The organism is Streptomyces sp. NBC_01775 (assembly GCF_035917675.1).
Taxonomy (GTDB): Bacteria; Actinomycetota; Actinomycetes; order Streptomycetales; family Streptomycetaceae; genus Streptomyces.
Genome location: NZ_CP109104.1, coordinates 7,741,688 through 8,664,433 on the forward strand (window position 1 = coordinate 7,741,688; position 922,746 = coordinate 8,664,433).

Here is a 922,746-nt window from a genome sequence, read left to right on the forward strand (position 1 = left end):
GGCGGCGGCGATCTCTCCCTGCGAGTGTCCGACGACGGCGTCGGGCCGCAATCCGGCGGCCCGCCACACCTCGGCGAGGGAGACCATCACGGCGAACAGCGCGGGTTGCACCACGTCCACCCGCTCCAGCGAGGGCGCGTCCGCACCGGCGCGCAGTACGTCCAGCAGTGACCAGCCGGTGTGCGGCTCCAGCGCCTCGGCGCACGCGTCCAGCCGTTCGCGGAAGACCGCCGAGGCCGCGTACAGGTCCAGGCCCATTCCGGCCCACTGCGAGCCCTGTCCGGGGAATACGAAGACGGTGCCGCCCGGGTCGGCGGCTGCCGTGCCCTGGACGAGCGCGCTGTGCGGCTCGCCCGAGGAGAGCGCGCCGAGGCCGTCCAGCAGGTCCGGCAGGGTGCGGCCGACCACGGCCGCGCGGTGGGGGTGGTGCGTGCGCGCTGTGGCCAGCGTGTGGGCGACCCCTGCGAGGGACACGCCCTCGCTGCGGGCGGCGAACCCGGCCAGCTTCGCGGCCTGTTCGCGCAGTGCGGGCTCGGTCTTGGCGGACAGCAGCCACGGAACGGGCCACGCGGCCCCCTCGCCCTCCGGCGCGGCACCCGGGCCCGGGTCCGAGCCGGAGTCCGATTCCGTGGCGGCGGCTTCCGCCTCCGGCGCCGCCTCCGGCGCCGCCTCCAGGATGACGTGGGCGTTCGTCCCGCTGATGCCGAACGAGGAGATCCCCGCGCGCCGGGGCCGCCCCGGCACCTCGGGCCAGGGCGTGTGCTCGGTCAGCAGCGCGACGGCGCCCTCCGCCCACTCGACGTGCGGGGAGGGCGCGTCGATGTGCAAGGAGCGCGGCAGGCTCCCGTGCCGCAGCGACTCCACCATCTTGATCACCCCGGCCACCCCGGCGGCCTGCTGGGTGTGCCCGAGGTTGGACTTGACGGAGCCGAGCCACAGCGGCCGGTCCTCGGGCCGCTCCTGCCCGTACGTCGCCAGCAGCGCCCCCGCCTCGATGGGGTCGCCCAGGCTGGTGCCGGTGCCGTGGGCCTCCACGGCGTCGACGTCGGCCGGGCCCAGCTTCGCGCCGGCCAGCGCGGCACGGATCACCCGCTGCTGGGAGGGCCCGTTGGGAGCGGTGAGTCCGTTGCTGGCGCCGTCCTGGTTGACGGCGGAGCCGCGGACGACCGCGAGCACCTGATGCCCCTTCGCCCGCGCGTCCGAGAGGCGCTCGACGAGCAGCATGCCCACGCCCTCGGAGAAGCCCGTACCGTCGGCCGCAGCCGCGAACGGCTTGCACCGCCCGTCCGGCGAGAGCCCCCGTTGCCTGCTGAACCCGGTGAAGACCCCGGGCGCCGACATCACCGTCACCCCGCCCGTCAGCGCCAGGTCGCACTCGTCGTTGCGCAGCGACTGGCAGGCCAGATGGAGCGAGACCAGCGACGAGGAGCAGGCGGTGTCCAGCGTGATCGCCGGCCCCTCCAGGCCGAGCGCGTAGGCGATACGGCCCGAGGCGACGCTGCTGGTCGCCCCCGTGAGCAGATACCCCTCCAGCGCGTCGTGCGAGGGACCGGCGGCGCTGACCGCGTAGTGATGGTCGGCCATCCCCACGAACGTGCCCGTACGGCTGCCGCGCAGCGACTCCGGTACGACTCCCGCACGCTCCAGCGCCTCCCACGCCGTCTCCAGCAGCAACCGTTGCTGCGGGTCGGTGGCGAGGGCCTCGCGGGGGCTCATGGCGAAGAACTCGGCGTCGAAGCGGTCGGCTTCGATGAATCCGCCGCGCGTCACATACGTGGTGCCGGGGTGGTCCGGATCGGGGTGGTAGAGCCCCTCCAGGTCCCAGCCCCGGTCCTCGGGAAAGTCGTCGATGGCGTCCCGCGCACCGGCCACCAGCTCCCACAGGTCCTCGGGGGAGACCACCCCGCCCGGGTAGCGGCAGGCCATGCCGACGATGGCGATCGGCTCGTCCGCCGTACGCGCCCCGCTCCCCGCGACGGTCCGGACCGTCGCCCCCGCCGTGGCCGCGCCGCCGACCTGCTCCAGCAGGTGCGCGGCGAGTGCGGCCGTCGTCGGGTGGTCGAAGATGACGGTGGCGGGCAGCCGCAGGCCGGTCGCCGCGTTCAGCCGGTTGCGCAGCTCGACGGCGGTCAGCGAGTCGAATCCCAGCTCCTGGAAGGGCCGTTCGGGATCGACCGCCTCCACGGACGCGTGGCCCAGCACCGCGCCGATGTGCCCGCGCACCAGGTCCAGCAGCACCCGCTGCTGCTCGGCGGCCGAACGCCCCGCGAGCTGCCTGCCCAGCGCCGACGAGGCGCCCGCCGCGGCCCGGTTCCGGCGTACGGTACGCCGGGCCATGCCGCGCACCATGGGCGGCAGCCCCTCGGCGTCGGCCAGCGCCCGCAGCGTCTTGACGTGGAACCGCGCGGGCACCAGCGTCGGCTGGGCCGGCGTGACCGCGCCGCTCAGCAGCGCCAGCCCCTCCTCGTCGGACAGCGGCACCAGCATGCTGCGGCTCGTCCTCGCCCTGTCCTCCTCGAACAGCTTCGCCGTGATGCCGCTGGCCTGCTCCCAGAGTCCCCAGGCGAGGGAGGTGGCGGGGAGTCCTTGGGTGTGGCGGTGGTGGGCGAGGGTGTCGAGGAAGGTGTTGGCGGCTGCGTAGTTGGCTTGTCCGGGGTTGCCGAGGGTGCCGGCGACGGAGGAGTAGAGGACGAAGGCGGCGAGGTCGGTGTCGGCGGTCAGTTCGTGGAGGTTCCAGGCGGCGTCCACCTTCGGCCGCAGCACCGGCTCCAGCTGATCGGCTGTGAGCGTCGTGACGGCCGCGTCGTCCGTGATCCCGGCGGCGTGGAAGACGGCGGTGAGGGGGTGTGTGTCGGGGATGGTGGTCAGGAGTGCGGCGAGTGCGTCGCGGTCGGCGGCGTCGCAGGCGGCGACGGTGGTCTCGGCACCGAGTGCGGTGAGTTCGTCCCGCAGCGCGTCGGCTCCGTCGGCTGTCGCGCCCCGTCGGCTGGTCAGCAGCAGGTGCCGCACGCCGTGCTCGGCCACCAGGTGACGTGCCGTCAGGGCGCCGAGGGTGCCGGTGCCGCCGGTGATGAGGACGGTGCCGTCGGGGTCGAGGGGCTGGGGGAGGGTGAGGACGACCTTGCCGGTGTGCCGGGCCTGACTCAGGTGACGGAACGCCGTCGGCGCCTCACGTACGTCGAACGCCGTGACCGGCAACGGGCTCAGCACCCCGCTCTCACACAGCGCCACCAGCTCCCGCAGCATCTGTTGAATACGGTCGGCGCCCGGCTCGAACATCTCGAACGCCCGGTAGGTCACGCCGGGGTGGGTGGCGGCGATGTCTGCGGGTTGGCGGATGTCGGTCTTGCCCATTTCGAGGAAGTGGCCGCCGCGGGGGAGGAGGCGGAGGGAGGCGTCGACGAAGTCGCCGGCGAGGGAGTCGAGGACGATATCGACGCCCTGCCCTTCGGTGGCGGTCAGGATGTGGTGTTCGAAGTCGAGGGTGCGGGAGTTGGCGATGTGGGCGTCGTCGAACCCCATCGCCCGCAGGGTGTCCCACTTGGGCGGGCTGGCCGTGGCGTAGACCTCGGCGCCCCAGTGGCGGGCCAGCTGTGTGGCGGCCATACCGACCCCACCGGTCGCCGCGTGCACCAACAGGCGCTGTCCGGGCGCCAGTCGGGCCAGATCCGCCAGTCCGTAGTACGCCGTCAGGAAGACGATGGGCGCGGCGGCGGCCTGGGTGAACGACCATCCCTTCGGCATCCGTACGAGCAGCCGGTGATCGGTCACCGCGAGCGGGGCCATCGCCCCGTCGTCGAAGATGCCCATCACCCGGTCACCCGGCGCCAGACCGGGCACGCCCGGGCCCGTCTCCGTGACCACACCGGCGGCCTCACCGCCCACCACCGCCTGCCCCGGATAGACCCCGAGCGCGATGAGCACGTCCCGGAAGTTCATCCCCGCCGCCCGTACCGCCACCCGCACCTCGCCACGGCCCAGCGGGCGCAGCTTCTCCTCGTGCCGGGCGAACGTCAGCCGGTCCAGCGTGCCGGGCTCGGTGAGGTCCAGCCGCCACGCGGTGGTGTCCGAGGGCGGCACCAGCACGGACTCTCCGGCGGCGCGAACCAGCCGGGGCGCGTACGCGGCCCCGCCGCGCACCGCCAACTGCGGCTCGCCGCAGGCCAGCGCGCTCGGCAGACCGCGTACGGACTCGGCCGCGCCGTCGACGTCCACGACCTGTACGCGCCCCGGGTGCTCGCTCTGCGCCACCCGTACGAAGCCCCAGCCGGTGGCGGCGGCCGGGTCGGCGACGCGCTCGCCCGGCAGCACGGCGACGGCCTCGCGCGTCAGCACCGCCAGCCGGGCCCCGGCCACCCGCTCGTCCGCCAGCCATTCCCGCACCAGCGCGTGGGCGGCGCGCGTGGCACCGTGTGCGCGGGCCACCATGGAGGAGTCCGCGGCTGCCGCGTCCGAACTGTGCTCCTGCTGCTCCTGCCCCGGCGCCGTCGGCCCGCCTGCGCCGCAGTCGAGCGGTGCGAGCACCGTCCCCGGTACCGGGGCCCCGGCGTCCAGGGCGCGGAAGAGATGTGCCAGGTCCGGGTAGCTGCGTACCCCCACTCCCAGCTCCGCAGAGAACGAGGAGAGTGCGGAGAGTTCGGCGGGCACACGGCCGACCAGGGCCCACTCGCCGCTGTCCGCCGCCCCGTCCGCCTGGTGCGGCGCCGTCTCGATCTGCTGCGCCGTCTCGATCCGCTGCCAGTCGACCTGGTGGAGCGCGTCGGCGTGCTGTCCCGCCTGCGGGGAGGCGAGCCGTTCCCGGTCCACGGGACGCCCGGTCAGCGCTTCGACCGTCGCCACAGGCGCACCGTCGAGGCCGGTCAGCGCGAGCGAGACCGTGCCCTCTTCCGGCAGCGGCGTCAGCCGTACGCGCACGGCGGAGGCCCCGACGGCGTGGACGGTCACGCCCCGCCAGGCGAACGGCAGCCGCGCCGCGCGCTCGCTGCCGTCCTTGCCGGTGTCGGCGTCGGTGTCGCCGTCGAGGAGGGCCGTCGCGTGCAGCGCGGCGTCCAGCAGCGCGGGATGCAGCGCGAACCGCTCGGCCTGCCCGGCGTCCGGCAATTCCACCTCGGCGAAGACCTCCTCGCCGTACCGCCAGGCGGCCCGCAGCCCCTGGAACGTCGGCCCGTAGCGCACGCCCAGCGCGGCGAAGTGCGCGTAGATCTCGTCCGTTTCGAGCGGCGTCGCCCCCTCGGGGAGGCGGGAGTCGTCCGCGTCCGCAGGGACGTCGGGCTCCTCCTGGCCCGTCGCCGACGTCGGGGCGAGGACGCCGGTCGCGTGGCAGACCCACGGCTCGGCCTCGTCCTCGTCGTCCGCCGGCTCGGGGCGCGCGTGCAGGGAGACGGCCCGCTCCCCGTTCTCCTCCCCGGAGCCCACGACCACCTGGAGCTGTACGGCACCGTGCTCGGGCAGGACCAACGGGGCTTCGAGCGTCAGCTCGTCGATCCGGTCACAACCGGTGTGGTGGGCCGCGTGCAGCGCCAGCTCCACGAAGGCCGTACCCGGCAGCAACGCGCTGTCCATCACCTCGTGATCGGCGAGCCACGGGTGGCTGGCGAGCGAGAGCCGCCCGGAGAACAGATGGCCCTCGCCGTTCGCCAACTCCGTACCCGCCGCCAACAGCGGATGGTCCGCCGACAGCAGCCCCGCACTCCGCAGATCCCCCGCGAACCCGGCCGCCTCGGGCCAGAACCGCTGCCGGTCGAAGGGGTAGGTGGGGAGGTCGAGGTGGGGGTGGTTTGTGGTGTCTTGGGTGGTGGTCCAGGTGGTGGGGGTGTGTCCGTGGGTGTGGGCTTGGGTGAGGGTGGTGAGCAGGCGGGTGGGGGTGGCTTCGTTGCGTCGGAGTGTGCCGAGGACGGTGGTGTGGGGGTTGGTGTCTTGGATGGGGGTGGTGAGGACGGGGTGGGGGCTGGTTTCGATGTAGGTGTGGTGGCCGTCCTCGTTGAGGAGGCGGAGGGTTTGTTCGAGGAGGACGGGGTGGCGCAGGTTGCGGTACCAGTAGTCGGCTGTCAGTTGGGTGGTGTCGAGTTGGGTGCCGGTGAGGGTGGAGTAGAAGGGGATCTGGGCGGGGCGGGGTGTGAGGGTCTTGAGGGCCTTGTGCAAGGCCGGGCGGAGATCTTCGATGTGGGGGGAGTGGCTGGCGTAGTCGACGTCGATGGTGCGGGCGCGGATGCCCTCGTTTTTGCAGGCGGCGACCATTTCGGCGAGCGCGCTGGCGTCGCCTGAAATCACGGTGCTTTCGGGCCCGTTGTGCGCGGCGACGTGCAGCCCCGGGTACGGGGCGAGCCGTGCGGCGGTCTCCTCGGCGCTCAGGGGGATCGAGGCCATGCCGCCGCTTCCCGTGAGGGTGACCAGGGCTTGGCTGCGCAGGCACACGATCCGCGCGGCGTCATCCAGGCTGAGCGCTCCGGCAACATGCGCGGCGGCGATCTCGCCCTGTGAGTGTCCGATGACCGCGTCGGCCCGAATGCCGTGGGATTCCCACACCCGCGCCAGGGAGACCATGAGCGCGAACAACGCGGGCTGGACGACATCGACCCGCTCGAACCCCGGTGCCCCGGCCCGCTCATGCAGGACATCGAACAGGTCCCAGTCCACGTACGTGCTCAAGGCATCCGCGCACTCCCGCAAACTCGCGGCGAAGACCGGCGAGGAATCCAGCAGGCCGATGCCCATCCCGGCCCATTGCGAGCCCTGACCGGGAAAGACGAACACCGTCTTGCCCGGGTCGGGCGAGGCAGCCCCCTCCACCACCGACGCATGCGGCATCCCCTGCCCGAGGGACTCCAGCCCGGCCAGCAGTTCTTCCCGCTCCTGGCTGATGACCCCCGCCCGGTACAGGTGGTGCGTGCGCGAGGCGGCCAACGCCCGTGCGGCCTCGGCGAGGTCCAGTCCGGGCCGTTCCTTCACGTAGGCGGCCAGACGTGCCGCCTGTTCCCGCAGCGCGCTCTCCGTCTTGCCGGACAGCAGCCATGGGACGGCGGGGTGTCCGGCGCCCGCGTCGGGTCCTTCCTCCGGAGTGTCCGCCCGCTCGGGTGCGGCCTCCAGGATCACGTGGGCGTTCGTGCCGCTCACTCCGAACGAGGAGACGCCCGCGCGACGGGGCCGGTCCAACTCCGGCCAGGGGGTCGCCCTGTCGAGGAGGGCGACGCGGCCGGCGGACCAGTCCACATGGTCGCTGGGCTCGTCGATGTGCAGCGACTCGGGGAGGACGCCGTGCCGCATGGCCTCGATCATCTTGATGACGCCCGCGACCCCGGCCGCCGCCTGGGTGTGGCCGATGTTGGACTTGACGGAGCCGAGCCACAGGGGACGGTCCTCGGGCCGCTCCTGGCCGTAGGTCGCCAGCAGCGCCTGGGCCTCGATGGGGTCGCCGAGGGTGGTGCCGGTGCCGTGGGCCTCCACGGCGTCGACCTGGTCGGGGGTGAGCCGGGCGTCGGCGAGGGCCTGTTCGATGACGCGCTGCTGTGCGGGCCCGTTGGGCGCGGTGAGCCCGTTGCTGGCGCCGTCCTGGTTGACGGCCGAGCCGCGCAGGACGGCCAGGATGCGGTGCCCGTTGCGCTGGGCGTCCGAGAGGCGCTCCACCAGCAGCAGGCCGAGCCCTTCGCCCCATGCGGTGCCGTCGGCCGAGGCCGCGAAGGCGCGGCAGCGCCCGTCGGCGGACAGGCCGCGCTGGCGGCTGAACTCGACAAAGCCCGCCGGGGTCGACATCACCGTCACCCCGCCGGCGAACGCGAGCGAGCATTCGCGCTGGCGCAGGGCGCGCGCTGCCAGATGGAGCGCGACGAGCGAGGCGGAGCAGGCCGTGTCCACGGTGACGGCCGGGCCCTCGAAGCCGAAGGAGTACGCCAGCCTGCCCGAGACGGCGCTGGCGGAGGTGCCCGTGGCCAAATAGCCCTCGACGCTTTCCTGCGAGCCGAGGAAATTCCGCGCGTAGTCCTGGCCGTTGGTGCCGACGAAAACTCCCGTATCGCTGCCGCGCAGCGCCGACGGCAGGATTCCGGCGCGCTCCAGGGTCTCCCACGCGCTTTCCAGGAGCAGCCGCTGCTGGGGGTCCATGGCCAAGGCCTCGCGGGGGCTGACACCGAAGAAGTCGGCGTCGAACGAGGCCACATCGTCGAGGAAAGAGCCCTCGCGGGTGTAGGTCTTTCCGACGCTGTCGGGGTCGGGGTCGAAGAGGGCATCGGTGTCCCAGCCCCGGTCCTTCGGGAATTCCGACACCGCTTCGCGCCCCTCGGCCAACAGCTCCCACAGCTGCTCGGGGGAGTCGGAGCCGCCGGGGAAACGGCAGCTCATCCCCACGATGGCGAGCGGCTCGTGCTCCTTGTCCTCGGCCTCCCGCAGCCGACGGTGTGCCTGCCGCAGATCGGCGGTCGCCCGCCTCAGATAGTCGCGCAGCCTCTCGTCATTCACCGTGGTGCTGCCAGCGGAATCAGAATTCATCAGACTTCACCAATTTCAGACTTCACCAATGCGGAAATGCCGAGTTCAGGAAACGCTCAGGTATCGGTTCGAGGGATGGTTGAGGGAAGGGGTCAGGAAATGCCGAGTTCGTTGTCGAGCACGTCGAAGAGTTCGTCGTCGCTCACCGTGCGCAGGTCCTCCGCGTACCCCTCGGTGGGCCCCTCGGCGGAGGCGTGCGCGGGGTCCGAAGGGGTGCCGTCCAGCCGCCACAGCAGCGACCGGAGCCGTTTGGCGATCAGCAGCCGGGACTCCAGCGTGTCCGGCGCTTGTTGCAACGCCTCCTCCAGCGCACGCAGTTCGGCCGAGGCGGGTACCGCGGCCAAGGGGTCCTCGGGCAGGACGCGGGTCAGCAGGTACGTGGCCAGCGCCGCGGGTGTCGGGTGGTCGAAGATGACCGTCGAGGGGACCCGGAGCCCGGTTGCCGCCGTCAGCCGGTTGCGCAGCCGGATCGCCGCCAGTGAGTCGAAACCCAGCTCCTGGAAGGCGCGTTCGGGGTGGATGTCCTGCGCGGAGGAGTGCCCCAGCACCGAGGCGATCTGGCCGCGCGCGAAGTCCAGCAGCGCCGCCCGCCGCTCCCCTTCGGGCAACCGGGCGAGCCGCTGGGCGAGCGAGGGACCGCCGGAGCCGGTGCGCCGCGCGGGTACGTGGACGAGGCCGCGCAGGATCGCCGGCAACGCCTCGCCGTCCGCGCCGCCCGCCCCGCTTTCGGCGGTCTCGGCGGCGCGCGCCCGCAGCGCCGCCAGGTCCAGATCGGCCGGTACGAGCAGGGCGCGCCCGCTGCCGGGTGGCGCGTTCAGCGGTGCGCCCGGCGAGTCCGGCGAGGCCGGTGATCCTGGGGCGACCGGTGTCGCCTCCAGTGCGGCGTCGAAGAGTGCGAGGGCGCGTGCGGCGGGCAGTGGCCGGACGCCGTTGCGGGCCAGCCGCGCCGCTTCGGCGTCATCGAGCCGCTCGCCCATGCCCCCGCCCTCTTCCCACAGGCCCCAGGCCAGCGACAGCGCGGGCAGCCCCCGCGCGCGCCGGTGCTGGGCGAGCGCGTCGAGGAAGGTGTTGGCAGCGGCGTAGTTGGCCTGGCCCGGGTTGCCGAGCGTCCCGGCGACGGACGAGAACAGCATGAAGGCCGACAGGTCCGTCGCGGCGGTCAGCTCGTGCAGGTTCCAGGCGGCGTCGGCCTTCGGCCGCAGGACCCGCTCCAGCCGTGCCTCGTCCAGCGACGGCAGCGTGCCGTCGTCCAGAATGCCGGCGGCGTGTACGACGGCGGTGAGCGGATGCTCCGAGGGGATCGTGCCGAGCAGCGCCTCCAGCGCGGCACGGTCGGCCGCGTCACACGCGACGACCCGCACCTCGGCGCCCTGCCCGCGCAGTTCCTCGCACAGCCCGTCCGCGCCGTCCGCTGCGGGACCGCGCCGGCTGGTGAGCAGCAGATGACGTACGCCGTGCGCCGCCACCAGATGCCCGGCCAGCAGGCTGCCGACACCCCCGGTGCCGCCCGTGATCAGCACGGTGCCTTCGGGGTCGAACGAAGGGCTCAGCGAAGGGGGTGCCGACTGGTCCCCGGAGTCCTCCCGCGGGAGGCGCGCGAGCCGGGGGGCGGTGAAAGCTCCCTCGCGCAGGGCGAGTTGGGTCTCACCGGTGGCCACGGCAGCGGGTATGACGGAGGCCGGCGCGCCATCGCGGTCGATGTCGAGCAGCACGAACCGGCCCGGATTCTCGGTCTGCGCCGACCGCAGCAGGCCCCATGCGGCGGCTGCCGCCGGGTCGGGCGTCCCACCCGAGTCCGGGTCGGGCAGCACGGCGCCGCGCGTCACCACGACCAGGGTTGAGCTCGCGAACCGCTCGTCGCCCAGCCACTCCTGTGCCAGACCGAGCAGCTGCGAGAGGAGGGGACGCACACGCGTGGCGGGGTTGTCCCGCAGGTCGTCCGCGTCCGCGTCGTTGGCTTCGTTCCGGCTCGCGTCCGTGCGTCCGTACGGCGCGGTCACGACGATGGGGGGCGGCGAAGCGCCCGCGTCCACCGCGTCCCGCAGCGCGGCCAGGTCCGCGTACGCGGCGGCCCCAGCGGTCGTCCCCCGGGCCCATGCCCCCTCCTCACCCAGCAGCGCCCAGGACCCGGGCGAGGACGGGGACGAGGACGAAGGGGAGGGGAAGGGGACGGGGCGCCACTCCACGTGGAAGAGCGCCTGCGACGTGCCGTCCGCGTCGGCACGCAGCCGGGCAGTCGGGAACGCGCCCAGTGCCACCTCCTCGACGGTCGCCACCGGCGCGCCCTCGGTGTCCGTGAGGGTGACCGAGGCACTGCCCTCGCCCGTGCCGACGAGCCGTACGCGCAGCGCCGTCGCGCCCGAGGCGTGCAGCGCCACCCCGCGCAGGACGCGCGGCAGCGGTACGGCGGGCTCGCCGCCGGCAGCTGTCGTGGGATCCGTCGTGGGTTCCGTCGTGGGGCTCGTCGTCCCGAGGGTGTCGAGCGAGCCGAGGAGCAGCGGGTGCAGCGCGGCGTCGAACAGTGCGGGGTGCAGGCCGAACCCGGCGGCGGACCCGGCGGATCCGGTGGGACCGGCAGCCCCGGCCGCTGCCGAATCGGCCGTCTCCTGGGGAAGGTCGACCTCGGCGTACAGCTCCTCCCCCCGCCGCCAGGCCGCGCGTACGCCCTGGAACAGCGGTCCGTGCGCCAACCCGGCGGCGAGCAACTGGTGATAGAGCCCGGCCACCTCGACGGGCTGGGCGCCCACGGGCGGCCACGCGCCGCCGTTCCCCGCGTCTCCGTCTCCGTCCTTGTCCCGGCCCCCGTCCGACGTGGCGGCGGAGAGCGCGCCGGACGCGCAGCGCGTCCAGGGCTCGCCCGGCTCGTCACTCTCCGGCCGGGTGTGCAGCGTGAACGGGTGACGCCCCACGTCGTCCAAAGACTCGACTGCCAGCCGGAGTTGGACCGCACGTTCCTCGCTGATGGCCGGCGGCACGTGCACGGTCAGGGAGTCCACACGGTCGCAGCCCACATGGGCCGCCGCCCGCAACGCCATGTCCACACACGCGGATGCGGGCAGCACCGCCGTGTCCCCGACCAGGTGCTCACCGAGCCAGGGCTGACCCGCGAGCGACACCCGCCCGGAGAAGAGCGTGCCCTGCCCACCGGGGGCCTCGATCACGGTCGACAGCAACGGATGCCCCGTCGCCGCCAACCCGGCCGAGACGACGTCCGCCGTCCGAGCCTGCGCGTGCAGCCAGTACGGCTGATGCTCAAAGGCATACGTCGGCAGCTCGACCGGCGCGTCCGGGGGGTCGAGGAACAGGGTCTCCCAGTCGGGTGTGTGTCCGTGGGTGTGGAGGGTGGTGAGGGTGTGGGTGAGGGTGGTGGGTTCGGGTTGGTGGGGGTGGAGGGTTGGGAGGAGGGTGGGTGGGTTGGGTGTGGTGTCGAGGTTGTGGTGGTTGAGGGTGGTGAGGGTGGTGTCGGGTCCGAGTTCGAGGTGGGTGGTGACGTGGTGGGTGTGGAGGGTGGTGGTGGTGTCGGCCCAGCGGACGGGTTGGCGGATGTGCTGGGTCCAGTAGTCGGGGTCGCGTAGTTGGGTTGTGGTGGCGAGGTCTCCGGTGGTGTTGGAGATGATGGGGGTGTGGGGTTCGTGGTAGGTCAGTTGTGCTGCGGTGCGGTGGAATTCTTCGAGTGCGGGTTGCATGAGGTGGGAGTGGAAGGCGTGGCTGACGTGGAGTCGTTTGGTTTTGTGTCCGCGTTCGGTCCAGAGGGTGGCGAGCTCTTGGATGGCTTGTTCGTCTCCGGAGATGACGGTGGAGGTGGGGGCGTTGACGGCGGCGAGTGATACGCGTTGTGGGTCGAGGGTTTCGAGGACGTCTTTTTCGGTGGCGTGGAGGGTGAGCATGGCTCCGCCGGGTGGGAGGTTTTGGAGGAGTCGTGCGCGGGTGGCGACGAGGGTGGTGGCGTCGGTGAGGGTGAGGATGCTTAGCTGCGTGGGCTGCGGTGAGTTCGCCGATGGAGTGTCCGGCCAGGTAGTGGGGTTTGATGCCGTGGTGGAGGTAGAGGTGGTGGAGGGCGGTGCCGAGGGCGAAGAGTGCGGGTTGGGTGTACTGGGTCTGGTGCAGCAGTGGCGCCAGGGCGTCGTCTTCGGGGGCGAACATGATGTCGCGGAGGGGGTGTTGGAGGTGGGGGTCGAAGTGGGCGCACACCTCGTCCAGTGCGTGGGCGAATACGGGGTGGGTGTTGTAGAGTCCGGCGCCCATTCCGGCGCGTTGTGAGCCCTGCCCCGCGAACACGAACGCGATCTTCCCCGGCGTACGTGCCGTCCCCCGGGCGAGGACCTCCGGCTCGGGGTCGTGCCCATCGGCCAGGCTCCGCAGCGCGGCCACCGCTTCCTTCCCGTGGGACACCGCGATACCGACGCGCTCGGCGTGGTGCGTACGGGTCGTCGCCAGGGCGTGCCCGATGGCCGCCGCGTCCAGCTCGGGGTGCGTGGCGACGAAGTCGGCCAGGCGTCCGGCCTGTTGGCGTAGCGCTCCCTCGCTCTTTGCCGAGAGCACCCACGGCACGACGCGCTCCTCGCGCCCCGCAAGAGCCCCACGCGCCACTCGCTCCTCTGCCGCAGTGGCAGGCGCGGGTGGTGCCTCCAGGATGACGTGGGCGTTGGTGCCGCTGATCCCGAAGGACGACACGGCGGCCCGGCGTGCCCGTCCCGTTTCGGGCCAGGGCACCGGGTCGCTCAGCAGGGAGACGGCGCCGCTGTCCCAGTCCACGTGCGGTGAGGGCGTGTCGATGTGCAGCGTGCGGGGCAGGTGACCGTGCCGTATCGCCTGGACCATCTTGATGACGCCCGCGACACCGGCCGCCGCTTGGGTGTGCCCGAGGTTGGACTTGACGGAGCCCAGCCACAGCGGACGGTCCTCGGGCCGCTCCTGGCCGTAGGTCGCCAGCAGCGCCTGGGCCTCGATCGGGTCGCCCAGCGTGGTGCCGGTGCCGTGGGCCTCGACGGCGTCGATGTCGGACGCGGCCAGACCCGCACCACGCAACGCCGCCCGGATGACGCGCTGTTGGGAGGGCCCGTTGGGCGCCGTCAGCTGGCTGCTCGTACCGTCCTGGTTCACGGCCGAGCCACGGACCAGGGCCAGCACACGGTGCCCGTTGGCCTCCGCGTCCGAGAGCCGTTCGGCCAGCAGCAGGCCCACACCCTCGCCCCACCCGACCCCGTCGGCACCGGCGGCGAAGGCCCGGCAACGCCCGTCCGGGGACAGGCCGCGCTGTCGGCTGAACTCGATGAACGCCATCGGCGAGGACATCACCGTCACCCCGCCGGCCAGCGCCAGGTCGCACTCGCCGTCGCGCAGCGCCTGGACGGCCAGGTGGAGCGCCACCAGCGAGGACGAGCAGGCCGTGTCCACGCTGACGGCCGGGCCCTCGAAGCCGTAGGTGTAGGCGATGCGTCCCGAGGCCACGCTGCCGGAGCTTCCGGTGCTGATGTAGCCCTCGAAGCCGGGCGGCGCGGGCTGGAGCCGCGCGCCGTAGTCGTTGTACATGACCCCGGCGAACACTCCGGTCCGGCTGCCGCGCAGGGAGTGCGGGCGGATCCCCGCGCGCTCCAGCGCCTCCCACGTGGTCTCCAGCAAGAGCCGCTGCTGCGGGTCGATGGTCAGTGCCTCGCGAGGGCTGATGCCGAAGAAGCCGGGGTCGAACTCGTGGGCCTCGTGCAGGAAGCCGCCCTCGCGGGTGTAGCTCCTGCCCTCGCGGTCCGGGTCGGGGTCGTAGAGCGCCTCGGTGTCCCAGCCACGCTCGGAGGGGAAGGCGGACACCGCGTCGCGGCCCTCGGACACCAGCTCCCACAGGTCCTCGGGCGAGGCGACCCCGCCCGGGAAGCGGCAGGCCATGCCGACCAGGGCGATCGGCTCCGGGGCCCGGGCCCGCTCGGCGGCCTGCCTGGCGTCCTGCTTGAGCCGATCGGTCTCCTGCTTGAGCCGCTCGTTCTCCAGAAGCGATGCCCGCAGGGCCTCGACGACCTTATTGCCAGTATCCCCGGCGGCCGTCATGAGTTCACCGTTTCGAGATGCGCCATCCGCTGTTACCGCAGCCTTTCTCCGCATCGACAGATCCGTCGTCCGCCACGTCATCGTTGGCCACGGTGCTAAAGCTGCCCTAACCCTGTGCTTTTCGGATGTGCTTGAGCCGAGCCCCGTGCCGTGGTCGCCTCCGGTGACAGAACCGGGAGCGCGCGTGACTGAAGAAGGACGGGATTAGCGGGCCTTTAGGCGGGCGCGTGAAGGTGTTGCGCCGAGTGCGTGCTGCTGAGAACCGAACTCAACTGACGCGTACGGACTGCCACAGCCGACCTTCAGGAGCTGAGAATGACCGCAGTGGACCGGGAAACACAGAACGCGGAGGGCGGCTCCGGGGGAGCGGGCCCCGTCGCACAGGAGGCTCTGGACTCGGGAAAGCTGGCCTTCCAGGGCGAGATGCCGATGGCAAGCGCGTTGGAGCCCCGGCAATTGGCACTCGCCGCCGCGCTGGCTGCGGGCATCTTCACGCCCGGCGTCGACCCGGTCGACGAGGTGCTGGACAAGTGCGTCATCGTGGACGGGCTCACCGAAGTGATCGAGAAGCTCGCCATCAACGAGGGCAGCAAGAACGGCTCCACGGATTCCGGTGACTACGTGGACGGATTCTTCGACAGCGACGGAAAACGCGTGGGAACGGTCACGGGAACGGCTGTGATGCTGGCCAAGGAACCGCACATCTGGCAGCACCACAAGAGCGTCACGGAATTCGAGGACGGCACTTTCGAGACCACCGGAGTGATCGACGGTACGGCGATTCTGCACGGCCTCACCCAGGTATTCCGTGTGGTCGGCAAGACCGGCCGTTACGCGGGAAAGCAGGGCTTCATGACGCTCACCATCAAGGATCCCCAGCAGCGTCCCCCGCATTACCACACGGTCTTCGCGATGGCCTGAGATCCGGCGGGCCTCCGCAGCTCAGGGCCCCTCGTTGCGGCGCGCAACTCGGCGCTCCGGCAGGTCTTCCCCGCGGGGACCGACCGTGCGATCACGGCGGCTCTCCCGGCTGATGGTGGGGCGGCATCACCGGTCTGACCGGTGATGCCGCCTTGTCGGTGCCGGAGACGCCGCGTCTCCGGCGCCATCGCTTCCCGGTCCGGCGGTTGATCCCGCATGCCCATGCCCCCTCTGACGGGCAAGCCGCGCCTGGGGAACCCCGCCGGCTGCGGCCACGGCTGTTCGCCACCGCGGCCCAACTGTTCGCCATCGCGGTCCAACTGGGCGCCACCAGCCGTCGCAGCATCATCCGCCGCGCCACCCACGACCGGCCCCTGTCCTACCTGGAGGAACAGTTCCTCACGCGCGTCGAGAGGGGTGGGTGACCTCCCAGGCCGCCTCGATCATCCGGAAGATCTCGTCCACCGCGGCCTCCGGATCGGCCGCCTCGCGGGCCAGTGAATGGGCGTCGATCGCGAACCTCGCGATCGTCCGGCAGGCTGTTGTGGTCCGGGACAGGTCGGGATCGGCGGCGATGGCCGTCGCCAGTGACTCCGCGTGGCGCAGCCTCATCGACTCCTCGTACTCCCGCAGGTCAGGCGAGGCGTCGACCATGCGCCAGATCGGGGCGGCGCTGTCCGCCGAGCAGTGCCGCACCAGGGCCTGGATCTCGCGGCGTAGCGCGGGGATGAGCGGCTCGTGCGGCGCCCGGCCGGTGACCGCCTGGGTGAGGCGTTGCTCGAAGTTCTCGTCCTGCTCGAACACCAGGGCCTCTTTCGAGGCGAAGTGGGAGAAGAGCGTGGTGACGGCCACGTCGGCCTCAGCGGCCACGTCACGGATGCCCACCGCGTCGTACCCGCGTTCCAGGAAGAGCCGCAGGGCGGTGTCGGCGATCTTCTGGCGGGTCGCGGCCTTCTTGCGCTCACGGCGTCCGGACGGCACGGTCATGCCCTGATGCTACCAGGTGCAAAAGCGTAACCGTTTTTAAAAACTAACCGTTAGTGTTATGTTCGACGGCATGAAGAGAGTGAGCTTCGCCGAGTTCGGCGGTCCGGACGTTCTGCAACTCGTAGACGCCGAGGAGCCCCACGCGGGCCCCGGCCAGGTACGCATCACGGTGCGGGCGGCGGGCGTGAACCCCGTCGACTGGAGGATCCGTGAAGGCCAGTTCCAGAAAGAGCGCCGTACGGTGCACCAGCCGATCGAGTTGCCCGCCGGAATCGGGCAGGACGCCTCCGGGGTGGTGGACGAGGTCGGCGAGGGCGTCGAAGGGATCGAGGTCGGCGACCACGTGTTCGGCAGAGGATCGAACACCTATGCCGAGTTCGCCGTGCTGTGGGCCTGGGCCCGTATGCCGGAGGGGCTGACGTTCGAAGAGGCGGCCGGGTACCCCTCCGTGGTGGAGACCGCGCTGCGCATCATCCGCGAGGTCGGTGTGCAGCCCGGGCAGACGCTGCTCGTCAGCGGTGCGTCCGGGGGAGTCGGATCGGCGGTGCTACAGATCGCCCGCGAGCGCGGCATCACGGTGATCGGCACGGCCGGAGCCGCGAACCAGGACTATCTGCGCAGCCTGGGTGCCCTCGCCACGACGTACGGCGAGGGCTGGGTCGAGCGGGTGCGGCAGCTCGGCCAGGTCGACGCGGCCCTCGACCTGGCCGGCTCGGGTGTGATCCGCGAACTCGTCGAGCTGACCGGGGACCCGCAGAAGGTGATCACCATCGGCGATCTCGGTGCGTCGGAGTTCGGTGTCCGATTCTCCGGCGTGTCCGGGGACAAGGCGGCAGCGCTCGCCGAGGCCGCCGGCCTCATCTCGCGGGGGAAGCTCCACATCCCGGTCGAGAAGTCGTACACACTCGCCGAGGCCCCGGCCGCGCACGCCGACAGCCAAGCCGGGCACACGCGCGGGCGCCGGGTCTTGGTCGTCTGAGCCGTTTCCTGCCCAGGCCGGACCTGGTGTTCGTCGAGAACACAGAGTTCGTAGCCAGTGGTGCCCGGCGCGGTGGGGGTCGACGATGCGGTCGGCGGCCGACGTGCGACGACAGCAAGACCATCATGCCGGTCTGCTATCGCTGACCGGTCCTCGCCCGGCGAGGGTTCGTCCCGCTGACGTGGCGCCGAGAAAGTCCGCTCCTCCCGGTTGTCACAGGGCACTGTCACGAGAGCGACGCAAAGACGGGTTGCGGCAGTCCAGGGCAGAGACCAGCACTGTCCGCTGGATGCCTGGTACCTGCCGCAACCCCTCGCTCATGACTCGTCGTTGGTTCCGTTGTTGGTCCCGCTGCCCGAGAGCGCGATCGCGATCAGGTCGGCGACATCGGCCTCCCTGATGGTGTCGACCCGCTCCTGGCCGTCGCCCCCGCCGTCCGCGTCATCCGCGCCGTCCGCACCGGCTCCGCCGTCCTTGGCAGCCTGGCCGGGGTCGGCCAGTCGCAGCAGGGGTTCGATGAGTCCCGCCTCGCGCAGCCGCTCGACGGGGATGGAGCCGAGAGCGCGGCGGATCTCCTCCGCGTCCGTGTCACCGTCCCCCTTCCCCGCTCCGCCTGGGTGCGGCAGCTGGGGTTCCAGCTCCTCCCGCAGATAGCGGGCCAGCGCGGAGGGCGTCGGGTAGTCGAACACGAGAGTGGCGGGCAGGCGCAGCTCGGTCGCCGCCTTGAGCCGGTTGCGCAGTTCGACGGCGGTGAGCGAGTCGAAGCCCATGGCCATGAGCCCCTGGTCGGGGTCGACCGCGTCGGGCGAGCCGTGCCCCAGCACCGAGCCGATCTGGGAGCGCACGAACTCCAGCAGGACAACGTCCCGTTCTGCCTCGCCGTGGTCCTTGAGCCGGCCGAGCAGGGACTGCCGCAGCCCGCCGGCCCCGCCGCCCCGGAGAGTCCCGCCCATCGACGGCGCCGGAGTCCGTACGAGCCCGCGCAGCACCGGCGGCAACAGCCCTTCTCCCGCCAGCGCGCGCAGGGCGGGCAGCCGCAGCCGGACCGGAACCAGCGTCGCGCGGCCGGGCAGCCGGAGCGCGGCGTCCAGGAGGGACAGGCACTCCTCGGACGGCAGCGGAGCCAGCCCGTTACGCGCCATCCGCCGCTCATCGGCGCCGGTCAACGTCGCGGCCATCCCGTCCGCCGACTGCTCCCACGGGCCCCAGGCCAGCGAGAGCGCGGGCAGCCCTTGGGCCTGGCGGTGGTGGGCGAGGGCGTCGAGGAAGGTGTTGGCGGCGGCGTAGTTGGCCTGCCCCGGCCCGCCGAGCGTGCCCGCTGCGGAGGAGAACAGCACGAACGCCGCCAGGTCCGCCTTCGCCGTCAGCGCGTGCAGATTCCACGCGGCGTCGGCCTTCGGGCGCAGCACGCTCCGCAACTGTTCGGACGTCAGCGACCCCACCGTGGCATCGTCCAGGACGCCTGCGGTGTGGAAGACGCCGGTCAGCGGGTGCGCCGCGGGTACGTCGGCGAGCAGCGCGCCCAGCGCCTCCGCGTCCGCCACGTCACAGGCCGCCATCCGCACCTCGGCGCCCGCCGTGGCCAGTTCGGCGCGCAGCTCCTCCGCGCCTTCGGCCGCGGCCCCGCTGCGGCTGGCCAGCACCAGATGGCGCACGCCGTGCGCCGCCACGAGGTGCCGCGCCACGAGACGGCCCAGCGCACCCGTGCCGCCGGTGACCAGCACGGTTCCGGCCGGATCGAGGGGGTCGATGGAATCGCGGTAGGAGGAGCTGTGCCCATCGCCGTCCGTCGCTTCGGCTTCGGCTCCGCCACCGGCCCCGGCCCCGGCTCCGCCACTGGTCCCGCCATCGGTACCGGCGCCCGCTGCCGGGGCGAGCCGGGGCACGTGCACCACCCCGTCCCTGAGCGCCACCTGCGGTTCGCCGCAGTTCAGCGCGGTCGGGAGCGCGGCTCGGGAGGCGGGCAGCCCGTCGGTGTCGACCAGCGTGAAGCGCCCCGGGTTCTCGCTCTGCGCGGAGCGCAGCAGCCCCCAGACGGCAGCCGAGGCCAGCGACGGCACCTCCTCCCCGCGCTCGGCGGCGACGGCACCCTCGGTGACGATCGCGAGCCGTGCCTCCACGAACTGCTCGTCCGCGAGCCACTGTTGAAGGAGTGTCAGGTACGTGTGGACGACGCCGTAGGTGTCGGGCTCGGTGGGCAGCAGGTCGTGCGGGGCCCGTTCGGATTGCGGGGTCTGCGGCTGCTCGCCCGGCCGGTGCCCGACGACCACCGTGCCGGGGACGGGCTCGCCGTCCTCCTCCAGTGCACGGGCCAACGCCATGAGGTCGGCGTACGCCGCCGCTGCCCCGTCCACGGCGGGGCCCTCGCCCAGGAGGACGAGACGGCCCCCGTCCTCCTGGGCGGGCTCGGCGACGGGCACCCAGTTCAGCTCGTACAGCGTGTTACGGCGTCCGCCCAGGCCCGCGCGCAGCTGCTCGGGCCGCATCTCCCGCACCACCAGCGTGCCGCTCAGTACCGGCTCACCCTCGGGGTCCGTGAGGACCACCGAGGCCGCGCCGTCCGGCGTACGCCGCAGGTGCGCCCGCAACGCGGTGACCGCGCCGGCCCCGGCCCCGGCCGTGTGCGCGGTGACCTCCGTCCACTCGTACGGAACTCGCACCGCGCCATCCTCGCGCGCGGTCGGATGCTCGGGGGTGGGGTGGCTTGAGGTGAGGAGGGTGAGGGGGTGGAGGGCGGCGTCGAGGAGTGCGGGGTGGATGACGTGGGCGGGGGTGAGGGCGTCGGATGTGGCGGTGTTGGACGTGAGGGCTTCGGGGAGGGCGATGTCGGCGTAGATGTTGTCGCCGTCGCGCCAGGCGGCCGTGAGCCCTCGGAAGGCCGGACCGTAGTCGAGACCGTCCGCCGCGAACTGCTCGTAGAGCGCCTCGGGTTCCACCGGGTCCGCCCCGGTGGGGGGCCAGTTCGAGGGCGTGGCGACAGGCGTCGCCGCTCGGTCGGACGCCGTGACGAGGGTCCCCTGCGCGTGGCGGGTCCACGGCAGATCGTCCTCGTCCCCGGGTGCGGGGTCCGGGCGGGAGTGAACCGCGAGCGTCCGTGCACCGTCCTCCTCCACCGCCGCAGGCCCGAGGTGCACCTGCACCTGGACGGCGCCCTGCTCGGGAAGCGCGAGCGGCGCGTGCAGCGTCAGCTCCCGCACATGAGCGCTGCCGGTGTGCGCGGCGGCGTGGAGGGCGAGGTCGAGAAGGGCGGCACCGGGGAGCAGCGGCGTGCCGTACACGGCGTGGTCGGCCAGCCAGGGGTGTGCGGCCAGAGAGAGGCTGCCGGTGAACAGGTGGCTCCCGTCCGGGAGTTGGGTGCCCGCGCCGAGCAGCGGGTGCCCCGAGGCTTGGAGTCCGGCAGACGCCACCCCCGAAGTCGGCCGGGGGCTGTGGAGCCAGTAGGGCTGGTGTTGGAAGGGGTAGGTGGGGAGGTTGGGTGTGGTGGTTGGGGTTGGGTCTTGGGTGGTGGTCCAGGTTGTGGGTGTGTGTCCGTGGGTGTGGAGGGTGGTGAGGGTGTGGGTGAGGGTGGTGGGTTCGGGTTGGTGGGGGTGGAGGGTTGGGAGGAGGGTGGGTGGGTTGGGTGTGGTGTCGAGGTTGTGGTGGTTGAGGGTGGTGAGGGTGGTGTCGGGTCCGAGTTCGAGGTGGGTGGTGACGTGGTGGGTGTGGAGGGTGGTGGTGGTGTCGGCCCAGCGGACGGGTTGGCGGATGTGCTGGGTCCAGTAGTCGGGGTCGCGTAGTTGGGTTGTGGTGGCGAGGTCGCCGGTGGTGTTGGAGATGATGGGGGTGTGGGGTTCGTGGTAGGTCAGTTGTGCTGCGGTGCGGTGGAATTCTTCGAGTGCGGGTTGCATGAGGTGGGAGTGGAAGGCGTGGCTGACGTGGAGTCGTTTGGTTTTGTGTCCGCGTTCGGTCCAGAGGGTGGCGAGCTCTTGGATGGCTTGTTCGTCTCCGGAGATGACGGTGGAGGTGGGGGCGTTGACGGCGGCGAGTGATACGCGTTGTGGGTCGAGGGTTTCGAGGACGTCTTTTTCGGTGGCGTGGAGGGTGAGCATGGCTCCGCCGGGTGGGAGGTTTTGGAGGAGTCGTGCGCGGGTGGCGACGAGGGTGGTGGCGTCGGTGAGGGTGAGGATGCCGGCTGCGTGGGCTGCGGTGAGTTCGCCGATGGAGTGTCCGGCCAGGTAGTGGGGTTTGATGCCGTGGTGGAGGTAGAGGTGGTGGAGGGCGGTGCCGAGGGCGAAGAGTGCGGGTTGGGTGTACTGGGTCTGGTGCAGCAGTGGCGCCAGGGCGTCGTCTTCGGGGGCGAACATGATGTCGCGGAGGGGGTGTTGGAGGTGGGGGTCGAAGTGGGCGCACACCTCGTCCAGTGCGTGGGCGAAGGCGGGGTGGGTGTTGTAGAGCCCGGCGCCCATTCCGGCGCGTTGTGAGCCCTGCCCCGCGAACACGAACGCGATCTTCCCCGCTTCCGATGCGACACCCTGCACTACGGCAGGGGACTCCTCACCCCGCGCCAGGGAGTGAAGCGCGGCGAGTGCCTCGTCGTACCCGTCCGCCACGACGCCTGCACGGTGTGCGTGCTGCGTACGGGTGGTGGCAAGGGCCCGCCCGATCTCCGCGATCCGGGCCTCGGGCCGTTCGTTGAGGAACGTGGCGAGTTGGGCGGCCTGTCCCCTCAGCGCGTCCTGGTTCTTGGCGGACAGGAGCAGGGGGAGGTTGGGGGTTTCGGGGTGTTCCTCGACGGGTGTGTCCTGGGCGGCTTCCAGGATGACGTGGGCGTTGGTGCCGCTGATGCCGAAGGACGAGACAGCGGCGCGGCGGGGCTGTTCTTTCTCGGGCCAGGGTTGGTTCTGGGTCAGGAGGCTGACGGCGCCGCTGCTCCAGTCCACGTGTGGTGAGGGTTCGTCCGCGTGGAGCGTGCGCGGGAGTTCACCGTGGCGGAGGGCCTGGACCATTTTGATGACGCCCGCGACGCCGGCTGCTGCTTGGGTGTGGCCGAGGTTGGATTTGATGGAGCCGAGCCACAATGGACGCTCCTCGGGCCGTTCTTGGCCGTAGGTGGCGAGGAGTGCTTGGGCTTCGATGGGGTCGCCGAGGGTGGTGCCGGTGCCGTGCGCTTCCACGGCGTCGATGTCGGCGGGGGTGAGCTCGGCGGCGGCGAGTGCGGTGTGGATGACGCGTTGTTGTGAGGGTCCGTTGGGTGCGGTGAGTCCGTTGCTGGCGCCGTCCTGGTTGATGGCGGAGCCGCGGAGGACGGCGAGTACTGGGTGGCCCTTCGCCTGGGCGTCCGAGAGGCGTTCGACGAGTAGTAGGCCGACGCCTTCTGAGAATCCGGTGCCGTCAGCTGCTGCGGCGAAGGATTTGCAGCGGCCGTCCTCCGAGAGGCCCCGCTGTCGGCTGAATTCGATGAAGGTTGTTGGTGTGGCCATGACGGTGGCGCCGCCCGCGAGAGCCATGTCGCATTCGCCGCCGCGTAGTGCTTGGGCGGCCATGTGCAGGGCGACCAGTGACGACGAGCAGGCGGTGTCGACCGTGACTGCCGGTCCTTCGAAGCCGAATGTGTACGACACCCGTCCGGAGACGACGCCTCCGCTGCTGCCGTTGCCGATGTATCCCTCGAATTCCTGGGGGATGTGGTGGCTGAGTCGTCCGCCGTAGTCGTTGTACATGATTCCGGTGTAGACGCCGGTGCGGCTGCCGCGTAGTGAGGAGGGCAGGATCCCGGCGTTCTCGAGGGCTTCCCAGGTGGTCTCCAGCAGGAGTCGTTGTTGGGGGTCGGTGGCGAGGGCTTCGCGGGGGCTCATGCCGAAGAAGTCGGGGTCGAAGTGGTGGGCGTTATGGAGGAAGCCGCCGCGTCGGGTGTAGCTGGTTCCGGGGTGCTCGGGGTCGGGGTCGTACAGGGTGGCGAGGTCCCAGCCGCGTTCTTCGGGGAAGCCGCCGATGCCCTCGCGTCCTTCCGACACCAGTCGCCACAGGTCGTCCGGCGAGGTGATCCCGCCCGGATAGCGGCAGGCCATACCGACGATCGCGATCGGCTCATCGGTGCTCGTGGCCCTCGGGGTGAGGGCCACCTTCCGTGGGGCGATCGTGCCCGTGAGCTGGGTGAGGAGGTGCTGGGCCAGGGCGGTCGGGGTCGGGTGGTCGAAGACGAGGGTGGCGGTCAGTCGCAGCCCCGTTGCCGTGTTGAGGCGGTTGCGGAGTTCGACCGCCGTCAACGAGTCGAAACCCAAGTCCTGGAATGCCTGGTCAGCGGCAACATTTCGGGCCTCCGCGTGTCCGAGCACCGCAGCGGTGTGACTGCGCACCAGCTCCAGCACGGTGCTTTCCCGTTCCGCCTCGTCCATACCCGAGAGACGCTGTGCCCAGCCGCCCGCTCCTTGCCCCGCGCCGCCGCCCGCCGCCCGGCGGACCGGCACGCGCACCAGCTCGCGCAGCACAGGGGGCAGCGTCCCGGACTCCGCCTGCGCACGCAGCGACGGGGCATGGAAACCCGCTCCGACCGCCGTCGGAGCGGCGCACACCATCGCTTCGTCCAGGGCGCGCAGCGCGTCCCGTGTGGCGAGAGGCGTCAGCCCGCCACGGGTCATACGGGAGATCTCGCTGCCGTCGAGACTGCCGGTGAGGCCGCTGCCCTGCTCCCACAGCCCCCACGCGACGGAGGTAGCGGGGAGCCCCTGGGCCCGACGTTGGTGGGCGAGTGCGTCGAGGAACGCGTTGGCGGCGGCGTAGTTGGCCTGCCCCGGGCTGCCCAGCGTCCCGGCGGCGGAGGAGTAGAGGACGAACGCGTCCAGGTCGGCGTCTGCCGTCAGCTCGTGGAGGTTCCAGGCGGCGTCGACCTTGGGTTGGAGGACGGTGGTGAGTTGTTCGGGGGTGAGGGAGGTGAGTGTGGCGTCGTCCAGTACTCCGGCGGTGTGGATGACGGCGGTCAGCGGGTGCTGGTCCGGGATCGACGCGACGAGGGCGGCGAGGGCGTCCCGGTCGGCGGCGTCGCAGGCCGCGAGGGTTACGTGGGCCCCCAGGGCGGTGAGTTCGGTTTCGAGTTCGCGGGCGCCGGGTGCGTCGGGTCCGCGTCGGCTGGTCAGCAGCAGGTGACGCGCTCCGTGCTCCGTCACCAGGTGGCGGGCGGTGAGCCCGCCGAGGGTCCCGGTCCCGCCCGTCACGAGGACGGTTCCCGCGAGCGCGAGCGCGGGCGCGGGCGCGAATCCGGCCTCGTCCGCGGCCGGGCGGCCGGTCGCCCTGGTCACACGCGGCACGCAGGCGCGTCCCGCACGGACGGCCAGTTGCGGCTCGCCCGATGCGACGAGGGCGGGCAGCGCGGCGAACGAGGCCTCCGTGCCGTCGACATCGATCAGCTGGATACGCCCGGGGTGCTCCGACTGCGCGCTGCGGACCAGTCCCCACACGGCCGACGCGGGCAGATCGAGCGGCGACTCCTCGGGCGCGGCGGCGACAGCGCCCCGCGTCAGCAGGACGAGGCGCGCCGGCTCGGTCGCCATGCCGGGGTCTGTGGCGATGCCGGGGTCTGCCGCTTCCTCGGGGTCTGCCGCCAGGCCGGAAGCCGCCTCGCGGGTGGCTGCCTCGCCGGTGGCTGCCTCGCCGGTGGCCGCCTCGCTGGGGACGGGGATCTCGTCGTGCGCGAGCCAGTCCTGTACGAGGCGCAGCGCGTGCTCGGTCAGGGCATGTGTCGCGTCGGCGGCGTGGTCGCTCGGCGCCCGTTCCGCTTGGGTCGTCTGTTCCGCGCCTTCCACCTGTTCCGTCAGCGCCCGGAGTCCGTCCGTCGAGGTGTCGCCGGGGGCCTCGAGCAGCCGTGACACGCAGGGTGCGAGCACCGCTTCCGGCGCGGGGAGGGTGCCGTCGGCGAGCGCCTCATGGAGCGTGCCGACCTCGTCGTAAGCGGGCAGGACAGCGAGCCAGTCAGGCCCCGACACCGCGAGATCGTGCCCCAGGGCCGCCCATCGTGTGCCTCCGCTGTCGGACGACACCGGCTCGGGGCCGTCCGGCAGCGCGAACGGCCGCCAGGTGAGGTGGTGGAGCAGGCTGCGCGGGGCGGTGGCGTGCGCCAGCTGCTCGGGAGTCACCGGACGGGTGGTGAGGGAACCGACCGTGAGGACAGGGCTGCCCTCCGGGTCGCTGACCGCGAGAGCGAGAGTGCCCTCCTCTGTGACCGACAGCTGGGCGCGGAGCGTGGTGGCGCAGCCGCTGTGCAAGGTGACCTCGCCCCAGGAGAAGGGCAGCAGGACGCCGTCCGACAGGAGCCCGTCCGTACCGTTCGACAGGAGCCCGTCCGTGCCGTTCGCGAGGAACGCCGTGTGCAGCGCCGCGTCGAGGAGAGCGGGGTGGATGCCGTAGAGGGCGGTGTCGGTCCCGTCCGGCAGGCTGATCTCGGCGTACACCGTCCCGCCTTGCCGCCACGCCGCCCGCAGCCCCTGGAAGAGGGGACCGTAGACGAGGCCGTGGTCGGCCAGCTGGGCGTAGAGGTCGTCCGTGTCGAGCCGTTGTGCCTGCGGGGGCGGCCAGGCGGCCGGAGCGTGGGCGGGGACGGGAGCGGTGGTGCTGACGGTGGCCGGGGTGGCGGCCAGGGTCCCGGTCGCGTGCGCGGTCCATGGCAGCGCGTCGTCGCCGCCCGAGGTGTGGGGCCGGGAGCGCACGGTGAGCGCACGCCGCCCTTCCTCGTCGGCCGCACCGAGGACGACCTGGAGACGCAGAGCGCCATGCTCGGGCAGGACGAACGGCGCCTCCAACGTCAGCTCCTCCAGACGCCCGCACCCCGACTGCGCGCCCACATGCAGCGCGAGATCCGCGAAGGCGGCCCCGGGCAGCAACGCCGCCTCGTGCACGACGTGCTCACTCAGCCACGGGTGCGTGGCGAGGGAGAGGCTGCCCGTGAACAGGGCGCTCCCGTCCGGAAGTTCGGCGACCGCTGAGAGCAACGGATGCCCTGCGGGGTCCAGCCCGGCAGCGGCAACATCCTGGGCGCTGGGCGCCGTCAGCCAGTAGGGCTGGTGTTGGAAGGGGTAGGTGGGGAGGTCGGGTGTGAGGTCGAGCGTGAGGGGGGTGTCTTGGGTGGTGGTCCAGGTGGTGGGGGTGTGTCCGTGGGTGTGGGCTTGGGTGAGGGTGGTGAGCAGGCGGGTGGGGGTGGCGTCGTTGCGTCGGAGTGTGCCGAGGACGGTGGTGTGGGGGTTGGTGTCTTGGGTGGGGGTGGTGAGGACGGGGTGGGGGCTGGTTTCGATGTAGGTGTGGTGGCCGTCCTCGTGGAGGAGGCGGAGGGTTTGTTCGAGGAGGACGGGGTGGCGCAGGTTGCGGTACCAGTAGTCGGCTGTCAGTTGGGTGGTGTCGAGTTGGGTGCCGGTGAGGGTGGAGTAGAAGGGGATCTGGGCGGGGCGGGGTGTGATCCCTTCCAGGAGTTGGGTGATGTGGTTGAGGTTTTCGATGTGGGGGGAGTGGCTGGCGTAGTCGACGTCGATGGTGCGGGCGCGGATGCCCTCGCTCTGGCAGGCGGCGACCATTTCGGCGAGCGCGCTGGCGTCGCCTGAAATCACGGTGCTTTCGGGCCCGTTGTGCGCGGCGACATACAGCCCCGGGTACGGAGTGAGCCGTGCGGCGGTCTTCTCGGCGCTCAAGGGAATCGAGGCCATGCCACCTGTCCCCGCGAGGGTGACCAGGGCTTGGCTGCGCAGGCAGACAACCCGCGCCGCGTCATCAAGGCTGAGCGCTCCGGCGATGTGCGCGGCGGCGATCTCCCCCTGTGAGTGTCCGATGACCGCGTCGGCCCGAATGCCGTGGGATTCCCACACCCGCGCCAGCGACACCATCAGCGCGAACAACGCGGGCTGGACCACATCCACCCGCTCGAACCCCGGTGCCCCGGCCCGCTCATACAGGACATCGAACAGGTCCCAGTCCACGTACGTGCTCAAGGCATCCGCGCACTGCCGCAAACTCGCGGCGAAGACCGGCGAGGAATCCAGCAGGCCGATGCCCATCCCGGCCCATTGCGAGCCCTGACCGGGAAAGACGAACACCGTCTTGCCCGGGTCGGGCGAGGCAACCCCCTCCACCAGCGCCGCATGCGGCAACCCCTGCGCCAGAGCACTGAGCGCCTCCAGCAGCTCGCCGCGCTCTTCACTCACCACCCCCGCCCGGTACGTGTGATGCGTGCGCGAGGCCGCCAACGCGCGTCCGATCTCGGCGACCTCGACCTCGGGCCGTTCGTTGAGGAACGCGGCCAGTTGGGCGGCTTGCCCCCTCAGCGCGTCCTGGTTCTTGGCGGACAGCAGCACCGGGACGACATCGACGGGGGCTCCACCAGCATCGTTCTGCTCGGGCGCGGGTGCCGCCTCCAGGATCACGTGGGCGTTGGTGCCGCTGATGCCGAAGGAGGAGACGGCGGCGCGGCCGGGCCGTTCGTCCTGGGGCCAGGGTTGGTTACGGGTCAGGAGGGTGACGGCGCCGCTGTCCCAGTCCACGTGCGGCGACGGCTCGTCCACGTGCAGCGTGCGCGGGAGTTCACCGTGCCGGAGGGCCTGGACCATCTTGATGACGCCCGCGACCCCGGCCGCCGCCTGGGTGTGCCCGAGGTTGGACTTGATCGAGCCCAGCCACAAGGGCTTTTCCGGGTCCCGTTCCTGGCCGTAGGTCGCCAGCAATGCCTGGGCCTCGATGGGATCGCCCAGCGTGGTGCCCGTCCCATGCGCTTCCACGGCGTCGACATCAGCGGCGCTGAGCCCCGCTCCGGCCAGGGCGTCGCGGATGACGCGCTGTTGTGAGGGTCCGTTGGGTGCGGTGAGTCCGTTGCTGGCGCCGTCCTGGTTGACGGCGGAACCGCGTACGACCGCGAGTACCGGGTGGCCCTTCGCCCGTGCGTCCGAGAGCCGTTCGACCAGCAGTAGGCCCACGCCCTCCGAGAAGCCCGCGCCGTCGGCCGTGGCGGCGAAGGACTTGCACCGGCCGTCCTCCGACAGCCCGCGCTGACGGCTGAACTCGACGAACAGCCCCGGGGTGGCCATCACCGTCACCCCGCCGGCGACGGCCATGTCGCACTCGCCGCCGCGTAGTGCCTGGGCGGCCATGTGCAGGGCGACCAGCGACGACGAGCACGCCGTGTCCACGCTCACGGCCGGGCCCTCGAACCCATAGGTGTAGGCGATACGGCCGCTGGCGACGCTGAAGGCGCTGCCGTTGCCGAGATAGCCCTCCAACTCCTCGGGCGCCCGCTGAATGCGTCCGCCGTAGTCGTTGTACATGATTCCGGTGTAGACGCCGGTGCGGCTGCCGCGTAGTGAGGAGGGAAGGATCCTGGCGTTTTCCAGGGCTTCCCAGGTGGTCTCCAGCAGGAGTCGTTGTTGGGGGTCGGTGGCGAGGGCTTCGCGGGGGCTCATGCCGAAGAAGTCGGGGTCGAAGTGGTGGGCGTTATGGAGGAAGCCGCCGCGTCGGGTGTAACTCGTACCGGAGTGCTCGGGGTCGGGGTCATACAGTGACTCGAGGTCCCAGCCCCGCCCCTCGGGGAAGCCGCCGATGCCCTCGCGTCCTTCTGACACCAGTCGCCACAGGTCGTCCGGCGAGGTGATCCCGCCGGGGTAGCGGCAGGCCATGCCGACGATCGCGATCGGCTCATCCGCGTACCCGCCCCCCGTACGAGGCACCACGCCGCGCACGGCCTTCTCGCCGCCCGCCAGCTGCTCGCGCAGATGCCGGGCCAGGGCTGCCGGGGTCGGGTGGTCGAAGACGAGGGTGGCGGTCAGTCGCAGCCCTGTCGCCGTGTTGAGGCGGTTGCGGAGTTCGACCGCCGTCAACGAGTCGAAACCCAGCCCCTGGAATGCCTGGTCGGACGCGACGCCCTGGGGATCGGCGTGCCCCAGCACCGTTGCCACCTGGCCGCGCACCAACTCCAGCAGGAGCTTCTCCTGCTGAGCCTCCGGCAGGCCCGCGAGCCGCTCCGGCCAGGAGCTCGCGCCCCCGCCCGCCGTGACGCGCCGAACAGGGGTGCGCACCACCCCGCGCAGCACCGGCGGCAGCGAACCCGCCTCGGCCTCGGCACGCAGCGCCTTGTTGTCGAACTTCGCCAGCACGACAGCGCTGTCTCCAAGATCGCTGCCCCCGGAGCCGAGAGTGCCGAGGGCGCCGTCGAACAGCGCCATGCCTTCCTCCGACGACAGCGGCAGAACGCCACCTCGCGCGAGACGTGTCTGCTCGCCGCCCTCCAGATGTGCGGTCAGCCCGCTGCTGTGCGCCCAGAGTCCCCAGGCGAGGGAGGTGGCGGGGAGTCCTTGGGTGTGGCGGTGGTGGGCGAGTGCGTCGAGGAAGGTGTTGGCGGCTGCGTAGTTGGCTTGTCCGGGGTTGCCGAGGGTGCCGGCGGCGGAGGAGTAGAGGACGAACGCGTCCAGGTCGGTGTCTGCCGTCAGTTGGTGGAGGTTCCAGGCGGCGTCGACCTTGGGTTGGAGGACGGTGGTGAGTTGTTCGGGGGTGAGGGAGGTGAGTGTGGCGTCGTCCAGTACTCCGGCGGTGTGGATGACGGCGGTCAGCGGGTGCTGGTCCGGGATCGACGCGACGAGGGCGGCGAGGGCGTCGCGGTCGGCGGCGTCGCAGGCGGCGAGGGTGACGTGGGCGCCGTGGGCGAGCAGTTCGGCTTCCAGCTCGCGGGCGCCGGGTGCGTCCGGTCCGCGTCGACTGGTCAGCAACAGGTGACGAACACCGTGCTCCGTCACCAGGTGGCGGGCGGCGAGGCCGCCGAGGGTGCCGGTGCCGCCCGTGATCAGTACGGTGCCGTCCGGGCTCAGCGCGGCCGGGGTGGCAGCAGCATCAGAGGGCGTGTCGGACGTGGTGGACGCGTCGGACGTGGCAGAGGTCGCGGACGGCGCCGGCGTCGAGGCCGGGAGAGCGACGCGCACCAAACGTGGAACGTAGGCGCTTCCCGCGCGCAGCGCGAGCTGCGGCTCGCCCGTGGCGACGGCGTCCGCCAGGGCCTCGCGCGAGGCGTCCGTGCCGTCGGTGTCCACGAGTTGGATGCGCCCGGGGTTCTCGGCCTGCGCGCTGCGGACCAGCCCCCACAGCGCGGCGGCCGACGGGTCCACCATCGGCTGGTCCGGCGTGGTCGCGACCGCACGCCGGGTCAGCAACACCAGCCGGGCCTCGGAAGCGGACGAGGAAACAGGCTGGGCAACGGACTCGGACTCGGAAGCGGACTCGGAAGCCGACCCGGGCGCGGCCTCGTTCTCCAGCGCCAGCCAGTCCTGGAGCAGCGCGAGCGCGTGCCGCGTCAGGGTGTGCGCCGCGCGGGCGGCGTCGCCGTCACCGGGTGAGTCCGCAGTCGCCGCCCCCTCGTTCGGGAACGAGGAGCACGGCACGAGCACCGTTCCGTACACGGCACCGCGCTCCACCATTGCGGCGCGCAGCTCCGCGAGGTCGGCATAGACGGCCGTCCCGCCGCCGTCCTCCTCACCGACGGCCTGACGGGACGCGGAGGCCGGGTGGGAAGAGGCCGGGTGCGAAGCGGAGGCGGAAGCCGCGCGGGACGTGGACGTGGTGAGCCTGTCGCCGCCACCGATCAGGGCCCAGTCGCTACCGATCACCGCCCAGTCGTCACCGATCACGGCCCGGTCGTCACCGATCACCGCCCGGTAGTCACCTCCGGCCGTGGGAGAGACGCCGCCGTGGCCGGGGGCCGTCATCGGCGCCCATTCGAGCCGGTAGCCCGCGCTGCGACGTCCGCGCCCGGAGCCCACGAGCTGCTCGACGCTGACCGGCCGCGTCACCAGCGCCTCGACGGAGGCCACGGGCGCACCCGCAGCGCCGCCCTCCCCGCCGTCCTCCGTAACGCCGCCGCTCGCGAGGTCGAGCGTCAGAGTGCCGGCAGAGGGGCGGGTCATCCGCAGCCGCAACGTCTCGGCGCCCGAGGCATGCAGCGTCACGCCGCGCCACTCGTACGGAAGCCGCAGCGCGTCGGCCTCCGCGTCCGACGCGCGACCGCCACCGGAGGTGCCCTCCGGGTCTCCGTCCGAGGTGCCCTCCCGGCCGGCCCCGGCGAGCGCTCCGGGGTGGAGGGCCGCGTCGAAGAGCGCCGGATGCAGAAGGAACCCGTCGCGATCCGCTTCCGCGCCCTCCGGTAGGCGGACGTCGGCGTACACGGTTCCGTCCGCCGCCCGCCAGGCCGTGCTCAGGCCCTGGAAGAGAGGACCGTAGGCATAGCCCAGGTCGGTGAGATGCGCGTACAGCTCGTCGACGTCGTACTCCTCGGCCTGCGGCGGAGGCCACACCCGCGCCCAGGACGCCGTACCCTCCAGCGCGCTCGACTCCGCCGGAGTGAGACGGCCCGTGGCGTGGGAGGTCCAACCGTCCCCGTCGGGCGCGTCCTCGTCCGCGCGCTCAGCCCGCGAACGGAAGTGAACCGCCCGGCCGCCCGCCTCATCCGGCGCCCCCACAGTGAGCTGGAGTTGCGTGCTACCGAGCGGCGGCAGGACGAGTGGCGCGTCCAGGGTCAGTTCCTCGACGCGCGCGCACCCCAACTCGCCGCCCGCGTGCAGCGCCAGCTCCACGAAGGCCGTGCCGGGCAGCAGCACCGTGCCCCCGCGCTCGCCGCCGACGGCGTGCTCCGCCAGCCAGGGATGCGTACGGAGAGACAGCCCCCCGGTGAAGAGGTGACTCCCGTCCGGCAACTCCGTCACGGCCCCCAGCAGCGCGTGACCGGTCGCACCGAGCCCCAGCGCCGAGGTGTCACTCGCCGCCGACGGCTCCGCGATCCAGAACCGTTGCGGCTGGAAGGGGTAGGTGGGGAGGTCGAGGTGGGGGTGGTTTGTGGTGTCTTGGGTGGTGGTCCAGGTGGTGGGGGTGTGTCCGTGGGTGTGGGCTTGGGTGAGGGTGGTGAGCAGGCGGGTGGGTGTGGCGTCGTTGCGTCGGAGTGTGCCGAGGACGGTGGTGTGGGGGTTGGTGTCTTGGATGGGGGTGGTGAGGACGGGGTGGGGGCTGGTTTCGATGTAGGTGTGGTGGCCGTCCTCGTTGAGGAGGCGGAGGGTTTGTTCGAGGAGGACGGGGTGGCGGAGGTTGCGGTACCAGTAGTCGGCGGTCAGTTGGGTGGTGTCGAGTCGGGTGCCGGTGAGGGTGGAGTAGAAGGGGATCTCGGCAGGACTGGGTGTGATCCCTTCCAGGAGTTGGGTGATGTGGTTGAGGTTTTCGATGTGGGGGGAGTGGCTGGCGTAGTCGACGTCGATGGTGCGGGCGCGGATGCCCTCGTTTTTGCAGGCGGCGACCATCTCCGTCAGTGCACCGGCGTCGCCTGAAATCACGGTGCTTTCGGGCCCGTTGTGCGCGGCGACATGCAGCCCTGGGTAGTCCGCCACCCGGGCGCTGGTCTCTTCCGCGCTCAGGGGAATCGAGGCCATGCCGCCGCTTCCCGTGAGGGTGACCAGGGCCTGACTGCGCAGGCACACGATCCGCGCGGCGTCATCCAGGCTGAGCGCTCCGGCGATGTGCGCGGCGGCGATCTCGCCCTGTGAGTGTCCGATGACCGCGTCGGCCCGAATGCCGTGGGATTCCCACACCCGCGCCAGCGAGACCATGAGCGCGAACAACGCGGGCTGGACCACATCCACCCGCTCGAACCCCGGTGCCCCGGCCCGCTCGTGCAGGACGTCGAACAGGTCCCAGTCCACGTACGCGCTCAAGGCATCCGCGCACTGCCGCAAACTCGCGGCGAAGACCGGCGAGGAATCCAGCAGACCAACGCCCATCCCGGCCCATTGCGAGCCCTGACCGGGAAAGACGAACACCGTCTTGCCCGGGTCGGGCGAGGCAGCCCCTTCCACCAGTCCCGCGACCGACTCTCCTCGCGCCAACGCATCGAGCGCGGCGAGCAGTTCCTCTCGTCCCTGGCTCACCACCCCCGCTCGGTAGGCGTGGTGGGTACGCGTGCTCGCCAACGCCCGCGCGGCCCCGGCGAGGTCCAGTTCGGGCCGCTCCTTCACGAAGGCGCTCAGCCGTACTGCCTGCTCCCGCAGCGCGCTCTCGCTCTTGCCCGACAACAGCCAGGGAACACCGGACTCCGCACCGGCCGGGCCTTCCTCCGTACCGGCCGCGTCGTCCTCCGCTGACGCATCGTCGTCCGCTGTCGCAGCGGCATCGCCCGGATCGCCCGGCACCGCCTCCAGGATCACGTGTGCGTTCGTCCCGCTGATCCCGAAGGCGGAGACGGCGCCGCGCCGGGGGCGGTCGCTCTCGGGCCAGGGCCGGGACTCGGTCAGCAGGGCGAGGGCGCCGCTGGACCAGTCCACATGCTGTGACGGCTCGTCCACGTGCAGCGTGGACGGCAGAACGCCGTGGCGCAGCGCGAGGACCATCTTGATGACGCCCGCGACACCGGCCGCGACCTGGGTGTGGCCGATGTTCGACTTGAGCGAGCCCAGCCACAGCGGGCGCTCGGCGGGCCGGTTGCGGCCGTAGGTGGCGAGTAGCGCCTGGGCCTCGATGGGGTCGCCGAGGCTGGTGCCGGTGCCGTGGGCCTCGACGGCGTCGATGCCGCTCTCGGGCAGCTCCGCGTTGGCGAGGGCGGCCCGGATGACGCGCTGCTGTGAGGGCCCGTTGGGCGCGGTGAGTCCGTTGCTGGCGCCGTCCTGGTTGACGGCCGAGCCGCGGATGACGGCCAGGACGCGGTGGCCCAGGCGGCGTGCGTCGGACAGGCGTTCAAGGACGAGCATGCCGACGCCCTCGCCCCAGGCCGTGCCGTCGGCGGACGCGGCGAAGGGCTTGCAGCGGCCGTCCGGCGCGAGGCCGCGCTGCCGGCTGAACTCCACGAAGACACCCGCGTGCGGCATGACCGTCGCGCCGCCCGCCAGCGCGGTGGCGCACTCGCCGCTACGCAGCGCCTGCACGGCCATGTGCACGGTGACCAGCGACGACGAGCAGGCCGTGTCCACGGTGACGGCCGGGCCCTCGAAGCCGAAGGTGTAGGCGATACGGCCGGAGGCGACGCTGCTGAGGTTGCCGGTCAGCAGATAGCCGTCCGTGGACTCGGGGCCGCCGCGCCGCAGCGACGCGTACTCCACGGCCGCCGCGCCCGTGAAGACGCCGGTGCTGCTGCCGTGCAGGTCGCCGGGGACGATGCCCGCGTGCTCCAGCGCCTGCCAGGAAGTCTCCAGCAGCAGCCGCTGCTGCGGGTCCATGGCTCGCGCCTCGCGGGGGCTGATGCCGAAGAAGTCGGCGTCGAACTCGTCGGCGTCGTGGAGGAAGTGCCCGCGTACCGCGTAGGTCTTGCCGTGCGCGTCCGGATCCGGGTCGTAGAGCCCCTCAACGTCCCAGCCCCGGTTTCCGGGGAAGGGGGAGTCCGTCGTACGGGACTCGGAGAGCAGGCGCCACAGATCGTCGGGCGAGCGCACGTCACCGGGGAAGCGGCAGCCCATTCCGACAATGGCGATCGGCTCGTGGCTCTTGGCCTCGAACTCGCCGATGCGCTTTTGGGCTTGGTGCAGGTCGGAGGTGACCCTCTTCAGGTATCCGCGGAGCTTGTCCTCGTTCATCGTCTGCCGTCGACCTCGGAATCCGTCGTCAGTAAGTCGTGGAGTGTCGTGGAGTACGGAAGTGAAGGTGGAACGTCACCAGGTGACCGGCAGCCGGTCCACACCGTGGATGGTGAAGCCCTCGCGGGTGCCGAACTCCGCTTCCTTGCCCGCCAGTTGGAGCCTGGGGAAGGCGCGGAAGAGCGCGGGTATGGCGATCTTCATCTCGGATCGCGCGAGGTTGTGGCCGATGCACTGGTGCAGGCCGTGCCCGAAGGCGATGTGGCTGTTGACGGGGCCTTCGGTGCGGAACGTCTCGGGGTCGTCGAACTGTTCGGGGTCGCGGTTGGCGGCCGAGAGGGAGACCGTGACGGTCTCGCCCGCGCTGATGCGCACCCCGCCCAGCTCCAGGTCCTCGGTCGCGGCCCGGCTCACGAACTGGGTCACCGACAGATGGCGCAGCAGCTCGTTGACCATGTCGTCGGACAGCTCCGCCCCCCGGGTGTCGTACGGGTCCGACAGGCCCAGGACCGCCACGCGCAGCGCCTCGTCGCTCAGCAGCAGGTAGATGGCCATCGCGATCATGTTGGCGGTGGTCTCGTGCCCGGCGATCAGCATCATCATCGCCAGTCCCGCCAGCTCCTCGTCGTTGAGGTCACCGTCGGTGATCAGCACGCTCAGCAGGTCGTCGGAGGGGCTGGCCCGGCGCAGGCGCACCAGGTCCGTCATGCGCGCGTTGGTGGCGCCGACGGCGGCGGCAGCGTCGACGGAGGGGCTGCCCCGGTCGAGGGTGGTGGCGCGCAGCCGCTGGATCTCGTCGGTGATCTCGTCGGTGGAGCCGAGCAGTTCGGAGATGACCTGCACGGGAATCGGCATCGCGAACTCGGCCATCAGATCGGCGGGAGAGCCGGCGCCTTCCAGGGCCTCCAGGGCCGAGATTCTCTCGGCCGTCGCCTGTTCGATGGCCGGCTCCAGCTTGCGCACGCGGCGCACCGTGAAGTGGCGGTTGAGCGGACCCCGGTAGCGGGTGTGCTCGGGGGCGTCCATGCCGATGAAGACGCCGGGCGGCGCCGCCGCCGGGGTGAGCGGCATCGGGATGGGGGAGGCCCGCAGTTCGTGGCGGGCACTGAGGGCCGGGTGGGTGAGGGCGTCGCGGGAGAGCGCGTAGCCGGTCACGAGCCAGCCGTCGCTTCCGCCGGGGTAGGCCATGCGGACGATCGGACGTTCGGCGCGCAGCGCGGCGAAGGCGGACGGCGGGTCGAACGGGCAACGGCGCGCGGTCGGAAAGCCGTCCACGCTGTGCGGCGTGCTGGTCATGTGTGTTCCTGCCTTTGTGGAGAGGGCGGGTAGGGGCTTGGGGGCTTAGGAGTTTCGGGGCTCAGCGGCGTAGGGGGAGTGGGCGAGGGCGGGGCGCTGTCAGAGCGCGTTGTCGATGAAGTCGAAGAGGTCGTCGTCGGATGCCGTGTCGATCCGGTCCGCGATGTCGTCGGGGTCGTCCGCGCTGTGCGAGCCGTTCGCACCGTTGGCGCCCCCGGGGCCGCCGGTGGACGGGATGGCCGTCAGCTTGCCGAGGAACTCCTTGAGCTGAGCGGCGAGCAGCGCCCTGGCCTCCTCGTCGGGACCGGCCGTGAGGACGGCGGACTCCAGCCGCTCCAGATCCGCCAGCGCCGCCACCGTCACATCGGCTTCCTCGGGCGCCAGCTCGGTGCGCAGGTGCTCGGCGAGGGCGGCCGGGGTCGGGTGGTCGAACAGCAGGGAGGCGGGCAGCCGCAGGCCGGTCGCCGTATTCAGCCGGTTGCGCAGTTCGACGGCCGTCAGCGAGTCGAATCCGGCGTCCTTGAAGGCCCGTTCGCCGCCCAGAGCTGTCGTGTCCGGGTGGCCCAGCACGGCGGCGGCCTGCCCGCGCACCAGCTCCACCAGCGCACCGACCTGCTCGCCCCGCGTCACCCCCGCCAGCCGCTCCCGCCACATGTCGCCCGGCGAAGCGTGGCCCGAGGACGCGTCGCCCGGGGACGTGCTGCCCCGGGACGGCGCCCCACTCGCGGCCCGCCGCACCGTGCGACGGCGCAGCCCGCGCAGCACCGCGGGTGTCGCGGCCTCCGCGCCGTCCGGCAGCAGCGCCGAGTCGAGCACCGCGGGGTCGAACACCGCCGGGACCACGTGGGGAAGGCCCAGGTCCAGCGCCGCGTCGAAGAGCGCGAGCCCTTCCTCGTCGGACAGCGCCAGCAGCCCGCCGCGTGCGATACGCGCCCGGTCGGCCTCGCTGAGCCCTTCCGTCAGCCCGCTGGCTTGTTGCCAGAGTCCCCAGGCGAGGGAGGTGGCGGGGAGTCCTTGGGTGTGGCGGTGGTGGGCGAGGGTGTCGAGGAAGGTGTTGGCGGCTGCGTAGTTGGCTTGTCCGGGGTTGCCGAGGGTGCCGGCGATGGAGGAGTAGAGGACGAAGGCGGAGAGGTCGGTGTCGGCGGTCAGTTCGTGGAGGTTCCAGGCCGCGTCCACCTTCGGCCGCAGTACGCCGTCCATCCGCTCCGGCGACAGGGCCGTCAGGATCCCGTCGTCGCTCACCCCGGCGGCGTGGAAGACGGCGGTGAGGGGGTGTGTGTCGGGGATGGTGGTCAGGAGTGCGGCGAGTGCGTCGCGGTCGGCGGCGTCGCAGGCGGCGACGGTGGTCTCGGCGCCGAGTGCGGTGAGTTCGGCCTGGAGATCGGCGGCGCCGGGTGCTTCCGGCCCGTTCCTGCTGGTGAGGACGAGACGCCGGGCGCCGTACCGCGTGACGAGGTGGCGGGCGGTGAGGGCGCCGAGGGTGCCGGTGCCGCCGGTGATGAGGACGGTGCCGTCGGGGTCGAGGGGCTGGGGGAGGGTGAGGACGACCTTGCCGGTGTGCCGGGCCTGACTCAGGTGACGGAAGGCGGCGGGCGCCTGACGCACGTCGAACGCCGTGACCGGCAACGGGCTCAGCGCCCCGCTCTCGAAGAGCGCGAGCAGCTCGCGCAGCATCTCCTGGATTCGGTCGGGGCCCGCGTCCGCCATGTCGAACGCCCGGTAGGTCACGCCGGGGTGGGTGGCGGCGATGTCTGCGGGTTGGCGGATGTCGGTCTTGCCCATTTCGAGGAAGTGGCCGCCGTGGGGGAGGAGGCGGAGGGAGGCGTCGACGAAGTCGCCGGCGAGGGAGTCGAGGACGATATCGACGCCCTGCCCTTGGGTGGCGGTCAGGATGTGGTGTTCGAAGTCGAGGGTGCGGGAGTTGGCGATGTGGGTGTCGTCGAACCCCATTGCCCGCAGGGTGTCCCACTTGGGCGGGCTGGCCGTGGCGTAGACCTCGGCGCCCCAGTGGCGGGCCAGCTGTGTGGCGGCCATACCGACCCCACCGGTCGCCGCGTGCACCAACAACCGTTGTCCACGGGTCAGTTGACCGAGGTCGGCCAGCCCGTAGAACGCGGTCAGGAACACCACCGGCGCGGCGGCGGCCTGGGTGAACGACCAGCCCTTCGGCATCCGTACGAGCAGCCGGTGATCGGTCACCGCGACCGGGCCCATGGAGCCGTGGAACAGCCCCATGACACGGTCGCCCACGCGCAGCGCGGAGACCTCGGCACCGACCTCGGTGACCACCCCGGCACCCTCACCGCCGATCACCTCGGCGCCCGGATACATGCCCAGCGCGATCAGTACGTCCCGGAAGTTCAAGCCCGCCGCCCGCACGGCCACCCGCACCTCTCCGGGCGCCAGCTCGTCCGTGGCCTGGGACGAGGTGGTCAGGACGAGGCGGTCGAGGGAACCGGCCGAGGACACATCCAGCCGCCAGGCGTCCCCTCCGGACGGCACCGCCAGCGCACCCGCCGGTCCCTCCCTGCCGCCGGCCAACCGGGGGACCAGCAACTCGCCGTCTCGCACCGCGAGTTGCGCCTCGCCCGCTGCGGCCAGCGCGGGAACGGCCAGCAGCGGCAGCACCCAGCCCGCGCGCCCGTCGAGGTCGGCGACGGCGATCCGGCCCGGATTCTCCACCTGCGCGGAGCGCAGCAGCCCCCACAGCGAGGCCGCGGCCAGATCCTCCGGCCGCTCCCCGCCGCGTGCGGCGACGGCCCGCCGGGTGACGACGGTCAGCAGCGAGTCCGCGAACCGCGGGCCCGCCAGCCACTCCTGCACCAGCGCGAGCACCTCGTGAGCGGCGGCGTGCACGGCCACGGCCTGATCGTTACCCGTACCTGTACCCGTACCTGTACCCGTACCGGGAGCCGGAGCCGGAGCCGGAGCCGTACCCGTACCGGGAGCCGGAGCCGTCGTGGTGGTGGGACGCACCAGCACCATGTCGGGCACCGCGCACGCGCCGCTGTCGAGCGCGTCGGCGAGCGCCGCGAGATCGGCGTACGCGGTGACGGTCGCCTCGGGCGGAAGACCGTCGACCAGCTCGGCCCACTCTGCCGTCTCGCCCTTCCGGACCGTCTCTGCCGTCTCGCCTCCCTCGGTCGCCCGCACTGGATCGCTGATGAGCGCGATGTGGCGCGGTGCCCGGTCTGCGGCGTCCTCCGGAACGGCCACGGGTGCCCACGTCAGCTGGTGCAGCCCGCGCGGCCCGCCTCCCCTCCCGGCACTCTCCGCGCCACCCGCACGGGCCAGCGCGGCGGCGAAGCCCTCCTCGTCCAACGGCCGTACGTCCAGTGCGCCGATCTCGGCGACGGGAGCCCCGGCGGCATCGCTGAGGCTGAGCGCCACCCGGCTCTCGCCCTCCGGCCGGATCCGCACCCGCAGCACCGAGGCGCCGACGGCGTGCACCGACACATCCGTCCACGAGAACGGCAGCCGCAGCGCGCCCTTTTCGACAGGTGTGGGGCGGTCGTGGGCGGGGTGGTCGGGGGTGAGGAGGGTGAGGGGGTGGAGGGCGGCGTCGAGGAGTGCGGGGTGGATGAGATGGGCGGGGGCGTCGGGTGTGAGGGGTTCGGGGAGGGTGATGTCGGCGTAGAGATCGTCGCCGTGGCGCCAGGCGGCCGTGAGTCCACGGAAGGCCGGACCGTAGTCGAGACCGGTGGCGGCCAGTCCCTCGTAGAAACCGTCCAGCGCGACGGGCGTGGCCCCCTCGGGCGGCCACGACGCGTCAGCCGTTCCGGCCGACGGGACGGTGAGCGGCTCGGACGCCAGGGTCAGAGTGCCACTGGCGTGGCACGTCCACGGGGCTTCGTCGTCGGCAGCGGCAGCGGCGTCAGCGTCGGCGTCGGGGCCAGGGCGGGAGGGCCGGGAGTGGAGGGACAGGGCGCGGCTTCCCTCCTCATCGGGCGGTCCGACGAGGAGCTGGAGCTGTACGGCTCCCTCTTCCGGGAGCGGCAGCGGCGCTTGGAGGGTCAGCTCCGCCACCCGGTCGCAACCGCACCGCGCGGCGGCGTGGAGGGCGAGGTCGAGAAGCGCGGTGCCGGGGAGCAGCGGCGTGCCATACACGGCGTGGTCGGCCAGCCAGGAGTGCTCGGAGAGGTCGAGTCGCCCGGTGAACAGGTGGCTGCCGTCCGCCAGTTGAGCCTCAGCCCCCAGCAATGGATGTCCGGCAGTGCCCAGCCCGGCGGAGGCCACATCGGAGGAGGTCACCTTCGGATGGAGCCAGTAGGGCTGGTGTTGGAAGGGGTAGGTGGGGAGGTTGGGTGTGGTGGTTGGGGTTGGGTCTTGGGTGGTGGTCCAGGTTGTGGGTGTGTGTCCGTGGGTGTGGAGGGTGGTGAGGGTGTGGGTGAGGGTGGTGGGTTCGGGTTGGTGGGGGTGGAGGGTTGGGAGGAGGGTGGGTGGGTTGGGTGTGGTGTCGAGGTTGTGGTGGTTGAGGGTGGTGAGGGTGGTGTCGGGTCCGAGTTCGAGGTGGGTGGTGACGTGGTGGGTGTGGAGGGTGGTGGTGGTGTCGGCCCAGCGGACGGGTTGGCGGATGTGCTGGGTCCAGTAGTCGGGGTCGCGTAGTTGGGTTGTGGTGGCGAGGTCGCCGGTGGTGTTGGAGATGATGGGGGTGTGGGGTTCGTGGTAGGTCAGTTGTGCTGCGGTGCGGTGGAATTCTTCGAGTGCGGGTTGCATGAGGTGGGAGTGGAAGGCGTGGCTGACGTGGAGGCGTTTGGTTTTGTGTCCGCGTTCGGTCCAGAGGGTGGCGAGCTCTTGGATGGCTTGTTCGTCTCCGGAGATGACGGTGGAGGTGGGGGCGTTGACGGCGGCGAGTGATACGCGTTGTGGGTCGAGGGTTTCGAGGACGTCTTTTTCGGTGGCGTGGAGGGTGAGCATGGCTCCGCCGGGTGGGAGGTTTTGGAGGAGTCGTGCGCGGGTGGCGACGAGGGTGGTGGCGTCGGTGAGGGTGAGGATGCCTGCTGCGTGGGCTGCGGTGAGTTCGCCGATGGAGTGTCCGGCCAGGTAGTGGGGTTTGATGCCGTGGTGGAGGTAGAGGTGGTGGAGGGCTGTGCCGAGGGCGAAGAGTGCGGGTTGGGTGTACTGGGTCTGGTGCAGCAGTGGCGCCAGGGCGTCGTCTTCGGCCGCGAACATGATGTCGCGGAGGGGGTGTTGGAGGTGGGGGTCGAAGTGGGCGCACACCTCGTCCAGTGCGTGGGCGAATACGGGGTGGGTTTTGTAGAGCCCGGCGCCCATTCCGGCTCGTTGTGAGCCCTGCCCCGCGAACACGAACGCGATCTTCCCCGCTTCCGATGCGACACCCTGCACCACAGCAGGGGACTCCTCACCCCGCGCCAGGGAATGAAGCGCGGCGAGCAGCTCCGTGCGGTCCTCGCCGAGGCTGACGAGTCCCGCACGGTATGGGTGATGCGTACGCGTGGCCGCCAGGGCCCGGCCGATCTCCGCGACCCCCACCTCGGGCCGCTCGCTGACGAAGGCGGCCAGCTGCGCCGCCTGCCCCCGTAGCGCACCCTCGCTCTTGCCCGACACCAGCCACGGGAGGGCGGGGGACTCGGCCTCGCTGCTCTCCTCTGTCGCCGATGCAGGCGCGGGCGGTGCCTCCAGGATGACGTGGGCGTTGGTGCCGCTGATCCCGAAGGAGGACACGGCGGCCCGGCGTGCCCGTCCCGTTTCGGGCCAGGGCGCCGGGTCGCTCAGCAGGGAGACGGCGCCGCTGTCCCAGTCCACCTGCGGCGACGGCTCCTTCAGGTGCAGCGTGCGCGGCAGTTCGCCGTGCCGGAGGGCCTGGACCATCTTGATGACGCCCGCGACACCGGCCGCCGCTTGGGTGTGCCCGAGGTTGGACTTGACGGAGCCCAGCCACAGCGGACGGTCCTCGGGCCGCTCCTGGCCGTAGGTCGCCAGCAGCGCCTGGGCCTCGATCGGGTCGCCGAGGCTGGTGCCGGTGCCGTGGGCTTCGACCGCGTCGATGTCGGCGGCGGTGAGCCCCGCGTCGGCGAGTGCGGCCCGGATGACGCGCTGTTGGGAGGGCCCGTTGGGCGCCGTCAGCTGGCTGCTCGTACCGTCCTGGTTGATCGCGGAGCCGCGGAGGACCGCCAGCACCTGGTGCCCGTTGGCCTCGGCGTCCGAGAGCCGTTCGAGCAGGAGCAGGCCCACGCCCTCGCTGAGGCTGGTGCCGTCGGCGCCCGCGGCGAACGGCTTGCAGCGCGCGTCGGCCGCCAGCCCGCGCTGTCGGCTGAACTCGATGAACGCCATCGGCGTGGCCATCACCGTCACCCCGCCGGCCAGCGCCAGGTCGCACTCGCCGTTGCGCAGCGCCTGCGCGGCCAGGTGGAGCGCCACCAGCGAGGACGAGCAGGCCGTGTCCACGCTGACGGCCGGGCCCTCGAAGCCGTAGGTGTAGGCGACCCGGCCGGAGGCGACGCTGTAGGCGCTGCCGGTCCCGATGTACGCCTCGAAGTCGGCGGAGACCCGGCGCAGCATGCGTGTGCCGTACTCCCCGTACATGATCCCGGTGTAGACCCCGGTGCGGCTGCCGCGCAGGGAGGAGGGAACGATGCCCGCGTTCTCCAGAGTCTCCCAGGTGGTCTCCAGCAGGAGTCGCTGCTGCGGATCGATGGCCTGGGCCTCGCGGGGGCTGATGCCGAAGAAGTCGGGGTCGAAGCGGTCGGCCTCGTGGAGGAATCCGCCTTCGCGGACGGAGCTCTTCCCTTCGGCGTCCGGGGCGGGGTCGTACAGCGTCTCGACGTTCCAGCCGCGTTCGGTCGGGAACCCGGAAATCGCGTCCCGGCCCTCGGCAAGCAGCCGCCACAATTCCTCGGGCGAGCGCACACCTCCCGGATAGCGGCAGCCCATCGAGACGATGGCGAGTGGTTCGGCGGTGCCCGACTCGGCGTCCACGAGGCGCTGGCGCGTTTCGTGGAGTTCGGCGGTGACGCGCTTGAGGTAATCGCGGAGCCTGTGCTCGGTCTTCCCGGTCTTCTCGGCGTTCTCGGTGTTCTCGGTGTTCATGTGAGGAAATTCCTTCGACGGGGCGGGCATCAGGAGAGACCGAGTTCGTTGTCGATGAAGGCGAACATCTCGTCGTCGTCCGCAGCCTCGAACTTGCTGGTCACAGCGGACATCTCGGCGTCGGCGGTGCTCTCGGGCCCCGACAGCCGCAGCAGGATGCCGCGCAGCCGTGTGGAGACCGCGCCGCGGTCGTCCGAGGAGAGGGCGGAGAGCGAGGATTCGAGAGAGTCGATCCCCGCAAGTGCCGCGCGACGCCCGTCCGGGCCGGCCGGTCCGCCCGGATGGGCCGGGCCGGTCGCTGGGTCGACCGGGCCGCATTCCGACTGGAGGAATGTGGCGAGCGCGTTGGGCGTCGGATGGTCGAAGACGAGAGTCGCCGGGAAACGCATTCCGGTGGCCGTCGCGAGATGGTTGCGCAATTCCACGGCGGTCAGGGAGTCGAAACCCATGTCGAGGAAACCGCGTTCGGCCTCGATACGTTCAGGAGAGCCGTGCCCGAGCACCGCCGCGGCGGTCAGCCGCACCGACTCCAGCAGCACGTCACGCTGAGCCTCCGGGGCGAGCCCCGTCAGCCGCTGCCGCAGCGCGCCCGCTGTCTCCGCGCCGCCCCCGTCCGTACGGGAGCCCGTGCCGACGCCGGTTACACCGGTGCTTCGGCGCGCCGGAGCCCGGACGAGCCCGCGCAGCACCGGCGGCACGTCCCCACCCCGGAGGGCGGACGGGCTGAACCGTACGGCCGTGGTGGCGGGGAGCCCGGAGGTGAGCGCCTGTTCGCAGAGCGCCATCCCGTCGTCGTCGGACAGCGGCAGCAGCCCGTTGCGCGTGATCCGTGCCTGGTCGGTACCGGTGAGGTTCGAGGTCAGCGCGCTGGTCCGCTGCCACGGACCCCAGGCGAGAGAGGTCGCGCACAGACCATGTGTGTGGCGGTGGTGGGCGAGTGCGTCGAGGAAGGTGTTGGCGGCTGCGTAGTTGGCTTGTCCGGGGTTGCCGAGGGTGCCGGCGGCGGAGGAGTAGAGGACGAACGCGTCCAGGTCGGCGTCTGCCGTCAGCTCGTGGAGGTTCCAGGCGGCGTCCGCCTTGGGCCGCATGACGGTCGCCAGCTGCTTCGGAGTGAGAGAGGTGAGCGTGGCATCGTCCAGCACACCGGCCGTGTGGAAGACGGCGGTGAGGGGGTGTGCGTCGGGGATGGTGGTCAGGAGTGCGGTGAGCGCGTCGCGGTCGGCCGCGTCGCAGGCGGCGACGGTCACCTCCGCACCCGCCGCCGTGAGTTCGGCCGCCAGCTCCGTGGCTCCGGGCGCGTTCAGCCCACTGCGACTGGTCAGCAGCAGACGCCGCACCCCGTGCTCCGCCACCAGGTGCCGGGCGGTGAGCCCGCCGAGGGCGCCGGTGCCGCCGGTGATGAGGACGGTGCCGCCTGAGCCGGGGCCGGTTGTCCTGATGACGGTGCCGCCTGTCACGGGGGCGGTGCCGTGGCCGTCGGTAGCGCCGAGTGCTGGAGCCTTCGTCAGTCTCGGTACAGCCAACTCACCTTGCCGGAGGGCTAGTTGGGGTTCGCGTGAGGCGATCGCCGCAGCCAGCGCCGCGAAGGATTCCGGGGCGCCGTCGTGGTCGACGATCTGGAAGTGGTCGGGGTTCTCGGTCTGCGCACTGCGTACGAGTCCCCACAGGGCGGCGCCGGGCAGGTCGGCCAGGGGCTCGTCCTCGGAAACGGCCACGGCACCACGGGTCAGGAACACCAGCCGCGCGTCCCCCGCATGCCCCTCGGCCAGCCACTCCTGCATCAGTGCGAGCGCTTGTTGTGCGAGCGCACGCGCGGCCGTCGCCGGGTCGTCGTCCTCGGTACGCGTGGTGCCGAACGGGGCGAGGACGATCTCGGGGACGGCGACGGAAGAGGCTGTGTTTCGGAGGGCAGCCAGGTCGGGGTGGACGGGGACGTCGAGTGCGCCGCCGCCGAGCTGGGGCTCGGCGAACATGGCGTGGGTGTGGGCGTTGGCGTCGGTGTCGGCCTCCGTGCTGGCCTCGGTGTTGGCGAGCAGCGCCCAGCGGGTGGTGTCCGGCGCCGGGTCGGCGGCGTCCCCGGAGGCCGGGGTGAACGGCGAGGTGTGCGGCGGGGCGGACGCCGGGGTGAGCGGCGACCAGGCGAGCTGATGCAGGGCGAGCCGTCGCGCCCCCCGACGGGCGACCGCCGCCAGCTGGTCCGCGGTGATGGGGCGCGCGGTGAGCCCCCGAACGGTGAGCACGGGCTCTCCTGCCTCGTCGCTCATCGCCAGGGCCAGACCTTCCGGCCCGTCGGGTGTCAGCCGCACCCGCAGGGCCGAGGCACCCGTGGCATGCAGCGTGACCCCCGACCACGCGAACGGGAGCGCCACTTGCCCCCCATCCAGGTCCAGCGGCCCGGATGCGGCAAGGAACGCCGTGTGCAACGCCGCGTCGAGCAGTGCCGGATGGAGCGGGTGGCCGGCTGAGGCTGCGGCCGTGCTTCCGGTTGTGGCTGTGACCGCGGCTGCGGAGACCTCGTCCTCCGTGGCGGGCAGACCGACCTCGGCGTAGATGTCGTCGCCCAGCCGCCACGCCGCACCGAGCCCCTGGAAGAGGGGACCGTAGTCGAGTCCGTGCCCGGCGAGTGTCTGGTAGAAGTCAGCGGTTTCGAGAGGCGTGGCGTTGGCGGGCGGCCACGGGGCGTGGGGGAGGAGGGCGTCCGGGACGGGCTCCGTGCTGGGCGCCGGTGCCGGAGCGAGCACGCCTGTCGCGTGGCAGGTCCAGCCACGTGCCGCGGTGTCGTCGCCCTCGGCGACGCCCTCCGGACGGGAGTGCACGGTAACGGAGCGACGCCGCGTCACCTCGTCCGGAGCACCGAGAAGGAGGTGCAGACTGACGGCACCCTCCTCGGCCAGGACGAGCGGAGCCTGCAAGGTCAGCTCTTCCAGGTGTGGGCTGTCCGTGTATGTCGCGGCATACAGCGCCAGATCGGCGAACGCCGCCCCCGGAAGCAGGACCGTGCCATGCACGGCGTGGTCCGCGAGCCACGGATGCGCGGTGAGGGAGATGTTGCCGGTGAACAAATGACCGCCGTCCGGCAGATGCGACGCCGCCCCCAGCAGCGGATGCCCGACCTCCACCATCCCCAGCGCCCCCGCCCACCCGCTCGTGGTGGCGGCTTGCGGGGTGTGGAGCCAGTAGGGCTGGTGTTGGAAGGGGTAGGTGGGGAGGTTGGGTGTGAGGGTGTGGGTTGGTGTGGTGTCTTGGGTGGTGGTCCAGGTGGTGGGGGTGTGTCCGTGGGTGTGGGCTTGGGTGAGGGTGGTGGTGAGGCGGGTGGGTGTGGCGTCGTTGCGTCGGAGTGTGCCGAGGACGGTGGTGTGGGGGTTGGTGTCTTGGGTGGGGGTGGTGAGGACGGGGTGGGGGCTGGTTTCGATGTAGGTGTGGTGGCCGTCCTCGTTGAGGAGGCGGAGGGTCTGCTCGAGGAGGACGGGGTGGCGCAGGTTGCGGTACCAGTAGTCCGCTGTCAGTTGGGTGGTGTCGAGTCGGGTGCCGGTGAGGGTGGAGTAGAAGGGGATCTGGGCGGGGCGGGGTGTGATCCCCTCCAGCAGTTGGGTGATGTGGTTGAGGTTTTCGATGTGGGGGGAGTGGCTGGCGTAGTCGACGTCGATGGTGCGGGCGCGGATGCCCTCGTTTTTGCAGGCGGCGACCATTTCGGCGAGCGCGCTGGCGTCGCCTGAAATGACGGTGCTTTCGGGCCCGTTGTGCGCGGCGACATGCAGCCCTGGGTAGTCCGCCACCCGGGCGCTGGTCTCTTCCGCGCTCAAGGGGATCGAGGCCATGCCGCCGCTTCCCGCGAGGGTGACCAGTGCCTGACTGCGCAGGCACACGATCCGCGCGGCGTCATCAAGGCTGAGCGCTCCGGCGATGTGCGCGGCGGCGATCTCCCCCTGTGAGTGTCCGATGACCGCGTCGGCCCGAATGCCGTGGGATTCCCACACCCGCGCCAGCGACACCATCAGCGCGAACAGTGCGGGCTGGACCACATCCACCCGATCGAACCCCGGTGCCCCGGCCCGCTCATACAGGACATCGAACAGGTCCCAGTCCACGTACGTGCTCAAGGCATCCGCGCACTGCCGCAAACTCGCGGCGAAGACCGGCGAGGAATCCAGCAGACCAACGCCCATCCCGGCCCATTGCGAGCCCTGACCGGGAAAGACGAACACCGTCTTGCCGGTATCCGGCGAGGCAACCCCCTCCACCAGCGCCGCATGCGGCAACCCCTGAGCCAGCGCGTCCAGCGCCTCGAGCAGCTCGCCGCGCTCCTGGCTGACGACCCCCGCCCGGTACGCGTGATGCGTGCGCGAGGCCGCCAACGCGCGTCCGATCTCCGCGACCTCGACCTCGGGCCGTTCGTTGAGGAACGTGGCGAGTTGGGCGGCTTGTTGGCGTAGTGCGTCCTGGTTCTTGGCGGACAGGAGCAGGGGGAGGTTGGGAGGTTCGGGGTGTTCCTCGACGGGTGTGTCCTGGGCGGCTTCCAGGATCACATGGGCGTTCGTCCCGCTGATCCCGAACGAGGACACCGCCGCGCGGCGCGGTCGCTCATCCTCCAGGGCGGGCCACGGCCGGGCCTCGGTCAGGAGGGAGACGGCGCCATCCGTCCAGTCGACATGCGGCGACGGTTCGTCCACGTGCAGCGTGCGCGGGAGCTCGCCGTGCCGGAGGGCCTGGACCATCTTGATGACGCCCGCGACCCCGGCCGCCGCCTGGGTGTGGCCGAGGTTGGACTTGATCGAGCCCAGCCACAATGGACGCTCCTCGGGCCGTTCTTGGCCGTAGGTGGCGAGGAGTGCTTGGGCCTCGATGGGATCGCCCAGCGTGGTGCCCGTCCCATGCGCTTCCACGGCGTCGATGTCGGCGGCGGCGAGCCCCGCTCCGGTCAGGGCGGCGTTGATGACGCGTTGTTGTGAGGGTCCGTTGGGTGCGGTGAGTCCGTTGCTGGCGCCGTCCTGGTTGATGGCGGAGCCGCGGAGGACGGCGAGTACTGGGTGGCCCTTCGCCTGGGCGTCCGAGAGGCGTTCGACGAGTAGTAGGCCGACGCCTTCTGAGAATCCGGTGCCGTCAGCTGCTGCGGCGAAGGATTTGCAGCGGCCGTCCTCCGAGAGGCCCCGCTGTCGGCTGAATTCGATGAAGGTTGTTGGTGTGGCCATGACGGTGGCGCCGCCGGCGACGGCCATGTCGCACTCGTCGTTGCGTAGTGCCTGGGCGGCCATGTGCAGGGCGACCAGCGACGACGAGCATGCCGTGTCAATCGTCACCGCCGGCCCCTCAAGGCCGTAGGTGTAGGCGATACGGCCGGAGACGACGCCCCCGCTGCTGCCGTTGCCGATGTATCCCTCCAGCTCCTGGGGGATGTGGTGGCTGAGTCGTCCGCCGTAGTCGTTGTACATGATTCCGGTGTAGACGCCGGTGCGGCTGCCGCGCAGGGACGAGGGCAGGATCCCGGCGTTCTCGAGGGCTTCCCAGGTTGCCTCCAGCAGGAGCCGCTGCTGTGGGTCCGTCGCCAGGGCTTCGCGGGGGCTCATGCCGAAGAAGTCGGGGTCGAAGTGGTGGGCGTCGTGGAGGAAGCCGCCGCGTCGGGTGTAACTCGTACCGGGGTGCTCGGGGTCGGGGTCGTACAGGGTGGCGAGGTCCCAGCCCCGCCCCTCGGGGAAGCCGCCGATGCCTTCGCGTCCTTCCGACACCAGTCGCCACAGGTCGTCGGGCGAGGTGATCCCGCCGGGGTAGCGGCAGGCCATACCGACGATCGCGATCGGCTCACCCGCGCCGGTCGTCCTCGTCCTCGGGGTGAGAGCCGCCCTCTGCGGGCCGGTCGAACCATTGATCTGGGCGAGGAGATGGTCGGCCAGGGCTGCCGGGGTCGGGTGGTCGAAGACGAGGGTGGCGGTCAGTCGCAGCCCCGTTGCCGTGTTGAGGCGGTTGCGGAGTTCGACCGCCGTCAACGAGTCGAAACCCAGCTCCTTGAAGGGGCGTTCGTCCGTGCCACTCGCCGCCCGCGTGTGCCCGAGGACAGCCGCCACGTGCGTACGCACCACATCCAGCAGCAGTTGGCGCTGCTCGTTCGGCTCCAGTTCCGCCAAGCGCTCGGCCCACGAGGCGTTCGCACCACCCCGGGCAGCGGCGGTGCGGCGCAGCGGAGTGCGGACGAGGCCGCGTAGGACGGGGGAGAGGGTGCCTGCCTCCGCCTGGGCGCGCAGCGCGGGAAGGTGAAAGCGCGCGGCCGTGCAGGCCGGCGCGCCGGCGCGGACCGCCGTCTCCCAGGCTGCCATGCCGTCCGAAGCCGTGAGAGGACTCAGCCCGTTACGCGCGAGACGTGCCTGATCGGTGTGGTCCAGATGGTTGGTGAGTCCGCTGGTGTCTTCCCAGAGTCCCCAGGCGAGGGAGGTGGCGGGGAGTCCTTGGGTGTGGCGGTGGTGGGCGAGTGCGTCGAGGAAGGTGTTGGCGGCTGCGTAGTTGGCTTGTCCGGGGTTGCCGAGGGTGCCGGCGGCGGAGGAGTAGAGGACGAACGCGTCCAGGTCGGCGTCTGCCGTCAGTTGGTGGAGGTTCCAGGCGGCGTCGACCTTCGGCCGCAGGACGGTGGCGAGCTGTTCGGGGGTGAGGGAGGTGAGTGTGGCGTCGTCCAGTACTCCGGCGGTGTGGATGACGGCGGTCAGCGGGTGCTGGTCCGGGATCGACGCGACGAGGGCGGCGAGGGCGTCGCGGTCGGCGGCGTCGCAGGCGGCGAGGGTGACGTGGGCGCCGTGGGCGAGCAGTTCGGCTTCCAGCTCGCGGGCGCCGGGTGCGTCCGGTCCGCGTCGACTGGTCAGCAACAGGTGACGCACACCGTGCTCGGCGACCAGGTGGCGGGCGAGCAGCCCGCCCAGCGTGCCGGTCCCGCCCGTGATCAGCACCGTGCCGTCCGGACGCAGGGCGAACTCCCGTGCAGCTGCCCTCCCTTCCCCTTCCCGAGCCGCTGCGGACTCCTTCCACGCTGTCGCCTCGGACTTGCGCAACCGGGGTACGTGCAGGGCGCCGTCCCGCAGTGCGAGCTGGGGCTCGCCTGTCGCCACGGCCTGGGCGAGTGCGGCCCGGGACGCTTCCGTACCGTCGTGGTCGACAATCTGGAACCGCCCTGGGTGCTCCGTCTGCGCGCTGCGGACGAGTCCCCACAGCGCGGCCCCGGCGAGGTCGTGGACCGGCTCGCTGGACTCGGTGGCCACAGCACCCCGCGTCAGCACCGCCAGCCGTATGTCGGCGCAGCGGTCGTCGGACAGCCAGTCCTTCAGCAGCGCGAGCAGATAGGTCGTCGCGCGGCGGGTCTCGAAAGCGGGATCGACGGGATCGACGGGAGTGATGGGGCCGAAGGGGCCGACAGGGTCGACGGGGTCGGCTGGGGAGAACGGCAGCAGAACGACATCCGGGCGGGGCCCGTCACCGCCCCCGTCGTCCTCAAGGGATTCCCGCAAGGCGGCCAGGCTGGAGAACCCGGCGGTCAGGCTTGGGAAGCCGTACGTGTCGAAGTCGCCAACCCCCGTGCCCGATGCCTCGCGTTCGAGGACGACGGCCGACGTCAGCCGTCCCGCTGACGCCGCCTCCCCGGTCTCCCCGGCCTCCCCGGTCTCCCCGGCGCCCTCGTCCGACGGCGCGAGGAGCGGCCAGGTCAGGTCGAAGAGGGTGTCCTGGCGTCGGGCGGAGCGTACGAGCTGGTCGCGGGCGAGGGGACGCGTGGTCAGCGTCTCGACCGTCGCGACGGGGTGACCCGCGACATCGGTCAGCTCCAGAGACACCGTGCCCGTCCCCTCGCCGATGGGCGACAGCCGGACCCGCAGCGCGGAGGCGCCGGTCGCGCTCAGCGTCACTCCTGACCAGGAGAACGGCAGGGGCACCACTCCGGTCGCCCCGTCGTCCTCCCCTGCTGCGGACGAGCCCTGCGGACCGAGAAAGAGGGTGTGCAGCGCGGCGTCGAGAAGCGCGGGATGCAGCGCGTGCTCGCGGGCCTCGGTCCGGCTGGTCACCGCGCCGTGGGCCTTGGCGGTGGTCTGGGCGGTCCGGGCGCTCTCGGCGGTCTCGGCGTCCTGGGGGAGTGTGACCTCCGCGTAGATGGCGTCGCCGACGCGCCACGCGGCGCCGAGCCCCTGGAAGGCGGGACCGTAGTCGAGGCCACGCGCGGCCAACGTGTCGTACAGCGCGTCCGTGTCGAGGCGCACGGCTCCCGCCGGCGGCCACTGCTGGGTGAATGAGTGAGCGGACGGGCGGGCGTACGGGCCCGTGGCTCCGGCAGCGGTTGTCGGTGCGTTGGGTGCGAGCGTCCCGGTGGCGTGTTGCGTCCAGTCGCCTTCCTGGCTCCAGCCGCCCAGACCGCCGTCATCGACCCCGTTGGTACGGCCGATACGCGGCCGTGATCGGACGGTCAAGGCGCGCCGTCCGCCCTCCTCCCCCTCGGACGGGCCGACGAGGACCTGGAGCTGAACGGCGGCCTGCTCCGACAGGGGCAGCGGCGCGTGCAGCGTCAGCTCTTCGAGGTGACCGCACCCCGTGCGGTCACCCGCGTACAGCGCCAGGTCGGCGAACGCGGCACCCGGGAGCAGCGGCTGCTCGTACACCGCGTGGTCGCCGAGCCACGGGTGATCGACGAGAGAGATGCTCCCGGTGAACAGGGCGCTCCCGTCCGGAAGTTGGACAGCGGCGCCGAGGAGAGGATGGCTGGACGCGTCCAGCCCGGCGGACGCCACATCCGTGGCACCGACAACCTGCGGAGCGAGCCAGTAGGGCTGGTGTTGGAAGGGGTAGGTGGGGAGGTCGAGGTGGGGGTGGTTTGTGGTGGGTGGTGTGGTGGTCCAGGTGGTGGGGGTGTGTCCGTGGGTGTGGGCTTGGGTGAGGGTGGTGAGCAGGCGGGTGGGTGTGGCGTCGTTGCGTCGGAGTGTGCCGAGGACGTTGGCGGTTCCGGTGGTGTCTTGGGTGGGTGTGGTGAGGACGGGGTGGGGGCTGGTTTCGATGTAGGTGTGGTGGCCGTCCTCGTGGAGGAGGCGGAGGGTTTGTTCGAGGAGGACGGGGTGGCGCAGGTTGCGGTACCAGTAGTCGGCTGTCAGTTCTGTGGTGTCGAGTCGGGTGCCGGTGAGGGTGGAGTAGAAGGGGATCTGGGCGGGGCGGGGTGTGAGGGTCTTGAGGGCCTTGTGCAAGGCAGGGCGGAGATCTTCGATGTGGGGGGAGTGGCTGGCGTAGTCGACGTCGATGGTGCGGGCGCGGATGCCCTCGTTTTTGCAGGCGGCGACCATTTCGGCGAGCGCGCTGGCGTCGCCTGAAATCACGGTGCTTTCGGGCCCGTTGTGCGCGGCGACATACAGCCCCGGGTACGGGATCAGCCGTGCGGCGGTCTTCTCGGCGCTCAGGGGAATCGAGGCCATGCCGCCGCTTCCCGTGAGGGTGATCAGTGCTTGGCTGCGCAGGCACACGATCCGCGCGGCGTCGTCCAGGCTGAGCGCTCCGGCGATGTGCGCGGCGGCGATCTCGCCCTGTGAGTGTCCGATGACCGCGTCGGCCCGGATGCCGTGGGATTCCCACACCCGGGCGAGCGAGACCATGAGCGCGAACAGTGCGGGCTGGACCACATCCACCCGATCGAACCCCGGTGCCCCGGCCCGCTCGTGCAGGACGTCGAACAGGTCCCAGTCCACGTACGCGCTCAAAGCATCCGCGCACTCCCGCAAACTCGCGGCGAAGACCGGCGACGATTCCAGCAGACCAACGCCCATCCCGGCCCATTGCGAGCCCTGACCGGGAAAGACGAACACCGTCTTGCCCGGGTCGGGCGAGGCAACCCCCTCCACCAGCGCCGCATGCGGCAACCCCTGAGCCAGCGCGTCCAGCGCCTCCAGCAGCTCGCCGCGCTCCTGGCTGACGACCCCCGCCCGGTACGCGTGATGCGTACGCGAGGCCGCCAACGCACGCCCGATCTCCGCGACCTCGACCTCGGGCCGTTCGTTGAGGAACGCGGCCAGTTGGGCGGCTTGCCCCCGCAGCGCGTCCTGGTTCTTGGCGGACAGCAGCACCGGGACGACATCGACGGGGGCTTTGCCAGCATCGTCGTACTGTTCCGGGACGGGTGCCGCCTCCAGGATCACGTGGGCGTTCGTCCCGCTCACTCCGAACGAGGAGACGCCCGCGCGACGGGGCCGGTCCAACTCCGGCCACGGCCGGGTCTCGGTCAGGAGGGAGACGGCGCCGCTGGACCAGTCCACGTGGGGTGAGGGCTCATCGACGTGCAAGGTCTCCGGCAGGCTCCCGTGCCGCATGGCCTGCACCATCTTGATCACGCTGGCGACCCCGGCCGCCGCCTGGGTGTGGCCGAGGTTGGACTTGATCGAGCCCAGCCACAAGGGCTTTTCCGAGTCCCGCTCCTGCCCGTACGCCGCCAACAGCGCCTGGGCCTCGATGGGATCGCCCAGCGTGGTGCCCGTCCCATGCGCTTCCACGGCGTCGACATCAGCGGCGGCGAGCCCCGCTCCGGTCAGGGCGGCGTTGATAACGCGTTGCTGTGAGGGTCCGTTGGGTGCGGTGAGTCCGTTGCTGGCGCCGTCCTGGTTGACGGCCGAGCCGCGCAGGACGGCCAGCACTGGATGGCCCTTCGCCTGGGCGTCCGAGAGTCGCTCGACGAGCAGCAGGCCGACGCCTTCCGAGAATCCGGTGCCGTCAGCTGCTGCCGCGAAGGATTTGCAGCGGCCGTCCTCCGACAGGCCCCGCTGTCGGCTGAACTCGATAAAGGTGGCAGGCGTCGCCATGACGGTCGCGCCGCCCGCGAGAGCCATGTCGCATTCGCCGCCGCGTAGTGCCTGGGCGGCCATGTGCAGGGCGACCAGCGACGACGAGCACGCCGTGTCGACCGTGACCGCCGGCCCTTCGAAGCCGAATGTGTACGACACCCGTCCGGAGGCGACACTGCCGTGGCTGCCGTTGCGGAGGTACCCCTCCAACTCCTCGGGTGCCTGCTGGAGCCGGCCGCCGTAGTCGCCGTACATGATTCCGGTGTAGACGCCGGTGCGGCTGCCGCGCAGTGAGGAGGGCAGGATCCCGGCGTTCTCGAGGGCTTCCCAGGTGGTCTCCAGCAGGAGTCGTTGTTGGGGGTCGGTGGCGAGGGCTTCGCGGGGGCTCATGCCGAAGAAGTCGGGGTCGAAGTGGTGGGCGTTATGGAGGAAGCCGCCGCGTCGGGTGTAACTCGTACCGGGGTGCTCGGGGTCGGGGTCGTACAGGGCGTCGAGGTCCCAGCCCCGCCCCTCGGGGAAGCCGCCGATGCCTTCGCGTCCTTCCGACACCAGTCGCCACAGGTCGTCGGGCGAGGTGATCCCGCCGGGGTAGCGGCAGGCCATGCCGACGATCGCGATCGGCTCATCCGCGTACCCGCCCCCCGTACGAGGCACCACGCCGCGCACGGCCTTCTCGCCGCCCGCCAGCTGCTCGCGCAGATGCCGGGCCAGGGCTGCCGGGGTCGGGTGGTCGAAGACGAGGGTGGCGGTCAGTCGCAGCCCTGTCGCCGTGTTGAGGCGATTGCGGAGTTCGACCGCCGTAAGTGAGTCGAAACCCAGCTCCTTGAAGGGGCGTTCGTCGTCGCGGCCTGTCTGTGCGTGTCCGAGGACGGCGGACACGTGACCGCGTACGAGGTCGAGCAGGAGCTGATGCTGCTCGCCGTCGTCCAGCCCGGCGAGCCGATCCGCCCAGGACGAGGGCGAGGCCGAGGATTCTGCCGCGTCGTGCGCCACCACGCGCCGCAGCGGGGCGCGCACCAGGCCGCGCAGCACACACGGCAGCGAGCCCGCTTCGGCCTGCGCGCGCAGCGAGGCGGCGCTGAGGCGGGCGGGGACGACGACGGGAGGTGTCAGCGGCTTTCCCGTGGCTCCCGCCGGCAGCCCCTGTACGGCGTCGAACAGCGCGAGTCCCAGCGCGTTGCTGAGCGGTGCCACCCCGCCGCGGGTCATGCGTGCGAGGTCCGTACCGTCCAAATGCGTGGTCATGCCGGTGCCCTCGGCCCACAGCCCCCACGCGAGCGAGGTCGCGCGCAGACCGCGCGCGCGGCGGTGCTGGGCGAGCGCGTCGAGGAAGGTGTTGGCGGCGGCGTAGTTGGCCTGCCCCGCTCCACCGAGCGTGCCCATCACCGACGAGTAGAGGACGAACGCGTCCAGGTCCGCCCCGGCCGTCAGCTCGTGGAGGTTCCAGGCGGCGTCCGCCTTGGGCCGCATCACCGCGTCGATCCGCTCGGGAGACAGCGCGGTGAGCACCCCGTCGTCGAGCGCGCCGGCGGTGTGGATGACGGCGGTCAGCGGGTGCTGGTCCGGGATCGAGGTGAGGAGGGTGGTGAGGGCGTCGCGGTCGGCGGCGTCGCAGGCGGCGAGGGTGACGTGGGCGCCCAGGGCGGTGAGTTCGGTTTCGAGTTCGCGGGCGCCGGGTGCGTCGGGTCCGCGTCGGCTGGTCAGCAGCAGGTGACGCGCTCCGTGCTCGGCGACCAGGTGGCGGGCGAGCAGCCCGCCCAGCGTGCCGGTGCCGCCCGTGATCAGCACCGTGCCCTCGGGACGCGGCAGCAGCTCGGGTACGCCGCCTTCCGCGTCTGCCTCTGCGTCTGCCTCCGCGGGCGCCTCCGCCTCCGCGTCCCCGGAGGGAGGCGTGGGCACGAAGGGGATGAAGGGGACGAGGCGCGGGGCGTATGCCGCGCCCTCGCGCAAAGCGAGCTGAGTCTCGTCGCGGGGCGTCACCGCCACGGTCAGCAGCGCGTCGGCGGACGCCTCGCTCTCGTCGACGTCTACCAGCGTGAACCGTCCCGGATTCTCGCTCTGCGCCGTACGGATCAGCCCCCACACCGCAGCGCCGACCGGGTCGGGGCCCATCGGGTCGGCGTCGACCGGGTCGGTGCCCGCCGGGCCGGGGCCGACGACCTGGCCCACCGCGACGGCGCCGCGCGTGACGAGAACGAGTCGTGAGGCGGCCAGCGCCTCGTCGGCGAGCCATTCGCGAGCCAGCGCGAGCGCGGCGTGGACGGCGTGACGGGCGGCCTCGCCCATGGGCGGCGCCGACACATCCTGGTTGCCGCCGTCCGGGGGCGTATCAGCCGAGAGCGAGTTCGGGCTTCCCGCGAGCGCGATCGGCGCGACGACCACCTCGGGCACATCGGCGCCGGAGGCGAGCGCCCGCTGGAGCGCGGTCAGATCCGCGTACCGGACCGTCCCGGCAGCCGCCGTCCCGACCCCGTCCGCCGTCCCGAGCCCGCGCCCGGCCCCGTCCGTGGAGCCGAGCCCGGCCCCGTCCGCCGCCCCGAGCAGCGCCGCCGACGCGGGGGCCGGGGCAGGCGTCACGTCCGGCAGGCGCGACCAGTCGAGCTGAAAGAGCGCACCGTTTCCGGTGCTCCCGCCCGCGACGAGGCGACCCGGCTCCCCGAGGCCGTCGGGACGGATGCTGTCGAGGCGTACCGGCCGCAGCGCCAGCTGCGCGACGCTGACCAGCGGGGATCCCGAACCATCGGCGATGGTCAACGAGACCGCACCGTCCGCGAGCGGCGACCACCGGACGTAGGCGGACGTCATCCCCGTCGCGCGCAGCGACACCCCGCTCCACGAGAACGGGAGCCAGATGCCGCCCTCGCCGTCGGCCCGCAGCGGGCCGTCCCCCAGCGCGAGCGCGTGCAGCGCGGAGTCGAGCAGGGCGGGATGCACCCCGAACTCCCCTGCCGCCGCCCGCTGTTCCTCGTCCAGTCGGACTTCCGCGTAGACGTCGGAGCCGTGCTGCCACGCGGCTGCCAGCCCTTGGAAGGCCGGGCCGTAGGTGTACCCCTCGTCGGCGAGCCGCTCGTAAAGTCCCTCGACCGGGAGACGCGTCGCACCGGCCGGAGGCCAGGCCGCGGACGCCGACGCGGACGCCGATTCCGCTTCTTCGCCGGTGCTTGTGTCGAGGGGCGTCACCCAGCCCTGTGCGTGCCGGGTCCAGGGGACCTCGTCGAGCGTGTCCTCGACGGTCTCCGGCCGCGCGTGCACGCTGACGGAACGGCGCCCGGACGCGTCGTCCGCGCCCATCCTGACCTGGAGGACGACGCCGCCGCTCGCCGGCAGCGGCAAGGCGGCCTCCAGCGTCAGATCCTCCACGTGCCCGCAGCCCGCCTGAGCAGCGGCCCGCAGCACGAGTTCGAGGAACGCAGTCCCCGGCAGAACGGCCACCCTGCCGACCGCATGGTCCTTCAGCCACGGGTGCTCCTGCACGGACAACCTCCCCGTGAGCACCACCCCATCGCCCTCCGCCAACTCCACCGCAGCACCGAGCAGCGGATGCCCCGCCGCCGCGAGCCCGGATCCCCGGAGATCGGTGCGCGGGGCGGCGGTGAGCCAGTAGGACTGACGCTGGAAGGGGTAGGTGGGGAGGTCGGGTGTGAGGTCTAGCGTGAGGGGGGCGTCTTGGGTGGTGGTCCAGGTGGTGGGGGTGTGTCCGTGGGTGTGGGCTTGGGTGAGGGTGGTGAGCAGGCGGGTGGGTGTGGCGTCGTTGCGTCGGAGTGTGCCGAGGACGGTGGCGGTTCCGGTGGTGTCTTGGATGGGGGTGGTGAGGACGGGGTGGGGGCTGGTCTCGATGTAGGTGTGGTGGCCTTCCTCGTGGAGGAGGCGGAGGGTCTGCTCGAGGAGGACGGGGTGGCGCAGGTTGCGGTACCAGTAGTCCGCTGTCAGTTGGGTGGTGTCGAGTCGGGTGCCGGTGAGGGTGGAGTAGAAGGGGATCTGGGCGGGGCGGGGTGTGATCCCTTCCAGGAGTTGGGTGATGTGGTTGAGGTTTTCGATGTGGGGGGAGTGGCTGGCGTAGTCGACGTCGATGGTGCGGGCGCGGATGCCCTCGCTCTGGCAGGCGGCGACCATTTCGGCGAGCGCGCTGGCGTCGCCTGAAATCACGGTGCTTTCGGGCCCGTTGTGCGCGGCGACATACAGCCCTGGGTACGAGGCGAGCCGTGCGGCGGTCTTCTCGGCGCTCAAGGGAATCGAGGCCATGCCACCTGTCCCCGCGAGGGTGACCAGTGCCTGACTGCGCAGGCACACGATCCGCGCCGCGTCATCCAGGCTGAGTGCCCCGGCAACATGCGCGGCGGCGATCTCGCCCTGTGAGTGTCCGATGACGGCGTCGGCCCGGATGCCGTGGGATTCCCACACCCGGGCGAGCGAGACCATGAGCGCGAACAGTGCGGGCTGGACCACATCCACCCGATCGAACCCCGGTGCTCCGGCCCGCTCGTGGAGGACGTCGAACAGGTCCCAGTCCACGTACGTGCTCAAGGCATCCGCGCACTGCCGCAAACTCGCGGCGAAGACCGGCGAGGAATCCAGCAGACCAACGCCCATCCCGGCCCATTGCGAGCCCTGACCGGGAAAGACGAACACCGTCTTGCCGGTATCCGGCGAGGCAACCCCCTCCACCAGCGCCGCATGCGGCAACCCCTGAGCCAGCGCGTCCAGCGCCTCGAGCAGCTCGCCGCGCTCCTGGCTGACGACCCCCGCCCGGTACGCGTGATGCGTACGCGAGGCCGCCAACGCACGCCCGATCTCCGCGACCTCGACCTCGGGCCGCTCCGTCACGAAGGAGGCCAGGCGTGCCGCCTGGTCCCGCAGCGCACCCTCACTCTTGCCCGACAACAGCCAAGGGACAGCCGGGCTCTCGCCCGACTCGTCCGGTGCCGAAGCAGGCGGGGGTGCGGCTTCCAGGATCACATGGGCGTTCGTCCCGCTGATCCCGAACGAGGACACCGCCGCGCGGCGCGGTCGCTCATCCTCCAGGGCGGGCCACGGCCGGGCCTCGGTCAGGAGGGAGACGGCGCCATCCGCCCAGTCGACATGCGGCGACGGCTCGTCCACGTGCAGCGTGCGCGGGAGTTCACCGTGCCGGAGGGCCATCACCGATTTGATGACGCCGCCGACGCCGGCGGCTGCCTGCGCGTGCCCGATGTTCGACTTGAGCGAGCCCAGCCACAGGGGGCGTTCGGCCGAGTGGGCCCGGCCGTAGGTGGCGAGCAGTGCTTCCGCCTCGATGGGGTCGCCGAGGGCTGTCCCGGTGCCGTGGGCCTCGACCATGTCGACGTGGGCGGCGGCGAGCCCCGCGCTGTCCAGGGCCTGGTGGATGACCTGCTGCTGCGACAGCCCGTTGGGCGCTGTCAGTCCGTTGCTGGCGCCGTCCTGGTTGATGGCCGAGCCCTTGAGGAGGGCGAGGACGGGGTGCCCGTTGCGGCGTGCGTCGGAGAGCCGTTCGAGCAGCACCATGCCCGCGCCCTCGGCCCAGCCGGTGCCGTCGGCGCCGGCGGCGAAGGCTTTGCAGCGCCCGTCGGGGGCCAGCCCGCGCTGGCGGCTGAACTCCACGAACATGCCGGGCCCTGACATGACCATCGCGCCCCCGGCCAGCGCCAGTGAGCACTCGCCGTCGCGCAGCGCCTGACCGGCGAGGTGGAGCGCGACCAGGGAGGACGAGCACGCGGTGTCCACGGTGACGGCCGGTCCGCGCAGGCCCAGCGTGTAGGCGATGCGTCCGGAGGCGACGCTGGAGGTGCTGCCGGTCAGCAGATGACCGGCCAGCCCTTCGGGGGCCTCGTGCAGGCGGGGTCCGTACTCCTGCGCGGTGGCGCCGACGAACACCCCGGCCGGACGGTCCCGCAGCGTCTCGGGAGCGATGCCCGCGCGCTCCAGCGCCTCCCAGGAGACCTCCAGCAGCAGCCGCTGCTGCGGGTCCATCGCGGTCGCCTCGCGCGGGCTGATGCCGAAGAAGGCGGGGTCGAACAGGTCGGCGTCGTACAGGAAGCCGCCGTGCCGTACGTACGAGGTCCCGTGGGTCTCGGGGTCGGGATCGTAGAGCGCGTCCAGGTCCCAGCCCCGGTTCGTCGGGAACGGGCCGACGGCGTCCGTGCCCTGCGCGACGAGCTGCCACAGGTCTTCCGGTGAGCCGACCCCGCCCGGGTAACGGCAGGCCATGCCGACGATGGCGAGCGGCTCGTCGCCAGCGCCCTCGAAGCGCTCTCCCCTCGATGTGACGCGCCCGGTCCGCGGATCGGCACCGCCCTCGCCGTGGCCCCCTGCGGCGGCCGTCAGCTCGGCGCACAGGTGCTCAGCGAGGACGTCCGGTGTCGGGTAGCTGAAGGTGAGCGCGGCGGGCAGCCGCAGTCCGGTGGCGGTGGCCAGCCGGTCGCGCAGCTCCACGGCGGAGACCGAGTCGAAGCCCTGTTCCTTGAACGTCCGCCGGGCGTCGACGGACTCCGCCGTGACGTGTCCGAGGACGAGGGCCGCCGTGGTGCGCAGCAGATCCAGCACCGCGTGCTGCCGCTCGGGCCCCCCGAGGCTCGCCACCCGCCTGCGCCACGGAGTCGTCCCGGGGGCGTCCCCCGACTCGTCCGCGCCGTCCGCCATGGCCTCCGGGACAGCGGCGTCAGAACCGCCCACCGCACCCCCGTCCACGCCCACGTTCTCGTTCCCGTCCACCTCACCCTCGAGGCCGAGGCCCGTGGGCCAATGGCGGGTGCGCTGGAAGGCGTACGTGGGCAGCGCCACCCTGCGGCCCGCACCACCGAGCACCGCGCTCCAGTCGGCCTCGGCGCCCCACGCGTGTGCGCGGGCCAGCGCGGTGAGGACGGCCTCCGGGTCGGCGCGCCGCGTACTGAGGGTCGAGATCAGTACGGGGCCGGCATCGGCGCCACCGTCAACCGCGCCCCCTGTCCGCGAGGCCAGGACGCCCGCTGCCCGCGAGGCCAGGACGTCCCCGGCACCCGACGCCAGACAGTCCCCGGCCATCCCGGTCAGCACGCCGCCGGGGCCGAGTTCGAGGTAGCAGGCCGCGCCCAGCTCCCGCAGCGTCGCGATGCCGTCGGCGAACCGCACCGCCTGTCGCACATGGCGCACCCAGTAGTCCGGGTCGCACAGCTCGGCCGCCGTCGCGGCGCGTCCGGTCACGTTGGAGACGACGGGGATCGTGGGCGCGTGGTACGTCAGCTCGCGGGCGACGCGGCCGAACTCCTCCAGCGCGGGCTCCATCAGGTGCGAGTGGAAGGCGTGGCTGACGCGCAGCCGCTTGACCTTGCGCCCCCGCTCCCGCCACAGCGCCTCCAGCTCGGAGACGGCCTCCTCCGCACCCGAGACGACCACCGAGGCGGGGCCGTTGACGGCGGCGAGCGACACGCGTGCCGGGGCCAGGGTCTCCAGGACCTCCGCTTCGGTGGCCTCGACCGAGAGCATCGCGCCGCCCGGGGGCAGCGCCTCCATCAGCCGTCCGCGCGCGGCCACGAGCGTGGCCGCGTCCTCCAGCGAGAGGACGCCGGCGACGTGCGCGGCGGTCAGTTCGCCGACGGAGTGGCCGATCAAGTGGTCCGCGCGTAGCCCCCAGTGGGCGTAGAGGCGGAAGAGCGCGGTCTCCAGGGCGAAGAGCGCGGGCTGGGTGTAGGAGGTGCGGTGCAGCAGCTCCGCCTCGGGGGTGCCCTCCTCGGCGAAGACGACCTCGCGCAGGGACAGCTCCCGCCCGAGCCGCCGGTCCAGGGCCGCGCACACCTCGTCGAACTGTGCGGCGAAGTAAGGCAGTTGGGCGTACAGCTCGCGTCCCATGCCGGGGTACTGGCTGCCCTGACCGGTGAACAGGACGGCGATGCCGCCGCCTGCCTCGTCACAACGGCCCGTCACGAGGTTGCCGGAGGGCTCACCCGACAGGAGGGCGTCGAGGCCCGCCGTCAGCTCGGCGCGGTCACGGCCCAGCAGCACGGCACGGTGCTCGAAGGCGGTCCGGGTGGTCGCCAGGGACCAGCCCACCGCACGTATGTCCGTCCCGGCCCCATCCGGTGAACCCGTCCCGTCCGCGTTGGTGTCAGCGTCAGTGCGGGTGTCGGTGTCGGCATCGGCGTCGGGGGTGCCGGTCTCTCCGGCGAGGTGGTCGCGCAGCCGCTCGGCCTGCGCGCGCAGCGCGGCGGGGGACCGCGCGGACAGCAGCCACGGCACCACAGGGTCCGCGTCCCCGCTCCCCTCGGAGGCTCCGGCGGAGGCCTCCGAGACCTCCGCCGGAGCCTCCGACAGGATGACGTGACAGTTGGTGCCGCCCATGCCGAAGGAGCTGACGCCCGCCGTCAGCGGCTCGTCGGCACGCGGCCAGTCGCCCGTGGCGGTCTGCACGCGCAGCCCCAGCTCTTCCAGCGGGATGCCGGGAGGCGGCGCGTCGAAGTTGAGGCTCGCGGGAAGCTGCCGGTGGCGGATGCTGAGCGCGGCCTTGAGGAGCCCCGCGATGCCCGCGGCGCCCTCCAGGTGGCCGATATTGGTCTTCGCGGAGCCGACCCGCAGCGCCCCGACATCGCCCCCGCGGGCCCCGGCATCGCCCCCGCGGGCCCCGGCATCGCCCCCGCGGGCCCCGGCATCGCGCTCCGGCACCCCAGCATTGCCCTCGCCCTCGGCCCGCCCGTCGCCGTACGCGGCCCCGAGCGCCGCGGCCTCGACCGGGTCGCCCACCGGCGTTCCCGTGCCGTGGAGTTCGACGTACTGCACCTCGGCCGGTGCCGTACGCGCCCGCCGGAGTGCCCGGCGCAGCACGTCCTCCTGGCCGGCCGGGTGCGGCACGGTCAGGCCGTCGGTGGCGCCGTCGTTGTTGACGGCGCTGCCCCGGATGACGCAGTACACACGGTCGCCGTCGGCCACCGCCCGGTCGAGCGGTTTGAGGACGACGAGGCCGCCGCCCTCTCCGCGTACGTAGCCGTTGGCGCGTGCGTCGAAGGTGTAGCAGCGGCCGTCGGGGGACAGGCCGCCGAAGCGGTGGGTCCTGGCGGTGCTGTCCGGGCCGATGATGAGGTTCACGCCGCCCGCGAGCGCCAGCGTCGACTCGCCCGTGCGCAGGCTCTCGCAGGCCATGTGCACCGCGACCAGCGAAGAGGACTGCGCCGCGTCGACGGTCAGGCTGGGGCCGCGCAGCCCGAGGGCGTAGGAGACGCGGTTGGCCAGGATGCCGCGTGCGGTCCCGGCGAGCGCGTGGTGGCTGAGGGAGGAACGCCCGTGCCGCGCCAGCAGGTTCGCGTAGTCGTCGGTCATGACGCCGAGGAACACCCCGGTCCGGCTCTCCCGCAGCGCTCCGGGGACGAGCGCGGCGTCCTCCAGCGCCTCCCAGCCGAGTTCGAGCATCAGCCGCTGCTGCGGGTCCATTCCCTCGGCTTCGCGGGGTGAGATGCCGAAGAAGTCCGCGTCGAAGCCGTCCACGCTCTCCAGCAGCCCGCCGTGGCGGACGCGGGCACCCGGACCACCGGCCCGGGTGCCCAGCGTGTCCGAGATCGCGCTCTCGCCCCGCTGGAGGAGCCGCCAGTAGGCGGCCGGGCCGGGTGCCGACGGCAGCCGGCAGGACAGCCCGACGATCGCGACCTCGAAGGGCGGCTCTTCAGGCGTGGCCGGATCGCGTGGCGCGGCCGGATCGCGTGGCGTGGCCGGGTCGCGTAGTGCCGCCGGATCACGTGGTGCTGAGGCTTCAAGCGCGCGGTGACTACCCATCGTTGCGGGCTGACCTCCCCTACCCCACGGCCTCCCGGGACCGGACAGCGAGGTTCCCGGGAGGCCGTTCGAAGACATTCCTGTACCGAATTGCGAGCCTCGCCGGGGCAGCTAACGGGCTGCTTGCCAGGCTCTAAAGCACCGCGGGCTTTAGGGAAATGCATGCCGGGATTTATGTGCGGGCTAGCGGCGTGTGCTGGCATTGAATGGTTCGCTCTGTCGGCGTATTCCGTCGTTCCCCCGCGGAGCCGACGCGACCGCTTATCGACGGGCGACAGTGGAGTGGATGTGCGCGTACTCTTCGTTCCTTTGGCCGCCGCGGGCCATTTCTACGCGATGGTGCCCCTCGCCTGGGCGCTGCGAACGGCGGGCCACGAGGTGCGGGTCGTCGGGCCGCCGCAGCTGCGCGGCACGGTGGAGGCGTCCGGGCTGCCGGCCGTGGCCGTCGGCGGCTCCTACGACACCCTCGGCGGCATCCGCGAGTCCAGCGAGGCGGTGCGCCGCCGGACGGGCAGGTCCCTCGCCGACTTCGGCGACCTGGGCTCCGTGCCCGAGGAGGTGCGCCGCGAGCTGCGGGATTCGCGGCGGTCCGCGCTGGTCGCCAACGCCGCGCACATGGCCGACGATCTCGTGGCCTTCGCCCGCACCTGGCGGCCCCACCTGGTCGTCGGTGACCCGGTCGCGTTCGCGGCGGCGCTGGCCGCGGCGACGGCCGGGGCGCCCTTGCTGCGACACCTGTCGGGCCCGCTGCCGCCCGCCGCCGGGCACTCGCTGGGCAACGGGCTGCCGGTGGAGGAGTGGCCCGCCGAACTCCACGAGCTGTACGCCGCGTTCGGCGTCGAGCCCCGCGCCGACCCGGCCGCCGCGACCGTCGATCCCTGCCCGCCCAGTCTCCAGACCCAGCCGGTGCGCGGCAGGATCGGCATGCGCTACGTCCCGTACAACGGGCCGGGCGCGGTGCCGCCCTGGCTGCTGGAGCCGGCCGCGCTGCCCCGGGTCTGTGTCTCGTGGAGCATGTCCCACACCGCGACCTCGGGGGAGGCGGACTACCCGGCGGCTGCCACCGCCGAGGCCCTGCACGCCCTCGGCGGCGTCGAGGTCGTGGCCACGGTCAAGGCCACCGACCGGCAGCGCTTCGGGCCGGTGCCCGCGGGGGTGCGGGTGGTGGCCGAACTGCCGCTCCAGCTCCTCCTGCCGACCTGCGCCGCCGCCGTCAACCACGGCGGCGGCGGCACCTCGCTGACGGTGGCCGCGTACGGCGTGCCGCAGGTGATGATGCCGCACGACCCGGTACACGTCGTCAACGCCGAGCGGATCGCGGCCGTGGGCGCCGGAGTCGCGCACCGGGCCCGGCCCGTGGACGCTTCGGACATCGCGCGCAGCGTGGGCACCTTGCTGGCCGAGGACCGCTGGCGCAGCGCGGCGAACGCCCTGCGCGCGGAGAACGAGGCGCAGCCGGAACCGGCCGAGACGGTCCGGGCGCTGGAGGGCATCGCCGCCTCGGGCCGGCCGCGCTGAGAACAGCGCGGATCACCGGGGCCAACGGCGCCGGGATCGGGGCCAGTCGGGCTGAAGACCGGGCCGGCCGCGCCCAACACCGGGGCCGGTCCCGGAAAATGGTGTCACACACTGCGGAGAGGACGAGCATGGAGATCATCGGCCGTGGGTTCATCGCACAGAACCTGGAGGCGATAGCGGCACGCCACCCCGGCGTCGTCGCCCTGGCCTCGGGGGTCTCCCGGGTGGGCGGGGTGAGCGCGGACGAGTACCAGCGCGAGGCGGATCTGGTCTACGAGACGATCCGGCGCTGCGAGAAGGAGGGCCGGCTCCTGCTCTACTTCTCGACGGGCAGCGCGGGAATGTACGACGCGGCGCGCGGAAGCGAAGGCAAAGAGGACGACCCGGTCTTTCCCGGGAATTCACACGGCAGGAACAAGCTGCTGCTGGAGACGGTCATCCGTTCCACCGGCGTGCGGCACCTCATCGTCCGCCTCAGCCACGCCTTCGGCCCCCGCCAGGCCGACCACCAGCTGATCCCCTCACTCGTGCGGGCCGTGCGTTCGGGCAAGGTCCGTATCCACCGGGGCGCCTCTCGCGACATCATCCATGTGGCGGACGCGGTCACCGTCGTCGACGGCCTCCTGGCCGAGGGCATCAGCCAGGAGGTGGTCAATGTCGCCTCCGGTGCGACCGTGCCGTCCGAGGACCTCATCGAGCACATCGCGCTGCGCCTGGGCAAGACCATCACCGAGCGGCAGATCGTGGAGGGCGACGCGTCCATCTGCCTGCTCTCGACGCAGAAGCTGCGGCGGCTGCTGCCCATGGTCGAGGACCTCGGCTTCGGCCCGGACTACTACAAGACGGCCCTGGACCGTCACCTCGCCGAGTGTCCCTAGTCGCGCCGCGCGCTCTCGTAATCCGGCAGCAGGCCGCCCGCGAGTGCCTCCTGGAGTGTCGGCGCCTCCCGGTCCCGGTCGGAGACGAGGGGCTCGACCTCCGGCGGCAGGGGGAGGCCGAGTCCGGGGTCGAGCGGGCTGAGGGTGTGCTCGTGCTCGGGCGCGTAGTCGGCGGACACCAGATAGGTGACGACGGTCTCGTCCTCCAGCGCCAGGAACCCGTGCCCGACGCCCACGGGCACATGGACGGCGCGCGCGTTCTCCGCGTCTATGCGCACCAGATCCCACTCCCCGAAGGTGGGGGAGCCGACGCGGGTGTCGAGGACGATGTCGAGGGCCGCGCCGTGCGCGCAGTACACGTATTTCGCCGCGCCGGGCGGCACGGACGTGAAATGAATACCGCGCAGGGCGCCCCGGTGGGAGCGGCTCAGGTTCACCTGGGCGACGTCGAAGGGGGGCCGGCCGACGGCCTCCTGGAAGACGGGGCGCTGAAGCTGGGCCGCGAAATGCCCGCGGGAGTCGGCGAATTTCCGGGGCGAAAATTCCACCGCGCCCTCGACCTTGAGCTTTCGGTAGTCCATGTCCTGCCTCCGGAAGGGACGACTGCCTTCGTGGAAGGTCAACCTATCCGTCCCCCGGGACCCCGTGTGGCTTGCACCTCTCCCGGCAGTTCTGTAAGTATTTACCGCATGGCAGGCAGCAGGGAGTCGCTCTTGGCAGCGGCAGCGGAGGAGTTCGCACGCTACGGAGCGCGGGGTACGCGCATCCAGGCGATCGTCCAGCGCGCCGGGGTCAACGAGCGCATGATCTATCACCACTTCGGCAGCAAGAAGGGGCTCTACAAGGCGGTCCTTGTCGATCAGATGCAGGAGTGGCGGGACAGCTGGCACCCGGCGGTGGAGAAGGCGGTCACCCTGGAGCCCTACGAGGGGATGCGGACGGCCCTCGCGGCCTTCGCCGAGACGCTGCACAGCAAGCCCGTGCTGGTGGGGCTGTGGCTGCACGAGGCGCTCGACGGCTGGCAGACCCTGCCCGCACCGCCCCTGGACGCCCTGCCGTCGGGGCTGCGGGAGCTGTACGAGCGCGGACAGGCCGAGGGAGTCTTCCGCGCCGACTGTCCTTTCGAGGTCGCGCACGGCATGGCGATGAGCGCGCTGGTCGGAGCCCTGGTCATGTCGGGCAGGGGCTTCCAGGCCCGGCAGGAGGCCAACATCGGCTTCGACTCGGGGGCGGCGCGCGACAGGGCGCTCGGCCAGCTTCTGGACGGTATGACAGGACCCAAATAGCCCTCCGTCAGGCCGCGGGCCCAGGCCCGCGGCCTTGTTCACAGCACTGTAAGTAAATTTTTACCGCACAGACGTCGCAGCACCGCAGCGACAGAATCCGAGGTCCGGACGATGGCAGTGGCATCCGAATCCCAGCAGGAGCACGACCGGCGGATCCCGCCGGCCCTGCTCAAACTCATGATCGCCGTCGCCCTGGGCGCGATCATGATCCAGATGGACGCGACGATGACCAACATCGCGTTCAACACGTGGCTCAAGGAGTTCGACACCACCTTGGTCACCATCCAGTGGGTGGCCACCGGCTATCTGCTGGCCATGGCCGCTGTCATGGCACCCTCCGGCTGGGCCCTGGAGCGCTTCGGCGCCCGCACCACCTGGCTGGCCTGTCTGTCGATGTTCATCCTCGGCAGCGTGCTGTGCGGCATGGCCTGGTCCGTCGAGAGCCTGATCGTCTTCCGCGTCATCCAGGGCCTCGGCGGCGGCATGATCATGCCGCTGGGCATGGCGATCCTCGCCCAGGAGGCCGGGCCCTCGCGGCTGGGCCGCGTCATGAGCGTGATGGGCATCCCCACCGCGCTGGGGCCCGTCCTGGGCCCGGTGGTCGGCGGCTGGATCGTCAGCGACGCCGACTGGCGCTGGATCTTCTACATCAACGTCCCCATCTGCCTGGTCGCGATCGTGCTCGCCTGGCGCGTCATGCCCACCAGGAGGGCCGCCGCCTCCAGCCGGCTCGACATCGTCGGGCTGCTCCTGCTCTCGCCCGCCTGCGCCGTCGTGGTCTACGGGCTGGCCGAGGCCGGTAAGCGCGGCACGTTCGCCGACGCCCACTCGATCGTCCCGCTGGTCATCGGCGTCGCGCTGCTGGGCGTCTTCGCCTTCCACGCGCTGCGCGCCGAGAACCCCATCCTCGACCTGCGGATGATGAAGATCCGCAGCTTCACCTCCTCCACCTCCGTGCTGTTCTTCGCCTCCGTCGCACTGTTCGGCGCGATGGGCGTCCTGCCGCTCTACTACCAGCAGGTGCGCGGGCACACCCCCATGGAGACCGGGCTCCAGCTCATCCCGCTGGGCGCCGGCATGGCGCTGTCGATGACGGCGGCCGGCTGGCTGGCCGACCGGCTCTCGCCCCGGCTGCTGGTCATCGGCGGGCTGGCACTCACCGCCGTGGGCAGCGCCGTCTACACCCAGCTGAACGCCGACTCCAACGAGGCCATGCTCGGAGTGGCGCTCGTCTTCAGCGGCGCCGGCATGGGCGGCGTGATGGTGCCCGCCATGGCCAGCGCCGTCCGCGACGTGCCGCCGATGGCCATTCCGCGGGCCAGCGCGACGAACCGCATCATCATGCAGGTCGGCTCCTCCTTCGGCGCCGCCGTCCTGCTGATCGTGGCCCAGTCGCGTATCACCCAGCTCGCCGAGAGCGGCCGGGTCACTCCGGACGGGCTGGCGGGCGCCTACGGGCGCACCTTCTGGTGGGCACTGGGCTTCGCCGCCTTCGCCGCGCTCCTGGCGCTGCTGATGCCCAGCCAGGTCGCGGGCCGCAAGAAGCCGAAGGAAGGTGCGGCGGCGGCACCCACGGCCCCGGGAGCCGCAAGCGCCTGACGGCGGACGGCCCCCGGGCGCTGGGAGCGTACGGAAAGGGGCGGGGGAGGCGCCGGCCTCCCCCGCCCCTTTCGGCGTACGGCCTACGCGGTGACCGTCGCGCGGATGATCTCGCAGACCCCGGCGACCTCGGCCTCGCCCACGGCACTGCCGGTCGGCAGCGCCAGCGCCCGGGCGCTCAGCGCCTCGGTGTGCGGCAGCGGGACGGGAGCGTGGACGGCGGGGTCGCGCACGTAGGGCTCGCTCTGGTGGCAGCCGGGATAGAAGTAGCGGCGCGAGTAGACGTTGTGGGCGTAGAGCGTCTCGTGCACGGTGTCGCGGTGCACGCCCGAGAGCGCCGCGTCGATCTCCAGCACCAGATACTGATGGTTGGCCCGTTCCTTGGGGGCCTGCGCCCGGACGGTGACGCCCGGCAGCCCGGCCAGCCCCTCGCGGTACCACCGCTCGTTGCGCATGTTGACCTCGATCAGGTCGTCCATGATGTCCATCGACACCAGGCCCATCGCGGCGGAGATCTCGCTCATCCGCCCGTTGGTGCCCGCCGAGACGATGTCGCGGTCCGGGCTGAGCCCCAGGTTGCGCATGGCGCGCACCCGCTCGGCCACCTCGTCGTCGTTGGTGACCAGTGCCCCGCCCTCGAAGCTGTTGATGTATTTCGTCGCGTGGAAGCTGAAGATCTCGGCCGACCCGAACCCTCCCAGCGGCTGCTGCTGGTAGGTGCTCCCGAAAGCGTGCGCCGCGTCGAACAGCAGCGGCAGCCCGTGCCGTTCGGCCACCTTCGCCAGCTCCGTCACCCGGCAGGGCCGCCCGTAGACGTGCACGCCCAGGATGCCGCCGGTGCGCGGGCCGATCAGCTCCTCGACGCTCTGCGGATCGGCGGTCGCCGTCTCCTCGTCCACGTCGCAGAAGACCGGTACCAGCCCCGCCCACTCCAGCGCGTGCGGGCTGGCGATCCAGGTGAAGGCGGGCACGATCACTTCCTGGCCCTGTCTGATCCCGCACGCCCGCGCGGCCAGTTGGATGCCGGTGGTCGCGTTGGCGACGGCGACACAGTGACGGGCTCCGGTGATCGAGGCGACGCGCTCTTCCAACTCCTGGACCAATGGGCCGTTGTTGCTCAGCCACAGCCGGTCGAGCGCGCCGTTGATGCGCTCCAGCAGGCGGGCCCGGTCGCCCACATTGGGCCGGCCCACATGGAGGGGCTCGCTGAACATCGGTGTGCGGGGCATGGGTAAGCCCCTCCTCTCTGAGGTGTCTGCTTTCAGGCCTGGAATGCCTGGAGCCGGAATGCCTGGAGCCGGAATGCCTGGGTCCGGTATGCCTGGGTCCGGGCCGGGGGAGTGCGCCTTCGGGTTGGGGGAGTGCGCGTAGGGATCGGGGGAGCGCGCGGGGAAGTGCGCGGTGGGGCCGGTGCGGGTCACCGGGCGGCAGTCCGCTCGGCGCGGCCCTTGACCAGCGGCTCCCACCAGCCGCGGTGCTGCCGGTACCAGTCCACGACGTCCGAGAGGCCGTCCGGGAACGGGGTGCGGGGCTCCCAGCCCAGCTCCCCGGTGATCTTGCTGACGTCGACGGAGTAGCGCTCGTCGTGGGCCTTGCGGTCCGACACGTGCCGCACCCGGTCCTCGTCGGCCCCGCACAGCTTCAGCAGCCGCTCCGTCAGCTCGGCGTTGGTCAGCTCGGTGCCGCCGCCGATGTTGTAGATCTCTCCGGCGCGCCCGTCCACGGCCACCCGGTGGACCGCGCGGCAGTGGTCGTCCACGTGCAGCCACTCGCGCACGTGATGGCCGTCGCCGTACAGCGGTACGTCCTTGCCGTCCAGCAGGTTGGTGATGAACAGCGGGATCAGCTTTTCCACGAACTGGTACGGGCCGTAGTTGTTGGAGCAGCGCGTTACGGAGATCTCCAGGCCGTGCGTGCGCCAGTGGACGCGGGCCACCAGGTCGCTGGACGCCTTGGAGGCGGCGTAGGGCGAGTTGGGCTCCAGCAAGGAGCGCTCGGTCGAGGAGCCGTGCGGCACCGAGCCGTAGACCTCGTCGGTGGACACGTGCACCACGCGGCGCACCCCGGCGACGCGGCAGGCGTCCAGCAGCGTCTGAGTGCCCATCACATTGGTCGTCATGAACGCCGCCGCGCTGTCCAGCGACCGGTCCACGTGCGACTCGGCCGCGAAGTGGACCACGATGTCGTGGCCGGGCAGCAGCTCGCGCAGCAGCTCTCCGTCGCAGATGTCGCCGCGTACGAAGGTGAGCCCGGGGTGCCCGTCGGGCAGGTTGGCCAGGTTTCCCGCGTACGTCAGCTTGTCCAGCACGGTCACCTGGGCGCCGGTGGTGCCGGGCAGGCGGTCGGCGAGCAGCTCGCGCACATAGTGGGAGCCGATGAAGCCCGCTCCGCCCGTGACAAAGAACCTCATGCCGTTATCTCGATTCTGCTGTCGTCACCGATCAACAATCGGTGGGGCGCCGCTTCCCGGGTGCCCCTCCGCACCTCACCAGATTTGCCGATGATCGACCCGCGCAAGTCGCGAATGCCCTCCACGGAGGCGCCCGCCATGAGGATGGAATCGCCGACCCCCGCACCGCGCAGCCGGCACCCGGGCCCGAGGGCGGTGTACGGGGCCACGTGGCTGTCCTCGACCAGCGTGCCGGCGCCGATGACGGCCGGCCCCTCCACACGCGAGCGGCGCACCACGGCGCCCTCCTCGACGACCACGGGCCCGGACAGCCGCGAGTCCGCGTCGACGGTGCCGCTCAGCCGGGAGCCGAGGCCCGCCAGCAGGACCCGGTTGCAGTCCAGGAGGTCGGCCAGGGTCCCGGTGTCCTTCCAGTAGCCGGTGTACGGCTTGGCCCGCACGGTGTGGCCCTGGCCGACCAGCCACTGGACGGCGTCGGTGATCTCCAGCTCGCCGCGGGCGCTCGGCCCGATGGCGGCGACCGCCTCGTGGATGGCGGAGGTGAACACGTAGGCGCCCGTCACTGCCATGTCGCCGCGCGGGTCGGAGGGCTTCTCCCACAGGGCGGTGACCCGGCCGGTCTCGTCCAGCTCGGCGATGCCGTACTGGGAGGGGTCCTCGACCTTGCTCACCACCAGCTGGGCCGCGGGCGAGTCCGCGTGGAAGGCCGCCAGGTGCGGCGCGATGCCGTCGGCGAAAACGTTGTCGCCCAGGTACATCACGAAGTCGTCGTCGCCCAGGAAGGGGCGTGCGAGCAGCACGCAGTGCGCCAGCCCGCGCGGTGCGTCCTGGGACAGGAAGTCCACCGCCATCCCGAAGTCCGACCCGTCGCCCACCGCCTCCCGTATGGGGCCCCCGTGCCCGGCGACGATGAGGCAGGTGTGCGTCACGCCCGCCGCGCGCAGGGCATCCAGGGCGTGGAAGAGCACGGGCCTGTTGGCGACGGGGACGAGCTGCTTGGGAGTGCTGTGGCTGAAGGGGCGCAGCCGGGTGCCGTGGCCGCCCGCGAGCACGAGCGCCTTCACGACGACCTCCGGTTCCCGGCCAGCTTCTCCAGCGTCCGCACCACATCGGCGGGGCCGGGCTGAGCGGCGATCTCGTCGCGCACCGCGAGCGCGGCCCGCCGCCAGCTCCCGTCCGCGAGCATGTCCGCGACGGATGCCGCGATCCGCTCGGGCTCGACGGGCCGCGACGCGTGCCGGATTCCGGCGCCCGCCGCCGCGAGCCAGTCGGCGTTGACGTTGTGTACCGGGTCCAGCGGCAGCAGCACCTGCGGTACCCCGCAGGCGGCGATGGTCAGCACCGTGCCGGTGCCGCCGTGGTTGACAGCGGCGGCGCAGGAGGGGATCACCAGGTGTAATGGCAGCTCCTCCACCACCCGCACCCCCTCGGGCACCGGGCCGAAGCTGTCCCGGTCGCTGGCCTTGACGGTCGCCACCACCTCGGCTCCCGCCTCGCTCAGCGCCTGGGCCACGGCCGCCGCCGGGTAGGCGCGCTCGCCCGAGGTCGCCGTGTGGGACATGCTCCACGAGACGCACACCCGGGGCCGCTCGGCGGGCTCGCGCAGCCAGTCCGGCGTGCTGCCGGGCCCGTTGTAGGGGATGTGGCGCATGCCGAGCCGGTCGGGTACGGGCACCGTGCCCAGGCCCGGCGGGCACGGGTCGACGGTGGCCACCGCGTACGAGGCACGCGCCTCGACGCCGAACCTGTCGAACAGCGCGTGCAGCGCAGCGGGCCACTCCGCCACCGGCAGCCCACAGCCCGGCCAGTGTGTGGCCGTGGACGGCAGCGGGCCCCACATGTGGTGCACCAGCGGGACGTCCACCGCCCCGGCGACCAGCGCTCCGGCCAGCATCACCGGGTCGCTGACGACCAGGTCGGGCCGCCAGGTGCGCGCGAACCCGACCAGGTCATCGGCCACTTCGGCCGTGGTGTTCGCCAGCGCGGCCTGGCGCGTCTGAAGGAACCTGCGCTCCACCTCCGGGGGCATCGCCTCCAGGGTGCCGAAGTCGGTGAAGTTCTTGCCGGTCTCCCTGCGCAGCTCCTCGACCGACTCCCGGATGCCCGGCAGCGCCTCTTCGGAGCCGGAAACCGGGACCGCCGTCAGGCCGGAGGCGCCGATGGCCTCCAGCAGCGAGGGACGCCCCGCTATGCGTACCTCGTGCCCGGCCAGGCGCAGCGCCCAGGCGAGCGGAACCATCGCGTAGTAGTGGCTCGGCAGAGCCACCGGAAGGAAAAGGACGCGCACGACTACTCCGTTGCCGCCGTTGGTGGACGGCCCGCCCGTTGGCGGGCTCGCTCAGTTCGCCGAGCGGGCGGTCACGACCCGGGGACGTGGGATGGGCACGATGAACCGGCCGCCCGACTCCAGGTAGTCCCGCTCCTTGCGGAGGATCTCCTCCGAGTAATTCCAAGCCAGCAGCAAGTAGTAGTCCGGCGGGTGTTCCTCGCCGTACGCGGGGGAACGCACCGGCACATGGGTGCCGGGCAGTACCTTGCCCTGCTTGAGTTCGGTGGTGTCCGTGCAGAATTCCACCTGGTCGTTGCTCAAGCCGCAAGTGGTAAGCAGGGTGTTGCCCTTGGCCGGGGCGCCGTAGCCCGCGATGGTCCTGCCCTCGGCCCGCAGCTCGCCCACGAGCCGGGTCAGCGTGTGGCGGGTCTCTTCCACGGTCTGCGCGAAGCCGGTGTACATCGCGTCCTCGTGGAGCCCCGCGCGCTGCTCCTTCTCCCGCATCTGGTCGACCACCGGGCGCGTGGGCCAGGGGCCGTCCTGGTGGCCGACGAAGACCAGGATCGAGCCGCCGTGCACGCCCAGGTGTTCGACGTCCACCACGCGCAGGCCGTGCCGGGCGAAGAAGGTGGCCAGGGTGTCGACCATGAAGTACGACAGGTGCTCGTGGTAGATGGTGTCGAACTCGTTCCGCTCCAGCATGTCCAGCGCGTACGGCACCTCGATGGCGAAGACCCCGTCGGACCGCAGGAGGCGCCGCACGCCGGCCGCGACATCGGCGATGTCGTCGATGTGCGCGAAGACATGGCGGCCCAGCACCAGCCTGGCCGGGCCGTGCTCCTCCCTGATCCGCTCCCCGCTCGTGGCGGAGAAGAAGTCCGGGAGGGTGGGGACGCCCCGCTCGGTGGCGACGGCCGCCAAGGCGCGCGCCGGGTCCACACCCAGGACCCGCATACGGTCGTCCTGGAACGCGGCGAGCTGTTCGCCCGTGTTGCTTCCCATTTCGACCACGAGAGAGCCGGCCGGAATGCCGAAGCGCTCCTCGCACAGGTCGGCGACGCGGCGCATGTGCCGCCTCATCGTGTCCGAGGGGGAGGTGACGTACAGATACTCCCGGAAGAGCACGGCCGGATCGACGACATGGGTGAGGCTCAGCAGCCGGCAGTCGCGGCAGGAGACCACTGCGAGGGGGAAGCGGGGCTCGTCCTCGTAGGAAAGCCCCTGCTCCAGAAATCCGTTCGCCAAAGGCACTTGGCCGAGCGAGACGACGTTCTGCCAGTCCGTGGAACCGCACGCCCGGCACTCACGGATCTGCTGCGCCCAGGATTCCTTGTTGTTGTCCATCCGACGCCTTTCTGAACACCTGCGTGACGCAGTTGGTGGTGGGGGGAAAGAGGCCGGGCTCTCAGCGTCGGGCCCAGTCCGGAATGTCGTTGATCTTGAAGACGGCGGCGGAAATGGTGACGCCCGGCGCGACGCCGAACATCAGCACGTGATCGCCCGCCGACAGCTGCCCCGTGGACAGCAGATGCGCCAGGGAGAAGAACTGGTCCCCGGCGCCGGTGTGGCCGATGGTGCGCCCGTACTCCCAGGTGGAGCGGGACAGCGGGAGGCCGAGCGCGGTCAGGAAGCCCACCTCGGTCTGCTCCTTGGAGGCGTTGTTGGGCATCACCCAGGCGACCTCGTCCAGCGTCGTCCCGGCCTCCTCCAGCGCCTGGCCGACACAGTCGACCAGCGTCTTCTGGATCTTGAACAGGGCGAGTGAGCCCAGACCTTCCGTCACGACCTTCTGCTTGAACGCGTCGATCCGGGAGGCGAAGTTCAGCGGCCGGCCCGTGGTCACCGTCGGGGGGAAGAGCGGCTCGCCGCAGCGGTGCAGCTCCTCGGCCTCCGGGATGGTCGACATGGTCAGCGAGACCAGCTCGGCGAAGCCCGGCCCCTGGGTGAGCGTCAGCGCGCAGGCACCGTCACCCATGATGAACTCGGCGCTCTGGCGCCAGCGATCCAGCAGCGGCGTGCCGTAGTTGTCGCTGGTCACCAGCAGTGCCGCCGCGTCGTCCGCGCCGGCCGCGAGGTGGCTGACGGCCAGGCGCAGCGCGCTGAACATGCCCGTACATCCGTGCTTCAGCTCCACCGCCAGCGCGTCGTCCATCGCCAGCTGCCGCTGGAGGTGGTATTGCGGATGCCAGCCTTCCGGGCCCTGGTGCCAGCAGTCCGGGTAGAGCAGCAGGTCGATCGATCCGGGGGTCAGCGCCGAGCGGTCGAACGCCTGTCGGGCGGCGCGCAGCCCCATCTCCGGCGCCTCGATGTCCCCGGCGACCCCCGCTGAGAGCCAGCCTCCGGCCGCCGCCTCCTCGGCCGGGTACCAGCCCTGTGCGACGGCTTCGCCGACACTCACCGGCTCGGGCAGAAACGTGCCGAGGCTTTCTACATAAACGTCGCGGATCCGCACCGCCGCCTCCTCTTTCGGGCCATGGGTTCGCAGAACCCCTCGAAGTCTTCACGGCGATTCTTAAGGCTCACTTGTCTCAGCCTGTGCCGACGCCAGTACCGCGCAGCCGGGAGTGAAAACAGTGCTCGCGCTCGTGACCCCGGTCGCGAATCAGCGCTCCCGGCTGCGAAAGAGAAGCGTTAGCCGCTCTTAAGGCGCATGGCGAACAGTGATCCCGTCGCGGGCCCTTCGGCCCCTCATTCCGGACAGCCGTAGGAGCCTCATGGCAGACACCGCAACCGAAAGCGCCGTGGCCGGGAAACTGATCGCCTTCATGCGCGAGCGGTTCATTCCCGAGGAATTCCGCGAGAGTTTCGACGAGGACACCAAACTGCTCGAACTGGGCGTGCTCGACTCGCTCAACGCGGCGCGCCTGCTGAACTTCATCAGAAGCGAGCTGGGCGTCGGCCTGCCCTCCTCCGCCATCGACAGCGACACCTTCCAGGACGTACGGCACCTCGCCGCCGCCGTCTGCGCCGTCCCTCCGGCTCCGGCCGCGACGAAGGAGAGCCGGACGTGATCGAGGACATCGAGCTTCTCCACACCGTCATCCACGGGACGACCGCCTTCGAATTCCTGCGCACCGGGCTCGAACTCGACCTGTTCGGGCACCTGGAGAAGCCGGGAGGCCTCGATCTGGCCGGGGTGGCCGGAGCCCTGGGCACCGAGGAGCACGCCGCGCGGGTGCTGCTGCTCGGCCTGGCCTCGCTCCGGCTCGTCCACAAGGAGGGCGACACCTACCGCAACGCACCCCTCGCCCGCCGCTGTCTGCTGCGCGGCAGCCCCAACTACCTGGGCCCGCGCGTGGAGATGCAGCGCCACGTCACCAACCCCGGCATCGGCGACCTGCTGGAGTCCGTGCGCCAGGACACCAACGTCGGCCTGCGCCACCTGGCGGGCAGCGGCCCCACCCTCTACGACCGGCTCGCCGCCCATCCCGAGGTCCAGCGGGTCTACTACGAGAACATGGGCGACGCCTCCAGCAAGACGTTCCCGCTGGTGGCCGAGACCTACGACTTCTCATCCGTGCGGCACGTCATCGACGTGGGCGGCGGCGAGGCCACCAACGCCCTCACGCTCGCCCGCGCCCACCCGCACCTGAAGGTCACCGTCTTCGACCTCGACGAGGCCCTCGGCCTGGCCGCCCGCAACATCAAGGACGCCGGGCTGGAGGACCGCGTGCACACCCACGCGGGCGACCTGTTCGCCGACCCGCTGCCCGAGGGCGCCGACGCCGTCCTCTTCAGCCACCTGTTCGAGAGCTGGTCGCTGGAGCGCAACACCGAGCTGCTGCGCAAGTGCCACCGCGCGCTGCCGCCCGGCGGTGCCGTCCTCGTCTACAGCTTCGTCTCCGACGACGACAACACAGGGCCGCTCTCGGCCGCGTTCATGTCCGCGTACTTCCTCGCGATCGCCACCGGCGAAGGCATGGTCTACTCCGGCCAGGACGTGCGCCGCTGTCTCGCGGACGCCGGATTCTCCCGCACCGAGCGCCACGACGGCGTGGGCTTCCAGCACGCGCTGATCGCCGGAATCAAATAGCCACGCCCGCCCGCGAAGGACACCCCGCCATGCGCGTATCCGACCTTTTCATCAGCGGCCTGGGCACCTATCTGCCCGAGACGGTCAGCGTCGAACAAGCCGTGGCCCAGGGCCTGTATCCGGAGCTGGAGGCCGAACTCCACGAGCTGGAGGGCGCCGCCGTCGCCGGTGACACCCCGGCCCCCGAGATGGCGCTCTACGCCGCGCAGCACGCCTTCAAACGCTGCGGACGCCGCCCCAGCGACCTCGATCTGCTGCTGTACGTGGCCACCTGGCACCAGGGGCCCGAAGGCTGGCTGCCCCACTCCTACCTCCAGCGGCACCTGACCGGCGGCGACCTGACGGCCTCGGAGATCCACCTGGGCTGCAACGGCATGTTCAGCGCGCTCGAACTCGCCGTCGGCCACCTGCGGGCCGAGCCAGGGCGGCGGGCCGCGCTGCTGGTCGCCGCCGACAACTACGGCACCCCCATGACCGACCGCTGGCGCATGGGCCCCGGCTACATCTGCGGAGACGCCGCCAGCGCCCTCGTCCTCACCAAGGACGAGGGCTTCGCCCAGCTCCTGGCCGTCCGCTCCGCGACGGTGCCCGAGGCCGAGGAACTGCACCGGGGGGCCGAACCGCTCTTCCCGCCGGGCATCCTCGACGGCCGAGGACTCGACTTCGGCAGGCGCAACGAGGAATACCGGCAGCAGTCCAGGGCCGGCGGCGGCGGAACCCTCGCCCTCTTCACGATCCAGCAGCGGCTCACCGAGGTCATCGACGCCACGCTGGAGGACGCGGGCCTCACCGTCGCCGACCTCACCCGGGTCGCCTTCATGAACTACGCCCGCGACATCGTCGAACAGCGCTGCATGGTGCCCCTTGACCTGCCGCTGGAGAAGTCCACCTGGGAGTTCGGCCGCACCATCGGCCACTGCGGGGCCAGCGACCAGATCCTGTCGCTGGACCACCTGGTGACCACCGGCCGGCTCGGCGCCGGCGACCACATGCTGCTGCTCGGCACCGGCCCCGGGGTCACCCTCTCGTGTGCCGTCGTGAAGGTGCTCAGCGCACCGCCCTGGGCGGAATGACCCACGCCCGGCACCGGGCGTCCGAGAACCGAAAGGAATGACGTCGATGGTCGACGGACAGCAGGCGGCAGCGGCGCCCGGTGCGGGGGCCACGCCCCAGGCGGGAGCCGAGCCCGTGGCGGTGATCGGCATCGGCTGCCGCTTCCCGGGCGAGGCCGACACCCCCGAGGCGTTCTGGCAGCTCCTCCTCGACAACCGCAACACCGCGGGCGAGGTGCCCCCCGAACGCTGGCGCCCCTACGAGGAACTGGGCCCCGAATACAGCACGGTGCTGCGCCGCGCGCTGCGCAAGGGCAGCTTCCTGGAGGGCATCGACCAGTTCGACGCCGAGTTCTTCGGGATCTCGCCCCGCGAGGCGGAACTGATGGACCCGCAGCAGCGGATCCTCGTCGAGGTGGTCTGGGAGGCCCTCGAACACGCCGGGATCCCGCCCCGCGCCCTGGCCGGTACCGACGCCGGGGTCTTCGTGGGCGCCTGCACCGACGACTACCGGCGCTTCCTGCTGGAAGACCTGACGCACATGGACGCCTGGAGCGGCATCGGCGCCGCCCGCTGCGCCACGGCCAACCGCGTCTCCCATCTGCTCGACCTGCGCGGCCCCAGCCTCGCGGTGGACACCGCCTGTTCCGCCTCGCTGGTCGCTCTCCACCTGGCCTGCCAGAGCCTCCGGCTCGGGGAGAGCAGCATCGCGCTGGTCGGCGGGGTCAACCTCGTCATCTCGCCCGGCGAGACGCTGACCCTGGACCTGGCCGGGGCCCTCGCCCCCGACGGGCGCTCCAAGGCGTTCGACGCCTCCGGCGACGGCTACGGCAGGGGAGAGGGCTGTGGCGTCCTCGTCCTCAAGCCGCTGGAGCGGGCCCGCGCTGACGGCGACCGCGTCCTGGCCGTCGTCCGGGGCAGCGCCGTCAACCAGGACGGCTACACCAACGGCATCATGGCCCCCTGCGGCACCGCGCAGGAGTACGTGATGGCCCGGGCCTGCGACCAGGCCGGCCTGGCGCCCGGCACCGTCGACTACGTGGAGGCGCACGGCACCGGCACCCAACTCGGCGACCCCATGGAAGCCTCCGCCATCGGCGCCGTCTACGGCACCGGCCGGCCCGGCGAGGCGCCCTGCCTCATCGGCTCCGTCAAGGCGAACATCGGGCACCTGGAGGGCGCCGCCGGAGTCGCCGGACTCATCAAGGCCACCCTCGCACTCGCCCACGGCCACATCCCCGGCAACCCGCTGGTCACCGGCCTCAACACGGAGATCCCCTGGGAGAGCACCGGGCTGCGCGTCGTCACCAGGGCCGAGCCCTGGCCCGAGCGGGACCACCCGCGCCGCGCGGGCGTCTCCGGCTTCGGCTACGGCGGCACCATCGCCCACGTCGTCCTCGAAGAGCCGCCCGCCCCCGACCCTGTCCCGGCCGGGCAGCCGGACGCCGCGACCGCCGGGCGGACCCACGGCCTCTACCCGCTCTCGGCCGGCTCGGCGCCCGCGCTGCGCCGGCAGGCCGCCGCACTCGCCGACCGGCTGGAGCGCCCCGAGGCAACCGGCGGCGATGCCCCGGACGACGAAGCGGAACGGACGCTGCTGCGCTCGCTCGGCCACACCCTCGCCCACCGCCGCTCCCCGCTGGGCCACCGCGCCGCGCTGGCCGCCGAAGGGCGTCAGGAGCTGACCGCGGCCCTGCGCGCGCTGGCCGCCGACGAACAGGCCGACGGGCTGACCACCGGCGAGCCGCTCACCGAGCCCGGCAAGGGGCTTGTCTGGGTCTTCTCCGGGCACGGCTCCCAGTGGGAGGGCATGGGCCGCGAACTGCTCGCCACCGAGCCGCCGTTCGCCGAGGTCATCGACACGCTGGAGCCGATCTTCCGTCAGGAGATCGGCTTCTCGCCCCGCCAGGCCCTGACCGAGGGCGACTTCGGCACCGTCGACCGGATCCAGTGCATGATCTTCGCCACCCAGGTCGGCCTCGCCGCCGTGTGGCGCTCCTACGGTGTCCAGCCGGACGCGGTGATCGGGCACTCCGTCGGAGAGATCGCCGCCGCCGTGACCAGCGGCGCGCTCAGCCTCCAGGACGGCGGGCGGCTCATCTGCCGCCGCTCGCTGCTGCTGCGGCGGGTCGCCGGCAAGGGCGCCATGGCGATGGCCGGGCTCACCTTCGAGGAGGCCGCACGCCGGCTGGACGGGAACAGCCGGGTCGGGCCCGCCATCGCCTCCTCCCCGGTCTCCACGGTGATCGCGGGCGACCCCGACGCCGTCGCCGACGTCGTCTCCGCCTGGCAGGCCGAGGGCGTCGTCGTCCGCAAGGTCGCCTCCGACGTGGCCTTCCACAGCGCCCACATGGACCCGCTGCTGGACGAACTGGCCGCCGCCGCGACCGGCCTGGACACCGGCAGCGCCCAACTGCCCGCCTACACCACCGCGCTCGCCGACCCCCGCAGCCACCCCGTGCTCGACGGGGCCTACTGGGCGGCGAACCTGCGCAGTCCCGTACGCTTGGCCGCCGCGGTCACCGCCGCCGCCGAGGACGGCTACCGCGCCTTCCTGGAGATCTCCCCGCACCCGGTGGTGACCCACTCGGTCAGCGAGACGCTCTCCGAGCGCGGGATCGAGGACGCCTTCGTCGGCGGCACCCTGCGCCGCAACAGGCCCGAACGACAGGCGTTGCTGACGGCGATCGGCGCGGCGCACTGCCACGGCCGCACCGTCGACTGGTCCCGCCTCCAGCCCTCCGGCGGCCTCCTGGACGTGCCCACCATGGCCTGGCAGCACCGCAGCCACTGGCGCGACCCGCGCTACGGCGCCTCGGGTGCCGCCTTCCAGCACGACCCCGACACCCGCACCCTCCTGGGCGCGGCGACGACCGTCGCGGGCAGCGGGATCCAGCTGTGGCGCACCACCCTGGACGACGACAACCGGCCCTACCCGGGCAGCCACACCATCAACGGCGTCGAGATCGTCCCGGCAGCCGTCATGGTCGAGTCGTTCTTCCGCACCGTCAGCGACGACCCGGCCACCGCACCGGTCCTCACCGCTTTGACGATGCGTCAGCCCTTGATGACGGGCGCGCGCCGCGAGGTGCAGATCCTGCGCGAGGGGACGGCACTGCGGCTCGCCTCGCGCGCCTGCCCCGAGGACGAGGCACCCGGCACGGTGTGGCTCACCCACGCCGAGGCGGAGCTGGCACCGGAGGCGAGTACGGCCCCGGCGCCCCTCACGGAGGTCACCGAGGCCCCTGAGCGCCTTGAGTCCGCCGCCGAAGCCGCGAGCCTTCCGCTCGTGGACAACGGCCTGGTCCACCAGCGGCTCAGCGCCGTCGGCGTGCCCTCCACCGGGTTCACCTGGACCGTCGAGGAACTGCGGCGCGGCGAGGGGCGGTTGAGGGGGCGCGTGCGCTGTGCCCGGGACGAGGGCGCCACGCCCGGCTGGGCCCCGGTCCTGGACGCCGTGATGACGCTGGCGCCCGTCACGTATCCGGGAGACCCGGTGCTGCGCATGGTCGTCGAGGCGGGCGAGATATCCACCCTCGGGGCCCCTCCCGAGACGGTGGTCGTCGAGATCGCCGTCCGGGCCGGGAGCGAGGACGCCGTGGACGTACTCGTCCGCGACACCTCGGGCGCTCCTGTCGCGCATGTGAAGGGCCTCGTCTACGCCGTCATCGGGCAGGAGGAGTCCGCCGTCGCCGACCCGGCCCGGCTCGTGCACACCCTCGCCTGGCGACCCGTCGCCGAACAGCCCCAGCCCGCCGAGCCCGTCCGCGACCTCGTCCTCGCCGGGGCGCACGAGGCACGGCCCGCCCTCGCCGACGCCCTGCGCAAGCGCTGGAGCGCGGCCGGACGCGGCTGTGTGACGGCCGCTTCCGGTGCCGACGGCATCCCGTCGGAATCGCTGGCGGCCGGGGCGGATGTGCTGCTGATCGCCGAACCGGGGCCCGGCGGCGCCCCCGACGAGGCCGCACTGGGCGCCGCCGAGACCCTGCTGGCCACGGCCCGCCGGCTGAGCCGGGAGCCCGGTGCCGCCTCGCCCCGGCTGTGGCTGCTGACCTCGGGCCTGCTGGACGGAAGCGACGAGGCGAGCCTCGTCCACTCCGCGTCGGCCGGACTGGGCCGCGCCCTGGCGGCCGAGTACCCGGACGTGTGGGGCGGCGTCATCGACGCGGCCGACGGCTCGTCCGCCACCGCCGCCACATCCGAGGCCACGCCTGACGCCACCGCTGAGGCCACCGCCGCGACGGTGGCCGCGCTCCTCGTCTCCGGAGCCCCCGACAGCGTGACGGTGCTGGGCGAGGGCCAGGCCCTGACCGCCCGGCTCACGTGCGCCGAGGGGGAGTTGGGGGACAGCGCCCTGGAGTGCCGCGCCGACGGCACCTACCTGGTGACCGGGGGGCTCACCCCCGAGGGGCTGGAGGCGGCGCGGCGGCTGGCGGAACGGGGCGCTCGCAGGCTGGTGCTGGCCGGCCCGGAGCACCTGCCGCCCCGTCCGGCCTGGGAGAAGGCCGCCGACGCGGCAACGCGCCTGCGGATCGGCGCCGTCCGGGAGCTGGAAGCCTCGGGGGTCACGGTGCGCGCATTGCCGCTGAACGCCGGAGCTGACGGCCCCGAGGAGGTCGGACGGCGCCTCGACGCGCTCGAACTGCCCCCGGTGCGCGGCGTGGTGCACACCTTGCCGTCCGTGGCGGACATGGCTCCCGCCCTCGCGGGGGCCTGGCTGGTGCACCGGCTCTTCCCGCCCGGCTCGCTGGACTTCCTGCTGCTGTCCTCCTCGTGCGGCCCGCTGCTCGGGCTGCCCGGAGAGCCCGGCGAGGGAGCGGCGGCCGGCTTCCTGGAGGCGCTGGCCGCACACCGCGCGGCGCTGGACACGCGTGATGTGACCCTCTGCCTCAGCCGGTTGCGCCCCCGGGCCACCGAAGAGGCGCTCCGGGAGCGGGGTGTGGGGGCGGTACCGGCCGCGGAGGTGTGGGAGGTGTGGGACGCCGCGCGGCGCCTCGGCCCCGGCGCTTACACGGCCGTGCGCACGTTCCCGCCGAGGTCCGAGGACGGCCGTGCGCTGCCGCCCGTACTGGCGGACCTCACCTTCGAGGAGGAGGCGCAGCACGTGGAGGGGGACGCGGCCCCCGTGTGGTCCGAGCTGTCTCCCGAACAGCTGGCCGCGTGCCTGACCGAGGAGGTGGGAGCGCAGATCGCGCTGGAGATGAAGCTCCCGCCGGACGACCTCGACCCGCGCAGGTCACTGGTGGAGCAGGGGCTGGACTCCGTGCTGACGATCATGGTCAGGCGGCGGCTGGAGAAGCGGTTCGGGCACAAGCTGCCCGCGACCCTGCTGTGGCAGAAGCCGACCGTGCAGGCGATCGCGGGACACCTGGCCGACCTGCTCACCGAGCCGGAGGAGGCCCCGGAGACCGGGGGAGCGAGCACCGAAGCGGCTGTGGCCGCAGGGTTGTGAGCAGGGACATTCAGAACAAAGGGGCGTGGACTCTTCCCAACGGGTGAGGGTGCAGTATATGTTTACTGCGCACGCTGTCGGAAGCTGCCCGAGCTGGACGGCGCCGCATACACGGCGCCGTCCGAAGCCCCGCTCCCATCCCCCGTGGGGAGCGGGGCTTTCCGCTTCGCGGAAACGCGACTCGGCGAACCGACCGTGTGAAGGAGACTCGAAGTGGCCCGCTCCGGAAGGCCGTTCGGCCGCCGCTGGATCAACGGCCTGTGGGACGCGCTCGTGCTGTTCGGCGGCACCTGGGTGCATGTGGGCCCGCACCAGCCGCCCCGCGGCGCCCCGGATTCCCCGCACTCGCCCAGCCGCGCTCCCGGAGTGCCGCACCCCGAACGGCTGTGCCCCGAAGTCCCGTTGACCCCCACCGAGCGCGCCCTCGACGCCCAGTTGCGCGACCTGTGACGCACGGTCTGCGAGGCACGCGGTCTGTGAGGCACGAGGAGGCACGCGACGCGGGCAGGTGCCAGGTGGGGGGCCTCGCTCGGCCCGGCGTACAGCTCCTCACTGCGAGGCGCGTGCCCGCTCCGAGGTGCGTACTCGCTCCCAGGCCCGCGACACCGCCGCGTAGTCGGTCACCACGATGCCCTCCTCGTCCAGCAGTTCACGGGCCCGGGGTGAGGTCACATGGGCGAGGTCCGTGCTGCGGACGTGCCAGCCGTCCGGGTCGAGGGAGCGGGCCTCGGGGGTGTCCAGTCCGGGGTGCACGGCCCACTCGCTCAGGCCCGGAGGCAGCGTGCGCAGCAGCTCTTCGCACCGGGCCTCTTTCGTTGCCGGGTCGAGCGTGAAGCTGTCCACGAAGTCGTGCTCGACCGAGGTCAGTCCTCGGCGGCCCAGCCTCTCGTGGGAGGACGGCAGCCAGGCCCGCACGGCCAGTCCGTGCTCGTCGGCCAGGGCGAGGGTCAGGTCGAAGATGTCGGGCCGGCCGCCGTCGGCCAGGCAGTGCCAGTCGAGGTGGGTGGGTGTCAGCCCGGCGGCGGCCACCGCGTCGAGCTGCGCGCGGAACTCGGTCTCGGCCTCTTCCGGCCGAGCCTGTGCGAGCAGCTCGGGCAGCCGGTCGGGGGTGAAGAGCGCGCCCCGGCCGTCCAGGAGTGAGGGCACCCGCTCCCGGGCGGTCAGCGGGCCCCACGGCCGCGCCGGGGTGTCGCACAGGAGAGTCAGATGGATGCCGAACGGGAGGTGCGGCCGGGCGCGCAGCATCGCCATGGCCTCCTCGGCGGCAGGGCACGGCGGCATCAGCCCGCAGGAGCTGACGATGCCGTCTTCGAAGGCCCGTACGACCGCTTCGTTGACCTCCTCGTACATCCCGAAGTCGTCGGCGCTGACGATGAGCGTCCGTGCCTCGCGGGGGAGCCCGAGCGCCTCGTTCGCACTGTCCATCGGCACAGTGTGCCGGGAGGTGCGCGGCCCGTCACCGCCTTTTCGCGCCGCCGCCCGCCCCGCCCGTCACCCCGGGGGGAGCGGGCAGCGGCCGTCGCTCGTCACCTCGTCCGTTATGCCAGGATTCCCCAGAAATGTACCCTGAGTAGGGCGTGGACAACGGCTCGGTGCGGCGGGAAGGCGGACGGATGGCTTCGGTCGGTGGAGTGCCCTGCTGGGTGAGTTTGATGACTCCCGATCCACGGGCCGCCGAGGACTTCTACGGACCCGTGCTGAGCTGGAGCTTCGAGCCGTCGTCCGACGGGCCCGACTCCCGGGTCGCCACGGTCGACGGGCAGCCGGTCGCGGGCGTGAGCGAGCTGTCGGCCGGTGCCGACCAGGGGTCCGAGCGCTGGACCGTGTACTTCCATGTGCGGGACGCCGACCTCGTGGCCGAGCGCATCGCCGAGCGCGGCGCGACCGTCGCGGTCGGCCCGCTGCGCACCGGCGGCGGGCGCGCCGTCATCGCCGCCGACCAGGCGGGCGCACCGTTCGGGCTGTGGCAGGGCGAACGTCCCGCCTCCTGGGCGGTCGGCTCGGGCAGGGCCCCCGCCTGGCTCCAGCTGCACACCCGGGACGCCTTCGCCGCCGCGGTCTTCTACGGCGAGATCTTCGACTGGATGGGCGATCCCCGCCACGGGGTCACCTACGAGGAGGAGTACGAGGAGATCGTCATCCGGGTCGAGGGCCACCCTGTCGCGGGGGTGCGGGGCGGCTCGCTGGAAGCGCCGCCGGATCCCCGGATCCGGTCGCGATGGGAGCCGTACTTCCGGGTACCCGATCTTGACGCGGCGGTGAGCGCCGCGGAACGGGAGGGCGGCGAGACCGTCTCGCCGCCCCGGGCAGCACCTCTGGGCCGGACAGCGACGCTCCGGGACCCCAAGGGCGCCTCCTTCTGTCTCCTCAGCACCTAATAAGGAGAGCGACATGCAGGAGAACGACAAGAACGGCCCGATCCAGGACGACGAGGCCAAGAAGCGGCTTCAGGGCGATCTTCGTTCGAACCGCATGGAGGGACGCGAGATGGAGCCCTCCGGCGAGGATCAGCCCGAGCCCACCCGTGACCCCCAGGCCCTGCGCACGGGCGGCACCCCCGCCGGGATGACGCCCCGCGACGTGGAGCTGCGCTCCGAGATCGCGACATATCTCGGCAGGCACCTGTACCCGACGGACCGCGAGGCGGTCCTGGACGCCCTGCGGTCCGAACATGCACCCGAACGTCTCCTCGACCTGGCCGCCGGCCTCCCGGCGGACGCCCACTACACCAACGTGCAGGAACTGGTCCAGGCCCTCGGGCTGCACACCGAGGCGGGCCGGGGCTGACCGGGTGGGCTGCTCCTTCATGGAGCGGGCGGCGGGCCGGTCAGGGCAGGATCGAGTCCACATAGCCGCCGTCGACGCGCAGCGCGCCGCCCGTGGTGGCCGAGGCGAGTGGTGAGCTGAGGTAGACGACCATGTTGGCGATCTCCTCGGGCTCGATCAGCCGCTGGATGAGCGACTGCGGGCGGTGCTCCCGCATGAAGGCGCGCTGCGCCTCCTCCCACGGCAGCGCGCTGTCGACCAGTTCGTGGACGAAGTCCTCGACGCCGCCGGTGTGCGTGGGCCCCGCGATCACGGAGTTGACGGTCACTCCGGTGCCCGCCGCCTCCTTGGCGAAGCCGCGCGAGATCCCCAGCAGGGCGGTCTTGGACATGCCGTAGTGGATCATCTCGGCCGGGATGACGACGGCGGAGTCGCTGGCGATGTTCAGGATCCGGCCCCAGGCGTTGCCCTTCATGCCCGGCAGATAGGCCCGCGTCATCCGGACGGCGGTCAGCACATTGACCTCGAAGTAGCGGCGCCACTCCGCGTCCTCGATGTCCAGCGCCGGCCTGGCGCCGAAGACGCCCAGGTTGTTGACGAGGATGTCGGTGCCCGGCACGGCCTCCAGTACGGCAGCACAGCCCTCGTCCGTGGAGATGTCGCCCGGCGCCGCGAGGAAGACGGCGCCCTCGCACTCGGCGCCGAGCCGCTCCACCGCCTCACCCACGGACCGCTCACTGCGGCCGTTGACCGCGACCCGGGCCCCGGAGCGGGCCAGCCCCGTCGCGATGGCGGCCCCGATGCCCTGGGTCGACCCTGTGACCAGGGCCGTTTTTCCGGTGAGGTCGATGAGCAATGGTCTTCCCTTCCGCTCGGTGTCGCCGTGTCGCCCCCGGTTTCCCGCCCGTATCGCCGTCCAGTATGGACGGGGGCCACCCATTCGACCGGCCCGCAACGCCGCCGCGCGGCCGGTGCGCACCGGTGCCGGGGTGCCGAGAGTCCCGACAACCTGTGAACCCTCAACGCCCGCACGCTGCCGGGAAGTTCGGCCGTATCTCTTGACAGCATGTTCACATCAAAGAAGCATCCCTCACAAGAGAGCGCTCTCTGCACCTTCACCCGTTCATTTTCTGAACCAGGAGACCAGGAGAGTCGCCATGCCCGTACCCCCCACACCCGCTCCTGACAGCCCCGGCTCCAGACCCGCACGGCGCACGGTCCTCGGCGCGCTGGCCGCCGCCGGCGCGGCCCCCGCGCTGGCCGCGCTCCCCACCGGACAGGCGTCGGCGAGACCGTCCGCCGCGCCCCGCGCCGTCCCCGGCGGCGGCGACCTCGGCCCGAACGTCATCGTCTTCGACCCCTCCACGCCCGGCATCCAGGGCAAGCTGGACGAGATCTTCCGCAAGCAGGAGTCCGCGCAGTTCGGCACCGGCCGCTACGCCTTCTTCTTCCGCCCCGGCTCCTACAGCGGCCTCAACGCGCAGCTCGGCTTCTACACCTCCATCGCGGGCCTCGGGCTCTCGCCCGACGACACCTCGATCAACGGCGATGTGACCGTGGACGCCGGCTGGTTCGACGGCAACGCCACGCAGAACTTCTGGCGCTCCGCGGAGAACCTCGCCCTCACCCCCGTCAACGGCACCAACCGCTGGGCCGTCGCCCAGGCCGCGCCCTTCCGCCGGATGCACATCCGCGGCGGTCTCAACCTCTCGCCCGACGGCTACGGCTGGGCCAGCGGCGGCTACATCGCCGACAGCCGGATCGACGGCACCGTCGGCCCCTACTCCCAGCAGCAGTGGTACACCCGCGACAGCTCCGTGGGCGGCTGGCTCAACGCCGTGTGGAACATGGTCTTCTCCGGGGTCCAGGGCGCCCCCGGGCAGAGCTTCCCCGAGCCGCTCTACACCACCTTGAACACCACACCCGTCTCCCGCGAGAAGCCGTTCCTGTATCTCGGCGGCGGGGGCGCGGACGACTACCGCGTCTTCCTGCCCGAGCTGCGCCGCGACGCCTCGGGCGTGACGTGGGGCAACGGCACCCCGCGCGGCGAGTCGCTGCCGCTGAGCGAGTTCTACGTCGTCAAGGAGGGCGCGACGGCGACGACCATCAACCAGGCGCTCGACCAGGGCCTCAACCTGCTGCTGACACCCGGCGTCTACCACCTGGACAAGACGGTCGAGGTCAAGCGCGCCGGCACCGTCGTCCTCGGCCTCGGCTACGCCACGCTCATTCCCGACAACGGTGTCACAGCGCTGCGGGTCGCCGACGTGGACGGCGTACGGCTGGCCGGGTTCCTCATCGACGCCGGGCCCGCCAAGTCCGAAACGCTGCTGGAGGTCGGCCCCGAGGGCGCCTCCGCCGACCACGCGGGCAACCCGGTCACCGTGCAGGACGTCTTCATCCGGATCGGCGGCGCGGGTCCCGGCAAGGCCACCACCAGCATGGTCGTCAACAGCAACCACACGGTCGTCGACCACACCTGGGTCTGGCGGGCCGACCACGGCGACGGCGTCGGCTGGGAGACCAACCGCGCCGACTACGGCGTGGTCGTCAACGGCGACGACGTCCTGGCCACGGGCCTGTTCGTCGAGCACTTCAACAAGTACGACGTGCAGTGGAACGGCGAGCGCGGGCGCACGGTCTTCTTCCAGAACGAGAAGGCGTACGACGCGCCCAACCAGGGTGCCATCGACAACGGAGGCACCAAGGGCTTCGCCGCCTACAAGGTCGCCGACTCGGTGCGCACCCACGAGGGCTGGGGGATGGGCAGCTACTGCTACTACAACGTCGACCCGAGCATCCGCCAGGCGCGCGGCTTCGCCGCGCCGAACACGCCGGGGGTGAAGTTCCACGGTCTGCTCGTCGTCTCCCTGAGCGGGCACGGCCAGTACGACCACGTCATCAACGACACCGGCGCCGCCACCTCCGGCTCGGACACCGTGCCCTCCAAGGTCGTCTCCTACCCCTGAGTCCGTGAGCCCCCGAGCCTGGAAGCCCGGGACCGCGCTCCGGGGGCCGCCTCACTCCGCCCCTGCCCCACAACCTGCCCCGGCCCGGGGCAGGGGCGGCCCGGGTGCCGGGCCCGGGAGGCCGCTGTGGGGCCACGACCTGCGCAACTTGGTCGGCCACACCTACCCGCTCCAAGGCCCGGGTCCGCCCCAACGGCTGGGCGCCGCCCGGCTCCTGCCCCGGCACGCCGGTGCGGGCCCGGAGCCCGGCGGGAGAGCCGTCGGTGTGCGGAGATAGGGGCGACGGCAATCCACAGCGGCGGGTGAGCGCCGGTGAGCGGAGGAGCGGGCCCCATGGGCAGCGGCAGCAGCGGCAGCAGCAGTGGAGACGGCGGGGACGGCAGTGGGGGCGGGCTGCGGTGCCTGGTCACCGGGGGCACCGGCTACATCGGCGGGCGGCTGGTGCCCGAGCTGCTGGATGCCGGGCACCAGGTGCGCTGTCTGGCCCGCTCGCCCGAGAAGCTGCGGGACCATCCCTGGTCGGACCGGGTGGAGCGGGTGCGCGGCGACGTCACCGACGCGGACTCGCTCCACCCGGCGATGCGGGACATCGACGTCGCCTACTACCTGGTGCACGCGCTCGGCTCCGGACGCGGGTTCGAGAAGACCGACCGGGAAGCCGCCCGCACCTTCGGCGAGGCGGCCCGCGCGGCCGGCGTGCGGCGGATCGTCTACCTGGGCGGGCTCACCCCGCCCGGGGTCCCCGAGGAACGGCTCTCCCCGCACCTGCGCTCCCGCGCCGAGGTCGGCCGCATCCTGCTGGAGTCGGGCGTGCCCACCACGGTGCTGCGCGCGGCCGTCATCATCGGCTCCGGGTCCGCGTCCTTCGAGATGCTGCGCTACCTCACCGAGCGCCTGCCGGTGATGGTCGCCCCGAGCTGGGTGTCGACCCACACGCAGCCGATCGCCGTACGGGACGTGCTGCGCTATCTGGTGGGCAGCGCGCGGATGCCCCAGGAGGTGAGCAGGGCCTTCGACATCGGCGGACCCGAGGTGCTGACCTACGCCGCGATGATGCGCCGCTACGCGGAAGCCGCCGAGCTGCCCCGGCGGCTGATCCTGCGCGTGCCCCTGCTGACCCCCGGCCTCTCCAGCTACTGGATCGGACTGGTCACCCCCGTGCCCCCGTCGATCGCGCAGCCCCTGGCCGAGTCGCTGCGCCACGAGATGGTCTGCCAGGAGCACGACATCGCGCGGTACGTCCCCGACCCGGACGGGCTCCCGCTGCCGTTCGACGCCGGACTGAGGCTGGCCCTGCGCCGGATCGGGGAGGCGAGCGTGCCCACCCGGTGGTCGTCGGCCTCCGTACCCGGCGCGCCGAGCGACCCGCTGCCCACCGACCCGGACTGGGCCGGCGGCAGCCTGTACGAGGACTGCCGGGAGCGGACGGTGAACGCCTCACCGGAGGCGCTGTGGCGCGTCGTGGAGGGCATCGGCGGGCGCAACGGCTGGTACTCCTTCCCGCTGGCCTGGGCGGTGCGCGGCTGGCTGGACCGGCTGGTGGGCGGGGTCGGGCTGAGCCGGGGCCGGCGGGACGCGGCGCACCTGCGGGTGGGGGACTCGCTGGACTTCTGGCGGGTGGAGGAGGTCCGGCCCGGACGGCTGCTGCGGCTGCGCGCCGAGATGCGGCTGCCGGGGCTCGCCTGGCTGGAGATGTCCGTCGAGTGCGACGACGACGAGAGGGGTGAGGGAGGCAAGGGGGGCAAGGGAGGTGTGCGCTACCGGCAGCGCGCCCTGTTCCATCCGCACGGGCTGCTGGGGCACCTGTACTGGTGGGGCGTCTCGCCTTTCCACGCTCTCGTCTTCGGCGGCATGGCGCGCAACATCACCCGCGTGGCGGCCGGGGAGCAGCTCACGGACGAGAAGGTACGTACCGCCCATTGACACCCCGTCATCGCGCTCCATAATGTCGCAACGCCATTTCGAACGGGTTTCGAAATATCGAACAACAGGGAGCGGCTCTCGTGCGCATCACCGGCATCACCACCCATGTGGTCGGCACGCCTTGGCGGAACCTGACCTACGTCCAGGTGCACACCGACGAAGGGCTCACGGGGGTGGGGGAGACCCGGATGCTCGGGCACACCGACGCGCTGGTCGGCTACCTGCGCGAGGCGGAGGCCAACCACATCGCCGGCTCCGACCCCTTCGCCGTCGAGGACCTGGTGCGCCGCATGAAGTACGGCGACTACGGGCGGGCCGGGGAAATCGTGATGTCCGGCATCGCCTGCGTGGAGATGGCCTGCTGGGACATCAAGGGCAAGGCGCTGGGCGTGCCGGTCTGGCAGTTGCTCGGCGGCCGGGTCAACGACACCGTCAAGGCGTACGCCAACGGCTGGTACACCACCGAGCGCACCCCGGAGGCGTACCACCGGGCCGCCAAGGAGGTCGTGGCCCGCGGCTACCGCGCCTTGAAGATCGACCCGTTCGGCACCGGTCACCTCGAACTCTCCCAGGAGGACACGCTCTACGCCGTCTCGCTCATCGAGGCCGTGCGCGACGCCATCGGGCCCTCGGCGGAGCTGATGCTGGAGATGCACGGCCGCTTCGCCCCGGCCACCGCCGTGCGGCTCGCCCACGAGATGGCGCCCTTCCGCCCCGCCTGGCTGGAGGAGCCCGTGCCGCCGGAGAACCTCAAGGCCCTCGCCAAGGTCGCGGCCAAGGTGGACATACCCGTGGCCACCGGTGAGCGCATCCATGACCGGATCGAGTTCCGCGAGCTGTTCGAGAGCCAGGCGGCCGACATCATCCAGCCCGACGTCGGCCACATCGGCGGCATCCTGGAGACCCGCAAGCTCGCCGCCACCGCCGAGACCCACTACACGCTGGTGGCCCCGCACAACGTGGGCGGCCCGGTGCTCACCGCCGCCACGCTCCAAGTCGGCTTCACCACCACGAACTTCAAGGTCCTGGAGCACTTCAACGACTTCGCGGACGCCGAGATCAAGAAGGTCGTCAAGGGCGCGCCGCAGGTCGACCCCGCCACCGGCTGCTTCACCCTCTCCGACGCACCCGGGCTCGGCGTCGAGCTGGACGTCGAGGCCGCGGCCGAATTCCCCCAGCAGCGCGCCCACTTCGACCTGTGGGCCGAGGGCTGGGAGACCCGCAAGCCCGGGGCGACGGCATGACCACGGAGCAGGTCGGCACGGCCACCGGCCAGAACGGCGTGACCACCGGGCAGGCCGTCGTCCTCGACGGGCCCGGGGCCTTCCGGCTCGTGGACCACACCCCGCGCCCGCCGGGTCCCGGGGAGGTGCTCGTGCGGGTGCACGCCGCCGGGGTGTGCGGCAGCGACCGCGAGGTCTACCAGGGCAACCGCCCCGAGGGGTACGTCCGCTATCCCGTCACGCCGGGCCACGAGTGGTCGGGGACGGTGGCCGGGGCGGGCGAGGGCGTGCCCGCCGCGCTCGTCGGCCGTAAGGCAGTCGGCGCGGGCTTCCGCAACTGCCAGGTGTGCGAGCGCTGCCACGCGGGCGACACCACGCTGTGCGCCGCCGGGTACGAGGAGACCGGCTTCACCCAGCCCGGTGCCATGGCGCCCACCCTCACTCTCCCGGCCCGGCTGCTGCATCTGCTCGACGACGCGGCCGACCTGACCGCCGCCGCGCTGCTGGAGCCCGCCGCCTGTGTGGCCGCCGCCGTGCTGAAGGCGGACATACGCGCGGGGGACAAGGTGGCCGTCGTCGGCGCCGGGACCCTCGGCCTGCTCGCCGCCCAGCTGCTGCGGACCGCCTCGCCCGCCGCGCTGCTGATGGTCGGCCTGGACGCCGAACGCGCCACGCTGGCAGCGGAGTTCGGCGCCACCGACTACCGCACGCCCGAGGCGGCGGCCGGCCTCGGCGGCTACGACGTGGTGGTGGAGGCCGCCGGGTCCGCGACCGCCGCGCGCGCCGCCGCCGGGCTGCTGCGCCGGGGCGGGCGCCTGGTGCTGACCGGCTTGCCCGCGCCCGGCGCCGAGGGGCTCGACCCGGCCGAACTCGTCGTACGGCAGACCGAGGTGCGCACCGTCTTCGGCGCGCCGCCCGCCGCCTGGGCGCACGCCGTCCGCGCCTTCACCGCCGGGCTGCTCGCACCGCTCCCGCTGGTCACCCACCGTCTGCCGCTCACGGAATACGAACAGGCCCTCACCCTGACCGGCAGCGGCGATCCCGCCGTCGGCAAGGTCCTGCTGCACCCCTGACCACCGGCGCACCACACGTCCGCCGCGCACCGCGTGGCCGTCGTACGCGCCCCGTACCGGACCGCGTTCGGATACCGGACCGCCCGAGAACCGCAAGACCGCGCATCCACGCACCAAAGGAGCCCCATGCCGCCGCCCGACCCCGCACCGGCCCCGTCCACTGTCGCCGCCCCGTCCGCCCCCGCCGCCGTGCCCGCCTCCCGGCGTCCCGGCGAACCCGCGCTCGGCGCGCTCGGTCTCGCCGCGCCGGAGCCCGACCCCGCCGACTCCTCCCCGCACGCCTTTCCCGACGGCGGCCGGTGGCGCACCGAGGTCCCCTCCGTCGAGGGCCCCGAGGCGCTGGCCGCCGTCCTCAAGGAGTCGGCGCGGCTGGACGTACCGCTGCACCGCGTCAGCCAGGGCAGCGGCGTGTGGATGCTCACCGACGCCGAGATCACGGAGATGACCGAGGCGAGCGCCGAACGCGACATCGAGCTGTGCCTGTTCACCGGCCCGCGCGGCACCTGGGACACCGGCGCCTCCGCCCGTACCGACTCGCGCGGCGGCGGGCTGCGGGCCCGGGGCCACGACGCGCTCGCCGGCTGTGTCGAGGACGCGCTGCGCGCCACGGAACTGGGAGTGCGCTGCCTCCTCGTCGCCGACGAGGGCGTGCTGTGGACGCTGCACAGGGCGCGCGCCGCCGGCATCCTCCCCGCCGACACCACGCTCAAGGTCTCCGCGCTGGTCGGGCCCGTCAACCCCGCCTCGTACGCCGTCCACGAGCGGCTCGGCGCCGACTCGCTGAACGTGCCCAGCGACCTGACGCTCGCTCACCTCACCGAGATCCGCAAGGTCAGCGCCGCGCCCATGGACATGTACATCGAGGCGCCGGACGATCTCGGCGGCTATGTGCGGATGTACGAGGTCGCCGAGCTGATCCGGCGGGGCGCGCCGCTGTACCTCAAGTTCGGCCTGGCCAAGGCGCCCGGCCTCTACCCCTCGGGCCGCCACCTGCGCGACACCGTGCTGGACACCGCGCGCGAGCGCGTCCGGCGCGGGCGGCTCGCCCTGGACCTGCTGGCCCGGCACGGCGCCGACGGCGGCATGTCACCCCTCGGGGCGCGGCTTCCCGGCGCCCTGCACCGCTTCCCCGCAACCGAGTCCGAAGGAAACTGAGCCCATGCGCAATCCCCCGCGCACCCGCGGCGTACGGATCGCAGCCTGCGCCGCGCTGGCCGTCACGCTCACCGCGGCACTGGCCGGCTGCGGCCAGGAGGCCCGCGGCGGCAGCCGCTACCAGCCCGAGAAGGGCAAGGGCGGCACCATCGGCGTGGCCATGCCCACCAAGTCCTCCGAGCGCTGGATAGCCGACGGCAAGAACATGGTCAAGCAGTTCAAGAAGGCCGGGTACAAGACCGACCTCCAGTACGGCGACGACAAGGTGGAGAACCAGGTCGCCCAGATCGAGAACATGATCACCAAGGGGCACCGGCTCCTCGTCATCGCGGCAGTCGACGGATCGGCCCTCACCGACGTCCTCAAGCAGGCCCAGGACGCGGGCGTCCGGGTCATCTCCTACGACCGGCTCATCCTGGGCACCAAGAACGTCGACTACTACGCGTCCTTCGACAACGAGCGGGTCGGTGAGCTGCAAGGGCAGTACATCCTCGACCGGCTCAAGCTGAAGAAGCCCGACGACAAGGCCGACGAGAGCCACACCATCGAGCTGTTCGCCGGCTCGCCCGACGACAACAACACCAAGTACTTCTGGAACGGCGCGATGAAGAAACTCAAGCCGTACATGAAGTCGGGCCAGCTCGTCGTGCGCAGCAAGCAGACCAAGATGAACCAGGCCACCACCCTGCGCTGGGACGGAGGCACGGCCCAGAAGCGCATGGACGACCTGATCAGCAAGAGCTACGGCAACACTGATGTGGACGCCGTCCTCTCGCCCTACGACGGGATCTCCATCGGCATCATCTCCGCGCTCAAGAGCGCCGGATACGGCTCCAAGCGGCACCCGCTGCCCGTCGTCACGGGCCAGGACGCCGAGCTGGCCTCGGTCAAGTCGATCGTCTCGGGCGAGCAGACCCAGACCGTCTTCAAGGACACCCGCAAGCTCGCCAAGCAGGCCGTCCAGATGGGCGACGCCGTCCTCACCGGCAAGAAGCCCGAGGTCAACAACACCACCGACTACGACAACGGAAAGAAGGTCGTCCCCGCCTACCTGCTCAAGCCGGTCTCCGTCGACAAGAAGAACACCCAGCTCCTCGTCGACGAGGGCTACTTCACGGCGGGACAGCTCAAGTGAGTGCCGTGGAAGAGGCCCAGGAGCGGCCCGTCCTGGAGATGCGCGGCATCACCAAGACCTTCCCCGGGGTCAAGGCGCTGTCCGGGGTGAACCTCACCGTGCGCCCCGGGGAGATCCACGCGGTCTGCGGCGAGAACGGCGCGGGCAAGTCGACCCTGATGAAGGTGCTCAGCGGCGTGTACCCGCACGGCGACTACGAGGGCGAGATCGGCTTCCAGGGCGAGCCGGTGGCCTTCAAGGACATCCGTGCCAGCGAACGCCGGGGCATCGTGATCATCCACCAGGAGCTGGCCCTGGTCCCGTTCCTGTCCATCGCCGAGAACATCTTCCTCGGCAACGAGCGCACCGGCGGCGGCCGTGCCTTCGTGAACTGGAACGACACGATGGGCGAGGCGGCGAGCCTGCTGAAACGCGTCGGACTCCGGGAGAAGCCGCAGACCCCCGTGGCCGACATCGGCGTCGGCAAACAGCAGCTCGTGGAGATCGCCAAGGCGCTTTCGAAGGAGGTGAAGCTGCTGATCCTCGACGAGCCGACCGCGGCCCTCAACGACGAGGACAGCGCGCAGTTGCTGAGCTTGATCCTGGAGCTGCGCGCGCAGGGGATCGCCTGCATCCTCATCTCCCACAAGCTGGGCGAGATCCGGCGGGTCGCCGACCGCGTCACCATCTTGCGGGACGGCAGGACCGTCGAGACGCTCACGGTCCGCGAGACCCCGGAACAGGACGCCGAGCTGTCCGAGGAACGCCTCATCCGCGGCATGGTCGGCCGCGACCTGGACCACCGCTTCCCCGAGCGCACCCCCTTCGAGGGCGATCAGGGCGTCGCCCTGGAGGTGTCGGGCTGGACGGTGCGCCACCCCGTCGACCACCAGCGCAAGGTCGTGGACGACGCGTCCCTGACCGTGCGGCGCGGGGAGATCGTCGGCATCGCGGGGCTGATGGGCGCGGGCCGCACCGAGCTGGCCATGTCCCTGTTCGGCCGCTCCTACGGGCTGTACGAGGGCGGCAGCGTACGGGTCGACGGCCACGAGGTGCACACCAAGACGGTGCCGGCCGCCATCGAGGCGGGCATCGCCTACGTCACCGAGGACCGCAAGCGCTACGGGCTCAACCTGATCGACACCATCAACCGCAACGTCTCGCTGGCCTCCCTGGCCGGTATGACGCGGCGCGGTGTCGTCGACGAGCACCACGAGCGGTCCGTATCCGAGCGCTACCGCACCTCGATGAACATCAAGGCGCCCTCGGTCGAGGAGCAGGTCGGCAAGCTCTCCGGCGGCAACCAGCAGAAGGTCGTGCTCAGCAGATGGATACACGCCGACCCTGGAGTGCTGATCCTGGACGAGCCGACCCGCGGCATCGATGTGGGCGCGAAGTTCGAGATCTACGCCGTCATCGACCAGCTCGCCGCGCAGGGAAAGGCCGTGCTGTTCATCTCCTCGGAACTGCCGGAGCTGCTCGGCATGTGCGACCGGATCTACACGATGTCGGAGGGCCGGCTGACCGGTGAGGTCGCCCGTGCCGACGCCACCCAGGAAGTCCTGATGCGCCACATGACCATGAACAGAAGCTGAGGCCCGCCATGACCACCACCTCCACCCCACCCAAGGACACCGTACCCGTCGTGCCCGAGGCGGCCCGCTCGGCGTGGGCCGTGCTGCTGGGCAACATGCGCACCCACATGCGCCAGTACGGCATGCTCACGGCGCTCGTCTTCATCGTCGTGCTGTTCCAGATATGGACCGACGGCACGCTGCTGCTGCCCAACAACGTCTCCAACCTGATTCAGCAGAACGGCTACATCCTCATCCTGGCCATGGGCATGATGATCGTCATCATCGCCGGGCACATCGACCTGTCCGTCGGCTCCCTGGTCGCCTTCGTCGGCGCCATGTCCGCCGTCATGATGGTCAAACACGACATGCCCTGGGTGCTCGCGCTGGTGCTGGCGCTGCTGATCGGCGCGGTCGCCGGGGCCTGGCAGGGCTTCTTCATCGCCTACGTCGGCATCCCCTCGTTCATCGTGACCCTGGCGGGCATGCTGCTCTTCCGCGGCCTGACGCAGATCGTGCTGGAGGGCCAGTCACTCTCTCCCTTCCCCGGCGGCTTCCAGAACTTGGCCAAGGGCTTCATCCCCGAAATGGGCCCCTACACGCAGTACCACAACCCGACGCTGGTCATCGGCCTGGTGGCGCTGGTCCTTCTGCTGCTGCGCGAACGCCGCGACCGCAACCGGCAGTTGGCCTACGCACTGGACGTGCCGCCCCTCGGGCTGTGGATCGCCAAGTGTGTGGCCATCTCCGCGGCCGTCATCGCCTTCACCCTCACCCTGGCCAGCTTCCACGGCGTGCCCGTCGTCATGCTGGTGATGTGCGGGCTGCTGATCGGCCTCGGCTACGTCATGCGCAACGCGGTGGTCGGACGCCATGTGTACGCGCTCGGCGGGAACAAGGCGGCGGCCAAGCTGTCCGGCGTCCGGGACCGGCGCGTCACCTTCCTCGTCTTCGTCAACATGGGCGTACTTGCCGCGCTCGCGGGCTGCGTCTACGCGGCCCGGCTCAACTCGGGCACCCCGCAGGCGGGCCTCAACTTCGAGCTGGAGGCCATCGCCGCCTCGTTCATCGGCGGCGCCTCGATGAGCGGCGGCGTCGGCACGGTCATGGGAGCCGTCATCGGCGGACTGGTCCTCGGCGTGCTCAACAACGGCATGTCGCTGGTCGGCATCGGCACCGACTACCAGCAGGTCATCAAGGGCCTGGTGCTGCTGGCCGCCGTGGGCTTCGACGTGTGGAACAAGCGCAGGGCCGGTCGCTGACCGGAGGATGGGGGCAGGGACTGCCTCAGCCCGCGAAGGCGGGCTGCGGCAGTCCCTGCCCTGCGCCGGGCAGCACCAGCAGCGAACCGTCCTGCGGCGACGGCGCGGCCAGCCCGGCGCGGGCCGTGGTGACGTACAGGTCACCGAGCCCGGTGCCGCCGAAGGCGCAGGCCGTGGGCCGCCGTACGGGCAGCTCCACGATCCGGTCCAGCGCCCCGGACGGGGTGTAGCGGCGCACCGCCGCGCCGTCCCACAGCGCCACCCACACACAGCCGTACGCGTCCACGGTCAGCCCGTCGGGGAGGCCCGCGCCCTCCTCGATCTCGGCCAGCGGGCGCCTGTTGGCCACCAGCCCGTCCTCGCGGACGTCGAAGACATCGATCCTGCGGGTGGGGCTGTCGATGTAGTACAGCCGTCGCCCGTCGGGGCTCCAGCCCGTGCCGTTGCTGACGGCCACCGACTCCAGCACCGTGTGCGCCGTTCCGTCCGCGCTCAGCCGGGCCAGGGTGCCACCGCCCGGGGCCTCGTCGTAGCGCATCGTGCCCGCCCACAGCGTGCCGTCGGGAGCTATGGCGGCGTCGTTGCCCCGGCGGCCCGGCACCGGGTCGTGACGCAGCCAGCCGAAGCCGCCGCCGGGGCCGTAGAGCCCCACGCCGTCCCGGAGGTTGACGACCAGGCCGCCGCCCGCGCGCGGCTTGGCGGCACCCACGTGCTGCTCCGTCGTCATGACCGTGCGCCAGCCGGATGCCGGGGCGAAGGTGTGCACCCGGGAGCCGAGGATGTCGACCCATATCAGCCGCTCGCCCGCGGAGTCCCAGGTCGGGCCCTCGCCCAGCGTGGCATCCGCGCGTACCGCCGTCTCGGCCCTCGCGCGTCTCACCGGTTCCCCCTGTGCCCGAGCCGTTCGGACAGCCGTGCCGCGCCCTTCGCCGCCAGCTCCTCCAGCTCGGGGAGGCGCTCGTCGCTCCAGCGGATCAGCGGTACGGAGATCGACAGGGCTGCCACCACCTGCCCCGAGCGGTTCCGCACCGGCGCGGCCACACAGCTCACGTCCGGGTTCGACTCGCTCTCCTCCACGGCGACGCCGCGCTCCCGGATCCCGGACAGCACGCCGCGCAACCGGACCGGATCGGTGACGCTGTTGTCGGTCATCGCCCGCAGCGGGGCGCCGTCGGGGAGGCGTGCGGCCAGCTCCCCCTCGGGCAGGGAGGCCAGCAGCATCTTGCCGACGGCGGTGCAGTGCGCGGGCAGCCGCCGTCCGGCGGCCGAGACCATGCGCACCGCCTGGGTGGAGTCGACCTTGGCGACGTAGATGACGTCGGCCTCCTCCAGGATCGCCACGTGCACCGTCTCCTCGCAGGTCTCGGCCACCGTGCGGGCGACCTGCTGGCCCTCGGCCGCCAGGTCGAGCTGCTCGGCGTAGCGGCTGCCGAGCTGGTAGGGGCGCACGCCGAGCCGGTAGTAGCCGGGCCTGCCGGGCGCCGCCACCAGGTAGGAGCGGGCCGTGAGGGTGCTGACCAGCTCGTGCACGGTGGTGCGGGGGAGCTGGAGGCGGCGCACGATGTCGGGCGCCGAGAGCGTGCCGTCCCCCTCCAAAAACAGCTCCAGGATGTCCAGGGCCCGCGTCACCGCGGGCACGAGCCGTCCCATACCACCCTCCCTGTTCGATATTTCAACAACTGATCGAATCCCCGAACAGTCTAGCGAGGAGCGGCGGGATATGGGGCCCCGGTCCGGAGATGTGTAGGAGGGGACCGCGCGGTCCACCCGAGGGGCATGAATGAGCCGCATGCCGATCCGGACCCCGACACCACGCCCGGCCTGGAGCGAGGGGGCGGGGTCCCGCCCGGCGAGACCCCGCCCGCCGAAGGCAGCACCCCGGACGCGGGACCGCGCGACACTCACAACCCGACGAAGGGCTGGCGCACCGCGCCCCTGATCGTCATCGGCCTGGTGGTCGCGGTCTTCGTCGTCTACTTCCTCGGCTGGGTACTGGAGCTTTAGCCCGTCGCCGGGCGGGCACGGCGCTACGGCGTGCCCGGCGGGTCTTTTTGTTGCCTTTTCCTGGTGCTGAGCACGGGGTGCCCCTGCCTGTGCTTGGCAGAGTGCGGGAGCTCCCCCAAGCTCTTCGAGCAGGGAGGTACCCCCAGGCTGGTCGCGCAGTTCCTCGCGCCCCTTTGGGGCTCGCCCCTTCGGGGACGCCCCCTCACGCCTCGACGAGGGAGAACAGGGCCCCGTGAGGATCGCTCAGAGCGGCGCGGCGGCCGTCGGCCGTCTCGCGCGGGGGAGTCAGCACCGTGCCGCCGCGCCCGGTGGCGGCGGCCACGGCGTCGTCCAGGTCGGCGGTCCGGAACGTGACCTCCCAGCGGGGCCGCTTCGCCGGATCGGGGTCGCCCGCGACCGCGTCGTCGCGCAGCGTGGCGAACCGCCAGTCGAGGCCGTCCTCCGGCTCCGGCCAGCCGAAGACCGAGCCGTAGAAGAGGGCGGCCGAGCCGTCCTCGGGGGCGTGCAGTTCCAGCGCGGCGGGCGCCTGGCCGGTGCCGATGACCCAGTGCCGAGGGGTCACCCCCTGCCACAGGCCGAACGAGGCGCCCGAGGGGTCGGCGGCCAGCACGGCGCGCCCTCCGCCGAAGTCCAGCGGCCCCACCGCCACCGTCGCGCCCCGCTCCGCGATCCGCTCGGCGCTCTTGTCCGCGTCCTCGGCCAGGAAGAACACCGTCCAGCGCACCGGCAGTCTGCGTGCGGCCTCGGCCTCGCTGATCCCGGCCACCGGCTCGCCCTCCTCCGTGGCCACCCGGAATTCGGGGGCGAGGGTGCCGTCCTCGAAGGACCAGCCCAGCACCGCGCCGTAGAACTCCTCCGTGGCGCGCCGGTCGTGAGTCGTCAGACTGACCCAGCAGGGCGCACCGGGACGTGCGGCCATCTCTCTCCACCTCTGCTTTCGCTCACCGAAGCGGCAGGCGCCGCCGTACCCGCGAGCGGGTGCCCGCTTCGATCTTCGGCAAACGCCTTTCGGCTACCCGGCGTAGAGCGGGGGAATACAGCGGGACAACCACTGTGAGCTGCGAGGATGCCCTTCGTTGTGGAGTGTGTCACGGTGAAATCACGCCCCTGATCGGGGTGGCACGACAGTGTGAATCCTGCTGGAAGCGGCACCGGGAATCCGCTTCTTCCTGTCTTGCACAGCACCCGATGTGAGACGCGGGAGTGAGCAGACCATGAGCAGCACCGAGCTTCGTACGAACAAGAAGCAGGCCCCCCGCCGTACCCATCACGACGCGCCGGACACGGCTGCGGACTTCGAGGAACTGGTCAAGCTGCCCGAGGGCCCCGAGCGCCGGCACCTCCAGGAGTGTGTGGTGACCGCCTGGCTCCCGATGGCGCACCGGCTGGCGCGCAAGTTCCGCAACCGGGGCGAGTCGCTGGAGGACCTGGAGCAGGTCGCGGCCCTCGCGCTGGTGAAGTCGGTGGAGCGCTACGACCCCGCACGCGGCAACGCCTTCGAGACCTTCGCCATCCCCACCATCTACGGCGAGCTGAAGCGCCACTTCCGCGACAACATGTGGGAGATCCACGTCCCGCGCAGAGTGCAGGACCTGCGCAACCGGGTCCGGGCGAGCCTGCGCGAGCTGGAGCTGACCGCTTCCGGCCACTCACCCACCGTGGCCGAACTCGCCGCCCACGCCGGGCTGTCCGAGGAGGACACCCTCGCGGGCATGGAGGCCCTCCAGTGCTTCAACTCCCTCTCGCTCGACGCCCCCGTCTCCCCGGAGACGGGCAGCGGGGCCGAGGGTTCGGCCGACGGCACGATCTGTCTGATGGACACCCTGAGCGCGGACGAGAGCGGCTACGACCACGTCGTGGACCGCGAGGCGGTCAGGGCCGTGCTGTGCCGGATGCCCGAGCGCGAACAACTCCTGCTCTACCTGCGCTTCTTCCGGGAACAGACGCAGACGCAGATCGCCCGCAGACTGGGTGTCTCCCAGATGCACGTCTCCCGCCTGCTGGCCTCGGCCTGCCGCCGCGTACGCGAGGAGATCGAGGAGGAGGAGCGCACCCGCACTCCTCGCGCCGCGGCCTGAGCGCGTCGCCGGTCAGCGCGTGACCTTGAAGGACGCGGCCTTGGGCACGAAGACCGTGTCCCCGTCCTTGGCCTTCGCCAGGGCGGAGACGTGCCAGGTGCCCTTGGCCAGTTCGGCGGCGTCCTTGGAGGTGACCTTGAGGACGTAGGAGCACTTGTACGTCTCCTCCGAGGACTTCTTGCACGTGGCGTTCTCGGCGTCCGCCATTTCCTTCTCCTTGGGCTTGAGGTCCGAACTCTTGGGCCAGGCCAGGACCTTGAGGCCGCGCGCTCCCGAGTCGTCGGTCACCTCCGCTGTGAAGGTGAGCGAGCCCTCGGCCTCGGAGGTGGGGGCGGTGTAGCGGGCCGAGCTGTTGTCCACGGTCAGTTCGGCGGGGGAGGTGGCCACCGCGACGCCCCCGATGGCGATACCGCCGACAGCGACGGCACCGATGACTGACGAAACAACGACGCGCTTGGACATGAGAATCCTCCGTGGAAATGTCACCGTGAAGACCGGTGCCTGTATTTGTTCAATCGCCGTGCGGAACCATTCCGTTGCTTCGGCTGTTGGTTGCCGCCGCGTTCCTGATGTGATCGAGACTATGGCCGCGGCGGTGTGCGGTCCTCCGGCTCTGGGATGAACACCTCCTCCAACCAGAGATAGAGCGCGGCACGGCCTCGTCTCCTCCGGGCACGCAAGATCCCTGGTGGCAGGGCATGCCAAGGGAGTGGCCGGCGGGTCGGGGGTTTCCGTCACTCCAAGTCCTTCGACCGTGGAAAAGGCCGAGGAGGGTTTCCGCGGCTCGGGTCGACGGCGCCGGCGGGAACAATTCCCGCGACGCGGGGAGAGTCCGCCCCGATGGTCGACCGGCCCCAGTCAAAAGGAAAAGCCGAGGTCAAGACCCGAAGTCGAGGCCGCCTCTCGTCAATAAGTCTGGACCAAGAAAATCCCGGCTCGTCCGCCTCTTTCCGCCGCACGGTGGCGTGCGTGCTGCCACCCATCGGCGGGCTCTTCCCCGCCGCCCCGTTTCGCTCCGCGCGGCGAGGGTTATCCCTGCCGGGACCCCCACCCCCGCAGCCGGAGGAACCATGGCGCGCCCGCCGCACGAGTACGAGTCAGCCGACGGACCCCGCATCCCGGGACGCCCGGGACCGGAGGTCCCGCGGATGGACGAGCCGACCACTCCGTGCGAGCCGCTGCCGCCCAAGCAGGACCAGTCCGGCCCCGAGGTCTACTCACCCACCGGGTCCCCGGCCGACGCCGACCCCGGGGTACGGGCACAGGCGGGCGCGTATCTGACCACCGCTCAGGGGCTGCGGCTGCCGGACACCGACCACTCCCTCAAGGCCGGTGAGCGCGGGCCCGTCCTGCTCCAGGACCACCATCTGCGGGAGAAGATCACCCACTTCGACCACGAGCGGATTCCCGAGCGGGTGGTGCACGCGCGGGGTGCCGCGGCGCACGGGGTCTTCCGGGGCTACGGCACGGCCTCCGCCGTCACCAAGGCGGCCTTCCTCGGCAAGGACATCGAGACCCCGGTCTTCGTACGTTTCTCCACGGTGCTCGGCTCCCGCGGCTCCGCCGACACGGTGCGCGACACCCGCGGCTTCGCGACGAAGTTCTCCACCTCGCAGGGCACCTTCGACCTCGTCGGGAACAACATCCCCGTCTTCTTCATCCAGGACGCCATCAAGTTCCCCGACGTCATCCACGCGGGCAAGCCGCACCCCGACCGGGAGATCCCGCAGGCCCAAAGCGCCCACGACACCTTCTGGGACTTCGTCTCCCTGCACACCGAGGCCACCCACCACACCATCTGGAACATGTCCGACCGGGGCATCCCGCGCTCGTACCGGATGATGGAGGGATTCGGCATCCACACCTTCCGGCTGGTCAACGAGCAGGGCGCCACCACGCTCGTGAAGTTCCACTGGAAGCCCAGGGCCGGGGTGCACTCGCTGGTGTGGGAGGAGGCCCAGATCGCGAACGGGGTCGACCCCGACTTCCACCGGCGCGACCTGGCCGACGCCATCGAGGCCGGCGCCTACCCGGAGTGGGAGCTGGGCATCCAGACGTTCCCCGACACCCCGGACCAGACCTTCGAGGGGGTCGACCTGCTCGACCCCACCAAGATCGTCCCCGAGGAGTGGGCGCCGGTGCGGCCCATCGGGCTGATGACGCTGACCGCCAACCCGTCCAACTACTTCGCCGAGACGGAACAGGTCGCCTTCCACCCCGGCCACCTCGTGCCCGGCATCGACATCACCGACGACCCGCTGCTGACCGGACGGCTGTTCTCCTACCTGGACACCCAGATCAGCAGACTGGGCGGGCCCAACTTCGCCCAGCTCCCGATCAACAGGCCCCACACGCCCGTCAACGACATGCTGCGCGACGGCATGCACCAGACGGCCGTCCACTCCGGGGTCGCTCCTTACCACCCCAACTCCCTGGACGGCGGCTGCCCCTTCCAGGCCGGCGCCGCCGAGGGCGGTTACGTGGAGGTGCCATTGGCCGTGGGCCCGCAGGCGCCCAAGGTGCGCGAGGCCCCCGCCTCCTTCGACGACCACACCAGCCAGCCCCGCCGCTTCTGGCTCAGCCTCACCCCGGTCGAGCGCGAGCACGTGATCGCCGCGTACACCTTCGAGCTGAGCAAGTGCTACGAGAACACCGTCAAGGAGCGCAACCTGCGCGTGCTGGCCGACATCGACCCCGAGCTGTGCTCCCACGTCGCCGCCGGCCTCGGCATGCCCGCGCCGGAGCCCTCCGCACCGCTCGCCCAGGTCGAGCCCAGCCCCGCGCTCTCCCAGCTCGGCGACTCCTGGCCCGTCGACGGCCGGGTCGTCGGCATCATCGCCGACGAGAACAGCGGCCCGGCCCTCCTCGCCCAGCTGCGCGGCTCGATCCTGGAGAGCGGCATGGTCCCGCTGGTGGTCGCCCCGCACGGCGGAGAGCTGACGGGCGGCGGCGCCGAGCCCGTGGTCGTCCAGCGCACCTTCGCCAACGCCCGCTCCATCGAGTTCGACGCCCTCCTGGTCGCGGGCGTCCCCGCCGAGGGCGTCGACGCGTACGGGGCACGCGATGTGAAGGCGGGTCAGGGACTCGTCAGCGAGGCCACCGACCCGCGCGTGCTGCTCCTGTTGTCCGAGGCGTACCGGCATGCCAAGGCGCTGGGCGGCTGGGGCGGAGGCGGCGACGTGCTGAGCGCGGCGGGCTGCCCGGACGGCCTGCCCGGCATCGTCGTCGGCGACGACCCGGGCGCCGTCCTGGCGCGGGTGACCGGCCTGCTGGCCACGCACCGCGTGTGGGACCGCTTCCCCACGGCGTCCTTCGGACGCTGACGGGCCGAACGGGAGCCCCCGGGCGGCCCCTTGTCCGGCCCCGGCGACTCCGGGCGGCCGAATGGGCCATGATGGCCGTGCCACCAGGGCCGTCCGACGGAGACACGAGATGACCGCACTGCCGCAGCCTTTCGACGAGGCGTTCCGCGCCATGCCCCACGCGGTGTATGCCAAGCTCAGGGAAGAGGCGCCCGTACACAGGGTGGCCCTGCCGGACGGGTCGCCGGCGTGGCTCGTCACCCGCGACGAGGACGTACGCGCGGGGCTGGCCGACACCCGGCTGTCCGTCGACAAGGCCCACGCCCGGGAGGGCTACCAGGGCTTCTCCCTCCCGCCCGCGCTCGACGCCAACCTCCTCAACATGGACCAGGCCGACCACCTACGGCTGCGGCGCCTGGTCTCGCAGGGCTTCACGCCCCGCCGCACCGAGAGTCTGCGCGGCGGCGTCCAGGCCGTCGTCGACCGCCTCGCGGACGACCTCGCCGCGCGCTTCGAGGCGGGCCAGGAGGCCGACTTCGTCCACGACTTCGCGACCCCGCTGCCGCTGACCGTCATCTCCGACCTCTTCGACGTCCCCGAGGCCGACCGGCGCCCCTTCGCCTCGTGGGTGACCACGATGCTCGCCCTGGAGGACCCGCGCGCGGTCGCCGGGGCGATCACCTCGATGCACGGCTTCCTGCGCTCCCTGGTGGACCGGCGCAGAGCGGCACCGGGTGACGACCTGCTCTCCGGGCTCATCCAGGCCAGGGACGAGGGCGACCGGCTCTCCGAGGACGAGCTGTGTTCCCTCGCCTTCCTCGTCCTCGGCGCCGGTATCGAGAACGTCCAGCACACGCTCAGCGCCGGGATCCTCGCCCTGCTGCGCGACCCCGGCCAGCTCGCGGCGCTCAGGGAAGAGCCCGCGCTGCGCACCGGCGCCGTCGAGGAACTGCTGCGTCTCGCGCACCCGAACCTCACCGCCATCCGGCGCTTCCCGAGGGAAGAGGTCGAGTACGGGGGCTTCACCATCCCCGCGGGCGACACCGTCCTGCTGTGCCTGGCCTCCGCCAACCGCGACCCCGCCCGCTACGACCGGCCCGACGAGCTGGACATCCGCCGCACCGACAACGCCCACCTCGCCCTCGGCCAGGGCGTGCACTACTGTCTCGGCGCGCCCCTGGCCCGCATGGAGACCGACCTCGCGCTGGAGACCCTGCTCGGCCGCTTCCCCGGACTGCGCCCCGCCGTCGCGCCCGAGCGGCTGGTCTGGCGGACCTCCTTCCGCTCCCACGCCCTCACACGGCTTCCCCTCACCCTGCGCACGGACTGAAGCAGGCAGCGGGCACGCCGGACCGCTCCTTCTCGGCCGGATCATCGAGGCCGAGTGGACGCGGTCCGTCCGCCGCGCCCTGGCCGATCTCGCCGGCCACCTCGTCAGCGGCGCCCTGGCCGGCGTGGCCGAACCGGACGCCGAGACCTGCCGGATCGCCGCGCGGCACGCCCAAATGCCGCCGGAACACCGCCTGTTCACCGACGACGCGGCGGCCGACGTCACCGCGGCGACGGCTCCCGGCGTGACAGGTCTCCACCGCGCCGCGGCCACCGCGCCGGAGACGGCGCTCGCGCCCGTCCTCCGGCCGAAAAGCAGCGCATGATCCCATGGCAGGGAACGAAGCGGTACCTGACAGATGTCAGGGTCGATATAGGATGCCCGCGGCCGAGGGGGGAGGATCACCATGGACACGGTCATCGTGCAACTGCCCGAAAAGGAAGGGCAGTTCGAGGACGCTCCCGCCGACCGGCCCCGCCTGCTCCACCTGGGCCCGGGGGAGACGGCCGAGTTCGGGCGGGGCGAGCCCGGCAGCCCGGTGGAGGTCGCGCTCTCCGACCCCGGGGTCTCCCGCCACGCGGGCCAGATCACCGCAGCTGAGGACTACTGGCGGCTGTCCAACTACAGCGGGCACGTCACCTACGTGGTGGAGAACATGGAGGGCGCGGGGGAGCACATCAAGGTCCCGCCGGGACGGCTGGGCGCCCCCGTGCCGTTCGAGTTCTCCCGGGTGGTGCTGCCCTCCCGCGAAGGCGCCGCCTCGTTCAAGGTGTTCGCGCCCGAGCACGCGTACCTGGACGCCGGACTCGGCTTCCGCGCGGGCGAGCCGACCCAGAGCCCGTTCGCCCTGGACCAGACCTCGAAGTACTTCCTCGTCCTGCTCGCCCTGTGCGAGCCCCGGCTCAGGGACCCCTCCAGCGGCGCGATCCCCGGTGTCGGCGAAGTCCTCGACCGGCTGCGACCCCTGGAAGGCTGCGAGGACCTGACGCGCTCGGCGGTCAACTACCACATCGAGTATCTGGCCACGGTGAAGCTGCGGCTGCGCGAGGACACCGAGGAGCGCCCGGCCGGCACCAGCCGCAAGCGGGCCGAACTCGTCGCGCTCGCCCTGCGCTTCGACCTGGTGCGCGAGGAACACCTCGCTCTCCTGCGCACGGGGGAGGGGCGCGGCGATGGATGAGGCCACCGCACGGCTCGACCTGCCCGCCGGATACCGGGTGGGGGAGTGGACGCTGACCGACCGGCTCGGCGCCGGAAGCTGGGGCGTGGTGTACGCCGCCGAGGACGAGGCGGGCGGCCCTGCGGCCGTCAAGTTCCTGCCGACCCACCTGCTGCCGCCGGGCCAGCGCGAGGCGATGGAACAGCTCGTCCAGCGCGAGGTGCGCTTCAGCCTGGAAGCCGATCACCCGAACGTCGTACGCACCCGCGCGGCGCTGACGCTCCACGACCCCGACCGCCCGGAGCTGGAGGGCGTCACCGCGCTGGTCATGGACCGCGCCGAGAACAGCCTCCAGGAGCTGCTGACCGGCGGATCCACGGGATCGGGCGGCTCCGGCCCCACGGGATCGGGCAGCACCGGTCCCGTACCCGAAGCGGCCCGCGTCCTCGCCGGGGTCGCCGCGGGGCTGGCCCACATCCACGAGCGGGGCTGGGTGCACGGCGACCTCAAGCCAGGCAACGTCCTGCTCGCCCCCGAAGGGCGGGTCTGGCTGGCCGACTTCGGGCTGACCGCCGAGCTGGACGGCACCCACGCCTACGTCCCCCCGCTGGGCTCGCTCGACCATGTGCCGCCCGAATGGTGGTCGGACCGGGAGGGAGGCCGCAGCGTCGTCCGCCCCACGGCGGACATCTGGGCCTTCGGCGTGCTGGCACACCAGGTGCTCACCGGCGGAGCGCACCCCTTCCCCGGCGGCACGGCCCGCGCCCGCGCCCTGGCCGCGCAGGCGTACGCGCGCGGCAGCGCCGAACTCCGCCTCGACAACGGCGTCCCCGCGCCCTGGCACGAGCTGATCGCGGACTGTCTACGTCCCGACCACGGCTCCCGCGCAGCCCTCGGAGCGGCGGAACTGGCCGCCAGAGCCGGCGCGTTGCGGGACAGACCGCCGACAGGTGAGGAAGGACGGCCCGGGGAGGACGCCGGAGGGGACACGGCGGGCGAGGGTGCCGGACCCGAGGGCGCCGGACCGCAGCCGTCAGGGGCCCGCCGCCGTCGTCTCGCCGTGCTGGCGGCGGCCATCGGCGTGCCCGTGGTGGGCGCCGCCGCCGTGGCCGGTGCCCTTTTGGGGGACGGTACGGCAGCTCCCGAGAGCAAGCCCGAGTCCAAGGCCACCGCCTCGTCGAGCCCGGTGGCCGGCGCCCTCCCGGCCAAGTCCGACGTACCGCGCTCCTTGCGGCCGACGATCACCCGCGCCGCCCGGCTGTGCGCGGACGAGGAGGTCACCCCGGCGCTGCTCGCGGCGATGCTCAAGGCGGAGAGCGGCTTCGACGCCAAGGCGAAGCGCCCCGAGACCGACGAGTACGGCATCGCGATGTGGACGCCGTCCGTCTTCAAGGGGTGGGCAGCCGACGGTGACCACGACGGCGACAAGGACTACATGTCCCCGCCCGACGCGATCTCGGCCATGTCCAACTACGTGTGCTGGATGGACCAGCAGTTCAAGAAGAAGGGCCTGCGCGAGGACCTGCCCGGCTTCATGGCGGCCGGATACCGCACCAGTTCGCGCACGGTCATCGAGGAGAGGGGCGTCCCCGAACGCCTCCGCCCCCACGTGAACCGCGTCAAGCGCTACCTGAAGGAGTACTCGCGCTGACCGCGCGGAATGCCCCGCAGGGAGCGCCGCGACCGGTGCGGCCGGCTCCCACGGGGGGCGGGAGGACCCGCGCACGCGCCGGCTCCCCCGAGACCTGGCGCATGCTTGCGGTTCCCCCGTCCCCCATGTCCCCCGAACAGCCCGCCGAGCCCACACTCCGGACGTGTGGTGGCACATCCGGTGCGCGCGGGACTTTCGACCCGGCGAACCCCAGGCGAACTCCGTGCGCGGTGCGGAGCCCCACCGATGATGGTTCCGGGGCCCCGGCGCGCCTTTCCCTCGCCGTGATTCACACACTAGGAACAGCGGAGCCGAAGGGGTACCTGACGAATGTCAGGAGGGCGCCCCGCCTCTCGTCCCGCTTCCCGTCCCGCCTCCTGCCCCGCCCATGACCTGGTCCGACCCGGCGTCACCGCGCCGCGGGCCGTGGGAGAGCATGAGTGGCGGAGACGTGAAGGAGGACGCCATGACGACCGCCGGGGTCCGCGAGGCGCTGACCGCAGCACTTCCGGACAGCAACCTGATCACCGACCCCGACGTGCTGGCCGCGCTCAGCGCCGACGACGCCGAGTGGGCCGAGGCGGGCAGCCCCCTGGCAGCCCTGCGCGCCGCCTCCACCGAGGAGGTCCGGGCGGCGGTGCGGGCCTGCGCCGCGCTGCGCGTTCCGGTGGTCACCCGCGGTGCGGGTACCGGACTGTCGGGCGGGGCCAACGCCACCGACGGCTGCCTCGTGCTCGACCTGTCCCGGATGAACCGGATCCTGGAGATCGACGAGGACAACCTGCTCGCCGTCGTCCAGCCCGGCGTCGTCAACAACGACCTCAAGGCCGCCGTCGCTGAGCGCGGCCTGTGGTATCCGCCGGACCCCGCCAGCGCGCCCTGGTCCACCATCGGCGGCAACGTCGCCACCAACGCCGGCGGGCTGTGCTGCCTGAAGTACGGCGTCACCCGCGACTACGTCCTCGGCCTCGAAGCCGTCATGGGCGGCCCGGCGGGGGAGTACGGCACCGCCGTACGGGTCGGACGGCGCACCACCAAGGGCGTCAGCGGCTACGACCTGACCGGGCTGCTCGTCGGCTCCGAGGGGACGCTGGGCGTCCTCACCGAGATCACCGTGCGGCTGCGGCCCGCCCTGCGCGAGCCCCCGCACACCGTGGTCGGCGCCTTCGACAGCCTGGTGGCGGCGGGCGAGGCCGTCGCCCTGTGCACCCGGCGCGGGCTGCGCCCGGCCGCGCTGGAACTGCTGGACCGCGCCTGCATGGAGGCCGTAGAGGACTGGAAACACCTGGGCATCGAAGCGGGCGCCGCCGCCCTGCTGCTGGCCCGGGTGGACGACCCCGGCCAGGCGGGGACCGACGAAGCGGCGGCCGTGGCGCACGCGTTCAGCGAGGCCGGGGCGCTGTGGGCGGAGCGCTCCACCGACGAGATCGAGGCGGAGGCGCTCTTCGAGGTGCGCAGGCTCGCCTACCCCGCGCTGGAGCGGCTGGGGCCCGTACTGACCGAGGACGTGTGCGTGCCGCGCTCGGCGGTGCCCGCGATGCTGGCCCGCACCGAGGAGATCGGCAAGCGGCACGGCGTCCGCGTCGCCACCATCGCGCACGCGGGCGACGGCAACCTCCACCCCCTGCTGATCACCCCGCCCGGCGACGACGCGGCCCGGCGCGCCGCGCAGGCGGCCTTCGAGGAACTGCTCACCGAGGCCGTCGCGCTGGGCGGCACCGTCACCGGGGAACACGGCGTCGGCCTCCTCAAGCGCGGCGGGATGCGCAGCGAACTGGGGCCCGAGGTCTGCGCGGTGCAGCAGGCGCTCAAGGACACGCTCGACCCGCTCGGCCTCTTCAACCCCGGGAAGGTCGTCGGAGGGGCGGCGGAACCGGAGCCGGGAGCCAGCACGCGCTGACGAAGGCGCGAGCCCGGCAGGGCCCGGACGAGAAGCCCCAGATCCAAACGAGACGCCCTAGAAGTCCCGCAGCTCGGCCAGGTCCTGGGCGGCCTGGTGGAGCAGGGCGCGCATGGCCGCCTCCGCCGCGTCCGGGTCCTGGCCGCGTACGGCCTCCAGGACCGCGCGGTGGCTGGGAACCGGGTCCTCCGGGTGATGGCCGGGGCCGTGGACCAGCCGGTCCCGGGCCGCCAGACCGGTGGAGATGACCATCTCCATGCGCTCCAGCAGCTCGTTGTGGGAGGCGGCCAGCAGGGCGCGGTGGAAGGCGAGGTCCGCCTCGACCGCCTCCGGAGCGCCGTTGTCCGCCGCGCCCATCGCCGACAGCGCCCCGTCCAGCGCGGCCAGATCGGCGTCCGTCCGGCGCTCCGCCGCCAGCCGCACCGACGCGGGCTCGACGATGCCGCGCACCTCGTCCAGGTCGCGCAGCAGCGGCGGCCCGGCGTCGGAGGAGGCGGTGGCCGAGGACTGGAACTGCCAGCGCAGCACGTCGGCGTCCAGCAGGTTCCAGTCCGAGCGGGGGCGTATGAAGGTGCCGCGCTTCTGCCGGGCGTCGACCATGCCCTTGGCCGCCAGCACCTTCAACGACTCGCGCAGCGCGGTCAGGCTGACGCCCAGCTCCTCCTGGAGCGCGGCGAGATCGAGCGTGGCGCCCTCGGCGAGCCCACCGGCGAGCACCTGGTGCGCGATGGCCTCCACGGTCTGGCCGTGGATTCCCCGGCGCGCGTACCTGGCCACCGGCCACACCTTCCCTTCTGTACGACGGCAGCCTGACAGCTGCGTGACGGCCGCACGACCGACCCGGACACCCGCCCCGTCAGGCCGACGACTTTACGACGCTCCAGCCACCGTCCACGACCAGGCTCGTTCCGCTGACGTACGAGGCTTCCGGTGCGGCCAGGAAGGCGATGGCGGCGGCCACCTCGGACGGGTCGCCCAGCCGCCGGGCCGTCGTCTGCTCGGCGCTGGCCCTGCGCTCCTCCTCGGGGACCCTGTCCCACAGCCGGGTCAGCACGGGCCCCGGCAGCACGGCGTTGACCCGTACCCGAGGCCCGTACTCCACGGCGAGCTGGCTGCTGAGCGAGAGCAGGCCGCCCTTGGCCGCGGCGTAGGCGGGGTGTCCGGGGATGCCGTGGCGGGCGTGGACGGAGGAGACGAGGACGACCGCACCCGGGAGGTCGTGCGCGCGCAGGCCGGGCAGACAGGCGCGGACGCCGAGGAAGGCGGCGGTCAGCCCCACGTCGAGCTGCCGCTGCCAGGAGTCGGTGGCGGTCTCGTGCGCCGGTGCGACCTCGACCTTCACCGCGTTGGAGACGAGGACGGAGACCGGGCCGAAGCCGTCCGCCGCGCGAAGGACGCGGGCCCAGCCCTCCTCCGTCGCCACGTCGGCGGCCAGGGAAGCGGCCCTCCCGCCGTCGGCCCGCACCGCCTCGGCGACGGCGGCGGCGCCGGCCGCGTCGATGTCGGCGACCACGACGGCCGCGCCCTCGGCGGCCAGCCGGTGGGCCGTGGCGGCGCCGATGCCCGCCGCCGCGCCGGTCACGACGGCGCATTGACCGGCGAACCTCGGGATCTGTGCGTTCCTCGGGATCTGTGCGCTCATGGCAGGAGCCTGGGTCGTCAAAAGAAGCCCGTCAACAACTATTAATAAAAAAGGAGTTCTTGTACGGTGCGGCGTCATCAGCGAACTCGTCGTGAGGGGCGAAGCACCCATGACCGCAGACACCGGCCGCATCCACTTCGGCGGCGACTACAACCCCGACCACTGGCCCGAGGAGGTCTGGGCCGAGGACATCCGGCTGATGAAGGAGGCCGGGGTCTCCATGGTCACGGCCGGGATCTTCTCCTGGGCACGCGTCGAACCCCGGCCCGGTGCCTGGGACTTCGGCTGGTTCGACCGCGTCATGGACAACCTCGGCGACGCCGGGATCCGCGTCTGCCTCGCCACCATGACCGCTTCGCCGCCGCCCTGGCTGAGCGAGCTGCACCCCGAGATCCTCCCGCAGACCGCCGAGGGCGTCCGCAAGTGGCCGGGCTCGCGGCAGCACTACTGCCCCTCCAGCCCGGTCTACCGCGAGCACGCCGTCCGCCTCGTCGAGCAGCTCGCCATCCGCTACGCGGACCACCCCGCGCTGGACACCTGGCACATCGGCAACGAATACGGATGCAGCAATCCCGTCTGCCACTGCGACGTGTCGGCCGCCGACTTCCGCCGCTGGCTGCGCGAGCGCTACGGCACCGTCGGGGGCCTCAACACCGCCTGGGCCACCACCTTCTGGTCGCAGCGCTACGACACCTTCGAGCAGATCCTGCCGCCCCGTACAACCCCCACCCACCCCAACCCGGCCCAGGTGCTGGACTACGCGCGCTTCAGCGACGACGCGCTCCTCCAGTGCTACCTCGCCGAGAAGGAGGTGCTGCGCCGCGTCACCCCAGGGCTGCCCATCACCACCAACCACATGCCGCACCACAAGCCGGTGGACCCCTACGCCTGGGCCCCGCACGAGGACGTGCAGTCGCTGGACTTCTACCAGGAACCCTTCGACAGCGAGACCCACCTCGAGGCCGGTGCCGCCTTCGACGTCACCCGCTCAGCCGGTGCCGGGCGCCCGTGGATGCTGATGGAGCAGGCCCCCAGCGCCGTCAACTGGCGGGCCCGCAACAGCCCCAAACCGGCCGGGAAGATGCGGCTGTGGAGCTGGCAGGCCGTCGCGCAGGGCGCCGACGCGGTGCTCTACTTCCAGTGGCGGCAATCCCTGGGCGGTGCCGAGAAGTTCCACTCCGCGATGGTGCCGCACGGCGGCACCGGCACCCGCGTCTTCCGCGAGGTGTGCGAGCTGGGCCGGGAGCTGGGCTCCGTACCGCAGCTCGCCGGCACCCGGCCCGCGCCCCAGGTCGCGCTCGTCATCGACTGGAACAGCTGGTGGGCGCTGGAGCAGAGCTCTCACCCGTCCTCGGCGCTCAGCCAGAAGGAGACGCTGCTGCGCCACTACAAGCCGCTGTTCGAAGCGGGCGTCCCCTGCGACATCGTCCCGCCCGACCGGGATCTGACGGCGTACAAGCTGGTGGTCGTCCCCAACCTGTACCTGACGAGCGAGGCGACCGGCGCCGCGCTGACCGCGTATGTGCGCGGCGGCGGCCATCTGCTGGTCTCCTACTTCACCGGCATCTCCGACGAGTGCGACCGCGTCCACCCGGGCGGCTACCCCGCGCCGCTGCGGGAGGTGCTGGGCCTGCGTGTCGAGGAGTTCTGGCCGCTGGCGGAGGGGCAGCGCCTCGCGTTGCGCGGCGCACTTGACGAGGGGCCGGGCGACGAATTCGGCGGCGGCGACCTGTGGTCCGAGGCGATCGACCTCGAAGGGGCCGCCGCCGTGGCCGAGTTCGGCGACGGCGAGCTGGCCGGACGACCGGCCGTCACCCGGCACGCGTACGGCGACGGGGTGGCCTGGTACGCGGGGACGCGCCTGGACGCCATGACGACACGCGCGCTGATGGACCGGGTGCGCGAGGACGCCGGTGCCGCGCCCGTGGTCGACGGGCTGCCCGAAGGCGTTCAGGCCACCGTCCGCGAAGGCGCGGGCGGCCGTTTCCTGTTCCTGCTCAACCACGGCGAGGTCGCGGCCCGGATCGTGCTGCCGGCTCCGGGACGCGACCTGCTCGGCGACCCGGCCGAGGAGATCACCAGCCTCACCCTCCCCGCTCGCGGAGTGGCTGTGGTGCGGCACTGACGCTGTGCCCGGCCGGCCCGTACCGGCCGCGCGCCGCCGCGGACAGACCTTCCCCCGGGGCGGCACCCACGCGAGCCGCCGGCAGCGGCACCCGCGCACTGACAAGGAGGTCAGATGCCCACCCGAAGGAAAGTCCTGGCATGGGGCGCCGCGGCGGCCACCGCCACCCCCGCGCTCGCCGCCTGCGGCGAGTCGGCGGGCGCCGCCCGTATGACGACGGCCACCCGGCGCAGACCCGGTCAGAAGGTCCGGCTCGTCTTCTGGACCTGGGTCCCGCTCCAGAAGGCCGCCGCGCTGTGGAACAAACACCACCCCGACATCCAGGTCGACGTGCAGACCGTGCCCGCCAACACCTCGGGCGGCTACCAGAAGATGCACTCCAGCCTCAAGGCGGGCGATCCGCCCGACCTGGCGCAGATCGAGTACTGGGCGCTGCCGGAATTCATGCTCGCCAACGGCCTCACCGACCTCAGCGAATACGGGGCCGACAAGCTCAAGGACAGCTACGTCGACTGGCAGTGGAAGCAGGGCGTCTTCGCCGGCCGGACCCACGCCATGCCGCAGGCCTCCGGCCCCATGGGCTACTTCTACCGCAAGGACCTGTACGAGAAATGGGACGTGGAGGTCCCCAGGACCTGGGAGGCCTTCCGCGAGGCCGCCGTGAAGATCAAGAAGCGCGGCGGCGGCTCCCTCATCACCGCCTTCCCGCCCGCCAACGCCCAGTGGTTCTCCTCTTTCCCCTGGCAGCGCGGCGCGCACTGGGTCCGCGTCGAGGACGACACCTGGGTTGTCGACCTGACCGGCAAGGAGTCCATGGAGGTCGCCGCCTTCTGGGACGGCATGCTGCGCGACAAGCTCCTCGCCCCGATCCAGGACTCGCAGTCCGCCTTCTTCAAGGGCCTTCAGACCGGCCAGCTCGCCAGCTGGCTCGGCGCCCAGTGGCAGGACGCGCTGGTACGCGGCAACGCCCCCGGCACCAAGGGAAAATGGCGGGTGGCCGAGCTGCCGCAGTGGCAGGCGGGGGAGCACGCCTCCGCCAACTGGGGCGGCTCCTCCACCGCGATCCTCCAAGGCTCCCGCCACCCCGTGGAGGCGCTGAAGTTCGCGCACTGGCTCAACACCGACCCCGCGAGCATCGACCTGCTCGTCGCCGCCGGATACGGCTGGCCGGCGGCCAGGATCGACCTGAAGAAGTCGGCGCTGGGCAAGCCGGATCCCTTCTTCGGCGGCCAGCGCTACAACGAGGTCTTCCAGGTGTCCGACCGGAACGTGGACACCTCCTGGCGCTTCTCCCCGACCACCACACAGTCCTTCGCGCACATCCAGGACAACATCGGCCGGGTCGTCGCCGGGCACGGCAGCGTCCAGGACGCGCTCAGGGACGCGCAGGAGAAATTCGTGGACGACCTCAAGGCCAAAGGGCTGAAGGCGAGGAGCGCGTCATGACGATCCCGTCGCAGCCCGGCACCGCGAAGTCCGCCTCCTCCGCCACCGCCGCCCCGGCCGCTCCCACGGCCCCGGCCGCCCCGCGCCGTCGTCGCGCCCGTCCCGACCGCAAGGCGTGGCGCTTCCTCGGCCCGTTCCTCGCGGTCTATCTGTTCGCGATGATCCTGCCGATCCTCTACGCGGTCTACCAGAGCATGCTCAAGATCGAACGCACCGGACCGATGGGCTTCGGCAAGCCCACCGTCGGCTTCGCCGGGTTCGAGAACTACTCCCTCGCCCTCCAGCAGACCTCGTTCCTGGAGGGCTTCGGCCGGGTGCTGATCTTCGGCATCGTGCAGGTGCCGGTGATGCTGCTCCTCGCGCTCGTCCTGGCCCTCCTCCTCGACCAGGTCTCCAACCGGTGGGCGGGCCTGCTTCGGGCCACCTACTTCCTGCCGTACGGCATCCCCGGCGTCATCGCCACCATCTTGTGGGGCTTCCTGTACGTCCCCGGGGTCAGCCCGATCACCGACATGCTGGGCTCGCTCGGCTTCCAGCCCGACTTCCTCGGTTACGACAACATCCTGTGGTCCATCGCGAACATCGTCATCTGGGAGTTCGCGGGGTACAACATGCTGATCATCGTTGCCCAGCTCAAGTCGATCCCGCAGGAGCTGTACGAGGCCGCGAAGATCGACGGGGCCGGGCCCTGGCAGACCGCGCTGCGTATCAAGATCCCGCTGGTGCGCCCCGCGCTCGTCCTGACCTGCGTCTTCTCCATCATCGGCACCATGCAGCTGTTCGCCGAGCCGCTGGTGCTGAAGAAGATGGCGCCCGCCGTCACCAACGACTACACCCCGAACCTCAGCGCGTACTTCGACGCCTTCGCCAACGCCAACGTGTACATGGCCGCGGCGAAGTCGGTGATCCTCGCCGTCGTGGCGATGGCCTTGTCCTTCGGCTTCCTCAGCCTCGTCACCCGCAAGCAGAGGAGTGAGCGGTGAGCGTCACCACGACTCCCACGGGCACCACGCCCCCCGCCGACGAGGGTGAGCAGGCGCGCCCGGCCCCCGCCGTGCGCCGTCGTCGCGCACCGCGGCCCGGCCGTATCGTGCTCGTCGCGGTCCTCGCGATCGCCGCGCTGTACTTCCTCGTGCCCGTCTACTGGCTGGTCGTCGCCGCCACCAAGTCGAACGGCAGCCTCTACGGCAGCTTCGGCTTCTGGTTCGACGCCCCGCAGCTGTGGCACAACCTCGGCAACGTCTTCACCTACAACGACCACATCTATCTGCGCTGGGCGCTCAACTCCCTGCTGTACGCGGGTGTCGGCGCCGCCTTGGCCACCCTCCTGTCGGCCGCCGCCGGATTCGCCCTGGCCAAGTACCGCTTCCGCGGCCGGGAGGCCGTCTTCAAGTTCGTGCTGGCCGGGGTGCTGCTGCCGTCGAGCGCGCTGGCGCTGCCGCTGTACCTGATGTTCAGCAAGTTCGGCCTCACCAACACCTACTGGGGCGTCCTCATCCCCAGTGTCGTCAGCCCCTTCGGCGTGTACCTGTGCCGCATCTACGCCGAATCCGCGGTGCCCGACACCGTGCTGGAGGCGGCCAGGGTGGACGGCGCGGGGGAGGAGCGGATCTTCTTCACGCTGGTGCTGCGCATCATGACCCCGGCGCTGGTGACCGTCTTCCTGTTCCAGTTCGTACACATCTGGAACAACTACTTCCTGCCCCTGGTCATGCTCTCGGACGACAGCAAGTACCCCATCACGCTGGGCCTGGTCACCTGGAAAGAGGCCGCCGACCGGTTCCCCGAGCTGAACCAGTACACCATCGGAGGCGCCTTCGTCTCCGTCATCCCCCTCGCGGTCGCGATGCTCGTCCTCCAGCGCTACTGGCGGACAGGCCTGACCGAGGGCAGCGTCAAGGAGTAGCAACGTGCAGATCACCCGGGTCGAGACCTTCGCCGTGCCGCCGCGCTGGCTCTTCTGCCGGATCGAGACGGACGAGGGCCTGGTCGGCTGGGGCGAGCCCGTCGTGGAAGGCCGTGCGGACACCGTCCGCACGGCCGTGCGCGAGCTGGCGGAGCAGTTCCTCGTGGGCGCCGACCCGCTGCGGATCGAGGACCACTGGCAGCTGATGACCAAGGGCTCCTTCTACCGGGGCGGCCCCGTCCTCTCCTCCGCCGTCGCCGGGCTCGACCAGGCGCTGTGGGACATCGCGGGCAAGGCGTACGGCGCCCCGGTGCACCAGCTTCTCGGCGGGCCCGTACGGGAGCGGGCCCGCGCCTACTGCTGGGTCGGCGGTGACGAGCCGGGGGAGGTGCGGGACCAGATCGCCCAGCAGGTGGCGGCGGGCTTCACCGCGGTCAAGATGAACGGCTCAGGGCGCATGGACCGGCTGCCGAACCTCGCGGACCTGAACGAGGTCGCGGCCCGCGCCGAGGCCGCACGCGAAGAGCTGGGCCCCGGCGGCGACTTCGCCGTCGACCTCCACGGCCGCTTCTCGGTGGCCGGCGCGATCCGGGCCGTCAGGGCGCTGGAGCCGTACGGGCCCATGTTCGTGGAAGAGCCCGTGCTGCCCGAGTACACCCATCTCCTCGCCCGGGTGACGGCCGCCTCGGGGGTGCCCGTGGCCACCGGCGAGCGGCTGTTCTCCCGTACGGAGGTGCTGCCCGCGCTCCAGGCGGGCGTCGCCGTCCTCCAGCCCGACCTCTCGCACGCGGGCGGCATCTCCGAGTCGCGGCGCATCGCCTCGCTCGCCGAGACCTGGGACGTGGCCGTCGCGCCACACTGCCCCCTCGGCCCGCTCGCGCTCGCGGCCAGCCTCCAACTGGCCTTCTGCACCCCCAACTTCCTCATACAGGAGCAGTCGATCGGCATCCACTACAACACCGGCACCGAGCTGCTGGACTACGTCCTCGACCGCGAGGTCTTCCGCTTCCACGAGGGCCACCTGCTGCGCCCCACGGCACCTGGCCTGGGAGTGACGATCGACGAGCGCGCCGTACGGAAGGCCGACGGCAGGGCCGACAGCTGGCACAACCCGGTATGGCGCCACCCGGACGGCTCGTTCGCCGAGTGGTGAGCGCCAGCACCAGAGCGGTGAGAGCGAGCAGGTACAGGGCCTCTTGGTGTCGGCGGTTCACGAGTGCTTGGCCTTCTGGTGGAGAGCCAGAACGTGTTCGTGGATCTCTGCGAGGTCGGGTTCGTCGCGGTTCTTGGCGGAGCGGATCATCTGCTGGTAGTCGGTGCACAGGGCACAGGGGAGCACCTGGCCGTCCGCGCGCGGGGCGCTCGGGTCGGCGGTCACCGGTCGGCCCCCTGTGGGGCCGGGCAGGCGCAGTATCCGGTGAGGACGATCCACGCCAGCGCTTTGAGCTGCGGGTCCTCGCGTGCGGTGACACGCCGGGCCTGCCCGCAGCGCTCACACCGGTTGGCCGCCTTGCGGGCCGCGCGGACGAACACGCCCACGTCACGTGCCATTACGGTCACCCGCCTCGGGGCAGCGCGGGCCGAGGGGGCAGCGGCACGGGGGCCAGCGCATGCTCCAGGCCAGTGGCGGCGGCTTGGTCGTGCCAACGGTGCGCTCGTCCCAGGTGCGGCCGGTGTCGCGGGAGACGCGGATCGTCATGGTGCTCACCACCGCACCCCCGGGCTCGGGCGGCGCTCGGCGTCGTAAGCAGTGCGCTCGACGTCCGTGGCCGGGCGGAGGTCGGCGGTGCGGGCGGTCCACTCGGCACCCCGGGCCGTGACCATGCGGGCCCGGTCGCCGTCGAGCGGCATCTGCACGCGGCCCACCCACGCAGGCCGGGGCGGGCTTGTGCTGGCCGTCGACTCGTCCGCCAGATACGCGTCCTGAGCGGAGACGGTGCCCCCGCTCACTGTCCCGGTAACCGCACCGCAAGCGATGCGCGCTTCCCCATGCAGACGGGCGATACTCACCGTCTGCTGTGCCACCACGGGCACAGAAGGCACGACCTGACTCATGCCAGTCCCCTCTGCCTGTCGGATACGGACATGCAGATGCTGACGCCTGGAGACCGCCACAAGTGCTACAACGTGTAGCAGTCACGTCACCCTATGGTCAGGCCGCCTGGCACCAGCCCGCGAAATTGGACAGGTCCTCGCGGTCAGCCCGCTTGATTCGCCGCAAGGTGGCGACATCTTCCCGCACCCAGGGATGCTCGCGCGTGTGCTGCGGCGCGAAGCGACGCGCCACTTTCAGCGACTCGAACGCATCATCCCGCAGGCCGGCCCACAACTGGGCCCGCGCGACCTCGATGTAGAAACCGGAGCGTCGCTCTGCGGGAAGCTCAGGAGGCGGCGCCCACTCGTGAGCGATGTCCAGCGCCCGCTGGAGATGGGCATCGCCAAGCGAGACGGCGACCGATACCTCATGGATACGCACCGAGGAGGGGCCGAACGCCGTCCCCTCATACACGCCCTCGGGCACTTCGTCACCCAACCGATGCGCCTCATCCAGGTGCAGGGCGGCCGAGTCTGCCCGCCCGGCACGCCCCGCGATGACTGCCGCACGCATGTGCAAGGCACCCCGAGCCACTTTGCTCGGCCCCGTGTCGGGAGCGGGCGCTGCATCCAACGCATGCTCCAGTGCACGCAGCCCGGAATCGTGAGCGCGTGCTGCGAAGAAAGTCTCCGTCCGCACGTACGCCACAGCGGCATCCAGCAGAGGGTCCTCGGCGGCCGGGGCCGCCCACCGCATCAACTCCACCAGCCGGGCGGACAGATCCCGTTCGCCGAACTTGTACGCGACGGCATCCGCCGACCGGTACGCCGCGACCAGTAGCCGCGCCACTTCCACACGCTCCGTTCCTGAAGCGGCATGCAGAGCCCGTGACAGCTCACCCAGCAGTGTCGGGATCTGGCGGGAGATCCGCAGGTACTGCGCCCCCACCCGCCAGGAGACCGCTTCGGACACCGCCGAGTGCAACTCAGGCAGCGCCCGTACCGGGCCGTCCTCGGGCACGTCATACGTCGCAATCGCCCGCGACAGAACGGGCAGTTCCTCGTGTACCCGGGAGTCCGAGCGGGCCCGGTGCCCGAGGAGCCGGGACGGATCGACCGCCAAGGCAGCGGCCAGAGCGTCGAGCACGTGTTCACTCGGGGCGCGGGCGCCACGCTCGACCGACCGCACCATGTGGTACGAGACCCCGGACGTGTCCGCGAGTTCCTGCTGTGTCCTGTTACGCAGGCGACGGAGGGTGGCGATGTTCTGACCAACGTCGTGCCGAGGGTCTGCGGGCAAGATGGGGTCTCCGTTCCGTGCTGCCACATGGAACGGTAGCGCCATCGCCTCACCGGAGCGCGAGCTTCGGCGAGGCGGTCACGTGTGTCTACATCCGAGCAGGTCGCGTAGTTCGAGGATGCCGTCGATTTTCCAGTCAGGGGTGACGTTGGGATCGTCGCTCCAGAGGTGGCCCCACGGCCCTCGGCGGATCAGGCACGCGCGCAGCCCGGCCGCGCGCGCGGGGACGATGTCGTTCGCCGGATGGTCGCCCACGTACAGCGTCGCTGACGGGTCGGTACCAGTTGTCTGGAGGACGCGCTCGAAGAAACCGGGGTCGGGCTTGGCGATGCCCCACTCGGCGGATGTTGAGACGCTGTCGGCAGGAAGATCGAGGGCGCGCAGGAGTTCGCCGGCTCGGACGGTCTGGTTGCCCGCGATGTGGATCGCGTACCCGGCCTTACGGAGGGCGGTGAGACCGGAGCGTACGTCGCCGTACAGGTCGGAGTCGTCCAGATGCTCGGTGACCCCGGCTTGTTCCATTGCCGCGCGCTCTGCCCTCAGGTCGATCCCCGGGCGGAGGAGCCGGACTGCGTCGGCGTTGTCTCTTCCCTGGGCGACGACGGCCCCCACCAGCGCTGAGAGCGTGTGTCGAGGGACGCCGAGCCAGTCGGCCCAGCGTCCCCAGTGGCGGTCGTCGCGGGTGAGGGTCTCGCCGGCATCGAAGACGATGGTGGTAATCATCGAGAGCAGCCTACGGCGGTACCTTGAAGCGTTTGATCTTCAGCCGACCGCAGGCGAGCATGACAGCGACAGACGGAAGCAAGTCCGCCTGACCAGGATGCGGGGCGCGCTCGCCCGGCGCACGGTGGAGGTATGACACCGAAGATCGTGGTGTGCCCGCCCGACACCGAGGGCGGGCGGTGCGTCCGCGTAGACGGGAAGATCCTCGGCAGGGCGTTCAATGTGTACGACGTGCTGGAACTCGCCCAGGGGGTCGGCCTCGACCCCCGTAAGTGCGTCCCTCGACGGTGATCAGCTCTTCGCTTGGAGACCACACCCATTCCGAAGCGGCGCGGGAGGAGTTCAGCCGGGACTACGACGCCTGCACCCACACCGTGTGCGACGTGTCTGCCGAGGTCGCCCGTGGCGTCCGGGCACTCATGGATTCCTACGGATTCCGCTACGCCGCACTGGACTTCCTCGTTAGTCATGCCGGGGTGTGGCACCTGTGCGACGTGAACCCCAACTGGCAGTACGGGTCGATCGAAGAACTCCGCGCCCCGATCACTCGCGTCATCGCCACCTGCGGCCTACCCCGCATCCCGGCGGCATGGCTCGACCAGCTCGCTCCGGGCGGGGCCATCGTGGCCAACCTCGGCTACCGATACCGGCAGGGCGACGGTCCACGTCATCCATCACCCGGCATCCGGAGCATGGGCCCGCATGACCGTGTGCGACGAGGAGGCCCGCATCGACCACGACGGTCCGCACAACCGCAACCTGTGGGACGAGCGGCTTTCCCTCCTGCGTGACTGGGAACGAGCCGGGCAGCCGGGAGTTGAGCGTTACGGCCTCACTGTGCAGGGTCCGGAGCACACGCTGTGGCTCGACACCCCGGACGGGGTCTCCTGGCAACTGCCGTAGGGCTCGGTCCGGTCACCACCGCTTGCGGTCGGACACGCCGCGCCAGCCGGGCCCCGCTCACCCCCCCCGTCCCCTTCTCCCCATGCTCACCATGTGGCCCGGCCGGGCGTGAGCGGACGGGGCCCGTGCCCTGGCGTCTGGGCGTCTCTATGCCTGACGCGTGCCCCGGCCCAGCCCCGACCGGCAAGAGCCATCAGAATCGGCTCAGCCGGATCGTCAACACGCCCTCTCCCATTCGCAGTTGCCAGTCCCACGCATGCACCCCTACGTTGAGAGGCTTGCATCTGTGAGCTGTGTGTACACGGGAGGAACGGCAGATGGCCTGGGAAGAGTGGGAGCAACTGAAGTCCTCGGCGTCGGGACAGGGCTCGACGCACACGCAACTGAACGGCCCCACATCCGGCGGCGGCGGAGCGGACAGCGGCCCGCGCGGGGGGTACCCCTCCTCCGTCAAGGGCGGGCCCAACCTCGTCGTGAACAACGACTCCCTGGGCGCCCTCGGCAACATGGCGTACGACCTGCGCGAACGGATTCGCGTCGACGCCGACCACGCGCGCCCGGCGACGTTCGACGCCTCCATCGAGCTCTTCAACGACGGCCTGGACATGGGCTCCGCACTCACCGAGCTGCACGACGCGTGGACCACCAAGGTGACCACGCTCAAGGACGCGTGCGCCCGGATCTCCAACCACCTCGACTACACCAAGGCGCAGCACAACAAGGACGAGGCCCACGTCCAGGGCGAGGTGTCGTCCATCGCGAAGCTCGACAAGTGGATGCAGAAGGACTGAGGCACACCGGAAGGCGGGACACGGGGATGGGCGCGAAGGCCGACATGCTCACGGTGCGCGAACTGCGCGATCTGCGGCTGGGCAAGCTCAACACGGCGGTGACCGACTGGCGCGAGATGGTCCGCAGGCTCAGGACGATCGCCGACGGGGACGGCGGCGGGGGCGACAAGGGCAAGAGCAAGGGCGAGGTGTCGGCCGCCGGGCTGAGCGGCGCGGCGCGCGGCGCGGACTGGGCGGGCGAGAACGCGGCCGTCACCCAGCAATTCGTCTCCAGGACCGCGGTCGAGATGACCGAGATGGCGGCGGAGGCCGGGGACGTCCTGGGCATTCTCGAATCCGCGCACAAGAAGTTCACGAAGCACAAGGAAGACCTTGAGACCGTCATCGAGGACGTCAAGAAGCAGCACATCCACATCAACGCACAAGGCACGGCGGTCGAGTCCGACGGGACGGCCAAGGCCGAGAAGCCGACGCAGGAGCAGCTCGACGCCGCCGCGAAGCGGATCGAACGCGTGCTGTGGGACGCGGCGGAATCGGACCGCATCGCGGCCCGCGAGCTGCGAGCGATAGCGAAGCGGAAGCACGAGTTCAGCAGCCAGAACGCGGGCAGCCTGAAGGCCGCCGACGCGCGGCAGGGCGAGGAGGACGCCGCGTACTGGACGAAGAAGCTCCACGACCTCGGCAACCATCCCGAGAAGCTCACCGAGCCGCAGCTCAAGAAGTTCAACGAGGCGCTCCGCAACCAGCGCGACAACCCCGCGTTCACCACCACGTTCAGCCAGGTCATGGGGGGCGAGGGCACCCTCCAGTTCTGGCGCTCGCTCGCCGACCCCGGCAAGGGCGACACCCCAACGGGCGCCAGGGCCGAACTGCTGGGCCACGTCCAGGACAACCTGAGCATGACCCTGGCCAACGCCACCCGCCAGAACACGCCGGGCATGCAGGCCTGGGAGGACGAGGTCATCAAGGCCGGCACCAAGGAGTTCGGGCACCCCGGCATCATGTCCAAGGCGTACGGCTTCCAGGTCATGAGCAACCTCATGGGCAAGGGTCAGTTCGACAAGGGCTTCCTGGACCGGTACGGCGACGAGATGCTCAAGTTCGAGCGCGGCAAGGGCAAGGGCCCGGAGGCATGGGGCCTGATGGCGCCGGGCACCGACCTGGACCACTCCAACGACAATTCCCGGGGTAACGACCCCATGACGGGCTACCTCAAGGCCCTCAGCCACAACCCCGACGCCTCGACGGCGGTCTTCAACAACGGGGACAAGGCGGACTATCTCCTGAAGGAGCGCGCCTACTACGACGAGGACAAACTCGACTCCGACGGCGCCGACCCGGACAAGAAGCTCCTCTCCCGCGAGGCCCTGGGCGACGCCCTCTTCGCCGCTGGCAGTGGCATGAACCCGGACGACCCGGCGGCCGAGTACGTCGAGCACCGCCCGGAGCACAAGCAGGTGCTGGAGGGCGTGCTGTCCCGGCTGGCCGACAAGGGTGACGACATGCCGACCGCCATCCGCGACGACATGGCCAGGCTGCTGGGCAACCACGGCGAGGACGCGCACTTGACGATGGGCGGGACAAGCGAGGAGTGGCGGCTTGACCGGAATGACATGTTGGAGGTCACCAAACAGATCTCCCGCGATCCGGACAGCTACCAGGTGCTCAACCAGGCCATGGACAGGGCCATGATGCAGGACATCCACGAGACGACAGAGGACACGGAGGAGTCGAAGCCCCGAGATAGCCTGGACCGGTCGGGCCGCACGGTCGGGTTCCTGGAAGAGGCCCGGACCCGGGCCATCGGTGACAAGACAGCGCAGGAGCTCAAAGACCTGGGGTGGGGTGCGAAGGGCATGGGCGGCTATTTGGTGGTGGGCACGGCCGCCACCGCCGCCTCGCCCTGGCTGCCGCCGACGGTGGGCGGGCACATCGACCACGCCGCGTTCGCGATCAGCAAGGCGCTGGTCGAGGACGAGACCCTCCGCATCCAGGAGGACGGAAGCAAGGACAGCAGTGACGTCGCCGCGCTCCAGGACAAGCGCCTCGAAGCACTCAAGGACGAATGGTACGAGACCAACCGGGACTGGGCGAAGGAGAGGGACGACTACTCGAAGAATCACGGTGCGCTGGCAGAGATCAACGCCGCGGCACAGGACGGGATAGGCGATGCGAAGCGGTACAGAGGAACCCCGTAGGAAATGACCGGAACCAGGCACGTCGCGCGAGGGGCCTTCGTCCCGCTCGCCTCCGCACTCGTCCTCGTCCTCACGGCCTGCTCCGGGGGCGGTGGCAGGGAATACACGATCCCCAAGCAGTTCTGCGGGACGAAGATCCCGAAGGAGGCGATCGAACCGCTGCTTCCTGACGGAAAGGAGCTGAAGCAGTCGCCGCCCCGGGACCTGTCCGACGGCAACGACACGGTCATCACATGTGCGGTGTCCATCGACGGGAGCGCCATGCTCTCGCTTCGGAGGACGGAGCTCGACAAGCCGCTGACCGACGGCGACAAGCGCGTGTCCCGGAAGACGTTGCACGATTCCCGGTCCGTGCACCTGCCGGATGTGCACTGGGCAGTGCAGGGTGACGACGAGCTCCACCTGTCCACGCCCTGCAAGAGCAGCCGCGCGGATTCGCGCTCGTATCTTTTCGACTTCCGTGATGGGAAAGAGCAGTCGTCTTCTCCACGCCTCTCCCGTAAGGACATCCTGCGATTCGCGAAGGCGTTCGTGCCCCGGGACAAGAAGAAGGGTGGCTGCACCCGTTGAGCGTGGGAAGCGTCAGGCACGCCGCACGGCGTGTGCTCCTGCCGCTTGCCGCCGTGGCCCTTCTCCTCCCGGCCGTCTCGGGGTGTGCGGGCCGGGAGTACGACCTGCCGCGTGACATCTGCGGGGTGAAGGTCTCCAAGGGTGTGCTCGACCCGCTGCTGCCGGATGGCGAGAAGCTCGAACAGAAGCGGGAGCGGCGTGAGCACATCGACCGGCACTTCGTGCGCTGCGACGTGACCGTCGATGGCGGGGACGGGCTCTACATCACGCTCTATGAGATGCCGAGTGTGGACCGTAAGGGATCCACCGAGGACCACCCCCGGTACATCAAGAATCCCCCCTTCTCCGGCTGGGCCGAGGTGCGGGACGGCAAGAGCCTGGGAAGTACGGCGTGCCGGGAGGGCTCCAAGAACAGGTCCGACGCCCTCACGTTCACGTTCTCCCTCCACACCGTGAAGGGCGACGGGGAGGAGGAGCGCCGTGCGGCGACCGAGCGCTTCGTCAAGGCGTGGCTCCCCGGCGAGAAGAAGAAGGAGGGCTGCACCCGCTGAGCTGGGGTCCAGGGCCTGGGCGCGGTGGCGGCTCACGAGACGCTCCGCAGCCCGGGGGTCCGGGCCTGGCACGGGAGGCGTCGAGGGCGGTGAGGTCGGCATTCAGCGTGGGGCCTGCACGCCTTGACGATGACCGTCCGCAGGCGGCGCCTTTACGCGGGCAGCGCGCGTACCAGCGAGTCGCGCAGTCGGGTGCGTTCTGCGGACATGAAGCGGTGCAGGGTGCGTGACCCGAGGGCCACACGCTGGGCGCTGCGCCGCCGCTCGGCGTCGTAGGCCCGCAGGGCTGCGCCCAGCCCGGCTGCGCCCTGCCCGGTCCGCCCGGCGATCGCGCGGCTCAGGGCCTCGGCGTCCAGGAGTGCGGTGCACGCGCCCTGGCCCAGGTTGGGTGTCATGGCGTGCGCCGCGTCGCCGACCAGTGCGATCCGTCCCTCGGTGACGAAGGCCGGCAGCGCGGGGTACAGGTGCCGCATCTCGTAGCGGATCCAGGTGGCCGGGTCGGTCTCGCGGAGGATGCGCGGGATCGGGTCGTGCCAGCCGTCGAAGTAGGCGCGCACCTCGTCCGCGCTGTCCGGACCGTCCGCGCTGTCCGGACCGGCGGCGGGCACCGTGGCGTACCAGTTGGTGCGGCCGGGCTCGATGGGCGTCATGCCGAAGAAGCGGCCCTTACCCCACGTCTCGCCGTGGACGCCGCTCTCGAGGTCCGCGACGCCGATCCAGGCGACGGTGCCGACGTGGCGGGGCGTGCTGTGCTCCCCGAACCGGGCCGTGCGCACCGTGCTGCGCAGGCCGTCGGCGCCCACGACCAGATCGTGCCCCGCGAGCAGCTTGTCCACATCCTCGGCGGTCTCGGCCCGGTCCCCGAAGGCGAGAGGTACGTCGCCGAACCGCTCCAGCTCCGCCAGCAGCGCGTCGATCAAGTACGGCCGCGAGATGAGCACTTCGGGGCGGCCCGCCTTCCGCTCGATCCGCTCCAGCGGCAGGCTCGCCAGCACGGCGCCCGCCGGGGTGCGGATGCGCGCGCCCCGGTAGGGCACCGCGCGGGCATGGAAGGCCTCGCCCACGCCCAGCCGTTCGAGAGCGGACTGTGCGGTGGGGTGGATACCGAACGCCGTGCCGTACCGCTCGGGTCCCTCGCGCCGCTCCCGCACCGAGACCTGCCATCCGGCCCGCCGCAGCCCGATCGCCGTGGCCAGCCCGCCCACTCCCGCACCCACGACCACCGCTGTCCCGCCCATGCGGCTTCCCCCGCTCCGGTCGCCCGTATCCACCACGGCTGTGGTGGTGCTACGTCTGTGGTACCACGACTGGGGTGACAGGGCAAGGATCGGAGACCAGGGGGCGATGTCCATCACGCGGGGCGTTTACGGGCGTTGGGGCGGGCTACCCGACCGCCGCCGGGCCCCGGAGCCGGGGCTCAACGACCCATCAGATCGGCTCCCGCCACATGCGCGACGGACCGTGACGGACCGCGCGACGTGCCGGGAGCCGGAGAGGGCGGACATGTTCACCATCTTGCTCATCGTCGGTCTCGTCGTGATCCTGGCCGTCGCCCTCGGCCTGGCCCTCCGCTTCACGCAGGGTGCGGGCGTCGGGGGGCCGGGCGTGAAGCGGCGCTTCGGACCCGAGTACGACCGTGCCGTGGCTCGCCACAACGGCGACACCAAGGCCGCCAGGCGCGAGCTGAACGACCGGCTGCGGCGTTATGGCTCGCTGAAGGAGAAGCCGCTGGTACCCGGCGCGCAGGAGCGGTACGCCGAGCGCTGGACCGCGGTTCAGGAGCACTTCGTGGAGTCGCCGCCCGCGGCGCTGAACGAGGCGGACGTGCTGCTGGCCCAGCTGTCCACCGACCGCGGCTACCCGCCGAACGTCACGTTCGAGGAGCGCATCGACGCGCTGTCGGTGCACCACGCCCACCACGTGCACGGATACCTGCGCGTCCACGAGGCGCTGCGCGGTGAGAACACCGAGGAGATGCGCGCGGCCTTCCTGGAGGCGCGTGGCCTGTTCGAGGTGCTGGCCACCCCGCACCACGACGGCACGACGCACGGGCGCGGACTCGGACACACCCGTGGCATCGGCCGCACGCACGACAAGCACGAGCCGACGTCCGCTGCGGGACGCGGACGCGAGTCCGGCCGCGGCGGCCGAGCTCGCTGGACGCCGGGCTACCCGATGAAGGGGGGCGAAGCCCGATGACGGCCGACGCCGAACGCCCCAGGACCGCGCCCCTGCCTCCCACGCCTCCTCCCGTACCCCAGCCCCCGGCGGGAACTTCGGGAGCGAGCGGCCGGACAGGCCCCGCACCCGGGCGAGGCAAGGGGGCCCCGGCCGCGCCGCCCGCCCCCGCGGGGACGTCCCTCAAGACAGAGCGGCTGCTCCCGGAGGGACGGAGCGAGCAGCTGGACCTGCGCCTCCAGCACGCGGTCAGCACCTTCGTCGAAGACCCGCGCGCAGCCGTGCGGGAGGCCGACGAGGCGTTCGAGGAAGCGGCGAACCAACTGACCGAGACCCTCGCGGAGTTGCGGCGCTTCCTCAGGTCGGGCTGGCACGACCAGCAGGGCGAGTCCGGTACGGAGGAGCTGCGCCGTGCCCTCCAGCAGTACCGCGACAACACCCAGCGGCTGCTGCGGATGTGAGACACCGCTGCGGCACACGGGCTGCGGCACGCGAAGAGCTGCCCCCGTGCGGCGGACCGGCGAAAGCTGGTCCGCCGCACGGGGGCGGTGTACGACGGCCCGGCCGCCGCGCGCTGCCCGCTGCCCGGCCGCCGCACTGAGCCCCGAGCCCGCCTCCGAAGCGGGCTCAGGGCTCAGTGTCCGTGGGCGGGCTCAGTGCCTGTGGCTGCGCCCCTTGTGCGATCGGCTGCTTCGGGTCTTCCGGTAGCCGAAGGGCCCGGGCAGATCCATCGACGTGGTTCGGCGGCCTGTGGAGCTGTAGGTCCTGCGCGGGCCCCGGCCGCCCGTGGTGAAGGACACCGACTTGCGGTTGACGTTCATCCGGACCCCCGGCAGGATCCGGAAGCTCTTGCGGAAGGTGATCCCCATGGGATGTCCACTCCTTCTGCCGTTCCATTTCTTTCGTTCTCCGGAGCCCGGCCCGCACGTCGCGAGCTGGTCGCTCCCGCCCGCCGGGTACCCACCCACCCGCCCTCGACGCGGCGCGAGTTGAGGCGGTGCGGCACCGTTTCCGGCCCGTCTCAGACTGTGCCGTCTCCCGCGTCGCAGGCGTCCCAGTGCGTTCCGTAGCGCCGGGCGAGCTCGCGGGCCCGCGCGTCCTCCAGCGGGTTCGGCCGGGTCCCGGCGAGCAGGATCAGGAGGGCGGCTGCCTCCTCCAACTCCACGGCGGCGTCCACGGCCGCCTTCATCGAGGTGCCGGCGGCCACGGGGCCGTGGTTCTGGAGCAGTGCGGCGTGGAAGCCGAAGCCGAGCCGCTCCACCAGGAGGGCCTGGTCCGGGTCGCCCGGCTCCGCGTACGGGATCAGCGGCGTCTGGCCGACCCGCATGACGAAGTACGGCGTCAGCGGGGGCAGCGCGCTCCGTGCGGACCACGGCGGCAGACAGCTGACGGCCGTCGCGTGCCGGGAGTGCAGGTGGACGACGGCTCTCAGCGCGGGGTCCCGCCGGTAGAAGGCGGTGTGCAGCGGGAACTCCTTCGAGGGGCGCGGGCCCGCCACGTGCGTCCCGTCCGGCGTGAGTTCGCTGAGCGCGCCGGCGTCGAGCGCGGCGAGATCGGTGCCCGTCGGGGTGAGCAGGACGCGGTCGCCGTCGCGGACGCTGAGGTTGCCCGAGGAGCCGGGGCTCAGCCCGAGGCCCGCCAAGTGTGCGCCCGCCGCCGCGAGTTCGTCACGTATGCCGTTCATGCCAGCGCGTCCCAGGCCGAGGTGAACAGGTCGGTCGCCCCGAAGTTGCCGGATTTCAACGCGAGGTCGATCCTCCGCGCCGGGCCTTCCCCGGCCTGTGCCCCCGTGCCGACTCCCCCCGCGTCGGCTCGCGTCCCCGCTCCGGGCTGCGTCCCCTCCCGGGCCCGCGGCTCCGCCGTCGCCCAGGAGACGCCGGGCCCCAGCGGGGCGCCCATCCGCAGCGTATGGATGCCGAGTGCGGTGACCACGGCGCCCGAGGTCTCCCCGCCCGCCACGAGCAGCCGGGTCGCCCCCGCGCGCACCAGGCCGACCGCACAGCGGGCGAGCGCGCGCTCCACCAGCTCCGCCGGTGAGCCGCCGTCATCCGCGCCGGGTGCCGACCGTTCGACGTCGCTCTCCTCGCCGACGGCGTAGATCAGGGGCGGGTGCGACGGATCGTCTCGCCAGCAGTGGACGGCGAACCCGGTGAGCGCGGCCACGGCCGCCTCGAAGTCGTCGCGCAGCGCGCCGAGGTCGAGCTTGCGGTGCGGCAGGTGCGCGCGGCCGTGGGCGACCTGTGCGCGGGTGGCCGCCGAGGCGCTGCCGGACAGCACGGCGCCCCGGGCCGAGGGGCCCGCCTCGGCGGCGCGGGCCCGCGCCGACTCCGCGTCCGGGCGCGGGCCCGTCAGCCCGAGCGCGAGCCCGGCGGCGCCGGTGACCAGCGGCAGCTCGTCCGTGGCGGCGGCCAGGACGCGCAGGTCGTCGTCGGTGGTGGCGTCGGCGACGATCAGCCCGTTCTGGCACGCGGGCTCCGCCAGCACCGCGCGGACGGCGGCGGCACCGGCGCGCACCGTCTCGTGGGGGAGGGCGTGCACGGCCCGCCGGGTCTGCGGGGCCAGCAGGCGGCCGAGGTGGGCGTCGTGCATCGGTGTGAGGGGGTGGTCGCGCATCGGGCTCTCGTCCAGGAGGTCGTCGTGGACGAAGAGCCGCGAGCGGTAGACGGTGCGCCCCGTGGCGGGGAAGGAGGGGACGACCACCGTGTGCCGCTCGCCCAGCTCGTCGAGCAGCGCGTCGGTGACGGGGCCGATGTTGCCCTGCGGGGTGGAGTCGAAGGTGGAGCAGTACTTGAAGTAGAAGCGCGCGCAGCCGGCCGCGCGCAGGGCCCGCAAGGCGCTGACCGAGTCGCGCACCGCCGTCTCCACGGGTGCGGTGCGCGACTTGAGGGCGACGACGACCGCGTCCACGCCCGAGGGGCCCTCGCCTGCGGCGCGCAGGGCGGCCGGGTCCGGCGGGCCGACGGTCACCTCGGTACGGAAACCCCGGGCGACCAGCATCGTGGCGAGGTCTGTCGCGCCGGTGAAGTCGTCGGCGATGGCCCCAAGGATCGGCATCGGCCCTCCAGTTCGCGTACGGGCGGGGCCGTCGCGCCGGTGGCGATAACCCCTGTGAGCTGCACCTACGTACGGTGCATGTGAAGTTATGTTACCAGTATTGACTCTAATGTTAAGCGAGGCTTAGTTTCTGTTAATCGGTGTGGGCCCGGCGCGGAGAGCCGCCGTCACCGCCGCACCGAGCACCCGCCGAGGAGCCCCATGAACGTGCACCACCTCTTCGCCGACACCGGCGACCGACCCGTCCGCTACGCGCTCTCGGGTGCGGGCGGCGGCTTCGCCCGCACCCTGCTCGCCCAGACCCGGCACCTGGCCCGCCTCCACCCCGTCGCCCTGTGCGACGTGGACGTGGCACGGCTGCGCGAGGTGTGCCGCGAACTGGGCTACGCCGAGGACGAGTTGGCCGTATGCCCCGACGCGGCAGCCGTCACGGAGGCCACCCGCGCCGGACGGATCGCGCTCATCGCGGACGCCGGGCTCCTGGGTGCCGCGGAGTGGGACATCCTGGTCGAGGCCACCGGCAGCCCCGCGCACGGCTACGCGATGGCCAGGGAAGCGCTGCTGTCCGGGCGGCACGTCGCCATGGTCAGCAAGGAGGTCGACTCCGTCGCCGGGCTCCACCTTGCCGAACTGGCCCAGGAGCGGGGCCTCGTGTACACCACCGCCGACGGCGATCAGCCCGCCAACCTGATCGGCCTGGTCACCTGGGCCGAGACCCTCGGCCTGGAGATCGTCGCGATCGGCAAGTCCACCGAGTACGACCTCGTCCTCGACCCGGAGGCCGGGACGGTCACCCAGCTCGACACCACCGTGCCGGCCCCCGGCCTGGCCGGCCTCCTCCAGCTCGGGGAGGACATACGGGCCACCCTGGAAGCCCGCGCCGAGGCCGTCGCCGCGCTGCCCACCGGCGCCACGGCCGACTACTGCGAGATGGCCGTCGTCGCCAACGCCACCGGCTTCCGCCCCGACACCGAGGCGCTGCACTACCCCGTGGCCCGCGTCGCCGAACTGGCCGACGTCTACGCCCCGCGCGAGGACGGCGGAGTACTGCACCGTCCCGGCGCCGTCGACGTGTTCACCGCGCTACGGCTGCCCGGCGAGGCGTCCTTCGCGGGCGGCGTCTTCGTCGTCGTCCGCACCCACGACCCGGAGACCTGGCGCACGCTCGCGGCCAAGGGCCATGTCGTCAGCCGCGACGGGCGGCACGCGGCGGTCTATCTGCCCTACCACCTCATGGGTGTCGAGACGCCCCTCTCGCTGCTCTCCGCCGTCCTGCACCACCGCCCCTCCGGCGGCACCGATCCGCGTGGCGTCGCCGTCCTCGCGGGCCGCGCCGAGCGCGACCTGCCCGCAGGCAGCCCGCTGACCACCGTCGGCCACCACCACGACGTGACCGGCGTGCGCGCCGTACTGCTGGGTGACGAGGACGCACCCCCCGACGTGGCCCCGCTCTACCTCGCCGGGAACGCCCGGCTGCGGCGCGATGTCGCCCAGGGCGCGCTGCTCACCCTCGACGACATCGAGGACTACGACACCGGCCTGCGTGCCGCCTGGGAAGCGGGCCGCGCCGCACGCCCCGCCGAGCCCCGGCCGGCCGCACGCCTCTCGGAGCGCCGGTCATGAGCGCGGACATCCAGCATCTGCTGCTCGCCGCCGCGGCCATCGCCGTCCTCGTGCTGCTGATCACCAAGTGCAAGCTGCACCCGTTCCTGGCCCTCGCCATCAGCGCCCTCGGTCTCGGCTTCGCCAACGGCCTCTCGCCCACAAAGACCGTCGAGCACTTCGAGAGCGGCTTCGGCGACGCTCTCAGCGGCACCGGACCCGTCATCGGCCTCGGCACGATCCTCGGCGGGATCCTGCTGGGCTCCGGCGGCGCAGACAAGATCGCCACGGCCTTCATCGGCACCCGCCCGGTGAAGTGGATCCCGACCGCCATCGCCGCCGCGGCCCTGCTGATCGGGATGCCGCACCTCTTCGACGTCAGCTTCGTGATGCTCGTACCGCTGGTCTACGCGGTCGCCCAGCGCACCGGCTCCCACCTGCTGTTCGTCGGGCTCCCCATGGCCGCCGGACTCTACGTCTCGCACGGTCTGCTGCCCCCGCACCCCGCACCCACCCTGGCCGTGCAGGCGTATCACGCCAGCACGGGTCTCACCCTGCTCTACGGGCTGATCATCGCCGTCCCCCTGGCGATCGTCACCGGTCCGCTGCTGACGCGGGTGGCCGCACGCTGGTTCGGCCCGGCGCCCGACCTGGGCAAGGGCCCCGTACCCGACCCCGGACCCGCGCCCGAGGACGCCCGACGCCCCGTCTCGCTGACCCTGGCGCTGATCACGGTGCTGCTGCCCGCCGCGCTGATGCTCACCGGCACCCTGGGCACCGCCGTGGCCACCGAAGGAACATGGGCATACACCCTCTTCGAGGCGTGCGACACCCCCGTCCTGTCGCTGATCGCGGCGGTCGTCTTCGCCTTCTTCGCGCTGGGGGTCCGCTCGGGATTCGGGCTGGGCCAGCTCCAGAAGATGGCGGGAAAGGGCCTGGGCCCCGTCGGCGCCATCATCCTGATCCTCGGCGCGGGCGGCGCCCTGAAGGAGATGCTGTCGGCCACCGGCGTCGACGACGTCATCTCGCACTACGCGGTCGACTGGTCGATACCCCCGCTGATCCTCGCCTGGGGCGTCGCGGCGCTGCTGCGCATCTGCCTGGGCTCGGCGACGGTGGCGACAGCGGCGGCGACCGGCATCGTGGCCCCGCTCGTCGGCGCCTACCCCGGGCTCTCCCCGGAGCTGCTGGTGCTGGCCACGGCCTCGGGAGCGGTGATGCTCTCCCATGTGAACGACTCGGGGTTCTGGCTGTTCAAGGAGTACTTCCAGCTCAGCATCGCCCAGACGTTCCGCACCTGGACGCTGATGCTCTCGCTCCAGTCCGTGCTGAGCCTCGGGGGCATCCTGCTGCTGAGCACGGTGGTGGGCTGAGGAGCGGTGGGCTGAGATCCGGACGTGCGATTCGGGCAAGATGAGGGCTGCGGGCGGGCCCGCGAACGGCATCGCGGGCGGGCCGCGAACGACGGATCAGGACGGAGAAACGCAGCATGGCCTCCTCGGAAGAGCCACCGCTCATCCCAGACCAGCGACGCGAACTCCTGGTGAAGCACCTGCGCCGCGAGGGCGTGCTCAGCGTTCAGCAGATCACCCAGCTCTTCGGCGTCTCGCACATGACGGTTCGCCGGGACATCGCCGAACTGGAAAGCCAGGGCCTGGTCTTCTCCGTCCCCGGCGGGGTGCGGATCGCCAACCAGCTCCACTCCGAGCCCAGTTTCCAGGCCAAGTCCCAGGTCGAGCAGCCGGAGAAGCGCGCGATGGCCGGGGCGGCGGCGGAGCTGGTCCACGACGGGATGACCGTCTACCTGGACGCGGGCACCACGCTGCTGGCGATGGTGCCGCACCTGACGGAGCGCGAGGGGCTCACGGTCGTCACCAACGACTTCGGAGCCGTCGAACGCCTCTTCCCGGCCCGCCAGGTGACCGTCATCCACGTCGGCGGTCAGGTGGAGCCCGACAACCACTCCAGCGTCGGCCGGCTGGCGGCGGCCACCATCCGCCAACTGGCCTTCGACCTCGCCTTCATCAGCACCAGCTCCTGGGACCTGCTGCGCGGGGTGACCACTCCGTCCGAGGCGAAGGTGGAGGTCAAGCAGGCCGCCATGGCCGCCGCCTCCCAGTCGGTGCTGGTGGCGGGCTCCTCGAAATACGGCACCTTCGGCATGTACAAGGTCGCGGCGCTCAGCGCCTTCGACACCGTCCTCACCGACGCCGCGCTCACCGAGCCCGCGGCCCAGGGCATCCGCGCCGCGGGCGCCGACCTGCGGCTGATCACCCCGGAGCGGTAACCCGGCACCGGGCGGCCACCGGCCGGATCCCCGCCGCCCCCGCCGGCCCTCTTCGCCCCGCGCCGGGGCTTACCGTACGACGGCGTCCAGTGCCGGGGCGATGACGGCGAAGGCGCGGTCGGTCAGTTCGGCGGGGTCCAGGGCGCCGTCGCTGCCGCTCCACCGCTCCAGCACCGTGCCGAAGGCGGTCAGCGCCGTCCCGGCCGCCAGGCGCGGATACAGATCGGTGTCGCTCGCGAGCCCCAGACGGTGTGCCAACTCCTCCGCCAGATCGTCGCGCCATCGCACCTGACGCTCCAGGAAGTGCGCGTGCAAGGCGGGCGTCCGCAGGATCAGCCGCACCACCCGCAGCGCTCTGTCCCCGTGCTCGGCGCAGGTGGCGAGGGGGACGCGGACGGCATGCGGCAGCGCCACGGAGGGCGGCTCCCCGGCGGGGCGGGCCGCCAACTCGGCCCGCATACCGGCGCCCATGTCCGTCAGGAACCGGACGACCACGTCCTCCTTGGACGCGAAGTACCGGAAGAAGGTCCGCCGCGATACTCCGGCGGCGCTCACGATCTCGTCGACGGTGACCGCTTCGTAGCCTTTCGACGCGAGCAATTGCAGCGCTGCCTCGGTCAGTTCGTCCGAGACGAGCTGACGCTTGCGCTGGGCCAGGCTGACTTCAGGGCGGGTACTCACACGGCAATCCTACACGCCATGCCGCGTATGGCACTCAGGATCGTGTTGACACTGTGTGCCATCGTCAGCAATATGTGCCACATGAAGCCACAGCAGCGCTGGAGCGCGGAGCAGATACCGGACCAGAGGACGCGGGTGTTCGTCGTCACCGGGGCCGCCAGCGGTCTCGGCCTGGCCACCGCCCGGGCACTCGCCCGCCGTGGCGGGCACGTGATCCTCGCGGTACGCGACGAGGAGAAGGGCTGCCGGGCGGTCGCGGACCTCACCGCCGAACAGCCCGACGCCGATCTGGAGGTGCGCCACCTCGACCTGGCGGACCTCGCGTCGGTCCGGTCCTTCGCCGAGCGGTTGCGCGCGGACCGGACCCGCCTGGACGTACTCGTCAACAACGCCGGGGTGATGGCACCGCCCCGCTCGCTGAGTGCGCAGGGCCACGAGTTGCAGCTCGCCTGCAACCACCTCGGCCACTTCGCGCTCACCGGGCTGCTGCTGGACCTGCTGACCGCCGGGCGCGATCCTCGTGTGGTCACCGTCAGTTCGGTCAACCACCGGCAAGGGCGCCTCTTCTTCGACGACCTGCACGGCGAGCGCCGCTACCGGCCCATGACCTATTACAACCAGTCGAAGCTCGCCAACGCCGTCTTCGGCCACGAGCTCCACCGGCGGCTGACCGAGGCGGGCAGCCCCGTACGCAGTGTGCTCGCCCACCCCGGCTACACCGCCACCAACTTGCAGAAGAACGGTCCGACCGGCCTGTGGCGCGTGGTGCTCGGCCGCATCGGCAACCCGCTGTTCGCCCAGACCCCGGCCCGGGGCGCACTGCCACAGCTGTACGCGGCGACCGCTCAGGACGTGGCGGGCGGCCAGTTCATCGGGCCGGACGGTCCGGGCGAGTTGCGCGGCGGACCGACCCGGGTGGAGCTCTCCCCGGCGGCGGCCGATCCCGGGACCGGCCGCCGCCTGTGGGAGGTGTCGGAAGAGCTGACCAGCGTGCGCTTCGACTTTCCGGCCCAGGTCTGAGGGATCCGACCCCGGCCTGATCTGAGGGCGCTGACCCGGGCCCGAACGGGCGGGCGCGGGGCCTCGGTCGGTCAGGCGGTCAGTGCGGGGCCCGCACCGGCTCGGGCGCCGGCCCCGGAACCGGCTCGGCGGCCTTCGGCCGGCGGGTCAGCCAGAGCACGAGCGCCGCACCGGCCACCGACAGCGCGCCGGCGGTCAGGGCGAGCGTGTTGTGGCCGGTGGCGAAGACCGCGTGCAGGGTGTGCTCGAAGGAGGCCCGCTCTCCGGCGGGTACGGCGGCGAGCAGCGTGTCGGCCCCGCCGCCGGAGAGAGTCCGCGCCGTGGCCTCCGGGTCGGCGGCCTCGCCGTCCAGCGAACAGCTCATGGCGGAGACCGCGAGGGAGCCGAAGACGGCGACGCCGACGGCATAGCCGAGCTGTTCGCACGTGCTGTAGGCACCGGACGCCATCCCGGCGCGCCCGGCGGGCACCGAGCCGAGGGCGAGGGAGGCCGCCACCTGGAAGACCAGCCCCATGCCGACCCCGCTCAGCGCCAGCCCGCCCACCAGCACCGGCCAGCCGGACCCCGGGCCCAGAAAGCCCTCCAGCCCCGTCCCGAGCCCGGCCAGCAGCAGTCCCAGACCGGCGCCCAGCCGGGGCGAGGGCTTGGGCATCCACCGCCCGCACAGCACCGCCACCAGCCCGGCGGCCACGGCGTGCGGCAGCACGACCAGCCCGGCGCCGATGGGGGAGAGCTGCTGAACGGACTGCAACCACAGCGAGGTGTACGGCAGGATTCCGTACACCGTGCCCTCGCCGAGCGCGATCGTGATCATCGCGGCGGTGAACGCCGGACGGCGGAACAAGGACAGGTCCAGCAGCGGATGCGTGCTGCGGCGCTGCACGGCGACGAAGGCCGCGAACGCCACCAGCGCCATGCCCAGCGGCACCAGCGTCCCCGCCGAGATCCAGCCCCCGGCATGCGAGGCGGTCAGCGCGTACACGAGCCCGCCCGCACCGAGTGCGCACAGCGCGACCCCGGGAACATCCAGGCGCCGGGCGGCAGTCCGGTCCGGCGTGGAGCGCGGGACGAACCGGAAGGTCATCGCCAGGGCGAGGAGGGTGACGGGGATGTTGACGTAGAAGATCCACCGCCAGTCCAGAGCCTGGGTGAGCAGCCCGCCCAGGACCGGGCCCAGCGCGGAGGCGCTGGAGGCCACCGCCGCCCAGACGCCGAAGGCCAGCCCCAGCCGGCGCCCCGAGTACAGGGTACTGATCAGGGACAAGGTGGTGGTGAACATCGCCGCGGCGCCCACGCCCTGCACCAGGCGGGCGGCGATCAGCCACTCCATGCCCGGTGACAGCGCGCAGGCCACCGAGGCCACCGCGAACACGACCAGCCCCACCGTGTAGACCCGGCGCCGCCCGTGCCGGTCGGCCACCATGCCCGCGCCCAGCAGTGCCGCGGCCACCGCGAGCGCGTAGCCGTCGGCGACCCACTGGAGCTGTGACAGGGACGAGCCGAGGGAAGCGGACATGGACGGCAGCGCGACCAGCACGATCGTGACGTCGATGAGCAGCATGAACGTGCCCAGACAGAGGGCGGCCAACGGCCCCCAGATACGCATGACAAGAACCCCCACAGGGAGAGGAAGGGAAGGAAGCGCCCACCTTCCTGTCCGCGCCGCGCGGGTCCCAAGGCATATCCTGCGGCCTGGAAGATTCCGGCACAGAAGCGAGGCATCGCGGTGGATTCAGTCGACCTGGACGCTCTCGACCAGGACCTGCTGGAGGCCCTCCAGTTCGACGGCCGGGCCCCCTTCAGTCACCTCGCCCGCCGCCTGGGCGTCTCCGAGCGCACCGTCGCACGCCGCTACCAGCGCCTGCGCGGCCTGGGGCTGCGTATCGTCGGCCGGCCCAACCCCACCCGGCTGGGGCTCGTCCGCTGGCTGCTGCGGCTGCGCTGCACCCCCGACGCGGCCGGCACCATCGCCGACGCGCTGGCCCGCCGCCCCGACACCAGCTGGGTGACCCTCGCCTCCGGCGGCACCGAGCTCTACTGCGCCGTCAACACGCGCACTTCGGACGAGCGCAACGCCCTGCTGCTGCACAAACTGCCGCGCACGCCCCATGTGCTCTCGGTGAGCGCCCACTGCATGATGCGCACCTTCGTCGGCGCCACCAGCACCTGGCACGCCACCCGCTTCCGCCCCGCCACCCCCGCGGTGGATTCCGCCGTCACCCCGGCGGACGCGGTGGATTCCGGCACCCGCGTCAGCCCTCTGTCCCTGGACGCCACCGACCGCACCTTGTTCGCCGAGCTGGCCCGGGACGGGCGCGCCACCTTGCCCGAGCTCAGCAAGGCCACCGGCCGGTCACCCTCCAGTGTCCAGCGCCACCTCGAACGGCTGCGCGGCGAAGACGCTTTGGACCTCTCCGTCGACTTCGACCCCCAACTCCTCGGCTACCACATGAGCACCCAGATCTGGCTCAATGTGGCACCCGCCCACCTGCGCACCGTCGGTGAGACCCTCGCGGGACATCCAGCCATCGCCTTCGCCGCCGCCATCACGGGCACGTCCAACCTCGTGGCCAGCGGCGTCTTCCGCACGCCCGCCGACCTGTACGACTACATCGACCGGCGGATCGGCCCCCTGCCGGGCATCCAGAACCTGGAAACCACCCCCACCCTGCGCGAAGTCAAACGCCTCGCTCCGGCCCTCCCGTGACCGAGCGCTTCAGCCGTTCTGGCTCGACCTCTGTGGTGGCAGCGCAGTGCGTGATCGTGGCCCGAGGAAGGTGCCCCATCGCTGCTGGCCGCTGATTACTCCTGGAGTAATCGACCGCTCTCCCCTTCCCCGGCAGGATCAAGCACACCGCCGGGAACCCCCGCCGGGATCCGGCCGCAGCCGCGAGGAGAGCGCCATGTCCGTCAAGTCCAGTGACGCCAAGGCGAGCAAGTCCAGCGACACCACGGCGAGTTCATCCACCGCGGCGAATTCCCCCGCCGACGCCACCCGGACCGTCGTGCGGAAGTTCCTGGCCGCCCGGATGGCCGGGGACACCGGGCGGCTCGTGGAACTCTTCGCCGACGAGGTCGACTGGCTGCTCGCCGAGAACCCCGTCGTCCCCTGGATCCGGCCGCGCTCCACCGCCGCCGAATGCGCCGCCCAGGTCACGGAGTTGATGGAGTACACCGTTCCGGAGGACGCGCGCGCCTCCGTCGACACCTTCCTCGTCGACGGCACCGACGCCGTCTTGACGGGGCATGTGTCGGGGACGGTACGCGCGACGGGAAAGTCTTTCGCGGGCCCGTTCGCACTGCACCTCACCGTCGAGGAAGGCCGGGTCACCCGGCACCACCTCTACGAGAACAGCCTGTCGATCGCCGAGGCCTGCACCCCGTAAGGGCGGGAGTGGCCGGGCCCCGCAGAGCGGACGACGGCACTTGAACCGGAATCCCCTGAAAGATCTTTTGGTCGGGAACCACCAGCCCTGACACCACTTCGACCCACCGGAGGGTGCCGCTGCCGAGGAAAGCACCGGCGTGGACGGCGAAGCGCGGATCGCGCAGCTCACCGACCGTGCAGGGCACAGCATCACCTTCGAGTACGACGCGGAGACGGGCACGCCGACGCGGCTCGTCCACAGCGGCGGCTACGAGGTGAAACTGACGGTCGAGGACGAGCGCGTCACGGCGCTGCTTCTCGGACACACGGACGGGCCCGACAGCACGGTCAAGCGTTACGGCTACACCGAGGGTGACCTGACCGAAGTCACCAATTCATCAGGTCTTCCGCTGCGGTTCGAGTACGACGACGAGCGGTCAGATCGACCCACTGGGCAACCGCACCCGTATCGAGCGCGACGCACACAACAAGACCGCTGTCGCACACGGACGCGCTGGGCAGGACGGCTACCCTCAGCTACGACGAGGCGGGCCGCGTGGCGACAGTCACGCGCCCGGACGCCTCCACGGCCACCCTCATCCGCGACGAGCCGGGCCGGCCGACCGTCACCAGCGACCCGCTCGGCCTCGCCCCGGCGCCCAACCTATGTCCACAATCCGCACGCCGTCACCGACGTCCTCGGACTCGCGCCCAAGTGCGGGCCGAGCCTGAAGGACCGGCTCAAGGGACTGTTCGGCAAGGGCGGCGGGAACGACGCACCCGCTCCCGAGCCGCCCAGGGAGCCCCTGGCCCTGCCACCGGGCCGCCCGGACATCGGCGAGCTTGCCACCCTGCACGGCCCCTTCCACCGGAAGGGCTCCCCGACGCAGACTCCCGACGTGGCACAGCAGGTGGTGGACAGCAGTGAGTTGTGGGGACGGGTGCCGCGTAACGCCCAGGTGGAGGCGGCGCAGGCACATGTCGGTCCCATCCCGCCGGATGCGGGAGCCGGCAGTTTCGAGTTCTACACTTCATCCCAGCCAACAGGAATTTCCTACAGATCCGGTTACGCAACCTGGGATCTGGGGGGGCGAGGGCGTGGGCCACGTCTTCCACAATGGTGAGGACTTCGCCCGCATCCCGGTGTTCGTCACGGAGGTGAGATGACGATGGAGCGCGTCGACGCTGCTCTGCTGCTCCGCGTCGTACAGGCCGCCTATCTCGACCTGACGACGGAGGAAGCCGTCCAGCGCTGGGGGGATCCCGACATCACCTGGGACGACCTCGGCCCCTGGAACAGTTTCGTGTTCCGGCTCGCGGACGGCACCCTCGCCGGGCTGGTCCGCGAGGTCGAGAACGCGCCGAAACCCGGCTACTTCCTGGTCGCCGGCAACGAGCAGACGGGAAACCCCACCGGGGTGGACCCGGCGGATGCGCTGACCGCCTTCCTGGCGGAGGCCGGGCTGGAGGAGAGCCGGGTGCTGATCCATGGTTCCGGCTGACGGGCGCGGCACGCCTGCCCGGGGTCTGCACCGAGAGTACGACACCCGGCGAGCCCACCACGGCCCACGGCAGGTCCGTAACGGCAGCGGGGCTGAAGCGTGACAAGACGCGGGTACCTTCCGGACGTTGGTGCGTTACGGTTTCGGCAAGCTGTCAAAGACTGAACGGGGAGGCTTCTATGACGATGAACGGTGCCGATCTGGCACGGCTGCGCGAGCTGGCGACGAAGTTCGACGGGGACGCGACGCAGCTTCAGGGAGTGATTACCAGCCTTCAGACGGCCTGCACCGACAGTGGGGGCTACTGGACGGGTAACAAGGCGGACAGTTTCCGCACCGAGTGGGAGGGCCTCAAGCCGACGTTCGACCGGTTCGTGGAGACGTTGCAGGAGGCCGGCCGCGCGGCCAGGACCAACGCCGACAACATCGATCAGGTCACCAACTGACCGCAGCGTCACACCAACTGGCCACTGCGCCAGGACGCGGGAAGCGGGCCGCAGCCGACAGGGCTGCGGCCCGCCTCCCGTTTCCGCCTTCCGGCGGGGCCGCCCCGGTCCGGACGGGGCGGCCCGGCTACGCCTCGGTGACCGCCTGCACCGGCATCGTGTCGCCGCTGAGGACCAGCAGCCCGCGTCCCGGCGCCCCCGCGCTGTTGGTGCGGGGCAGCCGGATGGACAGCAGCTCGCCGTCCGAGTTGTTCTGCGGGGACAGCAGCATGCCGCTGCGCGAGCGCCGTGACTGCTTCACGAAGCCCCGGTACTGCGCGGTGAGGGTGTCGGTCGTCCCGGCGGCCAGCACCGCGTGGTCACCGTCCACGCCGGTGCGCACCACCGACTCCAGCACCGCGTCCAGCGGGGTGTCGTACACCAGCTCGGCGTCGTCGACGACCACCGCGTACCGCTCCCCGGCGGCGCGGGTGAGCACCTCCTGCAACTCGGCGGCGGCCGAGGTGTCCTGGAGCAGCCCCAGCACCCCGGGCGCCCCCGCCAGCTCGCGCAGCGGGGAGCGCTTGGGGGTGATCACGACCAGCGGCAGCCCCGCGCGCAGCAGCGAGCGCGCGGCGGACAGCAGCGCCGTGGAGCGGCCGGACTTGGGCGGTCCGGCGATGACGAAGCCGGGCCCGTGCTGGGTGAGGTCCACCCCTACCGGAGCCAGCTCGTCCCCGCCCACGCCCACGAGCGCCCACATCGACGAGGGCGGCACGAAGTCCGGGTCGAGCGCCAGCGCCTCGCGCTCCGTGGCCCGGGCCGGCAGCGCGTCCACACGGATGGGACGCAGCCCGCGCGGCGGGCGGCCGTACGTCTCGGCCGCCGTGGTGGCGATGTCGCGCAGGGCCTGGACCTGGGCCTGGCCCGAGGCGTCGGAGGCCAAAAGCGCGATCTGGCTCTCCAGCACCCCGTCGTCACCCGGCTTGAGGGCCCGCCCCGGCGGGAGGTGGGAGGGCACGTCCCGGGGCGCCATACCGGCCGTGTTGTAGTCGTTGGGATCGGCCAGCCGCAGGATCAGCCGGTCGCCGAACGACGAGGAGACGGTGCCCGCGAGCCCGCTCCGCCCCGCGGTCATCACCACCCGCAGGCCCACCGAAGGGCCTTCGCGGAACAGCTGTGTCATGGAGTCGATGAGCTTGCCGTAGTCGTACGCCTCGAAAGCGGCGGTGTAGCTCTCCCAGCCGTCCAGCAGAAGCACCATCCACGGCAGCCGCTCCTGCGGTGTGGCGGCCGTGGCCCGCTGCTCGGCGACGCCCGTCACGCCCGTGCGCGCCAGGAGTTGCTGGCGCCGGGAGACTTCGGCGTGCAGCCGGCCGAGCAGGCGGGTGAGCCGGTCGGTCTGGCTCCGGGTGACGATGCCGCCGCAGTGGGGCAACTCGGCCAGCGGCGCCAGCGCGTTGGAGCCGCAGTCGACGCCGTACAGGTGGACGTCGCCCGGCGACGACGAGGCCGCCAGGGACCCGGCGATCGTGCGCAGCGTGGTGGAGCGGCCCGAGCGCGGACCGCCCACCAGCAGCAGATGATCCCCGTCCACCAGGTCGAGGGCCAGCGGGACCCGGGACTGCCGGGCCGGTACGTCGGTCACCCCGAAGACGGCCGGCTGGACGTCCCCGTGCGGGCGGTGCTCGACACCGGGCAGGCCCGCCACCGTCACCAGGTCCTCCAGCGGTTCCAGCCAGGGGCGGTACGGCTCCTCGAAGCCCATGGCGGTGGCGGTCTCGTTGACCGACTCCACCAGCAGCGCCAGATCCGTCAGCGGATCGTCCTCGGACCGCCCCGGCGGCCGGGGGCGCGCGGGCGCCGGGCGGCCGAGGCCCTCCCACTCCACGAGCGCCGCCCATGGCTCGGCCGTGACCGCCGCCTCGGGCCTGCGGCCTCCGACGCGGCCCGACTGGAAGGGCAGCAGCGAGGAAGCGCCCAGCCGGACCAGGGCGCGGCCCGGGGTGTTCTTGGAGATGAGGGAGGAGTCGGGCGCGTCGATCACGTCCTGGCTCTCCGCGTTGTCGGTGACCCGCAGCGCGATCCGCAAGTTGGTGTTGGCGCGGATCTCCGGTGACACCACGCCGCTGGGCCGCTGCGTCGCCAGGATGAGATGGATGCCCAGCGACCGGCCTCGCTGGGCGATGTTGACCAGCCCGGTGACGAAGTCCGGCAGCTCCCTGGCCATCGAGGCGAACTCGTCCACCACGATGAGCAGCCGGGGGAGCGGCTTGAGCGACGGGTCGCGGCGCGTGGCCAGGATGTGGTTCTCCAGGTCGTTCACGCCCGCCGCCTCCAGCACCCGCTCCCGGCGCCGCAGTTCGGCGCTGAGCGAGAGCAGGGCGCGCTCCACCAGGTGGGAGTCCAGGTCGGTCACCATGCCGACGGTGTGCGGCAACTGCTCGCAGCCCTTGAACGCGGCGCCGCCCTTGTAGTCGACCAGGACGAAGTTCATCGCGTCGGGCCGGTTGGCCACCGCGAGCGAGGCCACCAGTGTCTGGAGCAGCTCCGACTTGCCCGAGCCGGTCGTCCCGGCGACCAGCCCGTGCGGCCCGTCCCGTACGAGGTCGATGCTGAACGGGCCGTCGAAGGACTCGCCGATGACGGCGGCGGTCGAACGGCCGCCCGCCGCCCACCGCGCACCCACCCCGGCCGCCGACGGCGGCTCCAGACCCAGCAGGTCGAGCAGTCGGCAGGAGTCGGGCAGCGCACCCGCCTCCTTCTCGCTCACGTCCCGCACCGGCGCCATGGCGCGGGCCAGCGTCTCGCACCACGCGGGGGAGACACAGTCGGGGCGCACCGACTCCACCGGCTCCGCACCCACCTGCGAGACCTGGAGCAGCCCGAAGTGGTCCTCCTCCACGAGCGCGTGGCACTCCTCGGGAAGCAGGCTGCGGTCCGCGTCCAGGCAGACGAGGTGGATCCCGAAGCGCGGCCCCTCGCGCAGCAGCTGGGTCAGCCCCGGCAGCGCCCGAAGCTTGCGCGAACCGTCCAGCACCACCAGCACCGACGGGCCACGCCACTTTCGCTCGCCGCCCGGACCCTGCTCGCGCCCGGCCTCCTGACGGGCGCCGAGGGTGGCCAGCAGCTCGCTGATGCGGCGGGCCACGCTCTCCACGTCGGTGCCCAGCAGCGCGACCGCGCCGTGCTCCTCCCGGCCCCGGGCGTGCGGCAGCCAGCGCACCCACTCCCAGCTCTCACGCCCCGAGGACTCCGTGAGCACACACACCGTCAGATCGGCCGGGCTGTGCAGTGCCGCGGCCTGCGCGACCAGCCAGCGCCCGATGGAGCGGGGCAGCTCACCGCGCCCGGCCACCCCGAGGACGCCGTGGGTGCGCAGCGGGACGGAGACCGGTACGTCCGTGAGGCCGAGCGGCTCGGAGCGCCGGTGCTCCTGCTGGTTGGGGTCGGTCAGCTCCACCTCGGAGGGCAGGGTGCCGGTGCCGACGCGGAGCATCCCATGATCCTCGTCCTCCAGCCGCCGCTCCCACAGGCGCTGGCCGGGGCCCGTGGCCGCGAGATACAGCTCGGCCGGGTCGGGGCAGGCCACGCGGCGGGCCGCCGTCTCCTCGGCCATGGCCCTGCGCACCTGGTACTCGATGGAGACCTTGTGCTGTCCGTACTCGACGCGCATCCGACGGTAGGACTTCTTGCCGTGTTTGCGGTCGTAGAAGTGGTGGGTCAGCAGCGAGACGGGCGTCAGCACCGCCATGATCAGGTAGATCATGCTGCCCAGCAGCATCACCATGGCGACGGCGGCGGCCAGCGGCGCCAGCGCGACGACCCAGGGCAGCGGCCTGGCCTCCGACTGCTTGGGCCGGGTGGGCAGCTGGAACTTCGTCTTGCGCGGCGCGGGCGTGATGCGCGGCGGGCGGTTGTAGTCGAGGCCCGTGCCGTCCTGGGAGGGCTTGAGCGCGGTGTCGGGGAAGGACGGGGCGCGCAGCTCCAGCAGCGTGTGGCCCGCGGCGACGACGCTCCCGCGCCGCCAGACCGTGGGCCCCTCGACCGGGCGGCCGTCCAGCGTCACGCTGCTGCCGAACGCCGGGTGCAGCGTCACCCCGCCGTCCACGGCGACGTCGACCTCGCAGGCGGACCGCGGCAGCGTCGTGTCCGCGGGCCGGATCCAGGCGTCGGGTCCGCTTCCGACGACGGCCACGCCCGGGCCCAGCCGGTGTACCCCGCCCGCGTCGGGCCCGCCGACGACCCGCACCTCGACAGTCCCCTGCGCCTCGGGCGGCGGGCACGCCTGTGGTGCGCCGACGGAGACCAGCACGCCGTCACGGACCGGTGACTCGGCCAACGGCAGCGCGGGATCGAGCCGGAAGCCGTTGATGTGCAGCGGCGGCGCCTGCCCGTCGGGGGCTTCGGCGCCGTTCGCCCCGGCCTTGCCGCCGTTCTTCGCAGCTCCGCCGCCGGGCGGCGGCACGCCCAGCCGGCGGGAGATCTCCCGTGCCACGGAACCGACCGGATCGTCGGGCTCCGCGTCCACGAGAAGGTCCGCGCGGCGCTCTCGCACGGGGTCGATGGCGGTGAGTCGCAGTTCCACTGAAGTCCCCCGGGGCCTCGGCTCTGTGAACCGTTGAACCGATGTGCTCTGCGGCAATCATGCAACAACATGCAACAAGCCGCACCTTGCTCACAGTTCGACCTACGATTTAGGCAGCGCCGTGTACTGCGGGGACAGGCAGCGGCGACGGGGATGAACAAAGCAAGGGGGAAGCGTGAGCCAGCCCGCGGACAACCTGGTACCGAGCCCGATCAGGGCCGACCTCGAACTCCTTCGGGACGATGTGGTGCTCCAGCAGGAGACCATCGCCGGCGCGCTGGACCGTGCCGCGCAGGACATGGGGGAGGGGGGAGTCTGGGAGGGCCCGACGGCCGAGATCTTCGGCGCCGAGGTCGAGGGCCGCAAGACCGACGTGCACCGGCTCGCGGACGAGGTGCTCGCAGCGGTGGACGCCCAACTGAGCGTCACACCCGAGGAGATCCCGCTGAGTGATGCCCGGGCCTACCGGAAGATGATCTGAGGACGAAGGGGGACATCTGGTGACTGAACCAGACGGCGGGTACGGGTCGAGCTGTTTCAGCGGTATCGACCCCGGCCGGCTCAACACGATGATCAGTTCGCTGGACGGGGCCGTGGAGTCGCTGGGCGGCGCCCAGGCATCCTGGGTCAACCGGTTCTCCGCACTCGGGGTCGACACCGGGGCGCTCACCAGCCTCGGCGGCATCAGCTCCTGGGTGGAGGGCCAGCTGCCCATGCTCAAGCGGCGCTTCGACCTCGCGGTGGCCATCGAGCAGAACGCCCCGGACCCGAACCGGACCATGGTCCAGATCCCGGACACGCTCATGTCGCTGGAGGAGGCCCAGCGCAAGGGCAGGGAGCTGGCAGCGCGGCTGAACAACATCGACACCGTCGACCAGGCCGGCGCCGAGGAGATCCACGACATCGCCGAGGACCTGGCCCCCTACATCAACGACCCGGAGGTGGCCGCCGCCTTCTTCGCCGGGCTCGGCGAGAACAAGCTGGGGATACTGCCCGATCTGATGGCCCAGTCGGGCAGCACCACGGGAGCCGAGGACCTGGAGACCTTCAGCCGCGCGCTGGGCACGGCGGTCAGCGCCGAGTACCTGGCGACGCCCGGGTTCGACCAGGTCGAGGAGATGCTGCTCGCCCCCTCGGAGTACCCGTCGGACGCGTGGAGCCGCCTCGCGCTGCTCCAGTACGGCCACTTTCCCACCGAATTCATCGAGACCGCCGCGGAGAACCTCGCCCTCGACGACTTCGCCAAGGATCCGGACAGCACCGACTGGCGTGGCGGCTTTGGCACGTTGGCGTCCTCGCTCGGCCTGTCCGAGGACAATGTCGCGCTCGCCCTCAACCTGCTGGGCAAGGACTCCATCGCCGCTCGCAACGTGCTGTGGGGCATGCACCCGGGCAGCTACACGGAGGCCTTCGGCCAGTTCACCGACTACGCGGCCGGCCACGGCACGGGCGACGACGTGGCCGACGCGCTGGGCCGCGCCATGGAGTCCGGCTCCGGCGTGGGCACCGAACAGCCTGGCCAGCACAGCCCCGGCGCGGCCCAGTTCGCGTTCGAGACCATGGTCTTCATGGGGGACAAGGGCAAGGACACCCCGTGGAGCATGAAGGACTCCATGGCCAACCTCGCCGCCTCCTACATCCACGAGATGGCCACCGGCGCCCGCACCGAGGACGCCACGTACCGCGAATCCAGCCAGCAGGAGCCGCCCAACTTCACGGAGCTGCCCGGCATCAACCCGTCGTTCTTCCTCAGCCCGGGGGACACCGAGCAGTTCCTGACGACGTTCGCCGACAGCGACGAGGCGACCGACACCTTCGACATCGCGGCCGGGGCCTTCAGCGAGGAGGCCATCAGGGGAGCGGCGCAGATCGACGCCGACGCGGTGCTGGCCGGAGAGTCCGACCCCGACCAGATGTCCCGGGTCGCCGGGGCCTTCGGTGCCCTCGCGGGCGCCGAATACCGCGCGGAGGTCGCCGCGGGCAAGGACATGGACGAGCAGGAGGAGGCCGTCCGCGGGGTCTTCAAGGACATCTTCATGCTGGGCCTCGACGAGGTGCCCTTCGCCTCCAAGGTCGGCGAGTACTCGTGGAAGGCGGCGAAGTTCATGATCGGCAAGGGCGCCGACTCCTGGGTCGAGGGGGACGAGGAGAACTCTCACGAGAAGCAGATGGCCGCGCCGTACGCGAACTACGACCGGATGCAGCGCTTCGACATGACGAAGTACCTCTACGAGGCCGGCTATCCGGTAGAGCCCCCGCCGCCCGCGGAGTGCCTCAACCAGGACGGCACGCTCAAGTCCTACGACCAGCTCCGCGAGGAGGCCGAGACGGAGGCTCAGGCGTCCAACGGCGACCCCAACGCCGTCTTCCAGGGCAAGCTCCAGGCCCTCACCGACTGGTCGGACTCGACGGCCGAGAACGACGGCGACACCTTCGACCACAAGGTCGATGTGGCAGCCGGCGCCGCCGGCGGAACCACGGGGGCGGCGAACCCGCCGGACGGGCCCCGGTAGGACCCCTCGGGTATCCCCGGGCCCGCACGGGCCCGGGGATACCCGAAGTGCCCCGGGGCCCCTCCGAAGGTCCGGGGACCTCCCGAAGTGAGGGCCCCCGAACGCTCAGCCGGACGGCGCCGGGGACTCAGGGGTGGGGCTCGACCCGCCGCCCTGCTCCTTCTTCCCACCGCACACCGTCTCCGCCGCCGCCAGCCCCACGCTGCCGTCGGCGGTCTGCACCAGCGACGTCACCACGTAACAGGTGTCGGGCCTCGCCGCCGACGCGCTGAAGACGACGCTCGGCTCGTCCGCGCCCGTGTTCTTCACCTTCAGCGGCTCGCCGTCGGGTGTCTGCGCCGCGACGGCGTACCCGTAGACCGGCTGCGCCTTCTTCGGGGGACTCCAGGCCACCTGGACCTGTTCGCCGACGCGGTTGACGCTGATCCGCTGCGCCTGGAACGCGGGCAACTGCCCCTTCGGCAGGGGATGGGCCGAGCGCTGATCGCCCTTGGGACGGTCGCGCGCTGCCTTGGCGTCCTCGGAGGTGTTCGCGGCGCGGACCAGGAACAGCGCCAGCACGGCGCCGCCGACCAGCAGCAGCGCGCTCGACGCCGCGACCAGCCGGTTGCGGTTGCGGCGGCGCCGCGCGACCGCCTCCTCCGAGTCGGGGTCCTCGTCGGTCTCCGGCGGCGGCTCGGTCAGCGCGTCGTCGGCCGGATCCCAGCCCGGCGGCGGGGTCTCCGGCTCCGGCTCCGGCTGGAGATCGGGAACCCGCGAGGCGCAGGAGACCGGCAGCAGGGTCCGCAGGATCCGGTGCACCTCGGTCAGCGGCGGGCGGCCCTCCGGGTGCGGTGCCATCATCCGGTGCAGCAGCACGAGCAGCGGCTCGGGCACATCGTGCCGCTCCGGGCGCGGCACCCCGCCCTTGAGGACCTGCTCGTACACGGCGGCCGGCCCCCGGCGCGCCGCCTCCGCGTGCGCGGGCTCCCCGGCGAGGAGGGCGTAGAGCGTGGCGCCCAGGGCGTAGACGTCGGCCGCGGGGCCCGGGGCCTCCCAGCCGAACAACTCCCGTGCCGTGTACGCCGGGTCGAAGACCGCGCCCGTGTCCGGCGCGGCGCGCTGGAGGACCCGGCCCACCGCGTGGTCGGCGAGCAGGGCACCGCCCCCGTCGTCGTAGAGAATGTTGGCGGGGCGCACATCCAGGTGCAGCACCCCGGCGAGGTGCGAGGAGTGCAGCGCGAGCGCCAGCCGTATGCCGGCCACCAGGACGTCCTCGACGGACATGGCTCCGGAGGCGGCCAGCCTGGCCGCCGCGCTGCCGCCGGGGCACAACCGCTCGATCAGGTAGAGCTGTCCGGCACCGGTGAAGCCCGCGTCCTCGACGGTGACGGCACACGGGTGCTTGGCGGCGGCACCGGCCGCCAGCAGCTCGGAGTGCGCCGCCAGCCGCCGCGCGCCGTCCTGGACGACGGGCAGGAGCACCTTGACGACGAGGTCACGCGCCGAGGACTCCTCCCGGCACAGCACGGCGGTGGAGTGCCGGCCGGTGCCCAGCACCCGTTGGGCGCGGTAGCCGTCCGGCAGCGCGGGAAGCGTGGGCGGGGGGAGGTCGGGGGCGCTCGCCGCGACTCCGTCGTCCGCCCGGGGGCCGCCCCAGCTCGGGTTCCCGTTCACGGACTCTCACCTCTGTGACGTAGCTGGCGGAGCAGGGTGCGCGGATGCAGCGCCCTGCGGACCCGGGCCCGGCGTGGCACCGAGCGCAACACGACTTCTTCGACGGCGTCGCAGTGTCGCCAGGCGGCGTCGGCCGCCGCGCTGTCGGGCACGCGCCCCCCGTAGTCGACCTCGTTCACCAGCCGGGCGAGCGCGGGAAGTTGGTCGCTGCCGACGCCGCCGACCCGCTCGGTGCCGAAGGCCGCCACCTCCGTCGCGGTGTGGGCCGCGGTGGCGGGCAGCCCGATCTCGGTGAGGCGGTCGACGATCTGCCGCCACGCGCCGAGCACGCGCTGCCCCGGATCGCGTGCCCCCCGGCGTCTGCTGCGCCTGCGGTAGGGCATCCAGGCCGCGAACAGGCAGTAGGCCGCTGCCAGGAGCAGCACCGCGAGCGGGGCGTAGACCCAGGCGGGCAGTCCGCCTCCGGTGCCGGAGGCCGCGTCCTGACTGTCGCTCTTCTTGTCGCTGTCCTTCTGCTTCGGCGGCACGGAGGGACGGGGCTGCTCGGCCGCGTCCCGGTCCGCCTTCTCCCGCTTCTTGGGCTGGCCCGCGGGCGGCACCGAGGAGCGGTCCTTCGACGCCTGTCCGGGGGTGGGGTAGAACGGCACCCAGCCGATGCCCTTGAACCTCACCTCGGGCCAGGCGAGCGCGTCCCGCCCGGTCACCTGCCGGGTCCCGGCCGCCTTGCCCTTCCCGCCGTCCTTCGCCTCTCCCGGACGGAAGCCGACCGTGACCCGAGTGGGCAGCCCCAGCGAACGGGCCATGACGGCGAAGGCGGCGGCGAACTGCTCGGAGGTGCCGTGCTTGCCGGTGGTGAGGAAGAACTCCAGGTTGCGGTAGGCGTGTCCGGGCACGGACTTGGGGTCGTAGCGGTAGCGCTCGCGCAGCCAGGCCGCCAGCCGGGTCGCCTGCTGATACGGGTAGCTGCTGCCGGCCGTCGCCGTGGCGGCCAGCTTCGTGAACGTCTTGAACGAGGCGATCGGCTTTCCCGCCGCGTCGGTGCGCGGCAGGCTGGTGTACCGGCCGCCGGGCGCCGCCGCGTACTGGAGGCGCTTGACGTCGTACACCGGCTCCTGGGACACGGCGGTGTACGACAGCCCGGAGTTGACCTCGGTGCCGGTGGCCCCGCCGGCGCCCGTCGCCACGACGCCGCCGGCCGGGTCGACGACGAGATTCTCGCTGTCCTTGGCGTCCTTGCCGTCCTTGGTCTGTCCGTTCTTGTCCTGCCCGGCTTTGCCGCCGCGCACCGAGGTGACCGACGCGGGCCGGTCGGCGGCGGGCAGCCACATGCCGGGCAGGCCCTGAAGGGTGAACTTCTGCTCGACGCGCCGCGTGCGCCCCGGATCGGCGCCCGGCTCGGGCGGCACGCGCCCTCCCGAGCGGGCCAGTTCGGCACCGGAGGTCCACTTGACGCCGTCGTACCTGTCCAGGACGGCGAGCCGCCAGTTGTGGCCGCCGGGGGCGCGGACGGTGAACAGCCGCGTCTCGGGGCGCTGGAGCCAGGCGGGGACCTGGTCGAGCGGGCTGGTGCTCTGCGGGTGCACGGTCGGCGGCTTCACCTGGTGGCGCAGATCGTACGGTTCGCGCGTGTCCAGCCCCGGCAGCCGGGGGCCCAGCAGGGCCGCGGCGAGCGCGAGGACGGCGATCACGGGCAGGCCACCGGCCAGCGTCCGCACGGCACTTCGCCGCGCCGAGGGGGAGCGCAGCAGCACGAGCAGCGCCGCACAGGCGACCAGGCCCACGGCGGCCGGCCGGTTGGTGCCGGGCCCGTCGGCGCCCAGCACCAGCGGGAAACCGAAGGCCAGCACCGGCGGCAGGGCGGGCAGCAGCGGCCCGCGGGTGCGCAGCGCCAGCTCGGTGGCGGTCAGCGACGCCAGCCACACCACCGCGTGCGGCAGGACGAGGAAGTCGGGCCCGGTGGGCGCCGGGAGGATCGTGGTGAGGATCGCGTGCGGCGAATCCAGCAGCGCCGACCAGGACTCGGCCACCGCGCCGCCCGTCGGCAGCCCCCCTCCCGTGCTCCGGAACAGCGTCGCGCACGCCACGACCAGCCAGGCCACGGCGCCGAGCACCAGCGAGGGCCACAGCGGTGCCGGGCGCCCCTTGCGGCTCTGGAGCAGCAGCAGCCCCGTGGACAGGGCCATCGGGACGAGCACGGCGACCGGCACCACGGGCACGAGGGCGCCGGTGCCGAAGACCCGGTGGAAGCCCAGACCGCAGCTCGCCACCAGCCCGGCGACCGGCAGCAGCGACCACAGCCGCCGGGCCCGCGAGAGGGGACGCCGTGCTGAGGCGGCCGAGGTGGCGGGACCGCCGCCCGCGCCGGGTCCGCCGTCGGAGCTGTCAGGAGGCCCGACGGGACGGGGGGAGGAGGCGGAGCCGGGTGCCGCCGGGCGGGGCGGTGCCCACGACGGGCCGTCGTAGGTGGCGGGACGCTGCCCGGGAAGCGCTGTGGCGCGCGGGCTGGTACTCATCGGACGGCCTCCCACCGCCAGCCCGCGAGCAGCGCGTCCAGCGCGGAGACATGCAGCTGGGGCACGTCGGTACCCAGGGCTCTGCGCTCGGGGCCTTCGGGTACGTGCGCGTCGGCGCCGGCGCGCACCAGCACGGTCCGGTCGAAGCGCCGCCGCACGCGGTCCAGCGCCGTCAGCCCCGTCGCGTCCTCGGTGCCGCTGATCACCACCAGCGTGCCGCTGGCGCGCGAGCGCTCCAGGTCGTCGAAGGCCGCAGCGGCCGATGTCCTGGCCGAGCGCCGCACCAGCGCGAGCCGGTCCAGCAGCGCGTCGGCGTCGTTGCCGCCGCCGCCGTCGGTGCGCAGGATCGGGCCCGCGTCACCGAGGAGAGTCACGGGGAAGTGCGAGCGCGCGGCGGCGAACGCGACGGAAGCGGCGCTGTCCACCGCCAGTTCGAAGTCGTCCTCGGTGCGGTACGCCACGGCCCGGGTGTCGAGCACGACCGTGGTGTGCGGCAGGGAGACGTCCACGAGCTGCTTGACCATCAGCGTTCCGGTGCGCGCGCTGGAGCGCCAGTGCACCCGGCGCAGATCGTCGCCCAGGACGTACTCGCGCAGCGCGTGGAAGGTCAGCGAACCCTCGTCCGCCGTGTCCGAGGTCGGCCCCTCCACATGGTGGGCCTTCCCCGAGGGCAGCACCGGCAGCAGACAGACCCGGGGCCGCACCAGCAGCGTGTCCGTGCCCCCCTCGGCCGGGGCGAACACCCTTACCCGACGGGCCAGTCCGAGCGGATCGGCGCGCTCCAGCCGCAGCGGCCCGAGCGGAATCCTGCCGCGCCGCTCGGTGGGCAGCGCGTACAGCGCGGTGTGCTCCTCACCGGCAGCCAGCGAGGGAATCTCCAGGACGAGCGGGGTGTCGCCGCACATGTCGGTGAAACGCAGCCCCCGAAGCGTGCGGCTGCCGGTGTTGGTGAGCGTGACCGAGCCGTCCGCCCGCTCGCCGCGTGCGACCTTGCGTGGCGTGACCCGCCGCCGGGCCGCCAGCCGGGGCCCGCGCGCGGTCCACACCAGGGCCACGACCACGCCGAGCAGACAGGCGAACCCGAGCATCGCCGCCTCCTCGTACCCGAAGCCGTACCCCGCGCCGGTGAGCGCGGCGCCGCCGACCAGTGCCCCCCAACCCGTCGGCGACAGCATCAGAGCTGGGCCCCCGCCTGCGGTACCGGGACGGTCGCCAGGGCCTCCGCGATGACGTCCGCGCCGCTGCTGCCGCTCAGCTCCGCCTCGGGAGTGAGGATGAGCCGGTGCGCGAGCACCGGACCCGCCAGCGCCTTCACGTCCTCCGGCAGCGCGTACGCCCGCCCCTGGGACGCGGCCCGCACCCGTACGGCGCGCAGCAGCGCCACCGAGCCCCGGGGGCTCGCGCCGAGCCGGACCTCGGGCAGCTCACGGGTGGCCGCCACGACTCGCACCAGGTAGTCGTAGAGCTGCGGGGCGACCTGGATCTGCCGCGCGACCTGGATGAACTCAGAGATGTGCCGGCCCGTCGCGATCGTCGGAAGCTGGCCGATGCTCGTCTCGGAGGCGGCGCCCGACAGCACCGCCACCTCCGAGGCGTGGTCGGGGTAGCCGATGGTGACCCGCATCAGGAACCGGTCGAGCTGCGCCTCGGGCAGCGGGTAGGTGCCGCCCATGTCCACCGAGTTCTGCGTGGCGATCACCATGAAGGGGCGGGGGACCGGGTGGGTGGTGCCGTCAGCGGTCACCTGCCGCTCCTCCATGACCTCCAGCATCGAGGACTGGGTCTTGGGGGAGGCACGGTTGACCTCGTCCCCGAGCACGATGTTCGCGAAGACCGGGCCAGGCAGGAACTCGAACGTGCCGGTGTTCTGCCGGTAGATGGTCACGCCGGTGATGTCGGAGGGCAGCAGGTCGGGCGTGAACTGCACGCGGTGCCAGCTGGCTTCCAGCGAGGCGGCGAGACAGCGCGCCAGCGTCGTCTTGCCGGTGCCCGGCACGTCCTCGATGAGCAGGTGCCCCTCGGAGAACAGGCAGACGAGCGCCAGCTCCACCGTCTCCCGCTTGCCCTTGACGACACGTTCGATGTTGTCGCCCAGCGCGTGGAAGCACTGGGACAGGAGCGCCACCGAGTCGGTCGAGGCGCCACCGTTGTTTTCTAGTCGCATCGCCAGACCTCCGGTGAGAATTCGCCTTGTTTATGATTCTTGGTGCTCACCCACAGATCGCTCACGTAGGCGGTCTGCCCCTTCCACTCGACGCGGTCCCAGATCTTGCTCTTCCAGCCGTAGGTGTCGTGCACCTCCGGCGTCCCTTCCAGCTGGCAGATCACCTTGATGGCCGGGAGCTCGCCGGGGGGAATCTTGTCCACGCGCTGGCCCGCGGAAGAGCTGGGCTGGCTGCGCACACCCACGGCCGTGTCGTCGGCCACGTTGTCCGCGATCTCCAGGTTCATCGGCTGGGACAGATCGACCGTGAGGGCGGTGGAGCCGCCGGAGCCCGCCGCGTTGGCGGCGGCCACGGAGAGGTTGTAGGTCTTGTTGTTCGCCAGGCCTCTGAGGTCGAGTGCCGTCTTGTCCGTCGGCTTCGGAGCCCCACCGGCCCCCGACACCGTGTAAGTCGTCCCGTTCGCCCCGGCGTTGGCGGGCTTGTCCCAGGTCAGGTTGATGCCCCGGCCGCCCTGCGGGAAGGAGCGCGCGAGGTTCTGCGGAGCGCCGGGTGCCACGCACGGACGGGTGGGCCCGGAGCGGCCGGACTCCTTCGTGTCTCCGTCGGAGAACTCGGCGACGACGGTGAAGGTGTACTCCTTGCCGCACTCCCCACCGTTCACCTGGAAGGTGAACGGGCCCTCGGGGCCGACCTTGCCGGGCTTCACCTCGGCGCCCGCCGGTGCGCCCTTGAGCCGGTAGCCCGTCGGCTTCACCCCGGACGACGGGGAGAAGGTGACCGTGATGAAACCCGCGCCCGACTGTGCCTGCGGGGTGCCGGGCGGCACGGGCTTCGCGGTGTCGTCGGGGTTCTCCGGTTCGGGCTCGGGTTTGGGCTTCGGCTTGGGCCCCGGATCCGGCTTGCCCGGCGCGGGGTTGCCCGGCTTCTCCCGCCCTCCGGGCTTGCCGCCCGGCTTCGACCCGGGCCCGTCGGGCCCGTCGTTGTCGCCTCCCGGGCCGTTGGGTCCCGAGGGGCCTTCGGGCGCCGGGTTGGGGGCGTTCGGGCCCGGTGCGGGGCTGCGGTTGCCGCTGTCGCCGGGGATGTTCTCGCGGGGCTTGCGGCCCGAGGGCGCGTCGTCGTGGTACTTGCGCACGCGGTTGACCTCGCCCTTGGAGTTGATCACCACCGCCGTCGCGTTGTTCTCGTCGTTGACCCAGAGCAGGCCGTCGCGGACGAAGAGGCTGAGTTCGCCGTGCTTGCCAGTGACTTTGACGGGCTTCTCGATCGCCGCCGCCTCGGTGTCGTAGACCCGGAGGGTGCCGTTGCTGTGGTCGGGCACGTACACCTTCGAGCCGAGCACCTGGGGGGTGCCGTACTCGTGCTTCGACGCACCCACCGAAGCCGTCAGCAGCGCGCCCGTACGGGTGTTGACCAGCGTCATACGGCCGGACTTGCGCGCCAGCACGGGCACGATGTCACCGGCCGTCGACGGCGGTACGAGCACCGATCCCGGGGGCGCGTTCCTGATGTCGCGCGGCAGCTTGAAGCGCAGCCCGCGCCCCTTGCGGTGCAGCAGCGTGACGGTTCCGCCCTCGGTGTCGGTCACCACCGGGCGGCCGTCGGCCAGCGTCATCGCCAGGGCCGAGGCGCGCTTGCTCTTGCCGGAGATCTTGATCCCGTCGGCCTTCTTGGTGCGCGGACCGCCCTTCTTGCCGGGAACGACGGGCACGACGCGGCCCTTGGCGGGCTGCGGCACCCACAGCGTCCCCTTGGAGTCGGCGACCGCCTTGCCCAGCGGGCCCGCACCCAGGTCGACGGGGCCGCCGACCGGTGTCGTACGGACCGGGTCGATGCGCTGCACCGTGCTCTTGACGGGGTCGACGAGATACGCGTACGAGCCGCCTGCCACCAACTGGAGGCGGCCGGAGGCGTAGCGGGAGGACTGCTCGGCGGTCAGCTGGGAGGGGTCGATGCGGACTACCTTCCCCGTCTTCTTGTCCAGCACCAGGATGGTTTTGCCGTCCTGGGAGATCGACACCGGATGGTCGCCCATGCCGGGCAGCTTGACCTTGCCGTCCACGTCGCCGGTCAGCCCGTTGGCGTGCGCGGCCTCGCCGGTGCGGGAGCTGGTCAGCCAGGCGCCGATGTCGGACAGGTCGGGCACGGCGCCCGCCTTGCCGGAGCCGACGGCGATCGAGGTGCCGAGGAGCGCGCCGACCGAGCAGATCGCGATGTACCCCGTCGCCCTGCGGCGGCTGGGGCGAATCGCTGCCCAGGTGCTGGTCAGCGCCCCGGTGCAGCGGGCCCGTACGCTGGCCGGCCCTCGGCGGCCGGGCTCCTCGGAAGAACCGGCCGCCTCCTCGACGAGCCGCCGGGGACGCAGACCTCGCGTCCCGTCCTCCTCGGAGCTGTTCCGAGCATCCGACATCGACAGTCCCTCCCCCCGTTGCGCCTGCCTCGACCGCTTCGCGCCGTCAATGAAGCCGCCCTTCGAAGGTTAGCTCCCCAACTGCCCCGGAAGTCACCGCTCCCTGGCCTGCTGTGACAGGAGTATGACGTCAGCCGCATGTGTGGCGGTGCCGTCACTTCCGGTCACAAGCCTGTCATGGACAGTCCAGGAAGCGATGCTTCCGTGCCGGAAGTGGCCACTCTGAGGACAGAGCCCGCACCGACCGAGGCGCGGGCCATCGGGGGAGGTCGCTATGAACGGTACGGGACGTCGAATAAGGGCGCGCGACACCAGGGTCACCGTTGCCGGGGCCGCTGTCCTGGCACTTCTGGGGGCCGCGGCACTGACGGGGTGCGGTGAGGCGGACCCGGGTGAGCGCATGTCAGGCCCTCGGGCGGCCAAGGCGAGCCCCCGGGAGGGGATCGGTGTCCGCAAGGACCCGGTGGCGGCTCCGTCCGGCAAGCAGCTCGACGTGCCCTGGTACCAGGAGGAGCACTCGTGGTGGTGCGGTCCGGCCTCGTCGCGCCAGGCGCTCGCGACCTGGGTCGACAAGCCGATGACCCAGGAGAACCTGGCCGACTTGATGGTGACGGGAGTCCTCGAGCCCGAGACTCGCGCCATCACGGCTGTCACCGAAGGGATGAACACGGCCCTCAGCGGCAGCGGCTTGGGCGAGCCCTACGTCAACCGGGCCTTCGACGAGGACACTTCCAAGGGGGAGAAGGCCAAGCAGCTCCTGACCGACGCCAAGTCGACGATCGGCAGCCGCGGCCACGCCATGGTGGTCAACGTCCTGTCCACCGAGAACAACAAACTGCACTCGGCCTACCCGGACCGGAACGTGGGCCACTATGTGACCGTCCACGGCTACGACGCGGCGGGCAACCTCACCGTCACCGACCCGGCGGCCGATATGAGCGGCGACTACACGAACGTGCCGTCCACCTACACCGTCAGCGCCAACCACCTCGCCGGTCTCCTCAACGCGGGCGACGGCTCCCACTATTACAACTTCCTCCCGGCCCGCTCCATGGGGAGGCCCGGCAGCCCCGGCAAGGCAGGCAAGCATGCCGAACCCGGCAAGGCCGGCAAGCCTGCGAAGCCCGCCAACCCCGGTAAGGCAGGCAAGCTTTCACGGGAAGCGGGCGGCAAGCGCTGAGCCCGGAAGGCGGGGCCCGGCCCGCACCGCCGGGTCCGGGCCCCGCGTGTTCACCGCGGCCTCAGTGGTGGGCCGCGGATCTGGCGTGCGCGGCTGGGGGGCCGCTCACACGTCGCGTACCGGCAGCAGACCGACCACGAGGCCCGCCAGGGTGCAGACCGTCCCGGTGGCCACCACCGTGGTCCAGCCGCCGTGCGCCCACGCCAGCGAACCGGCCAGCGAGCCGAGGGCGATCCCGAGGAAGCGGCAGGTGAAGTAGAGGGTGTTGAGGCGACTGTGCACAGTTGGGTCCAGCGTGAACAGCACGGTCTGGCACACCGCCTGACTGCCCCAGACGCCCACGTCCACCACGATCACGCCCGCGATCAGCCACCACAGCCCGGTGCCGCCCGGCAGCAGGAGCAGCCACCCCACGGCCACCAGCCCGATGAGCGCGGCCAGTGCGCCCCGGCGCCCGAGCCGGTCGGCCGCCCGCCCGGCCCACGGAGAGGCGAGCGCGCTGGCCGCGGCCACCAGGCCGAACAGCCCGGTCGCGGCGGAGCCGAAGTGGAAGCCGTGCTCCAGCAAGAACGTCAGCGCCGTCCAGAAAGCGCCGAACGCGATGCCCACCAGCGCTCCGGATGCGACGATCCGCGCCACCAGCGGGTGGGCGGCGAGCCGGGGCAGCGAGGCCAGCGAGGCGCGGTAGCCCGTGGCGCCGGCGGGCGGGGCAGCGGGCAGGGCCCGCCGCAGGGCGCACACGAGCGTGAGGGTCAAGGCGGCGGAGCAGACGTACACGCCCCGCCACCCGACCGCCTCGGCGAGCGCGCCCGAGTAGGCGCGGGAGGCCAGCACCCCGATCAGCAGCCCGCCTTGCACGGTGCCGACGACCCGGCCACGCGCGCCCTTGCCGCCGCCGGTCCCGCCGGTCCCGCTGTCTTCGCCTGTCGCGGCCAGCGCGACGGCGAGCGGCGCCACCAACTGCGGGACGGGGGAGAGCAGGCCGAGCGCGAAGCTCGCCATGATCAGCCACCGCACCGTGGGCGCCGACGCGCACGCGACCAGCGCGACGGTGGACGCCGCGCCCAGGCGGAGGATCAGCCGCCGCCGGTCACCGCTGTCCCCGGCCGGGACGAGCAGCAAGATGCCCGCCGCGTACCCCAGCTGCGTGGCCATGGGGACTGCCCCGAGGAGATCGGGCCCGGCCTCGAACGAGCGGGCGAGGGAGGCCAGGAGGGGCTGGCTCAGGTAGACGTTGGCGGCCGTGACGGCGGCGGCCGTCGCCAGCATGAGCGTCGGCGTGCGGAGCGGACGGGCGGGGCGGGGGCGAGTGCGCCGGTTTCCGGTGCGGGCGGGCGTTCTGTTCCCAGTGGGCGTCTTGTTCACATGGTCCGACGCTAGGCCGGACCGCCGGTGGCATACTTTCGCTGTCCCGCCATCATCTGTCGGAACCGCGCCAAACCGTCTCAGGCCGCTTGAGCCGCTGCACCGCTTGGGGCCCGCCGTCGGACCGTGACAGAGGCGGCGACAGCACGCCCCTCCGCACCGAGAGCCCCGGGAACACGCGCCATGTACGGCAAGAGCGAGAATCGCGACGACTACCAGGACGTGCCCAGGCCCGTCGCCGCCATGGCCCGGAACCTGCCCGACGGGCACCACATTCCCGCACACCGCCACCGGCGCGCCCAGCTGATCTACGGCACCTCCGGCGCGATCACCGTCGCCACCGACCACGGCGTCTGGGTCGTTCCCGCGACCCGGGGCGCCTGGCTCCCGGCGGGCCTCACCCACGCGATGACCTGCGCCGGAGCCGTCGCCATGCGCACCCTCTACATCGAGCCCGCCTCGGCGGGCCACCTGCCCGCACACCCGACCGTCGTCTCCGTCCCGCCCCTGCTGCGCGAACTCATGGACGAGGCGACCCGGCTGCCGGTCGAGTACGACACGGAGGGCCGCGACGGGAAGGTGATGGAGCTGCTCCTGCTCGAGCTGGCCCCGCACCCCGTACCGGCACTGCGTCTGCCCGCGCCCGAGGACCCTCAGCTCGCCGCCCTCTGCGCCGAGATCCGGCGGGAGCCGGCCGCCCCGTGGACGACGCCGCGCGCCGCGGCCCGTGCCCGTATGAGCCCGCGCAGTCTCCAGCGCAGGTTCCCCGACGCCACCGGGATGAGCCTGGCCCACTGGGTGCAGCAGTCCCGCCTCGTCCACGCGGTCACGCTGCTCGCTCGCGGCGAGCCGGTCACGGCCGTCGCGGGCGCGGTCGGGTACGCCACCCCCAGCGCCTTCACCGCGATGTTCCACCGCGCCCTCGGCACCACCCCGACCGCCTACTTCGGCGGCTCCCCGGAGCGGGCCGGCTCCACCGAGCGCTCCGGCGGCACCGGCTGGCGCGGCCCGCCCAGGGCTCCCCGAGATGTGACGGCTCGCCAGGCATGATTCCTCCGTACTCTCTTACGTCCCTTTTTGGTGCTCTCATCCGTGTTCGAGGCGGGTGTGCCGGGGGCGACCGCCCAGGATTTCCGCCGTACGGCAAGTCGTAGGTGCGATCGGCCCCGCATGTGGCACTCGTTCGCGCGGCGGACGAACCGGGGTTCGCGCGGAGAACGAACCGAGAGGAGTGAGGCCACGGTGAGCTGGAAGGACCAGTGGCGGAGCCGGGCTCCCCAGCGCATCCGGGACAGCCTGGGCAGGGCGAGGAGCGGCCCGGGGCCCGAGCGGGACACCGCGCTGCTGCTGCTCAAGAGCGGCGCCGCCGGAGTGCTGGCGTGGGGACTGGCCCAGTACGTGATCGCCTCCCCTCAGCCCACCTACGCACCGTTCACCGCCTTGCTGGTGGTGCAGTCGACCGCCTACCGCTCCTTGATGCAGTCCTTCCGCTACGTCCTCGCGGTGGTGCTGGGAGTCGTGGCGGCGGGCCTGGTCGGGCCGCTGCTGGGGGAGAACGCGGGTGCCTTCGCGGTGATGCTGGCCATCACGCTGGTCCTCGGCCGCTGGCAGCGGCTGGGCAGCCAGGGCCTTCAGGTCTCCGTCGCGGGTGTGTTCGCCTACAACGCGCTCCTGGGCACCCGCGAGTCCATGCTGTGGGAGATCATCATGATGGCGCTGCTGGGCGCCGGTGTCGGTATAGGGATCAGCATGTTCGTCCTGCCCCCGCTGCGCTACCGCACGGCGGCAAGCGGCGTCGAAGAGGTTTCCAACGCCACCCAGACGCTGCTCAAGGACATGGCCGACGGTCTGGACGACGGGCTGCCCGACAGTGAGACCGCGGAGGACTGGCTGCACCGCGCGCGCCAGCTGGACGACACCCTCGCCTCGGCGCGCGAGGCCGTCGAGCACGGCGCCGAGAGCGTCGTCCTCAACCCGCGCAGGCTGCTGCACCCGCGCTCGGTGCCGCGGAGCTTCGCCGGGTACCGCACCCTGATGGAGTCCCTGGGCAGGGCGGGCGAACAGATCCGCAGCATCGCCTACGGCCTGCTGCGCGTACGCGAGCAGGACCCGTCGGTGTGTCCGAGTGCGGACTTCCTGCGCGCCTACGGAGAGCTGCTGGCCACGCTCTCCCGTGCCGCCGGACTGATCGGCTCGCTCCAGGAATCCATGGAGGAGGCAGAGGAGGGAGCGAAGGGCGAGGACCCGCTCATCGACACCCTGGAGAGGGGCCGCGAGCAGCACCGCCGGCTCGCCGATGAGGCCGAGGGCGCGGCCTGGCCGAGCCACGGCGTTCTGCTCACCGACGCCGACCGGCTCCTGGTCGAGTTCGGCCACGCCCATGAGCAGGGCGCCACCCAGCCGCTGTGCGAGGAGTGAGCGCCGCGCCTACGGGGCCGGGGTGCGGCCGGGGCGCTGATGGGTCTCGCCGGTCATCTGCTCCAGCGAACGCTGTTTGGTCTCGGGAACCTTGCGCTGGACGAAGAAGAAGGACAGCAGCGCGAAGAACGCGAACGCCCCGTACAGCCAGGACAGCCCGACCTTGCGGGTCATCGGCTCGAAGGAGAAGGTGACGATGAAGTTGAAGATCCAGTTGGAGGCGGTCCCGATCGCCAGCGCCATGGCCCGCATCCGGTTGGGGAACATCTCCGCCAGCATGATCCACATGATCGGGCCCCAGGAGAGCGCGAAGAAGACGACGAAGGCGTTCGCCCCGATCAGCGCGACCGGCCCGTAGGGATGGGGCAGCGACACATCGGTGCCGCTGCCCTCCTGCTGGGAGAAGGCGACGGCGGTCATCAGCAGTGACAAGAACATGCCCGTCGAGCCGATGGACAGCAGCCGGCGCCGGCCGACCCGGTCGACGAAGAACATGGAGACCACCGTCATCACCACGTTGATCCCCGCGGTGATCACGGAGGTGGTGAACGAGTCGGACTCGCTGAAGCCGACCGACTTCCACAGCGTCGTGGAGTAGTAGAAGATCGCGTTGATGCCGACCAGCTGCTGGAACGCGGCCAGGATGATGCCCACCCACACCAGCGGATGCAGCCCGAACTGCTCGCCCCGGATGTCGGCGAAGCTGCTGCGGTGCTCCTTGTGCAGCGTCTCCCTGATCTCGCTGACCTTCGCCTGCGGATCGCCCTCTCCGGACACCCGGCCCAGCACCCCGGCCGCCTGGTCGTACTGCCCCGTGAGGACGAGATAGCGCGGGGACTCGGGAATGAGCAGGGCCAGCCCTCCGTAGACCAGGGCGGGGACGACGCCGACGAGGAACATCCAGCGCCATGCCTGCATCCCGAACCACAGCTCGTGCGAGGCGCCGCCGGCGGCGCCCGCCAGGCCCTTGTTGGAGCTGAGCACCACCAGCTGGCCCACGGTGATGGCCAGTTGCTGGAGCGAGCCGAGCGCGCCGCGGCCCGAGGCGGGGGCCACCTCGGAGATGTAGGCCGGGGCGATCACGGAGGCGATGCCGATGCCCAGCCCGCCGATCACCCGCCACACCAGCAGATCGGGCACGGAGAAGGCGAAGGCGGAGCCCGTGGAGCTGATGAGGAACATCACCGAGCCCAGCAGCATCACATTGCGCCGCCCCCAGCCGTCGGCCAGCCGCCCGGCGTACCAGGCGCCCACGGCGCAGCCCAGCAGGGCAATGGAGACGACGAACCCGGACAGGAACGAACCGAGGCGGAAATGCGCTCCCAGGGCATCGACAGCGCCGTTGATGACGGAGGAGTCGAAACCGAAGAGAAAGCCGCCGACGGCGGCTGCGATGGAAATACCGACGGCTTTGCCGTGGTGGCCGGAGGGCTGCTGGGAATGCGAAGCCGTCTCAACCATGAGCGTCACCTGGCCAATTCGTTCCGGGCTGTTCTGTTCGTGTTTCCGTGCACGGTGTTTCCGTTGCACGCGAGGCGCGGAACCAGTCCTCGTGCAGGCGCCCCGCCTTTTCGCGCCCGGAATGAGCCATTATGCCGAAAAAGTCCGTGCGATTTCGTATCGTTGCCTACAGCCGCTGCCGAGGCAACATCCTGCTGCCTGGAGTCGGATATCCGTTTGCGGGACCCGCGGCGGCCCGGTCACCATCCCTGGATGGTCAAAAGCCCCTACAGCGACGGCCGCGCGGGAATCGACGCGGAGCTGGTCGAGCGTCTGATCGCGGCACAGTTCCCGCGCTGGAGCGGGCTGCCGGTCCGGCCGGTCGAGGCCGACGGGTGGGACAACCGCACCTACCGGCTCGGCGAGGAGATGACGGTGCGGCTGCCCACCGCCGAGGGCTACGCCCCGGCAGTCGACAAGGAGGACCGATGGCTGCCCCTCCTCGCCCCGGCGCTGCCGGTGCCCGTCCCGCCCGTGCTGGCCAAGGGCGAGCCGGGGGAGGGGTACCCCTTCAGCTGGTCGGTGCGCGGGTGGCTCGACGGGGAGACCGCCCGCCCCGAGCGCGTTGACGACCTGCCGGGGTTCGCCGTCCGGGTGGCGGAGTTCGTCCTGGCCCTCCAGCGGGTGGACGCGACGGACGGGCCGCGTGCGGGGGCGCACAGCTTCTACCGGGGCGCGCCGCCGGGCCACTACGACGGTGAGACCCGGCGCGCGCTGGCCGCGCTGGAGGGACGGATCGACACCGCCCGGGCCGCCGCCGTGTGGGACGCCGCTCTCGCCTCCGCCTGGCAGGGACCCCCCACGTGGTTCCACGGCGACATCGCCCACGGCAACCTGCTGGTACGGGACGGCGAACTGGCCGCCGTCCTCGACTTCGGGACCTGCGGCGTCGGCGACCCCGCCTGCGACCTGGTGATCGCCTGGACGCTGTTCTCGGGCGAGAGCCGCGAGGCGTTCCGCGCGGCCGTCGGCCAGGACGGCGCCATGTGGGCGCGGGCTCGCGGGTGGGGCCTGTGGAAGGCCCTGATCTGCCTGGCCGAACACCTCGACACCGACGCCGAACGAGCCGCCGAGGACCGTCACGTCCTCGACGAAATCCTCACCGACCATGACCACTTCGGGTAGCCCCGGCCCCGTCCGTATGATCACTCCGGACAGCGATGTGAAGCGGAACCGGAGAACATGAAGTGAAGCGGAGCCGGAGAACATGACGCGAGCCCTCGACCGGGAGACGCTCGAAAGGCGGTTCCGTCCGGAGGAACTGGTCACCCTGCCGGAGCGGGCCCTGGCGGGTATCCGGCACGAGCCCAGCCGTGCCTTCCTCCGCAACATCGGGATACCCGTACGCCCCACCCCCTGGTTCGACCTCATCGAGCGCGACGAGCCCGAGTACAAGCGGCTGAGCGACAGCTACGAGGAGGACCTGCGCACGGTCTGGCCCGGGCTGCCCGACGGCGCGGAGAACTGGCTCCTGATCGGCATGATCCCGTACGAGGACTTCGCCCTCGACAGCGGCACCGGAGCCCTCGTCCTGTTCCCCCAGGACCACGACGAGCCCTACGTGCTCAACACGGATCTGGCGTCCTTCGTCCGCTTCCTCTGTCTGCTGGAGGAGGAACGTCCGCACTACGACGAGGACTTCGAGCCGGACGAGGGAGAGGAAGAGGGGGAGGGCGAAGCGGACTGCGTGGGCGCCGCCCGCCGCCTGGCCGCGCGGATGCGTGAGATCGACCCCGCCGCGCTGGAGGTCCCCCACTCCCGCTGGCACGACATCCTGGACTACATCGCCTATCCGGCCGCGCGATAGCCGAGGGCCGCCAGTCGGGCGGTTTCCGCCGCGCTCCGTTTTCCCGCCGGTGACCCGGGGTTACACAGCTGTTCTGACGCGCATCCACCGCGCTCTGTCACCCCGCTGCCCCGCACAGGAGAAAACCATGGCGACCTGCGATGTCTGTGGCAACGACTACGACCTGTCCTTCGAAGTGCGCACGGTCGGCGGCAGCCACACGTTCGACAGCCTCGAATGCGCCGCCCAGAAGCTTGCACCCATTTGCGACCACTGCCAGTGCCGGATCCTGGGGCACGGGCTCCAGGCCGACGGCCAGTTCTTCTGCTGCGCCCACTGCGCCAGGGAGAGCGGAAAGTCGAAGCTGGCCGACCGCGTCTGAGCGACTTGTCGCACTTCGGATTTGACGCCGCACAGCGGGGAACCCCAGGTGACCGAAATCGGAAGCCACAGCGCGAAGCGTCGCGGCGCGTCGGCGCGGAGGCGCGCGCGTCGCAACGAGTGAGGAAGAGACATGGCTGACAAGGACCTCAGCGGCCGTCGGGTGCTGGTGATCGTGACCAACTACGGCGTCGAGCAGGACGAGCTTCTCGTGCCCGTACGTCACCTGCGGGAGGGTGGCGCGGAGGTCGACATCGCCGCCGCCCACGCCGAGCCGGTCAAGACGCTCGTCGGCGACAAGGACCCGGGCGAGACAGCCGAGCCGACGCTCACCCTGTCCGACGCCGACCCCGGCGGCTACGACCTGCTGCTCATCCCCGGCGGCACCCTGAACGCGGACGCGCTGCGCCGGAACGAGTCGGCGATCGACGCCGTCCGCTCCTTCACCACCTCCCACCGGCCGGTCGCCGCCATCTGCCACGGGGCGTGGGCGCTGGTCGAGGCGGGCGTGGTCGGCGGCAAGACGCTGACCTCGTACCCGTCCCTCCAGACGGACATCCGCAACGCGGGAGGCAGTTGGGTGGACAAGTCGGTCGTCAGCGACGATGCCGAAGAGTGGGTGCTGGTGACCTCGCGGACCCCCGACGACCTGGACGACTTCCTCCAGGAGGTCGACGAGGCCCTCACCGGCCCTGGCAGCTGAACCCGGCTCCGGGAGCCCCGGGGGCTGCGGGAGCCACCGGCTACTGGTCGCGGCCAGGGGCGGCGACCGGTGCCACGGCCGCGACCAGTGCGTGGTCCTCCCGGGTGCCCGACGAGGGGGACGGCGGACTCTTTGGCCCTTCCAGCGTGGCGGGTCACCCGGCGCCCGGCATCCGGGCCTCCAGCGTGCCGTCCTCCCGCACCCGGGTCTCGAACACGGGCTGCGGGGAGGTGGCGGGCCCTCCCACGTTCCAGCCGTCCGAGAGACGGAAGACGCTGCCGTGCCACGGGCAGGTCACACAGCCGTCCGCCACCTCCCCCTGGGAGAGCGGCCCGGAGGAGTGGCTGCACCGGTCGGCGAGCACCGTCACCCGCCCCTCGGGCTCCCGGAACACCATGACCGGCACCTCGCCCAGCTCCCTGCGTACCGCCTCACCTGCCGGGAACTCCGCCACGGGCCCCAGCGCGTACCAGCCCGGTTCGAGCAGGTGCGGCACCGGCTCGGCCTTGTTGGCGCCGGACGCCTGCCGGAAGGCGAGGTGCCCGCCCAGGAGGGCGCCGCACCCCGCCGCGGACAGACCGGCGAAGCCCAACGCGCGTCCCCACCCCGTACGTCCACGGCCCCGCGCCGTCCAGGAGCCGGCGTACAGCCCCACCGCCAGCACGTTGGAGGCCGCGTGCACCAGGCCGCTGCGCAGCTGCTGCTCGTGCTGCTCGGCCCAGTCCACCCATCCGGCCAGCGCCGCCGGGACCGCACCCGCGAGGCCGACGCCCACCAGGGTGCGGGCGCCCCGCTGGTGGCCGGGGGCCAGATCCAGCACGGCAGCCGAGAGCCAGGCGCCCATGGGGAGCTGCACCAGCGCGGGGTGCAGCGGATGGCCCAGCCACCGGCCGTGGAGTACGTCCCGGGCCCGCCCCAGGGGCAGTGCCCGTGCCGCGCGCCGTACGGGTCCGATCACGCCGTCGAGGGCCGTGGCGTCCCCGAGAGAGTCCAGGACTTTGAGGGCTGTTTCAGTAGGTTTCTTGCGGTATGGCGGGAAAGATCGCATCCGGGACAGTTAGCCGTAGGCCGCAGAAGTCAAACTCCCGGGTTCACGCTCCCGGCCGCCTCCGGATGCGCCCGTGCCGGGCCTGCGGCAGCGTGGAGGGGACGGGCACCACACGTGCCGTCCCTCCCCGCACTTAAGGAGCCGTCATGGGTGAGCAGCGCGGCGCAGCCGACAAGCTCAAGGGCAAGGCCAAGGAGATGGTTGGCAAGATCACCGGTGATGACCGCAAGCGAAGCGAGGGCCGCACCGACCAGACCAAGGGCAAGGCCAAGGACACCATGGGGAGCGCCAAGGGCAAGGCGGCGGGCATGAAGGACTCCCTGACGGACGAGGACCGGAGCGGGGGCCGGGGCCGCCACAAGGACAAGCACATGGGCAGCCATCACAAGGACAGGCGCATGGGCAGGAGCAAAGGCCAGGACCAGGGCAAGGGCGAGGACTGAGCATTCAGTCGCCGGAGGTCTGAGCCTTCGTGCCGCCGGAGGGCTGAGCTTTCAGCCGGCGGCGTCGCGCTGGTCGTTGCTGTCCTGGCGCAGCCGCTCCGTGCGCCGCGTCAGGGTGTCGATGCGCGAGGCCAGCTCCGGGTGCGCGTCCCCCAGGTGGGTGCGGGTTTCCGCGAGGGGCGGGAGCAGGTGCGCGGCGTCGCTGTGACCGAGGGCGTGGGTCAGGCTGTCGAGGGGGGCCTGGGCCTCCGGCGGCAGATCGTCCAGCGCGGTGATCTGCCCCGCGAGGCGCCGCAGGTCGGCCGCGTGCTCGCGGGCCCAGGCGGTGACGGTGCGGTCGGCAGCGCGGTGGTCGCGGGCGGCCTTGACGCGCTCTTCTCCCGTGGTGCCCGCGGCTCCGGGGCGCAGCCGCAGATAGCGGCGCTCGGCGGCCTGACGGCTGGCGACGCCGAGGGGGCCCGCGAGGTCGGCCCAGCTGGCCCCTGCCTCACGCGCTGTTTCGATCAGCCCCGTCTCCCATCCGGCCAGCTGTTCGCGCACTTCGCGCAGCAGGAGGAGCGTGGCCAGGGCCTGTTCGACGTCCTGCCGGGGCTCGGCGGATTCGGCGGTTCCGGAGGGGCCGGTGGTCTGGCCGGGGGCCGGGGTCCGGGCGGCGCGCAGGGCCTGGTCGATGGTGCCCAGCGCGGTCGAGGCGGTGAGGAAAGAGGCGGGACTCGCGCTCTGTGAGCGCCTCTCACCGAGGGAGGGGCGCTCCTGCTGGGAGGGGGTGTGCTCGGCCACGGGTGTGCTCCTCCGGGCTGATGTCGTCCTTTCAACGACATACTACGTGTCACCTTCCCGACGACGAACAATTTGTCATCCATTCGATGACGTGCTAGAACCAGATAGAGCGCATTGGCAGGTACTGCCTGAACCCACGGAGGTGTCCGAGATGTTGATGCGCACCGATCCCTTCAGCGAACTCGACCGCCGCGCCCAGCAGTTGACCGGCTTGGACAAGGGCGCCATCGACGTCACCGTCGAGCGGAACACGCTGACCGTCAGGGCGGAGCGCCGACCGGTTCCCAAGGCCGGGAACGTGTGGACGGGGCTGTCCGAGCGGCCGTCGGGCGTCTGGTCCCGGCGCGTGCTGCTCGCCGACACCCGGACGCGGAGCACATGCGCGCCGGCCGCGAAGCGGGCTTCCTCACGCTGCGCATCCTCGTCACCGAGCGCGCCAAGCCCCGCAAGATCATGATCGGCGGCGCCACGGAGAGCGAGCAGGAGCCGCAGAACAAGCAGTTCTCCGGCTGAGTTTACTCCCCGCCTCCATCTCCCCCTCCTTCCTCTTCCGCCTCTCCCGCACCTTTCCCCTCACCCCTTGTTCCCGAGTCTGTCGAACGACGAGAAAGGCATCGCATTTTCATGATCCAAGAGAGTGGTACGGACAAGGTCCACGCGAGCGGTACGGGCCGGTCGCAGCCGTCCATGACGTGGACCCGGCTGTTGGAGACGGTGCGGTACGACGGCGCCTACCCCACCCGGGAGCGGGCCGAGCAGGTCACCGTCAACGTGCTGGCGGCGCTGGGCCGCCAGCTCACCGGGGACGAGCGCGTCGACCTGGCCGCCGTACTGCCCGAGGAGGCGGCGGAGGTGTTCACGGCCCAGGTGCCGGCCGTGGAGAAGCTGACCGGCTGGAGCTTCGTGAAGGACCTGGCCGTCCGCACCAATGCTTCTCCCGCCACCACCCGCTGGGACACCGGCACCGTCTTCGCCGTCCTCGCCCGCCTGGCAGGCCCCGGCCTGCTGGCCCGCGCCCTCGCCCAACTCCCCACCGGCTACGCGCTCCTGTTCGGCCAGGCCCAGCTCACCCCGCCCCGCGCCGCCTAGCGCCGCACCCGGCCTGGCTTGCGTCGCCGGAAGAGTGGCGATCGACCCGTGCGGGAGCAGGGCGACGACGCGGGGCCTCGCCGGGCCATCCGTGGATGCGGACGAGGTGGCTCAGTTGAGCATCAGCAAGGTGTCCCACCCACTGGCCGTGGGGCGGCCGTTGGCGTACGCGTGCAGGACGAGGGCGATCCCGGCCGCGCCGTCGAGGAGGCCCGGCATGTCCAGGTACAGGTCGGCCGCCGGCTGGAAGTAGCGGTATCCGAAGGGGGAGTCGGGCTCGAAGCCCCGCAGCAGACGGGCGGCGACCTCGTCGGCGGCGGCGCCGAGCCCCGCCTCGGGATGGTCCAGCTCACACAGCGTCAGCAGATGGAGCACGCTCGACCAGCCGTGGCACAGCGCGTGGTCGTTGATGCCCCACTGGTCAACCGGGCGCCGGACCATGGCCCGCACCGTCTCGACCCCGGCGCGTGTCCACGCGGGACGGCTGAGCGCGCGGCCCGCCATGCCGAGTGCGCGGGCCGTGCCCGGCGCGCCGTAGCACCAGGAGGGGCGGGCGGGAAGCGGTGTCTCATGGCCGTGCCGGTCGGCGTAGTAGCGCAGCGGTAGGTAGGGAGTCCAGTACGGTCCCGCCTCGTCCCATTCGCGCCAGGTCAGCAGCCACTCGGCCATCGACTCGATGGCCTCGGCCTGGCCCGGCACCCGTGCGCCCTCGTGCCAGGCCAGCGACAGGAGGGCGAGCGGGCCGGGGATGCCGTGCGCGAGCCCGAAGTTGGCCTGCCCGTCGTCGAATTCCTCGGCGACCCGCGTGCGCTTCGTCGGCCCGTACCACCAGCCCGGTACCTCGGTCCCTTTGACATGCAGGGGTTCGCGGAGCGCGGTGAGGGAGGTGAGGGCCGCCCGGAGCGCGTCGTCCTGGGTGCGCCGGTGCAGCAGATAGCGGGCGATGCCGCTGAGACCGCTGAGGACGTCGATGACCGCCGGGTACGTCGGCACCCCCGCGTCCCGCGTCGAGGTGTGCAGCGCCGCCAGCCGGTGGGCGTAGTCGGCCATGCGTGCGTCCGTACGGTGCAGCAGCGACGCGTACTCCCCGTCGTGCACGGCCGCCGCCCGCACCGCGCTCGCCAGCGCGCCGACCCCCGAGAACGCGCCCTGCACGGGCGAGCGTTTTGTCGCGGCGGCCGTGAGTTCGAGATAGCGGTGCGCGGTGGCCCGGTGCGCCGCCGGGTCGCCGGCCGGCGCGTCGCCTCGCCCGAGTTCGGCGTACAGCAGCGCCAATGCCGGGTAGCCCCGGTTCAGCGAGCCCGGCTCCCAGACGGGGGAGCGCGAGTCGTCGACCTCGGCGTGCGTACCGTTCGCCACGGTCGCCGCCACGACCGCTTCCGGGTCCCGCAACCGTGCGGTGACCTCGGCGACGACTCCGGCGGCGGCGCGGCGCAATTCCGCACGTGTGTCCGGGACGGGGCCCGTCCGTATTTCGCTCATGTGTGCTCCGCCCGGCCGGCCCGGGCGCGTACGACACTGCGCAACAGCCCGTACGAGTGGCGTTCGGCGCCGGGATCCATGCCGAGCAGCCGGTTGGCGTGCATGTGCAGGACGCCCGCCACGGCCGAGCCCCGCTCCGGCGAAGGCACCAGGCCCGAGCCGAGGCCGAGTGCCCGTCCGTACTCCCGCGCGGCTCGCGTCAACTCGGCGCGGTGCACGGCCAGTTCCCCGCCCGCGCTGCCCGTCCCGCCGCCCGCGCTCCCGGTCCCGCCGCCCGCGCTGCCCGTCCCGCTCCCGGTGTCGGCCACGCTTCCGTTGTCGAAGGAGAGGGCGAGCTTGGTGGCCGCCCGTCGCCGCACCGCCGGGATCTCGTTCTCCAGCTCGGCCGGATAGGCGGCGAGCACCCAGCTCCACCAGTCCCAGTCGCCGAGCGCGTCGAGCAGCGCCGCGTGGTTCAAGGCCGCGAGCGTCTCGGGCGGCACCGGCAGTTGCCCGCGAGCCCGCGCCGCCAACTGGGCGGTCACCAGGCGGCTGTCGGCATGGAAGAGCCGTTCGGCGGGGGTGAGGGCGGCGGGGCCGCCGTACCGGTCGGTCTCCGGCTCGTAGGTGTCGAGCACCAGCTTGCGGATGGCGCCCTCAGCGGCGGCCGACGCGGCCCACTCGTGCAGCGCCGGCAGCACCCGCTCCCGGATCGCGCCGGGCTCGCCGTGCAGCCGTAGCCGCAGATGGGCGCCCGGATCGGCGTACCGCAGGAAGAACCAGCGGTCCACGTCCCCCTCCACCCGCGCCAGCAGTGGCGGCAGCTCCCGGACGAGCAGCGTGTCCAGCCGGTCCCTGGCCGCGTACACCTTCGCGTACAGCCACTCACCGCCCGGTGCGTGCCGTACGCGCGAGGCGGCGGCGCGGGGCGCCCTCGGCGCGGCGGGGCGGGGACGCACGGGCACCAGCGGCACGACGACCTCCGTGGCGTATCCGCCCGACCAGCCCAGCTCGGCGGGATCCGCCAGCGGCGATTCCTGCACCAGCGGCACCGAGCGGCCCACCAACTGGGTACGCAGGAGCTGTTGGTGCGCCGGTGCCGTCAGGTCCAGGTCGAGATGGTGGTCCAGGACGCTCACCCGCAGCACGTCGGGCACCGCGTACCGCCCGCGCCACCGCTCCAGCGCCCGCAGCCAGTCCTTCTCGTCCAGCCGCCTGTCCCGCAGCTCGGGCGGGGGGCGCCAGCGCGCGGGCGACAGGACGGTGCGGCCGTGCCGTACCCGGGGCAGACAGGGCAGCGCGTCCAGCCTGCTCCACTGCCAGGGCGCCCACGGGCGCAGCCCGCTCATGCCGACCCCGGCCAGGAAGCGGGCCGTGTTGGGGGCCTCGGTCGTGATGTTGAGCATGCTGGGGCGCAGGACCGAGATCTCGCGCCCGGTGGAGGCGCGGACGAGGAACAGACGTTCCCCGGTCGCGCCCACGGCCACGTCGTCCAAGCCGATGCCGTGTTCGGGAGTGTCCTCGGGGTCGGGGAAGCAGCCGACGCAGACGGCGTGGGCCGCCAGGCGGGGGACGCGGGCGACGTTGTTGGAGCGTGCGCCGCGCGGCTGGAAGAAGAGCTGAACAGGAAGCGGAGCTTCCGGACCAGGACCGCCAGGACCGCCCGGCCCGTCGACCGGCCCACCCGGCCCGTCGACCGGCCCACCCGGCCCGCGGCCGGACCCACGGTCCGCCTCGCTGTGCAGCGCGGCAAGGTCCCGCTCAGCGTCGATCAGGTGCGCGAAGCGGCCCGCCATCGCACCGGCGCTGTACGACCCGTTGGCGACCACCAGCCGGAAGTCCCCCGCGGCCAGCGCCGCCGCGGAACGGGCCAGCGGCTGTACGCACAGGTCGAGCGAGCCGGGCGGCAGCGCCGCGCCGCTCTGCTCGGGCGCGAGCTGGGCGAGCAGCCGCTCATCCAGGACCAGTTCGGCCCCTGTTCCCGCCGTCAGCACCTCGTGCACAGCCTGCCCCAGCGCTTCGTCCCGCGCCGAGGAGTAGGGCATTGCCGACTCCGGATCCGACGGCCCGCGATCGCTCGACGGCACCCGGTATCCGGCCGGTGCCCCCAGCCCGAGATGCGGATCCAGCACCTCCCGTACGAGCACGGGCCGGTCGGTGCCGTACCTGTCGAGGAACGCCCGGTGGTACTCGGTCAGATGCGCGTACTGCCCCTCGGCAGGCGCCAGCCGCCACAGCACACCGGCGGCCCGGGTCACCTCGTCGGCGACCGCGTACGGCAGCCGGACGTCGCTGTCGACGCGCAGATCGACGTGGATGGGCGGATGCGCGCCGTCGTCCCCCGCCCCACCCGCCGCTTCCGTACCGGTGGCGCGGAAGGTGGCGGCACCGGTGGTGGCACTGGTGGCGGCGGAGGTGGCGCGGACCTCGCGCATCGCGGAGAGCGCGGCGCGCCAGGTGTCACGTCCCGCGCCCGGCGCGGCTTCCGCGTAGCTGCCGAGCAGCCCCGCGACCCGGCGCAGCCCGGCGGCCGTGGCGGAAGTCGTGCCGGAGAGACGGGAGTTGACGTAGGCGAGCTGATCGGGCCTGTCCTGACGGGCCCCGGCATCGGTGAGCAGTACCTCCCGGTCGAGGAGCCCCACGAGCAGCCGCTCGACGTCCTCCCGCCCCGCCTCGGGGAAGGAATCCTGGACGGCGCCGCGCAGCGCCGCGAACGACAGCGGACGGCGCGCGGCCTCGACGGCGGCCCGGACGACGGGGCTGTACCCGACCGTCATCTCGTGCGGCACAGGCTCCGAGGACGACGCACCCCGCGCCGCCCGGACATAGGGGAGGACGAGCCGGTCGCCGCGCACGGCGCACAGATTGTTGACGACGACGAGCAGCGCCTCCCGCGCTTCGCCGTCGTGGTGCAGCCCCCGCACGATCTCATCCAGCCAAGCGGCGTCAGGCCGCGCGTGCTTCCGGTGGAGGGATCCCGTGCGTACGGAGGTCTCCCCGCCCAGGCGCGCGGTGTGCACACCGGCCAGCAGTCCGAACGGGGTGGGGCGGCCGGTCATCCGCAGCACATAGCGGGTCACGGCGAGCGTGGCGCGCCGCAGCTTGGCATCGGGGACGGGGGCGCCGTCCTCGGCCTTGGCGAGCGTGGCGGCCAGCGACGCGCTCGACACCTCGATGGCCTCCCGGACCACCGGGTCCTCGACCAGCGCCAGCAGGTGGTCCCGGACCCGGGGGGTGCCCTGCGTCCGGCTGACGTCGTGCGGGCCGTCGTCGTAGCTGGTCAGCGTGCGGGCGGCGCTGGGATGGGTGACCGGCAGCGCGGCCATCCGTACGATCCCGAAGGCCGCGGCGCGGAAGACCGGTTCCCGCTCCGGCCCCGGTTCCCGTTCGGGTTCGGACTCCGGGTCCGCTCCCGGTTCCGGACCCGCTCCCAGGTCTGCTCCCGGTTCCGGTTGGAGGTCTGCTGTGATCTTCTGCGGCACTGACTCCCCGTTCCCCCACCTGCCGTGGCACCGCCCGCCCCGGAGCCACGGGCTGGGCCCATGGGACGGGGCGGGCGGCGACCGATCAGCGGCGCCTCAGTTCAGCGGCGCCTCAGCCCGGACCTCAGCAACACGGCACGCACATGGCGACGCCTATGCCGTAAGTGTTGATGGTGGTCGGGGTCAGGGCGGCGTTCTCGTCGAGTTCGCGGGCGGCATCAGGGTGCGCCACCTGGCCCTCGACCGATTCCACGAGCTCCACGTCGAGATCGAACAGCGTGCTGGGCATTTCGGACCTCCCGTTGTGAGTTGCGTGCGTGCTTCAGCGCCTCCGCATTGGTGAAGGCTTGATGAAGACACGTCACCTTAAGTGTGAGCCTGGCGGAGAGCAACGGTTGACAACGGCCCGGAAATGTCGATGGGGGCCGGCAGTTCGGGCCGAGGGTGCCGCCGGTCGTGAACCGGATGGCTGGCGGACGCGGGCACCCATGAGTGGCCGTGGGCGTCCGTAAGTGGCTGTGAGCAGCCGGGACGGAGAACCTCACCCTCGAACGCACTAAAATCTGTCATGGCGGGAGTAGACATGGCCCAGGTCTGGGTCTAGAGTTCTTCTCGTAGCCAACGGAGTCAAAGAGGCGCGACAGAGGACGAACTGTCGCGGGAAGCATGTGGCACGGCAGTGGAGTTGTGGGGCCGGGAAGTGCAGGAGGGCCCCATCGCTGACTGCCGGACCAGGCGGCCAGTGGGGCCGCCCCGCGCAACCGAAGCCAGATCAGCAGTGCCGTTCAGAAACGGTCAGAAATCAGAGAGGAGCAGACGCCATCAGGATCGCCCGGGCGCGGCGTATATCCGCTCGGGTACCGCAGGCCCCGGATTGGAAGGTGGTCCCCGGTCACGCATCAGCGATCCCCGCATGATGGGCTTTTTATGCCGATATGCGGTATTCAGAGGCTGGCGCTCGGCGCCGGCAGATGGTGTTGAAACCCCTCGGGGCCCCGGTGCCGTTCGGCACCGGGGCCCCTCGACGCGTCCCAGAAGAGGTGCAAATGCCGCCAGAAAATCCACAGAACACCGCCGACCGGCTCGACGATGACGACTATCCCGCCTACACCATGGGGCGCGCCGCCGAGATGATCGGCGCCACCCCCGCCTTCCTCCGCGCCATCGGCGAGGCCCGGCTGATCGTCCCCCTGCGCTCCGAGGGCGGCCACCGCCGCTACTCGCGCTACCAGCTCCGTATCGCGGCCCGCGCCCGTGAACTCGTCGACGACGGAACCCCGATCGACGCCGCCTGCCGCATCATCATTCTTGAGGACCAGCTCGAAGAGGCCCGGCGTATCAACGAGGAACTGCGCAGCGCGCGGACCGGCCACGACGAGCCCGCCGAGGCCTGACCCGTCCGGCCCTCTATTCGATTGCTGTCTCTCCCGCGACCGAGCAGGATGCGGACATGCGTTTTTCCGTCAACATTCCGAACTTCGGAGACTTCGCGGACGCCAGGGCCGTCGCAACGGTGGCCACGGCGGCCGAGCAGGCGGGCTGGGACGGGCTCTTCGTCTGGGACCACGTGGTGCACGACAAGCGCAAGCGCCGGGGCCAGCCCTTCGGGGACCCGTGGATGCTGTTGACGGCGGCGGCGCTGGCGACCTCCCGGATCAGGCTGGGCACGCTGGTCACCCCGGTCGCCCGGCGCCGCCCGCAGCAACTGGCCCGTCAGGTGGCCACCCTGGACACCCTCAGCGGCGGCAGGGTCGTCTTCGGTGCGGGCCTGGGCGGGCCGGTCGAGGACGAGTTCGGCAGCTTCGGCGAGCCGACCGACCCCGTAGTGCTCGCCGAACGCCTGGACGAGGGCCTGGACCTGCTGAACCGCTTCTGGACCGGCGAGCAGGTGAACCATCACGGCCGGCACTACGAGGTCCGGGACGTGACGTTGCTGCCCGCCACGGTCCAGCGGCCCCGCCCGCCCGTATGGGTGGCGGGCTTCTGGCCGCACCGCCCGCCGATGCGTCGGGCCGCCCGCTGGGACGGCGCGGTCCCGCTTTTCAACTCCGCCAAGCACGGGGACATCCCCCCGGTGGAGGAGGTGCGCGACCTCGTGTCCTACGTGCGCCGGCACCGCGACGGCCAGGGCGACAGCCCCTTCGAGCTCGTCCTCGGCGGCGCCACCCCCGCCGACCCCGCCAAGGCGCGCGACCTGATCGGCCCGCTGGCCGACGCGGGTGCCACGTGGTGGGACGAGCGACAGTTCCAGACGGGCGAGGACCTCTACCGGCTCGCCCCCGTGCTACGTCGGATCGAACAGGGCCCTCCCGCTTTCTGACGCAGGGGGGCGCGGAGACCTGCCTGCCCCCCGCTCGCAACGGGCCGCGCGACCACCCCTCAGCCGGCCGCCGCGCATCCGCTCAGCAGCCGCCCGCGTTCTGGCCTCCTTCCGCTTCGGCCTCGTCGTGGAGACCGGAGCCGCCGCAGCACGCATACGGCAGCGGTACGCCCGCCCGCGTAACGGGCGCGGACGGGCGGGCCGTTGGAGGCACGGCGTGGTAGCAGATCCGGTCGGCGAGCGCCTTGCCGTGGGCGTCTCACTCGTGAGCCGACTGGTCGTCGGCGAGGGCTGCCAGGTGGGTGGAGAGATCATCGGCGAAGCGCCCGAGCAGCCGGCCGAGGTCCTGCCGGTCCTGGTCGGGCCAGTCGGCGAGGGCCTCGGCGAACCACCCGAGCACGACGCGCAGGTAGCGGTCGGTCGCCGAAGACCCCTCGGAAGTGGCCTCGATCAGGCGGGCCCGCTGATCGAGGGGATCGGTGACGCGGCGGACCAGCCCGCGCCGCGTCAGCTCGTTCACCTGTCGGGTGACGTGTGGCCCTACGACCTGCATCCGCGTGGCGATCTCGCCGATCCGCAGCGGCTGCCCGGCGAGATGCAGCGTTACGAGCACGGACATCGCGGGCCGCTCCAGGGGGAGGCCGGCCGCCTTCATGGCGTGCTCGGTCAGGCGACTCCGGTTGAGTACGCCGCTGAGCTGCGTCAGCCGGGGGAGCAGCCCCGTGAGCAGATCGGATGGGGGGTCGGCGCCCTCATGGCCGTCCGCTTCCTCGCTGTCGACCGCTTCTTCCTGGGCAGCTGTCCCTCCCCGGCCGGCGGCCTCTTCCACGCTCTCTCCGGCAGTCGACTCCGGCGCCGGCTCTGGCTCCCGCTGCGGGGCGTCCATCGCCTCTCCTTTTTAGATAGCTAAGTTAGGTATATAGTTTGCCCTGGCGCGGCTTCGCCAGGGGCTTGCCGCGCCGCCAATAAAGGTACCTAAGGTACGCAGATAACGACTCTGCGGCCCGTCCGAGAGGAGAGCGCTCATGAGCAGGTCGCCGAACAGGTCGTCGAAGCGGAAGGTCCTCATCTCCGGTGCCAGCATCGCGGGGCCCGCGCTGGCCTACTGGCTCCAGCGGTACGGCTTCGAGGTCACCGTCGTGGAGAAGGCGAGCGCGGTGCGCGGCGGTGGGTACCCCATCGACGTCCGCGGCACGGCGCTGGACGTCATCGACCGGATGGGCGCGCTGCCCCAGCTCCGCGCCGCCCACATCGACAGCCGCAGGATCTCCTTCGTGGGGGCCGACGGCGCAGCCCTGGGTTCCATCAGGCCCGAGGTGCTCACCGGGGGAGTGGAAGGCCGTGACGTGGAAGTGGGCCGGGGGGACCTGGCCGACCTGCTTCACGAAGCCGTGCGCGACGAGGTCGAGTTCCTCTTCGGCGACTCCATCGCCACCCTCCATGACCACGAAGGCGGCGTGGACGTGGTCTTCCGCGGCGGGGCGCAGCGCACCTTCGACCTCGTCGTCGGCGCCGACGGACTCCACTCCCACACCAGGGGCCTCGTCCTCGGTCCCGAGGAGCAGTACCACCGCTACCTCGGCTACTGCTTCGCCGGCTTCACGATGCCGAACCACTTCGGGCTCTCGCACGAAGCCCTGCTCTGGAACGTCCCGGGCAAGGCCGCGGCCCTCTACGCCTCGGGGGACGCCGAGCAGGTGCACGCCTTCTTGGTCTTCACCCGTCCCGAGCCCCCCTTCGAGGCGTTCCGGAACCCCGGCGCGCAGCGGGATCTCGTCGCCTCGGTCTTCGCCGGGGAACAGTGGGAGATCCCGCGCATGGTCGCCGCCATGCACGCCGCCGACGACCTGTTCTTCGACGTCGCCAGCCAGATACATATGCCTCGGTGGTCCCAGGGCCGGGTCGCCCTCGTCGGCGACGCAGCCCACGCGCCCTCGTTCTTCTCCGGGCAGGGCTCCAGCATCGCGCTCGTCGGTGCCTATGTTCTCGCCGGTGAACTGGCCACCAACCCCGACCACCGCTCGGCCTTCGCGGCGTACGAGCACGGCGCGCGCGGGTTCGTGGAACTGAACCAGGCGCTCGCGGGCAAGGGAGGGGTCAGCGTCGCCCCGCGTACGGCCGAGGAGCTGGCGCGGCGCAACGCGGCGCTGCGCGCCTCCTCGTCGCTGCCCAGTGGTGACGAGGGGCGGGCGGTCAACTCGGCGCTCACGCTCCCCACGTACGCGCCCGCCCTGTAAGGGCGCCGGAGCGCCGTGTGGGCGCCCGGCCGGAGCCAGGCCTTGTGCCCCTTGCTCTCCGGAGCGGATCGGGACGCTCCGCTACTGAATTTCTCTTGCCACAACTACAGAATTTTCCGCCGGGCGGCAGGTTTATTGTTACCGTTTTACGCGTCGGCGCCATCTCTTGCGTAATACCGGTCCCACCGTGTTAGGCTCGACGGCAGTTGCAGTTGTGGTTCCCAAAGACTTCAAATGTTCACACGGCGAAATCGCCGTGGGGGCAATTTTGTACTCCGGCATTTTCTCCGGACGGGGCAATCATCGCGGCGACGCGCGGAGTCGGCACAGTGCAGATTCCGAGAAACACCCGAAGGGGATATGTCATGGCTACAGGCACCGTGAAGTGGTTCAACGCGGAAAAGGGCTTCGGCTTCATCGAGCAGGAGGGCGGCGGCGCCGACGTCTTCGCTCACTACTCGAACATCAACGCCACCGGCTTCCGTGAGCTTCAGGAAGGCCAGAAGGTGAGCTTCGACGTCACGCAGGGCCAGAAGGGCCCGCAGGCGGAGAACATCGTTCCCGCCTGACGCCGACGCGTAGGGCGTAGCTGGGGCCCGCACCCTGACTCGGGATGCGGGCCCCAGCTCGTTGCTTTTTGGTTGATGTCACCGCCGTTCGCGGGCCCACAGGGCCGGAGGCCGTGACGCACCACCCCCACGATGAGGGCGGGACCCGGACTCAACAGTGCCCATGGAATTGCGGCGCGTGAATTCTCCACGCCGCCTGTCCATGAACTGCCGGACCGTTTTCTCGTCTCATTTCTTGGCTCGTTCTTGCGATTACCCCAATTCGTGCTGTCAAAGCCGTGTGGGACTTCCTCGATACGTGCCGAATCGAGGAAGGTTCTATCTCAATGAACCGCACTACTCGCACCAATGGACGCGCCGGGCGGCCCCGTACGGGCGACTCCGCCGGATCGCGCCACGGCGCCCGCTCGCAGACCTCCGGCAGCCGTCCGTCCGGCGGCTCAGGACGCTCCAACGGCTGGGGCGGACGTCGGTCCACGCCTCTTCAGGGAGAGTTCGCGCCGCCGGTCACCCACACCCCCGCGCTGCCCGCCGTCGAGGCGTTCGACGAGTTGGAGCTGCCCGCGCCGCTGCTGAAGACACTCACGGGCCTCGGCATGGCAACGCCGTTCCCGATCCAGTCCGCCACCTTGCCGAACTCGCTCGCCGGCCGCGACGTGCTGGGCCGGGGACGTACCGGCTCCGGGAAGACCCTCGCCTTCGGACTGGCGCTGCTGGCCCGTACGGCCGGACAGCGCGCCGAGCCGCGCAGCCCGCTGGCCATGGTGCTGGTCCCCACCCGGGAGCTGGCCCAGCAGGTCACCGACGCGCTCACCCCCTACGCCCGCTCGGTCAGGCTGCGCATGGCCACCGTGGTCGGCGGCATGTCCATCGGCCGCCAGGCGTCGGCGCTGCGCGGCGGCGCCGAGGTCGTCGTCGCGACCCCGGGACGGCTCAAGGACCTGGTGGGACGCGGCGACTGCCGACTGGACGGGGTGGCCGTGACGGTGCTGGACGAGGCCGATCAGATGGCCGACATGGGCTTCATGCCCCAGGTCACCGAGCTGCTGGACATGGTGGACCCCGGAGGCCAGCGGATGCTGTTCTCCGCCACGCTGGACCGCAACGTCGACAGCCTGGTCCGCCGCTATCTCCACGACCCCGTGGTCCACTCCGTCGACCCCTCTGCGGGCGCGGTCACCACGATGGAGCACCACCTGCTGTACGTGCGCGGCGCCGACAAGCACGACACCGCGACCGAGATCGCGGCCCGCGACGGCCGGGTGCTCATGTTCCTGGACACCAAGCACGCCGTCGACCGGCTCACCCAAGGGCTGCTCAAGAGCGGTGTGCGGGCGGCGGCGCTGCACGGCGGCAAGTCCCAGCCCCAGCGCACGCGCACCCTCAACCAGTTCAAGAACGGGCACGCCACGGTGCTGGTCGCCACCAACGTCGCGGCCCGTGGCATCCACGTCGCCGACCTCGACCTCGTCGTCAACATCGACCCGCCGAGCGATCACAAGGACTACCTGCACCGGGGCGGCCGTACCGCCCGCGCCGGCAAGTCCGGCACCGTCGTCACCCTCGTCCTGCCCGAGCAGCGGCGCGGCATGACGCGGATGCTGGCCAGCGCGGGCATCACCCCGCAGACTACCCAGGTCCACTCCGGCAGCGCCGAGCTGAGCCGTATCACCGGTGCGCAGGCCCCCTCGGGTATCCCCGTCGTCGTCACCCCGCCCCCCGCCGAGAGCGGCCCGCGAGGCTCCTCGTCGGGGCAGAACCGGCGCCGCCGGGCACCCAACGGCCGCCGCCCCTTCAAGGGCGCGGCCTGATCCGCCCGCCGGGCCCGGGAGCCGGCCCTCGGGCCCCAGGCCCAGTACCGTGGCTCACCCAGCCTGAAAGGTGCCTTTTGACTCAGACATTGACGCAGCCCCGGCAGGCAGGCTGCCCCGGGCCCACCGCCGCCGACGCCATGACCACACCCGGACCGCAGGCCCACGGTGACATGAGCGTCGACGTGGCGCTCTCCGTTCTCAGCAGCGCGCGCGCCGCGCACCTTCTCATCCGTGACGAGGACGGCCGCTGCACCGGCCTGGTGACCGCCGCTCAGCTCGCCGCCCACCGCAGCGGCACCTGGTACACCGACCGCACCCGCCTGCATGACATCGCTCACGACCGGGGCCCGTTCATCGCGGCGGCCACCTCGGTCCACGAAGCGGAACGCGCGATGCGTGCCAGGGAACTCGGCACCTCACCCGTGATCGACCCGGACGGCTACGCCCTGGGCGTTCTCGCCCTCTCCCACTGATCAGTACTGACCCGCTCCCGGGCCGGTGATCCCTCCGGCCTTTCGCCAACCCGAGGAGACTCTGTGCGCTGTGTCATCGCCCACTTCCCCTTCGACCTGTTCGCCAGTGAAGTTCAGCAGAAGATGAAGGGGGTCAAACCGGAACCCGTCACCGGTGCTTCCGTGATCATCGGCCGCCGTACCTACCCCGTCATGCAGGTCGGGGAGTTGATCACCCGGCAGGACCGTCGCGACTTCAGTGCCGGTGAGGTGATGCGAGCGCTGACGCGCCTCGGCTTCACCGTCCGCGCGCTTCCCCCGCAGCCCCCCGTGGAGGCGGTCCCCGCCCCTGCGGTGACCCCGGCACCCGCTGCCGACCCGATCTCGGCCGAGAACATGCCCTCGCTGCTCCCGCCGCCCATGCACCACACGCCGACCGCGCCGACGGTGCCCGGAAGCGGTGTGGCGAACAATGACCCCTTCCGACCGATGGAGTCCTGAGCACCGGTGGAGTCCTGAGCACCCCGTGCTGAGCTTGGTGTGGCCGCGGCCTTGAGGCCGCGGCCACGCTGTTTTCCGCTGCGCGTGCCACGACGGCCCGGCGACGGTGCGGGGCCCGCAGGGGAGAGCGGTTCGTGGCCGGGCTCTTCCGGCTCCGTTCGAGCGGGGGATCGAGTAGGGGATCCCATCACCGCCCGGCCGGTGAGCTTGGCCCGCGGCGGCGCGAGGTCGTGTTCCTCGGTCCAGGTCCCCCGGCGACACGAGGGCTCGGGGCAGCGCCAGCTCCGCGCGACCACCCCGCGAACAGTCCATCGGCGCGAGGGGACCACGACGCGCCAGGACCACACGTGACGCACCAGGACCACACGTGACGCACCAGGACCACACGTGACGCGCCAGGACCACACGTACGGTGACACACGCGAGGCCTTCGCTTGACTCAGTTGCTCGGTAGCTGCTGATCTTGGAAGGCCTTGTTCCGTCTCGCCCTCGCGACGCCGTGGACCCGGACACTGCGAGACGGCTCACCCAGGCTCATCTACGAGAGCCGAAAAAAATCTGACGGCGATGTCGAGAACCGGCGATCGGCTCCGTCCCCGGGGTGAACGCGACCACAATGGGTCGCACGAGCATCGAGGAGAACCATCATGGCCAAGTACCTGCTGCTGAAGCACTACCGGGGCGCCCCGGCTTCGGTCAACGACGTGCCGATGGACCAGTGGAGCCCGGGGGAGATCTCGGCGCATGTGCAGTACATGAACGACTTCGCGGCCCGGCTGGAGGAGACAGGCGAGTTCGTCGACGGCCAGGCGCTCGCCCCCGAGGGAGCGTGGGTCCGCTACGACGGTGAGGGGCGCCCGCCGGTCACCGACGGACCGTTCGCGGAGACCAAGGACCTCATCGCCGGCTGGATGATCATCGACGTCGACAGCTACGAGCGCGCCGTCAAGCTGGCCGGGGAGCTGTCGGCCGCCCCTGGGGCGGGCGGCAAGCCGATCCACGAGTGGCTGGAGGTGCGCCCGTTCCTGGCCGAGGCGCCCACCATCACGGAGTGACGTCACCGATGGACGAGGTCCTGCTCAGGAGCCTCACGCCGAGCGTGCTCACCGTCCTCGTCCGCCGCGGAGCCAACTTCGCGGCGGCCGAGGACGCCGTGCAGGACGCTCTGGTCGAGGCGCTCCGGGTCTGGGCGGCCGGCCCTTCCCCGGACTCTCGGCTTCGCTCGAGCGGGGAAGACCCCATTCGGGATGCCAAGGGCTGGCTGGTCACCGTGGCCTGGCGCAAGTTCCTCGACGCGACGCGTGCCGACACTGCCCGCCGCCGGCGTGAGGACCGCGTCGAGGAGGAGCCGACGCCCGGGCCGGCGCCCGCGGTGGACGACACGCTCCAGCTCTACTTCCTGTGCGCCCACTCGTCGCTGACCCCGGCATCGGCGGTCGCGCTCACGCTGCGCGCCGTCGGCGGGCTGACCACCCGCCAGATCGCCGAGGCCTACCTGGTGCCCGAGGCGACCATGGCGCAGCGCATCAGCCGGGCCAAGCGCACGGTCTCCGGCGTGCGCTTCGACCGGCCCGGCGACGTCGCCACCGTGCTGCGCGTCCTCTACCTCGTCTTCAACGAGGGCTACTCCGGCGACGTCGACCTCGCCGCCGAGGCCATCCGGCTCACCCGGCAGCTCGCGGCCCGCATCGACCACCCCGAGGTGGCCGGGCTGCTCGCCCTCATGCTGCTCCACCACGCCCGGCGTGCCGCCCGGACCGCGTCCGACGGCAGCCTGGTGCCGCTCGCCGAGCAGGACCGCGGCCGGTGGGACACTGCGTTGATCGCCGAGGGCGTCGGGATCCTTCAGGCGGCCCTCGCCCGCGACCGGCTGGGCGAGTTCCAGGCTCAGGCCGCCATCGCGGCACTCCACGCTGACGCGCCCACCGCCGAGGAGACCGACTGGGTGCAGATCGTCGAGTGGTACGACGAGCTCACGCGCCTGACCGACAGCCCGGTCGTCCGGCTCAACCGCGCGGTCGCCGTCGGGGAGGCCGACGGACCGCGCGCCGGCCTGGCGGCGCTCGCGGCGCTGGACGCCTCCTCCCCGAGCTCTTCGAGCAGGGGACACCCCATTCCCCGCCACGCCGCGGTGGCGGCGTACCTCCACGAGCGCGACGGCGACCTGGCGACGGCGGCACGGCTGTACGCCGAGGCGGCCCACAAGGCACCCAACCTCGCCGAGCGTGACCACCTGACACGCCAGGCCGCCCGGCTCAACGCCCGCCGGCGCTGACGGGTCGTGCTGGTCGAGGCCCAGTGAATTGTGCGGCTGCCTCACTACCGCAGCCCTGCGGGGTGAATCTCCTCGTCGGCCAGTGCGCCGTCCACGGCCGCTTCGGCGTGGATCCGTGCGGTGGCGAACACCGGCACGGGGCTGTCCCCGGGACGGATCAGCAACTCGATCTCGGTGCAGCCCAGGATCACTCCCTCCGCCCCCTTGGCCACGAGTCCTTCGATGACACTCTGATAGGCGGCTCGGGACTCCTCCCGGACGATTCCGAGGCACAGTTCCTCGTAGATCACCCGATGCACCAGCTCCCGCCCGGCCGCATCCGGCACCAGGACCTCCAGCCCGTGAGCCGCGAGGCGCCCCCGGTAGAAGTCCTGCTCCATGGTGAACGCGGTGCCCAGCAGAGCGACGCGGCTCAGCCCCGCTGCACACACGGCGTCCGCGGTGGCGTCGGCCAGATGCAGCAGCGGGACGGACATGGCGTCGGCGACCTGATCGGCGACCTTGTGCATTGTGTTGGTGCACAGGAGCACCATGTCCGCACCGGCGGCCTCCACGGCGCGGGCGGCGGCTGCGAGGACCTCGCCCGCCTCGGTCCAGCGTCCCTCGGCCTGAAGCTGCTCGATGTGAGCGAAGTCGACGGAATACAGCACGCATTGGGCGGAGTGGAGGCCGCCGAGGCGGTCTCGCGTCAGCTCGTTCAGCAGCCGGTAGTACTCCGCTGTCGACTCCCAGCTCATCCCGCCGATCAGCCCGATCGTCTTCATGTCCGTACCTCGAACTTCCTGGGCTCGGCGCCCCGTCGTATGCACGCGCGATCTTAAGCAGGGGGTGACTCCGCCCTCAGCCGCATATCGCCTCCTCCAGCACCTTGTCGAGGGGGGCTCCGATGCCGGGGTCGGCGGGCCAATCGGCGAGGTTGGCTGACAGCACCATCCGGCGAGAGCGGTCGCGCGTGGTGAAGGCCAAGGTCGCGTAGCCGGGGATGCCGCCGGTGTGTCCGACGACCGTACGCCCGCAACTCAGCCGCCGTTGCTTGAGCCCCAGCCCGTACTCGGTGCCCGGTTCTCCCGTGGGGACGGTGCGGTTCATCTCCGCCAACTCCGCCTGGCTCAGCAGCTTTCCCGAGGTGAGGGAGGTGAGCAGCTTGTCCAGGTCGCCCGGGGTGGAGACGATCTCCCCGGCCGAACTCGCGAAAGACGGGTTCAGCTTTGTGATGTCCACATGGCGCCGCGTGGCCGGCTGCCGGTCTCGGCTTCCGTCCCGCTCTGTTCCGGACCCCTTGACCTGGGAATAGCCGTGCGCGTGCGGGCCGGGGAGGGTGGCGCTGTCGCCTGGCACGGAGGTGTGCCGCAGGTTCAGCGGCTCGATGACACGGCGTCGCACCTCCTCGGCGTACGACCGGCCTGTGATGCGTTCGATGAGGAGTCCGGCGATGACGTAATTGGTGTTCGAGTAGGCGTAGTCCGTACCCGGTGGGAAGTCGGCGGGCTTGGCGGCTGCCTGGCGCACGAGCGGCGCCTTGTCGTAGTGCCGGAAACGGGTACGGACGAACTCCTCTCCTTGCGGCAGATCACGCGCGAGGTCATGGAGGCCGCTGGTGTGCTGGAGGACCATGCGCACCGTGATGCGTCCGGCGTCGGGCACGAGCCCGCGGGGGAGGTAGCGGGCCAGGGGATCATCCAGGGGCACCCGGCCCTCACCTGCCAATTGCAGCAGGGTGACCGCCGTGAACATCTTGGTGATGCTCCCGGCACGGAAGCGGCCCTCCCAAGGCACGGGTGCCGTGCCGCCCCCGCGAGCCGTGCCCGACCTGGCTCTCCACGTGCCGCTGTCGTCCGTCACCCGCACCTGCGCGCCGACGGCGGCGGCGCGCGTCAGCTCTTCCAGGTGTCTACGGAGCCGTTCACGCCCCGCGTTGGTGTCCGTCGCGTTGGTGTCCGCCGTGCCGGCGGAGGCGGCTGCCGCGGGCATCGTGGTCGCTCCGACGACGACGGCTGTGGCGAGGACGCAGGTGAGCAGGGTCCGGACGACACGCATGTTTCTCCAAGGGCGTGGGTGGCGGTGACTGCGTCCATTCGACCGTGGGTGGCGGCCTGGCGCAGTAGGGGCACCTGCCCAAGCTGCGGTTCGGTTTCTCCGAACCACGGCCGGGACGAGCGTGGCTCACCGGCCGATGTCGCGGACAGTTGGTGTCCGGAAGCGCCTCTACCGTGCTGTGACGGAGCCGCACGAGTATTGAGATCAGCATCGGAGCACGTCGTGGACATCAGCCCCTTCACCGTCGAGATTCCCCAGACGGCACTTGACGACTTGCGGGACCGGCTTCTTCGGACCCGTTGGCCCGACGAGCTGCCCGGGGCGGGGTGGGACTACGGCGTCGCGCTGCCGTATCTCAAAGAGCTGGCCGAATACTGGGCGACCGGGTACGACTGGCGGGTCCACGAAGCGCGGCTGAACCAGATTCCGCAGTTCACCACCACCATCGACGGGCAGAACGTGCACTTTCTGCACCTCCGCTCCCCGGAGCCGGAGGCCGTTCCGCTGATCGTGACGCACGGCTGGCCCAGTACCGTCAACGACTTCCTCGGCATCTTCGGGCCGTTGACCCATCCGCGTTCGTACGGCGGCGACCCGTCGGTCGCCTTCCACGTGGTGGCGCCCTCCGTGCCCGGATTCCCCTTCTCCGGGCCCACCCGGGAGCGGGGCTGGGGCAGCGAGCGCATCGCGCGTGTCTGGGCGGAGCTGATGCGGCGACTCGGGTATGAGCGGTACGGCGCGCACGGTGGGGACTTCGGCTCGCTCGTCTCGCCGGAACTGGGCCGCCTCGCCCCGGAACACGTCATCGGCGTTCATGTCAACGCGCTGGTCGGCGCCTCGATGGCCATGAGTTCCGAGGAGTTGGAGCTGCTCTCGGCGGAAGAGCGCGAACAGGCGCGGGAGAACCAGAAGTGGTGGTACGCGCACTCCGGTTACGCCACCCAGATGTCCACCCGCCCGCAGACCGTGGCGTACGCGCTCAACGACTCTCCTGCCGGTCAACTGGCCTGGAACCTGGAGTGGTTCGTCGACCACGATCCGACCCGCACATGGCAGACGCCTGTCGACCGGGACGCCGTGCTGACCAACGTGTCCGCCTTCTGGCTCACTTCCACCGCGGGCTCCGCCGCCCGGCTCTACCGCGAGATGGCCGCCGCCGGATGGGGACGCCCCGCTTCCTCGGGCGTGCCCACGGGTGTGGCGAAGTTCCGCGGTGACCGTGCCGTGCGGGGGCTGGCGGAGCTGTCGCACCGCGTCACGCACTGGTCAGAGCTCAACGACGGTGGTCATTTCGCCTCGCTGCAAGCGCCTGACCTGCTTGTCGAGGACATCCGCTCATTCTTCCGTACCCTGCGTTGAGGGCGGAGGGGACGGCCCGGCGGGTGTGCTGGGATGCGACGGAGCCGCTACGCGTTTGTGGCGAGTTGTCGACAGGGGTCGCGTTGTGTGTCCCGTATCCCTACGGTCGTCCCGAGCCGATCAGAAAGTGGGGGACACCATGCATGGTGTGGTGATGGAGCGGCTGGCTCGTGAGGTGCTGGCCGGATTGCCGGACGACGAGGCCAGATTCGAGGTGCTGGAGCTGCTGGAGTGCGTGCAGAACAACCCGCGCGGGTACCCCGACGTCCGGGAGATCGTCGGCGCCGAGGTGCGTGAGGCGTTCGGGCAGTGCTGCTGGGTGCGGTACGCCGTGCATGACGGCGCGATCGAGGTGCGGGACATCGGACGGGTGGGCTGAGGCTCCCTACCTGGCGGAGTCCGCGTTGCGCCCGGGGCCGTTCTCCGAGCCGCTTCCGGAGCTGCCGTCGGAGCCGCTTCCGGAGCTGCCTCCGGGGCCGCTCTCGGGGCCGACGGTGGCGGTGTCGTCCAAGGGGCGGCCGGGCCGGTAGAGCAGCACGGAGATGACCATGCCGACGGCGAAGAACGACGCAGCCCACCAGTACACGGTCACGTAGCTGTGGACCGCCGCCTTGGCCTTGACGTTCGGCATGCCGAGGTGGTGCTTGGCGTAGGTGGCGACCGTGCCGGCCGCCATGGTGTTGAACAGCGCGGTCCCGATCGACCCGCCGACCTGCTGCATCGTATTGACGGTCGCCGAGGCCACGCCCTGGTCGTTCACGGCGACGCCGAGGGTCGCCAGGCTCATCGCGGTCGGCATCACCAGGCCCAGCCCGCAGCCCAGGACCAGCAGCGGCGGCAGGACGTGCGCCGCGTACGCGCTGTGCAGGCCGAGGCCGGTCAGCCAGACCATGCTGGCCGCAGCCATCGCCATGCCGACGGGGATGACCGCCTTCGGCCCGATACGGCGGAGCAGCACATTCGTCGACAGCTGCGCCGTCAGCATCAGCATGCCGACCATCGGCAGGAACGCCAGCCCGGTCTTCACCGGCGTGTACCCCAGTGTCTGTTGCAGGTAGTACGTCAGAAACAGAAAGACACCGAAGATTCCGACGCCCGCGATGAACACACTGATGTAGGAAGCGGATCGGTTGCGATCACGCAGGACGCGCAGCGGCAGCAGCGGATGTCCCGCTCTGGTCTCCCACAGCACGAACAGGGCCAGCAGCATCGCCCCGGCGATCAGGAAGACCCAGCACGACCAGTCCCGCCAGGCATGGGTCTCCGCGTTCGAGAACCCGAACACGATGCAGAAGAGCCCGGCGGCCACCAGCGCGGTGCCGCGCAGATCCAGACCGGGCCGTTCGGTCGGCACACGGCTGCGCACGAAGCAGAGTGCTCCGATCACCCCGAAGATGGCGACGACGTCGTTCACGTACAGCGTCCAGCGCCAGTTCAGGTGTTCGGTGAGGACCCCTCCCAACAGCAGGCCGATCGCGCCGCCCGAGCCCGCGATCGCCCCGAAGACCCCGAACGCCCGGGAGCGCTCCCTGGGGTCGGTGAAGGTGGTGGTCAGCAGCGACAGGGCGGACGGCGCAAGCATCGCGCCGAACATGCCCTGGAAGGCGCGGGCGATGACCAGCATCGTGAAGCTCTGGGCCGCGCCGCCCACCGCGGAGGCGACGGCGAACCCGATCAGGCCGGTGATGAAGGTTCTGCGGCGGCCGACCAGGTCAGCCAGTCGCCCGCCGAGGAGCAGCAGGCTGCCGAACGCGAGCGCGTAGGCGGTGATCACCCATTGCCGCCCGCCGTTCGAGAAAGCCAGGGCCTTCTGTGCCGATGGGAGGGCGATGTTGACGATGGTGACGTCCAGGACCACCATCAGCTGGGCGAGCCCGATCACTGCCAGTGCCCACCATCGGTGCGGCGGGTGCTGAGGATCATCGGCGGGGGACTCGGCGGACGCGCCGGGGCCCCCGCCGGTTGCGCCGGGAGCGGGTGTGCCGGGCGTGGGATGTGCCATGGCAGGCCCTCCGGGGGCTCGCGCGTGTGCGTGCCAGGGAGGTGTCCCTGGGCCCTCATGCTGTGGCGTGCGTCAGGTCGCGCGTGCGTCAGGTTGTGGTGCGGGTCAGGGCGTGGTGGGCGCCAGCTGGTGGCCCGCGTCAGGGCGTGGTGCGCATGGTGCGGAGGTTCTTCCGAGTCAGCGTGCCATCTCCCCGGAATACCCGCCTCTTGTGGAATGGCCTTGCCCGCGTGATGGCGCAAAGGGGTCTTTCGATTCAAGGGGTCTCTCGATTCGCGGTAGGGGTGCGAATGACGGATAATCCACCGGCTACCGGCTACCGGCTACCGGCTACCGGCTACCGGCCACAGGCCACCGCTTCCGGTGTCACGGGGAATTAGAGGTGGTATTTACCCATTCCGCAGGACGGCTACGGAAACAGCTACGGCTACATCCGGGAGGCCACCGCCGGTGCTGTCGACCCGCCGTGGGCGGAGCACGCCGATGCCGTCGTCGCCGGGTTCGTGCCGCCAGCCGGGCGGAACATGCCCGACCGCGAACGGGTGACGACAGCGGTGAACGTAAGCTACGGCGGCGGAATCCGGTCGACGGGGCCGGCCGAGACGGCCGCATGGGCTGGGAGGGGCGAAGCGGGGTGGCGGAGACGCTGAATCTGTGGAAGCAAGGGCTCGGGGAGTTGCCGGAGTCTCTGTGGGAGCGGACCGAGCTGCGAGTGCTCATTCTCGCCGACAACGAATTGACACGGATATCGCCGCGGATCGGCCGGCTGCGGCAGGTGCACACCCTGGACCTGGGCCATAACGCACTCGATTCGATACCGGAGGAGCTGGCCGAACTGCCGCTCACCGAGTATCTCTACCTGCACGACAATCAGCTGACGGAGCTCCCGCGGTCGCTGGGACGGCTCACCGGACTTCGCTACCTCAACGTCGGCGAGAACCATCTCGCCATTCTTCCCGACGCCCTTGGCGCCATGACCGGACTGGTCGAATTCCGGGCCCAGCACAGTCGTTTGACCGTACTTCCCGACACCATCGGTCAGCTCTGCCAACTCCGCGAGCTGTGGCTGCGGGGCAACGCGCTGACGGGGCTCCCCGAATCCGTCTCCCGTCTGGCCGAACTGCGTCACCTCGATCTACGGGAGAACGCCCTCGCGGAAGTCCCCGAAGCCTTGGCGGGGCTCCCGCTGCTCCGGAACGTCGACCTACGGAGCAATCACCTTCGCGAACTGCCGGACTGGCTGTCCGGTCTGCCCTCGCTGGAGAAACTCGACCTGCGCTGGAACACCATGGTGCCCCAGCCGCATGTGCTCGGCCTCCTACGGGAACGTGGGTGCGTGGTCTTGACGTAGGCAGCCGCCAGGCCCGAAGCAGCACCGGGCCGTCGCCACCCGCTACGACAAGCGCGGCTGTGTCTTCCTCGGCACCGCGACAATGGCAACCTTCGACATCCGGCTGCGAACGTAATGGACTGAACAAGTCCCAGATGACGGGCCATCAAAGCTGGCGACGCACTCATCTCGGACGTTGAGCCGGCGTCCGGTGGGGAGGTATCGGGATGAGTTTCCGGCTGGCGGCGTACGCCGTGTGCATCGAGGACGGGCGGGTGCTGCTCGCCTGTCACGTACCACCGAAGGGTGAGACCAACTGGACGCTTCCGGGTGGCAGGGTCGAGCACGCGGAGGATCCGTTCGACGCGGTGATCCGGGAGGTCGCTGAGGAGACCGGCTGCGAGGCGGTGGTCGAACGCCTGCTGGGCGTGGACTCAAGGATCATCCCCGCAGCTGAACGCACCATCCCCGGCGGACCGGAACACCAGAATGTCGGCATCTTCTACCAGGTCCGCATCACCGGCGGCCAACTCCGGCCTGAGCCGGACGGCGAGATCGCCGAGTCGGTCTGGACTTCGCTTCCCGACGTCGCCGGCCTGCACCGGTCATCGCTGGTCGACGTCGGCCTGACCCTGTCTCAGACCCTTCCAGCGACCGGCCACGTTGCTCCGGTCCCGGTCGGCGGCCTGATTCAGCACTGAGGCAACCACCAGCATCCGCCTGGCCCGCTCGACCGTCATCTGACACGCACGATCAGCCGGACAAGCCCCAGGTCCTGTCCGGCGGACCGCATGACTGCGGGCTTGATGGCTCGTTTGTTCGTAACGGGTCTCCAGCCGCAGTTCGCGGATCTTCAGCAACAGTCGTCTTCCGCCGCGCCCGTGACGGTTTCGAGCCGGCAGAAGCAGGATGCCTTGATCGGTACGTCTGCCACGGCGACCGCGAGCTTCAGTTGCTGGGCCACGATCTGCGCTTCTCCTGATCTGCCCAGCCGCAGGAGACACTCGTGGAACCCGTGCAACGACCATACGTTGCCGGGGTGTTGGGAGGCGCGCGGCAGCGTGTCGTCGAGGCCCAGATCGGCCCGGTAGACGGCCTCCGCTTCCGCTACGCGACCCTGTTCGAGGAGCAGGGCGCCGTACGCGTGCCGGGTGGGCTGCATCCATCCCCACGGTTCGTCGTAGGGAAGGTTGTCGTCGAGTGCGATCGACCGCTCCAGCGCGGCGAAGGCGGCGTCGTGGTTTCCCTTGCGGTATTCCAGTTCGCCGTCGAGCATCGCCGAAGCGATCGCGAGGATGTCGGCACAGGTGTTGTTGAACAGCATGCGAGTCCCGGGAATCCGGGAGACGGCCTGCCGGAACAGTTCGCGTTCGGTCTCCGCCTCGGAGATCCGGCCGGTGGACGAGCAGGCGATGCCGCGGGCGTAGTGGAGCATCGCGGTGGTGACGCAGTACAGCCGCGGGTCGGTGGGCCAGGGCAGTTCCAGGATGTCGGGCCATCGGCCGAAGCGGATGAGCACGTGTACCCGCATGGCGAGGAAGCTCTCCAGCCAGTCGGCCATGGGCGGACTCTGCACCCTCAGCAGCTCCTCGGGGATGGAGGCCTCGAGTTGTGCGGCGGTCTCCAGAGCGGTCGCCGACCGGCCGAGGAACATCGCACCGTAGATCTTGAAGTGGTAGTTGTGCGACCGGTACAGGGTGTAGAAATTCATCGCGCCGGCCCGCGCGTGGTACTTCTCGTCGGCGACGATCGCGCTGGTGTTGTCCGACACCACACGCCGGTAGTCGCCGCACAGCACCTCCAGGTGTGTGGGCATGTGCTGGAGGTGGCCGGCGTCGGGCACGAGGCCGCGGAGCCGGTCCGCGACAGGCAGGGCCGCCTCGGGGGTGGGGGACATCTCCATGAGGTGGATGTACATGTGCAGAAGGCCGGGGTGCTTCGTGCCGGGCCCGGTGCTGAGCGCCCGCTCCAGGGCTGCCTTGGCCACCAGCGTGCGGGCACCTGCCGTCGGCAGGCCGGTCCGCAGGTCCCACAGTTGCCAGGGCGTGAGGTTCATCTGCGCATCGGCATGGAGCGTGGTGACGTCGAGGTCATCGGGAGCGAGGACGTGGACGGCGCGCATGCTGTCGGCGTAGGCCTCGTTCCACACCGAGCAGTCCTCGACCGGTTCCGCCTGCGGATACCGGTCCCGCAGCGCTCGGATCAGGGCCTGTTCGACGGGAGCGGCACCGTCCGCCTTCTCGTGGGCGTGCTCGACGGCCCGGTGGGCGCGTTCGACGGTCCGGGCCAGGTCCTCGTCGTCGAAGGAATCCCAGGGCTTGTTGTAGTTCGGACCGAGGACGAAGGCGATGCCCCAGTAGGCCATCGCGCAGTCCGGATCCGCCGCGGCGGCCTCTTCGAAGCAGGAGAGGGCTTCCTCATGATGGAAGGCGTACGCCCAGACCAGCCCACGGTCGAACCACATCTGGGCGGACGGGGAGGACGTCGTCACGGGGCGGGCGTGGGTGCCGAGGTCGTAGTAGTCCATCCGTCTCTCCTCAAGGTACGGTCGGCCAGCCGGCGCGGACGAGCCGCTCGGCCCGGCCGGACACATGGACGCGCCGCGACCGGCACGCGCTGTTCTAACGTGGTGAACGCCTCCGGGGACACCGCCTCCCGGGGACACCTGAGCCGGGGGCAGAACCGGTCTCGCCCGGCTGGGTGGAGGACCAGGTGTGGACCGCGGCATGGGCGGACCCGGCGGTGCCACCGTCTGCGTATCCACCCCTCGGGCAAGGGCAAGCGTCGCAGCATGGGAGAGCGTGACTTCATCGCGCTGATCGACGGTACCCACCAGCCCGTCAAGGCACCGATCGTGCTGATGTGGGACCGGCTGAACACCCACGTCTCCCACGCGATGCGTGAGTTGATCGCCGAGCGTGAGTGGCTGACGGAGTTTCTGCTGCCCGCCTACTCGCCTCACCTCGACTCCGTCGAGGGGGTATGGGCGCACGTCAAGCGCAGCCTGGCCAACCTCGCCGTGGCTGCCCTCGACCGGCTCGAAGCAGCGCCCGACAGGGCATCGATGACGGGCCGCTGTCGGCGTACGGCTAGGTCGCAGAGCTGTGGCACGGGGAACGTGCAGTGGCGAGCGTGGGCGGGGCGCCGGACGCCGCGCCCGGTTTCTCGATCCCAGATGAACCCGCGGGGCCCGCTTCACGTCGTGTCGCAATGACGACTCGGAACCTCGGAGGAGCATCCGGCATGACGGAACCACGCACGATTGTGATCACTGGTGCGAGCTCGGGTATCGGACTCGCCGCCGCGGAACAGCTCGCCGCCCGGGGTGACCGGGTCGTCCAGGTCGGCCGTGACGAGCGCCGTCTGGCGGTCGCCGTCGATCGGGTCCGGGCAGCCGGGCGCGGGGCCGAGCCGGGACAGTTCCAGGCCAACTTCGAACGACTGGCCGACGTACGGGCACTCGCGGATCACCTGCTGTCCACGTACCCGGAGATCGACGTGCTGGCGAACAACGCCGGCATGGTCGCAATGTCCTACCGGCGCACCGTGGACGGCCACGAGGCCACCATCCAGGCCAACCACCTGGGACACTTTCTGCTCAGCAAGCTGCTGCGGGAAAGGCTGCGCGGGAGCAGGATCGTGAACACCTCGGTGCGCCCCGGCCCCAATGTGCGGCTCGACCCGGATCAGTTGGACCGCGACGGGCAGCGTTACAACGGCATCGCCGCCTACCAGACCTCTAAAGCGGCCAACGTGCTCTTCGCGATGGAGGCAGCGCAGCGCTGGCCCGACATCCTGAGCCTCAGCCTGCACCCCGGCCTGGTCCGGACCGACATCGGCCGCGACACGGCGCTGCGCTTCGTCTACCGCTACGCGCCGTTCCTGATCAGCCCGGAAAAGTCAGCCCGACGGCTGGTGCGACTCGCCGTGGCAGCGACCGAGGAGCTGACCAACGGTGCCCTCTACGGCCCCGGCAACCCCATCCGGCCAGACCCCCGCGTCTTCAACGCGGATAACGCGGCGCGGCTTTGGGCAGCCTCCGAGTCCGCCATCGCCGATCCGGCGACGTAGCCGTGTCGTTCGTCGAGGGGACGGACGCATCGGCTCCCACTCGCGGCCCGCCTACGGTCCAACCCACCCGGTGGGCCGCCCCCGTACGCGGATCAGCGACCGGACCATCTTCGACAAGCCGCCGCGACTCCTCCTTTGCCGGTCTTGGAACTCAGGCAGTGCACGAAGTCGCGGCGGGACGCTGCCCCGCGGTGAACGCGGCCGGCGGGACGCCCATGAAGTGGCGGAACTCGGCGGTCATGTGGGACTGGTCGTAGTAGCCCGCCGTCGCGGCGATGTCCGACCACCGGCCGGCATCGGCCGCGAGCACGGTGCGGACGCGGTGGATGCGTGCGAAGTGTTTGGGGGACAAGCCGGTGCCGGCGGTGAACAAGGTGTGCAGGCGACGCTCACTGATGTGCAACCGGGCCGCGGTCGTGGCGACGGTGGCGCCGGCCAGTAGGTGTGCTGCCTCTTCGAGCCGCTCTTGGGGCTCCGGCCGATCGGCCCATGCTTCTTCGAGAGCGGCGATCGGATCGGCGGCGAGCTGGTCGACGTCCAGGCCCGGTAGTTCGCGAAGCGGCAGGATCCGGTCGGCGAGATCACGCAGCGGACGGCCGAGCAGGGCTTGGGCACGACCCGGCCGCATGCGAACCCGCACGCACGAATGGCCGGACGCGCCGACGTGATAGGCGGCCCGGGTGCGCGGACCCATGACGATCAGCTCACGCTTGTCGCTGCGCAGGAGCAGTGTGGTGGCGTGATCGGGTACGTCGACCGCCGCCGAACCAGCCGCCGTAACGACATCGATCCCGGCCACCCAACGCAGAAGGGCAGGCGGCACGACGAGAGAGTTCACGCAGCCCACGATAGTGCCGAAACTTCCTATCAGGCGGTGTGAGAGCGATGCGATCGTCGGGACATGATCCTTGTTACCGGTGCCACCGGCACCATTGGTAGTCACGTCGTCCGTCTGCTCACCGAACGGGGCGTGCCGTTTCGGGCAATGTCCCGCCGCGAGCGGCCCGGAGGGGTGCGGGCAGACTTCGACGACCCGGCGTCGCTGGCCCGTGCGGTGACCGACATCGACACGGTCTTCCTCGTAACCGTGCCCCCCGTGCCGACCGCGGACCACGACATCGCTCTGGTCACGGCCGCGCGGGCGGCGGGCGTCCGTAAGATCGTCAAGCTCTCCGCCATTGGCAGCGGTGAGCGGTTCGACGGGGCGACCGTTGGCGCGTGGCACCTCGCCGCGGAGGAGGCGATCGAGGCCGGCGGGCTCGTGTGGACGATGCTCCGCCCGCCGAGCTTCGCCTCGAACTTCTTGTGGTACCGGGCGCTGATCCAGGCCGGAGAGCCGATCCCGAACCTGGTCGCCGACTCCCGGCAGGCCATCGTCGACCCGAGGGACGTGGCAGCGGTCGCCGTCGCTGCCATGACCAGCGATGCACATGACGGGCAACGGTACGACCTGACCGGGCCAGAGCTGCTGACGTTCGCCGACCAGGCGGCGATCCTGGAGCGCGTGCTGGAACGGCCGGTCAAGATCACCGACACGAATGCGCTCGACCAGTTGCCGGCCGGGATGAGGACTGGCATCGGCTGGGCGCGCGCCGGCAGTGCGGCCTACGTCACCGACCACGTGCCGCGAGTGCTCGGCCGACCGGCGGGCACCTTCGAGCAGTGGGCACGCGACCACCGGGAGACATTCGCGGCGATGCCGTAACCCACTGCCACAGGGGTTCGGTCAGCCCCGATGGCAAGGCAGACACAGGTCTCCCGGTGATCACAGAGTCCCGCAACTCCATGATTACCAGGCTTTGTTGCTCTTCCGCTTCCGCGCTGCCCCATCGAGCCTCCTATCCGCGCGAGTTCTGAGTTGCTGCGATAGTTGAAGCATGGGGAAAGGAACCCGAAGTCAGAGCGAGCGGGACGCCATCACGGTGGAGATCGGCTACGCGCTGGTCAGCGCCGTTCTTCTCGCGGCCGTAGTGCTCGCGGTGACGGCTGGCCCGGCAGCTCTTTGGACGCTTCCTCCAGCTGTCGACGGACCTCTGCTCGTGACAGGTCCTTTGATGGCCGGAGTGGTCGCGGTGACGCGTGTGGTGTATGTGCTGCGGCAGTACGCCCGGCATCAACCTGCGCGTCCGGACGGCGATTAGCTCATCGCCGCCATCTGTCGTGAGGGGCCGTCGGTTTGCCGGTGGCCCCTCTCTGCCTGTCCGGAGCGGAGACTTCGGCTCGTGGGCAGCCGGAAGGCCCGGCTGTCGCGCGGGGTGGACGCCGGGTCGGGGTCACTCTTACAGGCGGCGCGCTGTGGCGTGATGCGTACCTGTCCGCATCGCTCAGCACACAGGGATGCCGGACGCGAGAGTCATTCCGACCTTGACCCGACCCGGCGTGAACTCCGTTGTCAGGTCGGTGATTTGACGCCGAGTCCGCGTCGGCGCGGCGCGGCGGCCATTGGCTTGAGTGCCCGCATTCGCGCTGCGTCGGTCCTCAAGCATGATCCTCAGCCCCCGTTCTCAGACCCGGCTTCGACCTTTGGCCTTCTGGCTGTTTGACCTTCAAGCCGCTTGAACGCCGACAATCGCGTTCATGGACGACACCGACGCGCCGATGAGTATCGGCGCCTTCGCGCGCCGGGTGGGGCTGGCTCCGAGTGCCCTGCGGTTCTACGACGACTGCGACGTGCTGCGTCCCGCCTACGTGGACGGGGCGACGGGCTACCGCTACTACCTAGCGGGTCAGGAGGCACGCGCGGTCCTGGTGCGGCGGTTGCGCGAAGCCGGAATGCCGCTCACCGAGGCGTCGGCGGTGCTCGAAGGCAGTCACGAGGAGGCGCTGGCCGTACTGGAGGAGCACGCAGCAAGGACGCGGCGGACGGCGGCGTCGGCTCAGTCGGCGATCGAGGAGATCCTCCGTGACATGGGGGCGTTGGGAACAGGCGCGCCTGGCGAGCGGCTGCGCACTCGTGCCGGTGTCCGTGTCCATGCCCGCGTCGGCGGCGCGGAGTTGGCCAGCGCCGTGCGGCAGGTCGCACCGGCGGTGGCCCCCGCTTCTGTGCGGGAGGAGTTCCCCGTCCTCGGCTGCGTACTGATCGAACTCGACGGCCAGGAAGTGCGTCTGGTGGCCACGGACCGCTACCGCCTGGCCGTGCGCACCCTGCGTCCCAGCTCCGTCGAGGGCGGCTCGTGCCGGGTACTGGTCGGCGCCTCGGAGATGAAGGACCTCGCCGCCTGGGCCCTGCGACTGCCCGAGGTCACTCTCGAGGTGGACGAGCGGGGCGCGCGGCTCCTCGGCGAGTGGGACACACGGGCTGTGCTCACCGTCGACGAGACGTTCCCCGACTATCAGCTGATCCTGGACGACCTGCCACCCGCCCAGCACCGGGCCATCGTGGACCGGGCCGCTCTGCGCTCGGCGCTCGTGGTCAGCGGGGAGGGCGGACCCGGTCCCGTCGTGCTGCGGACGGAAGAGGGGACGGAAGAGGGGACGGAAGACGGAACGGGAGCGCGGCGGCTCACACTCGTGTCCACACACGAGTCCCCGCTCGTGGACCGGGGCGCGGCCAATGCCTCGCTCCCCGCCCTCTGCACGGGAGCGCCGCTGCGTATCGCGTTCGACCCGGCGGTGATGCTCGCGGCGCTCGATGCCGGTGTGGGACCCGACGTGCTGCTGGAGATCTCGTCGCCGACCCGGCCGGTCGTGGTCCGCTCCGCCGACCAGGGCAGTTTCACCACTTTGGTCATGCCGGTGCAGGACGCCCGGGCCGACGCCCCGGCCGCCACCTGACGTTCGCCTGGCCACGGCCACGGCCACGGCGACGACCACCGACGAGGAAGCGAGGAAGCGAGACGATGGACCCCGACAACCCTGTTGTCATGCTGTGTTCCCAAGGCATGCAGGCCGAGGCCGAAGACCGGGACGCCGACGCCCGCCTTCTGTTCCAGCAGGCGTGGGAGAGCGCCCAGGACGACTACGAGGCATGTGTCGCCGCCCATTACCTCGCCCGGCACCAGCCGACTCCCCAAGAGACCCTGCGCTGGAACCAGGAGTGCCTCACCCGCGCGGACCGGGTGGCCGACGCACGGGTCGAGGGCTTCTACGCCTCCCTCCACCTGAACATGGCTCAGGCGTACCGGGATCTTGAAGCCTCCGATCACGCGCGGGAGCACTTCGAGCTGGCCGCCGGGCGCATTCATGACGTACCGCCGGGGCAGTACGCCGACTGGACCCGGTTCGCCATCGCCGACGGCCTGCGCTCCACAGGCGCCGTTCCCGTCCCTGCCGCCGCCGATGATCTCCTGAAGGACCTGCTCGCCATGTTCTGCGCACGTGGCGACTTCAAGGCTCTAGGGCTGATCCTGCCCGTCTGTCTGGGGGACCTCGGTACCGAAGAGGACCATCTCCGGCTGCTCACCGCGCTGCGCATGATCCATGCCGCCAGATGGCTTCCGGACGACGAACAGCGTCTCCTCGCCCGGGTCCTCGCCTCGCTGACCACCGCTGATCGGACCGGAGTCAGCTCCTGAGCGGCACGTTCCGCTTCGTCGGCGCACGGCTGCCACCCGCCGTTCATGCTCGTCCGCGCCGAGGGGGGCACGGTGGGGCGGCGGAGTCGGGGCCGGCTTCAGAGACGGTCGACGATGCTTGGGGGGATGAACAGGTGGCGGGCGCGGTGTTGGAGGACGAGTTGCTCGGGCATGTGCTCCATTTCCGGGGCGGTGCACTTGGCGCACTCCGGATCCCGGGCGGGCACGTCCTCGGGGTGCTGGATGGCGATGTGCTGGCCCAGTCGCAACTGGGAGGTGACGACGGTATCGAAGGGGTCGCAGTCCACATGCGGCCCGCTGGCCTCCCGCGCGGCCTGGGCCGCCTCCGAGGCCCGCTTCATCGCCTTGTACAGCTCCGTGCACTTGTCGCAGCCCCACATCCAGGCTGGAGGAAGAGGCCACTCATCAGCGGATTCCGGGTCCCTCGCATCCATGCCGACCACCTTAGCGAGGCAGCGCGGTCAGGGTTGCCCGGCCGCCGAACTTCGTTCTGAACCGCGTGGCCTGACCGCATCGGCCGAGCCGCGTGGCCTGACCGCGTCGACCGAGCCGTGTGGCCTGGCCTCCGCGGTCTGAACCCCAAGGTCCGCTGCCGGGCACAAGATCCACGGAAAGAGACCGCTCCTCAACCGTCGCTCTCCGCCTCCCGGCTGAGCTGATTGTTGTGGTCGATCTCCGACATGTGCTCCTCCGCCCACGCCCGCACCATGGCGAGGGGCTGCTCCAGCGAGAGGCCCAGCGCGGTGAGCCGGTAGTGGACGCCGGACCGCGGCGCGGCAGCCGGTGCTCAGCTCGGGGCACCCGGCATGGCTGCGCCGTCGCCTGGCCGGCCGTGCCTCGGCCGCCGGAGGGGTGGGCGTGGGCGCCTCCATCACCGAGGAGCTGCACACGATGTGGAACGGCAACAAGCACATACAGCTGGAACAGCGCAGGGTGGACATGACCTTGCAGGACAACGAACACGACGGCGCCCCGCCTCGCACGGGCATCGACCTGGACAAGGGCACAGGGCTGATACGCAGGGGCGGCTGGGCGCCCGGCCCTTGACCGGCCGGAGACCGTTTCAGGCGCCGACGCCCGCTCACTGGAGAGCGGCGTCCACGCGGGAAGGGCCGCCGGCTTTCGTGGTGAAGTGGTGGGCCATGGCCACGAAAGCGTGGGCGAGAGGGTTCTCGCGGTGGGTGAGCCATAGGGCCGCGTACTCGAAGGGCGCCGCGTCCCTGAAGGGTACGGCGGTGAGGCCGCGGCGGGCGTGCTCGCGGGCGCCTGCCTCCGCCACGGGGACCACGCCCTTGCCCATGCGGACGAGGGCCAGCGCGTCCTCCCAGTGCATGATGGCCTGACCTCGCGGTATGGGCCGGCCCGAGGGCGTCTGCCGGGGCACGTGGTAGTCGATCCAGTAGTCGGGCACCGGGCCGCCGACCGTGAGCATCGTCGTCCCGCCGAGGTCCTCCAGGCTGACGGAGCTTCGGTCGGCGAGGTGGTGCGACGCGGGGACGAACAGCATCCGGGGCTGGGAGACCAGCACCGGGCCGGTGGTGATGTCCGGCTCCCGCACCGGGGTTTCCGTCACCTGGAAGTCGATCTCCTCGCCACGCAGCCCGCCGAACGGGTCGGACAGCGGCAGGGCCTGCACCTCGACCCGTACCTCCGGGTGGATCTCGCAGAACTCCTCCGCCACCCTCAGCAGCAGATGCCCGGTGAACGGCGCGGAGAAGCCGATGCGCAGGGTGCCGGTGATCCCCCGGGCGGCTGCTGTCGCCCGCGCGATCTCCTCCTGGATGGTCCGGTACGCCGGAGCGATGCCCACGTTGAGCCGCTCGCCGATGGCGGTCAGCGCGACCCTGCGGCTGGTGCGGTCGAACAGCCGGGCGCCGATGCGCCGCTCCAGGCGGGCGATCGTCTGGCTGACGCGCCCCTGGGACACTCCCACCCGCTCCGCCGTGCGGCCGAAATGCAACTCCTCGGCCAGCGCGAGGAAGATCTCCATTTCCTGTCGTTCCATTGCCCCACCTCGGATCATTAGCCCAGCGGATGGATCCTTGCACACGTCGTTCTTGTTGCCGCGCGGCCGGTCCCCGACCTTGGTGGCTGACGCCGCACAAGGGGAGCAGAGACGTGAACGAGACGGTCGACCATGACGGGGCACGGCTGCGCAGACCGTCCGCCGTCAGCTCCCTCCACCTGGGCGCGACGAGGGTCAGCTACGTGCCCGACGGAGTGGTGCAGCTGCGTCCGCGCGGCTGGCTGCCGTCCGCGACGGAGCGGCACTGGGCCGAGTACGCCGACCACCTCAACGACACCGGCCATCTGGTCGCCGGTATCGGCGGGCTCCTGGTGGAGCGCGGCGAGCGGGCGCTGCTGATCGACACCGGCTTCGGCCCCACCTACGTACCCGAGGAACCGGACCACCCGCTGACCGGCGCCATCCACGGTGGCGCTCTCCTGGACAACCTGGCCCGGCTCGGCCGCGACCCGGCGGAGATCGAAGCCGTGGCCTTCACCCACCTCCACACCGACCATGTGGGCTGGGCCTGCCGGCAGCCGCAGGCGTTCACCGCCGCGACGTTCTTCGTCCCCGCGGCGGAGTGGAACGGCCGCCGTCGTGGGGACGCGGGCGGGGCGGTGGCCGGGCGTGAGGTCACTCCCGCGCTGCTCGACCGGCTCGCGCCCCGGCTGCGGCTGGTGCGCGCCGGTGAGGAGATCTTTCCCGGCGTACGGGTCACGTCCCTGCCGGGGCACACCGCCGGGCACGCCGGCTACACCGTCAGCTCCGGCGGACAGCGTCTGATCGCGTTCGGCGACCTGCTGCACTCGCCGTTGCAGATCCGGCACCCGGAATGGCCGGCCCCGCCCGACCGCGATCCGGGCCAGGCCGCCGATCACCGCAGACGGCTTGTCAACGAGCTGACGCGTACCGACACGCTCGGCTTCGGACTCCACTTCCCCGACGTGGTGTTCGGGCGCGCGCGGTGCGGTGCGAGCGGTGCTGCCGTCTGGCACCCCGAGCTCTGAAGCCGTCGTGGCTGCCGAAGCCGAAGCCGTGAGCGTATCCGTAGCCGAATAAGAAAGGTTGCCCACTTCATGACTGCTGTTCCACGTGCCGGTCATCCGGGTGCGGAGGGGGAAGCGCGGGCGCGACGGCTCGATCCCGGGGCGTTGCCGGAAGGGCTGACCCATGAGCCGAGCCGACGGTTCCTGGTGGAGGAAGGCCTGCCCCTGGCGGCGGCCGAGCTGGAATTCACCGGCATCCGCGACGGGCGATGCGGGACGCCGGCCACCCGCGGCGCGGGAGCCCGCATGCTCGTTCTCGGAGAGTCCGCGCAGGACGACGCGCGCCTGGTGCTCGACGGGGCGAGGGGCACCGTGCTTCTGGTGGCAGGGGAAGGCGACGAGGCGCGCCACGACCTCATCGCCTCCAGCCTCCCCCAACTGGCAAAAATGGCACAGGAGATCGAGGCGGTCTCCCGCTCCCCCCGCCAGGAGCCGGTGGGGGAGGAGCGGCGGGGGCTGGCCGTCCTGGCCGAAGTGCGGAGCGACGCCGAAGGACGGCTGCGACGTATCGACCCGGAGGTCTACGCCCGTGGCCCGGCGTCCCGTGCGGGCGCGCCCGGTGCGGGCGCAGCCGTGGGAGGCGGAGACGGGAGCGGATCCGAGAGCGGATCGGTGGGAGACGGATCCGATGAAGGCGCAGGCCGGGGAGGCGCGGCTGCTCACTGGAGCACGGCGCTGCTGCTGCGGACCCTGCACTGGGCCGCCCGCCCCGGCGGCCCCGGCGAACTCGCCTACGCCCTGGAGCCCGGCCTGGTCGCGGAGGCCGCCGAGGACGGCCGGGTGCGCCGGTTCGAGGACTGGGAGCTTCCCCGCAGCCTCACCCACGGCCCCACGCGCCGTCTGCTCACCGAGGTCGGACTGCCCTACGACGCCGACCTCTTCGCCCTCCAGGACGGCCCCCTGGACACCATGGCCGAGGTCCACCTCGACTGCTTCCCCGAGCAGGCGAACCCGGCGACCGGAGCCGCCCGGACCGCGGTGCTCCCGTACACCCGGCGCGGCTCCCAGCGGGACTTCCTCGCTGTCGGCTGGTGGGCGCTGGACCTGGCCGTCGCGCTCGACGGCACCACCGGGCGGGTGGAGCTGCCCGACTGGTACGACGAGGGCAGCCCGGCCCGCTATCTCCACCAGGATCTGTCTGCCCTGCTCTACGCCTGCTGGACGTACAAGCGGATACGCACCGAATGGGAACGGTGGGACCCGCACGCGGGCGGGCAGCCGGGCCCCTGGCGGGTGTTCTGCCCCCGGCGTCCGCTGGCCCACCGCGTCGCCGACCTGATCAAAGCCGTCGACCCGCCCGCCTTCGCCACCTCCGACCACTCCTGGCAGCACCTCGCCGCGGCGCGCAACCACACCGGCGGCCTGCTGTGACCTCGACCGGCCACAGCCCTCCGGCAGGCCGGGTGGAGAGACTTCTCCACCCGAAGATACGGCGCTGACCAGGCGATGGCTGTTCGGCGAACCCGCCGAGGGCAAGCGGCTGCCGGGTCCGGCTCGGGGCGGGCGCGGAGCGCCCCCGCTCACGGCCCCGGGCGGCGGACGGCGTCCATCAGCAGGTCGAGCATGCGGGCCAACTGCTCTCGCCCGCCCTCCAACGAGGCCGCGGCGAAGAGGATCGCCGCCACCCTGGACGCCACCCCCGCCCAGGTGGCCCTCGCCTGGCTGCTGGCGCACTACGCCGGCACCCTGCTGATCCCCGGCACCGCCAACCCGTCCCACCTCTCCGAGAACCTGGCGGCGGGCAGCGTCCGGCTACCGTCTGAGGCCCTCGCGGAGCTGAACGGGGTTGCGGGGGAAGGCGGCTGAGGGCGGGCCCCTCACTGCCGTGGGCTGATCCCCGCCACTGTCAGGCGCAGCAGCCGGTCGGCCTCCGTGGACGGGTCCGGGTGGTGTTCCGTGGCCAGGACCAGGCCGGCGATCAGGGTGAGCAGGTCGGAGATGGTGACGTCGGGGGTCACCGCGCCCGCGTCGGCGGCGCGGCGCAGCAGTGCGGTACCCGCCTCGTCGAGCCTGGTGGAGCAGGCGTTCATGTCGTGCTCGTCCGCCAGGGAGTCCTGGGTCAGGCAGACGGCCAGGCCTCGCGCGCAGGCCGCGTACACGGTGAGCGCTCTCAGCCATTCCAGGAGCGCGGCCCGCGGGTCCTCCGCCCCCTCCAGCTCGCGGGCGTGGGCGCACAGCGTTTCGATGCGCTCGCGGAAGACGGCCTCCAGCAGCGCACTCCGACTGGGGAAGTGGCGGCGCACGGTGGCCGAGCCGACCCCCGCCGTGCGGGCGATCTGTTCCAAGGAGGCGTCGGCGCCGTGTGCCGCGACCTCCTCCTCGGCCACGGCGAGGATGCGCGCGTAGTTGCGCCGGGCGTCCGCACGCTGCGCGGGCATGGCGTCACCTCCGAGGTTGCTAAGTGGCGGGGCCCTCCGTATCGTACCGGAGCAGTAAGTGGCGGGCCCCGCCGTTTAATGGGCGCACGCCATGTATCGGCGCGCGCACGCCCCGTTCGGCGCGCGCCATTTGAGGAGGAGCACCATGTCCGCAGCTTCCGCACCCGTCCTGGTCACCGGCGCCACCGGCCGGCAGGGCAGTGCCACCGCCCGCGCCCTGCTCGCGGCGGGGGTGCCCGTACGGGCCCTGGTCCGCGACCCGGCCACCGACCGAGCCCAGGCCGTTGCCGCGCTCGGCGCCCAGCTGGTCACCGGCGATCTGTACGAACCCGACTCGGTACGGCGCGCGGCCGATGGCGCACGCGCCGTCTTCTCCGTACAGATGCCCGACCTGAACAACCTCCAGGGCGACTCCGAGTGGGTCCAGGCGCGCAATCTGATCGACGCGGCGCGGGACGCCGGCGTCGGCCAGTTCGTGCACACCTCCGTCTCCGGCGCCGGGCAGCACCAGGCGGCACCCGGCTGGGCGGAGGGCCGCTGGGTGGCGATGGAGCACTACTACGAGAGCAAGGCCGCGATCCAGGACCGCGTCCGCGAGGCGGGCTTCCGGCACTGGACGCTCCTCAAGCCGGCCTTCTTCATGGAGAACTTCCTCTCCCCGTCCCTCCTGCTCCCGCACGGGCCGGAGGGAGGCCTGGTCACGGTCCTCAAGCCGGGCACCGAAATCTCCCTCATCGCGGTCGCGGACATCGGCGCGGCGGCTGCCGCGGCCTTCGCCGACCCGGAGCGGTTCGACGGGGTCGAGCTTGAACTGGCGGGCGAATGCCTGCCGATGACCCGTATCACCGAAGTCCTCTCCCACGCGCTGGGCGTGGAGCTGAGCGCACCGTCGATGACGGCGGACGAGGCGCGTGTCGCCGGAACGCTCGACCTGACCGGCGGGCACGAGTGGCTGAACGTGGTCGGTCAGCCCGCCCGCCCCGCGCACGCACAGGCGTACGGCGTCCCGCTGACCGGATTCGAGGAGTGGGCGAAGACGCACCTGCGCCCGTAGACGGGGCGGGAGCCCCTGGCCCTGGTGCGCACATCCGTGAATGCCCCCGGCTGCGCACCCGGCCCGGGGCGCCCGTTCACCAGGCGGGGTCGGGGGCGGCGATTCGCCGCGCTCAGGCCACTGCCCGGGCCCGCTGTTCGTATCCCACGAGCCGGACGCAGACGGCGAGGCCGTGGATCGCCTGCTCCAGCTCGGCGAGGCTCGGGTAGGTGGGGGCGATGCGGATGACCGCGTCGCGCGGGTCGTCGGCGTAGGGGTGGGTGGCCCCGGCGGGGGTCAGCACGATGCCCGCCTCGGCGGCGCGGCGTACGACGTCCTCGGCGCAGCCGTCCGGCACCTCGAGGGTCACGAAGTAGCCGCCCTTGGGCGAGGTCCAGGTCGCGAGCCCGGTGCCGCCCAGCTCGGCGTCCAGGATCCGCGCCACCGTCTCGAACTTGGGCTGGAGCAGGGCGCGCTGGCGCTCCATGTGGGCCCGCACCCCGTCGGCGTCCCGCAGGAACAGCACGTGCCGCAGCTGATTGACCTTGTCGGGGCCGATCGAGCGCTTGACGTTGTTGCCGAGCAGCCACTGCACGTTCGCCGGTGACGAGCCGAAGAAGGCGACGCCGGCGCCCGCCGTGGTGATCTTCGAGGTGGAGCCGAACACGAAGACGCGGTCCGGGTTGCCCGCCTCGGCGCAGGCCGCGAGCAGGTCGGCGATCTCGACGGGCTCGTCGGTGAGGTGGTGGACGGCGTAGGCGTTGTCCCAGAAGATCCGGAAATCGGGCGCAGCGGTGCTCATCGCGGCGAGCCGGGCCACGGTCGCGTCGCTGTAGGAGACGCCGTCCGGGTTGCTGTACTTCGGTACGCACCAGATGCCCTTGACCGCCGGGTCCTCGGCGACGAGCCGCTCGACGGCGTCCATGTCCGGGCCCTCTGCGGTCATCGGCACCGGGATCATCTCGATCCCGAACCGCTCGCACAGCGCGAAGTGCCGGTCGTAGCCGGGCACCGGGCACAGGAACGCGATCCGCTCCTGGTCCACCCAGCGCGACCCGGCGCCCGGGAGCACGCTCAGGAGGGCATGCACCAGGCAGTCGTGCATCAGCTCAAGGCTGGAGTTCCCGGCCGCGAGCAGCTGCGCGGCCGGGACCTGGAGCAACCCGGCGAAGATCTCCCGCAGCTCCGGCAGGCCCTGGAGGCCGCCGTAGTTACGGACGTCCGTTCCGTCGGCGGATATGTGCCGCTCGCCGGGCAGGCTCAGCAGCTCCTCGGAGAGGTCGAGCTGCTCGGGCGCGGGCTTGCCACGGGTGAGGTTGAGCGAGAGCCCGCGCCCGGCGAGGTCCTGGTAGTCCTGACGGGCTCGCTCAAGGGGCCCGGCCAGGGCGTTGTCGGGGCTGAGCTCGGTGGTCATGGTGGTTCCTCTCCCGGTGCCGCGTCGTCGGAATGGCGCTGCCGAGAATACAAACCGGCATGGAGAGCTCCGCGCCGGTGCCCAAGGAGCGGCTGGGCCCGTCTCACCCTTCGAGGGCCGGGGCCATGTGGCCGAGGCCGGAGAGGAGCCGGGCGAGGGGCCACCCGGGGCCGGCGTCTGGAGCCCGCGGAGGGCGACGCCCCCCCCGGACCTGGCCTCGGCATGGCCGCACCTGCTCCGTCGGCTCGGACCCCGCGTATCCGAGCGCCCGGTCCCGGTATCCGCGTGCGCGGCCCGGTCCTCGCCGTCACACTGCGGGGACGTACCAGGTGAGGGACGCACCAGGCGGGGGAGGGTGACCATGGCGGAGATTCCCGGGGCTCGGGACCGGCTCCAGCGGGAGGCGGAGACCGTATGCGCGCATCTGCGCTCCTTGGCCGGACGGCTCACACCCGGCCAGGTGCCCGAATTCGCCGTACCCGGCGCCCCCTTCATGGACACCGGCACCGAGCCCACCACCTACCTCCATACGATCCGCCACCGCGTCCACGCCCGGGACACGCGGCCCCCGCGCAAGGTGTACAGCCCCGCGATCTTCGCCCGCGCGGCGAGACTTCTGACCGCCGACGGCCGGGAGACCGCACGGGAGGTCCCCCAGCCCCGCCTGCCGATCCGGGGTGTCGTCACCGGTGTCCGTGATGGCGCTCAGCTCTCGGTCTCCGTTTCGCGCCGACGGGACGAGGTGACGTACCAGGGCCGCACCCCCGCTCTGGCCCTGCACGAAGACGTGCCGCGCTGCCGCCCCGATCCTTCGGCGACTCCGGAGACGCTGCGGCCGGGACATGTGCTGTGCCCCGGCTGCGGAGGGGAGGGGCAGTGTGGGGAGGCGTCGTCGTCGGACGGGATCTGACGACCGGCAGTGCGTGGGAGCGGGCGGGGCCGAGGCGCCGGACGGTCAGCGCGCCAGAGGGCCGTGGCGCTACGGCCGCCTCGTGAAGGTCATGTGTGTGACGCCGCTGGGGGATGTCACGGACTCGACCTGAAAGCGCTCCTCGATGCCCTCCAGGCCGTCCCACAGCCGCTCGCCGCGGCCCAGGACGATCGGGACGACGGCGATGTGCATGTGGTCGACCAGGTCGGCGGCCAGGAACGCGCGCACCGTGGTCGGGCCGCCGCCGATGCGTACGTCCCGGCCGCCGGCGGCCTCCCGCGCCTGGCGCAGCGCCTCTTGCGGGGTGGCGTCGATGAAGTGGAACGTGGTGCCGCCCTCCATCTCGACGGAGGGGCGAGGGTGATGCGTCAGCACGAACACGGGCGTATGGAACACCGGGTTCGGGCCCCACCATCCCGTCCACTCGTGGTCCTCCCACGGGCCGCGCTGGGGGCCGAACTTGTTGCGCCCCATGATCTCCGCGCCGATGTGGTGGCCCCAGGTGAGGGCCAGGGCGTCGTCGACGCCGGTGCTGCCGCCGCTCTTCCCGTGCATCTCGTGGAAGCTCCGGGTCGCCATGAACCAGTCGAGGAGCCGGTGGCCCGCGTGGCCGAACGGTGACTCGTGGCTCTGTTCCTCACCGGTGCTGAAGCCGTCGAGCGACACGGCGAAGTTGTGGACCCGTACCAGGGACATCGTGACCTCCAGCCTCCCTCCGAGGAGAGAGTGATTGCATTTTGCCATCACTTGCGCGACTGAATGTAGGCTAGGTGATTGCGAAGTGCAATCACTAGGAGAAGGCATGCGGAACGAGGCGCGGTCGGGGTGTCCGATCAACGCGGCGGTGGAATCCCTCGGAGACCGGTGGAGCCTGATCGTCCTGCGTGACGTCGTCTTCGGCGGACGACGGCGCTTCCGCGACCTGCTCGTCAACTCCGAGGAGGGGATCGCGTCGAACATCCTCAGCAGCCGCCTCAAGTCCCTCGTCGCGGGCGGCCTCCTCACGAAGGAGGAAGCGGGGCGCGGCCGGCGGGCGACGTACAGCCTCACCGAGGCAGGTATACAGACGGTCCCCGTCATGGTCGCGCTCGCCTCCTGGGGGCTGCGGCACCGCGAGACGACCCCCGAGCTGAGCGTGCGCGCGCGGCTGCTCGAAGAGGGCGGCCCGCCCCTGTGGGCCGATCTCATGGACGAACTGCGCGAGGCGCACCTCGGGGTCCCCCGCCCCGCCCCCGACCGCCCCCGCGCCTCCGACCTGCTGCGCGAGGCCTACGAACGGGCCATGGAGGCGCGGTCGGAGGGAGCGGACGGAACGGAGGCGGTGGAGGGCGCGGACGAAGCGCGCGGCACGCCGTCGCGGGGGTGAGGGCCGCGCGTCCTCAGCCGTGTTCTCCACTCGTTCCAGGGACGGCGAGGAGCCTCCCGCTCGGGATGCCGGTACGTCGACCGGGCCCGCGGGGGCGCGGGCTCAAGGCGCGAGTGCAAGGCGTTGGTGCCAGGCGCGAATTCACGAGGAGCCGGGGCCGCCGTGGAGGGTTGCGATGACCTCGTCGTCCTCGACCTGTTCGAAATTCTCGTACCACTCGCCCACCGCGCGGAAGCCGGCCGGCTGGTGGAGGCACAGGAGGTCGTCGGCTTCCGCGCGCAGCCGGGCGACCGTGTCGGCGGCGGCGACGGGTACGGCCAGGACCAGCCGGGCGGGTTCCTGGCGGCGCAGGTGGCGCAGGGCGGCGCGGGCGGTCGCGCCGGTGGCCAGGCCGTCGTCGACGAGGATCACGGAGCGGTCTTTGACGGCGGGCGCGGGACGGCCTCGCCGGTAGCGCTCTTCGCGGCGGCGCAGTTCGGCGCGTTCGCGGCTCACGTCGGCGGCGAGCCGGTCCTCGCTCAGGCCCAGCACCTCCAGCGCCTGCTGGTCGAACAACGGCGGGTCCTCGCCGGCGATCGCGCCGATCCCGGCTTCCGGCCGGCCGGGCACCCCGATCTTCCGGACGACCAGCACGTCCAGGGGAGCGTGGAGGACCTGGGCGACCGGGACCGCCACGGGCACGCCACCGCGGGGCAGAGCCAGGACGAGCGGGTCGACGACGTCCGTTCGGGCGGCCCACTCCTCCAGTCGGGCGGCGAGATCCTGGCCGGCCTGCCGGCGGTCGCGGAAGCGCATGACCTGGTGCCTGACCTTTCGTCCGGTGAGGTGAGGTGAGGTGCGGTGCGGTGGGGCGCGGGGGTGAGGCCGGGGCCGGGCCGGGGCGACGGGAGCGCCGCTACCTGCCGGAACGCGCCCTGTCGGGGGATGTCCGCGCGCCTCCGCTCGTCCGGCAACCGCCAGGGTGCCATCCCCCGGCCCGGCGCCCCGGCCGACCGGGCACGCGCCGGGAGGGCGAGGCACTCGAACGGCCGCTCGCCTCCGGAGGCAGCCGCGTCTGAGGAGACCTGCGGAGTCCGAGGCCTGGTCCTGGAGTGAACGAGCAGACGGTGTGCGGGTCCTCCCTTCCCCGCCCGTTGCGAACTTGTTCATACAGGTGGCCTTCACTGGTCCGCGTTCTTCCTGGCAAACTGCGCTGACGTCGATGTTTCCGTACACACCTGCGAGGTCACCAGACTTATGCCAGAACTCAACCGTCGCCGGTTCCTCCAGATAGCCGGTGCGACCGCGGGCTTCTCCGCGCTGTCCAGCAGCATCCAGCGCGCCGCCGCGATCCCCGCCGCACGCCGCTCCGGCACCATCGAGGACGTCGAGCACATCGTCGTACTCATGCAGGAGAACCGGTCCTTCGACCACTACTTCGGTGCCCTCAAGGGCGTCCGAGGCTTCGGTGACCCGCGCCCGGCGTCGCCGACGGGGAAGAAGACGGTCTGGCAGCAGTCCGACGGCGGCAAGGACGTGCTGCCCTACCACCCCGACGCCGACAACCTGGGCATGCAGTTCATCGCGGGCCTCAACCACGACTGGGCGGGCGGGCACCAGGCGTGGCACGACGGGAAGTACGACCAGTGGATCCCGGCCAAGGGCACGGGCACGATGGCGTATCTGACCCGGGAGGACATCCCGTTCCACTACGCGCTCGCCGACACCTTCACCATCTGCGACGCCTACCACTGCTCGATGATCGGCGCGACCGACCCCAACCGCTACTACATGTGGTCGGGCTACGCAGGCAACGACGGCAAGGGCGGCGGCCCCGTCCTCGGCAACGAGGAAGCCGGATACGGCTGGACGACCTACCCCGAGCGGCTGGAGCAGGCCAACGTCTCCTGGAAGATCTACCAGGACATCGGCGACGGCCTGGACAAGGACGGCGGCTGGGGCTGGATCGAGGACGCCTACCGGGGCAACTACGGCGACAACTCGCTCCTCTGGTTCACCGAATACCAGCAGTCCAAGCCCGGCGACCCGCTCTACGACAAGGCCCGCACCGGCACCAACGCGAAACAGGGTGACGGTTTCTTCGACGTCCTCAAGGCCGACGTGAAGGCCGGCAAGCTCCCGCAGATCTCCTGGATCGCGGCCCCGGAGGCCTTCTCCGAGCACCCGAACTTCCCCGCCAACTACGGCGCCTGGTACATCTCCCAGGTCCTGGACGCCCTCACCTCCAACCCGGAGGTCTGGTCCAGGACCGCGCTGTTCATCACCTACGACGAGAACGACGGCTACTTCGACCACATCGTCCCGCCCTACCCCCCGGCCTCCGCGGCTCAGGGGCGTTCCACCCTCGACACCGAGTCCGACTACTACCGGGGCGGCGTGACCGGCTACGCGCCAGGCCCGTACGGCCTCGGCCAGCGTGTCCCCATGCTCGTCGTCTCCCCGTGGAGCACCGGCGGCTACGTGTGCTCGGAGCTGCTCGACCACACCTCCATCCTCCGCTTCATGGAGCGCCGCTTCGGTGTGCACGAGCCGAACGTCTCGCCCTGGCGGCGCGCCCTGTGCGGCGACCTGACCGCGGCGTTCGACTTCGGGCTCAAGGACACCGACCCGGCCTCGCTGCCGGACACCGACGCCTACGAGCCGCCGGACAAGGAGCGCCACGACAGCTACGTGCCCAAGCCACCGGCCAACCCGGTGCTGCCCAAGCAGGAGTCCGGGTCCCGCCCGACCCGCCCACTGCGGTACGCGCCGCTGGTGGACGGCGCGGCGAAGGTCTCCGAGGGGGAGTTCACCCTCACCTTCAGCGGCGGCCCGTCGGCGGGCGCGTTCTTCCTGGTCACCTCCGCGAACCGGAGCGACGGTCCGTGGACGTACACCACCGAGGCGGGCAAGGAGCTGTCCGACACCTGGAACACCGCCCACTCGGACGGCCGCTACGACCTGACGGCCCACGGCCCCAACGGCTTCCTGCGCACCTTCAAGGGTCAGGGCAGGACGGCGGGCCCGGAAGTGACGGCCCGCCATCTCAAGGCCGACGGCGACATCGAGCTGACCATGACGAACGCGGGCACCTCGGACTGCCGGCTGACGGTGACGAACGCGTACGGCGGAGCGAAGGAGACGTACAAGGTGCGCGCGGGCGCACGTGTGGTGCGGCGGGTGAGCCTGCGCGCCGGCAAGCGCTGGTACGACCTGTCGGTGACCTCCGACACCGAGGACTCCTGGTCGCGCCGCCTCGCCGGCCACGTGGAGACCGGCGCCCCGGGGGTCAGCGACCCGGCGACGCTGACGGCCTGACCGGAGGGCCGACCGGACGGCCCGACCGGACGGCGGAAGCCGCCTCCGGAAAGCCCGGAGCCGAATTGCCGAGTAGCCGAACAGCCGGGTAGCCGAACATTCCGATAGGGGGTCGCGTACTGGAGCCGAATACGAGCCCGCGGAGCTGTGTCCTCCGCGGGCTCGTTCATTGCCGACGCGTCGTAATGACCTCTTACTCGCGGCGCGGAGTACGGTGACGTCCGGTTCGGATCCACCGGAAATCAACCAGGGGCACACCCATGATTGTTCTGATTGTTGTCGTCGTGGTGATCGTCCTGCTGCTGGCACTCGCGCTGTCGGTTCGCGTCGTCAAGCAGTACGAGCGCGGTGTCATGCTGCGTCTGGGCCGGCTGCGCGGGTCGAGGTCGCCCGGATTGCGTTTCATCATTCCGGTCGTCGACGTGATGCACCGCGTTTCCCTGCGCATTGTCACCATGCCGATCCAGTCCCAGGGCATCATCACTCGGGACAACGTCAGCGTCGATGTCTCGGCGGTCGCGTACTTCCGGGTGGCCGACCCGGTGAAATCGGTCCTCGCGATCGCGGACGTCACCGCCGCGATCAACCAGATCGCCCAGACGACGCTGCGCAAGGTGGTCGGACAGCACCCTCTGGACGAAACGCTTTCCCAGACCGACACCATCAATATCGATATCCGCGAAAACCTCGACAGTGTCACATCCGAGTGGGGCGTCGAGGTCACGCTGGTGGAGCTGAAGGACATCCAGCTGCCGGAAAGCATGAAACGGGCCATGGCGCGGCAGGCCGAGGCCGAGCGGGAGAAGCGGGCGAAAATCATCAACGCGGAGGGCGAATCCCTCGCGGCGGCCTCGCTGGGGGAGGCGTCCGACACGATGATGGCTCATCCGCTGGCGTTGCAATTGCGCAACCTCCAGAGCCTGGTCGAGATCGCCGTGGACCAGAATTCCACGGTCGTCTTCCCCGCCCCTCTCATGAGCACGATCGGCGAACTCGGCTCTTTCCTCGCCCGCGAGACCGCGTCGGCGGCCCCCGCGGCGGCCCCGGCCGGAGCCCCGGCCGCCGAGGAACACCCCCACTGAGTCCCGCTCCCGTTCACCAGGGCTTCGGCCGGGCGCGGGGCGGCGTCCCGCCCCGCCGCCCGGCGGCTCAGCCGAGGAGCGCTGCCGATGCCCGCCGACGTGGGGTGTCGTACGGCCACACCTGGGAACCCCGCATCAGTAGTTACATACAGCCCATACAGCCTGGCCCGGTCAGGTCGGGTCAGCGGGACGGATCCTCCATGACCAGCGAGTACATGGGTCCCGGGGACCGGGACCCGTTCGGAGACTTCATCGCGCGCTTCCTCAGCGGCGGCGCCCAGCGCGGGGGCGGCGGACGGCGCGGCGACCCCCGCAACATCGACTTCCTCCGGCTGATGAGCGAGCCGGCCCGGCGCCTCGTCTCCGAGGCGGCCTCGTACGCGGCCGAGCACGGCAGCAGCGACCTGGAGACCGAACACCTGTTGCGCGCCGCGCTCTCCTCCGAGCCGACCCGCTCGATGGTGACGCGGGCCGGCGCCGACCCCGACACGCTCGCCGCCGAGATCGACCGCGAGGTGGGGGAGGGGAAGCCGCGCACGTCCATCTCCGTCAGCCCCGCCGTGAAACGGGCGCTGATGGAGGCGCGCGACATCGCCCGCTCGCGGGGCGCCTCCTACATCGGCAGCGAACACGTGCTCGTCGCGCTCGCCGCCAACCGGGACTCCATGGCCGGCCAGATCCTCGACGCCGCCCGCTTCGACCCCCGCTCCGCCGCCCCCGGCGGCGGACTCGGCGGCCCCGGCGGGCCCGGTGGCGGCTACGGCACGGGTCAGGGCGGGCCCGAGGCGCCGGTACGGGGCGGCCAGGCGGCGGGCCGCAGCAGCACACCCAACCTGGACAAGTACGGCCGCGACCTGACCGAGCTGGCCCGTGAGAGCCGTATCGACCCGGTCATCGGCCGTGACCGTCAGATCGAGCAGACCATCGAGATCCTCGCGCGGCGCGGCAAGAACAACCCCGTCCTGATCGGCGAGGCAGGCGTCGGCAAGACCGCCATCGTGGAAGGTCTGGCCCAGCGCATCGCCGAAGGGGACGTCCCCGACAACCTGCTCGGCCGACGCGTCGTCCAGCTCGACTTCGGCAGCGTCGTCGCCGGGACCCGCTACCGGGGCGACTTCGAGGAGCGGCTCACCAGCATCATCAACGAGGTCCGCGCCCGCACCGAGGAGCTGATCGTCTTCATCGACGAGCTGCACACGGTCGTCGGAGCGGGCGGGGGCGGCGAGAGCGGCTCGATGGACGCCGGCAACATGCTCAAGCCGCCGCTCTCCCGCGGCGAGCTGCACGTCATCGGCGCCACCACGCTGGACGAGCACCGCCGGCACATCGAGAAGGACGCGGCGCTCGCCCGCCGTTTCCAGCCCGTGCTCGTCCCCGAGCCCACCGTCGCGGACGCCGTGGAGATCCTGCGCGGCCTGCGCGACCGCTACGAGGCCCACCACCAGGTCCGCTACACCGAAGAGGCCCTGGTCGCGGCCGTCGAGCTGGCCGACCGCTATCTGACCGGGCGCTATCTCCCGGACAAGTCCATCGACCTGCTGGACCAGGCCGGCGCCCGCGTGCGGCTGCGCACGGCCACCCGTGGCACGGACATCCGCGCGCTGGAGCGCGAGGCCGAGCAGGTGCGCCGCGACAAGGACCAGGCCGTGGCCGCCGAGGACTACGAGCGCGCCCAGCAGCTGCGTGACCGGCTCACCGAGCTGGAGGAGGCCATCGGCCGGGACGGGCGCGAGGAGGAGAGCCGGTCGGCGCACCGGATCGCCGAGGTGACGGTCGAGGACATCGCCGACATCATCTCCGAGCAGACCGGTATCCCCGTCAGCAACCTCACCCAGGAGGAGAAGGACCGGCTGCTGGGGCTGGAGGGGCAGCTGCGGCAGCGGGTCATCGGCCAGGACGAGGCCGTCACCGCGGTCGCGGACGCCGTGCTGCGCTCGCGCGCGGGCCTCTCCAGCCCGGACCGGCCCATCGGCAGCTTCCTGTTCCTCGGCCCGACCGGCGTCGGCAAGACGGAGCTGGCCCGGGCCCTGGCCGAGGCCCTGTTCGGTACCGACGACCGGATGGTGCGGCTCGACATGAGCGAGTACCAGGAGCGGCACACCGTCAGCCGCCTCGTCGGCGCCCCGCCCGGATACGTGGGACACGACGAGGCCGGGCAGCTCACCGAGACGGTGCGGCGCAACCCGTACTCGCTGCTGCTGCTTGACGAGGTGGAGAAGGCACACGCCGACGTCTTCAACATCCTGTTGCAGGTCCTCGAAGACGGACGGCTGACGGACTCGCAGGGCCGTACGGTCGACTTCACCAACACCGTCATCGTCATGACCAGCAACCTCGGCTCCGAGGCCATCACCGGGCGCGGCGCGGTGGTCGGCTTCGGCGGTGGCGAGGGGACCGACGAAGAGGCCCGGCGCGAGCGGGTGCTGCGTCCGCTGCGTGAGCACTTCCGGCCCGAATTCCTCAACCGGATCGACGAGATCGTCATCTTCAGCCGGCTCGACGACGAGCAGCTGCGGCAGATCACCGACATGCTGCTGGAGGAGACCCGCCGCCGGGTGCACGCCCAGGACCTGGCGATCGACTTCACCCCCGAGGCCGTCGACTGGCTCGCCCACCAGGGATACCAGCCCGAGTACGGAGCCCGCCCCCTGCGCCGCACGATCCAGCGCGAGGTCGACAACCGCCTCTCCCGCATGCTGCTGGGCGGCGAACTCGAACCGCACACCCGGCTGATGGTCGACGTGGCCGACGGAAAGCTGGAGTTCCGCACCGAGGCGGGTGACGACGGGCGGCCCGTGGCCGGCGCGGACGGTCCGTGAGGGCGCGCGCCCAGGGACGGCGTGCGGCCCGGGGTGGCGTGCGGCCCGGGGGCGGCGGGCGGTCCGGCAGACGGGGCGTGCGGGATTTAATTCAGTCGATTGACTTATAACGGAATCGCGGCTTCACTGTCGGGAGACGGCACGACCGACGAAGCCGAGGAGGCCGCGAGTGACCGATGTCCGAGGCACGGAGCCTGTGAGCTATCCGATCGCGGCCCCCGTACCGCTGGAGCCGCCTCGGGAGTGGGCGGAGCTGCGGGAGAAGTGCCCGGTGGCGCGGGTGACGCTGCCGAGCGGTGACGAGGCCGCGCTGCTGACCCGGTACGAGGATGTGAAGCTCGCCCTCTCCGATCCGCGCCTCAGCCGCGAGGGGCTGGCCTCGCCGGACGCGGCCCGGGTCGCCGCCGGTGACTCGGAGGGCATCTTCAGCAGCCCGATGGCGAGGACGCTCAACGCCGAGGGCCACGAGCGCTGGCGCCGCATGGTCGGAAAGTGGTTCACGGCCAAGCGGATGACGTCGCTCCGGCCGAAGATGGAGGAGATGGCCGACCGCCTGGTCGACGCGATGCTGGACCACGGGCAGCCCGCTGACCTGGTGCCGCACCTGGCGTTCCCGCTGCCGGTCTACGTGATCTGCACGATGCTCGGAGTGCCCGAGAGCGACCAGGACAAGTTCAAGAGCTGGTCCGACACGTTCTTGAACACGACCCGCTACACGCGGGCCGAGACCGAGGCCGCGCACCAGGAGTTCGGCGAGTACATGGCGGGCTTGATCGCGGCCAGGCGTGCGGAACCGGGGGAGGACCTCCTCACCCTCCTCATGGACGGCGCCGACGCCGAGGGCAGGCCGATGTCCGAGGCCGGGCTGGCGGCCACCGGGCAGGCACTGCTGCTCGCGGGGCATGAGACCACCGCCGGTTTCATCGCGATGATGACGGCGCACCTGCTGTCCGACCGCCGGCGCTGGGAGCGGCTGCTGGCCGACCGGGCGCTGATCCGCACGGCCGTGGAGGAGGTGCTGCGGTTCGACCCGAACGGTGGCGGCTTCGGCATGCTCCGCTACGTCCACGAGGACACGGAGCTCTCCGGCGGCGTGGTGCCCAGCGGCACCACCGTGGTGTGCAGCATGGCCGCGGCCAACCGTGACGAGAGCGCGTGGGAGGCCGCGGACGACATGGATCTGAGCCGGAGCCCCAACCCGCACCTCGCCTTCGGTGCCGGCCCGCACTCCTGCCTCGGCCAGCCGCTGGCCCGCACCGAGTTGCAGGCCGTGCTCGCCGTGCTGCTGCGCCGGCTGCCCACCCTCGCCCTCGCCGTGGACGCGGAAGAGCTGCGCCGTCACGAAGGGCTGCTCACCACCCCGCTGCGGGAACTTCCGGTGACATGGTGAGCGGCGGAAAGGCGGCCCGGGCCGGCCGGGGCAGCGGGACCCGCGAGGCGATCATGGCCGCAGCCGAGCGGCTCTTCGCCGAGCACGGACTCGCGGCGGTCTCGAACCGCCAGATCGGCGAGGCGGCCGGGCAGGGCAACGTCACCGCCGTCAGCTACCACTTCGGCAGCAGGGCGGGCCTGGTGCGCGCGATGACGAACAAGCACGGTGAGCGCATCGACCGGATCAGGGAGCGGTACCTGAAAGAGGTCAGCGGCAGCCGTGACATCCGGGACTGGGTCGGCTGCCTGGTCCGTCCCGTATCGGAATACCAGGCGTCGCTCGGCGTCCCGTCCTGGCACGCCCGCTTCTCGGCGCAGGTCATGACCGATCCCATGCAGCGCGCGATCATCACCGACGAGTCGCTCGTCAGAACGCATCTCCGGGAGATCCTCGACGGCCTCGGCCGGTGCCTCGAAGCGCTGCCGCAGCAGGTGCGGGCCGAGCGCGGGGCGATGGCCCGCCATCTGATCACCCACACCTTCGCGGAACACGAGCAGGCCCTGGCCGAGGGCACCAGGCTGCTGCACTCCTCGTGGGAGCACGCCGCCGACGCCCTGACCGACGCGCTGGTGGGGCTGCTCACCGCGCCGGTCACCACACCGGTCGACGCCCGCACCGATTCGCCCACCGATTCCCGCACCGACGTCCCCTTCGACGTCCCCCACTGACGTCTCGCGATGACGTCCCCCACCGAATGGAGACAAGCGCACCATGAAGATCACCGTGGATGAAGAGAAGTGCTGCGGTGCCGGGCAGTGCGTGCTGATCGCGCCGGAGGTCTTCGACCAGCGCGACGACGACGGCATAGTCGTCCTGCTCGACGCCACACCTCCCGAGGAGCAGCACGCCGCCGTCCGTGAGTCCGCCAGCGTGTGCCCGGCCGCCGCCATCCAGGTCGGCGAGGGCTCGTGAGCGTTCCCCGAAGCGTGCTGGTGGTCGGCGCTTCCGCCGCCGGCCTCGGCACCGCGGAAGCCCTGCGCCGGAAGGGCTATCAGGGCCGGCTGACGGTGCTGGGCGCCGAGACCCACCTGCCGTACGACCGGCCGCCGCTGTCCAAGCAGGTGCTCTCCGGCGCCTGGGAGCCCGACCGCACACCTCTGCGCACCCAGGAGAGGCTGGACACCCTGGACGCGGAATTCCTGCTCGGTGACGCGGCCGTTTCCCTCGACGCGGCGGCCCGCACCGTGCGCACCGCCGCCGGACGCAGCCTCGGCGCCGACGCGATCGTCGTCGCGACGGGGCTGCGCCCGCGCACGCTTCCCGGCCAGGAGGAGCTGCGCGGCGTGCATGTGCTGCGCACGCTGGATGACGCGGTGGCGCTGCGGAGCGCCCTGGCGGACGCCTCGCGGGTCGTCGTGGTCGGGGACGGCGTGCTGGGGGCCGAGATCGCCGCCACGGCCCGGCAGACGGGCCCCTCCGTCACGCTGGTCGGCCCCCAACCCGCGCCGATGTCCGGCCAGTTGGGGCCCTGGCCCGCCGGGCTGCTGGCCGAGCTGCACGCCGAGCACGGGGTCCGCCTCGTACCCGGCACGGCGGTCGCCGGGCTGACCTCGCACCGGGGGCGGGTCACCGGTGTGCGGCTGCCGAGCGGTGAGGCCCTGCCCGCCGACCTGGTGGTGGTCGCGATCGGGAGCGCGCCGGCGACCGAATGGCTGGCCGGAAGCGGCCTGGAGGTGGCGGACGGCGTGGTGTGTGACGCGTACTGCCGCGCGGCGCCCGGCGTCTACGCCGCCGGGGACGTGGCCCGCTGGCACCACGGCACCCTGGGCATGTCGCTGCGCCTGGAGAACCGCACGAACGCGATCGAGCAGCCGTCGGCCGTCGCCTCCGTCCTCCTCGGCGAGGACCGGCCCTACACGCCCGTCCCGTACTTCTGGACGGACCAGTTCGCCGCGAAGATCCAGGTCCACGGGACACCGACGCCGGATGCCGAGGTGACCGTCGTGGAGGGCACCGAGCAGGACCGCAGGTTCGTCGCCGTCTTCTCCCAGGCGGGCCGGACCACGGCCGTCCTCGGCTGGAACATGCCCAAGCAGACCCGACTGCACCGACAGGCTCTCGTCGACGCAAGCACGCGCCGGCCCGTGCCGAGCCCGTAGCGGCAGTGCGGAGGAGCGCCCCCGACGCGCGCCTCCTGAACGACCCTCTCCCCTCCGACCACCGGAGTACGAACATGTCCACTGTGCCCGCGACCGGCGCCTCCTCGGCCGGAATCCCCGACTTCCCCTCACCGCGCTCATCGGCCTGCCCCTTCGACCCGTCGCCCCAGCTGCGTGAACTGGCGCTGCCCGGCCCGCTGACCAGGGTCCGGTCCTGGGGCGGCAGCACCCCCTGGGCTGTTACCGGGCACGCCGAGCAGAAGGTCCTCCTCTCCGACCCCCGGCTCAGCGCCGACTTCTCCCACCCCGGCTTCCCGAGTCCGGTGGACCCCCAGCACACAGGGGGAGGGTCGAGCGACATGAGCTTCGTCGGGATGGACGACCCGGAGCACGCCCGGCTGCGCCGTATGGTCAGCGGTGCTTTCACCGTCAAGCGGGTGGAGGCGCTGCGGCCCGTCGTGCAGGAGATGGTGGACGGTTTCATCGACCGGATGCTGGCCGGACCGAAGCCCGCCGACCTGGTTCAGGCGCTGGCTCTGCCCGTTCCCTCTCTGGTGATCTCCGAACTGCTCGGCGTGCCCTACGAGGACCACGACTTCTTCCAGACCAACAGCAAGGACATCGTCTCCGCCGTCGCGAGCCCCGAGACGCGGCGGACCGCCCACGCCAACCTCGCCGAATACCTCGACGAGTTGGTCGGCCGCAAGCTCGCCGAGCCCGGCGACGACCTGCTCTCCCGGCTCGCCGAGCGGATCAGGGACGGGGAGCTGACGCGCCGTGAGGCCGCCACGATGGGCGTGCTGTTGCTGCTCGGCGGCCACGAGACCACGGCGAACATGATCACCCTGGGCACGATGCTCCTGCTCCAGCACCCGGACGAGCTCGCCCGCGTCCGCGAGGCCGGCGACCCCGGGACCGGCGACCCCCAAGTGATCGTCTCCGCCGTGGAGGAGCTGCTGCGCTACCTCTCCATAGTCCACCTCGGGCGCCGCAGGACGGCGCTGGAGGACATCGAGATCGCCGGCCGGACCATCCGCGCGGGGGAGGGCGTGATCCTGCTCGGCGAACTGGCCAACCGCGACCCCGCCGTCTTCCCCGCTCCGGACCGGCTGGATCTCACCCGGGACGCCCGCCTGCACCAGGCGTTCGGCGCCGGCACCCACCACTGCGTCGGGCAGCCGCTGGCCCGGATGGAGCTCCAGGTGGTCTATCCCACCCTCTTCCGCCGCATCCCGACGCTGCGCGTCGCGGCGGAACTGGAGGAGATCCCCTTCAAGTACGACTCGGTCGTCTACGGCGTCTACGAACTACCCGTCACCTGGTAGGGGTTCACCACCTGCCGGGCGCTCGCCTGACCCGGTGGCGGTTCCGCCGGGTCAGGGGCGCGGCCAGGGGCGTCCGCCGAGGCGCTCGATGTCGGTGTTGAAGCGCCTCAAGTAGGAGGCGAAGTCCGCGATCTCGTCGTCCGACCAGCTCTCCATGACCTGGTCCAGGGACTGGACGATGCCCTCGCGTTCTTCGTCGAGCATGCGTACGCCGTCGTCGGTGATGCGGAACTTGCGGGCCATGCCCCCCTCGGGGTCGGGGATGCGTTCCAGGAGCCCGGCGCGCATCGCGGCTGCGGTCTGCCGGTTGAGGGTGGAGGCGTCGAGCCCGAAGGCATCGCTCAACTCGCCGATCGACATGGGCCCCTGAACGCGGATGCGGCTGAGGAGGATGTAGGCGCTGCGCTCCAGTACACCGTCCTTGCGGCGTCCGCCTCTCTGGTTCAAGAACGTGTGACGGCTGAGCAGCATCTGCTCGTACTCGACCTCGTGCGTCGGCCTGATCATGCGTCCCGCCGCCTCCTGCTTCCTGTTCTGCCGCGACCGTTCCACGATGGCCGCGCCCCACGATGGCCCCTCTCGTGCCCATCCTCTCATGCAATGTGTATGGGCCATGAGACATGCTAGATACATATGAAGTGTAGAATGCATATCGTTGCCGTGAAACACACTCAAGGAGTCCCGTCATGGACGGCCCCCAGCCCACATCCCGTGCAGGTGGCGTGGTCGCCACGCTGGCCTTTGCCGGCACCACGGCGGCGATCATGCAGACGCTGGTCACCCCGCTCATCGCGGAGCTGCCGAAGATGCTGCACACCACCTCGTCGAACGCCGCCTGGGTGATCACCGTCACCCTGCTCGTGGCCGCCGTCTGCGTGCCGGTCACCGGGCGGCTCGGCGACCTGTTCGGCAAGCGCCGGATGCTGCTCGCCTGCTCGGTGCCGCTGATCGTCGGCTCCGTGGTGTGCGCGCTCTCCTCCTCCGTCGTCCCGATGATCGTCGGGCGCGGTATGCAGGGCATGGGGATGGGAATGCTGCCGCTCGGCATAGCCCTCCTGCGCGACGTGCTCCCACAGGAGAAGCTCAGCTCCTCCATCGCCCTGGTCAGCGCCTCCATGGGCATCGGCGGCGGCCTGGGCCTGCCGATCGCCGCCGCCGTCGCCCAGTACGCGAACTGGCGCGCGCTGTTCTGGGGCTCCGCCGCGCTGGCCGTGGTGATCGCGGCGCTGATCTGGTTCCTGATCCCGGACGTGCCCGCCGGTGCGAAGGGCCAGCGCTTCGACGTGCCCGGCGCGCTCGGCCTCGGCGCCGGTCTGGTCGCCCTGCTGCTCGCGGTCTCCAAGGGCGCCGACTGGGGCTGGGGTTCGGCGACCACGCTGAGCCTGTTCGCCGCCGCCGTCGTGCTGCTGGTGGGCTGGGGGCTGTGGGAGCTGCGCGCGAACGAGCCGCTGATCGACCTGCGCACCACGGCCCGCCCCCGGGTGCTGCTCACCAACGCCGCCTCGGTCTTCGTCGGCTTCGGGATGTACGCCGGCATGCTGGTCATGCCGCAGCTTCTTCAGTTTCCCGAAGCCACCGGCTACGGCCTGGGCCAGTCGATCCTGGCTTCCGGACTGTGGATGGCGCCCGGCGGCATCATGATGATGCTCGTCTCCCCGCTCGGCGGGAAGCTCACCGACGCGCGTGGCCCGAAGTTCACGCTGATCTGCGGCGTACTGATCATCGCCGCCGGCTATGGCCTGGCCATGGCGCTGATGGGCACGGCGTGGGGGATCATGCTGACCATCATCGTGATCAACAGTGGCGTGGGCCTCGCCTACGGCGCCATGCCCGCCCTCATCATGAGCTCGGTCCCGCTGTCCGAGACCGCCGCCGCCAACGGTTTCAACACCCTCATGCGCTCGCTCGGCACCTCGATCGGCGCCGCCGTGATCGGCGTCGTCCTCGCCCAGATGACCACCACCGTGGGCGGCCACAGCTTCACCTCCGAGGGCGGCTTCCGCGCCGGGCTGCTGATCGGCTGCGGCGTAGCCCTGGTCGCCGTCGCCATCACGGCCGCCATCCCGGCAGTGCGCCGCGCCGAGCCCGACGCCGAGGAGGCCGAGGAGAGCGACGCGGTCCCCTCGGCGGCGGGGGCCAAGGTCTGAGCGGGCGATTCTTTTCCGGCTCTGTTGTGCGAGTTCCGCAGTTCAGAACCGATCTCCGTCGGTGGCCCGGGAGAAGGCCAGCCCTCGCGGGGAGAGTCGTTCTGTTTCGTACCGTCCCTCGGCCGTTGCCTCTACGTCGAACCCGTACGCGACGACGGGAGGGTAGCCGATGAGTTCGAGTGCCCGGCTGGGCAGTGCCTGCCGGGATGCCTCTTCCGACTCCCACAGCAGGACGGCTCCCCACCGGTGGGTGTGGGGATCGGAGAGCCACATCTTGAAGCGGAGCCCGGGAACCTCGGAGAACGAAGCCACGGATTCCGCACGCAGGTACTCCCGCATGGACTCGATGGTCTGGCCGGAGGCGGACAGATCCCACCAGACGATGACAGCGCGCATAGAGACTCTTCCCTTCAGCGGCCACGGGCGTTGCGCGAGGCTGCGTCGAGCTGCTGCGGGGGGTGGGGTGGCCAGGGCCCGAGAGCGGGCATGCCCTCCGCCGCCACCGGCGGGACCGTGGGTGTGCGTCCGGCCAGCCAGGCGGCCAGGTCGCGTACCTGCCCGGTGACCACCGTGGCCGGATCGTCGCCGGTGGACCACCGGCGGTGTACGTCCTGGGCACGCACCAGGGTGCCTACCGGAAGGCGGCAGAGAAGGAAGTCGACGGCATGGCAGGCCAGTTCCTCGGGCCAGTCGTCCGGCCGCACGCCGAGTTCCAGGTCGGTCATGTGGATCCACACCTCGCGCCAGCGAGCCCGGACCGTCGCGGCAAGGTCCGCGTTGCGGAACGTGACCGGACGGCTCCAGTGCGCGGCGCCGACGCGTGCCCACGCCGCTTGAAGCCGGGCAGTGTGCCGCGCGAGTTCGGCCCGGTGCTCGTCGGCGCTGCGGCCGGCCGTGGCCTCGATGATCGCGTTGCGCTCGTCCATGCCACCGTCGTAGGCCGCCACGAGCTCTCCGCGCAGGGCATGCTCCGCGATACGGGTGAACATCCTGGCGTTGTCGGTGAGATGTGCGAGTACGTGGCCGCGCGACCAGCCCGGAAGGGCGGATGCCTCGGCGACCTGCTGGTCGTTCACTCCGGCGACGAGCCTTTCCAGCGTGCCGTGGGCTTCGCTCACGGCTGCGACAGGCGGTTTCATCGGGCTTCCCCTCCAGAGGCGGAGAGCTGGTTCACGAGGGGCGGGGCCTGGGCGGCGAGTCCCATGAGGGGTTCACCGCTCAGACGGCACACCGTCCACTCGTCCAGGAGCTCAACCCCGAGCGACTTGTAGAACGCGATCGTCGGCTCATTCCAGGCCAGGACCCACCATTCGAAGCGCTCGTAATCGTTTTGCCGGCAGATCGCGGCAAGCGCGGCGAGCAGGGCCTTGCCGCGTCCCGCGCCGCGGGCGTGCGGACGTATGTAGAGGTCCTCCAAGTGCATTCCGCGGGTACCGGTCCAGGTGGAAAAACGCGGGAACCACAGGGCGTAACCCACGGCCTCACCAGCGTTCTCGTCCTGGGCGATCAGCACGAATGCCGCGGGATGTTCCCCGAACAGCGCCTCCCGGAGCTGTTCGTCAGTGGCTCGGGCCTGCTCAACGGCCCGTTCATATGCGGCGAGTTCGCGGATCATCGCGCGGATCTCGGGGATGTCGTTCACGGTGGCGGCACGGATCATGTCGGCTGGTGCTCCTAGCATGTGATCAGGTTCGAGGGGCGGGTCGGCCGGGACATGGAACGGCGAACTCACGTCACGAGCAGAACGGCGGAGACCGATACTCCGATGGTCACCACCGACCACCGAAGCACTTCCTCGTGCATCCACCGGGCCAGCCTGGCACCGAGGTATCCGCCGGCCAGAGCCATCGGCGCCGCGACAGCGACCACTGTCCAGTGCACCGGACCGAACGCCGCGAAGATGAGCAGCGTGACGGTTGAGTTCACCAGCGACAGGGCCGCCTTGAGCGCATTGAGGCGGCGCAGATCTTCGGCCGTGACCATGGCCAGCGTCGCGAGCATGATCACCCCTAACGCGCCGGCGAAGTAGCCGCCATAGATGCCGGCTGCGGCCATCGCGAGGGAGAGCGTGACCATGTTCTGGCGCGGACGGCCCGATGCCCGCGGATCCGCATTCCTCGTGAGCTTCTTCACCTGCTTTTGCCCGGCAAGGAGCAAGCTGGCGAACAGCACCAGTGCCGGAACCACCTGGTCAAAGCTGGCGCTGGAAGTCGCGAGCAGCAGTGCCGAGCCCGCCGCCGAGCTGATGCCGGTGACGACGGACAGCAGTACGAGCCTTCTTCGGGGCTGCGTCTTCAGTTCCTCGGCGAAACCGTAGACCTGGCCCGCGAACCCGGGCCAATTTGCCACCGAGTTGGTCACATTGGCCGCCTGCGGGGGCAGGCCAACACCGAGCAGTGCGGGAAACAGGAGCAGCGAGCCGCCGCCGGCAATGGAATTCACGGTCCCGGACAGAAGTCCGGCGACGGCAACGATGCTGAGCGCGGCTATGTCCATGCGTGGCCCCGGCCGGGCAGGCCGGCACCCGCGTTGTTCATGTGCACCCGGTGCGCGGCCCCGGGGGCGTCCCGGCACAGTGCCTCGATATCCATGCCGCCCTACCTTGTCCGACGCGTTCACGTCCGTAAAGTGAATCTTTCCGAGTGCTATCGGTCGGAAATACTGACGGATCGATCTGCCGACGGCCGTTCGCCCTGCCGCGCAGAGGACGGGTTCAGCGGGTGGTCGTGGCCAGCCGCAGCCCCAAGGCGACCAGCACGCCTCCGCTGATCGCGTCGACGCGGCGCCGGATCCGTGGTCGGCGGAACCAGGCCCCGGTGCGGCCCACAACAGCGGCCAAGGTGAGGTAGAACGCCGTCTCGATGAGTACCTGGACCGCGGCCAGCAGTGCGGTGGTGGCGAACAGCGGACGACTTGCCGGAATGAACTGCGGATAGAACGCGATCATGAAAATAGCGGCCTTGGGGTTGGCAAGCATCACCACTGTCCCTTCACCGAAGGCCGCCCACCACCCCCGTCGGCTCAGCGGCGACGCGATCAAGGCTTCTTCATCGGTCCGTGCGACACCCCGGCGGGAGCGGCTGCGCCACGCCGTACGCCAGGTCTTGATGCCGAGGTAGACCAGGAACACCGCACCGACAACGCGAAGCACGACGAACGCCACCTCGGAGACTGCCACGAGAGCCGCCAAACCGGCGCCGGCGGCCAGCGCCCACAAGTACAGGCCCGCTTCGAGCCCCAGGACAGTGGGCACGGCCGCCCGCCACCCGCGAAACGCCGCCTGCCGAAAGATCAATATCATCGCCGGTCCCGGTGACGCCGAGATGAGCAGCACAGCAGCCACGAAGGTGGGTAGTAACGCGAGAAAATCCATCGGCCGATGATGCCAGCGCCGGTAGCCCGGGAGGAAGCACGCGGTCGCTGCCTCTGCTTCCGGAGGCTCGCTCCACACCTCGGTCTCTCAGCCGCGCGACAGGAAGACCTCACGTGCCCAAGCGAGCATGGAGTTCACTTCGCTGAGCCGGCCGACCGGGGTTCGGGCGCGGGCTGACTGAACTGGTGGTCACGAGTTGGCGCCTCGTGCGGCAACGGGCCGGCGGTCGATCACCTCACCGTGCTGCGCGACCAATAGCTCATCGGCGAGATTCACCGGCGTACAGACGTGGTTGGGGACGACAGCGATCACCAGCCCCAGGCGTGGTCCCCGCAGCCCGCCCGGAAGGCGGACCACGGCATGGTGCTCCCACAGCCCGCCGATCGTTCCCTGGGGGAACGCGGGGAGGTAGCCGTGGCCTGTTACCCACGACGACCGGTCGGAGCCGAGGGTCTTGCTGGCGACGTCTAGTGCCGTGACCGGCAATGTTTGCCCGGAAGGAGCGTCGTCGTGGGGGCACCGCCCGCGCGAGCGGGGCCGAGCGTGGGGGAGCGTGCGATCGCGAGGCGGCCGGAAGTCCTTGATCGGGGTCTGCCCTGCTCTGGGGGCACCTCCCGGCCGAAGGCCGGGGGAGAAGCTGAGAGCTTGGGGAAGGAGCTACCAGGGCTTTGGGCCAACGCCGCTGGGGGCACCCCCTGCTCGGAGAGCTTGGGGGAGTGCGTGCCGGGCGGCGCGACGGGGCAAAGCTTGCCGGGAGGGGCACTAGTACGAAGCGGTCTGCGGCGGGTGTACTGATCACCGTTGCCGCCGCGACCAGCGCAAGATCGCCCGCGCCGCACGTGCCTATGGCCAGCTGGGTGGCGCCATTGAACACGTAAACGCCGGGACGCGGTTCATTGACGGTCCCGGGTTGCCATTGGCCGGCGGTCGGGGTCGATCCACGTGCCCGCCCGGAGCCGGCGGTCGGCGATCTCGCAGCAACCGGCCCCGAAGCGCACTTGAACGAACGTTCTGAACCCGCGTTCTGAACGCTCGTTCAAGTATGGGCTACGCTGGCCGGCATGGGACATCGCGAACAGCTGATGGCCGGGGCGAAGCGGTGCCTGGAGGAGCGGGGATACGCCCGTACGACCTCGCGGGACATCGCCGCCGCCGCCAACGCGCCGCTCGGCACGATCAATTACCACTACGGCTCGAAAGAGGGGCTGCTCAACGCGGCGCTTCTGGAGACGCTCCAGGAATGGGGCGACAAGCTCCGTGCCGGGGCGGCCGGTTCGGCCGCGTCGGAGGGCTCCGGGGGCGCCGATGCCGGAACGCGACTTGAGGCGATGTGGGCGCGGATCGTCGAGTCCCAGGCCACGGACCGGCCCCTTCTGGTCGCCAGCACGGAGGCGTTCGCGCAGGCCGAACGCTTCCCCGAGATCCGTCAGCAGATCGCCGACGCCCTTGAACAGGCCCGCACCGAACTGGCGGCGGATCTGCACGGCATCGACGGCGCGACGGACATCGACCTGGCCCGCGCGGTCGGGTCGGTGCACAACGCCCTGGTCGCCGGCCTGACGCAGCAGTGGCTGGTCGACCCTGAGCGTGCGCCGTCGGCGCGGGAGGTGGCCGCGGGCTTGCGGGCGATCGCCCAGAGCCTTGAGTCCGGCGCCTGAGCCGGGGGCGGGAGTGCCACAGCCATTCACGCATCTGCATGTGCACACGCAGTACTCACTCCTGGACGGCGCCGCACGGCTGCGGGACATGTTCGCGGCCTGCCAGGAGATGGGCATGTCGCACATCGCCATGACCGACCACGGAAACCTGCACGGGGCGTACGAGTTCTTCCATCAGGCCCAGGCCACGGGCGTGACGCCGGTCATCGGGATCGAGGCGTACGTGGCGCCCCGGTCGCGGCGCGACAAGCGGAAGGTGCGGTGGGGGCAGCCCCACCAGAAGCGCGACGACGTCTCCGGCTCGGGCGGCTATACGCACAAGACGATCTGGGCGGCGGACAAGGCCGGGCTGCACAATCTCTTCCGGCTGTCCTCGGACGCGTACGCGGAAGGGTGGCTCCAGAAGTGGCCGCGCATGGACAAGGAGGTCATCGCCGAGCATGCCGAGGGGCTGATCGCCTCGACCGGGTGCCCCTCGGGTGAGGTGCAGACCCGGCTGCGGCTCGGTCAGTTCGACGAGGCGCTGAAGGCGGCCGGCGAGTACCAGGACATCTTCGGCAAAGGGCGGTATTTCCTGGAGCTGATGGACCACGGCATCGAGATCGAACGCCGGGTCCGCGGCGACCTGCTGGAGATCGGGAGGAAGCTGGGGATCCCGTCCCTGGTGACGAACGATTCGCACTACACCTACGCACACGAGGCGAGCGCGCACGACGCCCTGCTGTGCATCCAGACCGGCAAGAACCTCTCCGACCCGGACCGCTTCCGCTTCAACGGAATGGGCTACTACCTGAAGTCCGCGGCCGAGATGTACGCGGTCGACTCCTCCGACGCCTGGCAGGAAGGCTGCCGCAACACCCTCCTGGTCGCCGAACAGGTCGACACCTCCGGCATGTTCGTCAAGCGCGATCTGATGGCGAAGTTCGACATCCCAGAGGGCTGGAGCGAGGTCACCTGGTTCCAGGAGGAGGTCCGCCGGGGCCTGGCGCGCCGGTACCCGGGCGGCGTCCCGGAAGACCGCCTGAAGCAGGCGGAGTACGAGATGGACGTCATCGTCCAGATGGGGTTCCCCGGCTACTTCCTCGTGGTCGCCGACTTCATCATGTGGGCCAAGGACAACGGCATCGCGGTGGGCCCGGGGCGTGGCTCGGCGGCCGGCTCGATCGTGTCGTACGCCATGGGCATCACCGACCTCGACCCCATCGAGCACGGCCTGATCTTCGAGCGGTTCCTCAACCCCGAGCGCATCTCCATGCCGGATGTCGACATCGACTTCGACGAGCGCAGACGCGCCGAGGTGATCCGGTATGTGACGGAGAAGTACGGCGCCGACAAGGTCGCCATGATCGGCACCTACGGCAAGATCAAGGCCAAGAACGCCATCAAGGACTCCGCACGCGTGCTCGGCTACCCGTACGCGATGGGCGACCGCATCACCAAGGCCATGCCCGCCGACCTCGGCGGAGGCGGCATCGAGCTGGCGGGGATCACGGACCCCGCGCATCCGCGCCACGCCGAGGCGGGCGAGGTCCGGGCGATGTACGAGAACGAGCCGGACGTCAAGAAGGTCATCGACACCGCGAAGGGCGTCGAGGGCCTGGTCCGGCAGATGGGCGTACACGCCGCGGGCGTCATCATGTCCAGCGAACCCATCGTCGACCACGCCCCGGTCTGGGTGCGGCACACGGACGGCGTGACCATCACGCAGTGGGACTACCCCACGTGTGAATCGCTCGGCCTGCTGAAGATGGACTTCCTGGGCCTGCGCAACCTGACCATCATGGACGACGCCGTCAAGATGGTGCGGGCCAACAAGGGTCTGGACATCGACCTCCTGAGCCTGCCGCTCGACGACGCCCCCACGTTCGACCTGCTGGGCCGCGGTGACACGGTCGGCGTCTTCCAGTTCGACAGCAGCGCGATGCGCGCCCTGTTCCGGCTGATGAAACCGGACCAGTTCGAGGACATCACCGCCGTCACCGCCCTGTACCGGCCGGGCCCGATGGCCATGAACTCGCACACGAACTACGCGCTGCGCAAGACCGGCCAGCAGGAGATCACCCCGATCCACCCGGAGCTCGAAGAGCCCCTGAAAGAGGTACTGGGTCTCACCTACGGCCTGGTGGTCTACCAGGAGCAGGTGCAGAAGGCCGCCCAGGTGCTGGCCGGATACTCGCTGGGGCAGGCCGACCTTCTCCGGCGTGCGATGGGCAAGAAGAAGAAAGAGGTGTTGGACAAGGAGTTCGTCCCCTTCCGCGCCGGCTGCGAGGAGCGCGGCTATTCCGACGAGGCGATCCAGGCCGTGTGGGACGTGCTGGTGCCGTTCGCCGGATACGCCTTCAACAAGGCCCACGCGGCGGCCTATGCCCTGGTGTCGTACTGGACCGCGTATCTGAAGGCCAACTACCCGGCCGAATACATGGCGGCGCTCCTCACCTCGGTCAAGGACGACAAGGACAAATCCGCCGTCTACCTCAACGAGTGCCGCCGCATGGGCATCAAGGTGCTTCCGCCCGATGTCAACGAGTCGGTGCACCACTTCGCCGCCCAGGGCGACGAGGTGATCCTCTTCGGCCTGGAGGCCGTCCGCAACGTCGGCACGAACGTGGTCGACTCGATCATCCGGGCCCGCAAGGCGAAGGGAAAATACACCTCCTTCCCCGACTACCTCGACAAGATCGAGGCCACCGCCTGCAACAAGCGCACCACCGAATCGCTCATCAAGGCAGGTGCGTTCGACAGCATGGGCCACACCCGCAAGGGCCTCACCGGCCAGTTCGAGCCGATGGTCGACAACGTCGTCCAGGTCAAGCGGAAGGAGGCCGAGGGCCAGTTCGACCTCTTCGGCGACCTCGGCGGGGACGACGCGGCGGACGCGGGCCCCGGCTTCGGACTGGACGCCGAGTTCTCCACCGACGAGTGGGAGAAGACCTACCTGCTGGCCCAGGAGCGCGAGATGCTCGGCCTCTACGTCTCCGACCACCCGCTCTTCGGTCTGGAACATGTGCTGTCCGGCAAGGCGGACGCGGGCATCGGGCAGCTCACCGGCGGCGACCACTCGGACGGCGCGGTCGTCACACTCGGCGGCATCATCTCCGGCCTCCAGCGCAAGATGACCAAGCAGGGCAGCCCCTGGGCGATCGCCACCGTCGAGGACCTGGCCGGCTCCATCGACTGCATGTTCTTCCCCGCCACCTACCAGCTCGCCTCCACCCAGCTGACCGAGGACGCGATCGTCTTCGTCAAGGGCCGGCTGGACAAGCGCGAGGACGTGCCCCGGCTGGTCGCGATGGAGCTGACCGTCCCCGATCTGAGCGACGCGCACGCCCCGCTCCGCCTCGACATGCTCGAAGCGCACGTCACCCCACGGTCCGTCGAGCAGCTCAAAGAGATCCTCCAGGCTCACCCGGGCCCCAGCGAGGTACAGCTGCGCGTGCGCGGCCCGGCCAGGACAACCGTCTACCGGCTGGGCTACCGCATCAGCGTCCAGCCCGGATTCTGGGCCGACCTCAAGGCGGCGGTGGCCGTGACGCGGGCGACATGAGGCGGGCCACGCGGGGCGGGCGGCCATCAGGCGTCGGAGGCGACGGGGCCGCGCCTGGCTGCCCCGTAAGGCCGCCGCGTCGGACCGGACAGCGTCTGAGGGGCATGCCGGTCGCCGTCCCGGGGGGCCTGAGCGGGACGGTGCCCTACGGAGCGCTACCGCCGCCGCGACGGCAGTAGCGCTGCACGTGGGTGACGCCCCGGAACGGAGCGCGGCCGGCCGGCACCCGAGGTCGTCTCGTACGGGGGACGAGACGTTCTCGGATGCCGCACGGGGATGCCGGCCGCGCTCTGATTCGGCCCCCGCACACACCTGGCTTCCGGCCTCCGCCCGTCAGGCCGGGCTGGTCGCAGGTGTGTGCGGGGGTGTGGCAGGGCTCCGTCGGTCGTCCCCGGGGCTGCGCGGCGGTGGGCGTCTGTGGGGCCGGGTGGTTCGGTCGGTGGCCCGGTGGACGCTGGTCGTCACCGTCGTGTGCCCGCGCGGGGTTCGGAGCCCTGCCGGTATGGCACCGGGGTGGTCAGCCGCCGGTGCCGGGGTTGAGGGTGCCGATCTTCGGCACGGACGCCTTGCCGGTGGCGGTCACCGGGCCGCCCTTCCAGGAGACCCGGAGGGAGGAGCGCTGGTCGGGCGGGGTGATCAGCGCGGTCTTGGGGGTCACGGTGGGTACACCGGTGGCCTTGGGGTTGCTGAAGGACAGGGCCGCCCAGGCGCTGTCTCCCGCGCCGAGCTTGATGGCGCGGGCGCTGCTTCCGTCGCGCTCGGGGTCGACGGAGACCTGCTCGTCGTCGCTGTTGAGGAAGGCGAAGCCGGGGTAGCCGCGTACGGTGCAGGACTCGCCGGACTTGTTGGTCAGCACCAGCGAGAAGTTCTCCTGCCCGGCACCGGGGTGGTTGGGGCCGATGGTCGCCTTCAGGTCCTGGCTGGTGCAGCTGCCCGGCTTGCTGGAGCCGAAGTTCGCGCTGGAGGTGCCGCTCTTGGCGGCCAGCGTGTCGGTCTTCTCCGATCCGCCGCCCTGGGCCTTGCTCTGGGAGCCCGCGGGGGCGGCGTCGCCCCCCGACTTGTGGGTGCCGGAAGCGTCGCTGTCCTTGCCGCCGCAGCCGACCAGCAGAGCCCCGGCTGCCAGCACGGCGGTGGCGGCAGCGGCGACGCGGGCTGCCTTGCGCCGCGGACGGGCGCTCATGCGCGCGGTCCCGGCCTGCTGCTCGATCGACGTGTCGTCGTGGTGCTGAGTCATCCTGCCACTGCTCCCTGCTTGTGCTTCCCCCGTTATTGGGCCGTACACAGAGTTCGATGCAGGGCCCGGCAGGAAAGTTCACGGCGATCCGCAGATCTTTTCCTCCGGCAGGTCCCAGGACGAGTCCGCCATGGGCTGCTGATCAGGGCCGGCCCGTGGTGGTGGGTCCGGGGAGGACACCGGTGGTCTTGCCGACGAGTGCGGCGGCGACGCGGCGGTCGATGACGGGCAGGCGGGCGAGCTTCATCATCACGTGGCGGGCGCGGAGCTGGAGGGGGGAGGAGGGCAGGAACCAGCGTGCGCCGCTGCGGGCGACCTGCTGCTTCTCCGCCGTCACCGGGCGCCACACCTTCTCGTAGGCCTCCAGCCCGTCCTCGACCGAGCTGTGGAGGGCCAGTCCCCGGCCGAGGACGTACGCGCCGGCGATGCCGAGGGAGGCGCCCTGCCCGGCGAGCAGGGAGACCGCGTAACAGGCGTCGCCGAGGAGCGCGATACGGCCTCGGCTCCATCGCGGCACCTGGGTCTGCGCGACGTGGTCGTAGTAGACCTCCTCGTGCGGCGGGCAGTGGGCGAGCGCCTGGGGGACGATCCAGCCCAACGATCCGTACTCGCTGCACAGGGCGGCGCGCGCGTCCTCGGGCAGCGCGGGCTCGTGCGTGCGGTGCACGGCGAAGACCGCCACCCGCCCGTCGCGCAGCCCGTACAGACCGATCTGGCGGCCCACCGTGTCCGTGAGGGAGAAGCGCCCCTGGGTCCGGGCGTGGATGTCGTGGTCGGTGAAGACGAACGCGGCTGTGTGGAAGCCGAGGGGGCGCAGGAAGTCCTCTTCAGGGCCGAAGGCCAGGCGGCGGACGGTGGAGTGGATGCCGTCCGCCCCGACGACGAGGTCGGCGTCGAGCGCCGTGCCGTCGGTCAGGGTGAGGCGCACCCCGTCGGTGCCGTCGTGGAGGGTGGCCGGCCCGGTGCCGAACCGCAACTCGACGCGCCCGCTGAGCTGTTCGCGCAGGGCCCGCTCCAGGTCGGGCCGCATGATGCTGAAAATGCGGCCGTCGACCACCTTCGCGAACTGCCCGTAGCCCAGGGTGGCGCGCTGCCGCCCGGCCTCGTCCAGGAAGGCGGCCTCCTGGATCCGGTAGCTCAGCTCCCGCATGCGGGGAAGCAGGCCCATGGCCTCGGCGGCGTCGTAGCCGGGACCGAAGAAGTCGATCATGTAGCCCTGGGTGCGGGGCTCCGGTGCCTTCTCCAGTACGACGACGTCCCAGTCCAGCGCGTCCAGGCGGTGCGCGAGCGCGAGCCCGGCGATGCCGGCGCCGCAGATCACGGCCTTCATCTTGTTCCCCTTCCGTTGGCGGTACGGGAGTTACCGGGGGTCCGGCGCGAGGAGGAGGCGCCGCAGGACGCGGGTGATGTCCTCGGCCGTGAGGCCGGGGCTCAGGGCGCGGTGCAGCATGATCCCGTCGAGCGCGGCGGCCAGCACCGCGGCGGTGGCCTCGGGCTCCGGGACGTCGTGCTCGTCGAGCCACAGGGCCAGCGGGCGGCGGAATTCGACGATCAACTCGTCGATGGCGTGGCGCAGTTCCGCGTCCCGGGTGGCGGCCAGGTACGCCTCGCTGAACAGCCGTGAGGTCGGATCCTGCGGGTCGTGCCCGCCCAGCCCGCCGACGATCAGCTCCAGGCCCTCCTCGGGTGACCGGACCTGGTCGAGCAGGGCGGTCAGTTCATCGGCGAGGCCGCGCATCACTCCGAGTGCGGCCTCCGTCAGCAGGGCCTGGAGCGAGGTGAAGTGATAGTGGACGAGTCCGGGGCCGACCCCGGCGCGCGTGGCCAGCACGCGGGTGCTGACCGCCGGCCAGCCGAGCTCCGCGATCAGCTCGGCTGCCGCGCGCAGCAGCTGCTGCCGTACCTCTTTGCCCCGTTCCGACGATGCGGATGGCGCCATCTCTCCTCCGCTCCTCTTGCGGTACGCGCGCTGAACCACACCGCACACGTTTCCCCTTGGGCAGTTGCATTGGGCGACTGCCCAATTCCGAGCATAGCGCAGTTGCCCTCTTCCTGGTGCTGAGCGGGAGCTGCCCCTGGCTGTGCTGTGCAGAGTGCGGCTGCGCCGGGGCTGGTCGCGCAGTTCCCCGCGCCCCTTCGGGGCTTGGCGGCCCTGGGGCTGTGAGGTCAGCCGTCGGACCCCGGAACGCGGCCCTCCTCGCTCAGCGTGCGCCAGAGGAAGGTGTGGCTCAGGGCTTCGATGAACGCGGCCTGTTTGTGATCGGCCGCGCCCGCGTGGCCGCCGCCGGTGTTCTCGAAGTAGCGCACCGGAAGGCCCAGTTCGCGCATGCGGGCGGCCATCTTCCGGGCGTGGCCCGGGTGGACGCGGTCGTCGCGGGTGGAGGTCGTCAGCAGCAGCGGCGGGCAGGCGCGGTGGGGGTCGAGGCGGTGGTACGGCGACCAGCGGAGCAGGTGGGCCCGCTCGTCGGGGTTGTCGGGGTCGCCGTACTCCGCGGTCCAGGAGGCGCCCGCGAGGAGCCGGTGGAAGCGCACCATGTCCAGCAGCGGTACTTCGGCGACGACCGCGCCGAACAGCTCGGGGTGGCGGGTGAGCATGACACCCATCAGCAGGCCGCCGTTGCTGGCGCCCGTGATGCCGAGCCGCTGCGGCGTCGTGATGCCCCGCGAGGCCAGGTCCCCGGCGACGGCCGCGAAGTCGTCGAAGGACCGCTCCCGGTGGGCGCCGAGCGCCGCCCGGTGCCAAGCGGGCCCGTACTCGGCGCCGCCGCGGATGTTCGCCACCGCGTAGGCGCCGCCGCGCTCCAGCCATGCTCTGCCGGTCACCGCGGAGTGGAAGGGGGTGAGCGACACCTCGAAGCCGCCGTAGCCGTAGAGGAGCGTGGGGACAGGCCCCTCCCGCTGCTCCGGCCCGACCACGAAGTACGGCACGCGGGTGCCGTCCGCCGACACCGCGAAGTGCTGCCGTACGCACAGTCCCTCGGCGGAGAAGCGCTCCGGATCCTGCTTCAGCGTCTCCAGACCCGGGGCACCGGCCACGGCCCGGTGCAGCGTGGAGGGCTGGAGGAAACCGCTGACGTCGAACAGGATCTCCTCCGCGTTCTCGTCCTCCTCGTCCGGGGAGGTGGCCCGCACGGCGGCCGTGGAAAGCGGTGGCACCTCTTCCAGCGGGCCGCGCGACCAGCCGCCCTCTCCGCCGGCCTTCGGCGTGAGCAGCTGGAGGCGGGAGGAGACATCGGTGAGGGTCTCCAGGACGAGGTGGCGACGGGTGACGGCGTAACCGTCGAGGACGGTGTGCGCGTCGGGCGTGAACAGCACCTCGTGCGCCCGCTCGCCCCGGAGGAAGGAGTCGAAGCCGAAGGCCAGCAGCGCTCCGGCGGGCCGGTCCAGCCAGGAGGAGCGCAAGGTGACCAGCAGCCACTCCCGGTGGACTTCGGCCAGGGCGTCGTCGGGCACCTCGATCCGCACCGGCGCGGTGTCCCCGACGCCGTGCTGAGCGGCCTCCTGAGCGGAGGTCCAAGCGGTGTCCGAAGGCGCGTCGGACCTGAGCAGGAAGTGTTCGCTGTGCCAGAAGTCCAGTTGGCGGACGGCCAGCTCGCGCTCGAACCCGGGTGTGGGATCGTGCCAGGCGCCGACGGACACGTCCTCGTGCGCGCCTTCGAAGACGAGGGGCGCCTCGGCGAGCGGGGTGCCGCGCCGCCAGCGGCGCACGGTGCGGGGGTAGCCGGAGGCGGTGAGCGTCCCGGGGCCGGTGTCGGTGCCGACGAAGAGGTGGTCCTCGTCGATCCAGCCGACGGAGCTCTTGGCCTCCGGCAGCCGGAAGCCGTCCTCCACGAACGTGCGCCCTTCCATGTCGAATTCCCGCACGACGGTGGCATCAGCCCCGTCCCGGGACAGTTCGACCAGCGCCCGCTTCAGGCCGGGCCGCAGCACCGACGCGCCCGCCCACACCCAGGGCACGTCCTCGGCGGCGGCCAGCGCGTCCACATCGAGGACCGTCTCCCAGCGCGGGCTCGCTCCGCGGTACTCGTCGAGGGTGGTGCGCCGCCACACTCCCCTGACGTGATCGGCGTCGCGCCAGAAGTTGTAGAGATGCGGGCCGCGGCGCACGACGTACGGGATACGCGAGGAGTCGCCCAGGACCTCCCGCGCCGCCCTCTCCAGCCCCTCGAACCCGGGATCGGCGGTCAGCTCCGCGAGGGTCTCCGCGTTCCGCTCACCCACCCAGGCGAGCGCGGCATCGCCCTCGGTCTCTTCCAGCCACAGATACGGATCCTCGTCCTCGGTCACACCTCATTGTGCCTTGTCGGGCCCCGGGTCCCGCAGGCTCTCCGGAGCCATCCGGGCCCGTGAGCGGGGCCCGGGATCGGCGTTGTCAGTGACCGGCAGTAGGTTCTGTCGTGTCCCGCCGCTCTGGTGCGGACTGCCCCTTGGCGCAAAGGAGATGACGCCTTGTCAGATTGGGAAAGGTCGAGCACGGCACGGGTGACAGCGCCCGCACGGCCGCGAAAGCTCGCCAAAGTCCCGTTCGTCGAGCTGGCCGACGGACGCTTGCAGGGAGTGGTGTCCAGCGGCTCGGACATCGGGCGCGTCTATGTCTCGTCGGTCGCGGCCGGTACCTACGCTTTCGCGTGCAGCACCAACAACAACCGTCCCTGCGGCGGCTCGTGGGGTTCGTTCTGCAAGCACATCGAGGCCCTGATCAAAGAGGCGGTGCTCCAGTACGGCGCCGAGCGCGTGTCCCGCTACCTGAAGGCCGAGCCCGCGGCGGAGGAGCCGAGCGAGCTGACCATCATCTCGGACATGCTCGACGCCCAGCCGCGGCGGGACGACACCCAGGCCGCCGCGACCGTCTTCAGCCGGTTCCTGCGCCACCTGGCCTACCTGGAACTGGCCCCGACCACCGCGCCGTTGCCGGAGATGCAGTGGTTCCCGCCCACCAGGGCGGCGGCGGTCAGGGCGCTCCCGGTCGAGCCCGGTGCGAGCGCGGGGGAGGGGGCCGGCCTGCTGGGTGAGCCCACCGACGGGCTCGACGAAGCCCTGACGGCCGTCGACGCCTTCGACGGGGCCCTCGTCTCCGGCCTGCTCCGCCCCGCGCCCGCCCAGGCCGCCGGGCTGACGGAGCTCGCCCACGCCGTCGCGGGAACGCCGCTGGCCGCCAGGACCGCGGAGGCGGCCGAAAAGGCGGCGGAGGGAGTCGCGAGCGAGGACCACTTCCTCGCGCTCGCCGCCGCCCGCACCGCGCTGCTCGGCTCCGTCCACGACGCGCTGCTGACCCGCGTGGCGGAGACGACGGGCCGGCCGCGCGGCGAGGAGACGGTTCCGCCGCCCGCCGGGCAGGACATGCCGAACCTGCTCGCCGCCGCCCGCTCCTGGCTCTCGGATGTGGCGCGGGCCGGGTGGCAGGGCATCGACCACGAGGTGGTCTCCGGGGCGGCACAGGTCGTCTCCACGATGCTGCCCGACCCGTCCCTGCGTCGGCTGGCCACGCTCCTCGACGGCTTCGCGGCAGAGCTCGCCGCGTCCTGCCCGGGTGCGTCCCTGGAGCGCGTCCCGGCCCGCCGCTGGGCGGACCTGTGGTCACGCGCGATGCTGCTGACGGTGCCCGGTGCTGCCGACGTCCCCGCGACAGGCACGGCCACCGGCCGCCTGCTGCCCCTCGGCGTCGACGTGCAGGAACACGCGACCGCCGTGCAGGCCCAGGTCCACGCCGTGTTCGAACCGGCGGACGGCACCGCGTCCCGCCTGGTGCGCGCCGGTGTGTCGGTGCCCAAGCCCGACACGGTCGTCGGAGCCGGTCTCTGGCAGCTGCTGCGCCCGCACATGTCCCTTCTGGCGGCGGTCGGCGAAGGCCGCTCGATGGACCTGGACGGCATGCCCGTCACCGCCGAGGGCGACTTGATCTGGAGCGACGAGCACGCACGCCCCGGCGAGCCCGCCGACCCCCTGGCCACCGCCCGCGTCGCGCTGCCCGCCGCCACCGACGCGACGACCGCGCCCCTGGACCGGCACCCGGCGCGCATCGCCGTACCCGTGTTCCTGGAGGGCTACGCGGCGCGGAAGGACGACGGCGCGCTGACGTTCACCGTCGCCGGGTACCCGCTCGCCGTCGACACCGACCGCATCCCGACCGCCGGCCCGCTCACCCCCGAGGCCGTCGCGGCCTCCGGCACGTGCGTCGGGCTGCTGCGCTGGGACGCCGGCGCCTTCCGTCTCCAGCCGCTGGCCGTCGAGACGACCGTGCGGAAGAAGTCCGCCGTGCTCCACGCCGGAGGATGGGCCGGTGGCACGACCGACAAGGCCGGGGTCAAGGCCGAGAAGGCCGCCACCGACGCCGTGGCCGCGCTGCGGGAGCGCGCCGGGAGGCTGCTGCGCAAATGACGGACCACACCACGGGGCAGGCGCCCCCGCAGAACGCCGGCGCCGACCCCCACGACAACCGCCGCCAGGTCCTGTACTGGCGCCTCCTCGCCCGCCTCTTCGACAACGAGGAGCAGGCCACGCTGGAATCGGCGAGCCTCGCCGTCGTCGAGGACATCGGTCTGCCGCCCGCGCTGCTGGATCCGCAGGCGTCCGTCGACTCGATCGTGCAGCGCCATCCGGAGCTGGCCGCCGAGTTCGACGGTCTTATGGCGCCCGAGCCCGATCCCAGTTCTGACCCCGACGACGACGCACGCGACCGGGCGGCCGAAGTGCGGCGCGCGGCGCTGGTGTCGAAGGTGCTGCTCAACGTCTTCTCCGCCGGCTCCGGCTCGGTCACCGCCGGACAGCTGGCGCGCTGGCAGTCCGACGCGGGCTGGCTGGAGCGCGCGCTCGGCTGCCGGCCGGGCGAGATGCGCGGTGGCCGCGCCGGGGGAGGCGCCGGGGCTGGCGGAGGGGCTGACGGAGGGGCTGGGGGACAGGGCGTCAGCCCGACCGGCACCGGCGGCCGGCGCACGACGCCCGATCTCAGCCGGCTGATCCCGGAGATCGGCCCGGAACTGGGCGCCATCGAGGCAGACCTCGTCAAGCGCATGCGCCTGCGCGAGGTGCTGGCCGACCCCAAGCTCGCCGCACAGCTGTCCCCCAGCATGTCGCTGATCGACCAGTTGCTGCGGGACAAGGACAACCTCTCGGGCGTGGCCCTGGCCAACGCGAAGGACCTGATCCGCCGCTTCGTCGACGAGGTCGCCCAAGTGCTGCGCACGCAGGTGGAAAAGGCCAGCGCGGGCGCCTTGGACCGCTCGGTCCCGCCCAAGCGGGTGTTCCGCAACCTCGACCTCGACCGCACGATCTGGAAGAACCTCACCAACTGGAGCCCGGAGGAGGAGCGGCTGTATGTCGACCGCCTCTACTACCGGCACACGGCCCGCAAGACGACGCCCCAGCGGCTGATCGTCGTCGTGGACCAGTCGGGTTCGATGGTCGACTCGATGGTGAACTGCACCATCCTGGCGTCGATCTTCGCAGGGTTGCCGAAGGTGGACGTCCACCTCGTCGCCTATGACACCCAGGCACTCGACCTCACGCCGTGGGTGCACGACCCCTTCGAGACCCTGCTGCGCACCAACCTCGGGGGCGGCACCGACGGCACGGCCGCCATGGCACTGGTCCAGCCGAAGATCGCCGAGCCCCGCAACACCGTCGTGGTGTGGATCTCCGACTTCTACGAGTGGCAGTACGAGCCGCTGTTCGAGGCCATGGCCGCCATTCACCGCTCGGGAGCCAAGTTCATCCCGGTCGGCTCGGTGACCAGCGCGGGCCGCGGCAGCGTCAACCCGTGGTTCCGGGAGCGCTTCAAGGACCAGGGGACGCCGGTGCTCTCCGGCCACATACGCAAGCTCGTCCACGAGCTCAAGAACTTCCTCGCTTAAGACGCGCCCGCACGACAAGAGACGCGCCCGCAAGACGCGCCTGTAAGACTCCCTCGCTCACGCTTGCCCAGAAAGGCACCGTTATGTCCGACATGTTGCGCGCCCCCGCCGAGACCAAGTACGCCGAAGAGCTGGACTGGCTGGAGTCGATCGACGACAACCCCAAGCCGTTCTCCTGGCGTCTGTCCCCGAAGATGGTCAGCCTCTTCATCCTGGGCTCCCAGCGCTCCGACGGCCTGGACCGGGAGATCTCGCAGAAGTGGTACGGCGACCGCAGCTTCGTCGAGCGCTCCATCGTCACGCTGGCCTCCGACCGCGGCCTGCTGCTCATCGGCGACCCCGGCACCGGCAAGAGCTGGCTGGCCGAGCTGCTGTCCGCCGCGATCTGCCGCAACTCCACGCAGGTCGTGCAGGGCACCGCCGGCACCACCGAGGACCACATCAAGTACTCGTGGAACGTCTCCATGGTCATCGCCAAGGGCCAGTCGCGGGAGTCGATGATCCCCTCGCCGATCATGACCGCGATGGAGGGCGGCTCGATCGGCCGCATAGAAGAACTCACCCGCTCCACCAGCGATGTCCAGGACGCGCTGATCTCCATCCTGTCCGAGAAGTACATCTCGATCCCGGAGCTGGACAGCGACAACATCGTCTTCGCCAAGCCCGGCTTCTCGGTCATCGCCACCGCCAACAGCCGTGACCGGGGCGTCAACGACCTGTCCTCGGCCCTGAAGCGACGCTTCAACTTCGTGCGCATCCCGGTGGTGACGAACAAGAAGAGCGAGGCGGAGATCGTCCGCTTCCGCACCGAGGAACTGCTGCGCCGCCACCAGATCGAGCTGGACGTGCCGCCGACGCTGCTCGACGTGCTGCTCCAGAGCTTCGCCGACCTGCGCGCCTCGGCGGCAGCGGCGAGCAGCGAGGACGAGAAGCTGGAGTCCGCGCTGTCCACCGCCGAACAGATCGGCGTGCTGGAGGACGCGATCCTGCACAGCAACTTCTTCGGTGAGCGCGCCCTGACCGCCCAGGCGCTGGCCTCCTCGCTCGTCGGATCGCTGGCCCGGCGGGAGCCGGAGGACCTGGCGATCCTCAACAAATACCTGCACGGTGTCGTCGAGCCGCGCAGCAAGGAAGAGGGCGGGTCCTGGCCCGAGTTCCTGGAGGGTGGTCGCGGCGCGATCGCCACCCTGTCATGAGCGGCCCCCACGACGTCATGAGCGGCCCGCACGAAGGCACATTCGAAGAGCTGCGCGCGCAGTTGCAGGAGACCGCGGCCACGTTCGCCGACGGGCCCGACGCCCTGGAGGGCATCCTCCTGGGCATCGTCGAGGACGTCGACCGCGCGGTGCGCGAGCCGTTGGAGATCTTCCCCGTCTGCCACCACTCGCCCGCCTCGGCGCTCGCGATGGCACGCCGCCTGCGGGAGAAGCAGCCGAAGGTGGTGTATCTGGAGCTGTGCGAGGACCTGGAGCCGCTGCTGACCGAGCTGCGCAACTGCAAGCTCCCGGTGGCCCTCCAGGCGTTCGCCTCCGAGATCGAGGGCTTTCCGCCCGAGTGGTCCCCGCTGTCGGTGGTCGCACCGATCACCGAAGCCTCGGCGGAGTACCAGGCGATCGCCTACGCACTGGACACCCCTGGCGTCGAGCTCGTCCTCGTCGACCGCTCCTCGGACCACGTCTTCCAGTGGGACGCGCGTGGGAGTCACACCGACGACGCGGCCGAGCCCGGCGGCCCGGCGGAGGGGGCGGACGCGTCCGGCCAGGACACGTCACCCGCCGAGGAAGAGGCCGCGCTGCACGGCGACGCGGTCGGTGTGGAGATCGGCGACCTGCGCCCACGCTTCGCCGAGCTGGAGGAGCACCTGCTGCGCCACGGCAGGGTGCGGCACTGGTCGGAGTGGTGGCACCAGTACGTCGAACTGCCGCTCGGTGACAGCGACCACGACACCTACCGCCAGGTCATGCTCCTGATCGGCAGCCTCTTCCGGCGCCTGGCCCCCGGCGACCCCCATCGGGTGCGGGTGGACGAGGACCGCGAGCGCTACATGTGGACCAGGATGCGCGCGCACCTGTCCGAGTCCGGCACCGATCCGGCGGCCTGCCTCTATGTCTGCGGCGCCTTCCACGCGGCCAGCCACGTCGCGGAGTTCGGCGTCCAGGGCACCGACACCTTCGACATCAGCCCGCGCAGCGCCACGACCTGGCAGCACGGCCTGATCCCGTCCAGCCACGCGGCGATCGAGGCGCAGTTCGGCCTCGCCGCCGGCTCGGTGTCGATCGCCGCGACGGTCTGGGCGAAGAACGTCCGGCGCACCCGCGTGGAGCCGTACCGCCTGGTGGGACAGGCGGGCACCAAGAAGTCGAAGGCCAAGAAGAAGGCCGCCCCGGCACCCGTCGCGGCCCTCCCGCCCTCGGACAAGCTGACCGGCTTCCTTCGGCAACCGCCCGTCCTGGACAAGCTCGACGAGGCCGAACTGCTGGGCTGGTCGGTGGAGATCGTGCGCGCCGCGCGCCGCGACGGCTACCTCGCCTCCACCGCCGACGCCATCGCGGTGTTCGAGACGTCGATCCTGCTGGCCGGGATGCGCGACCGGGCCAGGCCCACGCCGTACGACTTCCAGGACGCGGCCGTCACCTGCATCGAGAAGGACAGGGTGCCGGGGCGGCGCGACGTGCGCCGTCTCGTGGACATCATGATGGGCGGCGACCGCGTCGGCCAGGTCGGCTACGACGCGCTGCCGCCCCTGGCCCGCGACGTCCACGACCGGCTCGCGCCGCTGGACCTGAAGCTCCAGCAACGCGGGGTGCGGCGTGCGCTGCTGGACATAGCCGGGCGGCCGGAGCTGGGGCGCTGCTCCGACGTGCTGTGGATGCTGCGGTATCTGATGCCACCGGGCGCCGCGCGGCCGATCATGGGCGAGCGGAAGCTGGGGGAGCGGTCGATCCAGGAGTCCTGGGACCTGGCGCTGGGCACCCATCAGCGTGCGCTCATCGAGCTCGGCTACGAGGGCGTCAGCATCGAGCAGGTCCTGGAGCAGCGCCTGCGCCGCACGGCGTACGGCCCGCAGGCCACCGTGGCGACCGTCCTGGAGGCCGTCGAGGACGCGACGCTGTACCTGCCCGGCCGCCGCCTCCCCGACGAGCTGGGCACCCGCGCCCTGGAGGTGCTGGCGGCCGAACGCAGCGTCGACGGCGCACCGGAGGTCCTGCGCCGGGTGCGGCGGCTGCTGGCGTACTACCGCACCAGCGAGCCGGTGTTGCCGCCGTGGATCGAGTCCTTCGTCAAGGCCGGATACGCGCACTACTGCACCCTGCTGCCGACCGCGTTCACCGACGACGACGCCACCGACCGCCAGGTGGCGGCGATGCTGGGCTTCCTGTTCAGCATGGAGAGCCTGGCGCTGTCGCTGGGATGTGACCGTACCCAGCTGGAGCTGGCGGTCGCGCAGTCGCACCCGCAGGACCCGTCGAAGACGGCGCTGCTGTGGGCGGCACAGGTACAGCTCGGGAACCTCTCCCGCGCGGACCTGCGGGCGCGGTGCGACGAGCTGCTGGGCAACCCCATGGTGGTGCCCTCCTACCCGCGCTACCTCAGCGGCTTCGTCCACGCCCTGGAGCCCGTCCCCAACCTCACCGACTTCGTCGTGGAGGCGGTGTCGACCGCGTTCGGACGGCTCCCGGACCCGGTGCTCCTGCCCTGGCTGCCGACCCTGATCACCACTTTGCGCGCGAACGGGGCCGAGCTGGCTCCGCTGCTGATCCGCGAGGCCGGACGGATCTTCCCCGGCCGGCTCGCGGCGCTGGACGAGTGGGTGCCGCCGTGGCTGGCGCAGCCGGATCCGGCACTAGTCCCTCCGGCACGGCCCGCGACCGGCGGCCGGGGCTGCGCACTGCTGATCGCCCACCCCGCGTCCTGCGACGCGGTGGCGAACCTGCTGGGCTACGAGGGGACGTGGGAGACGGCGGACCCAGGGCCGGCGGGCGCGGCGCTGACCGCCCGCTATCCCGATACGGCTGAGGCCCTGGAGTCGCTGATGGCCGGCGAGTGACGTCACACCGGGCCGGGCACCGTCTCCACGAGGCGGTGCCCGGCCGCCGTGAGACCCTCCGACACCGCCTCGACGAACGCGACGACGGCCTCGTTGTGGCGGGTCGGCACCCACACCACCGAGGTCTGCCATGCCAGCGCTGCCCCCTCCAGCGGGCGCCAGACCAGGCCGTCGGGAAGCGGCGTCGCCGGAGGTTCGTTCAGGTGGACGCCCCGTCCCGCGAGGACCAGGCCGTGCACGAAGTGGGGGTTGCGCGCGTGCCTGATGGACCCGGGCAGCAGGCCCTCGTCCCGGCAGATGAGCAGCATGTGGTCGTAGAGGCGGGGCGCCATCGCCCGAGGGAAGATCACCAGTGAAGCGCCGTCCAGATCGCGCAGGCGGACAGCGCCGCCGCCCTGGGCCGCGGGATGGTCGGCGCGCAGGACGACGCCGAGTTCACGGCGCGCCACAGGGCCGGATTCCAGGCCGACCGTGTCCGCTGGGTGACGGACCACCCCCGCGTCCAACTCGCCCTCGCGCAGCCGGAGCAACTGCTCGTCGGTCGTCAGCTCGTGCAGGTCGATCAGCACATCGGGCACGCGGCGCGCGAAGCCCGCGATCAGTATCGGCAGCACAGGCGGCCCCGTGTCCGGCGGGACGCCGACCCGCAGCACGCCCGCCTCGCCCGGCCTGACCCGCCGCATGGCCTCGCGCGCGCTGTCCACCCCGGCCAGCACCGGCCGCACGTGCTCAAGGAGCAGCGCGCCCGCCTCGGTGAGCTGGACCCGGGGCCGGGTGCGGTCGAACAGCCGGATGCCCAGCTCGCTCTCCAGGTCCCGGATCCGCTGCGACAGCGGCGGCTGGGCCATGTGCAGCCGTTGCGCCGCCCTGCCGAAGTGCAGCTCCTCGGCCAGGACGGCGAAGTAGCGCAGGTGACGGAGCTCCATGCGCGCACCATATCGCTCTGATATCGCGGGCAGTCCCGATTGGTGTTAGCCGGATCACATGCCCGGCTGTTTGCGTGGCTGCTGACGGGAAGCCCGCCGGCGCTCACTCTCCCGTAACCCCCTTTCCCCCGCGGCAGCCCCTGCCGCCGCACGCCCCTGCGCGCACCCCTGCGCCCGCCCCTCGGCACGTACAGAAAGGCATGTCTCCATGACCGACACCCGCACCGTTCTCGTGACCCGCCACCCCGTTCCCGCAGCCGACGGTGACGGCGACGGCGACGACGTCTACGTGGCCGAGGTGACCCTCAACCGGCCCGACAAGCTGAACGCCTGGACCTCCGGCATGCGCGACATGCTGGTCGCGGCGCTCGACGAGGCGGGGGCCGACGAGCAGTGCCGCGCCGTCGTGCTCACCGGCGCCGGGCGCGCGTTCTGCGCCGGACAGGACCTGGCGGAGACGGCCGCCATCGACGCGGACGACCACGCCGCAGCCGAGGCGTGGATCGACGACTTCGGCCGGCTGTTCCGCGCCGTGCGCGGCCTCGACAAGCCGGTCATCGCCGCCGTCAACGGCGTCGCCGCCGGGTCCGGTTTCCAGTTCGCCCTCCTCGCCGACCTCCGCATCGGCCACGAAGGCGTCAGGATGGGCCAGCCCGAGGTGCTCTCCGGCATCCCCAGCATCACCGGTATCTGGGCCATGCGCGGCATCCTCGGCCGGGCGAAGACCGCCGAGTTCGCTCTCACGGGCCGCCTCGTGGACGCCGCCGAGGCGCAGCGGCTCGGGCTGCTGTCCCGCCTGGTGGAGCGGGACCAGGTCAAGAGCGAGGCGCTGGCCGAGGCGGCGCGCCTCGCGGAACTCCCGCCCGGCGCCGTCGCGCTGACCAAGGGCCGCCTGCGGGAGCTGGACGACGCGGGGCTCGACGAGGCGATCGACGCGGCCAAGAAGGTGCACACCGCCGCCTACGCCACGGGGGAGCCGCAGCGCGAGATGGCCCGCTTCCTGGCCGGCCGCCGCCGCTGAGCCGGCCCGGCACCCGACCCCCGTCGTACGCCCGGCCCCCCGTCGTCGGCCCGGCCCCGTCGTACGCCCGGCGGCCCCGGTAAGCCCCGGCCCCGTACGCACCCGCCCCCGTACGCCCGCACCCACCGCGCCCCGTCCACCAGGAGGACCCCATGACCACCAGCGTCACACCCGAAGACGCGGTCTCCGACGAGGAAGACGCGTACCGCCGCCTCGTGGAAGAGCACCGGTGGACCGTTCCCGAGCGGTACAACATGGCCGCCGACGTCGCCGACCGGCACCCGGGCGACAAGCTCGCGCTCATCTTCGAGGACCACACAGGACACCGCGAGGAGGTCCGCTGGCAGCAGATCCAGGACCGCTCCCGGCAGGTGGCCGCGCACCTGCACGCGCTGGGCGTGCGCAAGGGCGACCGCGTGGCAGTACTCCTGCCCCAGCGCCCCGACACTCCGGCCACGTACCTGGGCGTCCTGCGCACCGGCGCCGTCCTCGTGACCATGTCGCTGCTGTGGGCGGACGAGCCCATCCGCTACCGGCTGGCCGACTCCGACACCACCGTGCTGGTCACGGAGACCGCTGCGCTGGAGCGTACGGAGGGGTTCGACGGCACCGTCGTCGACGTGGACGACCCGGCGATCGGAGCGCTGCCGCCCGAATACACCACCGTGGAAACAGCGCCCGACGACCCGGCCCTGATCTTCTACACATCCGGCACGACCGGCCCGGCCAAGGGCATCGTGCACGCTCACCGCACCCTGCTCGGGCACAACGAGTTCCGCCACTGCCACGACCTGCGGCCCGGGGATGTGTTCTACGGCGCCGGGGACTGGGCCTGGTCCATGGCCAAACTCATGGGCCCGCTGCGCGCGGGCGCCACGCATCTCGTCCACCGCCCGGCCGGCGGCTTCGACCCGGCCGGGCTGCTGGCCGCGATGTCCCGTAACAAGGTCACAACGGCCCTGGTCAACCCCACTTTCCTCCGTAAGATGATGCAGGATGTCCCGGACGCGGGGACGCGCCATCCGCAGTCGCTGCGGGTGGTGTGCTGCTCGAACGAGCCGCTCACCCCCGACCTCATCGACTGGTTCCGCGGCCAGTTCGGCGTGACCCCGCTGGATTACTACGGATCCACCGAGTCGTACCCCCTGCTCGGCAACTTCCCCGGCGTGCCGGTCAAGCCCGGCTCCATGGGCCGCCCCCTGCCCGGCTGGGACGTCGCGCTGCTGGACGAGAACGACCGCGAGGTACCCGTGGGAGAGCCGGGCGAGATCTGCCTGCGTGCCGGATCCAACCCCCAGTTCCCGCTGGGCTACTGGAACCGCCCGGAGGCGTCGGCCGAGACCTTCGGTGGCACCTGGTACCGCACGAAGGACCAGGCCGTCATGGACGAGGACGGATACTTCTGGTTCCTCGGCCGCACCGACGACGTCATCAAGACATCCGGATACCGGGTCGGACCGTACGAAGTGGAGGCCGCCTTGCGCGGGCATCCCGCCGTCGCCGAAGCCGGAGTGGCGGGCGTCCCCGACCCCGTGCGCGGCCAGGCCGTCAAGGCGTGGATCGAGCTGAGCCCCGGCCACGAGCCGGGCGACGAGCTGGCACGGGAACTCTCGGCCTTCGCCCGCGCCGCCCACTCCCGCTTCGCCTACCCGCGGCTGATCGAGTTCGTCGACGAACTGCCGCGCTCGGCCACTGGGAAGATCCAGCGAGCCGCCCTGCGCGCCCGGGACCTCGAGACCCCCGACGCGGTCACACCAAGCACGAAGGACGGGCCCAGGTGACGACAGACAGCGCAGTCCCCGTGCCCGCCTCGCCCCGCGAGGCGGATGAGGCGCCCGGCAGCCACGCGCCCCGCGTACGGCGCAAGGTCGCCCTCGCGACGGCCGTCGGCAACTTCGTCGAGTGGTTCGACTCCGGCGCGTACGCCATCATGTCGGCCACCATCGCGGGCCTGTTCTTCCCGCAGTACGACAAGACCGCGGCGCTCCTGGCCACCTGGGCCGTCTTCGCCGGCGGCTTCATAGCCCGGCCGCTCGGCGCCGCCTTCTTCGGCCGCTACGGCGACCGGATCGGCCGCAACCGCATGCTCGCGCTGAGCGTGCTGTGCATGAGCGGCTCGACGCTGCTCATCGGACTGCTGCCCAGCTACGCCACCCTCGGCATCGCCGCGCCCGTCCTGCTCTTCTGCCTGCGCGCCGTGCAGGGCTTCTCCACCGGCGGCGAGTACACCGGCGCCTCCGCCTTCATCATGGAGTACGCCCCGGAGGGGCGCCGGGCCCGTTACGCGAGCGTCGTGCCCCTCACCGTCGGCCTCGCTTCGGTGGCGGGCGCGCTGACCGGCCTGGTGATCACCTCGTCCCTCGACGAGGGGGCGCTCAACAGCTGGGGCTGGCGCGTCCCCTTCCTGCTGGCCGGACCGCTCGGACTCATCGGCCTCTACCTGCGCAGCCGGATCGAGGACACCCCGGTCTTCCGCGCGATGGAGCAGCGCGAGGCCGTACAGGAGGCGCCGCTGCGGCAGGCGTGGCGGCTCTGCCGGAAGCAGGTGCTCACGCTCTTCGGCTACAGCATCACCAACGCGGTCGGCTACTACCTCATGAGCAGCTACATGATCTCCTACATGTCGGAGGAGGTCGGCTACACCAAGTCGCAGGCCATGCTGGTCGGCTTCGTGTCCATGCTCGCCTACAGCGCGGCCTGCCCCCTCATGGCAGCCGCCAGCGACCGCTACGGGCGCAGGCCGATGCTGCTGGCCGCCTGCGGCGGCTTCGCCGTCACCACGCTGCCCGTCTTCTGGCTGATCGGCACCGGACTGGCCGGGGCGCTGGTGGGCACGGCGGTCCTGGCGGTGCTGGTCGCGGTGATCGGCACCTCCAACGTGCCGGCCATGGCCGAGATGTTCCCCGGCCAGCTACGGGCCAGCGGCTCGGCCCTCGGCTACACCGCGGCCTACGTCCTGTTCGGCGGGACAGCCCCGTTCGTCGCCACCGGGCTGGTCACCGCCGCCGGAAGCCCGCTCGCCCCCGGCTTCTATCTGATGGGGCTGGCGGTGGTCTCCGCGCTGGTGGTCCTCTTCTCCTTCAGGGAGACCCTGCGGCTGCCCCTCACGCGGACCTCCGTGCTGGGTGAGTGAACGACGCGCCCCGGCGACATGAACCGCGCCTGAGTGGCCGGCCCGTCACGGGCCGGCCACTCAGGCGCGGCCGAGGATGCGCTGGACGCCGTCCTCGAAGCGGGCGGGGAAGGTGTCCTCGGCGAGGGCGGCCTGTGACGCGCGCAGGGCGGGGTACGGGCCCGCTGCCACCGCCTCGCGCAAGCGGGGCTCGTCGGCGTCGGTCACGGCCTGTTCTTCCTGGGTGAGGCCGAGGGTGAAGTAGACGAGGGCGTAGAGGGTCCGTGCCGCCGCCCGCGCCGTTCCCAGGTGCTCGGTGAGGGTGGCGATGAGGGTGTCCGCGAAGCGGAGGGTGTGCGGTTCGGCCGCGTACGTCCCGGTCACCAGGGCGGCTCCGTCCCGGTGGGCGAGCAGGGACTGCCGGTAGCGGCGCATCAGTTCGCGCGCCCGGCCGCCCGCCTCCGCCGGCAGGTCGTCGTAGGCGATGGCCCCGGCGACGGCGTCCGCCATCAGTTCCAGCAGCCGGCTCTTGGTCTTGACGTGCCACAGGACGGTGTTCATCCGTACCCCGAGCCGGTCCGCGACGGCGCGGGTGGTGACCGCCTCCAGTCCTTCCTCGTCGAGGAGGCCCATTGCCGCTTCCACGACGGCGGCGGGGGTCAGCCGGGTGCGGGCCGACGGCCCGGATTGCTCTTTGGTCACTGACCTAGTTTACTTCAGCGAGTAATTGGTCACCGACCAAGGAGAAGTCCGTGGAAGAGATCGTCATCGTCGGAGCGGGGCCCACGGGCCTCTGGCTTGCGGCGGAACTGCGGTTGCAGGGCACATCCGTGACAGTTCTGGAGGTCCGACGGGAGCGCGATCCCCACTCCAGGGCACTCACCATCCATCCCCGCACCCTGGAGATACTGGGGATGCGCGGGCTCGCGGACGACTTCATCGCCGCCGGCCGCCCGCTGCCCACCGGCCACTTCGGGGCCCTGGAAACACGGCTGGACTTCAGCGCCCTGGAGACGCCCTACCCCTTCACCCTGTTTCTGCCCCAGGCGCGCACCGAGGAGCTGCTGGAGGAACACGCGCGCGCACGAGGCGCGCGGATCCGTCGCGGACACCGGGTGACGGCGCTGGAGCAGGGCGCGGAAGCCGTCCGCGTCGAGGTGGAGGGACCCGCGGGCCCGTACCGGCTGGAAGCGCGGTACGCCGTGGGATGCGACGGCACCCGCAGCCAGGTCCGGGAAGCCGCGGGGATCGACTTTCCCGGCACCGGCACGTCGGTGTGGGGATGGCTGGGCGATGTCGTCCTCGACCAGCCGCCCGGCGGCCCGGTCAGCGCGTTCGGCCCGGATGGTGGCGTGATGGCGGTGCCCATGACGGACGGCCTGACCCGCCTCGTCGGCGTCGCCCCGGAAGACCACCGGAGCGACCACCCCGGCGAACTGACCCTGGAGGAAGTGCGGGAGAAGACGGTACGGGTCCTGGGCACCGACTACGGAATGCGCGACCCCTTCTGGCTCTCCCGCTTCGGGAACGCCACCCGGCAGGCCGCCGCCTACCGCGAGGGCCGGGTCCTCCTGGCGGGCGACGCCGCGCACATGCACTTCCCGGCCGGCGGCGTCGGGTTGAACGTCGGCTTCCAGGACGCCACCAACCTCGGGTGGAAACTCGCCGCCACCGTCCGGGGCAGTGCCACCGCCTCCAGCAGCGCGTCCCAGGGCGCCGCCACCACGGAACTGCTGGACACCTACCATGCCGAGCGCCACCCCGTCGGCGCGCGCCTGCTCGACTCCACCCGGGCCCAGACCGCCCTCATGGCCGCCGGCTCCGCCGAAGGGCGAGCGCTGCGGGCCTACTTGGCGGACATGATCCGTGACCTGCCCGACTTCTCCCGCGCCCTCGCCGAACAACTCTGCGCCCTCGACGTCCGCTACCCGCCGACCCGCCTCGGCCCCGACGCCGATGTCGTCCACGACGCCGACGCCGAAATTGCCGCGCACCCGCTGACGGGAGCCCGCGCACCGGACCTGGTCTTCGCGGATGGCACCAGCTTGTTCCCCCTGATGACTCAGGGAAGGCACCTCCTGCTCGACCTCACCGGCGCCACCGATGCCGATGCCGATGCCGATACCGATACCGATGCCGATACCGGTACCACCACGGACGCGGCGTCCCCGGGCGGTCCCCTTCCGCCGGGGACACGTCGTCACGCCGCTCGTCTGAGGCAGCCCGACAGCCGGTGGAGCACCGTCAGCACGGTGCTCATCCGCCCCGACGGCCACGTCGCCCGGGCCGACGGCCACCGCGCCTCCGTCTCGTCGCGGCCCGGGAGCCGGGCGGCGGCCTGACCTCTCGCCGGCCGCCGGGGCGACGACGGGTCAGGCCCAGGCCCGTCGTTCCTCGCCACGGGGGTCGTCGACCTGGGTCCAGTCGGCGCCGATGCGCATCGTGGTGCGGCGCGCGGTGTCGTACGGGTCCCAGCCGGGGTCGCCGGTCCTGGCGAAGCGGACCCAGGTCTCGTGCGTGCGGGCGGCGAGGTCCGCAGGGGGCTCTTCGGGGCCGAGCAGGCCGTTGGGGCCGTGCAACTGGGGTAGGTGCGCGAGGTCGAAGACGAAGGGGAGCTCCACCGCGTGGGCGGCGCCGAGCTCTCCGTCCAGGGCGTGGGAGCGCCACGCGAACTCGTACCCGAAAGTGGCCGATCCGGGCTGGGCGGCATGCGCGTCGGCCAGGGCCCAACTGCCCGCCCCGAACAGCGCGTCGCCCAGGACGGCGGAGCGCAGCTCACCGGCGGAAGCGCCGGGGCGTGCCTTCCGGTACGTCTCCACGAGCCGCGCCGGATCCGGGTGCGAGCGGGCCGCCGCCGCGTCGACGTCCGCCGCGGTCGAGGTGGAGTACTGGCCCACGGGGACCAGATAGAGGTTTCCCTCCTCGGCGTTGGTCCCGATGAGCAGGTCGACATCGGTGCCGAGTCCGGCGGCGACGGATGCGGCGGGCTGTGTACCGAGGACGAGACTGAAGGGGCTGAGCCCGGCCAGCGGGTCGCGGTGCGTCCCGGTCCGCAGGTCGATGCCGCCGAGCTGGGCGGCGGCCTCCACCAGGCGCTCGTCGGAGATCTCCGCGAAGGCGCCGGCATGGGGCCGGACGCCCAGGGCCTCGGCCGCCGCCCCGGTGACGCGGGCGGCCTGCTCGGTGGTGAAGGCGCCCAGGCCGCTGCCGCTTTGGATGATCGCCCGGCGGAAGAGGCCAGCGGCCTGGGGGGTGGCGAGGACGCCGCCGACGACGGTCGCCCCGGCCGACTGGCCGAAGAGGGTGACGTTATCCGCGTCACCGCCCAAGGCGGTGATGTTTTCCCGCACCCACCGCAGCGCGGCGACGACATCGAGCAGGCCGCGATTGGCGGGCGCTCCGGGGAGGTCGAGGAACCCCGCGATGCCGAGCCGGTAGTTCAGGGTGACGAGGACGACGCCGTCGCGGGCGAAGCCGGAGCCGTCGTGCAGCGCCGACCGCGTCGATCCGGCGACGAATCCGCCGCCGTGGACGAACACCATGACGGGCAGGCCCCCGCCCGCGGCTGGGCCGTGGCCGCCCACGGCTTCGGGCGTCCAGACGCTGACGGTGAGGTAGTCCTCCCCGGGGCTCCAGCCGGCGCCGAAGTAGGGGGACATGTCCACGCTGCCGAGCCTGCGTTCGGACTGCGGCGCGTTGGGCCCCGGCACGGTGGCGTCGCGTACGCCCTCCCAGGACGCGTGCGCACGCGGCGGCGCGAAGCGGCCGATGCCGAGGGGAGGGGCGGCGTAGGGGATGTTCAAGAAGGCGCTGATGCCGTCCCGGCGCACGCCGCGGACCGCTCCTTGCGCGGTGGCGACGACGGGGCCGGGGGTGCTCACGACGGGGTCGGGGGAGTGGTTCACTTCTGGTGCCTTTCTGCGGGCCTCGGCCCTGTCTGCCGGGTTCAGTCCTGCTCGGTGAACGGGCTGAAGGGGGACCAGCCCTTGATGGCGAACTTGTTCCCGTCGCGCACCACCTCCGCCGCGCCGTGACCGCCCAGGTGCGCGGGGATCACGAGAGCGTTGTGGTCGGCCGCCCAGCCCAGAACCCTGCGTCGGGTGGCGCGGGCGCCCGAGGGGTCCTCGCAGAAGCAGCTGTTGGCGTCCGGTTCGAGGATCTGCATCGGGTTGTGCAACAGGTCGCCGACGAACACCGCGCGGTCCGGCCCGGAGGTGAGGGTCAGCACGGAGGAGCCGGGGGTGTGCCCGGGAGCCGCGTCCAGGCGCAGGCCGGCGTCGATCTGGTGGGTGCCCGCCCACAGCAGCGTCTGGCCGGCCTGGTGCACGGGTGCCACGCTGTCCTCGAAGACGTTCTGGTTGCCGCGGCCCAGCAGCGGCTTGTGGCCGTTCTCGGGATTCCAGAAGTCGAAGTCGTCCTTCGGTATCAGATACGTGGCGTTGGGAAAGGTGGGAACCCAACTCCGCCCGTCCAGATATGTGTTCCAGCCGACGTGATCGATGTGGAGATGCGTGTTGACCACGATGTCCCGGTCGAGTACGGGGCGTTCCTTGTGATTGCCCACGCCGGTGTCGACGAGGATGGTCCTGCCCTCGCTGCGCAGCAGCCACGTCTGGATCGCGGAGTTCACGATGTTGGTGCCGGGCTCCAGGAAATGCGGCGTCAGCAAGGGGGCGTTGTCGGCCCACAATTCCTTCGGTATTTCGGGGAAGAAGGTGTCGGGCGTCATTTCAACGGAACCGTAATATTCCCGGACCCGGGTGATGGTGATATTGCCGAGCTCGATCTGTTCCACGAGGCATCCTTGAGAGGGCGGAAGCTTTTCCGGAACCGTAGGAGGGGCCGAGGTGCGTGCGGTATCCGTCATGTGACTGCACCTGCGCACAGGCGGCCCCCGGACACCGGTCTCGCCGCTTGTAGCCTGGCCGGAGCAAGGTGAGGCGGCTCCGGTCGAAGAGCCACAACTCCTGGAGATCCCGTGGACGAGCACGCAGGTGACCCCGGTGCGGGCGCGGGAACGGAACCGGGCGCGGGGGAGCTGATCGTCGGCCGGGACGCGGAGCTGGCACGCCTCTTCCGTACGGTGGACGCGCCGTCGGCGGCCGAGCCGGTTCTGGTGCTCGCCGGTGAGGTGGGCACGGGAAAGAGCGTGCTGCTGGACTCCGCGGTGCTCCGGGCCGGAGCGAGGGGCGCTCGCGTACTGCGCGCCCAGGGAAGCGAGACGGAGTCGAGTCTCGCGTTCTCCGCACTGCATCAACTGCTGCGCCCGCTACGGGCCGAGGTGGACCGGCTGCCGGAGAGACAGCGCGCGGCGCTGGACGACGCCTTCGGCGCGGGGCCGGGCACGGTCGCGCCCGACCTCATGCTCATCGGGGTCGCCGTATTGAGCCTGCTGTCGGCCCTGGGCGACCAGGGGCCCGTGCTCGTGGTGCTGGACGACGCGCAGTGGTGTGACAGCGCCTCCCTGGATGCGCTGTCCTTCGCAGCCAGACGGCTGGAAGGCGAACCGGTCACGATGCTGATCGGCGTGCGCGGCGGCGACCACCCTCCGCGGCCCGAGGGGCCCGACGGGCCCGGCCGTTTGAGCCGTTTCGGCCGGCACGTACCGACGCTCACCCTCGGACCGCTCGACCACTCCGTCGCCAACCGCCTGCTGGACCTTCAGCCGAAGAGCCCCACCGGCAGGACCAGGACCCGGATCCTGGATCAGGCCGAGGGCAACCCGCTGGCGCTGGCCGAACTCACGAGGGCGGCAACCGAGGACGCGGCCGGCCACGAAGCGGTTCACGGGACCGTCCAAGGGGCCACCGCCCACAGCACCGCCCCACGCGTGGGTCCCCTCCCGCTCACCGCTCACCTGGAGCGACTCTTCGCCGCCCGCCTGCACGCCCTCCCGGCCGCCACCACGCGAGCCCTGCTGCTCCTGGCCGCCATGGACAGCACCGATGCCGCGCTCGCCGTCGCGGGCGGGCTGCCGGACGCCGAGGACGACGCGTGGCTTCCCGCCGAGCAGGCCGGGCTGGTCCGGCGGACCGGCCGGGACATCCGGTTCCGGCACCCGCTGGTCCGGTCCGCCGTGTACCACTCCGCGCCCTTCGACGCGCGGCGCGAGGCTCATCTCGCGCTCGCCGCGATACTGCGGGACGAACCCGACCGGCGCGCCTGGCACCTCGCCGCCGCGTCCTCGCGCCCGGACGCCGCCGTGTCGGCGGAGCTGGAGCAGACCGCCGGCCGGGCGCGCCGCCGAGGCGGCCACGCGGCGGCGGCCAAGGCCCTGCAACGCGCCGCGGAACTCGCGCCACGGCGCGAGGACAGCGCCCGGCTGCTGGTCGAGGCCGCGGGGGCGGCCGTGTTCACCGGCGACATCGCCTGGGTCGAGGAGCTGACCGCCGGGGCACGGGCGCGTACCGACGACGCGTCGCTGCTGGCCTCCGCCGCCGTACAGGCCGGACGGCTGGCGACGCTGACGGTGCGTCACACCGTGGTCTTCTCCAGACTGATCGACTCCGCGGGCCGGTTGGCGGACGCACAGCCCGCCGCCGCGCTGGACCTCCTGGCCGGTGCCGCCGTGGTCCGCTTCTACTCGGGCGAGGACATCCAACGCCGCCGTATCCACGAGGTCCTGCGGAGCCTTCCCGAGCACGCGTCACGCGCATGGCCGCGTACCTGGGTGACGGCCGTGACGGATCCCTTCGGCAGCAGGGCCGAACTCCTCTCCCGGCTCCCGTGGCTGGCCGCCGAGGCGGAACGCCGGCCCGACCGGCTCACCGCTCTCGCGATCGCGGCCTGGCTCCTGGACGAGACCCCACTGGCCGTCCGCGCATTCGACGAGGCCTTCGACCGCTGGGAGCTGCGGGGGCCGCTGCCGGAGGGCCTGGGCGGCGCGGCGGCCTGGGCCTATGTGGAACGGGGAAGATGGGGACAGGCCCGCGAGGTGTGCGCCCGCACCACCGCGGTCGGCTCGACGGCCGGTCTCGGCCACGCCGTGGCGTGCGCGGCGGCGGTGGACGCCACCGTGCTGGCCTTCCAGGGGGACGCGGCGGCGGCCCGCGCCAGGGCCGAGGACGCGCTCGCCCTGATCGATCCGCTGGAGAGCCGCTCCGTATCCGTCTATGCCCGTCGCGCGCTCGGTGCCGCCGCCGTCGCGGACGGCGCGTACGAGACCGCGTACGACCAACTCCGCATGGTCTTCACGGCAGATGGCGCGCCGGTGCACTACCACGCCTCCTACCCGGCCCTCGCGGACCTGGCCGCCGCCGCTGTGCGCGGTGGCCGGCGCGAGGAGGCCGCCGCGCTCGTCGAGCGGTCCGCACGCGCGCTCGCCGGCAACGCCTCACCGCGCCTGCGTGCGCTGCTCGGCCGGGCCCGTGGCCTGCTGGCCGACCCCGAGGACGCTGAGCCGCACTTCCGGGCCACACTGGCGGACCCGGTGTTGGAGCACTGGCCCTTCGAACGCGCCCAGACCCTGCTGGACCTCGCCGAGTGGCTGCGGCGCCGTCGCCGCATCGCAGAGGCCCGCGCGCCGCTCGCCGAAGCCCTGGAGACCTTCCGGCGCCTGGGCGCGCGCCCGTGGATCGAGCGCGCCCGTGCCGAATCGCGGGCCGCCGGCCTCGACGTCACGGATGCGGCCCCCGACGCGCTCGCCGAACTCTCCCCGCAACAGCAGCAGATCGTCAGGCTCGCCGCCCGCGGGCTGACCAACCGTGAGATCGGCGAGAAGCTCTTCCTCTCCCCGCGCACGGTCGGCTCGCACCTCTACCGCAGCTTCCCCAAGCTGGGCATCACCGCCCGCTCGCAACTCCGCGACCTCGTGGAGGGCCCCCTCACGACGGCCGGCTGATTCGGCCGACGGCCGACCGAATTCGGCGCCACGATACTGAGCAGTCGTCAATTCCCTTACGCGGAACTGTTATTCCCCCGAAGATTGGTTCGTGGTGCACTAACCTTTGCTGGCGCGCCGGTCACCGGTCACCCGTTCCCGGGCGGGAGAGCACTCCATGGGGGGAGCCCGTGTGTGAAGAGCTGGGGTTCGAGAAGCTGCTCGGTGAGGAGGGCTTCTTCGCCCGCCTGTTCGGGCGGTCACCGTCGGGCGCCGGCCGGGATCCGCTGTACGGACCCGACCTTCCTGTGGTGCTGCTCACCGGCGGTCCCGGCATGGGCAAGGGCCGTCTGCTGCGCGCGGCGCGGGACCGGCTCGCCACCAAGGTGCCGGTGATCTGTCTGGACTGCGGCTCACCGGCGTACGCGGACCGGGCGGAGCCGGAGCCGGGCGCCCGCTCCGCCCCGACCGAGGCCCTGGTCGAGGCCGCCCGGCGGCTGCACACCTGGCAGGGGACGGGTGGCTCGTTCGCCTTCCCCCGGCTCTTCTCGGGCCTCGCGATGGTCGCGACCGGCGTGGCGGAGGGCACCCCCGAGGCGGTCGCGACGGAGATCGAACGGTACGAGGAGCTGGCCCAGAAGCCCGGCCTCCTCGGCACGCGGGGGCGTGACTTCTGGAGCGGCGTGTTCGTCGGGACCATCCGGAACCTGCTGACGACCCTGTCCGGGGAACAGCTCGGCCCGTACTCGGCGGCGGTGAGCAACGCACTGCTGGATGCCCTCTTCGCGCGGTTGGCGCCCCGGGGCAGGGCGGAACTGGAGCGGATCTACGGCGCGTACCCCGGCGCGGCCGGTCAGCCCAAGCACGGACTGCGCAACCTCGCCGCCGACTTCCAGGCCGGGGGCGACGCGCGCGAGCTGGCAGAGGGCTTCCTCTTCCGGGCGCTGCGCGAGGACCTGGAGGCGGCCCACGCCTCGGCGTCCGGCTGGCTGCGCCGGGTCGGCCGCCCGGGGCTGCTGCTGGATCACGCCGAGACGCCGCTGGGGGAGGGGCTGTTGAAGGCCGTCCTCCTCGACCGCAGGGGAGGGCAGCGCGACCGTGTGGTGATCGTGGGCACGACGCGCCGGGCGGACGGCGGCGGCTTCCTGTACGGCGGCCTGCCGCCGGAGGACGTGGCGCCCCCGGCCGAGTTCCGGCCCGCCGACGGCGCCCCGCCCGCGTGGTCCCGGCCCACGGACGAAGGGGCGGACCGGGCACCGCTGGCCGACGGGGCGCTGCTGCTGCGGATGCCCTTCCTCACCGGGGACCAGCTGCGCCGGGAGACCGAGCGAAGGCAGACGCGCGCGGAGCCGGAAGGCGGCGCGAACCGCCGCCGCGTCGACGCCGCCGTGGCACGGCTGAGCGGGGGACGGCCGCACACGGTGATCCGGCTGGCCGCCGCGGCTGCCGCCTTCCGGATGCCGGCCGACGCCAACGACCGGGACGTACTGGCCGCCCCACTGCGGCTCCCCGGCGACGGCACCCCCGAGCAGCCGGTGGCCGAGGTGCTGCTCCAGGAGCTGATCCTGGACCAGCTGCCGGTGGGGCTGCCGGGCGAGCACCGCGGCCAGTGGCTGGACCTCCTCACCCATCTGTCGGTGGCGCACGACGAGGAGTGCGCGGACGTCCTGCTCCGTCACCATCAGTCGGGCCGGGTCCACCGCTTGACGGCGCATCACATCTCGAAGCTGCTCACCGACACCGGGTGGCCCAGCTGCGAACGGCATTTCATCGGGGACTTCGGGCTGCGCCAGATGCTGGTGCACCGGCTGTACGGGCTGCGCCCCGCAGCAGCCGCCTGGTATGCCGACCACCACCTGCTGCGGGACCACTACGCGACGCGCGCGGTGACGGACGAGGGCGCGCCGGGCGACGGGGCGTTCCGTTCGGTCATGGCGCACCGGATGAACCACCACCTGGTCTCCGGCGGTGCGGACGACGTGGCCCGCCATCTGGCCGCCACGCTGCCAGGGCGCCCCCAGGAGTGGTGCGCGGAGCTGCTGGAGATCGCCCAGGCGCCGTACCCGGGCGGCGCCGACGCCCGGCGGGAGCGCGCCCAGGGCTTGGTGACGGCGGACGGACCGGCGCTGCGCCGCACCGTCGACCAGCTGCTGCACGCGGTGTGGCTGTGCGAGGAGCGGACCAGGCCGACCGGCCAGGAGACGGCCCGCACGCTGGAGAAACTGCTGGAGCTCCTCTCGATCATGGAGTTCGACGGGGCGGGACAGCTCGGCAAGACGGCGACCTACTGGAGCGGCCTGGCGGCGAACGAGCAGCCGTTGCTGCGCTGCGCCTGCACAGAGCAGCTGGGGCGAAGGAGATAACGGGGATGCCCAAGTGGAAGAAGATCCTCTACACGCTGCTGGCGGTGGCGGCGATCGTCGTGGCCGGCTACCTCATCAAGTCCTGCGCCCAGAAGCCGGACACCTGTGCCGACGGGGTGGAGCGGGTCGGCGGCGAGTGCGTCGGCGTCAACGGCGAGGGCTACGACTTCGGCACGCCGGAGATCCGCGACGTGGCCAAGGCCATCGCACGCCAGAACAAGAAGGCCGAGGGCAGCTCGCACGTCACGGTGGCGATGATGCTGCCGCTCCAGTCGGACAAGGCGGCGCTGCGCAGGCAGATGCGCAGCGACATCCAGGGCGCGTATCTGGGGCAGCGGCAGGCCAACGGGGGCGAGGGGGAACCGCCGAAGATCCGGCTGGTGCTGGCCAACCCCGGGCGGGACTACAAGCAGCAGGAGAAGGTCGTGAACACCCTGCTGCGGATGGCCGATTCGTCCAAGGACCGGCTGCGCGCCGTCACGGGCTTCAATCTCAGCCTCGATGACACGGAGGAAGCGGTCGAGCGGCTGACGAAGCACAAGATCCCCGTGCTCGCCTCCCGGATCAGCGGGGACCGGATCTCGAACGAGGACCGGACGGACGGCTCGGCCAAGGCACGGTTCCCCGGCCTGGCCCGGATCCTCCCCACCAACCACGACGCCGCCCAGGCACTGGCCAACTTCAACGGCGAACGGGGCCGGGAGAACCGGAAGACGGTGCTGGTCTACGACAAGCGCGACGACGGCTACAACGAGTCGCTGGCGAAGGCGTTCAGCGGGATCAAGGAGAAGGGCCCGCCCGGTCCCGCCGCGATGCCCTTCGAGTCCCCGGGCATCGACGAGCCGGGCTCGACCGGCAACCAGTTCACCCAGACGGCCAACAACATCTGCGACTCCGGCGCCGACACCGTCTACTTCGCGGGCCGCACGGTGCACCTGCGGCTCTTCGCGCTCAAGCTCGCCCAGGTGGACTGCCAAAACCGGCACTACACCCTCGTCAGCGGCTCCGACGCCGCCTCGCTGCGGCTGGACATGACGAAGAAGGACTGGGAGCGGCTGCGCGGCGAGGGCGGCGAGCCGAAGGTGACGGTGCAGTACGCCGCCCCCGCGCACCCGGACGCCTGGCGTGCCGAACTGGCCGACTGGAAGAAGAAGTGGCGCGCGGACCACGACCGCAAGCCCACCGAGAAGGACCTCCCCCAGTACCTCACCGAGCCCGGCGCGGCCCTGGAGACCCTGAAGAAGCGGATAGAGACCACGCGCGGCGAGGGCGTACGGCTCGGCTCGAAGCCGGACCTGGAGGACTCCCGGACGATGCTCGTGTACGACGGCCTCACCACCATCGGCAAGGCACTGCACCTCGCGCAGCACGGCGGCGCCGAGGAGGTGCCCAGCCGTGCGGACGTCGGTGGGCAGTGGTCGCGGCTCCAGTCCCGGCACCGGGTGCACGGTGCGAGCGGACTGATCTGCCTGACCAGCAACGGGAACCCGTACGACAAGCCGGCCGCCGTGGTCGAGCTGGATCCGGGCCGGGAGGGCCATGGCAAGCTGAAGTTCGTCGGCCTGGGCTGGTCCACGGGACGGGAACAGCCGAAGAACTGTGTGATCCCCAGCGACACCTCCCCGGGCGGGCCGTGAGCGCACCGTAAGGGGCGCGGGGAACGGCGCGACAGCCACGACGTTGCCGCAGACGGGGTACTGGACTCCCAGCGGAGCGCTACCGCTGTCGGCGGACCAGCTCGTGGAACAAGCCCGTGGGGTCGGCCAGCAGGGCCGCCGGCGTGCCCTCCTGCACGACGCGGCCCTGGGACATCACGATCACCCGGTCCGCGTCCAGCACGGTGGACAGCCGGTGCGCGATCACCACCCGGGTGGCGCGCAGCTCCCGCGTGCTCTCCGCCACCACGCGCTGCGTCTCGTTGTCCAGCGCGCTGGTCGCCTCGTCGAAGAAGAGCAGACGAGGGCGGCGCACCAGCGCCTGCGCGATCATCAGCCGCTGCCGCTGGCCGCCGGATACGGTGCCACCGCCGTCGGAGAGCATGGTGTGGAGGCCCATGGGCATCGCCTTGATGTCGTCGGCCACCCCCGCCATCCGTGCCGCCTCCCACACCTCCTCCAGGGGGAAGGTCTCCGCGCCGCAGACGCACTCCAGGATCGAGCCGGCGTGCGGCTGCGCGTTCTGGAGCACGACACCGCACTGGCGGCGCACCGCCACCTGGTCGAGCGCGGTGAGGTCCTGTCCGTCGTAGCGGACCTCTCCCGAGGTGGGCCGGTCGAAGCCGATCAGCAGCCGCAGCAGCGTCGACTTGCCGCAGCCGCTCGCTCCCACGATCGCCACGAACTCCCCGGGCTCCACCCGGAAGGAGACGCCGTCCAGGACGAGCGGCCCGTCCTCGGAATAGCGGAAGGTCAGCTCCCGTGCCTCGATCGCGCCGGAGAGCGTACCGGGCTGTACGCTGCCGCCGCGTACCTCCGGGAGCTCCTGGAGCACCGGCTTGATCTGCTCGTACATCGGAAGGACCGCGGCGCACGAGATGAGCGCGTTGGTCAGCTGGGTGACGGACGTCAGCAGCATCGTCATCGCGGTGGTGAAGGTGAGGAACCCGCTGGGTGACAGCGCGCCGCGTGCCGGGCCGGCCAGCAGGACGAACAGCAGCAGCGTCGCCAGCGGCAGGTACACCGCGTTGACGACCGTGCTGATGTTGCGGATCCGCCCCGCCCGCCGCTGGAGCTCCCGGCTGCGGGCGAACTCCTTCGCCCAGGCCGCGTAGGCGAACGACTCCGCCGCCGCGACCCGCAGCTTCGGCAGGCCGCGCAGGGTCTGGAACGCCTGGTTGTTGAGCTTGTTGTTCAGCTCCACCAGGCGGCGCTGCCAGCGCAGTTGCCACAGCCCGGTGGCCGCGAAGATCGCCGCGACGAGGGCCAGTACGCCGAGCGCGGTGAGCGCCAGGGGCACGCTGTAGGCCAGCAGCAGGACAAGGTTGACCGCGGCGACCGTGCCGGACTGCACGACGATCGAGCTGATGCCCGACAGCACGCGGCGGATGGCGCTGACACCCATGGCGGCGCTGGCCAGCTCGCCGGTGGACCGCTCGGCGAAGAACCGCGTGGGCAGCCGCAGCAGCCGGTCCCACACCGCCGGTTGCAGCGTGGACTCGATCCGGCCCTCCAGCCGCAGCAGCGCGGTGTTCTGCAACAGCATGAACGCCGCCGCCACCACGGCGGTGCCCACGAGCGCCGCGGCGGCCTGCGCGATGAGGCCCTTCTCCGCGTTGGGCACGTACGTGCCCAGGACCTGACCGGTGGCCACCGGCACCAGCGCGCCCAGGCCGACCGCGACGAGCCCGCTCAGCACCAGGGTGAGCAGGTCGCCGCGGGCGCCGTACAGCGCGAAGCGCAGCAGCCGCCGTGCGGGCAGCGGCTGTTCGGGCAGCGGCCGGTAGAACATCACGGCGCGGGGGGCGAGTGTGGCGGCGTTCGCCTTGCCGATCCGCCAGCGGCTGCCGCTGCCGGGCTGCACCGCCTCGTACCGGCCGCGCCGCCACAGCAGCGCCACCGGCGCACCGCTCGCAGCGCGGTGGCCCACCAGCGGGCCGGTGTTCTCCTTCCACCAGTCTCCCGACAGCTTCACGGGGCGGGTGCGCAGCCCCGAGGTGAGGGCGAGCCGCTCGACCGGGTCCATGCGGTCGCGGGAGGAGAGCCCTTCAGGGGGAAGGCGCAGCGTGACCCCGGCGGCCTCGGCGACCGCGCGGCACACGGCGAGCGCGCTGTCGTCGGAGTCCTGCCCCGCGTCGCCGCCGCGCCCGGACTTGTCGATCGCGGCGAGCAGGGCCTCGTCGGCCTCGGCGCGGACGGTCTCGCCCGCTTCCATGCCCGCCGCCGTACGGTCCTCGTGGGCGCGCTCCAGCCGCTCGATCCAGCGGTCCAGGGTGTACAGCAGCCGGGCCAGCTGGTCGACCATGCGCTGCCACATGGCGCCGTCTATCAGCAGGTCGGCGGCGGCCTCCGCGCTGTAGGCGGCGCCGTACCGCACGCTGCCGGGGGCGACGGGCATCCACAGGATGTCGTCGTCGGTCGCGGGGCCCTGGTCCCCGGAGTGGCCCGGGTAGCCGGGCTCCCCGTCCAGCGGCGCCTCGAACAGCACCCGCAGCCCCCGCCCTACACCCCGGGCGAAGGCGTCATCGAGCGGGCCGAGCGCGTCATACGCGTCATACGCGCCGAACCCGCCTCCGCCGTGCGGTGGCTGGGCGGGCTGGGGCTGGGCGGGCTGGGGGAACAGCTCCCGCAGGGGTATCCGGCGCAGCACTCCGCCTCGCACCGGGCGCCCGACCAGCGTGTGCCTCGGGCCCGCCACCGGGCCCAGCAGCAGGGTGCCCGCCTCCAGCCGGCCCAGGAAGTGCCAGTGGCCCTGGCCTCCCGCGTCCACCGCGAACACGTCCATCGCACCGTGCGCCACCAGCCACAGCACGTGCGGCCCCTCCAGCGCCATGCCGCTGCCGGAGGCGTGTGTCACCGCCTCGCCCAGCGCGCCGAACCGGTCGACCACCACGTCCGTCGTCTCAGGGACCGACTGATCCGTCTGTTGCGCGTACATACCTGGGTACCTCAGTGTTCCTTGACGAGTCGCGCGTACGGCCCCCCGGCGGCGAGCAGCGGCTCGTGCCGTCCCCGCTCCACGACGGTGCCGCGGTCCAGCACCACGATCTCGTCGCTGTCCCGGACGGTGCTCAGCCGGTGCGCGATCACCACGCAGGCGCAGCCGCGCCGCCGCAGGTTGTCGATGATGAGGGCCTCGGTCTCGGCGTCCAGGGCGCTGGTCACCTCGTCCAGGACGAGGATGCTGGGCCGCCGCACCAGCGCGCGGGCGATCTCCAGCCGCTGCCGCTGTCCGCCCGAGAAGTTGCGGCCGTCCTGCTCGACGCGGCTGTGGAGGCCACCGGGGCGCCGCGCCACGTCCTCGTACAGCGCCGCGTCCCGCAGCGCCGTCTCGACCGCGTCGTCGCTCAGGGAGGGGTCCCACAGCGCCACGTTGTCCCGGACCGTGCCCTCGAACAGGAACACGTCCTGGTCGACGAAGGAGACGGAAGCGGCCAGCGCGCCGCGCGGCAGGTCCTCCAGCCGCCGGCCGTCGATGCGGATGATCCCCTCCCACGGCGTGTACAGGCCCGCGATCAGCCGCGACACCGTGGACTTGCCGCTGCCCGACCCGCCGACGAGCGCGATCTGCTGCCCAGGGCCCACGGCCAGCGACAGACCGGTGAGCAGCGGCTTGTCCAGCGGGTTGTAGCCGAAGGTGACGTTCTCCAGCGTCACGTACCCGGCCAGCCGCCGGGTGCTGGCGGGTGGTTCGCGCCGGGTGTAGAGCGGGTCGGCGGGGAAGGTCTCCACGTCCTTGAGCCGGGCGACGTCGGCGGCGAAGTCCTGGATGCGGCCCGCCACCGAGTTCAGCCGGGTCAGCGGCGCGGTGAAGCTGGTGACCAGCGCCTGGAACGCGACGAGCAGCCCCGCCGTGATGGCCCCCTCCACCGCCCGCGTGCCGCCGATCAGCAGGATCAGGGCGCTGTTGAGGGTGGCCAGGGTCGGCGCGACCACGGCCAGCGCCGCGCTCGGTACGCCGAGCCGCTGCTGCACGTCGAGGGTGGTGGCGTGCTGGCCCGCCCAGCGGCGGAAGTAGCCCGTCTCACCGCCGGTCGCCTTCATCGTCTCGATGAGCTGGAGACCGCTGTAGGAGGTGTTGGTGAGCCGGGCCCGGTCTGCGCGCAGCTTCTGCGTGCCGGTGGCCCGCAGCCGGATCACCACCCGCATCGCCACCACGTTCAGCAGCGCTATCCCCACGCCGACGAGCGTCAGTTGAGGGTCGTACGTCCACAGCAGCAGCGCGTAGCCGACGACGACCACCGCGTCCACGCCCGCCGCCGCCAGGTCCCGGGCCAGCGTCTCGGCCACGGTGTCGTTGGACTGGAGCCGCTGCACGAGGTCGGCCGGGCTGCGCTGCGCGAAGAAGGTGACCGGCAGCCGCAGCAGATGCCGCAGGAACCGGGCGCTGCTGAGCGTCGAGGAGATGAGCCGGGCGCGCAGCAGGTTGCCCTGCTGGAGCGCGGTCAGTACGGCGGTGAGGACGGCGGCGGCACCCATCGCGGCGAACAGCACGCCCAGCAGCGAGTCCTGCCCGCCGAAGACGAAGGTGTCGATGTAGGTGCGGCTGAGCGCGGGCACCGAAGCGCCGACCACGACCAGCAGGAAGCTGGCCACCAGCGCCGCGAACATCGCACCCGAGGTGCCGCGCAGCCGCGCCGGCAGCGCCCCCGTGACGCTGGGCCTGCGCCCGCCCCGCCGGAACGTCTCGGACGGCGTGAAGGTCAGCACCACACCGGTGAAGGAGGTGTCGAACTCCTCCATGGGGACGAACCTGCGCCCCTTGGCCGGGTCGTTGATGTACACCCCCCGGCGGCCGAAGCGGCGGCCGAGACCGTCGAGGACGACGTAGTGGTTGAACTCCCAGAACAAGATGGCCGGTGCGGACACCTCGGCCAGCGCCGAGGGCTCCATCTGCATGCCCTTGGCCGTCAGCCCGTAGCCGCGCGCGGCCTTCAGCAGACTGCTGGCCCTGGAGCCGTCCCGGGATACGCCGCAGGCGATGCGCAGCTCCTCCAGCGGCACATGGCGCCCGTGGTGGCCCAGCACCATGGCGAGCGCGGCGGCACCGCACTCGACGGCCTCCATCTGGAGCACGGTGGGGGTCCGCACGGCGCGCGCGCTCTTGGGGGCGCTCTCGCGCCCGCCGTGCCGGCGCCGGTGCTGCGTGGCGGTCACGGCAGGAGCCAGTCGACGGGCCGCTGCGCGGTGAGGTGCGCCGCGCCGCGCACCGGCGTCGCCGACTCGGGGGCGGACGGCGGGCCGCCGTCGCGGGACCAGGCGTACCCGGACTTCGTGGCCGGGGCGCGCTTGAGCCGCACCAGGACGGCCAGGGGCCGGCCCCGGCGGGTGAACTGCTGTGCCAGGTCCTTGTCTCCGAGGAAGCCGCTGATCTGCTGCCGGGTCTGCGGCGACTGCCCGACGGACTGCACCGTGCCGCGGAGCATCCCGTACCGGTCCGCCGGTACGGAGCCGACGGTCAGGTCGACGGTCGCGCCCACCGGCACGGTCGCGCCCTTGTCCGCGGGGATGTAGAGCATCGCCACGAGTGGGTCGTCCGCGCTTCTGACGCGCTCGACGGTCGCCACGTCCGCGCCGGTGGTGACCACGGCGCCCACCTCGGCCGCCAGGGACGTGACCCGGCCGCGCGCCACGGCACGCACCGGCCGCACACCCTGGTCCGTGCGCACACTCACCACGGGCGCACCCTTTTCGACCGACTGCCCCGCCTTGGCGTGCACGGCGGTCACCTGCCCCGGGACGGGGCTCTGGAGGAGGTAGCTGCCCTGGGTGTGGGTGAGGACGCCGGGGGCGGCGAGCTTGGAGGAGACGGTTCCTGTGACGGCCCAGACGCAGCCCGCCGCCATCACCACAATGGTGACGACGAGTACGAGAAGGCCCTGCGGCCGTGCGAAGCGTACGGGAACGTCGAGTTCTTCGGGCGATTGCAGCTTGCCAAGCGCCTTTTGCCGGAACTCCACGTCACCTGTCCTTACCTTTCCTTCACTTCTTGTCCTGCGGCCGGTCACTGATGTGGCGACAACGGCGCACGACCGTAACACATAAGCCCCGGAACGAAGTTCCGGGGCTTATGCCATGTCCCCGCGCTAAGGGAATTGCAAGCAGTTCCGAAGCGACGCGGGAAAGGTGTCAGTCAATGACACCAGTATTCCTGGCCAGTGGGTCAGGAGGCGGCGTTGACGCCGACGCCGACACCCGGGAGACCGTCGGTGCTGACACCGTTCACGGTGTTGCCGACCAGGCCCTCGACGCCGCCGACGGTGCCGCCGACCTCGCTCACAGCCTCGTTGACGATGCCGCCGGAAACGGCGTCCAGCTCGGCGTCGGCAAGCTCAGCGGTCTCGATGTGGTGACGCATGGATGCGTTTCCCTTCATTGCTTTCGGTTTTATGAGGGGGACTCGTCCCAGACGGCATGAAATGCCGATCGGGACGCTCATCAGTCGGGCATGGGCACACCTGGAAAACCAGGCGAACTGGAACCGGTAGCGGTGGTTCCGCCCGACTGTCCGAAGAGCAGAACACGACAGTGCAGCCGATCGCCACTTGAAGGTCCACTCGTCTCAAGATCTCCACATGGTGCACCGCCTGTTGATGAATCAGCACACCCCGTGCCTCTTTGTGCCGCCCGCTTCTTCGCGTTCGGCGCGGGGAACCGGCCGATGGCGTAGGAGAGTTCCGCGCCGCTGCGCGCTGTGTCCGCGCGGGAGTTGTGTCCACGCTGTGGGGGAGGGCCGGAGAACTCCGCACACCGGCGGGCCGGTTCGCTCCGGCGCCGTCGGGCGCGCTCATGCGTGAGGCCGGCCGCTGCGCTGTCGCGGCAGCCGGCCGGCCTCCTCGGATAGGGCGTCGTCCTACGAGGACGGCACCTTGCTCGCCCTCGTCACCTGGCAGGAGAAGGCGAGCCGTTGGCTGGTGCTGTGCGTGATTTCCATGGTGGCCGAGCGGTCGCTTCCGGCGGCCACCGTCATCGTGTCGAAGTCGGAGCCGATGGGATCGGTCGCGACCGAGGAGCTGGGAGAACTGCCGATCTTGAACTGGACGGAGAAGCTGTAGGTGAACGAGGTGTCGCTGGAGGAGTTCTGGATGTCGACGTCGAACTTGATCTGGGAGGTCGCCCGGCTGTAGCGGCAGTTCTTCCCGACGACCTCGCCCAGCGCGTCGGAGTCGTACGTGGGCGCGGCCGGGCTCGTCGGCGAGGACGGGAGGTCGGTGCTGCCGCCGCTGGACGCGCCGGGGTCGAGGCTGGGGATGTCGCTGGGGGACATCGAGGGGTCGAGCGAGGGGCCCCCTGAGGGCACCGACGGCGCGTCGTCGAGGTCGCCGAGCCCACCGAACGCCTTGTCCTTGGGGTCGTCGGCGCACCCGGAAAGTGCTGCGGTGGTGGCCAGGATGAGAGCGGCTGCGCCCATGGCGCGGCGTATGTGCATGTGATCCCCCGTTGTGCCGAGTTGCGTTCCAGGCTCCGAATGCCCGTGCATACCAAAAAGCACTGGCAGGGTACCGGATGCGTGCGGACCGTCTTGGTAGGTTGGGTGCTCGTATTCTTTTCATGCTTCAGTCTCGGGGGACACATGAGCCAGCCTTGGCCGCCGCAACAGCCCATGCAGCCACCTCAGCCCATGCAGCAGTTTCAGCCGATGCAGCCGCCCGGCTACCCCTACCAGCCAGGATTCCCGCCACCACGCCGTGGCAGCGGGGTGAAGGCGTTCCTTCTCGGGTGGCTCATCTCCGGCTTCGGCGCGACGCTGTTCGCCGGCCTCCTCGTCGCCAGCTACGACGATCTGTCGAAGGTCGGGCTGCGCGTCATGTACGTCGTCTTCGCGCTGGTACTCGCGCTGGTCGTCGGCTCGGTGGCGGGCAAGATGGGCGGGCCCAACCCCGGCGCGTACGTCGCTCCCGCGCTGCTGGCCATGCTCGCCGTCTTCATGGGCACCGCCAACGGCTACGTCTTCGTCCTGCTCGACGCCGGCGGAACCGACGTCCTTGACGCCATGCTGGAACACGAGCCCGGGGCCCCCGCCGAGTTCTGGTGGAAGGGGCTGAAGGGCGGCATCGCGCTCCTCGGCCTCGCGGTCGCCGGAGGCGGCGTCTTCGCCATGGCCAACCTCGTCGGCAAGCGGCAGCGGTAGCGACAGCGGTACGCGGTGTCGTCCGGCGGGCTCACGGCCCGCCGGCGGCCCAGCCGTTCAGCAAGCCGCTCGGCGCCCGCCCGGTGGCCTTCGGGGAGGGGGCCGGGTCATCGGTGGCCCACTACGTTGACCACCCGGCCGTTGGGATCACGGACGAAGAACCGGCGCACTCCCCACTCCTCGTCCTGCAAGGCGTGCACGATCTCCGCACCGCTTCCTCGCATCGCTGCGTAGGCCGCGTCCACGTCGTCCACCTCGACGCTCATGTCGGGCACGACCGGCGCGGTCTTGTCGTGGCTCATGAAGGTGACTTGCGCCGTGGGGTTGGAAGGGGAGGCGAGCGTCATGACCCAGCCAAGGTTCATGACCTCCTCGAACCCCAGGAGACCGTAGAAGTCCCGGCTCTCCTCCATGGTCTCTGTTCGGATATCGGGCATGGCCCGGCGGATGGACATGAGTGACTCCTGCTGACGGGTGGGAGCGAAGGTGTCCCTGATCCTCTCAGGCGGGGCCCTGCGGCGCACCCGGCCAACTCGGGATCGACCGGGCCGACATCGTCCGCGAGGGCCCCGGTCAGGTGCCGACGTAGGCCGCGAGATGCTCGCCGGTGAGGGTGGAGCGGGCGGCGACGAGGTCGGCGGGTGTGCCCTCGAAGACGACCCGGCCACCGTCGTGGCCGGCCCCCGGGCCGAGGTCGATGATCCAGTCGGCGTGCGCCATGACCGCCTGGTGGTGCTCGATGACGATGACCGACTTGCCGGAGTCGACGAGCCGGTCGAGCAGGGCGAGCAGCTGCTCGACGTCGGCGAGGTGGAGGCCGGTGGTCGGCTCGTCGAGCACGTAGACGAGCCGGTCGCCGCTCCTCTCGGCCATGTTGGCCGCCAGCTTGAGCCGCTGCCGCTCGCCGCCGGACAGCGTGGTGAGCGGCTGGCCGAGGCGGAGGTAGCTGAGCCCGACATCGGTGAGCCGGTCGAGGATGCGCTGCGCGGCCGGAGTGCGCGCCTCGCCGGAGCCGAAGAACTCCACGGCCTCGGCCACCGACATCGCGAGCACCTCGCTGATGTCGCGACCGTCGAGGCGGTGCTCCAGGACCGATGCCTGGAACCGCTTCCCCTCGCACTCCTCGCAGGTGCTGGCGACACCGGCCATCATCGCCAGGTCGGTGTAGATGACGCCGGCGCCGTTGCAGTTGGGGCAGGCGCCCTCGGAGTTGGCGCTGAACAGCGCCGGCTTCACGCCGTTGGCCTTCGCGAACGCCTTGCGGATCGGGTCGAGCACTCCGGTGTACGTCGCCGGGCTGCTCCGTCGCGAGCCCCGGATGGGCGCCTGGTCGACCGACACCACGCCCTCTCCCGGCCCGGCGGCCGGGCCGCGCCCCCAGGCGGGGACGGAGCCGTGGATCAGTGAGCTCTTGCCCGAGCCCGCGACGCCGGTGACGACGACAAGCGCCCCGAGCGGGATGTCGACGTCGACATCCCGCAGGTTGTTCGCCCTCGCGCCCCGGATCTCCAGCGCCCCGGTGGGCTTTCGCACCGTCTCCTTGAGGGCGGCCCGGTCGTCGAAGTGGCGGCCGGTGAGGGTGCCGCCGGCCCGCAGCCCCTCGACGGTGCCCTCGAAGCAGACGGTGCCACCCGCCGTGCCGGCGCCGGGGCCGAGGTCGACGACGTGATCGGCGATCGCGATCGTCTCCGGCTTGTGCTCCACGACGAGCACCGTGTTGCCCTTGTCCCGCAACCGCAGCAGCAGGCCGTTCATCCGCTGGATGTCGTGGGGGTGCAGGCCGATGGTCGGCTCGTCGAAGACGTAGGTGGTGTCGGTGAGCGAGGAGCCGAGGTGGCGGATCATCTTGACGCGCTGCGCCTCGCCGCCCGACAGCGTGCCCGACGACCGGTCGAGCGAGAGGTAGCCGAGGCCGATCTCCACGAGCGAGTCGAGCGTCCGCTGCAACGCGGTGAGCAGCGGCGTCACCGCGGAATATCCCCTGCTCGAAGAGCTTGCGGAAGGCTCCTTGAGACGCCGGATCCAGTCGGCCAGGTCTCGGATCTCCATCGCGCAGACGTCGGCGATGCTGACCCCCTCGATCTTCGACGACCGGGCCCCCTCGCTGAGCCGGGTGCCCTCGCACTCGGGGCAGGTGGTGAAGGTGACAGCCCGCTCCACGAACGCCCGGATGTGCGGCTGCATCGCCTCCTTGTCCTTGGACAGGAACGACTTGTGAATCTTGGGGATCAGCCCCTCGTAGGTGAGGTTCACGCCGTCGACCTTCACCTTGGTCGGCTCCCGGTACAGGAAGTCCCGCAGCTCCTTCTTGGTGTACTCGCGGATCGGCTTGTTCGGGTCGACGAAGCCCGACTCGGCATAGACCCGCACGGTCCAGAAGCTGTCCGACTTCCAGCCGGGGATGGTGAACGCGCCGTCGGCGAGCGACTTGGAGTCGTCGTAGAGCTGGGTGAGATCGATGTCGGAGACCGTGCCCCGGCCCTCGCAGCGCGTACACATCCCGCCGGTGCGGTTGAACGTCGCCTTCACGGTCCTGGTCTTGGCGGCACCGCGCTCGACGGTGATCCCGCCGCTCGCCCGGACCGAGGCCAGGTTGAAGGCGAACGCGCTGGGGGAGCCGATGTGGGGCTGCCCGAGCCGGCTGAAGAGGATGCGCAGCATCGCGTTGACGTCGGTGGCGGTGCCGACCGTGGAGCGGGGGTCGGACCCCATCCGCTGTGCGTCGATGATGATCGCGGTCGTCAGCCCTTCGAGGACGTCGACCTCGGGCCGTGCCTGCGTCGGCATGAAGCCCTGTACGAAGGAGCTGTAGGTCTCGTTGATCATCCGCTGTGACTCCGCGGCGATCGTGTTGAACACCAGCGAGCTCTTGCCCGAGCCGGAGACGCCGGTGAACACCGTCAGCCGGCGCTTCGGGAGCTCGACGCTGACGTCCTTGAGGTTGTTCACGCGGGCGCCGTGCACGCGGATCAGATCGTGGCTGTCGGCAGCGTGCGGCACCGGCGCGGACGACTGCGTGTCCGTCCTCGTGGCCTTGCTCATCGTGTCTCCATCTGTTGGGCGGGCCGAGCCTCGCGGACTCCGTCGGCTTCGCCGCCTGGATCGATCTGACCAGCTTCGCGCAGTACGTCAGGTTCTGCTTCGCCGGCCCCGCCTCGGCAACGGTCACCGAGCCGCCCGGTCCACGGGCGGGCCTCCTTCCGTACCGCGCCGGGCGGGGCCCGCAGGCGGGTCCTTACCCGTAGGCGGTCCCTGCCGGGCGGGCGGCCCTTGCCGACCGGCGGTCCTACCGCTCGCGGGGCCGGGTGAAGCGGATCATGTTGCCGGCCGGGTCGCGGAAGGCGCAGTCGCGGACGCCGTACGGCTGGTCGACCGGCTCTTGCAGCACCTCCCCGCCGGCGGACCGGATGCGTTCGAAGGTGGCGTCGCAGTCGTCGGTGGAGAAGATCACGCCGCGTAGCATGCCTTTGGCCAGCAGTTCCGCCATCGCCTGCTTGTCGGCAGGCGAGGCGTTGGGGTCGGCGAGCGGCGGTTCGAGGACGACATCCACGTCCGGCTGCGCGGGCGAGCCGAGGGTCAGCCAGCGCATCCCCGCGTACGCGACGTCGTTGCGTACCTCCAGGCCGAGGATGTCGCGGTAGAAGGCGAGCGCCTTGTCATGGTCGTCGACTGCGATGAAGCACGTTGCGAGCTTGATGTCCATGCCTCCGACGCTACGAGGCGGCGGGGGATTCCGCTTCTTCGATCCTGACCGGTCGCGTGCGGATCCTGGCGACGCACGCCGGGACCGCGGCGCCGGCCCCGTGAGAGCGCGCCCGGCGGGTGCTGGGGCTCTCGCCGACCAGTTCGGGAAGCGTGAGCTGAACGGCCCCGGCGAGGTGCGTCCGACTTTTCAGGGTCGTTCATTCCACGGGCGGACCCGACTGCCGGAGCGTCCTCCAGTACTGCCGTCGCTTCTCGTCCCGCACGACGACGCCGAGACGGGCCAGCTCCGCACGGAGCTCTTGAAGGTCGCCGTCGGAGGGGTCCTTCTTTTCCAGCGACTTCTGGCGGGCCTTGAGGATGGCGTTCGCACCCTCCGGCAGTCCGGGAGTATCCGGGACCCAGCGGCGGAACTCGTCCTTGTGGGGATCGGAGTCCGCCCACGCGTAGCCGCGCTCGGTGAAGGCGTCGGCAACCCGGCCTGCGTCCAGGTCGCATCCCTGCCGGGTGAGTTCACCACCGTCGTGGCCGAGAAGAACAAGTTGCTTGCCGTCCCGGAAGACCGCGGCGATGGCGTCGGGTGAGAACTCCTCCTCCCGGCCCTTGCGCGCGAGCACAACGCGATCATCGGACAGCCGAACCACCAACTGCTCGTGCTGGGCGACAAATCCGAGGACGAGACCTGCCACCGCACCCGCGGCGGGCAGCCCCGGCGCGGGGATCGAGGCGACAAGCTCGACCGGTCCCCGCATCGGGGCCCAGGGCAGCGTCAAGAGCCAGTCGGCCAGGAGACCGACGAGCCAGCCGAGCCCCACCCCCACCAGCACGCAGACGACATAGACGCCCACGGTGCTCCAAGCCGGCTCGCCGAGCACGGTGACCTGGTCACTCCGCCGGCCCTCCTGGCTCTCCCGGCTCCCCTGGGTCTGCTCAAGTCTCTTGCGCATGCTCATGTTCCCCCTCCGGCCCTGGCGTTCCCTAATAATAGACCGAGTGCTCGCTCTATTATTACGCCCGGGAATCACAGGAGCCGAGAGCCGACCCCAAGGGGCCCGACGAGGACGGCCGGCCTGGTGGAGGTGGTCCGGGAGGCCAGGGCCGCTCGCGCGGCGGGACATCCGCCACTCGCCCCCGGAGAAGCCCCGTCAGCGTCACCGCGGGCGCGGAGGGACGGGCGGTGCGCCAGGAGGCGTACGCGAGCGCCAGGTTGAGGGCCGCGAATCCCTGGCTCAGAACCAGCTCGATGATCTCGACCGCGCCCATCGTCTCCGCGTCGTCCTGCTGAGCGGGGCGGAGGCTGTCGTCCTGCTCGACGGGGCGGAGGCTGACGTCCGCGTGGTCCCGGACATCGGGGGTCTGCCTCAGCCACGCGTAGAAATCGAGGGTGGCCCTCGCCCCGCCGTCGGCCCCGGACGCGCCGAGACGGATACGCACACTTCCGACGCTGCGCTGACATTCCATAAGAAACAACGGTAGCCACAACTCGTCCCGGACGTAGGCGAGTTGCCCATCACGCACACACTGCACATGCACGCACGTGATACGGCGCCGGCGCCGGGCCCTCCAGCCGTCCATCCGGTACGGCTCGGAGCGGACCTGCCGGGCGGCAGGCAGCCGGCTCATTCCCCCCGCCGGTCCGTTCGGCTTCTCGCGCTGAGGCGGACGAGGTTGTGCAGCCGGTAGTGCCCCGGGCCTGCTGATTCCAGGAGCGAGGTGTCGACCAGGCCCTCAAGGACGGCTTCGGACTGCGCGGGTGGGAGGCCCAGCAGGGCTGCCGCGTCGTCGAGGGAGATGTCGGGGGTATCGGCGAGCCCCAGCCGGCGGAAGGCGCGGGCCTGTTCGGGGCTGAGCTGGCTGTAGCCGAGTTCGAAGGTGGCCTTCACCGCCAGGTCTCCGGCCTGGAGTTCGTCCAGGCGGCGGCGCTCGTCGCGGAGTTTGGCGGCGAGGGTGGAGACCGTCCAGGTGCGGCGGGCCGACAGGCGGGACGCCGCGATGCGGATGGCCAGCGGCAGGAACCCGCAGGCCGCAACGACGTCCATCGCGGCTTCGCGCTCGAGGAAGATCCGGTCCTCGCCCACAATGCGGGTGAAGAGGGTCATGGCCTCCTCGGGGCTCATGACGTCCAGGTCGACAAGGCGGGCGCCGTCGAGGTCGACCAGGCGGGCGTGGCTGGTGATCAGGGCGGCGCAGCCCGCGGTGCCGGCGAGAAGAGGGCGGACCTGCGCCGCACCGCGGGCGTTGTCGAGGAGGATCAGGACGCGGCGGTCCGCCAGCAGCGACCGGAAGAGAGCGGAGCGCTCCTCGACGCCTTCAGGGATGAAGGCATCCGGGGCGCCGAGGGCGCGGAGGAAAGCGCCGAGTACCGCTTCGGGGTCGGCGGGGGTGGAGCCCGCGCCCTGGAGGTCTACGTAGAGCTGGCCGTCGGGGAAATGGTGGGCGGCGGCGTGGGCGACGTGGATGGCCAGGGTCGTCTTGCCGACGCCGCCGATGCCCGCCACCGCTGAGACGGCCATGATGCTGCCCTCGGCCTGGGCGAGCTGATCGGCGAGTTCGGCGACGAAGGGCTTGCGGCCGGTGAAGTCGGCGACGGTGGCGGGAAGTTGGGCGGGACGGGTGACGACGGGAGCCGAGCCGGGGGTCGGCGCTTCGGCCTGGTGGATGAGTTCGTCGTCGGCCTCCAGGATGCGCTGGAAGAGGTCGGAGAGCTCGGGTCGGGGGTCGACGCCGAGCTCGTCGGCGAGCAGGCGGCGGGTGTCGGCGTAGACGGCGAGGGCGTCGGCCTGCCGGCCGCTGCGGTAGAGGGCGAGCATCAGCAGTTCGCGCAGGCGCTCGCGCAGCGGGTGCGCGGCGGTCAGGGCCGTCAGTTCGCTGACGGCCTCCGCGTGGTTGCCGACCTGGAGGTCGAGGTCGAGGCGCGGCTCCAGCAGGCTCAGGCGCCACTCGGCCAGGCGGGTGCGCTGGGTTTCGGCGTAGGGGCCGGGGACGCCGGCCAGGGGCTCGCCGTCCCACTGGTCCAGCGCGGCGCTGTAGAGGTCGCGGGCTCTGGCGCGTTCGCCGCCCGAGGCGGCCTTTTCGGCCCGCATGGCCAGATCGTGCGCGGCGTCCAGGTCCAGAAGGGCTCCGGGACCGGTGCGGATGGCATAGCCCCCGGCCTCACTGACCAGCAGTTCGGCACCCAGCGTCTTGCGGAGACGGGAGGCGTAGGTGCGCAGGGCGGCCTTCGCCGCCTCCGGTGGCTCTTCGCCCCAGAGCGCGTCGATCAGTTCTTCGGCGGTCGCTGTACGGCCCCCGCGCAGCAGCAGGGCCGCAAGCAGCGCGCGCTGCTGCGGTGATCCCATGTTCAGCGCCTGGCCCTCGCGCCAGGCGCGCACCGGGCCGAGCACGGCGAAGCGCACCCCTCCCTCCGGCCACCCGGCTGTCGGACCTTCCTCCGGCCGTCCGCCCGGCGGCCCTTCCGGTCGCCGTACGCCTGTCTGTATTTCCTGGCCACCCCTGGCGACCGCCGCCAGGTGGTGCGCCGGCTTCGTCGTCACGACAGCGTTCGCAGCGGCCACCTCCCCTCCGGGTGACGGCTCTTCGGCACGGGTGGGGGCGTCGGCTGGTTGCGCGTTCCCGTATACGCGGCGCCACGCGTCCACCCAGGGCAGCCGCGCTCCGGTGGGGACCTCGCAGACGGTGAGGAACGTGGCGAACTGCTGTGCGTCCCGAGGGCCCGTCTGCCCGTTCAGGATCCGGTGGACAGTGGTGTGCGGCAGTCTGCCGAAGCCGCCCGCGCGGCGCTCCATCTCCCGCATGGAGGGCCCGCCCGCCTCGTGGTGGAGCCCCCGAAGGGCAGCGGCCAGCCCCGGAGCGTCGGTGACGGCATCCGGGGCCAACGGCTGACGGTCTCTCCCGGCGGTACGCAGGTGCTCCTGTCGCGCTCGCAGCCGCAGCTGAAGGGCCTCTTCGACCGACGCGCCACAACCCCGGGCGTACGCCTCGACGATGTCAGCCGTAGGCACCGAGGCCGCCGAGGCAGCCCGCTGCAACGTCGTGGCGTGCCGCCCGGTGCGGGCGGCGAGCTGTGCGTATGTCAAACCGTGCGCCGTCCGTTGCCGGCGCAGCCACTGGGCGAGCTCGGCCAGCGCACGGTTCGACGTGGTGATCGGTTTCTCACTGCGCCCCACGGTCGCGGGCCCTCAGACCGAGAAGCTGACCCGCATGCCCTGTATCACCAGGCGGCCCAGCTTGCTGCCGCCGCGCAGGGTGAGCAGCACGCCGAGTGCCACGAGTCCGGCGACGCCGAGCACGTCCAAGATGGCTGACGGCGACAGCCCACCGGCCGCCAGCACGCTCGCCAGCACGGCGATCACGACGATGACCACGACGTCCGGCGTGGACAGCCGGTGCCGGTCGGGCAGCTTCGACTCGACACAGCAAGCCGGGGAGGGAAGGCGGGACATGGGGATGCCTCCTGAGATTCAGTCGCCCGGACGTTGGCCGGCCGGGGCGTGTTGCGGGCTCCATGCGTCTGTACGTGTCTCTCCGCCGACCGGTGCTTGCCGACACCGATGGCGGAACAGCATCGTGCCACTCACCGGCTCAAGAAGCAGGGGCCCCAGGGAGGCGGTGGGGATTGATGCGTTGCTGTCCCGGTGGCCGGGTGCGGAACTTTCCCGCCCACGTGCCGCGACGATGCTTGTGACCTGCGCCTGGCGCACAACGGGCGCTGCACGGCGTCTCTTTGGGAGCCGAAGATGCGGTGTCGTCCCACATCCACTTGCCAATCGCTGACACGCCTCTGTAAGCATCTTCCAGGTACGGGGATATCCCGTACCGCTCCCTGAGAGTTGCGGGCTCCACCAACACGACCAGGGATGTTCGGCGGACACGCGTTGCCGCGCGTCACCGCCCCCGGGGCCGGCGTTCCAGCTCGTGAGCGCCGGCCTCCCGCCGTGCCGCGTGCCTCGGGCAGGCCCGAGGCCATCCGGCGAGGGCCGGTCGGTCGCGCGCCCGGTGCCTCTGGCATCCTGATGCGGTGCAGGGACCCACCACCATCACCCCCGATGCTCCCGACCTTGTGGACAGCCCACTCCTCACGCAGCAGTGGCTCGACCTGTGCTTCATCCACTGGGCTGTCGACCCGGATGTCGTTGCCGGACTCCTGCCCGAGGGCACCGTCCCCGACCTCCACGACGGCGTCACATATGTCGGACTCGTGGCCTTTCGCATGCACCGGGTCGGTTGGTTCCGGCTGCCCGGTGTGCCGTATCTGGGATCCTTCCCGGAGACGAACATCCGCCTGTACTCGGTCGACGCGCAGGGGAGACGCGGTGTCGTCTTCCGGTCGATGGACGCCTCACGGCTGATACCCGTCGTGATGGGACGCGCCGGCTTCCGGCTGCCGTACCTGTGGTCCCGGATGAGGGTCCGCGCCACCGGTGAGACCGTCACGTACACCAGCTCGCGCCGCTGGCCGGGACCGCGCGGAGCATACAGCCGGATCGCTGTGCGCCGGGGCGAACAGGTGGCGGAGCCGACAGAGCTGGAGCTCTTCCTCACCGCCCGCTGGGGGCTGCACACCACGTTCGCCGGCGGGGTGGCCTATCTGCCCAACTACCATCCGCGCTGGCCTCTGTACCGGGCCGAGCTGCTGACCTGCGAGGAGAACCTGGTCGAGGCGGCCGGCCTGCCCGCGCCGTGCGACCCCCCGATCAGTGTGCTCTGCTCTCCCGGCGTACCGGTACGCCTCGGCCGCCCGGCCCGGACGGGTATACGTGGCGCGAGAGGGATGCGGAGGGGCCGAGCGGAGCGCTGAGTCTGCGGCTCCCGGTGGGCCGCCCGGCGCCATGGCCGTGCGGGGCGGATTCCGGCCCCCCCGCACGACCCTGTGCGCCGCCGCGCGGCGCGAGCGCGTCAGCGCTGTTGGTAGACGAGCCAGACCTGGCCCCGGTCGAAGGGCATCCGCTTGCCGTTCGAGAGGGTGTAGGTGGTGTCGCCCGTCGCGCTCTTGCGCTCCCACTTCGTCTTGAACGCCTTGCCGTCGCGCAGCACGGTCGCCTCACCGCTGCCGACGGTCTCGATGTACGGCGTCTCGCCGCTGGAGTCCGGCGGCATGTCCGTCTTCTGGATGATCACGGTCTTGCCGCCGAGCCGCTTCCCGGAAGTGCCCTTCGCGGGCTGACCGTCGAAGGAGGCCAGCCAACGCCCCTCCTCTCCCGACCAGTTGAAGGAGGTCTTGGACGAGCCGTAGTCCACGGTCTGCTCGTCGGTCGGCGTCCCGCCGCTCGGCTCATCGCCGAAACGGAAGCCGATGTCGCTGGCCTTGCTCGCCTCGGGCGCCTTCTTGAAGAGCTCGTCGGGGTGGCCGTAGAGGTTGTGCGGGGGCGCGTTGTCGCCCCCGCGCTCGTAGGCGTCCGGGTGGTCGTCGTGCGAGACCCCGTACAGCGGCGACTTCTTGATCTTGTCCACCACCCCCGCACGGGCACCTGAATAGGCGAGCGCGGGGCGCTGGAACATCCGCATCTGCTCGACGTTGTACTCGCGGGCGCTGCGCACCGGGCCCAGCGACTTGGGGTAGTGGCTGGAGTAGATCGCGAACAGCCGTCCCAGCCCGCCCTCGACCTTTTCCACGCCGACGATGTCGGCGTCTTCGAGCGCGGTCTGCGGGCGTGCGTCCTTATGGTTGTCGATCTTCACCGCGAGCACGGGATTCCGCTTCGCCGGAAGCCCGGTGAACGGGGAGGTGGACGCGTCCTCCTTCTGCTGCTTCACCGCGGGCTTGGCGTCCTCGTCGAGCGCGGCGAACGACGGCGTCGCCACGGCCGCGCCCGCCAGCCCGCCGGCTACGGCCAGTGCGGCTACGAAGCGGGTGCGGCCAAGGCGTATTCGTGGTGAACCCTTCGAACGACCGGCGAAGGACGGCGGGGTGGAGCGGCCTTTCATGAACAGACCTCCTGTGGGGGGAGAGAACTTCGCTGGGGAGCCAACCCCATCTCCACCGCGCTGCGGCGTCAATACCAACATCGATACTCGCCGCCCGTCCTGGCCCGCCTTCGGTCCTGGCCGCCCCGAAAGTCACCGGTGTCCGGATGCGTTAAGGTGCCGCCTGGCAGAGCAGACCTTCACCCTGTGGCTACGAGGCGGTGGCCGACGGGCAGGATAGGGGAACGTTGACGTCGGAGCGGGGCAGTCAGCCAACGGCGGCCCGGGGGCGTGCGGCGGCCGGCCGGGTGGCGGGAAAACGGGGGGCGGAGATCCGGGACGCCGCCCTGCTCCTGTTCGCCGAGCGCGGGTACGCCGCCACCACGATGGCCGACATCGGCGCTGCGGTGGGAATGCGCGGGCCGAGCCTGTACAAGCACGTGGGGGCCAAGCAGGAGCTGCTTGCCCAGATCATGACGGGCACGATGGACGCCCTGCTGCGAACCCACCGCACGGCGGTGGCCGACTGCGAGGACACCGTCGAGCGGCTGCGCCGGGCCGCCGAGGCCCATGTCCGCTACCACGCCCGGCACCGCCTGGAAGCTTTCGTGGGGACGCGCGAGATCCGCAGCCTGGAGGAGCCTCACCGCACGGAGATCCTGCGGCTGCGGGCGGCCTATGAGCAGGCGTTCCGGGAACTGCTCGCCGAAGGGGTGGAGGCGGGCAGCTTCCGGATCACCAAGGTGAAGCTGACCTCGTACGCGATCTTGGACCTCGGGATGGGCGTGGCCGTCTGGTACCGCGAGGACGGCGACCTGACGGAGGATCAGATCGTCTATCAGTACGGCGACTTCGCCCTGCGGCTGGCCGGCGTGCGCTGATCGTCGCATCGAGCGGCCAGGGCCCGGGGTGAGGCCGGGGCGAGGGCGCCCGCAGGGGCGCGACGCCACGGGCCGTTGATGCCCGCTCCGGAGCGGCGAGTCCGCCGCGCGGTTGCTGTGGCTCGTTCTCGTTCTCGATCCAAACCAAATCCAGTTCGGCTCTCCGAGTGTCCGCGCCCCGGCGGATCCCCCATTTTCGGGCCCTCAAGGCGCCTGGTGTCCCTGAAGTGGACAAGAACCCTTGACGGAAGACTAGCTGTACTGAGTTCAGTTCTGTAGCCTCCGGGCGTCGGCACGGAACGACCTGTGCCGCAGGAAGGGGAGTCGGTCATGAGCGTCACCCAGCCGTCCGCCGCACCAGGCGCAGAGCCGGCACCGCCCAGTCCGCGTTCCGTGCGCCGCGCGATGCTCGCCGGAAGCCTCGGCACGATGATCGAGTACTACGACTTCAGCGTTTACGGCTATCTGGCCGTGGCGATCGCCCCGCAGTTCTTTCCGAGCGGCGATCCGGCGGCCTCGCTGCTGGCGGCGCTCGCGGTGTTCGCCACCGGCCTTCTGGTACGGCCGATCGGCGGCATCTTCTTCGGACGGCTCGGCGACCGGCTGGGCCGCCGTAAGGCGCTGGTCTCCTCGGTGTTGTGCATGGGGGTCGCCAGCAGCATCACCGGGCTGCTGCCGACGTATCACCAGATCGGCGTGACGGCGGCGGTGCTGCTCTTCCTCACCCGGGTGGTGCAGGGCATCTCCTCGGGCGGGGAGTCCGTCGGCGCGTACGCCTACATCTACGAGTCGGCCCCGCCCCGGCGCCGGGCGTTCCTCGGCGCCTTCACGCCCATCGGGTCCAACCTCGGGTTCGCGCTGGCAGCCGCCACGGCGGGCGCGATCACCGGATTGACCACCGAGGGGCAGATGGAGGCGTGGGGCTGGCGGATCCCCTTCCTGATGGCTGTGCCGCTCACGTTGTTCTGCCTGTGGGCTCGGCTGCGGATCGAGGACACTCCCGAATTCGCGGCGGCTGCCGAACGCGAGGACATCCCCACCGCCCCGGTCCGCGAGGTCCTCTCGACGCACCGTACGGCGCTCCTCCAGGCCATGGGACTGGCGATGGCGCAAGGCGGCGCCATCTTCCTCGGACTGACGTACATCGGCATCTACCTGACCAACAACCTGGGCTACGACCCGACCCAGGTGTTCTGGCTGACCTCGGGCGTCGTGCTCGTCACGGTGATACTCATGGTGCCGGTGGGCTGGCTCGCCTCCCGGTTCGGCTGCCGCCGCGTCCTGCTGGCCGGCATGCTGGGATTCCTGGTGACCGCCTACCCCGCCATGGTGCTGATGGGCCGGGACAACCTGGCCGTCGCAGGCGCGGCCTACGCCTTGTTCATGCTGAGCAGTGCGGTCGTGCAGGTCCCCGCGGCCAGCCTGTGGCCGCATCTGTTCGAGCGCCGGGTCCGCTACACCGGCATGGCGATCGGATACAACGTCGGCACCGTCCTCGCCGGTGGTACGGCGCCCTACATCGCGGCCTACCTGGTCGACCAGACCGGGAATCTGCTCTCCCCGGCCTTTTATGTCATGGGCGTCAGCGTGATCGGGATCGGCGCGCTCCTCACCGTCCGCAAGGACGTGTAGCCGCGCACCCGCCCCGGTGACCGCCCGTCGTGGGACCGGCGGTCACCGGACGTTTCCCGCTCCGGGGCAGGTGCCTCCCGGTCAGGAGCCGGGCTCGGTGGGAGCGGAAGGAGTGGTGGGAACGGAAGGAGCAGTGGGGGCGGTGGGAGAAGCGTGGGCATGACCGGGCCGGCCGATGGTCTGGCCGCCGTCGACGAGGAACTCGCCGCCGGTGGTGTAGGAGGCGTCGTCGCCGGCGAGGAAGAGCACCATGCGGGTGACCTCTTCGGGCTCTCCGATGCGCGGCACCGGCTGCTGGGCGAACAGTTCGGGAGAGGCGCTCTCTCCCATGGGTGTCCGGATGACACCGGGGTGTACGGAGTTGACGCGTACCCCGGTGCCGGCCAGGTCCAGCGCCGCCGCCTTGGTCATGCCGCGGATGCCCCACTTGCTGGCGACGTAGCCGATGCCGTCGGCGAAGCCCGTGAGGCCGGCCGCCGAGGAGATGTTGACGACGGCTCCGCGACCGCGGCTGCGCATGCCGGGCAGGACGGTGTGCATGCCGAGGAAGGAGCCGACCAGATTGACGTCGAGGATCCGGCGGAACTGATCCGGCGACTGCGCCTCGACACCGCCGTAGTGCATGATCCCCGCGTTGTTGACCAGGACATCCACGGGGCCGATGGTGTCCTCCACCGCGCGGACGACCGATTGCCACGAGTCTTCGCTGGTGACGTCGAGGTGGAAGTACCGCGCGTGGGGGAGTTCGCCGGCCAGGGCCGCTCCCTCGTCGTCCAGCAGATCGCAGATGGCGACCCGGGCGCCTTCCGCGGCCAGACCGCGTACGTGTGAGGCGCCCATGCCCCGGGCGCCACCGGTCACGATCGCGACCTTTTCGTCGAAGCGCATCATGATTCCCTTCTGCGGACGGTGTTGGTGGTCTGCGGGCGCCGTTGGCGGTCCGGGGCGGCCCGGGGAAAGCGTCGGCGGAGGGGCTGCTTCAGTCGGGCACCAGCACGGCCCGCCCCCGCACCCGGCCTCGCCGGAGCAGCTCGAACGCCTCCAGCCCGGCGGACAGCGGGAACCGCTCCGTCTCGACGTGGACCGCCCCCGACCGCGCCAGCGCGATGACCTCTGTGAGTTCGGGGTGGCTTCCCCAGAACGGCAGCGAGAGCGTGCAGCCCTGCGGCAGAACTCCCGGCTTCCGGACGGTCAGGTGGCCGCCGCCACTGCCGACCACCGCGAGTGCGCCACCCGCGCGGAGAGTGCTCGTCGCCAGCTCCATCGAAGCCGTGGTGCCGGCGAAGTCGAGCACGGCGTCCGCTCCGGGGCCTCCGCTCTCCGCCCTCAGCACACCGGCGGTGTCAGCGCGCAACAGCGTGCCGAAGTGCGCGCCGGAGCGGTGCGCGAGAGCGAGGGCTTCCTCCCGGATGTCGACCGCCAGAATCCGGCTCGGAGTGGTCGCGCGGAGAATCTGGACGGCCAGGTGGCCGAGCCCGCCGACACCGATGACGACGGCGGTGGAGCCTTCCCCGAGCGCGTGCCGCAGGCCGGATACGGCGTGGTACGACGTCAGGCCCGCGTCCGAGAGCGGCGCCGCCTGATCGGCCGCCAAGCCGTCGATCGGCACGAGATGGCGGGCGGACGGCACGAGTACGTACTCGGCCAGTCCGCCGTCCCGGCCCAGTCCGGCTCCGTGCCAGGCAAGGGTGTCACGCCGGTCGCAGTAGTTGTCCCTGCCCGCGGCGCACCGGTCGCAGATGCCGCAGCCCCACGGTCCGTACAGCGCCACGCGTGCGCCGATCGCGAGCTCGTGGGCGGCGGACCCGCCGTCGTCGGACCCGCCGTCGTCGGACCCGCCGTCGTCGGGTCCGAGCGCCGCGACGTGCCCGGCGACCTCGTGGCCCAAGGTGAACGGGAGCCGGTAGGGGAGAGTCCCCGGAGCGCTGTCGATGACATGCAGGTCGGAGTGGCAGAGTCCGGCGGCCTCCACCCGCACCAGCACCTCGCTGCCGTGCGGGACGGGCCGCTCGACCCGGGTCGGTGCCGGGAGTTCTCCCCAGGCCGTCATCCGCAGCGCCTTCATCTTCACCGTCCCAGGTCTTGTCAGCCGCGCAGCCGCACGATAACAGATATGAAGTCAGTTCAATAAAGATACGGGGACGAGGAGGGATCACCGTGGTGCTCAGTGATGTACGGGCGGACCGGTTCGCGGGCAAGGTCGCGATGGTGACGGGCGCCGGCTCCGGCATGGGGGCCGCTGTCGCCCGGCAGCTGGCCGCGGAAGGGGTGCGGGCGGTCGTCCTGGTGGACGTCAACGCCGAGGGTCTGGCAGCCGTCGCCGAGGAGTTGTCCCAGTTGCGCGAGCCGCCACTCGCCGGGCCCGCCGCCGAGCCGGTCACCCTCGACGTGGCGGACGCGGCAGGCGTCGACGGCGCGGTCCAGGACGTACTGCGCCGGCACGGGCGGCTCGACATCCTGGTGCACGCGGCCGGGGTCGACGACCCGGAGGTCAAGCGGCGGATCGCGGACGCGCTGGCCGCCGGGCGCCCGGCCGAGGTGACCGGCTCCCTCGACGACGCCTCCTGGCGGCGCGTGATGCGGGTGAATCTGGACGGCACCTTCCATGTGCTGCGCGCCGCGGTGCGCGCGATGCGGCCCGCCGGCGGCGGGGCGATCGTGGTGATCGGCTCCTCCTCGGCGTTCGACACTCCCGCCGGCTATCCCCACTACGCCGCGTCCAAGGCGGGGGTGCACGCGCTGAGCCAGGCCGTGGCCAAGGAGGTCATCGCGTCCGGGGTCCGCGTGAACGTGGTGGCCCCGGGGCCGACGGAGACGGGGATGGCGGTGCGCACGCCCGCGTCGCTGCGCGCCGGTTTCGCGGACCCCGGGGTGCGCCCGTACGCGACGCCCGAGGAGATCGCCGGTATCGCCCTCTTCCTCGCGAGCGATGCCGCGGCGAACCTGGTCGGGGCGGTACTGCTCGCCAACGGGGGACGGTTCACGGTCGCATGAGGATGCGGGCCTCGCTCCTGGCGCCGCCCCTTCCAGGTCTTGCAATCCGAATTGGATTCAGTTTAGCTGCGATAGGTGGTCGGGATCGGCGGACCTCGCTGGGCAGCCCCGTGGCCGGAGGAGAGGCGTATGCGCGCAGGAGACATCGATCTGCTGATCGTCGGTGCGGGTATGGCGGGACTGACCGCGGGCGCCCGCGCCGCCCGTGCAGGGCTGTCCGTGACAGTCGTCGAGATCGGCGCGGAGGTCGGCGGCTCCGCACGCTTCGCGGGGTACGCGTGGACCGCCCCCACCCACGAGGTCATGGACGAGCACAACCCGCGCGGGGATGTCGCGCTCAAGCGCGCGCTCGTGGACCGTTTCGCCGACGGCATCTCCTGGATCCGCTCCGTCGGCGTGGCCGCCAAGGACCCACAGCCTGTCCTCAGCTTCGGCCGCGGGCACCAGTTCGACACCAATCACTACCTCGACACCTGCCGCCGGCTCCTCCTCGAAGGCGGTGGTGAGCTGCTGCTGCGGACCGACACCGAATGGCTGGTGGTCGAGGACGGTGCCGTGGCCGGAGCGGACCTGCGGTCGGCCGACGGCACGCGCCGGCGGGTACGTGCTCGCGCCACGCTCCTCGCGACCGGCGGATTCCAGGGCGACCCCGCGCTCTGTTCCGCTCACGTACACCCCCACGCCGGCCGCATGGAACTCCGCTCGAACCCCCACAGCCGCGGCGGCGGCTACCGGCTGGCCACCCGGGCCGGAGCGGCCACCGGCCCCGACGAGGCGGGCTTCTACGGCCACCTCGTCCCCCGTGGCATCCCCTTCGCCGACCCCGCGGACTTCGTCGACATGTCGCTGTACTACAGCGAGCACGCCCTCCTGTTCAATCTGCGCAACGCCCGGTTCGCCGACGAGACGCTGGGCGACCACCTCACCGCCATGGAACTGCTGGAGCAGCCCGAGAGCCGCGGCCTTCTCATCGCCGACGTCCGGGTGTTCCGCGAGTGGGTCACCGGCTCGTACGTCGAGGGAGCCGTCGCCGTCGACAAGTTCGCCCTGGCGAGCAAGCGGGGCGGTCGCGTGGGGCTGGCCGAAGACATCGACGAACTCGCCTGTCTGCCGCCGGAGTGGGGCTATGACGGAGAGTCCGTCCGCGACGCCGTCAAGCGATTCAACGAACGCGCCTCGGCGGGGCTGGAGCTGTCGCCCGGCCGGGAGCTGGACCGCCTCCCGCTGGACGAACCGCCGTACTACGTCATCGAGACGGCCCCGGCCCTCACCTTCCCGTTCCACGGCCTGCGTATCGACGACCGGGCCCGCGTGCTGCGCGAGGACGGGCAGCCGGTCGGCGGACTCCTCGCCGCCGGATCGGACACCGGCGGCCTGTGGCACCGCGCCTACGCCGGCGGTCTGGCCTCGGCTCTGGTCTTCGGACTCACCGCCGCGGACACCGCTGCCAAGACGGCTCGCCGCACCTGACCGGACCACCCTCGCACACGCACGGAGGAACAGATGACAGCCCTTGACCGGATCGACCCTCAGCTGCTGTCCGAAACCGACGAACAGCGGCAACTGCGCGCCGTCCTGCGGGACTTCTACCGTGAGGCGAGCGGGCCCAAGGACGTCCGCGAGCACCTGGGCACCCCGCGTGGATACGACGAGTCGCTGTGGAAGCGGCTCGCAGGCGAGATCGGGGTCCACGGGCTGGTGATCCCCGAGGAGTACGGGGGGTCGGGCTTCACGTTCGCCGAACTGGCGGTGGCCCTGGAGGAGTCCGGACGGGCGTTGTACTGCGCGCCCCTGCTGCCCACGGTGGTCCTCGCCGCACACGCCCTGCTGGCGGGCGGGGAGCGGGCGGCGTGCGAGCGCTACCTGCCGCGGATCGCGGATGGCACGCTGACCGCCACCGTGGCCGGTTTCGACGCCGACGCACCCGGCGTCGCCGCCGAGCCGGCCGGCTCAGGCTGGGTGCTGCGCGGCCGGACGGACTTCGTGCTCGACGGGGCCGGCGCGGACCTCATCCTGGTACGGGCCGATACCGCCGCGGGCCCCCGGCTGTTCGCCTGCGAGCCGGTCATGGACACCTGCCGGCGTACTCCGCGCCGTGTCCTGGACGAGACGCGCCGCCAGGCGCTGGTGGAGTTCCGGGGGGCGCCGGCCGGGGCCGTGGGCGTGGCGGAGCACACCGGGACCGCCGAGCACGCCGTCTCGGCGACCCTCGACACCGGGCGCGCCGCGCTGGCGGCCGAGCAGGTCGGCGGAAGCGGCCACGCGCTGGACGCCACGGTCGAGTTCGTCTCCCAGCGTCACCAGTTCGGGCGCCCCATCGGCTCCTTCCAGGCGGTCAAGCACCGGTTGGCCGACGTGCTGGTCGCGCTGGAGGCGGCGCGCTCGGCGTCGGCGTACGCGGCGGTCTGCGTCGCCGTCGCCTCGCCACAGCTTCCGGTGGCGGCCGGTACCGCCGCCGTGGTCTGCTCCGAGACCTTCCGGCTGGCGACGGCCGAGTACGTCCAATTGCACGGCGGTATCGGCTTCACCTGGGAGCACCCCGCGCATCTGTACGTGCGCCGGGCACGCAGCAGCGAGGCGCTGTTCGGCACCGCGGACCACCACCGGGTCCGGCTCACCCAACTCATAGGGCTCGCCGGGCGGCCCGCCGCCTGAGCGGACAAGGAGGACCGTATGACGGAGCGACCCGGCCTCGCCATGACCGCACCGATCGTGCTCGGCGGTCTCCGGCTGCGTAACCGCCTCGTCGCCACCGCCCACGCCACCGCCGCCGTCGAGGAGGGCGCTCCCACCGGGACCGACGCGGCCTACTGGCGGCGGCTGGCCCGGGGTGGCGTCGGCATGGTGATCACCGGAGGCACCGTCGTGGCCCCCGAGTCGACCCTGCCTCGGCGCTATCTGACCGAGGCGTGGCGTCCTGAGGTTGACGACGCCGTACGCCGCCGCGCTGAGGCGATCACCGACGGGGGCGCCGTGGCCCTCGCGCAGCTCGTCCACCTCGGCCGGGAGACCCTGGGCGCGGGCACCTACTACGCGCCGGTCTCGGCTGCCGCTGTCCGCTCGCCCCGTGAGGCGGCAGCGCCCCACCCGCTGAGCCGTGAAGAGACACGCGGCGTCGTCGACGCCTTCCGTATCTCGGCGGCAAACAGCGTGCGGGCCGGCTTTCACGGTGTGGAGCTGCACGCCGGCCACGGCTATCTGCTGGCTCAGTTCCTCTCCCGCGCCAACAACACCCGCGACGACGAGTACGGCGACCGCCTCTTGCTGCTGGCTCAGGTCATCGACGCGATCCGCGGCGAGATCGGCGACCTGCCCCTCGGCGTACGGGTGTCGGTGGAGCCCGGTGAGGACTCCGGACTCGGCCTCGACGATCTGATCGAGCTGCTTCCCCGCCTGTGCGCCCTCACTCCGTTCACCTACGTCAACGTCACCACCGGCGTCCGCAACACCTATGTCCCGGGCATGGCCACCACCCGCCCGCCACTGCTGGAGTCCGTGTCCCGGCTCCGCGCGGCGGTCGCGCTGCCACTGCTGGTGAGCCAGGGGTTCCGCTCGGTCGCCGACATCGAGGGCGCACTGGCCTCCGGAGCCGATCTGGTCGGCATGGCCCGGCCCTTCATCGCCGACCCGGACTTCGCCGCCAAGGTGCTGGTGGCCGACGAGCGTTCCGTACGGCCCTGCACGGGCTGCAACGAGGGCTGCCGGACCTTCGAGCCCACCGGGTCGTGCTCGGTCAACCCCGAACTGGGGCCACCGGGGGCCGGCGCCCGCCCGGCCGTCCCGCTGCTGCTCTCCCGGCCGGGCCGCCGCAGCGGCCCCGTTGCCGTCCTGGGAGCGGGACCCGCGGGCATGGAGTGCGCGATGGCGCTTGCCCGCGCGGGGGGCGAGGTGACCGTCTTCGACACGGCACGGGAAGCCGGCGGCCAGGCGCGGCTCGCCTCCCTCGCCCCGCACCGCCCCGGCTGGCAGAGGTTCGTCGACTACCAGCGCGACCGGCTCGCCGACCTCGGCGTGCGCGTGCTGACGGAAACCTCCCCGCACGACGGCGAACTGGCGCAGTACGCCCAGATCGTGCTTGCCACCGGCGCCGGGGAAGCGCCCGTCCCCGTGCCGGGCGAGCTTCGGACGCTCACCAGTACGGACTTTTTGCACCGGTACGCCGACGTCGTACCGAGAGCGCCCAGCGTCGCCGTCCTCGACGACGGCTTCGGCTGGTGGCAGGGCATCGGTGCTGTCGAGAGCGCGCTGGCGGCCGGTGCGGGCGAGGTCACCTTCATCACCCCCGGCACCGGCTTCGCGACGGGCCTGTCGGCGGAGAACCGCACGCAGTTGATGAACCGCCTCGCCGGGGCTCCGCTGCGCAGCGTCGCGATGAGCACCGTGTGTTCGACATCCCACGACGGTGTGCGCCTGCGCCACGTGCTGGACGGGCACGAGACGCACCTGGCCGCGGACGTTCTGGTCACGGTCGGCGAACGCCGCCCGCGACGGCCGGACGTCGGCCCGGCCGCCCGCCGGACCGTCCGAGCGATCGGTGACTGCGTCGTGCCGCGCCGGATCGCGCACGCCGTCGCGGAGGGACGCGCGGCTGCGGAGGCCGTCATCGCGACACCGCTGTGACGGCCCCGCGCCGGCCCGTCCCTTGGCCGGGAACATCCCTCGTCCGAGGAGTTCCCGCCCGGAGACGGTCGCCGCGTGGCGTGTCTCCACGGCCTTTCCCCGTCGGAGGCCGGTTCACCGTACGGGCCGGCCGACCGCCGGACAACGGCCGGGCCCGCTCGCGTCAGTCGTACGAGTAGAACCCCCGGCCGCTCTTGCGGCCCAGGTGGCCCGCGGCGACCATGCGCTGGAGCAGCGGGGGCGCGGCGTAGAGGGGCTCCTTGAACTCGTCGTACATCGAATCGGCGACGGCCTGGATGGTCTCCAGGCCGATCAGGTCGAGCAGTCGCAGCGGGCCCATCGGGTGGGCGCAGCCCAGCTCCATGCCGCTGTCGACGTCCTCCGCGCGTGCCGCCCCGGACTCGACCATGCGGATCGCGGCGAGCAGGTAGGGCACCAGCAGGGCGTTGACCACGAAGCCCGAACGGTCGGGCGCCTGGATGGCCGTCTTGCCCAGGCCCCCGGTGGCGAAGGCCAGGGCGCGGGCCACGGTGTCCGCACCGGTGGTGAGGGCGGGGATCACCTCGACGAGCTTCTGTACCGGCACCGGATTGAAGAAGTGCAGCCCCACCACGTGGGAGGCCCGGCCGGTGGCGACGGCGAGGTCGACGACGGGAATCGAGGAGGTGTTGGTGGCGAGGACGGCGGCGGGGTCGGCCACCACCTTGTCCAGTCGGCGGAAGACCTCCAGTTTGACCTCGCGGCGCTCGGCGACGGCCTCGATGACGAACTGCCGGTCGGCCAGCTCCTCCAGGTCGTGGGTGAAGGCAAGCCGCTCCAGTGCCTGGGCGCGATCGGTCTCGGTGAGCTTGCCGCGCCGCAGGCCGCGGTCGAGGGAGGCGATGACGCGGTCCCGGCCGGTGGCTGCCAGCTCGGGGGTGGACTCCGCGACGATCACGTCGAGGCCGCGCAGAGCGGCGAGCTCGGCGACGCCGGAGCCCATGAGGCCGCAGCCGACCACGCCGAGACGGAGGATGTCGGACATGAAGGTCCTTCCATGCTGAGTTGATTGAGGAAGGGCGCGGGCGGCGGGCCGGACGGGGCGGCGTCCGTGAGGGTCGCGAAGACGTTCCCGCCGCTGGTCGTCGTTCCCTCCCCGGGTGACCAGCGTCCGGTGCGCCCGGTCGTGGTGGGTGCGCCCGGTCGCGGTGCCGGGCGTCGCGGCGCCGTGCCCCTCGGCATGGTCATAGTGAACCGGAGTCGGTGCCTTCCTCAAGAGGTTGGGTGAAGTCGATTCGGTTCGATCAAGAACGAAGGTTGCGGCGCCACTGGCGCGACTCGCGCCGTATGGCTTGATTCCGCCGGTGGCGGCGTGTGCAACGCGACTCGGTCTCGGCCTGGTCGCTCGTTGAACGGATGTCGATCGAGGGCTTGACAGGGTTCTTTCGGCTCCCCAGACTCGTAATGAATTCAGTTCAATTTGGAGGCAAGTGATGGCAGTGGAAGACGAGATCCAGTTCGAGCGGGACGGCCATGTCGCCCGTGTCTGGCTCAACCGCCCGTGGAAGAAGAACTGCGTCACCGTGCCGATCCTGGACCGGCTCGACGAGATCATCACCGAGGTCGACGAGGACCCCGAGCTGCGGGTCCTGGTCTTCCGAGGCCGCGGCGGCACCTTCTGCTCGGGCTTCGACCTCGACAGCCTGAAGTCGGAGTACGTCGGCAAGTCGAACGCGATCGATGTCGCGGTGAAGTCCGCGAAGGTGTGCGACCGCCTCTACTCGATGAAGACGCCCTCCGTCGCGGTCCTGGAGGGCCATGTCACCGCGGGCGGCTTCGAGATCATGATTTCCTGCGACTTCGCGATCGCCGTGGACGACGCCAAGATCGGCGACTTCCACATCCGCCGCGCGCTGTTCGGCGGCGCCGGCCCGATCTACCGCGTGCCGCGCATGATCGGCATCCGCAAGACCAAGGAGCTGATGCTCACCGGCAAGCTCCTCTCCGGCGTCGAGGCCGTCGAGTTCGGGCTCATCAACAAGTCCGCCCCTGCCGACAAGCTGGACGAGACGGTCGAGGAGTTCATCGGGCACCTCACCGACAAGAGCCCCTTCACCATGTGGCTCACCAAGATGACGATCGACCGGAGCCTGGACGCCGACACCCAGTCGCTGATGGTCATGGAGCACCTCGCCGTGGGTGTCGCCCTCAACTCCGAGGACGCGAACGAGGGCGTATCGGCGTTCCTGGAGAAGCGCGAACCCAAGTGGCAGGGGCGCTGATCCGAATGGTCACGGATCCGGGGAGCCCGGCCACAGCCGGGGCCGGGCTCCAGGGCTCACGCTGCTTCGACTGTTCGGTGACCGTCTACCCCGCGGACGACGCGTGCCCGCGCTGCGGGGGACCGGCCGGTCCTGCGGTTCTGAGCGGCACGGGCACGCTGTGGACCTGGACGGTCCAGCGGTATCCCCCCAAGTCACCGCCCTACCAGCCCCCTGCCGGCGGCTTCGCGCCGTTCGCGCTGGGCTACGTCCAACTGACGGAAGGCGTGCGGGTGGCGGCCGTCCTGGAGGTCGACGACCTGGACGGGCTTCGCATCGACATGCCCCTCACGGTGACCGCCGGCGAGGGCGTCCCGCGGGCCAGGCCCACCACAGCCGCCGAGGGGGGCTCATGAGCAGCGACGTCCTGATCTGCGGCGCCGGGCGTACCCCGTTCGGGCGGCCGGAGGCGAGCGGCCGTCAGCTGGCCGTCGGCGCGGTCGGTGCCGCGCTCGCGGACGCCGGGATCGAGTGGTCGCGGGTGGGCGCGGCGTTCGGCGGCAGCGACAGCGCCGGGCTCGCCGACACTCTGGTGGCCCAACTGGGCCTGACCGGGCTTCCGTTCGTCAACGTCAAGAACGGCTGCGCGACCGGTGGCAGCGCGCTGGTCTCCGCCGTGAACGCGATCCGCTCCGGCATGGCGGACGTCGTCCTCGCCGTCGGGTTCGACAAGCACCCGCGCGGTGCCTTCGACCCGCGGCCGGAGGACTGGGGCCTGGGAGCGGAGTACGGCAGCGACGGGCTGATGGTGACCACCCAGTTCTTCGGGATGAAGATCCGGCGCTATATGCATGACCACGGGATCACGCCGCGGGCCCTGGCCCTGGTCGCCGAGAAGGCGTACCGCAACGGGGCCCATACCCCCGAGGCCTGGCGGCGCAAGCCGGTGTCCGCCGCGGAGATCCTCGACTCGGGCATGGTCAGCGATCCGCTGACCCGCTACATGTTCTGCTCCCCGGGAGCCGGCGCGGCGGCGCTCGTCCTCTGTTCGCCCGAGGCCGCCCGCACCCTGGAGGGGCTCCCGGTCACCCTGCGCTCCGCAGCCGTACGCACGCGCCGCTTCGGGTCCTTCGAGGTGTTCAGCCCCTGGATCCCAGGGGGCGAGCTGACCAGCGTCAGCCGCGACGCCTCGGCCGCCGCCTTCGAGGAGGCGGGCATCGGACCTGGCGACGTCAACGTCTGCCAGCTCCAGGACACCGAGAGCGGCGCCGAGGTCATGCACATGGCCGAGTGCGGCTTCTGCGAGGACGGCGAACAAGAAGAGCTGATCGGCTCGGGCGCCACGGAGATCGGCGGCACCCTGCCGGTCAACACCGACGGCGGCTGCCTCGCCAACGGCGAACCCATCGGTGCCTCGGGGCTGCGGCAGGTCTACGAAATCGTCCAGCAGCTGCGCGGACGGGCCGGAGAGCGCCAGGTCCCCGGCGAACCCAGGGTCGGTTTCACCCACGTGTACGGGGCGCCCGGCGTCAGCGCCTGCACGGTGCTGTCCCGCTGAACGGAGGTACGGAGGTGAGGAAGAGATGAGCGGCATCCCGGAACCGGAGGAGTTCCGCGCACAGGCCCGGCAGTGGCTCGCCACGGCGGCCCGTCCGCGCGCCGCCGAAGGCGAGTGGGGCAGCGGATCCGACTCCGTCGCCGTGTTCGAGAACTGGACCGAGCAGCAGGAGCGCGAGCACACCGCCCGCGTCCAGGAGTGGGAGCGCACCCGCTACGACGCGGGGTGGGGCGCGCTCAACTGGCAGGAGACATACGGGGGCCGCGGCCTGCCCGCGTACTACGAGCAGCTCTACCGGGCCGAAGAGGCCGCCTTCGACGTGCCGCACCGCACCGAGATCTTCCCGGTGACCCAGCAGCTCGTCGCCCCGGCCATCGGCGTGTGGGGCACCGAGGAGCAAAAGCTCCGCTGGCTGCGTCCCATGCTGCGCACGGACGAGCTGGCCTGCCAGCTGTTCTCCGAGACCGAGGCGGGCTCCGACCTCGCCGCGGTACGGACGAAGGCGGTGCGCGACGGCGACACCGCGAACTGGGTGCTGGACGGCCACAAGGTATGGACCTCCGGGGCCCCGGTCGCGACCTGGGGCGTCGCGGTGTGCCGCACCGATCCCGGTGTGCGCAAACACGCGGGCATCACCGTCTTCCTGGTGCGCATGGACGCGCCGGGCGTCACCGTGCGGCCCATCCGGCAGATGACGGGCGGCACCAGCTTCAACGAGGTCTACCTCGACGGCGTGGTGGTGCCCGACGCCGACCGGCTCGGACCGGTCGACGGGGGCTGGCGGGTCGCCCTCAGCGTGCTGGCGGCCGAACGGCTCGACTCCGGCAACCTCGGTCTGGGCAACGCCGACCGGGCGCTCGAACTGGCCAGGAACCTGCCACGCGCGCTCACCGGCGGCGAAGCGCAGCGGGCCGCGGACCTTCACATCCGCGCTCTCGTGCAGCGGCTGATCGGACTGCGGGTGACCGCGGCGCTCGTCGCCGGACGTGAGCCCGGCGCGGAAGCCTCGGTCGGCAAGCTCTACGCCACCGAGACCATGCGGCGCACCGGCGACCTCGTGTCGGAGCTGCTGGGGCCGAGCCTCGTCGCGGACACGGGGGAGTGGGGCACCTACGCCTGGACGGAGCACCTGCTCGGCGCCCCCGGCTACAGCATCGCGGGCGGCACCGACGAGATCCAGCACAACATCCTCGCCGAGCGCGTGCTCGGCCTGCCCAAGGAGCCCGTCCGATGAGCACGGACCCTACGGACACCGAGGTGGCTGACGGCGAGGTGACGGAGCTGGCCGCCCGCGTCCGCGACCGTCTCGCCCGTCGGCACCCGGGGGCGGAGATCGGGGAGTTGCGTACGCTGCCGGGCGGCCACTCGGGGCTGACGTACTCGGTCACCGCCGGGGATGCCAGGTACGTCGTGAAGGCGGTGCCACCGGGGCAGCGGCCTGTGGGCCGCAACGACGTGCTGCGCCAGGCGCGGGTGCTGGGCGCGCTCGCCGGATCCCCCGTGCCGGTGCCGGGCATCGCCGCTGTCGAGGAGAGCCGGCCGGCCTGGTTCGCCATGGACTTCGCCGCCGGGGAGGCCGTCGAGCCCGTGCTCGACGAGCCCGAGGTGCCCGCCGCCACGGCCCGCAACCGGATGCTCGCCATCGCCCCCGTGCTGCGCAGGCTGCACGAGACCGATCTGCGCACGCCAGGACTCGACGCGCCGGAACCGCTCGACGCGCCTGGGGAGCTGGAGCGGTGGAGTCGCACCATGCACGCCGTACCCGCCGAACTGCGGCCCGGAGGCGAGGAGTTGCTCGCACGCCTGGCCGACGACGTGCCCAGGGGTCTCCCGCCGGTGCTGCTCCACGGCGACTTCCGGCTCGGCAACGTGCTGTGCACCGGTGACCGTCCGGACGCCGTCGTCGACTGGGAGATCTGGAGCGTCGGGGACCCGCGCATCGACCTGGGGTGGTTCCTGCTCTTCGTCGACCACCGGAACTTCCCCGAACTGGGGCGCGCCGTACCGAGCCTGCCCACCGAGTCCGAACTGCTGGACGCCTACCTCGACGGGCGGCCCGCACTGCCCTCGATGGGCTGGTTCCGGGCGCTCGGCCGGATGAAGATGGCCGCGATCATGGGCCACAACCTGCGCCGGCACCGGGAGGGCAAACACCACGACCCGGACCAGGAGCGACTGCCGCCGACCATCGCCGCGATGATCCGCACGGCGCGCGACATCCTCGGCTGATCCGGACCAACCACTCGAATCCCGGACAGGAGCAATCGTGGATTTCGGATTCTCGCCGCGAGCGAGCGAACTTCAAGGCCGCATGCGGTCGTTCATGGACGAGCACGTCTTCCCCGCGGAGGCGGTCCATGACCGGCAGCTGGCCGAGGCGGACGACCCGCACGCGGTGCCGCCGGTGATGACCGAGCTGAAGGACAAGGCGCGCGCCGAGGGCCTGTGGAACCTCTTCATGGCCCACGGCGACTGGGGCGCCGGGCTCACCAACCTGGAGTACGCGCCGCTCGCCGAACTGGCGGGCCGCTCCATCATCGGCCCCGAGGTCTTCAACTGCTCCGCGCCCGACACCGGCAACATGGAACTGCTCGCGCTGTACGGCACGCCCGAGCAGCAGGAGCGCTGGCTGCGGCCCCTGCTGGACGCCCGGATCCGCTCCTGCTTCGCCATGACCGAGCCCGAGGTCGCCAGCTCCGACGCCCGCAACATCCGCACCCGCATCACCCGCGACGGCGACAGCTACATCGTCAACGGGCGCAAGTGGTACACCTCCGGGATCCTCGACCCCGACTGCGAGCTGATCATCCTGATGGGCAAGACCGACCCGGACGCGCCCACCTACCGCCAGCAGAGCATGCTGCTCGTCCCGCGCGACACCCCGGGCGTCACGGTCCTGCGGGACCTGCCGATGTTCGGCTACACCGACCGGCTCGGGCACGGTGACGTGCTCTTCGAGAACGTCCGCGTACCGGTGGAGAACGTCCTCGGCGGGGAAGGCCAGGGCTTCGCGCTCGCCCAGGGCCGCCTCGGCCCGGGGCGCATGCACTACGCGATGCGCGCCGTCGGCTTCGCCGAGCGCGCCTTGCGGATGATGTGCGAGCGCGTCACCGAGCGCGTCGCCTTCGGCGGGCCGCTCGCCGACCAGGGCGTGGTGCGCGAGTGGATCGCGCGCAGCCGCATCGAGATCGAGCAACTGCGCCTCCTCGTCCTCAAGTCGGCCTGGCTGATGGACACCCGCGGCAACGCGGCGGCGCGCACGGAGGTCGCCGCGATCAAGGTGGCGGCGCTGGACGTCGCCCACAAGGTGGTCGACCGCGCTGTGCAGGCCCACGGCGCGGCAGGCGTCAGCGACGACACTGTACTGGCCCGGCTGTTCGCCATCACCCGGGCGCTGCGCATCGCCGACGGCCCCGACGAAGTGCACCTGCGGACGATCGCCCGTCAGGAACTCGCCCAGTATCAAAAGACCGGCACAAAGACCGACACAAAGGCAGGGGCAGCGTGAACACCCACACCCTGGAGGGCCGGGTCGCCGTCATCACCGGCGGATCCCGGGGCATCGGTCTCGGGATCGCCGCGGCCTACCGGGCAGCCGGCGCGCACGTGGTGATCGCCGCCCGCAAGGCGGCCGGACTCGCCGAGGCACGCGAGGAGTTGCTGCGCGTCAAGGGCGACGGCGACCTCCACACGGTCGTGGCCAACGCCGGCGAACCCGACCAGGCCGAAGCGTGCGCCGAGGAGACCATGGCCCGCTTCGGCCGGATCGACATCCTCGTCAACAACGCGGCCACCAACCCGTACCACGGCGACCTGCTCGACCTGGACCTGCCGCGTGCGGAGAAGACCGTCCGGGTCAACCAGTACGGCATGATCGCCTGGACCCGCTGCGCCTGGCGGGCCTGGATGGCCGAGCACGGGGGAGCGGTGGTCAACATCGCCTCCGTCGGAGGGCTGATAGTCGACCCCCACATCGGCTACTACAACGCCACCAAGGCCGCCATGCTGCACATGACCCGGCAGCTCGCCTACGAACTGGGGCCGCGCGCACGCGTCAACGCCATCGCCCCCGGACTGATCAAGACGGAGCTGGCACGGGCGGTGTGGGAGGCGCGCGAGCCCATCCTCACCGCCAAGCTGCCGCTGCGGCGCCTGGGCACCGTGGAGGACGTCGCGAACGCGGCGCTGTTCCTGGCCTCCGACGCCTCCTCCTGGATGACAGGCCAGACCCTGGTGCTCGACGGCGGCGCCACCGTCCTGCCGATCGGGGTGGACGAATGAGCCGGCCGCGACCCGCAGCGGAGCTGTTCTCGCTGGAGGGCAGGACCGCGATCGTCACCGGCGCCTCCTCGGGGCTCGGCGCACGCTTCGCCACCGTCCTCGCCCAGGCCGGGGCCACCGTCTTCGCCGCCGCCCGCCGCGTGGACCGGCTGAAGGAACTCGCCGGCTCCGACGAGCGCATCCACCCGGTGGGCTGCGACGTCTCACAAGAAGCCGACCGGGTGCGGCTCGCCGAGGCGGCGGTGACCGCCACCGGCCGGATCGACGTCCTGGTCAACAACGCCGCCGCATCCGGCGAGACACGCGCCGAGGACGAGTCCCCGGAGACCTTCTCCGACGTGCTCGGCGTGAACCTGACCGGGCCCTTCCACCTGGCCCGGCTCGCGGCCGAAGCTCCCGGCGAGCGCAAGAGCGTCGTCAATGTCGCCTCCATCCTCGGCCTGGTCACCGCAGCCCCCCTCGGCGGGGCGAGCTACTCGGCGTCGAAGGCCGGGCTGATCGGTCTGACCCGCGAGCTGGCCGGGCAGTGGGGCCGCGCCGGAACACGGGTCAACGCACTCGCCCCAGGCTGGTTCCGCACCGAGATGACCGCCGACCTGTTCGGCGACGAGCGCTCCAGCCGCTGGGTCGAGCGCAACACGCTGCTGCGCCGCGGCGGCGACGAGCACGAACTCGACGGCGCGCTGCTCTTCCTCGCCTCGGACGCCTCCTCGTACTGCACCGGTCAGGTCCTGACCGTCGACGGCGGCTGGACGGCACGATGAGTGTCGGCATCGAGATCCACGACGGCGGCCTCGCCCACGTCACCCTGAGCCGGGCCGAGGCGGGCAACGCCATCGGCCTGGAGACGGCACACGGACTGCGGGAAGCGGCACACGCCTGCGCACGCGAGGACGTGCGGGCCGTGCTGCTCGACGGCGAGGGAAGGTCCTTCTGCGTCGGCGGCGACCTCAGAGAGTTCTCCCGGTTCTCCGGCGAGTCCCTGGAGAGGCACCTCCTCGCGGTGACCGAGGCGCTGCACGACGCCTTGCGCACCTTCGCCACGATCGACGCGCCCATGGTGGCCGCCGTGCAGGGGGCGGTCGCGGGCGCGGGCATCGGCCTGGCCTCGGCCGCCGATGTGACCCTGGCCGCCGATGACGCCTCGTTCACCGCGGCCTACACGGCCATCGGCTACTCGCCGGACGCCGGCGTGAGCTGGTTCCTGCCCCGGCTCGTCGGCCCCAAGCGGGCCCTGGACCTGCTGCTGACCAACCGTCAGGTACCGGCGGCGGAAGCCGCGGCACTCGGCATGGTGAGCCAGGTCGTCCCCGCCGACCGGCTCGCTGCTGAGGCCGCCCGCACAGCGGAGGTCCTGCGGCGCGGGCCCACGGCCGCCTTCGGCGCCACCCGCCGGCTCGTGGCCTCCGGCATGACGGCCGACCTGGGCGCGCACCTGGACCGCGAGTCCGCCGCGCTGGCCGCCGCTGCCGCGTCCGCCACGGGCCGCGAGGGCGTCGCGGCCTTCCTCGGCAAGCGGGCGCCCGAGTTCACGCGCGTCCCGCCCCGATCCTGACCCCCTCTCCCGAACCCCTGGAGACCGCCGTGTCCCAAGCATTCATCGTCGGAGCCGTCCGCACCCCCGTCGGCCGCCGAGGCGGCGCGCTGAGCACCGTGCACCCTGCCGACCTCGGCGCACACGCGCTGCGCGCGCTGCTGGAGCGCACCGGCGTGGACCCGGGCGCCGTCGACGACGTGTACTTCGGCTGCGTGAGCCAGATCGGCGCACAGACCGGAAACATCGCACGTACCGCGTGGCTGTCCGCGGGACTGCCGCAGCACGTCCCCGGTACCACCGTCGACCGCCAGTGCGGATCCTCCCAGCAGACCGTGCACTTCGCCGCCCAGGCCGTCGCATCCGGTACCGCCGACCTGGTGGTCGCGGGCGGTGTGGAGGTCATGAGCCTGGTGCCCATCGCCAGCCCCATGACCGTCGGCGAACAGGCCGGTATGGGCAGTCCGTACGCGGGGGAGGGCTGGCGCGAGCACTTCGGGGACCAGGAGGTCTCGCAGTTCCGCGGCGCCGAGCTGATCGCCGACAAGTGGGCGGTCTCGCGCGCGGACATGGAGCAGCTCGCGCTCACCAGCCACCAACGGGCCCTCGCAGCCCAGGCCGACGGGGCCTTCGGCAAGGAGATCGTCCCGGCCTTCGGGCTCACCGCGGACGAGTGCCCCCGGGCCGACACCACGCTGGAGAAGATGGCGGGGCTGAAGACCCTCACCGAGGACGGCCGGCTGACCGCCGCCGTCTCCAGCCAGATCGCCGACGGCGCCGCAGCGCTGCTGATCGCCTCCGAGGAAGCGGTACGCCGCCACGGGCTGACCCCGCTGGCCCGTGTGCACACCATGGCCGTGGTCGGCTCCGATCCGATCCACATGCTGACCGGTCCGATCCCCGCCACGGAAAAGGTCCTGGGCAAGGCCGGGCTGTCGATCGAGGAGATCGACCTGATCGAGATCAACGAGGCATTCGCCCCCGTCGTCCTCGCCTGGCAGAAGGAGACCGGCGCCGCCCAGGAGCGGGTCAACGCCTTCGGCGGCGCCATCGCCCTCGGGCATCCGCTCGGCGCCACGGGTGCCCGCCTGATGACCACGCTCGTTCACCAGCTGCGCAGGACCCGGGGACGCTATGGTCTCCAGACGATGTGCGAGGGCGGCGGAATGGCGAATGCCACCGTGCTCGAATCCTGCTGATTCCCCCCCCTGATTGGCAACTGAGTTCAACTTGGGTCTACTCTCGGTTACCGAAATGGTGGAGGGACGGCCAGAAGAGAGGGTCCATGGCGAGGATCGTTGAGCCGGAAGCGGGACCGAGGTCCAAGCGGGGAGCCATTCTGACGGCCGCCGTCGACTGCTTCGGCGAGACCGGCTTCGAGGCCACCAAGTGGTCCACGGTCGCGGAGCGGGTGGGCATCGGGCAGACCGCCCTGTACCACTACTTCGAGTCCAAGACCCACTGCCTGCTCACCATCATGCGGCTGGAGCTCCAGCGCTCCCACGACAAGTTCACGGAGGCCACCGCGGACGTCGAGGACCCGGTCGAGGCGCTGCGGGCCGCGGTCCGCGCGGCGTACGACGTCTCCGAGCTGGAGGTCCTTCAGATGCGCATCCTGCAAAACCACATCGACCTGCTCTCCGGCGAGCGCAAGTCCAAGCGCGAGGAGGCCGAGCGCGTGGCGGCACGACGGCTGGTCCAGCTGGTCGAGCGCGACTGGACGAACCTTCTCGTACGGGGCATGTCCCAGGGGGCGTTCCCGCTGCGGGACGCGCAGCTGCTCGGCGCGAGCGTGCTCGGTCTCATCGTCAGCGTGTGGCGGTGGTACCGGCCGTCGGGGCCGACGCCCCTGTCGGAGATCAGTGAACTGATCGAGGGAGCCTGCGTCCGTATGGTCGCCACCTGACGCCCGCGAGCCCTCGCGTCTCCTTCAGGCCCCCGGCCCCCTGACGAACATCCGGACGGTTCGGCAGGGGGCTTTCCGCTGTCCTGGCGGGCCTCGGCTGCCTTGGGGCGCTCCGGGCCGTACCGAGGGGGCGGCCGGTCCGGGGCCGGCTCTTGCCAGGTGTGTTTCCCGGGGATTACGATCCTTCTGAACTTGAACTGAACTCAGGTTGATCTGAGAGGGAGTTCGTGAACGCGCCTCTTCGTGACCACCCGGCTCGCTCCGACGCCGAGGCCGCGAACAGCACCGCACACCACCCGAGCATTCTGGACGCGCGGAAGGCGGTTCTCCAGACCCCCGGGCAGGCGGGTTCGCGGGACGGCTTCCTCAGCCCGCCTGGCGGAGGCTGACAGCCACCAGGGCGGCACCTCGCGGACGGCCACATGAAAGGGCTCACTCATGGCGTTGCGCGCATACCTGGCCAGCATGGACACCCAGAACCCCGAGCAGGCGCTGGACCTGCTCGAACCCGACTTCCGCTTCCTCATCGCCCTGCCGGGCAGGGAGGCCACCGGGAAGTCCAAGGAGGACTTCGCCGCCTATATCGCGGGCCGCAATCCGGTGGACCGTGCCCATGAGGTGCTGCGTCACAGCCGCGACGCGGACCTGGAGACCGTCTACGGAGCGGTGACGGAGGCCGGGCAGTACATCGGCTCCTTCCTGTCGGCCGCGGTGATCTCGCCCAACGGGCTCATGGCCCGCTACCAGTCCTTCTTCACCACCTCCTTCGAACTGGTCGACCGGACCGGACAGGGCGCCGGACACGCACCCGCCTCCCGGCAGGCCACCCCCGGCGGGAGCCAGGCATGACCGACCTCGACACCTCGGCGCCGACGCCGCCCTCCTCTTCGGCGCCCTTCCTGACCGCGTGGTTCGACATCCTGGACGGTGACGAGCCGGCCAAGATCCTGGACCTGATCAGCGACGACTTCTCGCTCTCCATCCTCTTCTCCACCGGCGACGGCAAAGCCACCGACTTCGCCGGAGGCCGCGACGCTCTCGTGGGCTACCTCGAACAGCGGGAGAAGGGCACCCGCACCCACCACCGGCTCTCGGCGGTCACCGTCGGCCAGGACGAACTCTTCCTGGGGGAGGTACGGCGCGCGGGCGTGCCCGAGGCGGGCTTCGTCGCCGCGGGACGCGTGAACGAGGAAGGCCGGCTGCAACGTCTGCTGATCGGCCGGTCGACCGAGATCCGCTTCAGCTGACCGACGCCGTCAGCCCATCAACGCCTTCAGCCGACCAACGTACGGAGGATCGTCATGTACAACCTCGTTCTGCTGGCAGCCCGGCCTCCCGAGTGGACGCACGAGCAGTTCATCGACTGGTGGCGCGGCGACCACGCGGAGCTGACCTATCGCCTGCCCGGACTGCGCGCCTGGCGGCACACGGAGATCGACGCAGCTCTGGAGCCGCGCTCCGAAGGCTGGGACGGGATCTCCGTGCTCGGCTTCGACTCACCGGAGGCCCTCAAGACGGCCCTCGCGAGCCCCCAGTGGGCGGAAGCCGTCGCGCAGGTGGGGGACATGAAGGGCCGCCGTATCGCGGTGATGGGCCACGAGGCGGAAATGTTCCTCGCCTGACCCGCCACAACCGATTCCCCAGCCCCAACGCCCAACAGCCCAACAGCACGGCAGCACGGCAGGCACCACAGCTTTCACTACACGGAGTTCGGCGCAGCGCAGCGAGGAACCAAAATGCGACAGGTAGTGCGGGAGTTCCAACGGAAGGCCGACGAGGCGGACTTCGTCGCCGTCATCGACGACACCGGCGCCCATACGGCCCGGGAGCTGCTCGGCGAGGCGACAGGCCTTGCCGGAGCGCTGGCCGACGGCCGGGCAGGTGGAACGTGCGGCACCGTCATGGTTCAGGCGGACAACTCATGGCGCACTGTCGTCGCCACCCTTGCCGTAGGCATGAGCGGCGGGGTCCTCGCGGTGGTCAACCGCCACACCACACCCGCCGAGTTCACCGCGGCCAGGGAGGACATCAGCCCCGACGCCGTCATCGCCGAGGACTCGGCGATGGAGGAATGGGCGGTGCCCGAGGCGCTGCCGGGCCCGACGAGCACGGTGCTCAAGGGCTGGAGCTGTCGGACCGCGCCCGGGAAGCGCGATGTGTCCCGCTGGTCCGGCGGCGTCCTGATCGGCCTCACCTCCGGCTCGACCGGGCGGCCCAAGGGCGTCGTACAGTCCGAAGAGGCCCTGCGCTACGCGTGCACCAGCACCATCGCCGTCAACGGCCTGGCACGCGGCGACGCCATCGCCGCGATCGTGCCGCTGTCGTCCACGGCGGCCTACTGCTTCGGCGTCTACCTCTCCCTCCTGCTGGGCGGGCCGCTCCTGCTGACGGGGAAGTGGGACCGGGCCGTCGCACTGCGGCGGATGGCCGAGAACGACGCCCGCTGGACCATGTGCGTACCGACCATGGCTCTCCAGATGGGCGCCGAGGCCGCCGGCTCCGGGATCCTCGGCGGAGTGCGGGCGATCACCGTCGGCGGCGGGCCCATGGACCGCGCCGCCCTGGCACGGGCCGAACAGTCCCTCGGCACGAAGATCCTCCGAGTCTTCGGCATGTCCGAGTGCCTCGGGCACACCTCCCCGAGCCCCGGCGACCCCGAGGAAATCCGGCTCGGCAGGGACGGGCGGCCCTTCCCCGGTACGGACGTCCGCGCGCTCACCCCGGACGGGCAGCCCGCCGGAACGGGCACGACCGGCCGGGCACAGGTGCGCGGCCCCTCTCTCTTCCTGGGCTACGCCCGCGACGGCGGAGTCCATCCCCCCGCGCTGACCGACGACGGCTACTTCGCGACCGGTGACCTGCTGATGACCCACGAGGACGGCACCCTGAGCATCATGGGCCGCGAGAAGGACGTCATCATCCGCGGTGGCCGCAACATCGACATCACCGAGATCGAGCGCGCGGTCGCCGGCCACCCACGCGTCGCCAGGGCCTGTGTCGCCGCGGTTCCCGACGAGGTGCTCGGCGAACGCGTGGCACTGCTCGTCGTCACCGAGGACGGCGGCGGCATCGAACTGGACGAGGTGACCGGACACCTGGAGAGCGCAGGGCTGGCCAAGACGAAGTGGCCCGAGTACGTCTGGGGAGTGTCCGAGCTGCCCCAGACCAGGGTCGGCAAGCTCGACCGGGCCGGGGCCCGGGACCTGGCCTTCAGAATGCGTGCCCGCACGGCCGGCCCCGCGGCATGAGGAAACCCGTCCGTGGAGGGCCTCGGCGCGCGATCCATCCAACGTGACCACAGCGGTACATCAGCAAGGAGAGTCATGACAGCGCGGTTCGACCAGGGCCCGTGGGCCGCAGCAGGAGTCCAGACCGTACAGCCCGGGGTGCACCGCGTTCCCCTGCCGCTCCCCAACGACGGGCTGCACGCCGTCAATGTCTATCTGCTGGAGGGCCTGGCCGACGACGGTGGCCTCGTCATGATCGACGGGGGCTGGGCGATTCCCGAGGCGCGCAAGGCGCTTGAGGAGGCCATGGCCGTCATCGGCCGCGACCTGGGCGACATCAGCCACATCCTGGTGACCCATATCCACCGTGACCACTACACGCAGGCGGTGGAACTGCGCAGGCTGCTCGGCTCGCGCGTCTACCTGGGCGCGGGGGAGCGTCCGGGTCTGGAGATGCTGAACGAACTGCGCAGCGACGAGCCGGCCGGCTCGATCGACACGTTGCGGCGGGCCGGGGCAGGTGAACTGGCCGACCGCGTCCGGGCGATGGACCACGGCGGATACGACCCGGCCGTGTGGGAGGCTCCCGACCGCTGGCTCGGCGCGGAGACCCTCCGCTTCGGTGACAGCGAGCTGCGGGCCGTACCGACGCCCGGACACACCAGGGGGCATGTGGTCTACCTGGACGAGCGGCGCGGGCTGCTGTTCTCCGGTGACCATGTTCTGCCCCACATCACCCCGTCCATCGGCTTCGAGCTGGCCGAGTCCGGCGGCCTGCCGCTCGCCGACTACCTGGACTCGCTGCGGCTCATGACCCGGTACGCCGACGCTCATCTGCTGCCCGCGCACGGACCGGTGACCGATAGCGCGCACGCCCGGGTCGCCGAACTGCTCGCCCATCACGACGACCGGCTGGGCAAGAGCCTGTCAGCCCTGGGCGAGGGCACGCTGGACGCCCACGCTGTCGCACGCGAGCTGAGCTGGACGCGCCGGGAGGTGCCGTTCGGCGAGCTCAGCGCCTTCAATCAGATGCTCGCCATCAACGAGACGGCGGCGCACCTGGACGTCCTCGTACTGCGCGGCCAGGCCACCGCGGCGTTCACGAACGGGGTGAACCGGTACACGCGCGTGCGGTGAGACCACTGGCGGGAAGGGGGGCGCGCCATCTGGCACGCCCCCCTCCGACGTGATCAGCACGTTCGCGCGGTCAGCGCGCCGTCCAGCCTCCGTCGACGTACAGCTCGGAGCCGGTGACGAAGCCGGCGTCCTCGGAGGCGAGGAACGCCACAGCCCCCGCGACCTCTTCGGGCCGCCCCAGCCGCCCCATGGGGGTGCCTTCCACCATCGCCGTGTGGCGCGCGGTGTCCCGCCACAGTTCACGGGAGCGCGGCGTCTCGATGAAACCGGGGTGGACCGAGTTGACCCGCACCCCGCGCGTGGCCCAGTGCAGTGCGGCGTTCTTCGTCATCAGCCGGACCGCGCCCTTCGCGGCGTGGTACGAGAACTGGCTTCCGAAACCGCCGACCGTACCGAAGATCGACGCGATGTTGATGACCGAGCCGCCCCCGGAGCGTTCGATCGCGGGGCCGCCGTGCTTCATGCCGAGCCAGACACCCGTCTGCGTGACCGAGATGACCTTGTCCCAGGTCTCCTGCGTCTCCGTCTCGACGGTCCGCATGTCGGCGATCCCCGCGTTGTTGACCAGCACGGACAGGCCGCCCAGTTCGGCGACCACGCGCTCGACGACACCGGCCCACGCGTCCTCGTCCGCCACGTCCAGCGCGAGGCCGAGCGCCCTCGCCCCGCCGGCCGTCAGCTCTTTGGCCAGCCCGTCGCAGCGGTCGGCGTCCACGTCGGTCACCACCACCGTGGCACCCTCGGCCGCCAGCCTGCGCGCGACCGCGTCCCCTATGCCGCCGGTCGCGCCCGTGATCAGGGCCGTCTGTCCGGTCAGTCGCTCCGACACGCGCTCTCCATTCCTCAACAGATCAGTGTTCACGGCAGCGGCCCCGGGTTCACGGAACAGCCCCAGTCACGCCAGCAGCTCCAGCCCGGAGCGCAGCAAGGCGGGCACGGCGGATCCGACCCGCTCGAATCCGGTGCCGACGGTCCGGCCCGCGAGGTAACGGGCGTGAATGCCCTCGGCGATGACAGCCAGCTTGAAATACCCCAGCGCCTGGTAGAAGGCCACAGCGGCGATGTCGCGCCCGGACTTCTCGGCGTACCGCTCGGCCAGCTCGCGGCCCGAGGGGAAACCGGGGTTGGACGTGGGTACGTGTCTCGTGCCCAACACCGGCTCGCAGACCGGCTCCCAGTACATGAGCAGCATCCCGAGATCGGCGAGCGGGTCACCGAGGGTGGCCATCTCCCAGTCCACGATCGCGGCGATCCGGCCGAAGTCACCGGGGGCCAGGATGGTGTTGTCCAGGCGGTAGTCGCCGTGCACGACCGCCGGGGCACCGCTCGCGGGGAGGGCGCGCGCCAGCCGGCCGTGCAACTCGCCGAGGTCGGGCAGGCCGCGGGTGGCGACCTTGTCCCACTGGCTGCGCCATCGGCGTACCTGCCGCTCCAGGTAGCCGTCGGGCCGGCCGAAGTCACCGAGCCCGACGTCGGCGGCGTCGACCGAGTGCAGCGCCACCAGAGCGTCCACGAGCGCCTCGGCGCCGCGCCGTGCGTCGGCGGGCGGCAATCGCGCGGCCTCCTCGCCGTCCCGCAGCACCGGCCCCGCCACGAAGTCGACGACGCAGAACGGCGCCCCGATCACCGTCGGATCCGTGCACGACAGCACGGCTCGCGCGACCGGCACCCCGGTCCGGCCGAGCGCGGCGACGACGCGGTACTCGCGGTCCATGTCGTGCGCGGTCGGGGTGAGGTTCCCCAGCGGCGGCCGGCGCAGCACCCAGCGGTGTGTCCCGTCGGTCAGCTCGTAGGTGAGGTTGGAGCGCCCGCCTTGCAGCAGGCGTGCCCGCAACGGGCCGGCGCACTCCGGGACATGGCGCTCGAAGTAGCTCTGGAGGGCGGGCCCGTCGATGCCGACCACCGGCGTCCGAGGCGTCCCTGGAGTCTCCGGCGTCGGAGGCGAGGTCACCGGGTGGCCCTCCGCTCCCGCGCCGCTCGCACCGCGCGCTTGGCGATGGCCCAGCGGTGGGTCTCGGAGGGGCCGTCGTAGATGCGGAACGGCCGCACCTCCCGGTACATCCGCGACAGCGGCACGTCCCCCGAGATGCCGAGCGCGCCGCACACCTGCACGGCACGGTCGACCACCCGGTTCACCGCCTCGGAGACACAGGTCTTGGCGATCGAGGTGTGCTGGGCGGCCGGGCGGCCCTGATCCAGTTCCCAGCAGGCCCGCCAGAGCACCGCCCGGCTGGTCTCGATGTCGATCTCGCTGTCGGCGAGCTGCTGCTGGACCATGCCCAGTTCGGCCAGCGGCCTGCCGAAGGCCGACCGGTCCGCGGCACGGTCCAGAGCGATGTCCTGGGCGCGGCGCGCTATCCCGAGCCAGCGCATGCAGTGGGTCATACGGGCCGGCCCGAGGCGCACCTGCGCGTACGCGAAGCCCTCGTCCACCTCGCCCAGCACCATACTGTCGGCGACCTCGCACCCGTCGAAGACGATTTCGCTGTGCCCACCGAACAGGCCCTGGTCCAGGGTGTCGAGATTCCGGACGATCTTCATGCCCGGGTTGTCGGCGTCGACGAGGAACATCGTCGCGCCGCCCGGGTCCCCGGGGGCCCCGCTGGTACGGGCCATGCAGATGGCGAAGGCGGCGCCGTCGGCGCCGCTGATGAACCACTTGCGGCCGTCGATCCGCCAGCCGGCCGGGGTCTTGGTCGCGGTGGTGGCGAGCGCCCGGGGGTCGGATCCGGCGCCCGGCGCCGGCTCGGTCATCGCGAAGCACGAGCGCACCTCCCCGGCCGCCAGCGGGCGCAGGTACCGCTCCTTCTGCTCCGGGGTGGCCACCACCTCCAGCAGGTGCGTATTGCCCTCGTCGGGGGCAGCGCAGTTGAGCGCCAGCGGTCCGAGCAGTGAGTATCCCGCCGCCTCGAAGACCACCGCCTGCCCGCACAGGTCCAGGCCGAGCCCACCCCACTCCGCGCCGATGTGCGGGGCGAAGACACCCGCCGTCCGCGCGGCCTCCTGCAACCGTCGCCGCAGCGGCTCCGGCCCGCTGTGGACGTTCCCGTCGCAGGCGTGCTCCTCGGACAGCACCACGTCCCGTACGAACTCGGTGGTACGCCGCGCGATGTCGGCGACCCTCTCGTCGACCTCGAACCCTATGGACACCTTCACCCCTACGTCGGCTACTAGTCATTAGCCATAACAAGTCATGAGTCTCGCGACGTCAAGAGGTGCGCAATCGTATTTGGCTAATTAGGGATAGCCACTGCGGCACCCCCGGCGCGGGTGGGGTCGAAGGTCCCCGGTCGCCGACCATGCCTCCAGGTGTTCCTGGCCCGCGCCGCCGGCCGGGAGAGGGGGGATTGCCCCGGTTCGTTCATACGGTCGATGTTGTACCTTGATGGGGCTTCACTCGGATCATGCCCAACACCACTGCCCCGACCGGCACTTCACCGGACACCCCAGGACGCGCGGTTCCCGCGCTGAACGCAAGGGAATGCCCCTGTGCGGGACGACTTCTTCGATACGGCTGAGCCGATTCTTCTCCGCATGGCGAGCGCGCCCCGAACCGGGCCGGAACCGGATGACGGCCTTGGCGCCCCCTCCGATTCCACTTCGGCCATCCAGCGCGTCTTCTCCGATCCACTGCTCCGCGAAGCGATCCAGGTGGCCAGCGGCAGCCTTGCCGACTCCCTGGACCGGATCGACTCCGGCGGTGTCCTGGGGGCGAAGCGGCATACGAGCGCCGCCTTGTCGGCCACCCGGTACGCGCTGCGCATGTCCAGCCGGCCGACACCGTTCGGCCTGTTCGCCGGTGTGACAACGGCGCGCCTCGGCTCCACGGCGTACGCCGAGATCACCGGCCCCGGGCACAAGGCGGCACGGCTCGACGCGGGGTGGCTGCACGAGCGCGTTCAGAGCTGGCTGGAGGACCCCGGGGTCCGGGGCCGGGTCAGCGTCGTCACCAGCGACCTGTGCTACCGGCGAGGCGATCGGCTGGTGTTGTCCGACACCCGTCCCGAGGTCTCGGTCCGTCATAACGCGCTGGTGGCCCTGGTGTGCGAGGACGCGGCACGCCCCACGCCGTACGAGGACGTGCTGCGGCAGGCGGCTGCCGCGTTCCCCGGCTTTCCCGGCGAGCGGATCGACGCTGTCCTCGCGCGGCTGGTCAGGCTCGGCTTCCTGTTGACGTCGATCACCCCGCACCACATCGACGCGCCCCTCCTCGACCGCGTCGAGTCCGCGGTGGAGGGTCAGGAGGGCCTTCCCGGTGCGGCCGGAACCCTCCGTGAGGTACGGTCCGCGCTGGCCGCGTACGAGAAGACCGAGCCCGGCGCCGGCGGCGAGTCCTGGCACCGGCTGAGACAACTGACCGACCCCGCGGGCGCCGCGCGGCGGCCTCAGATCCAGGTCGATCTGCGGGTGGACGCGGATGTCACGCTGCCTCACGCGGTGGCCGAGGAGGCGCGGCGATACGCCTCCGCGATGTGGGCGATCTCCCCGGAGTGGGCCACCCACGCCCATATGCGCGCCTACCGCAGCCGGTTCAAGGAGCGGTACGGGACCAGCGGTACGGTGCCGCTCGCCGAACTCATCGACCCTCACCGGGGGTTGGGCTTTCCGGCCGAGTACCGGGACCGGTCCGGGCAGGGCGCGGGTGCCGTGCCACCTGCCGCCGCACCCGGCAACGGACACGACGAGGGGCCATTCCGCGAGCGGCGCGCCCTCGCGGCTCAGCTCGTCCAGGAAGCGCTGCTCCGTGACGACCAGGAATTACGCCTCACTCCTGATCTGATCGACCGGCTGTCGCCTCCGCCGCCTGCGTCGACCGCCCCGCCCGTCTCCCCGCCGTGCTCCATGGAGCTGTGCTTCCAACTGCTGGCGGACAGCGTGACCGCTCTGGACGAGGGGGACTTCCGGCTCGTCGGCTCCCCGCTCAACGGCTCCCGGCTCGCCGGGGCGATGGCGGGTCGCTTCACCGAACTCTTGGGCGGCACCGCGGAGTTGTCCCGCCTCATGGCGTTCAGCGCCGACGAGGACACCCTGCTCGCGCAGGTCGCCTTCTCACCGCACACCACACGCACCCTGAACCTGATCCAGGTGCCACCGTTGCTGCCGTACACCATTCCGGTCGGCGTGTACGCGGACCGGGGCGAGCCCGGTTGCCTCGACTGGCGCGAACTGGTCGTCAGCGCCGACGTACACGGAATGCGTCTCAGCTGCCCGCGCACCGGGCAGCGCGTCGTTCCCGTTGTCCCGCACATGCTGGTCCTGGACAACGAGGCCCCCGAGGTGGTCCGCCTGATGGTGGACATCGTCTTCGGCCGCTCCAGGAACTGGACCGGCTGGGGCTGGTGGGGCCTTGAGGACCTGCCCTTCCGGCCCCAGGTGAGCTTCGGCAAGGTCATCGTCTCTCCCCGACGCTGGACACCGGACCAGCGGCTGCGCGAGGCAGCACAGGAACAGGCGCAAGACCCGGCCGGATGGGCTCTCGCCATCGGCCAGTGGCGAGAGCGCTACCGCGTGCCGGACCGGTTGCAAGTCCTGCGCTGGGACCAGTCGTACGGTGTCGACCTGACCGACCCCTGGCACCAGTCGCTGCTGCGTCAGGACATACGCAGAACGGGCAACCTCGCGCTCTTCGACGACCTGACGGCGGACGGGCAAGGACTCGGCTGGGCTCAGGGCCGCAGCGCCGAAGTCGTGATTCCCCTGTCCGGACGGGGTGCTCCCGACCCCGATCCCGATCCCGAGCTCGCTCCCGATCCCGTCTCCGCGACGCCCTCCTCGCACATCCGGGTGCCGGCGACGAGCAGCTACCACCTCCCCGGCGAGGACTGGCTGTTCGCGAAGATGTACGCCGTTCCGGGCACCCATGATGAGCTGATACGCACCCACCTCCCCACCGTGCTGGGCGACCTCGAACAGCACATCGACCGCTGGTTCTTCATCCGCTACCGGGACCCCGACCCTCATCTGCGGATCCGCTTCCACGGTGACCCCGAAACCCTGCGGGCACACGCACTGCCCACGCTCGCACGCCATCTCAGGCGATTGCGCGACACCGGAGCGATCCGGACCGCCGTGCTGGACACCTACGAGCCCGAGACCGACCGGTACGGCGGGCCCGAGGCGGTTACGTCCGCCGAGCAGCTGTTCTGCGTGGACAGCCGGTCCGTCGTCGCACAGTTGGCCATGCGCGCACGCGGAGTCCTCGATCTGCCGGACGAAGTGCTGGCTGCCGTCAACCAGGCGCTGCTGTTGGAGTCACTGGGCGACTGGAACTGGTGTGCCTGGGTCGACGACACCTTTCCCAAGGGGCCGGAGCACGCCGACTACCAGCAGCATCGCGCACTGGTCAGGGATCTGGTCAGGCCGGGGCGAGGGCGGACCGCGGCGCGGTTCGCCGAGGCGTACGGTGCGCCGGCCCTGGCCGCTTTGTGGACCGAGGCTCCCGAACCTCGTACGTACGGACGGATCGTGCTGTCCGACAAGGGCCGGCCCCCTTCCGGCAGCGCGCAGGAGAACGCGGTCCTCGCGCTGTTGCACATGCAGTACAACCGGCTCCTGGGTATCGACAGGGCCGGTGAGCTCAGCGGATACGCCGTCCTCAGAGGCGTCGCACGCGATCACCTCGCGCGGCTCGCACATGAGTCAGTCCCGACGAGCGCCACCGGGACGACCGAGGGCTCGGGCTCAAGGCCGAGAGGAAGACGATGACCTCCACCGGCAGCTCCCGCGTCCGCGCGGCGGCACGCGCCGCCGCCGCCCAGGTGCTCGACACGCTCGCCGATCCCGCATCCACGGCAGGCGGCCCTCAGTGGGCCGACCTCTCCCTCTCCAACGGATTCCCCGGCGTCTCCCTCGCCTTCAGCGGCTCGACGCCCCGGCGCCCCGACCACGTCGCCCGTGCCCATGGTCACCTCACGCGGGCCATCACGTCCCTCGCCGGGGGAGAGCACCCGCCGGCCGGCGGGTATTCCGGACCCGGCGCGGTGGCGTTCGCGGTCCTCATCGCCCACCGGGCCACCGGCGGCTACCACTCGGCCCTGACTCAACTCGACGAGCACCAGCGCAGTTTGGTGCGAAGCGCGCTCCCCGCACTCACCGACGCTCCACTGGCCACCAACGGTGTGTTCGAGGTGGTGCGCGGCATGGCAGGCATCGGACGGTACCTGCTCGCCCGCCGCGACAGCTCCGCCGCCGAACTCGACATGGTGCTCCGCTATCTGGTCGCCCTGACGCAGGGGGACTTGCTCCACCAGGGGCATCGGGTGCCGCGCTGGTGGACGCCGGCCCCGCCCACCCCCGGACAGCGGGACGAGCTGCCGGACGGGCATCTCAACCTGGGACTCTCCCACGGCGTCAGCGGGCCGCTCGCCCTGCTCGCGTTGGCATGGCGGGACGGTGTGCGCGTCGAGGGGCAGCGCGAGGCGTTGGAGAGCCTGGTCGGCCTGCTGCGGCGGTGGGCCACGGAAGACCGGGACGGTATCCGGTGGCCGGGATACCTCACCCTTGAGCACTGGGCGGCGGGGCCGGGACGGAAGGTACCGCGGCAGCGCCCGTCGTGGTGCTACGGCGCTCCGGGTATGACCCGTGCCGTGCAGCTGGCGGCGCTCGCGCTTGACCGGTCCGACTGGCACGACCTGGCCCACCGGTCCCTCCTCCCGCTTCTCGCCCTCCCGTTGGACAGCTGGGGCATCGACGCTCCAGGGCTGTGCCATGGCTGGAGCGGGGTGCTCCATCTCATGGGGCTCATCGGCGAACACCTTCACGACGAGCGCCTGGCACGGGTCAGGGACGAGCTGGCGGTGAGGCTCCTGGCAGACCTGCCGAACAGAGCCGATGAGCCGGGTTTCCTGGAAGGCGCCGCCGGGATCGCGCTCGCGCTGGACGCCTACGCGGAGGGCCGTGCCCTCTCGGGATGGGACATGCCGCTCCTCGTGAGCTGAGGTGGCTGGGGTGAGTTCACCCGCTTCATGGCCGGTTCACGGCAAATCATGACCAATAACGATCGTTGCGCATGCCTCTTCGCCCCATAGACTCCTCCCGCCAGAGGCCAAAAGGGTCTCTGTATTCGCCTGTGCGAATGACTTGACACCGTAAGGAAGTTATCTCATGACGACGATGACTCTTCCCGAATACGCCACGCACAACGGCGACTTCTCCGACCTGGACCTCGACGTTCAGTTCGCGAGCACCGCTCTCGACCCGTCCGGCTTCGGTACCGCGAACGACGCCCCGACGTTCCTGACGCCGTGCGAGGTTTCCACCGGGTGTCCCCTCGCCTGACCTGATTCCCAGGGCGGTGGGCCCCGGCGGCCGTGCACAGCCCCGGGCCCACTGCGTAGGAGTAGGTCACCGTCTTCGAGGGGCCCTGGACCTTGGTGACGCGATCGCGCTCGTCGTAGGTGTACGTGGTCTTGGTGCCGCGGCCGTCGGTCACGGTTTCGGGGCGGCCCTTGGCCTCGTAGGAGAACGTGGACTCCTCCCCGTCCGGCGTCTTCACCGTGCCGGGAAGGTCCGCGCCCGCGATCGTCTGATAGCCGGTCAGCGCGCCGGTCGCGCCTGTGGGCAGCTTGGCGGAGGTGGGGTTGTTGCGCCCGTCCCATCCGTAGGCCGTGACGTTTCCCGGGGTGCCGCCGGTGCCCATCGCGTCCGTGGCGGTGGCCAGGTTCTTGTTCGCGTCGTAGGTCCGCGAGCGGTTGTGGCCGAGCGGGTCGGTGACCTTGGAGACCGCTCCGTCGGCGCTGTGCTCGTACTTCGTCTCATCCCCCAGGGTCGGCCACGGTGGTGGTGCCGGCCTTGCCCGGGGCGTCGGCGGTGTAGCTGTAGCGGTAGGTGGGTCCGGTCTCGCCGCTGCCGTTGAAGCCAGTGGCCCGCAAGGCGGAGTTGGGTGCAGGCGGCTTCTGACCGGCTCATCCTGTGGAGCTGGCCGAGGGGCCTGTCCGAGGGTTTCCCGCAGGAGGCGTGCGGCTCGGACGCGCGGATGCGGACTCCATGCCGGACAGGCTCCACGACCCGTCGACCCGGCCGGTGTTCACGCGCGTGCCAGTCTCCGCGCTCTTCGCATCGACGGCGAAGGGCCATGGGCAGCTGATGTACGCCTTCAGGAGCGTCTGTTCGCAGAGCGCATCCTCGACCAGCGGCGGCTTGGGGCCCGCCGCCCCGGAAGGCCTCGCCGAGCCGCAAAGCCCAGGTCTGCGAGGACCTCGCCCTCCGGCTCGTCTACGAGCCGGCCAGATCAGACCCTCACATACGACGCTGAACGTTGCTGATGCCTGGCCGCAGGTTCGTGCCTCGGGCAGGAGCCACACGCAAGGGCCGATCGTGCCGCGTCTCGCCCTTGCGTGCGGGGACTCGCTCGTAGTTCGGCCAACAGGCCTGCGGGACGCGGTCTTACTTGACCAGGCGAGGGGCGCGTTCGGTGCTGCTCGGCCAGGGAGGCCTCAGTGTCTGCTTCCCAGCGGCATCTTCGGCCAGGTTCCGGCTCAGCTGGTCGACGTCCAGTCCCCGGCCTCCCGAGCTGATGCACAAAAGTGAGGCTGTATTCGCTACCCGATCATGCGACGTTTTCACTCACCCGGTCGGTCTGCGTCTTGATGCCGTTTTACAGCATTCGAAATGGGTGATCTTTGCAGTGTAAGCGCCGATCACCGAAAGGGGGGCACGGCATGGTGAACATTATGAAGATCACTGTCTGTCTCCGCGCGGCCTACCTGACGGGTGCCGGGACCGATGGCTGGGTCTGTCTCGGTACCGGCGGGCGTGAGTCCTCCCCCGAGGTGTCGGACACCAGCGCATTCGAGACAGGATCGGCCGTCAATTAATGAAGCGCATATGGACCGGCGATTTCGTGACCCCGAGCCTCTAGCGCAAAGCCCGTCACGCGCACCTTTTCGTCAACGTGAGTGGTGTTGGCGAATACCGCCTCCTCAGTCCTGTTCCGTTCCCTGCGTGCGGTACCCACGACGGCGGGGACAGCGGAGTAGCAGGCGAACCCCAAGGGTGACCAACATCAACGACATTATGACCTTGTCCCTCTTCTCCGCGCGAGGAGCCGGGAATCGTGGATCGATGGTCAAGATTGTGATTGGGCGGTATCTCGGCTTCGTCGTCATTCTCGCCATCGCCACAGCGGCTGCCTGCGGCGCCACGTTCCTGCCCGAATCCGTCGTCATCCCCTACCTGGGACTACTGCCGATCGCCTGGGGGCTGAGGGCGGCTTGGCAGGCATGGCGCGAGCGCACCAGCGACTATGACGCGGGTGACGCCAAGGTCGGCGGCCCAAATCCGCTCGAGGTCTCCGCCGACGGCTTTGCCAACAGCGGCGACAACATGGATACCTGCGTCCCGGTCTTCGCTCCTGCGGACGTCGATGGCATCACCGTCATCGTCAACGTGATCGTGATCGTCAACGTGATCGTGTTCTCTCGTCCTGGCCGCCGCCCGGTGCTTCGAGGGCAAGTTCTTCGCCACCCGTCCCATCGTTGCCAAGGCCCTGAGCCGCTGGGCCCACGTCGTGATGCCCTTCGTTCTGGTTTCCCTCGGCCTGATGATTCTTATCGGCGGCGGAGCCTTCGGGCTGTGAGATCCGGCGGTCGGTCAACGCCGAACCCTGCCAACGGTTCATCCGAGGAGGCATGGAACACGGGGCCTCACCGCCGGAGCTGTGCTGCTGACGCCCCGTGTACCTCTCCACGCGGGACGCGGCCTCAATCCGGATGGATTCGCCCGGTCGGTCCGCGAGCACGGGCATCAGGGCTCCGCGCAGGGCAAGCCAGGCCGGACCACGAGGCCGGGGGATGGGCTTAGCCGACACGGGTGAAAGGTGGCTCTCATACGGGTGACTGCCACATCTTTCCGCCCAAATCCCATCAATCATTCCAATAGAAGCCACAACCGGGACGGCGGGAGGCGAGCACGCATGCCCCTTCGCACGCCACTCATGGCCCGTCTGAGGCTGTCAGTCCGCGCGCACGCGACCGCCGCGATCCTGGCGGCCGTAGCCGCACTGGTGCTTACTCTGTCCTCCCTCGGCGACTCGCACCTGGCCGCCGAGGAGCAGTCGGGATGCGCCCACGGTCAGGCCACGGTCACGGCCGCCGCCGCGACCCCTTGTTCACACAGGGCCGAGGCCGCCCCGGCGCACGGCCGGCACCCAGGGCACGACCCCTCGTCCACCCAGACATGCCTCGTGGCCACGGCCACCCATCGGCCGCTGTGTCACACGCTCCTGCCCGCGGTCGACCCCCCAGCCATCAGCGGCCTGCCACCCGTCGCGGCTGCTTCCACGGCCCCGGTTCCCAGCACCCCGGCCGACTGTCACCCACCGGCGATCCAGCGGGAGATCCTGCGCTGCTGACCGGACCCGCCCGCCCGGAAGCCGCGAACACCGCGCTCTGGGCAGCGACCGTCCCCGGTCCCGCACCTCTGCCGCAGGAGAACCATGCCTACCGACCCTTTCCGGGCCATCGCCGCGCTGGCACGCGCAGAAGCCAACCGCACCACACCCAAACCCCGCAAACCCGCCGAATCCACGGAGTCGCCAGAATCCGAACCCGAAACCGAACCAGCCACGCCCGAGCGACGCCGAACCGTCTGGCGCCAGATCGCCCACCGGATCCGCCGCCCCGACTCGGCCTGACACCCCCGTGCCGGCCAAGCCGCCCGGCCTCGGCCGGCACGGGGCGCCACCCCAGCACACCCCACGGCCGAACCGGCCCAGCTGCTAGAGACCCGCCCAACTGGCCACATGGGAAATGGTCTTGGAACCTCTGACAGAGTGATCAAAGGTGTGGCCGGATCCGACCCGGCGTCAGGTTGATCAAGGTGCGGGGCACGGCGGAACCTTGCTCGCGTCCACGCTCACCCGCGGCAACCGCAACGACGCCACCCAGCTCACTGGTCTGCTTCCTCGCCACTCCCGACGGGGACCCTGGGTACCGGCTGTCCGCCACGTTCGGCCCGTACGCCAAGAGCTACCGGGAAGCGGGGGACTCCTCGGAGATCCATGGCGACGCCGGCTTCGACAAGGAAGAGTCCTACGCGCGGGCCACCGCCCGCTGCCCCGGAAGCTCCCAACGGGCGCTGTTCACCCTGTGGTCGGTACTCGACAGCGCGAACCAGGAGACCATCACCCACCCCTCACCCGAGTTCGAGCGGGCCGCTCTGGCCGCCTTCGCCAAGAAGCCGGCCGACCAGCGAGGCTGCGCGGACCTGCGGTTGCCCCACTGAGGCTGCCACCGATCCGCAGAGGGGCGGGTGAGCCGCCTCCGTCTGCTTGGCCTGAGCAAGAAGGTCCGCCGCAGGCCAGTCACGGGCACGTCCAGGAGCGCCCAATCACCGCTTCGATGGGTTGAGCACCCTGGGCTGGGTTGGGGGCCACAGAACGGCTGGTCAACCGCGCGAGGCTGAACTGAGGGTTGCAACGGAGCGGGTAGAAGCGGCAGATGGCAGCACCAGCCAAGTTCGCGTGCCTGCCTGGGACGCGGACCTGTGGCTGGGCACTCGCGAGTCGGTGGTCGCCCCTATGGCCATGAGCTGCGGTTTCTCCTGGCTCTTAGTACTCCAGTCGCAGTTTGCTATTCCTGCTGGTCGGAGGCTTGTTTTCAAGTGTAGCGAGCTGACTGTGCGTCATGTGGCTGGAGTTCGTGATGGCGGGTGCGGCGTTGGTAGTGGCAGTGTTTGGCGGTGGCCTGGTGGCGCCGCCGGAAGCGGGACCATCTCCGGGCATGATGCGTGTGCTGGCGGTGGCCTGTTCCAGGACGGCAAGCTGCCATGAGCTTGCGGATTTCTGCCAGGCTGAGCGGGATGAGGAAAGATCCGTTTCTGCGGCCCCCCTTTCAATGGCTTCTGCGGCGGCCATGGCGGCGAGGAAGGCGTGAGCGAGCATCGCGAGGGTGATGTGCCGGTACCAGCCCGGGTAGCGCCGGACTTCGTACTGGTCGAGGCCGCATTCGTTCTTCGCGCTCTGGAAGCAGGACTCGATCGCCCAGCGGCTGCCGGCCACGGTGACCAGCTGATTCACCGTGGTCCCCGTGGGCGCGTACGCCAGGTAGTAGGCGATCTCGTCCGGGCGGGCGATGCTGCGGCGGGCCAGCACCCACCTGCGGTGCGAGGGCTCATCACCCTCGAAGAACGGGACGGCCGGGAGCTGGGCTGCTGCCCAGTCGTAGATGCGCGGGCCTTTGGCCCCGTCGCCGCAGGAGAGCCGTTCCCAGGCGTCATCAGGCGCGTCACCGATGAGCTGGTCGATGCGCCAGCACCCGGCCAGGGACTTGACCTGCTGTGATTTCGGCACGGCGACGACGTAGCCGAGTCCGGATTCCTCGAGCATGCGGCGGAAGTTGCAGTCCTGACCGTAGAGTGCATCCGCGGTCACCCACGCGATGGACAACGGCGAGGCCAGTGCCCGGGTGACCAGGTTCCGGGCGAGCTCGGTCTTGGTGGCGAACGCCCGGCTCTCGGGCACCCCTGCCGCTCGGCACCGCTCCCGGTCACACGTCCAGGACTTCGGCAGGTACAGCTCCCGGTCCACCAGGGTCCGGCCCCGCGTCGAAGCATAAGCCGCGAACACCGCGACCTGGCAGTTTTCTGTGCGTCCTGCCGTGCCCGAGTACTGCCGTTGCACCCCGGCCGAAGTGCTGCCTTTCTTGAGGAAGCCCGTCTCGTCGATGATCAGGACACCGTCGGGCTCGCCGAGGCGTTCGGCCACGTATTCCTGCAGGTCGTCACGGATCTCGTCCGGATCCCACCGGGCCCGGTTCAGCAGGTGCTGCAGTCCGGCCGGCACGTCGTGGCCGACGTACTCGGCCAGTTGCCAGCCATTCTTCCTGCCGACAGGACCGAGCAGCCCGCGCACGTAGTCCCGCATCCGCCGCCGCAGGTCGACCCGGCCGAACCGGTGACCGACCCGCAACAGCACCTCCTCCAGCTCATGAGCCCAGATATCGGGCCGCACATCATCTCGCACGATCAGCACAACAGCGATCACATGCCGACGGTCACGAACTCCAGCCACATGACGCACAGTCAGCTCGCTACACTTGAAAACAAGCCTCCGACCAGCAGGAATAGCAAACTGCAACTGGAGTATTAGACCGCGTCCTACGTGGTCAGTTGGTCGTTGCCATGGCTATGAGGAGTGGGCGGTGGGGATGGATCGTTCCGGACGGCCTGTGGGAGCCGGCGAGGCCGTTGCTGCCGCCGACGCGGGTGCGTCCGCAGGGCGGTGGAGTCGCGAACATTGATGACGGGGCGCGGTGTTCGCCGCGATCATTTATGTGCTGGTCAGCGGCTGTGCCCTGGCGTGCCCTGCCACCCTGCTTCGGGGCCTCGAAGCCGACTGTGCACCGCCGCTTCCTCATCTGCTCCCGGGCCGGCGTGTGGGGACGACTGCACCAGAAAGTGCTCCAGCTCCTGGACGGCCGGAACCTGATCGATCTGTCGCGCGCGGTCCCCGACTCCGCTCATGTCCGCGCCAAGGGGGGCGAACTTGCAGGTCCGAGCCCCGTGGACCGGGGTAAGCCCGGTTCCAGGATGCACATCCTGTCCGACGCGAACGGACTGCCTGTACGTGTCGGACTCTCCGCAGCCAACACCCACGACAGCCTCGGCCTGAAGCCGATACTGTCCCACTTCCACATGGGACACGAATCCCACGTGGCCGAATCCAAGCCCCAACGCCTCCACGCGGACAAAGCCTATGATGTCCCTCACCTGCGGCGATGGCTGTGGGGCAAACACATCGGCGTCCGCATCGCCCGCAAGGGCATCGACTCCAGCGAACGACTCGGCCGCCGAAGGCGGGTCATCGAGCGCACCATGTCCTGGCTGACCGGCTACCGCCGTCTCAACCACCGCTACGAGCGGAAACCAGGCAACTACCTGGCATTTCTCGGACTGTCAGCCGCTCTCTGCTGCGGATCGACGACCGCAAGACGTTGCAGGGCATCTATTTCGTGCTCTGCACCGGGACCCAGCGGGAGTTCATCCAGCCCTGGGACGCCGGCATGGACGAAGCCGAATGGCAGACCTGGATCGCCGAAGGCCACGACTTCGGACTCCTGAGTGTCAACGGTCTGCCCGGCCAGGCGCCCGCTGTTGTCCCCACCCACTTCACCAGCGACGGCAGCGACCTGTTGATCCACCTCGCCCGTCCCAACCCGGTCTGGAAGGCGATCGAGAACGACCCGAACGTCACCTTCACCGTCACCGGCGACTACGCCTTCATCCCCGGCACCTGGCGCGCCAAGCCCGACACCTCGCCCACCGACGGCGTCCCCACCAGCTACTACGCGGCCGTGCAGTTCACCTGCCGCGCCCACCTGCTCGACGCCCCCGAGGCCAAGGCCGAGCTGCTGCGCCGTCAGCTCGCCCACTTCCAGCCCGACGGCGACCACGCCTCTGTCGCCGTCGACCTGGTCGGCAGGGTCTTGTCGAAGACCGGGATGACGACCCGGAACCGTGACCAGGCCAGCCATGCGCACCACAGCGATGTACGTCGTCCGCCGATGCGCGGGCCCTCGCCCCGGTCCCATTGCGGCCAGAGCGCCGGTTCGGCGATCCAGGGCCGGTAGACGCGGTGGTGCCCGGATCGGATCCTCGCCTTGGCCTCGGCGACCGCGCGTCGGGTGGTGCGATCTCCGCCGGTGAAAGCCCATCGCAGTGACCCGCCGGTGGACGATGTCCGCGCGTATCCGCCCCTTCGAGGCGGCAACCAACCCCTCGATCTTGTCCATGTACTCGTCGATCGGGCGGGCGCGGTGCTGCCGCTCGACGGGACGCTCACCCTGCTCGCGCAGCTGCACATACCGCTTCACCGTGTGGTGGTCGACACCGGCCAGTTCGGCCGCGCCGCGATAACCACCACCGTGAGGTCGTACGCCTCCAGGATTTCCATGATTTCCCTGCTGTTCTTCACGCCGGCCAGCTTCGCTGGCCGGCGTCCGTCCAGGCCCGGGGAGGTTTCCGGCCGCCAATGGGGAAGCTCGCGGCCACAAAGTGCTAGATAAACAGCCGCCTACGGGGAGCATCCACCGGCCGCCGTCAACCAGACAAGGGTGGCTCTCACAGTACCTGGATCACCAGGGTCTCCCAGACGTCCAGGACGCCTGTCAACCTGTTTGAGCTGGCTCCCAGCCACACAGAGGAGAAGTGATGGATCCACGGGAGGCGCGCACGACGGCCGCCCGAGAACCCGTACCGGGCGCCCTCAACGAAAGCGCCGACAACACTCCATGGACACGCGCCGCAGCTTTACCCCCCATCAGTTCAATTCAGCTGCACCGGACGCGCGACCGCGTCAGCACATGCTTCCACGACAGAAGGAACGAAGACCAATGGCGGACAACCAGTTCACCACTCACGCAGACCTTTTCGATCTGAGTGGGAAATACGCACTTGTCACTGGCGGCACCAGGGGCATTGGGATGATGATAGCGCGCGGCCTTCTGCAGGCGGGCGCCCGCGTCATTATCAGCTCACGCAAGGCAGACACGTGCGCGGAGGCACAGCATCTACTGTCCGAATTCGGCGACGTTCAAGCAATCCCCGCCGACCTGTCCAGGTACGACGAGTGTCAGCGCCTCGCTGATCTTGTCAAGGTCGACTCGGAACGCCTGGACATCCTCGTCAACAACGCGGGAGCGATGTGGCGCGAGCCGCTGGAGACGTTCCCGGACGAGGCCTGGGACTCAGTGATCGACCTCAACCTCAAGTCGCCGTTCTGGCTGGTGCAGGCGCTGCTCCCCGCACTTCGCAGGGCGGGCACCGCCGATGATCCCGCGCGGATCATCAACATCGGCAGTATCGCCGCCATCCACGTCGCCGAGTCGCCCAACTACTCGTACGCCAGCAGCAAAGCGGCACTCCATCAACTCACCAGAGTGCTTGCCAGAGAACTGGGCCCACAGCACGTCACGGTGAACGCGGTAGCCCCAGGACCGTTCCCGTCGCAGATGATGGCGTCCACGCTCGATGCCATCGGCGACACGATCGCGGCGAAGGCCCCTCTGCGCCGGCTCGGCCGCGACGACGACATGGCAGGTATCGCCGCGTTCCTCGCCAGTCGGGCCGGGTCCTATCTGACGGGCACCATCATCCCGGTCGACGGCGGCATCGCCACGACCGCATCAGGTACCTAGGCGTCGGCGCGGGCCTTTTCCTGCTACGGCGCTGGGCGCATGCCGCGTGTGAGGGGGTGCGTAGCCGTCGGGGTACCAGCAGAACCTCCCTTCGCCTGCGGACAGGGCCTATGGTGAAGGCGTGGCCACGATCGATCTACGCACTGAGATCAAGGAATTCCTGAGCTCGCGTCGCGCGCGGATCGCGCCCGAGCGGGCCGGACTGCCCGCCTACGGCGGCAACCGCCGGGTCAAAGGTCTGCGTCGCGAAGAGGTAGCTCTACTAGCAGGGGTATCGGTCGACTACTACGTGCGTATGGAGCGCGGCAGCCTCACCGGCGCCTCCGACGGGGTGCTCGACGCGTTGGCCTCTGCCTTGCAACTTGACGAGGCCGAGCGCGATCACCTATTCCACCTTGCGCGGCAGTCCAGGGCGCCCGGCGGTCCACGCCGCCGGCGACCCGCCGTGACGGTGCGTCCGGCGCTTCAGCAGGTGCTCGACGCCATCACCGATGCGCCGGCTTGGATTTGCAACGGCCGTTATGACGTGCTGGCCATGAATCAACTTGCCCGCGCGCTGTATTCACCGGTGCTGGCCGACACGCGACGGCCGGCGAACACCGCGCGGTTCGTGTATCTAGATCCCGAAGCGGCAAAAACGTTCTTCGTCGACTATGGCCGAATCGCCTGCGATGTGGCCGCGAAGCTACGCATGGAAGCCGGCCGCAATCCGCACGACGAGGAGCTGATCGCCCTAGTCGGTGAACTGTCAACACGCAGTGAACTATTTCGGCAGCGGTGGGCATCTCAGGACGTTCGGCTCCACCGGTCCGGACGCAAGCGTGTGCACCATCCGGTAGCGGGCCGGCTCGACCTGGACGTCGAGTCGATGGAGACGCCTGCCGAACCCGGCCTGCTCCTGAACGTCTACACCGCGCCCGCTGGCACGGCGACCGCGGACGGTCTAGCCCTATTGGCGTCATGGGCGGCCGGCAGGGAGAGGCTGGAGAACAAGATTCAAGCACTCGGCTGACATTCCAACCTTTTCAGTCCGTCTGAGTCAGCGCTGAACGATCGGCAAGAGCGTCGGGCCCACGTTGGGAATGCCTTTCGAGTGGTCGTAAGTTGACTTGGGCACCCGCAGTTGGGGCGCAGGCAAACCCAGTCGGGGTCGCCGATCCACCAACGATGACCATTCGAAGACACTGCCTAGTGCCGTACGGCTGACAGCTCGCGCACCGTCGCCATGTCGCTGAACGGGATCAGCCGGTCGCCGACGATCTGGTACGGCTCGCTGCCCTTCCCCGCGACCAGCACGATGTCGGCCGGCCCGGCGGCGGACAGGGCGAAGGCGATGGCCTCGCGGCGGTCGGCGATCCGCTCGAAGGGGGTGCCGGTGGCCGTGAGACCCGGAGCGATCTGGTCCATGATCGCCTCGGGGTCCTCGTCACGGGGATTGTCCGAGGTGAGCACGCACAGGTCGGAGTGGGACCCGGCGATCTCGCCCATCTGGGCCCGCTTGGTGACGTCCCGGTCGCCTCCGCAGCCGAAGACCGTGATGACGCGTGCGGCGGCGAAGTCCCCGATGGCGGCGAGCACTTTGCCCAGGGAGTCGGGCGAGTGCGCGTAGTCCACGATCACGGAAGCGCCCTGCGGAGCCTCGAACCGTTCCAGCCGCCCGGGGACCGGGGGCATCCGGTCGAGCGCCGCCACCAGACCGGCCAGGTCATGGCCCAGCAGATGGCATGCGGCCAGGGTGGCCAGGGCGTTGGCGACCGAGAACCTGCCGGGCACGGGGATCGCGGCGGGATACTTGCGCCCGTCGTGGTGGAGCGTGAACCGCGTGCCGAAGGCGTCCATGTCCAGGTCGGTCGCCCGGTAGTCGGCTTCGGCGTCCAGGGCGTACGTACGGACCAGGCCCGGCATCATGGCCGGAACCAGCGCGCCGACCGGGTCGTCCGCGTTGACCACCGCGCGTCGGCAGAGTCCGTCGAAGAGCCGGAGTTTGGCATCCCGGTAGTGCTCCATCGTGCCGTGGTCGTCCAGGTGGTCCTGGGTGAGGTTGGTGAAGATGCCCACGTCGATGAAGGAGTGGTCGATCCGGTGGTTCAGCAGGCCCATCGAGGTGGCCTCCAGGACCACGGTGCCCACCTCGTGGTCGCGCATGTGCCCCAGCAGATACTGGAAGTCCGGTGACTCCGGGGTGGTCAGCACCGAGCGCGGCATCGGGATCAGCTCGTCCCCGATCCGGTTCCCGCCCGTCCCGATCACGCCCACCTTCGCGCCCTCGGCGATCCGCAGCACGGACTCCACCATGTACGAGACGGACGTCTTCCCGTTGGTGCCGGTGACGGCCACCATGTCCATCGCCCGGCCGGGCTCCCCGTAGTAACGCGAGGTGATCAGCGCTGCGGCCTTACGGGTGTCGGCCACCCGCACGACGCAGGCGCCTTCCGCCGACGGCCATACCGCTGCGGGAAGACCGGGCGCGGGCTCCTCGACGAGTACCGCGACGGCGCCCCGCGCCAGCGCGGAACCGACGGCCTCGGGGCCGCCCTCGCGGTGCCCGGGTACCGCGATGAAGAGTGAACCCGGCGAGACGCGGTGGGCATCGAAGCATGCTCCCGCGGTGACTCTCGTCCCCGGATCGCCCAGAAGTACTTCGTGGTCGTGCCCGGCCAGCAACTCGCTCAGCTTCACAGAGGTCCTCTCAGGGGTGTGGCCGGGCCCGCCGGGTCGCGGGAAGCGAACCGGCGGTACGCCAGGGGCGCGGGCCGCAGGGGGATGGTGCGGGAGGCGGGATGTGCGGTACGGGGATGCGCGGTGGGGGAGCGTGCGGTGGGGGAGTTCGTGCAGCGGAGATGCGGTGCGGGAGCCCGCGGAATGCGTCGGCAGAGGCTCAGGAGGAGGCCGCGGTGCGCCGGGTCCGCCGTGGAGGTCCTTCCTGCGGGCGCCTGGGCATGGCGGGAAGGGGGAGGCGGGAGAACCGGACGCGCGGGCCCGTCGGGAAAGTTGCTAGCCGTGGCCGTGCAGCGCACGGCAGCGCGCCCGGGGCGCGACGGGACCCAGCGGGCGAGGGGCCCGGACCGGGCTCTCCGTCACCACATGTGTATGTCCCATACGGAGAGTGTACGTGGCCCGGAGCGCCCGCCCCCGCGGGAACAGGCTCCGGTCCGCTCCGCCCCCGCTGACCTGCTGCTGTCCGGGCCGCACACTGCCGTGATCGGCATGTAGCAGATCGACTCCTCGCGCACATGGGCGCCGGGCTTCACTGTGGCGATTCGGGCGGGGTGGGAGGGACGGTGATCCCCGCGAGGATGATGTCGGCGACGGTCTCGGCGTGGTCCCGTAGCTCGGTCGGAGTGCTCGGAATGTCGGCTCCGGGCAGTCGCGCTTCGACGGGAAGGAGGAACGGGCCGCAGCCTCCGTTGGTGACGAGGTAATGGAGTGTGGCGTAGGGAAGGGGCCGGATCCGGCCGGCGGTGACCAGGCGATCGAGGAGTCGTTCGACACCGGGCCGCTGCGGATTGATGAACCGTTCGATGACGAAGCGGATGCGCGGGCTGTCGACAGACCCCTCGTGGTTCATGACGCGGACGACCTGGGGGTGAGCGGCGGCAAGGGACCTGGCCGACGATGCCCTGCCGTAGGGCCGGCAGATCGTCGACCTCCGGGCTCTCGGCGGCCTGTTTCTGCGCCGCGACCCGTATGACGATCAGGCGGACGCCTGCCTCGAGATACCCGTGCCGGTTACCCCGTGCCGATTATGCCGTCCCGGTTGCCCGTCCCGCTCACACCGACCGGAAGCCGATGCCGAGCAGGCTCGCGGCTGCTTTGTGGTCGGCGGCATGGTGGCCGACTGACAGTGACCAGTGATGGCCGACGCCGGTCGCGCTCCACTCGTCCACCCATTCACCGGGGTCGCGGCCGAAGTCGACGCGGCTGGTGGTGTTGCCGATCTTCAGCAGCGGACCGGGGACGACCCTGCCTTCGGAGGCGATGAAGGACAGGCTGCCGTCGGCGTCCTGACCCAGCCCCAGGAGCGTGACGGGGCCGTGCTGGACGTCGCACTCGACGCTGACGCCCCAGCCGCGCTTGCCGTGGTAGACGCCGAGCCCGCGCAGCAGCGGGTTGCGGGAGGCGACCGCGAGGTTGGCGGGGCCGTCGTGGCCCATTTCGACGACTCCGTCCTCGAAGTTCAGCGCTTGGATCTCGGTGAACGACCCGCCGTCGCCGACGCTTTGGGAGGCGAGCTGCGCCACGGTGGTGCGCAACTCGTACTCGCCGGTCGCGGGGATACCGCGAGCGGTCAGCAGCGAGGCGCCGAGGATCATCCCGGCGCCGAGGCGCTCGTGCTGCTCGCCGTCCAGGCCGCGGTGGTAGTAGGCGAGCGTGTCCAGGCCGAAGTCGTCGACGAGGCGGTCCAGGGCGACCGAGACGGTGGCGCCCCAGGCGAAGTCCCCCTCCGCGACGGTGTCGTCGAGGGTGAAGATCTTCCGCGCGAGGTCCATCCGCTCCCTGGTCTCGGCATCGGTCACCTTCTCCACACGGTGTCGCAGGTCGTCGAACTCCAGCACCTCGATGTGCGAGCCGAAGGTGGCGGGCAACAGGGTCAGGTCGGTCGAGACGTCGAGCATCCCGGGGTAGAGGTGGCCCATGAGACCGTGCCGGGCTTCCCGCAGGGCGGCCCGTACGTGGGCGGCGCGGATCCACTGCTCGATGCGCCGCCACGCTGATTCCTGGCGCAGCCATCCGGACACCGACCGGAAGGGGATGCCGGCGCGGCGGAAGACGTTGCCGACCTCGGGGACGGGGCACTGGCCGCAGTAGGCGAGCCAGGCGCCGGTGTCGAAGGCGGCGTGGTCCATCTTCGCGGTGGGCTGAAGGTCGATCACCAGCACCGGGGTGTTCGCGCGCTGGGCGATCGGCAGCACCATCGAGGAGGTCAGATAGGTGGTCAGGAAGAGCACGATCAGGTCGCAGTCCGCCCGGCGCAGCTTCTCGGCCGCTGCGGCGCCCTCCTGGGCGTCGGAGATGAATCCGGCGTCGGTGACCTCGGTGCCCATCGCCTGGAAGCGCCGCGCCACGTAGCCGGCCGATTCCCGCAACTGGGGGAGCAGCCCGGGGAACTGCGGCCAGTACGTGCCCAGACCCCCTGACACGAGTCCGATGCGAGTGGGCCGTCCGGCCGCTGTCGGGAGCAGGCCGAGCAGTGCGGCGGCGCGGTCTTCGGCGGGCTCCGTGGCCGGGGAAGTGGAGTCTGTCGTTGTCGTGCGCATCGAGCTCCTCGGATGTGTACGGCGGCCTGCGAACGTGGGGGCGTACGCCCGGCGTCAGGGTGTCCGGCATCAGGGCGTGACGAGCTGGGCCTCCGGCTGGGCACTGGCGGGGGCGGCTGCCGCGCGGGGCACGAGCACGCGGATGATGAAGATGCCCACGGCCATGGCGACGGCCATGCAGGCGGTGATCGACCACAGCAGCAGGGAGGGGCTGAACTCCAGGAGCGCGGGCGTGAAGAAGGCCGCCAGCGCGAATGTGGCCCGGGAGAGGGCGTAGGTCAGCCCCTGGGAGGTGCCACGGGTGTCGGCCGGGAGGAGGAGCTGTGACCACACTTTGTAATTGGCCTCGCCTGCCAGGGGGTTGGAGAGCTGGTACAGGACGCAGTACGCGAGCATCCCGGACAGTACGGCGCCCCCGGTGAAGCTGGGGATGGCGAAGGCGACGGTCTGCACCACCGCGGCGACGAGGAACAGCCGGTCGCGCCACGCCGTATCGGCGACCCGGACGAACACCAGGCCCATCGCCAGCGCGACCGGGAGGAAGGCCAGGTTCAGGCCGGTCGCCAGGCTTTGCGAGGCGTCGCTGACGGTGACGAGGAAGTACGTGCCGAACTGCCCGAAGGTGTTGGCGCCGAGTCCCCAGACGACGTAGAAGGCGAAGGTGGCGGCCATCGGCAGCAGGACCGACTTGTGCAACAGGCTCTTCAGCGCGGGGCGGCCGGGCCGCTGAGCCCCTTGGACATCGACGGCGGGGACGGTGGAGGGGGAGCCCGGCTCGTACGGCATCGGGATGTCGTCCGAAGGCGCCTCCGGCGACGCGTTCTCCGGCGCCTCCGCCGACAGCACCGCGAGCCGCGACCGCAGGGCCCAGGTCACCAGGGCCGCGAGGGCGAGGTGACCGATGATCAGACGAGTGCCGAGTTGCCCCATGGCCGAGAGGGCGAAGCCGAGCAGGGTGGTGACGGCGATGCCGACGGTCCACATGACCTGGGTGAAGGCGACCAGACGGCCGCGCGCCCAGGCGGGCACCGCCTCCGACACCACGGCCAGTGAGGTGGGCAGGTCGGCGCCGGCCGCGAGCCCGGCGATGATGACACCGGTCAGCAGTACCTTGTCGTTCGGTGCCAGCGTGATGGTGAGCGCGCCGCAGCTGTAGCAGAGGATGTCCAGGTTGTAGACCCGGCGTCGGCCGAGGAGGTCCGCGAGCCAGCCGCCGACGAGTGAGCCGAGGGCGATGCTGAAGGTGACGATCGCACTGATGGCGCCGGCCATCCACACGCCCATCCCGAAGCTCTCCCGCCAGATGGCCAGGCTCACCGAGATGCCGATGAGCAGGCCGGAGTCGAGGTAGGACGCCATCCCCGACAGGACGGCGAGCCGCCAATACCGGCCCGGCAGGCGCCGCTTGGCGGGGGAGGAGCCGGTCGGGTCCTTGGCCATGTCGCGACTCCGTTGTCGGATGGTCAACAGGTGAGGTGCGGCGAGGCAGCGACTGTAAGACTGATTGGAACGTTCCAACAAGATGCAGCAAGGAATCGGCGCCAAATATTCGGAGTGGGCTGCCCGTTGGGATCGGTGATTCGCGGAGTGTCCCCTCCTTTCTTGGTTGCGAGCGGGCAACCTCTGATGTAAAACGTTTTGCTCCCCTGCTCGTTGCGTCGACCTCGCAGCCGTTCCCCCCAACTGGACTTTGATCGACCTCCCGACGTCCGTGGAAGGACCGTGCGTCCGTGATCTCCCCCGCGCTTGAGCAGCTGTTCGACGAGCCGCCCCCGGACTTCGGTCCGACCCCGCTGTGGTGGTGGTCCGGTGCGCGGGTCACCCGGGAGCGGCTGGAGTGGCAGCTGCGCAGGTTCGTCGAGGGCGGCGTGCACAACCTCGTCGTGATCAATTTGGCCCCGGCCGGTCCGGCCTTCGGCGCGCCGGCGGACGACCCCGCCTGGTTCAGCGAGGAGTGGTGGGCCCGTTTCACCGACGCCTGTGAAATCGCCCAGGGCCTGGGGATGCGGCTGTGGCTCTACGACCAGATCGGGTTCTCCGGCGCGAACGTGCAAGGCGGCATCACTCACCGCCACCCGGAGGCGGCAGGCCGGGCGTTGCGAACGCGCCGGACCCGGGTCCTCGGCGGCGACCCGGGCCTGCTCGGGACCGAGAGCATGGTCGGCGCGTACGACGTGGCGACCGGCGAACGCCTCACGGCCGACGGCGCCCTGCGGGTCACTGTGCCGGACGGGACGGAGGTGCGGCTGGTCACGTCGGTGCCGACAGCGTTCGACTACCTCGACCCGCACGCCGTCGGCCTGCTGATCGACACGGTGCACGGCGAATACGAGCGCCGGATCCCGCAGTACCTCGGCAACGTCGTCGCGGGCAGCTTCCAGGACGAACTGCCCGGCACCAACTCCTGGACCGCCCGCTTCCCACCGGAGTTCCGCAGCCGCCGGGGCTACGACCTGCTGGACCACCTGCCGGCCCTCTTCACAGCCGACCGCGGCCACGCGGCCAAGGTCCGCGCCGACTACTACGCAGTACGCGCGCAGCTCACCGAAGAGGCCCTGTTCAAGCCGCTCGGCAGCTGGCACACGCAGCGCGGCATGCTGCTCGGCGCCGACCAGAGCAACCCGGCACGCGCGGGGAATCCCACCCAGGCCACCCAGATCTACACCGACTACTTCCGTACCCACCGCTGGTACAGCGCCGTCGGCAGCGATCACGAGGGCGACTCCAAGGTCCACTCCTCCATGGCCCACCTCTACGGCCACGACCGGGTGTGGATCGAGGCGTTCCACTCCTCTGGGTGGGGCGGCACTCTGGAGGACACCTACGACTGGCTCCTGCCGTTCCTGCGCAGCGGAGCCAACCTCTACAACCCGCACGCCACCTACTTCGGCACCGCCGGCGGCTGGTTCGAGTGGGCGCCGCCCTCCACCGACTGGCGCCAGCCGTACTGGAAGCACTACCCGGCGTTCTCACGGGCGGTCGCACGGATCGCCTCGGTCATGTCATGGGGCACCTACGACGCCGAGGTGGCCGTCCTGCACCCGACCGCCACCGTGCAGGCGCTGCTGCCGCTGGGCTCCCCGGTCGACCACTTCGGCGACGGCCTGCTCGGCGGCGCGTACGCCGACATCGACGAGACACAGGAGCACTACCTGGACCTGTGCGGCGCGAACAACTGGTTCCGGACCCGGATCGGCGCGCTGGACCGTGAAGGCGTCTCCTTCGACGTCATCGACGACGCCTCCGTTCAGCGCGCTGTCCCCGTGGACGGCTGCCTCCGGCTGCCCGAACGGAACCTCCGGTATTCGGCGGTGCTGCTGCCGTCGGCGAGCGTCCTGGAGGAGGACACCGCGCGCCGGCTGATCGCACTGCTCGACAGCGGGGGACGGGTGGTCGTGGTGGGCCGGGCCCCCTCGTCCGCGGCCGGGACGGCAGGCGACGACGCGGTGGTGGCGGCGCTGGCCGCCCACCCGAGGCTGGAGCGCGTGCCCGGCACCGAGGCCGCGGCCAAGGCGGTCCGTGACGCGGCCGGCCACGCGACCGGCGACGTCCCGCTCCTCGTACGGCGCCGGGGCGACATCGGGGCCGCCCTCATGACCGGCGCCTTCCCCAACGCCAGTGCGTGCTCGCCGCGCGAGGGCTCATCCCGGCTTCAGGACGACTACGACTTCGACCCCGCCCGCTACGCCCTCGCCTCCACGGTGCGGGTGAACGCCGCGGTGGCCGAGGCGCAGGTCTGGAACCCGGCCACCGGTACCCGCGAGCCCGCCCGCGTCACCGTCTCCGGCAGCCGCTCGGCCATCGAAGTCCCGCTCGCCGGGGCGCCCGCCGCGATCGTGGTGTGGCGGGAGGGCGGGCCGGAGCCCGCGAACGGCGCGACCGCCTCCCGGCCGCATACGATCACGCGCGTCGACACGGCCACGGGCGTCGACACGGCCACGGGCGTCGACCTCTCCTCGGGCTGGCAGGGTCGGTTGGTCCCCACGATGGACAACACCTGGGGCGACATGGCCTTGCCCGCCAGGACATCTGTGGCCGACCTTCAGATCTGGACCTTGCACTGGTCGGAGGGAGAGGGGCAGGACGAGAACGCGTGGCGGTCCGTACGGGCCACATACGGCAACCGTGTGCGCCATCTGCCGCCGGTCCCCGCCGCCCGTGCCCCGGAGCCGCTCGACGTCGACGCCGTTGCCCAGGTGCTCGCCGGGAAACGCCCGCTGGTACCGCCCGACGGATGGTCCACCGCGCTCCACTCCGCCGGCCGGGGCGCCCGCGATCCCGGGCCCGGTGTGCTCGGCACCAAAGGGCTGATCGGCGAGGAGTTCGTCCGGACAGGGACTCCGGGCGCCGGAGAGGTGATCCGGGTCCGCACGGTCGTGGCGGCGGACCGCCTGGGCGAGGCCGACCTGATACTCGGCGCGGCGGCGGCCAAGCGATGGTGGTGGAACGGCGAGGAACTGCCCACCGGGGACGGCTATCTCGCCTCGGCCCGGCTGCACCTCGACCGGCCGCTCAACGTCCTCGAATACGAGCTGGCCGACCCGCAGACGGCGCCGCCCATGGGGGCGACCGGCGACAGCGGACCACTGGGCAGCTTCTACTGCCTGACGCGGCCCGGTGGCTTCGCACCGCGACCGCAGTTCATGCGGCTTCCCGCCGCAGCACGCCCGGACGGCCGGGTCACCTACCGCGCGACGCTGGACGCCGGGGGGCGCCCGGCGGAGGCGGTGTTGGTGGTGGGCGCGGCGACCGGCGTGACCGTGGTGCTGGACGGCGAGGCCGTGGCACGCCAGGAGAAGGTGGAGTACTACGAGTCGAACTGGGGCGCGAGCCCCATGTTCTTCCGGCACGAACTGGCGCTGACCCCGGGCGTACACGTGCTTGAGCTGGAGGCGGACAGCGTCCAGGCGGCGGACGTCGTCTTCGCCGACCTGGTGGCCCGTACCGCTGCCGGTCCGGTCGCGCTGGTCAGCGGTGCCGGCTGGGAAGCTCGAACGGGCAGCTGGCGCGGGCGGACGATCGAGCACCCCGGGCGGTGGGCTGAGCTGCGGCCCTGTTACGCCGCCGGCCGGCCGCACCCCCTGCACGGCACCGAGTGGCTGACGGGCACGCCGATGCTCGGCACCCGGGCGGACGCGGTGTGCAGCACCGACGACGTGGTGCCGGTCGCCCAGCGCTTCCGCACCACACTGCCGGCCGGCACCGAGTCGGTCACCTTGCCGCTCGACGTCCCGCTCGCGGCGGTGCGCGTCGGCCGCGTGCACCACACCCTCGACGGCGACACATTGCGCCTGGACCGCCCACTGCGGGAGGCGGCGGAACTGGAGATCGTCACCTGGCCGACCGCGACGCTGCGCGGTGGCGCGGCACTGACCGGGCCGCTGGTCGTCCGGACCGCACCGGCACCGCTGCCGCTGGGCGACTGGCGGTCCATGGGCCTGGAAGCATGGAGCGGTGCGGTGGCCTACTCACGCACCGTGGACGTGCCCGCGCAGGGGGTTTCCGTGCTCGACCTGGGCCGGGTGCGGGGCAGCGTGGAGATCACCGTCGACGGTGAGCCGGCGGGGGAGGCGTTCTGCGCTCCGTACCGCTTCCCGCTGCCCGGCGTGGCGGGCCGCACGGTGCGGATCGAGGTGACGGTCCACAACACACTGGCGCCGTATCTGCGGGAGACGACGCCCACTTCCTGGACCTTCCCCTCGCAACTGGTGTCGGGGCTGCTGGGACCGGTGACGCTGCTGACGGCGGATACGGATGGCTGAGCGCGAACGGGTCCGGGGGCGGCCCGGTTCAGGCAGTGGCACGGTGCCGGAGGTGCGGGGTGAAGACCCTGGATTCATGGACGTGCTCGCCCCGCGCCTCCACCTCGTCCAGCAGCATGTCCACGGCCGCCCGGCCGAGGTCTTCCACGGGCTGGCGGATCGTCGTCAGCGGGATCGCGGCGAAGCTCGCCGCATCGAGGTCGCCGTACCCGACCACGCGTACGTCTTCGGGGACCCGCACGCCGCGCTCGGCGAACCCCCGGCAGAGCCCGACCGCCAGGAAGTCGTTCGCACAGAACACCGCGTCGGGTACCTCGGCCAGCGCGCGGGCGATGTCCGCACCGGAGGCCACCGTCATCTGCTCGACCGTGATCTGCCTCAGCCGGGACCCGCGCCGGGCGCGGATGGCCTGCCGGGCGCCCTGGTAGCGGTCGGCGCACTGGCGGATGTCCAGCCGGCCGTTGACGACCAGCACATCCCGGGCGTCACCGCTCAGCAGGTGCCGCACCGCCAGGAGGCCGCCGGCCACGTCGTCCACCGAGACCGAGCACCCGTCCTCGGCCTGGCTCGACCGGTCGGCCAGCACCAGTGGTATCCCGCGCCGTCGCAGCTGGGCGAGCCGTCCCGGATCCGCGGTGAGCGGCACCACGACGACACCGACCGCCCGCTGCTCGACCAGCATGGACAAATAGCGTTGCTCCCGCTCGGGGTCGTCGCCGCTGTCGCAGAGGGTCAGCGAGAACCCGTGCTCGTACGCCGCCTCCGCCGCACCCCGCGCGATGCGGGAGTAGAAGGAGTTCGCCACGTCGGGCAGGACGAGTCCGAGGGTGGACGCCCGGCCGCTGCGCAGACCGGCGGCCCCCGTGTGAGGAACGTAGTCGAGATCGGCGACGATCATCCGGACCCGCGCGGCCGTCTCGGGCTTCACGCGGTCCGGGCGGTTGAAAACGTTCGACACCGTGGACACCGAGACGCCGGCGGCCTCTGCCACGTCCTGGATACGGGCGGGACGGGTGGCGATGACGCTCACCTCCCATCCGGACCGCCCGGAGCCGTGCCCACGGGCGCGGCGACATTCACCGCATGCGCTCATCGTACGTCCGTGCCCGATGCCGGGCGTGGGCTGCTGACTTGGGTGAACGGATCACGTGGACACGGTGAGTTCAGAAACCATCCCGCTGGCGGCTGCGTGTCTTGTGGACGTGCCGAGCCAGTTCCACTGCTCCCTTACTCATCTCCCCACGATTTGGAGTCCTCTTGAGAATCCGGAAGCTCGCCCTTGCCACGGCTGTCGCGACCGCTGCGGCCGGCACGTTCGGTGTCACAGTGGTTCATGCGGCTCTCACCGATGAGCCGCCCTCCACTCACTCCAAGGCGCCCCAGCGTCCCACCAGCGCTTCTTTGCACGATGACTTCAACGGGGACGGCTATGCCGACCTGGTCACCGCCACGCCCGGCGCCACCGTGGCCGGCCGGGCGGCAGCGGGCAACGTCGTTGTGCAGTACGGCTCCGCCGACGGCATCAGCCCGTCCCGGTCCACCACCGTCGTACAGGGCGCGGACGGTGTGCCCGACTCGCCCGAGGCCGGTGACCGCTTCGGCGCCGACTTCAGCAGCGGAGACCTCGACGGCGACGGCTTCGACGACCTGGTCGTCACCGCCGATCACGAGAAGGCCGACGAAGGCACCGGCCGCATCGGCGCGGTCACCGTCGTGTGGGGCGGCTCGAAGGGCCTCACCGACGGAGGCACCTCGGTCACCAGCGACAAGGACGACGAGAACTTCGCCGCGGATGTGGCCGTGGCCGACATCGACGGGGACAAGGGCCAGAACCTTGTCGTGCTCAACGGGCAGCGCATGCTGACGTACGCCGACGGCTTCTCCCGCGACAAGCCGTCCCGCGCCACCGGAGTCACCGACGGCTTCGGCGACGTCTCGGGAGGCAGCCTGGTCACCGGGGACTTCACCGGCTCGGGCAGCAGCGACATCGTCGTCTCCGGAGCGTCGGACGCGGAGGCGGGCATGATGTCCGGGGTCAACGTCTACAGCGGCGGCCCCGACGGCGTCACCCTCAAGCGCGAAATCTCCGAGGGCGATGTGCCCGTGTCCGACGGCGGCGCCTCCGGTGACCTCAACAAGGACGGCCGCGAAGACCTGGTCCTGGGCGGAGGCATCGACTGCTGCTCCGACGACCTGGAGAACCCGTCCGAAGGCGCCGGCCAGATAGCCGTCTTCTACGGTACGAAGGACGGCCTCGGCACCGGCCCCGAGATCATCCACCCGGGCACCCCCGGGGTCCCCGGCGAGATCGGGGTCCCGGACGCGTTCGGCGCATCCGTCTCGGTTGGTGACGTGACGGGCGACGGACACGACGACGTGGTGGTCGGCAGTCCCGGCAAGAAGGCCGGCGGTGCCGCGTCGAGCGGTTCCGTCGTCCTCCTCAAGGGCAGCGCCAAAGGTCTGACCGGGAAGGGCGCTGTGGGCCTGAGCCAAGACACCGCGGGTGTCCCGGGAGTTGGCGAGAAGGATGACCGGTTCGGTTCCGCCGTCCGTGTCACCGACATCGACGGCGACGGCAGGTCGGACGTGGCCGTCAGCGCGAAGGGCGAGGACGTCACCGCCGGCGCCGAGCACGACGGCGCGGTGTGGGCGCTGCGCGGCGCAGCCGACGGGATGACGACCAAGGGCGTCTCGTCCTTCAGCGCCCCGAAGTTCGGCTTCACCTTCACCGACGCGAAGTTCGGCTCGGTCCTGGGCTACGGAACCAGCCCCGGCGATTTCGAGTAACTGATCGTTTCAGATCGGGCGGGTGGCCGGCGGGGTGCCGTCGATGTCGGCGCAGGACCGGATGGGCAGGCTGTTCAGCGCCTCCTCCAGGGCGTCTGCGTCGGCGACGCTCCAGGTGCCGATGTTGGCGCGCTTGCCAGCCACCCGCCCGCGCCCTGGAACAGCTCACGGCCCGCGGTCCGGCCCGTCAGGCCCTCGGACGCCTCCTGCCGGCAGGCAGGGTCCACGTTGTGGCCTGCGGCCAACGCAAGATCGTTGGTCTTCACACACCGGTGATCAGCGCTGGCCGCGGTCTTCCCGCGGCCGGTCCCCGGGCAAGATCGCGCTGTATGGCTGGAGCACCAGGTCGCGCTGATACCAGGTGCCCTGCTTACCGCCGATGTGGGCCGGGTCGGCGGGGCCGACGGGGACGAACCCGGCTTTGGTCAGCACCTGTTGGGACGCGACATTCTGGCGGGCCGTGGCCGCTCGCAAGGTGCGCAGCCCGTGCTGGGCCGCCGCCAGTCGGCACACTTCCCGGACGGTCGCGGTCGCCACGCCGCGGCCGGCGACGTGCTCGGCGACCCGGTAGCCGAGCTCCGCGGTCTGGTCCTCGATGTCGACCAGGTTGAACCTGCCGAGTACCGAGCCGTCCTCGGCGACGAGCACGTAGAAGGCGCAGATGCCCGCCTCCTGCTCAGCCAGCAAGGCGTTGTACCTGTCGGTGAACTGGGCGAAGAAGTCGTCGCCGCGGTCGGGGACCGAGGCAGCGAAGTAGGCGCGATTCGCCAACTCGAAGGCCAAGACCGCCGGGGCGTGGCCAACATGCAGCCGCTTCAGCTCGGGCATTGCCCAACCTTACCCAGGCGGTACGCCGAGGCCACCTGGTTTCCACTGACTACGGCCTCTCCCGGAAGTACGGCTTGGCGCAGATGGCCTGCCGGACGTCGGCGAATGGTTGCCCCGGCCCGTCATCGCTGGTGATCGCTCCCCTTGTTGGAGGGTTGCTGGTCCGGTTTGACGCCCGTCTGCTGAATCCGGGGGAGCCCGCGACGCCTGTGGCGGCTACCGCTGCCCGTAGTGGGGCGCTGCGGGGGTGTGCGTCGGGCCGTGCGGCGCCGGCGGCCGGTCGGGGCCGTGGCGTCGTCGGCGGCGCCGGGTGTGCGTCACGTCCACAGCGCGACCGCGCCAGGGCGGTCCACCTCGCGCAGGACGTACGCCGTGTCGGCGCCCGTGCTGCGCGAGTGGCGCGTCAACCTCCGTAATCGGGTCCGCGCCCGCGGCGAGCACGTCTTCGTCCGGACGAAGGCCGGACATAGCAGACCGAAAACTGTCTTGCACTGCGCCGGCTCACGATGGATTCGGCGCCGTGAGTGCGCGGGCGGGCACGGCCACGGGTTGGGGGCCGGGCGCTCTTCCGTCAGCTTTGGGCCGGGGAGAGCGCCGCGGCGAGGGAGGTCAGTTAGCGCACTGGCGGCTGGGGCTGATTACCGTGCAGCTGGCAACCACCTGCGGCAGCTCCTCGATCTCCTCGACCTCGAAGATCTCGGCTTCCAGCGTCTCCAGCTCATCAACGAGCATGTGCAACAACTCCTTCTTGAGTCACACGAGTTACGTGATCGACCGCCATTCTGGGGACCCAGTTTGAGCCAGGTCAAGCGCCTCTCTCAGGTCGCCGAAATCCCTCTCTCGGTGGCACCTTGAACACGCTCGGTCAGGGCCCGGTGCAGCACGTAGACGAGGTAGTCCTCGTTGCCCAGGGTCACCCCGAGCCGGTTGCACATCATGTGGGTGAACCCGGCCAGCAGCGCCCTCCGCGCCTGCTGTGGCCCCACTGGCCGGGCCGCTCCCGTGCCGTCGATGGGAAAGGCCAACTCACCGCGCTCCGCCGCCTCGTCGATGCGGGCGCGCAGTTCGGCGCCGTGCTCGGCCCAGCGGCGGAGGAACCCGGTGAGGAGTTCGGGCCGCCCGCCGAGCACCCCCGCGTGCAGCGCCTCCACCTTGTCGCCCAGTGGGCCGGCCATCCGCCGGTACGCGGCGTCGTAGGTGTCGTGGCGCTCCTGGAACTGCGCCTCCCAGTCGGCCATGCGGCCCGCGAGGAAGGCGAGCGCACGATCCGTGTCCTCCAGCAGCGAGAGGGCGAGGGTGGCCATCAACTGCGCGGCGGTGCCGAGCCGTCCGCTGCCCGTCCGGATGCCGGGGGAGGCCAGCAGGCCGAGGACCAGGTCGCTGGAGTGCTCCGCGTGCCACTCGGCGATCGCGACTCCCGCCGAACCGCCGTAGCGCTCCAGCTCAGGCTCGTAACCGAGGTAGGCGAGCGAGTTGTCGGGGCGGCGCGGCATCCGTGTGGTGCCGGGACCGTAGCGCGCGTTCCACTGAGCCTCGGAGAACTCCAGGAGGAAGTGCTCGCGGTACTGCGCGTCGCTCGGCTGGACCGCCGGATCGGTGGACGAGGGGCAGCGGCGCAGATAGGCACCGACCTCCTCCTCGACGATGCTGGTGAGGGCGGGTACGGCCGTGAGGGACACGGGCCGGATCCGCAGCCGTACATGTGTGCCTTCCAGCCAGTACCGCAGAAAGTAGCAGCCGTCGGCCAGCCCTTCGCCGCGCAGCCGCGCGAACAGCGGGCGGACGCAGTCGGACAACAGCGAGTCGCGGTCAGCGCTGTAGTAGACGTGCGCGGACAGCCATTCACCCAGCCTCAGTTCGGCGGGTGACCGGTCGTCGGCGTTGAGCGGTGTGGCGGCCTCGGGGTGAGGCTCGGTGTGGGCAGCGCCGTCCGGGCGCTCGGCCGCGTGTCGTGCCGGGGCGGTCTCGGTCACCGTGGGACGTCCTTCCGGAGTGCGGGGGCAGTGGCAGGGGCGGTGCTGTGCGGGGTGGCGGGCGCCGCGTCCAGTTCCACGCATACTTCCGAGACGTACGCCGCGTCGCCCGCGCGCAGCGGCGCCTCGGTGATGTCGGGCAGCAGCTCGGTGAAGACCACCTCCGCCGCCCCGCGCAGCCGGTGGTCGAGCAGGGCGAGGGACAGGGGGCTGTCCGCGTCCACCGGCTGCGGCTTGTCGTCGGTGTCCGCACGGGCCATCAACCGCGTCGGCAGCCCGGCCGCTTGCCACCAGCGGCGCCGGGCCAGGAAGCCGCGCGAGGTCTCCACCGAGGGCTGTGCGTCCGGCAGTTCGGCCCGCTCGAAGCGCCAGGAGCGGCGCGCCAGCACCAGCGGTCCGCTGCGCAGGCGCGGGCGGCGGTCGGGCAAGGCGGTTCGGTCCAGGCACCTCCACAGGGTGGCGACCGGCATGGACACCGGGGAGAGCGCCAGCAGCGTGCGCTGGATACGGGGCATCGCCGTGAACACCAGGCAGCCGAGCCACAGCGGAACCACCCGATTGCCCAGGCTCGCCGAGCGCAGTTGCAGCTCCCCGCTCTCCTCGTCGTCGACCAGGGTCAGGTCCGTGACGGGGATGCGCGCGGACGCCGGCCCGTGCGCGGCTTCGGCGGGGCCGATCAGCCGGTACGGCGCCACGGCGGGGCGCAGCGCGAGGTTGGAGGTGTCGTAGCCACCGCTCAGCTCCGCGAAGACGGCGCCGGGCGGCAACAGCCGCTCGTGCCGCGCGCGCAGCGCCTCGGTCAGCGTGTGTGCGGTCTGTGGCTGGGGCTCGAAGGAGTGGGCAAAGCGGGCGAGTGGCTGCCCGAACCCCGAGTAGGCCCAGTTGAGTACCGCGAGCGGTGCCGCGTCCCGCTGGGTGGGCTGGACCCACTGGAGGTAGTACGAGTGGCTCCGGGGCAGGGCCGCTGGGCTGTCGGGCAGCAGCGCCGCTGCCCGGTCCACGACGCTGCCGGGCAGGACGAGTTCGGAGGCGTCGGCGGGCTGGGTGTCGAGTGCGGCGCGCAGGGAGCGGGCGAACTCCTCGTGGGCCGCACTCAACGCCGCGATCTGCGGGTCCGCGAGGGGGTTGGGGCGCGGCTCGTACGTCCCGTCAGCCGCGAGTGTGCCCAGCCGGGCGCTGGTGTCGGCCAGCCAACGGCTACACGTGCGGTACAGGTCGTGCGCGAAGCCCGGCACGTCGTCACAGCTCCCGCCGGGCCCGTAGCGAGACCGGAAGTGCGCACGGGCCAGCAGCCGGTCGCCGAGCAGCGGATCGAACGCGGGCAGCAGCCGGGTGAACTGCCGCAGCGCGGGCAGCGGCCCGTCCTCCCACGCCGCGCGCGAGGCCGTGCCGGACGCGGCGAGCACGGCGTCCTCGTACACCACCGTACGGGGCACCACCGGGTCCACGCGGCTGAGTCGACGCTGCGCGTCTGCGGTCACGGCGCGGAGCTCGGCCGTGCGGCGGGACCGCTCCTCGGGTGGTGAGAGGGGGAAGCCGTCGGTGAGGGACCGGAGGCGGTCGAGGTCGTCGGCGAGCCGGGCCGGCGCACCGGACGCTTCGCCGGGCGGTGCGCCGAGGGCGCGCAGCCGGGACGCCAGCGCCGCCACGGGGTCCGGGTGATGGATGTCGAGGGCGAGTACGGGGGTGACCAGCACTCCCAGCTCCACCAGCTTGCCCAGAAAGCGGTCGAGGACATCGGGGGGCCTGCGCTCGGGGTCGGCGCTGTGGAGGGTCGCGGCGAGTTGGGGGAGGGTGAGTCCGTCGCCGGGGGCGGCGTCGAGGAGCCGCAGCGTCTCGTTGACGACCGGGCCTTCCGGGACCCGGCACGGCTCCTCCCGCAGAAATCCCGGTGCGCCGATGGCGATGCCGGGGTCGACTCTCCGGTAGCGGCGGCGAATGTAGCTGATGCGCCCGTCCTCGCGGCGCCACCCGCCGACCGCGCGGAACGGCAGCGCGGCACGCGTGACCGGGTCGCCGAGCGCCGCGTCCGCGATCTCGTGGACGGCGGTGAGGTTGGGACGGGCCCGCAGCAACGGCCGTATGTCCTCGGCGCCCGACGGCAGGCTGAGCTCCAGGGCCGGACCCGACTCGCTGAAGCGGCCGTGGGCGAGGGAGGTGAAGGTGCTGAAGGGGCTCGTCTTCAGCGCCGCCCGGTAGGCGTACGAGACGAGTGAGCGCTCCGCCTTCCGCTCGCGCTTGTCCTTGGGGGCCGTGGGGCCGTCCGCCGCCAGGTACCCGGGCAGGGCGGCGTCGAGGGAGGGTGAGGCCGCCTGGATACCGGCGCGGAGAACGGGGTCGCGGGCGAGGCCGCGCAGGTGGGAGCGGGCTGCGGCGAGTTCGGTGGCGAGGATCGCCTCGGCCGTGGCGAGCTCGTCGTCGTAGTGACGGCGCAGGGAGAGCCAGCGGGTGACGCAGGGCGGCAGCGACTCGGCAGCCCACTCGGCCTGGGGCGACGGGGTACGGGCGTTGTGGATGTCGCGGCGCAGCGCGAGCAGGCGGCGCCGGACGGCGGACTCCCCGGTCCGGGCGACGGTTTCGGCGAGGGCGTCCTCCGCCTCGGTCGCCAGCGCCGCCAACTCGCCCTCCAGCTCCAGTGCATGCCGCGCCCATGCGGCGGTGTCGCGGGTTCGCAGTGGGGTGAGGGCTTCGATCGGTAGCCCGGCGACGCGGAGGACGAAGTCGGGGGCGAGCGTGAACTCTTCGGAGTGGGATTCGGGGTGGGGAAGGGCGTCGGTCATGGGCGCTGGGTCCGGTCCGTGGCAGGGCTGGGGGTGAGGGGGGCGTCGAAACGGGGGCGGTCGGGGCGCTCGTGGCCCGCCATGAGGAGGAGCAGCGGCCAGGTGTCGGAGCCGACAGCCGGGCCGAGAGCCGCGTGGACGGCCTCGTAGTCGAAGCCGAGCGCCGCACCACAGCCGGTACCGAGGGCAGCGGCAGCGAGGTAGACCGCCTGCGCGACCGCGCCCACCTCGGCGTTGATCAGCCGGTAGCCGCGCGGCCCCGCAGCCCTCACGACGGCGTGCGGGCGGGCCAGTACGAACAGGGCCGCGGAGGCCTGTTCGAGGTTGTAGTTGTTGAGCGTGTAGACCCGCTGGAGGAACGGGTGCGGGGCGGGTCCGGGCACCGGGACGAGGGTGTGCGCCGCGGAGTCGTAGAGGTGGAGCCCGGCCGGCACCCCTGCCACGTGCTGTACGAAGACGGCCAGCCGGGTCAGCGGGGGCGCGGTGGACTCGCGGGGTTCCGCACCTGTCCGCAGGTTTCGCCCGGCCGCGGCTGCTTCCAGCAGTGCGGACAAGTCCTCGGCGGCGAGCGGCCGGTGTGCGGAGAATCGGCCGAAGCTGCTGCGCCGGGCGGTGAGGGCCTCGGTGACGCCGACGGCGAGCGGGGTGGCTGCCGGCAGCGGGACGGCGGAGCTCGCGGACGGATCGGCCGGGGCGGACTTCTCCGCGGCGCCCTCGGCGAGCGCCCCGGGTGCGGGGGAGGGCCCCGTGTCGTGCGCCGCCGCGAGATGGGCGGCCTCGGCCGCGGGGAACCGCCGGACGGTACGGGACCGTTCGGCCAAAGGCGTGGCGACGGGTGGGGTGCGGCTGCCGGAGATCGCGGGCCTGATGTCCTGATCGGCGGCTGCCTTCCCGAGGTCCCCCCAGGGCAGCGGCACCACGGCCAGGACACTCTCGGTGGCGGGGTCCAGGCCCAGCAGCCGGTCCAGCTCCGGCTCGTCGTACCACAGGCGCGGTCGGAGCTCGATCCCACCGGCCGCCGCCCAGGTCTGCCAGGTCCGCAGCAGGCAGCCGAGGTCCATGGTGACGCAGTGGTAGCTGAACTCCCCGTACTTGAAGGCGTTCTGCCAGAACCGGGCGGTGACGAGGAGGAACTGCTGTCCCGCTGCCGGGCCGCTGCCCAGCGCGTCGCGTACGCGAGGCGAGACGTCGCCCGCGGCGATGCGGCGGAGGGAGTGCGCGGGCTGGTCGTAGTGGTACACGCCCGGCAGGGGCCCCACCTCCGGGCCGCACACCCAGTAGAACTCGTACGGGTACAGGCCGCCGCCCGCCGCGCTGCCTCGCGCCCACACCGCTTGTGCGTACGCCTCCTGGCCGCCCTGACCCGGGTTGGCGGTGACCTGGAGCCGACGGGAGAGCCAGCCGTAGGAGTACCGGAGCATGCCGGCGAGGAGCGGCAAGGTGAAGGCCGCGCCCTGGCCCGGGTGCTGGGCGAGCAGGGCCTCTCCCAGCGGTGGTGGAGGCTCCGGCGCTGCGTCGGGGAGCGGGAAGCCCGGCACCCCGCGGTAGATCTTGTGGTCCCGGGGCTGGTCCTGCCAGTCCGGCTCGAAGGGCTCGGTCTCCATCGGTACCGAGGCCCGCCGCAGCACCGCGTCCAGGTAGCGGATGACGGTCTCGACAGGGTCCGCCGCCCTGTCAGGCTCCGCGCTCTCGGGCACCTGTCCCCCTCACATGAACGGGTGCGGAGCCGGGTTGAGCTCCGCGGCCGTCAGATCGTCAGCACGCAGCCCGGCGCTCCGCAGCGCGGTGCGGGCGCGGGCCATACCGGGCGCGCGGTGCCCCGCGCCGAAGTCGATCGGCAGCAGGCCGGGCACCAGCACCCGCACCACGCTCGCTCCGACCGCCTGTTGTTCCGGCCCCGTCTGGTCGACGACGACCGTGTCGAAACCACGCGCGGCGAGCAGATCACGGCAGTGGCGTACGGCGGCGGACAGATCACCGGCGGGTGGTACGCCTTCGCCGCGATCGTCCCGCGCGGGGCCCGCACCGCGTTCGTCGTCGGAGAGGGTCTCGGCCGGCGGACGTGCCCGGTCTTCGTCACCGAGGAGGAACGCGGCGTGCCGCGTCATCTCGGGGAGGCCGTACAGCGCGGCGTGGTCGCCGAGTTCGCGCACCAGGTCGAAGTCCCGCGCCATGGCGCGCAGCCGTTCCAGGTCCTGGACGGTGCGTTCGGCGAAGCCGGACAGAGAGCTGGCGACCTCGCGTACAGCCGACTCCGCGGCCCGCTCCGGGTCGAACGCGGCGGCGGAGGACAGGCACAGCGCTCCGGGCCCGCCGTCCTCGCGGGTCGCGACGGCGGTCACGACGGGGACGGGCAGATCGATCCGGTTGTCGAAGAGCCGGAGCCGGTAGCCGCCGCGCCGTATCCGCTCGGCGAGGGAGCGCAGCGAAGGGGACCGGCAGCTCTCCACCGCGATCTGAGGCAACCGGGCCCGCCCCAGCCAGGCCACCAGGAACGCGTCCCGCTCCACCACCTCCAGCAGCCCGTGCAGCACCGCCTCTTCGACGCAGGAGCCGCCCGCACACCCGCTGGAGCTCTGGACCGCGAAGAACGGGCCAGGACCGGCCAGCCGGTAGTGGACCAACTGCTCGGGTACCAGCACCGGCCGCTCGTCACGCAGCGACCAGCCCCACACCCACGGCAGGACGAGTTCCTCGTCGTACGGTACGAAGTGCGAGGGCGCTCCCTCGAAGAACGCCGCGTGGGGGAGCCCGCACTCGCGCGGATCCACGGAAGGGTGCCGCAGCCGGGACCGGGCGGCGCGGATGTGTACGTCGCCGTCGCGCAGTCCCGCCAGCCGCTCCAGCCCCTCGCACAGGGCCAGGGCCGTGCTGTCCCGGTAGGTGTCGGCGTGCCCGCTCCAGTGGACGTCCGAGGGGCTGGGTGCGCCGCGGACCGCGAACCGGCCGGTCGCGGGAGCGGTGTTGGCCGCCTCCCGGTCCGGTCGTACGCCGGTGCCGAGCGCGCCGCACACGGGGTTGGCGAGGGCGTCGGCGGCCCACTCCGGCACGGCCTCCGCGGGGCTCAGCAAGCGGGAGGAACCGGGTCGTGGGACGAGGCCGGGCCGCAGTGGGACAGGGTCACTTGCGAGGGCGGCCGGGGGAGCGGCCTGTTCCGCCCCGCACCAGGGACACGCGGGGTCGGCCAGCAGCCGTGCACGCTCCACCCCGAGGGTGTCCAACGCCAGCCGGTACACGGTGCCCGTGCGGGGGACAGGCGGCTCCCGGTGCCTGGTGGTGAGCGCTGACGTCGCCAGGTGAGCGAGCATGTCCAGGGCGAAGGGGGTCAGATACGGGTTCGGGGCAGCCGCGTGGAGGGGCGCGGCCGGTCCGCGCTCCAGGGCGTCACGCTCCACGGCGGGGCGCAGCGTCTGCCAGCGGGTGGCCACGCAGTGGAAGCACGGGCGTCCCGGGTCCGGCCGCGGCGGGCCGAAGGGCCCGAGGAGCGCGTACCTGCCGTGCAGCTGTACGGGAACGAGAGTGGCCCCCGGTGAGGGGGCGGGCGGCTCTTTCGGGGCTGCGTAGGCGTCGGCCACGCCCAGCAGCCGTACGTGGACGGACCACGACTCCGCGAGGCCCGCAGCGTGCAGACGGGACGTCAAGGCTTCCTCGACGCGAAGCCGGTCGATCTCCGGCAGCTCCTCGGTCGTGGCCCTCACGCCGGTGCCTCCCGGGGCTTACGCAGCAGCACCCGTACGGTCTCCAGACCACCCGCGCGCAGGTCCGGCGGCGTCGTCACCACGACGAGCACCTCCCTGTCCGGCATGGTCCCCAGCCGCTCATGACCACGCGGGCCCGGCCCCATCTCTTCGGTGCCGGACAGCACGGCAGGCGGCACGGATTCGACGGCCGTCGCTCGCAGGGCTCCGGCGTCGAGTCCGGGCACCAAGGGGTCACCGAGATCCACGGTCCGGTCGTGGCACCCCAGTTGCAGCACACCGAGCAGATCGCGAAGGGCGTGGACGGCGGCCTCGGTGCGGGTGGAGCCGTGGCCCAGCGCTTCGGCGGTCCTGTCGGAGGCCTGGTGGGAGGCGAGCGCGGCCACGGCGTGCGCGGGTGCCGCACCGGGGAGTTCGAGGAGGGTGACCCGCTGGTCGAGGTGCGCGAGCGAACGGAGCAGGAAGGCGCAGTCCCCGTCCGCAGGCGTGTCCACCGACAGCTCCCGTGCGGCGGCCTTCCCGCGCAGCGCGGCCACGACGCCCTCGTATGCGAGGGCCGACAGCAGTCCGGCCCGCGCGGCGGCGTCGACGGTGGCGCCCGCTCCGGCACCGGCGCTGCCCGGTTCGAAGCGGCGGTCACGGTTGAGGGCACCGCCGGGGTGAACAGCTGCCGCCGGGACGGCGACGGTCCGCCCGTGTGCGGCGACGGTCCGCCCGTGTGCGGGAAGGATCTGCTCCGTGGGATCCCACACCCAGGCGCGCAGCCACGGCGCCTGCCCGGGGCGGCCGTCCGGCCCGGCGGGTTCCGCGGTACCGCTCCAGTTGCTCAACTCGACGCCGGATACGCGCTCGTGGGCCGTGTCCGGGACGTATGGGGAAGCGCTCCGCGGCATGCCGTGCGCGTGCAGCAGCGCCTCGTACACCAGCGCGGCGGAGTTGCGGGCTGCCGCCCGGGCGTCGGTCTGGGTGTCGAGGGCGAAGGCGGTGACGGCCCGGGGGGACACGTCGGACGGGCCGGGCGCCGCGACTTCTACGGTGGCGGCGCGCAGGGGTGACTGCGGGAGCTCGTCATCGGCGTAGCGCCGGAAGACCCCGGCGTGCGACCCGAACAGCACTCCCTCTTCCGCTGGGCGGGATCCGGCCGGTGCTCGCGGAACAGTTCGCTCGCCCCTGGCCGGTGCCCGCGGCGGTTCGCCACACGCGCCGCAATCGGGATGCGCGAGCAAGGTCTCTCGCGAGGTCTCCCAGGTCGTGCGGTCCTGGATGACGAGGGCACCCGCGCTCTCCGCGGGCAGGGCGCCCGTGCGGTGCCGGAAGACGTCAAAGGCGAGGGTCGTACCGAGCATGCGCCCGAGCTGCGCGTCGGGCCTGTCGGAGGGCCGCCCGGTGTGCACGGCCCGCAGGAGTGCCGCGGCGGCCGTCGGCTCCAGATTGGCGGCGAGCCGCAGCACGGCACACTGCCAGCAGCCCCCGGGGAGGCCCTCGGCGGCTCCTTCGCCGTGACCGGCGCCGCGCATCAGCGGCCCGAGCACCAGCGGCCCGAGCACCGCCGCGCCGTCCAGTGACGTCAGCGGCAGCAGCGCGGGTCCGCCGTCGAGCGCCGCGCGGTTGCGGCGGAGGAGTTCTCCGTGCCCCGTACCGCACGCCACGACCAGGTCCACGTCGTTGTCGGCGTCATCGGGGCCCTTCTCCCCGACAGCGCGCATTACCACATCGGCATCGCAACCGGCGGCCCGCAAATCTTGCTGCTCCAGCAGAAGTTGGCGCGGCGCTTCCTCGTAAGCCCCGGTGAGGGTGACTGCCCGCAGTCCGTTGCGCAGGAGGGTCACGGCGCAGCTCTCGGCGGCCTCGCCGCCGCCCACGATCAGCACCCGGGTGTCGCGGAAGCGGGCGAAGGAGGTGGCCGCTGGGCCGCCGAGCTGGTGGTCAAGGTAGGCGAGCTGGTCACGGAAGCGCGCCAGGACGGCCTCGGGCAGCGGCGAACTCCCCTCCCGCGCCCCTGAACCGTCGGGACGTACGTCACGCACCGCCCCGCGCTCCAGCAGCGTACGCACGATCCCGATGACGGCGTCCTCGCGCTCCTTCGGTAGTCCGTCACACAGTTCAGCGACTGTGTGGGCCCCGGTCAGATGCGGCGCGAGACGGCACATCCACGGGTAGGCGGTACGCCCCTTGAGCACGAACTGGCCTTCGGGGTACTGGAAGAGGACTCCGCCATCGGTCGCTGTGAACAGCGCGTCCGCCCGCAGCCTGGGGCGTACGTCGTGGGTGGGTTCCACGTGGCGGCTCCGGTGTTCTGCTGCGCGCTCCGGACCGCTCCGGACCGGCGCACACGTTGATCGCGTGGATGGTGCTCAGGGACGGTACCCGGTCATCCGGCACGGTGTCAGCGGAGATCGAAAAGCTATTCGTGCGGGATCACGGAAGACAGGACGGACCTCGACGAACACCACCCGCGCGACGGGACCCGCCGCCGGCGATGAGGGCGACGCGGAGTCGAAGTCGACAGTGATGTGTTGGGCCAGTCCACGCTCGGTCCTGGCAGCGAGGTCGGATCTGTCCTGGCTGCGGCGCTCCTGGCTGCCCAGTTCAACATGCGGAAGCTCCGGCAGGGATGAGGACTTCACCACCAGGTGCCGGTGCCGTCGAGGTTGATGCCATTCTCCGAGGCGATCAACGTGATGCGACGATCCGACCAGTACAGATACTGGTCGAACGGAACACGCGAACGGCGCATGAACTTGGCTCCCACCAACTGGCCGGCAGGCAGCCCGAAAGGTCGTGGTCGGCCCACGTTGCGACACTGGTGTTCATCCTGGCCGTCCACGTTTCCATGACGCACCCCGAACCATCGGAGCTACTCACTGGCAGCACCGGCTTCAATGCTCTGACCTCCGCCACCGCAGCAGGCCGGGTTGCCGGGAGGCCCTGGGACCGCTCGCATCCTGGTCCCCCCGAGGGCGAGGAAACAGCCTGAGACCGGTAGCGATCGAGATTTCCGGGCAGTGAGTGCTCCCGCGTTGAGGAGCAGGTGAGCCTTGCCGGTGCGGAGGAGAAACTTGCCCAACTCGACCGGCGCCCCGCCAGGCGCAGCGTCATTGACCTTCCAATTCCCGCGATCACCAGCCGTCCATCACAGAACAGATGGAAGATGGGCGCCCTCCCTTGGCATACTTTTTGCCCCACCTGGATGGAGTAGCGGTGCCGTCGATCGCCCTGTACTACCCGTGGATGCACTTTCAGGACGACAACTGGTTGAAGCTTGCCCTACTGACCTGGGGCCGGATCGTCCGGATGCGCCCCGGGACAGTGGAAGACCGGGATCGAGAGATCGTCCGACAGCTCCGTGCCGAGACTGACTTCATTGTGGAGGCAGCACCAAGTCCGACGGTGTTGACGACGGTTGCGGAGAAGTTCACCGAGATCATTGATGCCGACCCCGATCGTATCGTCGAGCGATACGGTCTCAGGCATTCGTTTCGCGAAGAGCTCGACCCGAGTCCCCATGATTTGCGGTACTCAACCGATTGGCTTGGCTACGAACCTCCCATTCCCCAAGGGACGTGGGATATGGTGCGCAGCGTCTACATGTTGCGGATGCACACTGGCGGTAACGACTCAAAAATGGCAACGGTCCTGAGCGAAAAGCTCGTCGGTATGGGCCTTGCGGAACCGTCCGGTGGTCCGTGGGTGGGAATGCACCCAAAACTGGGCTCAATCTACCTCGCCGTGCTCACCGACGTTATGGCACGCAGTGAAATGCTCTCCCCGGTCACCGACGACCTGCGCATGCACAATGCCGTAGGCGCACTCGACCAGTTGACCAACCTGCTTCTCGATGATCACACCCCCCGTGCCCCGGCCGTCCAACATGCCGAGAGCGCGTACATGCACGTGGCCCTGCGGACCGTGATCGAGCCGGAAACGCTGGCCGAGGTGCCCGTAGCCAAGCTCATCCGGTTCCGCGAAGCCCACGGGGATGAACTGGCCGCCTTCCACGAGCACGTCGCGAGTCTGACCACAGAGCTGCAGGCCATCGCCGAGGTGGAGAATCTTGAGGTGGCATCGGCTCACCTCAAGTCGTTGTACGAGAGCAAGACAAGACCGCAGCTCAATGAACTGCGCAGAGCGTTGCGAGCACAGGGCGTCGAGTCGTCAGCGGGAACACTGGTCCAGAAGGTAGACCTCAACGCCGCTGCTGGGACCCTTCTGGGCAGTGTCGCCGCGGCAGGAGGACAACTCGCGGTGGCCGGTGCCGCAGTTGCCGTAACGCTCGTGCCATACATCGCCGGCAAGGTCGAGGCTCGACGCCAACAGGTGGGGGATTCGCCCGTGGCCTACCTGCTGGCCGCCGATCGCGAACTCTCCGGGCGCACACTCCTTGGCGCACTACAGCGTCGCACCGGCAGACAGTAGACCGAACCCTCCAAGCGTCCCCAACTGACGTCTTCCTCGTTCTGTGTCCCCTCCACCTGCGCGAGCGCGAAGGTGAGGTCTTGCAGCACGATGCACGGGACCTAATCGCTGAAGCGGAGGGCCCAGGCTGGCGCGTCGGGGGACTCACTACCCCACAGGTGTCAGGTTTCCGCGGCGAGCGCATCAAACTCGGCATCGCCCTTACCGCCGGGAGCGCGCCAGTGCCGTCGAGTCCGTCGAAGTCCGTCGATGGCGATGGTCCAGCCGGTGTCGGCGAGGGGGCGGGTCGCCCGGTTGATGGTCGTCTCGGTATCGGGGGCGGGGCCCACTCCTTCGACTGGGAGGCCGGCCAGGAGGGTTTCGATGATCTCGAACGGGGTGTTGGCGGTGGCGTGCCGTAGGCGCTGGCCGACAAGGGGCTCGTAGACCGCGAAGTCCAGGCGGTGTCGCGCGGGTCTGCCTCGTGAGTGGACTCTGCCCGCAGGACCATCGACTCGTGTTGGGCGACGGTGGTGTCGTCCCGAGTGCGGTGCTTTTCCCACTCGCTTCTCCTGCTGAAGAGCCCTTGGGGCAGAGCTTCGTGGTCTTCCGGGCCGGCAGCGTAGGCGGGGACCGTGCGGGTGGTCGGCTGTGCGGGTTCGGACGGCGGGTCTGCGCTGTGTGCCGGAGTGTCGGGATGGAGGGCGGCGTGCACGGCCTTCTCGACATCGGTGGCGGGCGCGGGGCCTGGGCGTACAGCGTCGCCGTAGAGGCCGTAGAGGCCGTAGAACGCCTCCAGCATCCCCGGCGGAGGAGACGGTGGTTTGTGATCCGTCGGAGATGATCCTCGCCGCGCAGGTGGACGCTGCTGCCGCCCAGGTAGCTGCCGATGGCGACGGTGGTCCCGCCGTCGCTGGCGTGCGGGTGGATGACCAGATCGCCCGCGGCGATGTCGTGTCGTCGTGGATCTTCTGGGCCGGTTCGGAGAACTGGCACCGTTCCGCGTCGCTCTCTTCACGTAGGGCGGGAGCGATCTCGACGCCCACGAGAACCCCGTCGAGGTCTCCGCCAATGCCCGGCACCACTCGCCGGGCTACACGATGACGAGGTACGGAGGCGCCGCAAGGAGGGGGTCGTGAAGCTGGCTGCGTCCAGTGCGAGCCGGATCAAGCTCTCCGGCCTTACCTGAGCAAGATCATCCCCGTTGGTCACGTGGTCGGTCATGCGACGGAGAGAAAGAAAAACCCCCTGGTAAACAGGGGGTCAAGCTGGTGTCGGGAGGGGGACTTGAACCCCCACGCCCTGTAAAGGGCACTAGCACCTCAAGCTAGCGCGTCTGCCATTCCGCCACCCCGACCGGGTGTGTCGACCAGGCTCGTGCGGCCTGGCGACGGGTTAAACCTTAGCACTGGATCCGGAGTGCGATCACCCTGCTCTTGGGGTGGGGAGACGGGAGCGGGAGGATGGGCGGGTACCTGCGAAACGAGGAGGCAGCGTGAGTGCCGAGAGCGCCGGGACCGCCGAGGGCGAGGTCGTCGACCTGTGCCGCGATCTGATCCGGATCGACACCAGTAACTACGGCAACAACGAGGGGCCCGGGGAGCGGGCCGCCGCTGAGTACGTCGCGGAGAAGCTCGCCGAGGTGGGGCTGGAGCCGCAGATCATCGAGTCCCGGCCCGGCCGCGCCTCGACCGTGGCGCGGATCACGGGGGAGGACCCGTCCCGTCCGGCGCTGCTCATTCACGGGCACACGGACGTGGTGCCCGCGAACGCGGACGACTGGACCCATCACCCCTTCTCCGGCGAGATCGCCGACGGCTGCGTGTGGGGCCGGGGCGCCGTCGACATGAAGGACATGGACGCCATGACGCTGGCGGTAGTACGTGACCGGCTGCGTACGGGCCGTAAGCCGCCTCGCGACATCGTGCTCGCCTTCCTCGCGGACGAGGAGGCCGGCGGGGTGTACGGGGCCCGGCACCTGGTCGACAACCACGCCGACCTGTTCGAGGGGGTCACCGAGGCGATCGGCGAGGTGGGCGGGTTCTCCTTCACCGTCAACGACGACCTGCGGCTGTACCTGATCGAGACCGCCCAAAAGGGCATGCACTGGATGCGGCTCACCGTGGACGGCACCGCCGGGCACGGCTCGATGACCAACAACGACAACGCCATCACCGAGCTGTGCGAGGCCGTGGGGCGGCTGGGCCGTCACAAGTTCCCCGTCCGGGTGACCAAGACCGTGCGCTCTTTCCTGGACGAGCTGTCCGACGCGCTCGGGATCGAGCTGGACCCCGAGGACATGGAGTCGACCCTCGCCCGGCTCGGTGGCATCGCGAAGATCATCGGGGCGACGCTCCAGAACACCGCGGCGCCCACCCAGCTCGGCGCCGGCTACAAGGTCAACGTCATCCCCGGCCAGGCCACGGCCCATGTGGACGGCCGGTTCCTGCCCGGTCACGAGGAGGAGTTCCTCGCCGATCTCGACCGTGTGCTGGGCCCGCGCGTGCGCCGCGAGGACGTCCACGCCGACAAGGCGGTGGAGACCAGCTTCGACGGCGCGCTGGTCGAGGCCATGCAGTCCTCGCTGCGGGCCGAGGACCCGGTCGCACGGGCCGTGCCGTACATGCTCTCCGGGGGTACGGACGCGAAGTCGTTCGACGATCTCGGAATCCGCTGCTTCGGCTTCGCGCCGCTCAAGCTGCCCCCGGAGCTGGACTTCGCGGGCATGTTCCACGGGGTGGATGAGCGGGTGCCGGTCGACGGACTTCAGTTCGGTGTCCGGGTCCTCGACCGATTCCTCGATCAGGCGTGACGCGACGGATCGTGCGGGGTTCCCGCTGTTTTCCGTGATTTCTGAAACGCAGCTTCACGATTCGTCTGGATGTGCGCGTGTGACTGAGAAGGGTGAATGATTCCATAAGCTCGTAGCTCGATTCCTCCATCCTCGTTACATGGGATGCGGTCCTCGGCTGGGACCGTATTGCCAACGAGGAGGAATAATGATCAAGAAGGTCGTCGCTGCTGCGGCTGTCACCGGTGGTCTCGTACTGGCCGGTGCGGGTATGGCCGTTGCCGACTCCGGCGCTCAGGGTGCCGCTGTGAACTCGCCGGGTGTCGTCTCCGGCAACACGGTCCAGGCCCCGATCCACGTGCCGGTGAACGCCTGCGGCAACACCATCTCCGTCATCGGGCTGCTGAACCCCGCCTTCGGCAACACCTGCGTCAACAAGTGACGTTGAGCCTCATTCGACTCGTTCGATGAGTATCTGAACCCGAGCGGCCCCGGAGCGCGTGCCATGCGCTCCGGGGTCGTCGGGTCTTGAGGGGGCGGGACGGCGCGCGTGGGCGCGCCTCCCTCTGGCCGGTTCGTCAGAAGATCACAAGGCAGGGGAAGACAACAGAATGCGCCAGGGCACCAGGAAGGGCCTGATCACCATCGTCGCGGCAGGCGGCGTACTCGCGATGTCGGGTGGGACGGCGTTCGCGGACTCGAACGCTCAGGGCAGCAGCGGGAATTCGCCGGGGGTGCTCTCCGGCAACACTTTCCAAGCACCGGTCGATGTGACCGTCAACATCTGCGGGAACACCGCGAGCGCCGTCGGTCTGCTCAATCCCGCGTCCGGCGCCTCCTGCGGCAACAGCGGTCCGGGCGCCGGGACCTCGCACGAGGGCGGCGGGCACAGTCCTCAGGGCGGGCACAGTGCCCGTGCGGACGGCGCCTCGCACGGCTCACCGGGCGTCGGCTCGGGCAACGACGTACAGGTCCCGGTCGACATCCCGGTGAACGTCTGCGGCGACAGCGTCAATGTCGTCGGTATCGGCAACGGGGTGCAGGGCAACGGCTGCGAGGCTCCCTCGGCCGGGGAGCCGGACGGCCCGGGGCACCCGGAAGAGCCGGGACGGCCCGGGGAGCCGGAGAACCCCGGAGACCCGGGCGATCCGGGAGACCCGGGTGGGCCCGGTGAGCCGGGTGACCCCGGCTCACCCTCTGAGCCGCCCGGGGACGGCACGCCCTCGCATCCGGGTGGGCCGGAACAGCCGGGTACACCGGGACAGGAGCCCGGGCAGCCGGGCACCGACGGCGTCATCCACGCGGGCTCCCAGCCCGAGGCCGGACCGGTCAGCGCGTCGTCCGTGCCGGTGGCCGACTCCAGGCGGCCGGGCAGCGGACAGGAGGCCCCTGGGGGCGAGCTGGCGCAGACGGGGGGCGGCTCCCCGCTCGGGGTCGTGGCGCCGCTGAGCGCCGGGATGATCCTCGGCGGCTATGTGCTGTACCGGCGCTCGCGCGCGGCCGTACGCCCTTGAGTGAGCTGGTCACCCGCGCCTGAGTGACTGGCTGCTCCTGAACGGTTGGCCGTCCCCGTGCGACTGGCGGGGGCTGAGCGGCCGGTCGCCGTTGCGCGAGCCGGTCGCCGTTGAGCCGGCCGGGCGGGGCGCCCGAGCGGGCGTCCGGCGTACCGCGGACGTCGGCGCGCGGCAGGCAGCAGAGGGAGCGGGGCCCGTGTCCGGTTGCGGGGCCCGCTCCCTTCGCGCTGTTACCAGGTGGGGCGCAGCTGGCGGATGATGCGGCGGCGCAGCCGCACCCGGCGGCTGCCGTCGGGGTACAGCCGCATCCTCGCCAGCTCCCAGTGCCCGTACTCGGCATGTTCGGTCAGGAGTTGGGTCGCCGTCCTGCGGGAGACCCCCCGCGGGACATACACATCGCGAAATTCGTATTCCGGCATCTCATCTATTGTGCGGGCAGTGCCCGTCTGCGGATAGCGTCTGCACTATGTCTGATGCTGCGCAGCCCACCGCTGCCGACGTACGCGCCGCCGCCGAGGCAGTCAAAGCCGCGCTCGACCGGCACCTGGAGGCCGTCGAGCGGCGGGCGGGGGCGTCACGGGCGCCCGCCCCGGCGGCCTCCGGTGCGGGCGAGGGCGCCGGAGAACGGGCCGCCGAGCTGGACGCCGCTGTCTACGCGGCCTTCGACGAGCTGGCCGCCGCCGGGGAGACCTACGACGAGCTGCTCTACGAGCTCTACGACGAGGTCACCCCCTTCGAGATCCCGGGGAGCGATTCGCTGCCCGCGTACGCGGGCCCCGAGGTGCCCAGTGCGCTGAGCGTGCTGATCCGGCGGGACTACATCATCGCCGAGCCACAGCGGCTGCTGGGCCAGGCCGAGCGCGTCACGGAGCTGGATCCGGAGTCGGCGGAGGACGACGGCGTCGAGGGCGTCACGGCGGGCAGTAGCGTGCACGCCGCGCTGGGCGTGCTGTTCGGGGAGTACGAGCCCGACGAGATCGCCACCCGGCACAAGGAGTTCGGGCTGGACGAGGGGGACTCCACCCTCTGGGTCTGCGCGACGGACGAGCCCAGCGAGCCCGGCGAATGGCTGGCGGCGCCCTTCGAGCAGGCCGACCCGCAGCAGGTGATCTGCCGCTTCGACGTCAGCTCCGTCTTCGACGACGACGAGGAACTTCTCCTGGTCGACGACGACACCGACGAGACCGAGGACGAGCCGGACGAAGCCGACGACGAGGACCTGGACGACGAGGCGGACCAGGGCGACAGCGAGGACGAGGACGAGGGCGCCCACGGCCAGGCCGGCGGTGCCGAGGGCGGAATCGGCGGAGTGCGCGGGGCCCGCGTCCGCTAGTGCCGTGACCGGCAGTGTTTGCCCGGAAGGAGCGTCGTCGTGGGGCACCGCCCGCGCGAGCGGGGCCGAGCGTGGGGGAGCGTGCGATCGCAAGGCGGCCGGAAGCCCTTGATCGGGGTCTCCCCTGCTCTGGGGGCACCTCCCGGCCGAAGGCCGGGGGAGAAGTTGAGAGCTTGGGGAAGGAGCTACCAGGGCTTTTGGCCAACGCGGCTGGGGGCACCCCCTGCTCGGAGAGCTTGGGGGAGTGCGTGCCGGGCGGCGCGACGGGGCAAAGCTTGCCGGGAGGGGCACCAGGCCCCGTCGTCACATTCCCGTCTGCCCCGCGACGTCATGCACGCACTGACGCCGCGGGGCCGCCTCCGGGCGACGAGGCGAATGTGACGACAGGACCTGGCTGTAGCGGGCTGGAGCGGTGACCCGGGAGGGTGAGGGCGTCAAGGCGCCTTCGCCCGGCCCCGCTTCGAACGGGTGCCGGGGTCCGGCCCCGCCTCGCTCACTCCACGCTTTCGGCTTCCCCCTCGCTCTCGCCCTCACCGGCCGCGCTCGTGTCCGCGACCGGAACCGCGCTCGCCGCGGCGGCTGCCGCCGCCTTCGCGGACTCCGTGAGCAGGGTGCGCAGCCGTGTCACCCGGTCCTGGGCCGTGCCCGAGGCGACGGCGTGGGGCAGTGCGTCGCCCGCGCCGTGCACGACCGACAAGTGGCGGGCGCCGCGGCCGAAGGCGGTGTAAACCCACTCCCGCGTCAGCGCGCCTCCTACGTCGCCCGGCAGCACCACGACGGCGGCCGGCCAGCGGGTGCCCGCCGCCTGGTGCGCCGTCACGGCCCACCCGTGGCGCACGGTGTCGGCGACCCTGTCCGGGGGCACCGTGACGGTCCGCCCGGCGCAGGCCAGATGGAGGCCTGTGTCGTCGGCCGAGGCGACGGTGCCCATTCGGGTGCGGCCCGGGGCGGGGGAGTGGGCCACCCTGTCGCCGGGATCGAAGCCGCCGAAGCGGCCCGGGCCCGGGTTGAGCCGCTCCTTGAGTGCGGCGTTGAGCGCGCGGGTGCCCGCGGCGCCGCCGTGGCCCACGGTGATGACCTGGGTGTCTTCCGAGGGGACGCCGATCGCGCGGGGCACCGAGTCGGCCACGAGCTGCACCGTGCGGTGCACGGCCTCGCCCGGATCGGCGACGGGCACGATCACGACTTCCTTGCCGGGCGCCTCGACCTGGTTCAACTCGCCGACGCCGATGCCGGAGACCAGCTCGCCCACCGGCCCGGGGTCCGGCGTGCGAGAGGCGACCTGGGGGCAGAAGCGGGCCGCCAGCAGGTCCTTGAACAGCTGACCGGGGCCTGCGGCCCCGAGCACGGCCGGATCTCCGCTGAGCACCAACCGGGCCCCGTCCGGCAGGGATTCGAGCAGCGCGGCGGCCGTCTCGGCGTCGAGCTGCGGGGCGTCGCACACGGCGAGGAGGTCGACAGCCAGCGCGCCGTCCTCGTCCCGCCCCGGGCCTTCGGCCCCCGCCAGGACCCCCGCGACGGTGGCGGCGGGCAGCTGGGCGTCGGGTGCGGCTTCCCCGAGCTGCTCGCCGAGGAAGCGGGTCAGCCGGTCGCGGCCGTCGTCGGTATGGGCCAGGACCCAGGCACGCAGCCCCAGCCGGTGCGCCGCCGCCACCAGTGCTGCGGGCTCCGCTCGCGCCGCCTCACCACCCGTATGGGCGACCAGGCCGTGCCCGGACGCGGCGTGGATCAGCTCCCGGGCGGAGGGGGAAGGGGCGGCCGAAGCGGCAGCGGCCCACTCGGCGGGGGAGACCCGCACGGGCGCGGCCCCGGCATCGTCCCCGCTCCCCTCTCCGTCCCCGCCTTCGGCAGCGTCCGTCTCCCGCGCCGCGCCGGTCTCCCGCGCCTCCGAAGCGGTGAAGGTGCTGGTGATACGGGCGAGGCCGTCGGCCAGGCTCTCCTCGGCCAGCGCGTAGCGGTCCAGGCCCACCAGGAGCGTGACCGGGCGCTCCTCCGCCTCGCTCTCGTCCATGGCGGAGGCGACAGGGCCGCCGTCCAGCGCGTCTTCGAAGACCAGCACGGCGCCCGCGTCGACGGCCTGGCGCACGGCCTCTTCCGGGTCGGGCACGGCGTGCTGCGTCAGGCCCTTGGCCAGCGCCTCCGGCCCCAGGACCGTGTCACCCGCCAGCGCCGCGCGCTCCAGCAGCCAGACGACCAGCGCCACCGCCCGGCGCTCGTCCCCGGGGCCCGCTTCCTCGCTCAGCAGGGCGCGCGCGAAGCCGTCGGCCTGCTCGGGGCGTACGCCCGTGACGGCGAGCAGCTGCCAGGGGTCGGCCCGCAGCAGCTCGGCGGCGCCCTCGCCGAGCGCCTCGGCCACGCGCGGGCCCAGCGCCTCGGGGGCGCCGCACTCCGTCAGGAGCGCGCGCACCTCGTCCGGGACGGTGACCGGGCCATCGCCGCGTGCCGGGCGGGCCGGTGGCACGGAGCCGGGTGCCGGGCGGCGGGGGGCGGCCCCCTTCGCCTGGGCCGAAGGGCCTGCCGGGCGCGCGGTCTCGGTGAAGAAGGATGCGGCGGGGCGCTCGCCGCTCTCCACCGCGCGGACGGCCGCGAGGAGTTCGGCTGCCTTGTCGTTCGTCACAGCTCGCTCCAGTCATGGTCGGGGTAGCGGTGCACGGGGGCCGAGACGTCGTCCAGCGCCGCGCGGATTTCCTCAGGAAGACTAAGGCCCTCCACTGACAGCGCCGCCGCGAGCTGCTGTGCCGTCCGCGCGCCGACCAGCGGCGCGACCACACCCGGCCGGTCGCGCACCCATGCCAGCGCCACCTGGAGCGGGGGCAGCGCCAGCCCGTCCGCCGCTATCGAGACCGCGTCCACGACGCGCCCGGCCGGCTCGTCCAGATACGGCTCGACGAAGGGCGCCAGCCGCTCGGAGGCCCCTCGCGATCCGGGGGGCGGCGGGCCGGGTTGGCGGTACTTCCCGGTGAGCACGCCCCGGCCCAGCGGGGAGGAGGGCAGCAGACCGATGCCCAGGTCCAGCGCGGCGGGCAGCACCTCGCGCTCTATCCCGCGCTGGAGCAGCGAATACTCCAGCTGCGCGCTCGCCAGCCGGGTGCGGGGGCCGGGCGCCGCGAGCTGCCAGGCCGCGGCCTTGGCGAGCTGCCAGCCGGAGAAGCCGGTCACCCCGGCGTAGCGGGCCCGGCCGCTGGCGACGGCGGTGTCGAGCGCGTGGAGCGTCTCGTCCAGGGGTGTGTACGGGTCAAAGGCGTGCACCTGCCACAGGTCCACGTGGTCGGTGCCGAGCCGCTCCAGCGAGGCGTCCAGCGCGGAGAGGAGATGGCCCCGCGAGCAGTCGATTCTGCGGTCGGGGTCGGGCACGCTGCCCGCCTTGGTGGCGATCACCAGGTCACGGCGCGGTACGAGGTCGTGCATCAGCCGCCCGAGCAGGTATTCGGCCTCCCCGTCGCCGTACACGTCGGCGGTGTCGACGAGGTTGCCGCCCGCTTCCCAGAACGCCTTGAGCTGCCCCGCGGCGTTCTCCTCGTGCTCAAGATGCGCCCCCCGGCCGCCGGAGGCGTGCTCACCGCTGCCCCGCGCCCAGTTGAGAGTGCCCAGACCGATCCGGGATACGCGCAGGCCAGTGCGGCCGAGGTGCCTTCGCTCCATGGGCGTTGAGCGTACTTGCGGCGGGCGCTAGAGTCCGGGGGGTCAGGGACATTACTGATCAGTAAGGGGAGTGGGCGGCATGGGGATGCGACTGGGCATCAACCTCGGCTACTGGGGTGCAGGCATGGACGCCGACAACCTCGCTGTCGCGCAGGAGGCCGACCGGCTCGGCTACGACGTCTGCTGGGCGGCCGAGGCGTACGGTTCCGATGCCGCGACGGTGCTCACCTGGGTCGCGGCACACACCGAGAGCATCGACGTGGCCTCCGGAATCTTCCAGATCCCGGCGCGCGCACCGGCGATGACGGCGATGACGGCCGCGACCCTCGACTCGCTCTCCGGCGGACGCTTCCGCCTGGGCCTGGGCGTTTCGGGGCCGCAGGTGTCCGAGGGCTGGTACGGCGTGAAGTTCGACAAGCCGCTGGCCCGCACCCGCGAGTACGTCGAGATCATCCGCAAGGCGATGTCCCGCGAGCGCCTCAGCCACGAGGGCCGCCACTGGACGCTGCCGCTGCCCGGCGGGCCCGGCAAGCCGATCAAGCTCACCGTCCACCCCGAGCGGGAGGAGATCCCGCTCTACATCGCCGCCATCGGCCCCAAGAACCTCCAGCAGACCGGGGAGATCGCCGACGGGGTGCTGCTGGTCTTCTTCTCGCCCGAGCACGCCGAGGAGACCACCCTCCAGCACCTGCGCGCCGGCCGGGAGAAGGCGGGCAAGCCCCTGGAGGGCTTCGACGTGTGCCCGACCGTGCCGATGGCCGTCGGGGACGACATCGACGCGCTGGCCGACATCTTCCGCCCGTACACCGCCTTGTACGTGGGCGGGATGGGCAGCCGCGACCAGAACTTCTACAACAAGCTCGCGCGGCGCATGGGCTACGAGAAGGAAGCCGCCGAGATCCAGGAGAAGTACCTCTCGGGCGACAAGGAGGGCGCCGCCGCCGCCATCCCGCGCGAGCTGATCGACTCCACCACGCTCATCGGCCCCGTCGAGCGGATCTCGGAGCGGATGAGCGCCTACGCGGACGCCGGGGTGACCACGCTCTCCCTCGCACCCGCCGGCTTCTCGCTCGACGAGCGGCTCGCCGGCCTGCGCGCCGGAGTGGAGGCACTGGAGCGGGCCGGCCTGGCCTGAGCTGCTCCGGCAAGGTCTCCTCGGTTCCGTAAGGCCCTTCGTACGGGAGCGAGGCGCTCCGCAGGCGCCCGCGTGCCCCGGAAGGAGTAAGCGCCGGGACAAGCTTGCGGCCGTGGTGGGGGCTCGGGGGCGACCCCGCCACGGCCGTCACGGAACACAACGCCGCCCGGCCCTGGCGGTTACGCGGGCGGCCTGGACGGCCTCCTTCGTTCGGCCCGGATCGGCTCCTCACGTGTTGCCCGCTCACGCACGCGGCATTTGACTCGTACTTCGTGGAAGTCGTGCTTTGTGGGATGTCGCACGGAGGTGCCATCGATGCTCTCGGCCAGGAGTCTCTTCCAGGAAATCCTCGACAACGACGAGTCCTTCCGGCTCTTCTGCTCCATCGCCGCCAGCGGGGAGTCCCAGGGCGGCTGGGAGAACGGCCGTATCGCGGCGCTCGTCCCCGAGAGTCAGCGCCACCTGGCGCCCAAGATCGTGCGGCACGGCGGTGACGAGGACAAGCACGGCCGGATCTTCACCGCCCTGCTGCGCAAGCGAGGGCTGGAGGCGGTCGAGATCCCCGACGGCACCGACTACACGATGATCCTGGAGGGGCTCGGGATCGGCCTCGGCCACGAGAAGCTGCGCGGTGACGAGCCGCTGAGCGAGCAGGACGTGCTCACCTACCTCGCGCACAGTCGGGTCACGGAGCAGCGTGCCTCGGAGGAGATGATCCTGCTCAAGAAGCTCTTCGGCGACCATCCGGAGCTGGGCCGCGCCGTACGGATGATCTCGGACGACGAGGACAACCACCTGGCCTACTGCCACGAGGAACTGCTGCGCCTCGCCGACGAGGGGCACGGCCGCGAGATCCGGGCCCTGCTGCGCGAGAGCGCCCTCGCCGAGATCAAGGTCTACCGCGATGTCAGCCTGGCCGTCATGAGCCGGATGGCGCGCATCCTGGGCTGGTCCCGGGCGAAGTTCGGGCTGCTCGCGCTGGGCATCCACGGCAGGTACGCCGCCGAGCGGCTGGGCGGGTGGCGCCGGATGGTGAGCCTGCGGATGCCCGAGCGGCGCGACGCGCTGGGCGGCCCGGCCGACCCGGCCCCCGAGTTCGCCTGAGCACGCGCCGGAGGCGGCCTGCCGGAGGTCCCGGAAGCGGGCCTGCCGGACGTCAGAGCCAGCCGCGCCGTTTGAAGACGCGGAACAGGATGAAGCACACCGTCAGCATCAGCAAAATCACCGCCGGATAGCCCCACACCCAGTGCAGTTCGGGCATGTGGTCGAAGTTCATGCCGTACACCCCCGCGATCGCGGTCGGCACCGCGAACATCGCCGCCCAGGCGGAGATCTTGCGCATGTCGTCGTTCTGGCGCACGCCCATCTGCGCCAGATACGCCGAGAGGATGTCGGTCAGCAGCCGGTCGATGCTCTCCACCTGCTCGTTGACCCGCGAGAGGTGGTCCGCCACGTCCCGGAAGAACAGCCGCGAGTCCTTGTGCACGAACGGCACCCCCGCGCCCGTCAGCCGGGTCACCGGGTCCGACAGGGGCATCGTCGCCCGGCGGAACTCCAGCGCGCGGCGCTTGAACTCGTAGATCCTGCTCGCCGTGTCCGCGCCCACCCGGCTGTTCGTGGCGAAGACCCCCGCCTCCAGCTCGTCCAGGTCGGTGTGCAGAGCAGCCGCGACATCCAGGTAGTGGTCGACGACGGCGTCGCTGACCGCGTACAGCACCGCCGAGGGTCCGTGCCGCAGCACCCCGGGGTCGTCCTCCAGGCGGGTGCGCACCGCGCCCAGCGGATTCGCCTCGCCGTGCCGCACCGTCAGCACGAAGGAGTCACCGACGAAGACCATCACCTCACCGGTGGTCAGGCCCCCGTCGTCGCCCTCGTAGGAGACCGGCTTGAGGACCAGGAAGAGAGAGTCGGCGTAGATCTCCAGCTTCGGCCGCTGGTGGGCGCACAGCGCGTCCTCGACCGCCAGCGGGTGCAGCCCGAAGTCCTGGGTGATCTGCTCGAACTCCGCCTCCGTCGGCTCGTACAGACCGATCCACAAGAAGGCGTTCTCTTCCGAGCGCGCCTCGCCCAGCGCGGCGGAGAAGTCCCGTGGCCGCTCGGAGCGGCGCCCCTCGCGGTAGAGCGCACAATCGACGATCACTCCTCGTATTGTTCCGCGATCCGGGCGCCCCACAACCGGAGAGCGGCAACCGAGACGCCTCGCTTAGGGTTGCGGGCATGCCCACGCTCATCCTCGTACGGCACGGCAGGTCCACCGCGAACACCTCCGGGCTGCTGGCAGGCCGCACGCCCGGCGTCATGCTGGACGAGCAAGGCCAGCGGCAGGCCGGGGCGCTGCCCGAGCGGCTGGCCCAGCTGCCCCTCGTCGCCGCCGTCAGCAGCCCGCTGCACCGCTGCCAGGAGACCCTGGCACCGCTGACGGCGGCCCGCCCCGAAGTGCCGCTGCACACCGACGAGCGCATCACCGAGTGCGACTACGGAGAGTGGAGCGGGCGCAAGCTCGCCGAGCTGAACGGCGAGCCCCTGATGGAGACCGTGCAGCGCCACCCCTCGGCCGCCGTCTTCCCCGGCGGGGAGTCCATGCGCGCCATGCAGGCCAGGGCGGTGGAGGCCGTACGCGACTGGAACGCGCGCATCGAGGACCGGCACGGGGCCGACGCGGTGTACGCGATGTGCTCCCACGGCGACATCATCAAGTCGATCGTGGCCGACGCGCTCGGCATGCACCTGGACCTCTTCCAGCGCATATCGGTCGGCCCCTGTTCGGCGACGGTGATCACCTACACCCCGCTGCGGCCCTTCCTGCTGCGCCTCGGTGACACCGGCGAACTGGCCTCCCTGGCCCCGCCCGAGCGCGGCGACAGCGACGAGGGCGCCGACGCCGCTGCCGGTCCCGGCGACGGACGCGCGACCGTGGGCGGAAGCGCCTGAGCACGATGATCGGCACGCACAGTAGGGTGCGGGTGTCCGAAGCTTCACGTACCCGTCGACTTTTCGGAGCAGGACGTGTCCCGTCAGGTGTTCCTGTACGACCCGCCGGACCGGTTCATCGCCGGAACGGTCGGGCTGCCTGGCCGCCGCACCTTCTTCCTCCAGGCCAGCGCTGGTGGCCGTACTACGAGCGTGGCCCTGGAGAAGGCGCAGGTGGAGGCGCTCGCCGAGCGGATCGACGAGCTGCTCGACGAGGTGGTGCGCCGCTCGGGCGGCAGCGCCCCCGTCCCGGCTGTCGCCCCCTCCGAGGTCGATGACACCGACCCCCTGGAGTCCCCCGTCGAGGAGGAGTTCAGGGTCGGCACCATGGCGCTGGCCTGGGACGGTGAGGGCGAGCGCATGGTCGTCGAGGCCCAGGCCGTGGTGGAGCTGGAGCCCGACGCGGACGAGGACCTCGCGGACGCCGAGGAGCGCCTGCTCCAGGACGACGAGAACGGCCCTCCGATGCTGCGGGTCCGCATCAGCGGCAGCATGGCGCGGTCCTTCGCCAAGCGGGCCATGGAGGTCGTGAACGCGGGCCGTCCGCCGTGCCCGCTGTGCAGCCTGCCGCTCGATCCGGAGGGACACGTATGTCCGCGCCAGAACGGATACCGCCGCGGCGAATGAGCGGTACTTCTTTGGCTGCCGAGGCCACGCGCGTCCTGCTCGCAGAAGGCACCCTCACGGTCCTGGGACAGATCACGGAGGCGTCGAACGCCGTGCTGTACGGCACGGTCGAGCACGAGGGGCGCACGCTTCCCTGCGTCTACAAGCCGGTCGCCGGCGAGCGCCCGCTGTGGGACTTCCCCGACGGCAACCTCGCCCGGCGTGAAGTGGCCGCCTACGAGGTCTCCCGCGCCCTGGGCTGGCCCCTGATACCTGCCACGGTGCTGCGCGAGGGGCCGCACGGCGAGGGAATGTGCCAGGCGTGGGTCGGCGACCCACCGGATGCTCCGCAAGAACGGGACGCACCGGATGAAGGCGAAAAGGGAGCGCCCGGCGAGGAGCCGGAGCCGCTGCTCGCGCTGGTCGAGGGGGAGGAGCCGGGGGAGGGCTGGAAGGCGGTCGGCTTCGCCGACGTCGGCGGCGGCAGGACGGCGCTGCTCGTGCACGCCGACGACTCCCGGCTGCGGCGGCTCGCCGTCCTCGACGCGGTGATCAACAACGGCGACCGCAAGGGCGGACATCTGCTGCCGCTGCCGGACGGCCAGCTGTACGCCATCGACCACGGCGTCACCTTCCACGTCGATGACAAGCTGCGCACCCTGCTGTGGGGCTGGGCGGGCGAGGAGCTGACCGACGAGGCCGCCGAGGCCCTGCGCGAGCTGTCGGCGGCGCTCGCCCCCGGCCCTCCGCCAGGAGATGCCTCCCAGGCGGGCCCGCTGGCCCTGCGGCTCTCCGAACTGCTGACGGGCGCCGAGGTCGAGGCCGTGCGCAAGCGGGTGGAGGCCATGCTCAGCTCCGGGCGGCACCCACTGCCCAGCGGCGACTGGCCCGCCATCCCCTGGCCACCGGTCTGACGAGCCGGCGCGCTGCTGTCGGGAGACGTGCCCCTGTCGGGAGACGTGCCGTTGCCCGGCGGCGGGCCCCTGTCCGGTGGTGCGCCCCTGTCCGGCGGGCGGTCCCGATGGTCAAAGATGCAATAGGCACCGGTCCGGCCGTATACGGAACACCAGTCCGGGTTAGGCTCAGGATATGTATGCCTGGCCCGCTACCGAGGTCCCCGTCCTGCCTGGCCAGGGCCGCGACCTCGACATCCACGACACCGCGACCGGCGGACGGGTGACCCTCGCCCCTGGTCCTGTCGCCCGTATATACGTCTGCGGCATCACGCCCTATGACGCCACCCACCTAGGACACGCGGCGACCTACAACGCTTTCGACCTCGTTCAGCGCGTGTGGCTCGACACCAAGCGGCAGGTTCACTACATACAGAACGTCACCGACGTCGACGACCCGCTCCTGGAGCGGGCCGTCGCCACCGGGATGGACTGGACGGCGCTCGCCGAGCGCGAAACCGCGCTGTTCCGCGAGGACATGACGGCGCTTCGGATGCTGCCGCCGCAGCACTACGTCGGCGCCGTGGAGTCCATCCCGAAGATCGTCCCCCTGGTCGAGAGACTGCGCGACATGGGCGCGGCCTACGAACTCGAAGGCGATGTCTACTTCTCCGTCGAGGCCGACGCGCACTTCGGTGAGGTCTCCCGCTACGACGCCGAGACGATGCGGCTGCTGTCGGCCGAGCGCGGCGGCGACCCGGAGCGGCCCGGCAAGAAGAACCCGCTCGACCCCAAGCTCTGGACCGCGGCCCGCGAGGGCGAGCCGCACTGGGACGGCGCCTCGCTCGGCCCGGGCCGCCCCGGCTGGCACATCGAGTGTGTGGCCATCGCCCTCGAACACCTGGGCATGGGCTTCGACGTGCAGGGCGGCGGCTCCGACCTTGCCTTCCCGCACCACGAGATGGGCGCCTCGCACGCGCAGGCGCTGACCGGGGAGTTCCCCTTCGCGCGCACCTATGTGCACGCGGGGATGGTCGCCCTGGACGGCGAGAAGATGTCCAAGTCCAAGGGCAACCTCGTCTTCGTCTCCCAACTCCGGCGCGACGGCGTCGATCCGGCCGCCATCCGGCTGGCGCTGCTTGCCAACCACTACCGCGCCGACTGGGAGTACACGGAAGAGGTGCTGGACGAGGCCAAGGCGCGCCTCGGCCGCTGGCGCGCGGCGGTCTCGCGGCCGGACGGCCCGGCGGCCGAAGGCATGCTGGAGGAGGTCCGTGCGGCGCTCGCCGACGACCTCGACTCACCCTCGGCGCTGGCGGCCGTGGACCGCTGGGCCCAGGAACAGGCTTCGCGGGGCGGCACGGACGAAGGCGCTCCCGGGCTGGTGTCCCGCACGGCCGACGCGCTGCTGGGCGTCGCGCTGTGACGCCGGGCTGAGTCTTCCGCGCAGGAGGGGACCGGCGGTGCCCGAGGGGGCACCGCCGGTCGTGTATGTGCGGTGGCCTCTCGGGCACCGCCGGTCGTGTACGTGGCGGACGCCGCGCACGGCCGGGCGTGTACGGCCCGGCGCGTACGGCCGGTGACGCCGCGGAGGAAGGGCCGCGTTACGCCCCGTCGCTGGGGCTGGCGGGTCCGCCCGGTCCGCGGGATCCGGGGCCGTCGTCTTCGCGCTCCCCGGAGTCTTCGGAGGCTTCGGCGTCCGGGCCTTCGGCGTTGTCCTGGGCCTGGGAGCTTCCGGTGTCCTGGGAGCCTTCGGCTTCCTCGTCCGCCGAGCCCTCACCCGTGGAGCTCCCGTCCGCCGGGCTCCCGTCCGCCGGGCCACCGTCCTTGGGGGCGCTTTCGGTCTGTGCCTCCTCCGGCCCTCCGGATGACTGATCCGAGGAATCGGGCATCGGTGGTTCGCCCGTCGGCTTCGGCGGCGGGGCCTGCTGACTTGGGTCCTTCAGGAACGACGGGGTCCCCGCGGCAGGGCCGCCCTGCTCTGCCGAACCGTCTCTGCGGCGCAGATAGCGCTCGAACTCCTTGGCGATGGCCTCACCCGATGCTTCCGGCAGCTCGGCCGTGTCGCGGGCCTCTTCCAGGGACTGGACGTACTCGGCGACCTCGCTGTCCTCCGCCGCGAGCTGGTCGACGCCCAGCTGCCAGGCCCGCGCGTCCTCGGGCAGCTCGCCCATGGGGATCCGCACGCCCAGCAGGTCCTCCAGCCTGTTGAGGAGCGCGAGCGTCGCCTTGGGGTTCGGCGGCTGCGAGACGTAGTGCGGTACGGCCGCCCACAGACTCGCCGCCGGGACGCCCGCGTGGGTGCACGCTTCCTGGAGGATGCCGACGATGCCCGTGGGGCCCTCGTAGCTGGACTCCTCCAGGTTCATGGTCCGCGCCAGGTCGGGGTCGGAGGTCACGCCCGTGACCGGGACCGGGCGGGTGTGCGGGGTGTCGCCGAGCAGCGCGCCCATCACGACCACCAGCTCGACGCCCAGCTCGTGTGCGAAGCCCAGGATCTCGTTGCAGAACGACCGCCACCGCATGCTCGGTTCGATGCCGCGCACGAGGACGAGATCGCGCTGTCTGCCCTTGCCGTCGGCGTCATCCACCCGGACCACCGACAGCCGTGTCGTGGGCCAGGTGACCTTGCGGACGCCGCCGTCCAGCCATACCTGGGGCCGGTTGACCTGGAAGTCGTAGTAGTCCTCCGCGTCCAGCGCGGCGAACACCTCGCCCTTCCACTCCCGCTCCAGGTGCGTGACCGCGGTGGAGGCGGCGTCGCCGGCGTCGTTCCAGCCCTCGAACGCGGCCACCATGACTGGGTCGACCAGCTCGGGAACCCCCTCCAGCTCGATCACCCAGCGCCTCCTTCCGGCCGGGGCGGAGCCCTTCCGCTCCGCCCCGGCACCCGTGCCGTACCTGCCGTCGCCTGCCGCTGACAGCTCTCCACCCGCTGCTGCCAGCTCTTTCGTGCGGGCCCCAGCCTACGGCGTGACGGTGCCCCGACCGCAGCCCCCGCACGCCTCCAGATCGGTGCTGCATACCTCTGGACGTCGCGGTCGCGGCAGGGCTATACATCGGACCTATGAACAGAGGTCCGATGTATAGCGTCACCGGGGTCGAGGTACACGACGTCCGCTTCCCCACTTCGGAGCAGCTGGACGGCTCGGACGCGATGAATCCCGACCCCGACTACTCCGCCGCCTACGTCGTCCTGCGCACCGACGCGCCCGACGGGCACGAGGGACACGGCTTCTGCTTCACCATCGGCAGGGGCAACGACGTGGTCGTCGGCGCCATCGAGGCGCTGCGCCCCTACGTCGAGGGCCGCCCGCTGGAGGCCGTCACCGGCGATCTGGGCGGGCTGCACCGGGAGTTGACCCACGACTCGCAGCTTCGCTGGCTCGGGCCCGAGAAGGGCGTGATGCACATGGCCGCCGGTGCTGTCGTCAACGCGGCCTGGGACCTTGCGGCCAAGCGGGCCGGGCAGCCCCTGTGGGCGTATCTGGCCTCGCTCAGCCCCGAGGAACTCGTCGCGCTCGTCGACTTCCGCCATCTGACCGACGCCCTCACCCCCGAAGAGGCGCTCGCCATCCTGCGCGCCGCCGAGCCGGGCCGCGCCGAGCGCGCCGAGCGGCTGCGCGCCCACGGATTCCCGGCCTACACCACCTCGCCCGGCTGGCTCGGATACTCGGACGAGAAGCTCGTCAAGCTCTCCCACCAGGCCGTCGCGGACGGCTTCACCCAGATCAAGCTGAAGGTCGGCGGCGACCTCGACCAGGACCGCCACCGCCTGCGGCTCGCCCGGGAGGCCGTGGGGCCCGGGGTGCGCATCGCCGTGGACGCCAACCAGCGCTGGGAGCGGGACGAGGCGGTGCGCTGGATGAGGGCGCTGGCCGAGTTCGACCCGTACTGGATCGAGGAGCCCACCAGCCCCGACGACATCCTCGGCCACGCCGAGGTACGGGCCCGCCAGCCGGTCAAGGTCGCCACCGGCGAACACGTCGCCAACCGCATCGTGTTCAAACAGCTCCTCCAGGCGGAGGCGGTGGACTTCGTCCAGATCGACGCCGCGCGGGTCGCCGGGGTCAACGAGAACCTCGCCGTCTTGCTGCTCGCCGCGAAGTTCGGCGTCCCTGTCTGCCCGCACGCGGGCGGTGTCGGGCTGTGCGAACTGGTGCAGCACCTGTCGATGTTCGACTACGTGGCGGTCTCCTGCACCCAGGAGGACCGCGTCATCGAGTACGTCGACCACCTGCACGAGCACTTCACCGACCCGGCGGTCGTCCGTGACGGGCACTACCTGACCCCCACGGCCCCCGGATTCTCCGCCCGGATGAAGACCGAGTCGCTGACCGCCCACCGCTACCCGGACGGGGCCGTCTGGCGTGCGCGCGGAGCCACCCCGCACCCGCGGCGGCATCAGGCCCAGCCGCGCCAGGGCCAGGACGGCCAGGACGCACAGGAGGGCCGCTGATGAGCCGGCTTCCGCACACCGCACGCGACTTCGAGGGCGTCCCCGCGCTCGTCACCGGGGGAGCCTCCGGCATCGGGGCCGCCGTCGCGGCGCTGCTGATGGAACGGGGCGCGCGGGTGGCCGTACTCGACCGGGACACCGAAGGAGCACTCGAGGGCGTGCTCGCGCTGGAGGCGGACGTCGCCGACGACGCGGCGGTGCGGGCCGCCGTCGACCGCGCGGCGGACGAACTGGGCGGGCTCCAGGCCGTGATCGGCAACGCGGGTATAGGCGCCGCCGGCACCGTGGAGGACAACGACGACGCCGAGTGGCAGCGCGTCCTCGACATCAACGTCCTCGGCCTCGTACGCACCGACCGCGCCGCGCTGCCCCATCTGCGCCGCACCGCCGCCGAGCGGCCCGGCGAGGTCTCCATCACCCACACCTGCTCCATCGCCGCGACGGCCGGGCTCCCACAGCGCGCCCTGTACTCGGCCAGCAAGGGCGCGGTCCTCTCCCTCACCCTCGCCATGGCGGCCGACCATGTGCGCGAGGGGATCCGGGTCAACTGCGTCAACCCCGGCACCGCCGACACCCCCTGGATCGGACGGCTGCTCGACGCGGCGCCGGACCCGGAGGCCGAGCGCGCCGCGCTGGAGGCCCGCCAGCCCACCGGGCGGCTGGTGCGGGCCGAGGAAGTGGCCGACGCCGTGGCTTATCTGGCCGGCCCGCGCGCCGCCGCGGTCACCGGCACGGCGCTCGCGGTGGACGGCGGCATGCAGGGGCTGAGGCTGCGCCCGCCGCAGCCCGCCGACTGACCCCGCGCGCCCAGGGCGCGTACCGACACCTCAGAGCCGAGACACACCACGAGGACAGGACGACCCCATGCGACTGCGCACTCTCCGCACCACCGGCGCCGCCTCCTGCGCGGTGCTCCTGGCGGTCACCGTGCTCGCGGGCTGCAACCGCGGCAGCGACGGCGAGGCCGCGGCCAAGGGCAAGGTCGGCATCGACCTGCCGCGCACCGACACCGACTTCTGGACCGCCTACCAGAGCTACGTCAAGAAGGGCGTGGGCGCCGGCACCGTCTCCGCGCTGCCGCTCGCCAACTCGCAAAACGACGTCTCCAAGCTCGTCGCCAACGTGCAGACCTTCACCGACCAGGGCGCCAAGGCCGTGGTCATGGCCCCGCAGGACACCGGCGCCATCTCCTCCACGCTGGAGCGGCTGGAGAAGAAGGACATCCCCGTCATCAGCGTCGACACCCGGCCCGACAAGGGCAAGGTCTACATGGTCGTCCGCGCCGACAACCGTGCCTACGGCCGCAAGTCGTGCGAGTACCTGGGGAAGGAACTCGGCGGCAAGGGGCGGGTCGCCGAACTCCAGGGCGACCTCAGCTCGATCAACGGTCGCGACAGGTCGGAGGCGTTCGCCTCCTGCATGAAGGAGAAGTACCCCAGGATCAAGGTCCACGAGCTGCCCACCAATTGGGACGGCAAGGAGGCCTCCGGCAAGCTCCAGAGCCTGCTGGCCCAGCACCGTGACCTGGACGGCATCTACATGCAGGCCGGCGGCGCCTTCCTCCAGCCGACCCTGGCCCTGCTCAAGCAGAAGGACCTCCTCAAGAAGCAGGGCGCCAAGGGGCACATCACCGTCATCTCCAACGACGGCATCCCCGAGGAACTGGACGCGATACGCAAGGGCACCATCGACGCCACCCTCTCCCAGCCCGCCGACTCGTACGCGAAGTACGCGCTCGAATACGCCCGCGCGGCGCTGGACGACAAGAAGTTCAAGCCCGGGCCGACCGACCACAACTCCGAGATCATCAAGCTGAAGAACGGCCTGGAGGACCAGCTACCCGCGCCGCTGGTCACCAAGAAGAACGTCGACGACAAGGAGCTGTGGGCCAACCAGCTGGAGAAGAAGAAGTGACGGCCCCCAGCGACGGCTCCACCCCGCCCCCCGGCTCCACCCCGCCTGGCGGATCCGCCCCGCCGGCCGTCCAGGCTGAGGGCATCGTCAAGCGCTACGGCGCCACCCTCGCGCTCGACGGCGTCGGCCTGACCGTACGGCCGGGCGAGGCCCACGCGCTGGTCGGGCGCAACGGCGCGGGCAAATCCACCCTCGTGTCCGTCCTCACCGGCATGCACAGACCCGAAGCGGGCCAGGTCTCCTTCCACGGCGAGCCGGCGCCCGGCTACGGCGACACCGCGGCCTGGCGCTCCCGCGTCGCCTGCGTCTACCAGCGTTCCATGGTCGTGCCCGAACTGACCGTCGCCGAGAACCTCTTCCTCAACCGCTTCCCCGGCGGCCGGCGCATCCACTGGAGCGCGCTGCGCGCCCGCGCCCGCGACCTGCTGGCCGAGTACGGGGTCGAGGTGGACCCGGCGCGCCGCACCAAGGACCTGAGCGTCGAGCAGCGGCAGTTCGTGGAGATCGCCAGGGCGCTGTCCTTCGGCGCCCGTACGGTCATCCTCGACGAGCCGACGGCGCAGCTGGACGCGGGCGGTATCGAGCGGCTGTTCGCCAAACTGCGCGAACTCCGCGCCCAGGGCGTGGCGTTCTTGTTCATCTCGCACCATCTCCAGGAGGTGTACGAGCTGTGCGACACGGTCACCGTCTACCGCGACGCGCGACACGTGCTGACCGCGCCCGTCGCCGGGCTGCCCCGCCGGGAGCTGGTCGCCGCCATGACCGCAGAGGACGGGGAGCAGGAGGAGCGGCTGGGCGGGGCGGGGACGGCGGGGGAGGACGCCCACGCGCCTGACTTCATGGGCCGCACCGCCCCCGCGCCGCCCGGAGCCGGGCCCGTGCTGCGCACCCGGGGGCTGGAGCTGGCCGAGCAGTTCGCGCCCGTCGACCTGACCGTGCGCTCCGGCGAGGTGCTCGGCCTGGCGGGCGCGACCGCCAGCGGCAACACCGCCATCGGCGAGACCCTGGTGGGCCTGCGCCGGCAGACCTCCGGCACCGTGAGCGTGCGCGAGCGCGAGGTGCGCCCCGGCAGCGTGCCCCACGCCCTGGACGCCGGGATCGGCTACGTGCCCGAGGACCGCCACCTCCAGGGGCTGGTCCCCGGCCGCAGTGTCGCGGAGAACGCCACGCTCACCGTCACCGACCAGCTCGGCAGGTGGGGCGCCGTGCTGCCCTCCCGTACCCGCGAGTTCGCCCGCCGGATGATCGACTCGCTGGACATCAAGACCTCCGGGCCCGAGCAGCCCGTCTCCGGCCTGTCCGGCGGCAACCAGCAGAAGGTCGTCATCGCCCGCGCCATCGCCAGGGACCCCGCCGTGCTGGTGGCGATCCGGCCCACGGCGGGAGTGGACGTCAAGTCCAAGGACGCGCTCCTGGGCGTCGTCCGGGAGGTCGCCGACAAGGGCAGTGCCGCGCTGATCATCTCCGACGAACTGGACGACCTGCGCGTGTGCGACCGCGTCCTCGCCCTCTTCCACGGGCGCGTCGTCGCGGAGTACGGCACCGGATGGAGCGATCAGGAACTGGTCGCCGCGATGGAAGGCATGGCCGAGGAAAGCGGCGAGGGGTGCGCCGAGGAAAGCGCCGAGGAAAGCGGCGCCGAGGCGCCGGAGGGGAACGCATCATGACCGACACCGCACAGCCCTCGGCCCGCGAGCTGTCCGACGGCATCGAGCGCGCACAGGAGGAACGCGCCCGGCCGAGGCTCGACTTCGCCCGCTGGCGCGACCTGTCCCTGGTGCCGGTCATCCTCGTGCTCGGGCTGATCGGCTTCATCGTCTCGCCCGCCTTCCTCACCACCGACAACCTCGTGGGCGTCGTCCAGCAGTCCACCGAACTGGGCCTGCTGGTGCTCGGCCTGGCGATGGTGCTGATCTGCGGCCGGATGGACCTGTCGCTGGAGTCGACCCTGGCCGTCGCGCCCAGCGTGGCGATGTGGCTGGTGCTGCCGTCCGAGGGTGAGGGCTTCCACGGCATCGGGCTCTTCCCCACCTGGCTCGCCATCCCGCTCTGTCTCGCGGTGGGCGCGGTGATCGGCGGCACCAACGGCTTCCTGATGCTGAAGCTGCGCGTCAACGGGTTCATCGCCACCCTCGGCATGCTCACGATGCTGCGCGGTCTGCACGTCGGACTGACCGACGGCAAGTCCATCGTCAACGTCCCCGACTCCTTCTCCTACCTGGGCAACGCCTCCTGGCTGGGGGTGCCGGGCGCCGTGTGGCTGTGCCTGGCGCTGTACGCGCTCACCGGGCTGGTGCTGGCCTACATGCGGCACGGGCGGGCGCTGTACGCGATCGGCGGCAACCCCGAGGCCGCGCGCGCCGCCGGGGTCCGCACCGACCGGATCACCTGGATCGTGCTGGCGCTGGCCGGCACGCTGGCCGCGTTCGCCGGCATGCTCTACACCGGGCACTACGGCTCGATCTCGGCCAGTCAAGGAGACGGCTGGATCTTCCAGGTGTTCGCGGCTGCTGTCATCGGAGGTATCGGGCTGCGCGGCGGACGTGGCACCGTCTTCGGGGCGCTGACGGGCGTGCTGACCCTCCAGCTCGTCGTCAACGTCATGACGCTCGGCGGGGTCCCGGCCATGTGGAACCAGTTCCTCAACGGGATGATCATCATCGTCGCGCTGATCATCTCGCGCTTCGCCAGCGGTGAGCGGCAGGAATGAGGCACCACGAGTGACTTCTCCCGACCTCCCGCGCCTGGGCCTGGGCTGCGCCCAACTGGGCAATCTCGGCGCCCCCATGACCGAGGAGACCGCCCACGCCGTCGTCCACGCCGCGCTGGAGGAGGGCTGCACCTACCTCGATACGGCACCGCACTACGGAGTAGGCCTGTCCGAGGAGCGCCTCGGGCGGGCCCTGGCCGGGGTGCCCCGGGAGACGTACACGCTCTCCACCAAGGCCGGCCGCCGGCTGCGCCCGCTCGCCCCTGGCGAACAGGCCCCCGCCGAGGGCTTCGTGGACACCCCCGCGCGGGCCCGCGAGTGGGACTTCAGCCGGGACGGCATCCTGCGCACCCTGGAATCCTCCCTGGAGCGCCTCGGTACCGACCATGTCGACATCGTCTATCTGCACGACGTCGAGGACCATCTGACCGAGGTGTACGAGACCGGTTTTCCCGCGCTCGCCGAGCTGCGTGAGCAGGGGGTGGTCCGCCACATCGGCTTCGGCATGAACTTCAGCGGCCACCTCGCCCGCCTGGTGGGCGGGCTCGACGTGGACGTGGTGCTGTGCGCGGGCCGCTGGACGCTCCTGGACCGCTCGGCCTACGACGACCTGCTGCCGGAGTGCGAGCGGCGCGGCACCAGGGTCGTCGTCGGCGGGGTCTACAACTCCGGACTGCTGGCCGACCCGCGTCCCGGCGCGCACTTCGACTACCGGCCGGCGCCCGAGCCGCTGGTCGAGCGGGCGCGGCGGGCCGCCGCCGTGTGCGAGCGGCACGGGGTGCCGCTGCGGGCCGCCGCTCTGCGCTTCCCGTTCGGGCACCCGGCGGTGGTCTCGGCCGTCGTCGGCGCCGCCTCGCCGCAGGAGGTACGGGACAACGCGCGGCTGTCCCGGCTGGAGATCCCGGACGCGCTGTGGCGGGAACTGACCGCCGAGGAGCTGCTGGACGCCGATCTGCCCGTGCCGGGCCGGCCCGCCTCCGGCTGACCCCGGCCGCCCGGTCCGCACCCGCCCCATCCGTCCCACCTGCCCCACCCGTCCCACCCGTGCTGCCCTCACCCGTGCCCGACGTCCCGACCGGCCGAGGAGTCCCAAGACGTGATCCGTATCGACGCGCACCACCACCTGTGGGACCTCTCCCGCCGTGCGCTGCCCTGGATGGACGGCCCCTGGGCCGACCCGCTGCGCCGCACCTGGACGGAGGAGGACCTCGCCCCGCACCTGGCGGCGCACGGGATCGACGCCACCGTCGTCGTACAGGCATGTCACTCGGCCGAGGAGACCCGCGAACTGCTCGCCCTCAAAGAGCGCTCGGACCGGATCGCGGCCGTGGTCGGCTGGGCCGACCTCACCGCACCCGGCGGGCCCCAGCTCCCGGACGGGCTGGCCGGGATACGCCACCAGGCCGAGGGGCTGGACGACCCGGCCTGGCTGTCCCGGCCGCAGGTGCGGCGCGGTCTGGCCGAGGTCGCGCGTGCCGGACTCGTCTACGACCTGCTGGTCACCCCGCGCGAGCTGCCCTCGGCCGTGGAGACCGCCGAGGCGCTGCCCGAGCTGCGCTTCGTCCTGGACCACGCGGCCAAACCCAAGGTGGCGGCGGGGGAGTGGGAGCCGTGGGCCGGGCTGCTCGGGCGGCTGGCCGCGCTGCCCAATGTGAGCTGCAAGCTCTCCGGCCTGATCACCGAGGCCGACTGGAGGACCTGGACCAGGACGGACGCGCTGCCCTACGCCCGCCAGGTGCTGGAGGCCTTCGGCCCCGATCGGGTGCTGTTCGGCTCCGACTGGCCGGTGTGCACCCTGGCCGGCACCTACGAGGAGGTGATGGCGCTCGCCGAGGAGGCCACCTCGGGTCTCACGGCGGCCCAGCGCGCCGCGGTCTTCGGCGGCAACGCGGCCCGCGTCTACGGCATCGCCGGCCTCGGCCGCCCCTGACCGGCCGCCTCCGCCTCTGCCTCCGCGGCCCCCGAGGTGAAGGAGCCCAGCAGGCGGCGCACCACCCGGTCGAACGCGGCGTCCGGGTCGACCGGGCCCGAATCCTTGGCCAGGGCCGCGGCCAGGCGCGGGTATTCGCCGCCGGCGACCGCGCGGGCGAGGTACGCGCCGCGCACGGCCTGTTCCCGCTCCGCACTCCAGGGCAGCGAGCGCGTTCGCTCGGCCGTGGCCAGCTCGTTGGCGACAAAGGTGTTGACCATGCCGTTGACCGTGGCGATCAGCTCCAGCTTGGCGCCGTAGGGGAGATCGAGCCCGTCGAGGCAGATGAGCGTGTACTCCAGGAACCGCAGCCCGTTCGGGCTGAAGCCGTGCACCGGTGACGTCAGCATCAATCCGGGCTGCCACGGGTGGCGGTGCATCAACTCCCGGGTGCGGTAGGCCAGATCCAGCATTCCCTCGTACCAGTCCGTCGCGGGCGGACGGGAGAGGTCGTACTCGCCGGTGACGGCGTCGACCATCAGCTCGTGCAGATCCTCCTTGCGCGGCACGTAGTTGTAGAGCGACATGGTGCCGCAGCCCAGCTCCGCCGCGACCCGCCGCATGGTGACGGCCTCCAGCCCCTCGGCGTCGGCGATACGCACGCCGGCCGCGGCGATGTCGCCCCTGCTGTAGGAGGGGCGGGGCCCTCTGGTGGCCCGTTCGGGACGGGTCCAGATCACCCCTGGTTCGGCGGAACGCCCTGGCATCGGTCATCACCTCGCCCACCATCCTAGTTACGTACGTCGTACGTAGTTAGGTATGGTGCCGTGCATGGATACTACGTACGCTGTACTTAGTGAGGGGCTGGAGAAGCGCTTCGGCCCCGTACACGCCCTTCGCGGGCTCGATCTCGCCGTTCCCGAAGGCACCGTCTGCGGCGTCCTCGGGACGAACGGCGCGGGCAAGACCACCGCCGTGCGACTGCTGACGACCCTGCTGACCCCCGATGCGGGCACCGCCCGGGTGGCCGGGCACGACGTGGCGAAAGAGCCGCACGCCGTGCGTCGGAACATCGGCGTGACCGGCCAGGACGCCTCCGTGGACGCCGAGCTGACCGGGCGGGAGAACCTCCGCCTCTTCGCCCGGCTGCACCGGCTGCGCGGCTCGGCCCGGGTCGCGCGCGCCGACGAACTGCTGGAGAGCTTCGAGCTGACCGACGCCGCCGACCGGCTCGTGGGCACCTGGTCGGGAGGCATGCGCCGCCGCCTCGACCTGGCCGTCAGCCTGGTCACCCGGCCCCGGGTGCTGTTCCTGGACGAGCCCACCACCGGCCTCGACCCCGGCAGCCGGCGCCGTATCTGGGACGCCGTGCGCGAACTCGCCGTGCAGGGGACCACCGTCGTGCTCACCACGCAGTACCTGGACGAGGCCGACCAGCTCGCCGACGACATCGTGCTCATCGACCGGGGCCGGGCGGCTGTCACCGGGACTCCCGCCGAACTCAAGGCCCGGCTGGGCGCCTACGCCGAGGTCGTCGTCGCCGAGGAGGCCGCCGTCCCCGGCGCCGCCGTGGTGCTCGGCGGGCTCACCGGCACCGAAGCCGTCCTGGACCGTGAGCGCTGCTCGGTCGGCGCGGTCGTCCCGGCGGCCCGCGCGGAGGTGACCCTGCCCCGGCTGGTGCGCGAACTCGACGCCGCCGGCGTGCCGGTGAACGACGCGAGCGTGCGCCCGCCCACCCTCGACGAGGTCTTCCTCCGCCTGACCGCCCCTGCCGAAGGCACGGGCCGCACCGAACGTGCGGGCCGCACCGAAGATCCCGCCCGCACAGGTCCCGCCCGCACAGGACGTGAGGAGCACGCCGCATGAAGACCGCAGACGCGCTGACACCAGGCCCCGCCGCGGTGGCCAGGGACGGCTGGGCCATGCTGGGCCGCCACCTCCAGCGCACCCGGCACAACCCCGGACTGCTGATGCTGACCCAGACGATGCCGATCATGATGCTGCTGTTCTTCGGCTACGTCTTCGGCAGCGCGCTGGCCATGCCCGGCGAGGAGTACCGCTCCTACCTGGTTCCCGGACTGCTGGCGGCCACCGCCGCCAGCGGCCTGATGAACGGGATGTTCCAGGCCGCGCAGGACACCCACCGGGGTGTGACGGACCGCTTCCGCACCCTGCCCATGAGCCGTACCGGGGTCCCGCTGGGCCAGGCGGCGGCCGACCTGGTCACCACCGGCATCGGGATGGTGCCCCTGCTGCTGGTGGGGCTCGCGGTCGGCTGGCGTATCCAGGGCGGCGCCCTGGAGGCGGCCGGCGCCGTCGCACTGCTGCTCCTCTTCCGCTTCGCCACCACCTGGGTGGGGGCCTTTCTCGGGCTGCTCACCAAGAGCGAGGAGGCGGCGGGCCAGCTCGGGGCCGTCACCTTCGTGTTGCCCATGCTCTCCAACGCCTACATCCCCGCCGAGGGGCTGCCGGGCTGGCTGCGCCCGGTCGCCGAGTGGAACCCGATCAGCGCCGTCACCGCGGCCGTACGGGACCTGTGCGGCAACGCGCCCGTGCCCCCGGACGCGGCCTGGCCGGTCGCGCACCCTGTGGCGGGGTCACTGGCCTGGTCGTTGGTCCTCCTCGTGGTGTTCGCGCCGCTGACCGTCCGCCGCTACGTCCGCGCGGGGCGCTGAGCCCCCGCCCTCTCCCTCGCGATCGCCCCCGCCCCGGAACGGCTCACACCGCTGACGCGGCGGGGCTCACGGTGGCTGACGCTGCGGGGATCACAGTGTGGAGCGCAGCCACTGCTCGACGCTGGCGATGTGCACCGTCGACCAGGAGCGCGCGGCCTCCGTGTCCCGGGAGCGCAGGGCCGCCAGGATCTGCCGGTGCTCGTGCAGTGTGCGGCTGACCGCGTCCTCCTGGGTCAGCCCGCGCCACACCCGTGCCCTGGTCGTCGGCCCGGAGAGGCCGTCCAGCAAGGAGCACAGCACGGAGTTGCCCGAGGCGGCCACGATGCGGCGGTGGAACTCCAGGTCGGCGGTGACCAGTTCCTCCACGGACGGCTCGGCGCCCAGTGCCTCCAGCTGGGACTCCAGCGCGTCCAGCTCGTCCTCGGCGATGCGCGAGCCGGCCATCGCCGTGGCCGCGGGCTCCAGGATGCGGCGTACCGCCAGGAACTCCAGCACCGTGTCGTCGCGGTGGAAGTCCACCACGAAGCTCATGGCCTCCAGCAGCAGTTGTGGGTCCAGGCTGGTCACATAGGTGCCGTCGCCCTGGCGCACATCGAGGATGCGGATCAGGGAGAGCGCGCGCACCGCCTCCCGCAGGGAGTTGCGGGACAGACCCAGCTCGGTGGCCAGTTCGCTCTCCTTGGGCAGCCGGTCGCCGGGGCGCAGCGCTCCCGAGACGATCATCCCCTTGATCTTCTCGATCGCCTCATCGGTAACCGCCACGCCGCCTCCTTGAGCCCCAGGGTCTTCAGCCTCGCATGAACCGCCCAGACATCCGATGTCTGGTTGTTCATTATGACCCGGGCGGCACGCGCCGGCTCCGGCAGTACGCCTTCCCTTCGTTTTCGGCCGCCGCCAAATCGACATAGAGGGCGACGCTGAAGCGCTCCCGTTTCAGTTCTCGCGCGACGGTCCCATGGCGCCGCGGAGTCCCGCCGACGGCAGCGCACTCGTTCGGGGGCCGGGGGCAGGTCGCGAGGGGGCGATCTCATGGCCGTCGAGCCGGTCCGCGGATTTCACGCTGTGTACGCCGGGTGCGTCCGGCGCTCCGGCCGGGGCGGCCACGTAATTCCCCTGCACATCTCTTGACGCACGAGCCTCACCAGCCTTTTACTCCGTCCACAAGAATAGACAGCGTCTTCATATGTGGACGATGGACGAGAGGCTCCATGGTGCTCCCCCAGCAACACCCGGCGAACTCCCTCAGCGGGCTGCTCGGCTTCCCCGTCACGCCCTTCCGGCCGGACGACGGTGAGCTGGACCTCCCGCGCTTCGAGCAGCACCTCACCGACATGCTCAAGGCCGGGCCCAGCGCCTTGTTCGTCGCCTGCGGCACCGGCGAGTTCGCCTCACTGACCGTGGGCGAACACCACGAGCTCGTACGCACCGCGGTCTCCCACGTGGCCGGCGAGGTGCCCGTCTACGCCGGTGCCGGCGGCGGCACGAGGCTCGCCGTCGAGTTCGTCCGCTCCGCCGAGCGCGCCGGGGCCGACGGAGCGCTGATCCTCCCGCCGTACCTGCAAGTCGGCCCGCCCGCAGGGCTCGTCGCGCACTACCGGCAGATCGCCGCCGCCACCCGGCTCCCCCTCATCCCGTACCAGCGCTCGACCGCCGTGTTCACCCCGGAGGCGGTGGCGGAGCTGGCCGGGCTCGAACAGGTGGTGGCCTTCAAGGACGGGCACGGCGACGTGGAGCTGTTGCAGCGCATCCACACCGCCACGGGAGGCGAGCTGACGCTCCTCAACGGCATGCCCACGGCGGAGACCTTCGCCCCCGCCTACGCCGCCGTCGGTGCCCGCGCCTACTCCTCGGCCACCCTCGCCTTCGCCCCGGCCATCGCCCGCGCCTTCTACGACGCCTTCACGCGCGGCGACGACGCCGTCCAGCAGACCCTGTTGCGCGAGTTCTACGTGCCGCTGACCCGGCTGCGGCACACCACCAACGGCTACGCGGTCTCCCTGGTCAAGGCGGGCCTGGAGGCCCAGGGCCGGCCGGCAGGCCCGGTGCGGCCACCGCTGGCGGAAGTGACGCCGGAACACATGGCCGAACTGGCCGCCCTGATCGAGCGCGGCCACACCGCCGTGGACGGCATCGCGGGCTGAGGCGCCCGCCCGCGGCGGCCACTTCCGCCGCGTACGCGACCCACCCGCACGTGCCCCCCCGCGCTCAAGGAGGAACGAGGAACGATGAAACCCCCTCTCCGCCGACCACCCGTGGCCACCGGTCCACCGGGCCGGCGTGCCGCCGCGCTCGCCGCCGCGGGTGTGCTGCTGCTGACGAGCGGATGCACGGTCGCCAACTCCGGATCGGCCGCCGGCGCCGACGCCGTTCAGGTCGTACTGCCCGAGGAGCCGCCCACCCTGGAGCCGTGCGACGCCTCGCTCACCGCCACCGGCCGCGTCGTACGCTCCAACATCACCGAGCCGCTCGCCGAACGGGTGCCGAAGACCGGCGGACTTGAGCCCAAGCTCGCCACCGGGTGGAAGCAGACCTCGCCGACCACCTGGCGCTTCGCCCTCCGCAAGGGCGTCACCTTCCACGACGGCACGGCCTTCAGCGCGAAGGACGCGGCCTTCTCCATCGACCGGACGATCGACTCCCGCATCGAGTGCAACGTCGACGGCTATGTCTTCGGCGACAGCGAGCTCACCGCGACCGCCGTCGACAGCACGACGCTCAAGGTCACCACGGCGGAGCCGGACCCGATCCTGCCGCTGCGGCTGTCCTTCGTGGAGATGGTGCCGACGAGCACCGCCGCCAACGCCAAGGTGCGCGAGCCGGTCGGCACCGGGCCGTACCGTGTCGACGCCTGGAACCAGGGCATCAACCTGCGCCTCGACCGCTACGAGGGCTACTGGGGCAAGGCCCCCGACTACGCGGCGGCCCTGTACACCTGGCGCGCCGAGGGCAGCGTCCGCGCCGCGATGATCAGCAGCGGCGAGGCGGACGTCGCGGTGGGCCTGGCGCCGGCCGACGGAGCAGGCGACAACTCCGTGGAGTACCCGAACAACGAGACCTCGTATCTGCGCATGGACGCCGGCAAGCCGCCGCTGGACGACCTCCGGGTGCGCCGGGCCATCAACTACGCCATCGACAAGAAGGGCCTGGTCGCCTCCGTCTTCGCCGGGCTCGGCAAGCCGGCGGGACAGCTCGTGCCGGACGGCGTCACCGGCTACAACCCGGACATCAAGGCCTGGCCCTACGACATGAAACGGGCGAAGTCGCTGATCAAGAAGGCCCGCGCCGACGGCGTTCCGGTGGGCACCAAGATCACGATCATCGGCCGCAACGGCATCTACCCCAAGGCCGCGGAGGCCATGGAAGTGGTGCAGAGCGCACTACGGGAGGCCGGGTTGAACGTGGAAGTGAAGATGCTGGACGTGAACGCCTGGACGGAGTATTTGCTACGGCCCTTCCCCAAGAACGCCGGCCCGACCCTGCTCCAGGCCCAGCACGGCAACCAGGCCGGCGACGCCGCGTTCACCATGGACCAGATCTACGGCAGCAAAGGCGCGCAGAGCAGCTACGGCACCCCCGGCCTCGACAAGAAGATCCAGCGGGCCGGGCGCGAAGCCGGCCGCGACCGCCAGGCCGGCTTCGCCGACGCCCTCGCATACCAGAGCGACAAGGTCGTGCGGGACGCGGTGCTCGCGCACATGAAGGGCATCATCGCGCTGGCGCCCGACGTGTCGTACAAGCCGAACTCGGCGAGCGGCGACGAAATGCACCTGGCCGAGATCCACCCGGCGGGCTGAGGGACACGATGCTGATATTCCTGAGACGCCGGATAATCTCCAGCGCGATTCCGCTCCTGGTCGTGGTCCTGGGCGTGTTCTTCCTCGCCCGCCTCACCGGCGATCCGGCCAACCTGTACCTGCCGCTCAGCGCCACCCCGAAGATGCGGGAGGCGTTCTCCGCGCAGCACGGCTTCGACGATCCGCTGCTGGTGCAGTTCGGCGACTACCTCGCCCAACTCGCCCGGCTCGACTTCGGCGAGTCGCTGCGGACCGCGCAGCCCGCGGCCGAGGCCGTGCTGCGGGCGTTCCCCGCCACGCTGCAACTGGCCGGTGCCACCTTGCTGCTGGCGACCGTCGGCGCGGTGGTCGTCGGCAGCCTGGCCGCCTACCGGCCGAACTCGCCGGCCGACCGGATCGCCGGGTTCCTGTCCTCGACGGCCGCGAGCACCCCGGACTTCTGGTTCGCGATCATGGGCGTGCTGGTCTTCGCGGTCACCCTGGACTGGCTGCCGACCTCCGGGACGGCCGGCACGGCGGCCTGGGTGCTGCCCGTGGCGACCTTGCTCATCCGGCCGTTCGGCGTCCTCGTCCAGGTGGTGCGCGGCGCGATGGTCACCGCGCTGTCCGAGCCGTACATCAAGGTGGCGCGCAGCAAGGGAGCCAGCGAGAAGCGGGTGATCTTCAAGCACGCGCTGCGCAACGCCGGAGCGCCGGCGCTCACCGTCGCCGGAGATCTGGCGGTGGGCCTGATCAACGGTGCCGTGGTCGTGGAGACCATCTTCGGCTGGCCCGGCATCGGCAAGCTGATGATCGACTCCATCCTCCAGCGTGACTTCGCGGTGCTCCAGGCGGCGGTCCTGCTGACCTCGCTGACGATCTTCGCGCTGAACATCCTCATCGACAGCGGCTATGCGCTGCTGGACGCGCGGGTCAGACAGGGGGCGATGGTGTGAGTACGCACGAGACCGGGAAGTCCGCTGCGACCGGGAAGTCCGCCGGGTCGGCTGAGGCCGCTGAGAACGCTGAGACCGGGAAGTCCGCCGGGTCGGCTGAGGCCGCTGAGAACGCTGAGACCGGGAAGTCCGCCGAGGCCGCTGAGTCCGCTGAGCTGGCAGAGTCCAACGGCACCGGCGTGGCCGGGCAGAGTGTCCGCGCCGGCCGGGCCGGGCTGCTGCGCCTGCTGGCCGCGGACCGGATGGCGTCGGCGGCCTGTGTGGTGCTGCTGCTGGTCGGGCTGTGCGCGGTGCTGGGGCCGCCGCTCCTGGGCGACCTCGCCCGCGAGCAGAACCTCCACGCGGTGAAACTGCGGCCGTTCTCCACCGGCGAGGGCTGGGAGTTCGTGCTCGGCAGTGACTCCCTCGGACGCAGCCTCCTGGCGCGGCTGATCGTCGCGGCGGGGACGACGATGGCGGTGGCCGTCCCCGCCGTCCTGCTGTCGCTGCTGGCCGGCTCGGTATGGGGCATGTGGGCCGGGTTCCACCGCGACTGGCGGGAGACCGTGTCCATGCGTATCGCCGACGTGATCCTCAGCTTCCCGTCGCTGCTGCTCGCCGTGGTGGTGCTGTACGTGTTCGACCCCAGCGTCGCCAACATCGTCGCGGTACTGGCGATCGCCCGGATCCCGGTCTACCTGCGCACCGCGCGGGCGGAAGCGGCGGAGCTGCGCAGCAGGCTGTTCGTCGACGCGGCGCGCACCTTCGGCACCGGCGACTGGACGATCATCCGGCGCCATGTCGCGCCGATCGTGCTGCCCACGCTGCTCACCGTGGCCGCCGTGGACTTCTGCTTCGTGATGCTCACCGAGTCCTCGCTGAGTTTCCTCGGCATCGGGATCCAGCCACCCGACGTGTCCTGGGGGCTGATGGTGGCGCAGGGCCGGCAGGAGCTTCAGAACGCCTGGTGGACCGCGGTGTTCCCGGGTCTGGCGATCATTGTCACGACCAGCGCGATGACCGTGCTCGCCGGCTGGGCCAGGATCGCCGGCGACCCCGCACAGCGCTGGCGGCTGACCGTGCCGAAGCGCGGACGCCGTGGCCGTGGGGCCGTCGGCGCCCGGAAGGAGCAGATATGAACGGGCACGGCACCGCTGGAACAGCCGGGGGCCGGGGTACGAGCGGCGGGTCTGCCGCCGATCCCGCACCCGGAACGGATGAGGTGGACGGGACAGACAGGCCGGACAGGGTGGACAGGGTGGACGGGGCGGACGGGGTGGACGGGGTGGACGAGGCGGCGATGACCGTGAGCGGCCTGTCCGTGGAACTCCGCACCCCCGGCGGGCCGGTGCGGGTGGTACGGGACGTCGGCTTCTCGGTCCGCTCCGGGGAGACCCTGGCCCTGCTCGGCGAATCCGGCTGCGGCAAGAGCATGACGGCACAGGCCGTGGCAGGCCTCCTCGACCCGGTCGCCGAGGTCGTCGGCGGCCAGGTGCTGCTGGGCGGCCGGGACGTGCTGCGGCTGGGCCACCGGGAACGCCGCGGCCTGGCCGGACCGGAGCTGGCCGTGGTCTTCCAGGACGCGCTCACCGCCCTCAACCCGGTGTACACGGTGGGCTCGCAGCTGGCCGAGCCGTTCCGTATCCACGAGCGGGCCTCCCGGCGCGCCGCCGGGGAGAAGGCCGTCGAACTGATGGAGCGGGTCGGGATCCCGGAGCCGAGGCTGCGGGCGAAGGCCTATCCGCACCAGTTCTCGGGGGGCATGAGGCAGCGGCTGCTGATCGCGATGGCGGTGGCGCTGCGGCCCTCGGTGCTGCTCGCCGACGAGCCGACCACCGCGCTCGACGTCACCGTGCAGGCCCAGATCATGGAGCTGCTCGCGGAGCTGCGGCGGGAGACCCGGATGGCGCTCGTGCTCATCACCCACGACCTGGCGGTGGTCGCCGAGCAGGCCGACCAGGTCGCGGTGATGTACGCCGGCACCATCGTGGAGTCCGGCCCCGTCGCCGAGGTCTTCGCCGCCCCGCAGCACCCCTACACCCGGGGGCTGCTGGATTCGGTGCCCGCGGGACACCCCCGCGGCACCAGGCTCCCGTCGATCGAGGGCAGCCCCCCGCGGCCCGCGGCGGTGCCGGCCGGCTGCGCGTTCCGCGCCCGCTGCCCGCTGGCGCGCGACCGGTGCGCCACGGACGTACCGCCGCTGTCCGTCACCCGGCCGGGACGAGCGTCGGCCTGCCACTACTGGAAGGAGCTGGCCGATGTCTGACACCGCCGACACCGCCAACACCGCTGACACCGCCGCCGGGGAGCCCTTGCTTCAGGCGCACGGCCTCACCAAGACCTTCCGGGTGCCGCGCAGCGCCTCGGGCAGCACCCGGCTGCACGCCCTGGACGGGGTGGACCTCACCGTACGGCGCGGCGAGACGCTGGGCCTGGTGGGCGAGTCCGGGTGCGGGAAGTCCACGCTGGCCCGGGTGCTGCTGATGCTGGAGCGCCCGGACGCGGGGACGGTGCGCTACGACGGCGTGGACCCCTTCGCGCTGCGCGGCAAGCCGCTGCTGGCCTGGCGCCGCCGGGTGCAGATGGTCTTCCAGGACCCGTTCGCCTCCCTGAACCCCAGGTTGAGCGCCGGGGAGCTGATAGCCGAGCCGTGGCGCTCGCACCCCGACCTGGTACCGCGACCCGAGCGCGAGCGGCGGGTGCACGAGCTGCTGGAGATGGTGGGGCTGCGTCCGGGCGACGCGCGCCGCCACCCGCAGGAGTTCTCCGGCGGGCAGCGGCAGCGCATCGGCATCGCCCGGGCGCTGGCGCTGAACCCCGAGGTGATCGTCTGCGACGAACCGGTATCCGCACTGGACCTCTCGGTGCAGGCCCAGGTCCTCAACGTCCTCACCGACCTCCAGGCCGAGCTGGGCGTGGCCTACGTGTTCATCTCGCACGACCTGCCGGTGGTGCGGCACGTGGCCGACCGGGTGGCGGTGATGTACCTGGGCAGGGTGGTCGAGTCGGGACCGGCCGAGGAGGTCTTCACCGCGCCCCGGCACCCGTACACCGCCTCGCTGCTGTCCGCCGCGCCCCGCCCGCCGGCGGAACGCGGGGATGGCCGGGAGCGGCGCATCGTGCTCTCCGGAGAGGTCCCGTCCCCGACCGACCCGCCGTCGGGCTGCCGCTTCCGCACCCGGTGCTGGAAGGCCGAGGAGGTGTGCGCCGACCGCCTGCCGGCCGACGAGCCCGCACCGGACGCGCCGCAGCATCTGGCGGCCTGCCACCTGCCGCTCGAGCCGGCAGGCGGGGGAGCGCGGCGGTGACCCAGGGGCGGACGCCCACAGCGTGAGGCCCCGGCCGCAGTGGCCGGGGCCTCGCACTCTGGTCATCGGTACGGCCGACTCCGGTCATCGGCACGGCCGCTCAGCGTCGGCCGTTCCCCTCCGGGCCCTCCCCCTCCGGGCCGGTCAGCTCCGGGCCGGTCAGGCCCGCTCTCCCAGCGTCTTCTCGATGCGCTCGCGCACCTCGTCCGTGTCCAGGCCGCGGATCGTCAGCGTCGTCCTGCGCCGCGCGACGTCGTCCACCGTCTCGGCCCACTCGTGGTCGCGGGCGTAGACGACCTGTGCCCAGATCTCCGGCCCGTCGGGGTGGATGCGCTCGCCCAGCGACGGGTCCTCGTTGACCAGCCGCGCGATGTCGAAGGAGAGCGAGCCGTAGTGCGTGGCGAGCTGACGTGCCGTCAGCGGGTCCATGCGCACGCCGGGCTCGTGGTCCACCAGCAGCCGGTGCGCGACCGCGTTGGGGTTGGAGATGCCGGGCAGCGGGGTGCGCCGCACCAGCTCCTTGACCGGCACAGCGTCTTCCATGGCCGCGGCGAACGCCCCACCGGGCAGCTGCTCCAGCTTGTTCAGCACGGTGCGGCCGATGTGCCGGTACGTGGTCCACTTGCCGCCCGCGACCGACAGCATCCCGCCGCGGCCCTCGGAGACGACCGTCTCGCGCTTGGCCGACTCGACGCCGCCGGGACCGCCCGGCAGCACCCGCAGCCCCGCGAAGGCGTACGTCATCAGGTCCCGCGAGAGGTCCGCGTCCCGCACGGAGAAGGCCGCCTCGTCCAGGATCTGCTGGATGTCGCCCTCGGTGGCCCGCACGTCGGCCGGGTCACCCGTGTACTCCTCGTCGGTGGTGCCCAGCAGCAGCTGGTCCTCCCACGGCAGCGCGAAGGTGATGCGGTACTTGTCGATCGGCGTGGCCATCGCGGCACGCCACGGCGACTTGCGCTTCAAGACGATGTGCGCGCCCTTGGACAGGCGGATCGACGGCGCGGAGCCGCTGTCCTCCATGGTGCGCAGGTGATCCACCCAGGGGCCGGTCGCGTTCAGCACCAGACGGGCGTTCACCCCGAACTCGGTGCCGTCCGTACGGTCCTTCAGCTCCGCGCCCGTCACCCGGCCCCGTGTGAAGCGCAGCCCCGTGACCTCGGAGTGGTTGAGCACCACGGCGCCCGATTCCACGGCGGCGCGCACCGTCATCACGGCCATCCGCGAGTCGTTCATCTGGTGGTCGCCGTAGACCGCGACCGCCTTCAGGTTGTCGGTGCGCAGCGCCGGGTTGTCCGCCGCGGCCTTCGCCGGGGAGATGACCCGGCCGACACCGTCGCCGAAGGCCGACAGCGCCGAGTAGGCGAAGACACCGGCGCCCAGCTTGGCGGCGCCGTGCGGCCCGCCCTTGTAGACGGGCAGGTAGAAGGTGAGCGGGTTGACCAGGTGCGGGGCCACATCCTTGGCCAGTACCCGCCGCTCGTGGTGGTTCTCCGCGACGAGCTTGACCGCACCGGTCTGGAGGTAGCGCAGACCGCCGTGCACCAGCTTCGAGGACGCGGAGGAGGTGGCGCCGGCGAAGTCGCCGGCGTCCACCATCGCCACCCGCAGTCCCGACTGCGCCGCATGCCAGGCGACCGAGGTCCCCAGGATGCCGCCGCCTATGACCAGGAGGTCGTACGTCGCGTTCGCGAGCAGTTCTCTGGTCTCGGCGCGGCCAGGATTGCTGCCGGCAGCCGGGTGCGTCCCGAGGGCGGGGACGCTCTGCAGGGTGTTCATCGTTCTCAGTTCTCCTCTTCGATCCAGCCCATGGTCCGCTCCACGGCCTTGAGCCAGCTCTTGTATTCCCGCTCACGCGTCTCGGCGTCCATGCGGGGGGTCCATTCGGCGGCGCGCTTCCAGTTGACGCGCAGCTCATCGGTGTCCGACCAGAAGCCGACGGCCAGTCCGGCCGCGTACGCCGCGCCCAGACAGGTGGTCTCGGCGACCATCGGACGGACGACCGGTGCGTCCATGACGTCCGAGATCGTCTGCATCAGCAGGTTGTTGGCCGTCATTCCGCCGTCGACCTTCAACGCGGTCAGCTCGACACCGGAGTCCTTCTGCATCGCGTCGACGATCTCCCGGGTCTGCCAGGCGGTCGCCTCCAGCACCGCGCGCGCCAGGTGCGCCTTGGTGACGTAGCGGGTCAGGCCGGTGATCACGCCGCGCGCGTCCGAACGCCAGTACGGCGCGAACAGTCCGGAGAAGGCCGGGACGAAGTAGGCGCCGCCGTTGTCCTCGACGGAACTGGCCAGCGTCTCGATCTCCGCCGCGCTGTTGATCAGGCCCATCTGGTCGCGCATCCACTGCACCAGCGACCCGGTGACCGCGATGGAGCCCTCCAGCGCGAAGACCGGCTCCTGGTTACCGATGCGGTAGCCGACGGTCGTCAGCAGCCCGTTGTAGGAGTTGACCGGCTCGTGCCCGGTGTTCATCAGCAAGAAGGTGCCGGTGCCGTACGTCGACTTGGCCTCGCCCTGCGCGAAGCAGGTCTGGCCGAACAGCGCCGCTTGCTGGTCGCCCAGCGCGGAGGCCACGGGGAGCCCCTCGAGGTCGCCCGTCGCCTCCCCGTACACCTCGGCGGAGGAACGGATCTCCGGCAGCAGCTGCATCGGGATGCCGATGGACGCGCAGATCTTCTCGTCCCAGGCCATCGTGTGCAGATTCATCAGCATGGTGCGCGAGGCGTTGGTGACGTCGGTGACGTGCACCCCGCCGTTGGGACCGCCGGTGAGGTTCCAGATGACCCAGGAGTCCATGGTGCCGAAGAGGATCTCGCCGTTCTCGGCGCGCTCCCGCAGCCCCTCGACGTTGTCGAGCAGCCAGCGGATCTTCGGCCCCGCGAAGTACGCGGCCAACGGCAGGCCCGTCTCGCGGCGGAACCGGTCCTGACCGACGTTGCGGCCCAGCTCCTTGCAGAGCGCGTCGGTGCGGGTGTCCTGCCAGACGATGGCGTTGTGCACCGGCTTACCGGTGGCCTTCTCCCACAGGATGGTCGTCTCACGCTGGTTGGTGATGCCGAGCGCGAGGACGTCCTTCTTGGTGATGCCGGCCTTCTCCAGCGCTCCCTTGACCACCTGCTGGACGTTGGTCCAGATCTCGCTGCCGTCGTGCTCGACCCAGCCCGGCTTCGGCAGGATCTGCTCGTGCTCCTTCTGGTCGACGGCGACGATTCGGCCGTCCTTGTCGAAGACGATGCAGCGGCTGGAGGTGGTGCCCTGGTCGATGGCCGCGATGAAGGGCCCGCCACCGTGTGCGGAGGCGTTCGTGGTGTGGGTGTCGCTCATGGTTACTCCGATAATTCGTTCGGTTCGGTCAGCGGGTCCGTCCGGCGCTCGTCAGCCCCACGCGAGGTTGTAGACCCCGGCGGCAGCGGCGCCACCGGCCAGCGGGCCGACAATCGGGACCCAGGCGTAGGCCCAGTCGCTGCCGCCCTTGTTGGGCAGCGGCAACAGCGCGTGGACGATACGCGGACCGAGGTCACGCACGGGGTTGATGGCGTAGCCCGTCGGACCACCGAGGGAGAGACCGATACCCACCACGACCAGCGCGGTGATCAAGGCACCCAGCGTGCTCAGGCCCTTGCCGTTGTCACTGAGGCCCTGGGTGAGGATCGCGAGGAGGAGCACGAAGGTGGCGATGACCTCGGTGAGGAAGTTCTGCAGCGGGTTCCGCACCTCGGGGGAGGTGAAGAAGACGCCGTGCACCGGGCCCGGGTTCGAGTTCTTCATCTCGATGGCCTCGGGGTCGCGGAGCGTGACCTGGAACTGACCGTAGTAGGCGATCCACACGAGTACCGCGCCGAGGAGCGCGCCCAGCAGCTCGCTGCCCATGTAGACGGGAACGTCGCTCCACGCCGTGTCGCCCTTGATGGCGAGGCCGAGGGTGACCGCCGGGTTCAGGTGGGCGCCCGAGGGCTGGGCGATGTACGCGCCGGTGAGAACCGCGAAGCCCCAGCCGAAGGCGATGGCGACCCACCCGGCGTCGAACGCCTTGGACCGCTTGAGGTTGACGGCGGCGCACACGCCGCCGCCGAGGAGGACCAGCACCATCGTGCCGAGAACCTCGCTCGTGAAGATGTCGGAGCTGGACACCCGCGACTCCTTTGTCCTTGTCCAGATGGATGGGCGGGCCGGTTAACGTCCGGTGTTCGACAATGTCGACCGCCGGACGGCAACTTTTCTCCTTAATGAAGACCTCGTCAAGGGGGTGTGACGGATCACTCTTGGATGCCCATCTTGTCCGCACTCGTCCTATTTGGCACGTTGACGGCCCATGGGATGGTTCATCCGGTGGGGAGGGTCGGGCGGCGCGGCGGTCCCGCACGGTCCGGCCGGGGTCGGGGCCGGGGCCGGGAGCGGGCGCTCAGAAGCGCCGGGCGCCCAGGTCGCGGGAGACCGCCCGCGCTGTGTCCCGTACGGCCGCCACCAGCAGGGGCCGCAGCTCCTCGCCCTCGCAGACGCGCTCGACAGCCCCGGTGATCCCCACCGCGCCCACCGGCATCTTGCGCCGGTCGTGGATCGGCGCCGCCACCGAGGCCAGCCCGTCCCAGGTCTCCTCCACGTCCGTCGCCCACCCGCGCGCCCGGGTCAGGTCCAGCGCCGCCTCCAGATCCGCCGGATCCGTGGCGGTGCGCTCCGTGAAGGCCCCGCGCTCCCCGTCCAGCGCCTCACTCAGCGCCACCGGGTCGTAGGCCGCCAGCACCTTCCCCAGCGCCGTGCTGTGCAGCGGCTGCATGGCGCCGACCTCCAGCACCTGCCGGCTGTCGTCCGGCCGGAAGACGTGGTGGACGATCAGCACACCCTGCTGGTGCAGCACGCCGAGGTAGACGCTCTCCCCGCTGGAGCGGGCCAGATCGTCGGTCCACACGAGCGCCCGCGCCCGCAGCTCGTGCACGTCCAGATAGCTGTTGCCCAGCCGCAGCAGCTCGGCGCCGAGCTGGTACTTCCCCGTGGCGGGGTCCTGCTCGACGAAGCCCTCCTGCTGGAGGGTGCGGATCAGTCCGTGGGCCGTGCCCTTGGCGAGGTCGAGCGCCGAGGCGATCTCGGAGAGGCCAAGGCGCCGCTCGCCGCCCGCCAGCAATCGGAGCACGGCCGCCGCGCGCTCCAGCGACTGGATGGTCCGGGCCATCGGTCCTCCCTGACCTGCTGTCTTCCGGTTCGACAATGTCGAACGGTATCGCCTCATGCCGACGAGACGGTAGTCGGGATTGAGCCTAGGACTGTCCGCTGGGTGGAATGTCTACCGGCACTCTTGCGTCCGCCCGCTACGCTGGCCGGATGCGCAGCTCGCAACCGGGCGCGCAAAGCCGACAGCCGTCGCATCCCAGGGAGCTTCTTCCATGGCCTCGTCGCCGAGCAGTACCTCCACATCCTCCAACGCTGCCCCGAGCCGGGCTGATGCCTTGCGGGAGGCTTTTGCCTCGCGTGTGGTGGTGGCTGACGGGGCGATGGGGACGATGATTCAGGCGCAGGATCCGTCGTTGGATGATTTTCAGCAGCTTGAGGGCTGTAACGAGATTTTGAATGTGACGCGTCCGGACATTATTCGTGCGGTGCATCGGGAGTATTTCGCCGCGGGTGTGGACTGTGTGGAGACGAATACCTTTGGTGCGAATCATGCGGCGCTGGGGGAGTACGACATCGCTGGGCGGATCTTCGAGCTTTCGGAGACGGGGGTGGCGATCGCGCGGGAGGTGGCGGAGGAGTTCGAGTCCGGTGACGGGCGGGTGCGGTGGGTGCTGGGGTCGATGGGGCCGGGGACGAAGCTGCCGACGTTGGGGCATGCGCCGTACGGGGTGTTGCGGGACGCGTATCAGGAGAATGCGGAGGGGATGATCGCGGGGGGTGCGGATGCGCTGCTGGTGGAGACGACGCAGGATCTGTTGCAGACGAAGGCGTCGGTGATCGGTGCGCGGCGGGCGTTGGATGCGGTGGGGGTGGGTTTGCCGTTGCTGGTGTCGGTGACGGTGGAGACGACCGGGACGATGCTGCTGGGTTCGGAGATCGGTGCGGCGTTGACGGCGTTGGAGCCGTTGGGTATCGACATGATCGGGCTGAATTGCGCGACGGGTCCGGCGGAGATGAGTGAGCATCTGCGTTATCTGGCGCGGCATTCGCGTATTCCGGTGTCGTGCATGCCGAATGCGGGGCTGCCGGTGCTGGGGAAGGATGGTGCGCATTATCCGTTGACTCCGGGTGAGCTGGCGGATGCGCATGAGGGTTTTGTGCGGGATTACGGGCTCTCGCTGGTGGGCGGCTGCTGCGGCACCACGCCCGAGCACCTGCGGCAGCTGGTCGAGCGGGTGCGCGGGGCCCAGCCGACCGAGCGCACACCGCAGCCCGAGCCGGGTGCCGCCTCGCTCTACCAGGCGGTGCCGTTCCGGCAGGACAACTCGCACATGGCGATCGGTGAGCGGACGAACGCGAACGGGTCGAAGAAGTTCCGGGAGGCCATGCTGGAGGGCCGCTGGGACGACTGCGTGGAGATGGCCCGCAACCAGATCCGTGAAGGCGCCCACATGCTCGACCTGTGCGTCGACTACGTCGGCCGCGACGGTGTGGCCGACATGAAGGAGCTGGCCGGGCGCTTCGCCACCGCTGCGACCCTCCCCATCGTGCTGGACTCGACCGAGGTCGACGTGATCCAGGCGGGGCTGGAGTGCCTCGGTGGCCGTGCCGTCATCAACTCCGTCAACTACGAGGACGGCGACGGCCCCGCCTCCCGGTTCGCCAAGGTCTCCGCGCTCGCTCGTGAGCACGGCGCCGCGCTGATCGCCCTCACCATCGACGAGGAGGGCCAGGCCCGTACGGTCGAGCACAAGGTCGCCATCGCCGAACGGATCATCGACGACCTCACCGGCAATTACGGTATCCGTGAGTGCGACATCCTCATCGACACGCTGACCTTCACGATCTGTACCGGTCAGGAGGAGTCGCGCAAGGACGGCGTCAACACCATCGGAGCCATTCGTGAGCTGAAGAGGCGCCGTCCGGAGGTGCAGACGACCCTGGGCCTGTCGAACATCTCCTTCGGCCTGAATCCCGCCGCCCGCGTCGTGTTGAATTCGGTGTTCCTGGACGAGTGTGTGAAGGCGGGCCTGGATTCGGCGATCGTGCACGCCAGCAAGATCCTCCCGATCGCCCGTCTGGAGGAGGAACAGGTCAGCACCGCGCTCGACCTCATCTACGACCGGCGAGCCGAGGGCTACGATCCGCTCCAGAAGCTGATGGCGCTGTTCGAGGGCGTCGACATGAAGTCGATGAAGGAGGGCAAGGCCGAGGAACTGGCGGCCCTCCCGTTGGACGAGCGGTTGCAGCGGCGCGTGATCGACGGGGAGAAGAACGGCCTGGAGGCCGACCTGGATGAGGCGCTGGAGTCGCGGCCGGCGCTGGCGATCGTCAACGACACGCTGCTGGCCGGGATGAAGGTCGTGGGCGAGCTGTTCGGCTCCGGGCAGATGCAGCTTCCGTTCGTGCTCCAGTCCGCCGAGATCATGAAGACGGCGGTGGCCTATCTGGAGCCGCACATGGAGAAGACCGACGATGACGGCAAGGGCACGATCGTGCTGGCCACCGTGCGCGGTGACGTCCATGACATCGGTAAGAATCTCGTGGACATCATTTTGTCCAACAACGGCTACACCGTTGTCAATCTCGGTATCAAGCAGCCTGTTTCGGCGATTTTGGAGGCCGCTGAGGAGAACAAGGCGGATGTGATCGGGATGTCGGGGCTGTTGGTGAAGTCCACGGTGATCATGAAGGAGAACCTGGAGGAGCTGAACCAGCGCAAGATGGCGGCTGATTTCCCCGTCATTCTCGGTGGCGCTGCCCTGACCCGTGCCTATGTCGAGCAGGATCTGCACGAGGTCTACGAGGGCGAGGTCCGCTACGCCAAGGACGCCTTCGAAGGGCTGAGCCTCATGGACGCCCTCATGGGAGTGAAGCGCGGCGTCCCCGGCGTCGAACTGCCGCCGCTCAAGCAGCGCCGGGTACCCAAGCGCGACCTCCAGATCGCCGAGCCCGAGGTCAACGACGGCTCGATCCGCTCGGACGTGGCCACCGACAACCCCGTCCCCGAGCCCCCGTTCTGGGGCACCCGCGTCATCAAGGGCCTCAACCTGCGCGACTACGCCTCGTGGGTCGATGAAGGTGCCCTGTTCAAGGGGCAGTGGGGGCTGAAGGAGTCCCGCAAGGGTGACGGGCCCTCCTACGAGGAGCTGGTGGAGACGGAGGGACGGCCGCGCCTTCGCGGGTGGCTGGATCAGCTCCAGTCGCAAAACCTGCTGGAGTCGGCCGTGGTCTACGGCTACTTCCCCTGCCACTCCAAGGGCGATGACCTCATCCTGCTCAACGAGGACGGCTCCGAGCGCACCCGCTTCACCTTCCCCCGCCAGCGCCGGGGACGCCGCCTGTGCCTGGCCGACTTCTTCCGCCCCGAGGAATCCGGCGAAACCGACGTCGTCGGCCTCCAGGTCGTGACGATCGGCTCCAAGGTGGACACCGCCGCCGCTGAGCTGTTCGCGAACAACAACTACCGGGACTACATGGAGCTGCACGGGGTCTCCGTCCAGCTGGCCGAGGCCCTGGCCGAGTTCTGGCACGCCAGGGTCCGCTCCGAGCTGGGCTTCGCGAAGGAGGACCCGGACGCGATGGCAGGGATGTTCGATTTGAAGTACCGGGGTGCCCGCTTCTCGCTGGGCTACGGCGCCTGCCCGAACCTGGAGGACCGCGCCAAGATCGCCGACCTGCTCCAGCCCGGACGCATCGGCGTCGAACTGTCCGAGGAGTTCCAGCTCCACCCCGAACAGTCCACCGACGCGATCGTCATCCACCACCCCGAAGCGAAGTACTTCAACGCCCGCTGAGGCTGATCGTCGTACACTGTTCGGTCCGGTACAGGCCGGTTGTCCTTTCCCGCCGGGAAGGGACAACCGGCCTTCTCGTCCCTCTGGAGGTGTTCGCGGATGGCCGATTCTCTCCCCGCCGTCAGCACTCTTACAGCCGAAGAGCCCGCACTCCAGGCTGTGCTGCTCGATATGGACGGCACCCTGGTCGACACCGAGGACTTCTGGTGGGACGCGGAGGTGGAGGTCTTCGCCGAGCTGGGCCACCACCTGCGCGAGGAGTGGCGCACGGTCGTGGTGGGCGGGCCCATGTCGCGCAGCGCCGGCTTCCTGATCGAGGCCACGGCCGCCGACATCCCGCTGGACGAGCTGAGCATCCTGCTGAACAACAAGTTCGTCGAACGGATCGAACGCGGCGTCCCGTTGATGCCGGGCGCCCGCAGGCTGCTCGCCGAGCTGGCAGCGCACCGTATCCCCGCCGCTCTCGTGTCCGCCTCGCACCGCACCGTCGTGGACCGCATGCTCGGCTCGCTCGGCCCGGAGAACTTCGCCTTCACCGTCGCGGGCGACGAGCTGCCCCGTACGAAGCCGCATCCGGACCCGTATCTGATGGCGGCCCGCCGACTGGGTGTCGATCCCGGGCGCTGCGCCGTGCTGGAGGACACGGCCACCGGCGTCGCGGCGGCCGAGGCCGCGGGGTGCCATGTCGTCGCGGTGCCCTCCATCGCGCCGATCAAGCCCAAGTCGGGGCGCACGGTGGTCAGTTCGCTCGAAGAAGTCGATCTCTCCTTTCTGCGCTCCCTGGTCCTGGTCCCGCGCTGAATCGGTCTTGTTCGGGTAAGGCTTTCCTGAGTTTCCCGCAGGTGTGAACCCAGGGCATCTGAGTGATCATTTTCAGTAGCGGAGAAATCCCGAATTCAGGTGTCCGGTGCGAGAATTGCTTCAGTGACGTTCCTCACGTTCTGCCACCTCGGCAGTGGCCCTGACCTGTGATGCCTGTGTGACGGGTGGGGGAATTGTCCTTCCCAAGTGTCCGTATTGATGATCGACGCGAGATACGTTCCCACGTCCGGATAGCGGACAGGATGCTCTTGGTTCCTCTGAGTGAAAGCGTTCCCATGGCCTGCGTTTCAGAGGCGTTCCCGCGTGGCGATTAATGTCGTTGTACCGGCCACTTTCACCCCTGCAACAAACCCGGCCGGGCGAGGAGATCGTCGACCATGAACCGTAAAACTGTGGTGCTGCCCGTGCTCGCGGGGCTTCTCACGCCCGTGCTCGCCGGCTGCGGGTCCGAGCAAGGCGAAGGCGGGGACGGTGACGCCATCGTCGTCGGCACGACGGACCGCTTCGTGGCCAACAAGGAGACACCGGCGCCCTTCGACCCGGCCGCCGCCTACGACGTCGCCGCGTGGGGCGTCATGCGGAACACCTTCCAGACGCTCGTCAAGCTGCCCCGCACCGGCACCGAGCCCGAGATGGACGCCGCCCGCAAGTGCGGCTTCACCGACGCGCAGAACGAGCAGTACCGCTGCACGCTGCGCGAGGGGCTCAGCTTCTCCAACGGGCACAAGGTGGACGCCAAGGACGTCGCGTTCTCCCTTGAGCGCGTGCTGCGGATCAAGCACCCCGGCGGCCCCTCGTCCCTCTTCGCCAACCTCGACCGGGTCGAGGCCACCGGAGAGCGCGAGGTCGTCTTCCACCTGAAGAAGCCGGACGCGACCTTCCCGTACAAGCTCAGCACCCCGGCCGCCGCCATCGTCGACAGCCAGACCTACCCGGCCCGCTCCCTCGCCAAGGGCTACAAGCTGACCGGGTCGGGCCCGTACGCGCTCGACAGCTTCAGCGCGAAGGACGGCACCGCCACGCTCGGCAAGAACCCGCACTACGGGGGCGGCCTCAACCTGCACAACGAGCAGATCGAGCTGCGCTTCTTCAACGGCTCGAACAGCATGGAGAAGGCGCTCAAGGCGGGCGACATCGACGTCATGAGCCGCACCATCTCGCCCAGCCAGGTCGACGAGCTGGGCATGGCCAGGAACAAGGGCATCGAACTCGTCGAGCAGCCGGGCCAGGAGATCCGCTACCTCGCCTTCAACATGAAGGCCCCGACGACGCGCAAGAAGGCGGTCCGCCAGGCCATGGCGCAGCTCATCGACCGGCAGAAGATCGTCAAGGACGCCTACGACCGCAGCACCCAGCCCCTCTACAGCCTCGTGCCCGCGGGTCTGCCGGCGCACCGCAACTCGTTCTTCAACACCTACGGCGAGCCCGACAAGGCGGCGGCCAAGCGCACCCTGGAGCACGCCGACATCCACAGCCCCGTCAAGCTCACCCTCAACTACACCTCGGACCACTACGGCGACGCGACCGCCAAGGAGTTCGCCACCCTCAAGAAGCAGCTCAACGACAGCGGACTGTTCGACGTGAAGACCAAGGGCGTCAAGTGGGACGCGTACCGCCCGGCCGCCACCAGCGGCAAGTACGAGGTCTACGGCTACGGCTGGTACGCCGACTTCCCGGATGCCGACAATTTCATCGCCCCCTTCTTCGAGAAGGACAACTTCCTGGGCTCGAAGTACAGCAACAGCGAGATCCGCGACAAGATCGTCCCGCAGACCCGCCGTCAGACCGACCGGGCCGGCACCACCGACGCCTTCGGCCGCGCCCAGGACATCATCGCCAAGGACGTCCCGATGCTGCCGCTGTGGCAGGGCAAGCAGTACCTTGCGGCCCGCGACGACATCACCGGCACCGAGTGGGCGCTCAACTCCGCCTCGGTGCTCCAGCTCTGGGAGCTGGGCCGAGGCACGGATGACTGACCGGCCCGGCCGGCCGGTCGGCCCGGTGAACGCAACCGGGCGCGCAACCGGATGACCGGATGAAAGGAGCCCCCGGGCGGACAGCGCCTGCGCACTGTCCACCCGGGGGCTCCCGACGTTCCCGGCCTCGGCCGACGTCCCGACGTCCCGACGTCCCGACGTCCCGACGTCCCGACGTCAGCGGCGGGCGCCGGCGGCTACGGCCTACGGCGCGCCCGGCCGCACCAGCCCGCTCTCGTAGGCGTACACCGCCGCCTGTACGCGGTCGCGCAGTCCCAGCTTGGTCAGCACATGGCCCACATGCGTCTTGACCGTCGTCTCGCTCACGAACAGATCGGCCGCGATCTCCGCGTTGGACAGCCCGCGCGCCACCAGCTTCAGCACCTCGACCTCACGCTCGGTCAGCTGGTGCAGGGTGTCCGGCACCGCCTCCTCGCCCGAGGGCAGCTTGCCCGCGTACTTGTCCAGCAGCCTGCGTGTGATGCTCGGCGCCAGCATCGCCTCGCCCGCGGCCACCACCCGGATGGCCTGCACCAGCTCACCGGCGGGCGCGTCCTTCAGCAGGAAGCCGCTCGCGCCCGCCCGCAGCGCCTCCACGACGTATTCGTCCAGATCGAAGGTCGTCAGCACCAGCACCTTCGCCGGGCCGTCCTTGGCCGGACCCGTGATCCTGCGGGTCGCCTCCACCCCGTCCATCCGCGGCATCCGGATGTCCATGAGGACCACGTCGGGCTGGAGCGCCCGCACCTGGTCGAGCGCCTGCAAGCCGTCACCGGCCTCACCCACGACCGCAATGTCCTGCTCGGCCTCCAGGATCATCCGGAAGCCGGTGCGCAGCAGTGGCTGGTCATCCACCAGCAGTACGCGGATTGCCACGGGGAACTCCTCCAGAGGGCGGCAGCGGTCCCCCCATTCTTGCCTAGTCGCCCTCGCCCCGGCCCGCTGCCCCTTCAGTGGCGGAATCCACCCCATCACCGGCGGATTCCGAACCCTCCTGCGGCGACCTCGGCTCGGGCAGTCTCGGCTGAATCATCAGCGGATAGGGCGGGGGAGTGCCGCCGAACTCCGGGCAGTGCGCCTGGTGGTCGCACCAGTCGCACAGCTTGCCCGGCTTGGGCCGCCAGTCGCCCGTCTCCGTCGCGCGGGTGATCGCGTCCCACAGAGCCAGCAGCTTGCGCTCCACACCCCGCAGATCGCTCTCGTCGGGGTCGTAGGTGAGCACGTCACCGCTGCCGAGGAAGACCAGCTGCAAACGCTTGGGCACCACGCCCCGCAGCCGCCACAGCACCAGCGCGTAGAACTTCATCTGGAAGAGCGGCCCGTCCACGTACTCGGGGCGGGGCGCCTTCCCCGTCTTGTAGTCGACGATCCGCACCTCACCCGTAGGGGCGATGTCGACGCGGTCGATGATCCCGCGCAGCCGCAGGCCGGACTCCAGCCGCGCCTCCACGAACAGCTCGCGCTCGGCGGGCTCCAGCCGCGTGGGGTCCTCCAGCGTGAACCATCGCTCGACCAGCTGCTCCGCCTCCGTCAGCCACTGCGCCAGACGGGCCCCGTCCTGCGTGTCCTCGGCGAACAGCTCCGCCAGCTCCGGGCGCTTGGCCAGCAGCCGCTCCCACTCCCCGGCGACCAGGGAGCGGGCACGCGGCGCGCTGCGCTCCTGAGCCGGAGCGTCGAAGAGTCTTTCCAGCACCGCGTGCACCACCGTCCCCCGAGTGGCGGCGGCGGAGGGCTTCTCCGGCAGTTTGTCGATCACTCGGAAGCGGTAGAGCAGCGGGCACTGCATGAAGTCGCCCGCCCGGGAGGGCGAGAGCGAGGTCGGCGGTGTGGCCGCGCTGGTTCTCATGGGGTAAGACCCTACGGCTCACCACTGACAAGGGACACTTACCATCGACGGCAGACCCCCTCGCACCGCATGATCGTCAAGGCCGCGCGGAGCAGCGGGGTGTGAGAGGGCAGCAGCAGAGGGGAACCCGTGGCGGACACGGACAACGACGGGAAGCCGCGGAGCGACGGCTCAGGCGACGCGAGCGGTAGCGAGCGCCGCTCCCGGGCCACGCCCGAGGTCGCACCCGGGGCCGCGGGGGAGGAGAGCCCCACGCCCGCGAACAAGCCCGCCACCGAGGCCGGTCCGCCCCAGGAAGACAACCCCCGGCCCGCTCCTGATGCGGGCCACCAGGCCGCCTCCGAAGAGGGGCCGGCGCCCGTACGCGAGGAGAAGCCCGAGCGCGCCGCGAACGAGCGCGCCGCGAAAGAGACCCCGGAGCCCGTCCCGGGTGAACAGCCGGAGCCCCCCGCGGGCGAACAGCCGGAGCCCTCCCCGGACGAGGAGCCCGCCCCCGAGGAGGAGCCCGGCCCCGACGAGGAGCCCGGCCCCGCCCGGAACGGGGAAGCGGGACCCGCGGCGGACGGATCCGGCGAGACCGCCCCCGGCGCCCCGTCCTCGCCCGACAAGCAGGACGAGGCCCGCCGGAGCCGGGAGGGCGAGCCGCCGAACGCCGAGCGGCAGCCCTCCGCCAAAGAACCGTCGCCCAAGGACCCCTCGCCCAAGGACCCGTCCCCCAAGGACCCGTCCCCCAAGGACCCGTCCCCCAAGGGCCCCTCGGCCACGGACCCTCCGCCCAAGGGCCCCTCCGCCAAGACCCCGCCCGCCAAGCCCAAGCGTCCGCGCCCGGCAGGCGGCGGCATTCTGATGGGCCGTCCCTTCGGCGTGCCCGTCTACGTCGCCCCCTCCTGGTTCCTCGTCGCCGCCCTCATCACCTGGGTCTTCGGCGGCCAGCTCGACCGGGTGCTGCCCGAGCTGGGGGCCGCGCGCTACCTCATCGCGCTCTTCTTCGCCGTCGCCTTCTACGCCTCGGTCCTCGTCCACGAGCTGGCCCACACCGTCGCGGCGCTGCGCTTCAAGCTGCCCGTGCGCCGCATCCAGCTCCAGTTCTTCGGCGGCGTCTCCGAGATCGAGAAGGAGTCCGAGACCCCGGGCCGGGAGTTCATCCTCGCCTTCGTCGGACCGCTGCTCTCGCTCGCCCTCGCCGGCGTCTTCTTCGCGGGGATGCGCGCCGTGGAGCCCGGCACCGTCCCCGGAGTGCTGCTGGCCGGGCTGACGGTCTCCAACCTCATCGTCGCCGTCTTCAACCTGCTGCCGGGCCTCCCGCTGGACGGCGGACGCATGCTGCGCGCCGTCGTGTGGAAGATCACCGGCAAGCCCATGGCCGGCACCGTCGCCGCCGCCTGGGTGGGCCGGGCGCTGGCCATCGCCGTCCTGATCGGCCTCCCACTGGCCACCCAGGCGGGCGGGATCGCCAGGGGCAGGGTCAGCGGCATGGACTCCCTCACCGACGCCCTGCTCGCCGCGATCCTCGCCGCGATCATCTGGACCGGCGCCGGCAACAGCCTGCGCATGGCCCGGCTGCGCGAGCGCCTCCCCGAGCTGCGGGCCCGCAACCTCACCCGCCGGGCCGTCCCCGTCGAGACCGAGACCCCGCTCTCGGAGGCGCTGCGCCGCGCGAACGAGGCCGGGGCCCGCGCCCTGGTCGTCGTCGACGGCATCGGAGAGCCCCTCTCCCTCGTCCGCGAGGCGGCCATCGCGGGCGTCCCCGAGCACCGGCGTCCCTGGGTCGCCGTGAGCACGCTCGCCCAGGACCTCAAGGAGGGCATGCGGGTCCCCGCCGAGCTGGCGGGGGAGGACCTGCTGGAGTTCCTGCGCGCCACCCCCGCCACCGAGTACCTCGTGGTCGAGGAGACGGGCGAGATCTACGGAGTGCTCTCCGCCGCCGACGTCGAGCGTGCCTTCGTCGCGGCCATGGCAAAGCCCTCGGCGTAACCGGGTGCTCAAGACCGGCTAGGGTGTGCGTATGTCCGAACCGACCGGTGCCGCCCGCCGTCGCGGGCCCTTCAAGGTCGGGGATCAGGTCCAGCTCACAGACCCCAAGGGACGCCACTACACGATCACCCTCGAAGAGGGAAAGAGCTTCCACACCCACAAGGGAGCCTTCCCCCACGACGAGCTGATCGGTGCGCCCGAGGGAAGTGTCGTCCGTACCACGGGAAACGTCGCCTACCTGGCGCTGCGCCCCCTGCTCCCCGACTACGTCCTGTCCATGCCGCGCGGAGCCGCCGTCGTCTACCCCAAGGACGCCGGACAGGTGCTCGCCATGGCCGACATCTTCCCCGGCGCCCGCGTCGTCGAGGCGGGAGTCGGCTCCGGCTCGCTGAGCACCTTCCTGCTCCGCGCCATCGGTGACCAGGGAATGCTCCACTCCTACGAGCGCCGGGCCGACTTCGCCGAGATCGCGCAGCAGAACGTCGAGCGCTACTTCGGCTCCCCTCACCCCGGCTGGACGCTGACCGTCGGCGATCTCCAGGACAACCTCTCCGACACCGACGTCGACCGCGTCATCCTCGACATGCTCGCTCCCTGGGAGTGCCTGGAGCCCGTCTCCAAGGCGCTGGTGCCCGGCGGCATCCTGTGCGCCTACGTCGCCACCACCACGCAGATGGCCCGCATGGTCGAGTCCATCCGCGAGTTCGGCACCTTCAACGAGCCCCAGGCGTGGGAGACGATGGTGCGCAACTGGCACGTCGAGGGCCTCGCCGTACGCCCCGACCACCGGATGATCGGCCACACCGGCTTCCTGCTGACCGCGCGCCGTCTCGCCGACGGCGTCGAGCCCCCGCTGCGCCGCCGCCGTCCCGCGAAGGGCGCGTACGGCGAGGACTACACGGGCCCCGGCAGCCAGTCCGGAGGCCGCACCTCCGCCTGACGCGCCCGGGTGCGTCAGGCGGCCGACAGCCCGCGCGACCGAGGCCCGACGCGGCCGAAGATCCCCGCGCCGAGGTGAGAGCGGACGCCCCCCTCACGCCCTCGCATGCGGGCGCATGGCCAGCACCGAGGGAACGCTCTCCGGGGCCGCCAGCCGGAGCAGGCCGTAGCCGATGCCTGCCACTCCCGTCATCAGCGACGGGAGTGGCGGTCCCGGCAGTCCGCACACCCAGCCGCGCTCATCGAGACCGTCGAGGGTGCGGGCGGCCTGTTCCCCGGCCGCCTCGCCGGCGGCGCCGCCCGCCAGCATCAGCACATCGAGGTTGCCGAGATCGCCGTGGCACAGCGAGAAGTTGTACCCGAAGCCTTCTCGCACGACCGTCGTCAGCGCCGCGGCCAGCTCCTCCCGGGAGCGGGCGTCGCCAAAGGCGCCGTCCAGCTCGATCCGGGTGAGCGCCGCACCCCCGGCGCCGTGGCACCACAGCGTCGGGAAAGACGGCCCCTCGGACGGGCCGTCACCGCCCGGGCCGTCACCGTGAGAGCCCTCATCCGGCGAGCTCTCACCGCGCACGTCCCGCCAGTTGGCGGCCGACGCGTCGTACAGGGTGCGCTCGTAGGCGAGCGCGTCGAGGGCGCACCGGGCCGGCCGGTCGTCGCCGAGGAGCACAGCGGCCTTCCCCAGCGCCCAGGCGATGCCTGACACCCCGTGAGCGAAACCCGCCAGTGGCCGCTCGGCCCTGCCCCGCATCGCGCGCGGAAGCCATCCGACGCCGCCACCGGGCCACCGCCGCGCCTGCCGGACGAGGCGGTCGGCACAGCGCGCGACCGCGTCGACGGCCGCCCGCTTCGGCCGCAGCGTGTTCCAGGCGGCGAGCCCGCCGATCGTCCCGGCGCAACCGCCGATGACGTCGTACTGCTCGTCCTCGTCCGCCAGGCTGACGGAACGGGCGATCAGGCCTGCGGCGAGCCCGTCCAGTTCGGGGTCGGGGCGTCGCCGGGTGAGCCGCGCCAGGACGTACAGGAGACCGCCTGTTCCGGTGAATCCGCCGTCCAGCCGCCCGGCGAGCCGCCGGACCTGGAAGCGCAGTGTGGCCGCTGCGGCGTCGGCCGCCGCCCGGTGCCCGGAGTCGCCGGTGAGCCCGGCGAGCTCGTCGAGGAAGAGGACGATCCCGGCGGTGCCGCTGTAGGGGTCCGGCCCCAGCGCGGCGGGGGTCCACAGGTCGGGCGGGGTCAGGCTGGGACCGAGCCAGGCCAGGTCGCCCGGACCACGGTGGGCCTCGCGCAACAGCCAGTCGGCGGCGTCGGCCGCCTTGGCCAGGGCACGCTCGCGGACGTCCGCCGGGGCGGCGGCCCGGGCCCGGACGGACGGGGCAGCCCGACGGCGCGGCTCACTGGAGCCGCTGCCCGAGCCGGAGCGATCGCTGGAGCGGTCGCTGGAGCCTGAGCCGCTGCCCGAGCTGACCGACAGCCGCAGCAGGTACCGCTGCCGGGCGAGGTCTTCCGGGCCCAGCCGGCCGAGCTTGTCGAGCACGGCGTCGAGAGCGGGCCGCTCGGCGGCGTCCGGGATGACGGTCCCGGCCGAGGAGCGGGCCTCGACGCTGTCCGGGCGGATGGTGAAGACCGGCACGTCGTTGTTCCACAGGTCCTGGCGCTCGTGCTCGATGAAGGGCGTACAGCCGTCCTCCCACGCGGCCAGGGCCCACAGCCGGTCCAGGTGCCGGTCCTGGTCGAGCGCGTCGCGCAGCAGGTCGGGGTGGCTGCCGGAACGCAGCAGACTGCGGTACTCCAGCGTGTCGCGGCGCAGCAGCCGCGTCTCATCGGCGGAGAAGGCCCGTACCAGCCCGGCCACCCGCGGCTTGTCGGCGGCCAGCGCCCGGTAGGCCTCCGTGAACCCGGCGTCGAGGTCGTCGGCGAACTCGGCCAGATCCAGCGGCTGCCCCGGAGGCAGCGGGCGGCTGTCGGCGGTGAGCAGCCCGGCCCGGCGGTATTCGAGGCGCATCTGATCGGTGCCGGCGTCGACGAGTTGCGGGACGGGGCGGGGCGGCACCCTGCCGGGGTCCCAGCCGAGCGCGGACAGATCGATGCCGTTGTTGTCCTCCTCCACCCACGTCCGCTTCGGCAGCAGCCCCGAGCGGAGCACCGATTGCCGCGCGGCGCGGCGGGCGAGACGTTCGGAGTGCGAGAGGACCTTGTCGGGCTCGCGCAACTCGGGGTGGAAAAGGGCTTCCAGATCTATCAGCACCGGCTGGTCGCCGGAGGCGATCACGTTCTGTGCATGACAGTCGACGGCATCAAGCAGATACGCCACAGCCGCCAGCGCCCCGGCCCGGTGGTAGTAGGCGCGCAGTTCCGCACGGTCCGCGCAGTGCCGGGGGGTGATGTCCTCCGTCCACCCGTAGCCGTCCCCGGGCAGGTGGACGGTCTCCCGCAGCGGCCGGGTCAGCCGTGGGTTGAGCCGGCGCAGCAGGTCCTGGAAGTGCAGGTCCACCTCGATGGAGCGTGGCTTGTAGATGACGCGGGTCCCGTCCTCGAAGCAGACCCGGGCCACCGTCGCGCCCCCGCGGTGCGGATCGCCGAGACCGGTGCTGATCCCGGCCAGCCGCCCCGGCACGCCCCCGGACGAGGACACGCCCCCGGACGAGGAGCGGGCCGACGCGGAGGAGGTTCCCGGGGCGAACGTATGGGCGAGGGCGGGAAGGTCTGCGGCCAGCCGCCCCACCAGGGTCAGCCCGGTACGCGTCCACTGCTCGGCCGCCACCGTGAGCCGCCGGGCCAGGACCGGGTACTCGCACAGCAGACGGAGCGCCTCGTGCGGATCGGCGAGACGGCGCAGGAAGGCGCGGTACCGCTGCTGCGAAGTATCGCCCGCCAGCTCCCCGCCGAGGCGGGCGACATGCAGCTCGACGATCACCGTACGGGTGGCCATGGCGTGCGCCCCGGCGATCAGCGGCGGCAGCAGCAGCTCCGTGATCTCCTCCGGGCTGCCGAGCGGGGTGGGCCCCAGGGCGGCCACACCCTCGCGGAGGCGGTCACGCGCGGAGGCCAGCAACGGGGCGACGAGAACGGCGAAGGCATGCTCCTCGCCGATGTACGGGAGGAGGCCGGACAGCTGCTCCCCGCCCGCCTCCTCGAATGCCTCCGCGAGCCGCAGCACCCACGGCTCCGGTGGGCTCACACGGTCGGCCAGGGCGCCCGCGGGCTCCGCCAGCAGGTCGCGCAGCTGCTCCTCCGTCAGACCCTCCCGGGCGAGCCGCCGCTCGAACCAACCGTCCTTCTCGAAGGGCGCCTGAGCACGCCACCGCGCCAGCACACGCCCGGCCCGCGCCACGCGAGCGTGGTCGACCGCAGGGGCGGTGCCGCGGCGGCTCAGCGGGGTGGCGCGCGCGGCGGCTCGCCGCAGGCCGGACGAGTCCACCATGGTGCGCTCTCTCCTGTTCACCGGTGCGGTCGTACGCGGGCGCGCCCCGGGGCCGGGGCCACAGGGCGCGCCCGCGCGGTCAGTTAGAAGCTGCAGTAGCCCTCGTTGAGACAGCTGCTGGGCTCGCACGTGTGGTTCAGGGTCTGGGCGGAGACGTACACCTCGCCCGCGGGGTCACCGGCGGGGTGGCGGCCCAGGGGCCGAGCGAGGCCGAGGCGGTAGTCCTCGTCCTTGAGCGCCAGAATCGCGTCGGCAGCAGTCACCGCGTCACTCCTCAAGTAGTAGTGATACCAATGGCGTTGATGCGCTTTTTCGCGCGTTTGCATGATGGCAGGAGGCCCTTTCGTCCGCCAGAGCGAACTTTGCGGGACTCCCCGCCGACCACGAGGGCGCGCTGCGCCGATTACGAGGGTGCGCTGCGCCGATTACGAGAGAACGCGAACAGGACCCGGACGTTCCGCACCGGTGTGACGTATGGCACGATGCTGAGCACCTCCTCGCACCCGCCTCCCCCAGGAGTCACCCCGCGTGACGGAACTGCCACACACCCGTACCCGTACGGTCCACTGGCTCGCCACCGCCGCAGCGCTGGCCGCCGTGCTCGGCGCCTCGGCGCTCCTGCCCTCCGACGCCACGGCGAACCCGGCCCCCCAGGCGGCGTCCCGCAAGGCCCCCGACCCCGCCAAGGCGCACTACCCCCTCCGCTGCGGCCCCGCCGGGACCAAGGTGGACGTACTCGACAAGGGAACCGCGGACTTCGACAAGGACGGCTCCGCCGAGACCGTCGCCGTCGTGCGCTGCCGGGCCGAAGGGGGCACCCCGCCCAGTGCGGTCTTCGTCCTCACCCACGCCGCCGGCAGCCGCACCCCCGAGGTGGCCGCCACGCTCGTGGCCCAGAAGGAACGGATGACGGTCCAGGACCTCAAGGTCCACGGCACCACCGTCTCCGCGAAGCTCCTCGGATACTCCTCACCCGACGTGCCGCGCTGCTGCCCCGACAAGCAGCGCCGGGTCAAGTGGGAGTGGAAGAACGGGAAGTTCACGCTCATCCCGGCCCCCGTGGCCGGCGGCGGCATCAGCGCCTGAGCGGCACTCGGACGGCGCCCCGGCGCGGGAGTCTCACCCCGCCTCGGGGCCGTAGACCTCGACCTTGTCCGAAATTCGCCGCACATGGATGCAGTCCCCGGGGCACTCCTTGGCCGAGTCCGCGACATCGCGCAGCAGCGGGAGGGGGACGGCGGTGGTGGCGCCGGGGTCCTGAAGCAGCTCGTCGTCCCCGCCCTTCACATACGCCAGCCCGTCGATGTCCAGCTCGAAGACCTCCGGGGCGTACTGCGCGCAGATCCCGTCCCCCGTGCACAGGTCCTGGTCGATCCACACCTCATGGGCCTCATCCGCTGTACTCATCGTGCTGCCCGCCGCTCCTGCAACTCGTGACGAAATAGGGCCGCCCTTGAAGGGTGTTGAACGTCTTGACGATACAACCGGTCGCTTTCAGATGGTGATGGGTGGGTATTCCCCAGTCGTGAGGGAGTGCGCAAGGGTGAAGATCGGACACACCCCGACCGTCTTTGTGATCTAGGGGTTTCAACCCGCACCGGCCCAGGTAGGGTCGAAGCGTCCAGCTCCCCCTGGAGGAGGTGAGGACCGTGGCAGCCCACGACGACGACATCAACCGCGGCATCCGGCCCGGTCGGGGTTCCGAGGACCCGTCCGGCCAGATCGCCTATCTTGAGCAGGAAATCGCCGTCCTGCGCCGCAAGCTCGCCGACTCTCCGCGACACACTCGTATTCTCGAGGAGCGGATCGTCGAGCTGCAGACCAACCTGGCCGGCGTGTCCGCCCAGAACGAGCGGCTCTCCAACACTCTCCGCGAGGCACGCGACCAGATCGTGGCCCTCAAGGAAGAGGTCGACAGGCTCGCGCAGCCGCCGGCCGGCTTCGGCGTCTTTCTACAGGCCAACGAAGACGGCACAGCCGACATCTTCACCGGGGGCCGCAAGCTCCGGGTGAACGTCAGCCCCAACGTGGACCCCGAAGAGCTGAAGCGCGGCCAGGAGCTGATGCTCAACGAGGCGCTCAACGTGGTCGAGGCCATGGAGTTCGAGAGCGCGGGTGACATCGTCACCCTCAAGGAAGTCCTGGAGGACGGAGAGCGCGCCCTGGTCGTCGGCCACACCGACGAGGAACGCGTCGTACGGCTCGCCGAGCCACTGCTCAACGCGACCCTCCGCGCCGGAGACGCCCTCCTCCTGGAAGGCCGATCCGGATACGTCTACGAGGTCGTGCCCAAGAGCGAGGTCGAAGAGCTGGTCCTCGAAGAGGTCCCGGACATCGACTACACCAAGATCGGCGGCCTCGGCGGACAGATCGAACTGATCAGGGACGCGGTGGAGCTCCCGTACCTCTACCCCGACCTCTTCCGCGAACACGAACTGCGCCCGCCCAAGGGTGTCCTGCTCTACGGCCCGCCCGGATGCGGCAAAACCCTGATCGCGAAAGCCGTGGCCAACTCACTGGCCAAGAAGGTCGCCGAGGTGACCGGGCTGCCGCAGGGGAAGAGCTACTTCCTCAACATCAAGGGCCCCGAGCTGCTCAACAAGTACGTCGGCGAGACCGAGCGGCACATCCGCCTGGTCTTCCAGCGGGCCCGGGAGAAGGCGAGCGAGGGCACCCCCGTCATCGTCTTCTTCGACGAGATGGACTCCCTCTTCCGCACCCGCGGCTCCGGAGTCAGCTCCGACGTGGAGAACACCATCGTCCCGCAGCTGCTCTCCGAGATCGACGGCGTGGAGGGCCTGGAGAACGTCATCGTCATCGGCGCCTCCAACCGCGAAGACATGATCGACCCCGCCATCCTGCGACCCGGCCGCCTCGACGTGAAGATCAAGATCGAGCGCCCGGACGCAGAGGCCGCCAAGGACATCTTCTCGAAGTACCTCACCTCCAACCTCCCACTGCACTCCGACGACGTCGCCGAACACGGCGGCAGCCTGGAAGCCGCCTGCGACGCCATGATCCAGTCGGTCGTGGAGCAGATGTACGCGGAGTCCGAGGAGAACCGTTTCCTGGAGGTCACCTACGCCAACGGCGACAAGGAAGTCCTCTACTTCAAGGACTTCAACTCCGGCGCCATGATCGAGAACATCGTCGGCCGCGCCAAGAAGATGGCCATCAAGGCGTTCCTCGACCAGAACCAGAAGGGCCTGCGCGTCTCCCACCTGCTCGCCGCCTGCGTCGACGAGTTCAAGGAGAACGAGGACCTCCCCAACACCACCAACCCGGATGACTGGGCCCGCATCTCCGGCAAGAAGGGCGAGCGGATCGTCTACATCCGCACGCTCGTCACCGGCAAGCAGGGCGCGGACACCGGCCGTTCCATCGACACGGTCGCCAACACCGGTCAGTACCTGTAGCGAGGATCCAGTCCGGCTGCGGGTCCCCACAAGGGCACCCGCAGCCGGATTGTTTCCCCGGAGCGCCAAGGAAGTCCGCAGAGTGATCTCCCCACTTCAGCCTGTGCGGCATAGGCTCTTCCGTACTGTCGCGACGCGCAGTGCGGACGAGGGGACCGCATACGGGCCGGATGCGCAGCGGGACTTGAACGGTGGTCCAAAGGCGGACCGCCGTCAGGCAAGGAGGGCCGCATGACCGTACGGCGAGTAATGGGCATCGAGACCGAGTACGGCATCTCCGTGCCCGGCCACCCCAACGCCAATGCCATGCTCACCTCATCCCAGGTGGTCAACGCCTATGCGGCGGCGATGCACCGGGCGCGCCGCGCCCGCTGGGATTTCGAGGAGGAGAACCCGCTGCGGGACGCCCGCGGCTTCGACCTGGCACGCGAGTCCGCCGACACCAGCCAGCTCACCGATGAGGACATCGGCCTGGCGAACGTCATCCTCACCAACGGGGCACGGCTCTACGTCGACCACGCGCATCCCGAATACAGCGCCCCCGAGGTCACCAACCCCCGGGACGCGGTGCTGTGGGACAAGGCGGGCGAACGCATCATGGCGGAGGCCGCCGAGCGCGCCGCCGAGGTGCCGGGCACACAGCCCATCCACCTCTACAAAAACAACACCGACAACAAGGGCGCCTCCTACGGGACGCACGAGAACTACCTGATGAACCGGGAGACGTCGTTCTCGGACATCGTGCGCCACCTGACGCCGTTCTTCGTCTCCCGCCAGGTCGTGTGCGGCGCCGGCCGCGTCGGGCTGGGCCAGGACGGCAGCGAGCACGGCTTCCAGCTGAGCCAGCGCGCCGACTACTTCGAGGTCGAGGTCGGCCTGGAGACGACCCTCAAGCGCCCCATCATCAATACGAGGGACGAGCCCCACGCGGACGCCGAGAAATACCGGCGCCTGCACGTGATCATCGGCGACGCCAACCTGTCCGAGGTCTCCACCTACCTCAAGCTCGGCACGACCGCGCTGGTCCTCTCGATGATCGAGGACGGCTTCATCGCCGTCGATCTCGCCGTCGATCAGCCCGTCCGCACCCTGCACCAGGTCTCGCACGACCCGACACTGCAACGGCTGATCACTCTCCGCAGCGGACGCACTCTCACGGCCGTACAGCTCCAGATGGAGTACTTCGAGCTGGCCCGCAAGTACGTCGAGGAGCGCTGGGGAGCGGACGCCGACGAGCAGACCAGGGACGTGCTGGCCCGCTGGGAGGACGTGCTCAACCGGCTTGAGCGCGATCCGATGAGCCTGAGCGGGGAGCTGGACTGGGTCGCCAAGCGGGAGCTGATGGAGGGCTACCGCCGCCGGGACAGCCTCGACTGGGACGCCCCCAGGCTGCACCTGGTGGACCTCCAGTACGCCGACGTACGCCCGGACAAGGGCCTCTACAACCGGCTCGCCTCCCGCGGCAAGATGCAGCGGATGATCTCGGAGGAAGAGGTCAAGGAGGCCACCACCAAGCCGCCCGAGGACACCCGCGCCTACTTCCGCGGGCGCTGCCTGGAGCAGTACGCGGACGACGTGGCAGCCGCGTCCTGGGACTCGGTCATCTTCGACCTCCCGGGTCGTGACTCTCTGCAACGAGTGCCGACCCTGGAGCCGCTTCGGGGTACCCGTAACCACGTCAAGGAGCTGCTCGACCGCTGCCGGACGGCGGAAGAGCTGGTGAAGGTACTTTCGGGCGGCTGAGTCGCGCCTATTCGGTCCCGGGTCCGGGAATCATCGAGGTGGGTTGCCGGACGTTGAAGGAACAGAGAAGCCGATGTCAGTCCCTGCTTGTAGGGTCTGACCTGTACGTTCCGCGCACACCACCGAACCGAGCGGGGTGAGGGATATGGCGACCAAGGACACCGGCGGCGGACAGCAGAAGTCGACGCGCCAGACCGAGGAGACCGAGGAGGAGACCCAGGACGCGCAGGTCTCCGAAGATCTCAAGGAGCGCCAGGAAGCGCTCTCCGATGACGTGGACTCTGTGCTGGACGAAATCGATGACGTACTCGAGGAAAACGCCGAGGATTTCGTGCGGAGCTTCGTGCAAAAAGGCGGACAATAGCAGTCATGTCCGGCACACGCAATGTGAAGCATTGCTCGAGGTGTGAGAGGGATCTGCCGCTTGTCTCTTTCGCGGCGGATAGGAATCGCAGAGACGGGCTCCAACCGAGGTGCCGGGAATGCGTGGCGGAATATTCGGCCGCGCACTACCGGCGCCGCCGGGCCGCCCTCGGGAAGAAAGTACGGGAGAAAGTAGCCGTCCCCGTCGGGCACAAGTTGTGCCGCGTCTGCGACGAGGTCCAGCCACACTCCCAATGGCATCGGAATTCGACGGCGTCTGACGGCCTTTCGCCGCGATGTAAATCCTGCCGGGCGAAACAAGGCCGCGCCAGGCACCTCAAGCGGCAGTACGGCATGACCGAAGCCGATCGACAAGCCCTGTTCGACGAGCAGTTCGGGATCTGCCCGATCTGCCTCAAGCCGGGCCCCGAGCATGTGGACCACGATCACGAGACGGGTAGGGTCCGAGGCGTACTGTGCTTCAGCTGCAACGCCGCGCTGGGGCAGTTCAAGGATCGGCCGGATGTCATCAGGCGTGCGGCCGGCTACGTGGAAGGAAACGTGTGGAAGCCGAAACTCGTAGCACCGGGCGTCTACCTGCTGCCTTCCTGACGCCAGGGTCGTCGTCCTTCATGGATTTCCTGTCCGACCACGCTCCGGAGCAGCTGCCGGGCAACCGGCCGTTGCCCCCCGTGCAGGGTGCCATCCAGGCGCCGCACGGGACGACGATCGTCGCCGTGGCCTTCCCCGGAGGCGTGGTGCTGGCCGGGGACCGGCGGGCGACGATGGGCAACGTCATCGCGCAGCGCGACATCGAGAAGGTTTTCCCCGCCGATGAGCACTCCGCCGTGGGGATCGCGGGTACCGCGGGCCTGGCGGTGGAGATGGTGAAGCTGTTCCAGCTGGAGCTGGAGCACTTCGAGAAGGTCGAGGGCTCCACGCTCTCTCTGGAGGGCAAGGCCAACCGCCTCTCGACGATGATCCGCAGCAACCTCGGAATGGCCCTTCAGGGGCTCGCGGTCGTCCCGGTCTTTGCGGGGTACGACGTGGACCGTCAGAAGGGGCGCATCTTCTCGTACGACGTCACCGGTGGCCGCTCGGAGGAGGTCGGTTTCGCCGGCGTCGGCTCGGGTTCCGTCTTCGCGCGCGGTTCGCTCAAGAAGCTCTACCGCGAGGATCTGACGGAGCGCCAGGCGGCCACGGTTGTTCTCCAGGCGCTCTATGACGCGGCGGACGACGACTCGGCCACCGGCGGCCCGGACATGACCCGCCGCATCTACCCGGTTATCGCGGTGATCACCGAGGACGGCTATCGCAGGCTGTCCGAGGAGGAGGTCGCGCAGCTGGCTCAGGCGGTGCACGAGGGTCGTCTGGAATTGCCCAACGGGCCGCAGGCCCCGGTCTCCTAGGCACCCACACGGACAGGAAGGGACGGATAGCCGGTGTCGACGCCGTTCTATGTGTCACCCCAGCAGGCAATGGCCGACCGCGCCGAGTACGCCCGCAAGGGCATCGCGCGCGGGCGCAGCGTGGTCGTGTTGCAGTACGCGGACGGCATCGTGTTCGTCGCCGAGAATCCCTCTCGCGCGCTGCACAAGGTCAGTGAGATCTATGACCGGATCGCTTTCGCTGCGGTCGGCAAGTACAACGAGTTCGAGAACCTCCGTATCGGCGGTGTGCGTTACGCCGATCTGCGGGGCTATACCTATGACCGCGAGGATGTCACCGCGCGCGGTCTTGCCAATGTCTATGCGCAGACGTTGGGGACCATCTTCTCCGCGAACGCGGAGAAGCCTTACGAGGTCGAGTTGATTGTCGCCGAGGTGGGTCCTGCCGCTGAGGACGACCAGATTTATCGTTTGCCGCACGATGGTTCGATCGTCGATGAGCATGGGTCGGTGGCGGTCGGTGGTAATTCCGATCAGATCGGCACTTACATGGATCAGCGGCATCGGGAGGGTATGTCCCTCACGGAGGCGCTGAAGTTGGGTGTCGAGGCGCTGAGCCGGGACAGCAACGGCAGTGAGCGGTCGCTGACTGCGGAGCAGTTGGAGGTGGCTGTGCTGGATCGTGGCCGCCCGCAGAAGAGGAAGTTCAGGCGCGTTTCCGGCTCTCAGGTCGCCGACCTGCTGGGTGAGACTTCTGGGTCGGCCCCGGCCTCGGATGCTGAGGCTGAGTCCTCGGAGGAGTCCGGCTCGGAGGGTGAGAGCGAGGGCTGAGTTTCTGGGTCCCTGCCCATTGTTTCTGGGCCTCTGCCCCTCCCTTTTCCGTACCCTGCGCGGTTTTCGTCTCAGGGGCGGGAGGGGGAGGGGGAGGGGGAGGGGCAGGGGCCTGTTGAGGTACGTGGCTTCAGGTGTACGGGAAGGCGTGTTGTCGTCCCGCGTCGGCCGCTCAGTGTGGTGAGCAGGGCGTTCATGGCGGCGGCGCCCGCGTCGGTGGCGGGTAGTCGGACGGTTGTCAGTTCGGGCTCCACGGCGGTTGCCAGGGGCAGATCGTCGAAGCCGGTGACCGAGATGTCGTGTGGTACGCGCAGGCCGAGTCGCCGTGCGGCTTTGAGTGCGCCGGCGGCCAGCAGGTCGTCGTCGCACACCAGTGCTGTGGGTGGCGGGCCGGCTCGTGTGTGGTCGCCGGTGAGGACGTGGGTTGCGGCCTGGAGTCCGGCTGAGACGCTCAGTGCGGCCGGTTCGGTGCGTACGAGTGTTCCCCCGCCTTCGGTGAGCGTCTGGTGCAGGGCGCGGGCTCGTACGGCGAAGGTCCAGGAGTCGACGGCCGCCGCGATGTGGGCGATGTGCCGGTGTCCGAGTGCCAGTAGATGGGCCGTCACCTGTCGCATGCCGTCTTCGATGTCGTAGTTGACGGTCGCGTCCGAGGCGGAGTCGTCGCTGTCGAGCACCACCAGTGGGAGTCCGTCCCCGCGCAGCACCTTCAGGGCCCCTGGTGCCATTGAGGAGGCGATCACGCCGTCGAGGGCTGAGCGGGCGGAGGTGAAGGGGTCGGGGGCCGCGGATATGCCTTCGGGGGAGGGGTAGAGCAGCAGGCCGAAGTCGTGTGCGGAGGCGACCTCGACGGCGCCTTGGTATACGGCGGCGAAGAAGTCGCCGGCGAGTGCGGGGATGACGAGCAGGGCTGTGCGGGTGCGGCCGAGGCGCAGGTTGCGGGCGGCGAGATTGGGGCGGTAGCCCAGTTCGCGGGCGGCCGTGCGGACGGTTTCCGCTGTTCGGGCCGAGACCCGGCCCTGCCATTTTCCGCCCAGTACCAGGGAGACCGTGGCCTGGGAGACGCCTGCGGCGCTGGCGACGTCGTGTCCTGTCGGTCGGGCGCGCTCCGGCTTGCCTGTGGCGCCCGTGCCCGCACCCGTGTCCGTACCCGCACCCGTGTCCGCACCCGTGTCCGTACCCGCACCCGTGTCCGTGTCCGTGTCCGTGCCCGCACCCGTGTCTGCGCCCGTGTCTGTGTTTGTGTCCGCGTTCTGATCCCGCACGGAAAACTCCTTCACCGCGACTCGTTCCGCATGGTACGTATGACAGCGGCCGTTATACGTACAACCTCCGGGGGCCGGGCCTCCGGCGGAGGGATGTGGGTGGATGGCGACGGGTTATGCCGAACTGCTGCGTGCCCGGCACGCGATGCGGCTGCTCGCCGGCACGCTGGTCGGCCGGCTGCCGAACGCGACGGGGCCGATCGCCATCGCGCTGTTCATCCGCGCGGAAGGCGGCGGTATGGCCCTGGCGGGTGTGCTGTCGGCGGTCTACGGGCTCGCCACGGCGGTGGGCCAGCCGATGCTGGGCCGGCTCGTGGACCTGTTCGGGCAGCCCCGGGTGATGCTGCCCGCCTCCGTGGCCTCCGCGCTGGGGGCGGCCACTCTCGCGCTCGCCGGCATCGGTTCGCTGCCCCTCGCCTACGCCTGTGTGCTGGCCTTCGGGCTGTTCACCCCGCCGCTGGAGGGCGGGCTGCGGGCGCTGTGGCCCAGCGTGCTCAAGCGGGAGGAGCGCGTGCACGCGGCGTACGCGCTGGATGCCGTGGCCCAGGAAGTGATGTTCGCGGCCGGGCCCTTGCTGGTGACGCTTTTGGTGGCCCGGTGGGACGAGACGGCGGCGCTGCTGGTGGTCAACGCGCTCGGTGTGCTGGGCGCGCTGTCCGTGGTCGTCTCGCCGCCCTCCCGGGCCTGGCGCTCCTCGCCCCGTAAGGCCCACTGGCTGGGCGCTCTGCGCTCGGGCGGGCTGAAGGTGCTGCTCGCGGCGTTCTTCTTCGTCGGGCTGACCCTGGGCACCTTCGCGCTGGCGGCCGTCTCCTATGCGCAGGACCACGGGGACAAGCTGATCGCCACCTATCTCCTGGCCGCGCAGGGTGCGGGCGCGCTGATCGGCGGGGTGGTCTACGGGGCGCGGGGGTGGCCGGGGGCGTACGAGGGGCGGCTGAGGGCGTTGGTGGGGCTGTTCGCGGTGGGGAACCTGCCGCTGGCTCTGGTGCCGGGGGTGCCGGTGATGGTGGTGCTGGGCGGGCTGTCCGGGTTGTTCCTCGCGCCCGCGCTCGCCTGTGCGTTCGTCGTGGTCGACCGGCACGCGCCGTCGGGCACTGTGACGGAGGCGTTCTCCTGGCTGGTCACCACTTTCGGTGTCGGCGCCGCCGCCGGAACGGCCGGGGTGGGCTCGGTCATCGAGTGGGGCGGCACGGGTGCGGGCTTCGGGCTCGCGGGCGCGGGCGGGGTGGCCGCGGTCGTCGTCATGCTCCTCACCGCCCGCCTCCTGTCGCCGCCCCGCACCGCCGAGCCGGACGGCCCGCACGCCGGGCCCGGGGAGGCCGCGCGCGTGGCGGCGCCGGCTCCCGCCGCAGGTCCCGAAGGTGCGTCAACCCCGTTGGCCGGTGCCGAAACTGATCGCAACCGTGCAGTCGAACCCGGTTTCAGATCAGGCCATCAGGCGTAATGTTCAGTCATGGACCGCCGAATCTTCGGGCTGGAGAACGAGTACGGCGTCACATGTACGTTCCGGGGGCAGCGGCGGCTGTCCCCCGACGAGGTGGCGCGGTACCTCTTCCGCCGAGTTGTGTCATGGGGCCGCAGCAGCAACGTGTTTCTGCGGAACGGCGCGCGCCTGTACCTGGACGTGGGCTCGCACCCGGAGTACGCGACTCCTGAGTGCGACAGCGTGACCGAGCTGGTCACCCACGACAAGTCGGGCGAGCGCATTCTGGAGGGCCTTCTCGTCGATGCCGAACGCCGCCTGCATGAGGAGGGCATCGCGGGCGACGTCTATCTCTTCAAGAACAACACCGACTCGGCGGGCAACTCCTACGGCTGTCACGAGAATTATCTCGTCGCCCGCCACGGGGAGTTCTCACGCCTGGCGGATGTACTCATCCCGTTCCTCGTCACCCGTCAGCTGGTCTGCGGCGCGGGCAAGGTGCTCCAGACGCCGCGCGGTGCCGTCTACTGCGTGAGCCAGCGTGCCGAGCACATCTGGGAGGGCGTCAGCTCCGCGACGACCCGCTCCCGGCCGATCATCAACACTCGCGACGAGCCGCACGCGGACGCCGAGCGCTACCGCAGGCTTCACGTCATCGTGGGCGATTCGAACATGTCCGAGACGACCATGCTGCTGAAGGTCGGCGCCACCGATCTGGTGCTGCGCATGATCGAGGCAGGCACCGTGATGCGGGACCTGACGCTGGAGAATCCCATCCGGGCCATCCGTGAGGTCAGCCACGACATCACCGGTCAGCGCAAGGTGCGGCTGGCCAGCGGCCGGGAGGCCTCCGCGCTGGAGGTGCAGCAGGAGTACTTCGACAAGGCGCTGGACTTCTGCGACCGGCGCGGTATCCGTACCGGCCGGGTCGAGCAGGTGCTGGAGCTGTGGGGCAGGGCGCTGGACGCCATCCGCGCCCAGGAGCTGGACAAGATCAACACCGAGATCGACTGGGTGATGAAGTATCAGCTCATCGAGAAGTACCGGAACAAGAACAACATCACGATGTCCCACCCGCGGATCGCGCAGATAGATCTCGCGTATCACGACATCCACCGGCGCAGGGGGCTCTACTACCTGCTGGAGCGCAACGGCAAGGCGGCCCGGATCTGCAACGATCTCAAGATTTTCGAGGGCAAGTCCGTGCCCCCGCAGACGACCCGCGCCCGGCTGCGGGGTGACTTCATCCGCAGGGCCCAGGAGCAGCGCAGGGACTTCACGGTCGACTGGGTGCATCTCAAGCTCAACGATCAGGCCCAGCGCACGGTGCTGTGCAAGGACCCCTTCCGCTCGGTCGACGAGCGGGTGGAGAAGCTGATCGCCGGTATGTGATGTGGCGGCGAGTGCGGGCGGCCCGGGGCACCGGTGGGCCGCCCGCTTCGCTGTGCGTCAGCGTGGGTTGACCGTTACCACGGTGGATTCCGTGTCGCAGGTGGCGGGGGTGCCAGGGCGTAGTCGTAGGCTGTCAGGACTGCCCGGACCACCCCTATACCCACGAGTGGGACACATGCTGCATCTCTCCGGGGGTTCGACCCCCCGTACCCCCCGCGCTACCAGCACTTTCTCCGCGAGGACCGTGCGCCGCACAGCCGCCGTACTGGCTGTGCCCCTGCTGATCGTCTCGGCGGCGGCCTGCGGAAGCGAGGACGGTGCATCCGATTCCAAGGGCGGCCTCCCCGGCGTCTCCGGGTCGCTGGGACAGAAGCCCAAGATCGAGAAGGGCAAGGGCGATCCGCCCAAGAAGCTCGATGTGAAGGTCCTCAAGGAGGGCAACGGGCAGAAGGTCAAGAAGGGCGACGCGCTCAACGCGCATTACCTGGGCCAGCTGTGGAACGGCAAGGAGTTCGACAGCAGTTGGAAGCGTAAGCAGCCCGCCACCTTCCAGATCGGCAGCGGCAAGGTCATCAAGGGCTGGGACGAGGCGCTGGTCGGCAAGAAGCTCGGCAGCCGCGTCGAGATCGTCGCCCCGCCGAACAAGGCCTACGGCAAGCAGGGCCAGCCGCCGACGATTCCGGCCAACTCCACCCTGGTCTTCGTCGTCGACCTGAAGAAGATCATGCCGAGCCAGATCGACGGCAAGCCCGTCGACAAGCCGCAGAACCCCGACCTTCCGAAGGTCAGCACCAAGGTGACCAAGGACAAGGCGCCGTCCATCGAGATGCCCAAGGGCAAGGACGAGGGCCCGGACAAGCTGGTCAGCGAGACCGTGGTCCAGGGCGACGGCAAGAAGGTCGGCGACAAGAGCACCGTCCTGACCAACTTCACGGCCAAGATGTGGAAGGACGGCAAGCAGCTCGACAACACCTGGGCGCAGGGCGGGCCGCAGGAGATTCCCGTCTCGCAGATCCCGGGCTGGAAGGACGGGCTCAAGGGCGCGAAGGCGGGCAGCCGCGTGGTCTTCTCGGTGCCGAAGGAGACCTTCCCCAAGCAGCAGCGAAAGCAGTTCAAGTCGGGTGTGGTCTTCTCGGTGGACGTCCTTTCCGTCAGCTGACCGCTTCCGTGGCAGACTGGCGCGGTTGTCCCCCAGATTCTTTCGTAGGAGCAATTTCGTGAGCATCGACAAGCCCGAGGTCGACTTCCCCGAGGGTGAGGCGCCGGCCGACCTTGAGATCCAGGACCTGTGGGTGGGCGACGGCCCCGAGGCGAAGGCCGGGGACAACGTCTCCGTGCACTACGTGGGTGTCTCCTTCTCCACCGGTGAGGAATTCGACGCCAGCTGGAACCGGGGCAAGCCGCTCCAGTTCCAGCTCGGGGCCGGTCAGGTCATCGAGGGCTGGGACAAGGGCGTGCAGGGCATGAAGGTCGGCGGCCGTCGTCGGCTGACCGTCCCGGCGCACCTCGCCTACGGCGAGCGCGGTGCCGGCGGCGGGCGGATCAAGCCGAACGAGACGCTGATCTTCGTCTGCGACCTCATCTCGGTCTGAGCCGGTCGGTCCGTACCCGGGCCGGAGCCCGTCCGCTCTGCTCGATCCACCGGACGGTCCGAGCCGTCGGGGTGGGCCGGAACGCCTCCCGTTCCGGCCGCCCCCGCACCCATCGGGAGCCCCGCCCACGGCGGGGCTCCCTGCTTTTGTCCTCAGCCGCGGCGGCGGTACGGTCGAGGGCCGAGAACAGCATGAGAGAGGGCACAGGGAACCCATGGCGATTGCCAAGGCCGAGCGGCTGATGAATCTGGCGCTGTGCCTGCTGGGGGCCCGGCGCCCGCTCACCAAGCGTGAGCTGCGGGAGTCCATCGAGGCGTACGTCGAGACGTTCGGAGCGGGCGAGAGCCACGCGGCGAGCGAGGATTCCTTCAACCGCATGTTCGAGCGGGACAAGGATGATCTGCGCGAGCTGGGCCTGGTGATCGAAACCGTCGACAACCTCGACGGCGAGACGGGCTATGTGGCCCGTCGCGACAGCAACACCCTCCCGCCCATCACGCTGGACGCCGCCGAGGCCACGGCGCTCGGCCTCGCGGCGCGCGTGTGGCAGCAGGCCCGCCTCGCCGCAGCCGCCAGCGGAGCCCTTCAAAAGCTGCACGCGGCCGGCGGTATGCCGGGGGCCGTCCCCGAGCAGGCCGGTGAGCGCCCGCAGAGCACGCTGGAGCCGCACATCCCCGCCCGGGAGGCCGCGTTCGAGCCTTTGATGCTCGCCTGCCGCGACCGGCGCCCCGTCGTCTTCGACTACCGCAAGTCCAACGCGGCCCGCCCCGAGCGGCGCCAGGTCGAGCCCTGGACGCTGGAGTGCTGGCGCGGCCACTGGTATCTGGCCGGCTACGACCGGGAGCGGCAGGCCGAGCGGGTCTTCCGGCTCTCCCGGATCACCGGTCCTGTGCGCTCCCGCGCCGCGGCCTTCACCGCGTCCGTGCCCGACCAGGTCACCGTGCGCGAGACGGTCGAGCGCTGGGCGGGGGAGAGCGCCACCGCCAGCGCCCGCATCCGGCTGCGCTCCGGCTCCGGCTACCCGCTGCGCGCCCGGGCCCTGACGTCGCGGGAACTGGCCGAGGGCTGGGACGAGTTGGAGATCCCGTACGGGCACGGGCTGGACGCCTGGCTGGCGGAGTTCGGCCCGGACGTGGTCGTGCTGGAGCCCGCCGAGCTGCGGGCCGATGTGGTCGACCGGCTGCGCGCCGTGGCCAAGGGCTGAGGGGGAGGAGCGCCACATGGCTGTCAACGCCATCGATCAGACCCGCAGGATGCTCTCGCTGGTCACCTATCTGAGGGACCGTCCCGGTGCCCGCGTCGAGGAGGTCGCCCGTGCCTTCGGGATCTCCGAGGACGAGCTGATCTCCGATCTGAACGTGCTGCCCATGTGCGGCACCAGCTTCCGGGGCGGCGACCTGCTGGAGATCGACACCGACGGTGAGCGCATCTGGTGGCGGAACGCCGAGGCGCTCGGCAGCGACACGGCCCAGCCGCTGCGGCTGGCCGCCGACGAGGCCACCGCGCTGCTGGTGGCGGCGCGGGCCGTGGCCACGCTCCCCGGGCTGCGCGGCAGCGACCGGGACGCACTTCAGCGGGCCACCGCCAAGCTGGAGACGGCGGCGGGGGAGAGCGCGGGGGCCAGCTCCCGGCTCTCGGTCACCTTCGAGTCCGAGGGCGGCGTCTTCGCCGACGTCGACCGGGCCATCGCCGAGCGCCGCAGGCTGTGGCTGCGCTACTACTCCCCGGCCAGGGACGAGCTGACCGAGCGCGAGGTCGACCCGATCCGGCTGTTCGCCGTCGGCCACACCTACGTCGAGGCGTGGTGCCGCCTCTCGGAGGCGCGGCGCACCTTCCGTCTGGACCGGGTCGCCGAGATCAAGCTGCTGGACGAGCGCTCCGACCCGCCGCCCATCGAGCCCCGGGACCTGAGCGCCGGGCTGGTGCAGCCCTCGGAAGAGGATCCAGAGGTCGTCATCGAGGTCGGTCCCGGCGGGCGCTGGGTCGCCGAGTACTACCCGTACGACAGTGCCGAGGAGCTGCCCGACGGCGGGCTGCGGATCACGCTGCGCACGCCCGACCCGGCCTCCTTGCGCCGTCTGGGGCTGCGGCTGGGCAGGGACGGCCGGATCACCGCGCCGGCGGAGCTGGCCGACAGCGCAAGGGACGCGGCGCGCAGGGCACTGGCCGCCTACGGCGAATGAGGGGGCGGCGCGACGGGCAAAGCCTGTCGGAAGGGGCACCAAGCGGGCTCGGGGAAGTCAGGTGCGCTTCGGGAGCGCCCCGGAGGGGCGCGGGGAACTGCGCGACCAGCCACGACTCTCCCGCAGACGGCGTACCGGACTTCCAGCGGAGCGTTTAGGCTGCTCCCCATGCTCTGGCCGATGTTCTTTCTGGTGCTCGCGTTCTGCGGGATCGCCGTGCTCGGGGTGCTCGCCGTACGGGTCGGGCTGGAGGTGCGCCGTTTCTCACGTGCGGTCGGCGACAGCTCGGAGCGGATCACCCGGGCCGCGGAGAGCCTGGAGCGTGCGGCGATGCCGCTGGCGGCCCGGGGCGGCCGGCAGCCTGGCTCCGGCGAGACGCAAGGACCATTCGAGACATAGGAGACGCGAAGGCGGTCTCCTGGTCCGGACTAGGGAGGGGTAGGCTGCCCATGCCGCGTCGATGACGGCTGGAGCACGCAATCGGGCGTATGCACGGGGATTGCCCGGTGTTCACTCCACAGGGTTACGATCGATACCGGCACGTCAGCACGATGAAGCCAGTCCGATTCATCCGGCAGGCAAGGACACACGCCGCCCCGGCGAGAAGGTAGTGGCACATGATTGCAGGTTTGAAGCCCATGGAGATCGTTCTGATTCTCCTTGTCATCCTGCTGCTGTTCGGCGCCAAGAAGCTCCCGGACATGGCCCGTTCGCTCGGCAAGTCGGCGCGCATCCTCAAGAGCGAGGCCAAGCAGATGAAGAAGGAGGGCTCCGCCGAGGGCGAGGCCGAGGCGGGCAAGTCCGCCGACGCCCAGCAGGCGGCTCCCAAGACCATCCAGGCCGCTCCCGGTGATGTCGCGACCTCGCGTCCCGTCACCGAGCAGAACCAGCAGAAGCAGGGCTGACCGCCGCGCCCCCACGGGCCGTTTCCGACACTTCGAGACTGAGGACGAAGGTTGCTCAAGTCCGCCCGCAAGCAGGGTAAACGGGAGCAGGACCCCGAGGGCCGGATGCCCCTCGCGGAGCACCTGCGGGAGTTGCGCAACCGCCTGATGAAGTCGGTCCTGGCGATCCTCGTCGTCACGATCGTGGCGATGTTCTACTACAAGCAGATCGCCGAGTTCCTGATGGGACCCGTCCAGGATTCGGTGGGCTGTCCCGACGGCTTCGGTGAGTCCAAGGACGGCCAGACCTGCGCCGAGATCACCATCAGCGGCCTGATCGCGCCCTTCACGCTCATGCTGAAGGTGGCCCTCACCGCCGGTGTGGTCGCCGCCTCCCCGATCTGGCTCTACCAGCTGTGGGGCTTCCTCGCGCCGGGCCTGCACCAGCACGAGAAGAAGTACGCGCGCTCCTTCGTCGGCGTCGGGGCGCCGCTGTTCCTCGCGGGCGCCTGCCTCGCCTACGTGATCCTGCCGACCGCCGCCAAGGCGCTGCTGGACTTCAGCCCCGAGGGCGCGGGCAACCTGATCCCGCTCGACGACTTCCTCGACATCGTCACCCGCCTCGTCATCGTCTTCGGCCTGGCCTTCGAGCTGCCGCTGCTGCTCGTGCTGCTCAATGTCGGCGGCGTGCTGACCGGCAAGCGGCTGCTGGGCTGGTGGCGGGCCATGGTGCTGGGCATCACGGTCTTCGCGGCCGTCGCGACCCCGACCGGTGACCCGCTGACGATGTGCGCGCTGGCAGCGCCGATCGTCATTCTGTACTTCGGCGCCGTGGGGGTCTGTCTCTTCAACGACCGTCGCCGCCGCCGTACCGACCCGTACGCGGATCTCGACGACGACGAAGCCTCCTCGCTCGACCACACCCCCGAGGCCGTCGGCGCCACCGACGCCGTGCCCGGGCCGCGTCCGGTCTCCGACGACGACGAGCCCGGCGGGCCCCGCAGGCTGAACGGCTACGACGACGCCACCTGACGGCCGTGGGGGACTGCGAGGCTCTGACCACGGGGTTCGTGCCATGGGCCGGTAAAGATCGTGAGTTCTGTCAGAGGTGGCCGGTAGTCTCGTAGACACAATGACCGAGGACCTGTCCCCCGCTGAGCGGTACTCCGTGGCGCGCAAGCGTGCCGCGGAGCAGGCCACCGCTCTCGCCCCCTTCCGTGACCTGTACGACTTCGATCTGGACGCGTTCCAGATCGAGGCGTGCCAAGCCCTCGAAGCAGGAAAGGGAGTGCTGGTCGCGGCGCCGACCGGCTCAGGCAAGACCATCGTGGGCGAGTTCGCCGTCCACCTCGCCCTCAGCCAGGGCCGCAAGTGTTTCTACACCACCCCGATCAAGGCGCTGTCCAACCAGAAGTATCAAGACCTGGTCAAGCGCTACGGCGCCGCCAAGGTCGGCCTGCTGACCGGTGACAACAGCGTCAATTCCGAGGCCCCCGTCGTCGTGATGACGACAGAGGTCCTGCGGAACATGCTCTACGCCGGATCCAAGTCCCTGCTGGGCCTCGGCCATGTCGTCATGGACGAGGTGCACTACCTCTCGGACCGCTTCCGTGGCGCCGTGTGGGAGGAGGTCATCATCCACCTCCCCGAGTCGGTCGCCCTGGTCTCCCTCTCGGCGACGGTCTCCAACGCGGAAGAGTTCGGCGACTGGCTGGACACGGTGCGCGGGGACACCGAGGTGATCGTCTCCGAGCACCGGCCCGTGCCGCTGTGGCAGCACGTGCTCGCCGGACGGCGGATGTACGACCTGTTCGAGGAGTCCGGCGACAAGCGCGAGGTCAACCCCGACCTGGTGCGGATGGCCCGGATGGAGAACAGCCGGCCCAGCGGCCCCAGGGACCGCAGGGGAGGCCGTCCCAAGCGCGAGGCGGACCGGGAGCGGGAGCGCCGCCAGCGAGCCCGCATCTGGACGCCCAGCCGCCCCGAGGTGATCGACAGGCTGGACTCGGAGGGTCTGCTGCCCGCCATCACCTTCATCTTCAGCCGGGCCGGCTGCGAGGCCGCCGTCCAGCAGTGCCTCTATTCCGGGCTCCGGCTCAACGACAACGCGGCCCGCGCCAAGGTCCGCGAGCTGGTCGAGGAGCGCACCGCCGACATCCCCGACACCGACCTGCATGTGCTCGGCTACTTCGAGTGGCTGGAGGGCCTGGAGCGGGGCATCGCCGCGCACCATGCCGGGATGCTGCCGACCTTCAAGGAGGTCGTCGAAGAGCTGTTCGTGCGCGGGCTGGTGAAGGCCGTCTTCGCCACCGAGACCCTCGCGCTGGGCATCAACATGCCCGCGCGCTCCGTCGTGCTGGAAAAGCTCGTCAAGTGGAACGGCGAGCAGCACGCCGACATCACCCCCGGTGAGTTCACCCAGCTCACCGGCCGGGCCGGGCGGCGCGGTATCGACGTGGAGGGCCACGCGGTGGTGCTGTGGCAGCGCGGCATGGATCCGGGCGCGCTCGCCGGGCTGGCCGGTGCACGCACCTATCCGCTGCGCTCCTCCTTCAAGCCGTCGTACAACATGGCGGTCAACCTCGTCGCCCAGTTCGGCAGGCACCGCTCGCGGGAGCTGCTGGAGACCTCCTTCGCGCAGTTCCAGGCGGACCGCTCGGTCGTCGGCATCTCCCGTCAGGTGCAGAAGAACGAGGAGGGCATGGAGGGCTACCGCGCCTCGATGACCTGCCACCTGGGCGACTTCGCGGAGTACGCGCGGATGCGCAGAGAGCTGAAGGACCGGGAGACGGAGCTGGCCAAGCAGGGTGCCGTACAGCGCCGGGTGCAGGCCGCCGCCGCGCTGGAAAAGCTCAAGCCGGGCGACGTCATCCACGTGCCGACCGGCAAGTTCGCCGGGCTCGCGCTGGTGCTGGACCCGGGCGTCGGCGGCGGGCGCGGCAGCCAGGGCCGCAGGGGCTATGACCGGCACGCCGAGCCGGAGGGGCCGCGTCCGCTGGTGCTGACGGCGCAGCGGCAGGTCAAGCGGCTGGGCGCGATGGACTTCCCGGTGCCCGTCGAGCCGCTGGACCGGATGCGTATCCCCAAGAGTTTCAACGCACGCAGCCCCCAGTCCCGCCGCGATCTGGCCTCCGCGCTGCGCACCAGGGCCGGGCACCTGGTGCCCTCCCGGCACCGCAAGGAGCGCTCGGAAGCCGCCGACGACACCGAGATCAACAGGCTGCGCGCGGCCATCCGTCAGCACCCGTGCCACGGCTGCGACGAGCGGGAGGATCACGCTCGCTGGGCCGAGCGCTATCACCGTCTCAAGCGCGACACCCGGCAGTTGGAGCGCCGTATCGAGGGCCGTACGAACACCATCGCGCGCACCTTCGACCGGGTCTACGCTCTCCTGTCCGAGCTGGGCTACCTCTCCGGCGACCATGTCACCGACGACGGCCGGGTGCTGGCACGGCTGTACGGGGAGCTGGACCTGCTGGCCTCCGAGTGCCTGCGCGACGGCGTGTGGGAGGGCCTGCCGCCCGCCGAACTGGCCGCCTGCTGCTCGGCGCTGGTGTTCGAGGCGCGCAGCAACGACGACGCGCTGCCGCCCAAGCTCCCCGGAGGCCGGGCCCGCACCGCGCTCGGCGAGATGGTGCGCATCTGGGGCCGGCTGGACGCGCTGGAGGAGGACCACCGCATCACGGCGGCCGAGGGTGTCGGCCAGCGCGAGCCCGACCTGGGGTTCGCCTGGGCCGCCTACCGGTGGGCCGAGGGCCACGGGCTGGATGAGGTGCTCCGCGAGGCCGACATGCCCGCCGGTGACTTCGTGCGCTGGTGCAAGCAGGTCATCGATGTCCTGGGCCAGTTGGCAGCCGCTGCGCCGGATGTCGGCACGGTGCCGAAGAACGCCCGTAAGGCCATCGACGCCATGCTGCGCGGTGTCGTGGCGTATTCGAGCGTGGGATAAGGAACCCGGGAACAGCGTTTCGGGGACGAGGACCTGAAGGAACGGGTGTGCGGGGCCGGGCCCTTGCGGACAGAAGATGTCCGCAAGGGCCCGTACCTTTTCCGCATGACCTCACAGATCCGCCCGTTCCGTATAGACGTTCCCCAGGCCGGCCTGGACGACCTCCGCCAGCGGCTCGCCAGTACCCGCTGGCCCCGTGAACTGCCCGGTGAGGGCTGGAGCAGGGGCGTACCCGCGACGGTGCTGCGGGAGCTGGCGGACTACTGGGCCGACGGCTTCGACTGGCGGGCGCAGGAGGGGGCGCTCAACGAGTTCCCCCAGTTCATGACCGAGATCGAGGGGACGGATGTGCACTTCCTGCACGTCCGCTCTCCCGAGCCCGGCGCGCTGCCGCTGCTGCTCACCCACGGCTGGCCCAGCTCCTTCCTGGAGTTCACCCGCCTCATCGGCCCGCTCACCGACCCGCGCGCGTACGGGGCCGAGGCGGACCAGGCGTTCCACGTCGTCGTTCCGTCCGTGCCCGGCTTCGGCTTCTCCGGGCCGCCGAGCGGAACCGGCTGGGACGCGGCGCGGGTCGGGCGGCTGTGGGCCGAGCTGATGCGCCGCCTGGGATACCGGCACTACGGCACCCAGGGCGGGGACTTCGGGGCCTACGTGGCACCCGAGGTGGCGCGGGCCGATCCCGGGCACGTCGCCGGGGTCTACATCATCGCCGGGCTCGGCTTCCCGACGGCCGAGGACGTACCCGAGCTGACGGAGGACGAGCGGGCCTCCTACGAGGCGCTGATGGGGGCGGACTGGACGCGGGGCGTGGACCACCATGCGCTGCTGCGCGCCGCGCCCCAGACCTTCGCCTACGGCTGGAACGACTCACCGGTCGGTGCGCTGGCGTGGATGGCGCAGAAGTTCCACGAGTTCAACGCGACGGGCAAGCCGCTGGAGGAGACCATCGAGCGGGACCTGTTCTTGACGAATGTGAGCCTCTACTGGCTGACGGAGACCCTGGGTACCTCCGCCTGGCCCTACTACGAGAGCAGCGGCTTCGGCTGGCCGCGCGGCTGTACCGAGGCACCCACCGGCGTCTACAGCGGCCCGCCCGGTGTGCGCAGGCTCGCCGAGCGGCACACCAAGATCCTGCACTGGCCGGAGGGAAACCCCCAGGGGCACCACTTCCTCGCGATGGACCAGCCCGAGGCGATGGCCGCCGACATGCGGGAGTTCTTCGCCAAGGTGCGCTGAGGCGCCCGGCGGCGCGGGCCTGCCGCGGGGCAGCCCTTCTCGAAGTGGCGGGTCCTTGGCAGTGGCGGGTCCCTGGCGGGGGGCGGCGTGCGGCGTGTGCGGTGTTGACGGGCCGGGCACCGGGCGGGATGTTCAGCGGTGCGTCAACTGCCGGGCACGGGCTGGTCGTACGGGCCCGGCAGCGTCTCGTGTGACACGCGCGACCCCGCGCGTCCCGTCTCTCCAGGGGGCTCAAGTGCGTACGAGAACCAGATCCCTCCTCCGCCGCTGGGCCTGCGCCGTGACCGCGATCGCCGCGGTCGCGGCGCTCTCGTCCGCGGCCCAGGCCCGGCCCGGCGGCGGAGGCCACCACGGCGATCCGGCCGGGAACCTGAAGCTGACCCAGATCCAGGCCATGGCCACGCACAACAGCTACCACCGCGAAGCCTCCTTCGCCGAGCAGAAGCTGATGTCACAGCACGACCCGAACTGGCAGACGCTGCTCTACAGCCACTCTTCGCTGCCGGTGCAGTTCGAGCGGCAGCGCGCGCGGGGCATCGAGCTGGACGTCTTCCCCGACCCCGAGGGCGGGCTCTACGCGGATCCGCTGATCCGCAAGCAGGCCGGGCTGCCCCCGCTGGCCGACCCCGACTGGAAGAAGCCCGGCTTCAAGGTGCTGCACTGGGCGGACTTCGACTACCGCTCCACCTGTGTGACGCTGCGCGGCTGTCTGCGCGACGTCAAGAAGTGGTCCGACAGCCGTCCCGGGCATGTGGCCGTACCGATCCTGCTGGAGCTGAAGCAGACCGATCCGCGTCTGGAGGAGCTGGGCGGCGCCAAGAGCCCGCCGTGGGACACCGCGATGCTCGACGCGCTGGACAAGGAGATCCGCTCCGTCTTCCCCGACCAGGACACCGTCACCGCCGATGACATCCGCCGCCGGGGCGAGACGCTGGAGCAGTCCGTGCTCAAGAGGGGCTGGCCCAAGGTGCGGGACACCAGGGGGCAGGTCATGTTCTTCATGGACAACGACGCGCAGGACATCCAGGACGCGTATCGCGCCGGGGGGCGCGAGAGCCTCCAGGGGCGGGTGCTGTTCACCGACTCCGAGCCCGGGCGGGCGGACGCGGCCTTCATGAAGGTCAACGACCCCACCGGCGCGAACAAGGCAGTGATCCGTGACCTTGTGGGCCGCGGGTACTTCGTCCGGACGCGGTCCGATGTGCCGCTGGATCAGGCTTCGAGCGGGGATACGGGAATGCTGCGCGACGCGTTGGGCTCCGGGGCACAGATGGTGAGTACGGACTTCCCCGTTCCGGGGCTCGCCGCGCGGTACGGGTCCGACTACGTCGCCGAGCTGCCGGGGGACCGTCACAGGGTGGCGCGGTGCAACCCTGTGACGGCGCGGCACTGTCCGGGGGATGCGCTGGAGCGTTGATCGCCGCCCCTGGCGCAGAACCTCTCAGGCCGCCGGCTGTTGCTGCTCCTGCTCGGCCTCCACCTGCTCGTTCCACTCCTTCTTGGACGCCTGCCAGCCGTCCTCGTCCGCGCCCAGGCGCCAATAGCCGGAGATGGAGAGGTGCTCGCGGGCGATGCCGCGATCCAGGCGCAGGTGGCGGCGGAGGTCCTTGACGAATCCGGCCTCGCCGTGGACGAAGGCATGGACCTGGCCCGTGGGGAAGTCCAGGTCGCGAACGGCCTCGGTGAGGCGTTCACCCACGCGGGACGCGCCCCGGTGCAGCCATACGATCTCGGCACCGAGCGCCGGGGGCAGCTTCTGCTCCTCTTCCGGGCCCGCGACCTCGATGAACGCGCGTACGGGCGCGCCGTCCGGGATGTGGGCGAGCGCCGCGGCGATGGCGGGCAGGGCGCTCTCGTCGCCGGCGAGGAGGTGCCAGTCGGCCTCGGCGCTGGGCGCGTAGGCGCCGCCGGGGCCGAGGAAGCGCACCTCGTCACCGGGCGCCGCGGCCATGGCCCAGGGGCCGGCGAGCCCCTCGTCGCCGTGGACGACGAAGTCGATGGTCAGCTCCAGCGTCGCCGGGTCCCACTCGCGCACGGTGTACGTACGCGTGGAGGGCCACTGGTCGCGGGGCATCTCGGCCCGGATCTGCGCCATGTCGAACGGTTCGGGGTAGGTCACATCCGGCTGGGGGAAGAGCAACTTGACGTAGTGGTCGGTGTATTCGCCGGCCGGGAAGCCCGCCAGGGACTCGCCGCCGAGGACGACGCGCACCATGTGCGGCGTGAGCCGCTCGGTGCGGACCACTCGCGCGTGGTGGATCTGGGGCTGCTTGCGGGCCGGGCGGTCTGCCACGGGGGCCTCCTGGAACACGGCTGTGTGCTTTCAATACAGAGCTAAACTTAGGCTTACCTAAGCTAACAGATCAGCTGCCCAGAACCGAGAGCAGCCGCCGCAGTGAACCGCCCAGCCCCCAGCGCTCGGAGAGGGCTTCCAGCGCCTCCGGATCGCGCGGGGCGCGCGGCAGTGTCAGGTCGGCGTCGGGCAGTTCCACGTCGAGGGCGACCCGCACCACCCGAGGTGCGACCTCGAGGTAGTCGGCGGCCTCCCGGAACTTGGTGCGCTGCGACGGCGTCAGCTTCGTCGTGGGCTTTTCGACGGCCGCGAGGATCCCGGCCAGATCGCCGTACTCGGCCAGCAGTTTGGCCGCCGTCTTCTCGCCGATGCCCCGCACCCCGGGCAGGCCGTCGCTGGGGTCGCCCCGCATCAGGGCGAGGTCCGCGTAGCCCGAGCCGTCGACGCCGTACTTCTCGCGCAGCGCGGCCCCGTCGAACACGTCCAGGCTGCCGACGCCCTTCACGGGGTAGAGCACCCGCACCCCGCGCGCGTCGTCGACCAGTTGGAAGAGGTCCCGGTCGCCGGTGACGATGTCGACCGGGCCGCTCGCGCGCCCGGCGAGGGTGCCGATGACGTCGTCGGCCTCGTACCCCTCGGCACCCAGCCGGGCCAGGCCGAGCGCGTCCAGCACCTCCTCGATCACCGGGACCTGGGGGCTCAGGGTGTCGGGGGTCTCCTCCGTGTCCGGTCCGCCGGAGACCTCCTCGGCGACGCGGTGCGCCTTGTAGGAGGGGATCAGCTCGACCCGCCACTCGGGGCGCCAGTCGAAGTCCATGCAGGCCACCAGCGCGTCGGGGCGGTGGTCCTGGACCAGCCTGGCGATGAAGTCCAGCAGCCCGCGTACGGCGTTGACCGGGGTGCCGTCGGGGGCGCGGACCGAGTCGGGGACGCCGAAGTAGGCGCGGAAATAGAGCGAGGCGGTGTCCAGCAGCATCAGGCGGCTGTGTGCGGTGTTCGCTGTGGTAATGGTCACGGGCCGATGATGCCGTACGGAGCCGACAAGGACCGCTCGATCCCTTGGTGGCCAGCGCGTCCTTTTTGGCCTCTATGAAGCGTGTCACTGCCGGTTTGAGGTCTTGAATCGTGAGCAGAAGCAACCTGGCAGAGCCTTGGTGTAGGGTGCACTTTTCTGGTATGCGCCGTTTGCAGCGATTTACACCGCTCCATCTACAGCGTGCGGGGGGATGCCGGTCAACTGTTGTCGATCCAAGAGGTGAATGTGTCCAGGCTGAGAGCCGAGCACCTGTACAAGGTTTTCGGGCGGAGATCAGACCAGGCCGTATCCCGGCTGGAAGCCGGTACCGACCGCGAAGAGCTGCGTGCGCAGGGCACGACCGCGGCCGTGATCGACGCCTCTTTCGAGGTCGAAGAGGGTCACATATTCGTGGTCATGGGCCTCTCGGGTTCCGGCAAGTCCACGCTGTTGCGCATGCTCAACGGACTGCTGGAGCCCACGGCGGGCCGCGTGCTCTACGACGGTGACGATCTGACCGCCCTCCGCCCCCGCGAGCTGCGCGAGGTGCGCGCCAAGAAGATCAGCATGGTCTTCCAGCACTTCGCGCTCTTCCCCCACCGCAGCGTCCTGGAGAACGCCGGCTACGGCCTCGAGGTGCAGGGCGTCCCGCGCGAGGAGCGCGAGGAGCGCGCCACCGAGGCGCTGGAGCTGGCGGGCCTCAAGGGCTGGGAGAAGGCCTGGCCCGACGAGCTGTCCGGCGGAATGCAGCAGCGCGTGGGCCTGGCCCGTGCGCTGGCCACCGACGCCGACCTGCTCCTCATGGACGAATCCTTCAGCGCGCTGGACCCGCTGATCCGCCGGGACATGCAAGACCAGCTCCTGGAGCTCCAGAAGACCCTGAAGAAGACCATCGTCTTCATCACCCACGACCTGAACGAGGCCATGCGCCTCGGCGACCGAATAGCCGTCATGCGCGACGGCCGCATCGTCCAGATCGGCACCGCGGAGGACATCCTCGTCCGCCCGGCCACCGACTACGTCGCCTCCTTCATCCAGGACGTGGACCGCTCGCGGGTGCTCACCGCGGGTTCGATCATGGAGGACGCCAGGACCGACGCCGCCGCCATACGGGACGGCGAGCTGGACGAGGCCTCCACCGTCACCGCCGAAACGCCGATCGCCGAGCTGTTCACCCCGTTCTCCACCAGCGAGGACGCGATGGTCGTCACCGATGACGCGGGCACCCCGGTCGGCGTCATCGACCGCGAGAGACTGCTCGCGGCGCTGGCCGAAGAGCCACACGTCGAAAGCTCCGAGAGCCCCGGAGACCCCGAGCCTGCCGCACGCGCCGCCGGCCCCGACGCCGAGGGCGACGCCAAGGACGCAGGGGTGACCGCACGTGCCTGAGTTCCATCCCGGTGACTGGGTCGAGACCGCGGTCGACTGGCTGCAAACGCACCTCGCCTGGCTCTTCGACTTCATCAACACCGTTCTGACCGGGCTGTACGACGGGATCAACGGGGTCCTCGCGGGCGGCGAGCCGCTGCTGCTCGGGGCGATCTTCGCCGTCATCGCGTTCTGGCTGCGCGGACTGCTCGCCGGAGTCGTCGCCTTCGCCGGCTTCGCGCTGATCGACTCCTTCGGCCTGTGGGGCGAGGCGATGTCGACGCTTTCGCTCGTCCTCGCCGCGGCCGTGATCACCATCGTGATCGCGGTGCCCGCCGGCATCTGGGCGGCCCGCAACAAGGCCGTCAGCACCACGCTGCGCCCCGTGCTCGACGTCATGCAGACGATGCCCGCCTTCGTCTACCTGATCCCGGGCGTGATGTTCTTCTCCGTCGGCACGACCCCCGGTCTGCTGGCGACGATCATCTTCTCGATGCCTCCCGGCGTCCGGATGACCGAACTGGGCATCCGGCAGGTCGACAGCGAGCTGGTGGAGGCCGCCGAGGCGTTCGGCACCAGCCCCAAGCACACCCTCACCCGGGTGCAGCTCCCGCTGGCACTGCCGACGATCATGGCCGGTATCAACCAGGTCATCATGCTGGCGCTGTCCATGGTCGTCATCGCCGGTATGGCCGGAGCCCCCGGCCTGGGTGAGCGCGTCTACGCGGCCGTCACGCAGGTCCAGGTCGGCCTCGGTGTGGAATCCGGCGTCGCCGTCGTCATCCTGGCCATGTACCTGGACCGGATGACCGGTGCGCTCAACGCGCGGGTCTCCCCGCTGGGCCGCCGCGCCGCAGCCAAGGCCACCGCCGTGATGGGCCGGATGCGCTTCACCCGCTACAAGCCGGGCACGGCCGTGGCGCTGTGCGGCGTTGTCGTCCTCGCGCTGGTCGCGGGCGGCTTGAACATCGCCGGCACCAGCGCCGACGACGAGGCCGGCGGCTCGACGAACGTCGGCAAGGGCAAGCAGCTCAACATGGGCTACATCCCCTGGGACGAGGGCATCGCCACCTCCTACCTGTGGAAGGAGGTGCTGGAGCAGCGCGGCTACAAGCCGAACCTCACCCAGCTGGACGCCGGACCGCTCTACACCTCCCTCGCCCAGGGCAAGACGGACTTCCAGACCGACGCCTGGCTGCCGACCACGCATGCCCAGTACTGGGACAAGTACGGCTCCAAGATGGAGAAGCTCGGCGACTGGTACGGGCCGACCTCGCTGGAGCTGTCCGTGCCCAAGTACGTGAAGGGCGTCGACTCGCTCGCGGACCTCAAGGGACAGGGCAAGAAGTTCAAGGGCAAGATCATCGGTATCGAGTCCAGCGCCGGTGAGATGAAGATCCTCAAGGAGAAGGTCCTCAAGGACTACGGCCTGGAGGGCGAGTACAAGGTCGTCTCCTCCAGCACCTCCTCGATGCTCGCCGAGCTGAAGCGCTCCATCCAGAAGAAGGAGCCGGTCGCCGTCACGCTCTGGTCGCCGCACTGGGCGTACAACGCGTACGACCTGACCAAGCTCCAGGACCCCAAGGGCTCCTTCGGCAAGGGCGAGAAGATCCACAACGTCGCCCGGAAGGGCTTCGCCAAGGACGAGCCGACCGTGGCCTCCTGGCTGAAGAACTTCAAGATGTCCGAGAAGCAGCTCACCTCCCTGGAGGACAAGATCCAGGGCGCGGGCAAGGGCCGGGAGCAGGACACCGTCAAGGACTGGCTCAAGGACCACCCGGGCTTCGCGGACAAGATGGCACCGGTGCCCGGCGGCAAGCAGAAGAAGGGCAAGGACGCCGGAAAGCCCGTCAACATCGGCTACTTCCCGTGGGACGAGGCCATCGCGACCACCTACCTGTGGGAGAACATCCTGGAGGACCGGGGCTACAAGCCGAACGTGAAGCAGCTCGACCCGGGCCCGCTCTACACGGCCATGTCCCAGGGCCGGATGGACGTCCAGACGGACTCGTGGCTGCCGACCACCCATGAGCAGTACTGGCGCAAGTACAAGTCCAAGCTCACGGACGTCGGCAAGTGGTACGGCCCCACCTCGCTGGAGCTGTCCGTGCCCAAGTACGTCAAGGGCGTCGACTCGCTCGCCGACCTCAAGGGCAGGAGCAAGGAGTTCGGCGGCAAGATCACCGGAATCGAGTCCAGCGCGGGCGAGATGAAGGTGCTCAAGAAGGTCCTCAAGGACTACGGGCTGGACAAGGAGTACAAGGTCGTCTCCTCCAGCACCTCTTCGATGCTCTCCGAGGTCGACCGCTCGGTGAAGCAGAAGAAGCCGGTCCTGGCCACCACGTGGTCGCCGCACTGGGTCTACAACAAGTACCCCATGAAGAAGCTCAAGGACCCCAAGGGCTCCTGGGGCAAGGGCGACGACATCCACGTGACCGCCAAGAAGGACTTCAAGAAGGACTTCCCCGAGCTGCACGGCTGGCTGAAGAACTTCAAGATGTCCGAGAAGGACCTCGCCTCGCTGGAGGCCGCGATCCAGAAGGGCGGCAAGGGCAAGGAGAAGGAGTCCGCACGCAAGTGGATGGACTCCCGCCCGGGCCTCGTCGACAAGCTGGCTCCCGTCAAGTGAGCACCGGCGCCGTCTGACACGACAGCGCTCCGCGACACCGGGCCGCCCCGCTCTCCGTACGCCGGAGAGCGGGGCGGCCCGTCGCGTGCGGGGGGCATCCCGGTTGCCCGGAAAACCGTGTGACGGGGACAGCCGCCCGAACTACCGTCGTAGACGTGAACGAACGCACCTCCCGGTGCGCAGACGACGGCTACTTCTGGTCTGGAACGGGTTCAAGTCCCGAGCCGTCCCCGCCTGGTGCGGGGCGGTAATCACCCGTCGTCGCATCCGATCTCGGGGGGCGTGCTCGGCACACCGGAGCGCCCGGTGCGCGGGAGACGGATACTTCTTTCCCGAACCCACCGTCACCCCTTCCTGTCCTCGGGCGCTTTCCGGATGCCGTGCGCGTCCACCCCCGGATCCACCCTTCGTCCCCGGCTTCCGCCGGGTGACTTCGACATGCTCGGTTCGGGGGAATCGTGAGCAAGTTCAACCGTCAGGACACGACCGCGCGCAACGCGCTGACCGTCACCCACGAGGGCGGCAAGGCGTACGTACGCGACGCGAAGAGCGAGCTGGTCCTCCTCGCCGTGGTGAACATGGTCGGCGAGGACACCTTCTACGAGTCCGCCGAGCAGCGCGACAACCGGTACGCGGACCTCGTGCACACCGTCGCCGTCCAGGACGGCGCCTGGATGGCACGGTTCGTGGCCTGGCTGCGCGACGAGGCCCAGATGCGCTCGGCCGCGCTGGTCGCCGCCGCGCACGCCGTCTTCGCGCGCCTGGCCGAGAACCTGCACGGGGACAACCGGAAGATCGTGGACGCCGCCTGCCGTCGCGCCGACGAGCCCGGTGAGTTCCTCGCGTACTGGACGGCCACCTTCGGCCGCACCCTGCCCAAGCCCGTCAAGCGCGGCCTGGCCGACGCGGTGCGGCGGCTCTACGGCGAGAAGGCACTGCTGAAGTACGACATCGACAGCCACGCCTTCCGCTTCGGCGACGTCCTGGAGCTGACGCACGCCGCGCCCGAGCCGGACAAGCCGTGGCAGGGCGAGCTGTTCCGGCACGCGCTCGACCGCCGGCACGGCCGTGGCGAGCAGGTGCCCGAGGTGCTGCCGACCGTGCGCGCACGCGCCGAGCTGATGGCGATGCCCGCCGCCGACCGGCAGTCCGTGCTCACCCGGCCCGACGGCGCCGAGACGCTCGCGAGTGCCGGGATGACCTGGGAGGCGCTGGCCGGCTGGCTCCAGGGGCCGATGGACGCCGCCGCCTGGGAGGCCGTCCTGCCCTCGATGGGGCTGATGGCGCAGCTGCGCAACCTGCGCAACTTCGACCAGGCCGGCGTCAGCGACGCGGCGGCCCAGCGCGTCATCGACCGGCTGCGCGACCCCGAGCAGATCGCGCGCTCGCGGCAGTTCCCGTACCGCTTCCTGTCCGCCTACCGTGCCGCGCCCTCGCTGCGCTGGGCCCAGGCGCTGGAGGAGGCGCTCGCGGCCTCGACCGCCAACGTCCCGGCGCTGCCCGGCCGTACGCTCCTGCTCGTCGACGCCTCCGGCTCGATGCAGGCCGCCGTCTCGCGGCGCTCCACGGTCACGCACGCGGACGTCGGCGCGCTCTTCGGCGCGACGCTCGCCCACCGGGGCGAGCGGGTGGAGATGTACGGCTTCGCCTCCGGGCACTTCCGGCACCAGCTGACCGAGGGCGGCTCGGTGCTCCCGGCGATCGAGCGGTTCCGCTCGCGGCTGGGGGAGGTGGGCTACGGCACGGAGACGGTGGCGGCCCTGCGCGCCGCCTACAAGGGGCACGACCGGGTCGTGATCGTCTCGGACATGCAGGCGTTCCACCACCCCGGCGGCGGCGGGCGGGGCGTGTCCGTGTCCGAAGCTGTCCCGGCGGACGTACCCGTCTTCGGCGTCAACACGTCCGGCTACGCGCCGTCCGCGCTGGACACCTCGCGGCCGAACCGGTACGAGATCGGGGGCTTCTCGGACAAGCTGTTCACGATGATGGCCCTGCTGTCGGAGGGGGAGGCGGCTCGGTGGCCCTGGGAGCGGACCGGCGCGATGAGCTGACGGTGCCCGGCGTAAGGCGACGGCGCCCGGCGTAAGGTGCGGGGCATGCCGACCCGCTCTGTCGTCTCCCTGGTGCCGTCCCTCACCGAGGCGGTCGCGGTCACCGCGCCGGACTTGCTGGTGGGCGTCACCGACTGGTGCACGCATCCGCCGGAGCTCGGCGCCGCCAGGGTGCGGGGCACCAAGAATCCGGACGTTCCGGCCATCGTCGGGCTGGCTCCGGACCTGGTGATCGCGAACGAGGAGGAGAACCGCCCGCAGGATTTGGCAGCCCTGCGGGCGGCGGGACTGCGGGTGCTCGTCACCGAAGTCCGCACGCTGGAGCAGGGGTTCGCGGAACTGCACCGGGTGCTCACCGAGGGCTGCGGGCTGTCGCGTCCGGGCTGGCTCGACGCGGCGGAGACGGCCTGGCGTCAGGCGCGCGCCGAGTTCGACGTGCGGGCCGTGGTGCCCATCTGGCGCAGGCCGTGGATGGTCCTCGGCCGCGACACCTTCGCGGGCTCGCTCCTCGCTCACCTGGGCGTGCGCAACGTCCACGCGGCCGACGCCGAGCGCTATCCGAGGGTGCCGCTGCCACAGCTGGCCGCGCCGGGCCACGCCGAGCTGGTCGTCCTGCCCGACGAGCCCTACCGGTTCACCGCCGAGGACGGCCCCGAGGCGTTCCCCGCGACCCCCGCCGCGCTCGTCAGCGGACGCCATCTCACCTGGTACGGGCCCTCGTTGAGCGAGGCGCCGGAGGTCATCGGGGCGGCGCTGCGAGCAGCGCTCCGCTGAACAGGCCGCCCGCCGTGCGGACGGCCGCCGCCAGCCAGGCCACCACGAGGACGGCGTAAAGCGCGACGGACAGCCAGCCGAAGGCGTGCAGTCCGGTGTGCCGCTCCAGCGCGGCTGCCCCCGTCACACACGTGCCGACGGGGAAGGTGAAGGCCCACCAGGTCAGCGCGAACCCCATGCCCCGCCGTACCGCGCGCACCACCATGGCGCTCGACAGCGCCAGCCACAGCAGCGCGAAACCCATCACCGGCACCCCGTACAGCACCGAGGCCGCGCCGAACGTGCCGGGGGAGGAGTCGGCGAGGTTGCCCAGCGCCGTGGTCGACTGCCCCAGCGGGCCGAGCACAAGGAAGAGCGTGGGCGTCATCGGCAGCGGCAGCGCCCCGTGGTGGATCAGCCGGGAGAAGACCAGCGGCAGGATCAGCAGCGTCGCAAGCAGGCTCATTCCGAACAGCGCGTAGCAGCCCATCAGCATCGTCAGCCTCGCCTGTCCGGCCGGCAGGTGCGCGGCCAGCGGCGGGCCCAGCGCCGCCGCCACCATCGGCGCCACCACCGGCAGCAGCCACACGGGGTCGGCGGTGCCCGGCTCGATGCTGTGCCGGGTGGACATCAGATACGGCACGGCCACGGTCGCCAGCAGCCCCACGGCCGTGCCCGCCGTCCACAGCGCCATGTCCAGCCCGACGGCTCCGGGCACCGACAGGGCGAGCGCTCCGCCGCCGACGGCGAGCAGCGCCATCGACAGACAGCCGTAGAACGGCGCGACCGCCGGGTCCAGCAGGTGGCCGCGCGCCTGGTCGCCGTGGCGCGCCCAGTGCCCGGCGCGCGCCACCAGCAACGCCACCAGCATCGCGGCGGCCAGCACCCACACCGCCACCAGCGCCGGGCGCGGCAGCTGGAGGGGGAGGGCCTCGCCCGCGCTCGCGATGATCGCGGTGCCCATGACGGCCGCGTACCAGTTGGGGCCGAGTGCGCGCAGACCCGCGGGAGCCGGGGGCGCGGCGGGGGACCCCGCCCGGGACGGATCTGCCAGGGAGGCAGCCGCCGGGGAGGGAGCCGCGGTGGAAGTCGCGGCGGAAGGAGTCGCGGTGGAGGGCTCCGCCGTGGAAGGGCCGTCCGGCGGTGGGGTGCCGGGGTCGGCCTGCGGGGATACGGTCATGCCCTCCACACTCGTCCCGCCCGCGCGCTCCCACCAGGGAGTACACCCCTATGAGGGCATAAGGTGGCCTTATGGGAACCGAGGAGCAGCGCAGGCAGGGCGAGCGGCGCAGGCCGGACGAGCAGCACCGCCCGGGTGAGCGGCGCAGGCCGGGGCTGGCGCACCGGGTGCCGGAGCTGGGGGCGCTGGAGCTGCTCCTGGCCGTGGCGCGGCTCGGCAGCCTGGGACGGGCGGCGCGGGAGACCGGCGTCAGCCAGCCGGCCGCCAGTGAGCGCATCCGTTCCATGGAGCGGATGCTCGGTGTCACGGTGCTGGAGCGCTCGCCGCACGGCTCGCGCCTGACCCCGGCGGGAGCGCTGGTCACCGACTGGGCGCGGCGCATCGTCGAGTCCGCCGAAGCCTTCGACGCCGGAGCCGGCGCCCTGCGCGACCGCCGCGACTCCCGGCTCAGGGTCGCCGCCAGCATGACGATCGCCGAGTATCTGCTGCCCGGCTGGCTGATCGCGCTGCGCACGGAACGGCCCGACACCGCGGTCTCACTGCACGCGGGGAACAGCTCCGCCGTGACGCGCATGCTCCTCGACGGCGAGGCCGACCTGGGATTCGTGGAGGGGCTCGGGATACCGGCGGGGCTGGACGGCACGGTCATCGCCCACGACCGGCTGGTGGTCGTGGCGGCACCCCGCCACCCCTGGACCCGCCGCCGCGCCCCGCTGGAGCCGGCCGAACTGGCGCGCACCGGGCTGGTGCTGCGCGAGCCGGGTTCCGGGACCCGGCAGGTCCTCGACTCCGCCCTCGCCGACCACGGCGGCCTGGCGCCCCCGCTGCTCGAACTCGCCTCCACGACGGCCGTCAAAGCCGCCGCCGTCAGCGGCGCCGGCCCCGCCGTGCTCAGCGAACTGGCCGTGGGGGAGGAGCTGTCGGCCCGCCGGCTGGTCGAGGTCCCGGTGGCGGACACCGAACTGAGCCGCGCGCTGCGCGCCGTATGGCCTCGCGGTGCCCGCCCGGCGGGCCCGGCCCGCCACCTGCTGTCGCTGACCCGCGCCCGGTGAGAGGGCCCGACCGGGCCCCGACCAGGCCCTGAGGTGTCGGCTCAGGCCCGCCGCCTAAGCGGTCCGCCGGGAGGCCGGTGCGTCATCTGCGGGTCCGTCGTGGCTTGTCGCGCAGTTCCCCGCGCCCCTTCAGGGCGCTGCGGAACCGCACCGGACTTCGCCGGACCCGTGAGCCCCCTCGCGAACCCGCCTTCCGGCCTCCGCCCCGGCGACGAGGGCGCGCATCAGGCGGAGGTCCTCGCCCGCCTCGGGGTGCCACTGGACCGCGAGCGCGAAGGCGGCGGCGCCGGGGAGTTCGACCGCCTCGACCGTGCCGTCCTCCGTCGCGTACGCCCCCGCGACGAGGCCCTCGCCGAGGCGGTCGACGGCCTGGTGGTGGTACGTCGGGACGTCCACAGGGCCGGGCAGCACCTGGGCGAGCAGCGTGCCGGGTACGGGCTCGACCGGGTGGGTGGAGAAGATGCCGGGCGCGCCCCGGTGCGCGTGGGTGCGGGGCAGGTGCTGGACGAGGGTGCCGCCGCAGGCGACGTTGAGGATCTGCATCCCCCGGCAGATGCCCAGCAGCGGCACCCCCTGGGTGAGGGCCTCGCGGGTGAGGGCCAGCTCCCAGGCGTCGCGCTCCGGATGGGCCGGGCCCGTCTCGGGCGCCCGCCGTGCCCCGTAACAGGCGGGGTCCACATCGGGGCCGCCCGCCGTGACGACCGCGTCGAGGCGGGCGACGGTGTCCGCCGCCGCCCCCGGGCCGCCGTCGGGGGGCAGCAGGACGGCCCGCGCGCCCGCGCGCTGGACCAGCCGGTGGTAGCCCGCCGGGAGGAGCGCCGCGGGCAGGTGCCAGTCGCCCCAGTGGGCGCTCGGCTCCAGATAGGTGCTGATGCCGATGAGCGGGGGCGGGGCTGTGCGCGTCACGTGTCCTCCGGCTGTGCCATGTGCTGTGCGAGTGCGCTGTGCGAGTGCGCTGTGCGGGTGCGCTGTGCCTGGTGCGGGCCCCAGCCTGCCGCAGTTCCTACGTCAGTTCCGCCTCCGCCTCCGCCAGCGCGGCGAACTCCTCCTCGGGTGCGGCGGCGACGAGGCGGTGCCGGGAGTAGAGGGCGAAGTAGGCGACGGCCACCGCGTAGACGACGAGCGCGATCAGCGCCGCCTGCTTGTCGACCAGGAACGTCGCCACCAGTGCGGACAGCGCGAGGACGAAGGCGACCGACGAGGTGAGCACCCCGCCGGGGGTGCGGTAAGGGCGGTGCAGCCGCGGCTCGCGCCTGCGCAGCACGATGTGCGAGAGCGACATCAGGGCGTAGGAGATGGTCGCGCCGAACACCGCGATGTTCAGCATCTTCGCGCCGTCCCCGCTGCCGGCCGCCAGTGCGAAGCCGAGGGCACCGGGCAGCAGCAGGCCCAGGTAGGGGGCTTTGCGGCGGCTGGTGAGGGACAGGAAGCGCGGCAGGTATCCGGCGCGGGAGAGCGCGAACAGCTGGCGCGAGCCCGCGAAGATCAGCGAGAAGAAGGAGGCGACGAGCCCGGCCAGGCCCGCGTAGTTGACGATGCGCGAGAGCGTCGTCGCCTTGCCGTCCGGCTGGAGCGCCTCGACCAGGGGATTGCCCACGTCCTGGATCGCGGCGGAGCCGCGCGCTCCGGTGGCGGCCAGGAAGGTGAGCAGCGCGAGGAGCAGCAGGATGCCCATGGACCAGGCCATAGCCTTGGGCAGCGTACGCGCCGGGTCGCGGGTCTCCTCGGCGGCCAGCGGCACCCCTTCGACGCCGAGGAAGAACCACATGCCGAACGGGAACGCCGCCCAGATCCCCAGCACTCCGAACGGCAGCCAGGAACCGGAGCCGAAGGCGCCGGAGTCGGCCGGGATGTCGTCGAGGTTCGCCGTGCTGAACTCGGTGAACGCGCCGACGACGAAGACCAGCAGCGCGGCGACCGCGATGGCGGTCACCACCAGCGAGAAGCGCAGCGCCTCGCCGACGCCCCACAGATGGACGCCGATGAAGAGCACGAAGCAGACGAGGTAGACGGGCCAGCCCGACTCCAGGCCGAACAGGCCCAGCGATTCGACGTAGTCGCCGATGAAGCAGACGATCGCGGCCGGGGCCAGCACGTACTCGATCAGGATCGCGGTGCCGGTGAGGAAGCCGCCCCACGGGCCGAGCGCGCGGCGCGCGAAGCCGTAACCCCCGCCCGCCGTGGGCAGGATGGCGGACAGCTCGGCGAGCGCGAAGACCATGCAGGTGTACATGAGGCCCATGAGGACCGCGGCGATCGCCAGCCCGCCGAAGCCGCCCTCGGCCAGGCCCGCGTTCCAGCCGGAGTAGTCACCGGAGACGACATAGGCCACGCCCAGTCCGGACAGCAGCAGCGGGCCCGCGCTGCCGCGCCGCAGCGTACGGCGCTCCAGGTACGCCGCGTCCGGGTCGGCAGGCGCCGCGGGGCCGCCGGCTCCCGTGGGTGACTCTGTTTCTTCGGACATACGCCACACTCCCGCCGTCAGCCATTGGTGTGCTGGCATACCTTTGTGCGGAGGTCCGGTGCGGCGCAACCCCTGTGCATGAACGCGCTGTTACGGCATGCCCCGTAGCGGACGGCAAGGGGTGGAACCGGGTGTCTCAGGACAGAAAGCCGCGAAGCAGCGAGGCGGTGCCCGCGCAGTGCTCACGCGCGACGGCACGGGCACCCTCGCCGTCGCCCTCCAGCACGGCCGCCACCAGCGCCGCGTGCTGCTGCTGCGCGTGCTCCAGGTTCCTGACGAGCAGCGGGATCCGGTTCAGCAGGTCGTTGAGGGTGGCGCGGACAGCGGCGTACTGCGCCGTCAGCGAGGGGGAGCCCGCCAGCTCCACGAGCGTGAGGTGGAACAGGGTGTCGTGCCTGCGGTAGTCGCTCAGCGCCGCCTCACTGGTCGCGCCCAGCGCCTGGCGCAGCCGCGCCGCCTCGGCCTCCGACAGGCCGCGCGCCGCGCACAGTTCGGCCGCGCCCGCCTCCAGGACCTCGCGGAAGCGGAGCGTGTCTTCCAGGCCGTGGCCCGCGGCCCGGTCCCGCAGCCGCTCGGGGGCCTCGCCGCCCGCCGCCCCGTACGGCAGGACGAACGTGCCGCCGTAGCGTCCGCGCCGGCTCTCCACGACGCCCTGCTCGGCCAGCACCCTGAGCACCTCGCGGAGGGTGACCCTGCTGATGCCGAGCCGCTCGGCCAGCTCCCGCTCGGCCGGCAGCCGCTCGCCCTCCGGGACGAGGCCGAGGCGCACGATCTGGAGTATCTGCTCCAGCGCCTCCTCGAAGCCGTTGCCCGCCCGGACCGTCCGCAGCACCGTCGCCAGCCTGTCGTCCTCCCGCATGGAACCCCCTTCCGTTTCAATGGTCTTCACGACTACCTTATGGCTTCCGCGGACCGACAGGAGGCCCACTCGTGGCAGACCGCACACCACCGCTCGCCGTCGGCGAACTGCGCAGACTCGTCGAGGGCGGCGAGATCGACACCGTCGTCCTCGCCTTCACCGACATGCAAGGACGCCTCCAGGGAAAGCGGTTCGCCGCGCCCTACTTCCTCTCCGACGTGCTCGACGGCGGAAGCGAGGGCTGCAACTACCTCCTGGCCGTCGACGTCGACCTCAACACCGTCGACGGCTACGAGATGTCCTCCTGGGAGCGCGGCTACGGAGACTTCGCCATGCACGGCGACACCGCCACCCTCCGCCGCGTCCCCTGGAACCCCGGCACCGCGCTGCTCACCGCCGACCTGGCCTGGCACGACGGCAGCCCGGTCGCCGCCTCGCCCCGGCAGATCCTCCAGCGCCAGCTCGCCCGCCTCGCCGACCGCGGCTGGGGCGCCTACGTGGGCACCGAGCTGGAGTTCATGGTCTTCCAGGACACCTATGAACAGGCGTGGGACGGCGGCTACCGCGGGCTGACCCCGGCCAACCAGTACAACGTCGACTACTCGATCCTCGGCACCGGCCGCGTCGAGCCCCTGCTGCGCCGTATCCGCAACGAGATGGCCGCCGCCGGCATGATCGTCGAGTCCGCCAAGGGTGAGTGCAACCTGGGACAGCACGAGATCGCCTTCCGCTACGCCGAAGCGCTCACCACCTGCGACCAGCACGCCCTCTACAAGACCGGCGCCAAGGAGATCGCGGCGCAGGAGGGCCAGGCGCTCACCTTCATGGCGAAGTACGACGAGCGCGAGGGCAACTCCTGCCACATCCACCTCTCCCTGCGCGACGAGTCCGGCGCCGCCCTGCTCGCCGACGAGGCGGGGGAGTACGGGATGTCGCCGTTGATGCGGCACTTCCTGGCCGGACAGCTCGCCGCGATGCGCGAGTTCACCCTCCTGTACGCGCCGAACATCAACTCCTACAAGCGCTTCCAGCCCGGCTCCTTCGCCCCCACCGCCGTCGCCTGGGGCCCGGACAACCGCACCTGCGCCCTGCGCGTCGTCGGCCACGGCCACGGGCACCGCCTGGAGAACCGCGTGCCGGGGGGCGACGTCAATCCCTACCTCGCCGTCGCCGGAATGATCGCCGCCGGACTGCACGGCATCGACCACGAACTGGAGCCCCCCGAGGCGTGCACCGGAAACGCCTACAAGGGCGACGCGGCGCACGTGCCCAGCACCCTGCGCGAGGCCGCGGAACTGTGGGAGGACAGCTCACTGGCCCGTGACGCCTTCGGTACCGAGGTGGTGGACCACTACCTCAACATGGCCCGGGTGGAACAGCGGGCATTCGACACCGCCGTGACGGACTGGGAGCGCTATCGCTCCTTCGAACGTATGTGAGGGCTGAGTTGCAGACCGTGCACCACCACGACGCGTACGAGCGCGAGCTCGACGTCATCAATCCGGCGACCGAGGAGCTGATCAGCAGCGTCCAGGCCGCCTCGCCCGCCGACGTGGACGCCGCCGTCGCCCGCGCCACCCGTGCGCAGGCGGAGTGGGCCGCGCTCGCGCCCGCCGACCGCGCCCGGTTGCTGCGCCGCTTCGCCGCGATGGTGGACATCACCCGCGAGGGCCTGGCCCGGATCGAGGTGAACGAGGCGGGCCACCCGATCGGCAACGCCCGCTGGGAGGCGGGCAACGTCCGCGACCTCCTGGAGTACGCGGCGGGTGGCGTCGAAAGACTGACAGGCAGTCAGATCCCGGTGGCGGGCGGCGTGAACCTCACGTTCGCCGAGCCGCTCGGCGTGGTCGCCGTCATCGCCCCCTGGAACTTCCCGATGCCGATCGCCGCCTGGGGCACGGCCCCGGCGCTCGCGGCCGGGAACGCGGTGCTGCTCAAACCCGCGGAGACGACGCCGCTCACCGCGATGCGGCTGGCCGAGCTGGCGCTGGAGGCAGGGCTGCCCGAAGGCCTCTTCCAGGTGCTGCCCGGCGAGGGGCCCGTCGCGGGGAACGCGCTGGTCGAGCACCCTGGCGTGGCCAAGGTCGTCTTCACCGGCTCCACCGCTGTCGGCAAGCGCGTCATGGCCCAGTGCGCGGCGCAGGTGAAGCCGGTGACCCTCGAACTCGGCGGCAAGAGCCCCAACATCGTCTTCGCCGACGCCGATCTGGAGCGGGCAGCCGCCTCGGCGCCCGGCTCCTTCCTCGACAACACCGGCCAGGACTGCTGCGCCCGCAGCCGCATCCTCGTCCAGCGCTCCGTCTACGACCGCTTCCTCGCGCTGCTGGAGCCGGCCGTCCAGGCCTTCACCGTCGGCGACCCCGCCGACGAGGGCACCGACATGGGGCCCCTCATCTCCGCCCGCCAGCGCGAGCGCGTCCGCTCCTACGTACCCGAGGACGCCTCCGCGCTCATCCGTGGCGAGGCCCCCGGCAGCCCCGGCTTCTGGTATCCGGCCACCGTGCTGGAGGCGGCGCCCGGAGAGCGGACGGCGCTGGAGGAGATCTTCGGCCCCGTCGCCGTCGTCCTCCCCTTCGAGGACGAGGAGGAGGCCGTACGGCTGGCCAACGACACCCCCTACGGCCTCTCCGGCTCCCTGTGGACCCGCGACGGGGCCCGTGCCCTGCGTGTCTCGCGGGCCGTCGCCGCCGGCAACCTGTCCGTCAACTCGCACAGCAGCGTGCGCTATTCGACGCCCTTCGGCGGCTACAAGCAATCGGGACTCGGCCGTGAGCTGGGCCCCGACGCGCTCGCCGCCTTCACCGAGACCAAGAACGTCTTCATCAGCACGGAGGAGAGCCAGTGAGCGACACCGGCGCCGGCACCGGCCACACCGACGCGACAGCTCCCGTCTGCCGCCGCCTCGTCGGCCGCACCGCCGTCATCACCGGAGCGGGCAGCGGCATCGGCCTCGCGACGGCGCGACGGCTGGCCTCCGAGGGCGCGCACGTGGTGTGCGCCGACGTGGACGCGGTGGGCGGCAGAGCCGCGGCGGAGGAGACCGACGGCCTCTTTGTCCAGTCCGACGTCACCGACCCCGACCAGGTACAGGCCCTCTTCCGCGCCGCCCACGACACCTACGGCTCCGTCGACATCGCGTTCAACAACGCGGGCATCTCGCCCCCCGACGACGACTCCATCCTGGAGACCGGGCTGGACGCCTGGCAGCGCGTCCAGCAGGTCAACCTCACCTCCGTCTACCTGTGCTGCAAGGCCGCGCTGCCCTACATGCGCGCGCAGGGACGCGGCTCCATCATCAACACCGCCTCCTTCGTCGCCGTCATGGGCGCCGCCACCTCCCAGATCAGCTACACCGCCTCCAAGGGAGGGGTGCTGGCGATGTCCCGCGAACTGGGGGTCCAGTTCGCCCGCGAGGGCATCCGGGTGAACGCGCTGTGCCCCGGCCCGGTGAACACGCCCCTCCTGAAGGAACTCTTCGCGAAGGACCCCGAGCGGGCCCAGCGGCGGCTGGTCCACGTGCCGGTGGGACGGTTCGCCGAGCCGCAGGAGATCGCGGCGGCGGTCGCGTTCCTCGCCAGCGACGACGCGTCGTTCGTGAACGCCGCTGAGTTCCTGGTGGACGGGGGCATCGCCGGTGCGTATGTGACGCCGCTGTGAGAGGTCCTCAAGCGCCGGACGGGCTACTGGCCAGTGCTGCAACGGCGCCTGGTCCGTGACTACGGGCACCGCCCGTCCTCGTCCGCCTCTCGCGTCCACTGGGCCATGACCCACGTCATGGCCCAGTGGACGCGCGAGCCGACCGGGAGCGGGTGCGTGCGGGGGAGCCGGTCGGCGCGCGGAACTGCTACGACGCCCTCGGCGGCACCGCCGGGATCGGCCGCTACCCGCTGGCCAGGGACGAGCCGGCAGCCGAGCATGCCAACTTCGGTCTCGCACACGGGGTGTGCGTGCCGCTCGCTCGCGGCGCGCGGTCTCGACCGCTCCGGCTTTCCGGAAGGAGCCACGGGCATCGCCTTCGCCCTTCACACCTACGCCACGGGGAACGCACCGACGACGTCGTGGGACAGCGCCCTGCTGGTGAACTGACGGCGCACCCGAACAGCGAGGGTCCGACTCTTCGGCGCGCCGCGAGGCGCTGGTCGTCCGGGGTCGGGGAGCACATCGGCGGTCGCATGGATGTAGCGTGCACACGGTCAACGTCGACAACCCAGGAGGGGCGCCACATGCGCAGCAGATCCGTCCTGACAGGCCTCACCATGGCCGCGGCCCTCGCCGCGACCCTCACCACAGCCCCCGCGCAGGCGACGGCCCCGGTACCAGCCGACGCGCACAAGAGCGGCGGCGGCGACCGCCCCCATTGCCCGCAGCTCTCCGAAGAGCTGCCCTGGCACGGCGCCAACCGTGCCAAACTCCAGCGCACCATCGACGAGCGCGGCACCTGCTCCCCGCACTGGCGAGGCGGCAAGCACCGCCCGGTCGCCGCGTTCGACTGGGACAACACGATCGTCAAGAACGACTCCACCGACGCCACCATCGCCTGGGCCCTCAAGCACGACAAGATCCTGCGCCCCAAGAGCTGGGCGGCCACCAGCAAGTGGCTCACCCCCGCGGCGGACCGCGCGCTCACCGAGGCGTGCGGCACCGACGTCCCCGTCGGCCGCCCGCTGCCCACCTCGCGCAACGCCGCGTGCGCCGACGAGATCCTCCAGGTGCGCGGCGAGGCCGAGACGATGGGCGGCGAGGAGGCGTTCGCGGGGGACTGGAACCACCGCCGCACCGTGCCCGAGTACGCCTGGGTACCGCAGCTGTTCGCCGGGCACACCGTCGCCGAGCTGCGCTCGTACGCGCGTGCGGCCCGCGACGAGGCGCTGGCCGCACCCATCGGCAGCGAGCAGAAGGTCGGCACCCACACCGTGCCCGCCTACGGCCGCTACTACGACCAGCAGAAGGACCTCGTCCGCACGTTGCAGAAGGCCGGGTTCGACGTCTACATCGTCTCCGCGGGCTCGGAGCCGGTGGCCGAGGAGTGGGCGACCGGCGTCGGCATCGACCGCGCGCACACCCTCGCCATCCGCAGTGTCCTCGAGCACGGCAGGATCACCACCGCGACGGAGGGCTGCGGCGACGTACCGGCGGGCCAGGGCGAGGCGATCCCGTACATCGACGGCAAGCGCTGCGTCATCAACCAGGAGATCTACGGCATCAAGGGCGCCGAAGCCTGGAAGAAGCAGGACCGGCGGCACCGCATCGCGATCGGCGGCGGCGACGCGGACACCGATGTGACCTTCGTCGGCGACGCGACGGGCACCCACCTCGTGCTCAACCGCAACAAGCCCGAGATCATGTGCCGTGGCTACGACGACGCCGACGGCCGCTGGGCCGTGAACCCGATGTTCATCGAGCCGCTGCCGCGCAAGGCCGACCCCTACCCGTGCGCCACGAAGGGCTTCACCCACCCCGACGGCAGCCTCGGCCCGGTCCACAGGAGCGACGGCACCGTCATCCCGGATCAGGACGACACGGCGTACGGCGAGGGCGGCGAGGTCGCCGGCAGCCGGGCGCACGGCGCCGTCTGACGCACCGGCCCCCCTGTGTGCCGCACAGGTGTTGGCCATAGGGTGCGTGCGTGAGCATGACGACGCCGCCCGGCTGGTACCCCGATCCGGGACAGACACCCCAACTCCCGCCCCAGGAACGCTGGTGGGACGGCACCACATGGACCGCGCACACCCGCCCCGGCACGGGCATACCCCCGGCGCCGCCGTCCCCTCCGGGCGGCGGCGCCGGGCGCGGTCCGCTCATCGCGGGCATCGTGGGCGCTGGGGTGCTCGTGGCGGCGCTCGCCGTCGCGGGCGTCCTGCTCCTGGGCGGCTCCGACGACGACTCGGACGGCGACGGCTCCGAGGCCGGATCGAAGCCTTCGGCCACCTCCTCGGAGAAGCCCGGCCAGGACGGCGGGGACGACGGCGGGAACACCCCGCCCGACGACGGCCCGTCCGAGGAGGATTCGACCTCGCCGGACACCGGCGAGGTCGTCGACAACCCCCGAGCCGGTGTCGGCATTCCGATCCTGGACAAGTGGGAACAGCCCCACTCCGACTCCGCCTTCGTCAGCAGCGAGTCCTCCTACACCTGCCCCAAGCCGCAGTCCCAGGACTGTGTGCGTGGCGGCGCCAGCGTCCTGCCGGTCTCCAGCGGCTGGGAGGGCGAGAAGGAGCTGAAGGGCGCGACCGAACTCCAGGTGGCCAAGAACGCCAAGGAGTCGTACGCGAAGAAGGCGTACGGCGGCATCGCCTCGCACAAGGTGACCGAGAAGGGCGCCGTCACCGTCATGGGCCAGCCCGGGTACCACGTCCGCTGGCGCATCGACAACAAGAAGGGCCCCGACGCCTACGTCGAGTCCGTCGTCTTCCGCTCCCCGCATCTGCCCGAGGAGATACTCACCCTCTGGAGCAGCGTCGACGTCGCGGACGACGCACCGCCACCGGCCGACCTGGACGGGCTGCGCAAGGGCCTGGTCAAGACGGAGCTCGACGGCGGGAGCGACTCCGACGACAACGGCGAGGCGGTCTGAGGCCCGTCCCCTGAGGCGGGGTCAGGCCACATGAGGCGGGGTCGGTCCCCGTGAGGCGGGGGCCGGATTCCGCGAGGCCCGGGTGCGGGCCTCACAGGAAGGTCATGCCCTCGCCCCGGTAGGTCGGCACGCTCGCGGTCACCCGTGCGCCCTCGACCAGGTGCAGGGTGTCGAACCGCTCGCACAGCTCGCCCGACTTGGCGTGCCGGAACCACACCTTGTCCCCGATCAGCAGGTCGTCGGCCGGCTGCCCCAGCAGGGGGGTCTGCACCTCGCCGGGTCCCTCCTGCGGGTCGTAGCGCAGCCCCGTGGGCAGATACGGCTGCGGCAGCCGGTCCTTGCCCGCGACGCCGGAGGCGGGGTAGCCGCCGCCCAGCACCGTCACCACGCCGACGCCCGGCCTGCGCACCACGGGCATCGCGAACAGCGCGGCGGGGCGGCCGGTGAAGGAGGTGTAGTTGTCGAACAGCCGCGGCACGTACAGGCCCGACCCGGCGGCGATCTCGGTGACCGCTTCCTCGGCGGCCGTGTGCTGCACGCTGCCGGTGCCGCCGCCGTTGACGAACTCCAGGTCCGGCGCCACCGCGCGCACCGCCCGCACGGCGGCCTCCCGCCGCCCCGCCAGCTCCCGCCGCGCCGCCGCCTGCATCAGCCGTACCCCGCGCGAGCGCAGCGGTGAACCCGGCACCGCGTCGCCCACGCCCGCCACATGGCCCTCGTACGCCATGACGCCCACCAGCCGGAAACCGGGGCGCCGCTGTACCGCGCGCGCCAGCTCGGCCAGGTCGGCGGGGGAGTGCAGCGGGGATCGGCGGGCCCCGACGCGTACCCGGCCGCCCAACAGCCACAGCGAGGTGTCCAGTTCGAGGCAGACCCGGATCTCCTCGCTGCCGCCGTCCCGCGCGGCGTCGATCAGCGTGAGCTGCGCGAGGTCGTCGACCATCACGGTCACCGCCTCGGCCAGCTTGGGATCGGCGGCCAGCTCCGCGTAGCCGGCGCGGTCCGCCGACGGGTAGGCCAGCAGCACGTCGCGCATGCCCGAGCGGGCCAGCCACAGCGACTCGGCCAGCGTGTAGCCCATCACCCCGCTGAAGCCGTCCTTGGCCAACGCCCGCTCCAACAGGGCGCGGCAGCGCACCGATTTGCTGGCCACGCGCAGCGTCTTCCCCGCGGCGCGGCGCACCAGATCGTCCGCGTTGGCGTCGAACGCCTCCAGATCGACCAGCGCGAGCGGCGCGTCCAGATGGGCGGTCGCGCGGTCGTACCGGGCGCGGTCTGCGGCGGGATCGGCAGTCGTATCGAACACCCTCGCAGCTTGCCAGAGCCCGGACCCGAGGCACAGCCCCCCGCCGCGCGACAGCCTCCGTCCGCGCACCTCGGGCGGGTTGCCGTCCTGCCCGGTGGGCACCGTAGAGTAACGCCACGCCGTGGCGGGATGGCACACGGCGCACTGTCCGATACGAACCCGTCAGCCCCGAAAGGGCATTCGTGTGAGGTGGCACCGCGCGGGAGGGGGTGCGCATGAGCACTGACGCCGATCGCACCCGCGTCCCGGAGCCTCCCGGCATCCCGCCCAGGCCCTCGGACGATCCCGCAGGCGTCCCGCCCGGGCCGCCGGACGAGCCCGCCGTCCCCCCGCAGCCCAGCGCCCCGCCCCGCCCCGCAGTCCCTCCGCGTCCCAGCGTCCCCCCGAGACCCGCAGCCCCGCCGCCCCCGGCCCGCCCCGACGAGGGCGAGGACGACGAGGATGGCGCGAAGGGTCCCGAGCCGGAAGCGGAGCCGACCCCGGAAGACGAATCCAGCGAACAGATGCCACATTCCCGGGAAAGGGAGGCGGACGAGGCCACGCGCGCCCAGGTCCCCGCTCCCCGCGACCGCTCGCGTCCCCTCCGCCCGCCGGCACCGGCCCCGCCGCCCCAGCCCGCCCCTCCCACGGGCGAGCCCCTCACAGCGCCGCGCCTTGCCGCACGCCCGAAGGACCTCCCCGCGCCGCCCGCCGTCCCACCGGACGCGCCGCGGGGACGGACCCCGGCCGGCGCCGCGGACCCGGATGCGACCGGCGCCCCGGAGACGGCAGGCCCGGTGACAGCGCCGAAACCCGCGCCCGGACGCGGTGAGGGTCCCGGCGCCCCCAACGGAGGCGCCCCGCTGGAGCCCGTACAGCAGACGCACCCCGCCGACTCCATACGGCCGCCCCACCATCCCGCGCCGCCCTCCGTACCGCCCCGCACCCCCGCGGCGGTCCCGGCGCCACCGCCGCCGTCGGTCACACCCGCCCCGCCCCCACGGCGGCCCGGCGACGCCGGACGCTCCCCGCTGGGTGCCCGCACGGTCGCTGCCGCCGCCTGCCTCGTCCTGGGGATCGGGCTGCTCGGCGGCGCGGGCGCCGGGGCCTGGCTGACGGGAGATTCCAGCGAACGCCCCGGCCTGGACAAGGGGTTCGACGGGGCCCGCGCCGCCTGGCACCAAGTGCCCGTCGACACGCTCTTCCCGCGCACCCTCAAGGGCAAGGGCGCGGGCCCCGGCGGCGCCGACCGGGACTGGACCCGGGTCGCCGTCGCCCCCGCCGGCGGCTGCTCCCACGCCTTCGACCCCATGCTGGTCAAGGCCCTCTCAGCCGTCGGCTGCTCACGACTGGTGCGCGCCACCTACGCCGACGAGACCACCAGCAGCGTCACCACCGTCGGCCTGCTGTTCACCAAGGCCGACCCCGAGGCAATGAGCGACCTGCGCAAGCGCTTCGCCACCGAGAACCTGACCGAGCGCACCGACCTGATGCCCCGCCCCTACGCCGGACGCGGCACCGTCGCCGCCGACTTCGGCGACGCCCAGCGCGCCAGCTGGACCGTCCACGTGCTGGAGGACGCGCCCGTCGTCGTCTACTCGGTCAGCGGCTTCGCGGACGGACGCGTCGTCAGCGACCCCCAGTCGGCGTCCGACGCGACCCGCAAGGGCGAGACCTCCGCGGCGGCGCAGGCGGGGCTCGGCCACGACGCGCAGGGCATCGCCGACCGCGTCGAGCGCGGCCTGCACAAGGAGACAGCGGGCGCGGGTCCCGAGTCGGGCGGCGACCCGGACTCGGGCGCCGACCGGGGCTCGGAGGGAAAGCCGGCACCGGAGAAGGACGGGAAGCAGGCACCGGAGAAGGACGGGAAAGCCGCACCGGAGGAGAAGGACGAGCGCCGATGAAACGCAGGCACACCGGCCGCTCGCCGGCCGTCCTGCTGGCCGCCCTGCTGGCTCTCGCCCCCGTCACGGCCGGCCCGGCACACGCCCAGGGCGAGGGCATCCAGGCGCAGGAGTGGGGTCTCAAGGCCCTCCGGGCGAAGGCCGCGTGGAAGACCACGAAGGGGCGGGGCGTCACCGTCGCCGTGCTCGACACCGGCGTCGACGCCGGCCACCCCGACCTCTCCAGGAACGTCGGCAAGGGCAAGGATCTCCTCGGCATGGGCGCCAAGAAGGGCGACCGCGCCTGGGCCCGGCACGGCACCGCCATGGCCGGGATCATCGCCGGCCACGGCCACGGCTCCCAAGGCAGGGACGGAGTGCTCGGCGTCGCCCCCGAGGCCCGGATCCTGCCCGTACGCGTCCTGCTGGAGGACTCGGACCCGCAGCGCAAGAAGGCCCGTGACGCCCGTGGCACCGCGCTCGCCGACGGCATCCGCTGGGCGGCCGACCACGACGCCGATGTCATCAACCTCTCGCTCGGGGACGACAGCGACTCCGCCCACCCCGACCCCCGCGAGGACGCCGCCGTCCGCTACGCCCTGCGCAAGGGCTCCGTCGTGGTCGCCTCGGCGGGCAACGGCGGCGAGGACGGCGACCATGTCTCCTACCCCGCCGCCTATCCGGGGGTGATCGCGGTCGCCGCCGTCGACCGCTACGACGCGCGCGCCGCCTTCTCCACCCGCCGCTGGTACGCCACGGTCGCGGCGCCCGGCAAGGACATCCTCATCGCCGACCCCGACCGCACCTACTACGAGGGCTGGGGCACCAGCGCGGCGGCGGCCTTCGTCTCCGGCGCCGTCGCCCTCGTCCGGGCGGCACACCCCGACCTGAGCCCCGCCCAGCTCAAGGAACTGCTCTCCGACACCGCCAGGAACACCCCCGAGGGCGGGCGCAGCGACGCGCTGGGCACCGGAGTGGTGGACCCCTCGGCCGCCATCGAGATGGGCACCCACATCAAGGCACGCAAGCAGCGGCCCAGCACCGGTGAGTACTCCCGGAGCCACTTCGGGGCCGGGCCCGGCGACGGCGACGGCAGCCCCGGATGGTTCGCCGTGGCCGCCGCCGTCCTCGGAGCACTGCTGATCGGTGCGGCGCTCGCCGTCTGGCGGGGCTTCACCCCCCGGTTTCCGCCCGCGCTGCGGAACCTCGCCCTGCCGGGCCGGGAGCGGGGCCGGGAGCCGGACAGGGGCCGGGTGCCGCCGGGCGGGGGCCCAGGTCCCGGCCCGCCTGGCGGCTACTGAGCGCGAGCGCGGTGACGGCGGCGCGCGCCGCCTCCTCCACCCGCGCGGTGCCGCGCTCCCGGGTGGTGTGCCCGTCCGAGAGCACGGCGAGCAGCCAGGAGCGCCCGCCCGCCGTCACCCGCCCCACGCTGTTGAGCACCCACAGCCCCGTCGCCGTACGCGGCAGCCAGCCGTTCTTCAGCTCGGCCGGCGCCCCGGGGTCCCCGGCCGCGGTGACGCCCCAGCGCTGCGTGCCGACGACGCGCCCCATCAGAGCCCGGATCCGCTCCCGGGCGCCGTACGCGAGCTCGCCGGGCGCGTCCTCGCCGCGGCCGAAGACGGCGTCCAGCAGCGCGAGCTGGTCGGCGGCCGTCGTACGGCTCAGTCCCCAGCGGCCCGAGGGATCCGGCTCGGTACGGGAGAGGCCGAGGCGGCGGTTGGCCCGCGCGAGGCCCTCGGCGCCGCCGGCCGCGCGCCACAGCGCGTTCGCCGCTTCGTTGTCGCTGCGTTCGATCATCGCCGCCGCCCACGCGCTCTCTTGAGCGGACAGCTCCCACGGAGCCGCCTCCCGGGCGCTCAACTCCCGTGCGCCGCCCGGGATCCCGTCCTGCCGCCCGAGCAGCAGCGCGGCGAGGATGTTCACCTTCATGACGCTCGCCGCGACGAACTGCCCGTCCCCGCTGACCGCCACTCCCGGTGCTCCTCCCTCCCGCACCGCCACCGCCAGCCGCCCTTCGCAGCGGCCCCGCACCGGCGCGAGGGCCGCCTCCAGCACCGCGCTCGATCCCCTGTCCCGCCCGTCCGTCGTATCCATCCCCCGACGTTAGGCCGTGCCCCCAAGGGGCGCGGTGCTGTGTCATATGTGCGGCTCCGCCGCGTGGGCCCCGCCCAGCCCACAAGGCACCCGCACCCTGCGAAGCACAGGCAGGAGCAGCCCCCGCACAGCACCAGGAAAGTCCCTGCACAGCACCAGGAAGAGGGCAGCAGAAAGAACTGCCCACCGCCTCCGGTGGGCGGGACGCCCACCGGATACGCTCGCTGCGTGGCGCTCAAGAACATTCCCGCATCGGCCTTCTCCAGCGACGACGGCACCGCCGACCCAGCTCTCGCCGAGGCGCTCGCCGCCTGGCAGGCCGGTCCCGGATCCGAGACCGAGGCAGGCGTCCTCCAGGCGCTTCCGGGTGCCCGGCTCCTCGTCCCCGTCGTCGCCGTCCTGACGGAGGCGGAGACCGGCGAGGACGGACTGCGCCGCGACAAGACCAGCGACATGGCTGTCCCCACCCTCAACGCACCCGGCGGACGCCGCGCCCTGCCCGCCTTCACCTCCACCGAGGCCCTCGCCCGCTGGCGCCCCGAGGCCCGCCCCGTGGCCGTCCCCCTCCACCAGGCGCTCCAGGCCGCCGTGCACGAGAAGGCCGACACCGTCCTCCTGGATGTGGCAGGCCCGGTGCCCTTCGAGCTGACCGGCCCCGCCCTCTACGCACTGGCCGAGGGCCGCGCTCCCGCGCGCCCCGCCGACGACCCGGCGGTGGCCGAGGCCCTGCGCGCCGTGCTCGCGGCGGAGCCCGAGATCACCGGCGCCCATCTGACGCCCGGCGGCGACTCCTCCGACGGCACGCTCGCGCTCGCCCTCGCGCCCGGAGCCGAGGTCTCCGTCGTCGCCCAGCGGCTGGCGGGGGCGCTAGCCGCCGACGAGGCGCTGCGCTCGCGCCTGGTGCGCGGGATCGACCTGGCTCTGCTCCCGCCCGGCAGCGCCCTGCCGGAAAGGGCCCTCTACCGGCGCTGACCCCGTCCCGAAGTGCGGCCCGGCGCGGCGCGTCGGACACTCAGGAGGAGCGCCCGGGGACAGACCGATCCCCGGCAGCCTCCTACGACCCCCACGGGAGGTCGACATGCAGGTCAAGTCGCTCCAGGCGGGCCCGGCGCAGCTCAGGGCCCTGGAAGACAAGCCCCAGCCGCTGGCCGCGGAGTTCCTGGGCACGCTGCTGCTGGTCTTCTTCGGAGTCGGCGCCGCGGTGCTGGCGGCCGAGTACATCGGCACGCTCGGCATCGCGCTCACGTTCGGCTTCGTGCTGCTCGCACTGGCGTACGCCGTCGGGCCGATCTCCGGCTCCCATGCGAATCCGGCGGTGACGCTCGGCATGTTCTTGGCCGGGCGCATAGATCTGGAGATGGCGGTCAAGTACTGGATCGCGCAGATCGTCGGCGGTATCGCGGGCGCCGCGCTGCTGTTCCTGATCGCCAAGCAGGTGCCGGGCCTCCAGACGAGCGAGACGTTCGGCAGCAACGGCTTCGGCGACCGCTCGGCGGTCCACATCAACACCGGCGGTGCCTTCGTCGCCGAGCTGATCTTGACGTTCCTGTTCGTCTACGTCGTGCTGGCGGTGACCCACAAGGTCGCGGTGGTCGGCTTCGACGGGCTGCCCATCGGCATCGCCCTCGCCACCGTCCACCTGGTCGGCATCCCGCTGACCGGCACCGGGGTGAACCCGGCGCGGAGCATCGCCCCCGCGATCTTCGCGGGCGGCGCGGCGCTCACCCAGCTGTGGCTGTTCATCGTGGCCCCACTGGTCGGCGCGGCCGTGGCGGCGTACGTCCACATGATCACGCACCCGCAGCCGAACAGAAGGCCCAGGACCGAACCGGATGTGGGCTGACGGATGCGCCCTCTCGCGATGTGTACGCGTGCGGTGCGCGCCCGAGCGTTGCGTACCCTCGCGGCGCGCGGCCCTCAAGCGCGGGGGACCTCAGCCGTGTACCGGCCCGGTGTACTTCTCGCCGGGGCCCTGGCCCGGCTCGTCCGGGACGGTGGACGCCTCGCGGAAGGCGAGCTGGAGCGACTTGAGGCCGTCACGCAGCGGGGCCGCGTGGTAGGAGCCGATCTCGGTCGCGCTCGCCGTGACCAGCCCCGCGAGGGCGTGGATCAGCTTCCGCGCCTCGTCCAGGTCCCGGTGCTGCTCGCCCTCCTCGGCCAGACCGAGGTTCACGGCGGCGGAGCTCATCAGGTGCACCGCTACGGTGGTGATCACCTCGACCGCCGGCACATCCGCGATGTCGCGGGTCATGCTGTCGAAGTCGGGGGTCTGGCCGGAGAGCCCGGCTGCGGCGTCGCTCATGCGGGCCACCTTATGCCCAGGCCCACCCGCACGGGCGTGCGGGCTTCGGGGGCTTCTTCCCCGTCGTCCCTGGTATGCTGGGAGCACGACCGGCTGAAGACTGTCCTGAGTGACGGACCTCAGCCCGCAAGTGGAGGCTCCGATCTCCCACCTGGCGGCTCTCCTGGCCGCGGGTCAACGGTCAGGCTGCGCCCCGCGGTGAATCGCGGCGGTGCTCCCGGTCTGTGAGGAGCCCCGCCTGTGTCCCGTCCGGGGCGTTTTGTGCGTCCAGGTGCGGTGGTCACACTTATTCAGAATCATGCGCGGCCGTCCGCCAGACTGCCGCGCGGTGTACCCGAGGAGGCCCCATCAGCGCCGAGCCCCGCATCAACGACCGGATTCGCGTCCCCGAGGTGCGACTCGTTGGTCCCAGCGGCGAGCAGGTCGGCATTGTGCCGCTTGCCAAGGCCCTGGAGCTTGCGCAGGAGTATGACCTCGACCTCGTCGAGGTGGCGGCACAGGCCCGCCCGCCCGTGTGCAAGCTCATGGACTACGGAAAGTTCAAGTACGAGTCGGCCATGAAGGCCCGTGAGGCGCGCAAGAACCAGGCGCACACGGTCATCAAGGAGATGAAGCTCCGGCCGAAGATCGACCCGCACGACTACGACACCAAAAAGGGTCACGTCGTCCGGTTCCTCAAGCAGGGTGACAAGGTCAAGATCACGATCATGTTCCGCGGTCGTGAGCAGTCCCGCCCCGAGCTGGGCTTCCGGCTGCTCCAGCGGCTCGCGGACGATGTGGCCGACCTGGGCTTCGTGGAGTCCAACCCGAAGCAGGACGGCCGGAACATGATCATGGTTCTCGGTCCGCACAAGAAGAAGACCGAGGCCATGGCCGAGGCCCGCGAGGCGCAGGCCGCCCGCAAGGCGGAGCGTCAGCAGGACTCCGCTCCCGTCGAGGAGCCCGCTGTTGAGGAGCCCGCCGAGGAGCAGGAGCATGCCGAGGCGTGAGCCCCTCCCGGGGCACCTGCCCCGGTAACCCCACACGAACCAGATGGCGCTGCCGCATGCCCGCGCGCAGGCGGTCGCGCCACCGACGAGGAGAGAACGGCGACATGCCGAAGAACAAGACGCACAGTGGCACCCGCAAGCGCATCAAGATCACCGGCTCGGGCAAGGTGATGCGCCAGCGCGCCGGTCGCCGCCACTACCTCGAGCACAAGTCGTCCACGCTGACGCGTCGCCTCGCTGGTAAGACCGAAGCGGCCCCGGCCGACGCCAAGAAGCTCAAGAAGCTTCTCGGCAAGTAAGCACCCCCTCTCGACCGGGACCCAATCGTTTCGGGCCGGACGGGCCGGTTCACGTGCCGGCCATCCCAGCCCCGCCCAACAAGGAGTTATCAAGTGGCACGCGTCAAGCGGGCAGTCAACGCTCAGAAGAAGCGCCGGGCGATCCTGGAGCAGGCCAGCGGCTACCGGGGCCAGCGCTCGCGCCTGTACCGCAAGGCGAAGGAGCAGGTCACCCACTCCTACGTCTACAACTACAACGACCGCAAGCGCCGCAAGGGCGACTTCCGTCAGCTGTGGATCCAGCGGATCAACGCCGCGGCCCGCGCCAACGGCATCACCTACAACCGCTTCATCCAGGGTCTGAAGGCCGCCTCCATCGAGGTCGACCGCAAGATGCTGGCCGAGCTGGCTGTGAACGACGCCGCCGCCTTCACCGCGCTGGTCGAGGTCGCGCAGAAGGCTCTGCCGAGCGACGTCAACGCGCCCAAGGCTGCGTGAGCAGCCGTTTCGCGTACGTCTTGGCTGATGTACCCGGTGATTTCGCCGGACCCTCGCCGCCGTGGTTCTCTCCGCGGCGGCGAGAATTTTTGACCGAAAGCGAGCGACCACCTTCATGCCCCCCGAGCTGACCTCACTGCGCTCCCCCCGCGTCACCGCCGCGCGCAAGCTCGGGAAGCGGAGCTTCCGGGGTAAGGAGCGGCGCTTTGTCGCCGAGGGGCCGCAGGCGGTACGTGAGGCGATGGAGCACCTGGTCGAGGTGTATGTGACGCCCGAGGCGGCCGGGCGGCACGCGGACATCCTGGACGCGGCCCGCGCCGCGCGCGTGCCCGTGCTCACCGCCTCCGACGAGGTGATCGCCGAGATGTCCGACACGGTCACCCCGCAGGGCATCGTCGCGCTGTGCGGCTTTGTCGACCGGCCCTTCGCCGAGATCCTTCAGGCCCGTCCCCGGCTGGTCGCCGTGCTCGCGCACGTGCGCGACCCGGGCAACGCCGGGACCGTGCTGCGCTGCGCCGACGCGGCGGGTGCCGACGCCGTCGTGCTGACCGACGCCTCGGTGGACATCTACAACCCCAAGGCCGTCCGCGCCTCGGCCGGCTCGCTCTTCCATCTGCCCGTAGCCGTCGGGGTGTCCGTGGAGGACGCGGCGCGCGGGCTGTCGGGCGCGGGGGTGCGGGTGCTGGCCGCCGACGGCGCGGGGGAGCGGGACCTCGACGACGAGCTGGACGACGGCACCATGGCACGGCCCACCGCCTGGGTGTTCGGCAACGAGGCGTGGGGGCTGCCGGAGGAGACCCGCGCACTCGCGGACGCGGTGGTGCGCGTCCCTCTGCACGGGCGCGCCGAGAGCCTCAATCTCGCGACCGCTGCCGCCGTGTGCCTCTACGCCTCCGCCCGCGCCCAGCGCGCCCGTTGAGGGTGACGTCCGGTCACACCGAGCTAGTAGGGTGTCGGCCCGGACGCCGGTGGTGACGGCGCAGCAGGAGGGGCGGGGATGGACGTGAGGGCTTCGGACGGCCGTACGCGCGAGGCCGCGCCCGGTGACGCCGGCCCCGCCCTCGGCGTCCCGGCCCCCGGTCCCGGCGCGGATGATCGCACCGGCGTGCGGGACGGCGCTCCCGACGTGGGCGTGCACCCCGACGACCTGCCCGACGGGCTGGTCGTCGCCGACAGCACCGGCAGCGTCGTCTGCTTCAACTCCGCCGCGGCCCGCATCACCGGATACGCACCCCACGAAGCGCTCGGCCGGCCCTTGCACACCGCGCTGCCCCTCGAAGACCTCGACGGGCGCCGCTGGTGGCAGATCACCGACCCCTACGGCGGCCTCGCCATCCGCAACGGCCAGCCCGAGCGCAATCTGCTGCTGCCCGGAGGCCGCGAGGTGCTGGTCTCCGCCCGCTATGTGCGCGCGCGGCCCCGGGGACCGGTGCGGCGGGTCGTGGTCACGCTGCGCGGCACCGAGGCGCGGCGGCGCACCGAGCGCAGCCATGCCGAGCTGATCGCGACCGTCGCCCACGAGCTGCGCTCGCCGCTCACCTCCGTCAAGGGCTTCACCGCGACGCTGCTGGCCAAGTGGGAGCGCTTCACCGACGACCAGAAGCGGCTGATGCTGGAGACCGTCGACGCCGACGCGAACCGCGTCACCCGGCTCATCGCCGAGCTGCTCGACATCTCCCGTATCGACTCCGGGCGGCTGGAGGTGCGCCGCCAGCCGGTCGACATCGCGGCGGCCGTAGGCCGGCACATCGACGCGCACATCGCCGCCGGGCAGTCCGGCGACCGCTTCAAGGTCCGTACCGCCGAGGGCCTGCCCGACCTGTGGGCCGACCCCGACAAGATCGACCAAGTGCTCGGCAACCTGCTGGAAAACGCCGTGCGGCACGGCGAGGGAACTGTCACGATCGACATCCAGCCCTCGTCCTCGCCCCGCGAGCCGGAAGGCACCGGCACGGCGGTCACCGTCAGCGACGAGGGGCCCGGCATCCCGGAGGAGTCCATGAGCCGCGTGTTCACCCGCTTCTGGCGCGGCAGCAGGCGCGGCGGCACGGGGCTGGGGCTCTACATCGTCAAGGGCATTGTCGAGGCGCACGGCGGGACCATCGCCGTCGGCCGCTCCGCCGTCGGCGGGGCCGAGTTCCGATTTATTCTGCCCGTGGGCGCCCCGGCCTTCATGGCCTGACCACGCGGCGCACACGGGCTCCTCCACACAGCGAACCTCCGCAAGGCCCCGGTGGCCTCCGCGTTCAGGAGTCCACGCACCCCCCTTTAGACTCGACCCTTGGCACGCAGGTCATGGAGCGGGGCGCAGCCAGGGGGCACCTCCCAGCGACAGCTGGGGGACAATCGGAAGCACGGGAAGAGATGTCGGCACCGAACAACTCGTACGACCCTGTCGAGGTCGAGGCACTGAAACCGGAAGAGATCGACCGGGCGAGGGAAGCGGCGGTCGCCGCGATCGCCGCGGCCGGCGACCTCGAAGCGCTGCGTGAGGTGAAGGCGGCCCACGCGGGCGACCGGTCACCCCTCGCCCTCGCCAACCGCGAGATCGGCGCACTGCCCCCGCACGCCAAGGCCGAGGCCGGCAAGCGCGTCGGGCAGGCACGCGGCGCGGTGAACAAGGCCCTCAAGAGCAGGCAGGAGGAGCTGGAGCGGGAGCGGGACGAGCGGGTGCTGGTCGAGGAGGCCGTGGATGTCACGCTGCCCTACGACCGCGCGCCCGCCGGCGCCCGCCACCCCATCACGACCCTGTCCGAGCGCATCGAGGACATCTTCGTCGCCATGGGGTACGAGGTCGCCGAGGGGCCCGAGGTCGAGGCGGAGTGGTTCAACTTCGACGCGCTCAACCTCGACCCCGACCACCCGGCCCGCACCATGCAGGACACCTTCTTCGTGCGGGGTCCCGACCAGGCCCGTAGCGACGAGGACAGCGGCGTCGTGCTGCGTACGCACACCTCGCCCGTGCAGATCCGCTCCCTGCTGGAGCGCGAGCTGCCGGTCTACGTCATCTGCCCGGGGCGGGTCTACCGCACCGACGAGCTGGACGCGACCCACACCCCCGTCTTCACGCAGGTCGAGCTGCTCGCCATCGACGAGGGCCTGACCATGGCGGACCTGAAGGGCACCCTCGACCACATGGTCACGGCGCTGTTCGGGGAGGGCCTGAGTACGCGGCTGCGGCCCTCGTACTTCCCCTTCACCGAGCCCTCCGCCGAGATGGACATGGTGTGCTTCGTGTGCCGGGGCGCGTCCGTCGGCGACCCGGACAACCCCTGCCGCACCTGCGGCAGCGAGGGCTGGATCGAGCTGGGCGGCTGCGGCATGGTCAACCCGCGGGTGCTGACCGCCTGCGGCGTCGACCCGGAGAAGTACAGCGGATTCGCCTTCGGGTTCGGCATCGAGCGGATGCTGATGTTCCGCCACAACGTCGAGGACATGCGAGACATGGTCGAGGGCGATGTGCGTTTCGCCCAGCCGTTCGGGATGGAGATCTGATGCGGGCCCCGCTTTCGTGGCTCCGGGAGTACGTCGACCTGCCGGCCTCGGAGACCGGCCGCGATGTCGCGGCCAGGCTGATCTCGGCCGGTCTTGAGGTCGAGACGGTCGAGCAGACCGGTGCCGGGCTCAAGGGCCCGCTGGTGGTGGGGCAGGTCCTCGCCATCGAAGAACTGAAGGACTTCAAGAAGCCCATCCGCTACTGCCAGTTGGACGTCGGTACGGCGGGCACCCGCCCCGGTGAGCCGCAGAACGTCATCTGCGGTGCGACCAACTTCGCCGTCGGCGACAAGGTCGTCGTCGTGCTGCCCGGCGCCGTTCTGCCGGGTGGCTTCGAGGTCGGCACCCGCAAGACCTACGGCCATGTCTCCGAGGGCATGATCTGCTCCGAGCGTGAGCTGGGCATGGGCGAGGACCACGACGGGATCATGGTTCTGCCGCCCGAGCACGAGGTCGGCACCGACGCGATCGAGCTGCTGGAGCTGGTCGACGACGTCCTCGACATCGCCGTCACGCCCGATCGCGGCTACTGCCTGTCGATGCGCGGCCTCGCCCGCGAGACGGCCACCGCCTACGGGCTGCCCCTGCGCGACCCGGCGCTGCTGGACGTGCCCACGCCCAACTCGGACGGCTACCTCGTCAAGGTCGCCGACCCGCTGGGCTGCGACCGGTTCACGGCCCGGACGGTCACCGGGCTGCGGCCCGAGGGGGCCTCGCCGATCTGGCTCAGGCGCAGGCTCCAGAAGGCCGGGATGCGTCCGGTCTCGCTGCCCGTCGACATCACCAACTACGTGATGCTGGAGCTGGGCCAGCCCCTGCACGCCTACGACAGGTCACGCGTCGAAGGCGCCATCGGGGTGCGCCGGGCGGAGAGCGGTGAGAAGCTCACCACGCTCGACGGCGTCAAGCGCGTCCTGGACTCCGGAGACCTGGTCATCACCGACAACCGCGGCCCCATCGGCCTCGCGGGTGTCATGGGCGGCGCCAACACCGAGATCGCCGACTCCGCCACCGACCCGGGGACCGGCCAGGCGCGGGGGACGACGGACGTGGTGATCGAGGCCGCGCACTTCGACGCGGTCTCCGTCGCCCGCACCGCGCGCCGCCACAAGCTCTCCTCCGAGGCGTCGCGCCGCTTCGAGCGCGGCGTCGACCCCGAGGCGGCCTCCGCCGCCGCGCAGCGCGCCGTCGACCTGCTGGTCCTCCTCGCGGGCGGTACGGCTCAGGCGGGTGTCACCGAGATCAAGACGCCCTCGGGCCCGCGCACCATCCGCGTCCCCGCCGACCACCCGGACAAGGTCGCCGGTGTCGCCTACGGCCGCGAGACCGTCGTACGCCGCCTCCAGCAGGTCGGGTGCGACGTCTACGGCCAGGACGAGCTGACGGTCACCGTCCCCTCGTGGCGGCCCGACCTGACCGACCCGAACGACCTGGCGGAGGAGGTCGTCCGGCTGGAGGGCTACGAGAACCTGCCCTCCACGCTGCCCAGGCCGCTGCCCGGGCGCGGACTGACCGAGCGGCAGCGCCTCCACCGCCGTATCGGCCGGGTCCTGGCGGGCACTGGCTACACCGAGGCGCCCTCCTACCCGTTCGTCGGCGCCGCGGTCTTCGACGCGCTCGGCCTGGACGCGGGCGACACCCGCCGCCGCACCGTCCAGCTCGTCAACCCGCTCTCGGACGAGGAGCCGGGCCTGCGCACCACGTTGCTGCCCGGCCTGCTCGCCGCCCTGCGCCGCAACGACGGACGGGGCAGCCACGACCTGGCGCTGTTCGAGACCGGGCTGGTGTTCCTGCCCAGCGGCACGGAGACCGTGCCCGAGCGGCTGCCGGTGACCAGCAGGCCCACCGAGGAGCAGCTCGCCTCGCTGGACGCGGCGCTGCCCGAACAGCCCCGGCACGCCGCCGTCGTCCTGGCGGGCGCACGCGAGCGCGCCGGCTGGTGGGGCAAGGGCCGCCCGGCCGAGTGGGCGGACGCCGTCGAGGCCGCCCGCACGGTGGCGGCCGAGGCGGGCGCCGAACTCACGGTGGAGAACGCCCGGTTCGCACCCTGGCACCCGGGCAGGTGTGCCGCGCTCCATGTCGTCCTGGACGGTGAGCGGGTCCTGGTGGGGCACGCCGGAGAGCTGCACCCGCGCGTGCTGAAGGCCCTCGGCCTGCCCGAGCGCAGCTGCGCCATGGAGCTGGACCTCGACCTGGTCGAGCGCGCCGGAGCCGGGCCCGTCCGCGCGCCGCGCGTATCCACCTTCCCGGTGGCCACCCAGGACGTGGCGCTCGTGGTGGACGCCGCCGTTCCGGCGGCCGACGTGGAGAGCGCGCTGCGTGCCGGAGCCGGTGAACTGCTGGAGTCCCTGCGGCTGTTCGATGTCTTCACCGGTGAACAGCTCGGCGCGGGAAGGAAGTCGCTCGCCTACGCGCTGCGCTTCCGCGCCCCCGACCGCACGCTGAAGGCCGAGGAGGCGTCGGCGGCGCGGGACGCGGCGGTGGCCGCGGCCGTCGAGCGCACCGGCGCCGCGCTGCGGGGCGCCTGAGCCCGGCAGACCGACGCCGCACACGCGCGCGAGGGGCACCCGTCACACACGGGCGCCCCTCGCGCGTGGTGCCGTGCGTGACGCGTGCCGTGCGCGCCTTCTGTTCCGGGGGAAGCGGCGCCCAGCCGTCCGCGGCCCCCGCCGTCGCCCGCGCCGTCACCGGCCGCCGCACCGAGGTGCTGCCGGGCGGCTTCTTCGCGCTGATGGCGCTCTTTCCCCTCGACGCGGCGGGAGATCCCCAGGACGTGGGCGGCGGCCTCGGCACGTACGGCGCCATCGTCAGCACCCTCGTCGCCGGATACTTCACCGCGCGTCGGCGGTGACCTGTACGGCGCCGCCACGCCGCACGGGGTGCGGAGCGTCATCGGCGACGTAGGCCGTCGAGTGCGTGCACGCGGCGCTGCTGCGGCACAGCGGTGGTCATCTTGCGGACGATGTGGCGCTGCCGGCGCTGCGCAGGGAGCGCGTTCCGGCCGGGCCCAGGAAGAAGGAACCCGAAGCTCACACTTTCGGGTGATAAGAGGGGATGTGGCCTTGACGGAGGGACATGGGTGGTTAGGGGTGACGGGGTGGCAGCAGCGAACTCATCATCCCGTCCGGCGGACGCCCCGCTCCGCAGTCTGATCCCGGCGCGAGTCGACCGGATGCCGTGGTCCGGCTTCCACACCAAGATGATCGCGGCGCTGGGCTGTGCGTGGATCCTGGACGGGCTGGAGATCACGGTCGCCAGCTCGGTCACCTCCATCCTCACCAACGAGGACACCCTCGGTCTGTCCTCCAGCGAGGCGGGCCTGATCGCCACCGTCTACCTGATCGGGCAGGTCCTCGGCGCCCTGTTCTTCGGGCGGATGGCCGACAGGTTCGGGCGCAGAAAGCTGTTCCTGCTGACCTTCGGCGTCTATATGTTCGGCAGCGGTCTGACCGCCCTGACCTTCGGTCAGGGGCCCGGCTGGGACGCCTATCTGTATCTGACCCGCTTCATCGCGGGCGCGGGCATCGGCGGGGAGTACGCGGCGATCAACTCCGCGATCCAGGAGATGATGCCCGCCCGCTTCAGGGGGCGGGTGGACCTGCTGGTCAACGGCACCTACTGGGCCGGTGCCATCGTCGGTACCATCGCCGAGCTGTTCATTCTCGGCCACTTCGACGACGGCACGGCCTGGCGCATCGGCTTTCTGCTGGGGCCGGTGCTGGGGTTCTCGGTGCTGTTCGTACGCCGCAATCTGCCGGAGAGCCCTCGCTGGCTGATCATGAACGGGCGCGAGACCGAGGCCGAGGAGGCCATCTCCCGCATAGAGGAGGCCGTGCTCAAGCACGGCAAGACGCTGCCTCCGGTGGACGAGAACGCCGGAATCGAGATCAGCGAGTCGGCGCACAGCACCTATCTCACGCTGCTGCGGGTGCTCTTCAAGCAGTATCCGCAGCGCGCCGTGCTGGCCTCGACCCTGATGATCACTCAGTCGTTCCTCTACAACGCGATCTTCTTCACCTACACGCTGGTGCTCACGAAATTTTACGGCGTTCCCGACGACCGTGCGCCGATGTATCTGCTGGCCTTCGCCGCCGGGAACCTGGTGGGGCCGATCGCGCTGGGGCCGCTCTTCGACATCGTGGGCCGGCGCCGGATGATCGCGGGCACCTATCTCTTCTCCGGGTGCGCGCTGGGGGTGACGGCGACGCTGTTCGTGGCCGACGTGCTGACGGCCTTCACCCAGACCACCGCCTGGTGCGTCATCTTCTTCTTCGCCTCGGCCGGTGCCTCCTCCGGCTATCTGACGGCGGGGGAGATCTTCCCGCTGGAGGTGCGGGGGAAGGCCATCGCGCTCTTCTTCGCCATCGGGCAGGGCGCGGGCGCGTCCGGGCCGTACCTCTACGGGTGGCTGATCGGGGACGGCAGCGATCGGGGGCGGCTGTTCATCGGCTTCCTCCTCGGCGCCGCGATCATGATCGTGGGCGGGCTGGCGGAGGTCTTCCTCGGCGTGGACGCCGAGCGCAAACCCCTGGAGGCCGTGGCCAAGCCCCTCTCCGTCGTCCGCACCTCGGTCAGCGCCGCGAAGCGGGGCACGGCGCGGCGGCTCAAGAAACCGGACGACGGCCCCTCCTCGGGCACCAGCCCGGTGTGAGGGGCCGCGACCGCATGCCCCGGCGGCGCAGGCGGGAGCTCAGCTGTAGGAGTAGAACCCCGCGCCGGCCTTGCGGCCGAGGCGGCCCGCGTCGACCATGCGCTGGAGCAGCGGGGGAGCGGCGTAGAGGGGCTCCTTGAACTCGTCGTACATCGAGTCGGCGACCGAGGCGACGGTGTCCAGCCCGATGAGGTCGGACAGCTTGAGGGGGCCCATGGGGTGGGCGCAGCCCAGCTCCATGCCGTTGTCGATGTCCTCGCGGCTGGCGATGCCGGACTCGAACATGCGGATGGCCGAGAGCAGGTAGGGGATCAGCAGCGCGTTGACGACGAAGCCCGAGCGGTCCTGGGCGCGAATGGTGTGCTTGCCCAGGATGTCGCCCACGACGGCCTCGGCGCGCTGGATGGTCTCCTCGCCCGTGGTGAGGGCCGGGATCAGCTCGACGAGGCGCTGTATCGGCGCGGGGTTGAAGAAGTGGATCCCGATCACCCGGTCGGGACGCGAGGTCGCCACGGCGAGCTTCACCAGCGGGATGGACGAGGTGTTCGACGCCAAGATCGCGTCCGGGCGGTTCACCACCTGGTCGAGCACCTGGAAGATCTCCGTTTTGACCTGCTCGTTCTCGATCACGGCCTCGATGACCAGGTCACGGTCGGCGAAGTCGCCCAGATCCGTGGTGAAGGTCAGCCGGTCCAGCGCCGCGTCGCAGTCCTCCTGGCTGAGCTTGCCGCGCTCGGCGGCCTTGCCCAGCGAGTTGACCAGCCGCGTACGGCCGAGTTCCAGGGCCTCGCCGGTGGTCTCCGCGACCATCACCTCAAGGCCGGCCCGCGCGCACACCTCGGCGATACCCGCACCCATCTGGCCACAGCCCACCACTCCGACGCGCTTGACGTCGGCTTCAGACTCCGTCACCTCGTGCCTTTCGCTGAACTTCACGGTCCAGGTGCGGACCCGGTCCGGCCCCAGCGGGGACACCGGGCGCGCCGCCTCGCCGCCTGACGTTACCTGGGCCGGCACGCCGGGCGGGGGGCGGGTGCGAAAGATCACCTATGTACGGAGTGGGGGTGCACCTGCATGAATGTGCGGGAGCTGGGGTGTGCGGAAGCCGTGGTCAGGGCCTGTCGTCACCTTCGCGTCGTCGCCCGCGTGGGGCCGCGGGACAGACGGAATGTGACCGGGGGCCTGGGCCGTGTCTTCGAAGTCCCGTCTGCCGGGCGGCGCGACGGGGCAAAGCTTGCCGGGAGGGGCACTAGTGCTGCTCCGGCGCCTGGACGACGGAGTCGGGGCCGGGGGAGAGCACCGCCTCGTGGCCGTCCTCGAAGCGGACGCGGTACGGCGGCTCGCCGTTCGTGCCCAGCACCTCCACGATCTCGGCCACTCTGTCGTGTTTGCCTACGACCCGCCCGCGCATCAGCAGACGGTCGCCCGTGTTCGCTCGCATCAGGAGTACCCTCCTGTTCGCCGTTCTCCATCGTGTGGTCCGTGCGTGTGCAAGCCCCGTTCAGCCCGGCAAGTCTACGGTGCGGACCCGAGTTGGGGCCCTGGCGGTGTCAGGCGCGAGTGCGCTGGACCACCACGATGCACACCAGCACGGCGACGGCGGCCACCGGCGCGGCGGGCGAGAGACGCTCGCCGAGCAGTAGCACCGACCACACCAGCGTAAGCAGAGGCTGGGCGAGCTGCACCTGGCTCGTACGGGCCACCCCGGCCAGGCCCATGGCGCGGTACCACACCAGCAGGCCCAGGAACTGCGACCCCACCACGTTCCAGGCCAGCCCCGTCACCGAGTGCGCCGTGAGGGTGACCGGCTCGTGCAGCAGCGCGAACACGGAGCCGACCACCGCGAGCGGCAGGCAGCCCACCAGCGCCCAGCCGATCACCTCCAGCGAGGGCAGCTCCCGCGCGAGCCGCCCGCCCTCGGCGTACCCGGCGGCACAGATCAGCAGGGCGCCGCACAGGAACAGGTCGCCGAGGGTCGGCCGTCCGCCGCTCTGGTACAGCGCGAAGGTCACCGCCACCGCCGCGCCCGCCAGGGCCGCTGCCCAGAACAGCGGTGCGGGCCGGGTGCCGGTGCGCAGCGAGGAGTAGACGGCCGTGGTCAGCGGCAGCAGGCCCACGACGACGGCGGCGTGCGAGGTGGTGGAGGTCTGGAGCGCGAGAGTCGTCAGCAGCGGGAAGCCGATCACCACCCCGGAGGCGGCGACGGCCAGCCCCGCCCAGTGCCGGCGGGCGGGCAGCGGGACCCGCAGCGCGGTGAGAGCGACGGTGGCGACCAGGCCCGCGCCCACGACGCGCAGGGTCGTCGCCGTCCACGGCCCGAAGCCCTCCAGGGCCCAGGCGGTGGCGGGGAAGGTCAGCGAGAAGAAGGCCACGCCGAGGGCGGCGAGGAGGACACCGCGACTCGCTGCGGCCTTCGCTTCCGCGCCCCCGCCCATGTCCGCGCCTGTGTCCCTTCCCGCGGGCGGGCGGCCGGGTGTGTGCGCCTCCCCCGGGGAGGGCTGTTCCGGCGGGGCCGCCGCACCGGGCTCCGCTATCGTGGCGGTGGGGGTAGCGCTATCGTGTGCTCTCATGTCGCAGCGTAGCAGTGTCGCCGAGTTGGCCGCCTCCCTGCGGGGCGAGCTGGACCGCTACTCACCCGGTGAGAAGCTGCCGTCCAGCCGGTCGCTCGTGGAGCGGTTCAGGGCCAGCCCGGTGACCGTCTCCCGGGCCCTGTCGGTGCTCTCCGCCGAGGGGCTGGTCGTCACCCGTCCGGGATCCGGTGCCTTTCGTGCCGAGGCGCCCGGCGCGCCCGACCCGCTCGCCGGGGTTGGGGACACCTCCTGGCAGGAGATCGCGCTGAGCGCCGACCCTTCGGCCGATCAGGTGCCACGCAGTGTGGACGCCACCGGGGTGACCGCCACCCTCGACGCCCCGCCGCCCGGCGTCGTCGAGTTGAACGGCGGCTACCTCCCGCCCGGTCTTCAGCCCGAGCGCGCGCTGTCGGCCGCGCTCGCCCGCGCCGGACGGCGTCCCGGGGCCTGGGGCAGGCCGCCCATGGAGGGCGTCACCGAGCTGCGCGGCTGGTTCGCGCGGGAGATCGGGGGCATCTCCGGCACCGTGGTCCCCAGCGAGGTGCTGATCACGGCGGGCGGGCAGAGCGCGATCACCACGGCGCTGCGTGCCCTGGCCCCGCCCGGGGCCGCCGTGCTGGTCGAGTCCCCCACCTACCCCGGCATGCTCGCCGCAGCGCGTGCCTCCGGACTGCGGCCCGTACCGGTGCCCGTCGACACCGAAGGGGTGCGGCCCGGACTGCTCGCCGAGGCGTTCCGCGCCAGCGGCGCCCGTGTCTTCGTGTGCCAGCCGCTCTTCCAGAACCCCACCGGCGCCGTCCTCGCCCCGGGCCGGCGGCGCGAGGTGCTGCGCGTCGCCAGGGAGGCGGGCGCCTTCGTGATCGAGGACGACTTCGCACGTCACCTCGCCCACGAGGACGCCGGAAGGCTGCCGCCACCGCTGCGCGCCGACGACCCCGAGGGCGTGGTCGTGTACATCTGTTCGCTCACCAAGGCCACGTCGCCCAGCCTCCGGGTGGGCGCCCTCGCCGCGCGGGGGCCGGTGGTGGAGCGGCTGCGCGCCATCCAGGTCGTCGACAGCTTCTTCGTACCCCGCCCTCTCCAGGAAGCCGCCCTCGAACTCGTCGGGGCGCCCGCCTGGCCCCGCCATCTGCGCACCGTCGCCGCCGGGCTGCGTGCCCGGCGCGACATCATGCTCGCGGCGCTGGCGAGCGAGCTGCCCGCGCTGTCCCTCGCGCACGCGCCTCGAGGCGGCTGCCACCTGTGGCTGCGGCTGCCCGACGGCACCGACGAGGCGGCGCTGGCGTCGGCCGCGCTGCGCGCCGGGGTCGCCGTGGCGCCGGGGCGGCCGTACTTCGCCGCCGAGTCCCCGGCGCCGCACCTGCGGCTGGCCTTCGCGCCCGCTCCCGAGAGCGAGATCGTGGAAGGCGTACGGCGGCTGCGCACGGCCTGCGCGGAGGTATTGCCCGGGCATTGCCGCGACCCTCGAACGTAGAGCCGGACGGTTCTACGATCACGGCATGCACGGTCGTCTGACACTGCTCGCCGCCGCCCGCAGTTCCTCCCTGCTCGATGTGCGCTTCGACGACGACCGGCCGCTGGACGCCGCCGGCTGGGAAGAGGTACGGCGGATGATTCCCTCGCTCGCCCACCTGGCGGGCGCCGAACTGCGCTACTGCTCGCCCTCCTTACGCTGCCGCGAGACCGGTGACGTGCTGGGCCTCACCCCGCTCGCCCAGCCCGCGCTGATCGACTGCGACATGGGCCGCTGGCGCGGCCGGACCCTCTCCGAGGTGACGGTCGGCGAGCCGCAGGCCGTCAGCGTGTGGCTGGCCGATCCGCGCTCGGCGCCCCACGGCGGGGAGTCCTTATTGACCTTCATCCAGCGGATAGGAAGCTGGCTCGACACCCGCCCGGTGGGGGAGGGCGGCTGGGCGGTCGCCGTCACCGAACCCTCGGTCGTACGAGCCGCGCTCTGTTACGTGCTCAAGGCGCCCCCGCACGCCTACTGGAACATCGACGCCCACCCACTGGCCGCCCTCACCCTCACGGGGCGGGCGGGGAGTTGGCACGTGGGCCTGCTGTGAGGGCTCGCCCGCGTGAGGGCTTTTCGCCGGGACCGCGGGGCGGCGGGGGCGGTGGGTCCGAGGCGCTCGAAATGTGTTTTCCCCGGGCAGGGGGCTCGTGCCAGGGTCTGCCGATGGACACCGCCCGACACGAGTTGCCGCGCTGGCAGTTCGACCTCACCTGGTCCCTTTTCGAGTACCACCTGGAGCGGCTGGAGCCGGAGGACTTCCTCTGGGAGCCGGCGCCGCTGTGCTGGACGTTGCGGCGGGACGGCGAAGACGGCGCCTGGGTACCGGACTTCGCCGAGACCGAGCCGGATCCCGTACCTGTGCCCACGGTCGCGTGGCTGAGCTGGCACATCGGCTGGTGGTGGGGCGTGGCCCTCGACCACGCGCGCGGGCGCACCCCGCGCGAGCGTGCCGAGGTCGTCTGGCCGGGCCGGGGGGAGGCGAGCGTCGAGTGGCTGCGCGGGCTGCGTGCGGAGTGGACCGCCGCGCTGGAGGAGCTCGGCGAGGAGGAGTGGCAGGCCACGGCGGCCTTCCCCTGGCGGAACGACCCGGAATACACCGTCGCGCACATGGTCGCCTGGGTGAACGCCGAGCTGATGAAGAACGTGGCGGAGATCGGCCAGTTGCGGATGCTGCGCGCCGCCTCCCGGAGCTGAACGCGGCTGGGGCGTTCCCCGAGGGGGCGCGGGGAACTGCGCGCCAAGCCCCAACGCACCCGCGCCCTGCCAAGCACAGGCAGGGGCACCCCCCGCTCAGCACCACGAATGAGGGCAACCGAAAGATCCGCCGGACAACCCTAGCCTCGGCGGGCCGCGCCGTGGAGGGCGTTGAGCAGCCAGAAGCGCTGCTGCTCGGGGCTGTCCGCTCCGCCGGTCATGGCCCGCGTGAGGTGGAACATCGCCGGCGGTCCGTCGACTCCGGCTCCCTCCTCGCGGGCCAGCAGGTCGCCCAGGGTCTGCCACACCGCGGCCCGCCGCGCCTCGGGGCCGGAGCCCAGGGGGCGCGCCGCCGCGCGGGAGGCCAGGTCGGCGCGCAGCTGCGCGCGGGCCTCCGGTGGGCCGCAGCCGTCCAGCACCGCGAGCGCGAGCGTGTACAGCGCTTCGTCGGCGATTCCGTTGTCCCGCGCGGCCAGCTCGATTCCGTACCGCTCCATCGCGGACAGCGAGTTGGCGGTCAGGGCGGTGAGAAAGCCCGCGAAGGGCTCCTCTCCCAGCAGCGGTGAGTCTTCCAGCGCCTGGGGCAGCACCGCCTGTGGCACCTCTTCGATCGCGACGAGCAACTGGGTGCCCCGGGCCCATCGGGCGTCCAGTCGGGCACCGGAGGCCCGGGCGACAGCCGCCACTCCCTCCGCGGCCCAGCCCTCGGCGCCCTGGAAGGCGAGCCCGCTCATATACGGGTCCCACGCCTCGGGGGCGGCCCCGTGCCGCCGGCCGGGGTCGAGCATCTCGAAGGCCGACAGCACGGAGCCGCCCTCGGCGAGCGTCAACCGGGAGAGCGCCTCCTCGTTCCAGTAGGCGCTCGCCGCGCGACCGCCCAGCAGGGACAGCGGGCGCAGCACTTCCTCACGCGAGCCCTGGAAGCCGTCGTACTCGACGACGACCACGGCGGGACCCGCCTGCGCGACGGCGATGTGCGACAGCTCCTCATCGAAGTCCTCGGTCAGCTCCTCCGCCAGCTCCTCGCCCAGCACGCGCTCGTGGGCGGCGGCCGGGTCGCCGCCGAACAGCCGGATCACCTCCGCCGGTTCGGCGCCCGTCACAGCCGTCACACAGGCAGCCGCGTCCAGCGCCAGGTCTTCCAGCAGTCCGTCGAAATCCGTATCCGTGCCGTCTGTCATGGCGAAGAGTATGGCCCGCTGGACTGACAACGGGCACGGTGGTGGCGGACGGGGGGAGCCGCCATGGCCGTCGAACGGCGCACGGAACTCGACGCGTTACGCGCACTGGTCGTCATCGGGCTGGTCTTCTTCCACTCCGCCCTGGTCTTCGACACGGAGACCGACTTCTACATCAAGAACGCGCGGACTACGGGTGCGACGAGGATCGGAGCGGGGTTCGGCGTCGTATGGGCGATGCCGATGCTCTTCCTCGCCGCCGGGCTGGGCGCGTGGTACTCGCTGCGGGGGAGGGGCGTCGGGGGTTTCGTTCGCGAGCGGCTGCTGCGGCTGGGGGTGCCGCTGCTGTTCGCCGAGCTGACCATCCTGCCGGTGCCGCAGTGGCTGCGCGCCCGCTCCCACGATCCCGGCTACGACACCTCGTACCTGGACTTCCTGGCGCGCTTCTACGACGTACGGACGGAGTGGGGGAAGTTCCCCTTCGTCGTGCAGGGCGAGCACTTCGAGACCGGTCACCTGTGGTTCGTGCTCCTGCTGCTCACCTTCTCGCTGATGCTGGCGCCGCTGGTGGGCCTGCTGCCGCGCGAGCGGTGCCGCGCTCCGGTCGAGCGCCTGGCCGCGCTCACCGCCCGGCGGCGCTGCGCAGTGCTGCTGCCCGCGCTCGCGTTCGCGGCGATGAGCGCGCTGCTGGGCCTGGAGGAGAGCTACGCGGGCTGGCACCACTGGACGTACCTGCTGTTCTTCCTCTGCGGCTTCCTGCTGGCCTCGGACGTCCGCTTCCGGGACGCCATGCGCCGGGACGCGTGGTACGCGGCCGTGCTGGGCCTCGCCCTGTTCGCCGCCACGCTGCCCGGATTCACGGGCGCCGACGACCCGTTGACCGACATGACGCCCCTGGCGGTCAGCTGCCGCACGGTCTACGGCGCGGCCGGATGGTGCTGGCTCGTGGCCATCCTCGGCCTGCTCGACCGGAGAGGCCGGCGAGCGCCGGGGGAGACGGAGGCGCGGCCCGGCCGGGCCCGGCGGCTGTACGCCTACCTCGGCCCGGCCGTGCTGCCGCTGTACGTGCTGCACCAGCCCGTCGTCGTCGCCGTCGCCTTCGGGGTCGTCGGCTGGGACGCTCCGACGCTGGTCAAGTACGGCACGATCGTGACGGCTTCGCTGCTGCTGACCGTCGCCGCCTACGACCTGCTGGTGCGCCGTACCCGGGTGACCCGCTTCTTGTTCGGGATGCGCCGCGCGCCGGGTCCGGAGGCCCCGTCCCCTCAGCGGTCGATGACGGAGAGTGCGCGCTCGTCGTAGCGGGGGCCGGCGACCTGGTCGCGGGGGGCCGCGGACTCGATCGCGGACAGCTCCTCGGCGGTGAGGGACAGGCCGAGCGCCGCGACGTTCTCCTCCAGGTACTTCTCCCGGCGGGTGCCGGGGATCGGCACCACGTCGTCGCCCTGGTGCTGCACCCAGGCGAGCGCGAGCTGGCCGGCCGTCACCCCGCGCGCGCCGGCCAGCTCGTTCAGCTTCTCGACGATCGCCAGGTTCTGCTCCAGGTTGCCCTCGGCGAAGCGCGGCTGGGTGCGGCGCACGTCCGTGTCGGCCAGGCCCTCGACCGAGGTGTAACGCCCCGTCAGGAAGCCCCGGCCCAGGGGCGAGAACGGCACCAGACCGATGCCCAGCTCCCGGCAGACCGGCGCGATCTCGTCCTCCAGGTCGCGGGTCCACAGCGACCACTCGCTCTGGAGCGCGCTGATCGGATGCACCGCGTGCGCCCGCCGGATGGTGCGGGCGCCGGCCTCGGACAGGCCCAGGTGGCGCACCTTGCCCTCGGCGACCAGCTCCGCCATGGCCCCGACGGTCTCCTCGATGGGCACCTCGGGGTCGACCCGGTGCTGGTAGTAGAGGTCGATGTGGTCGACGCCGAGCCGCCGCAGCGACGCCTCGCACGCCTGCCGCACGTACGCGGCGTCGCCCCGTATGCGCGTCGGCTCGCCCAGCTTGTTGGCGAATCCGAACTTGGTGGCCAGCACGGCCTCGTCGCGCCGCCCGGCCAGCGCGCGTCCGATCAGCTCCTCGTTGTGGCCGGAGCCGTAGTAGTCGGAGGTGTCCAGCAGGGTGACGCCGAGATCGAGCGCGCGGTGCAGGGCGGCTGTGGACGTGGCGTCGTCGGACGCGCCGTAGCCGTGGCTCATACCCATGCAGCCGAGGCCCTGCCCGGAGACGGTCAGTGTGCCCAAGTGGCGGGTGGGGAGAGTGGTCATGCTGTTGCCTCCTGGTGCGGACGACCGGTCGGTGGATGACCTGATCACCGGCGGTGGGTGATCAGGATGCCGACGCTAGGCCCTGGAGTGCGCTCCAACGCAAACACCTGCCGGTGTGATCCAGGCCGCCCCCGGGCGGCCGGAACAGGCCCGCAGCGGGGGTCAGTCGGACTCGCCGCCGGCCGTGAGGGTCTCGCCGGTCTCCAGCAGCGTCTTGAGGTCGGACAGGATGCGCGGCCAGCCCTCGCCCACCATCTGCCGCGTGGTGCTCCCGGGCGGGAAGCCGACGTGGGTCACGGTGAGCTTGACCAGGTCGCCGACCGGTTCGAGGTCGAAGGAGACCGTCGAGCGGGGCTCGGCCGCCAGCTTGGCGAACACCTCCGGCTCCAGGCCCACCGAGGCCGCGAACTCCTCGGTCATCGTGTGCCAGGTGTAGGACAGGTGCCGGGGCGGGTCGGCCGCGACCACGACCTGTCCGGGGTCGGCGATCGTCACTCCCTCCTGCTCCCAGGTGACGGTGGCGCCGGGCGTCCACTCCGAGATGAAGCTGACGCCCCAGTAGCGCTTGGTGAAGGCGGGTTCGGTGAGTGCCTGCCACAGCCGCTCCGGCGTGGTCTTGATGTAGGTCGTGTAGACGAAGTCCGGTGCTGTTTCCCCGGCCGGTGTCGCGTCCGTCATGGTCTCCTCCTCCAGCGCTGTCTTCAGGTCCGCGAGCGCACGCACACGCTCGCGGTCGTACTGCCGCATCCAGCGTTCGGCGAGGGCGTTGATCGGCACGGCGTTGAGGTAGTGCAGCTTCTCGCGGCCCCGGCGGACGGTGGTCACGAGGTGTGCGGCCTCCAGCACCGCCAGGTGCTTGCTGACGGACTGCCGCGCCATGTCGAGCCCCGCGCACAGCTCGCGCAGGGTCTGCCCGTCGTGCGCGTTCAGGCTGTCGAGCAGCCGCCGCCTGCTGAGGTCGGCCAGCGCCTTGAACACCTCGTCCTCCATGCCTCGCCCTCCCCGTACGTCGATACGCAGCTTTGCGGCTGCCTGAAAATTAGGCAGCCCTTGGGCTGCATGTCAACCGGGGAGGGCCGGACGAGGGCGGGGCGGGGGCCGGGGGAAGGCGGGCGTGCTCCAGTGGCGAAGGTCGCGGCAGGTGTGCTCGCTGAGGGAGCGGGGGTGGTCGGCGTACGCGGGCTCGTGGCTCAGCGTCACGGCGGCGGGGACGGCGATGTCGGGGACCGGCGGCTCCTTCTCGAAGTCCGCTGTGAGCACGACGGAGGTGAGGTGGATCCCCGCGAGCGACCGCGGGAACAGCGCGCCCAGCCACTGGGTGACCCCACCACCGATGTCCCCGCCGCAGCCCCGGGGCCGGCCAGCCGCTCGGCGGCGCGGAGCATCTCCACGAAGCTGCTGGGCCGGCCGTGCGTCATGACCAGTGGCAGCGGCGGCGTGCTCGCCTCCGCGCTCCGCCTGCCTCTCGGGTGGCCGAACTCCGCCTGCCTCTCAGGTGGCCGAACTCCGCCTGCCTCTCGGGTGGCCGAAGTGCACGGTGCGGCCTTCGACTTCGGCGACGAAGTGCGGATACGCGTCGAGTGCCGCCTCGGCCGCCCGTCCAAGCGGTTGAACCGCTGGATGGCCGAGCCTTCAAGCCGGTAAGCAGTCAAGTCGATAAGTCGTCGGCACCCTTCGATACGGCGCAGGACGCGCGCCCCGGGAACGCCAGCCCCGAACCAGGGACGCGGCCTACGGGTTTACGCGCCCGAGCCGCCCGTCGGCTCCCAGCCGCTCCAGTCCGGGATCTCCTCTCGGGCCGTGCGCCAATCGGCGGGGAGACCGGCCGTGCCGGTGCGGGCCGCGACGATGCCTCCGGCGATGGCGCAGGTGGTGTCCCGGTCGCCCCACCCCGCGACGGTCTGCCACAGCGTCTCCGTCAGGTCGTCCAGGTGCCCGGCGGCGGACCACAGCGCGAACGGCACCGTGTCGAGCGCCGAGATCTGCTTTCCCGAGCCCAGCACGGACGCGGCGTGGCGCACCGAGGTGTGGGCGGGCAGGTGCGCCGCGACGAGCAGCCGGGAGCGTACGTCGCTCTCCGGGGTGTACGAGGCGGCCTCGCGCAGGAACTCGGCGCGCTGCGGGGCTTGTTGCCCTCGTCCGCACGCCGCGAGCGCGCCGGCGACCGCCACGGCGACCGCGCCCGCGACGGCCTCCGGGTGGGCGTGGGTGGTCAGGGCGGACAGCCGCGCCTGCTCGACCGCTCCCGGCAGGTCGGTCCCGAACCAGGCGCCCAGCGGGGCCACTCGCATCGCCGCGCCGTTGCCGAAGGAGCCCTGTCCGCCGAACTGCTCCGTGGTGACGGTCCGCCAGTCCTCGCCCTCGCCGATCCGCCGCAGCACGCTGTGCATGGAGGGCCCGTACTTCCGCCCCGGATCGCGGGCGTACTCGGCCGCGAACTCGCGCGCCAGGCCGTCGGGGCGCACCTCGCCGTGCGCCCCCAGGTGCGCGAACAGGACGAAGGCCATGGCGGAGTCGTCCGTCCACTCCCACGGCGCGGGCCTCGGCTCCCGCGCCGCCAGCCGCTCTTCGGGCAGCTCGTCGCTGCGCGTGAACCAGCCGTCGCCGAAGGCGTCACCCATCGCGAGACCGTCGAGGCTGGCGTGCGCGGGGGCGGGGCCGGGGCCGGGTGCGGGGGTGGTCATGGCGGGGACTCCTTGTCGCGGACGCCGGGCGGTCGGTGGTCGGTGGTCGGCGGTGGGTGGTGGGTGGTGGGTGGTGGGCGCTGTGCCGCGGGTGGACCGTTGAGCATCGGGGGAGGGGAAGCCATCCCTCTTCGGAGGGAAGGAGGCCACGCTCGCCGAAGACCTTCTTCGCGACGAAGGTGGCGTTCAGCGCACGGGGGATGCCGCAGTAGACGGACGCGTGCAGGAGCGCCTCGGTGATCTCCTCGGTGGTGAGGCCGACGTTGAGGGCTGCGTTGATGTGCACCTCCAGCTGGGGCTCGCAGCCGCCCAGGGACGTGAGCATGCCGAGGGTGACGAGCTGCCGGTCGCGGGGCGCCAGCCCGGGACGGTCGTAGATGTCGCCGAACGCCCAGGCCACGACCTGGTGTCCGAGCTCCGGAGAGATGTCGGCCAGGGAGTCGATGACCTTCTGGCCCGCCTCTCCGTCGATCCGGGCCAAGACCTCCAGGCCGTGGTCGAAGCGCTCCTGGCGGGTCTGCGCGGCGGCGGCGTCGATGCTCATGAGGGACCCGGTTCCCGCTGCCCGGACAGCAGTTGTTCGTAGTGGCCGATCTTCGTGTCGAGTGCGCGGGCGTTCCGCCGCAGGGCCCGGATACGGTCCGCCAGCCCGGCGCGGTGCTCGCGCAGCATGGCCAGCCACTCGCCGACCGTGGCCTCGCCCGCCGCTCTGAGCTGGGCGAACCGCTGCATGTCGGCGATCGACATGCCCGTCTCCCGCAGCCGCAGCAAGAACTCCAGCCAGGCGAGGTCGGCGGCGGCGTAGCGCCGCTGGTTGCCGGTGCTGCGGCCGACGCGCTCGATCAGGCCCGCCTTCTCGTAATAACGCAGGGTGTCGGGTGACAGCCCGGTGCGCTCGGCGACCTGAGCGATGGTGAGCGTGGTCTCCCGGCGGGGCTCGGTGTCGGGAAGAGCGTTGTCGCTGGTCATGAGAAGAGCCTAGAACTTGGAGTGTGCTCCAGATCAAGCTTTCGGGGCCGGCCTGTGCGGCGGGTGCCCGGCCCGGACGAAGTCGGCGTACTCGTCCTGCACCACCCCCGCGTTGACCCAGCGCTCCCGCACGGCCCCGGTGCGGTCCTCGGCGGCGCCGAGCGCCGCGAGGGGGTCATCGGCCGTGACGACGAGGCGGCCGAAGTCCTCCTCCTCGTCCTCCGGGTGGAGCGGCGGGAACGCGTACAGGTCCACGAAGCTCTCGTGGGCCACGTCCTCGGCCGTGTGGAGGAAGACTTCGTACCGTCCGCCCGCCGGTCTGACTTCCACGTAGCGGATCCCGGACCGGCCCGCCGCGGAGACCGGGCCGAGGAACTGCTCCACGCGACGGCCCCGTCGCAGGGCGCCGAGGGCGAAGGGCTCTGCCAAATAGCGCATGCGCGCAGGGTAGAGCCCGGCACCGACAGCGCTCTGCCGCCCGGGATCAGGGGCGGCGGCCCCGCAACCGGGTCACCCGCGTACGGCGCGTAACGAAGCACGGGGCCCGCATCTCGGGGCATCTCGGGGCGTCCCGCAGTGTCTGGGGCGGCCAGGCGGCCAGGCGGCCAGGCGGCCAGGCGGTCCGGGCGTCCCCCGGTCGGGCGCGGTGGCGCGCGCATGCGGCTCGCGCGGGTGGCGCGCATGCTGGAAACGGATGTGACGCCGGAAGTGTCGTCGGCCGGATACGGGCGCGCGGCGCCCGCGACCGGGCCGCGAGAAAGGCAGCGATGAGACATGGCAGCCCACACCACCGTCAAAGAAGTGCTGGCCGCCCTCGACGATGTCGATTTCCCGGCGGACAAGGACGAGTTGCTGCGAGCGGCGTCCGGAGCCTCGCATGAGGTCTGTGCCGCGCTGCGGGGCATCCCGCCGGAGGAGTACGCGAACCGGGAGGAGGTGGCCCGTTCCGTACGCGTCGACCCCGACTCGGACCTCGACCTGAGCCCCGCCCAGCGCGCCGAGCAGGCGCGGCAAGGCGGCCGTCCCGGCCAGTCCCAGCACCTGCGTGAGGCCCCCAAGCCTCCGGTGGAGGACGAACTCGACCGCTAGGGAGTGTCTTCAAAGTAGCGTCGTCGGCCCGCCGGGCAGACGGGACTTCGAAGATACGACCTAGGGCACCCGGGTCCGGCCGCGCACGATGTCCGGGCACCCGGGGCCGGCCAGGCCGGGGCGTCCGGCCGGCCGCACGGCTCACGCACACTCGCACCCGCAGCGGAGGAGGCCCCGTCATGGTGCGCAAGAAGGTGGAAGGCGACGAGGACCAGCGGCGCAGGGCGGCGCACAAGGCGCACCGCGACGAGGAGTCGCCCAGCGTCCGGCACGCGACCACGGGGGCTTCGAAGCAGCGTGCCCACCGCAGCGCCGGCGACAGCTCCCGGCAGGACGAGGAGACCCCTGTCCAGCGGCAGGGCAAACAGGGCCACAGCGCGGAAGCCCCCGACGCGGCTCCTCCGAGCGCTGCCAGGCCCGCGCGGCCCGAAAGCCCGTTCCAGGGGCGCGGGCATCCCGACTACTCGGCGGAGCACGAACAGGTCTTCGCCGCGCTGGTCACGGCCGAGCAGCGCAACGGAGGACAGCCCGTCCTCCTCGCGGACATCGCCCGCTCCGCGGACCGCTCCGAGGAAGAGACCCGCGTCCTCGTGCACGACCTGGTGGCCGTCCACCACCTCGTCACCGAGCTCCAGGGCTCCGACCCGGTCGAGGACCCCCGCTACGAGACCAAGCTCCGGCTCTGAGCCCGTCGGCCCTGACCCGTCGGCTCCGATCCGGCGATCCTGCGCCCGTCGGCCCTGCGGCCGAAGCGCTCACCACGCGGCGGCCGGCCATCGAGGCGCTACGTCAGGCCGCTGTCTCGTACACCGTGGCGGCCACCCCGCCTCGTATCAGCCGGTCCTCGATCAGCGGGCGGATGAGTTCCCAGCGCCCGCCGGCCAGACCGCAGCCGATCTTCGGCATGTGCACGGAAGCCCCGAGCCGCCGTGCTTCGGCAGCCACGGAGCCAAGGGCCGTACCGATGGCCTCGTAGCGCACCGGCACCCCCTTGCTCCCCGTCCGGATGCCGCGCTGACCGATCATGTTGGCCACCCAGACATAGCGTTCGACCTGCACGAACTGGACGGCGCCCAGGCCGAAGTCGTTCCCCGCCCGCTCGCGGTGCCAGCGCCGGTAAGCGGCTTCGGGCTCCGGCCAGCGGCGTGATACGGCGAGCACGAAGCCCTTGCCCCAGCCGCCCAGATCGTTGCAGACATGCGCGATGATCTTGACCCCTTTGCCCCGCGGCGAAGTCGCGTCTCCCCGTACGAGCTCCAGTTCCACCATGCACGCACCGTAGCCCCGGCCACTGACAGCGCCGCGGCCGGCGAAGGACGGCAGCCGGTCGAGCACCTTGCCTTTCAGCGGCCCCGGTCCTGCCGGACGACGCTGTGGGTCATGGCCTGGGCACTGCCGAGGTAGCGTGCCGGGTCGCACAGGTGGCTGATGCGGTCGGGGCCTATCTGCTCGACGAGGGTGGGCTGGGCGAGGAGTTGGGATTCGAGGGTGGTGCCGCTTTCGATGGCGGTGCGGCAGGCGTCGTAGATGAGTTCGTGGGCGTGCTGGCGGCCTACGACGGGGGCGATGTCCATCATGACGGCTTCGGCGACGATGAGCCCGCCGGTGATGTGGGTGTTCCGCCGCATGGTGTCGGTGTGCACCTCCAGGCCGGACAGCATGAACTCCGCTTGGTGCAGTGAGCTGGAGAGCAGCAGGAAGGCTTCGGGGACGGCGGCCCATTCCAGGTGCCAGGGCCCCGTGGCGCGTTCGAAGTCCTGCATCATGGCGTCGAGCATGGTGGAGGACTTCTCACGGAGGAGCTTGGCGGCGGCGAACATCAGCTCGCTGGAGATGGGGTTGCGCTTCTGCGGCATGGTGGAGCTGGCGCCCCGCCCGGGGACGAAGGGTTCGGCGAGTTCCCCGAATTCGGAGGAGCACATCATCATGATGTCCCAGGCGATCTTGCCGAGTGAGCCGCCGACGGCGGCGAACAGGGAAACCAGTTCCACGAGACCGTCGCGGGCCACGTGCCAGGTGATCTCCGGGTCGCGCAGGCCGAGTTCGGCGGCGAGGGCGGCGCGGGTCCGCAGGCCCTCGGGGCCGCTGCCGAGGGAGGCGAGGGTCCCGGCGGCGCCGCCGAACTGGACCATCAGGGCTCGTTCCCGGGCCTGCTGGAGTCGTTGGGCGTGGCGGTCGAGGGCGGAGAGCCAGACGGCGCACCGGTAGCCGAAGGTGACCGGCAGGGCGTGCTGGAGGTGGGTGCGGCCCGCGGCGACCGTGTCGGTGTGCTCGTGCGCGAGGTCTGCCAACGTGTGGCGTACGCGGTCGAGTTGCCCCTGGAGATGGTGGATGCCCTGACGGCACTGGAGCATGACGGCGGTGTCCATGATGTCCTGCGTGGTGGCGCCCCAGTGGAGATACCCGCCCGCCTCGCCGCACTGCTCGGCGGCTTGCGTCACGATCGGAAGGACGGGGTACCCGACGATCTCCGTCTCGTTGCGGAGCCGTTCGAGGTCCAGGCCCGCGAAGTCGACCCGCTTGGTGATCTCTTCGGCCGCTTCGGCCGGTACGACGCCTGTCCTGGCCTGTGCGCGGGCGAGGGCGGTCTCGGTGTCGAGGATGCGTTGCACGTAGGCGGTGTCGCTGAAGATGTCCCGCATCTCGGGGGTGCCGAACATGTCGCGGAACAGCAGGGAGTCGAAGACGGTCGTACTCATGTTCTCTCTCTTGTCGGTCTTGTCGGTCTTGTGTCCGGTGACAGGTCAGCGGTGTGCCTGAGCGGTGTTGCGGTGGGGGTCGGCGTCGTCGGAGGACGGCCTGCCGGTGCTTTCCTCGTCGTCGGTGCGGGAGGTGCTCGGTGCCTGCGGCTCTTCCGCTTCCAGCCGGGCGAGAAACGCCTTGGGGTCGGCGAGGGCTCGCTGGACCTTCTCGGTGTCCATCTCCTTGCACCACTTGGCCAGCACCAGCGTGGCGACGACGTTGCCGAAGGTGTTGCACGCGGCGACGGCCATGGACATGAAGCGGTAGACGCCGAAGAGGACGGCGGCGCCTTCGACGGGCAGATATCCGGTCGCGGTGACGGTGGAGGTGAAGACCACGAAGGTGCCGCCGGAGACCGTGGCGGCCCCCTTGGAGGTGAGCAGCATGATCAGCAGCAGGCCGAGCTGCTGGGAGAGGCTCATGGGCACGCCGTAGGCGTTGGCCACGAACAGCGTGCACATCGCCATGTAGAGGGAGGTGCCGTCGAGGTTGAACGCGTAGCCGGTCGGTACGACCAGCCCGACCGTCTGCTTGGAGCACCCCATCCCGGTGAGCTTCTTCAGCAGTCCGGGCAAGGCGGCCTCGGAGGAGGCGGTGCCCACCACCAGTGTCATCTCGACGCGGACGAACTGAAGGATGCGCCAGATGTTGAATCCGGCGATCAGGCAGACCAGACCGAGGATTCCGGAGACGAAGACGGCGACGACCAGCCAGTACTGGAGGACGAGTTGCCCCAGGGCCAGAAGCACGGCGCCGCCGTTGGTTCCCACCGAGTAGGCGATGGCGCCGAACGCACCCAGGGGGGCCAGCTTCATGATGATGTTCACGAACCCGAAGAAGGCCTCGGATATGACCTCCAGCCCTGAGTTGATCTTCTCCCGCATATAGGGCTTGAGGCCCAGCAGGCCGGCGCCGAACAGGACGGCGAGTACGACGACTTGGAGAAGCTGTCCCGAGGAGAAGGCGCCGATGAAATTGTCGGGAACGATGCCCTTGATGAAGGCGGCCACCCCGTGCTCGCCGCCCTCCCCCGCGGGCGCGTCCCCGCCGGAGCTCTTCAGGCCTCCGGCGCCCTTCCCGACTCCGAAGACGTTCGCCGCGACCAGGCCCAGCAGCAACGCGAGAGTGGATACGACCTCGAAGTAGATCAGTGCCATCAGGCCGATGCGGCTGGCCTTCTTCAGGTCTCCGGCCGAGGCGATGCCCATCACGACGGTGAAGAACACCAGAGGCGCGACGCCGGCCTTGACCAGGGCGAGGAACAGGTCCCCGACGATCTTCAGCTGGGCTGCCGCCCCGGGGAAGGCGAACCCCACCGCTATGCCGAGCACCATCGCGATGACGACCTGCGTGCCGATCCCCTTGTACCAGCGCTTCCGCGCCGGTGGAGGAGGCGGCGACGCGTCCAGCAGCTGTTCCTGCGACTTCATGCGTAGTCATCCTTGTCTAGACACATGTTGTGTCTAGACAAGGTTCCTGGTGGAAACACACCTGTCAAGAGGTGTTCACGGAGTGACCGGGGGCGACGCCGCCGCGGTCGAGGTCAGCGGCGCTCCAGCACCGTCTCGTAGACGAAGCGGTCGCCCGCGTGAGTACTGACGGTCACCTCGAACAGGGCGCCCGAGGTGTCGTAGTAGCGCCGGACGAACTCCAGCCCGAGGCTCCCGGGCGCCGCACCGAGAAGCTGTGCGCCTTCCTCGGGTACCGCTACCGCGCGTACCTGCTGCACGACGCGCTCCACGGTTCGTCCGGTGCGCGCTTCGATGAGGTCGGAGATCAGGCGCGTGCTGTTGCCCAGGTCGGCGGCGATGACCTGGGCATCCTGTGGCTCCAGGTAGACCTTCGCCCACGAGACGGCTTCATCGGGGTGTGCCGGGTCCCGCCGGACGGAGGTGACGCACGTGCGGGTGGCCCCCTCGGGCAGCCCCGTGGCGACGGCAAGTGGCTGCCCCACCGTCACGGAAACCACGGACAGGATCTCCCGTACGGCGTCCTTCCCGTACTGGGTGAGCTCTTCGACGCTGCCGAGCTTCGCGGCGAACTCGTTGACCGGGGTCACGCGTTCCAGCCGGGTGCCGGTGCCCTTCCGGCGCGAGATCAACCCTGCCCGCTCCAGGCGCTTCAAGGCGCGGCGGAGCGTCTCCCGGGAGACGGAGTATTCGGCAGCGAGATCCGGCTCGGGAGGCAGCAGATCTCCCACGGCCCACCGGCCCCGGACGAACCTGGACGCGAGGTCGTCAGCGATCGCCACGTACCGCGGCTCCCCCACGCCCCACTCCTCGTCGCACGCCTGACCGGACCCCAGATCATAGCCGCAAGGCGGCTGAGTCATGGCTGCCGGTGCTGCCCGGCGCGCACCCGCCGTGCCGGACGCGACTCGAGCGCCCGGTCGCGGGCCCGAGGGGCGGCGATCATCCCCATTGCATAAAACTGCCACGATACGTATAGTCATGCCATCGAGGAGGAGGTCCGATGGCAGTGCGTGTGGCAGTGGCGGGAGCGAGCGGATACGCGGGGGGCGAGGTGCTGCGCCTGCTCGCCGGGCATCCCGGGGCCGAGGTCGGGGCGCTGACCGGGAACTCCAACGCGGGGCAGCGCATCGGCGCACTCCAGCCCCAGCTCACCCCGTATGCGGACCGCGTGCTGGAGGAGACGACGGCCGAGGTGCTGCGCGGCCACGACGTGGTCTTCCTCGCCCTCCCGCACGGGCAGTCCGCCGCCGTCGCCGAGCAGCTCGGAGACGGGGTCCTCGTCGTGGACTGCGGCGCCGACTTCCGGCTCGCGGACGCCGCCGACTGGGAGCGCTTCTACGGCACCCCGCACGCCGGCACCTGGCCCTACGGGCTGCCCGAGCTGCCCGGTGCGCGGGAGGCGCTGCGCGGTGCGCGCCGTATCGCCGTCCCCGGCTGCTTCCCCACGGCCGTCTCGCTCGCGCTCGTCCCCGCCTACGCCGCGGGCCTGGCCGCCCCCGAGGCCGTCGTCGTCGCCGCGACCGGCACCTCCGGTGCCGGCAAGGCACTCAAACCGCACTTGCTGGGCAGCGAGGTCATGGGCTCGATGAGCCCGTACGGCGTCGGCGGCACGCACCGGCACACGCCCGAGATGATCCAGAACCTCTCCGCGGCGGCCGGGCAGCGCGTCAGCGTCTCCTTCACGCCCACCCTCGCCCCGATGCCGCGCGGCATCCTCGCCACCTGCTCGGCCAAGGCGGCCCCCGGCACCACGGGCGAGGCGCTGCGGGCCGTGTACGAGAAGGCGTACCAGGACGAGCCGTTCGTCCACCTGCTCTCCGAGGGCCAGTGGCCCGCGACCGCCTCCGTGCAGGGCTCCAACGCGCTGCACCTCCAGGTCGCCCACGACACCGACGCGGACCGGATCATCGTCATCAGCGCCGTCGACAACCTCACCAAGGGCACCGCGGGCGGCGCCGTCCAGAGCATGAACATCGCCCTCGGACTCGACGAGGGGCTGGGCCTGCCCTCGGTCGGGGTCGCGCCGTGACCGCCATGACCGCCGCGAGCGCCGCACGCGCCGTCCGGCGGTCCGCACAGACAGCAGCCGCGCCGTCCAGCCACGCGGGCGCAGAAGCGAACGGAGAACAGCAGTGAGCGTCACAGCGGCCAAGGGGTTCACGGCGGCCGGGATCGCCGCGGGCATCAAGGACAGCGGGGGAGCGGACCTGGCGCTCGTCGTCAACGAGGGACCCAGCCGGGCCGCGGCGGGTGTCTTTACCTCGAACCGCGTCAAGGCGGCCCCGGTCCTGTGGTCCGAGCAGGTACTCAAGGGCGGCAGCGTCTCCGCCGTCGTGCTCAACTCCGGCGGCGCCAACGCCTGTACGGGTGCGCCCGGCTTCCAGGACACCCACGCGACGGCCGAGAAGGCCGCCGAGGTCCTCGGCGGCGGGCACAGCGCGGGCGAGATCGCCGTGGCCTCCACCGGACTGATCGGGCTGCGGCTGCCGATGGACAAGCTGCTGCCAGGGATCGGGACGGCAGCGGCAGCGCTCTCCCCACACGGTGGCGAGAAGGCCGCCCTGGCGATCAAGACCACCGACACCGTCCACAAGACCGCCGTCGTGGAGAGCCCGGCCGGCTGGACCGTCGGCGGCATGGCCAAGGGCGCCGGTATGCTCGCGCCGGGGCTGGCCACCATGCTCGTCGTCCTCACCACCGACGCCGACCTGGCCGCGGCTGAGCTGGACGCCGCGCTGCGTGCCGCGAGCCGCACCACCTTCGACCGGATCGACTCCGACGGCTGCATGTCCACCAACGACACCGTGCTGCTCCTGGCCTCCGGCGCGAGCGAAGTGCGCCCGGAGCAGGCCGAGTTCGCGGAGGCCGTGCGCGCCGTGTGCGACGACCTGGGGCAGCAGCTCATCAGGGACGCCGAGGGAGCCTCCAAGGACATCCGGATCGACGTCGTGGGCGCCGCCAGCGAGGAGGAGGCCGTGCTGGTCGGCCGCACGATCGCCCGCAACAACCTCCTCAAGTGCGCCGTGCACGGCGAGGACCCCAACTGGGGCCGGGTGCTCTCCGCGATCGGCACCACGGACGCCGTCTTCGAGCCCGACAAGCTGAACGTCGCCATCAACGGCGTCCAGGTCTGCAAGGGCGGCTCCGTCGGCGAGGACCGCGACAAGGTCGACATGCGCTACCGCGAGGTCCGCATCACGGCGGACCTCGCGGCGGGGAATGCCGCAGCGACGATCTGGACCAACGACCTGACCGCCGACTACGTCCACGAGAACAGCGCCTACTCCTCATGAGCAGCCAACAGCCCAGCACCCGCAAGCACACCGCGCTCCCCAAGGCCCGCACGCTCATCGAGGCGCTGCCCTGGCTCACCCGGCACCACGGCAAGACCGTCGTCATCAAGTTCGGCGGAAACGCGATGGTCGACGAGGAGCTGAAGGCCGCCTTCGCGCAGGACGTCGTCTTCCTGCGGCACGCCGGCCTGCGCCCCGTCGTCGTGCACGGCGGCGGACCGCAGATCAGCGCGCAGCTGGATCGGCTGGGGCTGGAGTCGGAGTTCCGCGCCGGGCTGCGGGTGACCACCCCCGAGACCATGGACGTCGTCCGCATGGTGCTGGCCGGGCAGGTCCAGCGCGAGCTGGTCAACCTCCTCAATCAGCACGGCCCGCTCGCCGTCGGCATGACCGGCGAGGACGCGCACATCATGGCCGCCACCCAGCACTACGCCGACGTGGACGGCGAGCGCGTCGACATCGGCCGGGTCGGGGACATCCACGCCGTGGACACCGGGGCGATCGAGGCGCTGCTGGACGACGGCCGGATCCCGGTCATCTCCTCCATCGCGCGCAGCGCCGACGGTGCCGAAGGCGAGACCGGCGTCTACAACGTCAACGCGGACACGGCCGCCGCCGCGCTCGCCGCGGCGCTCGACGCCGAGACGCTGATGGTGCTGACCGACGTCGAGGGCCTGTACGAGGACTGGCCGAACAGCGACGAGGTCATCAGCCGGCTGACGGCGGGCGAGCTGGAGAAGCTGCTGCCCGACCTGGCCAGCGGCATGGTCCCCAAGATGGAGGGCTGCCTGCACGCCGTACGCAACGGCGTGCACACCGCGCGCGTGCTGGACGGCCGCGTGCCCCACTCCATCCTGCTGGAGATCTTCACCGATGAAGGCATCGGGACGATGGTCGTGCCCGACCCTGTCCCCGACCCCCGGAAGGCGGAGGGCCCCGAATGAGCCTCACCCACGACAACTCCTCCCTCACCGGCCGGTGGCAGGGCGCCTTGATGGACAACTACGGCACCCCGCGCATCCCCCTCACCCACGGTGAGGGCACCCGGCTGTGGGACGCCGAGGGCAAGCAGTACACCGACTTCGTGGGCGGCATCGCCGTCAACGCGCTCGGCACGGCGCACCCCGCCGTCGTCCGCGCCGTCTCCGACCAGGTCGCCACCCTCGGCCATGTCTCCAACCTGTTCATCGCCGAGCCGCCCGTCGCGCTGGCCGAGCAGCTGCTGGAGCTGGCCGGGCGGCCGGGCAGGGTCTACTTCGCCAACTCCGGCGCCGAGGCCGTCGAGGCCGTCTTCAAGATCGGCCGGCGCACCGGACGTCCCCACATGGTCGCCACCGAGGGCGGCTTCCACGGGCGCACCATGGGCGCCCTCGCGCTGACCGGACAGCCGGGCAAGCAGTACCCGTTCCTGCCGCTCCCCGGCGAGGTCACCCACATCCCCTACGGCGACGTGGAGGCCCTGCGTGCCGCCGTCACCGAGGAGACGGCGTTCGTCCTGCTGGAGCCGATCCAGGGGGAGAGCGGTGTCATCGTCCCGCCCGAGGGCTACCTCGCGGCGGCCCGTGAGATCACCTCCGCCACCGGCACCCTGCTCGTCGTGGACGAGATCCAGACGGGTATCGGCAGGACGGGCCACTGGTTCGCCTGCCAGGCCCAGGGCGTCGAGCCGGATGTCATCACGCTCGCCAAGGGCCTGGGCGGCGGGCTGCCGCTGGGTGCCACTCTTGCCTTCGGCCCGGCCGCCGAGCTGCTGACCCCCGGTCAGCACGGCTCCACCTTCGGCGGCAACCCGGTCGCCTGCGCGGCGGGGCTGGCCGTCCTGGAGACGATCGCGGCCGACGGGCTGCTCGACCACGTCAAGCGCGTCGGCGCCCAGCTGCGCGAGGGGATCCTCGGCCTCGGGCACCCGATGGTCGGTCAGGTCCGTGGCGCGGGACTGCTGCTGGGTATCGTGCTCACCGAGCCGGTGGCGCCGCACGCGCAGCAGACGGCTCAGGACGCGGGATTCCTGGTGAACGCTGTCGCTCCGGACGTGCTACGGCTCGCCCCGCCGCTCATCCTCGGCGAGGAGGAGGCGGCAGCGCTCGTCCAGGCGCTGCCCGCTGTCCTCGACGCGGCAGCGGGAAGACAGCGATGAGCCGAAGGGGTACGCGCACGATGACCGAGGAGCAGCACAACGGGCAGGCCGTTCCGCAGACCAGGATGGCCAGACACCGCCGGATCGTCGACATCCTGAGCAGGCAGCCGGTCCGCTCCCAGAGCCAGCTCGCCAAGCTCCTGGCCGACGACGGGCTCACGGTCACCCAGGCGACCCTCTCGCGCGACCTCGACGAGCTGGGCGCGGTCAAGATCCGCAACACCGGGGGCGAGCTGATCTACGCGGTCCCCGCCGAGGGCGGGGACCCCACCCCCAAGGCGCCCCTGGGCGAGTCGGCCAGCGAGGCCCGCATGGCCCGGCTCGCGGGTGAACTCCTCATCTCCGCCGAGGCGTCGGCCAACCTCGTCGTGCTGCGTACCCCGCCGGGCGCCGCCCAGTTCCTGGCCTCCGCCATCGACCAGGCGGGCGTCCACGAGATCATCGGCACCATCGCGGGCGACGACACGCTCCTGCTCATCAGCCGGGCCCCCGACGGCGGCCAGGCCCTCGCCGACCACCTGCTGGGCCTCGCGCAGAAGGAGCGCTGAGGCAGCGGACCCCCGGGCCGGCCGCAGCCGGGGGCTCAGCCGCCGAGGTGACGGGGCCCGGTAGGCGCGGGTCTTGGCCCCGACGGCGCCCCCGGCGGGCAGCTTGCCGGCGGCCCCCGTCTTCGGCGACAGCGGGATGCTCAAACCCTCTGAACCGCCGGCGTCGCGTGCGGGGTTCCTCCGAGCCAGGGGCTTCCTCTGGTAGGTACGCACCATTACTCTCCCCCGTAGCCAGCAGCACACCCCCCACCCAGGTTGCTCACTGGCACGGGCAGCACCTGTTCTCCTACGGCCCACAGCAGCCGGGTGACGAATTGACCGCCGCCCCCAGGAGGATCTCGGTGAAAGTTCGCACAGGCTCGGCCATCCTCGGCACCTTCGCCCTGCTCGCCACGCTGACGTTATCCACGGCCTCGGCCCAGGAGCCCTCGGGGACCCCGGGGCCGTCGGCGTCCTCGGAAAGAGCCGCACCCCGGCAGGCCGACGTCGCGCTGACGAAGGTGACCGGCGACGCCGAGATGCCGACCGCCGCGGCGGCAGGCCCCGGCAAGACGCTCTGGATCGCCGAACGGCCCGGCAGGATACGGGTCCTGGACAAGCAGGGACTGGGCGCGCCCGTCCTCGACATCTCCGACGAGACCACCATCGACGGCGAGCGCGGGCTCCTCGGCCTCGCGTTCGACCCCGCCTTCGAGCACCTCTACATCGCGTTCACCGACCTCGAAGGCACCAGCACCATCGACGAGTTCGCCGTCAAGGACGGCAAGCTCCAGCCCGACACCCGCCGTACCGTCCTCACCCAGGAACAGCCCTACTCCAACCACAACGGCGGCGACCTCGCCTTCGGCCCCGACGGCCTGCTCTACATCGGCTTCGGCGACGGCGGCAGCGGCGGCGACCCGCACGGCAACGGGCAAAACCTCGGCACGCTCCTGGGCAAGATGCTGCGCATCGACCCACGCGGTGGCACCGCCGAGAAGCCGTACACCATCCCCGAGGACAACCCCTTCGTGGGCCAGAGCGGCGCGCGCGGCGAGATCTGGTCGTACGGGCTGCGCAACCCCTGGCGGTTCTCCTTCGACGCGGCCAGTGGCGACCTGCTGATCGGTGACGTCGGCCAGAGCCTGCGTGAGGAGATCGACCGGGCCTCGGCCGACAGCAAGGGCGGCGAGAACTACGGCTGGTCCAGCATGGAGGGCTCGCTGCCCTACGGCGACAACACCGAGGAGCCGGCCAACCACGTGCGGCCCGTCTTCGAGTACGACCACGACCCGCAGCGCTGCTCGGTCACCGGCGGATACGTCTACCGGGGCGAGGCGATACCGGATCTGCGCGGAAAGTACCTGTTCAGCGACTACTGCGAGGGCGCCATCCGGGCCCTGACGATGGAGAACGGCACGGTCACCGACGAGACCGACCTGGGGGTCGACGGCGGCGAGGTCGTCTCCTTCGCCCAGGACAGCGACCGCGAGGTGTACGTGCTGGCGCTCGACGGCAGCGTCTACCGCCTGGACCCGGCCGCGTAGGCCCTCCGCCCCGGGCCGCGTAGATGGCCCGGCCCGGGCCGCGTGGATCGCCGGTCCCCGGGGCGCCCGTCATCAGCCCCGGGGGCTCGCGATCCCGCGCCCTTCCGGCTCGCTCCGGGAGGGCGCGGCCGGCCGTGCCCCGGCGCCGGAGCGGCGCGCGGTGCCGCTCCGTCCGGTCAGCGGCTCTTGCGCGAGAGCCAGGCCGCCGCCAGGGCCCCCGAGACGTTGTGCCAGACCGAGAAGACGGCGGCGGGCAGCGCGGCCAGCGGGCTGAAGTGGGCGGTGGCCAGCGAGGCCGCCAGGCCCGAGTTCTGCATCCCGACCTCGAAGGCCATGGCCCGGCTGGCGGGCTCGCCCAGCCGGGCGAGGCGCCCGGCGCCGTACCCCAGGGCGAGGCCCAGGCCGTTGTGCAGGACGACCGCCAGCAGCACGATCGCGGCGGCCGACTTGATGGCATCCGCGCTGCCGGCCACCACCACGGCGACGATCACCGCGATCGTCAGCGCCGAGAGCCAGGGCAGCACCGGCAGCGCCCGCTTCACCAGCCGCGAGGCCACCAGCCGCACCAGCAGTCCGGCGATCACGGGCAGCAGCACCGTCTTGAGGATGTCGGTCACCATCGAGCCCGCGTCCACCGGCAGGTACTCGCCCGCGAGCAGCAGCGTCAGCGGCGGCGTCACCAGCGGCGCCACCACCGTGGAGACGGTGGCAACGGACACGGACAGCGCCACATCGCCGCGCGCCAGATAGGTCACCACGTTCGAGGCGGTGCCGCTGGGGGCGCAGCCGACGAGGATCACACCGGCTGCCAGCTGCGGCGACAGGTCCAGCGCGTGCGCGATCAGCCAGCCCAGCCCCGGCATGAATATGTAGTGCGCCACCAGCCCGAGCGCCACCGCCCACGGCCGCTTCGCGACGCCCTTGAAGTCCTGCGGCGTCATCGTCACGCCCATGCAGAACATCACCACACCGAGGAGGTACGGAACCGCCTCGCTGCTGCCGGAGAAGGTCCCCGGGCTCACCAGGCCGACCACCCCCGCGAGGAGGACGAGCACGGGGAAGAGGGTCACCGCGCGGCGGGCACCCCGCTGTTCGGCGGCGGCACTCGGGTCGGGCTCGGTGCCGGTGTCGGGCTCTTCGGTTCGTTCGCTTCGCACCGTGTGAGATAACGCCCTGTTGGTGCGTACACGCAAGACCGTCTCGCCATGTGACCTGCGTCCCGGCCCCGTGACTTACCCCCGCGGCCCCGTGACCTGCCCCCGTGGACCGGGATCCTTCACCGTCAGGATGCCCAGCGTCGATTGCGAGGGCAGCAGTCCGGACTCCAGGACGGCCTGGAAGACCGGGCGGTTCAGCTCGGCCAGCAGGGCGCAGCCGTCCTCGCCGAGCGCGCGGTAGGGCGCCGCGGCCAGCTCGTCGGTCATGCGCTCGACCTCGTCGCGCAGCTCCCGGCCGGGCCCGGTGGCCCGCCCCGCCGTGTCCACCAGGCCCCGCTCCGCCAGCCGCGCACGGGCCGCCTCCCAGTCCTGGGCGCTCCAGCCGCGCGAGGCGAAGTTCTCCACCGGGGCCGCGTCGATCGCGGCGAAGGAGACCAGCGCCTCGCAGCCGTCCAGGCCGGCCGCGAGCAGTGCGGCCACATGGCCGTCACCGCGGTGTTCGCGCAACACGTTCGCGGCCTGCCACAGCACCATGTGCGGCTCGTCCGGCCACGGAAGCGCCGCGTTCGCCGCCGCCAGCGGACGACCCGCGAGTGCCGCGGCCTCGGCCGCCGTACGGGCCAGGTCCGCCGCCCGGGCGAGGCGGGGATCGCCGGTCAGCTCGCCGAGCATGGCGCGCAGCGTCGCGTCCACGCCCCTGGCGCGTGCCTCCAGCACGGTGGCGGGCGACGCGGTCCGCCAGGCGGCGGGCACGTGTGCCGCGACCATGCCGGGGCTGAAGCTGTAGAAGGTGGCGGTGACCAGCTCCGGTGTCGCGGGCCCGAGCGGGGCGGCACGAAGTGCGAAGTAGGTGGGCCAGCGCTCGCTCGTGTCGTAGCCGAGCGCCTCCGTCTCCCGGGCGACCTCGGGGGAGAAGTACACAGGGGCGTAGACGGGTTCGAGCTGGTGCCACATCTGCCGGGCGAGACTCGGAAAGTCGGTCATGGGCGACAAGCTACCGAGTAATGTGAACAGCGTCAACATGCATGAACGAGGCTCCGCGCGCACGCTGAATTCATGACCGCTCACAAGAAGTTGACCGTCCGGATCCGCCGCGTCTACGAGGACCCCGAACCGGAAGAGGACGGCGTCCGCGTTCTCGTCGACCGCGTCTGGCCGCGCGGCGAGTCCAAGGAGCGCGCGGCCCTGGACGCCTGGGAGAAGGGTGTCGCGCCCAGTACCGAGCTGCGCAAGTGGTACGGGCACGACCCGGAGCGCTTCGAGGGCTTCGTCGACCGCTACCGTGCCGAGCTGGAGACCGACGAGGGGGAGCGGGCGCTGGGTGATCTGCTCTCCCATGCTCCCCGTGGTGGCACCCTCACGCTGCTGACAGCCACGAAGGACCTCTCGCTCTCCCATGCGCGGGTCCTGGAGGAGGAGCTGCGGAAACGGGTCTGAGGGGGCCGGGCGGGGATGAGGCCGGCCTCGGGGCCGCGACGGAGGCCGGGCGTGCATTGACGAAACATACGGTGGAGTGCATACTTATGCCTGTCAGTGCATGCATGTGAGGAGAAGCCCGTGACCGAGCGCGTCGTACTCGCCTACTCAGGCGGTCTGGACACCTCCGTCTGCATCGGCTGGATCGCCGAGGAGACCGGTGCCGAGGTCGTCGCCGTCGCCGTCGATGTCGGACAGGGCGGCGAGGACCTGGACGTCATCCGCAAGCGCGCGCTGGCCTGCGGCGCGGTCGAGGCCGAGGTCGCGGACGCCAGGGACGAGTTCGCCGACGAGTACTGCCTCCCGGCGATCAAGGCCAACGCGCTCTACATGGACCGCTATCCGCTGGTCTCCGCGCTCTCCCGGCCCACCATCGTCAAGCACCTGGTGGCCGCCGCCCGGAAGCACGGCGCCGGCACCGTGGCGCACGGCTGCACCGGCAAGGGCAACGACCAGGTGCGGTTCGAGGCCGGAATCTCCTCCCTCGCCCCCGACCTCAAGTGCATCGCCCCCGTACGCGACTACGCCATGACGCGGGACAAGGCCATCGCCTTCTGCGAGGAGAAGGGCCTCCCGATCGCGACGACCAAGAAGTCGCCCTACTCGATCGACCAGAACGTCTTCGGAAGGGCCGTCGAGACCGGCTTCCTGGAGGACATCTGGAACGGCCCGGTCGAGGACGTCTACGACTACACCGCCGACCCCGCCACCCCGCGCGAGGCCGACGAGGTCGTCATCACCTTCGACAAGGGCGTCCCCGTCGCCCTCGACGGCAAGCCCGTCAGCGTGCTCCAGGCCATCCAGCAGCTCAACGAGCGGGCCGGGGCCCAGGGCGTAGGCCGGATCGACATGGTCGAGGACCGGCTCGTGGGCATCAAGTCCCGGGAGATCTACGAGTCCCCGGGCGGCATCGCACTGATCACAGCCCACCAGGAGCTGGAGAACGTCACCGTCGAGCGTGAGCTGGCCCGCTACAAGCGGCAGGTGGAGCAGCGCTGGAGCGAGCTGGTCTACGACGGCCTGTGGTTCTCCCCCCTCAAGCGCGCCCTCGACGGCTTCATCGACGAGGCCAACCAGCACGTGAGCGGCGACATCCGCATGACGCTGCACGGCGGCCGGGCGGTGGTGACCGGGCGGCGGTCCGAGCAGTCGCTGTACGACTTCAACCTGGCGACGTACGACACGGGTGACACGTTCGACCAGTCGATGTCCAAGGGCTTCATCGACATCTTCGGCCTCTCGTCCAAGATGGCCGCCAAGCGCGACCAGTCGTAGCCGGCCATCCCACCCCCGGTCCTCAACCTCCCCCGGCCGAAGACCGGGGGAGACTGAGGAGTTCCGGGAAGGGCCGGGGCAGGGGCACTCTCACCACCACAGGAACAGGCGCGAACAGTGAGCAACAACGACAACAGCGGCAGCGACCTCCGGCTCTGGGGCGGCAGGTTCGCAGACGGCCCCAGCGAGGCGCTGGAGAAGCTCTCCGCCTCGGTCCACTTCGACTGGCGCCTCGCCCCGTACGACATCGCCGGCTCACGCGCCCACGCGCGCGTGCTCCACAAGGCGGGCCTTCTCGCGGAGGATGAGCTGCGGCGCATGCTGGAAGGGCTCGACCAGCTCGAACGAGACGTCACCGACGGCTCGTTCGTGGGCACCGTCGCCGACGAGGACGTGCACACGGCGCTGGAGCGGGGTCTCCTGGAGCGCCTCGGCGCCGAGCTGGGCGGCAAGCTGCGCGCCGGCCGCTCCCGCAACGACCAGGTCGCCACGCTCTTCCGGATGTACCTGCGCGACCACGCGCGCGTTCTCGGCGGCCTTCTCGCCGACCTCCAGGGCGCCCTGGTGGGCCTCGCGGAGGCGCACCCCGAGGTGGCCATGCCGGGCCGCACCCACCTCCAGCACGCCCAGCCCGTGCTGTTCGCGCACCATGTGCTGGCCCACGCCCAGGCGCTGTCCAGGGACGCGGAGCGGCTGCGCCAGTGGGACGCGCGGACGGCGGTCTCGCCGTACGGCTCGGGCGCGCTCGCCGGCTCCTCGCTGGGGCTCGACCCGGAGGCGGTCGCCGCCGACCTCGGCTTCGAGCACGGCAGCTCGGCCAACTCCATCGACGGCACGGCCTCGCGCGACTTCGTCGCGGAGTTCGCCTTCGTGACCGCGATGATCGGCGTCGACGTCTCGAAGATCGCGGAGGAGATCATCCTGTGGAACACGAAGGAGTTCTCCTTCGTGACCCTCCACGACGCGTTCTCCACCGGCTCCTCGATCATGCCGCAGAAGAAGAACCCCGACATCGCGGAGCTGGCGCGCGGCAAGTCGGGCCGGCTGATCGGCAACCTGACCGGCCTGATGGCCACCCTCAAGGCGCTGCCGCTCGCCTACAACCGCGACCTCCAGGAGGACAAGGAGCCGGTCTTCGACTCCATCGACCAGCTGGAGATCCTGCTGCCCGCCTTCACCGGCATGATGGCCACGCTCACGGTGCACGGCGACCGGATGGGCGAACTGGCGCCCGCGGGCTTCTCGCTGGCGACCGACATCGCCGAGTGGCTGGTCAAGCGGGGCGTTCCCTTCCGTGTCGCCCACGAGGTCGCGGGCGAGTGCGTGAAGGTGTGCGAGCACGAGGGCATCGAGCTGGACCAGCTCACCGACGAGCAGTTCGCCGCGATCTCCCCCCATCTGAGCCCGCAGGTGCGCACCGTGCTCAACGTCCCCGGCGCGCTCGCGGCCCGCGACGGGCGGGGCGGCACAGCGCCGTCGGCCGTCGCCGCGCAGCTGGCCGACTTCCGCGCCGACCTGGACCTCCAGCGCGGCTGGGCCGACGCCAAGCGCTGAGTCCGCGCCCCCGGCGCACCGCGGTCCGCACGGACACACGGGCCCCCGCACCGGTGTGCGGGGGCCCGCGCACGTGCCGGGTACGGTGGTGCGGCCAACCGAGCCGCCAGCCGGGAGATGCCGATGCCCCTGACCCGCCTCGCCTCGGCGACGACGCCGACCGCCCACCTCGGGCTGGGCCTCGCCGCCGTCGGCCGCCCCGCGTACCTCACCCTCGGCCGGGACGCCGAGCTGCCGGGCGACCGCAGCCCCGAAGCGCTGCGCGCCCGCACCCACGAACTCCTCGACGCCGCCTACGCCCAGGGCGTGCGCTACCTGGACGCGGCCCGCTCCTACGGCCGCGCCGAGGAGTTCCTCGCGAGCTGGCTCGCCGAGCACCCGGAGATCCAGGACGTGGTGGTCGGCAGCAAGTGGGGCTACACCTACGTGGGGGAGTGGCGCACCGAGGCCGACGTCCACGAGGTCAAGGACCACGGGCTCGCGGCCTACGAGCGGCAGCTGGCCGAGACCCGCGAACTGCTGGGGGAGCGGCTGGATCTGTACCAGATCCACTCCCTCACACCGCAGAGCCCCGCGCTGAGCGACACGGCGCTCCACGAGCGGCTGGCCGAGCTGGCGGCCGAGGGCGTCACCATCGGCTTCAGCACCAGCGGTCCCGCGCAGGCCGACGCGATCCGCGCCGCGCTGTCCGTCACCGTCGCCGGCGAGCCCCTCTTCCGTACCGTCCAGAGCACCTACAACCTCCTGGAGACCTCGGCCGGCGGCGCGCTTGCCGAGGCGCACGACGCGGGGCTGACCGTGATCGTCAAGGAGGGCATGGCGAACGGCAGGCTCGCGGGACAGCGGGCGCCCGGCCCGCTGCGCGAGGTGGCCGACGCGACGGGTACGACGCCCGACGCGGTCGCCCTGGCCGCCGCGTTGCGCATGCCGTGGGCCGGCGTCGTACTCTCGGGCGCCGCGACCGCCGGTGAGCTGCACTCCAATCTGCTGGGCGCGGCGGCCGACCTGGACGAGTCCCAACTCGCGCTGCTGGCGGGCCTCGTGGAGGAGCCGACGGCCTACTGGCAGTACCGCTCCGAGCTGCCCTGGCACTGAAGTACACCCGGAAACCCCAGGTCATGCGCTTCTTGTGAGCATGACACCCCGGTTTCCGGGCAGGTCCCCTGTCGCACTTTGACAACCGGGAGACCAAGAAATGAAAAAGGCATCGACAGCCGCAGTGGCGTTCACCCTCTCCGTGGCCGCGGTCGCGGGCGCCGTCGGGTTCACCGCGGGAGCATCCAACGCGGAGGCACGGAAGAGGCCGGAACCCGTCGTCCAGAACGAGTTCGACCCCCTCGGCCCGCCGATGCACCAGATCAAGCACGCGGGCCGCACCGTGCACTACAGCGACACCGGCGAGAAGCACGGTGACCCGGTCGTCTTCATGGGCGGCACCGGCACAACGGCGCGCGCCGCGGGCATGACGGAGTTCCTGCGCACCACCCGGGAGAAGCTGGGGCAGCGCGTCATATCGGTCGAGCGCAACGGCTTCGGCGACACCGAGTTCGACGACTCGCTCGGCTTCAAGGACTACACCTCCGACGTCAAGGCCGTGCTGGACGAGCTGGGTGTGCGCAAGGCGTCGGTCATCGCGATCTCCGGCGGCGGCCCCTACGCCGCGCACTTCGCCGCCGCGGCCCCCGGGCGGATCTCCTCCCTCCACCTGGCGGCGGCGCTCCCGCCGTACGGCGCGAAGGCCGACTACTGCGGCAAGAGCGACGAAGAGCTGAAGGAGTACTTCGGCGAGCAGATCCGCGACCCGCGCAAGTGGTGGGGCTACCCCGCCGACAGTCCGATGCACAAGATCCCCGGCTTCACCGACACGGCCGAGGAGGACGGCGCACGCTCGTACTACCTGCGCGGCCAGAAGGGTGACCCCGCGGCGCAGGTCCACGAGCAGAAGCTGTACTGCGAGCGGCCCGGCCCCGACATGTCGCGGCTGAAGGCGCCGGTGTACGTCTACACCGGCCTCAAGGACACCGCCGTGCCGCCCGCCACCCAGGCCCGCTGGAGCGAGGCGCTGCCCCAGAAGCCGGTCACCCGTAAGTACGACGACAGCGGCCACGACGTGCAGTACCGCCACTGGGACCAGATCCTGCTCGACATGGCCGGATACGCCGACCGCACCCCGGTGTGCACGGGGAAGAGGACCCGGGTCCTGCCCGAGGACGAGGCAGCCCGTGCCCTCAAGCGCGGAGCCACGTTGGGCAGTTGCGCCTGGCGCTGACACCCGGCCCGCGAGGAGAGCCCCGAGATACCAGCGAGCTTTGAGGGCACCAGCGCCCCGCCGTTGCCACCGTGCACGGCGGGGCGCTTTCTGCGTCTCATGTGCGACATCACTGTCTCAAGTGGTCTAATCTTGTCGCATGAATCTGGACAAGGAAGAGCTGCTGAGCACAGCGGCGGAAGTGCTGACCCGGCGGCCCACCTCGTCCATGGACGACATCGCCAAGGCCGCGCGGATCAGCCGCGCCACGCTGCACCGGCACTTCGCCGGCCGCGACGCGCTGATACGCGCGCTCGAACAGCTGGGCCACCGCCGCCTGGAAGCGGCGCTGGACGCGGCCCGGACCGACGAGGGGGACGCCGCCGACGCGGTACGCCGCGTCATCGCCGAGGCCGAACCCCTCGCCGGGTTCCTCGGCTTCCTCGTCACCGAGAACCAGCTGTTCGAGCCGGGAGAGCAGCACGAGGGCTGGACGAGGATCGACGAGCGCATCAGCGCCCTCTTCCGGCGCGGCCAGGCCGAGGGAACCTTCCGCATCGACCTGACCCCCGCCTGGCTGACGGAGGTGCTCTACGCGCTGATCACCGCGTCCGCCTGGGCTGTCCAGGACGGCAGGGTCGCGGCCCGCGACTCCGCCTACATGACCGCTGAGCTGCTGCTCGGCGGCGCACGACGGAGCATGGAGAGATGAGCAGCAAGATCGCCGGGCCCGGCCCCGGCCCCCGGGCCACCGAGCCCCACCCCTCCCGGCTGCGCTGGGTCGCGCTCGGGGTCCTGGTGCTGGCCGTGCTGCTGGTGGGCATCGACGTCACCGTCCTCGGCCTGGCGGCGCCCTTCCTCAGCGAGGACCTGCGCCCTTCCGGCACGCAGCTCCTGTGGATCGGCGACGTCTACTCCTTCGTCATCGCCGGACTCCTGGTTTCCATGGGCAGCCTGGGCGACCGCATCGGCCGCAAGAAGCTGCTGCTGACGGGCTCGGTGGCGTTCGGCGGCATCTCGGTGCTCACCGCCTACGCGAGCAGCGCGGAGACGATGATCCTGTGGCGTGCCCTGATGGGCGTGGCGGGCGCCACCTTGATGCCCGCCACCCTCGCGCTGATCCGCAACATTTTCCCCGACCCGCGCGAGCGCAGCCTCGCCGTCGGCATCTGGGGAGCCATGACGGCCGCGGGCACGGCCGTAGGGCCTGTCGTAGGAGGGTTCCTGCTGGAGCACTACTGGTGGGGCTCGGTCTTCCTGATCAACCTGCCCGTCATGGCCGTCCTCGTCCTGGTCGGCATCAAGCTGCTGCCCGAGTCGAAGAACCCGGCCCCCGGCCCCTGGGACCTGCCGAGCGTGGGCCTGTCCATGATCGGCATCATCGCCGTCGTCTACGCCGTCAAGGAGGCGGCGGCCTACGGCATCCGCTGGGACATCGCGGTGGGCGCCGTGGTGGGACTGGCCGCCCTGACCGCCTTCGTACGGCGCCAACTGCGGCTGCCCCACCCGCTCCTGGACATGCGGCTGTTCAAGAACCGGGGCTTCACCGGCGCCGTCCTCGCCGACCTGCTGACCATCCTGGGGCTGTCGGGGCTGGTCTTCTTCCTGTCCCAGTTCCTCCAGATGGTGCAATCCCGTACCCCCTTCGAGGCGGGGCTGGCCGAGCTGCCGGCGGCGATCGGCTCGGTGGCGGCGGGCCTGCTCGCGGGGTCCGTCGCACGGCGCACGTCGGTGCGCGGGGCCGTCTCGGGAGGGCTGGCGGCGGTGGGCCTGGCGCTGGGTGCCTGCCTGTGGCTCCAGGCGGACACCGGCTACCTCCTGCTGGGCAGCGTGCTCCTGGTCGTCGGCCTCGGCGCCGGGCTCGCCTTCACCGTGACGGCGGACGTCCTCCTCTCCAGTGTTCCCAAGGAACAGGCCGGCGCCGCCTCCGCCGTCTCCGAGACGGCCTACGAGCTGGGAGCCGCGCTCGGCATCGCGCTGCTGGGGTCCGTCGTCACAGGCGTCTACCGCTCCTTCGCCACCCCGCCCGGCGTCCCGGAGGCAGCCGCCGAGGAGGCCCGGCACTCGCTGGGGGAGGCCGTGAGGAGCGCGCACTCCGTGCCCGGAGCGGCGGGCGAACGGCTGCTGGTCACCGCGCAGGACACCTTCACCGAGGGCCTGCGCTACGGAGCGGGCGTCGGCGCCGTCATCCTGCTCGCCGCCGCCGTATTGGCCTGGCGGCTGCTGCGCGGGCAGCGGCTGGGCGAGATTCCGGAGGAGGACTGAGGGCCGGCCCTCACTCCATCGTCTCCGCCGCGACGGCGCGTGACCGGCCTTGGGAACGGGGATGCCCTTGTCCTTCAGCGCGACGGCGAAGGTGAGCATGTTGTCGTCGGTCTCGGCCGCGTTCCTCGCCAGCCGCTTGAGCTCGTGCACGGGGAAGTTGACCGGCGTACCGGGCGCGGCCTCCTTGAACTGACGGGCCAGCGCGAGCGCCTTCTCCAGCTTCGGCCCCACCTTGACCCGGGTGCTGATCTGCTCCTTGAAGACCTTGTGGTACTCCGCCCGGTGGAGGGCTTCGAGCTGGCTCGCCAGCTGATCCCCCGGCGGGACGCCTCCCGGCCAGGCTCGGTGTCGCCGTCAACGGCTGTTCGCGGATGCCTCGTTCGAGGTGGTGACCGCACCTGGACCGGTGGAACGTCGCGGCGCCGCGGAGCCTTCCGCGGGCTTGGACCTCGCCAGCCACAGGCCGGTGAACACGGCGGTGGCCAAAGTGACGGTGCCGGCAGCGAGGAAGGCGCTGTTGAGGCCGGTCTCGAAGGAGGCGCCGCCGGATTGCCGGGTGCGGACGATGGCTCCGAGTACCGCCACGCCGAGCACCGCGCCGATCTGCCGGGTGGTGGTGCTGATGCCTGATGCGAGGCCGCCTTCCTGCGGGCTGACTGCTTGGATGGCGGCTCCCGTCAGTGGGGACATCGTCAGGGCGAAGCCGATGCCGACGACTCCCAGCCGCCACCACACGTTCCCGTAGCCGGTGTCGGCGTGCACCGTGCCGAGCGCCAGCAGTCCCAGGCCGGCCAGGGCCAGGCCGATGGTGATCACGATGCGGAAGCCGTACCGGGCGGCGAGCCGGCCCGCGTACGGGCTGACGATCACCATCGCGAGGGACAGCGGCAGGGTCTGGAGGCCGGCGCGCAGGACAGAGCTGCCCTGGACGTACACGAAGAACTGGGAGAAGAAGAACGACGAACCCATGAGCGCGAACCCCACCACGACCATGGCGGTGTTGGACACGGTGAACAGGCGCTGCCGGAACAGCCGCAGCGGCAGCATCGGAGCGCGGCGACGCGCTTCGACGGCGACGAAGGCGCCGAGGAGGATCACCGCGGCGGTGAAGCTGCCCAGGATCACCGGCGACGTCCAGCCGCGGGCACCACCCTCGATCAGCCCGTAGGTCAGCGCCCCCACCCCCAGAACGGACAGCACCGTCCCCGGGACATCGATCGCGGGGGCGCTCGGATTGCGGGTCTCTTCAAGGCTGCGCAGACCGACCAGCAGAAGGACCGCGCCGATGGGCAGATTGACCAGGAAGATGGCGGGCCAGCCGAAGGCATCCGTCAGCACGCCACCGGCCACGGGGCCTGCGGCCAGGCCGATTCCACTGAATCCGGCCCACAGCCCGATCGCCTTGACGCGTTCTTGCGGCACGGGGTAGGCGGCGGCGAGCAGGGCGAGCGAGGCAGGGGCCAGCGCCGCGGCCCCGATGCCCTGCAACATCCGGCCGGCGACCAGCCAGCCGAGCGAGGGCGCGAGAGCGCACAGCAGCGACGCGACGGTGAACACCGCAACGCCGGCCAGGTACACCCGCTTGCGGCCGAACCGGTCGGCGAAGACACCGCCGGACAGCAGCAGCATGGCGACCAGCAGTACGTACGCGTCGACGATCCATTGCAAACCGGTCAGCTGAGTGTGCAGCCGGTGCTGCATATCGGGCAGCGCCGCTCCAACAATCGTGTTGTCGAGCAGAACCATGAATTGGCCCAGGCAGGTCACCGTGAGCAGCACGGCCCGGTTCGGCCGACTGCCTACGGCCGCAGGAGATGCAGTCATGGGGATTCCTCTCAATCGTCAGTTGCGCCTCTCCACGGCCGACGTGGTCAGCCCCTGGGCGCGCTAAAGCAGCCGGTGACTGCGTTAGGGGACTGTAGGGAGGGTTACCTCGTAAACGCAAGTGACAACTGCGTTAAGGTGGGGGTGTGAACGAGCGACAGCGATCCCGGCGGCCCGGCGGGCGCAGCGCCCGCGTCGGCGCGGAGGTGCACCAGGCCGTCACCGGCCTGATCAACGAGCGCGGCTACGGCAACTTCACCGTCGGCCAGGTCGCAGCCCGCGCCGGCGTGGCCGACAGCAGCATCTACCGCCGGTGGGGCAGCCTGGAAGCCCTGCTCACCGACGTGGCGCTCACCTGCCTCAACGCGCAGTCGCCGATGCCCGACACCGGGAGCCTGGCCGGCGACCTGCGCACTTACGCGGCGCAAGTGGCCCGCGAGATCACCGGACCCGACGGCCTGTTGCTGGTGCGCCTGGCTGTCGCCCTGTCGAGCAACGGTCAGCAGGGCGTGCAGGCGCGTGATGCCCTCCGCGACGAACGCACCCGGCAACTGCAGTCCATGCTCGATCGCGCCCGCGAACGTGGCGAACACGCACCCGAAGCGTTCGGCGTGCTGGACCACATCCTGGCCCCGATGTACATCCGCGTCTTGTTCGGCATGGAGCTCACCCCGGACTACGTCGACGGGCTGGTCGACCGAATGCTGTGACCTCAACCCGGCCCCCGGGATCAGTCCTCGGACGTGGTGCCAGGGCTCCGCGGTGCCAGGGTTCCGTGAGGTGCTCCACTACGTGCCATCCCACCTCATCAGGCATCCGGCCCTCGGCTGGCTCACGCGGCCAGGTGCTCCACCACCGGCCACGGCACGGCTAAGGGGTCCTCCAGGAACAGCCCGATGTACCTCACCGTGCACATCTGAAGGGTGAAGCCGAGGCGACTGTGGTCACCACGCCGCTTCGCGATCAGCTTCCGGGCCTCGTCATCGAGGAAGAAGACCCGTTCCAGCTCAGGTCTCGTCGGCTCATCCGCGAAACGATCCGAACGCGGTGGCCTGCTCATCAGTCAAAAATTCCACGGGCATACCGCGGTGACCAGCCGCGGTGAGCGAACGTGGATCTTCCGCTGAACACCCCCGACGAGCCGATCATGTGTGCTAAACGATCAAGATCAAGTGCTTGGCGCTCATGGCTGTCCCCAAGGCCGGTGACCACGACGGTTGGAGTCCGGGGCGGTGCTGGAACCGGGGCAATCCGGCCCCGGGGTGCGGAGCGCTGGCGCTGACGGGCTCCGGCAGGCTCCGCCGTCGGACATCCCGCCGTCGTGGCGGGAAGAAGCTACGCGGCCTTCGCCTTGGTGGCGTAGATGTCCACGTACTCCTGGCCGGACAGGCGCATCACGTCGCTCATGACCTCGTCGGTCACGGCGCGCAGCACATAGCGGTCGCGGTCCATGCCCTCGTAGCGGGAGAAGTCCAGCGGCTCACCGAAGCGCACCGCGATCCGGCGACCGCCGCCGATCTTGGGCAGGCCCTTGCCGCCCGGCTGCACCGCGTCGGTGCCGATCATGGCGAACGGCACCACCGGGGCGCCGGTCATCAGGGCGAGCCGTGCGATCCCCGTACGGCCGCGGTACAGCCGCCCGTCGGGGGAACGGGTGCCCTCGGGGTAGATCGCGAAGAGGTTGCCCTCCTCCAGTACGCGCCGCCCGGTCATCAGGGCCGCGACGCCGCCGCGTCCGCCGTCCCTGTCCACCGGGATCATGCCGACGCCGGTGAAGAACCAGGCCATCAGACGGCCCTTGAGGCTCTTGCCGGTGACGTACTCGTCCTTGCCGATGAAGAAGACCTGGCGGGTGGTGACCAGCGGCAGGATCATCGAGTCGATGAACGTGAGGTGATTGCCCGCGAGGATCACCGGGCCCGAGCCAGGGATACGGTCGGCCCCTTCGACCTTCGGCCGGAACAGCACGCGCAGAAGCGGGCCGAGCACTGCCTTGATCAGCCGGAAACGGGACAACGGACCCTCCGCCCAGTCGGTATCGGTCATGCGCACAGGTACGCAGATGAGGACGATACTCGCCGCTACCGGTGAGTTGCACACCGGGTTCATTGCACCGATACGAAGAATTGACGTGGATTACGCCCCTATTGCGCACGCGAACGTCCTCCATCAGACGCGTGTTTCCCTCGTGTTCCGTCTTATGTCTCCCAGCCGCCGTGCACCCGGTCCTACGATCAGCCCGACGTTTGGCAGGTGCCGGTCATCGGTGCCACGGAGTTGAGGAGAGCCCATGGAACAGGAGCAGCAGCCGGGCCGCAGAACCCTGCTCGGGGCGGCGGTACTGGGCGCGGCGAGCGCGGGCACGGTCGCGCTGGGCGCCGGCACGGCGCACGCGGCCGGCGGCGAGGCCCCGGCGGGGCGCTCCCGTGACCGGCACGGGCACGGCGAACTGCCCTTCCCCGCCGTCATCGCCCACCGCGGCACCAGCGGCTACCGCCCCGAGCACACCCTCGGCTCCTACCAGCTCGCCCTCGACATGGGTGCCGACGTCATCGAGCAGGACCTCGTCCCCACCAAGGACGGGCACCTGGTGTGCCGTCACGAGAACGACATCACCGCGACGACCGACGTCGCCGACCGGCCCGAATTCGCCTCCCGCAAGACCACCAAAACGGTTGACGGAGCGAAGCTGACCGGCTGGTTCACCGAAGACTTCACCCTCAAGGAGCTGAAGACGCTGCGCGCCAAGGAGCGCATCCCCGCGCAGCGCCAGCACAACACGCTCTACAACGGCCGCTGGGACGTGCCCACCTTCCAGGAGGTCCTCGACTGGGCCGAGGAACAGGGCCGCCGCCGCGGGCGTCGCGTCTGGCTCCATGTGGAGACCAAGCACCCGACCTACTTCACCAAGCTCGGCCTCGGCCTGGAGAAGCCCCTCGCCAAGCTGCTGCGCCGCTACGGCCGCCACAAGGCGCACTCCCCGAACTTCGTGCAGTCCTTCGAGCCCAGCAGCATCGAAAAGCTGGGCAAACTGGTCGACTGCCCCGGCGTCGTCCTGCTCGGCGGGCTCACCACGCGCCCCTGGGACTTCGTGGAGTCCGGCGACCCGCGTACCGTCGCCGACCTCGTCAAGCCCGAGGGGCTCAAGTGGATCGCCGGGTTCGCCCAGGGCATCGGGCCCACCCTCGAACTCGTGATCCCGCGCAACACGGACGGCACCCTCGGCGAGCCGACCACCCTTGTGAAGGACGCGCACGCGAAGAAGCTGCTGCTGCACCCCTACACCGTGCGCAATGAGAACACCTTCCTGCCCGTCGACTTCCGCAAGGGCGAGGACCCCAACGCCTACGGCGACGCGTTCGGCGTCTTCAAGCGCTACTTCGCCACCGGCATCGACGGCCTCTTCTCGGACAACTGCGACACCGCGCTCCTGGCCGCCGAGGAGTTCCGGGACAAGGACTGATCCGCAGCCGGTACCCGCCGCGAGCGTGCGGCCGTCCGCACGCTGGAGAGTGACGCGCCGCCCGCTCCGCAACCACGGAGCGGGCGGCGCGCGTGCAGCGGCGTATGACGGAACCCACCATGCTGGACCCGCGTCTGCGCGCGCTGCTGCACGCCGAGTGCTCGGCGGAGGCCGCTTCACACCCGGGTACCGAGGCTGAGGATCTGCGGCAGAGCGTGTGGCTGCGCTGGCTGGAACACCTCGGCGGACATGGCACCCCCGCCGAGCCCGCCGCCTGGCTGCGGGCCGCCGTCCGCGCGGAGGCCGACGCCGCGCGACGCGCGACGCGTGAGCCCCCGCCGGAGCGTCGGCCGGCCCGCCGGGCGCCCTGCCAGCGACGGGTCACCGCCGCAGACGGAAGAGGCGACACCGCGAGCGACACCGAGGCGCCGCTGCTGGCCGCCGAACGGCGCCGCGCGCTGACCGAAGCGGTCACGCGGCTGCCGGGCCGCTGCCCCGCGCTGCTGCGCGCCATGCTGGCCGGAACAGACCCCACATACCCGGAAATCGCCCGTGAGTTGGGAATGTCACAGGGCAGCCTGGGTCCGCTGCGTTCCCGTTGTCTGGAATGCCTGCGCAGAATGCTCGCGGCGGAGGTTGCACCACCTGAAGTTGGGGGAAGGGTGCGAGAGGCAACCGGCGTCACCAGGGCGGACAGCACGGGCGCGACACCCTCACTCTCGCGTGCCCGCGCGCACACAATTTGGGGAGGCATGCGCACATGGGAATGAGCGTGACCATCTCTGCGGCGAGCGAGCACGACGCCGAACAGATACTGAAGCTGCAGTACCTCTGCTTCCAGAGGGAAGCCGAGCTGTACGGCGATTACCGCATCGAACCGTTGGTCCAGACGCTGGAGGACTTCCGCGCCGAACTGGGACACAGCTGTGTGCTCGTGGCCCGGCTCGGCGAAGAGGTGGTCGGCTCCGTGCGTGCCGTCGTCGACGACGAGGGCACCGCCCGGATCGGCAGACTGTGTGTGCACCCCCGGCTCCAGGGGCACGGGCTCGGCGGGCGGCTGCTGGCCGCCGTCGAGAACCGCCTCGTCGCCGAGTTCGCCGCCAAGCGCTACCGGCTGGTGACCGGCAGCCGGAGTGAGGGCAGTCTCCGCCTCTACCGCAAGTCCGGCTACGCCCAGGTCGGCACCGAACTCGACCGCCAGGTCACCTTGGTGGCCCTGGCCAAGGAAGCCACCACGTACGCCACCAGCGCGTAGGCCGTGCGGGGCGACGCCGATGCCGGTCGATGCCGTACTCAGCGGGGCCGAACGCGCCTCGTGGAGTACGGCATCGCCGGTCAGGCGGTGGTCGGACGAGCGCCGTCGCGGCGGGCGGAATTCCCGCGCCGCAGCCACAGCAGCCCCGTGACGGGCAGCACCACCGGCAAGAACAGATAGCCCATTCCGTAGTCCGACCAGACCGTGGCGTCGGGGAAGGCGGAGGGCTCGACGAGGGTCCAGGTGCCGACGGTGAGGACCCCGAGCAGTTCGAGCGCGCAGCAGGCGAGAGCCGCCTTGCGGGCGCCTTCGCCGCCGCGCACGAGCGAGAGCGTGATGAACGCGTACACCAGCGCGGCCACGGCCGACAGGACGTAGGCGAGCGGCGCCTCGTCGAAGCGTGTCGAGAGCTGGACGATGGAGCGCGAGGCGGCGCCCACCGTGAAGATGCCGTACAGCGTGACCAGAAGCTTGCCCGGCCCGCTGCTGATGCCCCCGCGCGAGGTCGCGGGGGCGGCGTCCGGCGGCGTCTCAGGCACCGGTGCCGCCTCCCCAGATGTCGTGGAGCCGCACCTGGAGCACCGCCAGTACGACGGCGCCGGCCACCACCGTCAGCGAGCCCCATTTGGTGCGTTCCGTCAGCGAGATCAGTCCCACCACCGGCACGCACGCGACGACACCGACCAGGTACGACACGAAGATCACCGCGCCGTCCGCCGGGTCCTGCCCGCGGGCGAGCTGCACGATCCCCACCACGAGCTGCGCCAGCGCGAGAACCGTCACCACGGCCATGCCGATGAAGTGCCAGTCCTTGGTCGGCTGGTCGCGGTACGCCGCCCAGCCGCACCACGCGGCCAGCGCGAGCGCTGCCACGGCGAGCGTGACCGTCAGGGGGGTGAGCATGGACAGGAGTCTAAGAGGGCGCTCCGGGCCGCCGGCGCGCGCCCCCGAACGCCGTCGTACGCTGGCGCATCATGAAGATAGAAGCCCCCGTGACCCTGCTGTTCGACAACGACGGCACCCTGCTGTCCTCCATGGAATCGGTGCTCCGCTGCTGGACCGCCTGGGCCCAGGAGTTCGGGATCAGCGCCGAGGACTTCGCCGCCGTCGAGCTGCACGGCCGCCCGGCGGCCGACATCGTCGCGGATCTGCTCCCGCCCGCGCGTGTGCCGGAGGCGGTCGGGCGCATCGGCGAGCTGGAGGTCGAGGACGTCGCGAACGGCGGTGCCGTTCCGCTGCCCGGAACCGCCGAGCTGCTGGCCTCGCTGCCCGAGGGAAGCTGGGCCGTCGTCACCTCCGCGACCCGCGAGCTGGCCGAGGCCAGGCTGCGCGCGGTGGGTATCGAGGCGCCACTGGTCATCGCCGCCGACGACATCACGCGCGGCAAACCCGATCCCGAGCCCTACCTGCTGGCCGCCGAGAAGCTGGGCGCCGACCCCGCCCGGTGCGTGGTCTTCGAGGACGCTCCGGCCGGGCTGGAGGCGGGCCGCAGGGCCGGCATGCGGACAGTGGGGCTGGTCACGACCCACCCCCGGGAGGAGCTGCGCGCCGACGTGGTGGTCCCGAACCTCTCCGCCGTCTCGGCGCAGATCACCGCCGCCGGTGTGGCGCTCACCGCAGCCGACTGACGGCTCACGGCGCGGAAGGCCGGGCGAGGCCCCGGTTGGGCGGGGGTGTCCACGGCCATGTCCATCATGCGGACAACGGCCTCCGCATCACCCGCGCCGTCTGCTTTACTGAACAACATGAACACGACGAGCTGCCGCACCCTTGCGACCGACGCGGAATACGCGCCGGGTGCTCGTTGTCTGCGTATGCGTGACTTGCCGCGTACCGCGCGGCGAATGTGTGCCCGCTGAGGGCCCCTGCCTGAGCTGACCGAGGCGATTCGCGCCCCGAAGCGAGTCAACGCCCGCGCACTCCGCACCGTCCCGGAGCAGAGCCCCGCCGCCACCGGCGGCAGCCCCGACCCCACCGCACGCCGCGGTCGTGTGGCTGCGCTCTGCCCGCCTCGCGGTGGCACGCTTCACCGCGCGCGCCCCCTCAAGAGCTACGTAAGCGCTCATCCCACCAACACCCACGGAATCTTCCTGTGATCACGACTAAGGACCTGACGAAGGTCTATCGCACCCGGGACCGAGAAGTCACCGCACTGGACGGCGTCGACCTGCACGTCCGTCCGGGCGAGGTCTTCGGCGTCGTCGGCCAGAGCGGCGCCGGCAAGTCCTCCCTCATCCGCTGCGTGAACCTGCTGGAGCGCCCCACCTCGGGCACCGTCACCGTCGACGGCCAGGAGCTGACCGCACTCCCCGGCAGCAGCAAGCGCGCCGGCCAGGAGCTGCGCCAGGCCCGCGGCCGTATCGGCATGGTCTTCCAGCACTTCAACCTGCTCTCCTCACGCACCGTGCTCGGCAACGTCGAGCTGCCGCTGGAGATCCTCGGCCACTCCGGCCAGGAGCGCACCCGCAAGGCCAAGGAACTGCTCGACCTGGTCGGCCTCGCCGAGAAGGCGGGCTCCTACCCGGCGCAGCTCTCCGGCGGCCAGAAGCAGCGCGTCGGCATCGCCCGCGCGCTGGCGGGCGACCCCAAAGTGCTGCTGTCCGACGAGGCGACCTCGGCGCTCGACCCCGAGACGACCCGCTCCGTGCTCCGGCTGCTGCGCGACCTGAACCGGCAGCTCGACCTGACCGTGCTGCTGATCACGCACGAGATGGAGGTCGTGAAGGCCGTGTGCGACTCGGCGGCCCTGATGAAGAGCGGCCGTATCACCGAGTCGGGCACCGTCCCCGAGCTGCTCGCCACGCCCGGCTCCGAGCTGGCCCGCGAGCTGTTCCCGGTCGGCGGGGTGCCCTCGGCGCCCGGCCGTACGGTCGTGGACGTCACCTTCCACGGCGAGACCACCACGGAGCCGGTGATCTCCAAGCTGTCGCGGACCTACAACGTCGACATCTCCATCCTCGGCGCCGCCATGGACACCGTCGCCGGCAAGCAGGTCGGCCGTATGCGCATCGAGCTGCCCGGCAGCTTCGAGGACAACGTCGTACCGATCGGCTTCCTGCGCGAGCAGGGCCTGACCGTAGATGTGGCCGCCGTGGCCGGATCGGCCGCCGAACCCGCGCCCGCAGCCGGGGCCACCACCCCGGGCCCTGATGAGGACGCACGTGTCGAGGAGAGTGCCAAGTGAGCTGGTCCGAAATACAGCCGCTGCTGTCCCAGGGCTTCCTGGACACCCTCTACATGGTCGGCTTGTCCGCGCTGATCGCCCTGCTCGGCGGTCTGCCCACCGGTGTGCTGCTCGTGCTCACCGACAAGGGCGGCATGCTCCAGAACGCGGCCGTCAACAAGGTCGTGGGCGCGATCGTGAACGTCGGCAGGTCGCTGCCGTTCATCATCTTGCTGATCGCGCTGATCCCCTTCACCCGCGTCGTCGTCGGCAGCTTCATCGGCCCGACGGCCGCGATCGTCCCGCTCGCCATCGGAGCGATCCCCTTCTTCGCACGGCTGGTCGAGACCGCCATCCGCGAGGTCGACAAGGGCCTGGTCGAGGCAGTGCAGGCCATGGGGGGCGGCACGCCCACGGTCGTCTTCAAGGCCCTGCTCCCGCAGGCGCTGCCCTCCCTGGTCGCCGGTCTGACCACGACGATCATCGCGCTGATCGGATACTCGGCGATGGCCGGGACCGTCGGCGGCGGCGGCCTGGGATCGGTCGCGGTGCAGTACGGCTACCAGCGCTTCGAGACCAGCGTGATGATCGCCACCGTCGTCGCCCTGATCGTCGTCGTCACCGCGGTGCAGATCGTCGGTGACGCCGTCGTCCGCGGCCTGGCCGCACACCGGGGCGGCGGCGCCGACGGCGCGGGCCGTCGGCTGGCGCGCCTGGGCAGGGCCCGCACCGTGGCCGTCGCCGCTGCGGTCATCGTCCCGCTCGCGCTGATCGGCTACGGCCTCGGCTCCGGCGGTGACGACAAGCAGACCCTCAAGGTCGCCGCCTCGCCCACCCCGCACGGCGAGATCCTGGACTACGTCGAGAAGCACCTCGCCAAGAAGGAGGGGCTCAAGCTCGAAGTCCGGAAGTTCAACGACTACGTCGTCCCCAACACCGCCACCGAGAGCGGCGAGGTCGACGCCAACTTCTTCCAGCACAAGCCCTACCTCGACGACTTCAACAAGAAGAAGAACACCCACATCAAGCCCGTGGTCAACGTCGAGCTGGAGCCGCTGGGGCTCTACTCCAAGAAGGCCAAGAGCCTCAAGGACCTCACCGCGGGCAAGACCGTGGCGCTGCCCAACGACAGCACCAACGAGGGCCGGGCCCTGCACCTGCTGGCCGACCACGACGTGATCGAGCTGAAGTCCGGGGCCGGTGCCGAGGCCACGCTCGGCGACGTCGCCGACGCCAAGGGCCTGAAGTTCAAGGAACTGGAGGCAGCTTCCGTGCCCCGCGCGCTCGGTGACGTGGACGCCGCGGTCATCAACGGCAACTACGCCGTCGACACCGGCCTCAACCCCTCCAAGAACGCCCTGATCGCCGAGAAGGTCAAGAACAACCCCTACACCAACTTCCTCGCGGTCAAGGACGGCAACCAGGACGACCCCCGCGTCAAGAAGCTGGCCAAGCTCCTGAACTCCGACGAGGTCAAGCACTTCATCGAGCGCAAGTACAAGGGGGGCATCGAACCCGTCTTCGGGCATGTGGGATCGTGAACCCCGGGACCTGAGCCGGGGAAGTCCCCGTATCGACAAGTCTCTTGAACGGCGCCGGGCACCCTCGCCAGGAGGGGCCCGGCGCTGCACATCCAGGTGCTGATGCTGCATGCTGTGCACCCCGACGTGTATGGAGCGCGCATGACCTCGACCTTCCCGGACATCTCGATCAGCACGGACCGGCTCGTGCTGCGCCCGTTCGAGGAAGAGGACATCCCCGCACTCACGGAGATGATGGCCGACGACCAGATCACCGCCTGGATGGCGCAGCCCGTGCCCTACACAGAGGCCGTGGCGAGGCGCTTCATCACCCGCCGCGCACCCATGCTGCGCGGCAGCGGCCAGGGCATCGTCTTCGCGGTCACCGAGTTCCTCACCCAGCGCCTCGTCGGCATCGTCGCCCTGCACGGCACCGACTGGCGGGTCCTGTCTGCGGAGGCCACCTACGCCACCGCCTCCTGGGCCAGGGGCGAGGGCTACGCCTCGGAGTCCATGCTCGCGCTCGCCCAGTGGCTCTTCCAGGACCAGAAGTTCGAGCGCATGGAGCTGCGCACCCCCGCCGACAACACAGCGGCCCAGCAGGTCACCCAGAAGCTCGGCTGCATCAGCGAGGGCGTGCTGCGCAACGCCTGGATAGCGCGCACCCGCACCGAAGGCTGGGGAACCCCCCGGCCCGAGGCCGGGGGAGGCTGGGCCGAGATCCGCACCGACCTCATCGTCTGGAGCCTGCTGCCCGAGGATCTCGACGGCGCCTTCGAGCAGTTGGCCGAGGCCGGCGGCTACGCCCCCTACCCCGACTGGGCCCAGCGGGACTGACATCGCGCTCCTTGACGCGCCCTCCATCCCCTGGCACGCCGGGTGACCGGATGGGCACCCCAGGTACCGGAGGACCCGAGTGGCGGAACAGGGGTACCCTCAGTGGGCCCCGACCTGCGATGAGCCCAGACCAGCCAGGAGACACGCACCCATGGCCGACCGCGTCACCGTGATCGGGTGGGACGGCTCGCCGCTGACCGACGTCGCCCGCTCGGCCCTCGCCGCGGCCACGCTCGTCGCCGGAGCCGCACACCACCTGGCCCTGCCCGAGGTGCCCCCGCACGCCGAACGCATCCGGCTCGGCAGCGCCTCCCTCGCCGCCCGCCGCATCGCGCGGCACCGCGGCTCGGCCGTCGTCCTCGCGGACGGCGACCCCGGCTTCTTCGGCGTCGTCCGCACCCTCCGCGCCCCTGAACACGGCCTGGAGGTCGAGGTCGTCCCCGCCGTCTCCTCCGTCGCCGCCGCCTTCGCGCGCGCCGGCATGCCCTGGGACGACGCCCAGCTCGTGGTGGCACACTCGCGAACCCTGCGCCGCGCGGTGAACGTCTGCCGCGCGCACAACAAGGTCGCCGTCCTCACCTCGCCGGGTGCGGGCCCCGCCGAACTCGCGCTGCTGCTCACCGGAGTCCACCGCACCTTCGTCATCTGCGAGGCCCTCGGCACGGACCGCGAGGAAGTCACCGTCCTCACCTCCGACAAGGTCGCCGACCACACCTGGCGCGACCCCAATGTCGTCATCGTGGTCGGCGGCACGGGCGCCGGCGCCGCCACCGGCACCACACAGGGCAGCGGCTGGCTCGCGGGACACGACGTCGGATACCCGCCCGCCGTACGGGGCTGGGCCCTGCCGATGGCCGAATACGCCGGCCAGTCCGCCGAGGCCACCGGCGGCGCCAGGGCCGGCGAGTCCGCCCAGCTGCGCGCCGCCCAACTCGCCAGGCTGGGGCCGCGCATCGGCGACCTCGTGTGGGACATCGGCGCCGGCAGCGGGGCCCTGGCCGTCGAGGCCGCCCGCTTCGGCGCCGCCGTGATCGCCGTCGACGCCGACGCGGACGCCTGCGCCCGTACCTACGCGGCGGCCCGGCGCTTCGGCGTCCAGCTGGAGCCGGTGCACGGAGTGGCACCCCACGTCCTGGAGGATCTCCCGGAGCCCGATGTGGTGCGCGTAGGCGGCGGGGGAGTGGTGACGGTAACCGCCGTCGCCGACCGCCGTCCCGCCCGTATCGTCACCCACGCGGGCACCCGGGACGAGGCCGAGGCACTCGGCAGGGCGCTCGCCGAGGGCGGTTACGCCGTGGAGTGCGCGCTGCTCCAGTCGGTGGAGCTGGACACCGAGGAATGGGCGGAAACTGAACGGGCCGTTGTGTTCCTGCTGTCCGGTGTCCGTATCTGAATCTCTGTGATTCGCTCCATGACGAACCCCGACGAAGTGCGGTTTCTCTCCTACCCATGGCCAGCGGGACACTCTGTGCCCGGTAGGCTGATGGACTGTTGTGCCACCGTTCGGGGTTGACGGTTCGTCCGTCATTGTCCGAATGGTGTAGGCGGAGGCACGTGCCGCACCGAGTGCGTGCTCGTTCTTCATCTACGGGGTGCGGCGGTCCGTCCGCCGGGTTGGAAGGAGCACTAGCGATGGGCGAGGGGAACGCATGACTGACACCGGTCAGGTCCCGGGAGAGGGGCTGCCGGAGAACGCAGGCGGGCAACAGCAGGAGGGACAGCCGGGTGTTCCGGCCTCCGGCACCTACCCCTTCGCCGACCCGGCCGACGGCATCGGCGGCGCAGCCCCCGCACCCTCCGCCCAGGAGTCTCCTCTTGCTCAAGAACCCCCTCTTGTCCAGGATCCTCCCCTTGTCCAGGATGATGAGGACCTGCTGCTGATGCCCGGAGCCCAAGGCGCCTGGAGCGAGCAGCAGGCGGTGCAGAGCCAGCCCATGCCCGGCGGGCCCCAGCAGCAGACGCGGCAGTCGCAGGCCGCCGAGCAGGGGTATGCGGGGCAACAGCCGGTGTACGGCGATCACCAGCAGCAAGTGCCCTACGCAGCGGCCGGACCGGAGTTCGCCGGCCAACCGCAGCCGGACGCCTACGCGTACGACCCGCACACGCAGGCCCAGACTGCTGCGCAGGCGCAGGGCGGTCCCGCTCAGCAGCCGCTCCAGGAAGGGCAGTTGCCGCAGGAGGTGCCGTACGCGCAGGACGCCGCGCACGCCCAGGACCCCGCGTACGCGCCAGGAGCCGGCCACGCCCAGGAGAGCGCGGCGTACGCGCAGGGCGAGCAGTTCGGCGAGCAACCCGGTGGCCGGCCCGCGCAGTCCGTCCCGCAGCCGCAGGACGCGTCGGCCGTCCCGCAGCCGGGCCCGGACCCGGTTCCGGTATCGGCGCCGGGCCCGCACGAGGCCGACGGCCGCGACTCGGGTTCCATCGACCTCACCGCTGTCCGCACGCCCCAACAGCCGCAGCCGGCCCAGGCGTCCGCGCAGAGCAGCACGCCCAGCCACGGCACCCGGCGCCCCCTCCACCTCGGTCCGCCGGTGCCCGAGCAGTCCGGCACCGTTCGCCCGCTCTCCGACCGGGGCCCCGCGCCCACGTCCCCCGCGCAGCCCGCGCCTGCTTCCGCTCCGACGACGGAGCAGGCTGCCACCCCGGCGGCGGCCCAGCCCCAGCCCGGCGCGGCACCCCAGGAGGGTCAGGGACAAGACCCGGCCCAAGACCAAGGGCAGGTCCAGGAGCAGGGAGACCAGGGCCAGGCTCAGCCCGAGGCGCAGTCCCAGTCCTCGGCCCAGCCCCAGCCCCAGGCCCAGGAGTCCGCCCCCGCACCGGAGGCGCAGCAGACGGAGGCCCCGCAGCAGGCGGCCCCGGCGGAACAGCAGCCCGTGGACCCGCAGATGGCCGCGCCCGCTGTCATGGACCCGCAGAGCCCTGATCAGCAGGAAACGGCTCAGCCCGCCCCCGCGCAGGCGGACAGCGCCGCGGCCCAGCAGGCAGCGGGACAGACGCAGCAGGTCCCGTCGGCCGAGGGCGGCGAGCAGGGCCCGCAACAGACAGAGCCGGAATACCTCGACGTACCGCAGGCCGACACGTCGTCGGCCGAGGAGCCGTTGCCGGGCCCCCAGCTCGGTGAACTCCCGCCGCAGCGCGACCTGCGGACGGCTCAGCAGCCGGCCGCCCAGGACGTGGCGGCTCCCGCCGAGGTCAGGGAGGGACCAGCAGAAACGGTCGCTCCGGCGCAGGCACCCGCTGCCGGGACCCCGGAAGCCGAGAGCGCTCCGGTCCCGGCCGCGCCGGAGGCCTCTGCGGTCCCCGACGCGACGGAGGCTCCTCTTCAGGCCCCGCAGGGCACCGAAGGCGCCGCGGAACCGCAGGAGACCACGGAGGCTACGGAGCCCGCCGAGTCCCCCGAGCCGACCGAGGAGCCCGTACGCCACGGCCCCATCGAGGTCTCCGCGAGCGGTGAAGCCGTCCCGCAGGAAGCAAGGGAAGTACAGGAAGTACAGGAAGCGCAGGACGTCGTGGCGTCGGCCAACGACACGGTGCCCGCACCGCGCCAGGAGGCCCAGCCCCAGGCCCTCCCGACCGTGCCCGCCCAGGCAGGCGAGCCCGAGTCTCGCACCGACGCGGCCGTACCCGCCTCGGCGGCGCCTCCCATAAACGCGGAAACGGACCAGCTAGACCCGGAAACGGACCAGCCGACGCCCCACCAGGAGGCCACGCCCGGCACCGACGCGGGCGCGGGAGCCACCGAGCCCGCCGCCGGGCCCGAGGCCCACATCCCCGAGCAGGCGACTGCCCCCGCCTCCGCACCTGCCCAGCCCGCTCCTTCCGGCGAAGCGACCGAGGTCCCGCAGACCGCGCCCGCAGCCGAGGGCGAGCCCGAGCCCGAGCCCGTTCCCGAGGCGACGGCCACCGCCGAAGCGTCCCCGGAAACCCCGGATTCCCCGGAAACCCCTGCCGCTCCGGCGCCCCAGGAAGCCGTCCCGGCCGAGACGGCGGAGACAGCCGTCGGCGCCGACGAGGCCACCCCGGCCACCCCCGAAGCCCTGGCCACCCCCGAAGCCCCGGCCACCGCCGAAGCGGCAGCCACCAGTGAGGCCGCAGCCACCAGTGGAGCGACCCCCGCCAACGACGAGGGCGCACCCGCAAACATTGAGGGCGCACCCGCCGACCACGAGGGCGCGCCCGCCAGCGGACAGGGCGCACCCGCAAACGATGAGGGCGTCACCGCCGACGACGCAGCCGTCCCCGAAACGGAGCAGGACTCAGACGTGCCCCCGGCCCCGCTGGACAGCGGCGCCGAGGCCCCGCAGCCGCAGGCCCCCGTGGGTGAGCCCGCACCCGGGTTCGCCGAGGCCGAGCGCGAGGCCGTGCACCGGCTCATGCGCGAGCGCCGCGACATCCGCAACGGCTTCAGGCCGGACCCGATCCCGCACGAGGTGCTGCTCCGCGTCCTCGAGGCGGCCCATACGGCGCCCAGCGTCGGCCACTCACAGCCGTGGGACTTCGTGGTCATCCGCTCCGAGGAGACCCGGCGCACCATGCACGAGCTGGCACAGCGCCAGCGGGAGGCGTACGCCAAGTCCCTGCCCAAGGCGCGTGCGAAGCAGTTCAAGGAAATGAAGATCGAGGCCGTCCTCGACACTCCCGTCAACATCGTCGTCACGGCCGACCCGACGCGCGGCGGCAGGCATACCCTCGGCCGTCAGACCCAGCCGCAGATGGCTCCGTACTCCTCGGCGCTCGCCGTGGAGAACCTCTGGCTCGCAGCGCGCGCCGAGGGCCTGGGCGTGGGCTGGGTGAGTTTCTTCGACGAGCGAGAGATGGTCCGGGCGCTGGAGCTGCCCGAGCATCTGGAGGTCGTGGCGTATCTGTGCGTCGGATACGTCGACGAATTCCCGGACGAGCCCGAGCTGATGCAGGCCGGATGGTCCAAGCGCCGCCCGCTGTCGTGGGTCGTCCACGAGGAGTCCTACGGCCGCCGCGCGCTGCCGGGATCCGAGCCGCACGGCATGCTCGCCGAGACCCTCGGCGGAATCCGGCCCCTGGACGCCAAGGCGCTCGGCGAGGCGTGGGAGCGGCAGAAGCGGATGACCAAGCCGTCCGGCGCCCTCGGGATGCTGGAGATCATCTCCGCGCAGCTGTGCGGGCTGTCCCGCAAGTGCCCGCCTCCCGTGCCCGAGCCCGCCGCTGTCGCGATCTTCGCGGGTGACCACGGTGTGCACGCGCAGGGCGTCACCCCGTGGCCGCAGGAGGTCACCGCGCAGATGGTGGCCAACTTCCTGGGCGGCGGCGCCGTGTGCAACGCCTTCGCCAACCAGGTCGGCGCCGAGGTGTGCGTCATCGACGTCGGCGTGGCCACCGAACTGCCCGCCACCCCCGGCCTGTTGCCCCGCAAGGTCCGCGCCGGGACGGCCGACATGACGGCGGGGCCCGCGCTGACCCGCGAGGAGGTCGAGCGCGCCGTCGAGGTCGGCATCGAGACGGCCCGCGACCTGGTGGCGGCGGGCAACAAGGCTCTCCTCACCGGGGAGATGGGCATCGCCAACACCACCGCCTCCGCCGCCCTCATCTCCGCCTGCACCGGCGCCGACCCGAGCGAGGTCACCGGGCGCGGCACCGGCATCAACGATGAGACCCACGCACGCAAGGTGGAGGTCGTACGCCGCGCGCTCGACCTGCACCAGCCGGACCCGGCCGACGCCCTCGGTCTGCTGAGCGCGTTCGGCGGGCTGGAGCACGCGGCGATGGTCGGCCTCATCCTGGGCGGCGCCTCGCTGCGTACCCCGGTGATCCTGGACGGCGTCAGCGCGGGTGCCGCCGCTCTGGTCGCCCGCTCCCTGGCGCCGGAGGCGCTCGCGGCCTGCGTCGCGGGCCACCGCAGTGCCGAGCCCGGCCATGTCGCGGCGCTCACCAAGCTGGGCCTGCGCCCGTTGGTCGACTTGGACCTGCGCCTGGGCGAGGGCACCGGAGCGCTGCTGGCCCTCCCGATGGTGCAGAGCGCCGCGCGGGCCATGCACGAGGTGGCCACCTTCGACGCGGCAGGCGTCACAGGAAAGGACTGACGCCCGCCGGGCCGCGCGCGTCAAGGCAGCGGAGGGCCGGGGGAGGGACACGCTCCTTTCCCGGCCCGCCCGCTTTCCCCGGTCTCCGCTCGCCCGGCCCGGCCGCCGTCCCGTTCCTCCGCCTGCCGGTGGCCTCCGCCTTCCCGGGCCTCCGCCCGCGCGGGGCGCGCAGGGCCGTCCCCGTTCCCGTGACCTGCGAAACAGCCCCCGCCGCGCACTCCGCATAAGCTGTATCGCACCGGCTGTACCCCCGTCCCCGGCCGCTCCACCGCCGCAGCGGCGTCATCACGCACCACCTCCCGACAAGGATGCCGCCCTGATGCCCGAGACCCCCGCCTACCCCGTCGGACTCCGTCTGGCCGGACGCCGCGTAGTCATGGCCGGCGGCGGCACCGTCGCCCAGCGCCGGCTGCCCGCGCTGCTCGCGGCGGGCGCGGACGTCACCCTCATCGCCCCCGAGGTCACTCCCTCCGTCGAGGCGATGGTCAAGGCCGGAGAGATCACCTGGGAGCGCAGGACATATCAGGACGGCGATCTCGAAGCGGCCTGGTACGCGCTGGCCGCGACCGACGAACCCGCCGTCAACGCCGCCATCGCCGCGGAGGCCGAGGCCCGCCGGGTCTGGTGCGTACGCACCGACGACGCCGACGAGGGCACCGCCTGGACCCCGGCGACCGGCCGGACCGACGGGGTCACCGTCGCCGTCCTCACCAGCGGGGCCCCGGGCGCACCGCAGGGCGCGGCGGGCCGTGACCCCCGCCGTGCTGCCGCCGTGCGCGACGCCGTCGTCGCCGGACTCAGCGACGGCACCCTGGTCGCCCGCCGCAACCGGCCCCGTACCCCCGGCGTCGCTCTGGTCGGCGGCGGCCCCGGCGACCCCGACCTGATCACGGTGCGAGGCCGCAGGCTGCTGGCCGAGGCCGATGTTGTCGTCGCCGACCGCCTCGGCCCCCGCGACCTGCTGGACGAACTCCCGCCGCACGTCGAGGTCATAGACGCCGCCAAGATCCCCTACGGCCGCGCCATGGCACAGGAGGCCATCAACGCGGCGCTGGTCGCCCACGCCAAGGAGGGCAAGGCCGTCGTCCGCCTCAAGGGCGGTGACCCCTTCGTCTTCGGACGGGGCATGGAGGAGGCCGAACAGCTCGCGGCCGAGGGCATCGAGGTCACCGTCGTGCCGGGCATCTCCAGCTCCATCAGCGTCCCCGGCGCCGTCGGTATCCCCGTCACCCACCGGGGCGTCGCCCACGAGTTCACCGTCGTCAGCGGCCACGTCGCGCCCGAGGACTCCCGCTCGCTGGTGGACTGGCCCGCGCTCGCCCGGCTGCGCGGCACGCTCGTGCTGCTGATGGCCGTCGAGAACCTCGGCGCCATCGCCGCGGCGCTGCGCACCCACGGCCGCCCCGACGACACCCCCGTCGCCATGATCCAGGAGGGCACGATGGCGACCGAGCGCCGCGTCGATGCCACCTTGGCGACCGCGGCGGACCGCGCGGCGGCCGAGGGCGTACGTCCCCCGGCCGTCATCGTGATCGGCGACGTGGTCGGCGTCGGCCCGGCCGCACCGGCGGCCCCGGATGCCGGTACGCGTCGGTAACGGCGGATTGGCACTTCGGGTACGACAAGGCAGTATCGGGCGTGTGGCTACAGCATCCTCCCCCGGAGCACCCCCAGGAACCCCGGCCGGAAGGCTCCTCACCGTCGACGACCCCGACGACCCGCGCCTGAGCGACTACACGGGGCTCACCGATGTCGAGCTGCGGCGCAAACGCGAGCCGGCCGAGGGGCTGTTCATAGCCGAGGGCGAGAAGGTCATCCGCCGTGCCCGGCACGCGGGCTACGAGATGCGCTCGATGCTGCTGTCCGCCAAGTGGATCGACGTCATGCGCGACGTCATCGACGAGGTGCCGGCCCCGGTCTACGCCGTCAGCCCCGAGCTGGCGGAGCGCGTCACCGGATACCACGTGCACCGGGGCGCCCTCGCCTCCATGCAGCGCAAGCCGCTGCCCGAGCCGGGGGAGCTGCTCACCACGGCACGCCGCATCGTGATCATGGAGTCGGTCAACGACCACACCAACATCGGCGCCATCTTCCGCAGCGCGGCGGCCCTCGGCATGGACGCCGTCCTGCTCTCACCGGATTGCGCCGACCCGCTCTACCGCCGTTCCGTGAAGGTCTCCATGGGCGCGGTCTTCGCCGTCCCCTATGCCCGGCTCGAGGACTGGCCACGCGGCCTGGAGACGGTACGCGACGAGGGCTTCCAACTGCTCGCGCTCACCCCCGACGAGAAGGCCGTACCGATCGACGCCGCCACAGCGGACGCGGAGGGCCGTACGGCACTGCTGCTGGGCGCCGAGGGCGACGGGCTCTCCACCCGCGCGCTGATGGCGGCCGATGAATGGGTCCGCATCCCCATGGCGCACGGCGTCGACTCCCTCAACGTGGGCGCGGCGGCGGCGGTCGCCTTCTACGCGGTGACGCGGTGACTCAGCGACTCGGTGACGCGGCGGAGGTGGCACACGCCGGAGACGGGGAGCGCGGGCCCGCCTAGCGCTCGTCGTCCTGCTGCGGTGCCGAAGCGGGCAGCCGCTTGAAGTGCTCGCCCATTCCCCGGGGCGGCCCCTCGCAGCCCTGTGCGGCGGCGATGGCCAGCGCCACCAGCAGCGTCACGGTCACGAAGACGACGAGTCGCTGGCGCAGCAGCCGCCGCTTGCGGGCCGCCGGACTGCGGCCGTTGCCCGGCCGCTGGGACATGGGCCGCTTCCCCGAGGGCCGGCCGCCGCTGTTTCCGCTCGCGCCGGTGGCGGGCTGTCTCCCGCTGCCGGTTCTGCCACTGCTGTCCCCGCGGGGCGGCGGGGGACCGGAGGAGCGCCGGGACGGGCGTCCGGTGCCCGCACGCACACCGGTTCCCTCCTCGTAGCCGTCCCTGGCCGGGCGGGGAGTACGCGGTGTCGAGGCGCGCGGCGAGCTCGCCGTGTCCTCCCGCCCCCTGCCCCCGGCGGTCCGCCGGGGGCGCTGCTGCGCGTGATCCGGTGTCCGCCGCTCGGCCGCCACCCGGCTCTGCCGGACGGCGGGCGCGGGCCGCACACCGGTGCCCGGCCGCTCCCCCGGGCCCGGGAGCCAGCCGCCGCCGAGCGTCGCGGTGTCGCCGCCTTCCGAGAGGCCGCGCGCCTCACGCGCCGCGATCTCCTTGAGACGCAGCGACAGCTGAAGCGTGCTCGGCCGGTCCTCGGGCGACTTCACCAGACATGCCTTCACCAGCGGTGCGAGCGCCGCGTGCACCTCGTGCAGATGTGGCTCCTCGTGCACGACGCGATAGAGCATGACCTCCGAACTGCCCTGCCCGAACGGGGAGTCGGCCGTCGCGGCGTAGGCCAGCGTGGCACCGAGCGCGAAGACATCGGTGGCGGGCGTCACCGCGGCGCCCCGCACCTGCTCGGGCGAGAGGAAGCCGGGCGAGCCCACCGCGGTGCCCACATGGGTGAGGGTGCTCGCCCCCGTCGCCCAGGCGATGCCGAAGTCGATGATGCGCGGGCCCTTCGGCGACAGCAGGATGTTGGACGGCTTCAGATCCCGGTGGACGACGCCCGCCTCGTGCACCGCGACCAGGCCCTCGGCCAGCGCCGCGCCGATCGAGGCGACCTGCGCGGCCGGCAGCGGGCCGCCCTCGTTGACCTTGTCCTGGAGCGAGGGACCGGGGACGTACTGGGTCGCGAACCACGGCCGGTCGGCGTCCAGATCGGCCGCGACCAGCCGGGCCGTGCACCCGCCCCGGATCCGCCGAGCGGCCGACACCTCGCGGGCGAAGCGCGAACGGAACTCCTGGTCCTCCGCGAGGTCCGGCCGGATCACCTTCAGCGCGACCCGCTGTCCGCGCCGGTCCGAGCCGAGATACACGACGCCCATGCCGCCGGCCCCCAGGCGCCGGTGGAGCCTGAACGAGCCGACGACTCGCGGGTCCTCGCGCCGGAGCCGCATCATCGCCATGTTCGTTCCCCTACCTCCGGTGTCCGGTGGGGGATGAACCCCACCCCGCTGACCGGTCCGTCCGACGACCACAGCTTACGGACTGCCGTCGCATGGCGACGATAGGCCGCGCACGCCGCGCCAGATGGAATGTCAGAGCCCGGTGGAAGACTGGAAGTCGGCTGGGCGCGCCGGGCCGCGCGCCCGTACGCCCCCTGCCCAGCAGGCCCAAGGCCCGGCGGCGGCGCGGGGTTTGACGGGACGAAGGACGCCGGCGGGGCGAGCGTCACGGAGCCACGGAGATCCCCTTGCGCGCGGTAGCGGCCCCCTCCGGGAGCGAGCTGCCGAAGTGAGCGAAGTCACCCGGGAATCCTCACCCGGCGGCAGCCGCGAGAGGCGCGCCGGCCGGTGCACGCGCTGCCCATGCGCGGGAGCCTCGGTCGCTCGCTGACCTGCGACGGGGGCCTTCCTCTGGGTACCCCCTGGGGGAAGACCCCAGGAAAGACGAACCCGCCTCCACCCTGGGGAGTAGCCGACGCCGTGTCACGTCATCCTGGGGGAGGCCCAAGAGTCGGTACGCGCGCATGACGCCGCGGTTCGCGCCGGTCCCTAATGTTGTGGTCAAGCGGCGGGCGCAGCACTCGTCCCCCGAGGTCAGACGTCCGCCGCCCCAGACCACGACAGGAGCGGATCATGGCGCACACCGCAGGGCGCACGTCGCCCAGAGGACAGGGAAAGCTGGCGGCCCTGGCCGCCCTCGGCACCCGTCCGGGTGGCCGTCGGCATCCGCTGGTGGCAGCCGCGATGGTCTTGCCACTGGCGCTCCTGCTCGGCTTCATCACAGGCTGGGGCCAGATGGTGGCCACACAAGCGTCGTCCGTGGCCGGAATGCTGGGGTCCTGAGCGGACCCCGGGCCCGGTGGAGCGGACCGGGTCGGGGACTTCCGGCTAACAACCCCGTGGGGACGGGGGTGCGGCGGACGGCACGAGGCCCGGGTAGCTGGGGAGCTACCCGGGCCCTCACGCGTTCCGCCCTCTCCGGCACGCCGCCTTCGGGACCTCCCACCCGGCCCCAACGCCGCTTGCCCGCCTCCAACCTGCCTGCTGCCCGGCCTCGGGCGACATCAGGCCGCAACCGGGCACCGGCCACTGTGCCCGCCGCCGCTTCGACCGAGCTGGAGCCGACCGGGGGATGCCGTTGCTCCGGGCACGGCGCAGCTGTGGCGCGCCACCGTGCTGCGTGGGCCCACCCCGGCCGACGCCTGCCCCGTTCGCGTGTCAGGCCTTGCGGTGGACACCGCACCGTACGGCGTACGCTCCCGAGGTGGCGGTGTGGCCGTTCGTCCGCCGCGTTCGTCCCGACCTCCGGAGCGCCCGTGTCCTCTCGACCATCTCCAGGTGACCGTGCGCTGCTTCTGCGGGAGCTTGCGGAGTGTGCTGCCGGGCCGGGGGGCGACGGCGAGAGCGTGGAGGTGCTGGCCGAGCGGGGGGACGTGTGCGTCCTGCGGGTGGGCGGTGTGGTCGTCAAGGCGCACGCGCCGGAGGCGACGCCCGAAGATCTGCATCCCCGGCTGGCGGTCGCAGGTCAGGCGGCATACCGCGGCATCCTGTTGCCGCCCGAGGGCGGGCGAGGACCGGTGTCGCTGGCCGGCAGCGGCAGGCTCGCGAGTCTGTGGGGGTACGGGTCGCCCGTGGACCCCAAAGCCCCGGCCGCCGCTCCCTGGGAGGCGGCCGGCACCCTGCTGGCGCGGCTGCACGCCGCACCGGCGCCTGCCTCCTTGCCACCCATGCGCGGCCCGGCCAAGGCGGCGCGGGCCCTCGCGCGCATGCGGGGCGCGGTATCGGTGAGCGCGGCGCACACCTACCCCGAGGCCGCCGAAACCGTTGAGCGGGCCTGGGCGGCGCTGCCGGGCTGGTGCAGGGACGAGGCCCCGCCGCGCCACGCCACCACCGTGTGCCACGGCGACTTCCACCTCGGACAACTCGTCAGGCACCCCGCGCCCGACGGCCCCTGGCTCCTCATCGACGTCGACGACCTCGGCCTCGGCGATCCGGCCTGGGACCTGGCGCGGCCCGCGTGCTGGTACGCGACGGGCCTCCTCGCGCCCGCCGAGTGGGAGCGATTTCTCGCCGCCTACACAGCCACCCGCCGGGCACTCGCCACCCGCCGCCCGCTCGCCGGTCCCCGCACCGACGACCAGGACCCCGCCTCCGCCTCCGCCTCCGCCCCCGGACCCGGGCTCGACGGCCAAGGGGACCCCTGGCCGTATCTCGACGCCCCCGCCCGTGCGTTGACGGTGCAGACCGCCGCGCTCGCCGTCGCCAAGGCCCGTACCGAGGCGCGCGCCCTGGACGAGGCCGAACAGGCGTGTATCGAGGCGTGCGTCCGGATTGCCTCCCTTCGCACCCAGGCCGAACTTCCCGTGCCCCAGGGGCCGTAGTCTGGTGCGGCAGCACAACGACCGGGAGCCGGGAAGGCCGGGGGACCGGCGGAGAGAGGAAGCCGACAATGATGCAGTGTCCGAAGTGCGGTGCGCCCATGCACACCTACAACCGCAACGGCGTACAGATAGAACAGTGCTCCGGCTGCCGGGGAATCTTCCTCGACTACGGCGAGTTGGAGTCGATCACCCGGCTGGAAGCCCAGTGGTCGCAGCCCGGGCCCCCGCCGCCCGGCGGCCCGCAGTCCTACCCCGCCGCACCGGCCTGGGGCGCCCCTCACCAGGGTTCGCACGGCGGCCACCACGGGGGGCACCACGGCCACCACGGTCACAACAGGGGCTTCGGACGGATGCTCTTCTCCTCCTGATCCGACCCCAGGCCGCGGCAGCCCGCCGCACGAGAAGGGCCCCGGTCACAAGACCGGGGCCCATCGTTGGTGGACGATACTGGGATTGAACCAGTGACCTCTTCCGTGTCAGGGAAGCGCTCTCCCGCTGAGCTAATCGTCCGTGCGCGGTACTGGGATTGAACCAGTGACCTCTTCCGTGTCAGGGAAGCGCTCTCCCGCTGAGCTAACCGCGCGGAAGGCCCCGAGGGGCCTGGTGGACGATACTGGGATTGAACCAGTGACCTCTTCCGTGTCAGGGAAGCGCTCTCCCGCTGAGCTAATCGTCCTTGGAGGTGGAGACGGGATTTGAACCCGTGTAGACGGCTTTGCAGGCCGTTGCCTCGCCTCTCGGCCACTCCACCAAGCCATGAGGGCTCGGGAAGATCCCCCATGTCGAGCGGACGACCAGGTTCGAACTGGCGACCTCAACCTTGGCAAGGTTGCGCTCTACCAACTGAGCTACGTCCGCAGATGTCGTGCTCCGGTCCGCTTCCGCGACCCGGCGACGTGTTGAACTTTAGCGGATTCCCCGGCCAGCTCAAATTCCGTTTCCGCAGCGTGGCCGCCCCGACGCTCCCCATACACTCGCCAGCGTGTCCGATCTGACCCCGCTCGCCCGCTTCGGCGGACGCCTCGCCACCGACCTCCGCGACGTCACCAGTGACCCCGAGGCCCTCGACTCGACGGGCTGGTGGGCCGTCGTCGCCGACTTCGAGGGAGGTCTGCGCTGCGCCCGCTTCGGCGATGTACGCACCGCACCGGCCCTCGCGGCCCTGCCGGGACGCTGGCGCGGGCCCGCCGCCGACGCCTGGGGCAGCTCCCTGGACCGCGCCGCGTACACCGAGGGTGTGCGCCGTATACGCACCGCCATAGCCGCAGGTGACGTCTATCAGGCCAACCTCTGCCGCGTCCTGAGCGCGCCCCTGCCCGACCCCTCGCCCGCCGCCAGCGACATCGACCAGCTCACCGCCCGCCTCGCGCACGGCAACCCGGCCCCCTACGCGGGCACCGTCCGCCTCCCCGCCCACGGCGTCGAGATCGCCACGGCCTCGCCCGAGCTGTATCTGCGCCGCGCCGGGCGCGTCATCGAGTCGGGCCCCATCAAGGGCACGGGACGCACCGAGGCCGACCTCCAGGAGAAGGATCACGCGGAGAACGTGATGATCACCGACCTGGTACGCAACGACCTCGGCCGCGTCTGCGCCGTCGGCTCCATCACCGTCCCCGCCCTGTGCGCCGTGGAGCCGCACCCCGGGCTCGTCCACCTCGTCTCCACGGTGCGGGGCGAACTCACCGAGGCCGACGGGCGCGGCGCCGGCTGGGCCGGCCTGCTGGCGGGCACCTTTCCGCCCGGCTCGGTCACCGGGGCGCCCAAGTCCAGCGCCCTGCGGCTCATCCAAGAGCTGGAGCCCGCCGCGCGCGGGGCCTACTGCGGAGGCGTCGGCTGGGTCGACGCCGACCGCGGGACCGGCGAGCTGGCCGTCGGCATACGGACCTTCTGGATCGAGCGGGGTCATACCCGCCCTTTGCTGCGCTTCGGCACCGGCGCCGGGATCACCTGGGGCTCCGACCCGGAGGGCGAGTGGCGAGAGACCGAGCTGAAGGCATCCAGACTGCTCGCGGTAGCGTCGGGGGAGTACGAAGCGCGCGCACCCGGCACGGAACGGCAGCCACCTCCCCTGTGACAGGTGTGGCAGACCGGTTCCCATCGGCTCCTTGAGGTGAACAGCAGTGAAGATCTGGCTCGACGGCGGACTGCGGGACGCGCACAGCGCGCAGGTATCGGTGCTCGACCACGGACTGACGGTCGGCGACGGTGTCTTCGAGACGGTCAAGACCACCGACGGCACCGCCTTCGCCCTCACCCGGCACCTGAACAGGCTCGCCACCTCCGCGCGCGGCCTGGGCCTGCCCGAGCCCGACCTGGACGAGGTACGCCGCGCCTGTTCCGCCGTCGTCACCGCCAACCCCACGCCGCGCGGACGGCTGCGGATCACCTACACCGGAGGGCTCTCCCCTCTCGGCTCCGACCGGGGCGAGGCCGCCCCCACCCTCGTCGTCGCCCTGGACGAGGCCGGCCGGCGGCCCGACAGCACCTCCGTCATCACCGTCCCCTGGACCCGCAACGAGCGCGGCGCGGTGACCGGACTCAAGACGACCTCCTACGCCGAGAACGTGGTCGCCCTCGCCCGCGCCCGGCAACAGGCCGCCTCCGAGGCCCTGTTCGCCAACACCCACGGACAGCTGTGCGAGGGCACCGGCTCCAACGTCTTCGTCGTCCTCCAGGGCGAACTGCACACCCCGCCCCTCGCCTCCGGCTGCCTCGCCGGCATCACCCGAGCGCTGGCCGTGGAGTGGACCGGAGCGAAGGAGACCGAGCTGCCGATGGACGCGCTGGAGAGCGCCGAGGAGATCTTCCTGACCTCCACCCTGCGCGACGTCCAGGCCGTCGCGCGCCTCGACGGCCGTACGCTGCCCGGCGCACCGGGACCGGTCACCGCGAAGGCCATGCGCGTCTTCGAGGAGCGCTCGGCCGCCGACATCGACCCGTAGAGCCCGCGAAACGGGGGTGACGCGGGCCCCGGGCGCGGGGTAGAACCTCCCCGTGACGACCACCCTGCGCCCGACCGGGCCCGAGAGCCGCACCGCCGACGGCAGACGCTCACGGGACTACGAGATCCGCGTCAACTCCCGCCCCGTGGGCGCCGTACGCCTCCTCAGCCACGCCGACGGCGGCGGCCCGGCCACCGGGCGGATAACGGAGCTGAACGTCCAGCCGGGCGAGCGGCGCCGGGGGAGGGGCACCGTGGCCGCGCTGGCGGCCGAGGAGGTGCTGCGCGGCTGGGGCTGCGCCCGCGTCGAAGCATCCGTGCCGCTCGGCACCCGGAGCCTCGACGCCGGGGGCGACGAGGAGACGGCGCACGCGGGCCCGCACCTGATGGCCTCGCTCGGATACCGCGAGCGCAGCCGTCACATGATCAAGGAGCTGAGGGAGCGGCCCGGACTCCCGGAGGGCACCGCGGCCCGTGCCCTGACGGCCGGGGAGTTCGACGCGTGGTGGGACGCGGGCATCGGCGGCTTCATCGACGGTCTGCTCGAGCGGGGCCACACCCGCGAGGAGGCCGACGCCAAGTGCGAGGCCACCCGCGCCACCCAGCTCCCGGACGGTGCGACGACCGAAGGGGTCGCACTGCGCGTCCTCACCCACTCCGGGGCCGACGTGGGCTCGCTGTGGGTCAGCTTCCGACAGCTGCCGCGCCCCGACGTGGAGGCGTGGGTCTTCGACGTCGAGGTCGTCGAGGAACGGCGCGGCGAGGGCCACGGCCGCGCACTGATGCTGGTGGCCGAGCGGGAGTGCCTGGATGTGGGGGTGCGGCTGCTGGGCCTCAACGTCTTCACCGACAACCCCCGCGCCGAGCGGCTCTACACCTCGCTGGGCTACCGCACCGTGGAGCGCTACTTCGACAAGACTCTGCTGTGATCGCTGCCGTTCCGCTCAGGGGACCGATTCTCAGCGGCCGAGAAGCCGGTCGGCGATCTCCTCGACACGCTCCCGCAGGCCCTCCTGGCCCTTGCCGCCATCCAGCCGCTCACCGCCGATGACATACGTCGGCGTGCCCGTCACCCCGATCGCCTTGCCCTCCGCCTGGTCGGCGTCCACCGCCAGCAGGTGCCGCCCGTCGATCAGCGCCGTTTCGAATTCCTCCGCGTCCAGGCCCAGTTCGCGCGCGACCTCCAGCAGCAGTTCCTCACCCCGCTCGCCCAGCTCGCCGGTGCGCCCCAGCACGGCCTCGGCGTAGGCGTCGGCCCGGCCCTGCGCGTACGCCTCCTCGTACGCCTGCGCTGCCGCGTAGGCGTACTTGTGCTTCTCCAGCGGGAAGTGCCGCAGCCGGATCTCCAGCGCGTCCCCGTACCGCTCCCGCAGGGCACTCAGGTCGGGCTGGGCGCGGTGACAGTCGGGGCACTGCAGTTCGCACCACACGTCAAGGGCGGTGCCGGCGGGCCCGGCGGCGGTGGTTTCGTCCATAGGGCCAGTCTCTCAGCCCTGAGAACGGCATCCGACCCGGAGATGTCCCTGAACCGCAGCCCGGCCATGGCTCGGACCGCCCGAACGGTGACAGGATGGAGAGATGCTCACCACGACCGTCTGTGCCGCGCTCTCCGCCGCGGGCCTCGCTGTCGCCTTTCTGACGGCCTGGCGCCGCCGCTTCGTGGCCGCGACGCGTATCGCCGCCTTCTCGCTGCTGCCCGTCGGGCTGGCGATGTCGGGGCTGGCCGGTCTCGGTGGCAAGATCGGCAAGGCATTCGGCACCTGGGCGACCGACCTGGTGCTCAAGCCCACCGTGTGGGCCGGATTCGGGGTGCTGGCCTGCGCCTTCCTGCTCTACGTCATCGCCCGCGTGGCCGGTGGCAGGGCCTCGGCCGCCGGTCCTGGCCGCAAGGAGCGCCGCGCGGCGGCCCGCGCCGAGCGGCCCCGCGCCACGGAACCCGCCGCCGGAGCGCCGTCCCTGACCCCCGGCGCCTCCGTCGCCAGGACCCCGGCGGCCCAGGCCAAGAAGCCCGCTGCCTCCGGTGGCGGCGAGGACTTCGCCGACATCGAGGCCATCCTCAAGAAGCACGGCATCTGAGAGCCGTACCAAGGGCCATCCGGCTCCCGCCGACATCCCTGGGAGATATTTGGGAGATCAACTCTCCCGGGGAGTAGGCCCGAACTCCCGGCGCTCGATGACCGGCGTCAGCGACGCCTCCCACATCGACTGCAACGACTCCGCAATCTTCAGCTCCATCGCGAGCGTCGTGTGACTGTAGGTGCCCTCCACGCCGGGCAGGTCGTGACCCGTCCGCTCCTCCAGGCGTTTTATGGGCCTGGTGCCCCTCCCGGCAAGCTTTGCCCTGTCGCGTCGTCCGGCACGCACTCCCCCAAGCTCTCCGAGCAGGGGGTGCCCCCAGCGGCGTTGGCCAAAAGCCCTGGTGGCTCCTTCCCCAAGCTCTCAGCTTCTCCCCCGGCCTTCGGCCGGGAGGTGCCCCCAGAGCAGGGGAGGCCCCGATCAAGGGCTTCCGGCCGCCTTGCGATCGCACGCTCCCCCACGCTCGGCTCCGCTCGCGCGGGCGGGCGGGCGGTGCCCCCACGACGACGCTCCTTCCGGGCAAACATTGCCGGTCACGGCACTAGCATGCCGCCGCTCCCAAGGTGGTATTTTTCCTGAACTAGACGCCCAACAGGGCATGTTGCACGCGGGGGTGCGGCGGTCTGCGACATGATCCCCGCGAGATGGACACCACGCCGAACTCCGCGATCGAGCTCGACGAGCCGCAACGCGCCGTAGCCGCGCCCCCCGCAACCGAGCCCCCGCCGCTCACCGAACCCAAGGGATGCCTGTACGCGCTCTCCCAACCCCCGCTGATGCTGTTCCTCGCCGTCATCGCCCTGCTGCTCGCCATCACCGGCGCCCACGACCTGATCTTCCTCTGACCCGGCGGTAGCAGCGGGACGGGTGCAGGCGGGGACGGAGCCTCAGCTCTGACCCGCGCCCGCCGACTCCCGCTGCCGCGCCCGGTAGGCGGCGACATGCAGTCTGTTGCCACAGGTCCGGCTGTCGCAGTAGCGCCGTGAGCGGTTGCGGGACAGGTCGACGAAGGCGCGGCGGCAGTCGGGCGCCTCGCACCTGCGCAGCCGGTCGCGCTCCCCGGAGACGAGGAAGAAGGACAGCGCCATCCCGCCGTCCGCCGCCAGGTGCTGGGCAACCGAGGCGCCGGGGGCGAAGTAGTGGACGTGCCAGTCGTAGCCGTCATGGTCGGTGAGCTGGGGAGTCGTGCCCGCCTCCGCGACCAACTCGTTGATCAGCCCGGCCGCCGTCCGGGCGTCGGGGGCCGCGAAGACCCGCGCGAAACGCTCCCGCACGGCGCGTACGCCCCGCAGGTCCGCTTCGGTGAGGGTGCCGACGTCGCTGACCTCGTTCCGCTCGACGAAGGAGCGCAGATCCGCCACGGTGGTCAGCCCGTCGGGGGTCTCCCCGTCCGCCGTGGTGTTCAGCAGGTCGACCGACTGGTCGAGCGCGCACCGGGTGTCGTGGTTGATCTGCACGGTCAGCTCCTGCCGTGTCGGGAACATCCTCCGGCCTGATGCGGTAAGAGCCTAGCCCGTTCCTGTCGTGGCGATGCCGCCGCCGCGTACGAGTGCGCGGCGGCGGCATCGCTGTGTGCCGTACACGGGGTGGTGCGGCGGGCACACGCCTGCCGGGCCCCGCAGCCGTCGCCCCGAGTCGGACGGCTGCGGTGACCGGCGGTCTCAGCTCTCGGCGAGGATGTGCGAGAGCTCGGTGTCGAGGTCGAAGTGACGGTGTTCGGTGCCGGGCGGCACCGCCGCGTCGGTCCGCTTGAGGAAGGATTCCAGCGCCCGCGCAGGGGCTTCGAGCAGCGCCTCGCCCTCCGGGGAGCTGAGGGCGATACAGGCCACGGACTGGCCGTGACTGCGGGATGGCCAGACCCGTACGTCACCGGTGCCCGTGGGCCGGTGCAGGCCCTCGGCCAGGAGGTCGCGGGCGAAGACCCACTCCACGGTCTCCTCCGCGCCGGTATGGAAGGTGGCGTGCACGGCGTAGGGGTCCGCCGTGTCATACCGCAGGCCCGCGGGTACAGGCAGTGAGGACTCGCTCGAAACAACGAGGCGCAGGTGCAGCTCACAGCTCACCGTTGTGTTCATAAGCGCCAGGGCCTTTCGCTCAGTGTGCGCTCGGGGATTCGCACGTCGGCGCAATCGACATGCCACCTACGCGCCGGTTGTAAACCCCTCTGACCGATTTGTGCGGAATCAGGTCCTTCGTATGGCCCTTGTGGGATTTGCGCCGTGCCGCCATTCCAGTGATCCGCCGTGACCGAAATGTGTCAGGTACCTTGGCCAGTATGAGTGCGGAGAGTGACGAAAAGCCGCTTGGGTCCCGCGCGCCGAGCTTCATTCAGGCGTCGCGTCCGCTGCATCTGAGCTGGCGTGCCGGAATCTTCCTGGTGGGCCTGGCGATCGTGGTCGCCGGGGTCATCATGCTGCCCCTGCCGGGGCCCGGCTGGCTGGTGATCTTCGGCGGCATGGCGGTGTGGGGCACCGAGTTCATCTGGGCCCAGCACGTCCTGCGCTGGACAAGGCGCAAGGTGCACGTGGGGACCGAGTGGCTGAAGGCCCGTCGCGCCGAGCGGCGGGAGCGCAAGAAGACCCGTCGGGAGTCCAAGGCATCCGCTGACATGGGGTAATGTTGGGCGCGCCAACGGGCGATTAGCTCAGTGGGAGAGCGCTTCGTTCACACCGAAGAGGTCACTGGTTCGAACCCAGTATCGCCCACCGCGCAGCGGGGCCCAGAAGCCGTACGGCTTCTGGGCCCCGCTGGCATATCCGACGGAGGTGCGCCCGTGGCCCTGCACCGCTACCGCTTCCGCGCGGAATGGAAGCTGGCGGCTCCCGCCTCCCGGGTCTTCGCCCTCCTTGAACGCGCCGAGGCGTATCCCGAGTGGTGGCCACAGGTCCGCGCCATCGCCCGTGCCGACGAGGGCAGCGGCACCGGCCGCTTCCGTTCGGTACTTCCTTACGTGCTCTCCGTAAGCGCCACTATGAGCCGGTACGACCCCGAAGCGGGCGTGCTGGAGATCCGTATGCACGGGGATCTGGAGGGCTGGGCGCGCTGGACCGTGCGGGAACGGGGCGAGGGGGCCTGCGTGGCGCTCTTCGATCAGGACGTGGAGGTGCGCAAGCCTCTGCTGCGTCTGCTCGCCGTGCCCGGGCGGCCCTTCTTCGCCGCGAACCACGCGCTGATGATGCGCAGCGGGCTGCGCGGTCTGCGAGCCCTGCTGAGAAGGGGTTTGGATGAAGAGTGAGGCGCCCTGTATTGTTCTGCACGTGCCGCACCGCGAGGGGCGGAACACCCGGGGCGATTAGCTCAGTGGGAGAGCGCTTCGTTCACACCGAAGAGGTCACTGGTTCGAACCCAGTATCGCCCACCCCGAGTTCACACAGAGGCCGTGCCGTCAGCAGACGGAGCGGCCTCTTTCGTGTGTCCGGTGTACCGGTCCCGCCCTGCGCCGACTGCCCTCAACCCCGCCCGTTTGCGGTGCCGTTCCCTGGTGAGGAGAAGGGAGGGACGGCCCGGAGACGGAGACCCTGATGCGAGTCGGCGCCGACGACGGCGATGAGATCCACTGGCGGCGCGAGCTGCCCGAGAGCAACAGCGCTGCGGCCTGGCGTGCCCGGCAGAAGCTGGGCGCCGCCGCCCGCGCCATGCTGCGCGCCGGAGCCCTGGCCGCCCACGAGCGTGCCGGATACCACGGCGCCCGCCACGAGCGGCGGGCCGACGCATACGCAGAGCTGGCCCGCTTCGAGGAAGGGAGCGGCGAGGGCGCCGGCGGACGGCTGCTGAGGGCCCGCCTCCCCGTCGCGACGGAAGCCGCACGACGACCCCTTGTCGCCCTCGGCAAAGCCCTGCGCGCGACGGCCGACGCCGTGAGCTCCTACCGCTCCACGGGGGCGACCGAGCACTTCGACGCCGTACGCGAACACGGGGTCTGCCAGGAGCTGACGGACTCGGTGTGCCAGCTGGTGCGCGGCACCGAGGGCGTGCGGATCACGCTGCTCTGGTCCGCCTCGGCAGGTGGCCCTCTCGGCTGCCCGGCCCGGCCCGCACCCGTCGTCTTCACCCCCGGCGACCTGCCCGCGCTGGAGCTGGCCGGGCGGCACTACACGCGCGCCGAACCCTCCGTCCCCGTCCGGGTGACGGGCGCCGTGGTGCGGCTGCGCCGCGCGGAACCCTCCGGGTCGGGCTCCGTGCGGCTGAAGGTGCTGGCGGGGGCCGAGGTGGTACAGGTACGGGCGCGCCTTGAGGAGGACGACTACCGCGTCGCCGTTCACGCGCACCTGGCCGGGCTGCCGCTGCGGCTGAGCGGACTGCTGGAGAGCAGAGGCGGATTCCGCCGCCTGAGCGGAGCGCACGGCGTGGTCCCCGTGCCCGCGCCCGAGGACGCACGTGAGCGGCTGCTCAAACAGCTCCGCCACGGCCTCGACGGCCTCGAGTGCGGGCTCGGCGGCTGAGCACACGACCGTTTCGCGGTACGGCACCGCGGCTCGGTACGATTCGACGGCGCGGCGAGTGTCCGCGTATTCCAGGCAAGAGTCAGGAGAGACCGGTGTCAGACGTCCGTGTGACCATCCAACGCGATTCCGAGCGGGAAGAGCGCGTGGTGACGACGGGCACTTCGGCCGCCGTGCTCTTCGAGGGCGAGCGCTCGGTGGTCGCAGTCCGCGCCGGGGGCGAGCTGAAGGACCTCGCCTACGAGCCGTCGGACGGCGAGGAGATCGAGCCCGTCGACCTCGCCAGCGACGACGGCCTGGACATCCTGCGCCACTCCACCGCCCACGTCATGGCACAGGCCGTGCAGGAGCTGTTCCCGGAGGCCAAGCTCGGCATCGGCCCGCCCATCAAGGACGGCTTCTACTACGACTTCGACGTGGCCGAGCCCTTCACTCCCGAGGACCTCAAGCGCATCGAGAAGAAGATGCAGCAGATCCAGAAGCAGGGGCAGCGCTTCTCCCGCCGCGTCACCACGGATGAGGACGCGCGCGTCGAGTTGGCAGACGAGCCGTACAAGCTGGAGCTGATCGGCCTCAAGGGCAGCGCCGCTGACGCGGCGGAGGGCGCCTCGGCCGAGGTCGGCGGCGGCGAGCTGACCATCTACGACAACCTCGACCCCAAGAGCGGCGAGCTGTGCTGGAAGGACCTGTGCCGGGGCCCGCACCTGCCCAGCACCCGGATGATCCCGGTCTTCAAGCTGATGCGCTCGGCCGCCGCCTACTGGCGAGGCAGCGAGAAGAACCCGCAGCTCCAGCGGATCTACGGCACCGCCTGGCCCAGCAAGGACGAGCTGAAGGCGTACCTCGAATTCCTCGCCGAGGCCGAGAAGCGTGACCACCGCAAGCTCGGCAGCGAGCTGGACCTCTTCTCCATCCCCGAGGAACTGGGCTCCGGCCTCGCCGTCTTCCACCCCAAGGGCGGCGTCGTCCGCAAGGTGATGGAGGACTACTCACGCAAGCGCCACGAGGAGTCGGGGTACGACTTCGTCAACACCCCGCACATCACCAAGGAGAAGCTCTTCGAGGTCTCCGGGCATCTGCCGCACTACGCGGACGGCATGTTCCCGCCCCTTCAGTTCGACGGGCAGGACTACCGCCTCAAGGCGATGAACTGCCCCATGCACAACCTCATCTTCCGGGCGCGGGGACGCTCGTACCGCGAACTGCCGTTGCGCTTGTTCGAGTTCGGCACCGTCTACCGCTACGAGAAGTCCGGCGTCGTGCACGGGCTCACCCGGGCGCGCGGGTTCACCCAGGACGACTCGCACATCTACTGCACCAAGGAGCAGATGCCGGACGAGCTGGACAGCCTGCTCACCTTCGTCCTGAACCTGCTGCGCGACTACGGCCTCTCCGACTTCTACCTGGAGCTGTCCACCCGCGACCCCGAGTCGGACAAGTTCATGGGGACCGACGAGGAGTGGGAGGAGGCCACCGACGCGCTGCGGCAGGCCGCCGGCAAGCAGGGGCTTGAGCTGGTCATGGACCCGGGCGGCGCGGCCTTCTACGGGCCGAAGATCTCCGTCCAGGCGCGGGACGCCATCGGCAGGACCTGGCAGATGTCCACGATCCAGGTCGACTTCCAGCAGCCGCAGCGCTTCGGGCTGGAGTACACGGCGGCCGACGGCTCCCGGCAGCAGCCGGTGATGATCCACAGGGCATTGTTCGGGAGCATCGAGCGGTTCTTCGCCGTGCTCCTGGAGCACTACGCGGGCGCCTTCCCGGCATGGCTCGCACCTGTGCAGGCGGTCGGCATCCCGATCGGTGACGATCACGTGCCGTACCTGGAGGAGTTCGCGGGCGCCGCGAAGGCCGCCGGGCTGCGGATGGAGGTCGACTCCTCGTCGGACCGGATGCAGAAGAAGATCAGAAACGCGCAGAAGAGCAAGGTCCCGTTCATGGTGATCGCGGGTGACGAGGACGTCGCCAACGGCGCGGTGTCCTTCCGCTACCGGGACGGGACGCAGAAGAACGGCATCTCGCGCGACGAGGCGATCCGGGAGATCGTTGACGCGGTGGAGCGCCGAGTCCAGGTGTGATGTGTGGCCCCGCACGCGCGGGGATGGTCCACGCTCGGTCGAGCCGAAAGGGGCTCGGTGGATGTGGCCCCCGCAAACGCGGGGTTGAGGGGCGGTCCGCTGTGCGGGCCGCCCCCTCGTCGTGTCCCGCGCCGCCAGGCGCATAAGCTGGCGCGCATGACGAGTGAGCCGGAGCAGCAGATCGGAGTGGGGGCGCCGGACGCGTTCCAGCGCCTGTGGACCCCGCACCGGATGGCATACATCCAGGGCGAGAACAAGCCGAGCGGTCCCGGCGCCGAGGACGGCTGCCCGTTCTGTGCCATCCCGCAGAAATCCGACGAGGACGGCCTGATCGTCGCGCGGGGCGAAGAGGTCTACGCGGTGCTCAACCTCTACCCCTACAACGGCGGGCACCTGCTGATCGTCCCCTTCCGGCACATCGCCGACTACACCGAGCTGAGCGACAGCGAGACGGCCGAGCTGGGGGCCCTCACCAAGCGCGCGATGACCGTGCTGCGCCGGGTCTCGGGAGCGCACGGGTTCAATCTGGGGATCAACCAGGGTTCGGTCGCCGGAGCCGGGATCGCTGCACATCTGCACCAGCACGTGGTGCCCCGCTGGGGCGGGGACACCAACTTCATGCCCGTCGTCGGCCACACCCGGGTGCTGCCGCAGCTGCTCGCCGACACCCGGGCCATGCTGGCCGAAGCCTGGTAGACGTCAGGCGTCGTACGCGTCCGCCTTGAAGGGCTTGGGGTCCTGCACCGCGGCGCTGAGGTTGAGGGAGCGGCTGCCGAACTTCTCGACGTCGCAGCCGTTCTCCGCCAGCACCCGGATCGCCGCGGAGTGCACGACCCGCAGCACGGGCGTCGCGGCGCGCAGCGCGTCGTCCGCCATGAAGCGGTGGCGCCAGGGCTTGTCCGCCCAGGCGTGCCGCAGCCCGAAGGGCTCCGGGAGCGCGAGCTTGCCGCCGAGGAAGTCCAGGACCGGCGGGAACCAGGTGAAGGGGGCGCGCACCGAAAGGCGTACAACCTCCTTCGCCTCCACCAGGGGCAGCTTGACGGTCCTGGTCTCCCAGAACTTCACACTCTTGGAGACCTGCTTCGTCTTGGCCTTCGGTCCGCTGGTGAACAGCCCGTGCACGGGGCCGAGGGCGTGCCCGGTGACCTCGATGCGCAGGGTGTGGTGCAGCACGGTCACGGTGATCAGGAGGGTGATCACCAGCTGGCCGTCCCAGAGGACGAACTGCGTGCCGAGGTAGTGCCTGTTGCCCGCGCCGAACTGCTGCTCGTTGCAGATGCGCTGTATTTCGAAGTCCTTGATGCGGTAGCCCTCGACCTCCTGGCCGTCGGGGCGCTTGACCGCCTTGGCTCCCTCGGCGACGGGCGAGACGACCCAGTGCCTTATCGAGGGGGCGGGGAAGCCTCCGGTGTGCAGGGGGCCGCGCTCCAGCATCCGGAGCTGGTCGTGGATGGCGCGGACGACGTCCCAGCTGCGGAAGGGGTTGATGTCCTCGTGGCCCTCGGCGGGGACGAGCTCCTCGGCGAGCTGCCAGCTGCCCCAGCGGGTGCCCATGCCCAGTATTCCCTTGGGGCCCGCGTAGTAGACGAGGTTGCTGGCCTGCTCGGCGGCCACCTTGGCCAGGCCGAGGCGGATGCGCTCGGCGCCCGCGTCGCTGGGGTCCTGGGGGACCGCTTCGGGGATCTTGGCGCCGACGCCCGCGCCGCCCAGCAGGCTCTCCCATCGGCTGCGCAGGTCCTTGGCGTAGCGTTCGCAGATCTGCTTGGCCCACAGCCAGCCGACGACGGGTGCGACCAGCATCGCGCGCAGGTAGAGCGCCCAGAGGCCGCCGAAGGGCAGCCGGATGGCGAACAGGACGATGAGCGCTCCGACGGCGACCAGCGCCACCGTCCCGAAGGCCCCGGCGCGCTTGTCCTTGGAGCCGGCGATCACCCGGCGCAGCTGGAAGGCGCCGAGCCACAGCAGCACGCCGGGCAGGAAGACCAGGCCGAAGAGCGACATCACCACGGTCAGCCGGGAGTCGCGCTGTTTGCGTACCCGGGTCGCGGCGAGGCAGTGCTCGACCACGGACTGGGGTTCGATGCCGAAGGACTGGATGAGGGGGGCTCTGGCGCCGCCGAGCAGTCTGGTCTGCACGGCGCGGGCGAACGCCTCGCCCAGGTTGGGCTCGAACAGGGAGATCTTGGGCTTCTTGAAGCTGGCCTCGGGGTTGGCCTCGATGAGCTTCTCGACCTCGTCGTCGCGGTAGGCGGCCGAGGCCAGGGCCTGGGTGGCCGCCGTCTGTCCGCTCGCCCCGGACAGGGGTACCTGGGCGCCTGGGGAGAAGTCGGATGCCGCGTCGGTCTTGCTGCTGTCGTCGAATCCGGCCACTTGGCCCCCACTCCGCTCGGATCTGGCTCGCGACACCACGGAGACCGCCCGTGTGTTGTGCCGCCGACCACGACGGCTTCCCAACAGCCGTGGTCGGCACACATCTTGCCTCAGCCTAAGTGTCCTCAGCGACCGCCGACAGTGTTCCCCTCTTCCTCCAGAATCCTTGTGGCCTGTTGTTGGGGCATTGGCTCGTGCCGGGCGTACGCCCGGGTGAAACGGCCGGTGCCGTGCGACATCGAGCGCAGGTCCACCGCGTACCTGCTGATCTCGATCTCCGGGATCTGGGCCCGTACCAGGGTGTTGCCGGGGCCGGCCTGCTCGGTGCCCAGGACCCGGCCGCGGCGCCCGGACAGGTCGCTCATCACGGCGCCCACGTAGTCGTCGGCGACGGCCACGGCCAACTCGGCGACCGGCTCCAGCAGATGGATCGTCGCCTGCCCGGCGCACTCGCGCAGCGCCAGCGCGCCCGCCGTCTGGAAGGCGGCGTCCGAGGAGTCGACCGAGTGCGCCTTGCCGTCGAACAGGGTGACGCGCACGTCCACGAGCGGGTAGCCGGCGGCCACACCCTTGACCGCCTGGGCGCGTACGCCCTTCTCCACGGAAGGGATGAACTGGCGGGGTACGGAGCCGCCCACCACCTTGTCGACGAACTCGATGCCGGAGCCGCCGGGCAGCGGTTCGACCGTGATCTCGCAGATGGCGAACTGGCCGTGCCCGCCGGACTGTTTGACGTGCCGGCCGCGCCCGGTCGCCCGGGAGGCGAAGGTCTCGCGCAGCGACACCTTGTGCGGGACGGTGTCGACCTGCACGCCGTAGCGGGAGCGCAGCCGCTCCAGCGCGACGTCCACGTGCGCTTCGCCCAGGCACCACAGCACGAGCTGGTGGGTGTCCTGATTCTGCTCCAGGCGCATCGTCGGATCCTCGGCGACGAGCCGGGACAGGCCCTGGGAGAGCTTGTCCTCGTCTGCCTTGCTGTGGGCCTGGATGGCGACGGGCAGCAGCGGGTCGGGCATCACCCACGGCTCCATGAGCAGCGGGTCGTCCTTCGCGGAGAGGGTGTCGCCGGTCTCGGCGCGGGAGAGCTTGGCCACGCAGGCCAGGTCCCCGGCGATGGCCCGGCCGAGGGAGTGCTGCTGTTTGCCGAAGGGGGCGGACAGGGCGCCGATGCGCTCGTCGACGTCGTGGTCCTCATGGCCTCGGCTCTCCAGGCCGTGCCCGGACACATGCACGGTCTCGTCGGGGCGCAGGGTGCCGGAGAAGATCCGGACGAGGGAGATGCGGCCGACGTAGGGGTCGGAGGAGGTCTTGACGATCTCGGCGGCGAGCGGGCCGGCCGGATCGCAGGTGAGCGGGGGCCGGGGCGCGCCCTGGGGCGTGGTGACCTCCGGGACGGAGCGCTCCTCCGGGGTGGGGAAGCCCCCGGTGATCAGCTCCAGCAGCTCGACCGTGCCGAGGCCCTGCCGGGCACCCTCGGCAGGCGGGGCCGCGGCCAGCACTGGATGGAAGACGCCGCGTGCCACGGCCTTCTCCAGGTCCTGGATGAGCGTCTTGACGTCGCACTCCTCGCCGCTGAGGTAGCGGTCCATGAGGGTCTCGTCCTCGCTCTGCGCGATGATGCCCTCGATGAGCCGGTTCCTGGCCTCCTCGATGAGGGCGAGATGTTCCTCGCGGGGATCGCTCTCGGTGCGGGCGCCCGCGCCGTAGTCGAACAGGCGCTGGGTGAGCAGCCCGATCAGGCCGGTCACCGGGGCGCTGCCGTCGGGGCGCCGCTCGCCGAGCGCGGGGAGGTAGAGGGGGATGACGGCGTCGGGATCGTCGCCGCCCAGGACGTCCTGGCAGACGGCGGCCAGCTCGTCGAAGTCGGCGCGGGCCGCGTCGAGGTGGGTGACGACGATGGCGCGCGGCATGCCGACGGCCGCGCACTCCTGCCACACGAGCCGGGTCGCCCCGTCGACGCCGTCGGCGGCCGAGACGACGAAAAGGGCGGCGTCCGCCGCCCGCAGACCCGCCCTCAATTCCCCGACGAAGTCGGCGTATCCGGGGGTGTCCAGCACGTTGATCCTGATGCCGTCCCAGGCGAGCGGCACCAGTGAGAGCTGGATGGAGCGCTGCTGCCTGTGCTCGATCTCGTCGTAGTCGGACAGGGAGCCGCCGTCCTCCACGCGGCCCGCCCGGGTCACCGCGCCTGATGCGAGGGCGAGGGATTCGACCAAGGTGGTCTTTCCCGCTCCGCTGTGGCCGACCAATACCACGTTCCGTATGGACGCGGGGTGGTCGGCCGCCGCTGCCCTGCCGGCGGCTCCGGGGTGTGCGTTCGCTTTATCGGCCATGCGTCCCGCCTTCCGGTTGACACCTGCTGGATCGCGCTGAAGGGGCCGAGGGGTCGCGAAGACCACGGTTCTTCGAGCTTTCCACCGCTGCCGGAAGGCGTCCATACGTTGAACACGGCGCCGACGGACGGTGTGCGCCGGGCGCTGCCGCCGCGTGGCTACGATGGGCCGGGCCGGTGGCCACATCGCCATCCGGCTCACTCACGAAGCACCGGGACGGTCATGCTGAACAAGTACGCGCGTGCCTTCTTCACGCGTGTCCTCACGCCATTCGCCGCGATGCTGCTGCGCCTGGGCGTGAGTCCCGACGCGGTCACTCTGGTCGGCACCGGCGGGGTGATGGCGGGGGCCCTGATTTTCTACCCCATGGGGGAGTTCTTCTGGGGAACGGTAGTCATCACCCTGTTTGTCTTCTCGGATCTCGTCGACGGCAACATGGCGCGGCAGTTGGGGCGCTCCAGCAGGTGGGGCGCGTTCTTGGACTCGACCCTGGACCGCGTCGCCGACGCGGCCGTCTTCGGGGGGATCGCGCTGTGGTACGCGGGACGCGGTGACGACATCGCGCTGTGCGCCGTGACGATCTTCTGCCTGGCCAGCGGTCAGGTCGTCTCGTACACCAAGGCGCGGGGCGAGAGCATCGGCCTGCCCGTCAACGTCAACGGGCTGGTCGAGCGGGCCGAGCGGCTGGTGATCACGCTGGTGCTCGCCGGGCTCTCAGGCTTCGAGGCCACTTTCGGCGTCCCCTACATCGGCGTGCTGCTGCCCGTCGCGCTGTGGGTGGTCGCGGCAGGCAGCGCGGTCACCCTCGGCCAGCGGGTGGTGACGGTGCGCCGGGAGGCCGCCGAGGCCGAGGAGACCCCGGCCCAGGAGACTCCGGCCGGCCAGGAGCCCGCGGCCGGGTCAGCCGCCGGGCCGGCGGCGCCGGCTCCCGGGAAGGTGCCCGCCGGAGGGACCGAGGAGGCGTCCGGCTCAGCGAAGCAGAAGGGAAGGACCGCGTGAGCGCAGTCCGCGACCGGCTCACCGACTCGCTCTACGGGCTGGGCTGGGCCGGGGTCAAGAAGCTGCCCGAGCCCGCGGCAGCCGCGCTCGGCCGGCGGGTGGCCGACACCGCCTGGCGGCGCCGAGGCAAGGGCGTCTCCCGGCTGGAGTCCAACCTCGCCAGGGTGGTGCCCGACGCCTCGCCCGCCCAGCTGCGCCGCCTCTCGCACGCCGGGATGCGCTCGTACACGCGGTACTGGATGGAGTCCTTCCGGCTGCCGTCCTGGAACGAGCGGCGCGTCGCCCAGGACGTCGAGATAGAGGATCTGCACCGCCTCACCGACGGCATCGCCTCCGACCAGGGCGTGATCCTCGCGCTGCCCCACATGGGCAACTGGGACCTGGCTGGCGCCTATGTGGTCACCGCGCTGCGCACCCCCTTCACCACGGTCGTGGAGCGGCTCAAGCCCGAATCGCTGTACGACAGGTTCGTCGCCTACCGCGAGAGCCTCGGCATGGAGGTGCTGCCGCATGCCGGGGGCTCGGCGTTCGGCACCCTGGCGCGCAGGCTCCGGGCCGGCGGCCTGGTGTGCCTGGTCGCCGACCGCGACCTGTCCTCCGCCGGGCTGGAGGTCAAGTTCTTCGGCGAGACCGCGCGCATGCCGGCGGGCCCCGCACTGCTCGCGCAGCAGACCGGCGCGCTGCTGCTGCCGGTGACGCTGTGGTACGACGATTCCCCCGTCATGAAGGGGAAGGTGCACGCGCCGGTCCCCGTGCCCGGCATCGAGGGTCGCAGGGAGCGGGTGGCGGCCATGACCCAGACTCTCGCCGACACCTTCGCCGCCGGCATCGCCGAGCACCCCGAGGACTGGCACATGCTCCAGCGCCTGTGGCTCGCCGATCTGGACAACGGCGTCCGGGCAGGCCCGCGCAAGGGGGAGGGGGAGGGATGAGGATCGGCGTCGTCTGCCCGTACTCGTGGGACGTCCCCGGAGGCGTCCAGTTCCACGTCCGCGATCTGGCCGAGCATCTGATCCGGCTGGGGCACGAGGTCTCCGTCCTCGCTCCGTCGGACGACGAGACCCCCTTGCCGTCGTACGTCGTCTCGGCGGGCCGGGCCGTTCCGGTGCCGTACAACGGCTCGGTCGCGCGGCTCAACTTCGGCTTCCTGTCGGCGGCCCGGGTACGCAGATGGGTGCACGAGGGCCGCTTCGACGTCCTGCACATCCACGAGCCGGCGACGCCCTCGCTGGCGCTGCTGGCGTGCTGGGCGGCGCAGGGCCCCATCGTCGCCACCTTCCACACCTCCAACCCCCGCTCCCGGGCCATGATCGCGGCGTATCCGATCCTCCAGCCGGCGCTGGAGAAGATCAGCGCGCGGATCGCAGTGAGCGAGTACGCGCGCCGCACCCTGGTCGAGCACCTGGGCGGGGACGCGGTGACCATCCCCAACGGCGTCGACGTTGGCTTCTTCGCGGACGCCGAGCCCAAGGAGGAGTGGCAGGGCGGCTCCGAGGGACCCACGATCGGCTTCATCGGCCGCATCGACGAGCCCCGCAAGGGACTCCCCGTGCTGATGGCCGCGCTGCCCCGGATCCTGGAGGAGGCCCCGGGCACCCGGTTGCTGATCGCGGGCCGGGGGGACGAGCAGGAGGCGGTGGCCGCGCTGCCGCGCCCGATGCGCGACAGCGTCGAGTTCCTGGGCATGGTCAGCGACGAGGACAAGGCCCGGCTGCTGCGCAGCGTCGACCTGTACATCGCGCCCAACACCGGCGGCGAGTCCTTCGGCATCATCCTGGTGGAGGCCATGTCGGCGGGTGCGCCCGTCCTCGCCAGCGACCTGGACGCCTTCGAGCAGGTGCTCGACGGGGGAGCGGCGGGCCAGCTGTTCGCCAACGAGAGCGCCGACGCGCTGGCCGAGTCCGCCGTGCGGCTCCTCGCCGACCCCGAGCGCCGCGCCGAGCTGCGGGCACGCGGCACCCGCCATGTGCGCCGCTTCGACTGGTCCACCGTCGGAGCCGACATCCTCTCCGTGTACGAAACGGTCACCGACGGCGCCGTTTCCGTCGCCCCGGACGAGAGAATCGGCCTACGCGCCCGGCTCGGCCTGGCCAGGGACTGAGCAGGGGGCCCGGCCGAGGACCAGACCCAGCACCGAGACCCCAGCACCGAGGATCCGAGGACCACGATGCCGACCCTCACCACACTGATCTGGATCGCCGTCGCGCTGCTGCTGATCGGCGTCTATCTGAGCTGGACGGCAGGCCGCCTCGACCGGCTGCACGCCCGCATCGACGCGGCCAAGGCGACGCTGGACGCCACGCTCCTGCGCCGGGCGTCGATCGCGCAGGAGCTGGCGACGGCGGGGGTGCTCGACCCGGCGGCCTCGATAGTGCTCTATCAGGCGGCACACGAGGCGCGGCAGGCCGAGGAGGACCAGCGCGAGGTGGCCGAGAGCGAGCTGAGCCAGGCCCTGCGCGCCGTCTTCGCCGAGACCGCGCAGGTCGAGGTCCTACGGGCGGCGCCGGGCGGGGAGGAGACGGCCCTGGAGCTGGGTGCCTCGGTACGCAGGGTGCCCATGGCGCGGCGCTTCCACAACGACGCCGTGCGGGCCGCGCGGGCGCTGCGGCGCCACCGGAAGGTGCGCTGGTTCCGGCTGGCGGGCCACGCCCCCTTCCCGCTGGCGTTCGAGATGGACGACGGGCCGCCGCCGGCCCTGGTCGACCGGGGCCACGCGGGCGGGTAGCCCACTCGCGGACGGCTCGGGTACAGGCCACAGCACTGGAATTGGCCCTTTCCGGCGGCGGCCGGGATGGGCGACTGTTACGAACAGGGCCGGTTGGTCCTGCCGTATTTTTCCCGTCGAGCGAGGTCGAACCGTGTCAACTCCGTCCCCTGTCACCGAGTCCGCAGCGCCCAGCGCCGAGACCGGTACCGCACGCGTCAAGCGCGGCATGGCCGAGCAGCTCAAGGGTGGCGTGATCATGGACGTCGTCACCCCGGAAGAGGCGAAGATCGCCGAGGACGCCGGTGCCGTGGCGGTCATGGCGCTGGAGCGGGTACCCGCCGACATCCGCAAGGACGGCGGCGTGGCCCGCATGTCCGACCCCGACATGATCGACGGGATCATCAGCGCCGTCTCCATCCCGGTCATGGCCAAGTCCCGCATCGGCCACCTGGTGGAGGCCCAGATCCTTCAGGCGCTGGGTGTGGACTACATCGACGAGTCGGAGGTCCTCACCCCGGCCGATGAGGTCAACCACAGTGACAAGTTCGCCTTCACCACGCCGTTCGTCTGCGGAGCCACCAATCTGGGTGAGGCCCTGCGCCGGATCGCCGAGGGCGCGGCCATGATCCGCTCCAAGGGCGAGGCCGGCACGGGCAACGTCGTCGAGGCGGTCCGCCACATGCGCCAGATCAAGAGCGAGATCGGCAAGCTGACCGTCCTCGACAACAACGAGCTGTACGCCGCAGCCAAGGAGCTGCGTGCCCCGTACGAGCTGGTCAAGGACGTCGCGGTGGCGGGCAAGCTGCCGGTCGTGCTCTTCTCCGCCGGCGGCGTGGCCACCCCGGCCGACGCGGCCCTGATGCGCCAGCTCGGCGCCGAGGGCGTCTTCGTCGGCTCCGGCATCTTCAAGTCCGGCGACCCGGCCAAGCGCGCCGCCGCCATCGTGAAGGCCACCACCTTCTACGACGACCCCAAGATCATCGCCGACGCGTCCCGCGGCCTGGGCGAGGCCATGGTCGGCATCAACTGCGACACCCTCCCCGAGGGCGAGCGCTACGCGAACCGCGGCTGGTAGAGCCCGTTCGAAGTGCCGGGCCCGCACACCGCACCGGGCGGGCCCGGCTGCTACGCGCCGGGCCCGGCCGCCCGTGCACGCGCCGGGCCCGCCCGGCGCACTCCCACCAGATCTAGGTGCCCCGTAAGCAAGAAGGACCGCACAGTGTCTGAGCCCACCATCGGCGTGCTCGCCCTCCAGGGCGACGTCCGCGAACACCTGGCAGCCCTCAAGGGCTCGGGAGCGGAGCCCGTACAGGTGCGCCGCCCGGAAGAGCTCGAGGCGGTCGACGGCCTCGTCATCCCGGGCGGTGAGTCGACGACGATCAGCAAGCTGGCCGTTGCCTTCGGCCTGATGGACCCCCTCCGCGCCCGCGTACAGGCAGGCATGCCCGCCTACGGCTCGTGCGCGGGCATGATCATGCTCGCCGACAAGATCCTCGACCCCCGCTCCGGCCAGGAGACGATCGGCGGGATCGACATGATCGTGCGGCGTAACGCCTTCGGGCGGCAGAACGAGTCCTTCGAGGCGTCCCTCCCCGTGGACGGCGTGGAGGGCGGCCCGGTGGAGGGCGTCTTCATCCGCGCCCCGTGGGTGGAGTCGACCGGGGCGGCGACGCGGACACTGGCCGCCTACGACGGCCACGCGGTCGCCGTGCGGCAGGGCAACCTGCTCGCCACCTCCTTCCACCCCGAGCTGACCGGCGACCACAGGGTGCACGGACTGTTCACCGCGATGGTGCGGTCAGCACGCTGAGTCGCTGACGGTAGGATCTCCGCGTTGAGAAGAAGTTGGTGACTGTGAAGGAGCGAGGCTGTGTCCGGCCACTCTAAGTGGGCTACCACAAAGCACAAGAAGGCCGTGATCGATGCCAAGCGCGGCAAGCTCTTCGCGAAGCTGATCAAGAACATCGAGGTCGCGGCGCGTACCGGCGGCGCCGATCCGGAGGGCAACCCGACACTCTTCGACGCCATTCAGAAGGCGAAGAAGCAGTCGGTTCCGAACAAGAACATCGACAGCGCGGTCAAGCGCGGCGCGGGCCTTGAGGCCGGCGGCGCCGACTACGAAACGATCATGTACGAGGGCTACGGCCCGAACGGCGTGGCCGTGCTGATCGAATGCCTGACGGACAACCGCAATCGCGCGGCATCCGATGTGCGCGTCGCCATGACCCGCAACGGCGGCTCCATGGCCGACCCCGGCTCGGTCTCCTACCTCTTCAACCGCAAGGGCGTCCTCATCGTCCCCAAGAACGGCCTGAGCGAGGACGATGTGCTCGGTGCCGTGCTGGAGGCGGGTGTCGAGGAGGTCAACGACCTCGGTGACAACTTCGAGGTGATCAGCGAGGCCACCGACCTGGTCCCGGTGCGTACCGCGCTGGTCGAGGCGGGGATCGACTACGACTCCGCCGACGCCAGCTTCGTGCCGAGCATGCAGGTCCAGCTCGACGAGGATGGCGCGCGCAAGATCTTCAAGCTGATCGACGCGCTGGAGGACAGCGACGACGTGCAGAACGTCTTCGCCAACTTCGACGTCTCCGACGAGGTGATGGCGAAGGTCGACGCCTGACGGGCGCGCCTTGGGACACGGCTGGTGACGGCCCGGCGGAGACACGTCTCCCCGGGCCGTCCGCTCTGTCGGTGCCGCCCGATAACCTGCGGGAACACGGTGACGGGTGCCGGAGGCAGGCCGAGAAGAGGGGGGATCGCGTTGCGCGTGCTGGGAGTTGACCCCGGGCTGACCCGCTGCGGGATCGGCGTGGTCGACGGTGTCGCGGGGCGGCAGCTTTCCATGACGGCGGTCGGTGTGATCCGCACTCCCGCCGAGGCCGAGACCGCCGAGCGGCTGGTGCTCGTCGAGCGCGGCATGGAGGAGTGGCTGGACGCGCATCACCCCGAAGCCGTCGCCGTCGAGCGGGTCTTCAGCCAGCACAACGTCCGCACCGTCATGGGCACGGCACAGGCCAGTGCCGTCGCCATGCTGTGCGCCGCGCGCCGCGGGCTGCCGGTGGCGCTGCACACCCCCAGCGAGGTCAAGGCCGCCATCACCGGTTCAGGCCGGGCCGACAAGGCGCAGGTCGCCGCCATGGTCACCCGGTTGCTGCGGCTGGCCGCGCCGCCCAAGCCGGCCGACGCCGCCGACGCCCTCGCGCTCGCCATCTGTCACATCTGGCGCGGCCCCGCACAAAACCGTCTCCAGCAAGCCGTCGCAGCTCAGCGTCTGAAAGGCACCACTCGATGATCGCCTTCGTCTCGGGCCCCGTCGCCGCGCTCGCCCCCGACACCGCAGTGGTCGAGGTCGGCGGCGTCGGCATGGCCCTTCAGTGCACTCCCGGCACCCTCGCGGGGCTCCGCGTCGGAGAGCACGCCAAGCTCGCCACCTCCCTGGTCGTCCGGGAGGATTCCCTGACGCTGTACGGCTTCGCCGACGAGGACGAGCGGCAGGTCTTCCAACTGCTCCAGACCGCCAGCGGCGTCGGCCCCCGGCTGGCCCAGGCGATGCTCGCGGTACACGCCCCCGACGCGCTGCGGCTCGCGGTCTCCATCGGGGACGAGAAGGCGCTGACCGCCGTGCCCGGCATCGGGAAGAAGGGCGCCCAGAAGCTGTTGCTGGAGCTCAAGGACCGCCTCGGCGAACCGCTCGGCACCGGCGCGCACGCCTCCCGGGCGGGCGTGGGCGCGCCCGTCGCCACCGGATGGCGAGAGCAACTGCACGTGGCCCTGGTCGGGTTGGGATATGCCGCCCGGGAGGCCGACGAAGCGGTCGCGGCTGTGGCACCGCAGGCCGAGGCCGTTGTCGCCGACGGCGGACAGCCGCAGGTGGGCTCACTGTTGAAGGCCGCCCTCCAGTCGCTGAACCGGGCCCGGTGAGGGCTGTGGTCGTCGCCCCGCACTTGAGCGCAGGCCGGTGGCCGCTGTGTGCCCACCTGTTCCGCCTTGCGGAACGCCTGCCCACAATCCGGTGGAGGTCTCTGCCATGAACGCGGAAGAACGGCTGGTCGGCGCGGACGCCGACAGTGAGGACCAGGCCGTCGAGGCGGCGCTGCGGCCCAAGCAGCTGGGGGAGTTCATCGGGCAGCCCAAGGTGCGCGAGCAGCTCGACCTCGTCCTGAGGGCGGCCCGCGCCCGTGGCGGCACCGCCGACCACGTCCTGCTGTCCGGGGCCCCCGGGCTCGGCAAGACAACTCTTTCGATGATCATCGCGGCGGAGATGAACGCCCCCATCCGCATCACCTCGGGCCCCGCCATCCAGCACGCCGGTGACCTCGCCGCCATCTTGTCCTCGCTCCAGGAGGGCGAGGTCCTCTTCCTGGACGAGATCCACCGGATGTCCCGCCCCGCCGAAGAGATGCTCTACATGGCGATGGAGGACTTCCGCGTCGATGTGATCGTCGGCAAGGGCCCCGGGGCGACGGCGATCCCGCTGGAGCTGCCGCCCTTCACCCTCGTGGGCGCCACCACCCGCGCGGGACTGCTGCCGCCCCCGCTGCGCGACCGCTTCGGCTTCACCGCGCACATGGAGTTCTACGAGCCGGGCGAGCTGGAGCAGGTCGTGCACCGCTCGGCGCAGCTCCTGGACGTGCACACGGACCCCGAGGGCGCGGTGGAGATCGCCGGGCGCTCGCGCGGCACGCCCCGTATCGCCAACCGGCTGCTGCGCCGTGTCCGGGACTACGCCCAGGTCAAGGCGGACGGCGTGATCACCCGCGAGATCGCCTCCGCCGCGCTGAAGGTCTACGAGGTCGACGGGCGCGGCCTCGACCGGCTCGACCGCGCGGTGCTCGGCTCGCTGCTCAAGCTCTTCGGCGGCGGCCCGGTGGGTCTCTCCACGCTCGCCGTCGCGGTGGGGGAGGAGCGTGAGACCGTGGAGGAGGTCGCCGAGCCCTTCCTCGTACGGGAGGGACTGCTCGCGCGTACGCCCCGTGGTCGCGTCGCCACCCCCGCCGCATGGGCCCACCTGGGCCTCACTCCGCCCCAGCAGTCCCCGCAGTCACCCACCGGCGGCCAGGGACAGCAGGGTCTGTTCGGAACGTGACGGCGCCGTGACGGCGCGGGGGCTCGCCGGGCCAGGAACCCCGGTGCCATGCTTGACGTTGTTCCATTGGCGAAGCCTCGCTTAGACTCCGCCGACGCCCTCCCTTTGCGGAGGCTTGCCCACCCCGAATACCCAGGCCGCTGAGACGCGGCCATGAAGGAATATCTTCCGCCGTGGATCCTATTGCTCTGCTCCCTTTCATCGTGCTCATCGGGGCCATGTTCCTGATGACCCGCTCGGCCAAGAAGAAGCAGCGTCAGGCCTCGCAGATGCGTGACCAGATGCAGCCCGGCACGGGCATCCGGACCATCGGGGGCATGTATGCCGTCGTCAAGGAGGTCCGCGACGACGCCGTCCTGGTCGAGATCGAGCCGGGCGTGCACGCTCTGTTCGCCAAGAACGCCATCGGTGCCGTGCTCCCGGACGAGGAGTTCGACCGCATCGTGAACGGGGGCGAGGGCGAGGAGCTGGACGTCGACACGGTGGTTCCGGACGACGCCTCGGCGCTGACCCGCGACGAGGACTCTCCCGCCGACACGAAGCTCGATCTCGGCAAGAAGGATTCCGTCGCGGACACGCCCGACGACGAAGCCGACGAGGACGCCAAGGCCACCGCGGACGCCTCCGAGGAGCCCAAGGTGGACGCGGCCAAGGCCGACACCACCGGCTCGAAGGATGCCAAGCGGGACGGAGACTCCGACTCCAAGTAAGGTCGGCGCCGCCGGACTGATGGGGGCACCTCCTGACCGAAGGTCGGAGGAGACCGGGTCCGGCGGCGTAGCACGTCCACAGACCACTTCGCGTGCCGCCGGGCCGCCCTAGCCGAACTCAGGGGGCGGCCGGGGCGGTTGGACAGGGAGAGACGAGAAGGTGGCAGCACCGAAGAGGGGCCGAAAGGCTCCTGGCGCCAAGGGAAGGCCGTGGCGCTCCCTAGCGCTGATCCTGCTGGTCATGGCCGGGTTGTTCGGGGGGATGTTCCTCTCGGGCCACAAGACCCCCCGGCTGGGGATCGACCTCGCCGGCGGCACGAGCATCACGCTTGAGGCCAAGAACCAGCCGGGCAAGCCCAATGCGATCAACAAGACCAACATGGACACCGCCGTCAGCATCATCGAGCGGCGTGTCAACGGTCTTGGTGTGCAGGAGGCCGAGGTCCAGACCCAGGGCGACCGGCACATCATCGTCAACATCCCGAAGGGCACCAACTCCAAGCAGGCACGCGAGCAGGTCGGCACGACCGCTGAGCTGGGCTTCCGCCCGGTACTGACGCTGGCCCAGACCGGTCAGCAGCAGCCGACGCCGACACCGTCGCCCTCCGACAGCACGGGTTCGGGCAAGAAGAAGGACGGGCAGGACGGGAAGGGCGACAAGAGCGGGGAAAAGGGAGCGGGGGGCGCCGATGACAAGGCGTCCTCCTCGGGCTCCTCCTCATCGGCGGGGCAGGGCCGCGCGGTCACCGAAGGGCTGAAGTCCCAGACCGCGAAGACGAAGGAGACTCCCACCCCCAAGGCCAGCGAGTCCGGGAGCAAGAAGAGCCCGCCGCCCACCACCCCTCCGCAGCAACAGCAGCCGCCCGGCGTCTCCGGCGCGCTGGCCAAGAAGCTTCAGGCGCTGAACTGCAACACCAAGGAATCCAGGGCGAAGGCCAGCGAGAAGGCCGCCGCCGCCAAGCCTTCGCAGCAGATCGTCGCCTGTGACGCGCGCGAGAAGATCAAGTACGCGCTCGGCCCGGTCGCCGTCCAGGGCAAGAACGTCAAGGACGCCAAGGCCGTCTTCGACCAGCAGCGGGCCCAGTGGATCGTCCAGATGTCGTTCGACGACAAGGGCTCCGACCAGTTCGGCAACATCACCGGCAAGCTGATGAAGCAGCAGCAGCCGCTGAACCAGTTCGCCATCGCGCTGGACGGCGAGGTCCAGTCGGCCCCGACCGTCAACCAGCGGCTGACGAACAACGCCGAGATCTCCGGCAGCTTCACCCAGGAGTCCGCCGAGGACCTGGGCAACATCCTGTCCTACGGCGCGCTGCCGCTGTCCTTCGACGAGTCCGACGTGACCACGGTCACCGCGGCGCTCGGCAGCGACCAGTTGCACGCGGGTCTGGTCGCCGGCGCCATCGGCATGGCCCTGGTGATCATCTACCTCGTCGCCTACTACCGCGGCCTGTCCCTGATCGCCATCCTCAGCCTCCTTGTCTCCGCGGTGCTGACGTACACGATCATGACCTTGCTGGGCCCCGCGATGGGCTTCGCGCTCAACCTGCCGGCCGTCTGCGGCGCCATCGTCGCCATCGGCATCACGGCGGACTCGTTCATCGTCTACTTCGAACGCATCAGAGACGAAGTGCGCGAGGGCCGCACGCTGCGGCCCGCCGTCGAGCGTGCCTGGCCCCGTGCCCGGCGCACCATCCTGGTCTCGGACTTCGTCTCCTTCCTCGCCGCGGCCGTGCTGTTCGCCGTCACCGTCGGCAAGGTGCAGGGCTTCGCGTTCACGCTCGGCCTGACCACCGCGCTCGACGTCGTCGTGGTCTTCTTCTTCACCAAGCCGATCATGACGCTGCTGGCCCGCAGGAAGTTCTTCTCCGACGGGCATCCGTGGTCCGGGCTCGATCCCACGAGGCTCGGCGCGAAGCCGCCGCTGCGGCGCGGCCGTCGCTCCTCCGTCAGCACCGACACGAAGGAGGCGTGAGATGTCCCGTCTCGGCAATCTCGGCGCCCGGCTCTACCGCGGCGAGGTCGGCTACGACTTCATCGGTCACCGCAAGCTCTGGTACAGCGTCTCGATCCTGATCACCATCACGGCCATCGTCGGACTCGTGGTCCGCGGGCTCAACATGGGCATCGAGTTCGAGGGCGGCGCCGTCTTCACCACGCCCAAGACCACGGCCTCCGTCGAGCACACCACGCGGTCCGCCGAGAAGATCTCCGGGCACACCGCCATCGTCCAGGAGCTGGGCGGCGGCGGGATGCGCGTCCAGATCGCCGGCGTCGACACCAAGACCTCCTCCGAGGTCAAGGAGAAGCTCGCCGAAGACCTGAAGGTCAACGCGGAGAAGATCGACGCCCAGCTCGTCGGCCCCAGCTGGGGCGAGCAGATCGCCAACAAGGCGTGGCAGGGGCTCGGGATCTTCATGGTCCTGGTGGTGATCTATCTCGCCATCGCCTTCGAGTGGCGTATGGCGCTCGCCGCGCTCATCGCCCTCATCCATGACCTCACCATCACCGTCGGCGTCTACTCCCTGGTCGGCTTCGAAGTCACACCAGGCACCGTGATCGGTCTGCTGACGATTCTCGGCTACTCCCTCTACGACACCGTCGTCGTCTTCGACGGGCTCAGAGAGGGCAGCAAGAACGTCACCAAGCAGACCAAGTACACCTTCAGCGAGATCGCGAACCGCAGCATCAACAGCACCCTGGTGCGCTCCATCAACACCACCGTCGTCGCGCTGCTCCCCGTCGCCGGCCTGCTGTTCATCGGCGGTGGCCTGCTCGGCGGCGGCATGCTCAACGACATCGCGCTCTCGCTGTTCGTCGGCCTGGCGGCCGGTGCCTACTCCTCGATCTTCATCGCGACGCCGCTGGTCGCCGACCTCAAGGAGCGCGAGCCGCAGATGAAGGCGCTCGCCAAGCGCGTGCTGGCCAAGCGCGCCAAGGCCGAGGAACGCGAGGGCCAGGACCCCGACGGCCCCCAGGACGAGCCGCCCGGCGACGGCGGCGGGCCCCGCCCGCCCATCACGGTCCAGGACGCCAACGGCGCCGGTGCCGGTGCGGGAGCCGGGGTCTCCGGCCAGCGCCGCCAGCCGCCGCCCCGCAACCGTGGCGGTCGCGGCAGGCCCTCGGGAAAGCGCAGGTGAGGGCGTGAGCGCGATGGAGTCCCCCGCGCCGCCACTGATCCCCGATGAAGTACGGGAGCTGCTGGCCGCCCGGATCCACGACGTGCCGGACTACCCGAAGCCCGGAGTGATGTTCAAGGACATCACTCCGCTCCTCGCCGACCCGAAGGCGTTCTCGGCCCTGACCGACGTGCTGGCCGGGCTCGTCGCCCGGCACGGCGCCACCAAGGTCGTCGGCCTCGAGGCGCGTGGCTTCATCCTCGCGGCACCCGCCGCCGTCCGCGCGGGCGTCGGCTTCGTGCCCGTGCGCAAGGCGGGCAAGCTGCCCGGAGCCACGCTCTCGCAGGCGTACGACCTGGAGTACGGCAGCGCCGAGATCGAGATCCACGCGGAGGACCTGGGCGCGGGCGACCGCGTCCTGGTGATCGACGACGTGCTGGCGACCGGCGGTACGGCCGACGCCTCCGTGCAGCTCATCCGCCGCGCGGGCGCCGAGGTCGCGGCGGTGGCGATGCTCCTGGAGCTGAGCTTCCTCGACGGCCGGGCCCGGGTCGAGCGGGCCCTGGAGGGGGCACCGCTGGACGCTCTCGTCACGGTCTGACCTGTCACAGTCCGACCACAGCGTGCTGCTCCGCGCAGCGGCATAAGGCGGCCACCCGATACGTTCACCCGTTGAGGGAACCCCCCGGCCGAAGGCTGGGGGATGGTGGCCGCCTTCGCTGTGCCCGCCCACCTCGGCCCAGGAGGGGCGCGGAGCGCGGAATGGCTACCATGGCAGTCCGACCTGGGGTCCAACGAGGAGTGCTCTTGCCAGACGAGGCCCAGCAGCTCACCGCCGCACAGCACCAGGACGCAGCCGGCGCCGACAAGGCGGCGCGGCAGCGGCCGGGTGCCACGGCGGGCGAAGCGCTGCCCCCCAAGAGCGACGGCTCGGGCGAGCCCCGTACGGCCGACAGCAAGGGCAAGAAGGGATCCGGGGCCCCCGCGGCCCCCAGCGAAGCGCGGAACGGCGCCGAGAGCGGTGTCACCGACCGCGTGGCGCCCGCGCGCGCCGTCTCGGGGGTTTCGGGCCGCTCCGGCTCCTCCAACCGCGTACGCGCCCGTCTGGCGCGTCTCGGCGTGCAGCGCTCCAGCCCCTTCAACCCGGTCCTGGAACCGCTGCTGCGGATAGTGCGCAGCAACGACCCCAAGATCGAGTCCTCGACGCTCCGCCAGATCGAGCGGGCCTACCAGGTCGCCGAGCGCTGGCACCGGGGGCAGAAGCGCAAGAGCGGCGATCCGTACATCACCCACCCGCTCGCCGTCACCACCATCCTCGCCGAGCTGGGCATGGACCCGGCCACGTTGATGGCGGGCCTGCTGCACGACACCGTCGAGGACACCGAGTACGGGCTCGACACCCTCCGTCGTGACTTCGGCGACCAGGTCGCACTGCTGGTGGACGGCGTCACCAAGCTCGACAAGGTCAAGTTCGGCGAGGCGGCGCAGGCCGAGACCGTGCGCAAGATGGTCGTCGCCATGGCCAAGGACCCCCGCGTCCTGGTGATCAAGCTCGCCGACCGGCTGCACAACATGCGCACGATGCGCTATCTCAAGCGCTCCAAGCAGGAGCAGAAGGCCCGCGAGACCCTGGAGATCTTCGCTCCGCTGGCCCACCGGCTGGGCATGAACACCATCAAGTGGGAGCTGGAGGACCTCGCCTTCGCGATCCTCTACCCGAAGATGTACGACGAGATCGTCCGGCTGGTCGCCGAGCGCGCGCCCAAGCGGGACGAGTACCTGGCCGTCGTCACCGACGAGGTCCAGGCCGATCTGCGCGCGGCCCGTATCAAGGCCACCGTCACCGGGCGGCCGAAGCACTACTACAGCGTCTACCAGAAGATGATCGTCCGCGGCCGGGACTTCGCGGAGATCTACGACCTGGTGGGCATCCGCGTCCTGGTGGACACCGTCCGCGACTGCTACGCCGCGCTGGGCACCGTCCACGCCCGCTGGAACCCGGTTCCGGGGCGGTTCAAGGACTACATCGCGATGCCCAAGTTCAACATGTACCAGTCGCTGCACACGACGGTCATCGGTCCCGGCGGCAAGCCCGTCGAGCTCCAGATCCGCACCTTCGACATGCACCGCCGCGCCGAGTACGGCATCGCGGCCCACTGGAAGTACAAGCAGCAGGCCGTCGCCGGGGCCTCCAAGGTGCGCTCGGACGTGCCCAAGAGCGGCGGCAAGGCCGGCGGCCAGGACACGATCAACGACATGTCCTGGCTGCGGCAGCTGCTGGACTGGCAGAAGGAGACCGAGGACCCGGGCGAGTTCCTGGAGTCGCTGCGCTTCGACCTGTCGCGCAACGAGGTCTTCGTCTTCACGCCGAAGGGCGACGTCATAGCGCTCCCGGCCGGGGCGACGCCCGTCGACTTCGCCTATGCCGTGCACACCGAGGTCGGGCACCGCACCATCGGCGCGCGGGTCAACGGCCGTCTGGTGCCGCTGGAATCGACCCTCGACAACGGCGACACCGTCGAGGTCTTCACCTCCAAGGCCCCGGGCGCCGGCCCCTCGCGCGACTGGCTCGGCTTCGTCAAGTCGCCGCGTGCCCGCAACAAGATCCGCGCCTGGTTCACCAAGGAGCGGCGCGACGAGGCGATAGAGCAGGGCAAGGACGCCATAGCGCGGGCCATGCGCAAGCAGAACCTTCCCATCCAGCGCATCCTCACCGGCGACTCGCTGGTCACCCTCGCCCACGAGATGCGCTACCCGGACATCTCCGCGCTCTACGCGGCGATCGGCGAGGGCCATGTCTCGGCGCAGAACGTCTGCCAGAAGCTGGTGCAGGCGCTCGGCGGGGAGGACGAGGCCAAGGAGGACCTGGCCGAGACCGTGCCGCCCATGCCCACCCGCACCAAGCGGCGCGCCATGGCCGACCCCGGAGTGGTCGTCAAGGGCGTCGGCTCGGACGTCTGGGTCAAGCTGGCGCGCTGCTGTACGCCGGTGCCGGGCGATCCCATCATCGGCTTCGTCACGCGGGGCAACGGCGTCTCCGTGCACCGTGCCGACTGCGTCAACGTCGACTCCCTGTCCAAGGAGCCCGAGCGGATCCTGGAGGTCGAGTGGGCGCCCACCCAGTCCTCCGTCTTCCTGGTCGCCATCCAGGTCGAGGCGCTGGACAGGTCCCGGCTCCTCTCGGACGTCACGAGGGTGCTGTCCGACCAGCACGTCAACATCCTGTCGGCGGCCGTGCAGACCTCCCGCGACCGGGTGGCCACCTCCCGCTTCACCTTCGAGATGGGCGACCCCAAGCACCTCGGGCACGTCCTGAAGGCGGTACGCGGCGTGGAGGGCGTCTACGACGTCTACCGCGTCACGTCCGCGCGGCGCCCCTAGGTTCGCGGCGTACGTTCTGGCTGGGGCCGCCGTGGATTTCGCCCGCCCCTCGCCGTCGTGGCTGATCGCCGTCGCGGCGGTATGGACCCCGGAGGTCCTGGACCGCCCTGACATGCTGAAGGGGTGTGGGGACAGCGCCCCCACACCCCTCTCCGCCACAGCGGCGCGCGACCACGACGGCGTGGGTCCCGGCGGTGGTGACGGCGGGCTCAACCGCCGCGTTCGCAATAGCCGGCCCGGCCAGGGCCTAGCCGCCGAATTCGTGGAGGCCCTTCTGGGCCTGGTCCAGGAGCATCTGGCGGCCGGCCAGCTCCTGTTCCAGCTTGTCGGCCTTCGCGTTGTTGCCCGCCGCGCGGGCCTTGTCGATCTGGCCGCGCAGCTTGTCGACCGCGTCCTGGAGCTGCCCCGTCAGCCCCGCCGCGCGGGCCCTGGCCTCCGGGTTGGTGCGGCGCCACTCGGCCTCCTCGGCCTCCTGGATCGCCCGCTCCACCGCGTGCATCCGGCCCTCGATCTTGGGCCTGGCCTCGCGCGGTACGTGCCCGACGGCATCCCAGCGCTCGTTGACCGCCCGGAAGGCGGACCGCGCCGTCTTCAGATCCGTGACGGGCAACAGCTTCTCCGCCTCGGCGGCCAGCTCCTCCTTGCGGGTGAGGTTCTCGCGCTGCTCGCTGTCGCGCTCGGCGAACACCTCGCCGCGGGCCTGGAAGAAGACGTCCTGCGCGCCGCGGAAGCGGCTCCACAGATCGTCCTCGTACTCCCGCTGGGCCCGCCCGGCGGCCTTCCACTCCTGCATCAGCTCGCGGTACTTGGCCGCCGTCGGCCCCCAGTCCTGCGACTGGGACAGCGACTCGGCCTCGGCGACCAGCTTCTCCTTGCGCTGCCTGGCCTCCTCGCGCTGCGCGTCCAGCTGCGCGAAGTGCGCCTTTCGGCGCTTGGAGAAGGCGGACCTGGCGTGCGAGAAGCGGTGCCACAGCTCGTCGTCGGTCTTGCGATCCAGCCGCGGCAGGCCCTTCCAGGTATCGACCAGCGCGCGCAGCCGCTCGCCCGCCGCCCGCCACTGCTCGCTCCGGGCCAGCTCCTCGGCCTCGACGACCAGCTGTTCCTTGGCGCCGCGCGCCTCCTCGGACTGCTGCGCCTTGCGGGCCTTGCGCTCCTCGCGGCGCTCCTCGACGGCCTCGTCCAGCTTGTCGAGGCGGGCGCGCAGCGTGTCGAGATCGCCCACGGAGTGGTGCGCGTCGACCTGCTCGCGCAGGTGCCCGATCGCCGTCGTGGCGTCCTTGGCCGACAGGTCGGTCGTCTTGACCCGGCGCTCCAGGAGGCCGATCTCCACGACCAGACCGTCGTACTTGCGCTTGAAGTAGGCGAGGGCTTCGTCGGGCGAGCCCGCCTGCCACGATCCGACGACCTTCTCGCCGTCGGCCGTACGCACGTATACAGTCCCCGCGTCGTCGACGCGGCCCCACGGGTCGCTGCTCACAGCGCCTCCTCCACATGACGCCTGGAAAGGGGCGTGCGGCCCCCGGCATCGTCCACAGTTTTCGTCCGGCCGGCAGAATCGTCCGGCCGTCGGCGCAGGCACCCTACACAACGCCAACATAGGCGACCGGCGCCCGCGCTGTCCGCAATCCGCGCGGCCGAAATTCCCGGCATGGGCAGCTCAGGACTTCCGTGCCGTGGCCTTGTCGATCACCACGGTGGCGTTGGGCGGGGTGTTACGGGTCTGGGGGTCCGGGATCGATCCGGCCTTGGCGATCTTCTTGAGTACGCCCATACCCTCGGTTATCGTTCCGAACGGGGTGTAATCGGGCGGCAGTTCGCTGTCCTCGAAGACCAGGAAGAACTGGCTTCCGCCGCTGTCCCTGCCCTTGCCGGTCTTCGCGTCGTACTGGTTTGCCATCGCGACCGTGCCGGCCGGGTACTTCTCGCCCTTGATCCGGGAATCCTTGAGGTTCTCGTCGGGGATCGTGTAGCCGGGGCCGCCCTGGCCGGTGCCCTGGGGGTCGCCGCACTGGAGGACGTGGGTCTTCTTGTCGTCGACCAGCCGGTGGCAGGGGGTGTGGTCGAAGAACTTCTCGCCCGCCAGGAAGCTGAAGGAGTTGACCGTGTGCGGCGCCTTGCCGGCGTCCATGTCGATGCCGATCCGCCCGCAGGTGGTGTCCAGGCCCATGCGGTACGACGCGGACCTGTCCACCTTCATCGCCGGCTCCTTCTTCCACTGCTTGCCGTTCGGCGTGCCCTCGGCGGGCTTGTCGCAGGGGTCGGGGGCCTTGCTGGGCGTCTTGTCGCCGGCAGCTTCGTCCTTCTTCTTCTCGTCGCCGTTGAGCCCGCCGGTGGCCGCGTAGGCGCCGCCGGCCACCAGGACGAGGACCACGCCCAGGGCGATGGCGGCGTTGCGTATCCGGGCCTTGCGGCGGGCGGCCTCCCGACGCTTGCGCTGGCGCTCGAACTTCTCCCGCGCCAACTGCTTCCTGCGCTGCTCACTGCTGACCACGGTCTCGTCTCCTTCGAGGCGCCGCACGGGCGGGGGACTTCAGCGGGCGGGCCGCGCCCGGTGTGGCCGCGGCCATCGGCCACGTACCGTATACGGTCCCGTTACGGGTTCGCCCCCTCCTGGGCCGCGCCGGTAGGCTGAGGGCTGCCGGGCCGGTGAAATGCCTGCTCGGCGCCGCCGCCGCATCCTGTTGTCGGACGATTGAAGGACGATCGTGCTCGTTGCCGGGTTCCCCGCCGGGGCCTGGGGGACCAACTGTTATCTGGTCGCCCCCGCCGCCGGTGAGGAGTGCGTGATCATCGACCCGGGCCACCAGGCCGCCGAAGGCGTCCAGGAGGCCGTCGCCAAGCACCGGCTCAAGCCGGTCGCGGTGATCCTCACGCACGGCCACATCGACCATGTCGCCTCCGTCGTCCCCGTCTGCGGCGCCCACGGTGTGCCGGCCTGGATCCACCCGGCCGACCGGTACATGATGAGCGACCCCGAAAAGGCGCTGGGCAGGAGCATCGGCCAGCCCCTGATGGGCGAGCTGACCGTGGGCGAGCCCGACGACGTCGAGGAGCTGAGCGACGGAGCGCGGCTGGAGCTGGCCGGACTGGAGCTGACCGTGTCGCACGCCCCTGGCCATACCAAGGGGTCGGTGACCTTCCGGATGCCCGAACAGGCCGCCGGCGGAGGCGATCAGAGCATTCCGCCGGTCCTGTTCTCGGGCGACCTGCTGTTCGCCGGCTCCATCGGACGCACCGACCTCCCCGGAGGCGACCCGGACGAGATCCTCGGCTCGCTGGCACGCGTGTGCCTGCCGCTGGAGGACGAGACCGTGGTCCTGGCCGGGCACGGCCCCCAGACGACCATCGGCCGAGAGCGCGCCACCAACCCCTTCCTGCGGCAGGTGGCGGCCGACGGCCCCGGAGGCGGCGTCTTCGACGCGGCCCCGCGACGAGGAATGTGACGAGAAGCTTCGTGAGTACCTTCAAGGCCCCCAAGGGCACCTACGACCTGCTCCCGCCCGACTCCGCGAACTACCTCGCGGTGCGCGACGCGCTGTCCGAGCCGCTGCGGCGCGCCGGTTACGGCTACGCGGAGACACCCGGGTTCGAGAGCGTCGAGCTGTTCGCCCGCGGTGTCGGCGAGTCCACCGACATCGTCACCAAGGAGATGTACACCCTCACCACCAAGGGCGGTACCGAACTCGCGCTGCGCCCCGAGGGCACGGCCTCGGTGCTGCGCGCCGCGCTGGAATCCAGCCTCCACAAGGCCGGCAACCTCCCGGTGAAGCTGTGGTATTCGGGCTCGTACTACCGCTACGAGCGCCCTCAGAAGGGGCGTTACCGCCACTTCTCGCAGGTCGGCGCCGAGGCCATCGGCGCCGAGGACCCCACGCTGGACGCCGAGCTGATCATCCTGGCGCACGACGCCTACCGCTCGCTCGGGCTGCGCAACTTCCGCATCCTGCTCAACTCGCTGGGTGACCGCACCTGCCGGCCTGTCTACCGCGCCGCGCTCCAGGAGTTCCTGCGCGGCCTCGACCTGGACGAGGACACCCGCGCGCGCGTCGACATCAACCCGCTGCGGGTGCTGGACGACAAGCGCGAGAGCGTACAACGGCAGCTCAAGGACGCGCCGATGATGCGCGATCACCTGTGCGAGGAGTGCGAGAGCTTCCACGAGGAGGTGCGCTCCCTGCTGACGGAGGCGGGCGTCGCCTTCGAGGACGACCCCCGGCTGGTACGCGGCCTCGACTACTACACGCGTACCACTTTCGAGTTCGTCCATGACGGTCTCGGCTCCCAGTCCGCCGTCGGCGGCGGGGGCAGGTACGACGGCCTCTCCGAGATGATCGGCGGCCCGGCGCTCCCGTCCGTCGGCTGGGCGCTGGGCGTGGACCGTACGGTGCTGGCGCTGGAGGCCGAGGGGGTCACCCTCGAACTCCCCGCCACCACCGAGGTGTTCGCCGTCCCGCTCGGCGACGAGGCGCGGCGCCGGCTCTTCGCGCTGGTGACCGAGCTGCGCAGGGAGGGGCTCGCGGCGGACCTCGCGTACGGCGGCAAGGGCATGAAGAACGCCATGAAGTCGGCCAACCGCTCCGGCGCGCGCTTCGCGCTGCTGCTGGGCGAGCGCGACCTGGCCGAGGGAGTGGCCCAGCTCAAGGACCTCGGCAGCGGCGAGCAGACCCCCGTCGCACTCGACCGGGTGGTGGCTGAACTGCGGGCGCACCTGCGGTGACAGCACAGCCGGGTGGGGCACAATGTGCGGCACACCGGCCATGGACCAGATGACAGGACGACAGAGGCTATGACGACGACGGCACCCCTCGACGAGGCGCACACCGCTGCGGACGAACCGAAGGGGGGTGCCGTCGGCACGAGTCGTGCCTTCTCATGGATGCTGATCATCACGGGCGCCGCGGGCCTGCTCGCCGCGTGGGTGATCACCCTCGACAAGTTCAAGCTGCTCGAGGACAAGAACTTCAAGCCTGGGTGCAGCATCAACCCCGTTGTCTCCTGCGGCAACATCATGGAGAGCGACCAGGCTTCGGCCTTCGGCGTGCCCAACCCCATGATCGGCCTGGTCGCTTACGGCATCGTCATCGCGGTCGGTGTCACGCTGCTCACGCGCGCGAAATTCCCACGCTGGTACTGGCTGACCTTCAACGCGGGCTGTTTGTTCGGCGTCGGGTTCTGCACCTGGCTCCAGTACCAGTCGCTGTACAACATCGGCTCGCTGTGCCTGTGGTGCTCCCTGGCCTGGGTCGCCACGATCGTCATGTTCTGGTATGTCACCGCGCACAACGTCCGCAGCGGCTTCCTGCCGGCCCCCGCAGCGGTGCGCGGCTTCGCGGACGAGTTCCCCTGGGTGGTGCCGGTGCTGCACATCGGTGTCATCGGCATCCTGATCCTCACGCGCTGGTGGGACTTCTGGACGAGCTGACCGGTGACCGCCCGTACGCCTGACCGCCTCCTGGCGCGAGCGGGCGGCAGCGGGCGGTGGGGACGGCTGTCAGTGGCCTGACTTAGGGTTTCCGGCGTGGAGCCCGATCTTTTCACCGCAGCAGCCGAGGACCGTCAGGCCAAGGACCCGTCCGCCAGCCCCCTGGCGGTCCGGATGAGGCCGCGCACCCTGGATGAGGTGGTGGGCCAGCAGCATCTGCTGCGCCCCGGCTCTCCGCTGCGCCGACTGGTGGGGGAGGGCGGCGGCGGGCCCGCCGGATCCTCGTCGGTGATGCTGTGGGGGCCGCCCGGCATCGGCAAGACGACGCTCGCCTACGTCGTCAGCAAGGCCACGGACAAGCGGTTCGTGGAGCTGTCGGCGATCACAGCCGGCGTCAAGGAGGTGCGCGCCGTCATCGACGGCGCACGGCGCTCCTCGGGTGCCTACAGCAAGGACACCGTCCTGTTCCTGGACGAGATCCACCGCTTCAGCAAGGCCCAGCAGGACTCCCTGCTGCCCGCCGTGGAGAACCGCTGGGTCACCCTGATCGCGGCCACGACGGAGAACCCGTACTTCTCGGTGATCTCGCCCTTGCTCTCCCGCTCCCTGCTGCTGACGCTGGAGCCGCTGACCGACGACGACCTGCGCGGGCTGCTGCGCCGCGCGGTGGCCGATGAGCGGGGCCTGGCGGGCGAGGTGGCCCTGCCGGAGGACACGGAGGCCCATCTGCTGCGGATCGCGGGCGGGGACGCCCGCCGTGCGCTGACCGCGCTGGAGGCGGGCGCCGGGGCGGCCCTGGCCAAGGGGGAGAGCACGATCTCGCTGGCCACCATCGAGGAGGCCGTCGACCGTGCCGCGGTGAAGTACGACCGTGAGGGCGATCAGCACTACGACGTGGCGAGCGCGCTGATCAAGTCCATCCGCGGCTCCGACGTGGACGCGGCACTGCACTATCTGGCGCGGATGATCGAGGCGGGGGAGGACCCGCGGTTCATCGCGCGGCGCCTGATGATCTCCGCGAGCGAGGACATCGGCCTGGCCGACCCCTCGGGCCTCCAGACCGCCGTCGCCGCGGCGCAGGCCGTCGCCATGATCGGCTTCCCGGAGGCCCGGATCACCCTCAGCCAGGCGACCATCGCGCTGGCACTCGCCCCCAAGTCGAACGCCGCGTGCACGGCGATCGACGCGGCGCTCGCCGACATCCGCGCGGGCCTGGCCGGCTCCGTCCCGCCCCACCTGCGCGACAGCCACTACAAGGGCTCGGAGAAGCTGGGCCACGGCAAGGGCTATCAGTACCCGCACGACCTGCCGGGCGGCATCGCGGCCCAGCAGTACGCGCCGGACCAGGTGCACGGAAAGCGCTACTACGAGCCCACGCGCTACGGCGCCGAGGCCCGCTACGCGGATGTGGCCGAGAGAGTGCGGGCCCGGCTGCGCGGCGAGAGCGGCGAGGCCGAGAGCTGACCTCGTACGCCCCAGCTGCCCGTGTTTCTCCCAGGCCCCCAGGCCTTCGGCCCCTCTTTCACCCCCGCGCGGCCGTGAACAGCGCGTGCATCGCGTGCCGCAGCTCCGCGACGCTGCCCACCGGTTCGGGGAATTCGAAGCGCGCGTCCACACAGCCGCCGCTCTCGCCCCAGCCGCGCACCCGCAGCCCGAAGCGGTCGATGGCCAGCGGGACGACGGACTCCCCGGTGCGGCAGGCGCACAGCCCCTTCACCTGGTCGGCGTGGGCCGAGGCAAGATGCTGGAGCAGCTCTGCCTCGTGTGCCGCCAGCGGGTCGGGCGCGGCCTCTGCGAACTCGTCGGGCTCGACCGGCTCGGCGCCCCACAGGTCGTCGATGTATGCCTCACCGACCTCCAGGCGCAGCATTCTGCGGGAGGTGCCGGCGGCGGGGACGGCCGGGTTGGCCTCGGCGAGCAGCCGGGCGCAGGCGGCGCGTTGGTCGTTGCGTACGGGCGTGAGCCAGCCGGCGACCCAGGCGCGGCCCCGGATGCGGTGCGGCACGGAGACCGGAGCCACATCCGTGATCTCCATCACCGCCGTCAGGTCGTCGTCCTGCGCGTACAGACAGGCGCGTGCCTCCGGCGAGTCCGCGGGGACCAGCAGAATCACGTCTCCGTCGACGGTGACGGTGCGTGCCTCCGGGGTGCCGGAGCCGGGTTCGTCCGGGCCTCCCGCGGTGCCGGGAATGGTCAGCAGTGCGGATACGCTGGACTGCACGAGGGTCCGTACACGTTCGGCGGCAGTGGGCTGCCGGACGTCTTCCACGGGACGCGGCTGTTCCCCTTCGGCGTGGGTGCCGGGCAGGGAAATCCCAGGTCGAAACATGCGTTCTCCTCAGCTAAGGTAAGCCTCACCTAACTTACACGGAGGTCCGTTCAACGTGAACCAGTCGCGTCCCAAGGTCAAGAAGTCGCGTGCCCTCGGCATCGCGCTGACCCCGAAGGCCGTCAAGTACTTCGAGCAGCGCCCGTACCCGCCGGGGGAGCACGGCCGGGGCCGCAAGCAGAACAGTGACTACAAGGTCCGTCTGCTGGAGAAGCAGCGCCTGCGCGCGCAGTACGACATCAGCGAGCGCCAGATGGCGCGCGCCTACGACCGCGCTCGGAAGGTCGAAGGCAAGACGGGCGAGGCCCTCATCGTCGAGCTTGAGCGCCGTCTGGACGCGCTCGTCCTGCGGTCCGGTCTGGCCCGCACGATCTACCAGGCCCGCCAGATGGTGGTGCACGGCCACATCGCGGTCAACGACCGCAAGGTCGACAAGCCCTCCTTCCGCGTCCGCCCGGACGACGTGGTGATGGTCCGCGAGCGCAGCCGCGACAAGCACCCCTTCCAGGTCGCCCGCGAGGGTGGCTACGCCGGTGAGGGTGAGACCCCGCGCTACCTGCAGGTCAACCTTCAGGCGCTCGCCTTCCGTCTGGACCGGGACCCCAACCGCAAGGAGATCCCGGTGATCTGCGACGAGCAGCTCGTCGTCGAGTACTACGCACGCTGAGCCCGCTCCGCCCAGCGGAACAGCTCTCCGCAGCCCGCCTGCCTGCCGTCGGCCCCGTCCGGCTCAGGCACGGCGGGCTGTGGTGTGCGCGGGGGCGGTCAAGTGCTCGAAGTGGTGTGCGCCGAACCGGCCCACGGCAGCACCCGCCCTGTGCGCCCCGCCAGGAATGCGGTACGGGCGCGGGGGTGCGGCGCGATAAGGTCGGTACCTCATCCGCCGCCGCGGTCGGCCACCCGGCGAGCGGCGGCCGACCCCAAGACGATCCAAGGGAAGCGGTGCAGCGTGTCCGGTGGAGAAGTGGCCGGCCTCCTCGTGGCCGTCTTCTGGGCGATTCTGGTGTCGTTCCTCGCCGTTGTGCTGGTGAGGCTCGCACAGACGCTCAAGGCGGCGACCAAGCTGGTGTCCGGCGTGACGGAGCAGGCGGTTCCCCTCCTGGGAGAGGCGTCGGCGACCGTCAGGTCCGCGCAGACCCAGCTCGACCGCGTCGACGCCATCGCGACCGACGTCCAGGAGGTCACCTCCAACGCCTCCGCGCTCTCCTCCACCGTCTCCACCGCCTTCGGCGGCCCGCTCGTCAAGGTCGCGGCCTTCGGGTACGGAGTGCGCCGCGCGCTGGGCCGCAAGGGCGAGCCCGAGCAGCCCTCGAAGCAGCGGGAGAGCCGCAAGGTTGTCGTCAGCCGCACGGTGCCCGCCGCCCGGCGGGCCGGACGCAAGCGCGGAAAGGGCTGATCCACGCACATGTTCCGCCGCGCCTTCTGGTTCACCACCGGCGCCGCCGCCGGTGTCTGGGCCACCACCAAGGTCCAGCGCAAGATCCGCAGCCTCGCACCCGACGCGCTCGCGGTCCGCGCCGCCGACAAGGCCGTCGAAGGCGGCCACAAGCTCCGCGAGTTCGCGCTCGACGTCCGCTCGGGCATGGCCCAGCGCGAGAGTGAACTCAAGGACGTGCTCGGCCTGTCGGCCCCCGCGCCCGAGGACCGGCACCCCGAACTGCCCGCCCAGCCGGACCGGCGCCAGCTCGGCGCCCCCGGCCCCACCTACCCGATCCGCCCGTACGACCGGAATGAGGACCACTGATGGAGTCGGCTGAAATCCGCCGCCGCTGGCTGCGCTTCTTCGAGGAGCGGGGGCACCACGTCGTGCCGTCGGCGTCGCTGATCGCGGACGACCCCACCCTCCTGCTGGTCCCCGCGGGCATGGTCCCCTTCAAGCCGTACTTCCTGGGCGAGGTCACCCCGCCCTGGCCGCGTGCCACCAGCGTGCAGAAGTGCGTGCGCACACCGGACATCGAAGAGGTCGGCAAGACCACCCGGCACGGCACCTTCTTCCAGATGTGCGGCAACTTCTCCTTCGGTGACTACTTCAAGGAAGGTGCCGCCAAGCTCGCCTGGGAGCTGCTGACCAGCTCGCAGGACAAGGGCGGCTACGGCCTGGACCCCGAGCGCCTGTGGATCACCGTCTACGAGCAGGACGACGAGGCCGAGCGCATCTGGCGCGAGGTCGTCGGCGTTCCCGCCGAGCGCATCCAGCGCCTCGGGATGGAGGAGAACTACTGGTCCATGGGCGTCCCGGGCCCCTGCGGACCCTGCTCGGAGATCAACTACGACCGGGGTCCCGAGTTCGGAGTCGAGGGCGGCCCCGCCGTCAACGACGAGCGCTACGTCGAGATCTGGAACCTCGTGTTCATGCAGTACGAGCGCGGCGAGGGCTCCTCCAAGACGGACTTCGAGATCCTCGGCGACCTGCCCAGCAAGAACATCGACACCGGGCTCGGCCTGGAGCGCCTGGCGATGATCCTCCAGGGCGTGCACAACATGTACGAGATCGACACCTCGCGTGCCGTCATCGACAAGGCCACCGAGCTGACCGGCATCGCCTACGGCGCCGCCGAGCACTCCGACGTCTCCCTGCGCGTCGTCTCCGACCACATCCGCACCTCCGTGATGCTCATCGGCGACGGCGTCACGCCGGGCAACGAGGGCCGTGGCTACGTCCTGCGCCGCATCATGCGCCGCGCCATCCGCAACATGCGCATCCTGGGTGCCTCGCGCCCCGTGGCTGAGGACCTCATCGACGTCGTGATCGAGACGATGGGCCAGCAGTACCCGGAGCTGGTCACCGACCGCAAGCGCATCGAGACCGTCGCGCTCGCCGAGGAGGCCGCCTTCCTCAAGACTCTGAGGGCCGGGACCAACATCCTCGACACCGCCGTCACCGACACCAAGGCCGAGGGCGGCAAGGTACTTTCCGGCGACAAGGCGTTCCTGCTCCACGACACCTGGGGCTTCCCCATCGACCTCACCCTGGAGATGGCCGCCGAGCAGGGCCTCTCCGTGGACGAACAGGGCTTCCGCCGCCTGATGAAGGAGCAGCGGGAGCGCGCCAAGGCCGACGCCAAGTCCAAGAAGCAGGGCCACGCCGACCTCTCGGCCTACCGCGAGATCGCCGACAGCGCGGGCGCCACCGACTTCACCGGATACAACGCCACCGCCGACGAGGCCGGCATCGTCGGCCTCCTCGTGGACGGTGTCCCCTCGCCCGCCGCCCACGAGGGCGACGAGGTGGAGGTCGTCCTCGACCGCACCCCCTTCTACGCCGAGGGCGGCGGCCAGCTCGCCGACACCGGTCGCATCAAGCTGCACAGCGGCGCCGTCATCGAGGTCCGCGACGTCCAGCAGCCGGTGCCGGGCGTCAGCGTCCACAAGGGCACCGTGCAGGTCGGCGAGGTCACGGTGGGCTCGCCCGCGTACGCGCAGATCGACGGCGACCGCAGGCGCTCCATCGCCCGCGCCCACAGCGCCACCCACCTCACCCACCAGGCGCTGCGCGACGCGCTGGGCCCGACGGCGGCCCAGGCCGGTTCGGAGAACGCCCCCGGCCGCTTCCGCTTCGACTTCGGCTCGCCCGCCGCTGTCCCCGGCGGCGTGCTCACCGACGTCGAGCAGAAGATCAACGAGGTGCTGGCCCGCGAACTCGACGTGCAGGCCGAGTACATGGGCATCGACGACGCCAAGAAGCAGGGCGCGCTGGCCGAGTTCGGCGAGAAGTACGGCCAGACCGTGCGCGTGGTCACCATCGGAGACTTCTCCAAGGAGCTGTGCGGCGGCACGCATGTGCACAACACCGCGCAGCTCGGCCTGGTCAAGCTGCTGGGGGAGTCCTCCATCGGCTCCGGCGTGCGCAGGGTCGAGGCGCTGGTCGGGGTGGACGCCTACAAGTTCCTGGCCCGCGAGCACACCGTCGTCTCGCAGCTCACGGAGCTGGTCAAGGGCCGCCCGGAGGAGCTGCCCGAGCGGGTGTCCGGGATGCTGGCCAAGCTCAAGGACGCCGAGAAGGAGATCGAGCGCTTCCGCGCCGAGAAGGTCCTCCAGGCCGCCGGCGGGCTCGCCGAGGGCGCCAAGGACGTACGGGGTATCGCGCTGGTCGCCGCCAAGGTGCCGGACGGCACCGCCGCGGACGACCTGCGCACCCTGGTCCTCGATGTGCGCCAGCGGCTCGGCAGCCGCCCCGCCGTCGTCGCGCTGTTCGCCGTGACCAACGGCCGTCCCCTCACCGTGATCGCCACCAACGAGGCCGCCCGGGAGAAGGGCCTCAAGGCCGGTGAACTGGTGCGCACCGCCGCCAAGACGCTCAGCGGCGGGGGCGGCGGCAAGCCGGACGTCGCCCAGGGCGGCGGCCAGAACCCGGCCGCCGTGGACGAGGCCCACGCCGCCGTCGAGCGCCTGGTCGCCGAGGCGGGGGGCAACGCCTGATGGACTCACCGTCCTTCCGGCGGGGCCGGCGGCTGGCCGTCGACGTCGGGGACGCCCGGATCGGGGTCGCCAGCAGCGACCCCGACGGGGTCCTCGCGACCCCCGTCGAGACGGTGCCGGGACGCGACGTTCCGGCGGCCCTGCGGCGCCTGGTCGCCCTGGCGGAGGAGTACGAACCCCTGGAGGTCGTCGTCGGGCTGCCCCGTTCGCTCAGCGGCGGGGAGGGTCCGGCGGCGGCCAAGGTGCGGGTTTTCGCGGAGGAGCTGGCGAAAAACATCACACCCGTGCCCGTCCGGCTGGTCGATGAGCGCATGACGACGGTCACCGCGGCGCAGGGGATGCGCGCCTCGGGAGTCAGTTCCAAGAAGGGGCGTTCGCGTATCGACCAGGCCGCCGCCGTGGTGATTCTGCAAAGCGCGCTGGAGACGGAACGGACGTCCGGCCGTCCCCCCGGGAAGTGCGTCGAGGTGGTTGTCTGATCGCGGTACGGTAACGTTCCGCGCGACACGGCAGCCGGCGAACGCATACATACAGCGCACGGGCTTCGGTACGGGAGCCCGCCGCGACTTCACCGGCTGCCGCTCTCGCGTCACAAGGGGATCGATGACTGAGTATGGCCGGGGACCTGGTTCCCAACCGTGGCATCCTGATGACCCCCTCTACGGGGATCAGGAGTGGAGCGGCGGTCAGGCCGGGTACGAGGACGGCTGGGGTCCGAACTCGCAGCAGGGGGAGTATTCCGGTAACCCCGGGTACCCGCAGTACCCCGGGGCGCAACAGCCCCACGACCCCTATTACCAGCAGCAGTCGCAGCAGTACGAGCAGTACGAATACCCCCAGCAGTACGAGCACCCCCAGCAGGCTCCTCAGTACGGGCAGACTCAGAACTACCAGCAGCCGCAGGACTATCAGCACTACCAGAACTATCAGCACCCCCAGCAGCAGCCGGAGCAGCAGCAGTACGGCGGCTGGGAGGGCACCCAGGGCGGCGGCCGGCACTACGACCCCGGGTACGGCGGGCAGGGCGGGCACGACACCGGCCAGTACGACACCGGCCAGTACGGCATCCCGCAGGCCGACCTCTACGGCACCGGCGAACACCCGGCGATGGCGCCCGCCGACCTGTACGGCACCGGCGAACACAGCGTCATGCGCCCGGCCGACCTGTACGGCACCGGCGAGCACCCGGCGATGGCGCCCGCCGACCCCTACGGCACCGGTGAGTACCAGGCCATGGGGCCCACCGATCTCTACGCCAGCGGTGAGCACCCCGCCTACGCCGGACCGGCGCAGGGCTACCAGCAGCAGGGCGGCTACGCCCCGCCTCAGCCACGGCACCCCCACGAGCACCCCGGCCACGACCCGCAGCGCGGACCGGCGGCCCCGGATCCCGACACCGGCTGGGACCCCGGCCCCGACCGGGGCGAGCATGCCTTCTTCTCGGACCGGGACGAGGAGGAGCCGGACGACTACGACCGCTACGACCGCTATGACGGGGACGAAGACGGGCGCGGTCGCGGGCGCAAGAGCGGGACGGGGAGCAGGACCAAGCGCCGTAGCGGCTGCGCCTGCACCGTGGTCGCCGCTGTGCTGGCGGCGGGCGTCGGCACTGTCGGATACTTCGGCTACGACTTCTACCAGACCCATTTCGGCCCGGCCCCGGACTACCCGGGCAAGGGCTCGGGCGAGGTGACGGTCAAGATCCCGGAAGGGGCATCCGTAGCCGACATGGGCCAGGTCCTCCAGCGCGAGGGTGTGGTCAAGAGCCCCGGTGCCTTCGTGGAGGCGGCAGGCAACAAGAGAGGTATCCAGGCGGGCACCTACACCCTGCGCAAGCGGATGTCCGGCGCCCGTGCGGTCGAGCTGATGCTCGACCCCAACAGCCAGAACGGCCTCATCGTCGCCGAGGGCTGGCGCGCCAAGAAGATCTACCAAGAGGTCGACAAGAAGCTCGACGTCCCCGAGGGCACCACCGAGAAGGCCGCCGAATCCGGCAAGATCGGCCTCCCGAAGTGGGCCAAGGGCAAGCCGGAAGGTTTCCTCTTCCCCTCCAGGTACAGCGTCGGCAAGAACAGCAAACCTGAGAACGTACTGCGCGAGATGGTCAGGCGCGCCGAGGCCGAGTACACGAGGACGGGCCTGGAAGCCGAGTCGAAGAAGGCCGGCAAGACACCCGAGGAGGTCATCACCATCGCCTCCCTCGTCCAGGCCGAGGCCCAGCAGGACCACGAGTTCGGCAAGGTCTCCCGGGTCATCTACAACCGCCTCGACAAGGACATGAAGCTCGGCTTCGACTCGACCATCAACTACGCGATGGGCCGCTCCAGCCTGGACACGTCGATCAGCGACACGAAGTACCCCTCGCCGTACAACACCTATCTCCACCAGGGCCTCCCGCCCGGCCCCATCGGCAACCCGGGCCACCAGGCCATAGAGGCGGCGCTCAAGCCGACCAAGGGAGACTGGCTCTACTTCGTCACGGTCAAGCCCGGGGACACCCGCTTCACCGACAGCGAGAGCGAGCACTCCAAGAACGTCGAAGACTTCAACAAGGAACAGCGCAACAAGAAGGGGAACGGCGGCTGATGCCCGAGCAGGCGCACCAGGAGTCATACACCGGGCAGGAGCGGGGCAAGCGTGCGGCGGTCCTCGGTTCCCCGATCGCCCACTCGCTCTCCCCGGTGCTGCACCGCGCCGCGTACGCCGAACTTGGCCTGGGGACCTGGACGTACGACCGCTTCGACGTCGACGAGGAGGGCATCGCCGGCTTCCTCGCCGACCTCGACGAGCGGTGGGCCGGACTGTCCTTGACCATGCCGCTGAAGCGGGCGGTCATCCCGTTGCTGGACGAGGTCAGCGAGACCGCCGCCTCGGTCGAGGCCGTCAACACCGTGGTCTTCGGCGAGGACGGCCGCCGCCTCGGCGACAACACCGACATCCCCGGCATGATCGCCGCCTTGAACGAGGTCGACGTCGAAGCCGTCGACAGCGCGACCGTGCTCGGCGCCGGCGCCACGGCGGCCTCCGCGCTCGCCGCGCTCACCCGGGTGTGCAAGGGCGAGATCACCGCCTATGTGCGCAGCGAGGAGCGGGCGCGCGAGATGCGGGGCTGGGGCGAGCGCCTCGGCGTCGCCGTACGCACGGAGGAATGGACGCGCGCCGCGGAGGGGCTCAGGGCGCCGCTCGTCCTCTCCACCACGCCGGTGGGAGCGACGGACGGCCTCGCACAGGCGGCGCCCGCCGTGGGCGGCACGCTCTTCGACGTCGTCTACGACCCCTGGCCGACCGCCCTGGCCGCGGCCTGGAACGGTGGCGTCGTCGGCGGGCTGGACCTGCTTGTGCACCAGGCGGTGCTTCAGGTCGAGCAGATGACCGGCCGGCGGCCGGCGCCGGGTGTGATGCGCGCGGCGGGTGAGGCGGAGCTGCGGGCCCGCGCCGCCTGATCCGGCTCCTGCCCGCCTCCTCGTTCCTCCGGTCTTCGGCGGGGAGGTGCCCCGGCGGGGCTGTTTTCGTGGGCTCGGGGGAGGCCCCTCCTTCCGGGCATGGGAGGATCGGTCCCAGGGAAGAGCATGGGCCGCGAGGCGGCCGAGAGGAGCACCGTTGAGCAGGTTGCGCTGGCTGACAGCGGGGGAGTCGCACGGCCCCGCACTGGCGGCGACGCTGGAGGGCCTCCCCTCCGGCGTCCCGGTCACCACCGACATGGTGGCCGACGAGCTGGCGCGCCGCCGTCTCGGCTACGGGCGCGGCGCGCGGATGAAGTTCGAGCGCGACGAGGTCACCTTCCTCGGTGGCGTGCGCCACGGCGAGACCCTCGGCTCCCCGGTCGCGATCATGGTGGGCAACACCGAGTGGCCCAAGTGGGAGCAGGTCATGGCGGCCGACCCCGTCGACCCCGACGAGCTGGCCAAGCTGGCGCGTAACGCCCCGCTGACCCGCCCCCGCCCGGGCCACGCGGACCTGGCGGGGATGCAGAAGTACGGCTTCGACGAGGCCCGCCCGATCCTGGAGCGTGCCTCGGCGCGCGAGACCGCCGCCCGCGTGGCGCTCGGTACCGTCGCGCGCTCGTACCTGCGCGAGGTCGCCGGGGTCGAGATCGTCTCGCACGTGGTCGAGCTGGGCGCTGCCAAGGCCCCGTACGGCAGTGTGCCCGCGCCGGCGGACGTGGAGCGGCTCGACGCCGACCCCGTGCGCTGCCTCGACCCGGAGGCGAGCGAGGCGATGGTCGCGGAGATCGACCAGGCCCACAAGGACGGCGACACCCTCGGCGGCGTGGTCGAGGTCGTCGCGCACGGCGTGCCGGTCGGTCTCGGCTCGCACGTGCACTGGGACCGGCGGCTGGATTCCCGGCTGGCGGGTGCGCTGATGGGTATCCAGGCGATCAAGGGCGTGGAGCTGGGCGACGGCTTCGGCCTCGCCCGGGTGCCCGGCTCCCAGGCGCACGACGAGATCCACACCACCCCCGACGGCATCCGCCGCGCCTCCGGGCGCAGCGGCGGCACCGAGGGCGGTCTGTCCACGGGTGAACTGCTGCGTGTACGGGCTGCGATGAAGCCCATCGCCACGGTGCCGCGCGCCCTGGCGACCGTCGATGTGCGCACCGGCGAGGCGGACAAGGCGCACCACCAGCGCTCGGACGTGTGCGCCGTACCGGCCGCCGGAATCGTGGCCGAGGCCATGGTGGCGCTGGTGCTGGCCGACTCGGTGGCCGAGAAGTTCGGCGGTGACAGCGTCGCCGAGGCGCGGCGCAACGTGCGCGGCTTCCTCGACAACCTGGAGATCAAGTGACCGGCCCCGCCGTCGTACTCGTCGGTCCGATGGGCGTCGGCAAGTCCACCATCGGCGCGATCCTCGCCGAACGGCTCGGGCTGGCCTGCCGCGACACCGACCAGGACATCGTGGAGACGGCGGGCAAGCCGATCTCCGAGATCTTCCTCGACGAGGGCGAGACACACTTCCGGGAGCTGGAGCGCGCCGCCGTGCGCGAGGCGCTGGCCGAGCACACCGGGATTCTCGCGCTCGGCGGCGGCGCGGTGCTCGCCGAGGAGACCAGGGCGCTGCTGGCCGGGCGCCCCGTGGTCTTCTTGGAGATGGGCTTGGGCGAGGCCGTCAAGCGCGTCGGCCTGGACGCCCCCCGTCCGCTCCTGATGATCAACCCGCGCCAGCAGTGGCGCAAGCTCATGGAGGAGCGCAGGCCCCTCTACACCGAGGTCGCGCGCGCCGTCGTCAGCACCGAGGACCGCACCCCCGACGAGGTGGCCGACGAGATCCTCGCCGCCCTGGAGCTACAGCCGACCCAGCCGGAGAAGCAGCAATGACCACCCAGCACCCCTCCGTGACCCGTATCGCCGTCGGTGGCACGGCGGGCACCGCGCCCTACGACGTGCTCGTGGGGCGGCAGTTGCTCGGCGAGCTGCCCGGCCTCATCGGCCCCGACGTCCGCCGCGTCGCCGTCCTGCACCCCGAGGCGCTCGCCGAGACCGGCGAGGCGCTACGCGAGGATCTGGCGGGCCAGGGCTACGAGGCCGTCGCCGTCCAGCTGCCCAACGCGGAGGAGTCCAAGACCGCCGAGGTCGCCGCCTACTGCTGGAAGGCCCTCGGCCAGACCGGCTTCACCCGCACCGATGTGATCGTCGGTGTCGGGGGAGGGGCGACGACCGACCTGGCCGGGTTCGTCGCGGCGACCTGGCTGCGCGGGGTGCGCTGGATCGCGGTGCCGACGACGGTCCTGGGCATGGTGGACGCGGCGGTCGGCGGCAAGACCGGGATCAACACCGCCGAGGGCAAGAACCTCGTCGGGGCCTTCCACCCGCCGGCCGGTGTGCTGTGCGACCTGGCGGCGCTCGACTCGCTGGGCACCCACGACTACGTCAGCGGCCTGGCCGAGATCATCAAGGCGGGCTTCATCGCGGACCCGGCCATCCTGGAGCTGATCGAGAGCGACCCGCAGGCGGCCCGAAGCCCCGCCGGAGCGCACACGGCGGAGCTGATCGAGCGCTCCATCCGCGTCAAGGCCGAGGTGGTCACCGACGACCTCAAGGAGTCGGGCCGCCGCGAGATCCTCAACTACGGCCACACCCTCGCGCACGCCATCGAGAAGAACGAGCGCTACAACTGGCGGCACGGTGCGGCCGTTTCGGTCGGCATGGTCTTCGCCGCCGAACTGGGCAGGATCGCGGGGCGGCTGGACGACGCCACCGCCGACCGGCACCGCGCCGTGCTGGAGTCCGTCGGGCTGCCCGTCACCTACCGCGGCGACCAGTGGCCCAAGCTGCTGGACACGATGAAGGTCGACAAGAAGTCCCGGGGCGACCGGCTGCGTTTCATCGTCCTCGAAGGGCTGGCCAGGCCCGCGGTGCTGGAGAGCCCCGACCCCGCCATGCTGCTGGCGGCGCACGCCGAGATCGCGGCCTGAGCGACCGTCCGCGGCGGGGGGCGGGACCGCCACCCGCCGCGCGGACGGGAACCGCCGGGCGGCGCAGGGGCGTCGGGCACTCGGGAGTGGACCCGGCCGTTCACAGCAAGACGGTTGGGAACGGTACCTTCGGTATCCGGAGAACCGGTATCCGAAAGACACAGGGCGCCCGCCGACGGCGCCCCCAGACCTGAGACGGAGTTGGGGTCCGGATGCAGCACAGCGGTGCCCATGGCACCTACGGAGGCTTCGCCGCACAGTGGCCCACGCCCCCACTCCGCCCTGATGCCTCCGCCGGCCCGGCGCACCCCCACCACCCGCCTCACCCGCCCCACCCGCAGCCCCAGCCCCAGCCCCAGCCGCCGCACCCGCAGCCGCCCCACCCGCAGACCCAGCAGCACCCACAGCCTCCGCTTCCGCCCCAGCCCCACCCCGCCCAGCCGCCCGCCCAGCCCGCACCCCAGGGCCCGCCCGGCGGGGGAGTGCCGCCCGGCGGGCGGGCGCCGCAGGGTGTCGGCGCACCGCAGGGCGGCGGGGGGCAATCCAGCGAGTCGACGGGCCACATCAAGCTGCCCCCCGGCGGCCCGGTGCAGATACCCGCGCCGGGCGCCACCCCCGCCCAGCTCGACGGCACCCGCGCGGCCGTCGCCGTCCTGCTCATCGGCCCGGCGGGCGCGGGCAAGACCACCGTGGCGCGCTACTGGGCGGACCACCGAGCCGTCCCCACGGCGCACATCAGCCTCGACGACGTACGCGAATGGGTGCGCTCCGGCTTCGCCGACCCCCAGGCGGGCTGGAACGACCACTCCGAGGCGCAGTACCGCCTCGCCCGCCGCACCTGTGGCTTCTCCGCGCGCAACTTTCTGGCCAACGGTGTCTCCTGCGTCCTGGACGACGCGGTCTTCCCCGACTGGCCGGTCGTCGGCCTCGGCGGCTGGAAGCGCCATGTGGGCCCCGGCCTCATCCCGGTCGTCCTGCTGCCGGGCCTGGACATCGTCCTGGAGCGCAACGCGGCCCGGTCAGGCAACAGACGCCTGTCCGACGAGGAGGTCGCCCACATCCACGGCCGTATGGCCGGCTGGTACGGCTCGGGGCTGCCCATCATCGACAACTCGCGCCAGGACGTGGCCAGCACGGCCCGCATGCTCGACAACGTCGTCGCGCGCAGCCTCGCCAGCCCGCTGAGCTGGTAGCTGAGCCCCACAAGCCCGGTCCCCGGGGGCCTGTCGCCCGCACGGCCCTCTCCGGGCGGCCGAGGCGGGCCGACGTGCATAGGCTCGGCACATGTCCGAGGTGCATGTCTCCCGCCGCTCACGGCTCCGTGACCGCTGTGCGGCGAGCACGGCGCACGACGGACCCGCCGACGCGGTGCTGGTCTCCAGCCCTGCCAACGTCCGCTATCTCACCGGCCGCGCGGCCCCCGACAGCGTGCTGCTGCTCGGAGCGGACGGCCGGGACACCCTTGTCTCTGTCCCGGGAGGGGGCCCGCTGAACGGAGGCAACCCCGCCGACGGCCTGCGTGAGACCGTGCTGGACGCGGAGAGCGCGGAGAACGCGGAGGGCGGCGAAGAGCCGGGAGAGGGCCGCGAGGCCATGGACGGCGCGCAGAGCGCCCCCCGCGCCCGGGGCGCCAAGGGCAGAGCCAGGACCGCCGGGAGCGTCGAGGACGCCGCGGTGGCCGCCGCCGGGCTCGCCGCACGCGGCGGGGCCGGCGCGCTGGCCGTCGAGGAGCACCATCTGACGGTCGCCCGGCACCGCGCCCTCGCCACGGCCGCCCCCGGCCTCCGCCTCGCCGACCTCGGCCTGGCTGTGGAGCAGCAGCGGGTCGTCAAGGACGAGGAGGAGATCTCCGCTTTGCGTATCGCGGCCGAGATCACCGACCAGGCGCTCGGCGAGCTGCTGGAGTCGATCCTCGTGGGCCGTACCGAGCGGCACCTCGCGCTGGAGCTGGAGCGGCGGCTGATCGACCACGGTGCCGAGGGCGCGGCCTTCCCCACCTCCGTGGCGACCGGTCCCCATTCCGGACTTCCCGGACATCGGCCGACCGACCGGCGTGTGGAAGAGGGAGATTTCCTGACCGTGCGCCTGGGCGCCCGCTACCGCGGATACCGCTGTCAGATCGGCCGTACGTTCGTGATCGGCACCGCGCCCGAGGACTGGCAGATCGAGCTGTACGACCTCGTCTTCGCCGCTCAGCGCGCTGCGCGGGAGGCTCTGGGGCCCGGTACGGAGTGCCGCGAGGTGGACCTCGCGGCCCGGCAGGTACTGGACGCCGCCGGGCATGGTGCGGCCGTCGAGGAGTCCACGGGCCATGGGGTGGGGCTGGAAATCGGTGAGGACCCTCGGCTGTCACCTGCGGCCATGGGTAAACTGGACGCTTGTGTGCCGGTCACCGTCGAACCGGGGGTCCATCTCCCGGGCCGGGGCGGCGTCCGGATCGACGACACGCTCGTCGTCCGCCCGCAGGCGGACGGCGGACCCGAGCTACTCACCATCACGACCAAGGAGCTGCTCGCCCTCTAGTCCTCGCGGGGACAGGCCCACGGGCCTTCGGAGGCGCGGCAGTAGCCCTGGTCTCCGCAGCAGTCTCAGGAGATTCCGCGACCGTGGCATCCACGAACGACCTCAAGAACGGCATGGTGCTCAAGCTCGACGCCGACCAGCTCTGGTCCGTCGTTGAGTTCCAGCACGTCAAGCCCGGCAAGGGCCCCGCTTTCGTCCGCACCAAGCTCAAGAACGTGCTGTCCGGCAAGACCGTCGACAAGACGTTCAACGCGGGCACCAAGGTCGAGACGGCCACCGTGGACCGACGTGACATGCAGTTCTCTTACATGGACGGCGACTACTTCGTCTTCATGGACATGCAGACCTACGACCAGCTTCACGTCGACCGCAAGGTCGTCGGCGACGCCGCGAACTACCTCATCGAGGGCTTCGAGGCGACCGTCGCACAGCACGAGGGCGAGGTGCTCTACGTCGAGATGCCTGCCGCCGTCGAGCTGGAGATCAAGCACACCGAACCCGGCGTCCAGGGGGACCGCTCCACCGGCGGCTCCAAGCCCGCCGAGCTGGAGACGGGCTACAGCATCCAGGTCCCGCTCTTCATCACGACCGGCGAGAAGATCAAGGTCGACACCCGCTCCGGCGAGTACCTCGGCCGGGTGAACAGCTAACCGTGGCTGCCCGCAACAAGGCCCGTAAGCGCGCCTTCCAGATCCTCTTCGAGGCCGATCAGCGCGATGCCGAGGTGCAGACCGTGCTGGCGGACTGGCTGCGGCTCGCCCGGACCGACTCCCGGCAGCCGCCGGTGACCGAGTACACGATGCAGCTCGCCGAGGGGTACGCGGACAACGCGGCCCGTATCGACGAGCTGCTGTCCACCTACGCCGTGGGCTGGACGCTCGACCGGATGCCCGATGTGGACCGGAGCATCCTGCGGCTCGGCGTGTATGAGCTGCTGTGGGTGGACGACGTGCCGGACGCCGTGGTGATCGACGAGGCGATCCAGCTCGCCAAGGAGTTCTCGACGGACGAGTCCCCCGGTTTCATCAACGGCCTGCTCGGCCGTCTGAAGGAGCTCAAGCCGGGGCTCTTGCGCTGACAGACCCCCCGCTGAAAAGGGCACCCCCTCTCGTGGGGGTGCCCTTCCTTTTCCGCTGCGGGAAAGAGGTGCGGCGTGAAAGCCGGTGCCCTCTTACACGTCCTCGTGGGACACCGCGCGGCGCGCGTCCGCGTCCAGGACGCCCCAGCTGATGAGCTGTTCGGTCAGCACGGACGGCGACTGGTCGTAGATGACCGCGAGCGTGCGCAGGTCGTCCTGGCGGATGGAGAGGACCTTGCCGTTGTAGTCGCCGCGCTGGGACTGGATCGTCGCCGCGTAGCGCTGGAGGGGGCCCGCCTTCTCCGCCGGGACGTGGGCCAGCCGCTCCAGGTCGAGCACGAGCTTCGGCGGGGGCTCAGCGGCTCCGCCCGGCGTGGTCCCGGGCAGCAGCTCCTGCACCGGCACTCCGTAGAAGTCCGCCAGCTCGGCGAGACGCTGCACGGTCACGGCGCGGTCCCCGCGCTCGTACGAGCCCACCACGACCGCCTTCCAGCGGCCCTGGGACTTCTCCTCGACACCATGGAGGGAGAGGCCCTGCTGGGTGCGGATGGCGCGGAGTTTCGCTCCGAGCTGTTTGGCGTATTCGCTGGACATATGGCTCCCCGGACGCTGTATCGCTGAGCGGCTCGGCCGCGCGTTTGGTAACTCACTGTGAGGTTACGCAGCGTAATGTGCCGCGTCAAGCCGAGAGGGTCCAGACGGCTGGCACCGCCCCCGCCGGACCCTCCCGAAGGGGCCCTGATAGCGTGGAGCCGCAAGAGACCGACGTCCTTTAAGGCCCGTCCCGTGAGGCGGGGAAGGAGGTCCGATTTTTCATGGACGACAGCAGCGCAAGCATGGATCCGGCCCGGCCTGTTCTGGAGGCGCCGGACATCGCACGGGTCCTCACCCGTATCGCCCACGAGATCGTCGAGCGCGCCAAGGGTGCCGACGACGTGGTACTTCTCGGCATTCCCACCCGCGGCGTCTTCCTCGCCAGGCGGCTGGCCGCCAAGCTCGAAGAGATCACCGACGGCACGATTCAGGTCGGCTCGCTGGACATCACGATGTACCGCGACGATCTCCGACTGGGCCCCGCACGCGCCCTCGCGCGCACCGAGATCCCCGCCGAGGGGGTCGACGGACGGCTCGTCGTCCTCGTCGACGACGTGCTCTACTCGGGCCGCACCATCCGCGCCGCGCTCGATGCCCTGGGTGACATCGGACGTCCGCGAGCCGTGCAGCTCGCCGTTCTCGTCGACCGCGGTCACCGCGAGCTTCCCATCCGCGCGGACTATGTCGGCAAGAACCTGCCCACCTCGCAGCGCGAGACCGTCAAGGTCCAGCTGACCGAGGAGGACGGCCACGACGGCGTGCTGCTCGGCACCCGCGAGACCCCTGAGAACGCCGCGTCCGAGCGCGCCCGGCACGGCACGGCCCCCGCCGGATAGCTCCACGCACCCGCACGGTGCGCGGGGAACCTCCGAACGCCCCGACCGCCCGAGCCGCATCCGCCTGCGCGCGTGCTCCCGCATGCCCGCGGCCCCTCGCGACGACCTCACATCCCATCCCACGGAAGGCACCAGGCAACAGATGAAGCGCCACCTCATCTCGGCCGCCGACCTCACCCGCGACGACGCCGTCCTCATCCTCGACACCGCCGAGGAGATGGCCAGGTTCGCCGACCGGCCGATCAAGAAGCTGCCGACGCTGCGCGGCCGAACCATCGTCAACCTCTTCTTCGAGGACTCCACCCGCACCCGGATCTCCTTCGAGGCCGCCGCCAAGCGGCTGTCGGCCGACGTCATCAACTTCTCCGCCAAGGGCTCCTCCGTCTCCAAGGGCGAGTCGCTGAAGGACACCGCGCTCACCCTGGAGGCCATGGGCGCCGACGCCGTCGTCATACGGCACGGTGACTCCGGCGCCCCCCACCGGCTGGCCACCTCCGGCTGGATCGGCGGCTCCGTCATCAACGCGGGGGACGGCACCCACGAGCACCCCACCCAGGCGCTGCTGGACGCCTTCACCATGCGCCGCCGCCTGGTCGGCGAGGAGGGTGTGGGCCTGGACGGGCGGCGCATCACGATCGTCGGCGACATCCTGCACAGCCGGGTGGCCCGCTCCAACGTCCACCTCCTGAGCACCCTCGGCGCCCACGTCACGCTCGTCGCGCCGCCCACCCTGGTGCCGGTCGGCGTCGAGAGCTGGCCGTGCGAGGTCTCCTACGACCTGGACGCGGTGCTCGCCAAGTCCGACGCGGTGATGATGCTGCGCGTCCAGCGCGAGCGGATGAACGCCGCCTTCTTCCCCACCGAACGCGAATACGCCCGCCGCTACGGGCTCGACGGCGAGCGCATGGCGCGGATGCCCGGAGACGCCATCGTGATGCACCCCGGGCCGATGAACCGCGGCATGGAGATCACCGCCGAGGTCGCCGACTCGCCCCGCTGCACCGCCGTCGAACAGGTGGCCAACGGCGTCAGCATCCGGATGGCCGTGATGTACCTGCTGCTCGGCGGCGCCGAGCCCGCCGTATCCCGCACCGAGGCCCCGATCTCCCAGGAGAACAACTGACATGAACGAGCAGAAGCGGACGCTGCTGCGCGGAGCCAAGATCCTCGGTGGAGAGCCGCAGGACGTCCTCATCGAGGACGGAATCATCGCCGGTGTGGACCGGGGCATCGAGGCCGCGGGCGCCGAGGTCATCGAGACCCACGGAGCCGTGCTCCTGCCCGGCCTCGTCGACCTGCACACCCATCTGCGGGAGCCCGGCCGCGAGGATTCCGAGACGGTGCACACCGGCACCCGGGCCGCGGCCAAGGGCGGCTACACGGCCGTGCATGCCATGGCCAACACCTTCCCCGTCGCCGACACCGCCGGCGTGGTCGAGCAGGTGTGGCGGCTGGGCAAGGAGTACGGCTACTGCGACGTGCGCCCCGTCGGCGCCGTCACCGTCGGGCTGGAGGGCAAGAAGCTCGCCGAGCTGGGCGCCATGCACGACTCGGCCGCCGGAGTGCGGGTCTTCTCCGACGACGGCAAGTGCGTCGACGACGCTGTGATCATGCGCCGTGCGCTGGAGTACGTGAAGGCGTTCGACGGTGTCGTCGCCCAGCACGCGCAAGAGCCCCGGCTGACCGAGGGCGCGCAGATGAACGAGGGGACCGTCTCCGCCGAGCTGGGCCTGGCGGGCTGGCCCGCCGTCGCCGAGGAGTCGATCATCGCCCGCGATGTGCTGCTCGCCGCGCACGTCGGCTCCCGCGTGCACATCTGCCACCTGTCGACGGCCGGCTCGGTGGAACTCGTGCGCTGGGCCAAGTCCAAGGGCTGGAACGTGACCGCCGAGGTCACCCCGCACCACCTGCTGCTCACCGACGAGCTGGTCCGCTCCTACGACCCCGTCTACAAGGTCAACCCGCCCCTGCGTACCGAGGCGGACGTCATGGCCCTGCGCGAGGCCCTGGCCGACGGCACCATCGACTGCGTCGCCACCGACCACGCCCCGCACCCGCACGAGGACAAGGACTGCGAGTGGGGTGCCGCGGCCATGGGCATGGTCGGCCTGGAGACCGCCTTGTCGGTCGTGCAGCACACCATGGTCGACACCGGGCTGCTGGACTGGGCACAGGTCGCCGACCGCATGTCCTACCGCCCGGCCGGCATCGGACGGCTGGAGGGCCACGGTCGCCCCGTCTCACCCGGCGAGCCCGCCAACCTCGTCCTCCTCGATGCGGCTTACCGTGGACAGGTGGACCCCGCGGGCTTCGCCTCCCGCAGCGGCAACACCCCCTACGAGGGCCGTGAGCTGCCCGGACGCGTCACCCACACCTGGCTGCGGGGCCGCGCGACGGTCGTGGACGGGACATTGGTGTGAGCGTAGGAAACCTTTCTCTGACCGGCCTGGCCGCCGGACAGAAATCGCAGGAAGTCACGGACTGGGCGGCCCGTATCGGCTGGGTCGTGGGGCTGATCCTGTTCATCGCCCTGCTGTACTGGCTGATGCGCCAGGGCTGGAAGTGGCGCGGCACCCTCCAGGGCGACCTGCCCGAGCTGCCCCGGCGGCCCGAGGGGGCCATCGACAGCGGTGCGCCGCTCCTGACGGCGACGGGCCGCTACCACGGCTCCACCAACGCGGGGCAGTGGCTCGACCGGATCGTCGCCCAGGGCCTGGGCACCCGCAGCAGGGCCGAGCTGACCCTCACCGAGCGCGGCCTGGACGTCGTACGCCCTGGGGCGCAGGACTTCTGGGTACCCGTGGACAAGCTGCGCGGCGCCCGCCTCGACACCGGCATCGCGGGCAAGGTCCTCACCGAGGGCGGCCTGCTGATCGTCACCTGGGAGCACGGCGGCCGGCGGCTGGACGCGGGATTCCGCTTCGACCACTCGGCGCGGCAGACCGAGTGGGCCGAGAAGATCAACGCAATGAGCGGCGGCGACGGCGACGACGGCGTCGCGGCGCGGCAGCACCACAAGGAAGGCGCATGATGACGATCTCCACCAGGGGAGCGACCGACCAGACGGCAGGCCCGGCGCTGCTCGTCCTGGAGGACGGCCGCACCTTCCGCGGACGCGCCTACGGAGCCGAGGGGGAGACCTTCGGCGAGGCGGTGTTCTCCACCGGCATGACCGGATACCAGGAGACGCTGACCGACCCCTCCTACCACCGTCAGGTCGTCGTCATGACGGCGCCGCACATCGGCAACACCGGCGTCAACGACGAGGACCCCGAATCGCGGCGCATCTGGGTGTCCGGATATGTCGTACGCGACCCCGCCCGCGTCCCCTCCAACTGGCGCTCCACCCGATCCCTGGACGAGGAGCTGCGCGGCCAGGGCGTCGTCGGCATCAGCGGTGTGGACACCCGGGCCCTCACCCGGCACCTGCGCGAGCGCGGCGCCATGCGCGTCGGGATCTTCTCCGGCCCTGCGCTGGACAGCGCCTCCGGCGCGGGCCTCGCCGACGAGGCCGCCCTCCTCGCACGGGTACGCGAAGCCCCCCAGATGAAGGGCGCCGACCTCGCCGGAGAGGTCGCCACCACCGAGGCGTACACGGTGCCCGCTATCGGCACGAAGCGCTTCACCGTCGCCGCCGTCGACCTCGGCATCAAGGGCATGACCCCCTACCGCATGGCCGAGCGCGGCATAGAGGTGCATGTGCTGCCCGCCTCCGCCACCTTGGAGGACATCTACGCCACCGCGCCCGACGGGGTGTTCTTCTCCAACGGCCCCGGCGACCCGGCCACCGCCGAACACCCCGTGGAGCTGATGCGCGGCGTCCTGGAGCGCGGCACCCCCCTGTTCGGCATCTGCTTCGGCAACCAGATCCTCGGCCGCGCCCTCGGCTTCGGCACCTTCAAGCTGAAGTACGGCCACCGCGGCATCAACCAGCCCGTCCAGGACCGGACGACCGGCAAGGTCGAGGTCACGGCCCACAACCACGGCTTCGCCGTCGACGCGCCGCTCGACCGGGTCAGCGACACCCCATACGGCAGGGCCGAGGTCTCGCACATCTGCCTGAACGACGACGTCGTCGAAGGCCTGCGGCTGCTCGACAAGCCTGCCTTCAGCGTCCAGTACCACCCGGAGGCGGCAGCGGGTCCGCACGACGCCGCCTACCTCTTCGACCGGTTCGTCGCGCTCATGCGCGACGGCGATCAGCACAGCGCACAGCTCATGGAGGACCAGCGTGCCTAAGCGCACCGATATCCAGTCCGTCCTGGTCATCGGCTCAGGACCGATCGTCATCGGGCAGGCCGCCGAGTTCGACTACTCCGGCACCCAGGCGTGCCGCGTACTCAAGGCCGAGGGCCTGCGCGTGATCCTGGTCAACTCCAACCCGGCCACGATCATGACCGACCCGGAGATCGCCGACGCCACCTACGTCGAACCGATCACCCCCGAATTCGTCGAGAAGATCATCGCCAAGGAGCGCCCCGACACGCTCCTGCCCACCCTCGGCGGCCAGACCGCGCTCAACACCGCGATCTCCCTGCACGAGTCCGGCACTCTGGAGAAGTACGGCGTCGAGCTGATCGGCGCCAACGTCGAGGCCATCAACAAGGGCGAGGACCGCGACCAGTTCAAGGAGGTCGTCGAGGCCGTCCGGGGCAGGATCGGCCACGGCGAGTCCGCGCGCTCCTACATCTGCCACTCCATGGACGACGTCCTGGCCGGCGTCGAGGAGCTGGGCGGCTACCCGGTCGTCGTCCGCCCCTCCTTCACCATGGGCGGCGCCGGCTCCGGCTTCGCCCACGACGAGGAGGAGCTGCGCCGCATCGCGGGCCAGGGCCTCACGCTCTCCCCGACCACCGAGGTGCTCCTGGAGGAGTCCATCCTCGGCTGGAAGGAGTACGAGCTGGAGCTGATGCGCGACAAGAACGACAACGTCGTGGTCGTCTGCTCCATCGAGAACTTCGACCCCATGGGCGTGCACACCGGCGACTCGATCACCGTCGCGCCCGCCATGACGCTGACCGACCGCGAGTACCAGATCCTCCGGGACATCGGCATCGCCGTCATCCGCGAGGTCGGCGTCGACACCGGAGGCTGCAACATCCAGTTCGCGGTCGACCCCGAGGACGGCCGGGTCGTCGTCATCGAGATGAACCCGCGCGTCTCCCGGTCCTCCGCGCTCGCCTCCAAGGCCACCGGCTTCCCCATCGCGAAGATCGCAGCGAAGCTCGCCGTCGGCTACACCCTGGACGAGATCCCCAACGACATCACCGAGCAGACCCCGGCCTCCTTCGAGCCGACGCTCGACTACGTCGTCGTCAAGGCCCCCCGCTTCGCCTTCGAGAAGTTCCCGGCCGCCGACTCCACCCTCACCACCACCATGAAGTCGGTCGGCGAGGCCATGGCCATCGGCCGCAACTTCACCGAGGCCCTCAACAAGGCGCTGCGCTCCCTGGAGAAGAAGGGCAGCCAGTTCGACTTCGCCACCCCGCCCGCCGAGCTGGGCGACAAGACCGCGCTGCTCACCGAGGCCGCCCGCCCCACCGACGGCCGGATCAACACCGTCATGGCCGCCATCCGCGCCGGGGCCACCCAGCAGGAGGTCTTCGACGCGACGAAGATCGACCCCTGGTTCGTCGACCAGCTCTTCCTCATCAAGGAGACGGCCGACGAGATCGCCGCAGCGCCCGAGCTGGGCCCTCAGCTGCTGGCCGAGGCCAAGCGGCACGGCTTCTCCGACGCGCAGATCGCCTCGATCCGCTCCCTGCGCGAGGACGTCGTCCGCGAGGTACGGCACGCGCTGGGCATCCGCCCCGTCTACAAGACCGTGGACACCTGCGCCGCCGAGTTCGCCGCCAAGACGCCGTACTTCTACTCCTCCTACGACGAGGAGAGCGAGGTGGCGCCGCGCGAGAAGCCCGCGGTGATCATCCTGGGCTCGGGCCCCAACCGGATCGGGCAGGGCATCGAGTTCGACTACTCCTGCGTCCACGCCTCCTTCGCGCTGCACGACGCCGGGTACGAGACCGTGATGGTCAACTGCAACCCCGAGACCGTCTCCACCGACTACGACACCTCCGACCGGCTCTACTTCGAGCCGCTCACCCTGGAGGACGTCCTGGAGATCGTCCACGCCGAACAGCAGGCGGGCCCTGTCGCCGGAGTGCTCGTCCAGCTCGGCGGCCAGACCCCGCTCGGCCTCGCGCAGGACCTCAAGGACAACGGAGTGCCCATCGTCGGCACCTCGCCGGAGGCCATCGAGCTGGCCGAGGAGCGGGGCGCCTTCGGCCGCGTCCTGACCGAGGCGGGCCTGCCCGCGCCCAAGTACGGCACCGCCTTCTCCTTCGAGCAGGCCAAGGGCATCGCCGCCGAGATCAACTACCCCGTCATGGTGCGCCCCTCCTATGTGCTGGGCGGACGCGGCATGGAGATCGTCTACGACGAGCCCTCGCTGGAGTCCTACCTCCAGCGCCACGCCGGCCTTATCGAGAAGCACCCCGTCCTCATCGACCGCTTCCTCGACGACGCCATCGAGATCGACGTCGACGCGCTCTACGACGGCCGGGAGCTGTACCTCGGCGGCGTCATGGAGCACATCGAGGAGGCCGGCATCCACTCCGGCGACTCGGCCTGCGCCCTGCCGCCGATCACGCTGGGCGGCTACGACATCAAGCGGCTGCGCGCCTCCACGGAGGCGATCGCGCGCGGCGTGGGCGTCCGGGGGCTGATCAACATCCAGTTCGCCATGGCCGGGGACATCCTCTACGTCCTGGAGGCCAACCCTCGCGCCTCCCGCACCGTGCCCTTCACCTCCAAGGCCACGGCCGTCCCGCTCGCAAAGGCCGCGGCCCGTATCTCGCTGGGCGCCACCGTCGCCGAGCTGCGCGCCGAGGGCCTGCTCCCGGCCGAGGGCGACGGCGGCGACCTGCCGCTGGACGCGCCGATCTCGGTCAAGGAAGCGGTGCTTCCGTGGAACCGCTTCCGCGACGTCCAAGGCCGCGGGGTGGACACCGTGCTCGGCCCGGAGATGCGCTCGACCGGTGAGGTCATGGGCATCGACTCGGTCTTCGGCACCTCCTACGCCAAGTCGCAGGCCGCCGCCTACGGGGCGCTGCCCAGCAAGGGCCGCGCCTTCGTCTCGGTCGCCAACCGCGACAAGCGCTCGCTGATCTTCCCGGCGCGCGAGCTGGTCGGCATGGGCTTCGAACTGCTCGCGACCTCGGGCACGGCGGAAGTTCTCAAGCGCAACGGGATCAACGCACGGGTCGTCCGCAAGCAGAGCCAGGGCACGGGGCCCGAGGGGGAGCCGACCATCGTCCAGCTCATCCAGGACGGCGAGGTCGATCTGATCGTCAACACGCCGTACGGCACCGGGGGGCGCCTCGACGGCTACGACATCCGCACGGCGGCTGTCGCCCGTGCGGTGCCCTGCCTGACGACGGTGCAGGCGCTGGCTGCCGCCGTGCAGGGCATCGAGGCCCTGACACGGGGTGAGGTGTCGGTGCGCTCTTTGCAAGAGCACGCCCAGCATCTGGTTGCGGCCCGCGAACGCTAAGACTCCCGCCCCTGCCCGCCCCTCCCCTTTTTTTGGGGCGCTGCCCCCGAGCCCCGGTTCTCAAGTCCCGGACGGGCTGAAATCAGCCCGTCCGGCGCTTGAGGACGAGCCTCTCCGGCGTTTGAGGAGTTCCGGGAAGGGGCGGGGCAGGGGCAAACCAACCACGGAAAGCCCCACTCACATGTACGGACTCCTCTTCCGCGTCCTCTTCTCGCGGATGGATCCCGAGAAGGCCCACCACCTCGCCTTCTCCTGGATCCGGCGCGCGGCCCGCACCCCCGTCCTCAGAACCCTCGCGGCGGCGGTCCTCGCCCGGCGCCACAAGGAACTCCGCATCGAGGCCCTGGGCCGTCGCATGCACGGTCCTTTCGGCCTCGCGGCGGGGTTCGACAAGAACGCCGAGGGGATCGACGGTCTCGCGATGCTCGGCTTCGACCACGTCGAGGTCGGCACCGTCACCGGCCGCCCTCAGCCCGGCAACCCCAAGAAGCGGCTCTTCCGTCTGGTCGAGGACCGGGCGCTGATCAACCGCATGGGCTTCAACAACGAGGGTTCGGCGGCCGTGGCGGCGCGGCTGGCCGCCCGGCGCGCCGTCTTCCCCACGACCGTCGGCGTCAACATCGGCAAGACCAAGGCGGTCCCCGAGGGGGAAGCCGTCGCGGACTATGTGACCTCCACCGAGGCGCTGGCCGCGCACGCCCACTACCTCGTCGTCAACGTCTCGTCACCGAACACCCCCGGACTGCGCAATCTCCAGGCCACCGAACACCTGCGCCCGCTGCTGACCGCAGTGCGCGAGGCGGCCGACCGTGCGGTCACCACGCGCCGCGTCCCGCTCCTCGTCAAGATCGCGCCCGATCTCGCGGACGAGGACATCGACGCCGTCGCCGACCTCGCTGTCGAGCTGGGTCTGGACGGCATCATCGCCACCAACACCACCATCGCCCGCGAGGGCCTCGGTCTGACCTCGGACCCGGCGCTGAGTGCGGAGACGGGCGGTCTGTCCGGCGCGCCGGTCGCCGACCGCTCACTGGAGGTGCTGCGGCGGCTGTACGCGCGCGTGGGCGGGCGGCTGACGCTCGTCGGCGTCGGCGGCATCACCACGGCCGAGGACGCCTGGCAGCGGATCCTGGCCGGTGCCACGCTCGTACAGGGCTACACGGCGTTCCTCTACGAGGGCCCGTTCTGGATGCGCACCGTGCACCACGGGCTCGCCCGGCGACTGGAGGCCAGTCCGTACGCCACCCTCGCCGAGGCCATCGGCGCCGACCACCGGAAGGTGACCGCATGACGGAATCCGTACCCTTCGGCGCCCGGCTCCGCCGCGCCATGGACACCAGGGGGCCGCTGTGCGTCGGTATCGACCCGCACGCCTCCCTGCTGCACGACTGGGGGCTGAACGACGACGTGGCGGGCCTGGAGCGCTTCACCCGTACGACGGTGGAGGCGCTGGCGGGCCGGGTGGCGGTGCTCAAGCCGCAGTCGGCCTTCTTCGAGCGCTTCGGGTCGCGCGGCATCGCCGTCCTGGAGAAGGCGGTCGCCGAGGCCCGGGAGGCCGGGGCACTGGTGGTGATGGACGCCAAGCGCGGGGACATCGGCTCCACCATGGACGCCTACGCGGCCACCTTCCTCCGCAAGGACAGCCCGCTGTTCTGCGACGCGCTCACCGTCAGCCCCTACCTGGGCTTCGGGGCGCTGGCTCCGGCGGTGGAGGCGGCCAGGGACAGCGGCGCCGGGCTCTTCGTGCTGGCGCTGACCTCCAACCCGGAGGGCCAGGAGGTCCAGCGCGCCCTCCGGGAGGACGGCACGACCGTGGCCGCGACGATACTGCGGCACCTGGCGGAGCTGAACGCGGACGCCGGGACGCTGGGCTCCTTCGGGGCCGTGGTGGGCGCGACGCTCGGCGATCTGTCCTCGTTCCGGCTGAGCGTCAACGGGCCTCTGCTCGCGCCCGGCATCGGCGCCCAGGGAGCCACCCCCGCCGACCTCCCCGCGGTCTTCGGGGAGGCTGTCCGGAATGTCGTCCCGAGCGTGAGCCGGGGGGTGCTCCGACACGGTCCCAACACAACCGGACTGAGGGATTCCGCCGTCCGTTTTGCCGACGAGGTACGGCTCGCCGTCAACTGACGCGAAAAAATCTGCTCATTATGTCTGGAAATGTCCTGGTCGGCAGAGGCTGACCAGGACTTTTCGTCTGTTCTCGCTGACTCTTGGGCTCCCGGCCGCTAGTCTCCGTCGAGAGCACCGCGCCAGGCGCGTTGCTCGTTGCTCCGCAGGTGTAGGGCTACTAGGTTCCTCACCGGTCCGTATCCGACAGTTCGATATCCGAGGTGACGTAGGCGTGGCTCTTCCGCCCCTTACCCCTGAACAGCGCGCAGCCGCGCTCGAAAAGGCCGCCGCGGCTCGCCGGGAGCGCGCCGAGGTCAAGAACCGGCTGAAGCACTCCGGCGCAACCCTCCACGAGGTGATCAAGCAGGGTCAGGAGAACGATGTCATCGGCAAGATGAAGGTCTCCGCTCTCCTGGAGTCCCTGCCCGGCGTCGGCAAGGTCCGCGCCAAGCAGATCATGGAGCGTCTCGGGATTTCCGAGAGCCGCCGTGTGCGTGGGCTCGGCTCCAACCAGATCGCCGCACTGGAGCGTGAGTTCGGCGGTGCGAACGCCTGAGGTCTCAGGCACTCGCGTTAACCGGGATAATCACTGCATGAGTTCTGCAGTTCCCCGGGGGGAGACCCCGGCACTCCCGGTCGGCACGTCGCGGCTGACCGTGCTCTCCGGCCCTTCAGGGGTCGGCAAGAGCACGGTCGTCGCACATATGCGCAAGGCCCATCCCGAGGTCTGGCTCTCCGTCTCCGCCACCACCCGGCGGCCTCGCCCCGGCGAGCGCCACGGGGTGCAGTACTTCTTCGTGGACGACGAGGAGTTCGACAAGCTGGTCGCCAACGGCGAGCTGCTGGAATGGGCCGAATTCACCGGCAACAGGTACGGCACCCCCCGCCAGGCGGTGCTGGAGCACCTGGAGCGCGGTGAGCCCGTCCTGCTGGAGATCGATTTGCAGGGCGCCAGGCTGGTCAAACAGTCCATGCCCGAGGCGCAGCTCGTGTTCCTCGCCCCTCCCACCTGGGAGGAACTGGTCAGGCGCCTGACCGGGCGGGGAACCGAGCCGCCGGAGGTCATCGAGCGCCGCCTGGCAGCCGCCCGCACCGAGCTGGCGGCCGGCTCCGAGTTCGATGTGACTCTCGTCAACACCTCCGTCGAGGACGTCAGCGCTGAGCTGCTAGCCTTGATGAGTATCGAATACTGAAATCTTGCCGGGGAAACACCCCCCGGACCCCCTTCGGAAGGCAGAGAGTGTCCTCTTCCATCACCACGCCCGAGGGCATCATCAACCCGCCGATTGATGAGCTGCTTGAGGCCACCGACTCGAAGTACAGCCTCGTGATCTACGCCGCCAAGCGCGCGCGCCAGATCAACGCGTACTACTCCCAGCTCGGTGAGGGTCTCCTGGAGTACGTCGGCCCGCTGGTGGACACCCACGTGCACGAGAAGCCGCTGTCCATCGCGCTTCGCGAGATCAACGCGGGCCTGCTCACCTCCGAGGCCATCGAGGCCCCGGCCACGGTCTGAGCGGCGGCAACGGCACACCATTCCAGCAGGGCCCGGCAGCGCGGCTGCCGGGCCCTTGGTGTGTCATGGGGGCACAAGGACGGGCGTGGGGAGAGACGAGTGACGAACCAGCAGGCCAGGCCGAAGGTCGTTCTGGGAGTGAGCGGCGGGATCGCCGCGTACAAGGCGTGCGAACTGGCGCGGCGGCTGACCGAGAGCGGTCACGACGTGCGGGCCGTGCCCACGGACTCGGCGCTGCACTTCGTGGGCGCCGCCACCTGGTCGGCACTGACCGGGCACCCCGTCTCCACCGAGGTGTGGGAATCGGTCCACGATGTGCCGCACGTGCGGATCGGGCAGGGTGCCGACCTCGTCGTCGTGGCGCCCGCGACCGCGGACCTGCTGGCCAAGGCCGCCCATGGTCTCGCCGACGACCTGCTGACGAACACGCTGCTGACCGCGCGATGTCCCGTCGTCTTCGCCCCCGCCATGCACACCGAGATGTGGGAGCACCCCGCCACCCGGGAGAACGTCGCCACTCTGCGCCGCCGGGGCGCCCTGGTCATCGAGCCCGCGGTCGGCCGGCTGACCGGGGTGGACACCGGCAAGGGACGGCTGCCCGATCCGGATGAGATCTTCGAGTTCTGCCGCCGGGTCCTGGCGCGCGGCGCCGAGGGCGTGCGGGCCGATCTGGCGGGGCGGCACGTCGCCATCAGCGCCGGGGGCACCCGCGAGCCGCTGGACCCGGTGCGCTTCCTCGGCAACCGCTCCACCGGCAAGCAGGGCTACGCGCTGGCCCGCACGGCCGCCGCGCGGGGCGCCCGCGTGACGCTCGTCTCCTCCAACAGCGCACTGCCCGATCCCGCGGGCGTCGACGTCGTACGCACCGGCAGCGCCCGTGAGCTGCACGAGGCCATGGTCAAGGCGGCTGCCGACGCGGACGCCGTGGTCATGGCGGCGGCCGTGGCCGACTTCCGGCCCGCCACCTACGCCACCGGCAAGATCAAGAAGAAGGCGGGGCAGGAGCCCGAGCCGCTGGACCTGGTGCGCAACCCCGACATCCTCGCCGAGCTGGCCGCCCGGCGTGCCCGGCCGGGGCAGGTCGTGGTGGGCTTCGCGGCCGAGACCGACGACGTGCTGTCCCACGGCCGCGCCAAGCTCGCCGCCAAGGGCTGCGACCTGCTGGTCGTCAACGAGGTGGGCGTCAGCAAGACCTTCGGCTCCGAGGAGAACGAGGCTGTCGTACTCGGCGCGGACGGCAGCGAGACCGCGGTGCCCCACGGCCCGAAGGAGGGGCTGGCCGATACGGTCTGGGACCTCGTCGCCGCCCGGCTCGCGGGGGAGTGAGTGCGGGGACCCGGGCGGGGTACCCGGAGCCCTTCGAGGGGCGTTTTGGGCGGTTCCGGATGGCACTCCGGGAAAGTGTACGAGTGGGCCGGATCTCGTCGAACGGGGCCGAAACGGGCCTCTTGACCTGCCTCTGCGCCGCCCGACACTCCACGACATATCCGTACCTCCCCGGGGTCTGTGGTGGTGCTGGAGTTCGGATCGAGCAGGTCATGGTCGTCTCGGAGTTCGAGAGTCCGTGATTGGATGCAGGCGGAGATGGATAAACTGGCCGCGGACCGTGCTTGGGCGCAGCCCCCGACCGGTCCGCCCCATGCTCAGCCAGCAGCCGCTGCAACCCCAGGGAGCGATGTGTCGCGCCGCTTGTTCACCTCGGAATCTGTGACCGAGGGTCACCCTGACAAGATCGCTGACCAGATCAGCGACACCATCCTCGACGCCCTGCTCAAGGAGGACCCGCACTCGCGGGTCGCCGTCGAGACACTGATCACCACCGGCCTCGTGCACGTGGCCGGAGAGGTGACCACCAAGGCCTACGCGCCTATCCCGACGCTTGTGCGCAACAAGATCCTCGACATCGGATACGACTCGTCGAAGAAGGGCTTCGACGGCGCCTCCTGCGGCGTCTCCGAGTCCATCGGCGCCCAGTCGCCCGACATCGCCCAGGGCGTCGACACCGCGTACGAGAGGCGGGTCGAGGGCGACGGCAAGGAAGCCGACGAGCTCGACGAGCAGGGCGCGGGCGACCAGGGCCTGATGTTCGGCTACGCCTGTGATGAGACCGCCGAGTACATGCCGCTGCCCATCACGCTGGCGCACCGGCTCTCCGAGCGGCTGTCCGCCGTCCGCAAGAACGGGACCATCCCCTACCTGCGCCCCGACGGCAAGACGCAGGTCACCATCGAGTACAACGGCGACAAGGCCGTGCGCCTGGACACCGTCGTGGTCTCCTCGCAGCACGCGGCCGACATCGACCTGGACTCGCTGCTGGCACCCGACATCCGCGAGTTCGTCGTCGAGCCCGAGCTGAAGGCTCTCGTGGACGAGGGCATCAAGCTGGAGACCGAGGGCTACCGCCTGCTGGTCAACCCCACCGGGCGCTTCGAGATCGGCGGCCCCATGGGTGACGCCGGACTCACCGGCCGGAAGATCATCATCGACACCTACGGCGGCATGGCCCGCCACGGCGGCGGTGCCTTCTCCGGCAAGGACCCCTCCAAGGTGGACCGCTCCGCCGCGTACGCCATGCGCTGGGTCGCCAAGAACGTGGTCGCCGCCGGGCTGGCCGGGCGCTGCGAGGTGCAGGTCGCCTACGCCATCGGCAAGGCCGAGCCCGTCGGTCTCTTCGTGGAGACCTTCGGCACGGCGACGGTGGACGTGGAGAAGATCGAGCAGGCCATCGCTGACGTCTTCGACCTCCGCCCGGCCGCGCTCATCCGCGACCTCGACCTGCTGCGGCCCATCTACGCGCAGACCGCCGCCTACGGCCACTTCGGCCGTGCCCTCCCGGACTTCACCTGGGAGCGCACGGACCGGGTCGAGGCGCTGCGCAAGGCGGTAGGGCTCTAGCCCCTCCGCTTCTGACGGTCTCCGCATGAGGCCCGGCACCCCACGCTGGCGGGGTGCCGGGCCTCATGCACGTCCGGGGCCGTACGGGCCATCCGGGGCCGTACGGGGACACGGCAGGTGGCTCCGGCCGGCGCAGGGGGCGCACCCCGCCGGCCGGAGCCCTTACCCGTGCAGCGGGCGAGCCGTCCGTCAGGTTCGCACCGCGCTGTGCAGTGCGAGCCGGTGCGCGCCCGCGTACACGTTCATGGAGGTGCCGCGCAGGAATCCGACCAGCGTCAGCCCGGTCTCCGCGGCCAGGTCGACGGCGAGCGAGGACGGTGCCGAGACGGCGGCCAGCAGGGGAATGCCCGCCATCACCGCCTTCTGCGCCAGCTCGAAGGAGGCACGCCCCGACACCATCAGCAGGCTGTCGCGCAGCGGGAGGAGTCCCTCCTGGAGCGCGTGCCCGACCAGCTTGTCCACGGCGTTGTGGCGGCCGACGTCCTCCCGCAGCTCCAGCAGCTCGCCCTCAGAAGTGAAGAGCGCCGCGGCGTGGAGCCCGCCGGTGCGGTCGAAGACCCGCTGGGCCGCGCGCAGCCGCTCGGGCAGCGCCGCCAGGACCTCGGTCCCGATGCCCCGCGGGCGGTCCGCCGCCGGCGGCCAGCGGGCCGTCGTGCGTACCGCGTCCAGGCTGGCCTTTCCGCACAGGCCGCACGAGGACGTGGTGTAGACGTTGCGCTCCAGGGTGATGTCCGGGACGGGGACGCCGGGCGCCAGCCGCACGTCGACGACGTTGTACGTGTTGTGCCCCCGCTCATCGGCGCCCGCGCAGTAGACGATGCCGGCCAGCTCCCGGGGGTGGGCGAGGACGCCCTCGCTGACCAGGAACCCGGCCGCGAGGGCGAAGTCGTCCCCCGGAGTGCGCATCGTGATCGCCAGGGGTTTGCCGCCCAGCCGGATCTCCAGCGGCTCCTCGGCCACGAGGGTGTCGGGGCGCTCGCTCACCGCGCCTTCCCGGACGCGGATGATCCGGCGCCGCTCGGTGACACGTCCCATCAGTGCTCACTCCCACCCGGATTCTCGGCCTCGCTGTCAGCTCTGCTGGACGTGCTGGTAGCCGAAGCGGCCCTTGATGCAGAGGTTTCCGTGGGTGACCGGGTTGTCGTGCGGCGAGGAGACCTTGACGATCTCGTTGTCCTGTACGTGCAGCGTGAGGTTGCAGCCCACTCCGCAGTACGCGCACACCGTCGTCGTCTCCGTCTGCCGCTCCTCGTCCCAGGTGCCGGCCTCGCGCATGTCGAACTCCGACTTGAAGCTGAGCGCGCCCGTCGGGCACACCTCGATGCAGTTGCCGCAGTAGACGCAGGCGGAGTCGGTGAGCGGCACTTCGTGCTCGGTCGAGATCCGCGCGTCGAAGCCCCGCCCCGCCACCGCGATGGCGAAGGTGTTCTGCCACTGTTCGCCGCAGGCGTCCACGCACTTGTAACAGAGGATGCACTTGTCGTAGTCGCGCACATAGAGATCGTTGTCGATCTTCGGTTCCTCGTTCACGGTGGCCGCGTCGGGGCCGAAGCGGCCGGGCTCGGCGCCGTACTCCTCGATCCACGCGGCGATCCCCGGGGTGGTCGACAGGTCCGTGGACGAGGCCAGCAGCTCCAGGACGAGCTTGCGGCTGTGCCGGGCGCGCTCGGTGTCCGTACGTACCTCCATCCCCGGCTCGGCCCGGCGCGAGCAGGCGGGCGCCAGGGTGCGCGCCCCTTCGACCTCCACCATGCAGACCCGGCAGGCGTTCTTGGGGGTGAGGGTGTCGCCCTGGCACAGGGTCGGTATCTCCTTGCCGGAGGCCCGGCAGGCGTCCAGGATCGTCGAGCCTTCCGGTACGCGCACGGGCTCGCCGTCGAGGGTGAACTCGACGAGGCGGCGCGGGGGCTGAAGCGGGACGGCGGTCATGCGTAGGCTCCCAGGCGGTCGATGGCGGATTCCACGGCGTTCCACGCGGTCTGGCCCAGACCGCAGATCGAGGCGTCCCGCATGGCGGCGCCCACCTCGCGCAGCAGCGCCACATCCGCGGCGGCGTCCACGCCCGTGCGCTCCAGCAGGCGGGTGAGTGCCTCCTCCTGGCGGACCGTGCCGACCCGGCACGGCACGCACTGGCCGCACGACTCGTCGCGGAAGAACTCCGCGATGCGCAGCAGGACGCGGGGGAGCGGCACCGACTCGCCGAGGGCCAGAACCACGCCGGACCCGAGCGCGGTGCCCGCCTCGCGGGTGCCCTCGAAGGTGAGTGGCAGATCGGTCTCGTCCGGGCGTACGAAGCCCCCGGCGGCGCCGCCGAGCAGTACGGCGCGCAGCTTCTCGCGCCGGCCCGCCAGCTCCAGCACCTCGCCGAGGGTGGCGCCGAACGGCAGCTCGTACAGACCCGGGCGCTCGACGCTGCCGGAGACGCAGAACAGCTTGGGGCCCGTGGAGGTCCCGGTGCCGATCGCGGCGTAGGCCTGGGCGCCCAGCGTCAGGACGGGCAGCACATTGACCAGCGTCTCGACGTTGTTGACGACGGTCGGTTTGCCGAACAGGCCCTTCTCGACGGGGAACGGCGGCTTGCTCCTCGGCTCTCCGCGATACCCCTCGATCGAGTTGAACAGTGCCGTCTCCTCGCCGCAGATGTAGGCGCCGGCGCCGCGCCGGATCTCGATGTCGAAGGCGTAGCGCTGACCCAGCACATCCGGGCCCAGCAGACCGCGCGTCCGCGCCTGGGCGAGGGCGTTCTCCAGCCGCGCCAGCGCCCGTGGGTACTCGCCGCGCAGATACAGATAGCCCTGGTGCGCCCCGGTGGCGTACCCGGCGATCGTCATCGCCTCGATCAGCGCGAACGGGTCGCCCTCCATGAGCACCCGGTCCTTGAAGGTGCCCGGCTCGCTTTCGTCGGCGTTGCAGACCAGGTAGTGCGGGTGGTCCGGCTGGCCCGCTGTGGCCTGCCACTTGCGTCCGGTGGGGAAGGCGGCCCCGCCGCGTCCGAGCAGCCCCGAGTCGGTCACCTCACGGATCACCCCGGCGGGGCCGAGCGCGAAGGCGCGGCGCAGCGCGGTGTAGCCGCCGTGTGCGCGGTAGTCGTCGAGGGAGGTCGGATCGACGGCGCCGACCCTGCGCAGGAGCGTGAGCCCCGGTTGCCCTGCCTGGGGCACGGCCCGTGCGGGCTCGGGTTCGTCGGACACCGCTCCCGGCTCTCGGGCGGCGTCGGCTACGCTCTCGCCTGTCGCGGGCGCGACAACGGCGGTTGCGTACGCCCGGTCGGGCACCGTCGGTCCGGTACGCGTCGGCCGAGCGCCGTCGCGGCGGGAAATGGTTCCCGCCCCGGCCCGCACCACCAGCGCCGCCGGGGCCCGTTCGCACAGCCCCAGGCACGGGCTGCGCTCCCACACAGCGCCCTCCGAGGGAGTTCCGGCGGGACCCCAACGCCGCTCCAGCCCGGCACACACCTCGGCGGAGCCGCCCGCCGAGCCGCCCGCGCAGGCGATGTCCGTGCAGACCTGGACCACCGTGGCCGGGCGGGGCTTGACGGAGAACATCGCGTAGAACGTCGCGACGCCGTAGGCCTCCGCCGGGGGCACCGTCAGCCGGCGGCACAGATAGGCGAGGCCGCCCTCGCTGATCCAGCCGACCCGGTCGTGGAGCGCGTGCAGCCCCGGCAGCAGCCGGTCACGCCGCTCGCGTACCGCGCGGCCACCTGTCGCCCAGCGCAGATCCGTGTCCGTACGGTCGTCCGCGCCCTCCCACGGGGACTCGGGAGGGCCGAGGAGCGCGTCGAGTGCCGCGCGCTCCTCGGCTGTTGGCTTGCTGTCGCCGAAGTGCAGGTCCATGTCCGCTCTCAGCTCCTCACTGCGACTTCACGGCAATTTCTCGATCCGTATCGCCGACGCCTTGAACTCGGCCGTGCCCGCGATCGGGCAGTTGGCCTCGATGGTCAGCTGGTTGGTGTCGACCTCGTCGGGGAAGTGCATGGTCATGAAGGCCAGCCCCGGACGCAGTCCCGGATCGATCCACACGGGTGCGGTCACCGAGCCGCGCCGGGAGGAGATCCGGACCGTCTCGCCGACGGCCACGCCGTAGCGCCCGGCGTCCTCGGGGCACAGCTCGACGTACTCGCCGCGGCGCAGCGGGGAGGCGAAACTCCCGGACTGCACACCGGTGTTGTACGAGTCCAGGCGGCGTCCCGTGGTGAGCCGGAGCGGGTAGTCCTCGTCGGTCACATCGACCGGCGGGTCGTGCTTGACGGGGCCGAAGACCGCCCGTGGGAGGCGGCGGCCGGGGTCGGACTCCCACAGGCGCCCGTGCAGGTAGCCCGGCTCGATCCGCTCGGTGCTGGGGCAGGGCCACTGGATGCCCTGGTGCTCTTCGAGCCGCCCGTAGGTCATGCCCCAGTGGTCGGGGGAGATGGAGCGCAGCTCGTCCCAGACGGCCTCCGAGTCCTCGAACTTCCAGTCGTGGCCGAGCCGTCCGGCCAGGTCACAGAGGATGTCGATGTCCTCGCGGGCCTCGCCGGGCGGATGTACGGCCTTGCGTACGCGCTGGACGCGGCGCTCGCTGTTGGTCGTCGTGCCGTCCGTCTCGCACCAGGCGGCGGTCGCGGGCAATACCACGTCGGCCAGTTCGGCGGTCTTCGTCAAGAAGATGTCCTGCACCACCAGATGGTCGAGCTGCCGCATCCGCTCCACGGCCTGCCCGCTGTCGGCCTCGGACTGGGCCGGGTTCTCGCCGATGCAGTAGACGGCGCGGAGCGCACCCGACTCCATGGCCTCGAACATGTCAGTGAGGTTCAGGCCGTAGCGCGGCTGGATGGCGGCACCCCACGCCGTCTCGAACTTCTCGCGGGTGGCGGGGGAGAGGATGTCCTGGAAGCCGGGCAGCCGGTTGGGGATGGCGCCCATGTCGCCGCCGCCTTGCACGTTGTTCTGGCCGCGCAGCGGCTGGAGGCCCGAGCCGTAGCGGCCCACGTGCCCCGTCAGCAGCGCGAGGTTGATCAGGGCGCGGACGTTGTCGGTGCCGTTGTGGTGCTCGGTGATGCCCAGCGTCCAGCACAGCTGGGCGCGCTCGGCCGTGGCGTAGGCGTGGGCGAGGCTCCGGATCGCCTCGGCGGGGACGCCGGTGACCTTCGCGGCGACCGTCAGGGTCCAGGGCTCGACCTCGGCGGCGTACTCCTCGAAGCCCTCGGTGGCCCGCTCGATGAAGGCGCGGTTGGCCAGGCCCGCGTGGATGATCTCCCGGCCGACGGCGTGGGCGAGCGGGATGTCGGTGCCGACGTTCGGGCCGAGCCAGCTCTCCGCCCACTCGGCGGTGGAGGTACGGCGCGGATCGACCGCGTACATCCGGGCGCCGTTCCTGATCCCCTTGAGCACGTGGTGGAAGAAGATCGGGTGCGCGAAGCGGGCGTTGGAGCCCCACATCACGATGAGGTCGGCGTGCTCGACCTCCTCGTAGGAGGAGGTGCCGCCGCCCGAGCCGAGGGCGGCCGTCAAGCCCGCGACGCTGGGCGCGTGGCAGGTGCGGTTGCAGGAGTCGACGTTGTTGGTGCCCATCACCACGCGGGTGAACTTCTGTGCCACGTAGTTCATCTCGTTGGTCGCCCGCGCGCAGGAGAACATGCCGAACGCGTCGGGCCCCGACTCCTCGCGCACCCGCCGGAATCCGCCGGCGGCGAGGGACAGCGCCTCCTCCCAGCTCGCCCGCCGCAGCGGTCCGTCCTTGCTGCCGCGTACGAGCGGATGGGTCAGGCGCGGGTAGTTCCGCGGGGAGCGGTCGCGCCGCTGCCCCGCGCGGGTGGATGTGCCTGCGGTGCTCTTCATGCTGCACTGCTCCCGAATGTGGTCTGGGCCAGCAGGTCGGTGACGGCGTGGATCGCGCAGAGCTTCGGGACGGGCGTACGGGTCAGCGCCGCCAGCTCGACCACGGCGGCCAGCAGCACGTCCAGCTCCATCGGACGGCCGCGCTCCAGGTCCTGGAGGGTGGAGGTCTTGTGCTCGCCGACGCGTTCGGCCCCCGCCAGACGCCGTTCGACGGAGATCCCGGGGCGGCAGCCCAGCTTCTCGGCGACGGCCAGCGCCTCGTGCATCATCGTCGCGACCAGCGCCCTGGTGTCCTGGTGGCGGCAGATCTGCGCCATCGTCGCCCGGGAGAGGGCGCTGAGCGGGTTGAAGGCGATGTTCCCGAGTAGCTTGATCCAGATGTCGTTGCGCAGGTCGGGCTCGACCGGGCACTTGAGGCCGCCGGCCCGCATCGCCTCGCTGAAGTCCAGACAGCGCGCGGAGACACTCATGCCGGGCTCGCCGATCGAGAAACGGGTGCCTTCCAGGTGGCGTACGACGCCGGGCGCCGCCAGCTCGGTCGCCGCGTAGATGACACAGCCGATGGCGCGCTCGGGCGGCAGCGCGCGGCTGACGGCGCCGCCGGGATCGACGCTCTCGATGCGGCGGCCCTCGTAGGGGCCCTTGAGGCCGTGGAAATACCACCAGGGGATGCCGTTCTGAGCCGCGATCACCGCCGTGCCGTTGTGCAGCAGCGGGTCCACCAGGGGGGAACAGGCCGCGTAGGCGTGGGCTTTGAGGCCGAGGAAGACGTAGTCGACGGGTCCGATCGCGGAAGGGTCGTCGGTGGCGTGCACGCGTGCGGTGAAGTCGCCGCGCGGGCTGAGGACCTGGACCCCGTGCTGCCTCATGGCCGTCAAGTGCGGTCCACGGGCGATGAGATGCACATCGGCACCCGCGCGCTCCAGCGCGGCTCCGACGTAGGCGCCGATCGCTCCGGCGCCGACGATTGCCACTCTCATGTGTAGCTCCTCTCCGGCCTGCTGAGGGAGGGCGGGCCGTGGGGTGAGCTCAAAATAGACGACAGAATACTGTATACGGTCGCCAGTCTGCGGGTGGCAAGGGCTGTGCACGGCCGAATTCGCCCGTGCGGGGCATGAGTTCGGGGTACCTGAGAGGGGCTGCCGGTCGGGGCGAGCGAGGGCGCGGGGCCGGAAGTCGCGGGAAAGCGGTGTGAAGGAGGTCACTATCGGTGTGCGATTGCCTTCATCCCGTATTTCGTAGACTGTAGACGATAGCCACATCGTCGAGGGGATCCCAGATGCTGTCCGCAGGGCTGCCGCAAGGGGCCGTTCCCAAGCTTGAGCGCCCGGGCCCGCTGCGCGAACGGGTCTACGAGGCACTGCTGGAGCTGATCACCACCCGCGCGCTCAGGCCGGGCCAGCACCTTGTCGAGAGCGAGCTCGCCCAGCACCTGGGCGTCTCCCGGCAGCCGGTGCGCGAGGCGCTCCAGCGGCTCAACAGCGACGGATGGGTCGATCTGCGCCCCGCGCAGGGCGCGTTCGTGCACGAGCCCTCGGAGGAGGAGGCCGACCAGCTGCTGAGCGTCCGCACGCTGCTGGAGGCCGAGGCGGCCAGGCTGGCCGCCGCCCACGCCGACAAGGCGGGCATCGCCGCGCTGGAGGAGCTGTGCACCCAGGGCGAGGCGGCCGTCGCGCGGGACGAGGTGGAGACCGTCGTCGCCACGAACGCGCGGTTCCACGCGAAGGTGATGCAGCTGGCGGGAAACGCGGTGCTCTCCGAGCTGGCCGCGCAGGTCGACCGCCGGGTGCGGTGGTTCTACAAGCCGGTGGCCCGTCAGCGGGGCGTCCAGTCCTGGATCGAACACCGCCGGATCATCGCCGCGATCACCGCGCGCGACGAGGAGGAGACCAGCCGGCTCATGCGGGAGCACACCGAGCACACCCGCCGTCAGTACCACGCGCGCGAGCGCGACTGAAGCCGCGACAGCCGCGCGGCCTTCTCGCGCGCCGGGCCGCCCCTGGGGAGCGGACGGCCCGGCTGCCTCACATCGCTTCGCGGCTGATCGGATAGGGGTTGGGCTCGATCTTCCGGGCCGACGGGCGACCCGGCTGTCGCAGGAAGACGGCGAGGAACGCGGAAGCGATCCCGATGCCCCCCGCGAGCGCGAAGGCACCCTCGTAGTCCCACGCGGAGACGACGACCGCGCCCATGCCCGAGCCGAGCAGGCCCGAGATCAGCTTGGAGCTGTAGACCATGCCGTAGTTCGCGGCGTTGTGGTTCTCCCCGAAGAAGTCCGCGGTCATGGCGGCGAAGAGCGGGAAAATGGCGCCGCCGCCGAAGCCGGAGACCATCGAGCAGAACAGGAAGAACGGCATGTTGCCCATGGTTCCCGAGGCCAGCACGCCGAACTGGGCGCTGCCGAGGACCACGCAGACGATGATGAGCGTGTTCCGGCGCCCGTAGCGGTCGGATATCCAGCCGATGACGCCGCGCCCCGTGCCGTTCACGATGGCCTTGAGCGACATGGCCGTGGCCACGATGCCGCCCGCGAAGCCCATGTCCTTGCCGAACGGCACCTGCATGGCGATGCCGAAGATGTTGATACCCGCCGTGCACAGCAGGCAGAACCACATCATCCACAGCACCGGTGTCCTGGACGCCTCACGCGGGGTGAACTGCCTCACGGCCGGCGGGTTCTTCTCCAGGGCGCGGACGATCCGCGGGTCGTCCGACTTCTTGAGCGGGTCCGCGTGCGGCGGCCACCAGTTCTTCGGCGGGTCCCTGAAGAACCAGCCCGCCGAGGCGACCGTCACACAGCAGATGACGCCCACGAAGACCAGCACGCCCTCGTAGTTGCTCAGGTCCATGTAGCTGGTGAAGAGGAAGACGAACGGCACGGAGCCGTACGCGAAACCGCCGTTGACCAGCCCTGTCTTACCGCCCTTCCGCTCCGGATACCACTTGCCGACCATGTTGACGCAGGTCGCGTAGACCATTCCGGCGCCGGTCCCGCTGAACGCGCCGAAGCCGAGGTAGGCCAGCATCACGTTCGGCGCGTACGCCAGTGACACATAGCCGATCAGGGTTCCGGCGGCGCCGAGCATCATCGCGTTGCGCGCCGGAAGTCTGCCGCTCTCGCGCAGCTGTCCGGCGGGGAAGGCCACAGCGGCCTGGAAGAAGACCCACACACCCATCAGCCAGAAGATGTGGCCGCTGCTCCAGGCGTGTGCGGTGTGGAGTGTGTCCTCGGCGGAGGTGAAGGCGTACTCGGACGAGCTGATGCCCATCATCCCGATCCATGGGCAGAGCACCATCGCCCACCGAGGGCGGTTCATGATGTCGCGGTCGGTCTCACCGATGCGGTAGGTCCGGCCGTTGCGGTCGGTCACCTCCCGGTAGGGCACGGCCGTTGGAGCTGTAGTTGTTTTCATGCGATGCACCCCTTGTACGGAAGAGTCTGGCCAGCGCCCCCTGTCCCGATCTCCTGCTGTGGTGCGTTGTGCTCGCGGCGCGTACCCGATGTGTCGTGGGTTGCGGTGGGTTCGGCACCGCCGGTTCGCGCCGTGGTGGTTGCTCGCCGCTGCGGCGGAGAAGATTTCCGCTGCGGCGACGTGCTGCGGCGGAGAAGATCTGCCGCCGCCTTCTGCTACAGCAGACCCGCGGCCCGGGCCCACCGGTACTTGGCGCCGAGGGCCGCCACCGGCTTCTCGGTCGTGTAGGGGTACGCGACGACGCCGCGCTCGAACAGGTAGGCGCACGCCTCCTCGACCTCGGTGTCACCGGCGAGCGAGGCCACCACCGGCTTGTGGATCCCCTTCTGCCTCGCCTCGGCCACCAGCCGGGCCGTCAGCTCGGCGAAGACCATCGGCGGGGTCACGATGGTGTGCCAGTAACCCAGCACCAGCGCGTGCACCCGGGGATCCTCCAGCCCGAGGCGGATGGTCGCCTCGTACGTGCTGGGCGGCTCGCCCCCGGTGATGTCGACGGGGTTGCCCGCGGCTCCGAAGGGTGGGATGTGGCGCCGGAACGCCTCGTCCAGATCCGGGGGGATCTCCATCAGGGACAGGCCGTTGTCGACGATCGCGTCCGAGAGCAGCACTCCCGAGCCGCCGGCGCCCGTGATGATGACGACGTTGTCACCCTGCGGCGCGGGCAGCACCGGCAGCGCCCGCGCGTACTCCAGCATCTCGTTGAGGCCCGGGGCCCGGATGACGCCCGCCTGGCGCAGGATGTCGTCGTAGACCGCGTCGTCACCGGCCAGCGCCCCGGTGTGGGAGCCCGCCGCCTTGGCGCCCGCGCTGGTGCGGCCCGCCTTGAGGACGACGACCGGCTTCTTGCGTACGGTCTCGCGCGCCGCCGCCACGAAGGCGCGGCCGTCCTTGAGGTCCTCCAGGTGCATGGCGATGCACTCGGTGTGGGGGTCGTCGGCGAAGTAGGTGAGCAGGTCGTCCTCGTCCAGGTCCGACTTGTTGCCGAGCCCGACGATCGCCGAGACACCCGTCTTCGTACTCCGTGCGAAGCCGAGGATGGCCATGCCGATGCCGCCCGACTGGGAAGTGAGCGCCACCCCGCCCTTGACGTCGTAGGGGGTGCAGAAGGTGGCGCACAGGTCGTACCAGGTCGAGTAGTAGCCGTAGATGTTCGGCCCGAGCAGGCGGACGCCGTACCGCTCGCCGATCTCCACGATCTCTTCCTGGAGGGCGTGTTCGCCGGTCTCGGCGAAGCCGGAGGGGATCAGCACGGCGTTGGGTATCCCCTTCCTCCCGACGTCCTCCAGCGCGGCGGCGACGAACTTCGCGGGGATCGCGAAGACCGCTACATCCACCTCACCGGGCACATCCTTCACGGACTTGTACGCCTTCCGGCCGAGGATGTCATCGGCCTTGGGGTTCACCGGGTGGATATCTCCCGCAAAGCCCCCGTCGACGAGGTTGCGCATCACCGAATTGCCGATCTTTCCCGGCTCGTTGGAGGCGCCGATCACGGCCACGGAACTCGGCCGCATCAGCCGCCGCATCGAGGCCTGGATCTCCTCCTTGGCCCACTGCCGCCGCCGCACCGGCTCGCCCTCGGCCAGCAGGATCCGGATGTCGGCGGCCACCACGCCGCGCGCCGAGGCGAAGACGGGGTTGAGGTCGATCTCGGCGATCTCGGGAAAGTCGTGCGCGAGCCGCGAGACGGACACGATCAGCCCGGCCAGCGCCTCGCGGCTGACGGCCTCGCCGCCACGCACGCCCCTGAGCATCTCGGCGGCCCGGATCCCGTCGAGCATGGACAGCGCGTCCGCCTCGCTCGCGGGGGCGAGCCGGAAGGTCACATCCTTGAGGACCTCGACCAGCACCCCGCCCAGACCGAAGGCGACCACCTTGCCGAAGGTCGGGTCGGTGACGGTGCCGATCAGCACCTCAAGTCCGGGCTCGGCCATCCGCTGGACCTGTACGCCCTGGATACGGGCTTCGGCGTCGTACGCCCGCGCGTTGCCCACGATCGAGGTGAACGCCTCCCGCACCGCGGCCGTGCCGGCGACGCCCACCTGGACGCCGCCCGCCTCCGTCTTGTGCAGGATGTCGGGGGAGACGATCTTCATGGCGACGGGGAAGCCGATCCGGTCGGCCAGCGCCACGGCCTCGTCCACCGTCTCCGCCAGGCCCTCCTCGGGCACCGGGATGCCGTAGGCGTCGGCGACGGCCTTGCCCTCGGGTGCGGTGAGCGCCGTGCGCCCGGCCGCGCGGGCCGCCGCCAGCACGGCCCTGACCTCGGCCGCCGCCCCGCCTGCGTTCTGCTGCGCCATCGCTCAGATCACTCCGTCCGTCTTGAGCAGCTGGATTTCCTCGCCGGCGAGCCCGAGTTCGCCGGCGTACACCTCCTCGTTGTGCTCGCCCAGCAGCGGCGAGGAGGTGATCTCGACAGGGGAGTCGGAGAGCTTCATCGGGGATCCGACGGTGGTGAAGGTGCCCCGCCGCGGGTGCTCGACCTCGACGACCATCCCGTTGTCCGCGAGGGACGCGTCCTCGACGATCTCCTTGGTGGACAGGATCGGGCCGCAGGGGATGTTGTGCGCGTTGAGCGCTTCGAGGACATCCCACTTGGGGAGGGTCGCCGACCACTCCTCGATCAGCTGGAACATCTTGCCGAGCTTGGGCAGCCGCGCCTCGGGGGTGTTCCAGTCGGGATCGTCGGCGAGTTCGGGGCGGCCGATCAGCTGCGTCAGCGGCTCCCAGCCGACGGGCTGGACGATGACGTAGACGTAGTCGTTGGGCCCGCCGGGTGCGCACTTGACGGCCCAGCCGGGCTGGCCGCCGCCGGAGGCGTTGCCGGAGCGCGGCACCTCGTCGCTGAAGTCCTCATTCGGGTACTCCGCCAGCGGCCCGTGCGCCAAGCGCTGCTGGTCGCGCAGCTTGACGCGGCACAGGTTGAGCACCGCGTGCTGCATCGCGACGTTCACGCGCTGGCCGCGACCGGTGCGCTCGCGCTGGTAGAGCGCGGCCAGGATGCCCGCGACCGTGTGGACGCCGGTGCCCGAGTCGCCGATCTGCGCGCCCGTCGCCAGCGGCGGCCCGTCCTCGAAGCCCGTGGTCGACATCGAGCCGCCCATGGCCTGCGCCACGACCTCGTACGCCTTGAACTTGGTGTACGGGCCCTCGCCGAAGCCCTTGATCGAGGCGTAGACGATCCGCGGGTTGATCTCCTGGATGCGCTCCCAGGAGAAGCCCATACGGTCCACAGCGCCGGGGCCGAAGTTCTCCACCAGCACGTCGCTGCGCCGGATCAGCTCGGTCAGCAGCTCCTTGCCGCGCGGGGTCTTGGTGTTGAGGGTGATGCTGCGCTTGTTGCAGTTGAGCATCGTGAAGTAGAGCGAGTCGACGTCGGGCAGGTCGCGCAGCTGCTTGCGGGTGATGTCGCCGGTCGGTGCCTCCAGTTTGACGACGTCTGCGCCGAGCCAGGCCAGCAGCTGGGTGGCCGAGGGGCCCGACTGCACATGCGTCATGTCGAGGACGCGTACGCCCTCAAGTGCCTTGCCGCTCACAGGGGTTCACCTCACTTGTACATCGTCTGGTTCATGGTTCCGGGGGCGTAGGCGTCCGGGTCGACCCAGACGTTGATCAGCGACGGCTTGCCGGAGGCGCGGGCGCGCTCCAGCGCGGGGCGGATCTGCGCCGGGTCGCGCACCTCCTCGCCGTGGCCGCCGAGCATCCGCGCGAACTGGTCGTACGGCACGTCCCCGAGGGTGTTGCCGAGCCGCTCGCGCTCCTCGCCGTACTTCGCGCGCTGGCCGTAACGGATCTGGTTCATCGAGGAGTTGTTGCCGACGATGCCGACGAAGGGCAGGTCGTAGCGCACGAGCGTCTCGAAGTCCCAGCCGGTCAGCGAGAAGGCGCCGTCACCGAACAGCGCGACGACCTCCGTGTCGGGCCTGGCCTGCTTGGCGGCCAGCACGAACGGCACCCCCACGCCGAGCGTCCCCAGCGGGCCGGGGTCCATCCAGTGCCCCGGCGAACGCGGCTGGACGACCTGCCCGGAGAAGGTGACGATGTCGCCGCCGTCGCCGATGTAGAGGGAATCCTCGGTGAGGAAGTCGTTGATCTCGCTGACCAGCCGGTACGGGTGGATGGGCGAGGCGTCCGAGCGCAGCTGCGGCAGCCGCTTCTCGGCCGCCGTGTGCTCGGCCGACCGCAGCTCCTCCAGCCATGCCCTGCGCTTGTCGGAGCCGCCGTTGAGGCGCCCGGAGGCGGCCTGGGTGACGGCGGCGAGCACCAGGTCGGCGGAGCCGACGATGCCCAGGTCGATGTCGCGGTTCTTTCCCACCGTGCGGTAGTCCAGGTCGATCTGGACGACGGTCGCCTCGGGGGAGAGCCGCTTGCCGTAGCCCATCCGGAAGTCGAACGGGGTGCCGACGATGATGATGAGGTCGGCGTTGTTGAACGCGTAGCGGCGCGAGAGCTGGAAGTGGTGCGGATCGCCGGGCGGCAGGGTGCCGCGCCCCGCGCCGTTCATGTACGCGGGCACGTTCAGCGTCCGCACCAGGTCGCGGGCCGCGTCCGTCGCGCGGCACGTCCAGGTCTGGCTGCCCAGCAGGATGGCGGGCCGCTCGGCGTGCACGAGCAGGTCGGCAAGCTTCTCCACGGCCTCGGGGTCGCCGCTGTTGCGGGTGGAGGCGCGGTAGTGGCCCGCCTGCGGGACCCGGGCCCTGTCGCGGGGGACCTTGGCGTCCAGCACATCGCGGGGGATCTCCAGGAAGGAGGGCCCGGGGGCGCCGTGGTAGCACTCGCGGAAGGCCATGGAGACCATGTCGGCGGCCCGTGCGGTGTCCGGCACCGTGGCGGCGAACTTGGTGATCGGCGCCATCATGTCCACGTGCGGCAGGTCCTGGAGCGAGCCCATCTTGTGCTGGGTGTGCGCCCCTTGGCCGCCGATCAGCAGCATCGGCGACTCGGCGCGGAAGGCGTTGGCGACACCGGTGACCGCGTCGGTCGTACCCGGCCCCGCCGTCACCACCGCGCAGCCGGGCTTCCCGGTGAGGCGGGCGTAGCCGTCGGCGGCGTGGGCCGCGACCTGTTCGTGGCGTACGTCGACCACCTCGATGCCCTCGTCGGCGCAGCCGTCGTAGATGTCGATGATGTGGCCGCCGCAGAGCGTGTAGATGACCTCGACGCCCTCGGCCTTGAGCGCCTTGGCGACCAGATGACCGCCGGATATGTGGTCGTGGCTGGTGTCGTCGGTCGAGTCGGACATGGCGCGATCGCCGTCCCTTCGTAGGGGGTTGGAGCCGGTGGGAGTGGGCGGTGGAGCACAGTGACGTAGATTGCATACAGTCGACGAATACTGTATGAACTTGGTTATCCCGCATCACTCCGCTGATGTCCAGGGGGCGCGCAGCGATCGTCACGAGGATCGTCGGAGGAGCACTGATGGACCTTTACGAGCACCAGGCGAGGGCCCTGTTCGAGCGCTACGGGGTGCCCGTGCCCCCGGCCGAGGTCGCCGCCACCCCGCACGCGGCACGGGAGGCGGCGCTGCGGCTCGGCGCGGACGAGTACGGCGTTGTGGTCAAGGCGCAGGTCAAGACGGGCGGGCGGGGCAAGTCCGGCGGAGTCAGGCGCGCGGACGGAGCCGAGGCCGCCGAGCGGACTGCGCGTCAGATCCTCGGCATGGACATCAAGGGCCACACCGTCCGTTCGGTGATGCTGGCCCAGCCGGTCGCGATCGAGGACGAGTTCTATGTGTCCTACGTACTCGACCGGAACGCCGGCTGTTTCCTCGCCATCGCCTCGGCCGAGGGCGGCATGGAGATCGAAGAGGTGGCGGCGGCCCGCCCCGAGGCCGTCGCGCGCGTCCCCGTCGACCCGGCCGAGGGTGTCACGGCCGGCACGGCGGCGCGGATCGCGGAAGCGGCCGGACTCCCGGCGGAGACGTTGCCAGTGCTCCAGCGGCTGTGGGCGGTGATGAAGGGTGAGGACGCGCTTCTCGTCGAGGTCAACCCCCTGGTCCGCACGGCGGACGGGCCGGTGCTCGCCCTCGACGGCAAGGTCACCCTCGATGACAACGCCCGCTTCCGGCAGACCCGTTGGGGAGAGGGGGCCAGCGACGAGGCCGCCGACGAGGAACTGACCCCGCAGGAGGCCGAGGCCGCCGCCAAGGGGCTCAACTACGTCAAGCTCCAGGGCGAGGTCGGCATCATCGGCAACGGCGCGGGGCTGGTCATGTCCACCCTGGACGTGGTCGCGGGGCGCGGCGCGCGGCCCGCCAACTTCCTGGACATCGGGGGAGGCGCCTCGGCCACGGTGATGGCCGACGCGCTGTCCGTCGTCCTGTCCGACCCGGACGTACGGTCCGTCCTCGTCAACGTCTTCGGCGGCATCACCGCCTGCGACGCCGTCGCCGAGGGGATAGTCCTCGCCCTGGACCGCGTACGGCTGGACAAACCGCTGGTCGTCCGCCTGGACGGCAACAGCGCGGAGAAGGGCCGGGAGATCCTGCACGCGTGCGGCCACCCGTTGCTGGAGCAGCGGACCACCATGGACGACGCGGCCGAGTGCGCGGCGCGGTCGGCGACGGGCACGGGCCCGCCCGCCTCCGCCGGCCGCGTCCCGACTACGGCCGTGGCCCAGGCCGGCTGAGGGAGGCGACGACCATCATGGCGATATTCCTGACAGCGGCGAGCAAGGTCATCGTGCAGGGCATGACCGGCGCCGAGGGCCTCAAGCACACCCGCCGCATGCTCGCGGCGGGCACCGACGTCGTCGGCGGCGTCAACCCGCGCAAGGCGGGCAGCTCCGTCGACATCGACGGCCGCCGCGTACCGGTGTTCGGCACGGTGCGCGAGGCGAAGGAGGCGACGGGTGCCGAGGTGTCCGTCCTCTTCGTGCCGCCCGCCTTCGCCAGGGCCGCGGCCCAGGAGGCGGCCGACGCGGGCATGGCCCTGGCCGTCGTCATCACCGAAGGCATCCCCGTCCACGACGCGGTGGCCCTCCGCGCGTACGCACGCGAGCGCGGCACCCGCGTCATCGGCCCCAACTGCCCCGGGCTGATCAGCCCCGGACGGTCCGTCGCCGGGATCATCCCGGCGGACATCGCCCCCGTGCCCGGGCGCGTCGGGCTCGTCTCCAAGTCGGGCACCCTCACCTACCAGCTCATGTACGAGCTGCGCGGCACCGGCTTCTCCTCCTGCGTCGGCATCGGCGGCGATCCGGTCATCGGCACCAGCCACATCGACTGCCTCGCCGCCTTCGAGGCCGACCCGGAGACCGAACTCATCGTCATGATCGGAGAGATCGGCGGGGAGGCGGAGGAGCGCGCGGCCGAGTTCATCGCCACCGAGGTCGGCAAGCCCGTCATCGGCTACGTCGCGGGCTTCACCGCACCCGAGGGCAAGACGATGGGCCACGCCGGCGCGATCGTCTCCGGCTCCTCGGGCACGGCGCAGGCGAAGCGGGAGGCGCTGGAGGCAGCGGGAGTCGCGGTCGGCACGACGCCGACGGACACGGCCCGGCTCGTACTGGAGCGGCTCGGCTGAACCGGCGGCCAGTGCCGGCCGCCGCCGGTACGTGCTCTTGCGTGGCGCGTCGGCCCCTGGTGTGTGCGCGTTCGCGAACGGCGCGTCTCCGGGACGCGCCGGTGAGCAGCGCATACCCGTGACGCGCCCACAAGCAGAGCCTCTTTGTCGCGCGCCCGCGAACGGCGCACCCGCACCACGAACCCATGAACACCGCCCCGCACCTGCGACGAGAGCGGAGACAAGCGATGGGATCACTGCCCGACACCCGCACCACCACCACGACAAGCACAGGCACAGGCCGCATCCCCGGCGCCCCCGAACCATCACCGCTGCCCCTCAGTCTGAAGCCCGGTACCTCCTGGGACGAGGCGTGGCAGCGTTGCCGGAGCGTCGCTCCCGAGGCGTTCGCGGAGGACGGGCGCGTCCGTAACCTCTGGCGGGGCAGCTGGCACATGGACGGCGATCCGCTGCCCGCCACCAGCCCGCTCGACGGTTCCCCGCTCGCGGGTCCGCCCCGGCTGGACGCCCCGGCCGCGCACCGCGCTGTCCGTGCCGCTCTCGACCAGCACCGCGACTGGCGCCACGTGCCGCTGGAAGAGCGCCGCTCCCGGGTGGCCGCCGTACTGGATTCGCTGGCGCAACATCGCACCGTGCTCGCGTTGTTGTTGGTGTGGGAGATCGGCAAGCCGTGGAAGCTGGCCCTGGCGGATGTGGACCGGGCGATCGACGGTGTGCGCTGGTATGCGGAGCACGCCGGGCCGATGCTGGAGGGGCGGGTGCCGCTGCCGGGCCCGGTCAGCAACATCGCGAGCTGGAACTATCCGATGAGTGTGCTGGTGCACGCGATGCTCGTGCAGGCGCTGGCGGGGAACGCGGTGATCGCCAAGACTCCCACCGACGGCGGTCTCGCCTGCCTGACCCTCGCGTGCGCGCTCGCCGTACGAGAAGATCTCCCGTTCACGTTGATCAGCGGAAGCGGCGGGGAGCTGTCCGAGGCGCTGGTGCGCTCCGAGCACGTCGGCTGTGTCTCGTTCGTGGGGGGCAGGGACGCGGGTGCCCGGGTGGCGACGGCGGTCGCCGACCTGGGCAAGCGGCACATTCTGGAGCAGGAGGGTCTCAACTGCTGGGGCGTGTGGGAGCACAGTGACTGGGCGGGTCTGACGCCGCTGATCCGTAAGTCCTTCGACTACGCCAAGCAGCGCTGCACGGCCTACCCCCGTTTCGTGGTCCAGCGTGCCTTGTTTGCCGACTTCCTGGAGGCGTACCTTCCGGCGGTGCGCGCGGTGCGCTTCGGCCACCCGCTGGCGGTGGAAGCCCCCGGTGATCCGCTTCCGGAGCTGGATTTCGGTCCGCTGATCAACGCGGGCAAGGCCCGGGAGCTGGCGGGCCTGACGCGGGAGGCCATCGCCAAAGGCGCCGTTCCCCTGCACCGGGGCACGCTGGAGCGGGGCCGTTTCCTGCCCGGCCAGGACACCTCCGCCTACTTTCCGCCCACCACCCTCCTCAGCCCGCCCCCTTCCTCCCCGTTGCACCACGCGGAGCCCTTCGGCCCGGTCGACACCCTGGTCCTGGTCGATACGGAAGCGGAACTGCTGGCGGCGATGAACGCCAGCAACGGCGCGCTGGTCGCGACGCTGTCCACCGACGACCAGAGCGTGTACGACCGTCTCGCTCCGCAGATCCGTGCCTTCAAGACCGGCCGCAACAAGCCGCGCTCGCGGGGCGACCGTGAGGAGCTGTTCGGCGGCTACGGCGCCTCCTGGCGCGGGGCCTTCGTCGGCGGCGACCTCCTCATCCGCGCCGTCACCCAAGGCCCGTCCGACGAACGCCTTCCCGGCAACTTCCCCCACTACCGCCTCCAGCCGGAAGTGCGGGCGAAACGGCCGGCTCCGGACCTGGCCACCCCGTAACGTCGTCCGGGACGCGCCCGGTGCGATGGCAGGGGCTACTTCTTGGAGTGACGACTCCTCGCGGGTTCGAATCCCGTCGCCTGTCCTTCCCGGACCGGTGTGGCCGAGCGGTCTATGGCGGAGAACACCTCAATCAGGTGTTCCAGTCGCCCTCGCCGGCCTGATCTCGGGCACGTCGAGGCACGGGTGCGGCCCGCTCAAGGAACGGGCGGCACCCGTGCATGTCTCACCAGCCGGCGTCTTCTTCGTCGTTCTCGTTGTCCTTCTCGTCGTCGTTCCCGTTGCCGGGCGCGTCGTCCGGAGCAGCGGGAAAGTCGAATCTGTCCAGGATCTCCTGCGCTGCCTCGGCCTCTCCCATGGCATGCAGCGCCTCGCCGAAGTTCCTCGCCAGGACGGCTGTTCGACCGTCCTCGCTCGGGACCCCCACGTGGGTGAGCAGATCGTTGAAGAGATCCGCCGCCGAGGGGGGAGGCGCCGGCTCGTCGTGTGCGGAGGCGGAAGTGGAAGCGGAAGTGGACGTGGAAGCGGTTGCGTGGCCGTTGTTCCCGGGCGCGCCGTCGAAGAAGCCGTTCCCGAAGTGGCCTGCCGGCACGGGCTCCGGCTCCGGATCCGGCTGGGGCACCGGGAAGGGCACCATGTGCTGGAAGCGCTCCGGTACGTCGTCGTTGTTCGCGGCGGAGGAGAGCTGGGCGAGTACGCCGATGTCGTCGACGGCGCGTTTGATCTGGTCCTCGTTCCGCGCCAGCCACCACACCACCGCGCTGCCGGTGTTCTTGAGGACGTCCTCGCCCAGGTAGGCGCGCTTGTCGCACTCATGCTTGCGCTCGTGCTCCCACACGGCCTCTTCCTTGCGCACTGTGGAGAGCCTGGTGAGCCGCTGGGAGTCCGCCTCCGCCAGGGTCAGAGCGACGTTCTCCGCCATTACCTCGACCCGCCCTGTGGGGTCGGAGAGCATGGTGCCCAGCGCGCCGTTCAACTGGTGCTGAGCGAGGGAGCTCCGGTGCGGCGGCAGCTTCTTCGTCAGTGCTTCAGCGCGTTCCAGGACCGCGCTGACGGCGAGCCCCGCGGGGCTGACAACCGGCGCGTGCGAGGGCGCGGGCAGCGGGCACCAGCGGACCGTCGCGGAGAAGAGGAAGTCGTAGTCCGGCAGTGAGCTGGCCACCGCGACCTCCTGAACGTCCTGCGCACGCCTCTCCGGCGGGGGGATGGGCAGATCGGGCTCCGGCGCGTACTCCCGGGCGAACGGGTCCGGACGCGGGGCGAGTGCCTTCCCCAGGAGCCAGGCGGCGCCGGCCAAAGCCGCCAGGGACGCGGGCCAGATCCACAGGGGCCACCGCTGCACCAGGCTGAGAATTCCCAGTACCAGCCCGGAGATGACGGCGAGAAAGACCGTTACGGTCCTGCGCCCGGAACTCATGACGGCTCCTCCTTGGTGGAAGTCAGGGGGGTGATTCCGAGGGACACCGCGCAACGCGCCCAGAAGCGGTCGGCGAGCCCGTGTCCGCCCGGGGTGACGGACGACCAGTCGCGCACGTACGGATAGAGCCGGCCGAGGGTGGGGCCGTATCGCGCGCACGAGTCGACGAGGACGTTCAGCAGGCTCTCTCCGACGGGCGTCTCGCGGGCGGCCTGGGCGAGCCACAGGTCCAGGGGCTCGCTCCACTCCTCCTCCGGCAGCCGCTGGAGTGCCTCACACCAGCCGGTCACCAGGCCCCTCCGGACCCCGGCGTCCGCGAGGAGGCCCAGCGAGTGCCCGGAAGGTCCGACCGTCCGGCTTGAAGCGCAGAGCCCCAGAAACACGCGGGAGTCGGCCGCTCCAGGGGTGTGCGACCCGTGGGTGAGTTTCGAGAGCAGACGGCGGTGGAGGCGGTCGTCCCGGCCGGCGAGGCGCAGCAGTTCCTTCCGCGCGTCCTCCGCGACCACTCCCCCTTGGCGCCGTGCGAGATGCAGGAGCCGGGTCAGCGCCTGGTCGGGGTGGTCGACGGCCATCACCTGGGCGCACGCGCCCACGAGGAGATGAGCGAGCGGGGGCGCCAGACCGGGAGTGGTGGACCAGTCGTAGATCCGGCGCCGGAAGTGGCCACCGTGTCTCTTGTCGGCCACTCCCCGACTGAGCGCGCGAGCGGCGACCGACATCCGCTGCCTCTTCCGCCACGAGCCGGACCACCCTTCGATCAGCGTGATCAGGTGTCCGGGCGTTCCGATCCGCAGGCACTGCTCGGCGTAGCGGTCCACGAAGGCGTACTGGTCCGCGCTGTCGAGCAGGTGTATGGAGACGGTTTCCCCGACCCATGCGGGGAGCTTCTCGCGCAGCTCGGGGTAGTTGTCCCAGAAGTAGTCGCGCACGGCGGGGGCGTAGCCCGGCGCGAACGTCACCCGCCCGTCCGGCCCGACGTCGACCCCGCACGCCTGGAGGCGCTGGGTCAGTGCGGTGCGGTGCAGCAGGGGCTCCTCGTCCGGCGGGTGATCCAGGGCGGCCAGCATCCTTTCGGCGGCGTTGTTGACGACGTCTGCCCGTGCCCTGTGCAGCAGGGCCGCGGTAAGGAGCAGCGCCAGCTCCCGCCGGTCCGGCAGCTTGTTGATGGTCGAGGTGACCTGCGGGCTCTTCGGTGCCAGTGCTTCCAGCGCTCTGTCGCGCCACTTGGCGAAGATTGCTGAGCTTCCGCGCTCCCGTTCACGGAACACTTCGGTCGCCAGCGCGGCGATGGCGGCCGGGGTGGCACGTCGCAGATGTTCCGTCAGGAGCGTGTTCCGCAGCTCCGCTTCAGCGGGTTCGATCTGGACGGCGAGCAGATGCTTCCGGAGCACCTGGAGGGGATCCGGCCGATCCAGCGGGACGGTGAACGTGTCGAGCTGCGGTGGCACAAGGTGGCGGTGCTCGGACGACAGCGCCACGGTTAAGAACGCCCGCCTGTCCAGTACGGTCGCCCGGAACGAGGGCAGGTCCTCCAGCAGCCTGCGGGAGCTCTCCTCCTCCGTCTCGGTCAGATCGAGCAGCAGCCGGTCCTCCGCCTCCACCTGCTCCGGGTCCAGTGGGCGCTCGTCGTGGTCCTCGGACTTGTCGTCGAGCTGCTGCATACGACCGTGGTCGCGCCGCAGCTCCCACAGCAGCTTGGCGGCGGCGCTGTATCTGCCGGTCCCCGGTTTCCCCACGAGCAGCACTGTGCGGCTCTCACTCAGGACGGCGCGGGCCCGGCCCAGGCCACCGGGGGCGACGAAGCGCCGTTCGAGACGGAGCAGTTCGTCGGGCGCGATGGCGCGGGAGGGTCTCCTGCGCGCGAACGCGGAAGGATCGAGCAGCGTGGTCAGGCTGAAGTTGTACTGATCGCCGTCGCCGCTGTGGACCTGCGATGCCGGGGTGTCGATGCGGGTGCGCGAGCTCTCGCTCACCGCTGATCGTCCTCCTCCGCCCGCTGCCGCTCGGCCGGCCCGGCGCTGTTGGAGTTCTGGTGCATCCCGCCGTGGTTGGTTCCGGCCACGTAGTTGCCGTGGTTGCTTCCCGCCACATAGTTCGTGTGCTCGCCGGTGAAGTGGTTGGCGTGCGAGGTGTAGTGCTGGTCGCCCTGGCCGGAGTGCACGGGGCCCTGCGGGTTGGAGATCAGGGAGCCGATGCCTCCACTGACGTCTCTGGCCTGCACGGTGGGGTTGCCGTGCCCGCCCTCGGTGCTGTTGCGTATGCCGTCCCGCCCGGCTGTCGCGTCTCCCGGTGCGGGCCTCGCACCGGGCGGTACGAGTTGGTCCAGGTCCCGGCAGAGCGTGGGGATGTCGCTCTCCTTCGTACGCGGGTTGAACTGGCGGAACTGGAGCTCGGCCAGGTCGCCCAGGGGATCCGGCAGTTCACCCCGGAGCAGGGGAGCGGTGCGGGGAGCCACGAGGACGGGAACGAGATGCGCGCCACGCCGCAGCACTTCCACAATCTCGCGCCGCGTCCAGTCGTCCTCGTTCTCCAGACGGCGCCGCCCGCGCGCGTCCCGGGCCTCCAGCCACCTGTCACCGATGACGGCGATCAGTACGGAGCAGCGGCCCACCGCGGTGGCGAGGCGCTCGGGGTACCGTTCCCCGGCCTTGATGGAACCGTGGTCCCAGAAGACCCGCCCGGCCCCGAAATGGGCCGCGAGGCCCTCGGCGATGAGCGCCGCGGAGCCTGCTTCGTCGCTGGTGCGGTAGTTGATGAAGATATCGGCGTCGGACACGGCAGTTGTTCCCTCTCTGTTTGTCGCGATGACTGATCAAGGGGGTCAGGACGGCACTGTGTGGAGCGAGTTGGCGAGACGGTGCTGCAACTCGCGCACCTGGGGGTGCGCCGGGTGGCGGCTCAGGGTGCGCAGGAGCCGTCGCAGATCGGCGCGGACGGTGGCTGATCCGACCGTGTTCACCTTGTCGAGCAGGCGTTCCGTGAGCCCGCAGGCGTGGTCCACCTCGCCGGCCTGAGCGTGTGCCAATGCCCGGCGCAGGCCGTACCGGGCCTGGTTCCGTACGGCGTGGGCGGGGATCCGTTCCACCTCCCTGTCCAGCAGTTCGGCCGCGCGCTGTGGCTGTCCCAGGTCGTGCAGACACCAGCCGGTGATCATGGAAACGGGGTCGTTCAGAGCCGAGCCGATCAATGGGGCGTCCGGCTCGTCGGCGGCACGTTCCAGCAGTTCGCGGGCCCGGTCCAGAGCGGCCGTGCAGGCATCGCGGTCACCCGCCAGGGCGTGCCCCTGGGCTTCCTGCTGTGCGGCCAGCCCGGCGATCCTCGGGGGCGGTTGCGCCGCTTGCGCCTGCCGCGCGAGTTCCACGGTCCGTACGTGGTCGTCGCGGTAGAACGTCACCAACGCCCGCCGTACCAACGCGTAGGCGGCCAGGTCGCGGTCGCCGCCGGCTTCCGCCAGCTCCACGGCCCGGTCGGTCCACCACAGTGCCCCGCGTTCGTCGCCCGTCTCCTGTACGAGCCACCCGATGTATTCCGCGTAGCGGGAGGCGAGCTTGAGCAACTCCCCGCGGGTGTGTGCTCCGGCATCGCGTGCGAGGTCGCGGACGGAGTGCGTCTGGGCGATGAGAGTCGGCAGGAGCAGCCCGGGGTCGGTGGACTGGCCCAGGTGGCGGAGGTGGTCGAAGAGGGAACGGGAGCTGTCGATGAGCCGGGTGCCGTCCGCGTACGCCGTGGGGGAGCCGAGACCCAGGCTCACCACGGACGCGGCGCCCGCTGCCACCAGATGTCTGCGGCCTATGGATTGGAACGAGCTGGGTCCGTCCGCTGACAGACGCATGAGCCACACCTCGCCTTCGTCGGTGGTGCCGGGGATGTCGTCCAGGGGCTGTGCGGTGACCGGGGGCGGGACCAGGGCGGCGAGGGTGCCGTCGGCGCCCAGGGCCGTGTCGCAGAGGCGGGCCAGTTCCGGGGTGGGGGGCTTGAGGCCGCGTTCGACCTTGCTGAGCTGGCTCTTGCTGTAGTGCACCCGCGCGCTCAGACGGGTGAGGCTCATCTCCGCTTCGGTGCGCAGCCGTCGAAGCTCCGGGCCGAACCGGCGCCGCTGCTCAAGCACTTCGTTCTCCTTCACTCTCGCTCCGGGCAGCGGCCGGGCACCGGGAATCAGCGTCGGGCAGCCCGCCCGGACCAACAAGGCGAGTGGGGGTGTTTCCCGTTTCCTCTTCGCAGGCAACGGGCCTGCCTTTGCAGGCAACAGGCCCCTCTTCGCAGGCAACAGGCCCCCCTTGCAGGCAACAGGCCCCCCTTGCAGGCAACAGGAAGGGCCGCCCCGCGTCGAGACGGCCTCGGGCGGATACGCCATTGACGGAGTGAGTACTCACTCCGTATTCTCGTCGTATGACCGACTCTCCTGGACGCCGGCGTGCGCCGGCCATGAACGCTGATCAGCGGCGGGCGATGATCGTGACGGCCGCCCTCCCCCTCGTCGTCGAATACGGCGCCGCGGTGACGACCGCGAAGATCGCGCGGGCGGCCGGGATAGGGGAGGGGACGATCTTCCGGGTGTTCCCCGACAAGGACGCCGTGCTGGCCGCCTGCATGGAGGAGGCGGTGCGGCCCGACGACACCGTCACGCATCTGGAGGCGGTCTCCCTGGAACAGCCGCTCGCGGACCGACTGGTCGAGGCCGCGGAGGTGATGCGGGGTCATATGAACCGGATAGGGGAGGTGGCCGGGGCGCTCGCCTCCGTGGGGAAGCTGCGGCGGCCCGAGCCGGACGGTGAGGGGAAGTTGCCCGACCGGGAGGCGGGGCTGGCCGGGCCCCGGACCGCGCTGGCCGCGCTGCTCCAGCCCGACGAGGCGGCGCTGCGCCTCGCCCCGGAGCGGTTCGCCGACGCCTTCCAGCTCCTGCTGATGACCGCCGGCCGCGCGGGAGCCCCCGACCCGCTGAGCACCGAAGAGCTGGTCGACCTCTTCCTGCACGGCGCGCTGGCCGGAGCGGGCGCGCCGACCGGAGCGGGCACGGAGGCGGGCCGGACGGGCGTGGGAGTCGGCCCGGAGCAGAGCTCGTGACGGTCGAGGCCGCAGTCGACCCGTACGACGTACTCACCCCGCGGCGCCGGAAGTTGGTGACCTTCGCGCTGCTCGGCTGCGCCTTCCTCGCGATGCTCGACGGCACCGTGGTGGGCACGGCGCTGCCCCGCATCGGCCGAGCAGCTCGGCACCGGCTCCGGCTGGTATGTCTGGCTGGTCACCGCCTACCTGCTGACCTCTTCGGTGAGCGTCCCGGTCTACGGCCGCTTCTCGGACCTGTACGGACGCCGCAGACTGCTGCTGGGCGGACTGGGCCTGTTCCTGGCCGGCTCGCTCGTATGCGGCGCCGCGGCGTCCATGCCCGCGCTCATCACTGCCCGTGCGGTGCAGGGGCTGGGCGCGGGAGCGCTGCTGACCCTCGGCATGGCGCTGATCCGCGACCTCTACCCGCCGGATCGCACCGAAGGCCTGTTACGGATGCAGACGGTGCTGGCCACGATGATGGTCCTCGGCATGGTCGGCGGGCCCCTCGTCGGCGGGCTGCTCACCGACCACGCGGACTGGCGCTGGGCGTTCTGGATCAACCTGCCCGTCGGCCTGACGGCAGCAGCCGTCCTGCGGGCCGCCCTCCCCGACCGGCGGCCCTCCGGCGCACCCACCGGACAACTGGACGTGGCCGGGATCCTGTTACTGACGGGCGGGCTCTCGCTCACCCTCGTCGGGCTCAGCCTCAAGGGGAACGCTGCCGGCGCGCACCCGGTCGGCTGGACCGACCCGTCCGTCGCCGGGAGCCTGCTGGCGGGGCTGGCGCTGCTCGCCGCGCTGATACCCGTCGAACGGCGCGCCGCCCTCCCCGTGCTGCCCCTGCGCCTGTACCGGCACCGTGCCTACGGCACCCTGCTGACCGCCGGATTCTTCTTCCAGGTGGCCGCGCTGCCCGTCGGGATCCTCCTGCCGCTCTACTTCCAGTACGTGCGCGGGCATTCGGCCACCGTCTCCGGGCTGCTGCTCCTGCCGCTGCTCGCCGGGATGGCGGTGGGCAACAGAGCCACGGCCGCCGCCGTGCTCCGCAGCGGGCGCACGAAGCCCCCGTTGGTGGCCGGGGCCGGGCTGCTCACGGCAGGCACCGCTGCCTTCTTCGCCCTGGACGCGGCGACGCCGCCCGCGCTCACCGGCCTGTGGCTGCTCCTCGCAGGGCTCGGCACCGGACCGGCCATGGGAGGTATCACCATCGCCACCCAGAACAGCGTGCCCCGCGCCGACATGGGAACCGCGACCGCGGGCGCCGCTCTCACCAAGCAGATCGGCGGCGCCTTCGGACTGGCCGTTGCCCAGACCCTGTCAGGCCGCGGCATGGCGCCGCACCCCGGCAGCGGAGTCCCGGCCGGCGCCGCCGCCATCGGCTCCACCGTGGCCTGGACCGGCGGCACCGCGGGCCTGCTCGCCCTCGCCGTACTCCTCGCCGGACGGGACGTCCGGATTCCGGGGCGCGGCGGACGTACGGCGGCCCGGGGCGGGCGGACCACCCCGGCCGAGCGGAGGTGACGGCCGCGCGTGGTGTCGGTGCCTTCTGTTAAGACTGAGGCTGTGAGCAGGGACGACGAGCAGGGCGAGCAGGCGGAGGTGCGGCAGCCGCCCGAGCAGCTCGCGCTCATCCGGGAGACCGTGCGGGAGCGCAAGGCCCCCAAGGCGAAGCCCCGCACCTGGCGCGGGGCCGACATGGCGGCCAGGCTGCCGGTGGCGAGAGTGCTGGTCGACAAGGGTCTGGTCCATCTCGACCGCTATTTCGACTACGCGGTACCCGCCGCCATGGACGAGGAGGCCCAACCCGGGGTGCGGGTGCGGGTGCGCTTCGGCGCGGGGGAGCGGGAGGGGCGCCGCGAGGGGGGCGGGCTGATCAACGGTTTCATCGTCGAGCGCCGCGCCGACACCGACTTCACCGGACGGCTCGCCCCCCTCGCCCAGGTCCTCTCACCCGAGCCGGTCCTCACTCCCGAGCTGCTCCAGCTGTGCCGCTCGGTGGCCGACCGGTACGCCGGATCGCTCGCCGACGTCGTCCAGCTCGCCGTCCCCCCGCGCCGGGCCAAGCCCGAGAAGCAGCCCTCGCCGCGGCGTCCCCCCGCGCCGAGCGCCCCGGCACCCGGCGGCTGGGCCCGCTATCCGCAAGGGCCCGCCTTCCTCCAGGCGCTCGCCGACAAGAGCGCGCCCCGCGCGGTGTGGACCGCGCTGCCGGGCCCCGGCAGCTGGGCCGACGAGCTGGCCCGCGCCATGGCCACCACCCTCGCGGCGGGGCGCGGCGCCCTCGCCGTGCTGCCCGACGGCAAGGCCGCGGCGCGGGTGGACGCGGCGCTCACCGCACTGGTCGGCGAGGGCCGGCACGTCCTGCTCACCGCCGAGGCGGGCCCCGAGCCGCGCTACCGCCGCTGGCTGGCGGTCAGCCGGGGGGCGGTGCGCGCCGTCATCGGGACGCGCGCGGCGATGTTCGCGCCGGTGCGGCGCCTCGGTCTCGCCGCCATCTGGGAGGACGGCGACGCCAGCCACAGCGAGGATCGCGCCCCCCACCCGCACGCCCGCGAGGTGCTGCTCCAGCGCGCCGTCACCGAGCGGGCCGCGTTCCTGCTCGGCGCGCACGGCTGCACGGTGGAGGCCGCGCAGCTCGTGGAGTCGGGGTTCGCCCTCCCACTGGCCGCCGACCGGGAGACGGTGCGCGCCGTCATGCCCCGGGTCCGCAGCGCGGCGGAGGGCGACGAGGCGCGGGATCCGGCGGCCCGCAGCGCCCGGCTGCCCAGCCTCGCCTGGCGCACCGCGCGCGACGCACTGGAGCGCGGACCGGTGCTGGTACAGGTGCCCCGCCGTGGCTACGTGCCCCGGCTGGTGTGCGAGCGGTGCCGGGAGCCCGCGCGCTGTACCCACTGCGCGGGCCCGCTGGAGGCGGCAGGCGAGGGCATGGCGCTGCGGTGCGGATGGTGCGCCCGCGAAACCCCGGCCTGGCACTGCCCCATGTGCGGGGGAAACCGGCTGCGGGGCAGTGTGTTCGGTGCGCGGCGTACGGCGGAGGAGCTGGGCCGGGCCTTCCCCACGGTGCCGGTCCGCACCTCGGGGGGCGAGCACGTGCTGGAGTCCGTGCCGGGCCGCCCCTCGCTGGTCGTGGCCACCCCGGGCGCCGAGCCCGTCCCCGAGGGCCGGGAGGGGTACGCCGCCGCGCTGCTGCTGGACGGCTGGGCGCTGCTCGGCCGTCCCGACCTGCGCGCGGGCGAGGAGGCGCTCCGCCGGTGGATGGGCGCGGCCTCCCTGGTCCGGTCCCAGGGCGAGGGCGGCAGCGTGATCGTCGTCGCGGACGAGACGATGCGCCCGGTGCAGGCCCTCGTCCGCTGGGACCCCGCGGGGCACGCGATGCGGGAGCTGGCCGAGCGGGCGGAGCTGGGCTTTCCGCCCGTCTCCCGGATGGCGGCGGTCACCGGCCCTCCGGAGGCCGTGGCCGCGCTGATCGCGGCGGCGCGGGAGACGGGACTGCCCGAGCACGCCCAGGTGTTGGGGCCCGTCCCGCTCCCCGTTCTGGAGCCGGGGCGGCCCCGGGGTCCCGGCGATCCGCCGCCCGGGGAGCTGTGGGAGCGCGCGCTCGTGCGGGTGCCGCGCGGCAGCGGAGCCGCGCTCGCCGCCACGCTGAAGACCGCCCAGGTGGGACGGTTGACCCGGCGCGAGGGTCCGGTGGCCCACATCCGCGTCGACCCGCTGGACATCGGCTGAGCGGACGATGGGGCCCCGGTGGCAGACGATGTGCCCCGGCGGCGCAGGAAGGCGGCGCGGAATTCCGAACAGGAAACTGCCCGGTGCCGGGGCACCGGGCAGCGGGAGGACGGCGGTTGGCCGTCTGGCGGGAGGCCGGGCAGTCCGCTCCGTGCGGGGAGTCGCGCGGAGGCCCGCGGCTGTCGTCGAGCGGGGGTGCGCGGCCGTCGCGGAAAGGCGGGGAGGGGGGAAGGGGCTCGTTCAGCCGTTGCGCGGGGAGGGGAGCGCGCCCGCACGGGGGTCGTGGCGGGGGTCGTGACGCGGATCGTACCGGGGGTCGTGCTGCGGGGCCGGTTGCGGCTGCTGAGGGGGGATCGTTCGGGCGGCGGGTACGGCGGCCGGGCGGGGCGCCCCCGTGCCCGGTACGCCTGGGACGCCGGGCACACCGGGCAGCGAACGGGTGGGTGCCGGGACCGTCTCGGACGGGTGGGCCACGGAAGTCTCGGTGTTCTCGGGGGAGTTGCGCGCGGCGCCGCGCCGTGAGCCGTACCTGCGGTGTACCGCTTGCTTGGTGACGCCCAGCGCGGAGCCCACCGCGTCCCAGGAGAAGCCGAGCGAGCGGTCGAAGTCGACGGCCGCTGTGACCAGCGTCTCGACGCTGTCGCGTAGTTCCTGAGCGAGCCTGACGGTCGGCGCGGGCGCGCGGCCGTAGACGACGAAGCCCGCGGACGGGCCGGTGCGCCGCGGGCGGTAGACGTTGCCGAGCTGCGCCGTGAGGGTGCGCAGCGCGTCCACCTGCCGGCGGACCCGCTCGATGTCCCGTACCAGAAGGTGCAGGCTGGCCCTCGCCTGGGCGTCGTGGGTTGCGTGGTCGGCCATGAAGAAGCCTCTCGGACCGGCTGAAAAGGGCTGTTGGGCTGTGGTGCTGGCTTATTGCGGAAAAGTTGTGACGAACGGGGCCACTGAGCACGCTGAGTGGTGCCCGATTCGGTCAATCTGACTTGACCAACGCCATAACGGTCGCTCTGGTCACGCTGCGGGGGCGCGGAGAACGTGTGAGCAGGGCGCGCGGACGCCCGCACGCCCCCTCGGGCGGGAGCGCCGCGCTGACCGTAAACTGGACCGTCTTTCGACGAACGGCGCTCCGCCGCCGTTCCGTCCGCTTCCCGCCACCTACGTCCCCGTTTCGCGCCGCCTACGTTCCCGTTTTCCGCCGCCTCCATTCCCGATTCCCGTCGCCTACGTCCCTGTTCGCCGTCAGCTGCGTCCCTGGTTTTCAGCAACCCGTCAGCTGTGTCCCCGTTGTCCGCCACGTCGCCCGCCCGCGTGTGAGAGGTAGTTCGCCACCGATGAGGCTCGTCTTCGCCGGCACCCCCGAGGTCGCCGTACCCGCCCTCGACACCCTGATCGCCTCGGAGCGGCACGAGGTCGCCGCCGTGATCACCCGGCCCGACGCGCGTGCCGGGCGCGGCCGTCACCTGGTGCCCAGCCCCGTCGCGCAGCGCGCCGAGGAGGAGGGGATCGAGGTGCTCAAGCCCAAGCGGCCCAAGGACGAGGACTTCCTGGCCCGGCTGCGGGAGATCGGCCCCGACTGCTGCCCCGTCGTCGCCTACGGCGCGCTGCTGCCGCGCGTCGCGCTCGACGTACCGGTCAGGGGCTGGGTCAACCTGCACTTCTCGCTGCTGCCCGCGTGGCGCGGAGCCGCGCCCGTGCAGCACGCGCTGCTCGCCGGGGACGAGGTGAGCGGCGCCTCCACCTTCCTCATCGAGGAAGGGCTCGACTCGGGCCCGGTCTACGGCGTGGTCACCGAGGAGGTGCGCCGCACCGACACCAGCGGCGACCTGCTCACCCGGCTCGCCTTCGCCGGGGCGGGGCTGCTGGCGGCGACCATGGACGGCATCGAGGACGGCACCCTGACGGCCGTACCGCAGCCCGAGGAGGGCATCTCCCTCGCGCCCAAGATCACCGTCGAGGACGCCAGGATCGACTGGACGGCGCCGGCGTTGCGTATCGACCGGCTGGTGCGGGCCTGTACGCCGGCGCCCGGCGCTTGGACGGTCTTCCGTGACGAGCGGCTCAAGGTGCGCTCCGTCGCCCTCACCGAGGGCCCCGCGAGTTCCGGGGGCCCGGGAACGGAAGGGCTCGCGCCCGGTGAGCTGAGGGTCGGCAAGAACTCCGTCCATGTCGGGACCGGTTCGCAGCCCGTCGAACTGGACTGGGTACAGGCGCAGGGCAAGAAGCCCATGCGGGCCGCGGACTGGGCCCGCGGCTCGCGCATCGTGGAGGGCGAGCTGCTGGGCGGCGCCTGATCGACGCCGGGTGGTGCCTGATCGCCCCCCGACATCGTCGCCACCCCTGGCGTCCCTGGGTTCGGCACCGCGGTCACGTCGTCCGTGGATCCCGCCCTCGCGGCGGGAAGAGAGGAACGGGCGGCGACGTAGGGTGGGGGGCTCAACCCCCTTATTCTCCGGAGCACCTTCAGACGTGAGTACCCGTCCCCACCAGGGCGCGAAGCCCTCCCGCGGCAAGCCCCACCGGCGCCCCCGCAAGGACCCCGTCCGCATTCTCGCCTTCGAGGCGCTGCGCGCCGTGGACGAGCGGGACGCCTACGCCAACCTCGTCCTGCCTCCCATGCTGCGCAAGGCGCGGGAGAAGGCGCCGGAGGAAGGCGGCATCGACGCGCGGGACGCGGCGCTCGCCACCGAACTGGTCTACGGCACGCTGCGCCGGCAGGGGACCTACGACGCGGTCATCGCCGAGTGCGTGGACCGGTCCCTGCGCGAGGTGGACCCGCCGGTGCTGGACGTGCTCTCGCTCGGCGCCCACCAGCTGCTCGGCACCCGCATCCCCGGGCACGCGGCGGTCAGCGCGACGGTCGAGCTGGCCCGGGTGGTGCTGGGGGACGGCCGGGCGAAGTTCGTCAACGCCGTGCTGCGCAAGATCTCGGCCGACGACCTCGACGGCTGGCTGGACCGGATCACGCCGTCCTACGAGGAGGACGCCGAAGAACACCTGGCGCTGCGCCACGCGCACCCCCGGTGGGTCGTCTCCGCCCTCTGGGACGCGCTCGGCGGCCCTCGTCAGGGCATCACCGAGCTGCTGGAGGCCGACAACGAGCGCCCCGAGGTCACCCTCGTGGCCCGCCCCGGCCGCGCCACCACCGAGGAGCTGCTGACCGACGAGACGCTGCCCGGCCGCTGGTCGCCGTACGCCGTACGGATGGCCGAGGGCGGCGAGCCGGGTGCCCTGGACGCCGTACGCGAGGGCAGGGCGGGGGTGCAGGACGAGGGCAGCCAGCTCGTGGCGCTCGCGCTGGCCAACGCGCCCGTCGAGGGGGCCGACACCCGCTGGCTCGACACCTGTGCCGGCCCGGGAGGCAAGGCCGCGCTCCTCGGCGCGCTGGCCGCCGAGCGGGGTGCCTCGCTGGTGGCGGCCGAGAAGCAGCCGCACCGCGCCCGGCTGGTGGCCCGCAGCCTGGAGGGCAACCCCGGCCCCTGGACGGTCGTCACCGCCGACGGCACCCGGCCGGCGTGGCGGCCCGGGAGCTTCGACCGGGTCCTCGTCGATGTGCCCTGCACCGGACTCGGGGCCCTGCGGCGCAGGCCCGAGGCGCGCTGGCGGCGCAGGCCGGAGGATCTGGAGGGCTTCGCTCCGCTCCAGCGCGGGCTGCTGGGCCAGGCGCTGGAGGCGGCCCGCGTCGGGGGTGTCGTCGCGTATGTGACCTGCTCCCCGCACCCGGCCGAGACCCGCGCCGTGGTCGACGACGTCCTCAAAGCCCTCGCCAAGGAGCCGGGCGGCACGGCCGCCGAGCTGACCGACGCGCGTCCCCTGCTGCCGGACGTCCCCGCGCTCGGCGAGGGGCCCGACATCCAGCTCTGGCCGCATCTGCACGGTACCGACGCGATGTACCTCGCGCTCCTGCGCCGTACCGCGTGATCATCCCGAACGCCCACACGGAATACTGGAGTCATGGCTCAGATCAACCCCAGCATCCTGTCCGCCGACTTCGCGCGCCTCGCCGAGGAGGCGGAGCGCGTCGGAGGCACTGACGGCGCCGACTGGCTCCATGTCGACGTGATGGACAACCACTTCGTACCCAACCTCACCCTGGGCACTCCCGTCGTCGAGTCGCTGCGCAAGGCGACGGACACCCCGCTGGACTGCCATTTGATGATCGAGGAGCCCGACCGCTGGGCCCCCGCCTACATCGAGGCGGGCGCCGGATCCGTCACCTTCCACGCGGAGGCCGCCGCGGCTCCCGTGCGGCTGGCCCGTGAGATCAGGGCCAAGGGCGCCAGGGCCTCCATGGCGCTCAAGCCCGCCACCCCCGTCGAGCCGTACGAGGACCTGCTGCCCGAGTTGGACATGCTGCTGGTCATGACGGTGGAGCCGGGCTTCGGCGGACAGGCGTTCCTCGACATCATGCTGCCGAAGATCCGCCGGGCGCGGCGGCTCATCGAGAAGCACGGTCTTCAGATGTGGCTCCAGGTCGACGGCGGGGTCTCCGCCTCCACCATCGAGCGCTGTGCCGAGGCCGGCGCCGATGTGTTCGTGGCGGGATCCGCGGTCTACAGCGCCGAGGACCCGGCGGCGGCCGTACGGGCGCTGCGCGCGCAGGCCCAGGTCGCGGCCGGCGGGGGCCGCGCCGGCTGAGGCCGGGGGCCGGGAGCTGATGAGCACGGCCCGGTACGGCGGCGGATCTGCAAGGATGAACGCGCGGCGCGAACGTGCCAACAGCGCGGAAACAGCAAGACAGTGAGGTGAGTGCGGTGTCGTCGGGGCGAGCCACGCGAATGGGACCCGCCGAACTCATGCAGGCTGCGGCGATGGCCCGCCGCTTCTATCTGGAAGGCAAGTCCAAGATCCAGATCGCCGATGAGTTCGGAGTCAGCCGCTTCAAGGTCGCCCGCGTTCTGGAGACCGCGCTGGAGCGCGACCTGGTACGCATCGAGATCCGGGTTCCCGCCGAGCTGGATGCCGACCGCTCCGACGCGCTGCGGGCCCGCTTCGGGCTGCGGCACGCGGTCGTCGTCGAGTCGCCCACCGAAGCCGTCGACGACGCGGCCGACCCGGAGAACCTGGGCGAGGTGGCCGCCGACCTGCTCGGCGAGCTGGTCACCGACGGCGATGTGCTGGGCCTCGCCTGGGGCCGCTCCACCATCCACATGGCCACCGCGCTCCGCCAGCTGCCCCCCTGCACCGTCGTACAGCTGACCGGGGTCTACGACGCGGGAACGGCCGACCGCGGCTCCGTGGAGGCCGTACGCCGCGCCGCCGAGGTCGCCGGGGGAGAGGCGCACCCCATCTACGCGCCCATGCTGCTGCCCGACAGCTCCACCGCCGCCGCGCTGCGCAGCCAGACCGGCATCGCCCGCGCCTTCGAGTACTTCGACAAGGTCACCGTCGCCGCCGTGTCCATCGGCTCCTGGGAGCCAGGTATCTCCACCGTCCACGACATGCTCAGCGCCGAGGAGCGCGACCACTACTCCTCGCTGGGCGTGGCCGCCGAGATGTCTGCCCACTTGTTCGACGCGCGCGGGCGGCGCATCGGCAGGGACCTGGGCGAGCGCTGCATCACCGTCGAGGCCGAGCGGCTGCGCCGGGTCCCCGAGGTCGTCGCGATCGCGGGGGGCCACCGCAAGGGCGTCGCCATCGCCGCCGTCCTGCGCTCGGGCCTGGTCACCAGCCTGGTCACCGACACCGCAGCCGCCGACTGGCTGCTCAGCGAGGAAGAACCGGGTCCCCGTCCGGCGTTGGAGCGTACGGACCCGGACAGCACGGCCGCTTCGTAGCCGCTCCGGCCCCCCGCGCGTGATGCGCGGAGCGGCCGTCGGCCGGGTGCGGACAGCTGTGCGGAAAACGCTACGATCTGTCCGGTCCCGGCCACACACGGCCGGTCCGCTTACACGTCCGAGGAGGGCAGGCAGCACGCCATGACGACCAAGAGCACCAAGCTGCCGGGGCTGGGCAAGCAGTACGACATCACCACCAGGGCAGGCCGGCACATCTCCGTGGTCGCCCACCAGGACGGGCGCAGATTCCTCGGCTTCTACGAGGAGGACGACCCGGACGCCTGTCAGGCGACGGTGCAGCTCGACCGGGAAGAGGCCGGGTCCCTCGCCGAGATCCTCGCCCCCGGCGAGAACCCCAAGCTGGGCACCTGCGAGATGGAGATCGACCTGGTCACCGTCCGCATCCCGCTGTCGGGTCAGTCGCCCTACAGCGGCGAGCCGCTGGGGGAGACGCGGGCGCGCTCGCGCACCGGCGCGTCCATCGTCGCCGTGCTGCGCCGTACCGGCGCGGTTCCCTCACCCACGCCCGACTTCCGGCTGGAGGCGGGCGACACGCTCGTAGCCGTCGGCACCCGCGAGGGCGTGGACGAGCTGACCCGCATCATCGCCGGCACATGACCGGCGGACCCGCGCCGGGCGGCCCTCGGCCGGCGCGGGCCCGGACAACCGAGAAGGGCCACACGTGCACGACACCACCGTCCTGCTGATCGAACTCGGCGCCGTCATTCTGGGCCTGGGGCTCGTCGGCCGGTTCGCCGGCCGAATAGGGCTCTCCCCGATACCGCTCTATCTGCTGGGCGGGCTGGCCTTCGGGCAGGGCGGCATCTTCCCGCTGACGGCCAGCGAGGAGTTCATCGAGGTCGGTGCGGAGATCGGGGTGATCCTTCTCCTGCTCCTTCTCGGCCTGGAATACAGCGCCTCCGAGCTGGTCACCAGCCTCAAGACCCAATATCCCTCGGGTCTGGTGGACTTCACGCTCAACGCGGTGCCAGGGGCCGTGGCGGCACTGCTGCTGGGCTGGGGCCCGGTCGGCGCGGTCGCGCTGGCGGGTGTCACCTGGATCTCCTCCTCGGGGGTCATCGCGAAAGTCCTCACCGACCTGGGCAGGCTCGGCAACCGCGAAACGCCGGTGATCCTGGGCGTGCTCGTCATCGAGGACCTGTCGATGGCCCTCTACCTGCCGCTGCTCACCGCTCTGGTGGCCGGGCTCGGGCTGGCGGGCACCAGCGTGGCGATGCTCGTCGCGGTGGGCACCGTCGGCCTCGTGCTGGTGGTGGCCCTGCGCTTCGGCCGGCAGATAAGCCGCGCCGTCAGCTCCGACACCCCCGAGATGCTGTTGCTGGTCGTGCTGGGCCTCACCCTGCTCATCGCCGGGCTCGCGGCCAAGCTCCAGGTCTCGGCGGCCGTGGGCGCGTTCCTCGTCGGCATCGCGCTGTCGGGGGAGACGGCGGAGAACGCCCGCAGCCTGCTCAGCCCGCTGCGCGACCTGTTCGCGGCCGTCTTCTTCGTCTTCTTCGGCCTCAGCACCGTGCCCGCCGACATCCCGCCGGTGCTGCTGCCCGCGCTGGCGCTGGCCGTCATCACGAGCGTCAGCAAGATCGGGACGGGCTGGTACGCGGCACGGCGCGCGGGAGTGGGCACCAGGGGCAGGCTGCGCGCGGGCGGGGCGCTGGTGGCGCGCGGGGAGTTCTCCATCGTCATCGCCGGGCTCGCCGCCGGTGCCGAGCCGAGGATCACTCCGCTGGCCACCGCCTATGTGATGATCCTGGTCATCCTGGGCCCGCTGACCGCACGCTGGACCGAGCCGACGGTACGCGGGCTCCAGCGGCTGCGGGAGAGCCGCCGTGCCGCGCGGGAGCTCGCCCTCAGCGCTCCGGCCGATGGTGCGGCCCCGGCCGACGGCGCTGCTTCGGCTGATGGCTCCTCTTCGGCCGATGGTTCCGCACCGGTCGAGGGCTCCGCTCCGGCCCGCAGCGCCGCTTCCCCGGCCGCTGACGTTCATCCCGCACTGGCCGAAACACCATCCGCACCCTTGCGCAACTTCCGCGCCGATACGGAGAGTTGATCCAGGGCCTCGGGCGGGCAGGGCCCCTGGAGGAAACCGAGGGACCTGGGGGTGCCGGATGGCGCATGCGGTGGTGCTGGGAGCCGGAATGGGCGGGCTGTGCGCGGCGGGCAGCCTCGCACAGCACTTCGAACGGGTGACGGTCGTCGAGCGCGACCCGCTGCCGGCCGATGCCGCCCCCCGCCGCGGAGTGCCGCAGGGCCGCCACGTCCACGCGCTGCTCGGCACGGGCGACGAGGCTCTTGAGCGGCTCTTCCCCGGATTCGGCGCGGAGCTGGTCGCCGCGGGCGCCGTGCGCTCGGCCGTGCTGGAGCAGGCCCGCTATGTGATCGGCGGCGCCACACTGGCGCGCGGCAGCACCGGCGTCCACGCCCTCCAGGCCACCCGGCCCCTGCTGGAGGCGGGCGTACGGCGCAGGGTGCGGGCCCTGTCCGGGGTGAAGTTCCTGGAGGGCCACGACGTGCTCGGCCCGGTGATCGAGGCGGGCCGGGTGACGGGCGTACGCGTCCACAAGCGGCCCGGAGGGGACGAGAGAGCCCCCGACGGCGCGGCCGGCACCGGCCCGGAGAGCCCGGAGAACCCGGAGAGCCCCGGGACGGAGCCCGAGGTACTGTCCGCCGCGCTCGTCGTGGACGCGCTCGGGCGGGCCGGGCGCATGGCGGGCTGGCTGGAGCGCGCCGGGTACGGGGCACCGCCGGAGGACCGCACGAAGATCGACGTCGGATACACCACCCGTTTCTTGCGGCTGCCTCCCGGCGCGCTCGAAGGCGACCGTACTGTCCTGACCGGCAACATCCCCGCCCACCCGACGCGCGGCTCGGGGCTGCTCCACCAGGAGGGCGACCGCTGGACGCTCACCCTGGCGGGCATGGGCGGCGATCACCCGCCGACCGACGAGGAGGGCTTCTGGGCGTTCGCGCGGACGGTGTACCCCACCGACGTGTACGACACGGTCCGGGGCGCGCGGATGCTGAGCGAGCCCGTCGCCTACCGTTTCCCCGTCAGCGTGCGCCGCCGCTTCGAGCGGCTGACCCGGCTGCCCGACGGGCTGCTGGCCATCGGGGACAGCGTGTGCAGCTTCAACCCGGTCTACGGCCAGGGCATGACCGTCGCGGCGCGCGAGGCCGAGGTCCTGGACCAGTGCCTGCGCCAGGGTACCGAGGGCCTGCCGAAGCGGTATTTCACCGAGGCCGCGAAGGTCGTCAAGCCCGCATGGGAGCTGGCGCGCAGCGCCGACCTGGCCGTGCCGCAGATCCCGGGCCGCAGACCGCTCGCGGGCCGCCTCGTCGGCCGCTACATGGACCGGCTCCTGGACGCCGCCCACCACGACCCGGTCCTGTCCGCCGGATACCTGCGCGTCATCGGAATGCTGGACCCGGCCGCCGCGCTGTTCGCACCGGGAGTGGCGTGGCGGGTACTGCGCGGTGGCCGCTTCGGGTGATCGCACAAGGGTACGGGCGCGCAATACGGCGGATCATCCGTTCTCGCATGTCTGTCCGGACATGGGACACTCAAGTACGTGCGTTTCCTCAATGATCAGCGGCCCCCGTACGACCTGACGTACGACGACGTCTTCATGGTGCCGAACCGCTCAGCGGTCGGCTCCCGGCAGGGCGTGGACCTGTCCTCGCCGGACGGCACCGGCACCACCATCCCCCTGGCGGTGGCCAACATGACCGCCATCGCCGGACGCCGAATGGCCGAAACCGTCGCCCGCCGAGGCGGTCTGGTGGTGATCCCGCAGGACATCCCCATCGAGGTTGTCACCGAGGTCATCGGCTGGGTCAAGCAGCGCCACCATGTGCTCGACACCCCCATCACCCTGACCCCGGCACAGACCGTCGCCGACGCGCTGTCGCTGCTGCCCAAGCGCGCGCACCGAGCCGGCGTCGTGGTGCGGGACGGGCGGCCCGTCGGGGTCGTCACCGAGTCCGACCTGACCGGCGTGGACCGCTTCACCCAGCTGTCCGAGGTCATGACGACCGAACTGTTGCTGCTCGACGCCGACATGGACCCGCGTGACGCCTTCACCAAGCTGGACGCGGCCCACCGCAAGTTCGCGCCCGCCGTGGGCCCCGACGGGAAGCTCGCCGGCATCCTCACCCGCAAGGGCGCCCTGCGGGCCACGCTCTACACCCCGGCCGTCGACGCCGACGGCGCCCTGCGCGTCGCCGCCGCCGTCGGCATCAACGGCGATGTGGCCGCGCGCGCCAAGGCGCTGTTGGAGGCCGGCGTGGACACCCTCGTCGTGGACACGGCGCACGGCCACCAGGAGGGCATGCTGGAGGCGCTCCGGGCCGTACGCGCCCTCGACCCCGGCGTGCCGGTCGTGGCGGGCAACATCGTCGCCGCCGAGGGCGTGCGCGACCTCGTCGAGGCGGGTGCCGACATCATCAAGGTCGGCGTCGGCCCCGGCGCCATGTGCACCACGCGGATGATGACCGGCGTCGGCAGGCCCCAGTTCTCCGCCGTCCTGGAGTGCGCCGAGGAGGCCCGGAAGTTCGGCAAGCACGTGTGGGCCGACGGCGGGGTGCGTCACCCGCGCGACGTGGCCATGGCGCTGGCGGCCGGAGCGTCGAACGTCATGATCGGCTCCTGGTTCGCGGGCACCTACGAGTCGCCCGGCGACCTCCAGCAGACCGCCGACGGGCGGCTCTACAAGGAGTCCTTCGGCATGGCCTCCGCCCGTGCCGTGCGCAACCGCACCAGCGAGGAGTCGGCCTACGACCGGGCCCGCAAGGGCCTGTTCGAGGAGGGCATCTCCACCTCGCGGATGTTCCTGGACCCGGTCCGCCCCGGCGTCGAGGACCTGATCGACTCGATCATCGCGGGCGTCCGCTCCTCCTGCACCTACGCGGGCGCCGGCACGCTGGAGGAGTTCACGGCCAAGGCCGTCGTCGGGGTGCAGAGCGCCGCCGGATACGCGGAGGGCAAGCCCCTGCACGCCAGTTGGTGACCCCCGCACCTCGATCGGCGGCTTCCGTACGCCGGTTGGCGGCCCCTGCGAAGCCGTCAGCGGCGCGGCGGCAGGGCGCCGAGCGGGTCTTTCCCTGATGTGTCCGGTGTGCTGCGATGTGCGCATGAGTGCTTACACACGTGAGGCGAACTCCGGTACGGGCCCCGGGGAGATCGCCCCGGACGGGTGCGCCGTGGAGGTGTACGCACGCCTCCCCGAGATGGGTGAGACCACGGTCATCGCCTCCGCGGTGGCCGAGCCGCGGGGCAGCACCCTGCTCGAACTGGGCTCCGGCGCGGGCCGGATGACCGGCCCGCTGGTCCGTAAAGGGTTCCGCGTCACGGCCGTGGACGAGTCTCCCGGCATGCTCGACCTGATCGAGGACGCCACGACGGTACGCAGCCCGATCGAGGACCTCGACCTCGGCGAGCGCTTCGACGTCGTGCTCCTCGCCTCCATCCTCGTCAACACCGCCGACCCGGCCCTGCGCGCCGCGTTGCTCGCCACCTGCGCACGGCACGTGGCCGAGGACGGCTGCGTCGTCATCCAGCGCCTCCACGACACCCGGCGCGAGGAGGTCACGGCTGGGCACTCCTGGAGCGCCAACGGGGCCACCATCACCACGCTGGAGGTGGAGCCCGTCGAGGACGGGGTGACGCGCTCGCTGGTGGAGTACGTCTTCGGGGACCGGCGGTGGACCCAGACCTACTACTCCCGGCTGCTGATCGAGCCGGTCTTCGAAGAGGCGCTGGCCGAGGCCGGGCTGGCGCTCGACCGCTGGCTGACCGACAAGCACGACTGGGCCCGAGTGGTGCCCGCCCAGTAAGAGCTGGCCCGTAACTCTGAGCGGCGAGTGACCGCCCCGTGGCAACGGAGTCAGCGTGAGTGGCTCCAGGCTTCGTCGCGGATCGGTGAGTCGCTTTGATCACTGAGCCGATCGGCTGTGGCCTCCAGCCACGCCTCTACCACGTCGTGCGGAATCCTCGAACACTCCCGAGTTGTCCACAGCAGGAGTGAGGCAAGATCATTCCCATGACGAACACCACCCGGAGCCCGGTCCTGTCCTTCCGGCAGGCCGATGAGAACGACCTGCCCGAGCTCGTTCGCCTTCGAGACGCCGCCGCACGCTGGCAGATCGAGCGCGGCATCGACCAATGGAGGCCGGGCGAGCTGGGACGGTCGCACTTCCAGGCCCGCCTGGACGACGGGGAGGTGTGGGTCGCCACGCTGGGGCTGGAAGGACCGATCGCCGGGGCATGGGAGCTTTGGTGGGACGACCTCGCCGCATGGGGCGAGCAACCCCCGACTGCCGGATACGTGCACCGGCTGATGACCGAACGGGAGACGGCGCCGCCCGGTGCCGGACGCATCATGCTGGCGGAAGCCGAGCGACGGATCTCCGCTTCCGGCCGGGCGATATGCCGATTGGATTGCCTGGCCGACAACGCGCGATTGCGCCGGTACTACGAGGACGCGGGATACGTCGTGGTCGGCGAACAGCCCGCGAAGAACGGCGACGGCGGGAAGAGGTACGGCGTCACACTGCTGGAGAAACAGCTCGGCACGGAGTGAGCACGAGCCACTGCCGATCGCACACTTCTGGCCCGTACACGCCAATTTCGCAGACGGTCACCGCTTGGTACTCCAGTTGCGGTTCCAGCCACACCCATTCCTTGTCCGAGAGAGCGCAGTTGGAGCGGCCGTCTCCGCGGAAGCACTCTCCGCAGGCCGTCGTCACCTTCCCAGCTTGGCGCCACAGGCGGGATCTCGGCGCGGGTGACACACATGAGTTCCCCGGAAGACCCGATGATCCACCGGGCCCCAGGTTCTCAGCCGACGAGCGCCAGGGCCGCGTCGTACTTCGGGCTGAGCCCGGAGATTCCGCAGTTCAGGCGGCGTACGCCGCGGTGAACCGCTCGGCGGTGTCCCAGAGCTCGCCTTCGCGCTGAGGGTCGTAGGACTCCTCGGACGACCGGGCCGCGACCAAGGCGCCGACCGGATCCTACGTAGACCGCACCCGGTGCACTCCTGCGCGCCTGGCGCGACCGCCTCTCTCCGGCCGACGCCGGCCTCACCGTGACCGCGGGCCGTCGTGCCCGGGACTGCGCCGCGAGGAGCTCGCGCAGCTGGCCGGGCTCTCGGTCGACTACGTCCTGCGCCTGGAACAGTCACGCGCGAAGAATCCCTCGGCCCAGGTTGTCGGCGCCCTCTCCCGGGCCCTTCAGCTCTCCCGGCCCGAGCGCGACCAGCTGTACCGAAGCGCCGGGCTCCTGTCGCCGCAGGACGGCACGGTCAGCACCCATGTGTCCCCGGGCATCCAGCGGCTGGCCACGCGGACAGCCGCCGCTCAGCACACCACCGACCGCAAGATGATCCGGCATCCGGAGGTCGGCGACATCCTGCTCGACTGCGATGTCCTGATCGTTCCGGGCGCGGACCTGCGCATGGTCACCTGCACGACAGCGTCCGGTAGCAGCGACGAGGGAAAGCTCGACCTTCTGCGCGTCACAGGCGGCCGTACCGCCACCGCACGCCCCTGACACCGGCCCCGGCTCCATTCCTGGCAGGACGCCGTACGTCATCGCCTGCGGTGCCCCCATCCGGGGACTCCCCGCCTGGGGCCTCGGACCGGGCCTCAAGTGTCGGCAAATGATGCCGCCACAGCTTTCATCGAGTCGCTTCTTCCGATTGGCGGTCGAGTCGTCGCGGCTCCCGGGCGGCCCCATCGCGTTGACCGACGGCTGATCCGAAACGCGGGGGAGGTGGTCGAGAGGGCTGTCGACCGCGTGGTTCAGCTGACGCGGTGCACCCGCTGGGTGGTCAACTCGTAGCGGGCGCCGACGACGCCCAGCGAGCCCGAGTCCACCTTGGCGGCGAGATCAGGCTCCGCCGCGAGTTGCGAACGGACGAGCCGTACGTTGGCGTCGACCGTCGCGGCGATACGCGCATCGCCCTCCGCACCGTGGTCGATGGCCGGGCTGATCTGGTCGGCCACGTACTGGATGTGGGCGGGAAGTTCCTCGCCCGACTCGTCCGCCCGGACCGCGGCCGTCACGGCCCCGCAGGACTGGTGGCCGAGCACCATGAGCAGCGGGATGGCCATCGTGAGCACGCCGTACGCGAGGCTGCCGAGTACGGCCTCGTCGAGGACCTGGCCCGCGCTGCGTACGATCAGCAGGTCGCCGAGGCCCTGGTCGAAGACGAGTTCCGGAGGCACCCGGGAGTCGACGCAGCCGAGTACGAGGGCGAAGGGGTGCTGACTGGTCGTCAGTGTCTGCCGGACGGCAGGGGTCTCGTTGGGGTGCTGTTGGTGGTGGGTACGCCAGCGCCTGTTGCCCGCCGCCAGCTCCCGCAGGGCCTCCTCGGCAGTGGTGGGCCGCTTGCGCGGAGCGGCGGCGGGAGCCGCGGCGGCTGCGGGGGAAGCGCTGACGGCGAGGCCGGCGCCGAGGACCGCGGTCCCGGTGAGCGCGGTGCGGAGGAGGGAGCGCCGGGCGGGGGGCGCCGCGCCGGAGACCGGGGCGACGGGTGTCGTCCCCTGTGGGCGGACGGCTCTGTGAGGTTCTGGGTCAAAATGCACAGAGGGAACGTATCGACACCCCTCTGTTCGGCTTGCTGAACCATGGCGAGCGAGAGTGAATCATGATCAAGCGCTGAACCGTTCTTGGCCGTTCCGAGGAAAGCTCTTGGCTTGGGGCTGTCCCGTAAATGATCTACGGTCTGCTGGCTGGCCTGCTGGTTCTCCGGCACCCGGCGAGGGTGAGGTTGTGGAGTCGGGCGATCCTTCCGCGCGGCGGTGCGGGATGACCAGGCCGGTACCCTGGTAGCCGCCGGTTTGGACGGCGCCGGGAGACGGACCCGGAGGACCTGGCGCACATCTCGCCGTACCTGACCGGGCACATCAACCGGTCGGCGAGCACAGCACGCCCGAACTCGGAATCCAGCCCGACGCGTACGACCCGAAAGGTGAGGCCCCTGGGGTGGGAGCAGGAACGGACCGGAGAACCGGTGTTGCTGTCCGAACCTGGTTGCGCCCGGCCCCGGACGGCCTGGTTCAGGTGAGGGCGTCGATGAGCATGAAGGCGGCCACGGCCGGCAGCACGACGGCGAAGGTGCGTTGCGGCAGGGTGCCGGTGACCTTGGCGGCCAGGCGTTTGCCGTCCCGGACGCCGAGGATTGCCGTGCCCGTGAAGGGGCCGATCACCGCCCAGTCGATGCCGGCGGTGGTGCCCTCGCGCAGCGGGTCCACCGTGCCCAGCGCGCCCGTGCGGTACCGCACCTCGAACGGGCCCTCCGCCGTGAACTCCAGGCGCACTCCCACCGGCATGGCCGCGCGCCCAGGTGTCCAGGGGAAGCCGTGCCCCGTCGGTGGGATCGGCCCGCACGCACCGGTCGCCGTCCCACCAGCCGACGCCCCGCACGAACGGCTCCGCCGCCCGCCAGCCGCCTCCCGCCTGCCCCTTGCCCACGCCCTCACCTGTGCCTCTCGTCGTGTTCTACTGCTGCCGTGCCACTGAACGATCTCGACGAACGCATCGTCCACGCCCTCGCCGAGGATGCCCGCCGCACCTACGCCGACATCGGCGCCTCGGTCGGCCTGTCGGCCCCCGCCGTCAAGCGCAGGGTGGACAGGCTGCGCGCGCAGGGTGCCATCACCGGCTTCACCGTCCGCGTCGACCCGGCGGCCCTCGGCTGGAAGACCGAGGGGTTCATCGAGATGTACTGCCGGTCGCGGACCTCGCCGGAGGACATCCACCGCGCCCTGTCCGACTACCCCGAAGTGGCCTCGGCCTCCACGGTCACCGGCGACGCGGACGCACTCGTTCAGGTGTTCGCCGCCGATATGCGGCACTTCGAGACCGTGCTGGAGCGGATCGCGGGCGAGCCCTTTGTGGAGCGGACGAAGTCCGTGCTGGTGCTTTCTCCCCTTGTCCGGCGGTATACGGCCGGGCCGCCGTTGTAGACCCCCGGACGGGCTGTTCACGGCCCGCCCGGCAGCCGCACAACGGATCGCCGCAAATGCGCGAGGGCACGCAACAAAGTGCGGGTGGACCCGCAAGATCCGTGGGTTGTCGGGCGCCGAGGCCGCCCGTAGCGTCGAGGGCGTGCGTATCGCCCTCCTCCAGACCCGGGCCGCCGGCCTGGACACCCTCGAAACCGCCGCCGAAGAAGCCGCGGCCCGCGGTGCCCGCCTGCTGGTCACCCCCGAGCTGTCCCTCACCGGCTACGCCCTCGGCGACCGGGTCGCCGAGCGGGCCGAACCGGCCGACGGCCCCGGCGCCGCCGAGGTGTCGCGCATCGCGAAGAAGAACGGCCTGGCCCTCGTGTACGGCTATCCCGAGTGCGGCGAGAGGGGCGCCGTCCACAACGCCGTCCAGCTCATCGGCCCCGAAGGCGAGGCTCTGGCGAACTACCGCAAGACGCACCTGTACGGCGCGTACGAGGCCGAGCACTACACACCCGGCCACCAACTCCCCGTACAGGCCGAGCTGGACGGCCTGCGCGTCGGGCTGCTGATCTGCTACGACGTGGAGTTCCCCGAAGCGGTCCGCGCGCATGCCCTCGCCGGGACGGATCTGCTGCTGGTGCCGACCGCGCTGATGCGCCCGTACGACGCGGTGGCGCACACCCTCGTGCCCGCACGGGCCCTGGAGAGCCAGCTGTATGTCGCCTACGCCAACCGCACCGGGCGCGAAGGGGAGTTCGACTTCGCCGGGCTGAGCGGCCTGGCCGCGCCGGACGGGACCGTGCCGGTGCGCGCGGGCCGCGAGGAGACGCTGCTGGTCACCGACGCCGACCTCGCGCTGCTGCGGGCCTCGCGCGAGCGCAACCCGTATCTGGCGGACCGCCGCCCCGAGCTCTACCCTGCCTGACCGCCCCGCCCGACTTGCCCCGTAGGCAACCCCGCCCCGCGGCAATCCCGCCCCTGCGGCAATCCCGCCTTTCAGCAATCCCGCCCTTCCGGCGACCCGGTCCGGGCCAGACCTGGCCTGGGCTCCGGACCCGGCCCCCGCACCCCAGGAGCAGCGCCGTCATGACCTCCACCGTGCCCACCGCCGCACACGACGAGCAGCAGGAGAACGGCTCCCCGGAGCGTCCGCTGACGATGTTCGGCCCCGATTTCCCCTTCGCCTACGACGACTTCCTCGCCCATCCCGCCGGGCTCGGCGCCGTACCCGCGACCGAGCACGGCACCGAGGTGGCGGTCATCGGCGGGGGCCTGTCCGGGCTCGTCACGGCCTACGAGCTGATGAAGATGGGGCTCAAGCCCGTCGTTTACGAGGCCGACCAGCTCGGCGGCAGGCTGCGCACCGCCTCCTTCGAGGGCGGCGACCCCTCCCTGCGGGCCGAGATGGGCGCCATGCGCTTCCCGCCGTCCTCGACCGCGCTCCAGCACTACATCGGCCTGGCAGACCTGGAGACGAAGCCCTTCCCCAACCCGCTGGCGCCCGACACCCCCTCCACCGTCGTCGACCTCAAGGGCGAGTCGCACTACGCACGCACCCTGGAGGACCTGCCGCCCGTCTACCACCAGGTGATGGAGGCGTGGAACGCGTGTCTGGAGGAGGGGGCGGACTTCTCCGCGATGCAGCGCGCGATACGCGATCGGGACGTGCCCCGCATCCGCGAGATCTGGTCCCGGCTGGTGGAGAAGCTGGACAACCAGACCTTCTACGGCTTCCTGTGCGACTCCCCGGCCTTCGCCTCCTTCCGGCACCGCGAGATCTTCGGCCAGGTCGGCTTCGGCACCGGCGGCTGGGACACCGACTTCCCCAACTCCATCCTGGAGATCCTCCGCGTCGTCTACACCGGGGCCGACGACGATCACCGCGGCATCGTCGGAGGCAGCCAGCGGCTGCCGCTGCGGCTGTGGGAGCGCGAGCCGGGCAAGCTCGTCCACTGGCCACAGGGCACCAGCCTCAAGTCGCTGCACCCGGGCGGGACCCATCGCCCCGCGGTCACCCGGCTGCACCGTACGGCGGGCAACCGCGTCACCGTCACCGACGCGGACGGCGACATCCGCACCTACCGGGCCGCCGTCTTCACCGCGCAGTCCTGGCTGCTGCTGAGCCGGATCGACTGCGACGACGCGCTGCTGCCCATCGACCACTGGACGGCCGTCGAGCGCACCCACTACATGGAGTCCTCCAAGCTGTTCGTGCCCGTCGACCGCCCCTTCTGGCTGGACCAGGACCCGCACACCGGCCGGGACACGATGAGCATGACCCTCACCGACCGGATGACGCGCGGGACGTATCTGCTGGACAACGGGCCCGACAAGCCGGCCGTCATCTGCCTCTCCTACACCTGGTGCGACGACAGCCTCAAGTGGCTGCCGCTGGACGCCAACGAGCGGATGGAGGTGATGCTCAAGTCGCTCGGCGAGATCTATCCCGGCGTCGACATCCGGGGCCACATCACGGGCAACCCGCTCACCGTCTCGTGGGAGGACGAGCCCTACTTCCTGGGCGCCTTCAAGGCCAACCTGCCGGGCCACTACCGCTACCAGCGGCGGCTGTTCACCCACTTCATGCAGGACACGCTGCCCGCCGACCGGCGCGGCCTCTTCCTCGCGGGGGACGACATCTCCTGGACCGCGGGCTGGGCCGAGGGAGCCGTGCAGACCGCGCTGAACGCCGTCTGGGGCGTCATGCACCACCTCGGCGGCGCCACCGACCCCACCAACCCGGGACCCGGCGACACCTTCGAGGAGATCGCCCCGGTGCCACTGCCGGAGGACTGACGGGGCGTGGCCGCGCGCCCGGCCGGGCACGGGGTCACAGATCCGGCCGGGCGCGGGCTACAGGCCCGCCTCGGTGACCGCCTCCCGCAGCACCTTCGCCGACTCGATCAGGGCCTGTACGCCGTCGTTGCTCAACTGGGTGTCCAGCAGCACCTCGTCGGCCCCGGCGCGTACGGCACCCGCCAGGTCCTCCACGATCTGTTCGAGGCTGCCCTGGAAGATGCGCCGCTCGCCGTCGACGGGCCTGTCCGAGAGCTGTACGAAGGCCCGTACGGTGACGGCCAGCGTGGCCGGGTCCCGGCCGTACTCGGCGGCCAGCCCGGCGAGCCGGGCACGGGTCGTGGCGAGCCCGGCGTTGTCGGTCTGTGAGGGCAGCCACCCGTCGGCCCGCCGCACCAGCCGCCGCAGGGCCCGGTCGGTGCGGCCCGCCAGCAGCACCGGGATGCGCGCGGCCGGTTTGGGGCCGACGGCCGAGGGGGTGAAGCGGGTGCGCTCGCCCTCGTAGGAGGCCGGGTCCTCGCCCCAGACGGCCTCGCACACATCCAGCAGCTCATCCAGGGCCCTGCCCCGCGAGGCGTGGTCGGCGCCGGCTGCCGCGTACTCGTCGCGGGACCAGCCGGTGCCCAGCCCCGCGATCACCCGCCCGCCGCTGGCGGCGTCCAGCGAGCCCAGCGCGCGGGCCAGCAGGAAGGGCTGGTGCAGCGGGCCGACCAGCACGGCGGAGCCCAGCTTGACGCGCTCGGTCACGGCCGCCGCGAGCGACAGGGTGACCAGCGGATCCGCGACCGAGCGGAAGTACTCGGACCAGGGCAGCCCGGGGACCAAGTACATGTCGTCGACGGGCTGTTCGGGGCGCATGAGGCGCTCCAGAACCCAGACGCTGTCGTATCCCAGCTCTTCGGCGGCGCGCGCCGCCGCCGTCACATCGGTGCGCAGCTCGTAGCCGCCCGTCTGCGGCAGTCCCAGGCCCAGTCGCAGTGCCATCTCGCCTCCGTAGCGCTCTGATCACCCGGCACAGCGCTCTGATCGCCTGTCACATCACCTGCCGGGCACGCGTACCCGGTGCACGCCGTACCAGGTGCACACCATGCTGTTGGGACATGCCTACGCGATGGAGCCCACTCCCGGCAATGGCGCCTCTCCCGCCTCTGAGGCCCCAGGAACCGGGAATTCAGCGCTACAGCGGGGTCAGCAGACAGCGCCCCGTCATGCCGACCGTGGCGTCCAGCCCTTCGGCCGTCTCCTCCAGCAACTCGCCCAGCCCCCGCAGCCCCCACAGGGCGCGGAAGGCGGCCCAGGCGCCGCCGCGCGCCCGCTCCAGGCTCCAGGAGCCCACCAGATGCGTCAGCGGGTCGGCCACATCCAGCAGGTCGGGTCCCGGCATCAGGTCCTCCCTGATGTGCTCCTCCAGCCCGGTCAGCAGCTCCCCGATCCGCTCGAAGTCGGCCTCCAGCTCGTCGGGCCCCGCATCCAGCGCCCGGCAGGTGTCCACCAGCGCGAGCGGCAGATCGTGCCCGATGTGCGCGTTGATGCCGGCCAGCGCGAACTGGAGGGGGCGCACCGCCGGATGGCGCCGGAACCGGAAGAGCGGACGCCAGCAGGCGGGCGTGCGGCGGCCGGTGGCCTCGGCGTCGACCGCGTCCAAGAAGCGCGCGGCGAACCGGGTGCCCAGCTCCCCGGTGGCGGTGCGGTCCTCGAAGTGGCCCAGGAGCAGGCGTTGTTCCAGCTCCTCGGTCACCGAGAGGTAGACACGGTTGAAGACCGCCACGCCGTCCTGCGGGGGGAGCTCCTCGCCGATCTCCCGCATCCTGGCCGTCACTCGTCCGATACGCGCCGACGTCACCGCGCGCTGCGCGGGCACCTGATCCACTGAGGTCATACCCGCAGGGTGACAGGCTCGGTCACCGTGCGTGGCCAAGCCGGTCCGTAGGGCCCCCGGACGGAGGACGGGAACGGGCGGCGGGATCGGGGGGAGGGGGGAGGGCGAGAGCGGTGAAATCGGCGTGCGGGTGCGCCGGAACCCGTGGTACTTCCCTTCCATGACGGATCTGTGGACGGAACGGCTCGTACTGCACCCCATGACTCCGCGGGAGGCGGAGCGGGTGATCGCCCTGGCGGCGGCGGAGGCGGACCTGTGGGGTCCGGATTACCCCGACGCGATGGACGTCAAGGGCGCGAAGGACTTCCTGAAGGCGTGTGCGACCGCCGGCGATCCGAGGCCCTTCGGCAACTACGAGATACGCCGCCGCGAGGACGGCCGTGCCATCGGCGGCATCGGCTTCGACGGAATGCCCCAGGAGGACCGCTCCGTCACTGTCGGCTACTCCCTCAACCTCTCGGCGCGCGGCCGGGGTTACGCCTCCGAGGCGCTGCGCGGCCTGCTCGCCTTCGCCAGGTCCCGGGGGATCGCCCTCGTCCGGGCCGACGCCGACCTGGACAACTTCGCCTCGCAGCGCGTGATGCTCGCCGCCGGAATGCACCGGATCGGCGAGGATCACCGGGTCGTGTACTTCGAACTGCCCGCACCCGACGGGAGCCCGTCGTCCGGCCCGGATCAGTCCGCCGCGTCGCGGTAGCGGCCGGGCGGGACGACGTCAGCTCTCCTCGTCCGGCCGCTCGCGTCCGTCCGGCTGCTCGCGTCCGGCCGGGGGAGTCTCGTCGTACTGACTCGTGCCCTCGTCCAACAGGGGCTCCTGAGCCTTGAGATGCGGGGGAGCCAGCGCCTTGAGGGCGTGATAGCCGGTGAGGACCACCACGGTACCCAGGGCGATGCCGCTGAGCTCGAAGGAGTCGGTGAACTTCAGCGTGACGCCGCCGATGCCGATGATGATCCCCGCGGCGACCGGCACCAGGTTGAGCGGATTGCGCATGTCGACGCCGTTGTTGATCCAGATCTGCGCGCCCAGCAGGCCGATCATCCCGTAGAGGATGACGGTGATACCGCCCAGCACCCCGCCGGGAATGGCCGCCACCACGGCGCCGAACTTCGGGCAGAGGCCGAAGAGGAGCGCGAAGCACGCAGCCGCCCAGTAGGCCGCCGTCGAGTAGACGCGGGTGGCGGCCATGACGCCGATGTTCTCCGAATACGTCGTCGTCGCCGGGCCCCCGACGGCCGTCGAGAGCACGCTGCCCGCGCCGTCCGCCGCGATGGCGGTGCCGAGCTTGTCATCCAGCGGATCGCCGGTCATCTCACCGACCGCCTTGACGTGCCCGGCGTTCTCGGCCACCAGCGCGATCACCACGGGCAGCGCCACCAGGATCGCCGACCACGAGAAGTCGGGGCCGTGCACCGACGGCAGCCCGAACCAGTCCGCCTTGGTCACACCGGACAGATCCAGCCGCCAGTGGTCCACGGTCTTCCCGCTGCTGTCGGGGGAGTGGATACGGCCGAAGATCCGGTCGAAGCCCCAGGACATCAGGTAGCCGGCGACCAGCCCCAGGAAGATCGCGATCCGCGACCAGAAGCCGCGCAGACACACCACGGCCAGCCCGGTCAGCAGCATGGTCACCAGTGCCGTCCACTGGTCCTGCGGCCAGTAGGTCTTGGCGGTCACCGGCGCGAGGTTGAAGCCGATGAGCATCACCACGGCGCCGGTCACCACCGGCGGCATCGCCCCGTGGATGATCCGCGCGCCGAACTGCCGTACCGCCAGCCCCACCAGGAACAGCGCGGCGCCGACCACGAGGATCGCGCCGGTCACCGTCGCACTGCTGCCGCCCTGGCCCCGGATGACGGCGGTCACCCCGACGAAGGAGAGGCTGCACCCCAGGTAGCTGGGCACCGCGCCGCGGGTCGCGAGCAGGAAGAGCATCGTCGCGACGCCGGACATCATGATGGCCAGATTCGGGTCCAGGCCCATCAGCACCGGGGCGACGAAGCTGGCGCCGAACATCGCCACCACATGCTGGGCGCCGAGGCCCGCCGTGCGCGGCCAGGAGAGCCGCTCATCGGGCCGTACAACGGCACCGGGTGCCGGGACGCGCCCATCGCCGTGCAGTTTCCAGCGCACGCCGAGGCCGCCGCCGCTCATTGTCGCTCCCACTGTTTACCTGGCCGATTCTGATCGGCCCACATAGTAGTTCGACGGCGACACCGCCCGCTCCGGGCGATCGCCTCCCGCTCCGCGGCCGTCGCCGCCCCCTTCCCACCAGCCTTCTTCCCGGATCTTCCCCCCAGCGCCGGGAATCATCTGCGCAGCACGCCCGCCCCCAGGATCAGCCCCACCAGCAGCGCCGTGACCACGGCGAAGGACGCCGACAGGGTCGTCGTCTCGGCGATCCAGCCCACGATCGCCGGGGCGCCCAGCCCCGAGGCGTAGGCGAGCGTCGCCACCCCCGCGATCTCCTGGCCCGGCGACGCCGAAGCGGCCCGGCCCGCCGCGGCGAAGCACAGCGGTACGACCACCGCGATGCCGATCCCGATCAGCGCGAACCCCGCCACTGCGGCCGGCGGCGTGCGCGCCGCGACCACCAGCGCGGCACCGGCCGCAGCCAGCACGCCCCCGCAGCGCACGGTGGCGACGGGCCCGAAACGCCGGACCACCGCGTCGCCCGACAGCCGCGCGAGAGCCATCGTGCAGGCGAACGCCGTGTACGCCGACGCCGCGAGCCCCGGCTCGGCGCCGGTCACGTCGGCCAGGTAGATGCCGGACCAGTCCATCGAGGCGCCCTCGGCGAACACCGCGCAGAAGCCGAGCAGCCCGATCGCCAGCACCCCGCGCGAGGGCAGCGCGAAGCGCGGCGGCTCCTCGCCCGCCTGCTCTCCGGCACCTGCCTGCTCTCCGGCACCCGACGGCGCCTTCTCGCCCGCCGCCGTGTCCTGGGCATCGGGCGTCAGGCGTGCGGCGAGCACCGCCACCACGGCCAGCACCGGCGCGGCGAGCCCCAGGTGGACACGCGCGTCCAGTCCCGCGTGCGCCGCCAGTGCCCCGCCCGCGCCGCCCACCAGCGTCCCGACGCTCCACATCCCGTGCAGCCCCGACATCACCGAGCGCCCGTACAGCTCCTCGACCCGTACGCCCTGCGCGTTCATCGCCACGTCCATCAGCCCGAGGCCGCAGCCGAAAAGGAACAGCGCCAGGCACAGCCAGCCCAGCGCCGGCGCGAGCGGCGGCAGCACCAGCCCGGCGCAGCACAGCACCGCCAGCCCCACCAGAGCGCGCCGCGGCCCGTAGCGGTGCGCGAGCCGGGCCGACAGCGGCATCGCCGCGGAGGCGCCCACCGTCAAGAACACCAGCGCGAGACCCAGCCACCCGGGACTCAGCCCCAGGTGCTCCTTGAGCCAGGGGATACGCGTCGCGAACGTGCCGCTGACCATCCCGTGCGCGGCGAACACGACGGCGACCGCCGTCCGCGCCACCCGCAGCTCCCGGCCCGGCCCGCCGTCCGCCCCGCCCGCGCCTGCCGCCCCGCCCGTCGCCGTCGTCCTCGGTGCCGTGATGTCCGGACCGGTCGTCGCTCCCGGCTCCGGCCCGCCCTCACCCGTCTCCATCGCGTCTCCGTACGGTCCGCCGCCCTGCGTCTGACCTCGCGCGGTCCCACCGCGCGGACCGTGCGGAGATCGTGCCCCGGTCGCGTACGGCTCGAACGCGCGCTCACCAGCCCGGCCGGTGCGGCTTCGGTGCGGCTCCTGGGACGGCTGTGAGTCAGCCCACAGGAGAGCGCCCGCACAGCGTCCGGACCGGCGTGGCAGACTTGGGGGTGTCTCCCGGCCGTAGGCTGGGGGAGTACCAGTGACGTCAGCGCACTCCGGGGTCGGTGAAAGTCCGAACCGGCGGTTATAGTCCGCGACCCGTCCGCAGCCAGCGGTCGGTTGACCAGGTGAGATTCCTGGACCGACGGTTAAAGTCCGGATGGGAGGCAGTGCGCGGCGGGCCGAAACCGGTGCACCGTCGTCTTTGGCGGTTCCGTTCCACGACAGCGGAGCGGTTCCCTCCCACGGGCAGGTGCGATCCCGGTCTCGCGCTCGTCACACTTCCCGTACAGCCCCGGAGTCCGTGCCCGAAGAGGCAGGAGGACCCGGTGGCCCCCCACCCAGAAGCGCCGAACGCGCCGAACGCGCCGCAGGCCGAGCGCGAGGCCATGCGCCGCGCCCTGGACCTCGCCGCGCGGGGGCTCGGATCCACCAGTCCCAACCCTGTCGTCGGCTGCGTGATCCTCGACAGCGCCGGGCGCACCGTGGGGGAGGGCTGGCACCAGCGCGCCGGCGGCCCGCACGCCGAGGTGCACGCGCTCGCCGAGGCGGGCGACGACGCCCGCGGCGGCACCGCCGTCGTCACCCTCGAACCCTGCGACCACACGGGCCGTACCGGGCCCTGCACCCAGGCGCTCATCGCGGCCGGGATCGCCCGCGTCGTCCACGCCGTCGCCGACCCCGACCCGGGTGCCGCCGGCGGGGCCCGCACCCTGGCAGCCGCCGGGATCGAGGTCGAGGGCGGGCTGCTGGGCGACGAGGCGGCGACGGGCAACGCGGCCTGGCTGACCGCCGTCCGCCTCCACCGCCCCCATGTGACCTGGAAGTACGCCGCCACCCTCGACGGGCGCACCGCGGCGGCCGACGGCTCCAGCCGCTGGATCACCTCCGAGGAAGCCCGCGCCGATGTGCACCGGCTGCGCGCCGAGTCGGACGCCGTGCTCATCGGCTCGGGGACGGCCCGCGCCGACGACCCGCACCTGGCCGTGCGCGGCGTGCCCGGCGCCGTCCAGCCGCTGCGCGTCGTACTCGACACCGAGGCCGCCGCCGTCGAACCCGGCGCACGCGTCCTGGACGGCGCCGCGCCCACCTTGATCGCCGTCGCCGAGGACGCGGACACTGCCGCTCTCGACACCGCTCTGGACGGGGCCGCCGACCTCCTGCGGCTGCCCCGCGCGACCGACGGCGCCTCCGGGGCCTCCGGCTCCTCCGGCAGCGGAATCGAGCTGTCCGCGCTGCTCTCCGCGCTGTACGAGCGCCAGGTGCGCTCCGTGCTGCTGGAGGGCGGCGCCACCTTGGCCGGGGCCTTCGTCCGCGCCGGGCTCGTCGACCGGGTCGTCGGCTACCTCGCCCCTGTCCTGCTGGGAGCCGGGCCGCCCGTCTTGGCGGAGGCCGGAATCAGCACGATCGCGCAGGCGTTGCGGCTGTCGGTGAGCGACACCGTGCGCCTCGGCCCTGACCTGCGTATTACCGCCGTCGGGCACACGGCGCCCACGCCCACCGCAGCAACCGCCACCGAGGAGTCCTGAGTGTTCACCGGAATCGTTGAAGAACTGGGCGAGGTTGTCGCCGTCGAGGATCTGGGCGGGTCGGCGCGGCTGCGGCTGCACGGCCCCCGCGTCACCGCCGATGTGCGCCACGGCGACTCCATCGCCGTCAACGGCGTGTGCCTGACCGTGGTCGAGGCCGGGCAGGGGGAGTTCACGGCCGACGTCATCGCCGAGACCCTGCACCGCTCCAGCCTCGGCGCGCTTGTCAAGGGCTCGCCGGTCAACCTGGAGCGGCCCATGGCCCTCGGCGGCCGGCTCGACGGCCACCTCGTCCAGGGCCATGTCGACGGCACCGGCGTCATCGCCGCGCGCGACGACGCCGACAGCGGCACCACGATCACCATCACCCTCCCCGGCGGGCTGGCCAGGTATCTGGTCGAGAAGGGCTCCATCACGGTCGACGGCATCAGCCTCACCGTCGTCGAGGCCGCCGACGACCACTTCTCCGTCTCCCTCATCCCCACCACCCTGGCGCTCACCACCCTCGGCACGAAGCAGCCCGGCGACCCGGTCAACCTGGAGGTCGACGTCCTCGCCAAGTACGTCGAGCGGCTGTTGGGCCACACGGCGGGCAAGGAAGAGGCCGCGCACGAGGAAGAAGCAGCCCGGTGAACGTCTTCGCATGGCTGAACGGCGAGGCGTTCACCGCCTTCGGCCAGCACGTCATCTGGTCCGACATGCTGGGCAACGTCATCGGCCTGGCCGCGCTGGCCCTGGGCTGGCGCCGCTCCATCCTCACCTGGCCCACGCAACTGTTCTCCGGGCTGATCCTCGTCGGCGCCTTCGCCTCCGCACAGCTGGCGGGCGGCGTCGGCAAGCAGGTCCTGGTGATCGTCGTCGCACTGTGGGGCTGGCGGCAGTGGCGCCGTGGCCACCAGCAGGCGCAGGACGGCTCCATAGCCGTGCGGTTCGCCACCTGGCGCGAGCGCGGACTGCTCGCGCTGGGCACCGCGCTGGGCACCGTCGCCGTCGGCTGGCTCTTCAGCCTCGTTCCCACGCTGTCCTGGAACCCCTGGCCGGACGCCTACATCTTCGTCGGCACCCTCGCGGCGATGCTCGCGCAGGCACGCGGCCTGGTGGAGTTCTGGTTCGCCTGGCTGCTGGTCGACGTGGTCGGCGTACCGCTGGCCTTCAGCAGCGGGCTGCCCTTCTCCGGCTTCGTCTACGTCGTCTACCTCGGGCTCGTCCTGTGGGGCATGCGCGCCTGGTGGCAGCGCTCCCGCGTGGACGAGGCCCTGGCCCGGGCCGCACGGCCCGGGCCCGCACTGAACGGGGCCGCGCTGTGAGCGGGGCCGAACGGAAGGATGGAGCACGCTCATGACGGCACTTCCGAACTGGTACGAAGCACCCCCGACGCCGGCCGTGCCGGGCCAGGACGCCGGTGCCCGTCAGGACGGGGACGACGGGTTCGACCTCGCGCTCGACCCGGTCGCCGAGGCCGTCCGCGACATCGCCGCCGGTCGTCCCGTGGTGGTCGTCGACGACGAGAGCCGGGAGAACGAGGGCGACCTCGTGATGGCCGCCGAGCTGATCACCCCCGAGACAGTCGCCTTCATGATGAGCGAGTGCCGGGGCCTGATCTGCACGCCGATGGAGGAAACCGACCTCGACCGGCTCGCGCTGCCGCAGATGGTCGCCCAGAACACGGAGTCCATGGGCACCGCCTTCACCGTCTCCGTCGACGCGACGGGGGCGCACGGCGTCACCACCGGCATCTCGGCGGGCGACCGCGCCGCCACCATCCGGCTGCTCGCCGACCCCGACACCACCCCCGAGGACTTCGTCCGCCCCGGCCACGCCTTCCCGCTGCGCGCCAAGCCGGGCGGCGTCCTCGTCCGCGCCGGCCACACCGAGGCGGGCGTCGACCTGGCGCGGCTCGCCGGGCTGCGCCCCGCCGCCGCCATCGTGGAGATCGCGGGCGAGGACGGCGCCATGCTGCGGCTGCCCGAGCTGGTGCCGTTCGCCCGTAAGCACGGGCTGCGGATCATCTCCATCGAGGACCTGATCGCCTTCCGCCGCTCCGCCGAGCCGACCGTGCGCCGCGAGGCGGAGACCCGGCTGCCCACCCGGCACGGTGACTTCCGCGCGTACGGATACCGCTCCACGGTCGACGGGGTCGAACACATCGCCCTGGTCACCGGGAACGTCGGCGGCCCGGAGGACCCGGACGCGGGCGAGGACGTCCTCGTACGGGTGCACTCCGAGTGCCTCACCGGCGACATATTCGGCTCCCTGCGCTGCGACTGCGGCCCCCAGCTGGAGGGCTCCTTGGAGCGGGTCCAGCACGAGGGCCGCGGCATCGTGCTGTACCTGCGCGGGCACGAGGGCCGCGGCATCGGACTGCTGTCCAAGCTGCGGGCCTACGAACTCCAGGAGCGGGGCCGCGACACCCTCGACGCCAACCTTGAACTCGGCCTCCCGGCCGACGCGCGCGACTACGCGGCAGCCGCCCAGATCCTCGCCGACCTGGGCGTACGCTCCCTCCGGCTGATGACCAACAACCCCGACAAGACCGCGGCCATCGTCCGCAGCGGGCTGCGCGTCACCGGACGCGAGCCCATGCCCGTACAGGCGGGCGAGCACAACCTGCGCTACCTGCGTACCAAGCGGGACCGCATGGGGCACGACCTGCCCTGGCTGGACGCCGACCGCGCGTCCCCCTGCGGCACCCAGTGAACCCACGGCACCAAGACACCACCATCGAGACAGTCACAGCACGAGGAGCAACGTGAGCGGCAAGGGCGCACCCGAACTGACCGTCAAGAACTGCGGAGACCTGCGCGTGGCCGTGATCGCCGCGCAGTGGCACGAGCAGGTCATGGACGGCCTCGTCGACGGCTCCCTGCGCGCCCTGCGCGAGCTGGGCATCGACGAGCCGACCCTGCTGCGGGTGCCCGGCAGCTTCGAGCTGCCGGTCGTCGCCAAGGTCCTCGCCGACCGGGGCTACGACGCGATCGTGGCGCTCGGCGTCGTCATCCGCGGCGGCACCCCGCACTTCGACTACGTGTGCCAGGGCGTCACCCAGGGCCTCACCGACGTCTGCGTCAACACCGGCGTACCCATCGGCTTCGGTGTACTGACCTGCGACACGGAGGAGCAGGCCCTCGCCAGGGCCGGTCTCCCCGGCTCGGTGGAGGACAAGGGCCACGAGGCGGTCACCGCGGCGGTGGCCACCGCCGCGACCCTGCGTACCGTGGCGGAACCCTGGCGATAGCGACCCCGCGCCAGCACGTAGGGTTGAGAGCACCATGGCGAACAAGACATTCGAGGAGCTCTTCGCCGAGCTCCAGCACAAGGCCGCCACCGGCGACCCCCAGACCTCCCGCACCGCCGAACTCGTCTCGCTGGGCGTGCACGCCATCGGCAAGAAGGTCGTCGAGGAGGCCGCCGAGGTGTGGATGGCCGCCGAGCACGAGGGCGAGGAGCGCACAGCCGAGGAGATCTCCCAGCTCCTCTACCATCTACAGGTGCTCATGACCGCCAGGGGAATCTCCCTGGACGACGTCTACGCCCACCTCTGAGCCCTCCACGGCCCCACCGCACGGCACGCGGAACGCGGCACGTAAGACACAGAACGCACCACCCGACTCGCACCGCTCACGACTCGCACCGCTCACGACTCGCACCGCTCACGAAAGGGCCACCTCATGCTGCGCATCGCCGTCCCCAACAAGGGTTCCCTCTCCGGCCCTGCGGGGGAGATGCTGCATGAGGCCGGCTACCAGCAGCGCAAGGCAACCAAGGAACTCGTCCTGGTCGACCCGGAGAACGAGGTCGAGTTCTTCTATCTGCGCCCCCGCGACATCGCCATCTACGTCAGCTCCGGCAAGCTCGACATCGGCATCACGGGCCGCGACCTGCTGCTCGACTCCGGCGCGCAGGCCGAGGAACTGCTCGCCCTCGGCTTCGCCCGCTCCACCTTCCGCTACGCCGCCAAGCCCGGCACCATCAGCTCGGTGAAGGACCTGTCGGGGCTGACCGTCGCCACCTCCTACGAGGGCATCGTCGGCCGGCACCTGGCCGAGCAGGGCGTCGACGCCTCCGTCGTCCACCTCGACGGTGCCGTGGAGACCGCCATCGAGCTGGGCGTGGCCCAAGTGATCGCGGACGTCGTGGAGACGGGCACCTCGCTGCGCAACGCCGGACTGGAGATCGCGGGCGACCCCATCCTGGAGTCCGAGGCCGTCGTCATCCGCCGCTCGGGGGCCGACCCCGACGTGCCGAAGGTCCAGCAGTTCCTGCGCCGCCTCCAGGGCGTCCTGGTCGCCCGCAGCTACGTGATGATGGACTACGACATCCGCGCCGAACACCTGGAGCGCGCCGTCGCGCTCACCCCGGGCCTGGAGTCGCCGACCATCTCCCCCCTGCACGACCAGGGCTGGGTCGCCGTCCGTTCGATGGTGCGCACCAAGGAGGCCCAGCGGATCATGGACGACCTCTACGACCTGGGCGCCCGCGCCATCCTCACCACCGGCATCCACGCCTGCCGCCTGTGACCGGGACGAGTGCCATGACCAACAGCCCCCAACTCCCCGCCCTGCCCGTCACCTTCCGGCCCACCCGCACCCGCGTGGTGCTGCTGGCCGTGGGGGCCGCGGTGTTCGTCGTCATCACCGCCGTCTCGTTCCTGCTGGACCTCGGTGGCGGGGAGCGGGCGAGCTTCATCTTCACCGCGGCGCTCTTCCTGGCCGTGCTGATGCTCCTCAGCCGACCCCATGTCAGCGCGGACGAGGACGGTGTGACGGTCGTCAACCTCACGACCAAGCGCCGCCTCGAATGGGCGGAAGTCCTCGGCGTCCACCTGCGCTCCGGCGATCCGTGGGTCTCCCTCGACCTGGCCGACGGCACCAGCATGGCCGCGATGGGCATCCAGCCGGGCATCGCCAAGCAACACGCCGTCGCCGACGCGCGCGCCCTGCGTGCCCTGGTCGAGCGGCGCGGCACGGGAGAGGGCACCCCGGACACCCCCGCGGGCGACGGCCCCGGACGCTGACCCCGCCGGGCCCCGCGCGCTGACCCCGCCGGGCCCCGCGCGCTGACCCCGCCGGGCCCCGCACGCGCGGCGTCGGGCCCGTGTGGCGCGGAGCGTCTTCGCGGCGCGGGGCCCAGTGTTTACTCTGTTCCTCACGGCATGAGCCGCCCCGCACCCTCGCGGGCACCTGCGACCCGAGGAGTGACCACCCTCAGCGATGGACGGATCGTCCTGTAGTACGTGCGCCGCGTCCCGCTCCCGGAGGGCCGCGGCATGACCCTCCCGCTCGCGTTGCTGGCCGTCGCCTTCTTGCTCATCCTCGCCAACGGCTTCTTCGTGGCGGCGGAGTTCGGCCTCGTCACCGTGGAGAAGCCCGAGGCCGAACGGGCTGCGGCCCAGGGCGACCGGCACGCCCGCGCCGTCGTTCGCGCCCTGCGCGAGCTGTCCTTCCAGCTCTCCGGAACCCAGCTCGGCATCACCCTCACCTCCCTGGTCACCGGCATGCTCGCGGAACCGGCGCTCGCCCGGCTCCTGGACGGCCCGCTGACGGCCGCCGGATTGCCGCCCGGCGGGGTCGGGGGCGTCTCCGTCGTCATCGGCATGCTCATCGCCTCGGCCGCCCAGATGGTCATCGGCGAGCTGGTCCCCAAGAACTGGGCGGTCTCCCGGCCGCTGGCGGTGGCCCGCTTCGTGGCCCGTCCCCAGCACCTCTTCTCCCGCCTCTTCCGGCCCGTCATCACGCTGCTGAACGCGGCGGCCAACCGGATCGTCCGCCTCTTCGGCGTCCAGCCGGCCGAGGAGCTGGCCTCGGCCCGCACCCCCGGCGAACTCGTCTCCCTCGCCCGCCACTCGGCCCGCGCCGGAGCCCTCGAACAGGACACCGCCGACCTTTTCGTGCGCACCCTCGCCCTGGGCGGCCTGACGGCGCAGCACGTGATGACGCCCCGCGTACGGGTCAGCGCGCTCCAGGCGCTCGCCACGGCCGAGGACGTCCTCAACCTCACCCGCGCCACCGGATTCTCCCGCTTCCCCGTCTACCAGGACACGCTGGACGAGGTGACCGGGATGGTGCACCTCAAGGACGCCCTCGCCGTTCCCGGACACCGCCGGCTGCACACCCCTGCGGCCCGTATCGCCGTCCGGCCGCTGCTGGTGCCCCAGACCCTCCCCGTCCAGCCCCTGCTGGAGCGGCTGCGCAGCGAGCAGCCCATCGCCGTCGTCGTCGACGAGTACGGCGGCACGGCAGGGGTGGTCACCCTGGAGGACATCGTCGAGGAGATCGTCGGCGAGGTCAGGGACGAGCACGACGGGCAGCTCTACGACGAACTGCCCGCGCTGGCCCCCGCGCCGCCCGACCCCGAGGGCCGCCCCGCGTGGGAGGCCGACGGAGGCTGCCGGGTGGGCGCCTTGCGCACCCTCGGCCTCCAGGTGCCCGAGGGCCCCTACGAGACCGTGGCAGGACTGGTGGCCGATCTGCTCGGGCGCATCCCCGTTCCCGGCGACACCGCGTGTCTGCGGGCCCCCGACGCCACCGCCGAAGGGGCCACGCGGGAGTGGCAGTTGCGGGTGCGGCACGTCGCCCACCACCGCGCCGAGCGCGTCCGCATCGTCGCCGGGACACGGACACAGGCGGAGGCCGCGGCACGATGAGTCTCCTCCAGCTCCTGTTCGCCGGGCTGCTGGTGCTCGGCAACGGCTTCTTCGTGGGCGCCGAGTTCGCCCTTGTCTCCGTACGCCGCAGCCAGATCGAACCGCTGGCAGCCGAGGGATCGGGACGCGCCCGCCGCGCCGCCCGTCAGGTCCTGCGCGGCCTGGAATCGCTGCCGCAGATGATGGCGGCGGCCCAGTTCGGCATCACCGTCTGCTCCCTGACGCTGGGCGCCGTGGCCGAGCCGACGCTCGCCCATCTGCTGGAGCCGTGCTTCCTCGCCGTTCACCTGCCCGAGGCGCTCATCCACCCGCTCGGCTATGTGATCGCGCTGGCTGTCGTCGTCTTCTTCCACCTCGTCGTCGGCGAGATGGTGCCCAAGAACCTCGCCATGGCAGCGCCCGAGCGCACCGCGCTGTGGCTCTCCCCGGCGCTGGTCGCCTTCGCCCGGCTGACCCGTCCGGTCACCATGGCGCTGGGCTCCTGCGCCAACCTGATCCTGCGCGTCTTCCACGTCGAGCCCAAGGACGAGGTCGAGGCCGTCTTCACCAGCGAACAGCTCAACCGGCTGGTCGACGACTCCCACCAGGCCGGACTGCTGGGCCACGCCGAGCAGGAGCGCCTCGCCGACGCCCTGGAGCTGGGCTCCCGCCCGCTGACCGATGTCCTGCTGGGCCGCAAGGACCTGGTGACGGTCGACGCGGCCGTCACCCCCCACCAGGTCGAGGAGCTGACGGTGCGCACCGGATACTCGCGGTTTCCGGTACGCGCGGCCGACGGCCGCTTCATGGGCTATCTCCACGTCAAGGACGTGCTCGACCTGGAGGACGGCGACCGGGCCGTGCCCCAGCACCTGTGGCGGCCCATGGCGACGCTGCACGGCGGGCTGCCGCTGAACGACGCGCTCGGCGCCATGCGGGCCAGCGCCTCCCACCTGGCGGCCGTGGCGGACTCCGCCGGCCGGGTGCTGGGGCTGGCGGCGCTGGAGGACGTGCTGGAGATGCTCGTCGGAGAGGTGCACGACCCCGCGCACACCACCCACGCGCTGCCCGCGGCACGGAGCCTCGGCGCGGAAGGCCGCCGGGGCCCCTCACCCGCTCCACTCGCTCCCGTCCTCAGCCCGGAGGCGGCTGACCCGGACGGGGACCGTCAGGACCGCGCCCGGACAGCACCTCGCCGTACGCCTGCATGAGGTCGGGCAGCCGCAGCGTCGCCAGGTCGTCCCGGGACGGCGTGCCCGCGTATCCGGAGAGCCGCAGGTCACGGTAGGCGCAGCTCTTCTCGTACAGGGTGCGCAGGAAGCGGCCGTTGCCCAGCTCGTCGATCCAGCCCTGGTCGACGACGTGGCCGCTGATGCTGCGCAGCTCCTCCAGCGACTCCTCGTCCCACACATCGCCGTTGTCGGCCGCCAGCACCTCGCCGATCGCCGTCAGCTCCAGCGGACGGTAGCTCGGGAAATCGACCCGGGTCGTGAACCGGGAGGAGAGGCCGGGGTTGGCCGCCAGCAGCCGGTCCATGCCCTCGGGGTAGCCCGCCAGGATCACCACGAGCTGGTCGCGGTTGTCCTCGGCGCGCTTCAAGAGCACCTGAAGGGCCTCGTCGCCGTAGGCGTCGCCCTTGGTGTAGCCCGAGTTGGACAGTGAATACGCCTCGTCCACGAACAGCACGCCGCCCAGCGCGGAGTCGATCAGCTCGTTGGCCTTGACCGCTGTCTGGCCCAGGAACTCGCCCACCAGATCGGCTCTTTGGGCCTCCACCAGATGATCGCCGCCCAGCAGCCCCAGCGCGTAGAAGGCCCGGCCCAGGATCCGCGCCACCGTCGTCTTGCCCGTGCCCGAGGGCCCCGAGAAGACGAAGTGCCGTTTCGGCGGCTGCACCGGAAGGCCCTGACCCGCGCGCAGCCGCGCCATGTGCAGCTGGGCCGACAGCGCCCGCACCTGCCGCTTGACCGGCTCCAGGCCCACCATCCGCTCCAGCTCGTCCAGCGCCTGAGCCAGCAGCACCGGGTCCGAGGGCCCGGCGGGCAGCCTCCCGTCGGCGCCACGCAGGGAGCCCAGCACCGCCCGCTCCCGCACCACACCGGTGTCCACACGGACGGGCTCGGCCGGATCGCCCGAGTCCTCCAGCCGCAGCCCGTCGGCCTCCGGGTCCACCTCGGGGTCGGCCGACTCGGACGCGTCCCGCAGCCCGCCCGCTTCCGGCTCCCCCTCGGGACCGGAACCGAACGGCCCCGCTTCCAGGGCGCCGGCGGTGAACGGCCCCGCCTCCGCGTTCTGGGCCCCGTCCACGGGGTCGGCGGGGTCGGCGGGCTCCGCCGGGTCGGCCGGAGTGTCCGGACCGCGCTCGAACAGCTCCTGTGCCGCGTTGTCGCCGCCCTGGCCGCCGAGCCCGCCCGAGAGGATGGCAGCCGCCAGGTCGTCGGCCGCCCCGCCCAGCCCGTCGCTCTCGGCGATCGTCGTCAGCCGCGCCGCCGTGTCCATGAACGTGGGATCGATCCGGTGCACCGCGCGGTAGAGCGGCAAGGCCGCGGCACTGCGGCCGGTGCCCTCGCGGGCACGCGCGAGCCAGTAGCGCAGCTCCTTGCGCTGCGGCTGCTCGCTGCGGCAGCGCATCAGCGCGGCGGCCAGCAGCGGCTCCGCCTGCCCGTACATCTCCAGGCGCACCCGTGCCATCCCGGCGAACAGCCCCGCCTCGATGCCCAGCAGCGGGTCGTCGACCAGCGGCTCGGTGTGCGCGACCAGCCGCTCCCAGTCCTTGGCCAGATACGCGCGACAGGCGTGCAGGAAGCGCACCTGCGGGTCGGTGTCCACCGGCGGGCAGCTGGCCAACGCCCGGTCGAGTTCGGCCACATGGCGGCCGTCCAGCCAGTGCGAGGCGTGCGCCAGCAGCAGGTCACGCTCGTACTCCAGCACGGGCTGGACCCACCACCCCAGCCAGTACCAGGAGTTGAGGGTGCGTCCGTGGCGGGTGCGCTGCTCGCCGAAGCGGTCCCTGTGGTGGTACATCCGCAGCAGCGCTGTGGCGGTGTCGGCGCGCAGGGCGTGCAGGCCGAGCCAGCCGTCCGCCATCCCCGGATCGAGCCGCACCGCGGTGCGGAACTCCTCTTCCGCCTGGGCATAGCCGCCGACGGTGTACGCGTCCACCCCGCGCAGCCAGGCGAGTTCGGCCGGTGCGTGCAGGCCCTGGGGGTCCTGCGTGCCGAAATTCATCACGTCCCCCACGAAACGTCCCCCGTCATCTGCCGGTTATCACCCGGGGTTCCCACGCTGTTTCGCATCGTACCCGCGTGCCGCGCGCCGTCGAAGAGTGGAGTACCCGGCTGCTTCGCCGTGAAGAGGAAGCTTCCGGACGAGAGGGCCCGGGGAAGACCCTCGCGGAGACCAGTACGAAGAGTGAGTGAAACGCGTTTGGGGGCTTCCGTTTAGCCGCTCCAGGACAGAACGAAGCCCCCGGTCACGGGGGAACAACCGGGGGCTTCGTGTCTACAGGCGGCCTGCGTAGACCGCTTGTTGGAAACGTAATCGGTTCCGGGCACATGGGTCAAGCCGCTCCGGAGCGCAGCGGCCCCGGGATCGTACTCAACGGCCCTGTGGTACACGGAGGGTGATATTCAAGGGTGGGTCTGCGCGCCTCCCAGGCCCCTCGCGCACCTCGAATCCCTCAGATGTCTCCTTTACCAGAAATCGCGCGAACGGTCGGGATGGGTCGGTCGCAAAATGTGCGCGCTCCATGGGGATCCAGTGCGCCCAGAAGTCCCGCTGCCCGGACCCGTCCCGCTCCCGGCCGCGCCCCCATGCTGCCTCCGGTGACATGTCCATCCACAGCAGACAGGACAGAAAAGGGCGCACCGCTGCCCGGCCCGCGCCCACTCCCTCCAGAAGCACCACAGGGGACGGCGGCAGGACGGCCTCGGTGGTGTAGGCGCGCGCCACCCAGTCGTACACCTCGTAGCGCGCGCTCCGGCCCCGCTCCCACGGCGCGAGGACCTGCGAGGCGAGCCGCTCCGTCCAGCCGAAGAGCGCCTCATGGCAGGCCAGGTCGTCCAGGTGCAGCACCGGAGCCCCGCCCAGGAGGCCGGAGAGCCGGGCGGCCATCGTCGTCTTGCCCGACCCCGCGTGCCCGTCGACGGCGATCAGCCGCACCGGGCCACAGGAGGCGGGGAGCGCGGGCAGCCGCACCGCGAGCGCTTCGAGGGGGACGGAATCGGGCATCTCCACAGCGTACGTCGCAGGTCATGGCGGTCTCCGCAGCGGACCACCCCCGCGGTCCCGCGCGATCCCGCGCGATGGCCGCGGCCGGTGGCCGCGCGCATGGCCCCGCGCCACTGGCCCAGGCCAATGAAGACGGCATGCCGAGCGGCCGAAGCCCTGGCACGCGCCCCGGAGAGCGGAGATAGTTGGCTTTCCGCGGGCCGCCTCGCGCCGGACCCGCACCGCGAGGCACGCGACGCCGGCGCCCAGCGGGTACGGAATCCAGCAGGAACCAGCACCACCAGGAACCGAAGGACAGCTCACCGCACCGACCCATCGACTGGGGGCATCCCGTATGACCAGCAGATCCGCCAACCGCCGTACCGTCCTGGCAGCCGCCGTCGCGGCGGCAGCCTCGGCCGTCGCGGCACCCGCAGCACTGGCAGCCGACACCCGGTCGGGTGGTCTCACGGGCTCGGCCGGACACGGCCGGCCCGGCAGCCCGGGCCGGCCGGGAAAGGCGTCGCTCGTGGATCTCCACTCGTGGACCACCCACCGGGACTGGGCCTCCGGCGAGACCCGTGGCACCAGCGCCGAGGCGGGCTCGCGCCCCGGCATCGTGCTCGCCACGCCCGCGGGCAGTGTCGAGTACGCCGACCCGCACACCGGCCGGAAGGCCAGCTGGGAGTACGCCACCTGGACCTCGCCCCGCCACAAGCCCTCTGTGGCGGCCGGAGAGGTCATCGCCTCCTGGAACGCCCACACCCCGGCCGGGACCTGGATCAGGACCGAGCTGCGGGGCACCTACTCGGACGGCAAGGAGACGCCCTGGTACACCATGGGCATCTGGACGGCGAAGGACGGCGACGACGTGCCGCGCCGCACCTCGGTCGACAACCAGAGCGACGGCAACAGCAGCGTCTACACCGACACCTTCACCATCGACGACCTGACCGGCGGGCTGCGGCTGGCCTCCTACCAGCTGCGGCTGACGCTGTACCGCGCCCCGGGCACCAAGGCCACCCCGAAGGTGTGGCGGGTCTCGGCGATGTGCTCCGACCTGCCGGACCGCTTCGAGGTACCCGCCTCCAAGCCGGGCCTGGGCCGGGCCGTCGAGCTGAAGGTGCCGCGCTATTCGCAGGAGATCCACAAGGGGCAGTACCCCGAGTACGACAACGGGGGAGAGGCATGGTGCAGCCCCACCTCCTCGCAGATGATCATTGAGTTCTGGGGCCGCAAGCCCAGCGCCGAGGACCTGGCCTGGGTCAACCCCGACTACGCCGACCCCCAGGTGTGCCACGCGGCCCGCTACACCTTCGACTACCAGTACGAGGGCTGCGGCAACTGGCCGTTCAACACCGCATACGCCAGCACCTACAAGGACATGCAGGCGGTCGTCACCCGGCTGAACAGCCTCAGCGAGGCCGAGGAGTTCATCGCCGCCGGCATCCCGCTGATCACCTCACAGTCCTTCATCGAGTCCGAACTCGACGGCGCCGGATACGGCACGGCGGGCCACCTGATGACCGTCATCGGCTTCACCAAGAGCGGCGACGTCATCGCCAACGACCCCAACTCGCCCGACAACCCGTCGGTACGCCACGTCTACAAGCGGCGTCAGTTCGAGAACATTTGGCTGCGGACGAAGCGGAAGGACGCGGACGGCAAGGTCAAGAGCGGTACGGGCGGGGTGTGTTATCTATACTTCCCGGCCGAGCCGGCGCCGGCTCAGCGCCGCGTCCTGAAGAAGCACGGGCTGCGCTGAGCCGGGGACCCGTGTAGTCGGCGTATGTGTCGTCCACGGCCTGACGACAGCGCTGATGGCCATCCTGCGCCGGGTGGCCGTACTGGTCGGCCGTGACCTTGACAGCGGTGTCCCGGCCGGCGGGAGACCTCGTGGATGGCGACACCGTTCGTCAGGGTCACGGTGGGCCATTTTTGCCGCAGGTCGTGCGGTGTGTATGGACGTGGGCCCAGTGCACGCAGGCCGGGCAGGACGTGCTGGACCGCGGTGACCGGCCCGTACACCGACTGCTCGACGGGATGGATGAGGTCGTCTGCGAGGGTCTCCAGCACCGGCTTCATGAACTCCTTGGCGGGCACCGGGTGTACTGGAGCACCTCGATCGGACCGAGCTCGGCGACCGCGGCGTCGAGGGCGGCGAGCAGCGCCTGCGGGTCGCGGGCGTTCGCGGCGTAGCCCCGGGCCGTGGTGCCCTCGGCGGCGAGGTCGTCGACGTTGGCCTGGGTGCGGGAGATGAGCGCGACGGAGAAGCCTAGGCGGCCGAAGCGGCGGGCGGTGGCCTGGCCGAGTCCGGGGCCGCGCCGATCAGGGCGATCGTCGTCATGATGAGTCCTTCTTTCGGATCCGGTGTTTTCGGGGCACTGGTGCCCCTCCCGGCAAGCTTTGCCCCGTCGCGCCGCCCGGCACGCACTCCCCCAAGCTCTCCGAGCAGGGGGCGCCCCCAGCGGCGTTGGCGAAAAGCCCTGGTGGCTCCTTCCCCAAGCTCTCGACTTCTCCCCCGGGCCTTCGGCCGGGAGGTGCCCCCAGAGCAGGGCAGACCCCGATCAAGGGCTTCCGGCCTTGCGATCGCACGTACCGGACGACGCTCCTTGACGGGCAAACATTGCCGGTCACGGCACTAGCAGGGCTGGTCCTGTGCGGAGCAGCGAGCTGCTGGATGAACGGGGCGTTATCGCGCGCGACCTATTGCTGCCGTGGTGATGACACGTCCTGGCTTTGTGGCGGGGCACGGGTGGCGCTGTGCGGCACGCAGTCCGCTCCGGCTGCGGGGACTGTGACTCGGGCGGTGTCGCCGGCCCGGGAGGGGAGGATGGGCAACTGCGATGCGGAACGGCCGCCGGCGGCGCGGCTCGCCGCGTCCTGACGGGTGGGGCGGTTGATGTCTTGGCGCGGTGCCGTTCGATGGATGGGGCCGGTGCGCTGGGACAGGGGCAGGCCGCTGGCACCGTTGGCGCGGGCGATGATCTCCGCGGTGATGGACACGGCCGTCTCCTCGGGCGTCCGCGCACCGAGGTCGAGACCGATCGGGGAGTGCAGCGCGGCCAGCTGCCCTGCTGTGACCCTGGCCTCATCCAGGAGGCGCAGGCGCTCGCGATGGGTGCGGCGCGAGCCCATGGCGCCGACGTAGCCGACGGGCAGGGTGAGGGCCAGGCGCAACAGGGGGATGTCGAACTTGGCGTCGTGGGTGAGGACGCAGATGGCGGTGCGGGCGTTGACGGCGGTCTGCGCCAGGTAGCGATGGGGCCAGTCGACGACCACCTCGTCCGCGTGCGGGAAGCGGACGGCCGTGGCGAACACGGGCCGGGCATCGCAGACGGTGACCCGGAATCCGAGGAAGCGGCCGGCCTGGGCGAGGGCGGCGGCGAAATCGACGGCGCCGAAGATGAGCAGGCGCGGCCGGGTGGCCGCCACGTGCACCAGGACGGTCAGCTGCTCGGGGCAGGTGGCGGCGTCACCGCCAAGATGGCTGAGCGCCGTACGCCCGGCCCGCAGCAGCGCCTGGGCGTGCCCGGTCACGGCGCGGCTTGTGTCCGTGTCCAGGTCGGTGCCGGACAGGTGGCCTTCACCGTCCAAGGCCAGGAGACCGCCGAAGAAGTGCGCGGGTCCGTCCACGACCTGTGCCACGGCGGCGGCCCCGCCGTTCGCCACCTCGGCAAGGGCGGTGGCCAGGTGCGGCTGCGTGGCCGGGTCGATGCGCTGCACGTGGACGTCGAGTTCCCCGCCGCAGGTCAGGCCGACGGCGAAGGCGTCCACGTCGGAGTATCCGAACCAGGCACGCTGCGGAGCTGCGCGGTCTTCGAGGACCTGCCGGCACAGCTCGTACACAGAGCCTTCGACGCATCCGCCGGAGATGCTGCCGACGGCCGTGCCGTCCGCGTCGACCGCGACCGAGGTGCCCACGGGCAGCGGGGCGCTGCCCGTGACACCGACGATGGTGGCCAGCGCGAAGGGGCGTTGCTCGGCGCACCAGCGGTGCAGTGTGTCCGCGATGTTCAGCATGAGCCCTCCCAGTGCGGGTCCTGGTGGTCGGTCGGTCAAGGGTTGGTGGGGCCGCCGCCGTCCGTCGGGGGCGGGCGGCCCGGAGTCCGGCAGGTGGCGTGTGACTGGTGCCTGCCGGACGTCTTGGCGTGCACCGAGAAGGGGCACGGGTCACAGGAGTGCTTCGGCGGTGATGGGGAGTTGGCGTACGCGGCGGCCGGTGGCGTTGAAGACGGCGTTGGCGATGGCGGGCGTGACGCCGACGTGGACGACTTCGCCGAGTCCCTTGACGCCCAGCGGGTCGGCTTCGCGGTCTTCGCCGTCCAGGTAGATGGCCTGGATGTCGGGGACGTCGGCGTTGACGGGCACGAGGTAGTCAGCGAGATTGGCGTTGACGATGCGTCCGTCGCGGTGGTCGGTGACGGTGTGCTCCAGCAGGGCGGTGCCGATGCCGCCGGTGATGCCGCCGATCGCCTGGCTTTCTGCGAGTTTGGGGCTGATGACGCGGCCCGCGTCGTACACACCGAGCATGCGCCGCACGCGTACCAGCCCGAGGGTCGCGTCGACGGCGACTTCGGCGAAGGTGGCGTTGTAGGCGTAGAAGGAGTGCCGCTCCTTTGCCGCAGGTCCGGCGTAGGAGCCCGCTGCTTCCAGGTGGGAGCGCTTGTTGCGGGACAGCAGGCTCTTGTACGTCTCGCCCCGCGCCGGGTTGTTCTTGGTGTGCAGCCGGCCGCCCCGTACGACGACGTCCTCGGCATCCACGCCATACAGCGGTGATTCGCGGTCTTCGACTGCCAGCTTGATGGCCTGGCGGCGGACCTGGTTGCAGCCGTCGAGGACGGCGGAGCCGACGCTCGCCATGGTCATCGACCCGCCGTGCGGCGGGGTCGGCGGGAACAGGGAGTCTCCGAGCCGGAAGGTGACGGTGCGCATGGTCAGGCCGAGGGCGTCGGCGGCGACCTGGGTTTGGGAGGTGTAGGTGCCTGGTCCCATGTCGCTGGCGGCGGCGTCGACCACGGCGGTGCCGTCAGCATTCAGCCGGATGCGGGCCTGGGCGGGCATGCGGGCGGTGTCGTAGACGCCGGCGGCCATGCCCATACCGATCAGCCAGTCACCCTCGCGGCGCGAGCGCGGCTTGGCTCGGCGCTGGTCCCAGCCGAACGCGCGGGCGCCGGTGGTGCAGCACTCACGCAGCCGCCGGGTGGAGAACGGCAGGTTCTTCGACTCGTCCTCGGACGGTTCGTTGCGGCGGCGCAGCTCGATCGGGTCGATGCCGAGCCTGGCGGCGAGTTCGTCCATGGCCGACTCGATGACGAACGAGGCGGTGGCGAAGCCGGGGCCGCGCATGTAGAGCGGGGTGTTCACATCCAGCGGCACCGTCCGGTACGCCTGGCTGACGTTCGGGGTGCTGTAGAGCATCTGCCCGGGGAAGAGGATCGACTCGGTGAACGTCTCGTACGAGGACGTCTCGGCGTCCATCTCGTGGGCCATCGCCGTCAGGCGGCCCTGCCGATTGCTGCCCAGCTTCAACCGGTACTCGTACGAGGGGCGGAAGCCGGTGTTGAAGTACTGCTGCCTGCGCTTCAGGACGAGTTTGACCGGGCGGCGCGTTTCCCGGGCGGCCAACGCGGCGACGACGGTGTGCGGCCAGCAGCGCAGTCCGCTGCCGAACGCGCCGCCGACGTACGGCGAGATCACCCGCACGGAGTCGGCCGGCACGTCGAAGACGGTGGAAAGTTCGGTCTGCGTGCCGACCACCCACTGGGTCTTGTCCCACACGGTCAGCTTGTTGCCGCTCCAGCGGGCGATGGTGGCGTGCGGCTCCATCGTGTTGTGGTGGTTGCGCGCCGTCTGATAGGTCGCATCGATCCGCACGGGCGCCGAGCGCAGCGCCGCCGCCGCGTCACCACGCGCGTACTTCGTCGGCTTGTCCGCCTTCGCCTTCGCCAGGTCGGTGGACGGCTGCTGGGCGTCGTAGGCGACCTTGACCAGGCTCGCGCCGTGCTGCGCGGCCTCCAGGGTGGTGGCGATGACGACGGCGACGGGTTGGCCGTGGAAGAGGACCTTGTCGTCCTGGAAGACCCGCAGCCTGCGGCCGACCGGCGGGTTGTTCGAGGCGGGGTTGTCCTTGTAGGGGAGTTTCGGCGCGTTGCCGTGGTGGATCACCTTCAACACGCCCGGCTGGGCCAGGGCGTCATCGGTGTCGATGGAGGTGATGCGGCCACGGCCGATGCTCGCGTCGACGACGACCGCGTGGATGACGCCCTTGATGTCGTGCTCGGCGGCGTAGGGGGCCTTGCCGGTGACCTTGAGCCGGCCCTCCACGCGGGAGAGCGGGGCGCCGACGGCTGCCTGCGGCTGGGGGCTCACTTCGTACCTCCTACGATGCGCAGCTGGCGTTCGACGGTCCGCTTCAACAGGTCGGTCTTGAACCGGTTGTGCCGCAGCGGGCGGGCCCCGTCCGCCGCCTTCGCGACCGCAGCGGCCCACAGGGATGGGGAGGGACGTTCGCCGACGAGGTGCTGCTCGACGGCGGGCAGCTTCCACGGGACGGTGCCCACGCCGCCGGCCGCGACCCTGGCCTCGCGGATCACTCCGCCGCGGATGTGCAGGGCGACGGCGGCCGAGGTCAGGGCGAACTCGTAGGATTGCCGGTCACGGACCTTCAGATACCCGGACGCGAGCGGGCGGGGCAGGGCCGGGATCTCCACCGCGGTGATCAGTTCACCCGTGCGCAGCGCCTGCTCCCTGTTCGGGGTCGAGCCGGGCCTGAGGAGGAAGTCGGCGAACGGGATCTGCCGCTGCCCGTCGGCGCCCAGCACATGGACCTGGGCTTCCAGGGCGGCGAACGCCACCGCGACGTCGGAAGGGTGGGTCGCCACGCAGGCATCCGAGGTGCCGAGGATGGCATGGGAGCGGTTGAAGCCCTCCCGGGCGGCGCAGCCGGAGCCGGGCTCGCGCTTGTTGCAGTTGGCGGTCACGTCGCGGAAGTAGGTGCAGCGGGTGCGCTGCATGATGTTCCCACCGATGGTGGCCATGTTCCGTAGCTGCGCCGACGCGCTCAGCTCCAGCGACTGGGACACCACGGGGAACAGGGCGCGGACCTTGGGGTGGGTGGCCGCTGCGGACATGGTCACCAGGGCGCCGACGCGCAGGCCGCCGCGTTCGGTGGCGGTGACCTCGTCCAGCGGCAGGCCGCTGATGTCGACCACGGTCTTGGGCCGCTCGACGGTCTCGCGCATCAGGTCGACCAGGGTGGTGCCCCCGGCGACGTAGCGGCCACCACGACGGCCCGCGGTGAGGGCCTCTTTCGTGTCGGAGATACGGGTGTAGTCAAAGGGATACATGATGCTGGGCCCTCACTTCCGGCCCGCGGCCTGCTCAACCGCGCGCACGATCTTGACGTAGCAGCCGCAGCGGCAGATGTTGCCGCTCATCCACTCCCGGATCTCCTCCGGCGAGTGGGTGTGGCCTTCCTTGATGCAGCCGACGCCGGAGACGATCTGGCCGGGGGTGCAGTAGCCGCACTGGAAGGCGTCCTCGTCGATGAACGCCTGCTGCAAGGGGTGGAGGCGGTCGCCGTCGGCCAGGCCCTCGATCGTGGTGACCTTTGCGCCCTCCAGCCGGACCGCGAGGGTCAGGCAGGCGTTCTGCCGGTGCCCGTCGACGAGCACCGTGCACGCCCCGCAGGCCCCGGCGTCGCAGCCCTTCTTCGCCCCGGTCAGATCAAGGTGCTCGCGCAGCAGGTCCAGCAGCGAGGTGCGGTTGTCGACCGTCACGGTGTGACGGGTGCCGTTGACCGTCAGGGCGACACGGCTCGCGGGCGCGGCCGGGGCGGCGTCCGCCTCGTCGGAGGCGGCCAGAAAACCGCCTCCGACCGCGCCGCCGGCGATGACGACGCCGCCGCCGACCGCGGAGGTGGTGGCGATGAACGTACGCCGGGTGGGCCCGGAGGACGGGCCGTCGGCGGGGGTGGGGGCTGGTGCTTCCGGTTCAGTGGACATACGGATGCCTTCGCTTCACGGACGGATCAGCCGCTTTCAGGCGGCACAGCAGCAGGGCGGGACCGGTGTCGCCGCAGGAGGCCGGGCGCAACCGCGCAGAGACCGCAGCGGCCCGGTGGGTGGGGAGGAGCGGCGTGACTGCCGCTCCCGTCTCCCCGGGGCGTCGGGTCAGGACTTGACGAGGACCTTGAGGGTCTTGCGGTCGGCCATGTTTTGGTAACCGGCCGGGACGCCGCCGAGGCCGGTGGTGGCGTCGAAGACCCGGCCCGGGTCGATGGCGCCGTCGAGGATGGCAGGCATCAGTTCCTCGATGTAGGCGCGGGTGGGGGCCGGTCCGCCGGCCAGGCGGATGTTGCGGCCGAAGAGGCTGTCGAAGCCGATCGGTGCCTGCTCGTACTGCGGGACGCCGACCCGGCTGATCACGCCGCCGGGGCGGACGATGCCGACGGCCTGCTCGTAGGCGGGCATCGCGCCGACGCATTCGAGGACCACATGGGTGCCGTGCCCGCCGGTCAGGTCGCGGACGGCCTCGATGCCTTCCTCGCCCCGGGCGGAGACGACGTCGGTGGCGCCGAAATCCCGGCCCAGGTCGGTGCGCGCCTGGTGGCGGCCCATGAGGATGATCTGTTCGGCGCCCAGGAGCCTGGCTGACAGCACTCCCAGCAGGCCGACGGCGCCGTCCCCGATGACGGTGACGCTGGTGCGCTGGTTGACCCCGCCCGCGACGGCGGCGTGGTGGCCGGTGCCGAAGACGTCCGAGAGGGTCAGCAGGGACGGCATGAGGGCGGAGTCGGCGGCGACGGGCAGCTTGACCAGGGTGCCGTCGGCGAGCGGGACGCGGGTGGCTTCGGCCTGACCGCCTTCTTCCGGCATGCCGTCCCAGAACCCGGCGTGCGGGTTCGCGCAGGAGGTGTGCAGGCCCTCGCGGCAGAAGACGCAGGTGTTGTCGGAGATGGCGAACGGCGCGACGACCAGGTCACCCCGCTTGACGGTGCTCACCTCGGAGCCGGTGTCCTGGACGATGCCGATGAACTCGTGGCCCATCCGCACCGGGCCGTCGGCCGCCGGCATCGAGCCATAGGGCCACAGGTCGCTGCCGCAGATACAGGACGCGGTGATGCGGACCAGGGCGTCGGTGGGCTCCTTGATGACCGGGTCGGGGACGTCCTCGACCCGGACGTCGCCGGCTTCGTACATGAGGGTTGCGCGCATGAGTCGTTTCTCCTGTCGGGTGATGTGGTTCAGGTCAGATGGGCGGCGCTCGCGTGGCGAGTGGCCGCGGTCCCCTCAGCGCGCCGTACTTCCAGCATTGGCAGTACTGGCAGGAGCGGTATCCGCAGCACTCGCGATGACGGTGCCTGCGCGGTTGCGGCGGTGAAGCAGGGCGATGGTGATCGTCGGGATGAGGGTCAGGGCGGCGACGACCGTGCCGACCACGGCGGGGCCGGTGGCCCCGAGGGAGGAGTCCAGGGCCATGCCGGCAACCCACGTGCCGATCGCGGTGCCGAAATTGAACGCCGACACCGTCAGGGCCGAGCCCAGGGTGGGGGCCTTGCCCGCGAAGCGGACGGCCAGGGAGATCAGCACCGGGTTCGCACCCAGCCCGAACAGACCGAGCAGGGCCACCAGCACGATGACGGGCAGGGAGAACGCGGACAGCAGCCAGATCGCCAGCAGCAGGGCCGTGGTGACCGCGGGGGCCACGATGGTCGTCGCGTGCGGGCGGCCGTCCCCGAGCCTTCCCCCGACGAGGAAGCCCGCCAGCGCGCCGATGCCGAACCCGACCAGGACCAGTGGAACGATGCCGGCGGCGAGTCCGGCCCGGTCGGTCAGCAGCGGGGAGATGTAGGAGTACGTCGCCAGCACACCGCCGGTCGTGGTCGCGCACGCCGCCAGGGCCAGCCAGAGCCGGCCGGAGCGTACAGCGGACAGCTCGGAGCGGATCGACACCGTCTGCCGGCTGGGGCCGTCCTGCGGGACGTGCCGGGCGATGAAGACGATGCAGCCCGCGCCCAGGACGGCGAGGGCCCAGAACGGACCGCGCCAGCCCATGGCCTGTCCGGCGAACGCGCCGAGGGGGACACCGACGACGTTGGCGAGCATCGCGCCGGACCCCACGACTCCCAGGGCGCGGGAACTGGCGGCGGGCCCGGCGATCCGGGCGGCCACCACATTGGCCACCGCCCAGAACGCCCCGGTCGCCACCGCCGTCAAGAATCGCGCCCCCAGCAGCAGCGCGAAGCTGGAACCGAGCGCGACGATCACGTGACCGAGCGCGAACACGGCCAGGGCCAGCATCAGGGTGAGCCGCCTGGGAAGCCGCAGCGTCAGCATCGCCATCAGCGGTGCCCCGATGATCATCCCGACCGCGAAGACCGTGATCAGCAAGCCGGTACGGGCCACGCTGACGTGCAGGTCACCCGCCATCTCCGGCAGGAGGCCCGCTACTACGAACTCGGTCGTCCCCATCAGGAACGTGCCCAGCGCCAGCACGTAGACAACGAACGGAAGCCGGGAGGTCTCCCGTCCGTGGTCTTCGACTCGCACCTCAGTGGCAGCGTCGAGGACTCCTCCTCGCGTGCTCATCTTCCTCCTTCAACGGGGCTCGCGGTCTGTCTTGCCACTTCACGAAACCCTCCTTGTCGCACACGAGGAAGGTCGGGTTTATAGGGGGGACAAGCTCAACCTCCCTCATGGCCGACCGGTCGCTACCGTTAAAGGCATGGACCGATCCCCCGGCGACAGCGCCGACAACCGCGCCGACATCCGGGACTTCCTTGCCAGCCGACGCGCCAAGATCACCCCCGAACAGGTCGGGCTGCCCACCAGCGGCCGACGCCGCGTCCCGGGCCTGCGCCGCGAAGAAGTCGCCGTCCTCGCCGGCGTCAGCACCGAGTGGTACACCCGGCTGGAAAAGGGCCACATCAGCGGCGTCTCCGAAGACGTCCTCGCCGCCGTCGCCCAAGCCCTGAAACTGGATGACGACGAACGCACCTACCTCTTCGACCTGGCCCGCGCCGCCCAGCCCGCGCGCCGCACCCCCGCACGGCGCAAGGACGTCCCCGTCCCGCCCCGGGTTCAGTGGCTGCTGGACTCCATGACGATGTCCTCCGCCTTCGTGCGCAACGGCCGCATGGACGTCATCGCCCACAACGCACTCGCACGGGCCGTACACGCCCCCATGTTCGACAGTGCCACCACCGGCGAGCACGGCCGCGCCAACATTGCCCGCTTCCACTTCCTCGACCCCATCGCCCGGCACTTCTTCGTCGACTGGGAGGCCGCCTGCCACGCCACCGTCGCACTGCTGCGCGCCGAGGCCGGACGAGAGCCCCACGACCGTGCCCTGCGGGAACTCATCGGCGAACTCTCCACACTCAGCCCTGAGTTCCGCAAGCAGTGGGCCGCCCACGACGTCCGCATCCGTCACGACGGCGTCAAGCGATTGCGGCACCCCGAGGCCGGCGACCTGGAGCTGACCTACCACTCACTGGACCTGCCTCTGTCCAACCGGGCGATGCACGACCTGACCATCTACACCGCCGAACCCGGCACCCGATCCGAGGAGCAGCTCAGGCTCCTCGCCAGTTGGACAGCACCTCAGCGCCAGGCACCGACAGAGCACACCCGGCACACCATCTGAGGGCACGCGGCACGGGGTTTCGCTCCCCGTCCGGTGCAGCTAACCGGTCACTTGGCTCCTGCCGCCTCCGCCATGAGGCGGGCCCGCTTCTCGGCACGTGGTTCGGCTCTCCAGCCGGGCAGGAACGCCGACAGCGGCCTCTGAGAGGTCGTCTCCCGCCCGTGGGCCTGTCACAGGCCGTGCGTGGCCCGGAAGAACTGGTCCACGTCGCGGCGGCCGGGCGCGGGCCTCGCCAGGGGTTCGCGGCCGGGGGCACGTAGGCCGTCGAGGAGTACGCCGATGTGCCGGTCGGCCAGGTCCGCGACGGCTTCGCCGCTGTCAGGGGCGGGCAGGTGTCGAGGCGGGATGGAGTTCAGCATCAGTACGACGTCGTAGGCGTTCACGTCGTCCCGCAGCACCCCCGCCTGCTGCGCTCCGGTCACCAAGTCCTCCAGCGCGCCGAGCAGTTCGGTGCGGACGGCGGCGAGTTCGGGGCCCGGCTCCTTGGCCCGTCCGCAGCTCACGGGGAAGAGCTGGCCACTGCGCAGGCGCGTCATGTGACGTTGATCACCGTCAGCCCTCAGACCCGGGTGGTGCGGGCCCAACCGGGCGTATTGCTGGGTGAGTTGGATGCCGCCGCCCAGGAGTACGGCCTCACCGTGCCCGCCGGAACCGTCAGCTCCACAGGAGTCGCGGGACTGACGCTCGGCGGCGGCATCGGACATTTGATGCGGCGCTTCGGTGCCACCGTCGACAATCTCCTGGCCTGCGAGATGGTCACCGTGGACGGGCGCAAGGTGCGTGCCGACGAGGCCGAGAACCCCGAGCTGTTCTGGGCGCTGCGCGGGGGCGGCGGCAACTTCGGAGTCGTCACCGCCTTCGAGTACCGCGCCCATCCGGTCGGCCCGGAGGTCGTGGCCGGACAGCTGATCTTCCCGTTCGGCCAGGCCGCCGACGTCCTGGCGGAGCTGCCCGGCGTGATGGCCGCGGCGCCACGCGAACTGGGGCTGCTGGCGGCGATCGCCCCGCCCCCGCGCTGCCGATGCTGCCCGAAGAGGCCCATGGCAGGCCGGTGTTGGTGCTCGTCCCGGTCTGCACGGGTGAGCCCGCCACGGCCGCCGAGGTCATCGCGCCGCTCGCCGCGCTGGGCCGGCCGCTGGCCGACCTCGCCATGCCGCCACCGTAATGGCACTGGGGGAAGTGCACGTGGCCCGCGCCTGGGCGTCCACCGGCCGGTTCAGGAGGCCGCGGTGGCCCACCCGCCGTCGCCGGAGCAGGCCACGACGATCCCTGATTCGACAACTCGTTCATCCTGGCCGCGACGGCCGCGTTCCTCGCCGGCGCGCTTCGCCGATAGCCGCTCGTCCTCGGGTGACGCGACAGGGCGCGGCGGGCGCGGCTCGGTCGGCCACCAGGACAAGCCGCGCCCTGCCGGTCGAGCTCCCCAGTTGTGCGGTAAGGGGCCCCGGAAAGCAGCGCAGCGCAGAGCAGGCACGGTGCTGGTGATCATGTGGTTGTCGAGACCATGAGAACCGAGCGAGACCGTGCCTGCCCGAACTCATCGCCGTCTCGGCGGTGCTGACCGGGGCCCGCTCGCTCATCGCGATCAGCGAGCCGTGGCCGGAACGGTTCGCCGGGTCGGTGCCTGCGGATGCTCATGGTCGGGGCGTGAGCGGGGTCAGTGCGGTGGGCCGCACCGCACTGGCGGCGGCCGAGCCGCGTAGCAGTTCGGTCAGGTCATGGGGCTGGGCCTGTTCACCGGTTGGAGCCGCTGCCGCGATCCGGTCCAGCCGGAAGCCCCGGCCGGCCCGGCGTGTGCGGCACCAGGCGATGAGGTACCAGCGGCCGTCAGCGGTGAGCAATCCGGCCGGTTCCACGACGCGGTTGCTTTCGTGCCCTGCCGCGTCGGTGTACGACAGCCGCAGCGCCGTGTTGTCGGCAAGGGCCTGCTCCACCGCGGTACGGACCTCGGAGTCGCCGTGCGTCGGCAGGGCAACGATTCGCGCGGCGAGTTCCTGTGCCGCCTCCGAGGCGGGGCCGGTCATCGCGGCCACGATCTTCTGAGCCGCCGTGCGGGCCGCGCCGGCGTAGGGGGTGGAGGCGTCGGCCGCGGCGAGCGCGGCGGTCAGTGCCGAGGCTTCGTCGGCGGTGAGGTGGATCGGGGGCAGGGTCATCTCCGGGTCGATCGACCAGCCGCCGCCTCGCCCGGGTATGGAGCGCACCGGGACACCGGCCTCCATCAGGGTTTGCAGGTCGCGCTGCGCCGTGCGGGTGCTGACCTCGAACCGCGCTGCGAGCGCCGCGACCGTCAGCGGCCGCGGCGCCGCCGCGCGCAACTCTTCCACCAGCGCGTACAGCCGGGCAGTCCGGTTCATGCCGCCGACGCTACCGTCACGCGGAGGCCAAGAAGTCCCGCTCGCGCCGCAGTTCCCGCTCGGTGATGGTCAGGGGGAACAGGGTGAAGCCGTGCATCGCGCCGGCGACGACGCCGAGCTGCACGGGAGTACCCGCCGCCTGCCACCGTGCGGCCAGGAACAGCGAGTCGTCCAGCAGCGGATCTTCGGTGCCGACGACGATCCGGGCCGGTGGCAGCCCGGCCAGGTCCGCGAACAGGGGCGACACCTCGGGATCGCGGCGCTGCTCTTCTCCCATCCCTGGCGTGAACAGCTCATAGCCGCCCCGAAGCGTGTCGGTGTTGCTCAGCAGTTGCCGGGGGCCGAACCGCCGCTGGCTTGGTGTCATCGACAAGTCGTAAGGGCCGAAGAGCAGGTGGGCCGCCCGGAATCTGCCGGCAACGCCGTGCCGGTCGCGAAGGCGCAGCAGCGTCACGACGCTGAGGTGGGCACCAGCCGATTCACCGCCGATCAGCAGCCGTTCGGTACCGAACTCGGCCGCGGCGTGTTTCACCAGCCATCGGGCAGCCGCTTCGCAATCGTCGGGCCCGGCGGGGAACGGGTGTTCCGGCGCGAGGCGGTAGTCCACGCTCACCACGGCCAGCCGTGCCTGCTCGGCGAGCCGCCAGAGCCGCTCATCCTGTCCGTCCCCGGACCCGAACGCCCAGCCGCCTCCGTGGATGTGCAGGTACACGCCGTCGACGCGGTCCGGCACAAAGACCCGTACCTTCACTCCGCCCTCAACGGCGCGGTCTTGGCCGTGCGGCAGTCTTACCGGTGCCATGTCACCGCCGAGCCGGTTGCGCCGCAGGAGCGTCAGCGTGGCTGCGCTCAGCGCCTGCCCACGAGCTGGACGGCTCGCGGCGGCAGCCTCGAATTGCTCGTTGAACGCCAGGGTCTCTGGGAGGCAGTCCTCATCTGTGATCATCATGCCGTCGACAGTCGCAGCTGCCCACGACAACGTTCTGTCACCCTTTCTTTGTGAACTGCGTCATGGTCCTGCCGCGCTCCTGATGTGATCGGGATCGAACACTGGCTCGCCCACCCCGGCGATGCCCTTCTCGCTGCGGACGCGGGCGTGTTCGCGTCGCTGGGCGGCCAGGACCTCGGGGGTGCCGAGCGTTCTGGTTGCGCCGGCGCAGCCAGCGGTGCAGCTCCCGCGTCTGGACAGTGTGGTCGGGGCGATTCCCATGCGGCGCCGGTTGACGCCCCACAGGGTGTCGTCGCCGACCGAGTACCGGCAGTTGACCGCCACGGCCGATAAGTCCGGTTTCTCCCCCACCCGGGTCGTAGCCGGGCGGCCGGATCGTAACTCCACGGTCTGACGCGGGATACCCGTACGGAATGACGACGCGGTCATGCCCCTCTGACTAGTGTCCGGTGCATTCACCCCGCCGTCACCGATGCACACCACTGCCGTCAGACGGTCTACTACCGGACGGCCCCCATGAGGAGAAGAACGATGCGCCGACTGCTCCCCGTGCTCGCTGCTCTCGCCCTGTCGGCCGCGGGGCCCGCCACGGCACCCGCAAGCCCCGCCCGGCAGGAGCAGCCGCCGAAAACACCCGTTGGCAAGCAGGTGTCGTGGTTGCTGGACGCCTCGAAGCGGCTGCCCGTGCCGGAGGCAGAGGTCCGAGAGCATGTGTCGGCAGCGCTCCTGGAAAAGCTCGGTGGAGTCGATGGATTCAACGCCGAACTCGGGAAAGCAGCCGGGCCCGACGGACTCCGCTTGGACTCCTTCCGCTCCCAGCGGACGCCGCGCGACAGTTCGGAGGCGTACGCGCTCCTTGACGGCGAGGACGGCAGACATCACGCGGTTGTCGTGACGGACGAGCAGGACGACCTGGCCGCCCTCCATCTCACGGCTCTGCCCGGTTCCTGGAGCGAACTGGATGAGAGGCTGCGCAAGGTCGCGCCCGATGTGTCGTTCCTCGCCGCCGAGGTGAACAAGCAGGGGCGGTGCCGTACGTTGCACGGACTCGCCCCGAAGACGCCGCGGCCGATCGGCTCCGCCTTCAAGCTCTACGTCCTGGGAGCGCTCGCCAAGGCCGTACGCGAAGGCCGGGCCTCCTGGGACCAGCGGCTCCCCGTACGGGAGGAATGGAAGTCCGTGGGCGGTGGCCCCGTCTCCGAGCTGGCCGCGGGCACCAAGCTGACGCTGCGCCAGTACGCGGACCACATGATCTTCTACAGCGACAACTCCGCGACCGACCACTTGATGCACCGGATCGGCCGGAAGGCCGTAGAGGCTCAACAGACCGCCTTCGGCATGGCCGACCCGCGGGCGAACCGGCCCCTTCTGCTGACCCGCGAATTGGCACAGCTCAAGAGCGCCGACTACCCACGGCACGCCGACGCTTACACGGCCATGGGAGAACAGGACCGGCGACGGTACCTCACCGACGAGGTGAGCAAGCTGCCGGTGCCGGGTTCGACCTGGGAGCAGCCACGCCACATCAACAGCGTCGAATGGTTCGCCCGCCCGGACGACATCTGCCGCGCGTTCTCCGGCCTGCGCGACCAGGCCGGCTCCGGCGGCCAGAAACCCGTCGACACCTCCCTGTCCCTGATGGGCACCCGGACCCTGGGGCTGGACACGGACGCGTGGCCCACAGGTTGGTTCAAGGGCGGCTCTGAACCCGGTGTCATCAGCCGGAACTTCATGGTCGAATCCGCTTCGGGCAACACGTACGTGGTTTCGATGTCGGTGAGCGACCCGAAGGAGAACGTGAGCAACTCCGACAAGGCGGCGGAACTGCTGGCACTGTCCGCGGGGGCCTTCGAGCTGGCGGACAAGGCGGCCGGCTGAGCTGTCCTGCGGAGTTCGGCGAGCCGGGCGTGGATCTGCCGCATACGTCAACCGACGGAAACCGGATTCCGGCGGCTTCATCATCTCGGGGTCCATCACGCCGCCCCCGGAAACCGAACCTCGGGTACGTCACCTCAGCCGACTGTGTTCACCAAGCCACGAGCAGCCCGGGTGCCGGGTACGGCCCGAGCCGTGCCGATGGGATGGTGGCAACGGCGTGTCCAGGCCCCCGACATGGTCGGCTGCCTGTCGGCCCACCCGACCCAGGAGCCACCAGCCACAGCCCCGTCGCCAGTGGGGTGCGGGGCGCGCCGGTCAGGAGCTGGCTCATGGCGTCGGTGCCGATCCGGCGATCTCGCGTCGCCGGGCCGTGATTTGGGCGTCGGTGCGGCTGATGGGAACAGGCGGAAACCGGCCCCGGCAGAGTGACGACAGGGCCCCGGAGCAGCGAGGTCTGGTTTAACGCGCATGCATGGGGATTCAGTGAGACGGGTGTGCGAATCGTACGGTGACGGCCAGGCCGCCTTCGGGGGGTGCGGTGGTGGTGAGGGTGGCGTGGTGGGCCTGGGCGACGGCCTTGACGATGGCGAGGCCGAGACCGTAGCCGTCGCGGCGGCTGTTACGGTCGGGCGCCAGTCTCTGGAAGGGCTGGAAGAGGCGCTGGATCTGGTCGTCGGGGATGACTGGCCCGCCGTTGGTGATCGTCAAGGTCGCCTGCGCGCCAGAGGTCTGAGTGGCGATCTCCACGCGCCCGTCCGGGTGGTTGTGGCGGATGGCGTTGTCGATGAGGTTGGCGATGAGGCTTTCGACCAGTCCCGGGTCCCCGGCCGTCACCGCGGGCGTGAGGTGTTCGGCGAGGTCGATGCCTTTTTCTGCTGCCGGGTCGCGCCGGGAGGCGAGCACTCCTCGGACGACTCGGGCGAGGTCGAGGGTGTCGCAGCGGGTGACGCCGCGCTCGCTGGTGGCCAGGGCGAGCAGTGCCTGGACGAGTCGTTCCTGGTGTTCGCCGAGAGCGAGGGCCTCCTGGCAGGCCGAGCGCAGGGTGCCGGCGTCGGCGTCGGGGTCGGCGAGGGTGACTTCGAGGAGGGTCCGCAGGCCGGCGAGGGGGGTTCGTAGCTCGTGGGAGGCGTTGGCGACGAAGTGTCGTTGGGCGTCGAAGGAGGCTTGGAGGCGGGCGAAGAGGTCGTCGAGGATGCCGCCCAGTTCGGTCAGCTCGTCGGCGGGCTCGCCGAGGCTGAGACGCTGGTGGAGGTTTCCGGCGGAGATGGCGGCGGCGGTGGCGGTGATGGACCGCAGGGGGCTGAGGAAGCGGCCGGCGACGAACCAGCCGCCGGCGAGGGCGATGGGGATGAGGACGGCGAGCGCGAGGGCGGAGCCGAGGAGGAGCTGGTGCGGGCCGATCCCGTGCCCTGTGCCGGTGATCGTGTCTGGCGCAGAGCTGCGGGCGGGAACGGTCGACTGGACGCCGACCAGGGGGACGGTGACGACGGCGAGGACCACGATCCCGGCGACGTAGATTCCCGCGGCGTAGAAGAGCGCGAGCCGGGTTTGCAGGGACCGCCTGGGAAGCGGCCGGGATTCGGTCATGCCGGCCCGATCCGGTAGCCGCCTTCGCGGATGGTCTCGATCACCGGCGGGTCGCCGAGTTTGGCGCGCAGCCGGTGCATGGTGTGCTTGACCGCAGAGGTGAAGGGGTCGGCCGCTTCGTCCCAGACGCGTTCGAGGAGTTCCTCGGCGGGCAGGACCAGGCCGGGTGAGGCGAGCATGCATTCAAGGAGCGCGAACTCCTTCGGGCTGAGCTCAAGTCGCCGGCCGGCGCGGAACGCCACCCGGCGAGCCGGGTCGAGGGTGATGTCCTCGCAGGAGAGGGTGGGAGAAAGCGGCGGGGTGGCCCGGCGGGCCAGCGCCCGGACACGGGCGACCAGTTCGGCGAAGGCGAACGGCTTGGGCAGGTAGTCGTCCGCGCCGAGGCTGAGCCCGTCGACGCGGTCTTCGATGGTGCCGGCCGCGGTCAGCATCAGCACGCGGGTGTCGGAGCGGTCGTCGGCGAGTCGCCGGCAGATGTCGTCGCCTCCGACGTCGGGCAGGTCCCGGTCGAGAATGACCACGTCATAGCGGGTGACGGCCAGGCGGGCAAGGGCGTTGGTCCCGTCCAGCACGACATCGACGGCCATACCCTCGCGGCGCAGCCCGGTGCCGATCGAGCGGGCCAGCACCTCGAAGTCCTCGACTACCAGGACCCTCACCACAGATCACCGCCGGTCGTACGGGGAAGGCGGCCGGGCGGGCCGCCGGTTCGAGGTGCCATGTACTCAACGATGCCAGGTCGCAGGTTCCAGCCAGGTCGCAGCGGCTGAGACCGGGCGGGAACCAGGCGCCATGTACAAAAATCCGCATGAGACCACACCGAACCGGCTGCTCATCCCGATGAGCGCCGCAGAGATCACCGTTGCCGGGCTGCGCAAGCGATACGAGGCGACCCGAGCCCTCGACGGCATGTCCTTCACCGTCCGTCCGGGGCTGGTGACCGGCTTCGTGGGGCCGAACGGGGCCGGGAAGTCCACCACGATGCGGGTGATCCTCGGCCTGGACGCGGTCGATGAGGGCACCGCGCTCATCGAGGGGAGGCCATACCACAGGCTTCGGCGCCCGCTGAGCCACGTCGGTTCACTGCTGGACGCGGCGGCGCCGCACCCCAGCCGGAGCGGTCGTAACCACCTGCTCTGGCTGGCACATTCACAGGGCCTGGCCGCGCGGCGGGTGGACCAGGTGCTCGATCTGGTCGGCCTGACCCCGGCGGCCCGGCGCAAGGCCGGCGGCTACTCGCTCGGCATGCGGCAGCGGCTCGGGATCGCGGCGGCCCTGCTGGGCGACCCGCCGATCGTCGTGCTCGATGAACCGTTCAACGGCATGGACCCCGACGGCATCGTATGGATACGTGGCTTCCTGCGGTCGCTGGCCGCTGAGGGCCGCGCCGTCCTGGTGTCCAGCCACCTGATGAGCGAGGTGCAGGACACCGCCGATCACCTCGTCGTGGTCGGGCGCGGCAAGGCCATCGCCGACGCCGGCGTGGCCGACCTGATCGCGGCTGCGTCCGGGAACCGGGTGGCCGTGCGCACCACGGCCCGGCCGGACGCGATGACGGTGCTCGGGCACGCGGGCGCCGCCGTGGCGGCCACCGGCCGCGACACCATCACCGTCTCCGGCCTGCCGGCGGCTCGCATCGTGACGCTGCTCAGCGCGAGCGCGGTGCCGTTCTCCGAGGTATCAGCACACCGCGCCACCCTTGAGGACGTCTACATCGAACTCACCCGCGAGGACGTCGAGTTCCACGCCACGACGCCGCCGGAGGTGCCGCGGTGACCCCCACCGTCACGCCGTACCGATCCGGCCGGCGGGCCGGGCGGCACGGCTTCCTCCAGCTGCTGCACGCGGAGTGGACCAAGTTCCGCACCGTCCGGGGCTCGGTGATCGGCATGGCGGCTGCGGCACTGATGATGGTGCTGGTCGCCCTGCTCGCCGGGGCCAGCAGCGATCAGAAGGGCTCACCGCCCGTGCCGGTCGGCCCGGGCGGTGAGCCGGTCACCGACAGCTTCTACTTCGTGCACCGGCCGCTGGCCGGAAACGGCAGCATCACGGTCTCCGTTTCCGCGCTCAGGAGCAGCATCCCCACGGGTCCCGCGAACCTGCGGCCTGGCAACGTGCCATGGGCGAAGGCCGGGCTCATCATCAAGCAGAGCACCCGCCAGGGATCGCCCTACGCGGCGATCATGGTTACCGGCAGCCACGGCGTGCGGATGCAGGACAACTTCGTCAACGACACGGCCGGCCTCCCCGCCTCTGTCTCCAGCGCGTCTGTTCGCTGGCTGCGGCTGGACCGCTCGGGCGACACGGTCACCGGCTATGCCTCCGCCGACGGCACGCGCTGGACCAGAGTGGGCACCGTGCACGTGAGCGGGCTCGGACCGACAGCGCAAGGCGGGCTGTTCGTCGCATCGCCGCCTTCCGTGGAGGGCGTGGGCACGCGCGGCAGCGTGTCCACGGCCGTCTTCGAAGATCTTCGCGTCCGGGGAGGCTGGGCCGGTGGCAGCTGGGCGGGTGACCAGCTGGGACCCGAATCCCCCAGCTTCGCCGGCTACCCGCGGAACACGTCGGGTTCGTTCACGGGATCCGACGGCAGCTTCACGGTGACCGGGGCCGGGGACATGGCGCCCGCCGTTCGCGAAACCCTCCCGACCGGCGGCACCCGCGGAGACATCCTCACCGGCACGTTCGCCGCGCTGATCGCCGTGATCGTCGTGGGGGCGCTGTTCATCTCCACGGAATACCGGAAGAACCTGATCCACGTGACCCTGGCCGCCAGCCCGAGGCGGAGCCGGGTGCTGGTGGCCAAGGCGATTGTGCTGGGAGTCGTCACTTTCGTCACCGGGCTGGCGGGAGCGGTCGTCGCGGTCCCGCTCGGCGAGCGGCTCGCCCGGACCAACGGCGTGTACGTCTTCCCGGTGGCGTCTTCAACCGAACTACGGGTGGCGCTCGGGACCGCGGCGCTGCTGGCGACCGCCGCGGTCCTGGCCCTCTCCGTCGGCGCCATGTTCCGGCACAGCGCCGGCGCGGTCACCACCGTCATCGTGGCCATCGTGCTGCCCTACATCCTGGTCGCCATCCCGTTCATGCCCGCGGGCGTGTCGGACTGGCTGACCCGGGTGACGCCCGCCGCGGCCTTCGCCGTCCAGCAGACGCTTGTGCCGTATCACCAGGTCACGAGCATCTACACGCCGTACAGCGGCTACTATCCGCTGGCACCGTGGGCAGGGCTGGCCGTCCTGGCCGGCTACGCGGTGGTAAGCCTGGCCGTAGCAACCGTCCTTCTCCGCAGGAGGGACGCATGAGAACGGCCCTGCACGCGGAATGGACGAAGATACGGACAGTCGCCGGCCCCCTGTGGCTGCTGCTCGGCATGATCGCGTCGACAGTGGCCCTGAGCGCCGGGGCGACCTCGGTGGTGACCTGCGCGTCCGCCGGCTGCGGCGGCGACATGACCAGGCTCAGCCTCATCGGCGTCGAACTTGGGCAGGCGCTGGTCGCCATCCTGGCCGTGCTGGTCATCAGCGGCGAGTACAGCTCGGGCCTGATCCGCACCACTCTCGCGGCGATGCCGTGCCGGCCCACCGTCTTCGCGGCCAAGGCCATCACTCTCACCGGCGTCGTGGCCGTGGCTGGAAGCATCGCGGTTCTCGGGTCGCTGCTGGCCGGGCGGTTCATTCTGCCCCGTCATGGCTTCACAGCCGCCCGCGGCTACCCGGCCCTGTCTCTGGCCGACGGGCCCACGCTGCGCGCGACCGCCGGGTCGATCCTCTACCTGACCCTGATCGCCCTGCTCAGCCTCGGCATCGCTGCCATCGTGCGGGACTCCGCGACCAGCATCGGGCTCATCCTCGGCCTGCTCTACCTTCTCCCCATCCTCTCCCAGGTGATCGGCGATCCGCACTGGCAGCGCCTGCTCCAGCAGATCGGGCCGATGAGCGCCGGGCTTGCCATCCAGGCCACCACCAATCTCCACAGCCTGCCCCTCAGCCCGTGGGCCGGTCTTGGCGTCACCGCCGGGTGGGCCGCCGTCGCGCTCGTGGCCGGCGGCCTACTGCTACGCATACGAGACGCCTAGATGTGTTGTTCGGGGAGGTTGGTGATGCGGCTGGCTGGGGTGTGGCCGCTGATTCCGGTGTGGGGTCGGTGGTAGTTGTACCAGTCCAGCCAGTCGGGGAAGGCTGCCTGTCGCTGGGCGTCTGAGGTATAGGGCTGGTGGTAGGCCCATTCGTCGAGCAGGGTGCGGTGGAAGCGTTCGACCTTGCCGTTGGTCTGTGGGCGCCATGGTCGCGTCCAGCGGGGAGAGATGCCCAGCTCGTGGCAGGTCTGGCGCCAGGTGTTCTTGGTGTAGGCCCAGGCGTTGTCGGTCAGGACACGTTCGACGGTGACGCCTTGTCGGGCGAACCATGCCGTGGCCCGTTGGAGGAAGTCCGCGCAAGTCGGGGCCGTCTCGTCGGGCAGGTCTTCGGTGTAGGCCAGGCGGGAGTGGTCATCGAGCGCGGTGTGGAGGTAGGCGTATCCCATGCCGTGGCGACGGTCCTTGTTCGGGCTGCCCGCGGCCCGGCCGAGGACTTTGTGGCCGCCGCCGTCGGGGATGCGGCCGAGTTTCTTGACGTCGACGTGGATCAGCTCGCCGGGGCGGGAGCGCTCGTAGCGGCGGACGGGTTCACCGGTGGCCCGGTCGAGGACGGCCAGGGCGGGCGAGTCGTGACGTTGGAGGATGCGGTGGGCGGTGGAGGCGGCGACGCCGGTCCGTGCGGCCAGGCGCAGCGGGCCGATCCGGTGCTCGCGCCGCATCCGAAGCACGCGGGCCTCCTTATGAGGCGGTGTCTGCCAGGGGCAGCGGGCAGGGCGGCTGGAGCGGTCGTACATGCCCGTCTCGCCGTGCCGGCGGTAGCGGCCGGCCCAGCGGGCGGCGGTGGTGTGGCTGACCTGGAAGCGCTCGGCCGCCCTGCGTACCGGCCAGCCGTCCTCGACGACACACCTGGCCAGACGCAGCCGACCGGTCGGCGTCAACGGGGCGTTACGGTGGATCACGAGGGCCTCCTGCACTCGGCGGTAGATGTCGCAATCCACACCGAGCCAGAAGGCCCTCACCTCGTTCAAGCACCCACCACGGGCGTGTCACCCGTCACCAACGTCCCGGGACAACACACCTAGAGCCTGTCTTGAGCCGGGATCAAGGTGTGGGCTGCGCCTTCCGGTGCCTGACCGGGAGTCAGGCTGCCGACAGCCCCCGCGTCGTCCCGGTCCTGGACAAGGTCAAGGCCCGCGGTCCCGTCGGCCGCCCACGCACCCGACCTGACGCGGTCGCCGGCGGCAAGGCGTACAGCTCCCGCACCAACCTGCGTGGGGCATTGACCTGGCTTCGCGGCCTCCGCCCCACCACGTGATCACGACCGAGAGCGGGCAAAGACCCGAAGCAGCTCACACCCCAGCACGACCGACCGGGCTGCTAGTGCCGTGACCGGCAATGTTTGCCGGTCAAGGAGCGTGCGTGCTGGGCGGCGCGACGGGGCACAGCTTGCCGGGAGGGGCATTAGCTACTGCGTTCCGGCTTCCATCGCGAGCCCGCGTGGCGGGAGAGGGCGGCTACGAGTTCTCGGTGCTGCTGCTCGGTCATGGGGCCGAGGACACAGAGGGGCCAGCGCCCTGACTTGGACAGGGGAAAACGAGTGAGACCCATTCCTGCCGGACCCGTGGGACTGATCTGTCTTCTTCCTGGGAGGTAGATGTGCAGGGCGGTGTAGCTGGGGCCCCAGCGGACTCGCGCAGTATTCTCCAGCGTGACAGCCGATGCGAGACTCCAGGCGTACTCCCGGCGCCCCGCAGGGCCGCGGACGGGCTCGGCATGGCGCGGGTCGGTCGTGGTGATTCCCTCGTTCGCCCCCAATCACAAGGGGCCGCGGACTGTTGACATCGATGACATGGCGAGGGTTGCATGGCCGTCGTGCCACCGTTCACGACTCCGGACCCGCACGGGGACGGCCCGGCTCCGCCGGTGTCCGCCGACCCCCGCTACGTTGTGCTGCTCGCCGGTCCTCCCGCCAGCGGCAAGAGCGTCCTGGGTGAAGCGCTTGCCGGGGACACCGGTGCGGCGCTGCTCGACCAGGACGTGATGACCGGCCCGTTGACGACGGCCTTGAGCAACGCCCTGGACGCGGGCGGGGATCTGGACCATCCGTTACTGCGCCGGGCGACCCGGCAGGCGGCATACGACGCACTGCTGGACACGGCCGTGCACAACGTGGAGGCGGGCAACAGCGTCGTCACGGTGGCGCCCTTCACCACCGAACGCACCGACGCCGCCGCGTGGGAGAAGGTCCGCCGGCGTGTGGAGCGGGCGGGCGCCGAGGCGCGATTGCTGTGGCTGGACTGCCCGGACGAGGAACTTCTACGGCGCATGCGCGAGCGGTCGGCCGTGCGTGACAGTTCAAAGCTCGCGGACACATCCGCGTTCCTGGCGAGCCCCGCGCTGCGTCCGCCGACGGTGGAGCACGCGGTCATCGACGCCACGGCCCCCCTGGCCGATCAGGTGCGGCTGGCGCGCCGGGCTCTCCCCGTGCGCCGCTGAGCCGCCTCAAGTCACCTCAGCCACCTTCGTCGTCACGACCTCACTTCGTCGTCTCGACCACATTCACCCCTGCCTGAGCGCCCGGTGTCGCACTCACCGACACCGGGCGCTCACGCATGCCCGTGCGCCCCACGGTCTTCGAAAGCGCACCGTCGGCGCTCCGATGACATCGATGACACGCAGCACGTAACTTTCCATTGACATCGATGACATGAACTGTTTCCAATGGACCTCGTGACCCACAGCACACCAGGAAGTTCAGGTACCGGAGGCCGTCCCGACAAGCGGACCAGGCCCACCATGAAGGATGTCGCGGAGCGGGCCGGCGTGAGTTCGAAGACCGTCTCGCGGGTGTTCAACAACGACTTGCAGGTCACCGAGGAGACCCGGCAAGCGGTCCTGGACGCCTTCGCCTCGCTCGGCTACCGCCTCAACCGCGCCGCCCGTTCGCTGCGTGTCGGCGGCGACTACGTGATCGCCATGGCGGTCGAGTCCATCGCCGACCCGTTTTTCGCCGCGATGACCGAAGCCGTGGAACGCACCGCGCTGGAGCGAGGCGCCGCCGTCCTGGTCTCCAGCATCGGCCGGGACGCGGAGCGGGAACGGCAGGTGATCGAGGGGCTGATGCACCGGCAGATCTCCGGCCTCCTGGCCGTCGCCGTGGGTCAGGACCAGTCCTACCTCGCCCCCCATCTGGCGGACATGCCCATGGTCTTCGTCGACCGCGGGCCAGTCGGTGTGGACACCGACGCGGTGGTCACCGACAACTTCGAAGCGGCAGCGTCCGGGAGCCGGCACCTGATCCGCCAGGGCCACCGGCGGATCGCCTTTCTCGGGGACTCGCCCGACGTCCCGACGACCCGCGAGCGCTTCGCCGGATACCGCTACGCGATGGAGGAGGCCGGCCTGGCGGTGGTGTCCGACCTGGTGGCGGACGGCTGCCCGAGCGAGCACGAGGCCGCGAACATGACGGCCCGGCTGCTGGCGCTGGAGGAGCCACCGACCGCGGTGTTCTCCTCCAACGCCCGCTGTTCGATCGGCCTGGTACCGGCCTTGCACGCACAGCGTCGTACGGACGTCGCCGTGGTCAGCTTCGGCGACTTCCCGATGGCCAGCACGCTGGTGCCCGGTATCACCGTCCTGGAACAGGATCCGGAGCGCATCGGGCGGGTGGCGGCCGAGCGGCTGCTGGAGCGAATGGAGACCCCGGACCTGCCGGTGCACAGGACCGTCGTCGCCGCCGAGCTGATTCCGCGCGGGTCCGGCGAACTGCCCCCGGACACCACGGGGCGCGGTGTGGTCGGCGGTGGCCGCACTGCCGCATCCCGCGGCTCGGGCCAGGCACGCCGGAAGCGGGGGGAGCGCAGCGCATGAGTACGTCCGTGGTGATGGGTGTGGACGTCGGCAGCACCGAGACCAAGGCCCTGGTCCTCGACCGCGCCGGACATCGCCTGGCGATCGACCGGCGCCGCACCCCCTGGCGCCGCAACCGCGACGGCGGTGCCGACATCGAGGCCGATGTCCTCACCGACTCGGTGCTGTCGGCCATAGTGAACGCGCTGCGGCAGGCCGAAGCCACCGTCGACGCGGCCACGGTGGAGGGCATCGCCTTCACCGGGATGGCGGAGTCCGGTGTGCTGCTGGGCGGCGACGGCCGGCCGGCAGCTCCGGTGATCGCCTGGTTCGATCCGCGTGGAGGGGAGGAACTCGCCGCCTGGCCGGTCGAGTTGGCCGACGAGTTCAGCGGGCGCACCGGACTCCCGCTGAGTCCCCTGTGCTCGGCCGCCAAGCTCCTGTGGCTCACCGGGCAGGGACACGATCTGTCCACCGCCTCGCACTGGCTGAGCGTCCCCGAGTACCTCGCGCACTTCCTCGGCGCCCCGCCGGCCGCAGAGCCGTCACTGCTCTCGCGTACCGGACTGCTCGACCAGGCAACCGGCAAACCATGGACCGAACTGCTGGAAGCGCTGGGCGCACCCGCCGGGCTGCTTCCCGAGTCCGCCGATGCCGGGACACCACTGGGGACCGTGCGGGCGGACCGGGCCCCCGACGCGTTGCGCGGCGCGGTCGTCACCGTCGCGGGCCACGACCATCCCGTCGCCTCCGTTGGTGCACACGCCGCCGACGACGGTCATCTCTTCGACTCCTGCGGGACATCCGAGGCGCTGATGCGCGTGATCTCCGAGCCGCTCGCCGACGACCAGCGCCGGCGCCTGACCGAGGCGGGCCTGGCTCAGGGCATGCATCTGCTGCCGAACCGCTGGATCCTCCTCGGCGGTACCCGAGGCGGGCTGATGCTCGGCAGGACGCTGCGCATGCTCGGCCTGGACCACGCCGAGGGGCGTGCCCGGCTCGACGCCGACCTGGCCGGATCCGCCCAGCGCCCCGCGCACCCGCCTTTGCGGGTGCACGGCGCCCACGCCGCCGCCACCGACATCGTCCTGGCACTCGCCAGCGACGACATCAGCCCGGCGGACGTATGGGACGCGGCCCTGCGCCATGCCATGACCGAGTCCGAAGCTGTGATCGCCGCGATGGAGCGGGAGGTTCCCGCCGCATCGAGCGTCACCGCAGCCGGTGGCTGGACACGCATGTCCAGCTTCCGGAACGCCAAGGCCACCTCACTGCCCGCGACCCGGTTCGCCGACGTCGACCAGCCCAGTGCCTTCGGCGCCGCCGTGATCGCCGAATGGGCCACCCGTGGCCGTACCGGCGAACTGGCCGGCCTCGCGGCCGAATTCACCCACCCCGACCACCACCCCTCACTCACATCAGCACCGACACAGAAACAGGAACTCCCCGCATGAGCGCACAGACCCCCGCCACCCGACCCCAGGACCTGGACGTACTGGCCGGGCCCGAGGGCACCTTCGCCATCGTCGCTCTGGACCAGCGCAACACCCTGCGCCGCATGTTCACCGCGATAGGCCAGGACGGCGCCGCCGCCGACCTGCGCGCCTTCAAGCACGATGTCGTCTCCGCCCTCTCGCTGTCGGCGAGCGGCTTCCTTCTGGACCCCGACTTCGGTGTCCCCGCCGCCGTCGCGGACGGTGCCGCCGCCGAGAGCTGCGGCATCCTGGTCGCCGGCGAACCGTCCGAACGTGGGAAGTGGAACGGCGAGCCGCGTCCGGGGCGCGACCCTCAGCTCAACGCCGCCTGGGCGACGGACATGGGCGGCCACGCCGTGAAGTTCTTCGTCCAGATGCGCCCGGACCGTCCCCGCGCCGCGGGCGAGCCGGACCTGGTGACCGAGGCTCTCGATGTCGTACGTGAGGTCATCGCCGACTGCCGTGCCGCCGGGATCCCCTCGGTCATCGAGAACCTGATCTACCCGATCCCCGGCGAGGAAGAACTCTCCGAGCAGGCCAAGGCCGACGCCGTGGTGGAGGCCGCGCGGCTGCTGAGCGACCTTCAGCCCGACCTGCTCAAGCTGGAATACCCCGGAACCCCCAAGGACACCCGCCGCATCGCCGAGGCGATCAGCGTTCCGTGGGCCGTGCTGTCCGCGGGCGTGCCGTTCGACCAGTTCCAGGAAGTGCTGAAGATCGCATGCGACGAGGGAGGGGCCAGCGGCTTCATCGGCGGACGCGCCATCTGGCGCGAGGCCGTCGGCATGGCTGACGCGGAGCGCCAGGCGTTCCTGGCCGAGACCGGACGCCGTCGGCTGGACGCATGCGTCGCCGCCGTCGACGGCCGCGCCGTCCCGTGGCGCTCGGCTTGCGGCAAGTGATCCTGGACGCGTAAGCCCTGGGCGAGTCGCAGACGCCGCCCATCACGCAACAGCGACCGGTACGCACAGGGCCGGGAGCTGATGGAGGGGTTTCCCGGTCCCGGCTCCGGCCGGAACCGGGAAACCAGAGCCCGATCGACCCGCGTACAAGACTCCATGGGGATGGCTGGTTTGTACGCGGGTCCGTTGTCATCGGGAACCCAGGTGCCGACTTCACCGGCGGCACACCAGTAGATCCATCACAGCGCACGCCACACTCACTGTCAAACTTCGCCCTTTTATGGGGGCTTTCAGTGGCGTGCCGGATCGGAGAATCACATGGCAACCACCACGCACGCACAGCCGGCGACCGGAAGGCCACCGCGGGCAGCGGCAATCGGCCCCACCCTCATCGCCGCTCTGGGCGGACTGCTCTTCGGATACGACACCGGCATCATCTCCGCGGCATTGCTCTACATCGGCCCGCAGTTCCATCTCGGGGACGGGGCACAACAGATCGTCGTCGCCTCCCTTCTCGTCGGCGCGATCATCGGGGTCGCCGCAGGCGGCAGCCTCATGGACCGCATCGGCCGCAAACGTACGCTCGCCACGACCGCCCTCGTCTTCACGGTCGGCGCCGTCGTCTCGGCCGTCTCCACCTCCGTTGTGGAACTGCTCGTGGCCCGCGTGGCGCTCGGCATCGCCATCGGCTGCTCCTCCGTCGCCGTGCCCGCCTACATCGCGGAGATCGCCCCCGCCCACCTGCGCGGACGACTGGTCTCCGTCAACCAGTTGATGATCAGCTCAGGCATCCTCAGCTCCTACCTGGTCGGCTATCTGCTCTCCGACTCCGGCGCCTGGCGCTGGATGCTCGCCATCGCCGCCGTCCCCGCCGTCGGTATGCTCGCGGGCCTGATCCGCCTGGGGGAGAGCCCGCGCTGGCTGCTGACCCGGGGACGTACGGACGAGGCCCGCAAGATACTGGCGAAGCACCACGGCCCGGCCGATGTCGAGAAGGAGATCGCCGACATCGTCAATTCCATGGCGGCGGAACGGGCGTTCTCCTACCGCGACCTTCTGGGAAAGCGGTTCCGTCCCGGTATCGTCCTCGGCGTCGGTGTCGCGGCCATCAACCAGCTCGTCGGGGTCAACGCGGTCACCTACTACACACCGACGCTCCTCACCCGGGCGGGCTTCGGTGACTCCGCCGCCATCCTCTCCTCCGTCGGCATCGGCGTCGCCAACGTCACCTTCACCTTCCTCGGTTACCTCCTGGTCGACCGGGTCGGCCGCCGTCCGCTCCTGCTGACCGGCACGGGCATCACCGTCGCCGCCCTGGTCGCGATCGGGACCCTGTACGCGGCGACCGACCTGACCGGCGTCAACCGCGTGCTGCTCGTCTCGGCACTGATGGCCTACGAAGCCGCTTTCTCCGCCAGCCTCGGAATAGCCATGTGGCTTGTCAACAGTGAGGTCTTCCCCACCGCCGTACGCGGCAAGGCCGGTTCGTTCGGGCTGGCCACGCACTGGATCCTCAACCTGCTGATCTCGGTCACCGTGCTGACGACCATCAACGCCATCACCCCGAGCGGCCTGTTCTTCAGCTATGCCGTCCTCGGTGCTCTCGGTTTCGTCTTCCTCGCCCGCCGCATGCCCGAGACCCGCGGTAAGCAGCTCGAAGAGATCGAAGCCGTGCTCCAGCGTTCACCGGCGCCGACACCTTCCGGCGTCCGGCCCGGGTGCGACTCCCCGAGGGAGCCTGCCGTCGGTACCCCGTCCGAGAGCTGAGCCCACCCCGGCGTAATGTCGCCCGCCGCTGCCGTCATGGAACAGGACGGCAGCGGCGGGCGGCGCGTCCGGGGCAGACCGTGCCGGTGCGGCCTCCGGGGCTGATGCCGACTGTTCCTCTCCGCCCTGTGGCGCGGGCTGGCCTCCAGCCGGCACTCCAGTGGCAGTTCACCATTTCCGCTGGTGAGGAACGCCTTCTCGAGCGTTACGACCTCGTGCTCGGTTGGCCGTGGCTCGACGCCAGTGGCTCGAACGTTCGCCCCGTTTCACGTTCTTCGGCACGTGCGACTCCAGCCGGGCCCACTCCTGATCCGGCAGGTCACCCCGCCCCACACCGGTCAGAACGATGTAATCGTCGACCTGGTCACCCAACCCATCGGACAGTGCCTGGGGCGAATCGGGCGTCACGAGACGGCCGTCATGTTCCGGCCCGCGGAAACGATCCCGGGACCCGGGACCCCCGGGCCCGCACGGAGCGATGCGCCGTGCGGGCCCGGGTGTGCGGGCCTTGCCGAAGCGTTCAGCGATAGAGCGCTTTCGAGGACGTGTAGTTCATGATTCCGACGCCGGTGTAGTTGCCGACATGGCTCCAGCGCTCCTGGCAGTTGGACCACCGCTGGTAGCGCTTGATGGCCCAGGTCTGCTTCCAGATGCCGCGCTTGGCGACGAATATGCTGCGGGCGGGAACGGTGTAGGTGACGGTCTCGGCGGTGCTGATGCTGGCCGACAGTTCGAGCTCGAAGCCCTCCATGGCGGAGGTGCTCTCCTGCTCCTTGTTCTTCTTGTTGATTTGCGCCCTTGCCTTGCCCTGAATGCTGGGAAGGGAAGGCAGTTTGCCGGTGAGCATGCCGCGGGCGGCATTGGTCTGGGTGAAGGTGAACTGGTGCTGCGGCTGGGTGGAGCCGCCGTTGCGCCAGGCGGCCTTCTCCGGGGTGCCGACCCAGCCCTCGCGGATCAGGATGGGCGTCACACGGTCGACGGGCTCGCACCTCTCCCCGTTCTTCGCCTTCATGCCGGCGATGGCTACCTTTTCGGAGGTGCCGCTTTTTTGCTTGGCGGTGCCGCCCTTTTTGGCGGTGCCGCCCCGTTCGGCGGCGGCGGTGAATCCGTCGGTGACGGAGGCGCCAGTGACGACACCGGCAACCAGACCGCCGGCGAGTGCGGCGATGATCAGCGGCCGGGCTTTGCGGTTCTTGACAGCAGACATACGGATGCTCCCTCAAGGGATGAGTCGGTGATGTGGCACCCCTGGGCTGGTGCCTGGGGTGGGCCGTGTGGACAGCTGCTCGCCGCGGTCGTCGGCACCGGCAGATGACGAGAGAAGACCTGGCGGACCCCGTCTCCGCCCTGGAGGTGGGTCGGTTGCCCGAATAGAGATGACTGTAAAAAGTCGGCCTTGCGGCAATCCTTGGGCGAACCTTGAATCGGCAGAGCAGAGCAGCTTAGTACTCCAGTTGCAGTTCGCTATCGCTGCTGGTCAGAGCCCTGTTTCGGAGTGTACTCGGCTGACGCCTCGTCAGGTGGCGGGAGTTCGTGACCTCGGGTGCGGCGGGCCGTTGTGTTTGTCGTGCAAGACGATGTGCGGCCCGATGTCTGGTCGGCGGAACTGGAAGAGTTGCTGGTGCGGATCGGTCACCGGTTCGGGCGGGTGGATCTGCGGCGGCGGATGCGGGCTTATGTGCACGGCCTGCTCGGGCCGGTGGGCCGCAAGAACAGCTGGCAGCTGGCCGAGCATGCCGGTCACCGCACTCCCGCCGGGCTGCAGCACCTGCTCAGCCGCGCCTGCTGGGACCCCGACGAGATCCGCGATGACCTGCAGGAATACGTTGCCGAGAAGCTCGGGGACCCGGCGGGTGTGCTGATCATTGACGACACCGGGTTCATCAAGAAGGGCACGGTCTCGGCTGGGGTGCAGCGGCAGTATTCCGGCACCGCCGGCCGCACGGAGAACTGCCAGATCGGCGTGTTCGCCGCCTACGCCAGCGTCAGAGGCCGGGCGCTGGTGGACCGGGAACTCTGCCTGCCGAAGTCCTGGACCTCCGATCCGGGCCGCTGCGCCCAGGCGAAGATCCCCCACGAGCGCGCGTTCGCCACCAAGGGCGACCTCGCGAAGGCCATCATCATGCGGGCACTGGCCTCGCCGCTGCCGATCGCCTGGGTGACCGCCGACTCGGCCTACGGCCAGGAGTGGCGGCTGCGCCGCATGCTGGAGGAAACCGGCGTCGGCTACGTCCTGGCCGTGCCGAAGTCCCAACACGTCCACGCCGTCGGCCGCATCGACTTCGCCATCGCCCAGGCCCCCGAGGACGCCTGGGAACGCCACTCCTGCGGGGCCGGCGCGAAGGGGCCGCGCGTCTACGACTGGGCCGCAGCCCGGCTGCCCGCCATCGATGACTTCGACGGCGATGAGCCCACCCGTGACCGGTGGGTGCTGGCCCGCCGCAGCCTGGCCCGTCCGGAGGAGATCGCCTACTACCTCGCCTACGCGCCGGCCGGCACTCCCGTCGCCGAGCTGGTACGGATCGCCGGGGCGCGCTGGGCGATCGAGGAGGCATTCCAGGCCGCGAAGAACGAGTGCGGCCTGGATCAGTACGAGGTCCGCCGGTATCCCGGCTGGTACCGGCACATCACCCTGGCCATGCTCGCCCACGCCTTCCTCGCCGCGATGGCCGCCGCCGCGGGGACCGAAAGGGGGTCGGCAGAAACGGTTCCGACGCCCTCGCACCGCTCACCGTGGCGGAAATCCGGCGGCTCCTGGCAACTGGCCACCCCACGCCGGCGCACCTGCGGCGCACCGGCCACGCGCTGAACTGGTCCCGCTGGCGCCGCCGTCACCAGGCCACCGCCCGCCGCTGCCACTACCACCGCCGCACCCGAGGTCACGAACTCCCGCCACCTGACGAGGCGTCAGCCGAGTACACTCCGAAACAGGGCTCTGACCAGCAGGAATAGCAAACTGCAACTGGAGTACTAGTACTCCAGCCGCAGTTCGCTATCGCTGCTGGTGCCCGTATGAGGGCGGTCGCGCTACTCGACAGCAGTGCCGAGGTTCGTCAGTCGAGTCCCAGCTCCGCTTTGGCAGATGAACAGAGCCTGTTGAGCTTGCCGACGAGCCCGTTGCGTGTGTTCATCGGCAGGAAGCCAGGCCGCCGCCCGCGCTGTTCAGCGGTGAACCGGTCGATCTTCTGCATCGCGTGTTGATAGGTATTCGTCAGTTCGGCCAGGGCCACTGCGCGAGTCGTGGCGTCCAGCGGCATGTCGTCACGGTGCCGCTCCACGATGCTCTGGAACTGCGCCTTGGCGTCTGCGAGGTTCATCGTGTCAGTGACTCCAGGGCTGTTGAAGGCGTCAGAAGGGGACAGGCCGGGTAGTGGCGGACCCGGTAGTGATCGAGGCCAGCTTCGTTCTTGCGGACTGGAAGCACTCCTCAACGGCCCAGCGGGCGCCGGCGGCCCGGACGATCTCCGCTCTCGGGGTGCCAACTGGTGTTCCGCCCCCGGGCCCGTAGCCGAAATCGTCGCGCATGCGGACCGGCGAACTCGGCCGCGCGACTCTCCGACGGGGCAGGTGGACGCTGGAGCGGCGCGCGTCAGGGCAGATCGGGCACATGGTGAGGAGGGGCGGGGGTCGGCCTGTGCGCTGGGCTCGCTGGGCGCAGACCGCAGTGGAACGCTGGTAGAGGAAGCGGTTCATAAACGGGGAGCTCGTCGGCCTTCAGCATGAGCGTCTGGACTTCCCGCTGCTCCAGGAGCGTGCCCGCCCGTGCGGGCGCGGCGCGAGCCGGGCCGCCGAGGAACGTCCGGCCCACATGAACTGGATCGTGCACGGGTTCTTGAGCACCTGCCGTGCTGCTGCACGTCGCATGTCAGCAGGTCGCAGACCCATGTTCGAGGTGTTCCCCGAGGGCGTGGGATTTCGGTGGTTGCTCGCAGATTCCGCGAGTGACGCTCGGGTTCGCGGTCGACTGACGAGGGTTTCGGGTGCGAGCCCTTTGCCCCCGGGCTACCCCAGATCGGCGAGGAGGCCGTCGAGGGCTTTGTGGAGGGCTTCGGAGTTGGCCGGGCCGAACCACGTGGTGCGGACGCGTTCGTTGTTTCCGTTCGGGGCCTCCTCAAGCAGGTGACACTGCAAGCGAGTTCGAGGAGGCCCCGGTGCAGGTCGGCGCGTATCTCGTAGCGAGTGCGGAGGCGTTTGAACTGATGAAGCCAGGCGAACGTTCGCTCTACGACTCACCGGGTTTTGCCCAGGCCGGAACCGTGCAGGGCACCACGGCGGGCGATCTTCGGCGCTATCCCTCGCTGCCGGAGGAGGCGCCGGTACTTGTAGAAGTCGTAGCCGCGGTCGGCATACAGGCGCTGCGGACGGTGGCGCGGCCGTCCGCGCAGGCCACGAATGCGAGGGATGGCATCGACCAACGGCATGAGTTGGGTGACATCGCGCCGGTTGCCCCCGGTCGGTGATACGGCGAGCGGCGTGCGGTGCTGGTCGACGATGACGTGGTGCTTGCTGCCCCGGGGCGCCCTCGGTCGACCGGAGATGGTCCTGATCGGCAGTCACGACGCATGACCTTGTCAGAGAACCCGCCTGGACTGGGCGGGGTGGCTCGGCCCCGCGTCGTTGCCGGCGATGTCGATCAGGTCGAGGACGAGCTTGTCGGGCTCACCGGCCCGCCAGGCGAGCACCACGCGGCTGGGGCGGTGGCCGGTGAGGGGCACGAAGCTGACGCCCGGGGTCGCGTGGCGGTGAGCCGCGGCCGACGGGAGCAGGCCGACGGCCGACTGCCACACGACAGCGTGCAGGCACTCGCCGATCGTGCTCACCACGGGCATGTCCGGATCGTCGGAGCCGGCGGCGAGCCAGAAGTCACGCCACTGCGGGTCGGCCCCCGGCGGCAGCCGGAACGTCGTGCGTCCGCGCAGGTCCAAGACGTCGATCCGGGCCGACCCGGCCAGTGGGTCGCTGGAGGGCATGACAGCCACCAGGGGTTCCTCGTGGAGGACCCGGACGGCAAGGCCCGTCGTGTCGAAGGGCAGGCGGGTGAAGGCCACATCGACCTGCCCCGTACGCAACCCCGCGCTCGGATCGGCCAAGTCGCACTCCCGCAGCCGGACGGCTGCCCGCGGATACCGTCGGCGGAAGGTCTCCTGCGTCCCGGCGTCGAGGGCCGCTCCCGCGCCGGCAACCGCGCCGACGACGATCGTGCGGTGTCCGGTGCTCTGTCGCACCTTCTCCTTCGCCCGCTCGGCGTGTTCCAGCAGATCCTTCGCCTCGTCGAGCAGGACCCGGCCGCTGTCCGTGAGCAGCACACCTCGCGGTGACCGCTCCAGCAGTCGGCAGTCGAGTTCCTCCTCCAGTTCCCGGATGCGCCGACTCAACGGCGGCTGCGACATGTGCAGCCGGGCGGCGGCGCGGCCGAAGTGCAGTTCCTCGGCTACAGCGACGAAATACCCAAGCTGCCTCAAGTCCATGACCGGCCACGATACCGAGACGCTCGGGGCGATACGGAATCGGTCCTGGACCCGGTGGTCCGGGACGCGGTGACATCGGTGCGGGACCGAACCGAGGAGGAAAGATGCACGTCGAGCTGCGACCGGTCGACGGCGCGCGGGTGACGACGCTGATCGACAATTCCAGCGACGCCCTGCTGCCGGACGGACATCTCGTGAGGCGGTGGGGCCTGGCCGGGGCAGGAGCCGGCGCGCCCCTGCCCGTAGCACCGGCCGGTCTGACCACCGCGGGCACCACGATCGATGTCCTCCGGGCCGAGCACGGCTTCTCGGCGATGGTGGAGATCAGCACAGGCGGTCGCAACCGGCGGATACTCTTCGACGCCGGAGCGACCACCGACGGTCTGATCGGCAACCTCGACCGCCTCGGCGTGCACCCGGACACCTTCGAGACCATCGTCCTCAGCCATGGTCACTTCGACCACGTGACCGGTCTGCACGGGCTGGTACGCAGACTCGGGCGACCCGCCATGCCGGTACTGCTGCACCCCGACGCGTGGCGGCGGCGCCGGATCGCCGGTCCTGGCGGCGTGCTGGACCTTCCGACACCCAACCGCGGCGCCATCGAAAAGGCCGGCTTCACGGTGATCGAGGACCGGCGCCCGTCCTTGCTGCTCGACGACTTCCTCCTGATCACCGGAGAAGTCGAACGCAGTACTGACTTCGAGACGGGCATGCCGGGCCACCAGGCGTGCCTCGACGGGGAATGGGGCCCGGACGAGCTCATCGAGGACGACCAGGCCCTCGTACTCAACATACGGGGCAAGGGGCTGGTGATCCTGACCGGATGCGGACACGCGGGGATCGTCAACCTCGTCCGGCACGCCCGGAAAGTGACGGGAATTCAGCGGTTGTACGGGGTGCTGGGCGGCCTGCATCTGCGGTTCGGACCGGTCGTCGATCGGACGATCGACGAGTTGGCTGCCGAGGGGCCCGCAGTGGTGGTGCCCGCGCACTGCACCAGCTGGGCGGCACAGCAGGCACTGGCGACCCGGCTGCCCGACGCCTTCCTGCCGAACTCGGTCGGCAGCACCTTCCTGCTGGGCGAAGAGGTATGACCCTGCCTCGGCGTCCTTCGCCCCTCGCCCGTGCAAGACCATCCGTCCTTGCCGCCGATGTGCCCGCCCCCCAGGACGGCTTCCGCAACCCCCAACTCCATGGCAGAGGACACGCCTCCACCCAGGCATAGGAGGGCCAGAGACACCGCTCGGGACAACGCATACCGCTGCCCCATACCCTCGGTAACGGTCGATGGGTCCAGGCCGCCGTCGAGACTCTTGGGCTCATTCTGAAACGGTCAGTAACGGGTGGTCAACGTCCCCCTCAGCGCGGAAAAGACGTTGAAGGCCGCCTCGTCCGCGACCGGTAGCACCCCGCCCACGCACTCGAAGAGAGGGTCCACCACCTCCTGGTTGTCGGCACAGACCTGTACGCCCTCGTAGCGCGCGGCCAACTCCGCTGCCGTGCGGGCTCCCCGGGGTGAGAGGAACACCTCTCTGGCGAGCTGTCGTCCCCGTCGCACAGGCCCGGCACGATGGCCCGGCCGATCTCGCCCACTCCGATGATGCGATGCGCTGCACTGTGTCTTCCCCCATGGTGTGCGGTGGTCGTGACCTCTGTCGGTGCGGGTCTGTGCGGTCGCGATGGTTGCCGTCGGCTCCCAGGGCGATGCCGTGGTCGCTGTATCGAGCCCCCTGGGCCCCGGTGTCGGGGACGGCGGCGTCGATGCCGCCTACGGCCTGTCCGGCGGATCTTTCTGTTGCCCTCTCTCTGGGTGCTGAGCAGGGGGTGCCCGTGCCTGTGCTGTGCAGGGTGCGGGTGTGTTTGGGGCTGGTCGCGCAGTTCCCCGCGCCCCTTCGGGGCTCGCCCCCGCGCCGGGCACGCAGGATCCGCCGGACAGCCGTAGGCCGGTCGCGGGCAGGCGCGGGTCGAGGGCGGCCAGGCTGTGTTTCGGCGTAGTGCGGGAAGGTGTCGCGGGCGTGTCCCACCCCTACGAGGAGGATGGGCCCCCGAGGTCGTTCAGACGGTGAACGGCGACGTGCGGCCGACCGTGAATCCGAGCGTCTGACGGTCCTCCGTCACTTCGCCAGGGCCGCACGGAGGAACGTGAGGATCTCCGCCTGGGCGGTCTCGGCCTGTGGTTCCACGCCGGGCATGGCGAGGAACGCGTGCTTTGCTCCTGGGTATTCGGAATGCCGCACAGAGGTCCCAGCCGCGTGGAGCCGCTCGGCGTAGCGGCGGCCGTGGTCGGCGACCGCGTCCTGGGTGGGCACCACCACGAGCGCGGGGGCGAGCCCGCTCAGGTCGTCCGCGTGCAGCGGCGAGAGCGCGCCGGCGTCGGCTCCCGGCGGGACGGCGAGCCGCTGGAAGAGCCGCAGTAGCGGCAGGGCCCGGGTCGGGCTGTATGCGTACTCGGCGATCGAGGGGTGGTCGAACATCGTCCCGGTCACGTCGACTGCGGGGTTGACCAGCACCTGCGCCTTGAGCTCCAGGCCCGCCTCCCTGGCCCGGATGGCCGTCAGCGCGCTGATCAGCGCGCCGCAGCTCTCACCGAAGACGGCCGTGCGCGCCGGGTCGACGCCCCACTGCGCGGCGTGGCGCACCACGTGGTCGAGCACGTCCCAGCCGTCGTCGGCGGCGTTCGCGAGCGGGCTGTCCGGGGCGAGGAGGCGGTGCTCGACCGAAACGACGAGGGCGGGCAGCCGGGCGGCGAGGTGGCTGTTGGTCCAGTCGCACTGCACCGCCGTGCCCACGAAGCCGCCTCCGTGGACATGGACCACGAGTGGCAGGTCGGTCCGGGCGGCGGCCTCGCCGTCTCCCGTCGACGCCGGCCGGTACACCCGGACCGGTAGGTCGCGGCCGGGCAGCGTGATCTCCTGCCAGCCGATCGCGGCGCCGGGATTCGGTTCCCCGAGGATCGTCCGCGCCGTGCTGGAGGCCCGGAAGCGGTTCTCCGCGTCGCGGTAGGCAAGCAGTTCCTCGGTCGTTATCACCGAGAAGTCCGGCTCCAGCGGCCGTTTCGAGGTAGCGATCTCGCTCATGTCTCCTTCTTCCCTCCCGGCCGGATGCCGGGTGTGTCATTGCGGTCGGACAGCACCTTGTCCTCATTATGCACGCGGTGCGTGCAACAGCAAGTGCATAGGTTAAGCTGAGTCTGGGACGAGAGGGGCGAGATGACTGGCCGAAGGCGATGGTCGACCGAGGAGATCCTGGACACGGCGGCGGAACTGCTGCGCACGAGCGACGCCGAGTCGTTCAGCGTGCGCAAACTCGCCGCAGTGCTCGGGACCGACTCCTCCAGCCTCTACCGGCACTTCCGCAACAAGACCGAACTGCTGCGCGCGGTCGCCGACCGGATCCTGCTGGCTGCCATGGACGGCTACCGCTCCGAGGGGGACTGGAAGCAGCGCGTCACCGCCCTGGCCCTGCACCTGCGCGAGGCATTCGGCGAGCAACCCCAACTCGCCACGGTGTGGGGACGCTACGGGTCCGGCGGCACCGGGTCCCGATTGGTCATGGAGGAGCTGCTGCAGGCCCTGCGTGCGTCCGGCCTGCCCGACGAGGAGGTACCGGTGCGATACCACCGCATCGTGATCCTCCTCGCCGCGCTGATCGCCTCCGAGGCCGGTATCTCCACCATCACCCCCAAGGAGTACGAGCAGGGCATGGAGCAGTTCCGCGTCGCGGTGCTCGGCGCCGACCCCGAACGCTTCCCCGCCCTGGCCCACTTCGCCCGCGACGTCCGCCCCCTCGGCGCAGATCGCCGCGCCGCGTTCGAGGAGATCGTCGCCGCCCAACTCGCCCACATCGAGTCCCAGATCCCCTGATGCGCCGGATTGCCGGCGCGAAGCGGTCCGTAGTCGCGGGGCCGGACTCCGGCCGGGACACGGGGCGTCCGAAGATGTGGCCCGCCGCTGCCCGTCCTCGCCGATGTCCGTCTCAGCCTTCGAAGACCTCGTGCCGAGTAGGCCCCTAGCGTTGTGTCCGGCCACCTATGCCCCCGCGCGTTCTATGCCCCCGCGCGTTGACGACGTGGCGGGTTCCTTTTGACCGTCAGGGAGACAAGGCTGGTGGCGCGGTCCCGGCGGCCGTCGCCTCCTCGGAGGCGGAGAGGAAGGCTCCTCCGATCACGCCGCCGGCGACGACGGCACCGCCGACCGCGGTGCTGGTGGCGATGACCGTGCGCCGGGTGGGCGCCGGGTAGGGCTCGTCGGCTGGTATGAGGGCTGGAGCTTCGGGTTCAGTGGACATGCATACGCCTTCGCTTCACGGCTCGATGGCACCGCCGAGGGTGGCGGGCATCAGCTCCTCGGTGTAGGCGCGGACCGGTGCCGGTCCGCCAGGCGGATGTCGCGGCCAAACAGGGCGTCGAAGCCGATCGGGGCCTTTTCGCATTGCGGGACGCCGGTCCGGATGGGGCCGACTGGTGCCGTTGCACTCCCGTGCGTCCGGGTCACCAGGGGATGACACCCTCGTCGTCGAAGAAGCCGCCGCGCGGCCCGTCATCCGGCAGGGTGGCGAGCCGGATCGCGATCGCGGCACCCTGCTCGGGCGTCCGTGGCGCGTTGAAGCCGGTGAAGTAGGTCGCGACGTAGCCGGGGCAGCCGGCGTTCACGATGACATTCGTATCGGCGAGTCGGCGGGCGTACTGCGCCGTGACGCTGTTGAGCATCGACTTCGACGGTGCGTACGCGGCCATGACCGGGCCCGGCTGCAACGTCAGCGAACCCATATTGCTCGACATGTTGACGATGCGCGGCGAGCCTGCAAGCCTGCGCGGCTGAGCAGCGGGAGCATCGCGTTCGTCACCCGAACGACCCCGAACACGTTCGTTTCGAGGACGGTGCGGACGACGTCGAGGTCGAGCGTCGTCGGATCCTGCGCGCCACCGTCGATCCGGCCGGAGATGCCCGCGTTGTTCACGAGCACGTCGAGCCGTCCTGCCGTCCGCTCGATGGTCGCCGCCGCTGCGGCGACGCTCTCGTCGGAGGTGACGTCGAGGGCGGCCCCAACGCGTCGACGCCTGCGGCACGCAGACGCTCGACGGCCTCCTCGCGCCTGGCGTCGTCGCGAGCTCCGACCGCGACCGTGAAGCCAATCGCCCCGAGACCGTGTGCGATGGCGAAACCGATTCCCTAGTTCGGCCGGCTACCAGCGCGGTCTTCATGTTGTTGTTCACCCGATCCGTGCCCGGCGAATCGCGCACTTGTTGTCCAAGACAGATTCAGCACGGCGGGATACCCACCAGGTATCGAGCGTAGGCTCCGCCCAAGGACGATCTCGAGACCCGCGAGCTTCGGTACTTCATCGCCGTCGCCGAGGAACCGCACTTCGGACGTGCCGCCGATCGGCTCGGGATCGCACAGCCGCCGCTCTCACGCGCGATCCGCCAGATGGAGCGGCGGCCCGGCGTCCAGCTCCTCGACCGGACCGTCGCGGAGCGGCGCTCACCGACGCCGGCTAGGTCCTGCTCCGCGAGGCCCGAGCGGCCCTCGACGCGGTCGCGGCTGCCGCACGTCGGACGCGGCGTGCCGGAGATCCGAAGCAGTCGCTGGTGCTGGTGACGAAAGCGGGGCGTCCCACGAGCTGCTGCGACGGCTCCTCCACACGCTTGCGGGCGAACCCGGTGCGGCACCGGTCGAAGTCCTCCTGTGCGAGGTCGGCGAGCAGGCACGGCTACTGCGCAACGGACGCGCCGACGTGGCGATCACGCACCAGCCGTTCGACGACCTCGCCGGCTTCGACACCCAAGACCTCTGCGTCGAAGGCCAGATCGCGCTCCTTCCCGCAGGGCATCCGCTCGCCTCACGCGATCAGCTCACGCTGGCGGACGTCCGCAACGTGCCGGACCTGCCAATCGCTCGATGGCCCCGGCTCGACGGGTCCTACCCGGACGGGCCCGGGCCGGAGGTGCACACCCAGTCACAGCTCGCTCAGCTCGTAGCACTCGGAAAGACGCTGCTCGTCATCCCCGCCTCCAGCCGGGCCTGGCAGTGGCCCGATCACGTCGCGGTGCCCGTCGCCGACGCACCGGACGTCACCACGGTGCTCGCATGGCCGCCGAACAGCCACTCACCGGCAATTGCCTCACTCGTCCGTTCGGCGGCCGGGCTCCGCGGCACCGCGCTGCCAGCGCCCGCGGGCTGAGAGCTCCCGATGTGCGCCTGAAGCGGGCGTCGGGGTCGCGGAAGGCCGTAGGGCGGGCGACGTCCTCGTCCTCGAGGTCGGCCCTCGCGGCCGAACATCCGCAGCCTGGTCATTGACGGCATTCAGCCAGGTCACGCCGCGCACGTCCCCCGCCCTCGGGAACGACGTCCTCCACCCTTCGCCTCGGCGCCGGCCTCCTCCAGATACCGCAACTGCTCACACCCGGAATGGCGCCCCGCGACCGTCCAGGCAGGGCCCTGGTCAACTGTCGACCGAGATGGCCAGGTATCGGTCGGCGTCGCTGAGCGTGGCTGCCGCTCACGGCTCCTCCGGGCCCCCTCGCCCTCGTGGCGCTCGGGTCGTGGGCGCCTTTCGAGCTATTGGGTAGACTGACCTACCTAATAGATGACAAGGAGACGTGATGAGTGACACCGGCACTGCGGCGACGCCGCCCAGGGGGCGGCGGGGGACCGCGCGCGAGCGGCTGCTGGCCGCCGCGTCGCGCCGCTTTTATGCGGACGGTGTGTCGGCGACAGGGATCGACACGATCACTGCCGAGGCGGGCGTGGCGAAGATGAGCCTGTACAACAACTTCTCCTCCAAGGGCGACTTGGTGATGGCCTACCTCGATGCGCGGCATGAGGAGTGGATGGGGCTGTACCGGCGGCGGCTGGAAGAGGCCCGGGATCGGCACGGGGGTGTGCTTGCGGTCTTCGACGCGTACGCCGATCATGCGGCTTTCGCCTATGAGCACGGTTTTCGGGGGTGCGGCCTGCTGAACGCGGCTGCCGAACTGCCCGCCGGGGACGAGGGGCGGGCATTGGTGCGCCGGCACAAGGAGGAAGTGGAGTCCCTGCTCGTCGGGCACCTTGAGGAGTTGCTGCCCGGGCGGCCCCAGGAGGCGCGCGCGGTCGCGGAGCATCTGGCGTTCTTGCTGGAAGGCGCGGTGGCGCGCGCAGGCCTGGAGGGTGGGGGCGCGCGTCTGGAGCATGCCCGGAGGTTGGCGGCGGACCTGTTGGAGCGGCTGTGACGCGGCTCGTCGAAGATGCGGCCGGTTCGGTGCGCGTGGGGTCGTTGTGTGTGCTCGTTGCTTCGGTGCTGTGGGGCACGACGGGCACCGTCGCGACCTTCGCCCCGACGGTGGGGCCCCTTGCGATCGGGGCCGTCGCCATGGGTCTGGGCGGACTGCTTCAGGCGCTGACGGCGGCGCCCCGCATCGTCCGGGAAGCACCCGGGCTGCGTGCGCAGCGCGGTGTGGTGCTGCTCGGCGGGGTGGCGGTGGGGACCTACCCTCTGGCGTTCTACACCTCCATGCACCTGGCCGGAGTCGCCGCCGGGACGGTGGTTTCCATCGGCTCGGCCCCACTCGCCTCGGCCCTGGTCGAGCGCGTCGTGGACGGCCGCCGCCTGACGCGCCGCTGGATGCTCGGCGCCGCTCTGGGTCTGTCCGGGACAGTGCTGCTGTGCGTGGCCGAAACGGCCCAGGCGCACTCCGCCTCCGGTGCCGGATCGGTGAGATCGACCGTGCTCGGTGTGGGCCTTGGCCTGGTGGCGGGGCTCACCTATGCCCTGTATTCCTGGGCGGCACACCGGCTGATCAGCCGCGGTGTCACCTCCGGCGCGGCGATGGGCAGCGTCTTCGGGCTGGGCGGGGTGCTGCTTGTGCCCGTGCTGCTGGCCACCGGCGCTCCGCTCCTCAGCTCTGGGTCGAACGCGGCCGTCGGCGCCTATATGGCTCTGGTACCCATGTTCGTCGGCTACGTCCTGTTCGGCTGGGGTCTGGCGCACATCCCCGCCAGTACCGCGACCACGCTCTCGCTGCTGGAGCCCGCCGTCGCCGCCGTGCTGGCTGTGCTGATCGTCGGTGAACAGCTGCCCCCGCTGGGATGGGCCGGCATCGCCTTGGTCGGCGGTTGCCTCGGCGTGCTCACCATGCCGTCGCGGACGGCTCCGCAGCCGCGAGCGATCACCACGAGGCTCAACACCTGCGCCGAGGGACGCGCCGTCGCTCAGCCCCTCCGCGCTCCGGTCCGGGACACGGCACCGTGCGCATCCACCGGGCCCGAACAGGTCTCCAGGAGCTGACCGCGCTGCGGTTGGGCGCCGAACGCGTCCTCCTCGGCGTACATGTCGTCCACCGCCGGCACATCGCCCGCCGACACCGCCGACACCGCCGACACCGCCGACACCGCCGACAAGACGAAGGCCACGCCTTTGACAGCCCGGACAACGCGATCGCCCTTTACCGCGCGGTGGAACGCCTCCTCGCCGAGCACCTGGGTGGCGCGAGCCCGACAGGGGCTGGAAGGCCGATGCGGCACCTTTCCGCTCGCCCGTTCGTCAGGTTGGTCGTGGGGGAGGGGGAGACCCCTCATGCCTCCTGGACGGTGATCATGCCGTCGCTGCCGCCGGCTCGTGGCGACGGAGCAGGTGGCGTGGTCACCGCGGGGATGCACGGGCCGAAGGACCTCACGAGGTGCCTGCGGCGCCGTTGTCGGGCCGCCTTGACCGGCGACAGGATGTACCCCGTTCGTACGCGTGTCCGGCGATCGTGATGGAGCGTGAAGAGTGGTCAGCAAGCCGAACCGCCGTACGGTCCTGGGCGTCACCGCCGGCGCCGCGCTCCCCTGGGTGCTCGCCGCCCCCGCCCCCGCCACACCCTCCGCCCCCGCCGCGACGCACCGCCGCGTCACGGTCCATTCGCCGAACCGCCGGCTGCGGGTGACCGCCGGAGTGGCGAACGGGCGCCTCTGGTACGAGGTCGCGCGCCGCGGCCGGGTCCTGGTGGCCCGCTCCGGGCTCGGGCTCGACCTGGCCGACCGGCCGTCGCTCACCAGCGGTCTGGTGGTGGAATCCGTCGAGCGCAGGACGATCGACGAGTCATGGCGTCCGGTGTGGGGCTCCGACGCGCTCGTCCGCAACCACGCCAGGGAGTGCGTGCTGCGGACCGTGCAGTCGGCGAGTGGGATACAGCTGCATCTGGTCGTCCGGGTCTTCGACGACGGCGTCGGTTTCCGCTATCGCCTGCCGGCGCAGGCCGGGCTCGACACCTACACGGTCACCGCCGAGCGCACCGAGTTCGCGCTGCCGCCCGACGCCACGAGCTGGTCGCTGGCGGCGGGTACCGACTGGAGAGCCGACGAACGGCACTACCGGCAGGTCCAGTTGTCCCAGGTCGAGACCGCGCAGACCCCGCTCACGCTGGTCACACCGGGCGGTCAGCACATCGTGGTGCACGAGGCGGCGCTGATCGACTATCCGAGTATGACCCTCGCCGCCGAGACCGGCCGGCCGGGTACCTTCACCAGTGAGCTGATCAGCCTTCCCGACGGCACGAAGGCCCGCCTGTCGGGTGAGTTCTCCACCCCGTGGCGCACGCTGACCATCGGCGACCGTCCTGGTGATCTCGCCGAATCGCACTTGACCGAGAACTTGAACGAGCCCTGCGTACTCACCGACACGTCGTGGATCTCGCCCGGCACGTATGTCGGTGTCTGGTGGGAACTGCAACGGCGGCACACGACCTGGACCGAGGGGCCGCGACACGGGGCGACGACCGAACGCGTCAAGCAGTACATCGATTTCGCCAGGGAAGCGGGCGCGAGCAACGTACTCGCCGAGGGGTGGAACACCAACGCCGGCGGTGAGTGGACCGGCCAGGACTTTCTCACGCCACAACCGGATTTCGACCTGCCCGAGGTGCTGCGCTACGCACGGGCCAACGGCATCGGGTTCATCGCGCACAACGAGACCCGCGGTTTCGTCGACTATTACGAGCAGCACCTGGACACGATCTTCGCGCGGTACGCCGAACTCGGTATTCACACGGTCAAGACCGGCTATGCCACCAAGTTCGTGCTGGGCGGGGTGAACCGCAGCCATTACGACCAGGAAGCCGTGCGCCACTACCAGCGGGTCATCGATGCTGCGGCCCGCCACAAAATCATGATCAACGCGCATGAGGCCATCAAGCCGACCGGACTGGCACGCACCTACCCGAACATGATGACCGGCGAGGGGGTGGCCGGGATGGAACAGCACAACTACATGGGGCGGCTCGGGAATCCGCCGGAGCAGGCCACGGCCCTTCCGTTCACCAGGTACATGGGTGGGCCGGCCGACTACACCCCGGGCGTGCTCAACGTGACCTGGGACCCGGCCGGGCTCGGTACCCGGGTCCAGACGACCTCGGCCGCGCAACTCGCGCTGTACTCGGTGTTCTTCAGCCCGTTGCAGATGCTGGCCGATACCCCGGAGAACTACCGCTCCCACCCGGGATTCGCGTACCTGAAGGACATCCCGGCCAGCTGGGACGAGACCCGGTTCCTGGACTGTGTGATCGGCGACCACACGGTCGCCGCCCGCCGGAAGGGCCGCACCTGGTATCTCGGCGCTATCACCGACGAGCACGACCGGACACTGCGGGTGCCGCTGCGGTTCCTGGGACCGGGTCGGCACCGCGCCGAGATCTACCGCGATGCCGCCGACACCGACTGGCACGACAACCCGCTCCCGATCGACGTTCGGACCGAGGTGGTGCGGTCGTCCACGGTGCTGACACTGCGACTCGTCGGCGGTGGTGGCACCGCGATCCGGTTCCGGCCCGCGCGCTCCTGACCGGCACGGGCGGGGGAGCGGCGTCGGCGATGAGGCCCGGCCTCCCGGTGCCTGGCGTGAGCGAACGGGGCGGTTCGGCCGGGATGCTTCCTGATTCCTGCGACTCCCGCATCCTCGGTTCGGCTCTACCGTGTGGGTGACGTGGACCTGCCGCGCTGCGGGGTGGTGTACGCCGTCGGCCGATGGCGCGGACTGCCCTGGGACGGCTGTGATGAGCCGCTGGTCGGCGGCAGGTAGGCGTGCGGCGGGCTCGAGGGCAGGTGGGCGTGCTGCGGGCGCTGGGGCAGGTAGGCGTTCGCGGCGGCTGCCCTCGAATTGGAGACGTGTGCCGGCTCGTTCCGCTGCCCGGGTCCCGCGTAGGGGCCGAGGTCTCCCTGGCCGTAGGCCGGGTGGATGTGCGGGGGCGTGGGAGCAGCGGGCTCCAGGGGCTGGAGCGGAAGGGGCTCTCGGCCTTGGTCCGCCTCTTGAACGGTGTTCGGCAGGCGAGGCTCTCGCTGACGCTCACCGAGGTGGGGGAGTGCTGCGGACGCCGCCGAGACGGCCAGTTGGCCAATGCTCTTGACCAGTTCGTTGTTGATGGAGGAACCGTAGGCGTAGCCGAAATATCCTCCGGCGGCCACAGAGGCCGCTCCCCATTGCAGGTATGTTCTGTTCTCGATTTTGACCATGTTGTGCGCCACGGTCAGGGCGTTCAGGCCGATGCCTCCTGCGACCAGGTACTTGTTCCCAGCAGCGTTGCCGATCCCCTGGAACCCGTAGGCGAACCCGGTGATGGCTCCGTCGACCTTCCGTGGGCTGTCGCTGTTCCGGTACCACTCCTGTGCCCGCTCGACCGAGGCCCGGATGGCCGCTCCGACCGTGGAGCCGTGTACGGGGCGCCAGGTCTGTGCCGCGGCGCTGTCCCCCCGTTCGAGTTGGGGTCCCTGGGCATACGGGCTCGGAAGCGCGGCCTCGGAAGCCTCCGGAGGCGCCACGGAGGAGAGAGGGGGCGTGCCGGTCGGCTCGCTCAGGTAGAAGTCGAGAAGTGAGTCGACGTCGCTGCCGGTCGAACTGGTCGCACTGGTCGAACGGGCCGAATCAGCCGTGCTGGCCGACGCCCGGCGAGCGTTGTCGGAACCGTTGCCGGGATCGTCGTCGTTGCGGCCCAAGTGGCCCTCGTCCGCACGGCTGTTGTGTGACGTCGGCGCTGAGCTGCCGGGGTACTGGTCTCCGCGTACCTGGGTGGTGTGCGAGTTGAAGGCCGTGTCTGAGTTCCGTGCGCCCGGCATTCGTGCACGCTCTGTGTCGTTCGGCGTCATGCCGGGTCTCCTCCTGGCCGACAGGGAGCCCTGTCGTTGTTGAAGGCGGCTTCGCGTTGGGCTCCCCGTTGAGCTGTGCGCTGGAAGTCGTCCGTACGAAGTGCGGGTGAGTCAGTTCGAGCCACTCCAGCGGAAGGTGATCGAACCCTTTCTGCCCGCGCTCCGTCGTGGCCCGGAGCACACCCTGCTGCTGTGCGGCGTGATCGATCGTCCGCGAGTGAGATGAAGAGCCCGTGACGGGGTGGCGTATCCGAGATGTCGATGCGCTGCGCGGCTTCGCGCTGCTACCGGATCTAATCGCAGTGCACCGGGCTTCAGCCCGGTGGTGATGAAGCGATTCTGAGAGGGTGGTTTGAGAGGGTTTTGGTGGGGATCGGACACCAAACCCCGACCAGTGCCACGTTGGGCGTGTCCACCGGAAACGAGCCCGCTTGCCTCCGCGGAAGGCCGGCGGCCGGCGGTCGTTATTCGCGGCAGCGGGGCGCGAAAAGTACGTGCAGGGCCGTGACGACGGCGAAGCCGATCGCCAGTACCGCGAAGAACAGGCCGACGGTGACCGCGGTGCCCCCACTCGTGAGGGGGAAAGGGGGTACACGCGATTGTGTGCGGCCTTGGTGGCGGTTCAGGCGGTCGAGGTGATCGCTTGGGTGACGGCGGTGATCGCCGGGGTGGGGTGGCCGGAGAGGCGTGCCACGAGCACCCGGCGGATCTCGGGGGGTGCGCCCTCGACGCGCAGCAGGCTCACCCCGGGCGGCAGCACCGGTGAGAGCCGGGAGGGCACGGTGGTCACGCCGAAGCCGCCGGCGACCAGCTGGAGTTTCGTCAGCCAGTCGCGCGCGGAGTGGATGATGCGCGGCCGTCCGGGCAGGCCGGGCCAGACGCCGAGCAGCGGCTCAGAGCTTGATGACGGGGTGGCGATCCATGCGGCGTCGACCAGTTCGTCGACGTGCGCCGTGGTGCGTCCGGCGAACTCTCCGGTCGATGGCACCGCCACGGCCAGTTCGGTGTCCGCGACGGCCTCGAGGTGCAGGCGCGGCGAGTCGCCGTCGAAGGGCCGGTGGGGTGGGCGAGACGTCAGTACGGCGAGGTCGAGCGAGCCCGCGCGCAGCGCCCGGATCAGGGAGGGCGTGGTGCCCTCGCGGGTGGTGACCGTGATCTGCGGGTCGGCCGCCGCGAGGTGTACGAGTGCGGCGGGCAGGATCGCCGAGCCCGCGCTCAGGACTACCCCGAGCCGCACCAGTTCGGTCCGCGGGACGGTGCCGGTGAGCTCACGCTCGGCCGCTGCGAGCGAGGCGAGGACCGTGTGGGCGTGCCGCAGCAGGGTCAAGCCGGCGGGAGTGAGCCGCACCCCGTCCGGGCGGCGCTCGAACAGGGTGGCGCCGGTGCTGTGTTCGAGAGCGGCGGCCTGGCGTGAGACGGCCGACTGCGTGTAGCCGAGGCGGGCAGCTGCCGCGGTGAAGCTGCCGGACTCAGCGATCTGCCGCAGGACCCGCAGTCCCGTGCTGGAGATGTCCATGCGGGTTACGCATACCATAGATGCCGAACTCTCGCTTTCCGCATGCTCGTCCCGCTCCTAGTGTTGATCTCAAGAGCACGGACGAACACGGAGGTCATCACGTGCGAGCAGCAGTTCTGACGCGGTTCGGCGCCCCCCTCACGGTGCGGGAGGTGCCCGACCCCGAGGCCGGGGGCGGTGAGGTGGTGGTCGAGGTCCTCGCCGCCAGCGTGGCGCCCTACGCGGCCGAAGTCTTCAGCGGCAAGCGGAAATACCCCCTTGTCCCTCCTGTCGTGCCCGGTGTCGGTGGAGTGGGGCGGATCCTCCACGTCGGCCCGGACGCCACCCGGCTGCGGGTCGGCGACCTGGTGTGGTGCGACTCGACGGTGCGCTCGCGGGACGACGCCCTGACTCCCGACATCACGCTCCAGGGCTGGAGTGCGCGCGGCGAGGGCGGCGCGCTGCTCGCCGAGTACCTGCACGACGGCGCGTTCGCCGAGCTCATGCGGGTCCCGACGGAGAACGTCTTTCCGCTGCCCGCCGCGGCCGGGGAGGATCCGGCCCGCTGGGCCGCGCTCACCGTGCACACCATCTCCTACGGCGGGCTGCTGGCAGGCGGGCTCGCGGCCGGCGAGACCCTGCTCGTCAGCGGGGCCACCGGCAACCTCGGCAGCAGCGCGGTCGCGGTCGCGCTCGCGATGGGCGCGGGCCGCGTGGTCGCCCCCGGCCGCAACAAGGCCGCGCTCGACCTCCTCGCCGACCGGTTCGGCCCGCGTCTGCGCCCGGTCCCGCTGACCGGGGACGAGGCCACCGACCGCGCGGCGATGTCCGCGGCGGCCGACGGCCCGATCGACATGGTGATCGATCTGCTCCCGCCGAGCGCACCCAGCTCGGCCTCGCGTGCGGCGGCCGTGACCGTGCGCGAGTACGGCCGGGTCGTTCTCATGGGCGGCGTCGGCATGCTCGGTGGCGACGACCTCGCACTTCCGTACCCATGGATCATGCGCAACTCGATCACCGTGCGCGGGCAGTGGATGTACCCGCGCACAGCCAATGTCGGCATCATCCGGCTCCTCGCCTCGGGCGCTTTGGATCTCGCCCCCGAACGGGTCCGGCCGTTCGACCTCAATGCCGTCAACGACGCCATCACGTACGCCGCCGCGCACGGTGGCCCGTTCGACCGCACCAGCCTTACCCCATCGGCTGGCTGACAAAGCCCACTGATCCCCACCACGGGGCTCGGCCGGTTACTGCTTCCTGGCGAAGCTGCCGGTGTCGACCTCGGTGAGGATGCCGAGTTTGACCAGGCGTTTCAACTTGGCTCGGGTGCCTTCAACGTTCTTCGGCAGCAGTTTGTGGTCGAGGGCTTCGCAGACGTCCTTGGCCCGCAGCGATCCGGTCGCCTCGTTGAAGACGGCGAGGATGCGAGGGTAGTCAGGGTGCTCGGGCAGGTCCGGTGGGACGGCCGGAAGTCGGTCGGCAAGGCCAGTGACGGTCTTCCGAGTGATCGCGAGGTGCTCAAGGTGCGTCTCGGCCTCCCGCAGCCGGGTCTGCAGTTCGCCGATCTGCGCGCGGAGGTCGTCGGCCTGCGCTCGGGCGGCGTTCTCCTGGACGTCCAGCGCGTCGAGCAGGGTCTCAATGTTCATGGGGTCACCGCCTGCGATTCGCGCCAGGTAGGAGCGTTCGCGCCGGCGAGGCGGCGGATCATGACGTGGGACATCGCCCAGTAGACGCGAGAGGCGGACGACGATGGGCGGTGCTCATAGTCACGGACCAGACGCCGGTGCAGTATCAAGATCCCGTACGTCTGCTCGACCCTCCACCGCTTCGGCTGCGGCACGAACCCCTTGTCCTGCGGGTTGCGTTCGACGATCTCGACGTCGATCCCCAGGCCGGCGCCATGCAGGACCACCTGGTTCTTGAAGCCCTGGTCAACCAGCGCCTTGCGGACATTTCCGCCGGCGTGCTCGGCGACCTGGTCCAGCAGGATGATGCCCACGGTGTTGTCGTGCGTGTTCGCGGCGAGGACGACGATCGCGATGACCAGGCCGAGGACGTCCACGGCCAGTCCGCGCTTGCGGCCCGGCACCCGCTTGGCGGGATCCCGGCCGGTCGTGGCGGCGGGGACCCCGGCGGCCGCATGGACACTCTGGGTGTCCAGCACCACCAGCGTCGGGTCCTCTGACCGACGGGCCCGCTCGCGGACCTGGCAGCACAGGAGTTCATGGATGACCTGGTCGGTTCCGTCGTCCCGCCAGGTGGCGAAGTAGTAGTACGTCGCACTCTTCTGGGGAAGATCGTGCGGGAGATAGGCCCACTGGCAGCCGGTCCGCCCCTGATAGAGGATCGCGTTAACGATCTCCCGCAACTCGTAGGCGCCCTGATGGCCACTGACTGAACGGTGCCGGTCCTTCCACGCGGTGATCACCGGCTCAATCCACGACCACTGCTCGTCCGATAAGTCACTCGGATACGGCTTGCGTTCACTCACCCCGCCACCCCAACAGACCGCAGGCGGCGGACCATTGGATTCCGTCCACACCCACACCATCAGGCGACCACAGAACCACTTACAGGGTCACGAACCGCCCTCTGAGAACTGCTCTGACCTTCGCTGTGTGCGTGGATCTGCGCTGTTGGCCTCGGCCGCGGTGGAGGATCAGACGGGTTGGTTCTGCTGCTCGATGTACTGCTTCACGATCGACAGTGGAGCCCCAGCGGCCGACCCGGCGAAGTAGGAGCCGGACCACAGCCGCTGTGCCCGCCAGTAGTGCCGGACCAGTTCCGGATACTCCTTTCGGAGTCTGCGGGAGCTGACGCCCTTGAGGCTGTTGACCAGCTTGGACAGGGCGACTTTCGGTGGGAAGTTCACGAGTAGGTGGACGTGGTTGTTCTCGCCGTTGAACTCGGCCAGCTCGCATTCGAAGTCGGCGCAGACGGCCCGCATGATCTCTTCCATGCGCGTCAAGTGGGCCTCCTTGAAGACCTTGTGCCGGTACTTCGTCACAAAAACCAAGTGTGCGTGAAGGACGAAGGCACAGTGTCTGTCAGTGCGAATGTTCTGATACTCAGCTATAGCCCCATTTAGTAGCGTGATCGGTATGCAGTTGAGGTACAGCTTCCGCCTGTATCCGAACGGTCCTCAGCGCACGGCGCTGGCCGGGGCGTTCGGGTGTGCGCGGGTGGTCTGCAACGATGCGCTCCGCGCCCGTGAGACCGCCCGCGCCGCAGGTGATCACGGCCGGCGGGGACCTGTCCCTGCCGAAGATCGGTGACGTGCGGGTCAAGTGGTCCCGCAACCTCCCCTCCATGCCGTCCACGGTGACCGTGATCAAAGACGCTGCCGGGAGATACTTTGCGAGCTTTGTCGTGGAGACCGAACCCGTCACGGCGGCCGAGGCAGACGGGGTTGTCGGCATCGACCTTGGGCTGGGGCACTTCGCCGTCCTGTCCGACGGCACGAAGATCGACGCCCCCGCTTCCTGCGCCGGGCCGAGAAGAAACTCAAGAGGGAACAGCGCCGCCTGTCCCGCAAGGCCAAGGGCTCGAAGAACAGGGAGAAGGCCCGCATCAAGGTCGCTGGTGCTCACGCGCAGGTTGCTGACGCACGGCGCGAGTTCCACCATCAGCTCTCCACCCGGATCATCCGCGAGAACCAAGCGGTCGCGGTGGAGGACCTGGCGGTGAAGGGGCTCGCCCGTACGCGCCTGGCCAAGTCCGTCCACGACGCGGGATGGTCCGCGTTCGTGGCGATGCTGGAGTACAAGGCCGCGAAGTTCGGCCGCGGCTTCCTCCGCATCGGACGGTTCGAGCCGACCTCCCAGCTCTGCTCGCAGTGCGGCGTCAAGGACGGCCCCAAGCCCCTCCACATCCGCGTATGGGAATGCGGGGCCTGCGGAGCCCTCCTGGATCGGGACATCAACGCGGCGGTCAACATCGCCAAGGCCGCCGGACTGGCGGCGTCAGCCTGTGGAGCGCAGGTAAGACCGGTACAACTACCGGCACAGCGCGATGAAACAGGAACCCACCGAGACGGTCACACGACCGTGGTAGGAATCACCTCCCTTTAGGGCGGTGAGCGGAAGTCAATGAACTTGGAAGGGCGATGTCGGAGGAAGCAAATCCCCCCGGTGGGCACGAGAGGTGGCCCTTTGTCAGGCGCTCCGGAAGGACCGTCGGCACTCACCACTTGAAGGTCTTCCACTCCTGTAGGGGGATGCAGCCCTCCGTGGTGTCCCAGCAACGGTCGGCCCATGTCTCGGACACCATCACCGGGCGACTCGACACGAGGTCACCAGCCCGCTGGGCCCGAAGCACCAGCCCAAGCTGCGCCGAGCACGGATCGGCGCACTGTGAGTACCGCAATTCCTTGTTGTGCGTCTCAAGGTAGTCGAGGAACTGATCCTCCGGGCGTGATGGCACCTGACCCACGAGGCCCAGCCCGTGTCCCGCACGTGGTGCAGGCCTTGATCTGCCAGTGCGAGCGGATCATGTTCGCGAGCTGGGCGGGAGTGGCCTGCCCGGCACTCAGGCTGGTGACCGCGTAGACGGTCTTGATGCTGGCCTTGCCGCTCTTGCGGTGCAGGCGGCGCCGCTTGAGCTGAACGGCCTGGCGGGCGCCGGGGAAGAGCAGGTTGTTCACGGTGCACACCTTGATGCGGCGGATCTCGCCACGGCCGTGACCGCTCTCTCGGATGCGGCTCTGGAGCGGAATCCGCTGCCGGGGAAGGGCTTTGAGCTGCTTGCGGAGGAATCGAGCTCCAACCGCCGTGACCCCAGCCATCAAAGATCTCTACAGCTCGGCGTGGCGGGCCAGAGCGCCCACGACGTTGCGCATGCTTCGGTTGAGGTACCACTCCCATAGCCGGCTCAGGAAGGGAAGCGTGGGCGTGAACGTGGCCCGCCACCGGATGTCGGTTCCCTCGCGTGGCAGGGGGGTGAGGGAGATGTCCGCCCGGTATTCACGCATTCCGACGAGCCGGAGCGCGATGTAGCTCAGACCTCGGTCCGGGACGACGTCCACGATCTCGATGTCGGTCTGGATCCGACCCTTGCGCAGCGCCCAAGCGGTGCCGGTTTCTGCCGGTCCCTGTCCTTCGGATGACGAAGGGATCGCTTCGACCGAGTCGAAAGGCTGCCATCGTGTCCAGGTCGGAATATCCAGCAACCGTCGCTGGATCGTCGAGGGCGCCGCATTGGATCGCGCACTCACGTCATAGCTGGGCACGTGGTTCTCTCGATTCAGGTCGGTGGTGTCCGGCGTGACGGGTTCAAGGGCCCGGGGCAGCGGGTCACTTCGCGTCGGAAAGGGGGATCGCCGGCCTAGGCGCGAAGTTGCAGTCGGGGTGACCGCAGCCGGGTGACCGAGGAGACAGTAGGTCAAGCGAGCACACCCGGGATCAGGCACTCCGCCCTTCCGTCTGGCCCAATTGCCTCTGACCCAATTGCGCCTGGGTAACTCATCAAGTCAGATATTTGCACTTGATGTTAAGCGAGGAGCTTCCTAGCGTTCTCGGCATGAACCTCACCGTCCTCGCGGCCTCCGGCAAGGCCGGAATCGCCCTCACCCGACAGGCGCTGCGACGTGGTCACACCGTGACCGCCATCGCGCGTGATCCCGAGCGGATCGCTCTGCCCGACTCCCCGAACCTGCGCAAGGTGGCGGGCGACGTGAACGACGCGGCCGGTATCGCCGCCGTCGTGGACGGGGATTCCGTAGTCCTGTCCGCGCTCGGCACGGACCGGGCCGGGATTCTCCTGACCGGCGCCCGGGCCGTGGTCGCCGCCGGCCCGCGGCGCGTCGTCTGGCTCGGTGCCTACGGCACGGGCAAGTCTGCCGAAGTGGCGGGGGAGGGCGCGGGCGTGCTCGCCGAGGCGCTGGGCGACCGGCTCGCGGACAAGGTCGAGGCCGACAACACCGTTCTCGCGGCCGGGGGCACCGTCTTCCACGCCGGGATGCTCGCCGACGGGCCGGAAAGTCCCCGTCGGCGCACGGTCGGCCTGGAGGCCGCGCCGCCCTTCGACCTCGGTGCGAAGGTCAGCCGGGAGACCGTCGCCGCGGCGATGCTCGACGAGGCCGAGGTGCGTGATTATCCCGGTTCCGTGGCTCTGCCCCTGGCGCAGTAGGCGGGACAAGGGGGCAGGCGGAGTAGTCAGCAGGCGGTGATCTCCTCGACCGAGGCTTGGACCTGCTCACGGAGCCAGGCGTGGCGGGGTCGGGATCGTAGCGCTGGTGCCAGGTGCGATCCAGCTCGGCCGGGTCCAGCTCACGGACCGGCGAGAGCACTTCGCGCGCTTCCCCGACCAGCCGGTGCACGTCCTCCCGCACCGACGCCGCGTACGGGGTGGGAACCATCGAGTGGCCGGTGCGCACCAGGATGTCGTCCCCGGTGACGGCGCGAAGCCGGCCCAGGGTGCGGCTGACCGCGGGCGAGGACAGGTGCAGCCGCTCGGCCGCGCCCATCACGCTGCCCTCCTCGAGCAGGGTGTCCAGCACGGCCAGCAGATTCAAGTCCAATTGCGTGAGAGTAAATCTTAACAAGATATAGATCCACTTTGATCAACTCCAGGAGCATCCCATGAGCCAGGAACACAATCTGCTGGCCCACGACCTCAACGGCACGGGACCGCTACTCGTGGCAGTCCACGGCATCACCGAGAACCGGAGCTTCTGGGCCCCTGTCTGCCTGCAGCAGCACTTCCGCGTGCTGCGCGTCGACCTGCGCGGCCACGGGGACTCGCCTCGGACCTCGCCGTTCGGGATTGACGAGTCGGTGGAGGACATCCACGATCTGATCGAGTCGCTGGGCGAGGAGCTGACTGGGGACCAGCCCCCGTTCATCGTCGGCCATTCCCTCGGTGGGGTGATTGCGACTGCCTACGCAGCTCGTTATCCGACCCGCGGTGTGGTCAACGTTGACCAGTCGCTGCGGGTCGGCCCGCTGCCTGCGGAGACAGCCATCGCTGTGCGGGGAGAGGGCTTCGCGGACTTCGTTCGTACGGTTTTCGCCTCGCTGTACGGTGAGCTGGACCCTGCGCTCGTGGCCGACATCGAGCGCCGCCGCACCCTCGACCAGGACGTGTTCAGCGGTTTTTGGACCCCGTTGCTTGATTGGGACGCTGACACCCTGGCGTCGTGGTCTCGACGGACCACGAGTCTCCCGCCTGGTGTCCCGTACCTGTCTTTGCATGGCACGGACCCCGGTGGTGACTACGCCGCCTGGCTCGCCGACCGCATTCCCGCCGCCGTGGCCGAGCAGGCACCGAAGCGCACGCACTATCCGCACCTGGCACAACCCGAATGGTTCGTCTCCCGCGTCCATAAGTTCTTTACTGACTTCGGCTCGTCAGGGTGACGCTGGCTCGTCGAGAGCCAGGCCAGTGCCCACTATGAAGCCGTCGAGAGTTTCGGGCAGGTACGGAAGGCGTTCGAGCCGGTTGCGTACGAGGGCCGAGCAATGCTCATGACCTGCGGATCGGCCTCGGGCCGGACGCGAAGGGCGTACCTTCCCGAGTGATCGACTTTTGGTCATCGAGCAGGCCCGCGTAGCAGCGCGGATCGGGAAGGCACCGGCCGAATGCTTGCCGCCGCCCTGGAGGCCGAAGTCAATGCCTGCATAGCCGAGTTGGCCGATCAGCGTGACGGGAAACCCGTGTGGTGCCGCTTTCAAGCCAGACGGCCGGGTGGAGAGCCAGTCGAAAGTCGATCGAACGCATCCGCGCAGAGTGGTCAGGACGCGGACGCGTCACGCTCACAATTTGCTCATCGCGGGCGGCCAACACCACGATCGCGGCCCTTGCTGTCGAGGTTCACACTGAGCCCGTTGCCGCCTGCGAACGGATCAGTCTTCGGATCTCACCAGTTGTCCAGCCGCGCAGCACCCGGCTCAGCTGATCCACAGGATTTGACTATTACTCGGTGATGTCGGGCTTGTTCGTCTGACGCCGGGCCGACACCACACCCAAGCCGGCTCAGTAGTGTTTCGGATCCCGTTTGATTACTGCGGGCGACGGTGAATACCGGCGGTGTTGGTGAGTCCAGGACCGGTGCCGCCGGGGCGGACAGTGACGTCCTTGAGCCCGGTGCACTGCCTGGGTACTGAACAGTCCTCGGCTGAGCGATGAGGAACTGGCAGCGTGGTACTTGGAGGCCGGGGTTGAAGGGCAACTGCCGCCGGTGCGCGGGCTCCTGACAGGATGTCCTCATGAGGACCGACAAGCCTGGAGTCAAAGGGGCTGCCCTGCACCGAACGCGCCGCTACGTCCTGCGGCCGGACACCACAGCGGACGACGTGGACGACTATGCGCAAGTGAATGGGTGGCCGGTGGTCCACCAGAACGATCGTGACCGGGAGAGCCAGGTCGACGGCCAGATCATCTGGGCGACAGAAGGACACCCTTTGTGGGACCGGCACTTGGGTGGATACGCACTGCATTACATAGTCGATGCCACCGCTGGCATCGGATACATTGTCGTCAGCGGAGGGGATCAGGAATATGCCGATTCACTCGCCCTGGCGGCGGCAATGTACCTGAATACTTGGACAGTAGAAGAGCTCTACCGGGAATACGACGAAGCCGACGCCATGCGCGCAGTCGGGCAATCAGTGCTACGCCTCGGCCTGGCAGCGCCACCGGAGTTCGATGAAGGCGTGTTCGACCGCATCACGGATGCTATGGCTAGCAAAGATCCAGCGATTCGCTACTCCGCACTATGGGGAGCCAGCTATACGGGGTACTGGCATTTCGTCGAGCCCATACGTGAACTCACCGAAGACGAACCGGAAGACTGGATCCGCCAACGAGCTCAGTCGGTTATCGGTGCATTCGAGTCGGCAAGGGAGGAAGGCTCAATTAGGTGACTAAGGGCTGTCCCGTGAGTGACTTTCCAGGTCTCGCAACCTGATCCGGAAGGCCCAGACACGGGAGTTGTGGACGCCAGCTCCCGTTGATCGGGCTGGGAGAGGACGCTGTGCCTCGCGGGATTCCCGCTGGCGGCGCGCCTGGACGGTGGGCCTCGGAGTCACGGGGTCCGGATTCCCGCCTCATCGTCCACACCAGATGCATCAGGTGATCAGGCCGGCGCTGATCAGCCAGATGTGTTCGCAGGTCGAAGATGCCTTTTGCAACTCCTCGCGGGATTCCTGTGAGGCGTGGTAGAAGGTCCGCTCGATCATCCAGCACAGGGCGCGTGCCATCGCTGACGCTTGCTCTGGTTCGGTGCCGGCCTGAACGCCGGCCCGTTCCAGGACGGCGGTGATGGCCGTGATGAACAAGTGAGCCGTGTGGCTCCACAGCTCGCCGATCTCCGGCACGGTCAACGACAGGTCGATCGCCGTGCGCATGACCAGGCCGTGCTCATCCCACAGCTCGACCGTGCGCTGCATGGCTGCTGCGATGGCCTGGCGCGGCTCGTCGGTCTGCGCGGTGGCCCGGGACCGCTCCCACAGGTGCTCTACGGTACGGGCCACGAGTGCCGTGGCCACTTCTTGTTTGGAGCCGAAGTAGAAGTACAGGGCGCCGCGTGTGATGCCGGCGCCCTGGGCGATGTCGCCGACGGCCATGGCGTCGTAGCCCTTTTGCGCGAGCAGGGCTTCGCAGGTGTCGAGGATGGCTCGCTCTCGGGCATCGCCCTTGCGTTCGGTGGCGCGCCGGCTCCGTGCGGGGTGGTGGCCGGGCATCAGAGCTGAGCTCCCTCGGTAAAGTCAGTCGTACGGGAGAGGGGCTCCCATGCGCGGATGTCCTCGTCCACGGCCGTGCGTGCGGCGGTGACCAGTCGCAGCGCGTCCGAGCCCAGGACCAGGTGGGCCGGCGGCTGGTCCACCGAGGTGATGTGCACGACGGCGTCCCCGGCCTTGGCCGGATTGCCCAGCTGGTTCCCGCTGGCCTTCTGCCGCGCCTCTCGGATGGGGGCGAACAGCTCGTCGTAGTCGTCGATGGACTGGGCGGCGCGTGTCATGGACCGTCCGGCCCAGTCGGTGCGGAAGGAGCCGGGCTCGATCGCCGTCACGTGGATCCCGAACTGTGCGACCTCCTTGCCCAGTGCTTCCAGGATGCCTTCCAGGGCGAACTTGCTGCCGCAGTAGGCGGACATGCCAGGTACGGCCATGAGCCCTCCCATGGAGGTGACGGCCATCAGGTGTCCGCGGCGGCGTCGGCGCATGTGGGGCAGGGCCGCCTGGAGGGTGGCCACTGCCCCGAACACGTTGACCTCGAACTGCCGCCGCACCTCGGTCAGCGGGGTTTCCTCGAAGGTGCCCTCCAGGCCGTAGCCGGCGTTGGCGACGACGACATCCAAAGGACCGACGCTCTGCTCCACCTCCGCGACCACATTCGAGACGGCGTCGCCGTCGGTCACATCCAGGATGCGGCCGTGAGCGTACCCGGGTTTCAGCCCTTCGAAGGCCCGCAGGTCCTCCTCGGAGCGGACCGTTCCAACGACGGTGTGCCCGGCGGCCACGGCGGCCTGGGCGAAGGCACGGCCGAGGCCCGTGCTGACGCCGGTGATGAGCCACTTCTGCTGCTGCACTGTTCCTCCGGAAAGGTCTCACGAGGAGCTGGACCGCCCCCTCACTCGGAAAGTCTACATCGCGTCGATTTTAATCAACGTGATGTAGATTCTGTCGCCCGACGACACCGTGCTCAGCCGGGGTCAATCCGGCCCCTCGCCGACCCGCTCGCCCCGGCTGAAACGATCACTGTGTGGGTGGAGTGATCACGGCATCGGTGCCGTCCTGGATAGGACCCTTTACGGGGCTGAGCCCGCGCGGCTCGGCAAGTTGGTAGCCGCGGTACGACGTGAGCAGGCCGCAGACCGACCGCGCGGCCGGCCCTGAAGTCTGTCGCTGGAGGATCGCGTCCTGCTGGTCACGGCGTAGTGGCGCACAAACTTGACCATGCGCCAGCTGGCGCCGTTGTTCGGGATCTCCAAGTCGGCCGCAGACCGCATCATTGACCACCTCGGTCCGCTGCTGGCGCTCCGGCAGCGGAGCCGGTTCCGCAGGGACACCGTTCTCATCGTCGACGGCACCCTGGTGCCCACTGCTTGAGTCTGTGCTTCACAGCCCTGGTGATCTGCTCGCTCACCCGCAACGCGGCAGCGAAGTCCTTGTTCCTCAATCAAGTTCAGTAGGGACTCCGCTGGTCGACGTCGAGATCAGGGCCGGGTCTGCGGCGCCTGCGGGGCCCGGCTCCGATCATGGCCAGACTCTCGGGCATCGTCGATTCCCGGAGTCCGCGCAGGTGGCATATCAGGCCGGCCTGGTCGAGCGGACGTACTCGGCAGGAGTCCGGCCGTAGTGCCTCTTGAAGGCCCGGATGAAGTGGCTGTCCGCGAACTGCCAGTGGGCGGCGACTTCCGAGACGCTGAGCCGGCCGGACGGGGCGGTGAGAGCGACGAGGGCGACGCGCACATGGAACCGAGGACGCCTTCCGTGCACGCGTCAGCCCATACGCATCCGAACTCGCTCACACGACACCCTCCGCCTCGCCCCGCCGCCCTGCGCCGATCTCACCGGAGCCGACCCGAGTGGCATCTGTCCCGGGGTGGATCATCAGATCCAGGTGGGCACGTGCCCCTCGGTGTAGCGGGCGCCGAAGCCGCCCAGAGGCAGGATCTCGTCGATGGCCTTGAGGTCGGCGTCGGCGAGGGTGAGGTCGGCGGCGCCGGCGTTCTCCTCGATGCGCTTCGGGCTGCGGGTGCCGGGGATCGGCACGATGTGCTCGCCCCGGGTCAGGAGCCAGGCCAGAGCCAGCTGGGAGACGGTGGCGTCCTTGGCCGCCGCGAGCTCGGCGAGCTGGTCGACGGCTTCGAGATTCTTCTCGAAGTTGCCCGGCTGCCAGCGCGGGTCGACGTTGCGCATGTCGGTGGCTTCGTACTGGCCGGCGGGCTTGGCGGTGCCGGTGATGAACCCGCGGCCGAGGGGGGAGTAGGCGACGAAGCCGATACCGAGCTCGTCCAGGGTGGGGAAGAGCTGCTCGACGTCCCGTTCGAACAGGGAGTACTCGGTCTGCAGGACGGAAACCGGCTGCACGGCGTGCGCCTTGCGGATCGTCTCGGGTCCGGCCTCGCTGAGGCCGAAGTACTTCACCTTGCCCGCGTCGATCAGCTCCTCGACGGTGCCCGCGACCTCCTCGATGGGCACCTCGGGGTCGACGCGGTGCTGGTAGAAGACGTCGATGTGATCCACGCCGAGGTAGCGCAGGCTGTTGTCGGCGACCTTGCGGATGTTGTCGGGCCGACTGTTGAGGGCGCCGCCGATCTGCTCGGGAGGCACGGACATGTCGACTCCGAACTTGGTGGCCAGGACCACGTCGTCGCGGAAGTCCCTGACCGCCTTGCCGACCAGGATCTCGTTGGATCCGGTGCCCCAGCCGTACATCTCGGCGGTGTCGAAGAAGGTGACGCCCAGGTCGTGGGCGCGGCGGAGGGCGGCGACGCCGGCCTCCTCGTCGGTGGGTCCGTAGGCCATCGTCAGGCCCATCGCGCCGTAGCCGATCGCCGAGACCTCAAGGCCCTGGCTTCCCAGTGTCCGGTGCTGCATGACGCACTCCTTTGAATAGAAATAGGTGCTTTATAAATGAAAAGTGCTCTATGGGTGATACGCCTCGCGCGGCCTCTCGGCGAACCGGACGATTCTGCCGGGTACCGCCCGCCGGCGTGACTCCTTCGACCGTGGCGGACTCCACCCGCGGCCTCCTGGTCCGGAGTCGCTGTTCGCTCGTGCGGGGTGGGGCTGCCGGGGCGGTTCGCGGACCGTTGTGTCAGTGCGTTGCGGCGGTCAGTCCGGCGCGGTGGATGCGGGTGTGCTCGGCGACGCGTCGGCCGAGGTGGCGGGCGGTGTTCAGGTCTGCGTCGTGGACCGCGGGGGTGTCGTTGAAGCTCTGTGCGCCGGCGCCGAGGTAGAAGCCGAGGCGGTTGTCGTCCTGGGGGGTGGATGTGGTGGTGTTCCAGCCCGGCAGGAGGTTCAGGCTTACCCAGAGCATTCCGTGCTGGGCCGCCAGGAGCGAGAGGTATTGCAGGGTGTGCAGCTTGTCGCCGCTCATGGAGCCGGAGTTGGTGAATCCCGCCGCGAGCTTGTCGCTCCAGGCGCGGGTCATCCACCGCTTGCTGGTGGCCTCGGCGAAGGCGTGGAACGCCCCCGACGCGGTGCCCATGTAGGTGGGGGTGCCGAAGATGATGGCGTCCGCGGCGTCCATCAGTTCCCAGTCGGCGTCGCTGAGGGAGGCGACGTCCACGTGGTGGACCCGCGTCCCGGCGGCGGAGCGTGCGCCGTCCGCGACGGCCGTGGCGATCTGCGCGGTGTGGCCGTAGCCGGAGTGCGACGCGATGACGATCGAGATATCGGACATGGGTGTTCCTCTCCTGCCGCGATGGCGGCGTGTTCGGTGGTGCCGGCGGGCGACGAGCTGCCCGCTGCGGCGGTCGGCCGCACTGCTCCACGAATGGGGGACCGGCGGCCCCGGCCGGGGTGTGGCGCATGCCCGGGTGTCGCGGGCAGCGTCGGCCACCCAGTGTGGATCGCCGTTCCGCTTTGAACAGTAGCACCGATAAGGCGGCGATACGCAAAATGGGATATCGTTGTTCCATGGATGAGGGACGACGCGCCGCGCGGCGCCAAGTGCTACAGGTGGCCGCGAAGCTTTTGGAGGAGGGTGGCAGCGAGGCGGTCTCCACGCGCGCTGTCGCCGCCGCCGCGGGCATCACGGCCCCCGCGCTCTACCGGATGTTCGACGACAAGGACGGACTCCTGGCCGAGCTGGCCGCCTACGGGTTCGAGATGTACCTGGCCGAGAAACGGGAGGCGCTGGCGCTGACCCCCGACGACCCGGTGGCCGACCTCTACCGCGGCTGGGACCTGCACGTCGACTTCGGAGTGCAGCACCCCGCGTTCTACATGCTCATGTACGGCACTGTGCGGCCCGGGCGGCGGCCCCCGGCCGCGGACGAGGCGCACGCCCTGCTGGTGAGACTGCTGGGCCGGGCGGCCGAGGCCGGGCGCCTTCGGGTTCCGGTGGAGCAGGCGACCCGCGTCATCCACGCGGCGACAACGGGTGCCACGCTGGCGCTGATCGGGGAACAGTCCTCGGAGCGGGACCTGACCCTTTCGGCACGGCTGCGGGACACCGTCATCGCCTCGGTCACCACGGACTCGCCCGCCTCATCCGGGCCGGACCTGGCCTCGCGCGCACTCGCCCTCGATGCCGCACTCGAAACCGCGCTCACCGCCGGGCCCCCGGCTGCGGGCGCCGGGGTACCTCTGCGAGGCACGGAGACGGCTCTGCTGCGCGAGTGGCTACAGCAGCTGGCAGGCTGAACCGGCCGCCTGCTCCGCGAGCGGTGGGCGCGGTCGGTTACGCCGGCCGCGCGGAGGGCGTTCAGTCGCAGGGGCCGACTGCGAAGTCGACCACCCTCTCCGGATACTCATCTGACCTCGGGAACCTGCCCATCCGCTGATACGGCTTCAGTGCCGGCAACAGCGCGAGCTGATGACCGTCGGAGTCCATCCGCTCAGCTGCCCGCGCTGCCTCCTCCCGCGTCGGCGCGAAGAACAAGTGCAGCTCATACGCGGTGATCAGCCGTGAACCGCGGAGACGCGGTCCGCTCGATCGAAGTCTCAGTCCCGCCCCGGGCCCGGACAACAGTCAGCGTCACCGCCAACGACCTTCGGCCGAATGGGCGCCGTCGCTCAGTAGAACACGCACGACACCAAGGCCTCGCTCAGCGGAACACACGCGACACCCAGGCTCGGAGGGGTCCCTCGCCCGATGGGCCGTGCCTGGCATCGCCACCGCCCGGTGCGAAAACGCCCCCCCGGGGGACCCTGCGTTCCCGTGCGCTCGTGAGTGCGGGCACCGTCTTCGAGGAGGGAGAGTCGTGTCGCTGACGACGTCAACTCGTGTGACCGGGTGGGCCGCGCCCAGCCCTCAAGCACAGTCTGCTGTACGCCAGTTACCGACAACGGCGGGATCTTCGGCCCAGGACGACTCGCACCGGACAAACGGCCACTCTCCGACTCGAGCCATCGGGGGCTCTGTTGAACCCGATGCGGGCCGACTGCGTTCACAACGTATCGGGAGCCAGCGGCGCGGAGCGCTTGGCGGCGTCATCGAGGCCGCTCTTGAGTCTGGTTCTTCTCGGAAGTCAACATTGGAGTGATCATTACTGATGTCCAGATCAACCGAGGATTTCGGCTCCCGGAGGGCGTCCACAACCAACTGGATGAGGGGGAGCTCGACGGCACAGGGGAGAAGGCGTTCACCGCCCCGCTGTACGCACGGGCGCATCAACGCGGTGCGTATCCCCGGAGGAAGGCCCGTACGCCCGACTCGATGATGGTGCCCTCCGCCTCCTCCGAGAGCGGCAGCGTCCCGTCGAAGCTCTGCTCGTTGATCTCGGCCACCGTGAGCAGCAGCAAGTGGCGGGCCGCCCGCGCCGGATCGTCCGTCGCGAGCAGCCCGTCGGCGGCCAGCCGCTCGAACCGCTCGGCCACCGCGTCGGACGCCCGCTGCGGTCCGCTCCGCCGCCAGGCCGTGAGGAACTCCTCCGGGACATGGGCACTTTCGACCCGCATCTGCCGGACGACCGCGAAATGGTCGGCGAATTGGCGCAACGGGGCGACCCAGGCCTGTACGAACTCGACGAGGTCCTGCTCCAGGTCGGCCGCGGTCACCTTGTGCAGCCGACGGTCGATCGCGTCGAGACGCGCCTCGACGACCGACTCCGAGCCCTCGAGCACCACGGCCCGGAAGAGCTGGACCTTGCCACCGGGGAAGTGGTTGTAGATCGTGCGGGTGGAGACCACGGCCTCCTTGGCGATCGAGTCGATGCTCGTGCGCGTATAGCCGTCCCGCCCGAAGACCTTGCGCGCGCCCTGTATGAGGGCCGCCCGCTTCTCCGCCATGCGCTGCCTCATGGGTGACTTCCCTCTTTGCCGCCGCTGCCCTGGTCAAGGTACCCGCCCGAGGGGAAGTGCAATGATCATTGCACTCGCTGCCACGCTCGTTGTACTTTACTCTGTGTGACGAACCACGCGAACCACGCGAACACCGGGACTGAGGAAGCGGCGGACAGCCGTTGTCGCTGAGAACGGCCACGATCCGGGTCAGGCGGGAGATCTTCTACGGCGGTAGCCGGCGTGAAGGGAACGCCGATCCGGACGGAGCCACCCTGGTCGGCCTCCCGGTGTCGGCCGGCTCGATCGTCACTACTCCGGTTCGTACCGGTCTGCCCGGCGTGAGCGCGTGAGCGTAGGTCATCGCCGGGTTGATCTCCGGTTGGCCTCACCCCTGACAGAGGCTGTGCACCGGCATCAGCCCAAGGAAGGAAGATCTTGCCCATCAAGTCACTGCGGATTCCCACCGCGGACGGCCAGGCCGACGCTTTCGCCGCCTTCCCCGACGGCGACGGGCGGCACCCGGGTGTGCTGATGTACGCGGACGCCTTCGGTATCCGGCCCGTGCTGCGGGAGATGGCCCGCGAACTGGCCGGGCACGGGTACTACGTGCTCGTCCCCAACTTCTTCTACCGCCACGGCCCGGCACCGCTGATCGAACTTCCCGAGCACATCGGAGAAGAGGTCCGGCCCGCGGTCATCGCCCAACTGATGCCCTTGATCGAGGCGCACACCGCCGAACGTGTCCTGAGCGACGCCGACGCCTACCTCGGATTCCTCACCGCCCAGCCCGAGGTCGGCGCCGGACCGGTCGCGGTGACCGGCTACTGTATAGGCGGCCTCCTGGCGATGCGCACCGCCGCGGCCCACCCCGGCCAGGTGGCCGCCGTCGCCGGATTCCACGGCCCCGTGGGCGCCGACGGGCCCGACAGCCTGCGCCGCCTCTTCTCCGAGCTCACCGCCCAGGTCCACCTCGGCCACGCCGAAACCGACATGACGCCCGAGGCCCTCGGCGAGCTCAACCAGGCCCTGGATGCCGCAGGTATCAGCTACACCTCCGAGATCTACCCCGGCACCATCCACGGCTTCACCATGTCCGACACCGACGCCTTCAGCCCCGCCGCACTGAAGCACCACTGGGACCGCCTGCTTCCCCTCCTCGACCGCACCTTGGCCAACAGCTGAGGCTCCGGGCTCGGAGACCAAACCTGAAGTACACGGTTCCGGGGTCCTGGCCCGCACGCCGGCCGATCGCACCGGCCATCTTGCGGTGACCCCGTAGACGATCACCCGGCCCAGGGCCTGTCCGGCGGATCTTGCCGGACAGGCCCTGTCCCGGGAGGACTCAGCGCTTGAGCGTGAAGGTGAAGTCGCCGGAGAGCTTGCCGCTCAGGCGGACTGCCGATACGAGATTCCCCTCGGCGATCAGTCTCTCGACCTCGGCTCGCGGAAAGCCGAAACCTTCGGCGATCAGTCGCGCCGGCCGGACAGGGATCCGCGCCGCAAAGCGGACCGAGACCTCGATCGCCTCGTCCTCCAGCTGATCCGGTCCGCCGGTGTCGAGGCGCCAGGCGTTGTCCCAGTCGAGGGCGATGCGGTTTCGTCGCCGCACGACCGGGTCCTGGAGCAACTCGGCTGTCAGACCGGGGTCGTTGTGGTGCAGCCGGTCCAGGAGCTCAGGTCGTATGGAGCGCACGTTCATCCGTTCCAGGACGGTGAGCTTGGTGGTATCCCCGCAAACGGTGCACAGCGCGAGGAGCCAGACGTCGAGGAGCTTGTGGTGTGCGTTGACGCGGAATTTGCCGCTCGCCCGGAAGCGCTCGGAGGCGCACGCGTGGCAACGGCGGAGGATGACAGGCAGGCAGGTGGGCACGACCGCCCAGTTTTCGAGCACAGCAGTACACCGGTTCCAGTGAGAAGTCCGCAGCGAAAAGGAGCGCGGCGCACATGCGCGACGCGCGACGAATCAGCACTCGGGAGGTCTCACTGGGTGTACAACGGCACGTCCTCGGCAAGGCGACAGGGGCGGGAGCACGGTAACGGCGCACGGAAGTGCGGCTCCACTGGTTTTCGGGCGAGGCGGGTGGCGATGCCTCGCCGCTGTGAGGCGGCTGTCGCACCGCTCGCTGGTGACGCGCCGCGTGCGGGCCTCGCGACCAAGCCGACTGCCGAGGAGGAGTGCGCAGCGGCGGCGCGCGTCGAGCACCAGCGCAGCCGAGGTCTCTCGTCCTGCCGGGCGAGGCCACCGTGGCGGAGCTCGTGGACGGGTGGCTCGCTCGGGCGACGCCGGACGTGGAGTTGAAGACGGCGCGCGGCTGCATCGACGCCATGCCGTACGTGAAGACGCGCCCCGGTGCGATGCCCGTCCTGCTCTCCGACGGGCCCAAGGGCCGCCTGGATCGCCTTTCTTGGGTTCGGGTCACAGATTCAGGTCGCCCACGTGATGCTCGGCGTCGGCGCCGAACCGGAGTGCCCACGTGTGCGCCTCGCGTGGCGACGGGGGAAGGTGCGCAGAACGTGCGGGTCGACGGGGCGTTCCGAGTCGAGCGTGAGGGCGCGCGGCGTCGCGTGACCGGCCGGCGGCGCCAGGTCGGCCGGGCTGTCCGGGCGGGGTGCGGCCCCGCCCGTCGGAAACCCCGGGGCGGGGCCGCGCGCGTGCCCGGGTCAGGCCGTGTCGGAGCTCTCCATGGCCCGGACGAGGCTCTGGGGCCGTAGGTCGGTCCAGTGGGTGTCGATGTATTCGAGTGCCGCGTCCCGGCTGGTCTCTCCGAGCACGGTCTGCCAGCCCGCCGGAACCTCGACGAACGAGGGCCACAGCGAGTGCTGCCTCTCGTCGTTGACCAGGACCAGGTAGGTGCCGTCCGGATCCTCGAAGGGATTGCTGCTCATCCGGTCACTCCTTCTCGGTGAATTCTTTCTCTCCGGAATCGTGCGACGCGCGCGGACGGCCCACCAGGAAGCGGCAGATTCGGGTCCACAGGGCGGGAGTCCGCCATCAGATATCCGTGTGCCGACTCTATAGTGCACGCCTCGAACGGCCCACCGGTGAAGAGGCGTAGAAAACTGGCACGCGGGCGCCGCTTTACGGTCGCTCCCCTGCTTCGGTCCCGCTGAAACGTGGAGCAATCCTCTGCCGAAGAATTTCACGTAGTTCAGGTGCTGTTCACCGGGGGAGGCTTCGGGCGGCCGGACGGTGTGTGGCGAAGTCGACGCCGTGCCCCACGCGAAGCGGCTTGGACCAGCCACGGAAGGGGGTTTTCCGGCCAGATGACCCGCGGTCTGATATGCCGGGACGGTCCGGATGGACGTTTTATGTTACGCGAGCCGATCCCCTTCTTTCGGTGGGGAGTTCGGGTGGTTCCCGGTAATCGTGATATGGATCATATTGCCAACCCTTTACTGTTTCATTGCCTGTTGTGTTTCGATGAAGCGGTCCACTTCTCGATCAACCTGGCCACATCCGATGGCAGCCGTCGGCGTAACGCCGACAAGACCGATGGGGATGCTCGTTCTCGTGCCCGAAAACTGCCCTGAACTACAACTCTCCGATGCTCAACTCGGGATCTGGCTTGCGGAGCGTGCTGGGCTCGGCTCTTCCGGCGCCTACCAGTGGGCGGAGTACCTCGTCCTGGACGGCGGCGCCGACACCGGCCTCCTGGCCGCCGCGGTCACCAAAGCGGCGGCCGAATGCGAGGCGGTCAACGTCCGCATCACGGGAACAACCATCACCGGGACAACGGGTTCTTCGCCGGTGCAACAGCTTCTCCGGGACCCGGAACACGCCGTCGAGGTGGTCGACCTCCGGGGAGCGGCCGACCCGGACGCCGCCGCGATGGAGTGGATGCGAGCCGATGTGGCCGAAGCCGGGGACAGCGACGCCGGGCCGCTGTTCCTGGGGGCCGTCCTGCGCGTCACCGACGACCGCTCGCTGGTGTTCCACCGGGTTCACCACATCGCTCTCGACGGAGCGGGCATGGCCCTGTTCGCCGAACGCGTCGCCGAGATCTACACCTGTCTGTACGACGGGCGTGCCGTTCCGGAGAGCGGATGGACGGGGCTCCGTCACCTCGTGGACGCCGAAGCCGCCTACCGGAAGACCGCCGAACGCACCGCGGACCGGGACTGGTGGCTGGAGCGACTGGCCGGGCGGCCCGACTTCCTGAGCCTCGGCACTCACCCGGCCCCGGCCACGGCAAGTTCGCTGCGGCTGACCAGGGTGCTGCCGGCCGAGGAGTTCGCCAGGCTGCGCGCCGGTGCGCAGCGGCTAGGGCACCGCTGGACCCGGCTGCTCACCGCGGCGACCTCGGCATACCTGCACGCGATGACCGGCAGCCGCGACATCGTGCTGAGCCTGCCGGTCGCCGGCCGTCCGCCCGAACTCGTCCAGGCCGTCCCCGCGATGTCGGCCAATGTCCTGCCCCTGCGGCTGCACGTCGATCCGGCGGACACCGTCGGCGCTCTGCTCGACCAGGTCGCCGCCGAACTGCGACTGGTACGCCGCCACCAGCGATACCGGGGCGAGCGCCTGCGTCGTGAGCTGGACTGTCCCGAGGACGGCCGCAAGTTCTTCGGCCCCGTGCTCAACATCCAGCGATTCGACCGGCCGTTGCGGTTCGGCCCGACGACCGCGACCGTCCACAACCTCCAGGCGCCGCCGTCGGAGGACCTCTCGATCGTCGCGTACGACCGTGGCGACGGGCCTTTGCGCTTCGACTTCGACGCCAACCCCGCCAACCACGGCGCGGAGTTGCTGCAAGACATCGCCGACCGCTTCTCGCACCTGCTGTGGCAGCTGGCGGAGGCCGACCGGGACACGCCCTTGGCACGGATGGCGGCGACCACCGGGAGCGAGCGCCGGCACAGCGCCGCTCTGGGCACAGGCGAGCGCTCGTCGGCCACGCCCGCCGACACGGCCGCAGGCCGGTTCGCCGGCCAAGTACGGCGCACGCCCGACGCGTTCGCGGTGCGCTCGGCCGAGACCGGTGAGCGGCTGACCTACCGCGAACTGGACGCGCGGAGTTCGGCGCTGGCCGCCGAGCTCGCCGCGGCCGGCGCGGGCCCGGAGCAGACCGTCGCGCTGCTGCTCGAACGGTCGGTGGACCTGGTCGTCGCGGCGCTCGCGGTGGTGAAGGCGGGCGCGGCCTATGTCCCCTTGCAACGGGACGACGCGGTCTCCCGGCAGGAAGCGGCGTTGTCCGACGCGGGAGCGCTGGTGCTGCTCACCGACCGGAGCACCGAGGAGGACCGGATCGTCGCGTGGGCACGCGATCGCGGTCTGCGGCAGCTGGACGTACGGGCGAGGGGAACCGGGGCCCCGGAGCCGCAGCTCACGCCGGATGTGCCGGCCTGCGTGATGTTCACCTCCGGTTCCACGGGACGGCCCAAGGGAGTCGCGGTCACCCAGGGCAATCTTGCCGGGCTCGCCGCCGACCGGTGGTGGTCCGAAGGCGGCGCGGACCGGGTACTGCTGCACTCGCCGCACGCCTTCGACGCGTTCAACCTGGAACTGTGGGTGCCGCTGCTGACCGGTGGCGAGGTGATCGTCGCCCCTCCGGGACGGCTCGACCCGGCCGTCCTCTCCCGGGTCACGGCCGCCACCGGGGTCACCGGGCTGTGGCTGACCGCCGGGCTGTTCAACGCGATCGCCGCGGAGGACGCCGCGTGCCTCGCCGGGGTGCGCCAGGTGTGGACCGGCGGTGACGTGGTGTCCCCCGAGGCGGTGCGCGCCGTGCGGTCCGCGCTGCCCGGGCTCACCGTCGTCAACGGGTACGGGCCCACCGAGACCACGGTGTTCGCGACCAGATTCGCCGTGGAGGAGACCCCCGAAGACACCGGATCGGTCCCCATCGGCGTGCCGCTGGACGGCAAGCGGGTGCTGATACTCGATGACGCGCTGCGGCCGGTGCCACCCGGCGTGGTGGGGGAGTTGTACCTCGGCGGCGTGGGGGTCGCGCGGGGCTACCTCGGCCGGGCGGCGGCGACCGCCGAGCGCTTCGTGCCCGATCCATCCGGTCCGCCCGGCGCCCGCGTCTACCGCACGGGCGACCTCGCCCGCTGGAACCACGACGGACAGCTGGAATTCGCCGGACGCGCCGACGGACAGATCAAGCTCCGCGGCTACCGGATCGAACTGGGGGAGATCGACGCCGCGTTGCTGGCCGAGCCCGGCGTGCGGCAGGCGGCGACCGTCCTGCGCGAGGACCGGCCCGGAGTGCGGCAGCTGGTCTCCTACGTGGCCACGTCGGGTGACACGACGACGCTGCCCGACGCGGTGGCGGACCGGCTGCCTCCGCACATGGTGCCGTCAGCGGTGGTGGAAGTGGACCGGCTGCCCCTGACCCGCAACGGCAAGCTCGACCGGGCAGCGCTGCCCGCTCCGGACGCCCGGGGCGCGGACACGGACACCAGGGGCACGGACACGGACGCCGGGGGCGCCGATGCGGCCAGGACTCCTCGCACCCGCGCCGAACGCCGGCTGGCCGGGCTGTTCGGTGAAGTCCTCGGCCTGGCGGACGTCCCGCTCGACCAGGACTTCTTCCAGCTCGGCGGCGACAGCATCAAGGCGATCCAGCTCGCCGGTGCGGCGCAGCGGGCCGGGCTGGCCATCAGCACCCCGGACGTGTTCCGCACGCCCACCGTCTCCGGCCTCGCCTGCGGCGTCGAAGCCGGGCCGGAACCGGGCCGTCAGGTCGCGCTGGGCGACACGGAAGATCCCACCGTCCCGCTGACGCCCATCATGCACTGGCTGCGGGAACGCGGCGGCCCCATCGACGGCTTCGCCCAGTCCCTGACCGTACGGACTCCGGCGGGAATGACACAGGCGCAGGTGCGCGCGGTGGTGCGGGCGCTGGTCGACCACCACGACATGCTGCGGCTCTCCCTGACCACGGTGGGCACACTCTGGGCCCTGGAAGTGCTGCCCCACGCCACGGTCGAGCTGAACCGTTCGGACGCGGTGCTCACCCCCGAGCACGGGCAAGTGGTGCACGCGAGCTGGGACGACCCCGGTCCGGGGGAGCCGGGCCGCCTGACCCTGACGGTGCATCACCTCAGTGTCGACGGGGTCTCCTGGCGCATCCTCCAAGAAGACCTCCGGGCCGCATGGGAAGCCGTCCGGCACGGGCGTACACCGCGGCTGCAGCCCACGGGGACCTCCTTCCCGCAGTGGGCGAAGGCGCTGGTCCAGCACGCGCACCACGCCTCCGTGCTCGAGGCCTTCCCCCGGTGGGAGGCGGCGCCCGTGGATCCCCCGGTGGCCGCACGCGCGCTGGACGCCGACGTGGACACCGAGGACACCCGGCGCCGGCACTCCGCCACCTTGGACAGCACGCTGACCGCGCGCCTGGTGACCAACGCGACCGCGGCCTTCGACTGCTCGGTGAACGAGCTGCTGCTCACCGCGTTCGCCCTGGCCGCCGCCGACTGGCGGGACGGACCGGACGCGCTGTTCGTGGACCTCGAAGGCCACGGCCGCGAGGAGTTCGCCGACAACCTGGACCTGTCCCGCACGGTCGGCTGGTTCACCACCTTGCTCCCCGTGGTGCTCGACCCCGGCTGCTCCTGGCGGGACGCCCGCACCGACCCGACGGCGCTGGACGGTGCCGTGGCCAAGGTGCGGGCGTGCGTGCGCGACGCCCCGCGCGCGGGACTGGACCACGGTCTGCTGCGCCACCTCAACCCGCAGAGCGGCCCGGTGCTGGCCGCCCGGCCCTCGCCGCAGTTCGCGTTCAACTACCTGGGCCGTTTCGACGTCGGCGGCGACGGCGAGTGGGCGGTCGTGGCCGACGCGGTGGTGGCCGACCCCACGGCGGCCGACGCCACGGCGGCGGACGCCACCGTGGTCGGCGCTCCCACCGGCGGCGGGCTGGCCATCAGCCACACCGTGGAGCTCGACGCGGTGATCGCCGATCATCCGGACGGCCCCCGGCTGGTGGCCAACTGGTCCTGGCCCGGGGAGCTGCTCCCCGAGTCGCGGGCAGCCGAGCTCGCACAGCGCTGGTTCGACGTGCTGGCCGCGCTGACGCGCCGGGCCCGCTCCCGCGCGACCGGCGCCCTGCCCCTGCCCCCGCTCGCACAGGGGCTGCTGTTCCACTCGCTCTACGACCACGACGGCGCGGACCCCTACCTCGTCCAGTTCGTCTTCGAGCTCGACGGAAACCTGGACCCCGCCGCTCTGCGCGACGCGCTGCACCGCCTGCTGCTGCGTCACCCTCAGCTCTCCGCGGGCGTCCGGCACGGCCCATCGGGACGCCCCGTACAGGTGGTCGACCCGGACTTCACCGTCGAATGGCAGGAGCAGCCGTACGCGGACCTCGAACACTTCCTCGACACCGACCGCAGGCGCCGGTTCGACCTCGCCCGCCCTCCGCTGGTCCGCGCGGCCCTGCTGCACCGTGCCGACGAGCGCCACACCTTCGTCCTGACCACGCACCACCTCCTGCTGGACGGCTGGTCCATGCCCGTCCTGATCGAGGAGCTGTTCTCGCTCTACGCCGGCCGCTCGCTGCCGCCCGCGACGCCGTACCGCGACTTCCTCGACTGGCTGTCCACGCGCGACTCCCGCGCCGACGAGGCCGCCTGGCGCGCGCTGCTGTCCTCCGTCGACGGCCCGACGCTGGTCGGCGGCGCCGGCCGGCGCGGCTCGTCCGCGGCCCGCCGCACCGTGACGGCGGAGCTGGACGCCGGTATCAGCGCGCGGGTGGACTCCGTCGCACGACAGCACGGGCTGACCGCCAACGTCGTCACGCAGCTGGCGTGGGCGGTCCTGCTCGGGGCCCTGACGGGGCGGGACGACGTGGTGTTCGGCACGACGGTCTCCGGCAGGCCGGCGGAGCTGCCCGGGGCGGAGCGGATCGTCGGCCTGCTGATCAACACCATTCCGGTACGGGTCCGCCTCGATCCGCACCGGTCGGTCGCCGAGTCCCTCGCGGACCTGCGCGCCCAGCAACTGGCCATGCTGGACCACCAGCACGCCGACCTGACACGGCTTCAGTCGATCGCCGGGCACGCCGAACTGTTCGACACCGTCGTGGTGTTCGAGAACTACCCGATCGACGAGGGCGAGCTGCGCGACCTCGTGCCCGGCCTCGAACTCCGGGACGTCCAGGGGCGGGACGGCACGCACTACCCGCTGACGCTGATCGCCGTCCCGGGCAGCAGCGGCCTGCGGCTGCGCCTCGACCACAGCACCGACCTGTTCGGCGAGGAGGAGGCACGCCGTCTGCTCGACCGCCTCGGCGCGCTGCTCGACCGGATCACCGCGAAGCCGGAGGCACCGCTGGGGCAGGTCGGGCTGCTGCTGCCCGACGAGTCGGAGACCCCGGCCGGTGCGGGGGTGGACTCGGCCGACTCCGCACCGGCCGCGCTGCCCGCGCTGTTCGAGGCCCAGGTGCGCCGACGGCCGACGGCACCAGCTCTCACCTGCGGTGACACCACCTTGTCGTACGAGGAGCTCAACGCGCGGGCCAACCGGCTCGCGCGGCTGCTGTCCGAGCGCGGGGCCGGACCGGAACGCCTGGTGGCCCTGGTGCTGCCCCGTTCCCTGGACCTCGTGGTCGCGGTGTTGGCCGTGCTCAAGTCGGGAGCCGGCTATCTGCCCCTGGATCCGGCCCACCCCGGGGAACGTGTGCGGCAGGTGCTGGAAGGCGCAGATCCCGTACTCGTCGTGACGGCCACGCCGCTCGCGGTGCCGCACCCACAGATGGTGCTCGACGGCACCGATCCGGCCGCCCACCACCCGGCGGACGACCTCGGTCCGGCCGTGGACCCCGACAGCGTCGCCTACGTGATCTACACCTCGGGCTCCACCGGGACCCCCAAAGGCGTCGTGGTCTCGCACCACAACGCAGTGCGGCTGCTCGCGGCGACCGACTCCCGGTTCGGATTCGGCGATGACGACGTGCACACGCTGTTCCACTCCTACGCCTTCGACGTCTCGGTGTGGGAGCTGTGGACGGCGCTGGGCCGCGGGGGCCGCCTAGTGGTGGTGCCGGACGACGTCGCCAGGTCACCACGGGACCTCCTGGAGCTGCTGGCCCGGGAGCGGGTCACCGCGCTCAGCCAGACCCCCTCGGCCTTCTACCAGCTCATGCGGGCCGAAGCGGAGGCGGGATCGGGCAGGCTGCCCGCGCTGCGGGTCGTCGTGTTCGCCGGTGAGGCGCTGGAACTCTCGCGCATCCGCTCCTGGCAGGGCCCCGGCCGCCCGACGCTGGTCAACATGTACGGGATCACCGAAACCACCGTGCACTCCACCTACGCCGAGCTGGACGACCCCGAGGAGACCGCAGGCGTCATCGGCACCGCGCTGCCCGATCTGCGCCTGCGCCTGCTGGATCACGCGCTGCGGCCGGTCCCGCCGGGCTGCCCCGGCGAGATCTACGTCGCCGGTCCCGGGGTGACGCGGGGGTACCTGGGACGGCCCGGACTCACCGCGAGCCGCTACGTCGCCGATCCGTCCGGCGCGCCCGGAGCCCGGATGTACCGCTCGGGGGACCTCGCGCGGCGGCGCGCCGACGGCACCCTGGAATACCTGGGCCGGACGGACCAGCAGGTGAAGATCCGCGGCTACCGGATCGAGCCCGGCGAGGTCGAACGGGTCCTCGAACGGCACCCCGCCGTGGAACGCGCCGTGGTGCTCCCCGACACCGATGCCGACGGCGGCCGGTTGCTCTGCTACGCCGTGGCGGCCGGGGAGACGACCCCCGCCGCGCTGCGCGAGTACGCCCGAGGGGTCCTGCCCGCGCACATGGTGCCCGCCTTCGTCCTCCTGGTCGACGAGATCCCGCTGACCGGCAACGGCAAGCTGGACCGCGGAGCCCTGCCGAAGCCGGAGTCCGCGCTGCCGGTGAGCCGCCCGCCCGAGAACGAGCGGGAACGCCTCCTGTGCGCGCTGTTCGCCGAGACACTGGGGGTCCCCGAGGTCGGCGCGGAGGACAGCTTCTTCGATCTGGGCGGGCACTCGCTGCTCGCCACCCGGCTGATCAACCGGGTGCGGGCGCTGACCGGCTGCGAGCTGAGCATCCGCACCCTGTTCGACGCCCCCGTCGTCGCCGACCTGGCACGGCACCTGCCGGAGCCGGCCGGCGCACCGGGCGACCGGCTCGTCCCCGACCCGCTCGCCCCGTCCGACCCGCTCGCCCCGTCCGACCCGCTCGCCTCGTCCGACCCGCTCGCTCCGTCCGGCCGGTTCGTCCCGTCCGAGCGGCCGGAGCGGATCCCGCTGTCCCCCGCACAGCGCAGGCTGTGGTTCTTCAGCCGCCTCGCAGGGCCCAACTCCGTCTACAACATGTCCTTCGCCATCCGGATGAGCGGCCCCCTGTCGGCCGGAGACCTGCGCGCCGCCCTCGGCGACGTACTCCTCCGGCACGAGAGCCTGCGCACCACCGTCACCGAGATCGACGGCGAGCCGTACCAGTCCATCGGCACCGCGGAGGAGTTGTCGTTCGAGGCGGTGACCACCTCGGAGGCCGAGCTGCCGGGCGTACTCGCCGACGCGGCCACGCACGTCTTCGACCTCGGCGCCGAACTCCCCGTCCGCGTCCTGCTCTGCGAGACCGCGCCGGAGCGGCACGTGCTGTTGATCCTGCTGCACCACATCGCCGCGGACGGCTGGTCACTGGGCCCCCTGGCCCGCGACCTGTCCACCGCCTACCGGGCGCGCGTCGCGGGCGAGGCCCCGCGGTGGGCGAACGAGCCCGTGCAGTACGCGGACTACGCCCTCTGGCAGCGCGGTCTCGACCTTCGCGCCGAGACCGCGTACTGGCAGGAGACGCTGCGCGGTGCCCCCGAGGTGCTGACGCTGCCGACCGACCACGCCAGGCCGCCCGTATCGGCGCACCGCGGTGAGACCGTCGAGTTCACGCTGGACGCCGAGCTGCACGCGCGCCTGGCCGAGCTCGCACGGTCCACCAGGACCAGCTTGTTCATGGTGACGCACGCCGCCGTCGCGGTGCTGCTGTCCCGGCTCGGCGCCGGTGAGGACATCCCCGTCGGCACGCCCGTGGCCGGACGGCACGACGAGTCGCTCCACGAGACCGTCGGCTGCTTCGTCAACACGGTGGTGCTGCGTACCGACCTCAGCGGCACGCCGACGTTCGCCGAGCTGCTGGAGCGGGTCCGCACCACCGACCTCGACGCCTTCGCCCACCAGCAACTGCCCTTCGAGCAAGTGGTCGAGGCGGTCAGCCCGCCGCGCTCGCTGTCCAGCCACCCCGTCTTCCAGGTGATGCTGGCCTTCCAGGACACTCCGCCCGCCGCGTTCGACCTGCCGGGCCTGCGGGTCGAGCCGGTCGCAGCGCACGGCGGCGCCTCCCGCATGGACCTGCTGTGGAGCCTGCGCCAGCACCACGCGGACCACGGGGCGGAAGCCGGTGTCGAGGGCCTGCTGGAGTACGACACCGAACTGTTCACCCCCGCCTCCGCCCGGCTGCTGCTCGCGCGGCTGGAACAGCTGCTGCGCGCTGTGGTGGCAGAGCCGCACCGCCGGATCGCGGACCTGCCGATTCTCGTCGCGGGGGAGTGGGAGCGGATGACCGGTCGCTGGAACTCCACCGCCCGCGAGGTGCCCCGGGCCACCGTGGCCGAACTGTTCGCGGCGCAGGCCCTGCGCGTTCCGGACGCCCCCGCCGTACGGCACGGCGGCACCCGGCTCACCTACCGGGAGCTGGCCGAGCGGGTGGACCGCATCGCGGCCGAGCTGAGCGCCCGCGGGGCCGGGCCGGGGAGTCTGGTCGCGCTGGAGCTGCGGCGTGATCCCGACCTGCCCGCCGCGCTGCTCGCGGTCCAGTCGATCGGTGCCGCCTCCTTGCCGATCGACCCCTCGCTGCCGCCGCAGCGGATCGCGGTGCTGCTGGCGGACGCCCGCCCCTCGCTGGTGGTGCGCGACGGCGACTCCCCGGTGGTGCGCGACGGCGACGGGCTCACCGGGCTCACCGTCACCGCCGGTGCCGGGCAACCGGTGACCGTGCCTCAGACCACGGCTTACGTGATGTACACCTCCGGTTCCACCGGGCGGCCCAAGGGGGTCGTCGTGCCCCACAGCGCCCTGGTGAACCTGGTGCTCGCCCTGCGCGAGCAGTTGGGCGTCGACGCGGCCGACCGGATGCTGGCCGCCGCGCCCGCCGGCTTCGACATGTCCCTGCCCGAGCTGTACCTCCCGCTGGTCACCGGCGCCACCATGGTCCTCGCCGACCAGGGCGCGCTGCGGGAGCCCGAGGAGCTGTCCGCTCTGCTGGACCGGCACCAGGTCACCGTGATGCAGGCGACCCCGTCCCTGTGGCAGGCCCTCGCGACGCGGCGGCCGGACCGGCTGCGCCACATCCGCGCCGTCATCGGCGGCGAGGCGGTTCCCACGGAGCTGGCCGGGAAGCTGAGCGGTCTCACGGCGTCGCTGCTGGCCTGTTACGGCCCGACCGAGACCACGGTCTGGTCCACCACCCACCCGGTCGGCCGGGCGACGGCCGCCACGGTGCCGCTCGGGCGTCCCCTGTGGAACACCCGGTGCTACGTGCTCGACGCCCGGTTGCGGCCGGTGCCGCCGGGCGTGCCCGGTGAGCTGTACCTGGCCGGTGCGGGCGTGGCGACGGGCTACCTCCACCAGGCGGCTCTGACGGCGACCCGGTTCGTCCCGGACCCCTTCGGCCCGGCGGGGCACCGGATGTACCGCACCGGCGATCTGGCGTCGTGGACGGCCGACGGGGTGCTGTGCTTCCACGGCCGGACCGACGACCAGGTCAAGATCCGCGGCCATCGCGTCGAACTCGGCGAGATCGAAGCCGTGATGTCCCGCCACGAGGAGGTGGACACCTCCGCGGTAGCCGTGCACGACCGCAGTGCCGACGACCGCCGCCTGGTCGGGTACGTCACACCCGCCGGGGCCGACTTGAGCTCCGTGGGCGCGCACCTGGCCCGGCACCTGCCGGACCATATGGTGCCCGCCCGGTTGCTGGCGCTGGACCGGCTCCCCCTCAGCACCAACGGGAAGCTGCTGCGCGACCGACTGCCCGAACCGGACTGGGCGGCCCCGGGCGGCATGCCGCCGGAGAACCTCCGCGAGCATCTGATGTGCGAGCTGTTCGCCGAGGTGCTGGACGTGCCCAGGGCCGGTCCCGGCGACAACTTCTTCGAACTGGGCGGGCACTCGCTCCTGGCGGCGCGGCTGGCCGAGCGGGTGCGAACCGTGCTCGGACTGGAACCCTCGGTCCGGAACGTCTTCGAGGCGGCCACGCCCGCCGCGCTGAGCCGACTGCTCGGCCAGGCACCCGCGGAGTCCGCACCGGCTCACCTCGTCCCGTTCCGGACCGGCGGCACCGCGGCGCCGGTGTTCTGCGTCCATCCGCTCAGCGGCCTCAGCTGGCTGTATTCGGGGCTGTTGCGGCACATCGACCGGGACCACCCGGTGTACGGCATCCAGGCCGAGGGACCCGACGGGGTGGCCGCTTTGCCCGACACCGTCGAAGCGATGGCCGAGCACTACCTGGGCCTGCTGCGCTCGGTACGTGCCGAGGGCCCGTACCACCTGGTCGGCTGGTCCTTCGGCGGACTCGTGGCACACGCGATGGCGGTACGGCTGCACGAACTCGGCGAGCCCGCCGGGTCACTGTTCCTGGTGGACACGGTGGCGGGCACCGACACCGGACCGGAAGAGCACATCGACGACCAACGCGTCTTCAGGGTGCTGCTGACGGCCGCGGGGCTCGATGACCACCACTTCGCCGCGGCGGACCTCGACTTCGACACCGTCTCGTCGCTGCTGCACCGCGAGGGAAGCGTGTTCGCGCGGTTCACCGGTGACGACATCGGCCGCGTCATCGAGGTGTCCCGCCACAACGACAGGCTCATGCGGGCCTACCGTCCACCGCGCTACCCGGGGGACACCACCTACATCGAAGCGGCGGCGGATGCGCCGCGCCGGGCCTCGCACCACGACCTGTGGCGGCCCCACGTCGGCGGCGAACTGACGGTCGGTCACACCGCCGCGCCCCACCACCGTGTGATGCAGCCGCAGCACGTGGACCGCATCGGAGCCCAGCTCCGCGACCTGTTGAGGAGGCCGCGTTGAACGGCACCGAACCCGGACTCCTGGCCGAACTGCCCGCCGGCGCACGGGTGGTGGTCCGGCTGCCCAACGGCCGCGAGCTGGCGGACGTGCTGCTCGCCTGCTTCGACCTGAAGCTCGTCGCGGTCCCGCTGCACCCGCGCTCCACAGCGGCGGCGGTCAGGGGGATCGCCGAGCGCGTCTCCGCGACGGCCCTGGTGGACAGCCACGGGCCGCACCGCACCGGCCTGCCCGACAACCACACGACGCCGGACGACCTCGCCTTCATCATGTTCACCTCGGGCTCCACCGGCCCGCAGAAAGGGGCCATGCTCAGCCGGCGGGCCGTGCTGGGCAACGCGGCCAAGACGGCGGCCCTGCACGGGCTGGCACCGGACCGACCCCACGGGACCTGCCTTCCGCTGTACCACTGCAACGCACTGGTCATGTCCCTGCTCGGCACACACCTCACCGGCGCACCACTCATCCTTCAGGCCGCCTTCGACCCGGACGGCTACTTCGCCGCGTTGGGCGCAGGCGGGGCCAGGACCGCCTCCATCGTGCCCGCGCTGCTGGCGGACCTGCTGGAGGTCTCTCCCGACTGGCCGGACGGCCTGGAGTACCTGGTCACCGCGGCAGCTCCGCTGACCACCGACCTCGCCCGCCGCTTCCATCGCCGTTACGGCCCGCGCCTGCGGCAGGGCTACGGCTTGACCGAGGCGGTCAACTTCAGCTTCACCGTGCCCCGGCTCGACGACGCCGACTTCCGCAGCCAGTACCTGGAGCGGGTGCCACCGGTCGGGGCACCGCTGCCGGACACCGAACTGCGCCTGGAATCCGGTGAGGTGTGGATCAAAACCCCGGACCTGATGACCGGATACTGGCAAGACAGCCGGACCACCGCCGACACGGTCACCGACGACGGCTGGCTGCGCACCGGCGATCTGGGCGAACTGCGAGACGGCCTGCTCGTGCTGCGCGGCCGTGCCGGTGAGCGCATCAACCGGGGCGGGGAGAAGCACTACCCGCTCGACGTCGAACACGGCTGGCGGCGGGCGGGCATGTCCGGGCGGTTCGCGGCGGTCGCGGTGGACGAACCCGCACTCGGCCAGGACGTCGCACTGGTCGCCACGGAGCGGCCGGTCTCCGAGGTACGCGAACTGTACGAGCGGGCACCGCTGCGGCCTGCGGCACTTCAGTTCGGCGGGTTCCTGGCGACGTCCACCGGCAAGCCCCGGCGCAAGGCGATGAGCCGTACCCTCGCCGCACGCCGGCTGGCCCCCGCACGGTACGAACGGCTGCTCAGCCATGCCGCGGCCACCGCGCACGATCTGCTGCGCTCGGGGGCCGAGCACCCCGCCCTGCGGGCGCTGGCCGAGCACTCCGCCCGGCGCCCGCGGGCCGATGACCACCAGCAAGCAGGCGGGGAAGCCGTGTTCGGCGCCTTCGACTTCCTGCGGGAGCACTGGCACAGCGAGGACGACGCGGAGCTGTCCCGGGCCAAGGCCCGCTGGCGCACGACGCTGCTCACCGAGTGGCCCCTGGCGGCGCACGCGGAACTCGCCGCGGAAGTGGCGGCCCGCCACGGGTACGAGGGGCCACCGGTGCCGTTCGGCACCGAAGCCCGCTTCGGGGAGGGCGCACTGCTCGTACTCCCGCACGGGCCGGCGGCCGACGCCCCCGTCTGGCCGCTGGGCCCGCTGCTGGCCTTCTTGGACGGTTCCGCCGGGGACGGCGGGACGGATCGCTGGAGGCGGCTGACCCGGCTGCGCGAGAGCGGATTCTCCACCACCGGCTGCTCGGTCCTGCGCGCCGGGCGGCACGACCTGGGCGGCGTGCTGTGGGCACGACAGCCGGATCCCGGACAGAACGAGCACACAGGAGCGACTGGATGACCCAAGGCACCGAAACGACCGGCCGGATGAAGCAGGCTCCCGACCACGAGGACGAGATCCTCGACGTCCGGCGGCACCAGGACCCGGGCCGGAACCGGCTGACTCCGGTGGTGAAACTGCCGCCGGAGGTCGCCCTGGCCGTGGTCGAGTCCCTCGCCGGACTGGTCCGGGCCGCGCACCGGGGAGAGGAGGCGAGCCCCACCCCTGCCGACGCGCTCAAACAGGCGCAGGAGTTCGAGGAAGGCGACGTCTTCATGCTGGAGCCCCCCTTCGAGGGCTTCTTCGCCGACCGCTATCTCATGGACTTCTACGACACCGCCGAGCGCGACATCTGCTCGCGCATGCACCTGCACACCGGGCTGCGGTTCGTACGGATGATGACCGGACCGGAGACCACGATCCGGGTCTCCAGCCTGTCCCCGATCACGGTGCGCCCCTCGGCGGGCTGGACCGGTCCGCTGAACACGTTCGCCGACGCGCTGCCCGGTACGCCCGCCGGGCTGCACCGGGACCGGCACAACGTGATCGTGCCGCCGAACTCCTGGGTGGACATGCAGATCCCGCGCGGGGTGTCACACCAGTTCAACGCGGTGGGCCCGAACGCGGTGATCGACTCCGTGCACCCGGAGGAATCCATCGAGACGCTGCGCGAGGGAATGTCGGGGTACCGGATGATGGCGCAGACCATTTTCCTCGCCAAGGACAAGAGCCCGGCCACCACCTGCGCCGACCCCACCGCACCGGACGACAGCACACGCCACTGACCACGAGGCCCGCTCGCCGCTCAGGGAGTTGTCAGGTCCAGCAGAACCTTCGACGCGACGGTGCGGTCGTGGGCGACAGCGAAGGCAGCGCCGGATTCGGCGAGCGGGAAAGTGTGCGTCACGATCGCGTCGACGGGCAGCCCTCCGGTGAGGAGTCCGATCGCGTCGTCGAACTCGGTGTCGAAGCGGAAGGCCCCCCGCAGCTCCAGCTCGCGGGTCACGGTGACGTTGCCCAACAGGCCGATCTCGCCCGGCGGCAGCAGCCCGAGGAGTACGACGGTACCCGCGCGGCGGACCCGCTCCACGCAGCTGCGCAGGGCGGCGGGCGCCCCGGACGCCTCGATCGCGACATCGAAGTCGTACGCCGCGGACAGCCGCGCGGGATCGTCCGCCCGGAGCGTGGCGGTGGCTCCGGAGGCTTCGGCGATGCGCAGCGGGGTGTCGAGCAGATCGCTCACGACGACTTCGGCCGCGCCGTGGTGGCGCAGGACGGCGGTGACGAGACACCCGATCGGGCCGGCTCCCGTCACCAGGACGCGCTTGCCGCGTACCTCGCCCGCCCGCCGCACCGCGTGCAGGGCCACCGAGAGGGGCTCCGCCACGACGGCACGGCGCAGGCTCAGCCCTTCGGGCAGCGCCCGGAGCTGCGGAGCGGGCACGGTCACGAGCTGGGCGAACCCGCCTTGGACATGCGGGGTGCGGGCCGCGCTGCCCAGATACCGGGTGTCGGCGCAGACGTTGCGGCGCCCGGCCGCGCACTCGGGGCAACGGCCGCAGGGTGTGGCGGGGTGGACGGCCACCGGTGTGCCCGGGACCGGGCCGTCGTTGCCGGGGCCGAGGGCCGCGACATGGCCGACGATCTCGTGCCCCAGCACCATCGGCTCCTGGACGGTGAAGTCACCGACCCGGCCGTGGTGGTAGTAGTGCAGGTCGGACCCGCAGATGCCGCCGAGGGCGACGGCCACGGCGATCTCACCGGGCCCCGGGTCGGCGGGGGTACGCTCCTCGACCCGGAGATCTCCTGCCGCGTGGACGACACAGGCGCGCATGGGTTGCCTTCCTTCAGTTCGGCGGAGGGAGAGCCTCCAGTTCGGCGGGGGATCGGTTCAACGGAGGGGAAGCCGTCAGTTCAGCGGCCGGAGCCTTCAGCTCAGAGGACGGAGAGCATGCCGCCGTCGACGTACAGCACCTGTCCGTTGACGAAGTCGGACGCGGGGGAGGACAGGTAGATCAGGGCGCCGACGAGATCCCCGACCTCCCCCCACCGCCCGGCCGGGGTGCGCTTGCGGACCCAGGCGGTGAACTCCTCGTCCGCGACCAGCGCCGAGGTGAGTTCGGTGGCGAAGTAGCCCGGACCGATGGCGTTCACCTGGATCCCGGCGGGTCCGAGATCCGCGCACATGCCCTTGGTGAGCATCTTCAGACCGCCCTTGGTCGCGGAGTACGGCGCGATGCCGGGGCGGACCGCCTCGCTCTGAAGCGAGCAGATGTTGACGATCTTGCCGCGCCCTCGCGAGGTCATCCGTCGCGCCACCGCGCGCCCGACGATGAAGGCGCTGGTGAGGTTGGTGTCCAGGAGCCCGTGCCAGTCCTCGTCGGTGAACTCCGTGAAGGGGGCACGCTGTTGCCGCCCGGTGTTGTTCACCAGCACGTCGATGGGGCCGACCCGCTCCTCGATGTCGGCGACGCCGCGCTCGACGGCGGTGGAGTCCGTCACGTCGAAGGCGGCGGTGTGGACCCGCTCGCCGAAGGCCGCGGCGAATTCCTCCCGCGCCGCCGCGAGGGCGGCGGTGTCGCGGCCGTTCAGCACGAGCGTGCAGCCCGCCTCCAGCAGGCCGCGCGCGAGGGCCTTGCCGATACCCCGGCTGGAGCCGGACACCAGGGCGACCTGGCCGGTGATGTCGAACATCGGGTGGCTCATGCGGAGGCCTCGGTGGTGGGTACGGACCCGCCGGGGACGGCCGGGGTGCCGGGCAGGGCGGTGCGCGCCGGGCGTTCGGCGAGAACGTCCAGGATGTTGTCGACGGCCAGGTCGACCATGGCGGCACGGGTGCTCTCGGTGGCCGAGCCGATGTGCGGCAGCGTGACGATGTTCTCCTCCGCCACCAGCGGGGACAACGCCGCCCCCATCGGCTCGCGCTCGTACACGTCGAGACCCGCGGAATGTATCCGCCCCTCGCGTACGGCACGGAGCAGGGCATCCTCGTCCACGACGCCGCCGCGGGAGGTGCTGACCAGCGTGGAGGTGGGCTTCATCGCGGCGAGTTCACGCTCCGAGACGAGGTGCCGGGTCTCGTCGGTGAGCGGCACGTGGAGCGACACGATGTCGGACTCGGCCAGCAGCGACTCCCACCCCACCGCCGTCGACAGGGAGTCCTCGCCCGCGTACGGGTCATGGTGGAGCACCCGCATGCCGAAGCCCTGGGCGCGGCGCGCGACGGCGCGGCCGATCTGCCCGTAGCCCACGAGGCCGAGCGTGGCGCCGTGGATGTCCAGGCCGAGGTAGTCGCGCATCCGGAACAGGTCCCAGCCGCCTCCCGCCAGGCGGGCACCCGCAGCGCCCAGTCGGCGCCGGGCGGCGAGGATCAAGGCGAAGGTGAGGTCGGCGGTGGTCTCGGCGAGCACCCCCGGTGTGTGGGTGGCGACGACGCCCCGCTCGGCCGCCGCGGCGACGTCGACGTTGTCATGCCCCATGCTGGCCAGGGCCACGACGCGCAGGGACGGGCCCGCGGCGTCCAGCAGCGCCGCGTCCACGGCGTCGTTGCCCAGCGCCAGGACGGCGCTCGCCCCCGGCGCGAGGGCGGCCAGCTCCGCCGGGCCCGGCTTGCCGCTGCCCGGCCAGGCCACCAGCTCGGCCGCCGCGGAAAGGCGCTCCAGGCCGCGTCCGGGAAGATCTTCTCGGGTAACGAGAACACGCTTTTTCAAGTTCGGCTCCAGTGCCACGCTGCGCATTTGCCGGTGGGATCGGCATGTTTCGGCAGACGCTAGTGACGGCACCGGACCGAGGCAAATAGAGATTTCTTGTGACGCTATCGCGAATTCGTATCCGCCCCGGCTTCCCTGTTCTCCTCGGATTCCTCGAAGGCGGCGATCAGCTCCAGGAAGACGTCCTGCACCGCGAGCGCCGGTTCGGAAAGGGGCTGATTGTCCGAGGTGACCAGGGACAGCTTGACCTCGATGACGGGTCGCACGATGCGGCGGACCTCCAGCGCCTGGACGTCCAGGATCGCCCTCGCGGCGGACCACGGCAGCACGGTGGCACCGAGCCCGGCGTCCACGGCATGGACGAGCGTGAGCGCCGATTCCACCTCACCGACCACCCGGGGGCGCAGCGATGCCTGCTGGAAGGCGGCGTCCACCAGCTGGCGGATCGTGTGGATGCGGCTGGGCAGCAGGAGGGGCACATCGGCGAGTTCGTCGAGGCTCACGTCCCCCTCGCCCCGCGGATCTTGTCCGTCGGCGGTGCGGATCAGGAAGAGGTCCTCCGTGCGCAGCGGCTCGAACTGCACTCCCCGCAGCGGACCGGCGCCGTAGATGAAGGCCATGTCCATGCGGCCGGTCATGATCGCCTCGCTGATCACCCCGCCGAAGTTCTCGTTGACGTGCAGCAGGATGTCCGGGTAGCGCTCGCGCACGGTCCGCAGCAGCGGAAGGCCCAGGGCCGCGCCCAGGCTGTACGGGGCGAGCCCCACCGACACGCTTCCTGCCGGCGCCTGCCCCGAGACGTCGACGGCGGCGTGTGCGAGATCGACCTGCCGGAGGATCAGCTGGGCGTGCTGGTACAGCGTCCGTCCCGCCTCGGTCGGGACGACCCCGCGCTTGCTGCGGATGAGCAGCTGTTGCCCGAACTGGGTCTCCAGGGAGGATAGGTGCTGGCTCAGCGCGGGTTGCGCGATGTGCAGGATGTCGGCCGCACGCGTGATGCTCCCCGCATCGACGATCTTGATGAAGGAGTAGAGACGCCTGGTGTCCATGCGGAGCCTTCCGTTCGGGCAGGAGCCTCATCGTAGGGAGCGCCTGGTGGGGAGCCCACACCCGCGCGCGCCACGAGGACGCGGCGCGTCATAACCATCCGCGATAACGCCACAAGGAACAGGTATTGGCGGCTCTGCGAACTTGGGATTACGTTCTCTTCAACGCCTCCGGAACACGCGAACCGGAGAATCTCTGCGGAGCAGTTCCGCGAAGAATCCGCGGAGCCGTTCCGCGAAGAATGCGCACCGCGCACACCCTGTTTTCCCTGTCCCATGCGTGCTGATCCGCCCGGGAAGCATCTCAGCCCCGCGACGGCATTCTCATTTCCTTTTTCCGCTTCCTCGGAGGACATCATGACGCACATGGTTGATCTCGTGGCCGATCTCGGCGAGGGATTCGGCGCGTACACGATGGGCGACGACAGTGCCCTCCTGGACTTGCTGACCTCCGCCAACATCGCCTGCGGTTTCCACGCCGGGGACCCGCGCATCATGGACGCGACCGTCCGGGAGTGCGCGCAGCGGCAGGTGGCCGTGGGAGCGCATCCGAGCTTCCCCGACCTGGTGGGATTCGGCCGCCGTGCCATGGACCTGTCCCCGGAGGAGGTCCGCACGGACGTGCTCTACCAGCTCGGCGCCCTCCACGCCTTCGCCGTCGCGCACGGCACCCGGGTACACCACGTGGCACCGCACGGCCGGCTCGGCAACCTCGTCGCCGTACGCGCCGACTACGCCGATGCCGTGGTGGAGGCCGTCGCTTCTTTCGACGAATCCCTGATCGTGCTGGCACAGGACGGCGAACTCGCCGACGCCGCCCGCGGGCGCGGTCTGCGCGTGGGCATCGTGGGCATCGCCGACCGCGCCTACCGGGACGACGGCACTCTCGTACCCCGCTCGGAGCCCGGCGCCGTCATCCAGGACCCGGCGGAGATCGCCCGCCGGACGCTGCGCATGGTCACCGAGGGAGTGATCCGCAGCGTAGGCGGCCACGACCTTCAGGTCGCCTGCGACACCGTGCTGCTGCACGGAGACACCCCCGGCGCGCTCTCGGTCGCCCGCCGGATCCGGGAGCAGCTCGTCTCGGCCGGCGTCGGGATCGCTCCGCTCCCCGAGGTGCTGAGTGGCAAAGCGGCCTGACATGAAAGCCAACCTGACGATCACGGACTGCGGCGACTCGGCCCTGATGGCCAAGGCCGTGGGTTCCGACGAGGCACACAGCTGGCAGCTCGTCCACGCCCTGGCCGACGCCCTGGACGCCCTGCGCCTCGAAGACGTCTACGGCGTCGTCCCCACCTACGACTCCCTGCTGGTGGAGTTCGACTGCACGGGCACCGACCACGACACGGTACGGCGCGTGCTGTGGCACGAGGCCGCCCGCATCGAGGCACAGCCGCGACGGGCGGTACCGGCGAAGCGCTTCGTCGTGCCCGTGGCCTACGGCGGCGAGTACGGGCCCGACCTGCCGGTGGTCGCCGGGCAACTCGGCCTGACGGAGAGCGAGGTGGTGCGCATCCACTCCGCTTGCGACCTCACCGTACGGTGCCTGGGCGCGCCCGCGGGGGCGCCCATGATGGACGGTCCCCCCTTCCCCGGCCCGGTGCCCCGCCTGGCCTCGCCCCGCACCCGGGTGGAACCGGGCTGTGTGGCGGTCGCGGGCCGGCAGGCGGTCATCTGTCCGATGCCGTCGCCGGGCGGCTGGCCACTGCTGGGGCGCACACCGCTGCGGGTCCTCGACCTCCACAGCGACCCGCTCACCTGCTATCTTCCCGGCGACGTCTTCCGCTTCGTCCCGATCCGGCACGAGGAGTGGGACACCTACGCCGGCGCCTCCCTGGCGGACGCCCATGGCTGAGACCCTGACGGTCCGCACCTGCGGCCTCACCACCGTGCAGGACCTCGGACGCGTCGGCCGCTCCCGTTACGGACTGCCCGCCAACGGCGCCGTCGACCAGCACTCGGCACGCGTCGCCAACGTCCTGTGCGGCAACCACGAGCGCGATCCGCTCCTGGAGATCACCGCACTGGATTTCGCCTGCACCACCTCGGCCGACATCCTCATCGCCGTCACCGGCGCGCCCGCCGACCTGACCGTCGACGGAGTCGCCAGGCCCCAGTGGGAACCGCTCTTCGTGCGGGCCGGGGAAACCGTCCGCGTCTCGGGCATCCGCCGCGGGCTGCGGGTCTACCTCGCCGTGCTCGGCTCGCTCAAGGCCGACTACCTCCAGGGCAGCTGCGCCCCCGACACGATCCTCGGGTTCGGCTCGGCCCTGCGGGTGGGCGAGCAGGTGGGCCTGCGGGCGTCCTGCCCGCCCCTCGACCACCCGTTCTCCCGCATTCCGCTCTTCCGCCTGGCCACGCCGGCCGCCCCGTTCCCCGACCACTGGATCATCGACGTGACCGACGGCCCGGACCGGGCCGAATTCGGCACCACGGGCAGCCGGCTGTTCGACGCGCCCTTCACGGTCAGCCCGCAGAGCAACCACATCGGTCTGCGGCTGCACGGTGAGGTTCCCCGCCGCGTCGCCTCCGGAGAAGTGCTCTCCCGCGGCGTTCCCATCGGCGCCGTCGAAGTGCCGGCCGGGGACGAACTCCTCGTCCTGCACCGCGGTCGCGGGGTCACCGCCGGATACCCCGTCCTCGGCGTCGTCACCGCGACGGGACTGTCCGCGCTCGGCCAGGTACGCCCCGGCCAGCGAGTCCGCTTCCGGCACCGCACGCTCGATCAGGCGGTGACCGCCTACCGCACCCAACGCGGCGCCGTCGCCGCGCTGAAGACCCGCGTACGCGTCGTGTTCGACGCCCTGCGCATCCCTGTGTCCGCCGACGGCTGACCCCCCCCACCGTCGTCCTCCGCCCCGGCACACCCGCACCGCGCCGCGAGCGCCTCACCCCTCCCACGCTTCGAGACTGGAGACGCCATGAGCACCGTGGCCGCTCAGCCGGTACCCAACACCGTCGATCCGAGAACCGCACGCAAGATCACCCTCGCGGGATGCGTCGGCATCTTCGCCGAGCTGTACGACAACGGCATCTTCGGCTTCATGGCGGGCACCCTCGCCGTCGTCTTCTTCCCCGGCTCGGACAGCGCCGTCCAACTCGTCTTCCTCGGCTACGCCGTCTCGTTCTTCTTCCGCCCCATCGGCGGGATCGTCTGCGGCTACCTGGGCGACCGCATCGGACGCCAGAAGATGCTGGTCTTCGTCATCATGCTGATCAGCGTCGCGACCGCGGCGATAGGGCTACTGCCCACGTACGCCGCCATCGGGATCGCGGCCCCCGCCTTGCTGATCCTGCTCCGCGTCGCCCAGGGCTTCTCCGTCGGCGGCGAGGCATCCGGCGCGATGAGCTTCCTCGCCGAGCACGCGCCCGAGGGGAAACGCGGGCTGTACACCAGCTACGCGCAGATAGCCTCCTTCCTCTCCCTGCTCACCGGCACCCTGATAGCCGCCGCCATGACCAGCGGACTCGGCGACCAACGCATGGAGTCCTGGGGCTGGCGCGTCCCCTTCCTGCTCGCCATACCGCTCGGCATCACCGGGATCTACATCCGCAAGCGGATCCACGACACCCCGAACTTCACGCGGCTGCGCGAGGAAGGCGGTCTGGCGAAGAACCCGCTCAAGGAGGCGTTCGCCTCCGCCGAGCACCGCCGCGCCATGCTGCTGGCGCTGTTCATCCCGCTGATGAACGGGTCCGGCTACTACGTGCTGTTCACCTTCATGCCCACCTTCATGACCAACACCCTGAACTTCAGTACGCTGGAGGGCCTCCTCGTCACCGCGACGAGCCTGGTCGGCATCTGTCTGGCCATCCCGTACGCGGGTCACCTCTCCGACCGGATCGGCCGGAAGAAGGTCATCGCGGGCGCCGCTGTCGCCATGGCGATCCTCGGCGTCCCCTGTTACCTGCTCATCGGCACGGGCAACGTCGTACTGGCCGCCCTCGGCGCCCTGATCATGGCCGTGATCTTCGCCGGGCACACCGGCATCGTCCACATCCTGCTCGTCGAGCTCTTCCCCACCCGGGTGCGGTATTCCGCGTACGGGCTGGGCTACAACGTCTCCTCCGCGCTCTTCGGCGGCACGGCGCCGCTGCTGATGACCTTCCTCATCGACAGCACGGGGAACACCAACATGCCGGCCTTCTACGCCGTGGTCACCGCGCTCGGCACGCTCATCGCCGTATCCCGGGTGCGGGACCGGGCCCACCTGCCGCTGCGCGACACCTGACCGGGCCGCGACTCCCGCGCGAACACCCGCGACCGGAACCACCCGCGACAACACCGCTTTCCAAGGAGCTCAGCACCATGTCCTTCTCCGACTACAGGACCGCCCTGGTCACCGGCGCCTCCACCGGTATCGGCGCCGTCGTCGTCGAACGGCTCGCCAAGCGAGGTCTCCACGTGCACGCGGTCGCCCGCAACGCCGACCGCCTGGAGGAGCTGGCCCGCAAGACCGGGTGCACGCCACACGTCGTGGACATCACCGACACCGGCGCGCTCGCCGAGGCGGTCGGCGAGCTGGAGATCGACGTCCTCGTCAACAACGCGGGGGTGTCGCGCACCGGCAACATCCTCACCGCCGACGAGTTCGCCGTGGACGAGCAGGTGGCCGTCAACATCAAGGCCGTCCTGCACCTGGTGCGGCTGCTCATGCCCGGCATGGTGGAGCGCGACCGCGGCCACATCGTCAATATCAGCTCCATCGCCGGCGTCTACAACTTCGGCGGCAACACCATCTACCACGCGACGAAGGCGGCGGTACACACGCTGTCGCGGCAGCTGCGCGTGGACGGCTACGGCCGCCGGGTGCGCGTGACCGAGATCTGCCCGGGCCGCGTCGAGACCGAGATCTTCGGACGGCTGCTCGGCGACATGGAGGAGGCACAGCGGCAGTACTACGACGGCTACGAGTCCCTCAAGCCCGAGGACATCGCCGACTCCATCGAGTTCGCCGTCGACTCCCCACGCCACGTGAACATCGGACACCTGGAGATCCTGCCCACCTTCCAGGTCCCCGGCGGCCTCAACTTCGAGCGGCGCGAGGGCTGACGGCATGTCCCACACGGAGATCACCGCGCAACGCGTACGGCGCATCAAGCCGTCGCCCAGCACCGCAGCCGCGCAACGCGTCCGGGAGCTCAAGAGCCAGGGCCACACCATCTGGGATCTCACGGTCGGTGAACCCGATTTCGACACCCCGGACCACGTCAAGGCAGCGGCCGTCGAGGCGATCCACGCGGGCGACACCAAATACACCCCCGTCAACGGCACTCCGCGGCTGCGCACCGCGATCCGTCACAAGCTGCTCGAACGCCATGGCCTGGAGTGCTCCGACCAGCAGATCACCGTCGGCGGCGGCGCCAAGCAGGTCATCTTCCTCGCCCTCATGGCCACGCTGGACGCGGGCGACGAGGTGATCGTGCCCGCCCCGTACTGGGTCTCGTACCCGGACATGGTCCTCGCCAACGACGGCACCCCCGTCGTCGTCGACTGCCCCGAGGCGGAGGGCTTCAAGCTCACCCCCGGACGCCTGCGGGCCGCGCTCACCGAGCGCACCCGCTGGGTGATCCTCAACGCCCCCGGCAACCCGACCGGCGTCGCCTACACGGCCGCCGAACTGCGCGCGCTCGCCGAGGTGGTCCTGGAACACCCCCGGGTCCACGTGCTCACCGACGAGATCTACGACGAGATCTGGTACGGCGACGGCGAGGCCCCCTGCCTGGCGGCAGTCGAACCACGCCTGGCCGACCGGGTGTTCCTCACCAACGGGGTGTCCAAGACGTACGCGATGACCGGGTGGCGCCTCGGCTACGGGGTCGGTCCGGCCCACCTGGTGACCGCGGTCAACACCCTCCAGTCGCAGATCTCGTCCTGCCCCTCCTCGGTCAGCCAGGCAGCGGCATCCGCCGCGCTCACCGGGCCGCAGGACTTCGTCAAGGAGAGCGTCGCCGTCTACCGCGAGCGGCGCGACTTGGCACTGCGGCTGATCGACGAGGTGGCCCAGCTGTCCTGCACGGCGCCCGACGGCGGCTTCTACCTCTTCGTGAACTGCCGGAGTGCGCTGGGGCAGTTCACGCCGGACGGGACCGAGATCCGCACCGACGAGGACTTCGCGCGCTACCTGCTGGAGAGCAGGCGAGTAGCGGTGATCCACGGCTCGGCGTACGGCGCGCCGGGATACTTCCGGATCTCGTTCGCCACCTCGACGGACATCCTCACCGAGGCGTGCGCGGGCATCGCCGCCGCCTGCGCCCAGCTCTCCCCGGCAGCCGCCGCGTAGCCCCGCAGCCCGTAGCCCCGCACAAGCCCGTAGCTCCGCATCCCTCCAGCCCCCTGCAAAGGATCTCCGCCATGATTCGCGTCAGCACCGCGTTCGACCGGCCAGACCCGGGCGTGACCGAGCAACTGAGCCGCTTCTCGGCAGCCACGATCCACGAGGCGCAGGGCCGTCTCGGGGCGCTCGACTCCACCCTCAAGCCGGTCGATCACCGCATGTCGCTGTGCGGCCCGGCCTTCACCGTCGAGTGCGCGCCGCGCGACAACCTCATGTTGCAGACCGCCATCGCCTACGCGCGGCCGGGCGACGTCATCGTCGTCTCCGCGGGCGCGTACGCCGAGGCGGGATCGTTCGGCGATGTCCTCGCCAACGCCTGCAAGGCCAAGGGGCTCGGCGGCCTGATCACCGACACCGGCGTACGGGACACCGAGGATCTGCGGAGGCTCGGCTTCCCCGTCTTCTCGCACAGCGTCTGCATGAAGGGCACGGTGAAGGAGACGGTGGGTCCGATGTGCGAGCCGGTCACCGTCGGGGGGCAGCTCGTCCGCCCCGGCGATGTCGTGCGCGCCGACGCGGACGGTGTCGTCGTCGTCCGGCGTGAGGACGCCGCGAGCGTGGTGGCCGCCTCCCAGCAGCGCGTGGACACCGAGACCGAGTACATCGCCGCCTACCGGGCGGGCAAGAGCGTCACCGAGATCTGCGGCCTCACCCCGCTGCTTGCGGCGAAGGGCCTGATCGTCGACGAAGGTGACCAAGACACAGCCGGCTGAACATGCCGCCGCAGGCCGTGCGGCGGGTACCGGCACGGCCTGCGACGGGGGAGGGGGAGCTACACCACCAGTGACAGCAGCAACAGCAGCACCAGTGCGACAACGGAGATGATCGTCTCCATCACCGACCAGGACTTGATGGTCTGTCCGACGCTCATCCCGAAGTACTCCTTCACCAGCCAGAATCCCGCGTCGTTGACATGGCTGAAGAAGAGGGAGCCCGCGCCGACGGCGAGGACCACCAGCGCGGCCTGGGTGGAGGACATGTCGGCGGCGAGCGGGGCGACGAGCCCCGCGGCCGAGACCGTGGCCACCGTCGCGGAGCCGGTCGCCAGCCGGATGCCGACGGCGATGAGCCACCCGAGCAGCAGCGCCGGGATGGACCAGTCCCGGGACAGATCCAGGATCATCTCGCCGATGCCGACGTCCACCAGCGTCTGCTTGAAGCCGCCGCCCGCGCCGACGATCAGCAAGATGCCCGCGATCGGCCCGAGGGAGCTGCCCACCGTCGAGGACAGCCGGTCCTTGCTGAAGCCCGCGGACCGGCCGAGCGTGAACATGGCCACGAGCACCGCGACCAGCAGCGCGATCATCGGGTCGCCGATGACGTCCATGACCCGCTGCACGGTGTTCTCGGCGTCGTCGACGATGATGTCGGTCAGCGCCTTGGCGAGCATCAGGACGACGGGCAGCAGCACCGTCGCCAGGGTGAGGCCGAAGCCGGGCCGCCGTTCCAGGTCCGCAGACGCGCGCTCCGGTACGACCCCCTCGGGCGGGGTGGTGTCGACCCATCGCGCGGCCACCCGCCCGAACAGCGGGCCGGCCACGATCACTGTGGGGATGCCGACGAGCAGGCCCAGCCCCAGCGTCACGCCCAGGTTGGCGTGGATGGCGTCGATGGCGACGAGCGGGCCCGGGTGCGGAGGGACGAGCCCGTGCATCACGGAGAGCCCGGCGAGCGCCGGGATACCGACCCGCATCACGGAGAAGTTGCCGCGCTTGGCCACCAGCAGCACCACTGGGATCAGCAGTACCAGCCCGACCTCGAAGAACATGGGCAGCCCGATGATGCCCGCGATCAGCGCCATCGCCCACGGAATGCTGCGGCGGCTGGCCCTGGCCAAGATCGTGTCGACGATCTGATCGGCACCGCCGGAGTCGGCGAGCAGCTTGCCCAGGACGGCGCCGAGCGCGATGAGGACACCGACTCCGGAGACGGTGTCCCCGAGTCCCGTGGTGAAGCTTTCGATGGCCTTGTCCAGCGGCGCGGCGGCCACGGCACCCAGCACGAGGGAGCCGACGGTCAGCGCCAGGAACGCGTGCAGCTTGAACCGGGTGATGAGGACGACGATGACGGCGATGCCGACGAGGGCGGCGATCCCCAGCTGGGCGTTGCCGGCGGATGAGATGGGGTCCGGTTGCTGTGACCCCGCGGCCAGCATCTCGGCACTGAGATGACGCACGGCTCTTCCTTCTTCGCGGTGAGTGGTTTTCGGGGGAGGGGAGTCAGGGACGAGCGGCAGGCTCGGGGCCCGGTCCGGAGCCCGGACCCGAGACCGGTCCGGCGGCCACCGGAGGGGAGGTCGCCGGCCGTAGCGCGGTCAGCGCCCGCTCGGTGACCGCCTCCGGTCCCGGCGCGACACAGACGGCGACGCCGCCTTCGTCCGGCTCCAGGGGTTCGAGCGTCGCGAACTGGGAGTCCAGCAGGGCGACCGGCATGAAGTGGTCCTCGCGCCCGGCCATCCGCCGGGAGATCAGCGCGCGGTCGCCGGTGAGGTGCACGAAGAAGAGGCCGGGCGCGGCGGCCCGCAGCCGGTCGCGGTAGGACCGCTTGAGCGCGGAGCAGCTGACGACCCCGCCCCGTCCCGCGTGGCGGTGCGCCCAGGCGCCGATCGCGTCCAGCCAGGGCGCCCGGTCGGCGTCCTCCAGCGGGGTGCCCGCGGACATCTTGGCGACGTTGGCGGGCGGGTGGAAGGCATCGGCCTCGGCGTACGGCACCTCAAGTGCCTCCGCGAGGAGTCGTCCGACCGTGGTCTTGCCCGTCCCGGCTACACCCATGACGACCACGACGTTCTGGTCCGCCATCACACACCTCACTGCCTTGCTGTCCTCATCGACCTCGGCGCCGAGCACACTCAACCCCATAGGTCACACGTATTCAATAGTCGGACACCAATTAGTCATACTTAATTGGGTGACGCGGAGCACGTAGGCTGAACGTCCCGGGGCGTTCGCCGAGCGGCGCGTGGGACGGGGGCGGAACGACTCAGGAGAGCCACGACTCATGACCAGCCAGGCGGCACACCCGCGCGGGGGACCGGCGCGCGAGCGGGGACTGCACGCACAGGTGCTCGCCTCGCTGGGCCCCGCGATCACGGCGGGTGAGCACCCCCCGGGCACGGTCCTGCTCACCGAGGAGCTCGCCGGCCGGTACGAGGTCTCCCGCACGGTCGCGCGGGAGGCGGTGCGGGTGCTGGAGTCCATGCACCTGGTGGAGTCGCGCCGCCGGGTGGGCGTGACGGTCCTGCCCCCCGAGCAGTGGAACGTCTACGACCCCCAGGTCATCACCTGGCGCCTCGCCGGCGCCGACCGTGGCCGTCAGCTGCGCTCCCTCACGGTGCTGCGCTCGGCCGTCGAACCGGTCGCCGCCCGCCTCGCCGCCGAGCTGGCCACCCCCGAGGAGTGCGCGGCGCTGACCGAGCACGCCCTCGGCATGGTCGCCACCTCGCGAGGACAGCAGCTCGACAACTACCTGGTGCATGACGTCGCCTTCCACGGCACCGTGCTCCGCGCTTCCCACAACGAGATGTTCGCCCGCCTCGGCGATGTCGTGGCTGCCGTCCTCACCGGCCGCACCCAGCACGAGGTCATGTTCAGCGACCCTCGCCAGGAGGCCGTCACCCTCCATGTGCAGGTCGCCGAAGCCGTCCGAGAGGGCGACGGCCCCCGAGCCGAACGGGCCATGCGCACCATCACCGAGGACGCGATGGCCGAACTGGACGTCCTGGCACCGTAGTTCTGGCACCACGGGGCCGCCCGCCGTTGACCGTTGGAGCGCAGGTCATCTCGCCGCGACGGGCGCGGTCACCGCCCACCCGTCCAGCGCAGCAGCTCGTCGGCGGGCAGGGTGTTGATGACCCGGTCCGCCGGCACCCCGCACTCGGCCGCCCGGACGCAGCCGCCTTCCTGCCAGTCGAGTTGGCCGGGCGCGTGCGCGTCGGTGTCGATGGCGAAGCGTGCTCCCGCATCGAGGGCTTCCCGCAGCAGCCGACGGGGCGGGTCGCTGCGCTCGGGACGGCAGTTGATCTCCACCGCCGTCTGCGAATCCGCGCAGGCGGTGAAGACGGCCTCCGGGTCGAACTCCGACTCCGGCCGCCGCCTGCCCGAGGAGAGCCGGCCGGTGCAGTGCCCCAGCACGTCCACCAAAGGGTTGCGGACGGCGCGGACCATGCGCCGCGTCATCTGTTCGCGCGGCATCCGCAGCCGGGAGTGCACCGATGCCACCACCACGTCGAGCCCGTCCAGCAAATCCTCTTCCTGGTCGAGCGTGCCGTCCTCCAGGATGTCGCACTCGATGCCGGTCAGCAGCCGGAACGGTGCCAGTCGCTCGCTCACCTCCGCGACCACGTCCAGCTGAGCGCGCAGCCGGTCCGCGGACAGGCCACCCGCGATCGTCAGCCGTGGCGAGTGGTCGGTGAGTACCGCCCACTCGTGCCCGAGGGCCTTCGCCGTCGCGGCCATCTCCTCGACGGGGCTGCCGCCGTCCGACCAGTCCGAGTGCAGGTGACAGTCGCCGCGCAGCGCCGCCCGCAGCTTCCGTGCCGCCTCGGGCAGCGGGGGCTCCTCGGCTGCCTCGGCCTCCAGCCTCGCCAGGTAGTCCGGTACGTCGCCGCCCAGCGCCTCCCGTACGACCTGCGCGGTCTTGGGCCCCACGCCCTTCAGCGATTCCAGCGTGCCGGCCTCCGCCCGCCGCTCGGCCTCCCTGTCCGGAAGCCCTGCGATTACCCGCGCGGCCGTACGGAAGGCCCGTACCCGGTACGTCGGCGCCTGGGCGCGCTCCAGCAGAAACGCGATCTGCTCCAGCGCCGTCTGCGGCTCCACCGCTGCCCCTTTCCCCGGCTCCCGAGCTGCCTCCTCTCGCCACGGTGGCGTACCCGGGGCGTCCTCGCCCGCCGTACCGTGCCGACGCCGAAGCGGTAGCGGAGGTGGAGCCGGCGCCCGCCGGCGGTCCACGCGTCCCACGTGAGGGGTGCGGACGCGCTGGTCTGTACGACGCGGGCGAGGCGCAAGACGGGTTCCTCCGGTGCTGTGCGACGTAAATCCGGGTGCGCCCGGGAGCAATGCGTCCTACGGTGGGGCACAGCCCAGGTGCGAAGGCAGTGGTTACTTCCCTCTTAAGGACGGGGTTGCGGGTTCGAGTCCCGTCATCGGCTTCGAGCCGGTGTAGCTCAATTGGCAGAGCACGTTATGGCACCACAGCCGACCAGGATCTCTGGGCTTTCTCCCTTCTCCATTCCCTCTTCCCCCGCGCTCCCCGCTTCCGGGGTTTCCGCCGCCTCAGTCGCGGAAGGAGCCGTCCGCGCGGCGTGCGTGGTGCGACAGCAGGTGTCCGCACTGGGGGCAGTGGCGTCGCAGCCCCCGCTTGACGACGTAGCCGATTCCCACGGTGCACAGATACATGAGCCCCACCGCCGTCTTCTGAATCAGCTTGCCCACGCCGGACTTGGTGCAGGTCGAGCAGTCGCGGCATCCGGATGCCATGAGATTCCCCTTCGCTTGCTGTCACTTCGTGTGCCTGTGCGAGAGGGGACGCGCGAGACGGGGGAGTGGGTGCCCGGGAAGCGGACCGAGGACTGCCCTGGCACCCGGCTGTTACCAGAGGTGGACACTCCGGCGCTTTCCCGGTCGGGTGAACCGCACCGGCCGAAGGCGTCGCCCGCGCACCAGCAGGTACGCATCAGAGCATGACAGAGCACCCCAGAATGACCGCGAAGACCGGCACGGGCGAGAACATCGGCATGAGCGGGCTCGTACGCGCCGCCCTTCTCTGTGCCCTCACCGCCGGGGCACTGTTCCTGGCGGGCCCGGTGCACGCCGAACCCACCCACACCTCAGCCCCCGCCCTTGCCCCGGCCCACGCCAAGCGCTGCCCGACGGGGACCTACTGGGAGCCACGCAACAGGGTGTGCGTACCCATGTCACCCCCTGTGGCGTGGCACTAGGGGGGCCAGGGGCCAGGGTGGCCCGGGGCTGTTCGTGATGGCTGACCGGATGCGGTTCAGGAAGGCGGCGCGAATGGTGCAGCCGCCGCGTCAGATCGTGGCGACGGCGGGAAGGGCGATGTTCCGCCCCTTTAGAAAAGCCAACCCCGGAACGCTTCCTGAGTCGCAGCGCGGATCAGTTCGTCCTCCACCGCGTTGAGGCGAGAGGACCGGGAAGGCTGTGGCGCGTGCGGCATGGGCCTGGATCCCCACACATTTCCTGCGCCCGGCACGGCGACCAGACAGCTGAAGCGCAGGTCTCCGGCGATCCACAAGACGCCCCGACCATCGGTCATCCCCTGCCATGCCCTATCAGGCATCTTCGTGCGGAATTCCCGCGCGACACTGCCGTCAGGAGCCAGGAGTTGTATTCGCTTGGAATTCCACCCTTTTCTGTCTTCCTCAACTTGACACGGCCACGCCTGGAAAGGGTGTTGCTGAGCGAGACGCATCAATTCTGTCGTATTGGGCCAACCAGCGTCGCTGATCATTACCCACAGTACCGTTATGACTATGGGGGAGAAAAGAAAGGCGACCGCAAAAAGGATCAGGTGTGTTGCGGGGAACACCCATAACGCGCCGAAGCACGCCAGTACCACGACCCCCGAAACTCTGCGTTGCCGGCTGCGCCGCTGACTGCTCCGCAGAATGTCCATGACGCCTGGAATATCGGCCGCCCGTCCGGCCGATACCTGGTAGCCGTACTCCTCAGCGAGCATCACGTCCCCCTCATGCCCCGATGTCCATCGCCCAGGACTCATGATGGCGTGCCGTACGCCGTCGGGGTAAGAGGATCGGTACGCCTTTGATCCCGCAGCCACTGAGGCTTTCCAGTCTCAGCTCGAGGCGTTGCACTGGCGGGTCCGGTCAGTGCGATGATCCGAGCCAAGCGCACCCGCAGACCCACCGTGGGCGCACCGCCGCGGCGCGATGCGCTTGGGCCATGACCGGCCTGCCGGAGAGCGCCAAATGCTTCCGGCCCCCACGACATCGTCGTGAGGGCCGGAAGTTGGTAGCGGGGACAGGATTTGAACCTGCGACCTCTGGGTTATGAGCCCAGCGAGCTACCGAGCTGCTCCACCCCGCGTCGTGATGTCCACTCTACGGCATCCGCTGACCCATCCAGCACCACGGCCCTGAGCCGCCCGGGCGGCACCGTGCGCGCCCAGGGCCCATGGGTGCGTCGTTCTCCCGCCTGCCGCACTCGGCCTTCCCCACGCGCTGGTCGAGCGGGTGGCGGCGACTCTTCGCCGGCTCAGCGCGCGGTCGGCCGTACTTGCTCTGGCGACAGCGAGCGGCTCACCGGTCCATGGTCGGCTCCGGAGGCATCCCGGGCTGCGGCAGGACGGACCGCACCGACTCCGGAGACCGTCCCAGCACTGCTGTGCCGTCGTCGGCGGTGATGATCGGCCGCTGGATCAACTCGGGGTGGGCGGCCAGCGCCTCGATCCAACGGATGCGGTCCGCCGGATCGCGCGTCCATCCCGCGAGGCCCAGTTCGGCCGCTGCCGGCTCACCGGTGCGCGTGATGTCCCACGGCTCCAGCGTCAGGCGCCGCAGGACCGCGTCGAGCTCTTCCGCGGTCGGCGGGTCTTCCAGGTAGTACCGCACTGTGTACTGCGCGTCCTCCTCGTCCAGCAGCGACAGCGCGGACTGGCACTTGGAGCAGGCGGGGTTGATCCAGATTTCCATGATGTCGGTCCTTCGGTTCCGTTCGGGCAAAGCAGCGTCCCGCAGGGGCGTGCAGGTGTGTTCGGCTTCGATGATGACGCCCAGCCCCTGGGGCGTCACCGTCGGCGGGAAGCCTCCACACCGGAATCGGTGCCGTGCGGCGTTACGTCACGCCGCCCGCGCGTTCAAACAGGTGGGTCAGTGGACAGTGTCATGGCCCAGTTTCCTGGCCCATTCGAGCAATTCGGGTTCGCCCAGGCCGGCGCCCAGCCAGTCGTGGTCGAGGCTGGCACCCGGAAGGGACGGTACGACCGCGACGTACAGCCCGGCAGCACGCGCCGAGGAGATGCCCGTGGCCGAGTCCTCGAAGGCGACGGAACGCTTCGGGGCCACCCCGAGTGCCTCGCATGCTGTGAGGTAGAGGTCCGGTGCGGGCTTGGGGGAACGTGCCTCGTCGGCGGCGAACGAGTGGGTGAAGTATTCGGCGAGACCGGCCGATCCCAGTGCTGTGTCCAGCAGTTCCCGGGGGCTGTTGCTGGCGACGGCTATGGGCACGGCTGCCCGACAGGCGCGTACCAGCTCCGCTGCCCCGGGGAGGGCGGCGGCGCCCCGGTCCAGCTCTTTGCGGACTCTTTCGAGGAGTTCGGCGGCGAGTTCGCCGCCGGCTCCGGACCGGCCGAAGTAGTCCGCCATGGCCTCCCCCGCGGCCTCCACGGTACGGCCGATGACCAGCGCTTTCTGTTCAGGACCGAAGGAATGGCCGTGCGCCGCGAAGATGGCTGTTTCCGCGACGGTCCAGCAGACTTCGGTGTTGACCAGCAGGCCGTCGCAGTCGAAGACAACGGCCTCCGCGCTGGTGGGGAGCGAGCTCATGTATGTGTCCCTTCATCTCGGGTGAGCCGGTTGCCTGTTCAGAGGCTGTCGGCGGGGTCGGCAGAGAAGCTCACATCAGCCTCATGACCAGGTCGTTGGTTTCCGAGGTTCGTCGCGGCGCTCAACCTGCGGTCCCATCGGGCCGATGCCGCACTCTCCGGGCGATGCCTCACTCTCCGAGCGCGAGGCGCAGACCGAAGGCGGCGATGACCGTACCCGTGATGCGGTCGAGACAGCGGCGCGCCGAGGGCCGTTGCAGGCGGTCTCGGAGCACGTGCGCGAGCGTGATCAGCGCGCAGGCCCAGACGACGGCCAGAAGGATGTGTACACCGGCCAGGAGCACACCCGAAGCGAGGTGCGATGCGTCGGCGGGGATGAACTGCGGGAGCACCGCGACATAGAAGGCGCCCATCTTCGGATTGAGGAGATTGGTCGCGATTCCTTGACGCCAGCCGCCGAGCAAGGTCCCGGCCCCGGTCTTGGCCTCGGCCCCGCTCCCGCTCGTCTTCGGGCACTCGTCCACCGAGTGGCGCCAGGTGGCCCACAGCAGCCTGCCACCCATCCACACCAGGTACGCGGCCCCGGCCAAGCGCAGTGTCTCGTATGCGAGGTGAGACGCGGTCAGCAGAGCGGTTACACCGAGCGAGGTGAGCACACCCCAGACCAGCGTGCCGCTCTGAATGCCGAGGACCACGCCCCAGGCACGACGACGGTGCCCGAGCGCGGCGGTGCGGAGGACGAGCGCGGTGTCCAGACCGGGAGTGAGGGTGAGAAGTCCCACCATCAGAGAGAAAGTCCCCAATGCGTCGATGGCGATCATGGACGATCACCATAAGTTGAGAGTCGTGGAACATCTACATTCCTGCCCGAAATCGGGCAGGAATTGGACTGTTCGCTCCTCGGGCATCGCGCATCGCACCCGGCCGTCCTCGGTCGGTGCGTGGCCCGTGGCCCCTCCTTGGCCGTGGCCCTGCCCGGGCGCACGACAGGGAGCTCAGGACGATGACGAACGCACCGAGCGGGGCCAGCACGGGCCGCTCCGCGGCGTCGACTCCACGTCCTCCAGCGAGATCACGCGCCTCGTTCGGGAGAGCGATTCGCACGTGCAGCCTGGCGGCGGCGACATCACCGCACCGCGGAAAGGTGGCATCGCCGCACCGCGGAAAGGGGTCAGTGTGTCCGGTCAGTCGTTGTGTCCTGGTCGCTGCCGGCCCAGGAGGCGAGGAAGCGCAGGCCCTCGTAGCTGGGGGTGTCGGGGGCGGCGGTCCAGATGACGAGTTGCTGGTCGGGGTCGGTGCTGGCGGTGAGGGTGTCCCAGTCGAGGGTCAGTTCTCCGGCGACCGGGTGGTACAGGGACTTGGTCCCCACGCTCAGGGTGGCAACGTCGTGGGCTGCCCACCATTTGCGGAAGTCGGAGTCCTGTACCGAGAGTTCCCCCACCAGCGAGGTGAGCCTGGGATCGTCGGGGCACTTGGCGGCTTCCATGCGCAGTTGGGCGACGCAGGTGCGGGCGACGGTCTTCCAGTCCACGTACAGCGTGCGCATCGCCGGTTCGGTGAATACCAGACGGATGTAGTTGCGTTTCTTTTCAGGAATCTCGCCGAAGTCGGTGATCATTGCCGCCGCGAGTGCATTCCAGGAGAGAATATCCATGCGTCGGCCCAGTACGATTCCGGGGGTCGCCGTCAGATCGTCCAGAAGCCGCTGCAACTGCGGCTGGACCTTTTGATGCGTGCGTCGAGGAGAACGGTTCGAGGGTTTTCCGGCCAGGCTGAAGAGGTATTCACGCTGGTCGTCACTCAGGTGCAGCACGCGGGCGAGCACCGTGAGCACCGGACCGGACGCCGGTACGCGACCCTGCTCCAGTCGTGTGTAGTAGTCGGTGCTGATGGCCGCGAGCTGCGCGACCTCCTCGCGCCGCAGCCCGGCCACGCGGCGGGCGCCGCCGGTGTCGGGCAGGCCGACGGCCCAGGGGCTGAGGTCCGCACGTCGGGCCTTGAGGAACTCTCCCAGCTCATTGCGGTGCGCGTTGCTGCTCATGTACTCCAGTGTCCCACCGGACGCTCGCCGGGAGAGGGGGAAGGTTTCTTCCCAGGATGTTTTCTTCCCAGGAAGAAACTCTCCTCTTTGCGGACGCGAGGCCGAGTGTCAGCATCGATGTCGTGACGGCAAACGGCCGGGGCCCGGTGCGGCCCCCCCTCCGTGGACCCGGCACCAACTCTTCTACGAAGGCACCCGCTGCCTCCTCTGCGAATTGCAGAAGGTGCGCGGTGCCCGGTATCACTGAGAATTCAAAGCTGGAGGAATTCATAGCTGTGCGGCACGTCGAGCTGAGGGCCCTGGACGTTTCCCGGATCGGTCTGGGAGCCATGGGTATGTCCGACTTCTACACGGGCGCCGGCACGGATGAGGCCGAGTCGATCCGCACCATCCACCGTGCCCTGGACCTGGGCGTGACCTTCTTGGACACCGCCGAGGTCTACGGCCCGTTCGTCAACGAGGAGCTGGTCGGCCGGGCGCTGAAGGGGCACCGGGACGAGGCGGTGCTGGCGACGAAGTTCGGCCTGGTCTCCCATGCGGACGGGGCAGCGACCCCGAACGTGGTCGATTCCTCACCCGCGAGCGTCCGCGCCGCGGTGGAGGGCTCGCTGAAGCGGCTGAGGACCGACCGCATCGATCTGTACTACCAGCACCGGGTCGACCCGGCCACGCCCATCGAGGAGACCGTGGGCGCGCTGGCGGAGCTGGTGGCCGAGGGCAAGGTCCGGTACATCGGACTGTCCGAGGCCGGGCCGGAGACGATCCGCCGGGCGCACGCCGTCCACCCGATCACCGCACTTCAGACGGAGTACTCGCTGTGGGAGCGGCAGGTCGAGGAAGAGATCCTGCCCCTGACGCGGGAGCTGGGTATCGGGTTCGTGCCGTACTCGCCGCTCGGCCACGGCTTCCTCACCGGGACCGTCCGCTCCGTCGAGAACCTGGACGCCAGTGACTTCCGCGCCGGAAATCCCCGGTTCACCGGTGAGAACTTCCAGCGGAATCTGCGTATCGCCGACGAGGTCGAGGCGGTGGCCGCCGAGGCCGGTGCCACCCCGGCCCAGGTCGCGCTGGCCTGGCTGCTGGCCCAGGGCGAGGACATCGCCCCCATCCCCGGCACCAAGCGCGTCAGCCGCGTCGAGGAGAACACCGCCGCCGACGGCATCGTCCTCGGCGCGGAGCAGCTTGCCAAGCTCGACAGCCTGCCGCCGACCGTCGGTGACCGCTTCCAGGAGGAGTACGGGCAGCTCATCGACCGCTGACCGCCCACAGACCGCAGCGTCCACGACCTCGTCTCGGGGCACGGCACGACGAGCAGTTTCGCCATGGCGGAAGAGCAGTCCGCAGCGCGGAAGTCCATCGGCCATATCGCCCGCCAGAGGCTCGCCGCAGGTCACCGGGTCGTGGCCGCCGCACTGCCGCTGTCTTTCCTCATTACGCGCGGCGGAGCCCCCGCCGCCGCACAACAGCCCGACAGGGCTCGACCCGATTCGGTTCAAGGAGTTTCCCGCATGGAATTCGTCAAGCCCCGGCCCACTGGCAAGGGCCCGGCCGAGTGGTTCACCGGCGACGTGTGGTTCGACGTGATTTACGCAGGCCAGGAGCCCTCGCGGCTGCGCACCAACATGGTCCGTTTCGCGCCCGGCGCCCACACCTACTGGCACCACCACGTCCTGGGCCAGACCCTGCACGTCGTCTCCGGTATCGCCCTGATCGGTACCCGTGACGGCACCGTCTTCGAGGCCCACCCCGGAGAGACCGTCACCTGCCCGCCGGACGAGGAGCACTGGCACGGCGCCACCCCCGAACGGTTCATGGAGCACCTCGCCATGTGGGAGGGCAGCGGTGACGACCGCCCGGAGACCACCTGGCTGGAGCAGGTGACCGACGAGCAGTACAACGGCCCGCGCACCCGCTCCCACTGATTCGCCCCCCAGGCAGACCGGGAACCCCACCGGGCCCCGGAACCCCCACGAGAAGAAGGAAGTCCCATGCGAGCGACCACGATTCACGGAGCCGGTGACATACGCGTCGAGGAAGTGCCGGACCCGAAGATCCAGCAGCCCACCGATGCGGTGGTGCGCGTGCTGCGCGCGTGCATATGCGGCAGCGACCTGTGGCCGTACGGATCCATGTCCGCTTCCGCGCACGGCGAGCGGATCGGCCACGAATTCCTCGGCGTCGTCGAGGAGACCGGCTCGGACGTCTCCGGGCTGAAGCGGGGCGACGTCGTGGTGGCGCCGTTCGTCTGGTCCGACAACACCTGCGACTTCTGCCGCGAGGGCCTCCAGACCTCCTGCCGCCACGGCGGGATGTGGGCTGTCGACGGCGTCGACGGCGGCCAGGGCGAAGCGGTCCGCGTCCCGCAGGCCGCGGGCACGTTGGTCAAGCTGCCCGTTGGCGAGGACACCGCGCTGCTGCCCTCCTTGCTGACGCTCTCCGACGTGTTCCCCACGGGCCACCACTGCGCCGTCACGGCCGGGGTGAACCCTCGTACGACGGTGACGGTGATCGGTGACGGGGCCGTCGGCCTCTCAGCCGTACTGGCCGCCCGGCGGCTCGGCGCGGAGCGGATCATCCTGATGGGCCGTCACAAGGAACGCACCGACCTGGGCCGGGACTTCGGCGCCACAGACGTGGTCGCCGAACGTGGCGAGGAGGGCGTCGAGAAGGTTCGCGAACTGACCGGCGGCGACGGGACCCACACCGTTCTGGAGTGCGTGGGGCTCACGCCGGCGATGGACACCGCCTTCGGTGTCGTACGAGACGGTGGCGTCGTCAGCAGGGTCGGCGCTCCGCAGTACGAGCAGGTCTCGGCGGGCTTCGGCGTCTTCTTCCGCAACGTCACCCTCACCGGCGGCGTCGCTCCCGCCCGCGCCTACGTCGAGGAACTCCTCCCCGACGTGCTGGAGGGGCGCATCGACCCGGGCCGTGTCTTCGACCGCACCGTCGGCCTCGACGGCGTGCCCGACGGTTACCGGGCGATGGCCGACCGCGAGGCCCTGAAGGTCCTCGTCACGCCCTGAACCACCGCATGAGAGGCGGGCGGTGACGACGGATCTTCGCTGTCACCGCCCGCCCCCGCCGCGCGCTACGAAGAGAGATCTACACATGACCGGCAGCATGACGGCACTGTTCGGCGGGACCGGACCGTACTGGGAGATGCGGCAGGTGCCGGTGCCCGGGCCCGGGCCCGGGCCCGGGCCCGGGCAGGTTCTGGTCCGTGCCCGGGCGGTGGCGCTGAACAACGCCGACATCGTGATGCTCGACCAGGCCGACCCGACAGCGGCCGGTACCGGTAAGGAGTTCCAGGCCGGGTTCGAGTTCGCCGGTGAGGTCGTCGCTGTCGGTGAGGGCGTGCCCTGGCCGGCACCGACCCCGACGCCCCCGACCTGACGAGCCTGGTGGGCGAACTGCTGCTCAAGAGCCCGGACTTCGCCGGACTGTGGGAGCGGTACGAGGTCACCGGCCGCAAGCACGCGACCAAGACCTTCCAGCACCCCCAGGTCGGGAAGATCACCCTCGGCTTCCAGGCCATGGACCTGGAGGGCACCCCCGGTCAGCGCCTCGGCGTCCACACGACCGAGCCCGGCATCCCCGACCACGACGCCATGCTCCTGCTCGACATGACCGCGGACCAGGCCGAGCCGACACCCTCCAGCGAGCGGCATCAGTAGCCCGCCGGTGCGCCGCGCAGGCTGGTGGGCACAGCGCTGCCCGCTCTGTGCCGCACTGATCTGCTGCAAGAAGCTCACCGAACGAGACGCACGAAGGCTCCTGGCGACGCAGCCGCCGGCACGCTGTGGCGCTCGCCGCACCGCCAGGAGCACGGGGCTTCTCAGCGCTCGCTGTCGAGCTCGGCCATGAGCGGGGCCGGGTAGCGCTCGCCGCGCACCGCGCCGCGGGGCACCAGGGCCGCGATCCGAGCGAGATCGTCATCGGTCAGTGAGAGGCGGGTGCTGTCGACCATTGTCTCGACCTGCTCAGGCCGTCGCGCGCCGAGCACCGGCACCACATCGTCACCCTGTGCCGCGACCCAGGCCACGGCCAGTTGTGCGACGGTGGCGTCCTTCTCGGCCGCGAACTTCTGCAAGCCGGCGACGAGGGCGGCGTTGTGATCGAGGTTGGCGCCCTGGAAGCGCGGAAAGACCGTCCTTTTTCCCTCCATCGACCCGCTGCCACCGATCAGGCCGCTCGACAGCACGCCGTAGGCGGTGATGCCGATGCCCAGCTCGCGGCAGACGGGCAGGATCTCGTCCTCGACGTCACGGCTCAGCAGCGAGTACTCGATCTGCACGTCCGAGATCGGCGCGACCGCTGCGGCCCGGCGGATCGTGTCCGCTCCCACCTCGCTCAGGCCGATGTGGCGCACGTAGCCCTTCTCGACCATCTCCGCGATCGCGCCGACGGTCTCTTCGATCGGCACGGTGGGGTCGAGGCGGGCGGGCCGGTAGATGTCGAGATGGTCGACACCGAGACGCTGTAGCGAGTAGCCCAGGAAGTTGTGGACCGATTCGGGGCGGCCGTCGTTCCCGCCCAGCTTGCCGCCTGGTCCGCGCAGGGCGCCGAACTTGACCGAGAGGACGACGTCCTCCGGGTCGCGGCTGCTCAGCGCCTGCCGGATCAGCCATTCGTTGTGGCCGGAGCCGTAGAAGTCACCGGTGTCGAGCAGGGTGCCACCGGCATTGAGGTAGGCGTGGATGGTGCGCACGCCCTGTTCGTCGTCGGCGGGGCCGTACGCGCCGGACAGGCCCATGCACCCCAGTGCGGGTGAGGTGACGGTGGGACCTGTGCTGCCGAGGCGATGGGACTGAAGTTCGGATGTCATGCCGTCACCGTGGGCCGTCGCCGGCGCCGGCACCAGGGTCGGCTCATCCAGGGACAAGGTGTCCCTGGCAGGCCGACGCGAGGCGGCCGACAATGGGAAACATGACCGACCGTGCAGGACTCGCCGACTTCCTCCGCCGCCGCCGCGAACTCCTGCGCCCGGCCGACGTCGGGCTGCCCGAAGGGATGCGGCGCCGTGCGGCCGGTCTGCGCCGTGAGGAGGTGGCCCAACTGGCCGGTATGTCCAGCGACTACTACGCCCGGATCGAACAGCGCCGGGGACCGCACCCCTCCGAATCGATCGTGTCGGCGCTGGCCATCGCCTTGCGCTGCGACCTGGACGAACGCGACCACATGTTCCATCTGGCCGGGCTGACCCCACCGTCGCGGCGCGCGGGCAGGCACATCCGTCCGGGCCTCATCAGCCTGGCCGACCGCCTCACCGACGTACCGGTGTGCATCTGCACGGACGTGGACGAGGCGCTCTGGCAGAACAGGCTCGCCGACTGTGTGCTGGGGCCGATGCCCCCCAGAGCCGGCCGTTCGCGCAATTTCTGCTGGCGCTGGTTCACCGACCCCGCTGTGCGGGGGCGCTGCCCGGAGGAGGACTGGCCGCGTCATTCGACCGCGCACGTCAGAGATCTGCGGGCGACGTACTCTCGACGGGGTGCCGATCCGGACGTGGCGGCCCTGGTGCACGATCTGAACGAAAGCAGTGCCGAGTTCCGTGCGCTGTGGGAGAAGCACGAGGTCTCGGTGCGCCGTTCCGACCGCAAGAGCGTGTTGCACCCCGAGGTGGGGGTGCTGCACCTGAATTGCGAGGTGCTGTTGACCCCGGAGGACGACCTCAAAGTCCTGGCGCTGTTCCCGGCCGAGGGCACCGACGCGCGAGACAAGCTCGAACTGCTGCGCGTCATCGGGTCTGAGGACTTCCAGTCGGCGACCTGACGGGCGCCCGGCCCACAGGCGACCACGCACAGAACCCCGCGGGCGACCACGCACGGACTCCCGCAGGCGACCACGCATAGCACGTGGCCGTGCACCCTGACCGCGTGCTGCCCCGATGAATTCCTTTTCCCCAGAACAGCCCGCGACTCGGGCTGTTGAATTCCGTTTCGACAAGCGATGGAGATTCGTCATGCCTAATTCGGACGTGCCTACGTATTCGATGGCGGAGCGCGACCGCCGATGGGAGCTTGCTCGTCACTTCATGGACCGTGAAGGCCTTGACGCGCTCCTGGTTTTCGGTGAGCACGAAGACGCCGGGCCGGCGCCGGTCTCCTACGACACGTGGTTCACCAATGGTCGCCCCGGGACAACCGTGCTCTTCGCGAAGAACCGTGAGCCGATCTCCCTGTTCCCGATGGAGTTGTTCATGATGGACCACCTGGAGTCCTCACGCAGAGGCGACGTCATGTGGATTCCGCCGGAGAACGTCCGTGCGTCGCGCGATTCTCGCGCCATCGTCGCGACGATCACCGAACTCGGCCTCACGAGTGGGACCGTCGGTGTCGTAGGCCTGGAGCCCTATCCTCCGTGGTATCCCGAGGGCATCGTCCCCTACGGCCTGTGGAACAAGGTGCTGGCTCAGCTCCCGAACGTCGAGTTCAGGCCGACCGCCCTGGCGTTCCTGCGACTGATCATGGCGATGGGCCAGGAGGAGATCGCCGTCGTCCGCCACTCGGCCCGAATCGGTGACGAGATGGTTCGCGCGATGGTTGCCGCCGCCCGCCCCGGGGCCTGGGAGAGCGAGGTGTACGCCGCCGCCATGACGGCCGCGCACACCCGTGGAACGGTCGTCCCCGGAATGCACTTCTGGTCGGGTCCGGCCCCCGCTGCCTCCGGGCCGCCCCAGTGGGCATATCGGCCGCAAGCCCCTCGTGTGCTCCGGGACGGCGATGTCATCCGCGCCGAGGTGTTCAGCCACTTCGGCGGCCGGCACACCCAGCACCAGGTCACGATCGCGCTCGGCGAGGTGCATGAAGACCTCACGCGCGCGGCGAGCGTCGCGCGCGCGGCCTACGACGCGGGACTTCGGGCCCTGCGGCCAGGACGAAAATTCGGCGAAATCGTCGAGGAAATGCGCAAGTCCGTGGAGACGGCAGACGGGTGGGTGTTCGGCCCCGCAATCCACGGGCTCAATCCGATGATCGGCCTGTCCGGCTTTCCCGGTGACATCAGTGGCCGGCCCGGGGCCGAGGTCTACCCTTCCGTCCCGGACAAGACCACCATGCTCGGCGACATGCTGCTGGAACCCGGGATGAGTTTCGCGTTCGAGCCCAATTACGCGTTCGGGCGGCACCTGGCCTATCTCGGCGGCACGGTGATCGTCGGCGAGGACGGGGTCATCGAACTCAACCCGTACACCGCCCAGATCCTGCGAGCGGGGTCACCGGACACGCCGCAGGGTTGGCGCGGCCCTGGCCTCGACACCCTTCCCCACTTCGAGAACGCCTCGGCGAACCCGTGATCAGCGCCGTCCGGGCCAGCGCATGGGCTCTGCTCTGCCGGGTGCCGTGGGGTAATGAGCCCGTGGCCCAGGACAGCGGGATCCTGCCCCGCGCCCCCAAGCGTTCGGGGCAAGGGGCAGGGCAAGGGCGGGGACAGGTGGGACAGGCGTCTAGGAGCCGAACCGGGACGCGGAAGATCGCGCCGACTACCCTGCTCCGATGTCTGACGAACGTTTGATTCTGAGCAGCGTGGCGCCCGACGGCCGCCTCGACGACCTGGCGGTGGTCGAGGTGGACGGGGCGCCGTTGGTGGTGTGCACCGGCTTCTACAAACTGTGGAGCTGGGCTCCGCTGCGGGACGAGTGGCTGGAGCGGCCGTTGGCGTATGCCTTTGCCGAGGACCCACTTGCCGCCCAGTATCCGGATGCCGAGAACGATGTCGACTCGGTTGCCGTGGCTGTTTCCGACGGGCGCGTGGTACTGGCCGCCGGTGGCGATGAACAGGGAGCGGCCATCTGGAACCTGGACAGCGGCGAGCTGCTGCGCGGGACGACCTATGGCGAGCCCTACGTCTCGTCCGTCGCCACGGTGAAAGGTGCGGGACCACCACTGTTCGTGGCAAGCAGCGGGGTCCACTGGGACGGAGTCCGGCTGTGGGGGCCGTCCGGCGAGGAGCCTCCGGTGGAACTGGACGCCGGCCCGATCTGGGGTCTCGCCACCGCAAGCATCGACGGCCGCTCGCTGGTCGTCGGGGGCGGAGAGGAAGGGGTGGAGGTGTGGAACGCGGCAAACGGCGAGCAGGTCGCGTCGTTCCCCGTGGACGACGAGCAGCGGGCATACGCCGTCGCGTTGTCCCAGCTCGACGGTCGTCCGGTCGTCGTGGCGGGCACGGACTCCGGAAAAGTGTACGTGTTCGACCTGTCCGGGGACGAAGGCGATGATCCGATCCACGAACCGTCCACCGGTCATGAGGGCGGCATCAACGCCTTGGACATCGCCCTGGCCGGCGACAGGGTGGCCCTGGTGACCGGCGGCGAGGACGGGACCGTGCGGATCTGGGACCTCGCAGACGGCCGACAAATCGGGCCGCCGCTGACCGGCCACGATGGGAGCGTTGAAGCTGTGGTGGTCACCACGATGCGGGATCGCCCGGTCGCCCTGACCGCCGGCCGGGACGGCGTCGTACGCGTCTGGGATCTGACCCTCTGACAAGCTCTGCGCCTGACTGGCTGGTTGCGCCTGACGGGCTGGCTGTGCCTGACGGGCTGACGGACCGGCCAAGACGGTGAGCGCCCGTCCCGCTCGGGCGCTCACGTCGCTCGTCGTCGGCTACCGCCACATGCTCCGGGCCCGTGTGTGCTGGTGCCGCATCTCCACCTTCATCTTGTAGATGGACACCCCACGACCCACCCCATCGGTGAGCCGGCTGCGGACCGGCTTCCTCCGGGACTTCGATGCGGACCGAACTCGATGCCTGCGTCAGCCGCCATGCCTCGCAACGTCACCCTCTCGACGTCCAACGCGCAGGCGGACGGCCGCTGGTGCGGGCACCCGGCCTGCCGGATCTCGCCCTCACCCCGCAGGACCGCGTCACATTCACGTCACCGGCTGGGCCGGTGACGTTTTTGACTTGCCGACGACTGCTGCCCCGGCTACCCGCGTCGGCCGATGCGCGTATGGCGGCCCATGCCCTGAACCCAGCCTGATCGCATTGACCGTCCCGGAGATCCGCCAGCTGCTCGCTATCGTCTTCGACCCACCGGATAGATCACGAACCACACCGGCGCCCCTCGAAAGAAGGTGCCGCGACATCTGGTCAAGTGGCAGGGTCAAGCACGTGAGCATCCACGACTACCTGCCGACGAATCAGCGGCTGGCCCGGCAGCTCCTGGGCCAGCGCCTCCGGGCGGTGCTTCGCCTTCACGATCACGAGCTTGAGGACGAGCCTCGCGTCGAATACGGCATCGTCCTGCTGCTCGGCAGCACTGGGGAGGAGTGGCTGATCGACAAGGAGGAAGGCAAAGGAAATCTCATCTTCATCGACAACCCCGCACAGGCCATGTCGGAGAGCCCCTGGTACCGCGGCTTCTCTCGGCGCACGCCCATCGCAGAGCCGTCTTCGGACCATCCTCTGAGGTTCTTGGTGACTGAACCGATCACCGGGGTCGAGGTCATCGGCCGGGAATCGGAGGACGACGAGCTCCCGGACTGCTTCGCGATGTGTGGACTGCGGCTGACGACGAGCAGCGGCTCGCAGGCCTGTTTCGGCGGGTATCTCCGCGGGCCTGTCGTGGCCAGCGAGTTGGCGTTTCTTTCCCCCGACGAAGTCGCTCCTGACCTGTGTTTCACGCCGCTGTGACTTGGCTGACCGACTGACCGACGGGGACGATTGCCGAAGACCGGCGGCATGCTTCTCGTCCGCGCGGTCTCGCCCGAGTCGGGTCCGCGCGTCGAGGGTGAATGGCCGCCTCGCTCACGCTCAGGTGCTGACCGGTGCCGCGGGTGCCAGTCGTGCCGCTGGTGGTAGCGGGGGGTGCTGGGGGCAGGCTTCGAATGCCTGGATGACAAATCCGGCGAAACGTCGGGAGGCCGTGGCCTGGGTGGCGGGTGATGTGGCGTGGATCCCCTTGTGGGCCATGAGCATGAGGATGAGGTCGTCCAGGACGAAGTCGGGCCGCAGGCGCCCTGCTTCCTTGGCCCGCTGGGCCAGTCCGGCGACCGCTTCGACCGTGTACTCGCGGCCCGCGGTGGCATCCGTCGCCCCGGGGAAGGTCGACATGAAGGCTTCGGTGAAGCCCCGGCACGGTGACCGCGGTCGGTGACGGCGTCGACGCGTCGTGGACCGGCCGGCGGGTGTGGGGATTCACCGGCACCGGCGGAGGCTACGTCGAACAGGCCGTCGCGCCGGTCGAGGAGATCCTTCCCCTGCCCATGAACCTGTCCGCCGTCGACGCGGTGACGCTCGGCAGTTCCGGTGTGGTGGCCCACTTCGGGCTTCGCCACGCCCGTTTCGCTCCCGGGGAGACGGTCCTGGTGCGTGGCGCGGCCGGCAGCATCGGCATCATGGCTGTGCAACTCGCGGCTCACGGTGGTGCCGCCGCGGTGGCGGTCACGACGTCGTCGGCCGAGCGCGGCGAGCGGCTGCGCAGTCTGGGCGCGACCCATGTGCTGGACCGCTCCGGCGAAGGAGGGGAAGAGGCACCCGCGGGCTATGACGTCATCGTTGACGTGGTGGCCGGTGGGGACATGCCGTCGTTCTTCGACAGGCTCAACCCGAACGGCCGCACGGTGGCCGTGGGCGCTGTCGCGGGTCAGCCGCCGGCGGACTTCGGCACGAGGATGCTGGCGGCGTTCCGGAAGTCGATGTCCTTCGCGACCTTCAGCGCGGACACCGTCACCGGACCCGACCGGCGCGCCGTGCGGAGCGAGCAGTTCGCCGCGGCGAGCCGCGGCGGGATCGAAACGGTGGTGCACGAACTGCCGCCACTGGACCAAGCCGTGGCGGCTCACCGGAAGATGGACGCGGGTGAGGTCTTCGGCAGGATCGTGCTCACACCGTAGCCCCGGACCGCGGGCCGGCCCCGGACTTCCCCGGGGCCGGCACGGTAGGCGTGCGGCCGGGCTCGGGCGGTCTGCTCGGCTGGGTTCCACGCCGGTCGGGCTCGCGCCGTGCAGCTGGGTCCGGCAGTGACGTCGACGTCCCAGGGACGTTCGCCGCGAGCCCGCCCCACGCGGTCTCCTTGTACTTGACCTTTCTGGGATCAGCGGCTGTCGTGTGTCAGCTCTCGACCTCGGTCTTGTCGCCGCCCCAGAGGGTGTGGAACACGCCGTCGCGGTCGGTGCGGTGGTAGGTGTGTGCTCCGAAGTAGTCGCGTTGGCCCTGGGTGAGGGCGGCGGGCAGGCGTTCGGCGCGCAGGGAGTCGTAGTAGGCGAGGGCGGCGGCGAAGCCGGGGGTGGGGACGCCCTGGGTGACGGCTGTGGCGAGCACCTGCCGCCAGTCGTCCTGGGCGGCGGCGATCTCCTCGGCGAAGCCCTTGTCGGCGAGCAGGCTCGGCAGTTGGGGCCGGGCCGTGTAGGCCGTGGTGATCCGGTCCAGGAAGGCGGCCCGGATGATGCAGCCGCCGCGCCAGATCGCGGCGATCTTGCCGAGGTCGATGTTCCAGTCGTATTGCTCGCTGCCTGCGGCGATCTCGTGGAAGCCCTGGGTGTAGGAGACGATCTTCGATGCGTACAGGGCCTGTTCGACGCGGTCGGTGAAGGCCGCCGCCTCTTCCTTGCCGAGGGGCCGCAGTGCGGGTCCGGACAGGTGGCGGGAGGCGGCGCGCAGATCCGCGTGGCCCGAGACGGCGCGGGCGAAGACGGCCTCGGCGATTCCGGAGACCGGGATGCCCAGGTCGAGGGCGATCTGCACGGTCCAGCGTCCGGTGCCCTTCTGCTCTGCCTGGTCCTGCACGACGTCGACGAAGGGCTTGCCGGTCGCCGCGTCGGTGTGCGACAGCACCTCGGCGGTGATCTCGATGAGGTACGAGTCGAGGCGGCCTTCGTTCCAGGTGCGGAAGATGTCCGCGATCTCGGCGGGGGAGTAGCCGCCTACTTGCCGCAGCAGGTCGTACGCCTCGGCGATCAACTGCATGTCGGCGTACTCGATGCCGTTGTGCACCATCTTCACGAAGTGCCCGGCGCCGTCCGGGCCGACGTGGGTGGTGCACGGGGCGCCGTCGGGGGCGCGCGCTGCGATGCGCTCCAGCATCGGTCCCAGCGACGCGTAGGACTCGGCCGAGCCGCCCGGCATGATGCTGGGGCCCAGCAGGGCGCCCTCCTCGCCACCCGAGACGCCGGTGCCGACGAAATGGATACCGCGCTCGCGCAGCGCCGCCTCGCGGCGGCGGGTGTCCTCGAAGTGCGCGTTGCCGCCGTCGATGATCACGTCACCGGGCTCGACCAGGTCGGCGAACTCCTCGATCACCGCGTCCGTCGGCGCCCCCGCCTTCACCATGATCACCAGGCGGCGGGGCCTCTCCAACGACGCCACGAACTCCTCGGCCGAGGACGCCGGCACGAACTCGCCTTCGCTTCCGAACTCGTCCATCAGCTCCCGCGTCCTGGCGGACGTGCGGTTGTGCAGCGCGACGGTGAGGCCGTTCCGGGCGAAGTTACGGGCCAGATTGCGCCCCATGACGGCCAATCCGGTGACCCCGATCTGGGCCGATGCAGTCATGTGTACCCCTTCTGGAGCGTGTCTGTGCGGACGGCTGGTGCCGCGCCACACCCCTCCGATGATCTCGCAGCCCCCGGCGGCACGCTCGGTGGGGGTGCAGGGGCGGGGCAGCGGTCGGGGGTGAGCCCTCGAGGGAGGAGGCCCGGGGGAGCGGAGGCGCGCTGTGCCGGCCCGCGCCGGGTCGCCTCACTTGGCGTCGGCGTAGCACTCCACGACCGCGGTGGTGAAGGCGAACCGTACCGGGGTCCGGCCGAACGCCGCCACCCCCGCCTGTTCTCCCGCCACCCTGATCGCCTCGGCGACCGTCTCCGCCTCCTCGGCCGGGCAGTGCACGATCACCTCGTCGTGCTGGAAGAACACCAGCTCGGCAGCCATGCCCGTCAGCCGCTGCCGCAGGGAGGCCAGCATCAGCACCGCCCAGTCGGCGGCGCTGCCCTGCACCACGAAGTTCCGGGTGAACCGGCCCCGGGCCCTGGCAGCACCGCCACCGCCAGGGCGCTCCCCGGCGCCTTCGTCGGCCGTGACTTCCGTGCCCGCCGCCTCACCGGCCTCCGGGCCGCTGCCGCCTTCCTCCCCGGCCGTGCCCTGCCCCACCGGGGGGCAGGTGCGACCGAGGTGTGTGCGGACCAGACGCCCTTCCTCGCCCGCGCGCGCCGCGTCGTCCACATACGCGACAGCGGCGGGGAAACGTCTTCGGAGCGCGGCGAGGTTCTTGAGCCCGTCGCCGCTGGTCTGGCCGTAGATCGCGCCGAGCAGCGCCAGCTTGGCCTGGGCGCGGTCGCCCGAGAACGCCTTCTCCGACAGCTCGGTGTACAGATCGCGGGCGCTGCCCGCCACCGCCATCAGCCCCGGGTCCCGGGAGACGGCCGCCAGCACGCGGGGCTCCATCTGGTCGGCGTCCGCCACCACCAGGCGCCAGCCCGGGTCGGCGACCACGGCACGGCGCACCACCTTCGGAATCTGAAGTGCCCCGCCCCCGTTGGTCGTCCACCGCCCGGAGGCCGCCCCTCCGGGCACGTACTCCGCACGGAAGCGGCCGTCACGCACCCAGGAGCGCAGCCAGGACCAGCCGTGCGCGGTGTAGAGCCGGTAGAGCTTCTTGTAGCGCAACAGGGGCTCGACGGCCGGATGGTCGACCTTTTCCAGCTCCCACTTGCGGGTGGACGACAGCCGTATGCCGGCGCGCGCGAACGCGTGCAGCACCTCGGCCGGCAGATCCGGCCGCACCCGTATGCCAGGGCCGAACGCCCGCGAGACCTCCTCCTCCAGCTCGACGAGGTGGCGCGGCAGCCCGCCGCCCGCGTACCGCTCGCCCAGCAGCTCCAGCAGCAGCTCCCGGTGGATCTCCGCGCTCCAGGGGACACCCGCCCTGGTCATCTCGGCCGCCACCAGCGTGCCCGCCGACTCCCCCGCCAGCAGCAGCCGCATACGCTCCGGATGCTCGGCCCGCTCCGTACGGGCCAGCTGCGCGGCGTACACCTCCAGCAGCGCTTCCAGCGGCTCAGCACCCTCGGGCAGCGGCACCGGCCCGGTCTCGAACAACGAGGGCTGCGGGTCCGACTCGCGCGCCGCCGCATGCCGGTCGGGCGGGACGGGCAGCCCGTGCAGCCGCGCCCACGCCGCGGGCAGGGAGCGGGCGTGCCCCGCCATGCCCTCGTGCCCCAGCAACAGCGCCTCCGCCGCCTCCACGTCGTAACACCGCTCCACCCGCACCCCGGGGGCGGCTCCCGCCCGGAGGCCGGGGGAGGCCAGCAGCTCGGGCAGGATCTCGGCCGTCGAGCGCCATACCCAGCGGGCCACCTCCGGCCTGGACCGCACCGCTGCCGCCGCCGACTCCTCGGTGCGCACCGGCCCGGCCCGGTGCCCCCGCGCGTCCACCGGACACACCCGCACGCGTCCGTCCCCCACCGGTGCCAGCGCCCACCTGCCCCCGGTGACCTCACCCTCCGTGACGGGTTCCGCCACTGCCTCTGCCATGCCGCCGAGTCTTCCAGCTCCCACTGACAATGCCGCGCCGCGGCGGTCGTCTTCGCAGGTCGGCGAGGTCAGCGAGACCGGCTGGGCCGGCTGGGCCGGTGAGATTCAGCGAGGTGATACGGGGGCGGTGGTGCCGGCCGTGGCTTCCAGGTGCAGCAGCCAGGCACGCTCGGGGGGCGTCAGCGGGGGCTGGAGGCCGAGTCCTTCCAGGGCGCGCCCGCTCAGCGTCGTACCGCCCGCGGACCACCAGCGGGGCGGCGTCGCCCCGGCGGGCGGGGGAGTGCCTGTCGGGTGTACGACACGTATGCGGTAGCGCTGTGCCGGATCCAGGCCCGGCAGTCGCACGGGTGCCGGTACGCCGTGAGCGGGGACGGCCAACTGCGCGTAGCAGAACAGCGCCTCGCTCCGGTCCGCCGCGACGACCCCGTGCACCCACGCCCCGGGGTCCGGATGGTCGGCGCGCACGACGGCGCCGGAGTGCAGCAGCGCACGGTGCCGCTTGTAGAGGGCGAACACCCGCTGGAGCGCCGCCCGTTCCGCGTCGTCCGCCGCGCCGTCGATGTCCCACTCCGCCCCGGCGTGGCCGAACAGCGCGGTCGCGGCCCGCAGGTCCAGTGCGTGGGTGCGGCCCGTGGTGTGGGCGCGTGCGGGCCCGATGTGCGCGCCGAGCAGTTCGGGCGGCAGGAACACTCCGGTCCAGCGCTGGATGGCCTGCCGTTCCAGCGCGTCGTTGCAGTCGCTGGTCCAGACTCTGTCGGTGCGCTCAAGGATGCCCAGGTCCACCCTGCCCCCGCCGGAGGCGCAGCTTTCGATCTCGACGTCCGGATGCTGGTCCCGCAGCGCGTCCAACAGCCGGTAGACGGCGACGGTCTGCGTGTGCGCACCGGCGCGCCCGGCGTGCTGGGCCGCCACCAGGTCCCGGTTGTGGTCCCACTTGAGGGCCGCGATCTGGTGCGCGTTCAGCAGCGCGTCGAGGCGCTCGTGCACATACGCCCAGGCATCCGGTCGCGCCAGGTCCAGCACGAGCTGATGGCGGGCCTTCGGAGGAGTACGCCCAGGAGGGGCCAGAACCCACTCGGGGTGGTCGCGGAACAGCCGGGAATCCGGGTTGACCATCTCGGGCTCGACCCACAGCCCGAACTCCATGCCCAGGGAGCGCACATGGCCGATGAGCGGCCCCAGCCCGCGCGGCCACACCTCCTCGTCCACGTACCAGTCGCCGAGCCCCGCGTGGTCGTCACGGCGGCCCTGGAACCATCCGTCGTCCAGCACGAAACGCTCCACCCCCGCCTCGGCCGCCGTCTCGGCCAGTGCGCGCAGCCGTTGCTCGTCGTGCCGGAAGTAGACGGCTTCCCACGTGTTGAGCACCACCGGGCGAGGCCGGGACCAGCGGGCGCGCGGTGGCCGGGAGCGCAGCCAGCCGTGGAACGCGGAGCTGATGCCGTCGATGCCCGTGTCGCTGTACGCGGCACACAGCCACGGCATGGCGTACTCCTCTCCGGGGCCCAGTGTCAGCTCACCGGGCGCGAGCAGCTCTCCGCCGCCGAGCATCCCCCCACCCTCCGGCAGCCGCTCGGCGTAGAGCGTGTGCCCGCCGCTCCATGCCACGTGCGCGGCCCACACCTCGCCGTGCCGGAATCCGAAGCCGGATGCTCCCGCGAGCATGCCTATGGTCGCGTCCAGCCCCGGCCTGCCCCTGCGCGACTCGCGTACGCGCAGTCCGTCGTGGAAGGGCTGCCGCTGCGGGACGCGCTCACGGCAGTGCCGCCCGGTGAAGTCCAACAGCTCGGTGGCGTGCGCGGGCAACGGCAAGGCGGCCTCCAGCCCGTCCAGCGCGTACGGTGCCCGCCCGGTGTTGCGCAGTACGTGGCGTATGCGCAGCAGCCCGTCCGGGGCCAGCTCGATCTCGGTCCGCAGCCGCAGCGCGGCGTGCTCGTCCACGGCGGTCAGCGTGGCGCGTCGGATGCCGTGCTGGTGACTGTCGGCGGGTGACCCAGCGGCGTGCGCTGTGCCGCCCGACGTCGTACCGGATGGAGCAGCCGACGGTGTGACGGACTCCAGGGCGAAGAGCGGCGTCCAGTCGGCCCCGTTCCGATGACCGCGCAATCCGGGCCGACCCGGGTATCCGGTGGCGTGCTCCGGCAGCAGCCCCGGCGGAACCGGGGAGTCCGGGCCGGCCGGGGGCACCGGCGCCGAGAGCGCGTCGGCGAGGTCGGCGGCGCGGTCGAGATCGGTCTGATCCAGGGGAGCGCCCCAGTGCACGACCGAGGGCAGCCCGGCACCGCGGGCGTCGAGGAGAAGACATACGCGCGCGTTGGCCACCGCCACGAAGCCGCGTGGGGTGACGGGGGAGTCAGGGCCGGGGGACGGCACGGTGGAGTCGGCGGCGGGCACGGGGGAGTCGGGCGCGGGGGAATCCGGCATGGGCCACACTGTCGCCGAGCGCCGGCGGGGAGGGAAGCGGGCAACTCCCTTGCGGTACGGCGGTTTCGCGCCTACGCGACCGGTCGGCGGCGAGCCCCGCGATTTCGCTCGGCGCACCCTGGGCATGATCGCGGAGTTCGAACCCGCTTTCCTCTCGCCCCCGCGGTCGGAGGCCGGAGCTCCCAGGGGCTCCGGCCACCCATCCCGGTTACCGACTGCTATCCCGTAGGCCCGCTCCGTGCGACATATTCGCCGACCTTTTGGACACTCGTACGGGGAGCTCTGCTCAAAAGGGTTGAAAGGGGAACCCGTGGATATCTCAGGCATCATCAGCGCCGTCATCATCGGCCTCGTCATCGGCGCACTCGGCCGCCTGGTTCTGCCGGGCAGGCAGCACGTCGGCCTGCTCTGGACGCTCGTGGTCGGCATCATCGCGGCGCTGGCGGGCACGGCCATCGCCGGCGCCGCCGACGTCGCCGACACCAGAGGAATCGACTGGATAGAACTCGCCATCCAGGTCGGCCTCGCGGCGGTAGGCGTCGGCGTCCTGGAGGGCGCGCAGTCCCGCGGACGGGCGGGACGCCCCCGGTAGCCTCGGCGGCCCGCTCCCTGAGACCGGTTACGCGCCTGCCAAGGGCGTCGTACGCCAACGCGGCACCCCTGGGCGCGCACGCACGCGGCCTCGGGGCGGTGCGGTGCGGTTCGCCGTAGCTCTGTGTCACGGTGCGTACGGTCACCGGGTTCAGCGAACAGGCCCCCGGGAGAGTTGGCCCCCGGCCGTCCGTGGAACTGGCATGGGCATGCCGCCTCCGGAGCCATACCCGCCGGTCGAATCCCCCCCCGGGCCACTCTCCGCGAAGCCCTGAAATGCCCCGTGAACAGCTTGGATGTTGGTTGCGGGGCGCTGGTGTCGGTGCAGGCGGATGCGATCCGAACGAGGGGGCGGACGCCGGATACCGGCAGATCAGCCGGCGCGGATCGTCCACCGCGACACTGAGGGCACGTTCATCCTCATGGGAGGGAACACCTTGCTGGGTGTCCCGGTCCCCAACCGGTCAACCGCTGACCTGGATGACCCCGAGATCTCGCTCGACCCGGACGACGTCTACGCCGAGCTCTGCGACGCCGATCTCTACGGCACCGAACTCGAAAGGCGAGGACTGAGCAACAGGCGAGGGACTGAGCAACGCCGGGCTCGAAAAGGGGCGGACAGGTTGCTCCTGGCCGACGGCCCGTCTGCCAGGAGCTTCACCACTTCCCGGCACGCGCCCCCTACGCCAACCCGCCTGCCTGTGAGGTGAGTTGGCGGGGCGGGGCTCCGTACAAGTAACCAACGTGAAGTCTCTGGTAGCCGGGGACAGCGTCCTCCGGTGAAAGCCGTCCCACCTGGGGCTTCACGTCTTCGAGCGGTCGAGCAGCCGGTCGTGGGAACCCCGCACACGCGTATCAACTCACTTGCGGGGGACCGTTTCCACTGAGAACCCCAGTCAGCGACGGGAGGTGGGGCGCTGGGGTGGGGCGATGCGTACCCGCTCTTCGTCGGGCGCGTTCTCGATGTCGTCGAGCTGCGCGGTGATCGTGCTGCGCAGGTCGTCGTAGTCCTCGAAGTGGTAGTCGTTGAACAACGTGTAGCCCGTCCACATCAGGTTCGCGCACACCCGTGCCGACACCCGGCCGGTCTGGGCGCCCATGCCGACCAGCGCCACCGACTCGATGCTGCCCGGCGTCTCCTTGTTCTGCCGGTGGACCGCCTGGAACGCGGCGGCGCACGCCAGGGCAACGTTCAGGGTCTCACTCACGTTCTGTGAGGAGTTCTCCATCGTCGGCGTCGAGATCAGGAACTTCGGGTTGGTCGCCCCCGACGGGACGCACACCGCGCTTCCCACGGGGAGCCGTCCCGCGGACTGATCGCGGATCGCCCGCTGCACGCGCAGCTGTATGCCCGCTCCGAGGTGCCGCTTGATGACCGCGTCGACACCGCCGTCCATCCGGCCCCGGGAGTTGGTCGGGTTGACCCAGGCATCGACGTTCTCATCGAGGATTGAGCCTTTGCGGATCTCGATCTCGGGGGTATCGGCAAACGCCGCCTGCCACGCCTCCACCACCTTCGTGTTGATATCGGTCAACACGACCCTAAGCGGCGACGGCACGCGGTTTACGGTCACAATCCACTCCAATCGAGAAACGGTCCTTCCACCGGTCATGACGCTACCGTGTCCCACTGACAACGCCTCTGCCGACGACAGTTCGTGACCTATCGTCACGATTGCGAGCGTACCGACCCGGTGCTAGCCTGCCGCCAGATTTTCGCGGACCAAGTCTTGAACTCCGACGCCGCCGAGGAGAGTCGGCCGGCCCACATGCCCGGCGTCGGGGGTTCTTTGCCGTTGGATTCAGGCGGATCCAGGGATTTCCCGTGGAAATCGACCACCTCGCCAATCACGCTCCCGCCAGCACGGGTTGACAATTCGGAGTCCCTCCACAATGAGCGATGCCAATACCCCCGCCAAGCCCGACCCGAATGACCCGCTGGCCCTCACCGAACTGTTCAAGGGCGGCGGCGAACCCTGGCTTCCGCTGCTGAAGCCGGTCATCGAGGCGCAGCCGGACGCGGCCACCTTCATCGGTCCGGGCCGTGGCCCGGACGTCGTCCCCGTGCGCGAACTGACCTTCCAGGCGCTCAAGCCCAACCCGCCGCACAAGTGGAAGGTCGTCATATTCGGCCAGAACCCGTACCCGCGGCCGGAGAGCGCCACCGGCATCGCCATGTTCGACAACACCTTCCACGACTGGAAAGACAGTCAGTTCGGCAGGGTCGTGAGCATCCGCTGCATCATCAAGGCAGCGGCGATGTGGAAGTACGGAATTCCCAAGAAGACCCCGATCGCCGACGTTCGCGCGCTTTTGAAGAAGCAGGAGACCGTTCAGCCGCCGGAATGGTTTCAGGCGATGCTCACGCAGGGGGTGCTGCTGCTGAACGCGGCTCTCACCGCCAGCGGTAACGAGGCGCGGGGGTCCGACCGGCACGCCGGATTCTGGCGTCCGGTCGCCGAGCGGATCGTCGAAGAGATCCTCAAGGCCAAACAGAACGCTGCCGACGAGGACCGTGGCGTTGTCTTCGCCTGGTGGGGCGCTCACGCGCGCAATCTGAAGAAGATCGTCCTCGAACTCCAGAAGAAGTACCCAGAGGTCGACGTCCGGCATATCGACCACCCCAACCCCGCGGCGCAGGGCGACATCTTCTGCGAAGGCGACCATTTCGGGATGGTGAACGACGCCCTCGCGTCGCTGGGTGCCGATGAGATCGACTGGCTGCCGAGCCAGGGGTGGAACAAGCTCGCGGCGGCGGCCGGCGGGACGGAAGGCGACATCGCCGAACGCATGGGCACGTTCATCGCGTCCACCATGGAGCTGCACCAGCTCTATCTCGAACGGCTCGCCAGCGTCAAAGACGAGGGGCTCGTCCTCCCGGCGATCACCGGTGTGTTCGACACCGCGCTCATGGAATTTCGTGACGCCGTTACCCCGGTCGCCAAGCTGCTGTCCGGTCTCGACCAGCACGTCAAGCTGTCGCACGAATTCGGCAAGAGGCGGGCGGACGAAGCGGCCGACAGCCTGTCCGCCGATGCGATCGCCGCCCTGTACCTCTATACCTGCGAGTCCGCGTTCTACCGGGAGATCAACGCCATTCTGCGCTCCCCGGACCGGACCAAAATCGTCCCGTACCTCCCGTATCTTCGCCTGTTGTTCTCGGCGGTATCGGGGCTTCCCGCCCGCACGGAGCCGTTGTGGCGCGGGGTATCGCTGGACCTGCGCGCGCAATACCCACTCGGACGGACCGTGACCTGGTGGGGCGTGTCCTCGTGCACGTCCAAGGTCGGCGTGGCACGGGGATTCCTCGGCAGCCGCGGCAAGCGAACGCTCTTCGAGGTGCTCCCCGTCCGGGCCGTGGGCATCCGCAGTTTCTCCTCCTTTACCGAGGAGGAGGAATTCATCCTCCTGCCGGGCACGCAGCTCAAGGTGTCGGACGTAAAGACCGAGCGCAGCGGCCTGTGCACCGTGAAGCTGACCGAATTGGAAGAGCAGACCCTCGTGTCCTGAGCGAGCGCGGATCGGCTCTCCCGCGTCCCAGCTGCCCGATGACGACGTCGAGTTGAGCCCTGTCGGGCTCCGCGGGTGCACGGCGGAATCCGTTCGGCCGATTAACCCCCAACCCCCAACCCCTACCTCCCCCTTCCGCGATCACTGCCCTCTCAGCCCGAACGCTCCGCTGCCCCGCCCATGGCATCCACGCCACCCATATCGCCCAACGCGCCTGCTCCGCCCGTGAGGTAGCGCGTGAGCATGGCGACGAGTTCGTTCTCGAACTGGGGGATGTCGATGGGGTCGGGGGCGGCGATGAGCTGGTGGACGAGGAGTTCGATCGTGGAGACGACGAGACGGGCGGCGATGTGCGTGTCGCCGACCTGGACCTCCGGGTGGCTTCCGAGCAGCTCCCGGACGTAGGCGACCCGTGCGCGCCAGTGGTGGGTGATCTTCTCAAGGAGCTCGGGGGCCCGGGGTGCCTGCTCGGCCATGACGCGGAGCAGTTGAGGGTCGTCGAGGTGGTTCTCGATCGCGGTGTGTACGAACTTGCGGATGATCTCTTCGAGGGAGTCGGGCAGTTCTTCCTCCTGGCGGCGTGTGACGGCGGCTGCCCCCGCTTCGAGGTGCTGGGTCAGCAGCTCGACGAGGATCGCATCCTTGTTCGGGTAGTACTGATACAGCGAGCCGATCGAGATCCGTGCGCGCTCGGCGATCCGGTTGGTGGTCCCGGCGGCGTAGCCGTGTTCGGCGAAAACGTGAGCAGCGGCGGCGAGGATGCGCTGTCTGGTGAGTTCGGAGCGAGCCTGTCGTGGCTGTTTACGTGGCTGAAGTCCGCGATGACCGGACGGCATGGCACCTCCTGGACAGCGCCGCGAAAGCGAGTGGCGCAGGACCTGAATAATTGCTCACAATAGTGCCATGAACTGCGACGGAGCGGTGAACGACTGCCGTCGGCAGGGAAGCGGGAGCAGGTGACCGACGTGGGCCCGCGCGCCCACCGCCACCCCGCTGCCCCCTCCCTTCCGCTCCCGCCCCGCCCTCCCTGGAAGGAGACTTCATGGCGCATGTCAGCACACGGCCTCGGCAGGTGTCGCCGGCCGAGGTTCACGCCCGGCTGGGGGAGCCCGAAGCCATGACCAAGGCCAAGATCCTCGACCGCGTTGACGACTACTCCCGCCTCTTCATCGCGCATTCCCCCTTTCTGACGCTGGCGACGATGGACGCGGCGGGGCGCGCCGACTGCTCACCCCGTGGTGATTACCCGGGGTTCGTGAAGGTCCTCGACGATCACACGCTCGCGATCCCCGACCGGCCGGGTAACAAGATCGCTGATTCCTTCCGCAATCTCGCCGAGAACGACGGGATCGGGCTGCTTTTCCTCATCCCCGGACTACGGGAAACGCTGCGGATCAACGGCCGCGCCTATCCCACGGACGAACCCGATGTGCTCGCCCGCATGCGGACCGAGGCCAAAGAAGCGGTGCTGGCGCTCGTCGTCGACGTCGAGGAGGTCTATTTCCACTGTGGCCGCGCGCTCATCCGCTCCAGGCTGTGGGATCCCGCGAGCCAGGCACTTGCTGAGGAAATCCCGTCGGCCGGCGAGGTCGCCATCGCCCAACTCGGGCTCGACATCGATCCGAGCGCTGTCGACCACCTCCTCGAAGACGGCTACCGGAAGCTCTACTGACCAGGTCGAGCCGACCGGGCCAGGTCGGCCAAGCCAGACCGGCCAGGTCGGCCAAGCCAGACCGGGCCAGGCCGAGCCGGCCCACAAGGTGAACGGAATCCCCGATGCAGCAGACCACTGTCGACCGTATCGACCAGGTCGCCGAAGACGTCGTCTCCCTCGTACTGCGCGCCGCCGCAGGCCCGCTCGCGCCCTGGGGGCCGGGAGCGCACATCGACCTGGCACTGCCGAATTGGCTGACCAGGCAATACTCGCTGTGCGGAGATCCGGCCGACCGGCAGTCCTACCGCATCGCGATACGGTACGACCCCCTCAGCCGGGGTGGCTCGGAATACATTCACCGGTTCCTGCGCCAAGGCCGCACACTCGAAGTGTCGCTGCCACGGAACCATTTCCCTCTCGAACCCGCACCGGAATACCTCTTCCTCGCCGGCGGGATCGGCATCACCCCTCTCCTTCCGATGCTGCGGACGGCGGTCGAGTCGGACATCCCTGCATCGCTCGTATTTCTGGGTCAGTCGCTCGCGACCATGCCCTTCGTCGACGAAATGCGCTCCACCTGCGGCGACCGGGTACGGGTCGTTCCCACGAAGCAGCAGGGCAGGCCGGACCTCGGCGCTCTGGGCTCCGCACTGGACCCCGGTGCGCTGGTCTACTGCTGCGGTCCCGCGTCGCTGCTCGCCGCGGTGGAGGACGTGTTCCCCGCCGAACGGCTGCGCACGGAGCGGTTCCACCCGGTGGCCAGGTCGTTCGCTCCGAACACGGAGTTCGAGGCGGTGTGTACCCGGTCGGGGCGGACGGTTCGGGTGCCGTCCGACGAGTCGCTGCTGGACGCCCTGACCCACGCCGGATACCCCGTTTCGGCCGGCTGCCGCGAAGGGGTCTGCGGCAGCTGCGCACTCACCGTCGTCGACGGCGAGCCCGAGCACCGGGACGACGTCGGCGCTCCCGCCGGCCGCATGTATGCCTGCGTGTCCCGCGCGCTGTCCGCCCGGCTCGTGCTGGATATCTGACTCGAAAGGAACGCGAGAGAAAGCATGTTGCCCAAGGTGCGCGCCCCCGAATCGCGGCGGATGATCAAGCTGGAGGTGCTCAGGAACACGAAGTTGACGCCCTCCTTCTCCACCATCACGCTCGGCGGCGCCGACCTGGAGCACTTGACTCCCATGGGCTTCGACCAGGCCGTGCGACTGTTCTTTCCCCGTGAAGGGCAGGACGGGTTGAGGATGCCGGGTTTTGACAACGAGGCGTGGATGGCGGAGCTGCTCGTGCTGCCGAAATCACGCAGACCCTGGGTGCGGAATTTCACCATCCGGCGCACCCGGCCGGAACTCGGCGAAGTGGACATCGAATTCGCCCTGCACGGTGACAGCCCGGCCTCCGCCTGGGCCCGGCACGCCCGGGCCGGGGATCCGGCGGGCATCTTCGACATGGGCATGTCCTACCTGCCGCCGGCTCATGCCGAATGGCAGCTGCTCGCAGGGGACGAGAGCGCCGTGCCGGCGATCCTGGCCATCCTGGAGCACGCGCCCGCGTCACTGGTCGCCGAGGTCTTCCTGGAGGTGTGCGGAGCCGCGGACTTCCGTACGGACCTCACCGTCCCCGAAGGCGTGCGTGTGCACTGGCTGGCCCGGGACAGCGCGGACACCCTGCCTGGTAGACCGGTTCTGGAGGCGGTCAAGGAGATGTCCCCGCGCCCGGGCCGGTTCTACACGTGGGTCGCCGGGGAGGCCGGATTCGCCACCGGGCTGCGCCGCCACCTGGTGCGCGAGCGCGGAGTGCCGAAGTCGGACATCGGGTTCTTCGGGTACTGGCGGCACGGCCGATCGAGCCCCGGCTGATCCGTACACCCGTCGGTCCGGCCTTCCGGAGCGGCGGAATACGGCCCTGCGGCACACCTGGCCGCAGGGCCGTACGACCGTACGTGCCCGAGCGTTACGGGCCCCGAGCCAGCTGTACGGGCCCGAGCCGTACGCGCCCGACGCGTCAGACGCGCCGTTCCGGTCCGGTCACTTCCGTCATCACCTGATGGCCTTGATCAGTTCGCCGTTCGCCGTGTCGCCGCTCAGCTCCCAGAAGAAGGTGCCGCCCAGGCCCTGTTGGGCGGCCCAGTCGCCCTTGGTTCCGATGGTCTCGGGGGTGTCGTAGCTCCACCACTGGTTGCCGCAGTGCGCGTAGGCGGTGCCGCCGGCCTTGCCGGTGGCCGGGCATCTGGTCTTGAGGTCCTTGTAGTCCTCGATTCCCTGTTCGTACTTGCCCGGCGCGGGCCCGCTCGCCTTGCCGCCAGGCGCGGACTGGGTGACTCCGCTCCAGCCCCGGCCGTAGAAGCCCAGCCCGTACAGCAGCTTGTCGCCGGGAATGCCCAGACCCTTGAGCTTGGCGATGGTGGCCTCGGTGTTGAAGCCCTCCTTGGGAATGCCCTGGTACGAACCGAGGGGCGAGTGCGGGGCTGTGGGCCCCTGTGCGTCCCACGCGCCGAAGTAGTCGTACGTCATCGGCAGGTACCAGTCCACGTACTGCGCCGCCGTCTTGTAGTCGGTGGCGTCCATCTTGCCGCCGGCGGAGGCGTCGGCGGTGATCGCGGCGGTGACCAGCTTGCCGCTGAACTTCGCGCGCAGCGCCTTCAGCACGTTCGCGAAGGCGTCGCGCCCGCTCGTGTCGCAGGTCAGGCCACAGGAGTTGGGGTATTCCCAGTCGATGTCGATGCCGTCGAAGAGCCCCGCCCAGCGCGGGTCGTTGACCAGGTTGTAGCAGGACTCGGCGAAGGCCTGGGGATTCCTGGCCGCCTCGCCGAAGCCGCCGGACCAGGTCCAGCCGCCGAAGGACCAAAGGATCTTCAGGCCGGGGTGCTTCTTCTTGAGCTTCAGCAACTGGTTGAAGTTGCCCCGCAGCGGCTGGTCCCAGGTGTCGGCCTGGCCGTCGACACTCTGGTCGGCGGTGTACGTCTTCTCGTAGTCGGCGAAACTGTCACCGACGGTGCACTTGCCGCCCTGGACGTTGCCGAAGGCGTAGTTGATGTGCGTGAGCTTGGCGGCCGAGCCGGAGGTCTCGACGTTCTTGACGTGGTAATTGCGCTGGTAGACACCCCAGTTGGTGAAGTATCCGACAGTCCTGCTCGCCGCGACGGAAGACTTCGCGGCGGAGGACTTCGCGGGTGAGGCGGCCGTGGCGGACTTCGACGGTGCGGCGGGGGCCTGCCGTTCGCCCGCCGAGGCGGTGGCCGACAAGAGGGTCGTCGCGAGCACTGTGGCGCAGGCCGCGCCCAGGAAGGCGAAGAGCCTGCGGCGCTTGGGGAGCGCGCGCCGAGCGGGGGTCGGGTGGGTGGAACGTAAGCGTCTTTCATCCGGTCCGAGCATGGTTCTCCTCGCGTGTGGGGTGCGGGGGGTGAGTGCTGCGGCCGTGCTGTGCGTCCTGGCATGGACACATCTGTACGTCCTACGTTCACGGGAATGTAGAAGGACTAGACCAGCCCGTCAATGGTTCGGACCAATTGCCGTACGGGCGGCTCCGATCCGGCGCGGGTCACACACGTGCGCCGGTGACGTGCGTCGCCCGATCGGGCATACTCCAACTCGCCGCAGCCGCTGGTCAGCCGCCCTCGTAACCCGAGGGGGCAGTATCACGGCACAGTGGCATCCCGGCCCCGCCCCGCGGGTCCGTGTCCACGGCACGGCACCACACCCAGGCGCCGTCGCCGCAGTTCCTGACGAAGGAGAGCGCACCATGCCGGAGTACGGTCCGCGGCCGGTGGAGCGTGAGATGCCCACCGAGGAAGCACGCGATCTGCTGGCACTCGTACGCGACCTGGTGCAGCGCGAGGTCAAGCCCGGGGCTGCCGAAGGTGAGCGGACCGGCACCTTCCCCCGCGAGACCTTCGCTCTCTTGTCCAGGTCCGGGCTGCTCGGCCTGCCCTACCCCGAGGAGTACGGCGGTGGAGGGCAGCCCCACGAGGTCTACCTCCAGATCCTGGAGGAGCTGGCCGCCGCCCGGCTCACCGTCGGCCTCGGCATCAGCGTCCACTCCCTCGCCTGCCACGGCCTCGCCCACTTCGGTACCAAGGAACAGCGCGCCGAGCACCTTCCGGCCATGCTCGGCGGCGAACTGCTGGGCGCCTACTGCCTGTCCGAGCCCTCGTCCGGCTCCGACGCGGCGGCGCTGCGCACCCGCGCCCTGCGCGACGGCGATCACTGGCTGCTGACCGGCACCAAGGCGTGGATCACCCACGCGGGCATCGCCGACTTCTACACCGTGCTCGCCCGCACCGGGGAGGACGGCTCCCGCGGCATCACGGCGTTCCTCGTCCCCGGCGACGCGGAAGGACTCAGCGCGGCCCCGCCCGAGCGCAAGATGGGGCTCAACGGCTCGCCCACGGCGCAGCTCCACCTGGACGGGGTACGCGTGCCCGACGCGCGGCGGGTGGGGGAGGAAGGCCAGGGGTTCTCCGTCGCCCTCTCCTCCCTCGACTGCGGACGACTCGGCATCGCGGCCTGCGCCATCGGCGTCGCACAGTCGGCAATGGACGAGGCCCTCGCCTACATGGCGGGCCGCGAGCAATTCGGCCGCCCCATCGCCGACTTCCAGGGGCTGCGCTTCATGCTGGCCGACATGGGCACCCAGATCGAGGCCGGCCGCGCCCTCTACCTCGCGGCGGCACGACGGCACGACGCGGGCCTGTCCTTCTCACGGCAGGCCGCCATGGCGAAGCTGTTCTGCACCGACGCCGCGATGCGCGTCACCACCGACGCCGTGCAACTGCTGGGCGGATACGGCTACACCGCGGACTTCTCCGTCGAGCGTTCCATGCGCGAGGCCAAGGTCCTCCAGATCGTCGAGGGCACCAACCAGATCCAGCGCATGGTCATCGCCCGCCACCTCGCCGGGCCGGAGAGCACCCGCTGACGAGAGCGGACGGGCGGGCACCGGCCCCGGCCGGCCGGGCCGGACGGACCGTCCGCTCGGCCGCCCGGCCATCGTTGGACGCCTGCCCGTCCGGCTGCCCTCGTCAGACGGACACCGGCTCCCCTCCCGCCTGTTCCACGTCCCGCGCAGGCGAACGATCCGCCGACCGGGCGGCGCCCCGGCACTCAGCCCTCCCCGGCAGCCCCCGAGCAGTCCTCCCCGTCGGTAGCCCGCCGCCGGTATCCCGCCCCGTGACGGGGCCGGTCCTCGGCGCCACTTCCGTCACTGATGCTGCGCCCCTCACCGTCGCAACGCCCGTCACCGGCGCCGCGCCACCGCCCGTTCCCGGTCCGTACGCGCACGGGCCACTTCCCCCTCACCGGCCCGTCTGAGACTCTCCCCGAGACCCACCGCGACCACTGCTCACGGAGGCCCCCATGCCCGCATCCCGCTTCTCCCGCCGACGCGGTATCCGCACGGCCGCCGCCGCTGCCCTCGCGCTGCCCCTCGCCGCGCGGGCCGCCACAGCCCAGGCGGCGGCCCCGGTCGCCGGTCGGGACGCGCGCGGTGAGGAGGCGGGCGGGGAGCGGGAAAGCGACGCGCTGCGCGTCATGACGTTCAACCTCCGCTATGCCTCGGACACCCCGCCGCACAGCTGGCCCGAGCGCCGCCCCGTCACCCGCGCCCTCCTGCGCCGCGAGCGCCCGCAGCTGATCGGCACTCAGGAAGGGTTGTACGCGCAGCTCAAGGACATCGCGGCCGATCTGGGCAGACCTCGCTACGACTGGATCGGCACCGGGCGCGCGGGCGGCAGCCGTGACGAGTTCATGGCCGTCTTCTACGACACCCAGCGGCTGCTTCCGATGGAATACGACCACTTCTGGCTCTCCGATCAGCCCGGACTGATCGGTTCGGCGACCTGGGGCAACACCGTGATCCGGATGGTCACTTGGGTGCGCTTCCGGGACCTGCGCACCGGTGGGGAGCTCTACCACCTCAACACGCACCTCGACCACCAGAGCCAGCCCTCACGGGACCGCTCGGCGGCCCTCATCGGCGAACGCCTGTCCGCACTCGACACCGCGCTCCCGCGCCTGGTGACTGGCGACTTCAACGTTCCCGCACACGGCAACCCCGTCTACGACACGCTCCTCGCCAAGGGAAAGCTCACCGACACCTGGGACACCGCCGAGCGGCGCGGCAAGCAGTACGCCACCTTCCACGGCTACAAACCGCTGGTCCCCGACGGCGACCGCATCGACTGGATCCTCGCCTCACCCGGAGTCCGCGTCCGCCGCGCGTCGATGAACACCTACGCCAAGGACGGGCAATACCCGAGCGACCACCTCCCCGTCCAGGCGCTCGTCGAGCTGTGAGCCCCGGCCGGGAGTCAGAACCCGCCGCCTCCGCCCCCGCCGCCGCACGAGGACCCGCCCCCGCCGCCGCACGAGGACCCGCCTCCGCCGCCGCACGAGGCTCCGCCCCCGCTGTCGCTGTCCCCGCTCTCGCCGGCCGTCCATGCCTGCCCGGTGAACCCGCCACTCGCGCCCCCGCGCCTGTACTTGCGCGTTTTGCGGTTGGGCGGTCTGCTCCACATCCGGATGCAAAACATGACCAGCAGAAAGATTCCCCCGAACACCAGCCACGCGACCATGCGCCCCCCCTGGCTCGCCGCTGCTGCCCTCCCCTTGCCCCGGGCCGTACAGGAGAAACGGCGGCCGGCTGAAGGGAGACCAAAGAGAGACGTGGCCAACCGGACGCCTCACCCGGGAGACGGCCCGACAACGGAGATCCTGGCAGCGCCGACGAGTCCAGAGCCCGCGCAGGGGCGGGCTCTGCCCGAGCTCACGCGGGTCGAGCGACTCCCGTCCGATGCCCGGGCGGGGCGACGGCCCCCGCCCGGGAGCCAGGCGGAGAGAGGCCCGATCCCCAAGTGTCCCTCCGCGGCGCGCGCGGCCGAAGCGCCTACGCGCCTGCCGCTTCGCGCACCTCGTCGACCACCTTCGAGCTGAGCGCCGCCCGGATCAGGCCGGCCGCCAGCGAGGCCAGCTCGTCCTTCTTGACGAGCTCTGCCAGCTTCTCCGGCGACTCGGGAAGCCCCAGTTTTCCCGCCCCCTGGAGTGCCTTGGGGTCCAGGTACGGCTGGAACTCGGGCCACACCGCCTGCGCCTCCCGCAGGAAGATCGAAATCCCCACCGGACCGAGCCCCGGCATCTCGCGCAGCGCCGCCTCGGGGTCGTCCCGCTCGCGCAGTTTGCGCAGGTCGCCGCCGTACTTCTCCTTCAACAGCCCGGCTCCCTCGCCGAGTTGGGTGGCGGTGCGCTCGTCGTAGCGGCGGTAGCCGCCCTCGCCGAGCGCGTCCACCCGCTGCTGCCAGGTCGCTTCCCCCATCCGCCGCGCGTCCCGCATCCCGGCGTCCGAGAGCGCGCGCGAGCTGGCGACGGCGATGTCCGCGCGGATACGCGCGCTCAGCAGCAGCGAGAGCACCAGAAGGCGGTAGAGCGGGGAGGGGGTGTTACGCAGGGTGATACCCGCTTCCTCCGCGTAGGTCTGTCCGTGGTGCTTCAGCAGCTCCCGTACGAGCGCGGCGTGGCGCTGGCGCTGACCGTCGGAGGAACGGCTGCCCGTGCGGCTGCCCGTGCCCTGACGGTTCTTGCTCGCGCCGGCCTTGCGTCCGGCGCTCGCACCTGCGCCGCGCGTCGGGCGTGTACTGCTCGTCGGGCGCGTACTGCGCGTCGGCCGTGCGCTGCTCGTCCGGCGCTTGCCGCTCGTCCCGCTCTTGGTGCTGGTCCTGCTCCTGGTGCTCGTGGTTGCCATGGCCCTCTCCTCGACGTTCTTGGGTCCTCGGCGTACAGGGCGTACTCGGCACCCGGGTCCCCATCCGCACGGGATCTACGCGGGCCTCGCGGATCTTCCGGCCGACGTGCTTTCACAAGCGAACGACCCGCCCGTCCGCAGGTCACAAGAGCAGGAGCGACGCCGCGCCACCCACCCGGTCACCCGCGCGGCTCACCACCCGGCCACGTCCGGCACCGCCACCGGACGCGAGCCCTCCGCCAGCGAGTGCGCTCCGGCGACGCCGACCAGGGAGGCCGCGACCGCGGCGCGTACCGGCACCCGCGGCGGCGCCCCCTCGGTCACCGTGCGCCAGAACGCCTCCACCACCCGCGCGGTGCCTGCCTCCATCGGATCCACGGCCTCGCCGTACAGCTGTAGGGACTCCGGGACGCGCACCTCGTCGCGCAGCGAACCACCATGCGCCCAGGGCTCGTTGCGCAGCCGCACCGACCACGCGTCCCGGCCCGGCGCGCGCAGCGACTCCGCGAGCCCCTCGGTGCCGCGCACCGACAGCCACGACCAGTGGCTGTCCGGCTCGCCCTGGAGGAACGTCTGCCGTGTGAGGGCGAGGGCGCCCGTCGACAGCCGGGTGGCCATGACGACCGCCATGGGCCGCTCGCCCGTCCCCACCGGGTGCGCCGTCACCTCCACCGGCCAGGCACCCGTGACGTCCAGGACGGGGGAGAGGGTGTGGGTGCAGTAGGCGGTCGGAGTGATCCGTCCGCGCCAGTGCGCCGGATCGCCCGTCAGCGCGGCCACCGCGGCGGGTGCGAGGCCGTGCACGTAGTCGCACTCGATCAGCTCGACATCGCCGATCTCCCCACCCTCGACCAGCGTGCCGATGGTCCGCACGTGCGGGTGCTCGACGTAGTTCTCGGCGAAGGAGTAGTCGGCCGAGGACTCCCGGGCGGCCTGGACCAGCGCCCTGCCCTCCTCCTCGCTGACGCACGCGGCGCACTCGCTCAGCACGTGAACGCCCCGGCGCAGAAGAGCGATGGCGGGCTCGGCGTGCGCGTCGAAGTCGTTGGCCAGGACGACGGCCGCCACGTCTTCGCCCGCCAGCTCTTCCCAGCGGCGGGCCGTACGGGCAGCGGGGAACTCGGCCGAGGCCGCCGCCAGGAGCTCGGGATCCGGGTCGCACAGCGCCGTCACCTCGAACCCGGCCCGCGCACACCAGCGGGCCAGGAGCAGCCCGCGCCCCAGCCCCGCGATCACCACTTTCGTCATCCGGCTCACCCTGGCCCGAACCCCTGGCAGCGGCAACTCAATTGGGGGCTCCACAGCCGGGGCACCACACCGGCGCGCCCCGCGCCCCGCACCTGTGCGCGTCCCGCTCCCCGCGCGCCCCGCACCCCCGCCACGACTCTGGCCCCGCCGCGCGAGCTGACGTACCGTCAAATACTCCCCACCGGGCCCGCACCCCCGGCCGACGCCCCATCCCCGGGCGCGCCGCACCGCTCCCGCTCCCGCGCAGCTCCCGCTCCCCGCACAGCTCCCGCCCGCCCCGCAAGGCCCGCAGGACCACGCCGACACCGGGAGGCAGACCGTGCCCGACGACCGCCCGATCCCCCTCGACGAGTACCCCGTACACCAGGTGCCGCTCTCGATGCGGCACGTCGCCACCGGCGACCGCAACGCCTACGACCGCTGCATCTTCCACGTCTTCGACCACGCGGGCAGCGCCCTGCTGATCACCGGCCTCGGGGTCTACCCGAACACCGGAGTGACCGACGCCTACGCCACCTTGCGCACCGGCGACCGTATCCTCGCCGTCCGCGCCTCCGACGCGCTCGGCGAGGACCGTACCCGGATGGAGACCGGACCGCTGAGCATCACCGTGGAAGAGCCCTTGCGCCGCTTCCGCCTGCGCTGTGCCGCCGACCCCGAGGACCCCGACGGGCTCTCCTTCGACCTCACCTGGAGCGCGGACTTCCCCGCCCTGTGGGAGCCGCACCACACCCAGCGCAAGGGAGACCGCCTCATCCTGGAGGCCCGTCGCTTCGTCCAGGCAGGCAGCGTCACCGGCACCCTGTGGGCCCGGGGCGAGGCGAGAGTGCTCAGCGCGGGGGAGTGGACGGGCACCCGCGACCGCAGCTGGGGCAACCGCCCCATACCCGGCGAGGAGGCGGGCCGGGCGGGCGACGAACACCCGACCGAGGGCTTCCACTGGCTCTGGTGTCCCGTCCGCTTCGAGGACCGCTTCGTCATGGTGCTCCTCCAGGAGGACGCCGACGGCTTCCGTACCCTCAACGACGCCGTCGAGGTCCGCGAAGGCCACCGCGACCGCCAACTCGGCTGGCCACAGGCCGACATCACCTACCGCCCCGGCACCCGCACCCCCGAAAGCGCCGTCGTCCACCTGACGGGCCCGGCCCGCAAACCCCTCGAACTGCACGCGCGGACCCTCCTTTCCTCACCGCTGGCCATCGGCGCCGGATATCCGCCCGCCGACGACTGGCAGCACGGCACCTGGCGGGGCCGTGAGTGGAGCGACCGCCGCGTCTACGACCTGTCCGAGCCCTCCGCGCACCCCCTCGCCGCCTACGGCGTCACCGACCACTCTGCCCGCTTCACCCTTGAGGGCCGCACCGGATACGGGCTGTTCGAGCACGGTTCCTTCGGGCGTCACGACCCCAGCGGCTTCACCGGATTCGACTCCGTCGCGCCCCCGCTCCCGCCTGCGCCCCGGCACACGCCCGACGACCGGCAGGACCGGCCATGACCGCCTCCGAGTCCCGCCCCCGTACCACCACCCGCGACCCGGCCGAGCTCGTCCGCCGGATCGACGCCTGGCTCGACACCCGGCTGCCGGGCGCGCGTGCCGTCGATCCCGTGCTGCCCGAGAGCAACGGCATGTCCAGCGAGACCGTCCTCTTCCGCCTCAACCACCCACGCGCGCCTGTGACCGGCTGCGCACTGCGCCTGGCCGCCGACCCCGCCGCCTACACCGTCTTCCCGCGCTACGACATGGCCCGGCAGTACCGCACCCTGCGCCTGATCGCCGAGCACACCGACGTGCCCGTCCCGCGCACGCTCTGGCTGGAGGAGGACGAGGCGCCGCTGGGCGCGCCGTTCTTCGTCATGGAGCGCGTCGAGGGCAGGGTCCCGCCCGACGTCATGCCCTACACCTACGAGGGCAACTGGCTGTGCGCGGCGTCCGACGACGAGCGCGCCCGCCTCCAGCAGGAGACCGTCTCGCTGCTGGCCCGCCTCCACGACCAGGCACCCGTCCGGCGTGCCGGTTTCCTCGGGACGCGGGGCCCCGGCACCCCGCTGCGCCGCCATGTGGCGGCGCAGCGGGCCTACTACGAGTGGGTCGTCCAGGGGCGGGCCCGCTCACCCGTCATCGAGCGCGGCTTCGCGTGGCTGGAGGCCAACTGGCCCGCTGACGAAGGCGGAACGGTGCTCAGCTGGGGCGACGCCCGCATCGGGAACATCGTCTTCCAGGGGTTCGTCCCCGTGGCCGTCCTCGACTGGGAGATGGCCGCGCTCGGCCCCCGCGAACTCGACCTGGCCTGGGCGGTCTACCTGCACCGCTTCTTCCAGGACCTGACCGAATCCACCGGGCAGCCGGGGCTTCCCGCGCTGCTGCGCCGCCCCGACGTCGAGCGGCGCTACACCGAACTGACGGGCCACACCCCGCGGTACATGGACTTCCACACGCTCTACGCGGCGCTGCGGCACGCCGTGGTGATGCTCCGCGTCGCCTACCGGCGCGTCCATTTCCACGAGGCGGCCGTTCCCGAGGATCCGGACGACCTGATCATGCACCGCGCCACTTTGGAGGCCATGCTCGAAGGCGACTACTGGCCCCGGGTGCTGAGCGGGGCGTGAGCCCCACAGGGGCGCGAGGAACCGCGCGCCCAGCTTGGGGGTACCTCCCTGCTCGAAGAGCTTGGGGGAGCGCCCGCAGTCTGCAATGCACAGGCACGGGCAGCCCCTACTCAGCACCAGGAAAGAGGGCAACGCAAAGATCCGTCGGACAGGCCGTAGCGGCTGCTCCGGCTGCTCGGCTGACGGGCCCCGGGGCCCGTCAGCGGTGACTCTGGCTGATCACCTGCATCGGCCGGGAGTCGGGGCGGCCGGCGTGGGAGAACGGCTGGGTGCGCCAGTCCAATCCCTCGGGCAGGGTCAGCAGTTCGGCGATGCCGCGCTCCCGGGCGGCGCCGTCCGTGGGGGCGGCCTCGCGTACCGGGCGCCCCGCTCCCTGACACATCGTCAAGCCGAAGGGGTCCCACTTCGAGGCGCACAGCGCGTGCTCCGGCAGCTTCTCCTCCAGTGCCAGCATGGCGATCGCCTGCCCGCAGTCCGGGCAGATGACGCGGTAGCTCTCATAGGTTTCCTCGTCATCGGGGACCGGCCCCTCGACGCCTTCGTGACTGCTTCGCGCCGAGGCCGCTGCCGCGTCCTGGCGAACAGCATTGACCGACTTCATCGTGCGCATGGATTTCCCCCTCGGGTGAACCGGCCGGGCTGGGCTTCCGGCCACAGCAAGCACTTCCCGTCGTGTCTCTTCCGTAATCTCGACGCTCGGGAGGACACGGAAGCACGAGTGTGTCCTTGGTCACATACGTGTGTCTCCGTGTCACCGGCGCAGCGCCCGCCCACCATGGCGCGCCCCGCCCCCTGGTCCGGGCGTCCCACAGGACGGCGGGTCACGAGGCAGGGCACCCCACGGTCCCCGGAGGGCGCGGACAGTGTGCCGGAGTGCTACAAGCACAGTACGGTGATCCGCTGTGGAGGAACTGGACCGACAGATCGTGGAACTGCTCGTCAAGGACGGGCGGATGAGCTACACCGACCTGGGCAAGGCCACCGGCCTGTCCACCTCGGCCGTGCACCAGCGGGTACGCCGCCTCGAACAGCGCGGTGTCATCCGCGGCTACGCGGCCCTGGTCGACCCGGAGGCCGTGGGCCTTCCGATGACCGCGTTCATCTCCGTCAAACCCTTCGACCCCAGCGCTCCCGACGACATCGCCGACCGGCTCGCCGACGTGCCCGAGATCGAGGCGTGCCACAGCGTCGCGGGTGACGAGAACTACATCCTCAAGGTGCGGGTGGCCACACCCATCGAGCTGGAGCACCTTCTGGCCCGCATCCGCACCCTCTCCGGCGTGTCCACCCGCACCACGGTGGTCCTCTCCACCCCGTACGAGGCCCGCCCGCCCCGCATCTGACCGGCCGTCCGCGCGCCTCGCCGCGCACCCCGGGGCCCACCTGCCCCGCGGGAGCGGGAGACTGTCCCCATGAGCGACAGCACAGCCTCCTCCCGGACCGGACCCCGCACTCTCCTGCTGCGCGGCGGCGAGGTCCACAGCCCGGCCGACCCCTTCGCGACCGCGATGGTCGTGGAGGGCGGCAGCATCGCCTGGATCGGCTCGGAGGGGGCCGCCGACTCCTTCGCCGACGGTGTGGACGAGACCGTGCACCTCGACGGCGCGCTCGTGACCCCCGCCTTCACCGATGCCCACGTGCACACCACGGCGACCGGGCTCGCGCTCACCGGACTCGACCTGTCCGGCGCCGCCACCCTCCCCGAGGCTCTCGACCGGATCCGCGCCCACGCCGAGGCCGGGCCCCACGACCGGGTCCTGCTCGGCACCGGCTGGGACGCCGGTGCCTGGCCCGAGCAGCGCCACCCCAGCCGCGCCGAACTCGACGAGGCGGCCGACGGCAGGCCCCTCTACCTCACCCGCGTCGATGTGCACTCGGCGCTGGCCACCACCGCCCTGCTCGACCTCGTCCCCGGGATCACCACCCGCGAGGGCTACTCGCCGGACGCACCGCTGACCGGTGACGCGCACCATGCGGTCCGCGAGGCGGCGCACGCCACCCTCACGCCCCGCCAGCGGGCCGAAGCGCAGCGTGCCGCGCTCGCGCACGCCGCCTCCCTGGGCATCGGCGCTCTCCACGAGTGCGCGGGCCCCGACATCTCCAGCGAGGAGGACCTGCTCGCTCTCTTCGCGCTGGCCGCCGAAGAGCCGGGCCCGCGCGTGTTCGGATACTGGGCCGAACTCGTCACCTCAGCAAAGGAAGCGGCCCGCGTCCGGGAACTGGGTGCCCTGGGCGCCGCGGGCGACCTGTTCGCCGACGGCTCCCTCGGCTCCCACACGGCACACCTGTGCGCGCCGTACGCGGACGCGCCGGACACCACCGGCAGCGCCCACCTGGACGCCGGGGCCGTCGCCGCACACGTCGCCGCCTGCACCGAGGCGGGCCTCCAAGCCGGTTTCCACGCCATCGGCGACGCCGCGGTCCAGGCCGTCACCGAAGGCACCCGCGCGGCGGCCGAGCGCGTAGGCCTCGCCCGCGTCCGTGCGGCGCGACACCGCGTCGAGCACGCCGAGATGCTGACCGCGCGCACCGTCTCCGACTTCGCCGAACTCGCCCTCACCGCCTCCGTCCAGCCCGCCTTCGACGCGGCCTGGGGCGGCGAACACGGCATGTACGCGCGCCGCCTCGGCGCCGAGCGCGCCGCCGGACTCAACCCGTACGCGGACCTCCTGCGCGCGGGCGTCCCCCTCGCGCTCGGCTCCGACAGTCCCGTCACCCCCCTCGGCCCCTGGGAGACCGTCAGGGCCGCCGCCTTCCACCGCACCCCTCGCCACCGGATCTCCGTACGCGGCGCGTTCACCGCGCACACCCGGGGCGGCTGGCGCGCCATCGGCCAGGACGGCGCCGGGGTCCTGGCCCCCGGCGCCCCGGCCGACTACGCGCTCTGGCGCACCGGGCCCCTCATCGTCCAGACCCCCGACACCCGCGTCGCCAACTGGTCGACCGACTCGCGCTCGGGCACCCCGGGACTGCCCGATCTGACGCCGGGGACCCAAGTCCCGGTCTGTCTGCGGACGGTGATCGGCGGACAAGCGGTCTACGCACGGCCGGACGAGTGATGTAGACGAAGGTGATACGGCCGAACGAGACCCCCTCGGCCTGTCGCCGGAGCGCCACCCCCTCCGCACTGACCTGCTGATTTGCCGAAACACCCCAGGCCACCGGGCTGTTGACAAAAAACCGCCGTGGCCGGGTAGGTTCGGCCGCGTCCACCACAGGACGTCCGACCGGGGAACTTCCGCGCAGTCGTCGAACGCCGCTGGGCCACGGGGTGGTGTGCCGCACCGGCGCACCACCACTGGGAGCCAGGTCCAGCGCCCGCGGCACGGGGGCGGAAGCTGTCGGCTGGTCGGCGGGTGTGACCCGGGACGGGGCCCGGACGCTCAGTAGACAACGGCTTTCGGACGATCCGCAGCCAGCGGGTCCCAGGTCGGACCGAAGGGCGCCGGGCCCCGATCCGCAGATCCCAGGGGTCCCGAGGACACGGACCTGATCGAGGCAGACCCGATCGAGGCAGACCCGATCAATACGGTCGCTAAGCGCGCCACCAGGCACTTCCCTCGCTTTCCACAGCTTTACGATCCCGCGCTCCGCCATGCCCCCCGCGCGTTGTACGGTCACTGCACTACCGCACGACCTGCAAGGAAGGCTGCGACCTTGGCACCGGGCCCCGATACCACCTCCGCTTCCGCCCCGGGCGGACCCCGGGAGCGGAAGGCGGCTGCCGCCGCGCCCCCCAGCGCGCCGGACAGTTCAGCGCGCCCGGAAGAGCCGGACGGCGCGGCGCCACCGGAAGAGCCGGCGGACGGGAACGTTCCACCAGGAGGCGGGCGCCCCACCCGCAGGCGGCGGCTGGCCGCGCTCGCACGGCGCGAGGCACCCCGTACGGCGCTGGCCGTGCTCAGCGGGCTGGCGCTCGCGCTGGCCTTCCCCCCGTACGGGGTCTGGCCGTTGTCCCTTGTCGCGGTCGTGGCCTTCAGCCTGCTGGTGCGCGGCCGTACGGCCCGCCAGGGCGCCTGGAGCGGATTCGCCTTCGGCCTGCCCTTCTTCCTCTTCCTGTTGAAGTGGCTGCACGTCGTCGGATGGGACGCGACCATCGGACTGGCCTTCATCCAGGCCCTGTTCGTGGCCCTGCTCGGCGCCGCCTTCGCCGTCGCCACCCGGCTGCCCGCCTGGCCGCTGTGGGGCGCCTGCCTGTGGGTCACCGAGGAATTCCTGCGCGACCGGCTCCCCTTCGGCGGTTTCCCCTGGGGACGGCTCGCCTTCGCCAACAGCGGCTCTCCCTATACGCCGCTCGCCGCGCTCGGGGGCGCGCCGCTGGTCACCTTCGCCGTGGCGCTGACGGGCACGCTGCTCGCCGCCGTGGCGCTGGCCGCCTGGCGCCTGCGCGCCGAGTCCGCCGCCCGCACCCGGCGGGCCTACGGCACGGCAGCGGGAGCGCTCGTGCTGGCCGCCGCCGTCACCGCCGCAGGGTTCGCCGTGCCCGTCCCCACCAAGGCGGACGACAACGTGCGCATCGCGGTCGTCCAGGGCAACGTCTCCAAGCCCGGCATGGACTTCCTGGGCCGCCCCATGAAGATCCTCAACAACCACGTCAAGGCAACCCTCGACCTGGCCGAGCGCGTCAAGCAGGGCAAGGAGCCCAAGCCCGACCTCGTGATCTGGCCGGAGAACGCCTCGGACCTCGACCCCTACAAGTGGCCGGAGGCGGGCCGCCGTATCGACGAGGCCGTCAAGGCCGTCGGCGTTCCCGTGCTGGTCGGCGCCCTCGTCGACCACCCGACCAAGGAGGGCTATGTCGAGAACCAGGGCATCGTCTGGGACCCCAAGAAGGGCCCCGGAGCCTCCTACACCAAGCAGCATCCGGTGCCGTTCGGCGAGTACGTCCCCTTCCGCAAGCAGCTCAGCAAGGTCATCACGCGCCTCCAGCAGGTCCCCAGGGACTTCTACCCCGGTGAACACACCGGCGTCCTCCAGACCGGCCCGGCCCGCCTCGGTGACGTGATCTGCTTCGAGGTGGCCTACGACGAGATCCCCAGGGACACGGTGCGCGACGGCGCCCGCGCGCTGGTCGTCCAGACCAACAACGCCACGTACGGCAGGACGGGCCAGCCAGAGCAGCAGCTGGTGATGTCCAAGCTCCGCGCCGTCGAGCACGGCCGCGCCGTGGTCACGGCGGCGACGAGCGGCATCAGCGCCGTCGTCGCGCCCGACGGCACCGTTGAACAGCGTACGGACGAGTTCACCCGGGACGTCCTCACCGCCGACCTGCCGCTGCGTGACGGTCTCACCGTCGCGGACCGCGTGGGTGCCGTGCCCGAGCAGGTGATCGCTATCGTGGGCGTGCTCGCCTGCGCGGGGGCCTGGATCCTCGGCCGCAGGCGGCGCGCAGCCGGCTCACAGGAGCCCGGCACGGGGCAGCAAGACCGACCAGCACGACCGGAGGGGCAGCACCAGTGAAGGACGGCGGAAAGCGGCGCTACGAACCGCTCGGCACGGCCTTGGTCATCATTCCGACCTACAACGAGGCCGACAACATCAAGCCCGTCGTCTCCCGGGTGCGTGCCGCCGTGCCCGCAGCGCACATCCTCGTCGCCGACGACAACAGCCCCGACGGCACCGGCAAGATCGCCGATGAGCTGTCGGGGGAGGACGAGCAGGTCCACGTCCTGCACCGCAAGGGCAAGGAGGGCCTCGGCGCCGCCTATTTGGCGGGCTTCCGCTGGGGCATCGACAACGGCTACGGCGTGCTCGTCGAGATGGACGCCGACGGCTCCCACCCGCCCGAGGAACTGCCCCGGCTGCTCACCGCGCTGGCCGGCGCCGACCTGGTCATCGGCTCACGCTGGGTGCCCGGCGGGAGAATCGTCAACTGGCCCAAGTCGCGCGAGTTCCTCTCGCGGGGTGCCAGCACCTACTCCCGGTTCCTCCTGGACGTCTCCGTGCGGGATGTGACAGCGGGCTTCCGCGCCTTCCGCAAGGAGACGCTGGAGGGCATCGACATGGACACCATCGCCTCCCAGGGCTACTGCTTCCAGGTCGACCTCACCCGCCGCACCGTCCACGCCGGATACCACGTGGTGGAGGTTCCCATCACCTTCGTGGAGCGCGAGCGAGGCGACTCGAAGATGAGCCGCGACATCATGGCCGAGGCGCTGTGGCGCATCGCGGCCTGGGGCCTTGAGGACCGCGTGAAGAAGGTCCGCGGACGCCGTCAGACCTGAGCCAGGCACACTTGAGGCATGACGACGCGCGCACCTTTCCCTTACGAGCCCTCCGGCCAGGAGCCGGGCGACGGCACCGGTGGCCCCGGAGGGCCGGGACAGGGCCCCGAGGGGCCGAGGCGCCGCTCCAAGGGCCGTACGCTGTTGCCGCTGGGCGTCGCAGCCTGGGTGGTGCTGGAGATCTGGCTGCTCACGCTGCTCGCGGACGCGGCTGGTGGGCTGATCGTGCTCATCGTGCTCGTCGCGGGCTTCCTGATCGGCTCCGCGGTGATCAAGCGGGCGGGGCGCAGGGCCTGGCGGAATCTCGCGGAGTCCGTCCAGCGCGCGCAGGAGCAGGCCGGCGGCGGTGAACCCCGGCCGGAGGCCGAGGGTCGTGCCGGGCGCGGCAGCGGCATGGCGATGCTCGGCGGTCTGCTGATCATGATCCCGGGCCTCGTCTCCGACGCCGCGGGGCTGCTGTGCCTCTTCCCGCCCACGGCGAAGCTGCTGCGCGGCAGCACCAAGCGCTATCTGGAACGTCGCAGCGACTTCGAGCCGGGCTCTCTCGGCGATGCCTACCAGCAGGCGCGCGGCGCCGAGGAGCAGGTCCGTATTCACCGCCCGGACGGCAAGGTCGTCCAGGGCGAGGTCGTCCGGGACGACGAGCAGGGCCGGGACTGACGCCACTGACAGAGCCGGGGCTGACAGGGTCGCCGCTGACCAGGGGCCCTGCCGGCCCGATCGGCCGGCTGCCCCCGCGCCGCTCGCGGCACCCCGCGCACAACGCAGCGAGAGGGCCTCAGACCACACACGTGGTCTCAGGCCCTCTCGCTGTTCTCACTCGGCGCGAGGCCGCCGGGTCAGGCGGACTTGCGCTTGCTCCCGCCGCTGTCGTCTCGAGGATGCACCGCGATGTTCATCGTGCCGGAACGCAGCACCGCGAGCCGCTCCGCGAGGACCTCTTCGAGCTCCTCACGGGTGCGCCGCTCCATGAGCATGTCCCAGTGCGTACGTGCGGGCTTGCCCTTCTTCTCCTCCGGACCCTCGCCGTCGACCAGGAGTGCCTGTGCGCCGCACACCTTGCACTCCCACTCGGATGGAATCTCGGCCTCTACCGAGAACGGCATCTCGAATCGATGTCCGTTCTGGCATGCGTACTCCACGGCCTGGCGCGGGGCCAGGTCGATGCCGCGGTCGGTCTCGTAGCTGGTCACCACGAGTCGCGTGCCGCGAAGAGCTCGCTCACTCATGAATTCGTGCCTCCCGGGCTGGTCGCCCACAGGACAGGTGTCGCTGTCGTCGTCATCCGGTCAACGTCCGGTCGGCGGTGAAGATTCCCGTATCGGGACATGCGCCCACCCGTTTACCCATCGTCACCCCTGAGGGTGCCGCTGTGCGCCGCTGCCTTCTCTGTATTCCGCCGCTTCGTTGAATCTGCGGTACCCCCCGGTGACCGGTTTGTCACAACTGACAGGAGATGTCACCCACTGTTCGCATCTCTTTAGCGTGCAGTAACGGTCCATCCGGTGAGCCAAACGCGTACACTACCGGCCCGGCGCGCGGAGGTCTAAATCCGGCCCGGCGCCACGTTGCCCACGGCGGCTGTCGCTCGTCCTATGGGTACCCGCGCAAGCAGGGCGAAACCGAGTACGAAGAAGGCCACGAGCGACAAGATCGCGTACCGGTAATCACCCGTGAGCTGGTACGTCAGCCCGAACAGCAGCGGTCCCAGCCAGCTCGTGCCCCGGTCGCTCACCTCGTACAGCGCGAAATACTCCGCCTCCTTGCCCGCCGGCACCAGCTGGGAGAACAGGGAGCGGGAGAGTGCCTGGCTGCCGCCCAGCACCAGGCCGATCCCCGCGGCGAGCGCGTAGAACCACACCGGCTCCCCGGGCGGCAGGAAGTACGCGGCACTCACCGCCACCGTCCAGGCCGCCAGCGAACCCAGGATGGTCCGTTTGGCGCCGAAGCGGGCCGCGAGCCTGCCCAGGAGCAGCGCACCCGCCACCGCGAGCAGCTGCACCAGCAAGATTGCCCCGATCAGCGTCGTCTGCTCCAGGCCGAGCGACTCGGAGCCGTAGACCGAGGCCTGGGTGATCACCGTCTGGATGCCGTCGTTGTAGAGCAGGTACGCCAGCAGGAACAGCAGCGTCAGCGGATAGCGGCGCAGCTCCCGCAGCGTGCCCCTCAGCTGCTTGAACCCCTCACCCAGCGCGGTGCGCCCGGGCGGGCCGTGCGTGCCCGACGCCGGGCGCTCGCGCAGCCGCAGCAGCGGGACGATCGTGAAGGCCCCCCACCACAGGCCGGCCGAGGCCAGGCATATTCGTACCCCCGTCGACTGGCTGACGCCCAGCGACTCGTGGCCCAGGAAGAGCCCGAGGTTCACCACCAGTACCAGCGCCCCCGAGGCGTAGCCGAACGCCCAGCCGCGCGAGGAGACCGCGTCCCGCTCCTCGGGCGGGGCTATCTGGGGCAAGAAGGCGTGGTAGAGCACCACCGAGACGGCGAAGGACACGTTCGCCACCACCAGCAGCAGGCCGCCGAGCAGATAGCGCTCGCCGTCCAGGAAGAACATCCCCGTCGTCGCGCCGGCGCCCAGGTAGGCGGCGGCTCCCAGCAGTGGCTTCTTGCGGCCCGTGCGGTCGGCGACCGCCGCCGCCAGCGGCATCACCAGCACCGACAGCAACACCGAGGCCGAGACCGCGTACGGGAAGAACGAGCCGGCGCGTACCGGGATGCCGAGCGGATGCACATAGCCGTCCGCGTCGGCCGCCGCCTTGGTGACCTCGGTCAGATACGGGCCGAGGAACACCGTGAGCACGCTCGTGGAGAAGACCGAGTTCGCCCAGTCGTAGAAGTACCAGCCGCGCTGCTCGCGCCGTCGCTCCCGAAGTGCGGCGGAGTCCCCGGTCCCGGCGTCCTCCGCTTCGGCACCCTCCTCCGGTGCTTCCTGTGTGCTCGTGCCCATCCCCGGTCCTCCCCGTTCCGCCCGGAACGATCTTCGAAATCGTTCCGGGGGAGACTACAGCGCGTGCCCGTGTCACAGGGGAAAGCCGTGGCGTCTCGGCCTGCGGCACGGCATGCCGGCCCGCTCGGCCCCGCCGAGTGGTAGGCGCGCCGCCACCCGTCCCGTCAACTCCCGCAGCGAAGGAGCCCGTTCGCCATGCCCCCTTTCCGTGACCCGCTGGCCGGCACCGAGGCCGAGCACTACCGCATCGCCACCGTCGCCGGGCGTCGCGTCGCCTACCTGGACTCGGGCGGAACGGGGCCCGTACTGCTCGCCCTGCACGGGCACTTCGGGCGCGGCACCATCTTCACCCCGCTCGCCCGGGCCCTCGCCGGCCGCTACCGGGTCATCGCGCCCGACCAGCGCGCACACGGCCTCTCGGCCCCCGCCGTCGACCTGCGCCCGGAGGCCTACGCGGACGAGGCCGCCGGGCTGCTGGAGGCCCTCGGTATCCCGCGCGCCGCCGTGCTCGGTCACTCCATGGGCGGCGTTGTCGCCTTCGTCCTGGCGGCCCGCGCTCCCGAGCGGGTGGCGGCGCTGCTCGTCGCCGACATGACGGTGCTCAACCAGGAGCCGGAGGCCCACCCCGTCCTCGACTGCTCCGGCTGGCCGCGCCGCGCCCCCAGCCGGGAGGCGCTGGGCGCCGCCATCGAGGAGCACGGCATCCCGGACGCGGGCTACTTCCTGGACAGCGCCGCGGAGTTCGCGGACGGCTGGGGCCTGCTCTTCGACACCGACGCCATGATGGCCTCGCAGCGCGCCTTCGAGGGCGATCTGACCGCGTACTGGCTCGCCTCCCGGCAGCCGGCACTGCTGCTGCGCGCCGAACACAGCTTCATGCTCACCCCGCCCACCGCGCTCCGGATGGTCCAGGGGCGCCCGCACACCGAACTGGTCGAACTCGCCGGCTGCGGCCACTGGCTCTACGCCGACGACCCGGCGGGCTTCGCCGACGCGGTCGGCGGCTACCTGGATCGCACCCTGGAGGGCGGCACAGGGTGAGTCGGGTGCTCGCCGTGAAGGGCTCTCGCGCGGTACCCGCGTCAGTTCTGCGGCCAGGCGCCCCGCCGCTCGAACACCTCGCGCAGCATCTCCAGGCGGTCCGTGATGATCCCGTCCACCCCCAGGTCCAGCAGCGCCTCGGCACGCGCGCGCTCGTTCACCGTCCACACGTGCACCTGGAGGCCGCGCGTGTGCGCCGCCCGCACGAAGGACCGGTCCACCACCCGGACCCTGCCGTGCCGCTCGGGCACCTGTGCGCAGCCGGCGCCCGGCGGCAGCCGCCAGGGGAGGCCGAAGGCCCGCATGCGCAGGCCCAGCACGCCGCCGGTGCCGAGGGAGGTCAGCAGCCGGGGTCCGGCCAGCGCTCGTGCGCGGCGCACCCGGCGCTCGTCGAAGGAGCCCACGCACACCCGCGCCCAGGCGTCCTCGGCCGCCACCAGGTCCAGCAGAGGCACGAGCGCGGCCTCCGCCTTCACATCCACGTTCCAGCGCGCCTGCGGGAAGCCGCGCAGCAGGTCCGCGAAGAGGGGTACGGGCTCGCTCCCCGCGACGCGTGCCCTGCTGACCTCGGCCCAGGACAGGCGGGCCAGCGGGCCGCTGCCGTCGGTCGCCCGGTCCAGCGTCGCGTCGTGGAAGGCGACCAGGGCGCCGTCCGCCGTCGCGTGCACGTCGGTCTCCATGTAGCGGTAGCCCAGGCGCGCCGCGCGGGCGAACGCCGCGCAGGTGTTCTCCGGGGGACGGCTGCCCGCTCCCTCTTCCGGCGCGCCGCCCCGGTGGGCGAAGGCCAGCGGGGCCGGGTGCGCCAGGAAGGGGTGGAGCGAGGCGGGGGAGGGGCGCTCGTTCGGCCGTACGTTCGTCACCGCCGCAGTATCGCGCGGCGCGCCGGGCCGCGCGCCACCACCCGCGAGTCGTCGTCCTCGGCCGGGACGGTGAAGAACCGGAGGAAGAACTGGGACAGGGGGCCGATGGCCAGCGCGTACAGGACGGTGCCCGCGCCCGCCGAGCCGCCCAGCAGCATGCCGGTGGCCAGGACGGTCAGCTCGATGCCGGTCCGCACCAGCCGGATGGACCTGCCGGTCACCTTGTGGAGGCCGGTCATCAGGCCGTCCCTGGGGCCGGGGCCGAAGCGGGCCGTGATGTAGAGGCCCGTCGCCAGGCCGTTGAGTACCACGGCGGCCACCAGCAGGGGAATGCGCAGGGCCAGCGCCCGCAGCTCGGGCAGGAGCCACAAGGTGGCATCCATCGAGAGGCCGACCAGGAACACGTTGGAGACGGTGCCCAGGCCGGGGCGCTGCCGCATCGGCCACCACAGGAGCAGTACGGCGGCACCCGCGATGATCGAAACCGTACCGATCGAGAGCCCCGTGAGCTTCGAGACGCCCTGGTGGAAGACGTCCCACGGATCCAGCCCCAGCCCCGCGCCCACCATCAGGCCCGCGCTCGCTCCATAGAGCAGCAGACCCACGTACAGCTGCACCAGCCGGCGGACCAGGTGACTGCCGGAACCACTCGGGCCGGAACCACTCAATCCAGAACCCCTCAAGCCGGACAAAGAACTACCCCTCTCTCGTGCCACTCCCTTGACTCATGGCATCCTGTGGGCAGGAAGCAGGCCACTTCTACGGCCAATCCAGGGAAGGTGGACTGACCAGATGGCGCAGTGGAACTCCGCAGTAGGCGCTCCCCAGCTCGCGCGGCTCCTCAGCTCTCAACACCCTGGCCGGCGCGGGCAGGACGGCCGTGCGCACTACGGCCGCGGACTCGACGGCGAGGCCGCCGCGCAGGCCGCCGACGGCGGTCGGTCCGCCGCGGTTCCTACCGCGCGCAAGGTGCCCGCCTACCGTTCCCTGGCCGATGGCCTGCGCCTCCTCGTCCTCGAAGGGCGTATCCCCGTGGCGACCAGGCTGCCCGCCGAGCGCGAGCTGGCCGCGGCGCTCCACGTCAGCCGCACCACTGTCGCGGCTGCCTTCGAGGCGCTGCGCGCCGACGGCTTCCTGGAGTCCCGCCGGGGCTCCGGGAGCTGGACCGCCGTGCCCGCGGGCAAGCCACTGCCCACCCGTGGCCTCGACCCGCTTCCGCCGGACAGCGAGGGCACCGTCATCGACCTGGGCTGTGCCGCGCTCCCCGCGCCCGAACCGCACCTCACCCAGGCGTTCCAGGGCGCACTGGCCGCGCTGCCGCCCTACGCCCACACCCATGGCGACTACCCCGCCGGGCTGCCCGTCCTGCGTCAGGCACTCGCCGACCGCTACACCGAGCGCGGTGTGCCGACGATGCCGCAGCAGATCATGGTCACCACCGGTGCCATGGGCGGCGTCGGCGCCCTCGCCCGGATGCTCGCCCCGCACGGGGAGCGCATCGCTGTCGAACACCCCTCCTACGCCAATGTGCTCCAGCTGTTGCGTGAGACGGGCGCTCGCCTGGTGCCCGTCCCCATGGCGGACCGGCTCGCGGGCTGGGACCTGCCCGCCTGGCACCGCACGCTGCGCGAGGCGGCGCCCCGGCTCGCCTACGTCGTCGCAGACTTCCACAACCCCACCGGCGCCCTGGCCGGGGCCGAGCAGCGCCGTGAACTCGTGGCGGCGGCCCGCGACTCGGGCACCATCCTGATCGCCGACGAGACCATGGCCGACCTCCCGATGGGCCCGCCCGGCTCGACGCGAGCCCTCAGCACCGACGCGCCGGAGTGCCAACTTCCGCCCCCGATGGCCTCGTTCGACACCGGCGGCTCCACCGTCATCACCGTCGGTTCGGTCAGCAAGTCCATCTGGGCCGGCCTGCGCATCGGCTGGGTGCGGGCGGCGCCCGAGGTGATCCGCAGTCTCACCGCGGCCCGCGCCTACGCCGATCTGGGCAGCCCCGTGCTCGAACAGCTCGCCGTCACCGAACTGCTGACCGGCGACGGCTGGGAGCAGGCGGTCACCCTGCGCCGGGCCCGCGCGCGGGAGAACCGCGAGGCGCTCACCGCGGCGCTGCGCGCCCAGCTGCCCGACTGGGAGTTCACCGTCCCGCACGGCGGCCTCACCCTGTGGGTGCGCACCGGCGGGCTGTCCGGCTCGCGGATCGCCGAGGCGGGCGAACGCGTCGGGGTGCGCGTGCCTTCCGGGCCGCGCTTCGGGGTCGACGGGGCCTTCGAGGGCTTCGTACGGCTCCCGTTCACCATCACCGAGCCGCTTGCCAGGGAGGCCGCGGCCCGCCTCGCCGCCGCCGCCGACCTGGTGCGTTCCGGTGCCCCCGCGCTCTCGGACGTGCCGCGCTCGTACGTGGCCTGAGCCCGCGTCGTCGCGCTCTCGGACGTGCGGTGCCGCTACGTCACTTGAGGCCGCGTCCATAGTGCCGTGACCGGGCGAAGCTTGCCGGGAGGGGCACCGGGGGTGCGCGCGGCGGGCGCCGCGTGCGGTGCGAGGACGCCACCCGTTTCCACCCGCACGGTCGAGCGATGTGATCACTCAATCGTGAGTTCTCCGCCTCTCCCGCCCGGTGTGACGCGATGCTCGGCAGGACGGCGAGTGACCGGCACAGCCTGGATGTGCAGCGGGTGGGGGAGATGGCATGACGCAAGAAGCGGGACGACGAGGGGGCGTGGACGGCCAGGCGCTGCTGCTGGCGGCCGGGCTGGCCGATCTGGCGGTGAGCACGCTGGGTTCGGCCCTGGGGACGGTGCGGGGGATGCTGCGCCGCTCGGACGCCGCGCAGCTGGCGGCGGAGGCCGAGCAGGACCTCATGGCGCGTGGGCGCCTGGTGCTGGACCGGTACGCGGCCGTGCCCCCGGCCCATTTGGAGATCCTCGCCCGGCACGCCCTGGCTCGGAAGACCGCCGATGACATCTGACCGGTGGGAGCCGGCCGCCTTCAAGGCCCGCGTCGATGAGGTACTGCGCCGGTTCGTCGCCCAGCAGGCCGACGAGTTCGCGGCGATCGATCCGAGCCTGGGCGCCGTGGCCGAGCAGCTGGAGGCAGCGGTCGCGGACGGCAAGCGGCTGCGGGCGGCGTTCTGCTACTGGGGATGGCGTGCGGTGGGACAGCCGGACAACGACGCACTGTTGCGGGCGGCGGCCTCCATCGAGCTGGTCCACGCCGCCGCGGTCGTGCACGACGACCTCATCGACGACAGCCCGCTGCGGCACGGGCGCCCTACCGCACATGTCACCCTGCGTGGTGCCGTAGGGCGCCGCCCAGGCGCCGACGCCGCCGGGAGGTCGCTGGCGATGCTGGTCGGGGACCTGCTGATGGCGCTGGCCGGGCAGCTGTTCGCCACCAGCGGTGTGCCCGCCGCGTATCTCGTCCGGGCCCGCCCACTGTGGTCGGTGATGGCCCGCGAGCTGATCGCGGGCGAGTGCCTGGAGATCCTGCATACCGGAGCCGGCCCGGATACCGAGACGTCGCTGAAGGTGATCCGGTACAAGACCGCCAAGTACACCGCCGAGCAGCCCCTGCTGATCGGCGGCGCCCTGGCCGGGGCGGGCGCGCGCCTGCGCGAGGGCTACTCCGCGTACGGCCTGCCGCTGGGCGAGGCGTTCCAGCTTCGGGACGACCTGCTCGGCCTGTTCGGAGATCCGGAACGCACCGGCAAGGCCAGTGCCGACGATGTGCGCGGCCAGCGGCCCACGGCGCTGCTGGCAGAGACGTGGCACCTCGCCGGCGACAGCGAGCGGGAGCTGCTGCACGCCCTGCTGGGCCGAGGTGACCTGGACACGAAGGGGCTGGACGCAGTGCGCGGGATGATGCGCCGGCTCAAGGCGCCCGACCGCATCGAGGACATGATCGGGGCACGGGTCGAGGAGGCCCTCGATGCCCTCCACCAGCTGGAAGTACCAGCGCACGCCACCGCTGCCCTGACCGCGCTGGCGCATTCGGCGGCGGTCCGCCTGTTCTGACCCTCGCACCGGGGCGGCGCAAGCCCGTGCCGCCCCGGGCAGCCCGCCCTCCCCCCTGTCGTGGACGAAACCGTGGAAGACCAGGAGCCCTGCCATGACCTACACCGAGGCATCGATGGACGCCCTGCGGCAGGCCGGTGACGAGTTCGCCGACGCCACCGTCGCCGCTCTCTTCGAACGCGGGGAGGTGGGCGCCTTCAACGCGCTGATGCGCTACGTCTCCACCGCCGGAGCTCCCCTGCCGGACGGGCTGCCCGATGTCGCGCGCGAATACCTTGAGGCGACCCGCGTCCCGCCGGCCTGGGTGGACTGGTCGGAGATGGAGAAGGCCCGGCTGTTCTTCACCGACAACAACGTGCACATCTCCACCGCGCTGTCCTTCGCCTCCATGCCCGCCTGCTACCTCGTCCCGCACGTCGCGAAGCTGCTGTCGACCACCCACGGCATGAAGTACCCCTCCAAACGGATGGCGGAGACCGGTCAGTTCACCGTCTACCTGATGCGGCCCGACGCCTTCGAGGCCGGTAGCCGCTTCATCCCCGCCGCTCAGAAGGTCCGCCTCCTGCACGCCTCCATCCGCCACCACCTCAAGAGCGAGAACCGCTGGGACGCCGAAGCCCACGGGAGGCCGATCTGCCAGGAGGACATGATCGGCGGGCAGATGTTCTTCTCCCTGCTCGTGCTGGACAGCCTGCATCGCCTCGGCATCCACATGTCGACCGAAGGCGCGGAAGCCTACTACTACGCGTGGCGCGTCGTCGGTGCCATGCTCGGCGTCGACCAGGCCACCGTCCCCCGGACTCTCGACGAGGCCCGCCGGTTCCTCGACCTGTACATGGTCCGGCACATGGGGCCTTCCGTGGAGGGCACACACCTGACCCGGCAGCTGATCGACCTCTACGAGGAAGTGGTGCCCGGTGACCTCTTCGACCCGATCGTCTCCGCCCTCATCCGCTACCTCATCGGCGACACCTGTGCCGACTGGCTCCACGTGCCGCGCACGCCGTGGGACACCCTCGTAAAGGCCGCTCCCCACCTCCTCGGCGTCCTGGAGACCATCGAGGACCGCTCCCCGCTCGGCGCCTGGGCCCTGGACCGCCTCGGCCACCTCACCACCGTCTTCGAGCTGTCCTCCCTCACCCGCGGACGCGTCATGCACTACGCGATCCCCGACACGCTGAAGAAGGACTACGGCATCTCCAGCGCGGTGTCCCACACCCACCGGTGGACCCCACCAGCCGCCACAATCTCTTGACCCCCACACTCAACCTTCAATGAGAACCCCTCAACCCTCACTGCGACAGGTCAAGCCGTGACGGAGCGCCGCAGGCGGCGTCCGCGCCCTCAAAGGCGCCGCTGACGGGACCGAGTCCGACCGACCGTCGCTCATGCTTGGACCGAGGAGGGACGCGGTCGCCCGACTACTGGTGCTCGCGGGGCTACGACAGCAGGTGGTCGAGGCAGAGGTTCAGCCCGGCCTCCAGATGTTCCGCGGAGCCGGTGGAGAGCAGGACAGTGACACCGCCTTGGACGGTGGCGATCACAGCCGCGGCCGTGCGGTCGGCGTCGAGCGCCGGGTTGGCCTCGCCAGCCGCTTGCGTGGCCTCGATACCGGCTCGGACGCACTCCTGCCACCGCCGCACCAGCTGCGCCGACACGGCCTGCGCGGCCGGGCTGTACCGGCCCACGTCGGCGATCAGCACCCCGAGCGGGCAGTGCAGCCCTTGGTCGCGGTAGCGCTCGACGATGAGGTCGCGCCACGCCTCCCAGGCCGCGCGCGAGGTGAGTTCGCCCAGGTACGGCTGCTGGTCGTCGAAGACGCGCTCGGCTTCAAGTTCGGCGACCGCGGGAAGAAGCTGTTCCCGGCCTTCCGGGATGTAATCGAACATTTGCCCCTTGCCGGTGCTGCTGCGCCGGCACACGTCGTCGAGCGTGGTGGCGTTCGTGCCGCGTTCCCGGATCTCGGCTGCGGCGGCTTCGACATTGCGCAGGCGGGTGACCGCGGCCTTTCGGGCCGAAGCCGACCAGTGGCAAGACGGCGAACGAGACAGCTGGACGGCGCCTGCGACGTGATGCGTGATGTCCTTGGCGAAAACCCGTTGGTGGACCACGGCGACCATTGCTGCTTTTCCGGAGGCCGTGCGAGAGAACGAGGAGGTGGTACCCGTGAACGCAGTATCGGCATGGGTGCTTCCCTCCGGGGTCACGGTCGGGCGAAAGGTCGTCCGGGAGCGCCGTCTTTGAGCACTCCCGAAAGGCACGACCATGCAATTCACTTCCGAACAGCGTCTCGACGACGGCGTCCTCGAGCGCGAATTCACCCTCGGCGAGATCCCCGGCGCCCTGTGGACGCCTGGCTCTGCTGGATCTTCTGGGGCCGCACCGGCCCCGCTGATCCTGATGGCCCACAACAACGGCCTGCCCAAGGGGGAATCCCGGCTGGTGGCCCGGGCCCGGCATTCCGCGGCGTACGGCTACGCGGTCGCCTCCATCGACGCCCCCGGGTGCGGTGACCGGCCCCGTTCCGCCGCCGACGAGCAGGCCCGCGCCGACATCCGCCGGGCGATGCAGGCCGGCGAGCCGGCCGATGAGATCTTCGAGTCCTTCATCGGTCCGTTGGTCGAAAAGGCGGTCCCGGAATGGCGGACCACCCTGGATGCCCTCCTTTCGCTGCCCGAGATCGGCGGCCCGGTCGGGTACTCGGGGTGGACCGCCGTCGGCATTCGGCTGGCGGTGGCCGAGCCGCGCATCTCGGCCGCCGGTTTCTTCGCCGGGGGATTCGTGCCCCGCGCCCAGCGCGAGGAGGCCCGGCAGGTCACCGTTCCGCTGCTGTTCCTGTTGCAGTGGGACGACGAAGGGAACCCCCGGCAGCGGGCCCTGGACCTGTTCGACGCCTTCGGCAGCAGGGAGAAGACGCTGCACGCCAATCCGGGCGGACACACCGGCACCCCGTGGTTCGAGGTGGAGGACGGGAACCGGTTCTTCGGCCGGCACCTGAAGTGAGGCCGGGCCGTCAGGCCGGCAGCAGACGGTAAGCGGTGCCGGCCGGGGTGCCGCCATCGAGGACAGGCCCCGGCCCTCCTCGATGGCGGCAGCCGGCAGATGCACAACCGCCCCGATCGCGGCGGTAGCGGCCATCGGCGGTACCGACCGGTCGGGGCGGCGCTCGGCCACCAGCGCCCCCCATTAGCCGGCCCCACGCCGCGTCAGGCACTCGGCCCGTACCCTGCGGATCGCCGACTCGGCTTCGACAGGGTCGATGTCGGCCCCCTGACCGAGAGCTGGCGGTTCGAGCCGGAGACGACGGCGTCCGCAGCGTCGTACTTCGCCGACTCTGACGCCTTCAGATCCGCCATGGTTCGCACTGGCGCCGGTGAGGACGAGGCAACGCGGCTCGTCAGACCCCCACGGCCCATGTCCTCAGCCCGGCCTCGACACCCCACTGACGTCGCGCGATCCGAGAAGCAGCGCCTAGGTCTCCCGAGCTGTCGGCGCGCCCGGATCCCCCGGCGTTCCGACGACGCCCCGCAGCCCGGCCGGGGCCGACAAGACGGCGTCGGCGGCCGGTTCCGGCAGCAGCGCCCACACCGCCGCACGCTCCGGCTTGCCGGCCGACTCGTCGAACGGGTCGGGTGTCGCGGGTACCTGGAGGCGCAGCACCGGGCCCGAGCCCAGCCGCGCGAATCCCCGCCCCGCCGGTGCGTGCGGGGCGGGGCCCGTCCGCGGGGCCAGTCCGAGCACACTGCCCGCCTGCTCGGGGGAGACCGCGCCCAAGACCACCCGCGCCCCGGTGTGCGCGAGCACCGCTTCGCCCAACCCCTCTGCCCCTTCGAACTGTTCGGCCACCACCACGCTCACCCCCGCGGCTCTCCCGTGCCGCAGGGGCGCCGCCAGCAGATCCTGTGGGTCGCGCTGTCCCTCGGTCCTGGCCAGATGACTCAGCACGGCCGGCCGGTCCAACAGCACCCACAGGGGCTGCCGTTCGTCCTCAGGGGCGTACTCACCGCGCTGCCCGGCCCGGCCCGCCGACAGCAGCCGCCGCTCCGTCTCGCGCTCCACCCATTCCAGCGCCGACAGCACCCCGGGCAGCGCGGACTCCACGCCGAGCACCCCGCGCCGCGCGGCCAGACAGGCGAACTCCCCGCTCCCGTCGCCGTCCACCACCAGCACCTCGCCACGCCGCAGCGCCTGGAGCGCCACCGACCGCAGCAGCGAACTCGTGCCCGAGCCGGGCAGCCCCATCGCGAGCAGATGCGGCTCGGTCGCCCGCGGGCCCGTGCGCCACACCACCGGCGGCACGTCACGGGGCCCCGCGACGCCGAGGATCTCCACGGGGACGGTACGCCGCACCTCGGGTCCGTCCGTGAACCCGAGCACCGTCTCGCCGGGCGCGGTGACGAAAGGCTGCGCGTGGATACCGGTGGGCAGCGGCTCCAGCGCTGTCATCTCCAGCAGGTTGCACTCCTCGTCCCACGCGAAGCGGTACTCGCGCCCGCGCCCGGACTTGGCCGCCAGCAGCTGCTCCACGTACAGCCGCCGGCCCGCCTCCCCGTCCCGGAACCAGGCCGGGTAGCGCAGCAGCAGCGTGCTCAGCCGGCCCTCGTGGAAGACGAAGTCCTCGAAAGCGCGCTCCCACGCCCCGTCCAGCGTGTACAGAGGCTCGGGGTGGGGGTCGCCGTCCACGGCGAAGTACGGAACCAGGGCCTCGTACAGGACCCGGAGGCGGTCGGACTCCTCATCCGAGGGGGCGCGCTTCCCAGCCTCCGGCCCCCGGGCCCGCGCCCTCCCGCACCACGCGGCGGCGCCCACCAGTGAGAGCGCGACGAGGGCGGGTCCGTACGGCATCAGCCACAGCAGCAACCCGCACGCCGCCACCAGGAACAGCGTGGGACGCCGCCGCTCCTCGGGGGTGCGGGCCCACCACTTCCGGCCCATCGCGGCCAGCCGCACGAGCCCGCGCCAGAGCACCAGCAAGGGGTGCAGCACATCGAGCACACCCTTGGTGCCCGCCCGCAGGGCATCCCGTGCGGCCCACCGCGACGGCAGTGCCCACCGGCTCACACGCAGCTCCTTCTGGCCCGTCTCAGGGCTTGATGCCGCCCAGCAGGCCGGCGAGGCTCTCGCCGCCCGCCTTGATGCCGGGCGCCATGGCGGTGCTCGCCAGGTAGAAACCCAAGAGCGCGCACACCAGGGCGTGCGAGATCTTGAGGCCGTCCTTGCGGAAGAACAGGAAGACGATCACACCGAGCAGCACGACACCCGAGATGGAAAGAATCACCAGTACTCCTGATGTAGGGGACGGTCACCATGAGCTTCACTATCTTCACAGATCGTGCGGATCGTATGAATCTGGCAAATAGGTGATTTATTGCGTAACCCCTTAAATGAGCTCGCGTCGGGCGTCTCCTGTCGCCTCTCCGCCCCCGGCAGGGATGCCCGAAACCGCCTCGGTGCCCGTCGGCCCTCCGCTACCGTGCCGAGGACCGGGACGGTGGAACGGATGTGACAGACGGTCAGCCTGCCGGGCCGGTGAGGGAGAAGATGCCCGGTGTCCGACGCCCGCAGGCGGCCCGCGGCCGTGCTGGAGTACTCCGAGGATCTCGTCAGCGCCGACGTGGCGCCGCTGCGCGCTTTCCTGGAGGCCCGCATCGCCGAGGCCACCGTGGACATGACCGAAGGCGGCAGAGCACACATGGCCCTCCAGGCGCTGGCCGCGCACGTCACCATGGACTGCGTCGACCTGTGCGACTGCCTCTCGGCCTGGGAGCGGTACGTGGCCCAGGGCCGCGCGCACCGACCGGGCCACATCCAGGCCCTGCACCAGGACATCTCCCGCCGTTGGAACCTGCTGTGCCGCACCGCTGAGGGCTGGGGCGACCACCCGGGGCACAACCCCCGCTGGCGACAGCTGCCCTACGCGTGCGCCGCCGACCAGGAGTTCATGGAGTCCGTGCTGGCCGAACGCAAGGGCGCCAGCCGCGGCCCGTACGAACGCGGCGCGCACCCCTGAGCGGCGGGGGAGGGGCATGCGCGGAACGGCCCCCGTCTACCGCTCCACCCGTCCTCCCCGGAGGGTCGCTGCCGGAGAGTGCGACCTGGGGCACGAGGGGGGGAGCCATGCTGTGCCCCAGGTCGCGGGCCGGCCGGTCGGCGGAATCGCGAGGATGGCGGCCGGCCGCTCTCCGAGAAGTGGCCGCCTGTGGGCCGTCGCTTCCCGAAGTCGTCTCCACTATCCACCAGTCAATGCATATATGCAGTAGGAGAGTTGGGCGGTTTTTTCTCGTACAGCCGTCCGGTCGGTGTACGCCCCCGGCGCTCAGTGGGTCAGACGCGCCGCGATGCCGTCGAGGAGATGGCCGAGGCCCTCGTCGAAGACGGTCTCCGGGTCCGTGCGGGTGCCCTTGTGGACGGCCTCGGCGATCTCCTTCCGGAGCGCGCCGCACGGATAGGCGTGCACCCCCCGACGGCACTCCAGAGCGTGTCGAGGTCGAGGTCGAAATCGCCGTTGCCGTTGCCGTCGCCGGCACGGACACCGCCGGCGCCCCAGCGGGCCTGGCGGAGCTGTTCGCCGGCTGGGTCCCGGGGATCACCGCGCTGATCCACGTCTGCGAGGGGCCCTTCGTGCCGCGTCCGCTCTTCGGGCTGCCGCCCGGACTCACCTGGCCCGCCACCCCGGGTGTCACCCTTCTCGGTGACGCCGCCCGTCTGATGCCGCCCGTCGGGCAGGGGCAGGGCGCCAACTTGGCGATGCTCGACGCCGCCGGACTCGCCCTCGCGCTCGCCGCCTCGCCCGGCGACCAGGAAGGCGCGCTCCGGCGCTACGGGACGGTGATGTTCGCACGCGCCTCCGAGGCCGCCCGGGGAGTCGGCGTACATCGCGGACCTCCTCACGTCCCCCCCGCTGCCCAGGACATGCTCAGGTTCTTCCAGCCCGCCGGCCGTGCAGGCGGTCGCGTCGCCGCCATTCCCTTGTGGTGGAACACGTTCTACGGTGAGCGCCGCCGCAGGGTCGTACCACGTGGAGCGGAGGGGCCGTGTACCTCGAATACACCACCGAACAGCAGGAGCTGCGCGCGGAGTTGAGGGAGTACTTCGCCCGGCTCGTGCCGCCGGACGCGCACGAACGCTACGCCGAGGCCGCCGAGCAGAAGCGGTTCTACCGCGACACCGTCCGACGACTGGGCGCTGACGGCTGGCTGGGTGTGGGCTGGCCGCGCGAGTACGGCGGGCGGGGCATGACGGCGGTCGAGCAGTTCGTCTTCTTCGACGAGGCGGCACAGGCCGGCGTCCCGCTGCCGCTGATGGCGCTCAACACCGTCGGCCCCACGATCATGCGCTACGGCACCGACGAGCAGAAGGAGTTCTTCCTTCCCCGGATCCTCGCCGGCGAGCTGGACTTCGCCATCGGATACAGCGAGCCCGACGCCGGCACGGACCTCGCCGCGCTCAAGACCCGCGCCGTGCGGGAGGGCGACACCGAGACCGGCCACTACGTCGTCGACGGGCAGAAGATCTGGACCACCAACGGCGACACCGCCGACTGGGTCTGGCTCGCCGTACGCACCGACCCCGAGGCCAAGCCCCACAAGGGGATCACCCTGCTGCTCGTACCGACGAGCGACCCCGGATACTCGTGCACCGTCATCAACACCCTGGCCTCGCACGACACCACGGCCAGCTACTACGAGAACGTCCGCGTCCCCGCCTCCCGCCGCGTCGGCGAGGAGAACAACGGCTGGCGCCTGATCACCAACCAGCTCAACCACGAGCGTGTCACTCTCGCCGCGCACGGCACCATGGCCATCCGTGCCCTGGCCGACACCCGGCGCTGGGCTGCGGAGACCAAGCTCGCCGACGGGCGCCGTGTCATCGATCTGGGCTGGGTCCGCACCCGTCTCGCGCGCAGTCACGCCCGCCTGGACGCGATGAAGCTGCTCAACTGGCAGATGGTGGACGCGCTCGACAAGGGCACGCTGACCCCGCACGACGCCTCCGCCGTCAAGGTCTACGGAAGCGAGGCGCGCCGCGACGCCTACGCCTGGCTCATGGAGGTCGTAGGCGCCGCCGGACCGTTCAAGGAAGGCTCGGCCGGTGCCGTGCTGGGCGGCGAACTGGAGCGCGGCTACCGCAGCGCCGTCATCTTCACCTTCGGCGGCGGCAACAACGAGATCCAGCGCGAGATCATCTCCTGGATCGGCCTGGGCATGCCCCGCGTACGCCGCTGAACCGGCCACTCCGCGTACGCGGCTGGAAGAGCCGGCCCGAACTCGCCCACGTCTGCGTCGTCACCGCCCGACACCATCCCCTTCAGCTGTCCCCGAGGAGGGAGGCCTGAGCGCCTGTTTTTCGAAGCCCTGGCCGTCTAGGCTCGGCGGATGACCTTGGAATGGGAACAGGTACTTGTTCACTCGGAAGATCCGGTGGCCTTGGGGCAGTGGTGGGCTACGGCTCTTGGCTGGGTTGTGGTCCACTCCTCTGACGAGGAGTTCGAGATCCGTCCGGAGCCGGATCGTCTGCCGGGGTTGGACTTCGTCCGGATTGACGAGAGCAAGAAGGCCAAGAGCCGACTGCATCTCGACTTCAGGCCTGATGACCAGGAAGCCGAGGTGGCTCGGCTGGTGGCTCATGGCGCACAGCGTGTTGATATCGGCCAGGGTGACCAATCGTGGGTCGTGTTGGCGGATCCCGAAGGCAACGAGTTCTGTGTCCTTGGCCAGCGGCGTCAGTAAGGCTCACGCCTGGGCGGGGTCGATGGTTAAGCATCCGGGGTGGGCCGCGCGGACGTAGTGGATCGCGGTGTGCGAAGTGATGCCGGACAAGCGCGTCAGCCGGGTCGGGTCCGCGGTCTCTCGTGCCTCCTCCGGGAACCGGCCCTGCCGACCCACCCCACCAGTCCTTGGCCGGCCGCAGGGCGAACTCCTCCAGGAAGACCTGGTGGCGGAGCCGCCCGGGGATCCTGACGGGTGTGGTGAGGTGCACGTTCCTGGCTGGATCGCGAAAGCTCCGGCGCTCACGGTGTTTGTGATGCGGGGTCATGCTGCCGACGCCATGGACATCGCAGGGGGTGCCACCCTGGCGGCCCTGGAGTTCGCCTGGATCGCCGACGGGATGCCGAGTTCCCCGCCGTCCGTCGACCGGATACCGGTCACCGTGCGCTGTCCGCTCGCGCCCCGGGCATGATGTCGCGCCGTTCGTCCATCCAGCCTTGGCCGGTGGAGCCCCTTGGCCGATGGCGCCGCCACGTCACGACGTGCGGGGGCCTTCGCGCGTCATAGGGGTAGTGGCGCGGCTACCTTCAGCGCTCCCCGTCTCCCCGCTTGCGGGCCTACCGTTCGGGACATGGACAAGGAGAATCTGCTCGGCCGGTTCCTGCGGGCCCGCCGGGAGCTGGTGCGGCCCGAGGATGTGGGGCTGCCGGCCGGTGAGCGGCGGCGGGTCGCTGGACTGCGGCGGGAAGAGGTCGCGGTGCTGGCGGGAGTGAGCACCCACTACTACATGCGTCTCGAACAAGGCCGTGAGCGCCACCCCTCCGCGCAGGTGGTCGAGGCGCTGGCCCGCACCTTCGGGCTGGAGCCGGAGGCGGCGGCCCACCTTCACATGCTGGCCCAGCCGGCAGCCGCCCGCTCCTCCTCGCGCCGGGCACCCCGGCACGAGGAGGAGCGGGTGAGCGAGAGCCTGCTGCGGATGATGAGGTGCTGGGACCGCACCCCTGCCGTGGTCCTGGGCCGCCGTATGACCGTCCTGGCCCACAACCCCCTGGGCGAGGCCCTCTTCGCCGGACACACCTACAGCGGGGACCTGGTACGGCTGGTCTTCCTCGACCCCGACGCGCGGAGCTTCTACCCGGACTGGGACCAGGCCGCCCGCAACGTTGTCGCCGGGCTGCGCGCCGCTGCCCGCGCCGAGTACGACGACCCCGGGCTGGTCGCACTCGTCGGCGAACTCTCGCTCAGGAGCGAGACTTTCCGCCGTCTGTGGGCCCGCCACGAGATCCGCAGCAAGGCCCACGAGGCCAAGCGCTTCCAGCACCCCCGGGTCGGTCACCTCACCCTCACCTTCGAGTCCCTGACCCTCAACAGCGCTCCCGGCCAGCAGCTCGTCGTCTACCAGGCCGCCCCCGACAGCCCCTCCGAGCACGCCCTCACCCTTTTGGGCAGTCTCATCGCGGACGATCCGCCTTCAGCGGGCCGCAACCAGCCAAACGCGTATACGGCGCCCCCTCACGGCATACACATACAGGAATGAGGCAGCCATACTGGGCAGACAGGGGAGGGACGTACTGAGCAACGACGGGGGCGACAGCACGCGATGGCGGAGGACACCCTGATTCAGGGCCGTTACCGTCTGCTCGATCTCATCGGGCGCGGCGGCATGGGCGAAGTGTGGCGCGCACGCGACGAATCACTGGGCAGAAGAGTGGCGGTCAAATGCCTCAAACCGCTCGCGGAACACGGCGACAGCGCTTTCATGCGCGTCCTGCGCGAGCGGTTCCGGCGCGAGGCCCGGGTGGCCGCCGCGCTCCAGCACCGCGGTGTGACGGTGGTGCACGACTTCGGCGAACACGAAGGACAGCTCTACCTGGTGATGGAGCTGCTGGAAGGGCGCAACCTCAGCCAGCTGCTGGAGGACGACAAGCAGTCCCCGTTGCCCGTCATCGAGGTGATCGAGGTGGCCGAACAGGTCGCGGCGGCGCTCGCCTACACCCACGACCAGGGCATCGTGCACCGCGATCTGAAACCGGCCAATGTCATGCGGACCGGTGACGGCACGGTCAAGATCTGCGACTTCGGCATCGCCAGGCTCGGCCACGACATCGGCTTCACCGCCAAGCTCACCGGCACCGGCATCGCCATGGGCACCCCGCACTACATGTCGCCCGAGCAGATCGCCGGCACCACCGTCGATCACCGCAGCGACCTGTACTCGCTGGGGTGCGTGCTCTACGAGATCGCCACCGGTGCGCCTCCGTTCGAGGGCGGCGACGCCTGGTCGGTGCTGGTGGGCCACCGTGACGCGACGCCCCCGCCGCCGCGTGCCAGGCGCCCTGAGCTGCCCCGCGCGCTGGAGCACATCATCCTCGGGCTGCTCGCCAAGGATCCGGACCAGCGTCCGCACTCCGCGACCGCACTCGCGCCGGGCCTGGTGGCGGCCCGTTCGGGCACCTCGGAGGGCGGCCGTGCGACGGCCTCCGGTGCCCGCTCCGGGTCCTTCACCCGGCTCGGCGCCGCTCCGGTCTCCTCACAGGTCCCCGTGCGGGTTCCGGGTCCGGTCCCCGCCCCGGCGTCCTTCCACGCCGCCGCCCCGGCGCGGCCTCCCGCCTGGAGCGAGGGCATCGGCGGCGGCTCCCGTGCCAGCGGTGCCTGGGCCGCGGTGGACACCGCGACCCCGCCGTCCGGAGCGGCCCGAGAGTCCGGCGCGGCCGGCGCGCTGAGCGCGTTGACCGGCCAGTGGACGGGCCCCCACGGCTCCGGCGAGCCGCCGCTCGTCGGCATACCGGGCCAGGGCGGGCCGCCCGCCGTCTCCTCGGCGCGCCGCCGAACCGTCCCCGCCGCGCCCTCGCGCGAGCTGCTCGCCGTCCTGGCCGACAGGCACGGCGGCGGGCTCAGCCTGGGCCGGCTCGGCAGATGGGAGGAGGCGCACGAGGTGCACCGCGCCGTCGCCGCCGAGCGGGAGCAGGTGCTGGGGCCCGGCCACCCCGACACCCTCGCCAGCCGCTACGAGACGGGCTTCACCCTCTCCCGCCTGGGCCGCCACCAAGAGGCGCTGGAGGAGTACACCCAGGTGGCCTCGGGCCGCGGGACGACGCTCGGCCGCGAGCACCCCGACACCCTCGCGGCGCGGCAGGAAACGGCCTACGTCCTGGGCCAGTTGGGGCGGCACACCGAGGCGCACGAGATGTACGCCGCTGTCCTGGCGGCCCGCGAACGCACCATGGGCCCCGATCACCCCGACACGCTGCGCTGCCGCCACAACCTCGCTTTCAACCTCAGCCGGCTCGGCCGGCTGGAGGAGTCGTACGCGCTGGCGGACGAGGTCGCCCAGGCCCGCGCCCGGGTCCTTGGCGCCCAGCACCCCGACACGCTGGTGACCCGCTACGAGGTCGGCTACGCGCTGGGCAGGCTCGGGCGCTGGGCCGAGGCGCTGGAGACCTACCGCGCCGTCGCCGCCGCCCGCGGCGACATCCTGGGCCCCGACCACCTCGACACCCTCGCGGCCCGCTACGAGTCGGGCGTGTGCCTGGGCCGGCTCGGCCGCCCCGCCGAGGCGCTGGAGCTCTACCAGGATCTCGCGCTCGCCCGCGCCCGCGCCCAGGGGCCGGACGATCCGGAGACCCTGCGCGCGCTGCACGGGCTGGGCGTCAACCTCGGACGGCTCGGCCGCTGGCCGGAGGCGCTCGCCCAGGCCCACGAGGTGTGTGAGGCCCGCGTGAGGGTGCTCGGGCGGGAGCACCCCGACACCCTCATCAGCCGCCGCGAGATCGCCGTCGGTCTGGGGTGGCTGGGCCGCTGGGAGGAGGCGCTGGAGGTCTACAGACACGTCGCCGAGGTGCGCGAACGCGTGCTGGGCCCCGCCGACCCCGACACTCTGGCCAGCAGGGACGACGAAGCGCACTGCCTGGAGCAGCTCGGCCGCTCGGGCGAGGCGGCCGAGATCCACCGCGAGCTGGCCCGCAGACGCTGACCGGAGCGGGCGCGACCAGAGCGGGCGTGACCGAGCGGGCGTGAGCGACCGGAGCGGACTCCAAGGCAACCGCACACAGGTCGATCTGACAGAGCATCAGAAAATCTCTTCCCTCCGCCGCGCCGCTGCGGCATCCTGCCGCCCATGCAGACGGAGCTGAGCAGACAGCTGGGAGCAGAGCACGCCCTCTTCGGCTTCACGCCCTTTCCCGCCGTCGCCGCGGCGCTCACCCGCGCCGGTGGCTTCGGCGTCCTCGGCGCCGTGCGCTACGGCGCCTCGGACGAACTCAGACGCGACCTGGACTGGATGGAGGCCCATACCGACGGCTTGCCCTACGGCCTGGACGTGGTGATGCCCGCGAAGAAGGTCGAGGGCGTCACCGAGGCCGAGGTCGAGGCGATGATCCCCGAGGGGCACCGCCAGTACGTACGCGAGACCCTCGCCAAGTACGGCGTGCCCGAGCTGCCCGAAGGGGAGAGCGGCGGCTGGCGCATCACCGGCTGGATGGAGAGCGTCGCCCGCAACCAGCTCGACGTCGCCTTCGACTACCCCGTCAACCTCCTGGCCAACGCGCTCGGCTCGCCGCCCGCCGACGTGATCGAGCGCGCGCACCGGCAGGGCATCCTCGTCGCAGCGCTCGCGGGCAGCGCCCACCACGCCGAGCGGCACAAGGAGGCGGGCATCGACATCGTCGTCGCCCAGGGCTACGAGGCGGGCGGCCACACCGGGGAGATCGCCTCCATGGTGCTCACCCCCGAGGTCGTACGCGCCGTCGACCCGCTTCCGGTGCTGTGCGCGGGCGGCATCGGCAGCGGCGAACAGGTCGCCGCAGCGCTGGCACTGGGCGCGCAGGGGGCCTGGCTCGGCTCCGTCTGGCTGACCACCGCCGAGGCGGAGCTGCACTCGCGCGCCCTGACCCGCAAGCTGCTGGCCGCCGGGGCCGGTGACACCGTGCGCTCGCGCGCGCTGACGGGGAAGCCGGCGCGGCAGCTGCGGACGGACTGGACCGACGCCTGGGAGACCCCCGAGGGACCGGGCACACTGCCCATGCCGCTCCAGGGGCTGCTGGTGGCCGAGGCCAACAGCAGGATCCAGAAGTACGAGGTCGAGCCCCTGCTGGGCACTCCGGTGGGGCAGATCGTCGGCTCCATGAACTCCGAACGCTCGGTCCAGGCCGTCGTGGACGACCTGACCCGTGGCTTCGACCGTGCCATCGCCCGCCTGAATGTGATCGCGGGTCCCGACCGCTGATGCGGCCCCCGCCCCCGGCCGGTTCGAGCCCGTCCGGGGGCGCCTCCCGTCGGAGGCCGGGGGAGGGGCTGGGGCAAGGGCAAGAGGCGTATCCACCGAGAGGAGCAGCAACGTGCCGGACGCACCCAACGGGTTCTGGGCGCAGGCCCAGGCGGACCCCGACCGGACCGTACTCATCGCCCCGGACGGCGGGGAATGGTCCGCCGACCGCCTGCACGCGGAGTGCAACAAGCTCGTCGGCGGCCTCAGAGCGGCGGGGCTGGAGGCGGGCGACGCCTTCGCGACGGTGCTGCCCAACGGCCCCGAGTTCCTCGCCGCCTATCTGGCCGCCGCCCAGGCGGGGCTCTACATGGTGCCGGTCAACCACCACCTCGTGGGACCCGAGATCGCCTGGATCCTCGCCGACTCCGGCGCCAAGGCGCTCCTCGCGCACGCCCGCTTCGGCGAGACCGCGCGCGCCGCGGCCGACGAGGCGGACCTGCCCGGGGACCGCCGTTACGCCGTAGGCGCGATCGACGGCTTCCGGCCGTACGCCGACCTGCTGGCGGAACAGTCCGGGGCACCGCCCGAGGCAAGGACCAGTGGCTGGGTCATGAACTACACCTCCGGCACCACCGGCCGACCGCGCGGCATCCGCAGGCCACTGTCCGGCAAGCGTCCGGAGGAGACCTATCTCGGCGGCTTCCTCGGGATCTTCGGGATCCAGCCCTTCGACGACAACGTCCACCTCGTCTGCTCGCCGCTTTACCACACCGCCGTGCTCCAGTTCGCCGGCGCCGCGCTGCACATCGGCCACCGGCTGGTGCTGATGGACAGGTGGGAGCCCGAGGAGATGCTGCGGCTCATCGACACCCGCCGCTGCACCCACACCCATATGGTGCCCACCCAGTTCCACCGTCTCCTCGCACTGCCGCAGCGCACCCGGGACGCCTACGACGTGTCGTCCATGCGACACGCCATCCACGGTGCCGCGCCCTGCCCCGACCATGTGAAGCGGGCGATGATCGAGTGGTGGGGGAGCTGCGTGGAGGAGTACTACGCGGCCAGCGAGGGCGGCGGCGCCTTCGCGACGGCGGAGGACTGGCTGAAGAAGCCCGGCACCGTCGGCAGGCCCTGGCCCATCAGCGAGCTGGCCGTCTTCGACGACGAGGGCAACCGGCTGCCGCCGGGCGAACTGGGCACCGTCTACATGAAGATGAGCACCGGCGGATTCTCGTACCACAAGGACGAGGGCAAGACCCGCAAGAACCGCATCGGGGACTTCTTCACCGTGGGCGACCTCGGCTACCTGGACGAGGAGGGCTACCTCTTTCTCCGGGACCGCAAGATCGACATGATCATCTCCGGTGGTGTGAACATCTACCCCGCCGAGATCGAGTCGGCCCTGCTCACCCATCCGGCCGTCGCCGACGCCGCCGTCTTCGGTATACCGCACGACGACTGGGGCGAGGAGGTCAAGGCCGTCATAGAGCCGGCGCCCGGGCAGGATCCCGGCCCCGCCCTCGAACAGACCCTCCTGACGCACTGCGAGCAGCGCCTCGCCGGCTACAAGCGCCCCAAAACGGTGGACTTCATATCCGAGATGCCCCGCGATCCCAATGGCAAGCTCTACAAGCGCAGGCTGCGCGAACCGCACTGGAAGGGGCGGCAGCGAGCCCTGTGACCCGGCACGGCCCGCACGGGCCCGGCCGCGAACGATGCCCAATGGAGACGGCATGACTACGTTCCGCATATTCCTGCCACGGTCATGCTGATCGATCGTGGCAGCGGGCCCCGCCCGCGCCTGTGTTGTCACCCGCACCCACGGCAGGAAGAGGATCCATGGCCGGGCTCTGGAGTGGCGAGGGTGTCCTCCGCCGCAAACCCATCGAACACATCGAAGAGGCAGAGGGAGGCTCGGGCCAGCAGCTCTCCCGCACACTCGGCCTCCGGCACCTGACCGCGATCGGCGTCGGCGGCATCATCGGCGCGGGCGTCTTCAGCCTCGCCGGGACGGTGGCCAACGGCAAGGCGGGCCCCGCCGTGCTGATCTCGTTCCTGGTCGCCGGTCTGGCCAGCGCCTGCGCCGCGCTCTCCTACGCGGAGTTCGCCGGGCTCATTCCGAAGGCCGGGTCCGCCTACACATACGGCTATGCCGTGCTGGGCGAGATCGGCGGCTGGTTCATCGGCTGGGACCTGCTGCTGGAGTACACCGCGATCGTGGCGGTGGTCGCGATCGGCATCTCCGGATACTTCTCCTTCCTGATCAACGAGATGGGTGCCTCGGTGCCCGCCTGGATGCTCGGCGCACCCGGCACCGGGCACGGCCACCGGATCGACCTGTTCGCGGCACTGCTGTGTCTGCTGATCGCCTTCGCGCTGACCCGGGGCATCAAGAGCGCCGCGCGCTTCGAGCTGGTGGTCGTCGTCCTGAAGGTCGCGGTCGTCCTGCTGGTGATCGTCGTCGGCGTCTTCCACGTCAAGACCGGCAACTACGAGCCGTTCTTCCCCTTCGGTGTCTCCGGCGCCTTCACGGGGGCCGCCACCGTCTTCTTCGCCGTCTTCGGCTACGACGCGATGAGCACAGCGGCCGAGGAGTCCAAGGACGCCCAGAAGCACATGCCCAAGGCGATCATCTACTCGCTGGTCATCTCCATGGTGCTGTACGTCGCGGTCTGCCTGGTGCTGACGGGCATGCAGAACTACAAGGACATCAGCCCCGAGAGCGGCTTCTCCACCGCCTTCAAGTCCGTCGGTCTCAGCGGGGTCGCCGACGTCATCGCCGTCGGTGCCATCATCGGCATCCTCACCGTGATGTTCACCTTCATGATGGGCGTCACCCGCGTCTGGTTCTCCATGAGCAGGGACGGGCTGCTGCCCAAGTGGTTCGCCAAGACCCACCCCGTGCGCAAGGTTCCCACCCGCGTCACCTGGATCGTCGGCGTGGGCTCCGCGGTGATCGCGGGCTTCCTGCCCATCGAGGAGGCCGCCGAGATGACGAACATCGGCATCCTGCTCGCCTTCGTCGTGGTGTGCGTCGCGGTGATCATGCTCCGGTACAAGCAGCCCGACCTGCCGCGTCAGTTCCGCCTCCCCGGAATGCCCGTGGTCCCGGCGCTCGGGGTGATCTTCTCGGTGTGGCTGACGACCTACCTGTCCTGGGTGACCTGGGTGCGCTTCGGCGTCTGGCTCGTGATCGGCCTCATCGTCTACTTCGCGTACTCCTACCGGCGCTCGGAGCTGGCCAAGCTGCCCCCGGGTGACGCGCCGCCGCCCTTGGGGAAGGGGGACGAGTAACGGGTACGGTCCCCCGTATGAGCGAAAACGGAACGCGGACCGTCCGCACGGGCGGGGTACGGCTCGTCTACCGCGCTTGGGGCGCGGAGACGGGCGTGCCCGTCGTGCTGCTGCACTGCCTGGGCGAGGACGGCGAGGACTGGCGCGGCCCGCTGATCTCCCAGCTCGGCGCCGCGCACCCCGTGTACGCGCTGGACCTGCGCGGACACGGTGACAGCGACTGGCCAGGCACCTACGCCATGGACGACTTCCGGCGGGATCTCCTCGGCTTCCTCGACGCGCTCGACATCGGCGAGGCGATTCTGGTCGGCCACTCCTTCGGGTCCGTGGTCGCCTACCTCTTCGCGCAGGAGCACCCGGGCCGGGTGGAGCGGCTCGTGCTGGAGGAGACCGGCGCGATGAAGCCCCTGCGGCCTCCGCAGGAGGTGCCGCAACCGCCGCCGGGCGAGCAGGCGTTCGACTGGGAGGTCAAGGTCCAGTGGACGCGTCAGCGCAACGAGCCCGACCCGCGCTGGTGGGACGACCTCTCCCGGATCACGGCGCCGACGCTCCTGATCGGCGGCGGCGACCGCAGCCACCTGCCCCAGGAGGACCTCGCCGAGATGGCCGAACGGATCCCGCGGGCGCGGCACATCACCATCGACGGGGCGGGCCACATGGTCCATGAGGCCCGCCCCCGGGAGTTCACCACGGCGGTGCTGACCTTCTTGGCCGAGTAGCCCCCTCTTTCCGCCGCGGGTGGGGGCGTCCGCCCCTCTTTCCGCCGCGATGGTGAGCACCCCGACGGCGGCATCGGCGGTGCCGAACGGATCCCGGTCCGGGGCGGGTTCGGCACCGCCGGTCATGTGTCCTGTGGCTGGGCGCCGCTGCGGTGGGGAAGAGAGGCACCCAATGCTGCGGGGAGAAGGGCGCGAGGTCAGGAGTCGGCTGCCATCTGCGCGGCCGTCTCCTTCGCCCACCGGTAGTCCGCCTTGCCGCTGGGCGAGCGCTGGATGTGGTCGGAGAACACGACCGTGCGCGGCACCTTGTAGCCCGCGAGGCGGGTGCGGCAGTGCGTCGTGACCCCCTCGTCGGTGAGCCGCGCCGCGCCCTCGCGCAGTTGGACGACGGCGGCGACCCGGCTGCCCCATTTCGGGTCCGGTATGCCGGCCACCAGCGCGTCGTAGATGTCCGGGTGGGACTTGAGCGCCTCCTCGACCTCTTCCGGGTACACCTTCTCGCCGCCGGTGTTGATGCACTGCGATCCCCGGCCCAGGACGGTGACCACGCCCTCCTCGTCGACGGTCGCCATGTCGCCCAGCAGTACCCAGCGGGCTCCGCGTGCGGCGAAGAAGGTCTCGGCGCTCTTGGCCGGGTCGTTGTAGTAGCCCAGCGGCACATGGCCGCGCAGCGCTATCCGGCCCACATCGCCGGGCGGTACCGGCTCGTGGGTGGCGGGGTCGACAACGGCGATGCCGTCGTTCACGGCGATGCGGAAGCCCTTTCCCGGTCCCGAGTCCGCCGTCGCGGTCCCGTTGAAGCCGGACTCGGAGGAGCCGAAGTTGTTGATGAGCAGCGCGTCCGGTACCAGCGTGGTGAACTGCTCGCGCACCGTCTCCGACAGGACCGCGCCCGAGCTGGAGACCGCCAGCAGCGAGGAGCAGTCCGAGCCCTTCAACGGCCCGGCCAGCGCGTCGACCAGGGGCCGCAGCATGGCGTCCCCCACCAGCGAAACCGTCGTCACCCGCTCCCGCTCGATGGTGCGCAGAACCTCCTCGGGCACGAACTTGCGGTGGATGACGACCTTCTGTGCGAAGTTCAGCCCGATGAAGAGGGTCAGCGTCGAAGTGCCGTGCATCAGCGGGGGAGTGGGGAAGAAGACCAGCCCCTCGCCGCCCGCCGCCGCGCGCTCGGCCAGTTCCTCGGGGCGGGAGACGGGCTCGGCCGTCGGCGCACCGCCGCCCAGGCCGGAGAAGAACAGGTCCTCAGCGCGCCACATCACTCCCTTCGGCATCCCCGTGGTGCCACCGGTGTAGATGATGAACAGGTCGTCCCCCGAGCGGGGCCCGAAGTCCCGCTGCGGTGATCCGGCCGCCGCCGCCTCGGCGAAGGGCACCGGTGTGATGCCCGGCTCCGGCGCCCCCTCGGGGGCCGGGCCGACGCGCAGGAGGTGACGGAGCTTCTCCGCGCGGGGCAGCGCGGCGGCCACCCGGTCGGTGAACTCGCCGTCGAAGACGAGCGCGGCCAGGTCGGCGTCCCGGTAGAGGTAGACCAGCTCGTCCTCGACGTAGCGGTAGTTGACGTTGACGGGCACGGCGCGGATCTTCAGGCAGGCCAGCAGCGTCTGCACGTACTCGATGCCGTTGTAGAGGTGCAGGCCCACGTGCTCGCCCGGTGCCACCCCGCTGTCGGCCAGGTGGTGGGCGAGGCGGTTGGCCGCGCGGTCCAGCTGCGCGTAGGTCAGCCGTCGCTCCTGGCCGGTACCGGGATGGTCCACGTACACCAGCGCCTCGCGGTCCGGGACGGTGTCGGCGATCGACTCGAACAGGTCGGCAAGGTTGTACTCCACGGCGCGCTCCTCCATACCCGGACCGGACGGTGGCAGTCGGTGACCGTCGGTGGCGGACGGTGTGCCGGTCATCAGAGCACCGGGGAGGAGAGACGGGAAGGGGGGCGGCACAAGAAAACTGACTACCTGTCAGAAAACTCTTGAAGTCGCGGCGCCGCTACTGCAACCTGTTCCAGGTCCCAGGCGGACCGCAGACGGGAGGACACCGCGATGGGCGGCACCGAACACCTGTCCCTGGAGCGCGTGGGCGCCACCCTCGTGCTCACCCTGAACCGCCCCGAGGCCAAGAACGCCCTGTCCCTGCCGATGCTCGTCGGGCTGTACGACGGCTGGCTGGAGGCCGACGAGGACGACGACGTACGCTCCGTCGTCCTCACCGGCGCCGGCGGTACCTTCTGCGCCGGCATGGACCTCAAGGCGCTGGCGGACGGCGGCGGCATGAGCGGCGACCACTACCGCGAGCGGCTGCGCGACGACCCCGACCTGCACTGGAAGGCGATGCTGCGCCACCACAGGCCCCGCAAACCGGTCATCGCCGCCGTCGAGGGCCACTGCGTGGCGGGCGGCACGGAGATCCTCCAGGGCACCGACATCCGGGTCGCGGGCCAAAACGCGGTCTTCGGGCTCTACGAGGTGCGCCGCGGGCTGTTCCCCATCGGCGGCTCCACGGTCCGCCTCCCGCGTCAGATCCCGCGCACCCACGCGCTGGAGATGCTGCTCACCGGAAGGCCCTACCCGGCCGAGGAGGCCGCCCGTATCGGACTGATCGGCCACGTCGTCCCCGACGGGAGCGCGCTGGAGAAGGCGCTGGAGATCGCCGAACGCGTCAACGCCTGCGGGCCGCTGGCTGTCGAGGCGGTCAAGGCATCCGTCTATGACACGGCCGCTCTGCCGGAGGCGGACGGGCTCGCGCTCGAACTGGAGCGCGGATGGCCCCTGTTCGGCACGGCCGACGCGAAGGAGGGCTCCCGTGCCTTCGCGGAGAAGCGCGAGCCGCGCTTCCGCCGCGAATGAGGACACGGCTGACAGCCCGCAGGACACGGCCGACGGGCCCGTAGCGCCCACCCGGCCACCGAGCCCCAGCCACTACGGGGAGGTACCCACCCTTGAACGCAGCCCCCTCACACGAAGTGCTCAGCGCACCGCTGATCGTCGAGTTCCCGTTCACCAGGTCCCTCGGTCCCGTACAGAGCGCGTTCCTCACCGGGCTCAGGGAGCAGACCGTCCTCGGCGTCACGGCATCCGACGGGCGCGTGCTGGTACCGCCGGCCGAGTACGACCCGGTCACCGCCGAGGAGATCCGCGATCTGGTCGAGGTCGCCCAGACCGGCACCGTCACCACCTGGTCCTGGAACGGGACACCGCGCCGCGGCCAGCCGTTGGACCGCCCCTTCGCCTGGGTCCTGGTCCGCCTCGACGGCGCCGACAGCGCCCTGCTGCACGCGCTGGACGCACCGGGCCCCGACGTCGTGCGCACCGGCATGCGCGTCCGCGTCCGCTGGGCGGCCGAGCGCACCGGCGCCATCACCGACATCGCCTGCTTCGAACCGGCCGACGAGGCCGCCCCGGCAGGTGCAGCCGCCCCGCACAGCGGGCAGTTCGCGGAGCCGGTCACCGGCATCGTCGCCCGGGCCCGCCTCGACTACACCTACACCCCCGGCCGCGCCCAGACCCGCTACCTCGCCGCACTGGCCGGACAGCGCACCCTCGGAGAGCGCTGCCCCCAGTGCCGCAAGGTCTACGTACCGCCGCGCGGCGCCTGCCCCACCTGCGGCGTCCCCACCGACGAGCAGGTCGAGGTCGGACCGGCCGGGACCGTCACCACCTTCTGCGTCGTCAACATCAAGGCCAAGAACCTGGACATCGAAGTTCCCTACGTCTACGGCCACATCGCGCTCGACGGCGCCGGGCTCGCGCTGCACGGCCGCATCGCCGGAATCCCCTACGACCAGGTGCGCATGGGCCTGCGCGTGGAGCCCGTCTGGACCGAGGGCGGGCGCTACCCCGACCACTACCGCCCCACGGGCGAGCCGGACGCCGCCTACGACACCTACAAGGAGCTGCTGTGACAAGCCCCGGGGAGGTCGCCGTCGTCGCCTTCGCGCAGACACGGCACGTACGCGCGGCCGACGACGTGTCCGAGGTCGAGATGCTGATGCCGGTGCTGCGCGAGGTACTGGACCAGACCGGGCTGAGCGCCGGCGAGATCGGCTTCACCTGCTCCGGCTCCTGCGACTACCTCGCCGGCCGCGCCTTCTCCTTCACCATGGCGCTGGACGGCGTCGGCGCCTGGCCGCCGATCTCCGAGTCGCATGTGGAGATGGACGGCGCCTGGGCGCTGTACGAGGCGTGGGTGAAGATCCTCACCGGTGAGGCCGAGACGGCGCTGGTCTACTCGTACGGCAAGTCCTCGCCCGGTGACCTGCCCGAGGTCCTCACCCGACAGCTCGACCCCTACTACGTCGCCCCGCTGTGGCCCGACTCCGTCTCGCTGGCCGCGCTCCAGGCCCGCGCGCTCCTCGACGCGGGGGAGACCGACGAGCGGGAGCTGGCCGGGATCGCCGCGCGCAGCAGAGAGGCCGGCGCCGACAACCCCCGTGCGCAGCTTCGCGGTTCGGCCCCGGCGGAGGCGCTGCTGGAGGGCGGCTACCTGGCCGAGCCCCTGCGGATGCACGACGTGCCGCCGGTCACCGACGGCGCGGCTGCCGTCGTCCTGGCGGCCGGGGACACCGCGCGCCTGCTCGCGGCGCGCCCCGCCTGGATCCGCGGCATGGACCACCGGATCGAGGCCCACAGCCTGGGCGTACGCGACCTCACCGACTCGCCGTCCACCCGGCTGGCCGCCGAGCGCGCCGGGCTCTTCGACGCCTCCGCGCCCCCGCCCGACACTGCCGAGCTCCACGCCCCCTTCACCTCCCAGGAGGTCGTTCTCCGCAAGGCGCTCCGGCTGGGCGGCGAGACTGTGATCAACCCCTCCGGCGGGCCGCTGGCCGCCAACCCCGTGATGGCCGCGGGCCTCATCAGGATCGGCGAGGCGGCGGCGCGCATCAGCCGTGGCGAGTCGCGCCGCGCCGTCGCCCACGCCACCTCGGGACCCTGCCTCCAGCAGAACCTCGTCGCCGTCCTGGAGTCCGACCACTCCGACAACGCAACCCAGGGCGAGGCAGGCCAGGACGACGCAACCCAGGACGACGCAGCCCAAGGAGAGCCCGCGTGAGCCGCGCCGTGCACAAGGAACCGGTGGCCGTCGTCGGCGTCGGCCAGACCAAGCACGTGGCGGCCCGCCACGATGTCTCCCTCGCGGGACTGGTGCGGGAGGCCGCTGTACGGGCACTGGAGGACGCGGGCCTGACCTGGCCGGACGTCGACGCCGTCGTGATCGGCAAGGCGCCCGACTTCTTCGAGGGCGTCATGATGCCCGAGCTCTACCTGGCCGACGCGCTCGGCGCGGTCGGCAAGCCGATGCTGCGCGTGCACACCGCGGGCTCCGTCGGCGGCAGCACGGCACTGGTCGCCGCCAACCTCGTCGCCGCCCGCGTGCACCGCACCGTCCTCACCCTCGCCTTCGAAAAGCAGTCCGAGTCCAACGCCATGTGGGGGCTGTCCCTGCCCGTCCCGTTCCAGCAGCCGCTGCTGGCGGGCGCTGGCGGCTTCTTCGCGCCGCACGTACGCGCCTACATGCACCGCACCGGGGCGCCGGACCACATCGGATCCCTCGTCGCCTACAAGGACCGCCGCAACGCGCTGAAGAACCCGTACGCCCACCTCCACGAGAAGGACCTCACCCTGGAGAAGGTCCGCTCCTCACCCATGCTGTGGGATCCCATCCGCTACTCGGAGACCTGCCCCTCCTCCGACGGGGCCTGCGCCATGGTGCTCACCGACCGCGACGGCGCCCGCGGCGCGGCGGGGCGGCCCGCCTGGGTGCACGGCGGGGCGATGCGCAGCGAACCCACCCTGTTCGCCGGCAAGGACGCCGTCTCACCCCGCGCGGGCAGCGACTGCGCGGCCGACGTCTACCGCCAGGCCCGGATCACCGACCCGCGCCGGGAGATCGACGCGGTGGAGATGTACGTCCCCTTCTCCTGGTACGAGCCGATGTGGCTGGAGAACCTCGGTTTCGCCAAGGAGGGCGAGGGCTGGCGGATGACCGAGTCGGGCGCGACCGAACTGGACGGCGACCTGCCGGTCAACCCCTCCGGAGGGGTGCTGTCCACCAACCCCATCGGCGCCTCCGGCATGCTCCGCTTCGCCGAGGCGGCCCTCCAGGTGCGCGGCATGGCAGGCGAGCACCAGGTGGAGGGGGCGCGCAGAGCGCTCGGACACGCCTACGGAGGCGGCTCCCAGTTCTTCTCCATGTGGCTGGTCGCCGACACCCCGCCCGCCTCCTGACCCCCGCGCGCCGCACGACCCACCACACCGCCCCGTCACACCGCCCCACCACACCGCCCCACGACCGCCAGGCCCACCGGGGCCCGCCCCCGCGGCCCCGTGCTCCCGGCTCGTCCGTCTTACCCGGCTCCGCGGCCTGTCCGCGCGGGCACAGCCGTGGTTAGGGTGGCGCCGGGACGACGACCGGGAGGAGCACAGGAGTGGCCTACAGCACCACCGAGCAGCCGGAACTCGATCTGAGCCACGCGCAGTGGCAGTCGAGCAGCCGGGGTACGGGCGATGTGGAGATCGCCTTCGTAGAGGGCTTCGTCGCGATGCGGCACGGCCGCCAGCCCGACAAGCCCGCGCTCATCTTCGACCCCGGGGAGTGGCGCGCCTTCGTGCGTGGCGCGCGCGAAGGCGAGTTCGACCTCACATGAGCAGCCGCGCGACGCCGGTCGGTTCCCCCTCGTGGACCAGGGTGAGCCGGTGCGTGACACGGGTGACCGCCACATAGAGGTCGTGCCCGCCCCGGGGTGACCGGGCGGCGATGCCCACCGGGTCGGCGATCACGACCCGGTCGAACTCCAGCCCCTTCGCCTCCGTCACCGTCAGCACCGCCACCGGAGCATCAAGCGCCGCCACGCCGCCGCCGCGCACCGCCCGGACCCCGCCGGGCAGCGCGGTGGCCAGCGTGTCCGCCAGCCCGCCGGGAGCGATCAACGCGAGCTTCCCGCCGCCCTCTTCGCGCAGCCCCGCCAGCTCCTCGCCCACCGCGCGCACCGCCTCCTGGACGAGCGCCCCACGCGCCGCCCGCACGGTACGCGGTGCCGCCCCGCCCGTACGCACCGAGACGGGCGGCTCCAGGCCGGGCGCGACCTCGCCCAGCAGCCGAGCGGCCGGCTCCATCACCTCGGCCGGCGTGCGGTAGTTGACCGTCAGCGACTCCTCGCGCCAGCGCCCGCCGACGTAAGGGTCGAGCATCTGTCCCCACGAGCGGGCCCCCGCCGCGCTCCCCGTCTGCGCCACATCCCCGACCACCGTCATCGAACGTCCCGGCACCCGCCGCATCACCATCCGCCACGCCATGGCCGACAGCTCCTGTGCCTCGTCCACGATCACATGTCCGTACACCCAGCGCCGGTCGCCGGCGGCGCGGTCCGCCGTCGTCCGCACAGGGCCGGGATCGCGGTGCCGGTCCACCAGCGTGGCCACGTCCACGGGCCCTTCGCCGTCCGGCCCGTCCAGCCCGGTGAGCTGGAGCACCCCGCGCGCGTACTCCTCCTCCGCGCGCCGCTCCGCCGCCGCCGCGCGCGCCCGCACCCGTGCGGCCGAGTCGTCCTCGCCCAGCAGTTCCGCCGCCTCGTCCAGCAGCGGCACATCGCCCACCGTCCACGCCCGCGCCTCGTCGCGCGTCAGTACGGCCCGCTCCACCGCCTCCAGCAGCCCCTCGCCCGCCGTGCGCAGCAGCGCCTCGTCGGTAAGCAGCGCACCGATCAGCCGCTCGGGAGTCAGCAGTGGCCACAGCTCCTCCAGCGCCCGGCGCACCGGACGCCGACTCCACAGCTCGCCGGGTCCGTGGCGGAGTTCCTCCTCATCCAGAGGGCGGCCGTCCCGCCCCGCCCGTACGCGGACGAGCGCGGCCAGCAGGTCGGTCACATAGCGCTTCCGTGCCACGTTGTGGGGGGCTCCCAGCGCCTGCGCCCGCTCGCGTGCCCGTACACACACCTCCCGGGGCACCAGCAGCGTCTCCGTGCTGCCGGGGCGCGCCCCCTCCACGGTCACCCGCAGCCCGCCGGGGCCCGGGTCGCGCTGCTGCGCCCGCACCGCGCGCGCCACCACCTCCGCCATACGCGGATCGCCCTTGACGACGGCGGCCCGGGGCCCGTCCTCCGCCTCGGCGCGTACTCCCGGGAACAGCCCGCCCAGGGTGCTGAGCACCACATCGGTCTCGCCCAGCGAGGGCAGCACCTCGCTGATGTAGCGAAGGAACACCGCGTTGGGGCCGACGACCAGAACGCCCCTGCGTGCCAAGGTGCCGCGGTGGGTGTACAGCAGATACGCGGCGCGGTGCAGGGCCGCGACGGTCTTGCCCGTGCCGGGCCCTCCCTGGACGACCAGAACGCCGGGCAGCCCGGACCGGATCACCCGGTCCTGTTCGCCCTGGATGGTGGAGACGACGTCCGACATCCTGCCCGTTCGGCCCGACCGCAAGGACGCCAGCAGCGCCGCTTCACCCACCAGGGAGTGGCGGTCGTGCTCGGGGAGCCGCTCCAGGTCGAAGACCTCGTCGTCGAGTCCGGTGATCTCCCGCCCGGTGGCGTGCAGATGACGGCGGCGCAGTACGCCGCCGGGGGCAACGGGCGAGGCGGCGTAGAACGGCCGGGCCGCCGGAGCCCGCCAGTCCACCAGCAGGGATTCCAGATCGGGGCCGCGCAGGCCGATACGGCCGATGTAGTGGGTGGCCCGGGTGGGCGCGGCGGGCGCGACGCCCTCCGCGTGCGTGCCCTGCGCGTGCGTGCCGTCCCCGTGCGCGGTGTCGTGAGCCAGGTCGATCCTGCCGAAACACAGCCCGCTGTCGACGGAGTTGAGCTGCCCGAGGCAGCGGGCTCCCTCGACGGACGCGGCCTCCCGTTCCTCGTACGCCTGGGGTGTGCCCCCGTCCGCGCCGTGCAGGTTGGTCTCGGCGAGCCGCTTCTCGGCCAGCTCACGCTCCTCGTCCAGCCGCGCGTACAGCGTGTCCACGTACCGCTGTTCGGCATCGAGTGCCCTGGTCAGGGCCGCACGTCCGGAGGGGGATCTGCGGTCCTCTTGACTAGTTCCCATAGGGTTGATAGACTCCTCAACGGCTAGTCTTTGAGCTGAAGTTGATCGCTTCAAACCGTTGAGCGTACCACACGCATCCGGTCGTACAGCTGGCCCAGCCCCCGTCACCGCGAATCTCCGCACACCTCCCAGCGGCACCGCCCGTCGGCGTACGCTCTGCCACACCTGCCCGGAGGAGTGAGGACAAGGACGTGGCGCAGAGCGCGGGCCGCCCGGCCACGGGGAGCCGGGTGCTGCTGGAGCGGGAGGCCGAACTCGCCGCCGCCGCACGGAGTGTGGACCTGCTGTGCGGCCCTCGCGCCGGGCGGTTCGCGCGGGGTTCGAGCGGGTATGGAGCACGCCTCGAAGCGGGAGCGGGCGCGCATCCGGGGGCCGGAAGCGTCCTCGCCTTCACCGGCCCGTCCGGAGCGGGCAAGACGGCCCTGCTCCGGGAGACGGCACGGCGCGCGGCGGACGGCGGCTGCACCGTACTGACCGCCCAAGGACACGAGCAGGAGTTTGCCTTCCACCTCGTCAGGAGCCTCCTGCGGACCCTCTGCCAGGGCGCCCGGACGGCGGGGCCGGGCGAGCGCGGCCCCTGCTGCGATCTCCGCACGGCCCTGGGGCGTTGGTACGACATCGTCGCCCCGGCGCTCGGCACGGGGGAGGCCCACGGCGGCGCTGTCACCGGCTCCGCCCAGGCCCGTCCCGGCCCTGGCCCCGACCCCCAGGGCGTACGCGACGGACTCGACCGCCTCCTCGCGTACCTCGCCGCCCGGCATGCCCCGCTGGCCGTACTCGTCGACGACGCCCACTGGGCGGACCCCGCCTCCCTGGCCTGGCTCAACTCGGTGACGGCATCCGCCGCTCGGCTGCCCGTGCTGTTCGCACTCGCCTACGACCCGGACGAACTTCCGCCGTACGCCGACGGGTTGCGCGTGGTGACCGGGGCCCATGCCGCGCCGTACACGCTCGCACCCCTGAGCGAGGCCGCCGTGGGAGCCCTGACGGCCCGCACCCTGGGCGCCGCGCCCGACACCCCCTTCCGCGAGGAGTGCTGGTTCCTCACCGGCGGCAACCCCTTCGCCGTCACCGAACTACTGGCCCGCGCGCACGAGGACGAGCTCGGCCCGCACCAGAACTCCGTCCCCCGACTGCGCCGGCTCGCAGCCCCCGCCGACGGCGAGGACTTCCTCGACCGCCTGGAGAGCCTGGGCACCGCCTGCGTACGCCTCGCCTGGTCCACCGCCGTCCTGGCAGGCGAAGCCACCCTGCCCCTCGCCGCACGCGTCGCCGCGCTGGACGGCCGAGCCGCCCAGGAGGCCGCCGCGAAGCTGCGCGCCGCGCACGTGCTGCGGCCCGGCCGTCCGCTCCCCGGGCCCCGGGGAGCGGACGCGGGGGCCCGCAGCGAGCTGATCGCCGTCCCCGAGGCGGGACCCGGGGAGGCGGAAGTGCTGGAATTTGAGCGCCCTTCGCTCGGGCGTGCCGTCTACCGGGCCATTCCGGACAGTCTGCGCACCGCTCTGCACGGGCAGGCAGCCGCGGCCGTTGCCGGCGCCGGGCTGGGGCCCGCGGCAGCCGCTCGCCATCTGCTGGAGATTCACCCGGACGACGATCCGGCCGTCGTCGAACAGCTGCGGCGCGCCGCGCGGATCCACCTGCGGACGGGCGCGCCCGAGGCCGCGTACCGCTGTCTGGGCCGCGCGCTGCGCGAGCCTCCACCGCTGCGGGACCGTCCCGCTGTGCTGTTCGAACTGGGCTGCGCGGCGCTCCCCGTGACTCCCGCCGCCACCGTCAACCACCTGCGTGCCGCACTGGAGGAGCCGTACCTCGCCCCGGAGCTGCGCCTGCGTACCGTATGCCGGCTGGCCCAGGCGCTCGGGCGCACGGGGAGGGCGGATGAGGCGGTACGCACGCTGGAGGCCGAGGCCGAGGCCCTGGCCGAGACCCCAGGGCCTGGGCCAGGGCTGCGACTGGCGTTACACGCCGAGCTGTTCATGTGGCACGCCCTGAGTGCCGCCGAGGAGGGGGGCGCGGACGAGGAGCCCGGTGCGGCACGGGACCGGTCCCGCGCCCTGGCCCGGCTCGCCGAAAACCTGACACCGGAGGCCCGGCACGGCATGCCCGAGCGGCATCTTCGTGGCCTGCGGGCCTGGGACGCCCTCGTACGGGGCCGGCCGGCTGCCACGGTGCTGCACCACGCCGAGCGGGCGCGCGGCGACGGATTCTCCTGGACGGACGAGACGGGATCAGGCAGCCGCGCGCCCATGTGGAGGTGACCGTCGAGAGGGCAGGCGGGCGCGCAGCGGGTCACGAGGGCCGAGATGATCGGCTCGGCCCGGGGCGAGGCGGGTTCGATGCCGGCCGCGCGCGCCCGTGCGCGGGAGCAACCCACGCTGAGGGGCACAGGTGTGCACTGTGTGCCGCCATGGGCCCGCCCCAGGGCCCGAGCGGCACGCCGGAGGCGGGGTCCTCCCCGTACGGGGACTCTGACGCGGGTGCGGTGCGGTGGCCACGTACTATTGCGGCATGTCGTTCCTCCGCCGCCGCAGTGCTGCCGTGCCAGCGGGCCCGGACTTCGATGTCCTGGCCATGGACCCGTCCGACTGGCCCGGAAATCTGGGTGCCGGGCTGCTGCCGGCGCCCGACGGCACCTGTCAGGGCGTCTTCCTGCGGTACGACCTGTTCGGCGGACGCGGCCCAGCGATGATCATCGGCAATCTGCCGGAGGGCTCGCCCGCGCGGGAGGTCGGGGACGACCAGGTGCCCTTCGAGGTCGCCCAGCTGCTCGCAGCGCTGGAGAACGAGGAGCCGATCGAGGTCACCGGCACCGAGGACGACCCGGTGATGCACGAGGACAACCTCCTGATCGTGCGCCGTATCAAGCTGTCGGAAGACCGCATCTCCTGCGTGCAGTTCGACCGCAGCGACGGCGTCCTGGTCACCATCGCCAGCTGGGACCGGCCGATCACCAACGACCTCTACGCGCTGCTCAAGCCGCTGCCCGCCGAGATGTTCCAGCAGTGACCTCCTGACCCCCCTGACCCTTAGCGCAAGTCCTCCGTCGGCCTTCGGCGACGGTGTCACCGCTGCCGTACGCCACGAGGGCGGCGGCACTTCCGTGCTCACCGCCCTCGCCGGACGCACTCGCCTCCTCACCGCCGAGCGGTGACCAGTGCCGTGACCGGGCAAAGCTCGCCGGGAGGGGCACCAGCGCGTGGTGACTAGCGGGAGCTGATCACCCGCACATCCTCGGCCCGTACGAACGCCACGCGGTGCCCGAGCTGGATCTGGTAGTACGTCTGCTTGCCGCGGACCACCTGGAAGTTGCGGGCATCCGGGTCGAAGTCCACGGCGTACAGATACTCGCCCTTGGTCCTCAGCCCGGCCACATACCGCTGGCCCGCCAGAACCTTGTAGGGCAGCGGCGACAGCGCCTGGACGGGGACGTTCGCGGGGTAGGCCGCCTTCTCCGGGTAGGCGCGGCCGTAGACGGGGATCTCAGCATGGCCGGCTTTGGGGGTGATCGTGACGCCCTTGGCGGGTACGGCGGCCGGCTGCGAGGACGGGTTGTGGAACCACGCCTTCTGCCCCAGATACCAGATGGCCGTCCACTCGCCCTCGCGACCGGCCACCGCGTACTGCTGACCGGTGGTGGCGCGCGCTCCGGTGTCGTTCACGCCCGTGGTCGACGGCCCGGCGTCGGGCCGCAGCCCCACGTCCTTGACCAGCGGCGATGAAGCATCCGGTGCGGTGTGCAGCCGCACCGCCGCCGAGCCGTGCGCCGGGCACGGCTTGCCCGCGCTCTCGCACCCGGTGAACACCGGCTTGTTCTTCTCGTATCCGGGCCGGATGGTCACCACCCCGGAACCCTTACCGGCCCCCGGGGTGAAGGGCTTGCCCAGCAGCTTGAAATAGCGCTGCCAGTCCCAGTACGGGCCCGGATCCGTGTGCATGCCGGCAACCGTCGAGGCCGTCGTGCCCGGAACGTTGTCGTGCCCCAGGACGTGCTGGCGGTCCAGCGGAATGCCGTAGCGGTCGGACAGATACCTCACCAGCCGCGCCGAGCTGCGGTACATCGCCTCCGTGTACCACGCGTCCGGATCGGTGAGGAAGCCTTCGTGCTCCAAGCCGATCGACTTGGAGTTGACGTACCAGTTGCCCGCGTGCCAGGCCGCGTCCTTGTTCCGCACGTGCTGCGCCACATGCCCGTCCGAGGAGCGCAGCGTGTAGTTCCACGACACGTAGTCCGGGTCCTTGATCAGCTTCAGCGTCGTCTCGTACGAGCCCTCGGTGTCGTGCACCACGATGTAGTCGATCTTCTGCGAGGCGGGCCGCCGCGTCCTGTCGTGGTTGCCGTAGTCGAGCTGGCCCTGGTCGTTGGTGAACTGCTCGTAGGGCGCCGGGTACCACTCGCAGTCCACCGTGCGCGGACACTCGGCCCCGCCGTCGGCCTCCGGCGCCCGGGTGGCGGGCCGCTCGGCGCGCAGCTTCGGGCTCGACTTGAGCGTGACGGCCTCACCCGTGTCGGTGACGCGGCGCTCGCCCTTGCGCAGCACGTCGTAGACCTCGTCGGCGAACCCGGTGGCCGTCGGCCGTCCCTGGCCGCCGCCGGGGAACGCGGCGACCGCCTCGTACCAGTCGGCCGGATCGGCGCTCAGCGGGTGGCCGAGCCGCTTCTGGGCCGCGGCCAGCAGCGCGGCGCCGCCCGCTACGTTCGCGCCGACGGAGGAGCGCAGCTCGGCACGGGGCCTGCCGGTCAGCTCGGCGGCCCGCTCCAGCGTCCGCAGCCGGGCCGGCGGACTCTTCTCCTGGAGGGCTTCGAGGGCCTTGGCCGCCTTGGACGGGGCGGCCGTGCGCGCGGCACGCCGGGTGTCGCCCCGCGCGTCCTCCGTGTCCTCGTGCCCCGCGGAGCCGGAGTGGGCCAGCGCGGTGCGCGCGTCGGTGAGGTGCATCGGGCCGTAGCCGCCGGAGACACTGGGCGCCCCCTGGTGCGCATCCCAGCGCGACTGGAGGTACGAGACCCCCAGCAGCACGCTCTCCGGCACCCGATAGCGCTCGGCGGCGTCGGCGAACCGGCCCTGGAGCGAGGTCTCACCCGGCTGGTCGGCCGCCGCGTGGGTGCCCGCCGAGAGCAGCGGGACCATCAGCGCGGCCGTCGCCACACCGACAGCCGCCGAGCGTGCCGTGCGCCGGGCGGTGCGTCTGGCCGTGCGTCTGTTGGGGTCACGGAAGGATCCTGGCAAAGCCGCCTCCTCGGACTGTGCGCCGTGGGATCACGGGCGCGGGCAGTCCACAGACGTATCGGCTGGCCGACGATCCGTCAATCATCTCTGAGGCAGGGCAAGCCACACCTCTGAGGCGGAGGAAGCCGAATCTCCGGGGAAAGGGATGCCGCACGTCAGCACGGGAAGTCGCAGGTCGCACGGGCAGTCACACGTCGCACGTCGACGTCACACGTCGGTCCGCACTGCCCCGCCCCCGCCGAGCCCTCAGCCCTCGGCGGGGGCGGAATGTCACCGGCCCCGACCGGCGACGCCGGCCTCAGCGCGTACCGACCGCCGCCCGCACCGCACGGCGCGCCATCCCGCAGTCGTCGTGCAGCCGCCGCAGCAGGAGCCGCTGCTCCTCGCCCGTCGGTATCCCGCCGGCCTTGACCGCGGCGGCGGACTGCGCCGCGGTCTGCGGCGAGGCGTCCCGCATGGTGCGCTGCACCGCCGTCTCGTACGTCTTGATCTCCCGGGTGAGGACGAGCATCAGATTCACCAGAAAGGCGTCCCGGGCCGCGGGACCGGCCGCTTGGGCGAGCTGGCTGATCTGCCGCCGCGCCATCGGCGCGTCCCCCAGAACGGACCACAGCGTCGCCAGGTCGTACCCGGGCAAATACCAGCCCGCGTGCTCCCAGTCGACCAGCGAGGGGCCGGTGGGGCCCAGCATCACATTGGTCAGCAGCGCGTCTCCGTGACAGAACTGCCAGGACACGCTGCGCCTGCCGCCGGGGCCCGAGGGTTGTGCCAGGCCGTGGAGAAGCTTCTGAAGGTCGCCCAGATCCCGGTCGGTCAGCAGCCCCTGTTCGTGGAAGCGGGTGATGCGCGCCGGATAGTCGACCGGACGCTGGAAGAGCGACACCGGAGGCAACCACGAATTGATCCGCGTGAACGAGTCGATCACCGCCCGCAGATCGGCCCGCGGCGGTGCCTCGAACGGGTGACGCTGGGCGGCGGCCACCCGGCCCGGCACCCGCTCGATCACCAGCGTGCAGGCATCGGGGTCGGCCGCGATCAGGCGCGGCACCCGAACAGGGGGCCGGTGCCTGACGAAGGCACGGTAGGCGGCTATTTCGTGCCGGAAGCGCTCCGCCCACGCGGGGGAGTGGTCCAGCAGACACTTGGCGATGACGGTGTTACGGCCGGCCGTGCCCGCCAGCAGTACGGAGCGTCCCCGCCTGCGCAGCATCTGCGCGGGCGCGAAGTCCGGACAGATCCGGTGGATGGAGGCAATGGCGGTACGGAGCTGCACACCCTGAGGGCCGGACAAGTCCAGTCTCCCGCTGAGGGTTTGGGACACGGTGCCGTGCGCGCGCCGGGGCTGTCCGGTACCGGTGAGCGGACCGGCCGTACGGGACGGTCCGGGCGGCAGGACGGCGGGCCCCACGGTGTAGGGCTGCGCCGGGGGCGCCGCTCGGGGCCGGGGCTGCACGGACACGGGGGACGTTGCTGGATACATGGGTGAGCAGGATCCCTTCGTGTGCCGACGGGTTGGCCGCGCCTCCCCGGCCTCGCCCCCGTCCGCTCGCACGGGACGGAAGAGCCCTCCGCCGACCTGTGCACCCTGGGGAATGCGGGTCGGACAGAATGACCGGGGTGGCGCGTTCCTACAGGACACCCGGCGGCGGGTGGCACACCATCTGGCGAACCCTGGCGAACCCTGGCGAATGCTCGCCGGGCCGCTGCGCTGAAGTTACTGTCAACTCAGCCGAGAACCTGGGGGCTTGACGTGACAAAGGGACCCAACGCGCGCCTCGCGGACCTCTTCGGCCTCGCCGGCTGGTCAAAGGGCGAACTCGCCCGGCTGGTCAACCGGCAGGCGGCAGCGATGGGGCATCCGCAATTGGCGACGGACACCTCGCGTGTGCGGCGTTGGATCGAGACGGGGGAGACCCCGCGAGATCCGGTGCCGAAGGTGTTGGCCGCCCTGTTCACCGAGCGACTCGGCCGTGTCGTGACCATCGAGGACCTCGGGTTCAGCAGGCCAGGGCAAGCGGGGAGAGGCGAGCCCGCCGAGGGGTTGCCACTGCCGCCCGGGCAGGTTGCCGCGGTCCTCACCGAATTCACGGGAATGGACCTCATGCTCAACCGACGCGGCTTGGTGGGCGCGGGCGCCGCGCTCGCCGCAGGATCAGCACTCACCAGTGCAATGCACGACTGGCTCCAAACGGATCCGGCACGACTCTCCGCCACCAACACCCCAGGCGCCCCCGGCGAGCTGTCCCACGCGGGCCAGGCGTCCTTCGACCGTTACGAAGCGGCCCCGGTGGGGGCCCAGGAGATCGCGGCGTTGGAGCGCTCCGTGGAGGTCTTCCGGGCCTGGGACGCCGCACGCGGCGGCGGCCTCCAGCGCAAGGCCGTCGTGGGCCAGCTCAACGAGGTGGGGGGCATGCTCGCCTACCACCACCCCGAGCCGCTCCAGAACAGACTGTGGGGGGTGGCCGCCAACCTCGCGGTGCTCGCCGGCTGGATGTCGCACGACGTGGGCATGGAGCCCACGGCCCAGAAGTACTTCATCATCGCCGCCCACGCCGCCAGAGAGGGCGGTGACCGGCCGCGTGCGGGAGAGGCCCTCTCGCGTGCGGCGCGCCAGATGGTGCACCTGGGAAGGCCCGATGACGCACTCGATCTGGTGAAGCTCGCCCAGTCGGGCTCCGGAGACCGGGCGCTGCCCCGCACCCGCGCCATGCTCCACACCATCGAGGCCTGGGCACAGGCGTCTATGGGGCGCGGCCAGGCCATGCGGCGGACCCTCGGCAAGGCCGAAGAGCTGTTCGTCTCGGACAAGGGCGATGTGCCGCCGCCCAGTTGGATGCAGATGTTCGACGAGGCGGACCTGCACGGCATGCAAGCGCTCGCCTTCCGCACGCTCGCCGAGTACGAGCCGGTGGCGGCCAAGACGGCGGAGCGGCACGCCCGGCGGGCTCTGGCGCTGCGCGAGGACGGCCGGGAGCGCTCGCAGATCTTCGACTACATCTCGCTGGCCTCGGCCTACTTCATCTCCGACGACCCCGAGCAGGCCGACCGCTACGCCCGGCTCGCCCTGCTGTCCATCAACGAGAACTCCTCCCACCGCACCTGGGACCGGCTGCGCGAGATGTACCGCCTCACCGGGCAGTACGCGGGCTACCCCAAGATCGAGGATCTTCGCGAGGAGATCCAGGACGCGCTGCCCCGTGCGCCCAAGCCGTCCAGAAGCGGCAAGGGCCTCAAAGACCCCGGTGACATCCGGCGCTCAAGGAGCGGGGGCGTCAGGGGAATCAGGTCCGTATGAACCGAAGTCTCTGAAGGTCCACAGCCTCTGACGGTCCGCGGTCCCGGACGGTTCATGTGTTGTCCCGGGACGCCGGTGATGCCCGGCGGCCTACGGGGTGATGCGCGCGACCAGCACGCAGGCGTCGTCCTCGCGCTCCCTGTCGCCGAACTCCTCGGCGACAGCGCGTACGCATTCCTGTGCCGTGCGCGCGGAGGCGAACCGGGGCGCCAGACCGAGCAGCCGCTCCGCACCCGTGCGGGGCTCCTCGCCGTCGGGCTGAGGGCTCAACTGCGCGCTGCGGGGCGCCAGCCCGTCGGTGTGCAGCACCAGCAGGTCGCCCGGCTCCAGGCGCTCGGTGCGCTGTCCGTATGTGGCGCCCGAGGTGACGCCCAGCAGCACGCCCTCGGGCCTGTTCAGCACCTGCCCGGCGCCGTCGCGGAAGAGCAGCGGCGCCGGGTGGCCCGCCTGCGACCAGGTGAGACTGCGCGCGCGTGGTTCGTAGCGGCAGCACACGGCGCTGCCGAGCGCTGGCTGTGCCGCCGAGTCCAGCAGTTGGTTCAGATACCCCATCAGCGCGCCCGGCTCCACCCCGGCGACGGCCATGCCGCGCACGGCGCCCAGCAGCATCGCCATCCCGGAGGTGGCGGTGACTCCGTGCCCTGTCAGGTCGCCGGCCGTCAGCAGCATGGACCCGTCGGGCAGCTCCATAGCGTCGTACCAGTCGCCCCCGATCAGGGCTCCCGTGGCCGAGGGCAGATAGTGCGCGGCCAGATCCAGCGCACCGACGGCCTCGCCGTCGCCGTGCGGGAACCGCAAAGAGCCGCGCCACGGCGGCAGCACGGCTTCCTGGAGCTCCACGGCGACCCGGCGCTCGGTCTGCGCGATCTGGCGCTCGCGCTGGAGCGAGTCCCGGGTCTCGCTCACGGCACGCTCGCTGCGGCGCAGCTCGCTGACGTCCCGCAGCACCGCCCACATCGAAGCCGTCCCGCCGTCGTCGTCGAGCACGGGCTCGCCCACCATGTGCAGCGTCCGTACGGAGCCGTCGGGGCGCACCAGCCGGAACTCGCGGTCGATGGCCCTGCCGTCCACCAGGCAGTCGGTGAAGGCGGCGGCCAGCGCGGGCTGGTCCTCCGGCATCACCCACGAGGGCAGCTCGTCCAGGGAGAGCGGGCCGTCCTCCCTGGTCCTGCCGAAAATGGCGTACAGCTCCTCCGACCAGGTCACCTCGTCGTTCAGGAGGTTCCAGTCGGCGCTGCCGACCCGGCCCACCAGGGGAGAGGTCGTCGGCGTGCCCGCACGGGGGGTCGGCACCGCGCCGTAGGCGGCGCCCAGCGGTCCCTCCTGGACGGGGCCCAGGGGCTCCCCGTAGAGATCCGGCCCCAGGTGCTCGGCCTCCGGCGTGGGCGGCGCGAGAGGAGGGCCGTCCAGCCCCTGGAGCGATTCCGCGGGCAGCCCTTCGCGTAACTGATCGAGGTGGCTGCCGAGGTCGTCCAGCTGGTGCACGGCCAGCTCGCACAGCGCGCGCTGCCAGCGAAGGCGCAGGTCAGCCGCGCCCGGAGGGCCCTCGTCCGCCTCGCCTCCGGCACCCCGCCGCACCGCGTCGACGCCGCCGCGAAGCCTGCGTGTCTGCGTGATCAGGGCATCCAGCGCGCCGCGCTCGGGGGGCTGCGCGGCGGGTCGGTCCGCATGGAAGTGGGACGACATAGAGGCTCCCGTACGGGGTGAGGGACGATTACGACTTTCGCACAGCCCGCGACCGCCCGTAAGGGATTCGGCCACACACGATCGGTGGTGCTTCGGGCATATGTCACAGGCGCCGTGACGTACCGACCGGTCGGCCCGATCCGTCCCGACTCGGCGGAACGGATTCTTCCGGGTAAGCTCCGGCTCTTGACCAGGCACCTGCTCCCGGAGGTAAAACTCAGGAGTAGAAGCGCGGTCACCGGCAAGAATGGCGGGCAACGGAAATCCCGTTGCCAGTCGAATACCCCGCACCGGATGCTGACTCTTATGTTCGTCGATTCCGTCGATTCAGACATAGCGCCCAGCGGCACGCTGCTCGGCCTCCTTCAGCGAGGCCGTGGCGACGGGACGCTGCACGCGCTCGCGGCGCCCCGTGCCGAAGCGCTCGCCGCGCTGCGGCACTGCGTCCTGCACGACCCCAGGCGCGACTGGCAGATCGAGCACCGCTCGTTGTATTACGCCCGTCTGCACCGCGAGCTGGACGCCGGCCTCGACGACATCGCCGCGCACCTCTTCGACCCCGAAGACCTGCTGTGCACCCCCGAGGAAGCCGAGGTCCGCACCGGACTCGCGCTCTCCGTGCTCGGCCACCTCGCCTCCTACGCCTCGTCCTGGGGAGAGGACGGTGCGAAGGCCGAGTCCGGTGCGGACGCCGAGGCCGACGCACCCGCGGAGGCGGGCGCGCTGAGGCAGGCCGAGGAGGCCGGCGAGGCCGGTGACGACAACGCCGCGCTGCGGCTGCTGCGCCGCTACGCCACCTTCGGCACCAACTGGCAGTGGGCGCTGGACGAACTGGCCGTCCGCGACGACGACGCCGGGCTGCGCCCCCTGGGCCCCGCCATCCTGGCCCGCTTCCCGCAGACCCCCGAGGGCGATGCCGAGCTGGCCGCCGCCGCACGGGGCGCCTTCGAGCCCCGCCCCTGGCGGCTGTGGGCCGAGGACCCGGACCACCCCGAGCAGGCCGACCGGCTGCGGCGCGTTCAGGAGAGCGGCTTCTTCGACCGCTGGCAGCGCCAGCTGCGCTCACCGGGCCCCCGCCCCGGCTGGAGCGTCCAGGAGATCCTCGACTGGGCCCAGGACGGATACGAGCAGCACCCCCCGCAGCACCGCGTGGCACCGGCCGCCCGCTGTCTGTCGGCCGTCGCCGGGACTGAGGAGCGGCCTCAGCTGCTGGCCGCGGCGCGAGGCCCGCGCGAAGCCGCGCGCGCGGCGGTGCTCCGCCACCTCGCCGACCGCAACGACCCCGATGTGCTCGACCTGATCGAGGAGGCGGCGGGTCACCCCGACGAAACCGTCTCCAGCTCCGCGCTCTCCGCCTTCGCCCGGATGCGGTCCCTGGCCGCGCTCGAACGCGCCAGGCGGTGGGCCGAGGCCCCCGAGGACGCGCTGGCGCCCGGGCTCCCCACCGTCGCCGCCGAGATGCTGGCCTGCCGGGGCGGGGCGCGGGACGCCGACGCGGTGCTCGCCGCGCTGCGGCGCACCGTGCGGCTCGAAGGCCCTGACAGTCCCGCGCTCTGGCCCCTCGTCGACGGGGCCGGCCGCCTGACCATCGGCTGCGCGACGCCCATCTTGCGGCACATCTACCGGGAGACCGCCTCCTCCCAGCTGCGGCTGCGCACGGCCCGCTCGCTGGCCGCCACCGACCCGTCCTTCCCCGCGGGCTTCGCCATCGAATGCCTGTGGGACTGCGAGGAGGCCACCCGAGAGGTGGCCGCGGGACACGCCGCCACGGGTGACGCCCGCGTCGTCGAACGCCTCCGCCGCCTCGCGGCGGATCCGGCCGAGGAGGCCGGAGTCCAGGACGCGGTCCGCGACCGCCTCCGCCCGCGTCGCTAGCCGCCGGGCCCCACGCTCTTCCCGCCGCGACGGCGGGACCTCCGGCGTAGGCATCCGGCGGTGCCGAGCGGCCTGGGCCGGTCGTTCGGCACCGCCGGGCCGCCGGTGGGCGTCCCGCCGTCGCGGCCGAAGAACGGCATCGCCCGTCCGCGGCGTAGCGGGGCTCGTCGTTGCGGCGGTCAGGGAAGAGCCCGGGGCACCATGGGGGAATGGGTGCGCGGTGGGAGTTCTGGGTGGACAGGGGCGGGACGTTCACGGATGTCGTGGGGCGGCGTCCGGACGGGACCGTCGTGGCCGAGAAGGTGCTGTCGCACGATCCGCGCCGCCCGGACCAGGACGCCGCCGTCACGGGAATCAAACGGCTGCTGGGAACCCCGCCGGACGCCCCGGTGCCGGCGGACCGTATCGACGCGGTCAAGATGGGCACCACAGTGGCCACCAACGCCCTCCTGGAGCGCAGGGGCGAGCCGACGGTCCTGCTCACCACGCGCGGCTTCCGTGACGCGCTCCGTATCGCGTACCAGAACCGGCCGCGCATCTTCGACCGCCACATCGCCTTGCCGGAGGCGCTGTACGACCGGGTGATCGAGGTGCCGGAGCGGGTCGACGCCGACGGCGGGACGGTGCTGCCGCTCGATGAGCGAGCGACCACCGAGGCCCTGCGCGCCGCGTATGACGACGGCTTCCGCAGCGCCGCGATCGTGCTGCTGCACTCCTACCGTCACCCGGCGCACGAGCGTGAAGTCGCGCGCCTGGCACGCGAGTGCGGGTTCACGCAGGTGAGCTGCTCCTACGAGGTGAGCCCGCTCATCAAGCTGGTGCCGCGCGGCGACACCACCGTCGTGGACGCCTATCTCTCACCCGTGCTGCGCCGTTACGTCGACGAGGTGGCGGCCGAACTGCGCGGGGTGCGCCTGATGTTCATGCAGTCCAACGGAGGGCTGCGCGAGGCGGGGCACTTCCGGGGCAAGGACGCGGTGCTCTCCGGGCCCGCGGGCGGCGTGGTGGGCATGGCCCGCAGCTGCGCGGAGGTCGGACACGATCGGGTGATCGGCTTCGACATGGGCGGCACGTCAACCGATGTGTCGCACTACGCGGGCCGGCTGGAGCGCGTCTTCGGCACACAGGTCGCGGGGGTGCGGATGCGCGCTCCCATGATGGACATCCACACCGTGGCGGCGGGCGGCGGCTCGGTGCTGCACTTCGACGGCGCCCGCTACCGCGTGGGCCCCGACTCGGCGGGGGCCGTGCCCGGCCCCGCCTGCTATCGGCGGGAGGGCCCGCTGACCGTCACCGACGCCAATGTGATGCTCGGCCGGATCCAGCCCGCGCACTTCCCCTCGGTCTTCGGGCCCCAGGGTGAGGAGCCGCTGGACGCGGCGGCCGTCCGGGCGGGCTTCGCCCGGCTGGCGGAGGAGATCGGCGACGGCCGCGCGCCGGAGGAGGTGGCCGCGGGGTTCCTGGAGATCGCCGTGCTCAGCATGGCCAACGCCGTCAAGAAGATCTCCGTGCAGCGCGGCCACGACGTCACCCGCTACGCCCTCGCCAGCTTCGGCGGCGCCGGCGGCCAGCACGCCTGCGCGGTCGCGGACGCGCTGGGGATCAGCACCGTGGTGGTGCCGCCGCTGGCCGGAGTGCTCTCCGCGTACGGCATCGGGGTGGCCGACGCGACCGCGCTGCGCGAGCAGTCCGTCGAGTCCCAGCTGACGCGCGAGCAGCTCGCCGACGTACGGGAGCTGTGCGCGAGCCTGGAGCGGCAGACCCGCCAGGAGCTGCGCGAGGACGGCATTCCGGAAGAGGCCATCAGCACCTCCTCCCGACTCCAGCTGCGTTACGCGGGAACGGATGCTTCACTCACCGTCCCGCTGAGCGACGCCGACCGGATGGCGGAGGATTTCGCCGCCGAACACCGTGCCCGCTACGGCTTCACCATGGACAAGCCGCTCGTGGTCGCCACCGCTGTGGCCGAGGCGACGGGTGCCGCGGGCCCTGTCAGCGCTCATCCGGTGACGCCCGAACCGGGCGGGGGCATCCCGGAGCCGGCCGACCAGGTGCGCATGTTCACCGGCGGGCGATGGCGGGAGACGCCTTTGTTCCGGCGGGAGGAACTGCGCCCGGGGCAGCGCGTGGAGGGCCCCGCCGTCATCGCGGAACCGGATGCCACCACGGTCGTGGACCCCGGCTGGGAGGCGGCGGCCGATCCGCGCGGGCACCTGCTGCTGACCCGGGTACGCGACCGGGACGCCACGCCCGCGCTGGGCACGGCCGTTGATCCGGTGCGACTGGAGGTCTTCAACAACCTCTTCATGGCCATCGCCGAACAGATGGGCGTGCGCCTGGAGAACACCGCGCACTCCGTCAACATCAAGGAGCGGCTCGACTTCTCATGCGCCCTCTTCGACCCCGAGGGCAACCTCATCGCCAACGCGCCCCACATCCCCGTGCACCTGGGTTCCATGGGGGAGTCCATCAAGGAGGTGCTGCGCCGCAACGAGGGCCATATGCGCCCGGGGGACGTCTACGCGATCAACGATCCGTACCACGGCGGCACGCATCTGCCTGATGTCACCGTGGTTACCCCTGTCTTCGGGGACGGGGACGGGGACGGGGACGGGGACGAAGGCGGAGGCGAGAACGTGGGCCAGGAGCAGCGGTTGCTCTTCCTCGTCGCCTCGCGCGGCCACCACGCGGAGATCGGCGGCCTCACCCCCGGCTCCATGCCCGCCTTCAGCCGCACCGTCGAGGAGGAGGGGGTGCTGTTCGACAACTGGCCGCTGGTGCGCGACGGCACCCTGCGCGAGGAGGAGACCCGCGCACTGCTCACCTCGGCCCGCTACCCCTCGCGCGACCCGGACACCAATCTCGCCGACCTGCGCGCCCAGATCGCCGCGAACGAGAAGGGCATCGCGGAACTGCGCAACATGACCGGACAGTTCGGCCTGAAGGTCGTCCAGGCGTACATGCGCCATGTACGCGACAATGCCGAGGAGTCGGTGCGGCGCATCATCGCCACCCTCAGCGACGGCGAGTACGCGTACGAGACCGACAGCGGCGCCGTCATCCGGCTCGCCGTCACCGTCGACCGCGAGCGCCGCACCGCGCGCCTCGACTTCTCCGGCACCTCGCCCCAGCGCGACGACAACCTCAACGCGCCCAGCTCTGTGGTGATGGCCGCCGTGCTGTACGTCTTCCGTACGCTCGTCGCCGACGACATCCCGCTCAACAGCGGCTGTCTGACGCCGCTGGAGGTGCACATCCCCGCCGGGTCGATGCTGGCGCCCGCATACCCCGCCGCGACCGTCGCGGGCAACGTGGAGACCTCCCAGGCGGTGACCGGCACCCTCTACGCGGCCCTCGGCGTCCAGGCGGAGGGCTCGGGCACGATGAACAACGTGACCTTCGGCAACGACCGCGTCCAGTACTACGAGACGGTCGCCAGCGGCTCGGGCGCGGGGGACGGCTTCGACGGTGCCGACGCCGTGCAGACCCATATGACCAACTCGCGGCTCACCGACCCCGAGGTGCTCGAGTTCCGGTATCCGGTGCGCGTCGAGGACTTCCACATTCGGGCGGACAGCGGAGGCCGGGGCCAGTGGCGCGGGGGAGACGGGGTGGTGCGGGAGCTGCGCTTCCTGGAACCCGTCACCGTCGCCCTCCTGACCGGACACCGGCGGGTTGCCCCTTACGGGATGAAGGGCGGGGCACGGGGCGCACTGGGTGCCAACACCGTCCGGCGCGCCGACGGCCGGACGGAGGAGCTCGCCGGGCGGGACGTCGCCGACCTGGCGGTGGGCGACGTCCTGGTGTTGCGCACTCCGGGTGGCGGCGGCTATGGCACGCCGCCGCTCACCGGATGAGACGTGATCCCGCCGCTCACCGGATGAGACGCGGTTCCGCCGCTCACCGGATGCAGCGGGTTTCCGCCGATGCCGCTGATCGCGGGGACGGTGCCGTCCCGCGAGCGGGTTCCGCGTGCCGTGGCCGGTCCGTGCGCCCTCGGCGGCGGGTCACCTCGGCAGATCGGTGATGAGCATGTGTCCCGGCGCGTGTGTCAGGGCGAACGGCGGGCGGGCGGACATGAGCGCCGCCTGCACGGTGAGGGAGCTGGCCCAGAACACGGGCACGTCGCCGGGCGCCGGGCGCACCCGGCCGCCGAAGTCCGGCCGGGACAGCGCCCGGATGCCCAGCGCGCCCGGGTCCCCGGCGTGCACGGGCGCGCCCTGTCCCAGCCGGGCACCCGTCCCGGCCCTGCTGACCGCGCGCGCCGTCGCCACGAGTGCGGCGGGGATCGGCCGCATCGCCACCACGAGCGGCCCGTTGAGCCGCCCGGCCGGGCACGAGGAGCGGTTGGTCACATACAGCGGGAGAGGCCGCTCCTGCTCCATATGACGCAGCGGAACACCGGCCGAAGCGAGCTGGGTGTCCAGCGAACGGTCCCGCCCCAGCAGGAAGGTGACCAGCCCACCGTGCCAGTGGTCGCGCACCTCGCGGGGCTCCGCGACGATCTGGCCGTCCTCCCACACCCGGTAGCGGGGCAGATCGGTGCGCAGGTCGGCCTCCGCGGCCAGCCTGGTCGTCCAGGCGCCCGCGTCGCAGATGTCCAGGACGGGGCAGGAGCCGCTGTTGCGGGCGCAGAAGAGGGACATGTCCGGCGCCCATGCCGACGGCAGCGCGACCAGGTGTGCCTGGGCGTGGCCGAGGGCCCAGCCGGCGGTGCGGGCCGCCAGTCCCGAGCGGTACAGGGCGCGTGCCTGAACGGGGCTGGTGAGTCCTGGCGGTGTGCTGGGGAGCATGGTGGGTCCTCCTGTCTGGGACCGGACGTGCCGACAGCGTCAGTCAGCCGTTCGGGCGGGACTTGCGGTAGGTGCCGAACGCGCCCTTTGCCGGGGTCGTTCAGACCAGTTCCCGGCCCTGGGTCTCCGGCAGCCCCAGGAGTGCCAGCGCGGCGATCGCGTACGCCACGGAGCCGAACACCAGCGCGCCGCCCACGCCCATGCTCTCGGCCAGGGCACCCACCAGAGTCGGGAAGAAGGCGCCCAGGCCGCGCCCCACGTTGTAGGTGAAGCCCTGTCCCGTGCCGCGTACGGAGGTCGGGTACAGCTCGGCGAGGAAGGAGCCGAAGCCGCTGAAGATGGCCGACATGCAAAAGCCCAGCGGGAACCCCAGCACCAGCAGTAGCCCGTCGGCGCCGTCCGGAACGCGGGTGTATCCGAGCACGCACGCCGCCGAGAGGGCGGCGAACAGCGCGATGGTCTTCTTGCGGCCCAGCCGGTCGGTGAGCAGACCGCCGGTCAGATAGCCGAGGAAGGCTCCGAGGATCTGGGTGGCCAGGAAGCCGCCGGTGGTCACCACGGTCAGGCCCCGCTCGTCGCTCAGATAGGCGGGCACCCAGGTGGCGAGCGTGTAGTAGCCGCCCTGGACGCCGGTGGCCATCAGGGAGGCGAACACGGTGGTGCGCAGCAGCCCGGACCGGAAGATCGCCGAGAAGGAGCCCCGCTCGGAGCTCTCCATCCGGCGCCGCGTCGCCTCGGGCGCGTCCTGGACGTTCTTGCGGACGTAGAGCACCAGCAGCGCGGGAAGTGCCCCGGTGAAGAACATCACGCGCCAGGCCAACTGCGACTCCAGGAGCTGGAAGACGGCCGTGTAGACCAGCACCGCCAGTCCCCAGCCGACGGCCCAGGCGCTCTGCACCGCGGCGAGGGTGCGCCCCCGGTGCCGCGCCGAGGTGTACTCGGCGACCAGGATGGCGCCCACCGCCCACTCGCCGCCGAAACCGAGCCCCTGGAGGGCGCGGAAGACCAGCAGGATCTCGTAGTTGGGCGCGAAGCCGCACAGGACGGTGAACAGCGCGTAGGTGAGCACCGTGACCAGCAGGGCCCGGACCCTTCCGATCCGGTCGGCCAGCACGCCGGCCAGCGCGCCGCCGAGGGCCGAGACCACCAGCGTGGTCGTGACCAACAGCCCTGTCTGACCGCTGCTGAGGCCGAAGTACGCCGCGATGGCGACCATGCTCAGCGGCAGTGCGTAGAAGTCGTACGAATCCAGGCCGTACCCGCCGAACGCGCCGGCGAAGGCGCGCCGTCCACGGGGGCCGAGCGCGCGGAGCCAGGCGAAGGCTCCGCCGCCGTGCGTGTCCTCGCCCGGAATCCGGGCCGTCGGTGTCGTGCTCATGGGCACCTCGCAGTCAACGGGCCGCCATCGCGCGGATGGGCGGCAACACACGAGCCATGAAGCGGAGTTGGAGTGATGTGCGTCCGCTCCGAAATTTCAAAGTAGAGGATTGTTGAACGATTCGGCAATCCTCGTGTTGTCTCGTTCTTCGGTCTGCGGTTCACTTCAGCCATGACCGACGACGTGCTGGCCGAACTCTCCGACGACCGGGTCCTGTTGGGGCGTACCAGCACGGCCGAGCGCGTGGCCGACATCCTGCGCAACCGGATCATGGAGGGCGGCTTCCAGCCCGGCGCGCGGCTCGCCGAGGAGGAGATAGGCGGCGCGCTGGGCATCTCGCGCAACACCCTGCGCGAGGCGTTCCGGCTGCTCACCCACGAGCGGCTGCTCGTCCATGAGCTCAACCGGGGCATGTTCGTCCGCGTGCTGACCGTCGAGGACCTGGCGGACATCTACCGCGTACGCGGCCTGGTCGAGTGCGCCGTGCTGCGGGCGCTCGGGGCCCCGCCCTACCCGCTCGAAGCCGTCGAGGCCGCCGTGCGGGCGGGCCGGCGCGCGGCCCAGCTGCGGCGCTGGCGCGACCTGGGCACCGCCAACATGCGGTTCCACCAGGCGCTCGTCGAACTGGCCGAAAGTCCGCGCACCAACGAGGCGATGCGCGGCGTGCTGGCCGAACTGCGGCTCGTCTTCCACGTCGTGGATGACCCTCAGCGCCTCCACGAGCCCTACCTGAGCCGCAACGAGGAGATCCTGCGCGCGCTCCAGGGCGGTGAGGCGCGCGCCGCCGAACAGCTCCTCGACGTCTACCTCGACGACTCGCGCCGCCAGCTCGCCGAGGCGTACGCGCACCGGCTGAGCTGACCGAAAGGCGACGGGGCCGCCCACCCTGCCCGTCCGCAGCGCCGCGTAGGATCCGCCGGACACCGTGGGGGCGGGCGCACGGACCGTGACAACCGTGCCGTTTCGGATCTTGTCAGTGCTAACGCTTAATGTGTCCGTCGTGACTGAGCACGCCATGACGAGCACCGCGAGGGGGCGAGGTGCCCCCGCTCCCTCCCCGGCTCCGGGCCCCGCCGCCGACGAGGGCCTGGCCCGCCGTCTGCGCGCGCTCGCCTGCACCGCCCCGCTGCACGACCTGGACACGCGCAAGGCCAACCTCGCCGGCGAGTACAGCACCTACGAGATGGCCGAGCTGGCCCTCGCCGCGATCGATCAGGTCACGCTCCAGATGGACTTCGACACCGGAGCCGACCACGAGCAGATAGTGACCAGGCTCCTGCCCCGCGTCGCCGCCCAGGCCCCCGCGCGAGGGGCGGCCGAGCACGAGCGCGTGGCCCGCTGGGTGCTGGAGAACCTGATCAATGTCGGCAGCGTCGACCGCGGCTTCCGCGCCGTCTACGGCACGTTCGGCCCCGACGGCGTCTACGTGCGCAGGGACTACGACTTCAAGCTCATCGAGGAAGTCCCCGGCCCCGGCGGCAGCGTCTATCTGCGCACCACCGACGAGGCCGTCAACGTCCTGGTCGGTGCGCTCGACACCGACGTGACCAGCGCCCAGATCGCCGCCGAGGTCAAGCTGGAGGTCCTCATCAGCCGGGGCCGCCTCGCCGACGCCCAGCTCGCCGCCGAGCAGGCCCGCTACCGCACCGTGCAGTACGCCGAGGTGCTGCGCCGCACCCTGGACGCCACCCGGCGCGACGTACGCGCCGTCGACTGGCTCAGCGCCGTCCCCGACATGATCACCGAGGCGCTCGACCACGTCGCCGACCGCTACCGCCACGAGAACGCGATCCTCACCAACATCCGCAAAGCCCGCGACGAGGCCGAAGAGGCCGACCACAAGCGCCGCGCCGCCGAGCTGGTCGACATCGTGAAGGACTGCATCCGCCGCCACACCCAGCTCCAGTCCCGGCTGCTGGAGGCCGGGCCGCTCTTCCGCGCCGAGCAGGACCGCCAGGCGTTCGCCCCGCCCGCGGCCCGCGCGGGCCTGGACCTGTACGGGCAGGTGTTCGCTCCCGTGCTGCCCCTCCCGCTGGAGCGGGCCGCGCGGGTGACCGACGCCTTCTTCGCGCGCGGCGCCGGATTGCGCACCCCGGGCGCGATGCGCCTCGGGGATCTGGTCGACCTGCTCCTGACGCCGCCCGCGCCCCGCGAGCACCTGGGTGCCGAGATGCCCGAGCCCGACCTGGTCGCCACCCCCGACGACAGCCGCTTCAGCGAAGAGCAGTTGGAGGCGGCCATGGAGCTGCTGGAGCTGCCGCCGGACGCCCCGCGCAGGCTCTCCGGCCTGCTGGCCGACGCCCGCCGCCGCGATCCCGGACTGCCGTATCTGGTGGCCCTGCTGGCCGTCCACGCCGCGAGTCCGCCGGTGGGGACCGCCTACCGGCAGGGTGAGCCGCGACTGCTGTTCGCGGTGGACGACGGCGAACAGCTGGACGATCCCGAGTTCGGCGGCGCCGACCTCATCGTGGGCACCGCCCTGCTGGACGCCGCCGGGATGGCGGCCGACCGGACGGAGGCGGCATGACCGCGGCGCGGGAAGGCCACCCGACGTCGGCACATGGACACAGCCCGGCCGTGGCGCGGGAAGAGAGTACAACCGTGGCGCGCGCAGACCGCATGTGCGTGGCGCACCGAGGAGATGAGTGCCTGTGACCGACCGAGAAGAGCGCCCGTGACCGAGTTCGCCGACTTCGCGGCAGACCCCGAACCGGACGCGTCCGAGGGCACCCGCCCCGCCGGGCCCGTCACCCCCGCCGACGCCGCCGACGCCGCGCGTCTTGTCTCCTTCGGCCTGCACCCCAAGCTCGTTCCGGCCCGGGACGCCGAGTACACCGAGCTGTTGCGGCGCTATCGCGACGAGCCCGCCTTCGCCCGGCTCGCCGACGCGGTCGCCACCGGGCTCGGCCTGGTCGTCCTGGAGGTCTCCACCCGTGCCGGGATGGCGCTGGCGGCGGCCGAGGACTCGGTGTTCGCGGTCCGCATGGGCGACTACGCCCGCCGTGCGAGCGCCGACTCGGCCGACCGCTTCCTGCACGGCCTGGCCCACCTCGCCGTCGCCGTCATGGCCTTCCCCCGTCCCGAGGACCTGGCCGACGACGGTTACATCGGCCGCATCACCGTCAACGGCGTCGACTCCTTCGTCCGGCAGGCCTGCCGGAAGCTCGACGAACGCGCCGAGGCCGAGGGCGAGAACACCGACCCGGCCACCGACGCGCCCGGTCTGGAGGCGGCCTGGCGGGTCTACGCCCGGCGCAGTTCCACCGGGGCCACCAAGGACGCCCGGCGGCTGGCGGGCTCGACCACCGGCATCATCGCCAAGGCCGTCGCCTTCCTCGCCGACTCCGGTTTCCTTCAGCGCACCGGCGACGACGCGGGAGGCACCTACCGCACCACGGCCCGCTATCAGCTCCAGGTCCGCGACATGGCGGGCAGCTCCGCCATGGCAGAGCTGCTGGAGCTGGGCGTCGTCCCCGTCTCCGACGGCACGGCCAGCCTGCTGCCGCCCCAGGACGCCGAGGGCCTCGACCTCGCGCCGGATGCCGGGCTGCCCTTCCATTCCTGAAGGGCCGCCGCCATTCCTGAAGCCCGCCTCCTGAAGGCCCGCCACTCCTGAAGCCCGCCCGCTCCTGACGGCCCCGCGCCCCTGGAACGCCGCCACCCTCCCCGCACCGCAGCCAACCCGCCCTTCCCCCGACCGACCCGACAGACACGAGAGTCCGCCGCCATGTACGAGCTGTCCCGGATCCGCCTCTACTCCATCGGGCCCGCCGGTGCGCGCTACGCCGACACCGTGCTGGACCTGCGGGGAGTCGGCGCGACCGTCCCCAGCCCGGCCCCCGCGCAGGCGGACTTCTTCGAGGAGGAGCCCCAGGGCCCGCCTCGCCGCCCCGCCCCGGCGGGAGTGCTGTTCCTGGAGAACGGCGGCGGCAAGTCCGTCCTCCTCAAGCTGATCTTCTCCGTGATGCTGCCGGGCCACCGCAACACCCTGGGCGGCGCCAGTTCCGGCGTGCTCCGCAAATTCCTGCTCGCCGACGACTGCGGCCATGTCGCCCTGGAGTGGCAGCACACCAGGACCGGCGAGACCATCGTCGTCGGCAAGGTCAGCGAGTGGCGCGGACGCCAGGTGTCCGGCGACCCGCGCAAGTTCGCCGAGGCGTGGTATTCCTTCCGCCCCGGCCCCGGCATGTCCCTGGACTCCCTGCCCGTGGCCGAGTCGGCGGCACTGCGGCCCTCGGCGGAAGGTGCCTCCGCGGCGCGCGGCAGGCGCCGCACCATGAAGGGCTTCCGCGACGTCCTCACGGAGACAGGAAAGGCGTACCCCAACCTCGACGTCGCCTGGGAAGAGATCCACGAGCGCTGGAACGAACACCTCACCGGCCTCGGTCTCGACCCCGAACTCTTCCGCTACCAGCGGGAGATGAACGCCGACGAGGGCGAGGCCGCCGGCCTTTTCGCCGTCAAGAACGACTCGGACTTCACCGACCTGCTGCTCCGCGCCGTCACCGACACCCGTGACACCGACGGTCTCGCGGACCTCGTGCACGGCTTCGCCCACAAGCTGGGCCGCCGCACCGAGCTGACCGCCGAGCGCGACTTCACCGCCGGCTCCCTGGACTTCCTGCACCGCATCACGGAGGCGGCCGGGACGCGCGCCCAGGCCCGCGAGGTCCACGCCGGGGCCGAGCGCCGCACCCGCGCGCTCGCCCAGCGCCTGTCCGAGCGCGGCACCCAGGAGCACGGCCGCGCCGCCGAGCTCGCCGAACAGCTCGCCCACGCACACGAATCCGTCACCGAGGCCGAGACCGCCCGCTCCCGTGCGTCGCGTATCGCCGCCGAACTCGCCTACCGGCACGCCTCCCTGGCGCTCGCCGCCGCGGAGAAGTCGGCCGCCGCGCAAAAGCGTGAGCTGAGCGAGGCCCGTACGCTGCACGCCGCCTGGCAGGCGGCCGAGACCGTGCTCGCGCACCGCACGGCCGCCGACCGCTCCGCGCGCGTGGCCGCCGCCATCCAGGAGGCCGAGCGTGACGCGGCCCCGGCCCTGGCCGCCCGCGCCACGGCGGCAGCCGCGCTCGTCCGCGCGCTCAACGCCTCCGCCGAGGACGGCGAGCGCATCGCCACCGAACAGGAGGAGCGCTCCGCCGCGCTCCAGCGCGAGAGCGAGAGCGCACACCGGGACGCCACGGCCGCCGCCACCGAGGCACAGCGCGCCCGCAGCGAGACCGAACACCTGCGCCAGCGCCTCGCCGAGGTCGAGCAGGAGACCGCCGAGGCCGTACGCGCCGGATGGCTGGACGACACCGACCCGGACGCCGACCCCGCACGCGCGGCGCTGGCCGCCAGCGACGCGGAGAAGACCACCGTCGCCGCCTTCGAGTCCGCGCGCGAGGCCGCCCGCCGCAGCGCCGAGCGGGCCCGCGAGACCGGAGCGGCGCACGCGAGCGCCGAGCTGGCCGCCGCGCGTGCCGAGGACGCGGCGGAGGCGGCCGAGTCCGCGTACACGGCGGAGCGCGTCGCGGCCGAAACACTCGGCGCCGAAGACCGGCTCGCCGAGCTGCTGGGTCTCCCCTCGGCGTCCGGCCCGGCCGCCGCTTCCGTCCCCGGCCAGCGCGGCACCGCCGGCACACGGAACGCGCACGGGCCGGACGACGGTCAGAGGACGGGGCCGGACCGGCAGCGACCCGCTGCCCAGGGCCCCCTGTCCGCCGATGAGCTGGACCGCAACGCCGACGCCGTCTCCCAGCTGCTGGAGGACGGCGTGGCCGCGGCCGAGCGGCAGCTGTTCGAGCTGCGCACCGGCGCCGCCGAGGACTCCCGGATGCTCGGCGCGCTCGGCGACGGCGGGCTGCTGCCACCGGGCCCCGATGTGACGGCCACCGTCGAATTCCTCGGCGAGCACGGCGTGCCCGCGCTGCCCGGCTGGCGCTACCTCGCCCAGGCCGTCGACCCCGCCGACCACGCCGCCGTGCTCGCCGCCCGCCCCGAGCTGGTCGACGGCGTCGTCATCACCGACCCCGACAGCCACGCGCGCGCCCGCGAGGTGCTGGCCGGCGCCGCGCTGCTGCCCCGCTCCGCCGTCGCCGTCGGGACGTCGGCGGCGCTGCTGGCCCCCACGCCGGCGCCCGGCTCCGGTGCGGAGAGCGGAGTCTTCCTCGTACCGCCCAACCCGGCGATGCACGACGAGCGCGCGGCCGACGACGAGCGCCGCCAGCTCAGGGAGCGCGCCGCCGGGCGCGACGAGGAGATCCGCTCCCTCGCGGCGCGGCTCTCCGCCGACCGGGCGCTCGTGGCCCGGCTGTCCTCCTGGCGCGCCGGCTGCCCCGAGGGCCGCCTCGCCGAACTCGCCACCGCCGCCGTCGAGTCCCGCGAGGCCGCCGACCTCGCCCAGCAGCGCCTTCTCGACGCCCGGGGCGCCCGGGAGGAGGCCGAAGAAGCGGCGGCCGAGACCGCGCGGGTGCGCGACGAGCGCCAGGAGGAGGCCCAGCGCGCCCGGCGCAGCGCTGACGCGCTCGCGGGCCTCGCCTTCCGGCTGCGCGAGCGCGTCAGCTGGCAGACCCGGCTGCGTGAGCTGGCAGACGAGGCCGCAGCCGCCGAGGAGCGCGCCGCCGTGTGCGTCGAGCGGGCCGGGGCGGCCGACGAGGAGCGGCGCGCCGCCCAGCGCGCGGCCGACGACGCACGCCGTACGGCTCGCACCCTGCGTGCCGAGCGGGCCGAGATCGCCGGTGTGCCCGACGACCCGGACGAGCCCGTAGCCGAGGCCGGGACCGAGACCGAGGACGCGGCGGACGCCGACCCCACCCAGGCCGCCAAGAAGCAGACGAAGCAGCCGAAGCAGCCGGAGAGCGCCCGCCCCGCCTCCCTCCCCGACCTCCGTGAGGCCTACCGCTCCGCCTCACAGCTCTACGAGAAGGTGGGCGTCGGCGCCGACCTGCGCGCGGAGCAGGCCCGCGCCGAGAGCGACGAGTCGGCGGCGCTGGCCACTCTCGACCGGCTCACCAACAAGGTCCGCACCCGCGCGGCCCAGCTCCTCGAAGGCCCCGACGGCGCCGACGGTCCCTCCCGCCAGGCGGCAGCCGCCCGCGCCGAGGCCCTCGTACAGAAGCTGGAGACACGCGGCTCGGAGGCCAGCGAGCAGCTCGGCCGCCTGCGCGGCGAGGCCGAGCGCCTCGCCCCCCGGGACGGCGAGCGCCACACCGACCTGCCCGAGGAGCTCGTCCCCGCCGACGCCGCCCAGGCCCAGACCCTCCTGCGCACCGCCAACGCCGAACTGGCCGCGCGCGGCGACGAGCTGGACGCGGCCCGCGCGGCACACGGCGTGCTGGTCCGTGGCCACACGGCCGCCGAGGACGCGGCGGGCGGCTTCGACGAGACCGCCACGACCCTGCGCGACCTGCTGCGTGACCCTTCCCCGAGTTCTCAGCCCCGGTCGAACAGGGGAGACCCCGATCCGGGTCCGGACGAGCAGGAGGGCGAGGAGAGCATCGAGCCCTACCCGGGCAGCCCGGCCGAGGCCCGGCAGGCGGCGGCCGAGGCCCGGCGCTCGCTGCGCGGCTGCGCCGCCGACCTCACGGCGGCCGAGCAGGCCCTGCGCGAGGCGAGCGATGCGCTCGTACGCCACGCCAACTCCAGCCGCTACGAGCAGGTCCGCACCCCGGCCAGGCAGCAGATCCGCGAACTGCCCGCGTCGGCGCTGCCCGAGCACGCCGCCGCCTGGGCCGCCGCTTTCGCTCCGCGGCTGCGCGTGCTCACCGACGAGCTGACCCAGCTGGAGCGCAACCGCGGCAGCATCGTCGACCGGCTGCGCGGCCTCGTGGAGTCCTCCCTCACCACCTTGCGCTCGGCGCAGCGCCTCTCACGGCTGCCGGAGGGCCTGGGGGAGTGGTCGGGGCAGGAATTCCTGCGCATCCGCTTCGAGGATCCCGACCAGGCCACCCTCACCGAGCGGCTCGGCGAGGTCATCGACGAGGCCACCCGCGCCGCCGTGCGCAAGAACTCCGACCTGCGCCGGGACGGCATGTCGCTGCTGCTGCGCGGAGTGCACGCCGCGCTCCGGCCGCGCGGGGTCTCCGTGGAGATCCTCAAGCCGGACGCGGTGCTGCGCGCCGAGCGCGTGCCGGTCGGGCAGATGGGCGACGTCTTCTCCGGAGGCCAGCTGCTGACCGCCGCCATCGCGCTGTACTGCACCATGGCCGCGCTGCGCAGCAACGACCGGGGCAACGACAAGCACCGGCACGCCGGCACCCTCTTCCTCGACAACCCCATCGGCCGCGCCAACGCGACCTATCTGCTGGAGTTGCAGCGCGCGGTGGCCGACGCGCTGGGCGTCCAGCTGCTCTACACGACGGGCCTGTTCGACACCACGGCGCTCGCCGAGTTCCCGCTGGTGATCCGGCTGCGCAACGACGCGGACCTGCGGGCCGGCCTGAAGTACATCAGCGTCGAGGAGCACTTGAGGCCCGGTCTTCCCCAGGCGGAGGCCGGGGAGGGCGAGCCCGCGGTGCACGGCGAGATCACCGCGACACGGATGTTCCGCCGCCCCGACGAGGGTTCGGCGGACGAGCGGCCGGAGGCAGCGGCACCGAACGGGACTCAGGAGCCGGATGGGGCCCGGGCGTCGGACGAGGCGCGGGAGCAGTATGCGCCGGATGCCCGGACGGACGTTCCCGCCCCTCAGCCGCCGCAGGACGAGCGGGACGAGGCATCCCGTTAGGCGGCACGGCGGACGAGGCGGACGAGGCGGACGCTGAGGGCGCGGCAGACGTCGCAGGCCGACGGTGGGGGGTGGCGCGCGCCCGCTGCCGCGCGGCGCTGCTCGGCTCGGAAAGGACGCCGTTGCGCTGTACCCACACCTGACGTGTGATCCACACATCCAGGACCGCCCACGTCGCCACGACCGTGCTGCCCACCGTGGACAGCACCATCGGAAAGGCCAGCCACACGGCCGCCATCGAGCAGAAGAACGCGACCATGAGCTGCACCAGCGTCAGCGCGACGATGATCACCGCACGCACCGCCGCCGCCCGGACCGGGTCCGCAAGACGGGCTTTCGTATACATCTCTTTCACTCCCCCTTCACGACCCCTCGCACCTCACACGGTTCCATAAACGTGTCCTGTGCCACAAACTTCGAACGTCCGGAAGGGCATCGACGGACAACTCGGGATGAGGCAGGCTGGTCTGCCTGTTCCAACGCTCATACACATCTACGAGTTGCCCGCGCCTCAGTAGTAAGCTCGCGCCGTTTGCTGTCGGTACACGCCCCCGCGCACCGGGGAGGACGTAGGGGAGGCCATGCGCTTTCGCGGGAAGTCCATCCGCCGGAAGATCGTGGTGCTGCTGCTGGTGCCTCTGGTGTCGTTGGTGTCCATCTGGGGTTTCGCCACCTACATCACCGCCAGTGAGGCCAACGGTCTCCTCCAGCAGGACGAGATCACCCGCGAGATCGGCAACCCCACCGAGGGAGCCGTCAAGGCGCTTCAGCGGGAACGCCGCCAGATCCTCGTCCACCTGGCCGACCCGCGCCGCACCGACAGCCTGACCGCCCTGCGCAAGTTCCAGCGCGAGACGGATCGCAAGGTCTCCACCGTCCGGGGCAACGCCGCGCAGGGTGGTCTGCGCTCCGACCTCGACGCCGACGCCGACGCCCGCCTCGACGACCTCCTGGACGCGCTCGACGGCCTGGGCAAGCTGCGCTCGAAGGTCGAGCACAACACCATCACCAGGGGCGGCGCCTTCCAGGCCTACAACGAACTCGTCGCCCCCGCCTACGCCGTCCTGGACTCGCTCAACGGTGTGGACGACGCCGATCTGGAAAAGCAGGGCCGCGCGCTGGTCGGCGTCACCCGCGCCCGCGAGTACCTCTCGCGCGAGGACGCGCTGATGGCCGCCGCCTACGTCGCGGGCCAGTTCACCCGGGGCGACCAGCGGGCGCTGTCCGACCGGGTGGCCGAGCGCAACATCGTCTACCAGGCCAGCCTCTCCTCGCTGCCCGCGGAGGACCGGCAGATCTTCGAGAACTACTGGGACGGCACCGACGGCCGCACCCTGCGCAGTTACGAGGACGCTGTCATCGCCGCCGGACCGCGTAGCTCCACGGGCCCGGTCGGCTCCCAGCGCTGGAACTCGGCCATGGGCACCGTATTGGACGACCTGGACCGGATGGACCAGAAGGCCCGGGACCGGTACGAGGAGCGCATCGCGCCGGTCGCCACCCGGGTGCTCATCCAGGCTGCCGCCGCCGGAGTCCTCGGCTTCCTCGCCGTCCTGGCCTCGCTCGTCATCTCCTTCCGCGTCGGACGCGGACTGGTGCGCGATCTGAACATCCTGCGCAAGGAGGCCAACGAGTCGGCCGGGGTGCGCCTCCCCAGCGTGATGCGCCGCCTCGCCTCCGGCGAGCATGTCGACGTCGAGACCGAATCGCCCCGCCTGGACTACCCGCCGGACGAGATGGGCCAGGTCGGCCAGGCGCTCAACACCCTCCAGCGGGCCGCCCTCGAAGCCGCGGTCAAACAGGCCGACATGCGGCGCGGGGTCTCCGAGGTCTTCGTCAACCTCGCCCGCCGCAACCAGGTACTGCTGCACCGTCAGCTCACTCTCCTGGACGCCATGGAGCGCCGCACCGAGGACTCGGACGAGCTGGCCGACCTCTTCCGGATCGACCACCTCACCACCCGCATGCGCCGTCACGCCGAGGGGCTGGTCATCCTCTCCGGCGCCGCGCCCTCCCGCCAGTGGCGCAAGCCCGTCCAGCTGATGGACGTCGTCCGCGCGGCTGTCGGCGAGGTCGAGGACTACGAGCGCATCGAGGTGCGCCGCCTGCCGCGGCTGGCCGTGGACGGCAGCGCGGTGGCCGACCTGACGCACCTGATCGCGGAACTGCTGGAGAACGCCACGGTGTTCTCGCCGCCGCACACCGCCGTCCAGGTGCTGGGCGAGCGCGTGGTCAACGGCTTCACCCTGGAGATCCATGACCGGGGCCTGGGCATGACGGCCGAGGCGCTGCTGGACGCCAACCTGCGGCTGGCCGAGACCCCCGAGTTCGAGCTGTCCGACACCGACAGGCTCGGCCTGTTCGTCGTCTCGCGGCTGGCCCAGCGCCAGGGCGTACGCGTCTCGCTCCAGCCCTCGCCCTACGGCGGCACCACGGCCGTCGTCCTCATCCCCGGCGCCGTCCTCACCGAGACGCCGGAGCGGGACGGGGAGGTGGCGGCCGGGCGCCGCACCGCCATCGAGAGCGGTCCGCACCGCCGCCGGGACGGCGCCGAGCCGCGCGGCCGGAAGCCTGAGACGCGTGGCCCGAAGCCCGCGGCGGGCGAGGACGAGACGCCCGACCCGCTCTCCCAGCCGACGGTTCCGCTGCTGGACGGCGGCCGTGAGCGGCGCGCTCTCGACGGCCCCGTCGAACTGGAGGCCCCGCTCGACGGTCCGGACGCGCCGGACACCGGCGGCAGGCCCTTCCCCAGGCGGGAGCGCGGTACTTCACCGGCGTCGGTCGCCCCGGCGGGCGAGCAGCACCAGCAAGCCCGGGACGAGGCAGGCCCTTCCTCCCGCGGGGAGACGCGCACCGGTCCCCGTGCCGGGGAGCCCGGACCGCCGGACGAGCCCGCGCCGCCGGACGGGCCCGCGCCCCTGCCGCGTCGGCGCCCGGGCGCGCCGGTGCTGGTCTCCGACCACGGCCGCCCGGTGGACACCGCACGCCAGGACCAGAGCGAGCGCGATCGAGACAGCGAGGAGAACGGCACGACGCGGCTGCCCCGCCGCCGCAAGCCCGCTCCCGCACCGGCGGAGGAGACGGAGCCTCCCGCGAGCAGCCCCGAGTCCGCGCCCACGCCCGAGCCCGGGCCCCGCTCCGGGGGGCCGGCGGGCATCGGCGGACTCCCGCGCCGCGTCCGGCAGGCGAGCCTCGCGCCGCAGCTCAGGACCGACACACCGGCCCAGGACAGCACAGACGCCGCGCCCGCTCCGGGCCCGAGCACCACGGCGGCACCTGGCCCGGCCGAGCGCGACGCCGAGGAGGTGCGCAGCAAGATGGCCTCCCTCCAGCGTGGCTGGGAGCGCGGCAGGAGGGACAACGAGGAGCGGGAGGACGCCGACCGCACGGACGCCCAGGACAACGGCGCACATGGCACGCACAGCGAGAATGGCGCACCCGGCAGCGACCCAAGCCCGTCTGGGGACGCAGCGGGGGAGCCGGCACAGGGAACAACACCGGAGGGGGACGGTCGATGACCGCACCGAAAGCCGTACCGCACAACGCCAGGGGCGGCGAACTCAACTGGCTGCTCGACGAACTGGTCGAGCGCGTCGGCAGCATCCGCAAGGCGCTCGTCCTTTCCGGGGACGGCCTCGCCCGAGGCACCTCGGAGGGGCTCACCCGCGAGGACAGCGAGCACCTGGCGGCCGTCGCCTCCGGCTTCCACAGCCTGGCCAAGGGCGTGGGCCGCCACTTCGAAGCAGGGGAGGTCCGCCAGACCGTCGTCGAGCTGGACGAGGCATTCCTCTTCGTCACGGCCGCGGGCGACGGCAGTTGCCTGGCCGTGCTCTCCGACTCCGACTCGGACGTTGGGCAGGTCGCCTACGAGATGACGCTGCTGGTCAAGCGCGTCGGTGTGCACCTGGGGACCGCTCCACGCGCCGCGTCGGCCGAGGACAGCGACACCGGCCGGACCAACTGACAGCCCGAAGACGGGGGATCGCCGGGGGACGGACGACGAGGGAGCGAGGGGACGGGGCGCTGGCCATGACGGACCGATGGTTCGATGACGCGGCAGGACCCGTGGTGCGGCCGTACGCGATGACACGTGGCCGGACGCGCAGCAGTGCCAAGGAGGCACAGCTCGACCTCATCGCCCTCGTGATCGCCGACCGAACCCGGCGTCCCGGAGCGGACGGCGCGGACGGCGCGGTCCGCGACGCCGTGGAGATCGATCCTCTCGCGGACCGTACGCTCGCCCCTGAGCACGTCGAGATCGTCACGCTCTGCCGCCGCTCCTCCCTCTCGGTCGCCGAACTGGCCGCCGAACTCGACCTCCCCGTCGGGGTCGTACGCGTCCTGATCGGCGACCTGATGGAGGCAGAGCTCGTACGCGTCACCCGTCCCGTTCCTCCGGCGGAACTGCCGGACGAGAGCATCCTCAGAGAGGTGATCAATGGTCTTCGGGCGCTCTAAGCGGGGCGGCAAGGCCGCACCCGTCGAGCCGGTCACACTGAAGATCCTGGTCGCGGGCGGCTTCGGGGTCGGCAAGACGACCCTCGTGGGAGCGGTCAGCGAGATCAGGCCGCTGCGCACCGAGGAGACCCTCAGCGAGGCGGGCCGGCCGGTCGACAGGACCGACGGGGTGGAGACGAAGTCGACGACCACGGTCGCCATGGACTTCGGCCGCATCACCATCCACGACGAACTGGTGCTCTACCTCTTCGGCACCCCCGGCCAGGACCGCTTCTGGTTCCTGTGGGACGAGCTGGCGCAGGGCGCGCTCGGCGCCGTCGTCCTGGCCGACACCAGACGGCTGGAGGACTGCTTCGCGGCCATCGACTACTTCGAGCGGCGCGGCATCCCCTTCACCGTCGCCGTCAACTGCTTCGACGGCGCCGTGCGCTATCCCGTCGAGACGGTCCGCGAAGCGCTCGACCTCGACGGCGAGGTGCCCCTCATGCTGTGCGACGCACGCCTGCGTGAGTCCTCGCGGGATGTACTGATCTCGGTCGTCGAGCACGCCATGCACGCCTCGGCCCAGGCGGCGGCCGTCGAGGCCGCGGACCGGGCCCGCGCCCGCACCCGCAGCTGATCCCCGCCGCGGCCCGCCGCTGCCCCGCCGTTCCCCGGACAGCGGGACGGGCCCGGTCCGTACCCCGCCGTCCGGAGGTACGAGCCGGGCCCGCGTCGGTGTCCGGCTAGTCTGCCTGGACTGCGTTCTCCTGGTGCCAGCCGAAGCTGCGCTCGACCGCCTTGTGCCAGTTGCCGTACTCCCTGTCGCGCTCCTCCGCACCCATCCGCGGCGTCCACTCGGCGTCGCGCTTCCAGTGCGTGCGCAACTCGTCCAGGTCCGACCACACGCCGGTGGCGAGGCCCGCGGCGTAGGCGGCGCCCAGACAGGTCGTCTCGGAGATCACCGGACGGATCACCGGCACGCCCAGCACATCCGCCTGATGCTGCATCAGCAGCCCGTTCGCGGTCATGCCGCCGTCCACCTTGAGCGTGGTGATCTCCACGCCCGAGTCCTGGTACATCGCGTCCACGACCTCACGCGTCTGCCAGCTGGTCGCCTCCAGCACGGCCCGCGCCAGGTGCGCCTTGGTGACGAAGCGGGTCAGCCCGGTGATGACGCCGCGCGCGTCCGAGCGCCAGTACGGGGCGAACAGGCCCGAGAAGGCCGGGACGATGTAGGCGCCGCCGTTGTCCTCCACGCTGGCTGCCAGCGGCTCGATCTCGGAGGCGTCGCTGATGATGCCGAGCTGGTCCCTGAACCACTGCACCAGGGCGCCGGTGATGGCGATGGAGCCCTCCAGGCAGTAGACGGGCGCCTCGGTCCCCAGCCGGTAGCCCATCGTCGTCAGCAGCCCGTTCTTGCTGGGCACCGGGCGGTTGCCGGTGTTGAGCAGCAGGAAGGAGCCGGTGCCGTAGGTGTTCTTGGCCTCACCCACGCCGTAGCACGTCTGTCCGAAGACAGCCGCCTGCTGGTCCCCGAGCGCCGAGGCGACCGGCACCCCGGCGAGGACGCCGACCGCCGTGCCGTACACCTCCGAGGACGACCTGATCTCCGGCAGCACCGCCGCCGGGACGCCCATCGCGTCCAGCACGCTCTGGTCCCACTCCAGCGACTCCAGGTTCATCAGCATCGTGCGGGACGCGTTGGTCACATCGGTGACGTGCGCGCCGCCCTCGGTGCCCCCGGTCAGGTTCCAGATCAGCCAGGAGTCGATCGTGCCGAAGGCGATCTCGCCGTTGACCGCGCGCTGCCGCAGACCCGGCACGTTGTCCAGCAGCCAGGCGACCTTGGGCCCCGCGAAGTAGCTGGCCAGCGGCAGGCCGGTGCGGTCGCGGAAGCGGTCCTGGCCATCATCCCCGCCCAGTTCCGTGCACAGCGCGGAAGTGCGGGTGTCCTGCCAGACGATGGCGTTGTGCACCGGAATCCCGGTCGCCCGGTCCCACAGCACGGTCGTCTCGCGCTGGTTGGTGATGCCCACGGCGCTGAGCTGGTCGGCCCGCAGCCCCGCTCCGGCCAGCGCCCCGGCGACGACGCCCTGCACCTTCGACCAGATCTCGGTGGCGTCGTGCTCCACCCAGCCCGGCTTGGGGAAGATCTGCCGGTGCTCGCGCTGGTCGACCGCGACGATGGCGCCGTGCTGGTCGAAGATGATGCAGCGGCTGGAGGTGGTGCCCTGGTCGATGGATGCGACGTACTTGTCCGTCATGGTTGACGACCCCTCAGTTTGTGCGTACGGACGGCGGTATCAGAGTGCGGCATCAGAAGGCGGCCTTGAAGATCAGCGCGCCCAGCGCTCCGCCGATCAGCGGTCCCACCACCGGCACCCAGGCGTAGCCCCAGTCGCTGCCGCCCTTGCGGGGGATGGGCAGCAGCGCGTGGGCGATGCGCGGGCCCAGGTCACGTGCCGGGTTGATGGCGTAGCCGGTGGGCCCGCCCAGCGACAGGCCGATGCCGACCACCAAGAAGGCCACGAGCAGGGTGCTCGTGCCGCTCTCGCCCAGGCCCTTGGTGAGCCCGAAGGCCAGCATCGGCAACACCAGCGCCAGCGTCGCCACCGCCTCGGTCAGCACATTGGCGACCGGGTTGCGCACCTCGGGTGCGGTGGCGAATATGCCGAGCGTCGGCTGCGCGTTCTCCTCGTCGCGGTTGGCCTGGAACTGCGCGTAGTAGGCCACCCAGCACAGCCCGGCGCCGATGATCGCGCCGATCATCTGCCCGGCGATGTAGACGGGCACCTTGTCCCAGTTGTCGCCCTCGTTGATGGCGATGCCGAGAGTCACGGCCGGGTTGAGGTGCCCGCCCGAGAGGCTGCCTGCCGTGTAGGCGCCGGCCATGACGCCGAAGCCCCAGCCGAAGGCGACGACGATCCAGTCCGCGTCCTTGGCCTTGGAGAAGCGGAGATTGACCGCGGCGCACACCCCGGCGCCGAGCAGGATCAGCACCGCCGTTCCTATGATCTCGCCGATGAAGATGTCCCCGCTGGAGAACTGGTCCATGACGGCTCCCCCCACAGCTGCCTTCCGGATGTCGACGGACGTCGGCTGCCCCGGCGACCGCGACGAGTGTGACGGCAGTGTTCAGCCAGCGCGGGGGGCCGTCAAGGCTGGGGACACAACCCGGTCCGGGCGGCTCAGCGGACGGCGACGACGGACGAGCCGTGCCCGAACAGCCCCTGGTTCGCGGTGATCCCCGCCCGCGCCCCCGGAACCTGCCGTTCCCCGGCGCTTCCCCTCAACTGCCACGTCAGTTCGCACACTTGGGCGATGGCCTGCGCGGGAACAGCCTCACCGAAGGACGCCAGACCGCCGCTCGTGTTCACCGGGATCCGCCCGCCCGGCGCGGTGGCGCCCGCCCGCAGGAGCCGCGCGCCCTCGCCGGGCGCCGCCAGTCCCAGGTCCTCATACCACTGGAGCTCCAGCGCGGTGGACAGGTCGTACACCTCCGCCAGGCTCATGTCCCCGGGCCCGAGCCCGGCCTCTTCGTAGGCGCTGTGCGCGATCGAGGAGCGGAAGGAGCGCTCGCCGGCCGGTACCCCGGCTGCGGAGTCGGTGGCGATGTCGGGCAGGTCCAGCACGGTGTTCGGATAGGAGGGAGTGACGGTGGAGACCGCACGCAGGCGCACCAGCGGTCCCGGGGGTGCGTGCCGCCGGGCGAAGTCCATACCGGCCAGCACCAGCGCGGCCCCGCCGTCGGAGGTCGCGCAGATGTCCAGAAGCCGCAGCGGGTCGGCGACCACCGCCGAAGCGGCGACCTGCTCGGCGCTCACCTCCTTGCGGTAGCGGGCGTACGGGTTGAGGGCGCCGGCTCGCGCGTTCTTCACCTTGACCTGCGCGAAGTCCTCGGGCGCATCGCCGTACATCGCCATCCTGCGGCGCGCGTACAGCCCGAAATACGCGGGGTTGGTCGCGCCCAGCAGCCGGAAGCGCAGCCAGTCGGGATCGTCGGGCCGCTCGCCCCCGGCGGGCCGGAAGAAGCCCTTGGGCGCCGCGTCCGCGCCCACCACCAGCACCACGTCCGCCAGCCCGGCCAGGATCTGCGCCCGCGCGGTGCTGATGGCCTGCGCACCCGAGGCGCAGGCCGCGTACACGCTGGTGACCCGCGCCCCCTGCCAGCCCAGCGCGCGGGCGAACGTCGCCCCCGCCACATAGCCGGGGTAGCCGCCGCGCACGGTGGCGGCACCCACGACGGAGCCGACGTCCCGCCACCGGAGCCCCGCGTCCGCGAGCGCGTCCCGCGCCGCCTTGACGCCGTACGCGGTGAAGGGACGCCCCCACTTGCCCCACGGGTGCATCCCCGCGCCGAGGACCGCGACCTCGCCGCTCACGGCCGCACCCCGCGCTCGTCCGCCGGGAGCCGCGCCCCGCGCTCGTCCGCCGGGCGGGGCCCGCTCACGTTCGCCGGAAGGGGCCGCCAGTTCCAGGTGGCCCACGCTTGTCCGGGATCACCGGCCTCCCGCAGGACGCCGGGCACCAGTTCGGCCTCCATGCCCACCGCGAGCTGCCCGGTGGTGGTGCCGGGCGGAGCCTGGCCGAGTACGACGAGCCGCTCGGCCGCCAGCTCCACGGCCAGCAGCACGAACGGCTCCCACTCGCGGTCGGGGTCCGAGAGGTAGGGCGCGGGCGGTCGGTAGCGCGCGTCGGTGAACGACCAGATTCGGCCCCTGCGCGAGAGCGGCACCTCTTCGAGGTCCTCGCCCGCGCAGTCCGGGTTGCGGCACGTGAGGTCCTCGCGCGGGAAGAAGACCGAGGCGCACGCCCGGCACCGGGTCCCCAGCAGCGTGAACGCCTCTCCCTCCCCGGCGAACCAGCCTTCCACGGCGGGCGCATGGGTGTGCGGCACAGCCCCTCCCCGGACGTCATAACTGACGGGTCGTCAGAAAGTTTGGCACGCGCGCGTCCCGACTGTCACGGGGAGGTCACCAGATACTCACACGCGCGTACGCCCTGCCGATCTTCCGAACCGGCCCGGGGGGACCCGCGTCCACAAAGAACAAGAACGGTGGCGCGGGGCCGACGGGGGTGGTCCTGTGCCACCGTTCGCCATTCCTCAGACGCTCTTTCCCTGGTAGAGGAGAGGGCCATGAGACGACTCCGCTCCGTGTCCCACGCCACCGTCCTCGCAGCTGTCCTCCTCACCACCCTCGCGGCGGCGCCCGCCCCGGCTGCCCCGGCACCCCAAGCGGCCCCGGCACACCCGGCCGCTCCGGCGCACCCGGCGGCTCATGGCGAACAGGCCCCCAAGGAGTTCGTGGCCCTCCATGACGTCGCCCCCACCATCCGGCAGGAGATCCGCTACTACACCCCGCACAACTTCGTCGGCGAACCGATCGACGGCTACCGGCGCCCGATGTGCATCGTCACCAAGGACACCGCCAAAGCCCTCGCCCGCGCCCAGCGCTCCCTCCTCAAGCGCGGCTACACCCTCAAGGTCTACGACTGCTACCGCCCGCAGCGCGCCGTCGACCACTTCGTCCGCTGGGCCAAGGACCTGGACGACGAGAAGATGAAGGGCGAGTTCTACCCCCAGGTGGAGAAGAACCGCCTCTTCGCGGACGGCTACATCTCCGAGAAGTCCGGCCACAGCCGCGGCAGCACCGTCGACCTCACCCTCGCCAAGCTCCCCGCGGCCCCCACCCGCCCCTACCGGCCCGGCGAGCCCCTCATCCCCTGCTACGCACCCAAGGGCGAGCGCTTCCCCGACAACTCCGTCGACACCGGCACCGGCTTCGACTGCTTCGACACCCTGTCCCACACCGACGACCCCCGCGTCACCGGCGAGCAGCGCGCCAACCGCCTGCTGCTCAAGGAGACCCTGGAGCACAACGGCTTCACCAATCTGCCCGAGGAGTGGTGGCACTTCACCCACAAGCCGGAGACCTTCCCCGACACCTACTTCGACTTCCCCGTCTCCCCGCGCTCCCTTCCCGCCCACCACTGACGGCGCCGCCCGGACGGACACCCACCGCGGACGGTGCCCGGCCGCCCGGCCCGGCACCGTCCGCCGAGTGCGGTGGGACGCCGGGCGCGGCCGGGCACCCGGGCGCGGCCGGGCACCCGGGCGCGGCCGGGCACCCGAGCGGGACCGGGCGCCGGGCAACGCGGGGCGAGCCGACCCGGTTGCCGCTACGTTGGGCGCCACGTACACGTACGAACCGGCAGCCGTCGACAAGGGGAGTCCGCCATGACCGAACGCACGGAGCGCAGTCAAATTGAGATCGACACCACGGTCCCGCACTCCGCGCGCATCTGGAACTACCTCCTGGGCGGCAAGGACCACTACGCCGTCGACCGCGCGGCCGGCGACAAGGTGTGCCAGGTATTCCCCGGCATGGTCGACATCACCCGCCACTCCCGCGCCTTCACCGGCCGCGTCGTACGGCACCTCGGCCACGAGGCGGGCATCCGGCAGTACCTGGACATCGGCACCGGCCTGCCGACCGTCGACAACACCCACGAGATCGCCCAGCGGGTGGCCCCCGAGTCCCGGATCGTCTACGTCGACAACGACCCGCTGGTGCTCGCCCACGCACAGGCGCTGCTGACCAGCACCCCGCAGGGCGCCACCAGCTACCTCCACGCCGACGTCCGCGACCCGGACTCGATCCTGTCCGCCTGCGCCAACACCCTCGACCTGAGCCGCCCCGTCGGCCTGATGCTGATGGGAATCCTCGGCCTGGTCGGCGATTACGACGAGGCCCGTGCGGTGACCGTACGCCTGCTCGACGCGCTGCCGCCGGGCAGCTATCTGGCGCTCAACGACGGCAGCACCACCGACCCCGACTACGTCGAGGCGATCCGCCGCTTCAACGCGAACAGCGGCGCCGTGCCCTACACCCCGCGCACCCCCGAGGAGATCGCCGGCTTCTTCGAGGGCCTGGAGCTGCTGGAGCCCGGCATCACCTCCTGCCCCCGGTGGCGCCCCGAAGCGCTCCCGTTCGGTGAGCCGCGGGAGATCGCCGTACACGGCGGCCTCGCCCGCAAGCCTTGACCCGGCCGCCCTGGCACGTTCGAGGGGGCGCGACTGCCACACCCCGCCCCCTCACCCCTCGCACACCGTCCGCACCCGGACCGCGTACCCCACAGCGCCCCCGCCCTCGCGCTCCACCACGGCCCCGCCGTTCCCCGTGCCACGTACCGTGAACCGCTCCGCCTCCGGGCGCTCCCACCCCTCACCCGGATCCGGAATCACCAGCCCGCTGCCCGTACGGCCCGGAGCGGGCGGCCACACCTCCAGCTCCGTCCCCCCGTCCGCGCCCCGTACCGGCACCGCGGCGCCCGCCCTGGCCAGCACCGGGACCCGCCCGCCCGGCGTCGCCAGCCGCACGGTACGCGGCCCCTCATAGGCCCGCCCCGTCGCCGTGTCGTACCACCGCCCGCTCGGCAGCCGCACCTCACGCGTCCGTATCCCCTGCTCCAGCACCGGCGCCACCAGCAGCGCGTCCCCCAGCAAGAACGCGTCCTCGCAGTCCCGCAGCGCCCGGTCCCTGGGGTGCTGCCACCACACCGGGCGCACATACGGTGCGCCCGTACGGTGCGCCAGCTGAGCCAGCGTCACGAAATAGGGCGTCAGCCGCTCCCGCTCCTCCAGCGCCGCGCGCGCGTGCTCCAACACATCGGCGCCGAACTCCCACGGCTCCCTGCGCCCCGCCCACTTGGCCGCGTGCGTACGGAACAGCGGCAGATACGCACCCAGCTGGAACCAGCGCAGATACAGCTCGGGCGAGGGATGCCCCGTGAACCCGCCGACATCCGGGCCCGAGTACGGCACCCCGCACAGCCCCAGGCCCAGCACCAGCGACAGCGAGGCGCGCAGGCCCTCCCAGCCGGTCTCCACGTCCCCCGACCACGTCCCGCCGTACCGCTGCATCCCCGCCCACCCCGAACGGGAGAACAGAAAGGGGCGCCGCTCGGGCCGCAGCTCCCGCAGCCCCGCGTAGCCGGCCTTCGCCATCGTCAGCGCGTAGACGTTGTGCGCCTCCCGGTGATCCCCGCCCCGCCCCTCCAGCGCGTGCCGCGCCGACAGCGGCAGCGTGCGGTCCGCGAGCGTGCCGAACGGAGTGAACACAGCGGGCTCGTTCATGTCGTGCCACACCCCGGCGAAGCCCTGCGCCAGCCGCTCCGCGTACAGCTCGCCCCACCACTTGCGCACCCGCCGGTCCGTGAAGTCCGGGAAGACCGTGTCCCCCGGCCACGCCACCCCCACCACCTCCCGCCCGCGCGCGTCCCGCACGAACACATCGGCGGCCGTCCCGCTGTCGTACACGGCGTACCCGCGCTCCGCCTTCACCCCGGGATCGACGATCGACACCAGCCGCACCCCGTGGCCCAGCAGCTCCGCCGCGAGACGGGGCAGATCCGGGAAGCGCCGCTCGTCCACCGTGAAGACGCGGTGGCCCCGGTAGTGGTCTATGTCCAGGTGCAGCGCCCGCAGCGGCAGCCCCCTGCTGCGGTAGCCCTCGGCGACCCTGCGCACCTCCCGCTCGCTGCCGAAGCCCCACCGCGCGTGCTGGTGCCCCAGCGCCCAGCGCGGCGGCAGCGCCGGCGCGCCCGTCAGCGCCGCCCACCCGTGCAGCACCCGCGAAGGGGCGCCCGCCACCAGCCAGTAGCGCATCGGGCCCCCGCTCATCCGCACCTCGCAGCGCGCCGGCCGGTCGTGTCCCGAGCCCAGACCCTCCGTCCCCTCCCGCACGGATACCGAGCCGTCCCAGGAGTTGTCGTGAAAGACCAGCAGCGTGCCCGCGTCCACCACGCTCAACAGCACCGGCATCGTGATGTACAGCGGATCCTCGTCGGGCCCGAAAGAGCCCGGATCCGTGTTCCACAGCCGGTAGACCCCCTCCCGCAGCCGGGGCCCGGCCCCTCTGCCGCCGAGTCCGAAGAACCGGGCGTCGGGCGGCAGTTCGGACCGTTGCATCCACCGCGCCCCGCCCTCGCTCCCCGCGCGCTCCGCGTCACGGACGTGCTCCGCCGACCGGGCTTCCTCCGACAATCGCGCTTCCTTCGCCGATCGCGCGTCCTCGGCAGCGTGCGCCTCCTGTTCGCACTCCCACCAACGGGGCGGCAGGTCCCTCCGCAACAGCGCACCGCCCGGCGTCCGCACCTCCACGCTGCCGTGCCGGGAGACCACCACCAGCATCCGCTCCGAGACCACCCGCCAGCCGCCGTCCTTGTCCGGCTCCAGCCGCGCCCTCGGATCCGGCTCGGGACACGGGCCCGCCAGCGCGTACGACGGCTCGGGTCCGGCGCCGTCCCACCCGAGGAAGACCGCCCCGCCCACCGTCACCCGTACGTACAGCGCCGAGCGCGCGAACCGGATCACCCCGCCACCCGGCCCCGGCTCCGCCCCCGCCGCCTCACCGGGCGTACGGGCCCGCTCCGCCCGCTGCCGGGGCAGCCCGGCCGCGTCCACCCGCCGTCTGCGCCACGCCGAGCGCAGGGCCCGCATCCCCTGGCCCGAACCGAACACCATTACCGACCGCACCAGGTCACGCGCGTCCATGCTGCTCAGCCTGCCATCGACAACGGGCCCCGTCAGCGCTGTTCAGCCGCCGTTCACTCCCCGGCCACCATAGGGCCCCCATGGCCACGCCACATCCGCCGCACCCGCACGGTGTGACTCCTGCCCTGGCACAACAGATGATCACGTGGCATCGTCCTGCCCAGCCCGCACACACCCCTGCCCGGGGCCGGGCGCGGGCAGCGGCGCGGGGTAAGGCCGACGCGCGAAGGACGCGCACAGCAAGCCAGGGAGCCGCAATGACCGCAGGCAACAGCACCTCGCACCTTTCCGGACCCGAGGCGCTCTGGCGGCCCGACCCCGCCGGCTTCGCCGCCACCCGCCTCACCCGCTTCCAGACCTGGGCAGCCCAGCACCACGGCGCCCCGGCACCGGACCCCGACGACCCCGTCGCCTCCTACGCGGCTCTGCACCGCTGGTCCACCCGGGAACTGTCCTCCTTCTGGGGAGCCTTCGCCGAGTGGTCCGGCATCCGGTTCACCACCCCGTACGAGACCGTCCTGGCCGACAGCGCCATGCCCGGCGCCACCTGGTTCCCCGGTGCCACCCTCAACTACGCGGAGCACGCGCTGCGCACCGCCGAGGACCCGGCCCACGCCGATCAGCCTGCCATCCTCCACGTCGACGAGTCCCACCGGCCCACCCACGTCACCTGGGCCGAGCTGCGCTCCCGGGTCGCCTCGCTCGCCGACGCACTGCGCGGCCTCGGAGTACGCCCCGGCGACCGGGTCAGCGGCTACCTCCCCAACATCCCCGAGGCCGCGGTCGCCCTGTTGGCCACGGCCGCCGTCGGCGGCGTGTGGACATCCTGCGCCCCCGACTTCGGCGCCCGCAGCGTCCTCGACCGCTTCCAGCAGGTCGAGCCCGTCGTCCTGTTCACCGTCGACGGCTACCGCTACGGCGGCAAGGAGCACGACCGACGCGAGACCGTCGCCGAACTCCGCGCCGACCTGCCCACCCTGCGCGCCGTCGTCCACGTCCCGCTGCTGGGCACCCCCGCCCCCGAGGGCGCGCTGGAGTGGGCGGACCTCACCTCGGGCGACGCCGAACCCCGCTTCGAACAAGTCCCCTTCGACCACCCGCTGTGGGTCCTCTACTCCTCCGGTACGACTGGGCTGCCCAAGGCCATCGTCCAGTCCCAGGGCGGCATCCTGATCGAACACCTCAAGCAGCTCACCCTGCACAACGACATCGGCCCCGGCGACCGCTTCTTCTGGTACACCTCCACCGGCTGGATGATGTGGAACCTCCTCGTCTCGGGCCTCCTCACCGGCGCGACCGTCGTCACCTACGACGGCAGCCCCGGATTCCCCGACACCTCGGCCCAGTGGCGCGTCGCCGAGAGCACCGGCACCACCGTCTACGGCACCTCGGCCGCCTACGTCATGGCCTGCCGCAAAGCCGGCCTCCACCCCGGCCGAGACTTCGACCTCGCCCAGGTCAAGTGCGTCGCCACCACGGGCTCCCCGCTCCCGCCCGACGGCTTCCGCTGGATCCACGACGAGGTGTCCGAGGACATGTGGATCGCCTCCGTCAGCGGCGGCACCGACGTGTGCAGCTGTTTCGCCGGTGCGGCCCCCACCCTTCCGGTCTACACCGGAGAGCTCCAGGCACCCTCCCTCGCCACCGACCTCCAGGCGTGGGACCCGCACGGCAAGCCCCTCACCGACGAGGTGGGCGAGCTCGTCGTCACCCAGCCCATGCCCTCCATGCCGGTCCGCTTCTGGAACGACCCCGACGGCTCCCGCTACCACGACAGCTACTTCGACATGTACCCCGGCGTCTGGCGTCACGGTGACTGGATCACCCTCACCAGCCGCAACACCGTCGTCATCCACGGCCGCTCCGACTCCACCCTCAACCGCCAGGGCGTCCGCATGGGCTCCGCCGACATCTACGAGGCCGTCGAACGCCTCCCCGAGATCCGCGAATCCCTCGTCATCGGCCTGGAAACCCCCGGCGGCGGCTACTGGATGCCGCTGTTCGTCCACCTCGCCGAGGGCGCCGTCCTCGACGACGCCCTGCGCGACCGCGTCCAGCAGACCATCCGGCACAGCCTCTCGCCCCGCCACGTACCCGACGAGATCATCGAGATCCCCGCCGTGCCCCACACCCTCACCGGCAAGCGCCTCGAAGTCCCCGTCAAGCGCCTCCTCCAGGGCACCGCCATGGAAAAGGCAGTCAATCCCGGCTCCGTCGACAACGCCGAACTGCTGCGCTTCTACGAGGAACTAGCCCGCGACCGCGCCTGACACAAAAGAATCCCCGCGCCCCTGAGCAGGGGCGCGGGGCTGTGTTCGACATGCGGCTACGCCGCGTGGGCGCGACCGGCCACGACAGAGAAGTTCCCCGCACTCCGAGAGCGACGCGGGGAACCGCGCGGTCGACCACGACGCGCCCGCACCCGGCATCCGGCCGACGGGGGCGGCATCACTCTCCGGAGAGCACCGCCTGCGCGGCGGCCCGAGCATCCGGCCCCGTATCCGCGGCCCGCGCCGCGGCAGCCGCACGCTCGCACTGGGCCAGCGTGTGCTTCGCCAACTGCGCCCGCACGAACGGAATCGCCGAGGACCCCATCGACAAGCTGGTCACCCCGAGCCCGGTCAGCACACAGGCCAGCAGCGGATCCGCCGCGGCCTCGCCGCACACCCCGCAGCTCTTGCCCTCGGCCTTGGCAGCCTCGGCCGAGACGGCCACCAGATCCAGCAGCGCGGGCTGCCACGGGTCCTGAAGCCGGGAGACCGCACCCACCTGACGGTCGGCGGCGAACGTGTACTGCGCCAGGTCGTTGGTGCCCAGCGACAGGAACTCCACCTCCTGGAGCACCGAACGCGCCCGCAGCGCGGCCGACGGAATCTCCACCATCGCCCCGAACTTCGCGTGGAGCCCCGCCTCCCGGCACGCGTCGGCGAACGCCTTCGCATCGGTCCTGTCCGCCACCATGGGCGCCATGACCTCAAGGTAGACGGGCAGCCCCTCGGCCGCCTTCGCCAGCGCGGTCAACTGTCCCCGCAGCACCTCGGGGTGATCGAGCAGCGTCCGCAGGCCCCGCACTCCGAGAGCCGGGTTCGGCTCGTCGGCGGGCGTCAGGAACTCGAGCGGCTTGTCGGCCCCCGCGTCCAGCACGCGCACCACGACCCGCCCCTCGGGGAAGGCTTCCAGTACCTGCCGGTACGCCTCGACCTGCTTGGCCTCCGACGGCGCCCGCTCGCTGTCGTCCAGGAACAGGAACTCCGTACGGAAGAGACCCACACCCTCGGCCCCCGCCTCCACGGCGGCGGGCACGTCCGCGGGACCGCCCACGTTCGCCAGAAGCGGCACCTTGTGCCCGTCGGAGGTGGCACCGGGCCCCTTGGCCGACTCGACGGCCGCCTTGCGCTCCTCGGCGTCCCGCGCCAGCGCCTCGCGCTCCGCATCGGTCGGGTTCACCATGACCTCGCCGGTACTGCCGTCCACGGCCACGACCGTGCCCTCGGCCAGCTCACCCGCACCAGGCAGTGCCACCACGGCCGGAACGCCCAGCGCCCGCGCGAGAATCGCGCTGTGGCTGGTCGGCCCGCCCTCCTCGGTCACGAACCCGAGTACCAGAGCCGGATCCAGCAGCGCCGTGTCCGCCGGCGCCAGATCGCGCGCGATCAGCACATACGGCTCGTCGCTGTCCGGCACCCCCGGCATCGGAACGCCCAGCAGCCGGGCGACGATACGGTTGCGCACATCGTCCAGGTCGGCCACCCGCCCCGCCAGATAGTCCCCGGCCTGCGCGAGCAGCGCCCGGTAGGCGGCGAACGCGTCGTAGACCCCGCGCTCGGCCGTGCTCCCGACGGTGATCCGCCGCTCGACATCGGCCATCAGCTCCGGGTCCTGCGCCATCATGGCCTGTGCCTCCAGCACGGCCTGCGCCTCGCCGCCCGCGAGATTCCCGCGAGCGATCAAGTCGGCGGCGACGGCCTCCACGGCCTGCCGCGCCCGCTGCTGCTCGCGCGGCGCCTCCTCGGTGGCGATCTGCTTGGCCGGCGGCTCCAGCACAGCGGTACCCATGTGCCGCGCCTGGCCGATCGCTACCCCGTGGCTCACACCCACGCCTCGAAGCGTTGTGTCCATCTCACCCGTCTCCGGTCGAAGCGGCGGCCCCAGACCACCGCGGTAGTTCTCGCCCGGCCCGTGCACCCGCGAGGCCCCGTTGGCTCACGCGAGGTACGGCGAAAAGGGGACAGGGCCGGGCCCGTGCGTCAGCTCCAGGCGAAGAGCGGCTGCCCCGCCTCGATCTCGCCGTCGTCCACCAGCCCGCCGAGCGAGTCGGCGGTGGCCTCCAGCGCGATGACCGGAGAGACCGGCGACTTGCCCGCCGCCTCGACGGCCGCAGGGTCCCAGCGCACCACGGCCTGGCCGCGGCTCACGGTGTCACCCTTGGCCGCAAGCAGCTCAAAACCCTCACCGTTCAACTGCACGGTGTCGATCCCCAGGTGCGTAAGCACCCCGTGCCCGTCCGAGTCGACGACCACGAACGCGTGCGGATGCAGGGAGACCACGATCCCGTCCACGGGCGCCACGGCCTCGGTCTTCTCACGCACGGGGTCGACGGCGGTGCCGGGGCCCACCATCGCCCCGGAGAACACCGGGTCGGGCACAGCGGACAAGCCAATGACACGTCCGGTCAAAGGGGACGTCACGGTGGTCATGGGTGGCCTCCCAGGGGGCGGAGTTTCGATCAGCAGCCGTCACTACCTGTCCAGGACGGCGCACCGGTCAGAAGCGTAAGTCATAGGAACAGAGGATTCCGCACGAGTGCACGGGCGCGCCGTCCACCCCGTCCGTCCCCCTCCCGCAGAACCGATTTGCCTCGCCCAGGCACGGGCTGTACGGTCGTACCCCTGCCCAGCGCCGACGGCGAGGGCAGCACCCAACAACCCTTTGATTTCCACCCGTTGAGGGATTGCGTTCGCTCGCACCTCGAATTCGGAGCCAGGGAATCGGAGTGGTAAAGTGGGAAGAACCGAGAGGGCAGCGCCCGGAGAAACCGGTGAAATGGTTTCGAAGGAAGCGTCCGTTCCTTGAGAACTCAACAGCGTGCCAAAAGTCAACGCCAGATATGTTGATACCCCGACCTACCGGGTTTCCGGTGGGTTGAGGTTCCTTTGAAGAAATACACAGCGAGGACGCTGTGAACCGGGGGATTATTCCTCTCCTGGTTCCGCTCTCGTGGTGTTGTACCGGTGGTGGATTCGTCTGCTGGCCGAGTAAACATTCACGGAGAGTTTGATCCTGGCTCAGGACGAACGCTGGCGGCGTGCTTAACACATGCAAGTCGAACGATGAAGCCTTTCGGGGTGGATTAGTGGCGAACGGGTGAGTAACACGTGGGCAATCTGCCCTGCACTCTGGGACAAGCCCTGGAAACGGGGTCTAATACCGGATATGACATCCTCCCGCATGGGAAGGGTGTGGAAAGCTCCGGCGGTGCAGGATGAGCCCGCGGCCTATCAGCTTGTTGGTGGGGTGATGGCCTACCAAGGCGACGACGGGTAGCCGGCCTGAGAGGGCGACCGGCCACACTGGGACTGAGACACGGCCCAGACTCCTACGGGAGGCAGCAGTGGGGAATATTGCACAATGGGCGAAAGCCTGATGCAGCGACGCCGCGTGAGGGATGACGGCCTTCGGGTTGTAAACCTCTTTCAGCAGGGAAGAAGCGAGAGTGACGGTACCTGCAGAAGAAGCACCGGCTAACTACGTGCCAGCAGCCGCGGTAATACGTAGGGTGCGAGCGTTGTCCGGAATTATTGGGCGTAAAGAGCTCGTAGGCGGCTTGTCACGTCGGATGTGAAAGCCCGGGGCTTAACCCCGGGTCTGCATTCGATACGGGCAGGCTAGAGTTCGGTAGGGGAGATCGGAATTCCTGGTGTAGCGGTGAAATGCGCAGATATCAGGAGGAACACCGGTGGCGAAGGCGGATCTCTGGGCCGATACTGACGCTGAGGAGCGAAAGCATGGGGAGCGAACAGGATTAGATACCCTGGTAGTCCATGCCGTAAACGTTGGGAACTAGGTGTTGGCGACATTCCACGTCGTCGGTGCCGCAGCTAACGCATTAAGTTCCCCGCCTGGGGAGTACGGCCGCAAGGCTAAAACTCAAAGGAATTGACGGGGGCCCGCACAAGCAGCGGAGCATGTGGCTTAATTCGACGCAACGCGAAGAACCTTACCAAGGCTTGACATATGCCGGAAAACCCTGGAGACAGGGTCCCCCTTTGGGTCGGTGTACAGGTGGTGCATGGCTGTCGTCAGCTCGTGTCGTGAGATGTTGGGTTAAGTCCCGCAACGAGCGCAACCCTCATTCTGTGTTGCCAGCGTGCCTTTCGGGGTGACGGGGACTCACAGGAGACTGCCGGGGTCAACTCGGAGGAAGGTGGGGACGACGTCAAGTCATCATGCCCCTTATGTCTTGGGCTGCACACGTGCTACAATGGCCGGTACAATGAGCTGCGAAGCCGTGAGGTGGAGCGAATCTCAAAAAGCCGGTCTCAGTTCGGATTGGGGTCTGCAACTCGACCCCATGAAGTCGGAGTTGCTAGTAATCGCAGATCAGCATTGCTGCGGTGAATACGTTCCCGGGCCTTGTACACACCGCCCGTCACGTCACGAAAGTCGGTAACACCCGAAGCCGGTGGCCCAACCCCCTTGTGGGGAGGGAATCGTCGAAGGTGGGACTGGCGATTGGGACGAAGTCGTAACAAGGTAGCCGTACCGGAAGGTGCGGCTGGATCACCTCCTTTCTAAGGAGCATCTTGCTGCCGCAAGGCAGTCAGGGGCCACAACGTCAGCGAGTGTCTGACGGTGGTTGCTCATGGGTGGAACGTTGACTATTCGGCACGGTTCAACTGTTTGCGCTGGTACTGCTCTTCGGAGTGTGGAAGGTGTGGGTGGGGGAGTCGTGTCGGGCGCGCTGTTGGGTGTCTGAGGGCATGGCCGCTTGGCTGGGTCTTCGGTGCCGGTCCCGGTGAACTCGCACGTATGTGGCGGGGTGGTGGGTGGCTGGTTGTTGTTTGAGAACTGCACAGTGGACGCGAGCATCTGTGGCCAAGTTTTTAAGGGCGCACGGTGGATGCCTTGGCACCAGGAACCGATGAAGGACGTGGGAGGCCGCGATAGGCCCCGGGGAGCTGTCAACCGAGCTGTGATCCGGGGGTGTCCGAATGGGGAAACCCGGCAGTCGTCATGGGCTGTCACCCGCCGCTGAATGTATAGGCGGTGTGGAGGGAACGCGGGGAAGTGAAACATCTCAGTACCCGTAGGAAGAGAAAACAACCGTGATTCCGGGAGTAGTGGTGAGCGAAACCGGAGGAGGCTAAACCGTATGTGTGTGAGACCCGGCAGGGGTTGCGCATGCGGGGTTGTGGGATTTCATTTCAATGGTCTGCCGGCTGTTGGACGAGTCAGAAATTGTTGGTGTAGGCGAAGGGCATGCGAAAGGCCCGGCGTAGAGGGTAAGACCCCCGTAGCTGAAACGTCAGCAACTCGTTTATGGAACACCCAAGTAGCATGGGGCCCGAGAAATCCTGTGTGAATCTGGCGGGACCACCCGTCAAGCCTAAATATTCCCTGGTGACCGATAGCGGATAGTACCGTGAGGGAATGGTGAAAAGTACCGCGGGAGCGGAGTGAAATAGTACCTGAAACCGTGTGCCTACAAGCCGTGGGAGCGTCGCATCAAGTGCTTGCACTTGGTGTCGTGACTGCGTGCCTTTTGAAGAATGAGCCTGCGAGTTTGCGGCATGTTGCGAGGTTAACCCGTGTGGGGGAGCCGTAGCGAAAGCGAGTCCGAATAGGGCGTTGAGTAGCGTGTTCAAGACCCGAAGCGGAGTGATCTAGCCATGGGCAGGGTGAAGCGGCTGTAAGAGGTCGTGGAGGCCCGAACCCACCAGGGTTGAAAACCTGGGGGATGACCTGTGGTTAGGGGTGAAAGGCCAATCAAACTCCGTGATAGCTGGTTCTCCCCGAAATGCATTTAGGTGCAGCGTCGTGTGTTTCTTGCCGGAGGTAGAGCACTGGATAGGCGATGGGCCCTACCGGGTTACTGACCTTAGCCAAACTCCGAATGCCGGTAAGTGAGAGCGCGGCAGTGAGACTGTGGGGGATAAGCTCCATGGTCGAGAGGGAAACAGCCCAGAGCATCGACTAAGGCCCCTAAGCGTGTGCTAAGTGGGAAAGGATGTGGAGTCGCAGAGACAACCAGGAGGTTGGCTTAGAAGCAGCCATCCTTGAAAGAGTGCGTAATAGCTCACTGGTCAAGTGATTCCGCGCCGATAATGTAGCGGGGCTCAAGCACACCGCCGACGTCGTGTCATTGCAGCATGAAGCCTTAACGGGTGTTGTGATGGGTAGGGGAGCGTCGTGTGCCGGGTGAAGCAGCCGTGGAAACGAGTTGTGGACGGTTCACGAGTGAAAATGCAGGCATGAGTAGCGATACATGCGTGAGAAACGTGTGCGCCGATTGACTAAGGGTTCCTGGGTCAAGCTGATCTGCCCAGGGTAAGTCGGGACCTAAGGCGAGGCCGACAGGCGTAGTCGATGGAGAACCGGTTGATATTCCGGTACCCGCTTTGAAGCGTCAAACATTGAATCAGGTGATGCTAAGTCCGTGAAGCCGCCCTGAGCTCTTCGGAGTGTAGGGGAGTGGTGGAGCCGACGGTCCAAGCTTGTAGTAGGTGAGTGATGGGGTGACGCAGTGAGGTAGTCCAGCCCGGGCGGTGGTTGTCCCGGGGTAAGGGTGTAGCCCGTTGTGCAGGTAAATCCGCGCAACTTTTGGGGTGAGACCTGATGCCGAGCCGATTGTGGTGAAGTGGATGATCCTGTGCTGTCGAGAAAAGCCTCTAGCGAGTTTCATGGCGGCCCGTACCCTAAACCGACTCAGGTGGTCTGGTAGAGAATACCGAGGCGTTCGGGTGAACTATGGTTAAGGAACTCGGCAAAATGCCCCCGTAACTTCGGGAGAAGGGGGCCACGCCTGGTGATGGGATTTACTCCTTGAGCTGGGGGTGGCCGCAGAGACCAGCGAGAAGCGACTGTTTACTAAAAACACAGGTCCGTGCGAAGCCGTAAGGCGAGGTATACGGACTGACGCCTGCCCGGTGCTGGAACGTTAAGGGGACCGGTTAGTCACATTTCGGTGTGGTGAAGCTGAGAACTTAAGCGCCAGTAAACGGCGGTGGTAACTATAACCATCCTAAGGTAGCGAAATTCCTTGTCGGGTAAGTTCCGACCTGCACGAATGGCGTAACGACTTCTTGACTGTCTCAACCATAGGCCCGGTGAAATTGCATTACGAGTAAAGATGCTCGTTTCGCGCAGCAGGACGGAAAGACCCCGGGACCTTTACTATAGCTTGATATTGGTGTTCGGTTCGGCTTGTGTAGGATAGGTGGGAGACTGTGAAGCGGACACGCCAGTGTTCGTGGAGTCGTTGTTGAAATACCACTCTGGTCGTGCTGGATGTCTAACCCGGGTCCGTGATCCGGATCGGGGACAGTGTCTGGTGGGTAGTTTAACTGGGGCGGTTGCCTCCTAAATGGTAACGGAGGCGCCCAAAGGTTCCCTCAGCCTGGTTGGTAATCAGGTGGTGAGTGTAAGTGCACAAGGGAGCTTGACTGTGAGACTGACGGGTCGAGCAGGGACGAAAGTCGGGACTAGTGATCCGGCGGTGGCTTGTGGAAGCGCCGTCGCTCAACGGATAAAAGGTACCCCGGGGATAACAGGCTGATCTTCCCCAAGAGTCCATATCGACGGGATGGTTTGGCACCTCGATGTCGGCTCGTCGCATCCTGGGGCTGGAGTCGGTCCCAAGGGTTGGGCTGTTCGCCCATTAAAGCGGTACGCGAGCTGGGTTTAGAACGTCGTGAGACAGTTCGGTCCCTATCCGCTGCGCGCGTAGGAGTCTTGAGAAGGGCTGTCCCTAGTACGAGAGGACCGGGACGGACGGACCTCTGGTGTGCCAGTTGTTCTGCCAAGGGCATGGCTGGTTGGCTACGTTCGGGAAGGATAACCGCTGAAAGCATCTAAGCGGGAAGCCTGCTTCGAGATGAGGACTCCCACCAACTTGATTGGTTAAGGCTCCCTGGAGATGACGGGGTTGATAGGCCGGATCTGGAAGCCCAGTAATGGGTGGAGGTGACCGGTACTAATAGGCCGAGGGCTTGTCCATAGAGGCTCGCGTCCACTGTGTGGTTTCTGAGACAGCAACCACGGGCACCCGCCCCCTGTTTTATAGGGGGGTTGGTTGTGCCGGTTGTGTGTTTCATTGTGTTTCGGTGGTCATAGCGTGAGGGAAACGCCCGGTCTCATTCCGAACCCGGAAGCTAAGCCTTACAGCGCCGATGGTACTGCATGCGGGAGCGTGTGGGAGAGTAGGACACCGCCGAACTTTCTTTAGGAATAGCCCTGTTGGCTCCGGCCAACAGGGCTTTCTTTATGCCCGGAACCCGACCCCATGCACGCTGGGTGAGCACCGACGGGTAGGGTCAGGGGGCATCGTCGGTACGGTTACTCACGGGAGGCCCCCGGGTGGAGGTCCAGGAGACAGCGGTCCAGACGGACCGGGTCCTCACCATCCCCAACATCCTGAGCATGGCGCGCCTCGTCGGCGTGCCAGTGTTCCTGTGGCTGATCCTGTGGCCTGAGTTCGGAGGGCCGAACTGCGATCTGTGGGCCCTGCTCGTGCTCGCTGCCAGCGGTGTCAGCGACTATCTCGACGGTAAGCTCGCGCGCCGCTGGAACCAGATCAGCAGCCTCGGCAGGATTCTCGACCCCGCGGCCGACAGGCTGTACATCCTCTCCACGCTCGTGGGCCTCACCTGGCGTGAGATCCTCCCCATTTGGCTTACTGCGGCGCTACTGGCCCGGGAGCTGCTCCTGCTGGTCATGGTGTGGGTCCTGGACCGGCATGGCTATGCCCCGCCCCAGGTGAACTTCCTGGGCAAGGCCGCCACCTTCAATCTGATGTACGCATTTCCCCTGCTTCTCCTCAGTGACGGAAGTAGCTGGGTGGCATCACTCGCTGCTATTTTCGGATGGGCGTTCGCCGGCTGGGGTACGGCTCTCTACTGGTGGGCAGGGATCCTCTATGTGGTCCAGGTTCGCCGACTGATCAGGGCGGACGCCGAGGCCGACTGAGCACGCCTTTCAATGTCGCGGGGTCCGACTGCCCGTAATGCGACTTTGTGGGCCATCCTGGACGGGTGAAGTCGGCATAACTGTCGTCTGTGCGAGGAGGACGCTTCCGACATGAAGGCCGTCGTGATGGCTGGTGGCGAAGGCACACGCCTTCGGCCGATGACCGCGAGCATGCCCAAGCCACTTCTGCCGGTGGTCAATCGGCCGATCATGGAACATGTACTGAGGCTGCTCAAGCGTCATGGGCTCAGCGAAACCGTCGTGACCGTGCAATTCCTGGCCTCGCTGGTCAAGAATTACTTCGGTGACGGCGAAGAGCTCGGGATGGAGCTTACGTATGCCAACGAAGAAAAGCCGTTGGGTACGGCCGGCAGCGTCAAGAACGCGGAGGAAGCCCTCAAGGACGACTCGTTTCTCGTTATCTCCGGAGACGCCCTCACGGACTTCGACCTCACCGATCTCATCAACTTTCACCGTGAACGGGGCGCCCTCGTCACAGTCTGTCTGACCCGCGTGCCGAACCCGTTGGAGTTCGGGATCACCATCGTGGACGACGACGGCCGGGTCGAGAGGTTTCTGGAGAAGCCGACCTGGGGCCAGGTCTTCTCCGACACCGTCAATACCGGTATCTACGTCATGGAGCCCGAGGTCTTCGACTACGTCGACCCCGATGTGTCCGTCGACTGGTCCGGAGATGTCTTCCCTCAGCTCATGAAGGAGGGCAAGCCCATCTACGGCTATATCGCCGAGGGCTACTGGGAGGACGTCGGTACGCACGAGAGCTACGTCAAGGCGCAGGCCGACATGCTCGAGGGCAAGGTCGACGCCGAGATGGACGGGTTCGAGATCTCCCCTGGCGTATGGGTCGCCGAAGGTGCCGAGGTGCACTCCGACGCTGTGCTCCGCGGGCCCCTCTACATCGGCGATTACGCGAAGGTCGAGGCCGACGCCGAAATCCGGGAACATTCCGTCATCGGGTCGAACGTCGTCGTCAAGAGCGGCGCCTTCCTGCACCGCACCGTCGTGCACGACAACGTCTACATCGGCCAGCAGTGCAATCTGCGGGGCGCCGTCATCGGCAAGAACACCGATGTCATGCGGGCCTCCCGCATAGAGGACGGCGCCGTCATCGGTGACGAGTGCTTCATCGGCGAGGAATCCATCGTCCAGGGAAACGTCCGCGTCTACCCCTTCAAGACGATCGAGGCCGGCGCCTTCGTCAACACCTCGGTCATCTGGGAGTCCCGTGGGCAGGCACATCTCTTCGGTGCCCGGGGAGTCTCCGGAATCCTGAACGTCGAGATCACCCCCGAGCTGGCCGTCCGTCTCGCCGGTGCCTACGCGACGACCCTCAAGAAGGGGTCGACCGTCACCACGGCCCGCGACCACTCCCGCGGTGCCCGTGCCCTCAAGCGCGCCATGATCTCCGCACTTCAGACCAGCGCCATAGACGTCCGCGACCTGGAGAACGTACCGCTGCCCGTGGCCCGGCAGCAGACAGCACGCGGCAGCGCGGGCGGCATCATGATCCGCACCTCGCCGGGGGTGCCCGACTCGGTCGACATCATGTTCTTCGACGAGCGCGGGGGAGACCTCTCGCAGGCGAGTCAGCGCAAGCTCGACCGCGTCTACGCACGTCAGGAGTACCGCAGGGCCTTCCCCGGCGAGATCGGTGACCTGCGCTTCCCCTCCAGCGTCTACGACTCCTACACCGGCTCCCTCCTTCGTGCAGTGGACACCACCGGCGTCGAGGAGGCCGGACTCAAGATCGTCGTCGACGCCTCCAACGGCAGCGCGGGGCTGGTGCTGCCCAGCCTGCTGGGCCGGCTCGGGGTCGACTCCCTCACCATCAATCCGGGCCTCGATGAGTCCAGGCCCACCGAGACGGCTGAGTCGCGGCGCTCGGGAATGGTGCGGCTTGGGGAGATCGTCGCCTCCGCGCGTGCGGACTTCGGCGTGCGCTTCGACCCCGTGGGCGAGCGGCTCTCGCTGGTGGACGAGCATGGCCGGATCGTGGAAGACGACAGGGCGCTGCTGGTCATGCTCGACCTGGTCGCGGCCGAGCGGCGCAGCGGCAGGGTCGCGCTGCCCGTCACCACGACCCGGATCGCCGAGCAGGTCGCCGCCTACCACGGCACACAGGTCGAGTGGACGACCACCTCGCCCGACGATCTCACCCGGGTCAGCAGGGACGACGCCGCCGTCTTCGGCGGTGACGGCAGGGGCGGTTTCATCGTCCCCGAGTTCAGCTCGGTCTTCGACGGTGCCGCGGTCTTCGTACGGCTGATCGGTCTGGTGGCGCGTACCCAGCTGACGCTCAGCCAGATCGACTCGCGCATCCCGCGCGCCCATGTGCGCCGCCGTGACCTGGCAACCCCGTGGGCCGTCAAGGGACTTGTGATGCGCACCGTCGTGGAGGCCGCGGGCGACAGGTCCGTGGACACCACCGACGGGGTCCGGGTCGTCGAGTCCGACGGTCGCTGGGTGATGGTGCTGCCCGACCCGGCCGAGGCCGTCACTCATCTGTGGGCCGAGGGGCCCGACGAGGCCTCCGCACAGGCTCTCCTGGACGAGTGGGCCGAGGTGGTCGACAGCGCCGGCCGCTGAGCGGCTGCATACCCGCGTCTACGGCGGGACGGCCCTTCGCCGAGGGCAAGTCCCGCCGTACGGCGCGCGGGTGGGCCCGTTCGGTGGCACAGGCCCGGACGTGCGACGATGTGCGGCATGTCGCAGCAGCACCCCCCACGGAGCACCCCGTCGAGGTCTGCGCGGCCCGACGCCTCCATGTCGCTGCTGAACAACGTCATCGACCACAGCCTGGATGACGGTTATGCGGAAGCCGCCGTACGGCGGGGCGTGGAGGGCCGCTCGGGCCTTCCACGCACGCTGCGCGCCAAGCTGGGCCTGGCCGGCGGGTTGGTGCTCGCGGCGCTCGTGGTGACCGTGGGCGCGGCGCAGGCCCGGATCTCGGCGCCCACCATCGCCAAGGAGAAGCAGGAACTCATCGAACGCATCGAGTCCGGTGGACGTGACGCCGACAAGCTTCAGGACAGCGTCGATGAACTGCGTGCCTCCGTGGAGGAGAAGCAGCGCAAGGCCCTGGAGAAGCACGGCGACCAGCGCGGCAGAACCACGGCCCTGCTCTCCGGAGCCGTCCCCGTCAAGGGACCGGGGATCAAGCTGGTGGTGGACGACGCCAAGGACGCCGGGTCCGGCCACGGCGACGGACCGCGCAACAGCAACGGATTCTCCGACACCGGCCGCATCCGCGACCGTGATCTTCAGCGTGTCGTCAACGGACTGTGGCAATCCGGCGCCGAGGCGGTCTCGGTCAACGGCCAGCGGCTCACCTCCCGCTCGGCGATCCGCGCCGCCGGTGACGCGATCCTGGTCGACAACAAGCCACTGGTGCCGCCCTATACGCTGCTCGCGGTGGGGCAGGGCAAGAAGCTCAGCAGAACCTTCCAGGACAGCGTGGACGGGCAGTACCTGTACGTGCTGCACAAGGACTACGGTGCCCGGACCAACATTTCCGTCCAGGACGAGGTCCGGCTGCCTGCCGCGCCGAGTCTGATCGTACGAACAGCGAAACCTGTGCAGACAGGGAAGGGCAGCACATCGTGATCGCCGTACTGGGCCTCGTCGTAGGAGTCGTGGCCGGACTTGTCGTCCGGCCCGTGGTGCCGACGGTGGTCGAGCCCTATCTGCCCATCGCCGTCGTGGCCGCGCTCGACGCGGTCTTCGGCGGCCTGCGCGCCATGCTGGACGGGATCTTCGACGACAAGGTCTTCGTCGTCTCGTTCCTCTCCAACGTCGTCGTCGCGGCGCTGATCGTCTTTCTGGGGGACAAGCTGGGCGTCGGAGCGCAGCTGTCGACCGGTGTGGTCGTCGTCCTGGGCATCCGCATCTTCTCCAACGCCGCCGCCATCCGCCGGCACGTCTTCAGGGCGTGAGGCCGATGAGTGAAGGAAACACACCATCGGAGGAAGAGCGCACCCCGGAAGAGGGTGGTGCGCCTCGCGAGGAGCCCGCAGCGGAGCCGGCGCCGGAGGCCGCGCCGCAGCCCAGTGGCCGCCGGCGGCTCGTCCAGGCCGTCTGGCCGCCCCGGGTGACACGCGCCCAACTCATCGTCGCCGTGCTGCTGTTCGTCCTCGGGTTGGGGCTCGCCATTCAGGTGCGCTCCACCAGCGAGAACAGCGCGCTGCGCGGGGCACGCCACGAGGACCTGGTCCGCATTCTCGACGAACTCGACGACCGCACCAAGCGGCTGGAGGACGAGAAGCGGGAGCTGGAGGGGCACCGCACCGAGCTGGAGTCCAGCTCGGACCAGGCGGAAGAGGCCCGCAAGCAGACCCGGGAGAAGGAGGCCCAGCTCGGTGTCCTCGCGGGCACCGTCAAGGCGGAGGGTCCCGGCATCCGCCTTACGGTCAAGGACCGTGCGGGGGCCACGGATTCCGACACGCTGCTCGACGCCGTCCAGGAACTGCGGGCCGCGGGCGCCGAGGCCATGCAGATCAACGGCGTCCGCGTGGTGGCCAGCACCTATTTCTCCGACAGTGGCGGCGGAGTGAGCGTGGACGGGCATAGGATCGAGCAGCCTTACCGCTTCGAGGTCATCGGCAAGCCGGCGGACCTGGAGCCCGCGCTGAACATCCCCGGCGGAGTCGTGCAGACGCTGAAGAACAAGCAGGCCACAGCGTCTGTGACCCGGTCGGAGAAGATCACTGTGGATGCCTTGCGACAGGCGAAGCGGCCTGACTACGCTCGGTCGTCATCGCAGTGAGACGCTGAGAGGGCTTCCGGGGGGTCGGCCGGTCAGTTGAGTACTGCGTGGTGGAAACTGTCTACGGGTCACAGACGTTATCCGGGCGTCCTGTGTGATCAATGAGAGCATCGAGGGTCTGTCCTGCCCCACGGGCGGGTCTGTTTCGTGCGAGGGGAATCGCCCGTGAGTATTTTTGCGAAGTTGTTCGGCAAGAGCCGCCAGGACGGTGGCAGCGCCGCGCGGCACCGTGCTTCCCGGAACGCGGAGATGACGGGCGGCGCACCCGGGGACGGCGGGGAGCGCCCGTTGTTCCGGGACGAGGTAGCACCTCGTAACGGAGACACTTCGAGTGGTCACGGAGCTGTTTCTGTTGACCCTGGCACACAGGGGCGCATAGGTTCCGGAGCACCGCCAACCTCAAATACAGGTGGAGGTTCTGCCTTGCCGGTGTGTAACAGGTGTGGAACCCAGGCCGCGGAAGCGAGCCGGTTCTGCTCCAACTGCGGAGCCCCCCTGCGGGGAGGCGTCCCCGCGGAGGGATCGTCCGAGACGACCTCCACGATCTCCATCTCCGGTCTGGAGGCCTACGAGGCGGAGGTGACCGGGCAGCACGCCTCTCCGGTCCTGCCGCCCGAGGCCCAGGCCGCCGTCGACGCGCTCCCCGTGGGTTCCGCCCTGCTGATCGTGCGGCGCGGTCCCAACTCGGGCAGCCGCTTCCTGCTGGACGGCGAGCTGACGACCGCCGGGCGGCACCCCGAGAGCGACATCTTCCTGGACGACGTGACGGTCTCGCGCCGCCACGTCGAGTTCCGGCGGGGCAGCGACGGCGTCTTCACCGTCTCCGATGTCGGCAGCCTGAACGGCACCTACGTCAACCGTGAGCGGATCGAGTCGGGCGTGCCGCTGGGGAACGGGGACGAGGTGCAGATCGGAAAGTACCGGCTGGTCTTCTTCGCGAGCCAGCGCACCTTCTGACACCTCCCGCAGGGAAGGCTCATGCTGCACACACCGTCGGGCGGTGCCTCTCCGGGCACCGCCGCCGGGCAGAGCGGTCCGATGAGCATCGGCGCCGTGCTCCAGGCGCTTCGTGAGGAGTTCCCCGAGGTCACCGTCTCCAAGATCCGTTTCCTGGAGGCGGAGGGCCTGGTGGAGCCGGACCGTTCCCCTTCCGGATACCGGAAGTTCCGAGCCGAGGACATCGAGCGGCTCAGCTATGTCCTGAGAATGCAGCGGGACCACTACCTGCCCCTCAAGGTCATCAGGGAGCATCTCGACGCCCTCGGCAGAGGCGAGCCGCTGCCGGCGGTCCCCGCCCCCACCCGCGAGATCCAGGAGCCGGAGGTGACGCCTCCGGCTCCTGCCGTGCGTATAGGGCGCAAGGAGCTGCTGGCCGTCGCCGAGGTGGACGAGGAGGAGCTGGCGGAGTGGGAGTCGTACGGCCTGGTCGGCGCCGCCTCCGACGGGGCCTATGAGCTGACGGAGGTCACAGTGGCCCGGCTGGTGGCCGAGCTGGGCCGTTTCGGGCTCGAACCGCGCCACCTGCGGGCCATGAAGGCGGCTGCCGGGCGCCAGGCGGACCTCGTGGAGCAGCTTGTGGCACCCCTGCGGCGGCACCCTGATCCCCGTACCAGGGCCCGGGCCGAGAGCACCGCACAGGAACTCGCGGGGCTCTCCGTACGGCTGCACGCGGCCCTTGTGCAGTCCGCCCTGCACCCGCGCGGTGACTGATTCGGCACACGGATGCCCTCACCGGAAGGCTGCCCGACTACCCAAACAGGCGCGGCACGGCCTAGGGTTGCTGTGTGAATGAGCTCGACGTCGTGGGTGTCCGGGTGGAAATGCCCACCAACCAACCGATCGTGCTCCTGCGAGAAGTGGGAGGCGACCGCTACCTCCCTATCTGGATCGGCCCGGGGGAGGCGACGGCGATCGCCTTCGCCCAGCAGGGCATGACCCCCGCACGCCCACTCACCCATGACCTGTTCAAGGACGTCCTGGAAGCAGTGGGTCAGGAGCTGACCGCGGTCCGCATTATGGATCTGCGGGAGGGCGTGTTCTACGCCGAGCTGGTCTTCGCCAGCGGAGTCGAAGTGAGCGCACGTCCGTCCGACGCCATAGCGCTCGCCCTGCGCACGGGAACGCCGATCTACGGCAGTGACGGTGTGCTGGACGACGCCGGGATCGCGATCCCGGACGAGCAGGAGGACGAGGTGGAGAAGTTCCGCGAGTTCCTCGACCAGATCTCTCCCGAGGACTTCGGTACCAGCAGCCAGTGACGGATGGCGTCCGTAGCCCCGCCGGGGCCGCGGCGCCCCTACCGGAGACCTGGCTTCATCCTGGCCTGGCCATTCGGCCAGCCATTCCCGGACCAAGGGTGCGCGAAACCACCCTGTGGGGCATTATCACTCGCCATGCCGAGTGTGGCGATCGTTGACGCACCCGGAGTGACTGCCTACCTTCATGTGGGCAGGTTCCGGGGGTAACCCGGGATGTGAAGGACGGAGGTCGGCGTGACAAGCACCGGCGGCGAAGGTACGGCGGCTGGCGACTCGTCCCCACCCGACGGCCCTCCCCCAGCCTCCGGCCGGGAGGTGCCCCCGGGGCGGCCGTCCACTCCACCGGCGGACCCCTCGTCGGACGACCCCCCGGCGGACGCCGCGCCGGAAGAGGTGGGATATCGCGGGCCCACAGCCTGCACGGCGGCGGGCATCACCTACCGGCAGCTCGACTACTGGGCTCGCACCGGCCTGGTCGAACCCAGCATCCGGCCCGCGTACGGCTCCGGCACCCAGCGGCTCTACAGCTTTCGGGACATCGTCGTCCTCAAGATCGTGAAGCGTCTTCTGGACACCGGGGTCTCTCTCCAGAACATCCGCGCCGCCGTCCGCCACCTGCGCTCGCGGGGCAGGACCGACCTGGCCCGTATGACGCTCATGAGCGACGGCGCCACCGTCTACGAGTGCTCCTCGCCCGACGAGGTCGTCGACCTGCTCCAGGGCGGGCAGGGCGTCTTCGGCATCGCGGTGGGTGTGGTCTGGAAGGACGTCGAGGGCGCGCTCTCGCAGCTGCACGGCGAGCGGGTCGACACGGGGGAGACCCTGGTCGGACACCATCCCGAGGACGAGCTGGCGCGCCGTCGCAACCGCGCGGGCTGAGATTGTCAGACCCGTACGGCAGCATCGGCAGACGTGAGGAGCCAGCCGACCATCCTGCATCTGGACATGGATGCCTTCTTCGCCGCGGTGGAGCAGGCATCCAAGCCCAGCCTGCGCGGGAAGCCCGTGGTCGTCGGAGGGCTGGGCCCGCGCGGGGTGGTCTCCACGGCGTCGTACGAGGCGCGACGCTTCGGTGTGCATTCCGCGATGCCCACGGCGCAGGCGAGGCGGTTGTGTCCCAACGCGGCGTATCTCGGCTCCCGCTTCGGGGTCTACCGGGCGGTCAGCGACGTGGTCATGGAGCTGCTGCACCGTCTGTCGCCTCTGGTGGAGCCGCTGAGCCTCGATGAGGCGTTCGTCGACCTGGAGGCCGGGGAGGCGCTCGACGGGACCTCAGGCGGCCCGCAGGGGGCTCGTGAGGTGGGGGAAAGGCTGCGGGCGGACATCCGTGCGGCCACCGGTCTCAGCGGCTCTGTCGGGCTCGCGGGGTCCAAGATGCTGGCCAAGATCGCCTCGGAGCAGGCGAAGCCCGACGGGCTGGTGCTGATAGAGCCCGGCACCGAGCGGGAGATGCTGGCGCCGCTGACCGTGCGCACCCTGCCCGGGGTGGGCCCCGCAACCGCCGAGACGCTGCGCAGAGCCGGGATCACCTCCGTCGGTGAGGTGGTGGAGGCCGGCGTGGATGAGTTGCTGCGGCTGCTGGGCAAGGCGCACGGCACCTCCGTGCACGCGATGGCGTACGGGACCGACGACAGGCCGGTGGTGGCCGAGCGGGACGCGAAGTCGGTCTCCGTCGAGGACACCTACGACGTGGACCTCACCGACCGTACGCGGGTGCGGTTGGAGGTCGAGCGGCTCGCCGGGCGCTGCGTGACGCGGCTGAGAGCGGCCGGGCGCTCGGGCCGGACGGTCGTGATCAAGGTGCGCAGCTATGACTTCTCCACGCTCACCAGATCCGAGACCCTGCGTGGCCCCACCGACGACCCCGGGGTCGTCAAGGAGTCGGCACAGCGGCTGCTGGAGGGAGTGGACACGACGGCGGGCGTGCGGCTGCTCGGCGTGGCCGTGAGCGGCCTGGCCGACTTCACACAGGAGGATCTGTTCGCCCAGGCCCAGGCCGCGCGCAGCGAGGCGGAGGCCGAGGCGGCGCAGGAGGCCGCGGAGGCTACGAAGGAAGCGGCGGGCGCGGGGGAGGAGAGCGCGCTGTCCGGCGCGCACGAGCCGGTGGTGCTCGCCGACCGGCAGTGGATTCCCGGGCGGGACGTACGGCATGCCGAGCACGGCAGGGGCTGGGTGCAGGGCAGCGGCGTCGGGAAGGTCACCGTCCGCTTCGAGGAGCCCGACTCGCCGCCGGGCAGGGTGCGGACGTTCTCCGTGGACGACCCGGACCTGGAGCCGGCCGAGCCGCGCATGCTGGACGCCCAGATCGCGGCGGTGCTGGCCTGGCGCGAGGGCGCGTCCGGCAGCGGGGGGCGGGCAGATCAGTCCCCGGCGCCGGCAACCCGTCCGAAGTCGTGGTCCGGAGGGACCGGGGCCTCGCCTCCCACGGGCACGTCCAGCCCGTAGTGGTGGTAGAGCTGAAGTTCCTGTTGCGGGGACAGATGGCGGCCCACCCCGAAGTCAGGAGCGTCTTTGATCAGGGCCCGTTCGAAGGGGACGCGCAGCCCTTCCCTGTCCAGGCTGCTCGGCTCCAGCGGCACGAAGGCGTCCCTGCTGAACAGGCCGGTGCGCAGGGCTGCCCACTCGGGTGCGCCTGTGGCGTCGTCGAGGTACACCTCGTCCACGGTGCCTATCTTGGTGCCCTCGCGGTCGTACGCTTTGCGGCCGATCAGGCTCCGCGGATCGATGTCGGTCTGCACGGTGTCTCCCTCCCACGGTGAGCAGTCGCCGGGGATGCGTGTACCCACAACGAATCAGTCGTGTACCCACAACGAAACGGCACTTTTCCGGGATTGGCCACTTGAGTGCACGTCGGGTCGCTGCTCGAGGGGCCGCTGATAAGCTCATAAACGGCTGTCGACCCCGTGCGGGAGAGTCCTCCGGTGAGTGCCGGGGGCGCCGAAGGAGCAACTCCTCCCCGGAATCTCTCAGGCTCACGTACCGCGCGGACGAGGTCACTCTGGAAAGCAGGGCGGGCCCGGACCAGCGCCGATGCCCCTCCTCACCGACGGTGAAAGCCGGGCCGTCCGGCATGTGGGCGGACCGGTGAAACTCTCAGGTTGAGATGACAGAGGGGGAGGCCGTCCGGGCACCCGTGACAGGTGCCCCTCGTAGGTCGCAGAGACCAGGAGGCCCCCGCAGATGACTTCCCACCGCATCCCGCTCTCCTCGCTGGAGCGTGGCGCCCCCTTCGAGAGCCGCCACATCGGCCCCGACAGTGCCGCGCAGGCCAAGATGCTCGCCCAGGTCGGCTACGGCTCGCTCGACGAGCTGACGGCCGCAGCCGTGCCCGACGTGATCAAGAGCACCGAGCAGCTGAGACTCCCCGAGGCGCGTGGTGAGGCCGAGGTGCTGGCGGAGCTGCGCTCCCTCGCGGCGCGCAACCAGGTGCTGCACTCGATGATCGGTCTGGGCTACTACGGCACCTTCACGCCGCCGGTGATCCTGCGCAACGTCATGGAGAACCCGGCCTGGTACACCGCCTACACCCCGTACCAGCCGGAGATCAGCCAGGGGCGGCTGGAGGCGCTGCTCAACTTCCAGACCGTCGTCGCCGACCTCACGGGGCTGCCCACCTCCGGCGCCTCCCTGCTGGACGAGTCGACGGCGGCGGCCGAGGCGATGTCGCTCTCCCGCCGGGTCGGCAAGGTCAAGGACGGCGTCTTCCTGGTCGACGCGGACTGTCTGCCGCAGACCGTCGCCGTGCTGCGCACCCGGGCCGAGCCGACCGGCGTCGAGATCATCGTCGCGGACCTCGGCGACGGCATCCCGCAGGAGGTGGTCGAGCGCGGCGTCTTCGGCGTGCTCCTCCAGTACCCCGGCGCCTCCGGTGCCGTGCGCGACCCGCGTGCCGTCGTCGAACGCGCGCACGAGCTGGGCGCCGTCGTCACGGTCGCCGCCGATCTGCTCGCGCTGACCCTGCTGACCTCGCCGGGTGAGCTGGGCGCCGACATCGCCGTCGGCTCCAGCCAGCGCTTCGGGGTACCCATGGGCTTCGGCGGGCCGCACGCCGGCTACATGGCGGTGCGCGAGAAGTTCGCCCGCAGTCTGCCCGGACGGCTCGTCGGCGTCTCCAAGGACGCGGACGGCGAGCAGGCGTACCGGCTCGCCCTCCAGACCCGCGAGCAGCACATCCGCCGGGAGAAGGCCACCAGCAACATCTGCACCGCGCAGGTGCTCCTCGCCGTGATGGCCGGGATGTACGCGGCCTACCACGGTCCCGACGGGCTGGCGGCGATCGCCCGCCGTACGCACCGCTACGCCGCCGTTCTCGCCGCCGGGCTGCGCGGCGGCGGGGTCGAACTCGCGCACGACGCCTTCTTCGACACCGTCACGGCACGCGTACCCGGCCGGGCCGCCGAGGTGACCGGGCGAGCCCGCGAGGACGGGGTCAATCTGCGGCAGGTGGACGAGGACCACGTCGGCATCGCCTGCGACGAGACGACGGGCCGCGCGCAACTGACGGCCGTCTGGAAGGCGTTCGGCCTCGCCGCCGGCGCCGTGGACATCGACGAACTGGACGCGGCCACCGAGGACACGCTCCCCGCCGGCCTGCTGCGCACCGACGAGTACCTCACCCACCCCGTCTTCCACGAACACCGCTCCGAGACGGCGATGCTGCGCTACCTGCGCCGCCTCGCCGACCGGGACTACGCGCTGGACCGGGGCATGATCCCGCTCGGCTCGTGCACCATGAAGCTGAATGCCACCACCGAGATGGAGCCGGTCACCTGGCCCGAGTTCGGCGGGTTGCACCCCTTCGCGCCGGCCGAGCAGGCCGAGGGCTATCTGACGCTGATCCACGAGCTGGAGGACCGGCTCGCCGAGGTCACCGGCTACGACAAGGTCTCCCTCCAGCCCAACGCCGGCTCCCAGGGCGAGCTGGCCGGGCTGCTGGCCGTACGCGCCTATCACCATGCCAACGGCGACGCGCAGCGCGACATCTGCCTCATCCCGTCCTCGGCGCACGGCACCAACGCGGCCAGCGCCGTGATGGCGGGCATGAAGGTCGTGGTCGTCAAGACCAGCGACAACGGTGACGTCGACGTGGACGATCTGCGGGAGAAGATCACGCAGCACGGCGAGCGACTGGCCGTTCTGATGGTCACCTACCCCTCGACGCACGGCGTGTTCGAGGAGCACATCACCGACGTCTGCGCCGCGGTGCACGACGCCGGCGGCCAGGTGTACGTCGACGGCGCCAACCTCAACGCGCTGCTCGGGCTGGCCAGGCCGGGGCGGTTCGGCGCCGATGTCTCCCACCTCAACCTGCACAAGACCTTCTGCATCCCGCACGGCGGCGGCGGGCCCGGCGTCGGCCCGATCGGGGTGCGCGAGCACCTGGCGCCGTACCTGCCCAACCACCCGCTCCAGCCCGCCGCGGGCCCGGAGACCGGTATCGGTCCCGTCTCCGGAGCGCCCTGGGGCTCGGCCGGGATCCTGCCGATCTCCTGGGCGTACGTCCGCCTGATGGGCGCCGAGGGTCTGCGCAGGGCGACACAGGTGGCGGTGCTCAGTGCCAACTACATCGCCAAGCGCCTGGAGCCGCACTACCCGGTGCTCTACACGGGGCCGAACGGGCTGGTGGCGCACGAGTGCATCATCGATGTCCGGCCGCTGACCAAACAGACCGGCGTGAGCATCGACGACGTCGCCAAGCGGCTGATCGACTACGGCTTCCACGCGCCGACGATGTCCTTCCCGGTCGCGGGCACGCTGATGACAGAGCCCACTGAGAGCGAGGACCTGGCGGAACTCGACCGCTTCTGCGAGGCGATGATCGCCATCCGTGCGGAGATCGAGCGGGTCGGCTCGGGGGAGTGGGGCGCGGAGGACAACCCGCTGCGCAACGCGCCGCACACCGCGGCCATGCTCGGACGCGAGTGGGAGCAGGGCTACCCGCGCGAGGAGGCGGTCTTCCCGGCGGGGGTGCGGGCGGCCGACAAGTACTGGCCGCCGGTGCGGCGGATCGACGGTGCCTACGGTGACCGCAACCTCGTCTGCTCGTGCCCGCCGGTGGCCGAGTACGACGACTGACCCACGGCCCGGGCCTGCGGGGAGGCGGGTGAGGGCCGGGCACATGTCAGGGCCGGTGCGGCGGGACGCCGGGCCGGCCCTGGATGTTCTGTGACGTTGGCTCGAAGCCCGCTCGTCAGGCGGCTGTGGTGATGTGGTGCGTACCGAGCGGCCGGTGCGGAGCGATGATCTGGCCGTCCGGCAGCAGCTCACCTGTGTCCTCGAAGAGCAGGACCCCGTTGCACAGCAGGCTCCATCCCTGCTCGGGGTGGTGGGCCACGGGCTGCGCGGCCTCCCTGTCTGCTGAGTCCGCTGTCGGGCACGGTGGCTGGTGCTTGCACATTGTCGGTGTCGTCTTCCGTCGTGTGGTGGCGTCTGTCCTGCGGCTTTGGATGCCCATAGCCGATCCCCCGTAATTCCGGTCCGTCCCCCAGTGTTCCGCCGCTGGCTCGAATCCGCAGGGATTTCGCGTCAGCACTTTCCCAACCGCACAGACGCGTCACCCGGGCGGGCGGTTGCGCCCAACGACACGGTCACTTTGGGGGGTTCACCCGGCCCATAGGACTAGTCCATCCGGAGGGTCGCACGGACACGCACGGCCGCGCCGCAGGACAGACGGCGTTTCACGCGGGCGTGCGCAGCAGGGACGCCGGAGCCGCGACCAGCCTGCGGGTCAGCACGGGGAGCAGCGCGTCCACGCGGTGAGGCTGGTGCGGGGCGATGCCGGGAGGCGCGGGCGCCAGCGGGATGAGCAGGTCGGCCGGGTCGGGCGAGCCGGCCGAGGGATCCGCCGAGATGTCGCGGTGCAGCCACAGCGTGAGCATGTACAGCTCGGGGACGGACAGCAGACGTGGCTGGTAGGGCGTGGGCAGGGCCTCGGCCTGGCGCAGCGCGCGCACGGTGGACATCACGTAGGGACCCTGTCGGAACTGGCCGAAGGCCCAGCCGTCCGGGGTGAGGACCGCCTCGGCCGTACCGGCGTGCGGCGCCGGGGACCGGGTGTCGCCCTGCTCGGCGCCGGTGTCGCGCACCAGGAAGCGCCAGCCCGTCAGACGGGTACGGGGCCCGCTTGTCCCCGGGTCGCCCTCGCGGAGCGCGGCGGCGCGCTGCTCGGTGGTACGTGGACCGACGTGCACCATCTCGTGCGCCGGAAGCGGAAGTTCGGGTCGCAGAGGACCCCGGGCGGCGCGCAGCGCTGCCGGGGCGCGGGTACCGCGGACCGCAGTGGGAGAGCTCAGAGCGGTCAGGACACTGCGCAGGGCGGGGGCTGGGGCCGGGGGTACGTGAAGCGGCATGGCGGGTCGCCTCTCTTCGGAGACATATGGTGCTCGGCGGGGGCGCGGACGACTGTGTCGGCGCAGGGGTGGCCGCGGGCGCGGCGGGGGCGTCGACAGGAGCAAGCCGGGGGCGCCAAGTCTCTGCCTCGTTCGCGGAGTTTATACGAGATGTGTTCGAGTGGGGTTTCCGCTAACGTACTCCGGTGTTTCCCGTAAGGGCATAATCGGCCGAATCGGCAGGCTTTTCACCTGCTGCGACGACAAGGAGGCCCCAATGACCTTGGATTCCACTCGAATCGCGGTCGGCCTGATGTCGTCGGTGTTTTTCACGAGACGCACGCGAAGGGCACCCGGCCCCGCCGTATGCCGAAGGAATGTGCCGTGCGTCACCTGCCAGCCTAGCGGCAGTTGACCTCCGAGTCAGCACTCGCAGGCGTTATCCGGCGCGATGAGGGGCATCATCGGTGCACGCTCGGACCGCACGCCCGGACCGAACCACGAACAGGGGAGGAACCCTCCGATGGGAGAGAAGGTCGTGGCCGGCAGGTTCGACCTGTCCGACCGCCAGCGCTACCGGCAGAAGCTGCGCGAGTGTCTGCGGGGACTGGCGCAGCTCCTGGAGGAGAAGAGGTTCGACCGTCCCAGGAATCTCATGGGGCTGGAGATCGAGCTGAATCTCGCCGACGCCGGCGGACAGCCGTTGATGGTGAATGCGGAGGTTCTCAAGCACATCGCCTGCCGAGATTTCCAGACAGAACTGGGACAGTTCAATCTGGAAGTGAATATTGTGCCGCACGCGCTCTCCGGGAGGGTATTCGACCAGCTCGCCGAAGAACTCCGCACCGGTCTCTCGTACGCGGACCGGCAAGCGCGCGAGGTGAACGCGCGCATCGTCATGATCGGAATTCTCCCGACCCTCACGAATCGCGATCTCACGCTGGCCAACCTCACGGAGGGCGACCGCTACACGCTGCTCAACGACCAGATCATGGCATCGCGCGGCGAGGAAGTCGCCCTCGACATCGCCGGCGTCGAGCATCTGACCTGTACCTCGGAGTCGATAGCCCCCGAGGCGGCCTGCACCTCCGTACAGCTCCATCTTCAGGTCACCCCCGGCCGGTTCGCCGACGTGTGGAACGCGGCGCAGGCGGTGAGCGGCGTGCAGATCGCGCTGGGTGCCAACTCCCCCTTCCTGTTCGGCCATGAGCTGTGGCGGGAGTCGAGGGTGCCGCTCTTCCTCCAGGCCACCGACACCCGCCCGCCCGAGCTGAGCGCCCAGGGCGTGCGCCCGCGCACGTGGTTCGGCGAGCGCTGGATCAGCTCGGCCTACGACCTGTTCGAGGAGAACCTGCGCTATTTCCCCTCGCTGCTGCCCATCTGCGACGAGGAGGACCCGCAGCAGGTGCTCGCGGCCGGGGGCACGCCCTCCCTGTCCGAGCTGACCTTGCACAACGGCACCGTCTACCGCTGGAACCGGCCCGTCTACGGAGTCATGGACGGTGCGCCGCACCTGCGGGTGGAGAACAGGGTGCTGCCCGCCGGGCCGACGGTCACCGACGTGCTGGCCAACACCGCCTTCTACTACGGGCTGGTGCGCGCGCTGGCCGACGAGCAGCGGCCGGTATGGACCCGGATGCCGTTCGGGGACGCGGCGCGCAACTTCGACGCGGCCTGCCGGCACGGCATCGATGCCGAGCTGTGGTGGCCGCGCTCGGGCCGGGGACCCGGCATGGTGCGCATGCCCGCCACTCGGCTGGTGCGCGAGGAACTGCTGCCGCTCGCCGCGGCCGGACTCGACGCCTGGGGCGTGGCGCCGGCCGACCGGGACCACTACCTCTCGGTGATCGAGGAGCGCTGCCGGCTGCGCGTCAACGGCGCCTCGTGGCAGGTGGGGGCCTACCGGCGCGCGCTGGAGGCGGGCCTGGACCGGGACAAGGCGCTGGCCGCCGTGACGCGCGCGTACTGCGAACGCGTCGCCGAGGGCGGAGCCGTGCACACCTGGGCCGAAGGGCCGTAGCGGATCAGCTTCGGCTGCCCGCCTCCATGACGGCTTTGAGGATCACCGCGTGGATCTGCGCCGGGTCGTTGACCTGGTGCGCCGAGCCGCCCGTGGCTTTCGCGATCTCCTTGGCGGACTTCTCGTCGGCGTCGGGACCCACGGCGATCGCGATCAGCGGCACCGGCGGCTTGCCATCGCCCATCTCCTCCAGCTCGGTGACCAACTCCTGGCGCGAAATGCTGCCGGGGTCCTCGTTGGCGCCGTCGGTGAGCAGCACGACGGCGTTGAACCTGCCCTGGGCGTAGCCCCGGCGAGCCTCGCGGGAGGCGGCGAGTGCTGTGTCGTACAGGCCCGTCGCGCCGCCGGGGATGGGCTTCATCTTGCCGAAGGCGCCGGTCAGCCTGTCGCGCTGCGTCACACCGTCGTCGTCGCGGTCACCCAGGCGGTCCGGGGGCACCAGCTCGCGGTAGTCCTTCTTGCCCTTGAGGCGCGTGGAGAACTCCCACAGCCCCACCTCGTCCTGCGGGGTGAACTGCGAAAGGCCCCGTATCAGCGAGGCTTTGCTGACATCCATCCGTGACTGTCCGTCACGGCCCGGCACCGGTGCCGCCATCGACGCCGAGGAGTCCACGACGAGCGTGAACCTGGCGCTCTGCACGGTGATCGTCCACATGCCCAGCGCCGCCCGGACGTTATCGGCCGAGGGAGGCTCGCCCGGGGTCGCGGTGTAGGGCTGGGGGGCGCGCGCCCCAGCCCTACGCGCGAGGCTCTCACCGGCCTGGCCGCCGGCCGGCCGGAAGCCGTGCGCGGCCAGGGCCCGCTTGCCCTTGCTGCCACCGAGGAGGGTCTGGAAGCGGAGCGCCGCCCGGCTCGTCGTGGTGCCCAGCTTCTTGCTGTTGACGAGGGTGTAGGGGTAGTCCAGGGCCGTCGACCCGTTCTTGGAGGTGTCGGGGTAGAAGAGCCGCAGCCCCGGGGTGTCGCCCCGGCTCCTGTTGTGGGCGAAGGCGGCCTGCTCCGAGAGGACGAGGGCCTGGTTGCGCTGCGGATTGCCCAGTTCGGCGCCCGAGTTGTCGCGCGGCAGTGTGGCCAGCACCTGGGAGTCGCCCGGCGCGGTTCGTTCGGCCAGCTGCTTGGCCGCGGCTGCCGCCTCGGTCCCCGAGTCCTTTCCGCCCTCCTTGACGGTGGCCTCACGGATCCGGGTCAGGGCGAGCAGGCCGGTCGCGCTGCGGGAGGGGTCGGCACTGCCGATGCGCAGATCGTTGTCCCCCGTGGTGGCGGAGGCGATCCGCGACCAGGAGTAGGCCTTGCCCGGCCAGCCCATCCGCCGCGCCGCCGAGGGCACGGCGGCCAGGGTGAGGGGCGAGCTGGCGACATTGCCGAGCGGATCCAGGGACGGGGCACGGCCCGAGGTGGCGGCGCGGTCCACCCATATCCGGGAGTCCGGCAGCCATACGTCGTAGTCGACGTTCGCTCCCTTGCCGCCGCGCTGGAGCGTGTCAGCCACTTCGGCGCCGGTGCGCTCGCTCACGTGTACGTTCAGACACCGCCCGTCCGACTTGGTCTCGCTCTCGCGCGCCTCGTCGGCGACCCGGCGCAGTGCCGGGGCGATCTCCGGTGACGCGGCGACCCGCACTTCGACGGAGGAGCCGTCGCAGTCTCCGCCGAACGGCAGCATGCCCGAGCGCGCGGCGACGAAGGTGCCCGCGCCCAGGACCAGGACGAGCGCAGTGGCGAGCGTGACCTTGCGCCGACGCGACCGCCCCCGGGACTCGGGGCGGCGGCGCGCGCCGGACCGCTTCGAGTGTTCGAGCGCGCGGGGGCCCCGCGCGCCGTGCGGACCGGGGTTGTCGGGCAAGCTGTGACGTGGCATGGCGTAGGCGCTCCTCCTGGAAGCCTTCCTGGCGGCACGGCAGAGGGGCGGCACACCTTGACTGCGCTCGTCCCCCCGGTCGATCGCGCACATAGTTCGCACCTGCGTTGTTCGTACCTGCTTTCGTGACCTTAGCGTGATGCGGGTACGGATGAGGCCGGATTGCTGAACCGGGTCAGCGGGCCCGTACGGGCGGTGCGGGACGGGGAGCCGGCCGGAGGCGTGGGACGGGGGAACGGGATGGGAACGGCATTCGGAACTGGAGGTTCGTGTGCGCGCACAGGCGCCTGACAACCCGCCCTCACCGCGGGCGGCACTCATCGAGGACGGGCCGGAGCGGCGGACGCTGCGTACGGAACTGCTGCTGGTCCTGGCCCTCTCGCTGGGGGCGAGCGGGGTCTCCTCGGTGATCCACTTCGTCGGGGCCCTGACCGAGCCCGGCGGCCTGGCCGACCAGGCGGCGCAGCTCAACTCTTCGCGGGCGCCGGGGCGCCCATGGCTGGATCTGGCCTGGCAGCTCTTCAGTATCGTGACGGCGCTGGTGCCCGTCGCACTCGTCGCGCACCTGCTGGGCCGCGAGGGGGCCGGAGGGCTGCGGGCGACGGGGTTCGACCGGCTCAGGCCCGGCTTCGACCTGGGCCGGGGCACCGCCGTCGCGGCCGGGATCGGCGGCTGCGGCATCGCGTTCTATCTCGTGGCCCAGGCAAGCGGGTTCAACCTCACCGTGGAGCCGGAATCGCTGCCCGGGGTGTGGTGGAAGTATCCGGTGCTGATCCTCTCCGCCGTGCAGAACTCCGTGCTGGAGGAGGTGATCGTGGTCGGCTACGTGCTGCGCAGACTGGACCAGTTGGGCTGGTCCGTACCGGCGGCCGTGTGCGCGAGCGCCGTACTGCGCGGGTCGTACCACCTCTATCAGGGCGTCGGCGGCTTCCTGGGAAACCTGGCGATGGGCCTCGTCTTCGGCCTGCTGTACCGGCGTTGGGGCCGGGTCGGGCCGCTGGTGGTCGCGCACGCGCTGATCGACATCGTCGCCTTCGTCGGCTACGCGCTGCTCGCGGGGAAGGTGGACTGGCTGCCCACGCCGTGACCCGGCAGGAGTGGCACCGGGTCACGGCGCGGTGGTCACAGCTCCGCCTCCAGGCGCGCGTCCAGGACGGTGAGGGCGTTTCCGCCCAGCAAGGTGCGCTCTCCGCGCAGCCGGGTGTGGACGAGACCCGTGCGCCGTGAGGCCTGGAGGCCGGTGAGGTCGTTCCGGCCCAGCCGTTCGGACCACAGCGGGGCGAGTGCGGTGTGCGCGCTGCCGGTGACCGGGTCCTCCGGCACACCCACGGCGGGCCCGAAGACCCGCGAGACGTAGTCGTGGCCCCTGTCGGCGGACCCGTCATGGTCCGCGGGGGCCGTGACGATCACGACTGGGCTGGGCAGCGCGGTGACTGCGGCGGAGTCCGGGACGAGTCCGCGCAGCGTCTTCTCGTCCGCGACCTCCAGGAGCAGCATGTCCAGGCTCCCGGTGTCCCAGGCGGCCACGAGGTGGGCGCCTAGCGCGGCCGGGGCGTGCTCGGGAACGGGTATCGGGCTGAGCCGTGCGGTGGGGAAGTCGAGGGTGAGGGTGCCGTCCGTGTCGCGGGTGGCCATGAGCACCCCGCTGAGCGTACGGAAGCGCACCGTTCCGCCCTCCGGCAGCAGTCCGTCGGCGGCCAGCAGATGCGCGGTGGCGAGCGTCGCGTGGCCGCACAAGGGGACCTCGGTCGTCGGTGTGAACCAGCGCAGCGCCCAGTCCGCGTCCCCGTCGTCGGGAAGCGGGCGCGCGAAGGCGGTCTCGGCCAGGTTCATCTCGGCGGCGAGGGCCTGTAGGCGGGAGTCGTCGGGGTACGGGCCGGCGTCGAGAAGTACGACGGCGGCGGGGTTGCCGGTGAAGGGGCGCTCGGCGAAGGCGTCGACTGTACGGATCCTCATGCGCTGGAGCGTATGAGGATCTGTCTGCCCTGGATACGGCCAATTCTCGGTGGGTGGCCCGGCACGTGCTCCGACGGGTGGCTCGGCTCGGGGATCAGGGCGTAGCTCAGCAGAGGAGAGCCAGGGGTTGTCATGCGATGCGTCCCGATATATCGTTGAGGCATCGCGACTGATCAAGGATGTGTAGCGAAAGGAGTCAGCGATGTTTCCCGACGGAGATGAGAAAGGCGCACGGGGATTCGGACCCGGCGAGCGGCGAGGCCCCGGCGGGCCGGGGCCGCACGGCGGCCCGGGCGGACACCACCGACGGCGTTCGGCCTTCGGCCCCTTCGGCCCGTTCTTCGGGGACGGGCCTCCCTTCGGAGGCCGGGGCCGGGGGCACGGCGGGCCGCGGGGAAGGGCGCGGCGCGGCGATGTCAGGGCGTCGATCCTGGCGCTGCTCAAGGACCGCCCGATGCACGGCTACGAAATGATCCAGGAGATCGCCGAACGCAGCGGGGGCGCGTGGAAGCCGAGCCCCGGCTCGGTCTACCCGACGCTTCAGCTGCTGGAGGACGAGGGCCTCATCAGCAGCGAGAGCGAGGGCGGCAAGAAGCACTTCTCGCTCACCGAGGCGGGCAGGACCGAGGCGGAGGCCGGAGCGGACGCGCCATGGGAGGACGCCGGACGCGGCGTCGACTGGGAGGCCATGCAGGAGGTGCGCACAGCGGCCGGAGGCTTGGCCTCTGCGTTCCAGCAGGCGTGGACCACCGGCACGCCCGAGCAGCGGGAGAAGGCCCTCGGAGTCGTCAACGACGCGCGCAAGAAGCTGTATCTGATC

The 922,746-nt window shown here is 71.2% G+C and carries 717 protein-coding genes, 9 tRNA genes, 3 rRNA genes, 32 pseudogenes and 2 riboswitches (2 of these 763 only partly in view); of the genes and pseudogenes, 468 read left to right on the top strand and 293 right to left on the bottom strand.

Annotation, left to right across the window (positions count from 1 at the left end; translation table 11 throughout):
• The 3 genes and pseudogenes from OHB04_RS34410 to OHB04_RS34420 form a co-directional block, all read right to left on the bottom strand.
• Positions 1 to 8,481: the 5' portion of an SDR family NAD(P)-dependent oxidoreductase gene (locus OHB04_RS34410; protein ID WP_326808981.1), read on the bottom strand. The gene continues 3,699 nt to the left of window position 1, outside the view; only the first 8,481 of its 12,180 coding nucleotides appear in the window; its start codon is at positions 8,479 to 8,481; its stop codon lies off the left edge, out of view.
• 92 nt (positions 8,482 to 8,573) lie between these two features.
• A complete protein-coding gene (locus OHB04_RS34415; RefSeq protein ID WP_442815119.1) occupies positions 8,574 to 11,642 on the bottom strand; it encodes an SDR family NAD(P)-dependent oxidoreductase in 3,069 nt (1,022 codons plus the stop codon).
• Positions 11,643 to 11,736: 94 nt separating this feature from the next.
• A pseudogene (locus OHB04_RS34420) lies at positions 11,737 to 14,478 on the bottom strand (type I polyketide synthase); the annotation flags it as partial.
• Between the two features lie 357 nt (positions 14,479 to 14,835).
• Between OHB04_RS34420 and OHB04_RS34425 the strand changes: the two are divergent.
• Positions 14,836 to 15,441: an allene oxide cyclase barrel-like domain-containing protein gene (locus OHB04_RS34425; protein WP_326691544.1), complete on the top strand. Its 606-nt coding sequence runs from the start codon at positions 14,836 to 14,838 to the stop codon at positions 15,439 to 15,441.
• Positions 15,442 to 15,840: 399 nt separating this feature from the next.
• Here the strand turns inward: OHB04_RS34425 and OHB04_RS34430 are convergent, their stop codons facing one another.
• Entirely contained in the window at positions 15,841 to 16,428 is a 588-nt protein-coding gene (locus tag OHB04_RS34430) for a TetR/AcrR family transcriptional regulator (RefSeq protein WP_326808982.1), read from the bottom strand.
• 70 nt (positions 16,429 to 16,498) lie between these two features.
• Between OHB04_RS34430 and OHB04_RS34435 the strand changes: the two genes are divergently transcribed.
• Complete coding sequence (locus OHB04_RS34435; RefSeq protein ID WP_326691546.1) at positions 16,499 to 17,407, top strand: NADP-dependent oxidoreductase; 909 nt, start codon at positions 16,499 to 16,501, stop codon at positions 17,405 to 17,407.
• 317 nt (positions 17,408 to 17,724) lie between these two features.
• Here OHB04_RS34435 and OHB04_RS34440 read toward each other — a convergent pair.
• The 4 genes and pseudogenes from OHB04_RS34440 to OHB04_RS34455 form a co-directional block, all read right to left on the bottom strand.
• Positions 17,725 to 34,914: pseudogene (locus tag OHB04_RS34440) on the bottom strand (type I polyketide synthase); the annotation flags it as partial.
• 102 nt (positions 34,915 to 35,016) lie between these two features.
• Positions 35,017 to 36,237, bottom strand: a complete 1,221-nt coding sequence (locus tag OHB04_RS34445) for a cytochrome P450 (protein ID WP_326808984.1) — start codon at positions 36,235 to 36,237, stop codon at positions 35,017 to 35,019.
• Between the two features lie 99 nt (positions 36,238 to 36,336).
• Positions 36,337 to 43,206: pseudogene (locus OHB04_RS34450) on the bottom strand (SDR family NAD(P)-dependent oxidoreductase); the annotation flags it as partial.
• 110 nt (positions 43,207 to 43,316) lie between these two features.
• Entirely contained in the window at positions 43,317 to 63,797 is a 20,481-nt protein-coding gene (locus tag OHB04_RS34455) for a type I polyketide synthase (protein ID WP_326808986.1), read from the bottom strand.
• 288 nt (positions 63,798 to 64,085) lie between these two features.
• On the opposite strand from OHB04_RS34455, the gene OHB04_RS34460 reads away from it, so the two are divergent.
• Positions 64,086 to 65,315, top strand: coding sequence for a nucleotide disphospho-sugar-binding domain-containing protein (locus tag OHB04_RS34460; protein ID WP_326691551.1), 1,230 nt, complete (start codon positions 64,086 to 64,088; stop codon positions 65,313 to 65,315).
• Positions 65,316 to 65,443: 128 nt separating this feature from the next.
• Entirely contained in the window at positions 65,444 to 66,193 is a 750-nt protein-coding gene (locus OHB04_RS34465; RefSeq protein ID WP_326808987.1) for an NAD-dependent epimerase/dehydratase family protein, read from the top strand.
• On the opposite strand, the gene OHB04_RS34470 is transcribed toward OHB04_RS34465, so the two are convergent.
• Complete coding sequence (locus tag OHB04_RS34470; protein ID WP_326691553.1) at positions 66,190 to 66,774, bottom strand: dTDP-4-dehydrorhamnose 3,5-epimerase family protein; 585 nt, start codon at positions 66,772 to 66,774, stop codon at positions 66,190 to 66,192. The genes OHB04_RS34465 and OHB04_RS34470 overlap by 4 nt on opposite strands.
• A 108-nt stretch (positions 66,775 to 66,882) precedes the next feature.
• Here OHB04_RS34470 and OHB04_RS34475 point away from each other — a divergent pair, with 108 nt between their 5' ends.
• On the top strand, positions 66,883 to 67,479 hold the full coding sequence (locus OHB04_RS34475) for a TetR/AcrR family transcriptional regulator (protein WP_326808988.1): 597 nt from the start codon (positions 66,883 to 66,885) through the stop codon (positions 67,477 to 67,479).
• Positions 67,480 to 67,590: 111 nt separating this feature from the next.
• Positions 67,591 to 69,078, top strand: coding sequence for a DHA2 family efflux MFS transporter permease subunit (locus tag OHB04_RS34480; protein ID WP_326808989.1), 1,488 nt, complete (start codon positions 67,591 to 67,593; stop codon positions 69,076 to 69,078).
• An 83-nt stretch (positions 69,079 to 69,161) separates the two neighbouring features.
• On the opposite strand, the gene OHB04_RS34485 is transcribed toward OHB04_RS34480, so the two are convergent.
• The 6 genes from OHB04_RS34485 to OHB04_RS34510 form a co-directional block, all read right to left on the bottom strand.
• Complete coding sequence (locus OHB04_RS34485) at positions 69,162 to 70,307, bottom strand: DegT/DnrJ/EryC1/StrS family aminotransferase (protein ID WP_326691556.1); 1,146 nt, start codon at positions 70,305 to 70,307, stop codon at positions 69,162 to 69,164.
• Positions 70,308 to 70,495: 188 nt separating this feature from the next.
• Positions 70,496 to 71,488 (bottom strand): dTDP-glucose 4,6-dehydratase, encoded by a 993-nt coding sequence (gene rfbB, locus OHB04_RS34490; RefSeq protein WP_326691557.1) that lies wholly within the window; start codon positions 71,486 to 71,488, stop codon positions 70,496 to 70,498.
• On the bottom strand, positions 71,485 to 72,552 hold the full coding sequence (locus OHB04_RS34495; RefSeq protein WP_326691558.1) for a glucose-1-phosphate thymidylyltransferase: 1,068 nt from the start codon (positions 72,550 to 72,552) through the stop codon (positions 71,485 to 71,487). The genes rfbB and OHB04_RS34495 overlap by 4 nt, the downstream gene beginning before the upstream one ends.
• On the bottom strand, positions 72,549 to 73,775 hold the full coding sequence (locus OHB04_RS34500; protein WP_326691559.1) for a nucleotide disphospho-sugar-binding domain-containing protein: 1,227 nt from the start codon (positions 73,773 to 73,775) through the stop codon (positions 72,549 to 72,551). The genes OHB04_RS34495 and OHB04_RS34500 overlap by 4 nt, the downstream gene beginning before the upstream one ends.
• 51 nt (positions 73,776 to 73,826) lie before the next feature.
• Entirely contained in the window at positions 73,827 to 75,101 is a 1,275-nt protein-coding gene (locus OHB04_RS34505) for a class I SAM-dependent methyltransferase (RefSeq protein ID WP_326808990.1), read from the bottom strand.
• A 61-nt stretch (positions 75,102 to 75,162) separates the two neighbouring features.
• Positions 75,163 to 76,209 (bottom strand): ketoacyl-ACP synthase III family protein, encoded by a 1,047-nt coding sequence (locus OHB04_RS34510; RefSeq protein ID WP_326691561.1) that lies wholly within the window; start codon positions 76,207 to 76,209, stop codon positions 75,163 to 75,165.
• Between the two features lie 262 nt (positions 76,210 to 76,471).
• Between OHB04_RS34510 and OHB04_RS34515 the strand changes: the two genes are divergently transcribed.
• The 5 genes from OHB04_RS34515 (at position 76,472) to OHB04_RS34535 (ending at position 84,744) form a co-directional block, all read left to right on the top strand.
• Entirely contained in the window at positions 76,472 to 76,768 is a 297-nt protein-coding gene (locus OHB04_RS34515) for an acyl carrier protein (protein ID WP_326691562.1), read from the top strand.
• Complete coding sequence (locus OHB04_RS34520) at positions 76,765 to 77,790, top strand: methyltransferase (RefSeq protein WP_326808991.1); 1,026 nt, start codon at positions 76,765 to 76,767, stop codon at positions 77,788 to 77,790. Before OHB04_RS34515 ends, OHB04_RS34520 begins: the two co-directional genes overlap by 4 nt.
• A gap of 29 nt (positions 77,791 to 77,819) precedes the next feature.
• Positions 77,820 to 78,863: a ketoacyl-ACP synthase III family protein gene (locus tag OHB04_RS34525; RefSeq protein ID WP_326691564.1), complete on the top strand. Its 1,044-nt coding sequence runs from the start codon at positions 77,820 to 77,822 to the stop codon at positions 78,861 to 78,863.
• Positions 78,864 to 78,909: 46 nt separating this feature from the next.
• Complete coding sequence (locus OHB04_RS34530) at positions 78,910 to 84,294, top strand: type I polyketide synthase (RefSeq protein WP_326808992.1); 5,385 nt, start codon at positions 78,910 to 78,912, stop codon at positions 84,292 to 84,294.
• Positions 84,295 to 84,507: 213 nt separating this feature from the next.
• Complete coding sequence (locus OHB04_RS34535; protein ID WP_326691566.1) at positions 84,508 to 84,744, top strand: DUF6059 family protein; 237 nt, start codon at positions 84,508 to 84,510, stop codon at positions 84,742 to 84,744.
• A gap of 99 nt (positions 84,745 to 84,843) precedes the next feature.
• Here OHB04_RS34535 and OHB04_RS34540 read toward each other — a convergent pair whose 3' ends face one another.
• On the bottom strand, positions 84,844 to 85,719 hold the full coding sequence (locus OHB04_RS34540) for a carbohydrate deacetylase (protein ID WP_326691567.1): 876 nt from the start codon (positions 85,717 to 85,719) through the stop codon (positions 84,844 to 84,846).
• A gap of 227 nt (positions 85,720 to 85,946) precedes the next feature.
• On the opposite strand from OHB04_RS34540, the gene OHB04_RS34545 reads away from it, so the two are divergent.
• Complete coding sequence (locus OHB04_RS34545; RefSeq protein ID WP_326691568.1) at positions 85,947 to 86,672, top strand: VOC family protein; 726 nt, start codon at positions 85,947 to 85,949, stop codon at positions 86,670 to 86,672.
• A 13-nt stretch (positions 86,673 to 86,685) separates the two neighbouring features.
• The gene (locus OHB04_RS34550; RefSeq protein WP_326691569.1) at positions 86,686 to 87,081 is read left to right on the top strand and encodes a DUF2795 domain-containing protein; all 396 of its coding nucleotides are present in this window, start codon (positions 86,686 to 86,688) and stop codon (positions 87,079 to 87,081) included.
• A gap of 40 nt (positions 87,082 to 87,121) precedes the next feature.
• Here the strand turns inward: OHB04_RS34550 and OHB04_RS34555 are convergent, their stop codons facing one another.
• Complete coding sequence (locus OHB04_RS34555) at positions 87,122 to 87,916, bottom strand: SDR family NAD(P)-dependent oxidoreductase (RefSeq protein ID WP_326808993.1); 795 nt, start codon at positions 87,914 to 87,916, stop codon at positions 87,122 to 87,124.
• Between the two features lie 301 nt (positions 87,917 to 88,217).
• Between OHB04_RS34555 and OHB04_RS34560 the strand changes: the two genes are divergently transcribed.
• From OHB04_RS34560 to mmsB, 8 genes are all read left to right on the top strand, one after another.
• A complete protein-coding gene (locus OHB04_RS34560; RefSeq protein WP_326808994.1) occupies positions 88,218 to 90,029 on the top strand; it encodes a coagulation factor 5/8 type domain-containing protein in 1,812 nt (603 codons plus the stop codon).
• 333 nt (positions 90,030 to 90,362) lie between these two features.
• Positions 90,363 to 91,952, top strand: a complete 1,590-nt coding sequence (locus OHB04_RS34565) for an SDR family oxidoreductase (RefSeq protein WP_326808995.1) — start codon at positions 90,363 to 90,365, stop codon at positions 91,950 to 91,952.
• 80 nt (positions 91,953 to 92,032) lie between these two features.
• Positions 92,033 to 93,196 (top strand): mandelate racemase/muconate lactonizing enzyme family protein, encoded by a 1,164-nt coding sequence (locus OHB04_RS34570; protein ID WP_326691573.1) that lies wholly within the window; start codon positions 92,033 to 92,035, stop codon positions 93,194 to 93,196.
• Positions 93,193 to 94,248 carry a zinc-dependent alcohol dehydrogenase gene (locus OHB04_RS34575; protein WP_326691574.1) on the top strand — a complete coding sequence of 352 codons (1,056 nt, stop codon included), beginning with the start codon at positions 93,193 to 93,195 and terminating at the stop codon, positions 94,246 to 94,248. Before OHB04_RS34570 ends, OHB04_RS34575 begins: the two co-directional genes overlap by 4 nt.
• A gap of 126 nt (positions 94,249 to 94,374) precedes the next feature.
• On the top strand, positions 94,375 to 95,403 hold the full coding sequence (locus tag OHB04_RS34580; protein WP_326691575.1) for a hypothetical protein: 1,029 nt from the start codon (positions 94,375 to 94,377) through the stop codon (positions 95,401 to 95,403).
• Between the two features lie 4 nt (positions 95,404 to 95,407).
• The gene (gene chvE / locus OHB04_RS34585) at positions 95,408 to 96,538 is read left to right on the top strand and encodes a multiple monosaccharide ABC transporter substrate-binding protein (RefSeq protein WP_326691576.1); all 1,131 of its coding nucleotides are present in this window, start codon (positions 95,408 to 95,410) and stop codon (positions 96,536 to 96,538) included.
• Positions 96,539 to 96,543: 5 nt separating this feature from the next.
• Positions 96,544 to 98,112, top strand: coding sequence for a multiple monosaccharide ABC transporter ATP-binding protein (gene mmsA / locus OHB04_RS34590; protein ID WP_442815120.1), 1,569 nt, complete (start codon positions 96,544 to 96,546; stop codon positions 98,110 to 98,112).
• An 8-nt stretch (positions 98,113 to 98,120) separates the two neighbouring features.
• A complete protein-coding gene (gene mmsB, locus OHB04_RS34595) occupies positions 98,121 to 99,353 on the top strand; it encodes a multiple monosaccharide ABC transporter permease (RefSeq protein ID WP_326691577.1) in 1,233 nt (410 codons plus the stop codon).
• Between the two features lie 25 nt (positions 99,354 to 99,378).
• Here the strand turns inward: mmsB and OHB04_RS34600 are convergent, their stop codons facing one another.
• Positions 99,379 to 100,233 (bottom strand): SMP-30/gluconolactonase/LRE family protein, encoded by an 855-nt coding sequence (locus OHB04_RS34600; protein WP_326691578.1) that lies wholly within the window; start codon positions 100,231 to 100,233, stop codon positions 99,379 to 99,381.
• Entirely contained in the window at positions 100,230 to 101,003 is a 774-nt protein-coding gene (locus OHB04_RS34605) for an IclR family transcriptional regulator (protein ID WP_326691579.1), read from the bottom strand. The genes OHB04_RS34600 and OHB04_RS34605 overlap by 4 nt, the downstream gene beginning before the upstream one ends.
• Positions 101,004 to 101,129: 126 nt before the next feature.
• Between OHB04_RS34605 and OHB04_RS34610 the strand changes: the two genes are divergently transcribed.
• Positions 101,130 to 101,357, top strand: coding sequence for a DUF6480 family protein (locus OHB04_RS34610; protein ID WP_326691580.1), 228 nt, complete (start codon positions 101,130 to 101,132; stop codon positions 101,355 to 101,357).
• A 202-nt stretch (positions 101,358 to 101,559) separates the two neighbouring features.
• On the opposite strand, the gene OHB04_RS34615 is transcribed toward OHB04_RS34610, so the two are convergent.
• Positions 101,560 to 102,276, bottom strand: coding sequence for a VOC family protein (locus tag OHB04_RS34615; protein WP_326691581.1), 717 nt, complete (start codon positions 102,274 to 102,276; stop codon positions 101,560 to 101,562).
• Positions 102,277 to 102,571: 295 nt separating this feature from the next.
• On the opposite strand from OHB04_RS34615, the gene OHB04_RS34620 reads away from it, so the two are divergent.
• Positions 102,572 to 103,435, top strand: coding sequence for a SigB/SigF/SigG family RNA polymerase sigma factor (locus OHB04_RS34620; RefSeq protein ID WP_326691582.1), 864 nt, complete (start codon positions 102,572 to 102,574; stop codon positions 103,433 to 103,435).
• Between the two features lie 12 nt (positions 103,436 to 103,447).
• On the opposite strand, the gene OHB04_RS34625 is transcribed toward OHB04_RS34620, so the two are convergent.
• Entirely contained in the window at positions 103,448 to 103,897 is a 450-nt protein-coding gene (locus tag OHB04_RS34625; protein WP_326691583.1) for a DUF5707 domain-containing protein, read from the bottom strand.
• Between the two features lie 686 nt (positions 103,898 to 104,583).
• Here OHB04_RS34625 and OHB04_RS34630 point away from each other — a divergent pair.
• The 6 genes from OHB04_RS34630 to OHB04_RS34655 all read left to right on the top strand — a co-directional run bounded on the left by OHB04_RS34630 (position 104,584) and on the right by OHB04_RS34655 (position 112,777).
• Positions 104,584 to 106,758 carry a catalase gene (locus OHB04_RS34630; RefSeq protein ID WP_326691584.1) on the top strand — a complete coding sequence of 725 codons (2,175 nt, stop codon included), beginning with the start codon at positions 104,584 to 104,586 and terminating at the stop codon, positions 106,756 to 106,758.
• Positions 106,759 to 106,867: 109 nt separating this feature from the next.
• Positions 106,868 to 108,067 carry a cytochrome P450 family protein gene (locus tag OHB04_RS34635; RefSeq protein ID WP_326691585.1) on the top strand — a complete coding sequence of 400 codons (1,200 nt, stop codon included), beginning with the start codon at positions 106,868 to 106,870 and terminating at the stop codon, positions 108,065 to 108,067.
• A gap of 124 nt (positions 108,068 to 108,191) precedes the next feature.
• The gene (locus OHB04_RS34640; protein ID WP_326808996.1) at positions 108,192 to 108,392 is read left to right on the top strand and encodes a hypothetical protein; all 201 of its coding nucleotides are present in this window, start codon (positions 108,192 to 108,194) and stop codon (positions 108,390 to 108,392) included.
• 81 nt (positions 108,393 to 108,473) lie between these two features.
• On the top strand, positions 108,474 to 109,247 hold the full coding sequence (locus OHB04_RS34645; protein WP_326808997.1) for a serine/threonine protein kinase: 774 nt from the start codon (positions 108,474 to 108,476) through the stop codon (positions 109,245 to 109,247).
• Entirely contained in the window at positions 109,240 to 110,877 is a 1,638-nt protein-coding gene (locus OHB04_RS34650; RefSeq protein ID WP_326808998.1) for a serine/threonine-protein kinase, read from the top strand. The genes OHB04_RS34645 and OHB04_RS34650 overlap by 8 nt, the downstream gene beginning before the upstream one ends.
• A 466-nt stretch (positions 110,878 to 111,343) precedes the next feature.
• Positions 111,344 to 112,777, top strand: coding sequence for an FAD-binding oxidoreductase (locus tag OHB04_RS34655; protein ID WP_326691589.1), 1,434 nt, complete (start codon positions 111,344 to 111,346; stop codon positions 112,775 to 112,777).
• A 57-nt stretch (positions 112,778 to 112,834) separates the two neighbouring features.
• Here the strand turns inward: OHB04_RS34655 and OHB04_RS34660 are convergent, their stop codons facing one another.
• Complete coding sequence (locus tag OHB04_RS34660; protein WP_326691590.1) at positions 112,835 to 113,554, bottom strand: FadR/GntR family transcriptional regulator; 720 nt, start codon at positions 113,552 to 113,554, stop codon at positions 112,835 to 112,837.
• Between the two features lie 79 nt (positions 113,555 to 113,633).
• Entirely contained in the window at positions 113,634 to 114,419 is a 786-nt protein-coding gene (locus OHB04_RS34665) for an SDR family NAD(P)-dependent oxidoreductase (protein WP_326691591.1), read from the bottom strand.
• Between the two features lie 109 nt (positions 114,420 to 114,528).
• On the opposite strand from OHB04_RS34665, the gene OHB04_RS34670 reads away from it, so the two are divergent.
• From OHB04_RS34670 to dgoD, 5 genes are all read left to right on the top strand, one after another.
• Positions 114,529 to 116,544: a beta-galactosidase gene (locus OHB04_RS34670; RefSeq protein ID WP_326691592.1), complete on the top strand. Its 2,016-nt coding sequence runs from the start codon at positions 114,529 to 114,531 to the stop codon at positions 116,542 to 116,544.
• Positions 116,545 to 116,658: 114 nt separating this feature from the next.
• Positions 116,659 to 117,990, top strand: a complete 1,332-nt coding sequence (locus OHB04_RS34675) for an ABC transporter substrate-binding protein (protein WP_326691593.1) — start codon at positions 116,659 to 116,661, stop codon at positions 117,988 to 117,990.
• Positions 117,987 to 118,973, top strand: coding sequence for a carbohydrate ABC transporter permease (locus tag OHB04_RS34680; protein ID WP_326691594.1), 987 nt, complete (start codon positions 117,987 to 117,989; stop codon positions 118,971 to 118,973). The genes OHB04_RS34675 and OHB04_RS34680 overlap by 4 nt, the downstream gene beginning before the upstream one ends.
• Positions 118,970 to 119,896 (top strand): carbohydrate ABC transporter permease, encoded by a 927-nt coding sequence (locus OHB04_RS34685; RefSeq protein ID WP_405803044.1) that lies wholly within the window; start codon positions 118,970 to 118,972, stop codon positions 119,894 to 119,896. The genes OHB04_RS34680 and OHB04_RS34685 overlap by 4 nt, the downstream gene beginning before the upstream one ends.
• Before the next feature lie 4 nt (positions 119,897 to 119,900).
• The gene (gene dgoD, locus OHB04_RS34690; protein ID WP_326808999.1) at positions 119,901 to 121,049 is read left to right on the top strand and encodes a galactonate dehydratase; all 1,149 of its coding nucleotides are present in this window, start codon (positions 119,901 to 119,903) and stop codon (positions 121,047 to 121,049) included.
• Positions 121,050 to 121,106: 57 nt separating this feature from the next.
• On the opposite strand, the gene OHB04_RS34695 is transcribed toward dgoD, so the two are convergent.
• From OHB04_RS34695 to OHB04_RS34720, 6 genes are all read right to left on the bottom strand, one after another.
• Positions 121,107 to 121,274: a hypothetical protein gene (locus OHB04_RS34695; protein ID WP_326691596.1), complete on the bottom strand. Its 168-nt coding sequence runs from the start codon at positions 121,272 to 121,274 to the stop codon at positions 121,107 to 121,109.
• Complete coding sequence (locus OHB04_RS34700; protein ID WP_326691597.1) at positions 121,271 to 121,447, bottom strand: hypothetical protein; 177 nt, start codon at positions 121,445 to 121,447, stop codon at positions 121,271 to 121,273. The genes OHB04_RS34695 and OHB04_RS34700 overlap by 4 nt, the downstream gene beginning before the upstream one ends.
• A complete protein-coding gene (locus tag OHB04_RS34705) occupies positions 121,437 to 121,604 on the bottom strand; it encodes a hypothetical protein (protein WP_326693146.1) in 168 nt (55 codons plus the stop codon). The genes OHB04_RS34700 and OHB04_RS34705 overlap by 11 nt, the downstream gene beginning before the upstream one ends.
• Positions 121,601 to 121,951, bottom strand: coding sequence for a hypothetical protein (locus tag OHB04_RS34710; protein ID WP_326809000.1), 351 nt, complete (start codon positions 121,949 to 121,951; stop codon positions 121,601 to 121,603). Before OHB04_RS34710 ends, OHB04_RS34705 begins: the two co-directional genes overlap by 4 nt.
• 97 nt (positions 121,952 to 122,048) lie before the next feature.
• Positions 122,049 to 123,230, bottom strand: a complete 1,182-nt coding sequence (locus tag OHB04_RS34715) for a helix-turn-helix domain-containing protein (RefSeq protein WP_326809001.1) — start codon at positions 123,228 to 123,230, stop codon at positions 122,049 to 122,051.
• Between the two features lie 78 nt (positions 123,231 to 123,308).
• Positions 123,309 to 123,953: an HAD family hydrolase gene (locus OHB04_RS34720; protein WP_326809002.1), complete on the bottom strand. Its 645-nt coding sequence runs from the start codon at positions 123,951 to 123,953 to the stop codon at positions 123,309 to 123,311.
• 132 nt (positions 123,954 to 124,085) lie between these two features.
• Between OHB04_RS34720 and OHB04_RS34725 the strand changes: the two genes are divergently transcribed.
• From OHB04_RS34725 to OHB04_RS34755, 7 genes are all read left to right on the top strand, one after another.
• On the top strand, positions 124,086 to 124,244 hold the full coding sequence (locus tag OHB04_RS34725; protein WP_326809003.1) for a hypothetical protein: 159 nt from the start codon (positions 124,086 to 124,088) through the stop codon (positions 124,242 to 124,244).
• 128 nt (positions 124,245 to 124,372) lie between these two features.
• On the top strand, positions 124,373 to 124,744 hold the full coding sequence (locus OHB04_RS34730) for a hypothetical protein (protein ID WP_326809577.1): 372 nt from the start codon (positions 124,373 to 124,375) through the stop codon (positions 124,742 to 124,744).
• The gene (locus tag OHB04_RS34735) at positions 124,656 to 124,856 is read left to right on the top strand and encodes a hypothetical protein (protein WP_326693147.1); all 201 of its coding nucleotides are present in this window, start codon (positions 124,656 to 124,658) and stop codon (positions 124,854 to 124,856) included. Before OHB04_RS34730 ends, OHB04_RS34735 begins: the two co-directional genes overlap by 89 nt.
• A 317-nt stretch (positions 124,857 to 125,173) precedes the next feature.
• A complete protein-coding gene (locus OHB04_RS34740; protein ID WP_326691601.1) occupies positions 125,174 to 125,647 on the top strand; it encodes a hypothetical protein in 474 nt (157 codons plus the stop codon).
• Between the two features lie 26 nt (positions 125,648 to 125,673).
• Positions 125,674 to 127,845 (top strand): hypothetical protein, encoded by a 2,172-nt coding sequence (locus OHB04_RS34745; RefSeq protein ID WP_326809004.1) that lies wholly within the window; start codon positions 125,674 to 125,676, stop codon positions 127,843 to 127,845.
• A 3-nt stretch (positions 127,846 to 127,848) separates the two neighbouring features.
• Positions 127,849 to 128,415 (top strand): hypothetical protein, encoded by a 567-nt coding sequence (locus OHB04_RS34750; protein ID WP_326809005.1) that lies wholly within the window; start codon positions 127,849 to 127,851, stop codon positions 128,413 to 128,415.
• A gap of 2 nt (positions 128,416 to 128,417) precedes the next feature.
• A complete protein-coding gene (locus OHB04_RS34755; protein ID WP_326809006.1) occupies positions 128,418 to 128,966 on the top strand; it encodes a hypothetical protein in 549 nt (182 codons plus the stop codon).
• 152 nt (positions 128,967 to 129,118) lie between these two features.
• On the opposite strand, the gene OHB04_RS34760 is transcribed toward OHB04_RS34755, so the two are convergent.
• On the bottom strand, positions 129,119 to 130,204 hold the full coding sequence (locus OHB04_RS34760) for an FAD-dependent oxidoreductase (RefSeq protein WP_326809007.1): 1,086 nt from the start codon (positions 130,202 to 130,204) through the stop codon (positions 129,119 to 129,121).
• 265 nt (positions 130,205 to 130,469) lie between these two features.
• On the opposite strand from OHB04_RS34760, the gene OHB04_RS34765 reads away from it, so the two are divergent.
• Both OHB04_RS34765 and OHB04_RS34770 read left to right on the top strand, forming a co-directional pair.
• The gene (locus OHB04_RS34765; protein ID WP_326691606.1) at positions 130,470 to 131,165 is read left to right on the top strand and encodes a hypothetical protein; all 696 of its coding nucleotides are present in this window, start codon (positions 130,470 to 130,472) and stop codon (positions 131,163 to 131,165) included.
• The gene (locus tag OHB04_RS34770; RefSeq protein ID WP_326691607.1) at positions 131,162 to 131,605 is read left to right on the top strand and encodes a hypothetical protein; all 444 of its coding nucleotides are present in this window, start codon (positions 131,162 to 131,164) and stop codon (positions 131,603 to 131,605) included. The genes OHB04_RS34765 and OHB04_RS34770 overlap by 4 nt, the downstream gene beginning before the upstream one ends.
• Positions 131,606 to 131,797: 192 nt before the next feature.
• Here OHB04_RS34770 and OHB04_RS34775 read toward each other — a convergent pair whose 3' ends face one another.
• From OHB04_RS34775 to otnK, 3 genes are all read right to left on the bottom strand, one after another.
• Positions 131,798 to 132,013, bottom strand: coding sequence for a DUF4236 domain-containing protein (locus tag OHB04_RS34775; protein ID WP_326691608.1), 216 nt, complete (start codon positions 132,011 to 132,013; stop codon positions 131,798 to 131,800).
• A gap of 152 nt (positions 132,014 to 132,165) precedes the next feature.
• Complete coding sequence (locus OHB04_RS34780; protein WP_326691609.1) at positions 132,166 to 132,828, bottom strand: class II aldolase/adducin family protein; 663 nt, start codon at positions 132,826 to 132,828, stop codon at positions 132,166 to 132,168.
• A complete protein-coding gene (gene otnK, locus OHB04_RS34785; protein WP_326691611.1) occupies positions 132,825 to 134,198 on the bottom strand; it encodes a 3-oxo-tetronate kinase in 1,374 nt (457 codons plus the stop codon). The genes OHB04_RS34780 and otnK overlap by 4 nt, the downstream gene beginning before the upstream one ends.
• 201 nt (positions 134,199 to 134,399) lie before the next feature.
• Between otnK and OHB04_RS34790 the strand changes: the two genes are divergently transcribed.
• The 3 genes from OHB04_RS34790 to OHB04_RS34800 all read left to right on the top strand — a co-directional run bounded on the left by OHB04_RS34790 (position 134,400) and on the right by OHB04_RS34800 (position 138,087).
• Entirely contained in the window at positions 134,400 to 135,821 is a 1,422-nt protein-coding gene (locus tag OHB04_RS34790; protein ID WP_326809008.1) for a homoserine dehydrogenase, read from the top strand.
• Positions 135,818 to 137,173: a GntT/GntP/DsdX family permease gene (locus OHB04_RS34795; RefSeq protein ID WP_326691613.1), complete on the top strand. Its 1,356-nt coding sequence runs from the start codon at positions 135,818 to 135,820 to the stop codon at positions 137,171 to 137,173. The genes OHB04_RS34790 and OHB04_RS34795 overlap by 4 nt, the downstream gene beginning before the upstream one ends.
• A gap of 116 nt (positions 137,174 to 137,289) precedes the next feature.
• On the top strand, positions 137,290 to 138,087 hold the full coding sequence (locus OHB04_RS34800) for a DeoR/GlpR family DNA-binding transcription regulator (RefSeq protein ID WP_326809009.1): 798 nt from the start codon (positions 137,290 to 137,292) through the stop codon (positions 138,085 to 138,087).
• 69 nt (positions 138,088 to 138,156) lie between these two features.
• On the opposite strand, the gene OHB04_RS34805 is transcribed toward OHB04_RS34800, so the two are convergent.
• On the bottom strand, positions 138,157 to 138,768 hold the full coding sequence (locus OHB04_RS34805; RefSeq protein WP_326691615.1) for an acyl-CoA-like ligand-binding transcription factor: 612 nt from the start codon (positions 138,766 to 138,768) through the stop codon (positions 138,157 to 138,159).
• A gap of 81 nt (positions 138,769 to 138,849) precedes the next feature.
• Between OHB04_RS34805 and OHB04_RS34810 the strand changes: the two genes are divergently transcribed.
• Positions 138,850 to 139,788, top strand: coding sequence for an oxidoreductase (locus OHB04_RS34810; protein WP_326809010.1), 939 nt, complete (start codon positions 138,850 to 138,852; stop codon positions 139,786 to 139,788).
• A 79-nt stretch (positions 139,789 to 139,867) separates the two neighbouring features.
• Here the strand turns inward: OHB04_RS34810 and OHB04_RS34815 are convergent, their stop codons facing one another.
• The gene (locus OHB04_RS34815; protein ID WP_326809011.1) at positions 139,868 to 141,394 is read right to left on the bottom strand and encodes an MFS transporter; all 1,527 of its coding nucleotides are present in this window, start codon (positions 141,392 to 141,394) and stop codon (positions 139,868 to 139,870) included.
• Positions 141,395 to 141,514: 120 nt separating this feature from the next.
• Here OHB04_RS34815 and OHB04_RS34820 point away from each other — a divergent pair, with 120 nt between their 5' ends.
• The 5 genes from OHB04_RS34820 to OHB04_RS34840 all read left to right on the top strand — a co-directional run bounded on the left by OHB04_RS34820 (position 141,515) and on the right by OHB04_RS34840 (position 145,103).
• Positions 141,515 to 142,495: an Lrp/AsnC family transcriptional regulator gene (locus tag OHB04_RS34820; RefSeq protein WP_326809012.1), complete on the top strand. Its 981-nt coding sequence runs from the start codon at positions 141,515 to 141,517 to the stop codon at positions 142,493 to 142,495.
• 196 nt (positions 142,496 to 142,691) lie between these two features.
• A complete protein-coding gene (locus OHB04_RS34825) occupies positions 142,692 to 143,174 on the top strand; it encodes a nuclear transport factor 2 family protein (protein WP_326809013.1) in 483 nt (160 codons plus the stop codon).
• A gap of 139 nt (positions 143,175 to 143,313) precedes the next feature.
• Entirely contained in the window at positions 143,314 to 144,279 is a 966-nt protein-coding gene (locus tag OHB04_RS42000; protein WP_442815029.1) for a hypothetical protein, read from the top strand.
• A gap of 39 nt (positions 144,280 to 144,318) precedes the next feature.
• Positions 144,319 to 144,657 carry a hypothetical protein gene (locus OHB04_RS34835; RefSeq protein ID WP_326809014.1) on the top strand — a complete coding sequence of 113 codons (339 nt, stop codon included), beginning with the start codon at positions 144,319 to 144,321 and terminating at the stop codon, positions 144,655 to 144,657.
• Between the two features lie 179 nt (positions 144,658 to 144,836).
• Positions 144,837 to 145,103 (top strand): WXG100 family type VII secretion target, encoded by a 267-nt coding sequence (locus OHB04_RS34840; protein WP_326691621.1) that lies wholly within the window; start codon positions 144,837 to 144,839, stop codon positions 145,101 to 145,103.
• A gap of 127 nt (positions 145,104 to 145,230) precedes the next feature.
• On the opposite strand, the gene OHB04_RS34845 is transcribed toward OHB04_RS34840, so the two are convergent.
• Complete coding sequence (locus tag OHB04_RS34845; RefSeq protein ID WP_326691622.1) at positions 145,231 to 149,670, bottom strand: FtsK/SpoIIIE domain-containing protein; 4,440 nt, start codon at positions 149,668 to 149,670, stop codon at positions 145,231 to 145,233.
• A 175-nt stretch (positions 149,671 to 149,845) separates the two neighbouring features.
• On the opposite strand from OHB04_RS34845, the gene OHB04_RS34850 reads away from it, so the two are divergent.
• The gene (locus tag OHB04_RS34850) at positions 149,846 to 150,151 is read left to right on the top strand and encodes a hypothetical protein (protein ID WP_326691623.1); all 306 of its coding nucleotides are present in this window, start codon (positions 149,846 to 149,848) and stop codon (positions 150,149 to 150,151) included.
• Between the two features lie 19 nt (positions 150,152 to 150,170).
• Positions 150,171 to 152,183 carry a hypothetical protein gene (locus OHB04_RS34855; RefSeq protein ID WP_326691624.1) on the top strand — a complete coding sequence of 671 codons (2,013 nt, stop codon included), beginning with the start codon at positions 150,171 to 150,173 and terminating at the stop codon, positions 152,181 to 152,183.
• A 105-nt stretch (positions 152,184 to 152,288) separates the two neighbouring features.
• On the opposite strand, the gene OHB04_RS34860 is transcribed toward OHB04_RS34855, so the two are convergent.
• The 5 genes from OHB04_RS34860 to OHB04_RS34880 are packed head-to-tail and all read right to left on the bottom strand — an operon-like array spanning position 152,289 to position 160,924.
• Positions 152,289 to 153,839: a serine/threonine-protein kinase gene (locus OHB04_RS34860; protein ID WP_326809015.1), complete on the bottom strand. Its 1,551-nt coding sequence runs from the start codon at positions 153,837 to 153,839 to the stop codon at positions 152,289 to 152,291.
• Positions 153,836 to 156,352 (bottom strand): DUF3488 and transglutaminase-like domain-containing protein, encoded by a 2,517-nt coding sequence (locus OHB04_RS34865; protein WP_326809016.1) that lies wholly within the window; start codon positions 156,350 to 156,352, stop codon positions 153,836 to 153,838. The genes OHB04_RS34860 and OHB04_RS34865 overlap by 4 nt, the downstream gene beginning before the upstream one ends.
• Positions 156,349 to 157,527 (bottom strand): DUF58 domain-containing protein, encoded by a 1,179-nt coding sequence (locus tag OHB04_RS34870; protein ID WP_326809017.1) that lies wholly within the window; start codon positions 157,525 to 157,527, stop codon positions 156,349 to 156,351. The genes OHB04_RS34865 and OHB04_RS34870 overlap by 4 nt, the downstream gene beginning before the upstream one ends.
• Complete coding sequence (locus OHB04_RS34875; RefSeq protein WP_326691628.1) at positions 157,527 to 158,516, bottom strand: AAA family ATPase; 990 nt, start codon at positions 158,514 to 158,516, stop codon at positions 157,527 to 157,529. Before OHB04_RS34875 ends, OHB04_RS34870 begins: the two co-directional genes overlap by 1 nt.
• Positions 158,507 to 160,924, bottom strand: a complete 2,418-nt coding sequence (locus OHB04_RS34880; RefSeq protein WP_326809018.1) for a fibronectin type III domain-containing protein — start codon at positions 160,922 to 160,924, stop codon at positions 158,507 to 158,509. The genes OHB04_RS34875 and OHB04_RS34880 overlap by 10 nt, the downstream gene beginning before the upstream one ends.
• 400 nt (positions 160,925 to 161,324) lie before the next feature.
• On the opposite strand from OHB04_RS34880, the gene OHB04_RS34885 reads away from it, so the two are divergent.
• Entirely contained in the window at positions 161,325 to 162,104 is a 780-nt protein-coding gene (locus OHB04_RS34885) for a C39 family peptidase (protein WP_326809019.1), read from the top strand.
• Positions 162,105 to 162,209: 105 nt separating this feature from the next.
• Here OHB04_RS34885 and OHB04_RS34890 read toward each other — a convergent pair whose 3' ends face one another.
• On the bottom strand, positions 162,210 to 163,373 hold the full coding sequence (locus OHB04_RS34890; protein ID WP_326691631.1) for an MFS transporter: 1,164 nt from the start codon (positions 163,371 to 163,373) through the stop codon (positions 162,210 to 162,212).
• 279 nt (positions 163,374 to 163,652) lie between these two features.
• Between OHB04_RS34890 and OHB04_RS34895 the strand changes: the two genes are divergently transcribed.
• Both OHB04_RS34895 and OHB04_RS34900 read left to right on the top strand, forming a co-directional pair.
• The gene (locus OHB04_RS34895) at positions 163,653 to 164,519 is read left to right on the top strand and encodes an AraC family transcriptional regulator (protein WP_326809020.1); all 867 of its coding nucleotides are present in this window, start codon (positions 163,653 to 163,655) and stop codon (positions 164,517 to 164,519) included.
• A gap of 192 nt (positions 164,520 to 164,711) precedes the next feature.
• Positions 164,712 to 165,887: an FUSC family protein gene (locus tag OHB04_RS34900; RefSeq protein ID WP_326809021.1), complete on the top strand. Its 1,176-nt coding sequence runs from the start codon at positions 164,712 to 164,714 to the stop codon at positions 165,885 to 165,887.
• 9 nt (positions 165,888 to 165,896) lie between these two features.
• Here the strand turns inward: OHB04_RS34900 and OHB04_RS34905 are convergent, their stop codons facing one another.
• Positions 165,897 to 167,417 (bottom strand): sugar porter family MFS transporter, encoded by a 1,521-nt coding sequence (locus tag OHB04_RS34905; RefSeq protein WP_326809022.1) that lies wholly within the window; start codon positions 167,415 to 167,417, stop codon positions 165,897 to 165,899.
• 183 nt (positions 167,418 to 167,600) lie between these two features.
• Here OHB04_RS34905 and OHB04_RS34910 point away from each other — a divergent pair, with 183 nt between their 5' ends.
• From OHB04_RS34910 to OHB04_RS34925, 4 genes are all read left to right on the top strand, one after another.
• Complete coding sequence (locus tag OHB04_RS34910) at positions 167,601 to 168,512, top strand: aminoglycoside phosphotransferase family protein (RefSeq protein ID WP_326809023.1); 912 nt, start codon at positions 167,601 to 167,603, stop codon at positions 168,510 to 168,512.
• Positions 168,513 to 168,594: 82 nt separating this feature from the next.
• A complete protein-coding gene (locus OHB04_RS34915) occupies positions 168,595 to 169,194 on the top strand; it encodes an SUKH-4 family immunity protein (RefSeq protein WP_326691636.1) in 600 nt (199 codons plus the stop codon).
• Positions 169,195 to 169,321: 127 nt separating this feature from the next.
• Positions 169,322 to 169,555 (top strand): hypothetical protein, encoded by a 234-nt coding sequence (locus OHB04_RS34920; RefSeq protein WP_326691637.1) that lies wholly within the window; start codon positions 169,322 to 169,324, stop codon positions 169,553 to 169,555.
• Between the two features lie 132 nt (positions 169,556 to 169,687).
• Positions 169,688 to 170,257: a type 1 glutamine amidotransferase domain-containing protein gene (locus tag OHB04_RS34925; RefSeq protein ID WP_326691638.1), complete on the top strand. Its 570-nt coding sequence runs from the start codon at positions 169,688 to 169,690 to the stop codon at positions 170,255 to 170,257.
• A gap of 154 nt (positions 170,258 to 170,411) precedes the next feature.
• Here the strand turns inward: OHB04_RS34925 and OHB04_RS34930 are convergent, their stop codons facing one another.
• The gene (locus OHB04_RS34930) at positions 170,412 to 171,305 is read right to left on the bottom strand and encodes a Rieske (2Fe-2S) protein (protein ID WP_326809024.1); all 894 of its coding nucleotides are present in this window, start codon (positions 171,303 to 171,305) and stop codon (positions 170,412 to 170,414) included.
• A gap of 146 nt (positions 171,306 to 171,451) precedes the next feature.
• Here OHB04_RS34930 and OHB04_RS34935 point away from each other — a divergent pair.
• Positions 171,452 to 171,640: pseudogene (locus tag OHB04_RS34935) on the top strand (CsbD family protein); the annotation flags it as partial.
• Between the two features lie 159 nt (positions 171,641 to 171,799).
• Here the strand turns inward: OHB04_RS34935 and OHB04_RS34940 are convergent.
• Complete coding sequence (locus OHB04_RS34940) at positions 171,800 to 172,528, bottom strand: hypothetical protein (protein ID WP_405803022.1); 729 nt, start codon at positions 172,526 to 172,528, stop codon at positions 171,800 to 171,802.
• 151 nt (positions 172,529 to 172,679) lie between these two features.
• Between OHB04_RS34940 and OHB04_RS34945 the strand changes: the two are divergent.
• Positions 172,680 to 173,041, top strand: a pseudogene (locus tag OHB04_RS34945) (Hsp20/alpha crystallin family protein).
• Between the two features lie 174 nt (positions 173,042 to 173,215).
• Positions 173,216 to 173,617, top strand: coding sequence for a DUF2267 domain-containing protein (locus OHB04_RS34950; RefSeq protein ID WP_326693063.1), 402 nt, complete (start codon positions 173,216 to 173,218; stop codon positions 173,615 to 173,617).
• 111 nt (positions 173,618 to 173,728) lie between these two features.
• Here the strand turns inward: OHB04_RS34950 and OHB04_RS34955 are convergent, their stop codons facing one another.
• The 3 genes from OHB04_RS34955 to OHB04_RS34965 form a co-directional block, all read right to left on the bottom strand.
• Positions 173,729 to 175,099 carry a lanthionine synthetase C family protein gene (locus tag OHB04_RS34955; RefSeq protein ID WP_326809025.1) on the bottom strand — a complete coding sequence of 457 codons (1,371 nt, stop codon included), beginning with the start codon at positions 175,097 to 175,099 and terminating at the stop codon, positions 173,729 to 173,731.
• Positions 175,096 to 178,560, bottom strand: a complete 3,465-nt coding sequence (locus OHB04_RS34960; protein WP_326809026.1) for a thiopeptide-type bacteriocin biosynthesis protein — start codon at positions 178,558 to 178,560, stop codon at positions 175,096 to 175,098. The genes OHB04_RS34955 and OHB04_RS34960 overlap by 4 nt, the downstream gene beginning before the upstream one ends.
• 124 nt (positions 178,561 to 178,684) lie before the next feature.
• Positions 178,685 to 178,849, bottom strand: coding sequence for a hypothetical protein (locus OHB04_RS34965; protein ID WP_326691642.1), 165 nt, complete (start codon positions 178,847 to 178,849; stop codon positions 178,685 to 178,687).
• Between the two features lie 757 nt (positions 178,850 to 179,606).
• Here OHB04_RS34965 and OHB04_RS34970 point away from each other — a divergent pair.
• Together OHB04_RS34970 and OHB04_RS34975 are read left to right on the top strand one after the other, a co-directional pair.
• Complete coding sequence (locus OHB04_RS34970) at positions 179,607 to 179,954, top strand: MerR family transcriptional regulator (protein WP_326691643.1); 348 nt, start codon at positions 179,607 to 179,609, stop codon at positions 179,952 to 179,954.
• 56 nt (positions 179,955 to 180,010) lie between these two features.
• A complete protein-coding gene (locus tag OHB04_RS34975; RefSeq protein WP_326691644.1) occupies positions 180,011 to 180,880 on the top strand; it encodes an LLM class flavin-dependent oxidoreductase in 870 nt (289 codons plus the stop codon).
• A 259-nt stretch (positions 180,881 to 181,139) separates the two neighbouring features.
• On the opposite strand, the gene OHB04_RS34980 is transcribed toward OHB04_RS34975, so the two are convergent.
• Positions 181,140 to 181,610 carry a MarR family winged helix-turn-helix transcriptional regulator gene (locus OHB04_RS34980; protein WP_405807250.1) on the bottom strand — a complete coding sequence of 157 codons (471 nt, stop codon included), beginning with the start codon at positions 181,608 to 181,610 and terminating at the stop codon, positions 181,140 to 181,142.
• Positions 181,611 to 181,905: 295 nt separating this feature from the next.
• Between OHB04_RS34980 and OHB04_RS34985 the strand changes: the two genes are divergently transcribed.
• The 7 genes from OHB04_RS34985 to OHB04_RS35015 all read left to right on the top strand — a co-directional run bounded on the left by OHB04_RS34985 (position 181,906) and on the right by OHB04_RS35015 (position 188,728).
• A complete protein-coding gene (locus tag OHB04_RS34985) occupies positions 181,906 to 183,117 on the top strand; it encodes an FAD-dependent monooxygenase (protein ID WP_326691646.1) in 1,212 nt (403 codons plus the stop codon).
• A gap of 365 nt (positions 183,118 to 183,482) precedes the next feature.
• Complete coding sequence (locus OHB04_RS34990) at positions 183,483 to 183,686, top strand: cold-shock protein (RefSeq protein ID WP_326691647.1); 204 nt, start codon at positions 183,483 to 183,485, stop codon at positions 183,684 to 183,686.
• Positions 183,687 to 184,012: 326 nt separating this feature from the next.
• Positions 184,013 to 185,497, top strand: a complete 1,485-nt coding sequence (locus OHB04_RS34995) for a DEAD/DEAH box helicase (RefSeq protein WP_405803016.1) — start codon at positions 184,013 to 184,015, stop codon at positions 185,495 to 185,497.
• Positions 185,498 to 185,574: 77 nt separating this feature from the next.
• The gene (locus OHB04_RS35000; RefSeq protein ID WP_405803015.1) at positions 185,575 to 185,973 is read left to right on the top strand and encodes a CBS domain-containing protein; all 399 of its coding nucleotides are present in this window, start codon (positions 185,575 to 185,577) and stop codon (positions 185,971 to 185,973) included.
• Positions 185,974 to 186,036: 63 nt separating this feature from the next.
• Positions 186,037 to 186,453, top strand: a complete 417-nt coding sequence (locus OHB04_RS35005) for an SCO5918 family protein (protein ID WP_326691648.1) — start codon at positions 186,037 to 186,039, stop codon at positions 186,451 to 186,453.
• Positions 186,454 to 187,100: 647 nt separating this feature from the next.
• Positions 187,101 to 187,508 carry a YciI family protein gene (locus tag OHB04_RS35010; protein ID WP_326691649.1) on the top strand — a complete coding sequence of 136 codons (408 nt, stop codon included), beginning with the start codon at positions 187,101 to 187,103 and terminating at the stop codon, positions 187,506 to 187,508.
• An 8-nt stretch (positions 187,509 to 187,516) separates the two neighbouring features.
• On the top strand, positions 187,517 to 188,728 hold the full coding sequence (locus OHB04_RS35015; protein WP_326809579.1) for an RNA polymerase sigma factor: 1,212 nt from the start codon (positions 187,517 to 187,519) through the stop codon (positions 188,726 to 188,728).
• A gap of 44 nt (positions 188,729 to 188,772) precedes the next feature.
• Here OHB04_RS35015 and OHB04_RS35020 read toward each other — a convergent pair whose 3' ends face one another.
• Both OHB04_RS35020 and OHB04_RS35025 read right to left on the bottom strand, forming a co-directional pair.
• Positions 188,773 to 189,492 carry an aspartate/glutamate racemase family protein gene (locus OHB04_RS35020; RefSeq protein ID WP_326691650.1) on the bottom strand — a complete coding sequence of 240 codons (720 nt, stop codon included), beginning with the start codon at positions 189,490 to 189,492 and terminating at the stop codon, positions 188,773 to 188,775.
• A 76-nt stretch (positions 189,493 to 189,568) separates the two neighbouring features.
• A complete protein-coding gene (locus OHB04_RS35025) occupies positions 189,569 to 190,765 on the bottom strand; it encodes a serine hydrolase domain-containing protein (RefSeq protein WP_326809027.1) in 1,197 nt (398 codons plus the stop codon).
• A gap of 198 nt (positions 190,766 to 190,963) precedes the next feature.
• On the opposite strand from OHB04_RS35025, the gene OHB04_RS35030 reads away from it, so the two are divergent.
• Both OHB04_RS35030 and OHB04_RS35035 read left to right on the top strand, forming a co-directional pair.
• On the top strand, positions 190,964 to 192,124 hold the full coding sequence (locus tag OHB04_RS35030) for an epoxide hydrolase family protein (protein ID WP_326691652.1): 1,161 nt from the start codon (positions 190,964 to 190,966) through the stop codon (positions 192,122 to 192,124).
• A gap of 139 nt (positions 192,125 to 192,263) precedes the next feature.
• Positions 192,264 to 192,503, top strand: a complete 240-nt coding sequence (locus tag OHB04_RS35035; RefSeq protein WP_326691653.1) for a hypothetical protein — start codon at positions 192,264 to 192,266, stop codon at positions 192,501 to 192,503.
• Between the two features lie 6 nt (positions 192,504 to 192,509).
• Here the strand turns inward: OHB04_RS35035 and OHB04_RS35040 are convergent, their stop codons facing one another.
• Positions 192,510 to 194,126, bottom strand: a complete 1,617-nt coding sequence (locus tag OHB04_RS35040; protein WP_326691654.1) for a DHA2 family efflux MFS transporter permease subunit — start codon at positions 194,124 to 194,126, stop codon at positions 192,510 to 192,512.
• A 634-nt stretch (positions 194,127 to 194,760) separates the two neighbouring features.
• Here OHB04_RS35040 and OHB04_RS35045 point away from each other — a divergent pair.
• Positions 194,761 to 195,477, top strand: coding sequence for a leucine-rich repeat domain-containing protein (locus tag OHB04_RS35045; protein ID WP_326809028.1), 717 nt, complete (start codon positions 194,761 to 194,763; stop codon positions 195,475 to 195,477).
• 206 nt (positions 195,478 to 195,683) lie between these two features.
• Positions 195,684 to 196,157, top strand: coding sequence for an NUDIX hydrolase (locus OHB04_RS35050; RefSeq protein WP_326809029.1), 474 nt, complete (start codon positions 195,684 to 195,686; stop codon positions 196,155 to 196,157).
• A gap of 152 nt (positions 196,158 to 196,309) precedes the next feature.
• On the opposite strand, the gene OHB04_RS35055 is transcribed toward OHB04_RS35050, so the two are convergent.
• On the bottom strand, positions 196,310 to 197,983 hold the full coding sequence (locus tag OHB04_RS35055; protein WP_326809030.1) for a tetratricopeptide repeat protein: 1,674 nt from the start codon (positions 197,981 to 197,983) through the stop codon (positions 196,310 to 196,312).
• A 204-nt stretch (positions 197,984 to 198,187) separates the two neighbouring features.
• Between OHB04_RS35055 and OHB04_RS42005 the strand changes: the two are divergent.
• Both OHB04_RS42005 and OHB04_RS35065 read left to right on the top strand, forming a co-directional pair.
• A pseudogene (locus tag OHB04_RS42005) lies at positions 198,188 to 198,499 on the top strand (transposase); the annotation flags it as partial.
• Positions 198,500 to 198,699: 200 nt separating this feature from the next.
• Entirely contained in the window at positions 198,700 to 199,527 is an 828-nt protein-coding gene (locus tag OHB04_RS35065; RefSeq protein ID WP_326809032.1) for an SDR family NAD(P)-dependent oxidoreductase, read from the top strand.
• 151 nt (positions 199,528 to 199,678) lie between these two features.
• On the opposite strand, the gene OHB04_RS35070 is transcribed toward OHB04_RS35065, so the two are convergent.
• Positions 199,679 to 200,470 carry a helix-turn-helix domain-containing protein gene (locus OHB04_RS35070; RefSeq protein ID WP_326691661.1) on the bottom strand — a complete coding sequence of 264 codons (792 nt, stop codon included), beginning with the start codon at positions 200,468 to 200,470 and terminating at the stop codon, positions 199,679 to 199,681.
• On the opposite strand from OHB04_RS35070, the gene OHB04_RS35075 reads away from it, so the two are divergent.
• The 4 genes from OHB04_RS35075 (at position 200,429) to OHB04_RS35090 (ending at position 204,041) form a co-directional block, all read left to right on the top strand.
• Entirely contained in the window at positions 200,429 to 201,232 is an 804-nt protein-coding gene (locus tag OHB04_RS35075; protein ID WP_326691662.1) for an NAD(P)H-binding protein, read from the top strand. The two genes, OHB04_RS35070 and OHB04_RS35075, sit on opposite strands and share 42 nt — an antisense overlap.
• A gap of 172 nt (positions 201,233 to 201,404) precedes the next feature.
• Positions 201,405 to 201,668 (top strand): DUF6332 family protein, encoded by a 264-nt coding sequence (locus OHB04_RS35080; RefSeq protein ID WP_326691663.1) that lies wholly within the window; start codon positions 201,405 to 201,407, stop codon positions 201,666 to 201,668.
• Between the two features lie 436 nt (positions 201,669 to 202,104).
• The gene (locus OHB04_RS35085; protein WP_326691664.1) at positions 202,105 to 203,301 is read left to right on the top strand and encodes a DNA polymerase III subunit beta family protein; all 1,197 of its coding nucleotides are present in this window, start codon (positions 202,105 to 202,107) and stop codon (positions 203,299 to 203,301) included.
• Between the two features lie 89 nt (positions 203,302 to 203,390).
• The gene (locus tag OHB04_RS35090) at positions 203,391 to 204,041 is read left to right on the top strand and encodes a hypothetical protein (protein ID WP_326691665.1); all 651 of its coding nucleotides are present in this window, start codon (positions 203,391 to 203,393) and stop codon (positions 204,039 to 204,041) included.
• A gap of 98 nt (positions 204,042 to 204,139) precedes the next feature.
• Here the strand turns inward: OHB04_RS35090 and OHB04_RS35095 are convergent, their stop codons facing one another.
• Entirely contained in the window at positions 204,140 to 204,496 is a 357-nt protein-coding gene (locus tag OHB04_RS35095) for a hypothetical protein (RefSeq protein WP_326691666.1), read from the bottom strand.
• 424 nt (positions 204,497 to 204,920) lie between these two features.
• On the opposite strand from OHB04_RS35095, the gene OHB04_RS35105 reads away from it, so the two are divergent.
• The gene (locus OHB04_RS35105; RefSeq protein ID WP_326809033.1) at positions 204,921 to 205,109 is read left to right on the top strand and encodes a DUF6191 domain-containing protein; all 189 of its coding nucleotides are present in this window, start codon (positions 204,921 to 204,923) and stop codon (positions 205,107 to 205,109) included.
• A gap of 34 nt (positions 205,110 to 205,143) precedes the next feature.
• Here OHB04_RS35105 and OHB04_RS35110 read toward each other — a convergent pair whose 3' ends face one another.
• The gene (locus OHB04_RS35110) at positions 205,144 to 206,067 is read right to left on the bottom strand and encodes a LysR family transcriptional regulator (protein ID WP_326691668.1); all 924 of its coding nucleotides are present in this window, start codon (positions 206,065 to 206,067) and stop codon (positions 205,144 to 205,146) included.
• Between the two features lie 113 nt (positions 206,068 to 206,180).
• Here OHB04_RS35110 and OHB04_RS35115 point away from each other — a divergent pair, with 113 nt between their 5' ends.
• The 3 genes from OHB04_RS35115 (at position 206,181) to OHB04_RS35125 (ending at position 208,922) form a co-directional block, all read left to right on the top strand.
• Complete coding sequence (locus tag OHB04_RS35115; RefSeq protein ID WP_326809034.1) at positions 206,181 to 207,077, top strand: MBL fold metallo-hydrolase; 897 nt, start codon at positions 206,181 to 206,183, stop codon at positions 207,075 to 207,077.
• Positions 207,078 to 207,146: 69 nt separating this feature from the next.
• Positions 207,147 to 208,487, top strand: coding sequence for an SUKH-4 family immunity protein (locus OHB04_RS35120; protein ID WP_326809035.1), 1,341 nt, complete (start codon positions 207,147 to 207,149; stop codon positions 208,485 to 208,487).
• Positions 208,488 to 208,679: 192 nt separating this feature from the next.
• Entirely contained in the window at positions 208,680 to 208,922 is a 243-nt protein-coding gene (locus OHB04_RS35125; RefSeq protein ID WP_326691671.1) for an aldo/keto reductase, read from the top strand.
• An 11-nt stretch (positions 208,923 to 208,933) separates the two neighbouring features.
• On the opposite strand, the gene OHB04_RS35130 is transcribed toward OHB04_RS35125, so the two are convergent.
• Positions 208,934 to 209,494 carry a TetR/AcrR family transcriptional regulator gene (locus OHB04_RS35130; protein ID WP_326809036.1) on the bottom strand — a complete coding sequence of 187 codons (561 nt, stop codon included), beginning with the start codon at positions 209,492 to 209,494 and terminating at the stop codon, positions 208,934 to 208,936.
• A 145-nt stretch (positions 209,495 to 209,639) separates the two neighbouring features.
• Here OHB04_RS35130 and OHB04_RS35135 point away from each other — a divergent pair, with 145 nt between their 5' ends.
• Positions 209,640 to 210,548 (top strand): NmrA family NAD(P)-binding protein, encoded by a 909-nt coding sequence (locus tag OHB04_RS35135; RefSeq protein ID WP_326809037.1) that lies wholly within the window; start codon positions 209,640 to 209,642, stop codon positions 210,546 to 210,548.
• A 112-nt stretch (positions 210,549 to 210,660) separates the two neighbouring features.
• On the opposite strand, the gene OHB04_RS35140 is transcribed toward OHB04_RS35135, so the two are convergent.
• Positions 210,661 to 211,941 (bottom strand): aminotransferase class I/II-fold pyridoxal phosphate-dependent enzyme, encoded by a 1,281-nt coding sequence (locus tag OHB04_RS35140; protein WP_326809038.1) that lies wholly within the window; start codon positions 211,939 to 211,941, stop codon positions 210,661 to 210,663.
• 361 nt (positions 211,942 to 212,302) lie between these two features.
• Between OHB04_RS35140 and OHB04_RS35145 the strand changes: the two genes are divergently transcribed.
• Positions 212,303 to 212,851, top strand: coding sequence for a hypothetical protein (locus OHB04_RS35145; RefSeq protein ID WP_326809039.1), 549 nt, complete (start codon positions 212,303 to 212,305; stop codon positions 212,849 to 212,851).
• 69 nt (positions 212,852 to 212,920) lie between these two features.
• Here OHB04_RS35145 and OHB04_RS35150 read toward each other — a convergent pair whose 3' ends face one another.
• The gene (locus OHB04_RS35150) at positions 212,921 to 213,568 is read right to left on the bottom strand and encodes a dihydrofolate reductase family protein (protein WP_326809040.1); all 648 of its coding nucleotides are present in this window, start codon (positions 213,566 to 213,568) and stop codon (positions 212,921 to 212,923) included.
• A 106-nt stretch (positions 213,569 to 213,674) separates the two neighbouring features.
• Here OHB04_RS35150 and OHB04_RS35155 point away from each other — a divergent pair, with 106 nt between their 5' ends.
• Complete coding sequence (locus OHB04_RS35155) at positions 213,675 to 214,238, top strand: winged helix-turn-helix transcriptional regulator (protein ID WP_326691677.1); 564 nt, start codon at positions 213,675 to 213,677, stop codon at positions 214,236 to 214,238.
• Positions 214,239 to 214,379: 141 nt separating this feature from the next.
• Here the strand turns inward: OHB04_RS35155 and OHB04_RS35160 are convergent, their stop codons facing one another.
• A complete protein-coding gene (locus OHB04_RS35160; protein WP_326691678.1) occupies positions 214,380 to 215,033 on the bottom strand; it encodes a phosphoribosyltransferase in 654 nt (217 codons plus the stop codon).
• Positions 215,034 to 215,474: 441 nt separating this feature from the next.
• Between OHB04_RS35160 and OHB04_RS35165 the strand changes: the two genes are divergently transcribed.
• The 8 genes from OHB04_RS35165 to OHB04_RS35200 all read left to right on the top strand — a co-directional run bounded on the left by OHB04_RS35165 (position 215,475) and on the right by OHB04_RS35200 (position 226,292).
• Entirely contained in the window at positions 215,475 to 217,535 is a 2,061-nt protein-coding gene (locus OHB04_RS35165) for a phosphocholine-specific phospholipase C (protein ID WP_326691679.1), read from the top strand.
• 260 nt (positions 217,536 to 217,795) lie between these two features.
• Positions 217,796 to 218,617: a slipin family protein gene (locus tag OHB04_RS35170; protein ID WP_326691680.1), complete on the top strand. Its 822-nt coding sequence runs from the start codon at positions 217,796 to 217,798 to the stop codon at positions 218,615 to 218,617.
• A 200-nt stretch (positions 218,618 to 218,817) separates the two neighbouring features.
• Complete coding sequence (locus OHB04_RS35175; protein WP_326691681.1) at positions 218,818 to 221,436, top strand: ATP-dependent Clp protease ATP-binding subunit; 2,619 nt, start codon at positions 218,818 to 218,820, stop codon at positions 221,434 to 221,436.
• A 169-nt stretch (positions 221,437 to 221,605) separates the two neighbouring features.
• Positions 221,606 to 222,826, top strand: coding sequence for a cytochrome P450 (locus OHB04_RS35180; protein WP_326691682.1), 1,221 nt, complete (start codon positions 221,606 to 221,608; stop codon positions 222,824 to 222,826).
• The gene (locus OHB04_RS35185; RefSeq protein WP_326691683.1) at positions 222,820 to 223,536 is read left to right on the top strand and encodes a TetR/AcrR family transcriptional regulator; all 717 of its coding nucleotides are present in this window, start codon (positions 222,820 to 222,822) and stop codon (positions 223,534 to 223,536) included. The genes OHB04_RS35180 and OHB04_RS35185 overlap by 7 nt, the downstream gene beginning before the upstream one ends.
• A 43-nt stretch (positions 223,537 to 223,579) precedes the next feature.
• Positions 223,580 to 223,780, top strand: coding sequence for a ferredoxin (locus tag OHB04_RS35190; protein ID WP_326691684.1), 201 nt, complete (start codon positions 223,580 to 223,582; stop codon positions 223,778 to 223,780).
• On the top strand, positions 223,777 to 224,967 hold the full coding sequence (locus OHB04_RS35195; RefSeq protein WP_326691685.1) for an NAD(P)/FAD-dependent oxidoreductase: 1,191 nt from the start codon (positions 223,777 to 223,779) through the stop codon (positions 224,965 to 224,967). Before OHB04_RS35190 ends, OHB04_RS35195 begins: the two co-directional genes overlap by 4 nt.
• Positions 224,968 to 225,041: 74 nt before the next feature.
• Positions 225,042 to 226,292 carry a cytochrome P450 gene (locus tag OHB04_RS35200; protein WP_326691686.1) on the top strand — a complete coding sequence of 417 codons (1,251 nt, stop codon included), beginning with the start codon at positions 225,042 to 225,044 and terminating at the stop codon, positions 226,290 to 226,292.
• Between the two features lie 51 nt (positions 226,293 to 226,343).
• On the opposite strand, the gene OHB04_RS35205 is transcribed toward OHB04_RS35200, so the two are convergent.
• Positions 226,344 to 226,799: a MarR family winged helix-turn-helix transcriptional regulator gene (locus tag OHB04_RS35205; protein ID WP_326691687.1), complete on the bottom strand. Its 456-nt coding sequence runs from the start codon at positions 226,797 to 226,799 to the stop codon at positions 226,344 to 226,346.
• Between the two features lie 179 nt (positions 226,800 to 226,978).
• Between OHB04_RS35205 and OHB04_RS35210 the strand changes: the two genes are divergently transcribed.
• Positions 226,979 to 228,439, top strand: a complete 1,461-nt coding sequence (locus OHB04_RS35210) for an MFS transporter (RefSeq protein WP_326809041.1) — start codon at positions 226,979 to 226,981, stop codon at positions 228,437 to 228,439.
• Between the two features lie 42 nt (positions 228,440 to 228,481).
• Here the strand turns inward: OHB04_RS35210 and OHB04_RS35215 are convergent, their stop codons facing one another.
• From OHB04_RS35215 to OHB04_RS35240, 6 genes are all read right to left on the bottom strand, one after another.
• Positions 228,482 to 228,835 carry a hypothetical protein gene (locus tag OHB04_RS35215; protein ID WP_326691689.1) on the bottom strand — a complete coding sequence of 118 codons (354 nt, stop codon included), beginning with the start codon at positions 228,833 to 228,835 and terminating at the stop codon, positions 228,482 to 228,484.
• A 14-nt stretch (positions 228,836 to 228,849) separates the two neighbouring features.
• A complete protein-coding gene (locus OHB04_RS35220) occupies positions 228,850 to 229,578 on the bottom strand; it encodes a maleylpyruvate isomerase family mycothiol-dependent enzyme (protein ID WP_326809042.1) in 729 nt (242 codons plus the stop codon).
• A complete protein-coding gene (locus OHB04_RS35225; RefSeq protein ID WP_326809043.1) occupies positions 229,575 to 230,099 on the bottom strand; it encodes a GNAT family N-acetyltransferase in 525 nt (174 codons plus the stop codon). Before OHB04_RS35225 ends, OHB04_RS35220 begins: the two co-directional genes overlap by 4 nt.
• Before the next feature lie 68 nt (positions 230,100 to 230,167).
• A complete protein-coding gene (locus OHB04_RS35230; RefSeq protein ID WP_326691692.1) occupies positions 230,168 to 230,935 on the bottom strand; it encodes a sulfite exporter TauE/SafE family protein in 768 nt (255 codons plus the stop codon).
• A 217-nt stretch (positions 230,936 to 231,152) separates the two neighbouring features.
• The gene (locus OHB04_RS35235) at positions 231,153 to 231,812 is read right to left on the bottom strand and encodes a LysE family translocator (RefSeq protein WP_326691693.1); all 660 of its coding nucleotides are present in this window, start codon (positions 231,810 to 231,812) and stop codon (positions 231,153 to 231,155) included.
• A gap of 189 nt (positions 231,813 to 232,001) precedes the next feature.
• A complete protein-coding gene (locus OHB04_RS35240) occupies positions 232,002 to 232,298 on the bottom strand; it encodes a hypothetical protein (RefSeq protein ID WP_326809044.1) in 297 nt (98 codons plus the stop codon).
• A gap of 575 nt (positions 232,299 to 232,873) precedes the next feature.
• Here OHB04_RS35240 and OHB04_RS35245 point away from each other — a divergent pair.
• Positions 232,874 to 233,470, top strand: a complete 597-nt coding sequence (locus tag OHB04_RS35245; RefSeq protein WP_326691695.1) for a TetR/AcrR family transcriptional regulator — start codon at positions 232,874 to 232,876, stop codon at positions 233,468 to 233,470.
• A 13-nt stretch (positions 233,471 to 233,483) separates the two neighbouring features.
• On the top strand, positions 233,484 to 237,014 hold the full coding sequence (gene dnaE, locus OHB04_RS35250; RefSeq protein ID WP_326809045.1) for a DNA polymerase III subunit alpha: 3,531 nt from the start codon (positions 233,484 to 233,486) through the stop codon (positions 237,012 to 237,014).
• Between the two features lie 517 nt (positions 237,015 to 237,531).
• On the opposite strand, the gene OHB04_RS35255 is transcribed toward dnaE, so the two are convergent.
• From OHB04_RS35255 to OHB04_RS35270, 4 genes are all read right to left on the bottom strand, one after another.
• On the bottom strand, positions 237,532 to 238,248 hold the full coding sequence (locus tag OHB04_RS35255; RefSeq protein WP_326809046.1) for a DUF4232 domain-containing protein: 717 nt from the start codon (positions 238,246 to 238,248) through the stop codon (positions 237,532 to 237,534).
• 142 nt (positions 238,249 to 238,390) lie between these two features.
• Positions 238,391 to 239,578 carry an FAD-dependent monooxygenase gene (locus OHB04_RS35260; protein ID WP_326691698.1) on the bottom strand — a complete coding sequence of 396 codons (1,188 nt, stop codon included), beginning with the start codon at positions 239,576 to 239,578 and terminating at the stop codon, positions 238,391 to 238,393.
• A 30-nt stretch (positions 239,579 to 239,608) separates the two neighbouring features.
• Positions 239,609 to 240,187, bottom strand: coding sequence for a TetR/AcrR family transcriptional regulator (locus OHB04_RS35265; protein ID WP_326809047.1), 579 nt, complete (start codon positions 240,185 to 240,187; stop codon positions 239,609 to 239,611).
• Positions 240,188 to 240,414: 227 nt separating this feature from the next.
• Entirely contained in the window at positions 240,415 to 242,535 is a 2,121-nt protein-coding gene (locus OHB04_RS35270) for a prolyl oligopeptidase family serine peptidase (protein ID WP_326691700.1), read from the bottom strand.
• 162 nt (positions 242,536 to 242,697) lie between these two features.
• On the opposite strand from OHB04_RS35270, the pseudogene OHB04_RS35275 reads away from it, so the two are divergent.
• The 5 genes and pseudogenes from OHB04_RS35275 to OHB04_RS35295 all read left to right on the top strand — a co-directional run.
• A pseudogene (locus tag OHB04_RS35275) lies at positions 242,698 to 243,198 on the top strand (hypothetical protein); the annotation flags it as partial.
• 87 nt (positions 243,199 to 243,285) lie between these two features.
• Positions 243,286 to 244,626, top strand: coding sequence for a hypothetical protein (locus OHB04_RS35280; protein WP_442815121.1), 1,341 nt, complete (start codon positions 243,286 to 243,288; stop codon positions 244,624 to 244,626).
• Positions 244,623 to 246,098, top strand: coding sequence for a VWA domain-containing protein (locus OHB04_RS35285; RefSeq protein WP_326691701.1), 1,476 nt, complete (start codon positions 244,623 to 244,625; stop codon positions 246,096 to 246,098). The genes OHB04_RS35280 and OHB04_RS35285 overlap by 4 nt, the downstream gene beginning before the upstream one ends.
• 83 nt (positions 246,099 to 246,181) lie before the next feature.
• A complete protein-coding gene (locus tag OHB04_RS35290) occupies positions 246,182 to 247,294 on the top strand; it encodes an ATP-binding protein (RefSeq protein WP_326691702.1) in 1,113 nt (370 codons plus the stop codon).
• 17 nt (positions 247,295 to 247,311) lie between these two features.
• On the top strand, positions 247,312 to 250,146 hold the full coding sequence (locus OHB04_RS35295) for a DUF5682 family protein (protein WP_326809581.1): 2,835 nt from the start codon (positions 247,312 to 247,314) through the stop codon (positions 250,144 to 250,146).
• A 2-nt stretch (positions 250,147 to 250,148) separates the two neighbouring features.
• Here the strand turns inward: OHB04_RS35295 and OHB04_RS35300 are convergent, their stop codons facing one another.
• Positions 250,149 to 251,072, bottom strand: a complete 924-nt coding sequence (locus OHB04_RS35300; RefSeq protein WP_326809048.1) for a LysR family transcriptional regulator — start codon at positions 251,070 to 251,072, stop codon at positions 250,149 to 250,151.
• A gap of 208 nt (positions 251,073 to 251,280) precedes the next feature.
• On the opposite strand from OHB04_RS35300, the gene OHB04_RS35305 reads away from it, so the two are divergent.
• The 3 genes from OHB04_RS35305 (at position 251,281) to OHB04_RS35315 (ending at position 255,226) form a co-directional block, all read left to right on the top strand.
• Positions 251,281 to 252,093 carry an enoyl-CoA hydratase/isomerase family protein gene (locus OHB04_RS35305; RefSeq protein ID WP_326691704.1) on the top strand — a complete coding sequence of 271 codons (813 nt, stop codon included), beginning with the start codon at positions 251,281 to 251,283 and terminating at the stop codon, positions 252,091 to 252,093.
• Positions 252,094 to 252,245: 152 nt separating this feature from the next.
• Entirely contained in the window at positions 252,246 to 253,874 is a 1,629-nt protein-coding gene (locus OHB04_RS35310; RefSeq protein ID WP_326809049.1) for an acyl-CoA synthetase, read from the top strand.
• The gene (locus OHB04_RS35315; protein ID WP_326691706.1) at positions 253,871 to 255,226 is read left to right on the top strand and encodes an MFS transporter; all 1,356 of its coding nucleotides are present in this window, start codon (positions 253,871 to 253,873) and stop codon (positions 255,224 to 255,226) included. Before OHB04_RS35310 ends, OHB04_RS35315 begins: the two co-directional genes overlap by 4 nt.
• A 60-nt stretch (positions 255,227 to 255,286) precedes the next feature.
• Here the strand turns inward: OHB04_RS35315 and OHB04_RS35320 are convergent, their stop codons facing one another.
• Entirely contained in the window at positions 255,287 to 255,907 is a 621-nt protein-coding gene (locus OHB04_RS35320) for a TetR/AcrR family transcriptional regulator C-terminal domain-containing protein (protein ID WP_326809050.1), read from the bottom strand.
• A gap of 50 nt (positions 255,908 to 255,957) precedes the next feature.
• Here OHB04_RS35320 and OHB04_RS35325 point away from each other — a divergent pair, with 50 nt between their 5' ends.
• Entirely contained in the window at positions 255,958 to 257,547 is a 1,590-nt protein-coding gene (locus OHB04_RS35325; RefSeq protein WP_326809051.1) for an FAD-dependent monooxygenase, read from the top strand.
• Between the two features lie 30 nt (positions 257,548 to 257,577).
• Here the strand turns inward: OHB04_RS35325 and OHB04_RS35330 are convergent, their stop codons facing one another.
• Both OHB04_RS35330 and OHB04_RS35335 read right to left on the bottom strand, forming a co-directional pair.
• Positions 257,578 to 259,110: a carboxylesterase/lipase family protein gene (locus OHB04_RS35330; protein ID WP_326691709.1), complete on the bottom strand. Its 1,533-nt coding sequence runs from the start codon at positions 259,108 to 259,110 to the stop codon at positions 257,578 to 257,580.
• A 41-nt stretch (positions 259,111 to 259,151) separates the two neighbouring features.
• On the bottom strand, positions 259,152 to 260,000 hold the full coding sequence (locus OHB04_RS35335) for an MBL fold metallo-hydrolase (protein ID WP_326809052.1): 849 nt from the start codon (positions 259,998 to 260,000) through the stop codon (positions 259,152 to 259,154).
• 183 nt (positions 260,001 to 260,183) lie between these two features.
• Here OHB04_RS35335 and OHB04_RS35340 point away from each other — a divergent pair, with 183 nt between their 5' ends.
• From OHB04_RS35340 to OHB04_RS35350, 3 genes are all read left to right on the top strand, one after another.
• Positions 260,184 to 263,045, top strand: coding sequence for a helix-turn-helix transcriptional regulator (locus OHB04_RS35340; RefSeq protein ID WP_326809053.1), 2,862 nt, complete (start codon positions 260,184 to 260,186; stop codon positions 263,043 to 263,045).
• A 170-nt stretch (positions 263,046 to 263,215) separates the two neighbouring features.
• Positions 263,216 to 265,387, top strand: a complete 2,172-nt coding sequence (locus tag OHB04_RS35345; protein ID WP_326809054.1) for a hypothetical protein — start codon at positions 263,216 to 263,218, stop codon at positions 265,385 to 265,387.
• Between the two features lie 5 nt (positions 265,388 to 265,392).
• Positions 265,393 to 267,024, top strand: a complete 1,632-nt coding sequence (locus OHB04_RS35350) for an ABC transporter substrate-binding protein (RefSeq protein WP_326809055.1) — start codon at positions 265,393 to 265,395, stop codon at positions 267,022 to 267,024.
• 79 nt (positions 267,025 to 267,103) lie between these two features.
• Here the strand turns inward: OHB04_RS35350 and OHB04_RS35355 are convergent, their stop codons facing one another.
• From OHB04_RS35355 to OHB04_RS35375, 5 genes are all read right to left on the bottom strand, one after another.
• Positions 267,104 to 269,980, bottom strand: a complete 2,877-nt coding sequence (locus OHB04_RS35355) for an NHLP bacteriocin export ABC transporter permease/ATPase subunit (RefSeq protein WP_326809056.1) — start codon at positions 269,978 to 269,980, stop codon at positions 267,104 to 267,106.
• An 11-nt stretch (positions 269,981 to 269,991) separates the two neighbouring features.
• Positions 269,992 to 272,199 (bottom strand): NHLP family bacteriocin export ABC transporter peptidase/permease/ATPase subunit, encoded by a 2,208-nt coding sequence (locus OHB04_RS35360; RefSeq protein ID WP_405802980.1) that lies wholly within the window; start codon positions 272,197 to 272,199, stop codon positions 269,992 to 269,994.
• Entirely contained in the window at positions 272,196 to 273,002 is an 807-nt protein-coding gene (locus OHB04_RS35365; protein ID WP_326809057.1) for an HlyD family efflux transporter periplasmic adaptor subunit, read from the bottom strand. Before OHB04_RS35365 ends, OHB04_RS35360 begins: the two co-directional genes overlap by 4 nt.
• 203 nt (positions 273,003 to 273,205) lie before the next feature.
• Positions 273,206 to 273,400, bottom strand: coding sequence for a hypothetical protein (locus OHB04_RS35370; RefSeq protein WP_326691717.1), 195 nt, complete (start codon positions 273,398 to 273,400; stop codon positions 273,206 to 273,208).
• Between the two features lie 495 nt (positions 273,401 to 273,895).
• Positions 273,896 to 274,471, bottom strand: a complete 576-nt coding sequence (locus OHB04_RS35375) for a hypothetical protein (protein ID WP_326809058.1) — start codon at positions 274,469 to 274,471, stop codon at positions 273,896 to 273,898.
• A 192-nt stretch (positions 274,472 to 274,663) separates the two neighbouring features.
• On the opposite strand from OHB04_RS35375, the gene OHB04_RS35380 reads away from it, so the two are divergent.
• Complete coding sequence (locus OHB04_RS35380) at positions 274,664 to 275,173, top strand: hypothetical protein (protein WP_326691719.1); 510 nt, start codon at positions 274,664 to 274,666, stop codon at positions 275,171 to 275,173.
• 107 nt (positions 275,174 to 275,280) lie between these two features.
• Here OHB04_RS35380 and OHB04_RS35385 read toward each other — a convergent pair whose 3' ends face one another.
• Complete coding sequence (locus OHB04_RS35385; RefSeq protein ID WP_326809059.1) at positions 275,281 to 275,628, bottom strand: VOC family protein; 348 nt, start codon at positions 275,626 to 275,628, stop codon at positions 275,281 to 275,283.
• Between the two features lie 118 nt (positions 275,629 to 275,746).
• Positions 275,747 to 278,215, bottom strand: a complete 2,469-nt coding sequence (locus OHB04_RS35390) for an excinuclease ABC subunit UvrA (RefSeq protein ID WP_326809060.1) — start codon at positions 278,213 to 278,215, stop codon at positions 275,747 to 275,749.
• A 14-nt stretch (positions 278,216 to 278,229) separates the two neighbouring features.
• Between OHB04_RS35390 and OHB04_RS35395 the strand changes: the two genes are divergently transcribed.
• Positions 278,230 to 278,418 (top strand): hypothetical protein, encoded by a 189-nt coding sequence (locus OHB04_RS35395; RefSeq protein WP_326691722.1) that lies wholly within the window; start codon positions 278,230 to 278,232, stop codon positions 278,416 to 278,418.
• Between the two features lie 41 nt (positions 278,419 to 278,459).
• Here the strand turns inward: OHB04_RS35395 and OHB04_RS35400 are convergent, their stop codons facing one another.
• The 7 genes and pseudogenes from OHB04_RS35400 to OHB04_RS35430 form a co-directional block, all read right to left on the bottom strand.
• Entirely contained in the window at positions 278,460 to 278,876 is a 417-nt protein-coding gene (locus OHB04_RS35400; RefSeq protein WP_326691723.1) for a VOC family protein, read from the bottom strand.
• A 10-nt stretch (positions 278,877 to 278,886) separates the two neighbouring features.
• Positions 278,887 to 279,062, bottom strand: a pseudogene (locus tag OHB04_RS35405) (AraC family transcriptional regulator); the annotation flags it as partial.
• Between the two features lie 13 nt (positions 279,063 to 279,075).
• The gene (locus OHB04_RS35410; protein ID WP_326809061.1) at positions 279,076 to 279,828 is read right to left on the bottom strand and encodes a YqeB family protein; all 753 of its coding nucleotides are present in this window, start codon (positions 279,826 to 279,828) and stop codon (positions 279,076 to 279,078) included.
• 55 nt (positions 279,829 to 279,883) lie between these two features.
• On the bottom strand, positions 279,884 to 280,309 hold the full coding sequence (locus OHB04_RS35415) for an effector-associated constant component EACC1 (RefSeq protein WP_326809062.1): 426 nt from the start codon (positions 280,307 to 280,309) through the stop codon (positions 279,884 to 279,886).
• 197 nt (positions 280,310 to 280,506) lie between these two features.
• Positions 280,507 to 282,270, bottom strand: a pseudogene (locus OHB04_RS35420) (BTAD domain-containing putative transcriptional regulator); the annotation flags it as partial.
• A gap of 555 nt (positions 282,271 to 282,825) precedes the next feature.
• Positions 282,826 to 283,041, bottom strand: a pseudogene (locus OHB04_RS35425) (helix-turn-helix domain-containing protein); the annotation flags it as partial.
• A 12-nt stretch (positions 283,042 to 283,053) separates the two neighbouring features.
• On the bottom strand, positions 283,054 to 283,317 hold the full coding sequence (locus tag OHB04_RS35430; RefSeq protein WP_326691726.1) for a hypothetical protein: 264 nt from the start codon (positions 283,315 to 283,317) through the stop codon (positions 283,054 to 283,056).
• A gap of 575 nt (positions 283,318 to 283,892) precedes the next feature.
• On the opposite strand from OHB04_RS35430, the gene OHB04_RS35435 reads away from it, so the two are divergent.
• Positions 283,893 to 284,672 carry a YqjF family protein gene (locus OHB04_RS35435; protein ID WP_326691727.1) on the top strand — a complete coding sequence of 260 codons (780 nt, stop codon included), beginning with the start codon at positions 283,893 to 283,895 and terminating at the stop codon, positions 284,670 to 284,672.
• 98 nt (positions 284,673 to 284,770) lie between these two features.
• Here OHB04_RS35435 and OHB04_RS35440 read toward each other — a convergent pair whose 3' ends face one another.
• Positions 284,771 to 285,799 carry a DUF3048 domain-containing protein gene (locus tag OHB04_RS35440; RefSeq protein ID WP_326691728.1) on the bottom strand — a complete coding sequence of 343 codons (1,029 nt, stop codon included), beginning with the start codon at positions 285,797 to 285,799 and terminating at the stop codon, positions 284,771 to 284,773.
• Positions 285,800 to 286,086: 287 nt separating this feature from the next.
• Here OHB04_RS35440 and OHB04_RS35445 point away from each other — a divergent pair, with 287 nt between their 5' ends.
• Both OHB04_RS35445 and OHB04_RS35450 read left to right on the top strand, forming a co-directional pair.
• The gene (locus OHB04_RS35445) at positions 286,087 to 286,659 is read left to right on the top strand and encodes a TetR/AcrR family transcriptional regulator (protein WP_326809063.1); all 573 of its coding nucleotides are present in this window, start codon (positions 286,087 to 286,089) and stop codon (positions 286,657 to 286,659) included.
• A 330-nt stretch (positions 286,660 to 286,989) separates the two neighbouring features.
• A complete protein-coding gene (locus OHB04_RS35450; RefSeq protein WP_326691730.1) occupies positions 286,990 to 288,291 on the top strand; it encodes an MFS transporter in 1,302 nt (433 codons plus the stop codon).
• Positions 288,292 to 288,372: 81 nt separating this feature from the next.
• Here the strand turns inward: OHB04_RS35450 and OHB04_RS35455 are convergent, their stop codons facing one another.
• Positions 288,373 to 289,179 (bottom strand): SDR family oxidoreductase, encoded by an 807-nt coding sequence (locus OHB04_RS35455; RefSeq protein ID WP_326693070.1) that lies wholly within the window; start codon positions 289,177 to 289,179, stop codon positions 288,373 to 288,375.
• Between the two features lie 91 nt (positions 289,180 to 289,270).
• Positions 289,271 to 290,356: an NAD(P)-dependent alcohol dehydrogenase gene (locus OHB04_RS35460; RefSeq protein WP_326809582.1), complete on the bottom strand. Its 1,086-nt coding sequence runs from the start codon at positions 290,354 to 290,356 to the stop codon at positions 289,271 to 289,273.
• A 92-nt stretch (positions 290,357 to 290,448) separates the two neighbouring features.
• Between OHB04_RS35460 and OHB04_RS35465 the strand changes: the two genes are divergently transcribed.
• From OHB04_RS35465 to OHB04_RS35480, 4 genes are all read left to right on the top strand, one after another.
• Positions 290,449 to 291,285 carry an SDR family NAD(P)-dependent oxidoreductase gene (locus OHB04_RS35465; RefSeq protein ID WP_326691731.1) on the top strand — a complete coding sequence of 279 codons (837 nt, stop codon included), beginning with the start codon at positions 290,449 to 290,451 and terminating at the stop codon, positions 291,283 to 291,285.
• A gap of 129 nt (positions 291,286 to 291,414) precedes the next feature.
• Complete coding sequence (locus tag OHB04_RS35470; protein ID WP_326809064.1) at positions 291,415 to 292,755, top strand: FAD-binding protein; 1,341 nt, start codon at positions 291,415 to 291,417, stop codon at positions 292,753 to 292,755.
• Positions 292,756 to 292,788: 33 nt separating this feature from the next.
• Positions 292,789 to 293,940: an acyl-CoA dehydrogenase family protein gene (locus tag OHB04_RS35475; RefSeq protein ID WP_326809065.1), complete on the top strand. Its 1,152-nt coding sequence runs from the start codon at positions 292,789 to 292,791 to the stop codon at positions 293,938 to 293,940.
• 18 nt (positions 293,941 to 293,958) lie between these two features.
• Positions 293,959 to 295,905 carry an oxidoreductase gene (locus OHB04_RS35480; protein WP_326691734.1) on the top strand — a complete coding sequence of 649 codons (1,947 nt, stop codon included), beginning with the start codon at positions 293,959 to 293,961 and terminating at the stop codon, positions 295,903 to 295,905.
• A gap of 163 nt (positions 295,906 to 296,068) precedes the next feature.
• Here the strand turns inward: OHB04_RS35480 and OHB04_RS35485 are convergent, their stop codons facing one another.
• Entirely contained in the window at positions 296,069 to 296,929 is an 861-nt protein-coding gene (locus OHB04_RS35485) for a 3-hydroxybutyryl-CoA dehydrogenase (protein WP_326691735.1), read from the bottom strand.
• A gap of 448 nt (positions 296,930 to 297,377) precedes the next feature.
• Between OHB04_RS35485 and OHB04_RS35490 the strand changes: the two genes are divergently transcribed.
• The 16 genes from OHB04_RS35490 to OHB04_RS35565 all read left to right on the top strand — a co-directional run bounded on the left by OHB04_RS35490 (position 297,378) and on the right by OHB04_RS35565 (position 311,788).
• On the top strand, positions 297,378 to 298,166 hold the full coding sequence (locus tag OHB04_RS35490) for an enoyl-CoA hydratase/isomerase family protein (protein WP_326691736.1): 789 nt from the start codon (positions 297,378 to 297,380) through the stop codon (positions 298,164 to 298,166).
• Between the two features lie 5 nt (positions 298,167 to 298,171).
• Entirely contained in the window at positions 298,172 to 298,561 is a 390-nt protein-coding gene (locus OHB04_RS35495; RefSeq protein ID WP_326691737.1) for a Zn-ribbon domain-containing OB-fold protein, read from the top strand.
• Positions 298,558 to 299,703, top strand: coding sequence for a thiolase family protein (locus tag OHB04_RS35500; protein ID WP_326691738.1), 1,146 nt, complete (start codon positions 298,558 to 298,560; stop codon positions 299,701 to 299,703). The genes OHB04_RS35495 and OHB04_RS35500 overlap by 4 nt, the downstream gene beginning before the upstream one ends.
• A 25-nt stretch (positions 299,704 to 299,728) precedes the next feature.
• Positions 299,729 to 300,937, top strand: a complete 1,209-nt coding sequence (locus OHB04_RS35505; RefSeq protein WP_326809066.1) for an acyl-CoA dehydrogenase family protein — start codon at positions 299,729 to 299,731, stop codon at positions 300,935 to 300,937.
• Complete coding sequence (locus OHB04_RS35510; RefSeq protein WP_326691740.1) at positions 300,934 to 301,932, top strand: phosphotransferase family protein; 999 nt, start codon at positions 300,934 to 300,936, stop codon at positions 301,930 to 301,932. Before OHB04_RS35505 ends, OHB04_RS35510 begins: the two co-directional genes overlap by 4 nt.
• A 37-nt stretch (positions 301,933 to 301,969) precedes the next feature.
• Positions 301,970 to 303,211 (top strand): acyl-CoA dehydrogenase family protein, encoded by a 1,242-nt coding sequence (locus tag OHB04_RS35515; RefSeq protein WP_326809067.1) that lies wholly within the window; start codon positions 301,970 to 301,972, stop codon positions 303,209 to 303,211.
• Positions 303,208 to 303,984, top strand: coding sequence for an SDR family oxidoreductase (locus tag OHB04_RS35520; RefSeq protein WP_326691742.1), 777 nt, complete (start codon positions 303,208 to 303,210; stop codon positions 303,982 to 303,984). Before OHB04_RS35515 ends, OHB04_RS35520 begins: the two co-directional genes overlap by 4 nt.
• Complete coding sequence (locus OHB04_RS35525; RefSeq protein WP_326691743.1) at positions 303,981 to 304,748, top strand: SDR family NAD(P)-dependent oxidoreductase; 768 nt, start codon at positions 303,981 to 303,983, stop codon at positions 304,746 to 304,748. The genes OHB04_RS35520 and OHB04_RS35525 overlap by 4 nt, the downstream gene beginning before the upstream one ends.
• On the top strand, positions 304,745 to 305,539 hold the full coding sequence (locus OHB04_RS35530; protein ID WP_326809068.1) for an enoyl-CoA hydratase/isomerase family protein: 795 nt from the start codon (positions 304,745 to 304,747) through the stop codon (positions 305,537 to 305,539). The genes OHB04_RS35525 and OHB04_RS35530 overlap by 4 nt, the downstream gene beginning before the upstream one ends.
• A gap of 29 nt (positions 305,540 to 305,568) precedes the next feature.
• Complete coding sequence (locus OHB04_RS35535) at positions 305,569 to 306,717, top strand: acetyl-CoA C-acetyltransferase (protein ID WP_326691745.1); 1,149 nt, start codon at positions 305,569 to 305,571, stop codon at positions 306,715 to 306,717.
• Positions 306,718 to 306,803: 86 nt separating this feature from the next.
• Positions 306,804 to 307,424: a TetR/AcrR family transcriptional regulator gene (locus OHB04_RS35540; protein ID WP_326691746.1), complete on the top strand. Its 621-nt coding sequence runs from the start codon at positions 306,804 to 306,806 to the stop codon at positions 307,422 to 307,424.
• 438 nt (positions 307,425 to 307,862) lie between these two features.
• Positions 307,863 to 308,273 (top strand): nuclear transport factor 2 family protein, encoded by a 411-nt coding sequence (locus OHB04_RS35545; RefSeq protein WP_326809069.1) that lies wholly within the window; start codon positions 307,863 to 307,865, stop codon positions 308,271 to 308,273.
• Entirely contained in the window at positions 308,270 to 308,671 is a 402-nt protein-coding gene (locus tag OHB04_RS35550; RefSeq protein WP_326691748.1) for a nuclear transport factor 2 family protein, read from the top strand. Before OHB04_RS35545 ends, OHB04_RS35550 begins: the two co-directional genes overlap by 4 nt.
• Positions 308,672 to 308,725: 54 nt before the next feature.
• Positions 308,726 to 309,046 carry an EthD family reductase gene (locus OHB04_RS35555; protein ID WP_326691749.1) on the top strand — a complete coding sequence of 107 codons (321 nt, stop codon included), beginning with the start codon at positions 308,726 to 308,728 and terminating at the stop codon, positions 309,044 to 309,046.
• A gap of 114 nt (positions 309,047 to 309,160) precedes the next feature.
• Positions 309,161 to 310,672: a class I adenylate-forming enzyme family protein gene (locus OHB04_RS35560; protein WP_326809070.1), complete on the top strand. Its 1,512-nt coding sequence runs from the start codon at positions 309,161 to 309,163 to the stop codon at positions 310,670 to 310,672.
• Positions 310,673 to 310,747: 75 nt separating this feature from the next.
• Positions 310,748 to 311,788: an MBL fold metallo-hydrolase gene (locus OHB04_RS35565; protein ID WP_326809071.1), complete on the top strand. Its 1,041-nt coding sequence runs from the start codon at positions 310,748 to 310,750 to the stop codon at positions 311,786 to 311,788.
• A gap of 70 nt (positions 311,789 to 311,858) precedes the next feature.
• Here the strand turns inward: OHB04_RS35565 and OHB04_RS35570 are convergent, their stop codons facing one another.
• The 3 genes from OHB04_RS35570 to OHB04_RS35580 all read right to left on the bottom strand — a co-directional run bounded on the left by OHB04_RS35570 (position 311,859) and on the right by OHB04_RS35580 (position 314,938).
• Positions 311,859 to 312,617 (bottom strand): SDR family NAD(P)-dependent oxidoreductase, encoded by a 759-nt coding sequence (locus OHB04_RS35570; protein ID WP_326691752.1) that lies wholly within the window; start codon positions 312,615 to 312,617, stop codon positions 311,859 to 311,861.
• A 66-nt stretch (positions 312,618 to 312,683) separates the two neighbouring features.
• The gene (locus OHB04_RS35575) at positions 312,684 to 313,739 is read right to left on the bottom strand and encodes a phosphotransferase family protein (protein WP_326691753.1); all 1,056 of its coding nucleotides are present in this window, start codon (positions 313,737 to 313,739) and stop codon (positions 312,684 to 312,686) included.
• The gene (locus OHB04_RS35580) at positions 313,736 to 314,938 is read right to left on the bottom strand and encodes an acyl-CoA dehydrogenase family protein (RefSeq protein WP_326691754.1); all 1,203 of its coding nucleotides are present in this window, start codon (positions 314,936 to 314,938) and stop codon (positions 313,736 to 313,738) included. Before OHB04_RS35580 ends, OHB04_RS35575 begins: the two co-directional genes overlap by 4 nt.
• A 384-nt stretch (positions 314,939 to 315,322) precedes the next feature.
• Here OHB04_RS35580 and OHB04_RS35585 point away from each other — a divergent pair, with 384 nt between their 5' ends.
• The 3 genes from OHB04_RS35585 (at position 315,323) to OHB04_RS35595 (ending at position 320,065) form a co-directional block, all read left to right on the top strand.
• Positions 315,323 to 318,493, top strand: coding sequence for a lantibiotic dehydratase (locus OHB04_RS35585; protein ID WP_326809072.1), 3,171 nt, complete (start codon positions 315,323 to 315,325; stop codon positions 318,491 to 318,493).
• Positions 318,490 to 319,725 (top strand): lanthionine synthetase C family protein, encoded by a 1,236-nt coding sequence (locus OHB04_RS35590; RefSeq protein ID WP_326809073.1) that lies wholly within the window; start codon positions 318,490 to 318,492, stop codon positions 319,723 to 319,725. Before OHB04_RS35585 ends, OHB04_RS35590 begins: the two co-directional genes overlap by 4 nt.
• A 166-nt stretch (positions 319,726 to 319,891) precedes the next feature.
• Positions 319,892 to 320,065: a hypothetical protein gene (locus OHB04_RS35595; protein WP_326693148.1), complete on the top strand. Its 174-nt coding sequence runs from the start codon at positions 319,892 to 319,894 to the stop codon at positions 320,063 to 320,065.
• 55 nt (positions 320,066 to 320,120) lie between these two features.
• On the opposite strand, the pseudogene OHB04_RS35600 reads toward OHB04_RS35595, so the two are convergent.
• Positions 320,121 to 320,664 (bottom strand): annotated as a pseudogene (locus tag OHB04_RS35600) (RHS repeat-associated core domain-containing protein); the annotation flags it as partial.
• Between the two features lie 1,138 nt (positions 320,665 to 321,802).
• Here OHB04_RS35600 and OHB04_RS35605 point away from each other — a divergent pair.
• From OHB04_RS35605 to OHB04_RS35615, 3 genes are all read left to right on the top strand, one after another.
• On the top strand, positions 321,803 to 322,588 hold the full coding sequence (locus tag OHB04_RS35605) for a cadmium resistance transporter (protein WP_326693072.1): 786 nt from the start codon (positions 321,803 to 321,805) through the stop codon (positions 322,586 to 322,588).
• Between the two features lie 634 nt (positions 322,589 to 323,222).
• Positions 323,223 to 323,420: a hypothetical protein gene (locus OHB04_RS35610; protein ID WP_326691757.1), complete on the top strand. Its 198-nt coding sequence runs from the start codon at positions 323,223 to 323,225 to the stop codon at positions 323,418 to 323,420.
• A 185-nt stretch (positions 323,421 to 323,605) separates the two neighbouring features.
• Positions 323,606 to 324,010 (top strand): hypothetical protein, encoded by a 405-nt coding sequence (locus OHB04_RS35615; RefSeq protein WP_326809074.1) that lies wholly within the window; start codon positions 323,606 to 323,608, stop codon positions 324,008 to 324,010.
• Between the two features lie 583 nt (positions 324,011 to 324,593).
• Here OHB04_RS35615 and OHB04_RS35620 read toward each other — a convergent pair.
• Positions 324,594 to 325,736, bottom strand: a pseudogene (locus OHB04_RS35620) (IS701 family transposase); the annotation flags it as partial.
• 176 nt (positions 325,737 to 325,912) lie between these two features.
• On the opposite strand from OHB04_RS35620, the gene OHB04_RS35625 reads away from it, so the two are divergent.
• Positions 325,913 to 326,845 (top strand): IS5 family transposase, encoded by a 933-nt coding sequence (locus tag OHB04_RS35625; RefSeq protein ID WP_442815122.1) that lies wholly within the window; start codon positions 325,913 to 325,915, stop codon positions 326,843 to 326,845.
• Positions 326,788 to 327,186: pseudogene (locus OHB04_RS35630) on the top strand (FMN-binding negative transcriptional regulator); the annotation flags it as partial. The gene OHB04_RS35625 and the pseudogene OHB04_RS35630, both read left to right, overlap by 58 nt.
• On the opposite strand, the pseudogene OHB04_RS35635 reads toward OHB04_RS35630, so the two are convergent.
• Positions 327,177 to 327,698: pseudogene (locus OHB04_RS35635) on the bottom strand (IS21 family transposase); the annotation flags it as partial. The pseudogenes OHB04_RS35630 and OHB04_RS35635 overlap by 10 nt on opposite strands.
• A 418-nt stretch (positions 327,699 to 328,116) precedes the next feature.
• Here OHB04_RS35635 and OHB04_RS35640 point away from each other — a divergent pair.
• Positions 328,117 to 328,920 (top strand): SDR family oxidoreductase, encoded by an 804-nt coding sequence (locus OHB04_RS35640; RefSeq protein WP_326809075.1) that lies wholly within the window; start codon positions 328,117 to 328,119, stop codon positions 328,918 to 328,920.
• 121 nt (positions 328,921 to 329,041) lie between these two features.
• The gene (locus tag OHB04_RS35645; protein ID WP_326691760.1) at positions 329,042 to 329,932 is read left to right on the top strand and encodes a helix-turn-helix transcriptional regulator; all 891 of its coding nucleotides are present in this window, start codon (positions 329,042 to 329,044) and stop codon (positions 329,930 to 329,932) included.
• 176 nt (positions 329,933 to 330,108) lie between these two features.
• On the opposite strand, the gene OHB04_RS35650 is transcribed toward OHB04_RS35645, so the two are convergent.
• From OHB04_RS35650 to OHB04_RS35665, 4 genes are all read right to left on the bottom strand, one after another.
• Positions 330,109 to 331,599, bottom strand: a complete 1,491-nt coding sequence (locus OHB04_RS35650) for a UDP-N-acetylmuramoyl-L-alanyl-D-glutamate--2,6-diaminopimelate ligase (protein WP_326809076.1) — start codon at positions 331,597 to 331,599, stop codon at positions 330,109 to 330,111.
• 568 nt (positions 331,600 to 332,167) lie between these two features.
• Positions 332,168 to 332,488: a hypothetical protein gene (locus OHB04_RS35655; RefSeq protein ID WP_326691762.1), complete on the bottom strand. Its 321-nt coding sequence runs from the start codon at positions 332,486 to 332,488 to the stop codon at positions 332,168 to 332,170.
• A 202-nt stretch (positions 332,489 to 332,690) separates the two neighbouring features.
• Positions 332,691 to 334,178, bottom strand: coding sequence for an L-fucose/L-arabinose isomerase family protein (locus OHB04_RS35660; protein WP_326809077.1), 1,488 nt, complete (start codon positions 334,176 to 334,178; stop codon positions 332,691 to 332,693).
• 69 nt (positions 334,179 to 334,247) lie between these two features.
• The gene (locus OHB04_RS35665) at positions 334,248 to 335,618 is read right to left on the bottom strand and encodes an MFS transporter (protein ID WP_326691764.1); all 1,371 of its coding nucleotides are present in this window, start codon (positions 335,616 to 335,618) and stop codon (positions 334,248 to 334,250) included.
• Between the two features lie 290 nt (positions 335,619 to 335,908).
• Here OHB04_RS35665 and OHB04_RS35670 point away from each other — a divergent pair, with 290 nt between their 5' ends.
• Positions 335,909 to 339,940, top strand: a complete 4,032-nt coding sequence (locus tag OHB04_RS35670; protein WP_326809078.1) for a glycosyl hydrolase — start codon at positions 335,909 to 335,911, stop codon at positions 339,938 to 339,940.
• Positions 339,941 to 339,968: 28 nt separating this feature from the next.
• Here the strand turns inward: OHB04_RS35670 and OHB04_RS35675 are convergent, their stop codons facing one another.
• Positions 339,969 to 340,970, bottom strand: coding sequence for a LacI family DNA-binding transcriptional regulator (locus OHB04_RS35675; protein WP_326691766.1), 1,002 nt, complete (start codon positions 340,968 to 340,970; stop codon positions 339,969 to 339,971).
• A gap of 371 nt (positions 340,971 to 341,341) precedes the next feature.
• Between OHB04_RS35675 and OHB04_RS35680 the strand changes: the two genes are divergently transcribed.
• Positions 341,342 to 342,727 (top strand): FG-GAP and VCBS repeat-containing protein, encoded by a 1,386-nt coding sequence (locus OHB04_RS35680; RefSeq protein ID WP_326691767.1) that lies wholly within the window; start codon positions 341,342 to 341,344, stop codon positions 342,725 to 342,727.
• A 9-nt stretch (positions 342,728 to 342,736) separates the two neighbouring features.
• On the opposite strand, the gene OHB04_RS35685 is transcribed toward OHB04_RS35680, so the two are convergent.
• The 9 genes from OHB04_RS35685 to OHB04_RS35725 all read right to left on the bottom strand — a co-directional run bounded on the left by OHB04_RS35685 (position 342,737) and on the right by OHB04_RS35725 (position 354,833).
• Positions 342,737 to 342,871 (bottom strand): muconolactone Delta-isomerase family protein, encoded by a 135-nt coding sequence (locus OHB04_RS35685; protein ID WP_326691768.1) that lies wholly within the window; start codon positions 342,869 to 342,871, stop codon positions 342,737 to 342,739.
• A gap of 132 nt (positions 342,872 to 343,003) precedes the next feature.
• The gene (locus OHB04_RS35690) at positions 343,004 to 343,555 is read right to left on the bottom strand and encodes a GNAT family N-acetyltransferase (protein ID WP_326691769.1); all 552 of its coding nucleotides are present in this window, start codon (positions 343,553 to 343,555) and stop codon (positions 343,004 to 343,006) included.
• A gap of 609 nt (positions 343,556 to 344,164) precedes the next feature.
• Positions 344,165 to 344,287 (bottom strand): hypothetical protein, encoded by a 123-nt coding sequence (locus tag OHB04_RS35695; protein WP_326691770.1) that lies wholly within the window; start codon positions 344,285 to 344,287, stop codon positions 344,165 to 344,167.
• 86 nt (positions 344,288 to 344,373) lie between these two features.
• Complete coding sequence (locus OHB04_RS35700) at positions 344,374 to 345,528, bottom strand: thiopeptide-type bacteriocin biosynthesis protein (protein WP_326809079.1); 1,155 nt, start codon at positions 345,526 to 345,528, stop codon at positions 344,374 to 344,376.
• Positions 345,525 to 348,308 carry a lantibiotic dehydratase gene (locus tag OHB04_RS35705; RefSeq protein WP_326809080.1) on the bottom strand — a complete coding sequence of 928 codons (2,784 nt, stop codon included), beginning with the start codon at positions 348,306 to 348,308 and terminating at the stop codon, positions 345,525 to 345,527. The genes OHB04_RS35700 and OHB04_RS35705 overlap by 4 nt, the downstream gene beginning before the upstream one ends.
• Positions 348,305 to 350,005 carry a nitroreductase family protein gene (locus OHB04_RS35710; RefSeq protein ID WP_326809081.1) on the bottom strand — a complete coding sequence of 567 codons (1,701 nt, stop codon included), beginning with the start codon at positions 350,003 to 350,005 and terminating at the stop codon, positions 348,305 to 348,307. The genes OHB04_RS35705 and OHB04_RS35710 overlap by 4 nt, the downstream gene beginning before the upstream one ends.
• A gap of 9 nt (positions 350,006 to 350,014) precedes the next feature.
• Complete coding sequence (locus tag OHB04_RS35715) at positions 350,015 to 352,006, bottom strand: TOMM precursor leader peptide-binding protein (RefSeq protein WP_326809082.1); 1,992 nt, start codon at positions 352,004 to 352,006, stop codon at positions 350,015 to 350,017.
• The gene (locus tag OHB04_RS35720; protein ID WP_326809083.1) at positions 352,003 to 354,285 is read right to left on the bottom strand and encodes a TOMM precursor leader peptide-binding protein; all 2,283 of its coding nucleotides are present in this window, start codon (positions 354,283 to 354,285) and stop codon (positions 352,003 to 352,005) included. The genes OHB04_RS35715 and OHB04_RS35720 overlap by 4 nt, the downstream gene beginning before the upstream one ends.
• Positions 354,286 to 354,629: 344 nt before the next feature.
• Entirely contained in the window at positions 354,630 to 354,833 is a 204-nt protein-coding gene (locus OHB04_RS35725) for a hypothetical protein (RefSeq protein ID WP_326691777.1), read from the bottom strand.
• Between the two features lie 374 nt (positions 354,834 to 355,207).
• Between OHB04_RS35725 and OHB04_RS35730 the strand changes: the two genes are divergently transcribed.
• Positions 355,208 to 356,422 (top strand): DUF6236 family protein, encoded by a 1,215-nt coding sequence (locus OHB04_RS35730; protein ID WP_326809084.1) that lies wholly within the window; start codon positions 355,208 to 355,210, stop codon positions 356,420 to 356,422.
• A gap of 1,248 nt (positions 356,423 to 357,670) precedes the next feature.
• Here OHB04_RS35730 and OHB04_RS35735 read toward each other — a convergent pair.
• A tRNA-Leu gene (locus OHB04_RS35735) sits at positions 357,671 to 357,758 on the bottom strand.
• Between the two features lie 138 nt (positions 357,759 to 357,896).
• Here OHB04_RS35735 and OHB04_RS35740 point away from each other — a divergent pair.
• From OHB04_RS35740 to OHB04_RS35750, 3 genes are all read left to right on the top strand, one after another.
• Positions 357,897 to 359,213, top strand: coding sequence for a M20/M25/M40 family metallo-hydrolase (locus OHB04_RS35740; RefSeq protein ID WP_326691779.1), 1,317 nt, complete (start codon positions 357,897 to 357,899; stop codon positions 359,211 to 359,213).
• Between the two features lie 187 nt (positions 359,214 to 359,400).
• On the top strand, positions 359,401 to 359,634 hold the full coding sequence (gene chpH, locus OHB04_RS35745; RefSeq protein WP_326691780.1) for a chaplin ChpH: 234 nt from the start codon (positions 359,401 to 359,403) through the stop codon (positions 359,632 to 359,634).
• A gap of 169 nt (positions 359,635 to 359,803) precedes the next feature.
• Positions 359,804 to 360,706 carry a chaplin gene (locus tag OHB04_RS35750; protein ID WP_326691781.1) on the top strand — a complete coding sequence of 301 codons (903 nt, stop codon included), beginning with the start codon at positions 359,804 to 359,806 and terminating at the stop codon, positions 360,704 to 360,706.
• Positions 360,707 to 360,936: 230 nt separating this feature from the next.
• Here OHB04_RS35750 and OHB04_RS35755 read toward each other — a convergent pair whose 3' ends face one another.
• Positions 360,937 to 361,125: a DUF5703 family protein gene (locus OHB04_RS35755; protein ID WP_326691782.1), complete on the bottom strand. Its 189-nt coding sequence runs from the start codon at positions 361,123 to 361,125 to the stop codon at positions 360,937 to 360,939.
• A 47-nt stretch (positions 361,126 to 361,172) separates the two neighbouring features.
• On the opposite strand from OHB04_RS35755, the gene OHB04_RS35760 reads away from it, so the two are divergent.
• Positions 361,173 to 362,039 carry a hypothetical protein gene (locus OHB04_RS35760; protein WP_326809085.1) on the top strand — a complete coding sequence of 289 codons (867 nt, stop codon included), beginning with the start codon at positions 361,173 to 361,175 and terminating at the stop codon, positions 362,037 to 362,039.
• 493 nt (positions 362,040 to 362,532) lie between these two features.
• Here OHB04_RS35760 and OHB04_RS35765 read toward each other — a convergent pair whose 3' ends face one another.
• Together OHB04_RS35765 and OHB04_RS35770 are read right to left on the bottom strand one after the other, a co-directional pair.
• Entirely contained in the window at positions 362,533 to 364,656 is a 2,124-nt protein-coding gene (locus OHB04_RS35765) for a helix-hairpin-helix domain-containing protein (RefSeq protein ID WP_326809086.1), read from the bottom strand.
• Complete coding sequence (locus tag OHB04_RS35770; protein ID WP_326691785.1) at positions 364,653 to 365,681, bottom strand: aldo/keto reductase; 1,029 nt, start codon at positions 365,679 to 365,681, stop codon at positions 364,653 to 364,655. The genes OHB04_RS35765 and OHB04_RS35770 overlap by 4 nt, the downstream gene beginning before the upstream one ends.
• A gap of 85 nt (positions 365,682 to 365,766) precedes the next feature.
• Between OHB04_RS35770 and OHB04_RS35775 the strand changes: the two genes are divergently transcribed.
• Together OHB04_RS35775 and OHB04_RS35780 are read left to right on the top strand one after the other, a co-directional pair.
• A complete protein-coding gene (locus OHB04_RS35775; RefSeq protein ID WP_326693073.1) occupies positions 365,767 to 366,816 on the top strand; it encodes an LLM class F420-dependent oxidoreductase in 1,050 nt (349 codons plus the stop codon).
• Positions 366,817 to 367,131: 315 nt separating this feature from the next.
• A complete protein-coding gene (locus OHB04_RS35780; RefSeq protein WP_326691786.1) occupies positions 367,132 to 367,920 on the top strand; it encodes a ferritin-like domain-containing protein in 789 nt (262 codons plus the stop codon).
• A 52-nt stretch (positions 367,921 to 367,972) separates the two neighbouring features.
• Here OHB04_RS35780 and corA read toward each other — a convergent pair whose 3' ends face one another.
• Complete coding sequence (gene corA, locus OHB04_RS35785; RefSeq protein WP_326693074.1) at positions 367,973 to 368,965, bottom strand: magnesium/cobalt transporter CorA; 993 nt, start codon at positions 368,963 to 368,965, stop codon at positions 367,973 to 367,975.
• Positions 368,966 to 369,033: 68 nt separating this feature from the next.
• On the opposite strand from corA, the gene OHB04_RS35790 reads away from it, so the two are divergent.
• From OHB04_RS35790 to mshC, 4 genes are all read left to right on the top strand, one after another.
• Complete coding sequence (locus OHB04_RS35790) at positions 369,034 to 369,747, top strand: histidine phosphatase family protein (protein ID WP_326691787.1); 714 nt, start codon at positions 369,034 to 369,036, stop codon at positions 369,745 to 369,747.
• 75 nt (positions 369,748 to 369,822) lie between these two features.
• The gene (locus OHB04_RS35795; protein ID WP_326691788.1) at positions 369,823 to 370,413 is read left to right on the top strand and encodes a DUF3090 domain-containing protein; all 591 of its coding nucleotides are present in this window, start codon (positions 369,823 to 369,825) and stop codon (positions 370,411 to 370,413) included.
• Entirely contained in the window at positions 370,377 to 371,306 is a 930-nt protein-coding gene (locus OHB04_RS35800; RefSeq protein WP_326809087.1) for an SCO1664 family protein, read from the top strand. Before OHB04_RS35795 ends, OHB04_RS35800 begins: the two co-directional genes overlap by 37 nt.
• 175 nt (positions 371,307 to 371,481) lie before the next feature.
• Complete coding sequence (gene mshC / locus OHB04_RS35805; RefSeq protein ID WP_326691790.1) at positions 371,482 to 372,711, top strand: cysteine--1-D-myo-inosityl 2-amino-2-deoxy-alpha-D-glucopyranoside ligase; 1,230 nt, start codon at positions 371,482 to 371,484, stop codon at positions 372,709 to 372,711.
• Positions 372,712 to 372,889: 178 nt separating this feature from the next.
• Here the strand turns inward: mshC and OHB04_RS35810 are convergent, their stop codons facing one another.
• A complete protein-coding gene (locus OHB04_RS35810; RefSeq protein WP_326809088.1) occupies positions 372,890 to 374,125 on the bottom strand; it encodes a PAC2 family protein in 1,236 nt (411 codons plus the stop codon).
• Positions 374,126 to 374,367: 242 nt separating this feature from the next.
• Here OHB04_RS35810 and OHB04_RS35815 point away from each other — a divergent pair, with 242 nt between their 5' ends.
• The 7 genes from OHB04_RS35815 to OHB04_RS35845 all read left to right on the top strand — a co-directional run bounded on the left by OHB04_RS35815 (position 374,368) and on the right by OHB04_RS35845 (position 382,298).
• Entirely contained in the window at positions 374,368 to 375,744 is a 1,377-nt protein-coding gene (locus OHB04_RS35815; RefSeq protein ID WP_326809089.1) for an enolase C-terminal domain-like protein, read from the top strand.
• A complete protein-coding gene (locus tag OHB04_RS35820; protein WP_326809090.1) occupies positions 375,744 to 376,541 on the top strand; it encodes an SDR family NAD(P)-dependent oxidoreductase in 798 nt (265 codons plus the stop codon). Before OHB04_RS35815 ends, OHB04_RS35820 begins: the two co-directional genes overlap by 1 nt.
• 67 nt (positions 376,542 to 376,608) lie before the next feature.
• Positions 376,609 to 377,658, top strand: coding sequence for a sugar ABC transporter substrate-binding protein (locus OHB04_RS35825; RefSeq protein ID WP_326691795.1), 1,050 nt, complete (start codon positions 376,609 to 376,611; stop codon positions 377,656 to 377,658).
• Positions 377,659 to 377,741: 83 nt separating this feature from the next.
• Positions 377,742 to 379,325 (top strand): sugar ABC transporter ATP-binding protein, encoded by a 1,584-nt coding sequence (locus tag OHB04_RS35830; RefSeq protein WP_326809583.1) that lies wholly within the window; start codon positions 377,742 to 377,744, stop codon positions 379,323 to 379,325.
• Complete coding sequence (locus OHB04_RS35835) at positions 379,322 to 380,368, top strand: ABC transporter permease (RefSeq protein ID WP_326809091.1); 1,047 nt, start codon at positions 379,322 to 379,324, stop codon at positions 380,366 to 380,368. Before OHB04_RS35830 ends, OHB04_RS35835 begins: the two co-directional genes overlap by 4 nt.
• 10 nt (positions 380,369 to 380,378) lie before the next feature.
• Positions 380,379 to 381,353, top strand: coding sequence for an aldo/keto reductase (locus tag OHB04_RS35840; protein WP_326809092.1), 975 nt, complete (start codon positions 380,379 to 380,381; stop codon positions 381,351 to 381,353).
• Between the two features lie 114 nt (positions 381,354 to 381,467).
• A complete protein-coding gene (locus OHB04_RS35845) occupies positions 381,468 to 382,298 on the top strand; it encodes an amidohydrolase family protein (RefSeq protein ID WP_405807235.1) in 831 nt (276 codons plus the stop codon).
• Here OHB04_RS35845 and OHB04_RS35850 read toward each other — a convergent pair.
• Positions 382,268 to 383,044, bottom strand: a complete 777-nt coding sequence (locus OHB04_RS35850; RefSeq protein ID WP_326691799.1) for a TetR/AcrR family transcriptional regulator — start codon at positions 383,042 to 383,044, stop codon at positions 382,268 to 382,270. The genes OHB04_RS35845 and OHB04_RS35850 overlap by 31 nt on opposite strands.
• Positions 383,045 to 383,108: 64 nt before the next feature.
• Here OHB04_RS35850 and OHB04_RS35855 point away from each other — a divergent pair, with 64 nt between their 5' ends.
• A complete protein-coding gene (locus OHB04_RS35855) occupies positions 383,109 to 384,143 on the top strand; it encodes an ATP-binding cassette domain-containing protein (RefSeq protein WP_326691800.1) in 1,035 nt (344 codons plus the stop codon).
• Positions 384,140 to 384,952, top strand: a complete 813-nt coding sequence (locus OHB04_RS35860; RefSeq protein ID WP_326809093.1) for an ABC transporter permease — start codon at positions 384,140 to 384,142, stop codon at positions 384,950 to 384,952. Before OHB04_RS35855 ends, OHB04_RS35860 begins: the two co-directional genes overlap by 4 nt.
• Before the next feature lie 90 nt (positions 384,953 to 385,042).
• Here OHB04_RS35860 and OHB04_RS35865 read toward each other — a convergent pair whose 3' ends face one another.
• A complete protein-coding gene (locus OHB04_RS35865; protein ID WP_326691802.1) occupies positions 385,043 to 385,714 on the bottom strand; it encodes a FadR/GntR family transcriptional regulator in 672 nt (223 codons plus the stop codon).
• A 446-nt stretch (positions 385,715 to 386,160) separates the two neighbouring features.
• Between OHB04_RS35865 and OHB04_RS35870 the strand changes: the two genes are divergently transcribed.
• The 6 genes from OHB04_RS35870 to OHB04_RS35895 all read left to right on the top strand — a co-directional run bounded on the left by OHB04_RS35870 (position 386,161) and on the right by OHB04_RS35895 (position 392,968).
• Positions 386,161 to 387,093: a 5-dehydro-4-deoxyglucarate dehydratase gene (locus tag OHB04_RS35870; RefSeq protein ID WP_326809094.1), complete on the top strand. Its 933-nt coding sequence runs from the start codon at positions 386,161 to 386,163 to the stop codon at positions 387,091 to 387,093.
• Between the two features lie 84 nt (positions 387,094 to 387,177).
• A complete protein-coding gene (locus OHB04_RS35875; RefSeq protein WP_326691804.1) occupies positions 387,178 to 388,746 on the top strand; it encodes an ABC transporter substrate-binding protein in 1,569 nt (522 codons plus the stop codon).
• 8 nt (positions 388,747 to 388,754) lie between these two features.
• A complete protein-coding gene (locus tag OHB04_RS35880; protein WP_326691805.1) occupies positions 388,755 to 389,681 on the top strand; it encodes an ABC transporter permease in 927 nt (308 codons plus the stop codon).
• Complete coding sequence (locus OHB04_RS35885) at positions 389,678 to 390,799, top strand: ABC transporter permease (RefSeq protein ID WP_326809095.1); 1,122 nt, start codon at positions 389,678 to 389,680, stop codon at positions 390,797 to 390,799. The genes OHB04_RS35880 and OHB04_RS35885 overlap by 4 nt, the downstream gene beginning before the upstream one ends.
• 161 nt (positions 390,800 to 390,960) lie before the next feature.
• Complete coding sequence (locus OHB04_RS35890; RefSeq protein ID WP_326809584.1) at positions 390,961 to 391,926, top strand: ABC transporter ATP-binding protein; 966 nt, start codon at positions 390,961 to 390,963, stop codon at positions 391,924 to 391,926.
• A complete protein-coding gene (locus OHB04_RS35895; protein WP_326691808.1) occupies positions 391,919 to 392,968 on the top strand; it encodes an ABC transporter ATP-binding protein in 1,050 nt (349 codons plus the stop codon). Before OHB04_RS35890 ends, OHB04_RS35895 begins: the two co-directional genes overlap by 8 nt.
• A gap of 159 nt (positions 392,969 to 393,127) precedes the next feature.
• On the opposite strand, the gene OHB04_RS35900 is transcribed toward OHB04_RS35895, so the two are convergent.
• The 4 genes from OHB04_RS35900 to OHB04_RS35915 form a co-directional block, all read right to left on the bottom strand.
• On the bottom strand, positions 393,128 to 394,744 hold the full coding sequence (locus OHB04_RS35900) for a glycerol-3-phosphate dehydrogenase/oxidase (RefSeq protein WP_326809096.1): 1,617 nt from the start codon (positions 394,742 to 394,744) through the stop codon (positions 393,128 to 393,130).
• A gap of 5 nt (positions 394,745 to 394,749) precedes the next feature.
• Entirely contained in the window at positions 394,750 to 396,294 is a 1,545-nt protein-coding gene (gene glpK, locus OHB04_RS35905; RefSeq protein ID WP_326691810.1) for a glycerol kinase GlpK, read from the bottom strand.
• 51 nt (positions 396,295 to 396,345) lie between these two features.
• On the bottom strand, positions 396,346 to 397,101 hold the full coding sequence (locus OHB04_RS35910) for an MIP/aquaporin family protein (protein WP_326691811.1): 756 nt from the start codon (positions 397,099 to 397,101) through the stop codon (positions 396,346 to 396,348).
• A 271-nt stretch (positions 397,102 to 397,372) separates the two neighbouring features.
• Positions 397,373 to 398,137 carry an IclR family transcriptional regulator gene (locus tag OHB04_RS35915; protein ID WP_326691812.1) on the bottom strand — a complete coding sequence of 255 codons (765 nt, stop codon included), beginning with the start codon at positions 398,135 to 398,137 and terminating at the stop codon, positions 397,373 to 397,375.
• Positions 398,138 to 398,348: 211 nt separating this feature from the next.
• Here OHB04_RS35915 and metH point away from each other — a divergent pair, with 211 nt between their 5' ends.
• The 3 genes from metH (at position 398,349) to OHB04_RS35930 (ending at position 404,671) form a co-directional block, all read left to right on the top strand.
• Positions 398,349 to 401,873: a methionine synthase gene (metH, locus tag OHB04_RS35920; RefSeq protein WP_326691814.1), complete on the top strand. Its 3,525-nt coding sequence runs from the start codon at positions 398,349 to 398,351 to the stop codon at positions 401,871 to 401,873.
• A gap of 99 nt (positions 401,874 to 401,972) precedes the next feature.
• On the top strand, positions 401,973 to 402,674 hold the full coding sequence (locus OHB04_RS35925) for an HAD family hydrolase (RefSeq protein WP_326809097.1): 702 nt from the start codon (positions 401,973 to 401,975) through the stop codon (positions 402,672 to 402,674).
• Between the two features lie 398 nt (positions 402,675 to 403,072).
• A complete protein-coding gene (locus tag OHB04_RS35930; protein ID WP_326691816.1) occupies positions 403,073 to 404,671 on the top strand; it encodes an ABC transporter substrate-binding protein in 1,599 nt (532 codons plus the stop codon).
• Between the two features lie 204 nt (positions 404,672 to 404,875).
• Here OHB04_RS35930 and OHB04_RS35935 read toward each other — a convergent pair whose 3' ends face one another.
• Both OHB04_RS35935 and OHB04_RS35940 read right to left on the bottom strand, forming a co-directional pair.
• A complete protein-coding gene (locus OHB04_RS35935) occupies positions 404,876 to 405,547 on the bottom strand; it encodes a response regulator transcription factor (RefSeq protein ID WP_326691817.1) in 672 nt (223 codons plus the stop codon).
• A gap of 43 nt (positions 405,548 to 405,590) precedes the next feature.
• On the bottom strand, positions 405,591 to 406,517 hold the full coding sequence (locus tag OHB04_RS35940; protein WP_326691818.1) for a RecB family exonuclease: 927 nt from the start codon (positions 406,515 to 406,517) through the stop codon (positions 405,591 to 405,593).
• A gap of 129 nt (positions 406,518 to 406,646) precedes the next feature.
• Here OHB04_RS35940 and OHB04_RS35945 point away from each other — a divergent pair, with 129 nt between their 5' ends.
• On the top strand, positions 406,647 to 408,491 hold the full coding sequence (locus OHB04_RS35945) for a site-2 protease family protein (protein ID WP_326809098.1): 1,845 nt from the start codon (positions 406,647 to 406,649) through the stop codon (positions 408,489 to 408,491).
• Between the two features lie 31 nt (positions 408,492 to 408,522).
• Positions 408,523 to 409,431 carry a tRNA (adenine-N1)-methyltransferase gene (locus OHB04_RS35950; RefSeq protein WP_326691820.1) on the top strand — a complete coding sequence of 303 codons (909 nt, stop codon included), beginning with the start codon at positions 408,523 to 408,525 and terminating at the stop codon, positions 409,429 to 409,431.
• A gap of 93 nt (positions 409,432 to 409,524) precedes the next feature.
• Here OHB04_RS35950 and OHB04_RS35955 read toward each other — a convergent pair whose 3' ends face one another.
• Both OHB04_RS35955 and OHB04_RS35960 read right to left on the bottom strand, forming a co-directional pair.
• Positions 409,525 to 412,848 carry a type 2 lanthipeptide synthetase LanM family protein gene (locus OHB04_RS35955; protein ID WP_326809099.1) on the bottom strand — a complete coding sequence of 1,108 codons (3,324 nt, stop codon included), beginning with the start codon at positions 412,846 to 412,848 and terminating at the stop codon, positions 409,525 to 409,527.
• A gap of 83 nt (positions 412,849 to 412,931) precedes the next feature.
• Positions 412,932 to 413,111, bottom strand: a complete 180-nt coding sequence (locus OHB04_RS35960) for a hypothetical protein (RefSeq protein ID WP_326691822.1) — start codon at positions 413,109 to 413,111, stop codon at positions 412,932 to 412,934.
• A gap of 265 nt (positions 413,112 to 413,376) precedes the next feature.
• On the opposite strand from OHB04_RS35960, the gene OHB04_RS35965 reads away from it, so the two are divergent.
• Positions 413,377 to 413,934: a hypothetical protein gene (locus OHB04_RS35965; RefSeq protein WP_326691823.1), complete on the top strand. Its 558-nt coding sequence runs from the start codon at positions 413,377 to 413,379 to the stop codon at positions 413,932 to 413,934.
• Positions 413,935 to 413,967: 33 nt separating this feature from the next.
• On the opposite strand, the gene OHB04_RS35970 is transcribed toward OHB04_RS35965, so the two are convergent.
• Positions 413,968 to 414,255 (bottom strand): ferredoxin, encoded by a 288-nt coding sequence (locus OHB04_RS35970; protein WP_326809100.1) that lies wholly within the window; start codon positions 414,253 to 414,255, stop codon positions 413,968 to 413,970.
• 242 nt (positions 414,256 to 414,497) lie between these two features.
• On the opposite strand from OHB04_RS35970, the gene arc reads away from it, so the two are divergent.
• The 6 genes from arc (at position 414,498) to prcA (ending at position 420,589) form a co-directional block, all read left to right on the top strand.
• On the top strand, positions 414,498 to 416,264 hold the full coding sequence (gene arc / locus OHB04_RS35975; protein WP_326691825.1) for a proteasome ATPase: 1,767 nt from the start codon (positions 414,498 to 414,500) through the stop codon (positions 416,262 to 416,264).
• Between the two features lie 231 nt (positions 416,265 to 416,495).
• Positions 416,496 to 418,007, top strand: a complete 1,512-nt coding sequence (gene dop, locus OHB04_RS35980; protein ID WP_326691826.1) for a depupylase/deamidase Dop — start codon at positions 416,496 to 416,498, stop codon at positions 418,005 to 418,007.
• A 145-nt stretch (positions 418,008 to 418,152) separates the two neighbouring features.
• The gene (locus OHB04_RS35985; RefSeq protein WP_326691827.1) at positions 418,153 to 418,371 is read left to right on the top strand and encodes a ubiquitin-like protein Pup; all 219 of its coding nucleotides are present in this window, start codon (positions 418,153 to 418,155) and stop codon (positions 418,369 to 418,371) included.
• Between the two features lie 353 nt (positions 418,372 to 418,724).
• On the top strand, positions 418,725 to 418,982 hold the full coding sequence (locus OHB04_RS42010) for an endonuclease VII domain-containing protein (protein WP_405802930.1): 258 nt from the start codon (positions 418,725 to 418,727) through the stop codon (positions 418,980 to 418,982).
• Entirely contained in the window at positions 418,934 to 419,779 is an 846-nt protein-coding gene (gene prcB, locus OHB04_RS35995; RefSeq protein WP_326691829.1) for a proteasome subunit beta, read from the top strand. The genes OHB04_RS42010 and prcB overlap by 49 nt, the downstream gene beginning before the upstream one ends.
• A 33-nt stretch (positions 419,780 to 419,812) precedes the next feature.
• Entirely contained in the window at positions 419,813 to 420,589 is a 777-nt protein-coding gene (gene prcA / locus OHB04_RS36000) for a proteasome subunit alpha (RefSeq protein WP_326691830.1), read from the top strand.
• Positions 420,590 to 420,660: 71 nt separating this feature from the next.
• On the opposite strand, the gene OHB04_RS36005 is transcribed toward prcA, so the two are convergent.
• Positions 420,661 to 421,851: a LacI family DNA-binding transcriptional regulator gene (locus OHB04_RS36005; protein ID WP_326809102.1), complete on the bottom strand. Its 1,191-nt coding sequence runs from the start codon at positions 421,849 to 421,851 to the stop codon at positions 420,661 to 420,663.
• A gap of 103 nt (positions 421,852 to 421,954) precedes the next feature.
• Between OHB04_RS36005 and OHB04_RS36010 the strand changes: the two genes are divergently transcribed.
• The 12 genes from OHB04_RS36010 (at position 421,955) to OHB04_RS36065 (ending at position 435,930) form a co-directional block, all read left to right on the top strand.
• Positions 421,955 to 423,295 carry an MFS transporter gene (locus OHB04_RS36010; RefSeq protein ID WP_326691832.1) on the top strand — a complete coding sequence of 447 codons (1,341 nt, stop codon included), beginning with the start codon at positions 421,955 to 421,957 and terminating at the stop codon, positions 423,293 to 423,295.
• A gap of 9 nt (positions 423,296 to 423,304) precedes the next feature.
• Positions 423,305 to 424,666 carry a Pup--protein ligase gene (gene pafA / locus OHB04_RS36015; protein WP_326691833.1) on the top strand — a complete coding sequence of 454 codons (1,362 nt, stop codon included), beginning with the start codon at positions 423,305 to 423,307 and terminating at the stop codon, positions 424,664 to 424,666.
• A 244-nt stretch (positions 424,667 to 424,910) separates the two neighbouring features.
• A complete protein-coding gene (locus OHB04_RS36020) occupies positions 424,911 to 425,825 on the top strand; it encodes an FKBP-type peptidyl-prolyl cis-trans isomerase (RefSeq protein ID WP_326691834.1) in 915 nt (304 codons plus the stop codon).
• A gap of 58 nt (positions 425,826 to 425,883) precedes the next feature.
• The gene (locus OHB04_RS36025) at positions 425,884 to 426,258 is read left to right on the top strand and encodes an FKBP-type peptidyl-prolyl cis-trans isomerase (RefSeq protein ID WP_326691836.1); all 375 of its coding nucleotides are present in this window, start codon (positions 425,884 to 425,886) and stop codon (positions 426,256 to 426,258) included.
• Positions 426,259 to 426,472: 214 nt separating this feature from the next.
• The gene (locus OHB04_RS36030; protein WP_326691837.1) at positions 426,473 to 427,462 is read left to right on the top strand and encodes a helix-turn-helix transcriptional regulator; all 990 of its coding nucleotides are present in this window, start codon (positions 426,473 to 426,475) and stop codon (positions 427,460 to 427,462) included.
• 16 nt (positions 427,463 to 427,478) lie between these two features.
• Positions 427,479 to 428,441 carry a helix-turn-helix transcriptional regulator gene (locus OHB04_RS36035; RefSeq protein ID WP_326691838.1) on the top strand — a complete coding sequence of 321 codons (963 nt, stop codon included), beginning with the start codon at positions 427,479 to 427,481 and terminating at the stop codon, positions 428,439 to 428,441.
• A gap of 168 nt (positions 428,442 to 428,609) precedes the next feature.
• Positions 428,610 to 428,840, top strand: coding sequence for a hypothetical protein (locus OHB04_RS36040; protein ID WP_326691839.1), 231 nt, complete (start codon positions 428,610 to 428,612; stop codon positions 428,838 to 428,840).
• Between the two features lie 218 nt (positions 428,841 to 429,058).
• Complete coding sequence (gene tatA / locus OHB04_RS36045; protein ID WP_326691840.1) at positions 429,059 to 429,346, top strand: Sec-independent protein translocase subunit TatA; 288 nt, start codon at positions 429,059 to 429,061, stop codon at positions 429,344 to 429,346.
• A gap of 51 nt (positions 429,347 to 429,397) precedes the next feature.
• Entirely contained in the window at positions 429,398 to 430,357 is a 960-nt protein-coding gene (gene tatC / locus OHB04_RS36050) for a twin-arginine translocase subunit TatC (protein ID WP_326691841.1), read from the top strand.
• A gap of 100 nt (positions 430,358 to 430,457) precedes the next feature.
• Positions 430,458 to 433,274, top strand: coding sequence for a DEAD/DEAH box helicase (locus tag OHB04_RS36055; RefSeq protein WP_326691842.1), 2,817 nt, complete (start codon positions 430,458 to 430,460; stop codon positions 433,272 to 433,274).
• Positions 433,275 to 433,379: 105 nt separating this feature from the next.
• Positions 433,380 to 434,513 carry an epoxide hydrolase family protein gene (locus OHB04_RS36060; RefSeq protein WP_326691843.1) on the top strand — a complete coding sequence of 378 codons (1,134 nt, stop codon included), beginning with the start codon at positions 433,380 to 433,382 and terminating at the stop codon, positions 434,511 to 434,513.
• A gap of 235 nt (positions 434,514 to 434,748) precedes the next feature.
• Positions 434,749 to 435,930: a phosphatidylinositol-specific phospholipase C1-like protein gene (locus OHB04_RS36065; RefSeq protein WP_326809103.1), complete on the top strand. Its 1,182-nt coding sequence runs from the start codon at positions 434,749 to 434,751 to the stop codon at positions 435,928 to 435,930.
• Between the two features lie 24 nt (positions 435,931 to 435,954).
• Here the strand turns inward: OHB04_RS36065 and OHB04_RS36070 are convergent, their stop codons facing one another.
• Entirely contained in the window at positions 435,955 to 436,806 is an 852-nt protein-coding gene (locus OHB04_RS36070; RefSeq protein WP_326809104.1) for a siderophore-interacting protein, read from the bottom strand.
• A 70-nt stretch (positions 436,807 to 436,876) separates the two neighbouring features.
• Positions 436,877 to 437,782, bottom strand: a complete 906-nt coding sequence (locus OHB04_RS36075; protein ID WP_326693076.1) for a 5'-3' exonuclease — start codon at positions 437,780 to 437,782, stop codon at positions 436,877 to 436,879.
• A gap of 285 nt (positions 437,783 to 438,067) precedes the next feature.
• On the opposite strand from OHB04_RS36075, the gene OHB04_RS36080 reads away from it, so the two are divergent.
• The 4 genes from OHB04_RS36080 (at position 438,068) to OHB04_RS36095 (ending at position 444,643) form a co-directional block, all read left to right on the top strand.
• The gene (locus tag OHB04_RS36080; RefSeq protein WP_326691846.1) at positions 438,068 to 439,210 is read left to right on the top strand and encodes a quaternary amine ABC transporter ATP-binding protein; all 1,143 of its coding nucleotides are present in this window, start codon (positions 438,068 to 438,070) and stop codon (positions 439,208 to 439,210) included.
• Entirely contained in the window at positions 439,203 to 441,818 is a 2,616-nt protein-coding gene (locus OHB04_RS36085; protein WP_326691847.1) for an ABC transporter permease/substrate binding protein, read from the top strand. The genes OHB04_RS36080 and OHB04_RS36085 overlap by 8 nt, the downstream gene beginning before the upstream one ends.
• Before the next feature lie 458 nt (positions 441,819 to 442,276).
• Positions 442,277 to 443,869 carry a TROVE domain-containing protein gene (locus OHB04_RS36090; RefSeq protein ID WP_326809105.1) on the top strand — a complete coding sequence of 531 codons (1,593 nt, stop codon included), beginning with the start codon at positions 442,277 to 442,279 and terminating at the stop codon, positions 443,867 to 443,869.
• Between the two features lie 45 nt (positions 443,870 to 443,914).
• Positions 443,915 to 444,643, top strand: coding sequence for a helical backbone metal receptor (locus OHB04_RS36095; protein WP_326809106.1), 729 nt, complete (start codon positions 443,915 to 443,917; stop codon positions 444,641 to 444,643).
• Here OHB04_RS36095 and OHB04_RS36100 read toward each other — a convergent pair.
• Entirely contained in the window at positions 444,609 to 445,802 is a 1,194-nt protein-coding gene (locus OHB04_RS36100; protein ID WP_326809107.1) for a TDT family transporter, read from the bottom strand. The two genes, OHB04_RS36095 and OHB04_RS36100, sit on opposite strands and share 35 nt — an antisense overlap.
• Positions 445,803 to 445,873: 71 nt before the next feature.
• On the opposite strand from OHB04_RS36100, the gene OHB04_RS36105 reads away from it, so the two are divergent.
• On the top strand, positions 445,874 to 446,854 hold the full coding sequence (locus OHB04_RS36105) for a LysR family transcriptional regulator (RefSeq protein WP_326809108.1): 981 nt from the start codon (positions 445,874 to 445,876) through the stop codon (positions 446,852 to 446,854).
• A gap of 129 nt (positions 446,855 to 446,983) precedes the next feature.
• On the opposite strand, the gene OHB04_RS36110 is transcribed toward OHB04_RS36105, so the two are convergent.
• The 3 genes from OHB04_RS36110 to OHB04_RS36120 all read right to left on the bottom strand — a co-directional run bounded on the left by OHB04_RS36110 (position 446,984) and on the right by OHB04_RS36120 (position 450,177).
• The gene (locus OHB04_RS36110) at positions 446,984 to 447,760 is read right to left on the bottom strand and encodes a gamma-glutamyl-gamma-aminobutyrate hydrolase family protein (protein WP_326809109.1); all 777 of its coding nucleotides are present in this window, start codon (positions 447,758 to 447,760) and stop codon (positions 446,984 to 446,986) included.
• 97 nt (positions 447,761 to 447,857) lie between these two features.
• Positions 447,858 to 449,318 (bottom strand): ethanolamine permease, encoded by a 1,461-nt coding sequence (eat, locus tag OHB04_RS36115; protein WP_326691852.1) that lies wholly within the window; start codon positions 449,316 to 449,318, stop codon positions 447,858 to 447,860.
• 136 nt (positions 449,319 to 449,454) lie between these two features.
• Complete coding sequence (locus tag OHB04_RS36120) at positions 449,455 to 450,177, bottom strand: FadR/GntR family transcriptional regulator (protein ID WP_326691853.1); 723 nt, start codon at positions 450,175 to 450,177, stop codon at positions 449,455 to 449,457.
• Positions 450,178 to 450,248: 71 nt separating this feature from the next.
• On the opposite strand from OHB04_RS36120, the gene OHB04_RS36125 reads away from it, so the two are divergent.
• The 7 genes and pseudogenes from OHB04_RS36125 (at position 450,249) to OHB04_RS36155 (ending at position 456,751) form a co-directional block, all read left to right on the top strand.
• The gene (locus tag OHB04_RS36125; protein ID WP_326809110.1) at positions 450,249 to 451,616 is read left to right on the top strand and encodes a glutamine synthetase family protein; all 1,368 of its coding nucleotides are present in this window, start codon (positions 450,249 to 450,251) and stop codon (positions 451,614 to 451,616) included.
• Positions 451,617 to 451,633: 17 nt separating this feature from the next.
• Positions 451,634 to 453,022 carry an aldehyde dehydrogenase family protein gene (locus tag OHB04_RS36130; protein WP_326691855.1) on the top strand — a complete coding sequence of 463 codons (1,389 nt, stop codon included), beginning with the start codon at positions 451,634 to 451,636 and terminating at the stop codon, positions 453,020 to 453,022.
• Entirely contained in the window at positions 453,019 to 453,834 is an 816-nt protein-coding gene (locus OHB04_RS36135; RefSeq protein WP_326691856.1) for a 3-oxoacyl-ACP reductase, read from the top strand. Before OHB04_RS36130 ends, OHB04_RS36135 begins: the two co-directional genes overlap by 4 nt.
• A 33-nt stretch (positions 453,835 to 453,867) precedes the next feature.
• Positions 453,868 to 453,960: pseudogene (locus tag OHB04_RS36140) on the top strand (IS5/IS1182 family transposase); the annotation flags it as partial.
• Between the two features lie 132 nt (positions 453,961 to 454,092).
• Complete coding sequence (locus tag OHB04_RS36145; protein ID WP_326693149.1) at positions 454,093 to 454,263, top strand: hypothetical protein; 171 nt, start codon at positions 454,093 to 454,095, stop codon at positions 454,261 to 454,263.
• Positions 454,264 to 454,400: 137 nt separating this feature from the next.
• Positions 454,401 to 455,753: a haloacid dehalogenase-like hydrolase gene (locus tag OHB04_RS36150; protein ID WP_326691857.1), complete on the top strand. Its 1,353-nt coding sequence runs from the start codon at positions 454,401 to 454,403 to the stop codon at positions 455,751 to 455,753.
• Positions 455,754 to 455,809: 56 nt separating this feature from the next.
• Positions 455,810 to 456,751, top strand: coding sequence for a DUF2510 domain-containing protein (locus OHB04_RS36155; protein ID WP_326693077.1), 942 nt, complete (start codon positions 455,810 to 455,812; stop codon positions 456,749 to 456,751).
• A 91-nt stretch (positions 456,752 to 456,842) separates the two neighbouring features.
• Here OHB04_RS36155 and OHB04_RS36160 read toward each other — a convergent pair whose 3' ends face one another.
• Positions 456,843 to 458,057 (bottom strand): amino acid deaminase/aldolase, encoded by a 1,215-nt coding sequence (locus OHB04_RS36160; RefSeq protein WP_326691858.1) that lies wholly within the window; start codon positions 458,055 to 458,057, stop codon positions 456,843 to 456,845.
• Positions 458,058 to 458,833: 776 nt separating this feature from the next.
• On the opposite strand from OHB04_RS36160, the gene OHB04_RS36165 reads away from it, so the two are divergent.
• Complete coding sequence (locus OHB04_RS36165) at positions 458,834 to 459,940, top strand: hypothetical protein (RefSeq protein ID WP_326809111.1); 1,107 nt, start codon at positions 458,834 to 458,836, stop codon at positions 459,938 to 459,940.
• On the top strand, positions 459,937 to 461,220 hold the full coding sequence (gene mycP / locus OHB04_RS36170) for a type VII secretion-associated serine protease mycosin (protein ID WP_326691860.1): 1,284 nt from the start codon (positions 459,937 to 459,939) through the stop codon (positions 461,218 to 461,220). The genes OHB04_RS36165 and mycP overlap by 4 nt, the downstream gene beginning before the upstream one ends.
• A gap of 91 nt (positions 461,221 to 461,311) precedes the next feature.
• Here mycP and OHB04_RS36175 read toward each other — a convergent pair.
• Positions 461,312 to 462,013, bottom strand: a pseudogene (locus OHB04_RS36175) (serine hydrolase); the annotation flags it as partial.
• 228 nt (positions 462,014 to 462,241) lie between these two features.
• Between OHB04_RS36175 and OHB04_RS36180 the strand changes: the two are divergent.
• Entirely contained in the window at positions 462,242 to 462,985 is a 744-nt protein-coding gene (locus tag OHB04_RS36180) for an SseB family protein (RefSeq protein ID WP_326809112.1), read from the top strand.
• 106 nt (positions 462,986 to 463,091) lie between these two features.
• A complete protein-coding gene (locus tag OHB04_RS36185; protein WP_326809113.1) occupies positions 463,092 to 463,856 on the top strand; it encodes an MIP family channel protein in 765 nt (254 codons plus the stop codon).
• 90 nt (positions 463,857 to 463,946) lie between these two features.
• Here OHB04_RS36185 and OHB04_RS36190 read toward each other — a convergent pair whose 3' ends face one another.
• A complete protein-coding gene (locus OHB04_RS36190; RefSeq protein ID WP_326691863.1) occupies positions 463,947 to 464,315 on the bottom strand; it encodes a DUF1844 domain-containing protein in 369 nt (122 codons plus the stop codon).
• Between the two features lie 347 nt (positions 464,316 to 464,662).
• On the opposite strand from OHB04_RS36190, the gene infC reads away from it, so the two are divergent.
• From infC to OHB04_RS36235, 9 genes are all read left to right on the top strand, one after another.
• Positions 464,663 to 465,304 carry a translation initiation factor IF-3 gene (infC, locus tag OHB04_RS36195; RefSeq protein WP_326693078.1) on the top strand — a complete coding sequence of 214 codons (642 nt, stop codon included), beginning with the start codon at positions 464,663 to 464,665 and terminating at the stop codon, positions 465,302 to 465,304.
• 104 nt (positions 465,305 to 465,408) lie between these two features.
• The gene (gene rpmI, locus OHB04_RS36200; RefSeq protein ID WP_326691864.1) at positions 465,409 to 465,603 is read left to right on the top strand and encodes a 50S ribosomal protein L35; all 195 of its coding nucleotides are present in this window, start codon (positions 465,409 to 465,411) and stop codon (positions 465,601 to 465,603) included.
• Between the two features lie 93 nt (positions 465,604 to 465,696).
• Positions 465,697 to 466,080 (top strand): 50S ribosomal protein L20, encoded by a 384-nt coding sequence (gene rplT, locus OHB04_RS36205; RefSeq protein WP_099878845.1) that lies wholly within the window; start codon positions 465,697 to 465,699, stop codon positions 466,078 to 466,080.
• A 115-nt stretch (positions 466,081 to 466,195) separates the two neighbouring features.
• Positions 466,196 to 466,999 (top strand): TrmH family RNA methyltransferase, encoded by an 804-nt coding sequence (locus OHB04_RS36210; RefSeq protein WP_326691865.1) that lies wholly within the window; start codon positions 466,196 to 466,198, stop codon positions 466,997 to 466,999.
• A gap of 78 nt (positions 467,000 to 467,077) precedes the next feature.
• On the top strand, positions 467,078 to 468,262 hold the full coding sequence (locus OHB04_RS36215; protein ID WP_326691866.1) for a sensor histidine kinase: 1,185 nt from the start codon (positions 467,078 to 467,080) through the stop codon (positions 468,260 to 468,262).
• Positions 468,263 to 468,444: 182 nt separating this feature from the next.
• Positions 468,445 to 469,575, top strand: coding sequence for a phenylalanine--tRNA ligase subunit alpha (gene pheS / locus OHB04_RS36220; protein ID WP_326809114.1), 1,131 nt, complete (start codon positions 468,445 to 468,447; stop codon positions 469,573 to 469,575).
• Positions 469,575 to 472,103: a phenylalanine--tRNA ligase subunit beta gene (gene pheT, locus OHB04_RS36225; RefSeq protein WP_326809115.1), complete on the top strand. Its 2,529-nt coding sequence runs from the start codon at positions 469,575 to 469,577 to the stop codon at positions 472,101 to 472,103. The genes pheS and pheT overlap by 1 nt, the downstream gene beginning before the upstream one ends.
• Before the next feature lie 77 nt (positions 472,104 to 472,180).
• Positions 472,181 to 472,426, top strand: coding sequence for a hypothetical protein (locus OHB04_RS36230; RefSeq protein ID WP_326691869.1), 246 nt, complete (start codon positions 472,181 to 472,183; stop codon positions 472,424 to 472,426).
• 246 nt (positions 472,427 to 472,672) lie between these two features.
• A complete protein-coding gene (locus tag OHB04_RS36235) occupies positions 472,673 to 474,226 on the top strand; it encodes an MFS transporter (RefSeq protein WP_326809116.1) in 1,554 nt (517 codons plus the stop codon).
• 39 nt (positions 474,227 to 474,265) lie between these two features.
• Here OHB04_RS36235 and OHB04_RS36240 read toward each other — a convergent pair whose 3' ends face one another.
• The 3 genes from OHB04_RS36240 to OHB04_RS36250 form a co-directional block, all read right to left on the bottom strand.
• On the bottom strand, positions 474,266 to 475,138 hold the full coding sequence (locus tag OHB04_RS36240; protein WP_326691871.1) for a 3-hydroxybutyryl-CoA dehydrogenase: 873 nt from the start codon (positions 475,136 to 475,138) through the stop codon (positions 474,266 to 474,268).
• 337 nt (positions 475,139 to 475,475) lie between these two features.
• The gene (locus OHB04_RS36245) at positions 475,476 to 475,667 is read right to left on the bottom strand and encodes a DUF1918 domain-containing protein (RefSeq protein WP_326691872.1); all 192 of its coding nucleotides are present in this window, start codon (positions 475,665 to 475,667) and stop codon (positions 475,476 to 475,478) included.
• Positions 475,668 to 475,776: 109 nt separating this feature from the next.
• On the bottom strand, positions 475,777 to 476,796 hold the full coding sequence (locus tag OHB04_RS36250; RefSeq protein WP_326809117.1) for a DMT family transporter: 1,020 nt from the start codon (positions 476,794 to 476,796) through the stop codon (positions 475,777 to 475,779).
• Between OHB04_RS36250 and OHB04_RS36255 the strand changes: the two genes are divergently transcribed.
• From OHB04_RS36255 to OHB04_RS36265, 3 genes are all read left to right on the top strand, one after another.
• Positions 476,795 to 478,270 carry an aminotransferase-like domain-containing protein gene (locus tag OHB04_RS36255; protein WP_326809118.1) on the top strand — a complete coding sequence of 492 codons (1,476 nt, stop codon included), beginning with the start codon at positions 476,795 to 476,797 and terminating at the stop codon, positions 478,268 to 478,270. The genes OHB04_RS36250 and OHB04_RS36255 overlap by 2 nt on opposite strands.
• Before the next feature lie 25 nt (positions 478,271 to 478,295).
• Positions 478,296 to 478,862 carry a histidine phosphatase family protein gene (locus tag OHB04_RS36260; protein ID WP_326809119.1) on the top strand — a complete coding sequence of 189 codons (567 nt, stop codon included), beginning with the start codon at positions 478,296 to 478,298 and terminating at the stop codon, positions 478,860 to 478,862.
• Between the two features lie 113 nt (positions 478,863 to 478,975).
• On the top strand, positions 478,976 to 479,506 hold the full coding sequence (locus tag OHB04_RS36265) for a DinB family protein (RefSeq protein ID WP_326809120.1): 531 nt from the start codon (positions 478,976 to 478,978) through the stop codon (positions 479,504 to 479,506).
• Positions 479,507 to 479,646: 140 nt separating this feature from the next.
• Here the strand turns inward: OHB04_RS36265 and OHB04_RS36270 are convergent, their stop codons facing one another.
• Positions 479,647 to 480,687, bottom strand: coding sequence for a DUF6461 domain-containing protein (locus OHB04_RS36270; protein ID WP_326809121.1), 1,041 nt, complete (start codon positions 480,685 to 480,687; stop codon positions 479,647 to 479,649).
• A 63-nt stretch (positions 480,688 to 480,750) separates the two neighbouring features.
• Between OHB04_RS36270 and OHB04_RS36275 the strand changes: the two genes are divergently transcribed.
• Positions 480,751 to 481,986 carry an acyltransferase family protein gene (locus OHB04_RS36275; protein WP_326691878.1) on the top strand — a complete coding sequence of 412 codons (1,236 nt, stop codon included), beginning with the start codon at positions 480,751 to 480,753 and terminating at the stop codon, positions 481,984 to 481,986.
• On the opposite strand, the gene OHB04_RS36280 is transcribed toward OHB04_RS36275, so the two are convergent.
• From OHB04_RS36280 to OHB04_RS36310, 7 genes and pseudogenes are all read right to left on the bottom strand, one after another.
• Complete coding sequence (locus OHB04_RS36280; RefSeq protein ID WP_326691879.1) at positions 481,950 to 482,936, bottom strand: aldo/keto reductase; 987 nt, start codon at positions 482,934 to 482,936, stop codon at positions 481,950 to 481,952. The genes OHB04_RS36275 and OHB04_RS36280 overlap by 37 nt on opposite strands.
• A 162-nt stretch (positions 482,937 to 483,098) precedes the next feature.
• Positions 483,099 to 483,926 carry an ArsR/SmtB family transcription factor gene (locus OHB04_RS36285; protein WP_326691880.1) on the bottom strand — a complete coding sequence of 276 codons (828 nt, stop codon included), beginning with the start codon at positions 483,924 to 483,926 and terminating at the stop codon, positions 483,099 to 483,101.
• Positions 483,927 to 483,998: 72 nt separating this feature from the next.
• Positions 483,999 to 484,196 carry a hypothetical protein gene (locus tag OHB04_RS36290; RefSeq protein ID WP_326809122.1) on the bottom strand — a complete coding sequence of 66 codons (198 nt, stop codon included), beginning with the start codon at positions 484,194 to 484,196 and terminating at the stop codon, positions 483,999 to 484,001.
• Between the two features lie 479 nt (positions 484,197 to 484,675).
• The gene (locus OHB04_RS36295; protein WP_326691882.1) at positions 484,676 to 485,620 is read right to left on the bottom strand and encodes an ADP-ribosylglycohydrolase family protein; all 945 of its coding nucleotides are present in this window, start codon (positions 485,618 to 485,620) and stop codon (positions 484,676 to 484,678) included.
• Between the two features lie 133 nt (positions 485,621 to 485,753).
• A pseudogene (locus OHB04_RS36300) lies at positions 485,754 to 486,164 on the bottom strand (carboxymuconolactone decarboxylase family protein); the annotation flags it as partial.
• Positions 486,161 to 486,589 (bottom strand): MerR family transcriptional regulator, encoded by a 429-nt coding sequence (locus OHB04_RS36305; protein ID WP_326809123.1) that lies wholly within the window; start codon positions 486,587 to 486,589, stop codon positions 486,161 to 486,163. The gene OHB04_RS36305 and the pseudogene OHB04_RS36300, both read right to left, overlap by 4 nt.
• A 33-nt stretch (positions 486,590 to 486,622) precedes the next feature.
• The gene (locus OHB04_RS36310) at positions 486,623 to 487,027 is read right to left on the bottom strand and encodes a hypothetical protein (protein ID WP_326691885.1); all 405 of its coding nucleotides are present in this window, start codon (positions 487,025 to 487,027) and stop codon (positions 486,623 to 486,625) included.
• A gap of 336 nt (positions 487,028 to 487,363) precedes the next feature.
• Here OHB04_RS36310 and OHB04_RS36315 point away from each other — a divergent pair, with 336 nt between their 5' ends.
• Positions 487,364 to 487,678 (top strand): DUF2795 domain-containing protein, encoded by a 315-nt coding sequence (locus tag OHB04_RS36315; RefSeq protein ID WP_326691886.1) that lies wholly within the window; start codon positions 487,364 to 487,366, stop codon positions 487,676 to 487,678.
• A gap of 179 nt (positions 487,679 to 487,857) precedes the next feature.
• Entirely contained in the window at positions 487,858 to 488,364 is a 507-nt protein-coding gene (locus OHB04_RS36320) for a hypothetical protein (protein ID WP_326691887.1), read from the top strand.
• A gap of 103 nt (positions 488,365 to 488,467) precedes the next feature.
• Here OHB04_RS36320 and OHB04_RS36325 read toward each other — a convergent pair whose 3' ends face one another.
• From OHB04_RS36325 to OHB04_RS36340, 4 genes are all read right to left on the bottom strand, one after another.
• Complete coding sequence (locus OHB04_RS36325) at positions 488,468 to 488,947, bottom strand: macro domain-containing protein (protein WP_326691888.1); 480 nt, start codon at positions 488,945 to 488,947, stop codon at positions 488,468 to 488,470.
• A gap of 74 nt (positions 488,948 to 489,021) precedes the next feature.
• Positions 489,022 to 490,377, bottom strand: a complete 1,356-nt coding sequence (locus OHB04_RS36330; protein ID WP_326809124.1) for a class-II fumarase/aspartase family protein — start codon at positions 490,375 to 490,377, stop codon at positions 489,022 to 489,024.
• 45 nt (positions 490,378 to 490,422) lie between these two features.
• Positions 490,423 to 491,850, bottom strand: coding sequence for a cation:dicarboxylate symporter family transporter (locus OHB04_RS36335; protein ID WP_326691890.1), 1,428 nt, complete (start codon positions 491,848 to 491,850; stop codon positions 490,423 to 490,425).
• Positions 491,851 to 491,963: 113 nt separating this feature from the next.
• On the bottom strand, positions 491,964 to 492,689 hold the full coding sequence (locus OHB04_RS36340) for a GntR family transcriptional regulator (RefSeq protein ID WP_326809125.1): 726 nt from the start codon (positions 492,687 to 492,689) through the stop codon (positions 491,964 to 491,966).
• Positions 492,690 to 492,892: 203 nt separating this feature from the next.
• On the opposite strand from OHB04_RS36340, the gene argC reads away from it, so the two are divergent.
• The 6 genes from argC to OHB04_RS36370 all read left to right on the top strand — a co-directional run bounded on the left by argC (position 492,893) and on the right by OHB04_RS36370 (position 499,396).
• The gene (argC, locus tag OHB04_RS36345) at positions 492,893 to 493,921 is read left to right on the top strand and encodes an N-acetyl-gamma-glutamyl-phosphate reductase (protein WP_326691892.1); all 1,029 of its coding nucleotides are present in this window, start codon (positions 492,893 to 492,895) and stop codon (positions 493,919 to 493,921) included.
• Positions 493,922 to 494,024: 103 nt separating this feature from the next.
• A complete protein-coding gene (argJ, locus tag OHB04_RS36350; protein WP_326809126.1) occupies positions 494,025 to 495,185 on the top strand; it encodes a bifunctional glutamate N-acetyltransferase/amino-acid acetyltransferase ArgJ in 1,161 nt (386 codons plus the stop codon).
• A complete protein-coding gene (gene argB, locus OHB04_RS36355; RefSeq protein ID WP_326691894.1) occupies positions 495,182 to 496,129 on the top strand; it encodes an acetylglutamate kinase in 948 nt (315 codons plus the stop codon). Before argJ ends, argB begins: the two co-directional genes overlap by 4 nt.
• Positions 496,126 to 497,322, top strand: coding sequence for an acetylornithine transaminase (locus OHB04_RS36360; protein ID WP_326809127.1), 1,197 nt, complete (start codon positions 496,126 to 496,128; stop codon positions 497,320 to 497,322). The genes argB and OHB04_RS36360 overlap by 4 nt, the downstream gene beginning before the upstream one ends.
• A 20-nt stretch (positions 497,323 to 497,342) precedes the next feature.
• Complete coding sequence (locus tag OHB04_RS36365; protein WP_326691896.1) at positions 497,343 to 497,870, top strand: arginine repressor; 528 nt, start codon at positions 497,343 to 497,345, stop codon at positions 497,868 to 497,870.
• A 341-nt stretch (positions 497,871 to 498,211) separates the two neighbouring features.
• Positions 498,212 to 499,396, top strand: a complete 1,185-nt coding sequence (locus OHB04_RS36370; RefSeq protein ID WP_326809128.1) for a PQQ-dependent sugar dehydrogenase — start codon at positions 498,212 to 498,214, stop codon at positions 499,394 to 499,396.
• Positions 499,397 to 499,572: 176 nt separating this feature from the next.
• Here OHB04_RS36370 and OHB04_RS36375 read toward each other — a convergent pair whose 3' ends face one another.
• Both OHB04_RS36375 and OHB04_RS36380 read right to left on the bottom strand, forming a co-directional pair.
• Entirely contained in the window at positions 499,573 to 500,553 is a 981-nt protein-coding gene (locus OHB04_RS36375) for a bile acid:sodium symporter family protein (RefSeq protein WP_326809129.1), read from the bottom strand.
• A gap of 75 nt (positions 500,554 to 500,628) precedes the next feature.
• Positions 500,629 to 501,537 carry an SCO6745 family protein gene (locus OHB04_RS36380; protein WP_326809130.1) on the bottom strand — a complete coding sequence of 303 codons (909 nt, stop codon included), beginning with the start codon at positions 501,535 to 501,537 and terminating at the stop codon, positions 500,629 to 500,631.
• A 72-nt stretch (positions 501,538 to 501,609) separates the two neighbouring features.
• Here OHB04_RS36380 and OHB04_RS36385 point away from each other — a divergent pair, with 72 nt between their 5' ends.
• The 7 genes from OHB04_RS36385 (at position 501,610) to OHB04_RS36415 (ending at position 509,371) form a co-directional block, all read left to right on the top strand.
• Complete coding sequence (locus OHB04_RS36385; protein ID WP_326691900.1) at positions 501,610 to 501,990, top strand: DUF488 domain-containing protein; 381 nt, start codon at positions 501,610 to 501,612, stop codon at positions 501,988 to 501,990.
• A 120-nt stretch (positions 501,991 to 502,110) separates the two neighbouring features.
• Complete coding sequence (locus OHB04_RS36390; RefSeq protein WP_326691901.1) at positions 502,111 to 503,304, top strand: argininosuccinate synthase; 1,194 nt, start codon at positions 502,111 to 502,113, stop codon at positions 503,302 to 503,304.
• A 117-nt stretch (positions 503,305 to 503,421) separates the two neighbouring features.
• Positions 503,422 to 504,858: an argininosuccinate lyase gene (argH, locus tag OHB04_RS36395; protein ID WP_326691902.1), complete on the top strand. Its 1,437-nt coding sequence runs from the start codon at positions 503,422 to 503,424 to the stop codon at positions 504,856 to 504,858.
• A 123-nt stretch (positions 504,859 to 504,981) separates the two neighbouring features.
• Entirely contained in the window at positions 504,982 to 505,953 is a 972-nt protein-coding gene (locus tag OHB04_RS36400; RefSeq protein ID WP_326691903.1) for an aldo/keto reductase, read from the top strand.
• Between the two features lie 100 nt (positions 505,954 to 506,053).
• Complete coding sequence (locus OHB04_RS36405) at positions 506,054 to 507,127, top strand: alpha/beta fold hydrolase (RefSeq protein WP_326809131.1); 1,074 nt, start codon at positions 506,054 to 506,056, stop codon at positions 507,125 to 507,127.
• A gap of 139 nt (positions 507,128 to 507,266) precedes the next feature.
• Positions 507,267 to 507,818: a TetR/AcrR family transcriptional regulator gene (locus OHB04_RS36410; protein ID WP_326809132.1), complete on the top strand. Its 552-nt coding sequence runs from the start codon at positions 507,267 to 507,269 to the stop codon at positions 507,816 to 507,818.
• Positions 507,815 to 509,371: an MFS transporter gene (locus OHB04_RS36415; protein WP_326691906.1), complete on the top strand. Its 1,557-nt coding sequence runs from the start codon at positions 507,815 to 507,817 to the stop codon at positions 509,369 to 509,371. Before OHB04_RS36410 ends, OHB04_RS36415 begins: the two co-directional genes overlap by 4 nt.
• Positions 509,372 to 509,725: 354 nt before the next feature.
• Here the strand turns inward: OHB04_RS36415 and OHB04_RS36420 are convergent, their stop codons facing one another.
• Positions 509,726 to 511,195, bottom strand: coding sequence for an MFS transporter (locus OHB04_RS36420; protein WP_326809133.1), 1,470 nt, complete (start codon positions 511,193 to 511,195; stop codon positions 509,726 to 509,728).
• A 146-nt stretch (positions 511,196 to 511,341) separates the two neighbouring features.
• On the opposite strand from OHB04_RS36420, the gene OHB04_RS36425 reads away from it, so the two are divergent.
• Positions 511,342 to 511,905 carry a TetR/AcrR family transcriptional regulator gene (locus OHB04_RS36425; RefSeq protein WP_326691908.1) on the top strand — a complete coding sequence of 188 codons (564 nt, stop codon included), beginning with the start codon at positions 511,342 to 511,344 and terminating at the stop codon, positions 511,903 to 511,905.
• Between the two features lie 125 nt (positions 511,906 to 512,030).
• Here the strand turns inward: OHB04_RS36425 and OHB04_RS36430 are convergent.
• A pseudogene (locus OHB04_RS36430) lies at positions 512,031 to 512,277 on the bottom strand (DUF4158 domain-containing protein); the annotation flags it as partial.
• Positions 512,278 to 512,530: 253 nt separating this feature from the next.
• A complete protein-coding gene (locus tag OHB04_RS36435; protein WP_326693079.1) occupies positions 512,531 to 513,211 on the bottom strand; it encodes a lysophospholipid acyltransferase family protein in 681 nt (226 codons plus the stop codon).
• A 274-nt stretch (positions 513,212 to 513,485) separates the two neighbouring features.
• Here OHB04_RS36435 and OHB04_RS36440 point away from each other — a divergent pair, with 274 nt between their 5' ends.
• The 3 genes from OHB04_RS36440 to OHB04_RS36450 all read left to right on the top strand — a co-directional run bounded on the left by OHB04_RS36440 (position 513,486) and on the right by OHB04_RS36450 (position 515,913).
• A complete protein-coding gene (locus OHB04_RS36440; protein WP_326809134.1) occupies positions 513,486 to 514,658 on the top strand; it encodes a glycerophosphodiester phosphodiesterase in 1,173 nt (390 codons plus the stop codon).
• A 104-nt stretch (positions 514,659 to 514,762) separates the two neighbouring features.
• Positions 514,763 to 515,428: an RNA polymerase sigma factor gene (locus tag OHB04_RS36445; protein WP_326691911.1), complete on the top strand. Its 666-nt coding sequence runs from the start codon at positions 514,763 to 514,765 to the stop codon at positions 515,426 to 515,428.
• Positions 515,419 to 515,913: a GNAT family N-acetyltransferase gene (locus OHB04_RS36450; protein WP_326691912.1), complete on the top strand. Its 495-nt coding sequence runs from the start codon at positions 515,419 to 515,421 to the stop codon at positions 515,911 to 515,913. The genes OHB04_RS36445 and OHB04_RS36450 overlap by 10 nt, the downstream gene beginning before the upstream one ends.
• An 80-nt stretch (positions 515,914 to 515,993) precedes the next feature.
• Here OHB04_RS36450 and OHB04_RS36455 read toward each other — a convergent pair whose 3' ends face one another.
• Together OHB04_RS36455 and OHB04_RS36460 are read right to left on the bottom strand one after the other, a co-directional pair.
• Positions 515,994 to 516,452, bottom strand: coding sequence for a hypothetical protein (locus OHB04_RS36455; RefSeq protein ID WP_326691913.1), 459 nt, complete (start codon positions 516,450 to 516,452; stop codon positions 515,994 to 515,996).
• Positions 516,445 to 516,816: a hypothetical protein gene (locus tag OHB04_RS36460; protein ID WP_326691914.1), complete on the bottom strand. Its 372-nt coding sequence runs from the start codon at positions 516,814 to 516,816 to the stop codon at positions 516,445 to 516,447. The genes OHB04_RS36455 and OHB04_RS36460 overlap by 8 nt, the downstream gene beginning before the upstream one ends.
• A 71-nt stretch (positions 516,817 to 516,887) precedes the next feature.
• Between OHB04_RS36460 and OHB04_RS36465 the strand changes: the two genes are divergently transcribed.
• The 9 genes and pseudogenes from OHB04_RS36465 (at position 516,888) to OHB04_RS36505 (ending at position 529,975) form a co-directional block, all read left to right on the top strand.
• Positions 516,888 to 517,541: an HAD-IA family hydrolase gene (locus tag OHB04_RS36465; protein ID WP_326691915.1), complete on the top strand. Its 654-nt coding sequence runs from the start codon at positions 516,888 to 516,890 to the stop codon at positions 517,539 to 517,541.
• Between the two features lie 464 nt (positions 517,542 to 518,005).
• Positions 518,006 to 519,097 (top strand): methionine ABC transporter ATP-binding protein, encoded by a 1,092-nt coding sequence (locus OHB04_RS36470; RefSeq protein WP_326691916.1) that lies wholly within the window; start codon positions 518,006 to 518,008, stop codon positions 519,095 to 519,097.
• A pseudogene (locus OHB04_RS36475) lies at positions 519,094 to 519,753 on the top strand (methionine ABC transporter permease); the annotation flags it as partial. The gene OHB04_RS36470 and the pseudogene OHB04_RS36475, both read left to right, overlap by 4 nt.
• A gap of 54 nt (positions 519,754 to 519,807) precedes the next feature.
• On the top strand, positions 519,808 to 520,617 hold the full coding sequence (locus OHB04_RS36480; protein WP_405807231.1) for a MetQ/NlpA family ABC transporter substrate-binding protein: 810 nt from the start codon (positions 519,808 to 519,810) through the stop codon (positions 520,615 to 520,617).
• Between the two features lie 141 nt (positions 520,618 to 520,758).
• On the top strand, positions 520,759 to 521,433 hold the full coding sequence (locus OHB04_RS36485; RefSeq protein ID WP_326809135.1) for a GNAT family N-acetyltransferase: 675 nt from the start codon (positions 520,759 to 520,761) through the stop codon (positions 521,431 to 521,433).
• A 151-nt stretch (positions 521,434 to 521,584) separates the two neighbouring features.
• Positions 521,585 to 522,826 (top strand): precorrin-6y C5,15-methyltransferase (decarboxylating) subunit CbiE, encoded by a 1,242-nt coding sequence (gene cbiE, locus OHB04_RS36490; protein ID WP_326809136.1) that lies wholly within the window; start codon positions 521,585 to 521,587, stop codon positions 522,824 to 522,826.
• Positions 522,827 to 523,082: 256 nt separating this feature from the next.
• Positions 523,083 to 527,489: a nicotinate-nucleotide--dimethylbenzimidazole phosphoribosyltransferase gene (cobT, locus tag OHB04_RS36495; protein ID WP_326809137.1), complete on the top strand. Its 4,407-nt coding sequence runs from the start codon at positions 523,083 to 523,085 to the stop codon at positions 527,487 to 527,489.
• Between the two features lie 319 nt (positions 527,490 to 527,808).
• Positions 527,809 to 529,086 carry a uroporphyrinogen-III C-methyltransferase gene (gene cobA, locus OHB04_RS36500; protein WP_326691920.1) on the top strand — a complete coding sequence of 426 codons (1,278 nt, stop codon included), beginning with the start codon at positions 527,809 to 527,811 and terminating at the stop codon, positions 529,084 to 529,086.
• A 43-nt stretch (positions 529,087 to 529,129) separates the two neighbouring features.
• Positions 529,130 to 529,975 carry a TrmH family RNA methyltransferase gene (locus OHB04_RS36505; protein WP_326691921.1) on the top strand — a complete coding sequence of 282 codons (846 nt, stop codon included), beginning with the start codon at positions 529,130 to 529,132 and terminating at the stop codon, positions 529,973 to 529,975.
• 61 nt (positions 529,976 to 530,036) lie between these two features.
• Here the strand turns inward: OHB04_RS36505 and OHB04_RS36510 are convergent, their stop codons facing one another.
• Complete coding sequence (locus OHB04_RS36510) at positions 530,037 to 531,476, bottom strand: serine/threonine protein kinase (RefSeq protein WP_326691922.1); 1,440 nt, start codon at positions 531,474 to 531,476, stop codon at positions 530,037 to 530,039.
• A gap of 672 nt (positions 531,477 to 532,148) precedes the next feature.
• Between OHB04_RS36510 and OHB04_RS36515 the strand changes: the two genes are divergently transcribed.
• From OHB04_RS36515 to OHB04_RS36525, 3 genes are all read left to right on the top strand, one after another.
• A complete protein-coding gene (locus OHB04_RS36515) occupies positions 532,149 to 532,358 on the top strand; it encodes a hypothetical protein (RefSeq protein ID WP_326691923.1) in 210 nt (69 codons plus the stop codon).
• Positions 532,359 to 532,831: 473 nt separating this feature from the next.
• Complete coding sequence (locus OHB04_RS36520; RefSeq protein ID WP_442815038.1) at positions 532,832 to 533,896, top strand: phosphotransferase family protein; 1,065 nt, start codon at positions 532,832 to 532,834, stop codon at positions 533,894 to 533,896.
• Between the two features lie 71 nt (positions 533,897 to 533,967).
• Entirely contained in the window at positions 533,968 to 534,264 is a 297-nt protein-coding gene (locus OHB04_RS36525; RefSeq protein ID WP_326693082.1) for a TFIIB-type zinc ribbon-containing protein, read from the top strand.
• Between the two features lie 67 nt (positions 534,265 to 534,331).
• Here OHB04_RS36525 and OHB04_RS36530 read toward each other — a convergent pair.
• The 5 genes from OHB04_RS36530 to OHB04_RS36550 form a co-directional block, all read right to left on the bottom strand.
• Positions 534,332 to 534,406 (bottom strand) — tRNA-Val (locus OHB04_RS36530).
• A 1-nt stretch (position 534,407) separates the two neighbouring features.
• A tRNA-Val gene (locus OHB04_RS36535) sits at positions 534,408 to 534,479 on the bottom strand.
• Positions 534,480 to 534,497: 18 nt separating this feature from the next.
• Positions 534,498 to 534,572, bottom strand: a tRNA-Val gene (locus OHB04_RS36540).
• A gap of 1 nt (position 534,573) precedes the next feature.
• Positions 534,574 to 534,647, bottom strand: a tRNA-Cys gene (locus OHB04_RS36545).
• A gap of 34 nt (positions 534,648 to 534,681) precedes the next feature.
• Positions 534,682 to 534,754, bottom strand: a tRNA-Gly gene (locus tag OHB04_RS36550).
• Between the two features lie 124 nt (positions 534,755 to 534,878).
• On the opposite strand from OHB04_RS36550, the gene OHB04_RS36555 reads away from it, so the two are divergent.
• The 3 genes from OHB04_RS36555 to OHB04_RS36565 are packed head-to-tail and all read left to right on the top strand — an operon-like array spanning position 534,879 to position 537,766.
• Positions 534,879 to 535,970 (top strand): chorismate-binding protein, encoded by a 1,092-nt coding sequence (locus tag OHB04_RS36555; RefSeq protein WP_326809138.1) that lies wholly within the window; start codon positions 534,879 to 534,881, stop codon positions 535,968 to 535,970.
• 46 nt (positions 535,971 to 536,016) lie between these two features.
• A complete protein-coding gene (locus OHB04_RS36560) occupies positions 536,017 to 536,838 on the top strand; it encodes an aminotransferase class IV (protein ID WP_326691925.1) in 822 nt (273 codons plus the stop codon).
• Positions 536,839 to 536,890: 52 nt separating this feature from the next.
• A complete protein-coding gene (locus OHB04_RS36565; RefSeq protein ID WP_326809139.1) occupies positions 536,891 to 537,766 on the top strand; it encodes a GNAT family N-acetyltransferase in 876 nt (291 codons plus the stop codon).
• Positions 537,767 to 537,796: 30 nt separating this feature from the next.
• Here the strand turns inward: OHB04_RS36565 and OHB04_RS36570 are convergent, their stop codons facing one another.
• Entirely contained in the window at positions 537,797 to 538,312 is a 516-nt protein-coding gene (locus OHB04_RS36570) for a DsbA family protein (protein WP_326691927.1), read from the bottom strand.
• A gap of 103 nt (positions 538,313 to 538,415) precedes the next feature.
• Between OHB04_RS36570 and OHB04_RS36575 the strand changes: the two genes are divergently transcribed.
• Entirely contained in the window at positions 538,416 to 538,913 is a 498-nt protein-coding gene (locus tag OHB04_RS36575) for a hypothetical protein (RefSeq protein ID WP_326691928.1), read from the top strand.
• 57 nt (positions 538,914 to 538,970) lie between these two features.
• Here the strand turns inward: OHB04_RS36575 and OHB04_RS36580 are convergent, their stop codons facing one another.
• Positions 538,971 to 539,201: a hypothetical protein gene (locus OHB04_RS36580; RefSeq protein WP_326809140.1), complete on the bottom strand. Its 231-nt coding sequence runs from the start codon at positions 539,199 to 539,201 to the stop codon at positions 538,971 to 538,973.
• A 356-nt stretch (positions 539,202 to 539,557) separates the two neighbouring features.
• Between OHB04_RS36580 and OHB04_RS36585 the strand changes: the two genes are divergently transcribed.
• The gene (locus OHB04_RS36585; RefSeq protein WP_326691929.1) at positions 539,558 to 539,758 is read left to right on the top strand and encodes a hypothetical protein; all 201 of its coding nucleotides are present in this window, start codon (positions 539,558 to 539,560) and stop codon (positions 539,756 to 539,758) included.
• 42 nt (positions 539,759 to 539,800) lie between these two features.
• On the opposite strand, the gene OHB04_RS36590 is transcribed toward OHB04_RS36585, so the two are convergent.
• Positions 539,801 to 540,370 carry a CGNR zinc finger domain-containing protein gene (locus tag OHB04_RS36590; RefSeq protein ID WP_326691930.1) on the bottom strand — a complete coding sequence of 190 codons (570 nt, stop codon included), beginning with the start codon at positions 540,368 to 540,370 and terminating at the stop codon, positions 539,801 to 539,803.
• A 204-nt stretch (positions 540,371 to 540,574) separates the two neighbouring features.
• Positions 540,575 to 540,988 carry an SsgA family sporulation/cell division regulator gene (locus OHB04_RS36595; RefSeq protein ID WP_026005227.1) on the bottom strand — a complete coding sequence of 138 codons (414 nt, stop codon included), beginning with the start codon at positions 540,986 to 540,988 and terminating at the stop codon, positions 540,575 to 540,577.
• Positions 540,989 to 541,188: 200 nt separating this feature from the next.
• Here OHB04_RS36595 and OHB04_RS36600 point away from each other — a divergent pair, with 200 nt between their 5' ends.
• The 7 genes from OHB04_RS36600 (at position 541,189) to OHB04_RS36630 (ending at position 546,129) form a co-directional block, all read left to right on the top strand.
• The gene (locus OHB04_RS36600) at positions 541,189 to 541,530 is read left to right on the top strand and encodes a TIGR02611 family protein (RefSeq protein ID WP_326809141.1); all 342 of its coding nucleotides are present in this window, start codon (positions 541,189 to 541,191) and stop codon (positions 541,528 to 541,530) included.
• A gap of 16 nt (positions 541,531 to 541,546) precedes the next feature.
• Positions 541,547 to 541,618, top strand: a tRNA-Val gene (locus OHB04_RS36605).
• A 68-nt stretch (positions 541,619 to 541,686) separates the two neighbouring features.
• On the top strand, positions 541,687 to 542,148 hold the full coding sequence (locus OHB04_RS36610; protein ID WP_326809142.1) for an SRPBCC family protein: 462 nt from the start codon (positions 541,687 to 541,689) through the stop codon (positions 542,146 to 542,148).
• A 51-nt stretch (positions 542,149 to 542,199) separates the two neighbouring features.
• Positions 542,200 to 542,271: transfer RNA gene (locus OHB04_RS36615), tRNA-Val, on the top strand.
• A 163-nt stretch (positions 542,272 to 542,434) separates the two neighbouring features.
• A complete protein-coding gene (locus OHB04_RS36620; protein WP_326809143.1) occupies positions 542,435 to 543,355 on the top strand; it encodes a hypothetical protein in 921 nt (306 codons plus the stop codon).
• Positions 543,356 to 543,450: 95 nt separating this feature from the next.
• Positions 543,451 to 545,433: a threonine--tRNA ligase gene (gene thrS / locus OHB04_RS36625; RefSeq protein ID WP_326691934.1), complete on the top strand. Its 1,983-nt coding sequence runs from the start codon at positions 543,451 to 543,453 to the stop codon at positions 545,431 to 545,433.
• A 156-nt stretch (positions 545,434 to 545,589) separates the two neighbouring features.
• Complete coding sequence (locus OHB04_RS36630) at positions 545,590 to 546,129, top strand: HIT family protein (protein WP_326691935.1); 540 nt, start codon at positions 545,590 to 545,592, stop codon at positions 546,127 to 546,129.
• 3 nt (positions 546,130 to 546,132) lie between these two features.
• Here the strand turns inward: OHB04_RS36630 and OHB04_RS36635 are convergent, their stop codons facing one another.
• Together OHB04_RS36635 and OHB04_RS36640 are read right to left on the bottom strand one after the other, a co-directional pair.
• On the bottom strand, positions 546,133 to 547,803 hold the full coding sequence (locus OHB04_RS36635; RefSeq protein ID WP_326691936.1) for a hypothetical protein: 1,671 nt from the start codon (positions 547,801 to 547,803) through the stop codon (positions 546,133 to 546,135).
• Positions 547,804 to 547,928: 125 nt separating this feature from the next.
• The gene (locus tag OHB04_RS36640) at positions 547,929 to 550,136 is read right to left on the bottom strand and encodes an elongation factor G-like protein EF-G2 (RefSeq protein WP_326691937.1); all 2,208 of its coding nucleotides are present in this window, start codon (positions 550,134 to 550,136) and stop codon (positions 547,929 to 547,931) included.
• A gap of 222 nt (positions 550,137 to 550,358) precedes the next feature.
• Between OHB04_RS36640 and pgsA the strand changes: the two genes are divergently transcribed.
• The 15 genes from pgsA to OHB04_RS36715 all read left to right on the top strand — a co-directional run bounded on the left by pgsA (position 550,359) and on the right by OHB04_RS36715 (position 566,141).
• Entirely contained in the window at positions 550,359 to 551,135 is a 777-nt protein-coding gene (pgsA, locus tag OHB04_RS36645) for a phosphatidylinositol phosphate synthase (protein WP_326691938.1), read from the top strand.
• Entirely contained in the window at positions 551,132 to 552,067 is a 936-nt protein-coding gene (locus OHB04_RS36650; RefSeq protein ID WP_326691939.1) for a phosphatidylinositol mannoside acyltransferase, read from the top strand. The genes pgsA and OHB04_RS36650 overlap by 4 nt, the downstream gene beginning before the upstream one ends.
• Entirely contained in the window at positions 552,064 to 553,236 is a 1,173-nt protein-coding gene (locus tag OHB04_RS36655) for a glycosyltransferase family 4 protein (RefSeq protein WP_326691940.1), read from the top strand. Before OHB04_RS36650 ends, OHB04_RS36655 begins: the two co-directional genes overlap by 4 nt.
• Before the next feature lie 66 nt (positions 553,237 to 553,302).
• A complete protein-coding gene (locus OHB04_RS36660) occupies positions 553,303 to 553,860 on the top strand; it encodes a hypothetical protein (RefSeq protein ID WP_326691941.1) in 558 nt (185 codons plus the stop codon).
• Positions 553,861 to 553,993: 133 nt separating this feature from the next.
• Positions 553,994 to 554,917, top strand: coding sequence for a pyridoxal 5'-phosphate synthase lyase subunit PdxS (gene pdxS, locus OHB04_RS36665; protein WP_326691942.1), 924 nt, complete (start codon positions 553,994 to 553,996; stop codon positions 554,915 to 554,917).
• Between the two features lie 144 nt (positions 554,918 to 555,061).
• Positions 555,062 to 555,652 carry a pyridoxal 5'-phosphate synthase glutaminase subunit PdxT gene (gene pdxT / locus OHB04_RS36670; RefSeq protein WP_326691943.1) on the top strand — a complete coding sequence of 197 codons (591 nt, stop codon included), beginning with the start codon at positions 555,062 to 555,064 and terminating at the stop codon, positions 555,650 to 555,652.
• Between the two features lie 60 nt (positions 555,653 to 555,712).
• The gene (locus OHB04_RS36675) at positions 555,713 to 556,465 is read left to right on the top strand and encodes a YebC/PmpR family DNA-binding transcriptional regulator (RefSeq protein WP_326691944.1); all 753 of its coding nucleotides are present in this window, start codon (positions 555,713 to 555,715) and stop codon (positions 556,463 to 556,465) included.
• Positions 556,466 to 556,606: 141 nt separating this feature from the next.
• The gene (gene ruvC, locus OHB04_RS36680; RefSeq protein WP_326691945.1) at positions 556,607 to 557,137 is read left to right on the top strand and encodes a crossover junction endodeoxyribonuclease RuvC; all 531 of its coding nucleotides are present in this window, start codon (positions 556,607 to 556,609) and stop codon (positions 557,135 to 557,137) included.
• Positions 557,134 to 557,766 carry a Holliday junction branch migration protein RuvA gene (gene ruvA, locus OHB04_RS36685; RefSeq protein WP_326809144.1) on the top strand — a complete coding sequence of 211 codons (633 nt, stop codon included), beginning with the start codon at positions 557,134 to 557,136 and terminating at the stop codon, positions 557,764 to 557,766. The genes ruvC and ruvA overlap by 4 nt, the downstream gene beginning before the upstream one ends.
• Before the next feature lie 106 nt (positions 557,767 to 557,872).
• Positions 557,873 to 558,931: a Holliday junction branch migration DNA helicase RuvB gene (ruvB, locus tag OHB04_RS36690; protein ID WP_326691947.1), complete on the top strand. Its 1,059-nt coding sequence runs from the start codon at positions 557,873 to 557,875 to the stop codon at positions 558,929 to 558,931.
• 173 nt (positions 558,932 to 559,104) lie between these two features.
• Positions 559,105 to 559,641 (top strand): preprotein translocase subunit YajC, encoded by a 537-nt coding sequence (gene yajC / locus OHB04_RS36695; RefSeq protein ID WP_326691948.1) that lies wholly within the window; start codon positions 559,105 to 559,107, stop codon positions 559,639 to 559,641.
• Positions 559,642 to 559,801: 160 nt separating this feature from the next.
• Positions 559,802 to 561,616, top strand: a complete 1,815-nt coding sequence (gene secD, locus OHB04_RS36700; protein ID WP_326691949.1) for a protein translocase subunit SecD — start codon at positions 559,802 to 559,804, stop codon at positions 561,614 to 561,616.
• A 1-nt stretch (position 561,617) separates the two neighbouring features.
• Positions 561,618 to 562,781: a protein translocase subunit SecF gene (gene secF, locus OHB04_RS36705; protein ID WP_326691950.1), complete on the top strand. Its 1,164-nt coding sequence runs from the start codon at positions 561,618 to 561,620 to the stop codon at positions 562,779 to 562,781.
• Between the two features lie 13 nt (positions 562,782 to 562,794).
• Positions 562,795 to 563,361, top strand: coding sequence for an adenine phosphoribosyltransferase (locus OHB04_RS36710; protein WP_326693083.1), 567 nt, complete (start codon positions 562,795 to 562,797; stop codon positions 563,359 to 563,361).
• A 206-nt stretch (positions 563,362 to 563,567) separates the two neighbouring features.
• On the top strand, positions 563,568 to 566,141 hold the full coding sequence (locus OHB04_RS36715) for a RelA/SpoT family protein (protein ID WP_326691951.1): 2,574 nt from the start codon (positions 563,568 to 563,570) through the stop codon (positions 566,139 to 566,141).
• Between the two features lie 247 nt (positions 566,142 to 566,388).
• On the opposite strand, the gene OHB04_RS36720 is transcribed toward OHB04_RS36715, so the two are convergent.
• Positions 566,389 to 567,618 carry a DUF349 domain-containing protein gene (locus OHB04_RS36720; RefSeq protein ID WP_326691952.1) on the bottom strand — a complete coding sequence of 410 codons (1,230 nt, stop codon included), beginning with the start codon at positions 567,616 to 567,618 and terminating at the stop codon, positions 566,389 to 566,391.
• Between the two features lie 180 nt (positions 567,619 to 567,798).
• Positions 567,799 to 568,632: a peptidylprolyl isomerase gene (locus OHB04_RS36725; RefSeq protein ID WP_326691953.1), complete on the bottom strand. Its 834-nt coding sequence runs from the start codon at positions 568,630 to 568,632 to the stop codon at positions 567,799 to 567,801.
• 214 nt (positions 568,633 to 568,846) lie between these two features.
• On the opposite strand from OHB04_RS36725, the gene OHB04_RS36730 reads away from it, so the two are divergent.
• The 4 genes from OHB04_RS36730 (at position 568,847) to OHB04_RS36745 (ending at position 573,027) form a co-directional block, all read left to right on the top strand.
• A complete protein-coding gene (locus tag OHB04_RS36730) occupies positions 568,847 to 569,584 on the top strand; it encodes an MBL fold metallo-hydrolase (RefSeq protein ID WP_326691954.1) in 738 nt (245 codons plus the stop codon).
• A gap of 11 nt (positions 569,585 to 569,595) precedes the next feature.
• On the top strand, positions 569,596 to 570,858 hold the full coding sequence (gene hisS / locus OHB04_RS36735) for a histidine--tRNA ligase (protein WP_326691955.1): 1,263 nt from the start codon (positions 569,596 to 569,598) through the stop codon (positions 570,856 to 570,858).
• A 69-nt stretch (positions 570,859 to 570,927) separates the two neighbouring features.
• Positions 570,928 to 571,563, top strand: coding sequence for a vitamin K epoxide reductase family protein (locus tag OHB04_RS36740; RefSeq protein WP_326691956.1), 636 nt, complete (start codon positions 570,928 to 570,930; stop codon positions 571,561 to 571,563).
• Positions 571,564 to 571,659: 96 nt separating this feature from the next.
• Positions 571,660 to 573,027 (top strand): replication-associated recombination protein A, encoded by a 1,368-nt coding sequence (locus OHB04_RS36745; RefSeq protein WP_326691957.1) that lies wholly within the window; start codon positions 571,660 to 571,662, stop codon positions 573,025 to 573,027.
• A gap of 58 nt (positions 573,028 to 573,085) precedes the next feature.
• Here the strand turns inward: OHB04_RS36745 and OHB04_RS36750 are convergent, their stop codons facing one another.
• Complete coding sequence (locus tag OHB04_RS36750) at positions 573,086 to 573,892, bottom strand: DUF2470 domain-containing protein (RefSeq protein ID WP_326691958.1); 807 nt, start codon at positions 573,890 to 573,892, stop codon at positions 573,086 to 573,088.
• A 55-nt stretch (positions 573,893 to 573,947) separates the two neighbouring features.
• On the opposite strand from OHB04_RS36750, the gene rpsD reads away from it, so the two are divergent.
• The 14 genes from rpsD to nusB all read left to right on the top strand — a co-directional run bounded on the left by rpsD (position 573,948) and on the right by nusB (position 588,324).
• On the top strand, positions 573,948 to 574,559 hold the full coding sequence (rpsD, locus tag OHB04_RS36755; RefSeq protein ID WP_326691959.1) for a 30S ribosomal protein S4: 612 nt from the start codon (positions 573,948 to 573,950) through the stop codon (positions 574,557 to 574,559).
• A 282-nt stretch (positions 574,560 to 574,841) separates the two neighbouring features.
• Complete coding sequence (locus OHB04_RS36760; protein WP_326691960.1) at positions 574,842 to 575,288, top strand: DUF948 domain-containing protein; 447 nt, start codon at positions 574,842 to 574,844, stop codon at positions 575,286 to 575,288.
• A gap of 9 nt (positions 575,289 to 575,297) precedes the next feature.
• Entirely contained in the window at positions 575,298 to 575,636 is a 339-nt protein-coding gene (locus tag OHB04_RS36765; RefSeq protein WP_326691961.1) for a DUF6167 family protein, read from the top strand.
• On the top strand, positions 575,636 to 578,311 hold the full coding sequence (gene alaS, locus OHB04_RS36770) for an alanine--tRNA ligase (RefSeq protein ID WP_326809145.1): 2,676 nt from the start codon (positions 575,636 to 575,638) through the stop codon (positions 578,309 to 578,311). Before OHB04_RS36765 ends, alaS begins: the two co-directional genes overlap by 1 nt.
• Positions 578,311 to 578,790, top strand: coding sequence for a Holliday junction resolvase RuvX (ruvX, locus tag OHB04_RS36775; RefSeq protein WP_326691963.1), 480 nt, complete (start codon positions 578,311 to 578,313; stop codon positions 578,788 to 578,790). Before alaS ends, ruvX begins: the two co-directional genes overlap by 1 nt.
• A gap of 124 nt (positions 578,791 to 578,914) precedes the next feature.
• Positions 578,915 to 580,897, top strand: coding sequence for an endolytic transglycosylase MltG (gene mltG / locus OHB04_RS36780; RefSeq protein WP_326691964.1), 1,983 nt, complete (start codon positions 578,915 to 578,917; stop codon positions 580,895 to 580,897).
• Positions 580,897 to 581,754, top strand: coding sequence for a shikimate dehydrogenase (locus tag OHB04_RS36785; RefSeq protein ID WP_326691965.1), 858 nt, complete (start codon positions 580,897 to 580,899; stop codon positions 581,752 to 581,754). The genes mltG and OHB04_RS36785 overlap by 1 nt, the downstream gene beginning before the upstream one ends.
• 157 nt (positions 581,755 to 581,911) lie before the next feature.
• Positions 581,912 to 583,096 carry a chorismate synthase gene (aroC, locus tag OHB04_RS36790; protein ID WP_326691966.1) on the top strand — a complete coding sequence of 395 codons (1,185 nt, stop codon included), beginning with the start codon at positions 581,912 to 581,914 and terminating at the stop codon, positions 583,094 to 583,096.
• Positions 583,093 to 583,626 carry a shikimate kinase gene (locus tag OHB04_RS36795; protein WP_326691967.1) on the top strand — a complete coding sequence of 178 codons (534 nt, stop codon included), beginning with the start codon at positions 583,093 to 583,095 and terminating at the stop codon, positions 583,624 to 583,626. The genes aroC and OHB04_RS36795 overlap by 4 nt, the downstream gene beginning before the upstream one ends.
• Positions 583,623 to 584,723: a 3-dehydroquinate synthase gene (gene aroB, locus OHB04_RS36800; RefSeq protein ID WP_326691968.1), complete on the top strand. Its 1,101-nt coding sequence runs from the start codon at positions 583,623 to 583,625 to the stop codon at positions 584,721 to 584,723. The genes OHB04_RS36795 and aroB overlap by 4 nt, the downstream gene beginning before the upstream one ends.
• A 212-nt stretch (positions 584,724 to 584,935) precedes the next feature.
• Positions 584,936 to 585,916: an AAA family ATPase gene (locus OHB04_RS36805; RefSeq protein WP_326809146.1), complete on the top strand. Its 981-nt coding sequence runs from the start codon at positions 584,936 to 584,938 to the stop codon at positions 585,914 to 585,916.
• A 91-nt stretch (positions 585,917 to 586,007) separates the two neighbouring features.
• Positions 586,008 to 587,246, top strand: coding sequence for an aminopeptidase P family protein (locus OHB04_RS36810; RefSeq protein WP_326809147.1), 1,239 nt, complete (start codon positions 586,008 to 586,010; stop codon positions 587,244 to 587,246).
• 83 nt (positions 587,247 to 587,329) lie between these two features.
• Positions 587,330 to 587,896: an elongation factor P gene (gene efp, locus OHB04_RS36815; protein ID WP_326691971.1), complete on the top strand. Its 567-nt coding sequence runs from the start codon at positions 587,330 to 587,332 to the stop codon at positions 587,894 to 587,896.
• A 2-nt stretch (positions 587,897 to 587,898) separates the two neighbouring features.
• Positions 587,899 to 588,324, top strand: coding sequence for a transcription antitermination factor NusB (gene nusB / locus OHB04_RS36820; protein ID WP_326691972.1), 426 nt, complete (start codon positions 587,899 to 587,901; stop codon positions 588,322 to 588,324).
• Between the two features lie 93 nt (positions 588,325 to 588,417).
• On the opposite strand, the gene bldD is transcribed toward nusB, so the two are convergent.
• Positions 588,418 to 588,918, bottom strand: a complete 501-nt coding sequence (gene bldD / locus OHB04_RS36825; RefSeq protein WP_030875652.1) for a transcriptional regulator BldD — start codon at positions 588,916 to 588,918, stop codon at positions 588,418 to 588,420.
• 221 nt (positions 588,919 to 589,139) lie between these two features.
• On the opposite strand from bldD, the gene pyrR reads away from it, so the two are divergent.
• From pyrR to metK, 13 genes are all read left to right on the top strand, one after another.
• Positions 589,140 to 589,754: a bifunctional pyr operon transcriptional regulator/uracil phosphoribosyltransferase PyrR gene (gene pyrR, locus OHB04_RS36830; protein WP_326691973.1), complete on the top strand. Its 615-nt coding sequence runs from the start codon at positions 589,140 to 589,142 to the stop codon at positions 589,752 to 589,754.
• A 142-nt stretch (positions 589,755 to 589,896) separates the two neighbouring features.
• The gene (locus OHB04_RS36835) at positions 589,897 to 590,877 is read left to right on the top strand and encodes an aspartate carbamoyltransferase catalytic subunit (RefSeq protein WP_326691974.1); all 981 of its coding nucleotides are present in this window, start codon (positions 589,897 to 589,899) and stop codon (positions 590,875 to 590,877) included.
• A 1-nt stretch (position 590,878) separates the two neighbouring features.
• Positions 590,879 to 592,174 (top strand): dihydroorotase, encoded by a 1,296-nt coding sequence (locus OHB04_RS36840; RefSeq protein ID WP_326809148.1) that lies wholly within the window; start codon positions 590,879 to 590,881, stop codon positions 592,172 to 592,174.
• Positions 592,171 to 592,785, top strand: coding sequence for a PH-like domain-containing protein (locus OHB04_RS36845; RefSeq protein ID WP_326691976.1), 615 nt, complete (start codon positions 592,171 to 592,173; stop codon positions 592,783 to 592,785). Before OHB04_RS36840 ends, OHB04_RS36845 begins: the two co-directional genes overlap by 4 nt.
• Positions 592,785 to 593,993 (top strand): glutamine-hydrolyzing carbamoyl-phosphate synthase small subunit, encoded by a 1,209-nt coding sequence (gene carA, locus OHB04_RS36850; RefSeq protein ID WP_326693084.1) that lies wholly within the window; start codon positions 592,785 to 592,787, stop codon positions 593,991 to 593,993. Before OHB04_RS36845 ends, carA begins: the two co-directional genes overlap by 1 nt.
• Positions 593,986 to 597,306: a carbamoyl-phosphate synthase large subunit gene (gene carB, locus OHB04_RS36855; RefSeq protein ID WP_326691977.1), complete on the top strand. Its 3,321-nt coding sequence runs from the start codon at positions 593,986 to 593,988 to the stop codon at positions 597,304 to 597,306. The genes carA and carB overlap by 8 nt, the downstream gene beginning before the upstream one ends.
• Before the next feature lie 181 nt (positions 597,307 to 597,487).
• On the top strand, positions 597,488 to 598,597 hold the full coding sequence (locus OHB04_RS36860; protein ID WP_326809149.1) for a quinone-dependent dihydroorotate dehydrogenase: 1,110 nt from the start codon (positions 597,488 to 597,490) through the stop codon (positions 598,595 to 598,597).
• The gene (gene pyrF, locus OHB04_RS36865) at positions 598,594 to 599,433 is read left to right on the top strand and encodes an orotidine-5'-phosphate decarboxylase (RefSeq protein WP_326691979.1); all 840 of its coding nucleotides are present in this window, start codon (positions 598,594 to 598,596) and stop codon (positions 599,431 to 599,433) included. Before OHB04_RS36860 ends, pyrF begins: the two co-directional genes overlap by 4 nt.
• Positions 599,434 to 599,647: 214 nt before the next feature.
• Positions 599,648 to 599,971: an integration host factor gene (locus OHB04_RS36870; RefSeq protein WP_326691980.1), complete on the top strand. Its 324-nt coding sequence runs from the start codon at positions 599,648 to 599,650 to the stop codon at positions 599,969 to 599,971.
• 37 nt (positions 599,972 to 600,008) lie between these two features.
• A complete protein-coding gene (gene gmk / locus OHB04_RS36875) occupies positions 600,009 to 600,608 on the top strand; it encodes a guanylate kinase (RefSeq protein WP_326691981.1) in 600 nt (199 codons plus the stop codon).
• Positions 600,609 to 600,655: 47 nt separating this feature from the next.
• Positions 600,656 to 600,931, top strand: coding sequence for a DNA-directed RNA polymerase subunit omega (gene rpoZ / locus OHB04_RS36880; RefSeq protein WP_326691982.1), 276 nt, complete (start codon positions 600,656 to 600,658; stop codon positions 600,929 to 600,931).
• 99 nt (positions 600,932 to 601,030) lie between these two features.
• Positions 601,031 to 602,257: a bifunctional phosphopantothenoylcysteine decarboxylase/phosphopantothenate--cysteine ligase CoaBC gene (coaBC, locus tag OHB04_RS36885; protein ID WP_326691983.1), complete on the top strand. Its 1,227-nt coding sequence runs from the start codon at positions 601,031 to 601,033 to the stop codon at positions 602,255 to 602,257.
• 351 nt (positions 602,258 to 602,608) lie between these two features.
• Entirely contained in the window at positions 602,609 to 603,826 is a 1,218-nt protein-coding gene (gene metK, locus OHB04_RS36890; RefSeq protein WP_326691984.1) for a methionine adenosyltransferase, read from the top strand.
• 189 nt (positions 603,827 to 604,015) lie between these two features.
• On the opposite strand, the gene fdhD is transcribed toward metK, so the two are convergent.
• Genes fdhD through OHB04_RS36915 form a run of 5 tightly spaced genes read right to left on the bottom strand, consistent with a single transcriptional unit; the run spans position 604,016 to position 610,625 of the window.
• Positions 604,016 to 604,861 carry a formate dehydrogenase accessory sulfurtransferase FdhD gene (gene fdhD / locus OHB04_RS36895; RefSeq protein WP_326691985.1) on the bottom strand — a complete coding sequence of 282 codons (846 nt, stop codon included), beginning with the start codon at positions 604,859 to 604,861 and terminating at the stop codon, positions 604,016 to 604,018.
• 36 nt (positions 604,862 to 604,897) lie between these two features.
• The gene (locus OHB04_RS36900) at positions 604,898 to 605,755 is read right to left on the bottom strand and encodes a 2Fe-2S iron-sulfur cluster-binding protein (protein ID WP_326809150.1); all 858 of its coding nucleotides are present in this window, start codon (positions 605,753 to 605,755) and stop codon (positions 604,898 to 604,900) included.
• Complete coding sequence (locus OHB04_RS36905; RefSeq protein WP_326809151.1) at positions 605,752 to 607,662, bottom strand: NAD(P)H-dependent oxidoreductase subunit E; 1,911 nt, start codon at positions 607,660 to 607,662, stop codon at positions 605,752 to 605,754. The genes OHB04_RS36900 and OHB04_RS36905 overlap by 4 nt, the downstream gene beginning before the upstream one ends.
• A 27-nt stretch (positions 607,663 to 607,689) precedes the next feature.
• Positions 607,690 to 609,645, bottom strand: a complete 1,956-nt coding sequence (locus OHB04_RS36910; protein ID WP_326809152.1) for a molybdopterin oxidoreductase family protein — start codon at positions 609,643 to 609,645, stop codon at positions 607,690 to 607,692.
• Positions 609,642 to 610,625, bottom strand: a complete 984-nt coding sequence (locus OHB04_RS36915; RefSeq protein ID WP_326691989.1) for a 2-dehydropantoate 2-reductase — start codon at positions 610,623 to 610,625, stop codon at positions 609,642 to 609,644. Before OHB04_RS36915 ends, OHB04_RS36910 begins: the two co-directional genes overlap by 4 nt.
• Positions 610,626 to 610,924: 299 nt before the next feature.
• Here OHB04_RS36915 and OHB04_RS36920 point away from each other — a divergent pair, with 299 nt between their 5' ends.
• Complete coding sequence (locus OHB04_RS36920) at positions 610,925 to 611,602, top strand: GntR family transcriptional regulator (protein ID WP_326809153.1); 678 nt, start codon at positions 610,925 to 610,927, stop codon at positions 611,600 to 611,602.
• A gap of 67 nt (positions 611,603 to 611,669) precedes the next feature.
• Here the strand turns inward: OHB04_RS36920 and OHB04_RS36925 are convergent, their stop codons facing one another.
• The 4 genes from OHB04_RS36925 to OHB04_RS36940 form a co-directional block, all read right to left on the bottom strand.
• A complete protein-coding gene (locus OHB04_RS36925) occupies positions 611,670 to 613,058 on the bottom strand; it encodes an OFA family MFS transporter (RefSeq protein WP_326691991.1) in 1,389 nt (462 codons plus the stop codon).
• Between the two features lie 215 nt (positions 613,059 to 613,273).
• Positions 613,274 to 615,418, bottom strand: a complete 2,145-nt coding sequence (locus tag OHB04_RS36930) for an acetate--CoA ligase family protein (protein WP_326809154.1) — start codon at positions 615,416 to 615,418, stop codon at positions 613,274 to 613,276.
• A gap of 3 nt (positions 615,419 to 615,421) precedes the next feature.
• Entirely contained in the window at positions 615,422 to 616,654 is a 1,233-nt protein-coding gene (gene frc / locus OHB04_RS36935) for a formyl-CoA transferase (protein WP_326691993.1), read from the bottom strand.
• Positions 616,655 to 616,665: 11 nt separating this feature from the next.
• Positions 616,666 to 618,360, bottom strand: a complete 1,695-nt coding sequence (locus OHB04_RS36940) for a thiamine pyrophosphate-binding protein (RefSeq protein ID WP_326809155.1) — start codon at positions 618,358 to 618,360, stop codon at positions 616,666 to 616,668.
• A 176-nt stretch (positions 618,361 to 618,536) separates the two neighbouring features.
• Here OHB04_RS36940 and sucC point away from each other — a divergent pair, with 176 nt between their 5' ends.
• From sucC to OHB04_RS36955, 3 genes are all read left to right on the top strand, one after another.
• Positions 618,537 to 619,745 (top strand): ADP-forming succinate--CoA ligase subunit beta, encoded by a 1,209-nt coding sequence (sucC, locus tag OHB04_RS36945; protein WP_326691995.1) that lies wholly within the window; start codon positions 618,537 to 618,539, stop codon positions 619,743 to 619,745.
• Positions 619,746 to 619,762: 17 nt separating this feature from the next.
• Positions 619,763 to 620,641, top strand: a complete 879-nt coding sequence (gene sucD / locus OHB04_RS36950; RefSeq protein ID WP_326691996.1) for a succinate--CoA ligase subunit alpha — start codon at positions 619,763 to 619,765, stop codon at positions 620,639 to 620,641.
• A 227-nt stretch (positions 620,642 to 620,868) separates the two neighbouring features.
• A complete protein-coding gene (locus tag OHB04_RS36955) occupies positions 620,869 to 622,533 on the top strand; it encodes an aldehyde dehydrogenase family protein (RefSeq protein ID WP_326809156.1) in 1,665 nt (554 codons plus the stop codon).
• A gap of 226 nt (positions 622,534 to 622,759) precedes the next feature.
• Here the strand turns inward: OHB04_RS36955 and OHB04_RS36960 are convergent, their stop codons facing one another.
• Genes OHB04_RS36960 through OHB04_RS36975 form a run of 4 tightly spaced genes read right to left on the bottom strand, consistent with a single transcriptional unit; the run spans position 622,760 to position 628,058 of the window.
• A complete protein-coding gene (locus tag OHB04_RS36960; protein ID WP_326809157.1) occupies positions 622,760 to 623,950 on the bottom strand; it encodes a hypothetical protein in 1,191 nt (396 codons plus the stop codon).
• A complete protein-coding gene (locus OHB04_RS36965; RefSeq protein ID WP_326809158.1) occupies positions 623,947 to 625,923 on the bottom strand; it encodes a hypothetical protein in 1,977 nt (658 codons plus the stop codon). The genes OHB04_RS36960 and OHB04_RS36965 overlap by 4 nt, the downstream gene beginning before the upstream one ends.
• A complete protein-coding gene (locus tag OHB04_RS36970; protein WP_326692000.1) occupies positions 625,920 to 626,726 on the bottom strand; it encodes a toll/interleukin-1 receptor domain-containing protein in 807 nt (268 codons plus the stop codon). The genes OHB04_RS36965 and OHB04_RS36970 overlap by 4 nt, the downstream gene beginning before the upstream one ends.
• A 45-nt stretch (positions 626,727 to 626,771) precedes the next feature.
• On the bottom strand, positions 626,772 to 628,058 hold the full coding sequence (locus tag OHB04_RS36975; RefSeq protein ID WP_326692001.1) for a helix-turn-helix transcriptional regulator: 1,287 nt from the start codon (positions 628,056 to 628,058) through the stop codon (positions 626,772 to 626,774).
• A gap of 281 nt (positions 628,059 to 628,339) precedes the next feature.
• On the opposite strand from OHB04_RS36975, the gene OHB04_RS36980 reads away from it, so the two are divergent.
• From OHB04_RS36980 to OHB04_RS36990, 3 genes are all read left to right on the top strand, one after another.
• Complete coding sequence (locus OHB04_RS36980) at positions 628,340 to 629,014, top strand: TetR/AcrR family transcriptional regulator (protein WP_326692002.1); 675 nt, start codon at positions 628,340 to 628,342, stop codon at positions 629,012 to 629,014.
• 192 nt (positions 629,015 to 629,206) lie between these two features.
• Positions 629,207 to 630,520 (top strand): MFS transporter, encoded by a 1,314-nt coding sequence (locus OHB04_RS36985; protein ID WP_326809586.1) that lies wholly within the window; start codon positions 629,207 to 629,209, stop codon positions 630,518 to 630,520.
• A 42-nt stretch (positions 630,521 to 630,562) separates the two neighbouring features.
• Positions 630,563 to 632,722, top strand: coding sequence for a primosomal protein N' (locus OHB04_RS36990; protein ID WP_326809159.1), 2,160 nt, complete (start codon positions 630,563 to 630,565; stop codon positions 632,720 to 632,722).
• Between the two features lie 240 nt (positions 632,723 to 632,962).
• Here OHB04_RS36990 and OHB04_RS36995 read toward each other — a convergent pair whose 3' ends face one another.
• Complete coding sequence (locus OHB04_RS36995) at positions 632,963 to 633,580, bottom strand: hypothetical protein (RefSeq protein ID WP_326692004.1); 618 nt, start codon at positions 633,578 to 633,580, stop codon at positions 632,963 to 632,965.
• A 470-nt stretch (positions 633,581 to 634,050) separates the two neighbouring features.
• Here OHB04_RS36995 and fmt point away from each other — a divergent pair, with 470 nt between their 5' ends.
• From fmt to OHB04_RS37050, 11 genes and pseudogenes are all read left to right on the top strand, one after another.
• Positions 634,051 to 635,010: a methionyl-tRNA formyltransferase gene (gene fmt / locus OHB04_RS37000; protein WP_326692005.1), complete on the top strand. Its 960-nt coding sequence runs from the start codon at positions 634,051 to 634,053 to the stop codon at positions 635,008 to 635,010.
• Between the two features lie 175 nt (positions 635,011 to 635,185).
• The gene (locus tag OHB04_RS37005; RefSeq protein ID WP_326809160.1) at positions 635,186 to 636,637 is read left to right on the top strand and encodes an RsmB/NOP family class I SAM-dependent RNA methyltransferase; all 1,452 of its coding nucleotides are present in this window, start codon (positions 635,186 to 635,188) and stop codon (positions 636,635 to 636,637) included.
• A 33-nt stretch (positions 636,638 to 636,670) separates the two neighbouring features.
• Positions 636,671 to 637,354 (top strand): ribulose-phosphate 3-epimerase, encoded by a 684-nt coding sequence (rpe, locus tag OHB04_RS37010; protein WP_326692007.1) that lies wholly within the window; start codon positions 636,671 to 636,673, stop codon positions 637,352 to 637,354.
• Between the two features lie 140 nt (positions 637,355 to 637,494).
• Entirely contained in the window at positions 637,495 to 638,493 is a 999-nt protein-coding gene (locus tag OHB04_RS37015; protein ID WP_326809161.1) for a sugar-binding transcriptional regulator, read from the top strand.
• A 141-nt stretch (positions 638,494 to 638,634) separates the two neighbouring features.
• Positions 638,635 to 639,111, top strand: coding sequence for a cation:proton antiporter regulatory subunit (locus tag OHB04_RS37020; RefSeq protein WP_326692009.1), 477 nt, complete (start codon positions 638,635 to 638,637; stop codon positions 639,109 to 639,111).
• A 64-nt stretch (positions 639,112 to 639,175) separates the two neighbouring features.
• Positions 639,176 to 640,558 carry a cation:proton antiporter gene (locus tag OHB04_RS37025; protein ID WP_326692010.1) on the top strand — a complete coding sequence of 461 codons (1,383 nt, stop codon included), beginning with the start codon at positions 639,176 to 639,178 and terminating at the stop codon, positions 640,556 to 640,558.
• 58 nt (positions 640,559 to 640,616) lie between these two features.
• A complete protein-coding gene (locus OHB04_RS37030) occupies positions 640,617 to 641,999 on the top strand; it encodes an NAD(P)/FAD-dependent oxidoreductase (RefSeq protein WP_326692011.1) in 1,383 nt (460 codons plus the stop codon).
• A 78-nt stretch (positions 642,000 to 642,077) separates the two neighbouring features.
• Complete coding sequence (locus tag OHB04_RS37035) at positions 642,078 to 643,514, top strand: GuaB1 family IMP dehydrogenase-related protein (protein WP_326692012.1); 1,437 nt, start codon at positions 642,078 to 642,080, stop codon at positions 643,512 to 643,514.
• Between the two features lie 124 nt (positions 643,515 to 643,638).
• On the top strand, positions 643,639 to 644,340 hold the full coding sequence (locus tag OHB04_RS37040) for a class I SAM-dependent methyltransferase (RefSeq protein ID WP_326692013.1): 702 nt from the start codon (positions 643,639 to 643,641) through the stop codon (positions 644,338 to 644,340).
• Between the two features lie 206 nt (positions 644,341 to 644,546).
• Positions 644,547 to 645,086: a GNAT family N-acetyltransferase gene (locus tag OHB04_RS37045; protein WP_326809162.1), complete on the top strand. Its 540-nt coding sequence runs from the start codon at positions 644,547 to 644,549 to the stop codon at positions 645,084 to 645,086.
• Positions 645,087 to 645,542: 456 nt separating this feature from the next.
• Positions 645,543 to 646,054, top strand: a pseudogene (locus OHB04_RS37050) (MmyB family transcriptional regulator).
• Positions 646,055 to 646,305: 251 nt separating this feature from the next.
• Here the strand turns inward: OHB04_RS37050 and OHB04_RS37055 are convergent.
• Positions 646,306 to 647,091 (bottom strand): carbonic anhydrase, encoded by a 786-nt coding sequence (locus OHB04_RS37055; protein WP_326692015.1) that lies wholly within the window; start codon positions 647,089 to 647,091, stop codon positions 646,306 to 646,308.
• A gap of 474 nt (positions 647,092 to 647,565) precedes the next feature.
• On the bottom strand, positions 647,566 to 647,838 hold the full coding sequence (locus OHB04_RS37060; protein WP_326809163.1) for a hypothetical protein: 273 nt from the start codon (positions 647,836 to 647,838) through the stop codon (positions 647,566 to 647,568).
• Positions 647,839 to 648,018: 180 nt separating this feature from the next.
• On the opposite strand from OHB04_RS37060, the gene OHB04_RS37065 reads away from it, so the two are divergent.
• The 3 genes from OHB04_RS37065 (at position 648,019) to OHB04_RS37075 (ending at position 651,255) form a co-directional block, all read left to right on the top strand.
• Positions 648,019 to 648,474 carry an Lrp/AsnC family transcriptional regulator gene (locus tag OHB04_RS37065; protein WP_326692017.1) on the top strand — a complete coding sequence of 152 codons (456 nt, stop codon included), beginning with the start codon at positions 648,019 to 648,021 and terminating at the stop codon, positions 648,472 to 648,474.
• Positions 648,475 to 648,616: 142 nt separating this feature from the next.
• On the top strand, positions 648,617 to 649,384 hold the full coding sequence (locus tag OHB04_RS37070) for a carbon-nitrogen hydrolase family protein (RefSeq protein ID WP_326809164.1): 768 nt from the start codon (positions 648,617 to 648,619) through the stop codon (positions 649,382 to 649,384).
• Positions 649,385 to 649,545: 161 nt separating this feature from the next.
• Positions 649,546 to 651,255, top strand: coding sequence for a flavin monoamine oxidase family protein (locus tag OHB04_RS37075; protein WP_326692019.1), 1,710 nt, complete (start codon positions 649,546 to 649,548; stop codon positions 651,253 to 651,255).
• A gap of 57 nt (positions 651,256 to 651,312) precedes the next feature.
• Here the strand turns inward: OHB04_RS37075 and OHB04_RS37080 are convergent, their stop codons facing one another.
• Both OHB04_RS37080 and OHB04_RS37085 read right to left on the bottom strand, forming a co-directional pair.
• Positions 651,313 to 652,239: a TIGR03619 family F420-dependent LLM class oxidoreductase gene (locus OHB04_RS37080; RefSeq protein WP_326692020.1), complete on the bottom strand. Its 927-nt coding sequence runs from the start codon at positions 652,237 to 652,239 to the stop codon at positions 651,313 to 651,315.
• Between the two features lie 193 nt (positions 652,240 to 652,432).
• On the bottom strand, positions 652,433 to 653,134 hold the full coding sequence (locus tag OHB04_RS37085) for a DUF5995 family protein (RefSeq protein WP_326692021.1): 702 nt from the start codon (positions 653,132 to 653,134) through the stop codon (positions 652,433 to 652,435).
• A 160-nt stretch (positions 653,135 to 653,294) separates the two neighbouring features.
• On the opposite strand from OHB04_RS37085, the gene OHB04_RS37090 reads away from it, so the two are divergent.
• Entirely contained in the window at positions 653,295 to 653,831 is a 537-nt protein-coding gene (locus OHB04_RS37090) for a GNAT family N-acetyltransferase (protein ID WP_326692022.1), read from the top strand.
• A gap of 18 nt (positions 653,832 to 653,849) precedes the next feature.
• Here the strand turns inward: OHB04_RS37090 and OHB04_RS37095 are convergent, their stop codons facing one another.
• The gene (locus OHB04_RS37095; protein WP_326692023.1) at positions 653,850 to 655,286 is read right to left on the bottom strand and encodes a uracil-xanthine permease family protein; all 1,437 of its coding nucleotides are present in this window, start codon (positions 655,284 to 655,286) and stop codon (positions 653,850 to 653,852) included.
• Positions 655,287 to 655,441: 155 nt separating this feature from the next.
• A complete protein-coding gene (locus OHB04_RS37100; RefSeq protein ID WP_326809165.1) occupies positions 655,442 to 656,746 on the bottom strand; it encodes an MFS transporter in 1,305 nt (434 codons plus the stop codon).
• A gap of 248 nt (positions 656,747 to 656,994) precedes the next feature.
• A riboswitch (FMN riboswitch) is annotated at positions 656,995 to 657,125 on the top strand.
• A 211-nt stretch (positions 657,126 to 657,336) separates the two neighbouring features.
• On the opposite strand from OHB04_RS37100, the gene ribD reads away from it, so the two are divergent.
• From ribD to OHB04_RS37150, 10 genes are all read left to right on the top strand, one after another.
• Complete coding sequence (ribD, locus tag OHB04_RS37105; RefSeq protein WP_326809587.1) at positions 657,337 to 658,476, top strand: bifunctional diaminohydroxyphosphoribosylaminopyrimidine deaminase/5-amino-6-(5-phosphoribosylamino)uracil reductase RibD; 1,140 nt, start codon at positions 657,337 to 657,339, stop codon at positions 658,474 to 658,476.
• Entirely contained in the window at positions 658,477 to 659,109 is a 633-nt protein-coding gene (locus OHB04_RS37110) for a riboflavin synthase (protein WP_326809166.1), read from the top strand.
• Positions 659,106 to 659,783 (top strand): nicotinamide mononucleotide transporter family protein, encoded by a 678-nt coding sequence (locus tag OHB04_RS37115; RefSeq protein ID WP_326692026.1) that lies wholly within the window; start codon positions 659,106 to 659,108, stop codon positions 659,781 to 659,783. Before OHB04_RS37110 ends, OHB04_RS37115 begins: the two co-directional genes overlap by 4 nt.
• A 31-nt stretch (positions 659,784 to 659,814) precedes the next feature.
• Positions 659,815 to 661,173 (top strand): bifunctional 3,4-dihydroxy-2-butanone-4-phosphate synthase/GTP cyclohydrolase II, encoded by a 1,359-nt coding sequence (locus tag OHB04_RS37120; protein WP_326692027.1) that lies wholly within the window; start codon positions 659,815 to 659,817, stop codon positions 661,171 to 661,173.
• Between the two features lie 52 nt (positions 661,174 to 661,225).
• On the top strand, positions 661,226 to 661,711 hold the full coding sequence (gene ribH, locus OHB04_RS37125; protein WP_326692028.1) for a 6,7-dimethyl-8-ribityllumazine synthase: 486 nt from the start codon (positions 661,226 to 661,228) through the stop codon (positions 661,709 to 661,711).
• Positions 661,712 to 661,745: 34 nt separating this feature from the next.
• A complete protein-coding gene (locus tag OHB04_RS37130) occupies positions 661,746 to 662,018 on the top strand; it encodes a phosphoribosyl-ATP diphosphatase (protein ID WP_326692029.1) in 273 nt (90 codons plus the stop codon).
• Between the two features lie 126 nt (positions 662,019 to 662,144).
• Complete coding sequence (gene hisG / locus OHB04_RS37135) at positions 662,145 to 662,993, top strand: ATP phosphoribosyltransferase (protein WP_326692030.1); 849 nt, start codon at positions 662,145 to 662,147, stop codon at positions 662,991 to 662,993.
• A 14-nt stretch (positions 662,994 to 663,007) separates the two neighbouring features.
• Positions 663,008 to 663,490: a PH domain-containing protein gene (locus OHB04_RS37140; protein WP_326692031.1), complete on the top strand. Its 483-nt coding sequence runs from the start codon at positions 663,008 to 663,010 to the stop codon at positions 663,488 to 663,490.
• Between the two features lie 252 nt (positions 663,491 to 663,742).
• Positions 663,743 to 665,119, top strand: a complete 1,377-nt coding sequence (locus OHB04_RS37145; protein WP_326809167.1) for a hemolysin family protein — start codon at positions 663,743 to 663,745, stop codon at positions 665,117 to 665,119.
• Positions 665,116 to 666,309, top strand: a complete 1,194-nt coding sequence (locus OHB04_RS37150) for a hemolysin family protein (protein ID WP_326692033.1) — start codon at positions 665,116 to 665,118, stop codon at positions 666,307 to 666,309. The genes OHB04_RS37145 and OHB04_RS37150 overlap by 4 nt, the downstream gene beginning before the upstream one ends.
• On the opposite strand, the gene OHB04_RS37155 is transcribed toward OHB04_RS37150, so the two are convergent.
• A complete protein-coding gene (locus OHB04_RS37155) occupies positions 666,233 to 668,326 on the bottom strand; it encodes an AAA family ATPase (protein WP_326809168.1) in 2,094 nt (697 codons plus the stop codon). The two genes, OHB04_RS37150 and OHB04_RS37155, sit on opposite strands and share 77 nt — an antisense overlap.
• Before the next feature lie 369 nt (positions 668,327 to 668,695).
• A complete protein-coding gene (locus tag OHB04_RS37160; RefSeq protein ID WP_326692035.1) occupies positions 668,696 to 669,328 on the bottom strand; it encodes a uridine kinase family protein in 633 nt (210 codons plus the stop codon).
• A gap of 334 nt (positions 669,329 to 669,662) precedes the next feature.
• On the opposite strand from OHB04_RS37160, the gene OHB04_RS37165 reads away from it, so the two are divergent.
• Entirely contained in the window at positions 669,663 to 671,072 is a 1,410-nt protein-coding gene (locus tag OHB04_RS37165) for a peptidase C39 family protein (protein WP_326809169.1), read from the top strand.
• 206 nt (positions 671,073 to 671,278) lie between these two features.
• On the opposite strand, the pseudogene OHB04_RS37170 reads toward OHB04_RS37165, so the two are convergent.
• From OHB04_RS37170 to OHB04_RS37200, 7 genes and pseudogenes are all read right to left on the bottom strand, one after another.
• A pseudogene (locus tag OHB04_RS37170) lies at positions 671,279 to 671,654 on the bottom strand (SDR family NAD(P)-dependent oxidoreductase); the annotation flags it as partial.
• Between the two features lie 359 nt (positions 671,655 to 672,013).
• Entirely contained in the window at positions 672,014 to 673,330 is a 1,317-nt protein-coding gene (locus OHB04_RS37175; RefSeq protein WP_326809170.1) for an XdhC family protein, read from the bottom strand.
• Positions 673,331 to 673,480: 150 nt separating this feature from the next.
• Complete coding sequence (locus tag OHB04_RS37180) at positions 673,481 to 675,679, bottom strand: xanthine dehydrogenase family protein molybdopterin-binding subunit (RefSeq protein ID WP_326809171.1); 2,199 nt, start codon at positions 675,677 to 675,679, stop codon at positions 673,481 to 673,483.
• Complete coding sequence (locus tag OHB04_RS37185) at positions 675,676 to 676,656, bottom strand: FAD binding domain-containing protein (protein WP_326809172.1); 981 nt, start codon at positions 676,654 to 676,656, stop codon at positions 675,676 to 675,678. The genes OHB04_RS37180 and OHB04_RS37185 overlap by 4 nt, the downstream gene beginning before the upstream one ends.
• A gap of 12 nt (positions 676,657 to 676,668) precedes the next feature.
• Positions 676,669 to 677,313 (bottom strand): (2Fe-2S)-binding protein, encoded by a 645-nt coding sequence (locus tag OHB04_RS37190; RefSeq protein WP_326809173.1) that lies wholly within the window; start codon positions 677,311 to 677,313, stop codon positions 676,669 to 676,671.
• Between the two features lie 168 nt (positions 677,314 to 677,481).
• Positions 677,482 to 678,525, bottom strand: a complete 1,044-nt coding sequence (locus OHB04_RS37195; RefSeq protein WP_326809174.1) for a zinc-binding dehydrogenase — start codon at positions 678,523 to 678,525, stop codon at positions 677,482 to 677,484.
• A gap of 75 nt (positions 678,526 to 678,600) precedes the next feature.
• Complete coding sequence (locus OHB04_RS37200) at positions 678,601 to 679,899, bottom strand: MFS transporter (protein ID WP_326809175.1); 1,299 nt, start codon at positions 679,897 to 679,899, stop codon at positions 678,601 to 678,603.
• 136 nt (positions 679,900 to 680,035) lie between these two features.
• Here OHB04_RS37200 and OHB04_RS37205 point away from each other — a divergent pair, with 136 nt between their 5' ends.
• A complete protein-coding gene (locus OHB04_RS37205) occupies positions 680,036 to 680,956 on the top strand; it encodes a helix-turn-helix domain-containing protein (protein WP_326809176.1) in 921 nt (306 codons plus the stop codon).
• Between the two features lie 170 nt (positions 680,957 to 681,126).
• Here the strand turns inward: OHB04_RS37205 and OHB04_RS37210 are convergent, their stop codons facing one another.
• Positions 681,127 to 681,492 carry an SbtR family transcriptional regulator gene (locus tag OHB04_RS37210; RefSeq protein ID WP_326809177.1) on the bottom strand — a complete coding sequence of 122 codons (366 nt, stop codon included), beginning with the start codon at positions 681,490 to 681,492 and terminating at the stop codon, positions 681,127 to 681,129.
• On the opposite strand from OHB04_RS37210, the gene OHB04_RS37215 reads away from it, so the two are divergent.
• Positions 681,493 to 682,464 carry an FAD-binding oxidoreductase gene (locus OHB04_RS37215; protein ID WP_326809178.1) on the top strand — a complete coding sequence of 324 codons (972 nt, stop codon included), beginning with the start codon at positions 681,493 to 681,495 and terminating at the stop codon, positions 682,462 to 682,464.
• A gap of 126 nt (positions 682,465 to 682,590) precedes the next feature.
• Here OHB04_RS37215 and OHB04_RS37220 read toward each other — a convergent pair whose 3' ends face one another.
• The 3 genes and pseudogenes from OHB04_RS37220 to OHB04_RS37230 form a co-directional block, all read right to left on the bottom strand.
• Positions 682,591 to 683,310, bottom strand: a complete 720-nt coding sequence (locus tag OHB04_RS37220) for a helix-turn-helix transcriptional regulator (RefSeq protein WP_326809179.1) — start codon at positions 683,308 to 683,310, stop codon at positions 682,591 to 682,593.
• A 16-nt stretch (positions 683,311 to 683,326) separates the two neighbouring features.
• Positions 683,327 to 684,259, bottom strand: a complete 933-nt coding sequence (locus tag OHB04_RS37225; RefSeq protein WP_326809180.1) for an alpha/beta hydrolase — start codon at positions 684,257 to 684,259, stop codon at positions 683,327 to 683,329.
• 60 nt (positions 684,260 to 684,319) lie between these two features.
• Positions 684,320 to 684,515, bottom strand: a pseudogene (locus OHB04_RS37230) (hypothetical protein); the annotation flags it as partial.
• 275 nt (positions 684,516 to 684,790) lie between these two features.
• Here OHB04_RS37230 and OHB04_RS37235 point away from each other — a divergent pair.
• Positions 684,791 to 686,137, top strand: a complete 1,347-nt coding sequence (locus OHB04_RS37235) for a serine hydrolase (protein ID WP_326692048.1) — start codon at positions 684,791 to 684,793, stop codon at positions 686,135 to 686,137.
• 480 nt (positions 686,138 to 686,617) lie between these two features.
• Here the strand turns inward: OHB04_RS37235 and OHB04_RS37240 are convergent, their stop codons facing one another.
• Together OHB04_RS37240 and OHB04_RS37245 are read right to left on the bottom strand one after the other, a co-directional pair.
• Positions 686,618 to 687,724, bottom strand: a complete 1,107-nt coding sequence (locus OHB04_RS37240) for a sensor histidine kinase (protein ID WP_326809181.1) — start codon at positions 687,722 to 687,724, stop codon at positions 686,618 to 686,620.
• A complete protein-coding gene (locus OHB04_RS37245) occupies positions 687,721 to 688,383 on the bottom strand; it encodes a response regulator transcription factor (protein ID WP_326809182.1) in 663 nt (220 codons plus the stop codon). The genes OHB04_RS37240 and OHB04_RS37245 overlap by 4 nt, the downstream gene beginning before the upstream one ends.
• 181 nt (positions 688,384 to 688,564) lie before the next feature.
• Here OHB04_RS37245 and OHB04_RS37250 point away from each other — a divergent pair, with 181 nt between their 5' ends.
• The 3 genes from OHB04_RS37250 to OHB04_RS37260 are packed head-to-tail and all read left to right on the top strand — an operon-like array spanning position 688,565 to position 691,799.
• Positions 688,565 to 689,500, top strand: coding sequence for an ATP-binding cassette domain-containing protein (locus tag OHB04_RS37250; RefSeq protein WP_326809588.1), 936 nt, complete (start codon positions 688,565 to 688,567; stop codon positions 689,498 to 689,500).
• Positions 689,497 to 691,026 carry an ABC transporter permease subunit gene (locus OHB04_RS37255; RefSeq protein WP_326809183.1) on the top strand — a complete coding sequence of 510 codons (1,530 nt, stop codon included), beginning with the start codon at positions 689,497 to 689,499 and terminating at the stop codon, positions 691,024 to 691,026. Before OHB04_RS37250 ends, OHB04_RS37255 begins: the two co-directional genes overlap by 4 nt.
• Entirely contained in the window at positions 691,023 to 691,799 is a 777-nt protein-coding gene (locus tag OHB04_RS37260) for an ABC transporter permease (RefSeq protein WP_326809184.1), read from the top strand. Before OHB04_RS37255 ends, OHB04_RS37260 begins: the two co-directional genes overlap by 4 nt.
• On the opposite strand, the gene OHB04_RS37265 is transcribed toward OHB04_RS37260, so the two are convergent.
• Positions 691,796 to 692,758, bottom strand: a complete 963-nt coding sequence (locus OHB04_RS37265; protein WP_326809538.1) for an IS481 family transposase — start codon at positions 692,756 to 692,758, stop codon at positions 691,796 to 691,798. The genes OHB04_RS37260 and OHB04_RS37265 overlap by 4 nt on opposite strands.
• A 913-nt stretch (positions 692,759 to 693,671) precedes the next feature.
• Between OHB04_RS37265 and OHB04_RS37275 the strand changes: the two genes are divergently transcribed.
• From OHB04_RS37275 to OHB04_RS37295, 5 genes are all read left to right on the top strand, one after another.
• Positions 693,672 to 694,295 (top strand): AAA family ATPase, encoded by a 624-nt coding sequence (locus OHB04_RS37275; RefSeq protein ID WP_326809185.1) that lies wholly within the window; start codon positions 693,672 to 693,674, stop codon positions 694,293 to 694,295.
• A gap of 300 nt (positions 694,296 to 694,595) precedes the next feature.
• Complete coding sequence (locus OHB04_RS37280) at positions 694,596 to 695,669, top strand: LacI family DNA-binding transcriptional regulator (protein WP_326692055.1); 1,074 nt, start codon at positions 694,596 to 694,598, stop codon at positions 695,667 to 695,669.
• Positions 695,666 to 697,102 (top strand): FGGY-family carbohydrate kinase, encoded by a 1,437-nt coding sequence (locus OHB04_RS37285; RefSeq protein ID WP_326692056.1) that lies wholly within the window; start codon positions 695,666 to 695,668, stop codon positions 697,100 to 697,102. Before OHB04_RS37280 ends, OHB04_RS37285 begins: the two co-directional genes overlap by 4 nt.
• Positions 697,099 to 698,025, top strand: a complete 927-nt coding sequence (locus tag OHB04_RS37290; RefSeq protein ID WP_326692057.1) for a hypothetical protein — start codon at positions 697,099 to 697,101, stop codon at positions 698,023 to 698,025. The genes OHB04_RS37285 and OHB04_RS37290 overlap by 4 nt, the downstream gene beginning before the upstream one ends.
• A 318-nt stretch (positions 698,026 to 698,343) precedes the next feature.
• Entirely contained in the window at positions 698,344 to 699,792 is a 1,449-nt protein-coding gene (locus OHB04_RS37295; protein WP_326692058.1) for a sugar porter family MFS transporter, read from the top strand.
• 234 nt (positions 699,793 to 700,026) lie between these two features.
• Here OHB04_RS37295 and OHB04_RS42015 read toward each other — a convergent pair.
• Positions 700,027 to 700,125 (bottom strand): annotated as a pseudogene (locus OHB04_RS42015) (IS5/IS1182 family transposase); the annotation flags it as partial.
• A gap of 187 nt (positions 700,126 to 700,312) precedes the next feature.
• Positions 700,313 to 700,999 carry a hypothetical protein gene (locus OHB04_RS37300; RefSeq protein WP_326809186.1) on the bottom strand — a complete coding sequence of 229 codons (687 nt, stop codon included), beginning with the start codon at positions 700,997 to 700,999 and terminating at the stop codon, positions 700,313 to 700,315.
• A gap of 372 nt (positions 701,000 to 701,371) precedes the next feature.
• Here OHB04_RS37300 and OHB04_RS37305 point away from each other — a divergent pair, with 372 nt between their 5' ends.
• On the top strand, positions 701,372 to 702,601 hold the full coding sequence (locus OHB04_RS37305; protein ID WP_405807588.1) for an IS701 family transposase: 1,230 nt from the start codon (positions 701,372 to 701,374) through the stop codon (positions 702,599 to 702,601).
• Positions 702,602 to 702,845: 244 nt separating this feature from the next.
• Here OHB04_RS37305 and OHB04_RS37310 read toward each other — a convergent pair whose 3' ends face one another.
• The 4 genes and pseudogenes from OHB04_RS37310 to OHB04_RS37320 all read right to left on the bottom strand — a co-directional run bounded on the left by OHB04_RS37310 (position 702,846) and on the right by OHB04_RS37320 (position 705,260).
• Positions 702,846 to 703,109 carry a hypothetical protein gene (locus OHB04_RS37310; RefSeq protein WP_326692060.1) on the bottom strand — a complete coding sequence of 88 codons (264 nt, stop codon included), beginning with the start codon at positions 703,107 to 703,109 and terminating at the stop codon, positions 702,846 to 702,848.
• Between the two features lie 47 nt (positions 703,110 to 703,156).
• Positions 703,157 to 703,278, bottom strand: a pseudogene (locus OHB04_RS42020) (IS701 family transposase); the annotation flags it as partial.
• Positions 703,279 to 703,907: 629 nt separating this feature from the next.
• A pseudogene (locus OHB04_RS37315) lies at positions 703,908 to 704,341 on the bottom strand (IS5 family transposase); the annotation flags it as partial.
• 22 nt (positions 704,342 to 704,363) lie between these two features.
• Positions 704,364 to 705,260: a LysR family transcriptional regulator gene (locus tag OHB04_RS37320; RefSeq protein ID WP_326809187.1), complete on the bottom strand. Its 897-nt coding sequence runs from the start codon at positions 705,258 to 705,260 to the stop codon at positions 704,364 to 704,366.
• A gap of 104 nt (positions 705,261 to 705,364) precedes the next feature.
• Between OHB04_RS37320 and OHB04_RS37325 the strand changes: the two genes are divergently transcribed.
• On the top strand, positions 705,365 to 706,357 hold the full coding sequence (locus tag OHB04_RS37325) for an MBL fold metallo-hydrolase (RefSeq protein WP_326809188.1): 993 nt from the start codon (positions 705,365 to 705,367) through the stop codon (positions 706,355 to 706,357).
• Positions 706,358 to 706,596: 239 nt separating this feature from the next.
• Here OHB04_RS37325 and OHB04_RS37330 read toward each other — a convergent pair whose 3' ends face one another.
• Complete coding sequence (locus OHB04_RS37330) at positions 706,597 to 706,821, bottom strand: hypothetical protein (RefSeq protein WP_326809189.1); 225 nt, start codon at positions 706,819 to 706,821, stop codon at positions 706,597 to 706,599.
• Positions 706,822 to 707,377: 556 nt separating this feature from the next.
• Complete coding sequence (locus OHB04_RS37335) at positions 707,378 to 708,340, bottom strand: alpha/beta hydrolase (RefSeq protein ID WP_326809190.1); 963 nt, start codon at positions 708,338 to 708,340, stop codon at positions 707,378 to 707,380.
• Positions 708,341 to 708,472: 132 nt separating this feature from the next.
• Here OHB04_RS37335 and OHB04_RS37340 point away from each other — a divergent pair, with 132 nt between their 5' ends.
• The gene (locus tag OHB04_RS37340) at positions 708,473 to 709,126 is read left to right on the top strand and encodes a TetR/AcrR family transcriptional regulator (RefSeq protein WP_326692065.1); all 654 of its coding nucleotides are present in this window, start codon (positions 708,473 to 708,475) and stop codon (positions 709,124 to 709,126) included.
• A gap of 226 nt (positions 709,127 to 709,352) precedes the next feature.
• On the opposite strand, the gene OHB04_RS37345 is transcribed toward OHB04_RS37340, so the two are convergent.
• Together OHB04_RS37345 and OHB04_RS37350 are read right to left on the bottom strand one after the other, a co-directional pair.
• Positions 709,353 to 709,550 (bottom strand): hypothetical protein, encoded by a 198-nt coding sequence (locus OHB04_RS37345; protein ID WP_326692066.1) that lies wholly within the window; start codon positions 709,548 to 709,550, stop codon positions 709,353 to 709,355.
• Positions 709,551 to 709,752: 202 nt separating this feature from the next.
• Positions 709,753 to 710,466 (bottom strand): annotated as a pseudogene (locus OHB04_RS37350) (SDR family oxidoreductase).
• A 139-nt stretch (positions 710,467 to 710,605) separates the two neighbouring features.
• On the opposite strand from OHB04_RS37350, the pseudogene OHB04_RS37355 reads away from it, so the two are divergent.
• The 4 genes and pseudogenes from OHB04_RS37355 to OHB04_RS37370 all read left to right on the top strand — a co-directional run bounded on the left by OHB04_RS37355 (position 710,606) and on the right by OHB04_RS37370 (position 716,063).
• Positions 710,606 to 711,446, top strand: a pseudogene (locus OHB04_RS37355) (LysR substrate-binding domain-containing protein).
• Positions 711,447 to 711,867: 421 nt separating this feature from the next.
• Positions 711,868 to 712,476 (top strand): TetR/AcrR family transcriptional regulator, encoded by a 609-nt coding sequence (locus OHB04_RS37360; protein WP_326692067.1) that lies wholly within the window; start codon positions 711,868 to 711,870, stop codon positions 712,474 to 712,476.
• Between the two features lie 50 nt (positions 712,477 to 712,526).
• Positions 712,527 to 713,531 (top strand): DMT family transporter, encoded by a 1,005-nt coding sequence (locus OHB04_RS37365; protein ID WP_326809191.1) that lies wholly within the window; start codon positions 712,527 to 712,529, stop codon positions 713,529 to 713,531.
• Positions 713,532 to 714,014: 483 nt separating this feature from the next.
• Positions 714,015 to 716,063 carry a glycoside hydrolase family 97 protein gene (locus OHB04_RS37370; RefSeq protein WP_326692069.1) on the top strand — a complete coding sequence of 683 codons (2,049 nt, stop codon included), beginning with the start codon at positions 714,015 to 714,017 and terminating at the stop codon, positions 716,061 to 716,063.
• A gap of 125 nt (positions 716,064 to 716,188) precedes the next feature.
• Here OHB04_RS37370 and OHB04_RS37375 read toward each other — a convergent pair whose 3' ends face one another.
• Both OHB04_RS37375 and OHB04_RS37380 read right to left on the bottom strand, forming a co-directional pair.
• On the bottom strand, positions 716,189 to 717,361 hold the full coding sequence (locus OHB04_RS37375) for a hypothetical protein (RefSeq protein WP_326809192.1): 1,173 nt from the start codon (positions 717,359 to 717,361) through the stop codon (positions 716,189 to 716,191).
• Between the two features lie 622 nt (positions 717,362 to 717,983).
• The gene (locus tag OHB04_RS37380; RefSeq protein ID WP_326692071.1) at positions 717,984 to 718,877 is read right to left on the bottom strand and encodes a LysR family transcriptional regulator; all 894 of its coding nucleotides are present in this window, start codon (positions 718,875 to 718,877) and stop codon (positions 717,984 to 717,986) included.
• Between the two features lie 101 nt (positions 718,878 to 718,978).
• Between OHB04_RS37380 and OHB04_RS37385 the strand changes: the two genes are divergently transcribed.
• On the top strand, positions 718,979 to 720,067 hold the full coding sequence (locus OHB04_RS37385; RefSeq protein ID WP_326809193.1) for a zinc-binding alcohol dehydrogenase family protein: 1,089 nt from the start codon (positions 718,979 to 718,981) through the stop codon (positions 720,065 to 720,067).
• Positions 720,068 to 720,103: 36 nt separating this feature from the next.
• On the opposite strand, the gene OHB04_RS37390 is transcribed toward OHB04_RS37385, so the two are convergent.
• The 3 genes from OHB04_RS37390 to tnpA all read right to left on the bottom strand — a co-directional run bounded on the left by OHB04_RS37390 (position 720,104) and on the right by tnpA (position 721,932).
• Positions 720,104 to 720,502: a hypothetical protein gene (locus OHB04_RS37390; protein WP_326809194.1), complete on the bottom strand. Its 399-nt coding sequence runs from the start codon at positions 720,500 to 720,502 to the stop codon at positions 720,104 to 720,106.
• Positions 720,499 to 721,347, bottom strand: a complete 849-nt coding sequence (locus tag OHB04_RS37395) for an IS5 family transposase (protein WP_326692074.1) — start codon at positions 721,345 to 721,347, stop codon at positions 720,499 to 720,501. Before OHB04_RS37395 ends, OHB04_RS37390 begins: the two co-directional genes overlap by 4 nt.
• Before the next feature lie 168 nt (positions 721,348 to 721,515).
• Entirely contained in the window at positions 721,516 to 721,932 is a 417-nt protein-coding gene (tnpA, locus tag OHB04_RS37400) for an IS200/IS605 family transposase (protein ID WP_326693087.1), read from the bottom strand.
• A 25-nt stretch (positions 721,933 to 721,957) separates the two neighbouring features.
• On the opposite strand from tnpA, the pseudogene OHB04_RS37405 reads away from it, so the two are divergent.
• Positions 721,958 to 722,926 (top strand): annotated as a pseudogene (locus tag OHB04_RS37405) (RNA-guided endonuclease InsQ/TnpB family protein).
• Positions 722,927 to 723,237: 311 nt separating this feature from the next.
• On the opposite strand, the gene OHB04_RS37410 reads toward OHB04_RS37405, so the two are convergent.
• Both OHB04_RS37410 and OHB04_RS37415 read right to left on the bottom strand, forming a co-directional pair.
• The gene (locus OHB04_RS37410; protein WP_326692075.1) at positions 723,238 to 723,639 is read right to left on the bottom strand and encodes a hypothetical protein; all 402 of its coding nucleotides are present in this window, start codon (positions 723,637 to 723,639) and stop codon (positions 723,238 to 723,240) included.
• A gap of 9 nt (positions 723,640 to 723,648) precedes the next feature.
• Positions 723,649 to 724,083 (bottom strand): SRPBCC family protein, encoded by a 435-nt coding sequence (locus OHB04_RS37415; RefSeq protein ID WP_326692076.1) that lies wholly within the window; start codon positions 724,081 to 724,083, stop codon positions 723,649 to 723,651.
• A gap of 290 nt (positions 724,084 to 724,373) precedes the next feature.
• Here OHB04_RS37415 and OHB04_RS37420 point away from each other — a divergent pair, with 290 nt between their 5' ends.
• Positions 724,374 to 724,982 (top strand): NAD(P)-dependent oxidoreductase, encoded by a 609-nt coding sequence (locus OHB04_RS37420; RefSeq protein WP_326692077.1) that lies wholly within the window; start codon positions 724,374 to 724,376, stop codon positions 724,980 to 724,982.
• Here OHB04_RS37420 and OHB04_RS42025 read toward each other — a convergent pair.
• Positions 724,894 to 725,397 carry a LysR family transcriptional regulator gene (locus tag OHB04_RS42025; RefSeq protein WP_442815044.1) on the bottom strand — a complete coding sequence of 168 codons (504 nt, stop codon included), beginning with the start codon at positions 725,395 to 725,397 and terminating at the stop codon, positions 724,894 to 724,896. The genes OHB04_RS37420 and OHB04_RS42025 overlap by 89 nt on opposite strands.
• Positions 725,398 to 725,434: 37 nt before the next feature.
• Here OHB04_RS42025 and OHB04_RS37430 point away from each other — a divergent pair, with 37 nt between their 5' ends.
• Positions 725,435 to 726,211 carry an alpha/beta fold hydrolase gene (locus OHB04_RS37430; RefSeq protein WP_326692078.1) on the top strand — a complete coding sequence of 259 codons (777 nt, stop codon included), beginning with the start codon at positions 725,435 to 725,437 and terminating at the stop codon, positions 726,209 to 726,211.
• Here the strand turns inward: OHB04_RS37430 and OHB04_RS42030 are convergent.
• Positions 726,203 to 726,307, bottom strand: a pseudogene (locus tag OHB04_RS42030) (transposase); the annotation flags it as partial. The gene OHB04_RS37430 and the pseudogene OHB04_RS42030 overlap by 9 nt on opposite strands.
• A gap of 753 nt (positions 726,308 to 727,060) precedes the next feature.
• Between OHB04_RS42030 and OHB04_RS37435 the strand changes: the two are divergent.
• A complete protein-coding gene (locus OHB04_RS37435; protein ID WP_326809195.1) occupies positions 727,061 to 727,717 on the top strand; it encodes a hypothetical protein in 657 nt (218 codons plus the stop codon).
• 204 nt (positions 727,718 to 727,921) lie between these two features.
• Here OHB04_RS37435 and OHB04_RS37440 read toward each other — a convergent pair whose 3' ends face one another.
• Positions 727,922 to 728,536, bottom strand: a complete 615-nt coding sequence (locus tag OHB04_RS37440; RefSeq protein ID WP_326692080.1) for a TetR/AcrR family transcriptional regulator — start codon at positions 728,534 to 728,536, stop codon at positions 727,922 to 727,924.
• A complete protein-coding gene (locus OHB04_RS37445; protein ID WP_326692081.1) occupies positions 728,536 to 729,384 on the bottom strand; it encodes an oxidoreductase in 849 nt (282 codons plus the stop codon). Before OHB04_RS37445 ends, OHB04_RS37440 begins: the two co-directional genes overlap by 1 nt.
• Before the next feature lie 173 nt (positions 729,385 to 729,557).
• Here OHB04_RS37445 and OHB04_RS37450 point away from each other — a divergent pair.
• A pseudogene (locus tag OHB04_RS37450) lies at positions 729,558 to 729,898 on the top strand (helix-turn-helix domain-containing protein); the annotation flags it as partial.
• Between the two features lie 207 nt (positions 729,899 to 730,105).
• On the opposite strand, the gene OHB04_RS37455 reads toward OHB04_RS37450, so the two are convergent.
• From OHB04_RS37455 to OHB04_RS37465, 3 genes are all read right to left on the bottom strand, one after another.
• On the bottom strand, positions 730,106 to 730,294 hold the full coding sequence (locus tag OHB04_RS37455) for a helix-turn-helix domain-containing protein (RefSeq protein ID WP_442815045.1): 189 nt from the start codon (positions 730,292 to 730,294) through the stop codon (positions 730,106 to 730,108).
• A 114-nt stretch (positions 730,295 to 730,408) separates the two neighbouring features.
• Positions 730,409 to 731,398 (bottom strand): aldo/keto reductase, encoded by a 990-nt coding sequence (locus OHB04_RS37460; protein ID WP_326692082.1) that lies wholly within the window; start codon positions 731,396 to 731,398, stop codon positions 730,409 to 730,411.
• 220 nt (positions 731,399 to 731,618) lie between these two features.
• Positions 731,619 to 732,206 (bottom strand): flavodoxin family protein, encoded by a 588-nt coding sequence (locus OHB04_RS37465; RefSeq protein ID WP_326809196.1) that lies wholly within the window; start codon positions 732,204 to 732,206, stop codon positions 731,619 to 731,621.
• 236 nt (positions 732,207 to 732,442) lie between these two features.
• On the opposite strand from OHB04_RS37465, the gene OHB04_RS37470 reads away from it, so the two are divergent.
• Complete coding sequence (locus OHB04_RS37470) at positions 732,443 to 733,171, top strand: TetR/AcrR family transcriptional regulator (protein ID WP_326809197.1); 729 nt, start codon at positions 732,443 to 732,445, stop codon at positions 733,169 to 733,171.
• A gap of 969 nt (positions 733,172 to 734,140) precedes the next feature.
• On the opposite strand, the gene OHB04_RS37475 is transcribed toward OHB04_RS37470, so the two are convergent.
• Positions 734,141 to 734,770 (bottom strand): TetR/AcrR family transcriptional regulator, encoded by a 630-nt coding sequence (locus OHB04_RS37475; protein ID WP_326809198.1) that lies wholly within the window; start codon positions 734,768 to 734,770, stop codon positions 734,141 to 734,143.
• A gap of 417 nt (positions 734,771 to 735,187) precedes the next feature.
• Here OHB04_RS37475 and OHB04_RS37480 point away from each other — a divergent pair, with 417 nt between their 5' ends.
• Positions 735,188 to 735,934 (top strand): dienelactone hydrolase family protein, encoded by a 747-nt coding sequence (locus tag OHB04_RS37480; protein WP_326809199.1) that lies wholly within the window; start codon positions 735,188 to 735,190, stop codon positions 735,932 to 735,934.
• A 160-nt stretch (positions 735,935 to 736,094) separates the two neighbouring features.
• Here the strand turns inward: OHB04_RS37480 and OHB04_RS37485 are convergent, their stop codons facing one another.
• Together OHB04_RS37485 and OHB04_RS37490 are read right to left on the bottom strand one after the other, a co-directional pair.
• On the bottom strand, positions 736,095 to 736,643 hold the full coding sequence (locus tag OHB04_RS37485) for a DUF1062 domain-containing protein (RefSeq protein ID WP_326809200.1): 549 nt from the start codon (positions 736,641 to 736,643) through the stop codon (positions 736,095 to 736,097).
• Positions 736,644 to 737,413: 770 nt separating this feature from the next.
• Positions 737,414 to 737,638 carry an MbtH family protein gene (locus tag OHB04_RS37490; protein ID WP_326692088.1) on the bottom strand — a complete coding sequence of 75 codons (225 nt, stop codon included), beginning with the start codon at positions 737,636 to 737,638 and terminating at the stop codon, positions 737,414 to 737,416.
• A 625-nt stretch (positions 737,639 to 738,263) separates the two neighbouring features.
• Between OHB04_RS37490 and OHB04_RS37495 the strand changes: the two genes are divergently transcribed.
• The 3 genes from OHB04_RS37495 to OHB04_RS37505 are packed head-to-tail and all read left to right on the top strand — an operon-like array spanning position 738,264 to position 752,442.
• Positions 738,264 to 749,807 (top strand): non-ribosomal peptide synthetase, encoded by an 11,544-nt coding sequence (locus OHB04_RS37495; protein WP_326809201.1) that lies wholly within the window; start codon positions 738,264 to 738,266, stop codon positions 749,805 to 749,807.
• Complete coding sequence (locus tag OHB04_RS37500) at positions 749,804 to 751,678, top strand: class I adenylate-forming enzyme family protein (protein ID WP_326809202.1); 1,875 nt, start codon at positions 749,804 to 749,806, stop codon at positions 751,676 to 751,678. The genes OHB04_RS37495 and OHB04_RS37500 overlap by 4 nt, the downstream gene beginning before the upstream one ends.
• A complete protein-coding gene (locus OHB04_RS37505) occupies positions 751,675 to 752,442 on the top strand; it encodes a hypothetical protein (RefSeq protein ID WP_326692092.1) in 768 nt (255 codons plus the stop codon). Before OHB04_RS37500 ends, OHB04_RS37505 begins: the two co-directional genes overlap by 4 nt.
• Before the next feature lie 20 nt (positions 752,443 to 752,462).
• On the opposite strand, the gene OHB04_RS37510 is transcribed toward OHB04_RS37505, so the two are convergent.
• The 4 genes from OHB04_RS37510 to nac form a co-directional block, all read right to left on the bottom strand.
• On the bottom strand, positions 752,463 to 753,491 hold the full coding sequence (locus tag OHB04_RS37510) for an L-idonate 5-dehydrogenase (RefSeq protein ID WP_326692093.1): 1,029 nt from the start codon (positions 753,489 to 753,491) through the stop codon (positions 752,463 to 752,465).
• Between the two features lie 101 nt (positions 753,492 to 753,592).
• Complete coding sequence (locus tag OHB04_RS37515; protein ID WP_326692094.1) at positions 753,593 to 754,363, bottom strand: SDR family oxidoreductase; 771 nt, start codon at positions 754,361 to 754,363, stop codon at positions 753,593 to 753,595.
• On the bottom strand, positions 754,360 to 755,367 hold the full coding sequence (locus OHB04_RS37520; protein WP_326809203.1) for an NAD(P)-dependent oxidoreductase: 1,008 nt from the start codon (positions 755,365 to 755,367) through the stop codon (positions 754,360 to 754,362). Before OHB04_RS37520 ends, OHB04_RS37515 begins: the two co-directional genes overlap by 4 nt.
• 104 nt (positions 755,368 to 755,471) lie before the next feature.
• Positions 755,472 to 756,416, bottom strand: a complete 945-nt coding sequence (gene nac / locus OHB04_RS37525; protein ID WP_326692096.1) for a nitrogen assimilation transcriptional regulator NAC — start codon at positions 756,414 to 756,416, stop codon at positions 755,472 to 755,474.
• A 354-nt stretch (positions 756,417 to 756,770) separates the two neighbouring features.
• Here nac and OHB04_RS37530 point away from each other — a divergent pair, with 354 nt between their 5' ends.
• From OHB04_RS37530 to OHB04_RS37560, 7 genes are all read left to right on the top strand, one after another.
• Positions 756,771 to 757,553: a LamB/YcsF family protein gene (locus OHB04_RS37530; protein WP_326692097.1), complete on the top strand. Its 783-nt coding sequence runs from the start codon at positions 756,771 to 756,773 to the stop codon at positions 757,551 to 757,553.
• Position 757,554: 1 nt separating this feature from the next.
• Positions 757,555 to 758,268 carry a 5-oxoprolinase subunit B family protein gene (locus tag OHB04_RS37535; RefSeq protein ID WP_326692098.1) on the top strand — a complete coding sequence of 238 codons (714 nt, stop codon included), beginning with the start codon at positions 757,555 to 757,557 and terminating at the stop codon, positions 758,266 to 758,268.
• Positions 758,261 to 759,247 carry a biotin-dependent carboxyltransferase family protein gene (locus OHB04_RS37540; protein ID WP_326809204.1) on the top strand — a complete coding sequence of 329 codons (987 nt, stop codon included), beginning with the start codon at positions 758,261 to 758,263 and terminating at the stop codon, positions 759,245 to 759,247. The genes OHB04_RS37535 and OHB04_RS37540 overlap by 8 nt, the downstream gene beginning before the upstream one ends.
• An 87-nt stretch (positions 759,248 to 759,334) precedes the next feature.
• The gene (locus OHB04_RS37545) at positions 759,335 to 760,645 is read left to right on the top strand and encodes an MFS transporter (RefSeq protein ID WP_326692100.1); all 1,311 of its coding nucleotides are present in this window, start codon (positions 759,335 to 759,337) and stop codon (positions 760,643 to 760,645) included.
• Between the two features lie 77 nt (positions 760,646 to 760,722).
• The gene (locus OHB04_RS37550; RefSeq protein WP_326692101.1) at positions 760,723 to 761,466 is read left to right on the top strand and encodes an SDR family oxidoreductase; all 744 of its coding nucleotides are present in this window, start codon (positions 760,723 to 760,725) and stop codon (positions 761,464 to 761,466) included.
• Positions 761,467 to 761,470: 4 nt separating this feature from the next.
• Positions 761,471 to 762,697, top strand: a complete 1,227-nt coding sequence (locus OHB04_RS37555; protein ID WP_326809205.1) for an aspartate transaminase — start codon at positions 761,471 to 761,473, stop codon at positions 762,695 to 762,697.
• Between the two features lie 71 nt (positions 762,698 to 762,768).
• On the top strand, positions 762,769 to 763,464 hold the full coding sequence (locus OHB04_RS37560; RefSeq protein ID WP_326692103.1) for a 4-carboxy-4-hydroxy-2-oxoadipate aldolase/oxaloacetate decarboxylase: 696 nt from the start codon (positions 762,769 to 762,771) through the stop codon (positions 763,462 to 763,464).
• A gap of 59 nt (positions 763,465 to 763,523) precedes the next feature.
• Here the strand turns inward: OHB04_RS37560 and OHB04_RS37565 are convergent, their stop codons facing one another.
• Positions 763,524 to 764,927, bottom strand: coding sequence for a GntT/GntP/DsdX family permease (locus OHB04_RS37565; RefSeq protein WP_326692104.1), 1,404 nt, complete (start codon positions 764,925 to 764,927; stop codon positions 763,524 to 763,526).
• A 43-nt stretch (positions 764,928 to 764,970) separates the two neighbouring features.
• A complete protein-coding gene (locus OHB04_RS37570) occupies positions 764,971 to 765,549 on the bottom strand; it encodes a gluconokinase (RefSeq protein WP_326809589.1) in 579 nt (192 codons plus the stop codon).
• 199 nt (positions 765,550 to 765,748) lie between these two features.
• On the opposite strand from OHB04_RS37570, the gene OHB04_RS37575 reads away from it, so the two are divergent.
• Positions 765,749 to 766,480 carry a FadR/GntR family transcriptional regulator gene (locus OHB04_RS37575; RefSeq protein WP_326692105.1) on the top strand — a complete coding sequence of 244 codons (732 nt, stop codon included), beginning with the start codon at positions 765,749 to 765,751 and terminating at the stop codon, positions 766,478 to 766,480.
• Positions 766,481 to 766,548: 68 nt separating this feature from the next.
• On the opposite strand, the gene OHB04_RS37580 is transcribed toward OHB04_RS37575, so the two are convergent.
• Positions 766,549 to 767,565 carry a PHP domain-containing protein gene (locus OHB04_RS37580; protein WP_326692106.1) on the bottom strand — a complete coding sequence of 339 codons (1,017 nt, stop codon included), beginning with the start codon at positions 767,563 to 767,565 and terminating at the stop codon, positions 766,549 to 766,551.
• Between the two features lie 456 nt (positions 767,566 to 768,021).
• On the bottom strand, positions 768,022 to 768,225 hold the full coding sequence (locus OHB04_RS37585; protein ID WP_326692107.1) for a hypothetical protein: 204 nt from the start codon (positions 768,223 to 768,225) through the stop codon (positions 768,022 to 768,024).
• Between the two features lie 203 nt (positions 768,226 to 768,428).
• On the opposite strand from OHB04_RS37585, the gene OHB04_RS37590 reads away from it, so the two are divergent.
• Positions 768,429 to 768,686 (top strand): hypothetical protein, encoded by a 258-nt coding sequence (locus OHB04_RS37590; RefSeq protein WP_326809206.1) that lies wholly within the window; start codon positions 768,429 to 768,431, stop codon positions 768,684 to 768,686.
• A 131-nt stretch (positions 768,687 to 768,817) separates the two neighbouring features.
• On the opposite strand, the gene OHB04_RS37595 is transcribed toward OHB04_RS37590, so the two are convergent.
• The 6 genes from OHB04_RS37595 to OHB04_RS37620 form a co-directional block, all read right to left on the bottom strand.
• Entirely contained in the window at positions 768,818 to 769,444 is a 627-nt protein-coding gene (locus OHB04_RS37595) for a hypothetical protein (RefSeq protein ID WP_326692109.1), read from the bottom strand.
• 291 nt (positions 769,445 to 769,735) lie between these two features.
• Positions 769,736 to 769,812 (bottom strand) — tRNA-Met (locus OHB04_RS37600).
• A 212-nt stretch (positions 769,813 to 770,024) separates the two neighbouring features.
• The gene (locus tag OHB04_RS37605) at positions 770,025 to 770,417 is read right to left on the bottom strand and encodes an arsenate reductase family protein (protein WP_326809207.1); all 393 of its coding nucleotides are present in this window, start codon (positions 770,415 to 770,417) and stop codon (positions 770,025 to 770,027) included.
• Between the two features lie 177 nt (positions 770,418 to 770,594).
• The gene (locus OHB04_RS37610) at positions 770,595 to 771,269 is read right to left on the bottom strand and encodes an HAD family hydrolase (RefSeq protein WP_326692111.1); all 675 of its coding nucleotides are present in this window, start codon (positions 771,267 to 771,269) and stop codon (positions 770,595 to 770,597) included.
• A gap of 169 nt (positions 771,270 to 771,438) precedes the next feature.
• Positions 771,439 to 772,089: a LysE family translocator gene (locus OHB04_RS37615; RefSeq protein WP_326809208.1), complete on the bottom strand. Its 651-nt coding sequence runs from the start codon at positions 772,087 to 772,089 to the stop codon at positions 771,439 to 771,441.
• A gap of 350 nt (positions 772,090 to 772,439) precedes the next feature.
• The gene (locus OHB04_RS37620; RefSeq protein ID WP_326692113.1) at positions 772,440 to 773,309 is read right to left on the bottom strand and encodes a helix-turn-helix transcriptional regulator; all 870 of its coding nucleotides are present in this window, start codon (positions 773,307 to 773,309) and stop codon (positions 772,440 to 772,442) included.
• A gap of 275 nt (positions 773,310 to 773,584) precedes the next feature.
• On the opposite strand from OHB04_RS37620, the gene OHB04_RS37625 reads away from it, so the two are divergent.
• From OHB04_RS37625 to OHB04_RS37645, 5 genes and pseudogenes are all read left to right on the top strand, one after another.
• On the top strand, positions 773,585 to 774,568 hold the full coding sequence (locus OHB04_RS37625; protein WP_326809590.1) for an aldo/keto reductase: 984 nt from the start codon (positions 773,585 to 773,587) through the stop codon (positions 774,566 to 774,568).
• A 249-nt stretch (positions 774,569 to 774,817) separates the two neighbouring features.
• Positions 774,818 to 775,231 (top strand): (R)-mandelonitrile lyase, encoded by a 414-nt coding sequence (locus OHB04_RS37630; RefSeq protein WP_326809209.1) that lies wholly within the window; start codon positions 774,818 to 774,820, stop codon positions 775,229 to 775,231.
• A 66-nt stretch (positions 775,232 to 775,297) separates the two neighbouring features.
• A complete protein-coding gene (locus tag OHB04_RS37635) occupies positions 775,298 to 776,332 on the top strand; it encodes a zinc-dependent alcohol dehydrogenase family protein (protein WP_326692115.1) in 1,035 nt (344 codons plus the stop codon).
• 235 nt (positions 776,333 to 776,567) lie between these two features.
• Positions 776,568 to 776,702, top strand: coding sequence for a hypothetical protein (locus OHB04_RS37640; protein WP_326693090.1), 135 nt, complete (start codon positions 776,568 to 776,570; stop codon positions 776,700 to 776,702).
• Positions 776,663 to 776,983: pseudogene (locus tag OHB04_RS37645) on the top strand (MmyB family transcriptional regulator); the annotation flags it as partial. The gene OHB04_RS37640 and the pseudogene OHB04_RS37645, both read left to right, overlap by 40 nt.
• A 161-nt stretch (positions 776,984 to 777,144) precedes the next feature.
• On the opposite strand, the gene OHB04_RS37650 reads toward OHB04_RS37645, so the two are convergent.
• Entirely contained in the window at positions 777,145 to 778,134 is a 990-nt protein-coding gene (locus tag OHB04_RS37650) for an aldo/keto reductase (RefSeq protein WP_326809210.1), read from the bottom strand.
• A 101-nt stretch (positions 778,135 to 778,235) separates the two neighbouring features.
• Here OHB04_RS37650 and OHB04_RS37655 point away from each other — a divergent pair, with 101 nt between their 5' ends.
• The 4 genes from OHB04_RS37655 (at position 778,236) to OHB04_RS37670 (ending at position 782,942) form a co-directional block, all read left to right on the top strand.
• Complete coding sequence (locus OHB04_RS37655; RefSeq protein ID WP_326692117.1) at positions 778,236 to 779,081, top strand: helix-turn-helix transcriptional regulator; 846 nt, start codon at positions 778,236 to 778,238, stop codon at positions 779,079 to 779,081.
• A gap of 115 nt (positions 779,082 to 779,196) precedes the next feature.
• Positions 779,197 to 780,603, top strand: a complete 1,407-nt coding sequence (locus tag OHB04_RS37660) for a M24 family metallopeptidase (protein ID WP_326692118.1) — start codon at positions 779,197 to 779,199, stop codon at positions 780,601 to 780,603.
• Positions 780,604 to 780,802: 199 nt separating this feature from the next.
• Positions 780,803 to 781,792 (top strand): WD40 repeat domain-containing protein, encoded by a 990-nt coding sequence (locus tag OHB04_RS37665; RefSeq protein ID WP_326692119.1) that lies wholly within the window; start codon positions 780,803 to 780,805, stop codon positions 781,790 to 781,792.
• Positions 781,793 to 782,420: 628 nt separating this feature from the next.
• On the top strand, positions 782,421 to 782,942 hold the full coding sequence (locus OHB04_RS37670; RefSeq protein WP_326809211.1) for a hypothetical protein: 522 nt from the start codon (positions 782,421 to 782,423) through the stop codon (positions 782,940 to 782,942).
• Positions 782,943 to 783,062: 120 nt separating this feature from the next.
• Here OHB04_RS37670 and OHB04_RS37675 read toward each other — a convergent pair whose 3' ends face one another.
• The gene (locus OHB04_RS37675) at positions 783,063 to 783,362 is read right to left on the bottom strand and encodes a hypothetical protein (RefSeq protein WP_326692121.1); all 300 of its coding nucleotides are present in this window, start codon (positions 783,360 to 783,362) and stop codon (positions 783,063 to 783,065) included.
• Positions 783,363 to 783,382: 20 nt separating this feature from the next.
• On the opposite strand from OHB04_RS37675, the pseudogene OHB04_RS37680 reads away from it, so the two are divergent.
• A pseudogene (locus tag OHB04_RS37680) lies at positions 783,383 to 784,144 on the top strand (zinc-binding dehydrogenase); the annotation flags it as partial.
• Positions 784,145 to 784,361: 217 nt separating this feature from the next.
• On the opposite strand, the gene gndA reads toward OHB04_RS37680, so the two are convergent.
• The 3 genes from gndA to OHB04_RS37695 all read right to left on the bottom strand — a co-directional run bounded on the left by gndA (position 784,362) and on the right by OHB04_RS37695 (position 790,202).
• Positions 784,362 to 785,801 (bottom strand): NADP-dependent phosphogluconate dehydrogenase, encoded by a 1,440-nt coding sequence (gene gndA, locus OHB04_RS37685; protein WP_326692122.1) that lies wholly within the window; start codon positions 785,799 to 785,801, stop codon positions 784,362 to 784,364.
• Positions 785,802 to 785,987: 186 nt separating this feature from the next.
• Entirely contained in the window at positions 785,988 to 787,778 is a 1,791-nt protein-coding gene (locus OHB04_RS37690) for a bifunctional 3'-5' exonuclease/DNA polymerase (protein ID WP_326809212.1), read from the bottom strand.
• A gap of 105 nt (positions 787,779 to 787,883) precedes the next feature.
• On the bottom strand, positions 787,884 to 790,202 hold the full coding sequence (locus tag OHB04_RS37695) for an alpha-galactosidase (protein WP_326809213.1): 2,319 nt from the start codon (positions 790,200 to 790,202) through the stop codon (positions 787,884 to 787,886).
• Positions 790,203 to 790,512: 310 nt separating this feature from the next.
• On the opposite strand from OHB04_RS37695, the gene OHB04_RS37700 reads away from it, so the two are divergent.
• Positions 790,513 to 790,794 carry a GlsB/YeaQ/YmgE family stress response membrane protein gene (locus tag OHB04_RS37700; protein ID WP_326692125.1) on the top strand — a complete coding sequence of 94 codons (282 nt, stop codon included), beginning with the start codon at positions 790,513 to 790,515 and terminating at the stop codon, positions 790,792 to 790,794.
• A gap of 895 nt (positions 790,795 to 791,689) precedes the next feature.
• Here OHB04_RS37700 and OHB04_RS37705 read toward each other — a convergent pair.
• Complete coding sequence (locus OHB04_RS37705; RefSeq protein WP_326809214.1) at positions 791,690 to 792,367, bottom strand: macro domain-containing protein; 678 nt, start codon at positions 792,365 to 792,367, stop codon at positions 791,690 to 791,692.
• A 319-nt stretch (positions 792,368 to 792,686) separates the two neighbouring features.
• Here OHB04_RS37705 and OHB04_RS37710 point away from each other — a divergent pair, with 319 nt between their 5' ends.
• The gene (locus tag OHB04_RS37710) at positions 792,687 to 794,303 is read left to right on the top strand and encodes an ADP-ribosyltransferase domain-containing protein (protein WP_326809215.1); all 1,617 of its coding nucleotides are present in this window, start codon (positions 792,687 to 792,689) and stop codon (positions 794,301 to 794,303) included.
• Between the two features lie 152 nt (positions 794,304 to 794,455).
• Here the strand turns inward: OHB04_RS37710 and OHB04_RS37715 are convergent, their stop codons facing one another.
• Entirely contained in the window at positions 794,456 to 795,139 is a 684-nt protein-coding gene (locus OHB04_RS37715; RefSeq protein WP_326809216.1) for a TetR/AcrR family transcriptional regulator, read from the bottom strand.
• Between the two features lie 206 nt (positions 795,140 to 795,345).
• Here OHB04_RS37715 and OHB04_RS37720 point away from each other — a divergent pair, with 206 nt between their 5' ends.
• From OHB04_RS37720 to OHB04_RS37730, 3 genes are all read left to right on the top strand, one after another.
• Positions 795,346 to 795,975 (top strand): MSMEG_1061 family FMN-dependent PPOX-type flavoprotein, encoded by a 630-nt coding sequence (locus OHB04_RS37720; RefSeq protein ID WP_326809217.1) that lies wholly within the window; start codon positions 795,346 to 795,348, stop codon positions 795,973 to 795,975.
• 104 nt (positions 795,976 to 796,079) lie between these two features.
• Positions 796,080 to 796,988, top strand: a complete 909-nt coding sequence (locus tag OHB04_RS37725) for a PDR/VanB family oxidoreductase (protein ID WP_326809218.1) — start codon at positions 796,080 to 796,082, stop codon at positions 796,986 to 796,988.
• Positions 796,989 to 797,012: 24 nt separating this feature from the next.
• A complete protein-coding gene (locus OHB04_RS37730) occupies positions 797,013 to 797,816 on the top strand; it encodes a siderophore-interacting protein (RefSeq protein ID WP_326692131.1) in 804 nt (267 codons plus the stop codon).
• 180 nt (positions 797,817 to 797,996) lie between these two features.
• Here the strand turns inward: OHB04_RS37730 and OHB04_RS37735 are convergent, their stop codons facing one another.
• Positions 797,997 to 799,331 (bottom strand): glycoside hydrolase family 18 protein, encoded by a 1,335-nt coding sequence (locus tag OHB04_RS37735; RefSeq protein ID WP_326809219.1) that lies wholly within the window; start codon positions 799,329 to 799,331, stop codon positions 797,997 to 797,999.
• A 367-nt stretch (positions 799,332 to 799,698) separates the two neighbouring features.
• On the opposite strand from OHB04_RS37735, the gene OHB04_RS37740 reads away from it, so the two are divergent.
• Both OHB04_RS37740 and OHB04_RS37745 read left to right on the top strand, forming a co-directional pair.
• Positions 799,699 to 800,874 (top strand): acyl-CoA dehydrogenase family protein, encoded by a 1,176-nt coding sequence (locus OHB04_RS37740; protein WP_326692133.1) that lies wholly within the window; start codon positions 799,699 to 799,701, stop codon positions 800,872 to 800,874.
• A gap of 437 nt (positions 800,875 to 801,311) precedes the next feature.
• Positions 801,312 to 802,250, top strand: a complete 939-nt coding sequence (locus OHB04_RS37745) for an endonuclease/exonuclease/phosphatase family protein (protein ID WP_326692134.1) — start codon at positions 801,312 to 801,314, stop codon at positions 802,248 to 802,250.
• A gap of 589 nt (positions 802,251 to 802,839) precedes the next feature.
• Here OHB04_RS37745 and OHB04_RS37750 read toward each other — a convergent pair.
• Both OHB04_RS37750 and OHB04_RS37755 read right to left on the bottom strand, forming a co-directional pair.
• Positions 802,840 to 803,445, bottom strand: a complete 606-nt coding sequence (locus OHB04_RS37750) for a hypothetical protein (protein WP_326809591.1) — start codon at positions 803,443 to 803,445, stop codon at positions 802,840 to 802,842.
• 438 nt (positions 803,446 to 803,883) lie between these two features.
• On the bottom strand, positions 803,884 to 804,939 hold the full coding sequence (locus OHB04_RS37755) for a Gfo/Idh/MocA family protein (protein WP_326809220.1): 1,056 nt from the start codon (positions 804,937 to 804,939) through the stop codon (positions 803,884 to 803,886).
• Positions 804,940 to 805,258: 319 nt separating this feature from the next.
• Here OHB04_RS37755 and OHB04_RS37760 point away from each other — a divergent pair, with 319 nt between their 5' ends.
• Both OHB04_RS37760 and OHB04_RS37765 read left to right on the top strand, forming a co-directional pair.
• On the top strand, positions 805,259 to 806,434 hold the full coding sequence (locus OHB04_RS37760; protein WP_326809221.1) for a hypothetical protein: 1,176 nt from the start codon (positions 805,259 to 805,261) through the stop codon (positions 806,432 to 806,434).
• Entirely contained in the window at positions 806,431 to 807,546 is a 1,116-nt protein-coding gene (locus tag OHB04_RS37765; protein WP_326809222.1) for a phosphotransferase family protein, read from the top strand. The genes OHB04_RS37760 and OHB04_RS37765 overlap by 4 nt, the downstream gene beginning before the upstream one ends.
• 199 nt (positions 807,547 to 807,745) lie before the next feature.
• Here OHB04_RS37765 and OHB04_RS37770 read toward each other — a convergent pair whose 3' ends face one another.
• Positions 807,746 to 808,147 (bottom strand): hypothetical protein, encoded by a 402-nt coding sequence (locus tag OHB04_RS37770; RefSeq protein WP_326809592.1) that lies wholly within the window; start codon positions 808,145 to 808,147, stop codon positions 807,746 to 807,748.
• 301 nt (positions 808,148 to 808,448) lie between these two features.
• On the opposite strand from OHB04_RS37770, the gene OHB04_RS37775 reads away from it, so the two are divergent.
• The 5 genes from OHB04_RS37775 to fxsA all read left to right on the top strand — a co-directional run bounded on the left by OHB04_RS37775 (position 808,449) and on the right by fxsA (position 814,430).
• Positions 808,449 to 808,889, top strand: coding sequence for an Lrp/AsnC family transcriptional regulator (locus OHB04_RS37775; RefSeq protein WP_326692139.1), 441 nt, complete (start codon positions 808,449 to 808,451; stop codon positions 808,887 to 808,889).
• Positions 808,890 to 808,958: 69 nt separating this feature from the next.
• The gene (locus tag OHB04_RS37780) at positions 808,959 to 810,605 is read left to right on the top strand and encodes an amidohydrolase (RefSeq protein ID WP_326692140.1); all 1,647 of its coding nucleotides are present in this window, start codon (positions 808,959 to 808,961) and stop codon (positions 810,603 to 810,605) included.
• Positions 810,606 to 811,203: 598 nt separating this feature from the next.
• Positions 811,204 to 813,006, top strand: a complete 1,803-nt coding sequence (gene lnt, locus OHB04_RS37785) for an apolipoprotein N-acyltransferase (protein ID WP_326692141.1) — start codon at positions 811,204 to 811,206, stop codon at positions 813,004 to 813,006.
• Positions 813,003 to 813,770 (top strand): polyprenol monophosphomannose synthase, encoded by a 768-nt coding sequence (locus OHB04_RS37790; RefSeq protein ID WP_326692142.1) that lies wholly within the window; start codon positions 813,003 to 813,005, stop codon positions 813,768 to 813,770. Before lnt ends, OHB04_RS37790 begins: the two co-directional genes overlap by 4 nt.
• An 18-nt stretch (positions 813,771 to 813,788) precedes the next feature.
• Entirely contained in the window at positions 813,789 to 814,430 is a 642-nt protein-coding gene (fxsA, locus tag OHB04_RS37795) for an FxsA family membrane protein (RefSeq protein WP_326809223.1), read from the top strand.
• 179 nt (positions 814,431 to 814,609) lie between these two features.
• On the opposite strand, the gene OHB04_RS37800 is transcribed toward fxsA, so the two are convergent.
• Positions 814,610 to 814,999, bottom strand: coding sequence for an RNA polymerase-binding protein RbpA (locus OHB04_RS37800; protein WP_326692144.1), 390 nt, complete (start codon positions 814,997 to 814,999; stop codon positions 814,610 to 814,612).
• A 317-nt stretch (positions 815,000 to 815,316) separates the two neighbouring features.
• Positions 815,317 to 816,717, bottom strand: a complete 1,401-nt coding sequence (locus tag OHB04_RS37805) for an MFS transporter (protein ID WP_326809224.1) — start codon at positions 816,715 to 816,717, stop codon at positions 815,317 to 815,319.
• Positions 816,718 to 816,912: 195 nt separating this feature from the next.
• On the opposite strand from OHB04_RS37805, the gene OHB04_RS37810 reads away from it, so the two are divergent.
• Complete coding sequence (locus OHB04_RS37810; RefSeq protein WP_326809225.1) at positions 816,913 to 817,758, top strand: alpha/beta fold hydrolase; 846 nt, start codon at positions 816,913 to 816,915, stop codon at positions 817,756 to 817,758.
• A 41-nt stretch (positions 817,759 to 817,799) separates the two neighbouring features.
• Here OHB04_RS37810 and OHB04_RS37815 read toward each other — a convergent pair whose 3' ends face one another.
• A complete protein-coding gene (locus tag OHB04_RS37815) occupies positions 817,800 to 818,618 on the bottom strand; it encodes a glycerophosphodiester phosphodiesterase (protein ID WP_326692147.1) in 819 nt (272 codons plus the stop codon).
• Positions 818,615 to 819,286, bottom strand: a complete 672-nt coding sequence (yczE, locus tag OHB04_RS37820; RefSeq protein WP_326809226.1) for a membrane protein YczE — start codon at positions 819,284 to 819,286, stop codon at positions 818,615 to 818,617. Before yczE ends, OHB04_RS37815 begins: the two co-directional genes overlap by 4 nt.
• 124 nt (positions 819,287 to 819,410) lie before the next feature.
• Between yczE and yczR the strand changes: the two genes are divergently transcribed.
• From yczR to OHB04_RS37840, 4 genes are all read left to right on the top strand, one after another.
• A complete protein-coding gene (gene yczR, locus OHB04_RS37825) occupies positions 819,411 to 821,030 on the top strand; it encodes a MocR-like transcription factor YczR (protein WP_326809227.1) in 1,620 nt (539 codons plus the stop codon).
• A 280-nt stretch (positions 821,031 to 821,310) separates the two neighbouring features.
• On the top strand, positions 821,311 to 821,589 hold the full coding sequence (locus tag OHB04_RS37830; protein ID WP_326692150.1) for a polyprenyl synthetase: 279 nt from the start codon (positions 821,311 to 821,313) through the stop codon (positions 821,587 to 821,589).
• A complete protein-coding gene (locus OHB04_RS37835; protein ID WP_326809228.1) occupies positions 821,579 to 822,634 on the top strand; it encodes a polyprenyl synthetase family protein in 1,056 nt (351 codons plus the stop codon). Before OHB04_RS37830 ends, OHB04_RS37835 begins: the two co-directional genes overlap by 11 nt.
• Positions 822,635 to 822,728: 94 nt before the next feature.
• Complete coding sequence (locus tag OHB04_RS37840; RefSeq protein ID WP_326809229.1) at positions 822,729 to 823,889, top strand: oxygenase MpaB family protein; 1,161 nt, start codon at positions 822,729 to 822,731, stop codon at positions 823,887 to 823,889.
• A 184-nt stretch (positions 823,890 to 824,073) separates the two neighbouring features.
• On the opposite strand, the gene OHB04_RS37845 is transcribed toward OHB04_RS37840, so the two are convergent.
• On the bottom strand, positions 824,074 to 824,754 hold the full coding sequence (locus OHB04_RS37845; RefSeq protein WP_326809230.1) for a TetR/AcrR family transcriptional regulator: 681 nt from the start codon (positions 824,752 to 824,754) through the stop codon (positions 824,074 to 824,076).
• A 145-nt stretch (positions 824,755 to 824,899) separates the two neighbouring features.
• Here OHB04_RS37845 and OHB04_RS37850 point away from each other — a divergent pair, with 145 nt between their 5' ends.
• Entirely contained in the window at positions 824,900 to 825,637 is a 738-nt protein-coding gene (locus OHB04_RS37850) for a dienelactone hydrolase family protein (RefSeq protein ID WP_326809231.1), read from the top strand.
• A 468-nt stretch (positions 825,638 to 826,105) separates the two neighbouring features.
• Here OHB04_RS37850 and OHB04_RS37855 read toward each other — a convergent pair whose 3' ends face one another.
• Positions 826,106 to 827,695 carry a hypothetical protein gene (locus OHB04_RS37855; RefSeq protein ID WP_326809232.1) on the bottom strand — a complete coding sequence of 530 codons (1,590 nt, stop codon included), beginning with the start codon at positions 827,693 to 827,695 and terminating at the stop codon, positions 826,106 to 826,108.
• 22 nt (positions 827,696 to 827,717) lie between these two features.
• On the bottom strand, positions 827,718 to 827,912 hold the full coding sequence (locus tag OHB04_RS37860; RefSeq protein WP_326692156.1) for a hypothetical protein: 195 nt from the start codon (positions 827,910 to 827,912) through the stop codon (positions 827,718 to 827,720).
• Positions 827,913 to 828,182: 270 nt separating this feature from the next.
• Between OHB04_RS37860 and OHB04_RS37865 the strand changes: the two genes are divergently transcribed.
• Positions 828,183 to 828,644 (top strand): hypothetical protein, encoded by a 462-nt coding sequence (locus OHB04_RS37865; RefSeq protein WP_326692157.1) that lies wholly within the window; start codon positions 828,183 to 828,185, stop codon positions 828,642 to 828,644.
• A 306-nt stretch (positions 828,645 to 828,950) separates the two neighbouring features.
• On the opposite strand, the gene OHB04_RS37870 is transcribed toward OHB04_RS37865, so the two are convergent.
• Complete coding sequence (locus OHB04_RS37870) at positions 828,951 to 829,091, bottom strand: hypothetical protein (RefSeq protein WP_326692158.1); 141 nt, start codon at positions 829,089 to 829,091, stop codon at positions 828,951 to 828,953.
• Positions 829,092 to 829,255: 164 nt separating this feature from the next.
• Here OHB04_RS37870 and OHB04_RS37875 point away from each other — a divergent pair, with 164 nt between their 5' ends.
• The 10 genes from OHB04_RS37875 (at position 829,256) to OHB04_RS37920 (ending at position 840,561) form a co-directional block, all read left to right on the top strand.
• Entirely contained in the window at positions 829,256 to 829,717 is a 462-nt protein-coding gene (locus OHB04_RS37875) for an FAD-dependent monooxygenase (RefSeq protein WP_326809233.1), read from the top strand.
• Positions 829,669 to 830,859 carry an acyl-CoA dehydrogenase family protein gene (locus OHB04_RS37880; protein WP_326692159.1) on the top strand — a complete coding sequence of 397 codons (1,191 nt, stop codon included), beginning with the start codon at positions 829,669 to 829,671 and terminating at the stop codon, positions 830,857 to 830,859. Before OHB04_RS37875 ends, OHB04_RS37880 begins: the two co-directional genes overlap by 49 nt.
• A 150-nt stretch (positions 830,860 to 831,009) precedes the next feature.
• Entirely contained in the window at positions 831,010 to 831,363 is a 354-nt protein-coding gene (locus OHB04_RS37885; protein ID WP_326692160.1) for a VOC family protein, read from the top strand.
• 295 nt (positions 831,364 to 831,658) lie between these two features.
• Positions 831,659 to 831,814 (top strand): hypothetical protein, encoded by a 156-nt coding sequence (locus OHB04_RS37890; RefSeq protein ID WP_326692162.1) that lies wholly within the window; start codon positions 831,659 to 831,661, stop codon positions 831,812 to 831,814.
• Between the two features lie 159 nt (positions 831,815 to 831,973).
• Positions 831,974 to 832,879 carry a helix-turn-helix transcriptional regulator gene (locus OHB04_RS37895; RefSeq protein WP_326809234.1) on the top strand — a complete coding sequence of 302 codons (906 nt, stop codon included), beginning with the start codon at positions 831,974 to 831,976 and terminating at the stop codon, positions 832,877 to 832,879.
• Positions 832,880 to 832,942: 63 nt separating this feature from the next.
• Complete coding sequence (locus OHB04_RS37900) at positions 832,943 to 835,315, top strand: serine/threonine-protein kinase (protein WP_326692164.1); 2,373 nt, start codon at positions 832,943 to 832,945, stop codon at positions 835,313 to 835,315.
• 144 nt (positions 835,316 to 835,459) lie between these two features.
• A complete protein-coding gene (locus tag OHB04_RS37905; RefSeq protein WP_326809235.1) occupies positions 835,460 to 836,566 on the top strand; it encodes an NAD(P)H-dependent flavin oxidoreductase in 1,107 nt (368 codons plus the stop codon).
• A 112-nt stretch (positions 836,567 to 836,678) separates the two neighbouring features.
• Positions 836,679 to 838,229 carry an acyl-CoA synthetase gene (locus OHB04_RS37910; protein ID WP_326809236.1) on the top strand — a complete coding sequence of 517 codons (1,551 nt, stop codon included), beginning with the start codon at positions 836,679 to 836,681 and terminating at the stop codon, positions 838,227 to 838,229.
• Positions 838,230 to 838,387: 158 nt separating this feature from the next.
• On the top strand, positions 838,388 to 839,842 hold the full coding sequence (locus OHB04_RS37915) for an amino acid permease (protein WP_326692167.1): 1,455 nt from the start codon (positions 838,388 to 838,390) through the stop codon (positions 839,840 to 839,842).
• A 17-nt stretch (positions 839,843 to 839,859) separates the two neighbouring features.
• The gene (locus tag OHB04_RS37920; RefSeq protein WP_326692168.1) at positions 839,860 to 840,561 is read left to right on the top strand and encodes an alpha/beta fold hydrolase; all 702 of its coding nucleotides are present in this window, start codon (positions 839,860 to 839,862) and stop codon (positions 840,559 to 840,561) included.
• A gap of 197 nt (positions 840,562 to 840,758) precedes the next feature.
• Here the strand turns inward: OHB04_RS37920 and OHB04_RS37925 are convergent, their stop codons facing one another.
• Positions 840,759 to 842,390, bottom strand: coding sequence for an acyl-CoA synthetase (locus tag OHB04_RS37925; RefSeq protein WP_326809237.1), 1,632 nt, complete (start codon positions 842,388 to 842,390; stop codon positions 840,759 to 840,761).
• 210 nt (positions 842,391 to 842,600) lie between these two features.
• Here OHB04_RS37925 and OHB04_RS37930 point away from each other — a divergent pair, with 210 nt between their 5' ends.
• The 5 genes from OHB04_RS37930 (at position 842,601) to OHB04_RS37950 (ending at position 847,201) form a co-directional block, all read left to right on the top strand.
• Positions 842,601 to 843,404 carry a crotonase/enoyl-CoA hydratase family protein gene (locus OHB04_RS37930; protein WP_326809238.1) on the top strand — a complete coding sequence of 268 codons (804 nt, stop codon included), beginning with the start codon at positions 842,601 to 842,603 and terminating at the stop codon, positions 843,402 to 843,404.
• Between the two features lie 92 nt (positions 843,405 to 843,496).
• A complete protein-coding gene (locus tag OHB04_RS37935; RefSeq protein WP_326692171.1) occupies positions 843,497 to 844,459 on the top strand; it encodes a Zn-ribbon domain-containing OB-fold protein in 963 nt (320 codons plus the stop codon).
• The gene (locus tag OHB04_RS37940) at positions 844,456 to 845,607 is read left to right on the top strand and encodes a thiolase domain-containing protein (protein WP_326809239.1); all 1,152 of its coding nucleotides are present in this window, start codon (positions 844,456 to 844,458) and stop codon (positions 845,605 to 845,607) included. Before OHB04_RS37935 ends, OHB04_RS37940 begins: the two co-directional genes overlap by 4 nt.
• An 8-nt stretch (positions 845,608 to 845,615) precedes the next feature.
• On the top strand, positions 845,616 to 846,782 hold the full coding sequence (locus tag OHB04_RS37945; RefSeq protein ID WP_326693094.1) for a thiolase domain-containing protein: 1,167 nt from the start codon (positions 845,616 to 845,618) through the stop codon (positions 846,780 to 846,782).
• Between the two features lie 200 nt (positions 846,783 to 846,982).
• Positions 846,983 to 847,201, top strand: coding sequence for a DUF397 domain-containing protein (locus OHB04_RS37950; protein ID WP_326692173.1), 219 nt, complete (start codon positions 846,983 to 846,985; stop codon positions 847,199 to 847,201).
• Here OHB04_RS37950 and OHB04_RS37955 read toward each other — a convergent pair.
• Positions 847,194 to 849,587: a HelD family protein gene (locus OHB04_RS37955; RefSeq protein WP_326809240.1), complete on the bottom strand. Its 2,394-nt coding sequence runs from the start codon at positions 849,585 to 849,587 to the stop codon at positions 847,194 to 847,196. The two genes, OHB04_RS37950 and OHB04_RS37955, sit on opposite strands and share 8 nt — an antisense overlap.
• Before the next feature lie 191 nt (positions 849,588 to 849,778).
• On the opposite strand from OHB04_RS37955, the gene OHB04_RS37960 reads away from it, so the two are divergent.
• Complete coding sequence (locus OHB04_RS37960) at positions 849,779 to 851,845, top strand: AAA family ATPase (RefSeq protein WP_326809241.1); 2,067 nt, start codon at positions 849,779 to 849,781, stop codon at positions 851,843 to 851,845.
• A gap of 250 nt (positions 851,846 to 852,095) precedes the next feature.
• Positions 852,096 to 852,593: a hypothetical protein gene (locus tag OHB04_RS37965; RefSeq protein WP_326692176.1), complete on the top strand. Its 498-nt coding sequence runs from the start codon at positions 852,096 to 852,098 to the stop codon at positions 852,591 to 852,593.
• A gap of 197 nt (positions 852,594 to 852,790) precedes the next feature.
• Here the strand turns inward: OHB04_RS37965 and OHB04_RS37970 are convergent, their stop codons facing one another.
• Positions 852,791 to 854,812, bottom strand: a complete 2,022-nt coding sequence (locus tag OHB04_RS37970) for an N-acetylmuramoyl-L-alanine amidase (RefSeq protein WP_442815049.1) — start codon at positions 854,810 to 854,812, stop codon at positions 852,791 to 852,793.
• 298 nt (positions 854,813 to 855,110) lie between these two features.
• Positions 855,111 to 856,292 carry an aminoglycoside phosphotransferase family protein gene (locus OHB04_RS37975; RefSeq protein ID WP_326809242.1) on the bottom strand — a complete coding sequence of 394 codons (1,182 nt, stop codon included), beginning with the start codon at positions 856,290 to 856,292 and terminating at the stop codon, positions 855,111 to 855,113.
• A gap of 270 nt (positions 856,293 to 856,562) precedes the next feature.
• Between OHB04_RS37975 and OHB04_RS37980 the strand changes: the two genes are divergently transcribed.
• Positions 856,563 to 858,107 (top strand): DNA-binding protein NsdB, encoded by a 1,545-nt coding sequence (locus tag OHB04_RS37980; RefSeq protein ID WP_326809243.1) that lies wholly within the window; start codon positions 856,563 to 856,565, stop codon positions 858,105 to 858,107.
• Positions 858,108 to 858,197: 90 nt separating this feature from the next.
• On the opposite strand, the gene OHB04_RS37985 is transcribed toward OHB04_RS37980, so the two are convergent.
• Positions 858,198 to 859,793: a PP2C family protein-serine/threonine phosphatase gene (locus OHB04_RS37985; protein ID WP_326809244.1), complete on the bottom strand. Its 1,596-nt coding sequence runs from the start codon at positions 859,791 to 859,793 to the stop codon at positions 858,198 to 858,200.
• Positions 859,794 to 860,099: 306 nt separating this feature from the next.
• On the opposite strand from OHB04_RS37985, the gene OHB04_RS37990 reads away from it, so the two are divergent.
• Positions 860,100 to 861,668 carry a HEAT repeat domain-containing protein gene (locus OHB04_RS37990; protein ID WP_326692180.1) on the top strand — a complete coding sequence of 523 codons (1,569 nt, stop codon included), beginning with the start codon at positions 860,100 to 860,102 and terminating at the stop codon, positions 861,666 to 861,668.
• 209 nt (positions 861,669 to 861,877) lie between these two features.
• Positions 861,878 to 865,525: a hydantoinase B/oxoprolinase family protein gene (locus tag OHB04_RS37995; RefSeq protein WP_326809245.1), complete on the top strand. Its 3,648-nt coding sequence runs from the start codon at positions 861,878 to 861,880 to the stop codon at positions 865,523 to 865,525.
• A 150-nt stretch (positions 865,526 to 865,675) separates the two neighbouring features.
• On the opposite strand, the gene OHB04_RS38000 is transcribed toward OHB04_RS37995, so the two are convergent.
• Entirely contained in the window at positions 865,676 to 866,461 is a 786-nt protein-coding gene (locus OHB04_RS38000) for a D-glutamate cyclase family protein (RefSeq protein ID WP_326809246.1), read from the bottom strand.
• Between the two features lie 100 nt (positions 866,462 to 866,561).
• Entirely contained in the window at positions 866,562 to 867,839 is a 1,278-nt protein-coding gene (locus tag OHB04_RS38005) for an MFS transporter (protein ID WP_326809247.1), read from the bottom strand.
• 171 nt (positions 867,840 to 868,010) lie between these two features.
• On the opposite strand from OHB04_RS38005, the gene OHB04_RS38010 reads away from it, so the two are divergent.
• The 8 genes from OHB04_RS38010 (at position 868,011) to OHB04_RS38045 (ending at position 881,626) form a co-directional block, all read left to right on the top strand.
• Complete coding sequence (locus OHB04_RS38010; RefSeq protein WP_326692184.1) at positions 868,011 to 868,700, top strand: GntR family transcriptional regulator; 690 nt, start codon at positions 868,011 to 868,013, stop codon at positions 868,698 to 868,700.
• A gap of 154 nt (positions 868,701 to 868,854) precedes the next feature.
• Positions 868,855 to 870,366 (top strand): hypothetical protein, encoded by a 1,512-nt coding sequence (locus OHB04_RS38015; RefSeq protein ID WP_326693096.1) that lies wholly within the window; start codon positions 868,855 to 868,857, stop codon positions 870,364 to 870,366.
• Positions 870,367 to 870,480: 114 nt separating this feature from the next.
• On the top strand, positions 870,481 to 871,404 hold the full coding sequence (locus OHB04_RS38020) for a hypothetical protein (RefSeq protein ID WP_326692185.1): 924 nt from the start codon (positions 870,481 to 870,483) through the stop codon (positions 871,402 to 871,404).
• Positions 871,405 to 871,566: 162 nt separating this feature from the next.
• A complete protein-coding gene (locus OHB04_RS38025) occupies positions 871,567 to 876,549 on the top strand; it encodes a hypothetical protein (RefSeq protein ID WP_326809248.1) in 4,983 nt (1,660 codons plus the stop codon).
• Between the two features lie 581 nt (positions 876,550 to 877,130).
• Positions 877,131 to 880,067 carry a nitrate- and nitrite sensing domain-containing protein gene (locus OHB04_RS38030; RefSeq protein WP_326692187.1) on the top strand — a complete coding sequence of 979 codons (2,937 nt, stop codon included), beginning with the start codon at positions 877,131 to 877,133 and terminating at the stop codon, positions 880,065 to 880,067.
• Positions 880,064 to 880,513, top strand: a complete 450-nt coding sequence (locus OHB04_RS38035; protein WP_326692188.1) for a roadblock/LC7 domain-containing protein — start codon at positions 880,064 to 880,066, stop codon at positions 880,511 to 880,513. The genes OHB04_RS38030 and OHB04_RS38035 overlap by 4 nt, the downstream gene beginning before the upstream one ends.
• Before the next feature lie 65 nt (positions 880,514 to 880,578).
• A complete protein-coding gene (locus tag OHB04_RS38040) occupies positions 880,579 to 881,007 on the top strand; it encodes a DUF742 domain-containing protein (protein ID WP_326692189.1) in 429 nt (142 codons plus the stop codon).
• A complete protein-coding gene (locus tag OHB04_RS38045) occupies positions 880,988 to 881,626 on the top strand; it encodes a GTP-binding protein (RefSeq protein WP_326809249.1) in 639 nt (212 codons plus the stop codon). The genes OHB04_RS38040 and OHB04_RS38045 overlap by 20 nt, the downstream gene beginning before the upstream one ends.
• A 106-nt stretch (positions 881,627 to 881,732) precedes the next feature.
• Here the strand turns inward: OHB04_RS38045 and glpK (OHB04_RS38050) are convergent, their stop codons facing one another.
• The 4 genes from glpK (OHB04_RS38050) to OHB04_RS38065 form a co-directional block, all read right to left on the bottom strand.
• Positions 881,733 to 883,253 carry a glycerol kinase GlpK gene (gene glpK / locus OHB04_RS38050; RefSeq protein WP_326692191.1) on the bottom strand — a complete coding sequence of 507 codons (1,521 nt, stop codon included), beginning with the start codon at positions 883,251 to 883,253 and terminating at the stop codon, positions 881,733 to 881,735.
• Positions 883,254 to 883,305: 52 nt separating this feature from the next.
• Positions 883,306 to 884,043: an MIP/aquaporin family protein gene (locus tag OHB04_RS38055; RefSeq protein ID WP_326809250.1), complete on the bottom strand. Its 738-nt coding sequence runs from the start codon at positions 884,041 to 884,043 to the stop codon at positions 883,306 to 883,308.
• A gap of 134 nt (positions 884,044 to 884,177) precedes the next feature.
• The gene (locus OHB04_RS38060) at positions 884,178 to 885,371 is read right to left on the bottom strand and encodes a lipid-transfer protein (RefSeq protein ID WP_326692192.1); all 1,194 of its coding nucleotides are present in this window, start codon (positions 885,369 to 885,371) and stop codon (positions 884,178 to 884,180) included.
• Positions 885,368 to 885,886, bottom strand: a complete 519-nt coding sequence (locus OHB04_RS38065; protein WP_326809251.1) for a Zn-ribbon domain-containing OB-fold protein — start codon at positions 885,884 to 885,886, stop codon at positions 885,368 to 885,370. The genes OHB04_RS38060 and OHB04_RS38065 overlap by 4 nt, the downstream gene beginning before the upstream one ends.
• A gap of 240 nt (positions 885,887 to 886,126) precedes the next feature.
• On the opposite strand from OHB04_RS38065, the gene OHB04_RS38070 reads away from it, so the two are divergent.
• Positions 886,127 to 886,984 carry a M15 family metallopeptidase gene (locus OHB04_RS38070; RefSeq protein WP_326809252.1) on the top strand — a complete coding sequence of 286 codons (858 nt, stop codon included), beginning with the start codon at positions 886,127 to 886,129 and terminating at the stop codon, positions 886,982 to 886,984.
• Positions 886,985 to 887,227: 243 nt separating this feature from the next.
• Positions 887,228 to 888,034 (top strand): SAM-dependent methyltransferase, encoded by an 807-nt coding sequence (locus OHB04_RS38075; protein WP_326692195.1) that lies wholly within the window; start codon positions 887,228 to 887,230, stop codon positions 888,032 to 888,034.
• 51 nt (positions 888,035 to 888,085) lie between these two features.
• Here the strand turns inward: OHB04_RS38075 and OHB04_RS38080 are convergent, their stop codons facing one another.
• Positions 888,086 to 890,545: a glycoside hydrolase family 31 protein gene (locus OHB04_RS38080; protein WP_326809253.1), complete on the bottom strand. Its 2,460-nt coding sequence runs from the start codon at positions 890,543 to 890,545 to the stop codon at positions 888,086 to 888,088.
• 257 nt (positions 890,546 to 890,802) lie between these two features.
• Between OHB04_RS38080 and OHB04_RS38085 the strand changes: the two genes are divergently transcribed.
• Entirely contained in the window at positions 890,803 to 892,815 is a 2,013-nt protein-coding gene (locus OHB04_RS38085) for an acetoacetate--CoA ligase (RefSeq protein WP_326809254.1), read from the top strand.
• Between the two features lie 178 nt (positions 892,816 to 892,993).
• On the opposite strand, the gene ptsP is transcribed toward OHB04_RS38085, so the two are convergent.
• Together ptsP and OHB04_RS38095 are read right to left on the bottom strand one after the other, a co-directional pair.
• Entirely contained in the window at positions 892,994 to 894,664 is a 1,671-nt protein-coding gene (ptsP, locus tag OHB04_RS38090) for a phosphoenolpyruvate--protein phosphotransferase (protein WP_326692198.1), read from the bottom strand.
• A gap of 128 nt (positions 894,665 to 894,792) precedes the next feature.
• Positions 894,793 to 895,242 carry a PTS sugar transporter subunit IIA gene (locus tag OHB04_RS38095; RefSeq protein ID WP_326692199.1) on the bottom strand — a complete coding sequence of 150 codons (450 nt, stop codon included), beginning with the start codon at positions 895,240 to 895,242 and terminating at the stop codon, positions 894,793 to 894,795.
• Positions 895,243 to 895,807: 565 nt separating this feature from the next.
• Here OHB04_RS38095 and OHB04_RS38100 point away from each other — a divergent pair.
• The 13 genes from OHB04_RS38100 (at position 895,808) to OHB04_RS38160 (ending at position 911,215) form a co-directional block, all read left to right on the top strand.
• Positions 895,808 to 897,336: ribosomal RNA gene (locus OHB04_RS38100) — 16S ribosomal RNA — on the top strand.
• 302 nt (positions 897,337 to 897,638) lie between these two features.
• Positions 897,639 to 900,761 (top strand): 23S ribosomal RNA (locus OHB04_RS38105).
• A gap of 102 nt (positions 900,762 to 900,863) precedes the next feature.
• Positions 900,864 to 900,980: ribosomal RNA gene (gene rrf / locus OHB04_RS38110) — 5S ribosomal RNA — on the top strand.
• The 16S, 23S and 5S rRNA genes sit together here, the layout of an rRNA operon.
• 140 nt (positions 900,981 to 901,120) lie before the next feature.
• Positions 901,121 to 901,729, top strand: a complete 609-nt coding sequence (locus OHB04_RS38115) for a CDP-alcohol phosphatidyltransferase family protein (RefSeq protein ID WP_326809255.1) — start codon at positions 901,121 to 901,123, stop codon at positions 901,727 to 901,729.
• A 111-nt stretch (positions 901,730 to 901,840) separates the two neighbouring features.
• The gene (locus OHB04_RS38120) at positions 901,841 to 904,336 is read left to right on the top strand and encodes a mannose-1-phosphate guanyltransferase (protein WP_326692201.1); all 2,496 of its coding nucleotides are present in this window, start codon (positions 901,841 to 901,843) and stop codon (positions 904,334 to 904,336) included.
• Between the two features lie 117 nt (positions 904,337 to 904,453).
• Complete coding sequence (locus OHB04_RS38125) at positions 904,454 to 905,353, top strand: DUF881 domain-containing protein (RefSeq protein ID WP_326692202.1); 900 nt, start codon at positions 904,454 to 904,456, stop codon at positions 905,351 to 905,353.
• Positions 905,350 to 905,682 carry a small basic family protein gene (locus OHB04_RS38130; RefSeq protein WP_180928314.1) on the top strand — a complete coding sequence of 111 codons (333 nt, stop codon included), beginning with the start codon at positions 905,350 to 905,352 and terminating at the stop codon, positions 905,680 to 905,682. Before OHB04_RS38125 ends, OHB04_RS38130 begins: the two co-directional genes overlap by 4 nt.
• Positions 905,683 to 905,687: 5 nt before the next feature.
• On the top strand, positions 905,688 to 906,512 hold the full coding sequence (locus OHB04_RS38135; RefSeq protein ID WP_326692203.1) for a DUF881 domain-containing protein: 825 nt from the start codon (positions 905,688 to 905,690) through the stop codon (positions 906,510 to 906,512).
• Positions 906,513 to 906,635: 123 nt separating this feature from the next.
• On the top strand, positions 906,636 to 907,469 hold the full coding sequence (locus OHB04_RS38140; protein WP_326809594.1) for an FHA domain-containing protein: 834 nt from the start codon (positions 906,636 to 906,638) through the stop codon (positions 907,467 to 907,469).
• A gap of 21 nt (positions 907,470 to 907,490) precedes the next feature.
• Positions 907,491 to 908,222, top strand: a complete 732-nt coding sequence (gene ftsR, locus OHB04_RS38145) for a transcriptional regulator FtsR (protein ID WP_326692204.1) — start codon at positions 907,491 to 907,493, stop codon at positions 908,220 to 908,222.
• A 74-nt stretch (positions 908,223 to 908,296) separates the two neighbouring features.
• The gene (locus OHB04_RS38150) at positions 908,297 to 908,770 is read left to right on the top strand and encodes a bifunctional nuclease family protein (protein ID WP_326692205.1); all 474 of its coding nucleotides are present in this window, start codon (positions 908,297 to 908,299) and stop codon (positions 908,768 to 908,770) included.
• 393 nt (positions 908,771 to 909,163) lie between these two features.
• Positions 909,164 to 909,649: a MerR family transcriptional regulator gene (locus OHB04_RS38155; protein WP_326693099.1), complete on the top strand. Its 486-nt coding sequence runs from the start codon at positions 909,164 to 909,166 to the stop codon at positions 909,647 to 909,649.
• Positions 909,650 to 909,682: 33 nt separating this feature from the next.
• A complete protein-coding gene (locus tag OHB04_RS38160) occupies positions 909,683 to 911,215 on the top strand; it encodes a DNA polymerase IV (protein ID WP_326809256.1) in 1,533 nt (510 codons plus the stop codon).
• Here OHB04_RS38160 and OHB04_RS38165 read toward each other — a convergent pair.
• Positions 911,131 to 911,508, bottom strand: coding sequence for a PRC-barrel domain-containing protein (locus OHB04_RS38165; protein ID WP_326809257.1), 378 nt, complete (start codon positions 911,506 to 911,508; stop codon positions 911,131 to 911,133). The two genes, OHB04_RS38160 and OHB04_RS38165, sit on opposite strands and share 85 nt — an antisense overlap.
• Positions 911,509 to 911,666: 158 nt before the next feature.
• A riboswitch (glycine riboswitch) is annotated at positions 911,667 to 911,762 on the top strand.
• Positions 911,763 to 911,950: 188 nt separating this feature from the next.
• Between OHB04_RS38165 and gcvP the strand changes: the two genes are divergently transcribed.
• Positions 911,951 to 914,845 carry an aminomethyl-transferring glycine dehydrogenase gene (gcvP, locus tag OHB04_RS38170; protein ID WP_326809258.1) on the top strand — a complete coding sequence of 965 codons (2,895 nt, stop codon included), beginning with the start codon at positions 911,951 to 911,953 and terminating at the stop codon, positions 914,843 to 914,845.
• Between the two features lie 115 nt (positions 914,846 to 914,960).
• On the opposite strand, the gene OHB04_RS38175 is transcribed toward gcvP, so the two are convergent.
• Both OHB04_RS38175 and OHB04_RS38180 read right to left on the bottom strand, forming a co-directional pair.
• Positions 914,961 to 915,167, bottom strand: coding sequence for a DUF5999 family protein (locus tag OHB04_RS38175; protein ID WP_326692209.1), 207 nt, complete (start codon positions 915,165 to 915,167; stop codon positions 914,961 to 914,963).
• Between the two features lie 280 nt (positions 915,168 to 915,447).
• Entirely contained in the window at positions 915,448 to 916,119 is a 672-nt protein-coding gene (locus OHB04_RS38180) for a hypothetical protein (RefSeq protein ID WP_326809259.1), read from the bottom strand.
• 502 nt (positions 916,120 to 916,621) lie between these two features.
• Between OHB04_RS38180 and OHB04_RS38185 the strand changes: the two genes are divergently transcribed.
• Positions 916,622 to 918,118 carry a glutamate--cysteine ligase gene (locus OHB04_RS38185; RefSeq protein WP_326692211.1) on the top strand — a complete coding sequence of 499 codons (1,497 nt, stop codon included), beginning with the start codon at positions 916,622 to 916,624 and terminating at the stop codon, positions 918,116 to 918,118.
• Between the two features lie 4 nt (positions 918,119 to 918,122).
• Here OHB04_RS38185 and OHB04_RS38190 read toward each other — a convergent pair whose 3' ends face one another.
• Positions 918,123 to 919,970: a substrate-binding and VWA domain-containing protein gene (locus OHB04_RS38190; RefSeq protein ID WP_326692212.1), complete on the bottom strand. Its 1,848-nt coding sequence runs from the start codon at positions 919,968 to 919,970 to the stop codon at positions 918,123 to 918,125.
• Between the two features lie 319 nt (positions 919,971 to 920,289).
• On the opposite strand from OHB04_RS38190, the gene OHB04_RS38195 reads away from it, so the two are divergent.
• Positions 920,290 to 921,057 carry a CPBP family intramembrane glutamic endopeptidase gene (locus tag OHB04_RS38195; protein WP_326693100.1) on the top strand — a complete coding sequence of 256 codons (768 nt, stop codon included), beginning with the start codon at positions 920,290 to 920,292 and terminating at the stop codon, positions 921,055 to 921,057.
• 35 nt (positions 921,058 to 921,092) lie between these two features.
• Here the strand turns inward: OHB04_RS38195 and OHB04_RS38200 are convergent, their stop codons facing one another.
• Positions 921,093 to 921,926 carry a PhzF family phenazine biosynthesis protein gene (locus tag OHB04_RS38200; RefSeq protein WP_326692213.1) on the bottom strand — a complete coding sequence of 278 codons (834 nt, stop codon included), beginning with the start codon at positions 921,924 to 921,926 and terminating at the stop codon, positions 921,093 to 921,095.
• A 202-nt stretch (positions 921,927 to 922,128) separates the two neighbouring features.
• Here OHB04_RS38200 and OHB04_RS38205 point away from each other — a divergent pair, with 202 nt between their 5' ends.
• Positions 922,129 to 922,746 carry the 5' portion of a PadR family transcriptional regulator gene (locus OHB04_RS38205; protein WP_326692214.1) on the top strand. Its footprint extends 18 nt past the window's final position, so the window shows 618 of its 636 coding nt (coding positions 1-618); its start codon is at positions 922,129 to 922,131; its stop codon lies off the right edge, out of view.

Excerpts from the sequence above, each read along its gene's own strand:
- OHB04_RS34425 (WP_326691544.1), top strand. The coding sequence starts at position 14,836 with ATGACCGCAGTGGACCGGGAAACACAGAACGCGGAGGGCGGCTCCGGG.
- OHB04_RS34430 (WP_326808982.1), bottom strand. The coding sequence starts at position 16,428 with ATGACCGTGCCGTCCGGACGCCGTGAGCGCAAGAAGGCCGCGACCCGC.
- OHB04_RS34435 (WP_326691546.1), top strand. The coding sequence starts at position 16,499 with ATGAAGAGAGTGAGCTTCGCCGAGTTCGGCGGTCCGGACGTTCTGCAA.
- OHB04_RS34445 (WP_326808984.1), bottom strand. The coding sequence starts at position 36,237 with ATGACCAGCACGCCGCACAGCGTGGACGGCTTTCCGACCGCGCGCCGT.
- OHB04_RS34455 (WP_326808986.1), bottom strand. The coding sequence starts at position 63,797 with ATGGGTAGTCACCGCGCGCTTGAAGCCTCAGCACCACGTGATCCGGCG.
- OHB04_RS34465 (WP_326808987.1), top strand. The coding sequence starts at position 65,444 with ATGGAGATCATCGGCCGTGGGTTCATCGCACAGAACCTGGAGGCGATA.
- OHB04_RS34470 (WP_326691553.1), bottom strand. The coding sequence starts at position 66,774 with ATGGACTACCGAAAGCTCAAGGTCGAGGGCGCGGTGGAATTTTCGCCC.
- OHB04_RS34475 (WP_326808988.1), top strand. The coding sequence starts at position 66,883 with ATGGCAGGCAGCAGGGAGTCGCTCTTGGCAGCGGCAGCGGAGGAGTTC.
- OHB04_RS34480 (WP_326808989.1), top strand. The coding sequence starts at position 67,591 with ATGGCAGTGGCATCCGAATCCCAGCAGGAGCACGACCGGCGGATCCCG.
- OHB04_RS34485 (WP_326691556.1), bottom strand. The coding sequence starts at position 70,307 with ATGCCCCGCACACCGATGTTCAGCGAGCCCCTCCATGTGGGCCGGCCC.
- rfbB (WP_326691557.1), bottom strand. The coding sequence starts at position 71,488 with ATGAGGTTCTTTGTCACGGGCGGAGCGGGCTTCATCGGCTCCCACTAT.
- OHB04_RS34505 (WP_326808990.1), bottom strand. The coding sequence starts at position 75,101 with ATGGACAACAACAAGGAATCCTGGGCGCAGCAGATCCGTGAGTGCCGG.
- OHB04_RS34515 (WP_326691562.1), top strand. The coding sequence starts at position 76,472 with ATGGCAGACACCGCAACCGAAAGCGCCGTGGCCGGGAAACTGATCGCC.
- OHB04_RS34525 (WP_326691564.1), top strand. The coding sequence starts at position 77,820 with ATGCGCGTATCCGACCTTTTCATCAGCGGCCTGGGCACCTATCTGCCC.
- OHB04_RS34530 (WP_326808992.1), top strand. The coding sequence starts at position 78,910 with ATGGTCGACGGACAGCAGGCGGCAGCGGCGCCCGGTGCGGGGGCCACG.
- OHB04_RS34540 (WP_326691567.1), bottom strand. The coding sequence starts at position 85,719 with ATGGACAGTGCGAACGAGGCGCTCGGGCTCCCCCGCGAGGCACGGACG.
- OHB04_RS34545 (WP_326691568.1), top strand. The coding sequence starts at position 85,947 with ATGACTCCCGATCCACGGGCCGCCGAGGACTTCTACGGACCCGTGCTG.
- OHB04_RS34550 (WP_326691569.1), top strand. The coding sequence starts at position 86,686 with ATGCAGGAGAACGACAAGAACGGCCCGATCCAGGACGACGAGGCCAAG.
- OHB04_RS34560 (WP_326808994.1), top strand. The coding sequence starts at position 88,218 with ATGCCCGTACCCCCCACACCCGCTCCTGACAGCCCCGGCTCCAGACCC.
- OHB04_RS34565 (WP_326808995.1), top strand. The coding sequence starts at position 90,363 with ATGGGCAGCGGCAGCAGCGGCAGCAGCAGTGGAGACGGCGGGGACGGC.
- OHB04_RS34575 (WP_326691574.1), top strand. The coding sequence starts at position 93,193 with ATGACCACGGAGCAGGTCGGCACGGCCACCGGCCAGAACGGCGTGACC.
- OHB04_RS34580 (WP_326691575.1), top strand. The coding sequence starts at position 94,375 with ATGCCGCCGCCCGACCCCGCACCGGCCCCGTCCACTGTCGCCGCCCCG.
- chvE (WP_326691576.1), top strand. The coding sequence starts at position 95,408 with ATGCGCAATCCCCCGCGCACCCGCGGCGTACGGATCGCAGCCTGCGCC.
- mmsB (WP_326691577.1), top strand. The coding sequence starts at position 98,121 with ATGACCACCACCTCCACCCCACCCAAGGACACCGTACCCGTCGTGCCC.
- OHB04_RS34605 (WP_326691579.1), bottom strand. The coding sequence starts at position 101,003 with ATGGGACGGCTCGTGCCCGCGGTGACGCGGGCCCTGGACATCCTGGAG.
- OHB04_RS34610 (WP_326691580.1), top strand. The coding sequence starts at position 101,130 with ATGAATGAGCCGCATGCCGATCCGGACCCCGACACCACGCCCGGCCTG.
- OHB04_RS34615 (WP_326691581.1), bottom strand. The coding sequence starts at position 102,276 with ATGGCCGCACGTCCCGGTGCGCCCTGCTGGGTCAGTCTGACGACTCAC.
- OHB04_RS34620 (WP_326691582.1), top strand. The coding sequence starts at position 102,572 with ATGAGCAGCACCGAGCTTCGTACGAACAAGAAGCAGGCCCCCCGCCGT.
- OHB04_RS34625 (WP_326691583.1), bottom strand. The coding sequence starts at position 103,897 with ATGTCCAAGCGCGTCGTTGTTTCGTCAGTCATCGGTGCCGTCGCTGTC.
- OHB04_RS34630 (WP_326691584.1), top strand. The coding sequence starts at position 104,584 with ATGGACGAGCCGACCACTCCGTGCGAGCCGCTGCCGCCCAAGCAGGAC.
- OHB04_RS34635 (WP_326691585.1), top strand. The coding sequence starts at position 106,868 with ATGACCGCACTGCCGCAGCCTTTCGACGAGGCGTTCCGCGCCATGCCC.
- OHB04_RS34645 (WP_326808997.1), top strand. The coding sequence starts at position 108,474 with ATGGACACGGTCATCGTGCAACTGCCCGAAAAGGAAGGGCAGTTCGAG.
- OHB04_RS34650 (WP_326808998.1), top strand. The coding sequence starts at position 109,240 with ATGGATGAGGCCACCGCACGGCTCGACCTGCCCGCCGGATACCGGGTG.
- OHB04_RS34655 (WP_326691589.1), top strand. The coding sequence starts at position 111,344 with ATGACGACCGCCGGGGTCCGCGAGGCGCTGACCGCAGCACTTCCGGAC.
- OHB04_RS34665 (WP_326691591.1), bottom strand. The coding sequence starts at position 114,419 with ATGAGCGCACAGATCCCGAGGAACGCACAGATCCCGAGGTTCGCCGGT.
- OHB04_RS34670 (WP_326691592.1), top strand. The coding sequence starts at position 114,529 with ATGACCGCAGACACCGGCCGCATCCACTTCGGCGGCGACTACAACCCC.
- OHB04_RS34675 (WP_326691593.1), top strand. The coding sequence starts at position 116,659 with ATGCCCACCCGAAGGAAAGTCCTGGCATGGGGCGCCGCGGCGGCCACC.
- OHB04_RS34680 (WP_326691594.1), top strand. The coding sequence starts at position 117,987 with ATGACGATCCCGTCGCAGCCCGGCACCGCGAAGTCCGCCTCCTCCGCC.
- OHB04_RS34700 (WP_326691597.1), bottom strand. The coding sequence starts at position 121,447 with ATGGCACGTGACGTGGGCGTGTTCGTCCGCGCGGCCCGCAAGGCGGCC.
- OHB04_RS34710 (WP_326809000.1), bottom strand. The coding sequence starts at position 121,951 with ATGAGTCAGGTCGTGCCTTCTGTGCCCGTGGTGGCACAGCAGACGGTG.
- OHB04_RS34720 (WP_326809002.1), bottom strand. The coding sequence starts at position 123,953 with ATGATTACCACCATCGTCTTCGATGCCGGCGAGACCCTCACCCGCGAC.
- OHB04_RS34725 (WP_326809003.1), top strand. The coding sequence starts at position 124,086 with ATGACACCGAAGATCGTGGTGTGCCCGCCCGACACCGAGGGCGGGCGG.
- OHB04_RS34730 (WP_326809577.1), top strand. The coding sequence starts at position 124,373 with ATGGATTCCTACGGATTCCGCTACGCCGCACTGGACTTCCTCGTTAGT.
- OHB04_RS34735 (WP_326693147.1), top strand. The coding sequence starts at position 124,656 with ATGACCGTGTGCGACGAGGAGGCCCGCATCGACCACGACGGTCCGCAC.
- OHB04_RS34740 (WP_326691601.1), top strand. The coding sequence starts at position 125,174 with ATGGCCTGGGAAGAGTGGGAGCAACTGAAGTCCTCGGCGTCGGGACAG.
- OHB04_RS34745 (WP_326809004.1), top strand. The coding sequence starts at position 125,674 with ATGGGCGCGAAGGCCGACATGCTCACGGTGCGCGAACTGCGCGATCTG.
- OHB04_RS34750 (WP_326809005.1), top strand. The coding sequence starts at position 127,849 with ATGACCGGAACCAGGCACGTCGCGCGAGGGGCCTTCGTCCCGCTCGCC.
- OHB04_RS34760 (WP_326809007.1), bottom strand. The coding sequence starts at position 130,204 with ATGGGCGGGACAGCGGTGGTCGTGGGTGCGGGAGTGGGCGGGCTGGCC.
- OHB04_RS34765 (WP_326691606.1), top strand. The coding sequence starts at position 130,470 with ATGTTCACCATCTTGCTCATCGTCGGTCTCGTCGTGATCCTGGCCGTC.
- OHB04_RS34770 (WP_326691607.1), top strand. The coding sequence starts at position 131,162 with ATGACGGCCGACGCCGAACGCCCCAGGACCGCGCCCCTGCCTCCCACG.
- OHB04_RS34775 (WP_326691608.1), bottom strand. The coding sequence starts at position 132,013 with ATGGGGATCACCTTCCGCAAGAGCTTCCGGATCCTGCCGGGGGTCCGG.
- OHB04_RS34780 (WP_326691609.1), bottom strand. The coding sequence starts at position 132,828 with ATGAACGGCATACGTGACGAACTCGCGGCGGCGGGCGCACACTTGGCG.
- otnK (WP_326691611.1), bottom strand. The coding sequence starts at position 134,198 with ATGCCGATCCTTGGGGCCATCGCCGACGACTTCACCGGCGCGACAGAC.
- OHB04_RS34790 (WP_326809008.1), top strand. The coding sequence starts at position 134,400 with ATGAACGTGCACCACCTCTTCGCCGACACCGGCGACCGACCCGTCCGC.
- OHB04_RS34795 (WP_326691613.1), top strand. The coding sequence starts at position 135,818 with ATGAGCGCGGACATCCAGCATCTGCTGCTCGCCGCCGCGGCCATCGCC.
- OHB04_RS34800 (WP_326809009.1), top strand. The coding sequence starts at position 137,290 with ATGGCCTCCTCGGAAGAGCCACCGCTCATCCCAGACCAGCGACGCGAA.
- OHB04_RS34810 (WP_326809010.1), top strand. The coding sequence starts at position 138,850 with ATGAAGCCACAGCAGCGCTGGAGCGCGGAGCAGATACCGGACCAGAGG.
- OHB04_RS34815 (WP_326809011.1), bottom strand. The coding sequence starts at position 141,394 with ATGCGTATCTGGGGGCCGTTGGCCGCCCTCTGTCTGGGCACGTTCATG.
- OHB04_RS34825 (WP_326809013.1), top strand. The coding sequence starts at position 142,692 with ATGTCCGTCAAGTCCAGTGACGCCAAGGCGAGCAAGTCCAGCGACACC.
- OHB04_RS34835 (WP_326809014.1), top strand. The coding sequence starts at position 144,319 with ATGACGATGGAGCGCGTCGACGCTGCTCTGCTGCTCCGCGTCGTACAG.
- OHB04_RS34840 (WP_326691621.1), top strand. The coding sequence starts at position 144,837 with ATGACGATGAACGGTGCCGATCTGGCACGGCTGCGCGAGCTGGCGACG.
- OHB04_RS34865 (WP_326809016.1), bottom strand. The coding sequence starts at position 156,352 with ATGAGTACCAGCCCGCGCGCCACAGCGCTTCCCGGGCAGCGTCCCGCC.
- OHB04_RS34870 (WP_326809017.1), bottom strand. The coding sequence starts at position 157,527 with ATGCTGTCGCCGACGGGTTGGGGGGCACTGGTCGGCGGCGCCGCGCTC.
- OHB04_RS34875 (WP_326691628.1), bottom strand. The coding sequence starts at position 158,516 with ATGCGACTAGAAAACAACGGTGGCGCCTCGACCGACTCGGTGGCGCTC.
- OHB04_RS34880 (WP_326809018.1), bottom strand. The coding sequence starts at position 160,924 with ATGTCGGATGCTCGGAACAGCTCCGAGGAGGACGGGACGCGAGGTCTG.
- OHB04_RS34885 (WP_326809019.1), top strand. The coding sequence starts at position 161,325 with ATGTCAGGCCCTCGGGCGGCCAAGGCGAGCCCCCGGGAGGGGATCGGT.
- OHB04_RS34890 (WP_326691631.1), bottom strand. The coding sequence starts at position 163,373 with ATGCTGGCGACGGCCGCCGCCGTCACGGCCGCCAACGTCTACCTGAGC.
- OHB04_RS34895 (WP_326809020.1), top strand. The coding sequence starts at position 163,653 with ATGTACGGCAAGAGCGAGAATCGCGACGACTACCAGGACGTGCCCAGG.
- OHB04_RS34910 (WP_326809023.1), top strand. The coding sequence starts at position 167,601 with ATGGTCAAAAGCCCCTACAGCGACGGCCGCGCGGGAATCGACGCGGAG.
- OHB04_RS34915 (WP_326691636.1), top strand. The coding sequence starts at position 168,595 with ATGACGCGAGCCCTCGACCGGGAGACGCTCGAAAGGCGGTTCCGTCCG.
- OHB04_RS34920 (WP_326691637.1), top strand. The coding sequence starts at position 169,322 with ATGGCGACCTGCGATGTCTGTGGCAACGACTACGACCTGTCCTTCGAA.
- OHB04_RS34925 (WP_326691638.1), top strand. The coding sequence starts at position 169,688 with ATGGCTGACAAGGACCTCAGCGGCCGTCGGGTGCTGGTGATCGTGACC.
- OHB04_RS34930 (WP_326809024.1), bottom strand. The coding sequence starts at position 171,305 with ATGCGATCTTTCCCGCCATACCGCAAGAAACCTACTGAAACAGCCCTC.
- OHB04_RS34950 (WP_326693063.1), top strand. The coding sequence starts at position 173,216 with ATGACGTGGACCCGGCTGTTGGAGACGGTGCGGTACGACGGCGCCTAC.
- OHB04_RS34955 (WP_326809025.1), bottom strand. The coding sequence starts at position 175,099 with ATGAGCGAAATACGGACGGGCCCCGTCCCGGACACACGTGCGGAATTG.
- OHB04_RS34965 (WP_326691642.1), bottom strand. The coding sequence starts at position 178,849 with ATGCCCAGCACGCTGTTCGATCTCGACGTGGAGCTCGTGGAATCGGTC.
- OHB04_RS34970 (WP_326691643.1), top strand. The coding sequence starts at position 179,607 with ATGCCGCCAGAAAATCCACAGAACACCGCCGACCGGCTCGACGATGAC.
- OHB04_RS34975 (WP_326691644.1), top strand. The coding sequence starts at position 180,011 with ATGCGTTTTTCCGTCAACATTCCGAACTTCGGAGACTTCGCGGACGCC.
- OHB04_RS34985 (WP_326691646.1), top strand. The coding sequence starts at position 181,906 with ATGAGCAGGTCGCCGAACAGGTCGTCGAAGCGGAAGGTCCTCATCTCC.
- OHB04_RS34990 (WP_326691647.1), top strand. The coding sequence starts at position 183,483 with ATGGCTACAGGCACCGTGAAGTGGTTCAACGCGGAAAAGGGCTTCGGC.
- OHB04_RS34995 (WP_405803016.1), top strand. The coding sequence starts at position 184,013 with ATGAACCGCACTACTCGCACCAATGGACGCGCCGGGCGGCCCCGTACG.
- OHB04_RS35010 (WP_326691649.1), top strand. The coding sequence starts at position 187,101 with ATGGCCAAGTACCTGCTGCTGAAGCACTACCGGGGCGCCCCGGCTTCG.
- OHB04_RS35015 (WP_326809579.1), top strand. The coding sequence starts at position 187,517 with ATGGACGAGGTCCTGCTCAGGAGCCTCACGCCGAGCGTGCTCACCGTC.
- OHB04_RS35020 (WP_326691650.1), bottom strand. The coding sequence starts at position 189,492 with ATGAAGACGATCGGGCTGATCGGCGGGATGAGCTGGGAGTCGACAGCG.
- OHB04_RS35025 (WP_326809027.1), bottom strand. The coding sequence starts at position 190,765 with ATGCGTGTCGTCCGGACCCTGCTCACCTGCGTCCTCGCCACAGCCGTC.
- OHB04_RS35035 (WP_326691653.1), top strand. The coding sequence starts at position 192,264 with ATGCATGGTGTGGTGATGGAGCGGCTGGCTCGTGAGGTGCTGGCCGGA.
- OHB04_RS35040 (WP_326691654.1), bottom strand. The coding sequence starts at position 194,126 with ATGGCACATCCCACGCCCGGCACACCCGCTCCCGGCGCAACCGGCGGG.
- OHB04_RS35050 (WP_326809029.1), top strand. The coding sequence starts at position 195,684 with ATGAGTTTCCGGCTGGCGGCGTACGCCGTGTGCATCGAGGACGGGCGG.
- OHB04_RS35055 (WP_326809030.1), bottom strand. The coding sequence starts at position 197,983 with ATGGACTACTACGACCTCGGCACCCACGCCCGCCCCGTGACGACGTCC.
- OHB04_RS35065 (WP_326809032.1), top strand. The coding sequence starts at position 198,700 with ATGACGGAACCACGCACGATTGTGATCACTGGTGCGAGCTCGGGTATC.
- OHB04_RS35075 (WP_326691662.1), top strand. The coding sequence starts at position 200,429 with ATGATCCTTGTTACCGGTGCCACCGGCACCATTGGTAGTCACGTCGTC.
- OHB04_RS35080 (WP_326691663.1), top strand. The coding sequence starts at position 201,405 with ATGGGGAAAGGAACCCGAAGTCAGAGCGAGCGGGACGCCATCACGGTG.
- OHB04_RS35085 (WP_326691664.1), top strand. The coding sequence starts at position 202,105 with ATGGACGACACCGACGCGCCGATGAGTATCGGCGCCTTCGCGCGCCGG.
- OHB04_RS35090 (WP_326691665.1), top strand. The coding sequence starts at position 203,391 with ATGCTGTGTTCCCAAGGCATGCAGGCCGAGGCCGAAGACCGGGACGCC.
- OHB04_RS35095 (WP_326691666.1), bottom strand. The coding sequence starts at position 204,496 with ATGGATGCGAGGGACCCGGAATCCGCTGATGAGTGGCCTCTTCCTCCA.
- OHB04_RS35110 (WP_326691668.1), bottom strand. The coding sequence starts at position 206,067 with ATGGAACGACAGGAAATGGAGATCTTCCTCGCGCTGGCCGAGGAGTTG.
- OHB04_RS35120 (WP_326809035.1), top strand. The coding sequence starts at position 207,147 with ATGACTGCTGTTCCACGTGCCGGTCATCCGGGTGCGGAGGGGGAAGCG.
- OHB04_RS35125 (WP_326691671.1), top strand. The coding sequence starts at position 208,680 with ATGCGGGCCAACTGCTCTCGCCCGCCCTCCAACGAGGCCGCGGCGAAG.
- OHB04_RS35130 (WP_326809036.1), bottom strand. The coding sequence starts at position 209,494 with ATGCCCGCGCAGCGTGCGGACGCCCGGCGCAACTACGCGCGCATCCTC.
- OHB04_RS35135 (WP_326809037.1), top strand. The coding sequence starts at position 209,640 with ATGTCCGCAGCTTCCGCACCCGTCCTGGTCACCGGCGCCACCGGCCGG.
- OHB04_RS35140 (WP_326809038.1), bottom strand. The coding sequence starts at position 211,941 with ATGACCACCGAGCTCAGCCCCGACAACGCCCTGGCCGGGCCCCTTGAG.
- OHB04_RS35145 (WP_326809039.1), top strand. The coding sequence starts at position 212,303 with ATGGCGGAGATTCCCGGGGCTCGGGACCGGCTCCAGCGGGAGGCGGAG.
- OHB04_RS35150 (WP_326809040.1), bottom strand. The coding sequence starts at position 213,568 with ATGTCCCTGGTACGGGTCCACAACTTCGCCGTGTCGCTCGACGGCTTC.
- OHB04_RS35155 (WP_326691677.1), top strand. The coding sequence starts at position 213,675 with ATGCGGAACGAGGCGCGGTCGGGGTGTCCGATCAACGCGGCGGTGGAA.
- OHB04_RS35160 (WP_326691678.1), bottom strand. The coding sequence starts at position 215,033 with ATGCGCTTCCGCGACCGCCGGCAGGCCGGCCAGGATCTCGCCGCCCGA.
- OHB04_RS35165 (WP_326691679.1), top strand. The coding sequence starts at position 215,475 with ATGCCAGAACTCAACCGTCGCCGGTTCCTCCAGATAGCCGGTGCGACC.
- OHB04_RS35170 (WP_326691680.1), top strand. The coding sequence starts at position 217,796 with ATGATTGTTCTGATTGTTGTCGTCGTGGTGATCGTCCTGCTGCTGGCA.
- OHB04_RS35175 (WP_326691681.1), top strand. The coding sequence starts at position 218,818 with ATGACCAGCGAGTACATGGGTCCCGGGGACCGGGACCCGTTCGGAGAC.
- OHB04_RS35185 (WP_326691683.1), top strand. The coding sequence starts at position 222,820 with ATGGTGAGCGGCGGAAAGGCGGCCCGGGCCGGCCGGGGCAGCGGGACC.
- OHB04_RS35190 (WP_326691684.1), top strand. The coding sequence starts at position 223,580 with ATGAAGATCACCGTGGATGAAGAGAAGTGCTGCGGTGCCGGGCAGTGC.
- OHB04_RS35200 (WP_326691686.1), top strand. The coding sequence starts at position 225,042 with ATGTCCACTGTGCCCGCGACCGGCGCCTCCTCGGCCGGAATCCCCGAC.
- OHB04_RS35205 (WP_326691687.1), bottom strand. The coding sequence starts at position 226,799 with ATGATCAGGCCGACGCACGAGGTCGAGTACGAGCAGATGCTGCTCAGC.
- OHB04_RS35210 (WP_326809041.1), top strand. The coding sequence starts at position 226,979 with ATGGACGGCCCCCAGCCCACATCCCGTGCAGGTGGCGTGGTCGCCACG.
- OHB04_RS35215 (WP_326691689.1), bottom strand. The coding sequence starts at position 228,835 with ATGCGCGCTGTCATCGTCTGGTGGGATCTGTCCGCCTCCGGCCAGACC.
- OHB04_RS35220 (WP_326809042.1), bottom strand. The coding sequence starts at position 229,578 with ATGAAACCGCCTGTCGCAGCCGTGAGCGAAGCCCACGGCACGCTGGAA.
- OHB04_RS35225 (WP_326809043.1), bottom strand. The coding sequence starts at position 230,099 with ATGATCCGTGCCGCCACCGTGAACGACATCCCCGAGATCCGCGCGATG.
- OHB04_RS35230 (WP_326691692.1), bottom strand. The coding sequence starts at position 230,935 with ATGGACATAGCCGCGCTCAGCATCGTTGCCGTCGCCGGACTTCTGTCC.
- OHB04_RS35235 (WP_326691693.1), bottom strand. The coding sequence starts at position 231,812 with ATGGATTTTCTCGCGTTACTACCCACCTTCGTGGCTGCTGTGCTGCTC.
- OHB04_RS35245 (WP_326691695.1), top strand. The coding sequence starts at position 232,874 with ATGGGACATCGCGAACAGCTGATGGCCGGGGCGAAGCGGTGCCTGGAG.
- OHB04_RS35255 (WP_326809046.1), bottom strand. The coding sequence starts at position 238,248 with ATGACTCAGCACCACGACGACACGTCGATCGAGCAGCAGGCCGGGACC.
- OHB04_RS35260 (WP_326691698.1), bottom strand. The coding sequence starts at position 239,578 with ATGAAGGCCGTGATCTGCGGCGCCGGCATCGCCGGGCTCGCGCTCGCG.
- OHB04_RS35265 (WP_326809047.1), bottom strand. The coding sequence starts at position 240,187 with ATGGCGCCATCCGCATCGTCGGAACGGGGCAAAGAGGTACGGCAGCAG.
- OHB04_RS35285 (WP_326691701.1), top strand. The coding sequence starts at position 244,623 with ATGACGGACCACACCACGGGGCAGGCGCCCCCGCAGAACGCCGGCGCC.
- OHB04_RS35290 (WP_326691702.1), top strand. The coding sequence starts at position 246,182 with ATGTCCGACATGTTGCGCGCCCCCGCCGAGACCAAGTACGCCGAAGAG.
- OHB04_RS35295 (WP_326809581.1), top strand. The coding sequence starts at position 247,312 with ATGAGCGGCCCGCACGAAGGCACATTCGAAGAGCTGCGCGCGCAGTTG.
- OHB04_RS35300 (WP_326809048.1), bottom strand. The coding sequence starts at position 251,072 with ATGGAGCTCCGTCACCTGCGCTACTTCGCCGTCCTGGCCGAGGAGCTG.
- OHB04_RS35305 (WP_326691704.1), top strand. The coding sequence starts at position 251,281 with ATGACCGACACCCGCACCGTTCTCGTGACCCGCCACCCCGTTCCCGCA.
- OHB04_RS35310 (WP_326809049.1), top strand. The coding sequence starts at position 252,246 with ATGACCACCAGCGTCACACCCGAAGACGCGGTCTCCGACGAGGAAGAC.
- OHB04_RS35350 (WP_326809055.1), top strand. The coding sequence starts at position 265,393 with ATGCCCAAGTGGAAGAAGATCCTCTACACGCTGCTGGCGGTGGCGGCG.
- OHB04_RS35355 (WP_326809056.1), bottom strand. The coding sequence starts at position 269,980 with ATGTACGCGCAACAGACGGATCAGTCGGTCCCTGAGACGACGGACGTG.
- OHB04_RS35370 (WP_326691717.1), bottom strand. The coding sequence starts at position 273,400 with ATGCGTCACCACATCGAGACCGCTGAGCTTGCCGACGCCGAGCTGGAC.
- OHB04_RS35375 (WP_326809058.1), bottom strand. The coding sequence starts at position 274,471 with ATGCACATACGCCGCGCCATGGGCGCAGCCGCTCTCATCCTGGCCACC.
- OHB04_RS35380 (WP_326691719.1), top strand. The coding sequence starts at position 274,664 with ATGCAGCAGTTTCAGCCGATGCAGCCGCCCGGCTACCCCTACCAGCCA.
- OHB04_RS35385 (WP_326809059.1), bottom strand. The coding sequence starts at position 275,628 with ATGTCCATCCGCCGGGCCATGCCCGATATCCGAACAGAGACCATGGAG.
- OHB04_RS35390 (WP_326809060.1), bottom strand. The coding sequence starts at position 278,215 with ATGAGCAAGGCCACGAGGACGGACACGCAGTCGTCCGCGCCGGTGCCG.
- OHB04_RS35400 (WP_326691723.1), bottom strand. The coding sequence starts at position 278,876 with ATGGACATCAAGCTCGCAACGTGCTTCATCGCAGTCGACGACCATGAC.
- OHB04_RS35410 (WP_326809061.1), bottom strand. The coding sequence starts at position 279,828 with ATGAGCATGCGCAAGAGACTTGAGCAGACCCAGGGGAGCCGGGAGAGC.
- OHB04_RS35430 (WP_326691726.1), bottom strand. The coding sequence starts at position 283,317 with ATGTCCCGCCTTCCCTCCCCGGCTTGCTGTGTCGAGTCGAAGCTGCCC.
- OHB04_RS35440 (WP_326691728.1), bottom strand. The coding sequence starts at position 285,799 with ATGAAAGGCCGCTCCACCCCGCCGTCCTTCGCCGGTCGTTCGAAGGGT.
- OHB04_RS35450 (WP_326691730.1), top strand. The coding sequence starts at position 286,990 with ATGAGCGTCACCCAGCCGTCCGCCGCACCAGGCGCAGAGCCGGCACCG.
- OHB04_RS35455 (WP_326693070.1), bottom strand. The coding sequence starts at position 289,179 with ATGCGCTTCGACGAAAAGGTCGCGATCGTGACCGGTGGCGCCCGGGGC.
- OHB04_RS35460 (WP_326809582.1), bottom strand. The coding sequence starts at position 290,356 with ATGAAGGCGCTGCGGATGACGGCCTGGGGAGAACTCCCGGCACCGACC.
- OHB04_RS35470 (WP_326809064.1), top strand. The coding sequence starts at position 291,415 with ATGCGCGCAGGAGACATCGATCTGCTGATCGTCGGTGCGGGTATGGCG.
- OHB04_RS35475 (WP_326809065.1), top strand. The coding sequence starts at position 292,789 with ATGACAGCCCTTGACCGGATCGACCCTCAGCTGCTGTCCGAAACCGAC.
- OHB04_RS35480 (WP_326691734.1), top strand. The coding sequence starts at position 293,959 with ATGACGGAGCGACCCGGCCTCGCCATGACCGCACCGATCGTGCTCGGC.
- OHB04_RS35485 (WP_326691735.1), bottom strand. The coding sequence starts at position 296,929 with ATGTCCGACATCCTCCGTCTCGGCGTGGTCGGCTGCGGCCTCATGGGC.
- OHB04_RS35490 (WP_326691736.1), top strand. The coding sequence starts at position 297,378 with ATGGCAGTGGAAGACGAGATCCAGTTCGAGCGGGACGGCCATGTCGCC.
- OHB04_RS35495 (WP_326691737.1), top strand. The coding sequence starts at position 298,172 with ATGGTCACGGATCCGGGGAGCCCGGCCACAGCCGGGGCCGGGCTCCAG.
- OHB04_RS35500 (WP_326691738.1), top strand. The coding sequence starts at position 298,558 with ATGAGCAGCGACGTCCTGATCTGCGGCGCCGGGCGTACCCCGTTCGGG.
- OHB04_RS35505 (WP_326809066.1), top strand. The coding sequence starts at position 299,729 with ATGAGCGGCATCCCGGAACCGGAGGAGTTCCGCGCACAGGCCCGGCAG.
- OHB04_RS35510 (WP_326691740.1), top strand. The coding sequence starts at position 300,934 with ATGAGCACGGACCCTACGGACACCGAGGTGGCTGACGGCGAGGTGACG.
- OHB04_RS35525 (WP_326691743.1), top strand. The coding sequence starts at position 303,981 with ATGAGCCGGCCGCGACCCGCAGCGGAGCTGTTCTCGCTGGAGGGCAGG.
- OHB04_RS35530 (WP_326809068.1), top strand. The coding sequence starts at position 304,745 with ATGAGTGTCGGCATCGAGATCCACGACGGCGGCCTCGCCCACGTCACC.
- OHB04_RS35540 (WP_326691746.1), top strand. The coding sequence starts at position 306,804 with ATGGCGAGGATCGTTGAGCCGGAAGCGGGACCGAGGTCCAAGCGGGGA.
- OHB04_RS35545 (WP_326809069.1), top strand. The coding sequence starts at position 307,863 with ATGGCGTTGCGCGCATACCTGGCCAGCATGGACACCCAGAACCCCGAG.
- OHB04_RS35550 (WP_326691748.1), top strand. The coding sequence starts at position 308,270 with ATGACCGACCTCGACACCTCGGCGCCGACGCCGCCCTCCTCTTCGGCG.
- OHB04_RS35555 (WP_326691749.1), top strand. The coding sequence starts at position 308,726 with ATGTACAACCTCGTTCTGCTGGCAGCCCGGCCTCCCGAGTGGACGCAC.
- OHB04_RS35560 (WP_326809070.1), top strand. The coding sequence starts at position 309,161 with ATGCGACAGGTAGTGCGGGAGTTCCAACGGAAGGCCGACGAGGCGGAC.
- OHB04_RS35565 (WP_326809071.1), top strand. The coding sequence starts at position 310,748 with ATGACAGCGCGGTTCGACCAGGGCCCGTGGGCCGCAGCAGGAGTCCAG.
- OHB04_RS35585 (WP_326809072.1), top strand. The coding sequence starts at position 315,323 with ATGGCGAGCGCGCCCCGAACCGGGCCGGAACCGGATGACGGCCTTGGC.
- OHB04_RS35590 (WP_326809073.1), top strand. The coding sequence starts at position 318,490 with ATGACCTCCACCGGCAGCTCCCGCGTCCGCGCGGCGGCACGCGCCGCC.
- OHB04_RS35595 (WP_326693148.1), top strand. The coding sequence starts at position 319,892 with ATGACGACGATGACTCTTCCCGAATACGCCACGCACAACGGCGACTTC.
- OHB04_RS35605 (WP_326693072.1), top strand. The coding sequence starts at position 321,803 with ATGACCTTGTCCCTCTTCTCCGCGCGAGGAGCCGGGAATCGTGGATCG.
- OHB04_RS35610 (WP_326691757.1), top strand. The coding sequence starts at position 323,223 with ATGCCTACCGACCCTTTCCGGGCCATCGCCGCGCTGGCACGCGCAGAA.
- OHB04_RS35625 (WP_442815122.1), top strand. The coding sequence starts at position 325,913 with ATGAGGAGTGGGCGGTGGGGATGGATCGTTCCGGACGGCCTGTGGGAG.
- OHB04_RS35640 (WP_326809075.1), top strand. The coding sequence starts at position 328,117 with ATGGCGGACAACCAGTTCACCACTCACGCAGACCTTTTCGATCTGAGT.
- OHB04_RS35655 (WP_326691762.1), bottom strand. The coding sequence starts at position 332,488 with ATGAACCACGAGGGGTCTGTCGACAGCCCGCGCATCCGCTTCGTCATC.
- OHB04_RS35660 (WP_326809077.1), bottom strand. The coding sequence starts at position 334,178 with ATGCGCACGACAACGACAGACTCCACTTCCCCGGCCACGGAGCCCGCC.
- OHB04_RS35665 (WP_326691764.1), bottom strand. The coding sequence starts at position 335,618 with ATGGCCAAGGACCCGACCGGCTCCTCCCCCGCCAAGCGGCGCCTGCCG.
- OHB04_RS35690 (WP_326691769.1), bottom strand. The coding sequence starts at position 343,555 with ATGCCCGAGCTGAAGCGGCTGCATGTTGGCCACGCCCCGGCGGTCTTG.
- OHB04_RS35695 (WP_326691770.1), bottom strand. The coding sequence starts at position 344,287 with ATGCTCGTTGATGAGCTGGAGACGCTGGAAGCCGAGATCTTCGAGGTC.
- OHB04_RS35705 (WP_326809080.1), bottom strand. The coding sequence starts at position 348,308 with ATGACCGACGCCCTTCCCCACCCCGAATCCCACTCCGAAGAGTTCACG.
- chpH (WP_326691780.1), top strand. The coding sequence starts at position 359,401 with ATGATCAAGAAGGTCGTCGCTGCTGCGGCTGTCACCGGTGGTCTCGTA.
- OHB04_RS35750 (WP_326691781.1), top strand. The coding sequence starts at position 359,804 with ATGCGCCAGGGCACCAGGAAGGGCCTGATCACCATCGTCGCGGCAGGC.
- OHB04_RS35755 (WP_326691782.1), bottom strand. The coding sequence starts at position 361,125 with ATGCCGGAATACGAATTTCGCGATGTGTATGTCCCGCGGGGGGTCTCC.
- OHB04_RS35760 (WP_326809085.1), top strand. The coding sequence starts at position 361,173 with ATGTCTGATGCTGCGCAGCCCACCGCTGCCGACGTACGCGCCGCCGCC.
- OHB04_RS35770 (WP_326691785.1), bottom strand. The coding sequence starts at position 365,681 with ATGGAGCGAAGGCACCTCGGCCGCACTGGCCTGCGCGTATCCCGGATC.
- OHB04_RS35775 (WP_326693073.1), top strand. The coding sequence starts at position 365,767 with ATGCGACTGGGCATCAACCTCGGCTACTGGGGTGCAGGCATGGACGCC.
- OHB04_RS35780 (WP_326691786.1), top strand. The coding sequence starts at position 367,132 with ATGCTCTCGGCCAGGAGTCTCTTCCAGGAAATCCTCGACAACGACGAG.
- OHB04_RS35790 (WP_326691787.1), top strand. The coding sequence starts at position 369,034 with ATGCCCACGCTCATCCTCGTACGGCACGGCAGGTCCACCGCGAACACC.
- OHB04_RS35800 (WP_326809087.1), top strand. The coding sequence starts at position 370,377 with ATGTCCGCGCCAGAACGGATACCGCCGCGGCGAATGAGCGGTACTTCT.
- mshC (WP_326691790.1), top strand. The coding sequence starts at position 371,482 with ATGTATGCCTGGCCCGCTACCGAGGTCCCCGTCCTGCCTGGCCAGGGC.
- OHB04_RS35815 (WP_326809089.1), top strand. The coding sequence starts at position 374,368 with ATGTATAGCGTCACCGGGGTCGAGGTACACGACGTCCGCTTCCCCACT.
- OHB04_RS35820 (WP_326809090.1), top strand. The coding sequence starts at position 375,744 with ATGAGCCGGCTTCCGCACACCGCACGCGACTTCGAGGGCGTCCCCGCG.
- OHB04_RS35825 (WP_326691795.1), top strand. The coding sequence starts at position 376,609 with ATGCGACTGCGCACTCTCCGCACCACCGGCGCCGCCTCCTGCGCGGTG.
- OHB04_RS35835 (WP_326809091.1), top strand. The coding sequence starts at position 379,322 with ATGACCGACACCGCACAGCCCTCGGCCCGCGAGCTGTCCGACGGCATC.
- OHB04_RS35850 (WP_326691799.1), bottom strand. The coding sequence starts at position 383,044 with ATGCCAGGGCGTTCCGCCGAACCAGGGGTGATCTGGACCCGTCCCGAA.
- OHB04_RS35855 (WP_326691800.1), top strand. The coding sequence starts at position 383,109 with ATGGATACTACGTACGCTGTACTTAGTGAGGGGCTGGAGAAGCGCTTC.
- OHB04_RS35860 (WP_326809093.1), top strand. The coding sequence starts at position 384,140 with ATGAAGACCGCAGACGCGCTGACACCAGGCCCCGCCGCGGTGGCCAGG.
- OHB04_RS35870 (WP_326809094.1), top strand. The coding sequence starts at position 386,161 with ATGGTGCTCCCCCAGCAACACCCGGCGAACTCCCTCAGCGGGCTGCTC.
- OHB04_RS35875 (WP_326691804.1), top strand. The coding sequence starts at position 387,178 with ATGAAACCCCCTCTCCGCCGACCACCCGTGGCCACCGGTCCACCGGGC.
- OHB04_RS35880 (WP_326691805.1), top strand. The coding sequence starts at position 388,755 with ATGCTGATATTCCTGAGACGCCGGATAATCTCCAGCGCGATTCCGCTC.
- OHB04_RS35890 (WP_326809584.1), top strand. The coding sequence starts at position 390,961 with ATGACCGTGAGCGGCCTGTCCGTGGAACTCCGCACCCCCGGCGGGCCG.
- OHB04_RS35895 (WP_326691808.1), top strand. The coding sequence starts at position 391,919 with ATGTCTGACACCGCCGACACCGCCAACACCGCTGACACCGCCGCCGGG.
- OHB04_RS35900 (WP_326809096.1), bottom strand. The coding sequence starts at position 394,744 with ATGAACACCCTGCAGAGCGTCCCCGCCCTCGGGACGCACCCGGCTGCC.
- glpK (WP_326691810.1), bottom strand. The coding sequence starts at position 396,294 with ATGAGCGACACCCACACCACGAACGCCTCCGCACACGGTGGCGGGCCC.
- OHB04_RS35915 (WP_326691812.1), bottom strand. The coding sequence starts at position 398,137 with ATGGCCCGGACCATCCAGTCGCTGGAGCGCGCGGCGGCCGTGCTCCGA.
- metH (WP_326691814.1), top strand. The coding sequence starts at position 398,349 with ATGGCCTCGTCGCCGAGCAGTACCTCCACATCCTCCAACGCTGCCCCG.
- OHB04_RS35925 (WP_326809097.1), top strand. The coding sequence starts at position 401,973 with ATGGCCGATTCTCTCCCCGCCGTCAGCACTCTTACAGCCGAAGAGCCC.
- OHB04_RS35930 (WP_326691816.1), top strand. The coding sequence starts at position 403,073 with ATGAACCGTAAAACTGTGGTGCTGCCCGTGCTCGCGGGGCTTCTCACG.
- OHB04_RS35940 (WP_326691818.1), bottom strand. The coding sequence starts at position 406,517 with ATGAGAACCAGCGCGGCCACACCGCCGACCTCGCTCTCGCCCTCCCGG.
- OHB04_RS35950 (WP_326691820.1), top strand. The coding sequence starts at position 408,523 with ATGTCCGAACCGACCGGTGCCGCCCGCCGTCGCGGGCCCTTCAAGGTC.
- OHB04_RS35955 (WP_326809099.1), bottom strand. The coding sequence starts at position 412,848 with ATGGTGGACTCGTCCGGCCTGCGGCGAGCCGCCGCGCGCGCCACCCCG.
- OHB04_RS35970 (WP_326809100.1), bottom strand. The coding sequence starts at position 414,255 with ATGAGTACAGCGGATGAGGCCCATGAGGTGTGGATCGACCAGGACCTG.
- dop (WP_326691826.1), top strand. The coding sequence starts at position 416,496 with ATGACCGTACGGCGAGTAATGGGCATCGAGACCGAGTACGGCATCTCC.
- OHB04_RS35985 (WP_326691827.1), top strand. The coding sequence starts at position 418,153 with ATGGCGACCAAGGACACCGGCGGCGGACAGCAGAAGTCGACGCGCCAG.
- OHB04_RS42010 (WP_405802930.1), top strand. The coding sequence starts at position 418,725 with ATGACCGAAGCCGATCGACAAGCCCTGTTCGACGAGCAGTTCGGGATC.
- OHB04_RS36010 (WP_326691832.1), top strand. The coding sequence starts at position 421,955 with ATGGCGACGGGTTATGCCGAACTGCTGCGTGCCCGGCACGCGATGCGG.
- pafA (WP_326691833.1), top strand. The coding sequence starts at position 423,305 with ATGGACCGCCGAATCTTCGGGCTGGAGAACGAGTACGGCGTCACATGT.
- OHB04_RS36030 (WP_326691837.1), top strand. The coding sequence starts at position 426,473 with ATGGCGATTGCCAAGGCCGAGCGGCTGATGAATCTGGCGCTGTGCCTG.
- OHB04_RS36035 (WP_326691838.1), top strand. The coding sequence starts at position 427,479 with ATGGCTGTCAACGCCATCGATCAGACCCGCAGGATGCTCTCGCTGGTC.
- OHB04_RS36040 (WP_326691839.1), top strand. The coding sequence starts at position 428,610 with ATGCTCTGGCCGATGTTCTTTCTGGTGCTCGCGTTCTGCGGGATCGCC.
- tatA (WP_326691840.1), top strand. The coding sequence starts at position 429,059 with ATGATTGCAGGTTTGAAGCCCATGGAGATCGTTCTGATTCTCCTTGTC.
- OHB04_RS36055 (WP_326691842.1), top strand. The coding sequence starts at position 430,458 with ATGACCGAGGACCTGTCCCCCGCTGAGCGGTACTCCGTGGCGCGCAAG.
- OHB04_RS36060 (WP_326691843.1), top strand. The coding sequence starts at position 433,380 with ATGACCTCACAGATCCGCCCGTTCCGTATAGACGTTCCCCAGGCCGGC.
- OHB04_RS36075 (WP_326693076.1), bottom strand. The coding sequence starts at position 437,782 with ATGCTGCTGGACACCGCCTCGCTCTATTTCCGCGCCTACTTCGGCGTC.
- OHB04_RS36095 (WP_326809106.1), top strand. The coding sequence starts at position 443,915 with ATGCCGACCCGCTCTGTCGTCTCCCTGGTGCCGTCCCTCACCGAGGCG.
- OHB04_RS36100 (WP_326809107.1), bottom strand. The coding sequence starts at position 445,802 with ATGACCGTATCCCCGCAGGCCGACCCCGGCACCCCACCGCCGGACGGC.
- OHB04_RS36105 (WP_326809108.1), top strand. The coding sequence starts at position 445,874 with ATGGGAACCGAGGAGCAGCGCAGGCAGGGCGAGCGGCGCAGGCCGGAC.
- eat (WP_326691852.1), bottom strand. The coding sequence starts at position 449,318 with ATGTCCGAAGAAACAGAGTCACCCACGGGAGCCGGCGGCCCCGCGGCG.
- OHB04_RS36120 (WP_326691853.1), bottom strand. The coding sequence starts at position 450,177 with ATGCGGGAGGACGACAGGCTGGCGACGGTGCTGCGGACGGTCCGGGCG.
- OHB04_RS36145 (WP_326693149.1), top strand. The coding sequence starts at position 454,093 with ATGCCAACTTCGGTCTCGCACACGGGGTGTGCGTGCCGCTCGCTCGCG.
- OHB04_RS36150 (WP_326691857.1), top strand. The coding sequence starts at position 454,401 with ATGCGCAGCAGATCCGTCCTGACAGGCCTCACCATGGCCGCGGCCCTC.
- OHB04_RS36155 (WP_326693077.1), top strand. The coding sequence starts at position 455,810 with ATGACGACGCCGCCCGGCTGGTACCCCGATCCGGGACAGACACCCCAA.
- mycP (WP_326691860.1), top strand. The coding sequence starts at position 459,937 with ATGAAACGCAGGCACACCGGCCGCTCGCCGGCCGTCCTGCTGGCCGCC.
- OHB04_RS36185 (WP_326809113.1), top strand. The coding sequence starts at position 463,092 with ATGCAGGTCAAGTCGCTCCAGGCGGGCCCGGCGCAGCTCAGGGCCCTG.
- OHB04_RS36190 (WP_326691863.1), bottom strand. The coding sequence starts at position 464,315 with ATGAGCGACGCCGCAGCCGGGCTCTCCGGCCAGACCCCCGACTTCGAC.
- rpmI (WP_326691864.1), top strand. The coding sequence starts at position 465,409 with ATGCCGAAGAACAAGACGCACAGTGGCACCCGCAAGCGCATCAAGATC.
- OHB04_RS36210 (WP_326691865.1), top strand. The coding sequence starts at position 466,196 with ATGCCCCCCGAGCTGACCTCACTGCGCTCCCCCCGCGTCACCGCCGCG.
- OHB04_RS36215 (WP_326691866.1), top strand. The coding sequence starts at position 467,078 with ATGGACGTGAGGGCTTCGGACGGCCGTACGCGCGAGGCCGCGCCCGGT.
- pheS (WP_326809114.1), top strand. The coding sequence starts at position 468,445 with ATGTCGGCACCGAACAACTCGTACGACCCTGTCGAGGTCGAGGCACTG.
- pheT (WP_326809115.1), top strand. The coding sequence starts at position 469,575 with ATGCGGGCCCCGCTTTCGTGGCTCCGGGAGTACGTCGACCTGCCGGCC.
- OHB04_RS36245 (WP_326691872.1), bottom strand. The coding sequence starts at position 475,667 with ATGCGAGCGAACACGGGCGACCGTCTGCTGATGCGCGGGCGGGTCGTA.
- OHB04_RS36255 (WP_326809118.1), top strand. The coding sequence starts at position 476,795 with ATGTCGCAGCGTAGCAGTGTCGCCGAGTTGGCCGCCTCCCTGCGGGGC.
- OHB04_RS36250 (WP_326809117.1), bottom strand. The coding sequence starts at position 476,796 with ATGAGAGCACACGATAGCGCTACCCCCACCGCCACGATAGCGGAGCCC.
- OHB04_RS36260 (WP_326809119.1), top strand. The coding sequence starts at position 478,296 with ATGCACGGTCGTCTGACACTGCTCGCCGCCGCCCGCAGTTCCTCCCTG.
- OHB04_RS36265 (WP_326809120.1), top strand. The coding sequence starts at position 478,976 with ATGGACACCGCCCGACACGAGTTGCCGCGCTGGCAGTTCGACCTCACC.
- OHB04_RS36270 (WP_326809121.1), bottom strand. The coding sequence starts at position 480,687 with ATGACAGACGGCACGGATACGGATTTCGACGGACTGCTGGAAGACCTG.
- OHB04_RS36275 (WP_326691878.1), top strand. The coding sequence starts at position 480,751 with ATGGCCGTCGAACGGCGCACGGAACTCGACGCGTTACGCGCACTGGTC.
- OHB04_RS36280 (WP_326691879.1), bottom strand. The coding sequence starts at position 482,936 with ATGACCACTCTCCCCACCCGCCACTTGGGCACACTGACCGTCTCCGGG.
- OHB04_RS36285 (WP_326691880.1), bottom strand. The coding sequence starts at position 483,926 with ATGGAGGACGAGGTGTTCAAGGCGCTGGCCGACCTCAGCAGGCGGCGG.
- OHB04_RS36295 (WP_326691882.1), bottom strand. The coding sequence starts at position 485,620 with ATGACCACCCCCGCACCCGGCCCCGGCCCCGCCCCCGCGCACGCCAGC.
- OHB04_RS36305 (WP_326809123.1), bottom strand. The coding sequence starts at position 486,589 with ATGACCAGCGACAACGCTCTTCCCGACACCGAGCCCCGCCGGGAGACC.
- OHB04_RS36310 (WP_326691885.1), bottom strand. The coding sequence starts at position 487,027 with ATGCGCTATTTGGCAGAGCCCTTCGCCCTCGGCGCCCTGCGACGGGGC.
- OHB04_RS36315 (WP_326691886.1), top strand. The coding sequence starts at position 487,364 with ATGGCAGCCCACACCACCGTCAAAGAAGTGCTGGCCGCCCTCGACGAT.
- OHB04_RS36320 (WP_326691887.1), top strand. The coding sequence starts at position 487,858 with ATGGTGCGCAAGAAGGTGGAAGGCGACGAGGACCAGCGGCGCAGGGCG.
- OHB04_RS36325 (WP_326691888.1), bottom strand. The coding sequence starts at position 488,947 with ATGGTGGAACTGGAGCTCGTACGGGGAGACGCGACTTCGCCGCGGGGC.
- OHB04_RS36330 (WP_326809124.1), bottom strand. The coding sequence starts at position 490,377 with ATGAGTACGACCGTCTTCGACTCCCTGCTGTTCCGCGACATGTTCGGC.
- OHB04_RS36335 (WP_326691890.1), bottom strand. The coding sequence starts at position 491,850 with ATGAAGTCGCAGGAACAGCTGCTGGACGCGTCGCCGCCTCCTCCACCG.
- argC (WP_326691892.1), top strand. The coding sequence starts at position 492,893 with ATGGCAGTGCGTGTGGCAGTGGCGGGAGCGAGCGGATACGCGGGGGGC.
- argB (WP_326691894.1), top strand. The coding sequence starts at position 495,182 with ATGAGCAGCCAACAGCCCAGCACCCGCAAGCACACCGCGCTCCCCAAG.
- OHB04_RS36360 (WP_326809127.1), top strand. The coding sequence starts at position 496,126 with ATGAGCCTCACCCACGACAACTCCTCCCTCACCGGCCGGTGGCAGGGC.
- OHB04_RS36365 (WP_326691896.1), top strand. The coding sequence starts at position 497,343 with ATGACCGAGGAGCAGCACAACGGGCAGGCCGTTCCGCAGACCAGGATG.
- OHB04_RS36380 (WP_326809130.1), bottom strand. The coding sequence starts at position 501,537 with ATGACCGACTTTCCGAGTCTCGCCCGGCAGATGTGGCACCAGCTCGAA.
- OHB04_RS36385 (WP_326691900.1), top strand. The coding sequence starts at position 501,610 with ATGACCGCTCACAAGAAGTTGACCGTCCGGATCCGCCGCGTCTACGAG.
- OHB04_RS36400 (WP_326691903.1), top strand. The coding sequence starts at position 504,982 with ATGCCCCTGACCCGCCTCGCCTCGGCGACGACGCCGACCGCCCACCTC.
- OHB04_RS36405 (WP_326809131.1), top strand. The coding sequence starts at position 506,054 with ATGAAAAAGGCATCGACAGCCGCAGTGGCGTTCACCCTCTCCGTGGCC.
- OHB04_RS36410 (WP_326809132.1), top strand. The coding sequence starts at position 507,267 with ATGAATCTGGACAAGGAAGAGCTGCTGAGCACAGCGGCGGAAGTGCTG.
- OHB04_RS36415 (WP_326691906.1), top strand. The coding sequence starts at position 507,815 with ATGAGCAGCAAGATCGCCGGGCCCGGCCCCGGCCCCCGGGCCACCGAG.
- OHB04_RS36420 (WP_326809133.1), bottom strand. The coding sequence starts at position 511,195 with ATGACTGCATCTCCTGCGGCCGTAGGCAGTCGGCCGAACCGGGCCGTG.
- OHB04_RS36440 (WP_326809134.1), top strand. The coding sequence starts at position 513,486 with ATGGAACAGGAGCAGCAGCCGGGCCGCAGAACCCTGCTCGGGGCGGCG.
- OHB04_RS36445 (WP_326691911.1), top strand. The coding sequence starts at position 514,763 with ATGACGGAACCCACCATGCTGGACCCGCGTCTGCGCGCGCTGCTGCAC.
- OHB04_RS36450 (WP_326691912.1), top strand. The coding sequence starts at position 515,419 with ATGGGAATGAGCGTGACCATCTCTGCGGCGAGCGAGCACGACGCCGAA.
- OHB04_RS36460 (WP_326691914.1), bottom strand. The coding sequence starts at position 516,816 with ATGCTCACCCCCCTGACGGTCACGCTCGCCGTGGCAGCGCTCGCGCTG.
- OHB04_RS36465 (WP_326691915.1), top strand. The coding sequence starts at position 516,888 with ATGAAGATAGAAGCCCCCGTGACCCTGCTGTTCGACAACGACGGCACC.
- OHB04_RS36485 (WP_326809135.1), top strand. The coding sequence starts at position 520,759 with ATGACCTCGACCTTCCCGGACATCTCGATCAGCACGGACCGGCTCGTG.
- cbiE (WP_326809136.1), top strand. The coding sequence starts at position 521,585 with ATGGCCGACCGCGTCACCGTGATCGGGTGGGACGGCTCGCCGCTGACC.
- cobT (WP_326809137.1), top strand. The coding sequence starts at position 523,083 with ATGACTGACACCGGTCAGGTCCCGGGAGAGGGGCTGCCGGAGAACGCA.
- cobA (WP_326691920.1), top strand. The coding sequence starts at position 527,809 with ATGCCCGAGACCCCCGCCTACCCCGTCGGACTCCGTCTGGCCGGACGC.
- OHB04_RS36510 (WP_326691922.1), bottom strand. The coding sequence starts at position 531,476 with ATGGCGATGATGCGGCTCCGGCGCGAGGACCCGCGAGTCGTCGGCTCG.
- OHB04_RS36515 (WP_326691923.1), top strand. The coding sequence starts at position 532,149 with ATGGCGCACACCGCAGGGCGCACGTCGCCCAGAGGACAGGGAAAGCTG.
- OHB04_RS36525 (WP_326693082.1), top strand. The coding sequence starts at position 533,968 with ATGCAGTGTCCGAAGTGCGGTGCGCCCATGCACACCTACAACCGCAAC.
- OHB04_RS36570 (WP_326691927.1), bottom strand. The coding sequence starts at position 538,312 with ATGGACGAAACCACCGCCGCCGGGCCCGCCGGCACCGCCCTTGACGTG.
- OHB04_RS36575 (WP_326691928.1), top strand. The coding sequence starts at position 538,416 with ATGCTCACCACGACCGTCTGTGCCGCGCTCTCCGCCGCGGGCCTCGCT.
- OHB04_RS36585 (WP_326691929.1), top strand. The coding sequence starts at position 539,558 with ATGGACACCACGCCGAACTCCGCGATCGAGCTCGACGAGCCGCAACGC.
- OHB04_RS36595 (WP_026005227.1), bottom strand. The coding sequence starts at position 540,988 with ATGAACACAACGGTGAGCTGTGAGCTGCACCTGCGCCTCGTTGTTTCG.
- OHB04_RS36600 (WP_326809141.1), top strand. The coding sequence starts at position 541,189 with ATGAGTGCGGAGAGTGACGAAAAGCCGCTTGGGTCCCGCGCGCCGAGC.
- OHB04_RS36620 (WP_326809143.1), top strand. The coding sequence starts at position 542,435 with ATGCGAGTCGGCGCCGACGACGGCGATGAGATCCACTGGCGGCGCGAG.
- OHB04_RS36630 (WP_326691935.1), top strand. The coding sequence starts at position 545,590 with ATGACGAGTGAGCCGGAGCAGCAGATCGGAGTGGGGGCGCCGGACGCG.
- OHB04_RS36640 (WP_326691937.1), bottom strand. The coding sequence starts at position 550,136 with ATGGCCGATAAAGCGAACGCACACCCCGGAGCCGCCGGCAGGGCAGCG.
- pgsA (WP_326691938.1), top strand. The coding sequence starts at position 550,359 with ATGCTGAACAAGTACGCGCGTGCCTTCTTCACGCGTGTCCTCACGCCA.
- OHB04_RS36655 (WP_326691940.1), top strand. The coding sequence starts at position 552,064 with ATGAGGATCGGCGTCGTCTGCCCGTACTCGTGGGACGTCCCCGGAGGC.
- OHB04_RS36660 (WP_326691941.1), top strand. The coding sequence starts at position 553,303 with ATGCCGACCCTCACCACACTGATCTGGATCGCCGTCGCGCTGCTGCTG.
- ruvA (WP_326809144.1), top strand. The coding sequence starts at position 557,134 with ATGATCGCCTTCGTCTCGGGCCCCGTCGCCGCGCTCGCCCCCGACACC.
- ruvB (WP_326691947.1), top strand. The coding sequence starts at position 557,873 with ATGAACGCGGAAGAACGGCTGGTCGGCGCGGACGCCGACAGTGAGGAC.
- secF (WP_326691950.1), top strand. The coding sequence starts at position 561,618 with ATGTCCCGTCTCGGCAATCTCGGCGCCCGGCTCTACCGCGGCGAGGTC.
- OHB04_RS36710 (WP_326693083.1), top strand. The coding sequence starts at position 562,795 with ATGGAGTCCCCCGCGCCGCCACTGATCCCCGATGAAGTACGGGAGCTG.
- OHB04_RS36740 (WP_326691956.1), top strand. The coding sequence starts at position 570,928 with ATGACGACGACGGCACCCCTCGACGAGGCGCACACCGCTGCGGACGAA.
- OHB04_RS36750 (WP_326691958.1), bottom strand. The coding sequence starts at position 573,892 with ATGTTTCGACCTGGGATTTCCCTGCCCGGCACCCACGCCGAAGGGGAA.
- OHB04_RS36765 (WP_326691961.1), top strand. The coding sequence starts at position 575,298 with ATGTTCCGCCGCGCCTTCTGGTTCACCACCGGCGCCGCCGCCGGTGTC.
- alaS (WP_326809145.1), top strand. The coding sequence starts at position 575,636 with ATGGAGTCGGCTGAAATCCGCCGCCGCTGGCTGCGCTTCTTCGAGGAG.
- ruvX (WP_326691963.1), top strand. The coding sequence starts at position 578,311 with ATGGACTCACCGTCCTTCCGGCGGGGCCGGCGGCTGGCCGTCGACGTC.
- mltG (WP_326691964.1), top strand. The coding sequence starts at position 578,915 with ATGACTGAGTATGGCCGGGGACCTGGTTCCCAACCGTGGCATCCTGAT.
- OHB04_RS36785 (WP_326691965.1), top strand. The coding sequence starts at position 580,897 with ATGCCCGAGCAGGCGCACCAGGAGTCATACACCGGGCAGGAGCGGGGC.
- aroB (WP_326691968.1), top strand. The coding sequence starts at position 583,623 with ATGACCACCCAGCACCCCTCCGTGACCCGTATCGCCGTCGGTGGCACG.
- OHB04_RS36805 (WP_326809146.1), top strand. The coding sequence starts at position 584,936 with ATGCAGCACAGCGGTGCCCATGGCACCTACGGAGGCTTCGCCGCACAG.
- OHB04_RS36810 (WP_326809147.1), top strand. The coding sequence starts at position 586,008 with ATGTCCGAGGTGCATGTCTCCCGCCGCTCACGGCTCCGTGACCGCTGT.
- bldD (WP_030875652.1), bottom strand. The coding sequence starts at position 588,918 with ATGTCCAGCGAATACGCCAAACAGCTCGGAGCGAAACTCCGCGCCATC.
- pyrR (WP_326691973.1), top strand. The coding sequence starts at position 589,140 with ATGGACGACAGCAGCGCAAGCATGGATCCGGCCCGGCCTGTTCTGGAG.
- OHB04_RS36835 (WP_326691974.1), top strand. The coding sequence starts at position 589,897 with ATGAAGCGCCACCTCATCTCGGCCGCCGACCTCACCCGCGACGACGCC.
- OHB04_RS36840 (WP_326809148.1), top strand. The coding sequence starts at position 590,879 with ATGAACGAGCAGAAGCGGACGCTGCTGCGCGGAGCCAAGATCCTCGGT.
- carA (WP_326693084.1), top strand. The coding sequence starts at position 592,785 with ATGACGATCTCCACCAGGGGAGCGACCGACCAGACGGCAGGCCCGGCG.
- OHB04_RS36860 (WP_326809149.1), top strand. The coding sequence starts at position 597,488 with ATGTACGGACTCCTCTTCCGCGTCCTCTTCTCGCGGATGGATCCCGAG.
- pyrF (WP_326691979.1), top strand. The coding sequence starts at position 598,594 with ATGACGGAATCCGTACCCTTCGGCGCCCGGCTCCGCCGCGCCATGGAC.
- gmk (WP_326691981.1), top strand. The coding sequence starts at position 600,009 with ATGAGTTCTGCAGTTCCCCGGGGGGAGACCCCGGCACTCCCGGTCGGC.
- fdhD (WP_326691985.1), bottom strand. The coding sequence starts at position 604,861 with ATGGGACGTGTCACCGAGCGGCGCCGGATCATCCGCGTCCGGGAAGGC.
- OHB04_RS36900 (WP_326809150.1), bottom strand. The coding sequence starts at position 605,755 with ATGACCGCCGTCCCGCTTCAGCCCCCGCGCCGCCTCGTCGAGTTCACC.
- OHB04_RS36905 (WP_326809151.1), bottom strand. The coding sequence starts at position 607,662 with ATGGACCTGCACTTCGGCGACAGCAAGCCAACAGCCGAGGAGCGCGCG.
- OHB04_RS36910 (WP_326809152.1), bottom strand. The coding sequence starts at position 609,645 with ATGAAGAGCACCGCAGGCACATCCACCCGCGCGGGGCAGCGGCGCGAC.
- OHB04_RS36915 (WP_326691989.1), bottom strand. The coding sequence starts at position 610,625 with ATGAGAGTGGCAATCGTCGGCGCCGGAGCGATCGGCGCCTACGTCGGA.
- OHB04_RS36920 (WP_326809153.1), top strand. The coding sequence starts at position 610,925 with ATGCTGTCCGCAGGGCTGCCGCAAGGGGCCGTTCCCAAGCTTGAGCGC.
- OHB04_RS36925 (WP_326691991.1), bottom strand. The coding sequence starts at position 613,058 with ATGAAAACAACTACAGCTCCAACGGCCGTGCCCTACCGGGAGGTGACC.
- OHB04_RS36930 (WP_326809154.1), bottom strand. The coding sequence starts at position 615,418 with ATGGCGCAGCAGAACGCAGGCGGGGCGGCGGCCGAGGTCAGGGCCGTG.
- OHB04_RS36940 (WP_326809155.1), bottom strand. The coding sequence starts at position 618,360 with ATGTCCGACTCGACCGACGACACCAGCCACGACCACATATCCGGCGGT.
- sucC (WP_326691995.1), top strand. The coding sequence starts at position 618,537 with ATGGACCTTTACGAGCACCAGGCGAGGGCCCTGTTCGAGCGCTACGGG.
- sucD (WP_326691996.1), top strand. The coding sequence starts at position 619,763 with ATGGCGATATTCCTGACAGCGGCGAGCAAGGTCATCGTGCAGGGCATG.
- OHB04_RS36955 (WP_326809156.1), top strand. The coding sequence starts at position 620,869 with ATGGGATCACTGCCCGACACCCGCACCACCACCACGACAAGCACAGGC.
- OHB04_RS36960 (WP_326809157.1), bottom strand. The coding sequence starts at position 623,950 with ATGAGTTCCGGGCGCAGGACCGTAACGGTCTTTCTCGCCGTCATCTCC.
- OHB04_RS36980 (WP_326692002.1), top strand. The coding sequence starts at position 628,340 with ATGACCGACTCTCCTGGACGCCGGCGTGCGCCGGCCATGAACGCTGAT.
- OHB04_RS36995 (WP_326692004.1), bottom strand. The coding sequence starts at position 633,580 with ATGGCCGACCACGCAACCCACGACGCCCAGGCGAGGGCCAGCCTGCAC.
- fmt (WP_326692005.1), top strand. The coding sequence starts at position 634,051 with ATGAGGCTCGTCTTCGCCGGCACCCCCGAGGTCGCCGTACCCGCCCTC.
- rpe (WP_326692007.1), top strand. The coding sequence starts at position 636,671 with ATGGCTCAGATCAACCCCAGCATCCTGTCCGCCGACTTCGCGCGCCTC.
- OHB04_RS37015 (WP_326809161.1), top strand. The coding sequence starts at position 637,495 with ATGGGACCCGCCGAACTCATGCAGGCTGCGGCGATGGCCCGCCGCTTC.
- OHB04_RS37020 (WP_326692009.1), top strand. The coding sequence starts at position 638,635 with ATGACGACCAAGAGCACCAAGCTGCCGGGGCTGGGCAAGCAGTACGAC.
- OHB04_RS37030 (WP_326692011.1), top strand. The coding sequence starts at position 640,617 with ATGGCGCATGCGGTGGTGCTGGGAGCCGGAATGGGCGGGCTGTGCGCG.
- OHB04_RS37040 (WP_326692013.1), top strand. The coding sequence starts at position 643,639 with ATGAGTGCTTACACACGTGAGGCGAACTCCGGTACGGGCCCCGGGGAG.
- OHB04_RS37045 (WP_326809162.1), top strand. The coding sequence starts at position 644,547 with ATGACGAACACCACCCGGAGCCCGGTCCTGTCCTTCCGGCAGGCCGAT.
- OHB04_RS37060 (WP_326809163.1), bottom strand. The coding sequence starts at position 647,838 with ATGCCGGTGGGAGTGCGCCTGGAGTTCACGGCGGAGGGCCCGTTCGAG.
- OHB04_RS37075 (WP_326692019.1), top strand. The coding sequence starts at position 649,546 with ATGACCTCCACCGTGCCCACCGCCGCACACGACGAGCAGCAGGAGAAC.
- OHB04_RS37080 (WP_326692020.1), bottom strand. The coding sequence starts at position 652,239 with ATGGCACTGCGACTGGGCCTGGGACTGCCGCAGACGGGCGGCTACGAG.
- OHB04_RS37085 (WP_326692021.1), bottom strand. The coding sequence starts at position 653,134 with ATGACCTCAGTGGATCAGGTGCCCGCGCAGCGCGCGGTGACGTCGGCG.
- OHB04_RS37090 (WP_326692022.1), top strand. The coding sequence starts at position 653,295 with ATGACGGATCTGTGGACGGAACGGCTCGTACTGCACCCCATGACTCCG.
- OHB04_RS37095 (WP_326692023.1), bottom strand. The coding sequence starts at position 655,286 with ATGAGCGGCGGCGGCCTCGGCGTGCGCTGGAAACTGCACGGCGATGGG.
- OHB04_RS37100 (WP_326809165.1), bottom strand. The coding sequence starts at position 656,746 with ATGGAGACGGGTGAGGGCGGGCCGGAGCCGGGAGCGACGACCGGTCCG.
- ribD (WP_326809587.1), top strand. The coding sequence starts at position 657,337 with ATGCGCCGCGCCCTGGACCTCGCCGCGCGGGGGCTCGGATCCACCAGT.
- OHB04_RS37120 (WP_326692027.1), top strand. The coding sequence starts at position 659,815 with ATGACGGCACTTCCGAACTGGTACGAAGCACCCCCGACGCCGGCCGTG.
- OHB04_RS37130 (WP_326692029.1), top strand. The coding sequence starts at position 661,746 with ATGGCGAACAAGACATTCGAGGAGCTCTTCGCCGAGCTCCAGCACAAG.
- hisG (WP_326692030.1), top strand. The coding sequence starts at position 662,145 with ATGCTGCGCATCGCCGTCCCCAACAAGGGTTCCCTCTCCGGCCCTGCG.
- OHB04_RS37140 (WP_326692031.1), top strand. The coding sequence starts at position 663,008 with ATGACCAACAGCCCCCAACTCCCCGCCCTGCCCGTCACCTTCCGGCCC.
- OHB04_RS37145 (WP_326809167.1), top strand. The coding sequence starts at position 663,743 with ATGACCCTCCCGCTCGCGTTGCTGGCCGTCGCCTTCTTGCTCATCCTC.
- OHB04_RS37150 (WP_326692033.1), top strand. The coding sequence starts at position 665,116 with ATGAGTCTCCTCCAGCTCCTGTTCGCCGGGCTGCTGGTGCTCGGCAAC.
- OHB04_RS37155 (WP_326809168.1), bottom strand. The coding sequence starts at position 668,326 with ATGAATTTCGGCACGCAGGACCCCCAGGGCCTGCACGCACCGGCCGAA.
- OHB04_RS37160 (WP_326692035.1), bottom strand. The coding sequence starts at position 669,328 with ATGCCCGATTCCGTCCCCCTCGAAGCGCTCGCGGTGCGGCTGCCCGCG.
- OHB04_RS37165 (WP_326809169.1), top strand. The coding sequence starts at position 669,663 with ATGACCAGCAGATCCGCCAACCGCCGTACCGTCCTGGCAGCCGCCGTC.
- OHB04_RS37175 (WP_326809170.1), bottom strand. The coding sequence starts at position 673,330 with ATGCTGAACATCGCGGACACACTGCACCGCTGGTGCGCCGAGCAACGC.
- OHB04_RS37185 (WP_326809172.1), bottom strand. The coding sequence starts at position 676,656 with ATGTATCCCTTTGACTACACCCGTATCTCCGACACGAAAGAGGCCCTC.
- OHB04_RS37190 (WP_326809173.1), bottom strand. The coding sequence starts at position 677,313 with ATGTCCACTGAACCGGAAGCACCAGCCCCCACCCCCGCCGACGGCCCG.
- OHB04_RS37195 (WP_326809174.1), bottom strand. The coding sequence starts at position 678,525 with ATGCGCGCAACCCTCATGTACGAAGCCGGCGACGTCCGGGTCGAGGAC.
- OHB04_RS37200 (WP_326809175.1), bottom strand. The coding sequence starts at position 679,899 with ATGAGCACGCGAGGAGGAGTCCTCGACGCTGCCACTGAGGTGCGAGTC.
- OHB04_RS37205 (WP_326809176.1), top strand. The coding sequence starts at position 680,036 with ATGGACCGATCCCCCGGCGACAGCGCCGACAACCGCGCCGACATCCGG.
- OHB04_RS37210 (WP_326809177.1), bottom strand. The coding sequence starts at position 681,492 with ATGACGCGCCTGCGCAGTGGCCAGCTCTTCCCCGTGAGCTGCGGACGG.
- OHB04_RS37220 (WP_326809179.1), bottom strand. The coding sequence starts at position 683,310 with ATGAACCGGACTGCCCGGCTGTACGCGCTGGTGGAAGAGTTGCGCGCG.
- OHB04_RS37225 (WP_326809180.1), bottom strand. The coding sequence starts at position 684,259 with ATGATGATCACAGATGAGGACTGCCTCCCAGAGACCCTGGCGTTCAAC.
- OHB04_RS37235 (WP_326692048.1), top strand. The coding sequence starts at position 684,791 with ATGCGCCGACTGCTCCCCGTGCTCGCTGCTCTCGCCCTGTCGGCCGCG.
- OHB04_RS37240 (WP_326809181.1), bottom strand. The coding sequence starts at position 687,724 with ATGACCGAATCCCGGCCGCTTCCCAGGCGGTCCCTGCAAACCCGGCTC.
- OHB04_RS37250 (WP_326809588.1), top strand. The coding sequence starts at position 688,565 with ATGAGCGCCGCAGAGATCACCGTTGCCGGGCTGCGCAAGCGATACGAG.
- OHB04_RS37260 (WP_326809184.1), top strand. The coding sequence starts at position 691,023 with ATGAGAACGGCCCTGCACGCGGAATGGACGAAGATACGGACAGTCGCC.
- OHB04_RS37280 (WP_326692055.1), top strand. The coding sequence starts at position 694,596 with ATGAAGGATGTCGCGGAGCGGGCCGGCGTGAGTTCGAAGACCGTCTCG.
- OHB04_RS37285 (WP_326692056.1), top strand. The coding sequence starts at position 695,666 with ATGAGTACGTCCGTGGTGATGGGTGTGGACGTCGGCAGCACCGAGACC.
- OHB04_RS37290 (WP_326692057.1), top strand. The coding sequence starts at position 697,099 with ATGAGCGCACAGACCCCCGCCACCCGACCCCAGGACCTGGACGTACTG.
- OHB04_RS37295 (WP_326692058.1), top strand. The coding sequence starts at position 698,344 with ATGGCAACCACCACGCACGCACAGCCGGCGACCGGAAGGCCACCGCGG.
- OHB04_RS37300 (WP_326809186.1), bottom strand. The coding sequence starts at position 700,999 with ATGTCTGCTGTCAAGAACCGCAAAGCCCGGCCGCTGATCATCGCCGCA.
- OHB04_RS37310 (WP_326692060.1), bottom strand. The coding sequence starts at position 703,109 with ATGAACCTCGCAGACGCCAAGGCGCAGTTCCAGAGCATCGTGGAGCGG.
- OHB04_RS37320 (WP_326809187.1), bottom strand. The coding sequence starts at position 705,260 with ATGGACTTGAGGCAGCTTGGGTATTTCGTCGCTGTAGCCGAGGAACTG.
- OHB04_RS37325 (WP_326809188.1), top strand. The coding sequence starts at position 705,365 with ATGCACGTCGAGCTGCGACCGGTCGACGGCGCGCGGGTGACGACGCTG.
- OHB04_RS37335 (WP_326809190.1), bottom strand. The coding sequence starts at position 708,340 with ATGAGCGAGATCGCTACCTCGAAACGGCCGCTGGAGCCGGACTTCTCG.
- OHB04_RS37340 (WP_326692065.1), top strand. The coding sequence starts at position 708,473 with ATGACTGGCCGAAGGCGATGGTCGACCGAGGAGATCCTGGACACGGCG.
- OHB04_RS37345 (WP_326692066.1), bottom strand. The coding sequence starts at position 709,550 with ATGTCCACTGAACCCGAAGCTCCAGCCCTCATACCAGCCGACGAGCCC.
- OHB04_RS37360 (WP_326692067.1), top strand. The coding sequence starts at position 711,868 with ATGAGTGACACCGGCACTGCGGCGACGCCGCCCAGGGGGCGGCGGGGG.
- OHB04_RS37375 (WP_326809192.1), bottom strand. The coding sequence starts at position 717,361 with ATGACGCCGAACGACACAGAGCGTGCACGAATGCCGGGCGCACGGAAC.
- OHB04_RS37380 (WP_326692071.1), bottom strand. The coding sequence starts at position 718,877 with ATGGACATCTCCAGCACGGGACTGCGGGTCCTGCGGCAGATCGCTGAG.
- OHB04_RS37390 (WP_326809194.1), bottom strand. The coding sequence starts at position 720,502 with ATGAACATTGAGACCCTGCTCGACGCGCTGGACGTCCAGGAGAACGCC.
- OHB04_RS37410 (WP_326692075.1), bottom strand. The coding sequence starts at position 723,639 with ATGGCTGGGGTCACGGCGGTTGGAGCTCGATTCCTCCGCAAGCAGCTC.
- OHB04_RS37420 (WP_326692077.1), top strand. The coding sequence starts at position 724,374 with ATGAACCTCACCGTCCTCGCGGCCTCCGGCAAGGCCGGAATCGCCCTC.
- OHB04_RS37430 (WP_326692078.1), top strand. The coding sequence starts at position 725,435 with ATGAGCCAGGAACACAATCTGCTGGCCCACGACCTCAACGGCACGGGA.
- OHB04_RS37435 (WP_326809195.1), top strand. The coding sequence starts at position 727,061 with ATGAGGACCGACAAGCCTGGAGTCAAAGGGGCTGCCCTGCACCGAACG.
- OHB04_RS37440 (WP_326692080.1), bottom strand. The coding sequence starts at position 728,536 with ATGCCCGGCCACCACCCCGCACGGAGCCGGCGCGCCACCGAACGCAAG.
- OHB04_RS37460 (WP_326692082.1), bottom strand. The coding sequence starts at position 731,398 with ATGCAGCACCGGACACTGGGAAGCCAGGGCCTTGAGGTCTCGGCGATC.
- OHB04_RS37465 (WP_326809196.1), bottom strand. The coding sequence starts at position 732,206 with ATGTCCGATATCTCGATCGTCATCGCGTCGCACTCCGGCTACGGCCAC.
- OHB04_RS37470 (WP_326809197.1), top strand. The coding sequence starts at position 732,443 with ATGGATGAGGGACGACGCGCCGCGCGGCGCCAAGTGCTACAGGTGGCC.
- OHB04_RS37475 (WP_326809198.1), bottom strand. The coding sequence starts at position 734,770 with ATGAGGCAGCGCATGGCGGAGAAGCGGGCGGCCCTCATACAGGGCGCG.
- OHB04_RS37490 (WP_326692088.1), bottom strand. The coding sequence starts at position 737,638 with ATGAGCAGCAATCCCTTCGAGGATCCGGACGGCACCTACCTGGTCCTG.
- OHB04_RS37505 (WP_326692092.1), top strand. The coding sequence starts at position 751,675 with ATGACCCAAGGCACCGAAACGACCGGCCGGATGAAGCAGGCTCCCGAC.
- OHB04_RS37510 (WP_326692093.1), bottom strand. The coding sequence starts at position 753,491 with ATGCGCGCCTGTGTCGTCCACGCGGCAGGAGATCTCCGGGTCGAGGAG.
- OHB04_RS37515 (WP_326692094.1), bottom strand. The coding sequence starts at position 754,363 with ATGAGCCACCCGATGTTCGACATCACCGGCCAGGTCGCCCTGGTGTCC.
- nac (WP_326692096.1), bottom strand. The coding sequence starts at position 756,416 with ATGGACACCAGGCGTCTCTACTCCTTCATCAAGATCGTCGATGCGGGG.
- OHB04_RS37530 (WP_326692097.1), top strand. The coding sequence starts at position 756,771 with ATGACGCACATGGTTGATCTCGTGGCCGATCTCGGCGAGGGATTCGGC.
- OHB04_RS37535 (WP_326692098.1), top strand. The coding sequence starts at position 757,555 with ATGAAAGCCAACCTGACGATCACGGACTGCGGCGACTCGGCCCTGATG.
- OHB04_RS37540 (WP_326809204.1), top strand. The coding sequence starts at position 758,261 with ATGGCTGAGACCCTGACGGTCCGCACCTGCGGCCTCACCACCGTGCAG.
- OHB04_RS37545 (WP_326692100.1), top strand. The coding sequence starts at position 759,335 with ATGAGCACCGTGGCCGCTCAGCCGGTACCCAACACCGTCGATCCGAGA.
- OHB04_RS37550 (WP_326692101.1), top strand. The coding sequence starts at position 760,723 with ATGTCCTTCTCCGACTACAGGACCGCCCTGGTCACCGGCGCCTCCACC.
- OHB04_RS37555 (WP_326809205.1), top strand. The coding sequence starts at position 761,471 with ATGTCCCACACGGAGATCACCGCGCAACGCGTACGGCGCATCAAGCCG.
- OHB04_RS37560 (WP_326692103.1), top strand. The coding sequence starts at position 762,769 with ATGATTCGCGTCAGCACCGCGTTCGACCGGCCAGACCCGGGCGTGACC.
- OHB04_RS37570 (WP_326809589.1), bottom strand. The coding sequence starts at position 765,549 with ATGGCGGACCAGAACGTCGTGGTCGTCATGGGTGTAGCCGGGACGGGC.
- OHB04_RS37575 (WP_326692105.1), top strand. The coding sequence starts at position 765,749 with ATGACCAGCCAGGCGGCACACCCGCGCGGGGGACCGGCGCGCGAGCGG.
- OHB04_RS37585 (WP_326692107.1), bottom strand. The coding sequence starts at position 768,225 with ATGGCATCCGGATGCCGCGACTGCTCGACCTGCACCAAGTCCGGCGTG.
- OHB04_RS37590 (WP_326809206.1), top strand. The coding sequence starts at position 768,429 with ATGACAGAGCACCCCAGAATGACCGCGAAGACCGGCACGGGCGAGAAC.
- OHB04_RS37595 (WP_326692109.1), bottom strand. The coding sequence starts at position 769,444 with ATGCTCGCTGAGGAGTACGGCTACCAGGTATCGGCCGGACGGGCGGCC.
- OHB04_RS37605 (WP_326809207.1), bottom strand. The coding sequence starts at position 770,417 with ATGGAAATCTGGATCAACCCCGCCTGCTCCAAGTGCCAGTCCGCGCTG.
- OHB04_RS37610 (WP_326692111.1), bottom strand. The coding sequence starts at position 771,269 with ATGAGCTCGCTCCCCACCAGCGCGGAGGCCGTTGTCTTCGACTGCGAC.
- OHB04_RS37615 (WP_326809208.1), bottom strand. The coding sequence starts at position 772,089 with ATGATCGCCATCGACGCATTGGGGACTTTCTCTCTGATGGTGGGACTT.
- OHB04_RS37620 (WP_326692113.1), bottom strand. The coding sequence starts at position 773,309 with ATGAGCAGCAACGCGCACCGCAATGAGCTGGGAGAGTTCCTCAAGGCC.
- OHB04_RS37630 (WP_326809209.1), top strand. The coding sequence starts at position 774,818 with ATGGAATTCGTCAAGCCCCGGCCCACTGGCAAGGGCCCGGCCGAGTGG.
- OHB04_RS37635 (WP_326692115.1), top strand. The coding sequence starts at position 775,298 with ATGCGAGCGACCACGATTCACGGAGCCGGTGACATACGCGTCGAGGAA.
- OHB04_RS37640 (WP_326693090.1), top strand. The coding sequence starts at position 776,568 with ATGCTCGACCAGGCCGACCCGACAGCGGCCGGTACCGGTAAGGAGTTC.
- OHB04_RS37650 (WP_326809210.1), bottom strand. The coding sequence starts at position 778,134 with ATGACATCCGAACTTCAGTCCCATCGCCTCGGCAGCACAGGTCCCACC.
- OHB04_RS37655 (WP_326692117.1), top strand. The coding sequence starts at position 778,236 with ATGACCGACCGTGCAGGACTCGCCGACTTCCTCCGCCGCCGCCGCGAA.
- OHB04_RS37660 (WP_326692118.1), top strand. The coding sequence starts at position 779,197 with ATGAATTCCTTTTCCCCAGAACAGCCCGCGACTCGGGCTGTTGAATTC.
- OHB04_RS37665 (WP_326692119.1), top strand. The coding sequence starts at position 780,803 with ATGTCTGACGAACGTTTGATTCTGAGCAGCGTGGCGCCCGACGGCCGC.
- OHB04_RS37675 (WP_326692121.1), bottom strand. The coding sequence starts at position 783,362 with ATGTCGACCTTCCCCGGGGCGACGGATGCCACCGCGGGCCGCGAGTAC.
- gndA (WP_326692122.1), bottom strand. The coding sequence starts at position 785,801 with ATGACTGCATCGGCCCAGATCGGGGTCACCGGATTGGCCGTCATGGGG.
- OHB04_RS37690 (WP_326809212.1), bottom strand. The coding sequence starts at position 787,778 with ATGGCAGAGGCAGTGGCGGAACCCGTCACGGAGGGTGAGGTCACCGGG.
- OHB04_RS37695 (WP_326809213.1), bottom strand. The coding sequence starts at position 790,202 with ATGCCGGATTCCCCCGCGCCCGACTCCCCCGTGCCCGCCGCCGACTCC.
- OHB04_RS37710 (WP_326809215.1), top strand. The coding sequence starts at position 792,687 with ATGAGCGATGCCAATACCCCCGCCAAGCCCGACCCGAATGACCCGCTG.
- OHB04_RS37715 (WP_326809216.1), bottom strand. The coding sequence starts at position 795,139 with ATGCCGTCCGGTCATCGCGGACTTCAGCCACGTAAACAGCCACGACAG.
- OHB04_RS37720 (WP_326809217.1), top strand. The coding sequence starts at position 795,346 with ATGGCGCATGTCAGCACACGGCCTCGGCAGGTGTCGCCGGCCGAGGTT.
- OHB04_RS37725 (WP_326809218.1), top strand. The coding sequence starts at position 796,080 with ATGCAGCAGACCACTGTCGACCGTATCGACCAGGTCGCCGAAGACGTC.
- OHB04_RS37730 (WP_326692131.1), top strand. The coding sequence starts at position 797,013 with ATGTTGCCCAAGGTGCGCGCCCCCGAATCGCGGCGGATGATCAAGCTG.
- OHB04_RS37735 (WP_326809219.1), bottom strand. The coding sequence starts at position 799,331 with ATGCTCGGACCGGATGAAAGACGCTTACGTTCCACCCACCCGACCCCC.
- OHB04_RS37740 (WP_326692133.1), top strand. The coding sequence starts at position 799,699 with ATGCCGGAGTACGGTCCGCGGCCGGTGGAGCGTGAGATGCCCACCGAG.
- OHB04_RS37745 (WP_326692134.1), top strand. The coding sequence starts at position 801,312 with ATGCCCGCATCCCGCTTCTCCCGCCGACGCGGTATCCGCACGGCCGCC.
- OHB04_RS37755 (WP_326809220.1), bottom strand. The coding sequence starts at position 804,939 with ATGACGAAAGTGGTGATCGCGGGGCTGGGGCGCGGGCTGCTCCTGGCC.
- OHB04_RS37765 (WP_326809222.1), top strand. The coding sequence starts at position 806,431 with ATGACCGCCTCCGAGTCCCGCCCCCGTACCACCACCCGCGACCCGGCC.
- OHB04_RS37770 (WP_326809592.1), bottom strand. The coding sequence starts at position 808,147 with ATGAAGTCGGTCAATGCTGTTCGCCAGGACGCGGCAGCGGCCTCGGCG.
- OHB04_RS37780 (WP_326692140.1), top strand. The coding sequence starts at position 808,959 with ATGAGCGACAGCACAGCCTCCTCCCGGACCGGACCCCGCACTCTCCTG.
- fxsA (WP_326809223.1), top strand. The coding sequence starts at position 813,789 with ATGACGACGCGCGCACCTTTCCCTTACGAGCCCTCCGGCCAGGAGCCG.
- OHB04_RS37800 (WP_326692144.1), bottom strand. The coding sequence starts at position 814,999 with ATGAGTGAGCGAGCTCTTCGCGGCACGCGACTCGTGGTGACCAGCTAC.
- OHB04_RS37805 (WP_326809224.1), bottom strand. The coding sequence starts at position 816,717 with ATGGGCACGAGCACACAGGAAGCACCGGAGGAGGGTGCCGAAGCGGAG.
- OHB04_RS37810 (WP_326809225.1), top strand. The coding sequence starts at position 816,913 with ATGCCCCCTTTCCGTGACCCGCTGGCCGGCACCGAGGCCGAGCACTAC.
- yczR (WP_326809227.1), top strand. The coding sequence starts at position 819,411 with ATGGCGCAGTGGAACTCCGCAGTAGGCGCTCCCCAGCTCGCGCGGCTC.
- OHB04_RS37830 (WP_326692150.1), top strand. The coding sequence starts at position 821,311 with ATGACGCAAGAAGCGGGACGACGAGGGGGCGTGGACGGCCAGGCGCTG.
- OHB04_RS37835 (WP_326809228.1), top strand. The coding sequence starts at position 821,579 with ATGACATCTGACCGGTGGGAGCCGGCCGCCTTCAAGGCCCGCGTCGAT.
- OHB04_RS37840 (WP_326809229.1), top strand. The coding sequence starts at position 822,729 with ATGACCTACACCGAGGCATCGATGGACGCCCTGCGGCAGGCCGGTGAC.
- OHB04_RS37845 (WP_326809230.1), bottom strand. The coding sequence starts at position 824,754 with ATGGTCGCCGTGGTCCACCAACGGGTTTTCGCCAAGGACATCACGCAT.
- OHB04_RS37850 (WP_326809231.1), top strand. The coding sequence starts at position 824,900 with ATGCAATTCACTTCCGAACAGCGTCTCGACGACGGCGTCCTCGAGCGC.
- OHB04_RS37885 (WP_326692160.1), top strand. The coding sequence starts at position 831,010 with ATGACCTTGGAATGGGAACAGGTACTTGTTCACTCGGAAGATCCGGTG.
- OHB04_RS37890 (WP_326692162.1), top strand. The coding sequence starts at position 831,659 with ATGCGGGGTCATGCTGCCGACGCCATGGACATCGCAGGGGGTGCCACC.
- OHB04_RS37895 (WP_326809234.1), top strand. The coding sequence starts at position 831,974 with ATGGACAAGGAGAATCTGCTCGGCCGGTTCCTGCGGGCCCGCCGGGAG.
- OHB04_RS37900 (WP_326692164.1), top strand. The coding sequence starts at position 832,943 with ATGGCGGAGGACACCCTGATTCAGGGCCGTTACCGTCTGCTCGATCTC.
- OHB04_RS37905 (WP_326809235.1), top strand. The coding sequence starts at position 835,460 with ATGCAGACGGAGCTGAGCAGACAGCTGGGAGCAGAGCACGCCCTCTTC.
- OHB04_RS37915 (WP_326692167.1), top strand. The coding sequence starts at position 838,388 with ATGGCCGGGCTCTGGAGTGGCGAGGGTGTCCTCCGCCGCAAACCCATC.
- OHB04_RS37920 (WP_326692168.1), top strand. The coding sequence starts at position 839,860 with ATGAGCGAAAACGGAACGCGGACCGTCCGCACGGGCGGGGTACGGCTC.
- OHB04_RS37930 (WP_326809238.1), top strand. The coding sequence starts at position 842,601 with ATGGGCGGCACCGAACACCTGTCCCTGGAGCGCGTGGGCGCCACCCTC.
- OHB04_RS37955 (WP_326809240.1), bottom strand. The coding sequence starts at position 849,587 with ATGGGAACTAGTCAAGAGGACCGCAGATCCCCCTCCGGACGTGCGGCC.
- OHB04_RS37965 (WP_326692176.1), top strand. The coding sequence starts at position 852,096 with ATGTCGTTCCTCCGCCGCCGCAGTGCTGCCGTGCCAGCGGGCCCGGAC.
- OHB04_RS37975 (WP_326809242.1), bottom strand. The coding sequence starts at position 856,292 with ATGTATCCAGCAACGTCCCCCGTGTCCGTGCAGCCCCGGCCCCGAGCG.
- OHB04_RS37985 (WP_326809244.1), bottom strand. The coding sequence starts at position 859,793 with ATGTCGTCCCACTTCCATGCGGACCGACCCGCCGCGCAGCCCCCCGAG.
- OHB04_RS37990 (WP_326692180.1), top strand. The coding sequence starts at position 860,100 with ATGTTCGTCGATTCCGTCGATTCAGACATAGCGCCCAGCGGCACGCTG.
- OHB04_RS37995 (WP_326809245.1), top strand. The coding sequence starts at position 861,878 with ATGGGTGCGCGGTGGGAGTTCTGGGTGGACAGGGGCGGGACGTTCACG.
- OHB04_RS38000 (WP_326809246.1), bottom strand. The coding sequence starts at position 866,461 with ATGCTCCCCAGCACACCGCCAGGACTCACCAGCCCCGTTCAGGCACGC.
- OHB04_RS38005 (WP_326809247.1), bottom strand. The coding sequence starts at position 867,839 with ATGAGCACGACACCGACGGCCCGGATTCCGGGCGAGGACACGCACGGC.
- OHB04_RS38010 (WP_326692184.1), top strand. The coding sequence starts at position 868,011 with ATGACCGACGACGTGCTGGCCGAACTCTCCGACGACCGGGTCCTGTTG.
- OHB04_RS38015 (WP_326693096.1), top strand. The coding sequence starts at position 868,855 with ATGACGAGCACCGCGAGGGGGCGAGGTGCCCCCGCTCCCTCCCCGGCT.
- OHB04_RS38020 (WP_326692185.1), top strand. The coding sequence starts at position 870,481 with ATGAGTGCCTGTGACCGACCGAGAAGAGCGCCCGTGACCGAGTTCGCC.
- OHB04_RS38025 (WP_326809248.1), top strand. The coding sequence starts at position 871,567 with ATGTACGAGCTGTCCCGGATCCGCCTCTACTCCATCGGGCCCGCCGGT.
- OHB04_RS38030 (WP_326692187.1), top strand. The coding sequence starts at position 877,131 with ATGCGCTTTCGCGGGAAGTCCATCCGCCGGAAGATCGTGGTGCTGCTG.
- OHB04_RS38035 (WP_326692188.1), top strand. The coding sequence starts at position 880,064 with ATGACCGCACCGAAAGCCGTACCGCACAACGCCAGGGGCGGCGAACTC.
- OHB04_RS38040 (WP_326692189.1), top strand. The coding sequence starts at position 880,579 with ATGACGGACCGATGGTTCGATGACGCGGCAGGACCCGTGGTGCGGCCG.
- OHB04_RS38045 (WP_326809249.1), top strand. The coding sequence starts at position 880,988 with ATGGTCTTCGGGCGCTCTAAGCGGGGCGGCAAGGCCGCACCCGTCGAG.
- glpK (WP_326692191.1), bottom strand. The coding sequence starts at position 883,253 with ATGACGGACAAGTACGTCGCATCCATCGACCAGGGCACCACCTCCAGC.
- OHB04_RS38055 (WP_326809250.1), bottom strand. The coding sequence starts at position 884,043 with ATGGACCAGTTCTCCAGCGGGGACATCTTCATCGGCGAGATCATAGGA.
- OHB04_RS38070 (WP_326809252.1), top strand. The coding sequence starts at position 886,127 with ATGAGACGACTCCGCTCCGTGTCCCACGCCACCGTCCTCGCAGCTGTC.
- OHB04_RS38075 (WP_326692195.1), top strand. The coding sequence starts at position 887,228 with ATGACCGAACGCACGGAGCGCAGTCAAATTGAGATCGACACCACGGTC.
- OHB04_RS38080 (WP_326809253.1), bottom strand. The coding sequence starts at position 890,545 with ATGGACGCGCGTGACCTGGTGCGGTCGGTAATGGTGTTCGGTTCGGGC.
- OHB04_RS38085 (WP_326809254.1), top strand. The coding sequence starts at position 890,803 with ATGACCGCAGGCAACAGCACCTCGCACCTTTCCGGACCCGAGGCGCTC.
- ptsP (WP_326692198.1), bottom strand. The coding sequence starts at position 894,664 with ATGGACACAACGCTTCGAGGCGTGGGTGTGAGCCACGGGGTAGCGATC.
- OHB04_RS38095 (WP_326692199.1), bottom strand. The coding sequence starts at position 895,242 with ATGACCACCGTGACGTCCCCTTTGACCGGACGTGTCATTGGCTTGTCC.
- OHB04_RS38120 (WP_326692201.1), top strand. The coding sequence starts at position 901,841 with ATGAAGGCCGTCGTGATGGCTGGTGGCGAAGGCACACGCCTTCGGCCG.
- OHB04_RS38125 (WP_326692202.1), top strand. The coding sequence starts at position 904,454 with ATGTCGCAGCAGCACCCCCCACGGAGCACCCCGTCGAGGTCTGCGCGG.
- OHB04_RS38135 (WP_326692203.1), top strand. The coding sequence starts at position 905,688 with ATGAGTGAAGGAAACACACCATCGGAGGAAGAGCGCACCCCGGAAGAG.
- ftsR (WP_326692204.1), top strand. The coding sequence starts at position 907,491 with ATGCTGCACACACCGTCGGGCGGTGCCTCTCCGGGCACCGCCGCCGGG.
- gcvP (WP_326809258.1), top strand. The coding sequence starts at position 911,951 with ATGACTTCCCACCGCATCCCGCTCTCCTCGCTGGAGCGTGGCGCCCCC.
- OHB04_RS38175 (WP_326692209.1), bottom strand. The coding sequence starts at position 915,167 with ATGTGCAAGCACCAGCCACCGTGCCCGACAGCGGACTCAGCAGACAGG.
- OHB04_RS38180 (WP_326809259.1), bottom strand. The coding sequence starts at position 916,119 with ATGCCGCTTCACGTACCCCCGGCCCCAGCCCCCGCCCTGCGCAGTGTC.
- OHB04_RS38185 (WP_326692211.1), top strand. The coding sequence starts at position 916,622 with ATGGGAGAGAAGGTCGTGGCCGGCAGGTTCGACCTGTCCGACCGCCAG.
- OHB04_RS38190 (WP_326692212.1), bottom strand. The coding sequence starts at position 919,970 with ATGCCACGTCACAGCTTGCCCGACAACCCCGGTCCGCACGGCGCGCGG.
- OHB04_RS38200 (WP_326692213.1), bottom strand. The coding sequence starts at position 921,926 with ATGAGGATCCGTACAGTCGACGCCTTCGCCGAGCGCCCCTTCACCGGC.